Here is a 922,746-nt window from a genome sequence, read left to right on the forward strand (position 1 = left end):
GCTGCCCTTTCAGCGAGGCACCAATCTCTTCCAGCTTATCCCGCGAACGGGCAGCCAGAATCGGGATGGCTCCTTCTTCTATCAGCATCTGTGCACAAAGCGCACCGATACCACTCGATGCACCTGTGATAAACACTACCTGATCTTTCAGCATCCGTGATGTCCTCCCGTATGAACACATATTGCCTTTTGAGGCGTATGGTTCTATTCTACGAGATCATGACCTGAATATCCATCTCACCAATGCCGTCCATCAGCAAAGGAATGCTCAGTGCTTTCGTTGCACTAAATGTAGTCAGATGTTCGGATTTCATCACTTGTGGAGGTGTAATATCGACCACAACACCTTGGTTCGACAGAATCGTACTGGCATTACCACTGATCATATTACCGAGTTCCGAAATAGCACTTTTGCTCATTTCATCCATTTCTGTGATAACGAATCCGCCCATCATCGCAGATACAATTTTCAGTGCAACTTGTTCGTTGATTCCAAATACAATGTTTCCGCTAAGTTGTCCGGTCATTCCGATCACGATCCAGACATGGTCTGCAATGTACTCTACATTCTTCACGCCAAGACTCCCGGTGGAAGGCGAAACCTGGATGAGCTGTTCGAATACGTTCCGTGCCGATTCCAGGAAAGGATTAATCACTTCCGCTTTCACTGTCTATGTCCCCCTCGCACTGGGTTATTGGTCACACACCAAAAGTCCCATATTCAATAAATTTATTATACTTTATCACGTACAAGAATTCATTAAGAATTCGTTAAACCATGTGTACTATAATTTATCGTCATCCGTGGGGCAAATGTTTATAGCTGATTCTATCGAATAAACAGAGCTTTTCACTTCTTTTGAAGAAAGCTTTTCGATCATTGTGCGTGGCAAAAGGCATTTAGGACTTTATGACTGTTTTCTCACAACTGTTAAAAAAATCAAAATCTTGCATTCGCATTTTTTTCACAGTCTCTTGAACTACTTTTCATCCCGAGAATCGCCTTCATTGCTCTGCTGTCCTGAATCACCTATAATTTAAGATAACGGAACAATAACCAGTTACGGGATTCCATCGCACCAAACACTACATAATCAAGATACTTTGCCTGCAAGGAGGTCACCTATGAACATAAGCCAACTGGAGACACTAATTACCATTTCCAAAACGATGAGCTTCCGCAAAGCGGGAGAACTTCTGAACCTGACCCAGCCTGCCGTCTCGGCCCAGATCAAAAGCCTGGAGGATGAATTCAGCACCGTTCTTGTGGATCGCAACCAACCCGTTACCCTGACAGACCGGGGACAGGTATTTCTGGAGCATGCTGAACGGATGCTCGACATCGTCGATGAGTTGAAACAAAAATTGTCCGATCTCGATGAAACGCCTCAGGGTCGTATCGTGCTGGGTACAACGACTTCCATTGCTATTCAGATCTTGCCAAGGGTGTTATCCTATTTCCAAGATCAATTCCCGCTGATCAAAACCAGTATCCAATCCCTGCCTTCATCACAGATCTATACTCAAGTCGAAAATGGTATGGTTGATATTGGTATCGGTTATCTCACGGAGCGCAATCCCAACCTGAATACATCTGTGCTGTACTATGACACATTCGAACTCGTGGTATCTCCTTCCCATCCGCTGGCGAAGAAAAAACATGCTGCAGTGGATGTGCTCCGAAGTACACCACTGATTCTGCTGTCCCCTGATACCGTAGGACGCCGGTTTACGGAAACCATCTTCAAGAAACATAATATTGAACCTAATATTGTGATGGAGTTGTCTAGCAGTGAGGAAGTGAAACGGATGGTCGAGATTGATCTCGGAGCGGCTGTCATATCCAAACAATCGGTTGCGCATGAGTTGCGCCAAGGTACTCTGAGAATGATACCCTTAAGTGAGCTAGAGGTCAGTCACCCTGTTGGTGTTATCTATAAGTCCAGTCGTTACCTCAACTCAGCAATGCAGCAATTCATAAGTGACCTCAAAGGCATGCCGGAAACCCAATTCATCAGTTCAGAATGACAATGAGCCATGAGAAAGGAAGGATTCCATATGAAATTCGATCTTCATACACATCATTTTCGTTGTGGTCATGCAGACGGCAACATCCGCGATTATATAGAGGCAGGTATTGAGGCAGGACTTCAGGCCATCGGTATCTCGGATCATACGCCATACTTTGGCAGTGAGCTTGAGCAGGCATTTCCCCGGATTGCAATGGGCAAATCGGAATTACAGCATTATGTGGAAGAAGTCCTTGCTCTGAAAGAAGAGTACGCTGGTAAAATCGATGTGCTGCTCGGCATTGAATCCGACTACTTCCCTACTCATGCGGAATTGTACCGTACCACGCTGGGACAGTATCCTTTTGACTATATTATTGGTTCAGTTCACCATACCGAGGATGTGAGTATCTTCAATAAAACCCGGTGGAATGGACTGAGCAATGCTCGCAAAATTGAAGTGAAAGAAAGCTATTATTCATTGATCCGGCAATCGGCTCGCAGCGGTATGTTCCAGATCCTTGGACATATTGATGCGATGAAAGGAAATTATCCACCCTTCTCCGAAATTATCGCTGATCAGGCCATTGATGAAACGTTGCAGGTCATTGCAGAATCCAACGTAGCCATCGAAATTAACACTTCAGGCAAAACCAAACTCAGCGGTGGCTGGTACCCGTCAGATGCCATTCTGGAACGAGCCCATCACTACGGGGTGAAAGTGACATTCGGATCAGATGCTCATAAACCGCAGCGGGTTGCAGACGAGCTGGATGATGTTCGTACACGTCTCAAGGAGATCGGATTCACCGACTGGGTGTACTTCAAGCAGAAACAGATGCAGGTTGTAACACTGTAAAATAGAGCAAACCCAAAGCCCCCACGGATGCTGAAGTGCACCGTGGGGGTTTTTGGGCAAAAAAAATGAACCCGCTCGCGCGGGTCCCAACAGCATTATCTATTATCAAAAAGGGGGTCATGAGATAAGTTTACCCCCTGTCTGTTAGAGTTCAATTGCAGCTATATTTCAATTGTGTAACAAATGATTGAAGTTCGATTCATTCACGTTTGACTACTCTTACTCTATGTTATTGCGGCTTGTCAGATACCAAGGTCTGCAAGTCTTTCTCCTGAAGCGGGCGGGCGTATTGTTCCCGGTACATGCTGTACACTTTGACATCCATCAGGGATTCTGATGCCTCATCATCCTCATCAGGTAGTACGAACGAGGGAAGACTCCGCTCGTAGGACATCCCTATTTTGCTTAGCACCCGTTCTGAAGATACATTCGCCTCATAACAACGTGCCTCCACCCTCCACAGATGAAGATCAGCAAATCCAAACTGCAGTAGCCGCTCTACCGCCTCGGTAGCCACACCCATGCCCCAACAAGATCTGTTCAGGATATAACCAATCTGTGCGGTGCCATTCTGATCATTCCAGTGCTGGAATGACGTGATCCCGATAACCTGTTCTTTACCTCTCCAGCAGATCCCATAATGTAACGAATCCAGCTTGGCACTGCTGCTCCGTATCTGGTTCAATAACCGTCTCGCCCGGATTGGTGTGGGCTGGCTTCCCCTATTCACATATCGGATGACTTGAGGATCGGAAAAGAGTTCCGATAATGTGCTGTAATCACTTTGACGCAATGATCGCAAGACAAGACGCTCTGTCCACAAAGCAGGCAGACCTTGAACCAGCATTTTTCGGGTAAGCATGACAATCGCTCCTTTTGCCTAAACGGGCTCTAGTCCGGTAAGACAAGCATGCTCTGAAGGTGATCCGGCATAATACCATTTGATCTGATCCACGAACTTTAGTATTCGCATTTTAGTATCAACATATTGCATCATTCAATTAATAGCGCTAAAGGGTTCAGGTGATGACTACTCCTGTAACCCGCGATAGACCCCCGTACGAATCTCACGGATATAGAAATCCAATGCAGGGACATTCGCCGACTGTGCAGCTTTTACTTCCCGCTCAATATCATAAGGTACCCGCACAAATTGAACATTGAACGGGGTATTGTTATCACTGCTATCTTCACCCTCCAGAATACAGTAGGAAGCTTGGGGAAGATCGAGCGGATTACCGACACTGCCTGCATTAAACAGCAACTTGCCATTCATATACTGCAAGTATGCGTTATGCACATCACCATAACCCACAACGTCTGCAATACCTCGGTCAGGCTCATCAGCCGGAGGATCAAACATCGCTAACCTCTTTTCCAGCTCATCCCATGGCTGTACACGATGGTATACACTTTGAGGTGAAGCATGAACCAGGCGGATGGTGCGACCACTCAGCTGAAACTGATGACTGAAAGGTAAACTCGCCAAATATGCCAATCGTTCCTCTCCCAGCCGTTCTGCTTGCCATGTAAAATTCTCGTTGTCCTGGTTAACCGCAACCAGTTCATCCCAATTACCGCGGATGACAAGTTCGCACGTCGCTCTCACCTGATCGACAACCTGTACCGGTTCTGGTCCCTTGCCCACGAGGTCACCAAGACAAAAGATTCGCTCTACGCCACGACTTCGGATATCTTTTAACACTGCTTCCCAGGCAGTCATGTTGCCATGAATGTCGGATACAATCGCAATTCGTTCCATCTGGATAACCTCCATTCATGTTGAATCCTTTATGTTTTGCGTTCATCTTATATTCCTTTTATGTGGTTAATCCTTTAAGCTCAAACACCGTTAATTCTGGTCTGCACAGAAAACGAATGGGCAGTTGGGTCATGCCAAAACCACGATTCACATACACGGGCATCTGTGTCTGGGTGGAGTAATATACCCCCTGGACATCCGTGTAATACAACCCCTGAACATACTTGTGTGAACCTCGCGGAGTCGTCAGTGCCCCGACCCAGGGAAAACGTACCTGTCCACCATGGCTATGACCGGAAAGTTGCAATCCGAAACCATAGGGAGTGGCAATGTCGGCATAATCCGGTTCATGCATGAGCAGCAGCTTCCACACATCATGATCCAATTCCTTGATGGCTTGGGCAGGATCCGGCCTGCCAGTAAGTGCGTCATCCAGACCAGCTATGGCCAGACGTTCGCCCCCTTGTTCAATCACCACATGTTCGTTCCTCAACAAAGTGAATCCGGCTTCACGGAACATGGTTGCCACTTCATTCTGCTGCCCGCCCCGATAATCATGATTCCCCAAAACCGCAAATTTTCCATACTTCGCTTGCATGGAGGCCAATACCGGAATACATTCACGCATCGGCTCTGCTTCCCTCTCGACTATGTCCCCGGTAAAACAGATCATGTCCGGTTGCTGCTCTTCAATCGTCGCTGCCAGCTTCTTCATTTCTTTCACCCCGGTATGAAAACCAAGGTGAGCATCGCTGAACTGAACGACACGCAATCCGTCAAATGCCTTAGGAAACTTCGGCAGTTTCAGCTCCACTTGCTTGATTTCCAGCCGACGCGGCTCCCAAAGCCAGGCATAACCTCCTGTGAGCAAACTGGCACCCGCCGTCATCAAAACCATGCGCAATAAGAAACTTCGGCGAGAGGGATCATGATCCTTTTCTTCTCCAGGAAACACAGATTCTTCTGCACCAGGTTCCTTATTCGAGCGTTGGGACGGCGAGTTGTTGCTGCCCTGACGCGGTGTCTCTGCCATATCTCCCCCTCCTTCTACGCTCCAGATCCATCCCCTTAGTATACCATATTCTGCATGGGTGGCCCGGTTCCTCTGCTTCTTTGTAAAAAGAAGCCGGGATCTCCGGCATGTTGCTGCACGGGATCACGACTTCTTCTAAGTTGCAGATTACACTTCTGCACATGTTATGACGAGATTATACACCCAACCAGCGTTTGAACATATGCTTGGTCGTTTGTTTGTTCATTTCCGCAATAGAGGTTGTCAGTGGAATGCCTTTTGGACAGGATTGCACACAGTTCTGTGAGTTACCACAGCCCTCAATTCCTCCGTCTTCCATTAACGCTTCCAGACGATCGTCGGCGTTCATCTCCCCTGTTGGGTGTGCGTTGAACAGACGCACTTGGGACAGTGCTGCTGGACCGATAAAGTCTGTTTTCTCATTGACATTCGGACATGCCTCCAGACATACACCACATGTCATGCACTTGGACAGCTCATATGCCCACTGACGCTTCTTCTCAGGCATCCTTGGACCTGGACCGAGGTCATAGGTACCATCGATCGGAATCCATGCTTTTACGCGTTTCAGGGCGCTAAACATCCGGGTACGGTCGATGACCAGGTCACGCACTACCGGGAATGTCTTCATTGGTTCGATGCGTACAGGCTGTTCAAGCTTGTCGATCAGGGCTGCACATGCTTGACGAGGCTTGCCGTTGATGACCATGGAGCAGGCACCGCAGACTTCTTCGAGACAGTTGGAATCCCAGCACACGGGAGCAATGGATTTGCCATCTGTATTGACCGGGTTCCGCTGAATCTCCATCAGGGCGCTGATCACGTTCATGTTGGGACGGTACGGAAGCTCAAATTCTTCGTTGTACGAAGATGACTCCGGGCTGTCCTGACGGGTGATGATAAACTTGACGGTTTTGTTGGCTGTAGCTTGTTCCGCCATATCGTTGTCCCCTCCTCTGGTGACGATGATTGTATTGCTGATGCGCAAAATGGTTTGGTGCACGGGAGACGCTTCGTCAGCGGAATGCCCCTCTGATCGCTGTTATCCCCGGATTTTTTTGATCAACCCTTTCCAGGGTTAAAATCCGGTGATAAAGGCGAGCGTTTCACTTCTTCTGGGCATTTCCGCTTCCTCCGCTACGTCGTGCACTGGGTCACTTTGCTGGAAACTGCACTCCAGTCATGCTGGATGGGCAGTATTGAAGTTCTGAAGCATCGCTAGGGCTTTGCTTCTCCAAAGTTCTCCTGCCTCTTCGTTTAGATGTTTAACTATTCACTACATGAATAGTATGGTACTTCTTAATCCTTGGAGTAATCCCGGATACGTGGTGGGATCAAGGATACGTCTACTGGCTCGTACGAGATTTTCGGGCCTTCCTTCGACCAGCTTGCGATCGTCGTTTTCAGGAACTCTTCGTCATTACGTTCCGTGAAATCCGGCTTGTAATGCGCGCCGCGGCTTTCGTTACGTAACAGTGCGCCCAGCGTCATCGCTTCTGCCAACTCAATCATGTTCCACAGTTGGCGGGTGAACGCTGCGCTCGGGTTGTTCCAACCGGAGCTGTCGTACATGTTAATTTTTCCATAACGCTCTTTCAATTCCTTGATCTTACCGATCGTTGCTTCAAGCTTGTCGTTGTAGCGTACAACCGTCATGTTGGCTGTCATCCACTCGCCAAGTTCTTTATGAATGACATAGGCATTTTCCGTGCCCTGCATTTTCAAGATGCCTTCGTATTTGTCGCTTTGTTGTTTGGTGTGTTTCTCGAATACGGAAGATGGGATATCAGCAGACGATTTTTTAAGTCCTTTGATATATTCAGCCGCTTTCGGTCCAGCCACCATACCACCATAGATCGCGGATACCAGTGAGTTTGCACCCAGACGGTTCGCACCATGGTATTGATATTCACATTCACCGGCTGCGAACAGCCCCGGAATGTTGGTCATTTGGTTGTAATCTACCCACATGCCGCCCATGGAATAATGGACTGCCGGGAAGATTTTCATCGGGATTTTACGCGGGTCATCGCCCATGAACTTCTCATAGATCTCAATGATTCCGCCGAGTTTAACATCCAGTTCCTTCGGATCTTTGTGCGACAGGTCGAGATAAACCATGTTCTCGCCGTTCACACCCAGCCCCATGTCTACGCAGACGCTGAAGATTTCACGAGTCGCGATATCACGTGGAACCAGGTTACCGTAGGATGGATATTTTTCTTCAAGGAAGTACCAAGGCTTGCCGTCTTTGTAAGTCCATATTCGTCCACCTTCACCACGCGCGGATTCAGACATGAGACGTAGCTTGTCATCCCCTGGAATGGCTGTCGGGTGAATCTGAATGAACTCCCCGTTGGCGTAATTTACACCTTGTTGATACACCGCACTTGCCGCTGTACCTGTGTTAATTACAGAGTTGGTCGTTTTACCGAAGATGATCCCCGGACCACCACTCGCCAGAATAACCGCTTCTGCCGGGAAGGTCTGTACCTTCATCGTTTTCAGATCCTGAGCCACGATCCCGCGACATACACCTTCATCATCCAAAACCGCCTGCAGGAACTCCCAGTTCTCATATTTCGTAACCAGGCCAGCTGCTTCCCAGCGACGCACCTGCTCGTCTAATGCATAGAGCAATTGTTGCCCTGTTGTCGCTCCGGCAAACGCTGTACGGTGATGCTTCGTTCCCCCGAAACGACGGAAATCAAGCAATCCTTCCGGTGTCCGGTTGAACATGACGCCCATTCGGTCCATCAAGTGAATGATGCCAGGTGCTGCTTCGCACATCGCTTTAACAGGAGGTTGGTTCGCAAGGAAGTCACCGCCGTATACCGTATCGTCAAAATGTACCCATGGGGAGTCGCCCTCACCCTTGGTATTTACCGCTCCGTTAATGCCGCCTTGGGCGCATACAGAGTGTGATCTTTTAACAGGAACCAGTGAAAATAAATGAACATGGACTCCGGCTTCAGCCGATTTGATCGCCGCCATCAAGCCTGCGAGACCGCCGCCCACAATAATTACATTCGTTGATGCCATTGTTGTTCACTCCCTTATAAGTCAGCATTTATACGCTAAATGCTTAAATTAGAACTGTTTTAACTGCGTCAATCATCGAAGTAGCTGTCTGGAAATCAATGCTCCGGAAAGCAAATAGTGAAGCAATAAACATGATGGAAACGATAGCGAACAAGCTCATACATACATAAGAGGATACACGTTGCGCACGCGGACCAACTGTAATCCCCCAGCTAACGAGGAACGACCACAGACCATTGGCAAAGTGATATGACGCCGCAACCACACTGATCATATATATCGCAAAGGTTATCGGATTCGTCACCGCATCATGTATGACGCCGCCAATCTCTTCATGGGATACATTACCCAGCGCAATCTGTACACGCGTCTCCCATACGTGCCAGATGACGAATACAAACGTAATGATACCGCTTACCCGCTGTAACGTGTAGCGCCAGTTGCGCTCATTACCATAACGCCCAACGTTAGGCTTGGCCTGATACGCAATGTAAAGACCATAAACACCATGATAGAACAACGGCAGCCAAATGAGTGTCGCCTCAATTACAATAACAAGAGGCAAACCGTTCAGGAATGCAACGGCACCGTAAAAAGCTTCTTTGCCGCCTTCAACTGCCGTGAAGTTCGTCACCAAGTGCTCAATAAAGAACAGACTGAGCGGAATGACGCCAAGCAAGGAGTGCAGCTTTCTGGAGTAAAACCCTTTCATAAAATGTCGATCCCCTTTCGCTAAATACAACGTTTTCATAAATGATTTCACTTATCATGACACGAATCCTTTTCCATGAAAAGGTTCGACAAATTGTTCCGTTTTCGCCAGGTGTGAACAACTTGTGTCACGATTCATGTTACTCCTTTTTTTCTTATAAGGGAATTGCAATATAATTATTAAATGTTATAACCTATAGGTATAAGCAGTGAAACATTGGGTTTACAGGCCATACAACATGGAAAACGATTAAGCAAGGGCAAGAATCACACTCATCACTCATGGAAAAGAGGTTGTTGTTCATGTTCGAAGAGTTAAACGCATTTGCAGCTGTCGTGGAACAGTCCAGCCTGAACCGCGCATCCAAGTTACTGAACTTGTCCCAACCCGCACTCTCACGCAAAATTGCCAAATTAGAAGATGAACTCGGAGTTGCCCTGTTCCACCGCCGAGGTAAACGGCTAGAGTTAACCAGTGTGGGCCAGTTCGCCTATACGTTCGCTGTGGAACAGAAGCAGCAACAACAGAAATTTCTGACCATGCTGGCCCAGTATAAAGACGAAGAACAGAGCACCATTACACTTGGCGCCAGCCTGACGACGCTTCAAACCACATTACCACCTCTGGTTAATGCCTTTATGGAGAAACATCCGAATGCCGAACTGAAATTGTTGACGGGAAAAACGCATGAGATTGTCTCTTTTGTACGTGATAAAAAAGCCGATGTGGGCATTGTCGCCTCCTCCATTAGTGAAACAGGGCTGAACTGTGTGCCGCTCTTTGACGATCATCTGGAGCTGGTTGTGCCGCTTACGCACCCTTTGTCCGGCAAGGAAGCCGGGATGGAACACTTACAGGATCTGCCGATGATCACGTTCTCCAAAGGCACCTGGTACCGCAAATTAACGGACGACCTCTTCCAGCGCTGTGCCGTGATGCCGGATATTCGTATGGAGATTGATTCCTTCGAAGCGATCATCCGACTTCTGCCTTCCGCCAAAGCCGCTGCTCTATTGCCCAAGTCATACCTCCGTCCACAATTGCTCGCGGATAATGATCTGGTTTCTGTTCATTTGCCACAACTACAGCAGACCCGAAGAACTACCTGCATGATCTATGGGGAAAAAGAAGACCTCAGCGAGACCTCCAGACAATGGGTCAAGGAGACGGCTGCACTCTTTACAGCAAAGGCGCCGTTGCCCTCACGGAGGACCACGACGCCTTAGCCTTAATCTGATCAGCCAGGTTTCAACGCCTGGCTCCCATTTTAATTCATCTTAAGTTATCAGCTTTCCTGGCTGATAACCTCTTCTTCAAACCGGTCGATATCTGCATTATTACCAATAATGACCATGATATCCCCCATCTGAAGCGAATCCAGTGCCGTCGGAGCGATAATGACTCCGGCTTCTTTCTGTAACGCCACAATGCTACAACCAAAGCGTACGCGTGCATTCAGGGTCGAAAGGGTTTTATTGTGCAGACAGGCGGGAACCTTCATCTCGACAATACTGTAGTCATTGGATAGTTCAATGTAATCCAGCAAATTCGGGGTAACCAGCTGATGGGCAACCCGAATGCCCATATCCCGTTCAGGGTAGACGACACGATCGATCCCCAGCTTATCCAGCGCTCGTCCGTGAAGGACGGATATGGCCTTGGCCACGACGGTCTTGACGCCCAGCTCTTTTAACAGAATCGCAGTGAGAATGCTCGTTTGGATATCATCCCCGATGGCAACGATGCAGCAGTCAAAATTACGAATACCCAGGGAGCGCAGCACTTCCTCATCTGTGGCATCGGCTACAACGGCATGGGTGACCAGCTCACTCATGTCTTCGACGACTTCTTCATTTTTATCGATCCCGAGTACCTCGTAGCCGAGTTCCATTAATTCCTGTGCCAGACTGGAGCCAAAACGCCCAAGCCCAATCACCGCAAACTGCTGTGTTTTCATTGTTCTTCACGAACCCCTCATCCAAATCAATTTCATAACTCACTAAAAATGGATTCATCCAATAATCATTTTGCCTTCTGGATACCTGTATAACTCTTTACCCTTTTTCTGCCCAAGTGCATACGCTAATGTGATGGGTCCAAGCCTTCCTGCAAACATCGTAAAACAGATCAGGAGCTTTCCGATTGTAGTCAGCTTCAGCGTCAGTCCGAGCGATAATCCCACGGTGCCAAAGGCCGATGTCGTTTCAAATAAGATCATCATAAAACTGGCATCTTCTGTGGTACTCAGCGCCATCGTTACGGCTATGATGAACAAGAGTGCCAGCAATGTAATGGTAAGCGCCTTGAAAATCCGTTCCTGTACAAGCCGATAGCGGAAAAATACGATATCTTCACGTCCACGCATCATGGCGATGACTGCGCCAGCCATAATCATAAATGTCGTCGTTTTGATCCCGCCTCCGGTAGAACCCGGCGAAGCACCAATGAACATCAGAATGATCATAAAGAACTGCGTTGCCTGCCTGAGCCCGGCAATGTCTACCGTATTGGCCCCTGCTGTTCGCGGTGTAACCGACTGGAAGAAGGAACCGAGTATTTTTCCACCCCAGTTCAGACCACCCAGTGTCCGTGGATTGCTGAATTCAAATACGAAAATGACAAGTGCACCAAACACAATCAACAATCCAGTCATTAACAGCACAACTTTGGAGTGCAGAGACAGCTTCCGCGTTTTCCGGTAATCCACCAGATCAGACAGCACCACAAAACCGATGCCACCAGCGACAATCAGGAACATGGCTGTAAAATTTACCAACGGGTCATACACATATCCGGTCAAACTGCGGAAATCCCCAAACATATCAAAGCCCGCATTGTTGAACATGGAGATCGCATGCCAATAGCCATAATAAATCGCCTGTCCGATTGGCATTTCGAATGACCAGCGAATGGCAAAGAGCGTGCCACATATGCCTTCGAGAATGAGGGAGTAGATCACAACTTTACGAATCAGCCGAACGATGCCCTCCATCGTGCTCTGGTTCATCGCTTCCTGTAGAATCAGCCGCTCCCTAAGCGAGATTCGCCTTTTGAACGCAATGGCAACCAAAGTGGACATCGTCATGAAGCCCAGCCCGCCAATTTGAATCAGAATCGCGATCACAACCTGACCCAGCATCGAAAAATGAGTACCTGTATCGACCACAACCAAACCGGTGACACAGACGGCCGAAGTTGCCGTAAAGAGCGCATCAATAAATGCAAGGCTGTCACCGTTGCGGCTGGATGCAGGAAGCATTAATAGCAGCGTACCAACCAATATGATGCCAGCAAACCCTAACACAAGAATACGTGGTGGCGATAAACGCATCCATTGAACATTCAGTTTCATTTGAGTATCATCCACCTCTGCTAAAATGAAAATAACTCCACACCTCGTGGAGCCTTCTTCATCTGAAATGCTGTTTCCAAACGTTAAACATGTATGATTCAGATAAAAACGACATATATAATGAAGTTGGAATATAATCTATTCGTTCCCTTGTTGGGCGAAAGACATGCGAATCGTTGCACATTTGTTTCAAAATTATAAGCGCTGCAGGCGTTTGCAGACAAAACGTTTTTTGTGTAAATCGGATCGAATTCAGCCAAAAAGGGAAAAACTCAGATATGGCGACGGATGGATCAGATTCTTTCGATCCTTTTCATTCATTTTCAAGGATTTACACCTGTTTTCGTTACATGATTGGCATTCGATGCTTGCCCTGTGCTATGTTTACTTTAATATCCATATTAGATTAAGGAGGAACACCATTACATGAATCCCTTAGGGCAGCCTTTGCTACTCAAGGCTAACTTCAAGCGTCTGGGGTTGCTTGCGGCGATCGGCCTGATTCTATTTTTTGTATTTCAGATCTTTCCTGCAACCTCATCGCAAACAACAGAAATTACGTCTACGTCCTTCATAACCAAGGAGCAGGCGACGCAATCTGCACGATCATTCGCAGCTTCTGTGGGTGACTATACACTGCCAAATGATGCTGGAAACACCCTGGTAACCTACCAGACACATTCCGATATTTACGGGTATATGGCCAAAACGAAACAACTCGACGCCTATAACCAGAAATGGGAAACAGCCTATCCTTACGATGTGTACCGCGTTCGTTTGTCTGATCAGGACAAAGGCGGTTATCTTCATGTTGACGTACATATGAAAACAGGAAAAGTGGTCGGCTTCAAACGAGAACTTCCTTCTTCCCTCTATACCGCCATTGAGGCAGAACAAAGCACTGGGAAAGTGACCACATCGCAAGTGCTTGCCGAAGGCAATATGTCTCTGGACGAGAAAGAACAGCTTGCGGCTGGCGTGCTGGCCGAATTCGGTTATGAAGTGCCGACACTTCAACTGGATACTCGCGATGGTGAAGCGGGACTGAAGTATACAGATTCTGCAAAAGCCATTGGAGACTCCAAGCTTGAACTGAACTTTACGTTTGAAGAGGGTGCGGTACGATCGTTCGATCCTGGCTTCTCGGTCCCTGAATCCCATACCGATTATGTGAAAGCTCAGACGCGTCAAGCCAACTGGATGACCTATGGCGGCTATGCGTTCCTGACCCTTGTTCTGGGCGTGCTGGCCATTATCTATAGCATTCTGACCCGAACACATACGTCTTTCAAACGCGGGATCATTCTCTCAGTGGTGTATTTCGCAGCTTCGGTGATTGGCACGCTGAACATGATTCCTCTGCTCCAGGCACAGGGATTCTCCAACTTCATGTTAGCGTTCCTGATGTTATTTCAGATAGGCATTACACTGGTTATGAGTGCAACCATCTATCTATCCCTCGTTGCCGGTGACGGCATGTGGCGTAAAATCGGTCTGAACCCTTGGCCTCGTGCCAAAGAACCGGGATACGGAAAATATGTACTTCACAGTATGTATGCTGGTTACCTGTGGGCATTCATTCTACTGGGTGTGCAATCCATCCTTTTCTTCATTCTGGAGAAGAGCATTGGCACATGGTCAACGACGTCAGCAGATCAATCTACATTCAATATGACCTATGCCTGGCTCTTCCCGATTATGGCCTGGATGGCCGGTATTGGTGAAGAAGCCGTCTATCGACTGTTCGGCATTCGTATGATGCAGAAGATTGTGCGTAATACGTTTATCGCATGTCTGATCCCAACCATCATTTGGGCACTTGGACACACATTGTATCCAATCTATCCAGTAATCACACGTCCCATTGAACTGATGGTGATTGGATTACTATTCAGTCTAATCATGCTGCGTCACGGCTTCATTGCCGTTGTATTCGCCCATGTGATCTTCGACAGCTTACTGATGGGACTCAGCCTAATCTTTATGGGCGATGCCCTGAATATGGCTGCTGGACTCTTCTGGATCGTACTCCCGGCCATCGTTGGTTATGTGGTCTACAAATTCAATCCAAAACAAAAAGAGAAGCCGTATGTTACGACTCCTCATCCCGAAGTGCTGCAATAATCTGATTTGCCAACTTGTCACCAATAGATAGAGGCCGGAAGTCTTCGACGCTGGCCTCTTTTATTTTGCGTAAAGAGCCAAAATGCTTCAATAGCAGCTTACGCCGCTTCTCTCCGATCCCTGGAATCGCATCCAGACGTGACGTCACCATCGATTTACCCCGCTGCTCGCGGTGGAACGAGATCGCAAAACGGTGAACCTCTTCCTGTATCCGCTGCAACAGGTAGAATTCCTGACTATCCCGAGGCAGGGAGATGACTTCTGGTGGATTACCGATCATCAACTGTGAAGTCTTATGCTTCGCATCCTTCACCAGACCGCATACTGGAATATACAGTCCCAGCTCATTTTCCAAAATATCGACCGCAGCCGAGATCTGCCCTTTACCACCATCGACCACAATCAGGTCAGGCTGGGTCAGGTTTTCCTTCAATACCCGCTCGTAACGGCGACGGATGACTTCTCTCATCGTTTCATAATCATCCGGTCCTTCAACCGAACGGACCTTGTACTTCCGATATTCCTTCTTATCTGGTTTACCATCCGTAAATACGATCATGGCCGATACCGGGTTCGTTCCCTGGATGTTCGAGTTATCAAATGCTTCAATACGGCGAAGCTGGTCCAGTCCAATAAAGCGTCCCAGTCCTTCGGCAGCTTTGGATGTCCGTTCTTCATTACGCTCAATCAGACGGAACTTCTCTTCCAATGCCACACGTGCGTTATCCACGGCCATGGTGATCATCTGCCGCTTCAATCCACGTTGCGGAATGAGCACTTTAATCTCCAACCACTCCTGTAACGCAGCAGCAACCTGAGTTGGGTCTTCCAGTCCTGCTGGGAGCTTCTCAGCTGATTCAGTTGTATCCGTTATTGGAGCATTCTCTTGCATACTCTCAGGTTGATCACCTTCTGCTTCAGCTGAACTTCCGTATGCTTCACGAGTCTCGGCAACCAATGGCTGGGAAGCGATACTTTGTTCCACTTGTCCCGTCTGTTCGAATTCTACCGTAACAGCGGCAGGCACCGCTCCATCAGCATCAGATACCGTATTCGTACTGTCGTCACCCGTTGACATATCTTTGGGCATTTCCGGCAACAAAATCTCTTGAGGCAATGCCGGATTATCGCTGTAATACTGCGTCACATAGGACATAAAGTCACTGTACGCCTCACCGTAAAACGGGAAGGTGGAGACATGGCGTTCGATCATTTTACCCTGACGCATATATAGAATCTGGACACACATCCAGCCTTTATCAATGGCAAAACCAAATACATCACGGTCTCTGGCATCGGCCATCGTAATTTTCTGTTTTTCCATCATTGCATCAATGGCGATTACCTGGTCGCGCAATTCCTTGGCACGTTCAAAATAAAGGTCTTCTGCAGCTTCCTGCATCTTACGCTGCAAATCCTTCTTAATCTCTTCATGCCCACCGCTCAGAAATGAACCAATCTCTTGCGAAATCTGATCATACTGCTCTTTCTCCACTTCCTTCACGCAAGGGGCAAGACACTGTCCCATGTGATAATACAGGCACACTTCCTTGGGCATTACACCACATTTGCGCAGTGGATACATGCGGTCGAGCAGTTTTTTCGTTTGGTGTGCCGCATACGAGTTCGGATAAGGTCCGAAGTATTTGGCTTTATCTTTCAGCACGCGTCGGGTTACTTCCAGACGAGGGTGCTTTTCATTCGTAATTTTAAGATACGGGAATGTCTTGTCATCCTTGAGCAATACGTTATAACGCGGCATATGTTTCTTGATCAGGTTACACTCCAGAATGAGTGCTTCCATGTTACTGCCTGTCACGATATATTCAAAATCACGGATTTCGGACACCAGACGCTGGGTCTTTCCGTTATGACTGCCGATAAAATAAGAGCGTACGCGGTTTTTCAGCACTTTGGCTTTACCTACATATATAATGGTGCCTTCACTATTCTTCATCAGGTAACAACCAGACATGTCTGGCAATAAAGCGAGCTTGTGGCGAATCTGCTCCAATGCCTTCTCCTGATCCTGCAAATCATTGATGAATTGATCCATAATTCGGTGAATCCTCCTTCCCGAAAAAGCTGAAATCCTCACCTTACATGAGATACTCCGATGACATGTAAATTTCCAGTTTCATTTTATATAAATAGTATACTTTATATTGTCCTATATAAAGGTATTCGACGCAAAACGCCCCCGGCATGTAAACCGGAGGCGTATGTGTAAGCCTGTTAAATTATTGGTGTTTTGCAATGATTCCTTTGAGCGCATCTTTCGAATTCAGACCAACCACTTTATCTACCGGTTGACCGTCTTTGAAGAAGATCAAAGTTGGAATGCTCATTACGCCGAAGCGGGAAGCAGATTCCGGATTTTCATCCACGTTAACTTTAGCAATTTTCACTGCATCGCCAACTTCTGTGGACAGCTCTTCCAAGATTGGAGCGAGCATTTTACAAGGACCACACCAAGGCGCCCAGAAATCAACAAGAACCGTTCCTTCGCCTTCTACTTCAGCGTTGAAGGATTGATCGGATACGTTAACAATAGCCATGAAATTGTCCTCCTTATATATACTTACGGTTTATTTTAACCTGTAACGTCGTGAACGACACTTCCAGTATAACACAGGTACGTCAAACTTGTGAATTGAACGCTACAATGTTCATCTTCCCAACATCAAATCTTCACAATTACAGGATGTGGCATGCCAACTGCAAAATCTTTACAAACGCTTTCTTTTCCAAGTATACTAAAATTACTCCGGGTTTCAGCCCCCATACGGGCAAGCTGTCATTCCCTATAAGGAGGCAATAACATGGACGCAAATGTGCGGATCAGCGACCCGCGTGAACATGTGAACGAGGAACCCCGCAACGATCTGTTTGATCTGATCGTGGGTGTTGCCGGCATGGGCGGCCTGATGACAGTGATCTTTTTCGGTATGGTGATCTTCAAATTCATCACCGAATAGGATGCTCAGGCTCACGCAGGACCAGAAAAGCCCGGTTTTCGCGACAATGCGAAAGCCAGGCTTTTTTTGGGACTACTTTAAAGCTTATTTAACGTTAATTTGAAGATGAACCTTGTCCAGAACCATTTCGTTCATTTAGATCGGTTGGGTCAACGCTTGCCACGCTGATTCTCACCCCGAACGGAGATTACATCCACGAAAGGACGAATACGGTCCATTAGACGCTGACCTTTATTCATTTCCTCGCCATCCCGATTGGTAAAGCTAAGATGTTTTTCAAGCCCATCCAGATTGTAATTGGACGTATAGAACGTTGGTTTGCGATTCATCCGATAGTTCAGAATGGACCCCATCACATGATCTCGAACCCAAGGGTTCAGATTCTCTGCCCCAATATCATCAAAGATGAGCAGATCACAGCTTTTCAGAATATCCGTCATTTCCTTCAGCTTCTGCCCTTCACTGATCATGGATTTCAGGTCCTCCACAAAGTCAGGCATATAAATAATGACACCCGTGTGGCCTGCAACCGCCAGTTCATGCAGCAGATAACACATCAGAAACGTTTTACCTGTCCCGAATGTTCCTTCCAGAAACAGTCCTTGTGGAGACAGTCCGTTCTCCTTGGTCTCGCTAATATACCGAAGCACCTGATTCACAGCCGGAGCGCGCATCCGATCCTTGCCCATAATCTCCACATCGTTGTATCCGGCACTGAGCGCACGCTCATCCACATAGAAACTGCGAATTCGTTGCTTAATGATATGTTCATTTTGCCGGGCGATATGTTTGGAACAAGGTGCTTTTATATCTATGATTTCGGGTTTACCGTTAAAATGTTCTACTTCCAGTTTGCAAAAGTGGCCCTGAAAATCGTTAGGGCAGTTGTCGAGTCCTGGGCAATTCGCACAGTTCTTTGAGTCTTTGGCGTACTGAAACAGCTTGCTCAGATCGGTCATGAGCTGTGCATCTTGTAGTTCAGGATGACCTGCGCGGAATTCGCGTACGTACGGATTTTCCATCAATTCCGCCGCAATCCGCCGCGATTGCTCACGAAAGGCAGGGTTCAGCTGCTGAAGCAGTCCTCCCAAGGATTCCATGGCTTCAAGCCCCCTTAATGTTTCAATATAGAATGAACAATGAAGTGTACCTGTGACCATCTTGATGGCATAGGAACTTTCGATTATTTGCAATTCTACTGTTCATTCTATAGAAAAACAACCAATAACTCAACTCATAGATCTGGTAAATAGCGTAACCCTTCCACCACCGTACGTAATGCCTAGTTTATAGTACACTTGCTGTCCTGTACCTTTTAGTGCGTGTTCAAAAGTCTGTTTTTCGACTTTTTGAACAACCTCTATCAGCGGCGCAAGCCGACAGTAACGATCTCGCATGAACCTGTCTGTATGTTCCATTCGTTGTTGGCAAATGATAATGTTGATGCCTCTTCTATGCTGTGAGAATGAAGCCTTTCGCCCTCTTCCTCCAATATGTTGCTCTTGTACGCCGTTTCGAATGGCTGTGGATTCGCTTGCGATGCGGCAAGTTTCAACGTGGCAGAGTCAGTGGTCATATTGAACCAGCGAAGCATCACATCACCAGAATCTTCATTTACTTTGAGTGAAGAAAATGCTAAGCCGTCCCCTTGCCATGCAAACGGTGTGTTGCTAGGTGTCAGATAACCCGTGTGTACTTCGGTTTGTGCCAGCGTCCAAGGAACCTGGAACTGATAGGCCTCGATATATGCACCTGATGCTGCACCATTGCCATCGTGGGGAATGATCTCGATTTTAAATGTATGTTCACCAAGGCATTGTGCTTCCGGTGTCGGGAACAAGCCCCAGTCTCCGAGTTCGCCCACCGCACGAAGCAGCGTTACGGCGATGGTGTTTCGTCCATCTTGAAGCACTTCATATTCATTCAGACCCAGATTGGCTATGACCAATCCTGCGTTTTGTTCACTTACATCTACAAAACTCTGTTGATGCTGTGTATTGCTTGGATTTTGCCACTCCGGTGCAGGCTTGTTATCACGCGTTGCGATTTCGAACATGGAATCCACATGATGAACCCCAGATACCAGATCGGTTGGGAAAAGAGCACGTACCCGGTGATCCTTCGCCTGATTGTTGAAGGTTGTTTCTATTTGCACGCCTTTTCCACTACGACTAAGCGATACAACCGTGCGGATCTGGAGCGGAATCATTTTCGTTGAACGCTGGGCTTTGCGATGTGGATAATAAATCAGTTCCCGTTGTTCCTGATCCAGCATCTCATCCGCTGACTCCGGTATTTCCCAATGGTGAATCACTTCGAACGAGGCAGAGTACGATGTATCCTCAAGAACCCGAATGTCAGCTTGAAGTGCCCCAGTTGTCCGTGCCACTTCGTTCTCTGGTTGCTTGAACATGTATTCATTACCGATATCACCCACATTTTCGTACACCCCAAGGTCCTTATAAGTCCGACCTGTTCGTTTATCCGTGATTGTGAATGAACCGTTGTCTGCAATCGTGAGGATCAAATATTGATTCTCCATGCCACGTTCACCACGCAACAAGGTATTTATTTTCGGTTGAGAGCCACTCTTGGCATGATCCACTGAGTTCACCAAAGCATAAGTCTTCAAGCCCAACGCAGCTACATTCTCTGTTTCAAAACGAATACGAACGCGCCGACAGCTATACGGCTGACGGAAGCGATCATCTGGCAGATCATAGCCAAATTGCAGACCCAGATCCTCCACCGTACATGGAATGTGGTTACCATTTTCATCTACCAGTATGCGATCTGACAGGTCAACGGCTTTCATCTGTGCCGCCATTTCCTCCAATGTATATCCATCCCGGAAATACAACCGAGCCGCGTCCAGTTCCATCTGAACTACACCGCTACGTTCCCACCCCGTTGTATTAAACACCACAACAGGTCGAGCCTGCTCGCCGTAACGCTCAAATATGGAGGTATCGACAGCTGTAGTAATCTGGCTGGTGCTCTCTTCAATTAAAGCCTCTGCTACATGACGGCTCTTATCAAACCGTGTCACCATCTCGCGGTGCACCTCATCCACACTGCATCCACAGATGCTGTCATGCGGGTGATTTTGCATCAGCGTTTTCCAGGCATACGTCAGTTGATCATGTGGATAGGCATGTCCAAGCAGATAGGCGTAGGATGCCAGGGGTTCAGCCACTTTTTCCAGCATAGTCTGGCCCAGCTGGTTCATCTGTTTCAGATACACACGAGCCGAGGCGGTGTTCACCAGAGTTCCCCAGCCATCGGTACGCTGACTGCGCAGTTCGCCTTTGACCGTGGACAGTTCATGTTCAGACGATGCTCTCAAAGCTTCCAGATAATCCGGAAAGTTGGAGTGAATGAACTCGATATCGGGATGTAATTGTTCAGCCATGCGAATCGCTTCTGGCAGATCTCGCTGAATCGGCTGGTGATCACATCCGTTCATGTACAACAACTCATTGGTCGATGCATATTTCTCGGCATCTGCAAGCTTGGTTTCCCAGAACTTGCGGGCCGATTCCTCGTCTACAGGAACTTCATTTCCGTTGGAGTACCAGTTGGCAAACAATACGCCGAGCACTTTTGATCCGTCTGGTCCTTCCCACATCAGCTCCGAGAAGCTTGATTCATATCCGGCATCCGATACCGTATTATTGAAGCCCGTAGGCTTCACACCACGTCCAAAGAATACATTATCAATGCCCGATTGCTGCATCAGTTGCGGGGTCTGTCCGACCAATCCAAATGTATCGGGAAAGTAACCAATTTTCGAAGGGATGCCGTAACGCTTGGCGTCTTTATGTCCAACCTGCATGTTACGCACATTGGCTTCGCCACTCGTCAGAAACGCATCCTGCAAAATGTACCATGGCCCAATCACAATCCGGCCATTACGGATATGTTTCTCCAGTCGTTCCTTCTGCTCCGGGCGAACCTGAAGATAGTCATCGATAATAATCGTCTGTCCATCCAAATAAAAGCTTTTGTAATCTGATCCTTCATCCAGCTGATCTAACAGTGAATCGACGAGCTGAATAAGACGCATATGATGCTTCTCATACGGCAAATACCATTCCCGATCCCAGTGGGTATGTGAAATGATGTGTGCTCTCTTCTTCTTGGTCATCGTGTTATCTCACCTCTTTCCTCTTGTTGTATAATCTCAACCTCATCAGGGCGATACACGCCATTCAGCTCTCCAGAAGCATCCGTGGCAAACAGCACCGAACGATTTTTCTCCAGTTGGAACGCATACGATACACCTGTACGTTGATCTCTCACGTGAACCTCATGGTTCAAGGCAAACTCCGATACGAATACATAGAGATTCCCTTTTGGAAAACTCAGCTTCCGCCCGTAGATTCCTGCAACATCCCCGCCAGATATCCATTCCAACTCCTGTTCGATGCCAGCAATCTCAGTAGCGTAACGATATAATTCAGCAAGTGGTTCATCGCGTCCGTTTAACTCGAGCGGCAGTGGGGTCCAGATTAATTTTCCTTTACCCAAAGGCAATACGGTTACTTCATCTGGTGTACCATTATCCCTGTGAAGTAAAGTTTCCTTCGCCACCTCGGCGATACGACGCCGTCCATAGGTCACTCGATGATTCACTCCGTTAATATTCAGCAATTCCTCCCGCTGCACGTTACCCAGACTGCGTTTGCCTACGATATGATCGGCCCGGTCACTTGTTTTCCAGTATGCGTCTAGTCCCAGTGGTCCAGTGATGAGCAGACTTGTACCTTCCTTCTCCGCAAACGTGAGCAATTGTTGTAGTGCATCGCTGTCCATATTGTGCGGACTCGGTACGATAATCAGCTTCGGCGGCTGCTGCTCCAACGCTTCCAGATGATATTCGGATAACGCACGGAACGGCAGTTTCAGATCATAGGACATCACCCGAGTAAGCTTCGTTGTGGCATCATAGGCCAGGGCACGGTTGGAGAAGTCATTGGAATACGGGAACACCACTGCAATATCCTCGAGCTCACGGTCTTCAAAGAGATCTCGAATGCCATGCATGAATCGGCCAAAATCATAAGATACATCTGCCTCTGGCTTCTCCGTACCATCTGCACGCAGGGCTCCGATATGAGACTCATTGGCATTATCCATATAGAAGTTGGTATTCCATATCCATTGCACCGCCCCTGCGCCGCCTGTCGAGAAAGCATAGGCGTACTTGCGTTCGAGAATGCCACGAAGCTCTTCCTCCGTTCGCTTAGCTCGTCCATCCGGGGTTTCCACATACATGATGCCCGTCTCCTGAATGAGATTTGGCTTATGTGGGGTTTTGGTGAAAATGCCGTCCCAGATCAGATCATCGTTTAACCACCAGGAATGCACGGTTGTATAATCCACTTCACGTTCATAGAAGAACGGAGAAGGACGCTGTGCACCAAGGGCTTCGTCCTGTCCCACGGTGACCAGATGATCCGGTACCAGATCCTTGATCGTACCTACAAGCTCTCTTGCCCAAACATTGTGCATCTCCATGGAGAAAAGACAGTAATCAAGCCAGTGTGTTCCTTTTTTGGCCTTGTGCATGTCCTGTACATCAAAGTTAATCTCTTCCGCCTCCGGGATCACCGCGGCTGCAAAATTGGGGAGCTGCTTCGGTGACATGTTCCATGCCTCCTGCAACGCCTCAATAGTCTCATGACGCTGCTGAAGCCAATTAACAAAAGCCTGCTGTTCATACAAATCCCTTGCGGAACGTGGGCCAGCTGAGAAGATTCGCACCGGATCAAACATAGATGGCTCGTTAATCAGATCCCAGTCCACATGTGTTGTATGCGTGTGACGACTGACGATGCTGCGGATGAAACGTTTCTGTGCTTCGACACTCTGCGGGTCCAAATACGGATTCGTGCCTTCCCATGTCTCTGGTGTAAAGGAGAAGAAAGTGAACGTGACCTGTAAGCCGTGGCGTTTCGCCGTTAAAATAAATGCATCAATGGCACGAAGCACATCCTCTGCCATATGTCCGTCCACCTGCATCATGTTGCGATAGGCGGTCCAGATTCCTGTCCGAATCCAGTTGATGCCGGCTTTTGCCATCTGGGCCATGTCTCGATCCCAAACATCCGCATTCGGCAGAAACAGAAATTTCCGTGCCACATCGGAGGTCATGTAGGTCATGCCCACAACAGGGAGAGGGCGTCCGTCTTTTACAAAATAATCCCTGCTGCGGGTAATCACTTCCCCTTCTGCCAGCAGTGCAGCATCCTGCCCCCAGAAGCCTTGACGCAAGATTCGAACTTGCCCGTCTGGTGCCTGTGCGCGGCATACGATCCGATACAGCCCACTTTCAATGGAAACCGGGAGAAGTATACGTTCGAAACGCTGCTCACCGGAAAGTTCCATCTCCAGTCGATGGCTCCATACCTTCTCCGTCGTGCCACTTGTGCGATCTTCATGCTCGACTGTTATGTCGAATGCCCACAGCTCGGACTCGGTAAGTCTGTTCCCTGCTCGCTGTAAAATCTGGCCTTGAAGTGTGAGTATAGCCCGCTCATCTGGCTCATACGAAGCATAATTCGTTTTGAGGGATAACTCAGTTACACCTTGCGCACAGAATTGCGCCCATTTCACAATCTCGGCAGCGCCATCCTGCGTCCAGAATGAGGTGGTCAGCGGCAGATGTACAAACATCCAGCGTGAACCTACGAAAGTCCCGCGCGAGTTTTCCCACAGAACGACCGGAGCGGCGACACTGCGCCCGTCTTTACTCATGCCACGAAGCAATGGATAAATCTGCGTACTCATCGGTCCTGATGACCCCATCTGGTGGGGCAGATCACTTGTTTTGGTTGTATGTGGAACCAAATTCCATGTATCTGCCTTCTCGAACAGCCCCTCTTTCCCAGTGAGAAGCGGGATCTGTTCGGATGAAGTGTACGATTGCACATTGGCAGAAGATACGTTCAGTGCCTCATGAATATAGAGTTCCTGATGATACGCGGTCTGCTCGGACTCTACAACCCATGCCCCATTTTCATATCGAACCGGACGTTTGAAGGGTGCGCCCCCCACACTGATCAGGCTTCCGCCCTTATGCAAGTAAGCGGCAATCTCCGTCCAGGCGAACTTGGGAAAATAGGGTGCATGCAGATTGACCAGACATCCTTCACCTGCTGTGGTCTTCAAAGCCTCTGCGAGTTCTTCGGCGTTTACAACGGTGATCTCTTCAACTGCTTTCCATGTATTCAGAGCCTCATGAGTTGGAGAAGCACCTTCCATCGGAAACGCAGGATCAGCGAAGATAATCAGCTTTTTATCATTAGGTTGGATACTCATAACAGGCCATCCTTCATCGATCTGTAGACCAACTGGGAGAACAGGCTGTTGGACCATGCAAACCATTTTCGTGTAAAAATCGTTGGATCATCGGCGTGGAAGCCTTCATGCATATAACCCGTATCTGCATCTGTCGCTTCGAGCATGCGAATAATCTCCAGTTTCTCCTCGGCAGACTGCGCAGTCAGTCCTTGCATGGACAATCCCATATGCCAGATGTAATCTGGTGGGGTGTGCGGACTTCCAATCCCTTTGGCAACCTTGCCTTCATAATAGAACGGGTTCTCTTTGCTCAGGGCAAAACGGCGCGTATTCTGGTAGATCGGATCATCCGCTGTGACGTAACCCAGATATGGGATGGACATGAGTCCCGGTGTACCCGCATCGTCCATGAGACAGTGGTTGCCATAACCGTCCGTCTCGTACGCATAGATCGGTCCAAATTCCGGATGACGATAAATACCATACAACTGAATGCCGTGATCCACGTCCTGCTCCAGATCCTTCAATTCCTGCAAAAGTTCCATATCCCGGAACACCCACTCGGCAAACTCCTGCATCTGGCGCAGAGCGACAACCGCGAACATGTTACCAGGGATATTGTAGTGGAAATCACACGCATCATCACTGGAACGGAAACCGGACCAGATCATCCCCGTGTAGTTGACTGGCATACCTTTTCCGTGATTGCGCAGGGAATCTGTTGGGATACCGTTATTACGAGTGAAGCGATATGGAGATTGTTCCATGTGATGCTGTTCGACTTTGAACAGGTCCACAATTTTACGCATCGCTGCTTTGAAGCTTGAATCAAAAATGTCGGTCAGCTCGGTTTCCTTCCAATATAAATAGACCAGGCGTACAACAAAACATAATGAATCGATCTCGAATTTGCGTTCCCACACCCAAGGTGACATCTCGGTTTCGTCCGTGGTGTTCCAATGCCAGTCGTTAGCAGTCTCATTGAAGGCATTGGCATATGGATCGATGTGAACATACTGGATATGACGTTTGATCAGCCCGCCAATAATGCGCTGCAGGTCCTTGTCTTCTTTTGCAAACGGAATGTAGTGTACCACCTGCTCCACAGAATCACGCAGCCAAGAAGCCGGAATATCTCCTGTGATGACAAAAGTGGTGCCGTCCTCCATCAACTTGGTTGTTGTTTCAATGGTGTTGGGGAAGCAGTTTTTGAATAATTGCAGCAGTTTTGGTCGGTGAGCCAGTTTCTGTTCTGCTTCTTCGAGCACGGCCTGAATGGATTGTGGCAAAGCAACAGGTGGCATGGGTATTTTGGGTAATCTAAACTGTTCCATGGATGAGTGCAACTCCTTAAACAAATTGAATGGTGTAGCTATACAGGATGAAACAAAAAATTTACACGGGACCACTGCGCGGTCAGAAATATCCTCCGATCGCTGTTATCCCCAGATTTTTTTAATTCCCTTTTCTAAAGGGGAAAATCCGGGGATAAAGGCGAACGCTTCGCTTCTTCGAATTCTTTCTGTCCTCTCCGTTATCGTGTAAATGTTTAGTTGAACATGTATAGCTCAAAAATATTTCAAAAAGGTTTACCGCAGTAGCACGGTTTGTATTTCGTAAGGTTTAAAAGATAATGTGATCTGGCCATTGGTATGGGCCAGTGGTTTGATCGGTTCTTCCAGTGCGTTGGAGTGATACGCCTGTTCAAAGGCATGTGGCCATTGCAATGTGATTTTTTCGCGTTTTCCTGACGATTCATAGAAACGCAGCACGGTGCCTTGTCCATCCTCTGCCAATTTGACGGTATCTAGAATGACATGGTTACTATTAAAGTTAATCCAGGAGCCTGTTGCTGGGCGTACAGGGGCGGCATTAGCAGTTGCATCTGCGGTTGGAGTTACCTCAGTCCCTGTGCTTTGCTGTACTTCTTCCCTCTGCTGTACCTGCTCCATCTGCTGCTCTTGTTGTACCTGCTGCGTCTGTTGCACTTGTTTCACCTGCTGTACCGTCACCTCATGATTCAGCTCGGTAGCCTGACGTACGGTGTGTGCAGTTCTCCAGTCGCCGTCGTGTGGGTATAGTGAATACGTGAATTCATGTTCTCCCAGATCGGCTGTACGATCAGGCCATTTGGGTGCACGCAACAGGGACAAACGAATGGTACTTCCCTGCACGTCGTACCCGTATTTGCAATCATTGAGCAGGCTTACACCGTATCCATATTCGGATACATCTGCAAAGCGATGTCCACAGACTTCATACTGCGCTTGTTCCCAGCTTGTGTTGCGATGTGTTGGGCGTTCCAGTGCGCCAAATGGAATTTCAAATGTTGCCTTGGAGGTCACCACATCAATCGGGAAACCAACTTTCAGAAGTTTGTGATTTTCGTTCCAGTTCACCTGTGTCTGGAAGTCGATACGTCGTGAATCATGATAAAAGACGATATCTTGTGTGATTTCCGATTGATGTAGCTTCCAATGGAAACGCAGGATATCCTTCGTTGTACCCGCCAGCACCAGCTTTTTCTCCAACAGTTCCACTTCGCCAGCAATCTGTTCTTCATAACGACTGTCGATATCCCATGCATCCCAGAGCGTTGGGCGATCATGGAAGAAGTGAAGTTGATTGCCACGTTCACCCGGCTTCAGCATCTCACGCTCAGCAGTCTTATCCCACAGGCGGGTGATCTCCCCGCGCTCGTTGAACTGTACATGATAAAGAGCGGTATCCCATGTATTATTAAAGGTTGGTTGTGCGGCAAGGTTCGTCATTTCCCGTATATTCGTTTCCCTGGTGTTTTCTGGTACTAGCCAAATGGTCTTATATCCAAACGCCGGAATGTCTGTCACGAGAATAGACATGCTGCCATCCTCCCGATCCATCCGCAAGCGCTGACCTTTTTCATCGATGCCGTAGCGATCCAAGCCATCCTGCACAGGAAGTTGAACGACTGCACTCCGTTTCCAGCCCAGGCTGTTGAATACAACATAGGCCACTGAACCTTCTGGCCCTTGCGTGTTGATGCCCGTTGTCAGTGTTGCTACACCTTGCTCCAGTCCGGTTCTACCCAATTCAAATACCTGTATATATTCCTCATTCGAAGTCACGTAGGATTCCGTAATAGCCGATCCCGGTATAATATCGTGGAATTGATTCAGCAAAATCAGCTTCCAGCCTTCATGCAGATTCGAACGCACTTCAGCTTCTGCATCTGCCTCCATATCTGGCAGAGCGAGTGTGTTCCACAGCTCAGCTTCTCGATACAGAACCTCTGCTTTCCGGTTGTTGCGCTTATTGCGCGCATGTGTCGTGTAGGTTCCCCGATGTAACTCCAGATACAGATCTCCATGCCACTTCGGAAGTACAGGCTGTTCCTTCTCAATTCCGGCAAAGAAAGCTCCAGCTGTGCTATAACGACTTGCAGGCTGTCCAACCATCAGGTCTGCGCGATCCACATACTCCAGCATCTCGCGTGTTACCCCGCCGCCGCCATCTCCATGTCCGTACAGAAGCATATGCTCTGGATGCGCTGCTTTCTCACGATAGGACTGCCAATGATCATGAATGTCCTTCGGCAGCGTGTGCTCGTTAACACCATGATTGAGGTAAGACAGAATGGGTGTTCCATCAATGCCCACCCAGTGGAAGAGATCGTATGGAAACACATTTGTGTCATTCCATCCGAGCTTTGTCGTCATGAAATACTCCACATTGCCATGCTTCAAAATCTGCGGCAGGGAGGCACAGTACCCGAACGTATCCGGCAGCCATTCAATTTGTGATGTCTTGCCAAACTCCTCCATATAGAAACGCTGACCGTATAACATCTGGCGAATGAGGGACTCCCCGCTCGGGATGTTCAGATCCGGCTCAACCCACATGCCGCCAACCAGCTCCCAGCGACCTTCTGAAATCCGCTGCTTCACCCGTGCATATAGCTCGGGATCATGCTCCTTCAGAAACGCATATAACAAGGGTTGGCTCTGGGAATAGACATAGTCGGGATATTCATTCATAAGTGCATCCACGGTGGAGAAGGTACGGCTCGTTTTGCGTACCGTCTCACGTACAGGCCACAGCCAGGCAATATCGATATGGGATTGTCCCACCATATGCTCCAGACCTTCTGCGTTTCCGCCAATCTCACGCACATGATGCTTCAGATTATTCTCAATCTGGCGAATACCCTCTCCCTGCTCAATCTCTTCTGCTGACATGCCTACAAATTGATCCATCGCACGATACACCAGTTCTAACAGGCGAACCCGCCGAAAGTCACTTTCCGGTAGCAACACAGCCGAATCACGCACAATAATGACGGTATACATCAGACTACGAACCGCTTCATTGGGTCTCACCAGCAAGCTCGTAATTGATGTGATTGGCGGCTGAATAACCGCCTGTTGATTCAACGGGTCTACAGGTTCAGGTACCGGGTCAAACATCTCAATCTCAAGTTCCGGAGCGTTTCCCACTTTGGATGGATCAAGCGTGACGTAGGTATGATTGCGGTCTAGACCCTGATAAGAGTGTCCATTTACCCGCAGCAAACCTTCTCCGCCTGTCTCAAATACAAGCCCATAAGGTGTTTGCTGCCATGTAGCAGGAATCTCCAAACGTGTTCTAAAAAAATAAGTCGTTCCCTGTTTGCTCGGAAAACGCTCAAAATCTTGCCCTTCCGGGTACTCACCCTGATCCTCATACTGTCCTGGCACATTATAATAAGCGCGGGTAATGTCCCAGCTGCGCAGCTGTAATTGCTCCAGCCACTGATGTTCGGACAACTCGCGAATAAATCGTCTGATACGTTCCAACGTCTTACGCCTCCCTTACGGTCAGTTCGGCTATTTGCGTATCGTTTACGCTGCTGCCGATATGAATATGGAATTTTCCCGGTTCAACGACAGGCTTCAAATCACGACCAATATACTGCAGCTGCTCGGCCCCGATGTGGAATTCCACGGTCTGTGTCTCTCCTGGCTCCAGGTTCACTTTTGCAAACCCCTTCAGTTCCTTGGCGGGACGAGTCAGTGAGCTGACCACGTCAGAGATGTACATCTGTACAACTTCTGCACCTGCATAACGGCCGATGTTGGTCACATTCACCTTTACCGTAACTGAATCATCAGCTGTCATGGATGCAGCACTCAACTTCGGTTCACTATACTCATATGTGGTATAGCTAAGTCCGTATCCAAATGCATAACGTGGCTCCAAATCCTCTTCGAGGTAACGCTTGCCTCGGGAACGTTTGCCGTTGTAGTAGATTGGTAACTGACCGACATGCTTCGGAATGGAGATCGTCAATTTGCCTGACGGATTCACATCACCGAATATAATATCTGCGATGGCATGCCCGCCCTCTTGACCCGGATACCACGCCTCCAGAATCGCATCGGCATGTTCATCTACCCAAGGTTCAGTGATGGGACGACCATTGATGTAGACAACGACAAGCTTCTTGCCGAGCTTGTGAACCTCCTGAATGAGTTCCAGCTGTACTCCGGCAAGCCCCAACGTCATCCGGTCGATCCCTTCGCCGCACTCCATATCATTCCATGAGTTATCGGACACATTGGAAGCACCCGTCTTCAGATCGATCGTTCCTTCTCCAAAGTCACGCGCACTGGAACCACCAACCACCATAATGACTGTATCTGCCTGGCTGGCAACTTCAAGGGCACGCTCGAATCCTTCTTTTGAATCACCTTTAATCCGGCAGCCTGGTGCATAAAGAACCTGATCTGTACTGCTGTCACCAGTCAAAGCACCAACAGAACTCTTCTCCGTTTGCCCATCCACATGATTAGCCAGCTTACTGCGAATCCCATCCAGTACCGTCGCCACTTTCGACTTCGGTTGCGGAGATGTGTAATCGCCCAGTTGATTGTAGGCCTGATCCGCATTTGGGCCGATCACGGCAATCCGGCCCACATTTGCTAACGAGAGAGGTAACGTGTCAGCCTCATTTTTGAGAAGTACAACCCCTTCCGCAGCCAACTGGCGTGCCAGTTGAATATGCGCTTCACTTCCAATTACTTCTGCTGCCCGATCGGCATCCACATAAGGCTGTTCGAATAAGCCCAGTCTGAACTTCAACGCCAGCACGCGAGAGGCAGCCTGATCCAGAACCTGCATATCAAGCTTGCCTTCTGCCACCGCCTGCACCAGATATTGCCCAAACATCTCACCGGACATTTCCATATCGATGCCTGCCTCAATCGCCTGTACGGAAGCTTCCATTCCATCTGCCGCGACATCATGCCCACTTGCCAGCATGTTGATCGCACCACAATCCGTAATGACCAGACCGTCAAAGCCCCAATCCTTACGCAAAACATCTTCCAGCAATTCCGTATTCACGGTGCAAGGCGTGCCATCAATTTCGTTATATGCTGGCATGATCGACGCAGCGCCCGCTTCCACCGCTTTGCGGAATGGATAGAGATCCACTTCCAGCAACTCGCGCCAGCCCATATGTACAGGCCCTGCATTACGTCCACCTTCCGAGCTGCCATAACCAACAAAATGTTTCAGTGTTGCCGCTACTGTATCTCCACGGTCAAGACTTTCACCCTGAAGCCCTTCTACGGAAGCAACTGCCAGCTCTCCAATGAGAAACGGATCTTCACCGAAACATTCCTCCGTACGTCCCCAGCGCGGATCACGCACAACATCCAGTACCGGAGAATAGGTGACCACACCACCTTGAGCACGTGTCTCCCGTGCTACTGCCCGGCACATCTCCCGATACAGATCCACATTCCAGGTGCTCCCCAGTAAAAGAGGGACAGGATAGACCGTTCCGTCAATAGCCATATGACCATGCGAGCACTCTTCCCCGATCAGAATGGGAATCCCCAGTCTGGAATGTTCTATTGCATAACGTTGAATCAGATTGACCGCCTCAGCGCCTTCTCTGGCGGATAGTCCATTTTCCAGCGTAACGCCAGTCCAGGGGTCTGCCCGAAGTGCACCATAGAGGGAGCCGATGCCCCCATTTTCCACTTGCTGTTTAAAGGATTCATTTAACGTGATGTTCCCTTGATCATTCGTATATGTTTGCCAGCCAAATGGCTGCGTAAGTTGGCCTACCTTTTCTTCCGTAGTCATCAGGCTAAGCAGGTGTTGTGCCCGTTCCTCTACGGATTTGCTCTTGTCCTTGTAAGTCATCAATCTGCATCTCTCCAATCCTATAACGTGATCCGGTTATTCTTTGACCGCGCCCACCGTCAGACCCTGTACGAAATAACGCTGGAAGAACGGATAGGCGAATATAATCGGCAACGTAGCAAGCACAACCATCGCCATTCGGGACGTATCCTGCGGAATGGACTGCATGGCTGCCAGACTCATCGAACTGTTAGCAGAGTTCTGCTGGATAAACTGGATGCTCGACTCAATCCGCATCAGCATGGATTGCAGCGGTACCAGATTTGGATTATCGATGTATAATAACGCATTGAACCAATCATTCCAGTAACCGAGTGTACTGAACAACCCGATAGTTGCCAGCCCCGGCAAGGAGAGTGGAACCACGATTTTCATAAAGGTATAGAACTCACCGGCGCCATCAATTTTCGCCGATTCAATGACTGCATCCGGTACACTGGTGGAGTAAAATGTACGCAGGATCATAATATAGAAGGCATTCATCGCCAGCGGCAGAATCAGTGCCCATAACGTATCTTTCAACCCAAGCAGCTGGGATACGACCATATAGGTTGGAATCATCCCGCCGTTGAACAACATGGTCAAAATCGCAAAGATGGAGAAAAATCTCCGATATCTGAAGCTCTTGCGGGAAACCGCATACGCATACAGCGACATGAGAATCAGACTGATGATGGTACCAAGTACCGTCACCAGAATGGTAACTCCATACGCCCGCAGCAGCGTGTCCCCACTCTGCCAGACAAACTGATATGCCGCGAGACTCCATTCTGCCGGAATCAGACGATACCCATCACGGGCCAGTGCTTTCTCGTCCGTAAACGAGATGATGACTACAAATATAAAAGGAAATACACAGATCAGAGCAAATAGACCGGCGATGATGTTCATGATCACGTTCCATCCGTTGGATACGTGGTGGAAGTCGCGTTTTTTAACAAGCCCTGCTTGAGCCATAGTGGTTCACTCCTTTCCCTGTCCTAGAATAGGCTGCTGTCTTTATCTACTTTGCGAACAACATAGTTGGAGATAATAACAAGCACAAAGCCCACCACGGATTGATACAATCCCGCTGCTGTACTCATGCCGATCTCACCACTAGTTTTCAAACCTCGATATACATACGTATCAATAACATTTGTCACGGAATAAAGCGTACCCGAATCCCTTGGCACCTGATAGAACAGTCCAAAGTCGGCATAGAAAATGCGGCCTACGGCCAGTAAGGTCATAATCGTGATGATAGGCGACAGCAACGGAATCGTAATGTTACGAATCTGCTGCCATTTGCTTGCTCCATCAATCATGGCTGCTTCATACAGTGATTTATCAATCCCCAGAATGGAAGCCAGATAGACAACGCTGCTATAACCTATGGTTTTCCATAACGCTACGAATACCAGAATATACGGCCAATATTTTGCCTCAGAGTACCACTGAATTGGTTCCATCCCGAACCAGCCAATAATCTGATTCAACATCCCGCGGTCCATGCTCAAGAAGCTGAATGCGAAGTAACCAACAATAACCCAGGATAGAAAATACGGCAGAAACATGCCTGTTTGATACAGTTTGGCGAGTCGTTTATTCACTAGTTCCGAGAGCAGGATCGCCAGTGCGACAGCGAATACGAGTCCCAGGAAGATAATGGCGATGTTATAAAAGAGGGTGTTGCGTGTAATGAGCCATGCATCACTTGTGCTGAACAGGAATTTGAAATTGTCCCAGCCTACCCATTCGCTCTTCATCAGACTTGCCCAGAACCCTTCACGGCTGAAGCGATATTCCTTAAAGGCAGCCACGGTGCCCACGAGTGGCAAGTAGGAGAAGAAGAAGAACCAGATGGCGCCTGGCAGCACCATGAGCAGCATGACTCGGTTTCTAATCAGGTTTTTCAAAAATGTAGTCATTGTGGAGATCCTCCTTCAGGCTTGAATGAAAAAGGACCGGACGCGATAAGCAGCCGCCCGATCCTTACGATGTATCGTTACTTGTTTTCCGCTCTCCAGGCATCCAGTTGGCTTTGGGCTTCAGCCATTACTTTCTCCAGTCCGGCTTGATTGAACTTCTCAATCACTTGATCCAGATTGGTCGCCGGGTCCAGTGTACCTGTCATCAGTGCTGCCCAATATTGCTCTTTCACGTTCTGTACCGCCGTCAGTTCGGAAGATACATTGCTTGCATCGAAGTTGAAGCTGAGGATCGGGGAATTGACACCTTCAGCATTGAACTTCTTGAACTCATCCCATTTGTTGTCCGGGTCATTGCTGTTCAGGAAGAGCAGCATGTTGTTACCAAGGGAATATGAAGGCATATCGTAGTTTTTCGACTCAGGCAGATTTTCCATATGTGTGTCATCCACTTTTTTGTAGTGTGTGCCCTCGATACCGGAATCCACCATATTGCGCAGCACAGGATCTGTGTTCAGCAGGTTCAGGAATTCCATCGCTTTCTCCGGAAATTCCGAGTTGGCCGAGATCGCCATGATGGAACCTTGTACAGATGTATTCGTGATGATCGCATCACTGGCTGGAGTCGAAACGACTTCATAACCGTAACTTGCAGACCATTGATTGTCCGCGAGCGGCTGAGTCTGTGCACGATCCAGGAACCAGTTGCCTGATGTTGTCAGGTCGTTCGTGGAACCTGTTGTTGCCGCTTCTGCCGACACATAACCAGCTTTGTAGTATTTGTTCATGGTGGTGAGTGCTTCTTTCATTTCAGGCGTTTCCAATATGTTCACGAGCTTATAGTCTGTTGTATCCAGCTTGATTGCCATCGGCAGGTTCTGGATGACATAGTCATACGGCACGTAAGGAACATAGTTCTTATCCATGGCGAATGGTGTTACACTCGCCTCGTTTTCCTTGATCGTTTTGAGCAAAGGCTCCAGACTGTCTAACGTACGAACGCCAGAGATGTCCAGCTTGTATTTATCAACCAGCATTTGGTTAAAGCGCCATACCTCTTGTTGAGGCAGCTCTTTGTTGGCTGGAATTCCGTAATTGTGTCCATCTACCTTGGAACCACTGAGGAATGCAGGATCAATGGTCTTGGTAAGATCCCGGCCGTATTCAGCAAGCAGGTCATCCAGTTCAAGGAATGCACCTTTTCTGGCATTTTGTACATAATCGAATCCACCAGAAGAAGTGAACAGAATGTCCATTGGCTCACCGGATGCTACGTTAACCTGCATCTTCTGCGGGTAGTCCCCCCAGTCAACCATCTTCATTGTTACCGTGGCATTAATTTTCTCTTTGGTATACTTGCTGACTTCTTCCATCACTTTGTTGACGTCTTTCTGAGGGGTACCGATGGTATACCAGATCAACTCGACCGCGTCATCTCCCGCTCCCCCGGATTCTGAAGCACTTTTGCTTCCTCCACAGGCACTAAGAACAAGCGTAACGGCCATTAACAATGCAAAAACGAGCGAGAAACGTTTTCTTTGTTTACTCATTTCTTTGATCCTCCCTTTTCGTGTTCCCTTAGGCTCTACAAACTAACTGCTTTAACCTTATCGAATGAAAGCATTTACAAAAAGAAGATAAACTTAAGTTTTCGGGGTACAAATTAAAGACAAATCATCCTTGGGCATTAAATTTATCCTTGTTTTAATAAATCGCTTACATGAAAGAGACATGCCGGGTAACGTATGGCACGGATATCATTGCATGCCATTCCTGTTCCCGATATGTCTCTTGGACTCCATCCGCAAACTTGGTTCTACCCGTCACCGAATTAACCAAACACCTTGAAATCAGTCGGTGAAATTCCTACATATTTGCGGAACTGTTTATAGAAATACCCTGTCTCCCAATACCCCACATTTCGGGCGATCTCATGTACCTTCAAATTGGAATTGCGTAGTTGCTCCTTCGCACGTTCAATCCGGTATTTGTTGATATATTCGGCAAACGTCTCCCCGGTCTCCTTATGGAACAATTGTCCCAAATACACCGGATGCAGATGATAATGGGCACCCAATAGCTTCAAGGAGAGCTCTTCTGCGTAGTGTTTGTCGATATGCTGAAGCACCTGGTTCACAATCGGATTCTTCAAATCCTGCAATAGGGATTTGATGGTCTGTGACCCAACCTGCTGAAGTGCATGCACGAGCTCATCAAAAGTGCCACTCTCCAGCACAAGTTGAAGCCCTTGTTGGTATATGGCAGACTCATCCGAATGTTTGATGCCCTCTAGTTCCATTTTGAAGCGGATCACAACTTCCAATGCGGTATTCTGTAACTCCCCAGGTGTAAGCCCATCGCGATGCTGTTCAAAATCCATGCGAATCCGGTCGGCAAGTTGTTCTGTATTGCGGGATAGAATGAGTTTGGCATACTCCCTCCATTCAATGAAAAAGGCCGCCGTTGAATTTCCGCACCTTTCCAGCATGGCATGGTCGATGACTTTAAGGTCGGGATAAATCATCACATACTGGAGTGCTTTTTTGGCCTCCGCATAACTGGTCGGCGCATGGTATAACCCTTTCATCAATCTGCCTGCTCCAATGCGTGCCGCCGGATGGGTTACGGTTATCTCATCAGATAATGCCTGCAAGCCATCCATCAACTTTTGCTCCTCGGCGCTCGTCCCCTGAATATTGGCAATAATGACGATGTCTCCATCGATATCATGAAATATGTTCAGATGGCGTCTGTCTCTCAGCATCTCTTCCACGCGTTCAAACATGCCCGATGTCTGCTCTTTGTCCCGCAAGACGGCCACAGCAACGTCGGGTGCATCCAGCGAAAGGTTCATGAACTGGGCACGTTCTTCAAATTCGGTAGCTGCAATCTGTCCTGTAAGCCATCGGTGAAGAATGTTATCTTTCAGAATCTGGATGCCATACGCATCATCGGTTTGAGGTGATACCGTATGATCCAGCTTGGACGCTGTATTACTCAGCGTGGATTCCAATTCCTCTACATTAATCGGTTTGAGCAGATAGTTTTCGATCCCCAGCTGCATGCCTTCCTTCAGATATTCGAACTCATTGAAACCACTGAGGATAATGACCTTCAGCTCAGGTTGCACTCGCCTTGCTTCCCGAATCAGATCGAGACCATTCATGAGTGGCATGGATATATCCGTAATCAGAATGTCCACAGGCTGAGAAGAGAGCGCCTGTAACGCTGCTTGCCCATTACCTGCATGGCTCACAATTTCCATTCCAAATGAAGACCAATCCACAATATCGTATAACCCTTCAATGATGAATGGCTCATCGTCCACAATAAACACCTTGTACATGTTAAACACCTGTCCCTTCTGTATGTGGATAACGTACCCTGATTCGTGTTCCTTCTCCGAGGGTGCTCTCTATGGTGATACCAAACTCTGGTCCATACAGGAAGCGCAATCGACTATGGACACTGCGCAGCCCGAACATCTGACCAGACTCTTCAGGACGTTCCAGTTCTTCAAGGATTTCCGTCAGGCGTGCCGGATCAATGCCTTTGCCATTATCTTTGACTTCCACTTGCACCACATCATCTGTCTCTTCCACAACAATCGATAATCGGTTATCCGAACGTTCTGTCTGAATGCCGTGTACGACATAATTCTCAATGATGGGTTGCAGCGAAAGTTTCACCACAGGGTGTTGATAATAAGCAGCATCGATCTGGATCGTATATATGAAAATATCCTTGTATCGGATTCGGAATAACTCCAGATACAAGCGGCAAGCTTCCATCTCATCCTTCAGCGTATAGTTCTTCTTCTGCTGTACCAGACTCTTGAACAATACGGATAGGCTGTAGATCATCTCGCCGACATCTCTCGCCCCTTGGGATATCGCCCTCATCCGAATCACTTCAAGCGTATTATAGAGAAAATGAGGGTTGATGCGTGCCTGTAATGCGACCAGCTCGGTCTCCTTCTGTTTGATCTCGGCTTTGTAGACCCGTTCAATGTACAGATTCAGCTCGTCCAACATATCGTTGAAGCTATGTGAGATCTGCCCCAGTTCATCCTCACGCGGATCGTCGATGCGAGCCGTGAAGTTGCCGTATTTCACTTTTTGGGTGAAGCGAATAATTCGACGAGTTCGTTTGGCAAAGTTAATAATGAAAAACGCCGGAACCAGCACGGCAAACAAAATACATACGATACTGATGGAGATGATGGTATTGCGAATGCCCGCATAGGTTTCAGCCATCTCTTCCACCGGAACGGTACCAATGACCACATAACCCTGATCGGCGGAGACAAACTTGTTCACATACATGTTCTGCTCCTTTTTCATCGAATCCATATCCGTCTGATCAAACAGCGAATCGGCCACATTCACGTAGGGATACTTCTTCCCGTAATACTGATTGTTGGAGTCGAACAAGACTGTACCTTTCGCCGATAATACCACGATTTCTCCCTTGAGATTACTCTCGTAGTTATCCAGCGCATCCCCGATTCCTGCCGAGTCAAAGAATACAAGAAATTGGCCCAGATTACGAAGGGTCTGTGTATTGTTAATCGGTACGCGGATGGAATAGAGCGCAGGGTCCCATTGATTGATCTCTTTGCGAATCCAGGAATTGGGCGCACTGATATTAGGCGTTTCCATCGCCATCACGTCCGGAATATAGGAATGGGCCACATTGGTGTCCAGCTTGCGGAACTGCTTGTGTTGATTGAAGGTAGACAGATCCTGCTGCTCAGCGCTATATAACATGAGTTGATTAATCTGCGAATTACGATCCATAATGTTCTGAAAATGTTTTAACACATCAGCCGAATAATCATCCTGATTGGCGTAATATCCATTCGTCATGTGCTGAACATATTCAGCGTACGAATGATTCATTAGGTAAGTAATGTTGGCGGAAAGCGCCTCATTCTGATGCATGTCCCTCACCATGTTTTGCACCGATTCATACTGCTGATGAATGTATCGATCCACATGTTCCATTGCCGCCTTCTGGATCGCCAGTTCCCGGCGAATCGTGGAGTCGGATACCGACAGGAAGATGATATAAGACAATGTAATGATCGTGACAATCGATATCATCGAGAAGATCAGCAGCATTTTCATAAACATATTATTTTTGAAGAAATTATTGTAAACGCTAACAATTTTCAATTCGCATGTTCCCTCCGATGCTGGTTTCCTGACTATATAAGTTGAACTAAAGATTGCTTACACTGACACTACGATGACAGAATAACCTTCCAATCGCTGTTATCCCCAGATTTTTTCGATTACCTTTTCTTAAGGGAAAATCCGGTAATAAAGGCGAACGCTTCGCTTTTTCAGGTTTTTTCTGCCCTCTCCGTTATCGCGTAAATGATTAGTTCAACTTACATTGAATTATATCACCAGGCTTCTGACATTAACTTGTCACCTGCAACTTTTCTTTAGTTTGTACTAGCGATTCTTTAATTTCACCCTATTTAAAAACGCTTTCATCCACTATCGTTAACCATAAGTTTAGCTTTGTGTAAAAGAATACCTTACATTCATTCCACTTGAAGGAGGAACAGCATGACACGCAAACTCAAACCGAAAGGCATCATTCCCAAGGTCACTGCCATGGTCCTGACCACAGCTCTGCTTGGACAAGTTGTTGCATCATCCGTTTATGCCGGAGACACACTCCCTTACACCGGTGAAAGTGCCAAAGGGGTGAATCAGCCCTATCAACACGGGTACACCTCAGCCCAGATTATGAACTGGACACCTGAGAGTGATATCCATGGTGATCTGCTTCGCGCCCATGTTCCTTTGCAGCCCCGTAATGAAGCGTTCGCTGCTACACAGGCTTATCCTGAGCTTAGCCCGGACACCCAGTTGTTCACGATGAGTGGTGATTACGGCAATGCATTCTTCGATAGCACACCTTATACCAATGAATTCAGCCAGTATCTCTTTAATTATTGGCAATATACAGACTACTACAGCTATTGGCACGGCATGGCCTCTGCGGGAGTACCTGAGGAGCTGTATGACCCGAGTAAGGAGTGGACGGAGAAATACTTCGAGTTTGGTATTTTGAACATTCCGAATCCGGCCTACACCAATGCAGCCCACAAAAATGGCGTTAAGTCCATTGCTAACATCTTTTTCTCAGACAATGACCGTGGACCACAGACGTACAAACAAATGCTGATCCAGGATGAAAACGGTAATTTCCCTGTGGCCGAGAAGCTGGCCGAGATGGCAGAATACTACAACTACGATGGATACTTTTTCAATCAGGAAGAGGTTGCCCGGGGTGTAGCCCCTGAGGATATTGCTTCCTACAAGAAATTCATGAAATATCTAAGAGATAAAGGACTGTACGTCCAGTGGTATGATTCTACCATCAATACAACAGGTAAGATTCAATACCAGAACCAATTTAATGGACTCAATAGCCCCTTTGTACAGGATTCCGTTCTCGGCAGAGTCTCGGATTCCATCTTCCTGAACTATGTATGGAACCACAAGATGCTCCGCGATTCCCGTGATCATGCCCTTAGTCTGGGACTGGATCCACTGGAAACCGTATTTGCTGGTGTCGAAGGTGGACATGACAAATTCGGCCGCTGGAAGCAATCCTATGACCTGCGCCATAACCTGGATGAGAACGGTCAACCCATGAACAGCATCGCGACGCTGGGTGCCGACTTCACCCACAACGCTCTGGATGAAGAGATGGGCGATGGCAGCACCAATCATCGTGCGGAGGATGATTACCAGTGGATGACCTTTGTACGTGATCGCGCCTGGTGGTCTGGTCCAAATCAAGACCCGACAGATGCACGTCGTAATGCGTCTGCCGATCTGTCGGATGTGTATGCTTCCGGTGCGAATTGGGATGGAATCGCTGCGTATCTGACCGAACGCTCCGTCATCAACGGCTCCAATTTTGCAACGAACTTCAATACGGGCCACGGTCTGAAATATTATGAAGACGGCGCTGTCTCGAACGGTAAAGAATGGTCAAATATCAACATTCAGGATATCCCTGTCACTTGGCAATGGTGGATGGATAGTAAAGGTGACAAGCTCAGTGTTGATTTTGACTACGGTCCATCTTACGAGAAAGGTGCAAGGTACAGCTATGACTCCATTGGCGCGTTTAATGGCGGCAGCTCTCTCGTGGTGAACGGTACACTGAACGCGGACAACTTCCTGCGCCTATACAAAACCGACCTGTCCGTCAACGGACAATCAAAACTGGAGCTGACGTATAACAAACCATCCACTAGCGATGCTTCTTCCCTGCATGTTGGGTTGATCTTCGAAGACGATCCATCCAACGTGGTCAACGTAAATGTGCCTAATGCAGGCCAGCATACGGAAGGTTGGAAGACGGCTACACTTGATTTGAGTGCCTATCAAGGAAAGACCATTGCCGCTATGGGATTATCCTTTGACCCGAATGGCGAGACAATCCAGAATTATCAGATGAACATTGGTGAAATCCGTATATTCGATGGCTCAGCGGCTGTTCCGGATGCACCTACCGGATTCCATATTGCCAAAGCACTGACCAATACCGATGAACTGGTTGTCGCATGGGACATGAAGGACTATTCAGAGGTTAAACAATACAATTTATATGAAAATGGTGCTTATGTTGGCGGCGTGTATGATTCCACTTTTTATATCAAATCGCTAAAACAGCCGTCTGGTGAACTGTCCATTCGTGCGGTTGGTGCAGATGGTACCGAAAGTGAAGCAACCATTCTGCCTTATGATCTGAATGCATCCGTGCAGAATATCGATGTGAAATTCAAAAAGAATGGTGATGCAATTGTAAGCTGGAAAAACCCGAAGAAAGCGAAAGATTCGGGTAAAGATAAAGACAAGGATAAAAATAAAGACAAAGGTAAAGGCAACGAATCGATTCAGCTCACACTAGATACCGAATACACGAAAGAACCCTTCACCAAGTCACTTCAGGTCAAAAAAGGAAAACAGTCTGCCGTCTTGACCGGACTTCCGACCAATGGTGAACATTACGTGCTGAACATCGCCATTGGCGGGCAGAATCCGGTAACCTATACCGGACAGCTCGCAGATCTTCAGATTACACCATATGCCAAGGAAAAAGTGACGGTAAAAGATGGAAAGTACACATTAGCCCTCCCGGATCTGGAGGACTGGTACAAGATTTATGTTTATGAAAATGGGGTGGCACGCGAGTTCGGAGTCACTTACGTTTCGCAGAAATTCCCGTATATCATTCGGGGAAGAACGAAGCTTAGTGAACTGACCTTTACGCCGTCATCCAACAACAGCTCATTGAAGCTGGTTATTGAGGATTATGCGGGCAATCAGGCCACTACGATTTTGAGGTAAAAGAGATCCGCAAGGTTAACCGAATTAGAGGTTTAGAGGTCTTTTAAATTTCCAGGTTCCTACGTTGCGAGAAATGAATCTTTCTAGGGCTGCCGTGAGAGGGATTCCCCTCTCCCTTCAAGCGCTAACGAACCTACCGCACCCTAAACTAAACGGCGGATTCTCAAGGAATGCAAATTTTAACGAACTCCAGTGGCGTTATTTCGCAATAAAACAGTGCCAGAACTTAAAATCGACCAAATTGACGAAATAACGCCTCTTCGATTCGTTACACCTGAACACTGTGCAAATTGGAGCGAATAGCGTGTGCTCGGTTCCTTAGACCAACATTTACACTTGCCCCTCGTTCGCGACAGCAACGGCAATTTTTTCTTTAGATACGTCTAAACCCACATATTTTGTGACAGACTTCATTGTATAGCTCTCCTTTGCAATGTGGCTCTGTTTTTAGGCAGTCCAGTTTGGATTTGGTTTCTTTACTGGGACAGTATTGCCAAGATAACCCACGGTTTTGCATAAAGGGGAGCTCATTTTCGTTCATAATAACTTATATAGCCAAAAGGCGAGTCTCCATTCATCAGGAGACTCGCCTTTTGGCTATTATATAAATTAAGAAGTTCCTTTTTGTTTGCTTGCCTGCATCTGCTGGGCAAATCGCATCATCTCTTCGAACTCTTCCTCGGATACGGCATCTCCATCGGTGCTTATGTCTTGTACAATCGGAATTTCGGGCTTGGCTTTGGTTCCTTTGCCGTATGTACGGGTACGGGTTCCAGCTGCACCAGCAGCCTGTTTGCCTTTGACCTTAGCCTGATCGCGAATATATTGGACGGCTTTCTCGTAGGAGTTCACCTGCTTGAGCAACATGTTGGAGGCGATCGCCTCAACGAAGTTACGATTAATCCGCTGCTCTCCGCCGGATACAAGCAATGCCATCAAATAATGAATCAATACATTGATGACTTCGCCAGGCAACTTGTAGCTCAGATCAATTTTCTCAAATATATCGATCAGATTGTCCGGTACTGCGCCCGGGAAAAATGTCTGCAGCAAGCGGGTATATGGCTCATTACGCAACATCATATTGTATTGGTGAATATCACACTTGGTCATAAATTGCGGAGGCACTTCGACGTAGTATTCCATCTGTACCCCATGCTCAACAGGTGGTTCACCAGAGTCCTCTTTCCGTTCAGGCTCCTCCATATGCTGTCTCAGTGCCACGACCTTGGCTGCCTGTACAGTCTGTTGCTCATGACGCTTCTTCGTCTGTCTGAACTGCATACTCGCCTTATGTTGGAGATCATCCAGAATCAGTTGGCCCTGTGGACTGAAGATATCATCTTCATCCAGCAGACGGCATACATCCTGCACACTGAGGTTAAACTTGTTCACTACATAATTTACAATGCCCAGTTGTTCATGATCGAATCGCAGCTGTTCTACGTGACGACGATTGACGGACTCCCGCGGGAAACGCAAAATAATGTCGGCATAGTTCAAACTGTTTTCTTCCGCTGCATCATTCGTGCCTGTCCGCTGGGCCGTAGTCGATACTTCCGACAATGCCTGCTCCAACTCGTAATCAATTACATGGGTATTCAATTCAAATATATCGTAAAAGGGAACGGAAATATTCTCTTTATTGGCTGCCGGATAAGGCGCGTCCCCATTTTCCACTGCCGAGAAACCGGAACGCAGGGAAAGCACGGCGAATTTACCTATCTTATCACGAAGCAGCAGTGTCAAATGCTGTGTCCGGAAAAATTCTGCCGGAGAGAGCGGCGGTTGCAGCTCATATTCGTAGATGTAATCATCATTTTCCGGAATATATAGCCGTGAAGTCTGAAGTAGCCCCACTGCCTCAAGCTTGGATGTCTGCTCTAACAAATATTTGCGCCCTTTCTCACTTGGCTCTAGCCCAAGTGTCATGAACAGCCTCCGTTGCTGTTCAAGCGGCGAATAACCGACCTGTTCACCGGGAAGATGCTGAAACAACAGCCGATACAAGCCAACCGCAAAAGCACCTACCATGGGCTGATATGCTCCTGTAAGCATACGGTCATCCAGGGCGCTAAGTCCAAACTCCCTGTATACGCAGTAGCGATGATGTTCAGTATAATGGTGCAGATTCTTCATGCGCATAGCCTGATCTCCTTCTCCCCAAAAGTATGTTTATCTATTCTATCATAAATGTCTGATCCTCAAATGCTCAAAAACAGGTAAAAAGATGGCCTGTTCTCGCTCCGTTTCGTCCTAGGTCGACATCATTCACGTTTTCGCCGAATTAAGCAACTTTCGAAAAAAACATGTCGAGAGTCGCTAGAATACTATAAAAGCTCTACAAGCAGAATACAAGTAAAGATCTGAAGAAAATGTTCTCCAGATATATATGAAGTACAACTCTACAATAATCCATTTTATATAAATGAACAGCAAAAAAGCCTTCCCTTTGTACTCGTAAGCGTTTACGACAAAGACAAGACTTTCACGCGATTACAGTCATGCATGTGTTACCTCTTTCCAGCACACTAAAACATTCTGTACCCACCCAGACGCAACTTCTGAATCGTCCAGCCACTGATTACCGCACCAGCCAGTCCAGCGATACCCGTCATATAATCTACAAGCTGGAAAGAACCCAGATGTGACACCAGAGATGACGAATGATCCCATAGAGAGTACACAACAATAGGCAGAATTACAATAATGAACAGATAGGAAGGAAACCAGGTTGTCTTCATCAGCATATTCAGAATGAAACCGATACCAAACATCATAACGAAAAATAATACCATTAATACCAGCACAGGTATAAATTGCATCGGCCGACGTTCACCTCTTCTTTCACGCATTCGGGTTTCACTTCTGGATAGTAGTTAGTGTACCGCAAAAAATGTGGCGAAGCAACGAACTTTCTGGACAAATTTCCCTATATTCACGCTCTGTCCATTTGCCCTTCTGCTTCATGTTGGGATACAATGTAAACGATAAAGCACTCACCCGTCCCTTATAGTACGTGTTCAAAAAGACTGTTTTTCAGTACCGAGAAGATGGAATGAAGCTAGAAATGGAGTAGCGGAGCGTAGATAGAGCTACGTGAGCAGCGGACATTTCGGCTGAATGCCATATTCGATGCTGATGATGCCACCAGGCATCATTCGTAATCAAAAGCGGACTTTTTGAACAACCTCTTATAGGGATTTGGAAATATACCTTGCAGGAGGAACACAACCAATGAACGAAGCCGCATCAACACTGGAGGGCTGGTATGCCCTGCATGATTTTCGCTCGATTAACTGGGCCGCCTGGAAAGCAGCAGATGATGAAGAACGTGCTGTAGCACTGGACGAGCTTCAAGCCTTCTGGAAAGAATGGAAAGAAGTCGAGGATTCATCCAAAGGAAGTACAGTCGTGTATACGGTTGTAGGTCAAAAAGCAGACCTCGTCATGATGCACCTGCGTGAAACGCTGGAAGATCTGAAGGCTGTTGAGAACGCGTTTAACAAAACGATGTTTGCCCAATACACAACCAAATCGTATTCCTACGTCAGTGTAGTGGAACTGAGCAACTACCTTGGCAAAGAAGGCGAAGACCCGATGCAGAATCCGGATATTATCGCCCGTTTGAAACCTGTTCTGCCGCAACGACAATACATCTGCTTCTATCCGATGAACAAAAAGCGTGAGCTGAATGACAACTGGTACATGCTGTCCATGGACGAGCGTCGCACCATGATGCGCAGTCACGGCATGATTGGTCGCAGCTATGCAGGTAAAGTGAAACAGATCATTACTGGTTCTGTCGGTTTCGACGATTGGGAATGGGGCGTTACGCTGTTTGCGGATGATGCACTTCAGTTCAAGAAACTCGTCTATGAGATGCGTTTCGATGAAGTTAGCGCCCGTTATGGCGAATTCGGTTCGTTCTACGTGGGAAGTCTGTTGAACGAAGGAACTTTGGAAGAGATGCTTAAGCTGTAAAAATAGTGCAACACACAATAAAGCACCGCGACATCTCCTCTAAAGGATATGTCAGCGGTGCTTTTCTCATTCATGTACAAATGGACAACCAAGTCGGACGATGATCCATTTGCAGTTGTTCACTCTATTTTGTAAGTCTCAGTTAATTCTTAATCCTCGTCCTCTTCATCTATCGCTTTCAGTGATTCGAGGAATTCGGCTGTGGCCCGGTCACGGTCTCGACCCTTCTCTTTAAGCCGCTCAATCGCGGGCAAAATGAGAATATCCACTTCTTTCTGCACAATGTAGGCCAGATCATACTGATCCTGTTCCTCCAGATAACCACCGACCTGCATCAGGGCGTTGTATCGATCCAGTTCTTCACGCGTTAATAGTCCCCGGACCTGAACACTGCAATGTCTCATCCAAAAAACCGCCCTTTCTTCAGGACTAACGGAATACCACCAATAATGAACAGATAGCGCAGATCAACCAGCTTCTTCAACTGAGCCGCTTTCCAGCCCTTGTATTTCTTACCGTCTACAACGGCAATCGCTTCACCTTTACCCAATGAAGCAACCGTACCTTTGCTCGTAAATACAAAAGGTTGTGGCTGTTTCTTGCGAATGGATGCCACGACGTTTTTGGCACAGTTCACACCCTGTTGCATCGCAATCTGGGCTGTTGGCGGATAAGGCCGTCCTTCCGCGTTGAACACAAGTGAATTATCACCAATGACATAGACATGCTCATGCCCTGGAGCACGCAAGTAGTCATCTACTTTCACACGTCCTCGCATCACTTCAAGACCGGCCTGTTCAAGCAGTGAGTTACCGCGAATACCGCCGGTCCATACGACTGTAGCCGCATCGAGCTTTTCACCCTCACCCACAATAACCCCGTCCGGGAGACATTGCTTGATTGGAACACCAATTTTGAAAGTAACGCCCTTCTTCTTGAGCACATTCATCGCATGCTCTACCAGTTCCGGATCAAATCCAGGCAAAGCCGAAGGCGCTGCCTCTACATTGTAGATATGCACATGTTTCGGATTCACGTCGAACTCTTTGCACAGCTGTGGAATGCGGTCTGCAAGTTCAGCTACGAATTCAACGCCACTGAAACCTGCTCCGCCTACGACAAACCGAATACGATTTCGTTTGTTGTCGTTTTTGTACATCGCAAATTGATATTCGATGTGTTCTCGAATCAGTCTGACCGAATTAATGCTACGGATCGTCATGGCGTGGTCGTGCATACCCGGAATACCGAAGGTCTCAGGTTCCCCACCTAGTCCAATAATCAGATAATCGTAGGATAATGTGCCGTCCTCCAAAATAATCTTCCGATCCTGCAGACGAATCTCCTTCACGGAAGACTTGACCAGATCAATCTTGAACTCATCAATCAGCTTCGAAATAGGGACTCTTGCATGCTCAATGGTATCCGTGCCGGCTGCCGGCATATGTAGATGTGTAGTAATATAATGGTAATCATGCCGGTTCACCAATGTGACATCGGCCTCGTTATAGTTCAATTCCTTCTGCAGCCGCTGGGCTGTCAGAATCCCGCCATAGCCCGCGCCGAGGATGACGATTTTGGGAATACTGCTCATGTCTATACCCCTTCCGGTTTCACTTGCACCAGCCCAATCCTGGGTGAGATGCAAAATACACTTACTTACAAATATTGATGAAGTCTTGCCCATTATGACAACAAATGTTAACTTCGCGAATTTATTTAAACGTTTGCATCAATTTCATAACTCACAAAAAATGGATTTATGAAATTGATTCGCATGCACGCAAGTTATCGTTTCAAGTTGTGAAATTAACCACAAGTTTTCACAAAACACGGGAGTTGTATTCACATTACTTATTGACTCTAAATTAGACAAAAAAACACATAGTACAGGTCAAGGATATCTGTATTTCTGGTAAAGATCAAGGTTTTTTTTGTTATTTTTCATAACCTTTCATTTCCAATTTCATCCTATTCTCATCTGATCTTCATCAATTATTCTCAGATTAGTGATGCAGCTAACTTTGCAACCCTGAATACACCGTTTATAATAGGAAAGACAGTTCAGCACCAACGCCGGTTACGATACGTAGCCCGCACATTCTTCCTGTTAACTACCTATTAAAATATGAAAGGTGTTGTTGATTCTTGACTGCACAGAATTCCAGTCATGATATGACTGATTTGCTTATTATCGGTGGAGGCCCTGCGGGTCTGTTCGCCGCATTTTACGGTGGGATGCGTCAGGCATCCGTTACACTGGTTGAAAGTATGCCACAGCTTGGTGGACAACTTGCTGCTCTTTATCCGGAGAAATACATCTATGATGTAGCCGGATTCCCGAAAGTAACGGCTCAGGAACTGGTGAATAACCTGATTGAGCAAATGAGTCATTTTAACCCGAACATCCGCCTTGAAGAAAAGGTTGTATCGGTTGAGAAAAAGGATGAACAACATTTCGTCGTGAAGACGGATGAGAATGAATATCATGCCAAAGCCGTCATTATTACAGCTGGTGTAGGTGCATTCGAACCACGTCGCCTGGAGCTTGAAGGTGCTGCCAAGTTCGAGAAGAGCAACCTGCACTACTTCATCAATGATCTGAATGCCTTCGCTGGCAAAAAAGTACTGATCAGTGGTGGCGGTGACTCCGCGGTAGACTGGGCACTCATGCTGGAGCCAATTGCTGAGCAAGTAACACTGATTCATCGCCGGGACAAGTTCCGTGCACATGAGCACAGTGTCGAAAACCTGATGAATTCCAAGGTTAATGTCGTTACACCGACTGAAATCACGGAACTTCATGGGGATGACACCATTACCAAGGTAACCCTTTCCCATGTGAAAACCAAAGAAACACAGGAAATCGAAGTAGATGACGTGATTGTTAACTTCGGATTTGTCTCTTCACTCGGACCAATTGCCGAGTGGGGAATCGAAATTGACAGTAACTCCATCGTTGTTGATTCCCGCATGGAAACATCCATTCCAGGAATCTTTGCTGCCGGAGATATCACAACGTATCCAGGTAAACTGAAGCTGATCGCTGTCGGATTCGGTGAAGCCCCAACAGCAGTCAACAATGCGAAGGTATACTTCGATCCGGATGCCAAGTTGTCCCCAGGCCACAGTAGCAACATGAAACGCTAGTTTCGCTGAAATAACATAATTGACACAAAAAAGGGTATCTTACTCCTGAGTCAATCCATATCAGGAGGGATACCCTTGTCTTATATATGCCCGCTGTGTAACGGTCTGGTTGTACCGGAGCAGGCTTGCCCCCACTGCCTTCAGGGACTGTTAGAATGCGGCAAATTGGACGACTACACCGGACCATACAGCCCCTACGTATTCCAACTTTCCTCTGACACGGCAGACGAAGCCGAAAACGTTTGCAATCATGTGATGTACTGTCACCATTGTCAGACGAGCACGCCATGGCCTGTCTTACTATGGGACTTGTCCGGAAACCTGTAACATTGCCTGCAATGAGGATCTCTAGTGAAGAATGGCAGATACGTCGGTACCCAGTTTGCGCTTATGGATTTCTGCCAACAGCAGTGCGATGAAATCTCGTTCGAGATTCAACTCAATCGCTTTATGGTAGGAATCCAACAACATCTCATCGGATAACATAGCCATTTCCCGCCACAACCTTTCCTTTTTTTTCCTCAAAACTATCATATCAGAGATTCATATAGAGAACAAGCGTTCTTGTTATCCACAACGATATGTGGAAATCCTGTGCATAGTTTGTTGATAATTGGTAAAAATGTTGAGTAATCAACGTGTATAGTGTGGACAATATTTATGCACAGGGAAGATGTACGACCATCAGAACGTTTATCAGCGTATTTTTTTTGGAATAAATTCATAGTTTCAAGACTTGTTGCGAGTAAATTACCCTGTAATGTAAAATTTCAAACGTTTTTCATACCGTTTTCTTCTATATATTATCGGTTTTTCTTGGATTTTCTTGAGCTTTTCCATCCATTTTTTATTGTGGTCTGGTATTCACTTCCAGAATCCAGATCTTGCCTGAATAATCCAGTCCATAATCAAATCCAAGCTGACCTACACCGGGGAACTGACTTTCCATAATGTACGTGCATGTCAGTGTTAGGGAGCGCATCTCCCGGCGTTTGTGCCGACCTGATATATGGGGCAGGGATAAACCAAGGGCTCGCCTTCCCGATAACATGGTGCCACCTTTGCTCAGATTCGTCACACAGAGTCCTGGGCGAGCGAGTCGTCCTACCAAGGAACGGAATACCCAGCCTCGTTCGGTCTTGACGACTTTGACTCTGTAATCAACAGGTCTTCCTTGAATTGTTGCCAGATGAATGCCCTGCTGAATCAAATACCTGCGTCTTGCCTTTACACGCACCAGCGAGCGATACATCTGACTGAAACTGGCGAAAGAACGTGTCGTTTTCATATGGGTGTATCGATAAGTCCCTCCGCCCGCCGATACCCGGATGACACCGTAACCTCCACCACCGACAATAGGTTTGACATACACCATTCCATAACGACTGAGCATGTGCAGCAGATTCCCCGAGTTGAATGCCTTGGTCTGTGGAATATGGACAGCAGCTACCGGGTACTTCAGCAGTGCCGCTGTCTTCCGCCATTTGCTTGCAAGCTGTCTCGACATGGGTTGATCTCCTTCCCTAGAACAATAGTCCTTCCTTATACATACTCAACAGGAGCCGTGCTTTCTTGGATGTCTGTCCAAGGCAAAGGCCCCTTTTCCCTGGAACATGTCCCAGGGTGATGGCGGAAAAAGGAACAAGCGCCCGGTTTGCTTTTCAAACAAGTCAATCTGTCGTATGCTACTAAGGAATGGCTGGAAGGGCTTAAATATGAGGATCTAAGGAGCGTTCTGAAGAAATGGAAGCATTTTTCAAATCACTGTATGGCGTAGCCTATTTTGCAATGTCGATCGTTCTGGTAGCCGTCACGGTACTTCTCTTTGTCACAGGTATCCGACTGTTTATTCAAAAGCGCAATCGCGGCTTTGCTGTGAGTTGTCTTATATTTGCCTGTTTCATCGTCTTTATCATTGTTGTTATGTTAACTACGCCCTTCTCTGCCACACCTCCGGGTTCACCGGAAGCCATGGCTGCCCTGCTTCACTTCGGGTAGTTGAACCTCTGTAGAAGGAGATGCTTATGACACATAATGAAACTTTAGGAATTATTGATATCGGCTCGAACTCCATTCGGCTTGTAATATACGAACTGGATCAGAACGAAGCCTATCGCATCATTCATGAAGACAAATACGCCGCTCGTCTGAGCAGCGTTGTTGAGCAGGATGGTACCATCCTGCGCCATTCACTGGATAAAGCGATCACTATCTTGCGTCAATTCAAAGCGACCTGTGATGCGTATCAGACCAAGCTGATTCGCGCAGCAGCTACGGCAGCTATTCGTAATGCAAGCAATGTCCTGCAGATTATCGAATGGCTGGAGACAGAGACGGGGCTTACCATTGAATGCGTATCGGGTGATCGGGAGGCCTATTATGGTTTCCTTGGTGTCACTCAATCCATTGATCTGGCCGACGGTTACGTCGTGGATATTGGAGGCGGCAGCACGGAAATCACGGTCTTTCGGGATCGGAAAAGGTTACATAGCATCTCCCTCCCCATTGGTGCAGTAAATTCACATGCCCGTTACGGGGGTGAAGATCAGTGGAGCGAAGCGAATGCGAATGCACTGTGCAACGAAGTCATTCAAGCTCTACGTGGACAGGATTGGATTGCTGAGCACCCCGGTCTGCCACTTATCGGACTTGGAGGCACAATGCGTACACTCGCCAAAGTGGAACAGAAGCGCACCCAGTATTCGCTGCCTGTCACTCATCATTATGAGATCGGTGAGGAAGCGATGGAGAACATCGCACGTTCATTGCCACACCTCACCTCGGCACAGCGCAAAAAGGTGCCTGGGCTCGCCAAAGATCGTGCAGATATCATCGTGCCTGGCGTATTGATCCTGCGAACTGTTTTCAGATTAATACAGGGCGATCGGTATGTGGTTAGTGGTGCGGGGTTACGAGACGGGTTGTTGCGAGATTACATGGCTGGAGGTCAGCCGGTCATTCCAGACGCGCTGAAGGACAGTATCCGTAACTTTATCCATTTTGGTCCGCCTATTCCAGAGAAACGTCTGCAACGGATTCATCAGGATGCGGTTACCCTGTATACAGCACTACAAGGGTCTGCTCCTGATCAAGCAGATGCCCGAATCCTGTATGCGTCCTCCATGCTGCATATGGCTGGTAAGCAGATTAACTATTTCCGTTATACGCAGCACTCGGCCTATTGGATCATGAATGCGAGCATCTATGGACTTTCTCATCGGGAGACCATTCTCAGTGCCAGTGCGGCCGATTATCATCCTAAAAAAAGAACGCCCCAGCTGCTGAATAAGCACCGGGACATTCTGAAAAGCTCGGATGAGCGGCATGCTCATCGTATAGGCTCTCTGCTGCGTGTAGCCGAAGCCATCAATCGATCCGAGAGCATCGCTACGATCGAAGCAACAAAAGAAAACGACTCGCTGCAGGTGCAATTCACCTGTACAGCCGAGCCGTTACTGGAACTTGATGGCCTGGAAGAGGCCGTCAAGGACTTACAGGAAGCCTGGGGAGTTACGTTAACGCACTCCATTCAGCAGGCTTCCAAGGGATAATTCCCATGGCCTCCGTCTGACTTCTCAGCGGGGGCTTTTCATTTTCTACAAATACATAATTGCCACCAGGCATAAGTTGTCTCGCTTTGACATTATCCATAAGGGATAGATTAAGGATATCCACCAGCATCTTTTTCAGCTCTGGATCGAATACAGGACACATCAGCTCAATTCTTCGATTCAGGTTACGTGTCATCCAGTCTGCACTGGAGATGAATACATCAGGGTTACCGCTATTTTCAAAATAAAACAACCGTGAATGCTCCAGGAAGCGGTCCACAATGCTAATGACCCGAATATTTTCACTGAGCCCCTCTACCCCCGGACGCAGGCAGCATACGCCGCGCACGATCAGATCGATCTGTACTCCGGCTTGAGAAGCCTCATACAATTCATCAATCATGTCCTGATGGGATAAGGAGTTGATCTTGGCGATGATTCTGGCAGGTTTGCCTTTCAGCGCATGCTCCGTTTCTCTACGAATCAGTGAAAACAGTTCGTCCTTCATACCATCCGGAGCAACGTGGAACGCCTGTAATGCCTTCGGACCGGAATAACCGGTAATCTCATTGAACAATTCGGATGCATCTTCTCCAATAATCGGATTGGAGGTGAACAGTCCCACGTCCGTATACACTTTGGCTGTACTCTCATTATAGTTACCGGTTCCTACGTGAACATAACGTCTCAAACCCTGCTGTTCCCTGCGTACGACAAGAATGATTTTAGCATGGGTTTTCAGTCCAACCAGTCCATAAACGACGTGACAACCGGCCTTCTCCAGCTTACGGGCCCAAGCAATGTTGCGCTCTTCATCGAACCGGGCCTTCAATTCCACGACAACCGTGACCTGCTTACCACTCTCAGCAGCAAGCGCAAGTGCCGGAATAAGGCGTGAATCGCCATTGACCCGATATAGGGTCATCTTGATGGCCAGAACTCTTGGATCTTCCGAAGCCTCCAATATAAAGTCCGTAACCGGCTCAAACGATTCATACGGATGATGCACCAATACATCCCGTCTGCGCAGCAGCTCGAAATGACTTTCTCTGGGCAGGAACTCCAGTGGATAGACGGGTTTCACCGGACTGTATTTCAGATGTGAGAAGCCCTCCAGACTATCTACGAATCCAGCCAGAAAACTCAGATCGAGTGGTCCATCAATTTCGTATACCGGGTCCTGAATATCGAATTCATCCTGCAATTCCAATAAAGCATCCGCACGAAAATTCTTGCATACCTCCAGTCGTACAGGTGCTCCTCGGCGTCTGCGCCGCAATTCCTTTTCAATGGCCTCCAGCAAATCTCCGGTTTCTTCTTCATTAATGAACAGATCCGCATTGCGGGTCACCCGGAATTCCTGTACAGCCAGCGAAACATATCCGCTGAACAGAGTGTGAATATGATGTTTGATGAGGTCTTCAATCAGTATGAATGTTTTCTTTTTGCTATTCGCCCGGATTGGGGCCTGAACCACCCGCGGCAAATTGGAAGGTACCTGAACAATAGCCATAAATGGCTCGCCCCCTAGCTCCTCTTCCTTCTGCAGCATCACGGACAGATAGACAGACTTGTTGTGCACCAGTGGGAATGGACGACTCTGATCAATCGCCATCGGTGTGAGTACCGGAAAAATAATCTCATGGAAGTACTGGTCCATTGCACGTTGCTGTGTCACATTAAGATCTGTATAATCCTGAATGTTCACGCCTTTCTTGGCGAGTAAACGAATGAGTTCATGATACGTTTTATACTGTTCGGCGACCATGGTCCCGGTTCGTTTGATCAATCTGCGGTATAATCCCGAAGGCGTATACCCTGTAAAATCCTTTTGCGTGAATCCGGCTTTGATCTTTTCTTTTGTCTCCGCGACCCTTACACTGACGAACTCGTCCAGGTTACTGGCGACAATGCCGAGAAACCTCATGCGTTCCAGCAACGGTGTCGTTGGATCCTGAGCCTCCTGCAATACGCGCCGATTAAATTCAACCCAACTCAAATCACGATTAACGTAGTTGCCTGTTTTGACATCTCTATGCATATATGGCCTCCGAATGTGTTGTATCTATCCTTAGTTAGATGTTCTCATATAATTGTACTATTCGTAATCAACATCAAGCGTCAGCGCAGTGTAAACGCTGCGTAAAATTTATGTAAATGATACCTCATGGACGCAACTTTTTCCATCCCTTTACAAAGGTCAATAGACAGAGTAAAGTGAAGTACAGTGTGATTTGGTCCGGTTGCTTGTTATCATTTCCAAATATCAATATTTAAAGGAGTATATAATGAAATCCAACAAACCTAGAACGTTACAAAAAAATATAGAGTTTTTCACGGCTGCACTCTCTCAATGTGTAGTGAGTGCATGGCAGGAAGACCCTGCTGGCGTCTACTGTGAAGTAGGTAGCGGCATCGTCGAGCGGATCAGTGAAGACAGCGTGCGCATTCGCAACAATGACGGAACGAAGAGTCACTATGCACGAGATATTACGATGTTCCAGACCGAAAAATAATTTTGCGTAAATACGTAAAAAAGACTAGCTTTCCCAAACAAGGTGTTGTATACTCTTGCCACAAGGAAAGGAGGTGCGTCAACATTTCTAATGTCATGTTGAACGTGTCCCTTACCCGATCCACTAGCTCAAAATAAAATGAGTCTGGTGGAGGCGCGGGATACGGATCAATGTTTTAAAAAGCGCCACGGGTAGAAAAGCCGTCTTCGGACGGCTTTTTGTTTTGTCTTTTTTCATAGAGAGGTTGAGAAAACACCCAAAATATTGGAAATGGACCCTTTAGTCGAGTAAACCAGGATGGCTATAATTAGGATGCAACTCAACCCAAATCCGAGGAGGCATCTTGTAATGTTCAAAAATGTAAGGGGTTTCAAGACATCCATCATGTTGGCTTTTGTTTTGTTATTCACCTCCATCATGTTGCCCGCAGGTCAGCATGCCAGCGCAGCACCAAGTTTCGCCAAAGGAGCCGACATCAGCTGGGTTCCCGGAATGGAAGCCCAAGGTTACAAATGGAAAGATAAAAACGGGGTACAGCGTGACATCATTGATATTTTGAAAAAGGACTATCAAATTAACTCCGTTCGCATTCGGGTCTTTGTTAATCCTTCGAATGATTATGGGAACGGTTACATGAATAAGGAACGTGCGGCTACACTCGCACAACGTGCTAAAAATGCCGGCATGAGCGTAATGCTTACCCTGCATTACAGCGATTCTTGGGCAGACCCTGGTCAACAGACCAAACCAGCTGCCTGGAAAAACTATACCTTCCAACAGCTCATGGATGCGGTGTGGAATCACACACGTGATGTCATGACTGCGATGCAAAGCAAAGGCGTTACCCCGGACTGGGTACAGATCGGGAATGAAACAAGCAACGGCATGTTATGGGAAGATGGTAAAGCGTCCACCAACATGAAAAACTATGCGTGGCTGGTGAACACAGGCCATAATGCAGTGAAATCCCTGAGCAGCGGCACCAAAACCATTGTGCATCTGGCAGGTGGGGATGATAACGCCCTCTATGTATGGAATATTGGTGGTTTGATCAATAACGGAGCTAACTTTGACATGATTGCCATGTCCCTCTACCCTTCGGCTTCCGGCTGGAATACGGCTGTAACGAATACGGTAAACAACGCCAAGGATCTAATCAACCGGTACGGAAAAGAGATCATTATCTCCGAAATCGGCATGGACAATAATCAGGCTGCGGCTGGTAAAAGTTTTGTCGCGGCGATGAAAAACCAAATCCGTAATCTGCCAAATGGCAAAGGAAAAGGCGTATTCTACTGGGAGCCTCAGGCTACACCAGGTTATAACAGTGGCTACGGCAAAGGCGCTTGGCAATCGAATATGATGCCAACGGTTGTCATGGAAGGATTTATTGACTAGAACACGGAGAGGTTAGAAGTGTGGGCTTTGGGGGGCAGCGTGGTGGGCGTTCCGGTGGCGGATCGTTCTTATGATCGCTGTTATCCCCAGATTTTATGAATTCCCCTCCTAAGGGGAAAATCCGGGGATAAAGGCGCAGTGTATGCTTACGATGTAGCTTTCTTTCAGAAAGCTTTTAGCTCCGCTTCTTCAGAATCGATTCCGCCCCCTCCACTACGTTGCTGCTCAATGAGACACTTCTAAAACCGTAGGTAGTCAAATGATTAAGTAGTAAGGTAAAACAAGGGCTAAAGGCGCTATTCCTGGGGGAGTAGCGCCTTTTGGCGATGAAGTGTGTTGAACAGTTGAAGGTGCCATTTTGTAGTGTGGGAGGCGCTGCGATTGGCTGTTCCGAGCGGATCTTTCTTATGAGCTAGGCTGAATGCAGAATGGTTTTTTCACTTACATATGAATATAATAAAATAAACATGCAGAACATCGGTTAGCTTATTTCAAGAGCGGGGGAATATGGATGAGTTTTTTAAAAGGGATGGGTCAATTAGCTGGAGAAGTTACCGGGAAAGTATTGGGTGGCAGTGTGCGGGTTGTCGGTGAACTTGCGGGAAGTCCCTTTATCAAAGAAATCGGAAACGGCGTAGAGAAAGCTACGATTAACACAGGGAAAACCGTTGGACAACTGGCTAGCGGGACATATGATCTGGCGAATGGTGCGATTCGAAAAGATGATACCGCCATAGACGCGGGGCTTGCTGATATTGGAGGTGCCGTAACCAATACTGCAAAAGGTGTAGCGATATCAGCCAAGTATGTCTATAAAGGTGGTAAGGATGTCGTCGTGGGCTTGAAAGAGGAAGATAAGGACAGAGTCAAGCTTGGCGCCAAGAATCTTTTAGCTGCCGCTGCGGTGACAACACTCGCTGTAGGTGTGATTGATGCAGTTGATGGGGTTGAAGGTGTGGATACGGCAGAATCTGGATTAGATCATCAATAACACGACGATAACCGCTGAAACACAGCCTAACAGGGCAACAAAAATATGTAGGCAACTAAATGAGATTTTTTCAATAAAAATCCGTTGTTTCTTCTGAATAAAGCACGAGTAGATGAGCACTGTAACCACAATCGGTAGATATAAATGAAGATCAGGGCCATCAGTACTCGGTAATAGTTTATGAATAAATCCACCTATCGTCTCGTTGATGAGCATAAATCCATATATAATACCGATTACCGCTGAAACAGCAAACTGAAATATTGTCTGAACTACATCATTCTTCAAAAAGAACAAACCTCGTTTACGGTATAGGTCACTAACCATAATATATGTTGCCTCCTCGTTTTTTTTGATTACTCTCTTATGATTACTGCTCCTGTATTTTACCATAACGTCGATCAGTTGCCTTTTTAATTTTTACCGACTTATCGCTCCCCCACAAACGAAAAATGGCCCTGTCCACCTCATTGGCGGACAGGGCATTTATGGCGATACTAGCAGAATATCGCTCTATTCAGCTTACCTTGGCAAGTCTCGTAGCACGTATCGATGCGGTAGCGTATACGATAAGCGCTGTCCAGATCAGCGCGAAACCAACGAGAAGAACTGGCGAGACTGTTTCCTTGAACACGAACACACTCAGGATCAGCATTATCGTCGGCCCGATATATTGCACGAAGCCGAGCGTGGACAACGACATCCGAGCAGCTGCCCGTGCAAAGAAAAGCAACGGCAACGCCGTCACCACGCCGGCTAGAAGTAATTCGAAGAACATGGGCGCAGGCAACGTCCATGCTGTTGCTTTTCCCACGATGGCCAAGTAGATCCAGTATCCGAGTGCGATGGGAAGAACTACAGCTGTCTCCGAAAACAAGCCCACAGAAGCGTCTTGCTTGATCTTCTTCTTTGCCAGACCGTACAAGCCAAATGACACGGCCAGCGATATCGCAACCCATGGGAAACGCCCATAGTCGATAGCGATGATAAGCACCGCAACACCAGCAATGGCAATCGCGAGCCATTGGCCACGGTTTGGCTTTTCATGAAGGAAGACAACCGCCAGTAGCACGTTCAGCAACGGATTCAAATAATAGCCCAGACTTGTCTCAACGACATGACCATTGTTAACTGCCCAGATGAAGATCAGCCAATTAATGGCGATCAACAGTCCGCTAGCTGTGAGAGATAACAAGAGCGAACGGTCAGCCACAATCCGTTTCATGTCCCCCCAGCGGCGCTGGACGGCAACGAGAATACCCATGAAGACAAACGACCAGACAACCCGATGCGACAGAATCTCGCCTGCCGGTACATTTTCAAACAACTTCCAATACAGCGGGAGAACCCCCCACATGATATACGCAATGATTGCGTTGATTAACCCATTGTTCATAACTTTTCCCCTCTTAACGCTCTGATGTCTCAACGGATTATACGCCTCGATCCTCGTTTAAGTAAAGGGACGCTATTTGTTTAAAGCATTTTTTTCATCTCATAGTACTCGGCTTTTGTCTCATCGCCGCGCTCCCTATAAAACTGAATCAGAATATTCAGTGCATTGTCAAACTTTATCTCATAAGGTTGCTGTATACTTAACGTCCATGAATAAGGCCTATTTTCAAATAACATGCCTTTGTACACTTCCACAAGCTGCTCGAGGCTTTCCATTTTACTCTTATCTTCATTATAACGTTCATTGAAGTAATCGAACTCCAACAAATCGACTTTCATGTCTTCGAGGTTGAGACTAATATTTCCGAGTCTGCTCTTGAGCAAATGATGGATTCCAAACGCGTCGAATCGCTTCTTTAAGTTATATTGTGTCGTATATAAGTTCGCATAACCTTTATCCATTACCAAATCCGGCCATAAGTCATTAATGATTCGTTCTCTAGGCACGGACTTGCCGTTCATGCATAACAAATAGGCGAAGAGCTCTTCTGTTTTTTTGGTTCTCCAATTGTCGTCTATCACTTTCCCGTTTATAGATACGGCAAAATCACCAAAACACTTTATCTCGACTTGGTGCCCCATAGTGCTTTTACTTCTAATCTTCTTTATTTTTTCCACTGTGACATAAAGCTGTTCGAATTTCACCGGCTTAACGAGGAAATCCAATGCCTTTGTTTCAAGCGTGTCTGTCACATAGGCATGGTGAGCCGATGTAAAAACAAAATCCATATCCGGTCTTTTTTTGAACATCATCCCGAGCAAGGCTATGCCATCGATCTCTGGCATTTCGATATCCAGAAAAGCGAGGTCAGGCTGTATTCTGCTCATTTCATCCAAAGCTATTGCAGGATCTTCATACATGGCAACAACTTCGACACCCGTAATTTTCTCCAACTTGCTTTTCAAGTTCCGCAGCGCATAATATTCGTCGTCTACAATAATAACTCTCATGGCTGCTCCTTAATGGGTATATGAAAATGAACCGCAGTTCCTTTACCCTTCTCGCTGACGATTTGAAGCTGTGTTCCATACTCGGCCTTAAGCCTCGCGTTTATACTGGCAAGCCCAATACCCTTGCCTTTCGAGTATTCAAGCAGGTTATGTTGGTCCGCGTCTTCAATGCCGACACCGTCGTCTTCTACCGATATGAAGTAGCTCTGTTCAAGCTTTTTAATCCTGATCTTGACTGTTCCTGCAATGTTCCTTTTACGTATCCCATGTCTTATCGCATTCTCTACCAAGGGTTGAATAACGAAGCGCGGTACCTTCAACTGAATGTCTGAATCAATGTTATAGTGGATACCTATTTTTCCTGGGAACCTGGCTTGCTCAATGCGAACATAAAACTTGATTGCATCCAGCTCCTCATCGATAGAAATATATCTCTCCGAATTGCTGTAATCGAATATATTCCTGAGATAATGGGATAAATCGTTGACCAAGCTTCCCGCTTTTTCTTGGTTTTCAACAATAACTCCTTCGATCACGTTCAACGTATTGTGAATAAAATGTGGGTCCATCTGCGCTCGTATAAAAGCAAGCTCAAACTGCCTGGATTGTATTTCGGAATTTTCAAACAATGTTTGATTGTATTTCTTCTCTTCATCTAGACTATTGATGATTTCTGCGAGAGATAAGGAAAAAGCAATAGCCGACACACTAGAAAGAAAAAATATGTAATATACCATAATGTAACTTTGAGGTATTGCTCCGAAAGACATCATATAAAACAGAACTACCGACACAAAGCACAGGAGCCATGCAGCTATGAGTTGTGGTGAACGCAAGTTTTTGCGTCTGATTCCTCTAATCATAATTATAAAGTACAATACAAACATCATAGCAGATGCGATTGCACCCAGTCCCCCCAACTCTTTACTGATGAAAAAAAAGATCAATAGAGTAATGGGGAAGCAAATGATGAGCACCTTCAAACAAGAATCGATCATGGGAAACTTGGTTTCAGTCTGAAAAATCGCTCTAATGAAAATTGCTATGGAAAGCGACATGAGAATACCGAACCCTGTGGAATATTCCGCAAGCAGGTAAACGTATTTGAAGCCCGTGATATTTATAAGTCCGGCTGTCGCTATGTTCCACAACAAAGTAGTGAATACATAGAAACAGGATTTTAAAAACGTTTTGTTTTTTATGGATAATCCCATGATTAGATTATAAAAAAACAATGCCAGCAAAACGCCGAATAAGATGCCACTCGCCCAGACGTTTATCATACTTGTCTTTCTAAAAAGTTCATCATTTACAATTTGTACAATAAAGTTCTGTCCGTATAACGACTGGCTTGTCATGTATATGTACTGATTAGGATCAAAATGAAGCGGAATTTTGATTGCTGGGTAGACATAATCGATCTCATCCGAATGGCTCTTATATGCGTACCCGAAATGCTTTGTTATGTAATCGTTACTTGTCGGGAGGTACAACGTTACATCTTCAAACAGAGGGTTGTTTATTGTGAGGTAATTCAATTCATCCGCGTCATATTGGTTTATTTTTATTTTGAACCATAAGCGAACCGGAGAATAGCCAACTTTGGAATAGTTTCCAGGTAAAGCTGCGAATTGATCGCTGACTTTAACATCGGACAAGGTCATGTTTCCTGATTTGTCCCGTAGAACTTCCATACGGATATCATCTTTAGATTTGTTCACATCCTGAAAGTAAACGACGAAAACGAATCCGGTACAAAGTGATATCGCTAAAAAAATAGTTATTACTTTCATTCTAAATATAATGGATTCTGATCTCATTAACATACTCCCCAGTAAACTCGAACGTTGTCGACTCTTGGAGTAATTTTACCATGGTTCCGTCCATCCTTCAAAAAGATTATATAACTTTGGTTGTCGTATTTAATTGGGACACATGAATTCGACTCTTACTAGACGCTATTCGATAACACACAAAAAAACGAACACCGATCTGTGGAGATCAGCGTCCGTTTTTTTGTTCAATATTATGATTTGAAAGATATTACTTCGCTTCGCCAACAACGGTAAAGCGCTCATTTTTGTGTTGGGGGTTCTCGATCTCGTCAACCAAAGCAATCGCATAGTCAGCATAACTGATGTAGCTGTTGCCTTCACTGTTGACCAGAAGAACATCATTGCCTGCTTGATATTTACCTGTGCGTACGCCTTCCGGATTGAAGAATCCAGCTGGGCTCAGGAATGTCCATTGAATACCAGAGGATGCTTGCAGATCCTGCAAGTTTTGGCCTTGGTTCGTTGCTGTCGCTTTGTAAGCATCAGGGAATCCTGGGGATTCAAAGACACGTAATGTCTTGGACTCGTCTGTGAACAGGCTTCCTGCTCCACCCACGACGATCAAACGAGTGTTTGGTGCATCCTTCAGGATGTTGATTAACGCTTGTCCCACTTCCACATGCAGGTTTTCTTTACCCGCTGGAGCACCAAAAGCATTTACAACTACATCGAACGCCTTAAGATCTTCAGCTGTAAGATCGAATACATCTTTCTCCAGCGTATTCAGACTTTTATCTTCCAATTTGGATGCATTACGAACGATCGCTGTTACTTTATGCCCTCTGTCTGCCGCTTCTTTCAAAATTACACTTCCTGCTTTGCCTGTTGCACCAATGATTGCAATGTTCATCATGATCTCTCCTTTAAATTATCGATATTGTTTATGTTCAAACCTTATATTGTAACTATAGTTGTTACAACTATTTTTGTCAACCATGTAACATTCCATAAACATAAAAAAGCCCCTGATATCATGCCCGTGCTAAACGGATACAATTCAGAGGCTATCTATTAAAGGGACTGCAACTGCTTTATTTTAGATCATCATCAGAAACCGCTATACAACTCAGTCTCTTAACAATCTTTATCTGGTACGCCCGCTTCTTCCTTCGTACGGAAAGAAGATCCACAGCCACAAGTCGCTACCGCGTTCGGATTATGGATGGTGAACCCACCCGTCATACCGGACTCTTCAAAATCAATTTCGAGACCATCCAGGTATTTCAGGTTTTCTTTCTCGACTACAACCTTCATACTCTGAATATCCATATACAGGTCCTCATCGGACTCTTTATCGTCAAAGCCCATGGCGTACGAAAATCCGGTACAACCGCCCGGTGCTACGCCAAGACGCAGGAACATACCAGGTGTCTCTTGCTGTGCAAGCATCTCTTTCAATCTGTCAGCAGCCGTTTCGCTGATGTTAATCATGCCAGGTCACTCTCCTTTTCATTAACTCTTCTTTAAATTATACTCCACCCCGTCAAGGGTCTCAAGTCATGTTTGCCTCTTTCCGCGTTCCCCCTGAACTCCTTTTTCTTCCCAGTGTATTGAACCCCCGCGACACGAGGTTTATAATGAATAGGTGGTCGCACTGAAATGTCGATATTTTGTCATGACTTATTCAGACGATGGTCATAATTGGAGTTGTAATTTTTTTCACATTTCGAGACTGTTACGCAGTCCCCAATGCATATATGAGTCAACAGACTCCATTTTTTGAAAAAATTTAGCTTTCATATGCAGCACACGCTGCACCGGGTAAATAAGAGTTAGTCCAATAAGAAAGCGGCAGATGACCGCATCTTTGCTATGTAGTTCTGTATGCAGATCCTACACACAACTCAATTCCGGTTAAGAACAGGAGGAAACAGTATGTCTACATTGGTAACACCGTTCACAGACAAAAGAATGGCTGAAATCGTTGAGAAAGTGCAGAACGGCGTAAGGCTGAGCGTAGAAGACGGCGTATATCTGTATGAAACAGATGATCTGCTGACTTTGGGCCAGTTGGCCAATGAGGCCAACCTGCGGAAGAATGGTAAGAAAGTGTATTTCATCGAAAACATGAGTCTTTACTTTACGAACGTATGTGAAGCCCGCTGCGCTTTTTGTAATTTCCGCAAAGACCAGGGTGAAGATGGTTCTTATACGTTGTCCGGTCAGGAAATGATTGATTATGTGGAACAGCATATTCATCCAGGCGTACGAGAGTTCCATATTGTAGGCGGACATAATAACCATGTTCCTTTTCAGTATTATGTCGATTCCCTGCGTGCTTTAAACGAGAAATATCCGGATGTTACGCTGAAAGCCTACACGGCAGCCGAGATCGATTTCTTCACTCGCATCAGCGGACTCAGTATTAAGGAAGTTCTACAGGAGCTGCAAAAAGCGGGTTTGAAAACATTGACTGGCGGCGGCGCTGAGATTTTGTCGGATGAATATCGCAAAAAAATGCGTGTGGACAAAGCGAACGTGGATCGTTATCTTGAGGTGCACCGCACAGCTCATAACCTGGGCATGCGTACACATACTACGATGTTGTATGGATCGATTGAATCCTATGAGGACCGCGTTAACCATATGGCGCAGATTCGTGAATTGCAAGACGAGACGAACGGATTCATGGTCTTTATCCCGCTTTCCATGCAGCCAAAAAGTAAAAACGCGAGCATTATGCGTCGTAACTCGGCCTATGAAGATCTCAAAACAATTGCGATCAGCCGTTTGATGCTGGATAACATTGATCATATCAAAGCCTACTTCATTAACATCGGTCCTCAGTTGGCTCAAGTCGCCCTTGGATTCGGTGCTTCGGATGCACACGGCACGATTGTTCGCGAACGGATTAGTCATGCAGCAGGTGCACTAACGCCTGAAGGCCTCACCCGTAAAGAGCTCATATGGCTAATTAAGGGTGCAGGACGCATTCCGGTAGAACGTGATACGTTCTACAATGAAATTCAAGTGTACGAATAGTATATTAGCAGCATCTAAAACTAATATTGCACAGCATCACTCCAGGACGCTACTTTCATTATAGGGAGACGTTTGAATTCGAGTGGTGCCAACTGCTGAAGTATACCTTCAATTTTCAATTCCTATTTTTCATTTATTCAAATCCAAACAAAAGGAGCAGCTATGTTATTACATAGCTGCTCCACAGGTTACAGCCCCATTTCAGTGGGACTGATGCAGAAAGGAAGCCGAGTCATGAAAAATTTCGTCATTCTTGGAGGCGGCTATGGCGGCCTCACCATCATCAAGGAACTTCTGGAAGGCAAAATTCCATCCGATACACAAATTATTTTGGTGGACCGCAGCCCCTTTCAGGGATTAAAGACAGAATATTACGCACTCGCAGCAGGAACCGTATCTGATTACGACCTGCGTATCCAATTTCCAGTGAGCGATAAAGTCACTTACCGTTATGGAGAAGTTACTTCGATTGACCTGGAACAGCGTCAGATTGAATTTGAAGGCCAAGACCCGCTCGTGTACGACAAACTTGTCATTGGACTTGGTTGTACAGACCGTTTCCACAATACACCAGGCGCCGAAGACTACAGCTGTACCATTCAGAGCTTCAGCAAAACACGCGAGACCTACCTTCGCCTTAATGAAGTCAAAGCCTATGGCAATGTGCATATCGTTGGCGGCGGATTAAGTGGTGTCGAGATGGCAGCCGAACTTCGTGAGAGCAGACCGGATCTGAACATCAGCATTTTGGATCGTGGTGAACGTGTATTATCCGCTTTCCCGCAACGTCTGTCCGTGTATGTGCATGAATGGTTCAACGAACATCAGGTAGAGACACGCGGGCATATCGCCATCTCACGTGTTGAACCAAATGCGATATTTAATCGGGATGAACAGATCCTAACGGATGCTGTCGTGTGGACTGCAGGCATTCAGCCCGTAAAAGTGGTACAGGATCTGGACGTAACCAAAGACCCTCAAGGTCGTGTCGTCCTGAATGAATACTACCAAATCCCGGAATATACCGATGTATATGTCGTTGGTGACTGTGCGAGTGTCCCTTATGCACCTAGCGGTCAAGCTGCCGAAGTGCAGGGTGAGCAGATCGCCCATATTCAGCATGCCCTCTGGAAAGGCGAAAAGCCCAATCCACATCCACTCAAGCTTCGTGGCACACTCGGTGCACTCGGCAAGAAGTCTGGGTTCGGGCTGATGGGCAAAACGTCTATGATGGGACGCGTACCTCGGATTTTGAAAAGTGGTGTGCTCTGGATGTCCAAGCGCCATCTCGGTTAATCGAGATCGAGCTCATCCCAGGCATCGGCTTCGGAAACTTTGGCCAGAATGGCGTTATATAGATCTTCCACTTTGTCTGTGATGACAACTTCGCCATTCACCAGTGCAAATGGAGTCATAGAACATTGGCCGCAGTTGGTGAGGCAGCCGTATTCAATCACATCATAGTCTGGATTTTCTTCCAGTTGATCCATGACTTCATCTGTGCCAAAATGCATATTATTGGCACAAAATTCAATAATCGGTCTCATGTAGGTTCACCTGCTTTGTTTGACCATTTTAATTTGTGGCCATTTGTAATATAATATAGGAAGGAAAGGAGTTGAACAATATGAGCGAAAACGCACAAAGCACCATGTATGATGAGGTATCTGATGTGCTTGATAAACTTCGTCCGTTCCTGCAGCGCGATGGCGGTGACGTGGAACTGGTCGACGTGGAGGACGGCATCATTAAGCTGAAACTGGTCGGTGCCTGCGGCAGTTGCCCAAGCTCCACCATTACCTTAAAAGCCGGGATTGAACGCGCCCTTCTCGAAGAAGTTGAGGGTGTACAAGAAGTCGTACAAGTATTCTAATCAATCCTTCACGAAATAAACCTCAAGAGCCTTTCGCTTCGCATGAAGCGGAGGGCTCTTTTTTTGTGTGCATATGCAGAGAGTCCATTTCTCACTGTCACCTTGACCAGTTTTCTACGTACAATCCTCAACTCACCTTAAGTATCCTCGCGCTGTATGGTCGGACGAATCGGATCAAGTCCTCCAGATACATCCATAATGTTACCTGTTATAAAATCGGAATGATCAAGGCACAGATACGTAATCACTCGTGCAATATCTTCACCGCTGCCAGGACGCCCTCTTGGCGTTTCCTCGTCGGTGATGCCTGCCATCTCATCAATCGTTTTCTCTTTGTTCGCACCACGAATGTCTCCTGGGCATACCATGTTAACCGTAATTCCATAAGGAGCTTCCTCAACGGCGAGTGTCTTCGTAAAAGATACCAGACCTACCTTCGCAGCCGCATATACGGCGCGATGAGGCCAAGATCTCGCTTCTCCAGCATGACTGAAGCCAAAATGGATAATGCGTCCCCATTGCTTGCGTCTCATCTCCGGCAACACACGTTGATCGAGCAACATCGGTCCCAGCAGGTTTCCCTGCACAAGCATCTGAACCTCATCTTCAGCATAATCCGCAAATAATCGACGCTCACGGACAAATGGCCCTGCGTTATTCACCAAAATATCAATGCTGCCCAGCTTGTCTTCCACTTGTTCAACCAATGAAGCAATATCTTCAACCTTGGATATATCCGCCTGGATGGCAATGCACCGCACACCCTTGGCTGTAATCTGAGCCCTTAAAGCCTCAGCTTCTGTTCTGCTGTGTACATAGTTGAGGGCAATATGACACCCTTGATCTGCCAGACTGAGGGCTGTCATTTTACCAAGACCTTTGGCACTTCCCGTTATGAGGGCAATCTTTCCCTTCACGTTCATCCCCCTCTTCAAAGAGCAGTCACTATCCAGTATAAAAGATTTATCCTCCTCCTACAACTCGCTTATCTATAAGGAATCATCAACCTGTGATTCCTTATAGATCTTGATCGAAATCGGAAGTCTAACCAGCAATAGTGAATTCGGCTCGTGGTATGTCGTGTTCGAGTATGTGAAGACCGGTCATATCCATGATGACGATCAAAATTTAAGTGCCGAAGAACTGTTAAGCAGTTATATCCGTGGCACAGAAGAAGACAACAGAGAGCTCGATCCTGAATATAGAACACACATAACAGGTTGGGAAATCGAACCAACATACGATAAGACCAAGCATCAGTTGGTCTACTCCCACCCTGACCCTTGTTGATTCCCACGTCAGCACAGATTAGGAAACATAAAATAAGCCGTATATCTCTTCTGGAGAGATATACGGCTTATTTCTTAATAGCTTCACATCATATCATACATATCGTGAATTATTCAGTTGCAGGTTCAACTGCACCTTTATAACGTTCTTCGATAAATGTTTTCACTTCTTCGGAGTGCAGAGCAGCAGCCAGTTTCTGGATCGCATCTGCATCCTTGTTGTCCTCACGGGAAACGAGGATGTTAGCGTATGGATTACCTTGCAGATCTTCGATCAGCAAAGCATCATTCGCCGGATTCAGGTTCGCTTCGAGCGCATAGTTAGCGTTGATGAATACCAGATCCGCTTCATCCAATTGACGAGGCATCATAGCTGCATCCAGCTCGATGATATCCAGGTTCTTCGGATTTGCTGTGATATCTTGAATCGTAGAAGTGATATTTGTGTTGTCTTTCAGCGTAATGATGCCTTCCTTCGCGAGCAACAACAGTGCACGTCCACCATTGGATGGGTCATTCGGGATCGCTACTTTTGCGCCGTCTGCCAGTTCATCCAAAGACTTAATCTTTTTGGAGTATCCGCCAAAAGGCTCAACATGAACAGGTGTTACAGCAACGAGGTTGAATCCACGTTCTTTATTCTCTGTGTCCAGGTAAGGTTGGTGTTGGAAGAAGTTTGCATCCAATTTTTCATCAGCAAGTTGCTGATTGGGTTGAACATAGTCATTGAACGTTACGACTTGCAAACGAATACCTTGTGCTTCCAGTTCAGGCTTGATACTTTCCAGAATCTCTGCGTGTGGTGTAGGTGAAGCTCCAACTTTCAATTCAACTGTACGAGGTGCACCTGCTGAATTGTCTGCGCCGCTATCGGCGTCCTTGTTGTTTCCGCAAGCTGCGAGAACCGCAATCAACATAAGACTAAGTAGAGCAAAAGACCATTTTTTCATGTGTAAAACCCCTTCTCTAATCATTTTTGTCATGTGGCGTCCGCATTATTGCATAACCATCATGTAATCTATGTGTTATTTCCTGGTGAAAAATGTAACCAAGCGATCTCCAGCCATCTGGAGAATTTGCACTAGAATGATCATCGACACGACGGATATGATCATGATTTCATTCTGATAACGGAAGTATCCATAGTTAATTGCCAGTGTTCCCAGACCTCCACCACCGACCATGCCCGCCATCGCCGTATAGGAGACGAGCGTAACGATGGTAATTGTTATACCAGCAAGCAGACCAGGCAACGCCTCAGGCAGTAACACCCGTCTTACAATCTGTCCGGTCGATGCACCCATCGCCTGTGCAGCTTCAATGACACCCCGATCGACTTCACGCAAAGTAGTTTCCACCAAACGGGCAAAATAAGGAGCTGCTGAAATAACCAAAGGAGGTATAACGCCGAGCACCCCGGTAGCAGTACCGACGAGTATACGAGTAAATGGGATAAGTGCAACAATCAATATGATAAATGGGACTGAGCGCAAAATATTAACAATCAGGGATAGTATCGTGTACACTGCCCGTGACTTAATCGAAGCAGATCGGGCTGTCATGAACAGCAGAACTCCGAGTGGTAAACCAAAGATAACGGTAAACAAGCCTGATACACCCAAAATTTGCAGTGTCTCTATGGAAGCTTTACCAACCTCTTCCCAACGTACGGTTGAAAAATCCATCTAACGAAGCACCTCCACATCAAGTCCCTCTGCGGTCAATTCGGATATGGTCCGTTCAATCGCATCTGACTCACCCTCGAATCGAACGGTCAACTGCCCATAAGGAACCTGTTTGATCGTAGAGATCGTACCTTGCAGGATGGCAAAATCCACACCTGTCTTACGTACCGTTCTGGACAAAATCGCTTCATATGTTTTATGACCCAGAAAGGAAATCTTCACTAGTTTAGAAGCAACACCTGCCTGCAATTCAACGCTTGCATTCGCCAGAGCGGTCTCTTCCAGAGCAAGTCCAGCTTCATGGTCACGCATCGTGAAGTCCCGCGTAATGGCGTGCTGCGGCTTCAGGAATACTTCTGTTACAGGTCCCTGTTCCACAATGCCACCTTGATGAATGACAGCAACCTTGTCACAGATGTTCTGGATGACGTGCATCTCATGTGTAATCAGCACAATCGTGAGGTTGTACTTTTCATTAATGTCGAGCAATAATTTCAGGATTGAATTCGTCGTCTGCGGATCAAGTGCCGAAGTAGCCTCATCACAGAGAAGTACATTCGGATCACTCGCAAGCGCTCTTGCAATCCCAACACGTTGTTTCTGTCCACCAGATAATTGAGCCGGATATTTACTGCTGTGTTGCTCCAGGCCAACCAGAGCGAGCATTTCCTTCACTTTGCGATCAATGGCTTCCTTAGGTGTATTTACAAGCTTTAGTGGAAAAGCCACATTGTCATATACCGATGCCGAGGATAGCAGATTAAAGTGTTGAAAAATCATGCCGATCTTGCGTCTCTGTTGCTGCAATTCAGTTTTACTCAGGTCAGTCAGGTTGACTCCGTCGACCCATACTTCACCCTCCGTTGGACGTTCCAACAAATTAATACAGCGAATCAGTGTACTTTTACCTGCTCCGGAATGGCCAATGACGCCATAAATTTCACCCTTGCAGATGCTCAAATCCAGATTGGATAACGCTGTTGTGGATTTTGCCCCTTTACCATACGTCTTGGTCAATCCTTTTAATTCAATCAATAGCACTTGCCCCTTCCTACCACCTACATGTATCTTTACCCGAAAGAAAGGAAAACTCCCCTTTACGTACAAAAAAAGAAGAGCCCCTTTGCAGATACAAAGACGGCTCTTCACGTGAATTTACCTTCTCATCTGCCAAAATCGTGTCTTGCACCATTTTGTAGGAATTAGCACCTAACATCTATAACGAATGACACATGTGTCATTCAGTATAAATCGGTTGCCGGGCTTCATCGGGCCTGTCCCTCCGCCGCTCTCGATAAGAAATATGAGGTTGTAAGATTCTATAAGTTCATGTAGTTCATGTTATATACTGTTCGAAAGTTCAGAAACTTCTGTAAAAATAATGATATTCATGTACCATTCGATCTGAAACTCAGTATAATCCAAGTATTCCGATTTGTCAAAGGGAATTATTTCATTTATTTTACTGCGTTAACGTTTCTTACCTCGCTTAAGCCATATCTGATTAATGTAGCCGTATGAAGTACTTAACGTTTCACACACCATATCCACGCCCTGACGCATTTCATGCACATGCTGATCCAGATCCTCCAATTTCACTTTCCCTTGCAACGTCTGGTGTAACTGCCACAAATCATCATGCATTTCAGAGTTCATGTAGTGAATTTCCATATTACGTCGTTTGCGAAGCTTACTCATCGGTTCACGATATGAATCCTTGATCTGAATCAACCGCAAAGCAAGGTCATGATGCTGCGTCGCATAATCGAACTGCCTTAACACGGTAAAATAAGAAAAATGCGCTTTTGTATTTGAGGTATTCAGCTCGAATATTTCATTCAATACCGTGCCGACTTTATCCAGAATGGCAAAACAACGGATGAACCCATCTTTATAGAAATAAACATATCGGGCATACTCGGCTTTCTCTGCCTGCGTCATATCGTCCGTAGATCCTGCAACGACCTTTTTGCGAAAATGAGCAGCAGCGAAACAGCTTTGCTCCAGTTCATCCAGTGAGGAGATGAGTCCCTGCGTCCACACATACAGTTTCCGATAGTCATGCGTGGGATCATGGTCCACATGCATTTGTCGCTGAAACAGCTCGAGCGTATGCGCCATGGATTCCATCGCTTCCTTCAATAACCCTTCGTTTATACGCGGCTTTTCCCCGAGCAACGTTCGCAGCATAACTAACCTCCTCTTTTCCACATCAACAAAGATTCATCACCATCATACATAACCATTCCGAGTATACGTGTAATTGCTACTTGCCATAGGTTGCCCTGATCCCCCTGACATCAAACAAAGTCCACCTGTCCAATGATGTACATCACTGGATGGTGGACTTTCAAGTTTAACCCAAGAGTCGTTCCAATTTCAACGGAATTTAGAAACGATTAGCCGGGCGATGTAGCTTGTACACTAGGAAACTCATATAGGTTAAAATCCCAAACAATATGGCGATATCCAGCATATGAGCGAGGGCCACGAACATGTATACTTCCGGACGGCTCATCGTCACCATCATGAAAATACCAATGACCACTTGCATCAGAATCAGAACAACGGATACCACACCAAGGGTACGCATTTCTTTGTTATCCGGATGATTACGGTAAGCGAAATGACCCAGAATGGCGATAACAATTACGAGCGACGCAGCCGCAGCACGGTGAGCAAACGCAACCGCTACCCCACCCGAAAGCTCAGGAATAATCTGCCCATTACAGAGTGGAAATCCGGAACATCCGCCTGCAGAATCCGTGTGGCTCACAAATGCACCTGTGTATACAACGAGATACGTGTAAACCGTGGAGAACCAGACCAGATTCCTGAATTTTTTAGTAACCCGAGGGTATCTATTCAGGCGCTCCAATCCACCATCTTTTGCCTCCTGCCTTATGCCCAAGGCCATCATGAGAGAACTAGCAAAAGCGATCAACGCAAAGCCGAAATGCAGTGCCATGACTGCTGAAGATTGGGAGAAAACGACGGCAAAAGCCCCCATGATTCCCTGGACGATAACAAATACCAAGGTTAAGAAAGAAAACAATTGCAGGTCACGGCGTGACTTACCGAACCGCAGAAAAGCAACAAACGAGGCAATGGACAACAGTCCAGCCAGTGCGCTTACAGCGCGATGGGAATATTCAATAAGTGAAGCCACAGTATGTGCCGGAACGAGTTTTCCGTTACATAAAGGCCATTCCGTTCCGCAGCCAAGGCCCGATTCCGTTTTGGTTACGATGCCTCCACCAAAAGTGGCCAGAAACATGACAAGACAGGTTAATACGGTTAACCATTTAAATAAAGTTAAGTGCTTCAATTTTTTCTCACCCGCTGTTGGTTTAAGATGGCGAAGAATATTCTCCGCTTGTTTCGATACTTTGACACTTATTTCACAACTAAACTCATTATACCGGATAAAATGTTCATTGACGTCGCGCTTTGTGACAAAATGTTAACGTCTGGTGAAATAATGACCCACAGGTCATTTGGGATATGTAATTGAGGGATATGCCAGTTGAATTGTGTCTTAAACAGAATCCTGAGCACACAAACGCCATTTCCCTATTTCAAGAGAAATGGCGTTTCATCTAGTATACCCTTTTACAACATGAACCTGTCATGCTTTTATTATCATTTATGGATCGTGTTGTACACTTCAACTGCGCGATCTAAGAACTGCTCAATCTCTTCTCTCGACTTGCGCAGCTTGTTCACGTACCGTACGAGTTCGCGGCCATCTGTATACGCCACAAAGCTCGGAATGCCAAGAATGTTCTGCTCTTCACTAACGGTTCCAACCTGGTCTACATCGACCTCAATTAAAGTCAGTTCACGTGCATATTTCGCTTCAACCTCAGGCATAAACGGATCGATGTATTTGCAGTCTCCACACCAGTCAGCCTTGAATACGGCAATCGTTAAACGTGGGGATTGAATGGCTACATCAAATGCCGGTTTGGATGTAATTGATTCCATTAGGTTCATCTTCCTTTCTGTACCTTGTCTTAACCTAAGTGAAGCAAATTGGCGAGTGGAAGTCAAATAATCAGCGCATACTTAGAATAAACCACATGGTCTGTGAAATTAAACCCAGAACATCATGAAAGGATGTCACATCATGACTTCCACCAGAACCGATTCTTCCAGCGCACAACATCACGGGTCCCTCCTGCAGATGGTCCGTTCCATTCCGGGTGCTGCCCGGGAAGTCTGGCGTGGTAAACAGGCAGCCTGGCAAGCTTCAGCACAGCTACGTCACCCATTGCGTGACATGGAGTGGGACACAGATACGGCAGCTGCCCTACAGTCTGAGGTCGAGCGTTTGTTGCCTGCCAGCGGCAAGTCTTTTGCACGAACTGATCAGGTCCAAAGTGCACTTGTCTGTGAAGAAGATTGTATCATCCTTGAAGAAATTAAGACGCTGACCCAAGAGCATAATCGGAGTAACATCACTCGCACGGCAGCCTATCTGGATTGCTACGAGCAATATCCCGAACTGCATTGGGCGCTACTGGCTCATATGGTCTCTCGCAACGGCGGATATCACATGACAGATCTTCAGAGTGATCTGATGCATAATTTACAGAATCAAAGCGATCGTGAGCATATGTATCGACTGCTGGAGCGGTGTAACGCACTCATTTTCCAGGATGCATATCCCCAGCTTCTACTGTATATGAACAGTCGCCGGATCGGACGAAGCTGTTTTCATCTCTTGTCACACTTTCACGTATCGGCGTTCATGACGCCATTTTGGGAACGCTTTTGGCTGGAACGGTGCAGTTCACTGCTAAGTGTGGCATTAATTATTAATGAGCAGAACTATATCGAGAGCCGGGTGGTGCAGCATCCTTATTTTCAAAAAGAAGTACTTTCCAAACCCGCATTCCATCTGCACAATCTGGCGGGTCTGAATCATATCGTCTTTCCTCTTGGACGAGAAGCGGGGCTTGCAGGACGGGTTATTGAACATTTCGGCAAGCTGGATGAGCGCATTCTGTTTGGCAAAGGCCTGTATGCTCTGTTGTTTGGCGTAGAGCAAGTACACACACAAGTGTTGGAGTTCGCACGTTCGGTTCCCCATCGTGGCTCACGTGCCGAATATTGGCCTGGCCTGTTTACCCATCATGAAGATGAGGCAGGTGATCATACACTTTATGCTCAAGAGCTACTAGATGAAGAATGGCTACCCGAAGGGCAACGATTGTATAGTCCGGAACTTCTCGCCGTATGGGGAGACACGCCTTATGAGCCGATTACCAGACAGGACTGGCTTCAGACTCGGGATTGTCTCGGTTATCTGACCGCACCACGTCGCCCATGGCTATTCGAGATGAGTCACGAACACCGATATGGCATGCTGAAAATAGCACTGGCTCATGATGCTAAAGTCATCACACACTAATGCTGAAGATCATATGGAGCAGGCAAAGCCGCATGATGTAGATAATCCGATGCACCGCTAGCAGAGGCTTACTCACCTAATAATTAGCCTAATGTTTAACTCAGGCGCTCAGCTGGTCTTAACGATACAAAAAGCCCTGTCCGCTTTAACAGCAGACAGAGCTTGTATCATATTTTGCACAATATTGATCTTAAATGATTATTCTGGCAGGGTTATCCTCTCTGCACGCCTCCACGTTGGAGACGCATGAGTGGACGGAGAATTTTTTGCAGAATACGGGGGTAACTGCCCAGCTCGTCCTTGCGCAGTACACGCAGCACGACCATGAGAACCAGATACACCACCACCACAAGCACTCCAACCACAAGACAGGTAAGCAAGAAGGATACGCGCGCTGGCAGGAACAGTCCAAAGATCATATTGCCAATCCAGTTCGCTGCAAACCCTACACCTGCTGCAAGCACCACTGTAATGATGAACCCTTTCCAGCGATCTCCCATGATGGAGAAATCAACGATTTTGCGAAGGACTCGCAGATTCAGGTACGTGATCACCAAGAAGCAGAGGGCCGTTGCAATAATGATGCCGTAAATACCGAAGATTGGCGCCAGAATCAGACTTGCGACCAATTTGATCACAACACCTGCTGCGACACTAACCATCGTAATTCGCGGTTTACCTACCCCAAGCAAAATGGAGTTGGTCGTCATCATCGTAATCTGGAAAATGGTACCGAATGTCAGCAAAGCAATGATCGGCGTTCCATCCAGATTGGTAAACAGCAATCCATTAACCGAATACGCTGCCGCACACAGTGCAATGACAATCGGCATACCTGTCAGAATCGAAATGCGCAATGCAAGTGTAACCTGATTCTTCAGATGAGCTTCATCCTTGCGGGCAAATGCTGCCGAAATGACAGGCACCAACGACTGACTTAAAGCGATAGCCAGAATCGGAGGAATACCCGCAATACTTTGGGCCTTGGCACCCAGGATCGCAAGTACGCCTGTCGCTTCTTCGAGTCCGATCTGGCCACTAAGCAGTGGTACCACAAGGGATGAATCGATGAAGTTAATGGCTGGAACCGCAAGTGAAGACAGCACAATTGGAATAGACAGCTTGAAGATATCACTGTAGATACCTCGCATCGGCAACTGCTCTGCACGCTCGTAATTCAATTGGGCCGCACGGTCGCTACGACGCAGCTTCAAGGTGAAGTACAGCATGACACCGAAGGCACCCACACTTCCTAATACCCCACCAAATGAAGCACCCGCAGCAATCGTCTGGTCATCATAATTCCATTGCAGCATGACATAAGCCACGATAATGGCTGTACCTACGCGAGCAAACTGTTCCACAATCTGTGAAATACCGCCTGCTGTCATGTTGCCGCGTCCTTGGAAATATCCACGCATCATCGCAATAGCCGGGAAGAGCAGCAAGGCTGGGGCCAAGGCGCGAATGGCGCTGACTGACTCCGGTACTTTGGACACATACGTAGCATAATAAGGTGCCGCGAACCATAACAAAGCAGACATGACTACCCCGGCCACAGCCGCAAAGATCAGGGCTGCACGGTAGATCTGTTGAGCTTCACCCGCGCGTCCGAGCGCATAGCGTTCCGATACCATTTTACTCAGAGTACTCGGTATGCCCGCTGTTGCTACAGTTAACAGCATTAAATATACCGTATTGGAGATCGTAAACGATGCGTTACCGATATCGCCGAGGATATGCTCCAGCGGCACCCGTTGAACCAATCCGAGTACTCTCGCGATCAGCGCAGCTGCCGCCAGAATGAGCGTACCCCTAATGAATGTTTCTTTCTTAGACAAACCAATTCCCCTTCTTTCCTCCACACCGGACGTACATCCCGTTGAAGCTAATCCCGAACGTTTAGGCGAATCTTACCACCCAGATAATAAAGAGAACAATCATGACGATTTGCAAAATAATTTTCATTACAGTGCTCGTAAATAGCCCCACCACGGAACCAAAACCAACTTTGGACGCTTTGGAAGGTGAAGACCCTCCGATCAGTTCCCCGATAAAAGCACCGATAAATGGTCCCAGCACCAGTCCGAATGCCGGAATGACAAATGGCCCAATGATAACACCAATGGTACTCAGCGTGGTCGATAGCTTGGAGCCACCGAACTTCTTCACACCCCAAGCGCTGACGACATAATCAGCCACGAACAACACAACAACAATCAGAATCTGGATGATCCAGAACCACACGCCGAACGGATCAAAGCTGAAGAACCAGCCGTAGACCAGAAACGCGAAGAAAATCGCTACAGCACCAGGCAGTATGGGATATACCGTTCCAGCCATCCCCACTGCAAACAGCAGCACAATTAAAATCCAGGCAACGGTTGCGAGCAAAGGTTACTCCCCCTTCAAAATATGTTCACGGATCACTTCGACGATACCGTCATCATTGTTACTCGCTACGATCAGATCGGCCGCTTCCTTCACCTGCTCTTGCGCATTGCCCATCGCTACACCAAGACCTACCGCCTCAATGACAGCCAGATCGTTCAAACTGTCTCCGACAGCAACGACTTCGGACATCTCGATGCCCAGCAGCTTGCAGACTTCCGCTACACCACTAGCTTTGGATACGCCAGCAGGGTTGATCTCAATATTGACGGGTGAAGAATTCGTCATTTGCAGACCACCCATTTGTTGCAGTTCCATCATGATCTGGTGACGCACTTCATCCACTTCGGTATTGAAGCCAAATTTCAACCATTCCAGACCTTCAATATTGTCCGTCCAGCGATCACGGTTGAACAGCTCTTCCACGGAGTATGCCCAGTACCAGCTATTATATTTCTCACCAATTTCCTGCATTTTACGAATCAATGCCGGGTCCATCAGATGACGCATATGCAGATCATGCGGTGCTTTCCAGACCTCACTACCGTTAACGGTAACCATCGGTGTCTCTAGTCCAAGTTGGACCGCATAAGGCATCGCATGGAATACGGCTCTTCCCGTAGAAAGGCACACATGTACACCCCGTCGAATGGCAATCTGTATCCACTTGGCAGTCTCCTGTGTAATTTCATGATTATCGTTAAGCAATGTTCCATCCATATCTAGTGCCAGCAATTTGTATTTCAGTTCACTCATACAGTAGTTCCTCCTAGGTTGTCTCTCTCCAAGTTGAACTCATGGATATCCATTCAGGCACTACGCGGGCCCTCTCCGTTCCACAATGGTTCTCCAGCTCAACTTAAAGGTTCTCTTTATCTAATTTTAAACATTCTTTCACAACAAGATCGCCCGGCATCCGTAAAACGGACGCTCCGGACGTCACAGCTAACGACATTTTACCACAGATCATCTGTATGCAACAAAATAACCCGTAATCAGAAGGATGACACATCAAGATAGATATATGTTCTATATCGAACTAACCATTCATGCCTTCAAAGCAAGCAGTATCCAAAAAAGGCAAGGGAAACTCCCCTGCCTCTGCAAATCAAATCTAATTCATTCACTGCATATCAGTGCATTTCAATATTCAGTATTACTTACTCTTGGTCTTGCTTCTGATCTTTCTTGCCTTTCGGCGTTCCATCGAGACCATATACTTCATCGTATGCATCGAAAATTTTCCGTGCAATTGGCGAAGCACTGACTGACCCGAACCCACCTTCCGGTACCACAACCGCTACAGCCAGCTTCGGATTATCCCGTGGTGCAAAGGCAATAAATACACCATTTTCTTTTTTGTTCGGTCCGGTCCCCTGCTCTGATGTTCCTGTTTTCCGGGCATAATCGTAAGGGAAACCGTCAAATGAGCTTACTTTGGTAACCATACCTTTATGAACTTCATTCCAGTGCGCATCGGCAAAATCAACTTCATTGAGCACTTTAGGTTTAATCTCTTTCACCACATTGCCGTCCGCGTCACGGATTTCCTTCACCAGATGCGGTTCCATCCGTTTGCCCTTATTGGCAAGCATCGTCGTGTATTGGGCGAGTTGCATTGTAGTGTACTTGGCTTGCTGTCCAAAGGAGGCAAATGCCAAACGTGTTAGAGCTGATTCGTCTTCATTATTATATTCTAGCCTACCCAGAAATTCATTAGGCAGATCTACACCAGTGGACACACCCAATCCGAATTCTTTCATATGCTCGTCCCAGATTTGAATACCCTTAGTGGAGCCATATTTGCTTAACAAACGTTTACCTACCATATCGATCATGAAGGCATTGGAGGATTTTTCAATCGCTCTTCTGGCGGTGATAGAACCATTATAAGCAGAATGCGAGTTCTTCACTTGTCGTCCGTCTTTCCCCAAGATAGCATATCCCGGATCATGATAGGTCTGTCCTGCTGTAAATAATCCCTCTTTCAATCCAATCAGCACACTTAGCGGCTTAATTACTGATCCAAGAAGTATAACGGATTCCGCCCGACTAGGCTTGGCATCATTCGGCGGGAACGACTCGGTGGTTCCATTCCGGAATACATATTTAATTTTGTCATAATCCCAATCGTTCGGATCATAATCCGGCATACTTGCCATAGCTACCACATTTCCTGTATCCACTTCCATGGCTACTGCGTATCCGGTAATCGCCTTCGGAAGTCTGCGCAGTTCGTCCGTTATCGCCTCTTGTGCGGCCATTTGAATTTCCTTGTTAATGGTGGAAACCAGACTGTAGCCTTTCTCTGGCGGAGTTTGTAACATCGTTCCATCCGGCAGATTACGTGCGTCAATATCAATGGACTGGTAGCCGCTTCGTCCACGGAGTTCTTCCTGATATTGCAGCTCCAATCCATCAAACCCAACCTTCTCTTCCTCATGATACACAAGCCCAGGATCACGCTGGGTACTTGCCCCCTCACGGATGGCTTTGTATTTGGCAATGGAATCTGGTGCCCGTTTGAACTCTCTTGTATAACCTACAACCTGAACGGCTACACCATCCGGGTCATATTTTCTAATGTTTTCTTCCAGCACCATAACGCCCGGATAATCTGCTTTTTTCTCCATAAAAAAGGCAATCTCTTTTGTCGATAGATCCGACTTCACCAATCTTGGCACATACCCGAACGTTTTCTGATAATCCAGATCCAGTCGTTTGATGATCTCTTCCGCATCCAGCTGCTCCTTGTCCCCTGGATTAAACTGCTTAAACACAGCCGCCAGATCATGAGCCAGTTCCTCTGCTTCCTGTCTACGTTCATCATTCCGATAATCCTCATATAACAACACATAGAGGGACTGTACAGGTTCGGAATAAGCGAGCGCCACTTCTCCTGTTGCATCATAGATGGGACCACGAACAGGGGCGAGTGGAATGTCTTTGGTATTACGACTCGTTTCCATATACGTCAGTTCGGGACCCTCCACAAATTGCACAAAGGCCAATCTGAATATGAGGATACTGAATATGACAAATGCCGCGAAAAAAAACAGATTCAGCCTTGCGCCGGAAGGCTTGTTGACGGGTGCATCTTCCTCAGCCATGGGTTTCTTCTTCAATCGGTTAAACATGTTTTAAGCCTCTCCCGTTCCTCTATAAAAAATATAATATCTAATCCATATTGTGCATGTGTTCAATCCCTTATTTAATCCTTTCTCAACCAAGTCTACCAAAGGTTAGCTGTCACGTCTTTCAATTTTTGGTTACATTTTCGTAAACATAACCGTTACACTCACCCATCTACCGATTTAAATGTAAACACTGACATATCAACGTTATTCCGTTTTGTCGAAAGCGTTTACCCTTCCCTTATATAAACGTGATACAGTTCATTTGGTTACACATTAATGCAATTAATTAGTTCACTCCCTCGATCCAAGCTCTGCGTGAAAACAAAAAAGAGGACCCTGCGAAGGGTCCCCTCTGTAACCAATGCCTCACATCACTGTGTGCCTGATTCTGATTCTTTGTTTTTGTCTTTTTTCGGTACACCGTCGAGACCAAATTCCTCGTCATAGGCATCAAAGATCGCACGTGCAACCGGAGCCGCACTGCTCGAACCAAAGCCCCCTTCGGGAATAACTACAGCAACAGCAAGCTTCGGATTATTACGTGGTGCATAGGCGATAAACACCCCATTATCCACGAGTTTGCCACCTACTACCTGTGTCGATGTTCCTGTTTTTCTGGCAAAATCGTAAGGGAATCCGCTAAATGCGGATACCTCGGTTGCCATGCCTCGTTGTACTTCGTTCCAGTAGGAATCGTTAAACTCCACCGTGCTGAGTACCTTCGGTTTTACTTTCTCAACCACGTTGCCTTCCGAATCCCGGAACTCGCTAACCAGTTGCGGCTCCATACGTTTACCTTTATTCGCAAGCATCGTCGTGTATTGTGCTAACTGCATGGTTGTATATTTCCCCTGTTGTCCAAAGGACCCATACACGAGACGCGTCAGCGAGCTTTCCGTGGTATTCATGTAATCCCGTATTCCCAGGAATTCATTCGGCAGATCCACCCCTGTGGATACTCCAAGGCCGAACTGCTTCATGTATTCATCCCATTTGTCAATTCCGGTCGCACCGTATTTTGAGTACAACTTCTTCCCAATCTCATCAATCATGAATACGTTCGAGGAATGACGAATCGCATCATGCGGACGCATCGCACCGTACACATGCCCCGATGAGTTCTGAACTCTGCGGTTGTCCCCACCAAAGGTTGTTGAACCTCTATCCGAATAAACGGTATTTGTTGTGAAGAACCCTTCTTTCAAACCGATCAAGACACTAAGCGGTTTGATGGTGGAGCCGAGTAGTACGATCGATTCGGCTCGCTTTTTAGAATCATCCGGAGGGAATGAACGAATCGTACCATTTTGATACACATATTTGATATCATCATACTGATCATTTGTGATACTGCCTGTTCTCCAGATGTTGGTATCATAATCCGGCATACTGGCAGCAGATACGATTTTCCCCGTATCCACTTCCATCGCAACTGCAAATCCGGTCTTTGCATTCGGATGTAATTTACCGGAAACCGGATTCCGATGAAGCCAACTCAACTGATCCAGGATGGCCTGTTCTGTTTTCACCTGAACGTTCTTGTTAATACTGGAAATCAGGTCGTAACCTTTCTCCGGCGGGGTAGAACCAGCCACACCTTCAGGCAAGTTACGTAAATCAACATCAACGGACGTATATCCGCTTTTGCCACGGAGAGCATCCTGATATTGCAACTCCAGTCCATCAAAGCCTACAAATTCATTTTCCGTATACACCAGGCCCGGATCCGTTTGCGTTTTATTAGCCTCGTCTACCTCTTTGTATTTGTCCAGGGCCTTCGAACTTCTGAACTTCTTCAGATAACCGATTGTCTGAACCGCTACCGTATCCGGATCGTAGAATCGTACACTCTCCTCGACGATCTGAATCCCTTTGAACTCGTCCTTATGCTGTAGGAAATAAGCTACCTCTTCCTCGGACAGATCACTCTTGATCAGACGCGGCATAAAACCGTTCGCCTTGCGTGAATTTAGGTCCATCTCTTCGAGAATTTGTTCCACCGTAAGTGGCTCTGAATCCTTCAGCTTGTACTGTTCAAATACATCATGCAACCGGGTTGCAATGTCTTGCACTTCCCCAATATTCGGACTCGGCTGACCACCCACATCCCCATAGTTTTTATAAAGTGTCAGGTAGAGAGACTGAATGGGCTTGGAATAAGCCAACTTTACTTCACCTGTGGAGTCATAGATCGTTCCCCTCACGGGAGGGAGCGGTACATCCTTGGTAATGTTACTCGCTTCTTCCTGACTGAGTTCAGGTCCTTCCACGAATTGCAAAAACGCCAATCGTACAATAATAACGCTAAAAATAACAAAGGAAGCGAAGAAAAATACGTTCATTCGGTAGCTAAAGCGCCGTTTGTCCGTAAGTTCGTCCTTCTCATTGGAATGCTTTTTCATTCATCCTACCTCTTTCATGACTTGATGCATACCGCTCAAACTGGTTCTTTCCGGCATGATAACCTGGCAACGTCGTCATATACGGACCCATGTCCGTTGTAATGTTAAGCTGATTGATCCTTTAGGTGAGTGTCGGCAAAATTCGGAGGATTAAACCAATCTCCACTGATTGCCCACGTCGGATCAAGGGGAACCCAGCTCTCGGAATCACTTAGATACACTTCATTCCACGCATGCGGACCATATCCGCCCTGGCCGTTATACCCAAGTCCTGTAACGACTTTGACTTCGAGCCCTTGTGAACGGGCCATAACAGCATAGAGACGGGCATAATCAATACATACGCCTTTGCGTGTATCAAAAGTATTCTGCGGATTCTGTTCATGCCATATGCCCTTTTGCTCATAATCATCCACTTTACCATAGTCATACTGAATCCGTGAACCTACCCAGTCGTATAGTGCTCTTGCTTTGGCTTCATCTGTCGATTGGCCTTTCACAATCTCACTCGCTGCAGATTCAATGTCCGTCGGAATATTATGGTCAATGACTTCATATTTGCGTTGCAAGATACCGCCCAGTTCCTTTTGCACAGCCTGTGTAAATACGGGTAGCTTGTCCTTGATGAACGTACCGGACAACGGTTCGATGACCGATTTAGCCCCTTGCATATAGATGGGAGATGCCTCCACATATCGACTGAACATGCTCCCAGGGTAGAGACTGACAATCATGAACAGCACCGCAATGACAATCATTCCGCGGACGGAGCCTATGATCGTGCCAATCAAGGCACCTGTCAACCGGCTAAACATACCTTTAGGTGCACTTTCCTCTGTTAGTCCCTGCCTGCTTCTAAACATAAATGAAGACAGCAATCCGAGAATCAGTCGGATGAGTCCGTAGCTGAGTACAAATAATACAGCGAACCGCATCAGCGGAAAATCTGCAATCGCCGTAACCAACGTATAATACATCTGTTCCCCCCGGTTTAACTCGCGGTTAGGCATGGCTGAAGCATACGCAGACAGCCACTGCTGCACATATGGCGCAAGCCACATCGTTAAACCGATCGACAACAGAATACCAATCACCGCCATAATGCCATCCATCAGGAACCCGAAGAGTCTGCCTGCTGAACGCGATGCCCCTCTGGACCACCCCTGCAACAATGAAGCAGCTACAATCAGCAGCAGCATAATCGTAATGCCATTAAACTCCTTCAGGCTGTCCAGCCAATTCTGCAGCACGAACTGATTCCCCCTTTACTACGATGCTGGTGCTGTTTTGTTCTCCTGTGCCTGTTCGACAAACGTACGTATCGTTTCATTGTCGAGTTTCCATTCACCAAGAGAAATTCCGCGGAAGGTCACATCGACTTTATCCGATTGAGTTCGGCCTTTAATTTCTACGTTGGGACTTGTGATGGTGAATGCTCCATCCTGTCCTTTAACGTATGTCGCTTTGGAAGCTTCCTTCAGCATCATGCTGGTCGCTTCTTTCTTCAATGTGTCCATCGTACTGGATTGTACGTCTGTCACTGTCTGTTTGATCTGATCAATGGAGATGCCGCTGTATATCAGTAGAGCCGCAATAATGATGATGGCAATCGCCCATTTCAATACGGTTTTGACCACATTCAGAACAAAGAACAAAATGATCAACGCAACCACGATCACCAGCCAGTTCTGCATCAAAAACTCTTTGATTACTTCTATGTTCATGACTACACCTTCCGTATTAGAATTCATTCGTTACACTTCCCGAATATTATACATGATTTCCGAAGCTGCTGTCAGCTAAGCCCTCTCCCGTAAAAATAAACGGTCTAAGTTCGTCCCGCCGGGCGTACAAGTAGTACCATGAGGTTCTGCTAGCGAACGGGGAACACGTTCTAGATCTGTAGCTTGAACATGCATCGCTTAACAAGGAGGGGCTTATGTGAAAACGGCCATCTGGCTATACCTGTTTTTGTTCCTTGCGGTATTTGATTTGCACGCCCAGTATCCCATTCTGACCCCTTTTGCCATCTCGCTTGGAGCTGCCCCTACATTCATCGGCTGGATGATGGGCATCTATTCCTTAACGCATCTTCCTGGCAACCTGATTGCCGGAACACAAATTGATAAACACGGGAGTCGCCGCTACATTGTATTCAGCCTGCTTGGTGCAGGGTTCATCCTGCTCTTGCAAGCCCATGTCCATACGCCATGGCAACTGCTCGCCCTGCGTTCCATCAGTGGTTTTGTACTGGCCTTCCTGTCTCCCGCATGTCTCGCCTTGCTTGCACAGTTATCCAGCGATCCGGTGAAACAGGGGAAGTATATGTCGGGTCACGGGGTAGTGCATACCCTCGCCTCTGTTGTATCGCCAGCAGCCGGTGCGATCATTGTGGGTTCCATGGGATTCTCTGCTACATTCTCAGGCTTGGGTTATCTTCTTATTCTCACAGGTGTCATTGCTTTCATGACCATGCCGCGTGGTATCGTCAAGCAGCATGAGAGAGTAACTGAACCTGCTAAACCTGATGTTTCACCAGCAAATGCCACAAGTTCATTCCTGCCAGTGTCCTGGCGATACTTTGCCTTGCCTCTGGTAATTGCCTGTGCTCAAGGGATTCTCTTCTTCGAATTACCCCTGCGAGGAGGAGGACATTCCTCCATGATGTCTACCGGACTACTGTTCTCTATTATCAGTATTGGGGCACTCTTCACACTCAGTATGTTATTTCTCAACCGGTATTCCCCCAAACTGCGTCTGGTCGCGGGCGTGCTACTGATGTCCTTATGTTTTTTTGTGATGGCAGCCATTCCACAAATTCCGTTGTCCACCGTATTATTTGTACTCGGGATGTCTAAAGGCATTATCTTTCCAGCTATGGCTACCCTATTTATCCGTCTGAGCGGCGGAAGCAAGTTGGGGCGCATTTTCTCACTGCAATCCATCGCCACCTCCATTGGTTCTTTTATCGGCCCCATCACAGCTGGACAACTGCGTGTCGGGTTATCACCCTATTTCATTGCCTTTGTTCTGTTAATGATTGGTATGCTGTTGCTTCCATACTATACATCCAGACGCGAAGCTTCTCTGTCCGATCCGAAAAGTATATTAAATTAAATTTCAATCAGTCTCTGTATCCTTACCGTTATGACAGCAATTAGGCCAGTATTTTCATTAGCTTTGCATCATTCCCCCATTTACAGCTAAACTATATAAAATGGACTAACGTTTTACACGTTAGTAAAGCTAACTGGGAAATCTATCTTTCACAATCACCGAAGGTTTTATCTTATTGAAGATCATCATTAAGGTTGAACGATTAGCCAAAAGTAGTGAAGGGGACGGAATCGATTTTGAAGAAGCGGTAGCGTTCGCCTTTGTCTCCATATTTCAACCTATAAAAATTCAAACAGAAATTTGGAGACAACAGCGATCGAAGGAACGATCCGTAACCGTAACGGCCACTGCCAGCTATTACTGACCTAATGATGCACATCAAATAAGATTTCAGAGAATTGTCTTGATGGGTTGTTCTATCCAGTTAGCAAACGTGTAAAGAAAAGGAGTCCATTTTATATAATCAGTCGATTTTCGCTGCAACATTTCCCGGGGAATGTCGACATAAGCTCTCGAACAAGAGGTGAATATCATGCCTATTCATGTCATTGTGGAAGGTAAGAATGATCGAAGCAAACTGAAACGTTTGGTTGGACCCGAAATCAACATCTTATGCACGTTTGGAACACTTAATTCACTCAAGCTCGAGACTCTGCGCAAACAAGTCGGATATGATGAAGTCTTTTTATTTATGGATAATGACAGTTCCGGCAAAAAAATTAGAGGTGTGCTTCGGGATGCTTTCCCAGATGCAGTACAGATGTATACACGACGAGGATATGCGGGGGTGGAAGGAACACCTGATGAGTATATCATTGCCCAGCTGGAGAAAGCCGGGTTAGAGACATACATCCAATACCCTGAACATCCTTCCTTTTAAAATGAAATACCAAAAAGGCTGCCTTTCGGTTGATATCCAACCTGAAGGCAGCCTTTACAATATGAAGATCAGATGACTATTCCTTGATCAGATTTCGAATATCCTCGACGATTACAGCAGGAACAACGTCCTCTGTATTAAACGCATTATATACCTTGCGCAGCTGGTTATTCTCATCCACCAGACCAATCATGTTCATATGGGCAAAATCATCCTTAGTCTCTCCTTCGATCAGGATTTGGAATGAATCCCTGGCGAACTGTTTGGTTTTGTCCATATCGCCTCGCAAGAAGTACCACCCGGAATAATCCGCATGGAAGCGGTCCGCGAATGTCTTAATCTTCTCTCTTGTATCGACTTTCGGGTCGAATGAAATGGATACAAACGAGACATCTTTACCGAAGGTGTCGTCCTCTTTCAACAGATCCTGCACCTGGGATAACGTAAACGTCGTAATAGGGCAGACATCCGGACAACTGGTGAAATAAAAGTAGAACAAACGGACTTTCCCTTGAGTATCCTCCAGGGATACTGTACTGCCATCTACATTTTCCATGGAAAAAGATTGAATTTCACGAATCTCGGGTAATTTTTCTTTGCTGGCAAATACGGTACCCCACATCAGATACACAGCCATAATCAGTGCGAGCCCGAGCAGCATCCATGTCCATTTGTACTTTTTCAGCATCTTCCTCGTCCCTTCTGTATCTTCTCTTATGAATACGCATACATATGTGATTCAAAATCACGTTCGTTTCGCTTTATCCATCTACTGTGACATATGTATTCAAAAAAACCTACTATTTATGAGATTCTATATTATTGTAACGGTTTAAAGAAACAATGCCCATACATTATTTTAGTGTTGTACCGAAATAGTTTGACAAACTGCGTACATTTATTGGTTATAATACATTTATTGTCACCAATTTGAAATTTGGGGATTTTTGCATCCTGACAGGCGGATATTATACACTATATATGGGTATCACCTAGATAGAGAAGCAATATGCCTTACAACGATACACCACACAAAGGAGACGTTTATGGATACCTCTACACATTTTGTCATGGGGATTGGTTTAGCCGGTCTCGCTTATGTCGATCCTGTCGTCGCAGCAAGCCCTATGCTTGCAGCTGCGGTAATGGTTGGCACGATCGCTGGTTCCCAGGCCCCTGACATCGATACTGCGTTACGTCTCAAAAGCAATTCGCTTTACATTCGGAATCATCGGGGCTTGTCACACTCTCTGCCATTTCTCCTGTTATGGGTTCTGCTCATCACCGGCGTCATTGCACTGATATTCCCTGGTGTCCCTATTGGACACGTTGCCACTTGGACCGCTGTAGCCGTAGGCGTTCACGTATTCACTGATCTGTTCAACACCTATGGAACCCAAGCCGCCCGGCCTTTTACGGAACGCTGGATCGCCTGGAACATCATTCATATTTTTGATCCGTTTCTATTCTCCACGCATGTCGTGGCTATCCTGTTATGGGCCTTTGACCTGATCGCCCCTGCACCACTCTTCGTTACGTTGTATAGCTTGACCGGTTTATATTATATATGGCGGACGATTGCTCGTGCACAAGCGGTCAGAAAGGTTCGTCGTCTCGACAACAGCCCAGAGCGAGCAAGGTACATCGTCATTCCGACGATATCCTGGAACCGCTGGCATGTGGTTAAAAGAGTGGAGGACGGCAGTTATGAGATTGGTAAAATGGATGGTTCTAATCTGATATGGAGTCTGCACGCGTCGTCTTCTACTCATGCGGCGGTTGCTGCTTCACGCAAATCGCCGGAAGTTAGTGCCTTCCTCTATTTCACTTCCTATGCGGTGGCCGAGGTTGAAGAATTGCCTGCAGGTTACAAGGTACGCTGGGCTGATGTGCGTTATCGACACCGTAAACAATATCCATTTGTCGCTGTAGTCGTAATGGATCGAAATTTTGAAACGATTGATACGTATGTAGGCTGGTTAAGCGATGAGAAGATGGATAAAAAACTTTTATCCGCACGCCCTTGACGAAGCGAGCATGGCAAGGCACAATCAGACATAGGAACTGATACGCGAGAAAGCCCGGAGCGTTTCCGCCCCGGGCTTTCTGTTTATCCTGTTTGGTTGCTGTTTGGTTAAGATAAATTATTTGCCAGACCCAGCCAGAGACTGCTCAGCGATTTGTACCAGACGTTTGGTGATATATCCACCCAAAGATCCTGTTTCACGGGAAGTGTAGTTACCATAGTAACCGTCTTGCGGGATAGTTACACCCAGTTCCTGTGCAGCCTCGATTTTCAATTGTTGCAGTGCTGAATTTGCCTGAGGTACCACCAAGTTGTTAGAACGAGATCCTTGAGCCATATTTATAATCTCCCTTCAATCTGTGTCTGTAATGTAATTGCAAGCTTGCAAGATTATTATGGCTCGTACGCTTCAGGTTATACGGAATTTTACTAAATTTGTAGATGGAGGTTTTTCCCAATGAGCAAAGGCTTATCCTTGTGGTTCGCATTCTCTTCGATTATCTTGTTAGCGGTTACAGCAATTACGATCTCCTACTCCGGTTGGTTAGCCGCACTACTATTTGTCCTGTCCATGGCCAACATTGGCTGGGGATTTGTGATTCGTGCCAAAAAAGAACGTCAGGAAGTTCGCTCGGCTGCTTCGGAGCCTACTTCTTGAGCAGGTCATTTTATAACTTAATATTTGAACGCACAAATAAAGAGGAGCCTTCAATAGGGCTCCTCTTTATTCATGTTAACTATTCATGCCATTACATATGAAAATCTTGTTTAGCACTACAGTTTGCGTTTAGGTACAAACCCCATACGTTCTTTCACTGCATCCAGCGTTTGAGCAGCAACTTCTTCTGCGCGGCGCGCTGACGTATCGAGAACATCGGCTAATTCGCCAGACTCACGAATCTCATTATAGCGTTGTTGTAATGGTTCAATAACAGACACAACCACTTCAGCCAGTTCCTTTTTGAACGGACCGTACATCTTGCCTTCATAACGCTCAGCTACTTCCTTAAGCGTCATACCCGCACATTCAGCGTAGATGCTCATCAGGTTGCTAACTTCAGGTTTGTTCGCTGGATCGTATACGACTTCACGTCCCGAATCTGTTGTAGCACGGCTGATTTTTTTGCGAATAACATCTGGCGGATCGAGTAGAGCAATATAGCTGCCAGCGTTAGGGTTACTTTTGCTCATTTTCGAAGAAGCATCGTCAAGTGACATTACCCGTGCACCCACCTGTGGAATATACGGATCTGGAATGGTGAAGTACTCCCCGTAACGGTGGTTAAAGCGTCCTGCCAGATCACGTGTCAGTTCCAGATGCTGCTTCTGATCCTCGCCCACGGGTACAAGATCAGCATTGTATAACAAAATATCAGCTGCCATTAATGACGGATACACGAACAGTCCGGCACCAACAGAATCTTTACCGGATGATTTATCCTTAAACTGAGTCATGCGTTCAAGCTCACCCATGGAGGTCAGCGTCGTCATCAACCAGCCCAATTCCGCGTGTTGCGGTACATGGGACTGCAGAAATACATTAGATTTCGATGGGTCAATACCTGCTGCAATAAACAGCGCAGCTACAGCTTCTGACTGTTCACGTAATGCTGCTGGCTCCTGAGCCACGGTGATGGCGTGAAGATCAACCACCATGAAATGACACTGATAGTCATGCTGGAGTTTTACAAAGTTTTTGATTGCACCAATATAGTTGCCCAATGTGAGCTTGCCGCTCGGTTGAATACCTGAAAGTACTGTTTTCATTGCACATAACGCCTCCCTGATTGTAAATAAAAATCTCCCACCATTCTCTGCGAACGCAAAAAGGCCCCACATCCGCAAGGGACGTGAGACCGTGGTGCCACCCTTATTCGCTTTTCTTCCATTGCCCCTGACCCTGATCAGTCAAGCTGAAGAAATGCCTTCATTGTTCCGTAACGTGGATTATACGGCAGACTCTAGTGGGGCAAGCCCGTCTTTCGGCTTCGCCTGTTCAAATCCACACTCAAGGGTCCATTCGGTAAAGAGCTCACACCGGTTTGCATCAACCACCGGCTTTCTGAAGAGGATTCTCTTGGCCTACTTGTCCCTGTCATCGATTTCTTGTCATTTAGTTCTAATAAATGCTTTCAGAGTTCCATCTTAATGCGCACAGGCACGAATGTCAAAATGAGATGAACTTTTTTACCCGACACACTAAAATCTGTTATGATGGAATTGCTTATCCTATTGTTAACTTCACACGAAGTCGGGCAGGAAATAGCTGGCATGTACACAATGACACGCCTGCAGCAGTAGCGTCATCACGACTGCTTGCAGACAGATTTCAAGTGGGAAAAGGAGCATCGATATGAAACAAGTGACCAAAGGCCAATGGAATGGTTACGACACGTATATCCTACATAGCCGTGAATTGGAAATTACCCTGCTGCCGCGTCTTGGAAATAATATTATTTCTATTCGCGATTTAGTGCAGGACAGAGATGTCGTCCGCCGTCCGGATGAAGACGATCTTGCCTTTTATCTGCAGAAGCCGTACCATTTTGGCGTTCCTCTCCTGATTCCACCAGGGCGCATTCATCGTGGACAATTTGAATATGAAGGGGTTCGTTACCAGTTCGATCAGAACACGGCGAATGACAACCATATTCACGGTCTCCACCGTACCCAATCCTGGTGTGTCAGTGACATTGAGGAAGATGAAGACGGCTGTGCAATTACAACCGAATTACTGACTGAAAATGAAGAGCACTGGATGGCTCAATTCCCGATTCCCTTGAAGCTTGAGATGACGTTCAGTCTGCAAAATGCTGTATTTAGCCAGCGTCTGCGAGTCACCAATCTGAGCTCAACACCTGCTCCTTTTGGGATGGGATATCATACATGGTTTTTGCTAGACGGCAAACCTGCCGACTGGACATTACAAGTACCTGTTTCCGGCCTATACGGACAGAATGAAGAACAACTTCCTACTGGTGAAATAGAATCTCTAGGTGAATGGTCTGCTCTGAACGAAGGCATCAACATGCAGGGACGCAACTGGGATACTTTGTTGAAAGCTACCGAAGGTGAACCAGCCACGGCTTACTTACGCAGACAAGATGGATATACATTGAAATATTCAGCAGATGAAGCAGTTTTCAAACATTGGGTTCTCTTTACCAAAGGTGAATCTGATCAGTTCTTGTGCATCGAACCGTACACTTGGCTCCCGGATGCACCTAATTTGGCTTTATCGGATGAGCAGACGGGGTTAATTCGCCTGGAACCGGAACAGCCTGTTGAGCTATTTACACGTATCGAGGTTATACCTCCTACAGACTAAGTGAGCTTATCATCCTCTATGTTGCTTTTCGCATATCACCCTATATTTTTTATAACCTTATACAACTTGCCGACCCGCATTGGGTCGGCTTTTTGATGTGACATGTCTACTATTGATTATCCATATTTTCCCTTACGCCATATCATGTATATTTCCGTATTCTCTAACCATACTAACATCACCAACCCATAAGGAGGTGACACATATGTACGGAAGTCAAAACCAAGGTAGCGGTAGCCGCTCCAACAACCTGGTCGTTCCCCAAGCAACTGCAGCATTGCAACAATTGAAAATTGAAGCTGCACAAGAGCTGGGTGTAACTATTCCACAAGATGGTTACTACGGTAACTATACTTCCCGTGAGACAGGTTCTCTGGGTGGATACATCACTAAACGTCTGGTGCAAATCGCTGAGCAGCAATTATCGGGTCGTTCGTAAGCTCGTAATTTTTGCTTGAGCCTGAGCAGAATCCAAAGTAAAAGCGGCCTTCTTCGGAAGTGCCGCTTTCTCTTGTGCAACTAGTTAGGAGGTCGACTCCATACCTGAATCCTTGTATGTATTGGTTCTAGGGTAACGAATCATCAGGCTCGCCATATTGTAATTAGACTCCATTGTTGCATCCACCAAAATCATACCTTGTCTTACTGTGAAGTCGTACGATATCTCGCCATGCGTCCAATTGCGTTTGAATTTCAACGTCTCCAGTGCCATTGCCCGGAAAGAAGTTCTCTGGGTTTCGTTCAGCCCCCCTTCCTCCACATCCATCTGCCCATCTCGTCCAGCTATCGGATTATGTCGAATACCGAATTTCCCAATTACGTTGTTTCGTATTTGCACAAAAACCACTCCTGAATCTAACCCTGACAACTCATTATCAAGTTCTTTGAATACCAGATCCAACTGTCTCGCTAATGAAAGCTCATCAATTTTCATATTAACACTCTCCTTATATGCTTATAGTCCTATATGGTAAGGACTTACGACTCATTATATGACATCATATGTGCTCATTCAACAAACAACGGCAAAGTTGGGTATTTCTAACTATGATTTGCACAATTAATTGCCATTCCACTCCCTTAAACTGAGCTTTTTCACTTAATTACGACAAAATATTCGAGAATCGAAAATGAGGATTCTGAACAAAAAAAGCTGCAATCCAGTGTCTGTTAAACACCGGATTGCAGCCATTTCATATATATATCCAACCTATTTTTCGATTGCTGTCATCTGTAGAAACTGCTCAATATCGGCAATGACCAAGTCTGCAGCATTTTTCCAGAAATCCGGTTGTGTCAGGTCCGTACCCAGATGTTTCTGAGCAAGTTCTTCGACTGTCATTCGCCCTGTATCCCGCAACAAATCATCATATTTATCGGCAAATGCTGTTCCTTCTTGCTGTGCTCTCGCATAGATTCCCGCACTGAACATGTACCCAAACGTGTATGGGAAGTTATAGAATGGCACACCTGTCAGGTAGAAATGCAGTTTAGATGCCCAGAAGTGAGGATGATCTGATGCAAGCACGCCACAGAACGCTTCCTCCTGTGCCTCCACCATTAATTTGGATAGCTCATCCGCGTTAACCAAGCCTTTTTTACGTTGTTCATAGAAACGATTCTCAAACAGGAACCGGGCATGGATATTCATAAAGAACGCCACACTGCGCTGTATCTTGTCTTCCAGCAACGCCAGCTTCTCTTGTTCATCTGTTGCCGCCTGTACCAGGGCATCTGCTACAATCAGTTCAGCAAACGTGGAAGCCGTCTCGGCCACATTCATCGCATAACGCTGATTCAATGCGGGCAGCTCTTCCATAATGTGTTGATGATACCCATGACCAAGTTCATGCGCAAGAGTCGACACATTGGACGGCGTCCCGGAGAAGGTCATGAAAATTCGAGTTGCTTTGCTAAGTGGCAAAGACGTACAGAATCCTCCTGGACGCTTGCCAGGACGGTCTTCTGCTTCGATCCAGCGTTTCTCAAAAGCCATCTCTGCAAACGAGGAAAGTTTAGGACTGAACTTGGCAAACTGTTCAACAATATTGATTGCTGCCTCATCGTAAGTGATTTTGCCACTCGATTGGCCTACAGGTGCTTCTACGTCGCTCCAGCTCAGCTTGTCTACCCCCAGCAGTTCTGCCTTGCGCTCCAGATATTGAACAAGCGCAGGCTTCGCCCCGTTAATCACATCCCACATCGTATCCAGTGTTTGACGAGACATCCGGTTGATGGCCAGAGGTTCTTTGAGGATATCATCCCAGCCACGTTTCTCATATAACTTCAGACGGAATCCTGCGAGGTGGTTCAGTGTATCTGCACAGAAATCTTCGACATCCGTCCAAGCCTGCTCCCAGTTTGCGAATACCGTCTCGCGTACATTCCGATCACTATCGCTCAGCTTGTTGGCAGCCTGTCCTGCGGACAGCATCACCGTTTCCCCATCTTGCTCAAATGGAATGTTTACCTTGCTGACAATCGTATTATAGAATTTGCCCCAACCATGGTAACCATCCACACCCAGATCCAGAGCAAGGCCTTCCAGTTCCGGCGACAGCTTCTCACGAGCCAGCGTACGACTCTCGTTCAATACAAATGCCAGCGGCTGGATATCTTCCCGAGCAATCCACGCGTCCCACACCGAATCCGATGTCTGACTAAGTGTATTATCGAACTTCGACTTACTGCCATTCAGCATCGCAGCAAGGGAACTGATGGCTCCCTGAAGCTGCGTTGCCTTCTTGTCCTTCTGGTTTTGTGATGAGAGGCAGGATACAAAAGCAGAACCTTCCGATATGCGGACATAGCAGCTTTGCAGCAGTTCCAAAATGGGATCAAATGCAGCCGTCTCTTCTAATGAAGCCGGAGCGGATGTTTCGTTCAACAGATGTTGCAGTTTGCGTACATCCTCTTCCAGTTCAATCAGATACGCAGCGAATGTTTCGGAGGAAGAACCTCCACTAAAAATGGACTCCAGATCCCATACGGGGTGTAATGGCGTTTTCATTTAATAAGGCACCTCTCTCTATAGATTGGATGGTTATACTTGAATTAAAAACTGGTTTTCTGTGTGCTGTATCTCTATACTAGAGAAATACTTATAGCAACTCTCAGGAGGTAATCGTATGAAACCTTTACAAGTATCGGCTGATACAGCCGTCAAATTAGCAGAATCCTTGGGCGTACCTTTGGAACATCTGATGCACATGCCCCAACATATCCTGATGCAGAAGATTGCGGAACTTGCCAAACAAGAAGCCTCCAAACCTTCCGTAACAGAAGGCGAAAAAGAATGATTCCGTTTGAAAACAGTTGGCCTTACGATATCGTCATGGGGGACATCTATGTACAGCAATGTCCGTACTGTCATGCAAGCAATGTGCTGCTCCCCCTTAAACCGAAAGAGCTTGTGCTCATTCGCGAAGGAAAAAAGAAATTACTGGTCTTCCCCTGCTGTAATGCAAGCATGACCGTGATCGACAACGACAGTGACTATTTGTTATCCAGCCGTCCTGTTCGTAACTAAGATGTGTCTTAAATCCAAGGATGATCTAGAGGTGGCTACGTTTCGTAGCCTCTTTTTCTACTTCTATATAAGTTGAACGAAAGAAACTAGCAATTAAAAGCGAATGCAAAGGCGGTCAATGATGACACGAGGATTCTTCATGATTTCATCCATAAACTGCCCTACACGTAGACGAATTTCAGAGACAGTAGAGTAGAACACATTATTGACTATACTGGACTTGAGCCATTTCCAAAGTCCTTCTACAATATTGAACTGCGGGCTATAAGGTGGCAGAAATACAAACTCAAGCCTGTTCTTCTGTTCTTGCAGGAAAGGCTGCAGCAGCTTGGCATGATGAATACGAGCATTATCTAATACGATCATAAGCTTTCCTGTCGGATACGCCGCAAGGATCTTCCGGAGAAAAGCAAGAAAGGTTTCAGCGGTATATTGCTCGTCTTCTTGCCAAACGATTTGTCCGGTCTCATAGTCAATCGTTGCGAGCAGCTTGACCCCGCGATGCTTTCCTGTGGTTGGAATGATGCGCTGTTTTCCTCGAAGAAACCACGTTTTCTGAATGGCTTGGTAATCCCGAATCATGGACTCATCCTCAAACAGCAAGTGATCGATCTCTTCGTTTAGTAGCTTTTTTTCAATTGAGGAAAGGTTGTTTCGGTGAACTGACGCTGTTTCTCCGGATCTGCTGCTGCAAGCGTGTAGGTCGGTTTTGTATAGCTGAGTCCTAAGCGTTCCATGAGCTTGGAGATACCGCGGAGCGAGTAACGATGGCCCCATTCTCGTTCTACATACAAGGCAATAAGCTCAAGTGTCCAGTTGTGCCTAGCTGCAAAACCAACCTCATGAGGAACCGAGTAGGCGATAATTTGCTTGAGTTGAGTCTGTTGTTTCTTCGACAACCGACTAGGAGCACCCGATGAATGCTTGAGCTGCAAGGCTGCTATTCCACCGTTTTGGTATGCATGAATGTAACCACTCACTGTCATTCGATTTCGATTCAGAATATCAGCAATCGCCACGATGGATGTGCCTCTCAAATGCAAATAGATGGCCTGATAGCGTTCGTACATCCGTCGCTCTTTGGCTTGTTTCATAGCTTCTCTTACTTTCTCCAGTTCGGTATGCTTATTCATGGCGATCCCCACTTGTCCGTTTTTTTAGATTATAATTTCAATTCGACAAATGGAGCGTTTTCCCTTTAAGGCTTTGCTAAAATCTTTAATTCAATTTATATAGCATCTCTTCGGGAAGTTCCAGCTTGCCTGAAATCATCTGCTCGCGCAGCACGGCCCACTGTTCTCTTGAAGCACGAATCATAGCCGCATCAGTGATCCGCTTGTCATGAATGACCTTACCGAACCATTGCACTGCTTCATTGAACCGCCCTACTCTGCGATTCAACTCCCCGAGCAAATACAACAGTTTGGCTTCATTGCCACCCGTTCCTTCCCGTTCGAACACCTTCACATAAGCTTCAAGGCTAAATTCAAGAAAACGATGTTCCTGTGCATGGTCCTCCATATAACGATACAACCAAGCTATATGATGCAGCAGGCCAGCGACAACACGGTCTTTCTCCTGGATAACCTGGGCGCACAGCAAGGCAAGCTTGTACGTAGCCAGCGCCTGTTCCAGTGTCCGTGCTCCGCTGTAGTCACGTTTTACCCAGCGGTTACCGATCTGTTCCTTGAAAGCCTTGCGCTGAGCATCATTCAAATGCTCCGTTGCGTTCTCCGTGGAAGCAAATCCACACTGCGGACAGATGCGAACCACATAAAAGTCCGGATTCTCCAGCTTGTAGTAAGTACAAAAATCGGAATCCGTCCGGTAGGGCCTTTTCAAGCTCGGTCTTACCCGTGAGGTGTCATACTCAGTTTCACAATAGTGACACGTTACCTTCACCTTATACAGCGGCTCTAATTCCACTCGGTTCCCCATCCCTCTCCCGTACGCTTATAATCATATTCGGAACTACGGTGTATTTACAAAATGATGTGCAGGCCCGGATAAACGCTGCAGAATAAACGAATGCAAGGGCTCCTCCACACCAATCTGTGTTAACGCTTGATTCATACATGCAAGCCAAGCCTCAGCCCGTTCAACCGTCACTTCAAAATGCATATGACGGGCACGCATCATCGGGTGTCCAAACGCCTCGGAAAACAGCCCCGGACCTCCAAAAAATTGAGACAAAAACATATACTGCTTGTCGATGACCGGCTGAATATCTTCCGGGAAAAGCGGAGCCAGTTGCTCATTCTGCTGAACGATCGGATAGAAAGCCTCGACCAGTGCTCGAACACCTTTCTCACCACCAAGATTGTCATAAATACTCAAACTAGGATTCATTCGTCTGATTCCCCTTTCTGTTGTCGAATTTTGCAATATATTACACGTTCCGTGAACATTGTGAAAACAGTAACAATATCCAGGCCACAAAAGCCTTTATCTCCATTCTATCAAAAAAAACCAAAAAGTCCTATATAACATGAAATCATCAGGACACATAACCTGCCATCTGTATATAGGACCTTATTCAAAACATCGCACAAAAAAAGCGCCAACCGCATAGGTTGGCGCACTAGATATTCCATTAATAACTCCGCCAGTCCTCTTCCTCAGAGCGTACCAGCGAGGCACGTATCACATATACAAAAGCACAGACCAGGATTCCGGTGACAAGACTCATGATCATCACTCCATCCGAATTGAATTCCACCTTGGAGACAATTAGGTGACGTTCAGGCGTTTTTCTCATTTTAGCACACATCACTCAAAAACACAGCCACTTTTGCAAGCGCTTTCTACGTATAATTTTGTACTGTTTGTCCGCTTTTTTTCATATATTGATGGCAAAAGCGCCACTGATTACTGCACACCGACCATTCCAAAAAATAAAGGAGAAGAATTCATGGCTGCTCCACAACGACTCACCCATGTCCTGGTCACACTCGCTCTCCTGATCCTTTGTGTGTTAATGGTCTTGTTTCCCGCGGAAACCTGGCATGCCGGTGTACGCGGACTGTCCATCTGGTGGGACGTATTGTTTCCCTCCCTTTTTCCTTTTTTGGTGCTGTCCGAGCTACTACTCGGCTTCGGTATTGTTCATTTTTTGGGTACCTTGCTGAATCCATTAATGCGTCCATTGTTTCGTGTTCCCGGAAGCGGTGGTTTCGTATTTGCCGTAAGCTGTGCATCCGGTTATCCTACAGGGGCTAAACTGACCGCCCAGTTATGGGAACAAAAGCTGGTTACCCGGGAAGAAGGAGAACGTCTCGTTGCCTTCACCACATCATCCGATCCGATCTTCATGATTGGCGCGGTATCGGTTGGCTTCTTCCACAATGTCGCCATTGCGCCAGTATTGGTTGCGAGCCATTACGCTGCTGCTTTTCTGGTGGGTGTGCTCATGCGTTTCCACGGGGGGACAGCGAAAGGATCACAGCCAGACATCCCTTCTCCATCTCTAGCAGAGAAGGTACATCGGAACAGACTGGTCCGTGCCATCTATGCGATGCATGAAGCAAGAAAGGCTGACGGACGGGCATTTGGTGAACTGTTGCGCCAGGCAGTCTCCTCATCCCTTCGCCTTATTATTATCGTAGGGGGGCTGGTTGTATTCTTCTCGGTCATGATGGAGTTACTTGTGCAGACCGGTTGGCTTGGCGGATTGTACGGGATTACAGAGCAGTTGCTGCGGCATACCGGATTGCCTCCATCCTTATCCCCAAGCCTGGTCGGGGGTCTATTTGAAGTAACCTTGGGGGCTAAGGAGGCTGGAGGTATCAGCACCTCCATTCCACTCGTCTATAAAGTAGCGGCAGCTGCCTTTGTACTCTCCTGGGGCGGATTATCCGTCCATGCCCAGATAATGAGTGTCCTTAGCAACACACCCATGAGATACGGTCCCTTTCTATTTGCCAGAGCAATTCATGCGTTAATCGCACCGGTGTTAGTCCTACTGTTGTGGACACCCATGATGGGCCGTTCCTCTTCCCCCGTTCTCATGGAGCCCGGTTTCATCCCATCGTTATCGACGTATACACCGGACTGGGGCCTGATCTTCGTGTCGGGAATGATTGTTTTTGCAAGCCTCATCGTGTTGTTGCTATTCTTAGCGATATTAAGTTCTCTACTTCTGCCAAGACATGCGAAAAAATAAGTCCACTATTCACCTATATTTCACTGAATATGCATCCAAACGTTGTGTTCTTCCGCGGAATTGATTATCATCGGTAGTATAATGACCACAAAGGAGCTTTCATCTTGAGATACTATGTTCAAGACCGCGGAGACCAGTTATCGATTGATCTCAGTCAGCAGTTTCATGCGCTGGCGAAGGAAGAAGGGTTCAAGCTGGATGCAGAATCGCCGGAGATTGTCATCTCCATCGGGGGCGATGGTACGATGTTACAAGCATTTCACAATTTCATCGACCGCATTCCGGATATTGCTTTTGTTGGGGTTCATACAGGCCATCTCGGCTTTTACGCCGATTGGAAGAAGGAAGAATTACGCGAATTAGTTCGGCTGATGAGTGGCAAGGGAGATCCGGAGCGTCTCAAACCACGCATTGTACAATATCCTCTGTTGGAGCTTGAGATTCGTAAAAAGTCAGGGAACTCCTCTTACATCGCCCTTAATGAGTTTACGTTAAAAGGTGTGGACGGTACCGTCGTGGCCCAGGTCGATATTAACGATGTGACATTTGAAATGTTCCGTGGGGATGGAATCTGTGTATCCACGCCATCAGGCAGCACGGCATACAACAAGGCCCTTGGCGGCGCCATGGTTCATCCAACCATTGAAGCCATTCAGATTGCGGAGATTGCTTCGATTAATAACCGTGTCTATCGTACACTTGGTTCACCGGTTATTTTGCCCAAGCATCATCATTGTGATATTTTCTCTCGCAAGGATCAGCGGTTATTGATGACGATTGATCATGTGAACGTGATGGTGGAGGATCTGATCTCTGTCCGTTGTCAGGTATCCAGTCACAAGGTCAGTTTCGCGCGTTTCCGTCCTTATCCATTCTGGAACCGGGTTCGCACGGCATTTCTCGACTAACATACGCACACCAAAAAAGCGGTCCTTCTCAGGAACCGCTTTTTGCTTTGGCTTGAGGTTGATCTTTGCTCTTATGAAGCACAAAGTACGCACAGCCAAAGTTACAATATTCATTGATATAATCCACCATACTGGCAATCGTGGAATCCTTCGTCGCTTTCGGATGGTTATCGCGGTAAAAACCTTTTAACCTTAACTGGCTATAACCCCAGTCCCCGATAATATAATCATAACGCTCCAGCACTTCACTGTAACGATCACGGAAGACCTCTGGATTCCAGCCTTCTTTGTGGTTCTGTACGATTTCATAATTTTTGCCGCCGATCTGTACAATGACCGGTTCTTTGGGCTTTTCCTCAACTGACTCAACAACTGATTCCTGAACCGGCTCCTGGATCTGTTCCTGAACTTGGTCCTGAATCTGTTCTGTGATTTTTTCTTCTTCCAATCCGGTATCCTCCATCACGCGTGTGTTGCCGCCTGTTCAGCATGTTTGGTAGCCGATTTCACCTGTTCATGCGCATGGTAGGAGCTGCGTACCATTGGGCCGGATTCGACGTGGCTGAACCCACGTTTTAATCCTTCCTGTTTCAATGCAGCGAACTCCTCTGGCGGATAATACTTTTCAACATACAGATGTTTCTCCGATGGCTGCAAATATTGACCAATCGTCATAATATCGCAGTTCACCGCACGAAGATCATCCATTGTTGATAAAATTTCATTATATTCCTCACCTACACCAAGCATAATGCTTGATTTCGTTGGGATGTTAGGTTGCATTTCTTTGGCACGAGCAAGCAATTCCAGTGAACGTTTATATTTCGCCTTGGCACGCACTTTGTCTGACAACCGCTCAACCGTCTCAATATTGTGATTCAGTATGTCGGGTTTGGCATCCATTACTATCTGCAAAGATTCCCGATCGCCCAGAAAGTCTGGAATGAGTACTTCAACGCTGCACAATGGCAAACGCCGCCGTACGGCCTTTACCGTCTCTGCAAAGATCGTAGCTCCCCCGTCCTTCAGGTCGTCACGGGCTACACTTGTAATTACGCAGTGTTGCAGATTCATCTGCTCTGCTGCTTCCGCCACACGTTCTGGTTCCTGCAAATCAAGCTCCGTTGGCAAGCCTGTGTTCACCGCGCAAAAACGGCATGCCCTTGTGCAAATGTCGCCCAAAATCATAAAAGTGGCCGTTCGATTGGCCCAGCATTCATAAATATTCGGGCACCGTGCTTCCTCACATACCGTATGCAGCGTTTTGGAACGCATCATCGTTTTCATTTCCTGATAGTTATCGCCGGTTGTCAATTTGATCCGAATCCAATCCGGTTTCGGTTCTTTAACACGTTTAGCCAATGCATAAACCTTCTTTCTACTGAAGTTAGGCTGTTGCTCGGAACATATTATACCATGAAAGCGTTGGAAAAACTCCCATTTGTCACATCTTGTGCATTCATGCCCGATATGGACAATTTGCATCATTCGATTCATCCCAAGTGCTGACATGGATAAAATGAGAACTTTTGAAGAACGCTAACCTTTAGCTTGGTTCATCGGGTACCTTGTATCATTTTAATGGAAAGGGGCTGCTTCCCAGTGCAACAACGCTTGACCTTCAGGCACACGTACCGCTTTTGGATCAAAACATTACTTGCAGGTACTCTGCTTATCCCATTCTTGCCTGTTGATGTTTACGGTGAACCCGCCCAGGCCACTCCCAAACCACAGGCAGCTGAGCTAAAGCCCGCAGAAATCTTCGCTGCACGTCGCCATTTATATGAGAGCATCGGTCAGATGACTCAGATCCCCTGGTACAGGCTGGCCGCCATTGATCAGTATGAACGTACGATTACCCGTGCACACCCGAAGGATCGCAAGCATCCGGAGCGGCTCACAGGTGTCTTCATGACCTCTCCGGCCTGGAGGGGATGGCTAAATCCGGATGAGACGGATCAACATCCGGCATCCATTCTTTTTTTCAAAGGATATGGACGTGATGGTTCAGGAGACGGTATAGCTGATGCCAATAATGATCAGGATGTGCTATACAGCATGGCTTCTGTTATTCAGGGTTATGGGAACAAGCAAGAGGACTTCAACATTGCCTTGTGGGAATATTATCACAACTCCCGTGCTGTACAACGCATACAGCAATTCGCGAAGTTATATGAGCATTTTGACAATCTGGATCTATTTGGACATGCCTTTCCGGTCCCGCTTGGAACTAACTACTCCTATCGCAGCACCTGGGGGACGAAACGAAGCTGGGGTGGCTATCGCATTCATGAGGGAACCGACATCTTTGCTCCACATGGCCTGCCTGTACGCAGCACCTGTTACGGAGTCGTGGAGATCAAAGGCTGGAATCCGTTTGGCGGCTGGCGCATCGGAATCCGTGATTTGAACAACCACTATCATTACTACGCCCATCTCTCGGGTTTTGACAAGAGCGCACGCATCGGTGAAGTGGTTATCCCCGGTCAGGTCGTGGGTTGGGTAGGTAGTTCAGGTTACGGGAAACCTGGAACACAGGGCAAATTCCCTCCGCATCTGCACTACGGGATCTACCGGGACAGTGGACTGCACGAATGGTCGTTCGATCCTTATCCACAGCTGAAACATTGGGAACAGGATGAACGCAGAAAAAAGAATAATAAGAACAAGTGAGTCGAGGATATGTACAAAAGGCATTCAAAAAAGGGACCTCTTGGATAGAGGTCCCTTTTCGCTTTACTTATTAAAATGTGATTTACGGCTGCGCGTCCTTATTAGGCTGCACTCCCCCATGGATATCAGGCAGATCTGGCTCAAATTCAAGTTCGCCCCCTTGCAAATGGTCTGACGGCGCCTGTTGCTGGTTCTGGCTTGGGGGATTCGTAGTCACCCCATTACCGCTTGATACACCCGTATGACCTGATGGCAGCGCAATAGCTGGCGCCTGACTGCCGTTACTGCCTACCGGCTTGCCCTGATTATCGTAATAATACATAGGCACATCCCCGACAACCAAAAGATAGGAAATCGGGATTTCTGTATCAACCGTTTCAGGCTCCATATCGAAGGGCACCACGACCGCGACCTCAGCAATGATGTGAATGTACACTTCCACCAAGATCATGTTAATACCTGCATTCTGTTGACGGGTGTTTAGGTCCACTTTGACAGCGCCTTGAGGTTCAATACGAACCGGTATACTCGGACCAAATGAAGCCATCATGGGACTGCCCAGCGCCTGACCTAGCGGTATCTTTTCTTTTAACATGTGTACATTCTGAAGCGTGGATTGCACAATATTCATCGTACTTGCGGTGATTCGCATATGCTCATTGTAGTTCAGCATGAAACCGGACACTTTCCCGGCAGTATCCGTCTTCCAATCAATCAGCCCTTCGTTGGTTTTGCCGTCTGCCACCTGAGCTGTAATCGCCTTGTTGATCGCTTCGGTCGCAATCTGCTTCACTCTGATCTTGGCCAAGTGCATGATTGGAGGCTTCATTTTCTTATCTACATAGGCAAAACCCTGCATTAAACAAAACGCTGTCACCAGTAAAATGATCAACCACATTTTGCGCTTGCCGCTTGGCGGCTTACGGCGTCTCCGGCTTCGCCATCTTCTTCTCATCATCGAAGTGTCCCTCCCCTACGGGATGAGCTATAGGCTATATGTTAACCTTATGCACCGTTGTCCCGAAAAAGAAGGACAGCACATGGACACTGGACAGAAAGTAATAACAAGTTAAAAGAGACAAGTCTTCACCATTGCTAATAGGAAAATACGAAAACAGAGATAAAAAAAACTCCCGCCCGCAGATTAATCTGCAAAGCGAGAGGCTTTATGTTCCGATATGATATAAAAAATTAATTTTTCTCTACAGCGTGACCGCCAAATTCGTTACGCAGTGCTGCTACCACTTTACCTGTGAAGGTATCTGTCTCCAAGGAACGGTAACGCATCAGCAAGGACAAAGCGATAACCGGTGTAGCGGTTTGAAGATCAAATGCCGTTTCTACCGTCCAACGTCCTTCGCCAGAAGAGTGCATTACGCCTTTAATCTCATCGAGGTTCGCATCTTTGGAGAAGGCACGTTCTGTCAGCTCCATCAACCAAGAGCGGATAACGGAACCGTTGTTCCATACGCGAGCCACTTGTTCAAAGTCGAAATCAAATCCACTTTTCTCCAATACGTCAAAACCTTCACCGATGGATGCCATCATACCGTACTCGATACCATTGTGAACCATTTTGAGGAAGTGACCGCTGCCCGCTTTACCTGCATACAGGTAGCCGTTCTCTACGGAAGTATCTTTGAATGCCGGTTCAACGATTGCCCAAGCTTCCGGGTCTCCACCGATCATATAACATGCGCCATTACGTGCGCCTTCCATACCGCCAGATGTACCTGCATCCATGTAGTGAATGCCTTTAGGTTTCATCTCTTCGTAGCGACGGATGGATTCTTTGTAGTGGGAGTTACCTGCTTCAATAATGATGTCGCCTTTGGAGAGCAACGGGCTAACTTCAGCCAATACAGCATCTACTACGTTGTGGGGAACCATGATCCACAATACACGTGGGGATTCGAGTGAAGCCACCATCTCTGCATAAGAAGATACGCCTTCAGCGCCGTATTCTTTCATTTCTTTTACTGCTTCAGCGTTCAGGTCAAAAGCAACCACTTCGTGTTTGTGATCAATCAGGTTTCTACCCAGGTTCAATCCCATTTTTCCTAATCCGACGAGTCCAAGTTTCATTTCAAAATCCTCCTGTTATGAACAATGTTTAAATTTCACTTTTGTTGCAGAGCGCCAGACTACATTCCCGTTTCGCAGCAACCGTTCCGGTTACGGCTCGTTCTTTCGATCGCTGTTGTATCCAAATTTCTTTTCATCAACCTATAAATTGATGAAATTTGGATACAAAGGCGAACGCTTTGCTTCTACAGAATCGATTCCGTCCCCTACACTACATCGCTACTTAGGCAAAAAATTCAGTGCGTCCGCTAATCTAAATTCAAAAATTTTCACGGCCTTCCGGCAAAATAACCGGAAGGGCTTATGCAAAATTGGAACGGTATAATTCGTAATAGATACTTTATATATCAGCATTTTGCATCATTCAATCCAAATCGCTTCCGAGTACAAGCTTAGACGAATAGAAGCATTTCGTTCTAGATCCTGCTAAACAGAAGGTGCTGTTTTGGTTTGTGCAAAATGTTCATGGGTGAGCAGAACGGATTGTACTGTTGTCTTTACTATTCTGTTCTCTTATGCTCACTTTTTCGTTTCACTTACCACCAACGGTAACCGTCTGCTGCGGTCAGACGATCTGCTGACTCTGGTCCATGCGAACCTGCGCTGTACGTATCCAGTGGCACGCTGCCCGCTTCGAATGCTTCCTGAATCGGTTGCACCCATTGCCATGCCAGCTCCACTTCGTTCCAGTGAGCGAAGAAGGTGGAATCTCCACGCATCGCATCAAAGATCAGATTCTCGTAGGCTTCCGGAATGTTACGTTTACCTGAGTTGAAGGTCATATGCATTGGTTCCACTTCACCATGGTTCAATGGATTCTTCGCATTTAATTGAAGCGAGATGCTTTCTCCCGGACCAATTTCAATGGTCAGCAGGTTAGGTGCCGTTGTATTTTCGGATTCATGACCGGTCTTCAGTGGAGCCTTGAATTCAACAACGATTCGGGTGGATTTCTCAGCCAGGCGTTTACCTGTACGGATGTAAAATGGAACCTCGCTCCAGAATGGATCATCGATCCACAGTCTCGCGGCAACATACGTCTCGTTCTGAGATCCGGCAGGGATGCCAGGCTCGTCCAGATATCCAACAACCGAAGCACCTTGCAGCTCACCTGCTGCATATTGCGCACGAACAACTTCAGAAGCGACGTTTTCTTTCGTCAAAGGACGAAGTGCTTCAGCAATCTTTTGTTTTTTGAATTGAATCTCTTCCGGTGTGCAGCGTTTTGGCAAATGCAAACCGATCATCATCAGCAACTGAAGCATATGGTTTTGGAACATGTCACGTAGGGCGCCACTCTGGTCGTAATACGCGGCGCGTTCTTCAACACCAACCGTCTCACTTGCCGTGATCTGTACATTGGCAATATAACGGTTAGACCACAACGCCTGAATCACTGGATTCGCGTAAGTGAGTGTCTCAATATTTTGAACCATCGGTTTACCGAGGAAATGGTCAATGCGATAGATCTCTTCTTCCGCAAAGGTATTGCTCAGTTTTTCGTTCAAATCACGAGCTGATTGCAGGTCGTGTCCGAATGGTTTTTCGATAATCAGTTTCTTCCAGCCCTTAGTGTTACCCAGGCCACTTTCTTGAATGTTCAATGCGATTGGCTCAAAAAATTCCGGCGCCACCGACATGTAGAACATACGATTTTCTGGAATGTTAAGCTCTTGTTCACGCTGTTGAACCAGTTCCAACAGTTTGGTGTAATCTTCAAGCTTTGTATTATTTAAAGAACAATAACGGAAAGCTCCAATGAAATCACGAACCTGAGATGCTTCTTCTGGCGTCTGACGTGAAAATTCATTCAGTGACTTTTCAACATTTGCCTGGAATTCCGTATCCGACAATTCACGTCGTCCCAAACCGATAACGGAGAAGGATTTCGGCATTTTCTGATCCATGTACAAGTTATATAATGCAGGGTAAATCTTGCGTTTGGCTAAATCGCCAGTTGCCCCGAACAGGACAAATGTCATTGCATCCATTGGATTGCCTCCTGTGATCTGTGCAGTATAGTATATGATGTTGCAAAATGTTCAAATCCAAGCATGACAAAAGACGGAATAAGTGGGTGTGTTCCCCGCCTTGCCTCCGTTTATATAACGCACCTGAATTCAACCATGGAACATTCCTTCTCTCCACAACCTGTGTTTAGGTTATAAATTGTAACCATTTGAATTAACGTTACCCATATTACACCTGTCGTCACAATTCGTCAATAATCATGTCGAACCTGTGAACTCCAGTGTTTATAGGGTTTTTATTTGATGATAACGCTTTATGTGGTAACATTAAGAACAATTGGTATGTGACATTTTACACATATGGCTTATAGACAAGTAGGTTACAATAAGTATACTAATGATATTACAAGCAATACTAATTCAAAGGAGTACAATCATGAGCGATGATGAGAATGCCAAGCAAATATGCACAAAAGTGGAACAATCTTATCAGATCATTGGCCGAAAATGGGTAGCCCTCATTATTCACGCATTGATGGAGGAGCCCAAACGCTTCAGTGAGATTCACGCTTATATCCCTGACTTGAGCAAACGTGTGTTAAATGAGCGAATGAAGGAATTGGAGGAAGAAGGACTTGTGGTTCGCCATGTGGTCACGGAACGTCCAGTTCGGACTGAATATATGTTGTCACGAAAAGGCACGGAACTGGGGAGAGCGCTAAGCGCCGTGGAACGTTGGGCTGATAAGTGGCTGTAACATTTTGAGGAATCATTATGGTTTATTTAGCTTGAAGGTAACGCTGCAATCCCGGAGGTGGAGTATCGCATTTAGCAAATGGCTAGTGCAATCCGCATCCGGGATTTTTTGAATTGGAACGGTGAATACTAATTAAATATAGAGACGTAATAACGCTATTTTTTACAATCCAAATTAATGCCTACTGGTCCGTTCAAATTGTTGTCGATACTGCAGCGGGGTCGTCCCGGCAGATTTGCGAAATAACTGGATGAAATACGAGCCATTCAGAAATCCGGCACGTCTGCCAATCTCCTCCACCGAAAGTGTTGTTGTCTCAAGGAGCAAGTAGGCTTGCTTCAACCTTCGAGCTGTGACGTAATCCGTAATGCTGCTACCTGTCTCTTGATGAAAAATGCGGGAAGCATACGATTTGGATAGGTGAACATCTGCCGCCATCTGATCCAATCTCATCTCATATTCGAAATGCTCTTCAATCCAGCGCATCATCTTCTCCGAGTGTCTCAAATGACGTGAATCCGTTAACTGTGATAGCGCTTCATCTGCTCCCTCTTTTTGTTTATCCAAGACACTCAATAGCTGAAGCAAAAACAGCACCGATTCTTCCCACTCTCCCCCAACACGATTGCGAGACTGATTGTAGCTCTCATACATCCAATCCAGTTGTTCCATATGGGAACTCAGGTCAAAAACTTGCTGCTGATTGCGTCCATTCCACAACCTCGAAAAAAAAGAACGCCGATGCGGGAACACTTCCAGATAACGATCCATGACTATCGGCTCTACATAGAAGATATTTCGCTCATACGGGGTATTGGGATGAACTTCCGCATAGACATGATGCAATTGATAGGGTTGGAAAAAGAACAGCATGCCTTGGCGAATCGGATAGGTATGATTGTTAACGACTACTATGCCCTCACCTTGATGAACATATAGAAATTCTCCACATTGATGCCAATGATAATATCCTTTGAAATGGTCCATAGTCTTGATTTGATAATCCCACGCTAACGTAGATCCTCCAAATTCCACACGCTCCAACATCCCTGTTCACCCTCTCCTATGATGACAACAGAACAACATTTCTTCATATCCTAACACAACTTTGTGTAAATGAAAAAAGATATACTGAGCACATGAGAGAGCGTTATCTTACTTTCTAATTCTACACTCAGGAGGCTGGATATGACTAAAGTAGGCTCGGCTGATACAACGACATATTGGCAAGAGGTAATGCAGAGGTTGGAACGAAAAGTAGGTGACATGAAAGAACATATTGGAGATAAATGCCCTCATTTTGCAGGGAAGGACGGCAAGTATGATAACATCAATACCGACTGGTGGGCTTCCGGTTTCTGGCCTGGCATGTTATGGATTATGTATGATATAACGGGAGAACAATCCTATCGGGATGCGGCATGGTCGTGGGATGAGACGCTGGAGCAATGGTTTGTTAAACCTACCGTGGAGCTTCATCATGATGTGGGCTTCCAGTTCCTCTCCACCGCTGTTATCAAACACAAGATCACAGGCGACGAAGATGCGCTCAGACGTGGTCTGGAAGCAGCCAATTTCCTCGCAGGTCGTTACAATCCGGCAGGGAAATTCATTAGAGCCTGGAATGAGGATAAATACGGTTGGGCCATCATTGACTGTATGCTGAATATCTCTCTGTTGTTCTGGGCCTCTGAAGTGACGGGTGACCCTCGGTACAAACATATTGCCATCAATCATGCCGAAACGACCATGCAATATGGTGTCCGAGAAGATGGATCAACCAAACATATCATCTCCTTTGATCCCGAAGATGGACGATACATTGAATGTTTTGGTGGTCAAGGATATGCCCCGGATTCATCATGGAGTCGAGGTACATCATGGGGTCTCTATGGGTTCGCCAATACGTATCGGTATACCCAAGATGAGCGCTTCCTGAACACGGCGAAACGAATAGCTCATTACTTTATTGCTGCGCTGCCAGAGGATCATGTCCCCTATTGGGATCTCAGACTTCCGACGCTGGAAGGCCAGTCCCGCGACAGTTCCGCCGCAGCCATTGCTGCATCCGGTCTTCTAGAACTGGCCGCCGTCGTTCCCGAAGGCGAGAAACGCCTATACACAGATGCCGCTGAACGTATCCTTCGTTCTTTAACCGAGAACTATGCCTTCTGGGATCAACCCGAGCATGAATCGATTCTGCTGCACGCCACAGGTAGCGGCAATTCCTTCATCGATGTCTCTCTAATCTATGGAGATTATTATTATCTGGAAGCGATCGCGAAATTAAATGGATGGAAGCACCGGGTGTATTGATTTTGGTGGTGATGTAGGTGTAGTAGAGCTAAAACAAAAAAAGATGCCAATTCTCACTATATTGTGAGGCGGCATCTTTAGATTTCGATAATACTCGCTTATTACTCTGGATTAGAACTCACAGCAATAATTTTAGTCGAATTAACCGGAGTAGAAAAAACCAACATCACCTGATAGTTACTACATACAATAAATACAGATAATATTACTAAACAATTTCGTAGACCTCTAAATTTCATATGTACATCATCTAATCAATTTGGTATATAAAATGACGTAAGGGAGTTACCAACCTTTATCGATGAAACGTTTAAAGTAACATCCTCAGAACGATATCGATTGATAGATTGGGCCATCCAATATCGCCTAGAAACCCCTTTTTTGAAAAAACCAGATTTCACATAATCTACTCTTGGCAAGTTTATTATGCCATATTTTTTTACAGCTCCACTTGTAAAATTACTAGCTGCACCACTAGTTAAGCGATATCCAGTCGAGTTAGCTAAGGCAAGATTGCTAAGATTATTTCCATTAGGGGTAACTGTTACTTCCATAAAAACCATGTAGCGATCTTCATCAATGAATCTGTCAAAATCTTTATCGATAAACATTTTCCCATACATATTATTCACAGTGGACGAGGTAGGGGCGTCGGCTATGATCATTCGATGGACTATCATTTCTCCAAGATTGTTGCGAAGTGAAAAAGGTTTCTCCGTTATCAAGTCAAAACTATTCAAATAGTCTGCGTTCTCATATTTACTGTAAACAAATGGCGTAGCAGAAGTCAGATTCGTTCCTGTTAGACCTACTTCCCGCATTTCATTCAGATCTCTATACGAAGTTGCCTTACTCACCTGCACCTGTTCGTAACGTGATAAAATAACTGCCGCCTCTGCACGTGTGGTTGTTTTACTTGGACCAAAGGTCCCATCTGGATATCCAGCCATCAATCCGGTTCCCAATACCACCGACACATAGGGATATGCTGCTTTCTTCAACCCACCCTTGTAATATTCTGCAACAGGCACTAGCGTATTCTCTGTATCCTTTAACGCTTGCTTGTAATCTTCATCCTGAGCTGCAAGTCCAGAGCTGAGCCACTTCGCCATTTCCTCTCGTGTCAATAATGTGCCTGGTTTAAACCCATTGGGGTAATCTGAAGCATTCAAAAAACCGAGGGATATCGCAAGGTTCACCTCTGTCTCACTCCAATGACCCGTCAAATCCTTAAATGCATTAGCTCGTTCTACCTCAGGCGTTCCTTTGGACACACGCGCCAGCAACGCTGCAAATTCCGCACGTGTCACCGTCGCCCCAGGCTTAAATGTACCGTCACTATATCCATTGAGATAACCTTTTGTCACGGCAGCATCTATGGAAGCTTTTGCCCAATGGTTTGCAGGCACGTCTTTAAATGAAGCAACCGCTGCCTCGCTCGTATTGTCAGTGAAAGGGAACATTGCGAATACCAACGCACCGCTTAATATGAGTTGTGTTACTTTTTTCAAATCTTTCACACTCCAATTTTATTTTCTTTTCTTTGAAATCCTTCGTACTATGTATTTTTTCTTTAGTCTGCCTTTTGCTGAAAATCTTTAATATTTTCTAATCTTATATTTTATACGATCCATCCTTGCGTACCATAATCACATCCCTTAACAAAATTACAATTGAATGAATTAAGGTGAAATCTAGACTTTCATCATAAAGATACACTGCTGGATTATCTCCCTCATCCAAATTAATGTACCAAAACATATATCCCTGATGCATCATAAATACAAACTGATTGTCTGTTAATTTTTCAGAAAAATTATTTTCATCCAAAAGTTCAACTGCCAATTCTAAATCCCCTCCACGGATCACATCTCGATTTAGGAGCCTAAAAGCTAACTATACTGAATTTATTAAAGATTATATCTAACAAAGGAAGATCGCTAAAACCAGTAATTCTTAAATGAACTAAATTATTCAATTCCTCTTCATCAAAATCCATTTTTTTTAATTCTCTAAGTTCAATCTCAAGCAAACTTGATTGATTAAATACCTCAAAGTTGCTTATCTCCCTACCTATAGAGTTATATTCATATAATCTAGTATAGTCTTTAATAATAAATCCCTAATTTCTCCGTATTCCATTTAGTAATATATATCTCAAGTTTTTCTTCGGTGATATTTATTGAAGATACACGCCCTTCGTCTAAATTAAAATCTATCATGACACACTCCTTATTTTTGTTCCGTACCGGGAACTGTTCCCCAGGTATAAAGTTAGCACCCGCTCCTTCGCTATATTCATCTAATTTTTTATAGTATTACCGTCAATATCTCACGAGTCTATACTGACTAGATTTTTCTGCCTAAATCTCTATCAGCTTCTATTTGAAGTTCTATCGTTTTAGGTCCCATGTAATTCCGTGCAGTTCGTAGAATGGATCTATCATTACCGAGTATTTCCAATACCGTAATTGAAAAAATATTAATTAAATGAGCATCTTCATCATTAGATATTTCTTCAAAATATTTAAAAATACTTCCTAACAGCTCGATGTTTCTTTCCTCTCTTAATAGTTTAATTATTTCATGCATAAAGATGTCTTCAATAATGATAGTTTCTAGCAACTCACCGTAAGTGGCAATTGATTTTCTATAGGCAGCTTCAGTTGATGGTAAGAACTCTAACATTCTTCTAAAGAATTCTTCCGATTTTTTATTCATGACCACTAACTCCTCTATCTAAACAATTTTATTGCTTTCTTCAAATCACCTATTAAAACATCAAGAGAAACAGACACGTACGATAAAATCAACTAATTTATTATTTTCGATACTTTTATACCGTCAAACTTATCACCCCATCCTCTATTTTCTTTAATAGAGTAAATCAAAAATGACTGAATATCTGGTAAAGGAAAATTATTTTGATTCATAAAAAAGATAATCTTCTGCAAGGAATTCAAACTACTTTCACCATATCCTTCAATTACAGAGTAAGCATGGCTAATACCTAATTCATAGATTTTTCGCAGTATAATAACAATCGTATTATCAATGTTCAAATATAATTTAGATAAATAAACAAATTCATCTTCACTCAGTCGTTCAAACTCATTCTCATCATATAAACTAAACTCCATCAAATTTTCAGGAATTAACTCGACAATAACATCAATCCAATCATCTAGATATTGTGTACTAGTAAATTCCCATAAGTACTCCAATACCCCCCTCCAATCATTAGGGTTATATTTTAAGACCATAAGTATGTTCTCGAAACAACTAATTCCATAGGCTACTCTACCTCTAAACGAAACAAGCTTAATTTGCTCGATATCCACGATTAATGCCCCCTAGACTATCTAGTCATTGTATCATCAATTAACTTAATTATATTGGATAAATACCTTTAAAGATGATAGATAGCACAGCACAAACCTTTTCTAACTAAAGAAAGGTATTATTTCATAATGATCATGAAATAACACCTTATTCTTTAAAAATCCAACTTGCTACCTAGCGTAATACTCGAATCCTCGAAGTTTTCTACCGTCGTTTTCTTTTCATAAAAGTGTACGGCATGTTGCATAATTCCTTCTCTTGTGTAAAATGCGTCTTCCACGCCTAGTGGAAAAATAACCTTTTCTCCCGTACTTGCCGACTTGTAAATGCCTACAATCAGTTCAAGCGTATTTCGACCACTTTCTCCATCTACTAGAAGGGGTGATCCTGTCTCAATAGCGTTTAACACATTCTCAACTTGCCCAGCGTGACCGACATGAACAACGTCCGGTAATTCGTCAGCCAGCTTCTGAATCTGCTGTTCCAGCTCTTGATTGGATTCCGGAAATCCGTTACTCCGTGCAGTAGAAGCAACCACTTTCCAAGGTGCAGATACCCGGGCTTCTTTGCCCTGAAAAATTAACTGTTGCTCCTCTCCGTGATGCACAACCGAACTCGTAATCATGCCAAGCGCCCCTTCCTGGAAGCGAAGCATCGCCATGGATACATCCTCGACTTCGGCATTATCATGTGCCGTATTCGCCATCATGGCCTGCAATTCCACTGGAGGTCCCATCATCCAAAGCATGGCATCAATATGATGCACCGCATGATTAAGGGTACAGCCTCCACCTTCTTTTTCCCATGTTCCACGCCACCACAGATCATAATAATTGTGACCCCGCCACCAGAACGAATCCACCTGTACATGTACGATGGGGCCCATCAGTTTACTCTCCAGCACACCTTTCAGCTTCATCATCGGTGTCGTAAACCTATTCTGAGCTACAACGGATAGTAGCTTGCCACTTTCTTGTGCTACTTTTAGCATCTGATCCGCTTCCTCCAGAGAAGATGCCATTGGTTTTTCGACCAACACATGCGCACCTGCTTGCATGAAATCACACGCAATTGGAGCATGTGTATACGGTGGCGTACAGACTGAAACCAGATCAATGTTTTGGGCAAGTAACTCTGTGTAATCCGTGACCGCTTGTGCACCTTCCAGTCCATATTCGTTAATTCGCTTCTGTGCTTTATCCACGTACATGTCGACCACAGCAACAATCTGACATCGCTCAGGAAATGCCAAATATGCTGAGATATGCGCTCCACTAATTGCACCTGCTCCGATAATCGCCACTTTTAACATCGTTGCATACCTCCCTTAGTCCCTTCACAATACACAATAATAAAGCGCTTTTATGCGTTCATCTTGTGCTAAAATAAAACTATCTTGCGCATGTTAAGGGAGGCATTCATGATGTCCATCATCCTGGGAGAACAATTTAATCTGGCCTGTCGCCGTGCATCCAACACTACGTTTCGCGAAGTGTTTCATGCTCATTCGCAGATGGAGATAACCTATATCCATGAAGGATATGGGCAGTTGATCACCGAAGGACAGGTTTTCTCTCTTGAACCTGGTATGCTCATGATTTTTCGACCTTTTCAATTGCACCACGTCCAGATTCAAGTATCCAGACATCAGCCTTTCATTCGAAATGTACTCATGGTTGAGCTTGATATATTGAAGGCACTTTGGTCGCATTTTGTGGCGACTCACCACTTCATACAGGATCTGCTGGGAGAGCAATCGCCCATTGAGCCGATCCGACTTGCTGACACTTCCCCACTCGTTCAACGAATGGAACAATATGCAGATACGTATCCAGGTCTGCTTCCCCACGAAGTAGAGGAGGATACTCGCCTCTTTTTATTGGATCTGCTCGCACAACTTCGCTATCTGTGGCAAGACGGGAAGCAACGTAGTTCCCAAGATGTGCTCTCGTCCAGTGCAAGCGTTCTTCACCCTCATGCCGAAGCCATCATGCAATGGATTGAACAACATTACCAGGAGTCTTTTCGTTTGGAGGATATCGCAGATACACTTCATTTATCTCCCTATCATCTGTCTCATGTATTCAAAAAAGCGACCGGCACCACCATTGTTGCTTATGCTCAAGCTACCCGCATTCGTCATGCCTGTATACTGCTCACCCACTCCTCCCTTTCGGTTCCAGAAATCGGTCACCGTGTCGGTATGACCAGCCCCTCCTACTTTTGCAAAGTATTCCGTACTGCCACAGGATCTACACCACATCAATATCGGCTGAAGGTGCAGGGGAGAGGATGACATACCAAAAAACCTATCCCTTATCTCCGGTTAAGCAGGAATAGGCTTAAATTTCAACCTTCAATCCATTTGATCAAAATGTAAACTGAACAATATAGATCTTCATGACTCTTAATATCTCATTTAAGGAAACTAATTTATCTCATTAGTGTACTCCTTGAGCTTTCTATAAAATCACTATTATTTCTAAACATCTTTATTCTCACGTCCGTTCTAAGTTTTTTTCCTATATAATCTTTTTTTAGTACAACTGCAATTGTTCTATCTGTCTCTCTGCAATGTACCTATAGGGCTCACATAAGTCGTTTATCTTTTGAATCAACAAGGGATCTTCTAAACGCTTTTCGTCTGCATCGATTTCCCTCCATATGTCATAAAAATTCAAATCATAATGTATGGAGGATCCCGTCGCTGGGTCATCTTCATTACTTAATTTATCAATGATATTGCGTAGACTTAATCTATTTTCGATAAATTGTAGGTAATAATAACCAACCGTAGCATCACTAGATGAGAAGTTATTTTCCACGTAAAAGCGTCCTTCCATCCTAATCTCACTCAAAGCTATACCCAGTTCCACGATATCTTTGGCTAAAGAAACGTCATAGATCCAATATTCAACTTTGCTCTTAGTTAGGATCTGTCCATCTGCCCAGCACTGCCAATCTTGTTTAGAATAATATCCACTCTCACATGCTATGTACAAATAATCTGCGATCATGATAAATTGCCTCCTAAAAAAAAACTCTGAAAATACACCCCGAAACCCATACAATTTGAGTTACAAAATTGATTAATCTATTATTTGCTTATCCGGATTGATTGGGTCTTCTAGATGAATTCCGTTAGCCATAATACTTGTTATTACCTCAACCGATTCGTTATCTTTATTCGCTGAATACGCAGAAAAGGTAAACAGATACGTGCCCTCTGCCAACTCATCCACTTTCAAATAATTAATGCTATCGTTTGGTATATAGCCGCTTGGCTCCATCCGAATAGATTCAACATTAGAGAACACAATACATCCATTATTAATATCTTCGTCAGAATAATAATCCCACTGGTTCGTTCTAACTCTAGATATCGTGGTCACTTGTATTCTCACTTCCGAATTCCAGCCATCCATGATGATTTTTTTACAACCGCGATCGCCAAGATAGATGGTTTGGATAAACGCATTAGGATGCATGAAGTTCAACTCCCTCATTTTCTTTGCTTAGATGCTCAAATTGTTTTGATCATTTTTTTCCACGTCCTTTGAAAGGCTCGGAAACTATCTGCCACTTTATAAAGCCCCTCATCAAGGGTGGGCTCCTCATAGTCCATGTCCTTCCAATAATAAATCCTCTCCAGATCGTCCATCAAAACCTTGCCTCCCTCAGCAGCTTCTCCGATGAGAACGTACCCGGTTGGAAATTCATCCTTAAAGGCATTCCAATACGCCAGATCATAACGTTTCTCTACCTGAACACCAAATATAACGTGTAGTGGAATAACCTCATTCAATTCTTCTACTGCAAACGTACAGTAGTGAACCAGTACCTTACCTCCATTATTCTCTCTTAGGAATGTTCTGTAGCCTATAGGGAGTTCTTTATTTAACTTTTGCTCCAGGTCATCTATCATCTCATCGGTAGCGTAACCGAAGCTTCTAAGAAAAATCGGTTGTCCTCCCTCAATCGCTTGCATATATTTCTCAAGTTCATCTATGAACCGTGTTACATCTTCTTCGCTCGGATCATAGGGACTGAACAACCATTTGACATACTTACATTTCGTCACCTGTTCCATTGTCCGCCAATGAAAAGGTGGCGTTTTTAACATATAGGATAAACAACGCTCCCATATCCAGTCCTTCTTTTGCTCTAACCAGTTGGACCAACGCTCTTTCTTATTTACATCTGTAGCCGCCTGAAGCTCCACGATCGTTTTCAATACACGCTGAGCCAGCTCCGCAGCAAAAGGGCTAGCTTGTATATGATAATCTGAAGGACTCAGATTGAATTTCGCTTCAAGCAATACTCTATGGAGGGCAAGGAGTTCGGTCTCTTCCTCAACCAGCAGTTTAGATTTATTCACCCAGATTACCTCCTCATTTTCACCAGTGGTTATCCACAACATTGCAACCAGCTTCCAATCTAAATATTCTAAATTGACTCTCTGTGATTCTGGGTACAGCCCATCCATATCCTCAAGTGAAATATTCGCACAATCCTCCCCAACATTTCATAGATTTTGGATACACCATTCGCTCCGAACTCATGCTGATCATCACCGTTTTCTCATCGTTATGTACTGTGTCTATACGCTTTGTATTATTTAAACCTTCGCTATGTTCGAGTCTGCTCTAAGCTTCTACCGATCCTAATCAGTAACTGAATATGCTCATCACGTAAATGTTCATGCAATCCATCAACCTCATCATCTAGAAAATTATGGCCGATCTGTTCCAGACATGTAGATAAGATAGCCATCATACCGTATGGATTATATTGCTCCCAACCTTCATCTAAATTCCCCCAGTTCTCAATCACTTTAAGAAAACTTGCAAAGTCATGAACACCTTCAAACGGTTTATTCCAATCTGCATCACCAGCATTCATTACGCTCGCTCCCACTCATTCTTGATATTATGTATCCCAAATCTTAACCACATCACGTCGGCTATCTGTTCATATCTTGATTCTTCTAAAATGATACATACACAACTTCACACGCCCAAGTTGGATGTTTTTCATTCAATCTATTAAGTAATTCTTTCATTCGAGCGGCATCTTGAGGGATATGATCTTCAACAGATTTCCACCCCACTAGAATTAATTTTTGGGGCATCTCTACCAAACCCGTTATCGCATCCCAAAATGCATCCCAATTCATACCGTAGAATTCTGGAAAGCCGAGATTATTCCTCAGAAGCTGATGTAATTGAGGTGAACTGTTTACATTGGTAACATCAATAATCACTTCTTCTTCTTGATCTTCTTTTCGATTATCCATTATCTTACTCTCCCACTCATCTATTAAATTCGTTAGGTACATCTATATCCCCGACAGAATTGATCCACATTATTGGAAACGGCTCGACTCTAATACGAACTACAGCTATTCTCAGTTGCATTCGCTTATGTCTTGTTCACTCTACGATGTAATAAGTCTTTAATTTAAGTTTTGCAAAGTAAATTAGGATATATCTTACAACTCCCAAAAAAAAAGCATATTTTACTAAATTCACGTCCAAAGCCAGGATTTTTTTGCAGGTGAATCGGGGTACGTCAAGAGAAAGTGACGCAGCAGAGGGAGAAAAAGTGGTGAAAGATGCCCTTATTAAGTGCGATTCAAGGCACGTCCTAGAACCTCAACCCAAAAAACTGGAGCGGAGGGCATAACCCCACCAGGCTCCAGTCTATGTGTATTTTAAACTCCGCTACATTTTCGTTTACATCACTTACGTCAACGGGTATGCCTGGTTATGCAGTCTATTTCCCTATATGCCTTCTCTCTATCTCATACTAAAATCCTAACTGTCTCAAATATGAATAAAATTTCTCTCTAACATGATCCAAATCCTTCTTCTGTTCCACCGATAATTGCTCCTCATGAATGCTGCCATCCTTATCCACAACGATAGCTTCATACTTCTCCATGTTCTCGAATAAGGCTTGAAATTCAATAAATTCCTCCTTCGAAAGCCTCTCCTCTGCTGCCTTGTATGTTTCAGTACGGAATTGTTCATGATCCATCATTTCCTTCTGTTCACTCGCGTCCTCTAACCGTTCGAAGAAAGGCTCCAAACTTGCCACCAGTTGGTTGTACTTCTCCTGATCCACCGTGCTCCATTGCTCGGGATGCAAATCTCCTTGTGAATCAGCATGCGCTAGAGCCATCTGTCCCAACTGTTTCAGTAGACTCATATACTGCGTGAACTCATCGTCACTAAAATACGCCTTGGCTTCCTGTAGCTTCGCTTCCAAACGATTATAATCGTCCGCTGTACCTCCCAACACTCTTATGTTTTGTTCAGAACCATAGATATCATCTGCAAGATATGTGTAGCCTGCATATGCGCCTGTAGGGATAATTAGAACTGCTGCAATTATTGCTGCGACTAACCACTTACGAGGACGCCTATTTCCTCTGGATCTACTTCGGATCGCTTTCAGCATATTTTCTTTCCCTCCTGGTGAGTTAGACCACTTCCTCGTCTCCTCGCGATAGGCCGAACGTAATTCATCTTCCAGTTTCATGCCAGTCCTCCACCTTTCCTTTTCTCAAATGAATGGATTACACTCGTCTTCTGGCGTAGCTTGCCCAATGCAGCATGAATCCGTGATTTTACGGTACCGAGCGGGATATCTAGAATCAACGCAATTTCTTCTTGGGTGTATTCGTTCAAATAATGAAGCGTAACCACCTGTTGCAATTTGTATGGCAACCGACGTATTTGATCAAGCAAAGGTTGATGTGCCAATTTGCTGATTAGATCCACAGAGAAATCAACTTCCAATCCACTGTCCGACTTCTGGATTCGCTTGTTGAATCGTATTTGGGTCAGCTTCCGTCGCCGATAATTTTTCACCTGACGCATCGTTATGCCCATAAGCCAAGGACGAAAAGCACGCTTGGCATCATATCGATCCAACGACCGATACGCCTGAATATAGATATCCTGCACCAAATCTTCCGTATCAGAGACATGATTAATCAGAAATCGGACAGTCCGATACACATCCGTTACCGTTCTTTCATACAGCTCTCCATAGGCTTTATCATCCCCAGCTCGCGTTAACGCTACAAGTTCTATGTATTCATGTTCCTCTCTCATCAGCCAGCCCCTCTCCTCTATTCACTATATATTGGCATAACGAGTCCATATCGTTCGATTTATTTTCGAATAAAAAGTTTCTTGCTTCTTCGCAAGCCAATAAGATTATGCAAAAAAAGCCCACCACGTAACAACAAGATGGATTCACCCATCATTGTGTTGGATAAGCTTGCACTTTGTCTTGGATAAGTTCTTTTTCAGTTAAAAATAGCCACAATAGCAACTAAAGGTATATGAGTGCGAGTCCAATCGCGATCTCTGTTTGATTATTCTAAAACTTCAAACTATTAATCAATAATCCGTAAGCGCTGAAATTTCCATGGGCAAGACATTGTACTCCTGTTGAAGCAAACTTTCAATTCCATGAGGTGGTCTTGGATTGGCGTAATCAAACCGAACTAATTCAGTATACAAAAAAATCTATCAGCTCCATTAACCTATACCAACGCTCATAATAGGCCGCTCTCAATTGGTTATCCATATCCAGCTCATATGAGAACGTTCCTATGCTCATCTCAAAGTCTCCTTAATATACAACTAATTTCCCATTCGGATAATCGCCTTCCCACCCACAAGGAAAATGACCATTTTCGTAAATCTGGAGCAGGTCGAGGAAGAAATGCGGAAGTCTCTTACAGTCCGTGTACGCGAACTCCATAATCGCATGAAGCACGTCCCACTTCACACAATCAACAAAGATGTGATCGAGTTGATATTGATCCTTGTAACTATGTAATTTTGCTGATAAAGATGAATCAATATACCCCTTTGCATCCTCCACCTTTTTATTCCATTCGGCATCTTGGTTAGGATATTTTCTGTGCAAAAATTCGGTTAGCGTATTTCTTGCCTCCAATGTGGTATGTTCCCAGCTGGTAGCTGAGTACCACTTTTCCGCCTGTACCCAACCATCAATTAGTACAATACTCTGCTTTATACTGCCTTGGGCTATAGGAGTTCCACAATTCGTGAACCAATGAATGCTATCTATTCTGTCAAAAATCTCTTTGTTTATTTTCAATGCCATTCACCTCGTTCTAAAGTCTTTTACATAATTTTCGACTTTCCCTCCAGATAGTCGTTATATTCAGAGAATGCTTCTTCACTATTTTCTAGCAACATTGTAACCGTATAAGACATGATTTTAGTCCATTTTTTTATTAAATCCTTCTGATCCTCTGTCAATACATTCTCTAACATCCCACCATTTCCAACCACATATTGGAATAATACTGGATGATTCACATATCCGCAATTAAATCATGATCCAGCTCTTTATTCTTAAATTCAGAGGCCAACACGTTCAGACATTCTCTTCAGATTTTCTTTAGAAATATACCCATGAAATCCTTAGTTTTTTTCAATATGATTCCTGTAAGGCAGGAGGCTCGTAAAATACCCGTGACCCCTGCCCAATAACGTTAAATTCTATTTTTTCATAAAGGTGGAGTCCAAGACAAAATGAAAGATTTGCTTCAAAACCTTAAATTATTTCAGTTTCTAAAAACTTGTTATCAATCTAAAATCATTAGAGTTCTAATCCCTGTAACGATCTTGGTCATCATCTATGTATATGGAAGACATGAGATTCAGCGTATTAATATAGCTAGCATTATTCATGAAGTACATATGAAGCCAGTCCATGTCATCATTCAATTAATCATTGCTTCTTTTCTGGCCGTATCTGTAATGAGTACGTATGATTTTCTAATTCGAAAACAGTTTAAGCTCGATATTCATTGGATAACCACGTATCGTTACGCCTGGATCGCTAACACTTTTAATAATATGTTAGGGTTCGCAGGTCTTACCGGTGTAGGATTGCGTGCGCTTCTTTATAAGAAAAGCGGGATTCCCATGAAAACAATGGGTGCCGCCATACTTTTTTTATCGCCTATTTTATTGGTTGGCCTATCCTTGCTTGGCGGTCTTGCACTAATTGGTATCTTGCCTGTAGAACCCCTATTTGAACAACATCCTTGGCTACGACTCGGCGTATGGGGAGTTGCCTTATACTTACCATTTTTCTTACTTATGCAACGTTCATCCCTATTCGCCAAATGGTTTAACAAGGGAAATGGCAGATTACCATGGAGCGTCATTCTCGCTTCTCTGGGTTCATCTGTGCTGGAATGGGCTTGTGCAGGAACACTATTTTGGTTGTTTGCTTTTTCTGATCTGCATCCCTTACCGTTCGCTCCGGTATTCGGGGTTTACGTTGTGGCAGCCATTGCCGGGATCATTAGTATGGCTCCAGGCGGCATTGGCGCTTTTGATCTGATCGCCTTACTCGGATTGCAGACATTAGGTGTTGAGCCTTCTCGAGCACTAATGATTTTGTTGTTATTCCGCATGTTTTACTTTGTCATTCCTTGGCTCATCGGTCTGGTATTGGCCGGGCTTGAGATGCGTCCAAGTCCACAGCAATGGCAGGATATTACGAAGAACTGTTTCAATGCTTCACGTAACATGTGGGTCAGATGCTGGAATTGGCCTTCACGTTTCAGTTTGCTTAGTGATCTTGGGGCGTGGATACTTGGCAAGCTCGTATTCGCTAGCGGGGTCCTTCTACTCATCTCTGCTGTTTCTCCAGGCCTTATAGATCGGTTGCGCTTCATGGAACATCTGTTATCTTTATCCATGATGCGCTTATCTGAACAATTGTCAGTAACGATCGGTATCATGCTTATCGTCATATCCTGGGGGATATCCATGCGTATTCGCCGAGCTTACTTGTGGACTGGAGCATTGTTGTTAGCAGGAGCTATTTTCACATTTGCCAAAGGATTTGATTACGAAGAAGCACTTATATTATTAACCGTGGCGTTCATTCTGTGGATATCCCCTACACGATTTAATCGTGAGAGTATTCGTATATCTGCACGAAGCGTCTGGATCTGGACGTTTCTTGCTCTAATCTCATCGTTGTCGTATTACATTATAGGTTCACAGCTGCATCCGGCTATTCTGCAACACCTGCCCATGCGTGCGCAACAATGGGTGTCACATCCTCACGACTATATGTTAACAGCGCTTAGTGGATTAATGGGCGCTTTGATTGTGATGGCTTTTGTCTTTACATTGCGTCCGTCGCGCTATACAGAGATGCGCCCTGATGAAGAAGATATGAATAAATTCACTCAATTCATTGCCACAGAAGACGGTAATCTGTTAACTCATCTCCTCTATCTGGGTGACAAACATTTTTACTGGGCCCAAAATGATCAGGTTCTGATTCCGTACGCTCAAGTACGTCAGAAACTCATCGTACTTGGTGATCCAATCGGCAATAAAAACCTTGTTGGTGCTGCAATTCAAGAATTTCAGAGCTATGCGCATCATTATGCATTGACCGTGGTTTTTTATCAGGCTACACCTGAATACCTATCGATCTATCATGAGAATGGCTACAAATTTTTCAAATTAGGTGAAGAAGCTTTGGTGCCTCTAGACACCTTTACTCTAAGTGGGAAAAGTAATCAAAACTTACGAACAGCCTTAAATAAGTCAGATCGCGAAGGGCAGATCTTTGAAGTATTATCCCCGCCATATTCTTCAGAATTACTCTCTGAATTGCGTCAGATTTCGGACGAGTGGCTCGGTGACCGTAAAGAAAAAACGTACTCATTAGGGTGGTTCAACGAAACCTATATTCAGCGTTCACCCTTAACACTGCTTCGTAATGCACAAGGCAATATTTTGGCTTTTGCAACGCTGGCCCCATCCTATAGTCATCATCACGTCATCTCCATTGATCTGATGCGTCATCTGAATGATACACCGAATGGTACGATGGATGTGCTATTTGTACGATTGATTGAATGGGCCAAAGAACAGGGGTATTCTTACTTTAATCTCGGAATGTCTCCGCTCTCCAGCGTCGGTGAGAATCAGAACTCTCATCGTGAAGAAAAACTAGCCCGTCTGGTCTTCCGATATGGTGGGTACTGGTATGGATTTGAAGGACTACGCCGTTACAAGGAAAAATTCTCTCCGGAATGGCATGCAAGATATTTAGCTTATCCTTCAGGCATGGCGCTTCCTATGCTTACGCTTGATCTTATTCGGTTAGTATCCCGTTGTCCAAATGAGTAATGGTAGGGTTGAATCTGATTTCAAAAAGTCCGTCCTCATGAGGCATAAAAAAGAGCTGAGACGTCATTATGACGTCTCGGCTCTTCTTTTATGCTATCTATTCATACCACTCTTTTCCAAGACAAACTTTATCTGATATTCAGAATTTCTTTAGAAAATCCCTCTCAAGTTCTTCAGAGTTTATCTCTACTATGGATACATTGATAAATCCGTATAGGAGTTGAGCATTTGAAGATTTCCAGTCCGTCATCTACCAAATCAGCTTGGCTTCCCCTGCTTTGGCTTGCAGCCGTTCCAATCTTAAATATCTTCTACGGTGTACTAAATCGCCCTGGGGATCATGTCTATAGTCTTGCAACATCACTGGACTCCATGATCCCTTTTGTCCCGGCCTTTATCATTCCTTATGTATTATGGTACCCGTTCATTACAGGTGCATTAATAGTACTTGCTTTTAAGGACAAGCGAACCTATTTTCAAACGCTCATTGCACTTTGCAGCGGTCTGGTGATCTCATACATCTTCTTCGCTCTGTTTCAGACAGCGATTGAGCGCCCGAACATCCAGGGTGAGAAAGGCATTCTCTTCACCATGGTTGATTACATCTACCGTAACGATCAACCCTATAACTGTTTTCCGAGCATTCATGTGCTAACCAGTTATCTGATCCTTAGAGGAACACGTGTATTTGGAGGAGCGATATGGGCGATAACTTCTACCCTCTCCATTCTTATTATGATGTCTACCGTATTGGTGAAACAACATGTCGTTGTAGATATTGCCGGTGGTATCTTTGTTGGAGAGCTTTGTTTCCGCTTAACTGGAACAACCCTCCACGCTCTCTCATCCCGTGTTAAATCGATTCGATTGGAGTGAGATGAACATTGACAGATTCCCCCTCGTTTTATCGCAAACATAGTATTCGTTTCCATATCCTTACCAGTTCTGGTTTGAGTTTTCTGATAGCCTTGCTCATGACCTTCATATGCATGCTGCCACTTGCCGCAGTTCATCATCTAGCCAAGTTGCATCTATTGCAATTGCATCTGGCGTACCTTGTTCTTATCCTATTTACTATGTTTTTTGTGATATCTTTTTGCATTCTGACTCATCGCATCGTTAGGGAAATTGCCACTTTGGACCACGCCATACGCATCATCTCGGGAGGAGACTTGAGCTATCGAGTGCCACCTCTGCAACATGTTGAATTAAGAACATTTTCGTCTCAACTTCATTCCATGGTGGATCAATTACAAGAACAGATAATCGAGGAACATGAGTGCGATACCGCCAAAAGGGAATGGATCGAAGGCATATCGAATGAACTTTATCCCCCCCCTCGAAGGGATCATTCAAAATGTGGAGTTGTTAAAAACCAACTCAGTTACGAACCCGGAAGAATATAGACGGATTGTACAAGAAACATATACAGATGCCTTTCAATTACGAAAGTTAATAAATAATCTAATCCAGCATGCCCGACTCTCCTCCCATGATACCCAGTTGAATTTAGAAGAAACGGACGTCTGAATAGTTCTACCTTTTCAAGTCTTGCCAGTACGTTGGCAAGGCTTTTTTCTCTTTAACGTAGTTGTGTGGCTTTGCTTATGTATTCTTTAGATTTTCTTCAGAAATATGCTCATTAATTCCTTAGTTTTTTTCATTATGATTTCATTATCGACAAGAGAGGAGGCAAAACAATGATCAGTAATACGATCTTAGAGCTACTTCATCAGTATGGATATCTGATTTTTTATTTTGCCTTCTCATTAGGGCCTTTCGGGATTCCGATTCCAAATGAGATCACGATTATCAGCAGCGGTGCCATATTGAGTCACACAGGAGTTATCAATTCATGGATCACATACTTTTGTATTTTATCAGGACTATTAACAGCCATTACCTTTGCTTATTTTGCAGGGAAGTTATTTGGACCCAAGATAAAACACAGATTTCAACATCATAAACACTTCGTTAAGGCTGAACTGATTCTGAATAAGAGTGGCAATTGGGCGATGTGCATCGGTTTGTTCATTCCAATCGTGCGATATGTTCTCCCTTTGGTCATTGGGCTGAGCGGCGTGCAGTATAGAAAATTTGCTCTCATCTCCTATTCCAGTGCTTTGCTATGGACCATAACGTATTTTACAGCGGGAATCTACTTCGGCGGTCCCCTTCTTTCTACGCTTCAATTATTACATTTCTAACTGGTTTTGATAACATACCATCACATATACGGAGGAACCCTCATGAATTCCAATGAACCTGTTTTATTTTTGAAAAGCTTTTTGCAAAGTCCTAAACATGTTGGCAGTATCTTACCCAGTTCCCGGTTTCTCGCCAGCAAAATGGTGAAGCAAGTCTCTTGGCTAGAGGCAAAAGCAGTCGCCGAGCTTGGATCAGGTACAGGTCCGATCACTCGTTATATTCATCAACAGGTACAGGATTCCACCAAAGTCCTATTGTTTGAGATGAACGAAACGATGAGAAATAATCTGCAGACCGCATACCCGGAATTCTCCTGTTATCCAGATGCTGCTCGATTAGTGGAATCCATGAATCAAGAGGGCGTTCAGCAACTGGATTACATTTTTAGCGGATTACCCTTCTTCAACTTTGAGCCTGAATTAAGAAATACGTTGGTGGATCAGATCTATAAGGCACTCAAACCTGGAGGATTATTCATCGCCTTTCAATATTCTCTTCAAATGAAAAAAACATTATCCGAGCACTTTATCATCGAAAAAATAGAATTAGTGCCTTTGAATATCCCACCTGCGTTCGTTTATGTCTGTCGCAAAAAGGAAACAATTTAAACATTCCGGACTATCGTTTACACTGATGTTATCCTAATTTTTAAGGAGTGTTGAATTATGAATACCGTTCTCGTTGTTGATGATGAACCCGATATCCGTGATGTTATTCATGTCTATTTACGTAATGAAGGATATCATGTCATAGAAGCAGCCAATGGTGAAGAAGCGCTAAATATGATCAAAACAACATCGGTCCAACTCGTGATATTGGATGTTATGATGCCCGTTATGGACGGAATCAAAGCCTGCTTCAAAATAAGAGAAGTATCAACGACTCCCATTATTATGCTGTCCGCCAAAGAAGAGGATATTGATAAAATTACAGGCCTGACTACCGGGGCTGACGATTACATGGTCAAACCGTTTAATCCGTTAGAATTACTGGCTCGCGTTAAGGCTCAGCTGCGGCGTCAAACACTGATCGGGAAACCAGAATTCAATTCACTTATTTTGATCAAGGACCTTGTCATTGATACAAGTAAACATTCCGTGAAGCTCAAAGAAAATGACATTTCGCTTACGCCATTAGAGTTTTCCATTATGGTGCTGCTTGCCAGCCATCCAGGACAAGTATTTAGCTCCGAGAAGATTTACGAAACCGTGTGGAAAGAACCTTATGGATATTCGGATAATACAGTGATGGTCCATATTCGTAATCTGCGAGAAAAGCTGGAATTGAATCCAAGAGAACCTCAGTATATTAAAACGGTATGGGGAGTGGGTTATAAAATTGATTAATCGATTACCACAGTTTAAAAAAAAGATACAGATTAACATCCTATATCGAATGTTGATCAGTTTATTGATTTCGTTTGTTGGCTCTGTGGGTGTAAATAATATGTTGATCATAGGTGCCGCAAAAATTAGTGAAAAATATCATTGGCCTTCGCTCCTCCACATCTTTCCTTATGTTCTAACACCCGTCTTCATCGTAATTTTCACGTTAATTTTTTTATTTTCCACACGAAAAATTGTGAGAGATCTCATTACATTAGAACAAGGGCTCCAAATCATATCCGAAGGAAATCTGAATTACAGGGTGTCCATTAATCGACAAGATGAACTTGGACGAGTCGCTTCCAACATTAATCACATGACAGAACAGTTAAAGCAACAGATTGCTAAAGAACGTGAATTGGAGAAATCCAAGATGGACATGATCACTGGCATCTCACATGACCTACGTACACCGCTTACCAGCATAATTGGCTATATTGAGCTTCTCAAATCAGAATCATTTCAAGACAAAGCAGAGTATGACCGCTTCATTCAAAATACCTATAACAAAGCAACGCATTTGAAGAAGTTACTCGATGATTTATTTGAATATACGCGTCTTAACGCAGTGAACACCCAGTTGGATTTGAAAAATGTTGACATCTGTCAGCTATTGGACCAATTGTTGTTTGAATTCGAACCTTTAGCTCAGGAGCATAGGATTCGTATTGAAAAAAAACTCGGCAATACTCCAATCATGGTTTCCCTGGATAGCGATAAGATTGCACGAGCCATTGACAATCTTCTCATGAATGCACTGAAGTATTCCTTTAAACCGGGCACGATTTATGTTCGAATGAGTGTGCAGCATGATCACGTTACCATTGAAGTAGAGAACAAAGGCATACCACTAACCAGAGAGCAAAAAAACAGACTATTTGATCGCTTCTATAAGGTGGATTATTCGAGGAATAGCGAAGGTATTCAATCAGGATCTGGTCTGGGTCTTTCTATTGCAAGGAACATTGCGGAGTTACATCAGGGGACTTTAACACTAGAACATACGCGCAACGTATTTATATTCCAACTAAGCTTACCTTCTAACATCCAGTGAAACATTAATAGCATTGATAAGGGAGGATACCGCGATGAAAACATTCGAACCGCTTCTTTTCCTACAAGGATTTCTCAAGAACCCCAAACGCGTAGGCAGTGTCCTCCCCAGCTCCAAATTTCTAGCCCATAAAATCGTCCAGTCTGTACGATGGGATGAGATCAGAACCATTGCAGAACTGGGACCAGGAACAGGAGCCATCACTCGGCTCATGAGAGCACAATTACCGAAATCTGCAACCGTGTTTTTATTTGAAAGAGACCCCAAAATGAGAAGTAATCTGAAGAAAACATATCCTGAATTCATGTTCCATTCGAATGCATCCTATCTATTGAAAAGGATCCATCAAGAACATGTGCATCAGTTGGATAGTATCATTTGTGGACTGCCCTTTTTTAATTTTTCCAGAGAAATGAGACACAACATCCTGTCACAGATCCATACAGCGCTCCGACCTGGAGGCACGTTAGTTTTATACCAGTACTCACTTCATATGAAGAAACGATTAGCTGAATTGTTTGAGATTGAGAAGATTCAATTCGTGCCCTTCAGCTTCCCGCCTGTTTTTGTGTATGTTTGTCGTAAAAGACAAGATGAAGGACACAGTGAAACAAGCGAATTGGAGACGATCTAATTTATCCTCACCATATTAACCGCATTAATTTATGTATATCATGTTTTGTTACATTCTCATTTTATGGTTGCCAGCCAATGAAATGCCTCATCTATGTCATGGAATTCTTGAGTTGGATTGGATATGTCCATTCCTGAGAGCATTCGGTTTGCACTTGATTTAGCTATCGCTTTATGGGGAACAATCAGTGCTGAATACGTAATTCCGGCCTCCATTGATCTCAGATACCATTCTTGTGCAACCCATTCTTGGTCATCTGGCGAAATAACGGCCAAGTGACGGCTATCGTATAACGCCTTATTTGTGCGTTTTTGCACCGCTAACTCCAACACTTTATTAAGCGGTATACGATATTGTTCACCTTTCGCAAAGCTCTTCCATTGCAAAACAACTACCTTATTTTCCTCATTCCATGTAACGGTTGCTTGAGAGGAATCATAAAAAATCATTTCGACCAGCTCCTTCTTAATGTTTAATGTCCTGTCTTATCCTGTGAAGATCTAATCATGCGAGTCATCATCTTACGCGGTAACAAGCGCGGCATAAATGCAATGAATCGATTTCGAGCTCCAGGCATAATTAACGTCTTGCCACGTAAGAAGCCTTGATACCCTTCTTCGGCCACCTGTCCAGCTTCCATAATCGGGCCCTGTAACATCTTCGAGACACCCATACCCGAACGATCAACAAATCCAGTGGAGGTTAGACCTGGGCACAGTGCCGTCACCGTAACACCCGTTCCGCTTACTTCATTCTCCAAAGCCTCGGTGAACGAAAGCACGTATGCCTTGGTCGCATAATACACTGACATCATCGGTCCAGGGAAAAAGCCTACCAATGAAGCCACATTCATCACGCCGCCGTGCCCACGTTGGATCATCCCCGGCAAGAACAGTTTTGTCATGACGGTTAAAGCCGTTATATTCACGTCAATCATATTGACCTCTTGTTCCATATCCGTTTCCATAAACGTCCCGAACAGACCGAAGCCTGCATTATTGACAAGATAGTCAACAACAATGCCCTTTTCCTTCAGCTCATTATAAATCTCCTGTGGTACCCCAGGCGCCGCTACATCTTTGGCAATAACCGTCGCCTGAATACCATACTTTTTCTGATACTCCTGAGCTAGATCCTGTATCTTACCCTCGCTTCGTGCTACCAGCACAATATGATGTCCACCTTTGGCAAACCGATCTGCTAACTCTTTACCGATCCCACCCGATACCCCTGTGATTAGAGCTGTCTTTCTCATGTTGTTACCTGCCTCCCTTTTCTATAAAATATGTTTCATCTGGAATATCAATATTTGAACGAACGTTCTATAATAGTGAAAAAAATAGACTACCTCCGTATGAGCTCCATGGATAGCATCGCTATACGAAGAAGTTTTTCCTTGGTCATCGAAGTCTTGGCCATCACCCTTAACCCAACGCCTACATTATGCAGATATTCCGCCAATACCTCGACGTTATACTTCATGGTGAATTCACCTTCTTGCTGTCCCCACACCATAATGTCCTTGATTAGATTCTCGGTATTTGCAAACATCTCCGTCGATCGGTTGTTCATGTCTTCATCCCGTGCCGCCAATTCAACCGTCGAATTGACAATGAAGCAGCCTGATACTGGAGATTCCTCTCCATGAATTAAAGAAGAAAATATAAACTGAAGTGCTTCAGTTGCCGTTTTAGAACGCTTTACGCCTGCTGCAAGGGCGGAGCTGATTTTGTGATCATACAGATCTACTGACTTTAGAAACAAGGTATGTTTGTCGCCAAATGTGTCATACAAGCTTTTACGATGAATTCCCATATGATTGACTAGATCTGTCATCGACGTCTTCTCATAGCCTTGTTCCCAAAAAAGTCTCATCGCTTTATCCAGTACAACAGACTCATCGAACTCTTTGTTTCTCGCCATTAGCTTCCCTCCTGTTCAGAAAACAAACATTGAATAACATGCTCTCGTTGGGCCTTTAAAAGGTAAGAATGACTTTACCCTGGGAGTGACCCGTGGACACTTTAATCAATGCCTTTTCAATTTCATCAAACGTATAGGTTGAATCGATCGAGGGTTTGATATCTTCTTTTTCTATGAGAGCTGTGATTTTTTGCAATTGACTCCCGCTGGAGTGCACGAATATAAAGCGATATTCATTTTGATTCTTACGCGCTAAAGAATCCAGGCGTGCACCTACAAGGCCAAACAATGCTTTTTTCCACATTGGAAAATGGCTGTCCGCTGCAAACCGATAATTGGGTCCCGCTTTCAAAGAAACTAATTTCCCCTGTGGTTTCAAAATGCTTAGTTCAGCTTTGATTTCATCCGCACCCAAGGTGTCAATCACATAATCGATATCGGACAGGATATCAGCATAATGTTCGGTTTTATAATCAATAAATTGATCTGCTCCGATCGACAGTGTACGTGATCTGCCTCTTTCGCTCCCACTTGTAATCACCGTTAGCCCCATGGACTTGGCAATCGGGATAGCCATCGCACCGAAACCACCGGTTCCCCCAGGAATAAACAGCTTTTTATTCGGTTTGGCTTGGAGTACATCATGCAATGCTTGATACGCGGTCAAGGCAGTAAGGGGTACTGCAGCAGCTTCGATAAAAGAAAGATTTTCAGGCATAATGGATAAAGCATCCTCATGTACAGCTGCATATTCAGCAAAAGCACCAATTTTATTTAGAGGCAACCTGGCATAGACTGAATCCCCCACTTTAAATTTCAAAACATCATCACCGACGGCTTCAATGACACCAGATAGTTCATTCCCTAAAGTTAAAGGTAACGTATAGTCCGCAATCATCCGAACACTGCCATTCATATTTAAGATATCCAGCGGATTTACACCCGCAGCTTTTACTCTGACAAGAACCTCATGGCTCTGAATCTGAGGTGTCTCAATATCATTGATTTCCACATGGATTTCTTTGGAGTATTTCCGTATTTGGACTGCTCTCATCATTTATCCTCTCCTTTGCTTATAGACTATATAAGTTGAACTAAAGATTATTTACACTGACACTACGATGACAGAACAACCTTCCAATCGCTGTTATCCCCAGATTTTTTGATTCCCTTTCTAAAGGGAAAATCAGGTGATAAAGGCGAACACTTCGCTTTTTCAGGTTTTTTCTGTCCTCTTCGTTATCGTGTAAATGTTTAGTTAAACTTATGTAGGAACATGGCGCGCAATGTTGGTTGTACGCCATGTTCCCCTCTTGGTGCTAGTGTTGCCCCTCTTGTGACTTTAATTCTTCCAACGTAGGATAGTCCGTGTAGCCTTTACTTCCCAATCCAAAGAATGTTGTCGGGTCTGCTTCATTCAGTGGCGCACCTTGTTGAAGTCGTTCCACCAAATCCGGATTGGCTAAAGACCATACACCCACTGGTACCAGATCAGCGAGACCACGATCTAGATCTACACTGAGATCCTCCAAAGTTCTTCCAGCCCGATTGACCAACAATGGATTTTGCCAGATCGAACGAATGTCTTGCAGCAGATTCTCATCTCCAAGATGCATAACATGAAGGTAAACCAAATCCAATTGAGCCAATTCTTTTACAAGGTAGCGATAGAGTTCAGAACCTTGTTCACCATCTTGAATCCCACCCAGCGGTGTCCCTGGCGAAATACGGAAGCCTGTCCGTTCTGCCCCTATTTCCTCGACGATAGCTTTCGTTACTTCAATCGCAAAGCGAGCACGATTTTCTATAGAACCGCCATACTCATCTGTCCGTGTATTTGAATTCTCTCCGAGGAATTGATTAATCAAATAGCCATTGGCTCCATGAATTTCGACGCCATCTGCCCCTGCTTCGATCGCTGCAGCTGCTGCTTTTCGGAAATCGGCGATGGTGGTTTGAATATCCTCCTGACTCAATTCCCGTGGAACGGGGATATCCTGCATCCCTGTGGCCGTGAACATTTCTACACCCGGTGCGATTGCAGATGGAGCAACCGGTTGACGATGATGCGGGGTATTGTCCGGATGTGACATGCGCCCAGCATGCATTAGTTGGATGTATACATATCCACCAGCTTCATGCACCGCATCCGTTACCTTTTTCCATCCTTCAATATGCTTGTCCGTGTAGATGCCAGGTGACCACAGGTAACCTTGTCCATCATCAGAAGGTTGTGCACCTTCCGTAATCAGGAGTCCCATGGTTGCACGCTGAGCATAATACAGTGCAGCCAACTCTCCAGGTGTACCATCTTCTTGCGCTCGACTACGTGTCATGGGTGCCATCGCTAGTCGATGGGGCAGTTCCATGTTGCCAATCTTCGTTTTACTCCATATCTTTTCCAATTGAACGCGCTCCTCTTCTTATTTGAAATGTTGTAGATGTATTCTCTGAAAATCTGCTGTATTAATTCAATTCTGAAATCACCGGGTAGATTGCGCCTGTCAGTTGGAACTCATAGTTCTGGTCTACAATTCCTACGACCACTTCATTGTGATCATACAGATTGATCATGAAGCCTGCCATTTCTTTAGCTGTGTGATATTTAGGCATATTCGCTTTGTAATCAAAAGCTTCAGCATCTAGTGATTTTTGCACGAATTCTGTTTCCGTGATCGCTGGTGCCAGAACCTTCGCTTTCAGTTTTGCACCTTTCAGTTCCAGTTCTTTCGCAAGACCTTCTGTGAAGGCACTAACATAGTATTTCGATGCAGAATAAGCAACACTGCCTACAGCAATGGCATATCCGAGTGCGGAGGAGACGTTAATCAACTGAGTACCTTCGACATCCGCATAATCTCGCACATACAGTGTAGATAGAATGGTCAAAGATTCGATGTTAACACGCAGCATGGTCTCCACTTTATCCAAATTCTGATCAGCAATGAACGAACCCTCTCCCAGACCTGCATTATTGATCCAAGTCTCGATTTCATACTCCTTCAAATCGTTATACAGTGCGTATGCCTCTGCGGTAACAGACAGGTCACTTGTGTGAACGATAACATGTACTTTAGAGTCAATACCCTGAATGGTTGATTTAAGCTCTTCCAGCTTATCCAATCTTCTAGCTACCAAAATCAAGTTTTTGCCCCGTGCTGCAAATGCCAATGCCGTTTCATATCCAATTCCTGAACTTGCTCCTGTAATTACGGTGTATTTCATCTTATTCTCTCCCTCATATTCTTTAGATTAGTGTAGTTTTTTAGAACGATCATTCTTTAATGTGTAAAAAAAGAGTTAGATCTAACTTGCTGTTAGCATACCATTTCTAGAACGAACAGTAAAGAATTATTTTTAACCTTGTATTCTTCGTTTGTTTGCTTGTAACCAATCCGGCGTCCAGCCCTTTTCCAATGCATCCAGAGTCACACCAGGCGGAACGATCGCATCGATTGCATCCAAGATATCGGTGCTTAAACGGATATCACTGCCTTTTAACGTTTCACGCAGTTGTTCAATGGTTCTTGCCCCGACGATTGCAGACGTAATCGATGAATGAGCTTGTGTAAATGCCATCGCAAGATGCGGCAACGTTAATCCTGCTTCATTTGCAAGGGACTGGAGCTTGGCAACAGCTTCAAACTTGGTACGGTTTTCTTCTCGATTCGGGTCCACAACCATAGAAAGTTTCCCTAGAGATCCCGCTCCTCTTGAATCTGCGGCAGCCGCTTCCCCCGAGCGATATTTTCCTGTTAGTAAGCCACCTGAAAGTGGACTCCAAACCATGACGCCCATTCCATATTTTTGAGTTGCAGCAAGTAAGTCGAACTCGATACTCCGATTCAAAATGGAATATGGAGCTTGTTCCGATACAAAACGTGCCGTATGTTTACGTTCGCTAGTCCATTGTGCTTCGGTTACCTGCCATGCTTGAAAATTGGACGTACCAATATAACGAATCTTCCCTTCTCGAACCAGATCCGTAAGTGCATCAAGACTCTCTTCGATATCGGTATGAAGATCTGGTTGATGTAACTGATACAGGTCAATATAGTCCGTCTGCAGTCTTCTCAAGCTATCCTCCACTGCACGCTTAATCCAATACTTTGAGTTACCGGATTGATTAAGCCCACTTCCCATGGGCATTCCGCCTTTTGTGGCGAGAACAACATCCTCTCTACGTCCCTTTAAGAGGTTACCCAGAATTTCTTCGGATTGACCACTGGAGTATACGTCCGCTGTATCGATCAGGTTAATGCCTCCAACCAAAGCCTCATCCAACATAACTGCAGCTTCTTTCTCCGTGTTGTTCCCCCAAAAACCAAACGTGCCTGTACCTAATACAAAACTGCTTACTTTAAGGCCAGTATTTCCTAATACACGATATTCCATGTTCCATTCATCCCTTCTTCATTTGATATCTTAAGAATGTTCATTCTAATTTACTTGCAAAAATCCGCTATATTCTTTTGAACAGAGCGCCGCAATCAATTCAATAGTTGCATAATCCCTTTCGGAAAGGTCTCTTCTGCCTGTGTTCTGCGCTTATATAGAGCGTACCACGCCTCTGCAACCTGATCCGGATCAAATTCTGTCCCCTTCTTAATGAGCGGACTGATGGATAGATGCCCAACAAACACGCCACGCGGAAGCAACCGTTCGTGTAAATTCAGGATATAGTTCCTCAAACCCGACATCGCGATACCTGAGTTTCCGAACATAGCGCTTGGACTCATGGCTGACAGATCACTTGTGAACAGGATGGCCCCTTCGCCACGCTCCATCATATCCGGAATCACTTGTCTGGCTGTATTAATCGCTCCAATCACGACATTGTTGAATATTTGAAGAACACTCTCATCCGTCGTTTCCAGAACTGATGTCACCGGCACGCTTCCACTATGAGGGCTAAACTCCACGACATCGATTGTACCGAATGTATTCTTAATTTCTTGAAACGCCCTGGTCAATTGCATTTTGTTCGTAATATCTGCGGCGAATCCCTGAGCTTCAATTCCCATTTCGTTCAGCTGTTCCGCATATTGATCCAGCTTCTCCTGTGTTCTGGACACTAAAGCAATACGAAAACCTTGCCTCCCGAACGTTTTGGCTAATGAGTAACCCAGACCGGGTCCGGCACCAATGATGGCAATAGTTTTCAACACCAAACCTCCTCTTTTATGGAAATCAAAGTCATGATTAAAACATTTGGTTACCATGGAACTTGAGTGTCCACGTAATAGAACACACCTGTTATAAGCGCGATTTTACTAGATATTGATGTATCCCTTCCGTAGGAAGGATGATTTTAGAATGAACGTTCTAAAACAACCATACAAATACACTAGCTATATCTTCCGCCAAGTCCCATAATTCTCGACTTCTTATCCGTGTATTTCTCTTACGCCAACAATATAACATATCTAGAACGATTGGTAAAGAAAGTTTTATACCCATCTCTATTTGATCAGTCTTCCACATATTCTGACTGACCAAACAGATTCCCTCGTTCATTAGTCCGATCTGGACTTGATTCGTATCCCAAAAAAAAGCCACCTCAGAAAGATGATCTTTGAAAAAAGTCATTAGAAGAATATGATGTTTAGCAAAGAAATGGGGTGAATAAGGCATACTCCATAAATACCGTGACTTTGCTTTCTCTACAGACCGAAATGCCCACATGTTTAAGATCCATGCCCTACTCCACCCAGTGTGTCCTCCTCCATGTTGCAACCTTCTATCCAATGTGACTCGGGCTGCTTTAGCCAAATCTGGGATTGTTTCCAACGTAATTTGTGTTCCAGGATGGAGTGCAAATAAATAGTATAAATACCCAGGATTCAGCTCATTATAGTCGATACTCCACTTCTGAATCTGACCATGTTTCCCAAACTCCTGATCCTCTTGCAATATACGCGTACTTTCAATGCATAGCATAAAAAGCTCCCTGATAATCTTGCTGTCCATTGAAGAACCGTAATCGAACCGTTTTTTTTCAAATATAACCATTAAATACAGACGAAAAACGTCAAATACTGTTAATTGAATCAAAACACACGTAACCTTGAACAGACTAAAAAAAGATTCATTTTATTGGTATCAGAGAGTTATTCAAAGTAACGGAAAAGAATTTTCTGTTACTTTGAAGTTGGGAGGAGTATAACTACACCTAGATTTCAGAGAGTCCAAAATTCGATTTAGTCTTTTACACTTCTTTAACGTTGACACTTTGAATGTGGTCTTCATTCTGCTCGAAAAAGCGCTGTTTATGAAGCTCTGGCATCTCCTTCTCCCTTAACCCAAGCTGCATAATCATAAGATTCAGTGTTACTTTACTCAAATTAAGTTGTCTTGCAATTTCTCTGCGAGGAAATATCCCATATTGCTTTCTAATGTGGTCTTCATATCCTTCAGGTATTAATACTTCAATTGTCTTTTTTTGTTTAGATATTTTCTCAGTGATATCCTCAATTTCATACGTGTCCAAGAGAACTTCACACTCTTCCTTTACATTGTCCGATCGCTGAATAGCTAAACGCTGAACCAGATCATTGACTATATCCTCTACCTCGAACGTGCTAATCCCTAGTTTGCGAGCAATTTCCTTTCGAGTGCTACGATTACGGATTTTTTCGATTACTGTGGCCTCTTTCCTTGTAAGAATCATATATACCCTGCTTTCAGATGATTTGAATTGCAAACCGTAAAATATAATCAAAATGGCAAGTGGCACAAAATTAATGTTTTTTTATCTCTTTATAGGATCTCAATGATGTCTCTGAAAAGGATACTGGCAGGACCGTCTTTACTACTTACTTCAATTGATTTTATATCTAACCTGCAATTTTTAATTCTGCCATGTAACTGTTGAAATTCATCATCACTAAAATAAGTTATTGTGATATAACTTTGTTCGTAAAATGCTTCTTGAATTAGAAATGCAAGCTCGTTACTGCGTTCTGGCGTAAGAACAGGTCTTTCCTGCTTTCCATGACTCTCTTTCCATTGCAACAGACGTTCACGATGTTCTGAAAGTAAAAGAGAAGTCCATTTTTTATTTCCCCGGTCATACGGCAAAGGATACTCTCTACTCATAATGGCCACCTATTTTCTTAGCACGATCTTGAAGGGTACCAGCCTTGGTAAGTGATGTTGCTCGGAAGATTCCTGTGGTTCCGAATTTGGCTACTATTTTGTCTAAAGCTGATTCAAGAGCCCGTTGTTTCTCATCCTCTTCCCAACTAAATAAATCCAACTGGATTTCTGATTCATGAATGACATTCGTTACTGACATGGAAATTTGTCGAATTGGTGCCGGTATCTCATTCTTAGAATTCATAGTCATACAGGCTTCGAATAAATGAATGGATAAATTGGTCGCGGATGCTAAAGTGATCGATTGAGAAAAGCGCCGACCATTATAATCATTCGTATAACGCATTGACAAATTCACTGTAAAAGCTGCCATATGATAAGAGCGAAGCCGAGCAGCAAGTAAATCAGATAATTCGTGAATAACTACTTTTGTGTCTTCCCACGAGTAATCAGTCATGAAGGTAATCCCATTGGAAAACCCTTTACGAGCCTCCATTATTGGATCAACAAAAACAGGACTAAAATCTAATCCGTTTGCATGATAATAGAATTGTTCTCCCATGGCTGGACCAAACTCTTGTCGCAGCACATGTAGCGGTTTTCGGGCTAATTGACCCAGTGTATAGATTCCCATTGCATTGAGTCTTCTCGCATATCGACCTCCAATGCCCCAAACGTCCCTCACTGAATGTGGCCACAGAAGTGCTTCAATTTGATCATAACTACATTCAGCATAACCACTTTTTTTACCAATTAAGTCCATCGTTATCTTAGCAACAACTTTATTTTGCCCCCAACCTATACTTACAGGAATTCCAAATACTTTGTATATATCATGCTTAATCTTCATGGCGACCTGTTTATGCGAGCCATGCATATGTTCAGTACCATCTATTGTAATCAGCCACTCATCAATAGAATAAGCATGTATAGCTTCTGATGGTGCATATTTATATAAAATATCCATGATACCCATAGACACATCTACATATCTTCCCATACGGGATTGAGCCAATATGATATCTTCACGGTTAGGAATCTGGAAAAGCCTGCTACCCGTTTTGATATTGTGTTGGAGTTTTAATTCGGGTGATGCTGCGAGCACTACACTACCGCGTTTCGACAAATCGCTGACTACAGCAAGTTTGGTCTTCAATGGATCCAAAGACCGGTCAGATAGCTCAACTGAAGCGTAGAAACTTTTTGCGTCAATGGCCAGAACACTATGATTGGGCCACTTTTGTCTTGGTGGTAACATTTTCTCCACTCCTTCCAACAAGAACATTTGTTCCTGTATAATACCACGAAAAATACTATCTGACACGCGGAAAAGGAGATTATTAACCTAAAGACACATTTTCAATACAATGTTTATTGCTCTTCGTACTGAATAGTAAAACACAAGTAAACTTACAATCACTCTCGACACTGCACTAACTAGTCAAGGTAACTGCCGCAATCATAGTTATTGTGCTGTCTTTTTAATTTCACAATAATAGACCCATCGATTTGATGGATTTCCTCAGTAATTTTGTATTTTTTTTTCTTCCTTTGTAAAGTTGATTTGAAATCTTCTAATTCTGCTCGAACAGCCCGTAGTGCAACCTCACCCTCAGCATCCTCTTTTAAACGAAAATGTATGGTTTGTTCAATACACGCATAAAGTACACGTTTCATGTGCTTCTTTACCACCTTGTCTTTAAATTCTCTTAGTGTACTGCAACTTAGTGATACCTAAATTCAGCATAAATACGTTAAGCAAATCAATTTTGATCATTACAATAATAGTTATTTGTTCTTTGATCTTGACTTAATAGTACGCTTCAGAATTTCAGAAACTTCTTCACTCGATAAATTGAGAACATGCATCAATTCGTCTTTCAGTAAGTTACTTGCTACTTCAAGTAACTGTTTGTCCTGGAAACCTAATCTAAGATCATATTGAGATGCACAGACTAAATCTCGAATCACCTCAATTATGTTAAGGACTTCTCCTGATTTTAGCTTTCGGTCCAACGATTTCTTTCTTTCAGAGGCTAGAAGAGGTAATTTATTGTATTTTTTAAAGAAATGTTTCTTTGATTGCTCTAAAGTTTCTCGACTTGTCAGTGCCCTTATTCCCTTCTGTTCAGCCGAGTCCACAGGTATGAAAATCTCCATTTTTAGTTCATGAAAATAGACTTTGAGGTAATCCTTTTGTTTATCTTCACATGGACGCGTTACTTTTTCTTTTAAGAGCCCTACCCCATGAAATGGATAAAAAACCATTTCTCCTGTCTTGACTCCATTCATGTTTTACCCCCATAAGATCCCTAGAATTTGCTATAATAAATTAAATTCTTTAAATACCAAACTCTCAGACCTCAAGAAAGTCCTGAAGTCGTTCTTCACGAAAATATTCGCTTATTTTTTTTAATGCTTTAATTTCAATTTGGTAAATACGTTGACGCGAAACACCATACACCTCACCTATTTCTTGAAAACTATGCACTTCTCCGTCATCAAATCCGTAGCGAAAACGAATTATACCTTCTTCCCGCTCGCTCAAAGTATGAAGAACATTGTTTATCCTTTCCTCTAGAAATTTTTGTTCTACAAGTTTAACGGTACTTTTTTCGTTAGTACATTCAAGCAAATCTCCGAGTTTTGTATCTTTGTCTACCCCAACCTCTAAGTCTAGAGACAAAACTAGTTTTTCAGCCAGTTTTTTTATTTCAATTATCTTGTTCATTGGCATATTCATTTTGTGTACCATCTCTTCAAGAGTAGGATCACGACCAAATTCTGAAAAAAAGACTTGGTAAATTTTTTGCCATCTTCTCAATAATTCAAAAATGTGAGTTGGAAATCTAATAATTCGTCCTTTTTCTACGATAGCCTGTTCTATTGCTCGGCGGATCCACCAAGTCGCATAGGTACTGAATTTGAAACCCTTCTGAAAATCGAATTTTTCTACTGCTCTTATTAGACCTAGGTTTCCCTCTTGAATGAGATCAAGAAGAGGCAAGTCATTCCATTTATACTTGCTTGCAATATTGACAACTAAACGCAAATTCGCCTCTATGAATTTCAGCTTAGCTTTTTCATTGCCTTGTTTGACTTGGCTTGCCAAAATTGTTTCATCCTCTTTAGAAAGAAGCGGTACTTTTCCTATGTTGTCTAAATAAAATTGTAGAGAATCCTTCATCGAACTTTCTTTCCGTAATTGTCGGACATGGGTGTCTTTATTATCTTCATACATTGCAATTGATTCATTAAAATATTCTTTATTCATATGGTCCCTTTACTCTCATAATGTTACTCATTGCAGATGTTCATTTAGATACATCAAAACCAAAAAAAATCAATTATTATAGCGCATGTTTTAAGAACTAATCGATGTTTTAGTTATCTTTAATCACGAAATCAAGAAGTTACAAGAAGTTTCAACGAATACCATCTTTTGTCCCACTCAGACTTAATCATTATTCAATTTGGCCCTATCATCCCTAGCATCCAATAATGGATCGTGTTTGTCCTGTACTGAATTTTTCTCATTATCACCTACAGAAGCGTGCTCCCATTTTCGAATTTCATCTTCTAATGTTTTTGCTTCATCGGGATGATCCATAAAATATTTCTTTGCTGAATCTCTCCCTTGTCCAAGTCTCAATTCTCCCTGAAAAAACCAAGAACCAGATTTCTGAATCAATCCACGTTCAATTCCTATATCGATAAGTTCTCCCATCCTTGAGATACCCTCACCATACATGATGTCAAACTCAGTCATCCGAAATGGTGGAGCTAATTTGTTTTTCACAACTTTGACACGTACATGATTTCCTACAATTTCAGATCCATTTTTTATGGATTCTATTCGACGAATATCAAGGCGTATAGAGGAAAAAAATTTTAATGCTCGCCCTCCTGAAGTTACTTCCGGACTACCAAACATTACACCAATTTTTTCTCTAAGTTGATTTATAAAAATGATAATACTTTGTGTTTTTGAGATTGTTCCTGTCAGCTTTCTTAATGCTTGACTCATTAAACGCGCTTGGAGTCCCATATGGACATCTCCCATTTCCCCTTCAATTTCTGCACGAGGAACGAGCGCTGCCACAGAATCTACAACAATCACATCAACAGAGCCAGATCTTACTAATGCTTCTGTGATCTCTAGAGCCTGCTCTCCGGTGTCAGGCTGGGAAATAAGCATTGAATCAACATCAACACCTAATGCTCTTGCATAGGTTGGATCCAATGCATGTTCTGCGTCTATATATGCTCCCGTTCCACCTACTTTTTGAATCTCTGCAACGACATGGAGAGCAAGAGTAGTTTTACCTGACGACTCTGGGCCATATATTTCAATCACTCTACCTTTTGGTACACCACCTATTCCCAATGCCAGATCAAGACCAATAGAACCTGTTGAAATTGTTTCTGTTACTCTATTAGTTGAATGTTCACCTAAGCGCATGATAGATCCTTTTCCGAAAGTTCGCTCAATCTCCGCCAATGCCTTTTCTAACATTTTTTGTTTTTCAATCTTTGATGTCGATGGTAATTCAGTGTTCATAGTTGAACCCTCCTTAAGTTATCTTCAAAAGTTGAATAAGTTAGTTAAAGCATTTTTTCCTTTTTTAGTATAAAGATATAAAGTCAAATATCTCACAAAACTTATCTGTATACTTGGTTTTTTTGTTGATGATTTTTTTTTACATCGCGACATTCTTACCTGAAGAAATACCGGCAAGCATTAGTAATCAATTCATAAATTAATTATATCACATGCATGTCAAGAGATTAGGGCCCGTGATTTATGTCTATTATGTGAATTATGGTCCGCTAATCTCTTCTTATTAGATTAGCGACTAGCTATCAACTTCTTCGATTTCTCATTAATTTTTCGTGTTAATTAATAAAATTCGCATCTTTATACAGAACTAAAAGGTCATTTTGGTTTTTGGAAACGTAAACGCCTTACCTAATCTCCATGCGGCAGTGATTAAACTCACGTCTTTCTTTTTAGTGCCTTTCTCTTTAATGCCGCAGCTTTACGAGTTGTTGCTTTACTAGCCATTTCGTCCGCCATTTGTCGTTCCTCTTCCTCTTCTTGAAGCTGATGTTGCCGTTGTTTTTCAGCTTCAATTTTCTTTTGATTTTGATAATATTGGTTAATCACATATTCTTGAACGTTATGATCTTCCATCCATAAATACTGTACAAAAGCATCTGGAAAAACGAATACTTTTAGACCTATCGGATCTGAAAAATGAATGCCGATTCGATTGTCTGTTTTGTTTACGATAAATCCTTCACCGAAACGAATATGCGTTACTTTTTGGCTAATCAGTTCCATAGCTTTCAAGACTCCTCCAACACTTTTTTTAAAAATCTCCCAGTGTGGCTTGTTTCGCATCTGGAAACTTCCTCTGGTGAACCGACGCAAACAAGCTCCCCTCCGTTTATCCCACCTTCTGGTCCCAAATCAATGATGTAATCAGCGTTTTTGATCACTTCCATACTGTGCTCGATGACGATCACGGTGTTCCCACTATCGACCAGTTCATGCATGATATTTATCAATTGATTGACATCATCTACATGCAAGCCTGTGGTGGGTTCGTCCATCACATATAGGGTTTTCCCAGTAGCTGGCTTTAAAAGTTCTGCAGCAAGCTTTACGCGCTGAGCTTCTCCTCCAGACAATGTTGTGGATGCTTGTCCCAGTTGGACATAACCCAGCCCCACTTTGCAAATTGCTTCAATTCTTTTACGAATTTTCGGCATGTTTTCGAAGAACGTTACAGCTTCTTCAGCGGTCATCGCCAACACATCCGCAATATTTTTTCCCTTGTAATTGATCTCCAAAGTTTCACGGTTAAATCGTTTCCCTTTGCACACCTCACAAGGAACAAATACATCAGGAAGAAAATGCATTCGAATTTTCATTACACCATCTCCAGCACAAGCTTCACATCGCCCCCCCTTTACATTAAAAGAGAATCTTCTCGCTTCGTACCCACGTACTTTTGCTTCACTTGTAAGTGCATAATGGGAACGGATAAGGTCAAACAAACCTGTGTATGTCGCAGGATTAGATCGGGGCGAACGCCCAATTGGGCTTTGATCAATGTGGATTACTTTGTTGAGAAATTCAGCACCTACAATTTCTTTATGTTTTCCAGGCCTTGTCTGAGCTCGGTTAAGTTGAGCAGCTAATTTCTTATACAAGATCTCATTGATCAAACTAGATTTTCCTGAGCCCGAGACACCTGTAACACAGGTTAGTGTCCCTAAAGGAATGTGGACATCAATACCTTTCAAACTATTTTCGGTCGCACCAATTATCCCTAATGTATTCCCATTTCCGGAACGTCTATTTTCAGGCACACGGATTCTTTTTTTACCCGATAGATATTGACCAGTTAAAGAATTTGGCTCATTCATGATCATTTTCAGTGTGCCCTGCGCCACAAGTTCTCCGCCGTGTTTTCCTGCTCCAGGACCAATGTCTACAATCCAGTCTGCCTGACGAATTGTTTCTTCATCATGTTCCACAATAAGGAGCGAATTCCCCTGATCTCGCAAATCACGTAGTGCCGCTAACAAGAGGGAATGGTCACGTTGATGTAATCCAATGGAAGGTTCATCTAGGACGTAAAGCACACCGGCCAAACCTGAGCCAATTTGTGAAGCCAATCGAATCCGCTGACTCTCCCCACCAGAAAGTGTGCTTGAAACACGAGAGAGTGTTAAATAAGTCAAGCCTACTTTTTTCATAAAAAGAAGCCGAGTAATTATTTCGTCAGTTATAGGCTTTGCAATGGTGCTTTTGGCTCCTCTTAACTCTAGATTATTTATTGCATCAATAGCATCATTAATGGATAACTTGCAAAATTCAGCAATGTTCATTCCTCCAACCGTGACAGCAAGAGGCTGCGCGGACAAGCGATCTCCTTGGCAATCCGGGCAAGATAGAGTAGTAAGCTCGCCATAGGTTTCAAACTGCGAATTCTTTAAGTGTTCATAATCCTCAGGTTTGAGTTGAATTCCTAGCCCATGACATGTTTGGCAAGCCCCTAGTTGATGATTAAAGGAAAATAACCGCGGGGATAATTCATTAAGTGACGTTCCACATTTTGAACAGCTGTAGCTTTGAGAGAAGCTTGTTTCTTGCATATTCTCATACTCATAAATTGTGACAATATCTCCTGAAAGAGAGAGAGCCAATTCAATGGAGTCTGCCAAGCGTTGAGCATCCTCATCTCTGACAGTTAGCCTATCAACAACGATGTCGATGGTATGCTTCTGACCCTTGTCGATTTCTATCTCATCCGACAAGGTATAATGTCTTCCGTTGACACGAACACGTGCGAATCCCTCCTTTCGTGCTTGATCAAATACTTCACGGTGCTCTCCTTTTTGTCCACGGATGATTGGCGCCAGTACAGCAAATTTTGCTCCTTGTGGTAACTGAAAAATGTGCTCGACAATCTCGTCAACAGATTGTCGGCCTATTTCTATTTTACAATTCGGACAATGCGGTGTACCTGCTCTTGCCCAGAGAAGACGCAGATAATCATAGATTTCTGTCATAGTCCCTACAGTTGATCGTGGATTTCGTGAGGTTGTTTTCTGTTCAATAGCCACAGCTGGGGAAAGTCCCTCTATGGAATCTACGTCTGGAGTAGTATTTTGCCCTAAAAATTGCCGTGCATAGGCCGACAATGACTCCACGTATCTCTTTTGACCCTCAGCATACAGTGTATCAAATGCCAAGCTAGATTTTCCCGAGCCACTCACTCCTGTGAAAACAACCATCTGATCACGAGGCACATCAACGTTGATATTTTTTAAATTATTCTCTCTTGCACCTCTGACATAAATATAATTTTGCACTGTTGAACCTCCCTTTTAAAGACACAATAGATTGCTCTAAACTAACTGTTATTTCTTGAGCTTAGTACACGAATTATTAGTAATAGGATATGAGAATGTAATTAAACAGATATGCAAGCCTTCTGATTCAGTGTTTTTGTGAACAAATATGGCTTTTGGCTATAATGCCTACGGTGATTTTGCTAGTCTCTTTTGTAAATTTCAACTTTCATTTCTAAGTTAGCCACTTCTCTTTGAAATCTAGAAATAAAATTTTCAGTATAATTAAGCCCGCTTTGTTCAGTAGCACATAAGTGTGCCTTAACTCTAAAGTGCCACTGCCTTGTAAGATATATGTCGATTTCACGTTGTTATACGTAACAAACAAGTTGGACGATAACAATGTAATATCGACATTTCACCTTTTACCAACTTATGTTCTGATGGAATTTGTGAATAAATACTAATCTTCCGTTTCAGATTGATTAGATCGGCATACAGTGGCCACGGAGTCATCATCGCGCGTGTTAATAAGCTTAACACCTTGAGTGGAGCGTCCCATCGTTGATATACTTTTCATACTCATTCGAATAAGCGTACCGCTAGAAGTTATAATCATCAAATCTTCTTCACTGCTGACCACTTTTAAACTAACTAACAGACCATTCTTTTCAGTGGTATTTATTGTTTTGATTCCTTTACCACCACGACTTTGAATGCGATATTCCTTTGTCGGGGTCCGTTTACCATATCCATTAGTAGATACAACGAGAACATCTTGATTAGGTTCCATAATATCCATGCCCACAACAATATCTTCTTTGTTTAGATCAATACCCTTGACCCCTACCGCTGTTCGTCCCATTGCGCGTACATTTTTTTCAGAGAAACGAATGGACATCCCCTTCGTAGTCCCCAATATTATTTCTTTTGTACCATCAGTGAGTTTTACATCTACAAGTGAGTCCTCGTCACGCAGATAGATAGCAATTAAACCAGACTTTCTAACATTCTTGTAATCAGCTAAAGAAGTTTTCTTTACTACGCCTTGTTTTGTCGCAAAAACAATAAAATCATTACTTTCAAAGTTCTCAACCTCAATAACTGCATTGATGACTTCACCTGGTTCAATTTGAAGGAGGTTAATGATTGCTGTTCCACGAGCTGTACGTCCGAGTTCAGGAATCTCATATGCTTTTAGTCGATAGACCTTTCCTTTATTTGTGAAAAATAACAAGTAGCTATGTGAATGTGTTATAAACAGATGCTCTACAAAATCATTACTTTTGGTATCCGTACCCACAACTCCTCTACCACCGCGTTTCTGCGAACGGTATGTTGAAACTGGTAAACGTTTAATGTATCCAGTGTGAGTAATCGTGACGATCACATCCTCACGAGGGATCAGATCTTCATCAAGAATATCTTCAGTATTTGATAAAATTTCAGTGCGTCTAGCATCAGAAAAACGATCTTTGATGCTTATCACTTCTTCTCGAATGATCTCTAGAATCAGCGAATCACTAGCCAAAATTTTACGATAATCTGATATTTTTGCTGAAATCTCATTGTACTCACTTTCAATTCTCTCCCGTTCTAAACCAGTTAGTCTCTGCAATCGTAAATCAAGAATGGCCTGTGACTGATCAAGACTTAGATTATAACGTTCAATCAAACTTTCTCTAGCAATATCACTTGAAGCAGATGATCTAATTAAATCTATTATTTCATCAATATGATCTAAACCAATTCGCATACCTATCAATATATGGGCTCTTGCCTCTGCCTTACGTAGTTCGTACTCAGTGCGACGTCGGATGACAACAATTTGATGTTGTAAATAATGATGTAAAATCTCTCGTAAGCTCAAAATTTTAGGTTCATTGTTTACAATTGCGAGCATATTGATGCCGAAATTAGTTTGTAACGATGTATTTTTCAACAAGTTGTTTAGTAGAACATTTGGATTAACACCACGTCGTATTTCAATGACTATCCTCATACCCATACGATCGGACTCATCACGTAGATCGGTGATACCATCAATTTTTTTATCTCGAACAAGTTCTGCAATCTTTTCTACAAGACGAGCTTTGTTTACTTGATAAGGTATTTCATGCACGACAATTCTTGACTTGTTTTCAATTTCTTCTATGGTTGTTTTGGCCCGCATCGTTATCGAGCCTCGACCAGTTTCATAAGCTTGCCGGATCCCGGAATACCCCATAATATAACCTGCTGTGGGGAAATCTGGTCCTGAAATGTAATTCATTAATTCTAGCGTAGTAATGCTCGGGTTATCTATCATGGCATTCAAAGCATCAATAACCTCTCCTAAATTATGGGGAGGTATATTTGTTGCCATTCCCACTGCAATACCACCCACACCATTAACAAGAAGATTAGGGTATCTTGCAGGCAACACAAGTGGTTCTTGCTCTTCACCATCGTAGTTAGGCTGAAAGTCTATTGTGTCTTTGTTGATATCACGTAGCATCTCTGTGGCAATTTTAGATAACCGAGCTTCCGTATAGCGCATCGCAGCAGCCCTATCTCCGTCTATAGAGCCAAAGTTACCATGCCCATCAACAAGCATGTAACGGAGGGAAAAGTCTTGAGCCATTCGCACCATTGTTTCATACACCGCGACATCCCCATGTGGATGGTACTTACCAATGACCTCTCCAACTATCCTTGCAGATTTCTTATATGGTTTATCAGAGGTTATACCAAGCTCAGACATTGCATACAGGATGCGGCGATGTACTGGTTTTAGTCCATCTCTCACATCAGGCAGAGCTCGACTTACAATGACGCTCATCGCATAGCCAATAAAAGATTCTCGCATTTCTGTGCTGATGTCACGCTCTACTATTTGTCCATCAGGTTTGTCCATATTCATGACCTCTTTTTCTTTTGAAACATTGTCAATTCTAAAGTGACTAAGATAGAGAAATAATTCATAGTAAACATACCAATTTACTTGGTATAAGAGAATAACAAGCTACATAGTGCTTTGTCTCTTCACTTTATACCTGTGATCAATACTTACAAGTTATTTTGTAAGCATACACTTTTTCTTGTCGTACTAGTCAAGCTTTTTTTAATTCAAGTTTCTTTTCCTTTTGATAATGTATGTTGTTGTTCAAAAAATATATTGACAAAATTCTATCCTGATGGGGGTTGACAGGGGGATGTTATAATAAGTTAATGACTGACTGAACGTGAGGGAAAACACATGATTGATATCAAGGTTGGAGAATTACTTTTCTATCCATTGCATGGTGTTGGGATTTTAGAAGAAGAAGTTACACTCTGGGTCGAGAATCAACAAAGGCACTATTATAAACTCTATTTTAGCGAGCTCAAGATGAACATTTTAGTTCCTCAGGAATCAGCGGAACAACTTGGAGTCCGCCCTCTCTCTAGCTTATCCATTTTAGAAACATCTCATATTCATTTTTTCAATAAATTTAGCAAATTACCTGTTCTTGTTTCAGATAGAAGGAAACTTTTAGATTCTAAGTTGAAGTCAGGAGAAATTTTCAACTTAACGGAGGTAATTCGCGATTTAGTGTGCGCATCAAAGTATGAACTCAAACTTACTTCACATGACAAATATTCACTAAAAAGAGCTTGTGATCTGTGCATAAATGAACTTATGTATGTTGCAAAATTACCCCTCGAGAAAGCAAAAAGTAATGTGAAAAAAAGTATAGACCTACGACTGAATGGTAAAAAGAGCGATTTCACCTCTCTCGTTCGTGAAATAAGTCTTCAAAATTTAAAGAATTCTAGAAAACAGACTAGATTAGAATATGTGGAGAGTATAACAGGAAGGAGCATGAACTGATGGATCAGCAAAGAATAACTCAAATATATGAACGATTGCGCAGTACACAACCAACTTTTGTTGAAACCGATAATGAATGGATTGCCAAAGGCTTGTCCAGTACTCCTTTTAAAGCATTAGTATCCGTAGCAATTTCTACTATGACTACTGAAAAAAGAACTATTGAAGCTTGTACAGCTCTTTATGACAAGATCTCTACCCCCCAACAATTACTTCAACTTGAGGATGAAGAATTATCTTCCTTAATCAAACCCGCAGCCCATTACAATAGAAAAACAAAAAACTTGAAAAAGATGTGTCACCAGTTAATTGAAAGACACAATGGGGAAGTTCCTACTACCAGGGACAAACTCATAGCACTGACAGGGGTCGGGCGTAAATGCACAGACATTATGATGCATTTTACCTTTGGTGAGCCAACTATAGCTGTGGACACGCATGTTCATAGAGTTGCTAATCGTCTAGGAATAGTAAAAACAACTTTGAGAGAAGATACAGCAGATACTATTAATAAAGTGACTCCATTAAAGTTTAAATACCATGCTCATGAGTGGTTTATTGGGCAAGGCATGAATATTTGTAAAGCACGCAAGCCAAATTGTCCAAAATGTGCTCTAACTGATTTTTGCGATTACTATCAAAGAGAAGTTCAACTCCAATAGACGTTACACTGTACTCTCTGATGAGATAGGAATACAACCTTTGTTAGAACATTAAAAATCATGGAGGCGCTTATGTATATAGGGATTGATCTATCAAGTGGTAATAATATTGCCAACACCTCAGTAACTGTACTCGAGTTGACTAATAATAATATGTTGAAACTTGTGTCAATCACAAGTGGTCTTAATGATGCTGACATTTTAGATGTAATTGATAAATATAAAGAAAACTGTGTTATTGGAATTGATTCTCCTTTATCTACTAATGGAGATAACAAGTGCAGAGAATCCGATAAAAAATTAAAAGATTCACTAGCAGAAATTAACAAATTTATTCAGAATAAACAGGAAAAATTTAAATTAAGTTCTGTAATTCCACCAATGAGCAGACACATGGTGTACTTAACTGTTAGAGGGATAACACTCTCAAGAAGTATCAGCATAGGGTATCCAGAGGCTAAAATAGTAGAAGTTCATCCAAGAGCAGCTTTGTTCTTGCATTTTTATCACTCGATTGCTGTAGATATTCAGAATTATAAAGAAGTAAATAACAAGCATGCGAAATTAAATGTGATCAATTGCTTATCCCAAACAATTTCTGGAATAGAAGCTACAGGTAATTACACTGACCATGACATAGACTCCATAGTTGCTGCTTATTCTGCTTTCTGCTGGGACGTTGGGACTTATGCCTTTTTATTTAGTAAAACGGATAAGTTTCACCCATATGAATTTAGCTGTTAGAGTTATAGAATTCTTGTTCATTCATTACCCATATAGCTAGACGCTCCCATTCCTTGATCAGGGAATATGGAAATGCAAGCAACAATGAAGTATTCCTGGTCAATTTGCATTTCAAGTTTCGCTCCATCTAGCACCACGCTGATAATGTATCCAACTGCATATCAACCTGCTTCAATTTAACTGAATGTTTCATTTTATATTCTACCCCTTCAACATTATCCTGTAGCACACAATTTCAGATCAATGAACCTTAATTAATAACGCTTCTCAACTACTTTGCTGACATGCTTTACGTGGCTGGAGACCTAACTTGAAAACTAATTCATAACAGAATATGCCCTAATTGATTCTCCACCAACCCATCGTATAGTGATGTAATAAAATCACTCTAGCATCTATAAGTTGTGAACAATTAAAGGGTGGATCGTCCACCTTTATTTTGCGATAGATCAATTTAACTTAAGGAATACTATGTGCACTTCATGTTGATTCTTAAAACAATTCCTCCGTTTCACTTAATCCCATGAACTCTGCATTTGAATCCAAATTTTAAAAAAATGCTCACTATTCAACGGTTTTTTTCTATTCAATTTATGTGATCAAATCCACTCAACTTAAAGCAACTTTAATTTATCTTCGTCTGATACTGCCTCGATGTAAAAGAATTCACGCTCATCATCAGTCATCTCCACAATTAACAAATCCCTAAGTATTTTTTTGTCCTCGAGATCATAATCTTCTATCAATATTAGAATGAAATAAAATAGTTCTAGATATAATTTCACAGACCTCCTGTCTCATGTAATGAATTGCATCAGTCCCTTTTGTGTGTCATAGGATGTATCTTGTTCTTCTTCGTTTTTTAATAACTCATTTACTACACTCATAGCCATCTGAAGATCCAACAAGTTTTTTGACCCTCAAGTTGATTAGCAGAGCGAGCTGCTTCTTCCTCTGCATACTGATCTCTTCTGTTTGCATATCAATTGACTTACTTGTGCCTACAGCGGAATTAATAGATTGGCGTCTGTACCGTCCGCAGCAAAAACGTTGGGTTCTTTGTTTTAAATGCATACGTACTATGTAACTATGCAGGAAAAACAAGACCACTTTACTGAAGCTACCAAATGCGGCTCAAAACAAAAAACGGGTGAGTCCCGATGACATGGAACAAACCCGTCTTTTCATGCTTAATCATTGCTATTTCGCATTTCAACTGAATGATACGCATTTATCCCAAATGATTAAGACTAAGGGCATTTATTAAAGATTCCTTCATGTTCTGAATAAACTCGGCGCGAGTTTCAGGAGAAAGTTCCAACAGAGACAGATAAGGATTCAAGTCCTCCAGTTCAACTAATAGTAGTTCTCCTGATGGTGTGCGACATGCATCCACACGTTGAATACCACAGTCAATGTTATTCCAATCAATAAACTTTTGAGCAAAAGATAAATCTTGTTCACTAGGTGTATATTCTTTCAATTCCCAACGCTTATCTTTATCCGGTGCATACAATGCGTATTGATAGTTCTTGTCAATGAAGTAGAAGGATACCTCGTACTCAAAAGGGATAAACGGTTGCACCAGAATACTATGCTGTTCATTATCAATTTCATTAGTTAGTTCTTCTTTAGAAATTTTCTTCATGCCAATGGAATCAGCACCATCTTTTGGTTTGACAATGAATTGTTCTACCTCAGGTAGAAATTTAACATTCTCAACGGAATCTATCGTGGGTATAACCGGGAAATTTACATTTGTTAATTCCAGCAAATACTCTTTTCCATTCATATCTGCTTTGCCATTGAATGAATTGTAAGTATTTAGTTGCTTATCTACTATTCTCTTACGAAAAGCTTGATACTTTTCTTTAAAATTGGCAACAGGACCTGCATTTCGAAAGACAATTAAATCGACAACATCCTCGAAGCTCTCCATATCCTCCGGATGACAAATAATCAAGTCAAACTCTTCTCTAAGTTGGGAAGTGAGATACAGGTCTTCTTCATAATAGTTTCTGCCTTTAGCTGGATAGTAAAGGTCTGTTACCAATAACAACTTCTTCAAATAGGAACACCTAACTTTCGTATTCTTCTTATTAACCCATTCTTAACATATTATACGATGTTAATCTCCTATTCAAAGAAAATAAGAAAATGCGATAAGCGAACCACCCATTCATGTGGACGACTTTGTGATCAAATGATTAATCATATTTAATGGCCTCCACAATATGCTTTGTTTTCACAATTGTATTGGATAAGTGTAAAAAACACACATTTCCTACAAAATCAGTGCATAATAATAAATAAAAATACATTTCCCACTAATTGCGACAAATTTTTTTCATTTATTTTGAAAATATTTTCACTGATTATGACAACGCACACCCTGCGACTGATAAAGTTGAGATCATTCACTTAGTGTTCCCTGTGAAACACCAAAGATTTGTGAAAATTAAATTTGATTAAGCTTGTTCAGCTTTCTAATGTATTTAAGCTTTTCCCCTTTGCTCTTCATTTTATATTCACCCTCTGTCCATAAAGAAAAAAAATCCCCAAGAAATATTACTGTTCATGGGGACTGTTAAAGTTAGTTATAAAGTTTGTATGCAAAAGGATTTTTATTACTAACATCATATAAAAATACCCCTGTTTATTTTTAGTCTGAAAACAGAACTCAAGAAGAAGAACAATGAACATTTGAGCTTAATTTACTCTTCATCCCCGTCGTCTCAATTGATGATATAAACCACATCCTGATTGGGTTTACGCGTATATATTGTAAAAAAATAAAAATAACTGTCCCCAAAACACCCTCTCTCCAATCTGCCCCAATCCCTTACCCCACAAGGCTTCACCGCCATTTCCGAGATAAAAATAACTGTCCCAAAAACTCTGAGAAAAAGCCCTGAAAACTGGAAAGAAACTGGTTCAATTGTGAACGAAAACAACTAATAATTCGTGTCCTTGAAGGGATAGAGAAGTGCCTGAGAAAAGCAAAGATCGGCATTTAAAACGCCTGGGTAAGAGCCTGGGAAATGCCTGAATCAACTACTTTCAATCCCCCAAAAGCCTTGAGTAGCCTGGGTTTCTGCTTGTTTATCTATTCGGGATTTGGATGAGAATTCCCTGCTGGGATGCTTTCAGGAACGAGAAAAAGACTGGAACAATGGTTGAGAAATAGCGGCAACCAGGTTCCAGCCTTTGGTGGTTTGGGGACAGTTAATTTTAGTAGGGACGGTAAAAATAAATGGACCTATGTCAAAAAAGTAGACACTACGCTGCGGATTTGTCCGTAAATTTCATCGCAAAACGAGCAGGGGAAAGATACCCTAGCGCGCCATGCATTCGCTTGCGGTTGTAATAGAACTCAATGTACTGGTAGATGGCAGTATAAGCCTCTTCCGGCGTCTTAAAACGAGGATTGCAGTAAATGAGTTCCTTCTTTAAAATACTGTGCCATGACTCAATACAGGCGTTATCATAACAGTTTCCTCGGCGGCTCATGCTTGATTCCATTCCGTATGATTTTAGTTGCTCCACGTATTCTTTTGACGTGTATTGAGAGCCGCGATCCGAGTGATGGAGTAATCCCGGAGCGGGGCGTTTGGCCTTGTAAGCTTCCTCCAGTGCACCCATCACCAAACTGGTTTCCATATGGTTATATAGACGCCAGCCTACAATTTCACGTGTGCACAAATCCAGAACGCTGGCGAGATATAGACGACCTCCTCGGCAAGGAATGTAGGTGATGTCGGTAACCCATACCGTATTCGGTTTGGACGTTTTAAATTGCTGATTCAGCGTATTTGGCGCAAGAGGATTGTCGTGTTTGGAATCCGTCGTCTGAACGCGATATTTGGGCATGACCACAGAACGTAGATTCATTTGACGCATGTATATACTGACGGTACGGGAAGAGATTCGCAACCCTTCTAAATGGAGCAGATACGTAATTTTAGGGCTTCCGCACCGCATCTGGTGGTCGTAAAAATGATAGCGAATACGCTTCATGACCTCGGCTTTTCGGTTCTGCCGCTTGCTGGTTTGGTCCATTCGCCATTTGTAATATCCGCTCCGTGATACTTGAAAGGTTCTGCACATCTTCTCCAAAGAAAACTCGGAGCGATGATCTTCTACAAACTGAAATCTTAGCTCTTTGGTTTGCTGAAGATGTGCACTGCTTTTTTTACAATCGCCAGTTCTTCTTGTGTATCCGCGAGCGTGTGCTCTTTCTCTTGAAGCAACCGGCGCATCTCTTGGAGTTCTGCTTCCAGTTGTTTCACTCGATCTACGCTGGCAACAGGCTCATGTTTTAGTTCGCGGTACTTACTCATCCATTGGTGCAACGTACTTTTTGGAATGTTGAGTTCTTCTGCCAAATCTCCAAGTGTCTTCGTCTGCTCTTGAATGAATTTGACCGTTTGTTTCTTGAATTCTTCGTTATATCGTTGCCGCTGTTCTCCCATGTGGACACCTCCGTTAGTCTCATTATCCTTCCGTCCGTTAACGGGTGTCCACTTTTTATTCTAGCTCCAAAAATTGGACAGGAATTATTTATTGGTTAAACAGAAGAACGAGAAATTGTTTTATTTACTATCTGCCTACTTTTTCATATATCCAATCTTAGGTTTAACAGTTATCTTCAATTAACTCTTAATATCTTCAGCATTATTATTTCTATAGAAATCCACAGCTTTCTGATCCTGGTCATTGTCTCGTTCTCTACACAATCTATAATACTCTGGAATAAAATAATACCTCATTAAAAATCGAAATTCCTTTTGGACAGGTAGCTCTGCCCTGTTTATTATTCCATCTACAACAGAAATATTCATTAAGAAATTATTTAACATGCTGGCAATTGCTGAATTTCTAAAATCTAAATACGGAGAGGCTTTCCACCTTTCAGACACATCATTCATATTTTCAATATCATCTAATGTATATCTATCTCTCCCATCTGTAAACTTTGAGATTATATCTCTAAAATCTTTTTCGAATTGCTCTCGTACATCCTTGAATCTATCTTCAACTTGAAAGTATTCATCATGTAATTCATATTTCTTAAGCAAATTGAGTAGTTTATCTTCATCCCATATTTTAAATTGAATCCCCTTATCATTGTGTTTTTCACAAAATTCGTTCCACCATCGCAATTCACTTTTTATTAATGTCTTAGGAATAACTAACACCCAGCGGGTAAGCCCATTATCTTTATTTTTTTCATATGCTGTTAGAAAAGACTCTAATATCTTATTCTTTTGCGGTAAATTTAAATTATCTACGTGGAACTTACATTGGTAGATGTGTACCTTAGCCTTCGATGTCTCGACCCAAACATCAATACCGTCATCTCCGCCCGATCCATCAATTCTTATCACTGTATGTTTTTCTTTATACTTGCAGTGAAGAATAGCTGAACACATCTTTTCTAATGATTTTCGCCATTTATCTGATCCCTCTAAATATTTTAGTAGCTTAAATGGTTCTTCTGCCTTCTTTAGCATTTCAATCGCTCCGATCGTATTTATATTTTTATTGTGAAACAACAGCATTTATTCAGAATTTTCACTGCTACATAAACTCCTCTTCTTCATCATCCATATCGGCAAACATAAACTGTGAGCTATACGGAAAACTTTGAATAATCCCTTCGTTACTCAAATTCTTTAATAATCAGCATTAACTTCTCTTGCATAAATTGAATAGCTTTGACAACATTCCTTGCTTGAGTAACAATCTCCTGATCAGCCTTACTCCAATCTTCCTTCTATCACTCCACTCGCATGATGCCTCACGAAACTCACCAATTATTCTCCTATCCTCCCCTTGCCTAAATCTTGAAGTAAATATGTTCACAACTGAATCCTTTAACCAAGAAAATAACCAAAAACGAGGAAAATCAGAACAAAAAAAGCAAGCTAATTCTGAATTGGAAAAAATAATATTCGTTGGAAAAAGAATCGGGTGTGACAAAAGTTCGAGGAAAAGAAAGGACAAAAAATGCCTGAAAAGTGATGGAGCAAAAAGCCCGAGGAGGAATCAGGGGTTAGTACCCGAAATTCGTCGGCTTAGCGTTAAAACTATGAGTAATGAGTGGTAAACTTCGGGGCGCCTGGGAAATGCCTGAGTAAACGTCTTGAACAAGCAGTTCACATCCCCATAAAGGCTTAAGTAGACTGGGTTTATGCCTGCTTACCTATTCGGCATTTGAATGGGAAATCCCTGCTCTGATGGTTATATGGATGACAATAAGGTTGGAACAATGGTTGGTGAAAAGCGGCAACCATTGTTCCAGTCTTTAGTGGTTTAGGGACAGTCAAAAATACAATCAGACAGGAATTTTTTATTTGTTAAAAGGAAGTTGCTTTTTATTATCTCTTCATTCTTTCATCATAAATTTACTTAGAGTTATTTAATTGCAAAAATCTTAACCAATACTTTACTAATACGACTATTTCACCTACACGGAATCCTTTTTACTCTATGATTCCAACTATATAGAATTAGACGCGACGTTCCGTCTGTCATACCCAAAATATTCTAAATTAGGATTTTTATCCTTCAATCTCTCACAGTCTTCTTCACTCACACTGTTTCCGCTTATAGTTAAATACTTCAGGTTTCGCAGATTAAAGAGGGGTGATATATCACTAATTTCATTATTATGAAGATACAAAGTATTTAACTTTTTCAGTTTAGACAAAGTGCTAATATCTTTAATTTTGTTAGAAGCAATATCTAATGTTTCTAAATTTATCAATTCTTCTAAACCGCTTAAATTAGAAATATTATTTTGGAAAACAGAAAGATATTCGAGCTTCTGTAAGTTTTTAATTTTTTTTAATGATTCTATATTGTTCGCATGAATTCCAAGATATTTAAGCTCTGTTAATCTTGATAAAAAGGATATATCATACAGATCGGTTCTGCCAATATTTAAAGATTCTAATTGAGTCATGGTGGATAGTAATTCTAAATTTTTTCTTTTTGGAATAGTATCGTCCTCATTTTCCATCCCTGAACCTTGAATAGATAATTTTTTTAAATGCTTCAATTTAACAACGTCCAGTAAATTTATATCCAAATATATTGGAACCTCTAATTCTTCTAAAGGCAAATATATTTTTTTCAAATAATCAGCATCTCTATTCAAGTTTTCAAGAAGCATAATGAGGTTTTGAATCGATTCCAAATCTTTATTTTTTCTCTTTAAAATAAAATCACTTCCGTAAAAAGTCTCAATATAACCTTTGATTTTAATATACTCATTTAAATACATATCATCATTAAATTCTATTGATTTATTAATTACCAATAAAAGATATTTTTCTAATAAATTTTCATTTAAATCTTTCTTTCTGTAATACTCTATATTTATTTGGTCATCTATAAACTTTATGAATACAGACACCTCTTTGATGAGTAGACTAATTTCTTTAGTGGAAATAATAATCTGATTACCTTCTTTATTTTTCCCATTCCTATGCACTATATCATGTCTTACCTTTACAACCTTGATCAATTCTGATATGTCTGAGAATTCAATATTAAGCACTGATTTAAACATCTTTTTGACATTAACTAAGTTGTGAAAAGTAATACCTAATAATTTGTCACTAACTTTTTCTTTTGATTTTTCAACCCATTCAAAAATATCAGAAATCACAACTTTTTCATTTTTGTAATCTAAATCATTTTCAATGTATTTTCTCAATAAGCTATTATCATTTAAAACAAGGAAAATAAAAACATCAGAAAGATATGTTTCCATAGCTGTGATCGCATTAACGTATAGCATCTTATTCAAGGTTGATTTGTTTTTTTCATCAATAATGAATTCGTTTGAAAGATTAGTTATGATGTTAATATTTTCAACAAAAACATTATAGTATTCAGTATTAGTAAAAATAATATCCTTTAAATACTCGTCCAAATCTTTATCTGCTTTTTTTTCATTACAAACAGTACATATAGTAACCCAACTATCAATATCATAATCTGCTCTCTTATCAACACAATCAATCAGCAACAATCCCTCTTCCAACTTCTTGCTGCAATATTTACAAACATAAAAATCTCTTTCGAATATATCTTTATTTGTAAAATTCAATTCTTCCATAAATATCATCTCTTCCTTTTACCTATCTATAAATAAAAACATAATAACCTTATAATCTGTGATAATCCAACAAGAAAGTGTCACTACTCAACTTATCAAGAATACTACTTCATGATTCCCCATCCATCTGGATACTATAATCACTCATAAGAGTTTCCTGAATTATTATGGTTAAAAACTATCAAGTTTCTATTCATAATAAATCTATATCCAGTAGATGCAAAGCCGATTTCGAGGTTTTCGCAATATATTAAACCGAGTCGTTACTATTATTTAACCCTTACGTAAATGGTTTTCGATGCAATCACTTGATCGCTTTGATTAATCACAACAAATATCATCTCAGTGTTCGGCTATTTACTTTGTATCCGCCTAATTAAAAGTTCTTTGATATGATTAATTTCATCAATTGGTACGAACATTCTAAATATCCAATCTCGGCTTTTGTTTCCGCGAATAACTGTGAACAGGCTATTTGAGTTCTATCATCATTATCCACCTTCTTGAATATATGAGTAATCCTCTGGTATTAATTTCAACCATTCATCCCAATCAATTTCAGGGTATATAGCATTTAGATTAAAAGAGTTCTGTTCGAACAGCTCAAGCGTTTTTGGATATTGATTCACGTACAGGTTCCAAGTTGCACTATATTTTGTACTCACTTTAGGGTTACTATGATTTCGCATATTCTCAAAAATAAATTTAATATGGAGGGTTTCTGCCATAACATCTCTTGTTAATCCTAATTCATTAATTAGCCAGCCATTTGAATGTCCTTCATACTCTAATCGGTGAAGATTCTGAGTTACGAATACAAAATTTAGATCATCGCTGTAACGCTGTGTCCGAAAAATATTATTTGATGCATTGCAACGATCAGTTATAAACAACCCCGTACATGGTATTTCCTTTTCCATGAGATATGCATCGATAAGTGCAGCTCCATAAAAACAAGGAATTTGATTAATTTCATAATTAATAAATTGCCCATATGTTATTACAGCTCTGAAGGTAATGTTCCTACCAATAAGTCTATGTTGAAGATCCTGAACAAACTCACATAGGAACATCACTGTATATGCTTTTGTTTTTTCGTCTGGAGTAGGAAAATTGTTGTATATTAATATCGTATCTGAAAAGACAATTGCCTTAAAACTATCATGTTGATGTACATTGAGACTGGCAATTACCTGATACAAATCTTTAACTTTATTGATATCATTATCGACCAGGTCTTTGAAACCTAAAATGTCTATATATAATAAGTATTTATCATCCATCTGTTTTCTCCTTTGATTCAATAATCAGGTTACAAGGCTTCTGAAATTTTTTACACCAAGAGAGTAGACACTACGCTCTAACCAGACCAGTAGAGTCAGGAACAAATTGTTTGATGTTCATAGTTGTCAATTTTTTTTTAGCTTCTTTATTTAATGGTGGACAAGCTATATACAAGAAATCCTTCGCTCTACTTAATGCAACATATAGAATACGAGTATCATCTTCGTTAGAATCAATATCAGGATTAGTAAGTTGATTAACTTCATCAATATCTGAAAGATATAGTAGTACAGATTGAAATTCCATCCCTTTTGCCTTATGAATAGTTCGTATATCTGATGATTTTTCTTCTGGCAAGATAAGATTATCTAAAAGTTTTTTTATGGATGTTGTATCGGAAAACTCTTTAATTTTCCCCCTTGTAATCTTCTTAATTCCATAGTTCTTAGTCTTTAACGTTTGGAATAAACTTTCATAAAAATCATATAAAGAGCCATTATAAAACTCATCCATCCTGCCAGCCATAAATTCAAGCAGATCCACTGCCAAACTTCGTTTCATTATAGAGCTAATATGTTGACTATCCTGAAAAGGTTCCTTTAAAACCCCATCTTTATCAGTTCTAAATACTTTTATGAGTTCCTTTACTCCTGCCTCTTGTCGGTTATCTTTAACCGATTTATACGCAGTAAATATCTTTTTAATAAACCTTTCCCTATTAGCATCGACTTCATTAAAAATCGACCAAATGTCCTCAAGCTCAGCATTTCGAAGTCGCTTTACCGTGTCATTATTACGAGTCAATATACAATAATCTCCGTCAAGCCCAAACCTACTCCTCAATTCATGAAAGCTTGTTACGCTTATGTCTGTCGTTTCACTACATTCATAAAAATAAACATCGATCTCACTATCATCCCTTGTAGGCTTTTGCTCCAGCTCGTCGCCACTTCTAATGCAATTCAGAAAGTCTACAATTTTACTACCGCATCTCCTATTATTCTCTATTGAATACGTAGTTTGATTTGGAAGAGTAAATGAAATAAATTCCTGACGCGAAGCTCCCTGAAATTCATAAATAGATTGAGCTGAATCTCCGATTACACCAATTACAGAACCAGCATTGCTTAGCTTCTTTATAATTTCTGTCTGGATCGGATTTGTGTCCTGAAATTCATCTATAAATATATACGGATATTTAGAACTTAAATGTTCAAGTAGAACGGGATATTCCTCAAGAATTTTATAAGCGAAATAAAGCACATCCTCGTGATGAATTACGCCCTCTTTCCAAAACTGCTTCTTATATAAGAGCATTTCTTCTAACCGTATGCTATACCTTCCGATCTTGCTTAGATAGAATTTTCTTGGTTTCAATTTAATTTCACCATCTTCAAGCTTCCAATCCAAGTTTTCTAAGCATTTCTTGATCTTTATTTTATCAGTCAAATAGCTTCCATTCTTCGCTTCTTGTTGCCAAACGTATATCTTACCTTTTGTAGCTATGTTATCGTCATGACCATCCAACTCTTCAATATTAACCAACGTATTTCCGTTGTCATCTTTCATTAGATAAATATACGGCTTAACAATATTCGCATAAAGAAAACTATGGATTGTTGATACTTCAACTTTATTCTGATTGGTTCCCAAACGCTTTTGGATCTCTTCTCCTGCTACAGTTGTATATGTAATGCATGCAATTTTTGATGTGGACGTAAGATTCCTCACATTTTGAAGAACGTTCAGAATGTGCATAACAAGCCAATGTGTTTTTCCCGCACCAGGACCAGCGATAACTTTGAAATGATTCGTTAACTCTGAAATCCTTTCATCGGAAGAGATAACCCTGACCTTATCCATTACGTTCCTCCAATTCGTTTCTATAGCACACCCACTCAAACGCTCCTTTAATATGCGCGGGCACATTAATAACAGTAGACCTATTGTCTTGTATCCTGCTTGCTAATTCGAATGCCAGCTCACCCTTTACGCCTTGAGCATGAATCAAAAAGCTTGAGGCAAACTTTGCACGCTCCTTTTCCTTCTCAACCCAGGTACACACGCTCAATTCTTTTACCTCTACGATCTCAACATCATCTGTAAATAAAAGCTCATTTTCAGAATTATCCCATGCTAAATCATATTCAAATGTTTTCCCTTTTTCTGATTTATAGAATACCTTAACGTTTGGACTTGCTGTTGTCTGTTCGTTAAGATTTCTTACTGCACCTGATATCGGCTTATAGTCAAAAATATCAGGACTACTGTCTAAATCAAAAGGCCAACATTTCTTCCAACTTCTTCGTTCTCCATCTTGCCTTTCCTTAACGATTTTTGATGGGTCAGAGTCTATAACACAGCTTACTCTCTTTTCCAAAGCATACTCTATGTTTTCTGATTTAACCCCTGCACCATATAGTTTAATAAAATGTTTAAATGTTAGTGCATCAACCCGAACAAGAGCTACATGATGCTTGTCCAGATCACAATTCACCTTTTGAGCTAAAATCGGTAGTAAAATTAATTCAGCCATCCCTTCAACCAATACGACTGACTTCGCAAACAACATGGCTGATTTAGTTGCATCCAAAAATCTTTCTACATATTTCCTTGATTCCTGATCTTCATTACTTTCCGAGAAAACTTTACTGGGATACTTTGCAAATACAGGCTTCCCACCTTCTTTTTCCAGGCAAATGATCGGTTTCAACCCAACAGCAGAAGTAATCTGCGTGGAATGTGTTGTTATAAAAATTTGCCTACTGAAACTTTGATGATCCATCTCATCCTTCAAAAATTTCAAAAAATTGTACTGAAGAGCTGGATGAAGATGTGCTTCTGGTTCCTCAATTAGTAGAATAGGAAATGTCTTTGCATTTTCGCCGTATTCGGGGGAAGTTATCATTTTGAATTTCGATAATATCAATGAAATATAAATGAGATTGTTATAACCCATTCCATTATTAATGATCGGGATCTCGATTCCAGTCTGATCTCTAATGATAAGCCGTAAGGCTGACAATACATCTCCTTCCTGTAGATTCCCATCTAAAGCAGGTACGCCGCCAACAGATGCACCCGTTTTTTCTGCGAATTCTAAAAATTCTTTCTGATTTACCCGTCCAACAATATCATCAACTAATGAACGAGAGAGCTGACCAAATTTATCATTACCAACAGTCACATTTTGACCATCAGTCTTTTCACTATGATCCACAGCATGCATTGCTTTATCTTTAAAATGAGTGAGCAGTTGTTTCAGCAGGGTGTTTTTGCCTGTAAACATGTTGCTCTCAACATCACGAAGCGCATCTAATGTCTCACAATGAATTTTATCCAAATATTCAGGCTCAGCACGATTTTTATTAACAATATTGCCAGCATAGATTCTTGCAACGTATCGTTTTAGATTTCTTTCTAACAAGAACCAACGTTCTTTTGGTGTAGATAAATTAGCACTTTCCCCAATATATTTTTTTTGATCCTGCTCTGGAAGGAAATATTTAAAGGTTAGCTCTGCCTCCCACGGTGTTTCCAATTTCGTAAGCCAGCTTGCAACTATAGCCTTATCATCCATAGTATCTGTATTGGAGGATCTAAGCGTTGCGGTAATTGTTATTTCTGGTGGGGTTGATACATCAAGGCCTTTATTAAAATCGTCTATGGTAGGTGCTTTGGCGCTTCCTCTTTTAAAAAGAAACTCCAATGCTCTGATTACTGTAGTTTTCCCTGCATTATTACCGCCGATTAATACATTTAATCCTTCGTTAAATTCAACAGTAAAGTCTTGAAAACACCTAAAGTTTTGGATAGTTAGCTTAGAAATATACAAATAACCCTTCCTCCTTGGCCTCTCATTTCACCTGCTATAGGAAATAAGAATACTATACTTCACTAAAACTCTATTATTAAGCCATACGCAGTCTGTTCGCATTAGAATGATTTATTGCATTCATCTTAAAATTCAATCAATACCCAAAAATTTCAAAAAAACCAACCATTCTTATTGATTCGACAAATGGTACAAATGTCCTCCAAAAAAATAGGTATAATGTACTTATAATTTCCGAAAACGTTCCTTTTCGGAATAATTAACAATTTGATCTCTGATACTGAGAGAAGAACACCGAATCAACGATCAGAAAGACTGAATTTGTTGAAAAAACAAAAAAAGCCGAACGAATAATCAGGAATAAACACCTGAAATTCATCGACTCGACAATCAACTTATTATTCTTATGGACTTTCTGTAGAAGAAAACTCCATTATAATTGAAATTAACTTTAACAGCCAATAATTGGTTCAAGAACATCCTCACATAAATGCTGTAGCCCTTCTAATTGTAAGCAATTAGAACGATGATTAAAGAATAATGTAAGGATAATGGTAAGTTTCTTGTTTGGAAGAATTAACTCAGCTATCTCATACGATTTCCCATTTCTCAAAGTCTTTTTCGTGAATGTTAAATTTTCATTTCTGAAAATGAATTCCAACAGTTTCTTCTTGGCGTTCATATCTCCAACACCGATTAGTGTTGAGAAGGGGAATGTAACAAATACTTTCCTAATCAGCTCAGCACGATTCCATAGCATCTTGGAATACTCGTCGAGTTCTTCTTTTGCCAATTTACCGTTGCTTAATTCAGTTATTTTTTTCAAATTTGCATTAGCTAATTTGAAAGCTGAAATGTACTTCTTTTCGTCAATTCCATCGTATGGCCAAACATCCTCTGTAGGGCGAGGCAAGGGTCTCCAGTCTACTAATCCTGCCTTAATTTTAGTCTTGTTTGAATATAAGTGTTCTTTCAACTCTTGTATTTGATTCCATTGATTATTTAGAAGGTTTTTCTTAACATTGAACCAATTTTGATCCTTTTGTTCAAAATGTAATAGCATCCTTGCTTGGAATTCTAAGAACGGAGAAGCTGGAGGTGGAGGTGGGGCAACAGGTGACAGTCCACTTGCAGTTCTTATTTCATTCGTTATCCTTCCCAGGGTTAAGTACCCATCATGACTTGTTTCATCCCAATACCCCAGTCTCCAATCATTATCAATCCACGTATTCGGATCATATCCGTAAAGCTGACACCTTCCTAAAACCGCTTCAATTGGGTAGCCGCCCAGTCCTTCTTCATTTCCAAAAAAGACTACTTCTGCTTCATTAAAATTCCCATACCCAAACCAAGGTACTAATCTTTCAATGTGATGAGAGTCCAATTTCACTATATGCCGCTCCCGTTCTGAATAAAATATACAGCTATTGAACTACATTTCGACGAGAAACCAAAATATCCCTCCTATGTTGGGAATGATCGTCACACTTACAAAACTGCAATTCTTTCAACGATTTTATATTGCGGAGATCTTATTAAGATCATGTAAATATTCCTCTGGAACTCTACTTACTCCAGCCTTCACTTTAACCCTATTTAAAGTTAGCGATTCATCGTTCGACTTCAATTCCCCGATTGCCCACAATACTCTACGTTTTTGAAACGCTTCAGCATCTTCTACCACCTGCTCAAGAAAGGTTCGAGTACGTGGCATCTTCTTTAAATGCTTAGGCATTAAACATTTGCTACCTATGATCTCCTGTATTCTTTCCAAAGTGATGCGGCGTGGCTTCCCTCCTTCACTCATCAACTGTTCTGCAATCTCAGCAACTTTTTCAAGAATTTCTAAATCTCTCTTTTCCCAATCATGACGTGTTGTACCAGCCTTCGGTGGCAACTTTTCGGGCATGTGATCCATAAGAAATTCTCGGTCATACAGGTAGAGCCACGCATACACCTTGGGATTAAGCTTCCTCAACTCCAATCTACCATGATGAGGATAATCATTTCGCATTTGCAACCATACTTCTCGTCTCTCCCTTTTAGCTTGCCTTCTGTATTCTTCAGTCATTGTTTTCTTCATAATTTTTCTCTTTGGCAGAGATGTTTTACTCTCATGACCATCTATTTCAGATGGATCGCTATTAAAAACTTCCTCCAGTGTCAGTCCCAAAAATTGCATAACCAGTAGATGACGAATAGGATGGAATCCTTTTCGATGTTTTTGGAAAATTAGCTTTAACCAACTACTCTCACCATTTGCTGATGATTGGAGAATTTCCAGCAGTTCAACTCCATAAAAATCAACAAATTCTGCTCTTAACCGCTTATAATCAGTTCTTCCCTTATTAGAGGCATAGCCTTTCCGCATTAACTGATTTATATAGTGTTTATGAAACCACTCCATTGGACGATGAGGATATTTGAAATTGAGCAACTTCTCAATGTTGTTCACGATGCAACTGTATTGACTCAATAGTTCTTTGTCAGCAATTTCTTGAACAGAATGATCAGAGCAATTATCCTGTGTTGGAGCTATGAATGCATACTTCGTTCTTTCTCTCATCAAAACCGAGCTTTCAGAAAGCCATATGCCATGTTTGATGCAAATTCGAACGCCTGGAATTTGATGAATTCGCCTCCAATAGTATTCACCATGTCTCTCCATATCTAATTGATTGCACAATACACAGTATTGGAAATGAGTATGTGGCTTTATAGCTGACGACATCAAACCAATGGCATTATGCAGATCCCTCCCATGTTCATCAAGCATACTCACATATATGGCGTGCGCCTGCTCTTCATCTCGAAAAGCCGTATAAAAGAGGTACATTGAGTTGTGGAGAATAAGTTGATTGGTTGATATTGTTGATCTAACAGGTAAATTTGATACTATATTGCTGATGCCTGGTTGCAATTCCAAACATGCTGTAAACCTGTCTGTTCCGAATATGTCCATCAAGATAGCCCTTTGACTTATGTTGCCACTTCGAATTCCAACTCTGGCAAGCAAACTATGCAATAATTCGTCCTCATAAGGAATCGGAAATTGGAGTATCATCCGAGTTCACTTCCAGTATCAATCGAAAAATCAGATGCAATATATCCAGCATCTTTTAGCACCTGGTAGGCAGTAGAACCCTTGTCTTTTCCTGCCTTAACCAGCTTCCTCAAATCACGTTCATCTTCGATTTGCGGTCGTGTCTTGCATGTAGTTTGCTTATCTTCGATTAGTCCAAGATGGAGTTTGTATGCTACTTGGACAACCTCTTGAACGGTTTGGACATGTGGCATTTCCGAGAGAATTTTGCTGACATTATGTTTGGCTTCTTTTTCTGGAACCCCTAATAGTGTTAATCGTACTACGGCATCCTGTTTTAATCGCTCAGCATGCACCTGTTGTTCTTTTTGTGTTTTCTGAAACGTTTGAAGTAAATCTCCTAAATCCAACTTGGATTGTTCTGCAACGATAAATCCATCTATAGGGGTAATATTGATATCGCCAAACTTGGCAATCTGAACCACGTTGCCTGAGCGAAGTGCGCTCAACATCGGTTCCACCAGTTTTAGACTATCCTTAACGACACCTTTAATGATCTGTGGAGTTATCGTTTCTGTCCCTGATGTTATCGCTCGTATCTGAGAGAACATAAAAATTTTAAGGGCAATGTCCGTTATTCCACAACTCGCTTCATACATGGCATCATTCAACTCTGTTGTTAATTCCGTTGGATTCCGAACCCACTGATGGTCCCAAATCCCTTCAATGAAAAGCCTCCAACTCGGCTCAGATTTCTTCATTGGTAGCCAGGCAACGTCACCCTGACCACTACCTCGTCGTGCAATACGACGGCTTTCCCTTCGTCTGAAATACCGTTACAAAATATGCTCTCCAATAAAAAAGAAGTCTCAGGAATACTCCTCGACTTCATTCCTCTGGGGTTCGAGAAGATCGCTTCATCCTGCTGGCTTCCCCAAGCCCCTTATCAACTGACAAAAAAACGAGCTGATGTGAAGACATGATCAGCGAAATGCTCGACTTCGATACTTTTATTACTCTGCTCGTAAACAACTTCTTTAATAGCTTTCTGCTATAATAATCATTGGAGGGAGGCAGTTACATGAAAAAGATAACTTTTGAAAACTATTATTCTGCTGATGAAGCCATTCAATTTTTCGGAAGAGTTAACACTGAAACAGGAAATTTAGAACCACTCACAGAGAAAGACTATATTGCATCCATTCAAGACATTTGCCTTAATGAACGGGTTCCAGAAAAAATCAAATCATTATTTGATCCAGCATTAGCATTGTACGCCTATGGATATTTATACTGGACTTTTTTTACTTTAGCAAATGAACAAGCTATTAAAGCCTTTGAAGCGGCTATATCGTATAAACATAAAGAAGTTATAGGTACTAATGTGGATTCGAATGGAAGAGAAGTTGGGTTGTCTAAAAAAATTAACAATTTAGTTAGACGGCGAGTAATAGATCGAAACAAAAAAGACTACTACCATTCATTGCGGATGTATAGAAATATGGCTTTCCACCCTAACGAACAACATGTGTTTGGACACAATAATAAAGCTTTGAGAAATATTGCAATTGCAATAAATGAGTTATTTGTGTAATAATGTGCCCTGGATATTGAATCAATTTTTAGTATGTATCCTTACGATTTGACTATCGTTTTGTCACAAAGTTTGCCCCTCTCCACGAAAACTCCTTTGTCCCACGTCCCACAAGACTTCCGCTCCACCCATAAGCACAAAAGTTTATCATGTATAGCGCTCTAAAAACACCTGAATACATCGAGTAATTAAGGAGAATCAGTCGAGAAAAAGTTTGGGAATAACTACTGGAGAATAGAATAGAAAGAAAGAGGAAAACGCTCAAAATTAATGAGAAAGAATCCCTCTGTGTCATGGATTGATGATAAAAACGCAGGAAGGAATATGTAAGTTCTTCTCTGCTCCCTGAAATGGCCTACTCGTATGTATTTAAAAACAAATAAACTTTATAAATTCCTTTTTTACCTTAAAACCAAAAACTTTATATTCTTTAATCATGATTATTATCAGGAGGATCCATTTGTTCAATTAAAATGTGTTCAATGTACTCCCGTAGTGAGCACGGTTCTATGAGGATGTACTTCACAGCGTACATATACTCAGATTGTTTGTTTATCTGATATGCTTTATGCTTAGTTTTCGAATCAGGTGTATAAAACAAATGTTCGCTTAGTCTTTGCCTGACCGATTTATGAACGCCAATATATTGCAAAGTCCAACTGTCATCAGCAAATGTTAGGGCTGTCTGCCTGTATATAAAATAAACTCCGCATTTACAAGGTACCTTTCCATCTCTCCCCACACCCAGATCATTTCGTGTACAAACTTTAAGAAACGGTTCTTCTTGAAGAGTTTGCTCTATTCGCTTTACTATATTTAATTTACTTAATTCAATTTTTAAATCAATCATTTGTACACCTTCCTAAAGCCACTCATTTAATTGTTCTTAATCTTCTTTTGGGATGCACTAACTATTTAGATGGTTAATCAATATCTTCAATTTAATCTACTTTTATTTGATGTAACAATATAATCTTCTCTACCTAATGCAATGTTTAAGCGGTTAAATCCAACCTCGTTTAATCGCTCACTTAATTTGTCATAATCATTTATTAAAAATAAATGCACCCCTTGCATTGTGGAGTTTTTTACAATTTTTTCTGATTCTATTTTATATATTGAGTAACTTTTAATATCTAACTTTATATGCTTTTCTATTTCATTAGAGACTTCTATATCTTTTTTATTGTATATTGGCAGCCAAATCAAGAAAGACCAATTCGGTTTATTATTAAGCTTTTCCGATAATTCAGTAATTATTTTCATACAGCCCTTCATATCATTATCTTTGTTTTTACCCCAGTAAGGATCAAAAAAAATAACTCCTCGCTCAAATGAATCTATAGCTTCAAGGTAGTCCTTAGTAAGATCATATGCATTTGCAATTTGAAATGTAATATTATCTCTAAATTTATAGTTCTCGGGTGAACTTAGACAAGACAACGAATAGATAACATCACAAAGCTCATAACTATTATATCTTACTCTATAGTTTGTACCTGAATTGATAATTGAAATTAGTTCCAGTATCCACTTACTGGATCCATAGTAATGTTCACCATAAGAATACTTCCACATCTTTTTCATTAATCGATAGTACATAGATTCTTTAAGAGATTCTTGTACCTCTTGTTTATCATTTTTGGTAACTTGATTGTTTTCTAAAAAACCATAAAACTTTTTCGCTTCAGCTGCACATGTATTTGATATGAAATTTCCTCCAAATGCATCAAAAAAACAAATTGGTGTATGTGAATCTTTTAACTTCAAATAAAATAACTCCAAAAGTAAAAGGTGTTTTGGAACATCACCAAGATTCCCCGCTTTACCATTCATCGACATTTTATCCCACCTAACACAAATAATTGTATCGAAAAGATACACTATAAGCAGTGTATCAGCCTGCAATATAATCATATAATTTTGGCTCGCTCTAAAAATTAGTGGTTGACACTGAAAATAGATCGGTGTTCTATATTACTACGCTGTACTGATAGGCTTTCCAAGAACGATTAAAGATCAAATGTAGTCAACCACTAATTATGGTTTTGAGCCATAATTTAATCAGTAAATTCATTCAGAATCAGTTCCCGTTCAAACCAAATGCCCGTGACCCCAACTTTTGCTTGTATTTCTGTTCGAAACTAACAACCTCAGTTTGAGTTAATGATTTAGGAAGTGTTCGTAAAATCGAGTATTGAAAATTCTTGTAACGCTCTGGCTCTACCTGTAATAATGCCATCAATTTGATATTTCCTCCATGCTTCGTTTCTGCATAGCTTCTCCAGCGCCCCATAATACCCAGTTTCCCTGATGCCGACCCAACATACTGATTTCCATCGGTCATATCAGTTATTAGATACACACCTGCAACGGAAGAAAGCATGGTATGCCATATTCTATTTGGATCAGGACTTTTAACAATCGTTTGAAGCTCGTCAAAGGTTAAGATTACATCTTCAAAACCAGAGAATTCCTTAACATACCCAGCAGGAAGTATTTCAACCACTCGCTTCGGATTGTTTCTTAACCACTGGCACCAGCTCCTCGTTGAAGCTCCCCAATCAATAACCAGGCGATCAGCCAAATCATTTAGTAGATCAATCTTCTCGATTTCATAATGAAATAATGGTTGCTCGAATACCTCCATATATGGGTAATCAGGAGGAACATTCTCCAATGATTTATTGAAAGTTGGCTTTCCAATTACTTTGTATGCCCCAATATAGATTGCTTTCGATTGCTCATAACCTAAAAACGAAATGAGATACTCACAATTACCAAACCTATCCTTAGTTTGAATGCTTTGATAAAAATCAAGCATGCCACGCTTATAAAGATATTTGGTATCATAATTCGGATCTTGATGCCGAACCAACTTTATCGATTTAGAAATATCCAGATCTCTCATTGAAAGCAATTCACTTAGAAGCACCAATCTCACCTTACCTTGTCTTTGGCATCGTTTGATTATCAATCTAACTACCTCTTGCGATATCTACTTTTTCAGATAAACGAGGTTCACAAAAGCTTTTTTCCAATAATATATAGTGCAAGTCAGCATCCCTTAACTCCTGCCACCAAAAAACTTGTTACTTTGTAAAAAAATAAAAATAACTGTCCCCAAAACACCCTCTCTCCAATCTGCCCCAATCCCTTACCCCACAAGGCTTCACCGCCATTTCCGAGATAAAAATAACTGTCCCAAAAACGCTGAGAAAAAGCCCTGAAAACTGGAAAGAAACTGGTTCAATTGTGAACGAAAACAACTAATAATTCGTGTCCTTGAAGGGATAGAGAAGTGCCTGAGAAAAGCAAAGATCGGCATTTAAAACGCCTGGGTAAGAGCCTGGGAAATGCCTGAATCAACTACTTTCAATCCCCCAAAAGCCTTGAGTAGCCTGGGTTTCTGCTTGTTTATCTATTCGGGATTTGGATGAGAATTCCCTGCTGGGATGCTTTCAGGAATGAGAAAAAGACTGGAACAATGGTTGAGAAATAGCGGCAACCAGGTTCCAGCCTTTGGTGGTTTGGGGACAGTTAATTTTAGTAGGGACGGTAAAAATAAAATTGGACAGGAATTATTTATTGGTTAAATATATGTTGTCTCATCGCCTCAAACAACAGAATCGTTGCCGCCATTGCCGCGTTAAGCGACTCTGCCTTTCCCTGCATCGGAATCGTAATCGCATCATCCACCAAGCGTGCCGTGGAATCCGAGATACCCTTGCCTTCATTACCAATGACAAGCCATACCGACTGCGTAAAATCATAACTATAGCATGAATGCTCTGCCTGCAAAGAAGTACTGACCAGCTTCACGCCTGCAGCTTTCGCTTCGGGAAGCAAAGATTCCAACTGGCCCTCCACAATGGGCAAATGAAACAATGACCCCATCGTCGAACGAATCGTCTTCGGGTTATAGACATCAGCACAGCCAGCGCCGAGTACGACCCCAGCAGCTCCGGCTGCATCCGCGCTACGGATGATCGTCCCCACATTACCCGGGTCCTGCACTCCGTCCAGCACAACAACAAGCCCACGCGCTCCTGCGATCAGGCTTTCCAGTGGTTCACTGCCTTTACGCACTATCGCGAATACAGGCTGTGGTGTCATCGTATCCGTACATTTCGCGATAACCGCAGGTGATACACTGACCCACTCCACACGCTGAAGCGGGTTCTCAAACCCTGCAAGTTCAATCGGCACGCCTTGCTCTCCGTCGTATACGATGCACTCCAGATCTGCCCCAGCGCGTAATGCTTCCTGTACCAGATGAATGCCTTCAATGATATATTTATGTTGACGGGTACGGTGCTTTTTCTCCAGCAGCTGTGCCCATTCTTTTACACGTGTATTTTGCGGTGATACAATATCCATCTTTCCATCCTTCCCATCTGCATCCATCACTTCGGATACGCAAGCTCCATTTTCGTCAAATGATCCTTGTGACCCACAATGATCAGCACATCTCCAGCTTCGATCCGGTCATCCGCATACGGAGAAATGTTCATCGAATTCCCACTGCGGATCGCCATCACGTTGCATCCAAAACGTGCCCGGATGTTTAATTCCATCAGGTTCTTACCGATCATTTGCTCCGAAGCTCTCATCTCCAGAATGCTGTAATCCTCAGACAACTCGATGTAATCCAGTATATTAGGCGAGGTCAGATGATGGGCTACGCGTAGTCCCATATCCCGTTCAGGATAGATCACCTTATCTGCGCCAATTTTTTGCAGCACCTTACCATGAAGCTCATTTTGAGCTTTTACGATCAGAACGGGTACACCCATATCTTTCAATATCAGGGTTGTCAGAATACTCGCCTGAATATCTTCACCAATCGCCACAACGACAACGTCGAAATTTCGTATGCCCAGCGCACGTAGCGCTTCTTCATCTGTTGAATCTGCCGATACCGCATGGGTCACCACATTAGACATCTCCTGAGTCCGCTGCTCGTCCGCATCAATTGCCAGCACGTCGAATCCCATACCGCTCAGTGCATTGGCAACACTTGATCCGAACCGTCCCATACCAATTACGGCATACTGTTTCTTGGCCATTAGGGTCTTAACCTCCCGCTGCACTTCAGCATGACGCATCTTTACGGATACCCATGCTAACGTAAATAATCCTTCGTAGTATACCACAAAGCCTGATAAACTTGAATGCGCTCGCGCTTCCCAGGGAACAGTATTAGAGCAGCCGAATATACGAGGAGGGAATTGCGATGCCCATTATATTAAGCCTGCGTGAAGCGATTGTTCATAAAGTTCATGACAAGAGTGATGATCAGCTCCGGGAGATGATTGAAGGTTCAGTAGATGGACCGGAAGCTGCATTACCTGGACTTGGCGCCATTTTCGAGATGATCTGGAAGAACACAGAACCTGCCAAGCAGGAAGAACTGATTCAAATCGCGCAGGAGCATCTGCACACCATTCCCATCCAACCGCTTAGCTAGTCGAAGCAGTGGAGGGTAAGGTAACCATCATTACGTTTGTTCTGTCTGCAAAAGAAAGCTTTCCCTTATTCGGCTGGATCATACCCGCCTCCAGGTAAGGTGTATAGCAATAGATCCCCCCGCCAATCGGCGGAGGGATCTTATTTTTTAACAAGCTCGATCTCATCGCATGAGCTTGTCACGTTCAACTAACCCTTTTAATGATTACCGCGCAATACATCTACCTTTACTTAAGGCGCAGTCTCCAGGAATTTAGCTGTAGGATTTTTATCTATAGCCGTTCTCATTGCGTACTCATTTTCGAAGAGCACTACATAATTCCCTTTTTTATCTTTTACAAGTGCAGAGTTAATCCGGAATTTACTTGCATCCAGATTCTCGTCCACGATCCAGCGAGCGAACTGATAAGGCATGCGCTGCAATTGCACGTCTACCCCATACTCGCCTTTCATCCGGTATTCAAATACCTCGAACTGAAGTTGACCAATTACGCCGAGAATCGTCTCGTCGAAACTTGCTGTCTGGAACACCTGAATCGTTCCTTCCTCCGTCAACTGGTCAATTCCTTTTTGGTACTGTTTATGTTTCAACGCATTTTTTACGGTAACTTTGGCGAAAATCTCTGGCGAGAACGTTGGCAATTCTTCAAAGATAACCTCGCTGCCTTGGCTCAGTGAATCGCCAATCCGGAAGATACCTGGATCGAACAGACCGATAATATCGCCGGCATACGCTTCTTCTACAATATCCCGGTCTTGTGCCAGGAATTGCTGTGGCTGTGACAGCTTGATCTCTTTGCCGACACGGTTATGCTTCACACTCATGCCACGTTGGAACTTGCCTGACACAATACGCAGGAACGCAATACGATCCCGGTGTGCCGGGTTCATGTTGGCTTGAATTTTGAATACATAACCACTGAATTTCTCATTCGTTGGTTGAATCTCGCCTACAGTACTGCGGCGTGGTTCAGGCTTCGGTGCCAGTTCCAGGAAATTCTCCAGGAAAGTCTGTACGCCGAAATTGTTGATCGCACTACCGAAGAAAATAGGTGTCAATTCGCCGCGTTGAACTTTCTCCATGTCGAATTGGTCGCCGGCGATGTCCAGCAACTCCAGATCCTGACACAATTGATCATGCAGATATTCCCCTGCCATCTCACGAATAATCGGATCTTTGTAGCCATCTACCTTTTGTACTTTAATCGTCGAGTGATCGTCCCCTTGGAACAATTCCACCTGATTTTTCATCCGGTCATAGACACCACACAGCTCGCGACCTGTACCAATAGGCCAGTTCATCGGAACCGAACGAATACCCAGTACGTTTTCAAGCTCTTCCATCAGGTCGAATGGACTTTTACCCTCACGGTCGAGTTTGTTGATGAACGTAAAGATTGGAATGCCACGCTTCGCACACACCTGGAACAACTTGATTGTTTGTGCCTCGACACCTTTTGCCACGTCAATCAACATTACCGCGCTATCGGCAGCCGTCAGTGTGCGATACGTATCTTCACTGAAATCCTGGTGACCCGGTGTATCCAGAATGTTGACGCGGTGATCCAGATAATCAAATTGCATTACGGAAGACGTAACGGAGATTCCCCGTTGTTTCTCAATTTCCATCCAGTCACTTGTTGCGTGTTTGCTGGCTTTCCGAGCTTTTACCGTTCCCGCAAGGCGAATCGCGCCCCCGAACAGCAACAGTTTCTCGGTTAATGTGGTTTTACCCGCATCCGGGTGAGAGATAATGGCAAACGTCCGGCGTTTGTCCACTTCCTGTTGAAGAATATCATTTGCAGCTTTGCTCATAGGTTTAATCCCTTTCGTCCGTTCATTCACGTTAATCCGGCATGGCCGGTCCATCATTCAATCTTTATGCAATCCGGCGAGGCCGGTTGATTGTACACTGGTCATTTTGCATACGAGGTATTTACACATAGATTAATTTTACACATTTACAATGGAGTTCATCCTCCTCAAATCTGTGCTTTCATACATACCGTGAACTGCTTCTTAACCCAACTCTCCTATTGTACCATAATCTGTACCGAAAATAACCGATTACTACAGCAGATTCTTCTCTTTTCCCTTGCAAAAAAAAGCACCCTTCAGCCATAATCATGGCATCCAGGCACTCCTTATTCATTTCTCGTTATCGAGTTTAGAAAATCAATGCATCCAGCGCGTATTGTCCGCCACCCGTCAGGGCCAGCGCTACACCAACCACCAGAATCGCGAGATTATATTCGAATCCGTTCTGTGTGGACCAGTATCCGTTCGCACCATGGACTTTCACAATCGCAATCACCATCGTCAATGCAATCAGAATGCCACCTACCGGTGTAAGCAGACCCAGAGCCAGCAACAGTCCACCACCGAATTCAGCGAGTCCAGCCAGTAACGCTACCAATGCACCTGGTTTCATGCCCATCGATTCAAACCAGCCGCCTGTACCCTTGATCCCGTAACCTCCGAACCATCCAAACAGCTTTTGTGCCCCGTGCGCCATGAACGACAATCCAATCACCAAACGAATCAACAACAATCCTACGTCCAACATCATTTTCTTTTCCTCCATTCAATATATACAAAATAGTATTCTTAGATTAAAGATATTATGCTAAATTTTTTTCTTCATGATTTGGTGTCGAAACCCCTTCACCTGTTTCACATTTCATCTCATGAATCGTGCACTTATCCGAGAAGTTCATCGGGTTAAGTTTTGTCATTTGCGTAACTCTTTATCTCTTGAGTTGAGTATAAGTTATATACTAACTTTTTGTCAATAACTTAATTTAAATATATTTATCCAGTCGCATTCCCTCCATCTTTTCGTAGCAAAAGAAGCCCGGAAAGTTCGCTTCATCCGCGTTCTTTCCAAGCCTCTTTAATCATCATCATTTCACCTTATGAATGAATAGCTTTAATTGTTGACTTGCCAGATCACACGATCCTCGTCCTGACCATTCACCGGCCACCAGTGGAATCCATCCTGCTCCAGCAACCTATCTGTCGCTTCTGGCCCCCAGGTTCCAGCCGGATACGGATGAAGCTCTCCCTGATTTTGTCCCCACGCTGCTGCAATCCGATCTACAAAAGACCACGCTGTAGCCACTTCATCCCAACGGGTAAAGTACGTAGAATCCCCTTCTGCTGCATCATGCAGCAGACGTTCATATGCTTCAGGCGAGTTAATTCCAATCATGCAGCTCTGACAGAAATCCATTGCGAGTGGCTGAATCTCGGAATCCGAGCCTGGCTTCTTGGCATTGATTTTGATATATATGCCTTCCATCGGATTCACCCGAATCACCAGCAGATTCGGCTCCAATTTATACTTTTTCCCAAGGTATACGTTGTTTGGCATCGACTTGAACTCAACTACGATCTCGGTCGTTTTCACCGGAAGTCGCTTGCCTGTCCGAATGTAGAATGGAACACCTGCCCAGCGGAAATTATCCACGAATACACGTGCTGCAAAATAAGTTTCCGTATTCGACTGCGGATCAACCTTGTCTTCCTGGCGATACCCCGGAAGCTGCTTGCCACGGTACTCCCCTTCGGCATACTGCCCCCGCACAACGTTGTTGCTCACTTCCTCATCCGAGGTGAACGCACGTAGAGAGCGTAATACCTTCACCTTCTCATCGCGAATGTCTTCCGGGAATAGGCGACTTGGCGGTTCCATCGCAATCATCGTCAGCATCTGAAGCATATGGTTTTGCCCCATGTCACGCAGCGCTCCAGAGTGATCATAATAACCGCCACGTTCTTCCACGCCTACCGTCTCGCCCAGCGTAATCTGAACGTTGGCAATATGTTTGTTGTTCCAGAGCGGTTCGAAAAAAGCATTCCCAAAGCGGATGACTTCGATATTTTGCACCATTTCCTTGCCCAGATAATGGTCAATCCGATAGATTTCCTCTTCACGGAACACCTCACGAATCTGCTCATTCAGATGTTCGGCGGATTGCAGATCATAACCAAATGGTTTTTCGATCACCAATCGGTTCCAGCCCTGACTTTCCAGCATACCACCGTCCCGCAAACTGTACGAGACACTGCCAAACAGCTCAGGTGCCAGTGCCAGATAGAACAGTCGATTACCCGGCGTGTTAAACTTAGCTTCCAGATTCTCCGTCTGCGCACGCAGCTCTTTGAATCCTTCCACATTATTGATATCCAGTGCTTTGTATTCAAAATGCTCGACAAAAGCGTTCCACTCATCAGGTTCTCCCGCTGGATAGCGGCAGAATTCTTTAATGGATTCATAGATGTCTTCCCGGAATTCTTCTGGGGACCTCGGACGACGTGCTACGCCAATAACCGCAAAGTCTTTGGCAAGCTTGCCTTCGCGGTAAAGACTGTAGATGGCCGGAAACAGCTTCCGGCGGGCCAAATCTCCCGTTGCTCCAAAAATGAAAAATACTGCGCCTGGTGTCTGTACTTCATCTTGCGATTGTTTTTCAACCATGGGCTCCTCTTTCTTCCGGGAAGATAACCTTCACGCTCTCCCCGAGCTATGTAATGGTGTTATATATGCACGACATACAACCGTCAATTACCAGCAAGTTCCTTCTTGGATGTGATGCCATTTTAGCATATCAACTGAACGGATGCACTATTCCACACTCATTTTTCTGATAAAGATTCTCACTTTCCCGTCCAAATTCATAGAAATTTCAACCCTTAATACTCAATCGTGATCACCGGGAAACCTACCGTGATTCGATTGTTCCCTTGTTCACCGACCTGGTGAACTGCGAGCTGCATATTCAACATGTGCGAGCCACTCTTGATCGACAGGGGCAGCTCAGCAGCCTCATAAGAGACACTTGCACTGGCTACATCCGTATAACGTTCAACGGAGGCAATATCTATCCTTCTGGACAACGTTTCTTCAACCAGTGCCAACTGCCCACTCGCATCAGATTCAGTGGCTGTCGTACCTTGGACAGACATATTCCAACTTGCCTTCATCCCTGAGTCTACAAGCAGTTGATCGACCTCTTCATGTAATGTCATTAAAGTATTCCGATCCGTGTGTGTATCCCCTGAAAGTTGTACGATGGCATAGTAGCCATTGTCTCCTGTATCGACGACATTGACCAACAGGCCTGCACCTCCAGTAGCCGTATCGACAACCTCTTCACTGCGGTAAACATCATGACCCGTTTGGCGTACCCGTATCGGTTGTTCCAGCCCCAAGTGACCAGCCAGTAATGCTGCTTGTGCTTCTGCGTTTCCTTGGCCTTCTCCTTGCCATTTAATAACCAAACGATCTACATTATCAATCACGCTATCAGCAGTATAGATTAACTGTTCCAGTTGGGCTGCTTTCGGTTCGTTCTTCTCTGCGTATACCTGTGTCACACCAATAAGAATAATGATAGCCATTGCCAATATACCTGCTGTCATCCAACGATTTAACATTCGAATCCCTCACTTCTTTCTTGCATTCTATGAATCTATCAACAGCATACCCCTTTCCCACATTTGCTATACTTCTTTTGCACACAGCAAAAAAGCCCCACCCGCCACATGCATGGCAGATCGGAGCTTTCATTTATAATTTTCTATATAAATTGAACTACACAATATTTAAACTCGCCACTCCGATGACAGAACAACCTTCCGATCGCTGTTATCCCCAGATTTTTTTGATTCTTTTTATAAAGGGTAAATCCGGGGATAAAGGCGAGCGCTTCGCTTCTTCAGGTTCTTTCTGTCCTCTCCGTTTTGTGTAAATCTTTAGTTCAATTTATATAAACCATCTCTTATCTATTACTTCCGCACATTAAAGCACGGTTCTTTGGCTTAATGATGATATTACATATGATTCTTCTTACTCTGCAAGTCCGTTTTTATATGCATAGATCGCGGCCTGTGTACGGTCGTCTACGCCCAATTTTGCCAGTAAGTTTGTAACATGGAACTTGACTGTCTTGATACCGATGATCAGATCGTCAGCGATGTCCTGATTCGATTTGCCTTTAGCCAGCAACCGGAGTACATCCATTTCCCGATCCGTCAATTCATCATGCAAAGGAGCTGCTGCCTGTGGCTGCCGGAAGCGATTCATCATTTTCGAAGCCACCTGTGACTCCAGAACGGATTGTCCGCGAGCTGCTGCGCGAATCGCATCTGCCACTTCATTGGCTCTTGATGTTTTTAACAGATAACTGAATGCGCCTGCTTCAATAACGGGGTACATTTTTTCATCATCCAGGTAACTGGTCAATACGATGACTTTGCACTCCGGATACATTTTGAGCACCTGACGGGTAGCCTCAATGCCATCCATGCCTTCCATAACCAGGTCCATCAGAACAACATCAGGCTTATATTCCTGCGCAAGCCGAATGCCTTCCTCTCCACTACCTGCCTCACCAACAACTTCAATTCCATCTTCGGTATCTAATACCGCAGCAAGACCAATACGTACCATCTCATGATCATCCACGAGCAATACTTTGATCGACGTTTCCGTCTCCGTTTCGACTTCCGGTTCCATTGACATGTTCTTCCTCGCTTTCATCGCTCATCAAAGGTATCGTAATCTCAATCCGCGTTCCCTTACCTGGCGCTGTTACAAATTGTATGGCTCCGCCAATCTCCGTAACACGTTCACGCATGTTAGCCAGACCGTAGGAAGCCTGTTTATTCTCATCCAGATCGAAGCCTTGACCATCATCACGAATCAATACCCGAATCGCATCTGTGCGGCGCTGGAGGCGTATCTCCATTTTCTCCGCTTTTGCATGCCGTAACGTATTGGACATAGCCTCCTGAACAATCCGGAACAGATGATTCTCAATGCCTTTGATTAGATCGATGTCTTCGTCCATTTCGAGCACAATGTCCATGGGTACTTTCGTTTTCAGTTCCATCACCAGATCACGCAGACCTTGTTCGAGATGTTTACCCTCCAGATAGACTGGTCGCAGATGTAACAGTAACGCACGCATCTCGGACTGGGCTACCGAAGCCATCTCCTCAATCAAAGCCACCTGCCGCTGAGCACGTTCAAAATCCTTCTCCATCTTCCGTCCAACGGCCGTTGCTGTCATCGATATTGCGAACAATTGCTGAGATACCGCATCATGCAGTTCCCGTGCCAGCCGCTGCCGCTCTTCCACAATAGCCGTAATTCTGGCTTGTTCGGCCAGCTGTGCATTATGGGTAGACAATCGCTGGAGCGAAGATACCTGATCTTCCCACTTTTTGCCGATGCGTCCGAGTTGCTCACTCAAACGGCCCACATCATCTACGCCCAGATCAGGTACAGTACGTGACAGGGAGCCTTTCTCCCACTGTAGGAGCGTTTCCCGCAGCAGTTCAAGCCTACGTTTGACCCGGTAACTCTGATAGAACCCAAAGACCGCACCGATCCCAATCAGGAGCAGCAATAGAGCCAGACCCGATTGAATCAGATGCCGCCAGCCAGCAAACGGAGCAAGATAACCATATGTATACAATACATACAAAATAACAGCGAGCACAATGAAAACCAGGAGGATCCCTTCACCCATACTTCGGGTTACCATGTCGGTATGTCGTTTTGTCTTCATCGGGGTCTCCTCCTTCTCTTCATCTATTTTACTACGGATTACTGATGCTTAGGTCGCCAACAATATAAGAAATGACAAATTTTGCTTTATGTTCACTGGACTCATATCCAGGAGTTCTCCATACTAATTTGTTCATCATGCCGCTATCTTGTTCTCCAAGAAGATTAATCCGGCCGAAAAGAACCGATGCTTCAATCTCCACACCATAATCTTCCGGTAGTGTCAGGCGAACATTCCCCATAACTCCTTGCAGCAACACAATCGTTTGTTTCTCCTCCGGAATCGAGAGAGACAGATCTGCATTAACCTCACCCATGGCATGCCACAGGCTCATACTGCGTAACGTCCAGGATGATTGATCCCAGTAGTACCGAGCCATGAAATTCTGTTTCTTCATAACGCCTTCGTCCAGATGAATCTTTTTGTTATTTGAATAAAAGTAAGCTAAAGAAGCCAGTACAATCAAGAATACAATCATCAAATTATCCAGTAATAACAGTGCCGCACCAATACCAAGATATCGATAACCTTTGCGGGTATCCCCTTTGCGGACTTGAAGCATTCCAACCGTTAACAGAATCAGTGCGGCAGCGGTCAGCAAGTTAATATTCTGATTCAATAACATCATTGCACCAATGATCATAATGACAACTGCAAGCCATTTACTCTTTTTATTCATCCCCGCCGCACCTCCTCTGTAAGTTAATCTTCTCTTTATTCAACGGAAAAGCCATACCAGGCAATAAAGTCCTGTATGGCTTAACTTTTGTTCTACCAACCGTACGTTATACACGATTTATAGAATATCATATTGTCCACCGAGCGAACAGTTATTCTTTTGAAGTTCCGTTCGCTTCATTCTTGGAACCATTGCCCATTTTGTTTTTGAGGGCTTGCAATTGCTGATCCACTTTGAATTGCTTTTCCACATCTACAGGATTCGTGTACGTGGATGATGTGTTGCGATAAGGTGCACGAGCTACGTCAGCTTCAGCTTCCAGTTGCATGATTTTCTCTTCCATGCGGTGGAATCCTAATGATGCGCCGCCACTTTCGATCGAATGCAAGCTGTTGATGGAAGACATTTGTTTTTTAGCTTTTGCCATTTGTGCACGGGATACAAGTTCATTACGTTTGTTACGCATTTTGTAGAACTCATCTTTCATATCATGCAACTGTTGCAACAGATCTTTTGCTTGTGCTTCGGACTGTGCATGCAATTCGCTGTACTCCGTAATTTTTTGATCAAAGTAAATTTTCTCTTCCAGCAATTTGCGTGCCACTTCTTCCTGACCGTTAGCCAGAGCAGCTTCTGCTTGGGATTCACGTTGTACCGAAGTACGCTCCGCTTCATCCAGACGTTGTTTCATGCGGCGCTCATTCGCCATTTGTTTGGCAACAGTTACCTCTGCCTCATGAATCTCTGCCTCCATATCACGCAAGTACTGGTTCAACATTACAATCGGGTCTTCTACCTTATCCAACATATCATTTACCGATGCTTTCGTCATATCCTTAATCCGTTTAAATACTCCCATTTTACTTTTCTCCCTTCTCGTAACGAGATAATTTTTGGCGAAGCTCTTCAACTTCTTTTTTCAGTGCTTTTTTCTCAATATCTTTCATCATGGAATCAAGTTCACTTTCTTGCGGTGTTCCTGCTCCGTAGGCATTGTTGTCATAAGAACGCGAACCAGATTGAGGTCTGCCGTTGAATCCAGGGCCGGGACCGAAGTTACCAGGACCTTGTTGGTTGTGATTATTTTGAAAAGGACCTCTTGGTGGCTGGTGATCATAGTTGTTGTATCCTCTGCCAGGACCAGGACCTGGGCCCGGACCGTAGCCATATGGATCATATGGCGGATACGGTTCTTTTGGTACCACCAGTGCTGCAATAAAGTATATTAACAACGACGTGCCGCCAGTTACGAAAATACTGATGACGAAGATGATACGCAGCAGGGTGGAATCCATTCCGATGGTTTCGGAAATTCCGCCGCACAAGCCGGTTAACATCCGGTCACGCGTTGAGCGGTATAATTTGCTCATGTGCTTTCTCCTTTCGTTTACTTGTATCCTCTTACGTTGGAATCATAAGCATATGGATCAACGTGATTGGATTCCTTGGGTACCACCAACGCAGCGATGAAGTAGATCAACAATGATGTACCTCCCGTAGCGAAAATACTGATGAAGAAAATGATACGTAGCAGCGTAGTACTCAATCCGAGATTTTCAGAAATGCCGCCGATCAAACCTGTTAGCCTTCGATTACGCGCCGAGCGGTATAATTTACTCATTGTGACTACTCCTTCCTGTCATTGTTTAATTTCTGTTTTAAGCGCTCCAGTTCCTTATCCAGCGCAGAGGATGACATGCTGCCAGTCGCTCCTGAACCATCTTGGCCCATCCGCCGGATATCGCGGAGACTTTGTGCTTCATATTCGAGATCAGAGACTTGATCATCCAGTCGGTTAAACATACGGGGTACATTCTGACCGTTGTGATTGCCTCTCTGGTTCATACGTTGTTGTAACTGAATCGTCTGCATACGAGCGTAGTAATATTGACGTTTGCTGTATACATTCTGATATTCAACCTTCAGCTGGTCGATCTGTTCATCCAGCTCCTGTAATGCCGCATAACTTTGTGCATACAATTCATTGTACTGTTCCATTTTTTCCTCGTGGAGGATTTTCTCCTGCAAGGCCAGCTTAGCAAGATGTTCTTCCCCTGCTTTCAGAGCCATGGATGCCTGTTCTTCCCGTTTGTTCACCATACCTGCTGCCTGATCGGCTTGTTGTTTCATTTGTCTGGTATGGCTTGCATATTGATGACGAAGTTTCTCGGCTTCACCGATGTCTTGGCGGGTCGAGACCAGGAACTGATCAATCAGTTTGACTGGATCCTGACTTTGCTCCAAATGTTCGTTCAGATTGGCTACGGTAATATCCCGCATTCGACGAAATACACTCATTATGTTCTGTCCCTCCTTTTCATAATCGTGAAAGCTTAGTACCGACCACGACGACTGCGGTTATTGCTTAGCATTGAGATACCAAAGATGATTAACCCGATCGCGATGATCGGTCCGATCAACCATGCCAGTTTACCCATCAGTGAGATGATACCGATGATGAGAACAATCCAGCCAAGCATCACATTCCCTCGTTTAACTCCGTAGTATCCCAGTGCAATCATCAGGACCGGAATCAGATAACCCATTAAGTGTCCAAGAAGTGGAGTTAACTTTCCGAAGAGGAGTAGTGCACCCAGCGCAATCAATACAATCGCCCAGCCATTTCCCTTATTCAATCTCATAATTGTTGTTCACCGCCCTTTCCATTCGTTCCTTTTAATGTGTTGAGTCATTTGTTCGTTTGTTTCTTGTTTTTTTGTTTCCGTGTTTCTTGTTTAACCTTATGTCCTTATTCTAGGGGATTCCGCGACTTTTCAAAACAGACCGTGGACGGTTTTTCATCCTAGACTCAGGTCGGGGATCTAGTTGGACCTTTGACTGTCCCTATATAAGACCAACGTTCCACCTAAGCTGAATAGCACTCCAAGATACCTTCTATTACCCGTATACAGGCTCTACTTCACCCGATATCACCAGGTAGAGAGAATGATGTCCATGTCTCTATTTACGTTCACACTGCAATTTCGTTTCTCATGATTCCGTATTGGATAGTCAGTCCAAGCCGTTTCTCTAACCTTTTCTGCAAAATCATCTATCAGCAATCCCTTATCTCCACTTCTATACCCTCTCATAAAATTACTTATTTATCCAAATAAACAAAATTTAGATTGTTCTATATGTAAGCGTTTACTAAAATAGAAAGTGTTACTATTTCTAATGTCAGGGGTGGAACTGAGACTGTGCGACCAATCAGCTATCTCCATAAAATGATCATCTTCGGAATCCTGTTAAGCACCCTGCCCATTTTGTTAACGGGAATTGCCGCATTTATCTATTCATCAAACCAAACTGAGCTGCATCGTACGCAGGCCAACAGACAGTTGCTGGAACAAATGCAATCCAACGTAGAGCACAAACTTGCTACAGTCAGTTATATGCTTGATCAGGCCGTTCGCTCTCCAGTAACCCTCCGTTCCCTGTCTGCTTCTTCTTCAATAGAAGGGAAAGGACCTTTACTTGCCGACAAGCTGCAGAACGAATTTCAGAATATGAGGTCATGGGAACCTTTGTTAGATATTACCCTGGTGAATCAATCTCAGAATTGGCTTATTGATCATGCCGGATTATATCGTAATACGGATTTTCCACTGGCTCTTCCCATGAAGGAATTGATATCGGATACGCTAACCTCTGGATGGCAGCTCTCCCCTTCATCGGTGTTCAGTAATGATGAGCGTTCTCCCGGTACAGGCTGTATTTATCATATTGCTCTTGCGAGGTCTATTCCGAATCTGAATACGTCATCCGATGCTGCCTTGATTGCCGGAATTCCTGCATGCTCTTTGCAAAATACACTAGGAGAAGCCTCCATAGGCAATGTTGCCTCTGGACTGATCATTTTAAATCGGGAACAACGTATCTTGGTGCATCCCGATCCCGTATATATTGGACAACCATTGTCTGCAATTGGATTACAAGATCGTGATACGAATGGCAACATCACCAAACTATCATCCATCACATTTTCAACAGGCTTTGAAGAACGAGAAGTCAAGATCGCCGGTACACATTATTCCCTGACGTATAGCCCTTCTACCTTAAAAGGATGGACATATGTTCTAATCTCACCCACCAACATTTTGACACAGGAATATATCGATATCGGATTACACACCTTGTATATCAGTATCTTCTTACTTTTACTTTCATTATTACTCGCCTGGCTCGGCTCCAAGCGAATGCATGTCCCGATTCGTAAACTTTTAACCCAACTTGGTGACAACCACCTGTCCAAAGAAGGAAACACGGTAGCTCAGCAATCACCACCATTTTCTGATGAGTTCGAACAGATCAGAGCAGGGGTCTCACAATTATCTGCCTCTCGCTCCCAATTAGAGAACACACTAAATATACATCTGTTGCAGATTCGTACTCATTTTATGATGAATCTGTTCCAGGGTAAGATCCCTGTTCATACTCTTCATGACGCCCTGAATGAATATGGCTACACGCATCAGGTTCGGGAATGGCAACAAATTGCTGTTATTACACTACAGGCCGATCTTGTTAATCATACAAAATATAGAGCTAGTGATCGTGACCTCTTATTATTTGCAATTCAAAATATATTGGAGGAAACGGTTGTGCATAACCAACAATTGCTTCCCATTGTGCTGGAACATACGGTAGTCACGGTGATTGGCACCGTGGAACAGGATCAGTTTATTTTTTCACAGCAGCTATATGTATTAACAGACCAGTTACAACAACAGATGGATAAGATTCTAACTCTTCAAGTCAGTATAGGATTCAGCCAGCCGCACAGCTCTCTATATCACATCTCTCAAGCTTACACAGAAGCCATGGAAGCACTGAGGCATCGGATGAAGCTGGGAACAGGCATTATTTTTCAATATGAGAACATAGATCATTACGCTCCTACTTGGTCCATGACCTACCCGGAATCATTGGAATACTCGTTGATCCAAGCTATTCAAAATGCGGACGAAGTCCAGGCCTCTGCTCTTCTGCAGCAGCTGCTTGAAGTAATCTTTGGTATGGAGTGTACACCAGAGGAATATCAGGTGGCCCTTACGAGGCTGCTGACGCATATTTTGCAAATGACTCAGGAATCCGGTATACGACTCGGACTGATCTCCCAAGGCCATGGATCAATGTTTCATGAACTTCATGGTTTGCAGTACGCGGCTGAAGTAGAGGATTGGTTTAACCATCAAATCATCTTGCCTATCATACAAGTTTTCAAAGCAAGACAGTATGCCCAGTATCAACATATATCTGAGAAAATGATTGCCATGATTCATCAAGATTATGATAAGGATCTGACGCTTGAAGAATGTGCTATGAAGCTTCACTACAATGCCAACTACTTAAGCAGTGTTTTTCGCAAAGAGACAGGCTGTGCATTTAGTGAATACCTGACCAAGTACCGTTTCAACATCGCTAAAAAATGGCTAGATGAAAGTGATTTAACCGTTAAAGATATCGCAGCACGACTTCGGTACAACAATCCGCAAAACTTCATCCGATCATTTCGTAAATGGGAAGGAATCACCCCCGGCCAGTACCGGGAACGTAAGCAGAAAGCAGAAGTGTCCGATCGGAAGTAGAATACGTGTTTCGTGGTTTCATGTCTCGTTTTTCCGTTGTCTCGATATTTGAACTCAGCATTGGTTTAGCCGGCGTACAGATCCTTGATCTGACTTTACAGCCCAAGTAACCGACGATTTGATTTAGTACGGTCGATTAATTATTGGCTACAAAAAAAGAGGGAGCAAATATTCTGCTCCCTTCACTTACAACCTCACTCCTATAATCTTAACTTCATATGTTTCATACGTACATCTTTTTGCGCAACGTTGTGATGCTTCCTGGCGCCATCTTAGACGTTAGACTACGTTGTCCGTCTCGATTCCTGATCCTTAGAACACGTACCAAGCTTATACGATTTATCGCTTATCCTTGGTACGAAATGTTTTCATATTTGGCTGTTATGCAAAATCATTTTTATAAAATAAAAATAAACCTACAAATTGCTTATGCAATCTGTAGGTTTATTCAATATACCGGCGAGAGGACTCGAACCTCCACGGTTTCCCACTCGATTTTGAGTCGAGCGCGTCTGCCATTCCGCCACGCCGGCATATACTGGAGGCGCCACCCAGATTCGAACTGGGGATAAAGCTTTTGCAGAGCTGTGCCTTACCACTTGGCTATGGCGCCATATTTTGGAGCGGACGACGGGAATCGAACCCGCGACCCTCGCCTTGGCAAGGCGATGCTCTACCGCTGAGCCACGTCCGCATAATGGCTGGGGATATAGGATTTGAACCTATGCATGACGGAGTCAAAGTCCGTTGCCTTACCGCTTGGCTAATCCCCAATAAAAAATGAAAAAACAAAGGGGCGATCGAGGGGAATTGAACCCCCGAATGCCGGATCCACAAACCGGTGCGTTAACCACTTCGCCACGACCGCCACAAAAGGTTATGTTTCTAAAAAGTTAATTGGCAGGGGCAGCAGGAATTGAACCCACACCAACGGTTTTGGAGACCGTTGTTCTACCTTTAAACTATGCCCCTAAAAACTGGTGGAGGATGATGGATTCGAACCACCGAACCCGTACGGGAGCAGATTTACAGTCTGATGCGTTTGGCCACTTCGCTAATCCTCCAGGATTACATGGTGCCGGCGAGAGGACTTGAACCCCCAACCTACTGATTACAAGTCAGTTGCTCTACCAGTTGAGCTACACCGGCATATTAAATTGTAAATTGTTTTAAAAATGGTGGCTCGGGACGGAATCGAACCGCCGACACGAGGATTTTCAGTCCTCTGCTCTACCGACTGAGCTACCGAGCCATAATAAAGTCTAATCTCATTTCCTTACACTTTATATAGGGCATCAGTGCCATACAGCAGATGTAGTGAACAGTTTGCCTCATGTAAAGATTAAATGGCGGAACCGACGGGATTCGAACCCGCGATCTCCTGCGTGACAGGCAGGCATGTTAGGCCAACTACACCACGGTTCCAGATCACTTTCTCAAAGGAAAGTATAATTGCGGGGGCAGGATTTGAACCTGCGGCCTTCGGGTTATGAGCCCGACGAGCTACCGGGCTGCTCCACCCCGCGTCGTTATAAAGTTTATATGGTGGAGGCTGAGGGGATCGAACCCCCGACCCTCTGCTTGTAAGGCAGATGCTCTCCCAGCTGAGCTAAGCCTCCGTTTTCAACACATTTATGATCATACCATAATCTTGTTGTAAAAATCAACTTCTTTTTTTGAAGTTATTATGACCCGTAGGGGATTCGAACCCCTGTTACCTCCGTGAAAGGGAGGTGTCTTAACCCCTTGACCAACGGGCCTTAATATTATGGCGGAGAGAGAGGGATTCGAACCCTCGAGACGCTTGTGACGCCTACACGATTTCCAATCGTGCTCCTTCGGCCAGCTCGGACACCTCTCCATATGGCTCCCCGAACAGGGCTCGAACCTGTGACAACTCGATTAACAGTCGAGTGCTCTACCAACTGAGCTATCAGGGAATATGCTTCAGAGATCGTTCTCTGAAAACTAGATTCGAAACGAAACATGCGAATTACAACTTGCTAATTGGATAAGCCCTCGACCGATTAGTACTGGTCAGCTCCATGCATTGCTGCACTTCCACCCCCAGCCTATCTACCTCGTCGTCTTCAAGGGGTCTTACATACTGGGAAATCTCATCTTGAGGGGGGCTTCACGCTTAGATGCTTTCAGCGTTTATCCCGTCCGTACATAGCTACCCAGCGGTGCTCCTGGCGGAACAACTGGTACACCAGCGGTACGTCCATCCCGGTCCTCTCGTACTAAGGACAGCTCCTCTCAAATTTCCTACGCCCACGACAGATAGGGACCGAACTGTCTCACGACGTTCTGAACCCAGCTCGCGTACCGCTTTAATGGGCGAACAGCCCAACCCTTGGGACCTACTTCAGCCCCAGGATGCGATGAGCCGACATCGAGGTGCCAAACCTCCCCGTCGATGTGGACTCTTGGGGGAGATAAGCCTGTTATCCCCAGGGTAGCTTTTATCCGTTGAGCGATGGCCCTTCCATGCGGTACCACCGGATCACTAAGCCCGACTTTCGTCCCTGCTCGACTTGTAGGTCTCGCAGTCAAGCTCCCTTATGCCTTTGCACTCTTCGAATGATTTCCAACCATTCTGAGGGAACCTTTGGGCGCCTCCGTTACTCTTTAGGAGGCGACCGCCCCAGTCAAACTGCCCACCTGACACTGTCCCCGTACCGGATTACGGTACCAGGTTAGAACCTAGATACGATCAGGGTGGTATCCCAACGTTGCCTCCACACAAGCTGGCGCTCATGCTTCAAAGGCTCCCACCTATCCTGTACAGATCGTACCCAAATTCAATATCAAGCTGCAGTAAAGCTCCATGGGGTCTTTCCGTCTTGTCGCGGGTAACCTGCATCTTCACAGGTATTAAAATTTCACCGGATCTCTCGTTGAGACAGCGCCCAAGTCGTTACGCCATTCGTGCGGGTCAGAATTTACCTGACAAGGAATTTCGCTACCTTAGGACCGTTATAGTTACGGCCGCCGTTTACTGGGGCTTCGGTTCACAGCTTCGGATTGCTCCTAACCACTCCCCTTAACCTTCCAGCACCGGGCAGGCGTCAGCCCGTATACTTCGCCTTACGGCTTCGCACAGACCTGTGTTTTTGCTAAACAGTCGCTTGGGCCTTTTCACTGCGGCCCCCTCGTGCTATTCACACTACCGGGGCACCCCTTCTCCCGAAGTTACGGGGTCATTTTGCCGAGTTCCTTAACGAGAGTTCTTCCGCGCGCCTTAGAATACTCTTCTCGCCTACCTGTGTCGGTTTGCGGTACGGGCACCATCACCTGGCTAGAGGCTTTTCTTGGCAGTGTGAGATCATGACCTTCGCTACTACAATTTTCGCTCCCCATCACAGCTCAGCCTTAATGATGTGCGGATTTGCCTACACATCAGCCTTACTGCTTAGACGGACATCCATCAGTCCGCGTCACTACCCTACTGCGTCCCCCCATTGCTCATAACGGCTTACGGTGGTACAGGAATTTCGACCTGTTGTCCTTCGACTACGCCTTTCGGCCTCGCCTTAGGTCCCGACTTACCCTGAGCGGACGAGCCTTCCTCAGGAACCCTTAGGCTTTCGGCGGATCAGATTCTCACTGATCTTTTCGTTACTCATACCGGCATTCTCACTTGTATAATGTCCAGCGCTCCTTACGGTACACCTTCAACCCTTATACAACGCTCCCCTACCCCTGATGCAAAGCATCAAGCCATAGCTTCGGTGGTGTGTTTAGCCCCGTTACATTTTCGGCGCAGAGTCACTCGACCAGTGAGCTATTACGCACTCTTTCAATGGTGGCTGCTTCTAAGCCAACATCCTGGTTGTCTGTGCAACTCCACATCCTTTTCCACTTAACACACACTTGGGGACCTTAGCTGATGGTCTGGGCTGTTTCCCTTTTGACAATGGATCTTAGCACTCACTGTCTGACTCCCGGAAGTAAGTCTATGGCATTCGGAGTTTGACTGAGCTTGGTAACCCTTGCGGGCCCCGCACCCAATCAGTGCTCTACCTCCACGACTCTGTTTTCCGAGGCTAGCCCTAAAGCTATTTCGGGGAGAACCAGCTATCTCCGAGTTCGATTGGAATTTCTCCGCTACCCCCACCTCATCCCCGCATTTTTCAACATGCGTGGGTTCGGGCCTCCAGTGCGTGTTACCGCACCTTCACCCTGGACAGGGGTAGATCACCCGGTTTCGGGTCTACGTCCACGTACTATATCGCCCTATTCAGACTCGCTTTCGCTGCGGCTCCGGCTCTTCACCTTAACCTTGCACGGGAACGTAACTCGCCGGTTCATTCTACAAAAGGCACGCCATCACCCCTAAAACGGGCTCTGACTTTTTGTAAGCACACGGTTTCAGGTTCTATTTCACTCCCCTTCCGGGGTGCTTTTCACCTTTCCCTCACGGTACTGCTTCACTATCGGTCGCTAGGAAGTATTTAGCCTTGGCAGATGGTCCTGCCGGATTCATACGGGGTTTCACGTGCCCCGCACTACTCGGGATCCGTCTCGGAGGGAACAGACTTTCAACTACAGGGCTTTTACCTTCTTTGGCGGGCCTTTCCAGACCTCTTCGCTTAACCGGTTCCTTTGTAACTCCATGTGAGACGTCCCACAACCCCAAAGAGCAAGCTCTCTGGTTTGGGCTTCTCCGCGTTCGCTCGCCGCTACTGACGGAATCACTATTGTTTTCTCTTCCTCAGGGTACTTAGATGTTTCAGTTCCCCTGGTATGCCTCTGCATAACCTATGTATTCAGTTATGAGTAACTGGAAATTACCCCAGCTGGGTTTCCCCATTCGGACACCCCCGGATCAAAGCTTGCTTACAGCTCCCCGAGGCAGTTTCGTTGTTCGCCACGTCCTTCATCGGCTCCTAGCGCCTAGGCATCCTCCGTGTGCTCTTAGTAGCTTAACCTCGTGCTCCGGTTTCGACTGCTCGCTTCCCTTGTTTTGCTTGCGCAAAGCCAAAAGTCGCTCCCATTCGATACCATCGTACGTGCAATCTACCTTATAAAAACACTTCACTTGTTTACACAAGATCAGCTTAAAGGAATGTTCTAATTCGCGTTTGTTTCGTTTCGATATCTAGTTTTCAAAGAACAAGCTCCATGCAAAAGCAAGCTGTTTGAGAGTTTGAGCTCTCAAAACCGAACAACGAGTGAGTGTTTTGCAGCTAAGCTGCGTATTTGAATGTTTCCGTTGCAGGAAACGATTCTCCATAGAAAGGAGGTGATCCAGCCGCACCTTCCGATACGGCTACCTTGTTACGACTTCACCCCAATCATCTATCCCACCTTCGGCGGCTGGCTCCTTGCGGTTACCCCACCGACTTCGGGTGTTATAAACTCTCGTGGTGTGACGGGCGGTGTGTACAAGACCCGGGAACGTATTCACCGCGGCATGCTGATCCGCGATTACTAGCAATTCCGACTTCATGCAGGCGAGTTGCAGCCTGCAATCCGAACTGAGACCGGCTTTGTTGGGATTGGCTCCATCTCGCGATTTCGCAGCCCGTTGTACCGGCCATTGTAGTACGTGTGTAGCCCAGGTCATAAGGGGCATGATGATTTGACGTCATCCCCACCTTCCTCCGGTTTGTCACCGGCAGTCTATCTAGAGTGCCCATCCGAAATGCTGGCAACTAAATATAAGGGTTGCGCTCGTTGCGGGACTTAACCCAACATCTCACGACACGAGCTGACGACAACCATGCACCACCTGTCTCCTCTGTCCCGAAGGAAAGATACATCTCTGCATCGATCAGAGGGATGTCAAGACCTGGTAAGGTTCTTCGCGTTGCTTCGAATTAAACCACATACTCCACTGCTTGTGCGGGTCCCCGTCAATTCCTTTGAGTTTCAGTCTTGCGACCGTACTCCCCAGGCGGAGTGCTTAATGTGTTAACTTCGGCACCAAGGGTATCGAAACCCCTAACACCTAGCACTCATCGTTTACGGCGTGGACTACCAGGGTATCTAATCCTGTTTGCTCCCCACGCTTTCGCGCCTCAGCGTCAGTTACAGCCCAGAGAGTCGCCTTCGCCACTGGTGTTCCTCCACATATCTACGCATTTCACCGCTACACGTGGAATTCCACTCTCCTCTTCTGCACTCAAGTCACCCAGTTTCCAGTGCGATCCGGGGTTGAGCCCCGGGATTAAACACCAGACTTAAATGACCGCCTGCGCGCGCTTTACGCCCAATAATTCCGGACAACGCTTGCCCCCTACGTATTACCGCGGCTGCTGGCACGTAGTTAGCCGGGGCTTTCTTCTCAGGTACCGTCACCTTGAGAGCAGTTACTCTCCCAAGCGTTCTTCCCTGGCAACAGAGCTTTACGATCCGAAAACCTTCATCACTCACGCGGCATTGCTCCGTCAGGCTTTCGCCCATTGCGGAAGATTCCCTACTGCTGCCTCCCGTAGGAGTCTGGGCCGTGTCTCAGTCCCAGTGTGGCCGATCACCCTCTCAGGTCGGCTACGCATCGTCGCCTTGGTGAGCCGTTACCTCACCAACTAGCTAATGCGCCGCAGGCCCATCCCCAAGTGACAGATTGCTCCGTCTTTCCAGTTCTCTTCAGGCGAAGAAAACAACTATTCGGTATTAGCTACCGTTTCCGGTAGTTGTCCCAAACTTGAGGGCAGGTTGCCTACGTGTTACTCACCCGTCCGCCGCTAACTGTCAGAGAAGCAAGCTTCTCTTCAAGTCCGCTCGACTTGCATGTATTAGGCATGCCGCCAGCGTTCGTCCTGAGCCAGGATCAAACTCTCCAATAAAGTATTGAAAAGAGCGATAAGCTCATTTTGAATCTGACGAGATTAAAAATCTCATTTGTGCTCCAGTCGATTCAAGCCAAGGCTTGTCTCAAACTTTCGCGTTCATTCTGCAAGCAGAATGTTTACTCACTCGTTGTTCAGTTTTCAAAGATCAAACACGATTTGTTTTACTCTTCTTTCGTCTCAACCAAGTTTCGGCGTCGACTTAAATAATGTATCACATTTCGTTTGTTTTCGTCAAGAACTTTTTTTAATTTCTTTTTTTGAAGCTTTAATTCTCTACTTTTCCTCTAAAGAATTTATCGTTTGTTGGCGATAAGCTCGTTTGAGGAACGAAATATAATGTATCATATATCACGAATAAGAGTCAACAATTTTTTATAAATTATTAAACAAACAAAAAAGGAAGGTTTCCCCTCCCTTATGTGATTCATATAATGCCAAGCTATTGGAGATTATTATGCCTCAATCCAATACCGAATTTCCCGGCCCTCTCCTCCGATCGATGGCCATCCTGCAGATTCTTTTACAATAGAACGAAAGACCAGCTTGCGTATAACCAAAGGCAGATCTTCTCGAACAAACCTTAACTGCGGATGATGAACAAGTTCATTCATGCTCCACGGCTCCTTGCGACTTCTCAACACACGCAGCAGCAGTTCTGAACATTCACTCATTTTGGACATTACGGAAAACTCACAAGCAAGCAGGACAAGCTCTACTCGCTGCTCCAGCGTCTCGGAGCTTACGGTAAGCTCCTGATACAGTTTCCATAAAGCACGATCCAGATTCTGTACATGAGTCCACACGGCATGATCCGGATATATCCCCTGTTCAATTAATACAATTCTTGCCCAGTTTCCCAGAGCCTCTAATACATTGTAGTAGGCGTCTACAACATGCCCTTCCTGGATATGACGCTTGGCCTCCACATACATTCTCAAGAAACTGGTGAATTCATGAAGCAGCTTCTGTTCACGCAATTCTGTCCCAAAGGCAGACAGTTCTTCTCGTAAATCACTTAAGGTACTGTCCGCTTCCCAGATAATCTCACCTTCAATCAGACACTGAGTGAGATTATTATGATTCCCGGTAACGACACTACTCTGTAACTCATGACGGCTGGCATAGATCATTTGATAACGAAGATCACCATATCTGTAATGTCCCACCGTCGACTTCAATTGGTCATCATTATGAACAACAAGTACTAATAATTCAAAATCTTGAACTAGGGAGCCGTGGAATCGCTCTCCCGGGTGGGAATAAGCGATAGCCCCAACTGCCCCCGTCTCTTCCGACTGTTCGGACAAAAAAGCAAGGTTCTTTAATTCCACGATTCCCTCCATACATTTCATGGCAGATAAGCGCCAAGTCAGTTATAATGTAATTCTACATCCAGACTGAAGTTTCCTTCTTTTCCAGGTCCGATACTACTCATACGATAGGAGCATTTTTCATGATTTTTAAATCAGCAAAAATTAATGCTTTTCGCACTTGGGGATTACTGCTGACCATGCTAGGTATGGGCCTAATGATACTGGGAACAGCCGGGATTGTATTCTGGGGACATGCAGGCAAGGTATTCGCAGCTGTAGGACTTGTCATCGGACTGATTGCCATGATGGCCAGCCTCGCCATCTATTTCTGGGCTGGCATGCTCTCTACCAGCGCTGTACAAGTCGACTGCCCGGAATGCGGGAAGTTAACCAAAATGCTGGGCAAGACGGATCGTTGTATGTTCTGTCATACCATCCTCACTCTTGACCCTAATAAGGCCAATACGACCAGTCAACAAGTGAAAGCGCCTTCTACAACAGTTCCCCCCACCGAAGGATAGTACGAATTGATCTCCAACCGCTAGATGTCTTTCACCTTAACTTCATTGAAGAACAAAAAAAAAGGCCCGGTATGTCTACCGGACCTTTTTTGACTTTGGTTTATAAATGTCACCCTTGTTACTGTTATAACTAGCTAAGATACGAAGTTAAGTTATAAGTCCTACGGCCAATAAACGTTAAATTGCACGTATGATAGTATCAAACGGGAACAACTTTTGAATCTACGAAGTAAAACAAGGAAAGCGTTGATTCAATACCGGAGCCAAAGGATTTTATTTCTGGTAACCAGCCTGCTTCAATATCTCCCACGCAGAAGCATTGGCAAAACTGCGATTCCACGCCGCTACTCCGCCCAGCTTCAACGAAGCAATCAAATCCACACGCGCCTGAAGGGACACGGCATCTTCGATCCATATTTTCTTGGTAGCTCCGTCTTCTTCATATTCCACGTAGTTCTGTCCACTTGCCTGATCCAGTTCGGGTTTGAGTTTCTTTTCTTGAATCAGATCTACAATGGTATTCATGCCTACCGCTTTGGAAGACACCTTAACCTCCCCTTGATCGTTCGTCTCTTCCGTCCAGATCCGGGTATAGAGTGGAACAGCCATGATCAACTTGTTAGAAGGTACTTCATCCTCCTCAAGTATGCGTCTCATGGAAGCCTCAGTCCATGGAAGGGACGCTACCGAACCCGCCTTGGGACTAGCCGCCCAATGTTCATCATAGGCCATCACAATAACATAGTCTGCAAAAGAACCTAATGCACGGCGATCCAGAAAGGCAGACCACATCTCACTGTTGGATTTTGGTGTTACATCGATTGATAACATCAATCCATGTATGCGTGCCATCGCCTTGATCTCACGCACAAATTGCGTAATATTCGGCCCGTCATCTGTATACACGTTCTCAAAGTCGATGTTGATACCGTCCAACTGATACGTCTGTGCATACTCTAACATCTGCTCGATAATATGAGTTCGTGTCTCATAAGAAGCTACGGCTTCTTTGGTAATGTCCGGGTCAAAGCTGTTATCCATAAGTCCCCATACTTCCATACCGGAACGGTGGGCCCAGTTCACATAAGCTTGGTTTCCCTTGCTTTTCACAGTGCCCTGTCCATCCGTAATATGAAACCATGTGGGGCTAACCACATTCACACCAGGCATTTTACCGATAGAGCCCACATCAGGCTGACGATTATACACGGCTTCCCAAACCAGGTTTACCGGTTTATTCTGCCACTTCTTCTCTGCTGCAGTCAGCGTATACTTGGGTATGTCCACCTTCTTTTTCTCGGTGAGCGCAATATAATCATTACCTACGTATCCGGCATATCCATTATCGAGTTGAACAAAACTCTGTTCTTCCCCCGTCTGCCATACACGTACTCGGGCATTCTTTTCCATATCGGCAATGATTGGTGAGGATTCTCCCCCACGTTTATATAACGGCACCGTTTTGTCCGCTTTGGATGATAACGTATCAATCTCTGCATACTGTATCATGTCTCCTCCGCGCATCAGCAGCACAGCACCTGTTACCGAATCTTCCTGTATAGCTATGCCGTATACTTCCTTCAAAGGTTTGAGCGGAATGTATGCTTCTCCATCCTTAACCTCTGGCTTAACCGTCATAGGATAATCTTTATGATTCAGTTCTGCTTGTGTGCTACCCTCTTTCATATGAAGAACTCGCTGAGGGGAGGCAATAATGATATCTCCCGACTCTGGTTCATAACGTATGCCCGCATCAATCGCCTCTTGCAGCACCTTCACAGGTAACTTGAGTTGATCTCCTGTACCCGAAGCATCTCCGTCCATCAGTTGCCCATCCACAAAAATAGGCTGGTTTCTCCCTACCCAATCGGGGTCTTCATGAGTCTGATTCAACCATACATTCGTTATAAGCCAGTAAGCACCCCCAGCGATCAGACAAACCCCGAGAAAACCGGGCCAAAATGAACGTCGCTTCTGACCTGTATATCTGCTTTTTCTACCCAAAAACGTCTACCTCCGTTAATTATGCTGAATCTTAAGGATGTGCGCATAAGTTGTTATAGAAATGAGCATTTTGCATAAATGCTAAAAAAAAAGCGCGAAGAATCCATACTGAATTCTACACGCTAATATTGTAATTCAACTCTCTTAATCCCTGCAACTTTTACAAACGCCATATACTTCCAATCGGTGACCGTGTACTTCAAAACCCGTACTAGATTCCGCTTGAAGCTCTACACTTTTGAGTGAAGGATAGCTGAAGTCTTCAATCTTGCCGCATTGATCACAGATAACATGATAATGATCCGTCACATTGGCATCGAAGCGGCTTGAATTATCTCCGTATGTCAATTCCCGGACCATGCCAGCTTCCAGAAACATCTTCAAATTGTTATATACCGTCGCCACGCTCATACTGGGAAATTGGGGTTCAAGGGCTCGGTAAATTTCATCGGCTGTCGGATGCCCCATGGATTCCATCAGATAGTTCAATATGGCATGACGCTGGGGTGTAATACGGACACCAGTCGTTTTCAGATGCTCCAACGCATGTTGGACACGTGTTGCCATAAAACCCACCGCCTTACCTTTCATTCTCTGTTGAAGAGTATATTGCTGGCTCCCTGTACAGAGTTGATTCCCGGCCATTAACAACGACAACACATCTTTCGTGTCGTGTAATCTTGCCAGTGTACATTTATTGTACGGCGATTACAAGTTTATTGTCAACGCGGCGGTCAAGGAACCTCTGTAGAATCCTCCTGGGAATTTGCTTCGTCTTCGGTTGTCTGTTCCAGATTCTCAGCTTCATCTTCAGACTCCGGTGTAACTATTTCAGGCGTAGACACGGCCGGGTTGCTCTGAATGGTGAGATCACTGTTGCCTTCAATTTTCACCCTGTACTCGCCCTCACCGAGCTGGCCTTCTATCGTTTTATTCTGTACTTTGAAAGGCAAATCCGTGATTAAATCTCCATAACTGCTGGAACCAGCAAGACTGTAGTCGCCCCGATCAGGCAGTAGCACGTTAATGGCACCTACAGCACTGTAAACATCCCAGTCACCTCCGACTTTGGCAGATACGATGTTAATACTGCCATTGAGCGATTGAGCCTTGATTCCCAGGTTGGCACCATCCAGCGTAATATTGCCGTTACGTGTCTCTGCCGTGAATTCGCCAACAGAGTCTGCAATACTGATACTTCCCACTTGTGTGGTCAGTTCGACATCACCGGAAACGCCGCGGGCTTTCATGTCTCCACGGTTACTATCAAGGTCTACATTACCAATGGCATTAGCTACGATGACATCTCCGTTTAACGTTTTGCCCGAAATATCTCCAACGGCATTGGTAATCCGGATCCGTCCGTTACCCGTTTCGGCAAATATGGTACTAATGGCTTCCGGACGGTTTAACAATATGGCCCCATTGGAAGTTCGAATATCCAGATTAAAGCGACGATCATCCGGAATCGTTATGGTGATATTCATCCGTGGCTGCGTTTTTTCATTTTCTCCATACGTCTTGCCTGTAGCTTTGATATGAATTACTTTCGTACCATCGGTCTCCACAAAAGAGGCATCTGCTACGGCCTTCGCCTGTACTTCCGTCGTCTGATCTACCCAGATAACTGTTCGTACTTCAATCTCCTCCGTGTCTCCCCGTTGCACCGAGATATCCCCGTTCACACCTTCGACCACAAGATCTGACGTATCCATACCAACAGGAACACGAATCGTGCCCTTATCCTCCATATATCCTGCAGCTTGACTGTAGTCCATGGAAGCCGCTCCGAGATTTAGACTCACTCTATTCCATAAGTGCATGTAGTGATCCTGCTCAGTAACAATAAATACAGAAGCCGCCAAAATCAATGAGGTCAGAATACCTTTCGCATCGGGTCTGAAACGTACTTTTATTGGTTCATCAGGATTACCTGGATTATTCGATTGCACCTTTTTTCTTCTGCGTGTCCACAGGAACAGCACAATATATTCCACGCCTAAAACAACGAGCAAAAATGGCCACCAGTCCACCATCTCATATACATAGTCAGTTCCCCACCGTTTATCCAAAATCAACAGCACACCGACCGCTATGATTAAGGCGGCAGCCGTATAGCGGCCAACCCGGACTTTACGGTTCATCACGTTCCCCCCTTGTATCGTTTCAACTACATTTTTTTCTTATTTAACATAACCCAGAACTCACGCCCGAACAGAAGCAATCCTCCTACGATCATAAGAATCGCAAAGGAATACCCGCCATACATGGCGAGGATCTCTTGGAACCAGCGTGGTTTACGGAAGAACAACACCATCAAAGACCCTCCCACAATCAGAAGTAATCCGAACGATATGCCTCTCTCCCAGACCATCATTGCATCTCGTGTAGAACGTTCATTGGATATCGGCTTGTCCGAAGTTGTCTGGGTTACTGCTCTACGTCTGCGCATCATGACCCAATCCGCAGATTGCAGCACATCATATACATTGTAAAAGTAAATAACCGGAATACATAAAGCCAGCAAGATGAGCATTGGCACATTGATCTGTATACCAATGGATGAGAAGTACAACACTGCTGACAGATCAAGCAAAACAAGCAGCATAAAGGTCAAACCTCTCATGTATAATCTCAGATAAATATGGCCCAAGCCTGGAATAATGGCACTCAATAACCCTGCAATAAATTTATGAGTCCGATTCCTGACCGGTTTGTTCTGAACTGTACTGGTTTTTTTGTTCGATTGACGTCTCCGTTTCATAACATACTCCTCTCTTCTGAACTGACCTTCCGCTCTTCATGCATTTGGTTAGATAGTACCCTAAAGAGCAAGGAGAGTAACTGGAAGAAATATGGATATGACCAAAAACCCTCCGGCACTGCTGGCCTGGGGAGGGTTCTAATTCATTTATTCGATCGACACTTTGGTAACGTGTTCCCACTGTCTTAACTTGGATACCAGGCCTACTGTTTTGAAATCATGCGGTACCTGCACATGCAGCACAATCTCAATTTTGCGTTCAACCGATATCATCTCTGCATAAGCCAGGTCCTGTTCATTCACCGTAATTTTACGAATTTTTATCTTCTCCTGCTCCATACATGAAGACAGCTGTTCCAGGAAACCGGGTTCTGACAAGGTATGAAGTGTAACGACATGCAGTTTGTTCCCTCGTAGATACCTTAACTCTAATTTGTTAAATACCCAGAGGTTAAGCAATACCAGAACGGTGGATACGATAGAGGCAAAGAAGAATCCCGCACCTGCCGCGAGCCCAATGGCTGCAACAACCCAGATTGAAGCTGCCGTAGTCAATCCGGTAATGGATTTTCCCGTGAAGAGAATAGTCCCTGCTCCCAGGAATCCGACACCAGTAATTACAGCAGTAGCCAGACGCGCTGGATCGATCCTTACATTTAATTCATTAGCAAAATCTTTAAAGCCATAAACAGACAACATCATAATCAGTGCAGAACCAAGACATACCAGAATATGGGTACGCAAACCGGCGGCATGATTGGACCGTTCCCGCTCTAATCCTACGAGCCCTCCAAGCAGCATGGCCAGTAATAATCGTAATAAAATGTGCCACTCATCAATGAACCAGGGATCGCCCAAAGTCGGTATTCCTCCTCGAAGTTGTTAATATGATTAAAGTTTATTCTTGTGAAAAGTCGTTAATTCCACTCCAGGTGCAATCTGTGTGACTTCCACGGGCTTAAAACCGAATTGGGTATACAGATTCACAGCGGGTTGATTCAGCGTTCCTGTGGAGACGATATAGCGTGGAAGATCCGCATGCTGTTCCAACACATACGTCATCAAAGATGCAGCAATTCCCTTGCGAAAGTGATCCGGGTGCACCATCATTCGTGTAATGGTCAGTGCGTTCTCCTCTTCCTCTGCTACAGCGACAGCCCCGATAAGCTCCCCGTCATCATGGATACAACCATAAAAGCTCTCTCCACAATCCCGAAGTGTCTCCATCGTATCCATCAAAGGAGGAATTTCCTGAAATCCGATGATCTCGGCTTCCAATCGATAGGCAACATGTTGAAGTCTCCATAACTGTCCCAACGTCTCCAGATCACTTAGTGACAATGGTTGAATGTTCATATCCGTTCCCCCGTCCGAAATACATTTGTGTCCATAATAACAAAAAGAGGCTGTCACAGGGACGAGCCTCTTTCTGTCCGGCCTAACCGGAAGGATTAGCGGTTCAGTACATCTGCAAGCAGTTGGTTGGCCAGGGCGGGATTCGCCTTGCCTTTGCTTTCTTTCATAACCTGACCTACGAGGAAGCCAATAGCTTTCTGTTTACCGGCTTTATAGTCTTCCACCGATTGAGGATTATTCGCCACAACCTGCTCAACAATGGCAAGAATGGCACCTTCATCACTAATCTGCACAAGACCCTTCTCTTCAACGATCTGCTGTGGAAGCTTGCCGCTCTCCAGCATTTCCTTGAATACCGTTTTGGCGATTTTGCTGTTGATTGTGCCCTTCTCAAGCAAGCCAATCATCTCACCCAAGCCTTGACCTGTCAGTGGAACTTGAGTCACTTCAAGGTTGCTCGTATTCAGGTACCCCAGCAAGTCGCCCATGATCCAGTTGGATACGGACTTCGCATCCTGAGTGTATTTCAGACTATCTTCAAAAAGATCTGCCACAGCTTTGGAGGAGGTAATAACCTCTGCATCATAGCTAGGCAATCCATAATCAGCCGTATAACGTGCCTTGCGCTCGTCTGGAAGCTCAGGTATGGTAGCTCTGATCCGCTCTTTCCAGGCTTCGTCAATATGCAAATTCACCAGATCCGGGTCCGGGAAATAACGATAGTCATGCGCTTGTTCCTTGCCACGCATCGACAGTGTTTTCCCTTGAGCTTCGTCCCAACGACGCGTCTCCTGAACCACTTCACCGCCATCATCCAGAATTTCAGCCTGACGATATTGTTCATATTCCAGACCACGCTGAACACCACGGAAGGAGTTCATGTTCTTCAGCTCGGCTCTTGTTCCCAGCTTCTCCTGTCCATGTGGACGCAAACTGATGTTGGCGTCACAACGCAGTGATCCTTCTTCCATCTTCACGTCCGACACATCACAGTACTGCATGATCGCACGCATTTTTTCAAGATACGCACGCGCCTCTTCCGGAGAAGAAATCTCAGGTTCGGATACAATCTCAACGAGTGGCGTACCGACACGGTTAAAGTCCACCAAAGAAGCGTATCCGCCATCGATATGCGTGAGCTTCCCTGCATCTTCCTCCAAGTGAAGACGCGTGATGCCGATTCGTTTCGTTTCACCATTCACTTCAATATCAATCCAGCCGTTCTCACCAATCGGTTGATCGAATTGCGAGATCTGGTAGGCCTTTGGTGAATCGGGGTAAAAGTAGTTTTTACGGTCAAACTTGCTGACATCAGCGATCGTACAATTCAGGGCCATCGCTGCCTTCATTGCGTAGTCTACCGCCTGACGATTCAGTACAGGCAGTACGCCTGGATGTCCGAGACAGACTGGGCAGGTATGCGTGTTCGGCGGAGCTCCAAAAGCTGTGGAGCAGCCACAGAAAATTTTGGAGTTCGTATGCAACTCCACGTGGACTTCAAGTCCAACGACCGTTTCATATTTAGATGCGGACATTTCTATATTCCTCCGTTCCGGGCAGTCTACAGCTGCGGACGCTGCTTATGGAATTCTGTATTTTGTTCAAACGCATGCGCTACACGCAATACGGTTGTTTCATCAAAGGCTTTACCGATAATCTGCAGGCCAACAGGTAATCCATCCGAGAATCCGCATGGTATGCTAACAGCAGGTACACCAGCCAGGTTAACGGGAATCGTCAAAATATCGTTCAGATACATCGTAAGTGGATCATCCACCTGTGAACCCAGTTTGAACGCTGTAGTTGGCGCAGTTGGTCCGATAATCACATCATATTTGGCAAATACATTGTCGAAATCCTGTTTGATCAATGTACGTACTTTCTGTGCTTTCAGATAATAGGCATCATAGTAACCCGAGCTGAGTGCATACGTTCCGAGCATGATACGTCGTTTCACTTCGGGACCAAAGCCTTGGCTGCGAGACTGATGGTACAGATCCAGCAAGTTATCCGGATTGTCAGCACGCACGCCATAACGTACACCATCAAATCTAGCCAAGTTGGAAGAAGCCTCTGAAGAGGCAAGCAGGTAATACGTAGCCACTGCATATTCGGTATGCGGAAGGGATACTTCTTCCCATGTTGCCCCGAGCCCTTCAAGAACTTTCAATGCAGACAGTACTGTCTCTTTCACTTGTGGATCTACGCCTTCACCGATGTATTCTTTCGGAACGGCAATGCGAAGCCCTTTGACATCACCTGTCAGTCCGCTCAAATAATCCGGAATCTCTACTTTTGCAGATGTCGAATCTTTGGCGTCATATCCAGCAATGGCTTGCAAAACATAAGCAGAATCTTCAACATTTTTCGTCAAAGGTCCAATCTGATCCAGGGATGAGGCAAATGCCACCAAACCAAAGCGGGAAACCAGTCCATATGTCGGCTTCAATCCTACAACACCACAATACGAAGCAGGCTGTCTGATGGAGCCACCTGTATCTGATCCGAGCGTGAAGTATGCTTCTCCCGCAGCCACAGCCGCTGCAGAACCACCACTGGAGCCTCCTGGAACACGATCCAGTGCCCATGGATTTCGTACAGGGGAGAAGCTTGAATTCTCATTGGAACCGCCCATGGCGAATTCGTCCATGTTGAGTTTACCAATAGTTACGGTGTCCGCGGCTTTCAATTTCTCGACAACTGTCGCATCATACACCGGGTCGAAATTACGAAGAAACTGGCTACCACACGTCGTGCGCAGTCCGTTTGTAACGATGTTATCCTTGATACCTACAGGCAAGCCGAAAAGCAAACCTTTCTCCTCGCCGCTAACCAGACGGTCATCCAGTTGACGTGCACGAGCGCGTGCTTGTTCTTCATCCAGTGCCAAATACGCCTTAACTTTATCGTCATGCGCGCCAATGTTCTGATACGCCTGATCCACCAGATCGCTGACCGACAGCTCTTTGGCATGCAGCTTGTTATGTAACTCAGGCAACGATTGTTCAAATAAACTCACAGTTTTTGTCCTCCTTCCGATTATCCGTTATTCCATTACAGCAGGCACTTTAAACTGCCCGTCTTCTTCTTCCGGTGCATTGCGCATCACCTGTTCAATCGACAGGCTTTCTTTGGTCTCATCATCACGCATGACATTGCTTACGTGCAGAACGTGAGTGGTGGGCTCGATGTCTTCTGTATCCAGCTCATTCAGCTTTTCTGCATATTTTAAAATCGCGTTCAGCTGACCTGTCAGGGTCTGTTCTTCTTCAGCAGTCAAGTTGAGCCGGGCCAGCTTGGCCACATGCTGAACGTCATTATTCGAAATACTCATTAGCGGATGCCTCCTTCATTCGTTCTGATTCCCGTAACGACCTGAAACGAATCGCTCGTTTAACGGGCTAAAGTCTCAAGATAACTTTTTTCATTATAGGTGAGATAGTTCGACAATTCAATGCATATGACCTGACTGACTTGTGTGAAGCTAAAAACGAACTTATAAAATAAAAAAGAGCCGGCATCAGCCGACTCTTAAAATTCTAAATCCATGCACGCAGATTAACCTGCTTTATAAAATCCGCCTGTGACATAACATCGTTCGCGGGTTCTTCTTCCTCTTCCACAACTTGAAAATCTCCATTCATCAGATGATGAAACAGTTTCTCATTGTGTGTCGCAAGGGCGTAATCTATCAACGCTTCTCGCTCGACCCGCTCAGCTTCCTGCTTCAGCAGAACCTCTTCCAGATCGATGTCGCCGGATGGAACAAAAAAGTTCCGGTTCACCTGCGGCACTCGAAGCACGTAATCGAACGCATTGTCCGGATTCCGGTCATAAGCGATGACGAAACCATATTCCCCTACAGGAAGATTCTGCTCAAACGAATCCGCGACGATGACAACCTTCTCTCCTAATCGCAGCATCGTCTAACCTCCTAGTAGTCTATCTTTTTATTATTTGTATAGTCTACTAGAAAAGAATAACGATGTCTAGGAATACTAGAATTAAACAACATATTTGTGCAAAATCTTTTTTTCCATTTTTAAAATGATGCTATTTCTGCTTTCGTGCACCTGGTTTGCGCTAGTTAATACGACAGGCTCTGCAAGAAACGTTCAATGTGATCAAAAAAAAAATTAAACCCGACAATTTCCCGGGCAATCAGACTTCATTCCGGTAATCTTGCAGCTTGTCGAACCACGGTTGGTTGCGGGCTCCGTTTCGTAATACACGACTCGTCCATATATTCTGCTGAGAATTCATCCCTTCACTGGTCACACTAGGGTTATGTATTGAAGCTCGCTCAGTACCTTTTTCTCTTTTTCCACTTTCTATTATGCGACGGTTTTCTTCAATAATCGGATACTCGACACGCTGTCCCAACGGAATAACTCTTGTTTTCTCCACTTTGATATTCCCCGCTCTCATGATCTACTATTTTCTTAAACTCATCATTTCTAAACAATCTGTGTTTGCTGCTAACTTGCTATTGGTCTCAAACTGGCTTGTGATGAAGCACATCATGTATCTCTATGTAGGGTAAAACAGGCTGATTCTGTGATAAAAAAGGGGCTGAAAACAAAAAAAGAACGCAAACCGGGTATAGACCACAGTCTGCGTGCTTCGCAAGGTTGGGTGTTTCTTGGTAATGCTTCAGTTAGATGATGCCTTAACGCTTGTAACAACTAATTGCTATTCTAATGAAAAAGTTGTCACTTGTCCAGACTTTCTTCACATATCATGTCGGATTATCTTGCGGACACGTAAGGATTGTTCTGTTTCTCATAACCAATAGTCGTTTTGGGGCCATGACCTGGATACACTTTCACGTCATCAGCAAAGGTGTAAAGCTTGTTCTGGATCGAATCAATCAGATCCCGTTCACGCCCTCCTGTCAGGTCCGTTCTGCCCACACCCATGCGGAACAGCACATCACCGGCAAACAGATCGTTATCACAAAGCAAACTTACACTGCCTGGTGAATGTCCAGGTGTATGGAACACTTTAAACGTATGTCCAATCAGATTCAGCTTCTGCCCTTCGTCCATGGCATATTCAGCAGGATCTGTCGAAAGCGGTGGTGTCGCCTGCGGCCAATTCAAAGATCCATTTAATTTCGGGGTTGTCAGCCAGTCACTCTCCAAATCATGAAGATAAACGGGACATCCCTTCAATTTACGGATCTCATCTACCCCACCCATATGATCAAAGTGAGCATGAGTCAGGAGAATGGCTTCGATCTCCAAGTCTTGAATCGCCTTAAGTAGCGGCCCTGGATTCATGCCCGGATCAATAATGACAGCTTTACCCGGGTCATCTCCTTGTAGGAGATACGCATTGGTTTGAAGCGGGCCAAGTGTAAACGTGCGAATGTTAAGCATATCGGCTTAGTAACCCGAAATCAGTTCACGCAACTCACGGATAATGGTTGCATGTGACTCCGTTCCTTCCCCATAACGTTTACCTATCTCTTGACGCGCTACAGCCAAATTTTCTTGATAATCGGCTGCTTCACGATCCGGATTAAGGCGTTTGAATTCAATCATAACTTCCTGTACATGCTGCGGACGAGGTCCCCACTGACCCAATACATGACCACCTGTATCTGCGAAAATAACGACTGGCACGGAACGGCCACCCATCGTCAGGAACTCATCCATCACTTCTGGATGGTTTTCCATAATCAGAACCTCTGTTGGGATTCCTGAGATTTCAAGCGCCTGGAACACAACCGGAATATTACGGACAACATCTCCGCACCAGTCCGCAGCCAGAATTAACACACGCAGATCATCCCGATGGTTCAGGCTCTCAAAGAACTCACGATCCTCTTCGTTCGACCAAGTAAAGCTATCATAGTTGGCCTGGAATTCACTTTGGTTCTTGGTCATACTCTCGATAAAATCTTTCGGTGGCAGACCTTTACCGAATTTGTGAGACAAGTTGGGTTTACCCATGACTAGACACTTCCTTTCTTTTTACGAGCATTCATCCATTTAATAAGTACATAAACGATCATAAGGGCGAGAGCGACCAGCAAAATAGGCATAACATATGGTGCCGCTTTCTCATCAATATGCTTCCATTGATCTCCAAGAATCATCCCTAAATATATAAACAATGCAGTCCAAGGTATAACAGCGAGTGTAGTAAGCAAGATGAATTTGCCTGCGTGCATTTTCGTGATGCCAGCCGGGATGGAGATTGCATGTCTTACCACTGGAACAAAACGCGCCGTGAAAATGACACCTGTACCATACTTGCGGAACCACTCTTCGGAATGGTCGATGTGTTTTTTCTGGATGAGTATGTATTTACCGTAGCGTTCAAGCACAGGTCTGCCGCCATAACGGCCAATCCAGTAAATAAATAATTGGGCAATCACACCGCCGATTGTTCCGAAAATCATAGCACCGAAGAAGTTGATATTACCTTGTGAAACGAGAAAACCTCCATACGCCAGCACAATTTCGCTCGGGATGACTTCCATCATTAATCCAAGCATGATTCCAAAGTAACCAAGACTTTGAATCCAATCAAACAATTGGCCGACAAGGTTATGAATAAAGTCCATCTCAACCCTCTTTCTCCATCCTGATTGGCGGTGCCCCTCCGCACCATGGATGTTCGTCCCTATTTTATCACAGGGCTGTGGACGTTGCTACTTCACAAGGCTGGGATAGTGTCCCGTTCGCAGCGGTTCGCATATGGTATGGGGAGAGGAGCGTGAAAAGATGTCACACAAGTCAATACCCGGTTCTCCACCGGTCAAACATACGCAATCTGGTCAAAACCTTCCTTCCGCCAGGGGGATTCGCAGAGCATGCAGCAAGGAACTGTATCGAACAGCCAAACGGCTGAAAGTGTATGTCTCCCCCGAACGGATGAAGCAGGCGGAAGAATGTTATTACGGTAAGGTGATTACGAATCTGCTCTGGATCGGAGAGAATCGCGACAACCGCAAAAAATTATGTGAGTGGTGGAACACGGATGTCAGTGCAGAGATCGCTGCGCTATGGGAAGTGGATGTTGAGCCATTAAAAGATGCGTTTCAGCATGCATTTGGCGGGTATCGTCTGTAAATATGCCACAATGAAAAGCTTTGCTCTGGGTGGAATTCGGGGTTGTCCTCTGGCTTACGGTTGGAGCAGAGCATGGAGCCAACCACTCCAGGGAGCAATGAGCACCACGGTGGGTATTAGCGCCACAGGGAGTATGAACATAAACACCGAGTAATTGGTGATGATTAAACACCACGAGCGGTAACGAATCTGAGGCGTCTTATTCAGGGATTTTAAGCCTCCTTAGAAATCTAAGGAATCTCAGACACGTTATATCGGGATTTTTGGCTTTTTATAACGTTTTTGTCAGGAGAATTGGGAAAATAACTTGTCTGAAGTTCCTTACAATTTAAAAGGAGGAGCTAGAGGCGATATAAGACGTCCTATGTTCCTTAGAAAATCGGACACCCATCCGCCAGGAGTAGCCCCCTTGGACTCCCAGACTTTTTAGACGCTGACATCCATTATTATATCGCCTGGGTAAGCGTCAAGATCCAGCAGTGATTCAAGGGCTCCGCTTGGTCAATTCTGGAGTAAACGGAATAGAAGAAGCATAAGCGGAAGCAAGCCTGCGCAGGTTCTCTCCATAATCTAGAGCATGTTCTTCCAGTACAAAACGACGATCATTGCGAACGTTGCCTGCTTCCACCTCCTCAGCCAGCAGCCGATAACGTTCATACATCTGTACACCAGCGGCGGCAGTCTGTTGAGCTCGATCTGTGAATCCTGCCTCCCATTCCCGCCGCGCTGCCTGCTCCATCCAATACAAAGCCGCAGATTGGCCGATGCTATCATACCGATTCAATGCGATCGCTTGTGCAAAATATTCTCCAGCCTGCTGTCCCTCGCCGAATTGGGCTGCCAATCGTCCCAGTTCGATGTAAATCTGAGGGTGCACTGGGGAATGGGACAGGCTGTTCAGAAGGGTTGATTCTGCTTCTCGTCCCGGGAGCGTTCGCGCAAGAGATATCACGATATCCGGTCGATTCGGGTTAAATTGAAAGGCAGACATAAGATGTACCTTATATGCTGGAGTGCCAGCCGGTTCAGACATCGCCTGGCGGTACTGTACTTCTGCTACAACGTATCGGGACGTCAACCATACTGTTCCGCCAAGCCAGAAAATAATGATCATCACTGTCGATACCTTTATTACACGAACAGTTACTCGATGAAGAATATGAAAGAAGGGACGTATCGGGAAAGTAGATGGACGGGATTGGGTTGGTAAATATCGCAAGAAAAGATATCTGGATATAGAGCTCAATTTGGATCTGGAGGGAGTGTATTCCACAGTTCCGTCGGATCGTTGGACTCCCTCTGCTTCCGTCTTCAATGCGGCTGCCCAAGCACCCAGCCAGATGAAGAGCATCCAAAATAGTGTGAAGCTCCAGTCAAAGTCCATCGCCCCATGCAGACCAAAAATAAGTACGGATGGTATGAGCTGCGGTGCAAAATGAAAGATGCTTCGCAGGGGGAAGATAAACCACCCTGCGACAAGCAGGATGCCGATCATGCCCGTGTCCAGGGCATGATCGAGCAAGCCGTTGTGAACCTCGCCTCCAACATAAGGCGAGGATTGAATGGCGCGAAACATGTTGCGCCATGTGTCTCCACCGTGGCCAAGCCATGCGGCCTCGGTCCACAGCTGGAGGGCGTCCCGCCACATCTGTAGGCGGGACACCCCCGTGCCGACACCAGCCGCGAGGCGATCGGCGGTGGAGGCCACGGCCATGAGTGCGGCGGCGGCTCCCGCCAGCACGATGGCCGTCAAGGCAGCGGCGCGTGCCTTGGCGGCGTCGCTGTGCCACAGGCGGCACAGCAGCAGCGTGCCGAGCAGCGCAGCTGCCCATGCCCCGGCCAGTGCCAGCAGGCCGGGCACGGGTGCAGGCGCCAGCTGTGCAGCAGCCAGCTGGCGGTACAGCCAGGCCGCGCACGCTAGTGGGGCGGCCGTGGCCAGCAGCAGCGGCAGGCAGGCACCGCGCCGCTGCAAAGCGAAGGCGGCGACCGCGGCGCAGCTGGTCGCCAGCCAAGCGCCGCGCGACTCGCTCAGCAGGAGCGCGGCTTGCGCAGGCATGAGCGGCAGCACTGCCGCGATGAGTCGCCCGGCCGACACCGGCCGGGCTATAACTCGCGCGGCGGCTATCAACCGCTCCACGGCGTACATGCCGACAACGGCACCGTACGCATTAGGGTACTGCAATAATCCGCCGAGCCTGGCCCCGGCGGAGCTGATCTCGGGGTCAGCAGTCCGCATCACCCCGAAGGGCAGCGGCAGTACTCCGCACACGGCGAGGATGCCGCTTAGCACGAGCAAGCCGCCTGCCATCTGCCAACCGCAAGCTAACCAGCGTGCGCCACCCGTGCGCGCAGCCAGTACTGCGGTGAGCAGGGTAAACATCGCAAGCAGGCTCCACCGCAACATCTCATCCATACTACTCTGTTTACTCACCGAGCCTGCCCATGCGTGTAGCCCAAAACAAGTCATCATCCCCAGCGGCCACAACACCCGCAATATTCCCGGGATTCGAATCATTCGCCCAACCATTCGTTCATTGTTCCCTACCCAATGTACCGGTAACAGAGGTACTTGTTTTCTTGCTTGCTCTTGCTCTTTCTCTGGACGAATACCGACAAGAAATAGCACAATCATGATCAAAGTACTTCCTGCTGCGATCAGAATTACAGGATACAGATCGGCCGAATAGTACAGCCCACGACTCAGACACCCGGCAAGTAGCAAAACAATCATGACTATGGCCAACCCAACAGTACATCCCGAACCTAAAATACGTTCACTCCTCAAGGTCCAAGAAAAAATCCCTGACGCATCGGTCTTGATAGCTCCATTTGGATTATTTTTATCCTCTTTATTATACGTATCATCTTTGTTGTATGTATCTTCCCTACTATATGTACTGTCTCTTCTGCCCTTACTGTCTCTACTATCCCTATTGTCCCTATTACATAAGTCCCTGTTATCTACAGATTCTGTACCATTTGCGTGGTGAGACCGTTCAAGCGCCTGTTCCATCATTTCCTCATTCGCCGCATACCCTCGTCTATACCTTACAACTCCGTGATCCATTGTCCTCTTCTTCAACCGCCTCCACCCTCCTTCCACCGCTCCCCACGCATAACAAAAAGACAGAAGATCCCGATAACGGGTCCTTCTGCCTGATATATATCTGACAGCTATGATGTTGCTTGCTACAAAGTATGTGCATTGTATTGAAGTTTACATTCAGGTACCCTAGTTGCAGTATGCCCCTGAATTGTCATTGGCACACTCAGCAAAGGTCGCAATTTGCGGAATCTTGAACGGTTTCTTTGCTCGAATTTGATTTCCCGTCGGCCTGCTTGCCATCGCCAGGAAGCAAATCGGCACAAGCCCGCTCCAAATATGGATCGGCATGAATGAAATCACGGAAAGCCGTATATTCATTCCACATCTCCGTCACTTCGCCGGCCTGACCGCGAACAGCACGAATCAATATGTTTTTAGGCGTATTCTCCATATCGATGAATTCAAGCAATTGTGTCTTGTATCCCATCAGATCAAGCAACTTGGCACGAATCCCATCCGTAGCCAGTGCGGAAAAACGTTCCTTGAGGATGCCATGGGACAACAATGGATTCATCACGGAAGCTTCTACTTGGTCAAACAGTTCATGCTGACAGCAAGGAACAGACAAAATAACAGAAGCCCCCCAACGAACCGCCTTCTCCAAAGCAGCATCGGTAGCTGTATCACAGGCATGAAGCGTGACAACCATATCCACTTCGTTCAATTCATCGTAGTCCGCGATGTCTCCAACCAGAAACTTCAGATCGCCATAATGCAATCGATTAGCCAGATCATTACAGTGTTCAATTACATCTGCCTTTAAGTCCAACCCAATAATCTTGAGTGAACGCCGTTGTTGTACAGACAGATAATGATATAACGCAAATGTCAGATAAGACTTGCCACAACCAAAATCAACGATGGTCAGTGGACGTCCCTCCGGCAGATGCGGAATAACATCCTGCACCATTTCGAGGAAACGGTTGATCTGTCTGAACTTGTCATACTTGCGGGCGAGCACACGACCTTCTTCGTTCATAATACCAAGTTCAACGAGGAACGATACAGGTACGCCTTCTTCCAATACATATTGCTTTTTGCGATTATGCGACAGATCCACTGCAGTCTTGGAAGCAGATTTGGTCAAAATGGATACTTTATATTTTTTGCTGATCAAAATTTGATAGTCTGCCTCGGTCGTACAGAGCAGCCCTTGACGAAACGTCTCTTCGCATAGCAAAGTCATGCGCTCAGCCGCTTCAGCCGGAGTCAAATTCTCGTGCAGCACTTTGTTGTTATAATGAAATGCAAATTGATAATGCAGCTGATTCTTCAGTGTCACCGGCTTGACTTGCACTTTGGTATACGAGACATTGTCCCGTCTGCGCAGCTGGCTCCAGGTCGCTGTAATCAGCGAATTCTGTTCAAAGATGTCTTGTATAAGCTTTCGCAATGAATCCACGGGGTACATCTCACTTTCGGTTTGATTTGGTCAACCGTTACCATACCACAATTCCGTTCCCTCTCCAAGTGAAGGCATGTAACAAGCCCTGATCCAATCCATATTTTATGAGTTCATCTCTTGACGACTTAGTTCAGCTAGTCCCTCTTCAACTTCGTTCCGTGGCAGACCGCCCTGCTCCAGCTGTTCATCCGTGAGTTGGCTCAACCTTTCGTAGAACGCCTGTACATCATCTCGGTAGCTCACCGGGAATTCAACACCAAGCTGGAGCAGTCTGTACCAACTGTTCTCTGCCTGGTCGTAACGTCCTTGTTGTTCACGATACAGTGCAAGCTGTCTTTCGGTTCGAGCAGGAAGTTCATATTCTTTCGTAAGCCCCAGCACACCCTCCACTCGTTCCGGTGCGTCCAATAACTTGGGATTAGCTCCATGATTCAATGCATACAGGTAAAAATGAAGTGATCTCATCAATCGAATGAGGGCGTCATCCTCTGCGTCCATTCTCTCCTGATCATCGATGCCTTCCACTCTGGCCTTTTCTTGATAAATATATGCCTCTTCTTCAATTAGCCTGGCGGCTTGCTGTAGATTGTCTACTTCAATCATTCCGCGAAAACGGAACATTTCAATAACATCCTCTGCTGGCAATGAGTTCAGTAATGATAAGTTCAATCCGAACTGCCTGCGCATCAACTCATCCAGCTCAGACAAAGCCTCCGTGTGCTTACGCTGCTGTTTGAGCGTGAACACTTTGCCAATTGCCTCTGTCATTTCCTCCATCATGCGGAGCAGATAATCTTTTCTGAACATGCTGTATGCCCCCTCATCATTCGACCCTATACATTCAATCGTTCTCATAACGTTCCTTTATAGTTATTTTAATTCATGCCATGACAAAAAGCCAAAACAAGACGCGCGCGTCTAAGCTCTGTCTATAAACACACTGAACCCCTGCTATCCCAAAGGGACTTTGCAGGGGTTCAGCTGGAATGGAACTGAATCCCCCTCCTCTACAAGAGGGTAGAATCATCCAGAAACCAAACTATATTCTAATTTCTAATGATATCAACATAAATCACTTCATCAATTACTTCGATAATCCAGCCATAAATTGTTTAATGACCTGAATTAACTCTTCAGGCGCTTCATACATGCTCATATGACCTGCACCCGCAATAACGGCTTGCACGATATGTGGCTTGTCACTTGTAAATGTGCGTTCTGGCGGGATAACCGCATCCTTCTCTCCCGCAACCAGTAATACAGGTAATGGGGTAGCGGACAATACATCGCGGCGATCCGGGCGTTCTCGCATTGCAAGTGCAGCGCCAACAGCACCTTGAGGGGCTGTCTGGTAACCAATCTCTTTCACACGTGTTACATGCTTAGATAACGATTCCACATGTTCCGGTGCAAACAGTCCGGGAACCAGTCCATCTACAAAATTTACGATACCTTCGGTCTGAATGGTGGATACAGCACGAAGGCGTTTTTCCTTGGCTTCTTCACTGTCCGGATACGCTGTGGAATGAATCAAGCCAAATGCATTCAGGCGTTCCGGGTGGCGTTGTGCGATCGAGAGCGCAATATATCCTCCCATGGAGTGTCCCAGAAGAACCGCCTTTTCCACGTTCAGCTCATCCATCAACTGCAATACATCATTGCCCATCTGTTCGATGGTATAACTTCCTACAGGTGCATCTGTTTTTCCATGTCCACGCAGATCAGGTACGATACAGCGATAGCTGCGTGCCAGCTCAGGTACGACCTCATCCCAATACGATGAACTGCCACAGTATCCGTGGAGCAAAATGAGTGCTTCTCCCTTACCTTGTTCGGCATAACAAATCGTCGTTCCATCACACATCACTTTTTCCATATGAATCCCTCTCTCTGCGCGAATTAAATAATTCAGGTTGTATATTATTAAGCCTACGTATCATGAATGAAACGTTTGTCTCCATTTCCATGCTTCAATCGCGGCGTCTGCAATCGTTCGTGACATGCCCATAACCAAATGAAGCGAGGTCATCTGTAATATGGAATAAGGCCTTGGTCCATTGGCATTAACTACAGCTGCTACACTGTATTGTCCGACAGGAGGCAGTTTGCCCCCAACCGATTGAGCCGGAATGAGTGGGTTATTCGAGAGATAGTATGTACTTACAGCATGCTTTGGACCCAGACACGCGTCAATCGCTATGATGGCATGATGTGCCGGAATATGTGCCAATTTCTTCTCCAGCGTATCTGCATCACAAGGGGAAGACAGCGTGCCAATCACGTTCTCCACTCCACTCTCTTGCAGTAAACTTCCTGTCAGTGGACCCAGAGCATCCCCGGTGGAACGATCGGTACCAATGCATACAAACGTGATTTCATCTGGAGAATGAAGTTGAACGATGTTTTTGAAAAATAAGACCAGATCCTCTGCAGGCACGCCTTTACGGACTTCCCTTCCTTGATGGCGAACCATTTCTCGCTTATACGCTGCCAAGCTGTATTCCCTCCAGTACCTCAGGTCTCCATTAACCCCTGTTGTTGTATCCATCATTGTAACCGATGCTTCATTTCCCCGCAAAAGCATTGGCCTGAGCGCTTCCAAACGTGATACAATAACAAGAGTTTCCGATACGGAAGGGATGAAGTTAACGATGGATTTAACACAAGCAACAGCAGCCAATATGGAATATATGATTGAAGCGATCAAAACCAAACTTCGGATGGCAAGCGGTGCCGCAATGCAGGCTTCATCATTCCCACTTGAGAAATATGAAGATCTGTTTGACTTGTATGAAATGATTTTGAGCAAGGAACATCTCAGTATCTCTGAAGTGGAAGCTGTCGCTTCGGAACTGGGTAACCTTCGTAAATCCTAAGCCCAAAAAAGGACCTGTCTTCCACATCAACGTGGGAACAGGTCCTTTTTTGTATATTTATATTTTAGGACTATTCTTACTGGATATACATGATCCTTAAGGCAGGTCAACCAGAACAAATTCGGCAGGTTCACTGCCTGTACTCGTCATTTGCAGATCACAGCTTTTACGAATTCGCGCAGCATCCCCCGGCTTGAGGTTGAAGTTGCCGTCCGAACAATGAATCTCCACATGTCCACTGATTAGGAAAAGATGTGTACGCCGATCTTCGTGTTGCGGGTACATCAACTTCTTCCCGGATTCCAAATGGGACAGGTAACAGGTTACATCCTGGGAAATAGGCAACGCGCCCTCGGTTCCCTCGCCTCCTTGTCCTGATACAATCGGACATAGACGATTCAAATGCTCCTGCGGCTCTACCCTCCGATTCGCATAGGAAGGTTTCAGCATACGCTCCGATGGCAAAAACCACATCTGGAGAAAACGTACCGATTCATCCGCTGACGGATTGGTCTCGGAATGTTCCACTCCCGTTCCCGCACTCATAACCTGGACCGTTCCCGGTTCAAGCAATTGTTCTGTTCCCATACTATCCGTATGCTTGAGTGTGCCTGAGATGACATAACTAACAAGTTCAAGATCATGATGTGGATGTTTCTTAAAGCCTTCTTGCGGCATCAGCGTGTTGTCATTATGAGCCAGCAAACAGCCAAAATGGGCGTTGCTCGGATCATCATAATCCGCAAAGGAAAAGCTGAATTCACTGTGTATCCAACCTCGATCCGACGTGTGCCTTTCTTCCGACGTCACCACTTTAATCATGTTCATCCACCTCCAAGGGTTTAGAGCTGCCACATTACCGCGGCAGTCCATGCGTGTATATGAATTGTATAGATGAATACCAGTTGGTATGTCATCTTTACCCGGGGTCCGGCAACTCTAATCACGCCCCTTCTTAAGGTTATACGCTATCTTCAAGTGAGTGCAGTAGGAACTCACTATCTGCATGACCCACAAAGGTACCTGCGTCATTTCGGATGTCCGAAGGGAACACTTCAGCCAATCGTGCAATGGTTCTTTCATTGGAGTAACCAATTTGTTTCAGAATGGATTGGGCAATGAAAGCCCACTCTTCCTCAGAACCATCAAGCACCTTGAAAGTAATTCCCAATCGTTCTTTTTTCAGACCAAATCCGAAGACCCCCTTGAATCCACCCTTCGCTACAATGTTATCGTCTTCCAGCAGCACTGAATCTACACGCTCCGTGCCACCTACCATTAACGGATGTTCATTCATGGCCGATGTAATCGTCTCTACAGCTGTTCTTGTGGAAGGATCAGCGATAAGATCCGGACAAGCGAGCTTCAGATAGGCGTTCGACAATGCTGACAACGGCAAAGAAAATACCGGAAAGCCGCAGCCATCCGTCCCAAGTTCAATCTCTTTTTCCTGAATGCCTGCCAGGTCGGCAAATGTTTCGAGAATTTCACGTTGCACCGGATGATCCGGTTCAGCGTAACTGCCCAGATCCACCTGCTTCATCTGACTATATCCCAGGATTCCCAGATGTTTGCCGGAGCAGTTGTGCAAAATGCGACGTTTTTCCCCTTGTGCACGTAACCATTCATTACGGCTTTCTTCATTAAGCGGATAACTCGGCGCGCAGATCAGGCATTCTTCTCCTAATCCGATTTTACCAGATAGCTGCTCCAGCACCCGGATATGTTCCGGTTCCGAACGATGCGAAGAAGACATGATCGCAATCTCCTGTGCTGAAAGGCCGTAGTGAATCGCAATTCCTGCCCGAATTCCTGGAATAGCTTGAAAAGGTTTGGCAGATGAGCGAGTGAACGCTCGAAAATGAGGATCACCAGCCGAGTATACGATTCGACCACGCTCATCCGTAATACTTATGTGTCCGTAGTGGGCGCATTCCATAACGCCTGCACGGTATTCTTTAATTAACAAGGCACTCTCCATGCGAGTTCTCTCCTTTGTGCTCCCGAATTCATCTCTGCTTTGCGTCACGACGCCGCATGGGATATCTTAAATAGTATAGTACAAAAGCGACGTTTTTACAGTTTTTTCGACAGGTATTTCGGGTATAGCTTTATCAATCTATGTTCATCTACTACAACTACTGAAGGAGAAACTCACTATGCCGCGCAAAACGTATTCACCAGCCTCATTCAGTTCAACTCCCGACACGTCGTTACGTCCACTCCTCAACTGGGGGTTGGCTGGAATGGCTATCAGCGCTTCGGTCGTATTTATCCTGGCTGGTCTGGGAGCCTGGTTGGGTGCTGATGTTATTATTCGTTTGGATGATCAAGTTCAGCAATTATTTTATCTGAATTCTGATTCACGTCTTCATCTATTCTCTTACACTGCATTCATAACTGCACTGGGCTCATTCAAGATCTCTGCTGTTGCTGCAGGAGGTTTTGCTCTTCTTTTGTTCATGCAACGCAGCCCAAGGTTTGTTATATATGGATATGCGATCTTGGGGAGTTTTGCCATGATGTGGATTCTGAACACGTTATTGAAGGAATTTTTCAGACGAAGCAGGCCTGAACTGGATCATCTGCTGGTCGTTCACGGGTACAGCTTCCCTAGCGGACACGCCATGATCTCTATGGGCTTCTACGGCATGCTATTTGTAATCTGGGCTATTGAACGACAACGGCATACCACTTCCGGTGTATGGATACCTGTTCTATGTGGCATCAGTTTTATTTTCTTGATCGGCATCAGCCGCATCATGCTGGGTGTTCATTACCCTACGGATGTATTTACGGGATTTGCCGCTGGTTTGGCATGGATCTTCTGCATGATTAAAGGCATTAAACGAGCCCATTAAAGAATGAATTCCTCTAATTTCCAGTTCATTCATCCTCATCTTTATTGTTTCACAGGGTTGCACGGCGTTTATATACGAAGTAAGCAAACGCGAACAGACAACATCCTACATCAAGTTTAAAGGAGGCGGTTGTTATGTGGGGCATCATTATCAGCATAGTGATGGCAGTCATCATCGGTTTGATCGGAGATGCACTTGCCGGTCACAACATGCCTGGAGGCATCATCGGTGCAATGATTGCCGGATTTGCCGGAGCCTGGCTGGGAGCACTTTTGCTTGGTAACTGGGGACCGGTTATCGGTAACTTTGCCATTATTCCTGCCATCATTGGTACAGCGCTCTTTGTTTTCTTGCTGGGGCTTGTGTCCAGACTGCTAAGACAGGCTGCCTGATTCGGGCAACAAGGTGTTCGTTGTTTCGTATTTGTTTCTTAATTTGAAGAAGGAGTGATTAGACATGAATAAAGCAGAAGAGCAATATCCTGTACAGACTGGTTCGACTTTCGCCAAAGGAATTTTCATCGGGGGTTTGCTGGGAGCAGCTGCAGCACTACTCTTTGCTCCTAAACCAGGACGTGAATTGCGTGGTGACCTTTCCGAGAAAGTGGGCATCGTTACTGACCGCACCAAAGAAGTGGCAACCGTTGTAGGTGATAAAGCCTCTGAACTGGCTAAAACGGTCTCTTCCAAAACTTCTGATATTGCGAAAACGGTAAATCAAGGCCGCAATGATGTCATGGACTCTGTGAGAAAAGCGTCCGCCGATGTGGCTAACGAAGCTTCCCGTGCATCTGAGGAAGTAGCTTCCGCTTCCGTGGAAGCGAAGGAAGATGCACGTAAAGAACTTAACTCGACTAGCCTGTAAGGCTATACAGATCGAGTGACCAATAGCCAGCTGCACTCCAGCTGGCTATTTTTTATCCAATGCGAGTTGAGGGGGAAGAAATATGAGTAAAGTTACAATCAACGGCAATACTCCAATTACGGGAGGAACACCGGCGCAGCAGTATGATACAAGCGAGCATCCTTTTGAATTGCGGCATGAGGTAAAGCGATTGAACACACGTCTGGACCAGATTGCGGATAGTCTGGAGAGAGCACAGATCAAGGATATTATTGAGAATTATAGCAGTCCCAAAAAGCGGATTATTACGAATTTTACAGCGGGAATGGCACGTGGACTTGGTCTGACCGTAGGTACCTTTGTGGTTCTTGGTTTGCTGGCGTTCATTCTCAGTCAATTCGTCAATATGCCGATTGTGGGACAATATATCGCTGACTTGCTTGGTTATATTGAAGATTACAAAAATTAACTAAAATGAACTAGCAGAGTAGGTCAAGTCTTACGCTTTTCAGTCGCTCCTCTGCTCTGTCCTTCTTCGGCAGAAGACTGAGATGATTTCACTTTCAATAGATCCCCTGTCCATCCTTTCATCATCAGCCATACATACATGCTGATCATGCTTAAGATAATGACGACAAGGACCAGTACAACTCCCCATGATTTGTCGATAAAGGGCAGGTTCTCGAAGTTCATCCCCCATATTGCACCTGCTGCCGTGGCGGGTATGAACACAGCGGTAACGATGGTCAGTGTCTTCATGATTTCATTACCACGTACACCGGAGATCGCATTATCAATCGAGATTAACGTATCGATCTCTTTCTCGTAGTGACTAAACAAACGTTCCATTCGCTCTACTCGATGTTGAAGCTGCTTAAAGTATCGATTTTCGTTTATTTCATCGAGGTAAGCCTCATGGGCAGCAGCCATCAGTTCCGAGTAGGGTATAAACAGATTGCTCCAGTACAACAATTCAAATCGGGCAGCGAGAATCTGGTCCATCAAGGTGCGAGCATTGCGGGATTCCATCTTACGTTCCAGATCACGCAGGTTCATCTCAAAATGATCCATCCCCACATGGTAGTAATGCAGTATAGCTCGAAAAAGTACAAACATCCCGTCCCTGGCCTCACTACATTGCTGTAACATATGAGCACGTTCATCCGTCTTCATAATACATCGTGTATTGTCATCCATATTCAAGGTAACCAGGTTATTGCGATCGACATAGAAAAACATCTGATTATCTTGGCGTTTGTCGTCTCTCTCATTCTTGATCGCATACAACAAGGAGCCAAATATGACGGGCTCTGTACCATTCACGAAACGGACGGACAAATAATTCGATTCGACTTCAGGAATTTTATGAAGCCAATACTGCATATCCGGAAATGCCGCTATCAGCTCCTCCAAAGCATCGTTCATGCTATCCGGGTCAGGTGCGACCCAATCCCACCATTGCCAATGGTCCGTGCAAGATAACTTGTCGCGGCGAGCTTCCAGCTTTATTTGATCCAGAATCACCATATCCACTCCTGCACTTATGTTCGTTCATTGCATACCCATCTTTTCGATCCCAAAAAGGACACGTATGCATTTCAGTGCAATTACGTGTCCTTTTTTATGCCGTACTCAACAACATCAGGGATTCTTTTATCATAACATTGAAGCATTCGACATAATCTGTTTCAGCTTCTCTGTAGCTCGCTTCTGAATCCGCGATACACTCATCTGTGAAACACCAAGCTTCTGGGCAATTGCCCGCTGAGATTGGCCATCTTGGAATGCTAGAATAAGTACCTTCTGTTCTTGTTCCTTCAATTGTCCCAATGCCTGTTGCAAGTCCATCCGTTTTTCGACTGAATCGAAGTCATTCACATCTGCACTGATCAGCTCACCCAATGTCGCTGCACTGTCATCCTGAGATAACGGAGAATCCAGTGACACATAGTGATAACATTCCCGACCAGCCAGAACTTCAATCGTCTCTTCCGCGGTCAAATCAAGGTATTCAGCAATCTCGTTCACACCAGGTGAGCGCTCCAGCTTCACGGTTAACTCATCAATGGCATGTTGCACAAGTGCACCCTTTTCCTTAATCCTCCGGGGCACCTGAATATACCAGGATTTGTCTCGCAAATAGTTCTTCATATGACCGATCATGCTCTTCATGGCATATGGTTCAAACGGAATACCCAGGTTGATATCGTATTGCTTGAGCAAACGAATCAATGCCATCTGCCCGGTCTGATACAAGTCTTCGTATAGATCGGGGCGATTCCGAGCAATTTTACCTGCTGCCATCTTTACCATCGGTTCATATTTACGGATGAGAACTGTTGCAATTTCATTATCTTGGGTCTGCTGGTATTCCCAGATCAAACCTATAGCTTCAGACATGGACTCTGGGGGAGTCACTTTTTCATTCATACTTTCTCCTCACTTCTTGCAAGACGTTTTACGAGTACTACCTTCGTACCTTTGCCCGTCTCACTTTCCACACTGACATCGTCCATCAAGGCTTGCATCAGGTAGAACCCAAGTCCACCAATCTGTGCTTCTGTCAGTTCTTTGTCGTGAAGACCGGCACGTGACACAGCAGGGTTCATATTCTCGAAGCTGGCACCTTCGTCTTTGACAGTAATGGACAGTGTTTCGCCATCCACTTCAAATACGACTTCAACCATGCCGCCTTCGTGTGAGTAGGCATACAGTACAGAGTTGTTACAGGCCTCGGATACAGCAACTTTCATATCCTCAATGTCTTCATAAGAGAATCCCATTTTGGATGCTACTCCATAAAGATTGAGTCTTACAATATCAACGTAATCAGCTGTCGCCGGTAGATTAAGGGTGACTCTTTGAACTTCTGCATTCATTCCTTTTTCGATCCTTTCCTATTGGGAATTCTTCTGTGTGACAAAGAATTTGGCGATGCCCGTCATGTCAAAAAGTTTCTGAATTTGCGCAGGAACTTCCTGTACTTCAAAACGAGCTTCCATTCCATGTCTTGCCTTCAGAACAGATAACAGGATACCAATCCCTGTACTATCGATATACTTCAATTCTTTCATGTTAATCAAAAGATCTTGTTCCTTGTTATCCACGAGCGGCTCCATTACCAAACGGAAGTCAGGAGCAACCGACAAATCCAGTTCGCCAGTCAAATACACCGTGCACACGCCATCCTGTGTTTCAGTTCTTGCATTGAATTTTTCATTCTTATTTGTATTCATTAGACATCTCTCTCCTGATCAATGGTTTCCTTACCTAATAACCCAACTTCAGCACGAGTGAAACAAAAAGAAGTTTGGCAAATGTTTCAATTGGCATGATTCATGGCAGATGGGCCTGAGTTTAACATTTGTCGTTGTTTTTGAAACTGGGCTATTTTTTGTTTTACATTGCCCATTTTCACTGGTTTACTAATATAATCATCCATGCCTGCGGCAGTACAACGTTGCTGAATACCTTCCATAACATTAGCCGTCATCGCTATAATAATAGGCTGAGTAGACGGGGACAGGCTCTCTCGTATCCGCCGTGTGCACTCCAGACCGTCCATAACAGGCATCTGCAGATCCATGAACACATAGTCATAGGGATAACGGCTGCTCAGGACCATGTCCAGTGCGCTCTGTCCATCTTCAGCGATGTCCGAGAGCAACCCAAGCTTACTGAGCATAATCGCCATCAGCTTCTGGTTAATGGGATGATCATCCACAATTAATACGGTGGGATATTTATTCTCGTTCTTCACATCCGTCAGCTTCTCTTCCCCGTTCCTCTGGACCAGTTCTGTTTCTACATAACGTTTCGCCTGAATCGTAAATACAAATGTTGCTCCCCGTTGCTCTGTGGTGTCGAGATAGATCTGTCCACCCATCATTTCGACCAGCGTCTTGCAGATCGCCAGGCCCAGGCCTGTTCCGCCATACTTGCGTGTCATGGATGTATCAAGCTGAGAAAACGGCTGGAACAGGCGGTCAACTTTGTCTGACGCAATACCTATTCCAGTATCCTTAACAGCAAACTCCAACGCCATTTGTCCGTCCTTTTCCTCATTCACTGATACGATCAGATATACCCCGCCCTGGTCGGTGAATTTGATTGCATTAGCAATGAGATTCAAGAGAACCTGGCGTAGCCTTGCCATATCTCCGTAAATCAATTCAGGGACCGAATCTTCCAGGAAATAATCCAGTTCCAGATTCTTTTTGCCTGCTTCTGCAGCAAACAATCCCAATACTTCCCGAATACAGGAGACCAATTCAAATGGATGCTCTTCAAGTTCCATTTTGCCGGATTCCATCTTGGTGAAGTCAAGAATGTCATTGATGACCGTGACCAGTGCATCCGCACTGCGACGAACAATGTCTGCATACTCCTTCTGATCGTCCTTCAATTCCGTCTCCATCAGCAGATCCACCATGCCGATCACTCCGTTCATCGGTGTGCGAATCTCATGGCTCATCATCGCCAGGAATTCAGTCTTCGCATTGGCTGCAATTTCCGCTTCTTCCTTGGCTTGAATGAGTTGTTGGTTCATCTTCTCCAGTTCCTGTGTCTTCTGGTGAAGCAGCATGGTCTGTGTCTTCAATCGTTTATTGGTGATAAACATCTCCACAAAGCCCTCGATCTTCGATTTCAAAATCTGAGGAATAAATGGCTTAACCATGTAATCAATGGCCCCGGCTGAATATCCCGCAAACAAATGTTCAGCCTCTCTGCTATTCGCAGAGATGAATATGATCGGCACATCCTTGGACTTGTCCCGTGCCTTAATTAACTTTGCTGTCTCAATTCCGTCCATTCCAGGCATCTGTACATCAAGTACGATAACCGCAAATTCGTCTTTTAGCAGACAGCGGAGTGCCTCTTCTCCGGAAGTTGCCTTAACGAGTTTATATTGTTCCGATTCCAGAACCGCTTCAAGAGCAAGCAAGTTCTCAGGGCGGTCATCTACCAATAATATATGGATTGGTTCATTGAGCCCCATGGCTAACCCTAACCCCCTATTTGATCTTCCGGTATATTTTTTCGGTCCGGTCTAATGGCTCATAGGTATCACTGAACTCTGTAAAATGTATCGATTCTTTCGACCCCAGAACCAGAATACCAAAGTGGCTCAAGCTCTCGTGAAACAGCCCATGCACATGGTTCCGCAGTTCATCATTGAAATAAATCATGACATTGCGGCAAAAGATAACATTAAACTCATTAAATGACCGGTCTGTTGCCAGATTGTGCTCGGCGAATATGATGTTCTTCCTTAGAAAAGGATGAAATATCACCGAATTATATTTCGCTGTATAGTACTCGGAGAAGGCTTTGGTACCCCCTGCCTCCAAATAATTTGTAGTAAACAGTTTCATCTTCTCAATACCGTAGACGCCTTCTTTGGCCTGCTGCAATGAGCGATCATTCATATCCGTTGCGTAGATTCTTGCCTTGTCATACAGCCCTTCCTCATGCAACATGATGGCCATGGAATAGACTTCTTCTCCCGTAGAGCAACCCGCATGCCATATTCGGATATACGGGTATGTTCTCAGAATAGGAATAATCTGTTCCCGAAACATTCGGAAAAGCGAGGGATCTCGAAACATTTCCGTCACAGGGATGGACAAATTCTGTACAAAACGTTCAAACGCGGAACGGTCATGAAGCACACGCTCCTGCAAGCCGGATATGCTCTTAACACCTTCGGCATGTGCATGATGCCAGATTCTTCGTTTCAGGGATGGCAGTGCATAGTTTCTAAAATCATATCCATATAAACGGTGCATGCCTTCCAACAGCAACTCAATCTCGATCAGCTCGCGCTCTTCATCTTGCGGCATACGGACCAAATCTGCCCCCGTCTCGGTAGGTTCCCACGGTGTCATAAATTCTCTCCACTTCTTCATTTGTTACTTGCGTATTCGTCGTATTGTCTTTCATTACCCAAACAATGTACTTACGAATAATGAACTTACGAATACAACCATACCCGCATTAAGGATAATAATTGATCCGTCTGGATCGGTTTTTTCACATAATCAGATGCTCCAGCCTCAATACATTTGCCTCGATCCTCTTTCATGGCTTTGGCCGTAAGCGCAATAATCGGCAATTTTTCAAACTGCGGGATCTGTCTGATTCGTGTCATCGCTTCGTAACCGTCCATTTCTGGCATCATCATGTCCATCAGTACCAGATCAATTTCCGGATTTTTCTCCAGGATATCCAGAGCCTCACGGCCATTCTCTGCAAAGGTTACATCCATGCGATAGCCTTCAAGGACACTTGAAAGGGCAAATACATTACGAATATCGTCATCTACAAGTAATATTTTCTTGCCTTCAAACAATGTTTCTTTGTTGTGCAGCTTCTGTAAAATTCGACGCTTGTCTTCCGGCAAATTGGCTTCTACCCGATGCAGGAACAATGTGGTTTCATCCAGCAAACGTTCCGGTGACTTCACATCCTTGATAATGATGGATTCCGCATATTTACGAAGCTTCATTTCTTCCTTGGAATCCAGTTCCTTGCCTGTATAAATTATAATCGGCAGATCGTTGAGATATTCATCATCCCGAATCTGGTCGAGCAACTCGAACCCGGTCATATCCGTTAACATTAGATCCAGTACCATGCAATCATAACGCTGGGTGTGTAATTCATTCAAAGCTTCACTGCCTGTGGATACTGCCGTGATTGCCACATCGTCATGACCAATCAATTCTATAATGGCTTTACGCTGAATCTCATCATCTTCCACAATCAACAATCGTTTCAACTGATTCTCGGTATAGGATTTGATATGCGAGAAAGCTTTATCCAGTGAATCCTTGCTGGAAGGTTTTTTCAGATACGCAATAGCGCCCATCATCAGACCTTGCTTCATATCATCAATGACCGAAATCACATGTACCGGGATATGGCGTGTTGCCGAACTGCTCTTCAGCTCGCCCAGAATGGTCCAACCATCCATAACCGGCAATTGAATATCCAGGATAATGGCATCAGGAAGATATTGACGAGCCATTTCAAGTCCTTTATCGCCTTGCAGGGCAACAAGTGCCTTGAATCCTCTTCCTCTGGCCATATCCATCAAAATATGTGCAAAGTTCACGTCATCCTCAATAATGAGAAGGATTTTGTCACCTTCCATCAGATTCTCCCGATCATCTTCGATCTGCGTCACTTCAGGCGTATGGGTAGGAGATAGATCCGTACCCACGCTTCGCTCCGGATCAGGAGAGAGAATGGACTGATGGCTTGAAAGCATGGTCCGTGTTTCCATGGACTGTTCATAAAGCGCCTCTGAGGATACTGCCGCTTCTCTTGAAGCACCTTCACCGGCCAGAGCTTCCTCTTCATGATTATCGGGCAGGTACAAGGTGAAGCTGCTACCTTCCCCCTCGGATGATTCTACCTGTATTGCACCACCAAGCAAACGTGCCAGTTCTCTGCTAATGGACAATCCCAGACCCGTTCCGCCGTATTTGCGACTTGTAGTCCCATCCACTTGCTGGAACGCTTCAAAGATCAGATCCGTCTTGTCCGATGGAATACCAATGCCGGTGTCTTTCACAGTAAATCCGAGATATTCCTGATTGGTGTTCATGTAACCCGGCAGTTCTTCCGGTTTCATCCGTTGTCCAATCAGACTGACCGAACCACGATTGGTAAACTTGAACGCGTTCGATAACAAATTCCGCAAAATCTGTTTGACGCGATGACTGTCGGTATATACCCATTCCGGTAAATTGCTGTCGAACTCGATGTTCAAGTTCAATTCTTTTTTATTCGCCATCGGTCCAAAGTTTTGCTGAACAAAGCTGGTCAGCTCTTCCATTCGAACCGTCTCATAATTGATATCCATCTTGCCTGCGTCCACTTTGGACAGATCCAGAATCTCATCAATCATCTTCAGCAGATCCGCACCCGACATGTAAATGGTTTGCGCGTATTCCTGCTGCTTGTCAGTCAGATTTCCACCCTTGTTCTCCGACAATAACTGGGACAGAATGAGCAAACTGTTCAGTGGTGTACGAAGTTCATGCGACATATTCGCCAAAAATTCGGACTTGTACTTGCTTGTCATCGACAGCTGTGTAGCTTGCTGTTCCAACTGTGTCTTCGTTTTCTCAATTTCGTCATTCTTCTCTTCGACTTCACGCACTTGCTCTTCAAGCGCCCGCGTCTTCGCAATAAGCTCGGTATTGAAATGTTCCAGCTCTTCCTGCTGACGTTGCAGTAATTCTTCGGAACGTTTAAGCGCCTCTGTCTGCTCCTCTAGATTCTCATTGGAACGGCGCAGTTCTTCTTGCTGTGTCTGCAATTCTTCGGATTGAACTTGCAGTTCCTCAGTCAGTGCTTGAGATTCACGAAGCAGTTCCTCCACACGCAAACGACGTCGAACGTTGTTCAAAATTACGCCCAAGTTCATGATCAGTTGAGCGAACAATTGTTTATGAAGTTCATTGAACCCTTCAAAGGAAGCCAGTTCAACTACACCAATCAGTTCATCTTCAAATACAACAGGATAGATCATAATGCCCGCAGCACGTGTTGAACCTGAGGCTGAACCAATATGCACGTAATCTTCCGGCGTATTTTCCAAAACGATTGGTGTCATATCCAGCGCAGCTTGACCAATCAGGCCTTCACCAATCCGGTACATTTCTTTACCAACGTCTTCGTTCTCTTCAAATGCATATGCACCGTAGCGTCTCAGTTCGTCGGGATGTTTCTCCTCATCAATGAGGTATACAACACCCAACTGAGCACCAAGAACGGGTGTAAACTCACTAATAAACATCTGGGAGATTTGTCGAATGGAACCAATGCCCCGAAGCAGCTCAGGAACTCTTGCGATGTTCGAACTCATCCAGTTCTGATCCTGTTGAGCCTGCACATAGGCTTTCTCAACTTCCAGTTTTTCTTCCAGATCGCTCGATACATCTTTGAACACAGTGGCAATCTGACCAATCTCGTCCGTCGACTTAACCTGAATGCGTCTGATTGTACGATAGCGCCCTTTGCCAAAACTGGTGATCATCATGGATACGGTATTTAGCCCCCGCGTAATACTCGGCAGTACCCACATAATGACACCCAGAGCCAGCAACAATCCGGCAATCATGATACTTATGGTGATCTGTACCGCTCTCGTATACGCTGCGTTAGCGTCCTTAATCTCCGTATCAATCTCTTGGTCCTGGTAGCGGGAAAGAGCATTCAAACTATCCACAGCTTCTTTTTGCACCGCAAGCCCTGTTGAATTGCGGTAGTTATTCGCATCTTCTACCCGATTCTGGGACATCAGGCTAATCTGTCTCGTAGCATAGGCTGTATAAGCATTCCATGCGGCATTTACACGATCCACTAGTTGATGTTCAGGTGCACTGTCCGCCCGGTTTCTTACTTCTACGAGATAACCGTCCCCCCGATCCTTCATCTCCTTCAAGTCACCGTCAGCTGCACTAATTGAGTTATTCGGATTCAATAACAAGTTAGCCAGCACTTTGGCAATATCATTAACCTCTCCACGTGCAGCAGACGTGTATCTTACTTTGAGATAACGCTCCTGATACATCTGATCAATCTGCTGATTACTGCTGTTCAGCCGTTCATAGCTCACAAATGTGAGTACGATCAAAATGGCCATCAGAGCGGTAAAGCCAATCAGCAGTTTATTCCTGATCTTCATTCAGCCCCCGCCCCTTTATCCAAAGTAATCCAGACCAAACATTTATCATCATCCCGTTCCTGGGGAATTTCGTCGTCGAAAAATAGTGCCTGCATGGCAGCTTCATTCCACTGATGTGAGCCGGTCAGTTTTTCGACCAAGAATTCATGTTGTTCCTCTTGCCCGCCCTGAACAGCTTCTAATAATCCATCCGTATAGAGTGCAATATGCCCGTCACCCTCGTAATGAATCGTTTGTGGTTCAATATCCATTTTGTCAAATAAACCAACTGGACAGCAGACGCTGTCAAATGTAGTCACACTGCCGTCGTTTCGGAAAAATAAAGCAGGTGGATGTCCTGCGTTAACATAATCAATACGCTTCATCCGTGTATCAACGACCAGATAGATTGCCGTGAAATAGTACTGCACCAATTGTTTCTCTAGGTGGAGCTGGTTAAAGCGACGGTTCAGCTCCTGAATGACCTTCTCTGGATCGACATAGGTGGTAACCGTATCTTTCAACACAGAAGCAATAAACATGGTAAACAGGGATGAAGATATTCCATGTCCCATCATGTCGAGCAAGAGCACTCCGTAGCGGCCTTCCCCAAGGGGATACCATGAATAGAGGTCACCTGCAAGTTCGAATGAAGGTTTATAGATGGCATGCACTTGAAACAACGGGTCCCGGATTGCCGGACTTAATACGGCATTTTGGACCATTGCTGCAAGCTTCAGTTCATCCTGAATACGTTGATCACGCTCTTTGTGCCAATCCTTCTCCTGTTTCAAACGAAGCGCGAGTCGAATTCTGGCCATCAGCTCGACTTTGTTAATCGGTTTGGTCACATAATCCGATGCACCTGCATCCAATGCTTCGGCAAGTTTTTTGGAGTCACCGATGGCAGTCACCATAATAATCGGTATATCCTTCAGATTTTCAAATTTCTGCACAATACTGCAGGCTTCGATGCCATCCATCTCAGGCATCATCATGTCTAGCAAAATTAGGTCAATATCCGACGGTCTTGGACGAGGTTCGTTGCTTTCCTCCCCAATTCCCAAAACTTCAAACATTTCCATGGCGGAACTTGCCGTTACAATGTCACGATAGTTTTCTTTTTTCAGAATTTCTCGAATGATAATGACATTCGTCGGATTGTCGTCAACAATAAGTATTCTCATTGATATCTCCTTATCTGTGGCGTCCGGGTTTGTCGATTCTTATTAGGTTAAAACGAACGTTGATTATACAAATTTTGCATACAAAACGGCAGTAGACATAATAATTCCTAGTATAACTATAATCTTAAACGCAAACTTTTTGAACATCCTTTATCAGTAAATGGCACCATCGCAGAGTAATCTCCCCGCTTGTTACCCTGTTTTTGCAGCGTCCTGATCCCGCTTCCAAACTTGCAAAAACATAGATAAGGAATGGGGCTTTCCCCATTCCTTATCTATGTTTTTGATTAAGCATTTTACAGAAGTGATTCAGAAGCTCGTCCATGTTCAGCAAGCTTCAACTTGCGATGTATATCGGTTAATCTTTCTTTTTAGCAATAACAAGCACTTTACCCTTGTCGAGCTCACTCTCGTAGAAGTCGGCCTCGGCTTCGGTAAAGCCCATCGATACAATTTTGGCCCGGAGTTCATCACCACGTGAGCGGAACAGATTCGCCAAGGAATCAAATACGCCTTCTTCCTTAATGCCGATTTCTTTGGCATCTGCTGTATCGGCAATTCGATCTGTACGATCCTTCTCATGGGCGAGAACAAAGATATGATCAGCAAGGTATCCGGTAATCTGCAATTCTTTCACCGCTTCTACCGCCTGGACTCCGTTTTCTACCACTTTTGCATAAGCTTGCGCATTGGTTGAATTCATCGTTTCCACTCTCCTCTGATTTAATCTTCTATATCGAGCTACTTAGTATATAACCATACTATATGGGGTTGAAACGATTTGGTAATAACCAATCCTAGGAAACCGTTTCATCAAAAAGATCAATACCATCGATCTGGCTGGAGCCTGACTTCATATATACCTTTAACGCCTGGTCTCCACGGAGAAATACTTCTCCATCCTCAGCCACATAATAGGGTTTGCCTAAAGCTTGATGGATCGCTTCAAAATTCATCTCGATTCTCTTTCCGTTTAACTTGATGTGATCCTCAGATGCATCGATATGCACATAATGAATAACATCTGTATCTTCACACAAGCCAATCTTCACATCTTGAAAGTGATATTCAGGGCACCCCAGATAAGGATCTTCCTTCTTATGCACCGGCTGGCCCTTCTTGGCAAACAATTCGTTCATGCTGTCATCCAGAGAAACGCCATTCAGAGTCCGAAAATGCTGGAAAGTCTCGGATCGATCAACAGCCAGAGTCACCTCTGACGCCTTCTCTTCCATTGCCGTCCATTGCATATCGTGAGCAGCGGGTACCGCTGCCGGTTGAACGGAAAAGGGAGAAATTACGCTAAACATCACAAGCAGTAGTTTCATCATGATTCTCACCCTTTCATCAGGTTCATCACCGCTCTGAAGGTTTCTTTTTGGATTACAAAGCGATCATGTTATTTACGCATCCGTTGCCATACATTCGCTGCAACATCAATATACTTCATCCAGTTTTTCCCGCCCTTAGCTTCACCATTATATGTAGCTTCATAGGATTGCAGGGTACGATCCGTTGATGTAGCAGGCGGTGCAGTTACATGAACCGATTCAGCATGCTTGGTCTGTTCAGTGTTGTTACGTTTGGTCTGAAATTTTGCCATCAGCGTCGTGGAGACTTGTTTGGCTGCTGCCGTCACTTCATTCAACACTTCTCCCAGATTCTCAACAGATTCCATAACAGGATCGATTTTTTTCATTTTGTGCTGTACATCCACCGTAATATCATTGGCATGTCTTACCGTCTGCTTCACTTCATAACTAAGTTCATCAATGGTCTTCTGTACCTCCTGTAATGTCTGTGAGACATTGTCCAAAGAACCTTGGGCGGATTTCAAGGTACGAATTAAAAAGAAAACCAGTACTGCAAATGCCACTGCAATCAGGGCCACGCTAATTTGATAGATCATAGAAGAACCTCTCTTTCCATATGTGCATCAGTTTGTTATTGCTATAGTTACCCGGCGATTTCCCGGACGAAACAAAATAACAGTTTACTTCAACTATGCCCGCGGTTGGAAAAAAAACCAATGTTTCAACCGGATAGCCCCCGGTTAAAGTTAGACTACACAAGGCGGTGAGGTGAACACAACTCACTCCACAATTAAGTAAACGAAAGGATGAAACCTCATGTTGAAATGGTCTGTATTATTTCTAATTATTGCACTGGTAGCAGGTATTTTCGGATTCTTCGGTATTGTTGAAGCAGCTGCTTCAATCGCTAAAGTACTCTTCTTCATCTTTGTAGTACTGTTCGTAATCTCCCTCATTACAGGACGCAGCCGAATGCGATAACCTCAGTCTCTGTTATGACTGAATGCTGAATAACGAATACATACAAAAGCCGATCGTGCTACCAAGCCGATTGGCTTTTGTGCGTTCAGGCATAGGTCAACTTTTCTATATTATGTATTGCACTCCCTCCCGCTTTATTCCAATCCGCTCGCCCACTGAATCCTTAAAAACAGGACTTTTTTGAGATAGCCAACCCGGTTTTATCCCACCGAAGTATGATATTTACAGGCTTGCTATATACCCACATATGCGCCAGTTGACACTGGAGAATGCAAGAAAATATTGTTATAATTTATGATTCATAGGGTAGCTTGCTTGGTTACTTTTAACACAGGACAACAAATTACATAACAAACCGAGGAGGAAATACAAATGAAAAAAATCGTAAGTTTTGCCGCTGCATTAACGTTGATGGGTTCGATGGCTGCCGCTGCTGGTGCTGAGGAAGCGGTTACTGGAACAGTGACTCCGGAAACAGGAACAGAAGCTACGACAACAACAACTCCGGCTGTTGAAGTGAACAAACCTGCTGTAGAAACGGTAGAAGGTACTGCTGAGACGGTAACAGGTACAACAACAGAAACGACAGCCACAGAAGGCACTTCAACTACAACGGAAACTGAAACTCCAGCTACGACTACAGATGACAAAATGTTTGAAGAGCCACTTGTAAAACCAGGCGATGAAGTACTGGTACCTACGATGTTGCTGAATCTTCTGGAGCGCACTTGGTTCTATGATGCACCTAACGGTAAACCAATCGGCGCACTGGGCTCCCAAATCATCGATACAACAGGTGAAGTGGTAGACGGATTCGACGGCGGTGAATGGGTGCAAGTGTACACGTGGAAAGGTAAAGCTTGGATCCACGTTGCCATTCAATAATATCGTATAATCGTTCTAACGATAAGTAAAGAGGACAGCGCGTATAATCGCAGCTGTCCTCTTTTAATTTTCCAACATGTTCACGCCCTGTTCAAGGGTTTCCCGTGACCTCATCCATCTTCGGTTCCACATGTACATGCACATGCATGATGTTATGTGATCGCTTCAACCGCTCTTCCACTCGGTCACAGATCTGATGGCCTTCAATCAGGCTTAGGCCTCCGTCCACTTCAATAACCACATCCACAAGTACATGACTGCCATGCACACGTGCCTTCACATCCTTGATCATCTCAACGCCGGGAACCCGAGCCACAGAGGATCTAAGATCCGTCAGTTCTTTCTGATCAAATCCATCCGTAAGGCGATGTGTGGAATCGCGGAAAATCTCCCAAGCCGTCTTGCAGATCAACAGTCCTACAGCAATCGCAGCTACTTTATCCAGCCAAGGAAGTCCAAACTGCGCACCTATAATCCCAACTGCAGCGCCTATGCTGACCCAGGCATCCGAGCGATTATCTTTGGCCGCAGCCATAAGAGCCTGACTGTTAATTTGTTTAGCCAGACGATGATTGTAACGGTATACGCCCAACATAACTAACGCACAGACCACAGCCACTGCTGCTGCCCACAAGTTAGGAGCAACAAAGGCTCCTTCATACCAGGAACGAACGGCTTCAACCAACACTTGCAGACCAACCATAGCCATAATAAATGAAGCCACCAAAGCAGCAACAGTTTCCGCTCTAAAATGACCATAGGCATGATCCGAATCAGGTGGTTTCTGTGAGATCCGAAGCCCGATCAAAACTGCAATGGACGCCACAATATCCGTAAGGTTATTAAAACCATCCGCCAGCAAAGCGCTAGAAGCAAATAAATATCCACAGATCAGCTTAAAGGCGGACAAGACGAGATAGGCTACGATGCTAACCCAAGCCCCTCGCTCCCCTTTTCGTATTTCTTCATAAGCGTTCAAACCGGGCGACACTCCTTTTACGTTTCGTATTACGGTTTTTCCATGTTACCAAATGCATAGCGTGTGGGTCTACAGAAACAGTGTTGCCAGGCTGCATTGCTGTAGGAAAGCCGAAACAAAGTTGCCAGATGGCAGAGCTGTAGGTGATGAGAAAGAATGTTGGCCCCGGTAAAACCCAAGGGATTTGAGCATTTTATCAGGTTGCCCTTGTGGGGCTTTTGTAAAACGTATAAAATAGGTACATCCCGTCCAATCTGGACGGCTTACTGTAAGACCGGGAGGGAAATAACGATGAGCGAAAATAACGAACCAAAAAAGGTCAGTTTGCAGGATGCTATACGCCAGAAGCTGGCGCAAAAGAAAGAACAAGCAAATTCCGGTAACCAATCCAGCGCCTACTTTGAAGGCGGACCGAAAGCGATGAAGAGTCAAAACAACAAGAAGCCTAACAACCAACGTCGCCGTACTGGTGGATCTTAGGTCTTAGGACCGTAGAGAAACCCATTGACTGCAAAAAGAACCGCAAGCCCTCTTCACAGAGGCTTGCGGTTCTTTTATGTTCCTATGCATAATGTGCCTGTAGATCAGACTTAGTTTAAGCTTCTACCGGATACATTTTTTTGCGCAGTTCTTTGATTTCATCACTTTCCAGATATTCGTCATAGCTCATTTGGCGATCAATGATGCCCGTCGGCGTAATTTCGATAATCCGGTTAGAGATAGTTTGAATAAACTGATGGTCATGGGATGTAAACAGCATGGTGCCGTCAAAATCAATCATACCATTGTTCAATGCTGTAATGGATTCGAGATCCAAGTGGTTGGTAGGCTCATCCAGAATCAATGCGTTCGCACCAGTCTGCATCATTTTCGCGAGCATACAGCGAACTTTCTCGCCCCCGGAGAGTACACTTGCCTTTTTCAGGGATTCCTCACCTGAGAACAGCATACGTCCCAAGAATCCACGTAGATACGTTTCATCCTGATCTTTAGAATATTGACGGAGCCAATCGACGAGAGTCATGTCTACACCGTCAAAATATTGGGAGTTGTCTTTCGGGAAATAAGCTTGAGTTGTAGTTACGCCCCAAGTGAATTCGCCGCTATCCAATTCCGTTTCACCCATAAGAATATCAAACAATAGTGACTTGGCATTCCCGTTCGGTCCAACAAATGCAATTTTATCGCCTTTGTTCACCACAAAGCTGATATCATTCAGCATGTTCACACCATCAACCGATTTGCTGATGCGATCTACGGTCAATAATTGTTTACCCGCTTCACGCTCAGGCTTGAAGTTGATAAACGGATATTTACGGTTCGAAGGACGAAGGTCATCCAGCGTGATTTTGTCGAGCTGTTTCTTACGGGAAGTCGCCTGCTTCGATTTCGAGGCATTCGCCGAGAAGCGTTGAATAAAGGCTTGCAAGTCTTTAATCTTTTCTTCTTTTTTCTTGTTGGCATCACGCTGCAAAGCAAGTGCCAATTGACTGGATTCGTACCAGAAATCGTAGTTACCTACGTACAACTGGATTTTACCAAAGTCGATATCCGCAATGTGTGTACATACTTTGTTCAGGAAGTGACGGTCATGGGATACGACAATAACAGTACCTTCATAGTCCATCAAGAAGTTCTCCAGCCATTGAATGGATTCGAGATCCAAGTGGTTGGTAGGCTCATCGAGCAACAGGTTGTTTGGACGACCAAACAAGGCTTGTGCAAGCAGAACACGAACTTTTTCGTTTCCGCTCAGTTCAACGATTTTCTTCTCATGCATATCACGATCGATACCAAGACCGATCAGGAGTGCCGCTGCATCCGGCTCAGCATCCCAGCCATTCAACTCGGCAAATTCACCTTCAAGCTCACCTGCACGCAGGCCATCTTCTTCCGTGAAATCCGCTTTGGCATACAGCGTATCTTTTTCTTTCATAATGGCATAGAGACGACTATGACCCATAATTACAGTTTCGAGAACCGGATACTCATCATATTCGAAGTGGTTTTGCTTCAAAACGGCCATACGTTCGCCCGGGGTGATGTGCACCTCTCCCGAGTTCGATTCAATTTCACCGGACAAAATTTTCAAGAATGTTGATTTGCCGGCTCCGTTGGCGCCGATCAGGCCGTAACAGTTTCCTGGCGTGAATTTGATATTTACATCTTCAAAAAGTGCACGTTTTCCGTAGCGGAGCGTGATGCCGCTTGTACTGATCATTAAGCATACCATCCTTTATTGGTTAATCTGCATACTGCATGAATAGCAAGTTGCGTAAATCATGGATTCAATATCCCGATGCCTATTCTGGCACCATATTATAACACAAAAAAGCGGCAAATTCGAAAATTGGCCGCTTTTTACTTATTAAAGATTTGGTAAATATACTGTTCATGCAGGCATACCCCTACATTAACATATTTGGCTCGCTTTTGTTAGGGCGTGTCTGAAAACTCCGAAGGAAGCTCCAAGCAAGGAAGTTTTCCGCAGGCGTGCCGGGGCACGTCAAGGGAAAGTGACGCAGCAGGGGGCGAAAAGGCGGTAAAAGATGCACTTCAGCGAGTTTTGAGATATGCCCTAGTCCTGTTTGCCTTGCTCGTGGTGAATGCGGAGCGTTTCGCCATGACCAAGCACCCGAATCCGCTCTTTGCCGATACCAAGCCGCTCACGTTCGACTTCCAGTCGATCCAGTGCTTCCTTGGGTGTATCATCCGCCAGCTTGAATGTGCCGTAATGCATCGGCACCATGAGCTGGGAACCGGATTCAACGAATCCTTGCAGCGCTTCTTCTGGTGTCACATGTTGAGAAGTCATGAACCATTCTGGATCGTAGGCACCGATTGGCATCAGGGTAACACCTATGTCAAAGCGCTCTCCAATCGTTTTGAAGCCCTGGAAGTAACCTGTATCACCCACAAAATACAACACAGGCGGGCCGCCAGATTCTTTAGCTGTTTCGTTCTTCTCTGATTCCGCGGATGATTGGTCCGGATCACTCGTTGTTGCAGCACTTTCCGTTGCTGATGGCGTAGCCAGATGGCTCTGTTCCAATACATAACCTCCCCAATGGGACGTATTGGTATCGAATAGCGTTCGGCGCGTCCAGTGCTGTGCCGGCACAAAAGTTATTTTGACTCCGCCAAGTGTCATATGATCCCACCACTTCATCTCCTGGCAGCGATGGAACCCTTTGCGAATCATTTTGCGCTTCAGACCATCGGGTACGATCAGCAACGTCTTGGCTGTAATCAGCTTACGCAAGGAAGCCAGATGCAGATGATCATAGTGGGAATGGGATATGAGAATGACATCCAAAGGTGGAATGTCCTGAATCGGAATGCCAGGGGCACCGAGCCTTCGTTGAAATCCCATTTTTTCGGCCCACACCGGGTCAGTCACGATGTTCAATCCATAATATTGAATGAAAAACGTGGAGTGACCAATCCAGGTAATACTCGTGTCATCCCGATTGGCATGCAGATAATCCAGTTCAGGCGGGTGTTTGGGCACGGTGTAGGAATAGTCCTTCACTTTGCTCCGCCGTTGCTCCCTCCATTGCTTGAATTCCTTCAGCGTTTTGTCCGTACTTACATTATCAATGTTGTTATAACGGATTTTAGGCATGAAAGGGCCCTCCTCCCTTCCTCATTTCTTAACAACTGATTACCCTAAATGGGAATGCACGTACCAACCAATCAATCCTGCGGATTTTTGCATACGGCCAGATACACGAACAGAAAGGCAATCGCAGCGATAATAATGAGTGGTGGGGCATACATAATGGTGAATGTCTCAAAAAAGCTCAATCCGGTTATACCAGGTATCCCCGTGACTCCCTCAGTAAGGACCATGAACAGACTCATCCTTTCTTTTTACCAGAATTACCGCGTACATAATTGGCATCAAACAGGAACAGCTTCATAATCAGCACAAGCGAAGGAATGAGCACAAGCAGCCCCAGGCTGAACGCCGTAATCAGCGCAATCCCCATCGTGCGATTCGTAAAGCTGTCGTAAATATTAATGTAGGGATAAAGGATATACGGAAGGTGGGATCGCCCGTAACCATACCATGCAAAGGCAAACTGAAGCATGACAGCGATAAAGCACCAGCCCAGATATCTGCGTTTCCACACCAGCGACACCGCAATGACAAAACATATAAACGAAGCGATGAACATCCATGAAATATTCACCATCTGCTCAAAGTGTGCGGGATTCTGTTTGTTAATCTGCAGAAAAGCCAGAAAGCTCGCGAAAATAGTCGGCAAGCTCCAGAGCAGCGCGTACTCTCGAAGTACCTCGAATGCCGGCTCATCCCCAGCTCGCTTTGCATAGTAGGAAAGAAACATCGCCGAGATGTACAGCACACTAACCAGTGCAAGCAATACAACTGACCAGGTATAAGGATTCGTCAAGAATTCACGCCAACGAAAAAACACCTGATCGCCCACCTCTTCAATGATCCCGCCTTCGGATATCGCCAAAATGGTGGAGAACACGGCTGGAATCAGCAATCCCGTCGCTCCATACAATGCCATGTAGATCCGGCTGTTCTGCCCATGGTTGCCATAGGTATTGTAGGCGTAATACACACCCCGGATGGCAAGCAGTACAATGGCTAGGGAACCCGGAACCAACAAAGCCGTCCCGTAATAAAAGGCGCTGTCCGGATAAAACCCGACCAGTCCGACCACAAAAAAGATCAGAAACACATTCGTCACTTCCCACACGGGAGACAAATAGCGCTGAATGATGTTATGAATCTTGTTCTCGTGCCCGGTCAATATGCTGTAGAAGCTGAAAAAACCTGCACCGAAATCAATCGAAGCCACGATCAGATATCCGAACAAAAACGTCCACAATATCGCAATGCCTGCAATTTCGAAACTCAATGCACGATCCCTCCTTCAAGCCCCAGAGACTCCAGTTCCTTCTCTGCTTCCTTGTTACGGAACAACTTGCTGAGTACCCGAATGCACGAGAAACACAGGATTAGATACAACAAGATGAACAATACCAGCATCCACCCTACCGATGTTGACGTCGTTGCAGCTTCCGATACCTTCATATACCCGCGTAAGATCCAGGGCTGCCTGCCGACCTCAGCGAACATCCACCCAAGTTCGATCGCAATCATGGCCAGTGGCCCCAGCAAGACAATACCGAGCAGTAGCCATTTGGGATATGGCTTACGTCCTGGCAACCAGCGCCGCAGTACATATAACACAGGAATCATCAGGATGATCACTCCGGTTGTGACCTTCAGGTCGAACATATAATGTATGGACAGCGGTGGTCTTAGATCCGCAGGATACTCTTCGAGACCTTTCACTTCCGTATCTGGACGATTACCCGCCAAAATGCTAAGGGCATAGGGAATCTCAATGGCGTATTTCACTTCATTATTCTCATCCAGAATACCGCCATAGACGAGCGGTGCCTTCTTCATTGTCTTGAAATGCCATTCTGCGGCAGCCAGCTTCTCCGGCTGATATTTCGCCAGAAATTTACCGGAGGAGTCTCCGATCATGACGGTACTGATCGCAAATACGAGTGCAGACACCGTCGTGAGTTTCAGTGCTTTTTTGTAATACACATGGTCCCTTCCCCGGAGCAAACTGAAGGCGGCTATCCCCGCCAGGATACCTGCACTCAGGGTGTAGGATGAGGCGAGTACATGAGATACCTTGGTTGGCGTCGCCGGATTTAACATCGCAGCAATCGGGTGGATGTCCTTCATGATGCCATTAATCAAGGTGAATCCCTGAGGCTGGTTCATGAAGGAATTCACCGTCGTAATGAAAATCGCAGAGGCCGATGATCCCAGTGCGACTGGTATCAACAGCAGCATATGCGTATATTTCTTTTTGAAACGATCCCACGTATAGAGGTAAATCCCAAGAAAGATCGCCTCGATAAAAAAGGCAAACGTCTCCATAAACAGCGGCAGGGCTATCGCCTGACCCGCTACCCGCATAAACATCGGCCACAGCAGACTGAGCTGTAATCCGATGGAGGTGCCTGTAACGACGCCCACGGCAACAGTAATGACAAAGCCTCGCGCCCAACGGCGTGCCAGCAAGGTGTAATGGATATCATTGGTTCGTAGCCCTCGCCACTCGGCCAAGGCAATCATGAGGGGAACGCCTACACCGATGGAGGCAAAAATAATATGCACAAACAGGGTAAGACCGGTCAGTATCCGGCTGAGCAAAACAGGATCCAGGGATGACATGGTTACACTCCTCTTTCACATAATCGTTTATGTACGACAGCAGATCACTCTGCTTGAACGTGTATCTCAATAACTCATGATTCGAATGATGCTTTTCACCACGGCATACAGTACAACCACAGCTGCGACCAGACAGACGATGATGAGTGTTTTCTCTTGTTTACGGAACATATAGCTGCCGTCCTCCTTTGGCATGGGATGCAAATTATGGCTCTATATACAGTGTGCAAAAGAATAGGTTTTTTTATCCGGGACATTGAAAAAACAAAAAAAGCCTTTACCTCTCATCACGCTTGCGCGCCAAAAGGTAAAGGCTTCTTCATTCCTAATCATTATGTTTAAAGCAGCACATCCTGTTTCGGCAGTCGAACCTTGAACGTGCTTCCTTTGTCCGGGGCAGATATGAAGGTCAGTGTACCGTTGTGATCCTCTACAATTTTGCGGGAAATGTACAACCCGATTCCTGTTCCACCAATCTGTCGATGATCCGAATTATCCACACGATAGAATTTGTTGAACAACATGTCCTTCTCTTTCTCGTCAATACCTATACCGTAATCACGCACGTCGATACATAACCATTCCTCTTCTTCCCATAATGTAACATCAATCCGATCGGCTCCCGGTGAGTATTTGACCGCATTACCCACCAGATTATGAAGAACTTGAACCATCCTGTTCTGGTCAGCATAAGCAAAAAAGTCCCCATTAAACGTATGCACATGGATTCGCTGAACGGACTTCATATTCCATTGATCAACTACGCCTTCTACCAGTTCAACTAGCGGTACATAGGTCATATGGTAGGCCATACCTTCATTGTCGAGGCGCTGAATATCAAGCACATCATCCAGCAAACTGCTCAGCCGCATGCCCTCTGAGGAGATGGTCTGCATGAATTCCTGCCTTTGAGCTGCCGGAAGGTCATACATCATCATGAGTTCCACATATCCCATAATGGTAGCTACAGGTGTTCGAAGTTCATGAGATACCACGCTAATCAGCTCATTTTTCATCCGATCCAGCCGCTCTTCTCCTGTCCGGTCACGGAAGACCAGCAGGAATCCATGATTTTTACCGGGAACATCCATCTGCTTCATGTACAAGGAAAATACACTTTTCTCCACATTGTTAAAAATAAATTCAGTCTCGATAAATGCCGTTTCTCCATCCAGGAACGCTTTCGTCTGTTCCAACAGATTGAAGTTATCGGTCAATACCATCGTATCAATTGCCTGAGCCAAATCTTCAATGGATCTACCCAGGAAATTACCCAGACCAAACATCTCTTCTATCCTTCGGTTGACGATGGTTATCGTGCCTGATCGATCTGACATGACGAGCCCTTCCCGAACGGATTCTATAAATTGCTCGCTGATATCCCGCTGTTCCTGGATGGCACTTTTTTCATGTAACAGCTCCGAATTCAGCTTTTCCAGTGCAAGGGCATGACGTACACGGTCTTCTTCTGCTCTTGTTCGCTCCGTAATATCCTTAATAAACAGGTTATACAACGTCTCATTCTTACCGAGCTGAATTTCAACAATTTTGTACTCAATCGGAAAGACGGAACCATCCCGGCGAATACCTGAAATTTCATCTACGATCGTGTATCTCTTGCCTTCAACATATTCGAATCGCTCCAGCAATGTCTTAATCTCCATGCAGCTTGCCCCTTGAAAAAGAGACGGTGCTTCCTTCATCAGGATCACTTCTTCCCGAAGCAATCCAAACATTCTTTCGGCCTCCGGATTAAACTCAACGATGATTCCATTGGAGTCCACAGCGATAATCGCATCAATCGACGATTCAATAATCGCACGTTTGACTTCTTCACTATTCTTGAGTTCCTTGGTCCGCTCTATGACCCTGTCCTCCAGCGTTAACTTATCGTGACGAATCTGTTCGAATTGTTCCAGCAATACATCAGCCATTTTACGCAAATTACCAATAAGAATCTGCACTTCGGTTACATGGCTCGTTGGCCATTCCATCTTCCCATTTCGAAACAACAGCCTCGGAAGAGAACCTGTCATCCTGGTTAGTCTTAAGAGTGGACTAACGACCTTACTGCTCAGAGGAGCCGCCACAATCATGGAAGCAACGATGATGATGAACAGGGATTGCAACGTTGACAGGTAGATCGATTCTATTCGGGGATAATACTTGGCTGAGCCGGTCTCAATGAATACCCTATAAGGTGTTACAACTGTCATCTCCGCTTCATAGATGAAAGATGCCTGTTTCCAGTGATTCAATACATCGCTGTAATGGATATTCTCGGAGCTTAACAGAATAAGGTTATCTTTCGACTTAAGGAGACTGTATTTATCCATGTCCAGATACTCGCCAGCCTGCAGTGTATTCAAACCAGAAGCGACGACTGTATCATTCCGATTCAGCAAAATCACATTCACACCCAAAAGATGATGATACCGCGCCATGTTCTGATCCATATTCTCCGAGGTAACATACTGTTCGTCCAGATCCTGGACAACGGCATTTGCTGCATGTTTCATATCACGTATAATGGCATCATTTATTTGACTCAATTGTCTGCGGCTATCTGCGGATAACAATAGGAGAGAAACAAACACCACGAAGGCGACTACGTATTTAAATGCAATTCTTGTGAGTGGAATGGTTCCTGTGCGCTTTGATTTGTGCTCACCCGTAGTAATCCAGAAATCCACCACAATACCCGCGATCAGCGCATTCACCATGCCAATCACGGCAATATACATATACTCATACTTCAAATCTTCAATATTCAGTCTCAATAGATAATGTCCGCAATAGATGACTGGAAGTAGCATCACTACCCAGAAGACAGCATTAGCCTTGATTAGGCTGCCATTCTTCCAACGCAACTGCCAACCGAGCATCCAGATCAGTTCAATGAAATGCGCAATCATTACCGTTAAGTTCCGCGGCTCGAAGCCAACAACGGTGGTATTCAGCAGATGGATGACTGTAAGGGTGACAAATCCATAGATAGCCCCATGTAAACGAAGAGCAATGAGTGCTGCTGCGCTGCCAACCATAAACTGTACACCATAGAATAAAGTAAGTGGAAAAATAGTACTTAGTGAGCCAAGAATGATCAGAATACTGGTTCCAATCCAGGGTATCCTCAGCTTCAGCACGACCCACTCCAGCAGTTGGCTTGCCTTTATACGATCCATAAGCAACTGCCCTCAAGGTTATTTTTTTGTTCTATATTTAACAACAACGTTGGTTCCCCCCATAAACTTCAGCGGATACAATCTACTTTTTTTCCCCTCAAATCGTTCTGATCTATTATACTGTAATTAGCACTTGATGTAGATTTGGGAAATTCTGATCGCTCGGCAAAAAAACTGCATTCATGCTAAAATATTGAAGTTCATCTAAAAAGCCTGCTTTCCATCTACATATACATTCTATATTCTGGAATAGAAACATTAAAATTTTTGCAGTATTTCTTAGCAAATCACAGCTTTTTTTTAGTATTTTCTTAACACATTATTTTCACCAGGAGTGTGACTCTATGACGATCAAAGTACTTCTTATAGAAGATGAGAAAAATCTGGCTGACATGATTGCTTTCTTTCTTGAGGAGGAAGGATACATCACGGAACGGGTTCATCATGCCCGCGAGGCACTTCAACTGTTCCCACAATTCCAGCCTGACATTGTTGTAACAGACCTGATGCTTCCTGAAACGGATGGCAATGCTCTTGTAGAAGCCTTTCGCCAGCACTCCACTGTGCCGATTCTAATGATCTCAGCAAGCACGATGCTGAATGATCGACTTCGTGCTTTACATAATGGTGCGGATGACTTTCTGTGCAAGCCATTCAGCCTCAAAGAGCTGGACGCCAGAATTAAAGCGCTGCTACGCAGATCCATCATTTCCTATCAGGATAAACCAGCTAAAGAAGACAAGCAGGCCGAGGTTACTGGACATGTGAATGTAAATGAGTACAGAAGAACCCTGTTTGTGGATGGCGTTGAGATCGAGGTCACTCATATTGAGTTTGAAATAATGAAGGAATTGTACCGGAATCCAGGTAAAGTGTTCACCCGCAATGAGCTGATGGATCGGATCAAAGGCTCCGAACGTGCCTATCTGGATCGTACCATTGATGTTCATATCTCAAGCCTGCGTAAAAAAATTGAGCCTGATCCCAAGAACCCCCGTTATATCAAAACGGTGTGGGGAACAGGCTACAAATATGTGATCTAATTCGATCGTAACATTAAAGTTAAAAACCTTTGGCCATATCCCTCTCTTATCTCATGGATAAGATGGGAGGTATGGCTATTTGTGATTCATATACAGAGGGATGCAGCCACTGCTCCATGTCTTTGATCAGCTGATCTGGTTCTTGCTCGTTCCAGAGGATCATCTTCATCTCACCTGTACCTGTAATCAGTTGCAGGTGTCGCTTCCGAATCAGCGATTTGAAATCCGTAATGACCAACAACGGAATCTGCGGCATAAAAGCCCGAATAGCATTTGCCGCTGACACTGCTTCTTCCGCAATCTGATAATCAACAATACAATAACGGGAGTTTTCCCAACTTCCCCGGTGTGTTTCTATTATTGAACCGGATGGTGCATCAGCCATCCATTCCCTAAACAATTGAATAATATTTTCATATGCAATACGACGTTTTCCATCCGAAAGCACGGTAATGGGTTCCATAGGTATAACCTCCAGTTGTTTCTTCTTATTATTGTGCCAATTTTCGTTTAAAAATGTTTGTGCGTGAACATGAAAGAAGTGTTAACAAATTTCGTACTTCTTCACATAAAGTGTCATTCTCGTGCACTTTGTGTCTCGATGATTTCGCAGATTCCACACATTGATGTAAAATAGAGAAATACCCGTGTGATTTAACTTACGGGAAGTTAAGGATGAATCTGGTATTATAGGAGGTTACACTGATGAATATTGTTTCCATTGAACCAACACCGAGTCCAAATACGATGATGCTGCATCTCGATGAACGTCTGGAGGACGGAATTCGCAAAACATATACACTGGACAACGAACGATCCGCTCCGGCGTTCATTCGCCAGATGCTTCATATTCCCGGCGTAAAGAGTGTATTCCACACAACAGACTTTGTAGCACTTGACCGTAAAGGCAATGCAGACTGGTCCGTCATTTTGGGGGAAGTCCAAAATCGCCTTGGACAGCAAGGCATTGATCTGGACTGGATTGAATCCGAAGATGGTTCAGGCGAGCACTTCGGAGAAGCACAGGTATTCGTGCAATTCTTCCGAGGCGTACCGATGCAGATCCGGGTCAAGGCCGGGGTCAAGGAAGAACGAATCTCGTTGTCGGACCGCTTTGTCAAAGCCGTGACGGAAGTCGCCAGTGCGACGATGATCAAAGAACGCAAACTGAGCGATTACGGTGTTCGATATGGTGAATTGCCTGATATTGCTCGTGAAGTCGAGCAGGAATTAGAAGCTGCTTATCCGCCAGAACGACTGGAGCAGGTCATCCAACAGGCCATTGAACATGGTACCAAATCAGAAGAGTTCGTCGAGCGCCGTCGTGAATTGGATGGAGCCGAACTTGAAGAGGCTCTGCGAAACGAGGACTGGAATGTTCGCTATGCGGCTTTTGACGGCATGGAGCCTACCACCGAAAGACTGCCCCTCGTAGCACATGCTCTGCATGACAACAAAATGCAGATCCGCCGCTTGGCCGTGGTATACCTGGGTGACATTCGTACACCGGAAGCGATGGAATTGCTGTATGAAGCACTCCAAGACAGTTCTCCTGCGGTACGCCGTACTGCGGGGGATACCTTGTCGGATATCGGTGATCCTGCCGCCACTCCAGCCATGACAGCAACGTTATCCGATAAAAGTAAACTTGTACGCTGGCGTGCAGCTCGTTTTCTATATGAGGTCGGAACAGAAGAAGCAGAACAAGCCTTGCGAGTTGCAGCCGATGATCCCGAATTTGAAGTCAGCCTACAGGCTAAGATGGCTCTGGAGCGGATCGAATCGGGCGAACAAGCTGCTGGAACGGTATGGCAGCAGATGGCTGGCCGTAACAAAAAAGAGGAGTAGTCGTCCCTCAGACCTCACATCCAACTATTGTTATTGCACTGGAAAACCATGCGCGTTATACTGATTGTCTGTTTACTAAACAGGACACATCGTGTTAAGTTGTGTTGATTATAATTTCATAGACAATAGATACACCTCATCCATTGATGGTGAGGTAGAGGTCGCGGGTGCGATCAGTACGCTGATGGAGGCGCTAAGGAGCCGCTTATGAGATCAGCCGAAAGGTGTACCCGCCGAAGCTAACTGGACGTTCCTTATACGGTCCGGTGGGCTGGGGCTGCTGTCGAAAGGCGCAGAACTGTCACGGAAGTACATTTCCTCTTATGGAGGTATGAATTCTTCTGTGTTGAGCTATCTTAATCATCTGGGACATGGTGCGGACATTGAATATAGAGACCGCAGGCTGATGCCTGTGGTCTTTTTTGTTTATGAAGTCAAGTATTGCAAACATCAGTATATCGAATGAAGGAGTGTTTCCATGCAAGACCGTAGTAACCCAACAACAACTGGACCTTCCCTGAAAAAAGGATTACGCGCACGCCATATGACGATGATCGCCCTCGGTGGCTCCATTGGTACCGGGCTGTTCCTCGCAAGTGGTACCGCCATCTCAACCGCAGGCCCTGGTGGAGCTTTAATTGCCTATGCGGCTGTGGGCATCATGGTCTATTTCCTAATGACCAGCCTTGGTGAGCTTGCTACCTTTATGCCGGACTCCGGTTCATTTAATACGTATGCCGCACGTTTTGTCGATCCCGCCCTCGGATTCGCCATGGGCTGGAACTTCTGGTACAACTGGGCGGTAACCATTGCAGCAGAGCTTGCTGCCGCTACAGTACTCATTAAATACTGGTTCCCCGACAGTTCATCCATGTTATGGAGCTTGTTATTCCTCGTGCTGATTTTTGCCTTGAACATCCTGTCGGTCAAAGGCTACGGGGAGTCCGAATACTGGTTCGCCATTATCAAAGTAGCTACCGTTATCATCTTCCTGGCCGTTGGCGTGCTCATGATCTTCGGTATTATAGGCGGAGAAGCGGTTGGTTTCAGTAACTTCACCATCGGTGATGCGCCTATTCATGGCGGATTCTTCGCCGTGCTTGGTGTATTCATGGCCGCTGGATTCTCATTCCAAGGTACAGAGCTTATCGGTGTAGCCGCGGGTGAAAGTGAAAACCCGCGCGAGAATGTTCCCCGTGCGATTCGTCAGGTATTCTGGCGCATTCTGATTTTTTACATTTTGGCGATTACCGTGATCAGTCTGATCATCCCGTACACTCATCCGAACCTGCTCAAAGGTGATTTGGAAAATATCGGGGTTAGCCCGTTCACGTTAGTGTTTGAGAAAGCTGGACTCGCCATTGCGGCTTCCGTCATGAATGCCGTCATTCTAACTTCCGTACTCTCTGCTGGTAATTCAGGTATGTATGCTTCTAGCCGGGTTCTCTACGCCCTTGCCCGAGATGGTAAAGCCCCTCGCTTCCTCGGCAAGTTGAACAAAAAGGGTATTCCCATGAATGCCCTGTTGCTCACGACAGCCGTTGGTATGTTGGCATTCTTGGCTTCCCTGTTCGGCGATGGCATTGTGTATACCTGGTTGCTGAATGCATCCGGGATGTGCGGATTTATCACTTGGCTGGGAATCGCCATAAGTCATTATCGCTTCCGCCGTGCATACGTTGCACAAGGCAGAGACCTGAGCGATCTGCCTTACCGGGCACGTTGGTTCCCGTTTGGGCCGATCTTCGCTTTTGTCCTGTGTATCGTCGTGATCATCGGACAGAACTACCAGGCATTCACGGGTGACCAGATCGACTGGAGTGGAGCCATCGTCGCTTACTTGAGCGTACCGCTGTTCCTGGTGCTGTGGCTGGGTTACAAATGGATCAAAAAGACCAAAGTGGTGCCTCTACAGGAATGTGATTTTACACCTACCGATTCACCAGCTGATAAGCACTAACGAAGCAATTTTACACTTGCCACTTCGATGACAGAATAACCTTCCGATCGCTGTTATCCCCAGATTTTTTGATTCACTTTTACAAAGGTAAAAATCTGGGGATAAAGGCGAAGCGTATGCTTACGAAGGAGCTTTCTTGCAGAAAGCTTTTAGCTTCGCTTCTTCACGCTATTTCTGTCCTCTACGTTCTCATGTAAATGGTTAGTTTAACTTATACAGCTGATTCGATCCGACTCCATATAATAAAACATCCCCGTGGTGATACGGGGATATTTTATTTTGGGACGGCTCTCCCTATGAACATTCCTCTATGCCCTTTCGTCCCTGTCCATATTTTGTATAGGTCGGTAAGTACAATAGAGAAAGGTACATTATTTTTCTTGGACAACGGGAGTTGATGCATAATGAAAAAATTCTCTATCCTGCTCATCCTGCTGGGCGTTCTGATCATCAGCTTGCCTTTCCTGCGGGAAACGTATTATGACTGGCAGCAAACCCAGGTCATGAACGATCTGGAGCAGTTGCAAAACGGCTTGTCTAAGCTGAATCACTCCTTCGAACAAGGTATACAGGATGCAGCTTCTACCGAGCCGACTGCTGACAATACAGGTACAGTGCAGGAAGCCTCTTCGGATACGTTGGGGGTACTATCGATTGACAAGATTGATGTCCGCTTACCGATTCTGGAGGGTGCAACGGAAGACCATATGAAGGTAGCTGCAACCCATCTTGTGGAAACTACCAGCATTGGAAACAAAGGTAATGCAGCCATAGCCGCTCATCGCGCCCACAAAAAAGGACGACTGTTCAATCGCCTGGGGGAACTCCAGATTGGTGATTCAATGGAGGTCACTCTGGCAGATCGAACGATTATCCGGTACAAGGTAGATCAGATCTCCGTTGTGGAGCCGAATGACTTGTCTGTATTGGAAGACCCGGGGCTCGGACAAGTCCTCACCTTGATCACCTGTGATCCACTCATCAATCCAACACATCGGCTAATTGTAAGAGCCATTGAAGTGAATCCGGATGTTGCCGGATTTTGATCCTCCCTAAGGTTTTAGCCAATAAAACACCCTCTAGTATATTCACACGGTGACTCTGAGTCACCGTTGTGAAAGCTAGAGGGTATTTTTATCTGAATATGATCTGTTTCTGCATTACGTGCTGCGATCTAGCGTTGAAACGATTGTCTACGTCTGAAGTAGGCGTATCCCGCACTACCTAATGCCATCAGCATCATGCCTGTAACAGTGAAAGCCAATGTGCTCTTTTCACCTGTCTGCGGCAGCATTCCCTCTGATCCAGAGTTTCCGGCCTGCTGTGATGCAGAATTCCCAGTCCCCTGTGCCCCATCTGTGTCCGTTCCAGCAGGAGGTGCCAATGCACTATTTCCACCCTGTGTCTCTGTATCCCCAGCTGGAGGTGCAGTGTTATCACCGTTCGAAACGCCAGGTGAAGGAGGAGCTACTCCGTTATCTTCATCTGTTGGAATTTCGGTTCCGTCGTCAGGTTCTGTAGGTTCTGTAGGTTCAGTAATAACCGTGCCTGGAACCGACGGTCCTGGCGTTCCTGGTTCCAGTGTTACTGGTTTTTCCGGGTCTGGTGTTACACCCGTAGTAGGTGTTCCCGGATTATAAGGTCCACTCGATCCACCTGATACTGGGATAACCTGATTTGTTTTTTCTACAACTACAGCTTCGGTTTGTATGTTCGTAATTTCAAATGGTACTGGTGTTGTGTCCAAGATATATCCATTAGGCGCTTTTATTTCAACCAACTGATAATTATTGATATCCAAGTCTTCAAGTACAATTTCACCTTGTTGATTGGTTGTCAGTGTAGCTTCATCTAGACCTGTTACCTTGTGGAACTCCCAATTCCCATTTGCGTCCATCAATGCAGTTTGGGCACGTAATTCAAATACAGCTCCTTGAAGATGCTGAGTTCGACCCGCATTGTATTTAATCAATTTTACAGAACGATCATTTTCTTTATTTGCAATGGTCAATTGGGTTTCCGGTTTGGTAATAGATACAACCATCTCGGGCTGTTCAATCACAAAGCCTTCGGCCTTGGTTTCTACCAATGTATATGAACCATAGGCCAAGTTATCAAATTCAATAACCCCGTTTATATCCGTAACCCGTGTGTCAACCACCGCATTTGTACTGTCATGCAGTTCGAATTCAATTCCAGCTAACACGGATTGATCCTTAGCGTTCACTTTAGTTACCAACAGCTTAGCATTCGTACCCTGCGTATTGGTTTGTGTGAGCGTAACAATCTGTGTTTGATTGGCTACAATCGTAAGAGGTATAGGCGTTGAATCCAGTTGATAGAATTCAGGTGCCTCGACCTCAATCAATTCATAATCCCCTGGCTCCAGATCTGTTGCTCCGATCTTTCCATCCTCACCCGAAGTTATCGTATTGATCAACTGTCTGGTTTGACCATTTAGCAGGTACAATTCGAATGTTGCACCTTTTAGCGTTTTTATACTGTCAGTAGCATCCACCTTGGTTAATTGGAAACCTTGACGAATTTTCTCGTTAACCACTTCAAATGATGCGTCAGCATCCATAAAGAGGATCGTTTTACCGGCAATAGCACCATAGTCTGCATCAATCAAGTATCCCGCTGGTGCTGAAACTTCCTTCAACTTATAGGCTACACCATCGGTTGCATGTAATCTGTAGTTTCGAGAGGTGCTCGTCTCACCCTTCACATCCGTTGGTTTCAATGTTTCCAGAAGCGTAGTTCCCGAAGCATTATAGATCGCGAACACCGCTCCCTCCAGTGGAAGACTTGCATCATCGACTTTGTGAATTTTCAATTTACCTACACCCGTAGATGCACCACCGCCAGCACCCGCCATGGAAACACGAATTCCACTCTGCTGATCTGAACCCGTCACTGAGGACGATTGACCTGCAAACTGAACATTATTCTCTATTCTTGCACCACTATCGGCATTAATAAAGGATTGATATTCCAAAATAAAAGCGGTTCTCATTTCATTCTTAAAGGTGAATGTAAAGGTGTTATCCTCCACAACCAGTTCATACTCATTGGAATCAACCATACCTGCCTTGGTCGATATAGTGCCAGAGTTGTTTGCTGGCAGATTGGTCGCATATAACTTCAACGTATCGGCAAGCAAAATTTGGTTATCCGATAACGTGTCTGTTAATACGGAACCTGCTGTAATATAGGATTGGCTTGGGTTGATATTAACAGTCCAGGAAGCTTTATCACTTGAGCCGATCTGCTGTCCTGTTTTGTGAACGTATATCCCACCATGAGCGGGTGTCACAGACACTGATTTTTCGAATCGCAATGGGCCGCCAAGGCCATCGTTCAGCGTTGCATGATTGGAGTATGTGCCATCAACATCATATGCCCCATCCAAACTGGTCTTATATACGATTCGATAGGCTTCTTTTCCTATGTTGCCGAGGTCTAAAGCAAAGCCCTTTCCGTCAGTGTTCAATTTGAAATCCCCTGCTGCAGGAGTAACCTCATCACCAATCGCAGTGACATTATTCTCTCCCTCCAGCTTGAGCTTGTTCACTTTTAAAGATCCGTCTACAAAAGATTGATTACCTGTATACGCATCCTTGAGAATAGCATTCTGGATCTCATATAAATTATAATTCACATCGATCGTCCAGGTGATCGTTTTATCTTTAGCGCTATATTCGCCTTTTTTATTACCGTTCTCAATCGTATAACTTTGTGGTTTGACCACAGCCGATTTGGTAATCGAAGCTTGAGGTACATTCGCTTCGTTCCAATTCAAAGTAGCTTCGTTACGATATTCATTATTCGTTGGCATACCTGCCGTTGGATCAAAGCTGGTTTTGTACGTGATTACATGTTCTTTATCAATCATACCACCAGCCTTCAATTGAAGAGAGAAGCCTTTTTCAAAGTTAAGATCACCTGAACCAGCTTCTGGCTCAGCCTCAAACTGATCCGCTTGCTCTCCACTAATTTGCAGACTGCCCGGAATCAGTTTCATATTTCTACCTTCGTAATTGTCTGTAATAACGATGTCCGTCATTTCCTTCAAATCACGGTTCAACACAATCTGCCATTCGATTTCTTTTGTGTTGAAGTTTTCACTTTTTACGCTCTTTGCAAAAATAACTTCCTGAATATCTCTTTTTCCTTCTTTCGAAGTGTCATCATACATCTTCACCGTATTGGATACGGTAGTGTCTGCATACACACGGTCAATCGCTTGGGTTTGATATTCAATTTCATAAGCCTCGGCGATGCCATTCTTAAATTGTAGCTTTAATCCTTCATCGAAGCCTGTACCAACTCCTTGCAGTGTATAAGATTCTGGAGCTAACAGAGTAGTCCCCGCAGGCTTTCCACTAGAATCAATATTCACTTGATTTACTTTTACCGAACCTGGAACCAATTCCTGTTTTGCAGTATCAAAACGGTCTTCAATCCATGCATTCGTCTGAGTGATAGCTTGTTGATTGTAATTATATTGTACTTTCCATGTGATCGTCTGGGTCACCGGATCATACGTACTATCTTGCCCGGATTTATTCAACGGCTCATTAAAGCTTACAGTTACCCTATCGGTGTCTGTTTCTTTATCCATCTGATCCCCTGTAAGTTCTACCTTATTTTCATATGGAACGTTAGTAAAAGATCCGCTCGTCGGGGCTTTAATACTCGTTGTGTATGTCACCCGGTAAGCTTTCTCGATATTGCCGAAGTTAATTGGAAATTGAGTTGCTGTTCGGTCTATAGCTCCTTCTTTGACAGTTCCGTTCAATTGAACCTGTAATTCACGAATCTCAATATTCCCTTTGAGTTCCAGACCTTGCGGAAGTGTGTCCATCAGAGAGGCATTTTTGATTTCCTTTTCCCCTTGATTAAAGTCAACCGTCCAGTTAATTTCATCTGAGTTGAAATTGTTATTATTTGCAAAGCCTGATTTCGTGAGTTCATCCTTGGCCGTGTTAGCAAAGTGTACATTAATTATGCCTTGCCCACTAGAGCTAAAATCTATCGGTTGCTTCAAGCCACCGTCCATCTTGCTCTCGTCAAACTTGATCCAAACGTAAAAGTTACCTTTTAATTCCGAACCAACGATTTGATCATTAAACGTAAACGTGACCGTACCATCGGGATTCACCACATATTCCCCAACATCACCATCCAGTGTTCCTGTTAATTGCGATTCAATCTTGAACTTGTCTGGGAGGTCGAACGTGTACGTAGATCCGTCTCCATAACCATGGGAATCGTTTGGTAGTGCCCATTTAAAGAACACAGCTACCTCATCCTTGATACTTGGTCTGACTGTCTCAATTTCATCCCCTTGAGGCTGAACCGTTCCGTTTACCACTTCAGGTACTTGATTGTACATTTGTACACTTGTAATTAAATCTTCCTTGATCTCAGAGCCTGCGGATGCATTAAGCAAACGCATCGCATTTCCTGCCTGATCTCCTGGAGTACTCGCATCTTCTTCCAGAGTAGCAGCGTCACCGTTGTTTCCCTCTCCCGAAACTGCCGAACCTTCTTCTGATGCTGTATCGCTCATTGCACTGGCTGGCAAATTAGTCATTTCATCCTGAGCATGCATCGTTGGTGTAAATATCCAACCCTGCATCATTTGCGTGACCAGCAATAGAGCAATGATCACTATGCTCACTTTTTTCCTCATTTTTTGCATTTCCTCCTCTAACGTAGTGTTGGCTTACGCCGAAGATTAGAATAGCAAAGCGACATATACAAAAAATAGACAACCTATAAACCCTTGTCATTGAACACAAAAAAGAACGCTCCTCAAACGGAGCGTCCTGTTCAAAAACGTTTGTTAAAGTTTCCAGTTAATTTTAACGCGTAAATCTGTGGTACCTTCCATTTTGGACACATAATAGGAAATCGATTTCATGCCAAGCTGGTACAAACCCTGCAAATCTTCAATCAGCCCAGCCTCAGTACCCTTGTACCTGAATGTGAGCGAGGTTCCGCCTTCCTTCAGCGTGCTTTGAACCTTGGTCTTCAGCGCAGCATGGCCTTTAACCGCATCCTTTTCATCATACAGGGAATAGTCGAGAGCGTGGTACAGCTTCTGATAGGCAGCCTTTTTGCTATCTCCGGCCTTCACCAGCTTCAATAAAGCTTCCCGATAAGGAGCTGACGCAGCAGGGTACTTGCTTTTGCCTGTCCAGATATGGTCACGTGCCATCTCATCATCGCTGAGCAGATAATAGCTGTGGCTTACCTTACCTTTGCGGTCAGGGGTTGGATCATCCCAGGTGGTATCCATGTGATACCACTTGCCGTCCAGGTTGACGATATTCCAGGCATGAAGCTGTCCACCTGCTGTGCCTTCCACAATCCGATTATCAATGCCCACTCGCTCCAGCATCCGATAAGCCAGCAGTGAATATCCCTGACAGACGGTACTGCCTGTAACAAGCCCGTCGTAGGCCGTATATTTCTTCAGAGAGGTATCATAGGAAAGGTTAAGCACAATCCAATCATGGATAACCTTGACCTTCTCATGATCCGTCATGCCTGGTTTGATGATTTCTTTCAACACGTTCGTGACTTTACGATTCACATAATCGGTCTGTTCCTTGGTCTCCCGGTAGGAGAGCGTCACATGTACTTCGGCCGACACATTGGAACCTTTATAATTAAATGCATAACTTTTAACGGTATATTGAATATAGGGGTCACTCTTCATTGCCTCATCGATGGAGGTTTGCAATTGTTTTTTCAGGCCTTTCACATTGCCTTTGTATGTAAAAACAAGTTCCTCCGTTCGCTGTGACATTGCCGTAAGCAAGGTCTGGCGCAGATCCGTAGCCGTAGATATATCTGATGTACCCGATGCAGCATACAGCTGATCCAGATCAACCGTACGTGGTAACGCTACAGCAATCAGACAGCCTGCCAGCAATATGGTGAACATTCGTTTCCCGTTCTTACCCATGAAAGGAACCCACCCCTCTTTGCAAAGTTCTCACGCCCTATTGTATCACAAAAGGCTCTGTCGTCATTCTTCTAGTTTTGTCAAAGCAAATCAAAAGAGACCTTCAATGGAAGGTCCCTCTGATCTTCAGTTCAATGAATCACGATTACCCGTTATCTTCATCCTATGATTCACACGGGCACGATATGCGTCATTCCTCGTCTAATACAGACGATTACCACTCATAAACGTATCTGTCTTGCCTTGAAGCTTGGCAAGCCGTTCCAATACCTGTGATGCTTCAGCTACCGTCACTTTGCGTGCAGGCATGAATCGTCCTTCAATCGAAGGAAGCAAGCCGAGCTTCAAACTCAGGGAAACCGCTCCCTTGCTCGTAATGGCACTGGCATCCGCAATGTTGGGAAGATCCGATGGCAACGTGTAGAATCCGGCCAGTTTCTCATAGCGTAAAATACGTACAAGTAGCACTGCCAATTCTTCACGTGTCATCTCTTCTTGCGGATTCAAATTCTGTTCAGGGTCCGCTCCGGCAAGCCAGCGCTGATCAATTAATGCCCGAACTGCCTTATAATACGGGCTGTCAGGCGTCACATCAGCGTACAGCTTGTCATCTCCGTCCCCACTATAGTAGAGATCCATATTCGGGTTAATCGCTCTTGCCAAATAGTTAAACCAGTCACCTCGGGTGATCACACGATCCGGGAATACACGTCCCTGCTCATCCGCAAGCAACACGCCATGCTGCATCATATTACGAAGAGCTGCTTCGGCCACATGGCCGGAAATATCCGTGGGATCGGCCTTGGCTACAGAGCTTGTGTCCCCGTATAACAACGTCCATTCTCCTGTGTTAGCATCCAGCACTTCATAGTTGCCGTAGATCGAATGATCATCTCGTGTAGGCATATAAGCCAGGTTAACTCCCACCGGTATGATTTCACCGCTGTTCGTACCCCATCCACCGTAACGCGAATACGCCAGAACCAGCTTGAACTCTTCCAGATAGATTGCCTTTGCCTCATCGTAACTGATAGCTGGCTCTTTCTCTGCTGGCAGTTGTTCAGGCGTAGCGGCAATACGCGTATAGAATTCGTTAACTGTTCCGTTGTTCAACACCTGTACTTGTGCCGTATCATCCTTAACCGGAATTCCGTTCAGATACCGTTGGAACATAAAGGTGCGGGCATCGTCTATCTCAATAACGTTAGCCAACCGGAACTGCTCCGTTGCATCTGGAACTAGCGCAATAACCGTGTTCATCGCCAGTTTCTCAGCCTGTTTCCGGGTTACCAACTTCTCTGCCTTCTCTTCAGTTGGCTTCTCCTGCTCCATCTCCGGTCCCATTCGTTGCATCATTGTATAGCTGTAGATCTGTCCTGTAACTGCATCTACCTGTGCTGAGATATCCCGCATGAACATATAGGACATATTGGCACTTCGATCACTCCAGCTCAGACTCCACACCTGATTGTTCGGACTTGTGTACAATCCCTTACTTAACTGGCTGTGCTCCAGCTTGTAACCTTTCGGAATATCAAAGTTCGTTGCCACCCGATTGGCGGCCTGCTGTACATTTAACCTCGTACCCTTAGCCGGGACAAAAGGAGTTACATCACCTTTCAACTTCGTATCCTGCTGTAAAGAATCTTCATCTACGGCTTTACCTGTTAAAGTATTAATCCGTTCCAACGTATTAGCCTCAATCGGAACGATACTGATATTTTTCGGTGTGTAGCCAAGGTAATACTGCTGACCCTGTTTGGAAGACAGTCGGTCTTTGGAGATATAAGCTAGCTCCACATCGAACTGTTCTTCAAACTGCTGTCTGGCTTTCTCTTCTGAAGCTGCCGGTTTCGATGAAGGATACTTAGCTGCGGTAGTACCTCGTGAGTAACCTGTCACCAAACCACTTTCATCCACATTTATGTAGACTGTCTCTGCGTCAGATAACAATCCGTCATGTTTTAACTGGTAAGCATATCGGTACTCTGTTCTGCCGAACAATGACTGTTGTTCAATGGAAGAATACAGATCTCCAAGCGGAGCATACTCCGTGTCCTTCAGACCTGGAATCGCTTGGTACAACAGTGCCACTGCCTTCTCTTCGGCTTCAGCTTTGGTTAGCTTCACATCCGATTCCGAGATATGCTTATCCATGACATCCGACGGCAAATGTACACTTAACACTTCCCCTGTGCCTGCATGTACCGTTGCATTGAATCCTGACGTATGATTGCCTTGTGTGATCTGGAACCCGATCTCCCATGCCTTGTAGTCTGGCGGTGGGTAAGAATTAGGTGAATCGAATCGTGCAGATGAGATTTTTGCTTTCTTTAACAAAGGAAATAGCTTCAGTATATTTTCACTGGCTTGCCTGGATGAGATTTTTGCTCCCTCAGGCACGTCATTGCTCGTTGCGTCTAGTTGTTCATTATCCCCCGTTGTTGCTTCGGTCACCTGTTCAGCTCTCGCGGCTGATGCGCTGCCTGCAAAACCTGGTGTTTGCGAAGCAAGTAGCAGTGTTGCCATCGCTGCCGTTGTTGCTTTGGTTGCGAACATTTTGAAACGTACATTAAACTTCCAATTCAAACTCAAATCTGGACCTCTCCCTTCAATTTCATACAAAGAAGCATAGCAAATAACCTCGCATGAATATTGCCAGTCTATTCTATGATACCATAAGCTTCCTTTTTAATGGTCGTTTTCCCGGCAATTTTACAAATGTGAATTTCTGCATATTGTTCATAACAGCAAAAAAACGCCAACCACGTTGGCGTTTTCTCTGTTAGCCTGCACTCTTATGTAGGCCTGATTCTATCTGGTTTAACTGCTCACAATCGTGGAATCGTTCGACTTAGACCGACCTTGGACATGGGTTTGCAAGAATGGAATAACCGTATCCCAAAAGACAGGGTCTTCCTCGGAACAACTGTGTCCTCCGCTGTTGACCCATAGATGTTCCACAGGCGGATCGGCTTTGGACATAAAATATTCTAGCTCACTCGGGGGAATGAAATTATCTCCCTTGGAGTGCACCATAAGCATCGGCAGTTGCATTCCCCTGCGCCGTTCATTAAGCATCATCACCGGATCACGCTGACGATAGGATTTGAGAGATTCACCCAATCGCCAGAACCAGATTCTCGGAATTAACTGGGCCAGTGGAAAGAGGGGCAGACGCCGACGTCTCAGCTCCGAACTGACGATTACCTCAAATTGCGATGGCATCGAGTCCGTAATCACTGCTGATACAGGTATTCCCTCCGTCACTGCAAGAATCGTACCCAGTCCACCCAAAGAATGTCCAAGCACTCCGATGGCATCCGCATCAATCTCTGGTCGTGCAGTCGTATACTGCAATGCTGCCAGCAGATCATCCCGGAACAAATAGGCAGATGCAGCACGAACCTGATCACTGGCCCCGTGACTGCGAACATCATACATAAACAGGGCATATCCTGCTTCCCAGATCGGACGTGCGTAACGAAGAACACGGGAGCGATTGGAGCCCCAGCCATGGGCAATAATAACGAGCGGCCATGGTTTCGGAATGTCAGCTCTGGCCGGGATGAACCAGCCATGCACTCGACCGCCCCCACTGTCAAAGGTCACATCCTCAAATGGCATTGGAGGCGTCAGGGTGATTGGAATCTTCTTGGGTGTCTGGCTCTTCACAGCCGCCTTCCATAATCCACCTGCCGTTACTGCGGCCACGGCAAGCATGCCGCCAATCATTGTTTTAGCTTTCACAGGGCATCTCTCCTCTCCGAATTCTGGCATACATCCATCATAAGACAATAGAATGAACGGCACGTTAAACGACATCGGTATTTATGATAACGATTGATCTAAAATAGTTCTAAAAGCCACCTTCATATATATACCCAAATCTACGTAACTCTCGTCCGTCGCCTGTGCCTACACCTTCGTTGCTTCCACAAATTTCTGTGCGCAGGCTGCAATCTGCTCATGATCTCCTGCAGCAAGAGCCTCTCGTGGCAAAAGTGCACTTCCCAGACCGACTGCCGCAGCGCCTGCTGCATAATAATCAGCAATATTCTCCAGTGTGGCACCACCTGTTGCCAGCAGTGGAATATGATTCAGTGGGGCTTTGATCTCCCGCAGATATGGAATGCCCAGACTCGCCATTGGAAACAGCTTCACTACTCGTGCTCCCGCTTCATGAGCAGCGACAATCTCTGTGGGTGTCATGGCTCCAGGCCAGATCTCGATACCATGTTCTACAGCATATTCAATTACAGACAGATCGACATTGGGGGACACCAAAAATTGTGCCCCTGCAGCGACCGCTTCCTTGGCCATCTGTACATTCAGTACCGTACCCGCTCCAACATAAGCCTTCCCTTCATGCCGCTCACGCCAATCTGCAATAATATCATGTGCTCCAGGCGTGTTCAGTGTGACCTCCATCAGTCTGATTCCACCACTCGTCATACCTTGTCCAGCTGTTACTGCCGCTTCACGGCTAATGCCACGCACAATCGCGACCAGCCTCGACTCCAATAATACTTCCGTCAGATTCATATCCAGTTCCCCTTGCTTCATCAATTCGGCAGCCGAAGACAGGCAATCATGTTCACCGCTTTTCCGTTACTATTATTGTAAAGCATATCCTCCCCTTGATGAAATACATTAATCCATTTCCGAAGTGAATGCGTCTGTCACCAACTCTATGATGTACTTTTATCACAACGTAAAAAAACCTCTTCATGGAACATGGGCTGATTCACCCACTCAATTCCACAAAAGAGGTATCCATTTTGATCGGAAATGCTAAGCATTTTCCAAGACGTTATCCTTCTCCAAATCTTTAAAGTAACGATCGTTATATAACATACTCGGATGTGTTGGATGGTAGGCGAGTGCGATATCATTATGTTCCCGCGCCTTGGCACGGTTACCCATCCGGTCATAACACACACATAGTTGCAGATGCGGCATCCAGGTCCACGCTGCTTCATTCAGCACTACCATAGGATCATCCGGACGTACAGCCCGAGTCGCCTGTTCGTACCAGAACAGGGCTTTGCGATAATCTTCACGGTCGGCAAAATAACCACCCAATCGACAGCAGATCTCGGCTCTTGGCAAATCATAGGCAAACGATCGGAACAACGCCGTTACTTCCTGTTCCGGACGTTCACGTGCGGCTTCACAATCCGCAATTTTCTGGCAAGCAGCGATCTGATCTTCTACCCAACCCAGCCCGGAATCCAGAAACTTCTCATAGTACTTCACTGCATCCTCATGTTGTCCATGGTCCTTTAATTCATTGCCGAAATAATACAAGTCGCGCGGTGGGAAGTCCTCTCCGGCCTGCTCCCTTTTGCGATAGATCCGTAGATTCCGATCGGTATATTCTTTGTCTTTCTTATGGGTAACTGCCACATCACTATGCAGCAGATTGCCCGCTACAGCCAGATATTCATGCACCGCACCAATCCAGCGAAATTGCCGATCTCGACGCACCAGACGATTCCGGCGCAGGCTGTAGGCGACCTTGCCGTCTGCTGTGAATGACAGATTGTAATCCATCGTGACACTATCAATATCCGGGTCCAGCGAACGTTTCAAAGCAATTAGCTTGGCGCGGTCTTCCGCTTCAAACACATCGTCGGCATCCAGCCATAGAATATATTCACTCTTTGCTTGATCGAAGGCAAAGTTACGTGCTGCTGCAAAGTCATCCACCCATTCAAAATCAACGATACGATCCGTATATCTGGAAGCGATCTGACGGGTACGATCCGTTGATCCGGTATCAACGATTACAATCTCATCGGCAATACCGTTGACCGAGTCCAGACATCTGGCGAGGGAAGCTTCTTCATTTTTCACAATCATACACAGCGTAATACTGATCGTCTCTTCGCCTCGTCTGGCCCTGCGGTTAAAGGCAGATACCCCCGGTAGCTCAGACAGACGATAGATGTGATAGGCCGGAAGATGTGTATCAACGAACAAACGAAAACCCAGTGCCTGAGCACGGATGCAGAAATGACGATCCTCGCCCCAGAAGGATACATTCGGAATCTGGTCATAGGAAACCCCTGCTGCCAGAACATTTTTGCGAATGAGCGTACATGCCCCCAGCCCTCCAACTTCGTAGCAACCCGGGACACGTAGCTGATTCAGAAAAGCAGTCGTTTGCGCCCCCTCGTCTTCCGCCTCGTTCCCGGCTGATGATTTGCCGCCGCGACGATACAAAGCATACTCATCCTGCAACCATACCTGCGGCATCTCCCTTGCACCCGGCTGCCAGCGGGTCCAAAAGATATTGGATACAATGTCTTTGCCGCTCGATACGAGTTGCTCCAGCGTCCGCGGATGCATCACCAAGTCAGAATCAATCAGGAAAACCGCATCGTAGTGGTTATCACGTGCATATTGCAGAATATGATTTTTCAAACCAGCTACGCGCCAAATCTGCTCATCCTGCCAATAGTGGCCTCCCTCATCCTTGTTGTATACCCCTTTGTTGCGAGGACTGTTGCCGTCAAGTTCATCTGTATGAATAACCGTCCCTTCATGCTGAAGCACAAATTCACGCAATATATTCGATGCGGCTTCTTCCTCGTTATCGTCTACAAACAGATAGTCCGTCTTCACCGTTGTTCGTTCCAGTGCATGCAGAGAATCCAGAAATTCACGGAGCACCGCAGCGGTCTGGCGAACCGGGCTCGCGATCAGTATTCTTTCCTGTCCAGACTCAGAAAGCTTTTCCGATTGAAGGGTTTCCCGCGATTTAGCAGAACGTCTGGACGGTCGATTTTCACTCTGGCTCACATGCTGGTTCTCTTTTGTTTTCTCATTCTGCTTCTCTTTCTGATTCTCTTTTTCTTGGGAATACGGCTCTATTTGAGGTGTGGATTCTTCTTGCGATTTGCGTACCTGATCTTTCTTCAACTCCCTCACTCCCCCTCTCCATTCTCGGACCATAACAACAGTCGTGGCGCTTGATCCAATATCGATTCATACTGTTCCTTCCAGCCGTATCTTGCTTCAGGGTCCAGTGCTTGATAGCGATCATATTTGCGAATACGGTCTTCTTCCCGAGCCCAACCATAGTGCTTCACCCGGGGAGCATGACATCCATAGGACCAATGCTGGATTGTTAACGGAAAACGACCACAATGCTGGGGAGTTTCTTTCCATTCATAGCTCATACCCGGGTGATACCGAATTAAAAATGGCCGATAATAAGCGTGCGCCTGCCAAAACTCATCTTCCCGGTAATGCGTCTCACTCCACATATCAAACAATCTGAAATAGATGGCGTCTTCATGTCCACTGAGCAACAAATCGCGCACAGCCCCAAAGTCACGGGTTAGAATCTCATCTGCATCCAGATTTAAAATCCATTCCGGTTCAGTCGCCACTGTCTCTTCCCATTGTTGTTTTCTCAGGCTTACCTCATCTGCAAAACGTGAAGCAGAATTCTCCACTAATACGAGTGGAATACCGTCCAGAAGTTCCCGGCACAGTGCGACCGTTCCGTCTGTGCTTCCGTCATCAATGATGACCGCACGATCAATCCAGGTACGGTGTGTCTCCAAAGCCTGCCTGAGATATCGATTCTCCTCATTACGAACGATCATCGACAAGGTGATATGTGGTCTTCCATGCTCCTTTTGTTCATCCAAAGCTTCACCCCCATGCTCAAGCTTCTACCTATTAAAATCATCGAACATCGATGCCTGGACAAATCACAATCCTCTATTTCCAATCTATGCAGAGCTAGAATGCGGATATGCAGGCCAAGAAAACCTTTCATGAGATTAATCCAGATGAACGACAAAAAAAGCACCCGCCTGCGCGGATGCTTTAATGTAATCATGAGATTAATGTAGTGAAGTAAATGAATTAACGGTATTCAGCCAAACGATCATTGAGACTACGTGTCTGTCCATAGACTTCCTGGTAGAGTGCGAACAGTCCATCATAGACCGCAACCGTTTCCGGATTCGGCTCATAGGACTTCGCTGGACGAATAAACGCCGCTGCACATTCCTGCAAGGACGGGAACCATCCACATCCATAAGCGGCCAGCATTGCTGCACCCATCGCAGGACCCTGTTCGCTCTCCAGCTTCACAATTGTGGCGTTGAAGACGTCCGCCTGCATTTGCAACCAGGCTTCATTTTTGGCACCGCCACCAATGGAGATGACTTCATTCACGGTTTTACCTGCACCACGCAAAATATCAATCGACTCACGCAGCGAGAATGTAATGCCTTCCATTACCGCGCGTCCAAAGTGCTCCAGCTTGTGCCCCGCATCCATACCGATAAAGCTACCGCGAATATTCGCATCCGGGTGAGGTGTACGCTCCCCAACGATATAAGGTGTGAACAACAATCCGTTGCTGCCCGCCGGCACCTGATCAATGCCCTGCAAGAACACATCAAATGATTTGTCCGCTGCAAATGTATCCTTGAACCAGGACAGGCTGTATCCTGCCGCAAGCGTTACCCCCATAATATAGAAGGCATCTTTCTCTCCGTGGTTAAAAAAGTGCACTTTGCCTTCAAAATCGAGATCTTTGCGCTCTTCGTAGGAAAGCACAACCCCGGACGTTCCGATGCTGCACATCGTCTGTCCTTCACTCAGAATGCCTGCGCCAATGGCACCGCACGCATTATCCGCACCGCCTGCGTATACTTTCGTCGCAGTCGCCAGACCCGTTTGATCCGCAATCTCAGGCAGCAATGTGCCCACTTCCTCAAACGATTCCACGAGACGTGGACAAAGGGAGATCGGCAGCTCGAATGCTTCTGCAATCTCGTTGCTCCACTGCTTGCCTGCAACGTCCAGTAGCAAGGTACCCGCTGCATCGGAATAATCCATGGCGTAATCCCCTGTCAGACGATAACGCACATAGTCTTTTGGCAACAGGAACAAGGATGCTTGCTGTAACAATTCAGGCTCGTTCTCCTGAACCCACAGAATTTTCGGTAATGTAAAGCCTTCAAGGGCACGGTTCCGGGCAATACTTAACAGCTTGCCATCCAGCACTTTATCGATGCGGCGGCACTGAGCCGTTGTGCGTGTATCGTTCCACAGGATTGCATTCCGCAGCGGTTTACCTTCAGCATCCACCAAGACCAGTCCGTGCATCTGGCCTGAGAAGCTCAACCCTTCGATTTCCGAAGGCTGCACGCCAGAGACTTCCAGCAATTTGCGCAGGGAGACAATTGTCTGCTCTACCCAATCTTCGGGATTTTGTTCACTGTATCCAGCCTTGGGCTGGTACAACGGGTATGCCTCGGATGCTTCAAATGCCACTTTTCCTTCACGATTAACCAGTACGGTTTTGACCGCACTGGTTCCTAGATCGACGCCAATGACGTAACTCATATATATCCCTCGTTTCTTAACATGGTTATATAAAAGAAGCTTGTTTAGCATGAAGTCACTCCGTGATCAGAAAACCCTCGGATCGCCGTTACCCCCAAATTTCCTTTATACCCTTTAGCAAGGGTGAAATCCGGGGATAAATGCGACCGCTTCGCTTCCTCGGGTCCTTTCTGCTCACTTCGTTTAGCATGCAAATTATTCATTTATATCAAAAATTTAAAAACCGCGTTATTTGTTTAATCAAAAACCGCCCACGTCTTCCCAAGGGAAAGTCGGGGACGGTCCGAATGTCATGCTTGTTCAGGCGTTCCGTGGTACAAGCTTGTGCAAGGCAGGCTTAGTTAATCACCAACCACATATGAGTAACCATCAGTGGTCGGCGTGCACCAACCCTGCCTAATCCGTTATTAGTCAGCCAGGATGTACTGGTTGAGTTGTGCTCTCAGCAATTCCTGACGTCCGGATTGATTTTTGCGTGGGTTTTCGTTATTCAACGCGTACTCAGCAAGGGAAGCCAGTGTTGCTTTACCTGCAACTACATCTGCGCCAATGCCTTCGCTGAAGCTGCTGTAACGTTTTTCGATGAAGTCATCGAATACGCGATCTTCGATCAGTTTTGCTGCTACTTTCAGACCTTTCGCATACGTATCCATACCTGCGATGTGTGCCAGGAACAGATCGTCTGCTTCGAAGGAACCACGACGTACTTTAGCGTCAAAGTTCACACCACCACGGCCGATACCGCCGTTTTTCAATACTTCATACATCGTCAATGTAGCATCGTACATATCAACCGGGAACTCATCCGTATCCCAACCGATCAGCATATCACCTTGGTTCGCATCGAGGGAACCGAGCATACCGTTTGTACGAGCAACGCGAATTTCGTGATCAAATGTGTGACCAGCCAATGTAGCGTGGTTCGCTTCCAGGTTGAGTTTGAAGTGTTTGTCCAAACCGTATTTTTGCAAGAAAGCAATGGAAGTTGCTGCATCATAATCATATTGGTGTTTTGTTGGCTCTTTTGGTTTAGGCTCGATCAGGAATTGTGCGTCAAAGCCAATTTCCTTCGCGTAGTCAACAGCCATGTGGAACATGCGAGCAATGTTGTCTTGCTCCAGTTGCATGTCTGTGTTCAGCAATGTGTCGTAACCTTCACGACCGCCCCAGAATACATAGTTTTCAGCGCCCAGACGTTTACCGACTTCCAGACCTTTCTTGATCTGTGCTGCAGCGTGAGCATACACGTCTGCGTTACAAGTGGAAGCTGCACCAAACATGAAGCGTGGGTTTGAAAACATGTTTGCTGTGTTCCAGAGCAGTTTTTTGCCGCTGGATTTCATGTGGTCTTCAATCAGACCAACGATGGTATCGATGTTGCTGTAGAATTCACGCAGGTTGTTGCCTTCTGGTGCGATGTCTACATCGTGGAAACAGAAGTATGGAAGATTCATTTTTTCCAAAAATTCAAATGCCGCTTCCACGCGAACTTTCGCGAGGTCCAGACCTGAGTATTTATCCCATGAACGAACAGCTGTTTCCGCACCAAACGGGTCACTGCCGCCTGCAGTTAATGTATGCCAGTAAGCCATACCGAAACGGAAATGTTCTTCCATCGATTTGCCGGCTACCACTTCTTCCGGATTATAATGTTTAAAAGCAAATGGATTCTTGGAATCTTTACCTTCGAATGTAATTTTATTAACGGATTCAAAATAGGCCATGTGTAAAATGCCTCCTCAATAGTTTTAAAGAAATCGTTTACACCGTTATCCTATCACATCGATAATACTTTGTCTATTGGTTAAACAAAGTAAAAATAAAAATGTTTTTTGCCTGTTTGTTTACGCTATAATAGTCGAATAACTTGTTTCGGATGTGGGTCAGAACCCTTTTATCAGAAGAATAGGAGTGCCTTAACCATATGAAAATTACCGGAGACCAGATGCTGGTCAAAAAAATAAATAAGTCGATCGTGCTGGATACGATCCGGCGGCATGCCCCTCTTTCCCGCGCGCGCGTGTCTGAACTAACAGGCCTCAACAAAGCAACGGTTTCCAACCTTGTAGCCGATCTGATTAACGATGAACTCTTGGAGGAGATTGGCCCTGGAGAATCCAGTGGCGGACGTAAACCACTCATGTTACTGTTTCGAGGGACATCGGGATATGCTGTTGGACTGGAACTCAGTGTAACCCACTTGAAAGGTGTACTGACGGATCTGGAAGGTCACGTCATCACAGAGTATGCCGTTATCTTGGAACATCATGATGTATCCTCTGTCCTGGAGCAATTGAAATTGGCGGCAAAGCAACTCATTGAAGCAGCTCCTCCTTCCCCTCATGGTGTCATCGGCATTGGCATCGGAGTGCCTGGCATGGTTGATGAGGCAGGAACGGTCCTGTTTGCACCCAACTTGGGGTGGGAGAAGGTAGCACTGCGCTCCATGCTTGAAGAAGAATTCCAACTACCTGTAACTATCGATAATGAAGCCAATGCTGGCGCTCATGGAGAGTTGAATTTTGGAGCAGGCATCGGTGTTCGTCATATGATCTATATCAGTGCAGGCATGGGAATTGGTTCAGGCATCATGGTAGATGGTGAATTATACAAAGGAGCGTGGGGCTATGCTGGGGAAACTGGCCATATGTCCATTGAAGCGGAAGGTCTGCCCTGCTCCTGCGGTAATCGTGGATGCTGGGAGTTATATGCATCGGAAAAAGCCTACGAGCATCCGGATCATCAGCTAAACTTACCTGCTCATACCACACGAGAGCTTATTCATTATGCGGAGCAAGGCGACGAGGCTGTTCAGGCATTATACGACACAATCGGGCGCAAACTGGGGATTGGCATTACCAACATCGTGAACAGTTTCAACCCGGAACGCATTATCATTGGTGGCCCGCTCTCTGAAGCAGGTCCCTGGATTGAAACGGCGTTAAAACAAGTTGTTGAGGAGCGTACGTTACCTTATCACCGCCGCAGTTTGCAGATTGAGTGGGCAGCTCTAGGTAGCCGTTCCACCCGTGTTGGTGCCGCTTACTCTGCGATTTCCCAATTTCTAGGAAGAATAAGGGTTTCCGTCTAATAACAGATGAAAATTGACATCATTTTGCCCCATTTCCTCCCTTTTTGTTAAAGAAATCCAGATGTATAATGGGGTTATGTGATTTTTGTCATGGCTATGTGAATGCAGCTGTGTTAATTCCGATAACGAAACGGAGTGAAAAAAGCGTGACCTACGTGGATACTTCAGATATCTCGGCGCAAATGTTTGTCACCGTACTCCTGTTCCTGATTGTGCTTGCGCCCCTGTTCAGCCTTGGCATACTCCGATTGTTTCAGAGCAAAAAGAAGGCTGGTTTCATGTACATGCTGTCAGGATTGCTGGTGTATGTTGTATTTCAGACTTTCATGAGTATTTTTTTCTAGATAAAATAGTTTAATTAAATGCAAAATCCCCTTTCGCAGTAATTCCTGGAGTTCATGTTACCATGTGCTCCTAATTACAGCAGTAAGGGGATTTTTCACGTTACCTGTGTTAGATCACTACTTTTTAGACTTCTCCAGAGCGCGTTCTTCCATCATGTCGACAATATCCTGAATCTGACCCATGACGGAAATTGGATCTGAAAAGTAAAATTTATAGCCATCAATTTCGTACAACTCATTGTTTTTGACTGCGTCTAACGTTCCCCACAGCGGATCGCTCGCATAGTCAAATGATTCCGCTTTGGCATCTACGGCCATAAACACACGATCACCGGCGTATTTCTCCACAATCTCGCTTGAGATTGTAGCCCAACCCACGTTCGGATCAATTTCGTTTTTTACATTTTCGTTCATGGGAATATCCAATTCACCATGGATACCTCTGCCTGTATACGCATTACCGTAGAGTGTAATGTTCTTGACAATTCCCCCGTCAAAGACCGTAGCAGTTTCTCCCTCTTTGATAATGCCGCTCAAACGGTCCTTGGCTGAAGCCAGATTCTTTTCAAACTGGACAAGCCATGCTGATGCTTCCGCCTCTTTGCCAAGTATGACGCCAAGTTCCTTAACCTGATCACGAACCGGTGCCGAGTTTTCCAGATAGACGGTTGGTGCAATTTTGGAATAAGCCTCGTAACTTTTAGCATCCCCTGTAACAATTAGATCCGGATTCAGACCCGTGATTGCTTCCAGATTGTCCGAAACATCCTCAATACCGGAGACTTGTTCCTCCAAATACGGATTTTGCATGAACAGGCCATTACTACCGACCGGCTTAACGTTCAATGCCAGAATATGCCCCAAAAAGAAGTCCGTTACGACACGCTCCGGATTAGCTGGCACTTCGACCTCACCCATGGATGTGCTCACTTTACGTGTTGTCGCTTGGACATTTTCATTTGTATTATTTTCGCTTGAACTGTTTACTTGGGAAGTTGGTGCTTCCGATTGAGCTGTACTTCCATCTCCTGTTGCAGCCCCTGTATTCCCTGAAGAACCGCCACTGCATGCACTTAACAGCAACCCAAAAGCCATCAGCAAAGCCATCGGGACTCTCTTTATATTTCTTAACATTTCATCAGACCCTCCATCTAAATATTGATAATAATTATCATTATCATATGAAGGAATATAACATGGACCTGAAGAGCCAACAATATAATTTCTTCCTGCTGAAGATGTAACATCTTCCTCTACGCATTGCTTACGATACTTCTGCGGGGAAATTCCCATATACTTTTTGAAGGCGTTGCTGAAATAGTACGCATCCTGATACCCAATAGCCGACGCAATCATTCGTAAGGGAAGCTTTGTTTCGGCCAATAGCTTGCATGCTTTTTGCATACGTAAACGGATTAGACAGTCAATCGGTCCACGATTAAGCACTTGTTTGAAACAATTCGAGAGATGGCCCGGACTCCGCCCCATTGCTGCCGCCAAAGAGTCCAACGTATGCGGTTTTGCATAGTTCTGCAACAGGTACTCCAGAGTCTGTATGACCAACTCGACGGGGCTGCTTACTTTTACGACCAGAGGCTGTAGATAGTACTGCTCCACCAGGTAATAAACCCATTGATAGAACGATGCTTTGAGTTGAAGTGGTACCGAAAGTGCCTCCTGCTGCTGGACCTCTAACATACGATCTGCAATCTCATATAACATCATTGGCTGCGTTAGTATCACGCGGTATGTAACGTGAGTTGGATATCTGCGTTCGTCTACAAACATCGGCTCATCGCCGTACGATGGTCCCCGTTCTGCTTTATACGAAATCAATATATACTCCGCTCCGTCTGAACCTGCGTTAACTTCAAACAGACTTTTGGGAGGTGCGTGAATAATCTCAAAAGGATTAATGGAATAGGTCTTCTGATTGAGCAGTACCAGCACGTTCCCTCTTTTCATACAGAAAAAACTGCTCAACTGTACCGTGAATAATGTTCTTTCCCCCTTTGCAAGGGTAACTCTTTCAACATGGATATCTCGTATACTCGCCTGTTCCCAGAAGCGAAAATGCTCCTGCTGATCTATAATCATGCTGCTTGTTCACCTCAATTGTGCTCTGCGACTTAAGAAAAGGATATCGCACTTCTGTATATTGGACAATTCCGAATTATGCTTGCGAGCAGATAGCAATCCGTCCGATTCACTCAGCGAAAACGCACAAAAAACCGTACCCAATCGGGTACGGTTCTTTCTATATCCTAACGGCTCGCGAAAACCGGAATTGCATATGAATCGAATCTCTCTTTCATCACATGATGATTCAGATGATCAGCCTGATTTAAGCGTCCAATGCTTTAGCGAATTGGGTTTTGTTCATACCCAGGATGCGATGTTCACCAATAACAGTCAAAGGCACGGCACGTACACCCATGTCCCATACTTGTTGTGCGAATTCGTCGCTAGTTTCGATGTTGCGCTCTTCATAAGCGATGCCTTTGTCAGCCAAGAACGTTTTTACGGATTTGCAGTTCGGGCAGTTCGTTGATGTATATAAAATTACGTTTTCCATGTTTAATTCACCTCATATGTTTTTTTATTAATCTATCGTTTGGTTGGAATCAGCTCATTCTATTACAGAACAACTGCGCTGTGCTCCAAGCTTTCAATGTATTTCTCTGTGTCCATGGCAGCCATACATCCGCTACCTGCAGCTGTAATCGCTTGTTTGTAGCGAGTATCCTGAACGTCACCACATGCGAATACGCCTGGGATATTTGTCTCGGATGTACCCGGTGTAGTCAGGATATAACCGTGTTCGTCCGTTGTAACTTGACCACCGAGGAATCCAGTGTTCGGTGTGTGACCAATGGCTACGAATACGCCGCTTGCCGGGATCACTTCTTCTTCACCTGTCTCGTTGTTCAACACTTTCAGACCTGTTACGCCGTTGTCGCCAGCAAGTACTTCGAGTGGTGTACGGTTCAAAGCCATCTCTACTTTTTCGTTGCTGCGTGCACGATCCTGCATAATTTTGGAGCCACGCAGTTCTTCACGACGGTGTACCAGGGTTACTTTGGAACCGAAACGGGACAGGAAGCTTGCTTCCTCAAGGGCAGAGTCGCCACCGCCGATGACGATGATCTCTTTGTTACGGAAGAAGAATCCATCACATGTTGCACATGTGCTGACACCGCGGCCCACATTCGTTTCTTCCCCGGGAATACCCAGGTATTTAGCAGATGCGCCTGTAGACAGAATCAATGTTTCGGATACGAGTTCACCCATACCTTCAACTTGAATCTTGAATGGACGCTCGCTCATGTCGATGTTGTTCACCCAACCTGTGCGGAATTCAGCACCGAAGCGCTCAGCTTGTTTACGCATGTTATCCATCAGTTCAGGACCCATAATGCCATCAGGGAAACCTGGGAAGTTCTCCACTTCAGTCGTTGTTGTCAATTGACCACCAGGTTGTGGACCTTCAATAACGAGCGGGTTCAAGTTGGCACGTGCCAGATAGATTGCTGCTGTCAGCCCTGCAGGGCCTGTTCCAATAATAATTGATTTATACATGTATAGTTCCTCCCCCGGGTTCTACAAAAAGGTTAGGCCCTCCGGCATCAAAAGCTTATGCTTTTGCATACACTAGAACGAAAAGCCTACATCATGTCCACAAGACCTGCCTATGTAATGACAATTGCCCTATGCAGAAACGGAATTCTAATTTATAATCATTCTAATCTGTTGTTCATTATGATCTCTTTTATGTACGGTGTCAATGCTCGGCAGCGATTATGAAGAAGTCTTCATCAGGAGGGAAAATGGAAGCATGAACGATGCACTCATTGGCAGTTTTATATCAGCCATGTCTACCGGCCTAGGGGCCGTACCGATTCTATTTATGCGCAAGATATCGCACCGTCTGCGTGATATCCTGCTGGCATACGCCGCAGGTATTATGACCTCGGCCTCGGTGTATAATCTCATTCCCGAAGCGCTTGGCCAATCAAACCTCTTTGTACTCGCATTTGGTATTATGCTTGGTAGCCTGGTGCTATTGGTGCTGGAGATGAAGATTCCACACGTCGATCTGGAGAACCCCGAGAAAATGCCTTTTAAAATTGAAGCCAAAGCTTTCATGATTATTGCAGCCATCACCATGCATAACCTGCCGGAAGGGTTATCGGTTGGAGTCAGCTATGCAAGCTCGGATGAGAATCTGGGCAATCTCATTGCCTTCTCCATCGGATTGCAGAATGCGCCGGAAGGATTCCTGGTGGCCCTCTTTCTCGTGAACCAGAACATTGGCCGCTTCAAAGCGCTGGGTATTGCCACCCTGACCGGAGCGGTAGAGATTATTACAGCTATGATTGGTTACACCTTAAGTAGTCTCGTATCCGGTCTTGTCCCTTATGGTCTGGCTTTTGCAGCAGGTGCGATGATGTTCATCGTCTATAAGGAACTCATTCCCGAGAGTCACGGTGATGGCAATGCACGTGTGGCGACCATTTCGTTTTTACTCGGACTCATCACGATGATCGGTCTGACCGAACTGTTCTGATTGCAGAATGTATACTTACAGTACAACTAATAAGACACCCTTATAAGCACAACATAAAGAACCCGAGCGAACAGTCCAAGACTGTCGACCGGGTTCTTTGTTTAGCCACAAATGAAGATTCCATGAAATTACTGGGATTGTCTGTATGGGGCATTATGCCCCTACATGATCAAGATTGAATAAATCGGATCAGTTCCGAATTGAATTTCTCCAATTCATCATAGAATGCGCCATGACCACTCTCTTCAAAAGCAATCAATTGCGATGAAGCGATGCCTTGGTGCATCTGCTCAGCGAATTCGAACGGACAGATCTCATCCTTTTTCCCGTGCAAAATAGCTGTCGGCACCTGAATCGAACTCAGTTCATCACGCAAGTCCTCATCCCGCAACGCAATTGCACTGCGAATGGTACCATAGGATGAAGCTTCCATGCCTAGTGCATGGAACCAATCCATGAATGGCTGGCTGTGTTCCTTCGCGAAGAACATGCCGCCAAACGTCTCCAGCAACTTCGGACGATCTGCGAAGATCGGCTCAATAATCTGCTCGTTCAGCTGCTCCGGAGTCAATCCATACGGATATCCTTCGCGCTGTGTGAACACAGGTGCTGCCGCAGATAACAAGGCCAGCTTGGATACACCATGTCCCTTATGACGAGCCATATAATGTACTGCAATCGCTCCACCCATGGAGAACCCTGCGAGTACAGCGTCTGTCAGCTCCAGATCATCAATAACGGCACGGACATCGTCTGCCATACGATCATAATCATACCCGGTGGAAGGCTTATCCGATAAGCCATATCCTCTAAAATCTATCGCAATGGCACGAATGCCATGGTTCGGAAGTACGTTCAACTGATATTCAAACATTTTATAATTAACAGGCCAGCCGTGCAAAAAGACAACCGGGGTTCCTTCACCAATATCTTCAACATATACTTTCACATTCGGTTCCACTTGTACATAACGTCCCATATTTCACAGCTCCCTTAGTATCGAATCATCTCTTCGAATCATTACCCGCTGACTCAAGGTTCAAACGTGAGCCGTTCAACCAGCCGCATGCTACCAGCAAAACCAATTAACCATTTTCCTCTCCATGTCTGATTACCGTAGCAGTCTAAGCCCATTCAGAATAACCAGAATTGTACTTCCTTCATGACCTATCACACCCAGAGGCAATGCGACGTCTTGGAGGAAGTTACCAGCAATTAAGGCCAAAATAACGGTGATGGCAAAAAACATATTTTGTTTCACCGTGCGCTGTGCTCGACGAGCCTGCCCAATCACCCAAGCGATCTCTTCAATGTTATCGTTCATTAATACCGCATCGGCGACCTCCAGTGCAGTTCCGCTGCCGGACAATCCCATCCCCATACCCACAGTAGCTGCCGCAAGGGCGGGTGCATCATTGACACCATCCCCTACCATCAGCACAGGACCATACTGTTTGCGGAGTGCTTGTACCTGCTTCACCTTATCTCCAGGCAGCAAGTCTGCATAGATCATGCTTACTCCTGTTTCACGCGCAATCACAGAAGCAGATCTGGCCCGATCACCTGTTAACATGGCAACTTGTACACCCATCGCTTCAAGCTTCTTCACTGCAGCTACTGCCTGTGGCCTTACGGTATCCCGCATGGCGATCAGCCCGACTAATTCACCATCAGCCATAACAACGGATACGGTTTTGCCCTCCCCCTCAAGACGGGAGCGTACAACGCCCCACTCAGAAGATGCCTTCACATGGTTAGCACCATGCTCATCTGGATCAACGTTGCTGTCTTTCATCTCCTCTGACTGCATCGATTCCATTACATCTGTTTTGCCAATGCTCCAGACCACATCGTTTACAGTTCCTTCGATGCCCCAGCCTGTTAAAGCCTGTACGTGCTCCGCTTCCTGAAGTGTGATGTTCTCCTTGTTCGCCTGATCTACGATGGCACGAGCCAAAGGATGCATGGAGAGGTTCTCAATCGCCGCTATTGCACCTAACAGCTGGACGCGATCTACATGTTCAGACGTAATAATATCGGTGACTTGCGGGGTGCCCATGGTCAATGTACCTGTCTTGTCAAAAGCCACGACCCGCGTCCGAGCCATATTCTCCATATGGGCACCTCCCTTAAAGAGAATGCCCCGGCGGGCGCTGCTGGACATCGCGGACAGCATGACAGGCATAATCGAAGACACTAATGCACAAGGCGAAGCCACAACTAGAAATACCATCGCTTTGTAAAATGCCTCATTCCATGTCCAGCCAAGCAGCAGTGGAGTTCCTGCAATGACAAGTAAGGTCACCCCTACAACAATACGTGCGTAAATCCCTTCAAACCGCTCCATAAAACGCTGGGAATCCGGCACTTCCGCCTGCGCTTCCTCCACCATTTTAATGATTTTGCCAAACAGTGACCCTTCAGCCGATTTTGTGACCTCTACGTATATTGCACCCTCCCCGTTTACCGTACCTGCATAGACTTCATCCCCCGCAACTTTGTCCACAGGCAGGGATTCTCCAGTGATGGACGACTGATTGATAAAAGAATTCCCCCGGTACACCACGCCATCTGCTGGGATCAATTCTCCCGGTTTGACCAACAGCAGATCACCAGATTGCAGATCATCAATAGCCACGAGATTCATCTGTCCTTCCTCAATACGCAGTGCAGTCTCTGGCTTCAGCGCCAGCAACGATGAGATATCCTTATGACTGCGCTCTGTCGCGTAACTTTCCAATGCACCACTGAGTGCAAAAATAAAGATCAGCATCGCACCTTCGTTCCAGTAACCAATGGCTGCTGCCCCGAGCGATGCGGCAATCATCAGCAGGTTTACATCCAGATCACGGTCCTTGACCAGTGTCTCGATGCCTTCCTTCGCTTTGGTCCAACCGCCAACGGCATACGCCACAATGTAGAGCATGATGGATAAGGTACCAAAATACGGTGCAGTTCCCCAAGCAATCAGCATCAATAGCCCGCTGCCCAATGCAGATTGCATCTCTTTATTCTGCAACATGGCTCGAAAATCAGGCTTGCGCCCCCGGTTTGGGCCTGGTGTTTGGGATGAGCGCTGTTCTGCTTGTTTCTGTCTGTGTAGTGGTTGATGTATCGCTTGCATATGAATCACGTTCCTTTCGAATGATAGGTTTGCGGATAGTGATTGTGCTCCAGTTCCGCTTCCAGAAATGAAGTTGTATTGAGAATGAGAGCCATTGTTAATGCCCTAAAAATGACATATGCTGCTGCGGGAATCCCGCAGCAGCATGGTTTTGTGAATGATTTTGAAATAATCTCTAATGAGAATGATAATCATTTTTGCACTTATGCAATTGTTTTTACTCAATACAACTTTTAACCAGTATATGCCTGTGATTTACATTTGTAAATGGGCTTTTTTCGATGGTTACTCATAAATGCATATTCAAAAAGGAAAAAAGCCGCTGTCCCGGAGGACAACGGCTTTAACCATCTATTGATATTTATATGACCTGTTTATGGGATATCACTTAAGTGATTGTTTACACATCCACCCAAATGCCATTTACGCGCCTACGCTTGCTCCCTGACTTGCTTTGATGGCTTGCTCCAGATCATAGATAATGTCCTGAATGTTCTCCGTACCCACAGACAGACGAATCAACTCCGGATTAACCCCTGCTGCAGTTTGTTCATCTTCGGTCAACTGCGCGTGAGTTGTGCTTGCCGGGTGAATGATCAGTGACTTGGAGTCACCGACGTTTGCAAGGTGAGAGAACAGTTTGACACTTTCAATCAATTTGCGACCCGCGTCCGCACCACCTTTGATTCCAAAGGTCAGAATGGCACCTTGACCTCTTGGCAGATACTTCTGTGCAAGCTCGTAAGAACCATGGCTCGGCAGACCTGCATAACTTACCCACGACACATCCTCATGTTTCTCAAGGAATTCCGCAACAGCCAGGGCATTGCTACTATGACGCTCTACGCGCAGATGCAATGTCTCCAGTCCTTGCAGCAGCAACCATGAGTTGAATGGAGAGATCGTTGCACCCAAGTCACGCAGAAGTTGTACACGAGCTTTGATAATATAAGCAATCGGTCCAACCGCTTCCGTATATACTACACCGTTATAACTGGAGTCCGGCTCCGTCAATCCAGGGAACTTGCCACTTGCTTTCCAGTCAAATTTTCCGCTGTCCACGATAACGCCACCAATGGATGTACCATGACCGCCAATAAATTTCGTTGCAGAGTGAACGACAATATCTGCGCCATGTTCGATTGGACGAAGCAGGTACGGACTTGGGAATGTGTTATCCACGATCAAAGGAATTCCATGTTCATGAGCGATGGCTGCCACCGCTTCAATATCCAGTACATTCCCCTTTGGATTACCGATCGTTTCGGCATACAATGCTTTCGTTTTCTTCGTAATCGCAGCCCGGAAATTCTCAGGATCACTTGAATCCACAAATTTTACGTCCAGACCCAGTTTCGGCAAAGTCGTCGAGAACAGATTGTATGTACCTCCATACAAACTCGCCGAAGATACGATCTCATCGCCTGCACCAGCAATATTCAGAAGTGAAAACGTAATGGCTGCCTGACCGGAAGCTGTAGCCAGCGCCCCGGCTCCGCCTTCCAACGCCGCAATGCGTTGCTCGAACACGTCGGTTGTTGGATTCATCAGACGGGTGTAGATGTTGCCAAACTCTTTCAAACCAAACAGATTAGCGGCATGCTCGGTGTCCTTGAATCCATAAGAAGTTGTCTGATACAAGGGCACAGCTCGTGCGTTGGTGGTTGGATCAATCTCCTGGCCTGCATGAATTGCCAATGTTTCAAATGAAAGCTCACGTTCGTTTGACATAAATCTGAATCCTCCCTTGGTATATACGTTCTCTGAGTCCCTGATGTATTCGCATGGTGGCGTTTGTTTTCCATATTCTCTCACAAGATGTCGGATTTGAAAAGAATTATTTCCGATTTTTCCGATAAGAAATATTTAATATGTAAATTATCGATTTCTGTACCAAAAAAACCTTTGCCCTCGCAAAGGTTTTTCAGCTACTTTGGCTTCGGTATGCAATACCATATCTAGGTTTTTACTTAAACTCGAACTGCACTCCATACTTCACGCAAATGTTTGGCCGCAGGCACAGCTTCCTCCGCAGTTACGCCTTCAAGTGAAATATCAATATGTGGCTTATACGTTTTTAGCAATTCAAAAAATAACGGGTAATCCAGTATGCCTGCCCCAGGTACCGGATTGAACTTCTCTCCCTGTGCATCAAAGGCTACATCTTTGGCATGGATCACAATCATGCGCTGATACAGCGATTCCATCACCTCGCGCAAGAAAGCCCCTTGATCTGCTGCATGTGGTTGTTTGATCAGATTGCACGGGTCGAATAGCATTCCCAGATTGGATGAAGGAACCTCTTTAAACAACCGTGTCATATGTTCATGGGTATGAAGGGTATGGGTAGATACAGGCTCAATCGCCGCATGCACACCCCACTTCTCCGCTTCCTCAGCCAACTCCTCAACCGTTTCTTTCAGCACACTCCATGCCTTCTCTTCATATCCATCCGGATGTGTATCCTGATAGGTGTCCAAGCCCCCGGTCTCCGTTGCCACCATGCTGCAACCAAAATCCCGGGCATAACGCAGATGCTCCTTGAATCGATCAATGTCCGCACGCCTTGTTACCGGATCAGGGTCAATCGGATTAATATAACAGCCCAGTACCGCAATCTTCACCCCGCGCTGTGCAAATTGATCTCCAATCTCATTCGCCAGCCCCGGGCTCAGTTTGCCATTCGATGAGTCCACATCGGATAATGCTTTGGCAAGCGCCAGTTGTACGGAATTAAATCCGTTATCGGCAATCGTCTGCGCAAGCTGTGCTGTAGGCTGCTTGCCAAATGTATGTGCCAGAATACCAAGTTTCATCCCATTGCCTCCTTATGCTAATCCGATTATCAAGCGATTAACGTGCCATCCAGCCGCCATCGACATTCAGCACATGACCATTCAGATAATCCGAAGCGGCAGATGCCAGGAAGACAACCGGTCCTTTCAGATCTTCAGGAGTACCCCAACGTCCAGCAGGAATGCGGGCTGTGATATCCCGGTAACGATTCTCATCTGCACGAATCTGGGTTGTATTATCCGTTTCCATGTAACCAGGTGCGATACCGTTAATCTGAATACCCTTGCCTGCCCACTCATTAGCGAGCGCTTTGGTTAAACCAGCAACGCCGTGTTTACTTGCCGTATAACCCGGCACATTGATCCCGCCTTGATAGGACAACATGGATGCAATATTAATGATTTTGCCGCTTCCGCGTTCAATCATATGTCTGCCAGCCAATTGGCTTAGGAAAAATACAGTGTTCAGGTTCAGGCCAATCACATCGTGCCAGTCCTGTCCTGCATGATCAGCCGCAGGTGTGCGGCGAATGATTCCCGCATTGTTAACGAGAATGTCAATTCTGCCCTGGAACGCAAGCGCCTGCTCGAACACAGCCGACAACTTATCTTCACGACTTAAATCCGCTTCAATCACATAGGCTTTGCGCCCAAGGGCTTCAATCGCAATTGCCGTTTCCGCAGGCTTGGAATAGGAGACCAGCACCACATCAGCACCTGCTTCTGCCAGACCAATGGCCATCCCTTGTCCCAGTCCACCTGAGGTACCTGTAACTAGTGCAACTTGTCCGCTTAAATCAAATGGGTTCATGAATGATTCCTCCGCATGGTTTGATATGCAAACAATAGATCCGTCCGTTCTTTAATCCCATGAATCATGAATGAGGTTAACTTTGATAATCCACTGTGACACCGCTCTGCTCGTACAAGGCAGCCGTCTCTTCATCCAGACGACTGTCACTGATGATGTAGTCCAGTTCCGAACACTGAGCAAAAGTTCGCAGTGCAAATTGTCCGAATTTATAATGATCCACAACGCCGTATACCTGCTGCGAGGCGGATATCATTGCTTTTTTCAAAGGAACCAGATCTCCCGTGTAGATCGATAGCCCAAATTCCGGATGAAGGGCTGTCGTGGATATAAAGGCTTTATGAATGTTAAGACTGGATATAAACGCAGCCGTGTCATCCCCAACCAACATATTCCGTACACGAGCCCCGCCAGGCACAACCAGCCGCACCTGCTCCTTCTTGGTTAGCTCCGCAATGATGAATAGATCATTAGTGACTACCGTAATAGGCTGATTGTCGAGACGTTTGGCCATCTCCAGCGTGGTGCTGCCACCATCGAGAGCAACGATATCTCCAGGTCGAATGTAAGCAAGGGCACGTTCAGCAATCTCCGTCTTCTCTGGATGGTGCTTCTCTGTAACTCCACGGCTATTCAAGATGCCATACTGGTCATTCTGAGCCAGCATAGCTCCTCCATGGACACGTACGAGCAGCCCCATGCTCTCCAACTTGTCGAGATCCTCTCGTACAGTCTTCCCCGTCACCTGCAACAGCTCACTTAGATCACTGACGGTTACTTCCTGGCGCTCCAGCAGAGCCTCCATAATCTTTTCATGTCTTTTCAATGGATTCATCATAATCAACTTCCTATACTACCTGAGTTAAATGAGTAACAGTTTCACACGTACACTTCGGGTACAGAAAACCTTCCGATCACTCTTATCCCCAAATTTTCTTTAATCCCTTATTTAAAGCGAGAAATTTGGTGATAAAGGTAAGCTTATGCTTCCGAAGCAGCTTTCTTACCAGAAAGCTTTTAGCTTCGCTTCTTCAGGTCCTTTCTGTCCCCTCGTTCCAGTGTCTACTCTGTCAAATTAACTCAGACATCTGTAATTTATTATTTCAGGTCTTTCATCGCTACGCCGTCCATATCTTCGAACGTCTGGTTCTCACCAGCCATCGCCCAACAGAAGGTGTAATTGCTTGTACCCACACCACTGTGAATGGACCAGCTTGGCGAGATGATTGCCTGACGATCGCGTACAACCAGATGGCGTGTTTCGTTCGGTTCGCCCATCATGTGGAACACAACGCCGTCTTCAGGCAGATTCCAGTACAAGTATACTTCGGAACGGCGATTATGGGTATGTGCAGGCATGGTATTCCACATGTTGCCCTTGTCGAGTTCGGTAATGCCCATTACCAACTGACAGCTCTGGATTCCACCCTCGCCTTGGTGAATATATCGATAGATCGTACGCTCATTGGACGTTTCGATGCTGCCCAGATGATTCGGCTGAGCTTGTTCTTGTGTTGCTTTTACCGTTGGATAGGTGTGGTGAGCTGGTGTGGATACAAAATAGAATTGGGCAGGTTGAGCCTTGTCACTGCTCGTGAACACAACTTCCTTCACACCTCTACCGATGTAGAGACATTCCTTTGCCCCAATCTCATAGCCTTGTCCATCCGCTGTTACTGTTCCATGACCACCTACATTAATGATACCGATTTCACGACGCTCCAGGAAAAAGTTCGTTCCGATATCCTTCAGGTTCACCTCAAGGGTAATATCCTTGCTCTCAGGTACAGCCGTTCCCACAATATAACGATCCACATGAGAATATACCGTTACCAATTCATCAGTTGCGAACAGTTGCTCCATCAAAAATTCCTCACGTAGGCGAGATGTATCATACGTTTTCACTTCATTGGGGTGTGCAGCATAACGATTTTCCATTATTAATCCATTCCTTTCGTCATTTGAGTTGGTTGAGATTGATGTTGAATAATGTTCATATAAGTTCATTTTAGTTCATTATGTATCTTTTGTGTACCTTTATTTTCAAAAACATTTATATAATTAATCATTAATGATGTTTATTTCTTAAAAGAGAACAAAAAAAGATCTCCGCAGTCTGTAAGACAGACCGGGAGATCTCTTTAATCTACATATTAATGTGCAACAGCGTTGTTAAGCATGATCCAGATCGAACCAATCACGATAGTCATCATGATCAGCAAACCGAAGATAAGAGCCATAACATTCCAGCGTGGTTTCTCTGTTTCACGAATATGCATGAAGAAGAAGAGTTGAACCACGAATTGAAGTGCTGCTGTACCAAGAACAACAATGAGTGTTCCTGTTCTTTCCATCATACCGTTGAGAACCACCACAAGTGGAATGATTGTCAGAACGACGGACAGAATGAAGCCGATGACATAAGACTTCAGTGAACCATGTTGCTCATGACCGTGGGAATCATGTGAGTTGTGCCCTGACATCTACATCACCCCCATGAGATAGACGATCGACAGGAGGAAAATCCATACGACGTCCAAGAAGTGCCAGTACAAGCTGATAACGTTGATTTTACCGCGAGTAACATCAGTAATACCACGTTTTTTCAGTTGGAACATGAGTCCAATCATCCAGATCAGACCAAGCGATACGTGAAGTCCGTGAGTACCCACAAGGGTGAAGAATGCGCCAGAAGCAGCACTCGTTGTGAAGCTAAACCCTTCATGAATCAACTCAATAAACTCATATACTTCCAGTGCGATAAAGCTTGCACCCAGAACGGCTGTAACAGCCAACCAACTGATTAATTGTTTTACTTTACCCTGGTTCATTGCCAGAACGGCAAGGCCGCTCGTAAATGAACTTGTGAGCAAGATAAATGTCTCGGCGATAACGCCAGGCATTTTGATCAATTCAGACAAAATCGGTCCGCCCGCCGTATTATCACGCAACACAATGAAGGTTGCGAACAATACGGAGAACAGGATAACGTCGGAAATCAGGAAGAACCAGAATCCGAGAATTTTCATTTCCTGTGGATCATGATGTCCATGGTCGTGACCATGTGCATGATTCTCACCGTGCTTAGCGGCTGCTTGAGCCATCTATACCGACCCCCTTAACGACGCTTCGGTACGCTTAATTTCGTCGACCGGAATGTAATAATCCGTATCGTAAGAGAATGAACGGGCGATCATGCATATGCCTACGCCAGCAAGTCCGAGAATCGCCATCCACAGCCAGCCGAATACGAAGCCGAAACCGGCAACGAACCAGAAGGAAGACATGATGAACGGAATTGCAGAGTTCTTCGGCATATGAATCGGCTCAAGCGGTTGCTCAGGCGGATAGATGCCTTTGGCACGACGTTCTTTCTCTTCCCACCACTCATCAATATCATCTCCGCGCGGTGTAATAGCAAAGTTATATTCAGGAGCTGGTGAAGGAATCGACCACTCGAGCGTACGACCATCCCATGGATCGGCGGAAGCTTTGAGTGTTTTATATTTGCGAATACCGTCTGCGATTTGTGCAACTTGGAACAGGAACCCGACACCCATCAGGAATGCCCCGATTGTGGATACGAAGTTCAGTTCCCACCAGCCAGTATCCCAGCCGTATGTGCTCAGACGACGTGTCATACCCATCAAACCGACAGCGTACTGCGGCATGAAGCAGACATAGAAACCAATATTCCAAGTCCAGAATGCCCATTTGCCCAGTTTCTCTGGAAGTTGGAAACCGAACATTTTAGGCCACCAGTAGTACAGACCTGCGAAGTATCCGAATACTACACCACCGATCAATACTTGGTGGAAGTGGGCAATCAGGAAGTAACTGTTATGGAACTGGAAGTCAGCAGGAGCAACGGATAACAGAACGCCTGTCATACCCCCAACAATAAAGCACGGGATAAAGGCAAGTGTCCACATCATCGGAGTCGCCATGCGTATCCTTCCTCGATACATGGTAAACAGCCAGTTAAATATCTTAACTCCTGTTGGAATAGCAATCAACATCGTGGTAACGGCGAAGAATGCATTCACGTCCGCTCCGGAACCCATCGTAAAGAAGTGATGCGCCCATGTGAAGAAGGACAGGAAGCTGATGATTAACATTGCAAATACCATCGACTTGTAACCAAACAGTTTTTTCCGAGAGAAGGTACTTACAATCTCGGAGAACACACCGAATGCCGGCAAGACGACAATGTATACCTCAGGGTGACCCCACATCCAGATCAAGTTGATATACATCATTGGGTTACCGCCCAAATCAAGTGTGAAGAAATGCGCCCCGGCAAACCTGTCGAGGAATAGCAATGCAAGTGTCACGGTCAAGATTGGGAAAGCAAACAAGATGATAATACAAGTGGAGAATACCGACCATGTGAACATCGGCAATTTCATCCATCTCATGCCTGGCGCACGCATTTTAATGATGGTAACCAGGAAGTTGATACCCGTAGCTAGGGAACCGATACCTGATATCTGTATACCCCATATATAGAAGTTCTGTCCTACCCCCGGACTGTGTGACAGCTCCGATAGAGGCGGATAACTCAGCCATCCTGCATCCGGTGAACCACCGATAACGAAAGACAGGTTAAACAGCATTGCGCCCAAGAAGAACAGCCAGAAGCTGAGTGAATTCAGGAACGGGAACGCAACGTCTCTTGCTCCGATCTGTAGTGGTACGATAACGTTAAATAGACCAAACATAAATGGCATCGCCATGAACAAGATCATGATCGTACCGTGAGTTGTGAAGACCTGATTATAGTGTTCAGGATTTAGAAATTCATTGTTAGGCATAGCCAGCTGAAGGCGCATCATTAGCGCATCCACACCACCACGGAACAACATGATAATGGAAGCGATGATATACATGATACCGATCTTCTTGTGATCGACAGTCGTTAACCAGTTACGCCAGAGCCAGCCCCATTTTTTGAAATAAGTTAGCACCGCCACGATCGCAATCATTGTAATCCCGATGGAAACCATCGCACCATAAATGAGCGGATCGCCGGTTACGAAAAACTCCGATGCAAACTCTTTAAGTCCCTCTAACATTGGGGGCCTCCTTTCGAATCTTTAGTTAGCACTCTTGTCCTCGTCTTGATTGGACGTATCAGTTGCATTTTGAATGGCTCCAGAAGCTTCGCTTGAAGTTCCATGCTTACTGTGAGCACTTTGACCATCTACTACATACTTGGTCACAATATTTTGGAACAATCCTTCTGGGAAGGCAGAATAATAAGCAACATTGCTTGTTCCTGGCTCAGCCAGTGCATTGTAACCTTCTGTAGTCAATTCCTGGGAACTTTGTTTCACTTCAGCTACCCATTTGTCAAAATCTTCGTCCGATGTAGCATTCACATCAAAACGCATTTCTCCAAAATGCTCACCTGTGAAGTTAGCGCCTGAACCCCAGTACTTACCTTCATGATCTGCCTGCAGATACAAGGTCATCGCCATACCCGACATCGTATAAATCTGTCCTCCAAGTTGCGGAATCCAGAATGAGTTCATCGGTGAATCCGCAGTGAGTTCAAATTTCACGGGCCGGTCTGCCGGAATATTCAGCGTGTTGACCGTTGCAATCCCTTGCTCAGGATACATAAACAGCCATTTCCAATCCAGTGAAGACACTTGGATCGTAATTGGTGCTTTCTCGTGAGCTAACGGCTTCGAAGGCTCCAGATCATACGTGTAACGAACAGTAACAATGGCAAGCAGTCCAATAATGATAATTGGAACCGTCCACCAGATTGCCTCCGCCTTCGTACTATGAGACCAGTTAGGCTCATAAGCAGCTTTGTTATCCGGCTTGTCGCGGTAACGCCATACGATTACGGCAGACAAAATGAGTACTGGCACAATGATGACAGCACACAAAATTGTCGAGATGACAATCAAATCTCTCTGCGAAGCGCCAATTGGCCCCTTCGGATCCAGAACAACGTACTGCCCGCCTGCCAGCATTGGCCAGACAATCAATGCAATTGTAACCAACGTCAGGACAACCGGAATGATAATCCGGATTAGCGACCTAGGTTTCTTGTTCATTTTGATCCCCTCTCCTTAAATTCGCTCATACTGAAAAATCAGTATACTACTCTCTTCCTACTAAAGATATCAGAAATGAACAACTTTTTTGTTCTTGTTAACAAATTTGTCGATTTTACACCTTAAATGTGTGAATTTTTTCTCACAAATCGCTTGCGTGGTTGATATTTGCTTATTGTAATCTTTACACATCAAGTCACAGAATAAAACCCTTTGCAGTCCCGTTGAACAGTGTCAACGAATCCGCAAAGGGCTTTATTGACTGGATTCCGGGTACTTATCCAGTCTTATTATGAACGAATTAACGCAGGATTATAATCAATCGGCGCCTTCGTCTTCCCGGCGTGTATGAACAAGGCCTATCGCTTTGGCAATAACGTAGATAAACACACTACCTACAAGGAATCCAATACCGACCATCAAGCCAAGATTACGATCATTAAAATCATTCAGATTGATCAGACACATGACCACTCCCGTAATGAGTGCGACCCATGCCAGAACTGTCATCGTCAAGACGGCGCGCCGCATATTTTTGTCTTTGCGCTCCAATTGGCTAACCATTGCTGTCTTCGATGCCATAGTAAACACTTCCTTTTCCCTTTTTGTAAGTGCTTTCCTTATACCAATATACCACATCAGTATGATTTTTAGTCAACAAATGTTCAAATTTTCTTCGCAATTTGGACACTTTATTTTAAATTCACCCGTTGACAAAACATTATTCGTTTCTTCCTCACTTCTTATAACCCAAAAATAGCCTCTTCATAACAGGAACTACACTTGACCTGATCAAACCTTTATGATCTCATCATTTTCACCTGTAATAAAACACAAAAAAGACGGCACATCGGAATACTCCAATGCTACCGTCTTTCTCATCTTTAATAAGGTATCTATATAATTAGGAACTGCTTTCCCCTTAAAACCTGCCACCCAATCTACTGGGGATTATGTTCGTTCCGTGTTTCCAGCCAATTATTCTTAATGACATTCTGATACCAGTAATAGCTCTCCTTCGGCGTTCTCACAAGTGAACGATAATCCATATGAACGAGACCGAAACGCATCCGGTAGCCTTCTGCCCATTCGAAATTATCCATCAATGACCACGCCATGTATCCTTTCAGGTTAATGCCATCATTAATGATGCGGTGAATCTGAGCCAAGTGCTGTTCATAATATGCAATCCGGCGATCATCATTAATTTTGCCATTCTCCAGATCATCATTGATGCAGGCACCATTCTCCGTGATATATACATCCACATTGCCGTATTTCTGCAAGTAGTGCATGAATTCATACAAACCGCGTGATTCCACCGGCCAGCCAATATCGGTTTTGGTCAATCCCATATCGACTTCTTCCGATTGCAGAGCGCCTGCTTCCGGGTTGAAGCGATTGATTCCCATCGTATAGTAGTTAATGCCGAGCAAATCGATCGGTTGCGAGATGATCTCCATATCGCCTTCCTGAATTGGCACCGTAGCTCCCGCTTCTGCGAACCAGTCCACCATAAATTGCGGATAGGAGCCTTTGTAGATCGGGTCTAGGAACCAATCGGTATTGAGCGCGATTGATCGATCACACGCAGCCTGGTCCTCAGGAGATTTGCTGTACGGCTCTGCCCAGCATACGTTCGGAGCAATACCGATCTGTCCGGTTGTACCCAAACGACGGAAGGATTGAACGGCTTTACCGTGAGCGACCAGCAATCCATGAGCCACATTGATTGACGTCTGCAGGTCTTTGTTTCCTGGCGCATGAATCCCGAGAAGGTTTGACAGGAACGCGATGCACCATGGTTCGTTGAATGTCAGCCAGAAGTTGATTTTGCCAGAGAATTCTTTGAAGATCACTTCGGCATATTTCACAAAAGCATCCACAGTTCTGCGGTTGCCCCAGCCTCCGTCATCCTCCAGCGTTTGCGGAAGATCCCAATGATACAGTGTGAGGAACGGTTCAATTCCAGCCTCGATCAATGCATCCACGAAGCGATGGTAGAAGTCCAGACCTTCCCGATTGATCTCACCATCTCCGTCAGGAATAATACGCGGCCAGGCAATGGAGAACCGGTATGTATTAATCCCGAGTTTCTTCATCAGTTCGATGTCTTCCTCATACCGATGGTAACTATCACACGCGACATCTCCATTATCTCCGTTATATACTTTGCCAGGAGTGCGTGCAAACGTATCCCAGATGGATACTCCACGTCCACCTTCCTGTGCCGCTCCTTCTATTTGATAGGAAGCTGTTGCTGTACCCCAGCGAAAATCTTGCGGAAATTTAAAAATGGTCATGGTTTACTCCTCCGTCTCATGATGACACGCGGATCGTCTGTCCTGCGGTCATGGTTAAAATAATTACATAATCGCCCTGAGGCGTAAGCTCTGCCTTGGCTTGTTCATTTCCTTCTACACGCAGCGGATGAGCACTGCGAATGGTCAGCGAGTCACTTCGGTCTGCTTTGATGACCGCTGACGCAAGCTTGTTGTCCGCCCATGTTATGCCCACTGTATAGCCACCTCTTGCACGAAGCCCTTCCACACGTCCTTGAGTCCAGAGGTCAGGCAATGCCGGAAGTAAATGTAACTCGTTCAAGTGACTCTGCAACAACATCTCGGCCATACCAGCCGTGCCTCCAAAGTTACCATCGATCTGGAACGGCGGATGATCGTCAAACAGATTCGGATGTGTGGATCGGGCCAGCAACGTACGCACAAACTGATGTGCCTGGCTGCTATCCAACAGTCGTGCATACAGGTTGATCAACCATGCACAGCTCCATCCTGTATGCCCTCCCCCTTGTGAAATACGACGTTCAAGCGATACCCTTGCAGCTTCCACAAGTTCCGGTGTGTGCACTCGATTGATCTGCTCTCCCGGATACAGTCCATACAGATGGGAGACGTGACGATGCCCTGGCTCGGATTCGGCAAAATCCTTAAACCACTCCAGCAATTGTCCTTCGCTCCCAATTCGGAATGGATAGAGTTTGCCCAGAGCCTCACTCCAATCGCTTGCCAACGACTCATCTATATTTAGTTGCTTCGAGGCCTCAATACAGCGGCTGAACAGTTCACGAATCAAGCTCATATCCATCGTTGAAGCCATGGATATACTGCGTGCCTCTCCAGTTTCCGTAAGGAACTTGTTCTCGGGTGATGTGGATGGGATCGTCACCAGATAACCTTCCGGTCCTTCCACCAGCCAGTCGAGACAGAAGAGTGCAGCCTCTTTCATGATCGGATAGGCACGTTCCTCAAGAAAACGCTGATCCCCGGTAAATTGGTAATGCTCCCATAGATGCGAGGTCAGCCACACGCCACCCATCGGCCAGAAAGCCCAGCTTGCATCACCGCCTGTCGGTGTCGAGGTTCTCCAGATATCCACGTTATGATGGGCAGTCCATCCACGAGCTCCATACAGAATCCGCGCTGTTCGGCGTCCTGTATCACTGAGATCCGTCAGCATATCAAACAATGGCTCATGACATTCACTGAGATTGCACACTTCTGCCGGCCAGTAGTTCATTTCGGTGTTGATGTTGATCGTGTAATCACTGTGCCATGGCGGCTCCACCTGATGGTTCCAGATTCCCTGCAGATTGGCAGGCTGGCTTCCAGGGCGCGAACTCGCCATTAACAGATATCTTCCATATTGAAAATAAAGTGCCTCCAGCCCAGGGTCTTGATCCCCTGCCTGATAGGCCTGAAGCCGCTCATCCGTAGGCAATTCGGCGTTAGCCGATACACCGAGATCAATAGAGACTCTGTTAAACAAAGCGTTATGATCTTCTACATGTCGTTCACGAAGGGCTTCCGTACCATGTGCGATTGCTTTAGAGATCGTATCCCTGCATTCCTTTTCCAGCACCAGGTTGTCCTTCACAGGCAACACATCGTAACTTTCAAAAGACGTAGCCGCCGCCAGATGGAAAACAACCTGATCAGCACCCTGAATATGCAGCTTGCCTTCCAGATTGGTGACCTTGGCCTGCTCGCCTGTTGCCGTAACTGCCACACGCACAGCATAAGCGGTTCCCCGATCCTCCTCATAGATGACGGATTCCGGGTGATCCCTGAAGTAATTGGACTCCACATGACTTGGGCACCGACTGAACATGGTGAGTGCATCTCCCGAAGTCTGAAGCTGATAAGGATGGGGACTGTCTAGCGTAATACTTACATTCACAGCACCCTTCCGATCAGCAGTCAATGTGCAGACCATCAGATCATCCGAAGCGCTGGCATATACTTCACGTACATAACGAGTTTCTTCCCATGAGTACGTCGTGGTGGCAATACCTGATTCCAGATCAAGCTCACGCTCAAATGAATCATACGAAAGATCATCCAGACCCTCATGGTTTAATAGGAAGTGACCCATCGGCTGATAGGCCTCCACATCACGACCTAGCATTTCACGGTTCAATAAATCCTCGGCTTCGCCATACTGCCCAGCCATAATCAACTCACGTGTCTGTTTTAAATACCGCTGACTACTGTATTGAATCGTATCCCGAGGAAATCCTGACCATAATGTATCTTCATTGAGCTGAATTCGTTCATCTGCTGCGCCACCGTACACCATGCCTCCAAGACGGCCGTTTCCGATGGGCAATGCTTCTTCCCAGCGTTTTGCCGGTTGTCGATACCATAGACGATTGATTTTAGTTTGGTTATTGTGTTGGGACATGATTAGCTCCTGTTCCTAAATAAGCTGTATTATTCTCGATGACATAAAACGTTTTCGGTAAGTGCTTACAATAAGAAAATTATATGTGATTTCAAAATTTGCGTCAATGCAAATCATCACAACATCCACAAAAAAAAGGCCCCATATAGGGCCTTTCCTTGTGTAACCATGGATTGCAGACAATCTATATTATTTTACGTCTTTTCCTGTCCACAGAGAGACACGTTCCTTAACCCAAACCGTAAATTGTTTCTCCATTTCAACTGCACCCGCTTTGTCCAAATCAGCCAGTAAAGCATCATAGGTTGCATCAAAGTTTGCTGGTGTAGTCAGAACAGCTTCCGGAATCCGTTTGCGGATGATATCCTGCGTTTTCTGGAAAGTTACTTCATAGTCTGTACCGGAAGGTACGGACATGTTATACGCTGCGCCCCAATCCTTAACTGGCAGATCTTCTTCAGCCGGATAGAACTCTTTCCATGTCGTAATCCCGTAAGCTTTCAGTGTTTCTTTCTCAGCAGCTGTGTAACCAGCTACAATCTGCTCAGGGAAGTTCGTTGTGTAGTAGTTATCGGTAGAATCTTTCACACCGTCACCGTATCTTGCACTAAATACATTATACATTCCAATTCCTGTTTCCTTGCTGAAATTGGAGTTGTCATTTGTTTTTCGATCTTGAACTTCATCTGGGATAACGCGTTGACCATCTTCTACGTTGTAGTGTTCGCCTTCAAGACCCCAGTTTCTCAATACCTGGCCTTCATCGGAAGCAAGCCAATCCATGAATTTAATGATACGCACTGGATCTTTGGCAGAAGTTGTGATCCCGATGCCATAACCGTCAAATCCGGCTGGTTGGAACGTGTGATCCACAATTTCATCGTTAAGTGATACAGAGAAGTGAGCATATGTGGCGTCATCTTTGCCCGATGATTTAAGTGCGTTCTCCGCTTCTTGATAATTCCACTCTTGGTCAATCAGACCGAGGACACGGCCACTTGCAATTTTAGACTTATATTGGTCATCCTTTTGAACAAATGCATCTTTGTCCAACAGGCCTTCATTGTACATTTTGTTCAACCAACGGAAATATTCTCTTTCCTCTGGACGTTTGTAGTGTAGTTTTGCTTCATACGTTTCAGGGTCAATGTAATATTCACCATCATCCGGTGCACCTGTTGCCTGGAAAGCTGGATTCGTTACCGTAATCATGATCTTCCAGTCATCTGCATTCAATGTCAATGGAATGGTTGGCTGACCATCAATCGTTGGATGTTTTTCATAATAAGCTCTGAGTACGTTCTCGTAATCCTCAAGTGTCTTCACTTCAGGGTACCCAAGCTCTTTCAATACTCTTTGCTGAATTTCAAATCCACCTGTAGCGTCAAACGTAACATTATCGACACCCATATTGGTTGGAATGGTATATATCGCTTGATCTTCAAGACTGTATTTCAAACGGTTCATCTGTTCTCCATAGATTTTTTTCAGATTGGGAGCATGCTCCTCAATCAGATCCGTGAGATCCAGCATCGCGCCTGCATCCACAAGCTTAGATAAGTTACCTTTAGGGTAGATCATATCAGGAAAGTCACCACTGGCAGCCATAAGCGCAATCTTCTGGTTACCACCATCGTTTACATCATACTCTGCTTCAATGGTAACGCCTGTTTGCTCCGTAATCTTTTTACCAACAGCATCTTGCATCTTGTTCCAGGTTGGACTAGCATCCGCCCCGAAGAATGTAACTGTGACCGGTTCGGTTCCGCTGGACTCCGAAGTCTCTTTGGTTCCCGAATTCCCACAGCCAGCTGTGACCAACATTGCACTTGCGAGCATCAACATTGCAAACGTCTTGGGTGTATTACCTTTCATTTTGCCTCTCATTGTCTAGTTCCCCCTATTATTTATGAAGGTTTTATCTGTATAACAGGCTTATGCCTGAGGATACCACTTTTTTGAATGCGCTTTCGATACAGTCCATTATGGCTTTTTGTAAAGCTAGCGTCTCCATCGGTTTAAGCGATAAAACATTCTGCTAACAAGCATAAAACGTTTTCGCAATAACTATAAAACGCTTACTGAAAGTGCTTACATGATAGATTATATGCTATCCACCACCCTACGTCAACAACAAAAAAAGCCCTTTCTCAAGGGCTTTTTTTGAAATGAAAACCATTGGCTTTTATGCCTTGTTTTCAATCTTATTTCACATCTTTTCCAGTCCACAGCGCAACACGTTCTTTGATCCAAACCGTATATTGTTTCTCCATTTCAACTGCACCCGCTTTATCGAGTTCAGCCAGGAGACTGTCATATACGCTGTCGAAGTTCTCAGGTTTGGCAAGGATGGCTTCCGGAATCCGTTTACGGATGATATCCTGCGTTTTCTGGAACGTTACGTTGTAATCCGTGTCGGAAGGTACAGGCATGTTATATGCTGCGCCCCAGTCTTTCAGTTTCAGTTCATCTTCAGAAGGATAGAAATCTTTCCAAGTTGTAATACCATATGCTTTCAACGTTTCCTTCTCTGCTGGTGTGTAACTTGCTTGGATCTGTTCAGGGAAGTTCGTTGTGTAGAAGTTGTCTGTAGCATCTTTTACCCCATCACCGTATCTTGCGCTGAATATGTTGTACAATCCAACTCCCGTTTCTTTGGTGAAGTTCGAGTTGTCATTCGTTTTGCGCTCCTGAACCTCGTCAGGAATGATACGTTTGCCATCTTCTACGTTGTAGTGTTCGCCTTCAACACCCCAGTTTCTCAATACTTGACCTTCATCGGAAGCGAGCCAATCCATAAATTTGATGATACGAACCGGATCTTTGGCTGACGTTGTGATCCCGATACCATAACCATCAAATCCGGTTGGTTGGAACGTATGATCCACAATGTCCTTGTTCAGGGACACGGAGAAGTGAGCATATGTGGCGTCATCTTTGCCCGCTGCTTTGAGAGCATTTTCAGCTTCACCATAGTTCCAGTCCTGGTCAATCAGACCGAGTACACGACCACTTGCAATTTTGGATTTGTATTGATCATCTTTTTGAACAAAAGTATCTTTGTCGAGCAGTCCTTCATTATACATTTTGTTCAACCAACGGAAATACTCTTTTTCCTCAGGACGTTTGTAGTGAAGCATTGCTTCATACGTTTCAGGGTTAATGTAATATTCACCATCATCCGGTCCACCTGTTGCCTGGAAGGCAGGGTTCGTTACCGTGATCATGATCTTCCAGTCATCTGCATTCAATGTCAGCGGAATGGTTGGTTGACCATCGATTGTTGGATGTTTTTCATAATACGTTCTAAGAACGTTCTCGTAATCCTCAAGTGTTTTCACTTCAGGATATCCCAGCTCTTTCAAGACTCTTTGCTGGATTTCGAAACCGCCACCTGCATCAAATGCAACGTTATCTACACCCATATTCGTTGGAATAGCATAGATCGCCTGATCATCCAGACTGTATTTCAAACGATTCATCTGCTCACCATAGATTTTTTTCAGGTTTGGTGCATGTTCTTCAATCAGGTCAGTCAGGTCCAGCATTGCGCCTGCATCCACTAGCTTCGACAAGTTACCTTTAGGAAAGATAATATCAGGGTAATCACCGCTGGCAGCCATTAAAGGAATCTTTTGGTCGCCACCATTATTCACATCATACTCTGCTTCAATTGTAACACCTGTTTGTTTGGTGATCTCTTGGCCCACTGCATCTTTCATGTTATTCCAGCTTGGACTTGCATCTGCACCAAAGAATGTAAAGGTTACCGGGGTGGTCGTATCTCCAGAATCAACCGGCTTTTCTGAAGCGGTAGTTCCTCCTCCACTGCCGCTGCATCCTGCTGTAATTGCAAGAGCACTGGCTAACAGAAGCATTGCGAATGTTTTTGGTGTTTTGCCCTTCATGTGTAATCCCCCTTATGGATATAATGAAGCTGTATATTTGTATAACAGGCTGACCTGCACATACCGTGACCAGATGAAACGAATGTAACATTTTTGTTTATCTAACATTAAAAGCGCTTTCTTAATGACAGTGAATGGATCTTCCAACACTTTAGTTCACTCGTCAACCTCTCAGTTGCCTTTGAACAAATCGGACAGGTTGTATGTCGTTTCCCCTGATGTACAAGTAAATGTAAGTGCTTTCATAATTGAATAATAATCGCTCCCATAGTCCTTGTCAATAGCGAATATACAAAATTGAAAACGTTTTTTGGAAAACGTTTTAGATATATAAAAGAACCCGGTTTCCCGGGTTCTTTCTCCGTTTGAATCTGACCAAACACCTGCTTATTTAGCTTCTTCGCCGCTCCACAATTGAACACGGTTTTGGACAAGCTCAGTGTATTGTTTTTCCATATCCTCTGCTCCTGCTTGGTTCACTTCTGCAATCATGCCGTCATAGATGGCATCGAACTGTTCAGGAGTACTCAGAATGGCTTCCGGTATACGTTTCCGGATGATATCCTGTGTTTTCTTGAAGATGACGTTGTAGTTAGAGTCACCTGGTGTTGGCAGATTGTATGCTGCTCCCCATGGTTTGATTGGGAACTCATCTTCACTTGGGAACAGGTCTTTCCACGTAGTAGCACCGTATGCTTTGAGTGTTTCTTTCTCTGCATCGGAATATGCTGCTACGATCTGTTCAGGGAAATTCGTAGTGTAGTAGTTATCCGTTGAATCCTTCACACCGTCTCCATAGTGACCGGACATATTGGTGTACAGTCCGATACCCGTTTCTTTCTGGAATACGGCTGCATTATTGGTTTTCTGGTCCTGAATGTCGGCAGGAATCACACGTTTGCCGTCCTTCACTTCATACTGTTTTCCTTCAATTCCCCAGTTCATCAGCACTTGCCCTTCTTCAGAAGCCAGGTAATCGAAGAATTTAATCGTACGAACCGGATCAGGATTCGTTGTCGTAATCCCTACACCCCAACCGGATACAAAACCAGGATCTTGGAAGGAATGATCCTTGATATCCTCTGACAGGGTTACCGGGAAGTGTGAATACGTTGCTTCCGTCTTGCCTGCGGATTTCAATGCATTTTCTGCATCGGAATATCCCCAATCCTGGTCAATGACACCCAGAACACGTCCACTTGCAATTTTGGATTTGTATTGGTCTGTTTTTTGGATGAAGCTGTCCTGATCAAGCAATCCAGTGTTATACATATGGTTCAACCAGCGGAAGTACTCTTTTTCCTCTGGACGTTTGTAATGCAGACTTGCTTCATACGTCTCTGGATCGATGTAGTATTCACCGTCATCCGGTGCACCTGTTGCTTGGAAGGCAGGGTTCGTTACGGTAATCATGATTCTCCAATCATCCGCGTCCAGTGTTAACGGGATGGTTGGCTGACCATCAATCGTTGGGTGTTTCTCTTTGTACGCCTTCAATACATTCTCGTAATCCTGAAGTGTACGTACTTCCGGGTATCCGAGTTCTTTCAGTACACGGTGCTGAATACCAAATCCGCCACCTGCATCAAAGTACTTTTGGTCTACCGCATAATACGTTGGTAAGACATAAATAGCCTGATCTTCATTACTGTATTTCAACCGGTCCATGTAATTACCATACAGCTTCTTCAGATTGGGAGCATATTGGTCGATCAGATCTGTCAGATCGAGCATTGCCCCGGCATCCACCAGTTTGCTAAGTTCTCCTTTGGGTGACACGATATCCGGATAGTCTCCGCTCGCTGCCATTAAGGATATTTTATCTTGACCACCACTAACGGCAAATTCACCGTTAAGGGTTATCCCTGTTTTTTCTGTAAGGACTTTGCCGATTTCATCCTTCATGCCATTCCAGTTCGGACTGGGATCGACACTAAAGAAATCGAACGTAAGTGGAGTTGTCTCTGCGCTTGTATCCTTAAAGGACGTATCACCGCCACTTCCTCCACCGCAACCTGCGAGCAAAGACATCGCAAGCACTGGAGCCAGTGCAATCTTCATTTTGGAACTTGCCATAATGGTAATCCTCCCTGTTTCATATGTCTGTTTTGTCCGGGACTTTTTTGTCCCTGTCTATAGCCTCATGAATACCACGCCGCAGCCCTATACGGTGAAGCGCAGACCACATGGCTGCGCTTCGGGTATCCTGATGCTTCATTTGTAGATGTACGGCCGCTCTATGTGGCAGCCTGTACCCACTTGTTTAACCTTTTACTGCGCCCAATGTCATACCGCCAACAAAGTACTTTTGAAGGAATGGATATACAATGAGGATTGGAACCGTTACAACGATCGTAATCGCCATTTTGATCGATTCCGGTGAAATCTGTGTCATTTGCTGCGCCATATCATTCGCATTTCGTCCAGCACCTGAGCCTTGCTGCGTACTTTGCAATACTTTCATCAGCTCATATTGGAGCGTGGTCAAATGTGCCTTTGAACCATTATACAGGTACGTATCGAACCATGCATTCCATTGACCTACAGCCAGGAACAATGCGATGGTAGCAAGCACTGGTTTACACAGTGGCAAGATGATTCTGTAATAGATTGTAAAGTCATTCGCTCCGTCCAGCTTCGCGGATTCCTGCAATGAGTATGGCAGGCCATCAATGAATGAACGGATGATGAATACGTTAAATGCACTGATCATACCAGGCAATACATATACCCAGAATGTACCGATCAGGTTCAAGTCACGCATCAGAATGTACACCGGAATCAGACCACCGGAGAAATACATCGTGAGCGCGAGCGTTGTGGAAACAAATTTTCTAAGTCCAAAATCAGGTCTGCTCAGTGTAAAGGCGATCATAGAGGAGCTGATCAATCCAAGCACGGTACCTACAAGTGTACGCAGAATGGAGATCTGCAAACCTTGTAGCAATCCATCATATTGGAAAATCGTTTTGTAGTTCTGTAATGTGAATTCGCGAGGCCACAAGTAAATTCCGCCACGTACTGTATCTGTCGAGTTATTGAGTGAGATAGCTAGTACGTTAAGGAATGGATAAAGTGTTACAACCAGCACCATGGTCATCGCGAGGATGTTGAATATATCGAACAGTTTATCGCCCCGAGTAGCATTGAATGCTTTGTTCGCCATAATGTCGTCCCCTCCCTACATGATGCTTTCTTTTGTGAATTTTTTGAACAAGCCGTTCGCAGTAAACAAGAGGATGATACTGACAACGGAGTTGAATATACCTATGGCTGTACCATATGAGAATCGTCCCATATTCAAACCATAATTGAGCGCGTATAGATCAAGTACTTCCGAGTAGTCTGTGACCAGACTGTTGCCAAGCAAGAACTGCTTCTCGAAACCGATACTGATCAGATGCCCAATCGACATGATGAAAAGTACAGAAATCGTGGTCCGTATGCCAGGCAGCGTAATATGCCACATCTGTCTCCAGCGGTTAGCTCCATCTACACGGGAAGCTTCATACAGCTCATTGTCGATACCTGTAATCGCCGCCAGATAGATGATGGCATTCCAACCGGTTTCTTTCCACATATCTGAAGCGGTTACAATGTACCAGAACAAGTTACCCTTGGCCATGAATTGGATCGGTTGATCAATAATGTTCAGTCCTACCAAGAGATCGTTGATAATCCCTCCATCGGTGGAGAGCATCTTCGTAATGATCCCGGCTACAACGACCCAGGATACAAAGTGAGGCAGATATGATACCGTTTGCACGGCACGCTTGAAGAACATGCCTTTCATTTCATTTAAGAGAATAGCGAAGAAAATCGGCACGATAAAACCAACAACTAGTCCCATCAAGCTCATTGCAAGCGTATTCCGAAGTACCAGATAGAAACGATCATCACTGAACAGCTCTACAAAGTGTTTAAAGCCAACCCACTCTTGATCACCAAATGATCTGGCAGGTTTATAGTTTTGGAAAGCCATCGTCCATCCCCATAGTGGCAGATAGTTAAATACGAAAACCCAAGCTACGAATGGCAATGACATGAGATAGAGATATTTCTGCTGCTTCATTCTGTCCCAAATTCCGTTCCGCCGATTCTTTAAAGGCGGTTTGGGGTCACTGCTTCTGTTCGCGGAAGCGGATTTTTTTGTTAGCGTTTCCATCTCCGTTCCCCCTCCTCTGTTTTATAAAATAATCATACTCGATAGAGCGTTTTCAAAATACCATCTGGATTTTAGAGAAAATCATATAAAAATTAGATATAGACATATATAATCAGACATTAATTAGTTAAAATCAGTGATAATTCATACTTCACACTGCAATAAAAGTAATATAAAGGTAAATATCTATCTTAAATGGTAAATATCGAAAACGTTTTATAGTAATCGTTTACTTCAACGAAACAGCATGCAAAAAGGACCCTTTCAGGTCCTTGTGAATTACAATGTAAATTGAATCGTTTGCAGTTTAGCGATCCCGAGCAGTTGCGCAACAGATATGGAGGTTGCCGGTTGAAAGTGGTCTCCATGCAGATATGAAAGGATCTCCTGAAATAAGTAGGCGACTTCTGGACGCTTCATTAAAGACAGGTTAGTAAAAGGAAGTGTGGATACCAATATCCTGCCCTTTCCTACTTTTGCTTCAAAGGCATAAGCAAGTCGTTTGGCCCGATGGAAATGGTCCACTACTTCAATCAGCGGCTCTACCCCGTGCAATGTATCCAAACATATCGCTGGTGTACCGTTCACCAGGTGATACCAATGCCAGTCTGATGCCCCATCATGCGGGAAGGAGCCCAATAGTGGTACCTGATCCCTCAAAACCATACCCATCGTTGCACCAGGCTGTGTAGCGAACATGAGGTAATTCCAGAATACAGGCAGGTACTTGGTATCCACTGAATCATATAGCGCTTCTGAAGTTGGCTGTAACCACACACTCCCCCCGTTGACCACATAATCAACGACATTGGGTGTTAACGATTGAACGATAACCAAGTCAATCTCCCGATTTTTCAACAAACGAAATCCATCGATGTGATCTACGCAATCATCATGCGCTTCACCCAGGAATGGCTGCAACTCTGCTACGGTATTCCAAATACGCTTCGAACCCGGATGGGATTGATAAAAAGGAAAAGACCAGCCATGCCATACATTGGCTACATGTCTCTCCGAATCGCCTGACCGTAACTCTGCCTCGATCCGAAAAGCTGCTGCTGCTTCACGAGGTGCAGTAGTGACGATGCTTCCCAATGACATGACGGACCCACATTGGATATCTCCGGTTTTCCATTCTCCTTCGGTAAGTATCACATCATCGCTAATCAACTTCCACAGTATGGATGTGCCCTCAAGCGGATCTTTCCCATAGTGAGAGATGCGTACATCGACATGAATAGGTTCTCCGGCGTAGAATGTACGCTCCTTACAGCTTAACAACAGGACCATATCCGCATTGAAACGCATGAATTCTTCAGGTGTTGTAATGCCTTTGTCGTCCCAGAATACGTCCAGAATGCCTGTCGTAGCATGTCCCTGACCCGGAAAATCGCGGATGTCCAGCAGCTGTACGCCCGCAGCGTCCGGTGTTCGTCGAATCCGCTCCATGGCTTCTTTTAAGGAACGCACCAGATGTATACCGCTGGCCTGTTGAAAATGCTCCAGGTCCGCCATCATTCCTTTGTTAGACAACGATTCTTCGATCGGTCCTAACCAACTGGGGCGCAGAACGCCAGTATACTTGGCTCGCTCTTGGGGCCGCACATACATGGTGAACTGTGCATGTTCGTGTCCAATAACAGGTTGCTCTGCAAGCCGGGTGACTGCATGATAATCCAGCGTGGTATCCGGTACAGCTGATATAGTGGACTCCAGTGGGGGATGCCAGTTCAACGACTGAATATAATAATCTGCTTCCCGCCCTTGCGCCGGAAGCTGTCCAAAACCTGTATTGTCCGTATATAACCGAGTCGGGTCCATATCCCTTGCCCTCGATACCAAGGCATTGAGTTCAGGATGGCCATTCGGACCAATCAGTTCATTCCCCATGGAGAACATGACGAATGAAGGATGTCTGTGCAGTGACTGGAGCAACCCGTCCAGTTCTTGTGTCAGATAGGACAACACTTCCGCTGGCGCAGGATGATCAGGTTGCTCAAAGAAACGAGACCAATGTGGAAGTTCTGCTTGCACCAGCATGCCCTCTTCATCAGCTGCGTCCCAGAATGGTTCTGGTGCACTCCACCCATGCAGACGGACATGGTTGAATCCGTATGATCTGGCGACTCGAAACTGTTGAAGATAATGCTCCTTATCCCAGACGGGATAACCCGTCAGTGGAAAGATACAGCAATCAACGTACCCGCGAAGATACACCGGCGTTCCATTCAATTCAAGCTGCTTCCCATTTGTTGCAAAGGAACGAACACCAAATGATTGCTTCTGCTGGTCTAGTTCCTGTTCACCGTCATGCAGACGGACAACTGCTCTGTATAATTCAGGGGATTCATCCGACCATCTTGCGATAGACATCTCTGGCCCTAGTTCCAATCGCCACTGGTCTATTACTGCGTTGTTCCTAGCTGGAACTACTGAATTTATATCAACATGCGCAGGACCACTCAGCTCCACATGACAACTGTAACGATCAAGCCATGTGCCATCCGGATGCTGGATATCCACATGCAATTGCATGGCTTTAGCCAATCCATTCGCGGGAGCGCTTACAGTACAATCAACCAGAATGGCTCCATTTTCAGCATCTGGTTGAATGCGTAACGTCTGTACTCGGCATGGGGGCAGAATGTCCAGATAAACACCACCCGTGATTCCACCCCAGGCTGTGGCTGTATGCAATGAATGAATATGGCTGCCAGCCAGCGGAAGTTTCATCGTATTATCCACGCGGATCTCTATCCGATTAACTTCTCCCTGCTTCACCAGAGAGGTAACTTCCCACTGCTGTTGATTCACCAGACTATCTTGCTGTCCGGCATACTGCCCATTGATCCAAAGATTTGTGGTCCAGCGGACCCCTTCCAATCTGAATACATACTGGCAGTCAGAATCGTCTGATGGAACATGAATATCCTGAGCATACCAGGCTGAGCCTTCATACTCACGTACCTTGGTCCAGGTATCTAGTCTTTCGTATTCAGGCTCATCTCCATATCCTTGCTCTTCCCATGAACCGGAAATCTGAATGGCTTCCCAGACTGTGTCCTCACGTAGTGAAGGCAGAACTATCTTTTGTTCAACGAGTTTGTCAGACTCCAGTTCCAAACGAAACTGCCATGTTCCATTTAAGTTCAATGTATGACGTACAGCACCTATATCAGACAAATTCATATCGTATAGCCATCCCTTCATCTGGAATCTTGTAAATCCAGTCTAAGATGTGAAGCATTCCGTGACCATTGCTTATCATGGGAAGTGCATGGACAATATGATGAATCTGGAGTATGTCCAGAAAATCCGAAAACGTTTTATACAATGAGCATGGGCAAAGCCCATTACTTCGTACTTATTCTTCGTTTATATCAGTAGCCGAGTCTTTGGCAAGGGATTGTGTTCTTGCTTGTTTGTAAGCGGACGGGGATTCCCCTACATACTTCTTGAACTTACCGTGGAAATAGTCCACGTTCGCATATCCCACTCTCGCCGCGACCTGATGGACCTTCAGTCCTTCATCCAACAATTCCTTGGCTTTCTCCATACGCACCTTGTCCAGAAATACATTGAAGTACTCTCCTGTATGATTCTTGAACAACTTGCCGAGGTAACTGCTGTTATAGTTAAACACTTCTGCCAGTACTTCGAGCTTGAGATTTTCACCAGGATTACGCTGGATAAATTCAATCATCTGTTTCAGTACAGTATCCTTGCTGCCTCCACCCATACGTTGAATAAGTCGATTCAAGTGTTCAGCCGTCATGACTTTGAGATCAGGCATCGTGAATTGGTGATAGACTTCGTTAATCAGAACCGAATGTTCTTGCATAATGGAGTGCATATGTTGATTCGTCGCTGCGAGCTTGTTGATTGCCAGGGAAAATACCTGTGAGAACGCCGTCTTAATGGCTTGCTCTGTACGATGATATGGAACCAGACGCTCTTCCATCTCACCTAGTACTCGCATGACTGATTCACTACTACGGATGTCCAAGGCATAATACAGCTTGTCCGCGAGTTCTTCCTCATCTGGTTCATGCGTTCCATCTACAGCTTCGACTCTTGGCTCACTAACGTCTTCGCTTTCGCTACCTTCATTCCATAGAATAATGCGCTGCTCCGTGAACAAAAATCGTTCCCCAAGTGTGCGATTGGCCTGCGTGTATGACCGCGCAATCTCAGCCGTGGAATGTACTGGTTCTCCTGCAGCACCATACATGTGAATATCCCATTCTCCCAGTAGCCCTTCCAGCTCAACATATAGATTCCTTGCAGATGACTCGGATGTGATCGTTTCCTTACTTAACAGACCCAGACCAGAATGGAATGAGAATACGATGCCTCGATCTTTCTGGTCAAAAGCTTCAATCAGTTTGCGTTTCATAACACTGCCCCGTTGCAGATCTGGCGCCGAATGTATCTCAAGCAGCACAATCTGATAGTGAGGCCAGTGCAGACCCAAGCTATCATCTTCCATGCTGCCTGCACCCTCCAGACTATCAAAGAGCAAAGCCTCAATCTGATGCTCCCTATAGGCGGTATCCTCACCTGCATGACGTGCCAGCGTCTCCCGTTCACGGGTCAGGATCGTAGCAATACGCTCCAGCTCACCAATAATCTCTTCCTCATCCACAGGTTTGAGCAGATAACCATCCACACCGAAACTGATGGCTTTTTTGGCATAATCAAAATCCGCATATCCGCTCAATATCAAAAAGTGCGAATCCGGATGATTCCGGCGCACTTCTTCAATAACATCCAGCCCGGTCATCCCGGGCATACGAATATCAATAATCGTCAGATCAGGCTCCAATTCCTCAAACCGGGAGATGGCCTCACGCCCGCTGGCAGCTGTAGCGATAACCTGAAATCCGTATTTTTCCCACTCGATAATGGTGGTCAGTCCCTCACGTATGCTCGGTTCGTCATCCACCAAAAATACTTTATACATGTTGGTCCCCTCCTGCTGGCAAAGTGAAAGAAACCTCTGTTCCTTCCCCATATACACTCGTAATCTGCAATCCATATGGCTCCCCGTACGTCAGTGTTAAGCGTTGATGTACATTACGCATGCCGATCCGACTCTTCTCCTGTTCCTCTGGTCCACAGATGAACTGCACTACCTCAGCCAGTCGTTCTGGCGTTATGCCTGCACCATCGTCATCCACACGGATCTGCACAATGTTCTCTACTAAACGAATACTTATATTCACACGAACTGTACCCTCTTTGTTCTCCAGACCATGAACAATCGCATTCTCAACCAGAGGTTGAATAATCAAAGGCGGAATGTACATCTTCTCCACCTCAGGATCGATATGGATCTGGAACGCAAGTCGGTCGCCGTAACGAAATTTCTGAATTTCTAAATAGGAACGTACCATCTCAAGTTCAGCCCGGAAGGTTGTTTTTCCACTGCCAATCTCCAGACTCTTGCGCATCAGCTTGCCCAGCAGCCTGACGATGTTGGCAATCTCTGCTTCTCCCTTAATATGCGCTTTCATGCGAATGGACTCCAAAGCATTAAACAAGAAATGAGGATTGATTTGGCTCGCCATCATTTTCAGTTTAATCTCTTTCTGGGCGATTTCCAATTGATTGTTCTGTTCGGTCGCTTCTACCACCTGCGTCATGAGTTCATTGATACTTTTCACCATATAGTTAAACTGTCGTGACAGTTGTCCGATCTCATCGTTGCCATCAATTCTCGAAGTCACGTTCAGGTCGCCTAATGCAAGCTTGTTAAGGTGTTTACTCAGACGCAGCAATCGGTTCGAAGTGAGGAACGAGATGATATATACGAATAATAGGGCGATAACCAGCACAAGGATAATAAAAATCATGCCGATCATGCTAACGGTGTTGGCGTCTTTGACTATATTTTTGGTGGCAAAAACCGAAATAACCTTCAGGCTGTTCATGCTCGATCCAGGGCCCAGTTCATCAATAACAATGTTGGAGGGTTCCCCCTGAAAGTCAGCTTCTATGGTGCCTTTAGCCTGATTCTGCAGATCGACGCCAAAATCAAGTTCGTTCAGCGTTTTACCGACCAGCTCGGTATTCTTGGCTGCAACCACATAGCCCTGCTCATCCGTAATCAACGTCTCGAACTGCTCTTGACGCAACAATCCATTCAGCTCATCCTGATTGATCACAATCATCAGCACACCCTCAGTCCGATATTCGGCAAAAGGTACTTTGCGTACCAGGCTAAGCTTGTGTACAGGATTATCTCCCTTGTCTGGAATGTAAAACCACCCGATGCTGGTCGTTTTCAATGCCTGCTGATACCAGTAACTCTCTTCGGTCTGCTTGTCTACCGGGATGAATTCGAGGTTGTTGATCAGTGTCGGATTGGTCGAGTAAAACCGAATGCCGGCAACTTCACGGTACAGACGCCTGTATTCTTGAAAATCTTTGTATGCGAGATAAGCCGACGTCAGCTGCACAACACTCTCGTAACGTTTATTCACGATCTCCTTGAGATCCGCATTAAACATTAAAAGGTTGGATATGTCGGTTGGCACACGCAGCATGGTTGCCGTCTGGCTCTTGATCTTGTCCACATTGATGATCGTCTGCCCAATCGCGTTATCCAGGGCTTGCTGGCGAAAATAACTGGTCACCGCCAGACCGACAATCAGGACCGGAATCATGACAACCAATACATAGGAAATGAGCAATTTATGCTTTAATTTGAGATTATTCGTGGTTCGTATTAACCTTTTAAACATGTCTGCACCTTCCGTCGTCTGTATAAGCGCTTACATATAAAGAGCAGGATCAGGATGCCCTGTCCTTTTAATTCATCATACCACATAACCGCGAAAATTCGGATTGTCATCTAACCTCTAACAGAAGAGGCCGCCATTAACATGGCGACCGGGCTTACCGAATTATTTCTGCTGACAGAAGTTTAGTGACTCCTAGATGGGCGAAATCCATATCCTTTGGCACGCCATGCAACAATCAAAGCCACCAGTGATAAAACCAAGATGGCCCAGTTAAATGACGAAGCTCCCCATTGATTCAGAAGAACACCTCCCACCATTCCCCCAAGGGCAATAGCCAGATTCCAAACGGTTGTATTAATCGGCATGACGAGATCCACACCCTGTTCGCCCGTAGCTTGAGCAAGTGCAGTCTGCAACAGGGTAGCCGCACCGCCAAATGTCAGACCCCATCCAGCCTGACTTTACTTACGAACTGTTGATGGGTTAGAAACACCAAAAAGACACTCCCACGATTGGAAGTGCCTGCTCAGTGTAGAATTTGTACGTGTGCTGTTAAGGACGAGGTGTGCTTACTCCATTCAGAATCAGTTTCGGATGAATATCGGCGCTCAGCGAAGCGGAGACTGCACAATATTTCTCTTCGGCCATTTGGATGGCTTTCCAGATGCGATAATCCGGGATATCTCCATCGACCTTGAAGATCAGATCAATGGATGTGAAACCTTTAGGCATCTCTTCGCTTCGTGTGCCTTGCGCTTCAATCTCAATCGATTCAATTTTGTCCAGGAAAGCGTCCAAAATCATCGTGATATCGATTCCCATACAGCCGCCGAGACCAGCGAGTAACAATTCCATCGGGGTCGCACCCTTGCTGTCACCACCATAAGCAGCAGTGGCATCCATACCAACGGCGTAGCCAGAGGGTCCTTCGGAAGTAAACGCGCGTTTGCCTTTCCATACGGTTGTTACATTCATGATGTTATCCTTCTTTCTTACAATAGTTTAAGTTCAAGCGAAAAAGGTTTGCACTTGCCACTCCGATGACAGAATAACCTTCCGATCGCTGTTATCCCCAGATTTTTTTGATTCCCTTCTTCAAGGGGAAAATCAGGGGATAAAGGCGCACGCTCCGCTTCTTCAGGTTTCTTCTGTCCTCTCCGTTCTTGTGCAAAAAGTTTAGTTGAACTGATATCGTTCATGACCTTAAATACCCGCTCCGAGTACGTTCGTTCATCCGATCGCTGTTATCTTTATCAAAATTCAGTAATTTGTTGCAAGAAACGACGGGTGCGTTCCTGCTTCGGCTGTTCAAAGAACGCCTGTGGACTTGCCTCTTCCACGATCGATCCATCCGCCATAAAGACGATTTTGTTCGCCACATTCCGGGCAAACTTCAATTCATGTGTCACGACGAGCATCGTCATGCCTTCCTCTGCCAGCTCCTTCATTACGGAAAGCACCTCTCCGACAAGTTCAGGGTCAAGGGCTGAAGTAGGCTCATCAAACAGCATCACTTCCGGTTCCATCGCGAGTGCACGTGCAATGGCGACTCGCTGCTGTTGTCCACCGGACAATCGGGATGGATACGCATCCTGCTTGTCAGAGAGCCCAACCCGATCCAGCAGAATCCGGCCGCGTTCGGCCGCTTCGTCACGTTTGATTTTTTTCACCGTAACTAGGCCTTCCATCACATTGCCCAGCACTGTCTTGTGCGGATACAGATTGAACTGCTGAAATACCATGCCGGTCTGGCGACGAATCTCTAGTACCCGTGCACGTTGGACTCGCAGCGGATCTGCGCTGTTGACCACAACACCGTTCACTTCAATCTGTCCTCCGGACAACTCTTCCAGTCCATTCAGGCAGCGCAGCAAGGTACTCTTGCCGGAGCCACTCGGTCCGAGCAATACAACAATATCTTTGGCATCGACATGCAGATCGATGTTCGTAAGTACTTCGTTCTTTTGAAAACGTTTGGTAAGTCCGGTTGTTGTAATCATCGCTTCTCTCCTCCTATCAGTAAGCGCGGGCCAACCGGCGCTCCACTTGTTCCAGAATGGCCGAGAAGCCGATACTCATAATCCAGTAGATCACACCGATGGCCAGATAAAAAGGCATATTCAATGCATATTGTGATACCAGCAGCTGTGCTGAACGCAACAACTCGGTAACACCGATGGCTGCCACGAGTGATGTTTCCTTCAACATGCCAATAAAGGTGTTCCCCATCGGCGGAATCGCAATGCGCACAGCCTGAGGGAAGATAATGCGTCTCATCGCTTGAGCCGGGGTCATTCCCGTTGCGTATGCAGCTTCCGTCTGTCCTTTAGGCACAGCCTGAATGGCTCCACGGAACGTCTCCGACAGAAATGCACCTGCATTCAGACTCAGTCCCAGACATGCTGCGGTGAGCGATCCCAGGGTCACTCCATAATCGACCAATCCGTAATAAATGACGAATAATTGCACCAGCAGCGGGGTTCCCCGCATGATAGATACATAAAACCTTGCGATCAACCTAAGCCACATCGGTCCCTTCAGACGAGCAATCGCAACAAGCACCCCGATGATAAAGGCAAAAAACATGGAGATCACAGTTACATACAGCGTATAATAAGCCCCCTTCAGAAAGAAGGGGATATTCTCAAATACCAGTTCCATGGGTCAAATCTTCCCTTCGCCTTGCAGGTTCATTATTGCGCAGGCTCTTCACCAAACCATTTTTTGAAAATGGTATCGTACGTGCCATCATCTTTCATGCCTTTGAGGGCATCATTCAGTGCAGCCACGAGTTCCGGGTTGTCTTTGCGTACTGCAATTCCTGCTTGGTCACTCTTAATCGCTTCACCTACAGCTTTGATATTTAATCCGTTGGCATCCACAATCGGCTTCAGCGCGTACATGTTGTTGATTGTCGCGTCAATCCGCCCGGCATTCAGGTCTTTAAGTGAAGAGATGACATCGTCATAGGTTTTAATCGTGAAGTCGCCCACTTTCGGCAACACTTCATTACGCAGATATGATTCATCATTCGTACCCAGACCTACGCCAATCGTTTTACCTTTGAAATCCTCCAGCTTGGTAATATCGTTATTGTCTTCCTTTACGATGATTTTAACTTGGTTCGTAATATACGGATCACTGAAATCCAGTACTTTCTTACGATCATCGGTAATGGTCATCTGGCTGATGATGGCATCCAGCTTTTTGGCTTGCAGACTTGGTGTCAGACCGGAGAACTCCTGGGATACAAATTCAACCTCTACACCCAGACGCTTCGCAACCTCACGTGCGATATCAGCATCGTAGCCATCCATTTCTTTCTTATCGTTCAGGAAGTTGTATGGTGCGTATGTGCCCATCATGCCCACTTTGATAACGCCAGCAGACTTGATCTGCTCCAGTTCATTGCTTGCCTGTGCACCGTTCGTGCCTCCATTGTCTGTTGCTTTACTTCCACAAGCGCTAAGTACCAGCACGGTCATCAGCAGAATCGCTGTCAAAGACCAGCCTTTACGAGTTTTCGATCCATATGTGTTGTTCATTACATTAACTTCCTCTCATTCGTATATTCATCTCTTGATGTACATTGGGTTACTTCGTTGTCATTAAACCGCAGTTGTACCCATTATTCCCTGTTACTTGCTTAATCATGTGAATCTTATGTGCCCAGGAGTCCGTAAAACTCAAAACTTGCTGCTTCAGCTGCCAGCGATGAAGCTGTCATGGCTGAGAACTTGCTGTGCAACTCATCAGAGCCGAACAACCAGCGCGATATCATACCCTCAATCATGCTAACCAACAATGCAGCCCGAAGCGGCACATCCATGTCCTGAGGCAACATGCCGAGTTCGATGGCACGTTCCATATTGTGACGGAACGCTGTCTCGACGCCATTACGTGTCTCCTCGACCAGACGTTGTACGGATTCTTCGGTCACGATGCCTTTGAGCAGCAACTCCATAAAATAACGATTCTTTGCAGCAAAGGAAAACATGTCGGTGAACAGCCTTTCCGATGCTTTCACCATATCCTCTATTGATCCGGCATCCTTGCGGTAACCTTGCCCAATTGCCTCAAGCAACTTCTCCTTGCCCGTTAATACAATCTCCGAAGCAATGGCTTCTTTACTCTTGAAGTGCCAGTAGAACGTTCCTTGCGCAACACCAGCTTCACGGACGATATCGGAAATTTTCGTCTGATGGTAGCCTTGAGTCGCAAACCGCTCCATCGCTATGCGAATTATCTGGTCCCGGCGTTCTTCACCGGGTTCCAAACTGTTAATTTTGGTCATTCATGTAACCCTCCCGATTGATCAGTCAGTCAGTTAATTAATATCCTATGGGATAACTAGGTTTTTGTCAATATAGTTTTAAACAAATGGTTACAAGCATAAGTTGAAGTTGAGTGCATTTGTGATCATAATAGGTGATAGTCTTGTTCAGATGAACAGGCATGGTCAAGCAGGACAGCCTGTGCTGTCACCTGCATTTCAAGGAGGAAGAGAATTGGACATTATATCATCCATTATTATGGGCATCATCGAAGGTTTGACTGAGTTTTTGCCCGTGTCCTCTACTGGACACATGATTCTGACTGCCCACTTGCTGGGTTTATCGGAGGACAACGAGTCAGTCAAAACGTTTGAGGTGGTTGTTCAACTCGGAGCTGTACTTGCTGTTGTAGTACTGTACTGGAACAAATTCATTGATATGTTCCGCTTCACCGGTGGGACAAGGTCGTATTCCCGCCGCCTCAATCTGGGACATATCTTCCTGGCGATGGTTCCTGCCGTAGTCATCGGACTTGTATTCCGCGACTGGATCAAAGCACATTTATTTGGTCCGGAGACAGTGCTGTACAGCCTCGTTATTGGTGGTATATTGATGATTGTAGCCGAACGCTGGAGTCGCAAGAGTGCACGGATTACTACCCATGATGTCGATGATATTTCCTACAAACAGGCATTCGTGGTAGGACTATTTCAGATATTGGCGTTATGGCCAGGCTTCTCCCGTTCCGGGTCAACGATCTCAGGTGGTCTCTTTGCAGGGGTAAGCCGTGTAGCCGCTGCCGAGTTCACATTCCTCGTGTCTGTGCCGATTATGATTGGTGCTACTGGATATGACCTGTACAAGAGTATCGATCACCTGAACGGCAGTGATTTCCCGATCTTCGCAATTGGATTCATCGCTGCGTTCATCGTCGCCATGCTGGCGATCAAGACGTTCTTGTCCATTTTGAAAAAATTGAGCCTGACCGTCTTCGCTGTATATCGCTTCGTCTTGGCAGCTGTCTTCTTTATTATTTTGATGTAATCACTACAAAATCAATTCATTAAGACAGGCAAAATCAATGGCGGCCTCACATTCCATTCGGAACGAGGCCGCCATATTTTATATCCTGAGCTATGCTTCTGTTGCTTCATGATTCTGTTACTGCTTCAGAGACAGAAATATCTGTAATTAGAAGAAGTCTTATTCTTCATTACTTCCTTCTTTGCTCGGGTGGGTCATTGATGATACCTACGAGGTATACTATGTATCATGGACAACCAGATTCATATTCACTTCTAAAAAGCAGTCTGGCTTAGTACCACTCTTTCACTTGAATGTTCCGGTGTTTCTTCCGATACTTTAATCTCTCAAGCAGTTTATATCTATTCTCCTTTTGTTCCTGCAGCAACTGCTTCACTCCGATCATCAATAATCGGTATCTTCGGTCATCATTGTGACTTAATTGGTGCATTTCTTCAAAAATTTCATTCTTCATACGAATCTTGTTCACTCCAAATATTCAGTTTGTTCTACCAGTATACATGGGTGAACTGAACAAATTCTAAACAAACGCTGTTCCTCAGTTTCACTTATTCGTATGCACATCATCCGGGCTGGATTGAAACAGAAAAACCCCTTCTTGTCGCGGGACAAGAAGGGGTCTTCGTATGCTTAAACTTTAGATTCAAGCGTCTCCAGGTACTCGGAGATTTGAGCAGGTGTTTTCGCCCATTTGCTGTGCAGATGTGCGATTTTCTTGCCGTTCTGGAAAACGAGCAGGCTTGGAATGCCGCGTACGCCATTCTCTTCGGCAAACGGCTGGAACTTTTCTGCATCCAGGGCATAGAAGGTTTTATCCGTATGCTGGTCGATAACATCCCCGATAAAGCGATCCAGGTTTTTGCAATCCGGACACCAGGTTGTATCAAATTTAATGACGGTAAAACCATCAGAGTTAATTGTATCAAGATATTGTTGTTCACTTTGAATTCTTTCCATATGTCTTCTCTCCTTTGGTTGTTCTTTTTTGGACTGATCTTCATTGTACCTCGTATAGTTACAATTGAAAATAGGCTTATTGGCGTTATCGATGCTGCTTGTACAGATTAGCGGGACTTAGCTCCCGTATTTCCTGAATTTCCGCAGCTGTGAGCGCGGGTGAATTCGAAGCGGCGATATTGTGCAGCAACTGGTCTCTTGAACTGGCACCAGGGACAACTGCTGCTACGGCAGGATGGGATAACGCGTAGCGAATAGCTGTCTGAGCCATGCTGCGTTGATCCGTGACCAGACGACTTAGCCCTTGCCGAATGGTGTATAGTTGCTCTGCCGTATAGTCCAGATAACCTTTATCTGCCTTGGCAGATCCGGAATCGGCGAGCACACCGCTAGCCACAGGTCCACGGGCAATTACGCTGATCCCCTTTTGTTCCAATAAAGGTAGCACCTCTTCTTCCGCTCTGCGGTCAGCAACACTGTACTGGTTCATCACACTGACGATGGAAGCCCTCTCCACATATTCCCGAATTACATTGGGACGAATGGAAGAGATACCGTAATACCGGATGAGTCCTTCTTTCTTCAACTCCTCAAACGCTTCGATCGTCTCCTCGATGGGGTCGTCCAAGGTTCCGCCATGCAGCTGATACAGGTCGATATAATCGGTCTGCAGCCGATTCAGACTTTCATGTACAGCCTGCTTGATATAGGCTTTGGACGGGTCCCACGACCAGCCCTCTTTGCCGGGAATACGACGATTACCTACTTTGGTCGCCACAATGACTTGGTCCCGACGTCCCTTAATAGCTTGTCCTACAATTTCTTCATTACGCCCTTCGTCATACAGATCGGCTGTATCCAGCAGATTAACCCCGTGATCCAGAGCCTCATGAATCAGACCTATAGCGGGCTCCATATTGGTTCCGAGCGACATACAGCCCAGCCCAATCTCAGACACCATCAGTTCGGATGTGCCCAGACGATTTTTTTTCATATGTGCATCTCCTTCCATACGTTCTGCAAGTATCCATTGTATCATTCTTATTGGTAAAAATCGCATGCCTCACCAAAAGCAAAAGGTAGCTTTCGATTGCACAAAAAAAACCTGGAACGACTTCATCTCCAGGTCTCTCATGATCATTTTTAAATTCAATCGATAGGCGAACTATCGAAATCTATTTCACTTCCACGCGTGGTCTGGTTTTACTTCTTCCATTCGACGAATTGGAGCTTTTCATCATACCCGAGACGGTGCTAAACAGCTTATCTCTTGCTTGTTTGTTCCTCATCAGATAAGTCACGCCTGCCCCAAGGGCCGTCATAATTATTCCTCTTCTTTTAGACATGTGCTTCTCCTCCTTCAGGATAAATGTACATCGTGTCTTGTTTGACCATTACCCTGTGGGAGCAAAACGAAACGAAGTACAAGTTTGATCGCTAAAAAAAAAGATGACCTCCGAATTAAAATTCAGCGGTCATCTTCCAATCGTCCTGTTGAAACATTAACCGAACGAGATATATCATACAAGTTTTCGTACAATCAAGACAGAAGTCCATGTCCAATTAATCGGACGGCGTTGCCACATGGGTCATTTCTTCATGTTTGTAGGTCGAACCATCCGCGGTCAGATAGAAATGGCCGATCGGATGCAGATCTTCATCCAACTCATAGACAAGCGGAATGCCTGTCGGGATGTTGAGCGCCATCACGTCTGCTTCGGACAATTGGTCCAGATGCATGACGAGTGAACGGAGCGTATTACCATGCGCAGAGATCAGCACTCTTTTGCCAGCTGACACCATCGGTTTAATCTCCGCATTCCAGTAATCCAGTAAACGCTTCGATGTATCCATCAGATTCTCCGTAAACGGGATCGTGCAATCGAGCCGCTTGTACTTGTCCAGATCCTGCACATATCGATCATCGGTTTTGTCCAAAGCGGGAGGAGATACGCTAACAGAGCGTCTCCATTCCTTTACTTGGTCTTCGCCATACTTCAAGGCAGTCTGCTGTTTGTTCAATCCTTGCAGTGCACCATAATGGCGTTCATTCAGCTGCCAGGTCTTCGTAATGGGAATCCACATGAGGTCCATCTCATCCAGCGCAATATCGAGTGTTCGAATAGAACGTTTCAGCACAGATGCATAGGCGTAATCAAAATCAAACCCCTGTTCCTTCATGATCTTCCCTGCTTTACGAGCTTCTGCGTAACCATCCGTCGTCAGATCCACATCTGTCCAACCGGTAAATCGATTCTCCACATTCCACATGCTCTGTCCATGGCGAATCAAAACAACTCTGTACATAAACGTGAACCTCCTTCCATGGAAACATTACCCGTAAATCCAACTAGATATGCTTCATCACATTAATAATAGGGTGCCATCATCAGGTATACCACGACACCTGTAGAGCTGACATACAGCCAGATTGGCATAGTCCAACGTGCAATTTTGCGGTGTTTCTTCAATTGATTCGTCCAACCCCACACAAGTGTGAACAACGCCAATGGAACAATGAGGGCTGCCAGTATACTATGGGTGATCAGAATGAAGAAATAGATGGAACGAATGATGCCCTCGCCGCCGTATTTGGACGTCTCTGGTGAGAGGTAATGAAACGTCAGATATGTCACGAGGAATAACAGTGTCGTTGAGAATGCAGCAAGAATAAATCGTTTGTGCAGCTTCACATTCCGCTTGATAATAGCAATAAGCGCTGCGAGTAGGAAGATGAAGGTAAAGCTGTTAAACACAGCATTAAACCGTGGCAACACCGTAATATCAAAGGTTACATCACCTTTGTAGCCAATCGATGGTGCGAAGAACAATAATAAAATAATGACATTAGCAAGAATGGAAATCGTGATAATGATGCCTGCGAAATTTTTATTGCTCGTCGGGGATGGAATGTTCGGCTCCCCTTTGTTATTTTTGCCCAATGCAAAATCCTCCTCATATCCTACTTCTATGTTCTATATCATTATATCTCGGCAATTCCGGGCTGTTAAGTGACAACACTCTGAACAAAAACCGCTGCACTCCCCTATAAAATGCCCCTTTGCGGCCATTTTCAATCAAATCCGATCCAGCTCCCATTTACCGAATCCTTCATTTGTGGTATAATTAACGCAATTAATCACATACGCGTTCAAAACGGAGGAGCCTGTCACCAAGGGCCCTCTTTGTCTTTTTTTAGGCATAAAAGCGGCACTCTTACAAGCGCCGTTTTTATGCCTTTTTTTGTACTTAAGGCTTGGAATGATCCCCCCTTGGACAGGTAAACCTATAAACGCTACTGCTGGAGAGGAGCACATCTATGGAATTTATTTTGGTTCTTGCACTTATTTTGATCTTTACGAAGCTCGCCGGAGACTTGTCTGTAAGACTGGGTCAACCTTCGGTATTGGGGAAACTGATTGTTGGTGTCATTCTTGGACCTGCCCTGCTCGGATGGGTTCAACAAAGTGATTTCGTGCATTATATGGCCGAGATCGGGGTATTACTTTTGATGTTCATTGCCGGACTGGAAACAGATCTGGAGCAATTGAAGAAAAACTGGAAAGCAGCCTTTGCGGTTGCTGTGGGCGGTATTATTTTACCATTTATCGGAGGATACGGTTCGGCCATAGCCTTCGGGATGTCACAGACACACGCACTGTTCTTTGGACTTTTATTCTGTGCCACATCCGTCAGTATATCGGTTCAGACACTGAAAGACATGGATCAACTCAGCTCTCGTGAGGGTACAACAATCCTTGGTGCAGCTGTCGTCGATGATGTCCTGGTCGTCGTTATTCTCGCCGTTATGATGAGCTTGTTAGGTACAGGTGGAGGAGACACTTCAATCACTCTGCTAATTGGTAAAAAGCTGTTATTCTTTGTGATCATCATCGCTGCCAGCTGGTTCCTTGTTCCACGCATCATGAAGTGGATGGCACCACTGAAGGTAACCGAAACCGTCATTACTGCGGGACTAATCATTTGTTTCGGATTCTCCTACTTTGCAGAGTGGATGGGTGTTGCTGGAATCATTGGTGCATTTGCCGCTGGTATCGCCATCTCTCAAACTAACTTCAAACATGAAGTCGAAACAAAACTGGAACCGATTGCCTACGGAATTTTTGTTCCGGTGTTTTTTGTCAGTATCGGCTTAAATGTCACCTTTGATGGTGTAGGTTCACAGATTTGGTTTATTATCGTTATAAGCCTCATCGCCATTGTAACCAAACTTATCGGTGGAGGAGCCGGTGCACGACTGACCGGATTTAATATGGCATCTTCATTAGCCATTGGCTCAGGAATGATTTCAAGAGGTGAGGTTGCGCTCATTATCGCTTCAACCGGACTTGCTTCCGGATTACTTGATCCGGAATACTTCACGAGCGTCGTGATCATGGTCATTGTAACTACACTGGTCACTCCACCACTCCTCAAAATCACCTTTGCTCGCAAAAAAGGGGAAAAGCGAGTTGAACGAGGAATTGAAGAATCTCATTTAAGTGGGTAACTGTAGTTAATTGAAAGGTATTGAAATCATTCTGCTTTTAAAGCTATACTTGATTTAGATATGCAATATGTTGGTCGTGAAGCACACGCCGCTTTGATCCATTCTTTCCTTCAACGCGAAGGTTGGAAATGGTCAGAGCGGCTTTTTGTATTTTCACAAAATTATCCGTCCGTACCCGTTACTCACTCAAGTTAGCTAAACTCGTAAAAAACAAAAAAAGACCACCTTACACTCAAGAGGTCTTCGATCTTTGCCCGTTGTTGCAACAGGCTGTCCCATTTTAAGTTAACACACCAACATAAAAACCAATCGAGATAAAGACAACACACCATACAAATGCACCAATGCCCGATACGAGAACGTACCTGCCCATTGCCATCTTGCTAATCCCGGAGAAACAGCACATTAGATGACGAATGCCTGGAATGAAGTAACCCAGGATGATGGACCAATAACCATATTTGAGGAACCACGACTCCACCCTGCTGAATCGTTTGGCGTTGACGCCGACCCACTTGCCGTATTTTTCAACCAGCGGCCTGCCCGCCTTCTTGCCGATCATATAGCTGAGCAGCCCCCCGGTAAATGCGCCACCGAAACTGACGGCTATGGATACGGAATAGTTTAATACCGAGATGGAGGCGAGATATCCGACAAACGTCATCATCACCTCATCCGGAATCGGCATGCCAATGACACCAAGAGCCAGTAGTCCGTATATTGCGAAATATCCATATTGACCAATAAATTCTTTAGCAAATTCCATACTGACTCGCTCCTTATTTCGGTTCCACAATATCCTTCTCATGAGAGGCTAGCACTTGTTTTAGTGATGGGAATCGGATTTGGCTCACCATGAGACCGGATAGTACAATAATGACAAGATAAGCTACACCATGCGTGAAATAAGGACTCCAAAGTGCGAAAAAGGACATCAGCCCCCCTGCAAATGTAATCGGCATCCCGACAAAACCACTGCTTGCTGTCTTCTGACAGTTATAACGAGCCAGGCGCAACGCACCGCAAACCGGAAACAATGCGGTCAGTGCCATCCCCAGCACGCTCACTTCATTCATGGAGTTCAAGTACAGAATCAGCACGGGGGCTGTTCCGAATGAAACTACATCTGCGAGCGAATCCAGGGCTTTGCCGAACTCACCCTCACAATGCAATTTGCGGGCCGCAAACCCGTCAAACAGATCAAAGAACATCGCTACCCATATCATCATCACAGCCAGGGCGAATTCACCATGAATAGCCATAATGACTGCCAGCATGCCTGAACTCAGATTCCCCAAGGTTAAAATCGATGGTAAAGACTTCATAAGATTTGACTCCCTTTCGTACTAGGCTTTAGGAAAAATAATATAAAAACGGACTCCATCCGGTGTATTCTCCACTCCATAATTGCATCCATGCAGATCAAGAATCTGCTTCGCAATGGCCAGGCCGAGCCCGGTCCCCCCCATTTTGCGATTACGTGAACGCTCGACCCGATAGAACCTCTCCCATATGAACTGCCGCTCAGCTTCAGCAATCTGCTCGCCCTTGTTCTCAATGGAAATGTGAACCAAACCGTCACGTCTACTGATCTCAATAGTTATATCGGTATGTGGTATCGCATGACGTATAGCATTCATCATGATATTGAAAATAACTTGCTCCAGCTTGCTTCGGTCACCCTCCACCGTCTGCTCTGTTGTGGATACAAGCACCACATCCAAACCTTTGTCCTTCAGCTGCGGACCCAGACGGCCAGCGATATCTTCAATCATGTCAGCCAGTGCAACAGCATCCGTATTCAACTGAACCGCAGAAGATTCCAGTCGCACCAGATCTAGCATCTCTTCAACCATCATTTCCATTTTGATCGTCTCATCGGCGATGATCTCAATGTAACGCTCCCTCTTGCTCTCACTCACACCATCTTTCAGCCCTTCGGAATAACCCTTAATAATGCTGATTGGTGTCTTGAGTTCATGTGATGCATCGGCAAAAAACTTGCGTTGACGCTGTTCAATCTGCTGCTTCATTTCCATATCTGTACGCATCTGCGTGTTGGCCTGCCTCAGCTCTTCCAATGTCTGACCCAAGGTCCCTGATAATGCATTCAGACTATTGGACAGACTGCCAATTTCGTCATTACGCCGGATGGGTGATTTCACCGTGAAATCCAGCGTAGACATTTTCTTGGCGACATGGTTCAGAGCCAGCAGCGGCTTTGTTACGATTCGGGACAGAAGCAATGCCAGTAACAGAATCAATATAAATGCGCCAATACCAAAATACCCATAGAACAAACGTGTTGCCTCGTTCGCTTCCCTCATCTCCTGTAGAGAGGTAAGCGAGAAAATCAATTGTTGCTCGGGCCCGGAACGATGCACTGGAGCAATGGTGATGACGTTCCGAACACCGCTCCAACTATCCGTCCATTCTTCATTGAGCATTTTGCCATTCGCCAAAGCAAGTTGGTCTTCCGTGGACAAAGGGAACCGGCTATCCAGTGCCTGCACCAGCAGTCCCTGTCTCTGACTCCACGTTGCCAGATTAGGGAGAACTACCTCGGTCAATACGCCTGACCATTCCTTTACCGGTTCAATTGATTCCTGAAAGCTTTCTGTTCCCCATGCGGCAGAATTGGCATCCTGGATTTTGAATGGGTAGACCATGGACCCGCTTGCCGGGCCTCGTACCGTCAATTCCTGCCCATATTTCAGATGGGATGTAATCCAGCCTGCATTCTCACTATTGATAAATAAGGACAAGGACACCTTCACGTGACTCCCGTCCTCCTGAAGCAGCGTAATGTGGAACGGGTCATTAACCAGTCTTCCGGCATTCGTCAGAATGACCAGATGGGACTGATTCTGACGCATGAATTTCCCGGTTTCCTTAGCAAGCTGCAAATCATTCCAATGTCCATTGGAATATTGCTGTTCGAACTTGGACAGCTTTTTCTTCATACTGCTGACCTTCTGATGCTGATAAAAGTCGGGAAACCAGACCAACTGGGCAAATACCGTCGTTCCGTATAGGAGAACCAGACATCCTGCCATAACCAAGAAAAGCTTCATCGTTACGCCATTTCTTCTCATGCTTCTGCCTCGAAACGATATCCTGTGCCAATCACAGTCCGAATGCACTTGGCTTCATCACCCAATTTGCTGCGCAGCTTCTTGATGTGAGTATCCACAACACGTGAGTCCCCTTCAAAATCAAAGCCCCAGATCCGATTCAGGATGGCATCCCGGGACAATACAATACCTGCATTTCGTACCAAATAGAGCAACAGATCATACTCTTTCGGCGCAAGCTCCACTTCAGTGCCGTCCTTCTCCAGTCGCCGAGCCCATGGATCAAGGGTTACCTGTCCGAAGCGAATCACACCCTGCTCTCGTCCAAATGAACCTTCAACCCGCTTCATTAATGTCTCTGCACGTGCAACCAGCACACGTGGACTGAATGGCTTCGTGACATAATCATCTACTCCGAGCTGGAATCCATGAATTTTATCGTCATCCTCGGATCTCGCAGTCAGCATGATAATAGGTACGGTGGATTGGGAGCGAATATGCCCGCATAATGTCCATCCATCCATTTCAGGCATCAAAACATCCAGAATAACCAGATCTACCTCATGCAGAGCCAACAGTTCCAATGCCTGTACTCCATGTTCTGCTTCGATGACGTTCCATTGTTCTTTTATGAAATAATCGGCCACAATCTCACGAATGCGGCTTTCATCTTCCACCAGAAGCACTGTTCTGATCATGGCCGAATCTCCTTTTCGATTTCTGATGATAACATACCTATTCCATGTGTCGTTCATGTGTCCAGACATCTTTTGGAATGAACCCCATGATATATACGATTAATATAAGCCAAAAGTTACTAATTTTTATCAAAATTCGCACAAAAAAGAAGCCGTCAACGAGCAATCTTCTGCTCATTGACAGCTACTTAAATGAAATCGAAGTGTGTTATCCAAAAGTGATGAGCTACTGCGCGCTCACTGGTAACACTTAGCGTTGGTGCTCCAGACGGTGTGCCACATGCAGTGTCGGGCCAACAAAACGGTTCAGCGGGAATCCGCCGGCAATCGCTTTGGTCACGAAGGCTTTACCTTCACGAACAGCCTCTTTCACTGAAAGACCACGAGCCAATCCTGCGGTAATCGCCGCAGACGTCGTGCAGCCCGCACCATGCGTATATCCGGAGCCGACAACATCGGCTTCAAACCATTCGTAGTTGGTTCCATCATAGAGTAGATCCATTGCTTTACCCGGGCTAATTACACCTCTGTCCTTGATCAGAACATGCTTTGAGCCATGGGCATGAATTGCTGCTGCCGCTGCTTCCATCTGTTCTTTAGAGCGAATCGGTCCACTCTTCGCCAGTTGGGATGCTTCGAACAGATTAGGTGTAACCAGATCGGCACCTGGCAGCAGGAATTCGATCATTGCTTCCGTATTTTCCGGTTGCAGTACTTCGTCCGTACCTTTGCAGACCATTACCGGATCGATCACGATCTGTGGCAGACCACTGCGGCGAATATGCTTCGCTACCAGTTCAATAATATCTACAGAACCGAGCATACCTGTCTTCATTGCATCAAAACCGATGCCATCAAGAACAGTGCGAAGCTGCGCTTCTACTACATTTAATTCCACAGGAAAGACCTGGTGATCCCATGTATCGGGCTCCATTGCCACAACCGTAGTCAGTACGGTCATACCATACACACCCAGCTCCTGAAAAGTTTTCAAATCAGCTTGAATCCCTGCACCGCCGCTCGTGTCCGAGCCAGCTATTGTTAATGTTTTTGGAATCGTCATGGTAGTTGCATTCTCCTTTGTGTCTCAGTTGACATTATCCTATCCCTTGTACGAGCGGATGTCAATGGCATCTGAAGCCACACAGAGCATGGTTTTCCGAATGAATCAATTCACATCTTTGGTCTCCAAACGAACCATGGACATCGAAGCAATCCATATACCTACAGCTCCAAGGGTCAGCGGGATAACAATAAGCGAATGAATGGAAACTTCCGACCCGTTGAATCCGGAGCAGACAATCGAAACTAGCAAAATGGACGAGACCATTGTCGCTGTAACAGAATGCTTACGCATACCGAAGAATAGGGGAATGAGTGCCATACACGCAGCCGATAAAGAACTGATACTGTACTTCACCAGAAGTCCCAACATATCCCGATTGCTCAGTGATTCAGGAATGAAGGAGTAGAATTGATTAACAATCAACAGCAGTGAACCCATCAACAGATCGGTAACCATAATCATCACAAATGTAAAACCAAACACGATAATCAATTTGGCCGCGATGATTTTATGACGCTGGATGGGATAGGTGAACATGACGTTCATGGTTTTATTTCGATACTCACTGATCACCAGCTTGGATAATAAAGCTCCTGCAAATATGATGAAGGTCGCTCTCACAAATGTATCGATAATTATAAAGGCGGTCTGGTAATCGGCATAGGCATAATCTTCTGCTCCCACATCCATGAATCCAATCATAATCAGGAAAAGAAGAATGGCTATGTTGGCAATACCTGCACCTGCAAAATTACGTGCAAAGCGGTGCTTCCGCATCTCAAGTCTGATTAGTTTAAGCAACGTCTTCATCCCCTTTTACCAACTTCATGAAGTGTTCTTCCAGGGAATGAGCCCGTTTGGATATCGATTCGATCTCAATGCCGTGTTGAATCAGCTTGGTGTTCAGTTCCGATGGAATGATTCCCGGATCATAGATTCGTAACGTTTGGTCATCGACCAGTTTATAATTACTCAAACCAAGCTGGTGTTCAATGACATAAGTCGCTTTGCGGATATCTACCGCCTGTAACTCGATGTACTCATTTTGACTTCCACGAATGCTCTCCATCGATACTTCCTCCACCAAGCGACCGCCGCGAATGACACCAACCGTGTCCGCAATTTGCTCTATCTCGCCAAGAATGTGACTAGAGACCAACAGGGTAATGCGATACTCATTGCTAAGGCGCTTGAACAAATCTCGCATCTCCCGGATCCCTACAGGGTCCAATCCGTTGATCGGTTCATCCAAAATGAGCAGTTCGGGTGTGGTTATGAGTGCACGAGCCAATCCCAGCCTCTGTTTCATACCCAGCGAGAAGTCCTTGACCGGTTTCTTGCCCGTATCCTTCAGCCCTACCGTTTCCATCGTGTTGTCGATGATCTTTTTGTTGTGAAATCCCATGTATTCACAGTGAAGCTCCAGATTCTCGCGAGCAGACAGTCTATCATAGAAAAAAGGATATTCAATAATGCTGCCCATTCGTTTCAACACTTCATAGGATGTAGGTGTAAGCTTCTCCCCAAACAGTTCAACTTCCCCTGTTGTTGGTTTGACGAGATTGGTCAGCATCTTCATGATGGTTGTTTTGCCTGCACCATTCGGACCGAGAAACCCATAGATCTCACCTTGCTTAATATTCATATTGACGTTGGATACAACCTCTACCCCTTCATATACTTTGGTCACATCTATCGTTCGTGCGATATAAGTCATCGTCTTGTTCTCCTTTACGTCCCCTGTCCGGGTTCCTATATCTGTATTGTAAAGAGAAAAGTCTGCTTTTTTATTAATCAAATCTTACAAAAACCTTAAGCTTGACCGAAAATGCCAAAACAGGCTCTACCTGGCCTTTAACGTAACCGAAAATACAGTCCGTTGATGTGGCACACTATGTAAATGAATACTTCCACCCATCCGCTCCACTAGCCGCTTCGTGATGGTCAGACCAAGGCCGCTGCCCTGATAGAGTCGATTGCGGGAATCCTCCAGTGTATACATGCGTTCGAACACACGACTATGCTCACTTTCGGGAATTCCCTTCCCTTGGTCCCAGATTTGTAGCATCACAGGTCCACCTGTCGAATGTTCGAGCGTTAGCCCCAGCACCTTACCCTCTGCCCCATATTTCATCCCATTGGTCATGAGATTATCCAGCACACGCTCCAGTGCTTCTTCATTTCCTTGCACGAAGATATCATCATCAGGTATATCCAGCTCCACATGCAACCCGAGATTGGTCAACATTTCATAAAAGGAGATCATCTTCAACCGGCATAATTCGCTTATATTAACTCGACTAAGCACCAGTTCCGTGTCTCCAGATTCCAGCTTTGCCAGATCGAAAAAGGAATGGATCAAACGCAAAACTTCCTGCGCCTTATCTTGTATTTTCTCTGTCATAACTTTCCGTTCCTGATTGGTCAATGATGGACTGTGCAGCAAGGTCTCACTATAACCCAGTACAACCGTAAGCGGCGTTTTCAGATCATGCGAGATGTTGGAGAGCATATTGCGCATCTCCTTCTCCTGGTTCGCATAACCGGCCGTCGCACGGTGCGCATGGTCCAGCAGCTGGTTCATGTCTTTCAGAAGTTGGCTAACTTGATCATCACTGTTGAATACAAGCAAACGCTCAAAGGTGCCTTGATCCAAAATAGCGGATATTTTCTCGTGAATATAAGACAGGTGTTGGCTGCGTTTCCTCAATCTCATCCACATTCCAATGACCACAATGACTAGAATAACTATTGTACTGGCAAAAATCAGTGTCATGTCTGCTCCGCCTCCAGCTTATATCCGATGCCCCAGAGTGTCTTGATATACTGGGGAGCCGAAGGGTCCACCTCCAATTTTTCACGCAGACGACGCATATGTACGTTAATGATATTTTCGTCTCCATAATAATGATCATTCCAGACCGAAGCGTAGATTTGGGCCTTCGTGAACACTTTGCCGGGATGAGTAACCAATAGCTTCAGAATGCCAAATTCCTTGGAGGTCAGCTTGACGGGTGTACCTTCACGCTCCACCTCGTATGTCTCCATGTCGACCACAAGTCCTCCGAGGTGAATACGCTGATCTTTAGTCACTTCAGCCACAGGCTGTGCGGTATAATTGGCGCGGCGAATCGCAGCTTTAATACGGGCAGTCAGCTCGATTAATGAGAAGGGTTTGCTCAAATAATCGTCAGCGCCAAAACCCAGACCCAGTGCTTTGTCCACCTCCCCATCCTTCGCAGACAGAATAAGCACAGGCACCAAACTGACCGCCCGAATGGTCTGCAGCACATCCATCCCACTCTTGCGGGGCAGCATCAAATCCAAAATAACCAGGTCATACCCAGGTTGTGATTGGCTGAACTGACGCTCTGCTTCTAATCCGTCATATGCATACGTGACGTCGTATCCCTCTTTTTCCAGATAAGGTCCGACCATCTCACTAATTGAACGATCATCTTCAACAAGCAATAAGCGTTGACTTGACACAAGTTCCCCTCCAACATGAACATTTTTCTTTATTACCTCACAGTTTGTTTGAATTGGCAATGATATACGAAAAAACCTGACAGGAGCAACACTTTGGTATAAAGTGTGTTTCCTGCCAGGTCTATGAGCGACTATAGATGAAGGCTTGTGCGTCTAATCTCTATATCCGTTCTCGCTGTGTATCCAGCACAGTCCAATGGTTCCTGCACCTGCATGGATACTCACCACAGGGATAAACGGCATGATTTCGGTCTTTAATCTGGGCAGCAGAGCAGCAATCTGTTTTTTGATTGTGACAGCTTCTTCCTGATTGTTCGCATGCATAATGCACACATGCTTTACTTTCTCCACATCCAGCTTGAGCATATCCAGCATGCGCTCTTTCGTCCGCTTGAACGTGCGAATCTTCTCATTCACAACCACTTTGCCCTCTTCGAATCGAAGCAACAGATGGATCTTGAGCAGTTGACTGATGATCAGCTGTGTGCCCGACACCCGCCCACTGCGGTGAAGATGCTGAAGACTGGCCGGTATGAGGTAAAAGGACATGTTATCAATCATCTGTTCAATATTTACTTTGATCTCGGCAGCCGAACATCCCTGTTTCTGCCATTCCAGTCCTTGCATAATCATCTCACGGTGAGGATAGGCACCTGCCTTCGAATCAATTGCGGTCACCGTCACTCCTGCAATCTCTGCAGCCTGCATGGACGTATGCAGCGTTCCGCTAAGCTCTGTAGAGCAATGAATCGTAATAATCTCATCGTACTTGTCTTTGAGCGACTCATACAGTTCAATGAATTCGCCAATGGGTGGCTGCGAACTGCTCGCACGTGAAGCCTCCGCAAGTTTCTCATAGAACATTTCAGATGTAATGTCATCGGTTTCCCGGTAACATTCTTCTCCAAATACGATGCGCAGCGGTACGATATAGATATGATTTTGCTCCGCAAAAACGGGATCCAGTGTACTAGTACTATCGGTGACCCATGCAATTTTCTTCATGACATCCTTCTCTCTTGCCGGATTGTTCGTTCTGTATCCTCAATCGTCAAGCACAAGCCCGGCGGTTTATTTAAAATTTGAATATTTCACATTGTAAACGTTTGCGATACTACCTCTCAATTATAAATGAACGGACAGACCGTTGTCTTGTGGCGCAATCATGAACACCCCTGTTAATACCATTATTAGCTAAAAAAATGTCTTGCCTGTGAAGGAATAAATTGGTATGCTGTTGTCCTTCTCTCTTTTTCGCCTTGACTGAAGTGAACGGAAACGCCGTTCAATCCACTTATCGGAGGTGTCACATGCTTTATTTCACTCTGGCTTCCAAAGCCTACTCCCGGAATCTGCAATACCGCGGGGCACACATGGTACATAACTTGGCAAGCGCCATGTTTGGTTACATGTATGCCTGCCTCTGGATCGGCATCGGGGCCGACCATACTCTCGGAGAATATGGGACACAGGGGATGATCAGTTACATTGCGTTCACGCAATCCTCTCTCTGGATCTCGGGTTTTCTCACGAACGGATTGGGTATTCCCTTATCCGTCAGGACAGGGCAGATCGCACTGGATCTGATGAGGCCTGTTCATCTGTTCACCCACCTGATGGCACGCGAATGGGGGCAGATTGCCTACCAGTTTGTGTACAAAAGCATCCCGATCTACCTGCTCTTCTCCATTGTCTTTTCCCTGCATTGGCCCTCAGACGTTTCAACACTATTCTATGCCGCACTTGGTCTTGCCGGCGCCGCATACTTATCCATCTGTATGAACTACATCATTGGTGCTACGTCGATGTGGACCACGGAGTCCTCTTGGCTTCACTGGGGCAATCACGCGATGATGAATCTGCTGGCTGGTTTTTTCATTCCGCTGGAATGGCTACCGAACTGGCTTGAACAACTTGCCTGGATATCACCCTACCCTTTCCTGCTCTATGTACCTACCCGAATCTATCTTGGTTTCGAAGATGGCTCCTTGTTATGGGGAACCTTGCTTTGGTGTGTCTTTATGACGTTGATCTGTCTTGCCATCACCCAAGTGTTACGTCGTAAAGTGGAGGTACAAGGCGGATGAAACGGACTTCCTGGTTCAATTTATATAAAATGCTCATTCGAACAAGCATCCGCAGTCGGATGCAATACAAGTTCAATTTCATCATGGCGTCCGTACTGGCCGCTTTAATTCAGATCTCCGAGTTTCTGATGGTTGCTCTCGTGTTGCACAAATTCGGAGCCATTAAAGGCTGGTCCCTCCATGAGATCGGTTATCTCTTCGCCATCATGACGTTATCCAAAACACTGTACCGCACATTCGGCAACGAAGTTCACCATCTGGAAAAATATTTGGTGGGCGGTGAGCTTGATCAACTGTTAACCCGTCCCATGCCCGTATTGCTGGCACTGCTTCCGCAAAACTTCCGCATTATGGCTGGGGAAGTCTTGCAAGGTGGGTTCATTCTCTGCTGGTCTCTGGCAAGCATGATGCACAGCGGACAGATCGGCTGGACTGCCATTCCGTTCTCCCTGTTCATTATCCTAACGGGGGCAGTCATTCTCTTTTCCATCGGACTCGCTACCGCTACACTCGGATTCTGGACCACCCGCATCGAGGAATTACAGACGATCACGGAAGATGCAGCACGAACGGCTGCCCAATATCCGCTAACGTTATATCCCAAGTGGATGTCTGGCATTCTGCTAACGGTGATTCCGGTAGGATTCGTCAACTATATTCCGTCACTCTATCTGCTGCGTGGTGAAGGAGGAGCGTGGGTCCTTGTAGTTGTTGCGGCGGTTGCCGTACTGAGCTTGGCTGCAAGTCTGCGTTTCTGGCAATTCGGTATGACCAAATATCAAAGTACAGGTAGCTAAGGAGGCGAAACGAATCATGAACATGATCACAGCACGGCATCTGCAAAAGGAATTCAAGACCCCTGTTATTCGCGAAGGACGTTTCTCTGGATTACGTACGTTATTTTCACGTGAATATGTGTCCAAGGAAGCGGTACGCGATATCAGTTTTGATATCGGCCCAGGTGAGTTTGTGGGTTACATCGGTCCGAACGGGGCTGGCAAGTCTACTACGATCAAAATGTTGACAGGTATCCTGCACCCAACCTCGGGTGAAGTAAGGCTTGACGGTATGAATCCACATCAGGACAGGCGCAGAACCGTTGGTCGACTGGGCGTTGTGTTTGGACAGCGCAGCCAGCTCTGGTGGGATCTGCCCGTGAAAGATTCATATGATATTCTGGCCGAGATGTACGGCGTGCGTGCCGAGGATAAAAAGAAACGGCTGTCCCAGTTCGCCGAGCTGCTGGACCTTGAATCGTTCTGGACCACGCCTGTCCGTAAGCTTTCGCTTGGACAACGCATGCGTGCGGATCTCGCAGCTTCCATGCTGCATGATCCGGAATTGCTTTTTCTCGATGAACCGACGATCGGACTGGATGTGAACGCAAAGCGGAACATTCGCCAATTTCTACGCACATTAAATGAAACGTTTGGCAAAACGATTTTGCTGACTACACATGACATGGACGACATTGAGCAGTTATGTAGCCGGGTCATGGTGATTAACCATGGTCAACTCACATATGACGGTACGATCTCATCGCTTCGCGAAACCATCGGACTTCCTACGTTGATTCGGGTAACGTTCCGGGGAGCGTTTCACATCCCGGATGTTATATCGTCCGCGATACAGATTACAACAGTGGAAGGACAGATCGTCACCATTGAGGTGAACCGGAAGGAATGGAGCACAATGGACATTCTGAAACAGTTGGAACACTGGGGTGAGATTGAAGATGTAGAGATGAAAGAACCTGATTTTGAAGATATCATTCATCGGGTATACTAGCTTGCCTATTTTGTGATGAAATTGGATGAAGACCTGTTCTCCTGCCGTTACTTGAAAGAGGGACATGACGTACTGTAATAGCGGAGGTGAAGCGTCATGCTTGTGACCAAACATGTACTGGCAGCATCCAGCGCACACGCTACTCCCTATTACATCGTACGTGGCATGATGCCGGGACCGGTGATGTTCATTACATCCGGGGTTCACGGGAATGAAACGGCGAGTATGGCCGCTGCACAAAAGCTCGCAGATGATTGTGCGACGGGTCGTCGTGTCATTCAGCGAGGGCTGCTGATTATCGTGCCACGCGTGAACCAAAAAGCCTACGCAAAGAAAATCAGAGGCAAGCCAGATCTGAATCGTACGTTTCCACGCCGTATGTCGGGCAAGTCCAAGCATCCATTGGCTGCGGCGGTTTTTCAGCTGGCGCGTGAACATCGGACCGATTGGTGGCTCGATCTGCATGAAGCCAACGGCCTATCGCAGCTTAGTTCGCGAGTGCTCGGACAGACGCTGATTACCAATCCCGGCAGTCGGACAATTCCGGCTTGCCGAAGAGTTATCGAACGTATGAATCGGTCGATTGCGATTCGTGATCGTCATTTTAACCTCAAGCAGCATGAATTACCGGGATCTGCCCGTACAGCGGCTTCAAGGCTATTGCAAGCTCGTTCTGTTACGGTGGAGACCTGTTGGAGTCTGAAACGCGCGACCCGTATCAAGTATCAGACGGAGATTGTGCATCATTTTCTGCGTGAAGCGGGTATGTCATGATTGAGATCATGAAGATAGAACTAAAAGAAACCTCGAACAGAGAGCACCCGAAGTACATCCTCAGGGCTCTCTGTTCGAGGTGTTAAATTTTGTTCCTCATTTCCATTACTCTAATAACACTTCTGCGTTTATCTCTGCATCATGGCTTCCAGTATTTTATTACCCACAGGGTCTAGCGGCATGAGGAGATAAAGGTCTTTTTTAGTTATAAACTTGAATATCGCATCCAGATACTCATCCACAATAGAGGCTGATCCAAAACAATAATTGGACAATAACACGACGCCTATCCCCTGTTGCTTATTTATAGCCAAATAACTGGAGAAACCAAATGTGCTACCGTTATGCCAGAGTATATTCTGATCTGAGATATGATCACTAAACCAAGCGTAATGATGGGTCGAATCTCCAATCATTACAGGAATGTGACTTTGTTGTATTGCAAAGGCTGGCGGATGATCTTCATTCAGATTGGCCTGTACAAATAAACACATATCGTGAAGAGATGACTTGATCGCCCCCGCGCCTTCATGTACACCAGTATCCCAGTGAGGCATGTTTTTCCCCGTTGACGTATGTCCATCTACAAATCTGCCAGCCTGTTCTGCATTCAGCATGGCAGCTGTCTCCGTCATGTTTAATGGACCTGTGATATATTTGTTCAGAAGATCGTCATATGTACTGCCTGATACTTTACATAGGATATAACCCAGTAAGCCCACGCCGGTATTGGAATACTCAAATGAACCCATCTGATCCGTAAAGTCAGCATCCGATAAAAAAGCAAGTAAATCATCCTCCGTATAATTTGAATACGGATTGTATCGGTTTTTCTTCGAGGACAGGTTTGTGGCAACTCCGGGTAATCCAGAGGTATGCGTCGCAAGACTTTTTAAAGTAACCTTATTCAAATAATCGTTTTTACCGTTGTGTATGTACTTACCAACCGTGTCATCCGTGGAAAGTTGCTGTTGACGTTCCAATTCTAATAGAAGGATCGATGTAAAAAGTTTGGTTACAGAGCCGATTTCGAACAACCTGTGTTCAGCAGCAGCTGCGCTCTTCTTTTTGGGATTGCCCAATGAATGATATTCGATATCGCCCTTTGTAATCATGCCAATCTCAAGATGCAGATGTTTCTTGCCTTTGATGTAATCGGATACAAAACCTTGTAAATCCCTCATAGAAAATGTTACTCCTTTTTTGGTGTAAATTTCATTATTGGAATATTGACTTTCGTTAACCACTATATTTTGGAAAACTTCACTATGTATTCGTTTAAAACTTCTAATTCCCTGCTCGTTAGTTAATGCTTGTTTTCTCCTAAACAGGAAAAGAGCCGCGATTACGGCTCTTTCTTTGTCACCCTGAACGACTCAATATAGTTGTGGATATCATCTTCTGGCGTCTTGAGCAATCTGGCCAGATGAATCTGCATCTGTTCAAGGTGATTAATATGCTTCTGAATATCAGCGATTCGGTCAGAGACGAGGGTTTTCAGCGTATCACTCTCCATATCTTCCTGGCTGAGAAGTTGCAGGGTCTCTTGTATTTCCTTTAAGGAGTAACCCAACAGCTGGGCATCCTTAATGAACTTAATTTTGACCAAATAATCCTCGGTATACACCCGATATCCGTTGGAGGAACGACGGGGAGTAGGCAGAATCCCGCTATCCTCATAATAACGGAGGGTTGCCATACTCACACCGGTACGTTTGGCCAACGTTCCTCTTGTCATGGTTTCCATGCCTACCCCTCCACCTTTCTGTGGAATCATTGTGCTTGTTCGTTGCGTATCTTGGTATATTGGGCATCATAGGTGGCCTCGGGAAATTTCACCGAAGACCCTTGCAGCAATGGTTGCTCTTCCCCTTTGAGATAACGGTCAAAGAATGCCAACGCATAGGTTCTTGTTATATCCACATTATGTTCTGGCTTCATGCCTCTGGCAAACATTTTCGGTGAGATTAATGAAATATCCGTAAAGCTTTGATGGAAGAAATTCTCCACCGTCAGATAATAGGTATCATTCAGACTGCTCGTCATCACTCGATCCAGATCCGGCTCAAACTCGGGGTAAAACACTTTTTCTTTGGACGAAGCATTCGGATCGAAACTTTTGGCCGTTCCACCCGACATGATATACATAAACGGCTGTTTCAGGGCTGTCGTGGATACGGTCCCCCAGAATCCGCCTTCCAGGCTAAGTCCTGCTTGGAATCGCTCATCCTGCACCAGTGCTTCCGCTGTCGTTGCCCCACCATAGGAATGACCCATGATGCCTACATGATCCAAATCAAGCTTGCCTTCGATCAATTGATTCGGGTCATGTGAGTTCCACTGGGTAAGCGTATCAAGCACAAATCTTGCATCAGCTGCACGAATACCTATGCCTTCTACATTATATTGATACAATTCCTCTGACGTTGCAAAATCAGGGTCTGCCTCATAGGAGACTGCACGTCCGTCAGGGAAAGTCACTCGTGCTGACGTATACGGGTGATCTATACCCACCACAATGTAGCCGTGGCTTACGAGCTCCTCAATCATTGTCATACTCTGAAAACGGGCTGAGCGGATACCCGGGGAGAATAGCAGTACCGGATAATTGCTGTGGACGGCGGACATCTCAGCTCCTTTTACCACATGTGTTGGAATGGTATCCAGATAACTGAACACCTGAGACGGAATGCCGAACACCAGACTAATCGCTTCTCCCAGTTCACTCGGGTAATGCTCCAGTGGCAGCCCTTGAGCGGCCTTCTGATCTACCGGGTACCACACATTAATCATAAGTTCACGCTTGTCTCCAGCCTCGGGTGTTTTGGTCTCTTCGCGAGATTCATCCACCAGGTGTTGAGAGAACGTTCCAATCGCAAATGTGCCGGTAGGTTCAGGCATCGTAAAGGCAGGTAACAGCCAGGTCAGTATGAAGGAACCTGCACTGAAAGCCAAAACCATAATCGATGCCAGCGTCATCTTAATCCATGAACGACGGTTGAATTTCTGTGCGCTCTGAACATAACGGCCACTGCGGTATGATTTCATGAGTTGAATGATTAACATTATGAATAATACAAATCCAACAAGATACGTTGGTATCATCTGTACGCGAAATGAATTGATTAAGCCATGCAGAAGTACTGCCAGGACCAGGGCTGAAAGTATACCCACTGTCATTGCCCTGCGCTTCGGAAACACCAGCATGAGTAACGTAGCAGCTACGGTTACCAATACTAAAACCCATTCTAAAATTCTCATTATTCAGCCTCCAATATTCTTGATAAAAAAAGAATAAACCTTGAAGTATACTTCAAAGTCAAGGCTGAATATATGAACGAAAACTCGATAAATGAGGCCAATATAAGTACATTAAAACACCCGGTGAATATACCCTATATGCAACCCGAATGGAGTTGTACGGTATATTCATCGGGTGACCACAAATGACTATTCTACGGTTACCTTTGTTCGAGGCATGGTATGCATCGCTCCTGAGGTTACATGCGCCTGAACGACATACACTCCGGGTTCCTGAAACGCATGTTTTACTTCATATATACCCTCGCCTATAGATAAAGCCTTCGTCGCTCCCCGAGATTCAAGCTCTTCGGCACTCATCATTCCTTGATCAAATGAAGGTGCTTCGGGTTCATCCTGTTCATTCCATACCTGAAACTGTACATGATCCGCATCATTTACAGGTTGCTCTCCCTGTGTCAGCTTGATCTGCAAGGCGACCTCTTCATTCACTTTCGCCTTATCCGGCATCATGAGTTTCACCCGGATCATCTCCGGCATCTCCCCGGAAGCAGACTGTTCCTCATAGGAGCAGCCAGCGACCAAAAGGATTAGCACCAGAAAGGGCATGAACCAACGAGCTTGTCCGCTCATCACCATCTATCCTTTCTTATCAAGAAGATTTTGGTGTTTTGCCGATGCCCCACAGCATCACGATGATGATAATAAATGCAATTAGTGCCAGTAATGGGATGGTGATAAAACCAAACCAGTTCAAATAGTCGGTATAACATGGAACCTTACCGCACGCCACGGCATTGCCTGTAGCCGAAAAAATACGCTGAATCGTTACATGGTATAACGAAATGCCGCCACCGATAAAACTAAGTGGGAGTACGTATTTCGTGATGCCCACGTCATCCTTAAAGTAGGCAATGCCCAGCAAGATCGTTAGTGGATACATGAATATGCGCTGGTACCAGCACAGATCACATGGAAGAAAGCCCTTGATCTCACTGAAATAGAGACTGCCCCCTGTTGCAATAACGGAAACGGCCCAGGCAACAAATAACCGGGTATCCACACTTTTCGCTGGACGCTCCGATTTTGATGATGTACTCATTCCTCTGTCCCCCTCTTCATTTTGCTTATGCCAAATTATCATACCTCATTCTAGACTCCATCGGCTATTCAAGCTGTTATGTAGGTCATTACTCGATAATTATACCAAATATTTGGAACTTTTGGGTGAATACAAAAAAGCTGCCGTATGGGGCAGCTCTTTTTGTTTTAATCTTGTTTCACTCTACTATTACATCGATTTAGTCAGCGTAATGGAACCATCTTTTTGTGCCCATTTCACGTCCCAGTTCAGAAGTTCAGCAATGAAGCGCAGAGGAACTTGCGTACGTCCATCTTTGTTTACAAATACAGTTGCACCCACATTTTTCTTCACGCCGTTCACTTCCATAACGTTGTTGTTCACCCAGAATTCAAGGGTATCATCGCCAGCCATCACCGTTACTTGTTGTGCTTTTTTGTCCCATTTCACCGTTGCGCCAATACCTTCACTCAGGAAACGCAATGGAATGTATGTTGTGTTTTTCCAAAGCACTGGTGTGGTATCCATGTTGGTTGTTTTATCGTTAATTTTCAGCATTTTGCTGTTCAGTTGCATCCACACCGTTGTCATATCTGGCGCTGGTGCTGGTGTTGCTGGCTCTTGGAATTTGTCGTTGAATTGAGTCACGATGGCGTTACCCAGAGCTTGACCTACACCGAACATCACTTTGAAGCCTTCACGATTCGTTGTGTACGAAGCATCATAGTTACCTGCTGCATATTGATTCAATACGTTTTGTACTTGATTTTCATGCGTTGTCAGAGCTTGTTGTCCTGCTGCTTTTGGCAGATTGCCAGCTGTTGCAGAATCCAGGAATGTAGCGAACTCTGTTGTAAACCCATCAATACGTTTCTCTACTGCTGCACGAGCGGTAGCATCGTTGTTTTTAACAGCTTTTACATAGTCGCTTTGTGCGTTAACGTGGTTCGTTACCCAAATTTTCTCGAAAGCATTGGCACCGTCGTTACCGTAAACGGAAGCAATTGCGGCTTTGAAGTCAGCTGTGTTTCCAGCTTCAGCTGTAACCAATGCGTTGGAAGCTGCTGTGCGTCCATCGAATTCCTCTTGCATTTGCAGAGCCGAGAGCGCAAAGTGCTCGGAAGCCAGGTGGTTGAGTGCAGATCTCAGATCAGCTGCTTTTGTATCCGCTTTGGTATTTTCGAATTTCTCAGGCATTTGTGTCGTAATCGCTGTGGAGAGTGCTTTACTTACGTCGAACATTTCTTTGAAACCTTCACGGTAAGCCTTGTATGCATCAGCATAATCTCCAGCTACATACTCATCGAATACTTTTTGCACGAGATCTTCATGTACTTTCAGCGCCTGTTTGGCTGCTGCTTTTGGCAATTTGCCTTCGGTTGCTGTGCTCAGGAATGTGGAGAACTCTTCCACGAATCCGTTGATGTTATCCTGTGCTTGTTTGATGCCAGCCTGGTTACCCATTTTGGTTGCTTTCACAAGATCATCTGTGTATTTGTTATGAGCGCGGAAGATGCGTTCGAATTCTTTGGCACCTGCATCACCATATAGGGAAGCGATTGCCGGTTGCATATCCAGTGCATTTTGGTCGAGTGCTTTGTAAGCTGCGTCTGCGTCTTTTGCTCCATCATATGCTTTAGCCATTGCGGTTACTGCGAGTGCAAAGTGCTCGGACAACAGGTGGTCCAGGTTCGCTCTCAGGTCAGCCGCAGGTGTGTTCACGGATGCTTTCATCATTGTCATCGGTGTCTGTGGTGCGGAAGCTGCTCCAGCGATCCCCGGCATCAACAGTGTCAAGCTAAGTACAGGTGCGATAAACTTCTTCATTTTCATTTTCATTACGTATTCACTCCTCGATTATGTTTTGTGTATAATTTCTTTCCTCGTCGTCGTCTTCATAGGGTGTAACGCAGGCTTCTCCATTCTGGATCACTCTGTGGGCAAAAAAATTCGCAGCCTTCAGTGAAGAAAGCCGCGAATGCCTGTTGTATCAAGGTTTTTTTAGAATTAAAAAATATAAAATTGTAGTGATCTTTCCGATCCAAGACCACATACATACTGTAATATAGATACTTCATTTTCCTTTATTTCTCAATTAAAGCTTACATCAAAGGTTATCCTGAAGTACAATGAAGAGAATCATATCATTCGTGAAGGGGGTCCATTCATGACCTGGTTGCCTTATGTTTTAATTGTGGGTATCGCCTTATTTGGAGGCATTGCTACCATGATCATCGGAAATTCGAAAGCCAATCAGACCAGTAATCCCGAATATGATCGCCGCACAAAGCAAAACCTCAGTAAACTTTCCTATGTATACGTTGGTGCGATTGTACTTGGTTTTGGTGGACTAATCCTTTATCTTTTTAACTAAAATGTTTCGATTTAGCAAAGAATACTCTCAACCATGCCAAGCAACTTCAGGTTTCGTTCTACATTCTCCATATACATGCACATGTTTACAAGTTGGAGATAATTCAGAATTATTCTGGATATGTTCGGGGTTTAATATAAAGCCATAAGGGACAGCGAGCCCATAAAAACATAATAAACCCCAACTTGAAGGAGAGATATATGATGAAAAAAAACATGAAGAAATCCGTAGCAACGATGATGGTACTGGGCATGACTTTAACAGGAGCAACGGGCGTATTCGCCGGAACGCAGTTGGAAAAAATCTCTGCATACCTTAACCATGGAATCAGCTTTAATGTCGATGGCGCGGCTTACTCACCAACGGATGGCAATGGCAACAAACTTGCGCCAATTACTTATAACAACTCTACTTACCTGCCCGTACGAGCGCTTGCCGATGCACTGCATGTGCCTGTATCCTATGACGGCAAAAAAGAACAGGTCATTATTGGCCAAGCAACAAGCAATCCATCAGCCATGACGAATGTAACGTATAGCGCAGCACAAAAAGAGGCCATTCAAAAGGCTTTTGCACAATTCGATGGTTTCGAGACAGCTTATGCACCTCAGCAGATGATTGCAGGTGACACGTTCAAAAGTGTAGGTGCTGGTGGCGACGGAGTCAGCTTTGTCTTCAATCATATGAAAGTGGATGTGTCTCCAAGAGATTATTCGGACGGTTATACGAGCAAAGACGTGAAACTGTCCAATGGTGTTATTGCCAAATGGTACACACCAGACCAAACGGGCATGCTCACATTCCAACTGGATGATCGCTACGTTACCCTTAGCTCCCCGGATCATAAGCTGAGCCAAGCTCAGTTGCAACAAGTCGCTGTCTCTGTTCAAAAAGCCAACAGCAACAATGATCAAGGAATCACTGCATTTGCTGATGTGAACTATAGCAAACAACAATTGGATAATATTCGCAAAGCATTTGCGAAGTTTGACGGGTTCACAACAGCCTATGCCCCACAACATATGGTTGCTGGAGATACGTTCAAAAGCGTAGGTGCGGGTGGGGATGGTGTAAACTTTGTTTTCAATCGTATGAATGTAACGGTATCCCCTAAAGATTATTCGTTCAGCTATGATGGCAAAACGGTAAAACTGCCTAATGGCGTATCAGCCAAATGGTATACACCAGACCAAACGGATATGCTCACATTCAAGCTGGATGATCGTTATGTAACCATCAGCTCGCCGAATAACCAATTGACTCACACTCAACTGGAGCAAATGGCGGTATCTGTACAAAAAGTGAAATAAAAAAAATAAACACACATCATTTCGGTCCCACTCTATGAGTTGGGGCTGATTTGATGTGTGTTACGTATGCTCAAACTCTGCACAAAGACCTCTTCCTGTTCGTCTGTCCCTATCCTGCAATTAACCCTCTGCCTTATTCATGACCTGGCGAAGCCAGTAATACCGATTTCTGTATAATCACCATAAATCCCACAGAACAAACAATGCCAAATACGCCTCGGAACAATACATAATTCAGTTGGAGTCTGCGTGGGGCAGCAATCAGGGCAATCGCCCATATATTCATAAAGGCTAGCGGTGGCAAGAGAATATACGTATACAGCGATTGGAACGGGACACTGAACACGGGAATAAGCAGAAATACGTTAAGAAAAAACAGGACAAGTATGCCTGCACTCAGCCGAATGCCATCTACCGCATAGATAACATAAGGTGAATCATCATACGGTTCTGAACGTTTATTGTTCGCCATTATAGCTCTTCCTTGATAGATTCGTTTCGTCATGACTACAATGCCAGTTCAGCCAAACGAATAACCCTGCGATACATCATCGCATCCATCAAATCCTCCCAGTCGAGTTCACTGGCATTAACGTCTCGATAATAGACCGCAGCAGCAGGCAAGAACCCGACCAACGGCCCTGTTCCACCACATATCAGGCTCCCACCGTCTCCGCCTTTGGGCATCACGTCTCCAGCCGAATCGAGCGTAAGCTCATACTTGTAGGGATCACCCGCAAATTGCACTCCGAAAAAATTCGGCAATTCCAGATCATAAGGACGATCATCCTTTTCTTCACCCCGTGAAGAGGCCATCTCTACCGATCCATCCACAATTTCATCCACGCCTTCCAGACTTCCAAAGTGCTTCAATCTCATCGTATAGTCGAAGCTGTCACCCCAGGGAAATAACGTACGACAACCTCCACCATAGATATACTCCCATTCGTCTTCAGTCAGCAAACCAAAACCCGCCGCAGCTTCCTCCCTCACAACGTCTTCCAACTCTATTCCTTCGTTGAACCACAGGATTCGGACTTCATTCTCACTTTGGCGAATCAGACGAAATTGTTGATGCAATTCATATTCACGGATCTCCGACTGCTTAAACTGCTCCAGTACTGAGGGAAAATCAGGATCTTTTTGCGCGTGTGCTTCCTCCTCAGACACTTCAATCCAGCCAAGCGAAATCAGTTCGCATTCCACAAGCATCGGCGCAATATTCACTTCTCTCACAGGTGACATTTGACTCACCAGAAACGAATCCACGTTCTCCACACCATACTCACTGACCGTTTCATGCAGGTCTGCTGAGGTTTCTTCGTTCATTCCATGCTGCCAACGATCCCAGCCGAGTGTTACTTGATCCCCAGGCACAAACACAAATCTCAGCCCATCCTCCGTAAATACAGCCGTCTCCATCCGCTGACCGAATCGTTCAAATGTCTCGAGCCCCTCATATACCATACCGTCTGGTAACTGACGAACAAGCTTACGCATCCAAGCCTCTTTGTCCTGAGCATTCAACGCCTGCCACATGTCTCGTCTCAATGCCTCCACAACTTCCCCCACCTTTCCTTATGCACTTTCACTTCTCTAAAATGTTTTACTAGCTGGCACAGCACAATCTTACTTGTGTTGTTTACATTTTCACTTCCCTGCATCCTGCAACAGTTCCAGCAATAATTCCTTCCGTCTTCCCTCCGCTTTACGAGCAAGCGTTGTGAGCTTCTCCACCTTGCCAAAGATCGGATAGAGTACACGTTCCGCTTCATAATACTCAAGTTCTTGAATCTGTCTAACCAACAGTTCGAGTATTTCCTCATTCTCCAGTTCGGGCTGAATCTTCAGCTTCAGACTATCGGTCGAACGACGTAAGCTGGCGACTAACGCAGGTATAGATTGGGCCGTTACACCCTGTTTTTCCACAAATGACGCAATGAACTTATCCTGAATCAACTGATGCTCATCATCCACTTCACCCATGTAATATTCAACCAGCGGGAAATACCGCTCATCCACGAGCCCCAGTCCAAAGGTTGCATAACTGCCTGGCATACAGCTCTTCTCTCCCTCGGTATCCTCATAAAACTCGAACTCTTGGATAGCCTCACGCGCATACTCTTCCAGGAGTGGATGCAACTCCGAGTACTCCAGTGCATTAGCAAAGAATCGGTGGGTATCCGACTTCGCGAGCCCTTTAATCGGCAAATACTGCTTTACGGCAGATTTGAGCTTGATCTTATAACCTTTCGGAAAGCCCTGCTTCAATAAATGAATAATAAAGGTAAGTGCCTGCTGATAGGCACCAGCCTCTTCCTTACGAATGTGAATGGTCATCAGAGCAAATACATCATTCGCTTTGCATTCCACTTCTTCCGTTTTCACATGAATATATTCCTTCGCATACGTCCCGCTACCTTCTGTCATCATACGTGCCGCACGTTTGCTACCGAGTTGCTTCGCGAGCTCCAAGAAAGTCAGACCTTTGGGTTTGCTATAACTCGGCTCAAAACGTAGAATCATGACCGCCGCGTATAACAGCAGATCGATTGGTTGAGTCCCGGCTGTTTGCGCCTTCTCATGCTCGTCCGAATGTTTGCCTGCCTGTGTCTCAACGTTCGACTCCAGCGTTGCTCCTGGTTTTAGTGAATACTCATTGGTACGATAAGGCGAAGACTGTACATCATAATACTGTGGCAAAAACTGATTCTCTGCCCATGCCGTCACCGCACGAGTTATCTCACCACGATGTTCCGCAAGTGCCTCCGGACGCCCCTGATTCAACGCTTGTATCCGGTCATACTGCCTGATCGTCCATGCTACATCCAACTCTGGGAACAGCTTTGGATCGAGCAGATGACTCGTCAAAAAGAAGGATTCTAATGGCTTCGTTGGATATGTACTGTTCTCCACATTCTTGTCTACATAGGTATAAATACGCTCAAGGAGCAGCTTTCTTTTCTCTTCGTTTATCCATTCCAATAAAGTCAGTTGCAGCTTGCCTTCAGTTGTTGGGAATTTCCCTCGCAAGGTGAAGCGGTAGTCAATCAACGGAGTATCTGCCAGCTTGTCCAATCTTCCCTGAACAACCTCTACAAGCTTAGGCCCGATCTCGTTCCGTACCTGTTCCTCGGTAAAGACTCCTGCCTGCTTTGATTTCACATCATCATCATCCAAACCCAGATCCAGGCTGTCTACCGTGGTCCGTCCAGGTTTGTAATCCAGTACAATATCATTAACAATACCCATTTGCAGCGTGGTTCGCTTCACAACACTTTCCAAGTCATCCCGCTTTTCCTGTTCATCAAACCATTCATGGAGCGTCGTCATCATCTCTTCCATCGCCTGATCATAAAGTGTACTCATCTAATCTCCTGCCTTCCCATGCATCTTATGATGTTCATCAACCACACTTGAACCTCTATGAATCCCGGATCAATCCAAGGCATCTATGTTATAAATACGTATTGATGTTCGTATATTACCTATTATTTTACTCTCTCAAGCTCACCCGGAACAATAAGGCTTACGTACGGTTGCTTGCTAGTCAAAGAGATCTAAGGATTCCTTTCATATCTATGTACGCTCTCTGCATGCCCTCGCTATCATCATCTCCACGTTGTATAATCATTGTATTCCTTTTCAGGAGGTCAGACTAAGTGAGCTACAGCAAATACTTCCCCTTAGAAAACTATTTGAATCAAGTTTCAATCACCCTTACATACGCAGAGCTTGAGGAGATTCTTGGATTTAAGTTACCCCCTACAGCGTATAATCGCGAACAATGGTGGGTGAATAATTCTAATAATCATACACAGGCACTATCCTGGTTAAATGCTGGATGGAAGGTGGACAATGTGATTTTAGGAAAAAACGTCACTTTTGTGCGCTTCGAGTCATAATCGATCAGGTACTATATAAATTGAACTAAAGATTATTCACACTTACCACTCCAATGACAGAACAACCTTCCGATCGCTGTTATCCCCAGATTTTTTTCATTCACTCTTACAAAAGTGAAAATCTAGGGATAAAGGCGATCGCTTCGCTTCTTCAGGTTATTTCTGCCCTCTTCGTTCTCGTGTGAATGTTTAGTTCAATTTATATAGATTGTTAGTTATAACTCCAAAGGATCTATTTTTCCATAAACGTTATTCGAGACAAAAAAGCAGAGTAGACTGATGAATTCATCAGTTCTCCCCTGCTTTGTTGATCAATTAACTGTCTTATACCACTCGTTCACTTCGGCGGTAATATCATCCCCGCCCATGGACTTCCACTTTGTTACAAATGTATCAAATTCCTCAATGCCCACCTGACCATAGATGATCTTGCTGAACGTATCCTTCTCCAGCTTGTCGATCGCATCCTTTTTCATTTTCATCGTCTCGGTCGGTGCTCCTGTGAACTTGCTCTTGATCGCATTATCTTTATTCGCAACGACCACTTCAGCGGCCGCAAATACTTCGGGTTTGTTGGCAATCTTCGTATTTTTCTCAAAAGGGGTCTCCGGCTCTTTGCCCTTCGCAAGTTCCGCCAGCGTATCCATCATCAGATTCGGAATTCGTGCACCATCATACGTAATCGTATATTTGAGTGGTGATACGCCGTCCCTCACTTCAGCTTCACCAACGACTTTGCCATCCACGATGTCATAGTCATATCCTTGTGCGAAGCCATGTTCGAACTCGCTGCCCACTTCGGGATTGGCAAAGTTGTCGAACAGATAATTCTGATACGTGAAGAAAATCTCCGGGTTCGCCATGTCTTTGTTAATCAGCACCACCCCATTGCTTGCACCCGAACCATGTTGGTGGCTCTCGCCTGTTGGCCCTGTAGGTAAAGCAATAGCCTTGTATGTGGCACCGTCCACATTTTTCTTCACATCATCAATCGGCCAGTTTGGCATCCAGTGTGGTCCCACGATAATGCCAGCTTTGCCTGCGGTGAACAATTCTGCTGCTTTGATCTCGTCATAGACGCCTGCTTCTTTGGGCAGGTAACCTTTGGACAACCAATCTTTCATCGTCGCAAGCCCTTCCTTTACCCCTGGCTGGATGGAGCCATATTGCAGTGTGCCGTCTCCAGCATCATTCCACTGTCCAGGCATCGTGTTGTACATGCCGAAGATCCAGCCGGATTCCGTCATCCAGGTATTGAGCGCATTTTTCATGCCCACGGTCAGACCATACGTATCTTTCTTGCCGTTTCCATCCGGGTCTTGATTCGTAAAAGCATCCATAACCGTAACCAGTTCATCCATGGTTTTTGGTTCTTCCAGTCCCAGCTTCTTCAGCCAGTCTTCCCGAATGAACATGACCGAATCGCCGTTGTACGCATAATCGAAGATCGGAATACCGTAACGCTCGCCCTCATACATGTATGGATACCATTCCTCGGGTGCCGATTCAGATGCCTGTTTCCATGTGTCTGAAGCATATTGGTCAAATAACTCGCCAGCATTGGCAAATTTGCCGGACTCAATTAATTCCCTTACCAGATTGTAGTCTCCCCGAATGGAGACGATATCCGGCAGTTCCTCGTTAGCCGACAGGGACAAGCGCAATTTCGTGTAAAATGCATCATTGGTCACCGATACGGCCCACGGTGTGGTCAGATCGATGCCAAGTCGTTCCTTAGCCCATTTGGTATGCACATTGTTCTGAGCCGTTTCCCCGTTCTTGAATTTCGTATCATCATTCCAGGCCCGCAAATAACTCATCTGTACCGCCGGTTCATACTTCCCGTCTTGCAGAGCAAGTGGTGCAGCGGCTTCCTTCGCCGGTTCTTCCTTGGCCCCCGAACTACATGCCGTTACTGCAACCATCGTGATTGCGAGCAATGCCGTCATCATTTTTCTAAACATGAACTAACCCCTCCTCAGGTAACTTGGATACCCTTATGTGCCAAATGCACCTTACATGAAAAGGATAGTGCAGCCGGGGAGGCAAACATATATCACAATTTCAATGTTCATATCGATTTGTTAACCGTTCCGAAAATCTTGCGGGGTCAGTCCATAATGTTTGCGGAACACCTGAATGAAATAAGGCGTGTTGTTGTACCCCACTTCCTGACCAACTTCATAGATCTTCATCGCCGTATGCTTGAGCAAATGAACCGCACGTTCCATTCTGGAACGGATAATATAATCACTAATACCCTCACCGGTGGATTGTTTGTACATTTTCGACAGATATACCGGGTGCAGATGCACCTCTCCGGCAATGACCTGCAACGATAGATCCTCGCCTAGATGATGGTCGATCCATTGCTGCACCTGCCGAATCAGCGTTGATCCGGCATCTTGTCCCGCATCGCTCGCACTCTCTGCCCACTGCTGCATCACAGACCGAGTCCACATTTCCAAACTACGCAGCGAGATACCATAACCATCCTTGAGCAACTGCTCGTACTGCTCGCCGAGCACTTCAGCTAACTGTCTTCCTTCCCGATGAGCCATATAGGAAAATGCCGCCGCCAAATAATGAAAAGCCACATACACATGCTCCGGGAACACACTGTTCGACAGTTCGGCAAAGATCTGATCAATCTTACGGTGTGCATCCTCCATGCGCCCGGCTTCCAGTAACGTCGTTAGACCCGGCGGTTCATACAGCGCCGCGAGTGACTTCAACGTTGCTCCATTGGTTCCCACCGCTGCATTCAGATGTAATCCTTTGCCCGCCTCGGCCTGCTTACGAAGTGCCCTCACGGCCTGATGATATAGCTGGGGCACCTGATCTGGAAAACGCCCTATGCGGCTAACGGACAGGGAAATGGTCGCGTTCAGATACTGCCTCACACTGTAGATCAACCGCTCTCCCAGTCGGCCCATTAACATTTCCGGTTCGGCCTGAGTTTGTTTGGGACTAGCCATGAAGACCAGATCATCGTAGGCGTCATCCGTATGACAGAGGTGATAGGTACTGCCGTAGATCTCTTCCACCACATTTGAGATAGCGTACTTCATCAATCGAAACGCTTTATGTGTAGGTTGATGGTCATCATACCGGATGAGCAACAGTTGCATTTTATCCTGTGGACGGAAACCGATCTCCAATTGCTCCAGCTTGCCTTCGAGTTCAGCATCCGCAAATTTATGCCCTAACAGTACATCCTTCATCAGCTCCGCCCGCTTCTCTGGCAGATGTTCCCTCACCGAATACATGGCCCGCTGATGCAGCATTTGTTTCTCACCCTCTAGGCGAATCTGCACTGCGGCCTGCTGCACGGATTCGATCAGTTCCTCATCTCGAACCGGTTTGAGCAGATAACTAACCGTCCCGTGTTTGAGCGCCTGCTTCGCATAATCGAAGGAAGCATGCCCCGATAAAATAATACATTTGGTCTGTTCCCACTTTTGGCGGATGTGACTGACCAGATCCAGACCGGACAGACCCGGCATACGGATATCCGTGATAATAATATGGACCTGGTGTGTTGCCATATGTTCCAAGGCTTCTTTGACAGAATAGGCTTTGTATACCTGACCAATTCCGTGTTCTCTCCACGGTATGGAGACAGCGATCGACTCTACTGCCGAATGTTCATCATCCACGACCATCAGATTCATCATGCGGTTGTTCCTCCTCAAACCATCGAATTTCTACACTAAGTCCACCATAGGGAATCGCTCCAAAATGAAGCCCCGACGACAGCCCATATCGCGTAACGAGACGCTGGTGCACATTCCACGTGCCTGTTCCAATCTCCTCACCCATCGGTTCATTGATCTCCCGTTCCAATTCCGCAATCTCTTCCGCTGTCAGCGTGACACCGTCATTGTCTACGAACAGGCTATATCTTGTATATTTCCGACCCTCAATATGTTCGGGTACCGCCATCCCCGTTACGACGACATGCCCACTGCCTTCCATCGGCTCAATGCCATGGATCACCGCATTCTCTACGATTGGCTGGATGAGCAGCCGCGGAATGTGGAGCAACATCAGTTGCTGCGGTACGGCAATCTCGTAGGTCAGCCGGTTGGTCCGCATCTGTTGAATGGACAAATAATGGTCCAGCAGCCGGATTTCTTCCTCTACTGTCGTCATATCATTCTCGCCCCGCGTAATGTAGCGATAGTAGTCTCCCAGACTTAGCGACATGGCAATAACGGCTTCACGGTTGCCGAGCTGGGTCATATTTTTGATATAAAACAGGCAATTGTACAGGAAATGCGGATTGATCTGTGATTGCAGATGTTTCAATGTTGCTTCCCGCGAGCGAATACGTTCCTCGTATACCTTCTCGATCAGTTCCTGAATCTGCTCTGCCATATGGTTGAAGCTCTGGGTGAGATACGCGAATTCATCACGAGAGTGATCGACCGGAATCCGTGTGGACAGCTGCCCTTTGCGAATCTGTTGCAGCCCTCTCATCAAGCGATGGATTGGCACCTGAACTTTTCGATACAAAAGCAGTGCAGCACCGATACTCAGCACGAGCAGTAACAGAATGGAGGTAATAAACATATTTCGGCTCTTGTCCATTGGGGTCAGCAAATCATCCAATACCACAGGGTTCACGTATACCGCTTGCAATTGTTTGGAGTGCACGTAACTGACCAGATATTGCTTGTCACCCACCTCCAATTGATGATTGCCTTCCCTCTCCGGTCCGTTAAAGGGCATATCACGTATAATCGCTTCGACCAGCTCGGGGTCCGCCGTACGGTTCAGCAACGGATCGTTACCTGGTACGAGCAAGAAGGGATCTCCTCCCTGCGTTTCTTTAAAATCATCCAACATGGCAACCACGTTCATCGGGTCAAAATTAATCTCCATCACCGTTCGCACGCCTGTGTTCACTGGTTTTTCATTCCACTCGTAGTTATCCGTGAAAAAGTAGGTGAAACTACCCTGCTCCAGCTGCCATTGACCTGGTTGCGGGAACGTCAACATCTTCTCATCGTAGACCGTCCGGCTGGACATGGTGGATAACACAAGTTCCGCTTGTGGCAGCACAATGGTAATATCGTTCTTCCAACGGCTGGTGGACTGGTACAACGATAATTTGTCGAGAATATCCAGATAGATGCTGTTTTTCTCATATTGGCTGGTTGAGTCCGTCATGTAACGGTAGTGCAGGATACTCGGATCTCGCAGCAACGTCAGGCCATATAGTGAGAGCTGCTCAATATTTTTATCCACCTGGGAACTGAAATAATTGAACTGGTTCAGACTCGACTGCTGTTTCTCTTCAACGACCATATCCACATTTGCCTGATTCGCGTATGTATAAAGCAGCAGAATGGGGACGAGCAGGCAGATTAAGAGAATGACCGTCTTCGCAAATACTGTGAATTTCATCGTTTCACCCTGTCTCTGAATTTGAAGTCGTTCTACACCGAAGTCCTATTTTATATTGAAAACCCTTACATTTCTATATGATTTTATGTTCTCTCGTTTTCCTGTGACTTGAAATCCTCTGTTTCCATCAACAAGTTAATATTTCAACATCCGCATTGAAATGTTGTTCTATAGTCCGCCCTTTTCCGTTGCTATAATTCAGTTGCTCCACTCTGTGCAGAGGCTTGCTCGCCTCATCATGCCGGAGCTGGACGAGATAAAGGAGGGACCCTGATGGCTATGGAACAACCGTTAACAACCAATACGCCGGTGCGAAAAATGACACCCCATGCACGCAAACGTACCCGCTGGAATTTCAAACGCACGTGGCCTCTGCATCTGATGCTGCTGCCTGCTGTACTGCTTACATTACTGTTCGCCTATGTGCCCATGGGCGGCATTATCATTGCTTTTCAAGATTTCAAACCGTGGCTAGGATTCACTGGCTCCAAATGGGTAGGCTGGGACAACTTCAGGTTCATGTTCGAATATCCCGACAGCGTTCAGGTCATCTGGAACACGGTACTGATTGCTTCCATGAAAATTGTGGCCGGACTTGTGGCCCCCGTGGTGTTCGCCATTTTGCTGAATGAGGTTCGGAACTCCACGTTCAAACGTTTCTCACAAACCTTGGTGTATCTGCCCCATTTCCTGTCCTGGGTTGTTCTTGGTGGTATATTACTCGACATGTTATCACCGGAAGGTGGGCTGGTAAACCAGGTGTTAGCGGCGGCTGGCGTTGAACCGATCTTCTTTTTGGGGGATGGAGACTGGTTCCGTGTAACGGTAGTTGTCAGTGATGTGTGGAAGGAGTTTGGATTCGGTACGATTGTATTTCTAGCAGCACTTGCGGGTATTAACCCGGCATTGTATGAGGCTTCGGAGGTGGATGGGGCAACACGACTTAGACAGACATTACACATTACCCTGCCTGCACTCGTGCCGATGATTATCGTGGTAGGTACGTTATCGCTGGGCAATATCCTGAATGCAGGCTTTGACCAGATCTTCAACCTTTACAATCCGCTGGTATATGAAAAAGGCGATATTATCGATACCTTTGTCTACCGGATGGGAATTCTGAACGGCAAAATGAGCTTTGCGACCGCCGTTGGACTATTCAAATCATTTGTCGCGATGTTCCTGGTCATCTCTGCGTACCGGATGGCGTACAAAATCGCCAATTACCGTATTTTTTAAGGGGCATTTTGCATACATCCAGACAGCGACTTTCAATCAGCAAGATATAGATCGAAATGGTTTAGTTCGTCTATATCTTGTACACGCGAGCGATTCAAATCGAATTATGCAAAATGCTAAGGAGGAATCAAGGTGTATCACAAAACAACCGGGTACCGTATATTCAATGGCTTCAACCTGATATTCATTGCGGCCGTTTCGATCCTGTGCATCCTGCCGCTGGTCCATATTCTGGCGGTTTCCTTCAGTGGTAAAGCGGCAGCATCCGCCAATCTGGTGACACTTTGGCCGATTGATTTTACGGTGGACGCCTACACCAAAACATTTGGTAACAGTAACTTTCTCAGTGCGCTTTGGATTTCAGTTCAACGTACCGTTCTTGGCACACTGCTCAGTATGACACTTGTTTTCCTGACGGCTTATCCGTTATCCAAGGAGAGTCTGCACTTTAAAGGACGTTCGTTATATGCGTGGTTTTTCATCTTCACGATGCTGTTCAGCGGGGGATTGATTCCGTCCTATATTTTGATCCAGAAGCTTGGACTGATTAATACGATGTGGGCTTTGATTTTGCCAGGAGCGGTGGCTGTTTGGAACCTGATTCTGATGATGAACTTTTTCCGAAACGTGCCGAAAGAGCTGGAAGAAGCCGCATTTATCGATGGAGCCAACCATATTACGACGTTATTCAAAATCTATCTGCCTGTATCCATGCCCGCCATTGCGACGATCTCTTTATTCACGATGGTAGGTCAGTGGAATTCCTGGTTCGACGGGTTGATCTATATGAATGATGCTTCCAAATATCCACTAGCCACGTTAATGCAGACCATTATCGTTCAGCAGGATTTCTCTAATATGAACGTGGATGCAACGCAGCTTCAGAACATGTCTCAGCGTACGGTGAACGCGGCTCAGATCTTTATTGGCGCTCTGCCAATTCTGCTCGTATATCCGTTCTTGCAGCGTTTCTTCGTGAAGGGGATTGTGCTGGGGGCGGTAAAAGAGTAAGGCAAACACAAGGAATCCCTACATGAAATTCTTTGTTCAGAAGGTTATGATTTCAGTTGATTCGCAATTGTTCTCCCGCGAGTTGCGTTGTTATATTCATTAATTAACTCATCCAGCACCATGGATTGGCGAATAACCTCCGGATGCCACAGTTCCGGGTATTGATTTGCAATCTGGTAGAGTCTTTGCCGTGCATGTTCGATACATTCCTGAATGGTTTCCGGATTATGTACCATACTCCCGCCCCCTGTTGTCCTTAAATATCCATCATCCAAAAAAGACCATCTAATATAATATTCGGAACAAGAGGGGATTTGGATTACCCCAAAATTAAAATTTTGGTTATTTTTTCTTGTAAAAGTTATGATTAGCGTGAATCACATGACCTGATCTGCATTTACATTCAATGCAAATAAACCGGATAGGCCACGGCCTGTCCGGTTTTATAGCGTTTATCTCTTTTCCAAAACGACGTCACATGCCGAGATGAATATGAGCGTACTCAGCAGCTTACGTACGCTAATCCTCATAATCCGTAAAGAAAACATGCTCAAGAACGGCCTTAGCCTTCTTCAGGTCACGGGAGTTCAGCGTATCAAGCATCCCCATAATTTCATTCATTTCCTCGTTAATGGTCACTGCTTCCGTATTCTCATTATCGTTATCGTATGAAGCTTCATCGGCATAGGGCATCCCCTCACTAGAAACGATGGATGGCCCATCTTTTTCCGAATGGAACCATGAGGCCTGCGCGGTGTCACGGAGAGCATGCACTAAGAACTGCAATTCTTCTTCGGTATATCGCTGCAAAAAACGATTTGCGCCAAGATCAATTTGTTGATGCATGGCTTGATGTAAACGATAGATGTCTTGACCCCGTTCTGTCATGCGAAACAATACTTCTTTTTTATTATCAGGCAGGTATTCAGGCAGAATGATATTTTTCTGTACCAGCCTTTTGGTGATTTTGGAAACCGTGCCTTTGGAAAAGCCGAATTGCTTCGAAATGGTTATGCCATTTACAGGCTCAAGTGTTCCAATGGCATCCAGCACATGCAGCATGGTAACTGTCATTTCTTCGACTAACTCCTGAACTTCCGGATTAGGGCTATTCTGGAGTAGCCACTCCTTCTCTTCGTCATCTTCCGCTTGGAATTTAATCTGTATGTCTTTCACAGCTTCCAGCACTTCATCAATCAGGTGCTCTTTATTGTGATAGTTTGATGGCTTGATCATCCTTTTTCCTCCAACACTAATGAACTTCATTCCAGTATAGCAAGGACGGGTCTACAATTAAAGTTTCCTAGGAAACAATATTGACAAAAGAACAGAATTTAAACTACTATTGTTGCAAGGAAACTTATTGTTTCTCAGAAACAATAAGTTAAACTAATCATTTACACGATAACGAAGAGGACAGAAAAAACCTGAAAAAGCGAAGCTAAAAGCTTTCTGAAAGAAAGCCTCATCGGAAGCATAATCTCGCCTTTATCACCGGATTTCCCCTTGAGAAAGGGAATCGAAAAAATCTGGGGATAACAGCGATTGGAAGGTTGTTCTGTCATCGAAGTGCCTGTGTAAATAATCTTTAGTTCAATTTATATAATTCAGAGAGGAACATTACAAATGACAGACATACAATCCAATCGATTTCAAGAGAAGGAACAACCGAGTGTGAGTCCATCGAGGGAAGATTACGATATCGACGTATTGGTTGCAGGCGCTGGCCCGACCGGCTCTACATTAGCAGCAGATCTCTTGCGCCGCGGCCTTCGTGTCCGACTGGTCGACAAGGCTCCCCACGCCTTCAAGGGTTCTCGTGCCAAGGGAGTACAGCCCCGAACCCAGGAGGTTTTGGAGGACCTCGGCGTGCTGAATGATGCTCATGCGGAGGGAGATGAATACCCGCTCGCAGGTATTCATCTCGGGCCGATCACTGTGCCATGGCGCATGCAACAGCGAAATAAACCTACACCGGATGTACCTTATCCGAATATTCTTCTGCTGGCTCAACACCGCACAGATGCCATTCTGCATAGCCTGCTCAAACGTCAGGGGCTGAAGATTGAATTTAACAACGCGGTGGATTCTTTTGAACAGGATTCCGATGGTGTGACGGTGTCGCTCTCTTCAGGGGAGAAGATTCGCAGCAGATTTCTGGTGGGGGCAGACGGTGGTTCAAGCACCGTTCGTAAAGGTGTTGGAATTCGATTTGTCGGAGAGACCAACGAATCGGATCGTATGCTTATCATCGACGGAACCATCGATGGCTTGTCTCGCAATCGTTGGCATATGTGGCCACGCACAAAAGGTAAATTTGTCGGAGCATGCCCGTTGCCACACTCCGACCAGTTCCAGGTCATGATCAGGTTGGGAGCAAACGAGAACCCAGACCTTGACGAGGCTGTACTTGCCGTTCAGTTCCACAAGCTCACTGGTTTACGACTCTACGATATTACCTGGAGTTCCGTATTCCGACCCAACGTACGACTTGCTGAGCATTATCGGTCAGGTCGTGTCTTCCTTGCAGGCGATGCGGCCCACGTCCATACCCCAGCCGGTGCGCAAGGACTCAATACCGGTGTACAGGATGCTTACAACCTCGGCTGGAAGATAAGTCAGGTCATTGCTGGTGCGCCTGATCGCTTGCTTGACAGCTATGAAGCTGAACGTCAACCTATTGCCGCACGCGTACTTGGAAAATCCAGCGAGTTGTACGCCAAGCTCGATAATAAACGTCTCGCCAGTCTCAAACGCGGTGACGAAGAACGTCAGCTCACACTATCGTATCATGGTGGTCCACTTAGCTCTGAGAATGCATCAGCGACCAAGTCACTTCAGGTCGGAGATCGAGCACCCGATGCTCCATGCATCGGCCCAGGCGGGGTAAAACGACTATTTGACGTCCTCCGTGGACCGCAATTCACCTTGCTTGCCTTTGGAGCAAATGCCGCTCATATCCTCCCCGACCTGAACTGGCCGGACAGTGGTGCCGAATTGCATCGCTACATCGTCAGTATCGGTAATGAAGCCGATCAGAATATTATCAACGATACCACCAAAAAACTGACCGACATCTATGGTATTAACAGCGACACGCTGGTATTGATTCGACCCGATGGTTACATCGGCAGCATCATCAAGAATGACTGGCAGGCGGAGTTTGAGAATGTGATCAGCATCGTTACCCCGCCACGTTCAGTGTAACTTCTCGATTTGAAGTTAATTGATCTTAAACCGTAATCCCCTAAACGATTAACTTGTTTAGGTTTTTTTTCAATTCAGAAAATAAAAATGTCCCCTCTTCGACCTGAAGAAAGGACAACATTTAGGAAGGATCTGTGCTCGACTGAGCTGCGGCCTGCAATAACGGTTGCAGTAGTCCTGGAAAGCGCGTTTCCAGATCATCGGATCGCAGGGTGAGAAAATGCTGAGTGCCCTGCACTCTGACCCGAATAACTCCGGCTTCCCGCAAGGTACGAATGTGATGCGACATCGTTGACTTCACAACAGGTGCATGAAAATGACTGCACGGCTGCTCTCCGCTTCTCGCTGCTTCCGCAACAATCCCAAGACGGGTCGGGTCGCTTAACGCATACAATACGGAGGAAAGTTCAATATCTGACACCTGTGGATGATGTAAAATCTTCATATTGTAGTCTCCTTTTTTCAGACTATCCATTGTATTTTAACACAGATCCATGATATATTTCTAATGTTCGACACCAATCGAACTTTAATGATTTCGTTATGTAACCCCTGCTGTCAGGCACGGGATTGACATCATACTACATTTTGCAAATGTTACACACCGTTTCTGAAATGTTGCGAAATACACATCACTCTAGGAGGTTTTTATGAACAACACCGCAACCGCATCATCAGGGGAACGGACCGGAATACAGGAAGGTTTAATTGTAAGCTTGCTTGGCTTCACCGTTGTACTCGTTGTGATGAATACAATGATGTTTAATCTGGCCCTGCCCAAAATTGCAGCCGAATTTATGCTTACATCCGTCGCTTCTTCATGGATTGTTACAGGGTATTCCATTGTATTTGCCATTTCCTCGATTACGTTCTCACGTCTATCCGATTTCATACCTATTCGTACATTATTCACGACCGGGCTTACGTTACTTGGTGCGGCATCCGTTCTCGGGTTCTTCAGTAATCACTTCATCATTTTGCTCATTGCACGTCTGATTCAGGCTGCGGGTGCTGCATCGGTTCCGGGGCTTGCCATTGTGCTGATTACCCGGTACATTCCGAATGATCGCCGGGGTAAATCGATGGCTGTCATCATGTCCGCCAGTTCACTGGGTCTTGGGCTCGGTCCCGTCATCGGCGGAAGTATTACACAATTTCTGGGATGGCACGATCTGTTTATCGTTACAGGACTAACGTTATTCTTGATTCCTGTATTCTTCAAACTGCTCCCGCGGGAAACACCGCAAAAAGGTTCATTTGACCTGCTGGGTGCCATTCTTCTCGCCATCGGTACTACCGGTGTGCTGTTATTCCTGACTTCCCGTCAGTGGTTCACGCTTGTCATCGGTGCTGCTGCACTGCTTCTGTTCTGGCTCCGAATTCGGCGCGCGGCAGATCCATTTGTCCAACCTGCTTTGTTCAAAGACAAAAAATATATGATGCTCAGCTCGCTGGGGATTGTATCCTACATCAATAACTTCTCAACATTGTTCCTGTTACCGCAGATTCTGGCGCATCTGTATGGGCTGACACCTGCTCAATCCGGGCTTGTCATCTTCCCGGGTGCAGTCGTGTCTATGCTGCTCTCCAACCGCATCGGCCGCATGATTGACCGACACGGCAATACGTTGCTATTGAAATTTGCACCATGGCTGCTACTGGCAGCTGCCGGGCTATTCGCCTTATTTGCAGACAATAACATCTACGCCATTATGGCTGTCTATGTCCTTCTCAGCGTTGGCTTCTCTTCCCTGACCACCAGCGTGTCCAATGAATTGTCAGGCAATCTGACCATGGATCAGGTGGGTGCAGGTATGGGGCTGTTCCAACTCAGTCAATTCTTCAGCGGTGCTTTCAGTGTTGCTGTTACTGGTGTAGCATTGACGGCGATGCAAAATATGCCGCTGTCCTCAGCGTACACCAATATTTTCTGGGGAATGACTGTGGTCGCACTCGCATCGGTTATTTTCTCTCAGGTGTATCTGAGAATGCAGTCACGGAAAGTCACGGAAACAAGTAGCCGGATCTAACATCTCATTTAACCAAAAGAAGTCAGGAAGGGACCCTCGGGTTCCGAACCTGGCTTTTTTCTTTCCCATTTTCTATGCATCTGTCAGCTGCCCCTCTCCCACAAACACAAAAAAGCCCCAAGGATGCGTTCATCACGCTCTTCGGGGCTATTATTTTAATGTTGACCAGCTTCTCTATTCTTCTATACGGATTATACTATTCAAACAGGTCCAGACGAAGACGTTTCAGACTCGTATGTTTGATGTACCACTGGCCATCGATTTTGACAAAAGTCTCGTGGTAGTGCCCAAATCCGTGGAACGATTTGTTCTCATTGCCCTCCGGGAACGTTACCCAATCTTCCATTGGGGAGATGACCTTCGCTTCGTTCTCGGATACAAATTCAACTTCGGCGCTATGTACATGGTGCACGGTTACGGCAACATCCACCAGATCACGGAATACTTGTACGATCGTATCACGGCCTGTTAATACCGGAATCGGATTGCCTTCTGTACTGAAATCGGCGATTGCATCCGGAGCGAACACGTCACCCAAGGTATCCCATTGTTTGGTATCAATATAGCGGCAATAGCGCGCCTTGGTGTTCCGAATGTTTTCCAGTGCGAGCAATTGTTCCAGTCCTGTAATCGTTGATTGGCTCATGTGTTGTCCCTCCAGAGATGTAAAATGTGATATAAGATTGGATCAAATATGTATGCACCTATACCTTCCTTATTGTACCCTTCGACATCTATTAGGTACAACGATACAAAAAAATCTTTCCTTACCTCTCGCGAGGATGGGAAAGATCTAGATATACCTATGTTCCAGACGAGTTAACCACGTGGATTGAAGCTACAGTTCTAGCTGCAAGTTTTAAATTACAGGGAATGTGCACCCTTCATTTGAGAAGCAAGTTCTGACATCTTTTTATTGTTCAAAAAACTCTCCATCTCTTCCTCCGCCTGCACCATCACCTGCTGGATCAAACAACCTGCGTTATGATTCTGGGAACATTCGAACAGAGACGCCTGACCTTCAATCGCATGAATGATCTCCAAGAAGGAAGGATCCGGATTTTTACGACTAAGCCGATAGCCACCATTGGCACCGGATGTAGATTCGATCATGCCCGCCTTAACCAATTTGGTCAGTATTTTGGACAGATAGGTTGGTGACACCTTCTGCAGTTCTGCAAGTTGGTGTACACTAACCAGCTGTTCAGGGGCAGTACTTACAAGATGAAGCATCGTATGCAAAGCATAATTTGTTGCTTTTGAATATTTCATGAGGGCACCTCATTATACACGGATTTAATTTATCCATAATAGACTTGATTGAGCTCTGTGTCAAACCACTATGCCTCAAGCGCTGGCAACATCGAAAGGATCTGGTTAATTGTGATACAATCCGCGGTAATCCGTAGGTGTCATCCCCTCATGGGCCATGAACTGGCGGTTAAAATAACTGGCATTGGGATACCCCGCTTCCTCCGCAATCTGTCCGATGTTGGCCGCAGGCCTTTCCAGCAGCCATTGCTTTGCCATCTGTAGCCGTGAACGAGTAATAAATTCCATGGGCGTCATCTCCACAGCGCTCTTGAACATTTTGCAAAAGTAATACGAACTCACACCTGCGAGATCCGCCCAGTCCTGTAACAGGAAAGGTTGGCAGGCCTCCTGCTGCATCTGTGGAAGCAGCGCAAGAACCCGACTCTCCGCCTTACTTGTGGTGCGTGTGCTCTTTAAAGGTACCGCATGCTGTACGAACTCGGCGAGTACGGCATAAGTCAGTGTGGATAGCTGAGCAGGACGCAGCATGGTGTTTTGTTCCGCTTCAGTCAGCAAAGCCAGATGAGCTTCTTCCCATGAGTTACGCTGCCGTAGTGTCCACAGCAGATTACGATGCAACCCCCGTTCGATCATATAATCATGCAGACGTTCACCGTAAAAATGAACCCATCGTACATCCCATGGATCATCTTCACTGCTGTAATAATGCTGTTGTTGCTGCGGGAAATAAAGCACAGCCTGACCTGCACGAAGCTCATGCACCACCCCGTCCACTTCCACGTATCCTTTGCCCGCAGCGACATAGTGAATATTAAAATTGTTCAGTACACCTGCCTCCCGTAATACGGAATGCTGGGGATGTTCCATATAATGTCCGACCGATTCCGGGTAACAAAAATATGGAATATCCTGCAGGGTTAGCAATACGGTTTGCCTCATCATAACGACTTCTCCTTACTGAACAATATTGTGTTAACTGACTTCAATATATTATCATTTTAATTCATTCATCTATTCCTTATAATCACAATATACATTTATACACAGGAGGATACAACACATGAATTCAGTTCAAAAATTGCGTTGGGGCATTCTTGGTAGCGCTAGCATTGCTGTGGAATCCGTCATTCCAGGCTTGCAGCAATCCGAGTTAAATGAAGTAACCGCGATCGCCAGTCGGGACGAAGATAAAGCCAAGCAGACGGCCGATCAACTTGGGATCGACAAGGCTTATGGCAGTTATGAAGCTTTGCTCGCAGATGATTCCATCGATGCCATATATATCCCGCTACCGAATCATTTGCATCGGGAATGGACGATCCGGGCCGCTGAGGCAGGCAAACATATTTTGTGCGAAAAACCACTGGCTCTGACTGAGCAGGAAGCTCAGGAGATGGTTCAAGCTTGTGCAGATGCAGGTGTGCAGCTGGCTGAAGCATTCATGTACCGCCATCATCCACGTTACGAGCAGATCAGGGATATCATCGCCAGCGGTGAGATCGGTGAGATCCGCGGTATTCACAGTACATTTTCGTTCAATAATTCCAATGCATCCGGCAATGTTCGCTTTCGGCGGGATTGGGGTGGAGGTGCACTGTATGATATCGGATGTTATTCCATCAGCGTAGCACGTCTGCTGCTTGGTCAAGAACCAAGTGCAGCTACCGTGATTGGCATGTTCTCCCCGCAGCATGATCAAGTCGATATGATGGCCTCCGGACTGCTGGAATTCGATAATCACGTTGGTGTGACCTTTGACAGCAGCATGTGGGCAGCCTTCCGCAACACGCTGGAGGTACTGGGGTCCGAGGGCATTATTGAAGTCCCTTCCGCATTTGTCAGCCAGCAAGACAACAGTTCGAACTTCTATGTAACGGCTGGCGGTGAACGCAGAGAGATTAAAGTCCAACAAGTGAACCACTACTCTTTGCAGGGAGATGATATGGCACGTGCCGTCCTTCAGGGCAAAGATCTGCGCTTCGCTCCTTCCGATGCGGTAGCTAATATGAAAGTATTGGAAGCTTGCCTTCGTTCAGCGGAACAACGTACACGAATTACACTATAATCGAGAGGATGAAATGACTTATGGAATATATCGAAATTGCTGGTGCAGGTAAACCCGTCTCCAGATTGATTAAAGGAACCGATTATTTCGTGCATGATGCCTACGATAAAGCAGCTACGAATATGGATGCATTTCTATCCATTGGCGGTAACACCATCGATACAGCGCATATTTATTGTGGTGGAGAGAGTGAAGAAGTCCTTGGTCGTTATATGAAGGAACGCGGTAACCGCGACCAGATTGTCATTCTCACCAAAGGCGCACATCATGACCAGAACGGACCACGCGTTAACGCTGATGCCATCCGTAGTGACTTGCTTGAAAGTCTGGAGCGTCTTCAGACAGATCACGTAGAGATGTATGCCCTGCACCGGGATGATCCCAATACCCCAGTCAGTGTTATTCTCGAAGCACTGAACGAACACATTGATTCCGGCAAAATCGGCGCGATCGGTGCCTCCAACTGGACCTGGCAGCGCCTGGAGGAAGCCAATGCGTACGCTGCGGCGAATGGCCTGAAGGGCTTCACCTTCAGCAGTCCGAATCTCAGTCTCGCCAAAGCAAACGAACCTTTCTGGGAAGGCTGTGTATCAGCAGATGCAGAGACGCTGGCATGGCATGATCAAACCAAGCTTCCATTGCTATCCTGGTCCTCCCAAGCGCGTGGTTTCTTCACTGGACGATTCACACCTGAAGTTCGGGATAACGAAGATCTGGTGCGTGTATTCTACAGTGATGGCAACTGGGAACGGTTGCGCCGGGCTGAACAATTGGCGAATTCCAAGAAAACAACACCAATCCAGATTGCGCTTGCTTATGTATTGAATCAGACGTTCCCAACCTGTGCGCTGATCGGAGCCCAGAATCAGGCAGAACTGCTCTCCTGTGACGAAGGGTCACGTATCACGCTGACTCCAGCTGAAATCGCATGGCTGGATCTGGGCAGTAATGTGCCAGCTGGCATCTAAAGAAAGTTAAACATTCTATCATTTAATTTAATGACTCCAAGAGGCTGATATTCCGCGATAGCGTGAAATGTCAGCCTCTTTCTGTTCTGCACAAGCGATCAGATGTTTTAACCTTGTTGCACGAATTACCATATACACTGTTCACTTTCCCACACTTGCCTGGGAAGAAATAGAGAAGGACTTACCCCAGAACACTTCTCTGAGATAAGTCCCTTATATCATAGATTAGTACATATAAAATGTTAGAAATTGCACTGTCATTCGGTTGAATTACAGCTTAATGATCTGACCTGTCTTCTCGGATTCGAAAGCTGCCAAGATAACTTGCAGGGAACGCAAGCCCTCTTCTCCAGAAATCGCTGGAGGTGTTTGGGTCACAATCGACTCTACAAAAGCATCAATTACGCCACTCGGCACTTGTTTCTCGTTGGTAGCCATGGCTCCGACTTTGTACGTCTCAACTGTACCATTGGTCAGCTCAACAATAACTTCATCGCCTTCGACTGTTCCGATCTTCATAACACCATTCTCGCACCATAGAACTGTACTGTTGTCTCCGGCTCTGTATTGCGTCCAGCTCGCTACCAGCGTTCCGATCGCTCCACTCTTCATGCGCAGCAAGCAAGTCGCGTTGTCGTCAACTTTAGTGCCTTCCTTGTGCAGTGTGCTGATGAAACCAGCCACTTCAGATACTTCATCATCCAGCAAGTAACGGATGAAGTCTGATTTGTGCACGCCCAGGTCGCCCATGGCGCCCATAATCGCTTCTTCTTTACGGAAGAACCAGCTTTCAGCTCCGTCCACACTCCATGCTTCCGGGCCCGGGTGACCGAAGGAAGTACGGAAATTCAGGACTTTTCCCAGTCTGCCGGAGTCGAGAATTTCTTTTGCTTTCACGTGAGGAGGCATTAGGCGCTGGTTGTGTCCAACCATCAGATACACGCCATTTTTCTTAGCAGCTTCGATCATTTGCTCGCCTTCTTCAGTGGATACTGCCATTGGTTTCTCAACCAATACATGCTTGCCTGCATTTGCAGCAGCAATCGCCATTGGTGCATGCAGATAGTTCGGTGTACACACACTAACGGCATCAACCGTTTCGTTTGCAAGCAATTCTTCGTAACTGGAGTACGCTTTACCTCCATAAGTCTCGGCCATCTTCTCCGCACGCTCCACAATTGGATCGGCAAAAGCGACAAGCTCTACGTTCTCATTGGCAGCGTACTCTGGGATATGTCTGCGCTCGGCAATGGCTCCACAGCCGAATACAGCAACTTTAATTTTACTCATGTACATAAGTCTCCTTTGACAAATAGATTAGCATTTTTCATGGTTCGATGGTCCATTAGAATTGGTTCAAATAATTCTGCTTCAGCCAGTTGTAGCTATTGGATACGCTCTCAAGCGGAGGATTCTGACATACGTCTTGCTCCACGATCAACCACTCCACGCCTGCATTCGTAGCGCCTTCAATAACAGCTGGCAGGTCAACTGAACCTTGTCCCAGTTCCAGTGTTTTCATCTGGCCCTGTTCGTCTTTGCTGAAGTCCTTCAGATGAAGCAGCGGCAAACGACCCGCATATTGTTTAATATACTCGATCGGATTTTGTCCCGCAAATTGTACCCAACATACGTCCATTTCCACTTTCACCGCTTCCGGTGATGTTTGAGCGAACATGGCATCAAAGGCATTGGCATCGCCAACCTGGCCGTGGAATTCAAAGTCATGGTTATGGTATCCGAAGATCAATCCTTGCTTCGCCGCTTCAGCTCCATATTGTTGTAACTCAGCGAACAGCTTGGTCCAGCCTTCTTCATTCTCAGGACGATCTTCTGGCATCAGGTAAGGGCAAATGATATATTGTGCACCAATTGTTTTCAGGTAATCGATCTGTTTTTGCAAGTCTTCACGCATCGCATGTAGTGAAACGTGGCTGCTGAATCCTTTCAGTCCAAGTTCATCTAGTAGCGCTTTCATTTCTTCGGCTGGAATGTCACCATATCCGGCAAACTCCACGCCTTCATATCCAAGGGCAGCTACTTTACGCAACGTACCACGAAAATCTGCTGCAGTTTCATCACGGAGTGTAAACAATTGCAAACCAATATTAAGTTTTTTCATGTAGGATACACCTCTGTTCTCAAATTTGCTTTCATTGCTCTATCTGGTATCATCCTAACGCAAAACAGGCTAGAATGAACATATACAATATAGTCAGAACATGAACTATCTGATCAAATTTTATTTCCATCATTTTGCATCTATTGAATGTAGCCCATTTGAATGCATGCAGGATGTACATATTGGGGGATTTCATCTTTGGATACATTAGAGACATCTGTGCTGATCTGTGACTACTCATACCACTATAAGGCGTTCACTCATAATATGAAGGGCGAGCTGCAAACTTATCTGTTCCGCCTGCAGACCGAAGGCTCGTGCAAAGTATATGTACAGGATGAAGAATTCAGGATGACCAGCGGGGATTTGTTACTCTTGAAGCCTGGCGACGACTATCATCTCGTGGTCGATGAACCACATAAGGAAGGACGTTTGTCCAGTGGAGATTATTATCTATTCTGCGAAGGCAGCTGGATCGATCACTGGTGGAAACGGCAGCAACGAGCTACCGTAAGCCGAATTGGAGTGGATGATAAGCTGATCAGCCTATGGCGAAATATGCTACTGGAGAAGCGTCGTGGACCTCTTGAGGAAAATGCGGAGCTAAAGGATGCGTTACTACGCGGATTATGTCTATATATCGACCGGGCAATCACCGAGAATATTCAGACGGATCGGGCAGTTTCCTCTGCGCTAAAGTTAAAACGCTTTATTGAGGAGCATGCCACGGTTACCTTTAAACTTGAAGAAGCCGCACGTTATGCCGGACTCAGCCTGTCGCGTGCAGTCCGTTTATTCAAGGAGCACTACAACCAGACCATGATTCAATACGCGATTGAGATCCGTCTGAATGCAGCACTGGAACGTATGAAATACAGTGAAATGACACTGGAGCATATTGCCGAATCCTGCGGTTTTGCAAGCTATTCCTATTTTCATCGGGTATTCCGATCCCGCATGGGCACTTCCCCTGCCGAGTATCGAGGATCCGAGGAAAGTCTGCTACCTGAGTTGAATCAAGTTTAATTCAACTCAGGTAGCCAGAAATCGCATTACGCCTTGAGCACATCCACATTAGAGCTGACGGCACCTCATCTCGTCATTTCTAATGTGAGTCTTTATTAGACATCAGTAATGCAGTTAGAGACCCCTTAGTACGATTCAACGCTCATAAAGTAAATCTATAATTTCCCAATTACTTCTTCAAAACCGTCACTATCCAGAACCTTGATCGCCTCTTCTCGCATGTCCTCACTTCTCCTGCTCTCACCTACCAGTTCCATTGCTGCAACGGAGTTGGAAATGCATCTTTTTGCATCTTCATACCCTAATGCCATTAATTCTTCAATACGTTCTTCTCTAAAATCAAGAAGGCTAGAAGCGATCCCCTTCGGGTGGAGAGATTTCTTAGGCCTGATTTCAATGACATTCGCATCCGGTAATTCATGACGATTAAACATAGATCCATCCGATAGATTTACAACGATACACTGCTTGAATCCATTTTGCACTAACGGAGCCAACGGGGTATTTCCTCTGGCTGTGCGCTGCCCTCCAACTCCTCCGTCTACATAGTGCTTTCCTTTCACAATGTGACTGCCGTATACAACCGGAATGGCCGCACTAGCCAGAATAACTTGCAATCTCTCCTCGCTAGGAATCTTTGCAAACTCAAAATAATCCGATTCCGGATTATCCTTAATTCCTGATGATGATAACAAATAAGCAAGTATATCATTAGTAGTCCCTCTACTGCGGTATGCAGATATCCAAATGGGAACTCGATAAGTCATTTTATCGAGCTCCAACTCATCGTTTAATAGTTTTCTCAAAAATCCGTCATCCAACAATCCCTTTTGCAAAGAAGCATACATTGAATTGTTCTGCATCTTGTTGCTGACATCAGAAATATTGCCTAGGAATGTAATGTTATCCTTTGCCAACTGGTACAACGAACCCAAAATAGCCAACTGCGGGTGGGAATGCAGTACCCTTGCTCCAAGTGCGTGAAGCATAACCAATGCAAAAGCTCCAGGGTCCAACTTGACAATCTCATCTTGCTGTATCGATCTCCATATCTGTTCCAATCGGGTGATTCCCTCCCGAAACGTCGGCGCCGTCCCAAGCAGCACAGCATTGAGAGCGCCGATGCTGGCACCTGAATATGCACTAGGCTCATAATTATGCTCTGCAAGATATTTTGCTACCCCAACCTCGTACGCTCCTCTGGCTCCACCACCTGAGAAAACTAACCCAAACCGATCAAAAACCCGAGACATAAAACCCCTCACTCTCCAGCCTTACACAAGATTCCTTGTATAACCTCTTGCTTAGTGTTCTTCCATTAAAAACATAAGGCAGATCCCGACTTTGTATAATCGTCTCAATATTTTTTCCTGTATGCTCCCCCGGTTGAAGGTTAAGCGTGTCATTTATTGCTGTATTCAGAGCCACTTTCCTATGATTATGCTTGCTCGAACTAAGCATATAAACCAGCGATTCTTTAGCTATTGCCCGATCTTGGCTCATGGCGGACAACCATTCGTTCGTCGGAATCAATCTCGGGGGAACTCCCTCAAGCCGCTTTAGCGTAATAACGCATTTATCGAATAATTGTTCCCTGAATTCCGAGTTATGCTCATCATATTTTCCAAAGGCACCCCAGCTTAGGCTTTCCAGCACGATCGTGAGCTGAGAGAGAGGAGAAAATCCAGCATAGCTGCCACTCTCCCATCGATCAAACTCCTTATGCATTTGCGCCATAGCACTTTGTCTCATATCGATAGAATCCAAACGCAGATTGACCTCTTTCATTTGTCCCAGAAATTTCTCTTCCAATTCGCCCATTCTTTCGCAGATGAGGCTAACCTCTTCCCGCAGTTCCAGGTGCCGTAGAGCCAATTTTTGCACTCCCGCCCTGGTTTCAGTAAGTTTATAAGTCACATGAGCAAGCGCACGATCGCTGCGGATCTGCTGGGCTTGAAGATGCTCAAGCCACACCACGGCAGATTCCAGACCTGTCGACAGGTTCTGGTCGATCCGTTGTTGCCGTAATGCCGATTTTCCAGAGAACGAATCAACCATCCTTTGAAAGAAACTGTTGTTGGAACTCTCTCGTACCCGTATATGATCTTTGGCCACTTCCAGGCCGTTCACTAAATCGACGATATGTTTATCATGAAGCACGGGTATTTTCTCCAGGAGGTCTTCCAATTCCCGTTGATCGTTATCCGTGACAGTCGTCATGCTTGTACAACCTCCTTGGCAAGATTATTTATCTGCTTCAACTCCAAATGCACGGGAGTAACATCTTCAATGTGATTCTCGGCTACTGAAAGATACTGTTTCATAGCCGCTAATAACTTTCCCAACACTTTCTCATCCGCTTGCTTGTCAGTAAGGCCATCTAAAATATTCCCACGGTATTTGTCCAGATATTGCTTAAGTCCATCAAAGTACGATTTTACGTTACCGCCTAATTCTTTAGTTACGTATGCATTCAAATCGTTGTGAAGTTGCTGATGGGCTTTTTTTAATTCTTTCACAGCTTGCTTGCCTATTTCTCTAGTATCCACGTGATATTCTTGCTCGCTGACTTTGTAAGAGACTGCATGCTCTTTTAACCAAAGTGTATACCATTTTCTCTCATATCTTGTTCTGGTTTTTTCCACAGTCTTCTCTTCCGTAAATTTACTGCTAAGCTGATTAAAATCTACTTTGATCGGTTTTATTTTATGATTTTCAAAAGATAGATTTAAATCAAAGAATTCATTTAAAATATCTGCGGCGTGCTCCAAAATGTTGGAAACATTAATTTGTACTTCCTTATTTATGTCACGCTCTAGGGAGTGGATAATTTGGGTCACACGAGACTGGATCTCCGTTGAAATGACTCCCATATCCTTTTCGAGTACTTTATTGATTTTCGTAATAAAGTCTTCTGCCTCTTCTTTGCTGGAAAACACATTGGGACCGTTTGTTTCTAAAGTAATGAAATCTTGACTAGGCGCATTGAGAATAGACTTAAGCGTATCGAACACAGAAATACCCGTTCCCCTCTTTTTGCGTCTCCCTTCTGTCTCAGCCTGGTTGCGTGCGTCTTCTAAACGCTTCCCATGATCGAATAATTGTTCAATAACGTGTTTTATCGTACGTTCACCATCACTAAAAAGATCATTGGTCATGGAAGTTAGTTTCCCCAACGTTTTTGAGGACAGATCGTCAGCTCTCTGACTCGCCTGAGCAATTCGTTCAATATCTTGCTCAAGCTCTACGATCAGCTTCTTCAGTTCGTTTATGCCAATCGCAACGCTGCCGCTGCGCATCTTCAAGTAGTCGATCACCTCATTGTCATAATGAAGCATTTTGTCCACCGCGGATGAAAGGGAAACGAATGCCGCCTTGCTGTATGACTCTGAAATCACCTGTTCCAGAGGCTCGGAAAAATTACTTTTTTTCCATAACTTTTGCGCCCCTCTTCTTGCCAAGTCAGCATCCTCTATATCTTCCTCCCAATCAATTCCAAGAGCACGCTGTCCAAAATCCTCTACCCACTTGGCTTCTTCCGGAGTCGGCAAAATTCCAGTTGAATCAAGTTCATGTAGCGCATAGTTTGCCAAATAACCAAATTGACTTGAAACAGGGAAAATCCGATTAGATGGGATTTCTTCTTCAAACAGTTCTTTGCCTACATACCGTTGCACTTCAGAAGCATCCATGGAGTTGCGATCCTTTTGGTCGAATTTATTGACCAGCACATACAATCGATCTTTGGAAAAACTGGATATGTAATCAATCTCTTGTCTGACTGCCGCATCAGCTTCAGAATTCAATTGAGTATAATCAAGAACAGACAATACCGCCGAAGCCTTCTGCAGTTGTTCTTGGAGAATTTTTTTCAGATGCCCCTGCCCTGCCTCATTAGGTCCCGGAGTATCAATTAAGGCGAGACTTCCTTGCAATTGTTGTTCCTTGCCCTTCAGGTGGTGAAATTCCACTTCGATGACCGGGAATTCCGTAATCGATGAATACTCTATGATCGGAGAGGTTACATTTAATTTCTCTTCATTACACAGACGGGAAATATCATTAAGAACTTTCAAGAATAAATAAATTCCTTCTGCGCCCGAATAACTAGGTCCAAGCTCCTTTAAATCCCCTGTCAAAATTTCTTGTATCAAGCTTTTGCCATCTTCCGTAGATGCAAATGAAAGCTGATTCACTTCATCTTCGGGTAAACGCTCCATTGCTCCACGCAAAGTACTAAGGGCATGATTAAACGGCCCTAATTTAGGCAGCGTGATGGTCGGAGTAGTCTGGCCAACTTTATGGCGAATGATGGTGGGGAGTGTTGTCATAGGACGATTTCTATTTGGCAACACTTCCCGTCCCACAATTGCATTGATTGTGGTTGATTTGCCGGCTTTCATCGTGCCTACTACAGCCAGCGTCATCTCCAGCCCGCCTACCTTGGTTATTTCATCTTCAAGCGTTTCTATCCATTGTTCTGCCAGCACCACATCCACAGAACGCTCTTGGCTCTGTCCATCCTTCAACAATTCTTCCTCGTTTAACATATCTTTCAACAGATTTCTCTGATGGTTAAGAAGTCTGATGACTTCTTGAACTATGGCATTCATCGTATTGGTATACATCATCTTTCCTCCCAAACATTTGTAGGTCTATTATATCAGGTGAATGGGTAAATATAACTATCACTATCTTTTATATTTATATGATACCTTATCTTCTTGACAACGACTTGTCTCGAACATACGTTCTATTATTTTATCAGTGAATATTACAATAAGCCTCGCATATTGCGAGGCTAGCTCAATACTAATCCAAATTAACAAGCTCTTTGGTAACCAGAACTACGTCATCAGCCTCAACTTCAACCTCTTCATCTAATGATGCGGCGAATTTCCATTCATCATGATGCATGTATTTCTTGAGAATTTCTATAATTCTAAGCGTATAAGGCAACTTCGTATGCTTATCATAAGTAAGACCAACTCTTCTTAACTGATCGACCAAAATAGCTAATTGATCTCTCTCATCATCACTGAATGGACCAAGTGGTATATACTCAACTGCGGTCTGCTGCAAAAGCATTTTAGAAGGTGCATTAAACTTGATATCTTTATTTTTCACCCCAGACCAAGCCGTAGGCCTTCCGCCGATCCCATAGTAAATGCCTACTGCGTCTTTGAAAATGCCAGATTCCTTATTAAATGCTTCTTTTCTCATTGTATTAATGATCCGATACTGCGGCACATCCTCATTGGTATTGATCCGAACAAATCTTAGGCGAGTTTCGTTTTGTAATCGCTCATCCAAAAGGGGAATTTCATCGTAATTAATTCTGCTGTTGGTGATTGAAGGTAGCCAGCCATTTCTCAGAGAAGCGTTTAACAACACAACAATTTCACCAGGCCAGTGCCTTAACTCTTCCTCAACTATAGCTATCATGAATTGATAGAATATCGCACTAGTGCTATTACTGTTTTTCGGCTTATCTAATAATTTAATATGGTCGACATAGAATGGAGCATCGCCTAGCCGAGTCCACGATTCTACCCCCAGCATCTTCATACAAACTTCGGTACCTGACATTCTAGAGACCACAGGAAAGTACTTATTATTCAATTTTATTAAATCAAAAGATAAGACACATTTATCCATAGGAAGCCGGGTTGTATTATTACTTAATATTCCCGCATCATTGAGTAAATCCAAGATTGAACTTATCATACGTGAATCATCCATCTTTTTCTCGTCCGTCAACGGATGAATAAACTGCGTCAATCTGCCACCTTTTCGTAGTGCTTCTCGAACAGCAAATTTCGGATCGGCTCCCTCTCGGAATTCCTCTTTATCATTGATTTCCACTAAAGCCAATGTTCGCACTTTCGAACCATAATGCTTACTACCTATTCTTTTCAAAATTTGATTTACTCGCTTATTATATGCCATTTCTTTGGTATATCTGTCGATCTCAAGTTCAGTAACAATCTCATCGGCAGCATAATGCTCGAACTCAATAACCAGATTGCTATTGCTATTGAATAGATACGCATTACTTGAAATATGTTGATTAAATATGGCCTCAGGTGATTTGGCATGCTTGCCTAATGATTGTTGTTGGGTATTAAATTATTATTGCCCAATGCCCTTTTCGAAGAATATTTACTATTGACTGACAATGCATAGTAACGCTGATAATGCAGGAGATCACTCGCATCTATCTGCTGTTCAATCTGCCCACTTAATCTTTTTAAAGATTCAATGTCAGCTTCATCCAACATCAACTCATAGTATCGATTCGAATCCCGTCCTTGCAGAAATAGAAAAGAAGCCTTCATCGAAGGCCTCAATTTTCTTAATTTCAACACTCTCTGGAAACTGAGCTCCTTGTACGACTTCACCTACTTTAATCATTCATTCACCGCCTTATCTCAAACCAATCATCACCATGTCTAAACCTTGCCGCGTGATTTGTAGCTGACCATTTCTCAAATCGCTTTCAGTTATATCTAGACTAAATGGGAACAAACAAGGTTCCACAGCTATTTGCTTTAATTCTATGGCTGATTTTTCGACTGATTTTAACATGACCTCAATAAGCCATAGTTTGTACTCCAACTTGTAAATCGATATCTTTGCAGCACTCACATATATTTTTTTCTGCTCACTAATTATCCCTAAGTGTTTGTAAGTTCCAAGTACGGCGTTTAATGCTACACTTACGCGTCTACGTTCACCATACAACGCGAATATTTTACGGCTCAACTGCATAGTTGAAAATTCCCCATGAAGCTGAAAAAGACGTCCCACTTGATCAGCAACATCCCTGAAGAATGGATAAGCAAGAAGTATCATTCCCCAGTGTAGAAGCAATCGTTCCTCTCTTGAGGCGTTAACAAACAATTTCAATCCTCGATCCCGGATTTCCTCATTTTCATTGTCGACTAAGACCCAAATTTTAAATAAAATAGTTCTAGCATTCATTCTGGCCTTTGAACCACCAATATCCGCCATCAAACTCTGATCAACAACATCATATAGCTGCTGTCTACTTTCCGATCTTGAGAGTTCCTGTACGATACGGTCTAACTGGTGCAATTGCAATTTTTGATCGAATCCAACTGCTTTTTTCAATCTGACACCTTCATTCTTTTCTTTTCTTAACTCGTACGAAAGGCACGATAACCTCCTCAATGCTGGTTCCACCATGGCTTACAACAACTTCGCCTTCTTTAACAAAAGCTTCTCCACTTTTAGCCGTCAATACATAAAAATCATCTGGAAGTCCAATGGGTTCCCATTTATCCGACGAGTACTTCTGAGCAGCCCGATCTCGTAACTCCTCTGAATTGTAGATCCGAACACGCTCTCCTCGAGTATCCGCCAACATGCCTTCACGAATGCTTCCGATACCTATGCTTTCTTTGTTGCCATGATCAGAGGTTATATATACATCATATCCTGCATCCAATAAATCTTGAAGTAATGATTGTAAGTACTCGGTTTTTAACCATATAGATATTTGCCCATGCATCCCTCTATGGCCTTGAATTGTGTTATGTGTTAACTTATCAACAATATCAACTACGAGTCCAGCAACTTTAATACTCGATTTAGATAATGCCCTAATTTTAGCCTTTTCATATTCCCCTTGCCCTAATGATTTTTCATATGTGATGTGAATCGGCGGAATACCATATCTAGCCCAACAAGCCTTCCATTCTTTTTCCTCATTAGCTGTTGTACCAATAGTTGAGTAGTATGTCTTTGGAATTTCTCCTGAGAATATGGCCTGCCTAGACACTGAAGTCAGTGTAGGAATCCAAGCAAATGTACCATTTTCCTTAAAATCTAAAGAAGACTGTAGCTCAGAACGTATCTGAACCCACTGCACAAAGCTCAAACCATCCATTACAATTATAGCCTTTCTGGGGCTTCCTTGGAGGTGCACATACTCAGCTACTTTATGAAGCATAACTGGTGTATGCTGATCTGATAACGAAGCCAAAGCCCCGTAGTGGTCCTTTAACCAGTTAGCAAATCGTTCTTCTATGACTTGCTCAAGAAACCTTAATTTCTCACTAATTTCCAATGGAGACTCCAACGCAAACATGATTGTTTTCGCTGTGCTGAATAATCCAATAAGATTGATCCAGCCACGTCGATCAACTTCAATTTCTAGCATTTTTTCGATCTGATTAAAGTGCTCCTTAATAGACATGACTCTGGACTGTTCTTCATCATGCGGTTTTACTCCAAATAATAAAGTATTAGGCAGTATATCTTTCTCATTCGATATAGGCAATAATTTTCCTATACGAAATAGACCAGCAAGTGCATCTAGTAATTTAGTATCCCAAAATGGATGGGTTTTTGAAGCTCCCTGTTCTAAGAAAAACCTCCATTCTTTCTGCAAAAAAGAATACATTACATCTGGATCCTGAATGAAATCTGACAGACTCAATCGTGGATCTGTGTTTTTCTGATTCAACACTTCACTAAGATATTTATCAAGAATTTCAGGTATGGAGAAGGAAAGTTGATGACGATTTATACAAAGTAAGATAACTTCTGCAACAGAATCAACGGAGTCATATGGCAATTTGTAAATGCGTTTAAATAAGAAGTCAATGGTATCATTGTCTGACCTTCTGACTGGAATATCATCAACCAAAGATAGTGCATCAAAAGTTCTAAAATCCAGCTCCTTTACTACTGGAGCCGATAACATTGGGAACAGTTCACTTTTGCTTATTGAAATTTGTTTGCTATTAACCCATATATCGTAGGGAATATCACTAGTATCATCAGATTTAGGATGTATTAGCAAATTCATATGGAACGTTTTTTGTCTATATTCACTTTCGTACCAATACCTAAATACGGCCCTATCTTGAAATCCTATAACTTTTACCCCTAACTTCTGCAATTGGCTAATAATGATCTCATCTTGCAGCAAGGAATCAGGGTCAGTCACTAACGTAATAGAGTAGAAAGGTGCTTGAAAATGTTCAAGCACCTTTTGACGCCAATTATTATTCAAATTGTCTACACTTCCTTAACTAAAGGCCAAGTCTGATTTGTGCGTTATCGTAATACATTAACAATTTATCATCCTCTTGAAGTACTTTTTCCGGAAGGCGCTCACCAATTGATACAATTGTTTGATAATCTTTTTCTCCCCAAGCTTTTTTAAAACCTACACGAATAGCTTCGGTTCGGAATTGTTTAAGCTTTTTACGGTTACCGACTAACTCATCTTTATATGTCACAAATTCCCGAAGTAACGATTTTTCACGTAGTTTTTCTAAGTCTGCTTGCTTGTTTGGATCTGGAACATACCAGCGATTCTTGGCTTTAAGTTTTAAAAAAGAATCATTTTTAGGTAGATTTCTCAAGTCTCTAAATCCTGAACTGAGATATGTGTGAACCTGACTGGGCACATCCTCGATTCCTTCGTAAACTAGAAAATTTTGTTCAAGTAGCGTGTTCAATTCAGGTAAAATTTCATGTTTTGCTATATGTTGAATTTCTTTCATATACTGTGGGTGCAGCTCTTGCCTAGTCTGAGGTTTTTTCATAAGTTGCTGTCTAACCCACTCAATAGCACTGTTTTCATCTGAAACGAACAATGAAATTTGAGAAAATTCCTTTGCATGTATACGCTTTTTATCATATTCAGCAACCTGTGTTTCCAAAAAAGCCATTCCCTCCCTCATAGGGAATCTTTGCTCTACACCAATTTGGAAATCTGCTGAAGAAACCGGGACAATATAACCATTTTGGATATGGTAGGCGATCATACGATCAAATAGAATACGCGGTGTTCTTTCAACGATTAAATCTGCTGCTCCCTTCTCACCAATAAATATAGGTAATTTCTCTAGATGTTGCTGCACAAATAACCATGCTGAAGCCTCCGTGTTTTGTTCAAGCATGATTTTCTCAACAAAATCACTTTTTGGCTTATACGCTGAAATAACTAAATCTTGTTTAACTGCTGTAGATGTTGTTATGGCTTTAAAACTTCCTTGCTTCTTGTCTAGTGCAGCAACATTGGCAATAATAAATCCTGCCTTTTCAAGAGCATCTCGAATAGAATTCCAAACACTGGACTGTGAATTACTGAATTCAATCGTTATCCATCTACCTGGCTTTAACACTCTAAAGTATTCTTTGAAACTTTTAACCATTAGAGCATGGTATTCTGTTAAGTGTTTATTTTGAGTCTTGTTCATAATTGCTTCAGTATCATTGTTAGTAAACACACCGAGCCAAGATTCCCAAATAAAATTAAGTTCGGAGTACATTATATTGCTACCAAATGGAGGGTCTGTAAAGATATAATCAATACTATTACTAGCAAAATTTAATTCCGTTGCAGAAGAAGTACTTATGGAAAAATCACCATTTTCGCCAACAATATTTCTTAAACCATTTACAATTGCCTTTTTTCGATCTTTTATCTGTTTAATAATTGCTGTTTCAATTGGAAGAGATGAAACGTATAATGTTCCTTTTAAATAGCCAGCATTGAATCCTCCTCCACCAAAAAAATATTTTTTCAAATGGATTCTGTTCATTTGTGTAGCTCGATACAGTAAGCTTGAAAATAAAAAACCTAAATATGGATTATTTCCTTTCTTAACTAATTCATTTAAATGTCCTAAAACTATTAAGTTTCTCTTTGTGAAGAAGTGATGTACATGCGTGATTCCATTTATATCATTTCTTCTTGCTTCATCCCCTTCAGGCAGTCTCTTAATTGGAAACGAATAGTTCATTTCACTGTTCTCAATCTTGTCAATAAGTGATAAATCATCTATATCTGGCTTCTTGTTAAATGTCTTATTTTTAATAGTATAATTAATCAATACAGGGACTTGTTTAATTATTTTTATAATAGAATCTGTTGCCTTGTCATACTTAGAAACAAAGGTTTTATTTGAAGTTTTCTTTGATATTTCTCCATTGCAATTAGGACAGAAATACTGATCATCAACTTTACCTTCTTTTTCATTAACTGCTACATCAAAAAAAACATATTCATTTAAACAGAATGGACAGTTCAAAACATCAGACCATACTGTAAAGTTTACCTCTCCTTTAGTAATCCTTCCATTGCCATCAACTTGTATCTGTCCGTCTATTGAATGATTAGTCTCATACATCCAAGAGTGTTCAAGCGCAAGTTTACTTGCTATTTCATCAATCTCACGTTCAAACTTTGCAGCATCAAACGTGCCATTTTGATTTCGAGAGATATGTGTTGCCACCGGAGACAAATCATTTAATATTACTTTCCTTTTCCCTAACTTAGAAGTAGAACTAAGTCCATTTTGTGAAATAACTCCGTCATTTCCCACCCTATAACCCATTTCTTTTAGTACTGAAGGACTACCGCACATTTGTGCGGCAACTCCCGTCATCCCTGTGCCGGAAAAGCTGTCTAAAATAATGTCCCCAGGATTAGTATAGTGTAATATATACCTCATAATCGCTTTATAGGGTACTTTTGTGTGGTAGCTGTGAACATTATATAAAGGGTCATTTTTCCCTTCGCTAACATCAGCAGCAAATGGCTCCCTATCGAAGAAGTCGCAATTTATCCCATAGACATCTTTTTTTTGCGTCTCCCAAAGCGAAATAAAATCATTAATCCATGGATTCGGGCATGCTGTATAGTATGGTGGATCGGACAATGCCAATATATGCTCATCTTTACCTTCTGGATAACCCTCAATTTTCTTGAGTTCCGGTAGCTTTTCACGTAATTCCTTTGTAAAATATGCGCGACGCGCTTCATCGTTCTCAAATGTTAAACCCAAACAAGTTACTAAGCCTGTTTGGGTTTCATTTTCCATATCAAAAAGGATTCCTTGTTGTAATTCATCACTCATATCTTAAGTTACTCCTTCTTTAACATAATTCGAACTCGATTAGACGATTGGGAACCGACCTGTTCTCTTACTAATTGTTCAAAGCGTACTCGTAGTTCCTCAATAGTCAACGGACTTCCGTTACCGACCATCTCTAGCAACCGGGTTAATGGCAATTCAACTTTCTGTATTCCTTCGAACACTTCCTTAATTGTTTGGACTAAACGCACATCAACGGGAACCCCCAATGATTTATCTTCCATAAACTGTTTGATTAACTGTTTCTGCTCTCCCGTGAGCAATTCAATATTCTCTCGAAGTTCGCGATCATTTAAGTTAGTCAACAAGGTACTTGTCCAAGAATTAAGTAATTCCTCTAAGTCGATTTCCAACTGTCCCACTGTTACCTGTTGAGAGAACTTTTCATCCTTTGGACGGAATCGGCAATGTGGACAAATCGGAGAATGCTCTAACTCACTTTTTTGTAACTTCCAGCAAATCTTCAATTCATCGGATTTTGCCTTCCATATTTGTAGTTGTTGAGTAGGCAGAATCGGGATTCCAGAAATCTTTTGCAAAGTATCGATTCGTCCATCACGTTTAAGTTGATTAAGTTGATTCTCATCCGTAGCTCCTAAGCTTGATGCTGCGTGTTGCGCGAAATAGGAATCAATATATTGAGCTTTTAATTGGTCTATCACCTTAAGTTCAGCACCGCAGTCGCTATTAAACTTTATAGCGTCGTATAAGTCTCCCAATACACCCTCAACCTGTACGTACCATTCATCAGTAATTGAAACATGGTTACTAGCGCTTACGATATAGTTCGCTTTCTTAGTGATTTCAGAAGCAAGCTCACGCCAATTAATAAGCTTATCCACTAGCAAGAGTTTTTCATGCTGGTCTTGAATTTCGTCCATGCTTTTTTTGAAATTTTTCAGTTTAGCCGGTGTATCGAACACTTGAAGGCTCTGCAGAAACTGATTCAAACTTTGGAGTTTGCTTTGATACTCCTGCAATTCCTCATCCGACAGGAGCGGTAATTCCCATGTAGGAATTTTGTCTTTAAGCTCGTGCTGTAGTTTAACCAGTTGAGTTAACCGTTGCTGTACTTTAGTTTGCAGAGTCTGAACCCCATTCGTTTGTGAATCTGGCTGTAGTAGCCCATGACTAATATTAAATAAGTCAAACAATGCTCGCAACTCTGCTAATGGTAGATCACTTGGTTTCTTAATGTGGCTAAATTCAGCAATTCCTTCTGCCTTCAAAGCAATTAATCGGTTAAACTTCATAGAATCATAAGTTTCCCCATTAATCGTGATCACTATATCGCCAGTGTAGACTAATGCAGCTAATATTACACTCAGAAGCTCAGGTTCTAATTGAAATTCTATCGTCTTCTTGACTTCCCAATCCCCTTGAGATTGGAGAAGTTCAATTAATTCAGAAGAATTAAGTACCTGTCCATGGCCTTTGTTATTTAACAAGTTCAAGACCCATTTGGCATATCCGGATTTCTGCACATTTATTTTCTCTCCATCCAGTAATACTAAACCTTCTAGTATAATTCTTGCCGTCTTGGTTTTTGGATTAGAGATATTCGATAATGTCTCTGGAATATAATTCTTTAGCATGGCTTCGCGAGTAATACTAATGTTACTAAGTCGGAATGTGGGATAATCCGTATATTTCTCCTCAAACCATGTAGTTAAACAATCATTTGCCGCTGCATCAATGATTTCCCGAACTGTTGCTTGAGCTGGAGCCGATAGGCTCCATTCAGCGAGTTTCTTCGTTACTCCTTTATACGTCATTTTATAAGCGGATGGCATGTTCTCAACAAGCCAGTTCATTAAGTTTCTTGAAAACTCCGCGGCTTTATCATCATACAGCTTTTTCGTTGCACTTGAAGCAGTAATGGACATTTCCCTCGCGCCTGCGTAAAGACGAAGTGCAGTATGGAATGATTCATCCTTTGTATCTAGCTTAAAAAATACTTCATCCGGTTTCGCTTCATCTTTGAATTTTGGGAGATCATATGGCTGGAGCATGTAAATGTAGAAATCCCTCTCTGGTTGTGCAGTGGAACGTTCATTCGGCGCACCGAAAAAAATGTATCCCGGACGTGTTACCTTTCTTAACCACCAATTCAGCTCGTGCTGCCAAATTCGGTAACCAGACGCTATACTAGGAGATCCGTCGTCAGTTAATTTTTCTAGAATTTCAAAGTAATACCGATCGAGTTGGTTGCCAACTAGCATCCCTGATTTTTCTTCAATTAGGGAGTCAACGTCGGTCACCTTGTCCAAATCAAGATAATACTGTCCATTATCTCGATTAAGGGATATAAACTGATAGCTTACCGACTTCATAATTTCGTTCAATATCGTATCTATTGTTGCGTTGAGGAAATCAGAGTCCAAATCTGGAAAATCAAAATACAGAAATAATTGGTCCCTTAATTCTGCTGAAGTGACCCCTATCTTAACTTTAATATCGTCCGTTGAAAGTCTGAATACAGAAAGCGCCCGCACGATACGTTTAGCAATTGGTTTATATGCCGTCTTTGCTCTAGGAAAGGCATTTTCTATCCGATCCATCAGGACATCCGACTTTTCCAATACTTCACGTACATCTCGATCCGTACGCAAAGTACGATCATATTGGATATACATCCAATAGTTATCGTAAGAGACCATCCCAGGGCTGTTTAAAGGAACTTCCGTATCAAGAAGCTTCTCAATCTCATCACTAATGGTAGTTAAGGCTACACGTTTCTCCACAACACGTACATTCTCAAATGCTGTTAAGTACGCGGGGTGAATAGGGAATAATGCTGTATACTTTTCGATTTGTTCTCCAAGATTCTCATAAAGTGGAGCAAATCTTAACAAGTGTTCTCTTATTAGTGCCTTTTGACGGTCATCCTTTCGTAACAAGCGTTGAGAGACAACGAATTCGATATCCTCACGAACTATGATCGCTTGCTCAGTACGCTCCTTAACTCTACGAAGCTCGTTGGCTACGAACTGAAACTTGGGATTCTCAAATAGCATCTCCTGCACGCCTGTAATAAATCTAAATCGAGTAGACTGTACAACTTCCCCCATAGCTCGTAAAAAGCCCAGATCAAGAATGAGTTCTTGCTCTTTGCGCGTTCGCAAATAATCAAGCAATTCATCTATTACCAACAAAAATCCTTGATCCGGATATACCTCATGAAATGCCGCCATCATTCGTTTCATTTCGTCCTTGTTACTTACCAATGTAGCTACATTTGGCATTTCATAATCCACACTATTTTCTTGAAGAAAATTGCTCATTTCACGGAACAGCACTTCACCAAGTGGCAATTGGATTCCATCAAATTCAACCCGTAACACTTTGAACTTTCCTTCAATTTCTTTAGCCTTTTTTGCAATTTTCTCATGATGGATGTATTGTGATGTCCCAACAGTTTCAGCAATAGAAGCTATTACACTCATTAAGTGGGATTTACCAGTACCATAATTACCAACAATCATTATCCCCTTATGGTCAATAGGACGTTGAAATTGAAGTTGCTCGAAAATAATGTCATCAATAACTTCTTCCATACGGTCCGATATTACATAGGTTTGAACTAGTTGCTGAGCTAGCTGCTCTTCTGCAGCATCCTTCAAAACGACGACAGATTTTATAGGTTCAAATTGAATTAAATCTCTATACTTCATAATATATCCCTCCGCGATTAATAAAACAGAATGCTATTTCCGTATTCAGTATTCTTATAATACTCTGGATGTTCTGGGGTTGCATAATAAAGTACACCTTGTTTCGCCTTACCAGGCCACAAAACTAATAGAACTGTATTCCCGCTGTTTGCTTCTAGCAACTTTACTGGGTTTACTTGTAACTCTGGATCGAATAGGTACTCTATATTATACAAGCATACAATTTCTCTATTTTTATCGTTAATCAGTTTTCTCAACAGTGCACTAACTTTAAATGGACGATGATCAGGAGCAACTAATTTTAATTGTTCTGATAAGTACAAGCTCGTATTTACAATAGGTATATTCATTTTTTCTATTTCATTAGATATATAATGAATACCTTGGATTTCTGGAATTAAAAATGCAATTTTACGTCTTCTCGTTGCAATGTCAGACAATTCAGAACGGATGAATTCTAATTTAGTATCTGTCATAACACTTTTCTCCATTCGAAAGGAATAACGATTTCTCGTTCTTACCCTTAACCCTAGTATTTTATCAGAATTATGGATTAAGATTAATGAAAATATATAACAGTTCTGCTTAAGATAACTCTACCATCGTACTCCGACAGTACCCTATCTCGAACATACATTCTATTTCATCGTTTCTAACATACTTTCAATTATTTTGTATACAGATTCCTTCCCCAGGCTCAAATCAATAAAACCGATCTTTACGTTCACTCCATCTCCGCTGTCATACACAACCGGTTCATTAATTCTTGAAAGACCAGGATGCCAAGGATAGAGCAAGTATACTGTCCTTGCTCCATATTTCTTAGCATAAACATACGCCTGATACATATCTGCCTGGGAGATCCCGTAATCCGGCCTCGATGTAAGCAGTTTCCATTTGGTATCGAGAACCACAACCTTTCCATTTCCCTCCACAACAATGTCCGGGCGCAGATTAAACCTTGAGGGGCTTTGAAACAAATGTTGCGATTGATCCTGCGTTCGAACTTTCAGTCCCTCAGGTGCAAGGGATTTACGCAGCAATACTGCCACGTAGCGCTCGAAAATCTTTTCCATCGGGAACAGAAGCGCATAAGCTGCGCCATCACCTCGAAATGGAGTGAAACTATGACCAAGCAGGAATACACGGCACCATTCCATAATGGTTCGATACTCCTTATTCGATCGATCCATCGTCACGCTGGACCAATCCAGCTTCCAATTCAATGAACTTTCCACTTGATCAAAGGAATTCAACAAAATATGTAAATCCTTCTTGTTACGCGAGCCTGCACTGATTTTTAACAGCAGTTCAATGGTTGATTTGATCAAGCTATTTTCCGGGCGATTGACGCTAAACAGATCATACTGAATGTAAAAACGTTCTGTATGTGCTGCATTATGTTTGATATGCTCGGTAAATTGTAGTTTCCCCTTAAGAAACTGTTCATTGCCCTGGTGTACTACATAATTGGATTTTAATCCGTGCTTCACTAAACGATTTGCCTCATTGATGAACATACGAATAAAAATATCAAATATGGTGTGCCGTTCCGTATGGAGGCCCGATTGCCGGAATATCTTATAAGGGATTTCGCCTGTCACACTTAGCATGTGAAGGAAGATGCGCTTCGTCTCTTCATCTGAGCTTTCGTTATTCTGGTCAAACACTTTGGGCAAAATCTCAACCTGTGTGCCCTGCGCCATCGTGATGATCCCCACATAGTTTTTTGCGCTAATGAGTTTTCCGATCCCTCGCCTGCTCGTGACACTCAGAAATTCAAGCGCATCCGTCCCCTGATCGCCACCTTTGTTTTCCAGTATGAACTGCTCCAATTGATCAAAGGCATGCTCATTGAGATATTGATAAACGAGCCCCTTTCCATCTGTATGTTTGCATAGTCCCTCATACTCTTTCAAAGTAACTATCTTTTTCTGTTGCGAAATGTCACTGATTCTAGTTTTACGACTTTCTATTAGCCGACTCTTCATGTGCTCCCCACTTAATCCAAGTATGCTGAATCGTATATTTTCAGGTAGGATTCTACTTTTTCAAAGGCTCCTGTATTCACCCTATAGACCATCTCATCTTCCAGATTCCCATTTTCCAGATTCCCAAACAGCCTCTGAACGTTCACTTTGGTCTGAACGATAAATTGCTCTTCTTTAGGTTTGTTGTTATCTCCGAGAACAAGCCGAATCTTCTCAACATCGTCGTAGAAATATTCCTGCAGCAAAGGAATAATCGTGTGCTGGAACAAGTGTCCCAGCAGCTCCAAAGACGGAGCCCTGTTCACTTCGATAAAATAAGCATGTCCAATCGTATGCTCACGGTCATATAATACTTCGATTCGACGGTTCATCGTCTCCAGCATCTGCGATAAATTGATGAATTGTCCGCTAACCGTATGTGAGGCAAGACATCCTGGATCAGGCATCATCTCTGCAAAAGTAAACCTTCGCCGCAGAGCCGTATCCAGCCGGGCTATTGAGCGATCTGCCGTATTCATCGTGGCTAGCAGATAGACATTGTTAGGTACGCCAAAGAGCTTTTGTGAGTAAGGCAGCGTTAAACGAGTTTCCTCTGCCATACCCAGACGCTTGCTTCCCTCAATAAGGGTAATCAGCTCACCAAAAACTTTGGAAATATTACCGCGGTTGATTTCATCGATAATGAATACATAGTTTTTCTCATTATTCTGAATGGCCGACTTCATGGGAGCACTCTCTTTTTTCTCCAAGATGGATAATACGTCTGCCAATGTAATTCGACTAAGACGGTAGACGGAGCTAAGGGTCAGGTTGGTATTGCCGTTTAACTCCAGTACGTTCTCCCGGATATTCTTGGCTAGCCAGCTCACCTTGCGTGACCGCTTGAATTGCGGCGTGTCCTGAAGCCATTCGTAGTCTCCTGTGACAACGCCGATTGCGTCAATGGTCGCCTTATCATGCAGAACGAGGACCAAATCTCCGATCGCCATCTCCACAATGAAATTATTCAGAACAGCTTGACCACCGTGCTCATAGTTCGTTTCTTCATTCAAGATTTCCCCATAAGAATCCCACCCGATTCGAATCCGGTCATGGTTGAAGCAATCCGCCTTGAGGGCATTTTCCCCGGATCCACCCAACGAAACTTTCCATATCGTCGGGTCCTGGCGAATACCATAATCATTGTGATCCTGAACAATAGGTTTTTGCGCCGCTTCGCAAAAACGTCTGAAAATTCCAGGAGCAATTTCATAGGAAATGTCTCCACCCGAATTTTCTTGCCCCCCATCAGCTAACATCTGCGGTTTAATGCCCTCGATAAATTCTTCATAACCATAAGATTGATGAAATGTTGTGAAAGCTATCTGTCCTTGAGCCTTATAAGCATCGTATCGTGTTTTGATATGATCGTAACCAGCCGTCTCCGCTTCTTCGCGGATATCGTCCAAAAGTTTATTCTCTATGATGGACACGGCGTACAAGACGGTATGATACGTTTTCCCAGTCCCTGGAGGACCGTATAAGATGATATTTTTATCTAACAGCTTCGGTCTGGCGTCTGAAATAGAGTGTTGTTCTCCCAATGGCTTTGTTTCCAATGCCAGACTTCCTCTGGACTCGAATTCTCTAAGAAACTCCTCGTAATACGCCAAACTGTACTGAAAGGCGCGATTTCCCGCTTTTTCATTGATCTCATTAAAATTTTGAGCCTGCTCCATTCTCAATCGTAACTGAGAATACTCGCTAACTGAATCCACCTCGAATACATTCGTTGTTTCCAACGAGACTCCACTTAATCTTGCCGGAGCCGTAGTTAGTGCAGAAACATATGAGCTGATCGTATTTTCGGAGTAGGACTGTCCATTCGATTTCCTTTTGCGCCTCAACCAATCTGTATAGTTTTTCTTTCGATTCCTCATCTGCTCATCCATCCTGCCTTCTTTCTCCTCTCAACCAAGTATTATTGATACATTCTCATCCAGGCTACCATGCGTGCTTTCATCTCTTCTCGTGCCGATTGTGGTTCCAGAATCTCTGCGTCGGGGCCGTACTGCAGTAACCACATGATGAATTCATGCTCATTGTTCACCGTTACTTCAAATAGAAGCGATCCATCTGCTAACTCTTTCATCCATGGTTGAACAAAGAGCTCCTCCTCCCGAATGTAACGAGCCACTTTCGAATCAAAACGAACCCTAAACCGGGTATTTCGCTCTCCCGGATGAATCGACCATGTATTTTTTAAATATTGTTGAATATTGAAATCGCCTAGGTAGAATACTTCGTTCGTGATATGTACTTGCTGGAAACGGCTCAAACGAAAAACTCTCATACCTTGTGCTCTATGACAGAAACCGATTAAGTAAAAACGTTGTTCTCTTGGAATCAGATAATACGGATCGATCATTCGGTTGCTTGTTTCATCCCTGGATTGAGTATGATATACGGTGTCAATCGTTCGCTTGTCCAATATCGCTTGAATGATTTCATGAAGAAAATTAGGATACTCTGTTCGGTACGCAGGGGTTCCCATCTGAATCATATCCGTAATATCACGGACGAGATTACTGCGCTGGGTCTGATTCTTTCGATGGGAGGTCATTACTTTATCATATGCACTGGCAAATCCGGGAGGACGTTTATCCCTTTCGAGTAGTGAAGGAAGCAAAGTGAAAGCTAGTTCTTCTTCTTCATTAAAACGAATGGGATCCAAAAAGTTTTCGTTCAGAAAACGATACCCTCCGTTTCGTTTGTCTTCATCTTCTAGCATCAACGTCGTGAATAAAGAGATCTGACTAATATCACGGTAAATCGTTCTTTGGGATACTTCGAGTTTCGTCGCAAGTTCACTCGCAGTTATCCCTGGCTTTGCATAGATGGCATTTATAAGTTGAAATAAACGACTAGTCTTTTCACTCATATTTTTATTTCTCCCTAGAAATAACATTTAGATTCTCTGATTCTATAGTACTATCTTTTATTTTAAAAAAATACCTTATTGTGTATTTATAGGCCTATCTTCATTCTAACTGGCTGGTAATTTCCCGCACAGCTTTTAGCATTTGTTCATGACGCATCATGAACAAATGCTGTATAGTGAAAAACATAGGTTCCTTACAGACTCAACCAAAGCTCTATTTTCTATTTTGATATTCTTATACTGGAGCGATACATATGCTAACCCACCAGCGCAAAGTCCTCATCATCGAGGATGAACCGGATATTTCACGCATTCTCCGAGATTATCTGACCAAAAATCAATATGAAGCCGCCGTGGCAGCGACTGGTCAAGATGGGCTTCAGATCATGGAGCTTATTCAACCGGATTACATCATTCTGGACATTATGCTTCCAGACATGGACGGAATCGAGGTGTGCCGAGAGATTAGACGGCGTAATAATATCCCCATTCTCATTCTAAGTGCCAGAGGTAGTGATACCGATAAGGTACTTGGCCTTGGTTTTGGAGCAGACGATTATATGACCAAACCTTTCTCTCTGAGCGAACTGTTAGCACGGATCAATGCCCACTTTAGACGTTATTACAGCATGACATTGGATCAGGACAGAACAGATCTACTGCGTCTTGGAAACCTTGTGATTGATAAAAAAGCCTATAAAGTTACAGTGAACGGATCGGAAGTTTCCCTGTCTGCCAAGGAATTCGAATTACTTCATTATCTGGCAAGCCATAAGAATCAAGTTTTCTCCAAAGCCCAGTTACTCGACGCCATCTGGGGATATGCAACCTATGGGGATGAAAACACCGTAACCGTATACATTCGCAGACTACGAGAAAAGATCGAGGCAGATGCCTCACATCCGACCGTTCTGAAGACGGTATGGGGTGTCGGTTACAAATTCAATTATGAATAAGCGAGATTGGAGGCACCCACATGTCATTGAACATCTGGTCCAGACGCTGGTTGTTAACAACACTTGGCCTTCTGATTATTATGGTTTTAAGTATCCTCGCGCTGTCGATAATGCTATTCCAAAATCGAAATTCTGAACAATCCAACCTGTCCATGAATCAGGTTCGCCTCAAGATCAATCCAATTTTGCTCGCTTTGGAGCAAAATCATCAGCTTCTGGGTGAACAAAATATTCATGAAGATATACGGGCCATCGCCAGCGAAAGTGGGGTTCTGCTTACCTATGTGAACTTGGATGGAACAGTAACTCTGTCCTCCGTCCCTACCTCTGAAGGAACTCAAGTTAACCTGCGTTCAGCTCTTCATTATGATCTGCATCATGCCGCGCAGGCTGCGGACGGTAACGAATCCCTTGATATTGCGTTTCCCGTGATGGACGGACCCGTGGGAAGTCAGATCGGCAATGCCATCTTTTCCATCCCCCAAGCCATGGTTACGGTTCAGCAATCGATGACTTTTCCGGTGATATGGATTAGCGCACTCATGCTCCTGTCACTGATTCTGAGCTTATTTCTATTCTGGATGAAACGAAAACTGAACAAGCAGCTCCTCTCTCCCATCCATCAATTAAAGCTGCATGCGGAATCCATCCTCAAAGGAAATTATGAAGAAAAGATTCAGTACAACCGGACCGATGAGCTGGGCGAAGTGTATGCCATGTTTGACCTGATGCGTACAGAAATCAAACATATGCACGAGCTACGCATCCAGCAGGAACAAGCACAAAAGGAACTCATCACCAATATATCTCATGATATTAAGACACCGATTACCACGATAAAAGCATACATAGAAGCTATTGAGGAAGGACTATGCAACGATCAGGAGACGCTAATGGAATACATGGGAGTCATGCGAACCCATACGGATAAAACAGCCCGACTTGTGGAGGACCTGCTGGTTCATGCACTTCAGGAACTGGGGCAGATCTCAGTGGAACCCCGTGAAATGTACAGTGGTCCTGTACTCGACACCATGTTGAAACCTATTGAGCATGTGATACTCACAAGAGGCCTCATCTATGACGGGCTCAAGCCCAACCACATTCCCAATGTATTAATCGCTATCGACACTACTCGAATTGAACAAGTCATCTCCAATCTTGTCGCCAATGCCCTCAAACATACAGCTCCGGGAGACACGATACGTATAGCCATTGAACTGGAATCCGGGCACCTGAAAGTGACCATCGCCGATTCGGGTCAGGGCATACGTGTACAGGATATGCCGTTTGTTTTCCAACGTTATTTCAGAGGCCAAGTGAGTCATACAGACCAACGTGTTCAGGAAGGTACGGGACTGGGTCTTTCCATCTGCCAAAGCATTATTGAAGCACACGGAGGCCATATTTCCTTCACCAGTAAAGAAGGACAAGGTACAACCTTCCGGTTCTACCTGCCCATCTGCTAAGCCACACTGGCGTGGCTATTTTATCAAATGCCTTTAACTTCCGCTTCAATCCGTTTGCCTGTAATACTTTATTCATAATTTGATAAGGCTTCCTCAACATCTCTCCTCTAGAATGAATCCTATACTGCACTCGGGAGTGATTCGACTTGTCCAAAAAAGTGATTATCCGTGCACAGAATCTGTGCAAGACGTACAACAGCGGAAGTGAGCAACATCATGCCATCCGTAATGTCGATCTCGATATCTATGAAGGGGAATTCACGGTGATCATGGGTAACTCTGGCTCTGGCAAATCAACTCTTTTATATCTGCTAAGCGGACTGGATCAGATCACAACAGGTGAGGTCTATTTTCGTGACCAGCGGATTGACGCTTACAGTGAAGGAGAAATGTCCGACTTCCGCACCCGCCGAATCGGTTATATCTATCAGAGCATCAATCTGGTCCCGGACCTTTCCATCAAAGAGAACATTGCTTTACCGGGATATATCGCTGGAAACAAAAAGAAGGACATCCAATCCAGGGCTGCTGAGCTGATGAATGCCATGGATATTGATGGACAACGTAACCGTCTCCCCTCCCAAACTTCCGGAGGACAACAGCAACGAGCAGCTATTGCACGGGCTTTGATCAACTCGCCAGATATCATCTTTGCGGACGAACCGACCGGAAGCCTGAACCTGGAACATGGCACAGCCGTTCTCGATATCCTCACGGATATCCACCGGAAAGGACAGTCCGTAGTTATGGTTACGCATGATATTAAAGCCGCCTGCCGGGCAGATCGCCTGATCTACATTCAGGACGGCAAGATAGGCGGAATCCTTGAGTTCAATACCTATGACGATCATCAAATTCAAGATCGTGAAGCGATCATCTTCGCTTTGGTTACGGGGAAGGAATAACGATGGCAGTCATGTTCAAACTTAGCTTGTCGTATCTGATCAGGAACAAAATACAAAATACGTTGATTGCGCTACTCCTGCTACTCTCGACACTTCTTGTATCCACAGCTATTGTCATACTGGCGAACACGGGCAATCAGTTTCAGGAAATGCATACCCGTACCCATGGATCTCATCAGATCCTGACGTTTGAGAAAGGACTGAATGACCCGAAAGTTGTACACGACTGGTGGGCTTCCCAAGATGGCGTTGAGGTATCTCCATTGCTAACGTATCGTACATTGTCAGGCATCGTTTTTGATGAAACGGATGTTCCTAACCTCTACCTGTACATGTTTAATACGCCTCCGCCGCCATGGGGTGTGGATGAACTTATTTTCTCAAGTGGAACACCCCGCACGATTCCCTGGCCAGGTTCCGTCTGGATTCCAACGTCCATGGCGAATGGCTATCATATCTCGGTAGGCGATACCATTGGCTTCAAAACCGGCTCACAAACACTGAATCTGAATGTGTCCGGCATTGTCATCGATGTACCGTACGGAGCCCCTTTCTCAAATACAGCACGGGTCTGGATGAATCCAGCCGATTATCAACGTGATCTCGCGGCGCTCACAGGTAACGAGAATCACATGATAGGAATCCATTTTAACGATTACAGCATGAATTCGGTGTATTGGGAACGATACAATCGTGAGACAGGCACTCCGTTTCTAGAATCCAAAATGGAATTCGAAGCGATCTCCTCTTTTTATCTGATTATTAACCAGGTTATTGGCTTCATGATGATCTTCATGGGCGTTGTCATGCTCTCCATCGCTTTAATGACCATCGGATTCACGATTTCGGATGCCATACTGGCCAATTACAGAACGATAGGTATTCTCAAATCACTCGGTCTGACTTCCCGTAGAACGATAGGCACCTATGTTATTCAATATGCGTTGTTGTCCATCGTAGCCATTATCCCAGGGCTTGCAATGAGTGTATGGATATCCAAATGGATCATTAATATATCCGTATCCTCTCTTCGAGTCGATAATCAGAACATTCCAGTCCAAGGGTTGGACGCGACCATACTGGCTGGTGTACTTCTATTTGCGCTAGTGATACTGTTCACTGTGTTGTACGCCAAAAAAGCACGTAGCATACAGCCCGTGCAGGCTATTCGTTATGGTATGTCGGAGACAGATAACAGCCGGATGGCTGGAAAAATGAATTCGCCATGGGCACACTGGGTCGGCTTCACACGAATGCCTGTGACCGCGGTCCTTGGACTTCGACATGTTTTCAAAAACACCAAAAGTTCTGTTCTCACACTTTTACTGACCACCATAGCTTCCTCCGTACTAGTCTTGGGATATGTGCTGCTGACCAGTATAATCGGAATTGAACAGACAGCAGCCAAATGGGGATATGACAATGCCAACATCGCAGCAGTCGTAGTGAACAAAAGTAACTTCCCCAAGGCTGAACTTAAGCACGTGTTAGCGCAGGATTTGAGGATCCGCAATGTAGGCTGGCAAGGGAACATCACAGGTGTAATTAGCCCGGAATCTTCAACAACAGTAAAGGGCCAATCCATCAGTCTCAACTTGAGTGTACTGGACGGGAGTTATCAGGAGCTTGGATTCGAAACGTTAAAAGGGGATAACCCACAGCACGCAAATGAAATTGCCATTGGTGTAGGTGTAGCCAAAACATCAAACAAAGATCTCGGTGATCTCATCGACATCTATATTGAAGGAGAAAAGCGTACATTCCTCATCACAGGCATCTATCAGGCGATCGCCAACATGTCTGTTTCAGGCCGAATCACCATCGATGCCATGAGAAGTGTGAACCCTGGTTATGGTGAATTTGATGCCATCTTCATCAATGTAAACGATATGGCACAAGCGGATAAGGTTGCCGGGGAATTGAATGAACAATTTAAAGATTTCGCTTCGATAGTCACCCAGAAGACGTTGCTCGATTCAGTCTATGCGGAAGCTGCTAATATCCTAATCTATCCCATAAGCCTGATTGGATTATTGTTCATCGTTGTGACCTTCATCATTATTTTCAGTACCTGTCGAATCAATATTCGCAAAGAGAGCAGAACGTACGGGATATACAAATCGCTGGGGATGACATCCCGTCAAATCCGATTATCGCTCACCCTGGGAATGGTTGTGTTGTCCGCCATAGGAGCAATACTGGGTATTTTCGTAGGCGTATATGTGCTACCTCTTCTGCTCGAAATGGTCCTTTCCAATTATGGTATCGTGCAACTTCCATTGATTCTGAATTGGGGTGAAATGATACTGTTCGCCTTCCTAAGCATCATTGCAGCAGGTCTTGGCTCATGGTTTTCTTCCCGAATCATTCGGGAAACATCACCACGTATGCTGGTTATCGAATAATGTAATAAGGATCTAGTAACACAATAAAAAAAGCCTTTCCACTCCTTTATAGGATTAAAGTGTACCCTTTGTAAAGGACATTTTGAAAAAAAACTAGGCAACTTGTTGAAGCTGCTGTCTGTATTTTACAGGCGGCAGCTTTTTCAAATTCCATTGCCCTCGATAATGATTATAGTACGTCATATAACTCTTAATTTCTCGTTTTACTTCTTCTAATGTTTCGCATTCTTTGATATTCGTTTCATCCTTAAAATGCCCAAAGAATGATTCTTGGGGAGCGTTATCCCAACAGTTTCCTCGTCGTGACATGGATTGAGTTAACCCCATTTTTTTCACTACGGATTGGAATTGTGGGTTCGTATAATGAAAGCCTTGATCGGAATGGATTAACGCATCTTTTGTGATATGTCGGTGTTTCTTCAATTGATGAAGCGTGTTCAGCGCAATGTCTATGCGTAACGAAGAAGACACTTCATACGCTAAAATCTCATTCGTCTGTGCGTCTTTCATGGTTGATAAATAAGCTCGCTGGTTGCCTTTGTACGTTAAATAGGTGATGTCGGTTAATAACACCTTTCCCGCCTCGCCTGGCTTAAAATTGCGCTGTAATTCGTTTGGACATGTGCGATGTTCTTTCGTTGCTTTTGCCATTCTACGGGCTGGATTAGCCTTTCGAATGGGACAGATGATTTCAAATTTCTTCATGATCCGACGAATCCGCTTCAAGTTGTACGTCATCTTGTACTGATTTTCTAATGTCATTTTAATTTGGCGTGCTCCTTTTTTACGTCCACGGAATCGATAGGCCTTTAAAATCATTTCCTTTACCATCTCATCTGCTTCGGCTTCAGCTATACGCTTTTGCGCTGATTTTTCAGTGAAGTAATTGTAATAACCCGAACGTGATACTTCCATAATATCGCATAGATAGCTGACCAACCGCTTCAATTTATACGTTCTGATCGTCCGATAAATGAGTTCAAACTTCAGCTCTACAGCCACTTTTATTTCTTTTTCAACATCTGCCTTTCGAGTAGATCGAGCTTTTTTAGCAGTTCATTTTCCGCTCGTAACAATTGATTTTTTGCTTCTAATCGTTCAATCTTTTGTTCTAATGTTAATTCACGTTCCGAAGGGCGACCTGAATTCGTTTTACGTGTATCCTGTAAGCCTTCTACACCCGCTTCACGATACGAAGCACGCCAACGTTTTCCAGAAGAACGGACACGCTCTAAACCAATACATTCAACATCTAAGCCCGCTTCTTCAAAAATGTCTCGTGGCAGTTTACCCTGTTCATTTTGTGCAATGAAATGGCGCTTAAATTCATCGGTATACGTAATCGCCTTTTCACTAACAGCGATCACATTTGGATTCCGTTTTAGTTGTTCTTGTTCTTTCTTCGTCAGTAATCTTTTCGTCATAACATTTCCGCTCCAACATCGTTTTTTTTCATTATAAACAAAGTACCCTATAAGATGGGCTTTTTTCAAAGTGTCCATCTTATAGGGTACATTTTAGATGTGGAAAGGCTTTTCATAATGATATGATCTACTTCCGCCATTTCTTCGCAAGTGCACCAATCTGATGTGGCGTTGTTCGGCAGCAGCCGCCAATAATTTTCGCGCCCGCAGCAACCCACTGCTCCGAAGCATCACTCATGCTGCCACAAGTACCCTGTCCGCTCCACGTCTTCGTTGCTGCATCGTACACTTCTCCCGAGTTCGGATACACAATAACAGGTTTGTCACTGGCACGGCTGAGAATACCTACGGCTTCCGTCACCACTTCCATCGGAGCACAGTTCAGGCCAATCGCCACAATCTGCGGCTCGGAGCCAAACGTCTGTGCACATACCTCAAGTGGTGTACCCTCGCTGATGCTTGTCCCGTTTTTTAAAGAAAAAGATAGCCAAGCATACGCATGAGGAAACTCCTTCAGTAGATCAACCAGCACCTGTGCTTCCTGCAACGAAGGAATGGTCTCAAAAGCCAAAATGTCAGCCCCCGCTTCAATCAACGCCGCCATACGCGGACGGTGAAATGCAACAAGTGTCTCATCCGACACGCCGTAATGTCCCACATACTCTGAACCATCCGCCAGATAGGCGCCATATGGCCCAACGGACCCGGCAATAATTGGACGTGGACGAAAACAATCTCCTTCGCGATCTACTGTACGATCTGTTATATGCTCCTCGTGCTCCACGTTCTGGGAACGTACCGAAGGAGCTTCTACAAGCTGACCTGTCGAACTTTCTCTTCCTACTAAATCACTCTGCACTTCTGCCCACACGTCATCTCTCGCCTGTGCAGCCAGCTCCACCGTCTTGCGGATCAGCTCCAGTGCTGCCTGTTCACCAATCCCTCTCTTGCGGAAACCATCCACCGTCGCCTGATAACTGGATGTAATCGCACAGTCGGCTCCTGCTCGAAAATAATCCGCATGGACCTGAACGATGACATCTGGATTCTCAATTAACACACGGGCAGACCAGAGCGGATCATCCAGATCACATCCATGCTGTTCAAGTTCGGTCGCCAGCGCTCCATCCAGAATCATGACTGAGTGTTCACGTAGGATCTGTTCTATGGGATTAGTCTGTTGTGCTTGCGTCATGTAATTGTCCTCTTTTCTTGTTCGCACGTTCTGTCAGATAATAAGCGGCGTAACACACTGCGATAAATGGAACCCCACAATACAGTGCAATTCGCTGTGTCGGGTCAAAAGCAATACCTATGCATGAAGCCAGACATAATATAAATGAAATAATTGGTACAGCCGGGTACAGCGGTGTGCGGTAGACCAAATCTTTGACCGCATGTCCTTCCCGGATATACTGTCTGCGGAACATGTACTGGGAAGCGCTGATGCTCATCCATACCGCAACGACAGCCAGACCTGAAATGGAAACCAGTGTAATATACACGGTACCTGGCGCAATGACACTGGACAGCAAAGCCAGCGCACCACCAACCATACTGATTAGAAGTGCATTCAATGGCACACCCTGTTTGGTCAATTTGGCAAACCACGGGGAGATCGTTTTTTTGTCAGCCAGAGACCAGAGCATCCGCGACGAAGCATACAGGCCTGAATTGGCAGCAGAGAGAATCGCCGTCAGAATAACAAAGTTCATAATGTCTGCTGCATAGGGGACTCCCACTCGCTCCATTACGGCTACAAACGGACTTTCCAGTACACTGGCATCCGACATAGGTAGCAAGGCAGACAAGATAACAATCGTTCCGATGAAGAAAATAACCAAACGCCACAGCGTTGTATGAATCGCTTTCGGTATCGTCTTCTCCGGATTCTCCGTCTCCCCGGCGGCAATGCCGATTAATTCGGTACCGGAGAATGCAAAGTTTACAGCAAGCATAGTCATCAGTATCGCTGTAGCTCCATGAGGGAACCACCCGGATGCGGTAATATTTGATAGAAACGGAGCCGGTTCAGCATCCGCCATCGGAATGAATCCGAACATGGCTGCGCCACCGATCATAATAAAGACTACGATAGTCACTACTTTGACAGATGAGAACCAGAACTCGGATTCCGCAAATAATTTCACCGTTAAGGCATTGAACAGGAAAATCATTAGTGCAAAGAGCGCACTCCATATCCAAACATTTACCGATGGAAACCATCGCTGCATCAACAGTCCCGCGGCTGTAAATTCGGAGCCAAGCGCAACAGTCCAGGTTAACCAATACAACCAAGCCACCGTGTAGCCTGTTGCTGGACCGATATATTTGGCTGCATAACTATGAAACGCTCCTGTTTCTGGCATGTGAACAGATAGTTCACCAAGACAGAGCATCACCAGATATACAACGATCGCTCCGATCAGATAAGACAAAATGGTTCCCATTGGTCCCGCCTGTTGAATCGTGTAACCCGAGCTGAGGAATAAACCCGTTCCAATCACTCCACCGAGAGAGAGCATGACTACGTGCCGTGCCTGCATTTTCCGCTGAAAATGCCCTTTGTCGTTGTTGTTCTCCATACCTGCTGCTCCCCTACTTCTTCATCCAGAAAAAACAAAAAAGACCCACTCTTCCTAAAGAGTGCGCCGTTACTGACAAATAAAAACAAACGCTCCTATCTATCAGGCTTTCACCCGCTGGAATTAGCACAGTATCCTTCAGATCTGTTGCTGAGGTTTCTAAGGGCCAGTCCCTCCACCTCTCTGGATAAGAAAATGATTTTTTACTAATATAGCGATCTATCATGAATGTGTCAACATTTAAATAATAAATGTCCCATTCTACGCTATTCGGTGGAAGAGCCCGGATTGGTAATCGTGATCTTTACATCATACGTAATCGGTACAGTGCTAAAGATTTGGTCCCAATCATCTTTGATTTTCTTCCATGTTTTTGGTTCTTTGATACGCAAGCTATCTCGAAAATCCGCCACATCAGCTTTATAGGTATGCTGAATTTTGTATAACACCTGTCGAATCTGTTGTTCGGCCAGATCAGAAAATTCCTTTTCCAACTCTCTGAGGTAAGCACCTTTTTCCTCTTCCTCGGGAGCACGCCAGTCCTCCATCAGCCAGCCTTGGGATTCAATCTTCACATCGAATGAAATATCATTGCCAACCACTTTGGGAATGATTTTCACTTTTTTCTTCTTTATTTCATATACAACGGTGAATCCCTGTTTGTTGTGTGTCTTCAAGACCCCTCCTTGTTCTTTGGGCTTGAGCCACGATAAACCTTCCAGATCCGTTTGACTAAGTTCTCCGAGGAATTTGGTCGTTTTCCCATCGAATATGCTGCCTCCGGAGAACTTGTCCTCTCCATCCGAATTCAATACATTCTGGAGCAGGAAGCTGGAACCGGACTGCATTTGGGCGTCTAGCTTGGATAACAACACTGGTTCCAGGACTTTGTTGGATAGATACGAATTGTTCGTGATCCCTGTTAGATAGAAAGCTGGAATTCGAGAAGGGTCCTGCGAAGATAGCACATCTACCGCACGATGATGACTTATCAGTACGAGACAGTTGGGACGTATATCATTATCTCGAAGGACAAAATCAAGCAGTTGGTCCAAACCATATTTTTTGGCAATATCCTTGGAGATGACGATCACCTTCAGATGATGTCCGATGAGAGGCCGATCCCGCCTTAACGCAAACTGACGGAAGATTTGCAGCAAAGAATCTCCAGAAAGTTGTTCATTGGAATAGGATGTTTTGCCGGAAGAAGGCGAACCGGATTGCTGGCTCGATTGACTGTTGGAGAAACCTGGAGCGATCTGCACCGTAGCGGTCACATAGTTCTTCTTTGGATATGTACCTCCCTGAGCAGCGATGTCTTTCTCAAATTGTGTCTCTTTGCCGACATCGATTCCAAGACCAACATAGAGACTTAAATCCTCTACCTCCCGGCTGCTCCAGCATCCAGATAGCGTCAACAGAATGCACAAGGCAGATACTACACGTAAGAGCATACGGAATGGAATCATGCATGCTTGCCTCCTTTTTTACGAACCAGACTTAACAACAACAGTATCAGAGGTAAGATGGCAAATAACAACACGGATGCATTGCCCAGCATATCCCCCAGTGCAAAGGTATCATCCACCGTTTTAGGCATCATTGCTGTCACATAAATGACCGGAAGCAGACCATACATAATACCTTTGATTTTTTTGGTGCGAAACAAGTCACGAATGCCCACCGAAGCGCAGTAATGTGTAATCGCTGTTGTCGAAAAAATTTGCATAATCCAGATAACAAGCAACAAAGACTCAAATCGCTCAAATATCAGACCTTGAATCTCGAAGCTTCTTACCAAATCCAGCGTTGGCCAGGTACGAGTTTTGATCCCATCGAGCGATAAACTGCCTATAACCATCACAACCGTGATCAAATAAATAATGGTGGATACGAGTATCCCCCAGCTCATCGCCTTATTGCTCTTCTTCGGATTTTTCATATAGGCAGTCATGATTAACATCACCTCATATCCCGTATATGACAGTAGTGAAGGCTTCAGTCCTTTGAAAACAGGCATAATCCCATCTCCGAGCACAGGTCTCAGATTACCAATCTCGAATAGCTGGTTACTAAGTAGAATTTCAATGACAAATATGATGATCGTAATCGGCAGAATGATCTCAAACACACGAACAATGACACCAAGTCCACCTGAGATCATATATATACCGATCCACATGAAGACCATCACAATCGGCCAAGTGGGGGTGCGTTCGAGTAGATACATTCCTGTCACATCAGCCATGACTCTTATTTCGAAAGCGGCAATGACCATGAAATACATAATCATGGCACCGCCCAGTATGTAAGCGATCCAGCTCCCCGTAATTTCACGGGTGAACTGGAACACGGTTTTCCCCGGAAATCTGCGACACAGGGTAACCATAATGATTCCGATACCAGTAATAATCAGTCCAGACAGGATGATGGAAATCCAGACATCTGGTGTTCCGACAGCCTTGCTGGTCGTTCGAGGTAACGTCAATATCCCGGCACCGAGCATGTAATTGACAATAATTACAACGGCCTGCGTCGTGGTTAGCTTTCCTTGGGAGTCACTCACTTTAGTTCACCTCCAGTCCTTCTGTAGATAGCAATTCAATTATTTTTTTCGATCCTTATCTATCGGATTTGTCATCTTGGGACGCAACCTCATCATATTTAACGGAGCACGGATAACGAAATCCTTCCATTCATTCATGTGATAAGGAACTGCTGGGGCAACATATGGCACGCCAAAGCTCGAAAGTCGTGCCAGATGTGTACACACAAGCAGGAAGAACATAACTACGCCATACAGTCCGAGTATAGCTGCACTAAACATGGCGGCAAATCGCAGAATCCGCAACGTTAACCCTGCACTATAGACAGGAATCGTAAAGGAGGAGATGGCTGTAACCGCAACGACAATAACCAAAAATTGGCTTATGATACCCGCCTGTACCGCTGCTTGGCCGATAATCAAACCTCCGACGATCCCCATCGCGGGCGCAATCGGTTTAGGCAACCGGATTCCGGCCTCCCTCAGAATCTCAATCGAAAGTTCCATGATCAGTACTTCAATGATCGAAGGAAACGGTACTCCCGTGCGCGTTTCAATAATCGTCAATACCAGCTTGGTCGGGATAAGTCCCGGATGAAACGAGATAAACGAGATATACAGTGCAGGAGCAAGCAATGCCAACATGGCGGCCATAAAACGCAACATTCGCAAAAAGGTTCCAGGAATCCAGCGTTCATAGTAATCTTCGGGAGATTGTAGCAACATGCTGAAGGTCACGGGTACAACCAGCACAAATGGCGTTCCATCCAATAAAATAGCCACCCGACCTTCCAGCAAAGCGCCAATGACCCGGTCAGGTCTTTCCGTATTCAGTACCTGCTGAAAAGGACTCAGGGTACTGTCTTCAATGAGTTGTTCCACATATCCAGATTCCAGCATCGAATCCATGTCCATCTCTTCAATTCGTTTGCAGACTTCAGCCACGAGATTGGGATCGGCAATATCCTGAATATAGGCTATCGCCAAATCTTTTTTGATCCGCGAACCTACTTCATACTTTCGAATAAAAAGACTCTGATCCGTACCATAACGACGCAGAATGCCTGTGTTATCGCTTAATTGCTCTGTAAAACCAATACGTGGTCCACGAAGCAATCCCTCTGACAAGGGTTCATTCATACCTCGTGTTTTGATCTTATGTGCTCCAATTAATAAAGCACCTGGCAAACCATCAACTAACAGTGCATTTTTACCAAAAAGCACGCCAACTGCGAGCTCTTGGAGAGACTTGGTTTCCTCAACCAAACTGACTGGAAGCAATTGATTTTGCAGGTATGCCGACAGTAAATGTGCGTTGTCCGGATGAAGGAAACCCTCCTGCTTAAGCAGAGGAATGCCTTCTAACATCAATGGTGTAATTAAATGATCATCAACTAAGTCCTGATCTACCAGGCCTTCGGTATATATGACCGCAGCCCGTGTATTCGTACCCCTAATGGTAAATTCCCGAATATGCACATCTGAATTGAGTCCAAAGCTTTCTTTTACACTAGTCAGATTTGTATTGTACTTTTCAGTTAATTTAATATTGGCATAGTTACCTGTTTCGGTTCCCTGACCCTGCCCTGCGGCTGCTGGCGAGATATCCTTCGAGGATATGGACGGTTGCTTCGAACGAGAGAAGCTTCCACGCTTAATGGCAGCATTGATCCAGCGCATGGTCAAGGTAATGCCAATCGGAATGATAAAGACCAAGAATGCCTGAATCCATATGGGACTTTCCGGCACGTAGGACACAATTGTTGACCACATGTTCCCACCCCAACATTTCTCTGCATGACGAAGCTGCAGGTATTCCAAAGTATTGTGTCCCCGTTTGATCACAATAATTCCCGTTTTTTTATGTACAGAACGACAAAAAAACGGTTCCTGTATAAGGAACCGCTATCTGCAATATATTATTATACGATTCTGGTCACATGCTCTGCTTTGGCATCCAGCAAGTGAGCTGAGGCAGCAATGGCCGTAAAATCATTCAAAGCGATCTCAATCCGCTTCTGGCTCTGCTCGACATATTGCTCTACCTTTTTTGTACCGCCTGTGATATTCCCAATCTCCTTCGTTATTCCAGTCACACTATCTCTAATCTCATTAATCGAACTTTCCACCATTGCGGACAGTTTCTTTACTTCCTTGGCCACGATATCGAATCCTCGTCCGAATTCTCCTGCATGTGCAGCCTCAATGGCAGCATTTAACGCAAGCAGCTGCGTCTGTGATGAAATCTCGCGTATCGTTCGAACCACTCCCTGAATCGACCCAGCCTGTTCCTGCAAATGAGTCAACGTTGCACGGTTAGAAGCTGACACCTCTGAGATATAGGAGATGCTGGACATTAATTCCTGGCTGCGTTCAATCCCTACATCTGCCTGCCCATTTAGCTCATGGGACATGCTTTTCAATTCATTCACCACGGCTGAGATATTGTTCTGACGATTGGTAATGTTAGTGGCGATTTTGGAGACACCCAGTATTTTTTGATTCTTCTCATCAAAGACCGGCATATAGGTCGCCTCAAGCCATACTGAATTTCCCTTTGCATCCTTGCGTTCGACCTTGTCCTGGAAGCTAACACCATTAAATATGCTATTCCAAAAAGCGTCATAGTTCGGGGTGTTCACAAAATGGTCGAAGCATAACTGCTGATGCTTCATGCCATACATCTCATCTACGGAATATCCCATCGTCTGGGCAAAGACTTCATTCACATACGTTACCCGTCGATCCAGATCGAATCGAATGATAGCCAGACTTTTCTCCATCGCCTTGATAACCAGTGCATCGGTGACAACATCTTTCTTTTCCATATCTAATATAGGCACTTGATAACCCCCACAGTTCATTCCATAATAAACAGCCTTTTACCAGCAAAACAACGAGCATAACAACATATGTATCCATCAGGTTCTAAATGACTCTACTATTGATACCCGATTTGCAGAACTTTGGATCACCTGTTGCCGTTTATTTTATATGTGTCATTTTTCAGAACGTCAATACGTTACCTGACCGCTGGGGCAAAAAGAAAATCTGCTCCACCTCATCCGCTGGCAATGGCTTGCTGTAGTAGTACCCCTGTACCTCATTGCAATCCTGCTCGGTCAGAATATCCAGTTGTCCCTTCGTTTCAATGCCTTCTGCAATGACATCCATATTCAATTGTTTCGCCATTGTAATCATAGTCGAAACAATGGCTCTATCGCTATGATTAACCGCAATGTCCTGGATAAAAGAGCGGTCAATTTTCACTTTGTGAATCGGAAACATTTTTAGATAACTAAATGAACTGTACCCTGTTCCAAAATCGTCCAAGCTGATCCGGATTCCAAGCTCGGTTAATTGATTCAGAATTTCAATGGAAGCGATCGCATCCATCATCATGCTTTCCGTGATTTCCAATTCCAGATACTGCGGGCTCAAACCCGTTTCAAATAGAATCTGACGAACCTGTTCCACCAGATTGGATTGATGGAATTGCTGAGAGGACAGATTCACGGATACCGGAATCAAAGGTCCCCCTGCATCATGCCAATTCCGCATCTGAACACAAGCTTCCCGGAGCACCCGATTACCCAGCTCAATAATCATACCCGTCTCTTCTGCAACCGAGATGAACGTGCCGGGATACAATAATCCACGGGTCGGATGATTCCACCGTACCAAGGCTTCGACACCAATCATGCTGACTTCACTTGTCTGAATCTGAGGTTGGTAATGTAACACGAATTCCCCTCGATCCAATGCTTTTCTAAGGTCATTCTCCAAAATCATTCGTTCCCGCAACTCATGATGCAATGCGGCAGAGAAGAACTGATATCCGTTCTTGCCATTCTTTTTCACTTCATACATGGCCGTATCTGCATGCTGCAGCAGTTCTACAGCATCTTGCCCATGGTCCGGAAATACGGCGATACCAATGCTGCCCGTAACATAAAACTCGCTCTCTTTTAGATAACAAGGCTTCGCAATCGCCTGAATGATGCGTTCCGCCAAGCGGGTGATATCTCCAAGATTAGTGTACTGATGAACAAGAATTGCAAACTCATCTCCACCCATTCGGGCAACCGTTACATCCTCACCATTCAGTTCATCCTTAATCCGTCGGCTCATCTCCTGCAGAAACAGATCTCCATAGATGTGTCCAAGTGAGTCATTAATAACTTTGAATCGGTCAAGATCAAGAACCATGACGGCAAACTGCTTTTGCTCATAACGATGCGACTCCATCGTTTCCGATAACCTCTGATTAAACATTCTGCGATTGGGCAGTCCAGTCAATTCATCGTGAAAAGCCAGGTGATAGTTTCTCACCTTTACGCGTTTTTCGTCCGTGATGTCCTTCATGATGATATAGTTTCCCACCACCTGTTTATCTACAATGACGGGTGCGAGCACCACACCAAGTTCAACCCGTTCCTGATTGGTGCTATAGATGACAGTCTCGTACTTCATCTCTTCACCATCCGTAGCACGTCCGAACATATGCCTGATGCGTTCCCGATCCTCCTCCACAATCATGGTTAACAGGGCACTTACGGATTGATCTTTTAATTGTTTCTCCTTAATGCCACCAATTCGGGCTGCTGCCGGATTAATTCCAACAATTCGCATGTGAAGATCAATGGAAATAATACCATCCTGATTATGCTCATAGAGCGATCTATACCATTTTTCGTTCTCTTTCTTCTCCGACTCCTGTTTGGAAAACAGTCTTGATATGTACAGACTAACAAGCGACAATCCCAGCGTAAATAACGTACCCATGGAAATAAAATAGGCCAGACGCTTCTGGTCCAAAAGCATGTTTAATGAAGATATGACCGTGTTCGGGGGCATGTCCGATTCAATATGCACTGCCATCATACCTGTATAATGCATGCCCGCAATGGCCCCTCCCATAATGAGGGCACTTCCAACCTTTTTCCAGACATCATGACGTGTACCCGATTTAAGAAAATATAACGATAACCACAGGGCTGTAATTGAAGCAGCACACGCAATCACGACCGATAACACGACATACATGGCATCGTATCGGATCTCCACCTGCATCGCATACATCCCGATATAATGCATCAACACGATACCGAGCGCAAACAGGCAGGCACCGCCCAATAACTGTAACAGTGATAGTCTCTGCCGGGAGACCACCAGTAACGCCACCAAAGATGCCACAATGGCTACAGCCACGGAGATCAGCACAATGATAAGATCATAAGAAACGGGGAATGGCAGTGACATCGCCATCATGCCGACAAAATGCATGGACCAGATGCCCATCCCCATGACAATTGCGCCAAAACATAGCCATAACCAACGACTTCTACCGCTGGCTTTGTTAATTCTGCTCGTGAGGTCCAGAACGTTATACGAAGCCGCAACAGCAATCAAATATGAAATCAGGACAAGTACGTTATCATGTGAACCCATGCCATGTTGAATACTGTGTTCCAGTGTATGTTCCATTATCGATGCCTCTCTCTACATGTTACTTATTTCATTATAGAACATCGATTTGAAACATTTCTGAAACCTGAACCATAAGTCCCAGTCAAAATAACTTTCGAAAGCAGTGGACCATAAAAAAACCCACTTGCCAGGGCAAGTAGGCTTAGGTTGAACGATTGGATTTCCAGCTTTCGAACCATTCCTGAACAGCTGGATGAGGCAGCATGTCCATTTCCTGACTCAACATACGGCATAACAGGCTATACTGTACCTCGACCGAACGTCGATCACCGAGTCGATGATACAGGTTCATCAGAACCACATATATATTTTCCTCATCAGGCAACATGCGCTGTATTTTGAGATAATGTGCAACAGCATCTTCATCCTGACGGGCAGCGATATAATAATCAGCGATTTGCTTCTCATGGCGAAGCCAGAGATTGCGCAGTCGGCGTCGCTCCATTTCGGCCCACAAATACGTTGTTTCCCCCAGATATGGACCTTTGTAGAGAGACGAAATCTGTAAATGAAGATCCATCGTTAACGCTGTAACGGCAGGCGCTTCTGCTACCCTTTTCTCCCACGTGTCCATATCCAGGGATGCCCCGTTCAATTGCAGCATATATCCTTCATCGAGGTTGAAAATCTGGATATTAACCTGCTCCGACTGTAGTTGTTTGCGAATCTGATAGATGGCTGTGTAGAGCTGGGTTACTCCGCGTTTCCATTCAATCTCAGGCCACAACTGTTCAAGCAGCACCTGCTTGCGAACAGGTTTATCTCGATATTGCAGCAGGAACGAGAAGAGTTCCTGGGCTTTGAATGTCTTCCATCTTATGGTGATGGGCGGGCTCCCCGCCTTTTCAAACTGCAGTGGACCAAGGCAATGAAGCATAACCTGCGAATCCGGGAATCGTTCGGTAGGATCAGACGTTAGCAACAATCGATGAATCGTCTTCTCCAGCCGCTCTGTCTGCAATGGTTTCAGCAGATAATCCAGTGAATTGAGTTCAAACGCCTTGACTGCATATTCATCATATACCGTGACAAACACAATTTTGGTCGCTGGAAGTTGTTGCAGAATACGCTCAGCCAGTTCAATCCCGCTCATTTCAGGCATCTCAATATCCAGAAAAACGACATTCGGTCGAACCTGTACGATATGCTCGAGAGCCTGTCTGGGACTGCGGTATTTCCCGATAATGTCCAGATCGCTAATGCGCTCCAGTTCCTCCGCAAGATGATTCAACGCGAGCGGTTCATCATCCACCAGTATCGCTTTCATGAAATCCCACCTTTTCTATTGGAAGCCGGACTTGAATCTCGGTTCCCTGTTCGAGGGAACTATGTATGAGCAGTCCCCATCCGAATAGCTGTTTGAGTCGACGCTCAATATTTCGGATGCCGATTCCACCTTCGACCGTTGGCCCCTCCATAATCCGTTCCAGTGTTTCCGTCGGCATGCCTACCCCGTCATCCTTCACCGTAATCAGGATGAATTGTTCATCCCGCGTAACCCGAATCAGAATGCGTCCCCCCTCAGCACGTCGCATAATACCATGACGTACGGCATTCTCCACCAAGGGTTGAATGGTCAGCGGAGGGACTCGGAAGTTTGTTGAGGTCAACACTTCAATCTTAAAGTCCAGCCAATCGTCAAATCTTACCTTTTCAATATGTAGATAGGACTGCACCAATTTTAACTCCCGATTGAAAGGCGTCAGTGGATTCGTGTTGTCAAAACGGAAGCTTTCCCGCAGGTAATTCCCCAATTCATTGAGCAGTTCATTCATCTGTGCAGGTTTGCTTTTGCTTAGTGCTGCAATGGAATTCAGAGTATTGAACAGAAAATGCGGCTTGATCTGCGCCTGTAGAAAGGCCAGCTCCATGCGAATGCGTTCAGCAACGGAACGTTTCATCTGTAGCAAGGTACGTACACGGACACGAAGTTCGGAACCTTCCACCGGTTTGCGCAGAAAATCATTAGCCCCGGCTAATCCGGCTTCCAGCGCGCGATCCCCTTGCCATGCAGAGATCAGTAACAGAATGGGTAGTTCAAACATGGTGAACTGTTCACGGATTTTGCCACATATAACGGTACCTGATATGCCAGACAGCGTGCGGTTTACGATAATCAGATCCATTTCATCCAATGGATGCATGCCCTGCATGATTTCTTCCGGATTTCTCACCACAGTCACACGATAATCATCCAGATTCAGAATAGGCAGTAGCAGATTCAAATTCAGCGCATCATCATCAATAATCATAATATGGTACACACTGGATATAAATCGATTACTTCGGTTCAATGACATATTCAGAATACGGTTATCAACCAACTGAACTGCCGCCTTCTGCTCAACCATAGACGACAATAGAGCTTGTGTTTCATCTCTGGACGAATCTGCACTTAACGGTAGCGTAAGTATAATATCCATTACTCCAGATTCACTGTCGGGTACATATACCTTCCCATGATGCAATTCTGTTAGAGCTTTGACCAGATATAACCCTGGAGCATCCGGATTGTGATGCATATGTGCATGATCCTGATCCAGCCTGGATTCGAACAACGCACGGGTAAGCACGATCTGCTCCAATGAAATGGCGCCCCCCTGCATATGGACACGAACTTCAACCATCCCGTTCACTACTGAAGCTTCAACCTGGATGGTACCTGTAACGGTAACCTTCAAGCTATGCTGGAGCACACCTGCCAGAATCTGATGCAAGCGTTGCTCATCGGCAGCTACTCGTGGCAATGTCTTGTCCACATGGCTTGTAATTACTATGGAATGGTCATATACCATATATCGGACACGTTCCACCACTTCATCCACTAATGCATAGAAATCAACGGACCGGATCGTCAAATATATTTGCTGCTCACGAATTTGCGAGAAGTCGAGTATATCATCCACCATGCTGCGCATCATCCACCCCATCGATGTAAGCAATTGCAGATCCTGTCTCTGGTCAGCTGTAAGGTGATGGTCTGATTGAAGCCGTGCATCAGCGATACTAATCAGAGCCTGAAGTGGAGTCTTCATTTGATCCGAGATATTCGCCATGAATTCATTCTTGAACCGCTCGACACGCTTCATCTCAAGGGATAGTCGCTTCAAGCGTCTATAAGTCAGTACAAATTGCTGCACAAACATCAGGATAAACAAACCCGAGAAGAGAAAGACCTGAATAAAGTACCAGTCACCCATGTGGGTGAGACCGAGCTGCAATAAGACGTTGGACCAGCTATGTGCGGCAAACATAAAAAAGGCTAAAAACCGATGTCCAGCAACTGGATCGCCACCTCGGAAACTCCGAAGCAGGATCACTAAAGAGTAACTATACACGGCCACATTTTGGATCACTAGTACCACGACCAGATGTGACACCATGTCAATCGGCAATATCAATAGCAAAATAATGAATGCCGCATTGAAAATGTACACCGCGTATCTCACCCAACGTCTAATCACCGTTTCCAATTGACAGGCGACAAACATAAACATCCAGAACGTAAGGCCTACGATGGACAGAAAATATACAATGAAGCCCGTAGCATATGTAAGGTCAGGCCAAAGCCAGAATAATAATCTGGTTCCCTGATACGAGCTGGTGACCATCATGCTAATGAAAAAAAGAGACATATAGATCCAGCCGCTTCGCGGTGACTGATAATGCATGAATCCAAAAATCATACTCAGAAAACCAAATACAACCAGAATGCCAAATTCAAAAGCCACATTCCTCTGCTGCGATTGGTATATAGCATCCATACTGCCTATCTGAATGGGTTCAATCATTCCCCCGCTATTCGCAAAATCATAGTTGGCTACCTGCACATCAATATTCACTTCGGAACCGCTTATCTCCGTATGTGAGATATAGGGCTCTACTTGGGGACTGTATTGTCCGGCGCTTGTCGAGACAACTCCGTTCGAACCAATCTGTACCCCGTTAACAAACAACGTGTGGGCTGTACGAATTAAGGGAACACGCAAGGCGATTTGCTGTGCAGATTCTCCTTCGGCATCCAGCAATATTTTCAAACGATACGTCCCATACCCGAACGCCCCCTTGTGAAGATAAGGTTCAATGGCCGACCGCCAATTGCCAGGAACGGTAGCGATATATTCATGAACGCTCGTCTTCTCTGTTCCATCCAGTAACTGCCCCGGATAAAACAGCCACTCTCCATTTAGGGCGATATCGCCCTCTTTCAAACCTCCGACCTGACGCAGATCCAGTACCCCTTCATGCGCCTTCGGAGCATGCTCATCCTCCAGAAAAGAGAGCACATTCAGTGCGATAAACAAGGCAACGACACCTATAATAAATGTAATAAAACGTGTGCGACTCAATAGCTTATCCCCATCCGTTAAACGTAACTGTGATTAATCATGTAGTGACAGAACATCCTTCCGATCGCGTCTACTTGTACGTATCGTAACACAAAGCATAGAAGCATACACTTTTGTATTACATCGCCAAGAGCAACTCCCTCTGTTATTCTAGATGATTCGTAACCTATACTCTGCTCCATAAATTTAGATAACATGAATTGATTGTGATTTTTTTCACTTATAATTCATCGCTGAACGTTTACGATGGGTTTATCACTTATATTACTCGCGAGTAACCTATTTTATTATCCAATATTTCTGTCTATTTCATTCATCCAACATTAACAACAGGGGGTCACACACATGAATCATCCCTATGAAAAGCTATTCACCCCATTCCGCATCGGAACGATGGAAGTGAAGAATCGAATTGTCATGTCTCCTATGGGAACCAATTCAGCGAGTCCTGATGGGCGCCTCTCTCTGGAAGAGATCGACTATTATGAGGAACGCGCCAAAGGCGGCGCGGGTATGATCATCCTTGGGGCCCAATTTTTGACGGAAGATCTAGCCCAGGGCGTATTGGAAGGCATTGTGGAGAAGGATTATGTCATTCCATTGCTCACGGATCTGGTCGATGCAGTACAACATTACGGCACCAAAATTATCGCTCAGCTCAGCTGCGGCACTGGACGTAATGCGCTACCCGATCGTTCGGGGAAAGCTCCGGTATCGGCTTCAGCCATCCCTGCCATCTATAATCCGGAAATTCTGTGCCATCCACTTACGGTGGAAGAAATACAGACAATTATGGAGCAATTCGCCGATTCGGCAGCCAGATTGAAAAGGGCGGGCTTTGATGGGATCGAAATTCATGCCCACGCCGGTTATTTGATCGATCAGTTTATGTCACCGATCTGGAACAAACGTGAAGATGAATATGGCGGCACGACAGAGAAACGCATGCGATTCGCCGTTGAGATCGTACAGGCGATCCGCCAAGCTGTGGGTCCAGACATGCCCATTTTGTTCCGGATGGCACTGGATCATCGCTTTGAAGGCGGACGTACGGTAGAGGACAGTCTGGAGATGTTGCAGATTCTCGAACGTGCTGGCGTAGATGCCGTTGATATAGATGCAGGTTCCTACGAAAGAATTGATTACATTTTCCCGCCAGCTTACTTGGGTGATGCTTGTATGGATTATATGTGTGAACCTGCTCGTCAGGTTGTGAACATTCCCATCTTGAACTCGGGGAGCCATACACCGGAGAGTGCTGTCCGCTTAATCGAATCCGGGAATGCTGACTTCGTCATGTTTGGTCGCGCATTGATTGCCGATGCCGAGCTTCCAAACAAACTGCGGGATAATGTGCGGGAGGATATTCGTCCTTGTATTCGTTGTAACGAGGAATGCATCGGTCGGATTATCGAACGGAATACCAAAATCAGCTGTGCAGTTAACATTCAGGCAGCGAACGAGAAACGTTTTGCGATTCACAAGGCGGAGACTGCCAAGAAGGTCGTTGTTGTAGGCGGTGGACCATCCGGTCTGGAAGCAGCACGTGTAGCAGCACTCAAAGGCCATGAGGTTACACTGTATGAAAAAGAAGCCACTGTCGGTGGACAGGTCACCAGTGCAGCAACCCCGGAATTCAAAGGTCAGTTGCGCGCCCTGATTGGCTGGTATGAGCGGCAATTAACCCAGCTACACGTGAAGGTGAAGTTAAATCATGAGATCAAGCCGGATGATCCGGCACTTGAAGCAGCTGATCATATTTTCATCGGTGCAGGAGCAGTACCTCTTGTGCCTCCAATCCCTGGAATCGATAACGATAATGTCGTGGGAGCCATTGATGCCCATTTACAAAAAGAACTTGTGCGCGGCGAACATATTGTCATTACTGGTGGGGGTTTAACAGGTTGCGATCTGGGACTTGAGCTGGCTATGGAAGGCAAAAAAGTCACCATCATCGAGATGCGCCCGGAAGCGGGGCAAGATGTGATGTACATTAACCGTGCAGCACTGATGCCTATGCTCGATCGCTACGGAGTGACCATTCTCGGTGGACACAAGGTCCTCTCCTTTGAGGCTAATGGGTTACATGCAGAGAAAGCTGATGGTTCCAAAGTGTTCATTGAAGCAGATACGATCATTAACGCCTTTGGGATGAGAAAGAATACAACGATCGCTGAGCTGATCCGAGCCAAGTTCGGAACCAAGACCAGCCTCATGGGCGATTGTGTGAAGATTGGCAAAGTAGGTACTGCTGTTCGTTCTGGTTTTTACGCTGCGAGTGCCATATAGCTTCATATATAATAAGAGCCAGACTCCGATAATCCGGGTCTGGCTCTTCCTATTGAACTCATTTAGCTTCGCTGCTGCATGTCCAATATGCCGTAGAAAAAGAGATCCTGCGTCTGCCGTGCCAACTGCGAAGGCGTTTCGCGACCAGGCAACAGCTTAATCAGGGTTAAGCGTTCAATGATAGCAAGTAAACATTCCGCGAAGAAAATCGCATCGAGATCCTGCCGATAATATCCGGCTTGCTGTTCTTCAATCAGATTTTGTTCCATGAGCCCGGCAATCTCAGCCTTGATGCCCACGGACTCCGGGGACAGATACAATCCAATTCGGGTCAATGCGGGATTCCGTCCTAGGAATCGGTAGATCTGCTCCAACGAGGCCACGACCGCTTCCTTGAGGTCATTTCTATTCTTTCCCGGCCCGATATGACTATCTCGCACTGCCTGACTGAGGCCATTACGAAAATCTGCCACCAGCTCTGCAAAAGCAGCTTCTTTGCTCTCAAAGTACAGATAGAATGCAGGTTGTGTTAACCCAGCCCGAGCAACAATTGAACTTATTTTTGTCTGATAGAACCCACTCAATGCAAACTCCTCTGCTGCTGCTTCCAAGAGACGAAGCCTGCTCTCTTTGCCAATAGCGCCTTGTTTCCTCACTTCAACCCCCAGCCCCTCTCTGCTCAGACACCCTGCTCTGTTGTCCAAACCTCTACTGTAGATTATACCTAATCTATGGGGCTACTGAAGTGAAGCTTTGGTGATGAATCTTTATCTGAGGCATGAATGAATGAGTGTGGTTCCTCACTTCAATCAAAAATCATGCACCGTCACACACAGTTGAATCGCAATACCAAACGGGTCCCGCACAATGCCGTATCCTGGGCTGAATTCATTTTGCTCGTAAGGTACCAGTACCTTCACACCCTCATGTTGCATCAGAGAATGATACAGTTGATCGATTGTACTTTTATCCTTGGATTGGATACATAATGATGTGCTGTTTCCCAGCTGCCATGCTCTCTCCGTGTCCATTGCTTCTTCCGCAATCATGACCTTGTTGACCCCAATCTCCAGCACCGAATGTGTAATATATTCATCTTGACCGGCAGGGTACTCGAAGCCCGGGTTCATCTCCTTCATCTCTTTATAACTTTTCTTGAATATCACCTTGGCGCCCAGAAACTCCTGATAAAAAGCAATGGCTGCCGCCGCATCCCCGTTCATCGATAAAAATGGTATCACTTCAAAATTCATTATATTGCCTCCTTGTTCCTATTGGATTACACTTATCACTACTAGAGTAAAGGGCTGGATTCAAACCAGCCCCTCCTCATCAAACCGTACGTGAGGTTTTCCCTCATACGGCTTTCCGATGTTCGTCATTCATGGGCATGCAGAGATTACAATAGCGTTTTTAATCCATACATATTGGCAATATACTTGACTTCCGATCGTGAACTCATCCAACTCCTACGTTGTCTCTTCTTCGCGTACCACCGTGTTAATCGTTGCAGAATATACCAGTCCAACTTAGCTAATCTCTTTTGGCTGTAGCTCGTGTAGTAATAATTTCTCCATCCTTGAATCTTCGGATTGAGCCATTTCACATGCTCCGCGAACGATTTCGACCGCATACTCGGTGGAGCCAGTCTTTCTTTGACTACCCCTTGAATACGTTCCTCCGCCTTTTTCGTTAGCCACTGTTGCGTGGTGTGATATACCTTCCCTTGCGACGTTTCTGCTTTCGTTTTTCGGTGGTGCATTCCTAGGAAGTCGAATCCCTCGTCTCCTGTCCATAGACCTACAATGCGAGTTTTGATCGGGTGCAGGGTTAGCTCCAGACGTTCCATAATTTTGCCTATGAGTTCATACGCATGCTCGGCATCCTTTTTGGTTTTACAGATTACTACAAAGTCGTCTGCATACCTTGTCAGTTCTCCCAGACCTCTTCCATGTTTCTCCCATAGTCGGTCAAAATAGTTCAGATAGATATTCGCCAGAAGCGGTGATATCACACCACCTTGCGGTGTTCCTAAATCGGAGCGCCTTTCGTTTCCTTCTTCCATCACTCCCGCCTGAAGCCACTTCCGTATTAATTTCAGTATCCGCCTGTCGTTGATGCGCATCTGCACCAATTTCATAAGCTTCTCTTGATTAATGTTATCGAAGTAACCTTGGATATCGACGTCGATTACCCAATTCCCTTTGCGGTTGCAGGCTTTCCGAATTCGTTCCAGCGCTCCTTTTGCACTTCGTTTCGGGCGAAATCCGAAGGATACGTCCTCAAAATCCGCTTCAAAGATAGGTTCAATCACCAGTTTCGTTGCCATCTGTATGACACGGTCGCGCACGGTGGGTATGCCCAGCGGTCTTTGCTTCCCATCTTTCTTGGGAATATAGTGCCGCCGTACAGGCTGCGGATGGTAGGTGCCTTCTTTCAATGCTCGTTCACAGTCCTCGAGGAAGTTCATTTCTCCTTGTTCCTCCACATCCGCAAGCGTCATGGCATCTACACCTGCCGCTCCCTTGTTCGCTTTCACTCGTCTCCAGGCTTCGCACAAGACATCCCACCGGTAGACTTTGTCGTACAAGGCATGGAATTTACGCTTGCTGTTCTCCTTGGCCACATGGCCTAGCTTTTCTTGGAGTTTTTGAACTTTTTCCTTTGGTGTTGTTAGCCGGTTGGCATTCACTCACTCGTACCTCCTCCAAAAGCATAAACAAAGCAGGGCTCCTTCCCTCCCCAAGGTTATGTTGTCCTTGGGTTCTTCGGTACTATGAGCCCCTCGGACTCCCTTCCCACAGACGTTTCACTTCGTCTTTTGGACTTATAGAGCATCTCTTTACGGAATTCCTAAAAAAAAAAATCCGTGTGGGGGAGGGTCTCCCCAGTTCACTGCATCATCTTTCAAGCCATGCCGTTCCCTTTACGCCGGAGGGTTCTTCACTGTTGTCCCAAGTTCTGCACAGCTTCCTTGGCCTTCGTCCATTGTCACAAGACTCGGCTCCCTCTTTTCCCCTTCGCAGGGCCCTTTTGACGACGCGGCAGGATTCACTTGATGTTGCGGCCTGGATTGTCGCTCGCCCGGTCTCTGACCGGTACTTTTGTCGATGCGCTTTTACACACAGATCTCGCCATGTGCAAGCATCCTAGCTACAAAGGTGGCTTGGCCCCTCCTTTGATTGGACTTTCACCAACTAGATAATGCGTGCCTCTGGGCACGCTAACAACGAAAGGTGCCAACTTGTGGCACCATTAAGAGGTTTCGATATGAAAAAATCAGAACGCATGAACCAGATGCTACGCTATATTAATCAAAAACAACAGTTCACCCTGCAAGATCTTATGCAGGAGTTCCAGATCTCCAAGCGAACCGCGTTAAGAGATATCGCTTCATTGGAAGAGTTGGGTGCGCCCATCTATGTCGAATATGGACGCTACGGCGGATACCGACTGCTGCAACAGATGCAGCTGCCTCCCATTTCGTTTAATACGGGGGAGCTTCATGCCCTTTATTTTGCGATGCAGGCCCTCCGCAGCTTCTCCAGCTTACCCTTCCAGGTTTCTTTCCGTACCATTCATGAGAAATTTATGAGCGCCTTATCCGACAAGCAACGACAGGATATTGAGAACATTCAACACCGGGTATCCTTCAGACATACGGAGCAGATTCGCGATAGCGAGCATTTGGAGTTTCTGTTAATGGCTGCAGTGCAAAATATAGTGATCCAGATTACGTATCCTGATCAACGAAGATCTACTGATACAGGGCCGGCTTCTGCAAACCATTCCGATCCTGAGCCATCGAGTTCACCATCTCGCACATCCAGCTTCACCATCCGTACCATTCAACCTATCACGCTCTATGCCAAGAGGGGCTACTGGTATTGCCAGGCCTATGATCTGAATAAACAAGCATACCGAGTGTTCCGCTGCGACCGGATCACTTCAGCTGAAGTGTCCGACATTGAACCTTTAGCTCATGTTAGTGAACTTCAAGCACAGGATACCCATTCGTTATGGGAACCATCGGAACAAGCAACTTCATTCAAGTGCCTGATTGATGAAGCCGGGGTTGACCTTTTCCAGCAAGAACATTTTCCATCTATGCAGATCATGCACGTCAATGAACCGGGAAGTGAATCGGCACAAATGCTTCTTGTCGGTTCGTATGAGCCTCATGAAATTGATTTCATCACTCGGTACCTCGCAGGATTCGGCAAATCCATTAAGATCATGGAACCGGACACGTTAAAAGAATCATTACGGCAGTACTATATGGACTTGTTAGATCATGTATAAAGATCATATCTCTATGTCCATTTTACTTTACATGCCTTTTAGATCCTGCTCATGGCCAACAACTTTTGAGCTTTTCTTATTGCCAATAGCCAATTGAACGATAATCTGCAGCACGATGATGATAGCCAAACCATAGAATGCTTGCACGAAACTGCCTGTCAGATCGTGGAGCCAACCAATCGCAAGCGGCCCCAGTGCTCCCAAGATATAGCCACCAGATTGAGTCATAGCGGACCAGCTACTTGCTTCCTGAGCATTGTTTGTCTCATCAATCGGCAACATGAGTGCAATCGGGAACAGTCCACCTGCGCCAATACCGAGTGGGATCGCCGCGAGCCACGGACTGACAGAGAGGTTCAGCATCAGGACACCTATTAACTCCAACATCGCACATCCAACAAGCCAGAAGACACGTCTTTGGTACCGGTGTACAAGCATGGGAATGAATAACGTTGAGGGCAGTGATATCAATGTAAATAACGTTTGGATGTTGCCAGCAGTCTCTTGGCTATATCCATGGCTATGAATGGCTGGCGCAAGCCAGGCGGTTAATGAATAGAAGATCGCGGCCATCAATCCGAAGAACAGTGTCAGCACCCAGGCACGCCTGTTCTTCACCGGAAGTGGTGAATGAACTACAGCCGTAGTTTTACCGGATTGTCGCTCTGTGCGCGCAGAATAGGCCAATTTCAACCAGATCGGTAATGCAATGACTGCGAGTAATGCCCACGTGGCTAAAGACCCTTTCCAAGATCCACCCAGCGCATGCTGGAGCGGAACCGATAGTCCCACGCTAATGCTGGCCCCCATCACCATCGCTGTAGAGTAGATGCCTACCATAGCTGCCACTCGGTTAGGAAAATACTGCTTAATGAAGCTGGACAACAGCGGCCCTGCCAATGCAATCCCTACACCCGACAGAAAAGAAGTGAACATCATTAACGGGGTTGCACCCACGAACAATCGTAATCCCGTACCTAACCCAATAAGGATTAAAGCCAGCACAATGGCACCTTCATTCCTCCACCTTCTACTTATTCTTACGGAGAACGGAGCGAATATGCCCATACATAATACCGGTAGTGTAGTTAACAGACTGGCGGTCATACCGCTCAAACCCAGATCATGCTGTATGGTGCTCATTAGCGGAGAAATCGATGTAATGGGTGGTCTCAAGTTTAGTGAAGCCAGGATAAGCGCCAATACAATATAGAAAAGTTTCATTATGGATCACCTCATGGTAGTAGTATCGATACATTTACCAAGATCTTATTGGGCCGCGAAAGGATCTTGGGTTGGTACACTGACTAAGTATAGATTCAATATAATGATTGAACAATACTATTGTTTCTATTAAAATGATTACTAAAACCAATGATTGGAGGTGAATTCATGGAGATTCGTCAAATGGAAAACTTTATTATGGTGTGTGAGGAGCTTCATTTTACCCGGGCAGCTGAGAAACTTGGCATATCTCAACCTACGTTGAGTCAACAAATACGTGGGTTGGAGGATGAACTTGGTGTTCCTTTATTTGATCGTGTTGGCAAAAAGATTGTGATGACCCAGGCAGGGTCTCTGTTTCTGGAGCACTGTGTACAGATGATCCGGCATTTACAGAATACCCAAGATGCGCTAGCTGAATTCCGTAATGATCAGCGAGGTCGATTAGTCATTGGTGTTCTTCCATCCGATTTGGATTACCGTCTCACTCCACTGCTCGTTGATTTTCATGCTCGATTCCCCAAAGTGCAATTGAAAGTGATTTCTTCGATCTATGTCGTGAATCAAGTGTTGGAAAATGAAGTCGACATCGGCATCGAGATCACGTCTGCCCCTGATGATCGGCTTGTACGCATTCCTTTGTGCAGTGAAGAGTATGTACTGGTCGTTTCCGAGAATCATGATTGGGCTGACCGAAGCACGATTGGAATCCAGGAACTGCGTGATATTCAAACGGTGATGTTTCCAGAAGGATTTACGGGCAGAGAATTAGTCGACGGTTATTGCCGTAAATATGGATTCACCCTAAACACCATCATGGAGACCAGTTCGGCAACCTCTATCATTAGCCTGGTCAAAGCCAACGTCGGAGGAACACTGCTGCCTTATCCTCTGATCCAAGCCATGAATGAACCCACGCTACGTTGCATTCGAATTACAGACGATCCGCCATACCGACACTTTGAGATCATCCATCGGTCCGACCGTTACCTGACACAATCAGCTAAAGCATTTATTGAGAAGACAATCGAGTATTTCAATCAAAGGTGAGTTTAAAAGGAGAGATATTGAAATGAGAATAAGAGAAGTTGGTTTGTTGGCACATCAGATCGAGGCCATAAAGGAGTTTTACGGTACAGTACTGGAGTTGGAGCTTGTGGAGGATAGTACAACATTCGTTTCATTCCGTGCCGGAGACTCGGTCCTTTCTTTCAAGAAGGCGCCAGAGCAAGAGAAGCCATACTATCATGTAGCGTTTACGATTCCAACGAATAAACTTGCTGATGCGAAAAGGTGGGCCCAAGACCGTAACATTCCGTTGCTTTCCAAGGATGGAAAGGATGAATTTTATTTCCCTTACTGGAATGCAACAGCCTTCTATTTCTATGATCCAAACGGAAACTTGATGGAATTCATCGCTCACCACTCACTCGATAATGCAGTCGAGGAAGCTTTCGAAGCGAAGCATCTGCTGTGCATTAGTGAAATCGGCCTGCCTGTCGATGATGTTCCTGAGACGATGAGCACGTTGAATGGGCATTATCAACTTGAACCCTTTGCTGGAGACGGAAAGAAATTCTCCCCCACGGGTGACGCAGAAGGCATGTTTATTGTCATTGATAAACAGATGCCCTGGTTCCCAGACGGCCGTATGCCTGGTGTATTTGCCACGGAGGTTAAGGTGGAAATCGGGCAGCCCGGTAGTCTACGTTTACAGGACGGTCTGTACTCGATTGAATCGATTTGATGTAAGAACGTACTGAATGAAAAGCTCAAAAGGAACGTCCGGCTCAATACTTACCAAAACCATCCTCACATGTGATATCCGCTTTAAGAATTTCGTACAGATTTTGTTTGGAATGCTCTAATTGTTTTTGCGCTTCTTCAATTTCTGATATTTTGGCTTGGATAATGCTTGCTTGATCTTTACTCGAAAACCCATGTTTAGAGACCATAGATTGAATCTCATGAATCGTAAAACCAACAGCTAAACATTGTTTGACCACTTCCAGATGCTGAATAATGCTATCCGCATATATTCGATAATTATTATGATCTCTCAGCACATGTTCATCCGTGATAATATCTATTTTCTCATAATACCGAATAGTGGATATCGGAAGGTTTACCCTGCTCGCCACTTCACTAATTTTCATATGGAATACCCTCAACAAAACAAATGATTTTGATAACATCGTCTTGGAGCGCCATTCCGTTAAAACCTACGACCCTGAAGTGAAAATCAGCCGCGAGGAGATGACCGAGATACTGGCGAAAGCTTCACGTGCCCCTTCGGCCATTAACATGCAACCGTGGCGTTTTCTTGTCATCGACAGTGCTGAAGGCAAAGAGAAGCTTGCACCACTGGCCTCTTTTAACCAGACACAGGCACTAACGTCTTCGGCTGTCATTGCCGTATTCTACGATGCTAACAACGTTGAATACATGGAAGAGATCTTCAGCAAATCAGTCGAACTTGGATATATGCCACAAGACATCATGGATATGCAGATGCAGCAGGTAAAACCTTACTATGCGAACATAAACGCATCCGAATTGCGTGATATGAACCTCATTGACTCAGGCCTCATTTCCATGCAACTCATGCTCGTTGCCCGTGCTCATGGCTATGATACGAACCCTATGGCCGGTTATGACAAAGACCAGATTGCTGAAGTTTTCGGCTTGGATAAAGAACGCTTCCAGCCCGTGATGTTGATCTCCATAGGTAAAGCAGCCAAAGATGGATATCCTTCCTATCGTCTCCCGGTTGAAACGATTACGACTTGGGCGTAACCATAGTAAATTTCAAAACAAACATGACCATGGATAAGGCTATTATGAGCATCATTTTCACACTCATTGCATATCCTGTTGCTCATGGGCATACCAGTTAAAAACTGATCATGTGGAGAGTCATTAAGATGCATTATCTCTGAACTAAGGATATAAGTTCATATAACAACTATCATTGTATATTATTTTGAGAAATGGATAAACTCTTTGTGCGTCCCTATAACATCAGAGTACTTATCCTATAGCCTCGGCTATCAGTCAAAGGATTTCATAAATGTGCCCTCTCCTCTACTGATTTTGACATAGGAATTTTAGCCATAGATTCATAATGGGTATGTTCATAACAAAAAGGGTCCTAATGACAAATGTCATCAGGACCCTCTTTTATATACTTAAATATTATAAGAAGTTAACAATCCGTTACTCAACCGTTACACTTTTCGCCAGGTTACGTGGTTTATCCACATCGTGACCCAGTGCCAGGGAAGCGTAGTATGCCAGCAATTGCAGCGCAACTACAGACAGAGCCGGGCTAAGCAAAGGCAACGTCTTAGGAATCGCAAACGCTTGGTCTACGGATTTCAACAGAGTTGTTACGTGCTCTTCGTACGTAATTGCCAGCACATCTGCGCCACGTGCTTTCACTTCTTTAATGTTGCTCACTGTTTTCTCAAGTACGTTCTCCTGCGTTGCCAGGGCAATAACAGGGATACCATCTTCGATCAATGCAAGCGTACCATGTTTCAACTCACCCGCAGCATACGCCTCAGAGTGAATATAAGAGATCTCTTTCAGCTTCAACGATCCTTCTTGAGCTACTGCATAGTCAAGACCACGACCGATGAAGAAGAGATGTTCATGTTTGGAGATTTGCTCTGCATATCCTTTGATTGCTTCCGCTTGCTCCAACATGGATTCCACTTGCTCAGGCAATGCTTGCATTGCTGCCAGCGTGTGTTCGATCTCTTCTGCAGATTGAGTACCACGAACTTGTGCAAGGTACAGACCAAGCAAGTTGAAGGCGATCAACTGCGAAGTATACGCTTTGGTAGAAGCTACTGCAATTTCAGGACCTGCCAATGTTGCGATAACATCATCTGCATCACGTGCAATGGAGCTGCCCACTACGTTCGTGATTGCCAGTACATGTGCGCCATTGGATTGTGCTTCGCGCAATGCAGCAAGCGTATCGGCAGTTTCACCGGATTGGCTTACTACGATTACGAGTGTATCTTTGTGCACGATTGGGGAGCGGTACCGGTACTCGGAAGCCACATCTGTTTCAACCGGAATACGCACCAATTGCTCAATCACTGTACGTCCAACCAGACCTGCATGGTACGCTGTACCACATGCAATGATTTGAACGTTACGGATATTTTTAATTTGTTCTTCTGTCATTTTCAACTCAGGAAGTTGAACTTTCTTACCTTCATTATCAATGCGACCCAGCATTGTATCACGATATGCTTTTGGTTGCTCATGAATTTCTTTCAGCATGAAGTGCTCGAATCCGCCTTTTTCTGCGGTTACAGCATCCCAATCGACACGAATCATTTCCCGAGAAATAAAGTTGCCTTCAATCGTCATCAATTCGACAGCATCATGTGTCAATACAGCCATTTCACCATCATTCAGAATGTACACATTACGTGTATGTTCCAGAATTGCCGGGATGTCGGAACCAATGAAGTTCTCGCCTTCACCAATACCAATAATCAATGGGCTTGCTTGACGCACAGCTACGAGTTTCTCAGGCTCATGCTCTGTCAATACACCCAGTGCGAATGCACCACGCAGCAACGTGATTACTTTTTGCACTGTTTTAACGATATCACCATTGTATTCACGTGCGATCAGGTGAGAGATAACCTCAGTATCTGTCTCGGAAGTGAACGTATGACCTTGAGCCATCAATTCATCCTTCAGATCCAGGTAGTTCTCAATAATACCGTTATGCACAACAGAGAACTTCTGGCTTCCATCCGTGTGTGGGTGGGAGTTCTCATCCGATGGTTTACCATGAGTTGCCCAACGTGTGTGTCCGATTCCGGCATTACCTACCAGTGGTGCACCATCCAGCTTGGCTTCAAGATTCGCAAGACGACCGAGAGCTTTCGTGATTTGCAGACCTTCCGGTGTGAATACCGCGATACCTGCAGAATCATAACCACGATACTCGAGTTTCTTCAACCCTTCGACCAATACCGATTGAGTGTTCTTATTACCAATATATCCAACAATACCGCACATAATTTATTTCCTCCGTTTGTATATGAATACTGTGTCACGAAGAGAAACAGGCAGAGGCGGCATATCGGAAAAATGAGTGATTGCCTAACGTTTCATGAATACTTGCTACCTATTCAATTATCAATGATCAGAGCGACCTCATGTCGCCCCGCAGTCATCATAAGCTGTTATGAATGCAATCATGAATGTACATCATTTTCCCGTCCGCGTACTGTTTACGCTCTTCACGCACATTCATTTGAATTTTAGTTTAACTCTTGCACCTACACCGGCGCGTTGTGTGGACAGTCACCTATCCATTTTCCGCAATCCGGTTTACGGCTCTGGTGCTTCACCGGGAGGTCCCCGCCGAACAATCCGAACACCTCCACCTCGTCAGCTTGATTGCCGTTGATGTTAATCAGCCGTTCTTCAACCTAGAAAAAATCCTGATCAACATCTTCCCGCGCAACTCCAAGCTCTGGCGCTTGTGTAACTGTAACCTTACGTCCCTCACTTTCTGTGTCTGAATGACGACTCCACTCATTATATGCACGTCAGGTCCATTTTGCAATGGAGCAAAGTACCTGTGACAATTTCAGCATATTTACCCACAATCCCGACCGGATAAACGGACCCATGGTCTCATCAGGCCGGGACGCAGGAATATTCATGAATAATATACCCTTTCTACACAACAATTCCCTTATAGAACCGTATGCAGAAGGGATTTCTTCCAGTCCTATACCAGTTCTTTTTGCACTACATCTACGATCTGAGACACAAATTGTTCAAGTTCGTCTTTATCTGGTCCTTCCGCCATAACACGGATCAGGGATTCAGTACCTGAAGCACGAACGAGTACACGTCCATTATCGCCGAGTTGTTGCTCTACTGTAGCAATAGCTTGCTCGATCGCAGAATTGCCTTCGTATTTGCTCTTATCTTCAACACGCACATTGACCAATACTTGTGGGTACTGGGTCATCAGCGCTTTGAGTTCACTCAGTTTTTTACCGGAAGCCTTGAGCGTATCCACGAGTTGAATCGCAGTCAACATACCGTCTCCGGTTGTATTGTAATCCAGGAAAATAACATGGCCAGACTGCTCTCCGCCCAGGTTGTAACCGCCGCGACGCATTTCTTCCATCACATAACGGTCACCTACTGCCGTTTTAGCTGTTTTCAGTGCAAGTTTCTCCGTTGCTTTGTAGAATCCGATGTTACTCATAACGGTCGATACAACAGTACTATCCTTCAACTTGCCTGCACGATTCATCGCATCACCACAGATACACAGAATGAAGTCTCCATCCACCTCAGCGCCTGTCTCATCAATAGCAATCAGACGATCCGCATCTCCGTCAAAAGCAAGACCCAGATCCGCTCCATGTTTGAGCACTTCTTGTTTCAGGTTCTCTGGATGAGTTGATCCACATTGCTCGTTGATATTCAGGCCGTTAGGCTCAGCGCCAATGGCAATGACTTCTGCACCAAGTTCACTGAACAATTTCGGTGCCAGCTCATAAGCTGCTCCGTTTGCACAGTCCAAAACAATTTTAAGTCCAGAGAACGACTCATTTACTGTTGTTTTCAAGAAGTCGAGGTAACGATAACGAGATTCTTCGTCCGTCGTTACGGTACCCAGACCGCCACCAACTGGCCGTGGCAATTGATCTGTCTCCGCATCCATCAGCTCTTCAATACGGTTCTCTGTTTCATCAGACAGCTTGAAGCCATCTCCGCCAAAGAACTTAATTCCGTTATCCTCAACCGGATTGTGGGAAGCCGAGATCATCACGCCCGCGTCAGCTTTCAACAAACGTGAAATATACGCCACTCCCGGAGTGGATACAACGCCCAGACGAATCACATCAGCGCCAATGGACAACAGTCCTGCAACCAGTGCGGATTCCAACATCAATCCCGAGATACGAGTATCCATGCCGATAACCACTTTCGGTCTTTCCACACCACCTGCAAGCACGTAACCACCACAACGTCCAATGCTGTAAGCCAGCTCTGCCGTTAACTCTTTATTGGCAACCCCTCTTACACCGTCTGTACCAAAATATTTCCCCATGATTTAACTCCTTCTATTCGCATCATATACGAGCACTATTATTATTTTTTAAGAATTTTAGAATTAGAACGTTTATGGATTCGAGCCACTTTTACTGCCAGTACCGCTGTTATTGTTATTTAAATTCCCACGATTGGTGGTACTCCCCTGTTGGCCCTGATCCTGATTATCCGTATTCGATTCCGTTTCTTCTTCATCAGGAACAGGCTCTGTTTCCCCATTTTCAACCTCGGCTGGTGTAGGGTCAGGTGCTACCGTTCCCTCGTCCGTCGGTTCTTCGCCAGGAGTGGTCGTGGTATCTTCAGCCTTTTCGCTAATTTTGACCGTCGCACTCAGAGCATTGGATGATTCATCCAGCTTGGCAAAACGGGGCAAGTCGGCTTCAAGCTTGATCTCATGCGTTCCGACCGCAAGTCCAGCAAGATCCCCGGTCAACGTGAGATCATCACTACTCAGACCCTCAAGCATACTTGCTGAGCCTGTAAGTGTGAGGTTCAGACCGCCACTTCGAGGCGTAACCAGCGTACCTTCCAGTCCGTTCCCCGCACCTGTAAGAGTAATGGGGACGTTCGGAAAGACTTTGGTCGTCTCCTCTGCCTCGTCAAATGGGGATATGGTTACCTTAATCTGAATCGAACTAGGCTCGATTTTCTCAAAACCGGAAGGCGGCGTCAAGTCCACGTTAACTGTCGACGTACCCGACTGATCAAACTGCGTAAGATCAAGGGTTACTTGGTCGTAGGACTGTATACCCGCAAGCGCATCCTCTGATCCATAAAGCGAGACTTCTTTCACGCTTGGCTCTACCGTGGAGAGTACCAAGCCTTCCGGCAGCTGTCCCGAATATTTGATTCTTAAGGGTACAGATGTATAGGGCTGATTGACCGGAACACGGACTTCAACCGTCTGAGGCGTTATAATCGCATTTTCAAGGACCTTGCCTTCAGCATCGTATGCCTGAAGCTTCACTTTTTTCTGTATGACATCTTCCTTGGCATCTTTCACGCTCACACTGCCCTGGACCTTCGCTACAGCCTCAAGTTGCCCTTCGGGCAGAGTTACCTTAACCGGTGCTGAAGGTTCAATTACAGGCGTTCCAGCGCTGTATCCGGCGGATGGTTCCCCTTCGGGTACAATATTCACATTGAAAGATTTGGTGCCCAATTTTTCTACATTCACGGTAACCATGGAAGGTTCCATGCTGACCACTTCTACCCCGGAAGGCAGATCAGGTACCAGCGGCAGTGTATTGGACCCATCTTTCACCTGACTCAGATCGACCATTACCTTATAATCGTCATTGGTAAAAATCGATGTTAGCATTGAGCGCTGTCCTTTGATCTCCAGCCGGACCTCATCCGTACTTAATGAAGTAAGCACATAGTTGTTGCTGTCTAATCCATAAGGTTGAACAGGCACCGTACGTTCCACAACCTTGTTGGTTGTGCCTGTCGTAATCGTAGGAGTGGTCGGTACTTCATCCAGATGAATCATGAACCAGAGCAGCAGACTCACCGCAAGTGCAAGTATTTTGGCAAAGTTATTATTGTTAAACCACTTATCCATTGTTACGTCCTCCCTTCCGTTTCCAGAAGGTTGTCCAGCCATTCTTTTTCAGATTGGATGTAGGGCGCAACTCCTCATACAGTTTGGCAATCAGCGATTCTTCCTTAATATCACGAACGACCTGTCCATTCATCGCCAGCGACACCTGTCCTGTCTCCTCGGAGACAACCAAACAGATCGCATCTGCAACTTCGGTAATCCCGATTGCTGCACGGTGGCGTGTTCCTAATTCTTTACTGATAAACGGATTTTCTGATAATGGCAAATAACAGGCTGCCGCCGAAATCTGTTTTCCCTGTATAATGACGGCTCCATCATGGAGCGGTGTATTTGGAATAAAGATGTTAATCATCAGCTCCGAGCTGACCAGAGAGTGCATCTTAATGCCCGATTCCGTGTAATCGTTCAGACCCGTTTCGCGTTCAAATACGACCAATGCACCAATTTTACGCCGTGACAAATAATTAACAGACTTAATAATCTCACCAATTAACACGGTTAATTCTTCATCACTCGCTGCCGCTGAACGTCCAAACAGCTTACCGCGTCCCAATTGCTCCAGACCACGGCGCAGTTCCGGCTGAAAGATAATGAACACCGCAACGACACCAAACGTAAACATCTGGTTCATCAACCATTTGAGCGTATACAGGTTTAGCCACGTACTTAATGCCCAGATCAGCACAAGGAACAGAATGCCCTTTAGGAGCTGAACCGCACGCGTACCCCGCACAAGCAGAATCAGTTTGTACATAATATAGGTAACGATCAATATATCGATAACGTCCTTAATGGACTCTGTCCACGTTAAGTCAGCAAAATAATTCATAAGCCAGCCCCCGCTATCCCCATTGATGAGTAAACCCTGATCTCATATTAACCCATTAGGATTTTATATAATCCTTTGTCTCCGCATTTTTGCATCATTTGATTTGTGCAAAATGCGTATCTATATGTAGTAGTATGTTCTCTTTAGTATCTAGGTTATAACGTTAACGTTCAGGTTGCAAGTTACGGCAGTCTCAAACTGCACATAAACATCACATTTACCATGAATTACAAAGTTTTCGTATAAAAAAAGAGTACCCCATGCACTCTGGAGGTACCCTGCTTGGTATATACCATTGAAGATTTTACCCTGTTCTAGCGATAAGCCACTTCATTTACCATATTGGTTATTTTGTACCAGAACCAGTCCAGCGCCTGATCAATACTTTTCACCTGACCTGAAATATGCGCTGTTGAAGCCTGAAACAGTTGTCCGTCGATAACCGTCAGATTGCCGTTCACATCACCATATACTTGTGCGGTTCCATTTTCTATCGTAAGATCGCCAGCAATTGACTTACCTTCAGGAACAATAACCGTGTTACCCTGAATCACGATCTGGTCCAGATTATTTCCCTTAACGACCATTTCGTTGTTCTGATTCCAGAAATTCAAGGCGCTAAAGAGCATCACGACCAAAAAGAAGGCTGCCGCCGTCAGCGCGGGATGTCCTGTGACCCATTTGAGCCATGCTTGCTGTCTCTTGGGCTGGGGCAGAGCATTCATAATTCGATTGGTCAGCTCATCAGAGGCAGACGGTGAATAGTGTTTCATGGCAAAGAGTAGCATTTCCGTCTGTTCCAACTCTTTAAAGCGCATGCGACAATCCGGACAGATCACAAGGTGACTTTTCAGTTCAACCTTCTGGGCCGGGGACAACGACTCATCCAAACATTCATGCATTAAAGAGACGGCCGAGTTGCAATCCATATGAGAGCCAATCCTTTCTTAAATCACTTAGTCCATGAGCCATTAAAAAGCACACATAAGACTTGCATACATTACATACGCATCCGTTTCGGATATGTTTCAATTAATTTCGCCCAGATTTAAAGGCGTTTAACATTTATAACTTATACTCCAATTTTTTACGTAGAAAATCACGGCCCCGATGAACGCGTGTCTTGATCGTTGTTACGGGCATACCTGTCACATCGCTGATTTCCTGTAGCGACAAGTCCTGTAAATATCTCAAAATCATAACGGACTTATACTTGGCTGGCAAACTGTCAATGGCCTCACGAATGAGTGTCTGCGTTTCTGACAGGAGCGCTTCACTTTCCGGTGTACGATCATCACTCGGGAGCATCGCGTAACCATCAGATCCTTCCTGATCATTTAGTTCAGCATCCAAAGAGTATGAAGGTTTCTTTCTGCGCAGTCGGTCAATACACAGATTGGTCGCGATCCGGTAGATCCAGGTTGAGAACTTCTGGTTCGGATCGTACTTCTCCATATTACGAAACACACGCAAAAACGTCTCCTGCACAACGTCTTCAGCTTCATGACGATTGTTCAGCATCCGGTATGCCAAATGAAATAGCTTGTCCTTATATAGTTCAACGATTTCTGCAAAGGCTCTCTGGTCGCCCTTGAGCACCAGTTTCACAAGCCTATTCTCCAAATTGTCCACCCTTATTCCCCCAGACATGCTGATGGGTCTTCCGTCTTCTGATACCCGTCCACACTTGTAATTCACCAATCAAATCGTAAATCAACTTTGGTCAAAAATCAAGACTGTATGACAAATATCCGCCAAAAACAGTAAAAACGGGAACTCCCGCAGGAGTCCCGTTTCATCTCTCACTCCGTAGAGCAGAGAATGGAGCTTTTTAGTTAACAAAGTAATGAGTACTTTGTTACATATGAATCATTCATATGCATCAATTCAATAATCAACCTGTATTACGCAACCCTGCAGCAATGCCGTTGATAGTCAACAACACTTCTCTAAGCAGCTCCGTATCGTCTTCACCACGTTCACGCATATCTCTGAGCTCGCTCAAAAGTTGAACCTGCATGTAGGACAACGGATCTACATAAGGGTTACGAAGACGAATGGATTCTTGAATAACCGGTACATCATCCAAAATTTCAGCTTCTCCGGTAATTTTTAGAATCAGCTCTTTTGTGAGCTTGAATTCTGCTTCGATCTGACCGTATATACGATCACGGGCTTCTTTGTTCGAAGTCATTGCTGAATACTCTTTGGCAATCACAAGGTCTGCCTTGGCTACGGCCATCTGAACTGTATCAATCAGCGTACGGAAGAATGGGAAGCTTGCATACATTTCTTTCAGGACAACCAGATTTTCCTCTTTATCCTGATAGTAACTTTGCAGTCCTGTTCCTGCCGCATACCATGCCGGTAGCAGATAACGACTTTGAGTCCATGCAAATACCCAAGGGATCGCTCTCAGATCTTCAAACTTATCGCTATTTTTACGCTTGGATGGACGGGAACCAATATTCAGCTCTCCAACCTCCGGAAGCGGCGTTGATTCTTTAAAGAAGGTGAAGAAGTCTGGATCACGGAAAATCAGATCCTGATATTTCGTCAGGGATACTTCCGAAATCTCTTTGATGATGCTGTCCCAATGACGCTCGGACTCAGACTCTTGTGGCTCAAGACCATTAAGTGCTGCTGTAATCAAAGCCGAAGTTGCTTGCTCCAGACTGCGGTATGCAATCCCCTGAAGGGAATAACGGGAAGAAATAACCTCTCCCTGCTCCGTGATCTTGATGCCTCCACCAATGGTATGCGGTGGTTGAGCAAGAATACTGCGGTTGAGTGGCATGCCGCCACGTCCTAGAGCCCCGCCACGTCCATGGAAGAACTTCAGCTTAACGCCGTGTTCATTACCTACAGCCGTGATCGCATTCATTGCTACGCGCAGTTCCCAGTTGGCTGTAACTACTCCGCCATCCTTGTTACTGTCTGAATAACCAAGCATGATTTCATGCAGTTCATTCCGTCCTCTTACGCTTGCGCGGTATACAGGAAGGTTGAACAGCTTCTCCATAATTTCCGAAGCCGCATGTAGATCATCAATCGTTTCAAACAGTGGTACCGCTTGAAGTGTAGATACAACGTCACCGTTGTGACCTTTGGTGAATAAGCCCACTTCCTTGGCAAATACCATAACCTCCAGCAAATCACTTGCGCCCTGCGTCATACTGATCAGGTAACTTGTGATACAGCCGGTCCCAAATTCGTTCTGGGCACGCTTAATGGTACGGAAGACATCCAGGCACTCTTTGGTTCCTTCCGTGTATTGGTGGTAAGGAGAAGTAAGCGGACGCGGATCATCCAGCAAACGAGCAAGCAGATCGATTTTACCGTCTTCTGTCAGACGTGCATAATCTTCTACAATGTTCATTTTCGCCAAAATCTCTGACATCGCATTTTCATGTTCCTTACTGTGCTGACGCACATCCAATGCTGCGGTATGGAAACCAAACAACTCGACTTGACGAATCATTTTGCGAATAGTCGTATCCGCTACGTAATCGGCAAAATGATGGCGCAGACTTCGATCAATGATCATCAGATCATCAATCAAATCCTGAGCGCTATGATAACGGTCAGGCTGACCTAATTTGTTCTCATCCAGTACATTGTTCAACTTGGCAATCATATAGGCCAATTTGATGCGGTATGGCTCTTTTTCATTACGCCAGATATCCACTTTTTTCAATGTAACATAATTACGGTCCTGCTCAATCGACTGCACCAGCTCATCCGATACATGGATGATGTTCGTGCTGAAGCTGAGATGGCCCATAAGTTCAATCATAATCCGTTGGTACTCACGCAAAGCCAGCTTGCGTTGCATCAACAGTGTCTGCCATGTTACATCTGAAGTTACCGAAGGATTTCCATCCCGGTCTCCACCGATCCAGGAACCGAACCGCAAATACGTCGGCACATGCCAGTCATGGTCAGGATAAAATTTGTTCAGGCAGCGTTCCAACTCCTGATATACATCCGGAAGTACGTGGAACAACGTTTCATGAAAGTAATACATCCCGTTCCGCACTTCATCGAGTACAGTCGGTTTGCGGTCGCGAAGTTCATCGGTTTGCCAGAGGGTAATAACCTCGTTCAGCAGCTTCTCTCGCAACTGTTCACGTTCACGCAACGTCAGCGTAGGATTATCAAGTAGCATGACATCTTCGGATATCCGTTTGTGGATGTCCAGAATAACCCGGCGCATGGCTTCGGTTGGGTGAGCTGTCATAACGAGTTCAAGCGACAAATCGTCAAGAATCTCTTCCACCTCTGTATGAGACAATCCACGTTCCTTAAGATCTTGTACTGCTTTTTCAATCGATCCTGGCTGCACAGCGTCCCCTGCAGAACGTTCATAATCCCGTTTACGCCGGATCCGATGGTTTTGTTCAGCAATATTAACTAATTGAAAATAAATAGCGAAAGCCCGAATAACCTGATGACGATTGTCCGAGTCTAATTCCTGGATCATCGTTTTGAACTCTGCATAGAGTTCTGGCAAAAATTCTGCACGCAACGATTTGCTCGTTTCCCGAATCTTCTCAACGATATCTAGAAGCTCCGTGCCGCCTTGATGGACAAGAACTTCCCCGAGTATATTGCCCAGGAACCGCACGTCTCGCCGAAGCAGGTTGTTGGATTGGCTTTTGCTGGCGGTTACCATAGTTTCAGTCATGCTTATCCTCCCATCTGATCGTTCCATTCGTACACGTAAATTTGACACCTTCATAACATCATACAATAAAATGGCACGAAAATCTTTATTTTTCTACTAGAAAAAATGGGGTTTATCCCCGATTTACAGCACAAAAACACGCTTTTTTATTCATTTTCTTGTTCTGCTTCAATTAATGATCATATGCTGTCGTATGATACCTTTTTCACGTACTTTAAATAACACAAATGTCTCATACCTATTCTAAAAAATTCATAATTATACAGTTCTTTTAGATATGATCCCACGTACCTGATTGTAAGGTTAAACCGCATAATTTCATTGTTTGAGAACAGATGATATACAAAGAAACATGACCGGCAAAGCAAGCTTTTGTATACTTTACCACAGTGACGCAATAAATTAAAGATGTAATTATAATTTTCTTCCCACTACAGTCTGCTTATTAGAGGAGTTTCTTATGTATGTTGTGAACCAACTGGACTCAAAGGGATATCTTAACAGACCATTTCTACATATTGTCCTTGCCTTCTTGGGCAGATTAATTTATAGCTCTTACCAAAAAGGAGGAACCCAAATGATGAAGAAAGGTACTACAATTATTGCTTCCGTGCTTCTGGTAGCCGCGATGGCTGGCCCTGCTGCTGCTGATGGTCATATGACCAAAGGAGAGGATACAACCGGCTCACGTGTCCAGTCTTATCAGAACACCAACTACCTGGATCGTACAAACACCAACATGAACATGGATGGAAACTACCGCAACAATGGCGACTACCGTACCAACAGTGTACGTGCTAATGCCACGACAACTAATCGTGACAATGGTATGAGCTGGGGATGGCTCGGTTTGCTGGGACTGCTTGGTTTAGCTGGCATGCGTAAAAGAGTAACGGACCACAACGAACGTTAAATTGGGATCACGTTACGTAACAGTAGTTGCTGTCTCATAGCGCATCTCATTCACAGAGGTAAACAGAAGAGCCAAGACCTCCCTATTTAGATTGCAAAGGGGTCTTGGCTCTTTTTAAGTAAACCTGCATGTACTCTACATAAAAATATCTGTTACTCTGTGTAAAAATAAAAAAGCCTCTGCATCTGCAAAGGCCTCTTCATTATGTAAGCGGGTGATGGGAATCGAACCCACGCTATTAGCTTGGAAGGCTAAAGTTCTACCATTGAACTACACCCGCATAAACATAAAATCGGGATGACACGATTTGAACATGCGACCCCCTGGTCCCAAACCAGGTGCTCTACCAAGCTGAGCTACATCCCGATACTAAAAAAATAATGGCGCGCCCTGAGAGATTCGAACTCCCGGCCTTTTGATTCGTAGTCAAACGCTCTATCCAGCTGAGCTAAGGGCGCAAAATATTGGAGCGGAAGACGGGAATCGAACCCGCGACCCTCGCCTTGGCAAGGCGATGCTCTACCGCTGAGCCACTTCCGCAAATAAGGGATGCGCGTGGAGGGACTTGAACCCCCACGTCAAAGACGCTAGATCCTAAGTCTAGTGCGTCTGCCAATTCCGCCACACGCGCATATAATGGTGAGTCATGAAGGGCTCGAACCTTCGACACCCTGATTAAAAGTCAGGTGCTCTACCAACTGAGCTAATGACTCATAATAAAATGGCTGGGGATATAGGATTTGAACCTATGCATGACGGAGTCAAAGTCCGTTGCCTTACCGCTTGGCTAATCCCCATTAAAAATTAGATGGTGGAGGCTGAGGGGATCGAACCCCCGACCCTCTGCTTGTAAGGCAGATGCTCTCCCAGCTGAGCTAAGCCTCCATCTATATGACCCGTAGGGGATTCGAACCCCTGTTACCTCCGTGAAAGGGAGGTGTCTTAACCCCTTGACCAACGGGCCCCATTTTCAAAGCTCTCAACCGGGATCGAACCGGTGACCTCATCCTTACCATGGATGCACTCTACCTACTGAGCTATGAGAGCAAATGGCTCCCCGAACAGGGCTCGAACCTGTGACAACTCGATTAACAGTCGAGTGCTCTACCAACTGAGCTATCAGGGAATATTATGCATTTGCAATGCAAATGCAATTCATCGTACAACGTCCACATGCAGAGCCTGTTTTCTATGTATGATGAAAGAGTTCGCTTGGCGGCGTCCTACTCTCCCAGGACCCTGCGGTCCAAGTACCATCGGCGCTAGAGGGCTTAACGGTCGTGTTCGGGATGGGTACGTGTGGAACCCCTCCGCCATCGCCACCAAACGCGTAGCTTACATTTCAGAGTTGTTGTTCTCTGAAAACTAGATTCGAAACGAAACACGCGAATTATCACTTGCTAATTGGATAAGCCCTCGACCGATTAGTACTGGTCAGCTCCATGCATTGCTGCACTTCCACCCCCAGCCTATCTACCTCGTCGTCTTCAAGGGGTCTTACATACTGGGAAATCTCATCTTGAGGGGGGCTTCACGCTTAGATGCTTTCAGCGTTTATCCCGTCCGTACATAGCTACCCAGCGGTGCTCCTGGCGGAACAACTGGTACACCAGCGGTACGTCCATCCCGGTCCTCTCGTACTAAGGACAGCTCCTCTCAAATTTCCTACGCCCACGACAGATAGGGACCGAACTGTCTCACGACGTTCTGAACCCAGCTCGCGTACCGCTTTAATGGGCGAACAGCCCAACCCTTGGGACCTACTTCAGCCCCAGGATGCGATGAGCCGACATCGAGGTGCCAAACCTCCCCGTCGATGTGGACTCTTGGGGGAGATAAGCCTGTTATCCCCAGGGTAGCTTTTATCCGTTGAGCGATGGCCCTTCCATGCGGTACCACCGGATCACTAAGCCCGACTTTCGTCCCTGCTCGACTTGTAGGTCTCGCAGTCAAGCTCCCTTATGCCTTTGCACTCTTCGAATGATTTCCAACCATTCTGAGGGAACCTTTGGGCGCCTCCGTTACTCTTTAGGAGGCGACCGCCCCAGTCAAACTGCCCACCTGACACTGTCCCCGCACCGGATTACGGTACCAGGTTAGAACCTAGATACGATCAGGGTGGTATCCCAACGTTGCCTCCACACAAGCTGGCGCTCATGCTTCAAAGGCTCCCACCTATCCTGTACAGATCGTACCCAAATTCAATATCAAGCTGCAGTAAAGCTCCATGGGGTCTTTCCGTCTTGTCGCGGGTAACCTGCATCTTCACAGGTATTAAAATTTCACCGGATCTCTCGTTGAGACAGCGCCCAAGTCGTTACGCCATTCGTGCGGGTCAGAATTTACCTGACAAGGAATTTCGCTACCTTAGGACCGTTATAGTTACGGCCGCCGTTTACTGGGGCTTCGGTTCACAGCTTCGGATTGCTCCTAACCACTCCCCTTAACCTTCCAGCACCGGGCAGGCGTCAGCCCGTATACTTCGCCTTACGGCTTCGCACAGACCTGTGTTTTTGCTAAACAGTCGCTTGGGCCTTTTCACTGCGGCCCCCTCGTGCTATTCACACTACCGGGGCACCCCTTCTCCCGAAGTTACGGGGTCATTTTGCCGAGTTCCTTAACGAGAGTTCTTCCGCGCGCCTTAGAATACTCTTCTCGCCTACCTGTGTCGGTTTGCGGTACGGGCACCATCACCTGGCTAGAGGCTTTTCTTGGCAGTGTGAGATCATGACCTTCGCTACTACAATTTTCGCTCCCCATCACAGCTTAGCCTTAATGATGTGCGGATTTGCCTACACATCAGCCTTACTGCTTAGACGGACATCCATCAGTCCGCGTCACTACCCTACTGCGTCCCCCCATTGCTCATAACGGCTTACGGTGGTACAGGAATTTCGACCTGTTGTCCTTCGACTACGCCTTTCGGCCTCGCCTTAGGTCCCGACTTACCCTGAGCGGACGAGCCTTCCTCAGGAACCCTTAGGCTTTCGGCGGATCAGATTCTCACTGATCTTTTCGTTACTCATACCGGCATTCTCACTTGTATAATGTCCAGCGCTCCTTACGGTACACCTTCAACCCTTATACAACGCTCCCCTACCCCTGATGCAAAGCATCAAGCCATAGCTTCGGTGGTGTGTTTAGCCCCGTTACATTTTCGGCGCAGAGTCACTCGACCAGTGAGCTATTACGCACTCTTTCAATGGTGGCTGCTTCTAAGCCAACATCCTGGTTGTCTGTGCAACTCCACATCCTTTTCCACTTAACACACACTTGGGGACCTTAGCTGATGGTCTGGGCTGTTTCCCTTTTGACAATGGATCTTAGCACTCACTGTCTGACTCCCGGAAGTAAGTCTATGGCATTCGGAGTTTGACTGAGCTTGGTAACCCTTGCGGGCCCCGCACCCAATCAGTGCTCTACCTCCACGACTCTGTTTTCCGAGGCTAGCCCTAAAGCTATTTCGGGGAGAACCAGCTATCTCCGAGTTCGATTGGAATTTCTCCGCTACCCCCACCTCATCCCCGCATTTTTCAACATGCGTGGGTTCGGGCCTCCAGTGCGTGTTACCGCACCTTCACCCTGGACAGGGGTAGATCACCCGGTTTCGGGTCTACGTCCACGTACTCAATCGCCCTATTCAGACTCGCTTTCGCTGCGGCTCCGGCTCTTCACCTTAACCTTGCACGGGAACGTAACTCGCCGGTTCATTCTACAAAAGGCACGCCATCACCCCTAAAACGGGCTCTGACTTTTTGTAAGCACACGGTTTCAGGTTCTATTTCACTCCCCTTCCGGGGTGCTTTTCACCTTTCCCTCACGGTACTGCTTCACTATCGGTCGCTAGGAAGTATTTAGCCTTGGCAGATGGTCCTGCCGGATTCATACGGGGTTTCACGTGCCCCGCACTACTCGGGATCCGTCTCGGAGGGAACCAACTTTCAACTACAGGGCTTTTACCTTCTTTGGCGGGCCTTTCCAGACCTCTTCGCTTAACCGGTTCCTTTGTAACTCCATGTGAGACGTCCCACAACCCCAAAGAGCAAGCTCTCTGGTTTGGGCTTCTCCGCGTTCGCTCGCCGCTACTGACGGAATCACTATTGTTTTCTCTTCCTCAGGGTACTTAGATGTTTCAGTTCCCCTGGTATGCCTCTGCATAACCTATGTATTCAGTTATGAGTAACTGGAAATTACCCCAGCTGGGTTTCCCCATTCGGACACCCCCGGATCAAAGCTTGCTTACAGCTCCCCGAGGCAGTTTCGTTGTTCGCCACGTCCTTCATCGGCTCCTAGCGCCTAGGCATCCTCCGTGTGCTCTTAGTAGCTTAACCATATTGCTCCGGTTTTGACTGCTCGCTTCCCTTGTTTTGCTTGCGCAAAGCCAAAAGTCGCTCCCATTCAATACCATCGCAAAAGCAATTTAACTACCGTTTTTATTGAAACTTGTTTGCAAAAGTTCAGCTAAAAAGGAATGTTCTAATTCGCGTTTGTTTCGTTTCGATATCTAGTTTTCAAAGAACAAACTTGTAAATCATTTTTGGTGGAGCCAAGCGGGATCGAACCGCTGACCTCCTGCTTGCAAGGCAGGCGCTCTCCCAGCTGAGCTATGGCCCCATATAAAGTTTAAAGGTATAGATGGTGGGCCCTGGTGGACTCGAACCACCGGCCTCACCCTTATCAGAGGTGCGCTCTAACCAACTGAGCTAAGGGCCCACATTATTTATACTATTTGAACCCAAAATGGGTTACGCTTGGCGACGTTCTACTCTCCCAGGACCCTGCGGTCCAAGTACCATTGACGCTGAAGGGCTTAACGGTCGTGTTCGGGATGGGAACGTGTGGAACCCCTTCGCTATCGCCACCAAACGTTTGAGAGTTTGAGCTCTCAAAACTGAGCAACGAGTGAGTTGCTTGTGCTCTTCATTTCATCCACACCGAAGTAATGAACCGAAATGAATTGCTGTCGCAGGTTCTTAGAACCTGCTTATTTGAATGTTTCCGTTGCAGGAAACGATTCTCCATAGAAAGGAGGTGATCCAGCCGCACCTTCCGATACGGCTACCTTGTTACGACTTCACCCCAATCATCTATCCCACCTTCGGCGGCTGGCTCCTTGCGGTTACCCCACCGACTTCGGGTGTTATAAACTCTCGTGGTGTGACGGGCGGTGTGTACAAGACCCGGGAACGTATTCACCGCGGCATGCTGATCCGCGATTACTAGCAATTCCGACTTCATGCAGGCGAGTTGCAGCCTGCAATCCGAACTGAGACCGGCTTTGTTGGGATTGGCTCCATCTCGCGATTTCGCAGCCCGTTGTACCGGCCATTGTAGTACGTGTGTAGCCCAGGTCATAAGGGGCATGATGATTTGACGTCATCCCCACCTTCCTCCGGTTTGTCACCGGCAGTCTATCTAGAGTGCCCATCCGAAATGCTGGCAACTAAATATAAGGGTTGCGCTCGTTGCGGGACTTAACCCAACATCTCACGACACGAGCTGACGACAACCATGCACCACCTGTCTTGAATGTTCCGAAGAAAAGGTACATCTCTGCACCGGTCATTCAGATGTCAAGACCTGGTAAGGTTCTTCGCGTTGCTTCGAATTAAACCACATACTCCACTGCTTGTGCGGGTCCCCGTCAATTCCTTTGAGTTTCAGTCTTGCGACCGTACTCCCCAGGCGGAGTGCTTAATGTGTTAACTTCGGCACCAAGGGTATCGAAACCCCTAACACCTAGCACTCATCGTTTACGGCGTGGACTACCAGGGTATCTAATCCTGTTTGCTCCCCACGCTTTCGCGCCTCAGCGTCAGTTACAGCCCAGAGAGTCGCCTTCGCCACTGGTGTTCCTCCACATATCTACGCATTTCACCGCTACACGTGGAATTCCACTCTCCTCTTCTGCACTCAAGTCACCCAGTTTCCAGTGCGATCCGGGGTTGAGCCCCGGGATTAAACACCAGACTTAAATGACCGCCTGCGCGCGCTTTACGCCCAATAATTCCGGACAACGCTTGCCCCCTACGTATTACCGCGGCTGCTGGCACGTAGTTAGCCGGGGCTTTCTTCTCAGGTACCGTCACCTTGAGAGCAGTTACTCTCCCAAGCGTTCTTCCCTGGCAACAGAGCTTTACGATCCGAAAACCTTCATCACTCACGCGGCATTGCTCCGTCAGGCTTTCGCCCATTGCGGAAGATTCCCTACTGCTGCCTCCCGTAGGAGTCTGGGCCGTGTCTCAGTCCCAGTGTGGCCGATCACCCTCTCAGGTCGGCTACGCATCGTCGCCTTGGTGAGCCGTTACCTCACCAACTAGCTAATGCGCCGCAGGCCCATCCCCAAGTGACAGATTGCTCCGTCTTTCCAGTTCTCTTCAGGCGAAGAAAACAACTATTCGGTATTAGCTACCGTTTCCGGTAGTTGTCCCAAACTTGAGGGCAGGTTGCCTACGTGTTACTCACCCGTCCGCCGCTAACCATCAGAGAAGCAAGCTTCTCTTCAAGTCCGCTCGACTTGCATGTATTAGGCATGCCGCCAGCGTTCGTCCTGAGCCAGGATCAAACTCTCCAATAAAGTATTGAAAAGAGCGATAAGCTCATTTTGAATCTGACGAGATTAAAAATCTCATTTGTGCTCCAGTCGATCCAAGCCAAGGCTTGTCTCAAACTTTCGCGTTCATTCTGCAAGCAGAATGTTTACTCACTCGTTGTTCAGTTTTCAAAGATCAAACATTCAATTTGTTGCTGTCTTTCATGTCGTCGTCGTTTCAGCGGCGACTTTTATAATATATCATGTTGAAGTTCTCTTTGCAAGCATTATTTTTCCGATTATTTTCAATCGCTTTATTTTCATGCTTGTTTCGGTGAACCGCTCCTAAAAAAGGAACGAAAATTAATTTACCATATGAAATTAGAAAGGTCAACCCTTTTTCGACAAAAAGTATGAACCCCTCAGCAAATTCAATACTTTCATGGTTCAGAGGTACAGCACCCGCTATTAAGAGCCGCACCTCACTTCCACTACAGTACACCGAATATATGATCAGCTTAAGCAGGTTACGGCTTCGACTTTTTCAGCTTCCCACCTCTTGCATACTTGGACAACTCTTTTGGCGGGGCAAAGCGTGCATACATGCGGAACACAGTCTTATATCGGCTCGCGATAGCATATTTGATCTCTTGGTCAAGACGATTATCACTTAGATCGAACAGCATTTCATCTAATTCTTTACGTAGCACATAGTCTAGTTCCTTGCATTCCTTCTCGTTAAACAACATACCCAGCATTAGAGTTCTCCTTTTTGTGCATAGCCTCTTTATCACACTTACACAAGTTTCATGCAGCACCCCCTGCATTCGCTTTTGTGGATGCTGCTGGAACCCGTTTTATTGTTATGGTCAACTTTCTGAAAATTTATGAATGCCAACCACCACAAAATTTTATCCTCTCACCAGAGCATACGTAAGTGTGCTTTCAATGATTGCTGCAACAAGAAGCAAGATAACAACCCAGAAGGATGCGGTTAACGTTCTGTTCATGAATACTCTCCACTGTGTACCAATCGTATTTCGTTTGTCGCTTCCAAGTTGTACAAGGCTTTTGATAACCAGTCCACCAAACTTCAGTCCGAATGCGCAAGCAATAATAATGACCGGAATCTCAATTATGCCATGCGGAAGTAAGCCTTTAACCACAATATCATAGAAGCTTGCTCCATAATTCATCGTGGTGTGCACTACAAATCCAAGGACCATCCCATTGATCAGCAGGAAGATGACAGGCAGAATTCCGAAGAATATACCGGCATAGATGACAAGTACACTCTTGATGGCATTATTGAAAAAGATAAACAAGAAGAAGTTCCACTGCACATTGCCTCCCTGCTCTAGCCGTTCACTGACCTCGCGTAATCCTCCGATTTGATTCAACAACAGTTCCTCCAATGGACCTGTACTCACCCATCCCGCCCCTATTCCTGCGGCAAACAAAACTATGGACCAGATTAAAGCACTGCGGATGGAACCAAGATCTTTAAGAAATGTACTGAATTTTAACATAATAACCTCCTGTAGAATCTAAAATGATGGACAAACAAGGATCAGTGACGAATAAATGGGCAGTACGAGCATACATTGGAGAGTAAACAAGCATTTCTTATGGGAGAGGGGCGCTTATTGAAATGAACTCGTTCTATGTATTTAGCGGCAAAAAGATTAAACGTTACCTGATTGTCCTGGTTGCTGCCGTCTTTGCGATCGGTATTATCTATCTGGAGAGAGGTAATGTCTCCGTATTCTCGGAGGAAGCACCATCAGCCGTGTACAGCGTTCCAACCGAGAAGAAAGTGATTGCTCTAACCTTTGACATTAGCTGGGGTGATAAACGGACAGAGCCGATTCTGAAAGTTCTTCAGGAGAATAAAGTGCAGAAGGCAACCTTTTTCCTTTCCTCCCCCTGGAGCAAGACACACCCTGAGATTGTCACAGCTATCAAAGATGCAGGATATGAAATTGGTAGCCATGGACATAGACATGAGAATTACAGCAGCCTGACTGAGGAAGAAATCCGCAAAGAAATTTCGACAGCTCATAGCATTTTAACCGATTTAACGGGAAAAGAACCGAAATTACTGCGTCTGCCCAACGGGGACTTTGACAAACGTGTACTTCAGGTAGCCAATAGTCTGAACTATCAGGTTGTACAGTGGGATACTGACTCCCTGGATTGGAAAAACCCTGGTGTACAGACCATTGTTGATCGCGTGGTTAGTAAAGCACATCCGGGTGACATTGTACTGCTGCATGCAAGCGATTCCTCCAAACAAACGCATGAAGCACTGCCTGTCATTATCGACAAGTTGAAAAATCAGGGCTATGAATTCGTTACCGTCTCGGAATTGCTGAACCATTCCAGTGTCGAAGGCAAAGAAGTTCGTGACCAAGCCAGCGGTCAATGATTACTAGATTATTGGAGCTATAGCTCAAATAGGTGCGCAAAAGTTGAAAAGAGCTAACCAGGTTAGCTCTTTTTGGTATGTTTTTTTATGCAAAACGAATTCTATGCGCGGCTTTCTTTCAAGTGTTCTGCTTTTCCACTTACACTCCGGTTCGTAGATACATCCACCAGCCTGTGCAGTATCAGCATTTGGTATGCATTACATAAGAGCAAAGGAACCACAATAAATATGGTTGCAGCATTCACATCAATACGTAATACGCCGATTGTCTCCACTATGGTGACGGCAATCATGAAAAAGAGTGTAGGTACGAGCGCGGAGATATGAGTCAGTTTCACTTTAACGTAAGCGGTAACAATTGCAGCTGCCAAAATAATGATACCTAGCACAATATCCGATATGCGTTCCCGGTCTCCCCCAACAAACAGGCGTAAAAACATCACGTCAAGCAGGGCTAACACCGTTAGTACAATCTGCACGATCTGCCAACCGCGCTTTGGAAATACACCTTTACCCATATAATTCAATATCAGATATGCAAAGAAACCCATTTGTGAATATACGCTGATCATAACCCCTGATCCAAAGAGGATCAGAAGATACAGAAGAAAATCATTCAATCCATTTGTTTTCTCTCCGTTCACCAGCATCATAATCAATCCTGTACCTAGTGCTCCCGCGGCCCCAATAAGCAAGGCTGTCCAAAACAGGAAAAACCATTTACGTAAATTCAAATGTTTTCCACCCCCGAGTGTTTATTTTACCAACCTTCACAGCAAAAAACCATCATTGCTCAACATATTTCCCCCTTTCCCATCACATACTACATCCAGTATCTAATCAAGGAGGGATTGTACACATGAAACGGCCTTTGTGGCAGCTATGCTGTGTCGTACTGGGGCTATCCGTCATGCTTGCCGGCTGCGGTTCAGATCAGAGTTCTTCGCCTCCTCAGGGCAGTTATAAAGAGATGAAAACGATGGTTGTCGATATTTTGAAAAGTGATGAAGGCAAGAAAGCCGTGGAGGAAGCTCTTACTGGTCAAAGCTCATCCAGCGGTGAAGGCGGCGGTTCAGAAGAAGGTGGCGGCGGATCGGGTGGTGGTTCGGGAACCATTGGTATGAAAATGTTAATGCCTGTGCAATCTTCGGAACAAATACGTATTGCAGTAAAAGATACCATTACAGCTCCCGAATACCAGAAGGAATTCGAGAAGATCATGACAGATCCACAGTTTGCCGGGGAATTTGCCAAAGTGATCAACGCGCAAAGCAAACAACTCCATATGCAGTTGATCAAAGATCCCACATATCAAAAGTCTGTTGGAGACATCATGAAGTCACCTGAGGTATCCAAGATGTTCATGGATATGACCAAAACTCCGGATTATCGTAAACAGACGATGACTGTTATGCAGGAAGTGATGCAGAACCCGTTATTCCGCATGGAAGTACTCACTTTGCTCAAGAAGGTTGTGCAGGAGGAATTACAACCCAAAGTAGAAAGTGGCGGAGAAGAGGGAAAAGAACAAGGCGGACAACAAGAAGGTCAGGGAGGTAGCGATGGCGGAGATGGTGGAAGCAGTGGAGATTCTGGTGAAGGCGGAGGTTCATAAACAGTAGATGTCGGTACACCATAGAAACTGAAAAGCCTGCATCCGAATGGACGCAGGCTTTATTTGTATTTATAACGAACTTCCCATTAGAATTTGGATTCAATGGACCGAGCCACTTCATCATAGATGGCCCCAATACGGGAGTCTGCTTTGTAAACCGACGGTGAGAAATCAGGCTCAGAAGGATGATTATCTGGAGTACCTAATGGAATCTGGGCAAGTAAGCTTGTATGCAGACTTTCCGCAAGCCTTCCCCCGCCCCCACGACCAAAGACATAATCCTTCTCTCCGCAACTGCCACACTCGTAGTAAGCCATGTTCTCAACCACACCTAGTAATTCATGATCTGTCTGGATGGCCATTGCACCTGCACGTGCTGCGACAAAAGCTGCTGTTGCATGCGGCGTGGTAACGATGATTTCCTTGCTCTGTGGCAACATCTGATGCACATCCAAAGCAACATCTCCCGTACCTGGTGGCAAGTCCAGTAACATATAATCCAACTCACCCCACTGGACATCCGTAAAGAATTGACGCAGCATCCGACCGAGCATGGGTCCACGCCAAATTACTGGGTTGTTCTCCCGAATAAAGAAACCCATCGACATGACTTTGACACCAAAACGCTCCACCGGTTGAATAACGCCGTCTTCCACAACTGGATATTCCTCAATCCCCATCATGTCGGGTACACTGAAGCCATAGATGTCGGCATCAATCAATCCCACTTTCTTACCTTGTCGTGCCAAGGCTGCAGCCAGATTAACGGTCACTGTTGATTTACCAACGCCGCCTTTACCACTGGCCACGGCAATAAAACGAACGCCTGATTCAGGGCTTAACAACTCATGTCCATCCAGACCGGCTGCGTGACCTTTCACAAGCACTTCGTCCGGATCCTGCTCATCATCAGGTTGTCCCATATTCAGGCTCTCACGATCATGCTCAGAAGCTGCACGCACGCGAATATGTACATCCTTCATTCCGTGCTGGGACAACAGATTACGCGCAGCGTCACTCAAGGCTGTTGTATCCTCAGGTCGGTTCTCCAGTGTCACCATGGTCAGAGCCACATGATTTTCTTTCACCATAACATCACGAACCCATTCCAGTTCGGTCAGACTTACTCCCAATTGCGGTTCTTGTAATGGCTGTAATAGTTCAAGTATCTGTTCTTTTGATAACATCAGACAGCACCTCAGCTTTATCTATTGGCATGTAATTAGGTATGCTGCTCCAATTATATCATTACCCTTCTTGTTATGACTAACTTTTAGGTCGTTCTCCTGAGGAATATCTAAGAACCCCATTATAGATCGAAGCTGCTACTTTACGTTGATAAGCCTCGTCCGCAAGCATACGTGCCTCTTCGGGATGAGAAAGAAAACCCACTTCTACCAGCGCTGACGGGATCTTCAAAGCCTGTAACAGGTAAACTGTATTAACCGTTTTGGCGATTCGATCTGTATTCTCCAGATTACGAACCATCTCTTGTTGAAGCAGATTGGCCAGTCCTTCGTTATCCGGATGGTTAGGAGTATAGAAAACCTGCGCTCCACTCCATCGGTTTGAAGGAACACTGTTCATGTGAATGCTGATAAAGAGATCCGCTTGTTTATCCTCAATCCGCCGTACTCTTTGCTTCAGATCCTCCGTTTTGCGTTTGGAGTACCCTCTGGTGTCCGATTCCGCCAGATCGGTGTCTATTTCTCGGGTCATCACAACTAAAGCCCCTGCCTGTTGCAAATAATCTCTCACATACAGGGCGATAGCCAGATTGATATCCTTTTCAATAACCCCCTGTTTACTCACCGCTCCTCCATCCGGACCTCCATGACCTGCATCAATAGCAATGACTTTACCCGCCATCGGCAAACTCCAGTAGCCTGACGTCTTTGCGGAAGGTAGCTCATAGGACATCACTGCCACTAACATGGCCAGCAAACCGAGGCTTAACATGACCCTTTTAATTGTCTTTAACCTGATCCAGACTACAAAGTGCTTCCCCATATTTTTACGCATAAAAAAACCACCTCGTCCCTATAAATGACTCTAATCATCTATATGGGACAAGATGGACAAATATACCGTTAGGACCGGACTTGCTCCGCCATTCCTTCAATCAGTACCTCAGCTACCTCAGGACGTGTAAATTCAGGAGGAGGGCACTGCCCGTCACGTAGCAACCCGCGCACTTTGGTGCCGGAAAGCGTCATGTGGTGTTCCTTATCATGAGGGCAAGTTTTACTGGAAGCCATATTTCCACATTTCGTACAGAAGAAACTATGTTCGAAGAACAACGGAGTGATCCCCAGCTCCTCTGCCGTAAAGTTAGTAAAGATCTCCTGTGCTTCATATGTTCCGTAATAATCGCCAACACCCGCATGGTCACGACCGACTATAAAGTGGGTACAACCGTAATTTTTGCGGACCATCGCATGAAAAATAGCTTCTCGTGGACCGGCATACCGCATAGCTGCAGGGAACACACCAAGAAACGCACGATCAGCTGGATAATAGTTCTCTAGCAACACCAGATAACTCTTCATCCGAACATCTGCGGGAACATCATCCGACTTCGTCTCTCCAACGAGCGGATTCAGGAAGAGTGCATCTACAATCTCCATAGCGCTCTTCTGGATGTACTCATGGGCCCGATGGACCGGATTACGTGTCTGAAAACCAACTACCCTCTTCCAACCCTTCTCCTGGAAAATCTTCCGGGTATCCGCAGGGTTATAATAAAACTCTTCAAATTTCGAAGGTTTTGGACGGTTCAGAACTTGAATTGGACCTCCTACATATGTTGCAGGACGCTCCAACAGTTTTTTGACACCCGGGTGCTCTGGATCATCTGTTTTGAAAACACGTCGTGCTTCTTCACCCTGATCCACCTGGTATATACTTTGGACTTCGAGCAAACCATAGGTTACCCCATCTTGATCACCAACAAGTTTCACACGCTCACCAATCTGAAGGGATGCCGCCTGTGCATCGTCAACAGCAAGTGTAATCGGTATACTCCATACCGTTCCATCCGCGAGACGCATGCGAGACACAACCGATAGGTAATCTTCCTCATTCATGAAACCTTGGAGTGGTGAGAACGCACCTACGCCAATTAGATCCAAATCTGATATCGTCCAGGTATTAATACGCAAAGAGGAAAAATCCTTACTGTCTTGCAATAACTGCTCCCGTTCTTCTCCTTGTACGATACGCTGAACCAGCGTACCTCCATGAGGCAGAATCGATGTCATCTTGTCAGCTCCTTGTTTATCAATTATTTATGCAGGCCACATTCCGTTTTATCATTACCAGACCAGCGTCCAGCACGTGGGTCCTCGCCAGGCATAACTTGACGTGTGCAATGCTCACAACCAATACTCGGGTAGTTCTGATCATGAAGTGGGTTATATACAACGTTATTGTCACGAATATATTGCCATACATCCTCCGTCGTCCAGTGCGCAATCGGATTAAACTTCATCAGGCCGAACTTGGAATCATATTCAACCTTCTTCGAGTTTGCACGAGTTGGCGCTTGATCTCTACGGATACCTGTAATCCATGCATCGTACTGTGAAAGAATACGTGTCAGCGGCTCGACTTTGCGGATATTGCAACATCCGTTGGGGTCAGACTTCCACATCTCTTCACCATGCTGAGCTGCCTGCTCTTCAGGAGTAATCTTAGGTGATACACGTACAAAATCAAGATTATAGTTCTCCTGCATCTTATCACGTGTTTCGTATGTTTCCTTAAAGTGAAAATCCGTATCGAGATAAAAAATATCTGTAGAGGGGCTGATTTTCTGCACCATATCTACAAGTACAACATCTTCTGCACCAAAACTACATGCAAAAGTGATATTTGGAAATGTTTCAATCGCATACCGAATAATATCCTCTGGGCTGGCATGCTCCAGTTCCTCTGCCTTAGTCCGTGCAAGTTCTTCTTTCTCCAACAAGTTCATCTGTGAATTTCCCCCATTCTGCATTTCAATACATCTTAAAGCCGACTAATCTAATATGAATTATGTTTAGTATAAATCTTTCATTGGGGATGTCAATGCCTGCCATATGGTAAAATAAATCAGTTTTTGCCCACTTTTAAACGTCGCTCAGACACATTATTTTAGTTCAGTTTATGCATTTCTCTGTTATTCAGATAAAAACAATCAGAATGGTCCAAGTCATCGGGCAGATGAAAATACATCATCTTACCTTGGAAACCTTTGCTGCTGTTGGGTTTGCACAGTTCATGTCTTCAAGAGCAGAATCGAAATGGCACCAATTTATTGAAAATGAAGAAAGAGATGAAGAAGTTTTAAGGTGAGCAGAGTTGCGACATATAGCAATTGATATGTAAGGGACTTTTATCGTTTCCATAAGAAATACTGATGAGGTTCACACTAAAGAGTGAAGTAGAAAACAACAAGCCGAATGAATTCAGGTAAATTCAGCGTGAGCACTAATAGATGATCATATAAGGAGCTGTTATAGAAAACGGAGGTAGAAAGATGGATAAGAGTAAATGGAATGACGTAAAACCGATTAGAGAGGTTATGTAAAATGTATTAACACACACTAAAGGATTGTATTGAGGAACATTAAGAGGATTCTGAATAGGCATTGTAGGGTTAATGTATAAGCATGTGGAGAGACATGAGAGCTAATACACAAACTCATGCAGTATAAGGTGGATTAGTCATGATTATATGACGGATTGTCAAACCAAGTGCGACAGTTCTTCTGCGAAAGATTCGTGAGCGGTCTTCCAACCCAAGCATTTTCGTGGTCTGTGATTTATTAGGTCGAGTGAATGAGCGAGATCATCATCATATACCCTCGCGAGATCGGTACCTTTAGGGAAAAACTCTCGAAGTAATCCATTCGCATTCTCGTTGGAACCGCGTTGCCAGGATGAATACGGATCGGCAAAATAAACGTGTAGGTTATGGGTGGCTTCCAGATGGGCGTAGCATGCAAATTCCTTGCCTCGGTCAGCCGTGGCTGTGAGGAAGGTTCCCGTGGGATACTGTGAGATCGCTACACCGAGCGCAATCTCCATCGACAAAGCGGTGCGATCAGGCATGAGAACAGCGGTATATAGACGTGTCTTGCGTTCAATCAACGTCGCTACGCAGCCTTTACTTCTCCCACGACCCGATACAACGGTATCCAACTCCCAGTGCCCAAATGTTTCACGGGAACGGACTTCTTTTGGGCGATCTGAAATCGTCCTTCCAATGGCGAATTTGCCGCGCGTTTCTGCGGGTTTCTGACGCTTCCCCTTATGCCGAAGAACCTGTAATATGCCTCGAACCAGGCGCCCTGAATAGATCCAGCGATAGATGGTTTTGAAAGAGACTGCATGCCGCCCTTCGATACGGAAACGTTCGGTAATTTGTTCCGGAGACCACGTTGCCTCCAATTTTTCCTCCAGTGAAGCAGCCAAGGCATCGGACCAACTCCCTGGAGAGACCGAAGCCTTACGACGCTCCTCATAAGCATGCTGAGCTTGTTCTGCCTGATACGGATGTGATGAAGTCACCCGATCTAACTCACGACAAATCGTCGATGGATGCCTACCCAGTTCTTTCGCAATGGCTCTTGAGCTTCTACCTTGTCTGTGGAGGACTTCTAGCTTGCTACGTTCAATTATGCTAAGATGTCTGTAGCTCATGGTTGGATTCTCCTTGTGTGAATGGTGTTGTGGTGACTTCATTCTACACGAATCCGGCCATGGGCCATTTTTTATTTATTTCCAGTAGGTGTCGCACTTCATATTACAATTCGTCATATAAAAAAGCCTTTGGCCGGGGCCAAAGGCTTTTAATATTAACGTTTGGAGAACTGAGGTGCGCGACGAGCCGCTTTAAGACCGTATTTTTTACGCTCTTTCATACGTGGGTCACGAGTCAGGAATCCTGCTTTTTTCAGGGATGCACGGTATTCCGGATCTGCTTTGAGCAGAGCGCGGGAGATACCATGACGGATTGCGCCGGCTTGACCGGAGATTCCGCCACCGTGAGCAATAACAAGAACGTCATAGTTGTTAAGCGTTTCTGTCAAGTTCAGTGGTTGTTTTACGATCAGTTTGAGTGTTTCCAAACCGAAGTATTCATTAATATCACGTTTATTGATGACAATGCGTCCTTCACCCGGTACAAGGCGAACACGTGCTACCGAATGTTTACGACGACCTGTCCCATAGTATTGTACTTGTGCCATGAAACTGTCCTCCTTTTAATTAACCGCGAAGTTCGTAAACTTCTGGTTTTTGTGCTGCATGTGGATGCTCAGTGCCTTTGTACGCTTTAAGTCTCAGCTTCATTTTCTCGCCCATGCGAGTTTTAGGAAGCATACCGCGAACAGCCAATTCCAACACACGCTCAGGTTTGTTCTTAATCATTTCTTCAGCCGTAGTTACTTTCAAACCACCTGGGTGCATCGAGTGACGGTAGTATTTTTTACCTTGCATTTTCTTACCAGTCAATACGATTTTCTCAGCATTGATGATAACAACGAAATCGCCAGTGTCCACGTGTGTAGTGAATTGTGGCTTATGTTTGCCGCGAATCAAAGCAGCTGCTTCGCTCGCCAAACGTCCGAGGGTTTTGCCTTCAGCATCAATGATGTGCCATTGGCGCTCAACTTCGTTAGGCTTCGCCATGTACGTAGTACGCATGAAAAGTTCCTCCTTAAAATGTTCAAAATCATTATTTTCATTTATCTTCGTTCGTTAGGTTATAACTTTAGGTGTTGATGGATTGTTAAATTTCGATGTGAACATCTTAATTGGGGCTGTGGGAAAGCCATTAAGAAAACACAACTTTTATATTACAGGATAATCAATTAAATCGCAAGTGTTATTTAAGTGTAATTACTCACTAAATTTAATCCATTTGGTATTCAAGATCCCAGAGCATTAAACCACAGCTAACTGCAGTAGGTCCTGCAGCAGATCGATTACATGCAGCAATCATATTCGGTACATCAGAGGCTTTCCGTTTGCCCTCTCCGATTACCAGCAGTGTCCCTACAATGATACGAACCATATGCTGCAAAAAGCCGTTACCACTCACATAAATGTGAATGACACCCTGATCACGCGGATGGTCTCTGCACATTGATCGGTCCACTTCCATCCATGCTTCGTATACCGAACGAACATGATTCTCTTTCTGAGACTTGCGTGAAGCAAAGGAGGTGAAATCATACGTGCCTATGAAGTGACGTAAGCCCTCCTGCATTGCCATAATGTCCAGCTTCGCATGATGATGATACTGCAATCTTCTATTGAATACATCCGGAAATTGATTCGCATTGATAGTATAACGATATGTTTTCTTTTTCGCTGCGTAGCGAGAATGAAAATTAGTCGGCACCTCAGTTGCATCAATAACGACAATATCGGATGGTAATCTAGAGTTGAGTGCACCACACCAACGTTCAATCGGGATCTGGGACTCCGTAGGAAAATTGAAGATCTGTCTGCGGGCGTGAACACCTGCATCCGTTCTACCTGATCCTGTAATTTTAATAGTCTCACCGGTCAGTGCACGAATTGCATCTTCAAGATAGTCCTGAATGGTATTCCCTCCCGGCTGTACTTGAAAGCCGTAATAGGCAGTGCCATCATAAGTTAACGTCATACATAAGTTCCGCATTATTACCACACCTTTGTTCCATACTATACATATCCCTATCCCGAACAGCAAAAGAAGCTCCTTACGGAGCTTCTATTACAGCACGAAATCCGAAATGAAGAGAAAAAAAGGGTTAATCCAGAATCGTTGATTCTGCCCCTTTCCTCATCTCATCTGTTTTACGCGCGGTCTACCAGTTCCAAGTAAACCATTGGCGCAGCGTCACCACGACGAGGTCCCAGTTTCAGGATACGAGTGTATCCACCTGGACGCTCAGCGTAACGAGTAGACAATTCGCTAAACAGTTTTTGGATTGCATCTTGCTCACCATCGATAGTTTCGCGACGAACATAAGCTGCCACTTGGCGACGGGCATGAAGATCTCCCTTTTTCGCTTTAGTGATAATTTTTTCAGCAATAGAACGAACCTCTTTTGCTTTCGCTTCAGTTGTCTGAATACGTTCGTATAAGAACAGGTCGGTTACCAAGTCACGGAACAAAGCTTTACGTGCGCTGGAATTACGGCCCAACTTTTGATATGCCATTGTTTTCCCTCCTTCACTTCAAGTACTCGGCTGTCTATTCTTCTGTACGGAGTCCCAAACCAAGTTCCTCAAGCTTCTCTTGAACTTCTTCCAAAGACTTACGTCCGAGGTTACGGACTTTCATCATGTCTTCTTCCGTTTTCGTAGTCAGCTCTTGCACAGTATTAATACCGGCACGTTTGAGGCAGTTGTAGGAACGAACAGAGAGATCCAGCTCTTCGATCGTCATTTCGAGTACTTTTTCTTTTTTGTCTTCTTCTTTTTCGACCATGATCTCTGCATCTTTCGCTTCGTCTGTAAGACCCACGAAGAGCATCAAATGCTCAGTCAAAATTTTAGCGCCAAGGCTTACAGCCTCTTCAGGACGAATACTTCCATCAGTCCAAACTTCCAACGTGAGCTTGTCATAGTTGGTCACTTGACCGACACGCGTATTTTCCACAGCGTAGTTAACGCGACTGATCGGGGTGAAGATGGAATCGACTGGGATGACGCCGATCGGCTGGTCATCGCGTTTATTCCGATCTGCCTGGACGTAGCCGCGACCGCGATTGGCAAAAATACGCATGTGAAGTCTCGAACCTGGTCCGAGCGTAGCAATGTGTAAATCCGGATTAAGGATTTCCACATCGGAGTCAGCACGGATATCTCCAGCCGTAATTGCTCCTTCGCCTTCAGCATCAATCTCGAGCACTTTCTCCTCATCCGAATGAATCTTAAGCGACAAAGCTTTCAGGTTAAGAATAACCTCCGTAACATCTTCCATTACGCCAGGAACTGTAGCAAATTCATGCAGAACGCCATCGATTTGAACCGAAGACACTGCCGCACCCGGCAGTGACGAGAGCAAGATTCGGCGAAGCGAGTTTCCAAGCGTCGTACCGTATCCGCGCTCAAGCGGTTCTACTACGAATTTCCCATAGGTGCCATCATCGTTGACGTCTACCGTCTCAATTTTCGGCTTTTCGATTTCAATCACTGCAATACCCCTCCTTCAAAACGTCGGTCCTCTATGAAACATTTACCTTCTCTTGCGAAAACATGTAGTAGTATGCCTAAACAACCATTATTAGCAGATTGTGCCGGAAATATACCACACGCAGGGGCAAATCTCATTAGACACGACGACGTTTTGGAGGACGGCATCCGTTATGCGGGACTGGAGTTACGTCTTTGATCAGGTTAACTTCAAGACCAGCAGCTTGCAAAGAGCGGATCGCTGCTTCACGGCCTGCGCCTGGTCCTTTAACCATAACCTCAACGGCTTTCATCCCATGTTCCATTGCAGCTTTGGCAGCAGTCTCAGCAGCCATTTGTGCAGCAAACGGAGTCGATTTACGGGAACCTCTGAATCCGAGGCCGCCTGAGCTTGCCCACGAAATTGCATTTCCGTGAGGATCCGTAATAGTAACGATAGTGTTATTGAAAGTGGAACGGATATGCGCCACGCCAGATTCAATATTCTTACGGTCACGACGTTTAGTACGTACGACTTTTTTCGGTTTAGCCATTTTCTCTTATCCCCCCTTATTATTTTTTCTTGTTCGCTACTGTACGACGAGGACCTTTACGAGTACGAGCATTCGTTTTCGTACGTTGTCCACGAACAGGCAGACCACGACGATGACGAACTCCACGGTAACAACCGATCTCCGTCAAACGTTTAATATTCAAAGAGATTTCTCGACGCAGGTCACCTTCTACTTTGACCTCTTTATCGATACTTTCACGCAATTTGCTGACTTCATCTTCCGTCAAATCACGAACACGAGTGTCCGGATTGATGCCTGTTGTGCTCAGAATTTTCTGGGAAGTCGTTTTACCGATTCCGAAAATATAAGTCAAGGCGATCTCAACGCGCTTATCACGTGGCAAATCCACACCAGCTATACGTGCCATTTTACGCTACACCCCCTTCTTTAACCTTGTTTTTGTTTGTGTTTCGGATTTTCACAGATAACCATAACATTCCCTTTGCGGCGAATGACTTTGCACTTTTCGCAAATCGGCTTGACCGAAGGTCTTACCTTCATGTGAATTACCTCCTCAAAGTTTTGCTAAGCAAAACCCTCTTCGTAAGCATTGACCTTGTTCTACTATTGTAAAACCGGCTTCGAAGCTTTCGCAAGTTTTGCCGGGCAAAACCCGCTTCATAAGCTTCACAGTTCATTGCAACTGTCTACTACTATTTACGGTAAGTTATACGACCTTTTGTTAAATCATAAGGCGACAACTGAACAACTACTTTGTCTCCAGTCAGGATACGGATAAAGTGCATCCGTAGTTTTCCGGAAACGTGAGCGAGAATTTGATGACCGTTCTCAAGCTCAACCTTGAATGTTGCATTCGGTAGCGGTTCGAGAACCGTACCTTCCACTTCAATGACATCTTCCTTGGCCATTAGTCAGTCTCCTTTCTCTTCAGCTTGAATGTTGGTGGATTCCAGAAATGAATGAACCGCATAGCGGAGCTTTCCATTTGTCACCCGACCACACTCGTTTAAACTGTTCACAACCTCGCTGCTAATCATGGGCTGGAGTTCAAGATGAAGAAGACTCTTCTTCTTGGGTTGATCAAACTTCCGTTTGTCTCCATCCGCAATATATACGAACCTACTGTCCGCTATAGCAACAATTACTGCGGCTTGGTCCGCATTGCGGCCTTTACGGATCTTCACAAGTTGACCGAGCTGCGGATTAGACTGATTGTTCATGCCTTATCACCTACGCATTCAGTTTCGTGAAAATTTCCATACCATCTGGTGTAACTGCTACGGTGTGTTCAAAGTGGGCACATAACGTTCCATCAACTGTAACGACAGTCCAGTTATCCTCCAACGTTTTCACATACCGTCTACCTACGTTAACCATCGGCTCTATGGCCAGCACCATGCCCGCTTTAAGCCGTGGTCCCCGATCGGGAAGACCATAGTTCGGAATCTGTGGTTCTTCATGCAGATCCGCGCCTATGCCGTGACCGACATATTCACGAACTACGGAGAACCCTTCATCTTCAATATATTTCTGAATCGCATGAGATATTGTAAACAAGCGAACGTCCGGTTTTACCAGCGCCAGACCTGCGTATAACGAAGCCTCGGTAACGTCCAGAAGACGACGGGCTTCTTCGGAAATACGGCCGACCGGATAAGTCCAGGCGGAATCTCCATGATACCCCTGGTACTGCGCGCCAATGTCAAACGTAACGATATCGCCCTCGTTCAACTTGCGTTTGCCGGGAAATCCATGTACCAACTCTTCATTTACTGAAGCGCACACACTGGCAGGGAAACCGTTATAACCTTTGAAAGACGGCACAGCTCCTTGACTGCGGATGTATTGATCGGCCATATGGTCAAGTTCTCCAGTCGTAATACCGGGAGCGATATGCTCTGCCAAGAGACGATGCGTTTCCGCAACAATTCTCCCTGCTTCCCTCATCAAGCCCAGTTCCGTTTCGGACTTACCAATGATCATCAATTAACCTCTCAGTAAGGACACGATTTCTTGAGAAACTTGATCGATATCCTGTTCTCCGTTCATTTGACGAAGAAGACCTTTAGTCTCATAGAACGTGAGGAGTGGTGCTGTTTTGTTGATATACTCGTCCAGTCGAGTACCTACACTCTCTTCATTATCATCAGAGCGTTGATACAACTCACCGGCGCATTTATCACAAATACCTTCCTGCTTAGGCGGATTGAATACCACATGATAAGTGGAACCACAGTTCTTACAAATTCGACGACCCGTCAAACGAGCCAGCAATTTGTTGCGATCCACTTTCAGGTTGATTACATGATCGAGACCTGAGTTCAATCGATCCAGAATGCCATCAAGCGCTTCTGCTTGCGAAAGAGTTCTTGGAAATCCGTCCAAGAGGAAACCTTCTCTGCAGTCAGGCTGCTGCAAACGTTCTTCAACGATGCCAATGGTTACATCATCTGGTACAAGCAATCCTTGATCCATATATTCCTTGGCTTTCATGCCAATGGGAGTTCCCTGTTTGATCGCGAGACGAAATGCATCGCCTGTTGAAATATGGGGAATACCGAACTCTTTCACGATGACGTCTGCTTGCGTTCCTTTTCCTGCCCCCGGAGGGCCCATGAATAGGATGTTCACGTTATGTCACTCCCTCCAAGACTACCCTACATCAACAAACAGCACAATAGGTGCCGGCAAGTAAATCTTAGCTTGACCGGTACCTATTGCCTATTTATTGATAAAACCTTTGTAGTGGCGTTTGATCAATTGGCTTTCGATTTGCTTCATCGTATCCAGCGCAACACCGATAACGATCAGGAGGGATGTTCCTCCAATTTGCGCAGATTGAGGCAAACCAGAAAGTGCCCCTAAGAATACAGGCAGAACGGAAATGACTGCCAAGAAGATGGCTCCGGCCATTGTCAAACGAGTCATGACACGGGTCAGATATTTCTCGGTTGCTTTACCCGGACGAATGCCTGGGATGTAACCGCCGTTCTTTTTCATATTATCAGCCATCTGCTGTGGATTCATCTGTACGAAAGTATAGAAGAATGTGAAACCGAAGATCATCACGACATACAGCAACATACCCAGAGGTTTGTGTGTAGTCAGGTTCTGTCCGATCCACTGTGCCCAAAGGCGATCTGCCCAGAAGTTGGCGATAATCGTTGGGAACATCAACAGCGATGATGCGAAGATGACAGGGATAACACCTGCTGCATTAATTTTCAGCGGGATATGTGTATTCTGTCCACCGTACATTTTGTTACCTACGACACGTTTAGCGTACTGTACCGGAATTTTCCGAATCGCCTGCTGAATGTAAATGACCCCTATGATGATCAGCACAATAACAATTGCGATGATTACACCTTTAAGAATATTCATAAACAGTTGGTCAGGTTGAATGAAGTCGGATTCGATTGTTTGTTTGATAATGTTAGGCACCGTAGATAGGATACCCGCAAAGATCAAGATCGAAATCCCGTTTCCTATGCCCTTCTCGGTGATCTGCTCACCAAGCCACATCAGGAATGAAGTACCGGCCGTAAGTACAATCGCGATCAAGATATAATCTGCAAAAGTAGCGTTAGGAATCATGTCTGTATTGTACAAGCGGTTGAATCCGATCGACGTACCAAACGCTTGAATCAATGCCAGGCCAATGGTTAAATAACGGGTCAATTGTGCAGATTTCTTCTTACCTTGTTCACCTTGCTTTGCCCACTCCGCTAATTTAGGAATAACGTCCATGGAAAGCAACTGTACTATGATAGACGCAGTGATGTAAGGCACGATCCCGAGCGCAAATATCGAGAACTGGAAGAGCGCTCCACCCGAGAACGTATTTAGAAGTCCAAAAACTTCTTTACCCGCAGAATTTGTCGCTTCGAACACGTCTTTGTTAACTCCCGGTACGGGAACAAAGGATCCGATGCGGTAAATGATCAGTACAAAAAGGGTAAATAATACCCTTTTGCGCAGATCTTCAACCCGCCAGATATTCTTTAGGGTCTTGAACATTAAATCACCTCAGTTGTACCGCCGGCAGCTTCAATTTTCTCAATAGCAGATTGAGAAAACTTGTTAGCTTTAACAGTCAGCTTCACAGTGACATCACCGTTACCCAGGATTTTGATTCCGGATTTAGCGTTTTTAACTACGCCGTTCGTCATCAAGAATTCTGGAGTTACTTCAGTACCCGCAGCAAAACTGTTCAGGTCTTCAGTATTCACAACTGCATATTCTTTGCGAGTTGGGTTTACAAAACCACGTTTTGGCAAGCGACGATACAATGGATTTTGTCCACCTTCGAAGCCTGGACGTACTCCACCGCCAGAACGAGCGTTTTGTCCTTTGTGACCGCGACCTGATGTTTTACCTGTACCACTACTTGGACCGCGACCAAGACGTTTACGTTCTTTGCGGGATCCAGGAGATGGTGAAAGCTCATGTAACTTCATCGTTCGTTGCACCTCCTTAAAGATTTGTGGGATTAACCCGTTTTTAAGCTTCTACTTCTTTAACAGCAACCAAGTGGCTTACTTTGTTAATCATACCACGGATGGCAGGATTATCGTTTTGTACCACTTTGCTATTGATTTTGCGCAAGCCCAATGTTTTCACAGTTGTTCTTTGCGTCTCCGGACGTCCGATCAAGCTGCGGACGAGGGTAATTTCTAATTTCGCCATGAGAATTCCCTCCTTAACCCAGAAGCTCTTCGACGGATTTTCCGCGTAGTTTAGCCACGTCTTCAGCACGCTTCAAACGGGACAAACCTTCCAAAGTCGCATTGACCATGTTCATGGAATTCGAAGAACCCAGAGATTTTGTCAAAATGTCACCTACACCAGCAAGTTCGAGAACCGCACGTACAGGACCACCAGCGATAACACCAGTACCTTCAGATGCTGGTTTCAACAGAACGCGTCCTGCGCCGAACTTACCTGTTACCAAGTGAGGAATCGATGTTCCTACGAGTGGAACGTGTACAAGGTTTTTCTTAGCGTCTTCAATACCTTTGCGAATTGCATCAGGTACTTCGCCCGCTTTACCGATACCAGCTCCAACCCAGCCGTTGCCGTCGCCGACTACAACCAGTGCGCTAAAGCTGAAACGGCGTCCGCCTTTTACTACTTTAGCTACGCGATTAATATTTACAACTCTTTCAGTCAGTTCCAAAGTATTCGGATCTACACGCAAGTCGTTAACCTCCTTTTGAAAAATATCTTAAAACTCAAGTCCTGCTTCACGAGCCGCTTCAGCCAAAGCTGCGATACGACCATGGTACAGATAACCGCTACGGTCAAATACGATGTTGGAAACACCTTTGTCTTTCGCTCGTTTAGCAACGAGTTCGCCGACTTTACGAGCTGATTCAACAGATGCACCATTTTTGATGTCAGTGCTCAATTCTTTGTCTACGGTAGACGCGGAAGCGATTGTTACACCAGCAACATCATCGATAATTTGAGCATACATATGTTTACCAGAACGGAATACGTTCAAACGAGGACGTGCTGCCGTTCCTTGGATTTTCTTACGAACACGAAGGTGTCTTTTCAGACGAGCCTTATTTTTATCTGGTTTCGTAATCATCTCAAAGATTCACTCCTTTCAGGTTACCTCGCTGGCTTCAAAGCAGAAGCCACGGGGTATATTAGAAACACACGAAGCAAGCAAGCCGAAAGCCGCGCAAAGGCGGTAAGAGAAATCTTATTTCTTCTTACCGGCTTTACCTTCCTTACGGATGATACGCTCGCCTTCATATTTGATACCTTTACCTTTGTACGGCTCAGGTTCACGAACGGAACGGATTTTAGCAGCGTAAGCACCTACACGCTCTTTATCGATTCCGCGAACGATGATTTTCGTATTCGAAGGTACTTCGAATTCGATTCCCGCTTCCGGTGTAATTTCAACCGGGTGAGAGTAGCCAACGTTCAGAACGATTTTATCTCCGGATTTGCTTGCACGATATCCGACCCCAACCAATTCCAGAGATTTTGCGAATCCTTCAGTAACGCCGCTCACCATATTGTTTACAACGCTACGCGTTGTGCCGTGCAAAGAACGGTGAGTTTTGTTATCGGAAGGACGCACAACTGTGATTTCGTTATTTTCAACTGTAACCTTCATGTCTTTATGAAGCTCACGAGTCAAAGTTCCTTTTGGTCCTTTTACCGTAATAACGGTGTTGTCCAGGGTGATGTCTACACCACTTGGTACTGTGATTGGTTTGCGACCAATACGAGACATATGTTGCACCTCCTATCTTGTGACGTTATATTACCAAACGTAGCAAACGACTTCTCCGCCGGATTTCGATTGACGAGCTTCTTTGTCCGTCATGATACCTTTAGATGTCGAGATAATCGCGATTCCCAGGCCACCAAGTACACGAGGTACTTCGTTGCTTTTCGTGTAAACACGAAGACCAGGTTTACTGATTCTTTTCAGACCAGTGATAACGCGCTCGTTATTTTGACCGTATTTCAGGAAAACACGGATAATCCCTTGTTTGTTATCATCGATAACTTCAGCGTCACGGATGAAACCTTCACGCTTCAGGATATCGGCGATTTGTTTTTTCATTGTCGAAGCAGGCATTTCTACTGTTTCGTGACGAACAGTGTTCGCGTTACGAATACGAGTAAGCATATCTGCAATTGGATCAGACATAGTCATTGTGAGTTAACCTCCTTCCCGTTCAGGACTTTTTACCAGCTTGCTTTTTTCACGCCAGGGATCTGGCCTTTATAAGCTAATTCACGGAAACAAATTCTGCAAATTTTGAACTTTTGCAGGACCGAATGTGGACGTCCGCAACGCTCACAGCGTGTATATGCACGTACTTTAAACTTTGGTGTACGTTGTTGTTTAACTTTCATCGAAGTTTTTGCCACTTAGCCTGACACCTCCTAAATAATTTCGGAGAAAAGGGAGTCTTTCCAGACACCCGGAAACGTTATGCCAACATTACTTAACGAAAGGCATTCCCATTTGCGTAAGCAATTCACGGGACTCTTCGTCTGTTTTCGCCGTTGTTACAATGACAATATCCATACCGCGGACTTTATCAACTTTATCGTATTCGATCTCCGGGAAGATCAATTGCTCTTTCAGACCCAGTGTATAGTTACCACGTCCATCGAAAGCATTGCTCGATACACCACGGAAGTCGCGGACACGAGGAAGCGTTACGTTGAGCAGCTTATCTAGGAAGAAGTACATACGCTCACCGCGTAATGTAACTTTCGCACCAATAGGCATATTCTCACGCAGTTTGAAACCTGCGATAGATTTTTTAGCACGAGTGATTACAGGTTTTTGACCTGCGATCAGTTGCAAATCGTTTACTGCGGAATCCAACACTTTAGAGTTTTGGACAGCGTCGCCCACACCCATGTTGATAACGATTTTCTCGATTTTCGGCACTTGCATTACCGTTGTATAGTTGAACTTCTGCATCAAAGCAGGAGCGATTTCTTGCAGGTAACGTTCTTTCATTCTTGATGCCATGAATCATAGCCCTCCTTTCTCATTCGGTTCAATTAGTCGATAATTTCTCCGGAACGTTTAGCAACGCGCACTTTCTTACCGTTATCCAAAACTTTGTAACCTACACGGGTTACTTTTCCGCTCTTCGGATCGATGTGCATTACGTTGGAAACGTGAATCGGAGCTTCCTTCTCGATAATGCCTCCTTGCGGATTTTGCTGGTTAGGCTTCTGGTGTTTTTTCACCATGTTAACACCTTCCACAAGGACGCGGTTCTCACGAGGATAAGCAGCGATGACACGGCCTTTTTTACCTTTGTCTTTACCGCTGATCACCATAACCGTATCTTCCTTTTTAACGTGAAGTTTGTTGTTATGGGATTCCAGAACTTTTTTCACTCTTGGCATTTCGTACACCTCCTGTTTCTAACATCACGAGATTAAGCTTTAGATAACTTCTGGAGCCAAGGAAACGATTTTCATGAAGTCTTTGTCGCGAAGTTCACGAGCAACAGGTCCGAAAATACGTGTTCCACGTGGGCTTTTGTCGTCTTTTACAACAACTGCTGCATTTTCATCAAAACCGATGTAGGAACCGTCTTTACGACGTATAGAACGTTTCGTACGAACGACAACCGCTCTGACTACATCACCTTTTTTGACAACGCCGCCTGGTGTTGCTTGTTTTACAGAACAAACGATCAAATCACCAATTTGAGCTGTACGACGTCCCGTACCGCCGAGTACGCGGATACACATCAGTTCCTTCGCACCGGAGTTGTCAGCCACAGTCAAACGTGTAAATGGTTGGATCATTTAGTATTCCTCCTTTCAGCTATGCTGCTGATGCATTAGATGATAACCGCTTTTTCTACGATTTCAGTAAGTCTCCAGCGTTTATCTTTCGAAAGCGGACGAGTCTCCATGATTTTCACCGTGTCACCGATTTTCGCAGTGTTTTCTTCGTCATGTGCTTTGAATTTTTTAGTAACCTTAATGCGTTTATGGTACAAGTTGTGTTTTTTGTAAGTTTCTACAGCAACAACAATCGTTTTGTCCATTTTATCGCTGACCACTTTACCGGTTTGCACTTTACGTGCGTTACGTTCTTCGCTCATTGTTGGCCTCCTTCCTGATTACGGACGGATTGTCCATCCTATCCCTAATTAACCGATTCCCAATTCTCTTTCACGGATAATGGTTTTAGCACGAGCTATTTCTTTCCGCACATCACGGATGCGAGTCGGGTTATCCAGCTGACCGGTAGCTAATTGAAAGCGGAGGTTAAAGAGTTCTTCTTTAAATCCGGCAATCTTTTGCTCGATTTCAGCAGAGGTTAGGTTGCGAAATTCACTAGCTTTCATTTGCTTCACCACCCACTTCTTCACGTTTCACGAACTTCGTTTTGATTGGCAGTTTGTGAGCGGCAAGACGCATTGCTTCGCGTGCAACATCCTCCGGTACACCAGCAAGTTCAAACATGATCTTACCAGGTTTCACTACTGCAACCCATTTTTCCACGTTACCTTTACCGCTACCCATCCGAACTTCGAGAGGCTTTTGAGTAACTGGTTTGTCAGGGAAAATTTTGATCCAAACTTTACCACCACGTTTGATATAACGTGTCATTGCAATACGAGCCGCTTCAATCTGACGGTTCGTAATCCAAGCCGGTTCCGTAGCTTGAAGACCATATTCGCCGAAGTTCAAAGTTGTTCCGCCTTTAGCTTGGCCTTTCATATGTCCACGTTGTTGCTTACGGTGTTTTACGCGTTTTGGTACCAACATGATTAGTTGCCTCCTTCCTTAGCTGCTTGTTTCTTAGCCGTAGGAAGAACCTCTCCACGATAGATCCATACTTTTACGCCGATAAGTCCGTAAGTAGTATGAGCCTCTGCTGTACCATAATCGATGTCAGCACGCAGTGTGTGCAGTGGAACAGTTCCTTCGCTGTAGCCTTCAGAACGTGCAATCTCAGCGCCGCCAAGACGTCCGCCTACTTGAGTTTTAATACCTTTTGCTCCAGAGCGCATAGTTCTTTGAATTGCTTGTTTCAAAGCACGACGGAAAGAAACACGACGTTCCAATTGTTGTGCAATGCTTTCAGCTACAAGGACAGCGTCCAGATCTTGGTTCTTAATCTCAGAGATATTGATGTGTACTTTTTTACCGCCAGCAATTTTCGTAATTTGGTTACGAAGATTTTCAACTTCCGAACCACCTTTACCAATAACCATACCTGGTTTAGCAGTGTGAATCGTTACGTTTACGCGGTTAGCCGCTCTCTCAATTTCCACACGAGATAAAGCGGAGTCTTTCAATTTATTTTTCAGGAATTCACGAATTCTCACGTCTTCCATCAAAAGATCACCGAAGTCTTTGCCTGCATACCACTTAGATTCCCAGTCACGGATAATTCCGACACGGAGTCCGACTGGATTTACCTTTTGGCCCACACATTTCCCCTCCTTCTACTTCTCAGATACCACCAAAGTGATGTGGCTAGTACGTTTGTTAATACGACTTGCACGTCCCATTGCACGAGGGCGGAAACGTTTCATTGTCGGTCCTTGGTTCACGTAAGCTTGCGAGATAACCAAGTTATTAACATCCAAAGAATAGTTATGTTCCGCATTCGCAATAGCGGAGTTAAGCAACTTCTCAACGATAGGAGAAGCGGATTTCGGAGTGTGACGGAGAATGGCAACCGCCTCACCTACTTGCTTGCCGCGAATCAAGTCAACAACGAGTTGAACTTTACGAGGAGCAATCCGAATAAACTTAGCATGTGCTTTTGCTTCCATTGTGTAACCTCCTCTCAAACATTAAAGATGTTCATTTATCTTCTTGTTTTCTTATCATCATCAGTATGGCCTTTGTACGTACGGGTTGGAGCGAACTCACCCAGTTTGTGTCCGACCATGTCCTCAGTTACATACACTGGCACGTGCTTACGACCATCGTAAACGCCAAATGTGTGTCCGATGAATTGTGGGAAAATTGTAGAACGACGGGACCAGGTTTTGATTACGTTCTTCTTACCTGAAGCTTCCATCTCTTCTACCTTTTTGAGCATGTAGCCATCAATGAATGGCCCTTTTTTCAAACTGCGACCCATGTGGAGATCCTCCCTTCAAACGTAGCTATTATGCATCCGCAGATGCCTCACGAAGTTATGCACAGTGTGTATTACTTCGTGCGGCGGCGAATGATGTATTTATCAGAAGCTTTATTTTTCTTACGCGTTTTGTAACCAAGAGTAGGTTTACCCCATGGTGACATTGGCGATTTACGTCCGATTGGAGCACGACCTTCACCACCACCGTGTGGGTGATCGTTAGGGTTCATTACTACACCACGAACCTCAGGACGTTTACCCAACCAACGGCTACGACCGGCTTTACCGATTTTGATGAGCTCGTGGTCTTGGTTACCAACAGATCCGATTGTTGCGCGGCAAACTTTCAAAATACGACGAACTTCTCCGGAAGAGAGACGAACGGAAACGTATTTTTCTTCTTTACCAAGCAATTGTGCTTCTGTACCAGCAGCACGAACCAATTGTCCGCCTTTACCTGGTTTCAATTCGATATTGTGGATAACGGTACCTACTGGAATGTTTTCGAGTGGCAGAGCGTTACCGATTTTGATGTCTGATTCAGGTCCGGAGAACACTTGATCTCCAACTTTCAAACCTTTAGGAGCGATGATGTAACGTTTCTCACCATCAGCATAGTGAATCAGAGCGATATTAGATGTACGGTTCGGGTCATACTCAATCGTAGCAACGCGGCCCGGTATTCCATCTTTAGTACGTTTGAAGTCGATGATACGGTATTTACGTTTGTGTCCACCACCATGGTGACGAACTGTAATTTTACCTTGGTTGTTGCGGCCTGCTTGTTTGCTCAACGGGGCCAACAACGATTTCTCCGGCTGATTTGTGGTGATTTCCTCAAATGTAGAAACGGACATGTTCCGTCTTGCCGGGGATGTTGGTTTATACTTTTTGATTGGCACTGGGTTTCCCTCCTTACTTCAAAAATTCAATTATACAGTTTCAAAGAACTCAAGCGTTTTGCTGTCTTTTGTCAGCGTTACAAACGCTTTTTTCCATTCGCTAGTATATCCGGAATAACGTCCGTACCGTTTTGGCTTAGCTGGAACACGAAGCGTGTTCACGTTTTTCACTTTTACATTGAAAATAGCTTCTACGGCTTTCTTGATCTCGGTTTTGTTTGCACGGATGTCGACTTCAAATACATATTTCAAGTCATTCATCATGTCAGCTGTACGTTCCGTAATAATCGGACGTTTTACAATATCACGAGGATCTTTCATTACGCGAGCACCTCCTCTACCTTCTGAACTGCTTCTTTCGTAATGATCAGTTTGTCGTGCGAAAGCACGTCAAGAACATTAATGCCGTCAGCAGCTACGAATTTCACGCCTGGAATATTCCGTGCGGAAAGAGCTACATTATCATCATAGCTAGGAGCTACGATCAAAGCTTTACGTCCCACTTTGAGGTTACTCAAGATGGCTGCAAATTCTTTAGTTTTAGGTGAGCTCAACGTGAGAGCGTCCAAAACGATAATGTCATTGTCAAGCACTTTAGATGAAAGGGCTGATTTGATCGCCAAGCGGCGAACTTTCTTAGGCAGTTTATACGCATAGCTCCGTGGTGTCGGACCAAATACGATACCGCCGCCTTTCCATTGTGGTGAACGAATCGAACCTTGACGAGCGCGACCTGTACCTTTTTGTTTCCAAGGTTTACGTCCACCGCCACGTACTTCAGAACGTCCTTTTACTTTGTGGGTACCTTGACGAAGGGAAGCGCGTTGCATAAGAACTGCATCGTACAGAACGTGTTGGTTCGGCTCAATTCCGAAAACCGCATCGTTCAATTCAACTTCGCCTACTTGGCTACCATCTACATTGTAAACTGATACTTTTGGCATTTTGTGTTCCTCCTTTCTTCAGTGGTTATTTTTTCACCGTTTGTTTAACTCTAATGAGACTGTTTTTCGGTCCAGGAATGGAACCTTTCACGAGCAACACGTTACGCTCAGCGTCTACTTTAACTACTTCAAGACGTTGAATTGTAACTGTATCATGTCCCATGTGTCCTGGCAGGCGTTTGCCTTTAGGAACTCGGTTAGCTTGGATCGAACCCATTGAACCAGGGCCACGGTGGTAACGCGAACCGTGTGACATAGGTCCAGTGCTTTGTCCCCAACGTTTGATAACGCCGGCAAAACCTTTACCTTTAGAAATACCCGTTACGTCAACGAATTCGCCTTCAGCGAAAATGTCAGCTTTCAGTTCTTGGCCAACTTCATATTCTGCGATGTTGATACCGCGAACTTCACGAACGTAGCGCTTAGGGGCAGTGTTCGCTTTTTTAGCGTGACCTGCTTCTGGCTTGTTAGCATTTTTCTCTTTCTTATCGGAGTAACCGATTTGAATTGCTTCGTAGCCATCGTTCTCAATGTCTTTCTTTTGCAAAACAACACAAGGGCCCGCTTCGATAACCGTTACTGGAACAACGTTACCTTCAGGAGTAAATACTTGAGTCATTCCGAGTTTTTTTCCTAAGATTGCTTTCATGTTGACACCTCTTTTCCTTTATACATGGTCTTTGTTGTAGCTTGTATTACAATTTAATTTCGATATCTACACCGGACGGCAGATCCAAGCGCATCAAGGCATCCACAGTTTGTGGAGTCGGGTTAACGATGTCGATCAAACGCTTATGTGTGCGTTGTTCGAATTGTTCCCGAGAATCCTTGTACTTGTGCACCGCACGAAGAATAGTAATGATTTGTTTTTCAGTAGGAAGCGGAATCGGACCGGATACACCTGCACCCGAACGTTTTGCTGTTTCAACAATTTTCTCCGCGGATTGATCAAGAATTCTGTGGTCGTAAGCTTTCAAACGAATACGAATTTTTTGCTTTGCCATTTTAGTCCCTCCTTCTATCGCCCAATTTTTTATCGGACATACTCCGTGAAAATTTTCTAGCCACTGTCCCATGGCAAAGGGGCCGGGTGTGCCAGTAACCTCTCACATCATCGCAACGTCACAGAACAACATTCATTATTATATAGAAAAGATGGGCTTATTGCAAGCATATTTAAGAAAAACATTTAAACTAATCTTTTCTGATGAAATGACTTCGTTTATTGCAGTGTTATCTTCAATATCCAGGCTGCCTTACCGATCCTTCTATTCTTGTAAATGATGTTCATTTCGTATGACGCAGGTTCCGAAACTTTACACATAATAAAAGAGTTCTTTATCCGATGTCGGATAAAGAACTCTTCCGAAGCTTCGTTACAGTACAATGTTACTCGTTTCCAGTACACTGTTGCATATGCTTTATTCAGCGTTAAGCCGAATTATTTTTGGATCGATGCTACGGAACCGGCACCTACTGTACGTCCGCCTTCACGAATGGAGAACTTAGTTCCTTCTTCAATCGCGATTGGGGAGATCAGAGAAACAGTAACAGTGATGTTATCACCAGGCATTACCATTTCAGTACCTTCAGGCAAGTTGATGATGCCTGTTACGTCAGTTGTACGGAAGTAGAACTGTGGACGGTATCCTGTGAAGAAAGGCTTATGACGGCCACCCTCTTCTTTAGTCAAAACGTAGATTTGTGCAGTGAATTCTGTGTGTGGCTTAACAGAACCTGGTTTCGCAAGTACTTGACCACGCTCGATTTGAGTACGGTCAACACCACGCAACAATGCACCGATGTTGTCGCCCGCTTGAGCGGAATCCAACAATTTACGGAACATTTCTACGCCCGTAACTACGGATTTTTTAGTTTCTTCAGTAATACCAACGATTTCGATCTCTTCGCCGACTTTAACAGTACCACGCTCTACACGGCCAGTAGCAACAGTACCACGACCAGTGATGGAGAATACGTCCTCGACAGGCATCAAGAAAGGCTTGTCAGTTTGACGCTCAGGCAATGGGATGTAAGTGTCGATCTCTTTGAACATCTCAACGATTTTTTGAGCCCACTCACCATCAGGGTTTTGCAGAGCTTCACGAGCGGATCCACGAGTGATTGGAGTATCATCACCTGGGAACTCATATTCGTTAAGAAGGTCGCGAACTTCCATCTCAACCAATTCCAACAACTCTTCGTCTTCAACCATGTCGCATTTGTTCAAGAATACAACGATGTAAGGTACGCCTACTTGACGGGAGAGCAAGATATGCTCACGAGTTTGTGGCATTGGACCATCAGCTGCGGATACTACCAAGATAGCTCCGTCCATTTGTGCCGCGCCAGTGATCATGTTTTTAACATAGTCGGCGTGACCCGGGCAGTCTACGTGAGCGTAGTGACGAGTGTCAGTTTCGTACTCAACGTGTGATGTGGAGATTGTGATACCGCGCTCGCGCTCTTCTGGAGCTTTATCGATTTGATCGAATGCAATTGCTGCACCACCGTAAGTTTTGGACAATACAGTTGTGATTGCAGCAGTCAGTGTTGTTTTACCGTGATCGACGTGACCGATCGTACCGATGTTAACGTGGGGTTTATTACGTTCGTATTTAGCCTTTGCCATTTGAACGTGGCCTCCTTAAAATTATAATTTTATGTTTTCACTGAATGAAGTGCTCCGAAATGAATTCTTATGCACTTACATCCAGTGTGAGAAAACTACTCGGTGCCTTTTGTTTTAGCAACGATTTCTTCAGCAATGCTCTTAGGAACTTCTTCATAGTGAGAGAGTTCCATGGAGAATACGCCGCGTCCTTGAGTACCGGAACGAAGAGTCGTAGAGTAACCAAACATTTCAGACAAAGGTACCTTAGCACGGATGATTTGAGCTCCACTACGGGAATCCATACCTTCGATGCGGCCACGACGGGAGTTCAACATACCCATTACGTCACCCATGTACTCTTCTGGAACTGTTACTTCTACTTTCATGATAGGCTCAAGCAGAACTGGTTTACACTTGTCTTTAGCCGCTTTAAGCGCCATAGATCCGGCAATTTTAAATGCCATCTCATTGGAATCGACATCATGGTAAGATCCGTCTACAATTGTAGCCTTAACGTCTACAAGCGGGAAGCCTGCAATAACGCCATTTTTCATTTGCTCTTCAATCCCTGACAGTGCAGGTTGAATGTATTCTCTTGGAACCGAACCACCGACAACCTTACTTTCGAACTGGCTGCCTGTACCCGGCTCGAGAGGTTCGAATTCAACCCATACGTGACCGTATTGACCACGACCACCGGATTGACGTACGAATTTACCTTCAACGCGCGCTGGAGCACGGAATGTTTCACGGTAAGCTACTTGTGGTTTACCCACAGTAGTTTCAACCTTGAACTCACGACGCATACGGTCGATGATGATATCAAGGTGAAGCTCACCCATACCTGCCAAGATCGTTTGGCCTGTTTCTTCGTCAGTATGAGCACGAAGAGTAGGATCCTCTTCAGTCAACTTACCGAGAGCAACACCCAGTTTATCCTGGTCAGCTTTGGTTTTAGGTTCAACAGCGATTTCGATAACCGGATCAGGGAAGTTCATTGACTCCAAGATAACCGGATATTTCTCATCACATAGTGTATCACCTGTACCCGTATCTTTCAAACCTACGGCAGCTGCAATATCACCGGAGTAAACTACAGTGATTTCTTGACGACTGTTCGCATGCATTTGAAGGATACGACCGATACGCTCACGCTTGTTTTTAGTGGCATTCAATACATATGATCCGGATTGAAGAACACCGGAGTATACGCGGAAGAATGTCAATTTACCAACGTAAGGGTCTGTCATAATTTTGAATGCCAATGCAGAGAATGGCTCTTCATCGGATGACTTACGAATTGCTTCAGTTCCATCTTCAAGATGTCCCGTGATCGAAGCAACATCTGTTGGAGCTGGCAAGTAGTCGATAACAGCATCCAACATCAGTTGAACACCTTTGTTACGGTATGAGGATCCACAGATAACTGGGAAAATCTTAACATCTACAACACCTTTACGGAGTACGGTTTTGATCTCATCAATTGTGATCTCTTCGCCTTCCAGGTATTTCATTGTCAAATCTTCGTCCAGTTCAGCAACACGCTCAATCAGCTCGTTGCGAAGTTCTTCAACTTGATCTGCAAATTCCGCAGGAATTTCGACTTCTTCGATATCTTGTCCCAGGTCATCTTTGTACATATGAGCCTTTTGAGCAACGATATCGATGATGCCTTTGAAATCATTTTCAGCGCCGATTGGAAGTTGAATCGCAACAGCGTTCGCTTGAAGGCGATCACGCATGTCAGATACAACGTTCAGGAAGTCAGCACCGATGATATCCATTTTGTTTACATATGCGATACGAGGTACGCCGTACTTGTCAGCCTGTCTCCATACGGTTTCGGACTGAGGCTCAACGCCTTCTTTCGCACTGAATACACCAACTGCTCCGTCCAATACACGAAGGGAACGTTCAACTTCAACAGTGAAGTCAACGTGTCCCGGGGTATCAATAATATTAACGCGGTGGCCCTTCCAAGCAGCGGTAGTAGCAGCGGAAGTAATCGTAATTCCGCGCTCCTGCTCTTGTTCCATCCAGTCCATTGTCGCAGCGCCTTCGTGAACTTCACCGATTTTGTGCGTACGTCCTGTGTAGAACAAGATCCGCTCAGTTGTAGTGGTTTTACCCGCATCAATATGAGCCATGATCCCGATATTACGTGTATTTTTCAAGGAGAACTCTCTAGCCATGAAATGGGTCTCCCTTCAAAATTGAAGTTTTTTTATTGTGAACTGAATCCTACCAACGGTAGTGAGCAAACGCTTTGTTCGCTTCAGCCATTTTGTGCGTATCTTCACGTTTTTTAACGGAAGCGCCTGTGTTGTTGGAAGCGTCGATGATCTCAGCCGCCAAACGCTCTTCCATTGTTTTCTCACCGCGGTTGCGGGAGTAGTTCACGAGCCAACGTAATCCCAGAGCAGTACGTCTCTCTGGTTTCACCTCGATTGGTACTTGGTAGTTGGCACCGCCGACACGGCGAGCTTTAACTTCCAGGACTGGCATGATGTTCTTGATTGCTGCTTCAAATACTTCCATAGGGTCATTACCCGTACGTTCTTGAATCAACTTGAACGCATTATACAGAATGCTTTGAGCAACACCGCGTTTTCCGCCGATCATGATGCGGTTGATTAAACGAGTAACCAACTTGCTGTTATACAACGGATCAGGCAGAACGTCTCTTTTCGTAACTGGACCTTTGCGTGGCATGGATATCCCCCTTTCTTTCTTGTTCAGCAGATCCTGTACCTTCCAGACTTAGACCAGAAGGCTTTCAGGCTAACTGCTTATAATAGTTTAGGCTTTTTTAGCTTTTGGACGTTTAGCACCGTATTTCGAACGAGCTTGCATACGGTTGTTCACGCCTGCAGTATCGAGAGCTCCACGAACGATGTGATAACGAACTCCTGCAAGGTCTTTAACTTTACCTCCGCGGATCAATACCACACTGTGTTCTTGAAGGTTATGTCCGATTCCCGGGATATAAGCAGTAACCTCGAGACGGTTCGTCAAACGAACACGGGCATACTTACGAAGTGCAGAGTTTGGTTTACGTGGAGTCATTGTACCTACACGAGTGCAGACACCACGTTTTTGTGGGGCACTGATGTTAGTAGATTCACGTTTCAAAGCGTTGAATCCTTTTTGCAAAGCTGGAGATTTTGACTTCTCAACTTTTGCTTGACGTCCTTTACGAACCAGTTGATTAATAGTTGGCATGTGATTGCCACCCCCTTCCTCAAATATTCATGTTTCTTTATAAACCTCTTTCGCTAAGTCCACAGACCCAGGCGGTTCATAAAAAGACAAATGAAAAGTTTTTGCCTTGGAGAATCCTTAAAAGTTCTCGGACAAAAACGTTCCTTACTCTATGATTTTACGACAGCAGCCATAGCTGCTCCTACTCCAATCCCGCAAGCCTTGCCGAGATTTTTCATTGTATCCACTTTCGTGCATTTCACATTGTGTTGTTCACACAAAGCAATGATTTTGGAAGTAAGCTGCGGATCACTATCTTCTGCGACATAGACTTCAGAAGCCATACCTGTCTGCACCATCCGCATGGTCTGTTTGGAACCAATTTTGACATGAGCATCTTGCAAGGCTTTTTCATTAGACATTGTGCATTCCTCCGAATAGAACCAAGTACAATCAGCTGCCCACGCACCTTTGATATATTAGCATCTAGCGCAAGCATTGTCAATGCTAATCCTAAAACATTTTTTAAAAAGTTTACGTACATCAGGATCCGTCCGTCTGTATCATACAAACGTCCGTCTCCTGAGGCACAAAACTTTCAATCCCCTCTAAATAAGGAGCAATCTATTTAATCAACCGAAACTGGCTCAAGTTCTTCTACTGAAGATTGGCCATCTTCTGGCTCAGCAAATTTGATGCTGCGGTAACGGTGCATACCTGTACCAGCAGGAATCAATTTACCGATGATTACATTTTCCTTCAGACCGAGCAACTGATCGACTTTACCTTTGATCGCTGCATCTGTCAATACACGTGTAGTTTCTTGGAACGAAGCCGCCGAGAGGAAGGAGTCTGTTTCCAGGGATGCTTTCGTAATACCGAGCAGGATTGGTTTTGCAACCGCCGGCTCTTTATCACTAAGAATCGCAATTTTGTTAGCTCTTTCGTACTCATGCATATCCACGAACGATCCTGGCAACAACGTTGTATCTCCTGCATCTACGATACGGATTTTACGCAGCATTTGACGGATCATAACTTCAACGTGCTTATCGTTAATTTCTACGCCTTGGTTACGATATACGCGTTGTACTTCCTGCAGAATGTAGTTTTGTACACCACGTATGCCTTTAATCCGCAGCATTTCTTTTGGATCAATGGAACCGTCTGTCAACTCGTCACCCGCTTCAACTTCCGCGCCTTCGCTTACGCGCACACGGGAACCGTAGGTAACGGCGTATACTTTGGATTCCGCTTCACCTTGAATTTCGATTTCACGACGATCTTTCGCTTCGCGAATCTCTTTAACCACACCATCGATTTCACTGATCGTTGCTTGACCCTTAGGATTACGAGCTTCAAACAACTCCTGGATACGTGGCAAACCTTGCGTAATATCGTCTCCGGCTACACCACCGGTGTGGAATGTACGCATTGTAAGCTGTGTTCCTGGCTCACCAATGGACTGTGCTGCGATAATACCAACCGCTTCACCAATCTCCACGTGTTTACCAGTCGCCAGGTTGCGACCGTAGCACTTCTTGCAGACACCATGACTAGCACGGCAGCTGAGTACGGAGCGGATTTGCAATTTGGTGATGCCTGCTTCGATGATCGCTTCTGCTTTGTCGGAGTCAATCAATTCATTGCGACCTACAATGATTTCTTTCGTTTCCGGATGACGAAGAGTCTCGAAACAGTATCTGCCTTCAATACGGTCATAGAGATCTTCAATAACCTCTTTACCATCTTGGATACGACTTACCGTAAATCCTTTATCTGTACCACAATCATCATCACGCACGATAACGTCTTGGGCTACGTCTACGAGACGACGAGTCAGGTAACCTGAATCGGCTGTACGCAGGGCTGTATCCGCCAAACCTTTACGCGCTCCGTGAGTGGAGATAAAGTACTCGAGTACTGTCAGACCTTCACGGAAGTTCGATTTGATTGGGAGTTCGATAATTCGACCGGATGGGTTGGCCATCAGACCACGCATACCGCCCAATTGGGTGATTTGCGATTTGTTACCCCGTGCTTTGGAGTCTACCATCATCATGATCGAGTTGTATCGATCCATGGACTTCATCAGAATCTCAGTGATGTCATCTTTGGATTTCGACCAGATATCAATGATACGGTCATAGCGCTCTTCATTCGTAATCAGACCACGACGGTACTGATTCGTAACGATTTGTGCTTTTTCCTCAGACTGTCTAAGAATTTCAAACTTCTCAGGCGGAACGATAACATCAGATACCGCAACCGTAATACCGGCACGAGTAGAGTATGTGAATCCAAGTTGTTTGATTTTATCCAAAATAACGGCTGTTTCCGTTGTGTGATAGATTTCAAAACAACGTGCAATGATGGAGCCGAGGTATTCTTTACCAACACCGCCAGCCAGAGGAGCATTCATAATAGCTTCTCTAAGATCAGCACCTTTTTCATATACAAATGAGTGATCTGCAGTACCTTGGTATAGGTTCGAACGAGTCGCATCATTGATATACGGGAAGCTTGCCGGGAAAATTTCATTAAAGATAATTTTACCAACAGTTGTCAGCAACATTCCTTCTTGCTGTTCTTCCGTGAAGCTTGTTTTACCAAGCGCCTTAACCGGAATAGCAACACGCGCATGCAGACCAGCAGTACCACGTTGGTATGCTGATACAGCTTCGTTAACTGTACGCAGGATCATACCTGTGCCCTTTTCTTCCTTGTTGTCCATAGTGAGGTAGTAAGAACCAAGCACCATATCTTGGGAAGGAGTAACAACCGGTTTACCGTCTTTCGGGTTCAAAATGTTACCTGATGCGAGCATCAGGATACGTGCTTCCGCTTGAGCTTCAGCGGACAACGGAACGTGCACAGCCATTTGGTCACCGTCAAAATCGGCATTGTATGCCGTACATACGAGCGGGTGAAGACGAATTGCTTTACCTTCAACGAGAATCGGTTCAAATGCTTGAATACCGAGTCTATGAAGCGTAGGGGCACGGTTCAACAGAACCGGATGCTCCTTGATTACTTCTTCAAGAACATCCCATACTTCAGGACTTACACGCTCAACTTTACGTTTCGCGCTCTTGATGTTGTGGGCAAGCCCTTTATTTACAAGCTCTTTCATAACGAAAGGCTTGAACAATTCAAGTGCCATATCTTTTGGCAGACCACACTGATACATTTTCAGGTAAGGTCCGACAACGATAACGGAACGACCAGAATAGTCAACCCGTTTACCGAGCAAGTTCTGACGGAAACGTCCTTGTTTACCTTTCAGCATGTGGCTGAGGGATTTCAAAGGACGGTTACCAGGACCCGTTACCGGGCGTCCGCGACGGCCATTATCGATCAATGCGTCAACAGCTTCCTGTAACATCCGTTTTTCATTTTGCACGATAATATCTGGCGCGCCCAGATCAAGCAGACGTTTCAGACGGTTGTTCCGGTTAATCACACGGCGATACAGGTCATTCAGGTCAGACGTTGCAAAACGTCCACCATCCAGTTGTACCATTGGGCGAAGTTCCGGCGGGATAACTGGAAGTACATCCATGATCATCCACTCTGGCTTGTTGCCTGAGTTGCGGAAAGCTTCGATAACTTCCAGACGTTTGATCGCACGATTACGACGTTGTCCTTGTGCAGTGCGGAGCTCTTCCTTCAGGAATTCAAGCTCTTTATCTACATCAAGGTCTTGAAGCAGTTTTTTAACCGCTTCTGCGCCCATGCCAGCTTGGAAACCATATCCGTATTTTTCACGGTAGCTGCGATATTCTTTCTCGGACAACAGTTGTTTTTTCTCCAGTGGAGTTTCTCCTGGATCAGTTACAACATATGATGCAAAATAAATAATCTCTTCGAGTGATCTTGGAGACATATCCAGCGCAAGACCCATACGGCTCGGAATACCTTTGAAGTACCAGATATGCGATACCGGAGCAGCGAGCTCAATATGGCCCATCCGTTCGCGGCGTACTTTCGCACGTGTTACTTCAACGCCACAACGATCACAGACAACGCCTTTATAACGGACGCGTTTGTATTTACCGCAATGACATTCCCAGTCTTTTGTAGGGCCAAAAATCTTTTCGCAGAACAGCCCTTCTTTTTCCGGTTTCAACGTACGATAGTTGATCGTTTCCGGTTTTTTCACTTCTCCGCGGGACCAAGAACGAATTTTCTCTGGGGAAGCAAGCCCGATCTTCATGTATTCGAAATTGTTGACGTCCAACAAGGAGCAACCCTCCTTAACCAATTCCTGTATTCTAGGTTACGCCCTCTCCGGCCGAAGCCGGAGCAAGACGCGAGCCTGATGAAAAACGCCGGTCATCATGCGCTCGAAGCGGTTTATTCCGCTCCGACCTCTGTACCCTCAAGGTTGAGGCTGAGCTTATCGCTCGCAGCGTCATCTTCATCGTCCATTTCTCTCATTTCAATCTCTTGCTCATCTTCACTCAAAATCTTAACGTCCATACCCAAGCTTTGAAGCTCTTTGATCAATACTTTGAATGACTCAGGAACGCCTGGTTCCGGGACATTCTCGCCTTTGACGATGGATTCATACGTTTTAACCCGACCAACAACATCATCGGATTTAACAGTCAAGATTTCTTGCAGTGTATAAGCAGCACCGTATGCCTCAAGCGCCCATACTTCCATCTCCCCGAAACGCTGTCCACCGAATTGGGCTTTACCACCCAATGGTTGTTGCGTAACAAGTGAGTAAGGACCTGTGGAACGGGCATGGATTTTATCATCAACCATGTGTGCCAGTTTGATCATGTGCATGACACCTACGGTAACTTCACGTTCAAACTCTTCACCTGTACGACCATCATACAGGACGGTCTTACCATTACGTTGCATTCCTGCTTCTTCCATCGTATCGAAGACGTCATACTCCTTCGCTCCGTCGAATACAGGTGTTGCTACGTGAATACCCAGTTGCATCGCCGCCATACCCAAGTGAACCTCGAGTACTTGACCGATATTCATCCGGGAAGGTACGCCCAGTGGGTTAAGAACGATCTGAACCGGTGTACCGTCTGGCAGGAAAGGCATATCTTCTTCCGGCAAGATGCGGGCCACGACCCCTTTGTTACCGTGACGTCCGGCCATTTTATCACCCTCGGAAATTTTCCGTTTTTGAGCGATATATACACGAACGAGTTGGTTAACACCTGGAGGCAGCTCATCACCGTTTTCACGGGTAAATACTTTCACGTCTACTACGATACCATCAGTACCATGTGGTACACGCAAGGAAGTATCTCGTACTTCACGTGCTTTCTCACCGAAGATCGCATGCAGGAGACGTTCTTCTGCAGTCAGCTCTGTTACACCCTTAGGTGTGACTTTACCAACCAGAATGTCGCCAGCGCTAATCTCAGCACCGATGCGGATAATACCGCGCTCATCCAAGTTACGCAACGCTTCTTCCCCAACGTTAGGGATGTCACGTGTGATCTCTTCAGGTCCTAGCTTGGTATCACGTGCTTCCGACTCATACTCCTCGATATGGATGGATGTGTATACATCTTCCTTAACGAGTTTTTCACTGAGCAAGATCGCATCCTCGTAGTTGTAACCTTCCCAAGTCATGAAGGCAACAACGACGTTACGTCCCAGAGCCAATTCACCCATTTCCGTTGAAGGACCATCAGCGAGGATATCGCCAGCTTTGACAGCGGCACCTCTTTTGACAATCGGACGCTGGTTAATGCATGTTCCTTGGTTCGAACGCATAAATTTGTGTAATTTATATTTAACGATATCGCCTTTAACTTCCTGACCGTCCACTTCTTCAACACGACGGACCCAAATCTCATTCGCAGAAGAACGTTCGATAATTCCGTCATAATCGGAGACAATACATACACCAGAATCTTTTGCAGCTTTGTGCTCCATACCTGTTCCCACAAGTGGTGCTTTAGGAATCAAGAGTGGAACCGCCTGCCGCTGCATGTTTGATCCCATGAGTGCACGGTTGGAGTCATCGTTCTCAAGGAACGGGATCAGCGCTGTAGCAACGGAAACAACCTGTTTAGGAGATACGTCCATGTAGTCAACTCGCTCACTCGGCATCGTAAGGATGTTATCCGACTGTTTGTTGTAACGTACAATGATCGCTTCTTCTTCAAATGTACCGTCTTCGTTCAACTTCGCATTCGCTTGTGCGATGACATAGTTGTCCTCTTCGTCCGCTGTCAGGTAATCAATTTGCTCAGTTACAATACCTGTCTTCGGATCAACCCAACGATATGGAGCTTCAATGAAGCCATATTCATTTACACGTGCGAATGTAGACAAGGAGTTGATCAAACCGATGTTTGGTCCCTCTGGAGTCTCGATTGGACACATCCGGCCATAGTGGGATGGATGGACGTCACGCACTTCCATGCCTGCACGCTCACGCGTCAAACCACCGGGTCCGAGTGCGGACAAACGACGTTTATGAGTCAACTCACCCAGTGGGTTCGTTTGATCCATAAACTGTGACAATTGGGAGCTACCAAAGAACTCTTTAATCGATGCAATAACAGGACGGATGTTGATCAATGCCTGTGGTGTAATTACGTTAGCATCCTGAATGGACATTCTCTCACGAACCACACGCTCCATACGGGACAAACCGATACGGAACTGGTTCTGCAAGAGTTCACCCACCGAACGCAAACGACGGTTACCCAGATGGTCAATATCATCCGTGCTACCAATTCCTTGCAGAAGGTTAAGGAAATAACTGATGGACGAAATGATATCCGCCGGCGTCACGTTTTTAACGGACTTGTCAATGATTCCATTGGCAATCAGTTTGACTACTTTACCATCTTCTGTTGGTGAAAATACATCGATCGTTTGCATAGGAACATCATTAGCATCCAGAACACCGTTACCCACGTGATACGTGCGGAAACCAACGCTCTTCTCAAGATACGGCATGATTTCATCCAACAAGCGACGATCCACCATTTGACCTGCTTCAGCAATAATCTCGCCTGTTTCAGCGTCAACAAGTGACTCAGCCAAACGCTGGTTGAACAAACGGTTTTTGATGTGAAGCTTTTTGTTCATTTTGTAACGACCTACATTAGCCAGGTCATAACGTTTTGGATCAAAGAAACGCGCTACGAGCAAGCTTTTCGCATTATCAAGCGTTGGCGGCTCGCCCGGACGAAGACGCTCATAGATTTCAATGAGTGCTTTCTCCGTGGAATCCGTGTTGTCTTTGTCCAGTGTGTTGCGGATATATTCGTCATTACCGAGCAGATCCAGAATCTCAGCATCTGTGCCAAAACCAAGTGAACGCAGGAGAACCGTAACCGGTATTTTACGTGTACGGTCGATCCGGACATAAACAACATCCTTCGCGTCCATCTCCAGTTCCAACCAAGCGCCGCGGTTAGGAATAACTGTAGCGGTATACGTTTTTTTGGCGTTTTTATCTACTTTGGTACTGAAGTAAACGCTAGGAGAGCGAACCAACTGGCTGACAATTACCCGTTCCGCACCATTAATAATAAATGTGCCCGTGTTGGTCATCAGCGGGAAATCTCCCATGAATACTTCCTGCTCTTTGACTTCGCCGGTTTCCTTATTAATGAGCCGGACTTTGACCCGAAGCGGTGCTGCATAAGTAACGTCACGCTCTTTCGCGTCGTCTACTGTGTACTTCGGTTCACCGAGACTGTAATCGATAAATTCCAAAATCAAGTTACCTGTAAAATCCTGGATCGGCGAGATATCCTGGAACATTTCGCGCAACCCTTCCTCCAAAAACCAATCGTAGGATTTTTGTTGGATTTCAATCAGGTTCGGAACTTCGAGTATCTCGTTAATTCGTGCATAACTGCGCCGAGTGCGTCGACCATATTGAACAAGATGTCCTGCCAACTTAAACTCACCCCTCAATGTCTACTCACTTTAAAAATTTCGTTGCGAACCTCTGTTTGTAACCTTATAATGGTACACATACAGAGCAAAGCAATGCATCCACAAATAAAGAAAAGCCCTTACTCGAAATGTCGTTCGAAAAAAGAGCAACTTTGATCGGCGGATGTCTTTCCAAATCATTCTTATCCCCAGTTTGCCCAAAATGTACATATTATACGCCAAACGTAGGCATAATAAGCCCGTTCGGCGTAAAAAAAGGTTGACATTTTTAGTTAGCTAAAGCCAAGTAGGGCATCTTAATACTGACATTTTACAATAATACCACGACCTGAATTTCAAGTCAATAGTCCTATTGCAAAAAAAATGATCCCCTGCTTACTTTACAAACTCGGATTTAGCTTTTAGTAGATGCTTCTTCCGCTTTCACCGCTTTAAAAATCCGATAGCCTTTATCCTTCGTCACTTCTTCCACTCGTCCAAACAAAGATTCCAATTTCGCTTTCGCCGATGGGGCACCTTGCTTCTTCTGAATGACAATCCATAACGAACCGCCTACCTTCAAATGACGATGTGCCTGTTCGAAAATAGCATGAACCGTTTCTTTTCCAGCCCGTATAGGCGGATTAGTCAGTACAGCGTCAAAATCTTGCTTTTTCACTTCAGCCAGTAGATTACTTTGTAATACCGTGACATTGCTAATTCTGTTCGCTTTTGCATTTTCCCTGGAAAGTTCAACGGCTCTCTCGTTGATATCGATCATGGTGACATGCCCATCCGGTACAAGTTTGGCTGCTGTAAGACCCATCGGTCCGTACCCGCAACCCACATCGAGAACATGAGCCCCTGTTGGCAGCTCTATCGCATCAATCAATACTCTGCTACCATAATCGATTCCATTTTTGGAAAATACACCGGCGTCAGTCACGAGTCGCAGACTGAATCCGCGAAGAACCGCTTCAGTTGCTTTGCGATCATGTGCTACTTGCGGTTTGTCCGAATAATAATGATTGGACATGTCCTCACTCACTTTCCATTTACAATTACAGCAACAAACCCCTTGATATAAGTCAAGGGGTTTGTTGTTTTGTTCATTTAGCTTGTAAAAGCTAAATTATTTAACTTCAACTGAAGCGCCTGCTTCTTCAAGCTTAGCTTTAACCGCTTCTGCTTCTTCTTTAGCAACTTTTTCTTTCAGTGCTTTTGGAGCATTGTCAACCAGTTCTTTTGCTTCTTTCAGGCCAAGACCTGTGATTTCGCGAACTGCTTTGATAACGTTGATTTTGGAAGCACCAGCGCTAGTCAAGATTACGTCGAACTCGGATTGCTCAGCTTCTGCAGCAGCAGCGCCTGCACCTGCAGCAGCTACTGGAGCTGCAGCAGTTACGCCGAATTCTTCTTCGATTGCTTTAACAAGATCGTTCAATTCCAGTACAGTCATGCCTTTGATTGCTTCCAAGATTTGCTCTTTACTCATGAGTGAACCTCCATATATAATATTATTTTTTTTAATTCATTTGCTACCTAAGCAGCGTTCAGATCAAGTTGCTTACGCGCCTTGTTCTTCTTTCTCTGCAACTGCTTTAACCGCAAGCGCGAAGTTGCGCACTGGCGCTTGAAGCACGCTGAGGAGCATGGAGAGAAGTCCATCGCGGGATGGCAATTCTGCCAACGCCTTAACTTCTTCTACTCCGATTACGCGACCTTCTACGACTGCACCTTTCAATTCCAGTGCATCGTTCTTTTTCGCGAAGTCGTTCAGAATTTTAGCTGGAGCGACAACGTCATCTACGCTGAATGCAATTGCAGTAGGACCTGTAAGAACACTATCGAGTTCTGTCAGTTCTGCTGCTGCAGCTGCACGGCGAAGCAACGAGTTTTTCAGCACTTGGAATTCGATCCCTGCTTCACGAAGTTGCTTACGCAACTCAGTTACTTGGGCAACGTTCAATCCGCGATAGTCAACTACAACAGTTGTAACGCTCTCGCGCAATTTTGCTGTTACTGCATCAACGGACTCTTGTTTTGCTTGAATCACTTTTGCGTTTGCCAATCTGTACACCTCCTGATCAAATTTATCCCATTAAGAAAAGCCTCCGTAGAATCACGAAGGCTTGATATATACTCATCATCGATTTGCATCGTTCTAAGTTCTATAATCACACCTCGGCAGGAAATTAAGCCAATTGGCACCTACTGTCTACGGCAAGCATATTCAAATGTCAACGGTCAGTCACTCGGACTCACAACTTTTATATCTTATCAAAACAGGACAAGCCTGTCAAGATTTATTATCTAAAAGCTGCTGCGTTCACGCGTGCGCCAGGGCCCATCGTGGAAGAAAGACTAACATTCTTCAGATAAACACCTTTTGCTGCCGCTGGTTTAGCACGATTCAGAGCTTCCATGAGAGCTTTAAAGTTCTCATTCAGTTGCTCAGAAGAGAAAGATGCTTTACCGATCGGTGCATGAATTTGACCTGCACGATCCAGACGATATTCGATTTTACCGGCTTTAATTTCTTGAACAGCCTTAGTTACATCGAAAGTTACCGTTCCGGCTTTAGGGTTAGGCATCAGACCTTTACCGCCGAGCAGTCGGCCCAATTTACCTACTTCACTCATCATATCTGGTGTCGCTACGCAGACGTCGAATTCGAACCAGCCCTGTTGGATTTTGTTGATCATGTCTGCATCACCAACATAGTCCGCGCCAGCCGCTTCCGCTTCTTTCGCTTTGTCACCTTTTGCAAATACCAATACGCGTTGTGTTTTACCTGTGCCGTGTGGCAAGACAACAACACCACGTACAGCCTGGTCTTGCTTACGAGGGTCTACACCCAAACGAACTGCTGCTTCGATTGTTTCATCGAATTTTGCAGTAGCTGCCTTTTTCACAAGCTCTACAGCTTCTGAAGGCTCGTAAGTTGCTTCGCTGTCAATCAGCTTAGCAGCTTCAAGGTATTTTTTACCGTGTTTAGCCATGTTTTATTCCTCCTTTGTGGTGTTAGCGGATATACCTCCCACATCAACCGGTCGCGAATCGACCGGTTTTACGAAGCCATGTTTCTTATGAAAATTAGTCTTCGATGGTGATACCCATGCTGCGGGCAGTACCTTCGACCATACGCATTGCGGACTCAACGTCTGCTGCATTCAGGTCAGGCATTTTTTGTTCTGCGATTTGACGAACCGCATCACGTTTAACAGTAGCAACTTTTTTCTTGTTCGGTTCGCCGGATCCTTTTTCAACTTTAGCTGCCACTTTCAACAGTACTGCTGCTGGTGGAGTTTTAGTGATGAAAGTAAAGGAACGGTCCTCGAATACAGAAATTTCAACTGGAATAATCAATCCCGCTTGATCAGCTGTACGAGCGTTGAATTCTTTACAGAATGCCATGATGTTGACACCTGCTTGACCCAAAGCCGGACCTACTGGTGGTGCTGGGTTTGCTTTACCTGCTGGAATCTGCAGTTTTACCATTTTAATAACTTTTTTCGCCATGATTGACACCTCCTTGCAAAATAGTGGTTAACGGGTTTTTCAACCCTCCCACAAGAAACTTGAAGAAACTAGATCTTCTCCACTTGTGTGTATTCCAACTCAAGCGGCGTTTCCCGTCCAAACATGTTCACGTGCACTTTCAACTTGCTTTTGTCTACCAAAATTTCTTCCACGGAGCCTACAAAATTCGCAAAAGGACCGACTTTAATACGTACGGATTCCTTAATTTCGAACTCAATTTTCGGCTTAGGTTCAACCATACCCATGTGCTTCAGAATTTGTTCCACTTCTTCAGGCAACAAAGCAGTAGGTTTGGACCCAGAACCTGTCGAACCGACAAATCCTGTAACCCCTGGTGTGTTGCGAACAACATACCAAGAATCATCCGTCTGTACCATTTCCACCAAGACATAACCGGGGTAAACTTTACGCATAACGGTTTTTTTCTTACCGTCCTTGTTTACCACTTCTTCTTCCATTGGAACAAGAACGCGGAATATCTTGTCTTCCATGCCCATAGACTCTACGCGTTTTTCCAAATTGGCCTTGACCTTGTTCTCATACCCTGAATAGGTATGAACGACGTACCATCTTTTTTCCATATCAAGCCACCGGAACCCTTCTTAAATAATCGCTTCGATCACAAAGGAGATGCCAATGTCAATGACCCAAAAAAACAGCGTCATAACCACAACAGTACCAAGTACGATCAATGTGTAGTTGGTCAGCTCTTTACGATTAGGCCAGCGAACTTTTTTAAGTTCAGCCCAGCTTTCTGTGAAAAAGGAAATCAGAGATTTGAAACTTCGTTTCACGCCGACACCTCCAAAAACTATCTGGTTTCGCGATGAGAAGTCTGCTCGTTACAAAACTTGCAAAATTTCTTCATCTCCATGCGGTCGGGGTGATTACGCTTGTTTTTTGTCGTAGTGTAATTTCTTTGTTTGCAGTTAGTACAAGCCAAAGTAATAATTACCCGCATGATGTACACCTCCCGAAGACTTCCACATTCAAGCAGAGTCTCTAAATTGATCCTGAAAAAAAGCCATAAATTTAGGCCTACCTAAAACACTTTATCACAAGGGTATAACCATGTCAATGAAAGAATAGCCTTTCATTCATTGGGTATTACTTCCGTACAACGTACTCTCGTTTCACATCTCTGTTTTTCTCTTCTCCTGCATGGACCGAGCGATTACTAGTATAAACATTCTTTGATTTTATAAACTTGAGACACTAAAAAAAGACTCAAACACCGAGCCTTTTCCGTCAACGACAACATGTGTTTAATTATCTCGAACTTCCAGGTACTTTTCAAGCTTGCGCTTCACACGCTGTAGTGCATTATCAATGGACTTCACATGTCTGTCCAAATCTACTGCAATCTCTTGATAAGATCTCCCGTCCAGATACAACATCAATACTTTACGTTCCAGATCACTCAGAATCTCGGACATTTTATCTTCCAGGCCCACAAACTCTTCCTGATTAATGATAAGTTCTTCCGGATCACTGACCTGGGTTCCACAAATCACATCGAGTAACGTACGATCAGACTCTTCGTCATAAATAGGCTTGTCCAGAGATACATAAGAATTAAGCGGAATATGTTTCTGACGTGTTGCTGTCTTAATCGCCGTGATGATCTGCCTTGTAATACACAGTTCAGCAAAAGCCTTGAACGAAGCCAGCTTGTCCCCTTTGAAATCTCGAATGGATTTGTAGAGGCCAATCATTCCTTCTTGAATAATATCTTCCCGGTCTGCCCCAATCAGAAAATAAGATCTTGCCTTGGCGCGTACAAAGTTACGATATTTGTTAATCAAAAACTCTAACGCTTCGCTTTCGCCTTCACGGAAAGCTTCGACAATGTCTTCGTCACTTTGGTAATCATACTTGGATAACATGATATCTTTGAGGTCGACACTCACAGACAATCCCTCCGGCTGCAACGCAAGGTACCCCGTTACTCTACTCTATGAAATATACGCTCAGTATATATGATGGCACCTCACACCGTCAACCACGCTCTGCCTAAAAAAGAACATCAATAACATAAATGTCAAGACTTTCAATATTCTAAATATTGTAAAAACGAGTTGTTATTCCCGCCGCCATCGCTCAAACTCTTTCAATACATCGGGACTTAACTTCCCCCCGAGAGTATTACGCGTTGTCTTCGCCTGATCTTCTTCCAGTCGTTTCTTTAATTCTTTTTCGTTCTGCTCGACTTCAATTAGCAATTCCCTTGCAGATATGCGTAGCGCTCCCTGTCCGAAAATGACATGTTGCTCTACCATATCGCTCGTAGCCACATAGATTTGGCGTCTTCGCATGCTTAGTTCCCGAACGAGTCTCTCAATGCATTCGTCTGCCGTCTCTTTTTCCTTTGTAAAATAAATCTGTACTTTGCTCTGTGTAAAGGATTTACCGAGTCCAGGCACGAGGTAGGCGTCAAACACAACAATGACCCGCCGGCCGGAGAACGCCTGATAGTCAGCGAGCCGAAAGAGAAGCCTGTTACGCGCCTCTTCGAGCCCACTTTCCGCCAGTCTGGTTAGCTCCGGCCAGTCACCAATCATGTTGTACCCGTCTACAAGAAGCACATCACGGGAATCAGCCATACCTTCTATTCCTGCACTTGACGCGAGCGGAGCACTTCATACATGACAACACCCGCTGCCACGGAAGCATTCAGGGAATTAATCTGACCTTGCATCGGTAATTTGATCAGTACATCGCATTTCTCACGAATGAGTCGTCCCATTCCCTTGTTTTCATTGCCGATTACCAATGCCACAGGGCCAGTAAAGACGCCGTTACCAAAGACACCTTCATGAGCAGTGACATCTGTCCCTACAACCCACACACCTTCTTCTTTAAGGCGATCGATAGTCTGCCCGAGATTACTTACACGAGCCACTGGTACGTACTCCACGGCGCCTGCTGACGTTTTAGATACAGTCACTGTTACCGCCGCCGAGCGACGTTTGGGTACAATGACGCCATGTGCACCCGTGCAGTCTGCTGTCCGCAAAATGGACCCCAGGTTATGAGGATCTTCAATCTCATCCAGCAGGATCAGGAAAGGATGCTCATTCTTCGCTTTTGCTGCGGCAAGAATGTCTTCTACCTCCACATAAGCGTAAGGTGCCGCTTGTGCGACTACCCCTTGATGCTGAATGCCTGGTACCGTTTGGTCCAACTTACGCTTGTCCACGTGTTGAATGACAATACCAAGTTTTTTAGCTTCCGAGATAATGGGTTGAGTCAGATGTTTCTGTGCTGTATCGGCAATCCATATTTTATTAATGGTCCGGCCTGAACGCAGCGCCTCCGTCACGGAGTGTTTACCGGCGATCCATTCTTCTTCCATCGTTGTTCGATCCTCTCTGTAATGCGTTGTTTTGTTGAAATTTCTATTTTTTTGTCGGTGATGGCGATTGTTGTTCCGCTTGCTCAATGCCAAGCCCGATCAGTTCAATCATGCGATCATGACGACCACTGCTGTAGAGGTAACCAATGAGACATTCAAAAGCCGTGGCATGTCTGTACTCCAGAACATCTGCATTTTTGGGGATACTGCCCGACTTGGCGTTCCGCCCTTGCCGGACGATGTCCCGTTCTTCTTCTGTCAGTGCAGCCTCAATCGTTGTAAGTATGCGGCTCTGTGCCTTCGCTGATACCAATCCGGTTGCACTACGGTGCAGATGATTGGGACGCATGTTCGCCTTCGACAACAGATATTGACGAACAGCCACCTCATATACCGCATCACCAATATAGGCCAGCGCAATAGGAGGAATCAACCTCGCAGGTCTGGAAGGGGGATATGGGAACCATCCTCCTTCTGTGCCCTGCTCCTGTTGTTTTGGTGTATTCAAATATTCCTCGCTCATTTGCGCCGCCATCTCATCCCCTGCGCTGTATCCTCAAGCAGGATGCCACGTGCAGACAATTCATCGCGAATTTCATCCGCTCTTGCCCAGTTTTTGGACTTACGCGCTTCGACACGCTCTTCAATCAGACGCTCTACTTCTTCATCCAAAAGTTCTGGCTCTGCGTCAGTATAGATGCGCAGAACAGCATTCAGTTCATTGAACAATTCGAGGAGTGCACGAATGTCAGCAGCATTGACTACTTCTTGCTGCAACAATTGGTTGGCTTCCCCTGCCCACTCAAACATAGCTGTAATTGCATCAGGTGTATTGAAATCGTCCTGCATCTTCTCGTGATACTGTTGACGAATCTGGTCGAGTCTTGCCGCAAAATCTGCTGAGATGTCCTGATCTACGGATACCGCATTCAGACGATGGTTCAGGTTACCTACAGCATTTGCAATCCGGTCCACACTGTTCTGTGCCTGCTCCATCGTATCATCCGTAAAGTTCAATGGATTGCGATAGTGGGTAGACAACATGAAATAACGAATTGCTTCGCGTTTATATTGATTCCGCAAGTCTTTAACGAGAACACCATTGCCGAGTGATTTCGACATTTTCTCGTTATCGATTCGGATAAAACCATTATGCATCCAGTAGTTGGCAAGCGGTTTACCTGTTAATACCTCGGATTGGGCGCATTCGCACTCATGGTGCGGGAACTGCAGATCCTGTCCGCCTCCGTGAATGTCCAGTGTATCCCCTAGGTATTCCCTAGCCATGGCGGAGCACTCAATATGCCAGCCTGGTCGACCATCGCCCCAAGGACTGGACCAGTAGATCTCACCTGGTTTGGCTGCCTTCCAGAGCACGAAATCTTCGGGATGCTCTTTACGCTCGTCCACACCTACACGGATTCCGAATTGCAACTCCTGCAGGTTTTGTTTCGAGAGTTTGCCATATTCGCTGAATTTGCCTGTGCGATAATAGACGTCACCACCATTTTCATATGCAAATCCCTTTTCAACCAACTCACGGATAAAATCAATAATGAGCGGCATGTTCTCTGTAACTCTCGGATTGCTGCTTGCCTTCGGAATACCCAGTCCTTCAAGGTCTTCATAATAGGCCGCAATAAACTTCTCCGCGACATGAGGGACGTCTGTTCCAAGTTGTTCTGCTTTGCGGATCAGCTTGTCGTCGACATCCGTGAAGTTCACCACATAGTTCACTTCATGTCCTATTTGTTCCAGGTACCCGCGAACCGTGTCGAAAAAGATAACCGGGCGTGCATTCCCGATATGAATGTAGTCATACACCGTTGGTCCGCACACATACATTTTTACTTTCCCCGGCTCTTGGGGAACAAAATCCTCTTTTGTACGACTCATCGTATTATAAATTTGAAGCGTCATGGTCACTTATCCTTTCATCCTATACTGCCTATATTTATTGTATCACGTATCACGCACAGTCTCATTTTCACGGGCATTCTGCAGTGTACGTATTTCTTGCTGCAATCGTTCGAGTTCTTGTTGCATGCTGCGCAAGGAGTCAACGACCGGATCGGGCAACTGCTGACTGAGGCGATCTACCCGTCGACCGTCCTGTTTAACAATTCTGCCCGGTATACCCACCACGGTACTGTTGGAAGGGACTTCCTTAAGCACAACGGAGTTAGCGCCAATGTTACATTGATCCCCCACGCTAAATGAACCCAGCACTTTGGCTCCGGATGAGATAACCACATTATTACCAATGGTCGGATGTCTCTTTCCTTTTTCTTTCCCTGTTCCGCCAAGGGTAACCCCCTGATAGATAACGACATCATCGCCAATCTCACATGTTTCTCCAATAACGACGCCCATTCCATGGTCAATAAACAACCGATTTCCGATCGTAGCTCCAGGGTGTATCTCAATTCCTGTCATAAAACGACTAACCTGCGAAATGAACCGGGCAACCGAGAACCATCTTCGCTTGTATAAAAAATGAGCGATCCGGTGTGCCCATATTGCATGCAGCCCTGAGTAGGTGAATACCACCTCAAACCATCCTCGGGCCGCCGGGTCGTTTTCAAACACCGCCTGGATATCTGATCTGATCTTCTTGAACATGCTCGTTCCCCTCTTGTTCAGGTTCCCGTCCTCCGGCTTACCGGACGGCGCGTTCCTTGGTAGTGTACTGCACACTCGCCTAAACAAAAAACGCCCCTGCAGCATTTAGCTGCAGAGGCGTTTATCGCGGTCCCACTCTGCTCGGTTCATTCTTAAATAGAATGAGCCCTCAAGCGGTTTGGTAACGGAAACCAATCGTCACAACCTATCCTAACGTTTTCCCTTGTCATGATCGACAAAGGCGGGGCTGGATTCGGCTGTGCAGCTCACGGGCGCATTTCGACTGATGGACAGTGGATGGTTCACAGCCACCGCAACCAAAGAAATCTCTCTTTGCTGCGGGACCATCCTCTCTGAATCTGTCCGGGTCAGTCTACTCCTCCCGATCTTTGCTGTTCTATTAGATAAATCATATCAATTATTCGTTGTGTTGTTATTATAGCGAAAAGGCCTCAGACTGACAACAGCCTCCTACGTAATCTATCCATCGTAGGACTGTGTTCAGATTCCAAATAAACGGAATGTCTTCGACTAAGATTATTTTACTTGTGCAAGCAAACGTTCGATCACCGTATCACGACCCAGAAGCACGATCGTTTGGTTCAGATCCCGTCCATGCGTCTGTCCAGTCAAGGCTACACGAATTGGCATAAAGAGCTGTTTGCCCTTAAAGCCGGTTTCTTTCTGTACTTCCTTGATCAATGCAGCCATTTTGCTTGGAGTAAACTCTTCGCTCGCCTGTACTTTATCCGCAAATGCCTTCAGTACAGTTGGCACCTGCTCCTCCGCAAGCACTGCTTCTCCTTCACTTTCAAGCTCCAGATTGGAACGGAAGAATACTTCCGACAATTTGACAATATCGGAGGCAGAATTCATCTGCTCTTGGTACAGGTGTACCAGAGTATAAGCCCATTCTTTTTGTTCAGCAGACAGCTCGGAAGAAATACGTCCAGCCTTTTGCAGATGCGGAATGGCCATTTCGGCAATACGTTCCGGGTCAGCATGTTTGATATAGTGGTTGTTCAAGTGCGCCAGCTTGTGGGTATCAAATACCGCAGGGCTCTTGGACAGACGTTTCGTATCAAAAATGGAGATCAGTTGCTCTTGCGAGAAGATCTCTTCTTCCCCTTCCGGCGACCAGCCGAGTAAGGAAATAAAGTTAAACATCGCTTCAGGCAAATAGCCGAGCTGATCATACTGCTCAATAAACTGGATAACAGACTCATCCCGTTTACTCAGCTTCTTGTGATTTTCATTCACGATCAACGTCATATGACCGAATTGCGGTGGCTCCCAGCCAAGCGCTTCATAGATCATCAGTTGACGCGGCGTGTTCGAGATGTGATCTTCCCCACGCAGGACGTGGGAGATCTTCATCAAGTGATCATCCACAGCAACGGCATAGTTGTATGTGGGAATGCCATCCTTTTTCACAATGACGAAGTCACCGGATTCCTTGCTGTTGAACGAGATTGTGCCTTTAACCATATCATCAAACGTATATGTGCGCTCTTCCGGCACACGGAAACGAATACTCGCTACGCGGCCTTCCGCTTCAAACGCACTAATTTGCTCTGGAGTCAGGTCACGGTGTTTGCCAGAATAACGCGGTGTTTCTCCACGTGCGGACTGTTCCTCGCGCTCTTGCTCCAATTCTTCTTCCGTGCAGAAGCAACGGTAAGCCAGACCTTTATCCAGCAATTCCTGCGTATATTTACGATAGAGGTCCAGACGTTCCGTTTGACGGTATGGTCCGTATTCTCCGCCCACGTCAATACTTTCGTCCCACTCAATTCCGAGCCATTTCAGGTATTTCAGTTGGCTTTCTTCACCACCGGCAATATTCCGTTTCACGTCCGTATCTTCAATACGAATAATGAATTTACCGTTATTATGTTTGGCATATAAATAGTTAAACAACGCCGTACGGGCATTCCCGATATGCAGGTGTCCCGTTGGGCTCGGCGCGTAACGCACACGAATATCCGTGCTCATATGATCCCCTCCGTCACTAATTGATTGATGATATCACACACGTACAAGGCAAACAACGGATTGAGCGGCAATGCCCTCTCCCCGTCCCGGGAATCCCAGTTGCTCTGTCGTTGTTGCTTTCACGTTCACCTGCGTTACATCCGCTTCCAGTGCCTTGGCAATAACCTCAGCCATCTGTGGGATATAAGGAGCCATCTTTGGCTTCTGGGCAATAATCGTTGAATCGATATTCCCTAGCTTATAGCCGCGATCCTTCACAAGCTGCCATACATGCTCCAGCAATTTCAGGCTGTCGGCATCTTTGAATTCCGGATCGGTATCCGGGAAGTGCTTTCCAATATCCCCAAGTGCCAGTGCACCCAAAATGGCATCACTGATCGCGTGCAACAGCACGTCTGCGTCCGAGTGACCCAGCAGACCTTTTTCATAAGGAATCGTTACTCCGCCAATAATACACGGGCGTCCCTCTACCAGCTGATGTACATCAAATCCCTGTCCTACACGTATCATCGCTTCTTCTCTCCCCCCAGCAAAAACGCAGCATATTTCAAATCTTCCGGCGTTGTTAATTTGATATTGGTATAATTGCCTTCCACAACCTTGACCGACATTCCCTGACGTTCAGCCAGCATGGCATCATCTGTTCCCAGAAATCCGTCCTGCTCAGCTGATTCGTAGGCGGAGAGCAGGGAAGAAAGACGAAAAGCCTGCGGGGTTTGAATGCTCCACAGACTGCTACGGTCTGGCGTCGCCGTAACGACTCCTTCCGCATTCACTTGTTTGATCGTATCCTTCACGGGAACCGCCAGTACAGCTGCTCCACCACCGGCTATGGCGGCCGCCATGCATCCCTTGATCTGCTCATGGTTCACAAAAGGACGTACCCCGTCGTGAACGAGAACCCAATCCGTCCCAAGTGCCTCAAGGCCTTTATGGACAGAATGTTGTCTCTCTTTCCCTCCGGGGATAACACGGACACGTGAATCCAGTTGGTATTCTTTTACCCAATCCTGGCAGCGTTCAACATCTGCGGTTCCTGTGACCAGCACCATCTCGCGGATCTCGTCCAGCACAGCAAATACCTCAAGCGTATGTATGAAAACGGGCTTGTCCTGCAGCAACAGAAACTGTTTGCTCTCGGTCGTCCCCATCCGGGTTCCGCGACCTGCTGCCACAATGACAACGCCCCACCCTTTATCCATGCCGCAATCCCTGCCTTGTCTGTCAGTTTATCGTCCAAAGATATACAATATCATTCAACGATACACTACCCATCATACCGCTTTATTGGGCTTTTTCCAACAGTTTCGGCTTGGCAAAAATCATTCGTCCCGCTGAAGTCTGCAACACACTGGTCACCAGCACTTCCATCATCATGCCGATATACTCGCGTCCGCCCTCCACAACGATCATGGTGCCATCATCCAGATAGGCTACACCTTGACCATGCTCCTTGCCATCCTTGATGATCTGCACCATGATCTCCTCACCTGGCAGAACAACCGGCTTAACCGCATTGGCGAGATCATTAATGTTCAACACAGATACACCTTGGAGTTCGCACACTTTGTTCAGGTTAAAGTCATTGGTGACCACTTTGCCCTGAAGCACTTTAGCCAGTTTAACCAGTTTGCTGTCCACCTCGGAGATTTCCTCGAAATCCCCCTCGTAAATCAGGACTTTTACATCAAGTTCCTTCTGGATTTTGTTCAAAATGTCCAGTCCACGCCGTCCTCTATTCCGCTTGAGCAGATCCGATGAATCAGCAATATGCTGTAACTCCTCCAGAACAAATTCCGGAATTACGATCGTACCTTCAATAAATCCGGTTTTGCATATATCAGCGATACGCCCATCGATAATAACACTGGTATCCAGAATTTTATGTTCTTCCATCCGTCTGTCCTCGTCCACCTCGGGATGACCCCATCGTCCAGACATCCAGAAGGCCCCCAGATCGTCTTTCTTCGCCATGGCAAGGGTATAACCGGAATAAGCACTAATCACCGTCAGCGCCACTTGTAGCACTTCTCCTGCCGTCCCCATCCATCCCACAACAGGGTAAAGTAACAAGGCCACGAGCAATCCTGCAACGGTACCTGCAGCACCTGCAGCCAATTCGTTCATAGGTACTTTTGCCAATGAATCAATTCCACTATGCAGCCTGTCTGCCATCAATGTTCCACCAATATTACATACAGCCATAAACATTACAGCTCCCAGCAGCGTCGATATACCAGCTCCCAGTAATCCTGCTGACTGAATCCACTCCGCCATCCATGGGACCGATTTTCCTGCCAGATGATATGCCGTGTAGCCGAACCATGCACCGCACAATCCTGTAAAAGTTAAAATGCCTTTTTTCCACATTAGTCCCTGCACCTCCTTCAATGTATCTTGATCTTTATATCCAGTATGATCCAATTCCTGAATTGCTAATCCCATCTGGAAGAACTTTTTGGAAATGTTGCAATCGTCAGTTGAAAGTAGGTAAATTATTGGCATATAATGAATTCAATTCATATCCCGAGGTGAGTGGCAAAATGAGTACGCTAAGTTTACAGGCTTTCCAGGATCAAGTTTCTGAACTGTTGTTGCGTCATCGCAGCCTGATTGATGTACTGTCCAAAACGGGACAAGCCGGAGCGTCTGTTAACCGTGCCGTGTCCAAAGCCATTACCGAATGCGGCTGCATCGAGCTGCACGCCACCAAGCAGAAATATGCCCCGGAGAGCGATATCGCTCAAACCAAGGGCCTGCTGGAAACGCATGTGGAAGGTGAGTTGTGTGAGAACTGCAGAGAGGTCATCAGCTCTGAGCTAGGGCGGAACCTGTTCTACATGTCGGCTCTCTGCAATCTGCTGGACATTAACATGGAAGAGGTCGTAAATCACGAATCACAGAAGTGTTCAACGTTAGGGATGTTTAATCTGTCGTAAGAAGATATGTATGTCGTCCGTAAGGGTTTCTTTTACCGTAAATAGATCTCAATAAACAAAAAGCACGCATTCTCCAGTTCAGGAGAGTACGTGCTTTCTTTGTATAGTGTCTGTCCCCAATGCTCAATGTTTAACGATCGGAAGGACGGGAAGATTTCTCATCCTTGCGCTTTTTGGCCCGACTACGCGAGGCCGCTGTTCGCACATTATGCTTCATTCCATACAAGGCGTATAACACCAGCGGAATAAAGATCAACTTGGATAACTGCTCTGGGAAAATAACGGCTACAGCTATGGCAAATAACACAACCCATGGCGCAATCCAGATTGCCTTGCGTGGCAAACCGACCTTTTTGAAATTGGGATATTTAAGCGAACTCACCATCAGATACGATAACAGCAATGTAGCAATCATCATGCTAACCGGGCCAATATCCTTATTGAACAAGGACAGTGTAGCCAGCACCCCGCCGGCTGCCGGAATCGGCAGACCTGTGAAGTACCCGGGGATTCCCGGACGAACATTAAACCGAGCCAGACGAATGGCTCCGCAGATCGGAAAAGCCGCTGTTGCGATCCAGGCGAGGATCGGCATTGAATCTTGAAACGACACCATAAATATGATCAGGGCTGGTGCTGCACCAAAGGAAACCATGTCAGACAAGGAATCCAGTTCCTTGCCGAATTCACTTTGGGCATTGAGTGCACGTGCCACTCGGCCATCCAGACCATCCAGCAGCATCGCTACAATGACCATAATGGCAGCCAAACTGTAATTTCCATCAATCGCAAGCAAAATTGCCATCATTCCAAGAAACAGATTACCCAGGGTAAAGAGATTCGGAATGAATCTGGTTAGCATCGTTGTTTCACCTCATCCATTTCAAGCCTTTATATAGGCAAACCCTTACATCTGTCTGTCGATAAACATTTGCTCCTGCAAACGTTTGAGGCCTTCCTTAATGGTCCGGGCACGAACTTCACCAATACCGTCCACTTCGTCCAGTTCTTCAATTGTAGCCATAATAACATGAGGCAATTGTTCGAATTGATCCACCAGATTATGGATAATGACATTGGGCAGGCGGGGGATCTTATTTAATACCCGGAATCCACGAGGGGCAACCGAATCCTCTGAAGTAGCCGCTGATGAAGGATAGCCGAGCAGACGGACAATATGATGTGCATCCAGCAACTCATCGTCCGACAATCTTTTCAGTCCCACGATAATTTCACGGATTTTGTCATCACTGTCGTCACGGGCATAGTCTTTATACAATAACCAGGCTTCTTCTTCCGTTGTACCCACGAGTTCTTCCATTTGCATGGAAATGAGTCGTCCCTCATTCCCGAGTTCATGAATGTATCGTTTGATTTCCGTTTTGATCCGCATCACCATTTCGGTACGCTGAATCACATTAACCACTTCAGGAATCGTCACCAGCTCCTCAAATTCAGAGGCACTCAGATTCGTAAGGGACTGTGTTAATACCGCTTTGTATTTCTCCAGGGTTTGAATCGCTTGATTCGCTTTGGTCAAAATAACCCCGATTTCCTTGAGGGAATAACGAAGTGTTCCCTGATACAAAGTAATGATATTCCGGCGCTGTGATATGGATACGACCAATTTACCCGTTTGCTTTGCTACACGCTCTGCCGTCCGGTGACGAATCCCCGTCTCTGATGAAGAGATCGAAGAGTCCGGGATTAACTGGGTATTGGCGTAAAGAATACGCTTCAAATCCTCGCTAAGAATAATGGCACCATCCATCTTGGCGAGTTCATACAGATAGTTCGGGGAGAAATCACAGTTAATCGAGAATCCCCCATCCACCACTTCCATTACTTCAGGGCTGTATCCTACAACAAGCAGTGCGCCCGTCTTGGCGCGCAGCACATTTTCCAGACCTTCGCGGAAAGGTGTACCTGGTGCGATCAGCCTTAACAATTCATTCATATTATCCAGTTGGCTCATATCTTTCATCTTGTTATGCCCCCTAATCTAAAGCAACCGCTAGTGCATCTGCCACGGTATTCACACCGATCAGTTGTATCCCGCGAGGATGTTTCCAGCCCTTTAAGCTTTTTTCTGGTAAAATGACTCGTTTGAAGCCCAGCTTTGCGGCTTCCTTCACTCGTTGTTCGGCCCGTGATACGGCTCGAACTTCACCTGTCAGACCGATCTCGCCAAAGATGACGTCGTCCGGCTTGGTCGGTACATCTCTCAAACTGGATGCAATGCTGACAGCAACCGCCAAATCTACAGCGGGCTCATCCAACCGTACTCCACCAGCCACGTTCAGATACGCATCCTGGGTCTGTAAAAACATCCCCATCCGTTTCTCCAGCACTGCAATGATCAGATTTAATCGATGGAGATCTACCCCTGTTGCCATACGGCGGGGAGAAGGAAAATGGGTCGTCGAGATCAACGCCTGCAATTCCACGAGCAGAGGACGTGTCCCCTCCATACTGGCAACTACCGTTGAACCTGCTACACCCAGTGGACGTTCCGACAAAAAGAGTTCGGACGGATTGCCCACTTCACGAAGTCCATCTTCGCCCATTTCAAAAATACCAATTTCATTGGTGGAACCAAAACGGTTCTTCACCGCACGCAACAGGCGATACGTATGATGCCGTTCTCCTTCAAAATAAAGCACGCAATCCACCATATGTTCTAACATACGTGGACCGGCAATGGCACCTTCTTTGGTAACATGCCCCACAAGAACCGTTGCAATGCCTCTGCCTTTGGCAATCCGCATGAACCTTGACGTACATTCCCTTACCTGTGCTACACTACCCGGCGCACTGGTAACTTCGGGAAGATATACCGTCTGAATGGAGTCGATGACAAGAAAATGCGGCTGGATCTGATCCACCGCTTCCTCTACACGTTCCATATTGGTTTCACACAGTACATACAACTCGGCAGAGAGTGCCCCGAGACGGTCCGCCCGCAATTTGGTTTGCTTGACTGATTCCTCTCCCGATACATATAAAACACGCAAACCCGAGTGCGTCAACGCATGGGACGTCTGCAACATCAACGTTGATTTACCGATACCTGGATCTCCGCCCACCAGAACGAGGGAACCTGGAACAATTCCGCCACCCAACACCCGGTTCAACTCTCCGATTCCAGTCTGTACACGCGGTTCCTGACCGCTATCTATATCTATGATAGGAAGCGGTTTATCTTTACTGTCAAACAGAGGAGAATTTCTCCCTTGTGTTTTGACCACCGTCTCTGTTTCTTCCACCATTGAATTCCATGACTGACAACCCGGACACTTACCGTACCACTTGGGGGCTTCATAGCCGCATTCCGTACATTGAAACTTGGTTTTAACTTTGGCCACTTCAGCACTCCTATAATTTAATTTTATAACAGCATTTTGCATTATTCGACGAATTTCACCCAAACTCCCTGACGTGCAGGGTTACTAAAAGTTTACCATTGTTTGAGATTTTTCGTAAAGGATTATCGCAAACTTTACACATGTTCCTGACATAATCATGTCCGTCTTCTGTCCAAAGTGCAAAAAATCCTCCCCGGCCGAAGCCGGGAAGGATTTGATTAAGGATTATGGATCAATACAAGCTGAAGTTTAACTCCAAAGCTTGCTAAATATTATTTAGTTTCGATTTCCTCATTGGACGGAACGACCACGTCTTTTTTCGTAACAGACAGTGCACCGTTCTCTTCGTCGATGAGCAATGAATCCCCTTTGGTTACGTTACCTGTGAGCAACTCTTCGGACAATTTGTCCTCGATATGCTTCTGGATTGCCCGACGAAGCGGACGCGCACCGTAAGCTGGATCAAAGCCTGACTTCGCAAGGAAAGACTTGGCATTGTCAGTGAGTTCGAAATCGACCTCATGTTCGAGCAGTCGTTTACGAAGTTCTTCACTCATAAGCGTAACAATTTCAGCGATGTGTTTTTCTTCAAGTGAGTGGAACACGATAATTTCATCAATCCGGTTAAGGAACTCTGGACGGAAGCTTTTCTTCAGCTCATCCATCACTTTCCCCTTCATGTTGTCATAATCTGCTCCTGCATCTACAACTGCAGTGAAGCCCAGTGTAGAGTTACGTTTGATCGCTTCGGCACCCACGTTGGATGTTAGAATGATCAGCGTATTGCGGAAGTCAACGACGCGACCTTTGGAATCCGTCAGACGACCATCCTCAAGCACTTGTAACAAGATATTGAATACTTCTGGATGTGCTTTCTCGATTTCATCGAGCAGGACTACGGAATATGGTTTACGACGAACTTTCTCTGTCAGCTGGCCACCTTCTTCGTACCCAACATATCCTGGAGGCGCTCCGACAAGTCGGGAAGTCGAGTGCTTCTCACCATACTCGGACATATCAATCCGGATTACTGCATTTTCATCGCCGAACATCGCTTCAGCCAGAGCACGAGCAAGTTCTGTTTTACCTACCCCTGTAGGGCCGAGGAAAATGAATGAACCCATCGGACGTTTTGGATCTTTAAGTCCCGCACGAGCACGACGAACCGCACGGCTGACAGACTTCACTGCCTCATCCTGACCGATGACACGTTCATGTAGAATAGACTCCAGATTCATCAGACGTTGTGTCTCTTCTTCTTTCAGTTGGTTCACAGGGATTCCAGTCCAGCTGGCTACCACTTGTGCGATATCCTCAGGAGTAACCTCGGAATCGGTGCGACCTTGTTTCTCTTTCCACTGGTTCTTCGTTACATCCAGCTCTTCACGGATTTTTTGTTCCGTATCACGCAGAGCTGCTGCTTTTTCGAACTCCTGACTTTGAACTGCAGCGTCTTTTTCCTTACGGATATCTTCCAGACGGCTTTCCAGTTGTTTCAGGTTTGGTGGGATCGTGTAAGAGTTCAATCTTACTTTGGAACCCGCTTCATCAATCAGGTCAATCGCTTTATCTGGCAGGAAACGGTCTGTAATGTAACGGTCAGACAGTTTAACCGCCTGCACAATTGCTTCGTCCGTAATTTTCACGCGGTGATGCGCCTCATAACGGTCACGCAGGCCGTGCAAGATTTGAATCGCTTCTTCCGGAGAAGGCTGATCTACAGTAATCGGTTGGAAACGACGCTCAAGCGCTGCATCCTTCTCGATGTATTTACGATACTCATCCAGCGTTGTTGCACCAATGCACTGCAATTCTCCACGGGCCAGAGCCGGTTTCAAAATGTTAGAAGCATCGATGGCACCTTCAGCTCCGCCTGCGCCAATCAAGGTATGCAATTCGTCGATAAACAGGACAATGTTACCTGCTTGGCGAATCTCATCCATGATTTTTTTCAGACGATCTTCAAACTCACCACGATATTTGGTTCCAGCGACTACTGAACCCATATCCAGGGTCATTACCCGTTTGTCGCGCAATGTTTCCGGAATCTCATTTGCAATGATTTTTTGTGCAAGGCCTTCAGCAATCGCTGTTTTACCTACACCTGGCTCACCGATCAATACCGGGTTGTTCTTCGTACGACGGCTGAGCACCTGGATGACACGTTCAATTTCTTTGCTACGTCCAATAACCGGGTCAAGGTTATTCTCTCTGGCGTATGCCGTGAGGTCACGTGCCAGACTGTCCAGCGTTGGTGTGCTGACATTGGCAGGTGTGCCATTATGGCTGGATACAGCTTCACTGCTACCAAGCAATTGCAGCACTTGTTGACGTGCTTTGTTCAGGCTAATTCCCAGGTTATTGAGCACACGTGCTGCAACACCTTCGCCTTCACGAATCAATCCGAGCAGGATATGCTCTGTGCCTACATAAGTGTGGCCCAATTTACGAGCTTCATCCATAGACAGTTCAATTACTTTTTTCGCACGTGGCGTATATGCAATGTTGGTAGGTTGCTCTTGGCCACGGCCAATTAGCGTTTCTACTTCATCCTGAATTTTTTCCAATCCGAGTCCCAGGCCGATCAGTGCTTTGGCTGCGATGCCTTCGCCTTCACGAATGAGGCCGAGCAAAATATGCTCAGTACCGATGTTATTATGACCGAGACGGACAGCTTCTTCCTGCGCGAGTGCGAGCACCTTTTGGGCCCGTTCCGTAAATCTTCCAAACATCATATCTCCTGCACCTCCATGGTTTTGGATAAAACGAGGGTCATATAATGAAATAACCGTCGTATTCTTCATATCATTTTTGTTTGCAGCCATGCTGCGAATAAAGTCATTCGGCATTTGTACATGCCTTATTATATAAAAGCCGCAATGCGGCATGAAACCATAATTCAATACTATATCAGGCTAAACTAGGACTGCTTCGCTGCATTGATCGTATCACGAATCAACTGAGCACGGTATATGTCACGCTCATCTGTGCGCATATCTTCCCCGAATGTTTTCTGCAAAAATCCCGGCTGTGTCATCACATTCAATTCATTCATTACCGTGATGGACAGTCCATCCAACAATCCGAGATCCACGCCAAGGCGTACATCCGATAAGCGCTGTGCAGCTTCCTTGGAATCAACAATAGCTGCATGAGACAATATGCCATAAGAACGCATGACCCGATCCGTAATCCGAAGTCTGGAGTCGGTAATTAACCGTTCTCTCGCTGTACGTTCATGACCAATCATCTGTAACACAACACCATGCAGGTTCTCGATGACTTCCTGTTCGGTCTGTCCCAAAGTAATCTGGTTCGAGATCTGGAACAGGTTACCCATCGCCTCGCTACCTTCACCGTATATCCCTCTTACCGTCAATCCCACTTGGGAAACTGCGGTTAGAATACGGCCAATCTGTTGTGTCATCACCAGGGCAGGCAAGTGCATCATGACCGATGCTCTGACGCCTGTACCTACATTGGTAGGGCAGCTGGTTAAGTATCCTCTGCGATCATCAAAAGCATAATCCACGTGCGCTTCAAAAGCATCATCTATTGCGGAAGCTTTCTCCCAGGCTTCTTTCACCTGAAACCCCGGATAGAGGCACTGGATACGAAGATGATCCTCTTCATTAATCATAATACTGACAGACTCATCCTCACTGAGAATAACCGCACCATTCCTGGATTCATTCGCAAGACTTGGACTGATGAGATGTTTCTCCACCAGCACCCGTTTGTCGAGTTCGTCAATATCGATCAGATCCAACGTATGAAAATCCCCAAAGGCATGAACGTCATCGTATTGAAGTACTTCGCTCAGCTTATTCAGCACCTCTTCCGATTGCTCATTGGAAGCCAGCATCGGAAACGGAACATGCTGAAGGTTGCGTGCAATCCGGACACGGCTGCTAATGACAATTTCGGAATCAGCCGCATCACTGCGCATCCAGTCGCTGAGCGCCTTCTCTGTAAAGCGCAGATTAGGCATTACGCATCCCTCCTACTAATGACAAACTTTACTCCTGAGCTATTCCTTTTTCAAGTCCTCTGATCTGGTCACGGATCTGAGCCGCCTCTTCAAATTCCTCTTGTGCGATGCTCTCTTGTAGCTCACGCTTCAGATCAGCAATTTGCCGTTTCACCTTGATGCGACCACCAGCTCGTGCAGGCACTTTGCCTACATGGGACGTATTACCATGAACCCGCTTGAACAAAGGATCCAGACGACTGTCAAAATATTTATAACATGAACTGCAGCCGAACCGGCCTATCTTACTAAATTGTGCGTACGTCATACCACACTCTTCACATTGAAGAGCTTTTGCAGGTGGTGTTCCTGCCGATCCACTTTTGCCGGCTGGATCAAAATCAAGCAATCCGGACAACAAGTTGTGAATGGAAAACCCACCTGCTGTTCCAGGGATCATTTCCCCTTTTTCACGGGCACATGACTCACAAATATGGAATTCCGTCTTCTCTCCATTTACGATCTTCGTAAAATGAAGTGTCGCCGGACGTTTATTGCATTCTTGGCACAGCATATTGATGTACCTCCTTTGACCCCGATAGTTTTCATTTACCGAGCAAAGATATTAACATCGCCTTCAACATTCTGGCACGAATTTGATCCCGGTAAGGAAGTTTGACCAATATAACCTCTCTAGATACTGCAGCTCGCATCAACCCGGCTTCCCGTTTGTTCAAGAAGCGCGCTTCTTCCAGTTGATAGATCAGACCTTCGGCAGCTGTCTGCCCGATCTCTTCACCAATACTATGGTGCAAATGATTATGCAGAGCTGATTGGGCCGGTAATTCAATGCGCTGTATGCGAACATAACCACCACCGCCGCGTTTACTCTCTACCAGGTATCCCTTCTCGAGTGTAAAACGTGTGCTGATGACATAATTGATCTGGGAAGGTACACATGAGAATTGATCTGCCAGATCATTACGCTGAATTTCAACCATTCCTTCGGGACTTTCATGCAAAATACTCTTCAGATATCGTTCGATAATATCAGAGATATTACGCATCCAATCATCCTCCACTGTCTGAAACGTTAAGTCAATAAGGACCCACACGCCCCCACAGAGTACACCTTCTCTACCCATTTAACCAATCAGGGAAACAGCGAATCTTGCTTCCACAAGTGTTAACAGGAGAGCGAAGGAAGCACGAAGGTCCTTTAATATTCCCTTGATCCTCCGATGAAATGAATCCCGTATATTGGCGATCATGCATCAGATTGTAGAAAGAAAGCTACTTAAGTATTAAACCTTTAGTTGACTTTGACTTTCTTTGACTTTATAACCATTATAGCATATTTTGTGGTTTTGCCAAGTGGGGTCACTATTCATTTTTTACGATTTTACACGAAATATTCCCCAGACACAAAAAAACCTCCCCAAAATTGCTGAAGAAGTCCATTTGTCTTTCAATAACGCCGTATTTCTATATAAGCTAATCAAGTTGAATGGAACAGCGGAATAGTCATCAGAAGAAATCAAGCAAATAGGTTTCCCGTTCCGGAATCGCTTGTTCCAAAGCCTTGATTGCTGTGTTAGGTCCTTGAATTCTTCCGATCCGTGCCATTTCCGTTGGTCTGCGATATCCCATCAATATTGCCGTAAGGGATTGAATATCTACCTTAATGGTCTGATCATCAGTGACTGGCTCGGATGTTTTCCATATGGACGCGGTTCCGTTCAGTGCCACATTCAATTGCCATACCCCTTCATTCCACGGAGCGTGGGTATCTTCTACCTGAAGAACAATCTGTACCGGTGAATCCTGGCTTGCAAATGGATACTGAGATATAAACTGCTCCACACTAACGATGCGTGCCATAAAGTAAGGTACAATCTCCTGCTGAATCCGTGGGTTATCCAATTGGAAAGCAAGCGTATCACTGGCTGGTGCCTGCAACGTCACTTCCTGGATCATGGAATCATGATTGGCAATGAAAGTCCAGAGCCCTTGTCTAGCCTCTTCATTCAGATAGATAATCTCTTTAATGGTAAACTTATTTTCCTTTACCTCATATAAAAGATAACCTTGTGCTACATCAGTTTCATCATAATATACAGCCTTCTGGCTGGTCCCATTCACAAGAACTGAATTCTCCCACCTTGCATCATCCCGGACCAGGGTTCCGTTATAGCGCTCAGCGTAAGCACTGTATACTTGCTTTAATATGCTAAGACCCGGATCGCCACGCCGAATCGTTCCAGGTGTCGCTTTTTTCGAAGGCAAATGTGCTGTAGGCACTTTATATCGTTTAAATTCAACATAGGTCTCCCATCCATACTTCCGATAGAAACCAAAAGAGAATGGATGCAAGAATGATATGCTCTGTTTGTTACGATTCATTTCTTCCAACGCATGCTTCAGCAGACCCGCTACCCAGCCTTTGCGTCTATACTCTGGCCAGGTGGCTACACCCGCAATACCGCCCATCTCGAACGCTCTGCCATGAATATAAGTTTGAAAAGGAATGATGTGAAGTTTGGCTCCTAGCTGCCCGTCCTCATATACACCCCATATATCCTGTGACGAAAATTGACTCCGCCGTTTTTCTTTTTGTTCTTCACTCATTACTACTTGAAAAGCATATTCGGAGAGTGCCATCGCCGGTTCAAAATCATCTACCGTCAATTTCTGAATTTCCATGTTGTCCTACACCCCATTCGCTAGAGTTATATCAATCCAAATCATGGCCTGATATCTGATATATGTACCCCTTAGAGTGTGTCAGAGGATTCTTACAAAGTCAAATAAGAGATGCTTCCGCATCCCCTTAAATAAACAAATAAAAACCACCACCGAATAACATCGGCAGTGGTTCTTCGCTTGGCGGCGTCCTACTCTCCCAGGACCCTGCGGTCCAAGTACCATCGGCGCTAGAGGGCTTAACGGTCGTGTTCGGGATGGGTACGTGTGGAACCCCTCCGCCATCGCCACCAAACGCGGTGCTTACATTTCAGAGTGTTGTTCTCTGAAAACTAGATTCGAAACGAAACATGCGATTTAGAACTTGCTATTGGATAAGCCCTCGACCGATTAGTACTGGTCAGCTCCATGCATTGCTGCACTTCCACCCCCAGCCTATCTACCTCGTCGTCTTCAAGGGGTCTTACATACTGGGAAATCTCATCTTGAGGGGGGCTTCACGCTTAGATGCTTTCAGCGTTTATCCCGTCCGTACATAGCTACCCAGCGGTGCTCCTGGCGGAACAACTGGTACACCAGCGGTACGTCCATCCCGGTCCTCTCGTACTAAGGACAGCTCCTCTCAAATTTCCTACGCCCACGACAGATAGGGACCGAACTGTCTCACGACGTTCTGAACCCAGCTCGCGTACCGCTTTAATGGGCGAACAGCCCAACCCTTGGGACCTACTTCAGCCCCAGGATGCGATGAGCCGACATCGAGGTGCCAAACCTCCCCGTCGATGTGGACTCTTGGGGGAGATAAGCCTGTTATCCCCAGGGTAGCTTTTATCCGTTGAGCGATGGCCCTTCCATGCGGTACCACCGGATCACTAAGCCCGACTTTCGTCCCTGCTCGACTTGTAGGTCTCGCAGTCAAGCTCCCTTATGCCTTTGCACTCTTCGAATGATTTCCAACCATTCTGAGGGAACCTTTGGGCGCCTCCGTTACTCTTTAGGAGGCGACCGCCCCAGTCAAACTGCCCACCTGACACTGTCCCCGTACCGGATTACGGTACCAGGTTAGAACCTAGATACGATCAGGGTGGTATCCCAACGTTGCCTCCACACAAGCTGGCGCTCATGCTTCAAAGGCTCCCACCTATCCTGTACAGATCGTACCCAAATTCAATATCAAGCTGCAGTAAAGCTCCATGGGGTCTTTCCGTCTTGTCGCGGGTAACCTGCATCTTCACAGGTATTAAAATTTCACCGGATCTCTCGTTGAGACAGCGCCCAAGTCGTTACGCCATTCGTGCGGGTCAGAATTTACCTGACAAGGAATTTCGCTACCTTAGGACCGTTATAGTTACGGCCGCCGTTTACTGGGGCTTCGGTTCACAGCTTCGGATTGCTCCTAACCACTCCCCTTAACCTTCCAGCACCGGGCAGGCGTCAGCCCGTATACTTCGCCTTACGGCTTCGCACAGACCTGTGTTTTTGCTAAACAGTCGCTTGGGCCTTTTCACTGCGGCCCCCTCGTGCTATTCACACTACCGGGGCACCCCTTCTCCCGAAGTTACGGGGTCATTTTGCCGAGTTCCTTAACGAGAGTTCTTCCGCGCGCCTTAGAATACTCTTCTCGCCTACCTGTGTCGGTTTGCGGTACGGGCACCATCACCTGGCTAGAGGCTTTTCTTGGCAGTGTGAGATCATGACCTTCGCTACTACAATTTTCGCTCCCCATCACAGCTCAGCCTTACAATGTGCGGATTTGCCTACACATCAGCCTTACTGCTTAGACGGACATCCATCAGTCCGCGTCACTACCCTACTGCGTCCCCCCATTGCTCATAACGGCTTACGGTGGTACAGGAATTTCGACCTGTTGTCCTTCGACTACGCCTTTCGGCCTCGCCTTAGGTCCCGACTTACCCTGAGCGGACGAGCCTTCCTCAGGAACCCTTAGGCTTTCGGCGGATCAGATTCTCACTGATCTTTTCGTTACTCATACCGGCATTCTCACTTGTATAATGTCCAGCGCTCCTTACGGTACACCTTCAACCCTTATACAACGCTCCCCTACCCCTGATGCAAAGCATCAAGCCATAGCTTCGGTGGTGTGTTTAGCCCCGTTACATTTTCGGCGCAGAGTCACTCGACCAGTGAGCTATTACGCACTCTTTCAATGGTGGCTGCTTCTAAGCCAACATCCTGGTTGTCTGTGCAACTCCACATCCTTTTCCACTTAACACACACTTGGGGACCTTAGCTGATGGTCTGGGCTGTTTCCCTTTTGACAATGGATCTTAGCACTCACTGTCTGACTCCCGGAAGTAAGTCTATGGCATTCGGAGTTTGACTGAGCTTGGTAACCCTTGCGGGCCCCGCACCCAATCAGTGCTCTACCTCCACGACTCTGTTTTCCGAGGCTAGCCCTAAAGCTATTTCGGGGAGAACCAGCTATCTCCGAGTTCGATTGGAATTTCTCCGCTACCCCCACCTCATCCCCGCATTTTTCAACATGCGTGGGTTCGGGCCTCCAGTGCGTGTTACCGCACCTTCACCCTGGACAGGGGTAGATCACCCGGTTTCGGGTCTACGTCCACGTACTCAGTCGCCCTATTCAGACTCGCTTTCGCTGCGGCTCCGGCTCTTCACCTTAACCTTGCACGGGAACGTAACTCGCCGGTTCATTCTACAAAAGGCACGCCATCACCCCTAAAACGGGCTCTGACTTTTTGTAAGCACACGGTTTCAGGTTCTATTTCACTCCCCTTCCGGGGTGCTTTTCACCTTTCCCTCACGGTACTGCTTCACTATCGGTCGCTAGGAAGTATTTAGCCTTGGCAGATGGTCCTGCCGGATTCATACGGGGTTTCACGTGCCCCGCACTACTCGGGATCCGTCTCGGAGGGAACCAACTTTCAACTACAGGGCTTTTACCTTCTTTGGCGGGCCTTTCCAGACCTCTTCGCTTAACCGGTTCCTTTGTAACTCCATGTGAGACGTCCCACAACCCCAAAGAGCAAGCTCTTTGGTTTGGGCTTCTCCGCGTTCGCTCGCCGCTACTGACGGAATCACTATTGTTTTCTCTTCCTCAGGGTACTTAGATGTTTCAGTTCCCCTGGTATGCCTCACACTAACCTATGTATTCAGTTAGGTGTAACTGGAAATTACCCCAGCTGGGTTTCCCCATTCGGACACCCCCGGATCAAAGCTTGCTTACAGCTCCCCGAGGCAGTTTCGTTGTTCGCCACGTCCTTCATCGGCTCCTAGCGCCTAGGCATCCTCCGTGTGCTCTTAGTAGCTTAACCATTGCGCTCGTGTTCGAGCTGTCGCTCCGCTTGGTTTGGACTACGTCCAAATCCAAAAGTCGCTCCATTTCGATCACTCGCTCCAGCAATCTACCGTTTTTATTGATACTTGTTTGCACAAGTTCAGCTAAAAAGGAATGTTCTAATTCGCGTTTGTTTCGTTTCGATATCTAGTTTTCAAAGAACAAGCCAAATAGATGAAATTGTTTGGTGGAGCCAAGCGGGATCGAACCGCTGACCTCCTGCTTGCAAGGCAGGCGCTCTCCCAGCTGAGCTATGGCCCCTCATCAAATTCCATCAAAACTGAACAAATGGATAAGTAACTGTGTTGCTGCAATTCATTTCATCCACACCGAAGTAATGAACCGAAATGAATTGCTGTCGCAGGTTCTTAGAACCTGCTTATTTGAATGTTTCCGTTGCAGGAAACGATTCTCCATAGAAAGGAGGTGATCCAGCCGCACCTTCCGATACGGCTACCTTGTTACGACTTCACCCCAATCATCTATCCCACCTTCGGCGGCTGGCTCCTTGCGGTTACCCCACCGACTTCGGGTGTTATAAACTCTCGTGGTGTGACGGGCGGTGTGTACAAGACCCGGGAACGTATTCACCGCGGCATGCTGATCCGCGATTACTAGCAATTCCGACTTCATGCAGGCGAGTTGCAGCCTGCAATCCGAACTGAGACCGGCTTTGTTGGGATTGGCTCCATCTCGCGATTTCGCAGCCCGTTGTACCGGCCATTGTAGTACGTGTGTAGCCCAGGTCATAAGGGGCATGATGATTTGACGTCATCCCCACCTTCCTCCGGTTTGTCACCGGCAGTCTATCTAGAGTGCCCACCCGAAGTGCTGGCAACTAAATATAAGGGTTGCGCTCGTTGCGGGACTTAACCCAACATCTCACGACACGAGCTGACGACAACCATGCACCACCTGTCTTGAATGTTCCGAAGAAAAGGTACATCTCTGCACCGGTCATTCAGATGTCAAGACCTGGTAAGGTTCTTCGCGTTGCTTCGAATTAAACCACATACTCCACTGCTTGTGCGGGTCCCCGTCAATTCCTTTGAGTTTCAGTCTTGCGACCGTACTCCCCAGGCGGAGTGCTTAATGTGTTAACTTCGGCACCAAGGGTATCGAAACCCCTAACACCTAGCACTCATCGTTTACGGCGTGGACTACCAGGGTATCTAATCCTGTTTGCTCCCCACGCTTTCGCGCCTCAGCGTCAGTTACAGCCCAGAGAGTCGCCTTCGCCACTGGTGTTCCTCCACATATCTACGCATTTCACCGCTACACGTGGAATTCCACTCTCCTCTTCTGCACTCAAGTCACCCAGTTTCCAGTGCGATCCGGGGTTGAGCCCCGGGATTAAACACCAGACTTAAATGACCGCCTGCGCGCGCTTTACGCCCAATAATTCCGGACAACGCTTGCCCCCTACGTATTACCGCGGCTGCTGGCACGTAGTTAGCCGGGGCTTTCTTCTCAGGTACCGTCACCTTGAGAGCAGTTACTCTCCCAAGCGTTCTTCCCTGGCAACAGAGCTTTACGATCCGAAAACCTTCATCACTCACGCGGCATTGCTCCGTCAGGCTTTCGCCCATTGCGGAAGATTCCCTACTGCTGCCTCCCGTAGGAGTCTGGGCCGTGTCTCAGTCCCAGTGTGGCCGATCACCCTCTCAGGTCGGCTACGCATCGTCGCCTTGGTGAGCCGTTACCTCACCAACTAGCTAATGCGCCGCAGGCCCATCCCCAAGTGACAGATTGCTCCGTCTTTCCAGTTCTCTTCAGGCGAAGAAAACAACTATTCGGTATTAGCTACCGTTTCCGGTAGTTGTCCCAAACTTGAGGGCAGGTTGCCTACGTGTTACTCACCCGTCCGCCGCTAACCATCAGAGAAGCAAGCTTCTCATCAAGTCCGCTCGACTTGCATGTATTAGGCATGCCGCCAGCGTTCGTCCTGAGCCAGGATCAAACTCTCCAATAAAGTATTGAAAAGAGCGATAAGCTCATTTTGAATCTGACGATTCATTGTGAATCAAAAGTTACTATCCATTTGTTCAGTTTTCAAGGAACTTGTATGTCCGTTTATGTTGATGTTTGTCAACCGGACAGGAATCTTATCATACCATGTTAACTAACTCACTGTCAACACTTTGTTTTCGTCACCGTTCAAATGATTTCGACAATCATTTGTTTGAGGCGACAAGAAATAATATATCATGTTGTCATTTATTTAGCAAGCATTTTTAATTAACCTTATGACTATCTTAAAATTTCCATCAACGGCATCATTCCTCCAGCCTTTATTCGACACACTAACACATTATCCTAAATAAAGATGATGTAGCCTTAAAGTGCACTCCGTATCAAAGAAGAAACAGATCATTTCTATAGTACTGACTTATTACCATAAGTAATTAAGGATCTTGATGGAGTTTAGCTAGACCTCCCGATTGGGATAACGATCCATTCCCTACTATTGGTTTGAAGAAAGTGATCCAAAAACTCTATAATAAGGTATATAGATATAGGATAAAGATAAGCAGTCAAGTGTATTACTTCATAAGAAGCTTATGAACAATCGTTTCACCATCTCGCAATCCCTTTACACAGATGACGCACTCCATTCACAGCTGGCTATTACATATCAAAGTTCTGAATAAACTCATTATTAACCTATATGGGGTGATCGCACTTGAAACAATGGTTGAAGAACATGCGTAAAGTTTACGGCAAAAAGTTGGTTTCCATCCATGCCTGGAATGCCTGGATTGTTGTAATCCTTGCTATATCGGGTCTTATGCTGGTAGGTGGCTTTTGGCGAGAGATACTCGGAATCGGACGTGTGTGGTTGAAATGGCTGCATATCATCGTTGGGTTAGCTATGCTAGCACCCGTGGTATATTACTTGATTTTGGCCGGAAAGCACTGGAAGCAGCTTCGAAATAGACCTTGGCAAAGGATGAACACCATCATTGTTCTTACGCTGCTGGTCGGGTGGCTACTTTCAGGTATTGTATTATGGCAGTTCAAGCTAGCTGGACCTCGATGGTCTAATGCGGCACTTTTGATCCACGACCTCCTGACTTGGGTGGGCTTACCTTATATCATCTACCACTCCATCACTCGGACCAAATGGTTAAAGGACCCTGCACGACGTGCGGTTAAAACTACTACAACTTCAACACGAACTCAAAATACAGCTGATCCATCTGATTCAATATCGGATGAAAAAGAAACTCCGGCTGCTATATCTTCTTCCCAGTTTGATCGCAGTTCCGAGAGAGATCCCCTCAAATCAGAGGAGCGACCACAACCTGTGTATACACGTCGAGCTTTCATCCGTTCTGCTGTAGGCGTTGGCCTCGCCGTGACTCTTGGACCTACATTTATATCCTGGGTAGGACGAAATCTCAAGATTGATAACAGTATTGATAGTATGCTGGAGAACGATCCTAACCGTATGGTTCCTTTGCCACAACCGCTGTCTGCCTCTTCACCTCCCGTTGGCGGCGGAGCTGAAGGTCATTTCCGCGTATATACGGTTACGCCTATACCGTCCTTCTCCAATGCCAACTGGTCTTTCCGAATTGACGGACTGGTTGAACGGGCACAGGTTTGGAACTGGGAACAGTTCGTGAAGCTTGCGCGTACCGTACAGGTTAGTGATTTCCACTGTGTAACGGGCTGGTCTGTATATAAAAATACCTGGGAAGGCATTTCTCTTGCACAGCTTTTGAAACAAGCCGGGGTCAAACCAGAAGCTCATAGTGTGAAGTTTTATTCCGGTGACGGCGTGTATACGGATGCCATTACGATGGATCAAGCGCAAATGGAGGATATTATGGTAGCTGTCATGCATGATGGCAAACCTATCCCTGCGGATTTAGGCGGTCCAGTGCGACTCGTCATCCCTCAGATGTATGCCTATAAATCGGTAAAATGGTTGAATCGTATTGAACTCATCGATAGCGAACATATCGGTTACTGGGAAGAGCGAGGATATGATAAGGATGCCTGGCTTACAGGCGCATCTCAGCGCATCCCTAACAATATTAGTGGATCATGATCAGTTAAGACTGGTGAGCATTCATTCGTTGTGTAAAAGTAAATCAATATACAGCAAAAGCCCCCGATCACGTATTTGTGTCTTCGGGGGCTTTCTTATATGAACTCTTTTGTTCTTTTATCCTCTAACCCTGTGGATTCAAAAGACGTACAAGTTCGTCCTCATCCTCAATCGTTGGAATACCGAGATCATGAGCTTTGGTTAGTTTACTACCTGCCTTCTCTCCGGCAATCACCAGATCTGTCTTTTTCGACACACTGCCTGTCACCTTCGCTCCGAGCAATTCCAGTCTTTGCGTGGCCTCTTCCCTGGTCAGTTGGTGCAACGTTCCAGTCAGTACGACGGTTTTGCCACTGAAGAAGGAATCTTCCACAACAGCTACCGCTGGTGCCTCAGGTGCCTGAGCTTTCACGCCCAAGTTGAGCATTTTCTCAATCGCAGCCTGTGTAAACGGATCTGCAAAGAAGGTCACGATACTTTCCGCCACAATACCACCAACATCTGGCAGTTCAATCAGTTCTTCCACGGTTGCATTCATAATGGCGTGCAGATCTCGATAATGATCAGCGAGCATGCGCGTTGTCGATTTACCTGTGTTCGGAATACCCAGTGAGTATAAGAAGGAAGCCAAGTCTCTATCTTTACTAAGCTCAAGCGCAGCGATAAGGTTGTTCGCTTTCTTTTCCCCAAACCGCTCCAGCTTCACCAGATCATCAAACTGTAACGTATACAGATCGGCAGGCTCACGTACGTTCAATTCATCATACAACTGAATCGCTGTTTTCTCACTGAACGTCTCGATGTCCATAGCATCACGGGAAGCAAAATGGGAAATACGTGCCACCGTTTGTGGTTTACACGCAAGTCTATTGTTACAGAACAGATGCGCTCCGCGTTGCTCCAGTGGGAATCCACATGCAGGACACTGCTCAGGGAAGACGATCTCCTCACCATCACTCTCCTCCGTCACTTTACCCAGAATCTCAGGAATGACGTCGTTGGAGCGACGGATAAAGACCCGTGTGCCCAGAGCAAACTTCAGATTTTTGCGCTCAATATCGCCGACATTGTTCAGAGTACAGTTCTGTACCGTTACCCCGGCAAGTTCAACCGGTTCTACGCGTGCCAGCGGAGTTACTTTGCCAGTACGACCCACATTCCATACCACAGCGTTAAGAACCGTTGTAGTCTCTTCAGCCTCGAATTTATATGCCACCGCCCAGCGAGGGAACTTATCGGTATAACCCAACACTTCGCGGGTGCGCATGTCCGTAATTTTGATAACAGCTCCATCGATCAGATAGTCTAGCTGCCCTCGGTTCTCCTGAATCGCGGCCAGTTGTTCCATCACATCATCAAACTCATGGAAATAAGTAATCGATGGATTAACTTTGAAGCGGTTCTCACGCAGGAAATCCATCATCTGCTGATGATTGGCAAACTGAATGTCATCCGAATAACCTACATTATAAAAATAAGCATTCAACCGACGCTCAGCCGTCGCCTTCGGATTCAGGTTGCGGAGCGCTCCTGCTGCTGCATTACGCGCATTCTTGAGTGGCTCTGCCGCTGTCTCATTGTATCGGTCCAAGACAGACAGATTCATGATGCCTTCACCCTGTACTTCAATCGTACCGCTTGTGTAAGGAATTTTGAGCGGAACGGATCGGATCGTTCTTACCTGTGCCAAAATACCTTCACCTACGGTACCGTTCCCTCGTGTAGAGGCTTGCACCAACTCACCGTTGGTGTATGTCAGGTTCAACGTCAATCCGTCAAACTTCAACTCAATGACATAACCTGGTTCCGGTAAAGGCGTATCGGGATTTTTACTGTTATAGTCATTAATCAGTTTCAGTACACGGGTGTTCCAGCTACGCAGCTGCTCAATATTCTGTGCTTTGTCGAGACTCCATAATGAGGATAAATGGCGATGAGGGGTAAACCCCTTGAGCAGTTCGCCACCCACACGCTGCGTTGGAGAATCAGGCAGAACCATGCCGCTTTCCTGTTCCAGCGTAACCAGTTCGTCGTACAGAAGATCATACTCCTTGTCGCTGATCTGTGGCTGATCCATCGTGTAGTACTGATAGTTATGCTGATTCAGCTCGGTAACGAGTTGCTCCATCCGGTGCATTGGGTCCATACAGGGCCATCCCTCCGTTAATTTGATCTATATATGTAGAACGAGCACTCCTATTGCACGTGAACTGCGATAACAGAATAACTTTCCGATCGCTGTTATCCCCGGATTTCTTTTAATCCATTTTAAAAGGTGGAAATCCAGGAATAAAGGCGAGCAGATGCTTACGAAGTAGCTTTCCTTAGGAAAGCTTTTAGCTTCACTTCTTCAAGTTATTTCTGTACTCTCCGTTATCGTTCAAAAGGAAGTTTCGTCCAAAAATTATTCTACTTTCGTAATAGGGGCAAAGCCGGCAAGCAGACGTTTCACACCAACCGGAGCCGGGAAGGCAATCTGCAGTTCGGTATCATTACCTGTCCCTTTGACCGCAACAATCGTGCCTGTCCCCCATTTGCCATGCTGCACTTTGTCTCCTGCCTTGAACCCTGCTTCACTACTAGAAGCTGCCGGCTTGGAAGCAGATGATGGCGTAGAATATGTTGGGCGGGTGACACTTGCGGTCACACGCGAAGTTGGCGTGGATGAGGTAGCGGATGAACCGCTCTTACTTTGGTGATCGAATAGCTTGGTGCCACCACCAAAGTTACTTCCTCCACTAGAACCTAGTCCACGTCCACCATATGAGCCGCCACCGCTACTGCCACGTCGGTAACGATCACGAGCCATCGAGGTGTCTTCCTTGAGCTCATCCGGAATTTCATCCAGGAAGCGGGAAGGAGGGTTCGCTGTTGTACGTCCAAACAAGGTACGCATCTGCGCACAGGACAGGAAGAGTTGCTCTTCTGCACGAGTAATACCTACATAAGCAAGTCGGCGTTCTTCCTCCAGCTCTTCATTGTCCATAAAGGCACGGCTATGCGGGAAGACCCCTTCTTCCATACCCACGATAAAGACAACCGGGAACTCCAGACCTTTGGCGCTGTGCATGGTCATCAGGGTAACCGCATCGCTCTGATCCTCTTCATCATCGTTCATGCTGTCGATGTCAGCAATCAATGCAAGATCGGTGAGGAACGACACGAGCGTTTTGTCTTCATTATTTTTCTCAAATTCCATCGTTACCGACAGGAACTCTTCAATGTTCTCCAGCCGTGCACGGGATTCGAGTGTGTTTTCATTTTGCATCTCAAGACGGTATTGGCTCATCTCAAGAATCTTCTCGGTCAATTCAGTTACAGACAGATACTCTACCATCTGATGCAACGCAGCGATCATGTCATAGAACTCCACCAGCGCATTCCGCGTACGACCAGCAAAACCAAGATCATCTACGACCTGAAGTACACGGAAAATAGAAATTCCACGCTCTCCTGCCGCAGCCGCCAGCTTCGCTACTGTTGTATCCCCGATGCTACGTTTCGGTACATTAATGATCCGTGTAAGACTGATATCATCGTCGGGGTTGGACAATAGTCGAAGGTACGCCAGAATGTCCTTGATCTCTTTACGATCATAGAACTTGATACCGCCGACAATCTGATACGGAATATCAGACTTGATCAGAATTTCCTCTATAACCCGGGACTGAGCGTTGGTACGGTACAAAATGGCATGGTTCTGATAGGATTTGCCGTTCTTCACATTTTTACTAATCTCAGAGGTAACAAAATACCCCTCATCATGCTCGGAATCCGCACGGTACACCTTGATCTTCGAACCACCCTCTTTGTCCGTCCACAGTTTCTTCGGTTTACGCCCTGTATTCAGGCCGATCACTTCATTCGCTGCATTCAGGATATTGGAAGTTGAACGATAGTTCTGCTCCAGCAAAATCGTACTTGCTTCAGGGTAATCTTTCTCAAAGTTCAGGATATTGCTGATATCCGCCCCACGCCAGCGATAGATCGACTGGTCACTATCCCCTACAACGCAGATGTGATGGTGACTGTCAGCGAGCATGCGGCACAGCATGTACTGTGCACGGTTCGTATCCTGATACTCGTCCACGTGAATGTATTGGAATTTCTTTTGGTAAAAGTCGAGGACTTCCGGCACTTCTTTGAACAGTTGAATGGTCTGCATAATGAGATCGTCGAAATCAAGTGAGTTGTTGGCTCTTAACCGTTTCTGGTACATCTTATATACCTTCGCCACAATACCCTCGAAATAGTCTCCAGACTGCTTCTCATATTGCTCAGGACTGATCAGTTCATTCTTGGCCGTGCTCATCATGGATTGAACTGCTTTGGGCTCAAATTTCTTAGTATCGATATTCTGATCTTTCATACAGCTGCGAATTACAGATAATTGGTCCGATGAGTCCAAAATACTGAAGTTGGAGGTAAAACCAATACGTTCAATATCACGGCGCAGAATTCGCACGCACATGGAGTGGAACGTGGATACCCAAATGTCGCGGCCTTGTGAGCCACCTACGAGTTGGGATACCCGGTCTTGCATCTCACGAGCGGCTTTGTTCGTAAATGTAATCGCTAAAATGCCCCACGGGGGTGCTTTCCGTGTTGCAATGAGGTAGGCAATCCGGTGTGTTAGCACCCGGGTCTTGCCGGAGCCCGCTCCGGCCATAATCAGCAGCGGGCCATCCGTCGCCTCGACGGCTTGCCGTTGAGGGGTGTTAAGTCGTGCAACGGCATCATGTATATTTACAGGTTGCATGCATGCATGCTCCTTTCGTTAGTTGGTCTATAAAGCAAAATTAATAGGTTACACTCGCCACTCCGATGACAGAATAATCTTCCGATCGCCGTTATTCCCAGATTTTTTTAATTTACTTTTTCAAAGGTGAAAATCCGGTAATAAATGCGAGCACTTCGTTTCTCCAGCTTATTTCTGTCCTCTACGTTATCGTGTAAAAATTAGTTTAGCTTAAATTTAAGGGAAGTAAAAATACAAGAGAGAACACTTTTTTCAGATTGCTTCTGCACTCTCCGTTTCTGTGTAAACATAGTCTCTGTATACGAATTTCTTAGTAAAAAAAGAACAAAATCAGGTAATAGAAATATGCTTAGGATTTAGCTTTCTTACAGAAAGCTTTTAACGAGCATTTCGTTTCTCCAGCTCACTTCTCTCCTCTTCGTTCTCGTGTAAACGACATTACGCTCATATAACTTCTTTATTTAGCAAGGGCAAAGTTCTATTTTAACAGATCATAAGGGGAAAATGGGGGAATGGTAAACTAAACCGATTAAATGGTTCCTTTTACAGCCAACACCGTCTCAAGTGCCTTAGTTAAATCGCTGTACACAATGTTACCTACCACGACAGTATCTGCCACCTGGGCAGCTTGCGCGGCTTTCTCTGAATCATCAATTCCGCCGCCGTAGATGAGGTGTGCCCGATCCAATTGTCTATGCGTCTCACCAACAAGCTCCATATCTCCGAACGTTCCGCTGTACTCCATGTATACAATTGGAAGATTGAGCAGACGCTCCGCAGCCTGGGCGTATGCCACCGCAGCTCCTGTCGTCAGATCCGTATCTGCACCAGTCAACCGCGCTACCGTAGAGTTTGCATTCAGGACGATATAACCTTCGGCAATCAGCAGATCCCAAGGGATAAGATAACCGTAACGCTCTATGGCTTGCTGGTGGTGCCCAATCATCCATTTGCTGTCCGTTGCATTCAAGACCATAGGGATCAAATATCCGTCAAACCCGGGAACAACAGCCTCCAGATCGGATACTTCAAGCACACATGGCAATTCATAACGACGCACTCGGGACATCAGGTCTACCGTGTTATCATAGGTAATTCCGGAAGATCCGCCAACGATAATTGCATCTGTCCCCGACATGCAGACCAAATCGAGTTCTTCGTCCGTAATTTCCCGGTCCGGGTCAAGCTTAAATACATGTCTCCACTGCTTAATCATGTCTATCAACGAACATTCCTCCAGAGGTTCTTCTGCATCATAGAAAGCTTGTAAACTAAGTCTAAGTCAGCAGACAGTGAGTGTCAATGTTCGTATAAAAAGGGGAACAGAAAAATGCGAATTTTTACGGTTTCCAGGCAAAACGTGTATTCATCTCATCCAGTTCCTGCTCCGTCAGCACGTCTGAGTATACTCCGTACACGCCCCATTTCTCATAGTTAGCCACCTGTTCAGTGTCATTGATAGTATGCACGTAGGTGACTGAGCCTGCACTATTCAGCTTGGCCACGAAATTCTGGTTTACTTTATATTCCGGCATAGTCACGGCATCAATATCATTCTTTTGCACAAAATCAACAACCTGAGCTTCTGTATCCTGTGTGGCATATAACGTATAGATAATGGAAGGGAATGCATAGACTTCTTTCACCGTTTCGAGCATCGGTTCGTTATAGATCTGTACAACCACCCGGTCCAGCACGGATGGGTCATGTTCTTTGGCTGCATCCACGAGGGATCTTAACACCTGCTGAATATCCTCATCCTTCTGTTCCTTGGTGTCAGTTACGATATACATATCCGGATACTCGGCCAGTACATCTATAATGCCATCGGCATCCATGGGTTGATACATGCCTAAAATAGGCGTATTCATAAATTCATCATGTGTCAGTGCCCCGGCTTGTTTATCCTCCGGAAGCTCTTCGTCTTGTCCTAGCATTTTGCTCATATTAGCGGTCCATTCATGTCTGGCTACGGCTTTGCGATCCGATGTTAACATAAAGTCGATCTCAAATACACGTGTGCCTTTCTCGTAATTGGCAATCATCGCTTCATAGGCGTTGGTATATGGTTGATCACGAATGCTGCCCATCGCATGGGCGATTAATCTATAAGCGGTAAATCCGTCCCGTTGTTCCTCACTCTCGCTTTCATAGGCGAAAAAGAGTGTGCCCACGGTAACGATCAGTAGTATTAACACGGCGGCAATGCGTTTCATATCACATTCACATCCTCAGTACCTTTTTGTTAGCTAACTACCCGAATTGATGAGGTGCAAAACAAAATAGCCACCCGGAGGCGGCTGTTAAATGGTGGGATAGGCTATGGATATTAATAACGCACGTTAATGCTCTCAGTCTGTTTTTTGCACACTCAACTCATTCAAAAATGCAATCAATGCCTCACGCCAGGGTCTCAAAGGTTCCAGACCGTTCGTTCTAATCGCCAAATGATCCATGACAGAGTATGCAGGACGCGGAGCTGGACGTGGAAACTGATCGGTTGTGCATGGAGTAAGTTCAGCCGTTGGCTTGAATCCACCATGCTTATTCGCTTCTTCGCTTATTGCCTGTGCAAACTCGTACCATGTGCAAGTTCCGGAATTGGAAGCATGATAGATGCCATACTTTTCACTAGCAGAAAGGGTATGAATGAATCGGGCAAGATCCACGGTATAGGTGGGCGAACCTTGTTGATCATGAACGACTTGTAATTGTGGACGCTTCGCCATAAGTTCCAGCATGGTTTTGACAAAATTACTGCCATAGACGCCAAACACCCAGGATGTTCGAACGATAAACCATCGCGTACACAAACTTTGAACCAGCCGTTCCCCAGCAAGCTTCGACTTACCATAGACACTCTGCGGATTCGTTACATCGTACTCTCGGTAAGGTGTACTCCCGCTCCCATCAAATACATAATCGGTACTGATGTACACGAGTTTTGCATTCACACTCTCAGCAGCAACTGCAATATTCCTAGTGCCTGACACATTCACAGCGTATGCTGCGTCCTCATCCACCTCAGCCTGATCGACTGCCGTGTAGGCAGCACAGTGAATAATGATGCGAGGCTGGAACGTCGTAATCATGTCTGTGCACTGCTGTTGATCGGTAATATCCATCTGATTCCTATCACAGGCCAGTACTTGATGACCCTCAGCTTGAAAGATCTTCACCACATCATAACCCAGCTGTCCCGCCGATCCAGTCACCATAACTCTATAGTTCATTGGGACGAATCACCCATCCGCTTACCGTACTGAAGCTGGACATAATCCTGATACGTGCCTGATTGAATTCTCGTCCACCAGTCTTGATGCTTCAGATACCACTGGATTGTCTCTCTGATCCCTGTCTCAAAGTTATGTGCAGGTTGCCAACCGAGCTCTGTACGAATTTTGGTTGGATCTATACCATAACGTCGGTCATGCCCCAAGCGGTCCTGTACATGTTTAATCAAACTCGCTGGTTTGCCCAGTTGCTCCAAAACAGTCTGCACAATATACATATTAGTACGTTCGTTATTACCGCCAACGTTATACACCTCACCCGATGGTCCATTGTGAATCACAAGATCAATCGCGCTACAGTGATCCTCGACATAAAGCCAGTCACGAATATTGAGCCCATCACCATATACTGGGATGGCTTCATCATTTAATGCACGGGATATAATCAGCGGAATCAGTTTCTCCGGGAATTGAAAAGGTCCATAGTTGTTGGAGCAACGTGTAATGTTTACAGGAAGTCCAAAGGTTTCATGGTAGGCTCTTACGAGCAGATCGCCACCAGCTTTACTGGCAGAGTAAGGACTGTTTGGCATCAAAGGTGTATCTTCAGTAAATAAACCTGTTGCACCTAGTGATCCATACACCTCATCCGTCGATACCTGAACAAACTTGGTGACTTGATACTTCTTTGCCGCATCCAGCAGAACCTGAGTACCCATCACATTGGTACGGACAAAGATATCGGGGGACAGAATACTGCGATCTACATGAGACTCAGCAGCGAAATTCACAACCACATCGATGCCTTGGGAAAAAACAGCTTCCATCTCCTGTACATCTGCAATATCTGCTTTGATAAATGTATAGTGAGGATTCGACTCTACCGTATGCAAATTCTCCAGATTCCCCGCATACGTTAATGCATCCACATTGATAATTTCATAACTCGGATGTTCACGAAGCATATATAGCACAAAGTTGCTGCCGATAAATCCGGCCCCACCCGTAACCAGTAGTTTCATGCTGTCTCTCTCCCTCTGCCCTCAGACACAGAAGTATCTGAAAAGTCTGTTTAATTAGTCGAAGTTCAGTTCGGCATCTTTCAGTAAAGGGTGCTTCTGGTCCTTCTCCGATAATATAGGTTTCGTCACAGGCCAATCAATGGCGAGCGCCGGATCATTCCACAGAATTCCACGGTCATGTTCAGGCGAATAATAAGCATCTACCTTATAAGTTACTTGAGTATGAGGCACCAAGGTGCAGAATCCATGAGCAAATCCTTGAGGAACAAGCAATTGTCGCTGATTGTATTCACTGAGAATGACACTTTCCCATTGTCCAAAGGTAGGAGAAGAAGTCCGCACATCCACAATCACATCATATATAGCCCCTGATATAACCCTCACCAGTTTAGTCTGTGCTTTGGGATGAAGCTGGTAATGAAGCCCGCGCAGAACACCTGCTTCAGCCGACAAGGATTGATTGTCCTGAATAAAGACGTGTTGTATCCCATTCTCATGGAGGACCTGCTCATTATAACTCTCCATAAAATATCCACGGTGATCGCCATAAACCTTAGGTTCCAATATGGCTGCGCCATCTATAAACAGCGGAATTACCTTCATGTCATCCCTCCGTTTTGCTGTTGACATCATTTCTTCATATTGACTATGTATATGTAAGGTGTCGGGTAAGTGTTTGTTCATTGGCCTGTATAAACCTTTCATTTAATCTTATCTTCCATAAAATAAATCAAAGCCCAGCCGCGATATCATTCTTCGGCTGGGCTTCAAGGGCAAGCGGCAAACTATTTATTGATCCTTTACGACCTGTTTCAAATAGTTTAGGAGATCTTTCCGCAGATCCGGGCGCTGTAACGCATAATGTATGGACGTTTCAATAAAACCTAACTTCTCACCAACATCATGACGGAGCCCATCAAAGTGATAAGCAAGAATCTGCCGCTGTTCATTCAATCGGGACAAGGCATCCGTAAGTTGAATTTCTCCCCCTACACCAGCAGATTGTTGACCCAGGATCTCGAAAATATCCGGTGTAAGAATATAACGTCCCATAATAGCAAGGTTCGAAGGAGAGTCTTCGGTCTTTGGTTTCTCAATTAAGCGGCGGGCACGAAAAACACGTTCATCGGTAGGTGTCAGCAACTCTCCGTCCACAATCCCATAGCGGGATACCTCGCTCCAATCAACAGGCTGTACACCAACAATCGGAGATTGCAGTTCATCGTAGACATCGATCATCTGCTTCAGACAGGGATGTTCCGCTTCCACAATGTCGTCCCCTAACAGGACGGCAAAAGGCTCGTTGCCGATAAACTTGCGGGCGCACCAGATGGCGTGACCAAGTCCCTTCGGTTCCTTTTGACGGATATAATGAATGTCTGCCATCTCAGAGGGTTTGCGTACTTCGTTTAGCAAGTCCCACTTCTGTTTATCCGCTAGATTCTGCTCCAGCTCAAAAGAGTAGTCGAAGTGATCTTCAATGGCCCGTTTCCCTTTACCCGTCACAATAATGATATCTTCAATGCCAGAAGCTACGGCTTCTTCAATAATGTACTGGATCGTCGGCTTGTCCACGATGGGTAACATTTCTTTCGGCATCGCCTTAGTGGCGGGCAGAAACCGGGTACCCAGCCCCGCAGCTGGAATAATCGCTTTGCGAATACGCATACGAACCCCCTCCTTTTACTAGATACATAGTTTAATATATTTAATGATTTTGAGTGCTAGGATGCTTGGACTTCATTATACCATCAACAATTCGCGGATATCCTGTTCGGATAAGGTCGTCGATCCTCCGTCTCCCGGTTCGATTACTTCGGCAATTAAGTCCTTCTTCCGCTGCTGAAGTTCCAAAATTTTCTCTTCGATCGTACCTTCGGTAACCAAGCGGATGACTTGCACCACTTGTTTCTGTCCCATACGATGGGCACGGCCAATCGCTTGTTCTTCCACCGCAGGATTCCACCACAGATCATATAATATAACGGTATCTGCACCCGTTAAGTTTAGCCCTGTCCCTCCAGCCTTCAGAGAAATCAAGAACAGTTCAGCTTCGCCCTCATTAAATCTGCTGCACATCTCGACACGGCTCTGTGCGGGGGTCTGACCATCGAGGTAAAACAGGTTTCTTCCCTGTGCTGCGAGCGTCTGACGAATCAGGTTCAACATGCTCGCGAATTGGGAGAAAATAAGAATACGTTTGCCTGAAGCCAAACAATCCTCGACCGTTTCAAGCAACTGTTCCATTTTCCCGGAATCGCCTTGATACCCATCGACAAAGAGGGCCGGATGACAACACAACTGACGCAACCGCGTGATGCCTGCCAGAATTTTGATACGATTCTTCTGGAATCCGTTATCCTCCATGTCCTTTGATGCTTCATCCTGAAGCTGGGAAAGGTATACGGCGTACAATTTCTTCTGTTCAACCGTAAGCTCTGAGCGCTGTACCGTTTCAATTCGATCAGGCAATTCTTCCAGCACATCCTTCTTCAGGCGGCGCAGAATAAACGGACGCACCATCCGCGAGATCCGTTCCGGAGGAAGGTCGCGGAATCTTCTGTAACTGGGAAACAACCCAGGGAATACGGCTTCAAAAATGGACCACAATTCATCCAGCGAGTTCTCCACAGGTGTACCTGTGAGCGCAAAGCGGCGCGGGGCCTGAATCTGTTTGACCGCCTGTGCGGTTTGGGAAGAAGAATTTTTGATCGCCTGAGCCTCATCCAGAATGAGCGTATGGAATGTTCGGCCAAGGTACGTGTCTAGATCCCGGCGTAACAAAGGATACGACGTCACAATCACATCTGCCTCATCCATGCCTGAAAGCATGCTGGCTCGCTCTTCTTTCTGACCGGCTGCGATTAGGACTTTCAGGTGCGGGGCGAACCGCGTAAACTCATTAGCCCAGTTATAGGTTAGCGAGGCAGGCGCCACGACAAGTACCGGGGGATGAATGACCTTCGTTCGGATCGTCAGCCCATCCTGCTGCATCGTGGACCATAAGCCATCCGTATTCTCTGAAGCCATCTTATCCAATGGGAGCCCCGTTTCGGGATCGATGTCGGAGGTAGCCAACGTCTCACCGTCCCATAATGAGCCACTCTCCGGGTATTTATCAACGCCCGTATTGTCCGTATTGTACTCGGGCTTCTCCTGAAGTACCGCTGTGATATACGCGATGCTTTGCAATGTTTTGCCAAGTCCCATATCATCCGCCAGAATGCCGCCAAAACGATAATAAGCGAGGGTACGCAGCCACTGATATCCGCTGTTCTGATAATCCCGCAGGATGGGAGTGAGAGCTTCCGGCAATGCAAAATCCATCCGTTCAGGATCACGCAGATCATCAAGGAAACGTTTCAGGGAGCCTCCCCACTTCACATTTCCGGAAACTTCGTCCCTGCCTGGCAATTGTAACGCCCGAACAGCTGGCAGCCGGATATGGCTGCTCTTGATGTCATCTGCTCCAAGTCCGAGTGAATCGGCCATGTGAGCGAAACTGTCTGCACCTTCATTTTCAAGCGAGAGAAAGACACCGCTCTTGAGACGGAAATACGGTTTCTTTTCCACAATGCGGCGCATGAGTTCCTGAAGCTCCTGCTCATCCACACCTTCCATCTCGAATGAAATCTCAAGCCAGTCCAGCCCTCTCCCCAAATCTGCCCGGACTTTCGGCTGTGTTGAGTAGGATTGCACCATGGCTTTTACGGCGCTAGGCATATAGATCTCCACCTGCTTCTCTAGCTCAGGCAGCATATGATACATGACATCATAGATGGCATCTTCCCGTTCACTAGCCCAGACACTACCATCCCTTTCGAGAAAGGATCGATCAAGCCGTTCAATCAGATTCCGCTCTTTGTATCGGTCACGCACCAAAATAACCTTTTTCTCTTCTTCATCTATTAAATACTCTGCAAGCGGATTAATAACCATGACCTCATAGTCAAATTCCAGACGCGCTGTAATACGTTCACGATAGAAGTCGATGTACAGCTTCGGTGAAAGTTCCGGTTCCGCGATCTGTTCACGCACCTGTGAATCAATCGACAGATGTCCAAGCGTACGCAGTTCTGGCACGACATGCTGAACAAACTCATCCACCTGCTGGGTCGAAATATCGATGCTTTCCTTGATCCCATATGAGGTGAGCGCCCCACTCAAGTCCTCCAGACTTCGCATCTGCATCGGCTCCAACATATGCAACTGTCCTTCCACCACGGCGGCATCATAGGCAGGAAGAAGAATCAACTCACGTAGTCCGGAAATTTCAAGCTGATATCCTTCATTCGTTCCCTGGGCGATCCGGTAAAATAAAGGCAATACCCCCTCACCCAGCGTGAGTGGTCCATTGGCGAATCCTGTACCCTCCATCCGGCTGTCAGCCTGTAGTAGTAATTCCAGTAGCGGCTTCCATACGAGTGGAGCAATCAAAATATCCCGTCCATCTGAAGCTCCCAAATAACCGGAGATGGATTCGCGATAGGCCTCCTCACTCTGCCTCATTCGAATAAGCATCGAGAGAATGGCCTGATCCTGCGGAGTGAAAACATGCATCAGTGGATCATAGTGGAACAGTTTGGTAAATGACATGGGCTCGCCCTTCTCGATACAGTTCAGGAATTGCTTCACTTTCTGCACCACATACAGACGTTTGTTACCCACTTTCAATTCAAGAGCAAGTTTCCCACCACCCTTGTGAACCTGTGTCAGCTTACATATAAACTGAACTTGCAACTCTTCCCGCAAGGAGGATCGGCTGACAGGAGCAGTGTATTTACGGTCATTTCCATGCAGCGGTCTCCGATCCTTGGCAAACATGGACAGAATCTGATCCGCCGTACGGTAAGAAGGTTTATCTGCCGAGCGGCCCCAACCCGAAGCTGAGCTTGGGCGACCTGCTTGAGAGAATGGAGACACCATGGGTTTCGAAGCAGCGTCAAGATGCTGCCCTGAATCGAAAGATGAATCGGGACGCTCCCAATGACTTTCCTCGATCAGTGTACCCACCTTGGAAATAGAGCCTGAACCAGAGGTAGCACCCCGCCGGGAATCAAATTGAGATGATTCTTTCGCCTCATGGTCTCCCAGTTCTTCCACCCGTTCGTGGATTGCCAGCAGTACAGCCGCGACATGCTTGCAATAGTCATAATAGTTACCGTAAGCTGGACAGTTGCAAGTTGCTTCAATCTCTCCCACATCATCCAAGTCTACCGTTACTTTGTATCTTTTGGTTCCTCGAACCACAGCATCGTAATGACACTTATCCTCACTAACGACCATATTGGTAACTCTTCCAGATAATTTATAATCTTCGCCACGCTTGAATGCCGTGACCCCGCACAGCAATTTGATATCCATCATGGTGAATGACGCCACTTGTCTAACCCTCCTTATCCCTACTGCCTTGACGAAGACTTGTTAGAGTCTGAATTGAAGTCATCTTATCCCTGGTATCCCTTTTATAGAAAAAACCCCAAGAGCTCCGTAAAGCAGAGATTGGGGTTGCTGTTTATTTCACCAATTGACCACGTGTAACGCCCAGTTGGTTCGTTGCTTTTAGGGTTTTCCAAACTTGTGTACCACTGATCTCGCCGCGTAATGCACGGTTGTACAGATCAATTACTTCACGTACCTGCTCCGGTGTCTCTTCCAGGAATTCCACACGGTATCGTGATACACCCAGATCCATAAAGTTGGTCAGATACTCGGCACCTGACTGCTCCACTGCGTTGTATACCGTATTACGGCAACCTTCATCCACACGTACCGGGTGGGACATACCGATCCGGTCTTGCAGTGATGCACGCTGTTCCTCACAAGGACGTCCACAGTTCGTAAAGTCCGTTCCTTCACTCATGAACGTACAGTACACACAGTGCTCGGTGTGGAACATCGGCAGATGCTGATGGATAACCACTTCGGTCTGACTTGTACGGGAGTGACCAAGCAAATCAACCATTTGTTGAATGTTCAGGTCATAGGATGGCGTAATCCAGTCACATCCGGCTTCCAGGAACAACTCAACTGCTTTGTGATTGGCGATGTTCAATGAGAAGTCGCCGATCAGTTCCGGGTGCTTCACATCCGGGTTTTCCATCCGGTGACGAAGGTAGAAGTACAGCGCACCTGTATTACGCACCAATACCGCATCCGGCTTCAGACGCAGGATGTTGTTGTGATATCCATTCTCCCCAGGCATGTGAATACGCGGTGTAGCCAGCGCGATCTTGCGACCAGCGGCATGCACAGCTTCCACGGCTGCCGGGAACTGTTTGATAAACTCGAAGTCGGCATAGATCATGCCGATTCCCGCTTCAATCGCTGCCTCCACTTGTGGCAGGCTGCGACAGAGCGCGGTCAGTTCTGCTTGACCGCGAGCGACTGGCGATGCCGGTTTAACCGAATCGCCGTACACATCTACCGCCCGTTTCACGTAGACCGGCGGTTTAGGACGCTCGCCCGCGAGTTGTTCTACCGCCTGACGGCGAATGTTATTCAACTCGCGCATTGGGATGATAACGTCACCGTGCAGGTTGACGTCCATTCCTTCCAACTGGAACACTGTGCCTCCCAGACGTCCAAACTGCTCTTCGAGCAATTCATGCGTCATTGGACGTTTCTGGGCGATGTCCAATTCCATCTCGGAATCAATACGGACAGTTGTGCCCTTCTGTACGTCTGTCCACCACGTGCTAAGCGGCTGCCCCGGGCTACCGATGACCTTCACCTTCACCGGGAATACACGGTACGGCTTCTCGGTTTCGAAGCTTTGACGCAGACGTTTGTCCAGCGCCGGGTCATTCGTTTTCCACACTTTGTCGCCAACTTTCACGCGGCGCAGATCCACGTCACTGCGGCCTGGCACGACGTCAACGATCCAGCCCTCTTCAGCTTCGCCTTCGAGTTTTACGCCTTTGCGACGTACATCGTATACGCGTCCGCCCTCTTCCTTCTGAGTCGGGTCTCCGGCGTCAAATACGATTCCGTCTCCACGTTTCACAGGTGCATCCAGCTTCAGGACCACACCATCGCGCAACACTTGATCTACACGACCGAGGTAGACACCACGACTTTTCGGGAATGTTCCATCCACCAGTTCTTTGTTGTTTGTACCGCTCAGGAAACCATGCGTGAATCCACGGGAGAAGCTTTGCTGCAATTCGCGAACTTCTTCCTTGCTTGGCGGTGTGTTATCTCCATCAAAATAACGGTCAATCGCTTTACGATATTTGCTTACTACGTTTGCTACGTATTCCGGCGTTTTGAGACGTCCTTCAATTTTGAAAGAAGTTACTCCTGCTTCGATCAGTTCCGGCATCAGATCAATCGCTGCCAGGTCCTTCGGAGACAACAGATAGGCTACATCACCCATCGGTTTGTGCTCTCCATCCACCATCAGATCGTATGGAAGACGACAAGCTTGTGCGCACTCTCCGCGGTTCGCCGAACGTCCTCCCCACATTTCGGAAGTGAGACATTGACCCGAGTAGGATACACACAGCGCACCGTGCACAAATACTTCCATTGGAAGCTTCGCCTGCTCACCGATCTTCTGGATCTGCTTCAGGTTGTTCTCCCGTCCCAGAACGACACGTTCCATATCAAACGGCTTCGTAAACTCGACCGCTTCCGGTGACGTAATCGTCATCTGTGTTGAACCATGAATCGGGAAATCGGGCGAGATCTCGCGGATCATCTTCACCAAACCCAAATCCTGAACAATTACAGCGTCCACACCTGCATCGACACATGCATCAATCAGTTCTTTGGCATCCGTCAATTCATTTTCAAAAATCAATATATTAAAGGTCAAAAAACCTTTTACGCCATAACTGTGCAAAAACGCCATAATCTCCGGCAGCTCGTCCATACGGAAGTTGTTCGCCCGTGCTCGTGCATTAAACTTTTCGACTCCGAAGAAAATTGCATCTGCGCCATTGGCTACCGCCGAACGCATACAATCCCAGTCACCGGCGGGTGCCAGAAGTTCAACGTCTTCTCTTCGTATTGTTGCTGTTTTCATGTAGATCCTCCCCATAACCGGCTATCCGCCGGATTTCATCCCTATATCCTTAAATGCCTGAACTCACCAAGCCTAAACCTGCACCTAATCCGGTACACCTGCATTGTCACTGTATTGCTATATCTATACATTATGTCTGTATTGCCTGAACTCCAAGCTTACAGTCATTCATATTCATTAGATCAGCAGTCATAACTCCTGAACTAGTATAGTGTACCACTTCTGCACCGACTCTTCTACGCTTTCCTGAAAAAACCGTTTACCAATTTCATTTCCATTAAGATTCACACTAGACACTCCGATTGCAGTACCATCTTCCGATCGCTTGATAAAAGCGCAGCCTATGCTTTCGATGCAGCTTTCCTTCAGAAAGCTTGTAGCTTCGCTTCTTCAGATCGCTTCTGCACTCTTCGTCCCAGTGTAAATATTTAATTTATCTTATACAGAAAACAAATAAGCCGAAAGGTCCTTTGACCCTCCGGCTCCAATACATTATTTATTAAAAGTAAATGAGTTCACTGCTTTTTCCAAGGCGGCCGCCTGGACTGCTGTCTTATTGGCATCATTCAGACCACTTGTGATCGTATAGGTTGTTCCGTCTTTTTCAAATACGATTTGGCGACCCGCATATGGCACTCCCTTGTCCAGTTCATGATACGTAAAGGAAAATGCAGGCACACCCGCAAACGTTAACTCCTCACTGCGAAGCAACTTGAAGTTCTTACGAGTTTTGGTGGCTTCGGCATAAGCTTCTCTCAGTTGACTTACCGTCATCTCGATCGACTTGTCTTCGCTCGCCGCAATGGAGAATTCTCCGCCCGTGAAGGTGTACACCACAGGTGAATATTCGAATCGATCACTGTATGGCGTCCAGTACCGTGGAATATCCACACTGTAATGATAACGTTTGGACGTACGCGTGAGTGTCTTGGTTTTGTCTGTCAAATAAGGATCTTCATCCAGCTGACCGAAATGTTCGGCAACCGTATCAAAATCAATCTCCACACTCTTCATGATCCGTTCAAACCATGCCCGATTTGCAACCTGCTCCTCAGGGAACGTATACTCTGCATAATATCGATACCCATTCTTCTGCAAAAGAACATCGAACTCGGTCTGCCAGCCCCCGCCAAAGTTATAACGGAATTCATTAACCTCGGCAGTCTCTCCCGAAATATTCATCGTATATGAGCCAATTGGCTCGTAACTCTCTGGCGTAAATGTCTCGCGCATCCACTTATCCAGTTGACCGCTCCAATCTTTTACCGTTGTACCTACCTTCGCCGAAGTAACACGCCATTGCAGATAAGCTCCATCTTTGGCCTCATAGATCATCTGATTGTTGTCCATAGACCATCCTGCAGGAATCTTCAATTCGATACCATAGTCATCATTCCAAGCGGAGCGCATGCCATTATCTACGGTGGACAGATCTTTGATCGTTCGATCCGACTCCGCATAGGTAGGCTGGAATGAATTGAGCAGCGCCGCACGTTTGCCCAGGTCTTTATAATTCAGGGCTTCGTAATCCGCGAGGTACACATCATATTGACGACCTTCGCTCAGATACTGGCGCATCTCCCACAACATGCCGTCTACATCTTTCACGATAATCCGTGCATAAGGCGTTTTGCCTTTCGACACCGCTTCACGATCCAGCACCGTATCTCCCGATTGTTTGGCCTCCTGGACGAGTTGCTGCAACAAATCATCCGAATCCAGAGCCACATCCTGGTCACTGACATACACTTCAAGATAATAACTGTTGTCCGCAGCGCCGAAAGTCATCATGCGCTCCTGCTCACCAGTCTGGAAAACCATAAGGTCTGCCGGATAGTTGATGGACCAACCGTAAAAACTGTTGCCGATTCTGGTTTTACCTTCGTCCAAATGAATGCCATCCTCATCGTCCACCGAATCATCGGTTTGCAACAGACGAATCACCATTTCTCCCGAACTGTTTGGAGCAAGCGTCGCTCCGATACCGGCAGCAACCGGACGAAGCGGGACCATGAGTACGCCATTTACCATCTTGGGAGCGGCACCCATCTCATGTTTCACACCATCCATCCAAGCAATTGAACTCCCAATTGTTAGAGTCACCGTGTGCGGACCTTCCTTGATTTTGACGACATCATTTTTCTCCAGCCGGATTTCACTGCCAAATGCTTTCTTGAATACACCGACAGGTACCATCGTAACACCCTTGATCTTGTACGGTTTGGCTATGGCCTGCTTATCGCCGTTAATGTAGGCGCTCGTGCTACCCGCTTTGACTCGTAGTTCACTTGTCGTCAGATCAGACGCCCATACAGGCAGTGCCGCCCCAATAGTCAGCATCCCGGTTAATACACCTGTGCTCAGCACACGTATCCATGACTTTTTCATTCCGTTCTTTCGTCCTCTCTCCATCCGGGTTGATCGCCGGGCTATATTATTCATCATCTGCAAGGAACGCTTCATCTTCCTCGTCCTGAATGTCTGCGCGATCAGCAAGTACTAGCGTACGGGTTACGATATCGCCATCCGTTTGCATCAACAGCTTTACCTTTTGCCCAGGCAGATACGTTTTGAGCAACTCATTGATATCCACGACAGAGGACACACGTGTGCCAGCCACACTATAGATGACATCGCCCTCTTTGATTTTGGCTTTCTTCGCTTCAGGAGACAGTATGCCCGTAATCGTTAATGGATCATCTGTAGGCAATCCCACAATAGCAGACCAGCTTTCTTCCAGCTGTAGCCCCAGACTCGCACGTTTTATTTTGCCATATTTAAAAAACTGATCGATGATATATTGAACGGTATCCACCGGAATCGAAAATCCCAAGCTTTCTACGCCGACCGCAGAGAATTTCATCGAGTTAATACCGACCACTTCACCCTTCAGGTTGACCAGCGGTCCTCCGCTATTCCCTGGGTTAATGGCCGTATCAGTCTGAATCAACCGGTAGGTCGCCTCAACACCACGATTCAAGCCGCTAATTACCCCTACCGTTGCCGAGTTGCGCAATGAAAAGGAAATCGGTGTACCTATGGCGATTACCGTCTCGCCAACAGAGGTTTGTGAAGCTTTGGCGAAGCTCGCCGGTTTAAGTGCTTTGGCATTGATTTTGATTAACGCCAGATCACTTAGTGCATCACTGTATGTTTTCGTAATTTTGTATGTATTGCCATCCGTCGTTACGACCACCGGATTCACTAATCCGTCGACCACGTGGGCATTCGTCACGATCCATCCGTTGGAACGAATGATGACCCCTGTACCATGTGCAAGATTATAGCGGTCATCTGATGATGCACCTTCCTGCACTTCGGTAGATTTCCCAATAATGCCTACGACCGAAGGAGACACCTTTTCGATCACTTTGGGAATGGCTTCATTTCCCTTGTACGTGTACGTTCCGGATTTGGCATCATATTGTCCACTTCCACCAAATGCCTTGACCAGATCCTTGGTGTTCACATAGACTTGACCATCTACCACCTTCGCTTGCATTGCCGTTTTGGATTCAGCCGCACCAACCGTTGCCGCTACACTGATTGAGAGTACAGCAGCCATCAGTATGGCTATCCCCTTTTTACCCAACACGCTCATATTCTCACCTGACCCTCTCTATACATCCTTCTTGCGCGACTCGACATCGGATTCATCGCTGAATCTATTCTCTCTTTCTCTCATCTGCAATTCCGGTATCCCTCAATGTATCATACAGAATCTGGATATACAATTGTTTTAAGTCCCTATTTTGGTAGAGAAGATAGAATCCTCTTCAATCGTTCAAACGAAATGAAAAAAACACCCCCCATGTCTCTCTGGAAAGTGTTCATTTGTACCACTATTGGCTTAAATTCCATTCACTTTAGCAGCATTCCTACTGAGCAAACCAACCGGTTATCATCGCATAGTCTGTCATCAGAAATACCAGTAGGCTGACTACTGCAAATCCGATCGCAAACAGATTCTTCTTCGGTGCCCGAAGGAGGCGAACGACTCCGATGAAAATCAGGATCGTAAATAAGATGACAAAAATATCAAATGCATTAAAATTCGATGTACTCGCCGTGGCAGCTTCTGCAAACAGCATGGATAGACAGACCTCCTCACCATAGTTGAACAGCTAACGCATACCCTAATATCTTCCTCTATGTTATCTGTACCCTGCTTGTAATGCAAGCCCTATCATCCATAAAAATGAAAAAAATCCAATTTGGTCGAATATTCCTGCAATGCTTGTCCCAACATATATGTAAACACTTTCACGAAAACAAAATAGTACAGGGAAACCTCCTACATATCCCATAAAAATAAAACCCTTTCTGTCGGAAGCAGAGCACATCAGATCGTAATCCAATGTCTCACACTTCTCGAAAAGAAGGGCCTAGTCAATATCGTTAATTGTTCAATAATCTCTGACTACAAGGACTTAGTCCACCAATTGCAGTGCCTTACTCCGCTCGGTATCCCGCTCCAGAACTGGCTTCAAGTACTTGCCTGTATAGGAAGCTTCCACTTTAATGATATCCTCAGGTGTTCCAGTTGCAACAATGGTTCCTCCACCGCTACCGCCTTCTGGGCCCAGATCGACAACATAGTCTGCCGTTTTGATCACATCCAGGTTATGTTCGATCACTAGCACCGATTCCCCAGAATCAACCAGACGGTGCAATACAGTTAGCAAACGGTCGATATCATCGACATGCAAACCGGTTGTCGGCTCATCGAGGATGTAGATGGTTTTCCCCGTACTGCGGCGATACAACTCGGAAGCGAGCTTCACCCGCTGGGCCTCGCCACCGGACAATGTGGTTGCAGGTTGTCCCAGATTGATGTATCCCAGACCCACATCCATCAGCGTCTGCATTTTGCGATGGATCTTCGGAATGTTCTCGAAGAACTGGGTTGCATCTTCAACCGTCATTTCCAACACATCGGAAATGTTTCTGTTTTTATATTTCACTTCAAGCGTTTCCCGGTTATATCGTTTACCTTTGCAGACTTCACAAGGGACATAGACGTCAGGCAAGAAGTGCATCTCGATCTTGATAATGCCGTCTCCACGGCAGGCTTCACAACGTCCACCTTTGATGTTAAAGCTGAACCGGCCTTTCTTGTATCCACGTACTTTGGCTTCATTCGTCTGAGCAAACAAATCCCGGATATCATCAAAGACACCTGTGTACGTAGCCGGGTTGGAACGTGGTGTCCGCCCGATTGGCGACTGATCAATATCGATGACTTTATCGATATGCTCCAGACCACGAATCTCTTTATGCTGACCCGGACGTACCCGAGCACGGTTCAGATCACGTGCCAGCGTTTTGTACAGGATCTCATTGATCAATGTGGATTTACCTGAACCGGACACACCCGTTACCGCAGTAAACACACCCACAGGAATCTTCACATTCAGATTTTTCAGGTTATTTTCTTTGGCTCCGCGTACTTCCAGCCAGCGGTCTCCTACACTTCTACGTTCTGCACGAATTGGAATAAATTTGCGACCACTCAGATATTGACCGGTTAACGAGTTCTCATCGTTCATGATCTCTTCCGGTGTACCCTGTGACATGATGGTACCTCCGTGGATACCTGCACCTGGGCCAATATCAATAATATAGTCGGCAGCCATCATCGTATCCTCATCATGTTCAACCACGATCAGAGTATTACCAATATCCCGCATATGCGCAAGTGTGGAGATCAGGCGGTCATTATCCCGTTGATGCAGACCGATACTCGGCTCATCCAGAATATATAGTACACCCATCAGGCTGGAACCAATCTGTGTGGCCAGTCTGATCCGCTGCGCTTCTCCACCAGATAATGTTCCGGCAGCACGACTCAGCGTAAGGTAATCCAGACCAACATTCACCAGGAAGCCGAGACGGCTGTTGATTTCTTTCAGAATAAGCTTGGCAATCGTCTGCTCTTTCTCCGACAATTCCAATGTATCGAAGAATCGACCAGCTTCACCAATGGACAAACTAGTCACATACGCCATGTTATGATCATTGATCGTAACCGCAAGACTCTCGCGTTTCAGACGCTGACCTTTACATGTACCACAAGGCTTTGCACTCATGTAACCTTCAATAAATTCACGGATACCTTCAGATGCTGTATCCCGGTAACGACGCTCCAGGTTATTCACGATACCTTCAAAGGTAACCAGCGCTTCCTTCCGTTGTCCAAAATCATTCTCATAGCGGAAACGGATTTTCTCTGTACCTGTACCCTGCAACAACTTGTTCATCTGCTCAGCTGGCAGATCTTCGACAGGTACATTTTGCGGAATGTTGAAGTGCTCACATACTGACTTCAGGAACTGCGGATAATAGGTGGATGTTCCACCTGTCCAGGCATCAAAAGCACCATCTTCAATCGTCTTGCTGCGATCTGGTACGAGCAGATCAGGGTCAACGATCATTTTGACACCCAGTCCATCACAATCCGGGCAAGCTCCGAAGGGACTATTGAATGAGAACATCCGCGGCGCCAACTCTTCAATACTGAATCCGCACACCGGGCAGGCAAAGTTAGAACTGAAGCGTAGCTCTTCTTGACCCATAATGTCCACGAGTAGTTGTCCGCCGGACAAATTAAGTGCCGTTTCAATGGAGTCAGCCAAACGCGCCTGTACATCATCTTTAACGACGATCCGGTCAACGACCACTTCAATCGTATGCTTCTTGTTTTTCTCCAATTGGATATCTTCTGACAGGTCACGCAGTTCCCCGTTCACCCGTACACGGACAAAGCCCTGCTTGGACACATCGGCAAATACACTTTTATGCTCGCCCTTACGGCCAGAGATAATAGGTGCCAAGATCTGCAACCGGGTACGCTCTGGGTATTGCATAATGCGGTCAACCATTTGTTCTACGGTCTGGGAGCTGATCTCCACGCCATGGTCTGGACAATGCGGATGACCCACACGTGCAAATAACAGACGCAGATAATCATAAATTTCCGTCACGGTTCCTACCGTGGAACGTGGGTTACGGCTTGTTGTTTTCTGATCTATTGAAATGGCAGGAGATAATCCTTCGATGGAATCAACGTCCGGTTTCTCCATCTGTCCCAGAAACTGCCGTGCATAAGCTGACAATGATTCGACATAACGTCGCTGTCCTTCGGCATAGATGGTGTCAAAAGCCAGCGAGGACTTGCCTGAGCCACTCAGGCCGGTCAATACAACAAAGCGGTCACGCGGGATCGTAATGTCGATGTTCTTCAGGTTATGCGCTCGTGCGCCTTTAATGACAATGTTATCGCTCGCCAATAGTATTCATCCTCTCAGTGTGTTAATCCAAACCTTTTTAAAGGCTTTTCGATCCCTCCCAAACCCTCCCTTCCAAGGGAGGGCCCCATAGGGCGCAGCCCTCTGGACACCCGAAAAAAGCGGTGCAATGGTGAGGAGTCGGGTCTTGCTATGTGAAGGGTGGTCGTGTGCCCGCGGCTCCACATAAGGTTCCGGCTCATTGCCGGAACCTTATGTGGCCGCTCTACTGCGAGGGGACGCTCTCGGCTTCGCATTGATCGCGACAAGTCGCCATTGCCTTCGGCTCGGCTCCAAGGTCAACACCGGAACGCTCTCGGCTTCGCCACGTTCGCGACAAGGTCGCCATTGCCTTTGGCTCGGCTCCAAGTTCGAGACCGGGATGCTCTCAGCTCTCAGGGGGACACGACTCCCAAATGCTTTCCTATAAACCTTTTAACCAATTTCAACTTTTCTATCAGTATAGACCTGATTCCAAGATTTCAACATCTCTTATTATCGGTAGATATAGATGATTTCCTTACTCAACAAGAGAACGGCCAATTGGCCGTTCTCTTGTTACAGATATCTCTTTACTGGATCATATGAATGAGCTGTACCTTATTCAGCGCGAAGTTCCAGCAACGCATCGCGAAGCTCGGCAGCACGCTCAAACTGCAGGTTTTTGGCTGCATCTTTCATCTCTACCTCGAGGCGCTGAATAAGCGCCTGCCGATCTTTCTTCGACATCTTCTCGGCAGCGCCTGTGAGGTAGTCTTTCTTGGATTCAGCAACCTTGGTTGCCTCAATCACATCACGCACTTTTTTGCGAATCGTCTGTGGTGTAATTCCATGCTTCTCGTTGTACTCGATCTGAATCTCACGACGACGTTCGGTTTCCTTAATCGCCTTATCCATCGAATCGGTTACTTTATCACCGTATAGAATAACGCGACCCTCGCTGTTCCGTGCTGCACGGCCAATCGTTTGGATTAGTGAACGCTCGGAACGCAGGAATCCTTCTTTATCGGCATCCAATATGGCTACCAAGGATACTTCGGGCAGATCCAGACCTTCCCGGAGCAAGTTGATTCCGATTAGCACATGGAAAACGCCCAACCTTAAATCACGTAAAATCGCCATCCGTTCCAACGTTTTGATCTCGGAATGCAGGTAACGTACCTTGATTCCAATCTCTTTCAGATAATCCGTCAGGTCCTCAGACATCTTCTTCGTTAATGTTGTAATCAACACACGCTCGTCTTTGGCAATCCGGTCGTTAATCTCACCGATCAAGTCATCGATCTGTCCCTTCGTTGGACGAAGTTCAATGATTGGATCAAGCAGACCGGTTGGACGGATAATCTGTTGAACCATCGTATCGGTATGCTCTATCTCATAAGGGCCTGGTGTGGCCGATACATAGATGATCTGATCCATCTTGCCTTCGAACTCATCGAATTTGAGTGGACGATTATCCAGCGCTGACGGCAGACGGAAACCATGCTCAACCAATACCGTCTTCCGCGCTTGGTCACCATTGTACATCGCACGGATCTGTGGCAGGGTCACATGAGACTCATCGACCACGATCAACATGTCATCCGGAAAGTAATCCATCAGTGTATATGGCGTATCGCCGCGTTCGCGGAAAGTCAGCGGACCGGAATAGTTCTCAATCCCCGAACAGAATCCGACTTCCTTCATCATCTCGATATCGTATCGTGTGCGCTGCTCCAGTCGCTGAGCCTCCAGCAATTTCCCCTGTTCACGCAACGCTTCAAGACGCTCTTCCAGTTCACGCTCAATGTTCACCAGCGCAACCTTCATCGTCTCTTCTTGCGTTACAAAGTGAGACGCCGGGAAGATGGCAATATGTTCACGTTCGCCAATCAGTTCACCGGTTAATACGTCGATCTCCGTAATTTTCTCGATCTCATCACCGAACAATTCAACCCGAATCGCATGTTCGCCCTTGGAGGCAGGGAAGATCTCCACAACATCCCCACGGACACGGAATGTACCCCGCACAAAGTTAATATCGTTACGTTGATACTGGATCTCTACCAGTCGGGATAAAATCTGATTACGTGGTTTCTCCATGCCTACCCGGAGTGACAGCAACATGCTGGAATACGAATGCGGTGAACCCAAACCATAAATACAGGATACACTCGCTACAATGATGACATCCCTGCGCTCAAACAACGAACTTGTCGCTGCATGCCGCAGTTTGTCGATCTCTTCATTAATACTTGAATCCTTCTCGATATACGTATCGGAGGAAGGAATATATGCTTCTGGCTGAAAATAATCGTAATAACTGACGAAATACTCAACCATGTTGTTAGGAAAAAAATCTTTGAACTCACTTGCCAGCTGCGCTGCCAGCGTTTTATTGTGCGCAATAATCAGCGTTGGCCGTTGCAGCTGAGCTATGGTCTGTGCAATGGTGAATGTCTTACCCGTACCCGTTGCACCCAGCAGAGTCTGATACCTTTTCCCCTCCTGAACACCCTTCACCAATTCTTTAATGGCTGCAGGCTGATCACCTTGGGGAGAAAACTCTGACTCGATTTCGAACGTTTTGTCGCTCATTATAATATCGCTCATTGCCGTATCTCACCCTATCGTCTAAAATAATAGTCACTATATATTGTCGAAGTTCCCCGAATTTTCATATGGGAAAACTTATAGTAATAGGAATATTTGTTCCCGTTTAATTATACCTCGTTCGTTTTAGTGATGCAAACGTGAAATGAAGATAGGAGTGGGTTAATTTATGGATATTGCGACACTTATCGGTATTATTGCCGGAATTGCCGCAGTCATTAGCGGTTTTTTGTGGGAAGGCGGTCAATTGTCCGGTCTCATGCAAAAAACGGCTGCTTTAATTGTATTCGGTGGAACGATTGCTGCTGTGGTTGCCAGTTTCCCAGCGCATCGTCTGCGTACGATTCCAGCTGCCCTGCGTATGGCTTTTGGACGTAACAATAATGAATCAGACTTGTGGGTTGAAGAACTGGTCGAGATGTCTTCCATTGCGCGCCGTTCAGGTGTGCTTGCATTGGAACGCAAGGTTATGGATCATCCGCATCCATTTTTGCAAGACGGTATTCAGATGGTTGTCGATGGTACCGATCAGGATGTGGTTCGCCAGATCCTGGAGATGGAGATTGACTCAATTGAACAAAAACATGATGGATATGCCAAAATATTCGAATCCGCTGGTGGGTACGCACCAACCATGGGGATCATCGGAACCGTGATGGGACTTATTCAGGTACTTGGCAGTTTGACCGATCCAACCGGACTCGGACCTGCCATTGCTGTTGCCTTTACCGCAACCCTGTATGGGGTCGCCAGTGCCAATCTTATCTTTTTGCCCATTGCCTCCAAGATCAAATCCAGAGGTGCCGACGAAGTGCAGACCATGGAAATGCTTCTCGAAGGTGTCCTTGCCATTCAGAACGGTGAGAATCCCCAGCTTGTACGCAAAAGACTGGAGTCCTTCACCCTCACGCATCGTCAGCACATACGCCCTCTAGCAAAGGAGGGATTGGATGAGTCGGCGCAGTAAAAGGCGCGGAAAACGTGAAACTGTCGATCATCGGGATCGCTGGATGATTACTTATGCCGATCTCATTACCCTGCTTTTGATCTTTTTTGTCATCATGTACGCCATGAGCAATCTGGATTCCGGTAAATATGACGTCGTTACTCAATCCTTACAAAATACATTCAACGCGTCAGACTCTGTACTAGAGCTTGGTGAGGGGCTCGGTGAGAAACCGGGACAGACGATTATAGAGACCCCACCATCCGAGGTTCAGGGTGAAGGAACGCCTCCCGATTCCGGGACTGTTACGCCAGAAGATGACAACAAGCCTCTCACAGAGCGGGAAGAGCAATTTAGATCACAAGAGCAGGAACTGCAAAATCTGTTCAATGTGATTACCCAATATATCGAGGATAATAAACTGGAAAATCAGATTTTTGTTGCGGACAAGCCACAGGGCCTCTCCATTACCCTAAGTGATCGTTTCCTTTTTGACCAGGGACAGGCCGCTCTAAAGGATGGTGCAGCACCAACGCTTAGTAAGCTTGCCAGCCTGTTCCGTGATTTGAACACCGTTGTCAGCATTGAGGGTCACACCGATAATGTTCCTGTGGGGGCAAACTCCGCCTATACCGATAACTGGCAGCTTTCCGGGGAACGCGCACTGTCTGTATTGCGATTCTTTCTGGATACAGAGAAGCTCAACCCTGATGGCTTCCAATATGCCGGGTATGCAGATACCCGCCCAACGGGTGACAACACCACACCGACTGGCAGACAAAAGAACCGTCGAGTTGAAATTACTGTATTGCGCCAGCTCCAACCTTAATTTTCAACATTTCGCATAATGCATCAATACTTATAAGCAAAAAGAGCACGCTCTAACTGAATTCAATTCAGCAGAGCGTGCTTTCTTTTATGTCGTATTGCCTTATGCATCCACACCTGGCTGACTGGGACGTAGAATCGCTGAGCCTACGGTCAACAAAATGGCAGCCATTCCGAACAAAATCAATAGTGGCAGTGTAATATCCGATAACGTACCGCCAGCGGAGATCGTTTCCACCGCCTGAATCGCCCATTTCTGTGGAACAAAGTTGGCGAGCTTTTGCATGTAGTCAGGCATGAACGAGATCGGCCAGAAACAACCACCTATCATGCAAGTTGGCATAATAATAAGGGAATTCAACATATTCGCATTTTTTGAATTACGGATCAATCCTGCCACGGTACTTGCGATGCCCATGGAGACCAGCATGAACGCTGCCAAGATCATGAAATGAATTCCAAAAGGAATGCCGGCATCATAATGCAGTAGCCACCTGCTGACTCCCAAAACCAGAACAATCTGAATCATGCCAATGACAAAGCTACCCAGGAAATTGCCAAGCGCAATCTCATATGCACGAACGGGCGCCGTATATACCCTGGCCATCGTGCGTTTCCTGCGATCTTCCATGATCACAGCCACTGCACTGGTCAGCAGACCCATCATAAACATGATTGTAAATCCAGTCACATTGTTCAGGCCTGGCTTGGGATAGATCTGCAGATCAGTGACTTCACCAGCAACCTGTTGCTTGCCTATCTCCTGTAATAACAGTTCAAACGGCTTCTGTGTGCTCTCCACTATGTCAGGCTCACTTGAGACTCGACCTGCCGCCACCGTAACAGCTGAAGCAGATTGTTGCAATCCGCTCGTCAAACCTTCAACCGCCGCTCGTAGTGTATAGGAATCCTCGCTTATACGCAGTTCCACCAGTTGGATTTCGGTTGCCTTACCTTGTAAGAGATCCTCCGTATAATGTGCGGGAATGATGATGCCTGAACTTCCTTTTTGCTGAGCGATAACTTCCTTAACTTCTGCTTCGTTGTTCATTGGCTTGAGCAGATACTCCTCTTTGCCAGCAAGTTCGTGAATCATCCATGTCCCTGCTCCCCCTGTATCCTCATTGACATAGGGAATGACCGTCCGTGTACTCTGCTCACTTCCAAAAAGAGCAACTGCTCCCGTAACCACCAGGCAAGGCAGAAGCAGAAACGTAATGAAGCCCATTTTACGGCCAAGTGTACGTCTGATCATCAACCAGGCGATGTGTAGACTATTCATATCGGTATCCTGCCTTTCTATAGATCAATCCTGAGATAAACAGTAATACAGCACATACTACGCCTAGCATCAGAATGCTGTATACAATCTCTCCTACAGGTGCATCCAGCATCATTCTCAGAAAACTCTGGAGCGCCCAGTGGTTAACCGTAAATTCACTAATCCGTTGTACAAAATCAATCGGAATGGGCATGAATCCACCGCTAATGAATGTCATGGCAACGATGATACCTTGTAAGGTTGCACTGGCTGATGCTGTGCTTTTGCATACCAATGCGACAATCACGCCAAGGGTCATAGATGCCAATGTGATGAATACACAAGTCAGCACAATATACCAAGGATGGGTTCCCCAATCCACACCGTAGAGCCAATATGTCATAAGGATAATCGTCGTTGCTTGCAAGAAAGCGAGCAGACTATTGCCTAGAATTTTGCCAGCGAAAATAACCCCATTGCCTATAGGCGCAGCCTGAAGGCGAATTAATGTACTGTTATCACGCTCTCCAAAAAGGCTGGTACTGGTTGTCATACCTGAGTACAACATGAACATCGCCAGCATGGAAGCTGCATAGTATTGGGAGGCACTATAAGCCGTACCTGTCTTTCCAGGATTAGTGACAGCAATGGTGGTAGAATTCGCCGCACCAGACTCCGAGGAAGAGGTCATGGTAGCAATCACTTCCGGACCGAGGACTTTGGTGATCGCCATCTGTCGGTTCAATTCATCCGTAAAACGTGTGAACAACGTTTCACCCAACGTATTAAGTGTGTTGTCCTTTCCTCGAATCCACTGTAACCGGGCCTCTTTCCCCATCATCATGTTCTGCTCAAAATCCAAAGGAATCATTACAGCAAAGTCCAGCTTGCCGGTACGCAGCAAATGGACCGCCTCTTCTTCTGTCGTAAAGTTCTCCACCTTAACCATCTCAGTTACCGCCGGGGAATTCACGAATGTATCCAGTGCTTGATTAACCGTACTTGATGCTCCGCCTGATTCCGTACTCAAATGGATGATTCCCACACGTACAATATCTGGAATAACATCATCCGCCGTACCCATCGTACTGGAAAGCGCCGTGCCCAATATGAAAATCAATAATAACGGCAGAATGAACAGGTTCAACACTACAGATCGAATCTTAAGAATACGTCTCAATTCAAAGATGCAAATATGCCATATATTCATCTCGTGCTCCCCCTAGTCCCGAAGCGTACGCCCGGTCAGATTGAGGAACAACGTTTCCAGATCCGGCTCTTCCACCTTGAGCGAATGAATGGATACTTCATGTTTGCTGCAAATGAAGAGCAGATCCTGGAGATCCTGCTGTGCCGAAGGCAACGTAATGGTCAGTGTATTCTCTGATACGTCTACCATCCGTACGCGGGGGTGAAGTTTCAGTTCTTCCACGACGTCGGGACCGATACCGCAAGTGGAGAGCACTACTTTTTCCTCCGATGCTACCCGTTCTCTCAGCTCTGCTTCAGTCCCACAGGCAATGATTCGTCCCTGATCCATAATCGCAACCCGGTGACTAATCGCGGCTACTTCCTCCATGTAATGACTTGTATATATGATCGTTGAACCCATCTTATTGAGTGTGCGTACTGATTCAAGGATATGATTCCGGGATTGCGGATCAATGCCGACTGTCGGTTCATCCATAATAATTAGATCCGGACGATGTGTAATCGCACATGCGATGTTTAGCCTGCGTTTCATACCGCCGGAGAAGGTCGAGGGGGCATCCTTTGCTTTATCCTGCAACCCTACAAATTCAAGGGACTCCTGTACCCTCTCCTTAAGCAATTTTCCACGCAATCCATATAACCGGGCGAAAAAAGTCACATTCTCCGCAGCCGTCATCGTTTCGTATAAAGCCAGATCCTGCGGAACCAGTCCGATCTTACGCTTCACTTCAAGCGGTCGCTCCTTGACCGATATCCCATCTAATCTGATTTCACCCTGATCCATATTCAGGAGCCCTGCAATCATACTGATGGTGGTACTTTTCCCTGCTCCATTGGGACCGAGTAATCCAAAAATTTCGCCTTTGCCAACACTAAGGTTCAAGTGATCCACTGACAGCCTGCTACCGTATCGTTTTACGACATGATCCACTTCAAGTATGCCCATCCCTTTTACGCCCCTTTTCCGTTTCGGCCTTCGCCGCTGGATTTCATAATTTTATTGTAACGGATCGTAATCTGTAGCGAAGGTACGAAAAGTCATGAATCGAAGGTGACTTAAGTCATCTCCTGATTCGAATGCTGCTTATGGTATAATCAAGGGCGCATTACCGAGAGATTTTCTACTCCACTTTTATATAAAGGATGTCACAACCATATGCCGATGCGGTTTCTGCAATACGGGTTAATTATCGTTCCAGCAGTGCTGTACCTGTTGATGCTACCCTTGGAAAACGACGACGTCTACACCCTCTATATCATCATTGCACTTGGACTCTCCGTGTGGAAAGATTTCATCCGTTCAAGTGCACAGCAGTGGCTGTTGCTTCTGGCCCAAATATTCTGGAGCTGCTGGCTGATCGCTTTGTTTGGACCATTTATGTTTTTCCTCTCTTTATCGGTGCTCTACGTGTATATGTACAGACTGGAGGGGACCCAGCGGTGGTTGATGTTTGGAAGTCAGCTTGTGGCAAGCAATATCGCATTGCATTGGCATTATTCTACTCCACAGGCATTGCAACCATGGTTAACTACACAGTATACAAACGAGGCTACTCTATTCTCCGCAGAGACAACTGCGATGGTTCTTGGCAACCTGCTTCTGATCATCACAGCGGCTCTGTCCTGGCAGGGATCAAGATCGGCTAGCAGCCGAGGACAACTGGAACAAGTCTATGACGAGCTTCGCAGCAAACATTACGAGCTACAAGAAGCGCGTGCGCAGCTGCTGTTATTTACAAAGCAACTTGAAGGAGCGGCTCAGGCAGAGGAGCGCACCCGTATCTCAAGACAGCTTCATGACGATATCGGGCATCGACTGATTCGCACCAAAATGATGTCGGAAGCCGCCCTGCTGACTCTCCCCCTAGATCAGGAAAAGGGAACGGAAATGGTGAGACTGATTCGTGATCAATTGGCCACCAGTATGGATGATATGCGCAGCACACTGCATAAATTGCAGCCGGATTCCTATGTATCCAATGCCTACGCACTGGATCGTCTCCTTGAAGAAGTGGGCAGAGATACCGGTATGAAGACACATTATGAAGTTCATGGCCCATCTCATATGCTGTATCCCAGCATACAGATTGTTTTCTACAAAAATGCCAAAGAAGCCCTGACCAATGCGCTACGACACGGAAATGCTTCTTCGATCACAGTGGAGTTGGTATTCAGGGATCAGGAAGTCTCTATGAGCGTAAGTAATGATGGCAAAATCAATCCTCATTCCTCTAAGGGAAGTGGCATAGGACAGGAAGGCATGCGTCTACGCACACAAATGGTAGGAGGAGTCTTGGAGATTCAATCGGCTTTTCCGTATACGGTAATTACACGCATTCCAATAACGAACCAAATAGATATACTCTGAAAAAGGAAGTGAATGTTCTCATGTCCGAACAGAATGATGTAAATCAAAAAAGTGATACAGCTCACCCTCAACTTATTCGGCTGATTCTCGCAGACGATGATTACTTCATTCGTGAGAGCCTTAAAGTGCTGCTCGGACTGGGCTCCGGCATTCGTGTTACAGGCACAGCCTCAAATGGACAGGAAGCGCTGGCATTGCTTGAAGCAGGAACGCCTGCGGACGTGGTGTTGATGGATATTCGGATGCCGGAATGTGATGGAGTCGAAGGTACACAACTTATCAAGGCACGTTTTCCTGAAATCCAGGTGCTCATGCTGACTACGTTTGACGACGATGAGTATATTATTCAGGCATTGCAGAATGGCGCAAGTGGTTATTTGCTCAAAAACGTCCCCCCTGAGCGGATCATTCAAGGCATCAAGACCGTACATAATGGCGATATGTTAATCCATCCGGATATTGCTCGCAAGCTAACAGGACTCCTTCGTCCTGCTACAATTCCCCAGACACAGAATTCAATCGAAGCCTCTGGACTGACGCGTATGGAGCTGGCGGTTGCCGAAGCCATATCGGAGGGGCTATCCAATAAGGAAATTGCCGCCAAACTGTTCCTCAGCGAAGGCACGGTCAAAAACTACGTCACGGATATTCTCGGCAAGCTGAGCTTGCGTGATCGGACCCAAATCGCCATCTTTATGTTGAAAAAATAACAAAAAAGGTATTTCCTTTGCCTGTGACGGCGCTGAGAAATACCTTTTTTTCATTGCTTGATTATGCAAACATACTTCATCACGTATGCTAGTTACATCTCCACGGACCCTTTATCACTGGCCACAGGGGCTGGCGGTAACGCTAATGGGGCTTCGTCCCTTTGTGGTTTTTTCAAGCGGGCAAACAGTTTGAGATTAATGATATGGAACAGCGTCAGTGGACGTAAACGAATCGCCCATACCTCGTGATTGTCCGGTGCCATAATGACACCCAGCTGATGATGCTCCCCTTCATAAATCGCTCGTTGCATGAACTTGCTTTCTCCTTGGTGATTACGCACCTCAAGCTTGCAAAAAGCTGGATTCATCCGCAGAGCGCGATGCAATTCTTCCGGTGAATGAACCAACTTACCATTCACCTTGTACAACGTCTCTCCTGCTTCAATCCCCAAATCTGCAGCAGGACTCTCCGGAATAACAGCCAATACTTTCAACCCATGCTGCGGATGAACAAATACCGGACTGCGATTTTGCTCTTCAAACGCGCTGTACCATACCAGAAATTCATGTCCAATAAATGCAATCAGCGCAGCAACCAACATGAGCGGAGACCACCATGCAGCAAGTAAACTGAAGACAAGCAAGGTTGTCCCATAAAGCATCAACCGCTTGGATGTGATCTGCACCTTCTGTCCAGGAAGCATACTCTGCGTTATCTCACCAAATCCGAGCATGATGGGCAACGCAACCAGCATATAACTATGTCCTGCATTCATAAGTGGATTCCATGCCAGCTCCGCGCCACCTCCTGTGACGGGAACAAGAATCAGTAGGGGAATGGCCCAGAACTGTTGCAGTTGATATCCGCCAACCAGCTTCCCACGTTTTCCCTCGAAGAGAAGCGGTGATGCCATCGATACCCCCTGCATACGTACTAACAGGGCTTCACCCATATGTAGAAGGGCTGCCAAGACAAGCAATGCAGGCATATCCAGAGCACGTAGCGTCTCTGTGATACTGCCCATCCAACTGGATGGCTGCCAGCCTGAAGCCAGATTCAAACCAAATTGCAATACACCCAGTAATCCAGCTGCGTAAGCAAAGCACAGATACCGGATACGGAACAAGGATAGAACTAAGGTTGCAGCCCATATGCATATGAGACTTCCCAGCGTAAGATGTGCACCGAGAAATAGGGACACGATTGAGACAATGGTACCGATGAGTATGCCTCCGAGCACCGCACGAATCGTCTGTGTTATCGAGCTTTGCAAACGGACATGAAACAATTTACGCTCCTGTAGTAACTGACGATGATAGATCAGCGCAATCAGGATCACCGCAATATAATAAAACGGCTGAATAAACAACTGCAACAAAGCTTCTCCTAATGTAGTTAACCACGGCCATACCCATTCCATTGTGGTCGGTCACCCCTCTCCTTCAGCCGGTTCAGAAAAAAAGAAGGCTGAAAATCAGCCTTCTTTATGGCTTCGACACTGCGGACGAAATATCCTTTGAGACATTTTCGATCGCGCGTTTCAGCTGTGCATCATATTGAGGATTGGCAATGCGTTCAATCAGAGCCGCTTCCAGTGATTCAGCGGTTTTCTCATCAATCTGGCCTGTAGCCTGAATGCCTTTTTGCTTCTGGAATGCCTTGACCGCTTCTTCTGTCTGCTGGTCGTAGTATCCGTCCACACGATCCGGTTTGAAATCGAGTCCTCTCAGCATCGTCTGCGCACTTTTCACATCCGTGCTATTGCTGTCATATTTCAGTGGTAACTTCTCTTTATTAATCGGTGCCACCGAGAAATAATCCGGTTGGTCTACCGCAATATCCGGTTTGATTCCTTTTTCATGAATCCAGTCCCCGTTCGGAGTGAGCCACTTGGCAATGGTAATCTTCAGCAAGCTGCCGTCACCCATTTGTTTGTCATAACTCGTCTGTACGGTTCCTTTACCAAAGGAGTTTTCACCGATCAGCTTAGCGCCTGCTGACTGTTGCAATGCACCGGCCAAAATCTCCGAGGCACTTGCGCTACCTTTGTTCATCAGGACCGTGACTGGATAAGCTTTCGCTGATCCATTGGATTTACTTTGTTCCTTTTTGCCGTTCTTGTCTTCGACTTGCACAATAACCTTGCCTTTAGGAACAAATTGCTCAGCAATATCAATGACAACTTGCAGTACACCGCCTGGGTCATTCCGTACGTCGATGACCAGACCTTTCATGTTCTGCTTCTCAAGCTTCGCCAATTCTTCCTTAAAGCGATCGCCTGTATTGAGAGAGAATTGGGTAATGGCAATAACGCCAATTCCGCCATCCTCCATGTGAGCATATACGGTCTCCAGATCAATGTCGTCCCGTACAATAACAAATTCAATCAGTTCTGAAGATCCAGCACGTTTGACTTGTACCTTCGCTTCACTGCCCTTTGGACCTCTGATTTTGTTAACAGCCTTGTTCAGTTCCAAACCTTGCAGGGATTCACCGTTTACAGACATAATCATGTCTTTCGCACGAATACCCGCTTTCTCGGCAGGTGATCCTTTGATCGGGGAAACAACAACGACGTTTCCATCCTGCGAGGACACCTCTGCACCAATACCGGTAAATGAACCTTCGATCGACTCTTCAAACTGAGCAGCTGTTTCCTGCCCCATATAGTTGGAGTACGGATCACCAAGGGATTCCATCATGCCGTTGATCGCACCGTCAATCAATTTGGTCTGATCTACGTCTTTATAATAGTTGCTTGAGATCAAATCCATCGCGGTTTCAATCTTCTTCAAATCGTTCTTCTGCTGCGTATTGCCGGTTACACTGGCCAGCAAACCTTCACCCGGTGTGGCCTGGCTCGCTATTCCCGGATAAGTCATTAATACCAGGGTTAGTAAACTACCGCCAAGGAGACCCACAATGACAAGCAGTAGCGCCGATCTTTTCTTCATCATCCGTTTGTCACCGCCTTTAGTTTTGAAGCGTGTCAGATTCCATTGTTGCCAGAATCCATTCCCTAAACATGCCAGCTTAGTATATGTCTAGCTTGTACGGAATATGTTTTTTCCATTCGGTCTGTAGATGAGGAAATTACAAATAGTTCATTGGATTGACTGCTGTACCATTATCTCGTACTTCAAAGTGCAAGTGAGGTCCAGTAGAGTTTCCTGTATTTCCTGACTCAGCAATGGTATCACCTTTGCTCACGGTGTCGCCCTTGCTGACTTTAAATCCACCTTCGCGCAAGTGACCATATAACGTCCATAGTCCGCCACCATGGTCCACAATAACCGTATAGCCATAACCGCTATACCATTCAGCCATGATTACAATTCCGCCGGAGGCAGCATGTACAGAGGATCCCACAGGCACAGCGAAATCAACACCGTTATGCATCTTACCCACTACACCCGTAATTGGGTGGGTACGGGGACCGAATGGAGAAGAAATACGTCCGCCAGATACCGGTCTTGAGAAGATACCATTACCTGATGAATACGTGACCTCACTGCTGCTATCCGAGCTGACTCTGGTTGGCGTCTTGGCTGCTGCTTTCGCCCGAGCTGCTGCTGCGGCTTTTGCTTTGGCTGCGGCTGCTGCCTGTTGTTCACGCAATTTATTTTTCTCTTGTAGAAGTGCTGAACGTTTGCTGGCAATCTGCATCAATACATCTTCTTGCTCTTGTGTCAGCTCTTCTGATTCTTCAATCTTAGCATCATATGAAGCGAGAAGCACTTGCTTTTCCGCTTCTTTTTCATTCAATTGGGACTTGCGCTGTTTCTTCTGTGAATACAGGCTCTTGGCTTCTGCATATTGCACATCCAGTTCTGCCTTTTTGTCCACAACGAGTTGCTTGTCCGCTTTGTGCTCATCCAGCAGATGCTGATCCTGATCCACGATCGTTTTGAGTGAATCCGCACGAGTCAGAAAGTCAGTGAAGCTGGTGGAGGACAACAATACATCCAGATAGGATACAGCACCGTCCGTATACATCAGACGCACGCGTGACTCCAAAAGTTTCTCCCTTGCAACAATACGTTCTTCTGCCGCTTGCAGGTCTTTCTTGGTTGTACGGAGATCTTCTTCCGTGTTCTCGATCTGCAAGGATACGCTGGCCAGTTCATCACTAACGACATTGATCTGTTCCATAACAACCTTCAGATAAGCATTGGTTTTGTTCTTATAATGCTGGGCTTCCTTTTTGTTAGAAGCAGCTTTTTTCTGCTCCTGCTTGGCAGTAGCTGCCTTGTTCTCCAGTTGCTGAATCTGCTGGTCAATATCGCTGATGCTACTCTTGGCATATCCGTCAGAAGGTTGAAGCGTCATACCGGCCAATAACGTTAGGGCCAGCAGTGAAGCGGTTTTTTTCAAAATGATGATCCCCCATCCTATGATTTCACAAGAAAGCAACCTGCACAGGTGGTGAACAGCATGTTCTTTGCTTTCTTCCAACTTAAAAGACTCCGTCTTTCCTACATATCGTCAAACAGCGTCCATTAATGAACCTGCTTTACCATTCTTTTCGACATATTCTGCAATTCGATCGATCAAAACAAAATTAAACGTTGAGTGATTTGCGAATGGACAGTGTACTTCCCAAAATACCTACCAGCACACCGAGTCCGATCAACAGTGTTCCAAACAGCAACCAGATTTCGCCGAGCGGAATCAAGTTAAGCATCTGCATGAATACATCCTGACCAATCGTGTTCATCAACTGGCTGTATCCAAAGAACAGCACCCCAACCGTAATAACCGAGCCAATAAATCCAATGAGTGCACCTTCAATAAAGAAAGGCCAACGAATAAAGGTGTTGGTTGCGCCGACCAGCTTCATAATGCCGATCTCCCGGCGACGGGCCAGAATTGTTACGCGAATCGTATTCGAGATCAGGAACATGGACATCAGACCCAGTCCCCCGACAAAAATAAATCCGATATTACGGACCAGTTTCGTAAATTTGAACAACACTTCCACCGTTTCCTTGCCGTAGTTCACTTTCATGATCGGCTTCTCTGGGTGTTTTTCGTTCAGGGCTTCGATTTTTTGCGCCACAAAAGTGACGGTTTCCGGTTCAATGACCTCAACTTCAATGGTCTCCGGCAGTGGATTGTTGTCCACATCGAAACCGCTAAGCACATTATCTGCACTCTCCCCAAGACGTTCACGGAACTCCTGCAGTCCTTCTTCCTTAGAAACAAAACGAATCTCACTTACTTCAGGCATCGCGCTGATTTCTTGCTCCAGTGTGTTACGCAGGTTCTCGTCCACATTCAGTTCAAGGAACGCGCTAATCTCCACCTGGCTATCAACCTGATTCGCCATGGAGTTCACATTGAGCACCAGCAACATGAACACGCCAAGAATCAACAGCGACACAATGATGGACATGATGGAGGCTACAGACATCCAGCCGTTGCGGAATACGTTTTTGAATCCCTCCCGCAGATGGCGCAAGAGAGTACTAAAATTCATAACCGTATTCCCCTCTCATCTGATCCCGTACAATCTGTCCACGTTCAATGGCAATTACCCGTTTACGCATCGTGTTTACGATATCTTTGTTGTGAGTCGCCATAACAATGGTTGTTCCTCGGAAATTAATCTCATCCAGCAGTTGCATAATGCCCCAGGACGTCTCTGGATCGAGGTTCCCTGTAGGCTCATCCGCGATAATAACCGATGGGTTATTGACGATGGCCCGTGCAATGGCAATACGTTGCTGTTCCCCGCCTGAGAGCTGTGAAGGTTCACGATTTGCTTTGCTGCGCAGTCCCACCAAGTCGAGTACTTCCATGACTCGTTTCTTGATATGCCGCTTCGGCGCTTCGATAACTTCCATCGCAAATGCCACATTCTCAAATGCGGTCATCCGTGGCAGCAGACGAAAATCCTGGAACACCACGCCGATGTTACGACGTACATAAGGAATCTTTCTTGGCTTTAACTTACCAATATTAAATCCGTTAATGGATATTTGTCCTTTGGTCGGAACTTCTTCTCTGTACATCAATTTCATAAATGTCGATTTGCCTGCGCCGGACGGACCGACGATATAGACAAATTCATTGCGGTCGATCTTCACCGACACCCCTTGTAATGCGTGGGTCCCATTGGCGTAGGTCTTCCACACGTCCTGCATTTCTATCACATCATCACTTCCTGCTCGCATAGTTAGCCATTATCATTTCGACACAATCCCGGCATTTCCTTTAAAAAGACCTGAATTTCATCAGGAAAAAATCCACGTCATTCCTGTTTTGATGGTGAAGCATGGATTCATATGAAGTTTATTGTAACAAATTTGTTACCTATTGAGTACCCGAAAGTTTTCCTGCATTGGATCATATATATAGAAAGTGTTACAAAGTCGGGAACAACTGAAGTATAAAGGAGCGTACGGTTATGAAAAAAATACATCTGACGGTCATTGTTCTATTCTCCATCCTCTTGATCGGCTCCGCGTCCTATGGATTGTTGTATATGTACGTGAATCAGCCTGCCCTGCCCAAAGACGTTCATGTTGGCGGCATACCGGTGGAAGAGAAGAACCATAAGGATGTACTGCATGAACTGGAGGAGAAGATCAAAAAGCTCGAGGACTGGCCTGTCACTCTTGAGTTGACCGAACCTGACCCCAAGACGATGACGTACAGCACAGCTCAGGTGGGTGTAAACTACAACGTTAACGGCTTCAAGTCCGCTATAAAAGAGCTTGAGGAAGGAGATATATGGGAACGCGCTTATGCACGTTATCATTTTCCGAAAGAGTTCTCTCTGGATATGAGTTACGATTTACGACCACTCCAAGAACACCTCAGCCCTGCCTGGGAAAAAGAAACCTTCGGTACACCTGCGAACGCTGTTCGCCGCATTACCGTAAGTGACAAAGTCCAGTATATCCCGGAAAAAGGCGTCCGCCGGATTGATTGGGATACACTCACAAATCTCATTCAAACCAAGCTGAAACGGGATTTCAATGTACTGAACCCGGATGAGAAACCCGCCCCATTGCTGATCCAGATACCACTGTATACGCTGAAACCAAAAGTAACCCTTGATTCGCTGCGTGAGGAAGGTATTGACCGGAAGATCATCCAGTTCTCTACGGGTCTTGGCAATAGTAGTGAAGGCCGGATACATAATGTCAGCGCAGCGGCGGAAGCGATTAATGGTATGATTTTGCCACCGAATGCCGTGTTCGATTATGAGAAGGTCGTCCGTAAAGCGGAGAAAGATTACGGGTTTCGTGAGGCCCCAGTCATTGTAAACGGAAGACTGACGCCAGGAATTGGCGGGGGAATCTGTCAAGTGTCCAGTACGGTGTATAACGCAGCGCTGTTGACCGGCCTAGACATTATTGAGCGTCGCAACCATTCCCTGCCGGTCAAATATTTGCCGAAAGGACTGGATGCTACCTTTGCCTCAGGCGCCATCAACTTTCGTTTTAAAAACAATACAGGAAAATCCTTACTCATTCATGCAGAGGTGAAGAACCATCAATTGATGGTGAAATTTTTCGGCACATTCCCGGAGAATGTCAGCTATGCACTTGAATCTCGCACCATTGAAACATTAAGTGTTCCGGTAAAGTATGTGTCCAGTACTGTACTGCCTGATGGTGCACAGCAGGTGCTGCAAGACGGACAGCCTGGATATATTGTGGAGACGGTAAGAACCAAGAGGCTGGACGGTAAAGTGGTCGAATCCAAAACGATTACAAGGGACACGTACAAAGCTCAGAATCGCCTGATTGCCCGCTCCGGTCATAGCAGCCTGCCTGACCCACAAGGGCCTTCTGTGGTCGAGGACGGGATTAGCGATACGAAACAGCCTTAGGCTCCTTTTCTGAAGCAGCCAAAAGAGTTCAATCCGTAATTCATGCATTCTAGGATAAACTGATCCTACGAAAACAAAAAGACACACTTCATGTCCCTTTTGGGGATAAGCGAGAAGTGTGTCTCTACATTTTCAAGATAAGTTATTCGAGTTTTATCAAGCTACAATCAGCTTTACTACCGTAACTTACAGTTTACTGCACAACGGATTAGTGACCGCCAGTGTATTCGCCTTGCTCTTCGCCTACGACCATCTTCTCTTTTCCCATGAAGAAGGAAGCGACCAACGCGAGTGCAGCCGGAATTACAGCCCAGGCAAATAACTGCACGATGGAAGAGGACAGGGCATGTGTGATGGTATCCAGCACCTGAGGCGGAATCGCCTGTCTGAGTTCTGGTGAGAGCAGCGCATGTGGATCGGTCAGATCCACTCCCTGCGGCACGCCACCCGCAGAAGCACCGCCTGCTTCCGCAGCTGAACCAGCGAGAGCATCATTCATTTTACGCGTAAATACCTGGCTCTGTACGATACCAAAGATCGTAATGCCCATCGTCATACCGAGGGACCGCAAAAAGTTAAGTGTGGAGCTTGCTGCTCCGCGTCTTTGCGGTTCAAATGCGTTCATGGCTGCATTGCTAAGTACGGAGAACGAAGCACCGACACCCAGACCAACCATCACCATGTAGATACGTATCGTCCAAAGGGATGAATTCTCATCCAGTGTAGTCAACAATCCAAGTCCAATGACAAGCAAGGCTAACGTAGGAATCATGATATTACGATACTTGATTTTGGTCATCAACACCCCGCCCAAGGACGCCGTCACAACGGACCCAAGCATCATGGGCAGCAGCACAAGACCGGAGTTGGTCGCTTTACCACCGAGTACCCCCTGTATGAAGATCGGAATGTACACGGATGCTGTAATGAACGCCGCACCACTGAACATACCAATAACGTTACTGGACCAGTAGACCCGGTTGCGGAACATGCCGAAGGAGATGATTGGTTCCTTGGCTTTCGTTTCCGCGTACAGGAACAGCAGCGCTAGTGCTACAAATCCGGCAAACAAGCCGACAATCTGCCAGGAACCCCATGCAAACGTTTTGCCGCCCAGTTCCAGACCGAAGATCAGACACACAACTGCACCGATTAGCGTTACAGCACCCAGCCAGTCGATCTGTTGGGATTGATGCTGATGGGATTCTTTATAAAAGAACGCAATAAACACAAATGCAATCAAGCCGAGCGGCAGGTTGATATAAAATACCCATTCCCATGTCGCATACTGTGTAATGTAAGCACCGAGCAGTGGTCCAAATACACTGGACAAGCCGAAGACGGCTCCAAACAATCCGCCCAGTTTACCGCGTGATTCTGGTGCAACCACATCAAACATGATCGTAAACGCAATCGGCACCAGGGCCCCCGCACCAATACCTTGAATCGCTCTGTACATCGTCAATTCCACAATAGACGTTGCCGTTCCGCACAGTGCTGAGCCAAGCATAAACACAATAATACCAAACACAAAAAACTTCTTCCGTCCATACATATCCGATAGCTTACCGAAGATCGGCATCCCCGCCATCTCAGCCACCATGTACGCGGAGGTCACCCAGACGAACTTGTCGAGCCCACCCAGCTTCCCGACAATATCCCCCATAGCTGTTGCCACGATGGTATTATCCATCGAAGCCATTAATATGCTCAGCAGTAACCCTGCCAGCACCAATCCAATACTGTTTTTACGTGCAACCATAGTACTCAATCTCTCCATTCACGCTCTATTCATATGACTGCATTAGTATATCCGAAAAGAAGTCTGCGTTAATCAGTCCAAGGACCGATTGCTTTGCAGCAAAACTTCCGATTGCGGATGAATTTGCAGAGATGAACGGTATTCCACTGTACCAATCCGGCAGCCAGGACCAATTTTTATTTTATCGCCACGGACAATCTCGGCCTCCGTATTCTCTAATTCAATATCATCACCTTCGATAATCCGTGTCTTGAGAATCGACTTACTCCCCGTAAACAAGTCATTCAACCGGCCACTCTTCACAGAGATGATGGAACCGCCCATTTCCTTGACCTCGGATGGACCCATGATTTTGAGTATCATCTGTTCAGCGCTAAGCATGCCCGCTATCGTCAAACGCCCGTTCAGCCTGATATTTTCCGCCTGACAATCCCCTGACAGATGAAGTTCACCTACCACTTTTATATGCTCAGCTTTGACATGCAAGCCAGAAGTCTGGATTCCATCCTCACCATCGCTGCTGGCGGCTCGTTCTGTCAGGGTAAGGGTTCCGGTAATTTTAATATCTGTGGATTCAAGCGATCCGTATATGACCGATGTACCCGTACATTTGAATCGATCACAAGATAGATTGTCGTTAAAGGACGCGTCCCCTACGACCTTGATCTTGCCGTACACGCCACCAGAAGAACTGCCATCACCAACGATGCTGATATCCATTTTTTTGTCCAATGAACGCCCAGTATTGTTATTCATGCATTCCCATCCCTTTCTATGCATATCGAAACTTTAAATTCGCTGACTGCTGCCCACCTTGGCATCCTGATCTACCTCAAGTTCACCTGAATACTCGACCAGCCTGATGTTACAGCCACGACCAATATGAATGTTGCTGCCCCGCACAATATCAGCTTCGGTATCTTCCAGTACAATCTCATCCCCCTCAATCAAGGATGTCTTAAATGAAGGAGTTCCGCCGAGACCAATACTTTTCCAAAAGCCATTCTGCTGTTCCTTGCGACGAATATCGATACGCTCTCCGCCAATCTCTTTAGCTGAAGATGATGTGTGAAGCCGGATCTCCACTGTTCCCGCATTCAGAAAGCCGCTGATTTTAATATTGCCCTGTACATTAAGAGTCTCACATTGCACATCGCCTTCAATATCGATCACGCCGCCAATATCAATTCGTTCCCCATCCACTCTTCCACGTACGGTACACTTCCCGTTCACTTCAAGTTCAGGGCTATGGAGATTTCCGTTAATCGTCGTCATGCCATCCACCCGAACACGAGAACTGGTCAGAGGTCCATTCAACGTGCACATGCCGTTAATCGCTGCACTCTCGGAGGTCAAAGCGCCGTGCATCTTCAATGTTCCATTCACTTCCATAGAGGTGCAGTCCAGGTTGCCGTTCACCTTAGCCATGCCATCAATAGATACACGGTGAAAATTCCCGCCTGCCGTCTGACTTATGCCCGCCACATTCAGATCATTCCGCTTATTCCGCTCTTCCATAGATGATCCTCTCCTTAACCCAATTTGAGTTTTAATTCTTCCATAAATGTTCCCATCGGCTGCCTAAGAACCACCTTCACACCATTGTCAAAATAAAACTCCGTTCCTGCTGTCACCAGCATGAATGATGGGACACCCATCTTACGAATAAGCACGAGTTCGCTCGGTCTTCCTGTAAAACGATAATAATGTTCGGACATCACATCGATTAGCAATGCACCCTCTTGCCGCGTAATATCTCCGCTCATCAATAGCTCATCTAGAACATACAGCATCATAATCTGCTCCAAAGCATACAGTGGTTGTTCTCGACCTGCTTCTTTCAACAAGTCCAGTGATATTTGTGAAACAATGTTTCGCTCCAAAAGCTGTTGCTCAGACATCTCCACTTCACCCAACGTAGGTGAGAATACGTCTGCCAGCTCATCCAACGACAATCCGTCTTTCATATTGAGAATCTTGTCAATGCGCAGTAGTATCTGTTGTTTTGGAAAAAAGGTCTCTTGTCCGGTGTAGGACGACTTCCGTATGAACCATTCCTCCGGAATGAGATTTTTCCGCTTCCAGCGGTATAACTGGCCATACGAGATACCTGTCAGGTCCAGCAATTCTTTTTTGGAGATCAAATCATCCGTCATATATGGTCCCCCTTTATATTGAAATCAGTGTAACATAACATTGTTACGTTGTAAAACGTTTGTTATTGCATTGATTTGGCATTGGGTATAACCTGTTAAATATGAACTTATGAAAGGGGTTTCTTATACTCATGGCACTAATTAAATGTGATTTTTACTCCGATACACTCGGACTAAGCACCAGCATGCATGTCATTCTGCCGCAACAAACCCACAATCAGATCGGTATGGATAATGTAACCGGCAAGGGACTGCACCCAACCCTATATCTGTTACACGGTCTGTCTGACGATGACTCCATCTGGCTGCGCCGCACATCGATCGAACGTTATGTAGCTAACCTTGGGATCGCCGTTGTTATGCCACAGGTTCACCGTAGCTTCTATACGGATATGGCAGAAGGCGGACAATACTGGACGTTCATCAGTGAGGAACTGCCAGCACTCGCTCGCTCTTTCTTCCCGCTGTCAGATAAACGGGAGGACAACTTCGTTGCCGGATTATCTATGGGTGGCTATGGGGCGTTCAAGCTGGCCCTTCGTAAACCAGATCAATATGCGGCTGCTGCCAGTTTGTCTGGAGCACTCGATATGTCTGCACATATGGATAGAAACGCATCCTCAGCATTACAACAGACGGAGTTACAACGTATTTTCGGACCAGAGGTGGCAGGCACTGAGAATGATCTGATCCATCTGTTAAAAGAAAATCAATCTAGCGAAAGTCCTCGACCTTTGCTCTACCAATGCTGCGGAACGGAAGATTTCCTGTATGAGGATAATCAAACCTTCCGGCATGCCTGTGAACAAACGAACTTCGAATTGACGTACGAGGAAGGGCCTGGTGAACATGAGTGGGGTTATTGGGATGCGAAGATTCAGGATGTATTGAAATGGTTGCCTTTGCCCAAGCGGGACTAGGTGAAGTATTGGGAGCTACTAAGGATTATGAAGGCTGATACTCCGAGGACAGAACAACCTTCCTTCCGTTCGCGGTTGAGTAGAATCTACCTAAATCGCTGTAATACACAAAGAAGCAGGCCGTTGAGAACAAAGTTCTCTGGCCTGCTTCTTTGTTGTACTGTTGTATCTGTAAGGGTACCTTATAGTAGCGGTGGTATTAACCGCGGTTCGTAATCCATTGCTCGGTGATCTCTAGTACCTTCTCACTGCGTCCGATGGCTTCAGCGACTTGACCCGAAGCAGTTCCGCCGTAAACATTACGAGCGTTCACTACCGCTTCCGGTTGAAGCACGTCATAGATCCGGTCATCGAACAGTGGTGAGAACTGACGGAATTCTTCAATCGTTAGATCCAGCAAATACTTGCTGTTCTGGATGCAGTACAGCACCGTTTTACCAATCACTTCATGCGCCTGACGGAAAGGCAAGCCTTCGCCTACGAGGAAGTCGGCAATATCCGTAGCGTTGGAGAAATCCTGGTTGACCGCTTGACGCATCCGATCCTTGTTCACTGTCATTGTCGCGATCATTGGAGCAAACAGTTGCAGTGCACCCTCCAGCGTTGCTACCGTGTCGAACATGCCTTCTTTGTCTTCCTGCATGTCTTTGTTATATGCCAGTGGAAGAGATTTTAGTACCGTCAGCAAACCGATCAGGTTGCCGTACACACGTCCTGTTTTACCACGAACGAGTTCAGGAACGTCCGGATTTTTCTTCTGAGGCATGATGCTGCTGCCTGTGCAGAACGCATCGTCCAGTTCAACGAAACCAAACTCCGTGCTGCTCCACAATACCAGTTCTTCACTTAGACGGGACAAGTGAGTCATGATCAGCGAAGCGGTTGCCAGGAACTCAACGATGAAGTCACGGTCGCTTACTGCGTCCAGACTGTTCTCGTACACACCATCGAAGCCCAGTTGTTCCGCCACAAAATGACGATCAATCGGGAATGTTGTGCCTGCAAGTGCACCTGCGCCCAGTGGAAGGATGTTAATGCGTTTGTAGCTGTCCATCAGACGCTCTGCATCCCGTTGGAACATAGATACATACGCCATCAGGTGATGAGCGAACAGAATCGGCTGTGCCCGTTGAAGATGCGTATAACCTGGTACAATCGTATCGAGGTTATCTTTCGCTTGTCCAATCAGTGCTTCCTGCAAGGAATGCAGCATGCCTACAAATCCAACCACGCGCTCACGCAGGTACAAGTGCATATCTGTTGCAACTTGATCGTTCCGGCTACGGCCTGTATGTAATTTACCGCCTACAGGACCAATCGTCTCAATCAGGTTTTTCTCAATATTCATGTGGATGTCTTCGTCCGATACGGAGAATTCCACTTCGCCTGCACGGATTTTGTGCAGAACGGTGATCAGACCCTCTTTGATGGTCTCTACATCTTCCGCCGGAAGAATGCCGCATTTGCCCAGCATCGTCACATGGGCCAGACTGCCCTGAATGTCTTCCTCTGCCAAAGCTTTGTCAAAATTGATCGATGCCGTATATTCCTCAACCAAATGATTGGTTTGTTTTGTAAAACGTCCTCCCCACAGCTTGCTCACGGTGAGTACTCCCCTTTCGCTCATGGACAAAGCCGCTCCTGCCAGATGTGCAAGAACGGCCTGCCTTGTCATGTATATTGATGTAGCTCTATTGTGCAGGTTGAAATTAGTTTTTGTTTTGCTCCACACCGGAGTTTACTTTCAAACGTAGTGCATTCAGGCGGATAAAGCCTGTTGCATCACCTTGATCGTAGGCTTGCGTTGGATCAGCTTCCATCGTAGCGATGTCCGGATTGTAGAGGCTGACAGGGCTTTTCACGCCTGCGCCGATGATGTTGCCTTTATACAATTTCACACGAACGGTACCTGTTACATTTTTTTGGCTTTCAGTCACCAGCGCTTGCAATGCAAGACGCTCTGGTGCGAACCAGAAACCGTTGTATACCAGTGTGCTGTAACGTGTGATCAGGCTATCACGCAGGTTCATCACTTCACGGTCCATCGTGATGGACTCCATTTTGCGATGTGCTGTGAACAGGATTGTTCCACCTGGTGTTTCGTACACACCACGGCTCTTCATCCCAACAAAACGGTTTTCGACCATATCTACACGGCCAATACCATGTTTGCCACCCAGTTCATTCAGTTGCTCCATCACTTGCAGTGGGCTCAAGCGCTCACCGTTCAATGCAACACAGTCACCTTGTTCGAATTCCAGTTCAACATATTCCGCTTGATCTGGTGCATCTTCAGGTGCACTGCTCAGCAGGAACATGTCTTTGTTCTCGTCCGCACTTGGATCGAACCAAGGATCTTCGAGCACACCGCTCTCATAGCTGATATGCAACAGGTTACGGTCTGTCGAGTACGGTTTAGCCGCAGATGCGGTTACCGGAATACCATGTTTCTCAGCGTATGCAATCATCTCAGCACGTCCTGGGAACTGGTTACGGAATTCTTCCAGACGCCAAGGTGCAATTACGTTAATGTCTGGTGTCAGCGCAGCCGCGTTCAGTTCAAAGCGAACTTGGTCATTACCTTTACCTGTAGCGCCGTGAGCGATGGCTGTTGCGCCTTCTGCACGAGCGATATCCACCATACGTTTAGCGATCAGTGGACGAGCGATACTTGTGCCGAGCAGGTATTGTCCTTCATAGAGGGCACCTGCCTGGAACATCGGATAGATGAAATCTTTGGCGAATTCATCGCGCAGATCGTCGATGTATACTTTGGAAGCGCCTGTTGCCAGTGCTTTTTCCTCCAAGCCGTCCAATTCATCCTTTTGTCCGATATCGGCTGTGAAGGCGATAATCTCAGCATCGTACGTTTCTTTCAACCATTTCAAAATTACAGATGTGTCCAACCCGCCTGAATACGCGAGTACAATTTTTTCCTTAGCCATGTTCAATGGTCCTCCCCAAGATCAGTTGCTATAAACTTTTATCTATCATCGCGAAATCTGCGCCTAAAATCAACCCATAAAGACAAACAGCATCTATTCGCTCATTAACGCAGCCATTAATGCCTTCTGTGCATGCAAGCGATTCTCCGCCTGATCAAAGATCAGGGAGTTCGGGCCGTCAATTACACCGGCACTCACTTCTTCGCCGCGGTGTGCTGGCAGACAGTGCAAGAACATGTAGTCTGGCTTCGCGCCTTTCATCAGTTCCTCGTCCACTTGATATGCGGCAAATGCCTGCTCACGAATCTTCTGTTCTTCTTCAAAGCCCATACTCGCCCATACATCCGTGTACACGATATCTGCATCTTTGGCTGCTTCTTGTGCACTGTAAGTTACAGTCACTTCAGAACCGCTCTCCTGTGCAATGATGCGTGCCTGCTCCACAACTGCACTATCCGGCTCATAGCCTTCTGGCGTTGCTACAGCAACATGCATACCCATCTTCGCTGCACCGAGCATCAAGGAGTGCGCCATATTGTTGCCATCTCCGATGTAGGCCATTTTCAGACCTGCCAGCTTGCCTTTGTGCTCCAGCACCGTTTGGAAGTCTGCCAGTACCTGGCAAGGATGCGCCGCATCGCTCAGGCCGTTAATGACCGGAACATCCGCATGCTCTGCCAGTTCAGTTACATTATGGTGTCCAAAGGTACGGATCATGATGCCATCCAGGTAGCGGGACAATACTTTGGCTGTATCATGTGTTGTTTCCCCGCGACCTAACTGGATATCATTTTTGCTCAGGAAAAGTGCATGCCCGCCCAATTGGAACATGCCGACTTCAAAGGATACACGTGTACGTGTGGATGATTTTTCAAAAATAAGTCCGATCGTTTTGCCTTTCAACGGTTGAAAGGACACCCCGCTTTTTTGCTTGCCTTTAATCTCAATCGCAAGATCAAGCAGATAACGAATCTCCTCTGCTGTGTAGTCCGTGAATTCGATAAAATCCCGGCCTCTCAGATCAATCTTCTGAATCTTTTCCGTCTGTTGTGCTGTCATCTATAATGTCCTCCTTATTTCCGGTTCCCTGCACCCGCATGGGCAGAAGAGAGAGCAACGTTAACACTTTTTTTCTGGATGCTTCTCGAGTTTATCCATTCCCACCTTCTGCAAGTTCACCGCGCGGCTACAGGGATTCATCATCTCGTTCTGCTTCGAGGCCGGTAGGCCCCGATACAGAAAGGTTCTCTATTTTTATATTAGGCTTTCGCCGCTACGTGCTCTTCGATCAATGTCGCTACTAGGGATACTGCCTCGTCGATCTCTTCTTTGCTCACATACAGGTTCGGAAGCAAACGAATCACATTCGGTCCTGCAGAGACGAACAAGATACCGCGTTTTTGCCCAGCAAGCACAATATCGCCTACCGGCTCAGCACATTCGATACCGACTAACAATCCCAAACCACGTACTTCCTTCACAAAGGAATTGCCGGCCAAACGATCCCGCAGGGAGCTCATTAGGTAGTCGCCCATCTCCGCTGCACGCTCTGGCAAACGATCTTCCAGCATCGTTTCGATTGTTGCTATCACAACGGATGAAGCCAGTGGTGTTCCACCAAATGTTGTCGCATGGCTACCTGGCGTGAACGCATCCCGCAGGAAACCTTTACCCAACATCGCGCCTACAGGGAAACCACTGCCGATTCCTTTGGCAACGGTGAACACGTCTGGCTCAATGCCATAATGTTCGTGCGCAAACAATTTACCCGTACGTCCCATTCCCGTTTGAACTTCATCAACAATGAGCAACAATCCATGCTCGTCACACAATTTCCGTACATGTTTGACGAATTCCAGCTCAACTGGATATACACCACCCTCGGCCTGAACCATTTCCAGCATAATAGCTGCTGTGTTGGGTCCAATTGCCGCTTCAAGGGCAGGGATATCATGCAAAGGTACAGTTACAAATCCGGCTGGCAATGGTAAAAATCCTTCTTTCACCTTATCCTGTCCGGTTGCTGTCAGCGTTGCGAGCGTCCGTCCATGGAAGGACTGGGCAAATGTGATTACTTCATAGCGATCTGTGCCTTTCACCTTTTGGTGATAACGACGTGCAACTTTGATAGCTGCTTCATTCGCTTCGGCACCACTGTTACAGAAGAACACCGCGTCAGCGCATGTATTGGCTGTCAACAATGCTGCTGCTTTCTCCTGGCCCGGAATCTGGAACAGGTTGGACACATGCCACAACTCATCAATCTGAGCTTTCAGCTTGGCTCCAACTTTCTCCGGTGCATGGCCCAGACTAGTTACAGCGAGTCCGCACATGAAATCGAGATAACGGTTACCCTGATCATCCCATAACCAGCTGCCTTTACCTTTGACCAGACTGATTGGATAACGCGCATACGTTTGGAAAAGCGAGCTTTCCGTCTGTGCCGCTGCACCTGTTGCTGTAGCGCCCGCTACTGCTGTGCCAGAACCTGGCTGTTCGTTGCCTTTTGCCATGACCATATCACTCCTTATTGGTTGGTGCACGCCTAAGGTGAATAAAACATAACACTAAACCTCTTCGAATGCAGTCCATCTTCCGAACGTATGCATACTTCCACTTCGATGACAGAACAACCTTCCGATCGCTGTTATCCCCGGATTTCTTTGATTAATTGTTTAAAGGTGGAAATCCGGGGATAAAGGCGCACGCTTCGCTTCTTCAGGTTATTTCTGTCCTCTCCGTTCTTGCGTCTTTTCTTCAGATTGGTCTGCACTCTTCCGTTATCGCGTTATGCCCAGATTCACAAAAAAATCGTGCACATATTTTTATATATAATATAAGGCTATTAAGACCCTAGCGCATCGAGAGCAAATTATTGCATACGGATGATTCTTGTTCCGATGATTTCTCCGCCTAGCACTCGGCTCAGGATTTGGGGTTCGCTGCCGTCTACGATGACGACCTCACGTACTTGACCATGGATACAAGCGATTGCTGCACGTACCTTGGGAATCATGCCGCCGTAGATTTCTCCGGTTTGGATCATATCCTCGATCTCCTGTACAGATACGGATGGCAATACTTTTTTCTCGCCGCCTACGTTTTTCATGATGCCTGGAACGTCGGTCACGACAATCATCCGACTTACGCCAAGATGAGACGCCACTGCACCCGCAGCTGTATCTGCGTTGATGTTGTAACGTTGTCCGGTTGCATCTACACCAACTGGTGCGATAACCGGCATGTAACCCATGTTCACGAAGCCTTGGATAATCTCTGCATTCACGCTAGTAACATCGCCTACCCAACCGATCTCTGCGTGGTTTGTAACAGGTTTAGCCTGAATCAGACCCCCGTCCACACCAGACAAGCCCAGTGCACGACCACCCACACGTTGAATCAAGCGCACGATCTGTTTGTTGATACTGCCCGCAAGCACCATCTCCACTACGTCCAGCACAGGTTCAGTCGTTTTGCGTAGGCCGTTAACGAATTCGGTTTCGATACCGAGCTTCGCCAGGTTATCCGAGATGGCAGGACCCCCACCATGCACGATTACAGGCTGTGTACCCTGAGACTGCAAATCACGCAGATCCGCAAAGAAAGACTCGGGCAACGCTGCCAGCGTGCTGCCTCCACATTTCATAACAAACGTTTGTTTCTCAGTACCTGCTTCCGTTGCGGTACTCTCATTTGGCAATGTTGAATTCATGAGGGCAAGCTCCTTTCATAGTAAAAATTACATTCAAAAAAATATAACACTTTTATAAGGCGACAAAGGCTGGTAGGAGGCCATTCCGAATTCGGATTGTTCTTTCGATCGCTGTTGTCTCCAGGTTTCTTGAATTATCCCTATATAGGGGAACACCCGGAGACAAAGGCGACCGCTCCGCTTCTGCAGAATCAATTCCGTCTTCTCCATTACTATCGCTATATGTCCAACACCAAACAACAAGTTTAAATTTCATTGATAATTTTTGAAACATCTCACGAAACAGCTTCACAATAGAAGACAGCTGTTTCGCAAAACCTTTATCCCAAAGGCTTATTACGTGCGGTATGCTGCGTTAATTCGGACGTAGTCGTACGTCAGGTCACAACCCCAGGCTGTAGCCGTTCCTTCGCCGTGGTGCAGATCCACCACAATGCGAACTGTATCGGTCTGCAAATAGGCCAATGCCGCTTCTTCGTCAAACACGACTGGATGGGACTGCGCGAGTACTGAGATCTCTCCCAAACGAATATCCACCGCATCCGGGTTCACCGGTTGTCCTGCACGCCCTACAGCTGCAATAATCCGTCCCCAGTTAGCGTCAGCGCCAAACATAGCGGATTTCACCAGACTGGACCCAATGACGGTTTTGGCAATTGCCTGCGCGGATTCATCACTTACTGCACCTGTAACTTCTACCTCAACCAGTTTGGTTGCTCCTTCACCATCGCGAGCAATGGCTTTGGCTAGCACTTGGCATACATAGGTGAAGCCAGCTGCAAAAGCGTCCCAATCCGGGTGCTCCATCGTCAGCTCTTCATTACCTGCATATCCACTAGACATGGCTACCAGCATATCGTTCGTACTTGTATCCCCATCGACGGTAATCATATTGAATGTATGATTGGTTGCCTGGCGCAGCAGGCGCTGCAACGCTTCTGCACCAATGACCGCGTCAGAGGTCATGAAAGCGAGCATTGTCGCCATATTCGGATGAATCATACCTGAGCCTTTGGCGGCACCCGCAATTGTAACCGTCTTGCCGTTAACTATAACGGAGACGCAAGCCTCCTTTTTTACCAAATCCGTTGTCAGAATCGCTTGTGAAAATTGTTCCGCCTCATTCGACTCCTTGCCCAGATGCGCCGGAAGTCCAGTGATTCCTGAATGTACAGCATCCATCTTGAGCAATTCCCCAATGACACCTGTGGAAGCCACAGCCACATCCTCTTCTGCCACACCCAACTCACGCGCAGCAGCCGAACGCATCGCATAAGCATCTTCTTCACCTTGTTGCCCTGTACATGCATTAGCATTACCACTGTTGACGATAACAGCCTGAAGGCGTCCATTGCTCAAGCTTTCGCGCGTTACTTTGAGTGGCGCCGCCTGAAACACGTTCGTCGTGTATACAGCAGCAGCTGTAGCCGGTACATCACATCGGATCGCACCGATGTCATTACGAGATGTCTTTTTCAATCCACAGTGAAGTCCACCAGCAGTGAACCCCCCAGGGGTTACAATCGTTCCGTTCTCAACCACGGTAAAAGTCTGTTGCTCCACATTCGTTCCCATATCATATCCCCCGTATGCGTTCAGCTATATGCTGATGATCGCCTGCTTAACCTGATCCGTTCTCCCTAAGTGACTCCGAGAATGCACTCTTACACTCCATATGCCAATGCACCTCTTAAATTCCATCTCTTATGGATATACCGGTGTCATGTTCAGCCCGAGGTTCTCCTCCCATCCCATCATCAGGTTCATATTTTGAATCGCTTGCCCGGAAGCACCCTTCACCAGGTTGTCGATGACCGAAATAATCGTCAAACGCCCTGTGCGAGGATCCACCGCAAATCCGATGTCACAATAGTTGGATCCGTACACTTCTTTGGTCGAAGGCCAGATGCCCGGTTCACGTACACGTACGAAAGGTTTGTTTTCATAATATTTGCGATACAGATCCACGATCTCCCGGTCACTGTGTTCCCCAACGAGGCTTGCATACATCGTACTCATGATTCCACGTGTCATTGGCACCAGTTGTGTTGTAAAGGTAACCGTAACAGGCGTTCCCGTTATGTTGCCAAGCACTTGTTCGATCTCGGGAATATGTTGGTGTTTGTTAAGTTTATAGGCTTTGAAATTCTCATTCATCTCTGCATAATGGTTTGTCAGACTTGTTCCGCGTCCCGCTCCGGATACGCCTGATTTGGCATCAATAATGATGGTAGAAGGATCAATCCAGCCTGCCTCTACTGCAGGAATCAGTCCGAGAAGAGTAGCCGTTGGATAACAGCCCGGGTTGGATATAAAATTCTGTCCCTTCACTTCTTCGCCATACACCTCAGCCATGCCATATACCGCTTGTTCCAGCAAATCAGCTGGAGGAGCCGGATGTTTGTACCACTCTTCGTATACCGTTCCGTCCTTGAGTCTGAAATCGCCAGACAGATCAATGACCTTAAGCCCTGCTGCCAGCAGGCTTGGTACGAGCTTCGCACTTACGCCGGACGGGGTCGCTGTGAATACCAAATCCGCACGACTCGCAATTTCAGCCGGATCTACACCGTCGAGTGGCCTGTGAATCACGTCCGTCAAATGCGGGAATCCATCTGCGATGGACTCACCACTGCTCGATGATGAGATCACTGATGTGATTTCAACCAACGGATGGTTCTGGAAAAATCGAATCAGCTCCACCCCGCCGTAGCCGGTGGAACCGACGATTGCTACTTTTAATTTGTTATTCACTCTCGCTCCCCCAATCTCGATGTATGCGCTACTTGTGCTATGCCCTAGCCCTAATGAGGCCTGAACACAGCAATTCCGTCGCTTATATGCATATTTGTGTATTATTATACGACTCTGGTTATATAAATACAACACTCTATCATCAATTTCACATGGATTTCCATCCAATCCGAACATATCTTTTTTTCTCATCCGGGACGAATAGATATACTTCTGTTAAAATACGTATTAGTAGGAAACATTACAATCAGGGTCTCATTCATAACTAACCTGCTAATCAAGGACATATGAATAGATTCATGATGGTCATTATGAGACGTGGGGGACTATAGTGCATATCGAATCCATTTTACTTATTGTGCTCCTAGGCCTGAATATTATTTTTGCGGCAGCAGTCGTTTTTTTCGAACGGAAGGATGCTAGCGCTTCCTGGGCTTGGCTGCTCGTCTTGAACTTTATTCCAGTGTTTGGGTTTGTACTTTATCTTTTAACCGGTCAGAACCTGACCCGATACCGGCTTTTCCAGTGGAAAGAACGTAAGAAGCTCGGGCTAGAGGAACGTATTGAATCCCAGCTCACGCAGTTGCACGATAACCGCACCCCTTTCCGCAACCAAGCAACCGAGAGTAGCCAGGACATGATCTATATGAACCTGAAGCAGAACGGTGCTCTGTTAACAGAGGATAATGCGGTTGAGATCATTACGGACGGAACAGACAAGTTCCAACGGCTCTTGGACGACATCGAAGCGGCTCAGGATCACGTGCACGTACAATACTACATTTATAGAGGCGACCGTCTGGGCAAAAGAATTCGGGATGCACTCATCCGCAAAGCGCGGGAAGGCATCAAAGTTCGTTTACTGTATGACGCGCTCGGATCGCGGCGGGTATCGAAACGCTTTTTCAAAGAATTGCGCGAAGCAGGCGGTTTGGTTGAAGTCTTTTTCCCCTCCAAATTCAGTCTGATCAACTTACGTATGAACTACCGGAATCACCGGAAGATTGTCATCATCGATGGTAATCTTGGATACACGGGCGGGTTTAATGTTGGAGATGAGTATCTTGGCTTGAACTCGAAATTCGGTTACTGGCGCGACACCCATCTGCGTATTCAGGGGAATGCCGTTCATGCGCTGCAGACCCGTTTCCTCCTGGATTGGAATGAAGCTTCCAAGCAACACGACACACCTTACGTTCCGGCGCATTTCCCTCATATCGAGGGTACAGGAAAGATTGCCATGCAGATTGTCTCTAGTGGACCGGATGCAGAGACCGAGCATATCAAGAACAGTTACCTTAAGATGATTAACGGGGCCAAACAATCAATCCTGATTCAAACGCCTTATTTTATCCCGGATGCCAGTGTATTCGAAGCTATTCGTCTCGCGTGTCTGTCCGGCATTGATGTTCGCATTATGATTCCAAATAAGCCCGACCACGCCTTCGTATATTGGGCTACGCTATCTTATATTGGTGAGTTGTTGAAGGTTGGCGCCAAAGTATTTATATATGATAATGGCTTCATTCATGCCAAAACACTTATCATTGACAGTTTAGTTGCATCCGTAGGAACCGCCAATATCGACTACCGCAGTTTCCGGTTGAACTTTGAGGTTAATGCTTTTATGTATGATGAAACAATTGCGACAGCACTCGTACAAACCTTTGAGCACGACTTGCACGTATCTCGGGAGATGACGCTCGATGAATACAAAAATCGCAGTCTGATCATTCGCTTCAAAGAAGCGATTTCCCGTCTGCTGTCTCCGATTTTGTAGCGGTCAGTATAAGATAGGCTAAGGTTTAGTTGAACTTTTAATAAAAGAAAAGCAGGCACATCCTCTCCCGCCATTTCGGAGAACGATATGCCTGCTTTTTTTAATGAAGTCATTTCTTTTGAACCTAAACGGCTAACTCGCTATTTTTCACACCCATTCACACATGTTCTCCCCGCTTAAAGCCTTCGCCGAGCACTTCATGCGCGTTACTGATAATGACAAAAGCTCCCGGGTCCACAGACCGGATCAACGCTTTGAGTCTTGGCACCTCATTTTGCCCAACCACGACCATCAGTACTGTTCGTTGATCATCGGTGTAACCACCTTTGGCCTCCAGCTTCGTTAATCCACGATCCAGGTCATCCAGAATCACTTTGCTAATCGCTTCCGTCTGGTTAGAGATAATATATGCCACCTTGGAGAAGCCCAGCCCCATCTCAACGGCATCGATCACTTTACCGGTAACATACAACCCAATCAGCGCATAGAGGGACTGCTCCAATGACAATACAAAAGCAGCCATAATAATAACGGTAGCATCCATAATGACGACACATAGAGAGTAACTCAGTCCACTGTACTTCTGAACGATTCTGGCGAGAATGCTCATGCCACCTGTTGATCCTCTACCCCGGTATACAATTCCGATCCCGAGACCAACGCCTATTCCACCATAAAGTGAACCAAGGAGTGGATTCGTTGTTGGGATGGCCCAATCCTTTGTGAGATAGACTAAGAGCGGCAGGACAATACTGCCCAAGACTGAACGAATACCATACTGCTTACCAATAAGCAGAAAACCCGCGATCAGAAGTGGGATGTTAATCGCCCATTGGGTATATGCCGGCTCCCAATTAAGCCATTCCTTACCCAGAATTGATAACCCGGATACTCCACCCGAAGCGATCTGATTCGGTAATAAAAATAAATTGAAGGCGACTGCAATTAAAAACGAACCTAAAATGATAGATATCGTATCCACGACGTTTCTCCATGGACCATTGAGTGGAATGAGGCTAGTTATCCTCTTTTTGCGATTATTGTGAAGTTGTGATCGTTGTTGCATGTTCTCGTGCTCTCCTTTGTTGTGACTGATCAGTTGTTCGCTCATTTTTTCTATCCTATAAAATTATTCAAAAAAAGCTCCTGTACACACCAGCATACGCCTACACGTATGGGTCCATACAGGAACTTATATTAATCGGTTTCTACTTTAATCTGGCTACGCAAATAACCATCGATGAATGCATCGAGGTCGCCGTCCATTACTGCTCCTGTATTTCCAGTCTCTACGCTTGTACGGTGATCCTTTACCATACTATAGGGATGGAACACATAGGAGCGAATCTGGCTACCCCATGAAATATCCGATTGATCTCCTCGGATTTCGTCCAGCTGTTGTTTTTGCTCTTCAATTTTACGCTCATACAATTTCGAACGGAGCATCGTCATCGCTCGCTCACGGTTCTTAATCTGTGAACGTTCATTCTGACACGTTACAACTACACCTGTTGGTAAGTGAGTGATCCGTACAGCAGAGTCGGTGGTATTGATATGTTGTCCACCTGCGCCACTCGCCCGGTACGTATCGATCTTGAGATCCTCTGTGCGGATGTCCAATTCAATCGTATCATCAATCTCCGGTACCACATCACAGGACACGAAGGACGTATGTCTACGGCCCGATGAGTCAAAAGGAGAGATCCGCACCAGTCGGTGTACACCCTTCTCGGCTTTCAGATAACCATAAGCGTTATGTCCTTTGATCGACAACGTAACACTCTTGATCCCCGCCTCATCACCTGGTAGATAATCCAGTACCTCAACCTTGAAGCCACGCTTCTCGGACCAGCGTGTGTACATCCGGAGCAGCATCTGTCCCCAGTCCTGAGACTCCGTACCACCCGCACCCGGGTGAAGCTCCAGAATCGCATTCATCTTGTCGTACGGCTGATTCAGGAGAAGCTGAAGTTCGAACTCTGCGACCTTGTTCACGATCGCTGTAATACTGTTACCAATCTCAGCTGCGAGGTCTTCATCGCCTTCTTCGTCCGCCAGCTCTATCATCATCACCGCATCATCATAGTCCTGCTGAAGTCTGGTGTATTGATCCACAGATCCCTTCACCGCATTTAGCTCAGCGATTACGGATTGCGCCTTGTCACTATCGTCCCAGAAATCCGGGGCAGACATCTTCACTTCAAAGTTGCCGATCATCTCTTGCTTCAGATCTAAGTCAAAGAGACCCCCTAAGGTTTGTTAGTTTCTTGCCTATTTCACGCAGGTCATGCTTCACGTTTGGATCGATCATGTGCAATTCCTCTTTTCATTAAGATAAGCTCCCCGCATCCAGGGCATTCCTCCAGACCAAGCATCAGATGCGCCAACCTGGTGTTGAGATCACTGATATATCAGTATATCTCTTTCCCGTGATCATGGTCATATGATTATAACTATGCACCATTAATCAGTTTTGCATCCTTCACTTCATCCTATGGAATACCCGGCTGCGAGGAGCCGTTCATGTCATGCTGTATAAGTTGACCTCGTAAATGTTACACCCGCCACTCCGATTACAGTAGCATCTTCCGATCGCTCTACTCTTGACCGTGGCAGTGTTTGAACTTCTTGCCACTACCGCATGGGCATGGATCGTTACGTCCGATTTGGTCAGAAACCTTCACTGGACGTTTCTCAGCAGGTTCACCGCTTGTCGAGATCTGACTTTCCTCAACAACCGCTTGACGCTCCTGATTGCTCTCGATCTGCGCTCTCATCACGTAAGTCGCTACTTCTTCTTGAATCGAAGCGATCATCTGATGGAACATCTCGAAGCCTTCGAACTGGTACTCACGCAGTGGATCTGTACCGCCGTAGGCGCGAAGGTGGATACCTTGACGCAATTGATCCATTGCATCGATATGATCCATCCACTTGCTGTCTACTGCACGGAGCACAACCACTTTCTCGAACTCACGAACCATCTCTTCGCCAATTCGCTCTTCACGTGCATTGTACTTGTTCTGAACTTTCGTGAATAGGAACTCGATGATCTCTTCTGCTTCCTTACCCCACAGATCATCTTTAGTTATGGAACCATCGTCCAGCAATTTACTGTTCATGTAATCAGCAACTTCCTGCAGCTCCCAGTTTTCCGGGATATCGTCACTACAATGTGCTTCAACGATACGTTCAATGGATGGCTTGATCATATCCATAACGATTTGTTTGATATTTTCGGACTCCAGTACCTCGCGGCGCTGTTTATATATAATTTCACGTTGTTGGTTCATTACATCATCATATTGGAGAACGACTTTACGCACGTCAAAGTTGTTACCTTCAACACGCTTCTGCGCCGATTCTACTGCACGGGTAATCATCCGGCTCTCGATCGGTTGGTCTTCTTCAAAACCAAGACGCTCCATCATGTTCAGTACATTGTCTGCACCGAAACGTCTCATCAATTCATCACCCAGTGACAGGTAGAATTGTGTTGAACCCGGGTCACCTTGACGTCCTGCACGACCACGCAGCTGATTATCAATCCGGCGTGATTCGTGACGCTCAGTACCGATGATATGAAGGCCGCCTACTTCAGCAACACCTTCACCCAAGATAATATCCGTACCCCGTCCAGCCATGTTGGTTGCAATCGTTACTGCACCCGCTTGTCCAGCTCCTGTGATGATCTCTGCTTCTTCCGCATGGTACTTGGCGTTCAGTACCTGGTGTTTGACACCACGGCGCTTAAGCATGTCAGACAGGCGTTCAGAGTTCTCAATGGACACTGTACCTACCAGAATCGGTTGATTCTTACTGTGGCGTGCCACGATCTCTTCTACAACCGCTTTGAACTTGCCATCGATGCTCTTATACACGACATCTGCCATGTCATCGCGTTTGTTCGGACGGTTGGTTGGAATTTGCAGTACTTCGAGACCGTAGATTTTTTTAAACTCTTCTTCCTCGGTTTTCGCTGTACCCGTCATACCCGCAAGTTTACGGTACATCCGGAAATAGTTCTGGAATGTAATCGTTGCAAGCGTCATACTCTCGTTTTGAACTTCGATGCCTTCTTTGGCTTCAATTGCTTGGTGCAATCCATCACTGTAACGACGTCCAGACATCAGACGACCTGTGAATTCATCGACGATCATGACTTCCTCATCACTGACAACATAATCTACGTCACGACGCATAATTACGTTGGCTTTCAAACCCTGTACGATGTGATGGTTAAGTGTAACGTTGGCATGATCATACAAGTTCTCGATACCAAATGCTTTCTCTGCTTTTGCCACGCCCGCCTCAGTCAACGCTACGGATTTCACCTTAATGTCTACTGTAAAGTCTTCTTCTGGAACCAGACGTTTCACAAAACGATCTGCTGCGTAGTACATGTCCGTCGACTTCTGAGCTTGTCCAGAGATAATGAGTGGCGTACGCGCCTCATCAACCAGGATGGAGTCCACTTCATCAATGATACAGAAGAACAATGGACGTTGTACCATTTGCTCTTTGTAAAGAACCATATTGTCACGCAGATAGTCAAAACCAAACTCGTTGTTCGTTCCGTACGTAATATCACATGCATATGCATGTTGTTTCAAAGCATGGTCCATACCGCTCAGGTTAACCCCTACCGTCATGCCCATGAATTCATAGATTTGTCCCATTTCCTGGCTATCCCGCTGTGCCAAATAGTCATTGACCGTGACCACGTGTACACCTTTGGACATCAACGCGTTCAGATATACCGGAAGTGTTCCTACCAGCGTTTTACCTTCACCCGTTTTCATCTCGGAAATACGGCCTTCATGCAGAGCGATACCGCCCAGCATCTGTACATCGTAGTGACGTTTGCCCAGTACACGGCGTGAAGCCTCACGTACGGTTGCAAATGCCTCTGGAAGAAGTTCATCTGTCGTTTCTCCCTTTTCAATACGAGCACGATATTCGTCCGTTTTGCCTTTCAGTTGTTCATCAGACAACGCCTGAAGTTGTGGTTCCAGTTTATTGATCACATCGACCGTCTTCATCAGACGTTTAACATCACGTTCGTTCATGTCGCCGAAGATCTTTTTGACAAGTCCTAGCATGGTATACCCCTTTCGTGCAAAACAGAATAGACCCCCTGTTGCCGCCATGCGACACCATCGGATGGATGTTGCTCCACTTGCCCGGGGGTGACAAACAATATAAAAAGTAATATGGATGAATCAACTCCAGGCTTGCCAAGGGTTCCTCATGAAGCTGATTCGGTGTTCAAACGGATCCGGTTATTAGAAAACTAGCCGAAGCCCGAGCCTTGCGAATCATGTTCATGGTGCTGTGCCTGTCATTGATTATGATTAGCGATCATTCGTTGACAATTCCTCATCAGGACAATGATTCTCTTTGCATAAATTGTAACAGTTTGTAAGGGCCGCCGCAACACGCCACGGCACACTTCTTTGAACTTCTGAGACATATCAAATCGAGTTTTAGTGCAAAAAATCACAGTCGTTAGCGGAAGCCTTCGATTGTCATGTTTCGTTTTGCAGGATAGACGGCGCTATCAACGAATTTTGATGGTAAATTTGGATGGAAATCTCAATATCCAGTTCTCGAATGCATGTGTACGAATATTTTCGTAATCATGAGAATCTGGTGGTAAACTTGTACAGATTGTGATTCTTCTTATTATCTATTAGACGCAGCAGCATAGGGAATAGTTTCACCATTTTATTTCCAAAGGTCATTTCCCAGCCCCTTTACGCACAAAAGAGCCCCCATCCCCTGAGGGATGGAAGCTCTTGTTAAGTCTAATCCAGGAAACTACAGTTCCTAGATTCATTATTATTAGATATTCATACGTTAAGATTAACCTTGTTCGATCAATCCGTATTTACCATCGTTCCGTTTGTAAACAACACTTACTTCTTCACTGTCAATGTTGGAGAATACGAAGAAATTGTGACCAACCATGTTCATTTGGAGGATTGCCTCTTCCACGTCCATTGGTTTCAACATAAAGCGTTTCGTCCGTACGACTTCCAGATCATCGTCATCCGTGTCCGCATCCAGTTCAGCTGTAGCTACAGTACCTGTTGGATCTTCAACGAAGAGTGTTTTCAGGCTACCTTCCTGGCGGAACTTACGGTTAATTTTTGTTTTGTGTTTGCGGATCTGACGTTCCAGCTTGTCCACCACAGAGTCAATGGATGCGTACATATCGTCGCTCTCATCCTCAGCGCGGAGCACAATGCCTTTCAAAGGGATAGTCACCTCTACCGTATGCAAACCTCTCGTCGTGCTCAATGTGACAGCACCGTCAGAGTTAAGGGGTGCATCGAAATACTTCTCGAGTCTACTCAACTTTTTGTCGACATAATCCTTCAAAGCATCAGTAACCTCGATTTGTTGACCTCGAATACTTAAATTCATAGGGCACTCCTCCTTTTTCCTTTGCCACTTCATTATAACACGAATGTAAGCGCCATGTAAAAACTCCCGGTGACCGAATAATGACATCTGTTCAAGCCACATCTGCCAACGTATCCATAACGCTATATTTCGCGATATTTCATCATATTCAGCCATAATCGTATATTTACATGGAATGTCTTATTAGGCGCTTGATGATGTATTTAACCGTTTTTGAGCTTGCTCAATCTATTATGTAAAATGAACTTCAATCTATCTCTTGAAACTACCAGATTTATAAGAATATCGATTCTCAACTGATCCTCAAATCTCGAATCTATTAGAACAAAAAAAGACCCCGGAAAGTACCGGAGTCTGATGCTAGCGATAATTCAATTTGGTAACCATCTAACCATATATGTAGGTCGGATTGTCCGGATGATTATAATTTGATTACGTTAGCTGCTTGCGGTCCACGTGCGCCTTCGACGATGTCGAATTCTACAGATTGACCTTCTTCCAAAGTTTTGAATCCTTCGGTTTGAATTGCGGAGAAATGTACGAATACGTCGCCGCCGTCTTCAGTTTCAATGAAACCGTAACCTTTTTCTGCGTTGAACCATTTTACTTTACCTTGCATGCACTAACATTCCCTTCGTCATCAAATGAAGTGAAGCTTTCGGCCTTAACCTCAGCCCACAATTCAGATAATACCATCCATAGTTATCCATTGTCAATTGGAAACGTAAATGTTTTCTTGGAATTTTTTGTAGATTAATTGGGGATTGTGTTGAAAGGTGGGATATCTTGAATATATCAGTTTGTTATAGAACGGATGTGACCTGATATACAAGTAAGATTAACAAATGCAACGCTACTAGGGTAACATAAAATATATATTACATCGCGCAAATAACAATCTAGCAGTAGCATGAGCAACTTATAAGAGTAACCTCTGAGCAGAGCATCTTTTAGGATATTTTTTTCTGTTACATACCAAGCAACTCAACAACGTAAGTTGGAAGACTCATCGATGCAAAGAGTAGCTAAAGCGGATTATAAGCTATGATTGAAATACAATGTAATTGCCTCTGAACATGGTGAAAAGCTGGGATACAACGAACGGCATGAATACAGAAAAGGATGCATCAACAGACAAGCTTACTTATCAAGTAAAACTCAAAGTTGGTGAAATCTATCAACTGCCATACGGTCTCAATTACAAATACCATCCAAGTCAATATAGCGAAGGTGGGCCTTATTTAAGCGTTACAAATTCAGGTCTAGTAAGAGCTTTAAAATACCACCGACAATTCCTGGTGAGGCTGTTGGTTCAGTTGGAGTCGTACAAGAAGGCGTAAGGGATATTGCTGAAGTTTCATTGACATAACTTATAAATTTGATTTAAAGAATGAATAGTGCTGTAACATATCCGGAATTCAGTTCTAAAACACTAAAGATAAGTAGTAATACTCATTTAAGAAGCGGACAATAATTGATTCCTAAATTAAACAAGAATAATGAAAAACTAGCGTTTTGTGAAAATATCTAAATTATATGGATGGAATACGATTTCAAGTGCGAGAAACGAGTTTTTCAAGCAATTTTAGAGACTCGTTTTTTGGCTTTTTTTTAATGAGAAAATCTTCAGTAACCAAGAATGATAGATAGCACTAAACTCTTTTCAAAATTCATTTGATGGATTAGTGATCCCTTTTGTAGCCCTTCGCTTGAATCCCCCTCTTCAAGGTAGTCTTGCCTTGGCTCCGAAACGGGTCCACACTATGCATAAATTTTCGGCGTGCACGTAGCTGTATGTTCCAAACGAGATACGTTAATTAACACCCCCTTTCTATTTTAAAAGGTCGTTTGTCGAACCAATCCAGTAAATTTAGTAGTTCTTCATTTCAAAAACCAATTTCCTTCATAAAGACAAACAATACAAAAAAAACCTTCATTCACATCTTCGACTAATAAAACCATTCTTATTTGTCAAAGTTTGTAAAATAGGTTTTTTATGAATTTTCATTTTTTTCTGTCCATCAAAAAACTATCTGGTGTATATCCTGCCTCATACGCGTTTCTTTGTACTTTCGCCTGTCCTCGCTTATGCAACCAGTCCTGTGCTTCCAGTCGAAGCGTGTTCATTCGAGCAAGAATCTCCTGATCTTTTTCCAGTAGGCTATTAATGATGTCTTTCTCATGTTCATTAGCCTGTTCTTGAGAAAAGTGTTCAATCAATTGATCCACAATCTCTTGTCGTACTTCTGTGAAGGATTCCAGCTGCTCGTAACTCAAATCATATAGATTAATCAAAATGTAATTAGTCGTACTCTCCAGTTGACTAATACATTCTGATCTATCCATTGGCATTCACAGGTTGACCTTCTTGGCTGATCGCAATCTTGGAAGCTTGAATCCAGGTCTCACGGAGTTCAGACAGATAACCTACAGCTTCTTCAGCCTTCGTTTCATCCCGATGAATGTTGGCTTCAACAAGCAAGTAATTCGTGTACTCATACAGAGAATATAAATTTTTCGAAATATCATAATCCTGATTCAATGTACTCATTAATTCACTAATGATAGTCTGGGCTTTACCCAAGTTAAAATTAACCTTTTCAATATCCTGTTGTTGCATAGCAGCAATGGCTGTCTTCGTAAAACGAATAGCTCCATCATATAACATGATGACTAACTGCGCCGGATTAGAGGTTTGGACAGAGGATTGACGATATTTATCATATGGAGAAGTGATCAAAAGTCTCACCCTTTATATTAAAATTAATTACCAAATTGAGATAGAAGACTGGACGACTGTGACTGCAACTGTGTCATTGCTTTTTCCATGGCAGCGAACTGTTTATAATACCGATTCTCCGTAGTAGTAAGGTTACGTTGCATCGTAGCAATTCTCTTATTATATTCATCCAGTTTTCTGCCCATCGGATTTTCCGCGCTAAACGTGCTAGTAATATCTGTTGTAAAACGGTTAGTACCTGAACGATCAGATATCCGTTGAATTGCAGTAGAAGCCTTGTCTGCCAATTTATCGAATAACCCATCATTTGGCGAAGAAACTGGTCCTTGGAATACATCAATCACTGCCTGTGGATTGGTACTAATCATACTTTTGAGCTTTGCCTCATCTTTTATAATTAGTTTTCCGTTCTCTGAGTATGATCCGGTAGTAATCCCCATCGCACTGAGAGGCCCCAATGCTCCAGTGATCACACTACGCATATCTGACAGTACTGACTTGATAATATCATTGTTTTTCAGCATTCCACTCTTAGATTTTTCAGTCCATGCCAGAATCTCAGATTCTTTCATTTCTTTTTTATTTTCGTCTGTGAGTGGTCTAAAATCATTATATCTGGTTTCTCTAATGGTTGAGTTTAAAGATTGGATAAGCTTGTTGTAATCATCAATGAAACCTTTGATCGTCTCAAGTGCCTTGTCGGGATCTGTTTGGTTTTTAATGATAACTGGGTTATTAACCCCAGTCTCCTCTTGCAGTGTCAATTGCACACCATTAATGGTAAAGGTATTGGTTCTAATGTTATCCATCTTTTGGCCATTTACATGCACTTCAGCATTTATGCCTTCCTTTACTAACGTCAAAGGCGTATCACTTTCTATGGCAGGTTCTGCTCCCTTAAATAAAGCCAGGAATTCATAAGACTTACCACCAAGCTTAATTTCTTCAATTCCAGCTTTAGTTTTAAAACTAAGTTTTCCTTTTTCATCAAAGCCAGCGGTTACTCCCGCTTTTTCATTACCGTTAATTTCATTTAATATGCTCTGAATGGATGTTGTTTCTTTGAATTCGAACTTCTCACCATTGATACTAAAACTATACGTCTTCGCAGCTGCTCCTGGTTCTGGTGCCTTGCCATCAAGTAACGTTTTCAAGTCAGCAAGCGTCTTGTCTGCTGTAACCGTTGCTCCTGCTCCTTTTGTTTCTACACTTGTTTTTTTGGAGAACAAAGCAAGGATTGAGTTACTATCTGACGGAGTTTTAACATCTACTTTCCCATCGGTTCCACCTGATTTTGAAGCAAATGAGAGTTTACCCGTAGCTTCATCATAACTTGCAATGACATCAGCTTTTGCATCAGCGTTGATGACCGAAATCAAGGATGCAATTGAAGTAGTACCTTTGAATTTATCTTTGAAACTCACACCATTAATCGTTATATCGAATTTCTTCGCATCGTACTCCGCCCTCTCCGTAGCACTCAAGCTAGAAAGATCTACGCCATCCAGAGTAGCTAAGGTAGTATTACGACTAACCCCAGGGCCTAGACCTGAGGTTTCACGCGTCTCAGCTACTGCCAATTTTTCGATACTGACTTTCATCTCAGCCATCGTTGCAGTTGCAGACGCTTCAGCTCTCAACGCAGTTGTATTACCCGAAACCATTGATTTATTAGCATTAAGCGCCGACGAAGCACCATATTTATCGGTTAATTTATTGGAACGAAAATCATATAATTTACTGCTTGCTTCACGATAGCTCTCACGTTGCCATTGCAAAATCTGTTTATCCTGATTCAATCTGTCCAGTCGCAGAGTTTTGGTAGCCATCATGCTCTTGACCATACTTTCAATATTCATACCTGAAAAGCCGTTAACCCGTGTAACCATTGTGCACCTCCAGATCCATATTATATCTTCTCGTCAACTAAAATTCCGGCAAGTTCCATCATTTTAGCAACCAAATCCAATGTTTTCTCAGGAGGAATCTCGCGGATCAATTCCCCTGTATCTCTATTAAGTACTTTGACCATAATTTCATGTGTTTTCTCATGAATACTAATATCCAGTGTCGTTTGTGGACCTTGCAGGGATTTCACAGCATTTTCAATCGTTCTAATCAAGTGTTCTTCACCGATGGATAAGGAAGTTCCTTGCCTCTCCAACTGGCTCAAACTCAAGCCCTTATTCATACTTGAGTTCAGGTCCCCTCGCTGCATTTCAGATACTGAAGATGGTTCCCCTTGTTGACTGACTGATGATGACGTATTAGCGGATAATGAGAACTGTACATTCATCTTTACCACTACCTCCGGCTTCATATTTACTTTTATATCGGTTTAAATCACGTTTCTCATTAGAGCTTTATGAAAAATATGTATAAAAAGACCTCGGCAATGCCGAGGCCTCCTGCAGACAGTTAAATTAATTCTTGATCATGATGGACATATAAGCCATGGAAGTGTAATTATTGTCTTCCAGTAGCTCAAGCACGTTATTTAAATATCTTCCATTATGTTCAACGGTTTTGGCAAATGATTGAACAAGCTTTACTACCAGGTCCGTGGTTAAACCTTTATGGAAGCCAGACATGCCAATCAAATGCAGTTTAATCATAGAGAAATGAACAACCATCATAACATAATCGTCATATACTCCGCTACGTCCAAATGGAAACAAATTTTTGAAAACATAATTCACAAGGTAGTTTTCGAGAATATACTCGTGTTCTTCCATAAATGGACTGTAGTAATCTTCACTCGCTGTCTTGTATCTTTCTGCAATCTCTTCCTCGGTAGAATCCTCCGTGTACATAATACCGTTCAGTGTTTCTACAACACATTGCATATATCTTGAACTATTAAATCCATGTCCAAAACGAAAATCCATAAGCTCCTTACAGAGCTTCATCTGCACCATGTGATTTCCTGGGATATCCATTAAAGACTTTTTGGTATTAGGGTCTTCCAACATTCTTGAATATGATGTAATCGTATCTAAAACTGCCTCATATTTTTCTTCGTTAACTTGAGACTGTACTTTCTGATAAAACAAGCCTAGAATAATTAGTCTCTCTGATAATGTGTAGGCACGATTTTGCAACACCTGAATCGTAAAAATTCGCAAATCCCAAAAATATGGTGTTAACTTATTTTTAGTATTCGGATTATCAGTAATAATTTGCTTCATAATCCAAACTTTATTATCTTCGCTTTCTTCAATTTCATTAAATTGAATCCCCTCAGGGTTCAATAACGTAAGCCTCGCTGCCTCAGGACAAGATAATGTGGTGGATTTTTCTAATACTCCATCTATACTGTTAATACTTCTGGGATAGGTGCTGCACACATTCGACAGGTAGTCCTCTCCTAAGCCTAGTTGAACCTTACACAAGTTTTCCTCGGACAGAAAGCTACATCTTCCTTGTTCATTCATCTTAATCTTTGCATATCTCTGTGGACTGGGCTCCGAACGATGTCTAGAGATGTTCTTATTAAATAAAGGTTTGAATTCAATATCACGGGATTTAGCATACTTTTTATACGTGGCTTGATCAATATCCACTCTCCATCCAACACAACAGGAATCTTCACAGGCTGAGCCAATACAAGCAAATTCCTGCATATATTCGGGAACAAGAATGGTTCGGCTTTTCGTTGTCATCTAGTTTACCCCTTATCACCTTTTGTAAATAAAAATAGATACCCTCACGTAGAAGATATCTATTTCAACTTGCAAATGTACAAAATTCCGAAGGAATTGGATAACCAATTCCTCCAGAAACATTTTAAAATTAACGAAGCAATTGCAGCACGCCTTGTGGCTGTTGGTTTGCTTGTGCCAACATTGCTTGAGCTGCTTGAGCCAAGATGTTGTTTTTCGTTTGGGACATCATTTCTTTCGCCATGTCTACGTCACGGATACGGGATTCCGCTGCAGTCAAGTTCTCGGAAGAAGTTCCCAAGTTATTGATTGTGTGCTCCAAACGGTTTTGAACAGCACCCAGTTTAGAACGTTCGCTAGATACAGAAGCAATCGCTTTGTCAACGGTTGTGATTGCACTAGCAGCGTTCGTGTTGCTTGTCAAATCAAGAGCCTTCTCAGCATTTTTGTTGTCTGTTCCGTCTGTTACGTTATCCGCTCCAGAGAAACCTTTACCTGTACCTGTGATACCCAATGCCGCAGCACGCATGTCGTTAACGCCCAAAGACAGGGATTGATTTTGGTTCGCACCAATTTGGAATGCTGCAGAACGATCCTCATACTCAGCAGGTGTAGTCTCTTGAGGCTCAGTCGTCACTTCAGTCGTTGCTGTCTCTAATTTAAATGTACCTACCAGCGCTGTTGCAGTCCCTTTTGCCAAATCAAACTTAATGCCATTCGCATCATAATTGAATGTAGCACCGACCCCAGAGAACTTCGTAGAAGATACTGAAGCTCCGCCTGCATCCAATAAATCAACAGTCAGATCAGTACCAGCAAGGGTTACTTTCACTTGGGATACATTGGCAATAAGTTGACTATCAGCTGCATCAATCTTAAAGTTAGTCATTGCCGCTGGGGTAGCGCCTGCATTAGTATTTGTTGTCCAATCCTGCGAGGTTGGAATTGTGTTAACAACAGCAGTAGTTAAATTACCCGTACTGCCGTTAGCTTTTTTCAAGTCGATTGTTACAGTTTCACCTACAGCCCAATCTTTGGCATCAGCTCCCTTAAAGGAGAAAGTGATACCCTCATTGTCAAAGGAATACGTATCCTTAGCAGCATCGTAAGCCAATGCTTGAGCATCAATTTTCAAATTCAAAGGAGTACCACCCGTTTTATCAATACCATCAAATGAAAGCTTAAAGCCATCGGCATCTCTTTCAAGCTTAATCTCATTCTTGCCTGCTGCTGATGCTTCATTTACTTTGGTCCAATCAAAACCGTTCGCAGCTTTACCCGTAAACTTAACGTCAAATGCCACTTGGGAATCATTGTCAGACCATGCGATTGGCTCTGGGCCAACTTTAACCGTTTGGGTAATTGCTTTATTAACATCAACTGTTGTAGCTGGAGTAGTTACCGCTGCTTTTGTCATGAATTTATCAGACAAGTCACCGTTCAACAATTTCTTCGTATTGAACTCCGTTGTGTTACCAATCCGGTTGATCTCGGAAGTCAACTGGTTCATTTCTTTTTGCAATTCGCCACGATCTTGCTCTGTGTTTGTATCATTGGAAGATTGAACTGCAAGCTCACGCATACGTTGCAGGATGGAGTGAGTTTCGTTCAATGCACCCTCAGCTGTTTGGATCAAAGAGATTCCATCTTGAGCGTTACGAGTAGCTTGATCCAAACCACGGATTTGTCCACGCATTTTTTCGGAAATTGCCAAACCAGCAGCATCGTCACCAGCACGGTTGATACGAAGACCAGAAGACAATTTTTCGATGTTTTTGTTCGTGTTAGCAGTGTTAGTGCTCAGTTGGCGGTGTGTGTTCAACGCCGCGATATTATGGTTGATAATCATTAGAAATTTCCTCCCTGAAAATAAGTTAGTTCCACATCCTTGTGGTAAACGCCGCGACATTAAGGTCGGCCGCCCTGCCGAAGCAGCGTCTAAATTATATATCGACGAGAGGTGTACAAGTGTTTATAGCAAAATGGAATATTTTTAATCTTTTTTCAATTCGGAGTTACGCAGCCGTTCCATAAATGCTTCAACATTGGCGGCAAGAGGCGTAGCTGACTCCCGGTTAGCTTCCTGAATGGACGCATATATCTCCTGACGATAGATATCAATATGTTTGGGTGCAGAGATTCCGATTCTCACCGTATCTCCTTCTACAGCTAGCACTGTAACTTCGATCTGATCCTGGATGATGATAGACTCGCCTTTTTTTCGCGACAATACGAGCATCTCACACACCTCCTTTAGCGGAATTCAACTGTTCTTCTGGCCAGATCAGACAACGCGTCTCATACCCCGATTGATGTAGTACAACTTGCTTACCTGTTCGGTTCTCTGGGTTCAACACAACGGGAGCAAGCAGATTCATCGTAGATAGGTTAACCCTTGAATGGATCGTGACCATTGAATACACCTCAACCTGGTCACGAATCTCAAGCTCATCTCGATCTGCCTCTGGTAATTCAAAGCTATACCCAGGAGAGAAGAGGAATGGATTAACAATCAGAAAAGAAAGCTCTTGCTCACGGAGAGATTGCAAGTATACAAAGGGAGTATCCTCCCACGGAATTAATGCAAATTGGTGCTCATCATCGAATCCGGGCAGACCCTTGGAAAAGGAATAAACAACCTCATCTTGTACTTCGATCTCGCCCCACATGCTTGTCTGAATTTTCATAATAACGAAGCCTCCCAAACAAAGATTTTACGCAAAAAGAGCTGTAGATGTCTGCTTCAAGACTGTCTACAGCTCTACTTTATAGTTGTTACATTCCGACATCAATAGCTGGTGGCGTATACTGTATTGATGCATACTGCTTCACATAGATGTCGAGTTTACCTCGCTGATACTCGATTTCAGGTCGATTGACCCTAACATTCAGCTCTGAAACAGCTGGTGTGTAATTAAGTTCCGGAGCACGAACATTGACACGAACATCTACGTTGTCGATAGATGCCGGTCCTCGCATCTCTGGAAAAGAAGTCCCCTGCCAATCCTCACCAATAATATTAGCAATCGTATTACCTGGTTTATGAATCTCTGCTAATTGATCTCCTTGTTGAACACGATTAGCAATGTTTTGTAAGAAAATCTGCTGAATGCCTGAATAGATTCGAGCATTCATATCAATCATATTCCCACCATTATAAGCTGCGAATGCTTTTGATTGATCAACATTCAGCTCAGGAGCATGACTTTTAACTGTTAACTTGGCCGGTCTTGTATGAAGCTGCACATCCGCTTTAGGCTGGCGCAATGAAAACTGTCCTAGATCAGCGTTTATGCTCAATACAGACGGCGTCGTTCTTATCTGAACAACAGGAAGAGTACTCATACAGCTCCTCCTTTTATCTCAAGAAGTCCACAAGAGACGGTGAAATAATCTTGGATCCCGCTGATAAAGAAGCGTTGTATATATTTTCCTGTATTTTAGACTTCATCACAAGTTCAGCATAATCTGCATCTTCAACCTTCGCCTGAAGATCCGTCAAGTTCACACCCAGATCATCCAAACGTCCCATCATTAGATCGATCCGATTCGTTTTGGCACCGATCTCAGAGCGGATGGCCAACATTTTATCCATTCTACTATCAATGTTGCCAAGTTGATTGGATAATTCCTTCTGTTCCCCGTCTGATAATGCTTGAATAATGTTATTCAAAACTACAAATAGATTGTCATCTTCATCTTCATTCCCAAATGCTTCATTACCCGTTACATTAATGGGTAGTTGCACACTTTCCCCAACAATGAAATTGATTTTACCTGTATCGGTAATGACAGAAGCTGCATCTGTTGTATCGGAAGATCCATTCGCATCCTTGGTAAAATCGTAAGGCTTAATGTCATATGTTTCACCATTAAATACATATTTACCATTCAGCTTACTATTGGCTACATCAATGAGCTGTTCTTTCAACTGACTAACTTCTTCTTTGATACTATCAAGGGCAGACTGAGGATTGGTTCCTGTCGAACCCTGAACGACCAACTCACGCAAACGTTGAACGATACTCCCTGCTTGATCCATGACTGTATCGTTAAAATCCAGCCAAGATGTCGCACTATCTACATTCTTCTGATATTGTTCATTCGACGCCAATTCAGCACGGTAACGCAAAGAGTAGGTAATACCTACCGGATCGTCTGAAGGTTTGTTAATTTTCATGCCGGTCGCCATCTGAGTCTGCGTATTATTCATCTGCTGTGCATTACGATTCAAGTTCAATAGCAATTGGGAACTAAGCATGTTATTCGTTATTCTCATAGTCTAGTTATGCCACTCCCTTCTATTATCTACCTACTGTACCCGTAGAGTTAATTAATTTATCAAGCAATTCATCATATGTGGTCATGAATCGCGCGGATGCGCTATATGCATGCTGGAATTTGATCATATTCGCCATCTCTTCATCAAGGGATACGCCACTAACCGATTGGCGACGAGTTTCCACTTGCTGCACCAAAAACTCTGTGTTTGATGTTTGACGTGCAGCTTCCTGAGATTGAACCCCCAGTTGTCCAACAATTGCGCTAAACTGCGCTCCAACAGTTGCATTGCGCAGACCATCGATGGATTTCATCGGCTTGTCCTTCAGGTTAGCAATTAGAATCGCAAGCGTGTTATTCCCTTTGACAACCGATTCTGTTCCTGAAGTAGGATCCGTTGTTGTGCGTAAGGATGATGCAATTTTGTTTGGATCAGCTACAATTGCTGCATTCAGCGAAATGTTACCAGCGGTAATTCCGGTAATTGCTGGATTAGACGGATCAGAGCCTGCCACTGTAAAAAATGGAAGACCTGGAGTCAGTCCATCCAAACTATATCCAAGCTGATGCAGACCGTTAAAGCCTTTGACAATAACGTCTTTTAGATCTGTTTTGAGAATACGATCGTCCCCAGAATAAGGAACACCATCAATAACCGTATTTTCAGGCAAAACAGAACCAGCAGGGATTGTAATTTTAATATCACCATTTGCGAGTGTGTTGGCAAGTTCATCCATTTGCTTCCGGTAATCACTCACTAATGTGTCTCGGGACTTAATCATCCCGTGTACCTCACCATTAATGAGTGTTCCTGCAGTATAAGCTGTGTTCAGAAAATCGGGAGTTACTTCCGTCGTTACAGCTCCACCAGTAACAAGGGCTTCACCATTCATTTGGATCTGGTAGCCTTGTGGAGAATCAGTAACTGTAATATTCATAATCTTGGATAACTTATCTGTCATTAAATCACGTTGGTCACGCAAATCGTTAGCATTGTCTCCAAGAGACTCAACTTTTACAATAGCACTATTAAGGTTCGCAATATTACCAAGGTAGCCCTGAATTTCATTACCTTTCACAGCAATGTTACTGTCTAAATCCTGGCTGAGCGCATCCAGTTGGCGGCTAATCTGATTCATCGCATCGGTCAGAGCCAATGTTGTTTCTTTGACGATCCTACGAGCTGTAACATCCTCAGGATTCTTACTTAGATCTGACCATGATTTATAGAAGTTATCCATAACAGTCCGAAATCCGGTGTTCGATGGTTCATTCACAATAGCTTCAAGTTTCTCAAGTGTGTCTCGTTGAATGGACCAACTCCCGAAGTTGGTGTTTTCATTACGATATTGGTCGTCCAGAAATTTCTCACGCACACGTGTAATAGAGTCAAATTCTACCCCTGTACCAAGCTGTCCTGGTGTTGTGCTATGCAGAAATGCGAACGGCTCCATTGGAATGGACGCCTGCATGTTTACCTTTTGGCGTGAGTATCCTTCCGTGTTGGCATTGGCTACGTTATGGCCTGTTGTGCTAAGAGCTGTCGTCTGTGTGAACAAACTGCGTTTAGCCGTTTCGATTGAATGAAATGTAGATGTCACCTGGTTTCCCCCTAATTAATCAGGCACGCGTGTCAAACAGACCGATTCGCCCTGGATTACCGTTCTTATCAGCAGGATGCTGATAAGTGGCATCCTGTTCTGGCCGAGAAGCAAAGATGTCCATTGAAAGATCAATAAACATCAACGATTGCTCGATCAGCTTTTGGTTCAGTTGATTGATTTCTTTTAATTCATGCAGTGTTCCCGCCAGCTTCTTCTGGACTTCAAGCAATCGCAGTTTGTCAGCAGGATCAAAAATCAGCTTCGAGATTTCGGTGATATTCAGGTTCAGCATGGACTTGATGCCCCGCTCCTGTAGCAGTTCGTGAACTGCGCTCTGCCGCTCGATCTCCAATGGCTCCTGTTGTTTCATGAAACGAGATTCTTTGTTGAGGAGGGCAATGAGTTCATCCACATCGTTTTTGACAATGACCTGTCTCTTGACCTCGCTGAGTGCCAGCATATCGCGGTGACTTTGTTCCATTTGCTGCAAAACTGCAATCAATCTGTCCAGTGCTGCCATTACGTGATCACCTATTCCTTATCAAAAGACTTAAAATACGGCAGCAGCTTGTCAGCAAGCTTGCTACTATCTACCTGATACGTTCCGGAACTCACCTGTTCTTTCAGTTCCTGTATCCGTTGTACGCGTCCTGCATCCTGTGTACGACTTTGTTCCTCAAGCATCTTCATCGCCTCCGGAGAAATGGATACTTCGTCCTTACGGCGGCTCTTCTTGGCATCAGCCTGCTGATTGGATTCAACGTTCCTTTGATATGAATTGATGGCGCCAATTCTACTCGGTTCATTGATTTTCATTTAACTTGCACTTCCTTCCACATAAGGTTTTTACGACGATATACGTTTTTCTTACTTTATCTTTATGTTATCAAAATGATTAGGATAATAAAAAAAACCGATAATCTTTAATAAGTTTATCGGTACGTTTCAAAACATTTGTTATAGCAAAACATGTATTTGAGCCCTCGTTCCTATTAATCGCGCAGTTTGTCGAGAGCATTGTAGGTTCGTCCGCCTATATTACCGTTATCCTTCTGACCTACATCGCGAGCTGCTCCTGCCAAGTCTTTCGTTAAACGATTACGGCAAGAGTCACACATATGACCTTCGCGAATCAACGTTCCGCATACTTCACAAGGATACATCATATTCGGGGCGTTCTCGATGGAAATTCGTCCCTCACGAATGAACTTGGTAATATTTTTAATTGAGACTTCTGTTGCATCAGATAGTTCCTGTATGTTGGTACCCTTGTTTTCGCGCAAATAATCTACACAGATCTGATATTCCTGCTCTATTTCCTTGATACAGTTCGAGCATACATCTCGAAAATTCAACGCATATAATTTACCACAGCGAGGACAGTTACCTAGATTCATCGCTAAAACGCCCCTCTCAAACTTCCATTTCCGAATAGATAATAACTATACATTACCTTATTTTCTGTGATGAAGCCATAGTCTATTTACAAAACAAAAGAAGGGAACAGGATGCATATATACGCAAGCCCGTTCCCCCACTTTAATTCATTAATTCAATGTTCTAATGTTTAGTACAGTAGACCATACGCTTGTGTTCTGGTCATTGAATGCCCTGATACGATATTTATGCAGACTGGACGGTAACAGATCAGAATGAATAAACGTTGAATCATTAACAATTGCCACAATTTGTCCATCAGCTTCAATTTCGTATGACGAAGCTCCCACAACCGCGTCCCATATCAGAATAACGTTTGTTCTGTCCGAAGTTCCCTTCAGCACAGGTGTAGTTAATTGAGTCATTCCCGTTATGATCTCACTCCAAGCTCCCGCACCAGAAGCATTTTTGCCACGAATGCGGAAGGTATGCTCTGTATTTGGTGCAAGCCCGCTCTTCGTATAAGCAACTCCACTCACAGCAACCACCGTACCATCAATCTCCAGATCATACCCGGTAGCTCCAGTTACAGCACTCCATCTCAGCGCGATAGCCGCTGTGGTTGCAGAGTTAATACTCAAGCCTGCGACACTCGCAGGTAACGTAGTTTGGGACAATACTGCTGTCCATGCACTCATATTAGTGTCGGTCAGGGCACGAATACGATATTTATGAATGGTGCCACCAAGCACTCCATTGTGGACATACATGAGATCACTCACCGTAGCAACAACCATGCCGTCTGCCTCAATCTCGTATTTTGTTGCACCAGCAACTTCATTCCACGTCAGCGTAACTGCCGTTTCTTCAGGTACGGCTTTCAGCGTAGTTGGTACATTTAATTGGGTCGAGGCGGTTACGATCTCACTCCAGCTACCAATGCCAGCAGCATTTTTGGCACGAATGCGGAAGGTATGATCTGTATTGGCTAGAAGTGCTGTTTTGGTATAAGCAAGAGCCGTTACAGCGACTGGTTTACCATCGATTTCCAGATCGTATCCTGTTGCTCCCGTAACCGCATTCCACTTCATAGCAATAGCTACTGTTGTTGCAGAATTCAAACTCAATCCGGTCACACTTCCTGGTATAGTGCTTTGAGTCAAGACCGTAGACCGAGCGCTGCTGTTCTTATCCGTTAATGCACGAACACGATAGGTGTGCGATGTTCCTGCAAGCAAATTACTATGAACATATGAGGGATCGGTTACTGTAGAAACAATTGCTCCATCTGCCTCAATTTCATAATTGGTTGCATCTTTGATATCAAGCCAATTCAAAGTAATAGCTGTTTCCTCTGATGTTGCTTTCAGAGCAGGTGTGTTTAACTGGGTTGTAACATCTGTTACATCTCCCCAAGCCCCAGCCCCAGCAGTATTCTTGGAACGAATACGGAATGTATGATCCGTATTGGCGATAAGGCCCGTTTTGGTATAAACCAACCCACTAACAGGTACAACAGTACCATCAATTTCAAGGTCATATCCCGTCGCTCCTGAGACTGCGTTCCACTTCAGAGCAACAGCTGTGTTCGTTACGCTTGTTACCGTTAGCCCGGTCACAGAACCAGGCAACGTATTTTGTGTCAAGACCGCAGTCCAAGCTCCAACATTGGTTTCGGTCAGAGCGCGTACGCGGTATTTATGTGCTGTTCCAGCTATAAGATTATTGTGAGTATAAGTAGGCACCTTAACATTACCCACTAAGACTCCGTCCGCTTCAATCTCATATTTGGTTGCATCTTTAACTTCAGGCCATGTCAAGGTGACCGCTTGTTCCTCAGAAGAAGCCTTCAACACAGGTGTGTTCAGTAAAGTTGTTCCATTTACAATCTCACTCCATATACCTGCACCTGCTGTATTTTTAGAACGAATACGGAACGTGTGATCCGTATTTGTCACAAGCCCGCTCTTCGTATAAGCTACTCCCGTTACCGGTACAACTGTACCGTCGATCTCCACATCATAACCCGTTGCTCCCGTTACTGCCGTCCATTTTAAGGCAATGGCTACATTGGTAACAGAGCTAATACTTAAACCAGTAACTGAAGCAGGTATCGTACTTTGCGTCAGCACCGCAGTCCAAGCACCTGTATTAGAGTCCGTCAGTGCACGCACACGGTATTTATGCGCCGTTCCTGGGACCAAACTAGTGTGCACATATTTCGGTTCGCTAATTGTACCAGTAACGACTCCATCTGCTTCAATCTCATACTTGGTTGCATCTGTTACATCTGCCCATGTCAATGTAATCGCAGTCTCTTCCGAGGAAGCTTTTAGAACAGGGGTATTCAATAACGTTGTACCCCTTACCTCATCACTCCATGCTCCGGTCCCTGCCGCATTTTTGGAGCGAACGCGGAACGTATGATCCGTATTAGCTGCAAGTCCGGTCTTGTTGTATGTTAATCCAGTAGCAACTACTACCGTGCCATCAATTTCAAGCTCATAACCTGTTGCTCCGGTTACAGCATTCCATTTCAAAGCCATTGTTGTGTTCGTTACAGAGGTAATGCCCAATCCAGTAACTGAACCTGGTAGTGTATTTTGATTTAAGACAGCAGTCCAAGCCCCATTGTTTGTATCTGTCAGTGCTCGTACACGATACTTATGCGCTGTTCCTGGCTGAAGACTTGAATGCACATATTTCGGCTCATTAACTGTTGCCACAATTGAGCCATCTGCTTCAATCTCATACTTGATCGCATCTGATACATCTGCCCATGTTACTGTAATAGCAGTCTCTTCCGAGGAAGCTTTTAAAACAGGGGTATTCAACAAGGTCGTGCCATCAATGATATCACTCCATGCTCCGGCCCCTGCCGTATTTTTGGAGCGAACCCGGAACGTATGATCCGTATTGGCTGCAAGACCTGTCTTGTTGTATGTTAATCCACTTACAGGTACTACCGTGCCATCAATCTCCAAGTCGTAACCCGTTGCTCCAATTACGGCATTCCACTTAAGCGCGATAGCGACATTGGTTGCAGAGGTTACACTCAACCCTGTGACTGAACCCGGTAAAGTATTCTGAGTGAGAAGTGCAGTCCAAGGGCTAACGTTCATCTCCGTCAGGGCTCTTACACGATACTTATGCGTTGTTCCTGGAGTCAAACTCTCGTGCGTATAGACTGGCGTCGTAACCGTAGCTACAACAATACCATCTGCCTCCACTTCATATTTAGTTGCATCAGTAACATCTGCCCAAGTTACTATAATTGCACCTTCTTGGGAAGATACTTTCAGCACAGGCGTATTGAGTTGAGTCGTGCCACTTACCACGTCACTCCACACACCCACACCTGCCGTATTCTTGGAACGGATACGGAACGTATGGTCCGTATTCGCTGCAAGACCACTCTTCGTATATGTTAAACCAGTAACTGGAACTACCACTCCATCAATCTCCAAGTCATATCCAGAGCTACCGGTCACTGCACTCCATTTCAAGGAAATTGCGGTGTTCGTTGTGGATGTTAAACTGAGACCTGAGACTGCTGCAGGCAATGTACTCTGTGTCAGGACAGCTGTCCAAGCACTTGTGTTATATTCAGTAGCTACACGAATACGATATTTATGAGAAGTACCGGGTAATATATTTTCATGTGTGTAGCCTGATTCACTTACCTTCGCAACAATCACGCCATCCGCTTCAATCTCATATGCAGTAGCATCTGGTATGGATGTCCACGTTAATATGATCGCTGTTTCTTCAGAGGATGCCTTCAATACAGGCAGATTAAATTGCGTACGACCTGTTACTATCTCGCTCCAGGCTCCTGCACCTGCAATATTCTTTGAACGAATACGGAAAGTGTGGTCCGTGTTTCCAGCGAGTCCACTCTTCGCATAACTTGTGGTTGTCAAAGAAATAGGGGTGCCGTCGATTTCCAAATCGTAGCCTGTGGCACCGTTAACCGCATTCCATTTCACGGTAATGGCTGCATTGGTGACTGCACTCACATTCAATCCACTGACAGAGCCAGGCAAGGTATTTTGCGTCACCACTGATGTCCAAGCACTTGTATTCGTCTCATTGATTGCACGCACACGATATTTATGCGCTGTGCCTGGTGTCAGATCGGTGTGGTTAAAGATTGGATCTTCTAACCCCAAAGAAACAACTCCATCCGCTTCAACATCATATGAAGTTGCCCCTTCAATTGGAGTCCATACAAGCACAACCTCCTCTGCCGTGGCATTGGATTGAACTACGGGTGTGCTCAGTTGAGTAGTACCCGTTACTGGATCACTCCAACTTCCTGCCCCACCTGAATTTTTGGATCTGATTCTGAAGGTGTACTCTGTATTGGCTGCAAGTCCAGTCTTGTTATATGTTGTTCCTGTTACCGCAACAACTGACCCGTCGATCTCCAGATCATATCCTGTTGCTCCCTTAACAGCAGCCCAGGATACAGACAATTTATTCACTGTAGCATCAGTGATTTTCAAACCATCTGCACGGTTAGGTACCGTTAATTGACTTAGTGGTTTACTCCGCGAGCTCTCATTATCAGTTGAGAAGGCTTTTAGCACATAGGTATGTGTTGAATTGGACTCCAAATCTTCATGCTCATATGAGTTCACATTGCCCAATTCAATAGGCTCTCCACCGTCAATTTGCAATTGATATCGATCTGCAAATTCAACGGATTTCCAATTCAATGTATTCTTTCCCTCTTCGCCTTTTGCGGTTAAGATCGGTTTTTCAAGTAAAGTTCTCAGCGAGTATGGAACACTCCATTCACCTGCACCTCTTTGATTAACACCACGTACTCTGTAAGTATAGTTCGTATTATTTCTATAAGGGCTACTTGTATAGTCCAGACCATAGAACGGACCTTTAGTTACACCATTTTCTTCAATTTCATACTGAACCGCTTGTTGTGCAGCTAACCAGTTAAGGTTGATCGTCGCATCATTCGCAGTGGCTACTAGGCCAGTTGGAATAGCAGGAACCGTAGTAATTGGCTCCTTTGTTCCCGACTCCTTAATAAAGCTGAATGATTCTGCCTTGCGTGTGTAATATGGATTAAGGTTGGATACAAAATCTACCACAGCACCTGTATCCGCGCTAATCACCAAACTAAGTTGAGAGGCTTCATAACTTTGTACATATCTGGGGGTTTCCATTCCAAATTCATCTACTCGGGAATTGTTCCAAACACCTACATTCGTACCTGATTGTCTATATTCCATGGTACTGTAATATTCCCAAACCTCGGAAAAGTCAACGATAAATGCATTAGTCACTTGCCCAGTATAGGTAGAAGTATACTTACCAAAGGTAACATTGGTCATATCTGCAACATTTCCTCTAATGGACTGACTTCTTGAGAAGGAATATCCTTTTGCTGAAATACTGTATGATCTCGTCCAGCCCAGATCAATCGGTTTCTGATTCACCATCAGATTCCCATTCTGTTCGGATAATACAAAACGATAATCATTACTGGATGCGATAATTCTATTACTCGTTGCGGCATCTGCACGGTTCCCCCCGTACATGCCAAACTGTCCGAATACCAGCATAAATACTAGTAAACGGACAGTCCATAAGTAAAATCTGTTTTTTCTTTTTCCTGCGACCACTTCTGTTCTCCCCTTCAAAAGATATGATGTGCCACTCCCCGTGGTGAACGGCAAAACTATCTATTCTGCGCGAGAAAACCAATTCCTCTTTTTTACATGTAAAAATTTTCTTATAACGCTTTCATTCATCATTTCTTCAAACAACTATACTTCAAACGGTATAAATGGAATGGAGACAATCACAATTATAACAATGATTAATAAAGGAACATATTTTCCTGTCTACTATTAATCATAATGTATAGATTCCCCGCCTAGAGTGTCTGAAGATTACTGGACAGTCATTTATTATTTGGATTTAACTACTACGATCTTGCCAGTGTCAGTGTGTAAATCTCGACGATAATCTCCATAGAGAAGCAGGTATTTAGGATAACCCGCCCACAAGCGTCCAAGGTGCTACCTGTTGTATATATATCATCGATTAGCAGTATCTGTATGGGTTTGGCATGTGACATGCCCTTTCGTGTTGGCAAATGAACTTTCCTGTATAGCTCTTCAATTAATTGCATACCATCCGGGTTGATGGTAAAAGCATTCTTCATCGTTTCGATACGCTCACCGCGTGATTTGAAGCTTTGTTTGGTCGTGTTGATCTGGCGCTGCAACAGATCAACGATGGGTAGGCGGCAGGCGGTGGCGAGCCCATCAGCCAGCCGCTCCGCCTGATTGAAGCCGCGCTCGGCCAGGCGCTCGCTGCTCACCGGAACATAGGTGACCGCGTCAGGCTGCCATTGCGGCTTCATTTGTTGAGCAAGTGTGGCGGGATAAGCCACGGGGACGGGGGGTTCTTTTGCCAAAGCAGAATTCTGCTCCTCACTCATCGCTTGAAAAGCTCGAATCAACAGCGCGGTTAGGAGCGGCGCGTATCTTTCGTGGCCTCTGAACTTGTACATTCCTATCCATTCTTTCATAAGAGCGTTGTATTGTACTGCGCTGCGGTTGAGGATAAAAGAACGGTTTTGCATATGTGGACGAGCACAGTCCGGGCATCCGACTCCCCGACCACAACGCAGGCAGCGGATGGAGCGGATCCATGGAATCGGCTTCACACAACGTGGGCATATGCCCGGATAGATTGGAGAAAGGATCGCTCGAGTGCCGCATGTCAGACAAGTCGCTCCCGGTGGGGCGAGTAGGTGATGAAGACGCCCGGTCAGGTGCTGCGCATAATCGGTTAAGTTACTGAGCCAGTTGAACATGGATGAGCAAACCTCCAGTCTTGGGAATGTAATGTGAAGTGTGGAACCGAACTTGGCAGATAACAATTAGGTTCGGGATGGTGGATGCAGATAACCTTTGCGACGAGCGATGGTGTTCATTTTCCGGATCTGTGCAACGGCCTTAACCTGGGAACGTGTCCGACGGGACGATGCAAAAACCACCCTACCCGCCGGGTCATCCATGGAACGTCCTGCTCTGCCCGCCATCTGAACCAGTGAAGCTTCATCAAAGAGACCATTGTCTGCATCCAATATAAAGACATCGCTACGTGGAATGGTCACGCCACGCTCCAAAATCGTTGTCGTTACGAGCAAACGAATTGTGCGCTCACGAAAGGCTATAACTTTGCTAGCGCGATCAGGGTCCTGAGATGAAGTTCCTTCGATATGGATTCCGGGAAAGGTACGACGCATCAGGTTAACAAACGCCTCAATCTGGGCAATACGTGTCACAAAGACAAATACCTGTGCGTCACGCTTCAGTGAAATTTGAATGTTATTTTTAATTACAGCTGGCAATTGCTGTCTTTGAATACACTGGGCCACTGTAACCATCTTGATCAATCTTGGCACGGGCAAAGGATGACGGTGGAAACGTACTGGAACTTTGGCATGAGTGAGTTTTCCCTGCGCTGCTTCCCTCTGTAGCCGGGCTGGCGGTGTAGCAGACAGATAGACGAAATTCCCCTCTGGTTTGCAGGAAGATGCCGCGGCGTGAGCGAGCATTGGATCGTTGTGATATGGGAAAGCATCCAGTTCATCGATAATGACGAGATCGAATCCCTGGTGAAAACGCATCAGTTGATGTGTGGTCGCGAGCGTGAGCTGAGCGTCTTTCCAGCGTTCGTCACTGCCTCCGTAAAGGGTAGCGAGTGAGGTGTCCAGAAAAGCTTTAGCTAGACGCGGAGCTAGTTCCAGCACCACATCCCTGCGCGGCGTAGCGACCAGTGCTCGTCCACCACGATCCAATGTATGTTGGAGTAGAGGGAATATCATCTCGGTCTTGCCGGCCCCGGTCACAGCCCACAGCAAAAATCGCCCCGGCCCATCCCCTGCGGGCGGCCGGGCCAAAAACGCTAGCGCCGCGGTTGCTGCCGCGCTCTGCGCTGCGCTAAGCCCCCACCGGGCGAGCCCGCCGCCGGTGGGGGCCAAGGCCGTGCCACGACGCGGTGCTTCGCCGCGTCGTGGCACGGCCCCTTGCGCTGCACTGCGTAGCAGCAGCGCACAAGCACGGCTGCGCCCCAGCGCGAGGCAGGCCTCGCAGTAGGCGCACGCCGCCAGGCCGCAGGCAGCGCAGGGCACGCGCTGCCTTGCTTCGCTGCCACAACGGTGGCAGCGGGGCGCGCTCCGCGCGCGTCCAAGCCACGCGTGCCGACGCCGCGTGGCAGGCCCTTCGAGGGCGGCTGTGATACTCAGCCGCCCGTGCAAGCGCGCGAGCTGCGCAGCCGCGCGCCACTCCCTTGGCGGCTGGGCGGTGTCCGCCAGCAACGCCTCCGCCTCGGCCGCCAGTAATTGGCGGCCGCTGATCCGCTCAGCCAGCAGGGCCGCGTCCCGCTCCAGCTGAGCCCACTGCCCGGCGGGATACGGCTCGGGCATCCCGCCTACCTGAATACCACGCACAGCAGCACTCCCCGCTTTGCCCGCTATAACTTTTCTCGCCTCAACTTCCCCCGAGGCCAGTTCATATACATCCAGCTTCCGCGCAAGATAGCTCTTCCATTCGCGCTCACCCCACTGATCCATGCCTCGCTCCATATCAAAATGTTCAACCAACCAAGATGCCTGACTTAGTGGCAACGCCGTATCTAACAACAACCAGCGCAGCACGTGCCGACCACTTCCTCCCTCGAGCCACCAAGTCACATCCACTCGAATGTCAAGGGACAAGACCATGCTCCACCCTTCACCTACACGGCACACATATATAGCAACCTTCATATACGCTCCCCCATCCTAATTTCTCTGAACGCAAAAAAAGCACATGCCAACCCGGCTGTTGGCCGGAGCATGTGCTTCATGTCCATATTCAATCTTCTTATGATGAATCTACTTATTTACTATACCAATTGAATCTCTACTCTACAAATTCAGCCATTACAAAAAGTTTATTTCCCAACTCGAATTACAGGTTACTGATTAAGTGCTGAACAACTTCTAACCGGACTATTATAAATATCATCTAGATGAACCTTATTCTACGAAGTACATTTACTTCAATTATGTTGGTCTAAAATTTACAGGAACCGGTTATGTATTACTTAGTTTGGAGATGCCTGAGAAACATTCGATTATACCGATTAATCAACTCATCCAAAATCTCGGATTGCTTAATTACCATTGGATGTTGTAAACCATAAATCGCAACCAACGCATGCAAGCTTTCCCGTTCACGTTCCAAGTCGTTTTCTTGATTGTTCACAACATATTTCATAGCATCCTCACCTCTATGAAACAGTGTAACCTCTTATGTAAAAACCAAGATTCATGTCAGATATACAAAAAACCTATAAGAAAATGAAATGTGGTCATCCTCTCACAGGTAACTATTTATAATCTATGAAACAATATCTACCAACCACCTTGACCATGAGAATTAGTCGTTAAAATTTTTGGAACTTCAGGTGGTACATTCTCCGTAGCAGAAGACGTATTAAATGGCACCACCATTGTTGTGATGGTAATTATGGTAGCAATGATTATGAATTTTATCTTCATCTCTCTTTTCGGACCTCCTTCAGCAGTGTAGTGTACTTATGAAGCTCTTCGTTTGTTGCTAAATGCCGAATGGAATCAAATGTACAGAACCCTCTGACCATACAAGCATCATTATTAATTCTAGCTGAGATTGCCAAACTATCCAGTATAAATTGAATCCCAACTCGAATCCGGTCTGAGTTTAGATAATAATCCGCTACATCTGCCAAGAAATTCACGAACTGATCATCTATAATCTGATTGGTATAAGAACCTACCTTCTCATGTGTGATCATAAATGATGATATCGCGGTCTTAAAGCGTTCCAACACATGATCCATATTTATATTATAACTTAGTGCTGCCTTAATAAGCTTAAACAATCCACGTAGAATCTCATTTTCTTTTGTAGATAAATAATCCACATACTCATCTAAAATCTCAATTCTTCCTGTCATTATTTCAAAGAGGTACCTATTTGCTGTTGCCCACTCCCGAAACTGACTCTTTGTAAGCTCCGCTTCAAGATCATTCTCAATAACCCACTCGTGATTTTCATAGCATGAGACGTAGTATAACGCCTGCTGATACTCATTCTTTTCTCCATATATTGATGCTATGATCAAATCCGAGTATAAAATATAACCAAACAACGCTTTGGAAGGCTCTTGATAACTCTTCCCCCTTCTAATGCGTTGATGTTTGATTTCATATTGTACCCTCGCCAGTTTGCCCATTCGTGTTGCCAGTTGCTCCGCTTTGTCCCAACGACGCAATGAGAGATATAGATTCATCAGATCCTTCAGCGCATCCAGTTGCTCCAACTCATTAAGACGCACGACATAAGGATCAAATTGCACTGCATGTTCCAGATTATTTTGCTGATCATCATTAATCGAAAGTTTAAATATTCGATACTGGCAAATAGCCAGCCGTTCGGCATGCTGGTACCGTTCTCCCTCACACACTTTACGATAAATAATTAATGCAGCTTCCGCTCTCCCTTCGTTGTTGAATGATTCGGCACAATCAAACAAAGGTTTGATGTACGCAGGATTCTCCATCATTAGATCTACAGTACGTTCAATACAATCGTTTTTTCCAAGCTCAGCGCAGCGCATGATAAACGGACGCAGTCGTCGCCAGTTCATCGTAGAATCATTAGACAACTCACTCACATACTGTTCATAAAAATATCCTTCTTCCAATCCCATGTATTCTGTCAAAATATCCAGAATTTTAACCGATACAGGCTGTGAACCGTTAATCACCCTGCTTAGCGTTCCAGAATTAATGCCTGATCTCTCTGCAAAATGATAGAGAAGGATTTTGTTTTCCTCTATGTAATGTAAAAATTCTGTTCGGATCGTCTTATCCAATATACTCAAGAAGATACCCCCTTCCAGAAACACACATTTCCCACGTTCAACATCCATTTTAAGTAATTATATGGTTCAATATACCATAGGTCAATATAATGGAAGATTCTGCTTTCATTATATCATTTGATCTATCATCTCTGGTTCACACACACCAATTCTGCTAATAACCAGAATCTTTCTTTAAAAGAGCGAAACTTTTTCCAATCTGTATCGTCTATACTTTTAAATTAAGATTTCTGACTTCGAAAATCTTATTTCTGTGATCAAGAACTCACCGCACCCAGACAATAACCATAGATTGCATAAAAACCCATTTTTAATTTAAAAGCAGACTTGGCTACAATTACAAAAAAAGACTACAGCTTCTGCTGTAATCTTTTCACTGTAGATCTGCGAAATGATAATCTCATTTCCCGTTCACATGATGATTTATTGCTCTGACTCGCGCAAATCAATCAGTCGAAAAGTGTGATCGGTCTGTGCTACCTGTTCAATATCAGTAGGGACAGCAGGCAGATAGGATGTCTCCAATCCTTGCCTTCGCATAAGCTTTTCAATAATCGTAATCGTTTCCGCTTCTGTACGATCAGCGACAACTGTTAATCTGAAGCTCTTTCCACGGTATAACAATTCCCGGCAAAGTTCTCTTACAATGCCTTCGATCCGCCCTGCCTGATTGGAAGGGATGAGCAAAATCTGCTCGAAACCGTCAGGTTCCGGACGGGAAAGATGGCGCTGGTGCATGGCATGAACGGCCATTGCCGCCAGGAAGTATATGAGCAGAATCATAGTCAGATGAGCAACCATGGCAACTGCACCTCCTCGGAAGGTCATGCTCACCCATGGCGAACATCCCTGTATACAACAAGTATATGCTGTACTTCCTGAAGGGTTACACTTGCATTTCCCATCACTCATATTCCATTCTGATCGACACCGGACGAAGAAAGACAGGCCAGGTCATTCATTCACGCCTAAGCTTGAACATATGTTCCGCACAACTTTACACTTTGCTCATTTGCAGTGATAAAGTCCATTAACCCGCAGACCAATCCAACATTCTGGAAAGGGCGCGAGTGAACACCAATCTATATTTCATCAAGGTTGAACCAACCAATGGACTGACTTACGATATAAATACTGCTTTATAAAGAAATAGGCTATTAGAGCGTAACCCAACCATATTTGATCGAATTGATAACAGCTTGTGTACGGTCGTCCACTTCCATCTTTTGCAGAATACTGCTGACATGGTTTTTTACTGTTTTTTCACTGATGAACAGGAATTCACCAATCATCTTATTGCTCTTACCTTCTGCCATCAAACGCAGTACTTCAGCCTCACGACGTGTGAGCGGGTTATTGTCGCCAGCGACAAATTTAACACCTGCTTCCTTCGAAGCTCCTTCACTCATTGCCCCTGTTTCATTAAGATACGTCATACGACGCAGCTGCATGATCAGTTTGCCTGTTACTTTCGGATGAATGAACGCATGTCCTTCATGCACGGAACGAATCGCATTGATCAGAGACTCGGCCTCCATATCCTTCAGCAAGTACCCGTTAGCCCCTTTACGAAGCGTCTCAAATACATAACTTTCATCATCATGAATGGACAGGATAATCACTTTGACATCAGGGAAAAGCTCACGCAATTTCTCCGTTGCCTCAACCCCGTTTTCGATCGGCATGTTAATGTCCATCAACACGATATCAGGTTTATCCTGATTGCAGAATTCGAGCACTTGAATACCATCGCCGCATTCGCCGATGACCTCAATGTCGTCCTCCATATTTAAAATGCGTTTCAGTCCCTCACGGAACAGCTGATGATCATCAGCCAATAGAACTTTAATTGACGCTTTACCAGTATCACGGTTTTCCATCATCCTGCTACTCCTTTCCCTTATCCACGTTTGTCGGGATATGAATCACTATTTTGGTTCCTTGATTTTCTCCGGATTCAATCTCTATTCTTCCTTCTAACAGTTCAACCCGTTCTCTCATCCCAATCAGACCGAAGTGGGTATGATCCTTGCTTTTCTTCGCAAGAAGCTCCGGTTTGAACCCAAGCCCATTGTCCTGAACGACAATTTTGACGAGCTGAGCCTGGTATGTAATTTCCACTACAACATATGTGGGATAAGCATGCTTTGCAGCATTCGACAGACCTTCCTGCACAAGGCGGTAGATTGCAGCCTCCATGGCTGAAGATAAACGATGTTCCTTACCTCTTGTTTCAAAAAGCGACCGGATTTTCGTTTTTACCTCAAAATCCTGCACGTACTTCCGAAGCGTTGGAATCAGTCCCAGATCATCCAGTGCCATAGGACGCAGATTGAAAATAACTTTTCTCATTTCTTCAAGACTGGAACGAACCTGGCCTTTCAAATCTACTATTTCGGCCTGGACCATCTTAAAATCCTGCTTAATGAGCATTCTTTCTACAATTTCCGTCCTAAGCACTAGATTGGCGAGCATCTGGGCAGGCCCGTCATGAATTTCACGAGCAATACGTTTCCGCTCTTCTTCCTGGGCCAAAATTATTTTCAAACCAATCATTTGTCGATTTTTGGCATTTTCAATGATCCGGGTCACTTGACCTAGTTCACCTGACAGGTATTCGAGTACAACACCCATCTGCGAACCGATGGTCTCGGCACGCTCCACAGAAGCTTCCACATTTTTGGCACGCTTCTGTAGGTCATCCCGACGGGCCTTCAGATACATTTCCTTCTCACGATAAATCATCAGATCCAGCTGCAGCTGTGTTGCTTTCTCATATGCCTGCTTGATATCATGCTCGGAATAACGGACAAAGTCGCGGCTAACCTCAGTCAGCCGGATCCGGGAACGGCGGTAGTTCAGCTCCAACTGATCTACTTTCTCGATCGTTTCCGCCGTCTCCTTCAGCACCGACTTTAACTCCTCGTTGAGTGTTTTCAGCTCATCGCGAGTCGCGTCCATGATCTCGAACATTTGATATTTGCTGTTTTCCATGACTTGTATGGCGTTTTTAATGACGCGGTCTATGGCATCGGCTTGTAAATCCACGTTTGTTCGACTCCATTTCTATCGTTTCCGGTATATATCATACCATATCACGATGAGATGGTAACGGTCTTCGTTTTCTGTTCCCATTTTACAGTCAGTCCAAGTTGCTCGGAAACGAGTCTAAGCGGGACTAAAGTCCTACCACCCGTTACGTATGGTGCAACAGTTGCGCTCTGTCTTTTACCATTCAGAATGAATTCTTTCTGCCCTACAACCAGATCAATCAGCTTTCCACCACGTAATACCGTAATCCGCTGATTTTTGCTATCCCAGCTTGCCTGACCACCAAAAGCGTCCAAAACATGCTTGATTGGCACATACGTTGTACCATTTTTCAGGACTGGTGCTGCGTCAATCGCTTTTTTCGTTCCGTTCACCGTCATCGACTTCTGCCCAAGTACAAGCGAAGCTGTTCCCGTAGGCAATCCAACTTCACTGGACTTGGAAGGCATCGTGAATGCGATGTTGTCAAAAGCAACCGTACCTGATTTCGCTCGCTCATCCTGACCCTCTTCCACATTCACCACATAGACCCGCTTCAGCTTCGCTGGATAGGCGATATTCAGTCCGTTCAGGTCTACGCTCAGCTTCTTCCAACCGTTCCAATCAATTGCCTTGGCGAGATCGGCATATACCGTTTTGCCATTAGCATCCGTGAATTCGGCACGCAGCCAGTTCAGGCTCTTATCTCCCATAACATCCATCGACATCGATGTAGCCGCAGCAGATACCTCTCTGCCGGTAGAACCATTCAGTTGTGCATAAGCGTACATTTTGCCTGTTCCAGCTGTCATATCGTAACCGAGTTGCAGTACATTGGAGCCAGCCTTCTCACCAGTTCCTGCTGTAACGGTTGCCGAACCAGTTACGCCCGCTGCGTTCGTCGTGAAGTTGATCGGATAATTCACATTTTCGAAATTCTCCCAGATCGTTTCGCTTGCAGAAGCCGAGAGGACCACGACTGTGCTGTAACCATCATAACGACCAATCGCATATCCCACTTGTGCACCGGAATTGACAGAAGATACCGTTAATTGGTCAGCAGTGACTTTACCTTTGAACCCGATAAATTCCCATGTCAGCGAGTCCGCCGGAACCGTAACACTTTGTCCGCTCTTCGTTGTTGCCGTTACCGGAATGGATATCGTTGTGCCCGCCTTGAGCGAACCCAGACCCGATCCTGCTGTCAGGGAAGCCAACTCACTTCCACCCAGTACCGATACTTTAATGGAGGATGAAGCTCCATTGCTTGTTGCCGTCAGGGTTGCTGTACCCGGCTTCACGCCTTTGATCTTGCCGTTGCTGACACTCACGATGCCGTTGTTGCTGGACTTCCAGGACATGCTGATATCGCCTGTAGCGATCGGGTTGTAATAGGTGTCATATCCTTTGGCTGTGTACTTGCCCTCTTGTCCCACCAGCAACGTTTGGCTGCCACTCACGGCAAAGCCCTTCAGTTTACCTACAGGAGCCGTAGAGAACACACCCAGCGTGTTTACAACCTGACGTTGCTCGGTGCCATACTCTGTGTTGAACGTCAGCCCAGCAGTTTGTTCACCCAACGGACGTGTTACCATTGTTGTGGAGCCGCCTCCGTCCAGGTTCATACCTTTCCAGACACCCACACTGGTCATGAAGGATTGCAGTTCCGTCAGCGACATCCCGCTGCTGTTACTGTTTTTCTCCGCTGCAATGATGTAGACATACCGACCATCCTGGGAGTATCCTACTGCTGTTCTTGCACGAATACCACCAATGCCGGAAGCGGCGATATCACGGGAAAAGGAAGCTGCCTTACCACCATTCACAAGAATGGTATGACCGCCAATCATCATCTCCAGGTTACTTGGATCAACCGATTGCCCCGTTGTTTTGGCTTTTAACTTGTAATCCGCATCCAGGGTTTGCCCAACAGATAGATGGCTCATGATCCATGTCGCTGCTGTACCATGCGCACGCAAAATGTACCCATCCTGCGGCACCGTCATGTTTAACGCTTTTTTATCCGAGATTTGGGTAATTACTCCGTTCTGCACGAGAACCTCTGTCGGTGTTGTGGAGGGGTCATTTGGACGTTTGGTGGACGTCCAGGCAGGTGTATAAATATACATCGAGTTGGCATGACTATATTTCACCGCACCAGACTCTACCGTATAATCCTCTTTATTTATCCCACGCAAAACAAAGGTTGAACCATCCTGTGCCTTCACAGTCCCGTCAAAAGAATACTCGTCGATCATCGGTTTGCCATCCTTGGTCACCGTGAGGGCATACATGCCCGATAGTTCAGAAGGTGTGGAGACCAGTACGCCATCGGAGACCTGTCCACCAATAGGGGCGAGCTCTCCGGATACATTGAAGTAATCACCGTTCACAGCAGCTACCGCACTATTTTCCTTAGCCATAGCACCCGTACTCTGTTTGCTGTTCAGATTACCGCCCTTGCCTGTCATCACATCCAGCTTCACATATGGGTTCTGCAGATCCACCTGGATTACATCCGCCAGTACGTTGACCTTGGAACCGGAACGTGTTGTCGTATATCTGTATTTCATGAGCTTCGCACCCGAAGTCAGAATTTCTTCACTCAACTTGCTTGTATTGGTAGATGCCGCTGCGGCCACCGATTGCCACGAAGTGCCTGACCACATCTGTCCGCCTGCGCTCATCACCGGTGCAATCCATATCACGCCCGCCAGCGTCACAATTGCCCATTTCTTCACCTTACTACCCTTAACGTCTTCCGGCTGTTTCCCATGTTTCCCCAGCATGTCTGAAACGTCTCTCCCATCTTGTATATCAATCTTAGACATCACGAACACTGCCAAGTAGACAGCCGATAGCGAGATCTCTAGTATACTCTTCTATTAATAGACTGCTTTTTGTGGAAAAAGTTACGCCCATAGCTAAGATTGAGGTATATATTGGCTAATCGATTCAAGACGTTTCTGGTATGTAGTTAAACTAATCAAAAAATAGACTTCGTCTGTACAGAGATTCTTTATTTTTACTGTCATCATATCAGCTCCCCTAAATATTGATTTTTATCACATCATAATTTTGTATTCTATTTCAAATAAAAAGGAACACCTCAAGAATTGTGCTTTCTTGAAGTGTCCCTATACATTACACACCCTTTATCCTCTAACTCGGGATGAGTGACTTTACTAATATAGTTATGGTGTGCCTTTTATAGATATCCTAACTTGTCCAAAACCCGCTTCAACATGACTGCTGCCTGTGCACGAGTTGCATTTCCCTGAGGTTCGAATGTTCTGGCTGTCATGCCTTGAATGATTCCCTCTTGCACCGCTTTGGCAACTGAATCCTTGGACTGAATTTTATTGCTGTCCTTGAACTTGGATAAAGTGGTAGCAGCCGAAGATTGAAGAGAGACTGTTTTCCCACCGTAGTTCATCGCACGTACCATCATAAGTGCCATCTGCTCACGCGTAATGGGGCGATCCGGCTTAAAAGTCCCATCGGTATTTCCCGTAATGATTCCGGCTTCAGCGGCAGCACCGATATAGGCACTTGTAGTGCCACCTCCAAGAACATCACGGAAACGACCTGTCGCTGTTTGATTACCTGCGAGTCCCATCCCTTTAGCCACTAATTCAGCAAACTCGGCACGGGTTATATTTTGGTTAGGTCCATAGAAAGAACCGTTCGGCGTACCAATGATCCATTTGGCAGATAGTTCTTTAATGACTGCACTAGCCCAATGGGATGATGTATCTTGGTAATTTACGATATGTGTGACAGGAACAACCGTTTGATTACCATTTAATTGTCCTTGAATGACAACACTATTGATCGTGGTTTTAAACGAACTAGGCACGTTAGATAGAATAAATGTACCTGGATCGATATAGGTTAGCCCTGAAGTTGTCGTCGGTGTTTTCAATGGCAATTGTATAGCAAGCTGGCTCTTAAAGCTCTGCTCCACACGTTGATTATTATTTCCGTTAAATGCAGACAAGTATATATTCGTATTATTCCCCAACTTCTGTGCACCCGCAGCTAGCAATAAGCCATCTAATGTGCCCGATCCAGATACTGGTACTGTCTCGATCTGTACGTAAAGATAGGAAGAACCTGTATTTGTTGATGCACCCACGCCTTGAATTATTGAAGACACATCTAAATTGGACAAAGGAAGTGTCCATAGGCGATCACCATACTTGATTCCAATTGAACTGCTACGGTTGCTTGATGCCAACTGAGCCAATGCACCTAACGGGAAGCCAACATATGCCGAAGATTCATCGGCATTAATCTCAAATACAACAGGCTGTGCCGTTTTACCGGCCGTAGTCGCGTACTCATAGGCCTGTAGCAATTTGGAAGCATCTACGTTAAATTGACGAGTTGAAAGGTTATTGCGAGTCATTGCCGACACATTGGTAGCTGTATCGTTACTCATCACAAGTAAAGACTGACCATAGCTCGATGCATCTAATTCTGTCAACCAAGAAGGCCGACTATTCGTCTGGCTACCTGTAGAACTGCCATTCAACTGTAAGGTAAGCGGCCCAAAAGCTGCAATAGTGTTATTTAATGCATCTCTCAAAGGAACAGCTCCCGGTACATAACTAACCGTTCCCGTCTGACCCGATGTCGCTGCACTCGAAATCTTCAAGGTTAACAAGGAACCTGAAGTAGCAGCAGAGGTTACACTTACCGCGGAACCACCAAGCTGTACAACGAACTGAGGTGCTGTAAGAGCCATCTGGGCCTGAAGTGGATCCTTAAAAGTGATGGACACGATGTCCCCTTGAAGGACGGCCGAGAGAATTTTCCCATTTCCATAGGTATAGGTCACTGGCGCTAAATTAATGTAACCAGCGGGGTTGCCATTCAAATCGGTCAATCTCAAGGTTCCTGGTACGTAAGACAAACTGACGTTTTGCGTGCTGGCAACTGCACTTGCCAAAGTCAAGGTAACCAAGTCATCCTCGATCTCTGTATCATTTACGAACACTGCCTTACCATCTACCAATACGGAGTATTGACTCTTGAGAGGTTTGTTCGTTCTGCTCAGCGGTTCATTGTAACGAATCCATAATGTGGATCCACTTACTTCTGCACTTTGAAATTCGGGTGCTTTCGTATCAATACTATTGCGAACGTAGAACCCACTGAAGCCCGCAAGTGCCTGTCCACGGGTGTCCTTTACAGGCCATGAGCCCGGTTCATATGATACCCTCACTACTTCTCCGTTCTGGATGGAACGATTAAGACTGAGCGTAACCAGAGAGCTATTATTCGTAGAGATGCTACTAATTCCTACCGATGCTCCATCAGCCGTCACGCTAAACTGTCTTGCTGCATCACTTGAATTAATATATACCGTTTCTGGGTAGTATAAGCTAATTGTATTACCATACGCTGTACCTTCACGCGGTTTGGACATGATGGAATCCAGGCCGTTCTCCACATCTCTGGCTGAGAATGCTGCTGCAGCGTTAAAAGACATATCCTGAATCTTACGGGTCCCCGTTCCTGGGGCGTACGCAATTCGTACAACCTGTCCTACCGCTACACCCGTATCCAGTACCACATATACACTATCTCCTGAAACATAAGATGTGCTTACATTACGGTTCTCTCCGTTAATCGTGACTGTGAAGCTGGAAGCAAACGGATCAAGACTTGAGAGCAATTCGTCATATGTCAAACGAATGATGTTATTGCTGTACATTTTGGCTGTTTTCAGAACTGGAGCTGTTGTATCCGAACTCAATGTCCTGAAAGTCCATGAATTTGCCCCGTTCAATCCCGTAAACAGGTTTCCCGCGTTATCCCGTAGAAAGCCTCCCAGTATATCCACAGTGTATGTGGTATTACTTGTTAAGCTGCTTAACGGAATAATCCGTAGTTGTCGATTATTAGTGCTGTTGAGCAATACTGTTGCAGGCACTGCAACTCCATTAGCACTTTTTAATATAACTGCTCCAGTGATATAAGCTGAACTCAACTCTTTGTTGAACGTCACTGTTAGTTCATTCGTTAACGAAACATTGCTTGCCCCATTGGTTGGCGATAATGAGGACACTGTTAATGCTGTGGGATCAGAAGAAAATGCAGTGAAATTCCACTCTCCTCGATTAATGCCTTTTACATCATTACCAACGCTGTCTCTCAATGCCCCTTCGGGCATCACCACCGAGTATGTAATTCCATTAGAGAAGTTGTTCGAAGGATCAATTGTGAGCGTTCTACCATTTATTACAATACGCGGTGAACCTGCCGTTATATCCAATTCTTCAACAACTGTACTTCCCTGGAAAATCTGAATTTTACCTGCCCCAGCTGTAATACTGTCATTGTAGTTCAGTTGTATGTTGGACGTAGTTGGAACAGACACTGCTCCTAATGTCGGGTAATAGGTGCTTACCTTGGCTGTTCCTATTCCCTTTGTGCTAAACTTCCATTGCTGCAATGTTGGACCTTTCACCGCTGTTCCATCAACGGTTACCAAGGAACCTGTATCGAATTGGACATAGTATGTTCCTCCACGTAACAGTGGATGAGTAATACTTACCTCTTTCCCTACCCCATCAACACTCTCCGGTGCGTCAGGATCTGCTAGAGTTCCCTTAATTTTCACGTCTGAGCTATCCATTCTAATAGTAGCTACCGGAATATTGTCCTGCAAGCGTGTAATTACTATATTTCCCACAGCGCTCTCAGACTTCTTGACGGCTTCCTTGAACTGAATAACAAGTGGTGCTGCGCCGTCAACCTCAGTAGCTCCCACAGCAGGAATAGTAGTGTCAATTAATGTGTCGTTAAATTCATCGGCAGCATACGCCGTATTTGAATCCACAATCGGGATACCATGCCAACCTTGAACAGACATTAGAACGATTAACAATCCGATGATCCCCTTACGAATCAGTCCTTTTAAACTCACCTTTCGTTCCTCCTCATCCAGATTCAACTGTTTATTCCATGTATAGACCTCTTTATGTATTTCGGCAAAAAGGAAATATTTGATTAGCAAATAGTTATAATATGTAAATCTGATTTTCTTTTTTCGTAATGCAGAGATATCCATAATACTTACTAGAGTAAAAGGCTGGGCAAAACCCAGCCCCTCCTCATCAAACCGTACGTGAGGTTTTCCCTCATACGGCTTTCCGATGTTCATCTTTCATGGGCATGCAGCATATTTGCTTTGGCCTCATGACCTAGTTTCCCCTATAAGAGTTGTTGAGTGTTTTCTAGCGTGTCGTTAGCCATTTTGGCATTCACGAACTCGTACCTCTTGGTGAAACGTGAACAAAGTAGGGCTCCTTCCCTCCCGCAGGTTGTGTTGTCCTGCGTTCCCAGGTAGTATGAGCCCCTCGGACTCCCTTCCTGCTGTTCACTCACTTCACCTTCTGGCTTATAGAGTACCACTTTACGGATTCATAAAAAAAAAAAATCCGTGCAGGGGAGGGTCTCCCCAGTTCACTACATCCTCTTTCAGACCATGCCGCTCCCCTTACGCCGGAGGATTCTTCGCTGTCGCTCCAAGTTCAAAACAGCTTCCCTGGCCTTCGTCCATCTACACGAGACTCGGCTTCCTCTTTTCCCTCTTGCAAGGCCTTTTTGACGACGCGGCAGGATTCACTTGATGTTACGGCCTGGACTGTCGCTCGCCCTGTCTCTGACAGGTACTTTCGTCGATACGCTTTTACGCACAGATTTCTCCATACGCAAGTATCCTAGCTACACGGGGCTTGGCCTCTCCCGCGACCGGATTTTCATCGGCTAGAAGATGCGTGCTTAGCTGGGCACGCTGCAAAAAAAAGAAGCTCATGATTCCTTTAAGGAATCATGGACTTCTACATGTGTTGGACCGAAGCTTACAGACCTGCTTGAGTTTTCAAAAGGTCTACTTTGTCCACTTGCTCCCAAGGTACATCCAGGTCTGTACGGCCAAAGTGACCGTAAGCAGCTGTTTGTTTGTAGATTGGACGACGCAGATCCAGCATACGGATGATGCCAGCCGGACGAAGATCGAAGTTGTTACGCACAAGCTCAACCAGTTTCTCTTCGCTGACTTTGCCAGTTCCATATGTATCCACGTTGATCGATACCGGGTTGGCTACACCAATCGCGTAAGCGAGCTGAATTTCTAACTTGTCTGCAAGACCTGCAGCAACAAGGTTTTTCGCTACGTAACGAGCCGCATATGCTGCGGAGCGGTCTACTTTTGTCGGATCTTTACCAGAGAACGCACCACCGCCGTGACGTGCATAACCGCCGTAGGTATCTACGATGATTTTACGTCCCGTGAGGCCTGCATCTCCCTGAGGTCCGCCAATAACGAAACGTCCTGTTGGGTTAATGAAATATTTAGTCTGCTCATCCAGCAATTCAGCTGGAACGACGGGCAGAATTACATGTTCTTTGATGTCTTTTTGGATCTGCTCCAGCGTAGTCTCTTCAGCATGCTGAGTAGACACAACGATTGTATCCACACGTACCGGCTTGTCACCGTCGTATTCAATCGTTACTTGAGTTTTACCATCTGGACGAAGATATTCCAAAGTACCGTTCTTACGCACTTCCGCCAGACGACGTGCGATACGGTGGGACAGTGCGATTGGCAAAGGCATAAGTTCCGGTGTTTCGTTCGTTGCAAAACCGAACATCAGACCTTGGTCACCTGCACCAATGTTTTCTGTTTCACGAGCGACTTGTTCCGGGTCACGGTTCTCAAGCGCTGCGTTCACGCCTTGGGCAATATCAGCGGACTGCTCATTCAGAGAAGTCAGAACTGCACAAGTGTTATAATCAAAACCAAATTGGGCATTTGTGTACCCAATTTCCTTGATGGTATTACGAACGATGGACGGAATGTCCACATATTCAGACGCTGAGCTAATCTCACCGATAACAAGCACAAGGCCTGTGGCTACAGAAACTTCGCATGCTACACGAGCATTAGGATCATTCACCAGAAACGCGTCCAAAACGGCGTCTGAGATCTGATCGCAGATTTTATCCGGATGTCCTTCGGTTACAGACTCCGATGTAAATAGATGCCGGCCTTTAACAGACATGAAGTTTCAACCTCCCATAACTAATAGTATGGCGATTGCCCGAACAAAACATGACAGCGATTCGTTCACTGTACCCTCGAAGCTTTCCAACATGGAATAAGGACGCAGGGTCCGCAGTTACGAAGATAAGGATTTTTCAGGTAATTGCCTCAAACGAAAATCAACCTTTCCCTAGTGGAAAAGGTTGCATACCTCAAATGCCATCTTAACGTATTTGTCAAGACGTGTCAAACAAAATGGGGTAAGGAAAATGCCCTATAAGTGCTGCTCTGCCTGACGAATTAGCCTCTTGGTGATCTCTCCACCAACCGATCCATTCTCGCGGGAAGTCAGATGTCCCCACCCTTTGTATTGCCCATAAGAGTGATCACTCAGTTCACCCAGTTCAGATCCAAACTCTGTATCCGCACCGGCCAAACCTCTGCGACCATAACCCACATCGAGGCCAAATTCTGCAGCGATCTCATACTTCATCTGATCCAACATTTGACGACTTTCGGGTACCACTTTGCGATTGCTTCTAGCCATGGTTCCTGCACCTCCGTTAATTGGTTGTGTACAGTTATAGAGTGAACAGGAACAAGGTTAGCTAGCCGTATTAATGTTTGTTAGAACTGGGTAATCTGAGCAAATGAAATGTATGACTATTGAATAATTCCTTTAACAGATACAGAACCTATTTCATAGTATATCCACCACGAACCATTACGGTTAGGCTATATTTGTTCCCTTCCAATACCGTAATCCCCCGTCCATCCCTTGGGAAAGAGAGCAGGTGATTGGTCGGCGCTGCCTGTCCATTCGTCAGGTCAATCCCGTCCGTCAGATCAGCTACACCATTCGTACCTTCACTGACGATCACAGCTTTGCCGCTACGTACGATGAACTCCGCGCCAGATAACCCGATCAGCTGTTGACCCGGCTTCACAGTTACAATCTCAATGGCATCAGAAGCGCCTGAGACTAGTGGAGGAAGGGATGTATCTCCACCTGTGCTACCTGAGTTCCCGGTTCCCGTAGAGCCTGTATTGTTACCATTTCCTGCATTGCTGTCTGTTCCCGTACTGGTACTACCGCTTCCCGTCGGAATCTTACCGCCCAAAGCCTGTTGGATCTGCTGATCTACATAACTCTTCGTTACAACTGGATCATCCGCTGTACCTGGTTGGCTGGTGCCTGCTCCAATGGCTGTATTGCTATATACCGACCCAACCCACACGCCAACACCAATCGCGAGCGCAGCAAGGGATACTTTCATATAAGGTTTCATGTGAATCATTTTCCTCCTCTGGTAATCTATTAACTTTAACTATAGAGAAAAAAACGCCATGGGACAAGCAAAACCTCGTTTCCGTTGGGGGAAACGAGGTTCGGTATTATTGATTTACGTTATCTTCCAATTACAGATGAATCTGTTTCCAGATCTTCCAATGGAAGTTTAGAAGAATCATAGCTATACGTTTGGGCTGCTAATAGAAGTTTTTGTCCTTGGAACTGATCGAACAATTCAACTTTATATGTGCCACCTCTACGTTTGTTAAATATCGTATCATCAATATTCCAGCTTACACTTTGATTTAGTCCTACTTTTAGGTCAGTATCCAGTGAGAGTTCTTTCTCAAAGACTTTACCCGTATAGTCTGTAATCGCGAGAATTAACTTATGGCCTGTTTCTCCGCTATCAGTCTCTCCATCACGCGTCAGAGAATATATCATTTCTACTTGGAGCGCAGTAGAGCCATTCAGATAAGCCTTAATATTACTGCCTGAGAACGTGAATGGATAGAGATCGATATTGTTTAAAGATCCTTGCACTACTAATTGTTTCGGCTGAACCTCGAATGCTGTTGCATTAACAAAAGCTGTAGGTTCACCTTCACCAGATACAAATTTATTATCCGCAACACCTTCACCAATAATTAAGCGCATTTCAGAAGAAGCTGTCACACTCTTAGGAACTTTCGCCCAGAATGTAACTACACTCTTCTGTCCTGGTCCAGGTACTCGATCAGCTTGCTTGGCTGTAGCCTTATAGTACTGACCATCAGAAGTTTTATAATAGCCTACCAGCTTCGCAAGACCATTCTGACGTAAGGATTTATTAGTCATTTCAAACTCTGTGTATACGATATCCGTTGAAGCACCAGGGTAGATATAGGTTCTACGTACCCCTAACTCTGTTTCTTTATCTTTACCACCGACAATGAATTTCTTGCCTGCGGCTACATTAGCCAAAGGTTGGATCAATCCAGACGTAGTTAGGGTAATCCAATCATTAGTCTCTTCCTCACTAACTTTTTCTAGTAGAGTGACTTCCAATCTACTCATATTTAACTCCGTTGGAATTTTGGTTAGAAGGTAGGCTTCTGTGGTCATTCCAGGTCCTAATAATTTTCCACCTTGCGCACGAATGAGCTTCGTATCTCCATCAATACGAGCAGAATCAATCGTAAACATAGCTTCTAATTCAGGTAATTGTACCGTTTTTTTTGATGCATTTCGAATCGTTACTTTTGCCGCTACGATATCACTATCTGTCCAAGGAAGACGCTGTAGAGATCCTACAGATACACCGAACATCCCTTTGCTATTTTTAATAACCGTTTCAGTCGTTAGCCCATCTCCACTAACAACTGACTCAGGAATAGCATAGATACCAACCGGGTAGGAGAATACTAAGCTCTTAGCATCGCTGTTAGTCTCCTTGCTATCATCCTCTGCACGAGGTGTCATCACATATAACTTAATCTTGTTTATATCACCATCACCCTGAAGAGTTGATAATAATTTAACAGACTTACTTGCTCCAGGTTTAAGTTTGAGGGCATCAAAAGCCTTAGTTTCAATAGGATAGGAAGTGCCATCTTCTGTTCGAATCTCCAAAGAATACTTTGGAATAGTTACTTCTTTCTTGCCTTCGTTCTTGATCAGAAACTGCATTGTAAGATCATACTCGTTATCCTCTGTTCGCACGCGAGCAGATTCTATCAATGTAGATACACGCTGGCCATTAATGGATATAATATTAGGTTGATTCGCTGCAGTCTGTACATTTGACTGACTAGCTTCAGGCAACTGCAACGCAGCTACTGGTAAAGCGGTCTTCTCTTCTCCTTGTTCTTCTACCAGCAACAACTCTGAATTCTGTAGCTTCAAAGAAATAGGAAGGGAAGCCAGCAATCCCAACGTTTTATTCGCTTGTGCCTGAACACTGACAGATGAACTGTCTTTGTCTGGAGTGAGTGGATAATTCGTACCACTTGGCGTTCGCAAAATCCACTTAATGTTCGGATTATCCAACATTTTATAACTGATATTGTTCAAATTCACTCCGACTTTAACATATTGATTCTTATCTTCTCCTGGGTATACTTTAATGCCAGATACCTTTACTTTCACAGCTGAATCACTCAAACGAACCGTCTTCGTTTTACCAACAGGAGTGGTGATGCTATAGGAAGAAGGGATATTGAATTTCCCCAAAGTGCTTTCATAATTAGGCTTACTAAAATCCCATTTAACAATCAGGAAGTTTAAATCACTTAATTTTACTTCCCGTCCTACTTTCATCACATAAGTTAGATCTACAGTAGAACCTGGTGCTACTGTCTTCTTCTCTTGATCCTTAGCAATTAATTTAGGAGAAAAACTTGTTCCACCCTTAGTTTTCACTTTACTCCAGTAATCTAACATCATTAATGGGGCGCTATCATTGTTTTTATAGGTTAATGTATACGTTACTGTGTTTCCATCATCTTGAGACAAAATATTTACATCCGTTAACTTCACTGAACTGCGAGCAGTCACTTTAACAGCTGGCACATTAGACAGAGTATGTACTATCTTGGTTGGTGTAGGTGTCTGTTGTTTTTTTGTAGTATCGCTACTCCCACTCTTCGTAGCAGTTGAATCGGCTGCAAAAACAGCTTCTCCGCTTGCGGTAATCAACATTGCACCAGATAACAGAGTTGTAATGACCTTTCTATATTTCAATTTCAAACCTCCCATAAATTGCTTGTCGCATTTATAGTATAGACGATTTAACCTCCAATAAAGTTACGATGTTGTTGGTTTTGATTCAATCAATTGAAGTTAAATTTCAGCTACAGATCTTAACTCAGAATTACAAACAAACAATGTAATATATCATTAATGATACTTCCTATTCATAAAAAAAAGCTCAAGAGCTAATGCTCTTGAGCTTCCTTTTAAATATTAGTTAGCTACTGTATAAGTTTTAGTAACACTCGTATCTTGAGCAGTTACAACAATTTTATCTGTAGCAACTACTGTATCTGTGTTTATTTTAGCAACATTAGAAGCATCAGTTACAACGAAGTTTGCTCCTGTTGAAGCTTCAAGAGCAGCTCTTACATCAGCTACAGTATCGCCAACTGGTACTGTAACAGTGTTACCAGTTACAGCATAGCCTGTAGCACCTGCTTTAACTGAAACAGTTGCAGTAGTGCTAGCAGCATCTACAGTTACTGTATAAGTTTTAGTAGCGCCATTTGAGGATTCAACTTTTACTTTAAAACCAGATACTACTGTATCAGCTCCAATAGTAGATGAATCATCAGCTTTAACTACTTCAACAGAAGCTCCTGTTTTTTCAGTCAGGTTAGTTGTAAGTTGAGCTACAGTAGTAGCAAAAGCAACATCTGTAATAGTGTTAGCAGTAGAGTTAACTGTATATACAGTAGATGTTACAGTTGCATCAGCTTCTGGAGCCAATACATTCAATGCACTAACATTAGCTACGTCAGTTGCAGAGAATTTAATTTTGTTCGCACCAGCGTAACCGGAAGTAGCGACACCTTGTTTGTCAAAGATATAAACAGCATTGTCGTTAGTAGCAACAGTTACTTTTTGAGCATCAGCCAGTGGCTTAGTGATAGTAAGCTCAACAATGCTCTCATTTGAAGGCAGGATTACTGCAGTGTAATCAACACCTGGGTTCAAAGTTGTATCTTGGTTCAAACCAGTTTTAACTACGAAGTTTGCAGCAATTTGAGCTTGTGTCAAAGTTGTAGTAAGTTCTTCATTAAATTTGATTTGGATTTTGTTATTTGCAGTTGCAACAACTGGTTGAGTTGCGATCAGTTCTGGTGCAACGCCATCTTTTACAGTGATACCAGCAACAGCTGCTGGAGCAATTTTGTTACCCAACAGATCCAAAGATCTAATATCGTCAGCAGCTACAGTTGTAAGTTTCACGTTAACAGCAGCAGGCAGATCAGAAGCCAAAGTCAAAGTAACTTCGCCTTTACCGTCTACTGTTTCGTAAGAAGCAGAAGTCGGTTGAACTCCGTCTACACGGAAGTCAGAAGCATACACTACTTGCAATGGACGATCCAAAACAACTTTAACTTTGTTCTTAGCTGTTGCTTTCACTTCAGAAGTTTCGATTTTAGCAGCAGTGCTACCCCATGCAGCATCACCTACGAATACTTCTTTAGTAAGGCCAGACAATTTATTTCCGTTTACGTCAGAAACCAAAGTCACTTTGAAGCCAGTGATGTTAGCACCGCTCAAAAGATTTTGACCATCATATTTTGCATCAGCTGGAACATTGATAATTACGCCTTTGTTGTCATAAGTCGGTTGGAAAGTAGTTCCAGTCGGGAGCAAATACCAGCTACCTCCTGTAGAACCTGTTCCTCCAACTTTTACCATGTAACGATCGGATTTCAAGATAGAATATTCACCATCAAGAGCCATCGATTTGTTAAATACAACTTGAACTTTAGTTCCTTCAGTAGTGTTTTGGGAAACAGCTACATTAGATACAGATGGAGCAGATACTTGTGGTGCAGTGATTGTGAAAGTTTGTGGAATGATTTTGTTGTTCAACGCAGTGTTGTCAACTACATTCTTCACTTCTACAGTGTATGCTGTACCTTCAGTAAGTGCGTTGGACAGAGTAACTGTCAACGTGTTTGTAGCATTCGCTTTAGTAACAGCACCAGCAGCTACTGATACGATTTCACCTTTGGAGTTTTTAACTACCAAATTGTTTGAATTGCTAACACTGAATTGGCTAGTAGCAATAGATTTATTGAACTTAACATCTAGTTTTCTGACAGAATCAGTTGTGAAGTTACCATATTGATCTGTTGCTGGTTGCAGAGAAGAAATCTCTGGACGAGTAACATCAACTGTTGCATTCACAGTAGTGCTCAATTTAGAAGCAGCGTTTCCGAACAAGTCACTTACGGACTCAACATACAAAGTTGTATCTCTAGCAGGAAGCTTGTTGCTATCGAAAATAATTTTGTAAGTTGTAAATGTGGAATCAGTTGCTTCTACGCTAGTTGCAACATGTTTAGTTGTTCCAGCGTTATCAGACCAGTAGATGTTAGCTGCTTTCACAGTGTCTTGGTCTACAGCTTCGTTGAATTTAACTGTTGCTGCATCCAAAGTTGCACTTTCAACAGTGAACGATGCTGGTGCAGTAGTATCTTCAGCTACAGTGATGTCTTTATCAAGGTAGTTGATGATTGTCATGTTAGCATAATCTTGTACACCAGAGATGGAGATTTTGTGAGCTCCAGCTTTCAAACGGCTGTACAAAGTGATTGTAGCTGTTTTACCATCTTTAGCAAGTTTGATCTCGCCGTTAGTTACAAAACCATCGATTTTGTAGTTCAAACGAGTTTCAGCACTTGCAACTTTAACTGGCTCGCTGAATTTAACGTTGATTACTTTGTTACCAAGAACTTCTACGGAAGAAACTTCAGGTACAGTTACATCCAGAGCAGAGAAATCAAATGTTGCAGCAGTGATGTTGCTGAAGCCACTAACAGTCAATTTATAAGTTCTTTGGTTAGTCAATGTAGGACCATCGTTGTTCAAACTGATCAAAACGGATTTTTTGTCTGCTTGCAATGTTGCTGTAGAAGCAGCATTCAAAGTAGCGTCATCCAATTTGTAGTTTGTGATTTTTTCAGCTTCTTCTTCTTTCAGATCTCCGTCAAATGTAACGAGGATTTCTTTAAGATTGTTAGCAGTTACTTTTTCAACTTTAGTCGCTGCAGTTACTACATAAGTAACTTTCTCAGTGAACTCTTTATCTTTGTAAGTGAATTTCACTTCAGTTTCTTTGTTAGCTTCAAGAGCTGTATCCAAAGTTACTTTAACAGTTTCGCCGTCGCTGATTTTGAACTCAACTACTTTACCAGCTTCAGTTACTGTGTAAGATTCTACTTTCAAGCTTTGAGCTTGATCGATAGAGTAAGCTGCACCTACCAACAATTCACGGGAAGCATTACCAGCGAAGTTAGCGTTAGCGTCGATCAGACCTGCGTTGATCGCTGCTTGAACATAACCTTTAGCCCATGCTGCTGCATTGTTGTTAGTTTCAGTTGGGATTTCAAGGTCAAGTGCACGAGTCAAGATTGTTGCCATCTCTTGAATTGTTACTTTACCATTGAAGCTGAAGAGTTTTTTCTCAACGTTAGTGCCTTCCATGATACCGGCAGCAGTTACTGCTTCGATATAAGGTACAGCCCAGTTATTAGCGTTGTAGTTTTTGTCAGTGTAAGAAAGAGTTCCTGTGATCTCTTTCAGACCGAGCAATTTAGTGATAACTTTCGCGAACTCAGCGCGAGTCATCTCTTTGTCCAGACCAGCTGTGCCATCTGGGTAACCATTGAAGATGTCTTTTGCTTTCAATGCATCAAACTGTTGTTGTGGTGTTACTGCTGTGTCACCGAATGCTACAGATGCAAACATTGAGAATGCCATTGCTGTAGACAATGCTACGGATAAAATTTTCTTCATAACCTTTTTGTCTCCTCCTTGGGCGTTCATAACATTGGAATTTTCTTTAATAGGGTCGCTCGTATTCCTCATTCTATTGTCGCACCCCCTTTCCAGAGTTATGAGCAAGTTAATATAAATGATGTCTGTGAGCATATCACAGAAACTTGTAAACAAGAATAATAGCAGAATCACACGTAAATAGAGTAGTTTCCTAATCCTACCTTACGTATTATACAATGGGTCTCTCGTGCCGTAAAGCAATTTTTTCTAATAAATAGACAAGATTCTTCACGAGGTCATTCTTGGTAAGTTCCCCAATGTTTTTGACTCTACATCTTAAACGCAGTAGATTTCAAAAAGTTGCGGATTGCACAAAAAAAGTTTTGATTTATTTTATGTGTAGGTACAGTACGGGGATTTAGGCCATTCTAAACCTTTTCAAACTATTGATACAACAGTGATTCTATAACTGAAATATCTGGTTTATCTGCTCTGCCAACGTTTATTTATACCCACAGCTTCAGCCCATGAAGCGACAAAATTCACAAAATGAAAAATAAAAAAGCACCCCCTAATGGGATGCTCCTTGTGCAGTTCTGGATATATACGTTATTTGATCTTCATCGCAAGTTCAATAATTTGAGCCCGCATATTTGGATCACTGTTCAATCTCAGATACATATCGTCAATGGGTTGTCTGTTCTCACGGTACGTTTTCTCATGCTTCATCGTCGTGTGAGACCATTCAATCAACTCATTCTCCGCCAGAACCAGATTGTTATACGCATCATGGAAGCCAGTGGACTGTACAAGCCCTTCCATGACTTCCTGAGAGATCTCCTGAGTCTTACGTGTATCTTCCAACTTTTTCTCCAGAATGACTGCCTGCTTCTCGAACTGTGTCTTTGCCTTCATGTAGCCCAGCTGGGCTTTCGAATAAATCGGTTTCATTAGCTAACTTCACCCTCTAAATCATTGTGTATTTACCGTTATTGTATCTTAATCTCTAGCAAATTACAAAAATAGTTATTGGTAAATAACTGTTTTCTTCTATTATAAAAGAGTTCTATATCAGTTAATATGCCGTCATAAAAAGACCTGTCCCTTTAGTCCAAGGGACAGGTCTTTCAGTATTGAACAGTTTTCTATATGCTTTAACTCAAGTTTTTAGGGAACAGCTTCGTGCTCTTCTTAAGTAATTCAACTGCAATTTTAGCAGCTTCTGCACGAGTCATATTACCTTTAGGGTTAAATTGATACTGAGCTTTGGTTGAGCCAGGCACTGTAACCGGGCTTCCCTCCATGATTTTCGCCTTAGTTATTGCGAGCACAGCAGGACGAGCATAGTACTCAATAGAACCTGAATCCAAGAATGATTTCCCAAGTGTATCAGCAAGCTTACTATCGTTCGTAGCTAATTTCGAGTTCATTGCACGAGCGATCATAACAGCTGCCTGTTCACGTGTAATTGGCATTTCCGGTTGGAAATATCCATCACTTAAACCTTGAACGATACCTGCGCGAGCCGCCGTCTCAATCGCTTCGTAGGTCCAGCGATCTGACTTCGTACTGACCGAGACGTCCTGGAAGGTTTGTTGATTGGCATAATTCAACGGTATATCCAGACCTCTCACAAGTAGCGTTGCAAATTCCCCACGAGTGGTCTGATCATCTGCTCCAAATGAGCTTGCTCTCAATGGATTCATGATCCCTTTCGAATACAAGGCATTTAATAAATTACGTGCCCACGGGTGGTTCGTAATGTCAGGGTAGCTTCTGCTAAGTTTCATTACTTTGTAATACCCGAATTCATCAAATGGAACAGTAATGGTATGACCTTTAGTATCAACTACGCCTCCAATAGGTACCCATTTCCCTACATTGGTCTTGTCTGAGTATCTGAATACAGTGATAGTTGAACCTACATCATCTACGATTGAAGGGTCATAGGCAATCGTTAGACTTCCTCTCTGTGAGGGAGTTAACACTCTCTCAGCAGCATACTGAGTGAAGTTGCCTTCAAGGCTATACGGAGATAAACCATTGGTACCTGCGCTGTAACCACTTTCTCCTTTATCACCGAGTTCACCCACGCCCCCATGAATCCAGTAAATATCTGAGATTGGAGTAAAGTTATTAGTGTTTAGTGTTGAACTGAACAATCCTGAAAGTTCTGGTGAGACTGTAATAAAGCTCTGTGCATTTTCGCTACCCTCATCTGGGGAACCAATCCAGTTACCGTAATCATTCTTTCTCTCTACGATCCCTTTATCCGAGTCAGCTATTCCAAACAAAATTTTATTATCCGGATAAAACTTGGTCATGTTTCTTACAGTTGTTGATTGTAAAACAGTCCCTTTCGGCAGGGATAGCTGCAATTCCTTGTTAAACACAGTGTACTTATTAGCTACTTTTGGAGCCATATATTGCGTGTCTGTTGTGATTGTAGATGTATAGAATACATTAACTGTGTCATTAATCGTGCCACCTGGACGCGTGATCTGAATTTTAATTGCGTTATTTTTATCAGGTTTTAAACCCACATAATCCAGTACAAAGCGATTATTAGAATCAGTACGCTTAACGGCAGGCTGTTTATCGATCACTACTTGAGTAGCACCTTCAGCTTCAATATCAAACCTTACAAAGTTTTTGTTAACAACAATTTTGTCTCCCACTGTTGGCTGAGGAGCAAGAATGCGATAAGAAGAAGGTTCACGTACGATCTCAAGTCGTTGTGTTGTTCTGGCACCAGTTCTGTTAATAAGTTCAAGAGTGTATACATGCGTTCCTGGTGCATCAAATTTCAGGTTCTGAATTCTGGCGAAGAATTGATTTTCATTACCTACAAAGTCAAATGTCGGCATGCCATTATCGCCCAACTTATTTGTTTGCAGCACACGATCTGTCGCTTGTGTATGTGTGAAAATTAATTTGGAACCAAAGTATACATTCGCAATCTGAGCTCCACCACCATTAATTACAAGGTCGTAGGATTCTTCACTTGTTACATATTTATCCTCTTTAAATGCAAATTCAGGCGTAACAGCGAAGATTTTTTTCAGTTCATCCTGTGTATAACTGGTCAAAGATTTATCCACAAATGGTTGTCTGGAATCTTTAGGAACCAAAGTAGGCATAAAAGTTGTAACTGTAGATTGATTCGTATCAATAACATTGATTCTAAGCGTTGTTGTTATGGTTGTAGGCTGCTTGTTGGCATCCTCATCAATTGCACGGATCACAATCGTGTTCTCACCAAATACAATCGGTCCCTCTTTCAACACTTTTAGTTTAATAGAAAAATCACCTGTCGTACTATTAGGGAACCCTGGTGTAACCTGCGTATATTCCGTGTCTTTAAGCACCTTACCATTAACTACAAGTTCAGGTTTAAAATCATTCCCCAACGTCTTGAAGCCTATAAATTTACCTTTAATTGACATAGTCTGTTCAGTACTTTTTGAATCAAAACTGTAAGTCTGTCCATCTTGCAAATTCTCTACATAGATTGAGCTGACAGATGAATAAGAGATTTTAACTACTTTCGGCAAGTCTGTTGGTTTGCCAAAATAGAATCGGACTTGCTGTTCTCCAGAAATAAAGTTTGAGATTTCATAGATCTGTTGCGTATCTTCCAGTCCCATATCATCTGTTGTTGTTACTGCTTTGATTATCAATTTTGTCGTTCCTGTAGGAAGGTATTCACCCAACAACTCTGCTTCATCAATTTCTTTACTCGACTCGACGAGAATAAAGAATTTATCACTTTTCACTCTTGATCCATCCAATTTAATCTTGGATTCAATCGGGCCACTTTTATAATCAGGAAGATAGTACATATTTAGAATATCTTGAGAACCTGGAGAATATACATATCCTCCTGTAAATCCTGTGCTGAAGTTACCATAAGTTAGATTGAGCTTCACTTCCTGATTTTTCTTAACATCAGTAACGCCTTCCTCTAATTCCATTTTGAATGGAGTATCTACTGTAAAATCAACAAGTCGATACTCCATGCTAATCCCGTCTGATCCAGCTATTGGAGTTGACTTGGTCACTCGGAATACAAATGGTGTCGTTTGATCTAAATTACTGTTAGATATAGTAATCGTTCCGTTTGTTGGGCTAAAATCCAAATTACTTGCTGTATAAGGCAATAATGCTTGTCCTGACAATTTACCTACAGTTTCCCCCGTTATTGTAAAATTAGGATTAGCTTCATCCAAAATAGATTGTGTCTCTGTCCCTACAGTTAAATCTAGCTTGGTGAACGGCTGGTTTCTATCAAAGTAATAGACTGAGCGCTCCGTTTCAATGGAGTTGGATGCGCTTGATATTTTAAATTTCAACTTATTCAATCCTGCTTTAAGTTTAAGTTGAGGTAAGAAAAAATCTCCATTTTGAAGCATAGCAGAATCGTAAGAGTCGCCACCATTTACTGTGACGGTAACCTGTGTAGCATTTTGCACTTTACCTTGGATCGATACTCGTTCTGTGTTAACGACTGTCTCAGAGCCTGCATTTAAATCATATGTTGCATTTCCTGTACCTCCAGAAACAACAGTAGAGATTTTGAAATTCTCTATAAAAGGAGCTTGATCATATAAAACATAGAATGTATCCGAACGCTCAACAGATCCCTGTACACCTAAAAAGGTGATTTTGTTGAACCCAGGAAACAGGGTAAGGTTGTTTGCATTAAATTTACTGTTACCACTGCTATCAGCAGTTACTGCCGTAGTGATAGATTTTGTTTCATCAGGAACCCACTTGTCCACGCCACCTTGAGTAGTTGAATTCAACTGTTCAACTTTCACCTTCATCGTATCTTTGGAAACGAATGAATAAGAACCTGAAATACTTATGGTTGATGTTGAAGTGGCATAGGCATTACTTCTTGATAGAAATTCTTTGCCTGTTTGTCCTGAAGTTAAAGACAAAATGGATGTTTCTCTTAACACCTTAATATCTGGCGTAAAATATGTGGTATAAGCATTAGATCCAGGAGTTACCGGATCACCGTCTGCAGCCGAAGCAACAGCCCCACCGAATAGACCTTGTGGGAACAATGAGAACACCATGGTGACCAACATGATCCAGACCAACGGCCGTTTCTTTTGTTGCATTACGTATCATCTCTCCTCTTTTTAAGTCAGTTACCTTTATATATCGGCAAAAGGTTCCAATTATTTAGTAAAAATCTCAAAATAAACAAAAAACCTTATCCACTAGGGATAAGGTTGGGTCTGGAATAATATTCAAGAATAGCTGTAACCAATACATTTATCTATTTATGATTCGAACGGGTCTCCGGATTCAGCTTGACGCGCATACGCATCAGGAAGTTAATAACCGGTCTTCTCGTCTTACTAACAAGTCCGATGACTTCTGCTCCCACCTGGAGGAAGAACATCATGATACAGATGACCACGAATGTTACCCAGTTCGCTTCAAACATGGCAGCGGAAGATTGGATAATCGCCAGAACTCCGAAGAATGCAGCAATTCCATAAATGATCAGTACCGTCTGACGGTGACTGAATCCAAGTTCACGCAAGCAGTGATGCAGGTGACCTTTATCCGGTGCGAAAATCGGTTTCCGCTGTACCGCACGACGGATAATCGCGAAGAAGGTATCCGAGAGCGGCACACCGATAATGATCAGCGGAGTAATGAAGGACACGATAGCAATTTGTTTGAATCCGAGCATAGACAGCATCGCCAGAGAGAAACCAAGGAATAGTGATCCGGTATCCCCCATGAAGATCTTCGCCGGGTGGAAGTTGAAGAACAGGAATCCAATGATGCTACCCAACAACACAAGGCACATCAAAGCGATCATCATGTTCCCCATCAGGAAGGACATCACGGCAATGGTACCAATCGCGATACCAGATACACCAGCAGCCAGACCATCCAAACCGTCAATCAGGTTAATCGCATTCGTTACACCAACGATCCATAAGATCGTCAGCGGAATGGATACCCAAGCTTCGAGTGAAGAATAGGAATCCTGAAAAGGAATGTTAACGAAATCTACGCGGATATTAAATCCGAATACAACGACAGAAGCAGCAACGATCTGACCGAGCAACTTCACTTTGGCTGACAGTTCAAACCGATCATCGAGTGCTCCGATCAGTACGATAATTGTTCCACCAATCAGAAACGCGCTGACAAAACTCATATCCCGAGTCGTGAACCATGCCGATACAAACGGAAGCAACGCAGCAACTGTAATAATAAAGGCCAGGAATATTCCCAGACCACCAAGACGTGGCATGATCCGTGTGTGTACTTTACGTGCATTCGGCGTATCCATCGCGCCAATGCGGACTGCGAACTTTTTGACAAGTGGTGTCAGGGCAAGAGCCAGTCCCATTGACACGATAAATCCAATGATAAAGATCGCTACCATTTGAACATTCGACCCCCAATTATAATACCTGTACGAAATTATAAATCCCCTGATCTCTTTTTATATATAAAATTATTTGTTAGTCACTTTTGATGAAAAATGCCATTTGCACCAGAACGGCGATCGAAAGGTTGCCTTGCAATCGTAGTGCCAAGTGTAACGCTTCTGTTTTCATGGAGTGGCACACATGTAATCCGGAATGAATTATACGCTCATCACACCCGAAAAGCCATCCTCAATTTCTAGCAAAAACAAGCATTTATCTCGCAATTACCTGTTTTTAACGGACTTTCGTCACGTTTTCTTTGTCCCGCATCACCTTGACAGCGAATTTCGGAAGCGCAAGCATCCGTCCAGCCCGGCTTGGTTCACGCAACAAGCGATAGAACCATTCCAGTCTTAACTTTTGGAACAGCTTAGGCGCACGTTTCGTTTTGCCCGAAATTACATCAAAGCTGCCGCCAACGCCCATGGTTACGGGAACCTGCAGTGCATCTTTGTGCTGGTGAATCCACGGTTCTTGGGTGTCCGCCCCACGTGCTACAAACAACAGATCAGGTGACGCTTCCCGAATGGAAGCGATGACCTGCTCATCCTCAGCCGGACCAAAATAACCGTCGCGATAACCCACAATTCGAATCGCCGGATATTGCTGTTGTAACCGAACTGCCGTTTCTTGAATCACCTCAGGGGTAGAACCAAGCAGATATACGCCCCATCGATAGTTTTCTCCAACACGCAGCAATTCATGTAAAAGCTCAAATCCCGGCACTCGCTCAGCTACAGGATCTCCACAATAGTTCGCAGCCCATACAACACCTGTTCCATCAGGAACAATCAATTCCGCAGCTTGCATGACTTCCATGATTGCGGGATTTTCCAATGCGGCCATAACCATAATCGGATTGGCTGTAATGACCTGATGTGGTGTCTGCTTGGAGAGCACAGCTTCCTGGAGAACCTTCACCGTTTCTTTCATCGTCAGTTTGGAAAAAGGAATGCCGTAGATCGAAACGGTAGGTATTGATCCGGTCTGACTCATCTTTATCTCATCCTTTGCGGCCTAAATAGTTAATAATCTGCTGTGCAGGAACTCTGGCTTCCTGCTTCAGTTGGGTGATGCCTTCCTCATGTTCCTTCAACCACTGTGAACGTTGGTCCAGCAGTCCAACGACCGTCTTGGCGAGCTTGTCACCATCGAGTGTATCCGTATTGCCTGCTGGTTCACTATCCAGACGAAGCAGGAATTGATCGATTTTCGGATCATACGAGATGCCCACCGGAGGCACATATTGCGATGCCGCATAGATCAGACTGTGCAGACGCATACCGATGACAAGATCACACTTGCTGACTTCCTCCAGCATAAGCTGAGGATCGGTCAGATCCGGTGTGATGCTAATCTCACTGCCTTTGCTAGTCACGTCACCGAGCATTTCCATAAGGAATCGTGATGCCTGTTCATCATTCGGCAAATGAAATGGCAGAAAGCGCAAGTGCACGGCTCTTTTGGAGCACAGCTTTTTCAATCCGGCTGCAATAGCCGTAAGCTCCTTCCGGTCTGACTCCCAGAATCGCACCGATATGCCGATCACAGGAAGCTTGGTATGTCCTCCAGATGAAGCTTCCACTCGGCTAGCTTGATTAGCAGCATTTGCTGAAATAGCACCTGTGCCACTCTCAACTTTTGCTTCAGGTAATGGCAAGCCCATGACTGGGTCGGGTACTACATGGATCTGATTCCACTGTAGCCCGAGCCCACGCAGGTAGTCTGCAGATTGTTCATCCCGAACGGATACATAGGTACAGGCCTTGAAGACTGATTTGATCATCGGATTGAAAATTTTACGCTTCACAGGGCCAATACCCTGTGCATAGATAAACGTTGGTTTTTTCAGCCACTGGGCCAGCTTGATTACACCCAGATAATAAGGAATGGATTTCAGTCCAGTTGCATCCTGTAATAGACTTCCTCCGCCACTGATTAATCCGTCACTCTCCTTGAGAGCTTCACGGACTTCCTTGAGTTTCATGCGATGAACAGAGCGTACACCGTACATGGAGGTTGTCCACTCGGGGTCACCCGAGAGTACAATCGGTTCAATGGTGACGTTCGACCTCTGACTTTCCTCTTCCAGCGCTGTCAGAATCGACTTTAGCACCGCTTCGTCTCCGCTGTTGCGGAATCCGTAATACCCCGAGATGACTAACTTTTGAGAAGTGGTGACCATTTTTTCCAACATCCTTCCGCTACTTGCCACACACCCACAGCAATGATACCGAAGATTAAGCCAAGTCCCAATCCCATCACTCCACGAATGAGTGACAATACAGCTGGCGTATGAATATGCGCGAACGTATCCACCATGGACAATTGTCCAATCGCTGCAATAATGAGCACAAAAATGACTTTACGATATTTTAAAGCGGCGAACACGCCAACGATAAATAGCGGGTGTCCCAGCATAAATTCTTTGAATCTCGGCCTTACACCGAACGTATCTTCCAGCGTGGTACGCAGGAACATCTCGAATGGTGTTACTGAACCTGAGTTACCTGTACGGCTCAAATAATAGTATCCAACAACGGCAGCAACGAGTGCCAAAACAACCATTAACACATTAATTGGCATACGAAGCATTTCTTTAATTTTCTTGATCGAGAATGAACCTGAACCACGATAAAACACAATGTAAATCGCTACCAGCGCCATAGGTGCAAAGTGCAACAGACTCACGCCGCGGAACTGGTTAATGACCAGACTGTACGTAATACTGTTAAGCAACGCGATGACAAAAGGTACCGCCAGGAACGATAGAATCGATGTTCTTACATACAACACCAACGTTTGTTTCAAACGACGACCCGCAGATGCGTCGGGTTGACGCTGTTGCTGATAGTTCACTGTACGAACGGCCAGCACCATCGCTATGGTCGGTGCCGCTATGGCCACAAGCAGGGCAATTCCTTGCTCCAGCAGCGTTGGTTTCAAGAGGAACAATCCGGCACTGCCCACCAAAGCAACTGCAAATGAGATCAATGTCAGTAGTGGGATAAAGTAAGAAACCATAAGTGCAATCATCGCAATTGCACCAACGAGAGCAACCAGCTTGGCATAACGCTGAATCGACGAATCCTTAACTGTAAATGCTTCAGCTTGTCCAAGTTCAAATCCATGCTTCGCCATGCGTTCTACTGCATGACCCGGTTCACCCAGGCTGTTGATCAGATTCTCAATTGGATCTGTAATCATGGCCTTGGCTGTATTCCGACTAGGGGAAGCATTCATATAGAGCATACGAATGTTGCGGTCTTTGGTTGCCAGAACAAAACGGTCAGCAATCGTATCTACGTCCAGATTGGCATCTCCATCACTAAGTGAGTACAGACGCGCGACATTGTAGTCCGTTTTATAAGCGAGGGTCTGGAATCCAGACTGCGGTTTCTTCAAGTTCTCAATGGCTGCAAGACCAATATTGTGCTTGTTCAGCAACTGTGCGAACTGGTCGAGACTTTTCATCTCTGCATTATCATTGTACCCTTTCACAGCATCACCATCAAACAAGATGCGCTTCACGCCATTTTCCTCGAAGAAGGTAAGCAAGCGCTCCATCGATTTCTGGCTGTATGGTACACCGTCCGAGATACGCGGCAAAATGTAGAAACCTTTATCACGTAGCATCTTCACCGCAACCGGATCGGGCTGCAAAGGCTGCATGTTGGCATTCTCCGGAGGAGTCTGCAATATTAAGCCGCTACGACCTTCATATTCCCATGGTAGCACTGGAATCTGCCGATCAGCGAACGTTTGTTCAATAATAGGGGTATACGTCTGTGCATTTTCCTCTGATGTAAATAACACATACGTGTAATTTGCGTTAGAAGGAATCACATCTTTGGTCAGGTTCGCGAGATCCTGGCCGTTGTATACCATTAGTCGGCGTGTCTTTCTCAGCTCGTCCAATGTACTTTCGAACACAGCCATCGTTGTTACGCCTGCGTCTTTCAGACGAGTCAATTGTTCATTCATGAAATCTTGCGGATGTGCCTGATAGGCGGAAATATCCAGCAGACCTCGATAGTTGAAGACAAGCTCTACCTTTTTGGCAGAAGATTCTGTCTGCACCCGATCACTGATTACAGGGATGGACGCAACGAGACCGATAATAACGACGAGCCACAACCACTTCCGAGAAGCGTTATTCCAATAAAGCCATTTTTGACGCACTACATGTACCTCCTCAAGTGTTGGAACCAAATGCACGTTCAGCTCAAGTAATTCGTTCATTTAACATTTATACAATAGGTTACAAACAGCTTGTGTCAACAAGCCCTGTTATATGCTAGAACCATCTACACTTTTATTTCAAAGAAAAACCCCTCCGCCAACCAACCTTACGGTGCGGAGAGGCCTTCTCATGTTCTTGCTCATTGCTGCATTCGTATTATTGTGCGTCTACACGCGACATCACTGTAGTTACCAGACGCTCGATCCGGCTTTCCGCATCATCCAAGTTCTCTCCACGCACGGCGAAGTATACTTTGATCTTTGGTTCTGTTCCTGAAGGGCGCAAGCAGAACCATGAACCGTCTGCCAAAATGAACTTCAGTACATTCTCCTTCGGAAGACCGTCTAAACCAAGGGAGTGGTCGAGTACATCTTGTACAGCAATTCCCGCTACTTCTTGTGGCGGATTGGAACGCCAGTCGGTCATTTTGGCCTGAATCTGAGCTACGCCATCTTTACCTTTCAGTGTACGGGACTCCAGCTTCTCCAGGAAATATCCGAATTGGCTGTACAGCTCTTGCAAGACATCATAGAGTGTCTTGCCTTGACTCTTGTAATACGCAGCAGCTTCAGCAATCAGCATCGAGGCAAGGACAGCATCCTTGTCACGGGCATAATTACCTGAGAGGTAGCCATAACTTTCTTCATAGCCGAACAAGAATGTATGACTGCCTGTTGCTTCGAACTGGTTCATTTTTTCACCAATATATTTGAAGCCTGTCAGTGTGTTCATCACTTCTGCACCGTAATGTTCAGCAATGACAGCACCCATCTCACTTGTTACGATCGTTTTGACAACCGCACCATTGCTTGGCAGTGTACCCGTCTCTTGCAGGCGACTTAACAGGTAATGTACCATAATGGCACCAGACTGGTTACCGGACAAGACGAAATATTTGCCATCGTTGTCTTTCACAACAGCACCCATACGGTCTGCATCCGGATCTGTTCCGATCAGAATGTCAGCGCCTACGGATTCTCCCAGCTTCATTGCGAGCGTAAACGCTTCGCGTTCTTCCGGGTTAGGGGATTTCACTGTAGAGAACTCAGCATCCGGCTGTTCTTGTTCGGCTACAATGTGCACTTGCTCGAATCCGATCTGCTCCAGCACGCGACGTACAGGGATGTTGCCTGTTCCGTGCAGCGGTGTGTATACGATTTTGAAATCACGGCCTATACCGGATTGGATCAGTTCGCGGCTCAGACTGCGGCTTGCTACGGTATCCACGAACGCTTGGTCTTGCTCTTCACCCAACCAAATCAGAAGGCCTTGAGCTTCTGCTTCTTCTTGCGTTAGCTTCTTCACGTCAGCAAGAGAAGGCACTTCCTGGATGTATTGAATGACTTTTTCCGCTTCATCCGGTACCAATTGACCGCCCTCATGATTGTAGACTTTATATCCGTTATATTCCGGTGGGTTATGGCTCGCTGTTACGACGATTCCGCCAGTTGCCTTCTGATGACGCACCGCGAATGACAACTCAGGAGTTGAACGCAAGGATGGGAACAGCTTGGCTACAATGCCGTTTCCAGCCAGTACAAGCGCAGCATCCAGTGTGAATTCAGGTGAGAAATGACGGGAATCATGAGCAATGACGACAGAAGGTTTACCTTCTTGGTCACCATGCTGCTCAAGGAGATAGCGCGCAAACCCTTGCGTCGCCCGACCCACAGTGTAACGATTCATCCGATTGCTTCCGGCACCAATGACTCCACGCAATCCTCCTGTACCAAACTCCAGGTTTCTGTAAAAACGTTCCTCCAGCTCTTTCGGCTGATCCTGCAAGTCACGAAGCTCCTGTTTCGTTGCTTCATCAATCGAAGCATCCTCCAACCATTGCTGCAACGTTTCTGCTGCTGCTGTACTTAACTGTTCCATTCCGATAAACCCCTTCCGTCTATATAAATTCAGGTGTGCTGCGTTACTTCAGCATCTTGCATCATTCGGTCCGACTAAGTCCCTGCATGATGTAATTGCTCACGTATGTAATCAGCTTGGGTCAGACAGTGCAAACATGATCTCGCCTTCAGCGACCACTTTGTCGCCCACTCGGGCTGTTGCTTTACCTTTACCAATGGAACCCTTCAGACGCGTAATCTCCACTTCCAACATCAACGTATCTCCGGGCACAACTTGTCCACGGAATCGGAAATTGTCCAGTCCCGCTAAAAATCCAATTTTGCCTTTATTACCTTCCATATTAAGGATGGCACATGCACCAACCTGAGCCAGCGCTTCTGTAATCAATACGCCCGGCATTACCGGATACTCTGGGAAATGACCAATGAAGAAAGGTTCGTTAATGGTTACGTTTTTCAAACCAACGGCACGTTTTCCATCCTCCATCTCTACAATCTTGTCCACCAGCAAAAACGGGGGGCGGTGCGGGATGATCTCTTGGATCTGTTTGATATCGAGCACAGTGTAATCTCCTCTCGGGATGTTTATATGAGCATTCTTCATCATGGATTGACTCTTAGCGCTACGGTGGTCGTTACGGTTACGGATCGTCCTTCTGATCGCTGTTGTCTCCGATTTTTTTTGATCAACCTCAGAGAGGTCAAAATTCGGTGACAAAGGCGAGCGCTTCGCTTCTTCTGAACGATTCCGTTCCCTCCACTTACTTCGGTGCTGCAAGGTCAACCCCCACATGACAAAATCAAAAGCTCATATAAATGGGTTTTTAATTTTTAAATTTTGTATGAAAAGCATATTTTCGGTTAACACTAGTTATATCCTTCATGACTGCAGTAGTGAAGGTTAAGATAAGGGGTCTCTCTTCGCGATGACGAATGTCTTTCGCAGGGGAGGCCTCTTTTGTGACGTCAAACGTCATCCATCATTATACTGTTTTCAACGTCAAAAAGAAAACTCCTGCCTGCGCAGGAGTTTTCGCTTAACTCGTTACATTATGGAGCGAATACCAGATTATATACATGTTCCCATGTACTCCATTGCAATACGGAACCGATATCCTGTTTGCCCAGTACCACATATCCAGCTACCATTCCGCCAGCAAGGGCAAGAACAAGCAGGACCGGAACCAGAAACCATCTTGCGATGCGCCATCCACTCTTCTTCTTCTTGACTTCCTTCTTCTCTGGCTTACTGTTCTGCTGCTGTGTTTCTGTCATCACATTCACCTTTTACGCTCTTATAGTGTTGGCAAGACCCATCATGGAGTCACTCGAAGTTAGCGCCCGTGCCGCCAGCTGATATGTCCGCTGTCCTTGCATAAGCAAAGCCATCTCCTGTGTCAGATCCACATTGGATTGCTCCAGATAACCTGGACGGATCATGGCAGTCGCTTGACGTGTAGCTGCATCAGCGCCAAATACATCATCCTCGGTTAATCCCGCATCCAGCCCAAACAGATTATCCGCATACTGTACCAGCCCCTCAGGGCGTTCAATGTCTACCACTTGCAGCTGTGCTCCAATGGTTGCGTTCGCCTCATTACCGCGTCGGATTAGCAGGTTGCCATTTTCATCAAAAGCAACCTTGCTATTATTCGGTGCCGTAATACGGTTTCCTAGACGATCCAGAGCAAAGTGACCTTCGCCATTGACCATAACCATCATGTCTGGTGAATTCGGAGTAGGCTTCGGTCTTGTATCCGGTACAAAATGAAATGCACCCTGACGTGTCCACATTTTTTCCCCATTCGCTTCAACTGCAAACATGGCATTTCCCTCAATGGCCAGATCGGTTGGAAGACCTGTCTCATTTAAGGTACCCTGAGACATATCCTTCGTCACATCTGCCAAACGAGCACCAAAACCGAGGTTATATCCCATCGGTGTGGAACGTCCATCCAGTTTGTATTTGTCCGGTTGTTGTTGAACCCGGGTCAGCACATCCTCGAAAGCCGCTTGCTTGCTCTTATAGCCTGCCGTATTCACGTTGGCAATATTATCGGAAATGACATCCAGACGCTGCTGTATAGCAGTCATGGAAACTTTTGCACTAATCATGGAATTATTCATCGGTGGTTTACCCTCCCTTGGTTCCTGTCCACCCTCCCAAACCCTCCCTAGTAGGGAGGGCCCCAGATGGCGCTGCCCTCTGGACTCCCGAAACAGGCGGATTAGGTAAGTGGGGTACGATCTTGCTAAGTGGCGGTGGTGTGTGCGCCGCGACTGTCCGACTATGATTCCCGCCATCGTTTCACATGGCTAAATCATAGTATGACACGCTCTTTATGCGGCGTGTAGCTCCGCGTGGTCTCTTCCCTGCTTTGCTTCGCAAAGGACTGTCGAGACCGTCGCTGCGCTCAGGCACTGCTGCGCAATCCTCGCATAGGCTCGGCTGCGTTTGGTTTGCGCTTCGCGTGAGCCTCTCTGCTTTGCTACGCAAAGGGCGTTTGGCTCTCCGCTACGCGGTTATATTTAAACGTCGGCGTTATACACGACCGACGTCATTGACGGCTTTTTCCAAACTGCGGTCGTAGAATTGTACGACCTTCTGGTTCGCTTCATACGCACGGTATGCAGCGTTCATATCAACCGTTGCCTGTGAAGCATCGACATTCGACCCTTCCAGGTATCCCTGACGGATCTGCACATTATCACCGGCAGCCAGCATCCGGGCAGTTGCCCCATTTTCATCACTCAGACTGAAATTGCCATCACCTTGACGAACCAGTTGATTCGGCTGGTCAATGACACTAATACCGAGAGTAACGCCTGTCGGTGCACCCGTTGCTGCATCCACAAGACGGCCTTGCTCATCCACTTTAAATTGCTCTACTGAACCTGTCAACACTACAGGTTGTCCATTATTATCCAACACTTGTGAACCTGTTGAACTCAGCAGCTGTCCGGTTCCTGTAATCTCGAAGTGACCATCACGTGTATATCCAGTATTACCTTGTGCATCCTGAACTGTAAAATACGCCTGAGGCTGGTAAGTCACCGTGCCATCGGCCCGTACAAATTTGCCTGAAGCGTCAAACGGGACAGGTTGTCCAGTCTGCGGATCATTGACAGACATATTGGATGAAATGGAAAAATCATTTTTCTGTCCAGTCTCCATAATGGTCCCCTGCAAATTCATGGACAAACTCTCTTCCGCGAACACCCCTGTGTTCAGCTTGCCCAGCCGCTTTGTCGGGAGATTCGCATCTCCGCCTACCAAGGTAATGAGCATTTCCGGAAAGGAACGGCTTACGCTGTTCACCTGTTTATATCCCGTCGTGTTCGTATTTACAATATTCTGCGTTGCTGTATCATGGCGGCGTTGTTGCGTAATCATTCCCGCAGTAGCGGTGTACAGACCTCTTAACATGAATTAACCCCTCTCCTCAAGCGCTTGTCCTGCATCACAGGCTGGCTGCTTGTCCGTTCTGCTTTCCGAGCATGGCGAACCTTTGCTATTTATATCGGCAGATTAGAACTTTTTCTTAACCACCTGATCCAAATTGTTAAGCATAATGCCTGTCCCCTTCACGACACAATGCATTGGATCTTCCGCAACCCATACCGGTACATGCAATTCATTGGACAAAAGCTCGTCCAGTCCTTTGAGCAATGCGCCTCCACCAGTCAACACTACACCACGGTCGATAATGTCCGCTGACAATTCCGGCGGTGTGCGTTCCAATACCGACTTCGCTGCAACGATGATGGATTGCACGGAATCCCAGAGTGCTTCCTGTACTTCTTTTCCTGATACCGTTACGGTAACTGGCAGACCGGATACCATATCGCGCCCACGAATATCCATCTCGGATTGATGTCCACCTGGTGTCACGGAACCAATCGCAATCTTAATATCTTCCGCGGTCCGTTCACCGATCATGAGCTTGTACTTGGCTTTGATAAACTTGATAATGGCTTCGTCGAACTTGTCCCCTGCGACTTTAATAGAAGAGGCGGTGACTACGTCGCCCATAGAAAGGACTGCAACGTCAGTCGTACCGCCGCCGATATCCACGACCATATTGCCGCTCGGCTGAAAAATATCCATTCCCGCACCGATCGCTGCCGCTTTCGGCTCTTCTTCCAGAAACACTTCTTTGGCACCGCTGCGCTCCGCCGCCTCGCGGATGGCCTTCTGCTCCACGGAAGTAATGTTCGTTGGTGCACAGATCAGAATTCGAGGGTGGCTGTACCAGCTTCTTGCACCTACACGATTAATGAAATGTCTGAGCATCGCTTCTGTAATCTCGAAGTCCGCAATAACGCCGTCGCGCAACGGTCTAATGGCAACAATGTTACCTGGAGTACGCCCCACCATACGACGCGCTTCTTCCCCAACAGCAAGGACACGCTTCGTATCTCTTTCAATGGTCACGACGGAAGGTTCATCGAGGACAACCCCACTTCCTTTCACGTGAATAAGCACGTTCGCCGTGCCAAGATCAATACCGATATCCTTGCTAAACATAAAAGAGCCCCCAAAGTGATATTATTTGGTCAGCGTATCCTGTGAAAAAGAGTCCCTTATCACGTCACCGCTCGTTCGACAAAGTGCAACATATATATGTAAAAATCGGGCTGATAAGATGTCATAATTCGATCCTGTACCAGCTTTTAACATATCATACTTCAGGGGAGGGATTCAATGCATGTGTGAGCTTTTTGGCCTACGTCTTTGTGAAGATGCTTACGATTTGGCGGAAGCCAACACCTCACGTTTCTTGCCACTCGTTTTTTTGTATTTGATTTTGGTCGCTTCCCCGCCCCGCAAATGGCGGATCGACTTGTGATACTCCAAAATGTGTTTCACCTGGTCAGCAAGATCAGGGTTAATTTCCGGCAGACGCTCCGTCAGATCCTTATGCACAGTACTCTTTGACACGCCAAATTCCTTGGCTATGGTACGGACCGTATTCCTCGTCTCAACAATGCAGCGACCAATTTTGATGGTCCGTTCCTTGATGTAATCGTGCACGCTCCCGCCTCCCTACTGTGTGGATAGTTTGGTACATTATATGAGGAGCATGCCTATATATTCGCGGTTTAGAGGTGTGACAAGCTTCGAAGGTCCCATTATTTTCTGAAAAGCACAAAAGAGCAGAGGTTTAACCCTCTGCCCGTCATGTTGCTGCGGTATAAATCATTTATTTTTCCGGAAGATATCCTTGCGGGTTAACCGGCTGTCCGTCTTCGTACACTTCAAAGTGAAGGTGGTTGCCGAGCGTTTTACCCAATTCATTAACGCCAGCAGATGCAATCGCATCTCCCTGTTTCACTTCGTCGTCCTGTTTCACTTTGACGTCTGCCAAGCTTTGGTATACCGTCTTCAGGTTATCGCTGTGAGTGATTTCCACAACTTGACCTGTGAGCGGATTTTGTTCCACCCGTGTAACTTTACCGGCTAGCGCTGCTTTGACTTCAAACGTTTTGTTATCCCCACGTGCCAGATCCACACCTGTGTTCGGGATAAATGTATCATTGTACTGCACCATCGCCGCTTCATGTTCCTCGGTTGAAGCTTCGTTATCATAGAAAGGTTTCACTACCGAAATTTCGGACGGTACCGCTACCGGCCATACAAAATTCTCCGACTTTGCAACAACTTCCACACTTTCTTCTTCTCCGCCTACCGCTGTTCCTTCTGTACCCGCCGATGCGCCTGTTTCTACTACCCCGCTAGCAGGGTCCGAGTTCAGCGTTTTGTCGCCTGTGCCCTGATAGACCCACACTAAGGTTAGTATAATGCCTGCTGCTGCGATGTAGGCTGCCGGGAAGACCCAGCGTTTGGACATTGCTCTTTTCCATGAAGAGGGCTGGCTAGCCGGTACTCCTTGAGTTGTTTTAGGAGTTTCTTCTTGGATTGTTTTTTTGTTTTGTTCATTCATGTTAATCACCTCAGTAACAAGTGTTACCGGGTGCAACTCTTTTATACACGCGCGACTCTAATTATTTTCACGGAGGTTTCAGAGAGTGCTATATATATTGGAGATGAGTGTTAGTGCGTGCGCCGCTTCGGGGCCAGAAAACCTTTCGACCGCTGGTTACTACCGGATTTCTTTCTATCACCTTCTTTAAAGGTGAAATCCGGTAGTAAAGGCAAGTTTATGCTTCCGATGCAGCTTTCTTTCAGAAAGCTTTTAGCTTTGTTTCTACAGGTCTTTTCTGTCCCCTACGCTCCCCATACGCTAGCACTCTCCCTATATATAGCCGAATCTAGAAACCTCCGGAATGGGTGGTTGGTAGAGAAGTCTCGGTTGGCTGTAGAAGCCGACCCTCCTATGGAGTAAGTTTATCGGGTGAGAGCGAAATGATATAGGATGTGACTGGATACCGGTCAACTAAGGCTTTCCTGACGTCCTCATGCGTCAAAGCATTTATCTATACATCCATATCCATCTCTCCTACTTCGATGCCAGCATCTTGGATGCCTGTCCGAATGAGATACCGGTATAGTAATGTTTGAGAATCTGGGTGGCGGTGTGTCCCTCCTGCGCCATGCCGTTTGCTCCCCATTGGCTCATACCCACACCATGGCCATACCCGTACGTTGTAATCTGGACCTCATCTCCCACAGCCTTCCAACTGAACTGGCTGGATCTTAATCCGAGCAGCTTGCGAACCTCAGGACCGTTGAATGTTTCACCTGCGATCTGCATTTCCTTTATTCGATGCCCTTTGGTGGTAGATAATACTTCCATCCACGATCCATCCTTCTGAGCAGTAACCGGAATGGCATCCAAGTTCAGCTTCTGCAGAATCTCGTTACGCTTCATGGTGACCGTCTTCTCGAAGCCGGGTGCCAGGTTTTTATCCCAGGGACTGTCTACACTTTGCAGATATGGCACAGCATTCCCCCACACATCCTCCGCATTCTCCGTATATCCATTACTTGTAGAGAAAAAGGAAGCTGTGATCGCTTTGCCCTGATATGTCATGACCGCATCTCGACTTTCGCGTACAGCCTGTTGCAGCTTCTCCCATTCCTTGGCCTTCCCCAGACGAGTCCATTCCGATTTCACCTGATCTGGCGGAATAAACACCTGATGGCTGACCGTATCCGTCACATCGGCCGTACCCGATGGAACACCACTTGTATCACTCGCAGCGAGTCTTCGTACGATAAATGTGCGCGCTGCGATCGCCTGCGCCTTTAACGCCTCCAGTCTGAATTCCGCTGGCATCTCTGCTGCCACTACCCCGGTAACATAGTCTTCCAATGGCAGATTCATCGTTGTCCCCGTTGCAGACAGGTATACGCGCACTTGGGGTTCGGGGTAGGTAACAGGGACTGCTGGCGCAGGAGCTGGGGGTGGTGTACTGTTGGCATCTGCTCGAACAGGGGTTGGCTTAACCGATTCGCTCTCCCGCGGCCATACCAGAATCACCGGGATCAGTAATGCCATTGCCAATAAGGCAGATACAGCGGCAGCCGGTTGCCATCTTGTGGGGTTACGTCCCCATCGACGTTTTCGTCCGAATGTCCGCATTCGACGACGCTTCACCCGGCGGAACTGGTCCAACTCAATAACAGGTATATGGACGTGCTCGGCTGTCTGTCTGTCTAGTTTATCTGTCGACATCTGCTCTGGGCTTGAACATTTTGCAGGCTGTGATGGGACAGCCCTCAGGTTCACTGGGGCAAGCTTGTCTTTTTCCACTCCAGTTACGATATTCCCCTCCGGCTCTTGCATACCCGGACGAGGGACAAGGGGTACCTTCACCTGTACACGAGCTTCTTTCATTCGAATATAACCCTCCGTTGTCTATGGCCGGTTAAGTGCCGGTCGTGTTGTTCAAATCCATAGTTTAGGGTATGAGTTAGCTCGATCTGATAGAACCTGATTTAAGAGAAACGGGGCCCCATTCGTTCCGTTACATTTCCAGCTTTCTTATACTATGTACATCTTAAAAAGGTTGATCTATCGCTGAATACCGGTGTTTAACTGGATACGAGGCCCTATATAGAGTACGCTCTTTCATTTGGTTCAGAATCGATACAGAATACGATGTTATGCTATACAAGTTAGGACCAGCTATTAATAGAATCAGGTATTAAACATCACGTTCGTCTTTTTGAAAATAACACAAAAAAAGCCAAGCCGGTTGGCTTAGCTTTTCATCTTTTACAACATATGTCTATCGCATTTGTAATCCACACAACCGTGTGACTCAATACTATAGAACAGGATCTGTTTAGTTCAATCCAGTGTTAAGCTAAAGTCGGTTGCACCTTAAACATCGGTACTTCTTTCTCCACTTTTTCACTAGGTGCTTTGGTTGCTTCCAGCTTAGGCTCATCAACCGAAATCCGATAGATGTCAGCGCCAAGTCCGTTAAGCTTCTCAGCGAGATGTACATAGCCACGGTCGATGTGATGAACACCGCCCACTTCCGTTGTACCTTCAGCAACAAGACCCGCAATAATGAGTGCGGCACCCGCACGCAAATCGGTAGCCGTTACTTTGGCACCCTTCAGTTTGGCATTACCTGTGATGATGGACGAACGTCCTTCAACTTTGATCTCCGCATTCATCAATTGGAATTCATCCACATGCATGAATCGGTTTTCAAAAACAGTCTCTGTCACGACACTTGTTCCTTCAGATGCCAGCAAGAGTGCCATCATCTGGGATTGCATATCGGTCGGGAATCCTGGGTATGGTAATGTTTTCACGTCCACAGCCTTAAGAGGACGATCTGCGATTACACGCACGCCATTCTCATCCGGTTGAATCGTTACACCCATCTCTTCAAGCTTCGCAATAACGGAGCCCAGGTGATCAGAGATTGCACCTTCAATGTACACGTCACCACCAGAGATTGCAGCAGCAGCCATATACGTACCAGCTTCTACTCGATCCGGAATGACCGTGTGAGTAACGCCTGTCAGCTTCTCCACACCTTCGATGCGGATCACTCCAGTACCAGCACCACGTACAATGGCACCCATTCCATTCAGGAAGTTGGCAAGATCCACAATTTCAGGTTCTTTTGCCGCATTCTCCAGAACAGTTACGCCTTCGGCCAATGTAGCAGCCATCATAATATTTTGAGTGGCACCTACGGAAGCCACATCCAGATAAATTTTCGCGCCACGTAACCGACCTTGGCTACGAGCTTCGATATAACCTTGGCCCAAGCTGATCTCTGCGCCCATGGCTTCAAAACCTTTCAAATGCTGATCAATAGGTCGTGTACCGATGGCACATCCACCAGGAAGTGAGATTCTTGTATGACCCATTCGCGTCAACAAAGGCCCCATGACCAGGAAAGACGCCCGCATTTTACTTACCCATTCATACGGGGCTTCACAGGAAGTAAGTTTCTCCGCATTTACGGTAATCACTTCGTCCCGGTATGTAACTCCCGCTCCCAGCGATTCCAACACCTTGTTAATCGTCATCACATCGTCTAGAGGAGGCGCGTCAACAATAACGCTTTGTCCTTCTTCCCCTAAGAGAGAGGCAGCGATGATCGGAAGAACAGAATTTTTAGCGCCGCTAACTTTGACACTTCCGGTCAACCTTTTGCCACCGCGGACGATAAATTTGCTCATCATGGTTCCCTCCGCGCTTTTATTCCCTTTTCTTCATTCCGGAATACGTAAGCCCCACTGTGCTAGAAAGGACTGTTGCTGTGTATGGAATTTCGACATATTTTGGCATATTGCCACAGATGTCTGTTCAGAAAAGAATTAGTTTTTATAATCCATATCAATGATACCATGTGCCGTGCGTCTTGCTATTCAGCATGTAAAATCAGTGTCTTACAAGCCAACAGAGCATCAGAACAGACAGAGTGGGATGGTTATTAGCCGGCATCAACCGGATATCCCGTTTATAACTACAAAATAAGTGAACAATTGTGAATTCCCTAACTTCCATCATAACATTGTTGAATTGTACGATACAAGCATTTTTACATAAAACATCTCAAATTCATCCAATTTTACGTCACATTTTTTTCTTAATTTCTTTACCGACAACTCATACTCTAATTGTTAACACAATTAATCGATGTTATTCGACAATGAGCTCCTTGAAGATCCTAACAGATGATTAACCAACCATCTCAACATTAAAACAAATTCTTCAACATTTGGGTCCAAGACAAGTAGTCAATGACAAAGCCAGCAACGGCGTGCCCCAAAATGATGGCGAGCAACAAATGTAACAGTCTTCCCTGTGCACCTCGTGGCTGTCTGATGATTAAATCCAGTTTGAGGTTCTGTAAAGCCCACCAAGACAATGCTATACATAACAGGGAGACGATAATTGAGACCAAGCCATTGGTGCTTAGCGCTTGGTTCACCTGATTCGTCAGATCAGTATCCATATATTCATTACCTCCACATTTGTTGCAGCGATCAGCATATCATATGCCCAACACCCATAACTTGTTAGCATAGGTATGTATTGAGGATAACATGCTGAGCGTACTGTCAGATTTACTCCTGCCATGCAGGATTCTCCTGATGCCCAATAGGCGAGCAGCAACAATCCGGCTGTGCATGACTATGGAATCTACTACGCAGCTGCCTGCTTCTGCTGACTCTATGGAATATAGGCTCTTTCATCATACATTGTCAATTACATTGATTTCCACTTCTAAAATATTTTAATTTTAAAATGCCGGGATTTTGTGACTAAAACGACATAAAAGAGCGCTATTTCGATATCGATTCTGTCATTTCCTCGGAAATAATTTGAATTCCTTCTTGATAAAAATGGTTCTCTCAGTGGTAAATGCGCCCACTACTTTAGTCCTACATTCTATTCAAGTCCTCATAATCGGTGATTAATCTGCTTAATAAACTTCTGTTTAATGAAGGGATCACATGGAATTTGAGGCCTACTCTTTTACTATATTTGATAAAACAATTCTATTAAACAAACTCAAAAAAGCCCGGCAGACTAAGCCGCCAGGCTTTCAAGAATCGTTTATTTGCCAAATACATTAATCCGGTTAACCGCTTTTTGCAGTGCAATCTCTGCACGACGGTGATCAAAGTGGTCCTGATTGCTTTGGCTCTTCAGCCGGCGTTCTGCCCGCTCTTTCGCCGCACGCGCACGATCCACATCAATACTTTCCGGGAATTCAGCACTCTCTGCGAGTACAACAACCTTATCTCTACGTACTTCGATAAACCCGCCACCGATGGCAACTCGTTTATTTTCTTTTCCGTTATGAATATAGATTGGTGCAATCTGCAAAGGTGTAACCATAGGAATATGACCTGGCAGAATGCCCAGTTCCCCTTCAATACCACGAGCCGTGATCCGATCTACCTGTTCTGAATATACCAGACGCTCGGGTGTTACAATTTCCAACAAAAAGGTGCTCAATTCCATCCCTCCTGAAACTATCCGAAGGATAGCCCACATAAGGACAATCCTGGATTCAGACTAAACCAGTGTTTTGGCTTTCTCCACTGCCTCTTCAATTGTACCCACAAAGAGGAAAGCTGCTTCCGGAAGATCATCATACTTACCTTCGAGAATCTCTTTAAAGCTGCGCACCGTTTCTTTAACCGGAACGTATTTACCCGGAATACCGTTAAATGCTTCAGCAACGTGGAATGGCTGGGACAAGAAACGTTGGATTTTACGAGCACGGTATACAAGCGCTCTGTCTTCTTCACTCAACTCGTCCATACCCAGGATTGCAATGATATCTTGCAATTCATTGTAACGTGCCAAGATACGTTTAACGCCTTGAGCTACGCTGTAGTGTTCCTCACCTACAACTTCAGGGGACAAGATCCGTGAGCTGGAAGCCAGTGGATCTACCGCAGGGTAGATACCCATCTCGGAAATTTTACGCTCCAAGTTCGTCGTTGCATCCAAATGGGCAAACGTCGTTGCAGGAGCCGGGTCAGTGTAGTCATCCGCAGGCACGTAGATGGCCTGAATGGATGTTACAGAACCTTTTTTCGTTGATGTGATACGCTCTTGCAATTGACCCATTTCTGTTGCCAGCGTAGGTTGGTAACCTACCGCGGAAGGCATACGTCCAAGCAAGGCAGATACTTCTGAACCCGCTTGGGTGAAACGGAAGATGTTATCGATAAAGAGCAACACGTCACGGCCTTCTTCATCACGGAAGTATTCCGCCATCGTCAGACCTGTGAGGGCTACACGAAGACGTGCGCCTGGAGGCTCGTTCATTTGTCCGAAGACCATTGCTGTTTTGTTGATAACGCCGGAATCACTCATCTCGTGATACAAGTCATTACCTTCACGTGTACGCTCACCAACACCCGCGAATACGGAGATACCGCCGTGCTCTTGTGCGATGTTGTTGATCAATTCCTGAATCGTTACCGTCTTACCTACACCGGCACCACCGAAGAGGCCGATTTTACCACCTTTTGCGTAAGGAGCAAGCAAGTCGATAACTTTGATTCCTGTCTCCAGCATCTCTGCTTGGGTAGTCAGTTCATCAAATGCAGGTGCTGAACGGTGAATCGGGTTCTTCCGTTCAGTAGCTACGGCACCGCCAGTATCAATGGTTTCGCCGAGTACGTTAAATACACGACCCAGTGTCGCTTCTCCGACTGGTACAGAGATTGGCGCTCCTGTGTCTAATGCTTCCATACCACGAACAAGTCCATCCGTGGTGGACATCGCAATACAACGTACCCGGTTGTCACCCAGATGTCTAGAAGCTTCGAGTGTAAGGTTCACACTTACGCCGCTCTCACTTACTGTGGTGATCGTAATGGCATTGAGGATTTCCGGCAGACCGCCGCGATCAAACTCGACGTCAACAACCGGACCCATGATGCTCACAACGCGTCCTTTGTTCATCTTAACGTTCCCCTCCTACAAGCCTGCTACTTTTGCAAAAATAATGTCCGTTCGTTTATCTTTGCTCTGCAAGCCTTCATTAATAAATAACAATTATCCTTGTGCTGCGTTAGCACCTGCCACAATTTCCGTAATCTCCTGCGTAATCGCCGCTTGACGGGCACGGTTATAGGTCAATGACAAGTCGTTAATGAGTTTAGATGCATTTTTGGTTGCATTACCCATTGCTGTCATTTTCGCGCCCAGCTCACTTGCCTTACCGTTCAGAAGCGCACCATAGATCAGCGTTTCCGCATAACGCGGAAGCAAAACCTCCAGTACAGCTTCAGCAGACGGCTCGTACTCGTATGCAGCTTGTCCTTCCGCAGCAGTTACCTCAGGTGTTTCCATCGGAAGAAGTTTTTCTACCGTAGGAATCTGGGTCAACGCATTCACAAAGCGGTTATAACAAATGTACAATTCATCAAATTCAGCCAGTTCAAACCCACGAACTGCTTCGTGTGCAATGGATTTAATATCTGCAAATGAAGGCGAATCCGACAGATCTGTTGTTGTGGATGCCATCGCCATTTCACGACGTCTGAAGTAATCGCGTCCTTTACGTCCAATGACGAACAATTCGTAGTCATTCGAGGAGTTATGGCGCTCTTTGAGCGTCTGATTAACTTGACGCAAAACGTTCGCATTGTATCCACCCGCAAGACCACGGTCCGATGTAATGATCAGGTAAGCTGTCTTTTTAACAGGACGGCTCTCCAGCATCGGGTGTTTAATATCTTGTGCGCTAGAAGCAATACTCGCTACAACTTCTTTCAGTTTCTCCGAATATGGACGGGCTGCTTCCGCTTTTTCCTGCGCTTTACGCAGTTTTGCAGCAGCTACCATCTCCATTGCTTTGGTGATCTGCTTGGTGCTTTGTACGCTTTTAATTTGCCGCTTAATTTCGCGCATGCCTTTTGCCATGATTTCACCACCTCAAAACTTTGACGGAGTCAAAGTTACTTCGTAAGCATCATCTTTTTTGACTAAGTCAAAGTATTACATGCAGACATGCGGAATCGAATAGACAACTCCGCAGCTGCAATCATTTATTTAGACAGAGACAGCAAAACTCTTTCTGAACTTCTCAATTGCGCCTTTTAGCGCATTTTCGTTGTCTGCAGTCAATTCTTTAGTATCACGGATCGATGCAAGAATCTCCGGATGACTGCTCTCCATGAACGCAAGGAACTCACGCTCAAAACGAGTAACATCACCTGTTGGAATTTCATCCAGGAATCCTTTAACTGCAGTGTACAAGCTGACTACCTGTTGTTCTACAGGCAGAGGCTGGTTAACACCTTGCTTCAGGATTTCCATCATGCGTGCACCACGATTCAGGCGGGCCTGAGTCGCTTTATCCAGATCGGAACCGAACTGGGAGAACGCTTGAAGCTCACGATATTGAGCGAGGTCGAGACGCAGGGAACCTGCAACCTTTTTCATCGCTTTGATCTGAGCAGAACCACCGACACGGGATACGGAAATACCTACGTTGATCGCTGGGCGTTGTCCAGCATTGAACAAGTCAGCTTCCAGGAAGATCTGTCCGTCCGTGATGGAGATTACGTTCGTTGGAATGTATGCAGATACGTCGGAAGCTTGTGTTTCAATAAACGGAAGCGCGGTTAAAGAACCACCACCCAGTTCATCATTCAGCTTCGCGGCACGCTCCAGCAAACGGGAGTGCAAGTAGAAGACGTCACCCGGATAAGCCTCACGGCCCGGTGGACGACGAAGCAACAAGGAAAGCTCACGGTAAGCAGAAGCTTGTTTGGTCAAGTCATCATAGATAACCAAAACGTGCTCGCCTTTGTACATGAAGTACTCACCCATCGAACAACCGGAATACGGTGCGATGTACAAGAGTGGTGATGGATCGGAAGCTGCTGCAGTTACAACGATCGTGTATTCCATTGCGCCTTTACGACGAAGAGTTTCCACAACTTGAGCAACCGTAGACTGTTTCTGACCAATAGCCACATAGATACACTTCATGCCACTACCTTTTTGGTTCAGGATCGCATCAATTGCGATGGATGTTTTACCTGTTTGACGGTCACCGATGATCAACTCACGTTGTCCACGACCGATTGGAACCATTGCATCAATGGCTTTGATCCCTGTTTGCATTGGCTCATGAACCGATTTACGATCCATTACGCCCGGTGCTTTACCTTCGACAGGACGGAATTCCGTTGTAGCGATTGGCCCTTTGCCATCTACCGGAATACCTAGTGGGTTCACAACGCGTCCAATCAATGCTTCGCCTACAGGCACTTGCATGATTTGACCAGTACGTTTCACTTGGTCGCCTTCACGAATATCGTAGTAAGGTCCCAGGATAACGACACCAACATTGCTTTCTTCCACGTTCATGGCGAGTCCCATAACACCGCTTGGGAATTCAACCAACTCGTTGGACATGACGTTCTCAAGTCCGTACACACGAGCAATACCATCACCAACCTCGATAACCGTTCCGACTTCGACTACATCGATATCGGTCTTGTATTGTTCGATTTGGCTCTTAATTAATGTACTGATTTCTTCTGGTTTGATACTCAAGTGTCCTCACCCCAATCTACTGTACTCGTCTGTTAAAAGACTGCTCAAGACGTTCGAGCTTGCCAGCCAAGCTGCCGTCATAGATCGTATCGCCAATGGCGACTTTCAATCCGCCCAGCAGAGTCGGATCAACAATGTTCTCGATACGAATCTTTTTATTCACACGGCCACCGAATTCACGGGCTACCGCTTCTTTTTCTTCATCATTCAATGCATATGTCGAGTAGACGCGCGCATCAGCGAAGCCGAGCGACTCGCCTTGAATCTTCCGATAATCGTTCAGCAAATCTTCCAGTAATTCAACGCGTCCGCGTTCAATCAACAGCAAGACTGTACGGATGACAGGCTCGGACACCTTGCCATCAAGGCTTGAATGAAGCACATTCTGCTTGGCTTCATCAGAGATATTAGGAGATATGATAAACTTCTGAATATCAGAATCTCCAGTCAATGCACTGACAACTACGCGCAGTTCCTCTTCAACCTCAAGCACCTGTTGTTGTTGAAGAGCAACTTCGAACAATGCTTTCGCATAACGCTTGGCAACTATCGTATCGCGGCTCATTGTCGGCCTCCTACCTCATTGAGGTATTGGTTCACAAGTTCCTCTTGTGCAGGACCGTTCTCAACTTCTTTTTTAATCAATTTAGATGCAATCTGAACGGAAGCTGTACCCAGTTCGCTGCGAAGCGCTGCAACTGCTTTGTTCTTCTCGCTCTCAATTTCGCGTATTGCATCGGTTTTAAGACGATTTGCTTCCGCGTTAGCATCTGCGAGAAGAGCTTCAGCCTGTTTACCACCTGTTTGACGAGACTGCTCAATAATATCCTGAGCCTCTTGGCGCGCTTGCTCCAGAGCTTTCTTCTGTTCTTCAACATAAGTAACAGCCTGTTTACGAGTCTCAGCAGCCTCGTTCATCTCTGACATCACGAGTTCACGACGTTTTTCCATAATAGAGAACAAGGGTCCAAATGCGTAACGACTAAGCAACCAATATAGAATTGCAAATGCAACAATCGCGAGAAACGTGTTTTCCCATAAGAAACTCAATCTGTTCACTCCTTCCTGGAGGTATCCTTAAAACTTTATCCTTTTCAGGATGTTAGCTGTTAGCTAATAAAGAAGGCGCGGAGGGCTCAAGCCTTCCCCGCCATTCCATGGTTTATAATTTATGCTGCTCCGTAGAACATGAATGCAAGTACCACACCAATGATCGGCAATACCTCGATCAAACCTACACCGATAAACATTGTTGTTTGAAGCGTTGATTTTGCTTCCGGTTGACGTGCAATACCATCCACCGTTCTGCTGATTACCATACCGTTAGCGATACTCGCGCCCAAAGCGCCCAATCCTGCAACAATTGCTGCTGCGATTAATGCCATTGCTCCCATTTGTATATCCTCCTTAAAAGTATAAATCAAATTTTATTGTTCAGCCTGACGAGAAATCCCGCAGGACTCAAACTTAATGTTCTTCGTGTGTCTCGATCGTCTGTGAAATGTAAACCATCATCAAAATAACAAAAACAAATGATTGAATGGCCCCGATAAAGATACTAAAGCCTTGCCACACCATTAACAACGGAATAGCTGCCAAGAAACCAGCCACTTTGAACGTTGTCAATTTTAGAATCGTTGTAAGTAAGACTTCGCCTGCAAAGATATTTGCAAACAAACGCATTCCGTGTGTCACTAGTTTTGAGATGGTCTCAATAATATTGATCGGCACGAAAAACGGATACGGTTTGAAATAGTGCTTCAGATAACCGCGTGTGTTACGGAACAACCCTAGTCCATGAGCTACGAGGAACGCTACAAGAGCTAGTCCCATTGTAACGGACAAATCAGCTGTTGGCGATTTGAACCATGCAATCTCAATATGAGGATGAGCTTCTGGGTTTCTAGCGTGAGCCTCTTCATACGCTTCTACTGCTGTAACGATTGGCTTACCAAATGCCGTTGCCGCGTTGATATCCTTGACATCCGTCACCGCTTGGAATGGAAGGCCCAGCATGTTACCTAAGAAGATGAACATAATCATCGTAAGCGCAAGAGATACGAAATGTTTTCCCTTTTTCAGATCCATCGTGCTTGAAATGATGTTTAGTACAAATTCAACAGCCCACTCCATAAAATTTTGCAGTTTGCCCGGATTCTCAACTGACAGATTCCGCGTAGCTACGATGGCGAAAATAAAAACAAGAGCACTGGTTACGATCAACATCAGCAAAACGGACAAATCAAGATGAAAACCTCCGAGCATAATCACTGGAGCTTCATGCATACTTTTTTTCACCCCTTTCTCGACTTGAAAGCTGCAGCACCTGAAAAATCATACTTCTTTGCGGGACTGTATAATCCCTATAATCAGTAAGGAAAATTGTGCAATGGCCAGACCACCTGCAACCGCATATGTATTGAAGTACTGCGGAAAGCGCATCGATACATAAATACCTAGCACTGCGAGTGCCGCTCTTGTCAAAAATCCCAGGTTCACACGTTTCAGGTTACCTTCTGCCGCACCATCAGCTAACTTCTTCACTTTGTGGCCTAAATATAACGCATTGATCAAACTGATCCCCGCGCCCAGCGCCAATCCCAAAGCAATTGTCTCCAAACGTGGCATAAACGCCGCTGTAAGAAAACAAAACATAAGAAGATACATGATGAAAACAGTCATCGATCTGCGGTATCTGGTTAGTTCACTCATCACTTTCCCCCATGACTTTTTTCGCGATAAAGTAGATGCTTACACCGCCTGCCGCAAGAAAAAAGAGAACGCTTACGGCGATCCATATTCCGTTACCTCCGATGGCCTTGTCCAACCAGGAGCCAGCGTAATATCCGGCAACAGCCAGAATGGCAATCTCGATCCCAAAAGCTGTCACGAGCCCCATCGCTTTCCATACATTATCATCATGGTTACGGGATGAATTTGGTTTGTTCGAATCGGCCATTTTCCACGCCACCCTTGCAATCCCAGTTAATTTTACTGAATGATGAGAGCCTTTGTCAATTGAATGATTTTAGCGTTTTAAAGGGGGAAACGACGGGAGTATAGACTCTTAGAGCCCATAAACCCGCGGAAACCGTACAGTTTAACTGTATACTTACCCTTTATAAATCCGTCAGAAAATTTGTATTATTTTTTGAATTTTCTGTGAAATGATTCCGGACGCTCACTATTCACACCGAAATGGTGCAAAATCGCATTGACAATTCTTTCCGAAGCATGTCCATCACCGTATGGATTGGCAGCCTGGCTCATGCTTGCATACAGTGTTTTGTCTGTAAGCAGAGCTTTTGTCCGTTCATATACAAGTTCCTCTTCTGTACCTACCAGTTCCAGCGTTCCAGCTTCAATGCCTTCCGGGCGTTCTGTTGTATCTCGCAATACGAGCACAGGCACACCAAACGAAGGCGCTTCTTCCTGCAAACCGCCTGAATCGGTCAAAATCAAGTGAGTGTGCGGGTAAAAGTTATGCAAATCCACCACGTCTAGTGGATCAATTAATTGAATACGGGGATGATTCCCCAAAATCGCGTGAGCCGGCTCCTTCACAGCAGGACTTGGATGCACCGGGTACACGATGGCAATATCTTCGAATTCGTCGGCAATCCGTTTGACGGCCTGGAAAATGTTGCGGTGAGGCTCGCCTTGAGATTCACGGCGATGAGCTGTCATCAGCACAAGACGTTTGCCTTGGGCCCAATCAAGTACTGGGTGTGTGTAGTCCTCCCGTACTGTATATTGAAACACATCTGTTACCGTGTTGCCTGTGACATACGTACTAGACTCTGATTTATTTTCTTTGGCAAGATTAGAAGAAGACCAATCCGTAGGCGCAAAATGTAGATCAGCCAGTACTCCCGTCAACTGACGGTTCATCTCTTCCGGATATGGAGACAGCTTGTTCCACGTCCGCAGCCCCGCTTCCACATGTCCTACCTGAATCTGTTGCAGGAATGCTGCGTAGCTCGCTACAAAGGTAGTCAATGTATCCCCGTGAACCAGTACAATATCCGGCTTAGCTTCAGCTAACACCGGCTCCAGACCACCAAGTACACGTATCGTAATTTCGTTCAATGTCTGGCGGTCTTTCATCACATCCAGATCATAATCGGGATGAATGTCGAAAACTTCAAGTACCTGATCCAACATTTGGCGATGCTGCGCAGTTACGCAAACAATAGATTCAATAGACTCGGGATGTTTTTGCAATTCCAAAATAAGCGGAGCCATCTTGATGGCTTCTGGACGCACCCCGAAGATCGTCATGACTTTAATTTTGTTGGACATTCGAGCAAAGCCCCTTTTCTATAAGTTCCGAACCTCTTACAAGCATGAAAAAATGCTTATTTAGTGCCGTATAGACGGTCTCCTGCATCTCCAAGTCCTGGAACGATATAACCATGATCATCCAGACGGTCGTCCAGTGCTGCTACATAGATATCCACATCGGGATGTGCATCTTGTACAGCTTTTACGCCTTCTGGCGCTGCAACCAAGTTCATCATCTTAATTTGAGTACAGCCACGTTTTTTGAGCACGTCAATAGCTGCAATGGCCGAACCACCAGTCGCAAGCATCGGATCAATTACGATCAATTGACGCTCTGTCACGTCTGTAGGCAGTTTGGTGTAGTATTCTACCGGTTGCAGTGTTTCCGGGTCACGGAACAGACCAACATGTCCAACTTTTGCCGCTGGCAACAATTTCACAACGCCATCCAGCATTCCGAGTCCTGCACGCAGAATCGGCACCAGTCCGAGCATACGTCCAGAGATGACTTTACCTTGTGTTGCGGCTACAGGTGTCTGTACATCAATCGTTTCCAGTTCAACATCTCTTGTAATCTCATAAGCCATCAACGTTGCTACTTCATCCACCAATTCACGAAAATCTTTCGTATTCGTACGCATGTCGCGTATAAACGTCAGTTTGTGTTGAATCAAAGGGTGATCACATATTACTAATTTTCCCATCTAATTTGTCCCTCCGGTAAGTTCTTCATGTTCAGCATTTCCAAATATACCTAGCCATCATTCATAGGCTCGATAAATCCTGTATATTATATCATCACCAACAACGAATTACACCATCAAAGGGCACCCAATCATTACAGAATACCGAATCCTATAAAAAAAAGGACCGGAAAATGATCCATCCGGTCCTTTTTTGCTCATGCTGTTGTGTTATTGAGAATGTTCAAAAACGTGTAAACACTAATGGTGCTCCGCAAACCGAATGACCTTCCGATCGCTGTTATCCCCAGATTTCTTTGATCCAATTATAATTGTTGAAATCTGGGGATAGCATATGCTTCCGAAGCAGCTTTCTTTCAGAAAGCTTTTAGGCGAGCGCTACGCTTCTTCAGGTTCTTTCGGTTTGCTCCGTCTGCGTGTGTACATTAAGAACATCTCAAATACAAACAGCATGAGCAAAGTTTTTTTAGTATTTAAGATCGGTATATAGCGGGAATTGGTCTGTAAGTGCAGTCACTTCTGCACGCGCTTCATCCAGCTTCGCTGTATCTTTTGGATTTTTCAGCGTTTTGGCAATGATCTTACCGATCGCTACCATCGCTTCTTCGTTCATGCCACGGGAAGTTGCAGCAGGTGTACCAATTCGAATACCGCTCGTTACAAACGGGCTTGTAGGGTCGAATGGAATTGCATTTTTGTTCACGGTAATGCCGATGGAATCGAGCACATGCTCAGCTTCCTTACCAGTGATGTTCACACTGCGTGTGTCGATCAGCATCAAGTGGTTATCTGTACCACCGGATACGATGTTCAATCCTTCAGCGATCAGTGTTTCAGCCAGAACTTGTGCGTTTTTCACAACATTCTCAGCATATGTTTTGAACGATGGTTGCAAAGCTTCACCGAATGCTACCGCTTTGGAAGCGATCACGTGCATCAGAGGTCCACCTTGGGAACCAGGGAATACGGCTTTATCAATTGCTGCTGCCCATGCTTTGGTACACATAATCATACCCCCGCGTGGTCCACGCAGCGTTTTATGTGTTGTTGTTGTTACGAAATGCGCATGCGGAACTGGGCTTGGATGCAATCCAGCAGCAACCAGTCCTGCGATGTGAGCCATATCCACCATGAACAACGCACCAACATCATTGGCAATGGAAGCCAGCTTTTCAAAATCAATGGTACGCGGATATGCACTGGCACCTGCAACGATCATACGAGGACGGTGTTTGAAAGCCGCTTTGCGCACTTCATCATAATCAATCAGGAATGTATCTTCCTGTACGCCGTATGCTACGAAGTTGTACAGCAAGCCGGATGCGTTAACCGGGCTACCGTGTGTGAGGTGTCCACCATGAGCAAGGTTCATACCCAGTACAGTATCACCAGGTTTCAACGCTGCAAGATACACTGCCATGTTCGCTTGTGCACCGGAGTGAGGTTGAACATTCACGTGTTCTGCTCCGAACAATTCTTTTGCACGATCACGCGCGATGTCTTCAACGATGTCCACATGCTCACAACCGCCATAGTAGCGTTTGCCTGGATATCCTTCAGCGTACTTGTTGGTCAGAACAGATCCCAATGCTTCGATTACTGCTTCACTTACGATGTTCTCGGATGCAATCAGTTCGATGTTGTTCTGTTGACGTTTCAGTTCAAGATTCATCGCTTCCAGTACTGCCGGGTCATTCTTGCGCAATTGTTCCATGATTAAATTCCTCCCAGTTATAAGTGAAGTTATAAAGTGAAACTAATGTTTACACGAAAACGGCGAGTGCAACACCAATCTGAAGAAACGAAGTGGTCGCCTTTATCACCGGATTTCCCCTTTAATAGGGAATTAAAAAATCTGGGGATAACAGCGATCGGAAGACGGTGATGCAATCAAAGTCAGGAGTGTAACCCAATTAGTCTCGCTTTATATGTTAGTCACAAAATGTCGAATCTGGTTGTTCTTCCATACGATACACCGCGCGTTCGCCGCCAATCAACTTCGGACGAGTCAACGCTGTGGTCACACGTGCATCTCCAACATAGCGGAGCGCTGTACGAAAAGGTACGGCCACATGTCTTAAATGCATTCCAATCATCGTTTCCCCAATGTCCAGTCCCGCATGGGCCTGCACATGTTCAGCCAGGCATGGATCGGTCAGCGAACGATATGCTGCGGATGCCATTGAACCTCCGGCCTTGGGCACGGGTACTGCACCAACCTCGGTCAATCCAAGTCGAGTAAGCACAGAACGTTCCATTACCAGCGCACGGTTCAGATGCTCACAACATTGGAATACCGTGTCAAAACCGAATTCCTCCTGCACCTCGCGTATACCCGCAAGAAGCTGCTGTGCCACTTCAATGGCACCACTCGTACCAATCCGAGCGCCTGCGACTTCACTTGTGCTTGTACCGATCACAACGATCTGTCCAGGCCCAAGCTGTCCGGCAAGCGCCAGTTCATGCAGAATGGATGCGGTCTGTTCCTGCAATCCGGGTTGTTCCGAATCTAACTCAATAGTCATCCTATCATCGCCTCCCGATAAAATCATGCCCGCTTTAACTTGGTTGTCCTTCGTATTCTTGCACGGCATCTCAGGTACTATTATAGCGAATAATCAGATGAAAGACGAAAAAAAGAGCAGTCTGCGGGTAACGCAGAATTGCTCTTTTGCCCAGGCGACCGGCCGTTTGTTCCGGTGCTCCATCGTGGTTATGCCCACTTCGTCGCCAGTTACACCGGATCCCTGTTTTCCCCTTCATCATAAAACAACCTGCGGCTAAAATCAACGGTTAATTTACATCATGTGTCCTGTTTTTATAACCTGCCCTGCAGGAACAGAATTATCCCAGCTTATCCAAAAGCCGGTCCAATGCGGTCCGAATCTCGGCCGCAGCTATATTGTAATCATCACGACTGCCACCAAACGGATCAGAGATGTCGAAACTTGGAATACGTTGTCTGATCTCGATGGCTCGCTCACGCTCCGATGCCAGGATCTCTTGGCCAAGGGCACGTTTCATCTCCAGCGTCGCAAACAGGCTGTCCAATTCCTGAACATCATTTAATACCTGTTCATCATCCTCCACATATTCTTTCAATGTATAGGTTTTGTGGACCGAGTCGGGAAATACCTGCATGACATGCTGCTTATGACTGCGTGTTAGCGTAAGAACCAGATCAGCCCAACCTACCAAGTTGGAGCTAAGTTGTGTGGAATGAGGTGGACCTTCAACGTTATGATCTCTCAAAACCGCTTCAGCATGACGGGAAATCGGCATACCCGACGTTGCTGCCACACCTGCGGAGCGAACCTCTACCTGAATGCCGCGCTCCGATGCCAATTTTCGCAAGAGCCCCTCTGCCATGGGGCTGCGGCACGTATTTCCTGTACATACGAATAAAATATGTTTCATTGTGTTAGCCTCCCCATTTTACATATGATGCGAATGATATGATTTCTCAAGTTTTAATCTAAAATATAAACAAAAGTCCAAACGCAAGCAAGATTGCGCCACCAATAGCTTCACCGTAATCACCCAGATTCCGGCTCACCCGGCGACCTAATAGCAGACCCATAACCGACATCGCCCCGCCACACACGCCGAAAGCAAGTACGGTCAATACCAGATCACTACTAAACATTCCTAGTGAAACACCCACGGAAAACGAATCCACACTTACACTGAGGGAAAACAAAACGACGCCGAGCAGGGAACGATGGTCCACCAGCTTCGTATCGCCTTCACGGAATGCATTCAGAATCATATGACCACCCAGCAGGATAAGCAATCCACCTGCGGCATAAGTCGTAATGTCACCCAGCAGCGAGCTGACGTATTTGCCCATGTACATGCCGATGAGCGGCATGATGATATGAAACAGCGCTGTTACTGTACTGATCCGCAATACATCCCGCAGTCGAATGCCCTTCATGCCAATTCCGATTCCGAGCGAGAACGCATCAAGACCTAGCGCAACAGCCATGATCAAAATGGTTACCAACTGCCCTACATGGGCAGACACATCCCACATCCCCATACCCCCAAGTCACGTAAAGGTTCTTGTACACGTTATGCGGACAAGGACCTAAACATGACCGGAAGGTATTCTTTCAGGGCAGACTAACCAGCATTCGAATACAGACCCTGCTAGTTCGAATCATATCATTGTATCGTATGAAGAGAGAGGATCATAGAGGAAAATAGAGACCTTTCAAAGACTGCATCATTTCGCACGACAATAACCCTCTAGTCAGGCAACTGCCATGACCAAAGGGTTATGTTGTTTCTTAGATTAGGTAATGTCTTAGATTAACTCGGCTTGTTGAAGCAAGCGTTGGATTGTAACTGCTACTTCAGCACGAGTCATTGTATGCTGAGGTGCAAGATTCGCATCATTTCTACCTTGTACGATTCCTGCTCCAACACTAGCTGCCACACCTTGTTGCGCCCACGCAGATACTGTTCCAGCATCTTTATATCCGTTCCGTAACGCCTCAGACGTATTTGGATCCACTGTTAGACCTACAACTTGCATAGCTCTCGACAACATCACCATTGCCTGTTCTCTCGTAATCTTGTCATCTGGACGGAAGCTGCCATCCTCGTAGCCATCGATCAGTTTATAGTTATATGCTGTATTCACGACTTGGTTGTACCAGTCCGATGACTTTACATCCGTAAAGCTGGACGCTCCTTGCATTGGTGCCAGCCCTAAACCTCTTACCATAACAGCCGCGAACTCCGCGCGAGTAATGTTTCGGTCTGGACTAAATTGTCCATTACCTGTGCCTTCAATAACCATCCGTGAACCCATATCATTCACCGCTGACTTCGACCAGTGATCTGCCACATCAGCAAACTCTAGCGGATGCCAGACAACCGAATATGTGCTGTTAGTCAGGCTGTTAATATGAGCATAATACGTCTCATCTTCCTTCACGACCTTCGTTGGGACATGTCGCACAGACCCGTCCGGTGCTACGACAACACCTGTCGTAATTTTGTTCGGATCAATATCACTTGGCAGTACAACACTACGCTGGACGTACACATTGAATCTGGATACTTCCACCGTCAGGTTGCCATAGCTAGCTTTAACGCTGAAATCTAATGGAGGCAACACAACTTCAAATGCTCCTGTTGTCGCTGCATCTTTCACCGTCTGTAGCATCGCTTCTGTTGGTGTAGCAATCTCGATCTGCACCTTGATGTCCGAAAGTGCTATAGCTTGACCCAATTGATCTGAAATGGATTGAATTTGCAGTTGACCTGCTGGAATGGTATATGTTGCCCGGTCGGTTTTCAGTTCCAGTACCGCCTGCTTGTTCTCCATATTTCGAACCATTTGTCCATCCAATTCACCTACAATGATACCTGACTCCACCTGTACGGGAATGGTCACAATCGCACCCAAGCCTTCAGCTGCTAACTTTTCCTCTAACTTCTGAGGGTCTATATGGATGGTTGTCAATTGTTGACCGTCACGTACTCCTCTTGTCATCGTCCCGGCGCGCTCTTCTTTACCATTAACAAGAACAATAACCGCGTCGTTCTCCGCCGTGTTTCCAGTGCCGGCACTGCCTGTAGATGATCCAGTTCCAACAGAACCACCACCTGCCGAGGTACCACCATTATTATTGCCCGTACCCCCGTTGTTACTTCCACCATCATTATTGTTGCTTGTCGTTGGCGTAGCACTGATTTCCTGCGATGCATCACCAAGACCCTTATCGTTGCCTGCCTTAATCACAAAATAATATGTCGTACCATTCGTCAAACCTGTTGCCGTATATGTCGTAGCTGTCAGATTCGAAGCCAATGGCGTAGCAGATACTTGTCCTGATGCTGTCCCCGCATACACATTGTAATAGGTCGCTCCCTCTACGCTATCCCACATCAGCGCAACTTGACCTGCTCCACCTGTTGCCTTCACATTCTGCACGGTGTCTGGCACTTCCTGGTCGTTACCCGATGAACCCCCTGTTGTGACGATTACTTTACCTGCTGTTACAGACTTCTCCAAGCTCTCACGAGAAACACTTGTGAAGATCAGGGAGGATACGTCTTGTTGATCCACAACCTGTATCAGATAATCGTTCACGTCCGCTCCTGTCTTGATCTTGAAGCTGATCTCAAACAACTTATCGCCTGCCTTAATCGGCGTATCACCTGCATTACTGTCTGCCCAACCTGTCTTCACCCAGCCTGCTTCGTTGTCAAAGCTTGAAGAAAACGTATCACCCGCTTCTCCCTTCACCTCGGTGATTTGCAATGCAGAAGCATCAAAATCAACCTTCATTCCATAAGCACCGATATTCTCTGGTGTAACGGATAAAATTACCGGAACTTTCACCGTATCACCTGGCGCTCCGCTAACTGTACCTATCGTAATCGTTGCCTTGTCTGCAACCGGCTTCGTTGGCGTTGCGCTCACTTCCAGTGATGCGGTGCCCAGTCCGTTCACGTTTCCTGCTGCGATGGTGAAATAATATGTTGTGCCATTCGTCAGTTCAGGTACGGTATACTGCGTTGTGGTCAGATTGGTAGCTATTGGGGTCGTTGATGCTTGACCTGCTGTCGTTCCCAGATAGACATTGTAAAAGGTAGCTCCCGGTACTTCGTCCCATTCCAATGTTACCTCACCATCTCCACTCGTTGCCTTTACATCTAGTGGAACGCCTGGTACTTGCGGACCATTGCCTGTTGAGTTGTCTCCTGCTATGGTCACCTTGCCTGACGCCGGGGTTCCTGAGATCGGCTGACCAGCCCCGTTTGATAGTAAAAATTTACCCTCTCCGCTATGGAAATTGAGGAGGGTCTGTGTACCTGCTACAACTCCATTTTTGATTCTAAACGTAATCGTGTACAGCGTGTCACCCGTCTGAGCTAGCGGCCCCGATGATAAAAATGAGTTCGCCATGATCAGATTCTCTTCATCCGTATTGATCATAAAGTCATTCATACTTCCTATATTGGGAACAATTTGTACAATTTCCAGAACATTTGCATCATATTCGATCCATGTTGTAAAACTTCTAATGGGTGTATTCGTCTCCTTGACGATAACTGGAACCTCAACACTCTCCCCTGGTGCTCCGCTAACTGTATCGATCTCAATCGTCGCCTTGGGGGAAACCGGACTCGTTGGTGTCGCATTCACTTCTTGCGATGCAGTACCCACTCCATTCGCATTCCCTGCTGCAATGGCAAAGTAGTACGTTGTACCATTCGTCAGTTCAGGTACGGTATATTGCGTGGTGGTCAGGTTGGAAACTAGGGATGTCGTTGATAATTGACCTGACGCCGTCCCCATATACACATTGTAATAGGCGGCTCCCTGAACTGCATCCCATTCCAATGTTACCTCTTCGTCTCCACTGGTTGCTTCTACATTTTCTACGACACCTGGTATTTGTGGATTATTGCCTGAAGAACCATCTCTGGTAACTGTCACCTTGCCTGGAATTGCAGTCCTATTCTCCAAAAAATTACGAGAAACACCCGTGAAGTTCAATAATAAGTCCTCTATAGGATAGTCCTTCTCTACTGCTTCATCCTTGATCTTAAAGCTAATGGTAAATATCTTATCCCCTGCCCGGATCGGTGTATCTCCTCCATTTTCATCCAACCAAAACGTATACAACCACCCTTCTGCATTGTCAAAGTCGGGGAAAAAGCTCCCCTCCCTTTCTTTCCTAATATCGCTTATTTGCAAGGCAGATGCATCAAAACTTAATTCGATTTCATAAGCGGCGATATTCTCTGGCGTGGATGTTACTGTTATTGGAACTTCCACCGTATCCCCTGGCGCTCCGCTAACCGTACCGATTCTGATTACAACCCGCTTCGCCGGGGTTGCATTCACTTCTTGCGATGCAGTGCCCACTCCGTTCGCATTCCCTGCCGCAATGGCAAAATAATACGTTGTGCCATTTGTCAGTTCAGGTACGGTGTACTGTGTAGTCGTCAGGTTCGAGGCTACTGGTGTCGTTGATAATTGACCTGACACCGTCCCCATATACACATTGTAATAGGTGGCTTCCGTTACTGCGCCCCAGTCCAATATTACTTCGCCATCTCCACCCGTTGCCTTCACTTGCTGAACAACTCCTGGTGTTTGCGGGCCATTGCCAGAAGAGTTACCTCCTGTTACGGTTACCTTGCCTGAAATTGGAGCTGTCGGGATATCATAACCAGACAAGTTGGATACTACAAATTCACCTTCACCATTTTGGAAACTCAAGATTGCCTCTGTGCCTGCTGGAACGCCGCTCTTGATTCTAAAGGTAATTGTGTACAACTTGTCACCCGTTTGCGCCAGTGTTGATAGTGACGTCCTCGCCATCAAAGAACCTGCTACTCGCGCGTCGGGTGTGAAATCACCATCATTATGCATATTGGATACAATTTTATCCACTTCAAGAATATCTGCATCATACTCAATCCATGTCGTATAATCTCTAATATCTACACTAGTCTCCTTGACAGTGACTGGAACTTCCACGGTCTCTCCTGGCGCTCCACTAGCTGTACCAATCTCTATAATGGCTTGATCATCTGCTGCCTGTACAAACATACCGCCCGTAGAACTAATCATACTCACGACCAGAAGCATCGCCCATACTCTATTCCAGATTACAGATCTTCCCTTTGAAAAATAAGACTTCATCCTTATCGTTCCCTTCCTGTGTATATTGCCAAGATCAACTGCACATCCGTCATATCCCACTCGCCATCCTCGTTCAGATCAAGACCTGCAAGCTGCTCGGAAGTGAGTGTAATCTTTTCTTTGATATGCTGGGTCAACAGTAATGCATCTGCTGGTGTTATGATGCCATCCCCATCGGCATCCCCAAATATTATTTTGCTATAAAAGGCGGTATACGTTACTGCCTCTGTCACGATCGTATTTAATACCTGCCCCGTACTCAGTTTCGTCACACCGCCATCCGCACTCCACCCTATGAAGCGATAACCGCGATCTGGTGTTACTGTTGGCACGGAAACCGGGTTCTCACCGACGACTACCTGCTCACTTATAGCACTGATCGTTCCGTGATCACCTTGCTCATAGTTGAGATTTACTAATCGTGGCGGACCAAACTTCTGGATGCGATTATTATTGTTATCTGCCACATACAGATTTCCAGTATTGTCTATTGTCAACCCAAATGGAAAATCAAACTCACCCAAGCCATTCCCACTACTACCTGGTTTCCCCCACTCACTCCATTGATTCGTATTAACATTCAGCTTTTGGATTCTGTGATTGCCTACATCTGATACATAGATATCTCCTCTGTGATCTACTGCTATCCCACTGGGGAAAAAGAATTCGCCCAAGCCAGAGCCCGTTCTTCTCTCGCCTCTGCCCCATTCGCTCCATGTATTCGTAGCGGCATCCAGTTTCTGAATGCGATTATTTCCTGCATCTACCACATACACATTGCCCTTATTATCTATAGCCACATCATAAGCGTAGTTAAATTCGCCCAATGCTTGTCCTGCCTTACCGATCACACTCCATTCATTGGTTGCAAGATCCAACTTCTGAATCCGACTATTAAAGTTATCTGATACATACAAATTATCTTCGTGATCTAGCGCTATGCCATATGGAGATGAGAATTCACCTTCGTTGGTACCAGAAGCCCCTCCACTCTTCCCCCATTGAGTCCATTGTTTCGTTTGGGCATCCTGCTTCTGAATCCGGTTATTTCCTGTATCGGCTATATACAAATTACCAGCAGCATCCATTGCTATGCTAACAGGTTCACTAAATTCACCAAGCGCATTCCCAAACTGTCCCAAAGAAGTCCATTGATTCGTGAGAATGTTCAGTATCTGAATACGGTTGTTCCCACTATCTACCACATATACATTCCCTTCAGGATCTACCGCCACATCATACGGACTAATAAACTCACCCAAACCAGTCCCTGATCCTCCCCCTTCCTTACCCCATGAACTCCATTCCCCTGTCACGGCACCATCCGCAGTTGCTGGCACAGCTCCAAGACCTGCACATAGTACAATAATCATGAACACAGGTAATTTGCTTAACCACCGACTATTCCATTTCAATTTCATTTGATCCATTCCTCCCACTCCTATAGAACTACATCCGTGGTGTGAGTATATAAAATCAGACATTAAAGAAACCTTAAAATCCGACATGTTTCATCCTGTTTATCGACGTAACGCCAAACTTATCAAAAAAAAAAAAAAAAAACAGGCCCACATCGAAAATTAGATGTAAAGCCTGTCCTTTGGTATAGATCTACTTGTTCGTACTTCAGCAGTGAGATTTTAAGTACCAGGAAGGTGGGGTAACGCTAGAAATGGAGTAGTTGATCATGGATCAAGCTCTGTGATCAACCATTACGTTTCCGAAGGAAATAACCTGCGTAAGTCCAACTGAAACACAGCTCAGATATCCGGGAACCGGGGGTCATCCGACTAGTATTAGTCGGTGACCCGCTGCTTTGAGCAGCCGATTCATGACGGCTGCTCCCAGCCCTTCGCGTGAGCAGGCTTCAGCCACAATATATGTGGCGCCCTGCTCATCGCAGCTGCGCAGCGCGGCGTATAGCCGGCGCGCTGCTTCTTCCAGCTCGCTGGCGTCACCCAGCGAGAACACGGCATCGGCGCGGTACTGCTCCGCGTGCTCGGCGAACGCCAGCACCGCGGTGCGCTCTCCGCGCTGCGCCGCCTCTGCGAGGGCGGCGCTGATCCAGGCCGCCACAGCTGCGGGCGGCCCCTCCACCACGCACAGCGCCCCTGCGGGTGCGTAGTGCGTGTACTTCATGCCCGGCGAGCGCGGCGCCGGGCTGCCCACGCCATCGGACCCCTCCGCGAGTAGCGCGGGGTCCGTGGCGACACGGGCGGCAACGGCGGACAGCTGTTCCGCCGTAATGCCGCCAGGGCGCAGGATGGTGACGGTACCGTCGTCACCGACCTGCACAACCGTCGACTCGACGCCCACCCCGGTGGGGCCGCCGTCCACAATGCAGCCGATGCGGCCATCCAGATCCTCGCGCACATGAGACGCGAGTGTCGGGCTTGGCCGCCCGGAGCGGTTGGCGCTTGGCGCAGCCACAGGGCATGCCGCCGCCGCGATCAACTGCAAGGCCACCGGGTGGTCCGGCATGCGCACGGCCACCGTGTCCAGTCCGGCGGTGACACGTGGGGACACCGCCCCCGGCCTAACCGGCAGCACAAGCGTCAGTGGTCCCGGCCAGAAGGCCGCCATCAGCGCTTCCGCTGTTTCATTCACTTCCGTGACCAGCGCATCCAACTGGTCACGGTGCGCGATATGCACAATCAGTGGATTGTCGGAAGGTCGGCCTTTGGCGACAAATACAGCCTCTACGGCTGCTGTGCTACGTGCATCGGCACCCAAGCCATAGACCGTCTCGGTCGGAAAGGCCACCGTCTGACCTTGACGAATGCAGGCTGCGGCAGCCTGCAAGTCGGCGAGTGCCTGTTGATCGGCGCTCCCCTTTTTCACATCCAACATTTCAATATTACCCAATCCGTGATCGTTCTCAGCGCTCACCAAGACACGTACATCCCACATCTCGGTGACCAGCTCTCCCGGAGCTTTCATATCACGTTCTTCTCTACCATCCCTCATCTCAGAGGTGTGTTGCACTGGTTCGTTTTCTCTGCTCATATATCATCATTCCTAAACTTCAAGTAGGTTGGTTCACACACATATTCAATATAAGTAATTATAACATACCTGTCCCAACTCGGATGCCCTTCACACTTCGCTCCACGTATGGGTCTCTCTGTAAATTCGCCACCAATTCATATCAAAAGGGCAGCTTCCTGAATCGAAGTCGCCCTAATTAATAGTATAAATTCGTTGTTATGCGAATAATCCAGTGACCCAACTCCACAGTTTCACAGCCATATCCCACAGAAAGAATCTCGCCTCCGGTGTATCTCCCTGCACGGATGCCTCTGCATCTCCAGGTTCAGCAGCTGCGGCCGATACGGTTGAAGGTTTCGCCAGTGCATCCCCAGTTCCTGCATCAATGAAGCACAGCGGCGGGAACAACACACACCACCAGTTCTGACCTTTGCCTTCGCCCAGCGTGATCCGAACCGCTTCATAATCTCCAGCAGGATACACGGTGCCACCATATAGTTTGGTTGGGAACGGAACAGAACCCAGCTCCACCTGATACTCATAATTTAAACCGCGACTGGCCAACTCTTCTCCTACTCTATTCTCAATCTCGGACAAATGCTCACGAATAACCTTGCGCGCTTCATCCAGACTTTGCGGATTTTCCAGCTCGGCTACCCAATCGCCCATCTGCGCAACGACAGCATCCCGAATCTCTCGTTTCACCAATTGATCCCCCGGTGCATCCGAGTTTGCTAGAATACGCAAGCGAATCGATTGTTCCGGAATCGCTGTGGCTGCCACAGCTGCATCCGTTTTCTGACCTTCCCACATCATGATAATCATCATAAGACATACAATAATAAGTCCAATTTGCTTTACAATTCGTCTGTTCATTCCGTTCTCCCCCTCGGCTCTCTGATCACGTTGCCTGCAACTCTCTCATGTCTATCAGTATGCCCCCGGGGAATCGGAAGTAAACCTATCATTTGCAATAAATCTACTAGATCGATTCTATGATTTACATTCACTCACCAGTCATGTTAAAAAGGCTGATTCGTACCTGATTACAGGGCAAATCAACCTCTTCATTTCTAAGTACGATCACGTTATACGCTCCACCGCTTAACTTCTTACCTATACCGACTCAACAGTTACACAGCACTTTTCTCTTTCTTGAGCATATTCCATAAACGTTCCGACAACCGAGGCTGCTGCTCCCCCATCAGAAGTTCATCCTCCTCTTCCTGTCCGTACAACTTAATGCTCATAACTACCCCAATACAAGCCATATTAATAAGCAAAGAAGTACCGCCGTAACTGATAAACGGTAACGTTATACCTGTGAGCGGCATCAGCCCAAGAAACGCCCCCACATTCTCAAACACCTGATACAATAGCATTCCGATAATACCTACAATGATGACGGGTCCAGCACGATCTCTGCATGCCAGAGCAATCAGTACCATGCGGTGGATCAGGATAAAGTACAACAGAATCAAAATGGATGCACCGACAAACCCAAACTCCTCTGCGATCACGACAAATATGGAATCAGAATACGTATAGGGGACTCGTCCACTCTGAACGGATGTGCCTTGCAAATAACCTTTGCCGATGATGCCCCCAGAACCGATGGCTAAACCTGCATTTTTCGTATGCCAAGAAGCTTTGGAGGTAGCCTTTTCCGGTACAAGCCAGGGATCAATCCGCTCCGCCCAATGCTCTCGTTTTACCTTTTCAAGAAAGGTAAATACTTCATCATGGTAGAAGGTATAGGCTTTGACAAATCCAAAAAACGCCACTCCCACAATCGCCAGCCCGATCAATACGTGCTTCAGTCTCATATTTCCGATCCAGAACACTGCAACCAGAATCACCACATATCCCAGCGCATTTCCCAAATCATTCTGAGCCATAACCAGTGCAAACGGAATAAACGCCCAGCAACCAATCGGCACAATATCTCTCCAGAACTCCAGCGTGCTTCGTTGCCTCTTCACAATTAAATGGGTGAGGAACAGGATCAGAATCATCTTGAACAGCTCTGCCGGTTGAAAAGAAAAATTGTCGCCCAGCTTCAGCCAGCCGTTGGCATTATTGATCGAACTGCCTAGTACATTGGCCAGGATCAACAATATGATCCCCAAGCCATACAAATAAAACGCATATTTCACGTATAACTTGTAATTCACAAGCCCGATGACGAGCACTGCAATGAACCCGGCCACATAGAAATACAGCGTTTTGACATGATGATTCGCCAGGTTGGCATCTGTCTGCGTCCCGCTATAAATAGCAAATATACTTATAATCATGAGCAACAGCATTACAAAAAGAATCACACCATCCATCTTTTTCAGCATTCTCAACATGACCCCGTTCATCCCCCTGGATTCATCATTCCATCATTTCCAATTAAACTCAATATTACCATTGTATATAATTGGATAATAAAATGGAAATCTGGGTTGCTTCAGGTTAAAAAGTGAACTATTCAATGGCTTGAATTACACCGTAAAAACAATAAAAACCCCAAAACATCCATCCCAATGTAAATTAGGCTGATCTGTTCCAGGGTTTTTATAGTTAACGGACTCATACGCAAATATTTTACGTGCTATTCCACGGGTTGATTCGAGAGAGTTATTGCTCCTGCTGGGATGGCTTCCGTCTGAACAACTTCATGACCATCTCCGTGATACTGAGTTGTTCTGATGAACCCAGGATATCTTCATTTTCTTCCGTATGCACTTTGATACTCATGACAACACCCATACTGAGCATGTTGAGCACAAGAGAGGTACCGCCGAAACTGATAAATGGAAGTGTGATCCCAGTTAATGGCATCAGACCGATAAACGGACCAATATTAACAAAAATCTGATAGAGCAGCATCGAAATTATACCTACAATCAGGTACGGCCCAGCCCGATCCTTGCACTCTAGTGCGATCAACACCAGCCTGTGAATCAGAATAAAGTAGAGCAGTAACAATACCGAGGCTCCAACAAAACCGAATTCTTCACCAATCTGCACAAAGATGGAATCCGCGTATGCGAGTGGTACTCGATTGGACTGGATTGTCGTACCTTCGAGATACCCTTTACCACTTATTCCTCCGGAACCTATGGCTAACTTGGCATTGTAGGTCTGCCACAAAACATCTCTGGATGTCTGTTCTGGCACGAGCCAAGGGTCAAACCGCTCAGCCCAGTGAGCACGTCCAATATCCTTGAGGAACTTGGCAACTTCATCATGATAATGAATATAGGCCTGTGTTCCACCAATAAAGGCAGCAACAGCAATCACAAAACCAATCAGTGCATGGCTGAATTTCACATTGCCAATCCACAACAGGCCGACAAGAATGACTACATAACTCAAAGCATTCCCCAAGTCATTTTGAAGTAGAACCAATAACAAGGGAGGCAAAACGCACAGTGCGATCGGAATGACATCCCGCCCGAAGAATAAGGGTCTGTTTTTCTTTTTCGCAAGCAGAGCAGACAGGAAAACGATTAAACATAGCTTAAATAATTCTGCAGGCTGCAAACTCAGGCCAAATATGGATAACCAGCCTTGGGCTCCATAATACGTAACACCAAAAAAGTTAACGATGACGAGTAGCAGTAAACCCACACCGTAGATATATAAATAGTTTTTAATGATCACTTTATAGTTAATCATGGACATTCCGAAGAATACGATGAAACCTATAATATAGAAAATCCCTGCCCTTTGGGGATAGGATTCCCATCTTGGACGACCAAACGTTGTACTGTAAATCGACAAAATACTGATAACCATCAGAATAACGAGTATAAAAACAATAGAATAGTCTATCTTTTTAAATTTGTGCAGCATGTAATTATGTTCCCCCAAGCATTCAGAAATCTTCGGTATATCTCATTGTAGAGGATTTCACGGCAAAAAGAAAACCCGCGGAACCTTACATTTTCGTCACCTGTTCCGAAGTACGAACACCCAGGACATGCCGCTCGATTCCGGCAAGGTCCGGTACAATGATAATTTCCGGCCAATGTCCCGCCGATTCAAGCAAAGCTGCGATGTCGCGAGCCTGCCCCTGGCCCAGCTCAAAACCAATAATCTGTGGCGGCGCAGGCAACAGTGCCAGTTGCTCCAGCATGATACGGTACGGTGCGAGCCCGTCCGGACCGCCATCCAGTGCCATGCGCGGCTCATGATCGCGCACCTCTTGTTGCAACCCGGCGATATCCGCCGCCGGGATGTATGGCGGGTTGGACACCAGGATGTCCACCCGTGCCCCGGCGAACGGGGCCAGAAGATCGCCTTCACGGAAGTCGATCTGTACCCCGTTCGCGGCCGCGTTCCGCGCGGCCACTTGCAGGGCAGCCGCCGAGAGATCCCCGGCGCCTACCTGCCAGCGCGGGCGTAGTGAAGCCATCGTCACCGCGATGGCGCCACTGCCCGTGCCAATATCGACGGCGAGCGGAGCGCCGTCAGGAAACACGCGGTCGGCTTCGCGCAGCACAGCCTCGACCAACAGCTCAGTCTCCGGCCGCGGAATCAGCACGGCCGGCGTGACCTCGAACGGCAGCCCATAGAATTCCTGGCTACCGATAATGTATTGCGCCGGCTCACCCGCAGCCTTGCGCGTGACGGCGTCCTCCCAGCGGCTGCGATGCTCGCTGGGAAAGGGCTCCGGCTGCATCATGTAGTACGCGGCGCCATAGACGCCGAGTACATGTTCCAGCAGCAGCCGAGCATTGTTTTGCGGCTCGTACACGCCGCACTTCTCCAAAAAAGAGGAAGCCTCCACGAAGGCTTCCCGACAGCTCTGTTCCGGCGTCATGACAAACTGCGCGCGGGTCACAGATTATTCTCCTCTATCCATCAACTCGGTCTGCTGAGCAATCGTCAGTGCAGATAAGATATCTTCAATCTCCCCGTTCATGATCTGATCCAGCTTGTGCATTGTCAGGCCGATACGGTGATCCGTCACACGGCTTTGCGGGAAGTTGTACGTACGAATACGCTCACTGCGGTCGCCCGTTCCCACTTTGCTCTTCCGCTCAACAGAGATCTTCGCTTCCTCTTCCATACGTTTCATATCGAAGATACGTGTACGCAGAACCTGCAACGCTTTTTCCTTGTTGGAGTTCTGTGATTTTCCATCCTGACATGTCGCCACAATTCCCGTTGGAACGTGCGTTACCCGTACTGCGGATTTCGTCGTATTAACCGATTGTCCACCGGCACCACTGGAACAGAACGTATCGACACGGATGTCTTTGTCGTGAATTTCGATATCGAAATCTTCGGCTTCAGGCATAACCGCAACCGTTGAAGTTGACGTATGAATACGTCCGCCGGATTCAGTTGTTGGAATACGCTGCACACGGTGTGCGCCGCTTTCGTATTTCATTTTGCTGTATGCGCCGCGTCCGTTGATCAGGAAAACAACCTCTTTGAATCCACCGAGATCATTTGTGTTCACGTCCATCAGTTCTACACGCCAGCCTTGTTGATCTGCATAACGAGTGTACATACGGTACAGATCTGCTGCAAACAATGCTGCTTCATCTCCACCAGCTGCGCCGCGAATCTCAACAATAACGTTCTTGTCGTCATTCGGATCTTTTGGCAACATGAGTACACGAATCAATTCGTCCAGTTCCTTCTGGCGAGTGCTCAGTTCGTCAATTTCCATTTTGACCATTTCGCGCATCTCATCATCCAGTTTTTCGCCCTGCATTTCCTTGGCAGCTTCGAGATCCTGACTTACCTGTTTGTATTCATTGTACGCTTCATAAGTCGGTTGCAGATCGGATTGTTCTTTGGAATATTCCCGCAGCTTTTTGTTGTCACTTGCTACATCCGGGTCACACAGCAACTCACTCAACTTGTCATAACGGTCGGCTAACGCCTGTAATTTATCCAACATGTATAGTCACCTCACGCATTATTTTGTCCATGCACATATCGTTTTTAATAATTATTTCGGTTTCATTATTCATAACATCTATAATCTATATTCCACAACGCACAGGATTCTCACCGAATCCCCTGACCGCAGCATGTATTCACATTCATGTATGATCGACGTATAACATCGCTACAACGTCATCAAATCCTTTACTTTTAAAGTGATATCAAGAAATCGTGTACCCTGTGTGAAGCTCGCTTCAGCTCATCTGTTACAGCGCGAAATCCAACGTGGTATACGACTCTTAATTATAGCATATTCTTATGGTTCTGAATAGTAACTGTTCCGCAGGCGGATGAACTTTTTTTTATAATGCAATTTTCTCACCTTTCACTCGTGGCCATCCTGCTCATGGATTAACCCACCGGAAATGTTTGTAACAAATAGATCATTCAAGTTTCTTTCTGATGTTGTAAAATATATACAATAGACGCTATAATTCATGTTTTTGATATTTTATTTTAGGAGGGAATGGATGATATGAACTTAACACCAGATGCTTTTCCAACAGAAAAATTAAAGATTGCTTTAGCACAGTGTTCTTCGATCGACGGAAATATTGAAGAGAACGTTAATAGGGCTTATGAGATGATTGAAGAAGCTGGAAAAGAGCAGGCCGATATTATCATGTTTCCAGAAAAATATCTGACGGGATATGTGCCAGAAATTGTAGAATCCAATGTAACTGAATACACGCTTTCCATTAATGATGCGCGGATTGAAAAGTTGCGTCATGCATGCGAAAAGTACGGCATTTGGTCAATCATCGGAACCCCTGTAAGAAGAGGCGAGGATGTGTTCATCTCTTCAATTATAATAGATTCCAATGGACATGAGGTAGGCGTTTATGACAAGTCTCATTTATTCCAAACGGAGAAGGAAATGTTTTCTAGCAATAATGAGCAGGTCATCATTAAATTAAAGGGTTGGAATATTGGGATGGCCATCTGTTATGACGCAGGTTTCCCTGAACATTCTCGTCTTTTAGCACAAAATGGCTGTCATTTATACATGAGTAGCTCTCTTTTTAGTAAAGGAATGGGGTATAAAGAGTCACGAGTATGGTTCCCTGCACGTGCTCTGGATAATACGATATTTACGGCGATGTGTAATCACGTTGGAACAACCGGAGTCTGGGATACGTGTGGACATAGCGGTATATGGAACCCTCTAGGAGATAATCTAATTGATGCCTCTCAAGACAACGTTGAATTGATGTTAGGCGAATTAGACCCCGATCTTCTTAATCAAGCTAGAAATGGTGAAAGAATGCTTGCAGATTCGTTTGATATAAATAAAGAACACTATTCTTTCAAGACTATTGTTGGTAACTAAGCAAACCTCATATGAATTGATCCGTACATACGTACATTACGATTGAAGTGGCCCCATACATGGATATTAAAAACCCTACAATCTTCACGAGAAGATCGTAGGGTTTTGGTTATTGAATCTACATATAAAGGTGTAACAACCTATACGTTGAAACGGAAGTGCATAACGTCGCCGTCATTTACAACGTACTCTTTACCTTCAAGACGAAGTTGTCCGCGCTCTTTGGCACCGTTCATGGAACCCGCTGCAACCAGATCGTCGTAAGAAACAACCTCTGCCCGGATGAATCCGCGCTCAAAGTCGGTGTGAATGACACCCGCTGCGCCAGGAGCTTTCGTTCCTTTACGGATTGTCCATGCACGAACTTCCTGTACGCCTGCTGTGAAGTATGTGTACAGACCGAGCAATTTGTAAGCCGCTTTGATCAACAGGTTCAGACCGGAATCCTCGATACCGAGTTCTTCCAGGAACATTTGTTTATCTTCGCCTTCCAGCTCAGAAATCTCTTCTTCAACCTTCGCACTGATTGGCACCACTTCTGCATTTTCAGCAGCTGCGAATTCTCTTACTTTTTGCACGTAAGCATTGTTCGCCACGTCGCCGATTTCGTCCTCAGCTACATTGGCTGCGTACAGAACAGGCTTCAGGGTAAGCAAGTGCAGATCGCGCACGATCAGAAGCTCGTCATCCGTAAGTTCCATGCTGCGTGCCGGCTTGTCATCGTACAGAACAGCCTTCACTTTCTCCAGCACTTCTACTTCTTGAGAGGCAGACTTGTTGCCGCCCTTCATGTTTTTCTTGGAGCGATCGATTTTCTTCTCAACACTCTCGATATCGGCCAGGATCAGTTCCAGATTGATCGTCTGGATGTCGCTTACCGGGTCAATTTTGCCATCGACGTGTGTAATGTTCTCATCTACAAAGCAACGTACCACGTGTACAATTGCATCTACTTCACGAATGTGGGCAAGGAACTTGTTACCCAGACCTTCGCCTTTGCTCGCACCGCGAACAAGACCCGCGATATCTACAAACTCAAACGCCGTTGGTACTGTTTTCTTAGGTACAACGAGTTCTGTCAGTTTGTCCAAACGCTCATCGGGTACTTCAACGATCCCCACGTTAGGGTCAATCGTACAGAACGGATAGTTTGCCGATTCGGCACCTGCTTGTGTAATTGCGTTAAACAATGTAGATTTACCTACGTTAGGCAAACCCACGATTCCAGCTTTCAAAGCCATGTATATGACAACTCCTCATTGATTACTTGTTCGGTATGGATAATCCTATACATTATATATGACAAACCTCAAGGCATCAAGGAACTTCGCCAATTCGACCAGAGTCCCTTCCGCTTCCCGAAATCCCCAGTTACTGCAGATGTTTCGTTTTGTGTAGCTGATAACTTTGGCTTAGATTATCCGCTTTTAAGTTTACCCTTTGATTTCCTTATACATCGTCAGATCCGTTACCTCATATCCCATCTTGCGATACAGGCTGCTCGCCCGCACATTATGTCCAAACACATGCAAACCAATGCGATCCACGCCAAGACTCAAGGCCGTCTGTTCAAGCGCCTGCATTGTCTCTGTTCCGTATCCCTTACCACGGTGCGCTTCTTCAACCACAATATCCAGCAAAAAAGCATCCTTCCCACGACGATTATCCGTGATATTAAACCAGATATACCCCACATTGCCGTCCACAGGATGCACCAGATTGTAGAGATACGCTCCCGGTGTATTCAAGCCTTCTGGCAGATAACGTTCATAAGATTCCTCCGCCAGTTGCTGCGCCTCTTCCTCCGCCCAGGTACCTGCTTCTACTTTTTCTTCTGCAAAATCTTTAATGGAGCGAATGTGAAAACTCGCATAATCTTCCTGATTCATTGGAGAAAGTTCCAACTTGTTTCCCTCCTCAATTGAGTGTTCTATGTAAGATCTCTGTACACTCTTCTATTGCACTACTATATCGTATTGTATCTTGTTATCCCGCTTAGCGCATGAAGTTATTCTGACGATTTGAATTCAAATTTCATATTATCCATTTTTGTGTATAACTATTGATCTCTTTGAACCGTTTATACCTCATGAAGGAAAGGAGTAGATCATAGTGAACACACGTCGCCGATTCTCCAAAAAGAAAATTATTATCTTGTCCGCTATCATACTCGGAATCGCCATCGTCGCTTTTATGAGCTTTCTGAATGCAATGGATCCCTTTCGCCACTTAAGGATCACGATCCACAATCAGTCCGACTATGACCTCACCAATATTCAGGCTAGCCTAGTCCAAGGCGACAACTCATTTAACAACAACGAGAGTGGCTCCACCTACATATTCGATAAGGATATTCCCAGGGGAGCAAACATGAAATTCGCCCCGCAGCTGAAACTTTCCGGGGAGGGTGTCGTCTCCTTGGCGTTCACGGACAGCCGCGGAAAAACCTATAACAAAACAGTTTGCGGTTATACCGAATACTTGTCAGGCAATTCCTACGTTACCGTAACCAATGAGAATGTCACCGTGAAAGAGGAATGTATGTAATAATTCGGCAACACGATTATGTAATTGAATAAGGAGGAAATTACATTGTTATTCAACATAATTTTAGGTGCAGGCGTAGCTTTGTCCATATTACTTTCTGCATATCCAGCTAGTGCTGTTGATTTAGAGGATAAAGTGCAAGATGCTCTTACTACTTCTCCAATCACTATGGAGAACACTGAGGATTCGAATATTACTCCAATGGATGTACAGCTTATCAGACCATTCAATTACAGCAGTTACAATGCGTACGAAAAATCATTCACATTGGTTCCTGACAACGGAGAAGATGCGAATGTTTGGATTCAGAACAATAGTACGGATACTATTTATGCCAAAATTACCGTGGGCAATCTTTCCCCCACTGACATTCCAATCGAGAAAGAGACTCAAAAAACAACAAGAATAGGTGTCATAGGCACAACAAACGTCAAAGTTTATATCTATAGTTCAACAGGACATAAAATGGATATGAATATCAGTGCCCGACAATTTTAATGTAATAAATAGTGTAGAGGATATTTCTTAATGAAGTATCCTCTACACTATTTTTGTTCCAGATTATATAGGAAGCAATGTTAGTAGAATCAAAATATATAATTAAATAACTCCAATGAAGCTTATATCATCTTCATTTTCACCCTCGGCCTAACGCCGTTCCACCAGACGTGTCGTCTGCTTCAGATCCTCAATCTGACCTGCGCCAATACCAAACATCACGGTACGAAGTTCAAACTCAACCTGTTCCAACCGATCATTCAGAGTATCATCCGATGCAACTGCGGATTCGAGCAGAGATCGACCGAAGCCGGCTAGATCAGCACCGAGCGCGAGGGCTTTGGCCGCGTCCACACCAGTGTGCAGTCCACCGCTACCAATCAGGGCACCAGTAGGATTCAGCGCTCGTACTTCCTGAATACACTCCGCTGTCGGAATGCCCCAGTCGGCAAAAGCTTCAGCTGCTGCCCGGCGTACCGGGTTATTGTTGCGGTACTTCTCTACCTGTACCCAGCTTGTACCACCTGCACCAGCCACATCGATAAACGCCACACCTGCTTCATACAGCCCTTTTGCCGTCACGCCATCGATGCCAAAACCTACTTCTTTTACGCCAACAGGTACGTCTAGCTCACGACACAAGTTTTCAATCCGCTGAAATAATCCGCTGAAGTTGGTGTTACCTTCCGGCTGGAAAACTTCCTGCAACGTGTTCAGATGAAGCACGAGCATGTCCGCACCCGCAATATCTACGGCACGTTGGAAATCAGCTGTTGTGAAACCATAGTTCAGCTGCACCGCGCCCAGGTTGGCAATGACCGGGATGTCCGGTGCCCAGCGCCGCACATCGAAGGTACTTGCCAGTTCCGGCTGTTCTATGGCAGCCCGGATCGAACCTACGCCGAGCGCCCAGCCTCTGGCGTTTGCTACTCGAGCGAGGCGCTCATTGATGGCGCCCGTTGTTTTGCTTCCACCCGTCATCGAACTGATGAGCAAGGGTGTGCGTACTTTTTTGCCAATAAACGAAGTCTCCAGATGCACCTCTTCAAAATCCAGTTCCGGCAGTGGATGATGACGAAACGCATACCGCTCCATGCCGCTGGTTACCCCTTCTCCTGCCACATTCTCCTCAAGACAGAGGCGCACGTGTTCCAGCTTCCGTTCTCCCGTAGCCACTTCGGGAAGCAGCCGTTCGCCGGCTCGCTCTTGTTCATTCATGATGAGACCTCCTATGTGAGAATCGTGCGGATCGACAGGATAACCTGCCCGTTCCTTACTTCTATGTATATACGTCTTTTGCAAAAGACAAAAACATTAATCCTATAAGCATTGCAGCTCAGCAGTTTAACTCTATCCAGTATAACGTTCCAAACCAGCTATTGAAAGGATGCCCCGACACCAAATGTCTCACTTAAATCCCGGAGCACCACTATCTCATACCTACTCAACAGCACGGATCATCCGTAGCAGCTTCAAAGTTAATTAGCAGAGACGATGCACACGCACATGGATCAACAGAACACATTTCACTCCATCATCCTACACAACGATCTTATCTTAAGATTTCCGATGCCAATTGCTCACCAACAAGCTGTCCGGACAACGTCACTATCGGGGTTCCGCCGCCTGGATGTGTCGTTCCGCCGACGTACCAGAGTCCTTGGACATCTTTGCTTCGGTTGCCCGGTCGCATAAAGGTCTGTTTCACCGAATTGGAGGAGATGCCATAGATCGACCCTTGATGCGCCAAAGTATCCCGTTCGATATCTCGCGGTGTGTACCGGATCAGCACATCGGATTCATTCAACCCGGTAATTCCCCGCGCTGCCAATTGTTCCAGCACAAACGCTCCGTAACGTTCCGTCTGCTGCTCCCAATTCCACGAATCCGACAAGTAGGGGGCATTGACTAGAATGAATAGGTTACTGGCTCCCGCCGGGGCCATGCCTGCTTCCGAATAACCGGAGTAACAGATGTAGATCGTGGGATCGTCGGGCATTTTACGGTCGCGGAAAATATGGTCAAACTCCGGTTCATACCGTTCCGGGAAGAAAACCGTATGGTGCAGCAGTGCATCATATTGTCTTCGCACACCCGCCAGCGTTACAAATCCCGAGATGGATGGTTCATACTTCCGTATGCGCGCATCGCTCATCTCTTTCCGGTGTTCCGGTGCGAGCAGCAGTCGATTTACGCTAAGCACATCTCCATTCGCAACCACTTGATCTGCTTCGCGGAAGCCTTGATCCGTATCCACGCCAGCCACTTTTCCATTCCGAACAACAATCTGCCGGACCTCTGTGCCGGTAATGATCTGTACACCTATTTCCCGAGCCAGCCGGGTCATACCTTCGATCAGTTGATAGGTTCCACCTTTGACCCCGTAGATGCCCACTTCTGCTTCCACATGACCCATCATGGCAAAGATGGAAGGCGATTGATACGGCGATGATCCCACATAGGTCGCGTACCGTCCGAACATAGCGAGCGTATGCGGATGTTGGAAATACGAGCGTAGCAGCTTATCCAGCTTCACCGTTGGCCGCACGCGGAGCAAGCTGCGCAGCATTTGGAGATTGTATTTGTCAGAAGGAGATAGCAGCAACTTACCCAGAAAATGACGATTGGCTTCCGCATACAGTGCAGCAGACTCATCCATAAACGCATCATAACGAGCTGCATCCTCCGGACTGTACGCAGCGATCTGCTCCTTCATCCACCCGCGATTGCCTGACAAATCTACCACTGTGCCATCTGCAAATATATTACGCGTGCGCGGCTCTAACTCATATAACTGTACGTAATCTTCCATTGCTACTCCAGCATGGTCGAAGACTGAACGAAAGGTCGATGGCATCGTGATTGTGCTCGGTCCCCGGTCAAAATGATACCCGTCCCCCTCAATCTGCTGTAGCTTGCCACCTACGTGTTGCTGCCGTTCCAGAATGGTCACCTGCACACCTTGTGAAGCCAGTCGTATTGCACACGACAGACCTCCAAATCCTGCACCGATTATAATGACGTTACCTCTCAACTGTACCGCCTACCTTTCCATACATACCCCTTGCCGGAGCGGCCTGCCTGCCAGGAAGCGAATCCGATGGCAATGACACAGGCCATGCTGACCGGTTGCAGGAGGGCAAGCCACCAGGGTTGTCCACCAGCATGATCCGCTACTCTTTTCACAGCCATACCTAATAAAGTTCCTATCAATCCATACAGAATGAACATCGAACTGCCCATCAGGAGTCCAATAATCAAGCCCAGCGGAGGCACAATATACATTAACGTATACATCAGCATCGTACCCAGCAGCAGTAAGTCTTTACGTCCCATACCTTCGTACATGTTTTTCTTGTATCCATTCCATACTTCAGCACCGTTCTGATACATGCGGGTGTTTGTTACGTCATGCACGTCTGTCAGCATCACCGGATGACCTGCACGCTTGACTGCTTTGGCAAGACTCATATCATCCACCAGATGCGCCTGAATGGCAGCATGACCGCCGGATGCTTCGTAACTGGAGCGATGAATCAGCAAAAAAGCCCCCGTAGCGGCCACAAACATCGGACTGGATGACCTGCGTATCATAAAAATGGGCAGATGACTGATGATGGTGAAGACCATCATCGGTACGACAAGCTTCTCCATCCACGTCTTCGTTACCTGATAAGGAAAACCGGTTACCAGACCCCCGCTCTGCTCACACCCTGCCGCCAGAGTCTGCCGAATAGCACTTGGCTCGAGACGTACATCCGCATCCACGAACATATACCATTCTCCCTTGGCCTCCTGAACCAGCCTGTGACACGCATGGGATTTCCCCATCCAGCCCTCGGGAAGATCGACACCATGCAGCAGACGCACGCGTGCATCGCGATCCGCAATCCCTTGTACCATGGCCGCTGTCTCATCTTCGGAGCGATCATCCAGCACCAATACTTCCATCCTGAATCCCGACGTATCGCTCGCGAGCACACTTTCCAGACATCCTTCAATATGTAGTCTTTCATTTCTGGCTGGAATCAGCACCGAGACCAGCAGGTCTGGTGGTTGTATTCGGTCTACTCGGAATGAACGCACTTTGGGCAGACAGGAGACGTTCCATAGAGCGAACAGCAACTGTATGCCCAATATGCAGGTAAGCACAATCCAGAAGATTTCAGATGCATTCATGCTAACGGTTCACCCGCTTTCGTGCCGCATCGTATTTTTCACTTGTCGAACGTACATGACGAATCAACGGAAGCGCATCTGGCAAACTCCCCTGTCCCATCCGTACAAGCTCTGATCTATGATCGTCTAACTGCTGTTCCAGCACATGGCCGAGTCTGGAGGCAATCTCTTCACTCTTCAACGCCTTCCAGTCTTCCATTACAGGAGGGCCAGCCTGCATCGATATTTCCGGCAGATCATGCTGGACCATCCCATGGCACAAGGTTACCGGTACGGCGATGGCATTCGGAGAGCGACGAAGCAACAATCCGATGCCTGGACGGAACTGAATTGGTCTAGCCTCCTGATGCAATATTTCTCCTTGCGGAAAAATCCAGACCCTTTTGCCCGAATTCAACAGCTCACTGGTGTACTGTAGAGAGGTCCGAATACCGGAAGCACTCTCCTTATTGATCGAATACGCACCCAATTTACGAAAAAAAGCATATTGCTGAAGTTGCTGCTCCTCCATCATCACATAATGATCTCCTCGCGATGTCTGCCTGGCCGCATGATAGAGCAGCAGACCATCCCACCAGGAGCTGTGGTTCATGAAGTAAATCACCGGGCGGTTTGGCTCAATCGGAGAGTTGTCCCTAAGATCCACCTGGGGGTCCAATGACCCCGAAAGAGTGAAGGAGCGGAAGCGCCGACGCAGTAGATAATAGTGATTGTATAAGGAAAAAATCTGATTAAACGGTTTTGATTTTACGGCGCGAATCATAGAGCCAGCTCCCTTCGGCAAGAAGCACACCAGCAATAGCGATGATAAAGCTACCTGTAATTCCTTCCTTTAGGGCAAGTAGGCCGAACAGAAGAATAAACAGCTGGTACAACCATTTGGCACGTAGCAATGAGCTACGGTCATTAGGCATGGCCGGAAGGAAGAGGGATAAGAATGCGCCCATGATAAACCAGCTTATGTAATTGGTCCACGGAACACCGTAGAAACCACCTGGAGCTTGCCACTCCCAGAATCCTCTCGCATGCGCAACAGGGTCGAGTACCAAATCGAGTACAATTGCCCAGAACCCGGTCTTCACTGCCCGAAGCAGTTTGCCAGTCCAAGTTGAACCGCCACCACTTAACAGCGCGGAGTTACCAACCACTGCGATCCAGGCGAAACCCAGCGTAACTGGCACACTGAACAGATGAATCCCAAAGAAGTCCGAGTAAGCATACTCGCCAAAAGGCCAGTGGGTATGAACCCCTACCCACTCCACGCCCATACCTCCCAGCCAGATGATCACAGAGGCTATCCAGAGTCCGGGTTTCAACCAGATGACTGACTGGTCGGACAGACCTGTCCGATTACGCCTTTGGTAGATCAGATCCAGAACATACAACGCGTAGAAGATTAGGAATAAACCATTCGAAAAAGATAATACGTCAGGCACGCCGATCGTCAGCATCAAGATGGCTCCAATGACATACCACGCCCAGTAAAGCCACTGGACCATCAGGATACCGCCGTTCGGGAAGCTTGATAGGCCAGCATCGGGTAACGTTTCACAATCGCACCCAGCATCTCCAGTTTCAATTCATCGCTAACATAGGCCCGCTTGGTATATACGTCATAGTCGTTGCGTTCAACCGCGTGTAGAATGGTGGAGTAAAAGGCTGCTGCCAGCTCGATGGAAAACGCACTTTCCGTTGGGTACGTATCCAGACGATCCATGCCAATACGGAACCAGTTCAATGCTGCCGCTTTTAATTCGTGAACAATGGCAATAAAGCGTTCGTCCACGATCCCGTCTTCGAAGTCCTGCTCGGTGTAACCATGCTTCTCCATGATCTCCAGCGGAACATACCGGCGCACTCTGGCCCGATCTTCACCAACATCCCGAATAATATTGACGATCTGCATTCCTTTACCCAAAGCAATCCCGTTCACAGCTACTTCCGCGCCGTTATCATCCCGCAATACAGGCAACAACATCTCGCCTACGGTTCCAGCTACCAGATAACAATAATGCTCCAGTTCCTGCATCGTTGTATAATGCGTTACTTTAAGATCCGTGAGCTGCCCTTCCATCTGACGGAAAAATGGCCCCTTATCCAGATGAGGGAAACTGCTGAACAACCATCTCAGTGCTGGCCAGATAAAATGTCCTTCCGCGTCATCCAACTGATCAAACAAATCATGGATCTCGTGAATTGTATAGGGCGAATGTTCCGGCTCGTCTACACTGTCATCAATCATGCGGCAGAAGGCATAAATGACATATACCGCTTCCCGACGTGGACTTGGCAGCCCTCTAAAGGCCTGATAAAAAGAGGAAGAACCCTTTTGCATCAACTCTTCACACCTGCTCAAAATCGCTTCATTCATGTTCCCATCTCCTTCATGAGTTGATTGACGGCCATCCGTGCACTCTGCATCACAATCGGTACTCCGCCTCCAGGATGTACAGATGCTCCTGCGGCATATAATCCCTGTATATTGGGAAATGGTTTGGGTTGTGGTCGATATACACCGGACTGGAACAACACTGGCGCAATGCCGAAGCTTCCGCCCCCATAGAGCCCGTCTCGCTCTGCGTCAGCGGGTGTACGCACCTTTTTCCACTTGATCGCTGCACGAAGTCCCGGGAATCCCCGTTGCTCCGCTTCGTCCAGTACCCGTTCTGCCAATGCTTCGCTCTCCTGATCCCAGTCGACACCTTCCGCATCTGGTACGGGAATGAGGAAATACAATACACTCTGTCCTTGAGGCGCTGCAGTTTCATCCAATGCGACCGGATTAAATACGTAAAATGAGGACTTTGCCGGAATGCGTCGCTGATTGAAGACTTCCTGTAAACTACCTTCAAGACTCGGTGGCAGGAAGAACTGGTGTGTCGTAGCATCTTCCCAGGTTTTGTCCACGCCGACATAGAGCAATACACATCCGGAAGAGGGACGAAACGGCTTTCTTTTCCGCGCCACCTCTGGGGATTGACCAAGCAAACCTGAAAGATGGGGGAAATCGCCATTGTAGATAACTGCATCCACATTTTCTGCGCCTGCTGCCGTTTCTATACCTTCACACACACCATTTTTAATCGTGAGCCCGGTAACTTCCGAATTCAGCACGACACGTCCACCACGTGATATCAGTTCCTGTTCCAGAATAGCCGGCAATGCTGCATATCCGCCTTTGACCATCCAGATGCCATATTCATGCTCTGCGTAAGGCAAAAGAGAATAGATGCCTGGCGTCCCAAACGGTGATCCACCGATGTATAAACTTTGCAGAGAGTACGCGTCGAGCAATTCCTCGTGCTGAAAATAGTCGCCTACCGCTTTCCGAACACTTTTGTGTGCACGCAATCTGCCCATGAGGGACATGAGCGAAGGGGTGAAGAAATCCCTTTTGCGCGGAAAAGCCCTCTCCAGAAACGCTGCCCGTCCTGCCGGAAACAACGTGTCCATGTCTTTCATGAACCGTGTGAATCCCCGGCTCTCTCCCGGGAACAAACGTTCAATCTCCGCCGTCTGCTCTTCACGTGACGTCATCTTGGTCATGACACGACCACTGTGATAGTGCACTCTGTATAACGGATCACAGCGAAGCAGCTCAATCTTCGAACGATCTACGCCTGCCTCCTCCATGATGCCAAGTAACATCTCAGGCAGAAGCACAATCGTCGGCCCCTGATCGATCCGGTACTCCCCTTCCTGCTCATATGCAATGCGTCCGCCAACCCGGGAACCCCGTTCATACACGGTGACATCCCATCCCTGACGATTCAACAACAGTGCCGAAGTGAGTCCACCAATCCCTGCGCCTACAATAGCGGCCCGCTTCATGAATGCCCTCCGGCTTCTGCCGTCTTCACATAAGAGGATGGTTTCGAGCGTGTGCGCGCGTCCTCTTCCTGTATCAGCCTCACGCTGATCCGTGCCGATTCGAAGATCGTTGGCAACCCACTTCCCGGATGTGTTCCACCGCCCACCAGCCATACACTTTTCAACTCTTCAAACTGGTTATGTGGACGCAGATACATCATCTGACCCAAATTATGCGCCATGTTGAACGTTGCTCCGCGGTACACATCCAGTTCATTCTCCCAATCGAGTGGAGTGAACAGCATACATTCTTCAATACGGCTGCGAATTTCTGCCAGCTCAGGAATGCCTTCCATGCGTTTCATCATGGCCTCCTGCACATTCTCCCGTTCTGCATCCCAATCGATGTCTGCGGTAAGGTTAGGCGTAGGCATAAGAACATACAAAGCAGATTTTCCTTCCGGTGCCAGCGTCGAATCGAGTCTGGAAGGGTTATGAATATATAGAGATGGATCGGCAGACAGCATTTTGTGCTTTGTAATCTCATCGACGTTCAACCGGTAGTCCTCTGGAAAATAGATCGAGTGATGTGGTAGATCTACTTCACCATCCACACCCAGATACAACATTGCTGTAGAGCAGGAATACTTTTTGCGTTTCATTTTCTCAGGAGTATATTTTTTAAGCACGCCCGGTTCAAACAGATGGTTCACCGCATGCGCGAAGTCGGCGTTCACAACCACATGGTCCGCTTCGATGCGTTCACCGCTCTCCAGCAATACGCCTTCTGCACGACCATTGCGAACGATGACCTGTTTCACTGGAGTGGAAGTATGTATGCGTCCTCCATGTTCTTCCACGACATCGGCCATGGCTTGGAAGATCCGATTCACGCCGCCAATGGGGTGGAACAACCCGTAGTGATGCTCAATAAACGATAGTATGGTAAAGGTGCCTGGACAATCCCAGGCAGACATGCCGAGATATTTGGATTGGAATGTAAATGCCCAGCGTAGACGCTCGTCTGTAAAATAGCGGGACAAGATCCCGTAGACCGTATTGTGGACATCAAGCTTGGGTAGAGCTGTTATCGCATCTTTGCGCAAATAGTCAGTCAGCTTGCCAAAAGGACGACGGAGCAAAGGCATGACTTTGCCAAACTTCACTTCTTCTTCTTGCATGAAGCGAAGGTAATTGTCCTCATTACCCGGAAACAATTTCTTAATCTGTGCAGCTGTATCTTCCCGATTACGAGAAGGCTTGAACACCTTATCACCAAAGTTCAGTGCATACAGCGGGGTTAGCTCTTTCATATCTACATATTCGGATAATTTGCGTCCGACCACATCGAACATCTCTTCAATCAGCTGCGGCATCATCAAAAATGTTGCACCCCGGTCGAATCGATATTCGCCGAGTTCCAGTCTGGCAGAACGCCCCCCGATGACTGGCTGTTTCTCGTACACATCTACTTCGTATCCCTGACCGGACAATAGCATCGCTGCTGCAAGCCCGCCAGGACCTGCGCCAATGACAGCTGCACGTTTGCGTTGTTGATTCGGTATCATGCCACTCACCTTTCTATGTAGGGAATTCCTATAGTTCTCTAGCCCCTAACCTATTATTAAACCGCCCAAGAACACTTTAAGCGGGTAACTAGCAAAAACATTATACAAATATAATACAAATATTATACGGCCTTGTAAACTAAAAAATGACCCGTCGGTCAAAATACTCTATTAACCCATTTATAAACACAAAAAACACCCTTTGATCACTTTCGTCAAAGGATGTCCTTTATACACTAACCTATTCATATCATTTGAGATTATGTTTAATTATTGGCCTGTCCGAACCGTACACCGGGTGGTTGCTCTGCGAGATATTCCCGTTCCATCCACGACTGCCAATCCGCAGAACTCTCCGGCATGATCCAATGTGGATAACGCGCATGCTCTGTACGCTCATAACCTTTACCTCCAAGTACAAAGCGAATATGCGGGAACTCGTTCATAATACGCTCGACGAGTTGATCACATTTTTCAAGAAGCCCTGGACTTGTAATCGACAGGCAGACCAACTTGATCTTTTGCTCCCGGATAATGGGGAAGATGCCTTCCTCTGGCGTGTTGGCACCGAGATACAGTACTTCCGCTCCATTTTTGCGCATAAAGAGAGAGAACAGCAGCAACCCCACCTGATGATGTTCCCCTTCCGGACACAACGCCAGAACTTTGGGCAGATGCGGATAGATCGGGAACAGATGGAAAAACTGATAAAAGCGCTGTGATATCAGCTGTGTCATGAAGTGTTCCTGCGCCACCGAAGCTCTGCCTTGCTCCCATGCATCTCCAACCCGAACCAGAATCGGCACAAGCACATGATAGAACATCGAGTCGTACCCGTACATGGTAAAACCAAAATCGATCAGACCATTGGCACGTTCACCCTGAAAGTTGTAGAGCGAGTCATAGATCTGATCTGCCATGCGTGCATAGGCTTCTTCCATCGTAGGCACCGGAGCCATGATCGGCGTGGGCACGGCCGCCTCAGGCGGATTTAATTTGTTTACTTTCAACATCCGTACCGCTTCCGAAATATTGGTCTGATGCAGCTCTACCTGCTCTTTTAACCAGCGCAAATCCGCAACATTCTCTTCGGTGTACATTCGATAACCCGATTCCGTCCGCTCAGGGGTGACCGCACTATACCGATTCTCCCAAGCCCGGATTGTTACCGCCCTGATACCGAGCATGGCAGCGACTTGTTTGATGGAATACACTTTATTACCCACTTTCTTTCCTATATGTGTCCATAATACACAGGTTATATCATTGGTTCCCGTCCTTGTCAGGCATATGAAAACCCCAACATTCTACAAAAATAATACACTCATTATACACAACGGTCACAGACCTGTCGATTGCATCCTTCCAATTTAGTGTTCTGCATTTTACGGATATATTTGCTCTCCTTCCGGTCTATACTGCGTCAACGTTAACATCCGTGTGGTAATAGAAGTCAGCAAGCACAGAAGGGGGAGTCCACCGTTGGTCTCATTACGCCGCCATACATCAGACCGCAAGTCTTCACGCGGCAAATTTCCATACATACGAACAGGTCTCGTCCTATTGGCACTATGGCTCATCGCCGTCATGCTCTATCAGACCTACAAACCATTACCACCTGGCATTTCCTATGAAAGTCCAGAGTATCGAGTGGATCAAGTCGAGTTCCTGCACGACCTCACTTATCCTTCCTCTGACGGACAGATGCAGCATGAACAGCAGATCTTTCAGCGCATGATGCAGATTGTGGAGGAAGCAGAGCAGTTTGTCCTGGTCGATATGTTCTTGTTCAATAATTATCAACATAAGGGACAGAACTTTCCACCTGTCAGTTCCGAATTTACCGAAGCGCTGGTTGCCAAAAAAAATCAGCACCCGGACATGGACATTTGGTTCATTACAGATGAAGTAAACACCAACTATAACTCAGCACCCAATCCGTTGCTGGAACAAATGACACAAGCCGGCATTAACGTGGTCATCACCGATGTTGACCCTCTGCGTGATTCAACTCCAGTATACTCTGCGGTCTGGCGGACCTTCTTTCAATGGTTTGGTCAATCCGGAGATGGATGGATCAAAAACCTGATGGCTACGGATGGTCCGGATGTCACTGTGCGTTCCTATCTCAAGCTGCTCAATGTGAAGGCGAATCATCGCAAGGTTGTTGTTAGTGAGAAGACGGCGATTGTCTCTTCTGGCAATATCCATGATGCGAGTGCCTACCACTCGAACATTGCTTTTGAAGTAACTGGTCCGATCATTGGGGACATTCTTAAGTCAGAGCAAGCTGTACTTGATATTTCAGGCGGCGGTCAGGTTCCGACCTACACGGCCCCTTCCACGGATTCAAACACAGGAGATCTACGCATTCGCTATTTAACTGAAGGCAAAGTGAATGACGCCGTACTCCATGAGATCAATCAAGCTGGCAAAGGTGACACCTTATGGATGGGCATGTTCTATGTGGCCTCTCCGAAAGTGTTGGAAGCCCTGCTGGAAGCCTCGAAACGAGGAACCGAGATCCGGCTAGTGCTCGATCCAAATGAAAATGCCTTTGGTCAGGAAAAGATCGGCATACCGAACCGTCCTGTCGCGGCCGAATTGCATGATAAATCAGACGGTAAAATACAGATCCGCTGGTATAACACCACCAAGGAGCAATACCACACCAAGATGATCTATATTGCCAAAGCAACCGGGGATCATATTGTCCTTGGCGGCTCAACTAATTTCACGCCCCGAAACATGAATGACTACAATCTGGAGAATGATCTATGGGTTGCTGCACCTCCAGACAATAAGTTCACGGTTGATATCGCGAATTATTTTGAGCGGATTTGGAATAATAATGATGCTGAGTTCACGTTAGACCTGGATGAGTTTCAGGAGAAGACTACGTTTTTGAAAGGTATCCTATATAAGCTGCAGCTGATTCTGGGTCTTACAACCTTCTGATCAGAAACCACATTCATACCTTTTATATCCGCCTGTACTCTACTGTGCAGGCGGATATTTTCATCTTGACAGGCGATGTGAAGTGTGAAAATATAATTACCTAACGACCGTTAGGAAGGTGATTGAATGACTGCACAATCCATTCGGGATGCAGCCTTGTTCCATTTTGCGAGAGATGGCTATGAGGGGGCTTCTCTGAGAGCTATTGCTGATGAAGTCGGAATTAAAAAACCGTCCATATATGCACATTTTAGCTGCAAGGATGACTTGTTTTTACACACACTGGCCTTTGCATTTCAAGAAGTGCAGCGGCACACGCTGGAGTATTTCCGTGATCATGCGGACATGCCCTTGGAGCACAGGCTGAAGGGTTTACTGGTCTGGTTTGAACAAGAGTACAATGCACACGCCTCTGCTCGCTTGATGCTGCGCAATTGTTTTTACCCACCACTTTCCCTGTATAGCGAAGTGATGGATCTGGTATATCCGTTTATCGACGGAATGGAACGCGCGCTAACTCGTCTGCTGCAACGGGCCATGCGTAATGGAGATATTCCGGCCATCCCCGCGGAACAGGCTGCCATTGCATTCATGACGTTTCTCGACGGTATTACCGTGGAAATTATCTATGGAAGTTCCCGTCGGTACAAGAGACGATTGGAAGCAGCCTGGCCTGTCTTCTGGCATGGCATTCATCATTTGAACGAAGAGGCACAAAGCATTGTGCCGGAAGGAGATTCAACACCATGAACCGCAACTGGTTATATGTATTTATCGGTGGAATTATTGAGATTGTCTGGGTAAGCGGGCTGAAACATGCCTCGAATGCCTGGGAGTGGACTTTGACGGGGATTGCCATCGTGATCAGCTTTGGACTGATCATTGCCGCTTCCAAAAGACTGCCTGTGGGTACGGTGTATGCCGTCTTTACGGGAATTGGTACGGCGGGTACCGTCCTTACGGAAATGGTACTGTTTGGTGAGCCGTTCCGCTTGGCAAAAGTATTGCTCATTGGGCTGCTGCTCTGCGGCGTAATCGGACTGAAGCTGGTTACGGATCAGCAAGAAGCCAAAGGAGGTGCAGTATAATGGCTTGGATGGCAATTGTAGGTGCAGGGATATGTGAAATTTTCGGCGTAATCGGTATTAATGGTGCTTCCACCAAGAAAGGATGGCCATACATCGTACTTATGCTGGTGTCTTTTGTGTTCAGCTTCTCGCTGTTGTCCTACGCCATGACGTCCATTCCCATGGGCACAGCGTATGCCGTATGGACTGGGATCGGGACGGTGGGCAGTACGTTAACAGGCATGTTCCTGTTCGGTGAACGGAAAGAAGCGAAGCGGATCCTGTTCATCGCCATGATTTTGGTGGCAGCGGTTGGTCTGAAACTGATCACATAACGGAACGAACTGAATTACACTCTATATCTCCGATTGCAGTACCACTTTCCGATCGCTGTTATCCCCAGATTTCTTTTATCCCCTTTGAAGAGGAATAAATCCGGTGATAAAGGCGAACACTTCGTTTCTTCAAGTTGGTTTGCAATCTCCGTTATCGTGTAATTCTTAGCTTCCATTATGATATCTATTAAATTTAGTAATATAAAAAAGACGACTTCGATCAGGAAGTCGTCTTTTTTGGGATATGATATAAATAGGGAACCTCTCTAAACTCTATTACGTAAGAAAGGATGGTGTAATCATGAGAAAGTTATTGGTACGCATGTGTGCTTATACAGGGTATACCCTTCTGATCGGTATGGCTATCTTCTACCTAATCGCACTTATCACCATTATCATACTCGCCTTTTACGCCTTCACTGGAGAAAACTAGCCTAATCCGTTCTTGTGACTTTTATTGTACATACAGACTGCAACTTCTTACTTGTTATGCCTACTTCCTTGATTCAGCCTCATGTCACTATACAGATATCACTTCTTAACCCACTCTCATTTTCCAATTTACTCCCATTTGAATTCCTTCAACCAGATCGTTTATACTTGGTTTGACCTTAAAGTCAATTCAAGAACTCACAAGTTCCCTGATGAGGTGAATGTATCGTTAATGAACCCTATACATGAGATGAATGAGAAGAAAAAACTCATCATTACTACAGCACTCAAGTTATTCTCATCCAAAGGCAGTGCTGCAACATCCATGCAAGAGATTGCAGAATTATGCGGGATGTCCAAAGGCAGCCTTTACCTCATGTTCAAATCCAAAGAGGAATTAGAAGCCAGTACTCTGGAGTATTGCATGTACACACTAATGGACGAGATGACACAGATTGAGCATGAAACCAGCCTCACCTCGCGAGAACGTCTGCACAAGCAGATCGAGGCACTGTTGATCCATGTTGCCGAACTCAAGGAGTTTTTGCGAGTACAGATGCGCAGCATGATGATGGATGATGAACAGCAACGCAAGGAACAATGCCATCCGCTGCAAAGAGATCTGGAGGTTCGTACCTTACATTGGTTTAAGGATAAGCTGGAGGAGCAGTACGGATCGGAGATTGAACCTTATACGATTGACCTTATTTTACTGACACAGGGGCTGTTCCTCTCCTACGTCAAAATCTGGTTTACGGAGATGCCGTCCCTTACTGTTACCAAAATGGCAACAAATTTATTGCAAATGATGGACTATGCAGCGCACGGATTCCTTAAGCAGCGACCTTTGCCTTTGATTCCTTTGGAGGACTGGCCTGCCTGGATTACCGAACCCCATCCGGATTCCACGGTGATGCGGCATCCTATTCATATTATCAAGCAAATGCAGGATATCGCTGCCTCCGAATTGCCTACTGGACAACCAAAGAATGATGCACTTGAGACCATTGCCATTCTGAGGCAGGAGATGATGGAATTCACACCGCGGCGTGCCATTATTCTGGGCATGATGCACAATCTGGAGAACGTAACTGCCATTAAACCTTTGCACTCCGAGCTTCAGCATATTCTGGATGCCATGTATAGCCGGTTCATCCAAGCTGACTCGTCACACACATAAACAGGAGAAACAGAGAGGAGAAGAAACCATCGTATGAAAGGTATTATTAATTTTTCACTGAACAACAAGTTTGCGATTTGGATTCTGACGATTATCATCTCTTTCGCAGGTTTGTACAGCGGATTGACGATGAAACAAGAGACAATTCCGAACATCAACGTACCGTTTCTGAATGTCACTGCCATTGATCCGGGGGCTGCACCGGAGGGAATTGTTGAGGATGTCACGAAGCCGCTGGAAGTAAAACTACGCAATGTAGATGGCGTGAAGACGGTGACCTCCACTTCCATGGAGAACGCAGCATCGATCACACTCGAATTTGATTATGGAACAGATCTGACCAACGCGACGGCAACCGTTCGTGAGGCACTGAATGAAGTCCAACTGCCTGACAGCGTGCAGAAGCCGACCATTTCCAAGTTCAGCATTAACTCTTTCCCGGTTGTATCTCTGAGCTTGTCCGACAAAGACGGCGGCGACCTGGAACAATTGACAAGACTGGTTGAATCGGATATTCAGCCTGCACTTGAAGATATTGACGGTGTAGCTCAAGTTCAGGTTTCCGGTCAATATGTGAAAGAAGTTCAATTGAAGTTTGACCAAGCTAAAATGTCCGAGCTGGGCCTCACTGAAGATACGGTAAACGGTATCGTTCAAGGTTCATCCATTCGTGTGCCCCTTGGACTGTTCGAACTGGATAAATCCCAGAAGGCCGTTGTCGTAGATGGAAACATCATCGACATCGATGATCTGAAAAACCTTGCCATTCCAGTCGTACCCGGCGGTGCTGGGGCTTCTACAGGTAATGGTTCAAACTCAGCCCCACAAGGCTCTGGAGCACCAACTGATGAAGCTGGTCAAGGTACGGCTCCTGGCTCTGCACAAGGAACAGACCAGGCTGCGGGCCAAGCCGCTGGCGGTAATGCCAGTGTAGGTAGCCCATCGGGCGCTGCCAACGCGCCTGGCATTCCAACTGTAAAACTAAGTGAAATTGCCAAGATCGAAGTCATCGGTCAAGCGGAATCCATTTCCCGGACAGACGGCAAGGAATCGATCGGTATTTCCGTTGTAAAATCCAACGATGCCAACACGGTTGATGTCGTTAACGCAGTCAAAGACAAAGCGGAAGAATTGCAGACGCAGTTCAAAAATGCTGATTTGACTGTACTGCTTGACCAAGGTAAGCCGATTCAGGACTCGGTGAACACGATGTTGGGCAAAGCCGTTTTTGGCGCCTTGTTTGCCATCCTGATCATCCTGCTGTTCTTGCGTAATATCCGTTCAACTATTATTTCCATTATCTCGATCCCGCTCTCCTTGCTCATGGCATTGACTGCGCTCAATATGATGGATATTACCTTGAACATGATGACGCTGGGTGCCATGACCGTTGCCATCGGACGGGTTGTCGATGACTCCATCGTTGTTATCGAGAACATCTACCGCAGATTAACACTCAAAGGCGAGAAACTGAAAGGCCGTGAACTGGTTCGCGAAGCAACGCGCGAGATGTTTGTGCCAATCCTTTCTTCCACCATCGTAACGATTGCGGTATTCCTGCCACTGGCATTGGTAAGCGGTATGGTGGGTGAGCTGTTCCTGCCATTTGCACTGACCATGGTATTCGCCTTGCTGGCATCCCTGATCGTTGCCATTACCATCGTGCCAATGCTTGCGCACACCCTGTTCCGTAAAGGGTTGAAGAACAAGCAAAATCACGAAGAAAAACCAGGCAAGATGGCGGAAGGTTACAAACGCCTCCTGAACTGGACCCTGTCACATAAACTCATCACGGTTGGTGGCGCTGTATTGCTGCTGGTCGGCAGTTTGTTCCTGTACCCGTTCATCGGTGCAAGCTTTTTGCCAGAACAACAGGATAAATACGTGACCATTACGTACAGTCCACAAACCGGAGCTTTGCGTGAAGATGTCGAAAAAGAAGCACTCGTTGCCGAGAAGTGGTTGCTGGAACAACCAGGTCTGGAGAAAATGCAATATTCCATCGGCGGCACGAACCCACTGAGCAGTATGGGTGGCGGTGGTGGAAACTCGGCTCTCTTCTATATTGAATATAACGAAGATACGAAAGACTTTACTCAAGTGAAAGAACAACTTGTCGAAGGTCTGAAGAAGGAAGTTACCGTAGGAACCTGGAATGAGCTTGACATGTCCGGCGGTCTGGGTGGCAGTGGTCTGAGCCTCTCCATCTATGGCGATAATGTAGAGCAACTCAAACCTGTATCAGATGAAATTCTGAAACTGGTTGAGGCAGATACGGATAATTTTGAAAAAGCAGATACATCACTCGCTGACACCTACGGGCAGTATACGCTCGTGGCAGATCAGGAGAAACTAAGCTCTCTGGGCCTCACTGCAGGCCAACTGGCTATGACGCTGAGCCCGGCACGGGAACGTCCTGTGCTCACGGAAGTCGATATCGATAACAAAACGTATAAAGTTTATGTAGAGACAGACAACAAAACATTCAGCAGTATTGATGAGATTGAAGATGAAACCGTCACTTCACCGCTTGGCATCGAAGTACCGATCAAAGATGTTGCCAAAGTGGAAGAAGGTACGTCCCCGAACTCCATCATGCAAATTGATGGTAAGGTTGTCGTGCAAGTCACAGCCAACATCTTGGCTTCGGATGTACAAAAAGCTTCGAGTAACTTACAGGCTGAGATCGACAAGCTGGATCTGCCTGATGGCGTTGAAGTGAAGTTCGGTGGTACAACCGAACAGATTAATGATACCTTTACTCAACTGGGTCTTGCCATGCTGGCGGCCATCGCCATTGTATACTTCGTGCTCGTTGTTACATTCGGCGGCGGATTGGCACCATTCGCAATCTTGTTCTCCCTGCCATTTACAGTCATTGGTATTATGGTAGGTCTGTTCATCGCTGGTGGTACGCTTGACGTCTCAGCCATGATGGGTGGACTGATGCTCATCGGGATCGTGGTCACCAACGCCATCGTGTTGATCGACCGTGTTATTCACAAGGAAAAAGAGGGTATGCCTACCCGTGAAGCCTTGCTGGAAGCCGGTGCAACTCGTCTGCGTCCAATTCTGATGACCGCTCTCGCTACCATCGGTGCCCTGTTGCCACTGGTAACGGGTCTTGAAGAGAGTGCCGGTATCATCTCCAAAGGATTGGGAATCACTGTAATCGGTGGTCTGATCAGCTCCACGCTGCTCACGCTGGTTATCGTACCGATTGTGTATGAGTTCCTGATGAAATTTAAAAAGAAAAGAATCGAAGATTAAGAAGTAGAGAGTCGTTCTCATGTAACGGTTCGAGTCCAACTTAAATGTAGACTATACTAATTAACTTCTCGCCCCTTAGCGCATATTGGAATGATTGAATTCCGATGTGATGTTAAGGGGCTTTTTTTTATGAAAATTTACACGATACATAGAATGACATAGAAATGCTTCATTTTAATCAAAATGACAAAAAGAACAGATCCGTTTGTCATTTGAAACAAATGAACGTGAGATTTTAGCCCATCTGCTGTAAATCAACTTATAATATGGATTAATTATGTAAGTTGACGGATTCCAGACTTCAGATAGGTCACATGTGATTGGGGAAGGATGGTGGTTGTGTGGGGGAGACAATGCTTCATATTCAGATCAGAGACATGCTAAAACGTCCCGTATTTCGCAAGGCGGAAGTTCTGGCCAGTGATCGTGCACTGGAGCGGTATGTTCGCTGGGTTCATATCATGGAGGTTCCTGAGGTAGGGGACTTGCTCAATGGCGGGGAATTGGTTCTTACGACAGGCATTGGCTGGCAGGAAGGTGAGCAGCACGGCCTGTCTTTTTTGCGTCAGTTAATTGCACGTGGGGCTGCCGGACTCTGTATGGAACTGGGGGATCACACCAAATCGCAGCTCGGTGCGATGAAAGAAATTGCAGTCGCCGCGGATTTTCCGCTGATCTGGTTCCGCGAACAAGTCCGTTATATTGATATTACGCAAGACCTGCATTTTACCCTGATTCGCAGTCATCAGCGGATGATTGCCGAACTCGATCGTCTCACCACCTCCTTCAACCAACTTCTTCTGAATGGAGATGGCGTACAACCTCTGCTTCGATTATTGTCACGAACAACCGGATATGCCGTGGCGTTATACCCACTTGAAGGGGAAGCAAGTGCCGTTCCCTACTGCCCTCCAGAGGAGCTAGAGACTCGTCGGCAGGATTGGTTTTTACAGCGAGGACAGTCAGCGGAGGAGCATATTACAGCGTTAAAAGTATACACGGAGAGCGCATTGGATTTGATCAGCATGCCTGTTCAGGCGTTGGACTATACCTTTGCCGACCTCGTGCTGATGCATCAAAAGCTGGCGGATCACGATTCAAGCATACCGATCAAACCCTCAGATGAATTCGTCTTTCAGGCACTGGAACGTTGCGCGGCCGCGATTGCCCAAGACTGGATGCGAACCAAGTACATGGAAGAGAAACGTCGGTACAAAGAAGATATGTGGGTCATTGACTGGCTTAACGGACACCACTCCACGAAGGAAATCCATGAATATATATCTGCCGTTAATCCCCTTCTCGCAACGAGCAAAGCCACTATTATTTTATTCGACAGCAATCCCGCATACACAGATAGCCTCAGACTTCAGAAGTTATTGATCCAACGCAACATCGTCGCCCGGTCGGTATTTGCGCGGGAGAACTTCACCCTCTACAGCACAGTTCTAAACCATCAGATCATTCTTATCATTCTCGACCCACTGCCTGGATCTCAGCGCAAAAGTAGTCTATGGCGCTGCATCGAACAATTGCAGCAGCACGAGCAGGAACAGACCCACCGCCTCTTCTCAGGCCTGTTCGGTATCGGTCATAGCTGCGCGGACCTCTCCCGTCTCAAGGATAGCCTGGATTCCGCGAAGGAGACACTGCGAATTCAGAAGGACATCGGCGAGATGCAGCAGCCCTTTTACAGCAACCTTCATTGTTATCGCATCATTGCCAGCATGAAGCAGAGCGGTAATCTGGATGATTTCATCGAAGAATACCTGGGGCCGCTCATTCGTTACGATGTGGAGAAAGGAGGTCAGCTGCTGCGGACCCTCAAGCAATATTTGGTCCTGTGCTGCTCCAAGCAAGAGACGGCCACCGCTCTATATATTGTCAGACAGACGCTGTATCACCGTTTGGATAAAATCGAAGCCCTTTTGGGAGAAGACTATATCCTCCCCGAGAAAAGGGTCGCGATCGAACTTGCCATCTACGCCTATGAGTATGTTCATGGTCCAATCGCGTGAAGAGCTAGGCATTGTCTAAGCTCCCCGCTGCTCCTGAAGCTGACGAATCAGAATATGACTGAACCACTTCCGTCCAGACGCCGTGCCCACGTATTGCTCTTGTTTCTCTTCGGGAAGATCCGGGTGCCCCCATATGACGTGAGCACCCTCCAAATGTTCCCGTACCGCATAGATCCGATAACCTTGTGCAACCATTCGCTCTATGGCGATCCTCTCGGCCTCAAACACATCATGATCCGACATCAGCTTATCCCTCCATTCACTGCTGTCACGGGCTGTTTCATCGGCATGGGTGCACCTGCATCGTATTTAGCACGCTTCACATACTGCCCCGCTCCTGCCAATCCGGCGAATTGCCGATCTCGAATGACATATTCTCCGCGACACAGCACCGTCACCGGACATCCCTGTACCTGCATACCTTCAAATGCGCTGTAATCCACGTTCATATGATGCGTATCTGCCGAAATCACCCTGTTTACAGATGGGTCAAAAATAACGATATCCGCATCTGTCCCTACGGCCAGAGTCCCTTTCTGCGGAAATAATCCAAATAACTTGCTCGCTCTTGTCGAACATAGATCAACCCACTGATTGAGCGTAATCCGCCCCTTGACTACACCTTCGGAATACAGAATGCTGAGACGATCTTCGATGACCGGCCCTCCGTTAGGAATTTTGCTAAAATCATCCTTGCCCAAGTCCTTCTGCCCTTTGAAATTAAATGAGCAATGATCAGAGCCGATCGTCTGCAACTGACCACTTTTCAGTGCGTTCCACAGTACTTCCTGATGCGCTGCTTCCCGCAGCGGTGGTGACCAGACATACTTTGCACCCTCGAAGTTTGGCTGATCCATAATCGACTGATTCAAAGTCAAATACTGAGGGCAGGTCTCCCCCCAGATCCGATAGCCCATTTCACGCATGCGCGCGATCTGCTCCACCGCTTCCGCACAGGTCACGTGCACGACATACAGCTGTGAATCCGCAAGTGCAGCCAGACGGGCCGCCCGGCCTGTCGCTTCTCCCTCCAGCATGGATGGGCGAGTCAGCGCATGATGAATCGGCTCCGTGCGCCCTTCGGCGAGCGCCTGTCGAACCAGCAGGTCAATGACATCCCCGTTCTCGGCATGAACCATGACGAGTGCGCCGTACTCTTTTGCCTTTTGCAACGTCTGAAAGAGAATCCCATCATCGGCCTGAAACTGATTTTTATACGCCATGAACACCTTGAAGGATGACACACCCTCTTCTTCAATGATCTGCGGCAGCTCTTCCAGCACGTGATCATTCATCTCGCCGATCATGAGATGGAAACCGTAGTCGATGGCGGCTTTACCCTCGGCTTTGGCATGCCATTCCTGGAGAGATTCGATTAATGGACGACCTTTTTGTGTCAGACAGAAATCAATGATCGTCGTTGTACCGCCAAAGGCTGCTGCTGTCGTTCCCGTCGCAAAATCATCCGCCGTTACGGTTCCACCGAATGGCATATCCAGATGGGTATGTGGATCGATCCCGCCCGGAATGACATAACAGCCGGAAGCGTCCACAATCTCCGTTCGTTCATCAGGCACCAGTCCGATGCCAATCTGTGTGATTTTACCCTTTTCGATCAAAATATCTGCTTCAAAGGTATCTGACGCTGTGACCAAAACACCGTTACGAATCAATTTGCGGGTACTCATGATATCGCCTCCTTGGTTGATTGATCTCTAACCGATTGCAGCATCGCAATTGCAGACTGACGTTCATTCCAGGTTACAGGTTCCTGCTCTGGCACAAGTTCAACCATCTCAATCGCCCCATCCACCGGGCAAACGATCGAACACAGATTGCAGCCAACACAGTCTTCTTCCACCACTTCCAGATAGGAGCCGGACGGGTCGGTCAACATATCAATACATTGATGCGAGGTGTCCTCACAAGCAATATGGCATTTGTTGCAATTGATGCAGACATCGCGGTTGATGCGGGCGACCACTTTGTAGTTCAGATCGAGATTGCCCCAATCCGAATACCGCGGAACGGTCTGACCTACGAGTTCTGCTACGCTGCTCAGACCCTTTTCATCCAAGTAATCGTTCAGGCCATCAATCATGTCCTCCACAATGCGAAATCCATGATGCATCGCTGCAGTACATACTTGGACCCCTGTGGCGCCCATGAGTAAGAACTCTGCTGTGTCACGCCAATCAGATATGCCGCCTATGCCCGAGATCGGTACACCTACCTCCGGATTACGCGCACACTCCGCAACCATGTTCAGTGCGATGGGCTTTACCGCTGGTCCACAGTATCCACCATGTGCTCCTTTGCCGCCCACATGCGGCACCGTATTCCACGAATCCAGATCCACACCTGCAAGAGAGTTAATCGTATTGATCAGGGAGATCGCATCTGCGCCACCGCGAACAGCTGCCCGGGCAGTCGCCGTAATGTCCGTGATATTCGGCGTGAGCTTCACAATCACCGGTGTGGTCGCCACTTCCTTCACCCACATCGTCTGGAGTTCGACCAGGTCAGGTTGCTGACCAGAGGCAGCTCCCATACCACGTTCGGCCATGCCATGCGGGCAGCCAAAGTTCAGCTCCAGGCCATCGACGCCGACGGCCTCCACCTTTTTCACAATCTCATGCCACTTCTCTCGCGTAGGTTCCACCATCAGTGAAGCGATAACCGCACGATCTGGGAATCGTTTCTTGGTCTCGGCAATCTCCCGCAGATTCACTTCCAGTGGACGATCGGATATCAATTCAATATTGTTAAACCCCGCCACCCGTTGTCCGCCAAAATGGACCGCCGCGAAACGCGAGGATGTATTGATAATTGGCTCACCCAGTGTCTTCCACACCGCACCACCCCAGCCCGCCTCGAACGCACGCTGGACCTGATATCCCGTATTGGTTGGTGGTGCAGAAGCCAGCCAGAATGGATTGGGTGATCGAATACCTGCCAGATTAATGGATAAGTCAGCCATAACGATCCCTCCTTGGTGTTGTTTGAACTTACTAGTTACACTGGAAACTCCGATAACAGAACAACCTTCCGATCGCTGTTATTCCCAGATTTTTTTTAATTCCTTTTCTAAAGGGAAAATCCGGGAATAAAGGCGAGCTTATGCTTCCGATGCAGCTTTCTTTCAGAAAGCTTTTAGCTTCGTTTCTTCAGGTTCTTTCTGTCCTCTCCGTTTCGTGTAAATGTTTAGTTCAATGTATATCGTTGTATTGGATATTTGGTCGTGCTCAGGATTTCTGCGTAGTAATGGTGTTTCTGGATAGTACGCACCTAAATTCTAACGAACCGTACAGCTCTTATTCGGGCCCTATGGGGCAATTTCAAAATCTAACGAATCGTAGAAAGCTTATATTACTGTAGTAGCTCATTTCGGCTTCATTTCAACGGTTTATTATCAAAATAAGACGTGTGAGATTCGTTAGATTTTTCAATCCTCCATTATTGCCACTATAAGATGTGTAGGGTTCTTTAGCGCATCAGACACATGTGGATTCAACGAACTGCTCACGCTGTCTCTTCCACCTGTCCAGGCAATGCCTTCATGACTGCCGCAGCGGCCAGCTTACCCTGCTGTGCAGCCGAGACAACCATCGCCTCACCCTGGCCCTGACCAAAAATAACATCTCCTGCCGCATAGATCTGAGGGTGTGAGGTACGGTACGTATGCGGCTCGATCTCAACGACGCCCCAGTGGTGACGCAGCCCAAACGTTTCGATTAATGGTAATAACCGATGCTGCCCAATCGCCCGGATGACCGTATCACATTCAATCATGAACTCCGATCCCTCCACAGGCATGGGCAACGCACGCCCACCACCAGGCGGGGTAATCAACTCCATTTTCACACATTCCACAGCCTGAACCCGACCGTTCTCGTCTCCAATGATACGCTGCGGCATGGTAAACCAGCGGAACTCCACACCCTCCTGCTTGGCAAACGTATATTCAAACGCATACGCCGTCATCTGGCTTTCCCCGCGCCGATATAACATCTGCACCCGCTCGGCACCAAGACGTACCGAACAGGTTGCTGCATCTACCGCCGTATTGCCCGCGCCAATAACGGCGACCTTCAGACCATTCAGCGCGGGCGGAACACCTTGCTTGGTAGACTCCACCAGTTCAATCGCATCATAGACACCTTCCAGTGTCTCCCCTTCAATGCCCAGCATAGGTACTGAACCCATGCCACAGGCCAGAATGACCGCTTCATGCTGCTCCAGCAACTGCGAAGCAGGAATATCCACACCGATGCGCACCCCATAACGGATCTGCACACCAAGTGCCTCCACCTGCTCCACTTCCCATAGCGCAACCGATTCGGGCAGACGGAAGGATACGATGCCATACGTATTCAGCCCGCCCCCCTTGGGTTTGGCTTCATAGATCGTCACCTCATAACCTGCACGCCCCAGTTCACGTGCTGCCGACAATCCCGCAGGCCCTGCTCCCACAACAGCGACGGTTCTCCCATTGGCAGGCGCTGCCTGGAATAACGGCTCATTCTTCGCCCGCACCCAGTCGGTGGCGTAACGCTGCAAGTCACCAATCCGAATCGGCTTCGACGATTCGTTCAGCACACATGCGCCTTCACACAGTTCCTCTGTGGGACAGACACGTGCGCAGCTGGCTCCAACCGGATTCGCATCCATGATGGTGCGGGCCGAACCTTTCAGCTGCCCTGTGGATATTTTGCTAATAAAAGAAGGGATGTTGATATCAGTTGGACAGGCTTTTATACAAGGTGCATCGTAACAGTACAGACAGCGGTTTGACTCCTCCATCGCTTCCTTGCCTGTCATGGCGGGTTTCATCTCGGCAAACCGACTCTCCCACCCATAATCGGATAACGTTGTTCCTGAGCTGTTCATCAATGTCATGCACCTCCTGAAGTTTGATCCGGACTAGCTTCCAGCTACGTTCACAGGCTAACCAGATGTTCGTACGTTTCCGGCCTGCGATCGCGGTAGAACTGCCACACATTACGCACCTCACGAATCATCTCCGTATCCATCTCGCCAATAACGACCTCATCCTGATCCCGGCTGCCGATCGCTACCATTCTGCCTCGCGGGTCGACCAGGTACGACTGTCCATAAAATTCACCCATATTCCATGGCGCTTCCACGCCGACCCGGTTGATAGCTGCAACATAATAGCCGTTAGCTACCGCATGAGCAGGCTGTTCCAGTTTCCACAGATATTCCGATGTACCCGCAACCGTAGCGGACGGATTAAACACAATCTCTGCCCCCGCGAGCCCAAGCAATCGAGCCCCTTCCGGAAAATGACGATCATAACAGATGTACACGCCGACTCTGGCGTAGGCCGTATCAAATACCGGAAACCCGAGGTTACCTGGTTTGAAATAATACTTTTCCCAGAATCCATTTGTACCCTCACCTGCTTCCACATGTGGGATATGATGTTTGCGATATTTGCCCAGATACGTACCATCTGCATCAATGACAGCTGCCGTATTGTAATACGAAGCAATGCCCTCCACCTCGTACACGGGTAAAATAATCACTACCGCAAGCTCCTTCGCCAGTTCCTGAAAACGTCTGGTCGTTGGCCCTTCCGGCACAGGTTCAGCGGATGTATACCATTTGGGATTCTGCTCTGTACAAAAGTAAGGCCCATAGAATACTTCCTGCAATCCGATGATCTTGGCGCCTCTTGCAGCCGCTTCACGGACCAGCGCAATGTGCTTCTGAACTGCAGCCTCTTTGTGCACCTCAACGGGAGCCGAACCTTCGATTTCATGAGAAGCCTGGATTAATCCGATGCTGATTTTGCCCATACGTCATAACGCCTCCTCAGTTAAAATGATTGGTTGGTTCATTCCACTGCACATCCTCCGAATGGTGCGATATAACACTTCCGTGCCCAGTCCAATATCCTCCGGGGAGGAATATTCGCTGGGATGATGACTGATACCGTCCTTGCTGCGGACAAAGATCATGCCATAATCACACACAAGCGAAAGGGCCAATGCATCATGGAACGGACCACTCATCAGTTCTGGCAAAGTAATCCCGATCTCTTTCGCGGATGAACGAATCACCGACATGATCGGCTCTGCACAATACCTCGGCTCACTATTCGTATCCTCTGTCAGCGAGTAAGTTAGACCATATCGGGAACTCATGTCATCCAACATATTCATCAATCGGGCTTCAAGCCGGTTCCTGCGCTCCATCTCCATGTCTCGTAAATCCACCGTGAAACTGACTTCCTCCGGGATGATGTTACGCGAGTCTGGAAACACCCTCAGACTTCCCACCGTACCTACGGTTGGGGCTTCCGGGTCTTCTCTCACCATGTCGTCAAAAGCCGCAATGACTTTGGCGCTGCCTACCAAAGCATCATGCCGCATCCCCATGGGAACGGAACCAGCATGACCGGCCATGCCTTTCATCGTCACCGTAAGCCACAGCGGGCCCGATATGCCCGTCACCAGACCTACTGGTGCATTCATCGCTTCCAGCACCGGCCCCTGCTCAATGTGCAACTCCAGATAACTGCCTATGGAACCTGGCGGATAGATCGCCTCTTCAAAATCCGAAGGAGAACAGCCAAAGGCTTCCAGCGCCTCCCGACGGGTCACTCCGTTTTTATCCTGCCGCTCCAGTTCGCCTTCTTCCAACTGACCAGTTATGCCACGTGAGCCGAACAGGCCTTTGTTAAAACGTGAACCCTCTTCATCGCAAAAGGCAATTATCTCTATCGGCATACGGGGCTGTATGCCATTTTCGATCAGGCATTGCACCGCTTCGAGCGCGCCGAGCACGCCAATTGCTCCATCATATCGACCGCCGTACGGCTGAGAGTCGATGTGGGAACCAATCATGAGGATCGGCAGCGCCTGATCCTCCCCTTCCAGACGACCAATCAGATTGCCGAAGGGATCGAGTCGAGTCGTCAGACCGGCCTTTTCCATCCAAAGACGAACTTGTATGATGCCGTCCATATCTTCCGGGGTCAGGGCAAGTCGGCAGACACCCGTCTCCGCGATTCGGCCAATGCGTGACAACTGCTCAATTCGCTCATTCAGCCGAAGCTGATTAATGAGTTTGCCTGTTGTGGTCTGCATCCTGCCTCGCCTCCTTTTGTGTTATCCATCTATGGCAACTAACCTGCGTCCAGACTACGGAGTGCAACGAGCAAACTTCCAGCGATCAGATCCAGCTCTTCCTCGGTGGTGACAAATGGTGGGGAAATCGTCAAAATATTTGCAAACCCCGGTACGGTATCACCGTTCTTGCCAATCAGGATGCCGTCCCTTTTACAACTGGCGAGTACCTTCATTACTTTATCCGCCTCCGCAGGAGATCCGTCTGCTTCAATCAACTCCACCCCACAGGCGAATCCGAACGAACGGATATCCCCCACAATGGACAGCTCCAGCAAAGGTTCCAGCTTCTCACGAAGCAGATATCCCAGTTCTTCCGCCCGGCTGACCAGATTCTCTCGTTCCAGAATCTCCAGATTCGCCAGTGCCACCCGACAGGACACCGGATTTCCGCCAAATGTATTCACATGCCGAAAGTGTGCATCCGGGCCGGGTTCCCGGAACGTGTCATACAGATCGGCTCGCACGGCCGTTGCTGATAGTGGCGAATACGCACTGGTCATGCCTTTTGCCATCGTCACAATATCAGGCTGTACGCCATAGTTCTGATGACCAAACTTCTGCCCAGAGCGGCCAAAACCACAGATGACCTCATCGACAATGAGCAACACGCCATAGCGCTGACAGATCTCTTGCACGGTACGCATATAATCCAGCGGGGGCACAATCATACCGCCCCCCGTGATCACCGGCTCCATAATTACTGCGGCAACTGTCTCGGGACCTTCCCAACGAATCACCTCTTCATAGATGGTTGCACATTCGAGTCCGCATCCATCCTTGTTTCGTCCAAACGGACAGCGGTAACAATACGGTGGTGGAACATGAGAGAAACCTACGCCGAGCGGCTCGTATTTGATCTTGCGGGCGGCTTGCCCGGTGGCGCCCAGCGCTCCCATGGAGTTGCCGTGATACGCACGGTGACGGGAGATGAATTTGTGCCGAGTAGGCTCACCATTCTGATGGTGGTACTGACGGGCTATTTTGAAAGCCACCTCATTCGCATCTGAACCCGAGTTGGAGAAGAATATTCGATACTCCCCATCCAGCCAATCATTCAGCTTCTCCGCCAGCAAAATCGCCGGTTCGTGACTCTGCGTCATCGGTACATAAGCGAGTGCTTTCATCTGTTCGTAGGCACTTCTCGCAATCTCCTCACGGCCATGCCCCACATTCACACACCACAGTCCCGACATCGCATCCAGATAACGCGTACCATCCTGATCGGTAATCCAACTGCCCTCTCCACTTACTGCAATCATCGGATGATCGTTATGAGGCGAGATGTGATGCCACACGTATTTGCGATCCTTCTCCAGCCATTCTTCCTTCGTACCGCCAAGCGGCTGCGGCTGCTGATCCACAGAACTCATTCGTCATCCTCCTCCACACGCTTATTTCACCGCTTCTTCATAGATGCTTTTCTCCAGCGCTTCATCCAGGTTGGCGGCTTTTTTGATTAGGCCATAGTTCAGTGCAATATCCGCAGTTCGGGAAAAAGACTCATCCACAAAGCTACCGACTTGCTGCTCCGTAAATCCTTCCGGGCGAATTAGCTTCGCAATCTCTTCCAGCATCGTTACCTGATGCTCACGAGTGGTACTGCCATCCGTCACATTACTCATCACGATATCCACCGTCTCATCCTGTTCATCTATGGCGTAGTTCCAGCCTTTCAAAATGGCACGGGTTACTTTGACCGCAAGCTCACGGTTGCTGTCTACCCAATCCTTCTTGGCAATCAGCGTATCCTCCAGCATGCCAACACCGGCATCTTCAATGTTGAACACATCCAGATCGGACTCTTTCGTTCCACTTTCCAGCACAACGTGGTATTCGTTATAGATCGTCGCCGTAGCTACATCCACCTGATCGTTGAAAAACTGATCCATCGTGAACCCCTGCTTCACCAGTTCAATATCTTTCTTCGGATCGAGTCCATTCTTCTCCATGAACGCGAGCACCTGAAACTGCTGACTGCCGAACCAGGTACTGACCTTCTTGCCTTTCATCTGAGCCGGATCAGTAATGCCTAGGGACTTCTTGGCGATCAAGCGATAACTACTCTTCTGCGAGATCTGGGCGAGCGACACGAGCGGCAGACCATTATCCCGGCTGACTAACAGACTGTCTACTCCCGTGATTCCCACATCTGCCGCACCATTGACCACCTGCTGCTCAATCACGATATCCGGACCACCCGGAATAATCTCGGCATCAATGCCTTCATCTGCAAAAAAACCTTTTTCCTTCGCTGCATAGATCCCGGCAAACTGCGCCTGCGGCACCCATTTCAGTTGAATCTTCACTTTGGTTAAGGGTTTATCCGCCTCTCCCGATTCTCCTGAACCTACAACAACTGGCTGTGCCGCCGGCTCGGACTTCGTAGAACATGCGCTCAGAACCGTAACCACCAACATAACCATGACCAGCAGACCCAACTTCAACGTTTTGTACATGGACAGAACAACCCCCTGTGTATATACGATTTTTCAATCAGGTAGTGTGAGGCTCTACTTCACCAGCTCTATCAATCTATGGTTGCTATCCTGATGTACGTTATGGTTCTGTGCGTGCACGGTTCCACGGAATGAGTCGCTTTTCTGCCAGGACAACCGCTTCATACAACACAATGCCGAGCGCGGCGGCGATGACAATGCAGGACCAGGCCAAGGGCATGTTCGCCAGTCGAATCTGATCCGAGAGCAGGTACCCTAGACCCTGGGAGGCGATGAAAAATTCACCCACAATGGCCCCGATAATACTGGTCGACATATTGATCTTCAGACCGGCAAAGAGGGAAGGCAGGGCATGAGGCAGTCTCAGCTTCCAAAAAAACTGCATCCTGCTCGCAGCAAGGCCACTCAGCAAATCACTGTACTGCGGCTGAATGGAAGTCAGTCCTTTGAACAGGCTGACTGCCATTGCTGCCATCGTAATCACCGTGACGACAGCAATACGCGACCAGATCCCGTCACCGAACCAATTGTTCATAATCGGGGCTAGGGCCACGATGGGAACGGCGTTCAGTGCCGACAAAACCGTAACCGCCGCCCTGCCGCTTGTTGGGAAAAACGATGCACCTGCCGCCGCCAGAGCACCCAACAGGGAACCGAGCAAGAAACCACCCAGCATTTCGGTTCCGCTGTACATCGCATATCGAAAGAGCATATTGGCATTTTCCTGAATGGATGCTGCAATCGCGGAAGGCACAGGCAGTTGGTAGCTTTCCAGCGAGAATATCCAATGAAACAACCTGAGCTGCCAGAGGGCGAGAAACACCACACCCGCACCCCAAGGAAGCATGCTCAGTGCAATCGAGCGCCCGCGAACGCCAGTGCCCGGTCTGGCCTTTCCGGCTTGTCCCCGTTGTCCATGGATTTCCGATCCGGGAGCAGCTGCCATCTGTGAACCCGTGAGGGTCGTAGCCGCACCAGTTACAGCAGCAATCGTCACACCTTCATCACTTTTCCGGCTCAACACTCTACCTTCACTCATGTGGCTTGACCTCCTTTGGCCCTGAATTCAGGCTGCCAGGGAGTTAACCAACGTTCAGCCAGGCTGATGGCCAGATATGAGATCAGGCCAATGCCAATGCTAAGCATGATGGTGGCCCAGAACATGCCAACTTGGGCATGGCCGTAATATAACGAACTGACCATCAGGACGCCGAGTCCGTCGGGAGCCCCCATCAATTCCACAACGATGGAGGAAGTCACCGCCAGCGGAGCAGCTATTTTCATGCCGGAAAATAGTCCCGGCAGTGCTGAGGGCAGCAGACATTTGATATAACGCGCAGTCAGTGAAGCTCCACAGGAACGCATAAGCTCCAGATGCTCTGGTGCTGCACTTTTCAATCCTTTCAACGTATGGATGATGATCGGGAAGAAGGTGACATACGCCGCCATAACAATCCGCGCCCACTCCGCATTGTGGATGATGCCGTACACAATTGGTGCGAGACCGATGACCGGAACCATCTGTGAGGAGACTACATAGGGCGATAACGTGCGCTCCAGCCATACAGCCCCACTCATGAGTAGAGCCAGACCTAGACCAAGCAGCATTCCCCCCGCAAAACCAATGGCTGCATTGCCAAAGGTGACAGCCCCCTGCTCTGCCAGCGTACCCGAGTAGCGAAACAAGGCTGCAAGAACATCATGCAGATATGGAAGGCGAGATGCCGCCTGTTGAGGTGACAGGAACAATTGGAGCATCCAGGCGGCTGCTTCCCACAGTACCAATACCGCTATAATCCAGATGACAACCCAGGAACGATAACCCGGTTTAAAGAATCGCAGGGACATGAGATTCATCACGCTCCTCATAGAAGCAATTGCGGATGGTCGTAATCATGTGGTAGAAAGCTTCCGTTTCTCTCAGTTCACTATGACGTTCGGAAGGCAGGTTGACGGAATGAATGGAATGCACCTGTCCTGGATGCGCCGAGAGCACGATGATTCGATCGGACAGAAATACGGCTTCGGGGATGCTGTGTGTGACAAAGAGGAAGGTCTTGCCTGTCGAGCGCTTGATCTCAAGTAGCTCTAATTGAAGCTTTTCTTTGGTGAATTCATCTAGGGCTGAAAAGGGTTCATCCATGAGCAGCAATGGCGGATCAAGCGCAAGGGCACGTGCAATGGATACACGTTGCTGCATCCCTCCACTGAGCTGCCATGGATAATGGTCGGCGAAGCGGGTTAGCCCTACCATTTCAAGCAGCTCACCGCTAATGCGGCGGCACTCCTTCCGGCGGGTACCGAGCAGCTCCAAGGGCAATTCCACATTGTGACGAACGGTGCGCCAATCGAACAAGGCGGGTGTCTGGAAGACGATGCCGAACTGCCGCTGTAGCCGGGCCCGCTCAGGCTCCTGGCCTGCGATGCGAACGGCTCCTGAGGTAGGCTGAAGTAGATCACCCACCAGCCGGAGCAAGGTCGACTTGCCACAGCCGGAAGGGCCCAGCAGGGAGACAAACTCATTAGACTGAATCTGGAAAGTAACATCCGACAAGGCAGTGACTTGTTGTGACCCTGTGCCGAAGACAACGGACACATGATCTACATCAATATGACAGGCTTCGGGGACTGTAGCTGAGGATATGGAGGACATGGGCATTCTCCTTTGTGGAAAGTTGTTTTCATTGCACACCAAGGCTGAATGGGAGGTTTATATACACGAACGTAACAGGTTTTGCTTGTTAGATAATACTATATCGCTTTGAGCGGGGATTACATTATACAGTGTGTTTTGAGTATGGGCCTGTTCATGTTACACAATGTAAAATGAGAGGAATTCTCATAGACATCCATGTAAGTTTCCTTGATAGATAGCTAACATGAATTTCACCTAACAACAAACGCACGATCATTTGTATTTATTGAATAAATATTCGGAAAATATGACATATGCCCTCGTATTCTTGTTCGTTTTCTTGTATAAAGATTGAATAGACGTACAAGGACTTCCACCACCACGTGAGTCACGGCTCCTGAATGATGAAGGCGGTACCATTATTCCGGATCAACCACTACGCAGGAGTGTCCATAGATCAGTAGAACGAAGCTTTCAAATCCAGAAATCGGGGTGGTCATGATGTTTGATTGGCTGGGATGGAGAAAAGGATTGCCGCTGTGGCGATCGTATCGGTTGAACGCACATATGAAGGAAGATGTGGAACAGATTTTTGAGGGGATTGCCGAAACGAGACGGCAGCTCATGATGGACTGGACTGATGAACAATGGAATCACCTGGATCGTTTACTTCATCAAATACAGTCCGTTCGACCACAAGATGTACTGCCAGGTTCATCTCATATAAGTAAACTAGATGCATGGTTTCAATCCAGTTATATTCGAGCCGTTGATAGTACGGAGCTATTTATGCTGAACGAACAGAATCAGGTGGTATTCTCTACATACAAGAATCATATTGGACAGATCTATACAGATTACGAAGCTTTGATTGGACCAGGATTGAAGTACTCCCGAGCAGATATTCATGGGGAAAAGTGTTTGTATGGCCCTTATTCCGATCCACTGACGTTGGATATTGGACCACGCTCGTCCGCTTTTCACGATGATGTCACCTTGCTATTTATCAACCCCATATTACAGGAAGGTCGATATGTCGGTTCATTATGCAGCCGTGTTCCCGGTGATGTCCTGGGTGATCTGATTCAACGAGAATCAGGCCATATCTATCCTGATTCCGGTGACAACTATCTCTTTATGGCTGAGTCGAAATTACGGCCCCATCTGCAGCCCGGCACCGCCTTGTCCCGAAGCCGCTTCGAGGATCGTACTTTTACACATGGGGAAAATCTCAAAGATGGTGTCACCACCGAATGGGGTATCGTTTCCGTTAAGGAGCATACCGAGCTGGAGCTCATGTTCACCGATCCATCGACCGGCCAGCTGCACCCCGGAGTAGCGAATACCATTCAGAATGGCTCCAATCTGTTCGTTGCCTTTCCCGGCTACTCGGATTACCGCCATATCTCTGTCATTGGCAAAGGCATCACCTTCCAGCTACCGCACTGTCCTGATCGTTGGGGCATGATGTGTGAGGGGGATCTGGAGGAAGTATACCGGATACGGAGCATCGGCTGGCGCCAGTTCAAGCAGCACAGTCTCTTCACGCTCTTGTCAGGCGTTGCAGGAGCGGCACTTGTCTATGCCCTTACTGGCAGTGGGTGGAGTGCGGCAGCAATGGCGGCTTTTAATGTGCTGTTTGGATTCTTCACTGCATTACAGCTGCATCGCAGCCAATATCGACGGGTTCATGAAGACTTGCGTCGCACCAGCCGATTTATTCGAATCAACGCTGAAGGCAAAGGTGATCTGACTCAGCGCCTGAACACGTCTGATTTTGCCCAAGACGAATCAGGTGAACTGGCGAAGTGGATCAATAACATGATTGATTCTCTGGAAGGCATTATGCTGAAGGTACAACTTGCCACGGTAGACGTTATGGACAACCAGTATCAGATGCGAACCTCAACAGAGACAACCCAGGGTACGACTGAGCGTGTGAACTACAAGCTTGGTTCGATGATTCAGGCCATTCGCACCCAACTGGAAGATCTTGATCAGGCCAAGATCGCTGCCGATCACATGCGCTTAACTCTGCAGCAATTGGAGACATCTGCAACGAAACAGATCGGTGTGGCCCAGCAGGAAGTGGAACGAATCGGCGACAAAATGACCCAAATCTCCGGAGCGGTGTCCGATACCAACCGTACCATCCTGTCCTTCATGGACACGATGAAAGAGATTTACCGTGCACTGGCTGTCATTGATGAAATTTCAGCTCAGACCAACCTGCTCGCTCTGAATGCTACCATTGAAGCTGCACGCGTGGGCGAACATGGCCAAGGATTCTCGGTCGTGGCGGGAGAAATCCGTAAGCTGGCCGATGTATCCCGCTCTTCCACTGAAAATATCCATCAGATTCTGGACCGAATCTCAACTGCAGCAGGAGCTGCGTCCCAATTAATCACAGAGGGAGATCAGGTGCTGGCTGAAGGAACAACACTGGTTCAGGCCGCTTCGCAACTTCTGCAAAATGCTACCGCTGAAGAACCTGAGCGCACGCAAGTTGTAGATCAAGTGGTTATGCTAATGGAGAATATTGCGGCAATCAGCCATCAAAATCGGGCGACTTCCGCTGAGGTAGAAGCAGAGATGATGGAGCTGATCCATGATATGTTGCAGGTTCAGCATTCTTCGCATAACGTGGAAGCCATTACGGTCTTCCTGCAACAACTCGTGGGACAATTCCATCTAAATCACCCCGCCAAAAATGCTGTCATCTGACGTCATCGTTGACGCGGATTGGAGAAATAGCTAAAATTTGATGCAACTGTTCCTTTTGAAATTGTCGTATCATTTATAATAGAAGATTTCCAATCTGAATCGATGAAAGGGTGGTCTGCATGGAACTGCTTCAGGATTCATTTGGCCGGATACATGACTACATCCGTATTTCTGTTACGGACCGCTGTAATTTACGCTGTGTATATTGCATGCCTGCAGAGGGTATGGAGTTTGCTCCACATGATGAGATTATGAGCTACGAAGAAATAGCACAGGTGCTAAAGGTACTTGCCCCGATGGGCATGCGCAAAGTCCGACTCACCGGGGGTGAACCATTGGTACGCAAGGATCTTCACAAGCTCGTCAGCATGATCTCGGCAATTGACGGGATCGATGATATTGCACTGACTACCAATGCTCTTCTCCTGGACAAACAAGCTCAGGCATTGAAAGATGCTGGGTTGAACCGGATTAACATCAGTCTGGATTCCCTGCGCGCTGATCGCTTCTCCATGATTACACGTGGTGGGGATGTGAATAAGGTACTGAAAGGCATTGAAGCTGCAACAGCCGTTGGTCTCGCTCCAATTAAGCTGAATGTCGTACTGATGAAGGGTATCAACGATGATGAGATCAAGGATTTTATTGCCATGACGATCGATCAGCCACTTCATGTGCGCTTCATTGAATATATGCCGATTGGACAGGCTTCGGATTCATGGCGCAAATCCTATTTGCCGCTGGAAGCCGTCACAGATGTATGCGCTGAAGCAGGCTGGACGGTTGAAAATACAGTAGGCCCAGCGGGGAATGGCCCATCACGCAATATGAAAATTGCGGGCTCCGAAGGCACATTCGGATTGATTCATCCCGTGAGCGATCACTTCTGTGATAATTGCAATCGACTTCGGCTGACCGCTGACGGACATATCAAAGCCTGCCTCTACTGGTCGGATGAGTATAATGTTCGCCGCTTCGTGGATGACCCAAATGCCATGGCTGCGCTCTTCCTCAAAGCGCTGGGTACGAAACCGAAGAATCACGAGATGGCCCTGGCTCTGGAACAAAAAATGCAATCGCACACGCCGACGGTACGGCGCATGTCCCAGATTGGCGGATAACAACAGTACGTAATATAACTCAACAGCGTATTCCTGGGTACAGATAAGCAGACAAGAACATCATGTTCTCGTCTGCTTTTTCGTTATTTTTTCATAATTTTCTGAAAATTATCAATTCTGCTGTTTCATTTGTTAAAAATGAAAGTAATATACGTTATGCCCTTGTTGGGTCTTCAAGATTCCCATAATTCTGACGATGTATATACAATACATCTAGATGATATGCACACATAGGAGATGACCATATTGAACATTGTTGAAGCACTCGTTGCAGCAAGCCCGTATTTTAAAATTATGCTGAAAGAACACGATATCATGATTGCAGTAACCGATACCGAGAAGTTCTGGTATTATGTTCCGAGCAACGAGCTCGATCTGGGCATCAAAGCAGGAGACATCATCTCGCCGGATGACCCTACACTACGCCGAGCCCTTAAACATGGCGAGACTTCAGCCAATCGTATTGATGCAAAATTCTATGGTACCTCCATTGTCTCGGCAGCAACTCCACTTCGAGATGAGCAAGGAAATATCGCCGGCGCACTTGCCATCGGCTTCTCCCTTCAGAATGAAGAAAAACTGGAGCACTTCACCGAACTGATCGGCGGAATCAGCGGCAGACTGACCGATATGGTGCAGACGGTAGCTGCCCAATCCGAGCAATTGACGGCCTCTTCCACGCAAATCTTGGACAATACGCGCATGGCTGTGCAGAACTCAGGCGAAGTGAACAAGGTTGCCGCATTCATCCGCGAAATCTCAGAACAAACCAATCTGCTCGGCCTGAATGCGGCGATCGAAGCAGCACGAGCGGGTGAAGCAGGCGCAGGGTTCAGCGTCGTTGCATCCGAAGTGCGTAAACTTTCTACAGGTACCAAAGAAGCTACGGTGAATATCGAACGTTCCTTGAAGGATGTCCAGCATTCCATCCAACAGATGGAGCAGGAGATCACATCGATCTCACAGTCGAGCAACCAACAGGCTGTGATGGTAACCGAGTTCAGCGAGGTCATTGATCAGTTGAACAGCGTAAGCCGTGATCTGAAAGTGTTCATTGAATCCATGCTGCTGAAGGCAGAATAGAATAAACAACGCATACAAATCGATACTGAATGAACATCAAAAACCGTCTTGAACTGTAAGGAAAGTATCCTTCAGATCAAGACGGTTTTTTTTGATACTTCAACGGTCACATACAGATGACCTCGTTTCAGATTACCCCTTTACAGCACCCTCCGCAATACCTTCCATAATGAACTTCTGGAAGAACGCATAGATCAGGATAACCGGAATCGCAGTCAGTACCAGGGATGACAGAATCAACGGCCATTCCTTGTTATATTCACCAAACAGCATGTTCGTGGACAGAATCAGCGTATAGCGATTCACATCGGTCAGCATGAGCAGTGGCAACAAGAAGTCATTCCATATCCACAGGAAGTCCAGAATCGCGATGGTAACCGTGATCGGAAGCAAGAGCGGGAAAATAATCTGGAAGAACGTCTGGAACTCATTACATCCGTCAATCTGAGCCGATTCCTCCAATTCACGTGGAATGGACTTCACAAACCCGTGATAGAGGAAGATTGCCATGTTCACACCAAGCCCGATATAGATCAGGGCCAATCCGTACGTGCTTCCTTGTACACCCATGCCTTTGGCTACCCGTGTCAGCGGAATCATGATCGAGTGGAACGGTACCAGCATGGAAGCAACAAACAGGAAGAAGATCAAGTTGCTCAAGCGGCCCGAGGTACGTGACAGCTTGTATCCCGCAAGTGAGGCACAGAAGACGATACCACCAATCCCCAGAAAGGATACAATTGCCGAGTTCATCGAACTGCCCAACAGATTGATTTTGTTAAACGCGTCCGAATAATTCTCCCAGTGCAACGTTGTCGGCAGCGCAATAAAGGATTGGAACATTTCACCCTGTGTTTTGAAAGAGTTCACAACCGCCATGTAGATCGGTAGCATGGCGACGAGAGAGCCCAGAATCAGCAGCAGTCGAATCAGATAACTGTTCAGTCGTTGCATCCTCATGCTTCCACCTCTTTCTTCTTCATGACGGTGATCTGGATGAGTGTAAAGATGAGTACGATGATGAACAGCACAACCGATTTGGCACTCGCATAGCCGTATCTGAAGTTGTTGGAGAACGCTTCTTCATAGATATTCATCGTGATCACCTGCGTGGCTCGGCCCGGTCCGCCACCAGTCAGTCCATACACCACTTCGAACACTTTGAATGCTCCGTTCAGCGTCAGGAAGAAGCAGATGGTCACAGCATGAGTAATCATCGGCAACACCACATTGCGTAGCACCTGGAATGCGTTAGCCCCATCAATAACAGCCGCTTCCTTGAGACTTTTCGGCACACCCTGGAGAGCAGCCAGATAAATGATCATCATATACCCTACACCATTCCAGAGCGATACGATCAGAATGGAGTAAAATGAAAACTTCGGATCACCCAGCCATTGCTGGTCGAGGAACGAAAAAGCCAGTTTCTCTGCGAGCTGTGGCAGCACCTGAGAGAAGATGAAGGTCCACATGAAAGCACTGATGATCGTACTGATCATGTTAGGCATGAAGAACAGGGTCCGGAAGAGCCCTTTGCTGCGCGTCCGTGACTCAATTAACACGGCGAGCAGCAAGGCAATTCCATTTTGCAGAATCAGCATAAATATTACATATTTCATCGTGAACCATAGGGAGTTCAGAAAGTCAGGATCTTCTTTGAACAATTCCACGAAGTTACCCAGACCGATAAAGCTGTAATCCCGATTAAGTCCGTTCCAGTCCGTCAGGCTATAGAACATGCCACTAAACGTAGGGTACAGCAGGAAAATCGCATAAATGACAAAGGCAGGCGCAGTGAACGCGAGCAGTGACAGATACTTCTTGAACACATTCGTAGCCATTGGTTCTCCCCCTTTTCACTCGAAGCGGATGATCGTAAACGAGGGAACGAAGAACGTTCTGCCTGCTGTATCATCTGCTTGGAGACTGTGACGGAATAAAGTACCGCTTAATTTGTTAACAAAACTCTCAAACCGTTGAGATTTGCCAACAAAAGCGGATACTCTATTCCTCACAGCTCCTTACTTGTTGACTTTGTTGTAGGATTTCCACGCCTTGTCGAGCGCATCGATAACCTGCTGTTGATTTAATTGCCCTGAGTAGTAGCCCTGCAACGCTTTGCCTGACTCGTCTTTCACCGCTTGAGGGATAGATGGGTCCTGATAGGCTTTACCTTCATTCACATATTTCTGGGCATCGTCTACCCATGGGAAGCTCTTGAAGTCATGGATCTTGGCAACTGGATTGAACTTGAGTGCTTCATAGAATGCACTTGAATCCTTGTCATCGAGAATGTAGTTCACGAAATCGAGTGCCACTTCTTTATTCTTGCTTGTTGACGATACCGCCAGTGAAGTAGAGGTACTCAGATTGATTTTGGTATCATCCGGATTGTCATTGATCGGCATTGGTGCTACACCAAAGTTCAAGTCCGGGTTGGACTTCAGAATGGTTTCGGCAAACCATGGTCCCTGAATCCACATTGCGGCGCTTCCTGAAGCAAAAGCTGCTGAACCATCATCTCCGCCCACTTCCAGCGCTTTGTCTGTTCCATTGGCATTGACCAGATCGAAGATATTGAACAATTCTTTCATATCCGAGAAGGAGCCCTGATCCTGATTCATCTTCTCGACGAAGTCTTTGTGCTCCGATTGAGTCAAGGCACCCACAGTGAGTGGCAGGAATAATTGCGGAATCCAGGATTCTTTGTAGGACAGTTCAAACGGTGTGATATTGGCTGCTTTGAGTTTCTCCACGACCGCTTTCATTTCAGTTAAAGTCGTCGGTACCTCCAGCCCTTGCTCTTCGAAAATATCTTTATTGTACAAGTAGCCCCATGATAACGTTTCCAATGGAACAGCCACGACTTTGCCCTCCGCATCCGTTACGGAAGGTTTAACCGAATCCACCAACTTATCGACAAAAGGTTGGCCCGACAGATCTTCCAGATAACCCGCTTTGCTGAACGGTGGAATCTCATTGACCGCATGCAGCGCGAACACATCCGGTGCATCATTGGAGGCGAGGCGAGTCTTCAGAATCTGAGGTGCATTGTCCGCTGGCGGCATCTCCAGTTGCACGTTCACCTCAATGTTTTTCTCTGCTTTCTCCTTGGCTTTGAACTGTTCTATATATTTATCGTAATGTTCTTTCAGCCGAGGTTGTGCAACGAATACTTTGAGTGATACCGTGCTGCCTGATGCCGATTCTTCCTGCCCATTGTCCGTCCCTGCATTAGAGCCGCAACCTGCGAGCAGAACACTGACCAGTACCGCACTTGCTACGCTTTTCCATACTTTCATCTCTTATGACCTCCCGGTGTGTAACTGGTTTGTCTTTCATAGGCTCATTATATATCAGAAAATGAAAGCGCTTCATTGGACAAAATTAGACTCGTGTATTGGATTATTTTAAACCTTAATCCTGCCGCAAATGCTCTCTCGAACGACTCATTCCGTGCTACTGCTTGAATTGCCTGATATGCGAGGTTGTCTCTTCCGCATCTCCCCCGGTGAAACTCCGAAATGCTTCTTGAATACCCGATAGAAGTAGGACACATCTTCATAACCCGCCATCTCGGCAATATGCTTGAACGGAATCTGTTCATCCATCACCCATTCCTTCGCTCGCGTCATACGCAACTGGACAACATAGTCGGTCACATTCACCTCATACTCTTTCTTGAATACCTTACTGAGATATTCCTTACTGACAAAAAAGATATGGGCGAGCTGCTCCAGCGTAATCATCTCCATACAGTGCTGCTCAATGTATTGCTTCACCTCGTCCAGGTTCAGCTTGTTCTTGAATTTACGCTGTGCAATCAGCTGCTCCAAAGCCTGGTAGTACGGTGCGGATATCCAATCCATTGTGGATTCGATGGAAGCCAGCGCTGTCGAAGGAGGTAGCGCCGTTGCCACTGGACGCTCATACAATGCATTAGAGACGCACAACTCATCCAGCAAAGCCTGTAATTCATGAGCCACCCGCCCGAGCTGCCGGGGTCTGTTAATCTCGCATCGTTCCAGCTTCTGCTGTAATTGCTGGAACCATTCCCGCAGACTCTGAACGTTCAGGTCATTAAACCGCAAGCGAGCCTGCTGCTGGAACAAAGAAAAATCACCAGCAAACGCAGAGGGATACGATTCCCATGATTCAGGCGCTGATTCAACCTTTTCTAATTCTTTTGCACATTTGGCCAGCACACCATTCAGTTCATCCGGATTCACCGGTTTGAGCAGATAATCAGCAGCCCGATGACGGATCGCGTGTTTCGCATAATTGAAGTCGTCATATCCGCTCACCACGATCACCTTGATCTGTGGGTATTGTCCGCTCAGCGTCTGTAACAGCTCCACACCGTCTGTGCCGGGCATGCGCATGTCCGTAATGATAATGTGAGGCTGATGCTGTTTGACCAGTTGTATGGCCTGCTCACCATCCTCTGCCTCACCTGCAACGGTCATGCCGAGTTCATTCCAATCTCCGAGGTTGCGCAAAATATCCCGGTTCCACGGTTCATCATCCACCAGCAGCACTCTGTACAGTTCCTTGTTCACAAGGCTTCGCCTCCTGTATTGCAGGGGATTCGTACCGTAACGCTCGTCCCCTGTCCGTATTCACTTTCTATACTCATCCCGTATTCAGGTCCAAAATGCATCACCATTCGTGAGGCCGCATTAACCAGCCCAATACTTTTGCCTGAACTCCACACCCGATCTGCCTCCCAGGTAAGCCGCTCCAGTCTGGACTGCATCTCCGCTAATTTCTCAGCATCCATACCCACGCCGTTATCACGAATTCGAATGGTTACATCTTCAGGTTCACAGACGACCTCAATGCCCAGCTTCCACTCGCCCTGCTTCTTCTCCAATCCATGTAAAAATGCATTCTCTACAATGGGTTGCAAAGACAACTTGGGAATATAACACGCCCGAAGTTCCCCGGTGATCTCCAGGGTATATTCAAGCCTGCCGGCAAAACGCTGTTTCTGAATCAGCATATAATGCTCCAGCTGGTCCAGTTCAGACTGTAGGGGCACAAGCCCATCCGGCGCTCGTACAATATAACGAAACATCTCGCTCAAGGCTCGAATGACCTTGTAACTGTCTGCCGGTTTTTGCGAGTAGACCATGCCGCCAATCATCTGCAACGTATTTTGCAGGAAATGCGGATGGATCTGGGATTGCAGTGCTTTGAGCTCGGCCGTCTGCTTCTCCAGATTCATCAGATAGTTGTCGCGAATATGTTCCCGAATACGATTAGCCATGCCGTGCAGATTTTTCTCCAGCAGACCAATCTCATCCACCCGGCCGCTTCGTACCACTTCCCTGTCTTTGATTAGCTGGATACCCTTCATGGAATTCGCCAGTCTGACAATCGGCTTCGATGTACGCCAGGCCACGAGCGCAGCTAGTCCCACAGAAATGACGGTTGCCAGGCCCCCCACAACCAATCCGTATTTCATCGTCTCCAAAGCACTTTCGTTAATGACATGGGCAGGTACAACCTTGATCACACGTAGGCCTGACGGCTCGATGGAGTGAAAGAATACATACTCCTTGGCTGTACGAATGAAGCCCGAACTTTCTTTCGTGCCTGCCAATTTCTCCAGTGCTTCCGCAGACGGCTGAATCTCTTGGTTTGGCTGATAGACCGGACTGCCCGTGCTGTCAGCAATGTATACCGCATAGTCTCCCCGGCTATCCAGCAGCTCCAGGGTCTGGTTGAACTCAGCCCACTTGACCTCCAGACTGATGGCCCCGATCTGAGCTTGATCCTCGAAGCGGTTCATGCTGCGGGTCATGTGAAACTTTTGCGGATCGTCCGGATCATTGATAATCGTAAAATCTTTATGCTGTGCAAAAAGCTCATGATATCCTTCCGGTATTTCCGATACTGCCTTGATGCGAGAATCCATGGAGTTGAAGGTGAACAGGGTGTCCAATTCCTTCAGGTACAGCTCAACGCCAAATACATAATTGCCAGCCGAATAGTATACACTGTTGAGCATATTGAAAACGGCCTTCTGTTCATCGAATCGACTGGCTGCCGGCGCTTCCTGGTTCAACGCCAGATATTGATGCAATTCGTCACTGATCTGAATGGAATAAATAATATTGTTCATGCGGGCGAACTGTTCACCCAGATAGATGGAGGCCCAGTTCATATTGGCTCGGTTGGTCTCCATAATCTCCTCTTCCATGGAAGAGCGGGTATTCTCGGCTGCCATAGCGGTCATGGCAATGACGGGCAGCACGGCCAGCAGCGTCATGGTAAGAATCAATTTATTGCGAATGCTGCGTTTGAAAGGATCTGTCAGCTTCCGATAACATTCGGTAAACACAGCGCATCCACTCCTGAGCTAAAATAGACAAACGCCCCAGCATAGAAGCCGAGGGCGCTTTGGTCTTTATATTCGTTTGGAAATGCTAAAATATCACGTTATACAATAGAATGAATGGTTACACGAGATCACTACGTGGTCAGAACAACCCTCTGATCGCTGTTATCACCGGATTTTTTTGATTCCCTTTTCTAAGGGGAAAATCCGTTGATAAAGGCGAGGTGTATGCTTCCGATGCAGCTTTCTTTCAGAAAGCTTTTAGCTCCGCTTCCTCAGGTTTCTTCTGCCCTCTCCGTTAACGTGCACATGTTAAATTCAACTTATATACCTATATTTATTATTTCCTATTATTGTTCGATAATTCGCATGCCCCATGGCTCAAGTTCGATCTTCTCTCCCGCAGCAATCGGGGTTCCTGCCAGAAGTTCCGTTCCTTCCCCATAAGCATTCACGAAGGATGTTGCCTCATCTGCATAATTGAAATAGTAGCGAATCGTGTTCCCCTGATCGTTCACACCTGTCTTCACAATGATGGGAAAAGCCAGCTCCTGATCAGCTCCCCATACGCCCGCTTCCTTCATAACACGTTCCAATACCTTACGGATCACCGCAGAACTGGTATAACATCCAACATAGGTTGCTTTGCCTTTTCCATAGGCATTCTGGGTAATTGCCGCATATTCACCCCAATGTGCATGATCATACCAAGCGAGTACTTCAGCCGTTGTCGGTGTAATTAGTTCCATCCAGGTGTGAACCTGGTTCTGCTCCTCACCAACCTCGAATGGATCATCGCGTAGCGAGACATGTTTTGGCTCTACAAAAAGGTTATAGCTGATCCCGCATGCCTCACTGATCAAGCCGGGCTGGCGAGTAGAGCGTACCTTGATATGCTCATTTGCAAATCCGCTTTTGAACGAGTAGACGATATGTCCGCCATCCTGTACGAATTGATTTAATTTCTCCAGCAATGCATCCGAAGCAGCATACAGAGCAGGTACAACGAGTACGTCATACTCCGCATAACTCTCAACCGATGGATCGATGAGGTCACAGCCAATGTTCATCTTGTACAATTCATCGTACATCCAGCGCACCACGTCATTGTAGTTCTTGTCACTGGTGAAGTTAAACCCGAACCACTTGATCGATGTCAGCGCCTCATTGCTGAACAGCACGGCCACCCGATTCTTTTTCTTCAGATTCACGAGCTTCGGACTGAGACGGGCAAAATCCCTGCCAATCGTCTTCGCTTCGTTGTACACCGGATTCGGTTCAAAGTCATGACTGAGCAATCCTTTCCAATACGTCTCAAACGAATTGTGCAATGAATGCCAGTGCCAATAGGCAACCATGTTCGCTCCCGATGCCAGATGGCTGAATGCCTGCAAACGCAGTTGCCCCGGATAGGGAACCCAATGCCAGAACGCCTGCGCTTCGGTCTCCAGTACCAGATAGTTCGATTGTTTGGTCGAACGCGCCACATCCCCGCCGAATGAAATCTCAATGCCGGTCAGATCATCCTGGGAAGGATGGTAGATGTCCACACTGGTGATGTCAAAAGGTTTCGATGCGGCAAAATGATCCACATCCCCTTGAATGCCGTAGGAATACCCACGCCAGTCGAAGTCAAAGTTCTGGGTAACAAACTGTCCTTCCTGTTTGTATTCATTCACAATCCCCACTTGCCAAGCCAAAAAGTTGGTTACCAGCTGCCGCTGGAACTTGGCAAATTCAGCACCCAGACTGCCGTTAATCGTTCCTACAACAGACGGGAAGTCTTCCCAGCTATTGATCCGATTACTCCAGTAGTCGAGGCCAAATTCCTTGTTAAGCTCATCCAGAGAGCTGAACTTGTTACGCATGTATTTGACGAATTGCAGTTGTACATTATCTCCTGCGGTGTTGTAATGCTTCGTCTCGTTATCTGTCTGATAACCGATTACTGCTGGATGTGTGCTCACTCGAGAGATCAGCTTGCGGATGATCCGCTCGGCATAGAATAGATAGGTTGGATGTGTAATATCCATGATCTGTCTTGCCCCGTATTTGCCAGGTCCCTGTGAGGTGGTAGCCAGCACGTCCGGATGTTCCTTCACCATCCATGTAGGAACAGCATACGTTGGTGTCCCAACGATGACCTGAATCCCTGCCTCATGCATGGCATCCAGCACACGATCCACGGAAGAGAAGTCAAATACGCCATTCTGCGGTTCATGGGTACTCCAGGTTGATTCTGCAATGCGGACCACGTTGATCCCTGCATCCTTCATCATCTGAATGTCCTTGTCCAATCTTTCGTAAGGCATATATTCATCATAGTAGGCTACGCCATATAATAATTTGTCCATGATTTAATCTCCTTTTTGTCGGGAAAATGTAATGATCTTGACATGTGCACGAGTTGACACATTCCAACCCATAATGGTAGCGTTTACATTAATATCGGTTGAAGAACTTGGATTGTTCAGTAACTCCTTCAAACGCTTATTCGTTCCATGGATTATCCATGCTTGCGTTAAACTGATTATAATGAAGTATACTAAGGGTGCCGATTGTACAAGGCGAGTTGTTTTTACCCTTTTCCGAGGTGAATGTTATGGATATCCGATCACAGCTCCGAGAAATGCCTCACCATACACTGGCTCACTGGCTGCCTATTATCGACAGTAACATCAAATTCTATGGTGCGCACAGCCAACAAGTCCCCTATGGATGGGCGATGCCGGAGGAATCACATCCGGGCTTTGAGATTATGTTGATCATCGAAGGTACGCAGGAGAGTGTGATTCATGGTTATACCTATACCGTGGAGGAAGGTTCCATTCTTCTCATTCCTCCCGGGTTCAAACATACAAATCAATGTGTATCCACGGAAGGCATGACTTATTTTAGCGCTCACTTTAATGTGGATGATCCGGTCTTCACCCTGAAGCTGATGTCACAGCACAGCCGAATCTACGCAGCAGGTACGGCTGATAATAAGAAGATGCGCGTTGTGTTGGAAGGTTGGATGGGCATGATTAACGTATCTGAGGCCTACACCTCCACCGACAAAATGATCATGCAGGCACGCATGTTTGAACTGTTCGCCCTGTTGTCCCAAGCCGCTGATAACAAACCGGAGTCCACCACCTCCGTTGCTGCTTCACACACGCCAGCCCCAACAGCCATGCATTATGCGGGAGCTATAGCGGAGGCGATCAAGCAGGCCTTCTATGCCCAGCTTCGAACCAAGGAAGATAGTGTATCCACGGTCAAAGTAGAGCAGATCATATCCTCGTTTGGCATCAGTCCGGGATATGGTTTGCAGGTCTTTCGCAAGGTGTATGGGCGATCGCCCAGAGCTTACCTGTCCAGCCTGAAGTTGCAGGAGGCCAAAGTCCTGATCGAACAGCCAGAGCTGTCACTCGGTGAAATTGCGTGGAAACTCGGCTACACCCATCTGTCTCATTTCAGCAGACAATTCAAACGTTGGACAGGCCAAAGTCCGCTACAATATCGCAATCATCATGCAGATGCATCTGGCGATCCTGTATCCTACAGATCCGAATCGAGTCCAGAATCTTGATTCCGGATACGTTCGTAGTCTTCTGGCGTGTTCATATTACTCAATTGCATCGCTACATGATGAACGCCTGCTCTTTCAAGCTCTTCGGCTTCGACATAGCAGCAACCGATCTCTTCAAGCCATCGCATGACTCGAAGATGATCCTGCATCAGGCGTTGCTCCAGATCAGGGAGAACACGCTTGTGATACGCACCTGCCAGCGGATGGACACGTCCATCCACGCGTGGAACGATAGCGGAATAAGAATCATGTGACTCAGCCACCTTTTTTATCCCATCAAAAAAGGACGTTTGCAGGAGCGGCATATCGCAGGCGCAGACCAGATTCCATTCCGTACCGGAAGCCTCCAGTGCCACGTGAAGCCCCGCGAGTGGTCCCTTCCCCGGATAGTGATCCTGTACGCAGTCGTAGCCCATTTGGCCGTAGGTTGTCACGTTGGGTCCGGCTGCCACGATGATACGGGATACTGCGGGTCTCATGGCCTTCGTCACATGTTGCAGTACAACGGAACCGTTCAGTTCCAGCATGGCCTTGTTAGTCCCCATGCGACTGGATAACCCTCCTGCCAATATGATGCCTGTCCATTCCCTCGTGTTCATGATGCCTTGCTCCCTCCTGATAACGATGTGGGCTTGTTATATCAAACGATCAACATTTTCTATAGATTGAATCCCCTTTCAACAAATGATACATTGAACAATATGCATTTGAAAGGAATGGCTTAATTGGACAGACCTGTACCTTCAAGAGGTAATCCCTCATTGGTTTCTCTGAAACTATATAACTTTTTCATATATGGCGCCATTTCTATCTTCGCCGGATTCCTGCAGCTCTACCTGCAAGAGATTGGTATGACCAAACTGGAGATTGGCAGTCTGATGGCGATTGGACCCTTTGTATCCTTGTTCGCTAACCCGTTCTGGGGCTTCTGGAGCGATAAATCCCGCAATATTCGTATCATCCTTATGATTATGATGGGAGGCACATTTGTGCTCGCCCAGGGTGTGTTCTATGCGCCCAGTTATACGTGGATCTATGTAGCCATGATTTTCTTTTATTTTTTCCAAAGTCCATTATTCGCTCAGACGAACAGTCTGATTCTCGGATATATCGATGGTACGACCCAGAAATTTGGGGCATTTCGGCTCTGGGGTTCCCTCGGTTGGGCGCTGACTGCTGTCGCTGCCGGACCGCTCATTGACCGTTTTGGCATCGGCAGTGTATCCATTATATTTGCGTGTATGATTGCCGCAGCCTTTGTATTCTCCGTATTTCTGCCCAGACAGCCGATCGCTTCGGATACACCCGTGGTTACTTTTCGGCGGTTTGGCAAAGTCATGTTCAATCCGTATTTTATGACATTTATCGGCCTGGGTGTACTCGTATCGGTGCCCAATGCGATGAACAGTACATTTATGTCGCTATACATAGTAGAGATGGGTGGCGATAAACAGATGGTCGGCTGGGCCATCTTCACCTCATCCATTCTCGAAGTCGGCGTATTCCTGCTGCTCGACCGCTTGCTCAAACGCAAAATGAGCATGCTCCTGGGATCGCTCATCCTGATCAGTCTGCTGTTTGCACTGCGCTGGCAGCTCATGGCACTGGCCACCAACCCGATGGAGATTGTATTCATTCAGCTGATGCACTCCATTACGTTCGGTGGGTACTTCTATGTAGGTACACAGCTGACCATGCTGTTCATTCCAAGACCCTATCGTTCCTCCGGTCAAGCGGTCTACACGATGGCTTGGGGCGGTCTCTCCGGCGTGATCGCCGGTCTGTTCGGCGGCTGGTTGTTCCAGAGCTTCGGTGCGGAAATCATGTATAGCATTGGCGTATTCTTCTCGCTCATCGGCGCGGTCGGATTCGGCATCATGTGGTTATCGAATCGACGTAACGGCTATCAACCGGTTGTGTTGACGGAGATGGGCAGTATGGATGAGGACAGATAATCTTTTGTTTGAAAAAGTTGAGAGATCGTTTTACACAAGAGCACTACGATGACAGAATACCCTTCCGATCGCTGTTATCCCCAGATTTTTTGATTCCCTTTTCAAAGGGTAAAATCCGGGGATAAGCGTATGCTTCCGATGTAGCTTTCTTTCAGAAAGCTTTTAGGCGAACGCTTCGCTTCTTCAGGTTATTTCTGTCCTCTCCGTTAGGGTGTAACATCAGCGTACAAAAAACCGAAACAAAAGATTAAGCATAGGTGCAGTAAAGAGAAAGGCGTCTAAGGTTTGGTGCCCTAACGAACCTTAGACGCCTTATTTGCAGAAATTTCACGAAATTCTAAAGCCAAAGAATCTCAGCCACCTTATTTTGCATAAAAGATGTTAGAAACCACAAAAAGACCAGCCAAATGAGGTAATAGGGTGTCTACGATTCGGTTCGTTAGATTTTTACCACATACGCTCATCTGTGGCTTCAGCTCATGTTCATGGTCATGCGGTATTGTATGTCTAAAACTGAACCTGACTATAACCCAGAAAAACAATAAAGGGCATCCTTCGCCATGATCATGACGAAGGATGCCCTTCTTTTAACTTATAACTTGGCTTCTTACCAGCACTCTGGTGAACAGACCTTAAGTTCTTCCAGCGGCCTATGCCTTTGGCAGTTGGAATGAGCTTTTCAGGGATACGACCCGGTTAAATACGGGACGACCTGGCTCGGAATGTTTCGGATCTACACTGAAGTAACCGTGACGGAAGAATTGGAATTTATCCTGAGCATTCGCTTCCTTCATCTCTTGTTCCACAAACCCGTTAACAATCTCAAGGGAGTTCGGGTTCAATTGATCCAGGAACGTTTTCTCTGGTTGTTCTTCCACAACCTCAGTTTCAGCCCCAGCTACTGCTACTTCGACCTCTGCTTCCGGCGCTTCATCCAAGATCAAAGGCTCGTACAGACGGAATTCAGCAGGTACCGCTTGAGTCGCTTCTACCCAGTGGATCGTTCCTTTGACTTTACGGCCAGTGAAGCCACTGCCGCTCTTTGTCTCCACATCATAGGTACAATGAATCTCGGTTACATTGCCTTCTGCGTCCTTAATCACATCGTTACATTTGATAAAGTATGCATGTTTCAGACGAACTTCGTTGCCAGGGAACAAACGGAAGTATTTGTTCGGCGGATTTTCCATGAAATCGTCTTGTTCAATATAAATCTCACGAGAGAACGGAATTTGGCGATTGCCCATCTCCGGATTCTCCACATTGTTCTCTGCTTCAAGCCATTCCACTTGCCCTTCAGGGTAGTTGGTAATAACCACTTTGAGCGGGTGCAGGACAGCCATCGTGCGCGGAGCTTTTAGTTTCAAGTCTTCACGTACAAAGTGCTCCAGCGTTTGCAGGTCGATAACCCCTTGGCTCTTCGAAATGCCTGTCTCAAATACAAAATCACGAATGGCTTCCGGTGTATATCCCCGGCGGCGCAGACCTGAAATCGTTGGCATACGTGGATCATCCCATCCATCCACATGACCTTCGTCCACGAGCAGTTTCAGCTTCCGCTTGCTTGTCACCATCTGGGACAGGTTCAGGCGGCCGAATTCGTATTGACGTGGTTGACTCTCCATCTCACATTCCGCAATAACCCAATCATAGAACGGACGTTGATCCTCGAACTCCAGTGAACAGAGGGAATGCGTTACACCTTCAATTGCATCTTCGAGCGGGTGAGCAAAGGCGTACATCGGATAGATGCACCATTTGTCGCCGGTGTTATGATGGTGTGCATGTGAAATCCGGTAAATAACCGGATCGCGCAGGTTGATATTCGGTGCAGACATATCGATCTTGGCACGCAGCACTTTCTCCCCGTTCTTGAATTCGCCTGCACGCATGCGTGTGAACAGGTCGAGATTCTCTTCCACCGAACGATCACGGTACGGGCTGTTCTTGCCCGGCTCCGTCAGCGTTCCACGCATTGCACGGATTTCGTCGGCGCTTTGGTCGTCGATGTAGGCTTTTCCTTTTTTAATCAACAAGACAGCACGGCTGTACATCTCATCAAAATAATCCGAGGCAAAACGCTTCTCGTTCCACTCGTATCCGAGCCATTTCACGTCTTCCTGAATCGATTGAACGTACTCTACATCTTCCTTGACCGGGTTCGTGTCATCAAAGCGCAGATTCGTTTTTCCGCCAAATTCGCCGCCCAGCGTAAAGTTAATCCAGATCGCCTTGGCATGGCCGATATGCAGATAACCGTTCGGTTCCGGAGGAAAACGGGTAATAACTTCCTGGACTTTCCCTGACCGGAGATCTTCGGTAATAATATTTTTGATAAAGTTAGGTGGGGTTGTACGATTGTCCACAGGTATCAAACCTTTCATGAATTGATTGGAGCTTTCGGGAATTGCAGCAATTCCGGCTATAATTCCTTTATAACGAAGTCATTTCCTGAAAAAAAACTGTTTTCTTGGAAAGTTTCGTACGCGTTTCATTTAAATATACCTTTAACGGGGGAGGAGTTCAATAAAGAACGGCACCAAAGTCAGGATCAGCCGTGCATAAATAGGCCCATAACCATTTTGACGGGTTGGCTCGAATCATGTAGCATGATAGTAAAATCAAATTAAAGGGAGGGTTTCCCATTCCATTGAACTCGCTTAAACTGACCAAAGATCAGCAAGATGAAGCCATTCGCACCATCCAGTCGTATTTCGAAGAGGAACGTGGCGAAGAACTGGGTGATCTGGCCGCTTGGGGTGTCCTCGACCTGTTCATGACACAGCTCGCTCCCTACATATATAATCAGGCACTCCGTGACGCACGCACAACGGTCAATCAACGCATGGCCTCAATGGAAGAAGATCTGTTTGCACTGGAGCAAAAGTTACCCAAGACTTCCCGTTAATTCACTACAAACAAACCAATACTTATACAGAAAGAAGGTTGCATTCATGTTTACCTATTCATTGGATGAATATACCGAACTCCGGCCACTGGCCATGGAACATACCAAACCGCTGTTCGAACTGACGGATCGTTCGCGGGATCAACTGAGACATTGGTTGCCGTGGGTGGATCATGTGACAGAAGTGGAACACACCTCGAACTTCATTACCAACGCGTTAAAACAAGGTGCCGAGAATGGCGGATTCACCGCGGGAGTATGGTCAAAAGGGGATCTCGCCGGCGTTATTGGATTCCACGAAATTAACTGGACCAATCGCTCGGTAAGCATCGGATATTGGCTTGGCAAAGGTTTTGAGGGTCAAGGCTTGATGACAAGCGCTTGTCGCGTTCTGGTCGATTATGCACTGGTGACCCTGGATCTGAATCGCGTTGAAATTCGCTCGGCAACAAATAACAAACGGAGTCGCGCTATCCCTGAAAGACTCGGATTTGTTCTCGAGGGTGTCATTCGTCAGGCAGAGAAACTGCCTAAAGGTTACGTGAACCATGCGGTGTACGGCATGCTTCAGCATGAATGGGAACTCTTGCGCTAATTCGCCTACATAATGAATCGGGAGTGATCTCTCCCAACATAATGGATCAACACGAATACCCTCGATCTCCACGTAATGTGGTGACAGAGGGTATTTTATTGTATTCATGACTTTTATAGTGCTCGGACCATGCCACCATCCACGATCAATGAGGTTCCGGTAATGTACGTATTAGCTCCGGATAACAGGAATACCACCGCTTTGGCAAACTCCTCCGGTTGACCATAACGGCCCAGTGGAATCTCTTTACGGAATTGGTCAGAGACCTCTTCCTCACTTATTCCGTTCTGCTCAGCCCGTGCTGCATCCAGCTCACGAATTCGGTCTGTTGCAATACGACCCGGAGCCACCGTGTTGATCAAAATACCGTATGGAGCCAGCTCCTGGGATAACGTCTTCGCCAATCCAAACACGCCAGTACGGAACGTGTTGGACAGCACCAGACCCGGAATGGGCTGCTTCACCGAAGTTGAAGCGATATTCACAATGTGTCCTCCGCTTTCTTTCATATAAGGAAGAGCACCTCGAATCAGCCTTACATAACTGAGTACATTTAATTCAAATGCACGTTCCCAATCCTCATCGGTTAGTGACTCAAATGAACCCGATGACGGGCCGCCCGAATTGTTCACCAGAATATCAATCTGTCCGAACAGCTCTGCTGTCTTGTGAATCAGAGCCTCAATATCTTCCTTGCGTGTCACATCGGTTGCACAATATTCCACACGTCCGCCACCACCAAGCGCCAGAAGCTCCTGCTTCACTGCTGCGAGCTTTTCTTCGCTCCGGCTGGCGAGCATGACGTCAGCGCCTTCTGCTGCCAATTGAGCGGCTACCGCTTTGCCCAGCCCGCGACTGGAAGCAAGCACCAGTGCTTTTTTACCTTGAAGTCCCATATCCATTGTTGTTCCTCCTCAGCTGTGTTTCTATTTGGTCTGGATAAAATAACCCATAAGAATATCGTCTACATACTTGCCGCCGATATAAAATTCGGATACCAACCTGCCTTCTGTCACGAATCCACACTGGGTATAAAACGTGATGGCTCCCGGATTGCTGGAAAGTACGCGCAGCCTGAGCTTGCGAACGCCATGTTCAACCGCATGCTGCTTGATGGCATCCATCAAAGCTGTAGCAATGCCACAACGCCGATCATGAGGGTGAACTGCAATATGAATCTCGTAGACATGACGGTTGACGGGCATACCTGTGGCTGGCTGAAAGCCCACATAACCACATACCCGCTCTCCCTGCACCGCAATCAATTGGCTGCCTGGCGGACAATGCTGCAGATATTGCTGTCTGGAGCGCCAATGCATCGGTGCAGGAGAGGTATATTTGTCCCATACCAAGGTGTCCAACTCCATTAGCTGAGCTGCATCTTTTATCTCGGATGGACGAATCGTAAATGTATGGCTGGTAAGCATAATGATTCAACCTTTCGTGCTATAGTCGACAACGCTGTACGTTACAACGTCGGGAAAGTTTAGAAAATTAAGAGTGTTAAGAATATATCGTTCGTTCGCTTCGCTGTTTAAATTACTTTGTTTTATATATTGTAGCATAGCCTCAGCTTTGACTAAAATTCCACTCGGTATTGAACCTTTTAGCAAAATAATATAAACACTTAACCTTGCCGTAACGTCATGGTTTATACTGATTCGATAAGGAGGGAGATGCATGATGAATATCAAAGAGGCAGCAAGCAGGCTTGGTATATCGGCGAGAGCCATTCGTTTTTATGAGGAAAAAGGATTAATTCTGCCCGCCAAACAGTCCAGTAACGGTTATCGCACATACACCGAGAATGATATCTGGCGGCTTCAGACCATTGCTGCGCTGCGTGAGATTGGCATGTCCCTGCAGGATATTACACACGCGCTCGGAGAGATTGATCAAGGGAACCAGCAGCGGCTGGAAGAATATCTGGAGCTGCAACAGGCCGTCATGTATGCCCAGTGGATTGAGTTGAAACGTATGATGGATACAACCCAGCGCATGATTGACCTGAATCGTCAGGACGGCCCGCTGGATGTCAGCCATCTGCACGACCTTGCGGACAGTGCGCGTCGCCTGCGTGAAGCACGGCAGAACTGGCATGATCGGTGGAATTATGATACGCAGGCAGCTATCCACGACGAAAGAGTGCAGGAGGCGGATAGCGCCAGTACGAGGCAATCCATTTCAGAGAACAGGCATCATTCGGATAAAGCCTCGCCCATAAGCGATGAGATTGAAGTTTCACATCCATACCAGGATACAGATCATTCCACGCCGAGCGATTCCAAGGATACGGTACAGTCTTCCTTTTATCTGTATCACAACTATGACGAAGCGCTCGAACAGACAGCTCATTGGATCTCTCCCGCCCTTGGTGAGAAAGGACTTGATATTGGTACAGGCACAGGTAATCTGGCTGGGAAACTGCTACAGCACGGCGCAGACATGACCGCAATCGACCAATCCCGGGAGATGCTGCGCAGATGCCGTACCAAATATCCTGAGATGCATGTGAAGCTTGGTAATTTTCTGGCTCTGCCTTTTGCCGATCATTCCTTCGACTTTGTTGTGTCCAGCTTTGCCTTCCATCATCTGAGTCCAGACCAGCAAGGACTGGCCTTACAGGAGATGCAGCGGGTGTTAACCTCGCGTGGACGTATCGGTCTAACGGATCTGATGTTTGTTGATGCGACTCACCGTGATTCCTATATTCGGCAGGCAGAAACCACAGGACACGAGGAACAGCTGCGCGCCTTGCGCGAGCGTCACTTCCCTCTGCTGGATGAGCTATGCGGCTGGCTGGAGCAACAGGGCTACGTGACCAAGCATGTGCGGCATAACGAGCTGTTACATACGTTGTTGGCGGTTCCACTGCGCTAGTGGATTATGAGCATATGCCAAAAAGGCCATCCCGCCTTGAATAAAGGAGGATGACCTTGGTGTACATCATGTTATGAAATTACATATAAATATCAACCACTGTGCGCTCAGTCGCACTGCGTGCTTGTCTGAACTCATCCAGTGAGATACAGACCCCGCCCTGACGGTAACGGTTCGCTGTACGCTCAGTACGAATATCCTTACCATTCACCGCTACACGGCTCACAGCACCCTCGTTCAAGTGATAAATAAACGTCACTGGCTCACCCGCATACTCAAATTCGAATTGCATGCCGTTCAGCTCAGCTGGCAATACCGGGTCAATGACCAGATCGCCGCCCTCTTGACGAATGCCAAGTGCATTGGAGATCAGCTGGTTCATGTAGATTCCAGGGCCGCTGGAGTAGATTCTCCATCCGCCTTTCACTTGTACAGTACCTTTACGAAGCTGGTCAAAATGCTCCTGTGCCTCGTAACGTGTATTGAACTTACCGTCCGAACTACTGAAGTACGAGTTCGCTTGGCGAATCTCCGCGTTAGGTACAACCTCGCCAATACCAACCGGGTTGATCATCGCAAGACCATTCCACACCTGATCTGTCTTGCCGAGCTTCGCCATCGCTTCCACATAACGGATATGAGCATGAACATATTGCAAACCAATCTCACGTCCGAAGTTAGATGCTTGCTCTGCACGCTTGAAGTGTGTGCTTACACCACCAGCATATTGAGCTGGACGATTCATCAGACGCACGCCATCCGGGCACAGGAACTGCTCACGGATCAGGGCATAATGCGATTCTGCTTGCTCCGCATTCAGCAATTCACCGATCATGCTGCGCGTCATTGGCAACAGACGATATTGAATGCCTGTCTCTGTGTCCGTTGGATGAAGCATCAGCTTCGCTTGGTCGGCTTCTTCCATGTATACAAAGCCTGGAATCACATCTGTGCCCAGCATGTAACGGTTAAAGTCCTCACGGATGCCTTGAGCCAGCACGTCCAGCTCTTGTGCAAAGTCCGCATCCTTGAATTTCAGCGCTTGCGAGAGCACGTTTACGGACTGATACGTCAATGCCACAGTCCAACTGCTCACCATGTATTGCTTCAGCTGTGCATTGGCTGGTTGGAGCGTATCATCCCAGTCACCATCCCCGTAGGAAGACAGGAACGTATCGTGCAGGAAGTGCGAACGGATATATTCGATCTCTTTTTTCGCGTGATCCAGTACCGTTGCCGTCTCTTCCGTGAACCCGAAGCTATGTTTAACGGTATAAGGTACTTTCTCATCCAGAATCGCATAGTCGCGAGTCGCTGTCAGGTAATCCGCCAATACTTTCAACGGCCATACGATGATATCGCCATGACTCTCTTCCTGTTGGATCGCAAAGTATTTATCAAACATGAACCATTGCGGCCAGTTGCCATCATCTTCGTATTGGTGAGTGTAGACCATTTTGATGATATCGCGAACTTGCTCATATTTTTGCGTAGCCATAAAGTACTCCACCGGACCTTGGCACACATCCCGTGTACCCCAAGCCGCGCCGCCGTACTGCTCCAAACCGTGAGGCACGGAGTAGTGAACCAGCATATTGTGGGTGTACCACCAAGCCAGCGCATTTACTTTGAACAGATCCTCTGCACTCTGACCTTCGCCACGGGACAAACGGAACCCGTTCATCACGCCTGCGAAGAACTCGCGGTATGCCTGTACTTCCTCTTCAAACGTGAGGCTTGAGCCTGCTACCACTCCGCTATCCGCTTGACCTTCTAATACTCCTTGTACCTTCAGCGTCCATTCAGCACTCGCTTCCAGACTAAGCGTAACCAGCGATGCGGAACCACTACGGATACCACTTGCCAGCAACGTTTCGTCCCCTACATTCACAGCTGCGCCATCCACCGACATGCGGTATTGCAGATCTGGGTACGTTCCTGCACTAATCGCTTGTGGATCAGCCTTGAAGATAAAAGTATCGCCATCCTGCGTCATATGCAGCGGATACTCGTATTCATTCACATTCATCGTAATCTGGTTTGTTACCAGGTAACGGTACGCCTTGCCACTTGTGGAGCGTACGTTCATGCTTACTTCCGTAGTGTGTGCCCCTGTGTAATTGGTCACGATGATCGTATCGGATTCCGTTTTGTAGATCCAACGAACATAGTTGAAGCCAATCTCGAACAGGGAAGGCATCGTCAGCAGACGATATTGTCCGTCCATTTCCACATATATGCGTTGTCCCGCCGTCTTCGGCACGTTCAATGCATTACGGGCATTACTGATCATTTTATTAAAATTGGTGTTACCAATAACGAGCTGTGAGTTGAAAATACCGTACATATACGACGTTGTCGTAATAACCTGTGCCCCAAGTTGCACGTTGCCACCACTCATCAGAATGTGACCATGTGGACGCTCCACAAGCAATTCTTTTGCTTTCAGAACGATATGTTCATAGCTGCCTGTGAAGAAGGATAACAGTTCCTCACCACTGCGCTCTTCCTGATGACGATCAGGGAACAGATCATGAATCTCATCTTGCGTAAGATCGAGTGTAACCAGCGGTTCACCCAGGAAGGAGGACAGTTTTACCTGTTCCAACGTGTCACCATTTTCCACAGTCAGAGCCTGTACTTCGTTCCATGCTGCTGTAACTTCATCTCCGAATTCCAGTGCAGAGATTCCTTCGGCATGATTAGGCTTCGCCAGTCCATAGAAGACTACCTGAGCTTCTCCGTTCAGATTCAGCAGTTCGGATTGCAATGCCGTATAGGCAAATTCATACTGATATGTCTCATTTGCCAGCGTTGGGCGATTCAAGCTCTCTGGTTGATTCGTTTCCTTGTACGACAGACCGAAGAATTGGAATCCATCTGTGGAGTAACCGACTGCTTTCGTCAGGGAACCTTGTTGCATATAAGGAAATGCACCGCCCTGAGGCTGGTTTTGACGGGAACAAACGACATAACCTTTCGCTTCATCTTCAAACACCGTGTGGTCAATGTATTGTGACAGATAAGCTTCATTGCTGCGTACCGCACCTGGATCAGCAAGACCTATATCCTGTCCATATACCACGTCTACGTTATGTTGTTGTCCTGTGAGCTTCACATCCCAGAACCATACACCTTGCGGTGTAGCCGTAAATACAACCTGGTAGCCAATGCCTTGTTCTTTGCCTTCCAGCTGGACTGTGCCCTCCCAGATCAACTGGTTGCTGGGTTGTGCTTTGCTTGTAACTACCTTGCTATTCGAACGTACACCGAGCAGGGGGAACGAGCTGATGTTCTCTCCCTCGTGCACACGCAGGTACAGGTTATTCAGAGATCCATCAATCTGGTTGCTGAGCAACTGGTTCAACATCGTTGTACCGGATGTAGCCTGGTACAGGTCTCCACTGTTCAAAAAGGTAAAGGATAACTCCCCGGCACTCAACCGGATCGGTTCATTAATCATCGTTGTCATAAGGTTCACTCCTTGATTTAGTATAGAATCGAAACGTTTCGATAAACTTGAAAAAGAATAGGGGCCTCTTCAAACCAGCTTTTTACAGCCCGTCCGGACGATAACCCCATCATTAAACTTTTACTTCAGCATTCAGGCAACTCTTCGCTTCCAGACCCGGTCTACACCGAACGTACAGAGCTGCGCTCGATCATATTAATCGTTAACGTATACGATGGATCTACCACTTCGCCATTAAGCATCTGGAATAACAAATGTCCCGCGAGCGACCCGGCTTCATGCTTCGGCTGGCGTATCGTTGTCAGCGGTGGACGCACATATTCGGACAACTGAATATCGTCAAAACCGATCACGGAAATGTCATTCGGCACCGATACACCGCGTTCTTCCAACGCCTTCAGGCCGCCAATCGCCATCTCATCGTTACCGTAAAATACCGCTGAGGGAAGATCGCCCTGCATGATCATCATTTTGGTTGCACTGTATCCGCCCTCACGTACAAAATTACCGTTCAGACGCCATTTGGACTTTTCTTCAAGTCCCGCTTCCCGCATCGCTCGCAGATACCCTTGGTAACGGAGCGCGTTGTCATACGAGTTGGAGGGACCGCTGATATATGCAATCTTCTGATGTCCTGCCTGAATCAGGTGGCGGGTTGCAAGGTAACCACCCTGCTCTCCATCCACCAGCACGTTGACCAGATGGTCACTCGACAGCTGACGATCCATCACAATGATCGGAAAACGAGGACCGGCAGATTCCACCAGAATATCATCATGAATGTTATGCGCCAGGATGATGGCTCCATCTACTCTTTTTTCACGCAAAAATCTTACTGCCGTTGAGTCCCGTCCACCCATGGAACTGCACGCAATCAGATCATATCCGTTCGCAAGTGCTACATCCTGTACACTACGGATCAACTCCGAGTAGTACGGACCTGACAGATCTGTCAGAATTAAAGCGATCGTGTTCGTCCGGCTCCGTTTCAGGTCCATGGCAAAGCCGTTCTTACGGTAATTCAGTTCTCGTGCTGCCTCAAGCACTTTAGCCTTGGTCTTGGCACTAACCTTGCTATCCCCGCTCAGCGCATAGGAAGCAGTCGAGAGTGCTACACCTGCCAGCTTTGCCACATCCTTGATCGTTGCCATTCCACGTTCGCTCCTTCTAAACTATATATAAGTTCAACTAAAGAATATTTACACTTACCACTCCGATGACAGAATAACCTTCCGATCGCTGTTATCCCCAGATTTTTTTAATTCCCTTCTTCAAAGGGAAAATCCGGGGATAAAGGCGAACGCTTCGCTTCTTCACGTTATTTCTGTCCTCTCCGTTCTCGCGTAAAAAGTTTAGTTGAACCTATAAAGAACAAATTCAAGGTTACCCACATTTTATACGGTACATGGTTAGAACAACCACTAAATCCTAAACAATCGTTCATTAGTCATTTTACACATCAATGGAATAACCATCAATCGAAACGTTTCGAGGCATTCTCAAAAAAAATCCTTGTTTCCATCCTTATGGTACCAGGGTTGAATGCATCCCGTCCCAGTCCATACATAATTGATGGTTATGACGCGTCTTTCAATCTGGCGCTCTATAAACAGTTCGTGCCTAACACAATGAAACTGGCAGTAAACGCCAGATTGAAACGTTTCGACATTTTCATTATAGTCGGTGTTGATAGCGATTTCAACCACTTTATCTATTTTTCACAGAAAAAGTTGATTTGTTCAATCTGTCCATCCACGTCACTTCGTTTATAGTATATACTGCATAATAGTCGAGATTCGAGAATTACGCCAGTACACCAGGGGCAGGAGACGAATAATGCCCCTGCTGACTTATGTAAGGAGACAGTTATCTAATGAATATATCCAAGCCCATCTATTATAAAAAATCGCTGTCCCGCCCCGTTTCCTTGCAGAAGATTCAGTCCATCCCTGATGCCCTGTTCAAGCTGCGCCATCTAGTGCAACTTCACGACCGTGAGGCGTTCTCTCGTACAGATGAGATGTGGAGCACACTTCATGTACTATACGTCATCACTGCTGGCCAGGCCAGGCTGATTAGTGCAGAGGGTAAACTGACATTAAATGCAGGCTCCGCAGTGGTTCGGCAAGCTGGAAGCCTGCTTCAGCACGAGAACAAGCGCGGCTCCCTGTCGCCAATACAGGGCATTGCTATTGCGTTTGATTCCACTGAAAATGAACAGCTGTTCTGGCCGTTCGGGATACCAGCTCCCATTGCGAGTCGTACTCTCACCGATGGGGCAGTAGAGCTGGTTCAAGCAAGTTCGAAGGGCCATGATTCTAGCCCCTTCAGGCCACATATGCTTTTCTATGAGTTACTGGATATTTTGCGGGATCATGTGGCTCACTCTGCGCATGAAGATCACTCCTGGCTTGATGCCGTGCTCAGACATATCCATCAGATGTATACCCATCCGTTGACCCGCGAACAATTGGCACGGGATGCGAATGTGAGTCCCGAGCATTTCTCACGAGAGTTTAAGAAACATACAGGTCTTACGTTTGTTGAATATGTGACTCGTCTCAGAATCAGGATGGCTCAGGAACATCTCTTGTTCGCGAACCCTACGCTACAGGAAATTGCACAACTGACAGGCTACAGAGACACCTTTTATCTGAGCCGCAAATTCAAACAGATGGTTGGATCAGCACCAACACACTACCGGAAAATGCCCAAGAAGATTGTATCTTTGACTTACAATCATACGGCCTCACTTCTGGCACTGGGCCACACTCCCCACATGGGTGCCGTCGCCAGCTGGATGGAAGAAAAACTGGGGGAACATGGTCATGAAGCATTTGAGCAACATTCCGAATATGAGCTGGTTAAACATACGGATCTGATTGTTAACGCTCATCCCGATGTCATTGTCGGATATGCACCGCATCCCGCTTCCGATGAACTACGTCTGATCGCGCCGACCATTCTGATGCCTTTTGAGGAACTCGATTGGCAGGAGCAACTTCTTCATTTGGGCCAAATCACAGGGCTTGAGTCCAATGCACAGACGTTGTTAGATCAATATCATCAACTTGAGCAAGAGGCCAATCATACATTGGATCAATGGATGGAAGGGTCTCGAGGGTCTGCCGTTTGCATGTTTATGATTGGAGAGGACGGCGCTTATATCTATGGTCATGGCTGGGGCAGAGCTTCTCATGTGCTGTATCAATCGCTCGGCTTCACTCCACCGTCACGGATGGAGCAGGATGGACAGTTACTTACGGGGTACGTTCATGTTCCGTTGTCCGAGATTCACTTGTATGCCGCAGATCACATGTTTGTCGCCTTCCCTGAGGAACCTACCGAACGAGAAATGCTGGATAACCTGCTGAATCAGGAATCCTGGGGTACCCTCTCCGCCATTCGTGAAGGACGCGTATACGAGATTGATGCCGACATGTTCTATGGATTTGACCCCTTGTCCGTTATGGAGCAGTTGCAGCATATCATGCGTCACCTCACATCATAATTGTCCATGCAGTAGTGATCATAGTTGTCCATGTACAAATATCACATCTTCCTCTATGTTATTAATGAGAATAATAATCATTATTGATTATACACAGGGGAAACAATAATATGTTTGCTGCAAAAAAACGCTTTTCCGGCTTGCTGCTCATGCTCGCCATCATTATGATTCTGGCTGCTTGTAGCAGCGGAACAGGCTCAACTGCCACTGAACCGACATCGGCAGCGGGAACCGAAACGACGACAGCCTCTTCCGAGATGAATACAGACACATCGTCCGGTTCAGACAATTCCGATGCTAAACGGATCTACAAGTCATTAAGCGGGGATGTTGAAATTCCGGCTGAACCGAAACGGATCGTTACGGATATGTACGTAAGTGATCTGCTTGCGCTGGGTGTGAAACCCGTTGGGGCTGTGCAATATTATTTGGAAAACCCGTTCTATGAAGATCAGGTGGAGGGCATCGAAAGTATCGGTGATCGGGCGGCGGTATCCATGGAGAAGGTCATTGCCATGAACCCGGATCTGATCATTACCTACTCCGATCAGGCCAGCGAAATTGAGAGTTATCAAAAAATTGCACCTACCGTAGTGATTCCTTATGGTACATTCACCAATGTATATGACGAAATCCGGGGATTCGGGGAGCTGATGAACAAATCCGAAGAGGCCGAAGCTTGGCTGAAAACATACGATGAACGGATTGAAGCCGCTCGTGCTAAGGTGGACACAGTCATCAAACCGGAGGAAACCTTCTCCATCCTTGAAGTATCCGACAAGAGTTATTATGGATATGGAGACAACTTTGGTCGAGGAGGACAGGCGGTCTACCGCGCTTTGGGACTTGCTCCACTCGAAATCACCAAAAAAGAACTGATGGGTGATACCCAATGGAAAGAGATTTCGCGTGAAGTCGTTGGTGATTATGCAGGGGATCATATCTTCTTGACTGTAGGGGAGAACACTAAAAATTACCAAGGTGATTCCATCTGGCAATCCCTGCCGGCTGTAAAAAACAATCAGGTGTACGAATTGCTGGAAGACCGTTACTGGTACTTCGACCCGATTGCGATTCAAGGTCAGGCTGAAGAATTCGCCGATATGATCGTAGAACGTGCCGAGCAAAACCGTAAATAACATAAGCATGAAACAGGTGTCCGGACAGGCTAATAAGCCTGCTCGGGCATTTGTGTCATATTGAGAATGAGGAGGACTTACATATGCTTCGCCGTTTCATGTCTTATTATCGTCCTTACAAAAGGCTCTTTATATTGGACTTTTCCTGTGCCATCGCCGCCGCGCTACTGGAGCTGGCCTTTCCACTCGCTGTTAACCGGGTGGTCGATCAGCTGCTTCCAGCTGGCAATTGGTCCATGATCTTAGCGGCGTGTGTCGGGTTGCTCGGCATCTACCTGCTCAGTTCCTTTTTCCATTATGCCGTCACCTATTGGGGCCACAAGCTCGGCATTAACATCGAATCCGATATGCGGCGTGAACTGTTCCAGCGTGTACAGAAGCAGTCCTTCCGCTTCTTTGATAACAATAAGACCGGGCATCTGGTCTCCCGCATGACCAACGATCTGATGGATATTGGTGAGATCGCGCATCACGGACCGGAGGACCTGTTCATTGCCCTCATGACACTCGCCGGAGCTTTCGGGATTATGCTGGGGATCAACTGGCAGCTCGCTGTGATGACGTTCATCATTGTACCGTTGATGATCTACCTGTCACTGTATTTCAGTCGCAAAATGTCCAAGGCGTTCAAGCGCATGTTTGCGGATATCGCCGATTATAACGCACGGGTAGAGAACAATGTGAGCGGCATCCGTGTGGTACAAGCTTTTGCCAATGAAAAACATGAAGTAGGACGTTTCGTTGAGAACAACGAACGTTTCAGACTCACCAAACTAATCACCTACCGGATTATGGCCTGGAACTCTTCACTCAGTTTTATTCTAATGAAATTTGTATCACTGTTTGTGCTGGTGTGTGGAACCTGGTTTGTTATTCAAGGAAGTATGACTTACGGAGAATTCATCGCTTTTGTGATGCTGTCCAATGTATTCCTTGGACCGATCGAGAAGATTAACTCTGTCATCGAGACGTATCCCAAAGGCATCGCCGGATTCAAACGTTACCTGGAGTTGCTTGAGGCTGTACCGGATGTAGAAGATACACCACAGGCAGAACCGATTCCGGATGTGAAAGGCGATATTGCCTTCCATAACGTTACCTTTTCTTATGGAGAACACAAACCTACGCTCTCTCAGGTCAATCTGGATATCCAGGCAGGCCAGACGGTTGCTCTGGTTGGACCTTCGGGCGGGGGTAAAACGACGTTATGCAGTATGATCCCACGTTTCTACGATGTGGATGCAGGACATATCTCCATCGATGGCATTCCGGTGAAGGATATGACGCTGGAATCACTGCGCTCCCATATCGGGATTGTGCAGCAGGATATTTTCCTGTTTGACGGAACGATTCGTGAAAATATTGCATACGGCAAACTGAATGCTTCCGATGAAGAAATCTGGCAAGCCATTCGCCGGGCCCAACTGGAAGAGCTGGTGCAATCCCAGCCAGATGGGCTGGATACCATGATCGGTGAACGCGGCGTGAAATTGTCCGGCGGACAGAAGCAACGTCTGTCTATCGCCAGAATGATCCTGAAAAATCCACCAATTCTCATTCTGGATGAAGCTACCTCAGCACTCGATACCGAGACAGAAGCTGCCATTCAACTGGCCTTGTCCGAGCTGGCTCAGGGCCGTACGACATTGGTGATTGCCCATCGACTGGCGACCATCAGACACGCCGATCGTATCGTGGTCGTAGAGAACGGCACCGTCGCTGAACAAGGAAGCCATGAAGAACTGCTCGCGCGTAAAGGCTCGTACAGCCGACTGCATCAAGCCCAGTTTGGTTAAAGGCGGGGCTTAAACGCTATAAGTTCAATATATGAGTTGTACAAATAAGTCACAACAACAACAACAACAACAGAACAACCTTCCCTCTGTACTAGAGGTGAAGGTTGTTTTATATTTACTATTCGTTATATAAATTGAACTACATATTTACACGAGAACGCAGAGGACAGAAATAACCTGAAGAAGCGGGAGCGTTCGCCTTTATCCCCGGATTTTACCCTTTGAAAAAGGAAATCCAAAAAATCTGGGGATAACAGCGATCAGAAGGTTGTTCTGTCATCGAAGTGGCAAGTGTAAATGGCGTTTAGTTCAATTTATATAACTACCCATCCAAAATGGCATTCGCTCGCTCACGAAATTCCACCGCCGCCTGCTCAGGCGTAATTTTGCCAAACAACAGGAGATCATACAACTCACGTAGCACCGCAGTGACCTCAGGTGCACCTACAGGATCAGGCGGGTCCATCTGGCTGCTGTTATCGGCAACCCAATCGATATAATCAAACACCTGCGCCAGCTCCGGTTCAACCACCAGCTTCATCCGCTCTTTAACACTGGATGAGACAGGCACACCCCGCTCCCCTTTGAGCAGCAGATTGGCATCCAAATCATTCACAAAAAAGCTGATGAACTTGGCAGCTTCCTCCTTATGTCTGGAATTACCCGCCATGGAGAAAAACATGCCTGGCTTCAAGAACAATCCATCCTGGCTGTTTGGCCCAGGCATTGGGGAGATGGTTAATGTTTTGCCATAACGCTGAGCGGTGCTGATAAATTGGTTGGAATACCCCCAGCTAAACAAAGCCTCTCCTAGATAAAACGGGTCGTTATCAGGCTGGCCAATATCTGATGTCCAGATATCCGGTGCAAAAATAAGCTTCTTCTCTGCGAGCTGCTGCATCCTGCCAAAGTAATCAATAAACAGCCCATCGTCTTCATAACCCAATCCCCTGCCATCCTCGGCATATAGCTTGGAACCATACTGTCTCAAGTAGTACGCAAAAAACTGTTCGGGCGTAAAATAGGTTCCCAAGTAGATGCCTTTCCCCAGCAATTGCTCGCCCATCCGATCAAAGTCCGCCCATGTCCACGTCTCCGTTGGCAATTCAATATCATTGGCCTTCAACACTTCCGGATCATAGATGCTAAGCATGGCGTTAACCCCTAAACTGAGTCCGTAGGTTTTTCCATCCAGGCTTCCACTCTCCAGCTGTTCTTTCTCAATATCTGTCGTGTCAATCAGCCCACTCTGCATGTACGGCGTCATATCCTCCAACAGTTGCAGCGAGCTGTACTGGGACAGATAGGAGATGTCCATCTGGATAATGTCGGGCAACGCATTGCCTGCTGCATGTGGGGCAAGTTTTCTCCAGTATTCGTTGAAACTGCTATATTCGTATTCAATGTTCACATGTGGATTCAACTTCTCATACATGTCGATAACGGCAATCGTTGCATTGTTGCGGAACTCCCCACCCCACCAAGCGATTCGTAGCGTTATCGGCTCTTCATCCACAATCATGCCCGGCCTTTGATTCAGCTGGTTCACGCAGCCAGGAAGAGTCAGCATAAGACAGATCATGCCTATCGTTCGCAATAATCTTCTCACAGCCTCTCCTCCTTACCTGGTGATGGGGGTGGCAGCAATACCGTTACTCTCGTTCCAAGCCCTGGCTTGCTCTCCAGCAGTACATCATATTCTTCGCCAAAAGCCAGACGCACCCGCTCCCTGATATTCAGCAGGCCAATGCCTGTTCCTCTGGTTTTCACTTCTCCGCGAAGCACTTGCTCCACATATTCGGGCTCCATACCGGGACCGTGATCCTCCACGATAAGGGCCAGCTTGCCACCGGATATCTCGGCAGACACTCGAATGAGACATGATCCAACCTGTGGTTCCAATCCGTATTGAATGGCATTTTCCAGCAGGGGCTGTAGGGTCAACTTGGGAATGGCACACCCCAGATAGTCAGCGGTCACATCCAAGCGGAAATCCAGTCGCTGCCGGAAACGGTAGGTTTGAATGGTGATGTAATGATTGACGATCTCCAGCTCTTCGGCAATGGTAATGATATTTTGCTTGAAGCTGATGGAGGAACGTAGCAAATATCCGAGTGATAGCACCATACTGGAGATTTGCTCCTGCCTGTTCTTTTTAGCGAGCCAATGGATTGAATCCAGCGCATTATACAAAAAGTGGGGATTGATCTGCGCCTGAAGCGCCTTGAACTCGGTTTCCTTAATGACCAGCTGGCTTGCATAATTTTCTTTGATCAATGTATTAATATGTGTAATCATCAGTCGATACGTACGTTGTAGTAACCCCAGTTCATCCATGTGCTGGTGTGTTGGAATGGACAGATTGGCATCTATGTTCTCCAGATCCCCATACTGCACTTCTTTCATCTGACTGATGAGCTGCCTGATCGGCCTTGTCAGACTGCGTGCGAAGACCATGCCGAGCGCAAGCACGACCAGAATTGCGATAAGATAGATGACAATCAGTATATTTTTCAACCATATAATACGTTCAAAAATTTCATCGTAAGAGGCCATATTGTAATAAACCCAGCCGGTATAAGAGGATTTCTTCTGGGAAAGGAATATCTCCCTCCCATCCAGATTTTTGATCTCATATCCCCCACTGCCTGGAAGTGGATTCAGTCCGGCGGACACCGCTTCCGGAAGCTGCCGATAAGGATAGACAACATCACTGCCTGCTTTTAAAATAATGTCACTGTCCTGGCTGTCAATGCCCGCATACTCCTCAACGAGTCGCTCGATATTAATACGCAAAAACAGTATGCCTACCGGTTCCAGGGTCATCGGTTCGTAGGCTCTCACCTGACGGACCATAACCAGCATCGGGTCATCGTCATCCGGGTATAACCAGCGCACTGCACCATTGGCCTGCTCCGCAGCCGCAATCATCCGATCATATTTATCCTGGGATACGGTGAGTGTCTCGCCATATTTATTCACTCTTCCCCTGGAATCAATCAGATGAACGGACTGCACATAACGTGCAGCCCCACTGATATGCTCCCATAAACGATCCGTGATCTTCTTTCGTTCAATAAAGCTTGAATATGCGCTATCGTCATCCAGCAACGACTTCAAGGCTCTTTGAATCTGCGTATCGGAGATCATGTTCAATGATAACGCTTCCAACTTCTGAAGTTCAACATCTACTGTAGACGAAGAAAGGTTCAGAAGTCGGGACGACTTATCAAACAGCTGTTTGTCATACACCGAGTACGTATAATACAAGGACCCAAACGCCAGGATGATGATAAACGCCATCATGAACATAATCATCAGAAACATTTTCATTTTGATGCTCAGTTTGCGGTAGGCTGTCATGACCAAAGCGCTCCTTTGAACCACGTGATACTACTAGGTATATCACATACAGGAAGGTTTTCCCAAAGTTTTAGCGCTCGATTTCTCACGTATTATTTGGACTGATATCGATCATACGCAGCCTGATGAACCTCAATCGCCCGGTCAATGTCCATGCTCTTGATTGTTTCGGCCATCTTGTCAAATTCGGTGATCGGTTTCTGTCCGCTAATAATGGCAGTCATCGTTTCATTCAAATACGTATTCACCTGGCTCATGATGGACGTACTTGTGGTCACCTCATCTGTTGACAAACGAATTGGAGGAAGCGTTAATGCTGAGCTTGCTTTCATCCATTCCGCATTCGCCGCACGTTGTCCGTCGTCAAATAATAAGGCATCCAGATAACGGCTATCCTGATTGATCGGACCGTCCATAATAGATAGGGCATAGGAAGCCAGTGCCTGGTCATACGTCAGACCGTTCGGATTATCAATGATGGTATCTGTGAATTTGACACCTTCCCCGTCACGAACATAGCTGTCATTTTCGATACCAAAGTTGAACAGATCACTACCCTCTTCGCTATAGTTGTAGTCCATCCACTGAACAATATATTTCAATTTGTCTTCGTCTGCGGAAGCCGTAATGGCCTCACCATAAGTCAACACTTTAGCATCCAGATTAAATGTCGCATAGGACGTTCCATCCTGAGATACAGGCCACGGTACGCCGGTTACATTAAAGTTCGGGTCCGTATCTCTCATCAGATTGAAGTATTTCCCCATACCACTGAAAACACCGCCCTGATATGCGCCTGCCAGATTGCTGGTAACCTTATAATCAAATGCTTTACCGTCATTGGTCATGATCTCGGGATCAATCAGCCCTTCCTTGTACCACTTGGCCATGGTCTCCAAGAAATCACGGTAGCCCGGCTGAATCGGTCCGAATTCCACCTTGTCTCCATTCATCTGGAAGCCACCAATTACACCAAAGGCCGCGGCAAAATCATGGAGCTTGGTCAGGTTACCCGGTCCCCAGTTTCCCGTGAATGGTAGCTCATCAGGCTTGCCGTTGCCGTTGGGGTCCTGTTCCTTGAATGCCTTAAGCACCGTATACCACTCATCGATGTTGGTAGGTACCTTAAGGTTCAATGCATCAAGCCAATCCTGGCGCATAATTAAACCGGAAGTGGCATTCAGCTTCAATGCATCCAGCTTGAGCAGCGGGAACATATAGATCGTGCCATCGTCGAGTGCAATCTGTTTCTTCACATCCGGATCGGATTCAATAATCCGCTTTAAGTTAGGTGCATAACTGTCGATCAGTTCATTCAACCGGATGATGCGGCCGTCTTTGATCATTTTTTCCGGTCCGCCAACGGCATCCGCCCAGTTATAATAAATGACGTCTGGAAGCTCCTTCGTGGAGATCAGCAGATTGAACTGGTCCCGCTGTTGTCCAAGCGGAGGATGTGTGAACTTCACTTGGATACCTGTCAGCTTCTCCTTTTCCTTATAAGCCGCCATATCGCCAAAATTGTTCAAGGAAGCTGTCAGTTTGGCATCATTGGCGCGCCAGTAATCAATGGTAAATGGCTCACTTGTAATCGGTAGCGGAATCTCGGTCAATGCCTGAACCGCAGGTTCTGTTCCCTCCGCTGGTTCTGCATTTTCTGGTTCATTATCTCCCGTACAGCCCGCCAGTAAAGACATGGTAAGTAGCGATGACAACAGGATGGACCCCATTCTTTTTTTCACGTAATTCGCCTCCATAGATTACATTTTTATTGTTTCACAGCGCCGATTAGAGCGCCCTGAACAAAATAACGTTGGATGAACGGATATACCAGCATAATCGGCAGGGTAGAGATAATGATGGTTGCATATTTGATGTTCTCCCCAATGGCAAAGCCGGTATCGGCGCCCGCACCCATAGCCTCTGTACTGCTGCTGATCAGAATATCACGCATAATAATCTGGATTGGATACAGCTCCTGACTGCGCAGGTAGAGCATCGGTCCGACATAATCATTCCAATGGTCAACCGCATAATACAGCATCATGACCGCCAGGATTGGTTTTGACAAAGGCAGTACAATTCGGAACAAAATCAGAAAGTCATTGGCACCATCAAGCTTCGCCGATTCAATCAGACTGATCGGAATGCCTTCGAAGTTTGTTTTCATAATAAGGAAATAGAAGGTGCTGATGGCACCGGGAATAATAAGCGCAAAACGGGTATCCACCATGCCCAGATTCTGAATGAGCAGAAAAGTTGGGATCATGCCCCCGCCGAAAAACATCGTGAACGTAATTAATTTCATCAACGTTTTTCTGCCCATCAGATCACCACGTGATAACCCATAGGCAGCCAGCGAAGTCATGAGCAGATTGATGGCGGTACCCACCACAACATAGAACAAAGTGTTCATATATCCCGTATAGATACGAGTATCCTGAAATACCGACTTGTACGCTCCCAGCTGGAAGCCTTCAGGAATGAGCATCAGTGACCGGGAACGCAACATCTGATCCGGGTCGCTGATTGAAGAATTGAACACGTACAGCATCGGGTAAAAGCATAAAACCATGATCACCAAGAGCAGCAGTGTATTGAATACATCAAAAATTCGTTCCCCTATAGACTGTCTCATCGCTTCACCTTCCGATTACCATAGACTGGTTGAGTTAAGCTTTCTGCTGATCGCGTTCGCGATAATGAGCAGCGCGAAATTAATGACGCCGTTAAATAGTCCGATGGCGGTTGAATACGTATAGTTTCCCTCCAAAATACCCGATCGATAGACAAAGGTGGATATGACATCCGATGTCTCATAGGTCGGTGCCGTTTGCATCAGCAATATTTTCTGAAAATCCGCGTTCATGACCGCCCCCATACGTAGAATTAACATGATCACAATCGTTGGCATAATGCCCGGCAGTGTAATATGTAACAGCTGTCTCCAGCGACCTGCGCCGTCAATTTTGGAAGCCTCATACAACTGAGGGTCAATACCACTTAGTGCTGCCAAAAAGATAATCGAGGCCCAGCCTGCTCCCTGCCATATGTTGGACAGGATGTACATTGGACGGAACATATCTTTTTCCGCCAAAAACATAATTGGCTGCAGATCGAAAAAGTCACGAATGACGTTAAATAACCCACCGTCCAGAGATGAGAACGTTTTCAACATTCCAACCACGACGACAACCGAGATAAAATGCGGCATATAACTGATGGTCTGTACTGCACCTCTGAACCACTTCTTCCGGACTTCATTCAGCAGCAGTGCTAGTAGAATCGGAGCCGGGAAACCAAACACAATACTGTAAAAACTTAAAATCAGTGTGTTCTTAATCAGTCGCCAGAAATAATAACTTTCAAAAAACATGGTGAAATTGTCAAATCCGACCCATTCGCCTGCCAAGATTCCTTTGATCGGGTTGTAGGATTCCTGAAATGCCATCAGTAGCCCGTACATTGGCCCATAGCTGAAAATCAGATAGTAGGCTACCACAGGAACGAGCATCAGATAGACGTATCTGTTGCGGACAAGTTCCTTTTTCACCGAACTCCATTTGCCAGCTGGCTTCAAACGCCCAGGTTCAATCCCCCGGCTTCGATTCAGCTCCATCCACTCGCCCTCCACTCTCGGTATTGATTCACTAACATGACACTTCTAATGATAGAAGCGAGCACCATTTATTCCCATGTTCATTTCCGTTAAATGGATGTTCAAAACCGAGTTCCGTCCGACAAAAAAAGACCCTGCTGCCGATGAATGGCATACAGGGCACGATCACAGATTAGATGTAGATCGGATATACAGGTTGCTATGCAGAAGCTGGTACCAACGCTGTCCTAGGGTACTTTTTTATACTCGGAAGGGGAGAAGCCCGTATATTTCTTGAACATTTTACTGAAATACGGCCAGTTGGCACCAAAGCCTGTTTGTTCGGCAAGCGAGGATACAGTGTAGTTCCCGTCCTGCTCCAGAAGCTCCAATGCTCTACGGATGCGGTAACTCAACACATAGTTCGTAAATTTCTCACCGGTTTCTTTTTTGAACATTTTGCCGATGTAGTCTGGATTCATGTATATTTCCCCAGCGATGGACTGGAGTGTTAGTGTCTCGTCCCTGTAGCGTTTCTCTACCAGTTGTTTCACACTACCTACCATATGCGATTGTCTTGAGCGGTGTTGTTCGTAGCGACGTAGGGTAATTTCCTTGGCGACGGCAAGCAGAAACTGTTGAAAAGAATGTAGCGTGCTGGATTCAATCATGCCTGGCAACTGGTTCATATACCTTTTCATCTCGGTAGAGCCGCTGAGCCGAATGATTTCCATGAACATCTGAATAAGGTAGGACTTCGTTTGGGATATATCGTATCGCAAGCTGGCAAGCAGCTGAAACATCCGGTTAAGCTCTGATCCAACTTCCTGCCAGTGCCCAGCCTTGATTGCAGTAACCATCCGCTCCGGATCGTATTCGAATTCAGGAAGAATGCGCTCTCCGGGAGAGTAAATATCCCGCTCCATAATAAGACTGCCCTCACCGAGGTAAAAGCGGTAATTGAGATACACCAGCGTCTGCATGTACAATTGCCGTGCCTGCGAAAGGTCTCCTGGCTCGCTCAGCGCAATCGTGAGATCATCATGATAGTATCGGGTAAATGTCGCACGAATCTCATCGATATTATGGAACAACTGCGTTTCAGACAACTTGTCCTCCATGATTAGTAACACATGCCCTCCAACCGTGGTACTTAAGATGGGATTGTGAAAAATATCCTCGGCAATGTTCTTGACCGCAAACAAGTGCAAATACTCATGATCTCCCTCAATCTCTACCAGCAACAACCGCACACGCTGATCCTGAAACTGTACATCAAACAACTCCTCAAAGTACTTCCATTCCTTGACCCCGTATGTTCTGTTCGTAACTAGCTCTTTCAGAAAATATTCCTTGGCATGCGGCAGTACACGCTCCAGATTATATTGGATCGACTGCACAAAATGTTCCTGATCGGTCAACTCCCGCTTCTCACTGACCAATTCACTAATAGCTTGTACGAGATGTTCTTCACTGCAGGGCTTGAGCAGATAGTGCTTCACCCCATAATGCATGGCCGTCTTGGCATATTCGAATTCCGTAAAACCCGTGAGCATGATAAACGAGATATCCTGGTACTTCTCCGCCACAGCTTCAACCAGTTGTAAGCCATCCATTCCCGGCATGCGAATGTCCGAGATGATGATATCCGGGCGTTGCCGCTCAATTAAAGCAAGCGCTTCCAATCCATCTTGGGCAATGCCGATCAGTTCTGTTCCCAGTCTGGACCAGTTCACCACACTGGAGATCCCGTCCGAAATCATAAATTCATCATCGACCAACAAAACCTTGTACATCGTATGCATCCTCCTGCCTTTAACCAGTTCCATTCTATTATATGGGCATTATGCACAAATAGAGGAGAGAACGTTGATTGACATGGGATTAAAGCATAACAAGTCTGATTTCTGAACAATCCTGTCTCATCTCATCGGGAAAATCATTCGCTGGCACGGCTATTGGAGTTAGTCTCTGTAAGACAAAACAACCCTCACCCCGCTACTGGGGTGAAGGTTAGCCTCGCTTCATTTTACAATATCATCAGGGTACGGTTACGGTACAGGAAAAGAAATTACGATACTGCGTTACGTATCCATTCCATACTCTTTCACTTCACGATTGCGGTTCAACACTGCGTGCAATACAAAACCAAGTACCGCAATCGCCGCTGTGCCTGTTGCCAGCCACGCTACAGGAATAAGTCCCTGTTTGTCATACATGACCCCCATCGCATAGGGGCCGATAACCCGTCCAACCGCACCGATCCCACCCGATATCCCGATGTAAAAAGGTGCCGCCCTGCCCGCATGCTCCGAGATAAACGCAGGCGTTGCAGGGGAAATCAACATCTCTCCAAACGTGGCGAGTACCATTGCGAGCACCATGCCTGGATAGCTGTACATGGTAATCATGACAATGTAGGCCATGCCATAGAACACGGCACTCGCCGTCATCTGGGCAGTGGAGGTACGGGCCATGGTCCGTTTTATCCAACTGGTAAAGGGTTGACCCACAAAGATCAGCACCCCATTCAGGGTCCAGAGCAGACCGTACATTCTTTTTTCCATACCCTCAGAGATGATATACGGGGACACACCTGTGTTCCAGATGGAGTTGCCGAATAACAGGAAGAGTACGCCCAAGCTCATAAACAGATATAGTCGGGTATTGCCCAGCAATGCCCAGACGCCCGGCCCATCGGGAACGGTTTTGCGTTTCGTCAGATGTACTTCCCCCTGATCCGGTTTGACTCGCGATAGATAATACCAGAAGAAAATCGCAAACCCGGCTGAGGTCACTCCGTTCAACACAAAGCTGAGGTGATAGGAAAAGTCAGCCAGGAAACCACTCAGCGCCGTACCAATCGCCACCCCGATATTGTTCGCTACATAGATAATATTGAATAATTCGCCACGTCGCTCCGCAAACCGAAAGCCAATAAAGGCCTGAATCGCTGGCAGCGACAATGAACTGAACAGTCCAATCCAGCCCATCGCACATATAAATACGACCCAATACGCACTAATCCAGGGCAACGCAAACAAACCTAACGCATTAAGCGCCAGTGAACCAATGATCAGCTTCTTCACGCCCACCCGATGATACAACGAACCTCCAAGCAGTTGTCCGAAGATACCACCCAGGGACTGAATGAGGATTACAAAACCCGCGTTAGCCATCGTCCGCCCAAGCTCATCAAACACATACATCGTGGTCAGCGGCCACATCAAGGCACTGCCGGTTGCGTTAACCAGACTTGCTAATAAAAATATTCTCACTTCTTTTGGATAGTTATCCAGCCATCTCATCATCTCTAGTTCATTCTCCTTAATACTCTACAGAACGTTTTACCATATCAAAAAAGCCTTAGCCCTGACGGCATAATCAGCCAGAGCGAAGGCCTTTGGAAGTGTTACTTTTTATTGCTCTTTAGATCCTGATACATTTTGTTCTTTGTTTATCTTACCTCAAAAAAATCACCCTGCAAGCACACTCATTGACGCTTCACTTCAACAGTGGCCGAGAAGAAGGTCGCCCCGTTACCCATGTCCGACAACCGATTGGACGTCAGTGAATTCGCCCGCTGCTTCTTCCCGTCACCATCCCACCATAAGCCTTGGCTGATGACGGTTCCCGGCAACATGGCTTCACTCACCTTGGCGGTAAGTTCGATACGTCCACGATCATTCCATACGACCACTGCATCTCCATCCTCCAGGTTTCTACGGATGGCGTCCTCGGGGTGTATCTGCAATAGAGGCATCTTTTCCAAACGCTGATGTTTGGCTGAATTACCAAAGGTGGAGTTCAGGAAATTATGGTTTGGCGGCGATAGGAACATCAATGGATAGGTATCGGCAGGTCCAGCCGGATTCTCCCCATCATATCCTTCAACCAGAGCACTATAGGTAGGGAGCGGCGGAAGCCCTCTCTGTTCCATCGTCTCGGAATACAATTCAATTTTGCCTGAAGGTGTGGGCAGCTGATCCAGATATGCAGCATGTGGCGTCATATCCAGCTTCACGAATCGATGTTCCTTCAGTCCCTCCAACGTGACTCCATTCATGTAGGGATTGCCTGTGCCCTGAAGTGCGTCCTCAATCATCTGTTCCGGCGTTTCTCCGAAGATTACAGGATCGTACCCCATAGCCTGCCCAAGCAGTGAGAACAGTTCCACATTGCTCTTACTCTCCCCAATCGGTGCAATTACCGGCTCTTGCAGATGAACGTACTGATGCCAATAAGAGGTGTACAGGTCCGTTGCTTCAAAGGAAGATGTGGCTGGCAATACGATATCTGCATATTTCGCGGTATCCGTCATGAACAGATCATGCACAACCGTGAACAGATCCTCCCGTGCAAAACCTCGCTCCACCCGCTCGGTATCCGGTGCCACCACCAGTGGATTGCTGCAGTAGACCATCATGGCCCGGATCGGCTGCTCTGCTTCCAGCAACGCTTCACCAATCCGGTTCATGTTCACCACTCGCGGCTCCGGATTCTGCCGCAGTTCTGGACGTTCCAGCGCGTCGCTATTTGTGCTCGCGTAGCTGTTGGTTCGAACGGCACCGCCGCCTTGCTTCAGCCATTGCCCTGTGATGGCAGGCAGACATGCAACGCTACGCACGTTCATCCCCCCATTATCATGGTGCTGGAGGCCGTTGCCGATGTGAATATGAGCCGCCTGTGCGTTGCCGTATAGTTCGGCCAGCTCCACAATGGTCTCCTCCGGCACGCCCGTAATGCGTGCAACGCGGTCAGGGGTGTAACTTCGGACATGATCACGAAGTGCCTCATGACCCACCGTATACTTTTGCATAAACGCTTCATCCGTTAGGCCCCGTTCGAACAACACATGCATCAAGCCCAACGCCAGTGCGCTGTCCGTGCCCGGATATAGAGGAATAAACCAGTCGCCCCATTGGGCCGTACGATTGCGATGAACGTCGATTACGACGATCTTGGCACCTTTTTTGCGGGCTTTCTCCGCCAAAACAACCTGGTGCATATTGGTACTGACGATATTGCCACCCCACACCAGGATGAGATCCGCATGCTCCGTATCTTCTGGCACCGTTCCCCGGTTGGCGCCCATCGTATATTTCCAGCCGGTATTTCCAGCAGAGTTACAGATCGTCTGCTCCAGTACACTCGCACCAAGCGCATTGAAGAAACGCCGATCCATACCGTCTACGCCGAGAATGCCCATGTTACCGTAAAAGCTGTAGGGCAGGATGCTCTCCGGGCCGTAGGTTTCGGACAATGCAGTGAATTTGGTCGTAATCTCGCGAATCGCTTCATCCCAACTCATTCGTTCGAACTTGCCTTCGCCTTTGGCTCCTACACGTTTCATCGGATATTGTAGACGCTCGGGGTGATATACCCGCTCGGTCATATTTCTGACTTTATTACAAATGGCACCCTTGGTGATCGGATGGTCCGGATTACCTGCCACCTTCACAATTTTACCGTTCTCTTTATGTAACAACAGACCACAAGTGTCCGGACAATCGAGCGGGCATACCGCTGCAAATACCCCATTCTCCTGATCGATCATCGTATGGCTCCCCCTCTTTAAAAAACTATCCCTATATCATATCTTCTTCGAGGTTATCACGTAAAGAGAACAGTATATTTTCGCCTAATATTAACCGCTATAGCAGCTTTAAATTATTTTCAAAAAAATGTTTTATCGTTTGATTCAACTTCAGAATTCAGGGGTAAATTAAAAATAAGGCATTAGGCTAGTGTTTCCCCACTTCCTCCTCATGCCATATCATGGACCACTCCCGAAATTCGCCATGAACAGGTTTCGTTCCCCCGAACCTTGTCATGGCGAATTTATTTTGCGTTAAACTTCAATAAAGGACAAAAAAAAGATTCCGGCCTGCTCCATCACAGCATATTTGCCATGAACCGAGCAAATTCAGAATCGTCTTCACTTCTATGTGTATATGATATACGTGTATCGAGTAATGCATTGTAGTGCTATATTCCGCTACGCCTGCTTGCTCAACATCACTCTACCCTCCGTCTCCACAGGTTCGATCGACGTTACTACCTCTGGTTTCACTTTCGGCTCAGCTTGGCGCAGGTACACCACCCAATAGGCTGCAGCTACAAACAGAGCACCACCAGTTAGATTGCCGAGCCACACCGGAATGAAATTCATCACATATTGTCCCCACGAATAATACCCTTCAAAGATTGCCGCCGGAATGAGGAACATATTGGCCACAACGTGCTGGAATCCAATGGCCACAAACGCCATCGTTGGAAACCAAATACCCAGTACCTTGCCACTCATCGTATCGGATGCATAAGATAGCCATACTGCCAGCGCCACCAGCCAGTTACAGCCGATGCCAGAGATAAAAGCCTGTAGGAAGCCATCATGCAGCTTATGCCCAGCCATATCCACCACTTTTGCCAGATATACACCCTCTCCAGTCAGACCAAGCACATGTCCAAACGCGTACGCGACAAAGATTGCTCCAAGAAAATTACCTATTGTTACGAATGTAAGATTCTTCACCATGCTGCCTACTGACAGCTTGCGTGCGATCGCAGCGAGCGGAACAGCCATCATATTCCCTGTCAGCAATTCACCGCCACCGATGAGAACCATAATTAGCCCCACCGGGAACACCGCTGCTCCAATCAGATTAACCAGGCTTCCCCACTCTGCCGGAGCAGATGCAATCACCCGAATATCCAGTAGAAAACCCAGCGCGATAAAAGCCCCTGCCAGAAAACTGAGCACCAGTACAGAAGATACCGGGTATTGAGCCTTTTTCATGCCTGTTTGCGCCGTATATTGTGCAACCTCAAGAGGTGTTTTTGCTGCCATATCACTCATCCTCTCCTTCATTGTTCATCATTGGATAAAACCACCTGAAATTCATTAGTTTTGCGTTGAATGCCACATCCTAATTGTATCTCGGTCCTATACAAAACTTTGTGCAAATTATCACAATGTTGTTTATAAAGAAAATTTTAAAATTATGGTTTTCAGGCAAATACGATTGCTATAGAAACTTATACATATGAAGGAAATTGCTCAGAATTTGTTCAGAATCAATTTATATAATAGGCACACATATCGAATTTACATCTGTTGGGCAGGGTCGGATTTGGGTCAAAAACAGTTCCATGTTGTGTATGTCATCAAAATGATGTTCTGTAGGTCATTTCATAGCATATCTACGGACAAATAGGAGGTTCAAACATGTTCAAACACTCTTTACGCTGGAGAACAATTATGATGTATGTTTTGATATTCACTCTGGTTCTCCCCAATGTCCTTCTTCCCAAAGCTCATGCTTCCACTAACGGAAATGTGAATATACTGTCCGCAGTCAATAACAACGTCGATCGTAATCTGGTAAACGTTGTTTATGCTAACGGGAAATACACCGCAGTGGGTGAAAAAGGACGTATTGTTCAGTCCACAGATGGATTAAACTGGGCTGTAGTGAATACAGGAGTTTCTAACGAAAAAACATCATGGAGAAGCCTCGTGTATGCAAACCATGTATATGTCGCAGTCGGGGTGGAATCTACTCCTAATAAAGCAAGATTGATCGTTTCGTCTGATGGCGAAACATGGGTCGACAAATCATCAGGAATTAATGGAGACATTTTGCAAAAAGTCGTTTATACAAACGGCAATTTTTACGCTGTTGGTGGAAAATGGCATGCCAGTGACCGCGCGCAAGATGTAGGCATTATTTATTCATCTTCGGATGGGGTGACATGGACGTTATCGAGTACTGTACCAAAAATTTGGCCATCCAATGGTACTTCAAGCTCACCCTTTCATTTGACAGATATGGCCTATATATCAGGTAGATACGTTGTCGGAGGTAATGTATTTTCTGGATACGCTTATTCAAGTAACGGAAGTAGCTGGACGAATGTTTTTTTGAATGGCACTTCCTCCTTGGAACGATTCTCGATCTATAATGGGAAGCTTTATCTTATTAAAAATTCAACGATTGGCTACTCCAGCAGTGACGGAATAACGTTTGCACCTGATGCCTCTTATAACAATGCAATGAGTACTGTCAAAGCCGGATCAACACTCTACCGTTTTGGTCAGGCAGGCAAACTGGACTCATCCACGGATAACGGCGTCAATTGGACTTCAGAGCCTACGGTAACCAATATGACCATCCAATCTGCAGCTTCGAATGGAACGGGTATGGTCCTTGTCACCTCGGCTCCTAATAGTCTTGTCGTTACTGCGGACAAATCCGAGTGGAAAAAAACCGCGGCGAATCTGCAGGGTATCGCTTATAACGGCAGCACATGGGTGGTTGTCGGTGATTCATTATATGGCAGTGATACAACAGATAGCCTTATATTGAATTCCAACAGCGACTGGGAGCATCTAAGTACAAATAGCCAGTTGCTTCCTAAAGAGGCTTTTTCCAAAGTTGCATACGGCCATAACACTTTTGTCGCCATGGGTAAAAAAATTGGGGTATCCTCCGATGGCGAACATTGGACACTCAGCAATCTTCCCGCTGGTGTAACCGGCAGAGTAGTAGCGCTGACCTATGGTGCAAGTGGAGGTTTTGTTGCAGTAACGGGTACAGGCGATACGCTCAACTCCGTTGACGGATTATCTTGGACGAAGGGCACAAACATTTTAATCCCAAATAGAGATATATTTAATGTGAAGTATGTAAATGGTGCATATATCGCAACAGGTTACGGAGTAATTTGGAAATCTGATGCAAATGGAATGAATTGGACTCAGATCATTGATCCAAATGATGAAATTCATGAAAATTATTACTCGTTAAATGACATCATCTATGTAGATGGAAAATATGTAATTGCCGGATCAGATGAATCTTCGTTTCCTATCCTGTTAGAAACGACAGGTGTCTTGAACACTAGCTCAACTTGGACCAGACATAACATTGATACTATCAATTATACTGGCTTAAAATCTATCACATACGGAGATGGTATCTACGTAGCTGTCGGTACTTTGTATGAATATGATATTTATGGCAGAATGATTGAACATTATATGATGTATTCATCCTCAGATTTGGTGAACTGGACCACTTACGATGAGACTACACTAGGCATAGTCGGAAAAGGTTTAAACACCGTTTATTATCATGACGGAAAGTTCTATATTGCAGGTAACGACAATGCACGGATTGTATTAGGGAGTGCTACAATGGGCAGCAATAATGCTGGTCTGACAACTGTACTTGGACAGACTGACAGTGCTCCAGGAGGCGGAGATGGAACGACATCTGGGACAGCGGTTAACTGGGCAGTTAACGTGCCTAACACAACCTCAACACTGGGATTAGCCAATCTTGTACTGGCAGACAATCAGGCCAAGATGGAGTTGTTCAGCAACAGCGACTATTCCACTGGTGCAGTTACAGGAAACTCAACGATCCCGCTCACAGCAGGTGGAGCTATCACTGCATACATTAAAGTGACGGCAGCCGACAATACGACCGTACAGTACTATGCAGTAACAGTAAACCGCACAGCTACACTAGAAACGACACCAGCCGCTGTCATCAGCTATGTAGATGAAAAGCTGACAGGACTCGTCCCTAATGCTGCATACTCCATTAATGGAGCGAATGCTGTAGCAGATGGTTTAGGACATATTACTATCGACAACAGTTGGATCGGAACCACGTTGTCCATCGTGAAGAAAGGCAATGGCACCTCAACTACAGATAGCTCAGCTCAAACCTTGGTCATCCCATCTCGTCCTGCAACTCCAACTGGCATTAGTAAGACGGATGAAACATCGAACGGTGCCCATGATGGAACGATCACGAATGTCACTGATCAGATGGAGTACAAACAAGACATCAACGGTTCATGGACAGCTATCGATGACACTTCAGTTACAGGACTCGCACCAAGTACGTACTATATTCGTACCAAAGCAACATCTTCTACATTTGCTTCTACCGAAACACCCGTGACGTTAGGTTCGACGTCCGTTACACCGGAAGCAACACCAGCCGCTGTAATTAACTATGTGGACGAGCAATTGACTGGGCTCGTGCCTAATGCAGCATACTCGATCAACGGAGCGAATGTTGTTACAGATGGTTCAGGATATATCACCATAGATAACAGTTGGATCGGAACTACTTTGTCCATTGTGAGAACAGGTAACGGCATCACAACAACGGACAGTTCAGCTCAAACATTGATCATTCCATCTCGTCCTACGACTCCATTCGGAATCGGCAAGACCGATGAAACCTTTGATGGAGCAAATGATGGAACGATCACAAATGTCACAGATCAGATGGAGTACAAACAAGACGTCAACGGTTCATGGACAGCTATTGATAACACTACGATTACAGCTCTCACACCAGATCGATACTATGTGCGTATCAAAGCAACCTTTTCTGCATTTGCATCGGCCGAAGCACCCGTGACCATTGGTTCGGCGTCTGCTACACCGGAAACGACACCGGAGGCTGTCATCAGCTATGCAGATGAGCAACTGACAGGACTTGTGCCTAACGCTCCATACTCCATCAACGGAGCAAGTGCTGTTACAGATGGTTCAGGTCAGATTACGATCGACAACAGCTGGATCGGAACCACATTGTCTATCGTGAAACCAGGCAATGGCACCACGACTACAGATAGCTCAGTTCAAACACTCGTCATTCCATCGCGCCCTGCGACTCCAACAGAAGTCGGCAAGACCAATGTAACATCAAACGGCGCTCATGATGGAACCCTTACGAATGTAACTGATCAAATGGAATACAAAAAAGACATCAACGGCGCATGGACAACTATCTATGACACAACAGTTACAGGATTGGAGCCAAGTACGTATTATGTTCGTACAAAAGCAACCTCCTCTACGTTTGCATCATCAGAAACACCAGTGACTGTAGGTTCCAGTGCATCGGTCCCTGCTGCACCGAATGTCACTGCGGATGACCAGAACAACACCATTATCGGTTTGGACACTACCATGGAATATCAAATCGACAATGGAGCCTTTGTCCACTTTAACGGCTCTAATACACCGGATCTCAGTGGTGAACACACAGTTAAGGTGCGTGTGGCTGCGAGTGGTTCAGTTCCAGCCGGGACGGAGAAAACACTTCACTTCACAGCGAATCTTGCAACCGACCTGATCGTGGTCGCTGTTGATCCTAGCGGGTCAACAAATGACGGAAAAACACTCATTACAGTAACCCCTGCAATTCAGGCTATTGGACATCGTTTCGTTTATAAAAACTTCGGTACCGGAAATATCAACGTGCCAGCTATTGGTGATGTAGCTACAGACTACGAAAACTGGACGAACAATGGTCTAATCAACGCAGCAAACGGAGATAAAATCGCTGTTGCCGAAGTAGATGCCGAAGGCAAGATTGTAAAATTCGGATGGACTTCATCTGTAGTAACGAATGAGCCTGCACCAGGGACCAATAATCCCGATGTTCCCGTCGTCTCTCCGCCTTCAGGGGGAAACAACACGACGAATCCGACTACCAATAACGGTAACAATAGTAATACCAATGCAAGTGACGAAGATGTCATCATTATCGTCAACGGCAAAACTGAAAATGCAGGGAAGATGAAAACAACAGAAGCCAATGGTGTTAAAACCACGGTACTTATCGTTGATCCGGTGAAGTTACAAGCGAAATTGGATGCCGAAGGCCCTCGGGCAATCGTCACCATTCCGGTTAAATCATCCTCCAATGTCATCGTTGGTGAGTTGAACGGCCAGTCGGTGAAAAACATGGAACGTCTGTCTGCAACGCTGGTTCTCCAGACAGATCAGGCGAGTTATACGCTCCCTGCTTCAGAAATTAACATTGATGCTTTTGCCGAAAGTCTCGGCAACGGTCTGAAACTGGAAGATATCGTGGTTCGTATTACGATAGCCAAATCTTCCGATACAATGAATCAGGTTGCAGTGAATGCAGCAGCTCAAGGTGATTTTACACTCGTTGCCTCACCTGTTGACTTCACGGTAACTGGACAGTACAACGGCCAAACAACTGAAATTACGAAGTTCAACGCATACGTTGAACGCAGAATTGCATTGTCTCCCGAGATCGATCCGAATAAGATTACAACCGGTATTGTCGTAGAGCCTGACGGTACAGTGCGACATGTACCAACCAAGGTTGTTGTGGATCAGGGAACATTTTATGCGGAGATTAACAGTTTGACGAATAGCACGTATGGAATTATATGGAACCCGCTAACATTTGCGGATGTAGAGAAACACTGGGCGAAAGATGCGGTAAACGAGATGGGTTCCCGGATGGTCATCCAGGGCGTTAACGATACGACCTTCAACCCGAACAAAGCGATTACACGAGCTGAATTCGCAGCTATCATCGTCCGTGGATTGGGTCTCAAGCTGGGGGAAGGTACACAACCATTCCGGGATGTCACTACGAATGATTGGTATTCCAGCGCGGTTCAGACTGCGGCTTCCTACGAACTGATTAATGGGTTTGAGGATGGTACGTTCCGTCCGAATGACACGATTACACGGGAACAGGCAATGACGTTAATCGCGAGAGCGATGAAGTTGACAGGTCTTGCAGACCAATACGCTACTCTGGATGCTAACGAGATTCTCTCTACATTTAAGGATAGCGCTAATGCCGGCAACTGGGCGAAGGATAACATCGCACTAACAGCCAAGGCAGGCCTCATCAGTGGACGTAGTGATGGTAATCTTGCGGCAAAAGCCAATGTTACACGTGCAGAAGTAGCGACTCTGATTCATCGTCTACTGAGCAAATCCGATTTAATCTAAAGATTATGAGCTAGCTCGAAGGGGCTGTCCCATAAGTCATAAAATGGCTAGAGACAGCTCTGTTTTCAAAATTGTAAAACAAAAAGAAACCGTTCCTTGGTAAAATGGAAGTGCGACCCACCATTTGAAAGGAGACGGTTTCTTTGTACATTCAATATACCATGGATCAACTTTTCTTGCCAATGGATTTGGAGACAGATATCCCCAAAAATCACCTCGTTCGTGTTGTGAATAACGCAATCAATCGCCTCAGCGATTCCATTTTTAACTCGGCGTATCCTGGCGGGGGTCGCCATAGCTATCATCCCAAAATGCTCACCAAAATCATCATCTACGCCTACACCCAGCGCATCTATTCTTCCCGGCAAATTGCCAAGGCGGTTCGCGAAAATATCATGTTCATGTGGATAGCCGGGCGGCAACAACCGGATTTCCGGACCATTAATCGCTTTCGTTCCGAGCGGATGAAAGAGGTCTTGGAAACTGTGTTTACCCATGTGCTGGAGCTGTTGGTTCAGGAGCAATACGTGTCCTTGGATCACTATTTTTTGGACGGAACCAAGCTTGAAGCGAATGCGAATCGCTACACCTTTGTGTGGAAAAAAGCCGTCGTCAAGCACCAGGCCAAGCTGCAAGAAAAAGTACATACCTTGTTTCAAGCCATCGAAGAAGCGGAAAACGAAGAAGATACCCTCCACACCGGAACCGACCTGCCTGAACTTGGCGAAGTCTCGGCTCTCACTGCGGAAAAACTGGAACAAGCCGTCAAGCAATTGGAGGAAAAGCTAAGCGAAAAACCGAAGAGCAAAACATTAAAAAAAGCGGTGCGACAGTTGTGCAAAGACTTCCTGCCCCGGTTGCAAAAGTATGAGCATCAGATCCAAACTGCTGGTGAGCGGGGCAGTTACAGCAAAACCGATCCAGATGCGACGTTCATGCGAATGAAAGAAGACCACATGCGAAATGGTCAACTAAAGCCTGGATACAATGTACAAATCGGAACGGAAAACCAGTTTGTATTGGGCTACAGTGTACACCAGCGGCCCACGGACACCAAATGTCTGAAACCGCACCTGGATCATCTGGAAGAGCAGCTTGGTAAAAGAGTGAAAACCGTCATTGCCGATGCCGGGTATGGAAGCGAAGAAAATTACAGCTATTTGGAAGAAAAAAACATCCACGGCATCGTCAAATACGGAACATACCATAAAGAGAAAACGAGGGCATGGAAGCAAGCGCTGGGCAAAGTGGACCACTGGAGCTACAACGAAACCGAAGATACATGGACCTGTGCGGCAGGGCAAACGTTACCATTCCGGTATGAAAGTCAGGCGGTCACGGAGAGTGGCTACGCGATTCGAACCCGCCATTATCGAAGTGCAGACTGTAGCGAATGTCCCCTGAAAACCAAATGCACAACAGCGAAAGGCAATCGGGAGATTACCGTCAGTCTTACCTATATGCGTCAAAAAAACGAGATGCGGGAACGGTTACGTAGTGAGGAAGGATATACCCTTTCAGTTCGGCGCATGACGGAGCCTGAGAGTGTGTTTGGACAAATTAAAAATAACCGGGGATTCCGAAGATTCCTGCTTCGCGGCTTGCAAAAAGTGAGCCTGGAGGTTGGGTGGCTTTGCCTTGCCCACAATCTACTCAAAAAAGCCACATTGACAGAAAAACGCAAAAAGGACAAAGCAGAATAAACCTCTGCTTTGTCCTTTTTTGAACGTATGCGTGGTATTTCTTTTTGCCTATACTTTTTTCAAGGGCTTTTGAGACAGCCCCTTATTTATTTTGACAACTTATGTGATATGTAAATTCATATAAATTCAGGTACTCTAGCTGTGATACAACCAGCAGCAATACACACACAAAAGAAGAAGACTGACGATATACTCGCCAGTCTTCTTCGCGTCTTTATACTCATCTATTATGATTTATTCTGCTTCCTTACACCATTGCTGGTGCTTTTACTTCAATTGGAGGCAGTGCTTGCAGACCCGCCGTGTTCAGGAAGTTCCACGGTTTGTTGTAATGTGGCTGGAAGAAGAAGTCGATGAAGGCCAGCTCATCTACGGTCATGTTGTTTTGGATGCAGACCGAGATCGTATTAATCGATTGAGTCAGATCAACCTGTGACATTACTTGTGCTCCGACGATGCGACGAGTAGCCTGTTCATATACCACTTTAAGCAACAGTTTCTCCGCCGTTGGCATGAACTCCGGACGGTAGCTGTCTTCCAGTACCACGGCTTCCACAATCAGACCTTCGTCAGCAGCAGACGTTTCCGTCATGCCTGTACCCGCGATATTTTGCTCATAAATTTTGATACCCGATGTGCCTTGTGTACCCATATACGGTGTCGTAGGACGAACCAGGTTACGGGCTACGAGTGTACCCATCCGCACGGCGTTAGTCGCCAGTGGAATGTACGCTGCTTTGCCTGTCGGATTGTAATGAATAGCACAGCTGTCACCCGCAGCGAAGACGTCTTTTTGACTGGTTTGCATATATTTATCCACGACGATCGCACCGTTCGGCAGCATATCCACTTGGCCTTTGAGTAGCTCTGTATTCGGACGGAAGCCGATGCACAGAATAACCAAATCGGTTTCAAACTCCCCTTTGGACGTGATTACCTTAGTCACTTTGCCATTCTCTCCAGTAAATTTCTGTACCGTTTGACCGAGAGCCAGCTTGATACCGCGTCCAGTCAACGTATCTTCGATCGCATCCGTGAATTCAGGGTCCAGGTATTTGTTCAAAATCCGGTCGACACTATCGATCAGTGTAACTTCCTTGCCGTTCATCTGGAAAGCCTCAACCAGTTCTACGCCGATATATCCTGCACCCACAACGGTAACGCGTTTGGCATCTTTGGCTTTTTCAATAATTGTGTTGGAATGATTGTAGTTTTTGCAAAGTAAAATGTTGTCCATCTCAATGCCTTCAAGCTTCGGAACGACAGGCCATGAACCCGTTGTTACGATCAGTTTGTCAAACGTATCTTCAAATTCTTCCCCAGTTTGCAGGTTTTTAGCCTGAAGGGTATGACCCTTGGCATCAACTGCTGTTACTTCATGAAGCATCTTGGTCACTACACCGAGATCTGCCAGTTGATTAGGCGAAGAATAGAACAAACCGTCAGGGTCTTTCACAACTCCACCTACGTAGAGCGCAATGCCACAAGATAGGAAGGAGATATTGTCATTGCGCTCATACACCGTGATGGTAGCATCCGGGTACAATTTGGCGGTGTTTACGATGGCTGCGGTCCCTGCGTGTGTACATCCGATAACTGCGATTTTCATTAAAAGTTCCTCCTCGAAATATATAAATGAGTTTGAATATAAGGTTATTGTAGTTGTGAAATATTTCACTTCTTAATCGATACTGTGTATGTGATTTATTTCACTTTATACACTCATTATAATGTGATCTTTTTCACATTGCAATAGGTTGAGCAAAAAAAGTTTGTCGAAAGAGGTGTTTTCCCTGTATTCAAGCCTTTCTTCCCTTCGTTTTATTGATTTCATTTTCCCCGGATTCGAGTCGATTTATGCTATGCAAAGGCTTACGCGTTCCCTGTATGGACGCTTGTAGGTAGAACCTTCTTCTCCATTCACGTTTTACTTGTACAAAAATTAAATGGCTTCAATTTTCAATACAGGGTTGATTTTTAAATCGGTAAGCGCTTACAATAATAAAAAATCCTTACAGAGCTGATGTTATTGTGTCTGGAACAGTTATTTCTCAAGAAGTAAAAAAAGACTTTGAAGGATTCCCTGTCACAAATACTACCATTCGGGTTCAAACTGTTTATAAAGGAGAACCTGATGAAACAGTAACAATACGGGTTAAGGGTGGGGAAACAGATAATATGATTTACACCTTCAATGAAGAAGCCTCTCCTACATTTAAAATTGGAGAAGAAGCCATTGTATTTCTTACTGGCAATAAAGGATCGAGACCGGATAAGAACGATTTCGGCTATTATTTAGTAGGACAAGCTCAAGGAAAGTTTGATTCAACTTTACAAAACTAAAAAAAAACGTCTAATATATATCGGTGGGGCCATTTTAATGATTTTTGCTCTACCTAAATACAAATCATTGCGATTTAAAGAAAACTGGCGTATTTATGTAATTTCATCTTTGTTTAATATTATTTTATATTATGGTCTTCAGACGGTTGGTTTAAATTATATGCCTGCTGGATTATTTTCAGCTGTTGTATTTCTCCAACCTGTCCTTTTAGGACTATTTTCATGGATTTGGTTGGGTGAGACGATGTATGGCCTAAAGATTATAGGTTTAATCTTAGGTTCTATTGGTGTGTTTACATTGAGTGCAACTAGTTTTAACGGAAACGAATCATCGGTCTCGGGTGTGATTTTAGCGCTATGCACCGCTCTTTTCTGGAGTTTTGGAGTTGTGTATACGAAAAAAACAATGAAAGAGTAGATGCAACTTGGGCAACAGCACTCCAACTGCTCATTGGTGGGGTGATTTTAACGGGAACAGGATCAGTATCTGAGAATTGGAATGATGTTGTTTGGAATGCACCCTTCATTTCCTATTTACTTATTATAGGGATATTTGTGATTGCAATTGGTTGGTTAATTTATTTCACACTTATTGGTTCTGGAGAAGTAAGTAAGGTAGGTTCTTATACATTCTTAATACCAGTTGTCTCTATAGTGATAAGTGCGCTATTTTCACATGAAAATATAACTATAAATTTATTAGTGGGACTACTGTTAATTGTAATAAGTATATTGCTAGTTAATATAAACCAAAAATCAATTCAGAAAAGTCGAACGTAAGATTAAGCTGACTATAATGGGCTAAACAATAATCTTATCTTCGTTCAACTAACTAATACAACTAAGAAAGCAGCTGACACAATGTGATCGGCTGCTTTTGTGCAACTAACGGGCAGGTTAGTGAAAAAAGAGAAAACGCATGTATTCTAATATGATGATTTATAAATATCTCAGGTTTGATGTAAACATTGGACATATTTGAAATTTGATAAAATCTATTTTATCCTTGAATTATAAGAAGCTTATAAACAAATGACTTCTTCCTATTTGGTCAATATTATAGAAATGGAGATATTTAATAAATGGATGAATTAAAAGTATTAAAAGCTATATCAAATGAAACACGTCTCCAGATATTAAAATGGCTAAAAGACCCTACAGAAAATTTCGAACCACAATCACATTCATTAAGCACAAATAATTTTCTTGGAGGTGTTTGTGTAGCAAGTATAAAAAAAAAGGTCGGTTTGTCCCAATCTACTGTATCTATTTACCTTTCATTATTACATGAAAGTGGATTATTAGAGGCAAAAAATATTGGACAATGGACTTATTACAGAAGAAACCAAGAAGCTGTAGAAAAACTAGCTGACTGGTTAAAATTTGATTTGTAAAATTTCGAAAGTAACCTAAAATTCTCTACACTCACCCTATATGTTAACGGTGAGTTTTTTTTTATTATGCTTGACACAATTATGAATGAGGTTTAGTATTCACTCTTATATCGATATAATACGATTTAATAAATCTATTTTTTTAGATAAACAAACCACTTAACATGAAGGAGCTTTTATAAATGAGCAATTATAAAGATAGACAAAAAGCAAGTAATTTCTTTAAAGATAATATACCTGACTTCTTTATACCTGTTAACGAATTACGAGCACAAGCTGAAAAAGCATATGGAACATTACCAGTTGCCGATGATGTTGTAAGAGAAAAAGTAGATATTAATGGGATGGAGGGTGAGTGGCAAATAGTTCCTGAATCCCAGGATGATCGTGTACTTCTTTACCTACATGGTGGAGGTTTTCTATTTGGAAGCATTGCAACTCATCGCGGAGAAACGAGTGAATTAGGAAGAGCAGCCAAAGCACGCACCCTGGCTATTAACTATCGCCTGGCACCTGAACATCATTTCCCTGCTCCACTGGACGATGCAATGAACGCCTACAAGTGGTTATTAGATCAAGGTTATAAAGGGAAAGATATTATCGTTGCTGGTGAATCAGCAGGAGGCAGTATGACTGCTGGGTTGTTAATGAGCATCCGTGACAATCATCTCCCTCTTCCATCAGCAGGAGTAATGATTTCCCCTTGGATTGATTTGGGGCAAACTAGTGAAACTTATATAACAAAAGAAGGAATTGATCCAATGAATTCAACTGCAGGTGTTAAATATTTAGCAGAAACATATTTGAATGGTGTTTCACCAGAGGTTCCTTTAGCATCGCCAATATACGGTGATTTAAGAGGATTACCACCCCTTTATGTAATGGTGGGAGAAGTTGAAGTGATGTTAAGTGAAGCTTTAACATTTGTTAGCAATGCTGCATTAGCAGGAATTGATGTAAGATTTAGATCCTTCCCTGGTATGGTTCATAATTGGCCAGCATTTCATTCTTTCCTAGAAGAAGGCAAGGAAGCTATTGAAAGTGCTGGAGCGTTTATGGATGAAATTTTTTCAAAGTAATTATTTTGAGTAAACAAAGAAAATCTAATTTTTTGTTAAGGAGTCGAAACGATGCTTTTCTCCCCCTATAAAATAAAGGACTTAACACTAAAAAATAGAATCGTTATGTCCCCTATGAGTATGTACGCTTGTGAAGATGAATCAGGAATTGTGCAGCCTTGGCATAAAATTCACTACCCTGCTCGTGCGGTCGGAGGTGTAGGACTTATATTGGTAGAGGCTACCGCTATCACAATGCAAGGACGGATGACACCTCAAGACCTTGGTATTTGGAACAATTCCCATATCGAAGGACTTAGCGAGCTTACAGGTCTTGTTCACGATTTGGGTACTTCTATTGGAATACAGCTTTCACACGCTGGACGTAAGGCAAAAATAGATGGTTCAATTATTGCACCTTCACCTATTCCATATGAAGAAGGTCAAAAAGTGCCCGAGGAGATGACTATAAATCAAATAAAAGAAGTAATCCATGGCTTTGTAGAAGGAGCGAATCGAGCTAGGAAAGCTGGTTTTGATGTTATAGAAATCCATGCGGCACATGGGTATTTAATTCATGAGTTCTTATCTCCTTTAAGCAACAACCGTCAGGATGAGTATGGTGGGTCTCGTGAGAATCGTTTTCGTTTCTTGAAAGAAGTAATTGAAGGTATTAAAACAGTTTGGGAAGGACCTTTATTTGCACGTATTTCTGCTGATGAATACCATCCTGAAGGGAGTCTACCAGAAGACTACGTGTATTATAGTTCCTTAATGAAGGAACTAGGCGTTGATTTAGTAGACGTCAGCACTGGTGGATTGGTTGGTATTCGACCGCAAACTTACCCAGGCTATCAAGTACCATTTGCAGACATGATTCGAAGTAAAGCCAACATCCCAACAGGAGCTGTTGGTTTAATAAAAGAACCAGAACATGCTGAAGAAATTTTACGGAATAATCGTGCCGACTTAATATTCCTCGGCCGTGAGTTAATGTGGAACCCTCATTGGGCATACATGGCTGCAAGTCGTTTAGGTGTCAAACTAGAACTTCCTAAATCCTATTCATGGTCGTGGATAACCAAGCTATAAAAACTGATATAAAATCGATGATTCCAACTTTACGAAACAACTTTCTTTATTCAAAGAAGAGAAGTCAGCCGATCAATGTGATCGGCTGCTTTTCATTTGGGGATTCGATCATTACGCTAACGGAAAACGTTAGCTTAATGAAAAAAGAATCAACGTGATCAACTGCGTTTTACAACTAACGGATGACAATAGGGATCGTTGCAGAAATGCTAACGATCCTTTTTTGTATACCTTTACAGAAAGTAGAGAACAGGAAAATTATATTAGGATGATGAGCTCCTCATTACGCTAACGGGCAGGTTAGTTTAGTCTTGTATTATGAGTGCATTTTATTGTTCGAAATAGCAAGTCGTGCTCGGTTTCTAGCAGAGGAGACGTCATTAGAAACTCAAAAAGCTCTGACCGCACGAATGCAGACAGAACTTTCCTTCTCAGCTGATATCAACAGCCGTTTTTATTATCTATTGAACAAAATACCGCTGTGGTATCTTGTTCTAAATTTGTGCGAGCTAAACGCTCTTCAAGCTCCTCAATGTCCATAGTCCCAGCAAGTGAGATTATCTCTTTGCCGTTACGGAGAAGGAGGGTAGGAAAGCTATTTATCCCTAAGTTTCTTACTTTGGTGAAGTCTTCGCGTGCTGCAGCGGCTCCCGATGGGTCTTTCAAAAGTTCCATTACAGAGTTTGGATCAATATTATTATCAACGGCAATTTTACGATAAGTTTCTGGATCACTGAGACTCAAACCATCGTAATAAAATGCATGCTGCATTGCGCAGGCGAGATAGATGGAACGATCCGGGGCTAGGGATCGCAAAGCATTAAATCCAATTGCTGATGAATTAGAATCCATAACGAAGCTTCCCTCTTTTAGGAGTTCCTGATAAGCTGTTCCAAACTCGGCTCCAGTAAGTTGACTAATCCGTTTATTAGCTTCTGGAATATGAGGGAATGAACCCATTGAATGACTTTGATCACCAATAAACAGACCACCGCTCAATACGGTAAGTGGCAGTTCTGGGTGATTTTCATGCAACGTACGGATGGTTTTTGAAAACCCATAACACCATCCACAATAGGCGTCCCATGCATAGATAAGCTCTTTGTCAGTATTCACAACTACTTCTCCTTTCTAAATCAATCTTTCCGCCTCGCTAACCTACTACCGTAAAGCGTTTATTTTGGTGCTGTGGTTTCTCAATTTCATCAAGCATTGCAATGGCAAAGTCAGGATAACTAATATAACTTTCACCAGCTGCGTTTAAAATGACGTAATCAGAGCCTACTTGATATGAACCAGTTCTTTTACCATCTGGGTCAAAAACTCCCCCAGGGCTAAGATATGTCCATTGAATATCATTGGTTTCTTGTAAATCCTGAAGATTTTTCCACATGTTCGTTGCGGTTGGAAAGTATGCCTCTGGGAATCCAGGTGCTTCGAATTTCCGGAGAGTTTTCGTTTCGTCAAGATACAAACTTCCTGCTCCTCCGACCACAACCAATCTTGTATTAAGAGCTCCTTTTAGCGCTTTGATTAGTACTTTTCCAGCTTCTACATGTTGATGTTCCTGACCATTTGGAGCTTTGAAGGCATTTACGATAACATCGTATTGCTTCAAATCGGACTCGTTTAAGTCAAAAATGTTCTTCTCCAACACTGATACGTTATCATCTTGAATTTTAGCAGCATTTCTTACAATCGCTGAAACTTCATGTCCCCTTTTTAAGGCTTCCTTCAAGATATAATCGCCTGCTTTACCACTTGCACCAATAATTCCAATTCTCATCTTCGGTTCCTCCTTATATTCACCTGTTTTGTCTAATTAGAACGTTTGAGCAAGATCTTTTGCACGGCGGAGTGCATCTTCCTTGATTTCCTGAGCTTTATCGCGGGCTTTATTGTGGCCCTCAACGAACAATCCTTCAAAAGAAGGAACACCAAAGAAATTCATAATGACTTGGAGATGACGATGGCCCATTTCAAGTTCTGATGCTGGTGCCTCAGAATAAAATCCACCACGTGCTTGGATGTGTAATGCTTTTTTGTCAGTCAAAAGCCCTACAGGTTGCCCTTGTTCGGTGTATCTGAACGATTTTCCGGCTACAGAAACTGCATCAATGTAAGCTTTCATAATAGGCGGATATGAGAAGTTCCAAAAAGGAGTAACAAATACATATTTATCAGCTTGGATAAATTGATCAGACAATTCAGCAAGACGTGTTACTTTATCTTGTTCCTCTTTTGATAATTGATTAAATTCTGTACCTGAACGAAGTTTCCCCCAACCGCTAAATACATCTGCGTCGATATAAGGGATATATTCTTTATACAAATCAACAGCGATTACTTCATCCTGTGGATTTACTGCTTTATAAGATTCAATGAACGTGCTGCCAACTGCCATGCTGTAGGACTGAGTTTCATCATGTGGATGCGCTGTGATATACAATACTTTTGCCATAATTGGTACCATCCTTTATAATGTATTTTGTATCCTGTAACCATTTAGATTACATGTAATTATAATAGTTACAGGATGAGCACTTGTCAATACTAAATTGTATATTGGCATTTACGTTATGCATTCATGCAGTTGTAATCAATCTATTACTGCTAAAATAGTTAAAGTATTAAGGAGGGATAAGCAATGTCGATCAGCAGTCGTTTCTCAGTAGGAATTCACATTTTATCGTTGCTTGAGGTAAATAAGACAGGGGTTAACTCATCGGAGGCAATAGCCAACAGCGTTAACACTAACCCTGTTGTAATAAGAAGAATTATGGGTATGCTTAAAAGTGCTGGATTGGTTAAAATAAAGCCTGGAGTCGCAGGTGCCAAATTAGCTCGGAAATTGTCTGACATCACTCTGTTTGATGTATACAAAGCAGTAAACGTAGTAAACGAAAATGAATTATTTAGTATCCATGAAAATCCAAATCCAGATTGCCCTGTTGGAAAACAATTGCAAGAAACGATTGAACCTATTTTTATTTTAGCCCAGTCAGCTTTAGAAAAGGTCCTCCAGGGAGTTACTATAGAAGATGTTGTTAATAATTTTAATAATGTTCCGAGTTAGGCACGTTGGCTAACACAAAACGTAAGCAGTCAACCTGGTGGTTGACTGCTTTTGTTCATTAAGCGGGGTGCGATTCACATAAAAGCTCAGTCAGTAAACGCTATGTTTTTATTAGACAAGGCATCCCTCAGCTCCATAATCGTCTGTCGGCTGGATGGCATTGAAACTCAAAAGAATGATGTAGAAACTCGTGACTTTGCTCATCTTGATTGGAATCTTTCAATTTATAACCCCCCAACCAATTGAACTAACGGGAAACGTTAGCTTAATGCTCAAAGAATCAACGTAATCAACTGCGGTTTACAACTAACGGATACCAATAGGGATCGTTGCAAAAATGCTAACGATCCTTATTGATATACCTTTACGGACATACACAGCCCCTTGGGATGGTGTAACAGCTCGATCAGGCTGGAAAGACCCGAATGGCATTGAACTTGGCACCTTCGATAATGATGCGACAACTTCCGAGATCCGATTCCTGGCTGATATGTATGAGAAAACAGGCAATCTGGCCTTTAAGAACAGTGTCCGTAAAGCGGTGGACTTTATCCTGATTTCCCAATATCCATCTGGAGGTTGGCCTCAGGTTTATCCCAAACGAAGTAATTACTCTGATGCAGTGACTTACAACGACAATGCCATGGTACAGACGATGGTTTTGTTAGACGATATGGTTGAGCGAAGAAGTGGGTTTAACAACGATATATTGACCACCAACGACCGTAGCAAGCTGAAGAAAGCTCTGGACAAAGGGATGGATTATACGCTGAAAGCGCAAATTATCAATGCTGGTCAGCCCACCGTTTGGGGTGCGCAGCATGATCCTGTGACCTATGCCCCTGTGCCGGGCAGAGCCTATGAGTTAGCCTCCAAGTCGGGATCAGAGTCGGTGGCGATTACTGCTTTTCTGATGTCCAGGCCTCAGACTCCCGAGATTGAACAAGCCGCCAAAGGGGCTCTCCGATGGTTCGATACGGTACGAGAGAATGGAACCAAGTATAACCGACAAGGACCCGTGTATTTTGAACCGGATGCAGGGAGTGTGATCTGGTACCGTTTCTATAACGTGGATGAAGATGTGCCTTTCTACGCGGATCGGGATGGACTGAAGTATATGAACATTCTGGATATCAGTGAGGAACGACGACACGGCTACTCTTGGGCCGGAAGCTATGCTCGTAACCTACTTAAGCTGGCTTCGGATCAAGGCTATTACACGCTAAACCAGCCATTGCCTTAATCAGGGAACCAACCTCTACCTACTGAGAGACTGAAGCTACGTCGTATACGAAGTCAACTTAAAAAGCCTATCCTCGCTAATGCAAGGATAGGCTTCTCAACGTTCATGTATTAACCGAGCAATTTCTCGATCTCTGCGCTCATGTTCTCCGGGGATTCTTTCGGTTCAACACGACCTACCACTTCACCTTCACGGTTAACAAGGAACTTGGTAAAGTTCCATTGGATGTCGGTTGTTTCGCCTACGCCGGGTTGTTGCTCCTTCAGGTATTGGAACAGAGGATGTGTTTCCTCACCATTCACATCTACCTTGGCAAACACCGGGAAATTCACACCATAGTTAATCTGGCAAAATGATTCGGCTTCCTCACTTGTACCTGGCTCCTGCCCTCCAAACTGGTTACAAGGGAAACCCAGTACAACCAAGCCTTGATCGCGATAACGATCGTAGAGCTTTTGCAATTCACCATATTGTGGGGTAAGTCCACACTTGCTGGCTGTATTGGCAATGACCAATACCTTACCTTGATACAGATCCAGTGAGACTTCCTGGTTCGCGGTGGTTACCGCCTGATATGAATATACGGACATGACTGATTCCTCCCATGACATATGTTGGTTTGGACTGTTGCGAGCACGTTGGTATAACCAATGAACCTACAGCCTGTCTTATTATTATAAACCTGATTCGATGCGATTACCAAATCTCGGATTTACCCATATCCCTTTGCTCCCGACACACTTTAACCCGACTTGGCAGCCACAATCGCATCATACCGCTCTTGCCGCTCGGTCTTGGTCAGTTTGGGACAGCTGTAACAGTAGTTCTGCCCACCGTACACCTGATAGTGCAGGCAGCATGTCGGCTTCATCAGCATAGTCTCTCCCGGTTGATGCGGATTATCGATCTCGACCGGTTTGAATGACAGCAAATTCTTGCGTAACCCCAGAATCTCCGGTGGCAAGGCGATGACATGCTCATATCCCTGAATTACAGCTTCTCGTTCCGATTCTGTAATGTCCATCTTTACCACCGTCGTCTTGAACCATCTCAAGATGGATGCGAGCTGTGCCCACATCTGACCCGTGTTTGCTTCTCCAGCAAGGGCCACCCCTTCAATCAGTGGTCGTAGTTGTTCGCCGTAATATGCTGTAAGTAACTCATTCCGCCAGAGGGATCCACCTTCAACACCGTTGTTGACTGAACCAGGATGGGCATGCTCAGTTACATCCAAAAGTTGAAAATGGAGTACGGGGCGCCCCTCTTGAACCTCCAACTGCAGTTGGATATTCTCCAGCGAAATATTCAGCGACGTGTCACACATGCAAGTCATGTAATGAATACCAAGCAATAGACCTCGAACAGAGTGCATGAAATATACAGCAGCAGAGCGAAGAGAATCTGCACGCAGGTGCTCATTATAGGCTTCGAGCATAAGCTTTGCGTTCTCCGGATGTCTCAACAATGTCAAAGGCATGCCAAAAACCGGTTCGTTAACCGGGCCGGTCGTTATACGTCCATATTGCTCTAACCACGTGTAGTTGATTGCTCCCATTGGTTGCAAACCTCCCATGAATGCGAATGAGCCGCGTGCATTATGCACAGCGGCTTCATTCTATAATGTAAGGACCACGTATGGCCCATTTCGTTAACTTCCTGTCGCTTGACGAGCAAGTTGCTCTGTCCGTCCGCCTGCATGAACCATCGCGCTGTTCATGACCATCTGGTCTGGCGTTTTGGATTGCTGACGTTCACCTGCAAGAGCGTATGGCAAGCAAAGCGGTACACCGGAGCGCGGATCCGTTACGATATCTGCTTCGATGTTAAATACTTCACGAAGTACATCCGTGTTCATAACTTCCACGGGTGAACCATGTGCAATGGCTTTACCTTTTTTGATACCAATCATGTGATGAGCATAACGGGAAGCGTGGTTCAAGTCATGCACAACCATAACAATGGTACGATTGGCTGTGGCATTCAGCTGCTCCAGCAATTGCAATACTTCAAGCTGGTGAGCCATATCCAGGAACGTTGTCGGCTCGTCCAGGAAAAGGATATCTGTTTCTTGGGCAAGTGCCATGGCAATCCAGGCACGTTGACGCTGTCCACCGGACAGTTGATCAATCGGACGATCATGGAATTCAGTCATGGCTGTCACTTCAATAGCCCATTCAATCATGCGTTTGTCTTCAGAACGCATGGAACCAAATCCTTTTTGATAAGGAAAACGTCCGTAGGATACTAGTTCAGTAACCGTAAGTCCTTCAGGGGCTGTCGGGTTCTGTGGCAAAATCGCAAGTTGCTTGGCAACTTCACGCGTAGACTGCTTATGGATGGACTTCCCGTCGAGCAATACATTACCTGCTTTTGGAGCCATAATACGTGCCATCGTTTTCAGGATAGTTGACTTCCCTGAACCATTGGCTCCAACAAGTGCTGTAATTTTTCCTTGGGGAATCTGAATATTCAGATCCTCTACAATTAGTCTTTCCTCATAAGCGATATCCAGCTTGGTCGTCTCCAGACGAAACATGCGATCATCCCTCTCTCATTTATCCCGGTTATGTAATCCGGCTATGACAACGAAAACGAAATTGTAATTCTGAGTATTTCCGGCGCAAAAATCTTATACATTAAAGATACTGATAATCATTATCATTTGTCAACATAAAAAACCAAATTTTCTGCTTTTTTCGAGCTTTATTCGGTCTTTTTGAAGCAGATATCTTACTCTCTTTCCGATTACACATGAGAGCTTTTCTCATTCATTCCGCGCACTTCACCACTTCTGACAATCTTTCGAGCTCTTGAATCGCAAATTTTGTGTCCGAATTGTGAATGTGGCCACTCCGATGACAGAACAACCTTCTGATCGCTGTTATCCCCAGATTTTTTGATCCTTTTTTAAAGGGTAAATCCGGGGATAGCATATGCTTCCGATGTAGCTTTCCTTTAGAAAGCTTTTAGGCGAACACTTCACTTCTTCAGGTTATTTCTGTCCTCTCCGTTTTTGTGTAAATGTTAGTTCAATCTATTCAGCCGCCATATCAAATAAAAAAGATGACCTTGAATCTAGAGTTCAAGGTCATCTCAAATACGCTCGTTTAATAAGGTATGAAGTCAGCATTTTTCAATATTTGGTCAAAAGGCACTCCATGAATCTATGCAACACGCTCAAATAATATGATCTACAGCTTAATTAGGCTGCGGCATCAATTGGATTACCGTCATCCCGCCCTGCGTACTCTGCACACTGGCAATGCTCTCGGCATCGATATCCGCTGGAAGATCCATCTGCAATCCATACGGATAAAGGCGATCCACCTCTCCAATAGACATCTGTGAAGAAGTCGTCGCATCCGCATCCTGTTCATTGGATACAGATGTATCAGGCGATGTGGAACCAGTAACTTGATCTGCATCCGTACCTTGGTCCGTGTCTCCACTCGCAGCATTAGACGATGCATTCGTCCCTGTATCCGTTGTTGCATCGGTAGCAGGATCTGAAGTGGCATCACCCGATATTGCTGGATCTGCCTGCTGAACGCCATCCTCCGTCTGCTCTGTGTTCCCCTCGTTTCCGGCTGAGGAACCATCTGTGCTTCCTTCGGAAGTACTCCCTGAACCACCATCGGATGTATCTTGGGTATCTGGCTCTTCATTCCTATTAAAGCTCTCCCACTTACCTGTAGCATCCAACTCCTGAGTACTGCCATCTTTCATCGTCAATTGCAGTGAGCCTTGCTCAAACTCATCACTTCCCGTATCATTCCTGAAACGGATCACCAGTTGAGCAGCAGATTCCGTACCCTCCTGTTCAGTCGCAGGAATCATATAAGCAATCTGCTCCGCGATCTGTACCTCAGGTTCAGCCGGAATGCCAGGCTCCTCGGTAGATGGTGTGGACGCCGCTGGCGGCTCCACAGAATTATTCATCCAGGCATATGTACCGCCAGCATTACCCAGAACCAGGATCAAGAGGATTAATCCGAACAGATTTTTCCTTTTACCCGTTAGCATCCGCACCAGTGGAGAGGACAATTCCGTCTTCGCACGGTCATAGACCGGCTTCATTGTCTTGCTGGCTCTCACGTAATACGGTTTGAAAGCTGACTTCGACTTGAATGCTTCACGGTCATGGGCTTTGAAATACGCCACGATCGCATCCGCATATCCTTTATGCGCATTGGAACCCCGGACAAACATTCGATGATCTCCTGACCATTCGAAGAATGGATACAGCCCCTCAGCACGACTTGCATTGGTGCGGATGAATTCAATCAGGCCAGGATAATCCAACCGGTTGCTGCCGCTTCCTCCCCGATAAAAAGCCATCGGTAAAGCTTCATATACCGCGATCCCCGGATTAACCTGCAACTCTCCGGCAAGCCAGCGACGCGACCAGCGTTGAAGTTCATTACGTTCTGCCAGGGAAAGTGCCTCCAATGCCTCTTCTTCATTCCCCTCGCCACTAAGCCACACTCTCGCAGCCAGCATCATGTTCGTTCGAGCAGATACATCAGAACCCTGACGTGCCGCCCAATCCCGAACCTCATTGCCATGCTGCAAAATATCAATGCTTAATAGCTGTTCACGGTTAACCCGTTCCAGATCCAGATCCTGAATCATAAACAGGTTAATGACATAAGCAAGCTTGTCTGCAAGGCGGGTTAACTCCTCCTGATATGCCGGATCTTGACTGGCAGACGAAGATCCCCCTTTGCGATTAGGACGGGCTGTAGCTTCAGATTGACCAATTCGTGCCGTAATGCCTGTATCATAGGTGACATCAGCGGATACCCGATCCAGTATGTTAACACGCCGGAGGGCTTCATTCGCAGACTGTACCGGATTAGGCGCAGAACATAACCGTTCACGCAGCTCACTCGCTGTCCGCTCCTGCAAGAAGCTGTAGTGGATCGCAGATGGATGGGACGTAACCCATCTTCGGATCACTTCCACAACGTTCGCTGCCGATTCCGTGCGTTTCAGCTGATTGTCCAGATAAGGCTCGAACAACAGCTTGGTGAGCGATTCATTGGCCAGCACTTTATCAAAGAATGCTCGATTCAGCTGCGGATCCCGATCCAGCACAGCATACAATTCCTGCACAGCACGCATACGCTTCTGGGCACGAGCATTATTTACACCGTAGATAAAATAGTCCACAATCCGGGATTGCACCACAGGCGCGGCAACACTAGAATATTCTCCAATGCGAGCGGCGACGGCCTCTTCGGGTACGTTCTCGCGCTTCACACTGTCCAGTTCCCGGCTGAGCAAGGTCAGGAACAGCTCGTTCAGACGTGAACGTTGCTGTGATCCACCTTCCGGCTTCAGATAGGTCAACAAGCCACTCAGAACATGGCTTTTGTTATCCAGATACTGTTCTTCCATGCCTTGTTCAAGACCATAGAACACCGCGAGTTCCCCATATGCTTCAATGGAAAGTTCCCGTCCAGGCTCCATGCCGGACAGCATCTCATCGGCAAACGTATAGAACGCATCCGCAGCACCAGGTTCCTGCAATAAAGACCAGGCGAATTCTGCATAAGGTAACTTCGCCACAGATGCATCCGCATGGGTAACTCTGCCGGACACCAGATCAAAGGTGAAATCCTTCTCCGTATTCCGGTCTTTCGGACGTAACGTCCCTCGCTCAACAAACTGGACGTGGATGCCCTTCTTGGCCTGTGGCTCCTTGGCAAACGTCATGAATCCCAGCTGCCGCCGGAATGCGTATGGTAAAGCCGTGTACAGCAAACGTAACAATCCTTTGGCCCCTGCGGTCACTTCCTCTGCGGGAAGGTCCAGCGCAATGTATACTTTTCTGCGTGTCGCTACAGACTGCATTACGGCGTAGAGCAAGCGCTTGAACAGCACTTCGTTCATTTTTAAGGTGCTCAGCACTTGGGGTGGTGATGAATCAGGACCACTTCCCGGAGATATGGGCAATTCAGCAAGCGCCGGCAGTACTGTACCTTGTTCGATGTCATAGGACGTGGCGAACACGGCATCCAGCCAGCCGCCTTGTTTCATCTGCTCTTCCGAACGTTCGGGAGACAAGACGTAATTATGTGCAAAAAAGGCACTGCGCAGCCCGGTGAAATCCGCAGACTGGTACACATTTTGCCCAAGAATCGTCTCTCCACTCTCCAGATGAAGCAGGTGAATGGAAGCCGGAAACTTCGTCTCGTCCTTCTCGCTACGGCCTGTTAGCTCCGCTGGAGCGTCATAGACACAGTAGGGGTGAAGCACTTTTTTGATAAAAGAAGGGTCCAGTCCCGGCGATGCCGCAACCGTATCAAACCCCTCTGTTGTGCGAAACACCCCGCGCCGCTCTCGGGTATACAACTGTTGTTCAATGGGCGGGGTTACAGAAGAACGCATCATCCCACTCTCCCCTCAATGTACTTCAGCTTGTACAGGAGCCACAGGAAAGGTTCATCCACGCGAATCGGACTAACCACACCCTGCAATTTCATATCCACCGGATTGCTACCCAGCGCAGAGACTGCGAAATAGGCTGTATCCTTGAAGTACACATCCATCGTGCCCTTGAACGGACGATCCACCTTCTCGATAAAACGCCGGATCTCCCCGTCGATATTCTCGAACTCGGTTAAGTCAAACCAATCGCGGTGCACCATGTTGCGGAAGACATTACTGTTGGATTTGATATAATCCCCCTCTTCATCCTTGAGGGAATGCAGCATATCGCTTTTCGTGAGCACAACAGCTGTTGGAATATTCGTTTTGGCTTTGTCCTGATACGCAATAAAATCTCCAAACATCGTCAGCACCACGTCACGTGGCTCATCGTATCGTGGTGTCCACTCTCCCGGCTCGTTGCCGAGGTTAATGCGAATTTTGTCCCGAATCGAACGAATCTGAAGCGGGTCCACCATGAACAGAATACCTGCCGAGTTCTTGATGTGCTGCCCGTGAAGTCCGAGATAATCCTGCTCCACCATACCTTCACCCGCAACGTCGAAGAACACCAGTGTCAGCGGCGCTTTATCTTCGTCCTTGAACACAAACTGGAAGATAAACGGCTCCTGCAACTTCTCCTTCTGCGTGGAATCCAGCAGATCGCCCCGTTCGAACAACGGTTCTTCATAATCCGCACGGAACCGGCGGCTTATCTCCGCATTCAATGGCATGCAAGCCGCGTCAAAATGATCGGCCGTATAATGCTGCAATGTATGAATTAATGAAGTCATGTAGACGGATTTACCTACCTGGGATGCACCAATGATGGAAATGATATTGCTCGGTGCTTTACCCGCCGTAACAGGTAGCTCGTTATGACATTGCGGACACAACCGGCGACGCGTAACGACACCATACCGATCGTTCAGCCCCATCACGATGTTATCGGAATAAATCCGGTGTTCCTCCGGTACATCATGAGGTGCCAATACCGCCTCCATATCAAATACCGTGTCGAGTCCGAACCTTTCGCGATACCGATTCAACTTCGCATCTTCCCCGAGTGCGTAGTCCTCATCATCATCACGGTGATGGGCGGCGCGGAACACCACCTCTTCCGGTGAAAACTTGCTGAAACAATAAGGGCATACAATATCATAAAACAGCGGACGTTCCTCCGGCTGTTGTCTCTTCAAAAACCGACTAAAAAAGCTCATAGCCACTCCCCTCCCCTGATCAGTCAGACTAAGGTGATTTACACTTGCACTACGATGACAGAGTAACCTTCCAATCGCTAGTCCAACTATCTAGTCTGATATAAGCCGATAGGCGGCTCCATATTTCGGTCCGTCCGTGAAGAATAATCGCACATAATCATCCTTGGCAACTTCAACGGGCGGCATCTCATTTCTTCCGGGAGCAAAATCACTCACAAAAGGATACACCGTACCATCTTCCTTATTCAGCGGAACCCCGCCCTGTTTGCGAACATAACAGAGGGCTTCCTTTGGAACAGGTACTTCCGCTGTGACGGTGATCAATACACTTTTTCGTTTCTGAAAAAAACCGCTCTTGTAGCGAATGGAAAAGCGGATATCCGCCTTCCCTGCGCTTGCAATCACCATGTTGTCCTCGTCTCGTTGACGGATCAGTAAAGGTCCCTCTTCCTGCATCTGACACACATAAACCGTGTACTTGATGGCACCAAAACCCGTGATCCGATCCGTGTATCCATTGCTCGCCTTATATTCCTCTCTCGTGTACAGCTTCAGCTTGCCCTGTGCAGGCTGTTCTCCGGTACGATCATCGCTCATCATATCCAGCTCCAGCCGTTCTACATAGACAGCTTCTACCCGTTCTGGCCAGAGCCAGCGAAGTGTACAACGTCCTTCGTCCACCGCAAGTGTCAGTTTTCGAATCAAGGGTGTCGAAGGGTCTGCATCCGTAAATCGCATTTCCATTGACCTCCCGACGTTAGAATCCTTTGCTGCGTGTATCTCTTGGTCTCTGACCGAACCCTTCAGCTGAAGCAGTTCCGCCGCCAGCTTCACGACGACCCCTGCTCTTACGCGGCGTGTTCTCCTTAATCGGAACAATCCAGGAGAAGAGGGTCAGTACGCCAGACAAAATGAGCATCGCACCAAGTCGTACGAATGTATCACCCACGTTCGAACCGTCGAGGCCCCATTCCAGCAGAAGTCCTGCCAGTAGACCTGACACCGCACCACCAATACCGAAGCTGAGCGCGAGATGACGGTTATCAAACACGAGTCCGAGTGATACACCCAGCGCCACGCCAATCAGTAACACGGCTGCCACACGGAAAATCGCCAGATAAACGCTATGCTCCATCATACCTGTACGCTCCGTTACCAGCGTCCGTTCATCAATCGTATCGTAGATCTGCTGGAATGCCAGATTGAGACCACCGGAATCCGGTACATCATAGTACATACCACCCGTTTGTTGGGCAATATTGCGCAGCAGATCTGTTCCTGATGGGTCCACTAGACTTAGGCCGACCGTATTGATCGATATCTGTTCACTGGTATATTGGGACAAAATATCTGCCGTATCCGCTTCACTGAAGCCATCGGATAACAAGATGACCACTGTACCGCGTTTCGGGTCCTGTTTGCCCTGAATCTGTTCCATGCCTTCCCTCAGCACGGCATCAAAATTGGTGCCGCCCGAAGTTGTGACAATGCCATCGATTTTGCTATAAACCTCATTCTTGGCCGCTTCACTATCCAGCGCAATAAACGGCTGTAACAACTGCGGTTGGTCATCAAACGTAATGACAGCTACCTGTTTGTCACTCTCCATTTGGCTGATCAGTGTCTTGGCTGCTTCAAAGCGTCCGTTATCCGGATCTGTCTCGCTCATGCTGCCCGAGTTATCGATCATTAGTACGATGTCTTTCACTTGCTTCACACCGCCTGGATTGATCTGATACAACAATTGCAGAGCGAGTCCAACAACAAACAACAGAGCCAGCGTTGCTGGAACAAGCAGTTTCCACGACAGTCCCAGATACCGGAGTTTCCATGAAGCACCATTCAGCTTGGGTGAGATCATCTCTGCGATCAAACAGAACAATCCAACGCTCAGCGCCAGTACGCCAAAGTATAATCCCATCAGCAACAGACGCGGCATTTCCCCAAGCCATTGTCGCAGCATGATTTCTCCTGCCGCAAAGCCCACTGCCCCGCCAATCAGGCTGAACAGGACCAGGAGAAGATTGATTTTTCGCTGCATGTCTACATGCATCCTTTCCATACCAGCCGTAAACAGGCTGAGTTAATACAAGATTGGTGCTGGGTGTCAGGACACCGCCAGACGTCTTAACGAATGGGTGACAACTTCTCCACCAGACCCCCGGGGTGAAGTTCATAGCCATTATCCGTGTACGAGTCATAATATACCTTGCCGTTCCGATACACCATGAGATCCTCCAGATGGAAACCGCCCATCAGATTGAGCTTCTCCACACCACTGCTGCGTTCTTCGTACACCACACCCAGCTTATAGATGCGTGACGTCTCTTCGGCATGTGCCGCGTAGTCCATGAAAGCACTATGATGGTCACCAAAGAAATACTTCTCTTCATACCGATGTTCCTGCGTATAATCGAATACCCGGACCCGAACAACCGCCTGATCCTCCAGCGTGTGGTACAACCTGCGGAACAGATCATCCCGGGTTAATACGTCTTTATCTCCGTAGGCAATCGTAACGTTGGCCCGCTGCAACAACTCTTCTTCAAATGGTAACCGCAACGGCTCGGCTGTAAGCAGCAACGAGTGACATACCTCCATCAGACGTTTCAGCAGACGATCATCACCTTCTGTGGCGAGCCGGTTCATGTCTCCCATGTAACGGTCCTCAAACCATACATCCCGTCCGCGCTTGGCTTCCAGGTCGGTGATGAGCTCTTCCGTCACTTTGCCGTAGTACTCCATCACGTTCTGCCCGATGTATTCATCCGCAGCAGCGATACTTTGGACAGCTGTTTCTCGCAGTGTGCGTTCCAGTGCCTCAAGTGCTGCTGTGACTTGGCGACTGAAACGATGAAGTTCTTCCATCTCCGTATCGTAGATACGCAGCAGATGTAATTCATTTTCCAGTCGCAGTAATTCTACCTTCGGTACATACACTCGCTCAAGCATGCAGTCAATCAGATTACGTACATTCTGCTTATCACGGAACAACGCACGTTTGAACGACTGATCTTCTACGCGCTCTTGCTGACGTTGCTCCAGCAGAGCACGTGCCGATTCAAGCTGCATCGATTTATCCCGAATCAATCCGAGCAGCGCTTCACGTACACTACCAGGCTCACTGTCACTCCAGGCAGCCCACTGGAAGTAACCAACCTCTGGATGCTCCGCGCGGGATTGTTCGGCCTGACGGCGCAGAGAGCCGCCAGAGCTGCGTTCGCGCACACGCTCTTCGACAAGACGAACAACGTTATCGCGGAAGTACGCTTCAGCTCCTTGTCCAAACAACGCTCTCTCCGCTTCACGAAGTGAGAGCGGCTTCAGATCAGAGAAACTGACGTTATGCGTCATAATGCCACTCATGCCACTAACCAGATCTTCATTGGGCAGCAGACCTTCGACTTTGCGTTCCACCGAGGCCGCGTCCAGTCCAAAGAAAGCGAGCTTGTCCTTGATGCTCAAATCCGGCTCCTGCCGCATGCGTGCAAGCAGATACCGATACATGTGATATAACACCGCCAATGCAATCGGCTTGTTTGGCCGCCTGATCTCGGCAAAACCCGCGCTGGCATAACCATGCTGATCAGAGGTAGTACGAATATTGTTTTTAAAAGATGTATTGTTGTACGTGTTCGCTCCCGTGCTTGAAACGCTACCCGAGTGATCTGCATCCTGCTTCCTGTTCTTCAGCAGGCAGATGCGGCAGATGATCTCGGCATTTTCGATCCAGCCACCGGGAACGCCGGTTCCACGCTCATTTTTGTCGGACAACAGATATACCAGATCAAACAACGGGGAAGCGGGATGTGTAACCGGAATGGAGATCCCATCCTCCGTCACCAGCAGTTTACCGCTGAACGTGTAGTCCAGCGACTGCATATAATCCAGTTCCCGCAGAAAAGCGAGGCCTGCTGCGCTGGCATATCCAAAGGAGTCCACCTGCTCCATCTCGCTGACCAATACATGCAGATCCGTCTGCACCGACTTGAAGGCTTGGGACAAAATGGTCTCCGTCAGCTTGGTGAGCTCTGGCAACAATACATTCAGCGGATCATCCGCCCTGGTTACCACCGTAACGTAAATCCGATCAAATGACGAGTATAACCGTCCATATTCGGCAATTCGGTTACTGACCCGCCGAAGCGTACGATTCAGATCGTAGAGCGCCTGATCCGATTCGTGGAAACTGCGATGTACATCCTTACGCCGTGTTTTGGACGGTCGCTCCGTCTGCCCAGCGGACAAAGGCAAGCGGTGAAGAGTCACCTGCCCATCATCGGACGAGCCACCATGCCTCGTTTCAACCGGATGCTCTTTCTGATCTTCTGTACCAATCTGAACGTAGACCACACCGTCTCCGTTATCCCATTTCAGCCGATTGATCTCCTGCACGGCAGACACTGCAGGTGCAACCAGATCACCCACAAACAGGAACAGCGCCGGGTAATGGATACTGCTGCGTCCATCACCCAGGCTGCCTTGACGCTCCTGCTCTATAGCATACTGTGCTGCATACTTCTCCAGATCACGCTTCAGGGTATTGTTCGAATTGAACTCCATCCCGGCCGCCATCTTACTTCAGCCTTCTGCGAATGTCGTTCAGCTTGGACGACATCGTTCTGTAGAACTGATAGATGTCTTCTCCGTTAGCCAGTTCTACCCGCTCGTATTCGAGACGATCGCGCGATTCCATGAACAGCGCAGCCAGATCATCCAGCTTTGTCAGCAGTGGGGTGATATCCTCAGAAGCTGTAAGATCGTTATCGCGGCGGGAGGCTTTGCGCAGCAATGTACTGCGATCCTTCTCTGCCAGACCGCGGAAGTTGCCAAACACTTCATACTCGGCAAAGTTACGGCTCTTCATCAAGTTTGCGAACGGCTCCCATGCGTCTTCTTCCGGGTCACGGTCATAGACGTAGAGCGCACCTTTTTTGACGATGGTGTCGGTATATAACGCTTCGATGAAGCGGTCATACCACTGCTCTTCGTCTTGGTACTGGGCAAGAATGCCTTCGAGTTCTGCGACTTTGGCCGAGATGGCATTCATCTTTGCCAGTTCCTCTCGTACACGTGCGATCAACTGCGGGGAGCGTACCAGGTTTTCTTTGGCCATATCTTCATTAATACTGCCGAAAATATCCTTAACTCCTACACGTGGCAACCCTTCGGATTGCAGACGTTTCAGCTCAATCACCGCCCGCTTCACTTCGCCGAGGTTCGGCGTGGTGGACGTCAGACGCATGTCGTAGGCTCCCAGTTTGGCAGACAGATCAAACGCTTCTGTTGTCACAATCGCATACCGGTTGCTTGTATTCTCATCAATCGATTTGGCTGTCACAATGTTGTATCCAAGCGCCTGCTCGAATTCATTACGAACACGGGCGTTATATTGCTTCACGCGGGCGTTCTCGTACACATCTCCCCATGATTTCTCTGGAATCGGAGACGGCAGATAGGTCCAGTTATTTTTCTCCGTTTGTACCAAGTGACGACCAATGCCTTCTTTGTCCAAAATGGTACGTTCATAACTTTCCTCATATACCTTGAGCGGAGTATACACAAAGAGCGGTACGCCGTTGCGGGTGTTCAGCCAGAAAATCCGGTTACGCACTTCACTTTCCTTGACGGTAAAATGAGACTTGCCTACCGCATTGTTCTGATAATTGCGAATCCCTTTCAGAATGCCTGGCGCCTGTGCCGGTACCGATACAAATCCCCATGAAGGGAAATGCAGACTGCCTGTACTGTTGCTCAGATTGAACACCGGAACAGCCTCATCATCCAACTTGCCAGCAATGAAACGTTCCACGAATTTCTCGACTGACTCATCCTGACCGTATTTGATCACCAGGAAATCTTCCATGGAACGGGTAATCAGATCACCGAATTTCTCACTCAGGAAGTCGGAGATGGAGCTGACGATATCAATCTCGTTTTCTTTCACCCACTGGCTGGAGTTTTCCAGCAATTCACGAGAGAAGTCACGGATTAGATCATCTGTATCACGCTTATCCAACAGCCCGTCCACCACACTGACGATATCCGGTACACTTACGACGTTCCAGTAATATGTTTTGTTGCCTTTGTGATCGGCTTGTTCTTCGCCGCGTGTCAGCAGATCACCGTTCTTCGTGAATATCGAGCTAAGGGCATTCAGCGTTTCGGTAAATACGTTATAAATGCGGCTGTTTTCCTGGTTCAGCAACTCATACAGATCTTCATAGAACTCGATCATCTGATCGTTGCGTTCCACGTCGGCGTGCAGCCAGTACTCATGAATTTTTGCTTCAATATAAGCATTCTTTTTCTTCTCTTTGGAGACAAAAGCACTCTTCGCATCGCCCAGCTTCTCTTCGGACTGCTCCTGAGCTGCTTCAATATCACGTGGAATGCGGAAGGCATTCTCACGCAGCGTTTCGATGTACGACTGAATCATCTTCAGTACACAGAAACCTTTTTCCGTATAAATCAGACGAGAGACATAAAACGGACCTTGTTCGGGATGCAAAAACATACGCCGGATCTGTTCGGTGAACTGACCGGCAATCTCGCCCGGCAGTTGTTTCTTCGCCTTGATATATTCTTCACGAGCACGAGCCAGGAAGTTCTGCTCCAGTTCGGTATCCATATTCACAACCTGTGATTTCACCACGTTGCCATAGGATAAACGCTCGCTGTTCTGATAACCAGGCAGCGGCTCAGGCACGCGGGCTTCAAAGGACTTGACCACACTTTCGAGATCAATGCCCAGCTTGCGGGCAAACTTCTCGGTATCCTCCTGGTTTGGCGCTTTGGAGAACATGGTGTTCATTTTGTCGAACATGCGATACGCCAGATACGTTGTCATCTCTTCAATTGGCAGTACAGCTGAAGAGGCACCGATGATGTTGTAATCATAGTTAGCCGGGTACACCTTGTTCATCTGTGCAATGTTGGTGCGAATGTTGCTGATATAGTCATGGATCGCAAACTCCTCACCCGACTGCTTCTCCTCACTTGCCATGAAGTTGGTAATGTTCTCGGCCGTGACGTTCATGCAATAGTCGTACGCGTTCTCTAGCAGCTTGCCTTCGGTATTGGTCGCAGAGATCAGGTGACACAGGTTAAATGGCGGCAGTGGTGAGTTGACTGTTAAAATATTGCCGTACTTCTGTGTAAATCGCTCACCGCGGCTATCCACGTTCATCCAGTAATCCAGCTCTTTGAGCGCTGCATATCCGTTCTTGCGAATGTATTCACGCGTGTGTTCGCTCAAGCTTTTATTGGACAGATTCACGTCTGGCGTGAACAGATATCCCAGCGTATTGACGCGGTCAATCCCGGCAGAGCCGTGATCCCGTTCGATAATGCCGCGCACGATATAGGAAATATCGAGGAAACAGCCGCTGCCTGTACCGCCGGACAGACCTGTCAGCAGGAACACCATCAGTTTTTTGTTGGTGCCTACAGATAAGGTTTTGATCTTTTTGTCGATGGCCTGCACGACTTGATTAATCTTCGTGAACAGGAGCAGACGTCCAGCCTGACGTACACCTGCGGCGCCGTTCATACCGTCCGTGATACTCAGTTCCGGAGACAGCCAGTCCGTAATATACGGTTCGAGCACGCTGCGGTTTTGAAGAAGTCCGCCGATCTCGGCATTGGACAGCAGCACGAATTCATTAATCGGATCAAGTCCGATCCCTTTATACTTTTTGGCACGATCCTGTTCGTTCGTCTCAAAAGCCAGAAACTCCACATTGTCCGGCTTGTCCATTTTTTTCTTGGATACCGGGTCCTGTGGCAGCTTGAAACGACGGTTGATCTGATATTTAAGGCGCAGCAACGCATCAATTCCCGTTCCTCCCAGACCAATGATCAGAATGGGGTTATCAATCGTATCAACTCTGATTTTCTCACTGACAATACCTCCGCCAAGTGATACATCCAGTTGCTGAATATGTTCTCTAACAATCGGTTTCATTCCATGTCCTCCTTTGATTAACAAAGTTGGAACTGCAACTTCATTACACTTGCCACTCCGATGACAGAATAACATTCCGATCGCTGTTATCCCCAGATTTTTTCAATTCACTTTTACAAAGTGAAAATCCGGGGATAAAGGCGAACGCTTCCGCTTCTTCACGTTATTTCTGTCCTCTGCGTTCTCGTGTAAACAGTTGGTCCCAAATTTTATTGGCATCCTTTTAAACTAAACAATCAACTTAAATCAAATAATCCTTCACACCAGATATTCAATCAAAATCGTTTTGTCCGCCTGTTGCAGCGGGATGCTCAGTCGGTCACCGTTCTTCAGTTCAACGCCTGAGCTTGCATCGACTGCACGACCGGATTTCTCGAGCGTACCGCCTGCGGTGTTACGGATTATAATTCGATCCCCATTGCTGGGCGTAAATACGTATTTTTCGGTTTCCTTCAGCTCAGGGTCCAGTTGCAACAATTGATGCAGATGGAATCTGCCGCGGAAGGATACCAGCTTTTTATATTGCGGATATGACTTGTCTCCTGTGTTCTCATCACGAATCTCCACAACCATCTGGCCTACAAATCCTCTGTTTTTTTGTTTCAGCCAACCCATCAGGAACCAGGCACCAACACCGACCACAATCAGGGCTATAACACCCAGGATCACAGGTAACCAAGGAAACGGCTTGTCCTGTTCACCGCCTGACGTTGTCGGCTGAGATCCACTTCCAGCTGCTCCGCTCGCGTTGATCGTGATTGGCGCACTTTCACGGTAGAAGCTGTCTTCTTCCGCACGGATGACCAATTCATAATTATGATTGTCTGGTACTTCAAACGTTCCGGCAAAACCAGAACCTGTGTTTTCCAGCGGTTGTTCCTCGCTTTTACCTGTATCTACATCTTTCACAACCAGCGTGGCCTTCATATCTGTATACAGATCATTATCCTGGAGTGGCTGACCGCCATTCTCCAGTTTGGCTGCAAGATCAACCTTGTCCCCTTTGGCATAGGACTTGGTCTTAATTGGGTCCACAACGAGCTGAAGATCATAGTTGAACAACAGGTTGATATCGATGCTGTCTTTCGGAGCCCCTTTTACCCGAAGTTTCCAGTCTCCTTCTTGGGGTTTCAACAGCTTCACGAGTGAATAACTCTTCGACGTCGAGAGCTTGGCTGCATCCGAGTTCAGGTCCACGGCTTGTCCGGAAGGGTCCGTCAATTGCACTTCCACCGGCTTCGAAGACATGATCGAAATGTTTGCTTCCAATACACTGTCATTCGGTACATTCACGGTAACTTCCTGATAACTGCCGTTTCCCGTTACAGAGGGCAGCTTCACCACATTCAGTTTGGCATGATCGGCGAAGATCTCACTCAGAATCTGTGGCAGATCATCCGGCGTATCGGTAATGAATGACTTGCCTCCGGTCTGCTGGGCCAGGTCTGCGAGTGCATTCTTGTTCAGCTTGCCATCGGCGTTCAATCCAATCGTATACACCGGAATACCCTGATCCTGTGCTTCCTTCACGGCTTTTGCCAGATCAGCATCGGATTGTGCCTGTGTACGGCCTTTGGTTTTGTTAAAGTCATTGTTCCCATCCGCCAGCAGCACGATCATTGGCGAGTGGGATGGGTCTGCACCATGATTCAGTATGTTGACGGCTTCGGCTACACCAACTGAGACATCGGTATATGGCCCCCGGCCGAGCTGATCAATAAAATCTTTCAGACTGCTCTTGTCCGCATCGGACTGAATCTCCAGCATAGCCTTTTCCCGCTCCACCTGATCGGTATAAGCGACAATCCCTACCTTGTCCCCCTGGACCGGCAGCATATCAATAAACATTTTCATGGCTTCATTACTGATCTTGTCACGGTCACTTGTATTCATCGAGTTACTTACATCGGCTACAAGTACCGCATCGATTCCGCTTGTCTGTGCCTGAGCCGCTGCAGCTTGTGGCAGCAACGCTTGAGGTAGCAGTAGCGTTAGAATTGCCAGTAGAACCATCGTTCCGCTGAGCCAGCGTATTTTGCGTGTCCGCAGCATTAGGTGTACTCCTTCACGTTTGAGATTAAAATGGGAATAGTTTATTATAGGCGTCAAGCCTTAAGGAAATCTTAACAGTCTACTAATAAATTCTGAAAAGCACCCCTATCTTGAGTTACAGTTTTGTAATGACTGACAAAAATCGACGATTTCACACCTTGAACTGGAACAAAAGTACCAACTATGGAAATATGATATAGTTATTGCCAGCAAACTGCAATATAACAGCGCTTGTTTACCAAGCTATAGAAGGGAACGGATTATGGTTACATACGGATGCCTCGCCATATTGTTTCTTTTTGTCATGATAAAGGGTTTTGCACTCCAGCTTCATCGGCGGAAACCGGTCTCCCGCGAAGACACGGATCGTACCCTCTACACTATTCTGAATGGTGAGCGTGATTGAGCATGAGTACTAAACTAGTTGTATCCATACGACCATTTCATCGAACGACCTATGCCTATGAAAAGTTGCAAGTCTGCTCACGTTGTGGACAGTATACCTGCCTATGGGAAGAGGAGTGCACGGCCTGTGGCCGGGGTACCCTAAATTCCGTTCAAGCGAAGGCGACTTCCCGTGTCAAACGCCGGATTGCACGCGACCTGTTCATTACGATATTGTTCGGTGCAGCTGCTACCTATTTTGGTGAGACCATAGATCAGACCATGGCGGCAGCCAGCGTTTCCCTGCTGCTTCTGGCCTTAATGATCTTCATGCAGAAACGTTCGTTCGAGGTAGAGCAGCAGCGCGAGTTGAAGCGAACATTGCAACAGGATGAGGAACTCATCCGCCAGGGTATTAACCGCAACTGGGCTCTGGTCGCCGAAGCTCGAAAGCAGGATGAAGCACTTGCCTATGAGATGCTCCGCGAGATCGGCTCACTCGTCTACAATGACCGGATTCGACTGCAACAGGTTGCGCTGTTACAATCCTTTGTCCTGCGCAGTGATATGGATCTGCAGCTCAAGCCCTTGCTGCTGAGCAGTTTTGAGCGGCTGCTCGCTGAATATATCGGTGAGATCGCACGGCTTAAGCCGGATTTGATCCGTGAAGATGCGATTCGTTATATCGCTACCTATGAAGTGAACATTTTACAGCTACACAACGGGATTCAGATTCTTACAGCCGTAGCTGCAGCTGCCGTGCGCAAGAGCAAATATATTGAGTTATTCCCTAGTCTTATTACCCGCTACGCCCGCTTTATGCCCAAGGATCGATTCATGCGGCTCTATCACACGATTGAACGCTATCCGAGCAAGGCACGTGGGGGACTGGCAGAGTCGGTAGGCCGGGTGTACAACGAGAAATATCGAGATCAATACGCAGATGTTCATGTGTAGGGATGATATATTGAGAAAGAAAAACGTAGTTTAGTGCAAACTCACTCCGTGTATATAGACGACTGCAATTTCATCCACCCCTGCATGCACGTCCGCACCACGGATCGAAGGTTATGCTTCTAATGATATAAGAATTGATCCAAAAACACCCCATCCTTAGGTCTAGGATGAGGTGTTTTGAATTTTATGGCAGTCTGCCACGTGCTATACGCAGTACACGAAAAAAAGGAAAAACTAGATGGGGAATACCTAAATGGCATCTTCCATGAATCAAGCAGGCGCGCAAACAGGCACTCGCAGATGACAAAAAGAATAAGCGAAAATAATGATCTGTCCTGTTGAAAAAGGGCCGCGACATGGTTCCGTCGCGACCCTTGATCTGAGGGTTCGGTACATCTGTACCCGAACCCTCTCATATGTGCCATGCCAATCACTGTGGCATGGCATGGTGCCTGCGCAATTGCGGCTGCATCGCCGCTTGCGCCAAGGCTTTACCGTCCGCGACGAGAATCGCGACGGTCGCCCTTCGCCGGTCCGCGTCCTGCGGATTCCGGACGGCGAGAGCCTTCGCTGCTGCGCCCGGAGGTGCGCTTGTCGGCACTACGGCCAGCCCAGCCGCTGCTAGCTGCGCGGCCGCCTTGGCCCGCTGCACCGCGACTGCTGTCGCTGCTGCGCGCGGAACCACGACCTGCGCTGCGCTCGTCGCCACTGCGACCCGCACCGCGTCCACCTTGGCTTGCTGCTCCGCGACTGCTGTCGCTACTGCGGCCACCGCTACGACCACCACTGCGGCCGCCTTCACTGCGTCCACCTTCACCGCCGCGGGAACCACGACCCCCACGTCCGCCGTCTCTGCGATCGTTACGGCCTGCACCGCGACGGGCACTGCCTGTTCCGGAAGAACGTCCGCCTGAACGTTCGTCATCACCCTGACTGTTGATGGAACGTCTAGCTGCTCCAGTTGAAGCAATTGGACCTTCGCTCGTCCACTGGATGCGGGACAGCTTCTGGTCGATACCTTGTTCAATACGTGCAAGTTCTGGTCTGTCGTGCTCTGTTGCAAACGTTACAGCAAGACCTGTACCGCCTGCACGGCCCGTACGACCGATCCGGTGGATATAACTTTCCGCATCATGCGGCATATCGTAGTTAAATACATGCGTTACGCCTTCAACATCAAGTCCACGTGCAGCTACATCTGTAGCAACGAGTACTTGCAGTTTGGCATCGCGGAACGCTTTCATTACGTTCTCACGCTTGGATTGGGACAGATCTCCATGAAGTTCATCACTTGCATAACCTGCTTCACGCAGATCTTGGTTCAGCTTGGATGCACGACGCTTGGTCCGGCAGAAAATAATCGCCAAGTATGGGCGATACGTATCAATCATGCCGCGAAGCGCTTCGAGCTTACCGCGATCCGTACATTCCAGCACCTGCTGGCGAATCTGTTTGATCGGGATAACAGATTGGGAAGACACTTTTACATCTTCCGGATCTTTCATGTAGGTCTTCGCCAGGTTGCGAATGCCCTTTGGCATCGTTGCTGAGAACAGCATTGTCTGACGTTTATGTGGAAGCTCGCTAAGAATCGTCTCCACATCGTCCAGGAAGCCCATGTGCAGCATTTGGTCGGCTTCATCCAGCACCAGTTTTTTCACATTATCAAGCTTCAACGTGCCCCGACGCAGGTGATCCAGCAGACGACCCGGTGTACCAATAACGATCTGGGTACCGTTCTGCAATTTACGCAGTTGCTTGTCCACATCCTGCCCACCGTATACGGCAAGCACGTGCAGTTTATCGTCGTTAGCAGTAAGCTTCTTCGCTTCTTCCGTAATTTGCAGCGCAAGCTCACGCGTAGGCGCGATAATCAGCGCTTGCGGGGAACGGTCGGATACGTTAATTTTCTGAATAATCGGCAGCAAAAAAGCCAGCGTTTTCCCTGTGCCTGTCTGTGCCTCGGCAATAATATCGCGTCCACCCAGTAGTACCGGAATCGAACGCTCCTGTACCGGAGTCGGCACGGTGATGCCCTGATGTTTCAGGATCTCACACCATTCCGGGCGAATGCCCAGTTGTTCAAAGTTTGCCAATCGTTACACCTCTGTATATTCATTTAGATAAGTCCATTTCATAATGACCTTAGTATCAGTATCTGCCATCAAGACTAGTTTTCCTTATATCAACCATGATTATGAAATGAATTTTTTAAAAAGCAATCCACTCGTTGCTCTTCTTCTCCATACCCTGTAGTTTACACGTTAGTCAAGCAAAACAAAAGGGGATACAGCGTTACACCCCTAACTTGTAGCACAAAATTCCAAGATCCGCGTGACATGTATCGAGCAAGTGAGTTTGAGGATGGTTTTGAGAGTAACTATCGGAGCTACCTTTTAACTCTCAAGATGAAACAAACTCCCTCGACTACTAATTTCTAACGAACCGAGGACACCTTATTCCGTCGATTAGAGCGGTTTGTAATTTCTAACGAACTCCATCCACCTTATTATCCGTAAATACACGGTAAACAGCTTCAGTATTGGCGATAATAGCAAAATATGATGTTTGAGATTCGTTAGAATAACGAAAACATCAAATAACCTCATATAAGACGTGCCAGGTTCGTTAGAGTTTATACACACTGAAGGACACAAGCTTCAACAAAATAACATCAGCTACAGCAATAACACATCTATCAGAACCAGAACATCTACTACAAACACTAGAACTAGGAACAACAACCAAAAATAATCAACACTACCTATACTTCTACTAGAAGTACCACTACTTCCATTAGAACTGCCACTAGAACTACTACTATTCCTTCTTCTTCGCTGTACACACCACATTCTCTAATAAAAACAACGACGCCCTCTCCCCGATTTACATTAGGGAAAAAGTGCGCCGCTGATTAAAAAGTATCTTTTTATGTTGTCTACTACATAGGGATGTCTAATGTCCGCTCACTTTAATTTTTCACCTTGTCTGCATAACCACATTTCGACTTGCACCTTCGTCCGAACAAGTTATGAACCGTGCCCGCCCGCTGTAGCAAATCCACTCCGTTCAAGAATGCGAGTGCTCTCTTCGTTCAACCCTCGTAGGTGCACGGTTTTACCAAGCTTCGCGTATTTGAACTTCACTTTGCCAATAGCCACAACCGCAGTATTGTCCCAGATATGTGACCCTCCGAAATCAATCGTGATCTCCTTCGGATCGGCCTCTGCATCGAACTCATCCACGAATCGTGACGAAGAGCCAAAGAAGAATGGTCCGTGAACCCGATATACCTTCTGCCCTTGCTCCTGGCTCGCCTGTACACGGATCTTGGTCTGTTTCCAGCCAAAATGCAGCACACTGAGCACAACGCCGACCATGACCCCGATCGACAGATCGTGAGTATAGACCACAATCGCCACCGTCACGATCATGACAAAGGCTTCCGCGCGCGGCACGCGAGCAATATTTTTGATGGAACTCCAGTCGAATGTTCCGATACACACCATAAACATCACACCGACGAGCGCACCCATCGGTACCTGTTTCACCACACCGCTAAACAGCAGCAACAGGATCGCGAGAAACGCACCCGCAGTAAACGTAGATAATCTTCCACGTCCGCCAGACTTCACATTAATGACCGACTGCCCAATCATCGCACAGCCGCCCATGCCGCCAAACAAGCCGTTCACAAAATTCGCGATACCCTGACCACGCACTTCACGGTTCTTGCTGCTCTTGGTCTCCGTCATTTCATCCACGATGGTTGCGGTCAGCAGGGATTCCAGCAAACCAACCAGTGCCATGGTGAATGAATATGGCAGCAGAATCATCAGCGTGTCCCAAGTCCATGCAATATTCGGCAAGTGGAACATCGGCAGAGTACTCGTTATATTCCCCATGTCGCCGACTGTTCTTACGTCGAGATGGAACACCAAGGTAATAATCGTCATTACAACGATTGCAATCAGTGGAGCTGGTATGCCTTTGAAAAACCGAGGCAAAATATAGACGATCGCCAGCGTGCCCGCCACCATCGCATACATAATCCAGTTCGCTCCCGTGAAGTGGGTTAACTGCGCCATAAAGATCAGGATAGCCAGTGCATTCACGAATCCGGTCAGTACCGAATGAGGCACAAACGTAATAAACCGTCCAACCTTAAATATGCCCAGTAGAAACTGGATAATGCCCGTCAAAATCGTCGCCGCAAAAAGATATTCCACGCCATAATCCTTGACGAGTCCAACCATCAGTACCGCCATGGCACCGGTTGCCGCCGAGATCATGCCTGGTCTTCCACCAGCAATCGAGATCACAATCGCAATCGTAATCGAAGCGTATAATCCGACCATCGGATCAACACCCGCAATGATGGAGAACGCAATGGCTTCCGGAATTAACGCCAGCGCTACCGTAATGCCTGCCAGCACGTCTCCGCGAATGTTGCCAAACCATTGTTGTTTTAAAGTATTCATATGTTCTTGCCGTTCCTCCTATGTGTATTCCTTATAATGGACAATCCCGCTGAACAGTAACTGAAGCCGTTCACACTAACCATCTACCCAGGACAGCACAAAACAACGGATTCCTCTCCGCGTCATTCACCTATGCTCATCCCTGAGTTGCATCATTATTTACCATCCATATTGCTTTGAAGGGTTAATATGCACTCATGTCTTTTCCGTTCCAGTGTGTACCGCTGGTGTTCCATTACTGCCTCAGTTGTCTTACTCGTGCGACATCAGGAGCTGATCCTGATGCCAATAGGTTTTCCCCTCTCAGAAAAACCGGGTCCGTTAATGTACTGACCTATTATTATAGTCACAGGACCGGATATGTACTAATACAGTTAAGGCGAAAAAACAGAACCTTTTCTTCTATTATCTTAATCTTTCTATAATTTACTCACCAATTCTCTATTCACAAAAAATAACCCGCAAAGATCCTTTGAAGAAAGTCTCTTTACGGGTATTCTTGTGATGTAATGCCGTTGCTAGAACCTTCCCGATTTGAATATCGAATAGAGCAGGAAAGCCACCATCAGAATCGCCACCAGGAAACCAATCTCAATGACCGGAATATCCCACAGCATCGTGGACTGATGACTGATCGACGAACCGATAATCAAGCCCACCATAATGATACAAAAGGCAAGTAACACGATACTGAAGGACAGCCGATTACTGATCTGGTCCATTCTACGCATGAGTGCGTCCAGTTCAGGGACACTAATCTCCAGCCTCAGCTTGCCTTTGCTAATAATGGATGATAATTGCCTTAACTGCCCTGGCAGACCAATGACACTCTCGGCCATATCGGCGGCACTGCGGAACAACCGATTCTTGATTCTTCCGGCACTAAAACGTTCCTTGATCAGCTTCCGGCCAAAGGGTTCAGCCATATCTACAATGCTCAGGGAAGGATCAAGATGTTCGATTACACCTTCCATCGTTAGTAAAGACTTACCTAGCAGCAGAATATCAGCAGGCATGACAACCCGGTGCCTCTGAGCTACGCCGAACAAGTCATTCAACGCCTGACCCACACTAATCTTGGAAAAGGGAATATCGTAATATTTGGTACGTAACTTGTCCAAATCCACATGAAGACCACGCAGGTCCATGTCATCTGGCATCATGCCCAATTTCTCAATCGCCCGGATCATACTGTCCGTATCTTTGCGCATTAACCCAATAATAAGTGAAGCGAGCTGTTGTTTCATCTCGTCGCTCAGACTGCCCACCATACCGAAGTCTATAAAAGCAAGACGTCCATCCTTCAATACCATCAGATTGCCCGGATGTGGGTCAGCGTGAAAGAAACCCTGAATAAAAATCTGATTTAATAATGAATCCACCAGCCGCTCGGCAATATTGTTCAGATCATGACCGCGTCTGACCAGTTCTTCACGATCATTGAGCTTGATACCTTCGATATACTCCATAGTGAGTACACGTGATGAAGTCTGGTCCCAGTAAATTGTCGGGATTTTGACCTTGTTGTCCTGTTGATATTGCTGTGCAATCTTTTCCGTATTCCGGCCTTCGACCGTATAATCCAGCTCGGCCATCAACGCCTGAGCGTATTCTTCTACCATTTGCGGAATCTGATATTGTTTCACCCAATCCCAGCGCTTCTCCGCCATGGCTGTCAGCTCACGCAAGATGTCCAGGTCACGCTGCACAATACGCGATATGCCTGGCCGCTGAATCTTGATGGCTACCGATTCACCGCTTTGAAGTTTGCCCAGATGCACCTGTCCAATGCTGGCCGCAGCTACAGGGGTATCCTCGAACCGGGAAAAGATCTCCTCCAGCGGTGTATCCAATTCCTGTTCCAAAATACCCCGTGCCGTCTCGGAAGAGAAAGGCGGGACCTGATCTTGCAACTTCACCAGCTCGCGAATGACAGACTCAGGCAATAGATCTGCCCTTGTGCTTGCGAGTTGCCCCAGCTTGACGAAAGCTGGCCCCAGCTCCTGCAGCACAAGCCTGATGCGTTCACTCAACGTTTTGGTGGTGTGTGCTTCACGCGACATCCACCGTCTGGGCAGAGCCAGCAGCTGGAACAAGCCCAACTCCTCGACCATATAACCGAAGCCATGACGCACTAGCGCCATGGCAATTTCACGGTATCTGCCGACATGTTTGATTCGCACTGCCATCTACTCGATCTCGTTTCCTTTGAGAGGAGGAGGAACTTCAAGTGGAGCCGGGGATTCATCAGGTTGAAGCTGTGGTGAGTGGCCCAGTTCGGCAAGTTTTTTCTCCAGGACGGCAACGCGCTGTTCCAGACTGGTTACATCACTTTCTGATGCTACACCAGCTTCCTGAAGCACTCGTTTAACCTGTTCCTGAATCACCCGCTTGAGCTGTCCTTGCTCTTCATCGCCCCGTTCCAACAGGCGTTCAACCAACGCTTTGGATTCACCAGGCGCAAGTTCCCCGCGCTTGACCAAATCATCCACGGTTTTCTCAATTTTTTCTTTGCTTACGACAGTAAGACCAAGCCCTAACGAGATCGCCTTTTTGAACAAATCGCTCATTTTTGTCATCCTCCTCTTCGTTGATCTCTATATTATACCCCTTATACTCCGCATGCAAAAATATCCGTCCAATCAGACGTAACGAGCAGCCCATTTGCCTGCTTGCAAGAGTAATTTACGGTACATTTCGTGCGCAAAAGACGGCACATGGTGACCCGGCATAAGATAAACAATGCGTCCAACACCATATCGATGTGCCCATACTGCAGGCTTCGGTCCTTCTTCAGATTGATATTCCAGCAATACCTTCGTTTCGGAAAAAGAACCGAACTCGAACTGATATGCTTCTTCCTCCATCGTAAACCCGGTAATGCCCTCCGTCACTGGATGGCTTTCCGCGGTTACGTTGAATTCAAGTTGTGCATAAGCCGGATGATGCAGGAACTTGGCACCGATCATCTGTTTGAGTTCATAACGATTTTGGAGCGAGATCCCGTTATGTATAATGACCAGTCCACCTCCATTACTCACATAGGACAACAAGCCTGCTGTCTGCTGTGGAGAGACTTTACCTTTCCAATCGTCCATGTATGAGATACACACATCAAATCCGGTTATATTTTCTTGCAGCAGCATATTCCGGTTCTCACTGCACTGCACGGTCATAGTATCATGGAAAATTCGGCTAATCTCCGCATCCACCCCCTGAAGCGGGTGCCAATCCGGATGTGTATAATCGCCAAGTAGCAACGCTTTTTTACGATGATCCATTCAATCAATCTCCTTTCTTGTTCACCTCACTGTATTAAACCAACTACCAGGGGAGCGAGTCTCCCTTGTAGTCCACATATGCGGGCTGATCTCCTTTAAACTGTTCATGGCGGTCGATAAGTACTGCGATATGCTGTGCAGATTGCTCGGGCGTGAGATCCGCAGAAGCATCCAATTCTCCCCGCATATAACTCTGTACCCAACCAGGATGCACAAGCATCACTTGTCCGCCTTCATCTTTCAGACCATTGTGCACAAGACGGGCCTGCATGTTCAAAGCAGCTTTGGACATACAATAGGCATACCAGCCATCCCGACTGCATTGCTCTATACTTCCAGCCTCGGAAGAGATATCAACAATCAGCTTGACCTGTCCTTGAAGAAGGAGGGGTAACAGGGAATGAGTCACACGCAGTGTACCTAGCGTATTTACATTAAATACTTCAGCCATCTCCGCCATATTCAACGGCCCGCGGATATGATCCGTAATACTTCCTAGTATAGCCGCATTATTGATCAGCATATCCAGATGATTCGTATCCAGCTTCAATGTCTCTGTGAACAGAGCTACCGACAGGTCGTCCGAGATATCCAATTCGATCGCGCGCAGATGGTCTGGATACCCTTCTGCAAGCACACGAATTCCCTCGGAATCTTCCACGTCCAGACCCGCCGCATACACGAGATAACCTCTCTTGAGCATCTGTGCCGTCAAAGCCAATCCCAAACCCCGGGCAGCTCCAGTTACACATACGGTTCTCATCACGAAGTCCCTCCCTCGCATAATGATTCTGTCTTTAACTCATTCCACATTTCCATCTGAAAACCTTTAATTGATAATGGGGATCGCCAACTTCACGACCAAAGTCGCAGGAGGTAAAAGCGAGATTAGAGCCATTTTGCTTATTGAATTCAGCTATCTATTTGAGCTATAAATAGCTGCTATAATCCCTGCATATATCGCTCCTGCCGATAGGCTAGACAACGCTCCACCCATCTTCGAGCCGCTGCCGGGTAAGAGCCCAGATGAACGTATGTATACCCCGCCACAATGTTGCCTGCGGCATACCCTTCTTGCTTCAAGCCACGCAACCCCTTGGTCTCATACGCATAAGGGATCGTTTCTTCATGATAGGTCATCGTGGAATAATGAAATTCATGACCCCGAAGCACCTCACCCTTTTTCAGCAAAAAAGAATCCTGAACGCTACTCGCTTCACGATAGCCCAGCGCAGCGCGCTTCTTCTGCATCTGCACCTGTGCAGGGATAATGCCCGCCATCTCGAAAGTAATGCCCTCTCGGTCGGTCAACGTTTCTCCAAGCACCATGTAACCGCCACACTCGGCAAATAAAGGCATGTTGGATTGTGCTGCCAGTCGAAGTCCTTCCAAGAACTCTTGGTTACCGGCGATTTCTGCTGCAAACTCCTCTGGAAACCCGCCGCCCAAGTCGGGGCCTGGCGTTACGATCTACAATGGTCATCGTCATTTCCACCTTGTCTTCGAGATAAGAAAAGCTTCTGATCGAAACACTATCAAGGATGTACATTCGTATTTTAGTTGTAACGTATACATTCTATAATCTAAACAAAACCGCATCATATTGCGATGCGGTTAAGCTTAATGCACACTCTTTATTCATGAAGCGACGCCAAAAGCTTTTTGTCGAACTGATCTAAAAGCAGGCCACTAATCTCTAATCTTGGCCGCACGCCCTGCTGCAAAGTAACGTCCGAGTTCAACGATGAGTGCGCCCATCTTCTCTTCCTCCGGAATGACCAGTGCCTCGATGCCTTCTTCACGCATGGAGTTTGCAGTGACTTTCCCTACAGAGGCAGGGATTACGCCTTGTCTGAAGGCTGCAAGCATCGGTTCAAGCTTGTCCTGCGATGCCGCATATTCGGTCAGGAACCGGACCTGAGGCCCGCTCGTGAAGGCAACAGCATCAACCTCGTGCTGTACAATCTCATTCAAAAGCTGTTCCAGCTCTGCCGCTTCCGGAGGTACATGCCGATAAGGGAGCACTTGTCGAACGATCGCTCCTTGTTCTTCCAACCAGGCTACAAGTTTGGGAGCGGTCTCCCCATGAAGCTGCAACATAACCTTTTTCCCTGCGAGATCATGTGGGGTGAATTCTCGAATGAGCCCGTCCGTGCTGCCATCATCATCTCGTACCAGCGGTGTTAGCTTGCGCTTTTTGAGCGCATTCACTGTCTTGTATCCCCTTGCCGCAATTGAGGATTCCGATAATACATCCAGTAATTTTCCCGCCACTTCCATATCCTCAGCCATTTCAAACAATGCATCCAATCCCATACCCGTCGTTAATACCGCCCAATCTGGCGGGTCTGAGATCCAGGATACCAGCCCATCCCTGATACTCCGATCATCCAGGAATACGGTCCCCTGTGCCGGTCGCACAAGCGGGATTCCACCCATTTTTTCAACCAGTATGGACATTTCTTTCGATTTTCGTGGTCCTGTCAATGCTACACGCACACCTGCCAAATGTTGAGCCATTCATGTTCCCCCCGTTAGTTCAGCCGAATGTTCATCAGTCTGACTACAGTATACAGGGTACTTCTGCGAAGGGAAACTGCACTTCCCCTCTTTTTGCCCGTTCATATATAAGGATTTTTGATGGTATGCATCAGGAAGGCTGGAGTTCTCCACCGTGAGAATCCTTCCGTCCTTTCTCCACGTCCTTCACGGAATCTTTCGATTCTTGTGTCTTCTTTTTGCGAGGGCGAAGGAAAAGAAAGAGCACGAGAGGAAACAGCACTTCAAATACAATGGCGATCCATGTCCATTCCCGGGTAAATCGATAGAGCTGAATTGCGTTTCTGAAAAACCAGAAGGCACAGACAAAACCCACCAGCGCGACCGGACCTGTCATGACCTTTCCCGATACGTTCGGGATCATTCGCTTCAATCCCCAACAGACAAAATACAGATCAAATGCAATCTTCGTAATCATGGTAGGCAAAGTTGCCGCTGCAAGTGCTAGGTCAAACCGGTCCAGAAAGTCACTGATTTGCAGCTGCCTTGCCAGTTCATAAGAAGGGTATACCAGTCTGGAGGCGATAGGTACACCAATCGACGTGATGGTTTCCACCATAATCAGCATCATCAGCAATCCCGAGATAATTATCCCCCATAGCACAGGCTTGAAGCGAAAATCACTGCCCTTGACGACGAAAGGCAATGCGATCATCTCTCCATAAAAAGAAAATATGTACCAACTCCCTTTGCCTACACCCACCGGATCGACATGAAAGTAGGGCATCAGATTATCCATATTCACCTGCTGAATCAGCATGAAAGGCACAATTACAGAGTTCAGCAGGAACAAGGTAACATACAATTCTGACATGCCGATCAATGAACCAAGTCCACCTCTGACGATAAATACCGCCATAATCATGAGTGACAATACTACAATGGAAATCGGTGTCGTCTCTAGCAAGGTTATGCTGACGTAATCACCAATTAATCGGATATCTCTTGCAAATACAAAGAAAAAAAACAGAATGTACATTACGCCTGCGAGCCTTCCCAACAAGGGGAACCTGTCAGCTAGCGCTTCAAACAGATCCTGGTTCGGAAATCTCCGTTGAACCCGGCTGATCATCCACATCGATACAATCATCACCAGAACGACTGGCACATACGAGAGGTAAGCGTGCTGTTCCGCATAAAAAATGGCCTGTGCATGGGGTTGAATCAATGTACCCGTAATACTGAGCAGCAGCACGAGCAACACGATCTGTCGATGAGTCACACTCTGATTCATACCATACCTCCTTTCCATCATTTATCATTCAATCTGTACTCCGCAACATCCTTAGTCTGCATCTATGGTAACGGTAAGAATCGCTGAATAACATGGCTGATCCATACCGCTACAAAAAAGGTTTTGCTCAAATGGGTTATATATAACCAAATGCCTAATCCCAATGCAATCAGACCATAGGATAACCAGCGATTAATAACTGCCGCCTGCTTCAGATGTCTGAAATCCATCACAATAACAATGATGACCATCCCCAAATAGGTGAACAAAAGTGGTTTAATCATGTATGATATCCTCCTCAACGACACCGATCGGTTTATTGACTACCCCTACATTTTCAATAATGACATGCGGGATAACGTTCACCTCAACATCAGGGTAGATATCATCCCATCGATCCTTCATTTTGTCCCACTCTTTAGGCAAGTGCTGATGAATAGACCGACCGATTCCGAGAATATCCGCACGATATTTTCCTTGAATTAATCGAACACCTTCAACGATATCCTCTTTTATTTTTTTGTGGATCGCGTCATTTAGTTTCAGAATCTCTGTCTCACGCAGATCACCGTAGTTGGATTCGTTATCTACAACCACGCCTTTGGCATACAATTGAATGGTCACGGTCACCTTGTCATTCTTGATACTGGGGTGCAGTGAAGAGTTGTTCTCGTTCAGCTTGATGAATATATCTCCTTCTCCGCGTGGAGACTTGACCATAACTTCCGGCGCATTAGCTTCCCCCATAGCGAGGATCAGTGCATCGGCGGGGGCCTTGTCTATCATGCCAACCAGTTTGTCTTTCTTGAACACGGCCAATCCATCCAGCTTAATATTTGTTTTGACGTCCTTCCAATCTTTCGGAACATTGTCCACTTTCGAAGCGACCGGCAGGAAGGGATCTACGCCATCACTAAGAATGGCATCTATAAACGTTTTGAGTGAACGTGGATTCCGCATATTCAGAAAGCATAGTTCTCTCACCATCTCGGATGGGAATTTTTCTATTGGTGCATCCGTATCCATCACGGCGTATGCCTCACCTTTGGTAACGACTGGCAATGCTGAGAATCGGTTAAGCGGGTACCGTGTAAACAAATCGAGCATGGAGGCAACGCCATCCCGGGCAAGATCCTCTCCAATGAGCATGGTTCGGCGGTGCGCATAATAAATCCTACGAGATAGCGCTTTTTGACCCTCAAGTGAAGTCCCCCGCAGTGTCTTTGCGGTGTTGGACAACATGAACCATGACTTATCCCCACTGGTACCCCCTCCGCCTCCTTCACTACCGGAAGAACCGGATTGACCTGGAAGCGCAATCTGCAGACTGGATCTGTAATTTTCACCCTCCTTATCGACGGCTATGCCAATCACAAAGGCAACATCGTTAATCTCCTTACGATCCCAGCAACCTGAAATAAACGTGGTACATAACAACAGCACTATCACTGCCCGGTACTTATACATGAATTGCATCTGTTCACCATCCTTCCTCAGCTTCAGGCGAACCATTGATCTTTTCATTCATCCGTTTCTGGTTATCCTGAACTGTAGAAGGACGATTGATCATTTTCCACCACGGCACACGAATAAGAATATCCTTGGTATCTGTTTTACTGTACGGGCTAAGACCTGACAGATAAGGCACACCAAACGAAGTCATCTGTGTCAGATGCACCGAGATCAGGACCAAACCAATCACAATGCCGTACAGTCCGAGCATGCCTGCCAGCAACATGATGGGAAATCGCAGCAAACGCACCGTAATCGCAAAGTTAAACCGTGGGATCGTGAAGGAAGCTATACCTGTCATCGATACAATAATAACCATGGGTGCCGACACAATCCCCGCTTGAACTGCGGCCTGTCCGATCACGAGTGCACCGAGAATACTGACGGCCTGACCCACTGTTTTCGGTAACCTGACCCCGGCTTCCCGGAGGGCTTCAAACGATAGCTCCATAATGAGAGCTTCCACCAAAGCCGGGAAAGGGATCGCTTCCCGTGCACCGGCAATACTGAGAATCAGCGTGGTGGGTAACATGTCCTGATGAAATGTCGTGATCGAGATATACAAAGCGGGTAGAAATAGAGCAATAGCTACGAATAAAAAGCGAATCCAGCGCACCAGATTACTGATGAAGAATCGTTCATAGTAATCCTCACTGGCCTGAAGCATCTGCCACATCGTGACTGGAGCAATCAGCGCAAAGGGAGTGCCGTCTATCATAATGGCAAACCGCCCCTCCAACAGGTTACCTGCTACCGTATCCGGACGCTCGGAATAGTGCATCTGCGGGAATGGAGAATACGGGTGATCTTCAATCAGCTCCTCGATATAACCCGATTCCAGAATGCCGTCAATCTTGATTTTTTCCAGGCGTTTCTTCACGTCCCGTATCAACTTCGGATCAGCAATATCCTCCATATAAGTCAGAACGATATCTGTCTTGGTTTCTGTACCGAGTGTCATACTCACCATCTTGAGAGAGGGAGTTTTCAGCTTGAACCGCAACAAAGCCGTATTGACACGGAGTGTTTCGGTGAATCCTTCCCGTGGTCCCCGAATCACAGACTCCGTTTGCGGTTCCTCCACCCCACGTCTGACGCCGCCTTTAACATTGAACATCCAGGCTTCGCTACTGCCATCGACCACCAGAAGGGCCGAGGATGCCAGTACCCCTTCTGTCGCAGCTGCCCAGGTTTCAACGCGCTTCACTTGGGTCAGCTCAACGGTTGTATCATCCAGCGGAACATCAGGTTTATCTGTTCGCTGCTGCACCAGCCCTCGGATAATCGGACGCAGCATATGCTCCTGGATATCGGCCGAGTTCACAATGCCTTCAATATAGACCAGAAGTCCTTTGACTTCTGGCGTAATCATAACGTTGCGGAAAACCACATCCGAACAATCGGAGAAGATTTCCTTTACCGCCTGAATCTGAGTTTCATGTATTGTACTGATCGGCTGCCGAATAAAAGGCGGGGACGGCAGTCCCAGAGGGATATGATTTTTTTCTTCTCGTTCGGGTTGTCGGGACTTGTCTTTCCCAGATGTTTTATCTGCCATATGCCGCCCCTCCGTTCTTATTTTTATACAAGGTAGCTTGTGCCAGACAGCTGGGAATTATGTGGTCTTTTTTGCAAAATTACGAATGATTCCTCTGAATGCAGACAGCAAAAAGGCCTCTGTATTTAACAGAGACCTCCTTAACTATTCCAAAACCTGTTAAACCTATATTTCAGACACGTCCTAGTTAATCGGCAAAATAATCTTCAGGGACATAACGAATCTCCGACTTCGCATAAATGCTCAGCGTGTTACGCTCCCTGTCGTACTCTACCCGCTCACCCTCTACGTAGTACCAGTGCTTCAAAAGGGGCTGATCCTTGCGTTGAACGAAACGAAATACGTTCAGTTCCTGTCTAAGCTCCATAATCTGTTCCACAGTCTGCTCGTCCAGGCCAGTAACAGTAAATATAAAACCTGTGTCCTCCTGCTGGAACCGATAGGACAGCGCATCTGTTTTGCTATTCGCGAGTCCTCGTCCAGTTACTGCATGTTTAACCATAAACCATTCCTGTTGCGCCATAAGTGTATATCCTCCTTCATCTTGGAGTTCACTCCATCAGCCATTTACGGCAGATCAATGATCATATAGAACGTGTCTTCGTTTGCTTGCAGCTCGATTGAATCCCGCTGTTCCACACGAGCCGTGTCTCCTTCATTCAACAGGTACTCTCCATTCAATCCCAGCTTGCCTTCAATGGAGAAAATGTACATCCGGCGACCCGTATCCTGATTAAAAGTTAACGTCTCGTCTTTGGCCAATCGGCCAAGGAAGATCGTCATATCCTGATGAATGGTTGCAACTCTTGGACCCCCATCTGGCGATACAATAGGCACAAGTGCTCCTGCCAGTGCTGCCGGATCAAATGATGTGGTCTCATAGGAGGGTTGCAACCCTTTCGTATGCGGCATGAACCAGAGCTGAAGCAAACGTACTTCTTCAGTGTCGGATGCATTATGCTCGGTATGAATCATGCCACTGCCTGCTGACATTCGCTGAATACCACCAAAGCCTGTAACGGCTACATTCCCCAGGTTATCTTCATGTCGCAACTTGCCGTTCAGTACGATGGATACAATCTCCATGTCACTATGCGGGTGAGCCCCAAAACCGCGACCAGGCGCAATCACATCGTCGTTCGCTACTCGCATCGGTCCAAACGCCGTATTCTCCGGGTCCTGGTATTCTCCAAAGGAAAAGCTGTGACTGCCGCGAAGCCAGCCTCGATCGAAGCTGGAGCGGGCATCGGATGGAATGACGTTAATCATGAAATGCATCCTCCTCATCTTAATTTGATGTACTCAACTTCATTTTCTATTTTTTTATTAGTAACATACTTATTCTCATTGTATCAAAACAGAGGCATGACGTCCAAACAAGGTGAAACGGCTGTCGCCGTCCTCTAGCGACTCAGCGTGTTTCATTCCGAAGAAAAATAGAGAAGGATGGTGAATAAACATACTTTCCTATATTTTGAAAAAAGCTCTCTACCGATCAGTCCGGTTCGCAAATCCATTTCACGAACCGGCCTGGCCAATAGAGAGCCTCGTTGCAGAATTCATCCTGCAATTCAATATTTTTTTAAGCGATGATTAGTCGATTCAAGCACTCACATTCTGGCGAGCGTTCCCCTGTCTGGAGAAAATATGATCGACGGCTAGGAAGCGGCTTCCTGTGAAGAGCAGTGTCAAGGAACCCGCCAGCAGCAGGTAATCGAACTCGGTACCACTCATGAACGGCTCACCCACTTTGGCTGTAAGCAGAACGCCACCCATAACGATGACAAACAGGGCAGCAAATACGCGTGTTCCCAAGCCCAGAATCATCGCCGCTCCACCCACCAACTCAATGATGGCTACAACCGATGCAAGGAATCCGGGAATACCGATACTTTCGAAGAAACCTACCGTACCGCTGATTCCACCCTCAAATTTACTCCAGCCGTGCAATACAAAGATCAAACCGATCATAATCCTTGAGAAAAGTAATCCTATCTCTACACTTTTGTTATTCATGTTCATCTTCCTCCCTAGTATTATATTCAACCTCACATTTAGCCAAGTTGATTTATCCAATGGACCAAACAAACAAGATAGACAGCAACAGGAAAACGGTAGCCGACATCAGAACAGCATAGCGTGGCAATCTCAGCGTTACGTCCTTTTCCGGGTCAAGCAGACGTGAAATCCGCACATTTACGGATGTGTCTGCAAATGAAGATTGAACGGTCAGTTCTTTGGCTCCCCAAGGCTCAGGACAAGCCCGGAGCAGCTTGAGCAAAGCACTGCCAATGCCTGCCACATTGCCTGTACGCTCGATGGCCTCATTGTCCGCCAGAATCTCTCTCACGATATTGTAATGTTTCGAAGTATGCTTCAATACGGGAATATAAGGCATCATGATTGCAAATACCGATAACAGCGTCGTCTTCAGTGGGTCACGGTGCCACAGATGATGGACTTCGTGGTACACAACTGCGGTCTCCTCTTCAGCATCCAGCATCGTCAGAAGTCCTGTGGAGAGTACGATACAAGGTCTCCATAGACCAATTGTGAATGCAACCGGCGATGGCTTGTCCACCACAATGAATCCAGGCTGTCCGAGATGGTGATACCTGGACTCCATCTCGCGGGATAATGCACGAACCTCCATGGAGCGGAGTTTACGCACAGCTGCTCTCGTTTTCATCATACGAACCGTTAGCAACCAGCCTGTTCCGGCAAATGTCAGCAAGACCAGTGCCAGCAGGAAATGCCCAACGGATAACCAGCCCAGACGACTCATCCAATGATTGCAGAGCCAGAGCAGATTAAACGGGATATCCCAGCCAAAAATTTTGTACATCGCGTACATGAACATCTGCATGAACACGAGTAACGGAATGCCAAACCCGACGGTAAACAACAACTTCGAGCGGGCCTTCCACATCTTAATCGCTATCCTTTTTCCACTGTTTGATCTTCTGTTCCAGGCGTTCAATCAGACCCGCATCTGCTTCATCCAGCGCATCCAGCATATGATTCAATGCCAGAGCTCCGAATTCATCCACCAACTCATGTGACAGTTCCTTGGATTGGTCGTTCATAAACTCCTCCTTGCTCTGTACCGGTTGGTACAAAGATGTTCTGCCCTTCTGAGACTTGCCAAGCAGTCCTTTGTCTACGAGCCGATTCATCACGGTCATGACTGTATTAAAATTGACGTCTTTGTCTTGTTCAAGTGCGGTCTGCACTTCACGAATGCTACTGCCAGGACGAGCCCATAAAATGTCCATGATCTTGGCCTCCAGCGGACCGAAAAATCGGTTGAGCCCACGCTCACCCACTTTGAAATTGTGTATTCTCATTTTCTGACACCCCTCACACTACCCATTGTAGTGCCATCAAATGAGAAGTCAACCTCTATGTCAGCTATTTTATGTAAATGATTTGTAAATTTGTTTTCCATTTCAGAAAAAAAGCGAAAGAACCGGGGAGTTCCGCAATTTCACGGTTCTGCCCGGTCTTCACCGAATATCAGTCAATATTATGTTGTGCGAACAGGGTCATACTGCGTTTTATTTTCCATCCTGTGAAGGCATATGTGCAGAAATATCCACACCAAGTCCATGAGCCAAACGTCCGCCAAGCTGTCCATCCGCCCGGAAGAAGTGACAGAGGGCACGCATTTGAATATCTACAGATACACCCTTGAGGTCATTGATCAGGTTATCCAACAGATGCTGCTGCTCTACAGGGGTAAATGAACGGAAAAGCTCCCCTGCCTGCGTGTAATCATCGGTTTTCTCAATTTTCTCGCGTGTAACGTGCCCTTGCAACGGAACCTGACTGTCCCGGTATGCCGGATCTTCCTGTGGGCTGTTTCCGGAACTGTTGGGTTCATAGTTCACCGGAGATGGGTCCTGATTCACATTCATGAGTCCATCACGCTGATGATTACGAACAGGTGCGTACGGGCAATTCACCGGAATTTGCAAATAGTTCGTACCAAGCCGGTGACGCTGTGTATCCGGATAAGAGAATAAGCGTCCTTGCAGCAATTTGTCCTCGGAAGGCTCAATTCCAGGTACAAGCGCACTAGGAGAGAAGGCCGCCTGCTCCACTTCAGCAAAGAAATTCTGCGGATTCCGATTCAGGGTCATAGTGCCCACCGTATGGAATGGCAATACATCTTCAGGCCACGTTTTGGTTGGGTCGAGCGGATCAAAAGCAAAATCATCCATCTGTTCAGGCTTCAATAGCTGTACCTGAAGCTTCCACTGCGGGTATTGCCCGTTCTTGATATGTTCATGCAGGTCCCGGGTAGCATGATTAAAGTCCTGTCCCTGAACTTCGGCAACTTCCTGACGAGAGAAACCTCGAACCCCTTGTGCAGACTCCCACTTATATTTTACATAGTGAACCTGCCCCTGTGCATTAATCCATTTGAAAGCATGTACGCCGAATCCATCCATCTCCCGATAACTCGCCGGTGTGCCCAGATCAGAGAACAACCAGGTCATCATATGCGTTGATTCCGGTGAGAGGGTCATAAAGTCCCAATATCGCGCCGGTTCCTGAATATTCGTATCCGGAGCTGGCTTCAGGGAGTGAACCATGTCGGGGAACTTCATGGCATCACGAATGAAGAACACTGGCAGATGGTTGCCGACGAGATCATAGTTGCCTTCCCGTGTGTAGAATTTAACGGCAAATCCACGTGGATCTCGTGCAGTCTCTGGTGATCCCGTACCGTGAATAACGGTTGAGAAACGAACCAGCACATCTGTCTCCGTACCCGGATCTTGCAGGAAATCTGCTGTTGTATACGCCTTCATGCTCTGCTCCAGTGTGAATACACCATGAGCACCTGCTCCTCTTGCATGTACCACCCGTTCTGGAATACGCTCACGGTCAAAGTGGGCAATTTTCTCAATGAGATGGTAGTCTTCAAGCAGTGTCGGCCCTCTTCTGCCTGCTGTACGGGAGTTCTGATTGTCACCTACGGGTGCGCCCTGATTGGTTGTCATACGTTCTGTCATCATGTCGTCCTCCTCTAATGGGTTTCACGGATGCTATATATCTACTATTAAAATCATATTCGGCGTTGAATTAAATATACATTTAGACTTGATCTAACTGTTAAATTGATTCTAACATGTCCCACTCTGCTCTTGCATGAGGTTCACATGAGTTTAAGATGAGGTTCTTACACACTTCATGAATGAAGCATGAATATGTTTTTAAGGGAATAATTCTGATCTGCCTATCTAATAGATAGTACCCGAAAAAGGATGAAGTGAACGATAAAACTAAGCAAAAAAAAAGCGGACTAATCCGCCAGGCGGTAGCCCACTCCTCTTACTGTTACGATATATTGCGGCGAAGACGCGTTATCGCCCAATTTTTTGCGCAAGCTTTTGATATGAACATCGACCACATTACTTCCGCCTGTAAAGTCTGTCTCCCAAATATCGCTGAGCATCTCCTCACGGGAAATGACTGCACCTTTGGCATCGATCAGCTTGAGCAACAGATCATATTCGGTCTTGGTCAAGTGAATGCGGTTATTATCGCGCTGTACACTCATGCGTTCACGATCGAGCCACAGATCCTTGAATCCGATACGTTGCCCTTCCTCAGGTAAAAATCCACGTTTGGGCAGAGCAGGACTATTGCCAATCATACGCTGCACCCGGTACAGAGCTTCCTGCGGACGTGCAGGCCACACCAGCAATTCCTCCTGAAGCATCGGTCCACTCGCGCTGCCGATCATCTTCTCACCGACCAGATACAGACAAGGCGTTGTATGTTCTGCCTCACGGTTCAATCGGCTGCTGATCCCAGCGAATGCATCGATGGTTCCGGCAACAGACAGATCATAGATCAACAGATCGAAGACAAGACGCTCATGCAGATCCGGTTCCCAGCGATGAAAGACCAGCACATCGAAGCAGCTATCCGTCAAGGCCTTTACCAGTTCATGTACCTGCCCTGGCATCGGGCTAATTAGAATAACACGCCGTGTAACAGGACAATTGTCCACAAGAGGTGCTGAATCAGACAAGGCGGGTTTAACCCGCAGGGGTAAACGACGGCCAGGCAGCTTTATTTTTACTTGATCCGTTTGTTTCTGCATTCCCCGCAGACACCTCCAAAGACCACATGAGCATGGTCGAGTGCATATCCGGTTTCTTCAGCTACCTGTTTCATCCATTGTGGAGGAACTTCAGTCATCACCTCGTCCACTTTGCCGCACACTTCACACATAATGTGCTGATGATCATCCATGCGGGCATCGTACCGGCTTGCTGTCTCCCCGAGCTTAAGCTCCCGGATCAATTCTTTGTCCGTCAGATAACGAAGAGAGTTATATACCGTACCATAGGCCAGATTATATCCTTGTTCTACGAGTCGATTCATGACATCAGCAGCTGTCGGGTGATCCTCTGAATGGCGCACCACATCATATACCGCTTGCCGTTGTATCGTCAGATTTAAAGTTCTCACAACCATTTCTCCTTTATTATTGATGCATTTTATATGAAATCAGACGCTGATCTTCTGCTTACTATAGTTTTCCCTTAAAAGAAGGAATGAATTTTGATTTAGATTAAGTATAAATCTCATTGTATATTGAAGTCAATATCCACGCCAACAACCCGGATATGGAATTAAAAACGTATTTCCCAGCAATCCCCTCAATAATTTGGGATAATATGGTTCGCTACAGCATCATTTTTCAGATAAAATGTAGAGATGTGCGTAAAAAGGGGGAATGTCGGTTGTTTAGCACTTTTTTCATTAATATCTGTATCATGATTACGTTTATGTATGTGTCCGGAATTATCGCCAAGTTCTATAGTATCCGATTGCCTTTTCCCTCGTTACGTGTTCAGTTGATCGGCGGCTTATTATTCGGCATATACGGCACAGTACTCATGAACTATTCCTTCCCTCTGAACGAGAGTACGATTGTAGATCTACGGCATCTGGCCATCGTCACCGCAGCGGTATATCTGGGAGGACTGGCTTCGGTCATTACGGGACTCGTTATCTCCATCCTTCGTATTCTGATGTTTGGCATATCTTCCTCTGCCATTGATGCAGGATTTGTCATGACGCTGATCGGACTATCCGGTGTATATTTCGCCTATGCTTCCTGGTCCAGACTGACCAAAATCATTACGATGAATCTGCTGGGCATAACGTTGATATTTATCGTCCTTATGCTGAACACGGACAGCATGAATTCATTAATGAAGGTATATCCGTTACAGATGACCATTTCCTTTGTCGGTGGGATCTTTATCTATTTCATCGCAGAATTTATTAATAAATCGAATGAAATGTTATTTCTTTTGGAGAGAAGAGCATCTACCGACCATCTTACCAACCTGAGCAATAGACGACAGTTCGAAAAATCACTTCAATCGGAGCTTCAGCATGCGCGGGAGTACCAACAAAAGCTGTCCTTGCTGGCCATCGACATTGACCGATTCAAAAAAGTAAACGACACCTTCGGTCATTCCGCCGGTGATGCGGTTCTGAAGCAACTCGGACAACTGCTCGTTGAACATGCGCGTTCCACCGATATCGTGTCACGAAACGGTGGTGAAGAATTCGCCATTCTCTTGCTCGATTGTGGACAACGTCAGGCCATGGCTATCGCTGAATCGATCCGCCAAGGGGTAGAGAGATATCAATTTGCCCTGCCTGACGGGCACACGATACGTCTAACCATTTCCATTGGTGTAGCTGTGTATCCGGATCATTGCGATGATCATGACGATAACGACTTCTTCGAACAAGCCGACCGTGCTTTATATGAAGCCAAGAACACAGGGCGCAACCGCGTGTGTGCCTTACCACTTCGTTCTCTGTCTCTTACGCTTTAAAGCCTGTTATCACCTAATCATGTTCCACTTCACAAAAAGGGATGTCTCGTTCGCCATTCTGGCGTACGGGACATCCCTTTGCTTATGGATTATTTTATATCATCCGAGCTTGTGTGCTGACAGGAGATTAAGCAAGGATGCCCTCAATTTCCTCGATAATGGCAGCATCCAGCTTCACGCCAGATGCAGCCGCATTCTCTTTTACCTGCTCGGGACGACTCGCCCCTACAAGTGCACTGGATACATTGTTCTGGCGCAGGATCCAGGCCAGGGCCAATTGGCCAACCTTCAGATCCAGCTTGTCCGCCACTTCAATCAGTTGACGAACTTTCCCGATGCGATCCGCATTGATTTTCCCTTCGTCCCAGCCCAGTTTGGCAGCACGGCTGTTCTCCGGAATATCGGAAACGGACGTATATTTCCCGGTCAATAGACCTTGAGCAAGAGGGGAGTATACGACTTGTCCGATACCTTTACGCTCACCCAGCGGAATAATCTCATTTTCAATATATCGGTCGAACATGTTGTACACTGGCTGATTGACCACGATATGATCCAGGAGCAGACGGTCTGCTGTACCCAACGCAGCTTCCATCTGAGCCGCAGTCCACTGGCTGACGCCAACATACAACACTTTGCCCTGGCGCACCAGATCATCGAGCGCGCGAAGTGTTTCTTCAATCGGTGTTTCTGTATGATAACGATGGCAATAATAGATATCCACATATTCAACGCCTAAGCGCTTCAAGCTGGCTTCACATTGCTCCTTGATATGTTTGCGAGACAGGCCCTGGTCATTCGGACCATCACCCATTTTGCCAAATACTTTGGTTGCAAGTACATAGGAGTCACGGGAGTACGCTTTGAGCGTCTGCCCTAGCAGTTCTTCTGCTGCACCCCGTTCGTATACATTGGCTGTATCAAAAAAGTTAATGCCTTCATCGAATGCAGTTTCAATTGATTTCACCGCATTTTCACGTTCCACATACCCTCCGTACGTCAGCCAGCTTCCCAGGCTGATCTCGCTCACTTTCAGTCCGCTTCCACCTAATCTACGATAATCCAATGTGCATCCTCCTCTGTTGGTTATAAAGATGAAGTTCACACTCTATTGTAACGTAACCAGCTCGGAATAAAAGGGCTTGGGCTCAGAAAATGGAAAACCCAAAGAAGCGCACCTACAATAGGTACGCCAAATTAAGAAATTCATATTCGACTGTCTGCTCGTTTAAGGCATAGTAATACTCAATGCGTTCAACAGATCCGCCTGTCTGACCGGCTTCGTCAGAACAGCATCAAAGGTTTCCGCATCATGCAGGTCGATGTGCATGCCATAGGGAACCAGTACAATGACGGGCAGATTGTCCGTACGTTGCTTCAGTTCATGTACAAAATCGACTGCGCCGCCTTCCAGTAATCCCATATCCACAACGGCCACATCCGGCTTGAAGCCTTCCTTGATCCAGTCATGCGCTACCGTCGAACCGGAGGTCATATGCACATCCATCTCCCATCTGCGCATCAGGGAAGAAACGCCTTGCAGAATGTCAGGATCTTTGGCAAGCAATACCTTTCGGCCTCTTAACCGCTGCTGGACACTTGCAAGCTGCGGCAACTCCCAATATCTGCGTAATGGAAGGCTAATCTGGAATTCCGTCTCATTCTCCATCACACGATCCACCTGAATACGGCCATGCATGAGAATGGCAAGGTTCTGACTTACAGCCAGACCCAGATTGCTTCCGATCAGTTTTTGGATATCCGATAACATCTGGCCCGTGTACTTCACCTTGAGCAGAAGTGTACCGGTCTCCTCGGTTTCATCTCCGTTCACCACTGCCGTGATCAGAACCGAGCCTTCACGCGTTGAATCCATAGCATATTGAATGACATGCGCAAGCAGTTGTCCAATCTTGACCTCATCACCAACGAACACTTGCGACACATTCAGTTCGAGATTTAATCCCAACTCAATGTTTTTGCCCGCCGCAATCCCCGCATAGAGATAGACGGTGTTCTCGATGGTACCGACCAGATCGAACGGATCGTCATGTATAACGGTTTTTCCTGCCTCATTAATATTGAAATTCATCATATTATTCAGCAAGGAGAGCAGGATATTGCCGCTCGTCTCAATCATATTCACATACTCCGACTGCTCCTCGGACATATCCGGAGTGCGCATCAGATCTGTCAGTCCCAGAATGCCGTTCAGGGGATTACGAATCTCATGACTCATCAGTTTTAGCATCTGCGTTTTGGTCATGGCCTCGGACTCGGCCCGTTCCTTCTCTGCCTGGAGCTGCTCTTGCATCTGTTCCGAATCACTCAGTTTCCGCTCCTGTACATGTAACGTGCTCTCCAGATCGACAACATAACCCAGGAAGACAGCCATCGCATTCAGTGTCTTCATGTCGGGTTCACTAATCACGTAATCCGGATTATCCATCAAACAGATGGTACCGAATGTTTCGCCGGATCTTCGCATAATGGGTACGCCCACGAAGAAACGATTTCCGAGCCCGCTTGTGACGTCCATAGATCGTGTCATCGGATGTTCACATGTATCCTGGATGGTAAGAACGCTACCTTTATCTCTCAATACCAGGCTGCAATATGAATCCGTAAATGGAAGGACACTGCCTTTAACGATTAACTCTTCCGCACGATTAAAAGCCTCCAAAATGACATTCGTTACCCCGTCATTCGTGGCAACGAAGATGGTATTGACCTTCAATATACCGCTTAATACGTCTACGATATGGGCCGCAGCTTCCTTTATATCTTCATAGAAGCCTCTCGTAATGCCTTCTGCCGTTCCCATGATTCACCCCTCTTATCTTAGCTGCACTTTCAAATCTGTATATCAGAATGTTTAATTACGTACAGGGGTCATCAAAAATCCGAATAGCTGTCACAATCTATACTTATATGATTAACACCGTAGAAGTATAAGAGAATCATACTCCCTGCCCATAGCCCATTTTTGGACAAAGGCAGGTCTTAAACGGATGGTTTAATAACCGAAAAGTCATGTCAAATCTCCTTTTCAGATTGATCAAAACCCATCTTGTCCGACTTCGGATATTTACTTGCAGGATAACTAGAAATTATACGCTTTCGCTCAGACTTTGGGAACCTTTAACCCGTAACAATAAACGGAAAGTCCACTGTGCCCAGTAAGCAGTGTGATCATTATCACACCCAAAAACCCACATATAGTTTATAAATGGATAATACGAATCTACATATAGTGTTACACGGAAATTGAATGATATCCAAAATCATTTTAGGAGGAACCTTACATGAACATGCTTGAGTATGCCACTCCACCGGCATCCGATCTATTATCCGACCTGGGAAGACGAATTATTGGCGCTGAAGACGCCGATACGCTGAGGGAAAATGCCAATCTGAATGGAGACTCCTTCAGCGGCAAGATGAGCAGGCTCGGTTCGGAGACCGCCAAGTGGCATGCTCTGCGTCATGTGTTGCCGGAAGAGCTTGCTCAAGCTGTGGAGAACGGGGATCTGTATGTACACGATCTGGACCAGTATGCACTCGGAACGACCAACTGTATCTTTATCCCGTTTGACCGTCTCCTCGCTGCGGGTTTCAACACAGGCAACGGATCGGTGCGCACACCTCAGACGATCATGTCTGCCATGGCTCTAGTTGCGATCATCTTCCAATCCCAGCAGAACAGTCAATATGGTGGCGTATCAGCCAATAAGATTGACTGGGATCTGGCTCCGTATGTACTGCGGTCTTTCCGCAAACATTACCGTAAAGGACAACGCCTCTTTGGTGAGAATATCCTGCTTGAGGATGAACAGCTTCATCTGGACAGCATTGAAGCGAAGAATCAGTGTCCACAGGCGTATGCCTTCGCCTATGAAGAGACTGAACTTGAGACAGGACAAGCTGCTGAATCGCTGATTCATAACCTGAATACGATGAGCAGTCGGGCAGGTGGTCAGATTCCGTTTACTTCACTGAACTATGGATTATGCACATCAGCGGAAGGACGCCTGGTATCACGCTCATTGCTGGAAGCGACCATCCGTGGTCTGGGCAACGGCGAGACTCCTGTCTTCCCTCAACATATTTTCCAATGCAAACAGGGGATTAATCAGGCTCAAGGCGAGCCGAACTATGACTTGTTCCGTCTGGCAGTCACCTGTTCATCACGGCGGATGTATCCCAACTTTGTCAATGTGGATGCCTCCTTCAACTTGCCCTATTATCATCCGGAGGATCCGGATACAATCATCGCCACCATGGGATGCCGCACACGTACACTGGCTGACCGCTTTGGGCGCAATCGTCAAAGTGGTAAGGGCAATCTGTCCTTCAATACGATTAACCTGGTCAAGCTCGGCATCCGGTTTGGTATCTGCCAAGGCAGCAGAGCCGTTGCCGATCGGGCAGGCTTCTACACCGCTCTGGAATCCGTGATGCATAATGCCGCTGACGGCCTGTTGCATCGCTACCGCATCCAAACTGTGCAACCTGCCAAGGCATCCGACTTCATGATGCGGGAGGGTGTATGGGAAGGTGGAGAGCAGCTCGCTCCGAATGAACCTGTTGCCGATCTGCTGAAACACGGCACGTTATCCCTTGGGTTTATCGGTCTCGCTGAATGTATGACAGCTCTCTATGGACGCCATCATGGCCAGGACCCTCATGTGCATCGGGAAGCGCTGAATATTATTCGGACCATGAGAGAGTTCTGTGACCGGATGAGCGAGCAGCATAACCTGAATATCACCCTGTTTGCCACACCTGCTGAAGGGTTGTCCGGCAAATTCACGAAGATTGACAGAGAGCGTTATGGCCTCATTCCTGGAGTTAATGATCGTGAGTATTATACGAATTCATTCCATATCCCGGTCTATCACACTCTTCCAGCTTATCGGAAGATTGAAGTGGAGGCCCCGTTCCACACGTTATGTAATGCGGGTGCAATCTCCTATGTGGAGCTTGACGGAAACGTTCGAGCCAACACCGCAGCTTTCCTGCGGATCGTACAGTATGCACTGGCACAAGATATCGGTTATTTCTCTATTAATCATCCGATTGATCGCTGCCCTGCATGTGGTTATGAAGGGGTCATCGGGGATGTATGCCCAGGTTGTGAAGTCCATGAGGACCATGTGCACTTCCAGCGGTTACGCCGCGTAACTGGCTATCTGACCGGAGATTACAAAGTACGCTTCAATGCTGCGAAACAGGCCGAAGTACGGGATCGGGTGAAGCACCGGTGAATCTGTATGGATACATCCCGGAGTCGGTGAATGAAGGGACAGGCCTGCGTGCCGTGTTGTTCATCAGCGGATGCCGTCACGCCTGTCCGGGCTGCTTCAGTCCGGATTCATGGAGCTTTCGAGCGGGTGAGCCCTTTACAGAAGAGCGGCAGCAGCAGATTCTGTATGAAGTGACGAACCATCCGTTGCTGGATGGTGTTACGTTGTGTGGTGGTGATCCCTTTTTCTCGGCAGCAGAATGTACGTCCTGGGTTCAGCAGCTTCGGGCTGCACGTCCTGATATGACGGTATGGGCCTATACGGGATTCGAATATGAAGAGCTGATTACCGATTCTGCGAGGGCGGAGCTTGCCCAGTTGTGCGATGTTATTATCGACGGGAGATATGTTGAAACGGAACGTGATGTCTCCCTTCCCTTCCGCGGCAGTCGAAATCAGCGTTTAATTGATGTCAGTGCAACACTAGCCACTCAGAAGGTCGTTACGATGCAGCTCAGTATGCTGTAAACATTGATTTTATTACCCCTCACTAATTAGCAAGGCACGGGTCCCCGCGGACTCGTGTCTTTTTGGCGTATAGCTGCCTTCTTGAAAGAAATAAGTTTTATCCATTCTCTCTACTTTCTTCTCTATTGCATGACGATATATTATATAGGTAGTTAGTAATTCAGCATTTAAAATTTAACCGTTTACATAAGGTAGCCAGGGAGGATTAACCTTTTATATGGATATTGTTCAAGCATTAATTACATGTATGCCTTTCTTTCGAGACACCATCCGTCAGGATGTGACCCTGTCCGTTATTGATCACGAGAAATTCCTGTATTTCTCGGCAGGTGAATCGTTAAAACAACTGAAGTATCAACCCGGAGACCCTTTGTTAGATGGAAATCGAAATTTTGCAGATCTGAACGGCGGTACAGTCAAACGATTCGATCACTACTCCAAGGATATATTCGGTGTTCCTTTTGACGTAGCATTTATTCCCATTAAAAATGAACAAGGTGAAGTCATCGCCCTGTTTAATCTGCTCTACAGTATGGATGACCAGGATCAGCTGCAACAGCTCATGGATGCTACCGAAAATCTGACCAACCAGTTAATTGACAGTGTACAGCATGTAGCTGCACACTCCGAGGAGCTCAGTGCCACAACCGAAGAGATCCGGAACAACTCCAAACAAGCCGTACAGAAATCAGGTAATGTAACTCAGGTCGCCAGCTTCATTCGTGAAATCTCCGAACAAACCAATCTGCTCGGCTTGAATGCAGCTATTGAAGCTGCTCGTGTAGGTGAAGCCGGTGCAGGTTTCGGCGTTGTCGCCAAAGAAATTCGCAAACTGTCTGTGGATACCAAAGAAGCAACGGCCCGTATTGAAGATTCCCTTCTCTCGGTTCGACAATCCATTCAGGGCATGGAGAATGAACTTGGTGAGATCACCGCAAGCTCCCAAGAGCAGGCTGAACTCGTAAACAATTTTATGAGCACAATTGAGCAGTTGAATGAAACCAACAAGCAATTGAAGCAATTTGTACAAAAAATGATTTCGTTTGACGGAAAATAAGGATAAGTTTAATGAAACAAACGCGGTTCATATCATAGAAATTTGCATAATTCAATTCCTACCGCTCAGGGGATTTATGCAAAATGGTCATTAAACAACAAACTAAGCCTCCGAATGTATTCGGAGGCTTTTTCATTAGCTATTTGACTTAACGAATCTCGAAGTGACTGATACGTACACCTGCGGACAGCACAATGTATACATCCTGTGCACCTGATGCACCCGTGAGTTCTGCCTTAACGGTAGACCACTGCTGGGCTTCACCTTGCGCAAGTTCCACACGTCCTGCGAGCGTACCCTCCGGTGAACCAAGTCGCACTTCCAACACAGCACCTGCTTGTTCTGCGGAGACACGAGCTTCAATTGCTGCTGCCCCACTACCCAGATCAGCATCCTTAAAGGTAATCCATCCTTGCTCTCCAATTACGCGGACAGCACTTCCGCCCTCTTTGCTCTCATCCAGGTCAACACCCAGATAAGCATCATAATTCTCGGCACGGGTAGCTACGCCCAGATTACGAGCAGGGATCGTCTCTCCATCTACCGTCAGGTCTGCAACCAGTTGAACATCGGAGGATGACTTGGCAACCATGATGGAGTAAGTTCCACTTTCCACGACATAACGATCACGAGTTACATCCCAGATCGCCAGTTCCTGCACAGGCAAGGTGAAGGTAACTTTCACTGTAGCTCCGGCTTCGATATGAAGACGACGGAATCCTTTTAACGTTTTGAGTGGACGTTTCACCCGGGATTTAAATGCACGAATATACAACTGTACAACCTCGTCACTGGCGATTGAACCGGTATTAGTCACATCCACAGTTACCGTAACGTTGCCCTCTGTACCCAGTTGAGCTGGGCTAAGTTCCAAATTACTGTATTTAAACGTTGCATACGTCAGACCATGTCCAAACGGATACAGTACATTGCCTTCAAAATATTGATACGTACGACCGGATTGAATAATATCGTAATCTTTGATGTCGGTCAGTTGATCTGCCGATTGTACCCATGTCATGTTCAAACGGCCTGCTGGCGCATAGTCGCCATACAATACGTCAGCTACTGCATTACCCAGTTCCTGTCCTGCGTGTGAAGTATACAATACCGCCGGGATGTTCTCCTGAACCCAGTTGGATGTGAACGGATAACTACCCACGATGACAACTACCGTGTTCGGGTTCGCGGCATAGACCGCCTCAACCAAACGTTGCTGGGATTCAGCGAGATCCAGACTTGGACGGTCAATCTCTTCTTTACCATTGACAAGCGGATTATTACCGACAAAGACAATCGCCGTTTCCGCAGCCTTGGCCGCTGCTACCGCTTCCTCAAGTCCATTTACAACGACATCCTGCTTGAATGTCTCTGTAGCACCGAAAGACTTCAGTTCTTCGGACACTGCGAATGCATCGTTTCCACCATTAGGTGCAGTCACCGTTTTGCCATTCCATGTGGTCAGACCTACACTTCCGTCCTGTTGTGGCAACAGGTGGAATACTTCCTTCACAAACCAGCCGTACACTTCATCTGCAGAAGCCGTTACGGTCTCTTCATCTGTGGTCAGATATTTTCCGTTGCTTTCCGCCTGCAAGGTATAACTTCCGAAGCCCCAGTCGGACACCATAAACGTCTCTGCTTCTCCGGAAGCAATAACAGGTGATTTCTCACCATCTGCCAGTCCAATCTTCTTCCCATTGGCTACAGAAGTTAACGTAATGCGATCATTTCCATCCTTGAACGCCACTTTGTCGTTGCCTACTTTGCCACGGATCGCCTCAAGCGGGGATACGTTATACGGCATGGTGCCTGCATACCAGTCACGATAGACGGTTCCGCCTAATTGACCAATTACAGCCACTTTACCAGCTTTTGTTTTGTCCAACGGGAGCGTGCCTTTGTCGTTTTTGAGCAACACTACTTGTTCTCTGGCAGCTCTGAGCGACAGTTCTTTTGCTTTCTCCGTCATCATGGACTCTTCACCGATAGCAGCGTACGGGTTGCCTTCTTCCGGATCGAACTCGCCCAGACGGAAACGCACACGGAACGTATTGAACAACGCCTTGTCGATGTCATCCATCGTGAGTGTACCTTGTTCCAATCCTTCACGCAGTGCCTGTTTGGAGAGATCAGCATCATCGGTGATGCTGTCAATTCCGGCTTTAACAGACTCTACCGTACCTGGTGTATGGGAATCATAGTATTTATGATCGTTCTTAATACCCATTACATCGCCTGCATCACTGACAACGAAACCATCCATGCCCCATTCGTCTTTGACAATCTCGTTCACAAAAGGATGCAGCAACGCTGGCGTACCATTAATGGAGTTGTACGCAGTCATCATGGACTGTGCGCCGCCTTCTTTGAACGGCTTCTCGAACGCTTTCAGATAATATTCACGCATGTTGCGCGGATCAATGCTGGACGAACCACTTCCGCGATCCACTTCGTTATTATTGGCGAGGAAATGCTTCAAGGTAGCGACCGCTTTGTAATACTTCGGATGGTCGCCCTGAATTCCTTTGACCAATGCTGTTGTCAGCTCGGCTGTCAGTTCCGGGTCTTCACCATACGCCTCTTCATTCCGTCCCCAGCGCGGGTCACGTTCCATATCCACTGTAGGTGCCCACAGCGTAAGACCGTTCACTGCCGGATTTCGTTTATAAAATACACGTGCCTCGTCTCCGAGTACGGAACCGATCTCCTTCATCAGATCCGCATCCCATGTGCAAGCCAACCCCACCGGTTGTGGGAAGGATGTTGCTTCGCCAAGCCAGGCCAGACCGTGTGCCGCTTCTGTTCCGTGTTTGTATGCAGGCACACCCAAGCGTTCTACTGCTGGCTGATATTGCAGCATGGATTCAATTTTTTCATCCTCAGTCAGGCGGGATACAAGGTCCTTCACACGGGTGTCTAACTCTACTGCTGTATCTTGAAACGGATATTTCGTTTGGTTGGTCGTCATATGGAATCTCCTTTGGTTATCGGTAGTTAATTAAATGATAGCGAATACATATCTGAATAAAAAACGGGGGTTAATTCGGATGAATTCGTTCTTCCGATGGATAAATTAATCCTTTTATAATAAGCATTTATTGCTGTGTAACTTCGTTTTTATCCTTAAACCTAAAACGGTTTCGATAATCCTATCATATAGCATGTTTAGCAAAAAAAATAGAGGTTCTGCGCAGGAAATTGTGAACATCTCCCCTGCAAAATCTGAACAGCACCGTTTTTTCCTGCCATAGTCTGGCAATCATGAATAAGAGTACATCGACGTGCGCTGAACGACAAGCCAATCAACCGATTGAAGATGATCAAGGAGGAAGACAAATGAGCGACAATCAGCAGCCCAAGACGGGTTTGCCCCCGGTCCCGGAATCACTGTGGCGTGCGACGCATGAATTCGATGCCTATCCAAAACTGACCGAAGATATCACTGCCGATGTAGCGATTATCGGTGCTGGTATTGCCGGGATTACTACAGCATATCTGCTCGCACAGACGGGTATGCGTGTGGTCGTGCTGGAGGCTGGAAAAGTACTGGATGGCACGACCGGACATACCACAGCCAAAGTATCTGCACAGCACGGCGTCATATTTGATGAAATTATGCATCACTTTGGACAAGAGCAGGCCCGGATGTACTATGAAGGCAATGCTGAAGCAGCCAAGTGGATGCGTAATTTGGTGAAGGAAAAGCAGATTGATTGCCAGTGGGCAGAAGAAGATGCCTACGTCTACATTCAGTCAGAGGAAAACATTAAAAAACTGGAAATCGAGCTGACCGCCTATGGCAAACTCAATATTCCTGGTGAATGGGTAGATCCACTCCCTATTCCAGTTCCCGCAAGGGCAGGTATTCGCATGCCGGGTCAGGCACGTTTTGATCCGCTGGCCTACCTGCACTACTTGCTCGATTCTGCTGTGAAACACGGGGTGCAAATCTACGAGCATACAACAGTTACGGATGTAGAGGAAGATGCTTCACTGCATGTCAGAACTTATGGAGATGGCCCATCCGTAACAGCGGAACACGTTGTCGTGGCTTCTCATTTTCCCGTCTATGATCCCGGATTCTATTTCACGCGGTTACACGCGGAACGATCCTACGCCGTATTAGTCGAGCCGGAGAAATCGTATGCGGGTGGCATGTACATCTCTGACGATACACCGTACCGCTCCCTGCGTACCGTCTTACATGACGGAAAAGAACTTATTCTCTTCGGCGGCGAAAATCACAAAACCGGACAAGGCATCTGCACCTTCGGTCACTATGAACGCCTGGAGCAGTTCGCAGCGGAGACATTTGGCATTCGCAACATTCCATATCGCTGGTCAGCTCAGGATCTGATCTCCATTGACAAGGTGCCTTACATTGGACCAATTACCGGAAGACATGAACGTGTCTATGTGGCGACCGGGTTTGCCAAATGGGGGATGACGACTGGCACGATGGCAGGTCATCTTCTCGCGGATCGCATTACTGGACGTGATAATCCACATGCTGCTATATTCGATCCAGCTAGATTCAAAACCGATCCTGGCATGAAACATTTTATCGTGGAAAATGTGAATGTAGCCAAGGAATTAATCTCCGGTAAAGTAGGCATTGTGCACAAAAAGGTGAGTGATATTGGCGAAGATGAAGGAGCTGTCGTTCGTCATAATGGTAAACGGGCTGGCGCCTACAAGGACACCAGTGGCAAACTGTTTCTGGTGGATACAACGTGCACCCATCTGGGGTGCGAAGTGGAATGGAACGAAGGCGAGCGGTCATGGGATTGTCCATGTCATGGTTCCCGCTTCGATTATGCAGGCCATGTCATTGAGGGCCCTGCTGTGGAAGACCTTAAAGTTCTCGACGCACAAGAGTAACCGACGTGTAGCGATTAATCTGTAAACCGCAGAACCAAAAGTTCATCTCTCAGACCGGATCGGAATCCGCCTCCAGACGGAAGTAACCGATCCGGTTTTTGCGTATGCTGAATTATAGTTATACAGACGGCTTCAGCTCCTCATCAGCATCAAACGAATAGATTATCTATCAATCGTGATAAGGAACTATTTTAAAATCACTACCTTGCATTAAATAGTACTGAATGCTATGATGATTCCACTACTACTGAACAATATACACTAGCGATAAATGAAGCTACTGAGGAGGAACCTGTGTGAATGTGAACATCCAGTTCAAAAAAGGAGTATTGGAGCTGTGCGTCCTGGTATTGATTAACCGTCAGGATCGTTATGGCTACGAACTGGCTCAGGCGGTCTCCAAACATATCGAAGTTGCTGAAGGTGCACTGTATCCCTTGCTTCGCCGACTTGTGAATGACGGTTACTGCACTACCTACCTGCAAGAATCAACTGAAGGACCGCCACGTAAGTATTACCGACTGTCCGATACAGGTCGCGCCTACATGACGGCACTAACTACAGAGTGGAATGATTTTGTGCGCAATGTCGCAAATCTGATTGAGGAAGGAACTCCTAATGAATAGACAACAATTTATGCAGGCCATGGAAGTTCATCTACGGCCGATGGACCCGCAGGAACGGGCGGAATTACTCTCGGACTATGATCAACATTTCGAGCTTGGACTACGAGAAGGCAGACTGGAAGAAGAGATCGCTCGGGAACTCGGACAGCCGGAAGAGATCGCCAAGGAAGCACTCGGTGATCGATATGACGTGCATACCCCGGGTTCGGATGCGTTCTATGCACCGACGTATCGCGACATGCGATCTCCCAGAAACAGCACCAGAGCCACTCGCAACTTCTTCACAGCCATAGGCCTGTTGTTCCTGAATTTGATCCTTGGTATCCCTCTTGGTCTCATGATGTGGTCGGTATGGCTTGTTATTGCCAGCCTTTCCTTGCTGGTGTTGGCTCCTGTGGCAGCGGTTGTGGATTTCGTATTCCTGAGCCAACTCGATAAAGCAGAGATCTTCGTTGCAATTGGCGCATTCGGTGTCGGCATTTGTTTTGCCATTGCATCCAAGTACGTTTTTAAAGCCTTTAAAATCGTCACTCTTCAATATATTAGATGGAATAAAAACACGATGAAAGGGGATGTTTCTGCATGAGTACCAAGAAATGGCTTGCTTTGGCCGTGATATGTATCGGAATAGGTTTGCTTGGGACATCCATCTATGGGGTTCAGTTCGGAGATGAACGGGAGCATTACTCCAAACGATGGGATTTCAAAGCGGATGAATTGCAGAACATGATCATGAATGCTAATTTCAGTGCGGATATTGAATTTGTCGTAAGCCCGGATTCGAATGGTTATATCGAAGTGGATGGCAAATGGGACCCTGCCGTAGTCAAAAGCTTCGAACAAGCCACCTTATCCAACGGCACATTCCAACTGTCTCAGACAGAACGTCAACGATTGCAATTCTTTACCCTGTATTGGAATGATCAAGACTCCACAATAACGGTTGCCCTGCCTGAAGGACACCAGTTAAATGAGGTTAAGCTGGATTCATCTTCAAGTGACTGGGATCTGACAGGTCTGAATGCCAATCAGCTTGAGCTGAACAACACCTCAGGTTCCATTCGTCTGGAAAACATCAAGGCGCCCAATATTGAATTGGCTCTAACTTCGGGTGACATTAACGCTTCCATGATTAATGGAGACATGACCGTGAAACAGACATCCGGAAGCTTCACTGCTGATCAGATAGTCGGTCAAGTAAACAGTGAAATTAAATCAGGAGATATTGAGATCACTGAATTGAATGGTGCGGCCGATGTTCAATTCACCTCGGGTAGCATTCATATTGAACAGTCCCATTCCGCCCCAATTAATGCGTCTGGAACATCAGGAGATATTTTCATTCAAGCTGCACCTGATTTTGACGGAATCTATGATGCTAAGGCTACTTCCGGAAGTGTAGATGTACCTGAATCGCCAATGGTAAGCCGGGAAGTGATCAAGGCCCGTACTTCTTCTGGCAGCATCGAGATTACCAAATAGTGATGAAGCCAATTTCCGAACTGTGGGTAATAATAGTATAATTGAATGCTAGGACGTGTCTCAAAACTCGCTGAAGTGCAGATTTTAGACACGCCCTAGTCCATTTCTAAGGAGGAATTACCCACATGGAACTTAAAAATAAAACAGCTATCATCACAGGTGCCGGTAAAGGTATCGGCCGTGCGATCGCTGAAGCACTTGCCAAAGAAGGTGTACACCTCGGGCTTATTGCACGTACCGCTTCCGATCTTCAGGCTCTGCAACAGTCTCTGAGTCAAGAATACGGTGTGAAAGTAACCAGTGCTGTAGCAGATATCTCGGATCGCACGCAGGCGGAAGCCGCTGTAGCAGCCATCGAGATGGAACTCGGTGCGGTGGATATCCTTATCAATAATGCGGGGATCGGAAAGTTCGGGACGTTCATGGAGATGGAGCCGGAAGAGTGGGAGCGCATCCTGCATGTTAACGTTATGGGTACATATTACGTTACACGCGCTGTCCTTCCGAGCATGATCAAGGAAAGTAGCGGCAGTATTATCAATATTGCTTCCACTGCAGGTGAGCGCGGATTCGCTACAGGTTCAGCTTACTGCGCATCCAAGTTTGCGCTACTCGGCATGACCGAATCCCTGATGCAGGAAGTGCGCAAGTCCAACATTCGTGTAACAGCACTGACACCAAGCACAGTCAATACGGAGCTTGCGACCAATGCCGGACTGAAAATTGGCGACGAAGATCGCATGATGCAAGCGGAAGATGTAGCAGAACTTGCACTCGCAACGCTCAAGCTGTCCGACCGTGTCTTTGTTAAAACAGCAGGCATCTGGACGACCAATCCGCAATAGGCAGAGTCTCCCTCTGTCTTTTCTAACGAACTTCTCGCACCCTATTGTTCGTTAGAAATATAAAAGGACGTTTCCCATTGTACATGTATGCAGGTTTGCATGTTCATGACTTGGGAGCCGTCCTTTTTTTATTCTATAAATGATCCAAACCCAATTCTTTGGACACAGCGATGAGCACCACCGCAGGTTCCTCACCGATGTTGGTCACTTCATGGGGCACAACTGCATTCCAGGTAAACGAATCCCCCGCTTCAAGAATTTCCACATCTTCGCATTGCTCCGCACGAATCTTGCCCTGCAACACCAGATGACTTTCCTCCCCGGCATGTTTGCTAACCCCGGTCGATGCGCCTGGCGGTAACTCCACAATGGACATGCGCATTGCACCTTTAGCGGTAAGCTGCTGCACTTTAATCTGTCCACTTCCAGCCGTCGTTTCCTTGCGCTCGTTCTTACGCACCACGTTCATCCGTTGCTCCGGTGTCAGCAGCAAATAGGGAAGTGGAACTTCCAGATAATCCGCAATACTTTCAAGCGTAGCAATGGAAGGTGACGTTTTGTTATTTTCCACGTTGCTGATAAAACCTTTGGACAACCCCGTTCCCTCGCACATCTGCATGATCGTAATCTGTTTCTGTTTGCGGATCGTACGAATAGCCAAACCAATATCCATATCGCGTCCCTCCCTTCTATTGATCTATATAAGACACCAGTCGTACGCGTAACTTCTTCAGGTTATTTATTCGGCGCTTGCCTCAACAAATATAATCCGGTTGCCAAACGGATCCGTCACGGTCATTTCTCTTGAATTCCACGGTGTCTCTTCGATACCGGGTCTCGCATGTTTGTACTCTTTCTGACGAAGTGCACCATGGAATGCATCCAAGTTATCTGTTTCCACGCGCAAGGCAGCTCCAGGTGTACAATCTCCATGATGTTCGGACAGATGAATCACGATGGAATCGAGCGAAACCTGCATGTATAAGGGCATATCTTGCTCAAATCGATGTTCCCAATCCAATTGGAAACCCAGGTATTCAAGGTAAAACTCTCTAGCTTTATTTTCATCAAATATTCTCAGAATAGGCACGATACGCTTTAACATCCTGATCACGTCCTCGGGAATAAGATATGAACCACGCGCAACGACACTTCTTTTAAATCCATTCAAGGTTTCTTATAAAGAACATATATTCATCATACAAAAAAAGTATTGACCCTACAATGAAACCATGATAAATTTTGTTCATAAATAAGAATATTTATTTCATATTAGTGAACTTTATCATCAAAGCGATATATTAACTCAATCCTCATCAGGTGGTGTTTTCAATGAATTCTCCTTATATACATGAAGTCCGATTACCGTCCCATTACAATTCAGATCAGCGTTATCCCGTAATCTTCGCCTTACATGGTATGGGATCAGATGAGCAAGATATGCTTCGTTTGATGGAGCCCCTTCAGTCGGATTTTATTATCGTCGCCATCCGTGGACCTATCGTTCAGGGTAGTGGTTATGCTTATTTTCAGATCAAAAGCATTGGCAACCCTATCCGTGAATTGTATGATGCCTCCGTGTTGGGACTGCAACAGCTAATTGTTGATCTGTCCGCCAAATATGCGATTGATCCCACGCGGCGTTATATCGCCGGATTCAGCCAAGGCGCCATTATGGCGATGACCCTATCGCTGATCATGGGAGATGCAATTAAAGGCATCGTAGCCATGAGTGGATACATCCCGCAATTTGTGAAAGACGAGTACAAGCTGCAACCCGATTCGGAGCTGTCTGTGTTCATCTCACATGGAGATCAGGACCATCTATTCCCGCTCCAACTGGGCGAAGATAACGCCGATTTCTTCCGTCAACATACCACTCACGTCACATATGTACCATACAACGGTGGGCACCAGGTGACCCCTGATCTATATCAACAATTCCAACATTGGCTTCGGACGGATGCGAACCTGATTAACGAAGACTCGAAAGGACTGAATTCATAATGATGCCATCCCTGTTTATTGCTCACGGTGCCCCATCACTGGCACTGGAGGAGAATGTGTACACCGAATTTCTACAGAAACTCGGACAAGAACTGCCGAAACCCAAAGCAATTGTATTGTTCTCTGCTCACTGGGAATCCACAACTCAGCTTGTATCCTCGGTAGCCAATTACGAAACCATCTATGATTTTGGCGGTTTCCAGCCTGAATTGTACCAGATTAAATACCCCGCTCAAGGACATGCAGAGACTACAGCCGAGGTGGAGCGTCTATTCGCGGGAGCTGGGATTCCGGTACAAACGGATGATGTTCGTGGCCTGGATCACGGCGCTTGGGTTGTTCTACGCCTGCTCTATCCAGATGCGGATATTCCCGTAATTGCCTTGTCCGTGAATCGATATCTGACAGGTGAGCAGCAATATCAGGTTGGACAAGCACTCGCTTCCTTGCGTGAGCAAGACATTCTCGTCATTGGCAGCGGTGGAACCGTCCACAATCTACGTCGATTGAACTGGGAAAGTAACGGTGTTGACCCGTGGGCATCAGAGTTTGATAACTGGCTGCATGACAAGCTGGTGAGCTGGGATACGGAGTCTCTCTTCGCCTTCGACAAGTTGGCACCTTCAGCTCAAGCTGCCGTGCCTACGCCGGAGCATTTTGTACCGCTGTTGCTCGCCATGGGTGCGGGAGATCAGAACAAGCGAGCATCGCTCCTGTTCAAAGCCTATCAGTATGGCAACCTTAGTCTGTCCTGCTGGAAGTTTGATTAAAGAGAACTATATAAAACGAACTAAAGTATTTACACTCGCTACTCCGATGACAGAACAACCTTCCGATCGCTGTTATCCCCAAATTTTTTTATTTACTTTATATAAAGGTGAAAATCTGGGGATAAGCTTATGCTTCCGATGTAGCTTTCTTGCAGAAAGCTTTTAGGCGAACACTTCGCTTCTTCAGGTTATTTCTGCCCTCTACGTTTTCGTGTAAAAGATTAGTACTACTTATATAGTAGATAAAAAATGTAGCGTGGGTTACAGGGATCACCCCTGTAACCCACGCTTATTTGTTGTTAGGAGTGACTTTCATGATGGTTGTACATAATCGATTGGAATGGAGACAGGTGTGCTGATATGCAACAACCACCTTTGAATAATGAGACCATTGTAGTATGAAAGCAAGGACTCCGGTTTCTTGTGTGCTTTTCCGGATTATAACTATAATATGAGGTGAAATCAGGCACAGACCGCTCGCATATCACTCACCCTATTATTTGAATAGCTCATACGGAGGGGATTTAGATGCCGGAACAACGTATATCTGAATTGATGGATGAACTGGATGTTTTGCTAGAGGAAAAGGTACAAGATGAGGAAAACCGAGAGCTCTTAGAGGCATATCGCGAGTTTGATGGCGTGACGGATGAGCAGCTTGACGCATTCGAGCGTGAACATGGTATTCGATTACCTGCTGATTTTCGTGCATTCTATAAATGTAAAAATGGGAGTGGTTATGGCTTTCACGTCTTGTATCCAAGCCTTGAGGAAGGACGAGAATCCGAGCCATTTTACCTGTTATCCCTGGAAAAGATTCAAAAGGAACAGTCCACGCTGGTGGAGAACCGCCTGGATGATTATTATACCGAGGAAGAGATCCGTGAGCTTGATCCCCGAATCAAACCCTACCTTTTTCAAAAGAAATGGATCACGTTTGGCATGCTTGGAGGTGGCTCACTGTATCTGATGTTCGACTTTGATCCGACAGAGCAAGGAACGGTTGGACAGATTATTATGTACGTACATGATCCGGATTTTGTATATTATGTCGCTGGGACGTTTACCGAACTATTGGAACAGTCCAATCGGAATTTACGTGCCTTGGAGGCTATCGAGTACTGAGTTGCACATGGTGATATGACCTTTTTTGCATAATGCTGGGATATGTCAAAGCGGTTATAATAACATTTAGTGGAAATGCACATGCTGTATAGATAAGACTGCCTTTTCTACACCTAATACATTGATCTGGGAGGAACATACGAAGTGGCTGAACAACCGAAGTCTGAGAGCTTTATGTCTCTCGTCAAAAAAGGAAACACATCCTCCGCCGTAGCGATGGCAGGTAATGCTGTACTTGCTGTGTGCAAAGGGGGAGCCTTCCTATTCAGTGGCAGTGGTGCCATGTTCGCTTCGGCGATGCATTCACTCGCTGATGCTATTAACCAAGGGTTTGTATTTGTCGGAAGTGTGTTGTCCGAGAAAAAACCTACACGCCGCTTCCCGACCGGATTCGGACGGGTCATTAACATTTTCTGCATGATCGCCGTTATTGTCGTGACAATTATGGCCTATGAGACGATTCATGAGGGGATTCACCTGCTCCAACATCCTGCCGGTCATTCCGGTGGGCTCTGGATTAACATTGGTGTGCTCATCTTGAACATTCTGATCGACGGGGCCATTCTGATCAAAGCCATGAAGGAAATTCTCAAAGAAGCACGCGCACCCAAAGCCACCGGATTTGCCCTGGTACCTGCTGCCATCAAGAATGTAGGCCGTGCTGCACCACCAACACGTCTCGTATTCTACGAAGATGTTGTCGCTGTACTTGGTGCCCTGCTTGCACTGATCTCTGTCGTGGTCATTGCCTTGACCAATTTTGCATTGCTTGATGGCATTGTGACGACGATTATTGGATGTCTGATGATCGCTGTAGCTTTCCGTGTCGGTTACGATAATATGATCGGATTGATCGGTGTTGCGGCTCCGCAGGATATTGAGGACAAAGTGTCCCAAACCATTCTCGCAGACACGCACGTTGCCGATATTCAGATGATGCGTATCATCCAGGAAGGCCGCTATTATCATGTGGAAGGTCTGATTGAACTGACCAAAGGACTCAGCCTTGCCGATGCAGATGACATCAAGTTCCGTATTCAGGAGAAGTTGATGACCGATCCCGACATCGCCGACGCAGCCATCTCCATTATTGAGGATGACGGCGTGAACAGCTGGGGCAAGAAACATTCGGACGTGGTGAAATAACGAGCTTCTCTTTTGATGACTCAGCTTTACCATTCAGTAGTTGCTCAATTTAAGTTTAACTGTTGACTAAACAGTCAACGAATCGTATATTATTAATAACAGATCTCGCCCGCACCTCTGCTTATGCATGTGGAACAGGGCGAGACATTTTTGCGTTATGGGGGTATTTTCCTTGCCAGATGAGATTCAGCTACGCGAAATGAAAGCGCCTACTACATATGAAGAACAGCTCGAAAAGTTTAGAAACCGAAAAATGACAATTGAAAATGAAGTAGAAGCGATTACAATCCTGAAACGCATTCATTATTACAGGTTTACTGCATATGCCTTAACTTTTAAACAGGATACTTCGGACAACTACATTGAAGGAACGACTTTCAACAAAGTGTATAAGCATTATTTGTTTGATGCAGCCCTTAGAAATCACTTTATGAAGATTGTCGAGTACATCGAGATTGCCTTAAGATCACAAATTTCATACAAGCTCGCCCACAAGTATGGTGCTCTTGGATATACGAATGCCGCTAATTTTTCTAAAATTCAATTTCACCAACGCTTTATGGAGGATTTGCGAAAATGCATTCAAAAACAGCACAAAGAAGTGCTTATTGCTCATCATAGAGAGAATTACCAAGATAGATATCCTATCTGGGCAGCCTTTGAAGTCAGTACAATTTCTATGATGTCCTCACTCTATAAAAATTTAAAAACGTCTGACAAGAAATCTATTGATCGAGAATACTACCCTTCTCGAAACATAAGTTATAGGGAACTCGAGAACTGGTTCCACGTCTTAACTGTTTTTAGGAATAGATGTGCTCACTACAGCAGACTTTTTAATTATAGAATCCCTGTTACCATAAGATACACACGAAATGATGAATTATTAGGCTTAGACAAAGCCTTTCTTTTTGGAGCTATCTACAATGCGAAGTACCTGATAAAGGATAGAACAATCTGGGATAGTTGGGTGACTGAGCTATCCTCATTAATCGAAGCTTACACTATAGTTGATATATCCCTTTTGGGATTCCCTACAAACTGGGAGCATCTGCTACGAAAGCAATGATAATTCTGTCTTGCAACATGCAAGTCTAAATCACATTGTTCTGTGTAACTTGTTCACCACCGTTTGGCACGGATTGTCTGCACGAAAAAACAGCTGAGCATCTTTCGAACCTAGACTTTGGTCTAGGTTCACTTTAACTCCAAAGACGGAGGATAGACTTTTCCAGTTCATGGTATGCTGTGAATAACGAAAGTAATGGTTCTACATACAACCGTTCGGAAATTGATGTTTTATTAAGAAGGAGAGATATTATGGCTAAACGTACGATCCTTGCGCCTGTTCTCATTTTGCTGGGCGTGTACCTGATTCTAAACCAGGGAGGTTCACTCGGTCCGGGTACGATCTTTGCGACCTTCTGGCCCACGTTATTCGTGATTCCACTCGGACTGTTCTTCCACTGGCTGTACTTCTCCATGATTGGCAGAGGGGTTGGACTGCTGGTTCCCGGTGGGTTGCTGCTCACCGTTGGTATTGTGTGTCAGATCGCGATGCTGTTTAACAACTGGGGTACGATGTGGCCGGGCTTCATTCTGGCTGTTGCTGTTGGTTTGTTTGAATTGTATTGGTTCGGTGGTCGGAACAAATGGTTGCTGATCCCCATCAACATTCTGACGGTGATATCATTGCTGTTCTTCGCCGTGATGTCGATTGGTACGATGCTGAGCAGCTTGAGCTTTATCCAACCGTTTGTGGCGATTGTGCTGATTATGGGTGGGGCTTGGATCATGGTGGGTCGCAAAAAGCGCATGTAGTGTCATTCATATAAGATGAATAGGATGCGGGGTCACACTGAGCCACTCCGCGTGCAGAATAATCTTTCGATCGCTGTTATCCCCGGATTTTTTTTATTCCCCTTTTACAATGGGAAAATCCGGTGATAAAGGCGAACGCTCCGCTTCTATAGCTTATTTCTGCCCGCTCCGTTAACGTGTGATCTTAAATGTTCATCTTATATGGCACTTCAAGCGCTATTGCTTTGAAGTAAGTAATAGAAAAGGGTTGCTGCTCGTCATTCAAGTGAAATGACGAGCAGCAACCCTTTTTGTCTTTTTTGCAAATCTAACGAACTGTGCACACGTTATTGGTGGTTATTTACTGTGCATTTTAAACTCCAGGAACAGGTCGTTATAATGCGAGAGCATTTTTTTACCCAGATTATCGTAGACCTCCAGCTTACCTGTCAGTGTCTCGTCTGGATAGAAGCGTTCATCCTCGGAGATGTCCTCTGGCAGTAACTTAAGTGCCTCCGAATTCGGAGTGGAATAACCTACATATTCCGCATTGCGAGCGGCATGATCCGGGTCCAGCATGAAGTTGATAAACTGGTGTGCCCCTTCAATATTACTTGCCGTCTTCGGAATAACCATGTTATCGAACCAGAGGTTTGAGCCTTCTTCAGGCACCATGTAATCCAACTTTTCGTTCTCATCCATAATCTCGGATGCATCCCCGGACCACACGAGTCCAACCGCTGCTTCCTCATTCGCGAGCAGCATCTTGATCTCGTCTCCGACAATTGCTCTGACGTTCGGTGTCAATGTCGACAGCTTCTTCAGTGCTTCTTGCAGATGGTCTTCGTTGGTATCGTTCAGGGAATAGCCGAGACTGTTGAGCCCCATACCAATGACTTCACGTGCACCGTCAAGGAGCAAGATTTGATTTTTCAGACGTGTGTCCCACAGGTCATTCCAGCTATCAAACGTCAACCCATCCACCAGTTCGGGATTGTACACAACCCCCACCGTTCCCCAGAAATAAGGGATAGAGTACTTGTTGCCTTCATCAAAGGACAAGTCCATGAATCGCGGATCAATGTTGTCCAGATGAGTTAATTTGCTATGATCGAGTGGAACGAGCAGGTCTTCTTCTTTCATTTTGCTAATCGCATATTCGGAAGGAATCGCCACATCAAACGTGGTGCCCCCCTGCTCGATCTTGGTCAACATTGCTTCATTGGAGTCAAACGTCTGATAGATGACCTTAATGCCGGTCTCGTCTTCAAACTCCTTAAGCAGATCCGGGTCGATATAATCGCCCCAGTTATAGATGGTCAGCGTGTTGCCGCCAGAATACCCCTGACTCTTGTTCAGATACGAAGCCAGAATCATTAAGGCAAAGGCGGCCACAAAAACAATTGCAAATGTCCGTACCAGTTGCTTCATGGACGCAGCCCCTTTCCTCCGGGTGGTATCCGTGTTGCACGGCGGTTAATGAAGTAATATCCGACTACCAGCAGCACCGTGAGCAGGAACAAGAGGGTTGATAGCGCGTTGATTGACAACGATACACCCTGCCTTGCTCTGGAGTATATTTCTACAGAGAGTGTAGAGTACCCATTACCCGTGACGAAGAATGTTACTGCAAAATCATCGAGCGAGTACGTCAATGCCATGAAGAATCCAGCAAAAATACCCGGTTTCACGTATGGCAACACCACGCGCGTCAGAATCTGCCATGAACCAGCGCCCAGATCGCGCGCTGCATCCATCAGTGTTGGGCTCATTTCCTGCAGCTTTGGCAGTACCATGATTACAACGATCGGTACACTGAATGCGATATGAGACAGCAGGACCGAAATGAAGCCCAGTTTGATGCCAATCATGGTGAACAGAATCAGGAATGATGCACCAATGATGACATCGGGACTCACGATGAGCACGTTATTGAGTGACAACAACGTATTTTTGGTCCGTTTGCGACGCACATGGTAGATTGCCAGTGCTCCTGCAACACCAAGGATTGTCGAGATCGCTGATGACAGCAGCGCAATGATAAATGTATTCAGCACGATGATGAGCAGCCGTGTATCGGCGAACACCTCTCTGTACCATTCGAGCGTGAATCCTTCGAAGCTGCGCATATGGCCGCCACTATTGAAGGAATAGAAGATCAGGTACGCAATCGGTGCGTACAGTATGGCGAATACAACGGCTAGGTAGACGTTAGACAGCTTTCCGTTTCTTCCCATTACGCACCTCCTTCTTGCCTGATCCAGTCAGGAACATAATAATCGCCATCGCAATAATCAAAAAGACGGCAATCGTTGAACCCATCCCCCAGTCCTGGGTGACGAGAAAATGCTGTTCAATCGCTGTTCCCAGCGTAATTACACGGTTCCCCGCAATGAGGCGGGTAATCATGAACAGAGACAGCGCAGGAATAAATACAGCCTGACAGCCTGATTTTACTCCACTAATGGTCAGTGGAAAGATAACCCGGCGGAAAGTCAGCCACGACGAGGCCCCCAGATCCCGCGCCGCGTAGATTAACGATGGATTCATCTCTTCCAACGCATTGAAGATCGGCAGAATCATGAATGGAATGAAGATGTACACCGAGACAAAGATAAAGCTGAAGTCGGTGAACAAAATCTGCTGTGTACCAATACCCACGACTTCAAGTAGAGAGTTGGTCAGGCCGTACGTTCCGAACAGGCCGATGAAGGCGTACGCTTTTAACAAGAGATTGATCCAGCTTGGCAGAATGATCAGCAGCAACCATAGCTGCTTGTGCTTCGTCCGGGTCAGCATATACGCTGTCGGGTAGGAGATTAGCAGCGAGAACGCCGTAATCAGAAATGCATACCAGAACGAACTGAGCGTCATCTGTAAGTACACCGGTGTGAAGAACCGGGCGTAGTTGCCAAACGTAAAGTTGCCCTCTACATCGAAGAATGAATAATAGATGACCAGCAGAACCGGCGCCACAACAAACAACACCATCCATAATACATATGGAATCAGATACGCATTGCGTGTGCTGGCCTTAGTCTGCATGAGCGGCCTCTTGGTAGGCTTCGAGTCGTTTGTCGAACTCTTCCTCGGTCTCGTTAAAGCGCATGACGTGTACAGCTTCCGGGTCAAAATACAGTCCAATCCGCGCGCCGACAACGGCTTTCTTGGTTGAATGAACAAGCCACTCATTGCCCGCATCGTCGTACGTGGATATCTCGTAATGCACCCCGCGGAATAACTGGGAGTCCACATTAACCTTGAGCTTGCCTTGGTCTTCGGTTGTAATCTCCAGATCCTCTGGGCGAATGACAATCTCTACCGGCTCGTCCCGCTGGAGACCCTGATCGACACACTCGTGCTGTGCGCCAGCGAATTCCACCACAAAGTCCTGCTTCATTTTGCCCGATACAATGTTCGATTCCCCAATAAAGTCTGCCACAAAACGGTTAATCGGTTCATCATAGATATCATTCGGTGTACCACTCTGTTGAATCACACCGCCATTCAGGACAAATATCTCGTCCGACATCGCCAAGGCCTCTTCCTGATCATGCGTAACAAAGATAAACGTGATGCCCAGTCGCTGTTGCAGCTCCCGCAGCTCATACTGCATTTCGGTCCGCAGCTTCAGATCGAGTGCCGAGAGCGGCTCGTCCAGCAGCAGAATTTCAGGCTCGTTCACAATGGCTCGTGCAATCGCAACACGTTGTCGTTGTCCGCCGGACATTTCGCCGATTTCACGGTTTTCATAACCGGATAGATTGACGAATTTGAGGGCTTCCAACACTTTGCTGCGAATTTCAGCCGTTTTCATCTTTTTGATCCGCAAACCAAAAGCCACGTTCTCAAATACATTCAAATGTGGAAATAACGCGTAATCCTGAAATACGGTATTCACCTGCCGCTGGTGGGCAGGCACCCGGTTGATAAGCGCACCGTTAAAATAAATACTGCCCTGTGTCGGCTCCGCAAAGCCGGCAATCAGCCGCAATATCGTTGTTTTCCCGCAGCCCGATGGGCCAAGAAGCGTATAAAATTTACCCCGCTCAATCTCAAAGCTGACCGCCTTCAATACGGCTTCATCCTGATCGTATTGCTGAGTCACCGCTTCGAAGCGGATAATCGGTTGTTGTTCTGACATGCTTCACATCGCCCCCTTATACTTGAGGTTTACCTTAAGAAACCTTATCCATTATACACGACTTTAATTCAGCCATGATTCGAATAAGGTTAATGTAACTCATTTTTTTGCGTTTTGAAAGACATTCAGGTAAAATGCGCAATCAAGAAAAACCACCGGCAATAGGTAGGAACCTTCCGGTGGCTTCATTAACTCAAGCTACGTATACACTTATTATAGTACAAACAGACGAATGAAAACGTCAACTCAAACCTTTACTTCAGAAACAGAATATTACTCGATCAGACCTGATTTTTGCAAAAGCCTTTGGATAATCGTTGCTGCTTCAGCGCGAGTCATGTTCGCCTTGGGTGACAGTGCTGCTTCGCTTCTGCCAGAAATTACACCAGCTTTCACGCTTTCTGCAGTACCCGCTTGCGCCCATGGAGATACTTGAGATGCATCCCTGAATGAAGATAGCACTTCTGCCGAAGATACTACCGATGGATTAGTGTGCAGACCGGTAAGAATCATCGCTTTAGTAAGGATCACCATGGCCTGTTCACGCGTAATCTTGTCAGTCGGCTGGAACGTACCATCCTGATAACCATCAATTAGCTGGTACACATAGGCCGTGTTGATCGCTGAATGATGCCAGTCCGAACCATTAACATCAGTAAACGGCACTGTTCCTTCCTCTTTCGCCTGTACAAGCCCCAGGCCACGTACGAGGATTGCCGCGAACTCGGCTCGGGTAACTTCCTGATCCGGGCTAAAGTTTGCGCCGCCTAACCCTTCGATAATTAACCGTGATCCCATGTCATTCACCGCCGCTTTGGACCAGTGTGTCGTGACATCGCCAAATTCAACCGGGTTCCATACGACAGCATACATGCTATTGGTTAAGCTATTGATTTGCGCATAATATTGCCCATCAATATTCATCACTTTAGTAGGTACATGTCGAACCCTTCCGTCCGGATCAATCACAACGCCTGTTGTAAGCTTGGTTCGATCTACCCCTTCCGGGATGGAGAGATTACGTTGTACATAGGCATTAAATTTTGATAAGACCTCCGCGTTGTCCCCATAAACTACTCGGATTGTAAAATTCAGTGGCGGAACCACCATCGATAGTTTGGCTGTTGCCAATGCGTTCTCCACCATCTTCAATTGATCTTTTTTCGGAACGGCAATCTCGATCTGAACCTTGACATCTTCCAGATGAACTGAAGATCCTGCCTGATTTAAAGTGGAATTAATTCGGATTTCTTTTGCAGGAATTCTGTAGATTGCCTGTCCCGTCCTAATCTCCACAATAGCATCCTTGCTAACCATACTCTTCACCATTTGACCATTCAATTCACCGATCACTACCTCCGATGTGCCACTGATCGGAATCGTGATGACAGCGCCTTGACCTTCTGTTGCCAGCCTAGCCTCCAATTTCTGCTGATCTACAATTAGAGTGGTAATCTTCTGGTTATCACGCTCAATCGTTGTGATTATACCCGCTCGCTCAGCCTTACCATTGATCAGAATATCGGCTCCGCTCCCTGCCGCCGTTGTTGTAACTATAGCTGATGGTGGCGTTGGTGAAGAAGAGCCACTGCCGCTACCACTGTTACCGCCACCATTTCCGGTACCCCCTCCGCTACTGCCGGATGATATCGGTGTGACCATCACCTTATTCGAGTCTTCACTCAAGCCTACCCTGTTACCCGCTTTGACCTTAAAGTAGTAGGTAGTTCCGTTAGTAAGGCCGTTCACGCTGTATGTCCCGTCAAATACCTTCGCCACTGCATCTTCGTTGATGAAATTCGAGTCCATCGATTGGTAGACGTTATAGTATGTAGCTCCTGTTACTGTATTCCAATTCAGATCCACCTTGCTGTCTCCACCCGATGCAATCAGGTTTTGTGGAATGCCAGGAAGACTCGGCCCCTGCAACGTTATTTTCCCAGGCACCAACGTTTTAATCATTTCAATACCATCTACTGTAGTCACAGAGAAATACAGCACGTCTTCGGTCTGAACGGTCAATGCCTTGTCTTCTATGGTTGCCTCTTCCCTAATCTTGAAGGTGATCGTGAACAGCTTGTCTCCACTCTGAATTGGTGTGTCACCACCATCACTATCTGCCCAGGCCACCTTCAGCCAACCTGCCGTGTTATTATAATTTGAATCAACATAGTCACCCGCTTCTTCCGTAATATGCTGCACTTCCAGTGCAGCAGCATCGTAATCGATCCGCAGACTGTAACTGCCGATTCCGGTTGTTGTACCGGACACGGTTACCGGAACTTCTACCGTTTCACCTTCAGAGCCACTTGTCGAGCCAATATTGATCTGTGCTGTAGGCTGCGGGGCAATAACCGTAATTTTCCCGGCGATACCGGAAGAACCATCGGCTTGGATTCCCCCTTCATACAGATCATGCTTCACCACAGTGATCTCCAAGTCTCCAGAACTGACATCATCCTTGATTTTGAAATGAAGCGTTGCTACGAGTTCTTTTGTAAATAAAGCGTTCGTTGAAAGTTCCGCAGACAATTCTATTATTCCGGGAGTCGATGTGATGATCTCATACGTTTCATTCGAGGCTACTCCAATCTCATCCGTGACTTCACTGCCTGAAACCAATTCCAACATATTTTCATCATATCCAAGCGCAATATCGAACTTCTCAATCATATCTTCCGGCGTTACATATATCCCTATACTGACTTCTTCCCCCGGTAAGCCCGAAGCAGTACCCACCTCAACCACATTAGTTACTGCCGGTGCAGCCTCTACTGTCATACTCATGGACAGCAGCATGCTCGCCACCAGCAATATTGACACCAACCTTCTAGTGAGATTCGCTTGTTTGGTGAAAAAATATGTATACATCTGCTCACCCCTTCCCTGTATATGCTTGCAGAATCATCTGTACATCCAATTCATCCAATACTCCATCACCATTCATGTCCAGTGCATCCTGCTGTTCCGGGGTCAATGTGATCTTGCCCTTGAGGTATCTGGTCAGTAGCAACGCATCCGCAGCAGTAACCCGACCATCACCATCAGCATCTCCCTTTATAATCTCTGGTGCATAGAACGCTGTATACATAATCGATGTATTTATGATTGTAAGTGAGAGTTCCTCACTACTAAGCTTGGTTGTCCCGCCATCGCTGCTCCAGCCCGTGAACCTGTATCCAGTGTGGGGTGTTACTGCCGGCACTGCTGACGGGGAACCGCCGTTAGAGACTGTCTCTTGAGCCATCCCGCTGAGCATTCCGTGCTCTCCCGGCAGATAGCTCACCGTTACGCTGGGCGTTGTCCACTTGGCATACAATTTGACACTTGCATTCCTGATCGTAAACGTGTCTCCCGGCAGATAATTCGTTCCGTTGCCATCTGCGGAAGTATTCCAGCCAGCAAAGACATAACCTAACTTCTCCAGGTTGCCTGTATTGCCGGATACCGTCACGCTCGCCTGGTTATCATACACATTGCTGTCAATTGGCACACTGCCCACGGATGCACCACTGCTGTCGTAGGTCACCGTACTGGCCTCTGCAAACCTCATCATGGTGAGTCCTTGACCATGTAAGCTATCTTTATAAGCAACGAAAGGCACACCATCATCTATGGCCAGCATCGTATTATTGACCAATCCAGCGGAGAAACCTGCATTACCCACCCGTTCCCATTCGCCATCATCCGGACTGTATTTCATCACCGTAGCTTTTGCGGAATTGACATTATCTCGAAAAGAAATAAAAGGCGTACCGTCTTCACTAAAAGCTAAACTTGTAAAAGAGACTGCTCCAGCAGAGAAACCTTCATTCCCTACAGGCATCCAGCCACCCGGCTCGTTATAAGTAATAACCGTCGCCCGATTGCCCTTGGTATTATCAGTTATAGCGAGGTATGGCTTACCATTATAAATCGCATACGAAAGGGGGTTGTTTACATTGGAATTGAACTCGCCACTGCCTAACTTAATCCATCCATTCGATTCCGAATATTTCATAATAACGGTTTGAGTTCCGTTATAGTTATATTGATAGATAAACATAGGAATTCCGTCATTCACTTCCATATACATATCTGAAGGCACGTCTTCCAGATAGATTTTGTCTCCAAACGGCTCCCAGTTGCCGGTAGTTTGATTAAGCTTCATAACAAACAACTGTTTATTATTGGTATAAGCCATATAAGGCACGTCATTTTGGTCTAATGCCACCGCAGGAGAGGCACCCGATGAGAAGAAGGCGTCGTTCGGATTGCCAACAGGCGTCCACCCACTCCCCTCGCTATACTTCAACACCGTTGCTCTGGAATTATGTGATCTATCCGAGTAGGTGATGTAAGGAACCCCATTATGAATGGTAATCGGGGTAGTATAGAATGTTTGTTCGTTAATACCTGTATTATCGAGCTTCTTCCAGCCATCCGTGCTTGTATACCTCATGACATTTAAACTGCCGTTTACGCCTTGAAAAGTCACATAGGGAATGCCATCTTCCATCGCCATCTTGGGATAACTTATATATTCGTTATAGAACCCTTCGTCGCCCACCGGCTTCCAGATCCCTGAAGCGGCATAAGCGCGATCCGCCTCCCGTGTCTGGAATGCAGATACAGAGCCGATGATTAATACCAAAGCCAATATAATGCCTACTGTTTTTCTTGCGCTCAGGATACTCATGTTCATTTGTCTCTTCCTTCCCTTTTGCAGATTTGTAGTATCAATAAGTCATACCGTGTTTTCCAGGTATGCTTCATTAGTCACCTCATATCCGCTGATTCTTTTGTCCCATTGCTTAATGCCCAGTATAAAAAATGTCACCTTAAAAAAACCTTAAAAACCACAACATTTCGACAAAAAAGGCCTCATCTATTGATGAGACCCTGTTGGGTTCAATATTCTGCATGAAATTCAAGAGCTCTCGGTGATGAACCAGCTAGAGCAAGGCAGTAGGGATGCGCACAGTAACCTTCGTTCCTTCTCCCAGCTCGCTCTCCAGTTCTAGAGAAATGCCGTATTCATGCATCAATCTTTTGTTAATATTCAGCAAGCCTACTCCTTGAGGCTCATGGATCTCAGCTCGATGCAGCAGCGACTTCAACCGTTCCGGTTCGATTCCAACGCCATTATCGACTACAATAAATCTCCAATCCCCCGCCGACACCTCTGCAATCAAAGTAACCGTTCCTCCCTCGGGCCGTCCTCCGATGCCATGCCGTATTGCATTTTCGACCAACGGCTGCAACAGCAGCGGCAAGATACGCAAATCATGAGCACCATCTGCAATATCCGCTTCAAAGCGGATGCGATCCTTAAAACGCGCCTGCTCAATGGCAACATAGGTACGGATTAATTCAAACTCCTCTGTAAAAACAACCCGCTCATCCGCATTACTGAATCGGAAGCTACCGCGCAAGTAATCCGCCAGATCCACAATCATGCTCCGTGCGCGTTCGATATCCGTATAACTTGATGCCACGATACTATTTAACACGTTGAACAAAAAGTGGGGCTTGATTTGTGATTGCAGAAAGGCTACTTCCAGATGGATCGCACGTCCGAGCGATTCTTTCATCGCCAGCAGGCTCCCGATTCTCGCCTTAAGTTCCTCCACATCAAACGGCTTCGGTAAATAATCATTCGCTCCTGCCTGAAAAGCGGCCACCTTATCCTGCGGTTGAATGGCCGCCGTCACCATAAGAACGGGTAGTTCCAGTGGCGAGTATCGTTCTCGAATGCGCTGGCATACCTCATAACCCGACATGCCCGGCATCATCAAGTCGAGAATAACCAGATCGATTTTACCGGATTGTTGCATCTGCTCCAATGCCTCATGTCCATTTTTGACTGCGATCACACGATAATTGAGCACTTGTAGAGCATCAATCAGCACCTTCAGATTCTCATACTGGTCATCAGCAATCAAAACCGTATGCTTCCCGGAATAATTTGAATAATATGGTGTATCGAAGGAATATCCTTTGGACTTGGGTACCACCTCAGTGCTGGCAAGCATTGATTTCGCAGCACTATTATGATCTGCGATGGGCATCGTGATTGTGAAGATAGAACCAACCCCAGGCGTAGAAGAAACCTTAAGTGTGCCGTGCTGTAGCTCAATCAGTTGCTTGGCAATGGGTAGCCCTAATCCAAAACCGCTTTGCTGACTCTCGCCGGGGGACTTGAACGGTTGGAAGATCAGCTCAATATCTTGCGGTTCGATGCCTCTGCCTGAATCCTGCACTGCAATTTCAAGCTTGCCTCCACTCTCTTTACCTGTTATTACAACACTTCCGTTCTCGGCATTCTTAATCGCATTATCCAGCAAATTGCCCATTACCTGACTTAGACGATTCTCATCGGCCAATGCAGAAGGCAGATTAGCAGGAATCAGGTTGACCAGTTGAATCTTGCGCTCAGCGGCAAGGTAGGAGTAAAAACGCACCTGCATCTCCACAACCGAACGAATATCAATGGGTGCTGGAACCATTCTGAGTTCGCCCTGTCTCAGCTTGGACAAGTCCAAAATGTCGTACACCAGCTGTGATAATCTTTTCGTCATGTCGGTCATCAACTGCAATTTTTCCCGCTGCTCAACCGTAGGAGGGTATGTAGCATCATTAAGCATAGAGCGTGAAATATTCATAACCACATGAAGTGGTGTCTTGAATTCATGTGAAGTTCGGGCAAGAAAGTCATCCTTAACGCGATCCACTTCCAGCAATTGCTCTGATAACACCTCTATTTTATGAAAAGCATTGGAGAAGCGAAGCGACATTAGCAGAGCTAGCATTAGGAGTACTAAAAAGGGTTCAATCGGCGCAAGCTCATAAACCGGTACGCCAAAGTAGAAATTCATATTCTGTTTCAATATCAGAACATTCAGAGCCATAGCTGCTAAGGCCAAATATCCACTGCCAGCAACTCGCTCAAGAGCAGCCAGCACGAATACGTATGTTGCATACAGCAAGGAAAAGGTGACATAGAACGTCGTAAACTGTCGGAATGCACCAAAAGTTAACAAAGGTCCAAACAAACTGTGAAGCACGATGAGCAGTCCGCCTACCATCAATCCTCCTTGAAGGATCCGTTTGAAAACATAGGGACGGAAAGCTGTATACAGGTAGAGGTAAAATCCAAAGGCGCCCCCCACGGCAGATACGATCTGAATACGAAAATATAACCAGAATGGCAATGGGCCAACGATCTGGAACAATACTCTTTCACCGCCGACGCTTGTAAACAAGGCAATCAGCGCACACACGATTCCAAATACGAGAAGAGAACGATCATGTCGTCTCTGAGAGTATAAACCGATAAAATACAAACCCATAATCAAAAAGGCGGTTACCGTAATCCAATCATGAGCCAAAGCTTTGTCACGAAGCCCGGATATTTGATCAGCTTCACCTAATACAATGGGTTCAATAATCCCGCTACTGGCGAAGAATTCATGATTAGCTACCTGAAGTAATATTTCATTAACACCCGGTTTCAGCATGAAATAGCTTACATTGGGTTTATTGAGGGCTGAGTACTCCCCTTTTTCACCCGGATTCCCACTAGAACTGACCAATTGTCCATTCATGTACAATTTATTGGATACGACAATGGATGCCGTTTTGATCCCATATATCCTACTCGCGTACCTGTCGTTAATTTCCAGCTGCAAGCGATAAGTTGCCATGCCATTCATTGGCATCAGTCCAGACCACGAACCTGGTACCATAATCCGGGAAGGCTTCAGTGCATCTTCCATGAGAAAGGAGGAAAAATCACGATGGGTTAACAGCCTGTCCGGATATATCTCCCATTCCCCATTCAAGGGAATCATGCCATCTTCTGCGAATGTCCAAGACGTTAAATCCATGACACCATTTACGGCGGTGAGAGCTTCTTTCTTATTCATTGAGAAGTATGTAAGTAAAATGCTGTACGTGGCGACCAATAATAAAATAGTGATCAGAGCCGCGGCAATTTTTTTTCTCATGAACCCTGCCTCAACGCATTGACTTTAGTTTGTCTAATCAATTGCAGTGTCTCTTCTTCCAGTTCAGTTCCTAACTGCGAACATACCGCGTCTTCCAGCTGTAAGCACACACGGTTGGCTTCATTTCGATTCCCCATTTCCAGATGCATTCTGATTAACTCACGCCCGTCCTGTTCCGAATCAGGAGTAATGGTCAGAATGCGTTCCAGACTATTTACGGCTAGAGCTATCTGACCCTGGAAGCGAAAATGTACATGCCATTTACGAAGTGCACGAACATAAGCAGACTGAATCTCCATTCGTCTCGCCTCAGCCCATCTGAAATCACAAGCTTCCATGTATTCCCCTTTGTAAATCAGGTTTATGCTGTCATATAAGGTAGTATCCCATTCCTTTTCCAACCTTGTGTCATAAGGATACTGGCTTAACATTTGTTCGAATCCCTTCGCATCAATCTGCACCGCCTCGCAATCTGCCACAAAACCTTGATTGGCTTTATGAATGCGTATTGGAATATTGTGCTCAGCAAGACTTCTTCTTAAATAGGAAAGACAGGTGTATACATACGTCTTTGCCTTTTTTAGATCATAGCCTGGCCAAATGGCTTCCAGAATGGCAGAAGTACTAGAGGATTTTCCTGCATTATGGATCAAATATGCGCAAAGTTCCTTTTCCTTTTTGGTTTTCCAAGGCAGAACCTTTTTCTCGTGACCCGGAAGTTGGATATGGAATCCTCCAAGGCACTGGATCAGTGGAGAATCTTCGTGGCTTTCAGGCGCGGCAGGGCTGGATAGAGAATGTCTTATACGCCCCACCGCATTATGTAATCGTTCAAGGGTGAACGGCTTAAGAAGATAATCCATCGATTGGACTTCAAACGCTTCAACAGCATACTCCGCATAAGCGGTCGTGAATACGATGGGCATATGCGGGGTCATGCGCCTGATCTCCCGCGCGACTTCCATTCCATTCATGCCTGGCATCTGTTGATCCAGGAACACCGCATCAACAGGAGTCTGGCTCAGTGTCTTAACTGCTTCAATCGGATTGATAAACCTTCCAACCACCAATACATTGCCAACTTGTTTGAGTAGAATCTCCAACAAATCGAGTGCGTCTTCTTCATCATCAATAAGCATTACACGAATCATCGTGGTATCTCCTTAGTGCAGGATAGTTAATTTGAGAGTAAGTAACCAAAGTTTGGGTCATTCGAGGCATCAAACATGGTTTTTATCTGTACACTATTATAACTCATCGGTGTGCCATAACGCTCTTCTGTTCTTCCTGTTCAGCGTATACGATGACGGAAAAAAGTCAATAAGTACGCATAGGAGGCGCCTCATGGATATTCGTCGTAACCTGCCTTTGCTGATGACGATTTGTTTCCTTAGTCAGATGGGCGGATTCATGATCCTGCCCCTGTTTCCGTTGTTTATTGAAGAATTCGGCCTGTCCGGCTGGATGATGGGGGTTATTTTTGCACTCTTTTATGTAGGTAAAGTCCTTGGGGGCATTCCTGCAGCGGCAATTTATAAGAAACTAGGTGGTAAAAAGGCGCTCATCCTCATGCTGTTACTGCTCGCGGTCTGTATGGGTGGCTTCGCGCTGTCTTCTGCTGCCGTATTATTCGGTCTGCTCCGGTTGCTGCAAGGGCTCGCTTCCACCGGCCTTACCGTAGTCGTGCGTTCAATCATTGGGGATGGGGGCAGTGTAGACAACCGCGGCCTGTACAATGGTTATATCAGCAGCAGTGAGGGTGGCGGCATGGTGCTCGGTCCGGTCATAAGTGGCTGGCTCGCATTGCATTGGCCACTGTCGGTGCCTTTTCTGCTCGTTACCGTATGCTGTCTTATGGCCGTGGTTGCTGCGATGGGGATGAAGACGACGGCACAAGCTAGAGCTAATCTTAAATCCGGGGATACGTTAAGTGATCATCTATTAGAAGATCCTTCAGCTGTCGTTAAGCAAGTAACTCTTGATAGCTCAGGATACTCGGTGCTCCACACGGATGACACCCCTCCTTTACCTTCACCAACATCTGATGCACTGCATACGCAAACTGCGGATACCTCCTTAACCTCCCAATCCAACCAAGCTCCCGAATCAACAATGTCTGGCCCAACTACAGGGCTTACCCGGCGGCAACAGCTTGTTGGCTACGGTACGGTACATTTTCTGGAGATGAGCGCCTACGCCGTATTTCTCACCTATTTTGCACTGTATGCAGCTCACATCATGCACTGGGACCCGTTTGCCACCAGTCTCGCCTTCACCGTCTCCGGGATTTCTACGCTTGCCGCTGCTCCCTTTGTTGGTTATCTCTCTGATCGGCTGGGTGATCGTCTATTACTTTGCATGCTTGGCATGTTCCTGATTGGAATCGAAGTTGTTGTATTTCTAAGCACGTCCTCTCATCTATGGGTCTACGTTGGCATGCTGATTGGCGGGGTTGGCGGTGCATGTTATATGGATTCGTTCTTTGCTCATATTGGTGATCACATCCCAGACGAGAGTCGAAGCTCTGTCATAGGCAAAATTGTCTCTGCGGCCGAGATCGGCTCCATCGTATCTCCACTGGTTGCAGCGCTACTTATGGAGGTTAGCTCGCTGTACTCCGTGTTTGTGTTCAATTTGGTGCTGATTGCTGCTGCCATTGTAGTTCAGGCTGCGATGCGCAGTCGGTACAAGACAAAGCGGGTGTAACCGCAATAGGAGATGTCCCACAAGTCATGAATCGGAATCGGAGGACATCCCTTTATTGCATAATTATTTTCTAACGAACTGCACAAGTGTTATTCGCTTCAAGTTCCACTTCGTTAAATTACAATTCCACAATTAATCGGTGGCAACCTCTCAATTATATTTTTCCCCACAATGTTGTTATATGCTCTGCATTTTCTTGGATTTTTCTTTTTAAGTAAGGGTCTGTCCTATCAGGTAGTTCTGTTGGTTTGTAAAACTTTGCTTCAAAAACTTCCACCCCATCTGGCTTCAATTCTCCCTCAAACTCCGTACAAATATATCCAATAACCACATTATAGTATTCATGCCCATTTCTTAATTTCGTATATAACTCTTTTCCTGAGAAGACGCCGTAAAGATGAAGTTTCTTGATCTCTATCCCAATCTCTTCTCTGACCTCTCGCATTGCAGACTCTTCCACCGATTCGCCGAGCTCCATGTTTCCACCCGGTACTCCCCACGTATCATCCAGATGTCGAACCAATAGAATCTCACCTGTCTTGTTCAAGATCAATATACTCGGTCTCACCAAAATAATAGGAGCATTGCCAACCATTCCTCGCAACGTTTCAATGTAACCCATGGATTGTTCCCTCCCCTATGTGAAGTCAAAGTCATGGCTTCATTATAAAGTTGTTATATATTTCCATACAGAGAAAGAATCTTTTCATTTTTTTCCTATTTTAAAGCCCTTCTTTTGGATAAAAATAATCACAAAAAATAACCCGTCTGCACAATTTAATGTGCAAACGGGCATTTCATTGGTGTATCTCCGGCCTGTGGCTGGGAATTCTCTACCTGTGCATTCTGCTGCTCACTGCTTCGCAGTTCTGCGGCAGATGCCACGCCATCTTTCAGGGTATACGCCTGATCTTGACGGAAAAAGTTCGGCTTCACGATCTCATTACGATAGGAGCTGTGGAAAATATGTGTCGTCGCCGGGGACACTGGCGGAATCAGCCACACCCAATCTCCGGTCAGTTCTCGCCCAGCCTTCTCTTCCCGCTGTTCAAACATAGCAAATTGCGCTGCTGCCGTGTGGTGATCCACAATGCTCACACCTGCTTTTTTGAACGAATGCAGCACAGCCACATTCAGCTCAACTAACGCACGATCCTTCCACAGCGTCGTTTCACTCGACGTATTCAATCCAAACGCTTCCGCCACCGCAGGCAGCTTGTTATACCGGAACGTATCCGCCAGATTACGGGCGCCGATCTCGGTACCCATATACCAACCATTGAATGGTGCTGCTGGATAAGATATACCGCCAATCTCCAGTCGCATATCAGCAATCATCGGCACACCGTACCAGCGCATGCCCAGCTCGGCCATTTCCGCTTGCTCCGGATGTTCAATAAGAACTTCCACAATCTCTTCTTCTGGCACAACATACCACTCTGGGGCTTGTCCTTGTGCCTGAATAATGAGCGGTAACACATCATAGGGGCTACCTGCCCCTTGCCAGCCAAGTGACATCGCCGCCTTGGTCAGCTCCACCGAAGCAGGATCTCCGATAATACCTTGCTCTGTCTCATATCCCGCATAACGAATGAGCTGATGATTCCAGAGTCGTACCGGAGTTCCATTCGGCCCATCCGGTGGAAGGATGGTAATCATCGGGATTACTTTGCCACCGTTGGATGCCATATGAATATGATTCAGCACAGCTTCCGCTGCCGTTCCTGCCGTATCGGCGTGACGGGCATCCACGATCCGCAATTTATCCCAGAACAGCCGCCCGATGCAGCGGTTGCTGTTCCGCCATGCCATTTTACAACCCTGCTCCAATTCCTCAGTGGTATGCACATAAGTACCGGTTACTTCGATCTCTCCCATAACGGCAACAAGCCGGGCCTCTGCGTCTTCACGCGAATGGCCCAGCTCTTCATAACAAGTATATATAAACCGTTCAGCTTCTTCCTGCAATTGTTCCAGGTCTGACCGCATCGTTCATTCCACCATTCTGTACATCTTGAATGCCATCATTATACGGCAAGCGCACCGGATTTGTAAGCGAACGGACACTTTGTTCACGGACTCTACATATCGTTGTCAGGATGTAGGGTGACTTTGCTTATTTGCCCAGAAATGCGGTTAACATCCAGACCTCTTTATCCAGGGCAGCGGTGAATCCAATCAGCATATCTTCCGTTGCGTTATCTTCCGCATCTCCTGCTTCGTGAATGCCTTGACGAATCACTTCCACCATTGTGCGCAGATCAGCAACTACCGATTCTACCATACGCTCAGCAGACAACTGTCCTTGTGCCTCTTCAATTGGAGACAGACGCAGCTGTTCAGCCATCGTAGCCACTGGACGTCCACCAATAGCCAGCAAACGTTCTGCAACTTCGTCCATATTTGCCGTAGCCAAGTTGTACAGTTCTTCGAATTTGGCATGCAATGTGAAGAAATGAGGTCCTTGGACATACCAGTGGAAGTTATGCAGTTTCGTGTACAGTACGGACCAGCCTGCGATCTGACGGTTCAGAACTTCTTGAAGTGCTGTGGCGTTGTTAGCAAAAGTGTTGTTTCTAGTTTGGATTGTGCTCATGGAATTTATCCCCTCTCGAATATAAAAATAGAATTTGAATTTTATAATGGATTGCTTTGATTCGCTTATTTTAATTTAGACTTAATCTAAATCTTGTTTTAATTATAACACCGCATATCCTGTTTGGGAAGGATTTTGCCCTGTCTTGTACATGAAGATTCCATGAAGCTGAGCTTCATCCTATATCATTACAAAAAGTGGAGTTACACTGTCCACACGGCTGATTAATGAGGGTGTGTAGTACTTCCTGCACCAGATCCCACTTTTTATTTATACCTTTAATTACGCTCACATACTGCGAATATTCTCACAGTGCACATAACGCAAAAACAGCCCTTCATCTCCGCGAGATGATCGGACTGCATGAACCCACCTGTACAATTTTATTGCTTAACAAACTCAAAAGTCAGGATACGACTGATCTCTTCATAGCTCCGTGCTACAAAATGAGGTTGATGATCGGACTCAGGCAGCGCCTCCCGATGGTTAAACCAGATGACTGTCCAACCTGCATCCACTGCACCTACCACATCATTACGCCACGAGTCGCCGATGTAATAGCTGGAACGGGCATCTGTCCCGGACTGTTTACTCACATATTCGAACAACCTGCGATCCGGCTTCGCATAACCAGTCGTTCCGGAGATGAAAATCAGATGCTCGTCCACGAGACTGAGCACATCCAGTGCTTCAAGCTTACGCCGCTGATGCTCTCGTTCTCCATTGGTGATTAGACCAACGGTATGTCCCTCTGCCTGAAGTCTTCTGATCAGCTCATATGCTCCTTCAAAAGGTACAATCTCGAACTGTCTGCTCAAATACTGTGCTTGCAGTTCTTCAGTCTGTCCCGATTGTAGGGGGAGTCCGAACTCTTCCATCGTCAACTCAAACCTCCGACGGCGCATTCGCTCCACTGCATCCGGCTCTGGTACAGCGGACAAATCTTCTTGTGCAGACAGCCAGTCACTATAATAACGAAAACGATGATAGGCCTCAGCATAAGGGAAATCATCCGGCAGGCCGAGAACGTCCTGCAACGCGCCACGAAGCGGCTGCAAGTGATCATATAACGTATCATCCACATCGAAAAATATCGTTTTAGCTTCATTTTTTATATTCATAATTGTTACTGATCCTCCTGCTCCTGTCTCAAGCATTCTCTTCTTATTACTATATATGTAATCCTATGCCTCGTCCAAAAGGGATTTGTTGCATGATCACTTCTACTCCAGAACAGTGCCCATAATAAAGCTTAGACCAGCATTGATCGGACGGCTTTATATGTTAAAATAAGGATGATTAAATCTGAGTAGCCTTGGACAATCAGTGATTGCCTCATCCCAGTTACTGGAATATAATTTATTAAAGAACACATCCAAAATGATAAAAAGGTGGAATGAACATATGAGTACTTCTGTAAAGAAATGCACCGATTGTGGAAGCACGTCTTTCGTACAGGCATCCGACTTCATCAATCTTCGTCCATTGGATAAGAAATTGTCAATTGGTTCGGAAAGAGTATATACCGTTTGTTTGGATTGCGGGGAAGTGGTCTCCATTAAGGTGAAAAATCCAGAGAAATTAAAATAAGCGGGTTTCGGATTATATAATTACACGAACATGATAATACGAATATGAATCCGTGAAAAAGAAGCCCCGGCTCACCTAAAATGTACCCTATAAGATGGACACTTTGAAAAAAGCCCATCTTATAGGGTACTTTGTTTATAATGAAAAAAAACGATGTTGGAGCGGAAATGTTATGACGAAAAGATTACTGACGAAGAAAGAACAAGAACAACTAAAACGGAATCCAAATGTGATCGCTGTTAGTGAAAAGGCGATTACGTATACCGATGAATTTAAGCGCCATTTCATTGCACAAAATGAACAGGGTAAACTGCCACGAGACATTTTTGAAGAAGCGGGCTTAGATGTTGAATGTATTGGTTTAGAGCGTGTCCGTTCTTCTGGAAAACGTTGGCGTGCTTCGTATCGTGAAGCGGGTGTAGAAGGCTTACAGGATACACGTAAAACGAATTCAGGTCGCCCTTCGGAACGTGAATTAACATTAGAACAAAAGATTGAACGATTAGAAGCAAAAAATCAATTGTTACGAGCGGAAAATGAACTGCTAAAAAAGCTCGATCTACTCGAAAGGCAGATGTTGAAAAAGAAATAAAAGTGGCTGTAGAGCTGAAGTTTGAACTCATTTATCGGACGATCAGAACGTATAAATTGAAGCGGTTGGTCAGCTATCTATGCGATATTATGGAAGTATCACGTTCGGGTTATTACAATTACTTCACTGAAAAATCAGCGCAAAAGCGTATAGCTGAAGCCGAAGCAGATGAGATGGTAAAGGAAATGATTTTAAAGGCCTATCGATTCCGTGGACGTAAAAAAGGAGCACGCCAAATTAAAATGACATTAGAAAATCAGTACAAGATGACGTACAACTTGAAGCGGATTCGTCGGATCATGAAGAAATTTGAAATCATCTGTCCCATTCGAAAGGCTAATCCAGCCCGTAGAATGGCAAAAGCAACGAAAGAACATCGCACATGTCCAAACGAATTACAGCGCAATTTTAAGCCAGGCGAGGCGGGAAAGGTGTTATTAACCGACATCACCTATTTAACGTACAAAGGCAACCAGCGAGCTTATTTATCAACCATGAAAGACGCACAGACGAATGAGATTTTAGCGTATGAAGTGTCTTCTTCGTTACGCATAGACATTGCGCTGAACACGCTTCATCAATTGAAGAAACACCGACATATCACAAAAGATGCGTTAATCCATTCCGATCAAGGCTTTCATTATACGAACCCACAATTCCAATCCGTAGTGAAAAAAATGGGGTTAACTCAATCCATGTCACGACGAGGAAACTGTTGGGATAACGCTCCCCAAGAATCATTCTTTGGGCATTTTAAGGATGAAACGAATATCAAAGAATGCGAAACATTAGAAGAAGTAAAACGAGAAATTAAGAGTTATATGACGTACTATAATCATTATCGAGGGCAATGGAATTTGAAAAAGCTGCCGCCTGTAAAATACAGACAGCAGCTTCAACAAGTTGCCTAGTTTTTTTTCAAAATGTCCTTTACAAAGGGTACACTTTAACCTGAGTGAACTGGGGCTTCTTTTTTTTATAAAACACACAAGCGATATAACAACGAATAATCTAATGGATCATCGCAAGCAGACCGCCAGAGATGTCTATCCCACTTAAACAATTAACGATACAACCTTACCTGCATTCACATCAATCAGGCCATGGTCCGTAATCTTCAGCGCCGGACTTACTGCAAGAGAGTGCGTGCTAATCGACATGATCGGATTGTAATGCACGTACCCAAGAGACAACATCGCTGCTCTCAGTTCCTTCACTTGATGAGACACTACTGTCAGTGGTTCTTCCGTCAAAATACCACCTACGGGAAGTTCCAGATGGGACAACACCTTGCCGTCTTCCACCACACAGAAGCCACCCTGACTCGAAATCACTGTGTTAGCTGCCAATATCATATCTTCACGATTGCGTCCTACAACCAGCAGGTTGTGATTATCATGTGAATATGTCGTTGCAATGGCGCCGCGTTTGATAGTGTCTCCACCAATCAGACCATGTGCACGATTGCCGTTCACGCCATAACGTTCAAAGGTCGCGATCTGTGCATATCCGCTTTCTTCCCATAGCAATTCACCATCCGCAGACTGAATCGGTGCAATATGTTCTTCCACAAAAGTAGAACCATCCTTCACCATCATGACACGACATTGATACTCACCTTCATCAGCGAGATCAACACCTGATCCACTCACTTTCGGATCTGACAACTGAATTGCGAAATCTGCAACATCCAGCTTCTCCAACTGCACACTCTTATAGAAGTGAGGTGGAAATTGCCCAGTTACTCGTTCTTGCTTATACGGTTCGGAATTGTCATAAGCTTTGCGGCCGTTTTTGTACACCTGATCAACAGAGAGCTCCTCCAGATTGGATAACAACACATAATCGGCCACTTTGCCTGGGGCTACGCTGCCACGATCGGTCATTTTCATCCGGGAAGCAGGGGTAGATGTTGCTGCATAGATTGCATCTTCCGGACGCATCCCCATCTGAATCGCTTTACGTACGATATGATTCAGATGACCATGCTCCACCAGTGAATCCGGCATCACATCATCCGTTACAAAGCAGAAATGCTGCGCCACATCATGTTGAATCAGGTACTCCATGACTTCCGGGGTCATTGATTTCTCTTGAATTTCAATAAACATACCTGCCGCAATCCGCGCCTGTAATCCCTCAATGCTCTGATGCGTATGATCGGAATCAATACCTGCATAGATCAGTCGATGCAGATCGAGTCCAAGCAGTTTCGGTGTATGACCTTCGATCACAAGATCCGGATAGTTTTTGCGAATATGCTGTAAAATCTGGTTTGTCTTGCACTCCGGATCACGGATGACATCGACATAGTTCATGATCTCGCCCAGACAGATGATCTCGCCAGTGGCGAGCAGCACGTCCATATCTTCGATTTCAATCGAACCACCTGTTGTCTCCATCGGGGTTGCCGGAACGGAACTCGGGATCGCATAGAACATGTCCACCGTCGTCTCCCGACTCACAGCCATCATCTCCTGTACACCTTCCAGTCCGAACACATTCGCCATCTCATGCGGTTCTGCGACAATGGATGTTACCCCGCAGCCAATCAGACCATGGGAAAAGGTTTCCGGTGTCACCATTGTACTTTCGATATGCAGATGGATATCGATCAAGCCAGGAATCATGTATCTTCCCCGCACATCAATGACTTCGTCTGCCTGAATCATCTCCGGTCCGCCGGGCCCAACGTATAGGAATCTGCCGTCGAGTACAGCGACGTTATTCATTTCAAACCGTTTATAGTAACTGTTATACACATGTACATTCACAATTAGTTGATCTGCACGCATGGGGCATAATCTCCTTTTTCACAAGCATTTCACCGCGATCCGGACTGAACAATGAACCTGTACTTTAATCAGATGCACTGTACTTGATTGTGTACCACTGCCTCGTCCGGAATCATCGCATGAATTGCCTTCTTTGCTGCTCTTATTACTTGATGCTAATCCCTACATTCACGACTACTCTACCAATACAAGCTTGTCCTGTGGGAAAATCAGGCTAACACGCTGCCCACTAAGGTACGGTGTTTCCATCTCTTGATTTGCTGTAAAGTCACCGAGTTCCGTCTCGATCACATACTGATAACTGCGTCCCAGATACGTGCTGACCTTGATAATGCCCGGCAAGGCGTTCACCACATCCGCAGAGGTATCTCCACTAACAATCAGATCATCCGGGCGAATTGCGCCTTTCCGGGCACCGGGACGTGCTGTTCCGGGATGAGCGGTTGCTGTAAACGTGCGTCCACCTGCGCTCAGTGTGATTACTTCACCTGCATCAGTACGCTCCGCGAATTCAATGAAATTATGGAACCCGATGAATCGTGCTACAAACTCCGTTGCCGGATATTTGAAAATCGTTTCCGGGCGGTCGAGCTGCTCAACCACGCCTTTGTTCATAATCGCTACCTGATCCGAGATCGAGAAGCACTCTTCCTGGTCATGAGAGACATATAACGTTGTAATGCCCAGCTCTTGCTGAATGCGGCGAATCTCCACCCGCATGTTGAGACGCAGGTTGGCATCCAGGTTACTGAGCGGTTCGTCGAACAAGAGCAAGTCTGGCTCAATCACCAGTGCGCGGGCAATCGCCACACGCTGACGCTGTCCACCGGACAGTTCTTGTGGAAAACGTTTCTCAAATCCATTCAGGTTAACGACTTCCAGGATTCGCATCACACGGGAAGAGATATCCTTGTCTTTCACCTTACGCATCCGCAGGCCAAAGGCCACGTTGTCATAAACAGACAGATGCGGGAATAACGCATAACTCTGAAATACAAATCCGAAGTTCCGCTTGTTCGCCGGAACCTTCGTATAATCCTTGCCGCCGAACATAAACTTGCCCTGTGATGCTTCCAGAAATCCGGCGATGAGGCGCAGCGTAGTTGTTTTGCCGCAACCGCTCGGTCCGAGCAGGGAGAGCAGTTTACCTTTTTCCAGCTCCAACTGAAAATCCTTCAGGATTGTCTGCTTATCGTATGCCACGGATACGTGGTCTAATGTCAGCAATGCCATAGCGTTCTGCGCCTCCAATTAACGTTTAGTAAAGTATGAAAATCCGCCCATGATCCGTTCGATCACGAACATTAAGAGTCCGGTCAGTACCATCAATAGCACGGAAATCGCTGCAATCGTTGGGTCAAAATAATTCTCCACATACGTCAGCATCTGGATTGGTAATGTGCTTACCCCTGGTCCGGTCATGAACACCGAGATGTCCACGTTGTTGAAGGACTCCAGGAAGGCAATCAGCACGGCAGCGATAATTCCTGAGCGGATATTAGGCAGCACGATCGTGAAGAACGTTCTTACCCGTCCCGCACCAAGACTCAGCGCAGCTTCTTCCACTGCAAAGTCAAAGCTCGACAGACTCGACGCGATAACCCGAATGATAAATGGAAGCATGATAATCGTATGACCAATCAACAATCCGAGATACATCGGCAGATGGTAGATTACGATCAGGTATTTCATCAATGTAAAACCAAGCACGATTCCCGGGATCAACACCGGGGACAGGAACAGTGCATTCAGCACGGACTTGCCTTTGAAATCGTAACGACTAAGTGCATACGCAGCCGGTACTCCGAGCAACAGTGCCAACAAGTTCCCCAGTAAGGAAATGATGATGGACGTCTGGAATGTGCGGAGGAATCCGCCTGTGTTGAAAATATTCTCATACCAGCGGAAGGAGAACCCTTCCGGCGGAAATTTGAGTACCGTTCCCGGTTCAAACGAAGTGACCGATATGATCAGAAGCGGGCCCAGCAGAAAGATAAAGACCAGCAGACTGAACAGGCCCAGCCCGATATGTTTCTCCCGCATATGTCTACCCCTTCGGATTTAAAGTTTTGGCCATTTTGTTCATGACACCGACCACGACAAATGTAATTACAATCATAATCGCGGCAACAACCGAGGCCAGATACCAGTCGTTGAGGGTCATGGCGTTTTGATACAGGAACGTAGCAATTACACGCTGCTTGCCTCCAAGGAGGGCAGGTGTGGTATACGCCGTCAGGCTTCCGACAAAGACAAGTACGGCTCCGATCACAAGCCCTGGCACAGCCAGTGGAAACACGACCCGGCGGAATGCCGTAATGCGCGATGCACCCAGACTTTGTGCTGCTTTGAGCAGGTCACCGTCAATGTTCTCAAGCACACCGACCAGAGAGATAATCATCAGTGGCAGGAACAGGTGCGTCAGACCGATCATCATCGCTGCCGGCGTGTACAGAATGTCCAGCGGCTTGTCCACGATACCCAGGCCAACCAGGGTATTATTGATCAGCCCTTTGCGTCCAAGAATGATCATCCAGCTAAACGAGCGCACGACCGGGCTCGTCAGCAGTGGGAAGATCGCCAGTGCCAGCAAAATGCCTTTGCGGCGTGGCGCTTTCTGCGAGATATAATAAGCTGTCGGGAATCCGAGCACCACACAGACGATGGTGGTGACCACGCTGACTTGCAGCGTCGTAAGCAATATTTTCAAAAAGTATGGATCTCTGAAAAAATGCATGTATCCTTCAAACGTGAAGGAGTTTTCTTGGAAAAACGTCGACCCGATCGTCAGGACAATCGGAATGATCATAAATGCCGCCAAAAATACGAATCCCGGCAGCAATAGCCAGTAGATTACTGATTTCTTCATCGCGATACTCCTGACTTGTAAATTTAATTCGAGATTGATACTTGAGTACTCCGACTGCAGTACCGTCCTTCGATCCCTGTTATCCCCCGATTTTTTGATTCATTTTCATAGGTGAAAATCGGGGGATAAAGGGGAACGCTTCGCTTCTCCAGATCGGTTCTGCACTCTCCGCAATCGTATAAATATCTTATTGGGCAGAGCAACTACGCGTTTAATGCGTTGATAAACAGTTCAAGGAATGCTTCCGCATCTACGGTTTCGCAGACGAGGGTGTTGGGCTGCTCGCCCAAACGGTTTTGGAAGTCGCATACCATCTGGCCATCGCACAGGCGGCTGGCGGTTTCGACATCGACGTAATACGATTTGCGTCCTACCAGTTCCGGGGCAAGGGCTACGCCCACGGCTAGTGGATCATGTAAAGCGCAAGCGCGGACGCCGTTCATTTGTTCGTAACGGTTGATGTAAATCTCCGTGCTTTGAGCAACGTATGCGCGCAGTGCAGGATCAGTGAGACGCTCAATCGTTGCTTCATTCAGCAATGTTTGACGCGTCACATCCAATCCGACTTGGGTAAGCTTCTCGATGCCTGCATGCAGTACGATGCGTGCGGCCTCTGGATCAGCGTATGTGTTATACTCGGCTGTCGGTGTAATGTTGCCATGTCCGCGAACTACGCCACCCATGAAGATGACTTCCTTCAATAAAGAAGGCAATTCAGGACACTTCATCAGCGCGAGGGCCAAGTTCGTTAAGGGTGCGGTCATAATTAATGTCAGTTCGCCTGGATACAACTTGGCTTGTTCCACGATAAAGTCTGGCGCAAAACCTTCCTCGGCTTTCTTAGACACGGCCGGATCAGGCAGCGCACCGCCCAATCCATCTTGTCCATGTACCCGATGTTCATAATGCGACTTGCGAGTGAGTGGTCCAGCTGCTCCGGCAATGACCGGAATCGTTGGTGCACCCGCGAGTTCAAGAATTTTGCACGTATTCTCTGTTGCCTGCTGAAGTGATACGTTCCCACAGACCGTGGTGATGCCGAGGATGTCCAACTTCCGGCTTTTGACCGCCAGCAAAATCGCCAGTGCATCGTCAATCCCCGTGTCCACGTCCAGAATGATGTGATTTTGCGCTTCACTCATCCGTTCTCAACTCCTATGCGGTGATATGGTTGCTTGCTGCAAATGATATAAGTTCAACATGTTGACCAAAGATAACTTTTAAGTCAGTCGGTTACTTGTTTTTATTGTGCAATCTCACGGTTCCAGCGATCTGTCCAGCCTTTAACCTGTTGATTCACGAATTCCATATCCAGCTTGTTCAGCTTCTCAACCACGTCAGCACCATATGTTACGCCTTCTGCTTCTTCAGCAGTCAGTTCAACCTTGGTATTAACCGGAGAATCGACTTTAGCTTTGGCAGATTTCGCTTGTACATCCTGGCTCAGCTGCCAGTTGATGAACTCTTCAGCGAGCTCTTTGTTTTTGCTGCCCTTCACGACATTGATTGTGTTCATCACGGCATATGCACCTTCGCTAGGTGTAACAAACTTCGCATTAGGCACGGCTGCTTTCAGATCTTTGAAATACATTTCCATGATCGGTCCGCCAGCAATCTCTTCTTGGGAGAACATGTTCACGAACTCGGACGTTTGGCTATAGAATTTCACCACATTGCCGCTCAGTTTTTTCAATTCAGCAAATGCCGCATCTTCATTAAACGTATCGTTTCCAGCTACACGGGAAGCTGCATCCACAACCATCGGGCCAGCCGTTGCCGTAATATTCGGGATAGTCAGGTTACCTTCGAACGCCGGGTCCCACAGGTCACTCCATGAAGTCACTTCTTTGGAAACGAGGTCCGGGTTATAAGCGATACCGAGCTGTCCAACTGTGTAGGCCGGGCCATAATCTTCACCAAGTGGTGCTTTGGCAATATCATAAATGTCATTTACATTTGGAATTTTGGAGCGATCGATTTTCTCAAACAGACCTTCATCAATACCTTGTTGTGCATAGTAGTCAGACAGGTAGATGACATCGACATTCGATGTACCCTGACGGATTTTATTCAGACGTTCAGCGTTATTGCCGACTTCGAGTACGATGTCTACATTATGTTCTTTTTCAAAAGGACCAAATACCGATTCATTGAAGAAATCTTCCGAGAAGCCCCAAGTGGAGATAACCAATTTGGTAGCTGCTGTTCCCCCACTGCCTGATCCACCTGTTGCATCCTCTGTGCTGCTGCCACAACCTGCAAGTAATACTGATGTCATTGCCACTGCTGCCAAACCGCTAATCCACTTTTTCATCATGATCCTAATTCCCCCTGATATATGTGATGTGTATGAAAAAACAAAAAGAAAAGTGCTCTTGTATAAACAAGAACACTTTTCTTCGTAAACAAAGGAAAGCGACACCCGCTGCCGGTACATCATCGGTTTCTGCTTCAGAATCAATCCGAAGACAGACGCCATCATATGAAATTGTACGGAACCTGATCATGAATCCGGGCCATAACCTCCGTATACATCAACAAGAATCAATCCTGCCGATCCATCCTTAGGCCTGTTCCAGAATCACATTCGTGATCGCCCACTGAGTGGACGCATCATAATCCCGCAATATAGCTTCAATTGGCAAACCCATGTGTTGCTCGAGCTTCTCCCGGAATTTCTTCTTATATAAGACAGACATGCGGAAGTCCACTTCCAGCTTTAAGCCGGGGGCCTCCCCTTCCAGGGCGTCAGAGCGCGGTGAACGTCGGTGCTTCGCGTAGAAGGTCACAATATTCTGGTCAATGGTCACTCTCAGGAGAGTGGTGCCAAATCCGAACAGTTCCTTCGAAATTTCGTTATAATACTGGCACATCTTCTTCTTGCTCTCATTGCTGTCCAGTAGTTCCATGAACTCACCCACATCTCTTACTACCGTACATTCGACGTGTTAACACGATTGATTATACATAAATATACGATCGTAGGCAACCCAAAAGATATAGTTAACATGAGAATAACACATAAAAGCGAACGATGAGACATTAACGGTTAAAAACAATTCGTCTTATGCCACAGTGAATTTACATTAATATGCCTGCATGTCATTCCTATACTATTGTTGCTTCTACACTCCGTTTTCATACACAGGATTCGAGGCCTTTGTTTCAACTTTCCCTAAATGGGTACTAATTCCTGCGAAACATAGACAAACTTCGTCATTAACCGTTAAAATGAGACACAATGTTGACATGTTTTTATTTTCTAGAAATTGGAGGCTTATACCATGAAATGTCCAGTATGTAATCACGAAAATGGAGATGCCCATTTTTGCGAGAGGTGCGGCTCTAATCTAACGCAAACAACCTCATCACCAACTCCTGTACCGAACTCGGAATCTGCTGCTTCCGAACCCGAATATACCCGTTGGTCCAGCACGCAGGCTACCTCTTCCCAGGCATCCGTTCCATCCAACACACCATCCGTCTCCATTCACAAGGAACAGGCGAGAGAATCAACAGGTACCAATGACCATGCTTCTGCAGGAGACAATAGCTCCAATCAGTGGAATAATATTGTGCAGAATGAGAAAGTTCAGCAAGCCAAAGAAGTAAGCAAACAGTATCTATCCTATTTCCTCAGTGTATTGGCCCGTCCTTATCAGACGATGAAAACCGTTGGCGACCAGCATTCCCTAAACGGATGGCTAACGATGGCGCTAATTGCAGTTCTATCTTCTACATACTTCTTAATTACCTTTAGTCGCATAGGCATGGACGGCTTGTTCATTGGTGGATTTTTAAGACCGCTGTTGTTCACCGTCATTATCCTGATTGCCTCTATTGCACTGATGTACGCTATTCTGAAGATTGAAAAAATAACCTTCCGTCCCAAAACACTGGTTGCCCAGTTTGGTACATTGCTTGTTCCTGCTGTCGTATCCCTTGTTCTGGCGAATCTGTTTATTATCATCTCGTATTCCATCGCGATCTCATTGCTTGCTGTCTCGTATATCATTATCTTTGTTGCTCTGAATTCGGTGCTGTTCCAGTATCCACTGAATCGTACCAAAGCAGCCATCGACAGCATGTACAGCGTATTAATCGCCAATGCGGTCGTGTTCTTTATTCTGTATCGATTGTTGGGTGAAATTATTATTGGACTGATCGGCCTGATGCTTTCGCCTTTTGGACGTCTGTAAAATAGTTCAGTTGGAATAAAGCTGTTTACACTCGTTACTTCGATGACAGAACAACCTTCAGGTTCTTTCTGTCCTCTACGTTTTCGTGAAATGGTTATTCCAATGAAAATTTTCCTGGCTCTTTAGTTTCATACCAGGCTTTCCCTGCTCGCGCGGGGAAGGTCTTTTTTTTGGTTTTCCAAGGCAGCATTGCGCTGAGCATGATTCATACACTATAATGTGTAGTGCAATAGGTATGTTCTTATTTACGTAACAAACACGGACTTAGCAACTCCCGTTACGTAATAAGAGGATTAACTGTTGTTATTAACACTACATTATGTAGTGTATTGATCACTCATTTTACACAGAAAGCAGAGGAACTCTCTATGGACATGTCTCATATGAATCATATGCAAATGGAGCACGAAGCAGGTACATCCTACCTGTGGCTCATCGTAGGTGCAATCGTGTTGCTGTTTTCCATCGCCTCTTATATCTGGGCATCACGCACACAAGGCAAAATCCTGGGTCACATGAAAAAGAAAGAACGGGCGGACATCCAGAAAAAAAGTCGATCCCTTCGGCTGGTTGCACATGCATTGATGGCTGTGTCAATTGTTACATTTGGTCTATTCTTCCTACAAGGTGCAGGGGCAAAATATGATGTAGCCGATCTGACGTCCAACGCGACAATCGATGTGACTGACGATAAATACTATGGGGCAGACCATACAGAGGACCCGATCCAGTATGAGATGACAATCCCAACATCAGGGCCGCATAACCCGCATGATATCAAATTTGGATTTTACACCGACTTCCCGGGTTATAATTACCTTGTTCACAATCTGGAGCATGGGGATATCATCATCTATTATCGTGAGAATGCAAGCGAGGATTTGAAAGAACATCTGAAATACCTTGCTAAATTCCGCGAAGCCGGGGCAGGTATACTGGCTGTACCAAACAAGGATATTCCCGAAGGCAGTGAAGTTGTCGTGACTGCATGGACCAAAACGATGAAGCTCGACCAATTCGACGATGCTAAAGTGGGTACTTTTATCAATAAATATATTAATCAGGGACCTGAAAAGATTCCTGCCTCCATTCGCCAGGGTGGCGGAACGATGTAACGACGTCTTATAGAATTGAAACGTAATTAGCTCCCGGATCAAATTGACTCGGGAGCTAATTCTTTATCGCCCAGATGCCGATATTTCAAATAGAAAAGTGAACATTGGAAATACAATACATACGAACAAAAAGGAACGACCAGCACCAAAGTAAAGAGACACAGAGATGATTCATCCAACAGATCAAGGGGGAACACTTTTACCAATGAACAGTTTGTTTATGCGGATCTTTTTATTTTTTTCCTGTCTGATGCTGGCCGCAGGTGCGGTTCTTGGCATTACGATGTACCGTTCATCGGCGCAACTGGTCGAGCAATCCATGGGTATGCAGGCACAGGCTGTGGCTGAACGGGCAGCAGCATTAATTGATACCTCCCTGTATGTACCACTCAGTACTGGACAGGACCAAACAGCGTATTATGGCACTTTACGTGAGCAGCTCAGTCAGCTGCGTGAAGCCAATGGGCTCAAGTATCTGTACACACTCGGTACACGCGAAGAAAATGGAACAGCTACGTATTTCTATGTTGTGGATGGGGCTGCTGCCGATGTGGCAGAGGATGACTTCTCCCCTTACGCTTCCGCAGAAGAGACCCCATACGAGGGTATGCTACAGGCTTTTGAGCAGAATGAACCTATTCGAGGCGAACTCACCCAGGATGAATATGGCGCTACCATTACAGCGTATGTGCCGATCCATGGAGATGATGGGAAAGTCCTGGGGTTGGTCGGTGCGGATCTGGACTCCACTGCGGTCTATGAACTGATGTCCCGCAACCGTATGACCATGATCTGGACAGCGCTGGCGATTGTGCTGCTCAGTGTCTTGTTGGTTTATGGTTTCGCCCACTATTTGACCCGTCCATTGGTGAAACTCAAGAAATTGATTGCCGAAGTCGGAAAAGGTGACCTGACGGTAAACGTTGAACTTAGCCGCAAGGACGAGGTGGGACAGCTCGCTTCCGAGTTCAAACATCTGGTCACAGGTACCCGGGATGTCATGATGGGCATCCGTCAAAGCTCTGATTCTCTGCTACAAGCTGCAGAAGGAGTATCCAAACATTCGCAGGCGACTGCAGAAGCCAGTCAGCGCATTGCCGAGCATACGAATCATACAGCCAGTGGAGCTGCTGAACAGGTGGCTCGTGCGGGCGAAGTTACGGTAGCCATGGAAGAGATTACGCGCAGCATGCAGCACATTGCGAATTCTTCCACCATCGTTGCGGATGTCTCGCAGGAAACGACCAATAACGCGGTGCAAGGTCAAGCCAAAATCAACACGGCGATGGACAGTATGGACAAAATTCATCAGGCGAATGTGCAGATGGTGGCCTCCACCTCCCAACTGGAGCAGTATTCCGATAAAATTGAGTCGGTGGCACATCTAATGAAAGGTATCGCTTCACAGACCAATCTGCTTGCACTTAATGCAAGTATTGAAGCCGCTCGTGCAGGAGAGTATGGCAGCGGGTTTGCGGTGGTTGCCTCAGAGGTTCGCAAGCTTGCGGGGGAATCGGAGCAGTCTTCCCAGCATGTAACCGAACTGATCGCAGAGATGACACGCCAGACTGCCCTGTTGTCGGACCATATGTCAGCCAGCACTTCAGCTGTACAGTCTGGTCTCGCTGTTGTTCAGGAGGCAGGCCGTTCGTTCACATCCATTCATACCGGGATTGAGACGATGAATGAACGTCTACATGAAGTATCCGCAGCATCCGAGCAACTGTCTGCCAGTGCAGAAGAAGTGTCCGCTTCCGTGGAGGACATGGAGCATATCTCGCGTGAATCCTCTTCGAGTATCCAGAAGGTGTCGCACGCTACCGGAAGCCAGCTGCAATCCATGGATGAGATGAGTGCATCCGCAGAATCTCTCCGGGTATTGTCCAGTGAGCTGAACGGATTGATTAGTCGATTTAAAATATAGCGGGCAGCTTAGATTGTTATATAGATCAGCCCACAACAAACAAAGCCGCACGGCAGGGACGGGATCATGGGGGTCAACCCCATTTCCGTACACTGCTTGCGGCTTTATTTTTGTACCTTTAATGTTGGCACGCCCTAAGGCTGCCTGAATTAGTAGCGCTGCGGAGCAGCTTTTTTACCCAAATCCGTCATGTACGTAAAGAACGCTTCCGGATCGGTATCATACACCAGTTGTACTGGACGTCCGTCTGCTTGCTCAACCGTGCGGCCCTGGCTAGGACCATCCGGGATAACAATACAGTTTACGGTTTTCTTCTTCACGATGTCCTCGCGTCCAACGGAAGCCGTTGTCAGCACATCCCACAGATAGTATGTGGAATTTGTCTCACTGTACACCAGTGGCGGACAACCTGCGTAACAGTTACCCAAGAAATCAACGCCTTCGAAGCGGCGCTCTGCTGCCCAGCGGTTACGAACAGCTGGAGTCAGAGGCACTTTGTTCGTGCTTTCCAGTGCAACCAGATCGATCTGGATGCCGCTCTGCCATACACGGTAAGCCGCTTCCGGGTCCCAGAATACGTTCCATTCAGCTGTGCCGTCATGCTCAGGCTCTTCTACGTTACCACGCTCGAATGTGCCGCCCATCCATACCAGCTTGTCGATTTTCTCTTCAATGTCTGGTGCTTCGTCCAGTGCACGCGCAAGGTCCGTCAGTGGGCCTGTGAACAGGAGCAACGTTTTGCCTTCGGTATTGCGCACTTTCTCGATCAGATGCTGATGTGCCGGAACAGCAGAGAGTGGTGCTTCCATTTTGCCGGATTCGTTCAGTACAGGAAGTGCATCTACATAGAAGGAGTGCAGTCTCCACGCCGCAGGAAATGGATTTTTCCCTCTGGAGTTGGATTTGGATACCTCTACGGAATATGTACCGAAACGATCGATAATTTTACGGCTGGCATCTGTTGCTGGCTCCAGATATCCATCTGCCGGAATAACCGATACGCCGGTTACATGTACATTGTCCATTTGCAGAAGCATGAACAGCGATACGAGGTCATCCACGCCGCCGTCATGGTTAAAATACACATTAAGTTGGTTCGTCATGCTTGCTTTCATCCTTCCCCTGGTTGTCCCATTGATGTTGATTCATCCGTCTGCCCTAGGCCGACGCTTCCTCTATTATGTCCCAAAACCCTTGGCTACGTAAACCTTCCCCGTGCAAAGAAAACAAGGATCACACCTCATCCTGCGGATATTTTACAGTTCCACCATTCCATCTCAGGAGGACACACTGCTCTACTGTCATTGTTATAAAAATAAAGAAATGGACAGCGAACTTGAAGCCTCGCCATCCATCTCGCCCAATCCATGCATTACATGGACTGGTTCTGTTTCTCCTCATTCTTTTCGGCAATTGGAACATACTTGCCTGGCCAGAAAGCCCATTTGCCCAGCAATGCGGTGATAGCCGGTACCATGAATGGACGAACCAGGAAGGTATCCAACATCACACCAACGGCTGTGATTATACCAAACTGCACCAACACCTGAATTGGCAATGTAGCAAGTACCGCAAACGTTCCTGCCAAGATCAGACCTGCAGATGTAATAACAGAGCTTGTCTCGCCAACACCTTCTCTAATCGCTTGACGAAGCGGCATCGTTTTGCGTTTCTGCCAGATGCTAGAGATCATGAAGATGTTGTAGTCTTCACCCAGTGCCACGAGGAATACAAAGGAATACAGCGGAATCGCTCCCTGAATGGCATCTGCGCCAAGTCCGTAGTGAATGATGATCCAACCCAGACCCAGTGCAGAGAAATACGATAGAACAACTGTCGCGATCAGGTATGCTGTGGCTACGATTGAACGCAAGTACAACAGTAGTAACAATGTAATCATGCCGATGACCACTGGAATAATGATCTTGGCATCCCGTTCTCCGGTTACTTCAATGTCATACTGTTCAGCCGTCTGACCATCGATCCAGACCTGACTGTCCACATTAGCTACACCAGCATCTTGAAGCGCCTGTTCCGCAGTAGCCCGCAAATCCGGAATATGCTGCATCGCCTCCATCGAATATGGATTCAGATTGAACTCCACATCAAAAGCGGTAATGTTGGCATTCTCGGCACCCTGCTGAGCATCGCCTACTTTGCTAATGTAATCCAGCGATTCGAGACGCTGCTTCAGATCAGTTTCTTTGCCTTCGGCATCAACGATCACTTTGACTGGAGCCAGCTCACCTTGAGAGAACTGTTCGCCAATGACCGTGAACCCTTCGCGGGAAGGTACATCCTCTGGGAAGGAAGACAACAGATCGTAGGTGAATTTCACCTGAGTAGAGAACGCCGCCAGTCCTCCCAGCAATACCAACGTAATTGCAAGAACGGTCCATGGCTTCGTTACTACAACACGGCCAATCCAGCTTTCCTTCACTTTGCGCGGGGCAGGAGCCGGTTTGCCTTTTTTCTTCGCACGTTCGACTTCCATCTCATGAGTACGCGGTACGAACGGGTAGAATGAACCCCGACCGAAGATCGCAAGAAGGGCTGGAACCAGCGTCAGACTTGCAATAAACATAATAAAGATGGACAGACTGAATGGTACGGCAAAGCGATGATATGCACCATATTCAGCCAGCAACAGCACCAGTAATGCTGCAACGACCGTGAATCCACTCATGGCAATGGCGCCGGAAGATCCGGTAATTGCCTGGAAGATGGCTTTCTTTTTGTCCGGCTCATGATAGAGAATTTGACGGTATCTGGAGATCATGAACAGGCAGTAATCCGTTCCTGCTCCAAATAACAATACCGTCATGATCGAGATGGACTGTGCATCCACCGTAATCCAGCCCTGATCCGCCATGAATCCGAGAATAGGGCTTGTCACCATATACGCGAATCCAACGGCAATGATCGGGATAATCGCCAGTACCGGCGAGCGATAGATCAATAACAACAGTACCAATACCAGTACAACGGTAGCGATTAGCAAGGATACATCGGCGGAGGAGAATAGTCCGCTCGCATCAATGGATATCCCTACTGGCCCTGTCACACGGGCAACCAATGTATTGGTATCATCTATAGCTACATCAAACGGGTTTGCCCCGAAGATGTCTTGTGTTTTTTGCTCAAGCGCTTCAATACCTTCCTTCAGTTGTTCCGAATCGGCACCTTCATTAAAGAAAAGTGGCATAACCAAGGTGCTTCCGTCTTCCGAAAGCTGGCCTTTCAATGCCTGTGGTGGCAATTGATAGAGTGGCACAACGGACTGCTGTTGTTCTACCGGATCTTGATCCAGTCGCTCCGTTAATGCTTGAATGTTCTGAATCTGCTCATCTGTCAGACCACCGGCTTGACGCCATACGATCAGCGCGGGCAATCCTTCACCACCAGGGAATTCCTTCTCGGCAAGTGCAGCTGCCTGAACCGATGGTTTGGACTCACTCAGATCCTGTGCGTTATTGGTTTCACGATCACCTACAGCAGGCCATACCATACCAAGCACAACGGCGATAATGATCCATACCAACAGCGTAATCCATTTGCTTCGTTTGCCAGCAACCCAGCGGCCATAACCCGAACCTTCCTGCATTGTCTCTTCATCTCCCTATATTGTTTCTATGAGGCCCTATTTGATGTGATAGTATAGCAATGAACCACGGGTCATAGTATAATCGAGTTAATTATATATACCGGAAGGTTAATTATGCAATCCTTATTTTTGTGAACACGTCTAACAAGCGATTAAATACGTAAAGAGGTATGTACTCATGAGCAAAAAAACAAACATCCCCCGTTCACCTGGCAGACCCAAAGCAGGTGTGGATCAAGCATCTGTCCAAACCAACATATTGATGACTGCGTCACGTCTGTTTATGGAATACGGGTATGAACCCGTCTCACTCCAGCAGATCGCTTCGTTATGTAATGTGACCAAAGCATCGATCTATTATCACTTCTCCAGCAAAGCCGATCTGTTCACCGTTGCCATCACCCGCATGATGGCGATGGGCATGCAGCAGACCTCGCTCCGTCTGGATGAACCTGGTACGTTGCAAGAGCGGCTGATCAAGGTTGCGGAAGCAAAGATGCAACACTCCCATATTGAAACGGAGAGCATGATGCGAGAAGCCGAGAAACATCTGGACACGGAGCAGCTCGCTCAGATTCGGGAAGCAGAGGTTCGCATATTCGAAGTACTAGCTACCCATTTTCAGAAGGAGATGGACAATGGTTATTTGCGGGTCGGGAACCCCATGCTGCTTGCCCATGCGTTTACGTCACTGCTGATGCTCGCGAACCGCGAAGATGTACGTAATATGAATGGTGGCAGCATTGAGGAACTCGCGGAGGAACTGGTGGCGCTGTTTCTGGATGGAGCGGTTAAGCGGAACTAAAGACCCTTCTATACGCTGTCAGTGAGCAGCACAAGATGAATTCCGGAATGTTGACCCCTTATTCCAATCACATTTTAGGAGGAACAACTTATGTCACCACCAAAACCATCCCCGCGTATCCCCCGTTTGCTAGAAACGTCGCGCATATACCTGCGCCCTTTCGAGATTACAGATGTGGATGCTTATTTCCCCAGCCTGTTTGATGCCGAGATGCGCAGGATGACGGGTACACAGAACAGTTTCACACGCACTCAGGTTGAACGTTACGTTGAAAACGCCGCACAGGATGACTCCAGACTGATGTTGCTGATTACTTTGCAGGAAAATGACCAGATCATCGGAGATGTCGTCCTGATGGACATGCATGCCAAGAATCGCAGTGCACACATCCGGGTTGCTATCGATCAGGCTGAGCATCAAGGAAAAGGTTACGGTAGCGAGGCGTTGCTGCTTATGCTGGACTACGGCTTCGGCATCTGTAACCTGCATCGAATCGAGCTTGAGGTGTACGCCTTCAACGAGCGAGCCATTCGCACGTATGAGAAGCTTGGATTCCAGCGCGAGGGTGTGAAGCGGGATGTCTTGTTCTACAATCATCAATATCATGATGCGATTCAGATGAGCATGCTCGACGATGAGTTCAGGCAACATCATATGAAAGATCAGGCAGAGAATGATTGAGTTACCGATCAGTCAAAATCAAACCAAAAAACCGGGGGATTTAATAATCCTCCCCGGTTAGAAACTTCAGATGACCCGTCAGCACCGACAGCTCGGCGGGTGTCTTCATATACAATTCGCCATCCGTATCAGCTGACATCGGCGCATCTGTCTTCACTTTTAGCGTAGAAGCCTTGAAGTATGAAATGCTCTCACTCTGAGGTTGCCAATCTCCCTCCGGCTTGTGCGATAGTATCTCTCGCAGTAACGGGATGCCTGTCTCATGAATAATGAGTACGTCTAACTCCCCATCCTGCAACGCATCCGGTGCAAAGGGTAATGCATTGGTTCCCAGAAAACGGCCATTGGCTGCATAGATCATCACAGCTTCGCCTTCCATCTCTTTCCCATCCGCCTCTATTTGATAACGAAACGGTTCCGTATGACTGATCGTCTGCAACGTGCTGATGAAGTAACTGAGCTTCCCCAGCGCGCCTTTCAGATTCTCGTTAATATTCTGCGATGCATCACTGATTAAGCCAATGCCAAAAAAGTTCGTGAACACCCGATCATTAGCTCGTCCAACATCAATGGATACCACCCGACCTGCCAGCATTTCTTGTGCCGCTGTTTCTGCATCCGGTGAAATGCCGAGCGAACGCGCAAAGTCATTACAGGTGCCTCCAGGCAATATGCCAATCAACGGAGGATTTTGCAGATCAGCCAGTCCATTCACACATTCATGCACCGTGCCATCCCCACCGAGGATAAACACCACATCGAATTGTTCCCCGCGCTCACGACACAGCTTTTCCCCTTCACCCGGTTCGTCCGTGCGCACAATGACAAGTTCGTGCACAGCGGGAGCCAACACGCCTGCCACTATACCCACCGTATTCTCCTTATTGACCTTGCCCGAATGATGATGATGAATTAACAACGCTTTGTTAAACCCCATCCTTCTCTTCCTCCATTCCGATGCTTGTTAACCTTTACCCACAAAGGTCGAAGCCGTAAACAAGCCTTTCGCTAAGTACTCATCATAATCCAGAGTAGGGTTCCCAATCAGGTATGCATCCTAATCGTTATTCATTCGTAATAATATGCATGAGAAAAAAGGTTTCTCCACACCTTATGTCATAAGGTTGCAAATTTTGCTGGTGAGAACCCATTCAAAATGAGTCAAAACGGTTATATCTATACCATATACGAATGGAGGGATTCCCTATGATTCCGGCAACGTTGGAACAATTAGAGCAAGTTCGCAAGGAATGCCGTACCATGGTTCGCAAAAGAGCTACTGCTTCCGCCGGTACAACACTCGTTCCGCTGCCCGGTACAGACGTACTGGCTGATGTGGGGATGCTGATGCAGCTGTTGCCTGCCATTAACAATAAATTCGGATTATCACAAAAACAGCTGGACGGTATGGACCCCGAGACCAAATCCATGATCTATGGATTCGTGATGTCCATCGGAAGTAAAGTCATTGGCCGTATGATCACCAAGGAATTGGTGGTACAGGTTCTAAAAAGAGTCGGCGTACGCGTAGCCACCAAATCGGTCGCCAAATTTGTCCCCTTTGCAGGACAGGGATTGGCTGCCGCACTCAGCTTTACAGCCATGCGCTATGTTGGTAACAAACATGTGGATGACTGTTATGAGGTCGTCAAACGCATGATTGAGCAGCGCGAATTGATCCCGGGTGAACCCGCTCCATCGGCACTGAAGGAAGCTAATAGCGACGACGCGAAGATAGAAGTGAAGTCGATCTCTAGCAACGGTACAGATGAACCTGCTAAGGAGTCTAAGAATCAGTAAATAACTCATTCATATCTCAGCGTCAATCTTCTGGATACACGACAAATAGCCGGGAGCACCCCTAAGGGTACTCTTGGCTATTCTTGTTAATTATATCTATAATCAGATCGCCTGCGGTTGTTGCTCCGTAAATTGACTATTGTACAGATCCGCATAGAAGCCCTGACTTGCCATCAATTCTTCATGATTGCCCTGTTCAATCACGTTACCATGATCCATAACCAGGATCAGATCGGCGCCGCGAATGGTGGACAAACGGTGTGCAATGACAAAGCTCGTGCGATCCTTCATCAGATCATTCATCGCTTTCTGGATAAACACTTCGGTCCGTGTATCCACGCTACTCGTCGCTTCATCCAGAATGAGGATGGCTGGGTTCGCCAGAATCGCTCTTGCAATCGTCAGCAACTGTTTCTGCCCTTGGGAGATGTTCGATGCCTCTTCATTCAGCACCGTGTCATAACCATCAGGCAACGTGCGAATAAAGTGATCCGCATGTGCCGCAACGGCTGCTTTGATGACTTCCTCTTCCGTAGAACCTTCTCGACCATAGGCGATGTTGTCCCGAATCGTTCCGTTGAACAACCAGGTATCCTGGAGCACCATTCCGAACAGACTGCGTAACTTGCCACGTTCCATGTCCTTAATGTCAGCACCGTCAATCGTAATTCGACCATCCTGGATTTCGTAGAAACGCATTAACAGGTTGATCAGGGTGGTTTTACCGGCTCCTGTTGGTCCAACAATGGCTACCGTCTGTCCTGGTTTTACATCAATATTCATGTTATGAATGAGCAGTTCATTTTCTTTATATCCAAAATTAACACCTTGGAACGTAACCGCACCTTTAGGCTGCTGTAATTGCACGGGTTGTTTGGACTCTGGAACTTCTTCCTCTTCATCCAGCAACTCGAATACACGTTCCGCCGAAGCAATCGTCGATTGAATAATATTCGAGATATTCGCAATCTGGTTAATCGGTTGTGTGAATTGACGGGAGTACTGTGTGAAGGCCAGAATATCCCCGATGGAGATAGAACCACGTGTAACGAAGATCCCACCGACCACACAGATCAGTACATAACCCAGGTTACCGACAAAACTCATAAGCGGCATAATAATACCGGAGATAAACTGAGCTTTCCAGCCGGATTCATACAGCTCTTCATTGACTTTCTCGAATTGCTGTACGGATTGTTCTTCGCGTCCAAATGCTTTGACGACTTTGTGCCCCGTGTACATCTCTTCGACATGACCATTCAGTTCCCCAAGGGATTTCTGTTGACCTGCAAAGTGTTTTTGCGAACGGGATGCGACCAGCATGACAACAACCACACTGAGTGGCAGCGTCAAAATCGTGATCAAGGTCATCCATGGACTAATCGTCAGCATCATGATAATTACGCCGACAATCGTTACGATAGACGTAATGAACTGTGCCAAGCTTTGCTGAAGTGTATTACTGATATTGTCCACGTCATTCGTGGCACGGCTAAGCGTCTCCCCAGTCGTGCGGGAGTCAAAGTATTTCAAAGGAAGGCGTCCAACCTTCGCACTAATCTGCTCACGCATGTCATAGACAACACGCTGGGCCACACCGGCCATCAGGTATTGCTGAACATACATAAATGCAGCACTGAATAGATAGAGTCCGCCAAGCAGGTATAATACTTTCATCAATGCAGGAAAATCAATCCCGGCCCCCTGCACACCCTGAAGGATGGCAATGGCGCCTTGACTGAGAATATCCGTTCCTTCGGCCATAATCTTTGGACTGATGATGCTGAATACGGTACTCAGAATGGCTGCGACCAGCACACCCAATAGGCGAGAACTGTGGGGCTGGAGATAACGAATCAAGCGCCGCAGTGTACCTTTGAAATCTTTCGCTTTCTCAGCGGGAGGTCGCATGCCCATTCCGGGACCAGGACCTGGCCCACCAGGTGGACGAGGCGACTTGCGTTCTGTACGTTCACTCATGCGATCTCCTCCTCTGTCAGCTGGGAGGATACAATCTCGCGATACACTTCATTGTGCTCCAGCAGCTCTTTATGTGTTCCTGAACCGACAATTCGTCCCTCATCCATGACCAGAATGCGATCGGCATCCATTACTGTACTTACGCGCTGGGCTACAATCAGCACAGCCGCTTCTGTCGTTTCGGACTTCAGCGCAGCACGAAGTTTAGCATCCGTTTTGAAATCGAGAGCAGAGAAACTGTCATCAAAGATATAGACTTCCGGACGGCGAACAAGTGCGCGAGCGATGGAAAGACGTTGCTTTTGTCCACCAGACACGTTGTTACCGCCTTGTGCGATAAGGCTGTCATATCCTTCTTTCATCTCGGTAATGAAGTTCTCTGCCTGAGCCGTACGGGCTGCATGCACAACTTCATCCATTGTGGCATCGTCTTTCCCGTGACGGATATTCTCCGTAATCGTACCCGTGAAGAGGACTGCCTTCTGCGGTACAAAGCCAATTTTGGCACGCAGATCTTCCTGCCGAAGTTCACGCACATCTGTACCATTTACCCGAACACTGCCTTCAGTCACATCGTAGAATCGTGGAATAAGACTGAGCAATGTCGATTTCCCTGAACCCGTACCGCCAATAATGGCTGTCGTCTCACCTGAGCGAGCTGTGAAGGAAATACCAGACAAAGCTGCATTCTCTGCACCCGGATAACGGAAGGTTACATTATCGAACTCAATCATACCTTGCATCGCTTTCATGCCACTCGGCTGCTCAGGATTGCTAAGGTCCGGCTGCATATCAAGCACTTCGTTGATCCGTTCTGCCGATGCCGAAGCTCTTGGAATCATGACAAAGATCATGGAAACCATAATCAGCGAGAACATAATCTGCATCGCATACTGAATGAAGGCAATCAGAGAACCAATATTCATATTGCCGCTGTCAATCCGCAAACCACCAAAATAAAGGATGGCAATCATCGAAAAGTTCATAACCAGCATCATTACAGGCATGATGGTCGCCATGAGCACATTGACCTTGATCGAAGCGTCCCGCAGTTCCGTGTTGGCCCCATTGAAGCGTACACGCTCATGCTTACCGCGGTTAAAGGAACGAACAACCCGAATCCCTGTTAATTGCTCCCGGAGCACCAAGTTGAGTCGGTCCAGCTTTTTCTGAATGGTTTTGAACAAAGGTAAACCCTTGGCACCAATCAGCGCAATGGCTCCACCCAGTACAGGAAGCACAACCAGGAAGATCGTAGATAATTTGGCGTCCTGAGATACCGCCATGAAGATACCCCCGATACACATGAGCGGAGCCATAATCATCATGCGCAGCATCATCGTAAGTACGTTCTGTACTTGTGTAATGTCATTCGTTGTACGCGTAATCAATGAAGCAGTACCCATCTTATCGAACTCCTGGAGCGAAAAGTTCTCCACATGACGGAATACTCTGCTACGCAGTTGTTTGGCAAACCCACCCGCTGTGCGGGATGAGAGGTAACTGGCAATCACCGAACATACTGTTCCGCCAATCGCAATGACCAGCATCCAACCGCCAATCTGCCAGATATATGGGATATCTCCTTTAATAATGCCGTCATTCACGATGTCTGCCATCAGCGTGGGCAGGTACAGTTCAGCCAAAGACTGTAACATGATCAGACCCAGAATGAAGAAGATGGGGATTTTGTAAGGCTTCAACATGCGAAACAGTTTCATCATGGCGTATCATCTCCTTGTGTCGAATCATCCTTTTGCAGGGAGGGAAGTGTATCAAAAAAGGTGTATACCTTCGTCAATAGCTCCGCCAGCTGAGTGCTGTCTTCTTCCCCCAGGTGTTTAACGAGTTTGTTGAATATCTCCATGCGCTCTTCATGAGCAGCCCGAATAATTTCACGGCCTGCTTCAGTAATCGTGATGCGGACAGCACGTCGATCCTCCGGGTCCATCGTCCGCTTGACCAACCCCTCATCTTCCAGGCCTCGAATAACCGGTGTAATGGTTGGTGATTTCACTCGTAGCAAGGCGCTGATTTCCGAGACTTTCATCCCGGGATGATTGGATTGGATCGTGTCATTGAAATCAGGTGGGTTATCCTGCCAATTCAACCGCTCTCCCGGATGCATCCCGTGGAGCAAACAACCCAGCACCATAATTTCATTGTGATTGCGCCCATGAGGTTTATGTTGCCTCCATTTGCCTTTATTAAACTGCATGATGGAGTACAAAAGCTTCTGAGCAAGCGGATCAATACCCGTCATAATGGGTTCCTCCTTCTTTCTTTATCATTCCATAGACATCCAACATCATAGGACATCTATTAAATAGCATTACAATTAAATAGATGTACAATTAATTAGGTATACTAAGTATATTCTCGAAAGAAGACAAAGTCAAACATCTAAAAATAACCAATATAATCCCATAACAAGAGCTGATGTGCGCTTGATTATGGGGTTTGTCATTTTGCCGTCATTGGAGCCCGCTATACTTATTATGTGCAATGCCATGAATCCAAATTATAAAAAAAGCTCCCATTCTATACTCCGGTGGATGGAGACCCGGATATATAAATGGGAGCTTTTTATTACGATGGAAAAGGAGAAACAAGATAGCTCTGTTATTTCATAACTTGAATGATTAGGTGCACTTGTTGAGCATCAAGACTGTGAAGCTGAGACCGTTTTAAGTACTGAGGCAAACGGAAAATATTCTTTCGCATTGTTGTAGGCAATGCCCTGTACGATCTGACCGAGCAGCTCCATATCCTGCGGTGCCTCGCCCTGTTCAGCCCATTCACCAATGAGATTGCAGACCAGCCGACGGAAATACTCATGCCGCGTGTAGGACAGGAAACTGCGTGAATCGGTCAGCATGCCGACAAATCGGCTGAGCAGACCGACATTCGCCAGTGCCTTCATCTGAGCGAGCATGCCGTCCTTTGTATCATTGAACCACCATGCTGCACCAAGCTGGATTTTTCCAGGAATGCCCCCACCTTGGAAGCTGCCGATAATTGCTGCCAGCACTTCGTTGTCCCTTGGATTCAGCGAGTACAGAATCGTTTTGGGCAGTGCTTGCTGCTGTTCCAACGCATCGAGTAAACCAATCATCGCTGACGACAACGGTGTATCATTCACGGCATCATAACCGGTATCCGGCCCAAGCTTAGCCAACATGCGTGTGTTGTTGTTACGGGCTGCATTGATGTGGAACTGCATGACCCAGCCCCGCTCTGCATACAGTTTGCCAAGGAATGTCAGCGTCACCGTCTTATACTTATCCTCTTCCTCACGCGTTACCTTGTGACCCGCAAGTGCCTTCGCAAATATGGCCGTCGCTTCTTCACGTGTAGCCGCACCGTAAGGAACATAATCGAGTGCATGGTCAGAAACTCTGCCGCCTACGGAATGGAAGAATTCCACTCGAGACTCCAGCGCAGCAAGGAAGGATTCATAATCGGAAATCGCTGTGCCGGATGCCTGTGACAGCTTGCCCACCCATTCGGTGAAGGTATCGCGGTTCAATTCCAGCCCTTTATCCGGACGGAAGGATGGCAATACGGCCGTATCAAAACCTTCGATCTCCTGAATCTTCAGATGATATTCCAGAGAATCGGTAGGATCATCGGTTGTGCATACAACAGTGACATTGGATTTGGTAATCAGATCACGTGCACCGAATCCGTCACTGTTCAGTTTGGCATTTACTTTTTGCCAGATGGCTGGTGCGCTTGTCTCATTAAGAACTTCGTAGACGCCAAAGTATCGCTGTAATTCCAGATGAGACCACGCGTACAGCGGATTACCAATCATCATGGGTACCGTTTTGGCGTAAGCCAGGAAACGATCGTAATCGGTCACTCCCTCGCCGCCGGTTACATATTGCTCTTCAATTCCGTTCGCGCGCATGAGCCGCCATTTGTAGTGATCACCGTATAACCAGGCCTCTGTAAGATTGCCAAAGGTTTTGTTCTCGTAGATCTCCTGAGGACTGAGGTGGCAATGATAGTCAATAATCGGCATGTCTTTGGCATAATCCTCATATAACTTGACCGCCGTTTCATTGTGCAGCAAAAATTGTTCATCCAGAAAAGATTTCATTCGCCTCGCACGCTCCCTTTAGGTGAGTTTACGTTCATATGGGTTCACTTCCCATCTTTACGCTACACTGTTTGCCATCAAAGTTCAATATAAAATGATAGCGTTATCAAAAAAGGTTGATTTAGGCATATATTCGGGAACAAGGTATACTGGATTTAACGCAAGGATGCTGATCTGAAGATCACACAAGGAGATGAAATGAATTGAAAATTACTTTTCTCGGCACAGGAGATATGTTCAGCGTGGAACAGCATCACAATAGTATGCTGGCTGAATTCGGAGAGACGCATCTGGTCATTGATTTTCCAGAATCGAATGCAAAAGCACTCAAGGAATATGGATTCGCCATGACCGATATTCAAAATGTGTTCATTACCCATCTGCATGAGGATCATATTAATGGTGTACAGATGCTGGGTTATTACGCACAGATCGTAGGCGACCGCAAACCCCGTCTGTTCATCCACGAACAATTGGTAGAGCCACTCTGGAACATTCTATCTCCGGGCATGCGCTACACAACGGATGGTGAGCGTACCATGAGCGATTACTACGATGTAGTTCCCCTGCCAGATGGAGGCACATTTGAACTGGGCGGCGTGACGTTTGAGACGTTTCGAACGCAGCATGTTCCCGGTATGGTCAGTAATGGATTGCTCGCCAAGCCTTACTTCTATTACAGTGCAGACAGTACACTCGACCAGGAACGGGTGGAGCAGATCGCCACTGATGTGCAGTTAATTTTCCATGAATGCCATATGCATGATCTGGTGATCAAATCCCATACTTCATTAAAGGATCTGGAGCAGTTACCCGCCGAAGTGAGACGGAAAACCATACTGATGCATTATCATGACGAGTACGCCGATGCGGACAAACGGGAACAATTCAACCGCGAGCATGATCTGCGGATGGTTGGCACGTTGGAATCATTTGAACTGGAGTAGGTAAAATCATACACCCGAAAAGCCTGGAGCATTTTCAATGGAACGAAGTGAGTTCAATCGAATGTGGGATACGATGAATCAGTATTTTGAAAGGTAATAACCTTATCATTTCAATAAAAGAACTGGCAGCGTCTACTCAGATTCCTAATATGGAGCTAGTATGCGCTGCCTTTCTATGAATCTAATCTTTCTCCCATGACTTCATATACTCAATCGTTCTCGGAGATGGCTCGGCCTGGATGTAAAAATAATCTTCCGTTCGCTGATCATTCGGCCCATAAGAAATTTTGATATACATATCCACATAACTCTGGACGAAATGACTGTCGATCTCTACCCTTGGCTTCAAGATATAATTCCTGCCCAAACTCAATCCAAACGGTTCCTTATCCGGCTCCAGACTTGCCTCGTATGTATTGCTCACATTAGAATTAATCAGTTCTGCGGCATCGATCTGATTCATCATGTCGGGATCGAGGGTGAAGGACTGAATAACATTGGACATGGGCACCCGAACCTCATTCAACATTATCTCGTACGAAATCCGATCAACTCCGGATTCATGACTCACATCCAACGTTGCAGTCAAAGTATACTCATCAGGCGTATTCTTCTGAAAGGACTCAGGTCTCTTATTAACCCGCTCATTCAAATCTCTTCGCTCCGAATTAAACGTATAGTCATCGGTTCGTTTCGGTTCACCCGCCGGCCCCTGATTTGCTCCCAAACTGCAAGCCCCCAGACACATGGCTAATACAAATAGATACATGACTAACGGGAAGAAACGGTTCATCTCTCTTTTGAAGCTCATACCATCCCTCCTCTTCTCAAGTCGTCTATCAAGAATAAAGCTCATTAGATTTTGTTGTTCGATTTTTTTCTCACTCCATATTTGGATTATTATACCGTATATTAAGATGTAAAACTGAACTGACTCTGTTTCATTTCATGTTTAACTTTCAGCAGCAATTTGTTTGCGTATGGTGAGCCTTAACCCACGCTAAGCTAACGAATCTGAAAGACCTTATTCGGATTAAATTCAAGGTTTCAATATTCTAACGAATCTCAGACGCTTTAATCTGGTAATATTGCTCTGTTTGGCGCTAATTCTATCACTTTTATGAGCAATAAAGTTACTGAGATTCGTTAGAATTCCCTAACGCTATTTCAGTGGTAATAAGGCGTGTTGAGTTCATTAGGATGGAGTTTTAGTTGTACATAGAAAATGCAAAAAAACACCTGAACATAGGTCGGCTTGCCCGCCTGTTCAGGTGGTTCAACGATATATATACTTTTTTCATAGCGATATCGATCTGTATATCTTTTCTTATCATGCCTAGCACTATGCCATTACTCAGCGTCAGCACAGTCCTCATCCTGCTCCGGAAGGGCCCATACCGAGAGGCCTCCACCGCATACGTGGAAGGTGGCCCAGCCGTCTTCCTCAATGGTAATCTGGTCCTCACAACTGTGCGTCAGATCCACCCACACTTCACCAGCACGATGCTCTCCGATGAACATTCTCTTCTCACCGTCATCCCCGTTGGAGATAACCACCGCACAACCGGAACCTTCGATTTCCTCTACGCCACGACGTACCCAGCCAATCGTATTCGCGTGATCGAAGTAATCTTCCTGCTCTCCATAGGCCTTGTTGCAACGAGCAGACAGCAGAATGTCCAGAATCTCTTTTTTGCCATCCACAGGTTCAGGTCCACCAATGCCATAATAATCTCCGTAAAATACAACCGGATAACCATCGCGACGTAATAGAGTCAACGCATAGGCGCTGGGTTTAAACCAGTCTCCAATCCATGATTCCAACGCTTCATGGGGTTGGGAGTCATGATTATCTACAAAAGTTACCGCATGGGTAGGATGTGTCTGAACCAAGGTGTCATCAAAAATTTTGGAGAGATCAAAGTCTCTGCCGGCAAGAGAAGCCTCATGCAACTTATAGTGAAGAGACACATCGAACAGGTCGATCTGATAGTCTACCGTATCAAGGAACTCACGACATGCATCCAGGTTCGAGTTCCAGAACTCACCTACGATGTAGAAATCCTGACCGCGTTTGCGGATCATCTCTGCTGCGAATTCCTTAATGAATTCATGGTTGATATGCTTGATCGCATCCAGCCGGAAGCCACCGCATTGGAGTGTGTCGATCAGCCATTTCCCCCAATCGATCATCTCGCGCCGCACATCCGGGTGGTTATAATCTATATTGGCAAACATCAGATAATCGTAGTTACCAAACTCATCATCGACATTCTGATTCCAGTTCTTGTTCTCACCTGCGATGCGGAATACACCACTCCGTTCTCCCTTGGCATCAAAATCCGTGCCATTGAAATGTTCGGAGTTCCACTTAAAGGAGGAGTATTGATCCCCACGCCCTGGGAATGTAAATTTGGTCCAACCCTCAATTTCGAACGGCTCGGAGATTTCCTTCGTTCGATCATTGGGATCAACCTCAATCACTTTGAACACTTCCGTCTCATCTGCTCCAGCCTTGTGATTCATGACCAGATCCACATAGACGGCGATTCCGTTCTTCTGACACTCGGCAATGGCCTCCACCAGTTCTTGCTTGGTGCCATATTTAGTGCGTACGGTACCCTTTTGATCAAATTCGCCCAGATCGTACAGATCATATACACCATAACCTGTATCTTCTGCGGACACTGCCTTGGTTACGGGAGGTACCCATACCGAGTCAATACCTTTGGCTTTCAGTTCCGGGGCCATTTCAGCCAGTCGCTTCCAATGATCTCCGTCTGCAGCCAAGTGCCACTCAAAAAACTGCATCATGGTATGATTTCTCTTCATTATAACCGACCTCCTTGATTGCTTTCGAAGCGGACCGCGGAACGGATAGGGTATTCGCCGTTGTTCGTTCGTTGCTAACCAAGTTATAACCCTTTCACCCTACCCTTCAATCATGTAAAAGAAAGAAAATCGAAAAATATATGCTACATGCATCATTTCATTCGTAGTCGTTCATCAAATCCGCTTATAATCATGCCACTCCTCGGGCAGTAGCGAACGATACGGTTCCTGCGTAAAACGATCATCGACCAGCACCAGTACACCCTTGTCTTCTTCCGTCCGAATCAGCCGTCCACCCGCCTGCAGCACCTTGTTCATACCAGGGAAAATATAGGCATAATTGAACCCATTGCGCCCTGTACGATCATAGTAATCACGAAGCACATTGTTTTCCAGACCAATTTGCGGCAGCCCCGCACCTACCACAACGACGCCATTCAAGCGGTCTCCCGGTAGATCGACACCCTCCGAGAACACACCACCCATGACGGCAAACACCAATCGTGTTCGTTCAGGATTTGGTTGGAATCCATCCAAAAACTGCTCTCGTTCCAGTTCGTTCATGCCCTGCTTCTGTATGACCGTATCCGCTTCATTCGGAAGCTGTGCATAGGTTTCATAGATTTCTCGCATATAAGGATAAGAAGGGAAGAACACCATCAGATTGCTGCGCGGCCATTCACTTACCAGCTGTTGCAGCATCTCTGCAATGGGGCGCCGGGATTGCTCCCGGTCCTTATAACGCACTGATAAGGGCAGGAGCCTTACATCCAGCTGTTCACGCTGAAATGGTGATGGAATCTGCAATGTATAATCCTCTTCCTCTGCACCCAGCATATCCCGATAATAGCGAAGGGGTGACAATGTGGCCGAAAAATGAATGAGCGAGCGGAATCCTTTGGCTGTCTGACGAAGCAGCACGGAGGGATCGAGACAGAACAACTTCACTCTCACTTCACTTCGAACACACTCTGCATACGTAATAAAACGTTCATCATACAGCTTCGCAATACGCAAGAAATTCTGTGCAGTGAAGTAGGCATCCAGCAGCAGCTGATCCGTCTCAGCATTCCCCGAGCCACCTTCAACAAGACATTGCTCCGCAACCATGACAAAAGGCTCCAGTCGTTCAATCAGTTCCTCTGGTGCCTCCTGTTGTATGATCTTTCCTTCTTCTCCACCATTTTTACGAAGGGTGATCAGATACTTATCAATGGCTCCAGTGTAGTCAACAATGGCTTTGGCAGCAGGCACACTGCTGCCCAGTGTCTGGAACTCTCTTTTCACATCCAGAAATACTGCCTTCTCCAACTCTGCGGAGAACATCATTCGGCCACGATCGACCAGATTATGTGCCTCGTCCACCAATAACACCGTCTTGCGTTTCTGCTCCTCCAACATTCTTTTCAAAGAGATCCGTGGATCAAAAATATAGTTATAATCGCAAATGACCGCATCGGCTGCATACGCCGCATCCAGTGAAAACTCAAACGGACACACCCGATGTTTGCGCGCATACTGTTCGATGACCGGACGTGTCATTAATGTCTCATGTTCCAGCATATCCAGCACGGCTCCGTTAATACGGTCATAATATCCTTCGCACATGCCGCATTGCCCCGTATCACAGGCTTCTTCTTCCTTAAAACAAATCTTATCCTTCGCGGTCAGACTGATCACATGCATCTTCAATCCTTCCGATTGCATCCGGGCAAAAGCTTCTTCTGCCGCCACCCGTGTCGTCGTCCTCGCGGTCAGATAGAACAATCGGTTAGCTTCGCCTTCGCCAATCGCTTTGACCGTGGGGAACAGTACGGACATCGTTTTACCAATGCCTGTTGGTGCTTTGGCCATCAATCCCTGACCCTCACGGATTGTTTTGTAAACGGCTCCTGCCAGCTTTCGCTGTCCCTCCCTGTATTTGCGAAAAGGAAACGGCAGCTCTTTCACACTGATATCTCGCTTTTCTTCATATGTAGCGATCATCTCTGCATATGGCGCATAACCGGCAATCACTTCTGCCGCAAACTGCTCCAGTTCCTCTCGTTCTGCCATTCGGCGGAATCGTCTTTCTTCATGAGTTACCGAATGCACGTACGTCAGCTGCACTTGCATGCGTGGTTCATCTTGCTGAACGGCGTACATGTAGGCATACATCATGGCCTGCGCCCAATGCACGGGAAGTCCCTCACCCAAATCATCCAGATTGCCCGCAGTCGATTTGATCTCATCCACCGTTAACTGACCCTCCAACCGGATCAGGCCATCACATCGCCCTTCCACCACGTAGGTCAGATCACCATGTTGAATCTCAGCTTCGAGTACGATCTCTTTCAGATCTTCTTCGGTGTATCCCTTCTGTACCCGCTGATGGATTCGAGTCCCCTCCTGCATCGAGGCATTGGTCCGGAACCCTGGACGTATGCTGCCGCTGCGGTACACATACTCCACCAAAGGTCTAACCGATATCCGAATTGTTGTTGTCATACGATCACCCGTTCTGTTTGTAGTGACTATACTTTATCATGAAAAGACGTACTCAAACCAGTTGATCCGCCGATTGGACTCACTGATTCCCATATGCTATCTTGAGATAGAATGTACTTAATGAGGAGGCAGCTTCTATGTATATCTATTTGGTTCCTTCACCGATTCCGGATGCACTTGCTGCATACCCGCATCTAACTTTGCGAAGCGAAGAACAGGTACGCCTGGCTATTGAATCCGCAGAACGTCTGATGAATATTGAGTCTGATGATAAAGTAGCCGCATATGAAGCTTTCGATGCCGCAGGCTCCTGGACTGGCGGAGGTTTTGCTGTTTTGAACAATATCCCTGTCACAGAGGATGGTCGTAACGATTTCGAAGAACGATTCAAGAACCGTGCCCGCAAGGTAGAAGACGAGCCCGGCTTTGTCGGTATTCGTGTCCTTCGTCCACTCAAGGATGACACATATGTCGTACTTACACTCTGGCAGTCCGAGGAACATTTCAAAGGCTGGCAGGAATCCCAAGCATATAGCCACGCACACCGTAACCGCAGTACAAGCGAAGGCCTGACCGCACAGAAGCCATCCATGTTCCCCAGACCTTCTTACGTCACAACGTACACTATAGAATAACGAATCGGGTACGAACTGGCTTTCCTTACAGCAACCCGCGCATGCCACACCTCTTCCAGCATGGGAGAGGTTTTTTGTTGTCGATTGATGGCGGCTTTCATTTTTTGACACGGACATGCTGAGATAGGATAATACTTGTTAAATGAAACTTCGGAAGGGAAGGCGGTACCTTGTCACGCAGTTCACTCACCCGGTTTCTAAGCGGACCGTTTATATTCTTTACCATTATCATGATGATCAAAAGCTCACTGGCCTGGATTGTTATCTTCGATGACATTCCTGTTTGGAAACCATTGCTGACCGAATTGCCGCTCATCTGGATCGGCTTCTGTCTAATTGAGTGGTTTGCTGCCAAGCGGCGCATGTGGATATACCTTGCCGTGAATCTGCTGCTCTCGGGTATTTTCTTTGCAGCCATCATGTACTACAAATACTACGGCGTAATCGTTAACTATCACGCGCTGGCACAGGTCAATCAAGTGACCTCGGTCAAGAGCAGCATGTTCTCTTTGCTTGACCCCTATTATTTGTTTATTTTTGCAGACGTTCTGATCATTGGAGGGATACTCGTTCGTCGTCGGATCAAGCTCGGGAGTACAGAACGTCCGAACCGCATTCCGCTTGAACGCCGTGCCAGAAGACGGGTTGCCTCGGTCATTCTGACCCTGTCCATGATCCTGTGCATGCTCAACATCTACCCCAATCGGGCCAGCATGAGTGAGATTACACAAGCAGAACAGATGGGTATCCTTGGTTACGAGGCATATACTATCCTGGATCGACCTGATAAACCTGTGCCCATCGCCCACATTGATCAGACTGACATCGACCAGTTGAAGCAAACGACTGAACTTCCTGCAATTGTCGAGCAGGGTGCAGCGAGTGGACGTAATGTTATTGTGCTCCAGTTGGAGTCGTTTCAGAACTTCCTCATTGGATTAGAGGTAGATGGACAGGAGATTACGCCTAATCTGAATCAATTGGCTAGAGAAAGCCTGTATTTTCCGAACTTTTATCAACAAGTGGGGCAGGGAAATACATCGGATGCAGAATTTGTTGTGAACACATCGTTCTACACCCCGCCGAACGGGGCAGCAACGACTGTATATGCAGATAAAGCTCTGCCGAGCCTGCCCAAGTTGATGTCAGCAAACGGGTATCAAACAGCCACATTCCATACGAATGATGTTCATTTCTGGAATCGGGATCAGTTATACAAGGCACTTGGGTTTGACCAGTATTATGATATCGATTATTTCGGCACACAGGACTCTATCGCCTTTTCGGCCTCGGATGAGGTTCTGTATTCCAAAACACTGGATAAGCTGGAATCCATGCAGTCTTCGGGCGATCCCTTCTATGCCCACATCATCTCCATGTCAGCCCACCACCCGTACACGCTGCCTGAAAACAAAGTGAAGCTGACGCTGCCTGAGCGTTACAAGGATACGTTGCCCGGTGATTATCTAATATCACAGCATTATGCCGATCAGGCGGTTGGACAGTTAATTACGGGATTAAAAGAACGGGGATTATGGGAAAATAGCCTGCTCGTCTTTTACGGGGATCACCTGGGACTTCCCATCTATTCACTGGATCGGGATGACGAGGTCCTCATGAAAGAGTTATATGGTCGGGAATATACATCAGCAGATATGATTAATATTCCACTCATTATCTCGGCCCCGGGCGTTACTAAGGGTGTACAGCTGGAGCAGATCGGAGGCCAGGTGGACATTCTGCCAACGATTGCCGGATTAACTGGAATATCACTGGAGGATCAATTGCACTTTGGTCAGGATTTGCTGCATGAAGGCGGAAATCTGCTACCCGAACGCTATTACCTCCCTTCCGGGTCGGTGCTAAACGATGCTTCTCTCTTCATTCCTGCGCAAGGATACGGGGATGGGACACATTATTCCCTAGCTGATGCAGGCAGGAAGAATGCCGGACAACAACAGACAGGTGTTCCTTCAGAAGAGACGCGGAAAATTTCGGGAGAAAAGGGATCTCCAGCATTGACCACACCCAATAACAGTGGGGTACCCTCTTCACGGTTTATAACGAAGGAACAATATGATCGAGCATTGGATCTTGCACACTTGTCCAACAGTTATTTGAGCCAGCTACCAGATCGAAAGGACGCGAACTGATTTAATTTTTTTATATATTCTAAAAGAGCTTCATAGCGAATCACCAAGTACTGATGTTTCTTCAAAATTACACACCTATAACGCACATGATCCATCTTCTTAGGATGAACATGTGCGTTATTTGTATTACACGCAATCGGCATTCAACCCTTTTCCGTTTCAGAAAGCTACACGAGCTGATCGATCAATATTCTTTAAAATATGTCAGCAGTTCTGATTGAAAATTTTGGGCAGTAGAGCTATGCTCTCGATTTTTATGAACAATCAGACCATGCGTAAAGCTTATTTTAGAAGTAAAAGGAAGAATTTTTAATCTACCCATCTTTAGTTCGTTTTTGATCGCTATTTTAGGGACCAAGGCAAAACCTTTTCCACAGCATACAAATTCCTTGATCATCTCAAGACTTGAAAGCTCTAATGCATCCTTAACCACAATCCCTTCATTTTTTAAAACATCTACAGCAGTCGTATGATACAAACAAGATGTACCGTTACTGATAAACACCTCGTCATTTAGAATCTGTGCCCCTGCACTTTCCACTTTCCGAACCAAATCCTCAGATGCAGCAAAAACAATAGTCTCTTCCATAATCGGATAAAAGAGAATGTCATGTCGCTCAGGGTTCTGAGGAACAATGCCAAAATCCAGGGCATAATCCAGCACACCTTTCAGAATATCTTGATGCGCCCCTTGTTCAACACGTAAATTTACGCTTGGAAAGTTTCTCGTATATTCCTGTACAAATGGAAGCATGCGTGTAAGAAAAAAGGATTCCTGTAGTCTAATATTTATTGTTCCACACGGCTGATCCATATCATTCATACTTTCTTTAAGAGATTCACTTAAGTGGACATACTGATAAGCATATTTGGAAAATACTTTTCCTGCTTCCGTAGGTTCCACCCCTCGTGGAAATCGATGAAACAACTTCTGTCCGCAGATCTTCTCCAGCTGTTGAATATGAGTTGTTACTGTGGACTGGACATAACCTAAGCGCTCCCCAGCTCGGCTGAAACTCTTCTCTTCTAGCAAAGCAATAAATGCCTGAAAAAAACGACCCTCTAAGGAATTGATCATATCTTTCACCCTTTTGTATTTTGATTTGAAATAGCTAGCATTCAATCTATTCATTATTCAAATAAATATATTAATTATACAATAAAAACACGTCATCACCAGTTGTACAAGTAAGTAAGAGAAATAATAGTGGACTTCTTAATGAATCCAGAAGGAGATGTAAAAATGAAGATTAGTTATCAGCAACAGAAGGTTGGAGATGTCGACGTTTTTTACCGTGAAGCCGGGCCTAAGGATGGCCAAGTTATTTTACTATTACACGGGTTTCCATCCTCTAGTCATATGTTTCGCGACCTTATTCCCAAACTGGCAGAACAATACCGTGTCATTGCCCCTGATCTTGCTGGGTTTGGTCGCACAACAACTCCACCCCGTAGTCAGTTTGACTTCACATTTGACAGCCTGTTTCGAGTTATTGAAGGTTTCACTGAAGCATTAGCTCTTAAGAAATATGTAATGTATGTGTTTGATTATGGGGCACCTGTCGGTTATCGCTTGGCAGTGGCTCACCCGGAACAAGTTCAAGCCATTATTAGTCAGAATGGCAACGCATATATCGAAGGGTTTAGTGACGCATGGGGACCTTGGGAGATGTATTGGCACTCTCCAACACCTGAAAATCGTGAAGCATGTCGTGATTCCTTAACCCCCGAAACTATCCGTAACTTTCAGTATCTTCATGGGACTGATGCTAGCCTTGTTTCACCAGACGGATATTCACTGGATATTGCCTACATGTCACGCCCGGAAGCTGAAGAAATCCAACTGGATTTAATCCTCGATTATAGAACAAACGTGGATCTTTATCCTGAATTTCAGGCTTATTTCCGCAATTATCAACCTCATCTTCTAGCTGTATGGGGTAAAAATGATCCTGCCTTTCTTCCTGCTGGAGCTTTAGCTTATAAGCGTGATATCCCATCTGCAGAAGTGCATTTACTTGATACTGGGCACTTTGCTCTCGAAACACATGTGACAGAGATCCATGAGCTTATTCACCACTTCTTAATAAAAATATTTTAAACCCAACTTACATTGGCTCAATCTCAACCTTGAACTAAATAGAAAAAGCCCGTAGAAAGCAGGTCCAATAATGGCCTGTTCTACGGGCTTTCTGCATGACTGTCATCATTCTTCAAGGTACTTGCAACGTCACTATGATCTAATGTTCTATCCCGTCCCGTTTACAACGGCAGTAGCGCAACCAACTTGCGAGCAGTCAATTGCTCTACCATGGCAAGCCATTCCTGTGGTTTATTTGGCAGCACTGCATAATATCGATTCAGGAAATCAGCCACCAGGCTGGCTGGCAGTTCACCGAGTGACTCATCACCTGGCATGAAGCACAGGTCCAAACCACCAACCGCTTCGCCGTCACCTTGCCAGGATGGATGAACATACGGGAAGTCCAGACGCTGATATCCCAGATGGGACAGCACTTCGCGACGCACATACGGGTCCATTGGCTTGATGCCGCCAAACTCGTGGTCCTGACTCAGATAAGGGTTATAGATTTCGGCAAACATGCCGAACAATTCTTTCCCGTTTGCTGCAGCCAGATTTTGCAGATCACGCTTGCGGTGATTCGCCAGGAAACTGCCGATCCCCAGTCCCTCGCGACCAATAATCGTGAAGTCCGTCATGGCCACGTTCCAGTCCTCGTAATAACGGTACTCCGTTGCTCCAACGACTTTCCCTTCATGCACAGCCACGAACACCCGAATACCCGGATCTTCCAACGGCTCTGCCCACAGTGGGAAATCCAGCACTTCTTCCCGCGGGAAAATCTCCTGCATCAGCTTGTGCATTTGGGCAAACAATGGATCATTAATGGATGTAATACGCGTAAATTCCATGGATTAATGGCCTCCTCGATCAATAATGTATTTCATTAATATTTATTTATCTGAACGGATTCCGCCACTCCATCAGGGCAGCATAATTACAGGATTCCTCATCGTCCAGATAGTTTGCGGTCACACCAACAGGCATGCGGCCACAGCGAAGCAGGAATGATATTACCGGATCACGCTTCTCTCCCGCAGCCACCTGGTCCAAATATTCCTGTGCAGAAAGTTGGTCTGCAACCAGATGATAACCTGGCATTCTGCCAGCACCTAATAACCGATCTATGCCCTGTGCAATCACAAGGTGGTACATTGCCTGCATCATAAGCTGAGCCAGTCCCCACTTGCGGTACTTTGGACGAACACAGAGATCAACAATATACAGCGTGTTGCCATCGGACTGGTGGTTACGAATATAGCCGTCATCCGTCACTTCGGCCCAGGTATGACTTGCCGGATGTGCAGGGTCCCACTGCATCCGCAGCGAAGTCATCGAGCCGGCCAATTCTCCATCTACTTCAATACAGATGGCACCCTCCGGGTAATGATGCACATGACTGGTGAGCTGCTCGTGACTCCAGAGCAGCTCTTCCGGATAAGGAGGAGGGAAACTCTCCGCCTGAATGCAAATGAGTTCCTCAAAGTCGGCTGCAACATAATTGCGAACGACTGCCTTTACCCTTTTGCCACTTCGCTCCGGGTCGGTGATCCGCATTTCTTTGCTATACATGTTGCCGGTTCACCCCTTTCCACTGACAAAATGAATTCCCTACTCTTTTTCGCTTCGGTTTTAATTATGTGTTCAAAAAGGTCGGTTTTCAGTACCGAGAAGATGGGATGAAGCTAGAAATGGAGTAGCGGAGCGTAGGGAAGACTACGTGAGCAACGGACATTTCGGCTGAATTCCATATTCGATGCTGATGATGCCACTAGGCATCCTTCGTAATCAAAAGCGGGCTTTTTGAACAACCTCTATAAGGTTGCCTACTCCCAATCGGTATACAAATCGGTACGGCGGTCACGCCAAGTCGTTACCGATCCACGTTCACGCACCTCATACAATAAGTCCAGATCCAGATCGGCGGTCACAATCATATCGTTGTTAATCTCACCTTCGGCCAGGATGCCACGAGGCGGGAACGGGATATCATTTGGCGTAATAATCGCAGCCTGTCCATAGTTGGCACGCATAAAATCAACGGTTGGCAGATTGCCCACTGTTCCGGTTAACACAACATACACCTGATTCTCTACTGCGCGAGCATGACTCGTATAACGCACACGGTAGAATCCATGGCGATCGTCCGTGCAGGAAGGACAGAAGATCACGTCAGCACCTTTGGCTTTGGCCATCCGCACAATTTCCGGAAATTCAATATCGTAACAGGTCAGCATCGCAATACGGCCTTTATCCGTATCGAATACTTCAAGCCCATCCCCAGGAGCCATATTCCATTCCTGTACTTCGGTTGGTGTAATGTGAATCTTGTCCTGGCGCGCGATACGACCATCCGGGTAGAACATGTGGGCTGTATTATACAGCTTCCCTTCACGGCGAATAACGTGTGTTCCCCCGATGACATGCATGCCGTACTTGGCAGCAAGTGATGTGAATAGTTGCTCATATTGCTCCGTAAAGTTTGGTAGATCCTCAATTGTCAGCGCATTGCCTTGTTCGTCCCCAATGGACATTAATTGCGTTGTGAAAAATTCCGGGAACAGCACAAATTCAGTTCCGTATTCGCTCGCTGTCCGTATGTAATGCTCAGCCTGAGCGGCGAACTGCTCAAACGAGCTGATTGTGTGCAATTGGTATTGTACAGCGGATACCCGCAGTTTCATGTTCGTACACCTCCATCATGATTATGCTTCCATTGTAACAACGATCCGGGGTCAACAAAAGAGTATTTACACGGGGCACCACACTGACAGAATAACCTTCCGATCGCTTCCTTTAATCGCCCAGCATGGACTGTGTGAATCCGATCCACTCTCTCGTGGCAAATGACAGATAGCGGTCCTTCCGCCAGATCATGCCGAGCTGCCATGGAATCACAGGTTCCACCACCGGTATAATACGCACGCGCATATGGTCCACCTCACGACAGATCGTCTCCGGCAATAAGGCTACACCCAGATTGGCGGCAACCATCGCGCTGAGCAGATCCCACTGGGAGCTCTCATATACCACCCGAGGCTGGAACCCCGCATGCTGACAAGCCACAATAATTCGGTCATGCAATGCAAAATCTTCCCGAAACAGCACAAAGGCGTCGTTTTCCAGTTCATGCAGCGCAACCGACTCTTTCTCCGCAAGTGGATGTGAAGGGTGTACGAGAAGGTTCAGCTTCTCTTTCACAAACACAAAATGATCCAACAACTCATCCACGGTTGGCAATACGGCAACGCCGATATCCAGTGCACCGCTAATCACATCGGCCTCCACCTTTTTGGCACCATCCTCAAACAGCTGAATGGTCACCTGCGGGTAGGCTTTGTGAAATTCGCCAATGATCATGGGGAAAAAGCTTGATCCTACCATCGGTGGCAAGCCGATCCGCAGATGGCCTTTCTTCAAATTCATCAGGTCGTCCAATTCGGACGACAGACTGCGGAACGACTTTTCAATCTCCAGTGCCTGCCGAAAAAACACATGGCCCGCGTCCGTTAGTTCAACTTTCTTCCCATAACGGTCCAATAACGTGATACCCAATTCCTCTTCAAGACTCTTGACCGTCTTGCTGATGGTAGGCTGGGTGATATACAGAACTTCAGCGGCTTTCGTGAAGCTTTGTTGCCGGGCGACTTCCAGAAAATATTGCAAATGGCGGATATCCATCGCTTGCTTCCCACCTCTCATAGATAAATGGAATGGTAAACATTCTTAATATGCATTTTACTCATGAAAGAAAGCCATGTAAAATTTGTGATATCAGGTGAATCATTTTCATTTTCATTTTCATTTTCATTTTCACTTAAACGATTACGTTGATTATACAAGGAGGGATTGAAGTGAAAAAATGGGGCCTTGGTATTGCACAGGTTGCGCTCTTAATGGTTTTTTCACTGCTCATGGACCTGCTGGCCCGTACTCTCCATCTTCCTGTACCCGGTTCAATACTCGGTATGGTCGTGTTATTCATTCTGCTTCAGACTCGTGTCGTGAAGCTGCGCTGGATTGAAGTTGGAGCTGCCTGGCTACTCGGTGAACTACTGTTATTTTTTATCCCGTCAGCCGTTGGCATCATGAACTATATGCCCATGTTGGAGCATGACGGATTGCAAATTTTATTCATCGTACTACTTAGTACATTCCTGGTCATGTCCTGCACAGGACTGGTTGCTACACGAATCGCCAAACGAAAGGAGCGTCACACCGGATGATTGGATTCCTCTGCCTGTTGTTAACCGTCGGTATCTATTGGGTTACCAAACGAATGTATCGCAATCTGCCAAAAGTATATCTGTCTCCACTGCTCATTACGCCACTGCTTGTCGTTGGCATACTGCTCGCAACGGGAACGGATTATACCACTTATAGCAGTGGTGGCAAATGGCTGAGTCTGTTGCTTCAACCGGCCACGGTGGCTTTTGCCGTACCACTCTATACCTTTTTCCATGTACTCAAAAAACATATTTCCGAGATTGTCTTCAGTGTCATGACCGGATCGGTCGTTGCCGTACTCTCTTCTGCCCTGCTCGCCAAATGGTTACGTCTGGATTCAGGGCTAATCCACAGCTTGATCCCGCGATCCATTACAACACCCATTGCCATGAACGTATCGGCTACAATCGGTGGCATTCCCGCAGTGACAGCTGTTTTTGTTATTATGACAGGCCTGCTCGGGGTGATTATGGGACCTTCGATCGTCAAAATGCTGCGCATCGATGGGGAGATTGCACGAGGCACACTGTTTGGAACCGGTGCCCATGGCACAGGGACATCCAAGGCGTTTGAACTGAGTTCCCTGACAGGTACCATCTCCAGTATCTCCATGGTGCTCGCCGCATTGTTCACTTTAGCCATTGCACCCATCCTTTCCAAACTTATTTTCCCATAATAGATGGAATTATCCCACTTTTTTGAAATATTATTGTTGTATTAAAGCCCTTTCTTCCTTACAATAAGGACAGGTTTTAATTGTGAATATTGCGGGGGAGATGCGATGAAAAGAACCGGAATGAAGAGATCTCTGGACCGTCTTGGACGAATTGTCCTTCCCAAAGAAATGCGGGATACGATGGAAATCCATATCGGCGATCCGCTTGAGTTTTTCATTGAAGGGAAAGAGTTGATTTTAAGAAAGTACAAATCAACATTATGTATTTTTTGCGGTGATGTAGATACGGAAATGTATTTCAAAGAGCAATTCATCTGCCGGACTTGTGCAACTCAATTAAAACACCCGGATGACTCTCCCAACTGGTCCATACCTCAGAACAAACAGGCTCCTGCACCCGTGGAGCGTCCTGCTACCAAATCCGCCTCAGTCTCATCTCCCGCTAGGGAAGAAGGGACCACCGCTGACAACCCAGAATACCCGGACCTGCGGCCGAAGACGGCACGCATGCTGCAACAGATGAAAGAAATTGTTGAACAGAATCCCGGTTTGGCTCAACAGCAAATTGCGGAAAAGCTTGGCATTAGCCAAGGACGCGTCTCTCAATTAAAAAAGTTACTATAATAAGAATGGCATTCGATCATTTATAGTCAGAAGACCTTCCAATTCAGGAAGTCCCGCTGCAAGAGAACCCGTTGTGTTTCGTGGGTTCTTCTTTTTTTTATATTCATATCGTAATGGGAAGGAGTCCTATGGATAAAATCTTGTATTTATCACAATTCGACCTGATGTCCTCCTTATCAGAGGCTGACCTGATTGAAATGGATGGAATGACTTCCATAACGACCATACCTAAAAACAGACAAATCCAGACCCCGCATACGTTTACAGAGGGTTTCTATTTTGTAAAACGGGGAAAGGTTCGTTTATATACATTGAACCCGGAGGGCAAGCAGTTCACTCTCGATATTTTGATGGAAGGTAATGTGTTTGGAGAAATGAACGGAATCTCCCTCGGAACACGTGCCGTTTATATCGAAACAATGGAGGAGTGTGATATTTGCCTGATGGACAAGCAACGTTTTGAGCAGTTTCTGATTGAACATCCACAATTTATGATGAGACTGATGAACGTACTAAGTGAGCGGATGAGGCGAATGAGCGAGTTGACACAGACGCTCGCACTTGGAAACCTGCATGAAAAGGTGATACATAATCTTTACCGGCTGGCCAAACAGATTGGATGGATTGAAGAGAATGAGTATTGCCGGATTCAGCTCGCGCTTACTCATCAGGAGATTGCCTGGATGGCGGGAGCCACGCGGGAATCGGTTACGATTGTCATGCGAGACTTAGCAAAAGCAGGCCGGATCCGTACCGGATTCAAATCAGTCTCCCTTCATCGTGACGAAATCGCTACCCTCCGGAGAATCACTGCCCAGTTGTAAGCTGCCTTACATCTCTGTTCTTCAGCTAGTTGTATTGTATAGCTCATGAGTCTATACAACCAAGGAGGAGTATATCGTTGAATGTTAAGTCAGATCTGTTTATCCCTGATGACGTTCTTTCTCGCAAAGGTGCCCGTAAAGCAACAGAAATTCCAGAGTATATTCGCAATTGGCTACAAGCCGGACATATCGAATCGGTCAATTTGACCGAATGGCTGGCAGTAGATCATGTTCTTCTTTTTCAGAAGATTACCCACGAATGGGGCATGGATGCTGAGACTAAAGAAATCAGTGAGCAGTTAAAACAGATGAATGAACAACGGATTATGAAAATCATTCCGGCCATAGGTATGCAATGGCTTGATGTGTTGAAACGCCTAGCAATCAACGAACAAACAATGCTCTTCCGTTCCATTGCAGAACATCGTTCAGATAGCGTTCGCTGCTGGGGGGCTTATATCATTGGACTGGATTCCCGTCTGAACCTGACTGAAAAACTGGAGCATATTCAGCCCTTTGCAGCAGATCATCACTTTGGTGTAAGAGAAATCGCCTGGATGGCTGTACGGGAGTCCATCTCTGCAGAATTATCCACAGCCTTGCAAAATTTAATATCATGGTGCAATGACCCTGATCCACTCATCCGTCGCTTTGCCATAGAATCTACTAGGCCGCGTGGTGTCTGGGCCAAACATATTCCGGAGCTAAAAGAGAACCCGACAGCGGCCCTCCCCTTACTTGACGCAGTGAAATCGGATGCCCATAAGTATGTACAGGATTCAGTAAGTAACTGGCTGAACGATGCCAGCAAGACGAACCCGGAGTGGGTGCGGCAGATCTGTACCACTTGGATTCAGCAGTCGGATACCAAACATACGCTGCGAATCGTCACACGCGCCAAACGGAGTCTAACATAAAAAGATGACCACCGCTCATTGGCAGTGGTCATCTTCTGTATAGGCATCCGCGTATTACATTTCTGTTAAAGGGAATATCCTTCTCCTCGGTGAACTAGCCCAATTAATGTAATCCTTATCTTTCGCTTACGCCTGAATCGCGTCCATATATTCTTCTTCCTCTTCCAATCTGCGCATGCCCACAACCAGGACAATAATGTTAGCTACCAACAGTACAGCCGGGAACGGAACAGCAGCATATTGTGCATAGATCAGATGACTTCCCACGGCCCCAATCAGAATGAATGTCAGTATGCCTGAAGCTAGGATGCGAGTCCGTGGAATCAGCAGTCCTACTGCACTAAGCAACTCCGCAGCGCCCAGCAGATACATGGTCCATGTCGGATAAGAGAAACTTTCGAATGTCTGAATCATCATGTCTGCCCCACTAATCTTGTTAAACCCTGTCATGACGAATACCCCTGCAAGCACAACTAGAAAAACATAACCCAAAATTTTGTTCATATGTATATCCTCCTATAACGAATTGTATGTTCCTACTATGGGATGATTAAGTTTGCGATAAATAGTAAAAAAGAATCTATGTAAAAGTTCCCCAAAGGTAACTCTGTTTTCATATGGTCAGTCTCATTCACTTCCAAAATAGTACGCGTTCATATTATAGGTATTATTTATCAGCAACTTACTTTTATGAAGTAAGTATATAATAATAATATAATTTCTTCAAGTAATTTTTCACTGTATGATGTATAATACATACAAAAGGTATGTTACAGTATATTTTGTAGTAACCCTCATTTACTTGGGTGTCCCCTATTCTTAAAGCGGCAGAAATCATGTCCTTTCATATACAACTTTGAAGAAAATGATCATGAATCGAGGTGAATACGTTGAAGCTGAAAAAAGTAAAAGCACCAAGTCCCTGTATGATCACTCAGGCCATAGACATTATAGGCAAGAAGTGGGTACTGTTAATCATGTACCAACTGTTGTCTGGACCCAAGCGGTTTACGGAGCTTGAAGCAGAGATGGCGATCAGTGGACGACTTTTATCGGAGCGATTGAAGGAAATGGAGGCGGAAGGTATCGTAACCCGGCACATGTTTCCCGAGATTCCTCCTCGTGTAGAGTATGAATTAACACCTAAAGGCAGAGCCATTGAACCTGTCATTGATCAGATCTACAGCTGGTCTTCCGACTGGTTGAAACAGCAGAAATCCGAGTAATATGGATTCCTGATCCATGACATTCCACTCAACACAAATACGCCTGAATCAGGCTGATCTACACGGATCAGTTCCTGATTCAGGCGTATTTATATTACATTCAACTTTTATTAATGAGAAAGATGCTTTGAAGGCTGAAGCTGTACCGGCAGGCCGGAATCTGCCGATGCCAGTGCCGCCGTCGTAATCTCCTGTGTACGACAGGCATCCGCATAATCGGACAGAATCCGTGAACGGTCTCCCGTACGCAGGGCGTGAATGAACGCTTCATTCTCACGCTCGTATGGATTATGTCCTGCCGGAATTTCCAGACCTGCCATCGCATGTGATGCGGCACTTGGCAGAAGCAAACGTTCCGGCGTCCAATCCCACACGCCTGCATCCGTGTAGAACTGTAGCCCTGCGCCGCCCTCTCCGTCTGGCAACAGGCATGTATTGGCGATACTGGCAATCGCTCCACTTTCCAGCTTAAGCGTCACATTCGCCACATCGGCAACGGTGACATGCTCATGCTTCTCATGCATACTGCGCTGAGCTGCTACGGCATATACCTCCGTAACTTCTCCTGCACAATACCGAAGCAAGTCTACAATATGTGTAGTCTGCTCCACGAATTGTCCTCCTGAACCATCCTGACGCCGCCACCAGGCAACCCCTGGCATTCCACCCATCCAGCGGCCAAGAGCCATGCCGACCGTCTGTTCTTTCATTGCTTGTTGTAGTACCTGAGCAGCCTCCTGATAACGGAAATGATATCCGACAGAGGTTAACAATCCGCTCTTCTGTACCTGATCCAACACCTGACGCGGTACGTCCATTCCAGTACTCAGCGGTTTCTCCACCAGGAATGGAATTCCGCGACGATTCAATTCGGATTCAATCGATCCGTGAGACATCGGAGGCACACAGATATACACCGCATCCAGTTTTTCACCATCCAGCATATGTTCAAGTTCACCGTAACCAACAGCATCATAGACGGAGGCCATAGCCTCTGCCTTTTCCAACGTTGTTCCACAGACACTCGCAACACGAACACCTTCCATTCGTGCGAGAATATCCGCATGTACCTTACTGAACCAGCCTGTTCCAATGATTCCGATCTGTAATGTCATGGATGTAATCCCCTCTCTGTGTTACACGCTTACATGTTCCATTCGACTCTTAGCCTTGAAATCCTGCCTCAGATTTTGCCGGATGCTTCCAACAATAGCTGATCCAGTTCCTGTTCATGCATGACCGCTTGCTCTTCAGACCAGTTCAAACGCCCGGCCATATAGGAGTTAACCGCTGCCTTATAACGACGGACTTCATCAATACGGAAAAATAAATCTCCTGTTCTTCGGACCAAAAAATCTGACGGGGTTACTGCCATCTCTTCTTCGATCGCGTAACATAGCATCAACAGCAGCTCTTGTGGCATGCCATGAAGCTCGGCCTTCGTCCGCGGATCAGGCATTCGCTCATACAGTGCCTTCACATTGGAACCATACGTGCGAGCAAGCCTCTCTGCAGCAGATCGAGCAAGTCCCAGAGCGACACCATCCTTAATCTTGCGCTCCGCATACGATACGAATCCAGCCGATCCCCCTACGTCACCGCCGGAGATGGGCATCTTCTTCGTTACACAAGGGCCTATGGAATGTCCGTGTTCCTGCTCCATATGACGCGCGACCAGATCAACAACCATCTCCGCCATTTTGCGGTATCCGGTTAATTTGCCCCCGGCAATCGTAATCAGATTGGAATCAGAGACCCAGACTTCATCTTTACGTGAAATTTCGGAAGGATTCTTGCCTTCCTCATGAATAAGTGGACGTACACCCGCCCATCCAGATTCCACATCCTCGATACTAATCTGAACATCCGGAAACATGCCATTGACTGCATTAATGACATAATCACGGTCGGAGTCGGAGATTCGGGGATGTGCAGGATCGTCCTGATATACGGTGTCTGTCGTTCCTACATAGGTTTTGCCATCACGTGGGACAGCAAACACCATTCGACCATCGAGTGTATCAAAATAGACCGCCTGTCTTAACGGGAATCGTTCACCGTCAAAGACCAAGTGAATGCCTTTGGTCATCTGTAGCGTTTTCCCCTGGCGCGAACCATCCAATCCCCGCAGCCCATCCACCCAGGGGCCGGAAGCGTTGATCACCTTACTTGCTTTCAGGGTATAGGTCTGGCCACCGATCTGATCCATGGCTTCAATACCTGTAATTTTACCATTCTCCTTCAGGAAACCTGTCGCCTTCACATAGTTCACTGCCTGTGCCCCACGTTTGACAGCTTCTTTCATGACTTCAATGGTAAGCCTGGCATCGTCTGTCCGGTACTCCACATAGAGCCCACCACCCAACAGTCCCTGCTTGCGTAGTAAAGGTTCACTATCTGACACCGCTCCGGCATTCAACATTTGGCGCCGTTCACTGCGCTTCACCCCGGCGAGCCGATCATATACCATCAGTCCAATGGATGTGCTGAAGCGGCCGAACGTACCTGCCGTATAGATCGGTAGCAACATCGGTTCTGGTGTGGTCACATGTGGCCCATTCTCGTAGACTACAGCCCGCTCCCGTCCTACCTCAGCAACCATCTTCACTTCATATTGCTTCAAATAACGCAATCCGCCATGGACAAGCTTGGTCGAACGACTGGATGTACCTGCTGCAAAATCCTGCATTTCTACAAGCGCTGTCTTCAATCCACGGGAAGCCGCATCCAATGCAATCCCTGCGCCTGTAATCCCACCGCCAATAATCAATACGTCAAAATGTGCATTCGCCATGCTTTGCAAATATTCGGTCCGGTGTGCTGACGAGAACGTTTCTGCCATCCTTGAACCTCCCATTGATTCCCTTTATGTTTCCGCAAAAAAAACAAAAAAAGGACCACGTCATTCGCTCAGCAATTGCTGAGCGGCACGTGGTCCCTCCCGATCTCCAGACATCATTTTTTAACTTGTGCCTTTATCCTATCACAGATTTTTGACGGCGTGAAGTCCTGAAATGACACATTATTCAAAAAATATTCAAAAAGTTGTTCTGCCAAAGGATGGAATTTCAAATGAATCCACTAACCTCAACTTTTTCCTTATAGTGGGAATATAGTTTTGCTTCTACAGGAAGAATAACCCTGTAAATTGTGCATCATTTTCCACTAGTAAATATCATTTATAACATAAGTTTAGCGAAAAAGTACAAATACCCACATCGTGAGGATTGAAGTTCAATTTCATTTCTTTTATTTTCTTTTATTTAAAAGCCATTGCTGCGTTCACCGCACGCTTCCAGCCTGCATACAGTTCTGTTCGTTGTTGCTCAGCCATAGCAGGCCGGAAGACACGTTCGGTATTTTCATGATCGGTCAATTCATCCGCGTTCGTCCAATATCCAACCGCCAGCCCTGCCAGATAAGCCGCACCCAATGCAGTCGTTTCATTCACGGTCGGTCGTTCGACAGGAATGCCCAGAATATCACTCTGGAATTGCATAAGGAAATCATTGGCCGCCGCGCCGCCATCAACACGCAGAGCATGCACGGGAATACCTGAGTCGGATTCCATTGCCTCCAATACATCTTTGGTCTGATATGCCAACGCCTCCAGCGTAGCACGGATAAAGTGTTCCTTCGTCGTACCTCGGGTCATGCCAAACACCGCACCCTTAACCTCACTATCCCAATAAGGGCTTCCCAGTCCGACAAATGCAGGTACCATATAAACGCCGTCTGTCGAAGGCACGCGTGAGGCGTATTCCTCACTATCTTTTGATGAACGAAGCATCCTTAATCCGTCACGTAACCACTGAACCGCAGACCCTGCAACAAAAATGCTGCCTTCGAGCGCATACTCAACCTTGCCATTCATCCCCCAAGCAATCGTCGTAATCAGTCCGTGATCGGATTGTACCGGGTTCTCTCCCGTATTCATAAGCATGAAACAACCGGTCCCATATGTATTTTTCATACTGCCCTTGGTGTAACAGCCCTGACCAAACATCGCTGCCTGCTGATCTCCTGCCGCTCCCGCAATCGGAATCCGATGACCGAAGAAATGATAATCTGTCGTATGTGCATACACCTCGGATGAACCTCGCACCTCTGGCAGCATGGCCTTAGGAATGTCGAGGATAGCCAACAATTCGTCATCCCATTGCAGATCATAGATGTTATAGATCAGGGTACGTGAGGCATTGGATATATCCGTGACATGTGTACCTCCGCTCAGTTTCCAGATCAGCCAGCTATCAATCGTGCCAAATAGCAATTCACCCTTCTCTGCCCGCTCCCGGGCACCAGGGACATGATCCAGAATCCACTTGACCTTCGTTCCCGAGAAGTAGGGATCGATCAATAATCCTGTCTTGCGGCGGAAGAGGTCCCCGAGTCCCTGCGTCTTCAATTCTTCACAGATGTCTGCGGTCTGTCTGGACTGCCATACGACCGCATTATAAATGGGTCTGCCGGTTTCTTTGTCCCACACCACAACGGTCTCCCGCTGATTAGTAATTCCAATTCCGGCAATCTGGACAGGCTTGATCCCACTCTCTGCGAGACACGATGCCATCACGGCTAGAATGGAACTCCAGATTTCGTTGGCATTCTGCTCTACCCAGCCCGGTTTGGGGAAATATTGAGGGAATTCCTGCTGTGCAATGTGCACAATCTCCCCGCCGCGATTAAACAGAATAGCTCGGGAGCTTGTCGTTCCCTGATCCAGAGCCAATATATATTTTTCCATACAGACAACCTCCTGTTGTGGGTTCTTTTTACGGTGTAAGCGATTGCTCAAAGTGTCGGATCAGATCTGCGTTGGATGTGGTCACTGCCGTTGCTCCAACACCAAGTGCAAGTTCAACCTCTTCCGGTGAACGAATCAGTCCCCCAGCAATAATGGGGATACCTGTACGTACAGATACTTCCGCAATAATATGCGGAATGACGCCAGGTAGTACTTCAATATAATCAGGTTGGGTTTTGGCCAACAGCAGATAACTCTTCTCCAAGGCATGGGTGTCCAGCAGAAAGATACGTTGAATCGCTGTAATACCCTTCTGCTTCGCCTTCTGAATAACACTTGCTCGCGTAGAGATCAATCCTGCCGGGCGAATGTGCTGACACAGATACTCTGCCGCATATTCATCGTTTTTCAATCCCTGGACCAGATCTGCATGCAAAAGTATCTTTTTGTCATACCGCCGCGCCTCGTCCATTACACTCTGAAGCTGTGCAATATGCGTTTCCAGCATCACCCCATAGGTATAAGGGCCTTCAATCATCGCTTCAAACTGCTTCATGCTCTTCGCAGCTGGCAACATACGTTGTCCCTCAAATGGCACCTTGGTTCCTCCCGCATTCATCAGATGCCTATATTGTATAATCCGTACTGTACGAACGGCAAGCCTTCCGTGAATCAGGAAAATCGAAGCGCTACGCTATTATCCATGCAAAAAAGCCGCTGCATACTTCTCCATAGCGGAGAGTACAACAACGGCTAATCAGCTAATCGTAACGTTTATAAATAATGATTAAGCCTGCGCATGCGGAAGCAGCGTCTCTGCCCCAGCCCAGCCATCACTTTCCGTCAAGTGACCAGAACGGTTCACTTTCGTTTGCAGATATTTCTCGTTGAAAGCAGAGCGATCTCCCCACAGTGGGACACGTCCGCCCACATTCAAACCCGCTTCCTGCAAAGCAGCCAGCTTCCGTGGGTTGTTCGTGATCAATGTAACCGGTGCGGAGCGAAGTGCACGTAACACTGCAATCGCATCGTCATAATTGCGGGCATCGTCCGTGAATCCGAGTTGCAAGTTTGCATCTACTGTATCCAGACCTTCTTCTTGCAAAATGTACGCCATGGCTTTGCTGAACAGACCAATGCCACGTCCTTCATGGTTGGCAAGGTAGAACAGTGCGCCCGCTCCGTGAGCGGCGATCATTTTCATGGATTGCTCCAATTGGAAGCCGCAATCACAGCGTTTGCTGCCAAAGATGTCGCCTGTATGACAGATACTGTGCATGCGAATAAGGGCATCCTGTGCTTCAGCAAAGTCACCATACACCAGGACACTGGATTGCTGGCGCTCTGCCAACTCAGCAGCAGCAAGAGATTCAATTAACTCGCCGCTCTCCATTGCTTTGTCTGACTTCATCCAGCTATACCACTGGAATGTCTTGGTCTCCCCATCAAGGTTTACCGGGAGCTTAATCGGTCCCACGAGGTATATGAACTCTTTTCCACTCGGAAAAGTCTGAATTTTGGGGGCAAGCAGTTGAATAATATGTGAATTGATCATTGTCGTTCCTCCTGTTTAGGCCAACTTGTATGTTGATTGATTCGCATCCAAAGCGAAAATGGATCACTTGGACGTTATATAGTACGTATCTATATTATTCTCATCATCATTAGTTACTTTATGTAAGTTAGTTTAGAATAAAAATTATAATGTGTCAAGTAACTTTTATTTTTAAAGTAACTACCCAATTTATGTTACGCAATGGTCACAAATATGTGTTTCATTTCAGGAATATTGGGTATGAGTTTATAAACTGCTCATACACTAATGTTGTAGTCCAAAGCACTTCATGCCTCGAACTTAATGATGAGGGGGTAATGCACATGATCCGCCGGAAAAGAACTTGCTGGACAGCCATACTGATGGTCTGCGTCCTGCTCATAAGCGGATGCTCCATCTGGCCCGGACAGGACGATTCAGCGAACAACAAAAAGGTAACGCTTACATTGTGGTACTGGAACCGTTCCATCGATGATAAGTTGATTGCCAGGGCTAAGGAAAAGTTCCCCAACATTGAACTGACAGCTCAGAAAATCGGCGGTGATTTCAAGGCAAAGCTCAAAACTACACTCGCTGCACGCTCAGGTGAACCAGACATTGTGGCATTGAACGACTGGATCATGGAGCTATTCCCCAGTGAGGACCGTTTCTATAATCTGTATGATCTCGGTGCTGGAGATATTGAAGACCAGTATCTGCCGTGGAAATGGAAGCAAGGCGTTACGCCAAGCGGACAGATGATCGGGTTCCCGATGGATACGGGACCGACAGCTCTCTTCTATCGTGAAGATCTCTTCAAGGAAGCCGGTTTGCCATCTGATCCCGAGGACGTTACACGTCAGATTAACAGCTGGGATGCATATGCCGCTGCCGGAGAACAGATCAAGGAGAAATTCGGAGGCAAGGTATTTCTGACCGATAACATTGGAAGCGTTTACAATCAAGTGCTATCCCAAGGAGCTGAACGTTATTTCCGTCCAGATGGTTCATTCATCGGCATGGATTCTGCTCTGGTGCGAACAAGCTGGGATACATCCATAGCTTTCAAAGAGAAGGGACTACTTGCCAATGCAGACGGCTGGACTCCAGGCTGGAACGCAGCTATGAATAATGGCGAGATTGCCTCTTTCGTGGGCGCTGTTTGGATGAAACAAGTGCTTCAGGAAGCCGCTCCGGATACATCAGGGAAATGGCGAGTTGCTCGTGCACCAGGGGGAGATGGCAATAACGGAGGATCATTCCTGTCCATCCTGAAGTCGAGTGAGCATCCTCAGGAAGCCTTTGAACTGGTTCGCTGGCTACAAAGTCCCGAGAATCAGTTGGAGCAATATCAGACACTGAACCTGTTCCCTTCTGCACCAGGTGTATTTGATGACCCTGCCATGAAAAAAGAAGAACCTTTCTTCGGCGGACAGGCGACAGGGCCTGTATTTGCCGAATCGGCACAGCAAGTGCCGGATGCTTTTTTTGGCGAAAGATACCCATCCGTACACAACATTATCACCCGGCGGCTGAATGATGTGGCGAAACAAAATGCCGATCCACAGCAGGTCTGGACAGATACGGTACACCGCGTCGAGCGGGAATTGCAGCGTTAACCTGAAGAACGTGTGGTTTCGTTATCCGCAAAGGAGGAATTCATATGGCTGTAACTGAACCTCGTCTTACTCCCGATCCCGGAAATGCAAGACCTGATCTGGATCGGCAGAAGTCACTGTGGGCCAGAATGTGGGAGAACCGTGCACTCTATGTTGCGATATCACCGTTTTATATTCTGTTTGCGGTATTTGGCCTGTTCCCGATCGGGTTCTCACTTTATCTGGCTTTTCATAAGTGGGATGGTATTGGTGTCATGACGTACAACGGGCTTAACAATTTCAAATACCTGCTGACCGATGCCGAGTTCTGGCAAGCTGTGGGTAACACATTCATGATCTGGATCTATTCGACGATTCCGATGCTCTTCTTCGCCCTGATTATTGCCTTTCTGCTGCATGCACCATTTGTGAAGTTCCGCACCCTATTCCGGGTCGGTTATTTCCTGCCGAACGTCACATCCATTGTGGCGGTAGCCATTATCTTCGGTGCTTTATTTGCCAACAATTATGGCTTTCTCAATTATCTGTTGCAGTCGGTCGGGCTACCGGTTGTGGAATGGCTTAATGCACCATGGGGCATTAAAGTCGCAATCTCCTCCATGGTAGTCTGGCGCTGGACCGGATATAACGCCGTCATCTACTTGGCCGGGCTTCAGAGTATCCCGCAGACGTTATACGAAGCGGCCAAGATTGACGGCGCATCAGCGATACAGTCCTTTTTCCGAATTACAATTCCGATGCTGCGTCCTGTGATCCTGTTTACGGTCATTACATCAACGATCGGCGGTATGCAGCTGTTCACCGAGCCTCAAGTATTGGTAGGTAATGATGGTGGCGCTGGTGCAGCAGGCATGACGATTGTATTGTACCTCTACCGTGAATCCTTCATTAACAATTACTTCGGATATGGCGCTGCCGTTGGTTGGGGCATGTTCCTCATTATCGCCCTGTTCTCGATTGTGAACTGGAAGCTTGTTCAAGGCAAATCATCCTGATGTGATAAGGGGGAGCGCACATGGCGACCAAACACCTCAAATCGCTGGTGTTGTATACCGGTCTTATCGGGGGCATGCTCATATCCATGTTCCCGTTCTATTGGCTGATTGTAATGTCCACCCGGACAACGTCCGATATCTACAAGTTCCCACCCCAGCTCTGGTTCGGCGGTGAACTGTGGAATAATATCACGCGGGTGTTGCAGCAGATTGATTTCTGGGGCGCCTTTCTGAATACGTTGTTTGTGTCGGGCTTAGTCACGATCCTGGTGCTGTTTTTTGACTCACTGGCGGGGTTTGCGTTTGCGAAGTTTGAATTTCCCGGCAAAAAGTGGCTCTTCATCCTGCTGCTCGCCACCATGATGGTACCTTCCCAGCTGTCGCTAGTGCCTTCCTTCGTACTCATGGCTACGTTCGGTTGGGTCGGTTCCTTCAAAGCTCTCATTATTCCGGGCATGGTGAACGCCTTCGGCATCTTCTGGATTCGCCAGTATGCAACAGAGTCCATTCCCAACGATCTGCTGGATGCGGGCCGCATCGACGGCTGTAATTTCTTCCGACTCTATTGGAACGTGGCGCTGCCAATTCTGCGACCTGCCTTTGCTTTCCTCGGCGCGTTCACCTTTATCGGCGTATGGAATGATTATCTGTGGCCTTTGATCGTCCTGACGGATGAACGCAAATACACGTTGCAGATTGCGTTATCTCAATTGAACGGATTGTATAACACAGACTATGCAATGGTCATCGCAGGTACGTTGCTTGCCGTCATTCCGCTCATCGTGATGTTCCTGTTCATCAGCCGTCAGTTCATCTCGGATATTGCCGCAGGGGCGGTGAAGGATTAAGATTCTGGCATTTTGATCCATCCCTCAAGTCTGATATTCTTATCTATAGATGAAATAACAGATGCCATATAAGTTGGATGAATAGCACCACCTTATATATTCAAGAAAGAGGGATGACAAAATGGCTTCTTCACCCTATATGATCGGCGTAGATATCGGCACGACCTCCACCAAGGCCGTCTTGTTCGAACAGAACGGAACCATTGTGGCACAAGGCAGTGCCGATTATCCGCTGCACACCCCCACACCTGCGATTGCGGAGCAGGATGCGGAAGATATTTTCAAAGCAGTCATCGAATCCGTTAAACAGGCCACTTCCAAAGCGGGAGTGAAGCCAGATGATATCCTGTTTGTATCCTTCAGTTCGGCCATGCACAGCATTCTACCAGTCGATCAACACGGCAAACCGCTGATGCGGGCCATGACATGGGCAGATAATCGCAGTGCCGAGTGGACCGAAGCACTCAAATCCGAGATGAATGGTCACGAAATCTATCTGAGAACAGGTACACCGATCCATCCGATGTCCCCACTCACCAAGATCATGTGGCTCACCCGGGATCAACCGGAACTGTTCCAACAGACGCACAAATTCATATCCATGAAAGAATATGTTTTCTATAAATTATTCTCTGAATACGTCATCGACCACTCGATGGCCTCAGCCACCGGACTTATGAATCTGGAAAAACTCGACTGGGATGCAGAAGCACTCCATGTAGCGGGCATTACCCCGGAACACCTATCCCGATTGGTACCGACGACACATGTGCTGAAACAGGGATTGCACCCGGAGTACGCCAAGGAGATGGGCATTGCGGTCACCACACCGTTTGTCATCGGGGCCAGTGATGGCGTGCTCTCCAATCTGGGCGTTAACGCCATTGATCCAGGCGTCGTCGCCGTGACCATTGGTACCAGTGGAGCGATTCGTACGGTGGTGGACAAACCAGTGACCGATCCAAAAGGACGCTTCTTCTGTTATGCGCTCACGGAGGATGCCTGGGTCATTGGCGGACCAGTGAACAATGGTGGTGTTATTTTCCGCTGGATTCGGGACGAGTTTGCGGCTTCCGAGGTGGAAACGGCTAAGCGACTTGGCATCGATCCATATGAAGTGCTGACTCGTGTCGCCGAAAATGTACCTCCGGGTTCGGAAGGCCTTTTGTTCCATCCGTACATGACGGGTGAGCGGGCCCCGCTCTGGAATCCCAATGCACGCGGTTCGTTCTTCGGCCTGACGCTACATCATAAGAAGGAACATATGATTCGCGCTGCGCTCGAAGGTGTATTGTTCAACCTGTACACGGTCATGCTCGCGATTGAAGAAAAGATCGGTCGGCCGAAAAAAATCCAAGCCACAGGCGGCTTCGCCCGATCGGAGTTGTGGCGACAGATGATGGCCGATATTTTCGATCAGGATGTCATCATCCCCGAAAGCATTGAAAGCTCCTGTCTCGGCGCAGCCGTACTGGGCTTGTACGCTCTGGGCCGCATCGATTCCCTGAGTGCCGTCTCCGGCATGATTGGATCAACACATCGGCACCAGCCTGATCCAGAAAGTGTCCGCGTCTACCGGGAGCTACTGCCGATCTTCATCCGCATCTCCCGCAAATTCGAAGAAGAGTATGCGGATATCGCCGCTTTTCAGAACAAGACGATGCAAGGATAGGGATGCGATGGGATAGCTAACGAATCGTAGACGTCTTATTTGAGGTTTATAGCATGTTTCCAAAATCTAACGAACCTGAGACACCGTATATCCGATTTTAGCGTTGAAAAACTGCCTGAAAGTGAGAATGAACGGAAAACAACGTCGCTACGGTTCGTTAGAATTTGACTTATGCCGACTTTCGTCCAATAGCGCGTCTCAGGTTCGTTAGAATTGACAGACCATCTTTACCATGCAGCAAGTCACCATCTCCTAAGCTGCGTCCCGTTTAGAATAACATTCAAGTCTAACGACTAGTTTTATGCACGTTCACGAGGACCTTCCCGCCATGTTTTGGACATGCGGGAGGGTCTTTTTCATTTACAGATCAGATTTTCACATACTGTTTTGTGTACCAATTATCTTGAGGAAACTGCGCTATTCGATAAATGAAGCCCTCGTCCTCATCAGCGCCTTTCAAATTAGCTAAATATTACAAAAAAAGCCCCACAGCTTGAAAGACTGTGGAGCTTCGTTTCCTAACCATTTCATTATTACTTATTTACACTGCGCTATTACTGATTATACTTGCTGAACGCATTTTGGTCGGCCTGCACGTTCTCCAGGTACACAATCTGCCCTGCATCATTCACACGAGCGATATCAATGCCTGCTTTGGCATATACCGTTCCGTCTGCCGCTTGTCCACATACCGCCCAGTTAGTTTGGTAGCTGCCGTCAGGCTGTTGCACCCACGCATCCCACATATGTTTTACATCTTTATTGTACTCGTAGAAAGCCTTCATGAAACCGTCGAATCCTGTTCGGCTTGTGCCGTTAAGTACAATTTCTGCGTCCGGTGTAAACAGGGACAATAAGTCCTGCATGGCGCGCTCATCTGTACGTGAAGCATCAAATAAACGGAAATAGTTGTTCAACAGTGTAGTGGTATTTGTAGTACTCATTCATATTCCTCCTAGAATAAAAAATCCGATTTCCAATCTTTCAGTTCGAATATTTTCGAACTAATTAAAAAGAAATGTAACATACTTCTTATACCGCCCGCAAGAAATATATAAGTTGAGACCGACTTTTACACTAAAACGGAGAGTCCAGAACCAATCTGAAGAAGCGAAGCATGCGCTTGAAAGCTTTCTGAAAGAAAGCTACATCGGAAGCATACGCTATCACCGGATTTTTCCCTTGGACCAAGGGAATAAAGAAAATCTGGGGATAAGAGCGATCGAAAGATGGTACTGCAATCGGAGTAACCATGTGTAATAGTTGTAGTTCAACTTATATAGTTCGAAATTTTTCAAACATTGAAAGAGAAAGCCGAATATGCTAACGTCATAGATATGAGAACTCCAACGATACCTATGGCTTCGGAATTGAAACTGACTACGGTCTGCAATGCATTGGGTGATCCGATCCGCATGAAAATTGCACACTGCCTGGCCAGCTCTGGCGAGAAAAATTGTTCCGCCTTCGAAGTAGACCATATTTCTAAATCCACGTTGTCCCATCACATCAAAATTTTACGTGAAGCTGGCGTGATCCAGCCGCGCATTGAAGGTAAACAGCACTTTTATTCCCTACGAAAGGAAGAATTAGACGTACGTTTTCCAGGTCTCGTCGAGATGATTCTGAATACAACCGAGGAATACGTAACACAGGCCCCAGATAAATTGAACTAACCCTTTAAACAAGAACGTAGAGGGCAGAAATAACCTGAAGAAGCGGAGCTAAAAGCTTTCTGGAAGAAAGCTACTTCGAAAGCATAAGCTTCGCCTAAAAGCTTTCTGCAAGAAAGCTGCATCGTAAGCATACGCTATCACCAGAATTTCACCTTTTAAAAGTGAATCGAAAATTCGGGGGATAACAGCGATCGGAAGGTTGTTCTGTCATCGAAGTGGTAAGGCTAATTGCTCTTTAGTTCAATCTTATAGATAGAAGCATCACAATGATCATAATCGCAATTCCCATAAAGGAGGCTAACCACATGGACAAAAAGGCGGCAAAGATACTGCTGAGCACCTTCTGGGGAGGTGGTGGCTGGAAAACAACCTCTGTACCCTTCTCTGGAGATGAATTTGAATATGCCAAAAGCAAAGGCGTTATGTTCGATCCACTCACGATCACGCATGACGAGATTGTCCAGCGTCTGTACGACATGCATCAGGATGACTCGTTCAAGGAACGGGTGATTTCGGCATTTCTACACAGTCTGTCCACCAAAAAAGTCTATCTGCGCAGCGCATTATCCAGCTGGGCTTTAACGTCGAAGATGCCTTTGCATACCTATGCGGAACGCCCTGCCCTTCACCCTAATACCAGTGCTTGTGGGGATTGTAACTTCCTGTGTTTGCAGTCAGACAAGGAATATTCCAACGTCGACTTAAACGTCCTGAACTTTGAACGGATCAAGTGGGGCGGCGTGCGTCATGGCTGGTTGCTCTACTGCCTGATGGATCTGGAATTACTGCTTCAGGACAACGATGCAAACTATGAAGTAACTCCTGAAGACCAAGCTATCCTGGTCAACCTGCTTGAAGCAGCTCAGACGGAAGACCCCAAAGACAGTGCACGTTCACTGGAGAAAAAGTGGAAGGATCTCTTCCCTTCCAGCAAACAGGAGCGGGATGCCCTGCTGGAAATCTGGGCGGCAGCCGGAATATTGATTCCTGGAGATAAACCGAGAAAAGGTAAAGGTGGTTCCAGCGATTTCATCTTTGCGGCGACTTGGCAAGGTGATGATGGATATCATGCGGAAGCCGCAAATCATTATTTCAGCTCCTATCTTCCTCAAAAGCAATAAAACCTGATATGCTGCTCACCTTGACGTGCTTCTGGTTACAATAATGACATCGACAGATTTCCTGTTTAACTCGTATAATAAGGGGAAATTGGTAGATGGGAGTGAAACAAGCGAGTTTATGGTATACATACTGGCTTTTATAGTGTCTTTTGCTGTCGTGGTTCTGCTTATTCCGCCGCTTGGTCGACTGGCTCACCGGCTCGATTTTGTGGACAAGCCTCGGGAAGATGTGGAGCGTAAGCTGCACAGGCAACCTATCCCGCTCACGGCGAGTTACGCGATATTTACTGGATTTTTCCTGACATACATTGCTCTTACGAAAGAAATCACATGGGAAACGGCGGCTCTGGTCGCTGGTGGTATGCTTCTGCTAACGATTGGTACCGTCGACGACTGGTACAAAACGAAAGGCAAAGATTTTCCTGCCCTGCCCAAAATGCTCGTACAGGTCTCTGCGGCAGTGCTCGTATTTGCTTCGGGTATTGCGTTCACCGGATTCGTGAATCCCTTCAACGCGGAATATGTCATGCTTCCGATCTGGCTGCAATTCATTCTCACGATCCTCTGGATCTTCGGGGTGACAACCGTCATCAACTTTTCGGACGGCATGGACGGACTGGCTGGCGGATTATCGGCCATCTCGGCGATCACCCTGTTCATCGTGGCTCTTGCCAAAGGTCAAACGGATTCCGCACTCATGTCGATCATTCTGGTCGGTGTGACCATCGGGTATCTGAAGTACAACAAAGCTCCTGCCAAAGTGTTCATGGGCGATGCAGGCGCTACGTTCCTTGGCTTCATTCTGGCGGTTATCGCTCTGGATGGTGCATTCAAACAAGCGACCATGTTGTCCATCTTCATTCCGATTTTGGCGCTGGGTGTACCAATCTTCGACAACATCTTTGTCGTTATCAAACGTTTCATTCAAGGTAAAGCGATCTACCAGGCTGATGCGAGTCAAGCTCATTATCGACTGCTGCGTGCCGGATTGAATCACAAACAGGTTGTTGCTGTGCTCTATCTCGTCAGCACTTGTCTGTGCCTTTCCTCCATTATTTTGATGTTGGTAGAGATGTAAATATCCGCAACGAAAGCGGTCATATCGGAATGTAAAAAGAGACGAGTCCAAGATTTCTTGGCTCGTCTCTTTGTTATGTTTTTATGGTTCGGTGCTCACAGGCTCACACTTATCTCGAAGCTACAGGAGGCAACGGTTGTTCTTGTTGCTGCTGATCTATCCACCCCGGCCGATCGAGTTCGATGAGACGGCGGTATCGCTCTTCCCCAGCCAGCAATTGTTCGTGAGAACCTTGCATGGCAATCTGTCCATTTTCCATAAAAATAAGTTCGTCCATCTGTTCCGCACCAATCAGGTGATGGGTCACCCAGATCATGGTCTTGCCTTGCAAGCTATCCAGAATGGTGCGCATCAGTTCTCGTTCCGTCACAGGATCAAGCCCCACGGTCGGTTCATCGAATATCACAACGGGTGTCTCCCGGAGCAGTACCCGGGCCAGGGCGATCCGTTGCCTTTCCCCACCTGAGAAACGCAGCCCCGTCTCCAACATCGGTGTATCATATCCCTGCGGCAAGGATTCGATCAGACCAGATAAACCTACTTGCGCGGCTACCTGACGAATCTCCTCATCCGTTGCATGCGGACGTCCAATCCGCAAATTATTCGCTACCGTGGTGTCGAACAGGTGAGGACTCTGATTCAGCACCGCGATGACATCAGTGACACTCTCACCCAGGGTCTGCACAGGCATATTATTAATTAGAACTTTCCCCGCAGACGGAAGCAAAGCCCCCTGAATCAGCTTCAACAATGTCGATTTGCCACCGCCGCTTCGTCCAAGAATAGCTAATCGTTTGCCTTGTGGCAGATGAAGGGATATGTCCTGTACGGCGTAGGAATCATCCGCTGCATAACGGTAACTAACGCGATTGATCTCGATGTCTGCTCTTAGTTTGGGCGGAATACGAAGACGAATTCGTCTGTCCGGGATATCATTCGCAGCTGGCACGGACTCCGATGGCTTTCCAGCCAATCCATTGCCGTTTTTTACTACAGAGATTGATTCGCCCGTTCCGTCAACATCATCCGCTCCATTCTGCCCCGGAAGTTGCTCTTTCCCTTCCAGCTGTTTCAAGCGGTCCAGCGATTCCCGGTATTGTGGAAGATGCTCCACCGCATCCCCTACAGGCAGAAGTGTTTCCGTGAGCGGAAATAACACCAGCACAAAAGCAGCAATCATCACAGCAGGCAATTGTCCGATAGATGCAGCATTTCCGGCCCATAACGTAACCGATACCACCAACAGGCCAATGACACACTGAACTATCAGATCACGCCAGCGTGTCCAGCGCCGCAATTTGCGACGAACTGCGTCGACCTGTTCTTCCGCTTCCTCATGCTGCTGAACAAATTCCGCGGCTCGTCCACTTGCAAGCCAATCTCCTAACCCAAGCACACCGTCGGTCAGACGGGTATACAACGTGCTGTTTTCCTTTTTCAGCCGTACACGCCATTTCCACGTCACTTTCAGCGAGATTGCAGGTAGCCCAGCAACGAGAAATAACATATACAAACCCATCCACAACGCAAATCCCAGATCAACACTGCCAAAGGCGACCACAGCTGCACCGTACATCACGAGCGCCGTAACCGCTGGGAAGACTGTCCGCAGATAAATATCCTGCAACCGCTCCACATCATCGGCGAGTGCTCCAAGCACATCTCCGGTCTGCATGCGAGAGCGCAAGAACAGGGCCTGCGGCTCCAGAATGCGATATAGCTTCACCCGCTGATCGGCCAACACCCGCAGTACGGCATCATGTCCTGCCAATCGCTCGATATATCGAAAGACAGCGCGGAATATCCCAAATGCACGTACACCTACAATAGGTACATACACCATCAGAATATTTTCAGGACGCAGCGCAGACTTGGAGATCAGAAATCCGGAGGTGAACAGCAGCAGTACCGCACACAAGGCAGCGCATGTACCCAGCGCAATGACTGCAATGAATCTCCACCGGTACTGTGTCACATACGGAGCAATCCAGCTATTTTTTTCTTTTCCGTTACGGACGGTCTCCATATGTTCATATCCGGACTTCATTTTATATCGCCTCCATCTGGGCCTGAATCATCTGATAATATACGCCTTGTCGTGCCAGCAATTCCTGATGTGTTCCCGTCTCTGCCACTGTGCCGCCGTCCATGACAATAATTCGATCCATATGCGGCATCCAGTGCAGACGATGGGTAGCCAAAAATACAAGTTTTCCTTCAAACAGCGGCAGCATCGTCTGTTTCAGTTCATACTCTGTTTCCACATCCAGATGTGCTGTCGGTTCATCAAGCAGCAGAATGTTCCGTTGACTAAGCAAGGCTCTCGCCAGTGCCACCCGTTGCTCCTGTCCACCACTGAGCTGTCTGCCGCCAGCCCCAATGAGCTCATGCAGCCCACCGGATAATGAGGTCAGAAGTTTGGTTAATCCAGCTGCGCTAATGGCCTTCGCCACTTCCGCATCCGATGCCTCCGGCATGTAGAAACGAACGTTATCCGCCAGACTTCCGCTGAAGATATACGGATGCTGCGGGATAGCTGCCGTCTGTCTTCGCCAGGATTCGAGCATATCCGGTGTAATCGGCTGTCCGTTAGCCAGTACTTGACCCGATGTAGGCAACTGGAAACCAGCCAATACATCTATCAACGTGGACTTGCCCGCTCCGCTGGCGCCAATAATACCGATTTTGCCGAGACCTGTAATCTGAAATGTAACATCCTTTAGCGAAGAAGGACCTTCATCATCATGCCGTACCTGTACATCCGTTAGAGCCAATCTGCTATTCTCATTCCAAGAGAACACTGAGGAAGAGGAAGAAACAAGCTCAGGAGTAGTAGAAACAGAAGAAGGATCAGGAGCAAGATGCCCCGCAGCCGTTTTATCATTCAATACGACGCGTATGGTCGAAATGCCGGCTTTCCTTTTACCCGAAGATAATAAAGATGAAGATTCAGCTTCGTCCTCTGCCGTGACTGCCTGCACAACAACACTTGCATAGGCTTCTTTTTGTTTCTGTTCAGCAACTTTCCCCCGTTCAATCATCTGATTAATGGCCGCTCCAGCTTCCTTACCGTCCAAAGTGGCATGATAATCAGCGCCGAGCATACGTACAGGCAGGAAATATTCGGGTGCCAGAATCAGTACCGTCAACGCAGGGCCAAGCAGCATATGTCCTTCCGTCAGACGTAATCCCAGACCAACCGCCACAGAAGCAACGGACAGCATCGTGAAGAAGTCGAGTGCAAACGAAGAAAGAAAGGCCATGCGCAGGGTGGACATCGTCGCCTTCCGATACCGCTGACTGACCCGCAGAATGGACCCTTCGTGTGTTTTGCTCTGTCCCAACGTTTTCAGCGTCTCCAGCCCACGCAAGGTATCAACAAAATGGTTAGCAAGTGCTTTGTAGGATCTAAATTGCCCGTCTATCTTCCGCTGCGCTGCGAGGCCAATCAGAATCATGAACACGATCAGGATTGGTAGTGTCAGCATTAGAATAACTCCGGACATCAGATCCAGCTTGAACACATACAGCAAAATGACGATGGGGGTGAACCCCATGCCCAGCATGCGAGGAATAAATAGTTCCAAATACGTCTTGTATTGAGCTGTCCCCTCACGTGCCAGTGTGACCAGATGGCCTGTGCCCTCTGTCTTAGCATAACGCGGCCCGAGCCTGAACCACTGCTCCACCATCTGTCTGCGCAGATCGGTCCCTGTTCTCTCCGCATATCGTGAAGTCACGAGTTGTAACCAGAAGGATAGGGCGTAGCGGGCGGCAAAAGCAGCCAGGAACAGCAGCAGTACAGGATACTGCTCCGTTACGGATGAACCTTCAAACAATGCCGTGATGGCCTGTGCCAGCCATTTGGCTTGCATAATGATCGTCATCGCCTGTAGCAGCACCAGCGCTGAGGCCAGCGCAAGTACCGGCCGGATGCCCGGCAGCTTCATCAGCCCCCGTCCCATATCAGTACTCCAGGTGGTGTTGCTCGTTCAGACGTTTGCGGAAGATATAATAACTCCAGATCTGATAACCAAGAACAAACGGCAGCAGTGTGCAAGCTACAATTGTCATGACTTTCAATGAATAAGCACCGGATGCCGCATTGTATACAGTCAGGTCATATGCCGCTCCAAAAGAACTCACCATCACTCTTGGGAATAGTCCGATAAATACCGAGGCAAAGGCAATTGCAATCACTGCCCCTGTCATACCGAAAGCCCAGCCTTCACGCTTCTGACGAACGAAGTAGGCCGCAAGTGCAAGCGAGACTGCACCAAGTACAACCATAATCCAGAGGGCCCAACCGCGTACGGTGAACACATCGGTCATGAAATACGTCATTAACGCGTAAACGGCGAGCAGTGCAGCCAGCGGCAGCATCAATTTTTGCGCTGTATTCAAGGCACGCTCTCTGAGTTCGCCTACTGTTCGTAGTGATGCAAACAGCAATCCATGAACCAGACATAGCAGCGTTACGCTCAAGCCACCAATGACGGTGTACGGATTAACGATATCGAAGAATCCTGCGCGCAACTGCATCTCCCCATCAATGGGCAGACCCTTCATCAACGTGGCAAAGACCACCCCGAACAGGAAAGGTAACAGCGCACTGGAAACAACAATGATGATGTCCCACGTTTTGCGCCAGCGCTGCTGTTTCATTTTACTGCGGAATTCGAAAGCAACCCCGCGACCAATCAAGGCGAGTAACACCACTACGAGTGGCAGGTAAAAACCACTGAACAACGTGGCATACCAGTGCGGGAAGGCAGCAAACATCGCGCCCCCTGCTGTAATCAGCCATACTTCGTTGCCATCCCAGAACGGACCGATCGAGTTGATCAGGGTCCGGCGTTCACGGTCTGTTTTGGCGATAATACCTGTAGACATCCCCACACCAAAATCAAAACCTTCCAAAAAGAAGAACCCGACAAACAATACGGCAATCAGCAAAAACCACAACTCACTTAGTGACAACGGAATAACCTCCATCCACGCCGAACGGATCGGCCGATTCATCGTGATCTTCCGGCTTCTCGACCGCAAATGGGCCTGCTTTGATCTCACGTACGAACAGGTATACCATCACGATTCCGAGAACCGTATACGCAGCGGTAAAAGCGATGGTCGAGAACAGGATCATTCCTGCGGATACATTCGGTGAGACCCCGGCTTCAGTGGTCATATAGCCAAATACTGTCCATGGCTGCCTTCCAACCTCGGTCATAATCCAACCTGATGTATTGGCGATAAACGGCAGGGAGATGGCGAACACCATCAGACGCATAAACCACTTTCCAGCGACCTCCAGCTTCTTACGCATGGCCAGAAACGTACCGTATAGCGCCAGTGCAATCATCAATCCACCCGCAGCAATCATGATGCGGAAACTCCAGAACGTTGTCCGTACTGGCGGGATATAGTCCCCCGGTCCATACGTCTGTTCATACTCAGCTTGAAGCTCCTTCATGCCTTTGACACTACCGGAGAACTTGCTGTAAGACAGGTAACTGAGCAATCCGGGGATTTTGATCTCACCCGTGTTCTCCTGTTTATCCGGATCGATAAAGGCGACCACCGTCCATGGTGCCGGATCTTCCGTCGTCGTCCATGTGCCCTCACTGGCTGCCATCTTCATCGGCTGTGTCTCCACCAGATATTGCGCCTGGAAGTGCCCCGAGAAAGCGACGCCGATTGAGGAAACAAGAGCGATAATGATCGCAATATTAAACGATTTGCGGAAGATCTCCACATCCTGCTTCTTCATTAATTTGTAGGCACTGATACCCGTTACGACGAAAGCCCCTGTCATCAATGCTCCAAAGATTGTATGTGGGAACTCGACGAGAAGCTGACCATTCGTGATGAGTGCAAAGAAATCATTCATCTCAGCTCGGCCGTTGTTAATCTCAAACCCGACGGGATGCTGCATAAATGAATTGGCTGCCAGAATCCACAGCGCGGACAGGAATGTGCCAACGAACACCAGCCAGATACAGGCCAGATGCACTTTTTTAGACAAACGATCCCACCCAAATATCCACAATCCAATAAATGTAGACTCCATAAAAAACGCCAATAGGGCTTCAATAGCCAGTGGCGCACCGAACACATCCCCGACAAATCGGGAGTACTCTGACCAGTTCATACCGAACTGGAATTCCTGCAGAATACCTGTGACAACCCCGACGGCGAAGTTAATCAGGAACAGTTTGCCCCAGAACTTGGCCATCGTTTTGTAGATCTCCTTACCCTTAACAACGTACAACGTCTCCATAATCGCAACCAACAGTACAAGACCAATGGATAGCGGCACAAAAAAGAAATGGAAAATCGTTGTAAGTGCATATTGGATACGCGATAACATAATCGGATCCATACCGTTACCCCTTCTTTCTGTTCACTTCGCAGTATGCGTATCTGGCATTGAAGCTGCACCTTCGCTGTCTGTCCACCAAATACGTTGATGAACGTATTGTGCCAGATTACCTATTTTATACATGTGAGAATTATCACAATCTACGTGTTTAGAGCAAAAAAAAGTGATCCTGGTCACACAAAAGATAAAAATCAGCCTATTACCACAGCTTGCCAACTTCATGTATTCATGGAAGATACTCATGTTTGGGACGGAATGCCCATATGTTAGTCTCAGGCATATCATGCGAAGTGCCGTGAGGGCTTTACATATGAAGTGGAAGCATGAAGCACATGCAGAGAGAATGACGCACCATAATACAGTCAAGGTGAGGTGAAGCATTCATGAAAAATCCTGCGCCGTTACCGGATTCTGCTCCCGAAGTCAGCCCGAATGAGGTCAGTACAACACAGGCTCCTGTCCGGTATATTCTCTTTTCTCGCAAAGGAGGATGGTCATCCTTTCCCTATCCCGATATTGCTGCGCTGTTGTCGATCGAGGGAGAGGTCTATTATGTCAGCAGCCTGAAGCAGACAGAGGATGTACCTGCGGCCATCACTGTCATCTCCCTCCCTGAAGCCGAACAACTACTGCTGGAACCTCGCACCGTAGCAGTGGTAACCCATCCTTACTGGCTCATGGCTACAGCTTCGCTGGAGCCAGAGCTATGTATCGTCCTGCTCCCTGAGCCAGCTGGAGATGAAGCAGCCTCTCCTTTATGGGAAAGCAGTATCTACAAACTGGTCGGCATCGCCGATCTGGTGGGTACCTCCTCCGAAACACGATATATGAAGCTGCTTTTCCAAGGTGTACGCGCTATCTGGCTAGGAGGCGAAGACCCTACACCTGCGGGTACGATGCAAAAGGATGATCTCGAAGTCCCTCTCCGGGACTACGAACTGTTCTTCCTGCATGCCCTGCGGCAGATCCTGTCAGGAACGCTGGATAGCGTCACCCTGCTTCAATGCAGTGTACGTGCCGACTTCTACCGGCAGCTCCGAGCCAAAGCAGGTGCACATGAGACCATATCCTTTTTGCTGGCAGCCTATGAGTACTTGCTTGAAGATCCTCGGGCTATCAATTCACTGCAAGAGGCCTTCACCCACGCGGTCTTGAATGGTCGCAGTGACTGTGTAGTCTCCCACTATAGATTCCTGTCCGCAATCCATGCCCGGGCCGGACAGTTGGAGGACGCCCTGCTGGTGTACGGTATCAGTGCAGCCGACGAACAGGAACGCCATCATTATGAACAGCTCTGTCGCTGGCTTGAAGCGGGAGAAGATCAACTTGTACGAGCGGAATTGCTGCGTATTAACGATGATTACGGAAACGCCTTGCGTATCCTGGACGAACTTGGCGGAGAAACCGCGAGACATTGGAAATTCCGCATCTATCAGGAGACAGGACGTGTGGAAGAGGCACTGGCTCTGGTGCATGCAGTCGATATTCAGGATGATGCCAGTCGCCGGGATTATCAGCAATTATCCGGAAGTGCGCTGGCTCTGCGAGGGGAACGACACGGGGCAGTCCGACATTTTCTCGAAACGGCACTGGAGGATGAAGATGCGCTCGCCAGGATTGTCGAGC

763 protein-coding genes, 29 tRNA genes, 9 rRNA genes, 2 pseudogenes, 4 riboswitches and 2 other annotated features (2 of these 809 cut by a window edge) are annotated in these 922,746 nt (G+C 46.2%); of the genes and pseudogenes, 177 read left to right on the plus strand and 626 right to left on the minus strand.

Features of this window, described 5'->3' with window-relative positions; genetic code table 11:
- Positions 1–154, minus strand: the beginning of a protein-coding gene (locus MHI06_RS23980; protein ID WP_264934118.1) for an SDR family oxidoreductase. It extends 620 nt beyond the left edge of the window; only the first 154 of its 774 coding nucleotides appear in the window; it begins with the start codon at positions 152–154; its stop codon lies off the left edge, out of view.
- Positions 155–209: 55 nt separating this feature from the next.
- Positions 210–668 carry a chemotaxis protein CheX gene (locus MHI06_RS23985; RefSeq protein ID WP_036605799.1) on the minus strand — a complete coding sequence of 153 codons (459 nt, stop codon included), beginning with the start codon at positions 666–668 and terminating at the stop codon, positions 210–212.
- 457 nt (positions 669–1,125) lie between these two features.
- Here MHI06_RS23985 and MHI06_RS23990 point away from each other — a divergent pair, with 457 nt between their 5' ends.
- Both MHI06_RS23990 and MHI06_RS23995 read left to right on the plus strand, forming a co-directional pair.
- The gene (locus MHI06_RS23990) at positions 1,126–2,028 is read left to right on the plus strand and encodes a LysR family transcriptional regulator (RefSeq protein WP_169480594.1); all 903 of its coding nucleotides are present in this window, start codon (positions 1,126–1,128) and stop codon (positions 2,026–2,028) included.
- A gap of 30 nt (positions 2,029–2,058) precedes the next feature.
- Positions 2,059–2,868: a histidinol-phosphatase gene (locus MHI06_RS23995; protein WP_340399339.1), complete on the plus strand. Its 810-nt coding sequence runs from the start codon at positions 2,059–2,061 to the stop codon at positions 2,866–2,868.
- Between the two features lie 229 nt (positions 2,869–3,097).
- On the opposite strand, the gene MHI06_RS24000 is transcribed toward MHI06_RS23995, so the two are convergent.
- The 6 genes from MHI06_RS24000 to MHI06_RS24025 form a co-directional block, all read right to left on the minus strand.
- Complete coding sequence (locus MHI06_RS24000) at positions 3,098–3,730, minus strand: GNAT family N-acetyltransferase (RefSeq protein WP_340399340.1); 633 nt, start codon at positions 3,728–3,730, stop codon at positions 3,098–3,100.
- 168 nt (positions 3,731–3,898) lie between these two features.
- Entirely contained in the window at positions 3,899–4,630 is a 732-nt protein-coding gene (locus MHI06_RS24005; protein ID WP_340399341.1) for a metallophosphoesterase family protein, read from the minus strand.
- A gap of 58 nt (positions 4,631–4,688) precedes the next feature.
- Positions 4,689–5,663, minus strand: coding sequence for a metallophosphoesterase (locus tag MHI06_RS24010; protein WP_340399342.1), 975 nt, complete (start codon positions 5,661–5,663; stop codon positions 4,689–4,691).
- A 175-nt stretch (positions 5,664–5,838) separates the two neighbouring features.
- Complete coding sequence (sdhB, locus tag MHI06_RS24015; protein ID WP_062837919.1) at positions 5,839–6,603, minus strand: succinate dehydrogenase iron-sulfur subunit; 765 nt, start codon at positions 6,601–6,603, stop codon at positions 5,839–5,841.
- Between the two features lie 359 nt (positions 6,604–6,962).
- Positions 6,963–8,705 (minus strand): succinate dehydrogenase flavoprotein subunit, encoded by a 1,743-nt coding sequence (gene sdhA / locus MHI06_RS24020; protein WP_036605793.1) that lies wholly within the window; start codon positions 8,703–8,705, stop codon positions 6,963–6,965.
- A gap of 43 nt (positions 8,706–8,748) precedes the next feature.
- Positions 8,749–9,417, minus strand: coding sequence for a succinate dehydrogenase cytochrome b558 subunit (locus tag MHI06_RS24025; protein ID WP_062837920.1), 669 nt, complete (start codon positions 9,415–9,417; stop codon positions 8,749–8,751).
- Positions 9,418–9,719: 302 nt separating this feature from the next.
- Between MHI06_RS24025 and MHI06_RS24030 the strand changes: the two genes are divergently transcribed.
- Positions 9,720–10,643, plus strand: coding sequence for a LysR family transcriptional regulator (locus MHI06_RS24030; protein WP_340399343.1), 924 nt, complete (start codon positions 9,720–9,722; stop codon positions 10,641–10,643).
- A 59-nt stretch (positions 10,644–10,702) separates the two neighbouring features.
- Here the strand turns inward: MHI06_RS24030 and MHI06_RS24035 are convergent, their stop codons facing one another.
- Positions 10,703–11,374: a TrkA family potassium uptake protein gene (locus MHI06_RS24035; RefSeq protein WP_074096339.1), complete on the minus strand. Its 672-nt coding sequence runs from the start codon at positions 11,372–11,374 to the stop codon at positions 10,703–10,705.
- Between the two features lie 54 nt (positions 11,375–11,428).
- Positions 11,429–12,769, minus strand: a complete 1,341-nt coding sequence (locus tag MHI06_RS24040; RefSeq protein ID WP_340399344.1) for a TrkH family potassium uptake protein — start codon at positions 12,767–12,769, stop codon at positions 11,429–11,431.
- Between the two features lie 426 nt (positions 12,770–13,195).
- Between MHI06_RS24040 and MHI06_RS24045 the strand changes: the two genes are divergently transcribed.
- Complete coding sequence (locus tag MHI06_RS24045; protein WP_340399345.1) at positions 13,196–14,893, plus strand: type II CAAX endopeptidase family protein; 1,698 nt, start codon at positions 13,196–13,198, stop codon at positions 14,891–14,893.
- Here MHI06_RS24045 and uvrC read toward each other — a convergent pair.
- The gene (gene uvrC / locus MHI06_RS24050; RefSeq protein WP_169480602.1) at positions 14,862–16,949 is read right to left on the minus strand and encodes an excinuclease ABC subunit UvrC; all 2,088 of its coding nucleotides are present in this window, start codon (positions 16,947–16,949) and stop codon (positions 14,862–14,864) included. The genes MHI06_RS24045 and uvrC overlap by 32 nt on opposite strands.
- A 184-nt stretch (positions 16,950–17,133) precedes the next feature.
- Positions 17,134–17,451 carry a thioredoxin gene (trxA, locus tag MHI06_RS24055; RefSeq protein WP_017692451.1) on the minus strand — a complete coding sequence of 106 codons (318 nt, stop codon included), beginning with the start codon at positions 17,449–17,451 and terminating at the stop codon, positions 17,134–17,136.
- Between the two features lie 264 nt (positions 17,452–17,715).
- On the opposite strand from trxA, the gene MHI06_RS24060 reads away from it, so the two are divergent.
- Complete coding sequence (locus MHI06_RS24060; protein WP_139331949.1) at positions 17,716–17,871, plus strand: YqzM family protein; 156 nt, start codon at positions 17,716–17,718, stop codon at positions 17,869–17,871.
- Positions 17,872–18,020: 149 nt separating this feature from the next.
- Here MHI06_RS24060 and dnaI read toward each other — a convergent pair whose 3' ends face one another.
- The 11 genes from dnaI to MHI06_RS24115 all read right to left on the minus strand — a co-directional run bounded on the left by dnaI (position 18,021) and on the right by MHI06_RS24115 (position 39,394).
- Complete coding sequence (gene dnaI / locus MHI06_RS24065) at positions 18,021–18,971, minus strand: primosomal protein DnaI (RefSeq protein ID WP_036605787.1); 951 nt, start codon at positions 18,969–18,971, stop codon at positions 18,021–18,023.
- 263 nt (positions 18,972–19,234) lie between these two features.
- Positions 19,235–22,018: an alpha-mannosidase gene (locus tag MHI06_RS24070; protein ID WP_340399346.1), complete on the minus strand. Its 2,784-nt coding sequence runs from the start codon at positions 22,016–22,018 to the stop codon at positions 19,235–19,237.
- Positions 22,015–25,194, minus strand: a complete 3,180-nt coding sequence (locus MHI06_RS24075; RefSeq protein ID WP_340399347.1) for a beta-galactosidase — start codon at positions 25,192–25,194, stop codon at positions 22,015–22,017. Before MHI06_RS24075 ends, MHI06_RS24070 begins: the two co-directional genes overlap by 4 nt.
- Positions 25,191–26,510, minus strand: a complete 1,320-nt coding sequence (locus MHI06_RS24080) for a glycoside hydrolase family 125 protein (protein ID WP_340399348.1) — start codon at positions 26,508–26,510, stop codon at positions 25,191–25,193. The genes MHI06_RS24075 and MHI06_RS24080 overlap by 4 nt, the downstream gene beginning before the upstream one ends.
- A gap of 255 nt (positions 26,511–26,765) precedes the next feature.
- The gene (locus tag MHI06_RS24085; protein ID WP_340399349.1) at positions 26,766–29,990 is read right to left on the minus strand and encodes an alpha-mannosidase; all 3,225 of its coding nucleotides are present in this window, start codon (positions 29,988–29,990) and stop codon (positions 26,766–26,768) included.
- Positions 29,991–29,994: 4 nt separating this feature from the next.
- Positions 29,995–32,349 carry a glycoside hydrolase family 3 N-terminal domain-containing protein gene (locus MHI06_RS24090; RefSeq protein ID WP_340402179.1) on the minus strand — a complete coding sequence of 785 codons (2,355 nt, stop codon included), beginning with the start codon at positions 32,347–32,349 and terminating at the stop codon, positions 29,995–29,997.
- 36 nt (positions 32,350–32,385) lie between these two features.
- A complete protein-coding gene (locus MHI06_RS24095; protein WP_036605781.1) occupies positions 32,386–33,306 on the minus strand; it encodes a carbohydrate ABC transporter permease in 921 nt (306 codons plus the stop codon).
- Positions 33,307–33,329: 23 nt separating this feature from the next.
- A complete protein-coding gene (locus MHI06_RS24100; RefSeq protein ID WP_036605780.1) occupies positions 33,330–34,259 on the minus strand; it encodes an ABC transporter permease subunit in 930 nt (309 codons plus the stop codon).
- Positions 34,260–34,336: 77 nt separating this feature from the next.
- Positions 34,337–35,809, minus strand: a complete 1,473-nt coding sequence (locus MHI06_RS24105) for an ABC transporter substrate-binding protein (RefSeq protein WP_340399350.1) — start codon at positions 35,807–35,809, stop codon at positions 34,337–34,339.
- 281 nt (positions 35,810–36,090) lie between these two features.
- The gene (locus MHI06_RS24110; protein ID WP_340399351.1) at positions 36,091–37,605 is read right to left on the minus strand and encodes a response regulator transcription factor; all 1,515 of its coding nucleotides are present in this window, start codon (positions 37,603–37,605) and stop codon (positions 36,091–36,093) included.
- Between the two features lies 1 nt (position 37,606).
- On the minus strand, positions 37,607–39,394 hold the full coding sequence (locus MHI06_RS24115; RefSeq protein WP_340402180.1) for a sensor histidine kinase: 1,788 nt from the start codon (positions 39,392–39,394) through the stop codon (positions 37,607–37,609).
- Between the two features lie 444 nt (positions 39,395–39,838).
- Here MHI06_RS24115 and MHI06_RS24120 point away from each other — a divergent pair, with 444 nt between their 5' ends.
- Positions 39,839–42,643 carry an endo-beta-N-acetylglucosaminidase gene (locus MHI06_RS24120; protein WP_340399352.1) on the plus strand — a complete coding sequence of 935 codons (2,805 nt, stop codon included), beginning with the start codon at positions 39,839–39,841 and terminating at the stop codon, positions 42,641–42,643.
- A 609-nt stretch (positions 42,644–43,252) separates the two neighbouring features.
- Here MHI06_RS24120 and MHI06_RS24125 read toward each other — a convergent pair.
- Entirely contained in the window at positions 43,253–44,788 is a 1,536-nt protein-coding gene (locus tag MHI06_RS24125; protein WP_036605770.1) for a helicase DnaB, read from the minus strand.
- Positions 44,789–45,174: 386 nt separating this feature from the next.
- Positions 45,175–45,468: a YuiB family protein gene (locus MHI06_RS24130; RefSeq protein ID WP_264935111.1), complete on the minus strand. Its 294-nt coding sequence runs from the start codon at positions 45,466–45,468 to the stop codon at positions 45,175–45,177.
- Between the two features lie 412 nt (positions 45,469–45,880).
- Here MHI06_RS24130 and hemQ point away from each other — a divergent pair, with 412 nt between their 5' ends.
- Positions 45,881–46,627 carry a hydrogen peroxide-dependent heme synthase gene (gene hemQ / locus MHI06_RS24135; RefSeq protein WP_169480614.1) on the plus strand — a complete coding sequence of 249 codons (747 nt, stop codon included), beginning with the start codon at positions 45,881–45,883 and terminating at the stop codon, positions 46,625–46,627.
- A gap of 149 nt (positions 46,628–46,776) precedes the next feature.
- On the opposite strand, the gene MHI06_RS24140 is transcribed toward hemQ, so the two are convergent.
- Both MHI06_RS24140 and MHI06_RS24145 read right to left on the minus strand, forming a co-directional pair.
- Positions 46,777–47,031: a hypothetical protein gene (locus tag MHI06_RS24140; protein WP_340399353.1), complete on the minus strand. Its 255-nt coding sequence runs from the start codon at positions 47,029–47,031 to the stop codon at positions 46,777–46,779.
- The gene (locus MHI06_RS24145; protein WP_340399354.1) at positions 47,028–48,221 is read right to left on the minus strand and encodes an NAD(P)/FAD-dependent oxidoreductase; all 1,194 of its coding nucleotides are present in this window, start codon (positions 48,219–48,221) and stop codon (positions 47,028–47,030) included. Before MHI06_RS24145 ends, MHI06_RS24140 begins: the two co-directional genes overlap by 4 nt.
- A 554-nt stretch (positions 48,222–48,775) precedes the next feature.
- Between MHI06_RS24145 and MHI06_RS24150 the strand changes: the two genes are divergently transcribed.
- Together MHI06_RS24150 and MHI06_RS24155 are read left to right on the plus strand one after the other, a co-directional pair.
- Positions 48,776–49,777: an NAD(P)/FAD-dependent oxidoreductase gene (locus MHI06_RS24150; RefSeq protein WP_340399355.1), complete on the plus strand. Its 1,002-nt coding sequence runs from the start codon at positions 48,776–48,778 to the stop codon at positions 49,775–49,777.
- A gap of 75 nt (positions 49,778–49,852) precedes the next feature.
- Positions 49,853–50,104 (plus strand): hypothetical protein, encoded by a 252-nt coding sequence (locus MHI06_RS24155; protein ID WP_340399356.1) that lies wholly within the window; start codon positions 49,853–49,855, stop codon positions 50,102–50,104.
- 21 nt (positions 50,105–50,125) lie between these two features.
- On the opposite strand, the gene MHI06_RS24160 is transcribed toward MHI06_RS24155, so the two are convergent.
- The gene (locus MHI06_RS24160) at positions 50,126–50,269 is read right to left on the minus strand and encodes a sporulation histidine kinase inhibitor Sda (RefSeq protein ID WP_017692430.1); all 144 of its coding nucleotides are present in this window, start codon (positions 50,267–50,269) and stop codon (positions 50,126–50,128) included.
- 355 nt (positions 50,270–50,624) lie between these two features.
- Positions 50,625–51,284 (minus strand): YheC/YheD family protein, encoded by a 660-nt coding sequence (locus MHI06_RS24165; protein WP_169480618.1) that lies wholly within the window; start codon positions 51,282–51,284, stop codon positions 50,625–50,627.
- A gap of 236 nt (positions 51,285–51,520) precedes the next feature.
- On the opposite strand from MHI06_RS24165, the gene MHI06_RS24170 reads away from it, so the two are divergent.
- Both MHI06_RS24170 and MHI06_RS24175 read left to right on the plus strand, forming a co-directional pair.
- Complete coding sequence (locus MHI06_RS24170; protein WP_062837940.1) at positions 51,521–51,775, plus strand: hypothetical protein; 255 nt, start codon at positions 51,521–51,523, stop codon at positions 51,773–51,775.
- 26 nt (positions 51,776–51,801) lie between these two features.
- Entirely contained in the window at positions 51,802–53,328 is a 1,527-nt protein-coding gene (locus tag MHI06_RS24175) for a Ppx/GppA phosphatase family protein (protein ID WP_340399357.1), read from the plus strand.
- Here MHI06_RS24175 and ppk1 read toward each other — a convergent pair.
- Positions 53,288–55,369, minus strand: coding sequence for a polyphosphate kinase 1 (gene ppk1 / locus MHI06_RS24180; RefSeq protein WP_169480620.1), 2,082 nt, complete (start codon positions 55,367–55,369; stop codon positions 53,288–53,290). The two genes, MHI06_RS24175 and ppk1, sit on opposite strands and share 41 nt — an antisense overlap.
- Before the next feature lie 247 nt (positions 55,370–55,616).
- Here ppk1 and MHI06_RS24185 point away from each other — a divergent pair, with 247 nt between their 5' ends.
- From MHI06_RS24185 to MHI06_RS24195, 3 genes are all read left to right on the plus strand, one after another.
- Positions 55,617–55,844: a hypothetical protein gene (locus MHI06_RS24185; protein WP_062837943.1), complete on the plus strand. Its 228-nt coding sequence runs from the start codon at positions 55,617–55,619 to the stop codon at positions 55,842–55,844.
- 384 nt (positions 55,845–56,228) lie between these two features.
- Positions 56,229–57,242, plus strand: coding sequence for a glycosyl hydrolase 53 family protein (locus MHI06_RS24190; RefSeq protein WP_340402181.1), 1,014 nt, complete (start codon positions 56,229–56,231; stop codon positions 57,240–57,242).
- Between the two features lie 511 nt (positions 57,243–57,753).
- Entirely contained in the window at positions 57,754–58,233 is a 480-nt protein-coding gene (locus MHI06_RS24195) for a hypothetical protein (RefSeq protein ID WP_340399358.1), read from the plus strand.
- 517 nt (positions 58,234–58,750) lie between these two features.
- Here the strand turns inward: MHI06_RS24195 and rarD are convergent.
- The 5 genes from rarD to MHI06_RS24220 form a co-directional block, all read right to left on the minus strand.
- Entirely contained in the window at positions 58,751–59,629 is an 879-nt protein-coding gene (rarD, locus tag MHI06_RS24200) for an EamA family transporter RarD (RefSeq protein WP_340399359.1), read from the minus strand.
- An 80-nt stretch (positions 59,630–59,709) separates the two neighbouring features.
- Positions 59,710–60,639: a response regulator gene (locus MHI06_RS24205; RefSeq protein WP_340399360.1), complete on the minus strand. Its 930-nt coding sequence runs from the start codon at positions 60,637–60,639 to the stop codon at positions 59,710–59,712.
- A complete protein-coding gene (locus MHI06_RS24210; RefSeq protein ID WP_340399361.1) occupies positions 60,636–62,459 on the minus strand; it encodes a histidine kinase in 1,824 nt (607 codons plus the stop codon). Before MHI06_RS24210 ends, MHI06_RS24205 begins: the two co-directional genes overlap by 4 nt.
- A gap of 223 nt (positions 62,460–62,682) precedes the next feature.
- Positions 62,683–63,324: an NAD(P)-dependent oxidoreductase gene (locus tag MHI06_RS24215; protein ID WP_169480702.1), complete on the minus strand. Its 642-nt coding sequence runs from the start codon at positions 63,322–63,324 to the stop codon at positions 62,683–62,685.
- 224 nt (positions 63,325–63,548) lie between these two features.
- Positions 63,549–63,905, minus strand: coding sequence for an iron-sulfur cluster assembly accessory protein (locus MHI06_RS24220; protein WP_169480627.1), 357 nt, complete (start codon positions 63,903–63,905; stop codon positions 63,549–63,551).
- 444 nt (positions 63,906–64,349) lie between these two features.
- On the opposite strand from MHI06_RS24220, the gene mqnE reads away from it, so the two are divergent.
- Both mqnE and MHI06_RS24230 read left to right on the plus strand, forming a co-directional pair.
- A complete protein-coding gene (gene mqnE, locus MHI06_RS24225) occupies positions 64,350–65,456 on the plus strand; it encodes an aminofutalosine synthase MqnE (protein ID WP_169480628.1) in 1,107 nt (368 codons plus the stop codon).
- A gap of 234 nt (positions 65,457–65,690) precedes the next feature.
- Positions 65,691–66,752: an NAD(P)/FAD-dependent oxidoreductase gene (locus MHI06_RS24230; protein ID WP_340399362.1), complete on the plus strand. Its 1,062-nt coding sequence runs from the start codon at positions 65,691–65,693 to the stop codon at positions 66,750–66,752.
- Here MHI06_RS24230 and MHI06_RS24235 read toward each other — a convergent pair.
- The gene (locus MHI06_RS24235) at positions 66,749–67,003 is read right to left on the minus strand and encodes a YuzB family protein (protein ID WP_169480630.1); all 255 of its coding nucleotides are present in this window, start codon (positions 67,001–67,003) and stop codon (positions 66,749–66,751) included. The two genes, MHI06_RS24230 and MHI06_RS24235, sit on opposite strands and share 4 nt — an antisense overlap.
- Before the next feature lie 80 nt (positions 67,004–67,083).
- Here MHI06_RS24235 and MHI06_RS24240 point away from each other — a divergent pair, with 80 nt between their 5' ends.
- The gene (locus tag MHI06_RS24240) at positions 67,084–67,329 is read left to right on the plus strand and encodes a NifU family protein (protein ID WP_053783253.1); all 246 of its coding nucleotides are present in this window, start codon (positions 67,084–67,086) and stop codon (positions 67,327–67,329) included.
- 137 nt (positions 67,330–67,466) lie between these two features.
- On the opposite strand, the gene MHI06_RS24245 is transcribed toward MHI06_RS24240, so the two are convergent.
- The 7 genes from MHI06_RS24245 to MHI06_RS24275 form a co-directional block, all read right to left on the minus strand.
- Entirely contained in the window at positions 67,467–68,246 is a 780-nt protein-coding gene (locus MHI06_RS24245; protein ID WP_169480631.1) for an SDR family oxidoreductase, read from the minus strand.
- Between the two features lie 482 nt (positions 68,247–68,728).
- Entirely contained in the window at positions 68,729–69,568 is an 840-nt protein-coding gene (locus MHI06_RS24250) for a MetQ/NlpA family ABC transporter substrate-binding protein (RefSeq protein ID WP_340399363.1), read from the minus strand.
- Between the two features lie 75 nt (positions 69,569–69,643).
- Positions 69,644–70,303: a methionine ABC transporter permease gene (locus MHI06_RS24255; protein ID WP_340399364.1), complete on the minus strand. Its 660-nt coding sequence runs from the start codon at positions 70,301–70,303 to the stop codon at positions 69,644–69,646.
- Complete coding sequence (locus tag MHI06_RS24260) at positions 70,304–71,338, minus strand: methionine ABC transporter ATP-binding protein (protein ID WP_340399365.1); 1,035 nt, start codon at positions 71,336–71,338, stop codon at positions 70,304–70,306.
- 125 nt (positions 71,339–71,463) lie between these two features.
- A riboswitch (SAM riboswitch) is annotated at positions 71,464–71,604 on the minus strand.
- A 169-nt stretch (positions 71,605–71,773) separates the two neighbouring features.
- Positions 71,774–72,493: a Cthe_2314 family HEPN domain-containing protein gene (locus tag MHI06_RS24265; protein ID WP_169480635.1), complete on the minus strand. Its 720-nt coding sequence runs from the start codon at positions 72,491–72,493 to the stop codon at positions 71,774–71,776.
- A gap of 199 nt (positions 72,494–72,692) precedes the next feature.
- Positions 72,693–73,631, minus strand: coding sequence for a heme A synthase (locus MHI06_RS24270; RefSeq protein WP_340399366.1), 939 nt, complete (start codon positions 73,629–73,631; stop codon positions 72,693–72,695).
- 314 nt (positions 73,632–73,945) lie between these two features.
- Positions 73,946–74,290: a thioredoxin family protein gene (locus MHI06_RS24275; RefSeq protein WP_169480637.1), complete on the minus strand. Its 345-nt coding sequence runs from the start codon at positions 74,288–74,290 to the stop codon at positions 73,946–73,948.
- A gap of 142 nt (positions 74,291–74,432) precedes the next feature.
- Here MHI06_RS24275 and MHI06_RS24280 point away from each other — a divergent pair, with 142 nt between their 5' ends.
- Positions 74,433–75,719, plus strand: a complete 1,287-nt coding sequence (locus MHI06_RS24280) for a DUF2515 family protein (RefSeq protein WP_340399367.1) — start codon at positions 74,433–74,435, stop codon at positions 75,717–75,719.
- Between the two features lie 212 nt (positions 75,720–75,931).
- Here the strand turns inward: MHI06_RS24280 and MHI06_RS24285 are convergent, their stop codons facing one another.
- The 7 genes from MHI06_RS24285 to MHI06_RS24315 all read right to left on the minus strand — a co-directional run bounded on the left by MHI06_RS24285 (position 75,932) and on the right by MHI06_RS24315 (position 85,400).
- Positions 75,932–77,560 (minus strand): polysaccharide biosynthesis protein, encoded by a 1,629-nt coding sequence (locus MHI06_RS24285; RefSeq protein ID WP_340399368.1) that lies wholly within the window; start codon positions 77,558–77,560, stop codon positions 75,932–75,934.
- A gap of 61 nt (positions 77,561–77,621) precedes the next feature.
- Positions 77,622–78,062, minus strand: coding sequence for a DUF456 domain-containing protein (locus tag MHI06_RS24290; RefSeq protein ID WP_047841365.1), 441 nt, complete (start codon positions 78,060–78,062; stop codon positions 77,622–77,624).
- A gap of 54 nt (positions 78,063–78,116) precedes the next feature.
- Positions 78,117–78,866 (minus strand): Cof-type HAD-IIB family hydrolase, encoded by a 750-nt coding sequence (locus tag MHI06_RS24295; RefSeq protein WP_076333185.1) that lies wholly within the window; start codon positions 78,864–78,866, stop codon positions 78,117–78,119.
- Positions 78,867–79,270: 404 nt separating this feature from the next.
- Positions 79,271–81,247: a penicillin-binding protein 2 gene (locus MHI06_RS24300; RefSeq protein WP_340399369.1), complete on the minus strand. Its 1,977-nt coding sequence runs from the start codon at positions 81,245–81,247 to the stop codon at positions 79,271–79,273.
- Positions 81,248–81,618: 371 nt separating this feature from the next.
- Positions 81,619–83,649 carry a penicillin-binding transpeptidase domain-containing protein gene (locus tag MHI06_RS24305; RefSeq protein WP_340399370.1) on the minus strand — a complete coding sequence of 677 codons (2,031 nt, stop codon included), beginning with the start codon at positions 83,647–83,649 and terminating at the stop codon, positions 81,619–81,621.
- A 104-nt stretch (positions 83,650–83,753) separates the two neighbouring features.
- Entirely contained in the window at positions 83,754–84,899 is a 1,146-nt protein-coding gene (locus MHI06_RS24310) for a transglutaminase domain-containing protein (protein ID WP_340399371.1), read from the minus strand.
- An 18-nt stretch (positions 84,900–84,917) separates the two neighbouring features.
- Positions 84,918–85,400, minus strand: a complete 483-nt coding sequence (locus MHI06_RS24315; protein WP_211175629.1) for an ATPase — start codon at positions 85,398–85,400, stop codon at positions 84,918–84,920.
- A gap of 190 nt (positions 85,401–85,590) precedes the next feature.
- Between MHI06_RS24315 and MHI06_RS24320 the strand changes: the two genes are divergently transcribed.
- From MHI06_RS24320 to MHI06_RS24330, 3 genes are all read left to right on the plus strand, one after another.
- The gene (locus MHI06_RS24320) at positions 85,591–86,766 is read left to right on the plus strand and encodes an MFS transporter (protein ID WP_340399372.1); all 1,176 of its coding nucleotides are present in this window, start codon (positions 85,591–85,593) and stop codon (positions 86,764–86,766) included.
- 175 nt (positions 86,767–86,941) lie between these two features.
- On the plus strand, positions 86,942–87,130 hold the full coding sequence (locus MHI06_RS24325; protein ID WP_340399373.1) for a hypothetical protein: 189 nt from the start codon (positions 86,942–86,944) through the stop codon (positions 87,128–87,130).
- Between the two features lie 168 nt (positions 87,131–87,298).
- Entirely contained in the window at positions 87,299–87,646 is a 348-nt protein-coding gene (locus MHI06_RS24330) for a toprim domain-containing protein (RefSeq protein ID WP_062837991.1), read from the plus strand.
- A 76-nt stretch (positions 87,647–87,722) separates the two neighbouring features.
- On the opposite strand, the gene MHI06_RS24335 is transcribed toward MHI06_RS24330, so the two are convergent.
- Positions 87,723–88,334, minus strand: a complete 612-nt coding sequence (locus tag MHI06_RS24335) for an SCO family protein (RefSeq protein WP_340399374.1) — start codon at positions 88,332–88,334, stop codon at positions 87,723–87,725.
- A 358-nt stretch (positions 88,335–88,692) separates the two neighbouring features.
- On the opposite strand from MHI06_RS24335, the gene MHI06_RS24340 reads away from it, so the two are divergent.
- Complete coding sequence (locus tag MHI06_RS24340) at positions 88,693–89,673, plus strand: metal-dependent hydrolase (RefSeq protein WP_340399375.1); 981 nt, start codon at positions 88,693–88,695, stop codon at positions 89,671–89,673.
- A 117-nt stretch (positions 89,674–89,790) separates the two neighbouring features.
- Here MHI06_RS24340 and MHI06_RS24345 read toward each other — a convergent pair whose 3' ends face one another.
- Positions 89,791–90,009 (minus strand): alpha/beta-type small acid-soluble spore protein, encoded by a 219-nt coding sequence (locus MHI06_RS24345; RefSeq protein WP_017692386.1) that lies wholly within the window; start codon positions 90,007–90,009, stop codon positions 89,791–89,793.
- Between the two features lie 120 nt (positions 90,010–90,129).
- Between MHI06_RS24345 and MHI06_RS24350 the strand changes: the two genes are divergently transcribed.
- The gene (locus MHI06_RS24350; protein ID WP_340399376.1) at positions 90,130–90,330 is read left to right on the plus strand and encodes a hypothetical protein; all 201 of its coding nucleotides are present in this window, start codon (positions 90,130–90,132) and stop codon (positions 90,328–90,330) included.
- Positions 90,331–90,446: 116 nt separating this feature from the next.
- Here the strand turns inward: MHI06_RS24350 and trpS are convergent, their stop codons facing one another.
- Positions 90,447–91,439: a tryptophan--tRNA ligase gene (gene trpS / locus MHI06_RS24355; protein WP_169480646.1), complete on the minus strand. Its 993-nt coding sequence runs from the start codon at positions 91,437–91,439 to the stop codon at positions 90,447–90,449.
- Between the two features lie 74 nt (positions 91,440–91,513).
- Positions 91,514–91,780 (minus strand) — a binding site (T-box leader).
- Positions 91,781–92,025: 245 nt separating this feature from the next.
- Between trpS and MHI06_RS24360 the strand changes: the two genes are divergently transcribed.
- Together MHI06_RS24360 and MHI06_RS24365 are read left to right on the plus strand one after the other, a co-directional pair.
- Positions 92,026–93,000 carry an aldose 1-epimerase gene (locus MHI06_RS24360; protein WP_340399377.1) on the plus strand — a complete coding sequence of 325 codons (975 nt, stop codon included), beginning with the start codon at positions 92,026–92,028 and terminating at the stop codon, positions 92,998–93,000.
- 205 nt (positions 93,001–93,205) lie between these two features.
- Entirely contained in the window at positions 93,206–93,439 is a 234-nt protein-coding gene (locus MHI06_RS24365) for an alpha/beta-type small acid-soluble spore protein (RefSeq protein ID WP_047841310.1), read from the plus strand.
- A gap of 84 nt (positions 93,440–93,523) precedes the next feature.
- On the opposite strand, the gene MHI06_RS24370 is transcribed toward MHI06_RS24365, so the two are convergent.
- A complete protein-coding gene (locus MHI06_RS24370) occupies positions 93,524–93,934 on the minus strand; it encodes an O-methyltransferase (protein WP_340399378.1) in 411 nt (136 codons plus the stop codon).
- A gap of 276 nt (positions 93,935–94,210) precedes the next feature.
- Positions 94,211–96,010, minus strand: coding sequence for a M3 family oligoendopeptidase (locus tag MHI06_RS24375; RefSeq protein WP_340399379.1), 1,800 nt, complete (start codon positions 96,008–96,010; stop codon positions 94,211–94,213).
- A 118-nt stretch (positions 96,011–96,128) separates the two neighbouring features.
- On the opposite strand from MHI06_RS24375, the gene MHI06_RS24380 reads away from it, so the two are divergent.
- Together MHI06_RS24380 and MHI06_RS24385 are read left to right on the plus strand one after the other, a co-directional pair.
- Complete coding sequence (locus MHI06_RS24380) at positions 96,129–96,299, plus strand: YycC family protein (protein WP_340399380.1); 171 nt, start codon at positions 96,129–96,131, stop codon at positions 96,297–96,299.
- Positions 96,296–96,529: a hypothetical protein gene (locus MHI06_RS24385; RefSeq protein ID WP_062837999.1), complete on the plus strand. Its 234-nt coding sequence runs from the start codon at positions 96,296–96,298 to the stop codon at positions 96,527–96,529. Before MHI06_RS24380 ends, MHI06_RS24385 begins: the two co-directional genes overlap by 4 nt.
- Before the next feature lie 93 nt (positions 96,530–96,622).
- On the opposite strand, the gene MHI06_RS24390 is transcribed toward MHI06_RS24385, so the two are convergent.
- From MHI06_RS24390 to MHI06_RS24405, 4 genes are all read right to left on the minus strand, one after another.
- Positions 96,623–97,662 (minus strand): IS630 family transposase gene (locus MHI06_RS24390; RefSeq protein ID WP_340398568.1). Its coding sequence is split into 2 segments (ribosomal slippage): positions 96,623–97,162 and positions 97,165–97,662, totalling 1,038 coding nucleotides; the frame shifts between segments, so codons are not numbered across the junction.
- Positions 97,663–97,747: 85 nt separating this feature from the next.
- Positions 97,748–98,455, minus strand: coding sequence for a DUF2225 domain-containing protein (locus MHI06_RS24395; protein WP_340399381.1), 708 nt, complete (start codon positions 98,453–98,455; stop codon positions 97,748–97,750).
- A 45-nt stretch (positions 98,456–98,500) separates the two neighbouring features.
- Positions 98,501–98,878: a globin gene (locus MHI06_RS24400; protein ID WP_145151723.1), complete on the minus strand. Its 378-nt coding sequence runs from the start codon at positions 98,876–98,878 to the stop codon at positions 98,501–98,503.
- A 244-nt stretch (positions 98,879–99,122) separates the two neighbouring features.
- A complete protein-coding gene (locus tag MHI06_RS24405; RefSeq protein ID WP_155984997.1) occupies positions 99,123–99,287 on the minus strand; it encodes a hypothetical protein in 165 nt (54 codons plus the stop codon).
- Between the two features lie 153 nt (positions 99,288–99,440).
- On the opposite strand from MHI06_RS24405, the gene ylbJ reads away from it, so the two are divergent.
- Positions 99,441–100,691, plus strand: a complete 1,251-nt coding sequence (gene ylbJ, locus MHI06_RS24410; RefSeq protein ID WP_340399382.1) for a sporulation integral membrane protein YlbJ — start codon at positions 99,441–99,443, stop codon at positions 100,689–100,691.
- Positions 100,692–100,795: 104 nt separating this feature from the next.
- A complete protein-coding gene (locus MHI06_RS24415) occupies positions 100,796–101,599 on the plus strand; it encodes an NAD kinase (RefSeq protein ID WP_036673293.1) in 804 nt (267 codons plus the stop codon).
- Between the two features lie 28 nt (positions 101,600–101,627).
- Here MHI06_RS24415 and MHI06_RS24420 read toward each other — a convergent pair whose 3' ends face one another.
- Positions 101,628–102,047: a YutD family protein gene (locus tag MHI06_RS24420; protein ID WP_248278130.1), complete on the minus strand. Its 420-nt coding sequence runs from the start codon at positions 102,045–102,047 to the stop codon at positions 101,628–101,630.
- Between the two features lie 14 nt (positions 102,048–102,061).
- The gene (gene lipA / locus MHI06_RS24425; RefSeq protein ID WP_017692371.1) at positions 102,062–102,961 is read right to left on the minus strand and encodes a lipoyl synthase; all 900 of its coding nucleotides are present in this window, start codon (positions 102,959–102,961) and stop codon (positions 102,062–102,064) included.
- A gap of 240 nt (positions 102,962–103,201) precedes the next feature.
- Between lipA and MHI06_RS24430 the strand changes: the two genes are divergently transcribed.
- Entirely contained in the window at positions 103,202–104,272 is a 1,071-nt protein-coding gene (locus MHI06_RS24430) for a M23 family metallopeptidase (protein ID WP_340399383.1), read from the plus strand.
- A gap of 82 nt (positions 104,273–104,354) precedes the next feature.
- Here MHI06_RS24430 and yunB read toward each other — a convergent pair whose 3' ends face one another.
- The 3 genes from yunB to zwf (MHI06_RS24445) all read right to left on the minus strand — a co-directional run bounded on the left by yunB (position 104,355) and on the right by zwf (MHI06_RS24445) (position 108,348).
- Positions 104,355–105,230, minus strand: coding sequence for a sporulation protein YunB (gene yunB / locus MHI06_RS24435; protein ID WP_169480653.1), 876 nt, complete (start codon positions 105,228–105,230; stop codon positions 104,355–104,357).
- 233 nt (positions 105,231–105,463) lie between these two features.
- Positions 105,464–106,357 (minus strand): phosphogluconate dehydrogenase (NAD(+)-dependent, decarboxylating), encoded by an 894-nt coding sequence (gene gnd / locus MHI06_RS24440; protein ID WP_169480654.1) that lies wholly within the window; start codon positions 106,355–106,357, stop codon positions 105,464–105,466.
- 536 nt (positions 106,358–106,893) lie between these two features.
- Positions 106,894–108,348 (minus strand): glucose-6-phosphate dehydrogenase, encoded by a 1,455-nt coding sequence (gene zwf / locus MHI06_RS24445; protein WP_340399384.1) that lies wholly within the window; start codon positions 108,346–108,348, stop codon positions 106,894–106,896.
- A gap of 415 nt (positions 108,349–108,763) precedes the next feature.
- Here zwf (MHI06_RS24445) and MHI06_RS24450 point away from each other — a divergent pair, with 415 nt between their 5' ends.
- Complete coding sequence (locus MHI06_RS24450) at positions 108,764–109,084, plus strand: helix-turn-helix domain-containing protein (RefSeq protein WP_036605715.1); 321 nt, start codon at positions 108,764–108,766, stop codon at positions 109,082–109,084.
- A gap of 174 nt (positions 109,085–109,258) precedes the next feature.
- On the opposite strand, the gene MHI06_RS24455 is transcribed toward MHI06_RS24450, so the two are convergent.
- A complete protein-coding gene (locus MHI06_RS24455; protein WP_340399385.1) occupies positions 109,259–110,131 on the minus strand; it encodes an AraC family transcriptional regulator in 873 nt (290 codons plus the stop codon).
- A gap of 141 nt (positions 110,132–110,272) precedes the next feature.
- Here MHI06_RS24455 and MHI06_RS24460 point away from each other — a divergent pair, with 141 nt between their 5' ends.
- Positions 110,273–111,400 carry a glycoside hydrolase family 88 protein gene (locus MHI06_RS24460; protein WP_340399386.1) on the plus strand — a complete coding sequence of 376 codons (1,128 nt, stop codon included), beginning with the start codon at positions 110,273–110,275 and terminating at the stop codon, positions 111,398–111,400.
- Between the two features lie 254 nt (positions 111,401–111,654).
- Here MHI06_RS24460 and MHI06_RS24465 read toward each other — a convergent pair whose 3' ends face one another.
- The 5 genes from MHI06_RS24465 to MHI06_RS24485 all read right to left on the minus strand — a co-directional run bounded on the left by MHI06_RS24465 (position 111,655) and on the right by MHI06_RS24485 (position 116,054).
- Positions 111,655–112,911, minus strand: coding sequence for an S-layer homology domain-containing protein (locus MHI06_RS24465; RefSeq protein WP_340399387.1), 1,257 nt, complete (start codon positions 112,909–112,911; stop codon positions 111,655–111,657).
- A gap of 103 nt (positions 112,912–113,014) precedes the next feature.
- The gene (locus MHI06_RS24470) at positions 113,015–113,245 is read right to left on the minus strand and encodes a hypothetical protein (RefSeq protein ID WP_340399388.1); all 231 of its coding nucleotides are present in this window, start codon (positions 113,243–113,245) and stop codon (positions 113,015–113,017) included.
- Between the two features lie 504 nt (positions 113,246–113,749).
- On the minus strand, positions 113,750–114,121 hold the full coding sequence (locus MHI06_RS24475; RefSeq protein ID WP_340399389.1) for a resolvase: 372 nt from the start codon (positions 114,119–114,121) through the stop codon (positions 113,750–113,752).
- 92 nt (positions 114,122–114,213) lie between these two features.
- The gene (locus MHI06_RS24480) at positions 114,214–114,741 is read right to left on the minus strand and encodes a hypothetical protein (protein WP_340399390.1); all 528 of its coding nucleotides are present in this window, start codon (positions 114,739–114,741) and stop codon (positions 114,214–114,216) included.
- A 155-nt stretch (positions 114,742–114,896) separates the two neighbouring features.
- Positions 114,897–116,054 carry a Gfo/Idh/MocA family oxidoreductase gene (locus tag MHI06_RS24485; RefSeq protein WP_340399391.1) on the minus strand — a complete coding sequence of 386 codons (1,158 nt, stop codon included), beginning with the start codon at positions 116,052–116,054 and terminating at the stop codon, positions 114,897–114,899.
- A gap of 108 nt (positions 116,055–116,162) precedes the next feature.
- Between MHI06_RS24485 and MHI06_RS24490 the strand changes: the two genes are divergently transcribed.
- Positions 116,163–117,038: an AraC family transcriptional regulator gene (locus MHI06_RS24490; protein WP_340399392.1), complete on the plus strand. Its 876-nt coding sequence runs from the start codon at positions 116,163–116,165 to the stop codon at positions 117,036–117,038.
- Positions 117,039–117,279: 241 nt separating this feature from the next.
- Here MHI06_RS24490 and MHI06_RS24495 read toward each other — a convergent pair whose 3' ends face one another.
- The 8 genes from MHI06_RS24495 to MHI06_RS24530 form a co-directional block, all read right to left on the minus strand.
- Positions 117,280–117,759, minus strand: coding sequence for a hypothetical protein (locus tag MHI06_RS24495; protein ID WP_340399393.1), 480 nt, complete (start codon positions 117,757–117,759; stop codon positions 117,280–117,282).
- Between the two features lie 72 nt (positions 117,760–117,831).
- Positions 117,832–118,230 (minus strand): DUF6258 family protein, encoded by a 399-nt coding sequence (locus tag MHI06_RS24500; RefSeq protein WP_340399394.1) that lies wholly within the window; start codon positions 118,228–118,230, stop codon positions 117,832–117,834.
- Positions 118,231–118,265: 35 nt separating this feature from the next.
- On the minus strand, positions 118,266–119,120 hold the full coding sequence (locus MHI06_RS24505) for an SMI1/KNR4 family protein (RefSeq protein ID WP_340399395.1): 855 nt from the start codon (positions 119,118–119,120) through the stop codon (positions 118,266–118,268).
- Positions 119,121–119,371: 251 nt separating this feature from the next.
- A complete protein-coding gene (locus MHI06_RS24510) occupies positions 119,372–119,644 on the minus strand; it encodes a hypothetical protein (RefSeq protein ID WP_340399396.1) in 273 nt (90 codons plus the stop codon).
- 85 nt (positions 119,645–119,729) lie between these two features.
- On the minus strand, positions 119,730–120,038 hold the full coding sequence (locus MHI06_RS24515; RefSeq protein WP_340399397.1) for a barstar family protein: 309 nt from the start codon (positions 120,036–120,038) through the stop codon (positions 119,730–119,732).
- 512 nt (positions 120,039–120,550) lie between these two features.
- On the minus strand, positions 120,551–121,285 hold the full coding sequence (locus MHI06_RS24520; protein ID WP_340399398.1) for a DUF3600 domain-containing protein: 735 nt from the start codon (positions 121,283–121,285) through the stop codon (positions 120,551–120,553).
- Positions 121,282–121,863 (minus strand): sigma-70 family RNA polymerase sigma factor, encoded by a 582-nt coding sequence (locus tag MHI06_RS24525; protein ID WP_340399399.1) that lies wholly within the window; start codon positions 121,861–121,863, stop codon positions 121,282–121,284. Before MHI06_RS24525 ends, MHI06_RS24520 begins: the two co-directional genes overlap by 4 nt.
- A 526-nt stretch (positions 121,864–122,389) precedes the next feature.
- The gene (locus MHI06_RS24530; RefSeq protein WP_340399400.1) at positions 122,390–122,884 is read right to left on the minus strand and encodes a hypothetical protein; all 495 of its coding nucleotides are present in this window, start codon (positions 122,882–122,884) and stop codon (positions 122,390–122,392) included.
- A 440-nt stretch (positions 122,885–123,324) separates the two neighbouring features.
- Here MHI06_RS24530 and mprF point away from each other — a divergent pair, with 440 nt between their 5' ends.
- From mprF to MHI06_RS24565, 7 genes are all read left to right on the plus strand, one after another.
- A complete protein-coding gene (mprF, locus tag MHI06_RS24535) occupies positions 123,325–125,958 on the plus strand; it encodes a bifunctional lysylphosphatidylglycerol flippase/synthetase MprF (RefSeq protein ID WP_340399401.1) in 2,634 nt (877 codons plus the stop codon).
- A gap of 228 nt (positions 125,959–126,186) precedes the next feature.
- Positions 126,187–126,834, plus strand: coding sequence for a phosphatase PAP2 family protein (locus tag MHI06_RS24540; protein ID WP_340399402.1), 648 nt, complete (start codon positions 126,187–126,189; stop codon positions 126,832–126,834).
- A gap of 824 nt (positions 126,835–127,658) precedes the next feature.
- Positions 127,659–128,165, plus strand: coding sequence for a DedA family protein (locus MHI06_RS24545; protein WP_340399403.1), 507 nt, complete (start codon positions 127,659–127,661; stop codon positions 128,163–128,165).
- A 42-nt stretch (positions 128,166–128,207) separates the two neighbouring features.
- Positions 128,208–128,774, plus strand: a complete 567-nt coding sequence (locus MHI06_RS24550) for a methyltransferase domain-containing protein (protein WP_340399404.1) — start codon at positions 128,208–128,210, stop codon at positions 128,772–128,774.
- 57 nt (positions 128,775–128,831) lie between these two features.
- Positions 128,832–129,512, plus strand: coding sequence for a response regulator transcription factor (locus tag MHI06_RS24555; protein ID WP_340399405.1), 681 nt, complete (start codon positions 128,832–128,834; stop codon positions 129,510–129,512).
- A gap of 49 nt (positions 129,513–129,561) precedes the next feature.
- A complete protein-coding gene (locus tag MHI06_RS24560) occupies positions 129,562–130,605 on the plus strand; it encodes a HAMP domain-containing sensor histidine kinase (protein WP_340402182.1) in 1,044 nt (347 codons plus the stop codon).
- A gap of 34 nt (positions 130,606–130,639) precedes the next feature.
- The gene (locus tag MHI06_RS24565; protein WP_340399406.1) at positions 130,640–131,239 is read left to right on the plus strand and encodes a methyltransferase domain-containing protein; all 600 of its coding nucleotides are present in this window, start codon (positions 130,640–130,642) and stop codon (positions 131,237–131,239) included.
- Positions 131,240–131,295: 56 nt separating this feature from the next.
- Here the strand turns inward: MHI06_RS24565 and MHI06_RS24570 are convergent, their stop codons facing one another.
- The 19 genes from MHI06_RS24570 to gyrA form a co-directional block, all read right to left on the minus strand.
- Positions 131,296–131,688 (minus strand): hypothetical protein, encoded by a 393-nt coding sequence (locus MHI06_RS24570; RefSeq protein WP_340399407.1) that lies wholly within the window; start codon positions 131,686–131,688, stop codon positions 131,296–131,298.
- A gap of 23 nt (positions 131,689–131,711) precedes the next feature.
- Positions 131,712–132,494: an SDR family oxidoreductase gene (locus MHI06_RS24575; RefSeq protein WP_340399408.1), complete on the minus strand. Its 783-nt coding sequence runs from the start codon at positions 132,492–132,494 to the stop codon at positions 131,712–131,714.
- A gap of 89 nt (positions 132,495–132,583) precedes the next feature.
- Positions 132,584–133,162, minus strand: a complete 579-nt coding sequence (locus tag MHI06_RS24580; RefSeq protein ID WP_340399409.1) for a TetR/AcrR family transcriptional regulator — start codon at positions 133,160–133,162, stop codon at positions 132,584–132,586.
- Between the two features lie 55 nt (positions 133,163–133,217).
- Positions 133,218–134,216 carry an NADP-dependent oxidoreductase gene (locus MHI06_RS24585; protein ID WP_340402183.1) on the minus strand — a complete coding sequence of 333 codons (999 nt, stop codon included), beginning with the start codon at positions 134,214–134,216 and terminating at the stop codon, positions 133,218–133,220.
- A gap of 265 nt (positions 134,217–134,481) precedes the next feature.
- A complete protein-coding gene (locus tag MHI06_RS24590) occupies positions 134,482–135,567 on the minus strand; it encodes an alkene reductase (RefSeq protein ID WP_340399410.1) in 1,086 nt (361 codons plus the stop codon).
- Positions 135,568–135,628: 61 nt separating this feature from the next.
- Positions 135,629–136,387: an SDR family NAD(P)-dependent oxidoreductase gene (locus MHI06_RS24595; RefSeq protein WP_340399411.1), complete on the minus strand. Its 759-nt coding sequence runs from the start codon at positions 136,385–136,387 to the stop codon at positions 135,629–135,631.
- 132 nt (positions 136,388–136,519) lie between these two features.
- Positions 136,520–137,557, minus strand: coding sequence for an aldo/keto reductase (locus MHI06_RS24600; RefSeq protein ID WP_340399412.1), 1,038 nt, complete (start codon positions 137,555–137,557; stop codon positions 136,520–136,522).
- A 95-nt stretch (positions 137,558–137,652) separates the two neighbouring features.
- Positions 137,653–138,330 (minus strand): SDR family NAD(P)-dependent oxidoreductase, encoded by a 678-nt coding sequence (locus tag MHI06_RS24605; protein ID WP_340399413.1) that lies wholly within the window; start codon positions 138,328–138,330, stop codon positions 137,653–137,655.
- A 157-nt stretch (positions 138,331–138,487) separates the two neighbouring features.
- The gene (locus tag MHI06_RS24610) at positions 138,488–139,216 is read right to left on the minus strand and encodes a hypothetical protein (RefSeq protein ID WP_340399414.1); all 729 of its coding nucleotides are present in this window, start codon (positions 139,214–139,216) and stop codon (positions 138,488–138,490) included.
- A gap of 154 nt (positions 139,217–139,370) precedes the next feature.
- The gene (locus MHI06_RS24615; RefSeq protein ID WP_340399415.1) at positions 139,371–139,832 is read right to left on the minus strand and encodes a hypothetical protein; all 462 of its coding nucleotides are present in this window, start codon (positions 139,830–139,832) and stop codon (positions 139,371–139,373) included.
- Positions 139,833–139,921: 89 nt separating this feature from the next.
- Positions 139,922–140,260 carry a YolD-like family protein gene (locus MHI06_RS24620; protein WP_340399416.1) on the minus strand — a complete coding sequence of 113 codons (339 nt, stop codon included), beginning with the start codon at positions 140,258–140,260 and terminating at the stop codon, positions 139,922–139,924.
- A complete protein-coding gene (locus tag MHI06_RS24625; protein WP_340399417.1) occupies positions 140,253–141,518 on the minus strand; it encodes a DNA polymerase V in 1,266 nt (421 codons plus the stop codon). Before MHI06_RS24625 ends, MHI06_RS24620 begins: the two co-directional genes overlap by 8 nt.
- Positions 141,519–141,697: 179 nt before the next feature.
- Complete coding sequence (locus tag MHI06_RS24630) at positions 141,698–141,937, minus strand: hypothetical protein (protein ID WP_340399418.1); 240 nt, start codon at positions 141,935–141,937, stop codon at positions 141,698–141,700.
- Between the two features lie 111 nt (positions 141,938–142,048).
- Positions 142,049–142,552, minus strand: coding sequence for a CarD family transcriptional regulator (locus MHI06_RS24635; protein WP_340399419.1), 504 nt, complete (start codon positions 142,550–142,552; stop codon positions 142,049–142,051).
- 64 nt (positions 142,553–142,616) lie between these two features.
- Positions 142,617–143,534, minus strand: coding sequence for a sigma-70 family RNA polymerase sigma factor (locus MHI06_RS24640; RefSeq protein WP_340399420.1), 918 nt, complete (start codon positions 143,532–143,534; stop codon positions 142,617–142,619).
- 183 nt (positions 143,535–143,717) lie between these two features.
- Positions 143,718–144,821: a recombinase RecA gene (gene recA, locus MHI06_RS24645; protein WP_340399421.1), complete on the minus strand. Its 1,104-nt coding sequence runs from the start codon at positions 144,819–144,821 to the stop codon at positions 143,718–143,720.
- Positions 144,822–145,256: 435 nt separating this feature from the next.
- Complete coding sequence (locus MHI06_RS24650; protein WP_340399422.1) at positions 145,257–145,604, minus strand: hypothetical protein; 348 nt, start codon at positions 145,602–145,604, stop codon at positions 145,257–145,259.
- 5 nt (positions 145,605–145,609) lie between these two features.
- Positions 145,610–148,147: an excinuclease ABC subunit UvrA gene (uvrA, locus tag MHI06_RS24655; protein ID WP_340399423.1), complete on the minus strand. Its 2,538-nt coding sequence runs from the start codon at positions 148,145–148,147 to the stop codon at positions 145,610–145,612.
- A gap of 442 nt (positions 148,148–148,589) precedes the next feature.
- Positions 148,590–151,022: a DNA gyrase subunit A gene (gyrA, locus tag MHI06_RS24660; protein WP_340399424.1), complete on the minus strand. Its 2,433-nt coding sequence runs from the start codon at positions 151,020–151,022 to the stop codon at positions 148,590–148,592.
- Positions 151,023–151,364: 342 nt separating this feature from the next.
- On the opposite strand from gyrA, the gene MHI06_RS24665 reads away from it, so the two are divergent.
- The 3 genes from MHI06_RS24665 to MHI06_RS24675 all read left to right on the plus strand — a co-directional run bounded on the left by MHI06_RS24665 (position 151,365) and on the right by MHI06_RS24675 (position 153,385).
- On the plus strand, positions 151,365–151,979 hold the full coding sequence (locus MHI06_RS24665) for a CarD family transcriptional regulator (RefSeq protein WP_340399425.1): 615 nt from the start codon (positions 151,365–151,367) through the stop codon (positions 151,977–151,979).
- Entirely contained in the window at positions 151,979–152,641 is a 663-nt protein-coding gene (gene nth, locus MHI06_RS24670) for an endonuclease III (protein WP_340399426.1), read from the plus strand. The genes MHI06_RS24665 and nth overlap by 1 nt, the downstream gene beginning before the upstream one ends.
- A gap of 72 nt (positions 152,642–152,713) precedes the next feature.
- Positions 152,714–153,385: a DUF429 domain-containing protein gene (locus MHI06_RS24675; protein ID WP_340399427.1), complete on the plus strand. Its 672-nt coding sequence runs from the start codon at positions 152,714–152,716 to the stop codon at positions 153,383–153,385.
- A 1,231-nt stretch (positions 153,386–154,616) separates the two neighbouring features.
- Here the strand turns inward: MHI06_RS24675 and MHI06_RS24680 are convergent.
- The 11 genes and pseudogenes from MHI06_RS24680 to MHI06_RS24730 all read right to left on the minus strand — a co-directional run bounded on the left by MHI06_RS24680 (position 154,617) and on the right by MHI06_RS24730 (position 170,436).
- Positions 154,617–155,453, minus strand: coding sequence for an ATP-grasp domain-containing protein (locus MHI06_RS24680; protein ID WP_340399428.1), 837 nt, complete (start codon positions 155,451–155,453; stop codon positions 154,617–154,619).
- Between the two features lie 1,211 nt (positions 155,454–156,664).
- Positions 156,665–157,519 (minus strand): annotated as a pseudogene (locus tag MHI06_RS24685) (IS3 family transposase); the annotation flags it as partial.
- A gap of 20 nt (positions 157,520–157,539) precedes the next feature.
- Positions 157,540–157,857, minus strand: coding sequence for a transposase (locus MHI06_RS24690; RefSeq protein ID WP_340399283.1), 318 nt, complete (start codon positions 157,855–157,857; stop codon positions 157,540–157,542).
- Positions 157,858–158,037: 180 nt separating this feature from the next.
- Positions 158,038–158,898: a hypothetical protein gene (locus MHI06_RS24695; RefSeq protein WP_340399429.1), complete on the minus strand. Its 861-nt coding sequence runs from the start codon at positions 158,896–158,898 to the stop codon at positions 158,038–158,040.
- Positions 158,899–159,887: 989 nt separating this feature from the next.
- On the minus strand, positions 159,888–161,513 hold the full coding sequence (locus MHI06_RS24700) for a leucine-rich repeat domain-containing protein (RefSeq protein WP_340399430.1): 1,626 nt from the start codon (positions 161,511–161,513) through the stop codon (positions 159,888–159,890).
- A gap of 491 nt (positions 161,514–162,004) precedes the next feature.
- Entirely contained in the window at positions 162,005–162,796 is a 792-nt protein-coding gene (locus tag MHI06_RS24705; RefSeq protein ID WP_340399431.1) for a hypothetical protein, read from the minus strand.
- Positions 162,797–162,866: 70 nt separating this feature from the next.
- Positions 162,867–164,660, minus strand: a complete 1,794-nt coding sequence (locus MHI06_RS24710; RefSeq protein ID WP_340399432.1) for an ATP-dependent helicase — start codon at positions 164,658–164,660, stop codon at positions 162,867–162,869.
- Entirely contained in the window at positions 164,653–166,632 is a 1,980-nt protein-coding gene (locus MHI06_RS24715) for an AAA family ATPase (protein ID WP_340399433.1), read from the minus strand. The genes MHI06_RS24710 and MHI06_RS24715 overlap by 8 nt, the downstream gene beginning before the upstream one ends.
- Before the next feature lie 451 nt (positions 166,633–167,083).
- On the minus strand, positions 167,084–168,022 hold the full coding sequence (locus MHI06_RS24720) for a hypothetical protein (protein ID WP_340399434.1): 939 nt from the start codon (positions 168,020–168,022) through the stop codon (positions 167,084–167,086).
- 126 nt (positions 168,023–168,148) lie between these two features.
- A complete protein-coding gene (locus MHI06_RS24725) occupies positions 168,149–169,696 on the minus strand; it encodes a TnsD family Tn7-like transposition protein (protein WP_340399435.1) in 1,548 nt (515 codons plus the stop codon).
- Entirely contained in the window at positions 169,693–170,436 is a 744-nt protein-coding gene (locus MHI06_RS24730) for a hypothetical protein (protein WP_340399436.1), read from the minus strand. Before MHI06_RS24730 ends, MHI06_RS24725 begins: the two co-directional genes overlap by 4 nt.
- 320 nt (positions 170,437–170,756) lie before the next feature.
- Between MHI06_RS24730 and MHI06_RS24735 the strand changes: the two genes are divergently transcribed.
- Positions 170,757–171,269, plus strand: coding sequence for a hypothetical protein (locus MHI06_RS24735; protein WP_340399437.1), 513 nt, complete (start codon positions 170,757–170,759; stop codon positions 171,267–171,269).
- Positions 171,270–171,699: 430 nt separating this feature from the next.
- Here the strand turns inward: MHI06_RS24735 and MHI06_RS24740 are convergent, their stop codons facing one another.
- From MHI06_RS24740 to MHI06_RS24750, 3 genes are all read right to left on the minus strand, one after another.
- Positions 171,700–172,119, minus strand: coding sequence for a hypothetical protein (locus tag MHI06_RS24740; RefSeq protein WP_340399438.1), 420 nt, complete (start codon positions 172,117–172,119; stop codon positions 171,700–171,702).
- 86 nt (positions 172,120–172,205) lie between these two features.
- On the minus strand, positions 172,206–173,105 hold the full coding sequence (locus MHI06_RS24745; RefSeq protein WP_340399439.1) for a hypothetical protein: 900 nt from the start codon (positions 173,103–173,105) through the stop codon (positions 172,206–172,208).
- 247 nt (positions 173,106–173,352) lie between these two features.
- Positions 173,353–174,246 (minus strand): GIY-YIG nuclease family protein, encoded by an 894-nt coding sequence (locus MHI06_RS24750; RefSeq protein WP_340399440.1) that lies wholly within the window; start codon positions 174,244–174,246, stop codon positions 173,353–173,355.
- Between the two features lie 490 nt (positions 174,247–174,736).
- Between MHI06_RS24750 and MHI06_RS24755 the strand changes: the two genes are divergently transcribed.
- The gene (locus tag MHI06_RS24755; protein WP_340399441.1) at positions 174,737–174,865 is read left to right on the plus strand and encodes a hypothetical protein; all 129 of its coding nucleotides are present in this window, start codon (positions 174,737–174,739) and stop codon (positions 174,863–174,865) included.
- Here MHI06_RS24755 and MHI06_RS24760 read toward each other — a convergent pair.
- Together MHI06_RS24760 and MHI06_RS24765 are read right to left on the minus strand one after the other, a co-directional pair.
- A complete protein-coding gene (locus tag MHI06_RS24760) occupies positions 174,855–175,649 on the minus strand; it encodes an RNA methyltransferase (RefSeq protein ID WP_340399442.1) in 795 nt (264 codons plus the stop codon). The genes MHI06_RS24755 and MHI06_RS24760 overlap by 11 nt on opposite strands.
- Before the next feature lie 26 nt (positions 175,650–175,675).
- Entirely contained in the window at positions 175,676–176,377 is a 702-nt protein-coding gene (locus tag MHI06_RS24765) for a TrkA family potassium uptake protein (protein ID WP_315937925.1), read from the minus strand.
- A gap of 128 nt (positions 176,378–176,505) precedes the next feature.
- On the opposite strand from MHI06_RS24765, the gene sspI reads away from it, so the two are divergent.
- Positions 176,506–176,739: a small acid-soluble spore protein SspI gene (gene sspI, locus MHI06_RS24770; RefSeq protein WP_340399443.1), complete on the plus strand. Its 234-nt coding sequence runs from the start codon at positions 176,506–176,508 to the stop codon at positions 176,737–176,739.
- A gap of 230 nt (positions 176,740–176,969) precedes the next feature.
- Here the strand turns inward: sspI and MHI06_RS24775 are convergent, their stop codons facing one another.
- The 12 genes from MHI06_RS24775 to MHI06_RS24830 form a co-directional block, all read right to left on the minus strand.
- Positions 176,970–178,553 (minus strand): peptide chain release factor 3, encoded by a 1,584-nt coding sequence (locus MHI06_RS24775; protein ID WP_169480676.1) that lies wholly within the window; start codon positions 178,551–178,553, stop codon positions 176,970–176,972.
- Between the two features lie 352 nt (positions 178,554–178,905).
- Positions 178,906–179,304, minus strand: a complete 399-nt coding sequence (locus tag MHI06_RS24780) for a DoxX family protein (RefSeq protein ID WP_053783291.1) — start codon at positions 179,302–179,304, stop codon at positions 178,906–178,908.
- Between the two features lie 363 nt (positions 179,305–179,667).
- Entirely contained in the window at positions 179,668–181,218 is a 1,551-nt protein-coding gene (gene zwf / locus MHI06_RS24785; RefSeq protein ID WP_340399444.1) for a glucose-6-phosphate dehydrogenase, read from the minus strand.
- 215 nt (positions 181,219–181,433) lie between these two features.
- Entirely contained in the window at positions 181,434–182,177 is a 744-nt protein-coding gene (locus tag MHI06_RS24790) for a YwmB family TATA-box binding protein (RefSeq protein WP_340399445.1), read from the minus strand.
- A 412-nt stretch (positions 182,178–182,589) separates the two neighbouring features.
- The gene (locus MHI06_RS24795) at positions 182,590–183,258 is read right to left on the minus strand and encodes a response regulator transcription factor (RefSeq protein ID WP_091020933.1); all 669 of its coding nucleotides are present in this window, start codon (positions 183,256–183,258) and stop codon (positions 182,590–182,592) included.
- Positions 183,200–184,315, minus strand: coding sequence for a sensor histidine kinase (locus tag MHI06_RS24800; RefSeq protein ID WP_169480679.1), 1,116 nt, complete (start codon positions 184,313–184,315; stop codon positions 183,200–183,202). Before MHI06_RS24800 ends, MHI06_RS24795 begins: the two co-directional genes overlap by 59 nt.
- 31 nt (positions 184,316–184,346) lie before the next feature.
- On the minus strand, positions 184,347–184,994 hold the full coding sequence (liaF, locus tag MHI06_RS24805) for a cell wall-active antibiotics response protein LiaF (RefSeq protein WP_169480680.1): 648 nt from the start codon (positions 184,992–184,994) through the stop codon (positions 184,347–184,349).
- A 151-nt stretch (positions 184,995–185,145) separates the two neighbouring features.
- On the minus strand, positions 185,146–185,853 hold the full coding sequence (locus MHI06_RS24810; RefSeq protein WP_124117409.1) for a PspA/IM30 family protein: 708 nt from the start codon (positions 185,851–185,853) through the stop codon (positions 185,146–185,148).
- A 1-nt stretch (position 185,854) separates the two neighbouring features.
- Complete coding sequence (locus MHI06_RS24815; protein WP_169480681.1) at positions 185,855–186,364, minus strand: PspC domain-containing protein; 510 nt, start codon at positions 186,362–186,364, stop codon at positions 185,855–185,857.
- A gap of 17 nt (positions 186,365–186,381) precedes the next feature.
- Positions 186,382–186,615: a PspC domain-containing protein gene (locus MHI06_RS24820; RefSeq protein WP_047841334.1), complete on the minus strand. Its 234-nt coding sequence runs from the start codon at positions 186,613–186,615 to the stop codon at positions 186,382–186,384.
- Positions 186,616–186,620: 5 nt separating this feature from the next.
- Positions 186,621–187,292, minus strand: coding sequence for a PspA/IM30 family protein (locus MHI06_RS24825; protein ID WP_169480683.1), 672 nt, complete (start codon positions 187,290–187,292; stop codon positions 186,621–186,623).
- 35 nt (positions 187,293–187,327) lie between these two features.
- Complete coding sequence (locus MHI06_RS24830) at positions 187,328–187,636, minus strand: hypothetical protein (protein WP_017692311.1); 309 nt, start codon at positions 187,634–187,636, stop codon at positions 187,328–187,330.
- A gap of 558 nt (positions 187,637–188,194) precedes the next feature.
- Here MHI06_RS24830 and MHI06_RS24835 point away from each other — a divergent pair.
- Positions 188,195–190,585 carry a helix-turn-helix domain-containing protein gene (locus tag MHI06_RS24835; RefSeq protein WP_340399446.1) on the plus strand — a complete coding sequence of 797 codons (2,391 nt, stop codon included), beginning with the start codon at positions 188,195–188,197 and terminating at the stop codon, positions 190,583–190,585.
- Positions 190,586–191,039: 454 nt separating this feature from the next.
- On the opposite strand, the gene MHI06_RS24840 is transcribed toward MHI06_RS24835, so the two are convergent.
- The 18 genes from MHI06_RS24840 to MHI06_RS24925 all read right to left on the minus strand — a co-directional run bounded on the left by MHI06_RS24840 (position 191,040) and on the right by MHI06_RS24925 (position 198,716).
- A tRNA-Leu gene (locus MHI06_RS24840) sits at positions 191,040–191,118 on the minus strand.
- A 6-nt stretch (positions 191,119–191,124) separates the two neighbouring features.
- Positions 191,125–191,198, minus strand: a tRNA-Cys gene (locus tag MHI06_RS24845).
- A 6-nt stretch (positions 191,199–191,204) separates the two neighbouring features.
- A tRNA-Gly gene (locus MHI06_RS24850) sits at positions 191,205–191,279 on the minus strand.
- A 4-nt stretch (positions 191,280–191,283) separates the two neighbouring features.
- Positions 191,284–191,358: transfer RNA gene (locus MHI06_RS24855), tRNA-Gln, on the minus strand.
- A 22-nt stretch (positions 191,359–191,380) separates the two neighbouring features.
- Positions 191,381–191,453, minus strand: a tRNA-His gene (locus tag MHI06_RS24860).
- Positions 191,454–191,483: 30 nt separating this feature from the next.
- Positions 191,484–191,557, minus strand: a tRNA-Trp gene (locus tag MHI06_RS24865).
- Positions 191,558–191,563: 6 nt separating this feature from the next.
- Positions 191,564–191,649 (minus strand) — tRNA-Tyr (locus tag MHI06_RS24870).
- A 9-nt stretch (positions 191,650–191,658) separates the two neighbouring features.
- Positions 191,659–191,734: transfer RNA gene (locus MHI06_RS24875), tRNA-Thr, on the minus strand.
- A gap of 27 nt (positions 191,735–191,761) precedes the next feature.
- Positions 191,762–191,837: transfer RNA gene (locus MHI06_RS24880), tRNA-Phe, on the minus strand.
- Between the two features lie 95 nt (positions 191,838–191,932).
- Positions 191,933–192,010: transfer RNA gene (locus tag MHI06_RS24885), tRNA-Asp, on the minus strand.
- 27 nt (positions 192,011–192,037) lie between these two features.
- Positions 192,038–192,111 (minus strand) — tRNA-Met (locus tag MHI06_RS24890).
- 17 nt (positions 192,112–192,128) lie between these two features.
- Positions 192,129–192,204, minus strand: a tRNA-Val gene (locus tag MHI06_RS24895).
- A gap of 69 nt (positions 192,205–192,273) precedes the next feature.
- Positions 192,274–192,345, minus strand: a tRNA-Glu gene (locus tag MHI06_RS24900).
- Between the two features lie 9 nt (positions 192,346–192,354).
- Positions 192,355–192,446, minus strand: a tRNA-Ser gene (locus MHI06_RS24905).
- A gap of 3 nt (positions 192,447–192,449) precedes the next feature.
- Positions 192,450–192,525 (minus strand) — tRNA-Asn (locus MHI06_RS24910).
- Between the two features lie 67 nt (positions 192,526–192,592).
- Positions 192,593–195,519, minus strand: a 23S ribosomal RNA gene (locus tag MHI06_RS24915).
- A 307-nt stretch (positions 195,520–195,826) separates the two neighbouring features.
- Positions 195,827–197,379 (minus strand): 16S ribosomal RNA (locus MHI06_RS24920).
- Together the 16S and 23S rRNA genes with 15 tRNA genes alongside form the textbook arrangement of a ribosomal RNA operon.
- Before the next feature lie 458 nt (positions 197,380–197,837).
- Complete coding sequence (locus tag MHI06_RS24925) at positions 197,838–198,716, minus strand: nucleotidyltransferase-like protein (protein WP_340399447.1); 879 nt, start codon at positions 198,714–198,716, stop codon at positions 197,838–197,840.
- A 122-nt stretch (positions 198,717–198,838) separates the two neighbouring features.
- Between MHI06_RS24925 and MHI06_RS24930 the strand changes: the two genes are divergently transcribed.
- Positions 198,839–199,219, plus strand: coding sequence for a DUF2614 family zinc ribbon-containing protein (locus MHI06_RS24930; RefSeq protein WP_169481499.1), 381 nt, complete (start codon positions 198,839–198,841; stop codon positions 199,217–199,219).
- Between the two features lie 273 nt (positions 199,220–199,492).
- On the opposite strand, the gene MHI06_RS24935 is transcribed toward MHI06_RS24930, so the two are convergent.
- The 14 genes from MHI06_RS24935 to MHI06_RS25000 all read right to left on the minus strand — a co-directional run bounded on the left by MHI06_RS24935 (position 199,493) and on the right by MHI06_RS25000 (position 211,917).
- Entirely contained in the window at positions 199,493–201,223 is a 1,731-nt protein-coding gene (locus MHI06_RS24935) for a glycosyl hydrolase family 18 protein (protein ID WP_340399448.1), read from the minus strand.
- Between the two features lie 144 nt (positions 201,224–201,367).
- A complete protein-coding gene (gene perR / locus MHI06_RS24940; RefSeq protein WP_026081471.1) occupies positions 201,368–201,790 on the minus strand; it encodes a peroxide-responsive transcriptional repressor PerR in 423 nt (140 codons plus the stop codon).
- Between the two features lie 167 nt (positions 201,791–201,957).
- Positions 201,958–203,367: a DUF4097 family beta strand repeat-containing protein gene (locus MHI06_RS24945; protein WP_340399449.1), complete on the minus strand. Its 1,410-nt coding sequence runs from the start codon at positions 203,365–203,367 to the stop codon at positions 201,958–201,960.
- Positions 203,368–203,393: 26 nt separating this feature from the next.
- A complete protein-coding gene (locus MHI06_RS24950; RefSeq protein ID WP_340399450.1) occupies positions 203,394–203,987 on the minus strand; it encodes a hypothetical protein in 594 nt (197 codons plus the stop codon).
- 147 nt (positions 203,988–204,134) lie between these two features.
- Positions 204,135–204,845 carry an MgtC/SapB family protein gene (locus MHI06_RS24955; protein WP_076333552.1) on the minus strand — a complete coding sequence of 237 codons (711 nt, stop codon included), beginning with the start codon at positions 204,843–204,845 and terminating at the stop codon, positions 204,135–204,137.
- A 33-nt stretch (positions 204,846–204,878) separates the two neighbouring features.
- Entirely contained in the window at positions 204,879–205,343 is a 465-nt protein-coding gene (locus MHI06_RS24960) for a GNAT family N-acetyltransferase (RefSeq protein ID WP_340399451.1), read from the minus strand.
- Positions 205,344–205,438: 95 nt separating this feature from the next.
- Positions 205,439–206,878 carry an Asp-tRNA(Asn)/Glu-tRNA(Gln) amidotransferase subunit GatB gene (gene gatB, locus MHI06_RS24965; protein WP_036667996.1) on the minus strand — a complete coding sequence of 480 codons (1,440 nt, stop codon included), beginning with the start codon at positions 206,876–206,878 and terminating at the stop codon, positions 205,439–205,441.
- Positions 206,879–206,904: 26 nt separating this feature from the next.
- Positions 206,905–208,362 (minus strand): Asp-tRNA(Asn)/Glu-tRNA(Gln) amidotransferase subunit GatA, encoded by a 1,458-nt coding sequence (gene gatA / locus MHI06_RS24970; RefSeq protein ID WP_036667997.1) that lies wholly within the window; start codon positions 208,360–208,362, stop codon positions 206,905–206,907.
- 27 nt (positions 208,363–208,389) lie between these two features.
- Positions 208,390–208,677: an Asp-tRNA(Asn)/Glu-tRNA(Gln) amidotransferase subunit GatC gene (gene gatC / locus MHI06_RS24975; protein WP_076333553.1), complete on the minus strand. Its 288-nt coding sequence runs from the start codon at positions 208,675–208,677 to the stop codon at positions 208,390–208,392.
- Positions 208,678–208,882: 205 nt separating this feature from the next.
- The gene (locus tag MHI06_RS24980) at positions 208,883–209,266 is read right to left on the minus strand and encodes a hypothetical protein (protein ID WP_017692297.1); all 384 of its coding nucleotides are present in this window, start codon (positions 209,264–209,266) and stop codon (positions 208,883–208,885) included.
- Between the two features lie 238 nt (positions 209,267–209,504).
- Positions 209,505–209,750, minus strand: coding sequence for a hypothetical protein (locus MHI06_RS24985; protein ID WP_340399452.1), 246 nt, complete (start codon positions 209,748–209,750; stop codon positions 209,505–209,507).
- A gap of 341 nt (positions 209,751–210,091) precedes the next feature.
- Positions 210,092–210,724 (minus strand): MBL fold metallo-hydrolase, encoded by a 633-nt coding sequence (locus MHI06_RS24990; protein WP_340399453.1) that lies wholly within the window; start codon positions 210,722–210,724, stop codon positions 210,092–210,094.
- Positions 210,725–210,730: 6 nt separating this feature from the next.
- Positions 210,731–211,300 carry a thioredoxin family protein gene (locus MHI06_RS24995; RefSeq protein ID WP_340399454.1) on the minus strand — a complete coding sequence of 190 codons (570 nt, stop codon included), beginning with the start codon at positions 211,298–211,300 and terminating at the stop codon, positions 210,731–210,733.
- Between the two features lie 2 nt (positions 211,301–211,302).
- A complete protein-coding gene (locus MHI06_RS25000; RefSeq protein ID WP_145152307.1) occupies positions 211,303–211,917 on the minus strand; it encodes a DedA family protein in 615 nt (204 codons plus the stop codon).
- 160 nt (positions 211,918–212,077) lie between these two features.
- On the opposite strand from MHI06_RS25000, the gene MHI06_RS25005 reads away from it, so the two are divergent.
- A complete protein-coding gene (locus MHI06_RS25005) occupies positions 212,078–212,425 on the plus strand; it encodes a dehydrogenase (protein WP_169481493.1) in 348 nt (115 codons plus the stop codon).
- A gap of 484 nt (positions 212,426–212,909) precedes the next feature.
- On the opposite strand, the gene MHI06_RS25010 is transcribed toward MHI06_RS25005, so the two are convergent.
- The 5 genes from MHI06_RS25010 to yyaC form a co-directional block, all read right to left on the minus strand.
- The gene (locus tag MHI06_RS25010) at positions 212,910–215,507 is read right to left on the minus strand and encodes an O-antigen ligase family protein (protein ID WP_340399455.1); all 2,598 of its coding nucleotides are present in this window, start codon (positions 215,505–215,507) and stop codon (positions 212,910–212,912) included.
- Between the two features lie 187 nt (positions 215,508–215,694).
- A complete protein-coding gene (locus MHI06_RS25015) occupies positions 215,695–216,942 on the minus strand; it encodes an SAM-dependent methyltransferase (RefSeq protein ID WP_047841566.1) in 1,248 nt (415 codons plus the stop codon).
- A gap of 96 nt (positions 216,943–217,038) precedes the next feature.
- On the minus strand, positions 217,039–217,743 hold the full coding sequence (locus tag MHI06_RS25020) for a DUF6483 family protein (protein WP_340399456.1): 705 nt from the start codon (positions 217,741–217,743) through the stop codon (positions 217,039–217,041).
- 277 nt (positions 217,744–218,020) lie between these two features.
- Entirely contained in the window at positions 218,021–218,812 is a 792-nt protein-coding gene (locus tag MHI06_RS25025; RefSeq protein WP_036607004.1) for an alpha/beta hydrolase, read from the minus strand.
- 60 nt (positions 218,813–218,872) lie between these two features.
- Positions 218,873–219,430, minus strand: a complete 558-nt coding sequence (gene yyaC, locus MHI06_RS25030; RefSeq protein WP_340399457.1) for a spore protease YyaC — start codon at positions 219,428–219,430, stop codon at positions 218,873–218,875.
- 157 nt (positions 219,431–219,587) lie between these two features.
- Here yyaC and MHI06_RS25035 point away from each other — a divergent pair, with 157 nt between their 5' ends.
- The gene (locus MHI06_RS25035) at positions 219,588–219,812 is read left to right on the plus strand and encodes a DUF1128 domain-containing protein (RefSeq protein ID WP_017692283.1); all 225 of its coding nucleotides are present in this window, start codon (positions 219,588–219,590) and stop codon (positions 219,810–219,812) included.
- A gap of 96 nt (positions 219,813–219,908) precedes the next feature.
- Here MHI06_RS25035 and MHI06_RS25040 read toward each other — a convergent pair whose 3' ends face one another.
- Positions 219,909–220,634, minus strand: coding sequence for a pirin family protein (locus tag MHI06_RS25040; RefSeq protein ID WP_340399458.1), 726 nt, complete (start codon positions 220,632–220,634; stop codon positions 219,909–219,911).
- Positions 220,635–220,773: 139 nt separating this feature from the next.
- Complete coding sequence (locus MHI06_RS25045) at positions 220,774–221,793, minus strand: asparaginase (RefSeq protein ID WP_340399459.1); 1,020 nt, start codon at positions 221,791–221,793, stop codon at positions 220,774–220,776.
- A 178-nt stretch (positions 221,794–221,971) separates the two neighbouring features.
- Here MHI06_RS25045 and MHI06_RS25050 point away from each other — a divergent pair, with 178 nt between their 5' ends.
- From MHI06_RS25050 to MHI06_RS25065, 4 genes are all read left to right on the plus strand, one after another.
- Positions 221,972–222,673, plus strand: coding sequence for a phosphatase PAP2 family protein (locus MHI06_RS25050; RefSeq protein ID WP_340399460.1), 702 nt, complete (start codon positions 221,972–221,974; stop codon positions 222,671–222,673).
- A 134-nt stretch (positions 222,674–222,807) separates the two neighbouring features.
- Positions 222,808–223,065, plus strand: a complete 258-nt coding sequence (locus MHI06_RS25055) for a GlsB/YeaQ/YmgE family stress response membrane protein (protein ID WP_017692278.1) — start codon at positions 222,808–222,810, stop codon at positions 223,063–223,065.
- A gap of 64 nt (positions 223,066–223,129) precedes the next feature.
- Complete coding sequence (locus MHI06_RS25060) at positions 223,130–223,537, plus strand: YtxH domain-containing protein (RefSeq protein WP_340399461.1); 408 nt, start codon at positions 223,130–223,132, stop codon at positions 223,535–223,537.
- Between the two features lie 82 nt (positions 223,538–223,619).
- A complete protein-coding gene (locus MHI06_RS25065; RefSeq protein ID WP_017692276.1) occupies positions 223,620–223,985 on the plus strand; it encodes a DUF5665 domain-containing protein in 366 nt (121 codons plus the stop codon).
- A 23-nt stretch (positions 223,986–224,008) separates the two neighbouring features.
- Here MHI06_RS25065 and MHI06_RS25070 read toward each other — a convergent pair whose 3' ends face one another.
- The 11 genes from MHI06_RS25070 to MHI06_RS25120 all read right to left on the minus strand — a co-directional run bounded on the left by MHI06_RS25070 (position 224,009) and on the right by MHI06_RS25120 (position 236,291).
- Positions 224,009–225,043, minus strand: coding sequence for a magnesium transporter CorA family protein (locus tag MHI06_RS25070; RefSeq protein WP_340399462.1), 1,035 nt, complete (start codon positions 225,041–225,043; stop codon positions 224,009–224,011).
- A gap of 129 nt (positions 225,044–225,172) precedes the next feature.
- On the minus strand, positions 225,173–225,946 hold the full coding sequence (locus MHI06_RS25075) for a sigma-70 family RNA polymerase sigma factor (protein ID WP_169481484.1): 774 nt from the start codon (positions 225,944–225,946) through the stop codon (positions 225,173–225,175).
- The gene (gene rsbW, locus MHI06_RS25080; protein ID WP_062836469.1) at positions 225,943–226,395 is read right to left on the minus strand and encodes an anti-sigma B factor RsbW; all 453 of its coding nucleotides are present in this window, start codon (positions 226,393–226,395) and stop codon (positions 225,943–225,945) included. The genes MHI06_RS25075 and rsbW overlap by 4 nt, the downstream gene beginning before the upstream one ends.
- 18 nt (positions 226,396–226,413) lie before the next feature.
- A complete protein-coding gene (locus MHI06_RS25085; RefSeq protein WP_017692272.1) occupies positions 226,414–226,752 on the minus strand; it encodes an STAS domain-containing protein in 339 nt (112 codons plus the stop codon).
- 86 nt (positions 226,753–226,838) lie between these two features.
- Positions 226,839–228,515, minus strand: coding sequence for a response regulator (locus MHI06_RS25090; RefSeq protein ID WP_340399463.1), 1,677 nt, complete (start codon positions 228,513–228,515; stop codon positions 226,839–226,841).
- A gap of 16 nt (positions 228,516–228,531) precedes the next feature.
- Positions 228,532–229,404, minus strand: a complete 873-nt coding sequence (locus MHI06_RS25095) for a protein-glutamate O-methyltransferase CheR (protein WP_340399464.1) — start codon at positions 229,402–229,404, stop codon at positions 228,532–228,534.
- Between the two features lie 86 nt (positions 229,405–229,490).
- Positions 229,491–233,216 carry a response regulator gene (locus MHI06_RS25100; RefSeq protein WP_340399465.1) on the minus strand — a complete coding sequence of 1,242 codons (3,726 nt, stop codon included), beginning with the start codon at positions 233,214–233,216 and terminating at the stop codon, positions 229,491–229,493.
- A complete protein-coding gene (locus MHI06_RS25105) occupies positions 233,213–234,382 on the minus strand; it encodes a fused response regulator/phosphatase (protein WP_062836466.1) in 1,170 nt (389 codons plus the stop codon). Before MHI06_RS25105 ends, MHI06_RS25100 begins: the two co-directional genes overlap by 4 nt.
- A gap of 358 nt (positions 234,383–234,740) precedes the next feature.
- Positions 234,741–235,085, minus strand: a complete 345-nt coding sequence (locus MHI06_RS25110; RefSeq protein ID WP_062836465.1) for a general stress protein — start codon at positions 235,083–235,085, stop codon at positions 234,741–234,743.
- Positions 235,086–235,179: 94 nt separating this feature from the next.
- Positions 235,180–235,713 carry a hypothetical protein gene (locus tag MHI06_RS25115; RefSeq protein WP_340399466.1) on the minus strand — a complete coding sequence of 178 codons (534 nt, stop codon included), beginning with the start codon at positions 235,711–235,713 and terminating at the stop codon, positions 235,180–235,182.
- A 68-nt stretch (positions 235,714–235,781) separates the two neighbouring features.
- Positions 235,782–236,291: a DUF948 domain-containing protein gene (locus MHI06_RS25120; protein WP_169481479.1), complete on the minus strand. Its 510-nt coding sequence runs from the start codon at positions 236,289–236,291 to the stop codon at positions 235,782–235,784.
- A gap of 220 nt (positions 236,292–236,511) precedes the next feature.
- On the opposite strand from MHI06_RS25120, the gene MHI06_RS25125 reads away from it, so the two are divergent.
- Positions 236,512–236,676, plus strand: a complete 165-nt coding sequence (locus tag MHI06_RS25125; RefSeq protein WP_017692264.1) for a DUF1328 domain-containing protein — start codon at positions 236,512–236,514, stop codon at positions 236,674–236,676.
- 372 nt (positions 236,677–237,048) lie between these two features.
- Positions 237,049–237,561, plus strand: coding sequence for a hypothetical protein (locus tag MHI06_RS25130; RefSeq protein WP_340399467.1), 513 nt, complete (start codon positions 237,049–237,051; stop codon positions 237,559–237,561).
- A gap of 91 nt (positions 237,562–237,652) precedes the next feature.
- Here MHI06_RS25130 and MHI06_RS25135 read toward each other — a convergent pair whose 3' ends face one another.
- A complete protein-coding gene (locus MHI06_RS25135; RefSeq protein WP_169481478.1) occupies positions 237,653–238,540 on the minus strand; it encodes a cation diffusion facilitator family transporter in 888 nt (295 codons plus the stop codon).
- A gap of 291 nt (positions 238,541–238,831) precedes the next feature.
- Here MHI06_RS25135 and MHI06_RS25140 point away from each other — a divergent pair, with 291 nt between their 5' ends.
- Positions 238,832–239,020: a hypothetical protein gene (locus MHI06_RS25140; protein ID WP_017692261.1), complete on the plus strand. Its 189-nt coding sequence runs from the start codon at positions 238,832–238,834 to the stop codon at positions 239,018–239,020.
- Positions 239,021–239,135: 115 nt separating this feature from the next.
- Here MHI06_RS25140 and MHI06_RS25145 read toward each other — a convergent pair whose 3' ends face one another.
- The 6 genes from MHI06_RS25145 to MHI06_RS25170 form a co-directional block, all read right to left on the minus strand.
- Complete coding sequence (locus MHI06_RS25145) at positions 239,136–240,761, minus strand: ATP-binding cassette domain-containing protein (RefSeq protein ID WP_017692260.1); 1,626 nt, start codon at positions 240,759–240,761, stop codon at positions 239,136–239,138.
- 357 nt (positions 240,762–241,118) lie between these two features.
- The gene (locus MHI06_RS25150) at positions 241,119–242,165 is read right to left on the minus strand and encodes an MBL fold metallo-hydrolase (protein WP_340399468.1); all 1,047 of its coding nucleotides are present in this window, start codon (positions 242,163–242,165) and stop codon (positions 241,119–241,121) included.
- A 71-nt stretch (positions 242,166–242,236) separates the two neighbouring features.
- Entirely contained in the window at positions 242,237–242,392 is a 156-nt protein-coding gene (locus tag MHI06_RS25155) for a hypothetical protein (RefSeq protein WP_340399469.1), read from the minus strand.
- 8 nt (positions 242,393–242,400) lie between these two features.
- Positions 242,401–243,435 (minus strand): cytochrome d ubiquinol oxidase subunit II, encoded by a 1,035-nt coding sequence (locus tag MHI06_RS25160; protein ID WP_169481476.1) that lies wholly within the window; start codon positions 243,433–243,435, stop codon positions 242,401–242,403.
- Positions 243,432–244,778 carry a cytochrome ubiquinol oxidase subunit I gene (locus MHI06_RS25165; RefSeq protein ID WP_340399470.1) on the minus strand — a complete coding sequence of 449 codons (1,347 nt, stop codon included), beginning with the start codon at positions 244,776–244,778 and terminating at the stop codon, positions 243,432–243,434. Before MHI06_RS25165 ends, MHI06_RS25160 begins: the two co-directional genes overlap by 4 nt.
- Positions 244,779–245,116: 338 nt before the next feature.
- The gene (locus tag MHI06_RS25170; protein WP_340399471.1) at positions 245,117–247,963 is read right to left on the minus strand and encodes an ATP-binding protein; all 2,847 of its coding nucleotides are present in this window, start codon (positions 247,961–247,963) and stop codon (positions 245,117–245,119) included.
- A gap of 344 nt (positions 247,964–248,307) precedes the next feature.
- Here MHI06_RS25170 and MHI06_RS25175 point away from each other — a divergent pair, with 344 nt between their 5' ends.
- On the plus strand, positions 248,308–249,006 hold the full coding sequence (locus MHI06_RS25175; protein ID WP_169481473.1) for a response regulator transcription factor: 699 nt from the start codon (positions 248,308–248,310) through the stop codon (positions 249,004–249,006).
- Between the two features lie 46 nt (positions 249,007–249,052).
- On the opposite strand, the gene MHI06_RS25180 is transcribed toward MHI06_RS25175, so the two are convergent.
- The gene (locus tag MHI06_RS25180) at positions 249,053–249,469 is read right to left on the minus strand and encodes a hypothetical protein (protein WP_169481472.1); all 417 of its coding nucleotides are present in this window, start codon (positions 249,467–249,469) and stop codon (positions 249,053–249,055) included.
- Positions 249,470–249,711: 242 nt separating this feature from the next.
- On the opposite strand from MHI06_RS25180, the gene MHI06_RS25185 reads away from it, so the two are divergent.
- The 3 genes from MHI06_RS25185 to MHI06_RS25195 all read left to right on the plus strand — a co-directional run bounded on the left by MHI06_RS25185 (position 249,712) and on the right by MHI06_RS25195 (position 253,860).
- A complete protein-coding gene (locus MHI06_RS25185) occupies positions 249,712–250,854 on the plus strand; it encodes a virulence factor (protein ID WP_340399472.1) in 1,143 nt (380 codons plus the stop codon).
- A gap of 147 nt (positions 250,855–251,001) precedes the next feature.
- Positions 251,002–251,216: riboswitch (Lysine riboswitch) on the plus strand.
- A 116-nt stretch (positions 251,217–251,332) separates the two neighbouring features.
- A complete protein-coding gene (locus MHI06_RS25190; RefSeq protein WP_340399473.1) occupies positions 251,333–252,814 on the plus strand; it encodes an amino acid permease in 1,482 nt (493 codons plus the stop codon).
- A gap of 404 nt (positions 252,815–253,218) precedes the next feature.
- Entirely contained in the window at positions 253,219–253,860 is a 642-nt protein-coding gene (locus tag MHI06_RS25195) for a class D sortase (RefSeq protein WP_340399474.1), read from the plus strand.
- Between the two features lie 128 nt (positions 253,861–253,988).
- On the opposite strand, the gene MHI06_RS25200 is transcribed toward MHI06_RS25195, so the two are convergent.
- The 9 genes from MHI06_RS25200 to xylA form a co-directional block, all read right to left on the minus strand.
- Entirely contained in the window at positions 253,989–258,512 is a 4,524-nt protein-coding gene (locus tag MHI06_RS25200) for a collagen binding domain-containing protein (protein ID WP_340399475.1), read from the minus strand.
- 153 nt (positions 258,513–258,665) lie between these two features.
- On the minus strand, positions 258,666–259,793 hold the full coding sequence (locus tag MHI06_RS25205; protein ID WP_340399476.1) for a transglutaminase domain-containing protein: 1,128 nt from the start codon (positions 259,791–259,793) through the stop codon (positions 258,666–258,668).
- 201 nt (positions 259,794–259,994) lie between these two features.
- Positions 259,995–262,388, minus strand: a complete 2,394-nt coding sequence (locus MHI06_RS25210; protein WP_340399477.1) for an S-layer homology domain-containing protein — start codon at positions 262,386–262,388, stop codon at positions 259,995–259,997.
- A 228-nt stretch (positions 262,389–262,616) separates the two neighbouring features.
- A complete protein-coding gene (locus MHI06_RS25215) occupies positions 262,617–263,543 on the minus strand; it encodes an alpha/beta fold hydrolase (RefSeq protein WP_340399478.1) in 927 nt (308 codons plus the stop codon).
- A 168-nt stretch (positions 263,544–263,711) separates the two neighbouring features.
- Positions 263,712–264,338, minus strand: coding sequence for a bifunctional 4-hydroxy-2-oxoglutarate aldolase/2-dehydro-3-deoxy-phosphogluconate aldolase (locus tag MHI06_RS25220; protein WP_340399479.1), 627 nt, complete (start codon positions 264,336–264,338; stop codon positions 263,712–263,714).
- Between the two features lie 249 nt (positions 264,339–264,587).
- A complete protein-coding gene (locus MHI06_RS25225; protein ID WP_340399480.1) occupies positions 264,588–266,729 on the minus strand; it encodes a glycosyltransferase in 2,142 nt (713 codons plus the stop codon).
- Positions 266,726–267,457, minus strand: a complete 732-nt coding sequence (locus tag MHI06_RS25230) for a glycosyltransferase family 2 protein (RefSeq protein WP_340399481.1) — start codon at positions 267,455–267,457, stop codon at positions 266,726–266,728. The genes MHI06_RS25225 and MHI06_RS25230 overlap by 4 nt, the downstream gene beginning before the upstream one ends.
- Before the next feature lie 220 nt (positions 267,458–267,677).
- Entirely contained in the window at positions 267,678–269,171 is a 1,494-nt protein-coding gene (xylB, locus tag MHI06_RS25235) for a xylulokinase (RefSeq protein WP_340399482.1), read from the minus strand.
- A gap of 407 nt (positions 269,172–269,578) precedes the next feature.
- The gene (gene xylA / locus MHI06_RS25240; protein WP_062836441.1) at positions 269,579–270,895 is read right to left on the minus strand and encodes a xylose isomerase; all 1,317 of its coding nucleotides are present in this window, start codon (positions 270,893–270,895) and stop codon (positions 269,579–269,581) included.
- A 200-nt stretch (positions 270,896–271,095) separates the two neighbouring features.
- Between xylA and MHI06_RS25245 the strand changes: the two genes are divergently transcribed.
- Both MHI06_RS25245 and MHI06_RS25250 read left to right on the plus strand, forming a co-directional pair.
- Positions 271,096–272,262 carry an ROK family transcriptional regulator gene (locus tag MHI06_RS25245; protein WP_340399483.1) on the plus strand — a complete coding sequence of 389 codons (1,167 nt, stop codon included), beginning with the start codon at positions 271,096–271,098 and terminating at the stop codon, positions 272,260–272,262.
- 146 nt (positions 272,263–272,408) lie between these two features.
- Entirely contained in the window at positions 272,409–272,606 is a 198-nt protein-coding gene (locus MHI06_RS25250; RefSeq protein WP_017692236.1) for a hypothetical protein, read from the plus strand.
- Positions 272,607–272,723: 117 nt separating this feature from the next.
- Here MHI06_RS25250 and MHI06_RS25255 read toward each other — a convergent pair whose 3' ends face one another.
- From MHI06_RS25255 to trxB, 3 genes are all read right to left on the minus strand, one after another.
- Positions 272,724–274,703, minus strand: coding sequence for an AraC family transcriptional regulator (locus MHI06_RS25255; protein WP_340399484.1), 1,980 nt, complete (start codon positions 274,701–274,703; stop codon positions 272,724–272,726).
- A 247-nt stretch (positions 274,704–274,950) separates the two neighbouring features.
- Entirely contained in the window at positions 274,951–275,181 is a 231-nt protein-coding gene (locus MHI06_RS25260) for a glutaredoxin family protein (protein ID WP_105407104.1), read from the minus strand.
- A 62-nt stretch (positions 275,182–275,243) separates the two neighbouring features.
- Positions 275,244–276,185, minus strand: a complete 942-nt coding sequence (gene trxB / locus MHI06_RS25265) for a thioredoxin-disulfide reductase (protein WP_145152380.1) — start codon at positions 276,183–276,185, stop codon at positions 275,244–275,246.
- 256 nt (positions 276,186–276,441) lie between these two features.
- Between trxB and MHI06_RS25270 the strand changes: the two genes are divergently transcribed.
- Entirely contained in the window at positions 276,442–277,173 is a 732-nt protein-coding gene (locus tag MHI06_RS25270) for a ZIP family metal transporter (protein ID WP_076319651.1), read from the plus strand.
- Between the two features lie 169 nt (positions 277,174–277,342).
- On the opposite strand, the gene MHI06_RS25275 is transcribed toward MHI06_RS25270, so the two are convergent.
- From MHI06_RS25275 to MHI06_RS25410, 28 genes are all read right to left on the minus strand, one after another.
- A complete protein-coding gene (locus tag MHI06_RS25275; protein WP_340399485.1) occupies positions 277,343–278,152 on the minus strand; it encodes an alpha/beta hydrolase in 810 nt (269 codons plus the stop codon).
- A 132-nt stretch (positions 278,153–278,284) separates the two neighbouring features.
- Positions 278,285–280,297: a heavy metal translocating P-type ATPase gene (locus tag MHI06_RS25280; RefSeq protein ID WP_340399486.1), complete on the minus strand. Its 2,013-nt coding sequence runs from the start codon at positions 280,295–280,297 to the stop codon at positions 278,285–278,287.
- A 423-nt stretch (positions 280,298–280,720) separates the two neighbouring features.
- Positions 280,721–282,028 carry a homocysteine synthase gene (locus MHI06_RS25285; RefSeq protein WP_340399487.1) on the minus strand — a complete coding sequence of 436 codons (1,308 nt, stop codon included), beginning with the start codon at positions 282,026–282,028 and terminating at the stop codon, positions 280,721–280,723.
- Positions 282,029–282,267: 239 nt separating this feature from the next.
- On the minus strand, positions 282,268–283,113 hold the full coding sequence (locus tag MHI06_RS25290) for a sugar phosphate isomerase/epimerase (RefSeq protein WP_340399488.1): 846 nt from the start codon (positions 283,111–283,113) through the stop codon (positions 282,268–282,270).
- 37 nt (positions 283,114–283,150) lie between these two features.
- Complete coding sequence (kduD, locus tag MHI06_RS25295; RefSeq protein ID WP_340399489.1) at positions 283,151–283,903, minus strand: 2-dehydro-3-deoxy-D-gluconate 5-dehydrogenase KduD; 753 nt, start codon at positions 283,901–283,903, stop codon at positions 283,151–283,153.
- A gap of 76 nt (positions 283,904–283,979) precedes the next feature.
- Positions 283,980–284,738, minus strand: a complete 759-nt coding sequence (locus MHI06_RS25300; protein ID WP_169481506.1) for a DeoR/GlpR family DNA-binding transcription regulator — start codon at positions 284,736–284,738, stop codon at positions 283,980–283,982.
- Between the two features lie 263 nt (positions 284,739–285,001).
- Positions 285,002–285,841: a 5-dehydro-4-deoxy-D-glucuronate isomerase gene (gene kduI, locus MHI06_RS25305; RefSeq protein WP_036606918.1), complete on the minus strand. Its 840-nt coding sequence runs from the start codon at positions 285,839–285,841 to the stop codon at positions 285,002–285,004.
- A gap of 215 nt (positions 285,842–286,056) precedes the next feature.
- On the minus strand, positions 286,057–286,386 hold the full coding sequence (gene cyoD, locus MHI06_RS25310; protein ID WP_169481457.1) for a cytochrome o ubiquinol oxidase subunit IV: 330 nt from the start codon (positions 286,384–286,386) through the stop codon (positions 286,057–286,059).
- On the minus strand, positions 286,387–287,007 hold the full coding sequence (gene cyoC, locus MHI06_RS25315; protein WP_062836430.1) for a cytochrome o ubiquinol oxidase subunit III: 621 nt from the start codon (positions 287,005–287,007) through the stop codon (positions 286,387–286,389). It lies immediately after the preceding gene.
- Complete coding sequence (locus MHI06_RS25320; RefSeq protein ID WP_169481456.1) at positions 287,008–288,978, minus strand: cbb3-type cytochrome c oxidase subunit I; 1,971 nt, start codon at positions 288,976–288,978, stop codon at positions 287,008–287,010. It lies immediately after the preceding gene.
- A gap of 21 nt (positions 288,979–288,999) precedes the next feature.
- On the minus strand, positions 289,000–289,974 hold the full coding sequence (cyoA, locus tag MHI06_RS25325) for a ubiquinol oxidase subunit II (protein WP_169481455.1): 975 nt from the start codon (positions 289,972–289,974) through the stop codon (positions 289,000–289,002).
- Between the two features lie 318 nt (positions 289,975–290,292).
- A complete protein-coding gene (locus MHI06_RS25330; protein WP_091038518.1) occupies positions 290,293–290,556 on the minus strand; it encodes a hypothetical protein in 264 nt (87 codons plus the stop codon).
- A gap of 359 nt (positions 290,557–290,915) precedes the next feature.
- Positions 290,916–292,277, minus strand: coding sequence for a GH1 family beta-glucosidase (locus tag MHI06_RS25335; protein ID WP_340399490.1), 1,362 nt, complete (start codon positions 292,275–292,277; stop codon positions 290,916–290,918).
- Positions 292,278–292,293: 16 nt separating this feature from the next.
- Positions 292,294–294,675 (minus strand): glycoside hydrolase family 95 protein, encoded by a 2,382-nt coding sequence (locus MHI06_RS25340; protein WP_340399491.1) that lies wholly within the window; start codon positions 294,673–294,675, stop codon positions 292,294–292,296.
- A gap of 189 nt (positions 294,676–294,864) precedes the next feature.
- Entirely contained in the window at positions 294,865–296,550 is a 1,686-nt protein-coding gene (locus MHI06_RS25345) for an ABC transporter substrate-binding protein (RefSeq protein WP_340402184.1), read from the minus strand.
- A 329-nt stretch (positions 296,551–296,879) separates the two neighbouring features.
- Entirely contained in the window at positions 296,880–298,583 is a 1,704-nt protein-coding gene (locus tag MHI06_RS25350) for an ABC transporter substrate-binding protein (RefSeq protein WP_169481452.1), read from the minus strand.
- 387 nt (positions 298,584–298,970) lie between these two features.
- Positions 298,971–300,659: an ABC transporter substrate-binding protein gene (locus tag MHI06_RS25355; protein WP_169481451.1), complete on the minus strand. Its 1,689-nt coding sequence runs from the start codon at positions 300,657–300,659 to the stop codon at positions 298,971–298,973.
- A gap of 187 nt (positions 300,660–300,846) precedes the next feature.
- Positions 300,847–301,749: a carbohydrate ABC transporter permease gene (locus MHI06_RS25360; protein WP_036606894.1), complete on the minus strand. Its 903-nt coding sequence runs from the start codon at positions 301,747–301,749 to the stop codon at positions 300,847–300,849.
- 15 nt (positions 301,750–301,764) lie between these two features.
- Positions 301,765–302,748, minus strand: coding sequence for a sugar ABC transporter permease (locus MHI06_RS25365; protein WP_169481450.1), 984 nt, complete (start codon positions 302,746–302,748; stop codon positions 301,765–301,767).
- A gap of 279 nt (positions 302,749–303,027) precedes the next feature.
- Positions 303,028–305,937: a sugar-binding domain-containing protein gene (locus MHI06_RS25370; protein ID WP_340399492.1), complete on the minus strand. Its 2,910-nt coding sequence runs from the start codon at positions 305,935–305,937 to the stop codon at positions 303,028–303,030.
- A gap of 175 nt (positions 305,938–306,112) precedes the next feature.
- Complete coding sequence (locus tag MHI06_RS25375; RefSeq protein ID WP_340399493.1) at positions 306,113–307,711, minus strand: response regulator transcription factor; 1,599 nt, start codon at positions 307,709–307,711, stop codon at positions 306,113–306,115.
- A complete protein-coding gene (locus MHI06_RS25380) occupies positions 307,704–309,494 on the minus strand; it encodes a sensor histidine kinase (protein WP_340399494.1) in 1,791 nt (596 codons plus the stop codon). Before MHI06_RS25380 ends, MHI06_RS25375 begins: the two co-directional genes overlap by 8 nt.
- A gap of 182 nt (positions 309,495–309,676) precedes the next feature.
- A complete protein-coding gene (locus tag MHI06_RS25385) occupies positions 309,677–309,910 on the minus strand; it encodes an MFS transporter (protein WP_169481446.1) in 234 nt (77 codons plus the stop codon).
- Positions 309,911–310,046: 136 nt separating this feature from the next.
- Positions 310,047–310,469, minus strand: a complete 423-nt coding sequence (locus tag MHI06_RS25390) for an OsmC family protein (protein ID WP_036606882.1) — start codon at positions 310,467–310,469, stop codon at positions 310,047–310,049.
- Positions 310,470–310,747: 278 nt separating this feature from the next.
- Positions 310,748–311,494 (minus strand): amino acid ABC transporter ATP-binding protein, encoded by a 747-nt coding sequence (locus tag MHI06_RS25395; RefSeq protein WP_340399495.1) that lies wholly within the window; start codon positions 311,492–311,494, stop codon positions 310,748–310,750.
- A gap of 16 nt (positions 311,495–311,510) precedes the next feature.
- Complete coding sequence (locus MHI06_RS25400; RefSeq protein WP_017692207.1) at positions 311,511–312,155, minus strand: amino acid ABC transporter permease; 645 nt, start codon at positions 312,153–312,155, stop codon at positions 311,511–311,513.
- A 32-nt stretch (positions 312,156–312,187) separates the two neighbouring features.
- Complete coding sequence (locus MHI06_RS25405) at positions 312,188–313,039, minus strand: transporter substrate-binding domain-containing protein (protein WP_062836415.1); 852 nt, start codon at positions 313,037–313,039, stop codon at positions 312,188–312,190.
- Between the two features lie 116 nt (positions 313,040–313,155).
- Complete coding sequence (locus MHI06_RS25410) at positions 313,156–313,788, minus strand: TetR/AcrR family transcriptional regulator (protein WP_169481444.1); 633 nt, start codon at positions 313,786–313,788, stop codon at positions 313,156–313,158.
- A 214-nt stretch (positions 313,789–314,002) separates the two neighbouring features.
- Between MHI06_RS25410 and bacA the strand changes: the two genes are divergently transcribed.
- The gene (gene bacA, locus MHI06_RS25415) at positions 314,003–314,812 is read left to right on the plus strand and encodes an undecaprenyl-diphosphate phosphatase (protein ID WP_169481443.1); all 810 of its coding nucleotides are present in this window, start codon (positions 314,003–314,005) and stop codon (positions 314,810–314,812) included.
- Between the two features lie 271 nt (positions 314,813–315,083).
- Here the strand turns inward: bacA and MHI06_RS25420 are convergent, their stop codons facing one another.
- The 6 genes from MHI06_RS25420 to MHI06_RS25445 form a co-directional block, all read right to left on the minus strand.
- Positions 315,084–315,266: a hypothetical protein gene (locus MHI06_RS25420; RefSeq protein ID WP_169481442.1), complete on the minus strand. Its 183-nt coding sequence runs from the start codon at positions 315,264–315,266 to the stop codon at positions 315,084–315,086.
- Between the two features lie 176 nt (positions 315,267–315,442).
- Positions 315,443–315,769, minus strand: coding sequence for a thioredoxin family protein (locus MHI06_RS25425; protein WP_017692202.1), 327 nt, complete (start codon positions 315,767–315,769; stop codon positions 315,443–315,445).
- Between the two features lie 85 nt (positions 315,770–315,854).
- The gene (locus tag MHI06_RS25430) at positions 315,855–316,763 is read right to left on the minus strand and encodes an aldo/keto reductase (RefSeq protein ID WP_340399496.1); all 909 of its coding nucleotides are present in this window, start codon (positions 316,761–316,763) and stop codon (positions 315,855–315,857) included.
- Between the two features lie 181 nt (positions 316,764–316,944).
- A complete protein-coding gene (locus tag MHI06_RS25435) occupies positions 316,945–317,115 on the minus strand; it encodes a hypothetical protein (protein ID WP_169481440.1) in 171 nt (56 codons plus the stop codon).
- A gap of 217 nt (positions 317,116–317,332) precedes the next feature.
- Complete coding sequence (gene gpmA / locus MHI06_RS25440; protein ID WP_340399497.1) at positions 317,333–318,076, minus strand: 2,3-diphosphoglycerate-dependent phosphoglycerate mutase; 744 nt, start codon at positions 318,074–318,076, stop codon at positions 317,333–317,335.
- Between the two features lie 62 nt (positions 318,077–318,138).
- The gene (locus MHI06_RS25445; protein ID WP_017692198.1) at positions 318,139–318,711 is read right to left on the minus strand and encodes a DUF420 domain-containing protein; all 573 of its coding nucleotides are present in this window, start codon (positions 318,709–318,711) and stop codon (positions 318,139–318,141) included.
- A gap of 377 nt (positions 318,712–319,088) precedes the next feature.
- Here MHI06_RS25445 and MHI06_RS25450 point away from each other — a divergent pair, with 377 nt between their 5' ends.
- Positions 319,089–320,279 (plus strand): cation:proton antiporter, encoded by a 1,191-nt coding sequence (locus MHI06_RS25450; protein WP_264933106.1) that lies wholly within the window; start codon positions 319,089–319,091, stop codon positions 320,277–320,279.
- Positions 320,280–320,559: 280 nt separating this feature from the next.
- Here the strand turns inward: MHI06_RS25450 and MHI06_RS25455 are convergent, their stop codons facing one another.
- The 10 genes from MHI06_RS25455 to MHI06_RS25500 form a co-directional block, all read right to left on the minus strand.
- On the minus strand, positions 320,560–321,045 hold the full coding sequence (locus MHI06_RS25455; RefSeq protein WP_062836407.1) for a DedA family protein: 486 nt from the start codon (positions 321,043–321,045) through the stop codon (positions 320,560–320,562).
- A 13-nt stretch (positions 321,046–321,058) separates the two neighbouring features.
- Positions 321,059–321,604 carry a CDP-diacylglycerol--serine O-phosphatidyltransferase gene (gene pssA, locus MHI06_RS25460; protein WP_076333600.1) on the minus strand — a complete coding sequence of 182 codons (546 nt, stop codon included), beginning with the start codon at positions 321,602–321,604 and terminating at the stop codon, positions 321,059–321,061.
- Positions 321,605–321,625: 21 nt separating this feature from the next.
- Positions 321,626–323,374, minus strand: a complete 1,749-nt coding sequence (locus MHI06_RS25465) for a HAMP domain-containing sensor histidine kinase (protein ID WP_340399498.1) — start codon at positions 323,372–323,374, stop codon at positions 321,626–321,628.
- Positions 323,371–324,051 (minus strand): response regulator transcription factor, encoded by a 681-nt coding sequence (locus MHI06_RS25470; RefSeq protein ID WP_340399499.1) that lies wholly within the window; start codon positions 324,049–324,051, stop codon positions 323,371–323,373. The genes MHI06_RS25465 and MHI06_RS25470 overlap by 4 nt, the downstream gene beginning before the upstream one ends.
- Before the next feature lie 250 nt (positions 324,052–324,301).
- A complete protein-coding gene (gene thiD, locus MHI06_RS25475; RefSeq protein ID WP_062836403.1) occupies positions 324,302–325,114 on the minus strand; it encodes a bifunctional hydroxymethylpyrimidine kinase/phosphomethylpyrimidine kinase in 813 nt (270 codons plus the stop codon).
- 105 nt (positions 325,115–325,219) lie between these two features.
- A complete protein-coding gene (locus MHI06_RS25480) occupies positions 325,220–325,918 on the minus strand; it encodes an ABC transporter permease (protein ID WP_076333602.1) in 699 nt (232 codons plus the stop codon).
- Positions 325,911–326,834 carry an ABC transporter ATP-binding protein gene (locus tag MHI06_RS25485; protein WP_340399500.1) on the minus strand — a complete coding sequence of 308 codons (924 nt, stop codon included), beginning with the start codon at positions 326,832–326,834 and terminating at the stop codon, positions 325,911–325,913. The genes MHI06_RS25480 and MHI06_RS25485 overlap by 8 nt, the downstream gene beginning before the upstream one ends.
- Before the next feature lie 126 nt (positions 326,835–326,960).
- Complete coding sequence (locus MHI06_RS25490) at positions 326,961–327,893, minus strand: sensor histidine kinase (RefSeq protein ID WP_340399501.1); 933 nt, start codon at positions 327,891–327,893, stop codon at positions 326,961–326,963.
- A complete protein-coding gene (locus MHI06_RS25495) occupies positions 327,890–328,606 on the minus strand; it encodes a response regulator transcription factor (protein ID WP_340399502.1) in 717 nt (238 codons plus the stop codon). Before MHI06_RS25495 ends, MHI06_RS25490 begins: the two co-directional genes overlap by 4 nt.
- Positions 328,607–328,759: 153 nt before the next feature.
- The gene (locus MHI06_RS25500) at positions 328,760–329,611 is read right to left on the minus strand and encodes a DegV family protein (protein WP_100529860.1); all 852 of its coding nucleotides are present in this window, start codon (positions 329,609–329,611) and stop codon (positions 328,760–328,762) included.
- Between the two features lie 305 nt (positions 329,612–329,916).
- Here MHI06_RS25500 and MHI06_RS25505 point away from each other — a divergent pair, with 305 nt between their 5' ends.
- The 4 genes from MHI06_RS25505 (at position 329,917) to MHI06_RS25520 (ending at position 333,255) form a co-directional block, all read left to right on the plus strand.
- Positions 329,917–330,693 (plus strand): ABC-2 family transporter protein, encoded by a 777-nt coding sequence (locus tag MHI06_RS25505; RefSeq protein ID WP_036606839.1) that lies wholly within the window; start codon positions 329,917–329,919, stop codon positions 330,691–330,693.
- Entirely contained in the window at positions 330,690–331,490 is an 801-nt protein-coding gene (locus MHI06_RS25510) for an ABC-2 family transporter protein (RefSeq protein WP_340399504.1), read from the plus strand. The genes MHI06_RS25505 and MHI06_RS25510 overlap by 4 nt, the downstream gene beginning before the upstream one ends.
- A gap of 22 nt (positions 331,491–331,512) precedes the next feature.
- Complete coding sequence (locus MHI06_RS25515) at positions 331,513–332,481, plus strand: ATP-binding cassette domain-containing protein (protein WP_340402185.1); 969 nt, start codon at positions 331,513–331,515, stop codon at positions 332,479–332,481.
- Positions 332,482–332,577: 96 nt separating this feature from the next.
- The gene (locus tag MHI06_RS25520) at positions 332,578–333,255 is read left to right on the plus strand and encodes a succinylglutamate desuccinylase/aspartoacylase family protein (RefSeq protein ID WP_340399505.1); all 678 of its coding nucleotides are present in this window, start codon (positions 332,578–332,580) and stop codon (positions 333,253–333,255) included.
- 128 nt (positions 333,256–333,383) lie between these two features.
- Here MHI06_RS25520 and MHI06_RS25525 read toward each other — a convergent pair whose 3' ends face one another.
- From MHI06_RS25525 to MHI06_RS25550, 6 genes are all read right to left on the minus strand, one after another.
- A complete protein-coding gene (locus MHI06_RS25525) occupies positions 333,384–334,439 on the minus strand; it encodes a serine hydrolase domain-containing protein (protein ID WP_340399506.1) in 1,056 nt (351 codons plus the stop codon).
- A 161-nt stretch (positions 334,440–334,600) separates the two neighbouring features.
- Positions 334,601–335,002 (minus strand): MerR family transcriptional regulator, encoded by a 402-nt coding sequence (locus MHI06_RS25530; protein ID WP_340399507.1) that lies wholly within the window; start codon positions 335,000–335,002, stop codon positions 334,601–334,603.
- A 26-nt stretch (positions 335,003–335,028) separates the two neighbouring features.
- Positions 335,029–336,516 carry a lipase gene (locus MHI06_RS25535; protein ID WP_340399508.1) on the minus strand — a complete coding sequence of 496 codons (1,488 nt, stop codon included), beginning with the start codon at positions 336,514–336,516 and terminating at the stop codon, positions 335,029–335,031.
- 189 nt (positions 336,517–336,705) lie between these two features.
- Positions 336,706–337,149: a FixH family protein gene (locus MHI06_RS25540; protein WP_340399509.1), complete on the minus strand. Its 444-nt coding sequence runs from the start codon at positions 337,147–337,149 to the stop codon at positions 336,706–336,708.
- 19 nt (positions 337,150–337,168) lie between these two features.
- Positions 337,169–337,618 (minus strand): disulfide oxidoreductase, encoded by a 450-nt coding sequence (locus MHI06_RS25545; RefSeq protein WP_169481421.1) that lies wholly within the window; start codon positions 337,616–337,618, stop codon positions 337,169–337,171.
- Between the two features lie 189 nt (positions 337,619–337,807).
- Positions 337,808–339,436 carry a copper amine oxidase N-terminal domain-containing protein gene (locus MHI06_RS25550; protein WP_340399510.1) on the minus strand — a complete coding sequence of 543 codons (1,629 nt, stop codon included), beginning with the start codon at positions 339,434–339,436 and terminating at the stop codon, positions 337,808–337,810.
- 328 nt (positions 339,437–339,764) lie between these two features.
- On the opposite strand from MHI06_RS25550, the gene MHI06_RS25555 reads away from it, so the two are divergent.
- Together MHI06_RS25555 and MHI06_RS25560 are read left to right on the plus strand one after the other, a co-directional pair.
- Positions 339,765–339,971 carry a hypothetical protein gene (locus tag MHI06_RS25555; RefSeq protein ID WP_017692174.1) on the plus strand — a complete coding sequence of 69 codons (207 nt, stop codon included), beginning with the start codon at positions 339,765–339,767 and terminating at the stop codon, positions 339,969–339,971.
- Positions 339,972–340,171: 200 nt separating this feature from the next.
- On the plus strand, positions 340,172–341,281 hold the full coding sequence (locus MHI06_RS25560; RefSeq protein WP_340399511.1) for a hypothetical protein: 1,110 nt from the start codon (positions 340,172–340,174) through the stop codon (positions 341,279–341,281).
- A 133-nt stretch (positions 341,282–341,414) separates the two neighbouring features.
- Here the strand turns inward: MHI06_RS25560 and MHI06_RS25565 are convergent, their stop codons facing one another.
- The 3 genes from MHI06_RS25565 to MHI06_RS25575 form a co-directional block, all read right to left on the minus strand.
- Positions 341,415–341,753, minus strand: a complete 339-nt coding sequence (locus tag MHI06_RS25565; RefSeq protein WP_340399512.1) for a hypothetical protein — start codon at positions 341,751–341,753, stop codon at positions 341,415–341,417.
- A 35-nt stretch (positions 341,754–341,788) separates the two neighbouring features.
- A complete protein-coding gene (locus tag MHI06_RS25570; RefSeq protein WP_340399513.1) occupies positions 341,789–342,841 on the minus strand; it encodes a hypothetical protein in 1,053 nt (350 codons plus the stop codon).
- 90 nt (positions 342,842–342,931) lie between these two features.
- Positions 342,932–344,650, minus strand: coding sequence for a DUF6138 family protein (locus tag MHI06_RS25575; protein ID WP_340399514.1), 1,719 nt, complete (start codon positions 344,648–344,650; stop codon positions 342,932–342,934).
- Positions 344,651–344,943: 293 nt separating this feature from the next.
- On the opposite strand from MHI06_RS25575, the gene MHI06_RS25580 reads away from it, so the two are divergent.
- On the plus strand, positions 344,944–345,186 hold the full coding sequence (locus tag MHI06_RS25580; RefSeq protein ID WP_340399515.1) for a hypothetical protein: 243 nt from the start codon (positions 344,944–344,946) through the stop codon (positions 345,184–345,186).
- Positions 345,187–345,497: 311 nt separating this feature from the next.
- On the opposite strand, the gene MHI06_RS25585 is transcribed toward MHI06_RS25580, so the two are convergent.
- The 3 genes from MHI06_RS25585 to MHI06_RS25595 all read right to left on the minus strand — a co-directional run bounded on the left by MHI06_RS25585 (position 345,498) and on the right by MHI06_RS25595 (position 350,598).
- On the minus strand, positions 345,498–347,150 hold the full coding sequence (locus MHI06_RS25585; protein WP_340399516.1) for an extracellular solute-binding protein: 1,653 nt from the start codon (positions 347,148–347,150) through the stop codon (positions 345,498–345,500).
- Between the two features lie 120 nt (positions 347,151–347,270).
- The gene (locus tag MHI06_RS25590; protein WP_340399517.1) at positions 347,271–348,863 is read right to left on the minus strand and encodes a response regulator; all 1,593 of its coding nucleotides are present in this window, start codon (positions 348,861–348,863) and stop codon (positions 347,271–347,273) included.
- On the minus strand, positions 348,838–350,598 hold the full coding sequence (locus MHI06_RS25595; RefSeq protein WP_340399518.1) for a histidine kinase: 1,761 nt from the start codon (positions 350,596–350,598) through the stop codon (positions 348,838–348,840). The genes MHI06_RS25590 and MHI06_RS25595 overlap by 26 nt, the downstream gene beginning before the upstream one ends.
- A 318-nt stretch (positions 350,599–350,916) precedes the next feature.
- Here MHI06_RS25595 and MHI06_RS25600 point away from each other — a divergent pair, with 318 nt between their 5' ends.
- A complete protein-coding gene (locus tag MHI06_RS25600) occupies positions 350,917–351,837 on the plus strand; it encodes an ABC transporter permease subunit (RefSeq protein WP_062836494.1) in 921 nt (306 codons plus the stop codon).
- A 132-nt stretch (positions 351,838–351,969) separates the two neighbouring features.
- Entirely contained in the window at positions 351,970–352,848 is an 879-nt protein-coding gene (locus tag MHI06_RS25605; RefSeq protein WP_017692164.1) for a carbohydrate ABC transporter permease, read from the plus strand.
- 44 nt (positions 352,849–352,892) lie between these two features.
- Here MHI06_RS25605 and MHI06_RS25610 read toward each other — a convergent pair whose 3' ends face one another.
- Both MHI06_RS25610 and MHI06_RS25615 read right to left on the minus strand, forming a co-directional pair.
- Positions 352,893–353,084 (minus strand): aspartyl-phosphate phosphatase Spo0E family protein, encoded by a 192-nt coding sequence (locus MHI06_RS25610; RefSeq protein ID WP_169481410.1) that lies wholly within the window; start codon positions 353,082–353,084, stop codon positions 352,893–352,895.
- A 283-nt stretch (positions 353,085–353,367) separates the two neighbouring features.
- Complete coding sequence (locus MHI06_RS25615) at positions 353,368–354,084, minus strand: MarR family transcriptional regulator (protein ID WP_340399519.1); 717 nt, start codon at positions 354,082–354,084, stop codon at positions 353,368–353,370.
- A 390-nt stretch (positions 354,085–354,474) separates the two neighbouring features.
- Here MHI06_RS25615 and MHI06_RS25620 point away from each other — a divergent pair, with 390 nt between their 5' ends.
- Entirely contained in the window at positions 354,475–356,055 is a 1,581-nt protein-coding gene (locus MHI06_RS25620) for an FAD-dependent monooxygenase (protein ID WP_340399520.1), read from the plus strand.
- 121 nt (positions 356,056–356,176) lie between these two features.
- On the opposite strand, the gene MHI06_RS25625 is transcribed toward MHI06_RS25620, so the two are convergent.
- Positions 356,177–356,500 carry a helix-turn-helix transcriptional regulator gene (locus tag MHI06_RS25625; protein WP_036606795.1) on the minus strand — a complete coding sequence of 108 codons (324 nt, stop codon included), beginning with the start codon at positions 356,498–356,500 and terminating at the stop codon, positions 356,177–356,179.
- Between the two features lie 205 nt (positions 356,501–356,705).
- On the opposite strand from MHI06_RS25625, the gene MHI06_RS25630 reads away from it, so the two are divergent.
- Entirely contained in the window at positions 356,706–358,085 is a 1,380-nt protein-coding gene (locus MHI06_RS25630; protein ID WP_169481407.1) for an MFS transporter, read from the plus strand.
- 196 nt (positions 358,086–358,281) lie between these two features.
- Here MHI06_RS25630 and MHI06_RS25635 read toward each other — a convergent pair whose 3' ends face one another.
- From MHI06_RS25635 to MHI06_RS25645, 3 genes are all read right to left on the minus strand, one after another.
- Positions 358,282–358,731: a nuclear transport factor 2 family protein gene (locus tag MHI06_RS25635; protein WP_062836373.1), complete on the minus strand. Its 450-nt coding sequence runs from the start codon at positions 358,729–358,731 to the stop codon at positions 358,282–358,284.
- 218 nt (positions 358,732–358,949) lie between these two features.
- Positions 358,950–359,357, minus strand: a complete 408-nt coding sequence (locus MHI06_RS25640; RefSeq protein WP_017692155.1) for an Rrf2 family transcriptional regulator — start codon at positions 359,355–359,357, stop codon at positions 358,950–358,952.
- Positions 359,358–359,462: 105 nt separating this feature from the next.
- On the minus strand, positions 359,463–360,302 hold the full coding sequence (locus MHI06_RS25645; RefSeq protein WP_340399521.1) for a helix-turn-helix domain-containing protein: 840 nt from the start codon (positions 360,300–360,302) through the stop codon (positions 359,463–359,465).
- A 118-nt stretch (positions 360,303–360,420) separates the two neighbouring features.
- Here MHI06_RS25645 and MHI06_RS25650 point away from each other — a divergent pair, with 118 nt between their 5' ends.
- A complete protein-coding gene (locus tag MHI06_RS25650; RefSeq protein WP_340399522.1) occupies positions 360,421–361,425 on the plus strand; it encodes a Gfo/Idh/MocA family oxidoreductase in 1,005 nt (334 codons plus the stop codon).
- A 20-nt stretch (positions 361,426–361,445) separates the two neighbouring features.
- Entirely contained in the window at positions 361,446–362,393 is a 948-nt protein-coding gene (locus MHI06_RS25655) for an aldo/keto reductase (protein WP_340399523.1), read from the plus strand.
- A 270-nt stretch (positions 362,394–362,663) separates the two neighbouring features.
- On the opposite strand, the gene MHI06_RS25660 is transcribed toward MHI06_RS25655, so the two are convergent.
- Positions 362,664–363,683 carry a Gfo/Idh/MocA family oxidoreductase gene (locus MHI06_RS25660; protein ID WP_169481403.1) on the minus strand — a complete coding sequence of 340 codons (1,020 nt, stop codon included), beginning with the start codon at positions 363,681–363,683 and terminating at the stop codon, positions 362,664–362,666.
- A 55-nt stretch (positions 363,684–363,738) separates the two neighbouring features.
- Entirely contained in the window at positions 363,739–364,515 is a 777-nt protein-coding gene (locus tag MHI06_RS25665) for a sugar phosphate isomerase/epimerase (RefSeq protein ID WP_169481402.1), read from the minus strand.
- Between the two features lie 198 nt (positions 364,516–364,713).
- Between MHI06_RS25665 and MHI06_RS25670 the strand changes: the two genes are divergently transcribed.
- Positions 364,714–365,541, plus strand: coding sequence for an AraC family transcriptional regulator (locus MHI06_RS25670; RefSeq protein WP_340399524.1), 828 nt, complete (start codon positions 364,714–364,716; stop codon positions 365,539–365,541).
- 155 nt (positions 365,542–365,696) lie between these two features.
- Here the strand turns inward: MHI06_RS25670 and MHI06_RS25675 are convergent, their stop codons facing one another.
- From MHI06_RS25675 to MHI06_RS25735, 13 genes are all read right to left on the minus strand, one after another.
- Positions 365,697–366,794, minus strand: a complete 1,098-nt coding sequence (locus MHI06_RS25675; protein WP_340399525.1) for a patatin-like phospholipase family protein — start codon at positions 366,792–366,794, stop codon at positions 365,697–365,699.
- Positions 366,778–367,761, minus strand: coding sequence for a diguanylate cyclase regulator RdcB family protein (locus MHI06_RS25680; protein WP_340399526.1), 984 nt, complete (start codon positions 367,759–367,761; stop codon positions 366,778–366,780). The genes MHI06_RS25675 and MHI06_RS25680 overlap by 17 nt, the downstream gene beginning before the upstream one ends.
- Entirely contained in the window at positions 367,758–370,172 is a 2,415-nt protein-coding gene (locus MHI06_RS25685) for a dynamin family protein (protein ID WP_340399527.1), read from the minus strand. Before MHI06_RS25685 ends, MHI06_RS25680 begins: the two co-directional genes overlap by 4 nt.
- Before the next feature lie 181 nt (positions 370,173–370,353).
- Complete coding sequence (locus tag MHI06_RS25690) at positions 370,354–371,490, minus strand: RNaseH domain-containing protein (protein ID WP_340399528.1); 1,137 nt, start codon at positions 371,488–371,490, stop codon at positions 370,354–370,356.
- Between the two features lie 336 nt (positions 371,491–371,826).
- On the minus strand, positions 371,827–371,955 hold the full coding sequence (locus tag MHI06_RS25695) for a hypothetical protein (protein ID WP_340399529.1): 129 nt from the start codon (positions 371,953–371,955) through the stop codon (positions 371,827–371,829).
- Between the two features lie 12 nt (positions 371,956–371,967).
- Positions 371,968–372,675: a hypothetical protein gene (locus MHI06_RS25700; RefSeq protein ID WP_340399530.1), complete on the minus strand. Its 708-nt coding sequence runs from the start codon at positions 372,673–372,675 to the stop codon at positions 371,968–371,970.
- A 10-nt stretch (positions 372,676–372,685) separates the two neighbouring features.
- Positions 372,686–374,584 (minus strand): BREX-3 system phosphatase PglZ, encoded by a 1,899-nt coding sequence (pglZ, locus tag MHI06_RS25705; RefSeq protein WP_340399531.1) that lies wholly within the window; start codon positions 374,582–374,584, stop codon positions 372,686–372,688.
- Positions 374,585–374,603: 19 nt separating this feature from the next.
- Positions 374,604–377,441, minus strand: coding sequence for a DNA methyltransferase (locus MHI06_RS25710; protein WP_340399532.1), 2,838 nt, complete (start codon positions 377,439–377,441; stop codon positions 374,604–374,606).
- An 8-nt stretch (positions 377,442–377,449) separates the two neighbouring features.
- A complete protein-coding gene (locus MHI06_RS25715; RefSeq protein WP_340399533.1) occupies positions 377,450–381,133 on the minus strand; it encodes a DUF6079 family protein in 3,684 nt (1,227 codons plus the stop codon).
- Positions 381,134–381,150: 17 nt separating this feature from the next.
- Positions 381,151–381,609 (minus strand): BREX-3 system P-loop-containing protein BrxF, encoded by a 459-nt coding sequence (brxF, locus tag MHI06_RS25720; protein ID WP_340399534.1) that lies wholly within the window; start codon positions 381,607–381,609, stop codon positions 381,151–381,153.
- A 162-nt stretch (positions 381,610–381,771) separates the two neighbouring features.
- Positions 381,772–383,124, minus strand: coding sequence for an McrC family protein (locus MHI06_RS25725; protein WP_340399535.1), 1,353 nt, complete (start codon positions 383,122–383,124; stop codon positions 381,772–381,774).
- Positions 383,125–383,135: 11 nt separating this feature from the next.
- Positions 383,136–385,055: an AAA family ATPase gene (locus MHI06_RS25730; protein ID WP_340399536.1), complete on the minus strand. Its 1,920-nt coding sequence runs from the start codon at positions 385,053–385,055 to the stop codon at positions 383,136–383,138.
- 29 nt (positions 385,056–385,084) lie between these two features.
- The gene (locus MHI06_RS25735) at positions 385,085–386,044 is read right to left on the minus strand and encodes a YafY family protein (RefSeq protein WP_340399537.1); all 960 of its coding nucleotides are present in this window, start codon (positions 386,042–386,044) and stop codon (positions 385,085–385,087) included.
- Positions 386,045–386,298: 254 nt separating this feature from the next.
- On the opposite strand from MHI06_RS25735, the gene MHI06_RS25740 reads away from it, so the two are divergent.
- The 4 genes from MHI06_RS25740 (at position 386,299) to MHI06_RS25755 (ending at position 391,779) form a co-directional block, all read left to right on the plus strand.
- Entirely contained in the window at positions 386,299–387,000 is a 702-nt protein-coding gene (locus tag MHI06_RS25740; protein ID WP_340399538.1) for a response regulator transcription factor, read from the plus strand.
- A gap of 20 nt (positions 387,001–387,020) precedes the next feature.
- Positions 387,021–388,469 carry a HAMP domain-containing sensor histidine kinase gene (locus MHI06_RS25745; protein WP_340399539.1) on the plus strand — a complete coding sequence of 483 codons (1,449 nt, stop codon included), beginning with the start codon at positions 387,021–387,023 and terminating at the stop codon, positions 388,467–388,469.
- Positions 388,470–388,615: 146 nt separating this feature from the next.
- Positions 388,616–389,374 (plus strand): ABC transporter ATP-binding protein, encoded by a 759-nt coding sequence (locus MHI06_RS25750; RefSeq protein WP_340399540.1) that lies wholly within the window; start codon positions 388,616–388,618, stop codon positions 389,372–389,374.
- Between the two features lie 2 nt (positions 389,375–389,376).
- Positions 389,377–391,779 carry an FtsX-like permease family protein gene (locus MHI06_RS25755; protein ID WP_340399541.1) on the plus strand — a complete coding sequence of 801 codons (2,403 nt, stop codon included), beginning with the start codon at positions 389,377–389,379 and terminating at the stop codon, positions 391,777–391,779.
- Between the two features lie 93 nt (positions 391,780–391,872).
- Here the strand turns inward: MHI06_RS25755 and MHI06_RS25760 are convergent.
- The 10 genes from MHI06_RS25760 to MHI06_RS25805 form a co-directional block, all read right to left on the minus strand.
- Positions 391,873–393,203, minus strand: a protein-coding gene (locus MHI06_RS25760; protein WP_340402059.1) for an IS3 family transposase whose coding sequence is annotated in 2 segments (ribosomal slippage) — positions 391,873–392,822 and positions 392,822–393,203 — 1,332 coding nt in all. Because the reading frame shifts where the segments join, the coding sequence is not laid out codon by codon here.
- Positions 393,204–393,330: 127 nt separating this feature from the next.
- Positions 393,331–394,398, minus strand: a complete 1,068-nt coding sequence (gene mmuM / locus MHI06_RS25765; RefSeq protein WP_340399542.1) for a homocysteine S-methyltransferase — start codon at positions 394,396–394,398, stop codon at positions 393,331–393,333.
- A complete protein-coding gene (gene mmuP, locus MHI06_RS25770; RefSeq protein WP_340399543.1) occupies positions 394,376–395,788 on the minus strand; it encodes an S-methylmethionine permease in 1,413 nt (470 codons plus the stop codon). Before mmuP ends, mmuM begins: the two co-directional genes overlap by 23 nt.
- Before the next feature lie 92 nt (positions 395,789–395,880).
- Positions 395,881–395,982, minus strand: a riboswitch (SAM riboswitch).
- 72 nt (positions 395,983–396,054) lie between these two features.
- Complete coding sequence (locus tag MHI06_RS25775; protein ID WP_340399544.1) at positions 396,055–397,257, minus strand: Ger(x)C family spore germination protein; 1,203 nt, start codon at positions 397,255–397,257, stop codon at positions 396,055–396,057.
- Positions 397,254–398,354 (minus strand): spore germination protein, encoded by a 1,101-nt coding sequence (locus tag MHI06_RS25780; RefSeq protein WP_340399545.1) that lies wholly within the window; start codon positions 398,352–398,354, stop codon positions 397,254–397,256. The genes MHI06_RS25775 and MHI06_RS25780 overlap by 4 nt, the downstream gene beginning before the upstream one ends.
- A gap of 39 nt (positions 398,355–398,393) precedes the next feature.
- On the minus strand, positions 398,394–400,106 hold the full coding sequence (locus tag MHI06_RS25785; protein ID WP_340399546.1) for a spore germination protein: 1,713 nt from the start codon (positions 400,104–400,106) through the stop codon (positions 398,394–398,396).
- 149 nt (positions 400,107–400,255) lie between these two features.
- Positions 400,256–401,176 carry a methyl-accepting chemotaxis protein gene (locus MHI06_RS25790; RefSeq protein ID WP_340399547.1) on the minus strand — a complete coding sequence of 307 codons (921 nt, stop codon included), beginning with the start codon at positions 401,174–401,176 and terminating at the stop codon, positions 400,256–400,258.
- Positions 401,177–401,339: 163 nt separating this feature from the next.
- The gene (locus tag MHI06_RS25795) at positions 401,340–403,820 is read right to left on the minus strand and encodes an EAL domain-containing protein (protein WP_340399548.1); all 2,481 of its coding nucleotides are present in this window, start codon (positions 403,818–403,820) and stop codon (positions 401,340–401,342) included.
- 145 nt (positions 403,821–403,965) lie between these two features.
- On the minus strand, positions 403,966–405,090 hold the full coding sequence (locus tag MHI06_RS25800) for a response regulator (RefSeq protein WP_340399549.1): 1,125 nt from the start codon (positions 405,088–405,090) through the stop codon (positions 403,966–403,968).
- The gene (locus MHI06_RS25805) at positions 405,068–408,172 is read right to left on the minus strand and encodes an ATP-binding protein (protein WP_340399550.1); all 3,105 of its coding nucleotides are present in this window, start codon (positions 408,170–408,172) and stop codon (positions 405,068–405,070) included. The genes MHI06_RS25800 and MHI06_RS25805 overlap by 23 nt, the downstream gene beginning before the upstream one ends.
- A 345-nt stretch (positions 408,173–408,517) precedes the next feature.
- Between MHI06_RS25805 and MHI06_RS25810 the strand changes: the two genes are divergently transcribed.
- Complete coding sequence (locus MHI06_RS25810; RefSeq protein WP_340399551.1) at positions 408,518–410,461, plus strand: NAD(P)/FAD-dependent oxidoreductase; 1,944 nt, start codon at positions 408,518–408,520, stop codon at positions 410,459–410,461.
- Between the two features lie 62 nt (positions 410,462–410,523).
- Here the strand turns inward: MHI06_RS25810 and MHI06_RS25815 are convergent, their stop codons facing one another.
- The 3 genes from MHI06_RS25815 to ltrA all read right to left on the minus strand — a co-directional run bounded on the left by MHI06_RS25815 (position 410,524) and on the right by ltrA (position 413,153).
- Positions 410,524–411,117 (minus strand): TetR/AcrR family transcriptional regulator, encoded by a 594-nt coding sequence (locus tag MHI06_RS25815; RefSeq protein WP_340399552.1) that lies wholly within the window; start codon positions 411,115–411,117, stop codon positions 410,524–410,526.
- 153 nt (positions 411,118–411,270) lie between these two features.
- Positions 411,271–411,714, minus strand: a complete 444-nt coding sequence (locus MHI06_RS25820) for a VOC family protein (RefSeq protein ID WP_340399553.1) — start codon at positions 411,712–411,714, stop codon at positions 411,271–411,273.
- A gap of 146 nt (positions 411,715–411,860) precedes the next feature.
- Positions 411,861–413,153, minus strand: coding sequence for a group II intron reverse transcriptase/maturase (gene ltrA, locus MHI06_RS25825; protein ID WP_340399554.1), 1,293 nt, complete (start codon positions 413,151–413,153; stop codon positions 411,861–411,863).
- Positions 413,154–413,731: 578 nt separating this feature from the next.
- Here ltrA and MHI06_RS25830 point away from each other — a divergent pair.
- Positions 413,732–414,763: a YafY family protein gene (locus tag MHI06_RS25830; RefSeq protein WP_340399555.1), complete on the plus strand. Its 1,032-nt coding sequence runs from the start codon at positions 413,732–413,734 to the stop codon at positions 414,761–414,763.
- 27 nt (positions 414,764–414,790) lie between these two features.
- On the opposite strand, the gene MHI06_RS25835 is transcribed toward MHI06_RS25830, so the two are convergent.
- Positions 414,791–415,987: an MFS transporter gene (locus tag MHI06_RS25835; protein ID WP_340399556.1), complete on the minus strand. Its 1,197-nt coding sequence runs from the start codon at positions 415,985–415,987 to the stop codon at positions 414,791–414,793.
- 168 nt (positions 415,988–416,155) lie between these two features.
- Between MHI06_RS25835 and MHI06_RS25840 the strand changes: the two genes are divergently transcribed.
- Positions 416,156–417,037 carry a LysR family transcriptional regulator gene (locus MHI06_RS25840; RefSeq protein WP_340399557.1) on the plus strand — a complete coding sequence of 294 codons (882 nt, stop codon included), beginning with the start codon at positions 416,156–416,158 and terminating at the stop codon, positions 417,035–417,037.
- A 22-nt stretch (positions 417,038–417,059) separates the two neighbouring features.
- Positions 417,060–417,734, plus strand: a complete 675-nt coding sequence (locus MHI06_RS25845; protein ID WP_340399558.1) for a VOC family protein — start codon at positions 417,060–417,062, stop codon at positions 417,732–417,734.
- 43 nt (positions 417,735–417,777) lie between these two features.
- Here the strand turns inward: MHI06_RS25845 and MHI06_RS25850 are convergent, their stop codons facing one another.
- The gene (locus MHI06_RS25850) at positions 417,778–418,143 is read right to left on the minus strand and encodes a MerR family transcriptional regulator (protein ID WP_340399559.1); all 366 of its coding nucleotides are present in this window, start codon (positions 418,141–418,143) and stop codon (positions 417,778–417,780) included.
- Here MHI06_RS25850 and MHI06_RS25855 point away from each other — a divergent pair.
- Positions 418,142–418,783: a nitroreductase family protein gene (locus MHI06_RS25855; RefSeq protein WP_340402187.1), complete on the plus strand. Its 642-nt coding sequence runs from the start codon at positions 418,142–418,144 to the stop codon at positions 418,781–418,783. The two genes, MHI06_RS25850 and MHI06_RS25855, sit on opposite strands and share 2 nt — an antisense overlap.
- A 420-nt stretch (positions 418,784–419,203) precedes the next feature.
- Here the strand turns inward: MHI06_RS25855 and glmS are convergent, their stop codons facing one another.
- The 7 genes from glmS to ppc form a co-directional block, all read right to left on the minus strand.
- Complete coding sequence (gene glmS, locus MHI06_RS25860) at positions 419,204–421,036, minus strand: glutamine--fructose-6-phosphate transaminase (isomerizing) (RefSeq protein ID WP_340399560.1); 1,833 nt, start codon at positions 421,034–421,036, stop codon at positions 419,204–419,206.
- A gap of 721 nt (positions 421,037–421,757) precedes the next feature.
- Positions 421,758–423,098: a phosphoglucosamine mutase gene (gene glmM, locus MHI06_RS25865; RefSeq protein ID WP_169481360.1), complete on the minus strand. Its 1,341-nt coding sequence runs from the start codon at positions 423,096–423,098 to the stop codon at positions 421,758–421,760.
- Between the two features lie 72 nt (positions 423,099–423,170).
- Positions 423,171–424,664 carry a CdaR family protein gene (locus tag MHI06_RS25870; RefSeq protein WP_340399561.1) on the minus strand — a complete coding sequence of 498 codons (1,494 nt, stop codon included), beginning with the start codon at positions 424,662–424,664 and terminating at the stop codon, positions 423,171–423,173.
- On the minus strand, positions 424,657–425,493 hold the full coding sequence (gene cdaA, locus MHI06_RS25875; RefSeq protein ID WP_017692119.1) for a diadenylate cyclase CdaA: 837 nt from the start codon (positions 425,491–425,493) through the stop codon (positions 424,657–424,659). Before cdaA ends, MHI06_RS25870 begins: the two co-directional genes overlap by 8 nt.
- A 314-nt stretch (positions 425,494–425,807) precedes the next feature.
- Positions 425,808–426,422, minus strand: a complete 615-nt coding sequence (locus tag MHI06_RS25880) for a zf-HC2 domain-containing protein (RefSeq protein ID WP_169481358.1) — start codon at positions 426,420–426,422, stop codon at positions 425,808–425,810.
- A 136-nt stretch (positions 426,423–426,558) separates the two neighbouring features.
- Positions 426,559–427,125, minus strand: coding sequence for an RNA polymerase sigma factor SigW (gene sigW / locus MHI06_RS25885; RefSeq protein WP_017692117.1), 567 nt, complete (start codon positions 427,123–427,125; stop codon positions 426,559–426,561).
- 262 nt (positions 427,126–427,387) lie between these two features.
- A complete protein-coding gene (gene ppc, locus MHI06_RS25890) occupies positions 427,388–430,180 on the minus strand; it encodes a phosphoenolpyruvate carboxylase (RefSeq protein ID WP_169481357.1) in 2,793 nt (930 codons plus the stop codon).
- Positions 430,181–430,757: 577 nt separating this feature from the next.
- On the opposite strand from ppc, the gene MHI06_RS25895 reads away from it, so the two are divergent.
- Positions 430,758–431,093 carry a WGxxGxxG family protein gene (locus MHI06_RS25895; RefSeq protein ID WP_340399562.1) on the plus strand — a complete coding sequence of 112 codons (336 nt, stop codon included), beginning with the start codon at positions 430,758–430,760 and terminating at the stop codon, positions 431,091–431,093.
- Between the two features lie 209 nt (positions 431,094–431,302).
- Here MHI06_RS25895 and MHI06_RS25900 read toward each other — a convergent pair.
- The 19 genes from MHI06_RS25900 to MHI06_RS25990 all read right to left on the minus strand — a co-directional run bounded on the left by MHI06_RS25900 (position 431,303) and on the right by MHI06_RS25990 (position 439,154).
- Positions 431,303–431,373 (minus strand) — tRNA-Gly (locus tag MHI06_RS25900).
- Between the two features lie 12 nt (positions 431,374–431,385).
- A tRNA-Pro gene (locus MHI06_RS25905) sits at positions 431,386–431,459 on the minus strand.
- Positions 431,460–431,474: 15 nt separating this feature from the next.
- Positions 431,475–431,551: transfer RNA gene (locus tag MHI06_RS25910), tRNA-Arg, on the minus strand.
- Positions 431,552–431,558: 7 nt separating this feature from the next.
- A tRNA-Gly gene (locus MHI06_RS25915) sits at positions 431,559–431,633 on the minus strand.
- Between the two features lie 10 nt (positions 431,634–431,643).
- Positions 431,644–431,724: transfer RNA gene (locus MHI06_RS25920), tRNA-Leu, on the minus strand.
- Between the two features lie 6 nt (positions 431,725–431,730).
- A tRNA-Lys gene (locus tag MHI06_RS25925) sits at positions 431,731–431,806 on the minus strand.
- Between the two features lie 9 nt (positions 431,807–431,815).
- Positions 431,816–431,890: transfer RNA gene (locus MHI06_RS25930), tRNA-Gln, on the minus strand.
- A 12-nt stretch (positions 431,891–431,902) separates the two neighbouring features.
- Positions 431,903–431,978 (minus strand) — tRNA-Val (locus MHI06_RS25935).
- Positions 431,979–431,985: 7 nt separating this feature from the next.
- Positions 431,986–432,057 (minus strand) — tRNA-Glu (locus MHI06_RS25940).
- A 10-nt stretch (positions 432,058–432,067) separates the two neighbouring features.
- Positions 432,068–432,140, minus strand: a tRNA-Thr gene (locus MHI06_RS25945).
- A 3-nt stretch (positions 432,141–432,143) separates the two neighbouring features.
- Positions 432,144–432,219: transfer RNA gene (locus tag MHI06_RS25950), tRNA-Asn, on the minus strand.
- 84 nt (positions 432,220–432,303) lie between these two features.
- Positions 432,304–432,420, minus strand: a 5S ribosomal RNA gene (gene rrf / locus MHI06_RS25955).
- Between the two features lie 77 nt (positions 432,421–432,497).
- Positions 432,498–435,424: ribosomal RNA gene (locus MHI06_RS25960) — 23S ribosomal RNA — on the minus strand.
- A 207-nt stretch (positions 435,425–435,631) separates the two neighbouring features.
- Positions 435,632–435,707: transfer RNA gene (locus tag MHI06_RS25965), tRNA-Ala, on the minus strand.
- A 22-nt stretch (positions 435,708–435,729) separates the two neighbouring features.
- Positions 435,730–435,806, minus strand: a tRNA-Ile gene (locus MHI06_RS25970).
- Between the two features lie 36 nt (positions 435,807–435,842).
- Positions 435,843–435,959 (minus strand): 5S ribosomal RNA (gene rrf / locus MHI06_RS25975).
- 158 nt (positions 435,960–436,117) lie between these two features.
- A 16S ribosomal RNA gene (locus tag MHI06_RS25980) occupies positions 436,118–437,670 on the minus strand.
- Between the two features lie 482 nt (positions 437,671–438,152).
- The gene (locus tag MHI06_RS25985; RefSeq protein ID WP_017692114.1) at positions 438,153–438,383 is read right to left on the minus strand and encodes a hypothetical protein; all 231 of its coding nucleotides are present in this window, start codon (positions 438,381–438,383) and stop codon (positions 438,153–438,155) included.
- Positions 438,384–438,536: 153 nt separating this feature from the next.
- Positions 438,537–439,154 carry a stage II sporulation protein M gene (locus tag MHI06_RS25990; RefSeq protein WP_340399563.1) on the minus strand — a complete coding sequence of 206 codons (618 nt, stop codon included), beginning with the start codon at positions 439,152–439,154 and terminating at the stop codon, positions 438,537–438,539.
- A gap of 122 nt (positions 439,155–439,276) precedes the next feature.
- On the opposite strand from MHI06_RS25990, the gene pdaB reads away from it, so the two are divergent.
- Entirely contained in the window at positions 439,277–440,053 is a 777-nt protein-coding gene (gene pdaB / locus MHI06_RS25995; protein WP_169483056.1) for a polysaccharide deacetylase family sporulation protein PdaB, read from the plus strand.
- A gap of 101 nt (positions 440,054–440,154) precedes the next feature.
- On the opposite strand, the gene MHI06_RS26000 is transcribed toward pdaB, so the two are convergent.
- Positions 440,155–440,787 carry a KinB-signaling pathway activation protein gene (locus MHI06_RS26000; protein WP_076334116.1) on the minus strand — a complete coding sequence of 211 codons (633 nt, stop codon included), beginning with the start codon at positions 440,785–440,787 and terminating at the stop codon, positions 440,155–440,157.
- A 125-nt stretch (positions 440,788–440,912) separates the two neighbouring features.
- Here MHI06_RS26000 and gerD point away from each other — a divergent pair, with 125 nt between their 5' ends.
- Positions 440,913–441,668, plus strand: coding sequence for a spore germination lipoprotein GerD (gene gerD / locus MHI06_RS26005; RefSeq protein ID WP_339167360.1), 756 nt, complete (start codon positions 440,913–440,915; stop codon positions 441,666–441,668).
- Positions 441,669–441,754: 86 nt separating this feature from the next.
- Here the strand turns inward: gerD and MHI06_RS26010 are convergent, their stop codons facing one another.
- The 64 genes from MHI06_RS26010 to MHI06_RS26325 form a co-directional block, all read right to left on the minus strand.
- Positions 441,755–442,855, minus strand: coding sequence for an Mrp/NBP35 family ATP-binding protein (locus tag MHI06_RS26010; RefSeq protein ID WP_340399565.1), 1,101 nt, complete (start codon positions 442,853–442,855; stop codon positions 441,755–441,757).
- Positions 442,856–442,934: 79 nt separating this feature from the next.
- Positions 442,935–443,690: an N-acetylmuramoyl-L-alanine amidase CwlD gene (cwlD, locus tag MHI06_RS26015; RefSeq protein WP_169483052.1), complete on the minus strand. Its 756-nt coding sequence runs from the start codon at positions 443,688–443,690 to the stop codon at positions 442,935–442,937.
- Between the two features lie 68 nt (positions 443,691–443,758).
- Entirely contained in the window at positions 443,759–444,928 is a 1,170-nt protein-coding gene (gene sat / locus MHI06_RS26020) for a sulfate adenylyltransferase (RefSeq protein ID WP_340399566.1), read from the minus strand.
- Between the two features lie 23 nt (positions 444,929–444,951).
- Entirely contained in the window at positions 444,952–445,644 is a 693-nt protein-coding gene (locus MHI06_RS26025) for a phosphoadenylyl-sulfate reductase (RefSeq protein ID WP_169483050.1), read from the minus strand.
- 755 nt (positions 445,645–446,399) lie between these two features.
- Positions 446,400–447,356, minus strand: coding sequence for an IS30 family transposase (locus MHI06_RS26030; RefSeq protein ID WP_340399568.1), 957 nt, complete (start codon positions 447,354–447,356; stop codon positions 446,400–446,402).
- 155 nt (positions 447,357–447,511) lie between these two features.
- Positions 447,512–447,904, minus strand: a complete 393-nt coding sequence (gene rpsI, locus MHI06_RS26035) for a 30S ribosomal protein S9 (RefSeq protein WP_017692105.1) — start codon at positions 447,902–447,904, stop codon at positions 447,512–447,514.
- A 19-nt stretch (positions 447,905–447,923) separates the two neighbouring features.
- On the minus strand, positions 447,924–448,361 hold the full coding sequence (rplM, locus tag MHI06_RS26040) for a 50S ribosomal protein L13 (RefSeq protein ID WP_017692104.1): 438 nt from the start codon (positions 448,359–448,361) through the stop codon (positions 447,924–447,926).
- Positions 448,362–448,569: 208 nt separating this feature from the next.
- Positions 448,570–449,343 carry a tRNA pseudouridine(38-40) synthase TruA gene (gene truA, locus MHI06_RS26045; protein WP_169483049.1) on the minus strand — a complete coding sequence of 258 codons (774 nt, stop codon included), beginning with the start codon at positions 449,341–449,343 and terminating at the stop codon, positions 448,570–448,572.
- Positions 449,344–449,501: 158 nt separating this feature from the next.
- Positions 449,502–449,867 carry a 50S ribosomal protein L17 gene (gene rplQ / locus MHI06_RS26050; protein ID WP_105406981.1) on the minus strand — a complete coding sequence of 122 codons (366 nt, stop codon included), beginning with the start codon at positions 449,865–449,867 and terminating at the stop codon, positions 449,502–449,504.
- Positions 449,868–449,901: 34 nt separating this feature from the next.
- The gene (locus MHI06_RS26055) at positions 449,902–450,846 is read right to left on the minus strand and encodes a DNA-directed RNA polymerase subunit alpha (protein ID WP_017692101.1); all 945 of its coding nucleotides are present in this window, start codon (positions 450,844–450,846) and stop codon (positions 449,902–449,904) included.
- A 136-nt stretch (positions 450,847–450,982) separates the two neighbouring features.
- Positions 450,983–451,378, minus strand: a complete 396-nt coding sequence (rpsK, locus tag MHI06_RS26060; RefSeq protein WP_017692100.1) for a 30S ribosomal protein S11 — start codon at positions 451,376–451,378, stop codon at positions 450,983–450,985.
- A 19-nt stretch (positions 451,379–451,397) separates the two neighbouring features.
- On the minus strand, positions 451,398–451,766 hold the full coding sequence (gene rpsM, locus MHI06_RS26065; protein WP_062329455.1) for a 30S ribosomal protein S13: 369 nt from the start codon (positions 451,764–451,766) through the stop codon (positions 451,398–451,400).
- 20 nt (positions 451,767–451,786) lie between these two features.
- Positions 451,787–451,900: a 50S ribosomal protein L36 gene (gene rpmJ, locus MHI06_RS26070; RefSeq protein ID WP_003333770.1), complete on the minus strand. Its 114-nt coding sequence runs from the start codon at positions 451,898–451,900 to the stop codon at positions 451,787–451,789.
- Positions 451,901–452,052: 152 nt separating this feature from the next.
- Positions 452,053–452,268: a translation initiation factor IF-1 gene (gene infA / locus MHI06_RS26075; RefSeq protein ID WP_017692098.1), complete on the minus strand. Its 216-nt coding sequence runs from the start codon at positions 452,266–452,268 to the stop codon at positions 452,053–452,055.
- A 3-nt stretch (positions 452,269–452,271) separates the two neighbouring features.
- Positions 452,272–452,580 carry a KOW domain-containing RNA-binding protein gene (locus MHI06_RS26080; RefSeq protein ID WP_105406980.1) on the minus strand — a complete coding sequence of 103 codons (309 nt, stop codon included), beginning with the start codon at positions 452,578–452,580 and terminating at the stop codon, positions 452,272–452,274.
- Positions 452,581–452,590: 10 nt separating this feature from the next.
- Positions 452,591–453,343 (minus strand): type I methionyl aminopeptidase, encoded by a 753-nt coding sequence (gene map / locus MHI06_RS26085; RefSeq protein WP_062836189.1) that lies wholly within the window; start codon positions 453,341–453,343, stop codon positions 452,591–452,593.
- A 3-nt stretch (positions 453,344–453,346) separates the two neighbouring features.
- A complete protein-coding gene (locus tag MHI06_RS26090) occupies positions 453,347–453,991 on the minus strand; it encodes an adenylate kinase (RefSeq protein ID WP_036607188.1) in 645 nt (214 codons plus the stop codon).
- Positions 453,992–454,081: 90 nt separating this feature from the next.
- Positions 454,082–455,380, minus strand: a complete 1,299-nt coding sequence (gene secY, locus MHI06_RS26095) for a preprotein translocase subunit SecY (protein WP_169483048.1) — start codon at positions 455,378–455,380, stop codon at positions 454,082–454,084.
- Complete coding sequence (rplO, locus tag MHI06_RS26100; protein WP_062836188.1) at positions 455,380–455,820, minus strand: 50S ribosomal protein L15; 441 nt, start codon at positions 455,818–455,820, stop codon at positions 455,380–455,382. Before rplO ends, secY begins: the two co-directional genes overlap by 1 nt.
- Positions 455,821–455,863: 43 nt before the next feature.
- A complete protein-coding gene (rpmD, locus tag MHI06_RS26105; RefSeq protein WP_017692092.1) occupies positions 455,864–456,049 on the minus strand; it encodes a 50S ribosomal protein L30 in 186 nt (61 codons plus the stop codon).
- A gap of 13 nt (positions 456,050–456,062) precedes the next feature.
- Entirely contained in the window at positions 456,063–456,560 is a 498-nt protein-coding gene (gene rpsE / locus MHI06_RS26110) for a 30S ribosomal protein S5 (protein WP_017692091.1), read from the minus strand.
- 27 nt (positions 456,561–456,587) lie between these two features.
- The gene (rplR, locus tag MHI06_RS26115) at positions 456,588–456,956 is read right to left on the minus strand and encodes a 50S ribosomal protein L18 (RefSeq protein WP_017692090.1); all 369 of its coding nucleotides are present in this window, start codon (positions 456,954–456,956) and stop codon (positions 456,588–456,590) included.
- Positions 456,957–457,073: 117 nt separating this feature from the next.
- Entirely contained in the window at positions 457,074–457,616 is a 543-nt protein-coding gene (gene rplF / locus MHI06_RS26120; RefSeq protein ID WP_017692089.1) for a 50S ribosomal protein L6, read from the minus strand.
- Between the two features lie 30 nt (positions 457,617–457,646).
- On the minus strand, positions 457,647–458,045 hold the full coding sequence (gene rpsH, locus MHI06_RS26125; protein WP_017692088.1) for a 30S ribosomal protein S8: 399 nt from the start codon (positions 458,043–458,045) through the stop codon (positions 457,647–457,649).
- 32 nt (positions 458,046–458,077) lie between these two features.
- Positions 458,078–458,263, minus strand: a complete 186-nt coding sequence (locus MHI06_RS26130; RefSeq protein ID WP_013312154.1) for a type Z 30S ribosomal protein S14 — start codon at positions 458,261–458,263, stop codon at positions 458,078–458,080.
- A gap of 73 nt (positions 458,264–458,336) precedes the next feature.
- Positions 458,337–458,879, minus strand: a complete 543-nt coding sequence (rplE, locus tag MHI06_RS26135) for a 50S ribosomal protein L5 (RefSeq protein WP_017692087.1) — start codon at positions 458,877–458,879, stop codon at positions 458,337–458,339.
- Between the two features lie 32 nt (positions 458,880–458,911).
- A complete protein-coding gene (gene rplX, locus MHI06_RS26140; protein WP_017692086.1) occupies positions 458,912–459,265 on the minus strand; it encodes a 50S ribosomal protein L24 in 354 nt (117 codons plus the stop codon).
- 39 nt (positions 459,266–459,304) lie between these two features.
- Positions 459,305–459,673 (minus strand): 50S ribosomal protein L14, encoded by a 369-nt coding sequence (gene rplN, locus MHI06_RS26145; RefSeq protein ID WP_169483047.1) that lies wholly within the window; start codon positions 459,671–459,673, stop codon positions 459,305–459,307.
- Between the two features lie 35 nt (positions 459,674–459,708).
- The gene (gene rpsQ / locus MHI06_RS26150) at positions 459,709–459,975 is read right to left on the minus strand and encodes a 30S ribosomal protein S17 (protein ID WP_017692084.1); all 267 of its coding nucleotides are present in this window, start codon (positions 459,973–459,975) and stop codon (positions 459,709–459,711) included.
- A gap of 48 nt (positions 459,976–460,023) precedes the next feature.
- Positions 460,024–460,221, minus strand: coding sequence for a 50S ribosomal protein L29 (rpmC, locus tag MHI06_RS26155; protein WP_017692083.1), 198 nt, complete (start codon positions 460,219–460,221; stop codon positions 460,024–460,026).
- Entirely contained in the window at positions 460,211–460,645 is a 435-nt protein-coding gene (rplP, locus tag MHI06_RS26160) for a 50S ribosomal protein L16 (protein ID WP_169483046.1), read from the minus strand. The genes rpmC and rplP overlap by 11 nt, the downstream gene beginning before the upstream one ends.
- Before the next feature lie 2 nt (positions 460,646–460,647).
- Positions 460,648–461,313, minus strand: a complete 666-nt coding sequence (gene rpsC, locus MHI06_RS26165; RefSeq protein ID WP_036607182.1) for a 30S ribosomal protein S3 — start codon at positions 461,311–461,313, stop codon at positions 460,648–460,650.
- Positions 461,314–461,328: 15 nt separating this feature from the next.
- The gene (gene rplV / locus MHI06_RS26170; RefSeq protein ID WP_024633583.1) at positions 461,329–461,661 is read right to left on the minus strand and encodes a 50S ribosomal protein L22; all 333 of its coding nucleotides are present in this window, start codon (positions 461,659–461,661) and stop codon (positions 461,329–461,331) included.
- A gap of 35 nt (positions 461,662–461,696) precedes the next feature.
- Positions 461,697–461,975, minus strand: a complete 279-nt coding sequence (gene rpsS / locus MHI06_RS26175; RefSeq protein WP_062836183.1) for a 30S ribosomal protein S19 — start codon at positions 461,973–461,975, stop codon at positions 461,697–461,699.
- A 71-nt stretch (positions 461,976–462,046) separates the two neighbouring features.
- A complete protein-coding gene (gene rplB, locus MHI06_RS26180; protein WP_017692078.1) occupies positions 462,047–462,877 on the minus strand; it encodes a 50S ribosomal protein L2 in 831 nt (276 codons plus the stop codon).
- 30 nt (positions 462,878–462,907) lie between these two features.
- The gene (gene rplW / locus MHI06_RS26185) at positions 462,908–463,198 is read right to left on the minus strand and encodes a 50S ribosomal protein L23 (protein ID WP_017692077.1); all 291 of its coding nucleotides are present in this window, start codon (positions 463,196–463,198) and stop codon (positions 462,908–462,910) included.
- A complete protein-coding gene (gene rplD / locus MHI06_RS26190; RefSeq protein WP_169483045.1) occupies positions 463,198–463,821 on the minus strand; it encodes a 50S ribosomal protein L4 in 624 nt (207 codons plus the stop codon). Before rplD ends, rplW begins: the two co-directional genes overlap by 1 nt.
- A 25-nt stretch (positions 463,822–463,846) precedes the next feature.
- Complete coding sequence (rplC, locus tag MHI06_RS26195) at positions 463,847–464,470, minus strand: 50S ribosomal protein L3 (protein WP_169483044.1); 624 nt, start codon at positions 464,468–464,470, stop codon at positions 463,847–463,849.
- Between the two features lie 46 nt (positions 464,471–464,516).
- The gene (rpsJ, locus tag MHI06_RS26200; RefSeq protein WP_017692074.1) at positions 464,517–464,825 is read right to left on the minus strand and encodes a 30S ribosomal protein S10; all 309 of its coding nucleotides are present in this window, start codon (positions 464,823–464,825) and stop codon (positions 464,517–464,519) included.
- A gap of 437 nt (positions 464,826–465,262) precedes the next feature.
- A complete protein-coding gene (tuf, locus tag MHI06_RS26205; RefSeq protein WP_024633588.1) occupies positions 465,263–466,453 on the minus strand; it encodes an elongation factor Tu in 1,191 nt (396 codons plus the stop codon).
- A gap of 95 nt (positions 466,454–466,548) precedes the next feature.
- Positions 466,549–468,627: an elongation factor G gene (fusA, locus tag MHI06_RS26210; RefSeq protein WP_169483043.1), complete on the minus strand. Its 2,079-nt coding sequence runs from the start codon at positions 468,625–468,627 to the stop codon at positions 466,549–466,551.
- A gap of 49 nt (positions 468,628–468,676) precedes the next feature.
- Positions 468,677–469,147, minus strand: a complete 471-nt coding sequence (gene rpsG, locus MHI06_RS26215) for a 30S ribosomal protein S7 (protein ID WP_017692071.1) — start codon at positions 469,145–469,147, stop codon at positions 468,677–468,679.
- An 87-nt stretch (positions 469,148–469,234) separates the two neighbouring features.
- Positions 469,235–469,657 carry a 30S ribosomal protein S12 gene (gene rpsL, locus MHI06_RS26220; protein WP_017692070.1) on the minus strand — a complete coding sequence of 141 codons (423 nt, stop codon included), beginning with the start codon at positions 469,655–469,657 and terminating at the stop codon, positions 469,235–469,237.
- A gap of 149 nt (positions 469,658–469,806) precedes the next feature.
- Positions 469,807–470,058, minus strand: coding sequence for a ribosomal L7Ae/L30e/S12e/Gadd45 family protein (locus MHI06_RS26225; RefSeq protein ID WP_169483042.1), 252 nt, complete (start codon positions 470,056–470,058; stop codon positions 469,807–469,809).
- Positions 470,059–470,264: 206 nt separating this feature from the next.
- Positions 470,265–473,879 carry a DNA-directed RNA polymerase subunit beta' gene (rpoC, locus tag MHI06_RS26230; RefSeq protein WP_169483041.1) on the minus strand — a complete coding sequence of 1,205 codons (3,615 nt, stop codon included), beginning with the start codon at positions 473,877–473,879 and terminating at the stop codon, positions 470,265–470,267.
- A gap of 113 nt (positions 473,880–473,992) precedes the next feature.
- Positions 473,993–477,538: a DNA-directed RNA polymerase subunit beta gene (gene rpoB / locus MHI06_RS26235; protein ID WP_074096567.1), complete on the minus strand. Its 3,546-nt coding sequence runs from the start codon at positions 477,536–477,538 to the stop codon at positions 473,993–473,995.
- 394 nt (positions 477,539–477,932) lie between these two features.
- Entirely contained in the window at positions 477,933–478,553 is a 621-nt protein-coding gene (locus MHI06_RS26240; protein WP_340399569.1) for a class I SAM-dependent methyltransferase, read from the minus strand.
- Positions 478,554–478,649: 96 nt separating this feature from the next.
- Positions 478,650–479,012: a 50S ribosomal protein L7/L12 gene (rplL, locus tag MHI06_RS26245; RefSeq protein ID WP_169483039.1), complete on the minus strand. Its 363-nt coding sequence runs from the start codon at positions 479,010–479,012 to the stop codon at positions 478,650–478,652.
- Between the two features lie 72 nt (positions 479,013–479,084).
- Entirely contained in the window at positions 479,085–479,588 is a 504-nt protein-coding gene (rplJ, locus tag MHI06_RS26250; protein ID WP_017692064.1) for a 50S ribosomal protein L10, read from the minus strand.
- A 23-nt stretch (positions 479,589–479,611) separates the two neighbouring features.
- Positions 479,612–479,759: a sequence feature (ribosomal protein L10 leader region), on the minus strand.
- A gap of 67 nt (positions 479,760–479,826) precedes the next feature.
- Positions 479,827–480,519 carry a 50S ribosomal protein L1 gene (gene rplA / locus MHI06_RS26255; protein ID WP_017692063.1) on the minus strand — a complete coding sequence of 231 codons (693 nt, stop codon included), beginning with the start codon at positions 480,517–480,519 and terminating at the stop codon, positions 479,827–479,829.
- Between the two features lie 94 nt (positions 480,520–480,613).
- The gene (rplK, locus tag MHI06_RS26260) at positions 480,614–481,039 is read right to left on the minus strand and encodes a 50S ribosomal protein L11 (protein ID WP_056697655.1); all 426 of its coding nucleotides are present in this window, start codon (positions 481,037–481,039) and stop codon (positions 480,614–480,616) included.
- A 68-nt stretch (positions 481,040–481,107) separates the two neighbouring features.
- Positions 481,108–481,641 (minus strand): transcription termination/antitermination protein NusG, encoded by a 534-nt coding sequence (gene nusG, locus MHI06_RS26265; RefSeq protein WP_145336484.1) that lies wholly within the window; start codon positions 481,639–481,641, stop codon positions 481,108–481,110.
- Between the two features lie 21 nt (positions 481,642–481,662).
- A complete protein-coding gene (gene secE / locus MHI06_RS26270) occupies positions 481,663–481,854 on the minus strand; it encodes a preprotein translocase subunit SecE (protein ID WP_105406954.1) in 192 nt (63 codons plus the stop codon).
- Between the two features lie 17 nt (positions 481,855–481,871).
- Positions 481,872–482,021, minus strand: a complete 150-nt coding sequence (rpmG, locus tag MHI06_RS26275; RefSeq protein ID WP_072735843.1) for a 50S ribosomal protein L33 — start codon at positions 482,019–482,021, stop codon at positions 481,872–481,874.
- Between the two features lie 304 nt (positions 482,022–482,325).
- Entirely contained in the window at positions 482,326–482,970 is a 645-nt protein-coding gene (gene sigH, locus MHI06_RS26280) for an RNA polymerase sporulation sigma factor SigH (protein WP_017692059.1), read from the minus strand.
- 171 nt (positions 482,971–483,141) lie between these two features.
- Positions 483,142–483,663, minus strand: coding sequence for an NYN domain-containing protein (locus MHI06_RS26285; RefSeq protein ID WP_169483038.1), 522 nt, complete (start codon positions 483,661–483,663; stop codon positions 483,142–483,144).
- 5 nt (positions 483,664–483,668) lie between these two features.
- Positions 483,669–484,415: a 23S rRNA (guanosine(2251)-2'-O)-methyltransferase RlmB gene (gene rlmB / locus MHI06_RS26290; protein ID WP_340399570.1), complete on the minus strand. Its 747-nt coding sequence runs from the start codon at positions 484,413–484,415 to the stop codon at positions 483,669–483,671.
- Between the two features lie 43 nt (positions 484,416–484,458).
- Positions 484,459–484,938, minus strand: coding sequence for a ribonuclease III domain-containing protein (locus tag MHI06_RS26295; RefSeq protein ID WP_169483037.1), 480 nt, complete (start codon positions 484,936–484,938; stop codon positions 484,459–484,461).
- Positions 484,935–486,335 (minus strand): cysteine--tRNA ligase, encoded by a 1,401-nt coding sequence (gene cysS, locus MHI06_RS26300; RefSeq protein WP_169483036.1) that lies wholly within the window; start codon positions 486,333–486,335, stop codon positions 484,935–484,937. The genes MHI06_RS26295 and cysS overlap by 4 nt, the downstream gene beginning before the upstream one ends.
- A gap of 42 nt (positions 486,336–486,377) precedes the next feature.
- Entirely contained in the window at positions 486,378–487,037 is a 660-nt protein-coding gene (cysE, locus tag MHI06_RS26305) for a serine O-acetyltransferase (RefSeq protein ID WP_169483035.1), read from the minus strand.
- A gap of 537 nt (positions 487,038–487,574) precedes the next feature.
- Positions 487,575–489,032: a glutamate--tRNA ligase gene (gene gltX / locus MHI06_RS26310; RefSeq protein ID WP_315371095.1), complete on the minus strand. Its 1,458-nt coding sequence runs from the start codon at positions 489,030–489,032 to the stop codon at positions 487,575–487,577.
- Positions 489,033–489,065: 33 nt separating this feature from the next.
- Positions 489,066–489,542: a 2-C-methyl-D-erythritol 2,4-cyclodiphosphate synthase gene (ispF, locus tag MHI06_RS26315; RefSeq protein ID WP_017692052.1), complete on the minus strand. Its 477-nt coding sequence runs from the start codon at positions 489,540–489,542 to the stop codon at positions 489,066–489,068.
- Positions 489,539–490,234: a 2-C-methyl-D-erythritol 4-phosphate cytidylyltransferase gene (gene ispD, locus MHI06_RS26320; RefSeq protein WP_076320294.1), complete on the minus strand. Its 696-nt coding sequence runs from the start codon at positions 490,232–490,234 to the stop codon at positions 489,539–489,541. Before ispD ends, ispF begins: the two co-directional genes overlap by 4 nt.
- Before the next feature lie 82 nt (positions 490,235–490,316).
- Complete coding sequence (locus MHI06_RS26325; protein ID WP_047841132.1) at positions 490,317–491,402, minus strand: PIN/TRAM domain-containing protein; 1,086 nt, start codon at positions 491,400–491,402, stop codon at positions 490,317–490,319.
- A 173-nt stretch (positions 491,403–491,575) separates the two neighbouring features.
- On the opposite strand from MHI06_RS26325, the gene MHI06_RS26330 reads away from it, so the two are divergent.
- A complete protein-coding gene (locus MHI06_RS26330; protein WP_017692049.1) occupies positions 491,576–491,971 on the plus strand; it encodes a hypothetical protein in 396 nt (131 codons plus the stop codon).
- Between the two features lie 130 nt (positions 491,972–492,101).
- Here MHI06_RS26330 and pssA (MHI06_RS26335) read toward each other — a convergent pair whose 3' ends face one another.
- The 12 genes from pssA (MHI06_RS26335) to MHI06_RS26390 form a co-directional block, all read right to left on the minus strand.
- Positions 492,102–492,833 carry a CDP-diacylglycerol--serine O-phosphatidyltransferase gene (gene pssA, locus MHI06_RS26335; RefSeq protein WP_017692048.1) on the minus strand — a complete coding sequence of 244 codons (732 nt, stop codon included), beginning with the start codon at positions 492,831–492,833 and terminating at the stop codon, positions 492,102–492,104.
- A 45-nt stretch (positions 492,834–492,878) separates the two neighbouring features.
- Complete coding sequence (gene disA, locus MHI06_RS26340) at positions 492,879–493,955, minus strand: DNA integrity scanning diadenylate cyclase DisA (RefSeq protein WP_047841130.1); 1,077 nt, start codon at positions 493,953–493,955, stop codon at positions 492,879–492,881.
- Between the two features lie 13 nt (positions 493,956–493,968).
- The gene (gene radA / locus MHI06_RS26345; RefSeq protein ID WP_036671578.1) at positions 493,969–495,336 is read right to left on the minus strand and encodes a DNA repair protein RadA; all 1,368 of its coding nucleotides are present in this window, start codon (positions 495,334–495,336) and stop codon (positions 493,969–493,971) included.
- A 272-nt stretch (positions 495,337–495,608) separates the two neighbouring features.
- Positions 495,609–498,071, minus strand: coding sequence for an ATP-dependent Clp protease ATP-binding subunit (locus tag MHI06_RS26350; protein WP_036607223.1), 2,463 nt, complete (start codon positions 498,069–498,071; stop codon positions 495,609–495,611).
- Positions 498,072–498,256: 185 nt separating this feature from the next.
- Complete coding sequence (locus MHI06_RS26355) at positions 498,257–499,327, minus strand: protein arginine kinase (RefSeq protein ID WP_036607140.1); 1,071 nt, start codon at positions 499,325–499,327, stop codon at positions 498,257–498,259.
- Positions 499,328–499,355: 28 nt separating this feature from the next.
- The gene (locus MHI06_RS26360) at positions 499,356–499,880 is read right to left on the minus strand and encodes a UvrB/UvrC motif-containing protein (protein ID WP_036607138.1); all 525 of its coding nucleotides are present in this window, start codon (positions 499,878–499,880) and stop codon (positions 499,356–499,358) included.
- A 31-nt stretch (positions 499,881–499,911) separates the two neighbouring features.
- Positions 499,912–500,373 (minus strand): CtsR family transcriptional regulator, encoded by a 462-nt coding sequence (locus tag MHI06_RS26365; protein WP_036671579.1) that lies wholly within the window; start codon positions 500,371–500,373, stop codon positions 499,912–499,914.
- Positions 500,374–500,833: 460 nt separating this feature from the next.
- Entirely contained in the window at positions 500,834–502,009 is a 1,176-nt protein-coding gene (locus MHI06_RS26370; RefSeq protein WP_340399571.1) for a GNAT family N-acetyltransferase, read from the minus strand.
- Positions 502,010–502,187: 178 nt separating this feature from the next.
- Positions 502,188–502,304, minus strand: a 5S ribosomal RNA gene (gene rrf / locus MHI06_RS26375).
- Between the two features lie 75 nt (positions 502,305–502,379).
- Positions 502,380–505,305, minus strand: a 23S ribosomal RNA gene (locus tag MHI06_RS26380).
- Between the two features lie 208 nt (positions 505,306–505,513).
- Positions 505,514–505,589 (minus strand) — tRNA-Ala (locus MHI06_RS26385).
- 158 nt (positions 505,590–505,747) lie between these two features.
- Positions 505,748–507,300: ribosomal RNA gene (locus MHI06_RS26390) — 16S ribosomal RNA — on the minus strand.
- 711 nt (positions 507,301–508,011) lie between these two features.
- On the opposite strand from MHI06_RS26390, the gene MHI06_RS26395 reads away from it, so the two are divergent.
- Positions 508,012–509,385: a molybdopterin-dependent oxidoreductase gene (locus MHI06_RS26395; RefSeq protein ID WP_340399572.1), complete on the plus strand. Its 1,374-nt coding sequence runs from the start codon at positions 508,012–508,014 to the stop codon at positions 509,383–509,385.
- Between the two features lie 124 nt (positions 509,386–509,509).
- Here the strand turns inward: MHI06_RS26395 and ligA are convergent, their stop codons facing one another.
- From ligA to uvrB, 15 genes are all read right to left on the minus strand, one after another.
- Entirely contained in the window at positions 509,510–511,531 is a 2,022-nt protein-coding gene (gene ligA / locus MHI06_RS26400; protein WP_340399573.1) for an NAD-dependent DNA ligase LigA, read from the minus strand.
- A 258-nt stretch (positions 511,532–511,789) separates the two neighbouring features.
- Positions 511,790–514,144 carry a DNA helicase PcrA gene (gene pcrA / locus MHI06_RS26405; RefSeq protein WP_340399574.1) on the minus strand — a complete coding sequence of 785 codons (2,355 nt, stop codon included), beginning with the start codon at positions 514,142–514,144 and terminating at the stop codon, positions 511,790–511,792.
- Positions 514,145–514,673: 529 nt separating this feature from the next.
- The gene (locus MHI06_RS26410) at positions 514,674–515,369 is read right to left on the minus strand and encodes a heptaprenylglyceryl phosphate synthase (protein WP_036612366.1); all 696 of its coding nucleotides are present in this window, start codon (positions 515,367–515,369) and stop codon (positions 514,674–514,676) included.
- A 115-nt stretch (positions 515,370–515,484) separates the two neighbouring features.
- Entirely contained in the window at positions 515,485–516,360 is an 876-nt protein-coding gene (locus MHI06_RS26415; RefSeq protein WP_339195764.1) for a phosphatidylinositol-specific phospholipase C/glycerophosphodiester phosphodiesterase family protein, read from the minus strand.
- Positions 516,361–516,495: 135 nt separating this feature from the next.
- On the minus strand, positions 516,496–517,377 hold the full coding sequence (gene rfbD, locus MHI06_RS26420) for a dTDP-4-dehydrorhamnose reductase (RefSeq protein ID WP_340399575.1): 882 nt from the start codon (positions 517,375–517,377) through the stop codon (positions 516,496–516,498).
- Complete coding sequence (rfbB, locus tag MHI06_RS26425; protein ID WP_340399576.1) at positions 517,374–518,399, minus strand: dTDP-glucose 4,6-dehydratase; 1,026 nt, start codon at positions 518,397–518,399, stop codon at positions 517,374–517,376. The genes rfbD and rfbB overlap by 4 nt, the downstream gene beginning before the upstream one ends.
- Positions 518,400–518,453: 54 nt before the next feature.
- Positions 518,454–519,002 carry a dTDP-4-dehydrorhamnose 3,5-epimerase gene (gene rfbC, locus MHI06_RS26430; RefSeq protein ID WP_340399577.1) on the minus strand — a complete coding sequence of 183 codons (549 nt, stop codon included), beginning with the start codon at positions 519,000–519,002 and terminating at the stop codon, positions 518,454–518,456.
- 186 nt (positions 519,003–519,188) lie between these two features.
- On the minus strand, positions 519,189–520,067 hold the full coding sequence (gene galU, locus MHI06_RS26435) for a UTP--glucose-1-phosphate uridylyltransferase GalU (protein WP_340399578.1): 879 nt from the start codon (positions 520,065–520,067) through the stop codon (positions 519,189–519,191).
- Between the two features lie 75 nt (positions 520,068–520,142).
- On the minus strand, positions 520,143–523,781 hold the full coding sequence (locus tag MHI06_RS26440) for a DEAD/DEAH box helicase (protein ID WP_340399579.1): 3,639 nt from the start codon (positions 523,779–523,781) through the stop codon (positions 520,143–520,145).
- A 133-nt stretch (positions 523,782–523,914) separates the two neighbouring features.
- Positions 523,915–526,428: a DUF3656 domain-containing protein gene (locus MHI06_RS26445; RefSeq protein WP_340399580.1), complete on the minus strand. Its 2,514-nt coding sequence runs from the start codon at positions 526,426–526,428 to the stop codon at positions 523,915–523,917.
- A 492-nt stretch (positions 526,429–526,920) separates the two neighbouring features.
- Positions 526,921–528,816 (minus strand): stalk domain-containing protein, encoded by a 1,896-nt coding sequence (locus MHI06_RS26450; protein ID WP_340399581.1) that lies wholly within the window; start codon positions 528,814–528,816, stop codon positions 526,921–526,923.
- 46 nt (positions 528,817–528,862) lie between these two features.
- Positions 528,863–530,029 carry a trypsin-like peptidase domain-containing protein gene (locus MHI06_RS26455; protein WP_340399582.1) on the minus strand — a complete coding sequence of 389 codons (1,167 nt, stop codon included), beginning with the start codon at positions 530,027–530,029 and terminating at the stop codon, positions 528,863–528,865.
- 277 nt (positions 530,030–530,306) lie between these two features.
- A complete protein-coding gene (locus tag MHI06_RS26460; RefSeq protein WP_017692026.1) occupies positions 530,307–530,519 on the minus strand; it encodes a hypothetical protein in 213 nt (70 codons plus the stop codon).
- A gap of 339 nt (positions 530,520–530,858) precedes the next feature.
- Complete coding sequence (uvrA, locus tag MHI06_RS26465; protein WP_169479715.1) at positions 530,859–533,717, minus strand: excinuclease ABC subunit UvrA; 2,859 nt, start codon at positions 533,715–533,717, stop codon at positions 530,859–530,861.
- Between the two features lie 597 nt (positions 533,718–534,314).
- Positions 534,315–536,306 carry an excinuclease ABC subunit UvrB gene (gene uvrB, locus MHI06_RS26470; protein ID WP_169479716.1) on the minus strand — a complete coding sequence of 664 codons (1,992 nt, stop codon included), beginning with the start codon at positions 536,304–536,306 and terminating at the stop codon, positions 534,315–534,317.
- Positions 536,307–536,475: 169 nt separating this feature from the next.
- Here uvrB and MHI06_RS26475 point away from each other — a divergent pair, with 169 nt between their 5' ends.
- The gene (locus tag MHI06_RS26475; protein ID WP_340399583.1) at positions 536,476–537,273 is read left to right on the plus strand and encodes a flagellar motor protein; all 798 of its coding nucleotides are present in this window, start codon (positions 536,476–536,478) and stop codon (positions 537,271–537,273) included.
- Positions 537,257–538,081 carry a flagellar motor protein MotB gene (locus MHI06_RS26480; protein WP_340399584.1) on the plus strand — a complete coding sequence of 275 codons (825 nt, stop codon included), beginning with the start codon at positions 537,257–537,259 and terminating at the stop codon, positions 538,079–538,081. The genes MHI06_RS26475 and MHI06_RS26480 overlap by 17 nt, the downstream gene beginning before the upstream one ends.
- 102 nt (positions 538,082–538,183) lie before the next feature.
- Here MHI06_RS26480 and MHI06_RS26485 read toward each other — a convergent pair whose 3' ends face one another.
- Genes MHI06_RS26485 through MHI06_RS26495 form a run of 3 tightly spaced genes read right to left on the minus strand, consistent with a single transcriptional unit; the run spans position 538,184 to position 541,499 of the window.
- The gene (locus MHI06_RS26485; RefSeq protein WP_340399586.1) at positions 538,184–539,362 is read right to left on the minus strand and encodes an ABC transporter permease; all 1,179 of its coding nucleotides are present in this window, start codon (positions 539,360–539,362) and stop codon (positions 538,184–538,186) included.
- On the minus strand, positions 539,355–540,551 hold the full coding sequence (locus MHI06_RS26490; protein WP_340399587.1) for an ABC transporter permease: 1,197 nt from the start codon (positions 540,549–540,551) through the stop codon (positions 539,355–539,357). Before MHI06_RS26490 ends, MHI06_RS26485 begins: the two co-directional genes overlap by 8 nt.
- Before the next feature lie 12 nt (positions 540,552–540,563).
- Positions 540,564–541,499, minus strand: a complete 936-nt coding sequence (locus tag MHI06_RS26495) for an ABC transporter ATP-binding protein (RefSeq protein ID WP_340399588.1) — start codon at positions 541,497–541,499, stop codon at positions 540,564–540,566.
- A gap of 210 nt (positions 541,500–541,709) precedes the next feature.
- Here MHI06_RS26495 and MHI06_RS26500 point away from each other — a divergent pair, with 210 nt between their 5' ends.
- Both MHI06_RS26500 and MHI06_RS26505 read left to right on the plus strand, forming a co-directional pair.
- Positions 541,710–542,921, plus strand: coding sequence for a sensor histidine kinase (locus MHI06_RS26500; protein ID WP_340399589.1), 1,212 nt, complete (start codon positions 541,710–541,712; stop codon positions 542,919–542,921).
- A 20-nt stretch (positions 542,922–542,941) separates the two neighbouring features.
- Positions 542,942–543,631 (plus strand): response regulator transcription factor, encoded by a 690-nt coding sequence (locus MHI06_RS26505; protein ID WP_340399590.1) that lies wholly within the window; start codon positions 542,942–542,944, stop codon positions 543,629–543,631.
- 92 nt (positions 543,632–543,723) lie between these two features.
- On the opposite strand, the gene MHI06_RS26510 is transcribed toward MHI06_RS26505, so the two are convergent.
- The 5 genes from MHI06_RS26510 to ftsE form a co-directional block, all read right to left on the minus strand.
- Positions 543,724–545,052, minus strand: coding sequence for a PDZ domain-containing protein (locus MHI06_RS26510; protein ID WP_340399591.1), 1,329 nt, complete (start codon positions 545,050–545,052; stop codon positions 543,724–543,726).
- Between the two features lie 64 nt (positions 545,053–545,116).
- Positions 545,117–546,589: a S41 family peptidase gene (locus MHI06_RS26515; RefSeq protein ID WP_169479724.1), complete on the minus strand. Its 1,473-nt coding sequence runs from the start codon at positions 546,587–546,589 to the stop codon at positions 545,117–545,119.
- A gap of 136 nt (positions 546,590–546,725) precedes the next feature.
- Positions 546,726–548,006 (minus strand): M23 family metallopeptidase, encoded by a 1,281-nt coding sequence (locus tag MHI06_RS26520; protein WP_169479725.1) that lies wholly within the window; start codon positions 548,004–548,006, stop codon positions 546,726–546,728.
- Between the two features lie 187 nt (positions 548,007–548,193).
- Positions 548,194–549,111, minus strand: a complete 918-nt coding sequence (gene ftsX, locus MHI06_RS26525; protein ID WP_169479726.1) for a permease-like cell division protein FtsX — start codon at positions 549,109–549,111, stop codon at positions 548,194–548,196.
- Entirely contained in the window at positions 549,101–549,787 is a 687-nt protein-coding gene (ftsE, locus tag MHI06_RS26530; protein ID WP_024631580.1) for a cell division ATP-binding protein FtsE, read from the minus strand. The genes ftsX and ftsE overlap by 11 nt, the downstream gene beginning before the upstream one ends.
- Before the next feature lie 254 nt (positions 549,788–550,041).
- Here ftsE and MHI06_RS26535 point away from each other — a divergent pair, with 254 nt between their 5' ends.
- Positions 550,042–551,475, plus strand: coding sequence for a VanW family protein (locus MHI06_RS26535; RefSeq protein ID WP_340399592.1), 1,434 nt, complete (start codon positions 550,042–550,044; stop codon positions 551,473–551,475).
- A 208-nt stretch (positions 551,476–551,683) separates the two neighbouring features.
- Here the strand turns inward: MHI06_RS26535 and MHI06_RS26540 are convergent, their stop codons facing one another.
- The 4 genes from MHI06_RS26540 to MHI06_RS26555 all read right to left on the minus strand — a co-directional run bounded on the left by MHI06_RS26540 (position 551,684) and on the right by MHI06_RS26555 (position 555,393).
- Entirely contained in the window at positions 551,684–553,237 is a 1,554-nt protein-coding gene (locus tag MHI06_RS26540; RefSeq protein ID WP_340399593.1) for an MDR family MFS transporter, read from the minus strand.
- A gap of 72 nt (positions 553,238–553,309) precedes the next feature.
- Positions 553,310–553,993 carry a hypothetical protein gene (locus tag MHI06_RS26545; RefSeq protein WP_340399594.1) on the minus strand — a complete coding sequence of 228 codons (684 nt, stop codon included), beginning with the start codon at positions 553,991–553,993 and terminating at the stop codon, positions 553,310–553,312.
- Between the two features lie 33 nt (positions 553,994–554,026).
- Positions 554,027–554,755, minus strand: a complete 729-nt coding sequence (locus MHI06_RS26550; protein ID WP_340399595.1) for a polymer-forming cytoskeletal protein — start codon at positions 554,753–554,755, stop codon at positions 554,027–554,029.
- A gap of 14 nt (positions 554,756–554,769) precedes the next feature.
- Positions 554,770–555,393, minus strand: a complete 624-nt coding sequence (locus MHI06_RS26555; protein ID WP_340399596.1) for a YhbD family protein — start codon at positions 555,391–555,393, stop codon at positions 554,770–554,772.
- Positions 555,394–555,524: 131 nt separating this feature from the next.
- On the opposite strand from MHI06_RS26555, the gene MHI06_RS26560 reads away from it, so the two are divergent.
- Positions 555,525–556,313 (plus strand): alpha/beta hydrolase family protein, encoded by a 789-nt coding sequence (locus MHI06_RS26560; protein WP_340399597.1) that lies wholly within the window; start codon positions 555,525–555,527, stop codon positions 556,311–556,313.
- A gap of 199 nt (positions 556,314–556,512) precedes the next feature.
- On the opposite strand, the gene argH is transcribed toward MHI06_RS26560, so the two are convergent.
- The 7 genes from argH to argC all read right to left on the minus strand — a co-directional run bounded on the left by argH (position 556,513) and on the right by argC (position 565,724).
- Positions 556,513–557,916 carry an argininosuccinate lyase gene (gene argH, locus MHI06_RS26565; RefSeq protein ID WP_340402188.1) on the minus strand — a complete coding sequence of 468 codons (1,404 nt, stop codon included), beginning with the start codon at positions 557,914–557,916 and terminating at the stop codon, positions 556,513–556,515.
- A 106-nt stretch (positions 557,917–558,022) separates the two neighbouring features.
- Positions 558,023–559,258: an argininosuccinate synthase gene (locus MHI06_RS26570; protein WP_017692004.1), complete on the minus strand. Its 1,236-nt coding sequence runs from the start codon at positions 559,256–559,258 to the stop codon at positions 558,023–558,025.
- 93 nt (positions 559,259–559,351) lie between these two features.
- Positions 559,352–560,317, minus strand: coding sequence for an ornithine carbamoyltransferase (argF, locus tag MHI06_RS26575; protein WP_340399598.1), 966 nt, complete (start codon positions 560,315–560,317; stop codon positions 559,352–559,354).
- A gap of 200 nt (positions 560,318–560,517) precedes the next feature.
- Positions 560,518–561,771: an aspartate aminotransferase family protein gene (locus MHI06_RS26580; RefSeq protein WP_340399599.1), complete on the minus strand. Its 1,254-nt coding sequence runs from the start codon at positions 561,769–561,771 to the stop codon at positions 560,518–560,520.
- 359 nt (positions 561,772–562,130) lie between these two features.
- A complete protein-coding gene (gene argB, locus MHI06_RS26585; protein ID WP_340399600.1) occupies positions 562,131–562,970 on the minus strand; it encodes an acetylglutamate kinase in 840 nt (279 codons plus the stop codon).
- A gap of 336 nt (positions 562,971–563,306) precedes the next feature.
- Entirely contained in the window at positions 563,307–564,545 is a 1,239-nt protein-coding gene (argJ, locus tag MHI06_RS26590; RefSeq protein ID WP_340399601.1) for a bifunctional glutamate N-acetyltransferase/amino-acid acetyltransferase ArgJ, read from the minus strand.
- 129 nt (positions 564,546–564,674) lie between these two features.
- Positions 564,675–565,724 (minus strand): N-acetyl-gamma-glutamyl-phosphate reductase, encoded by a 1,050-nt coding sequence (gene argC / locus MHI06_RS26595; protein ID WP_340399602.1) that lies wholly within the window; start codon positions 565,722–565,724, stop codon positions 564,675–564,677.
- A 331-nt stretch (positions 565,725–566,055) separates the two neighbouring features.
- Between argC and cls the strand changes: the two genes are divergently transcribed.
- On the plus strand, positions 566,056–567,504 hold the full coding sequence (gene cls / locus MHI06_RS26600; protein ID WP_340399603.1) for a cardiolipin synthase: 1,449 nt from the start codon (positions 566,056–566,058) through the stop codon (positions 567,502–567,504).
- Between the two features lie 157 nt (positions 567,505–567,661).
- Here cls and MHI06_RS26605 read toward each other — a convergent pair whose 3' ends face one another.
- The 21 genes from MHI06_RS26605 to MHI06_RS26705 all read right to left on the minus strand — a co-directional run bounded on the left by MHI06_RS26605 (position 567,662) and on the right by MHI06_RS26705 (position 594,141).
- Positions 567,662–568,570, minus strand: coding sequence for a YitT family protein (locus tag MHI06_RS26605; RefSeq protein WP_062837019.1), 909 nt, complete (start codon positions 568,568–568,570; stop codon positions 567,662–567,664).
- Positions 568,571–568,701: 131 nt separating this feature from the next.
- Positions 568,702–569,815 (minus strand): peptide chain release factor 2 gene (gene prfB, locus MHI06_RS26610; RefSeq protein ID WP_153028283.1). Its coding sequence is split into 2 segments (ribosomal slippage): positions 568,702–569,742 and positions 569,744–569,815, totalling 1,113 coding nucleotides; the frame shifts between segments, so codons are not numbered across the junction.
- Between the two features lie 286 nt (positions 569,816–570,101).
- The gene (gene secA, locus MHI06_RS26615; RefSeq protein ID WP_169479740.1) at positions 570,102–572,606 is read right to left on the minus strand and encodes a preprotein translocase subunit SecA; all 2,505 of its coding nucleotides are present in this window, start codon (positions 572,604–572,606) and stop codon (positions 570,102–570,104) included.
- Positions 572,607–573,369: 763 nt separating this feature from the next.
- A complete protein-coding gene (gene raiA / locus MHI06_RS26620) occupies positions 573,370–573,933 on the minus strand; it encodes a ribosome-associated translation inhibitor RaiA (RefSeq protein ID WP_047840659.1) in 564 nt (187 codons plus the stop codon).
- A 421-nt stretch (positions 573,934–574,354) separates the two neighbouring features.
- Positions 574,355–574,552 (minus strand): cold shock domain-containing protein, encoded by a 198-nt coding sequence (locus tag MHI06_RS26625; RefSeq protein ID WP_017691992.1) that lies wholly within the window; start codon positions 574,550–574,552, stop codon positions 574,355–574,357.
- Positions 574,553–575,937: 1,385 nt separating this feature from the next.
- Positions 575,938–576,285: a flagellar protein FliT gene (locus MHI06_RS26630; protein WP_340399604.1), complete on the minus strand. Its 348-nt coding sequence runs from the start codon at positions 576,283–576,285 to the stop codon at positions 575,938–575,940.
- On the minus strand, positions 576,272–576,673 hold the full coding sequence (gene fliS / locus MHI06_RS26635) for a flagellar export chaperone FliS (protein WP_340399605.1): 402 nt from the start codon (positions 576,671–576,673) through the stop codon (positions 576,272–576,274). Before fliS ends, MHI06_RS26630 begins: the two co-directional genes overlap by 14 nt.
- Positions 576,674–576,696: 23 nt before the next feature.
- Positions 576,697–578,562 (minus strand): flagellar filament capping protein FliD, encoded by a 1,866-nt coding sequence (gene fliD / locus MHI06_RS26640; RefSeq protein ID WP_340399606.1) that lies wholly within the window; start codon positions 578,560–578,562, stop codon positions 576,697–576,699.
- 20 nt (positions 578,563–578,582) lie between these two features.
- Positions 578,583–578,969, minus strand: coding sequence for a flagellar protein FlaG (locus tag MHI06_RS26645; RefSeq protein WP_340399607.1), 387 nt, complete (start codon positions 578,967–578,969; stop codon positions 578,583–578,585).
- Between the two features lie 127 nt (positions 578,970–579,096).
- Positions 579,097–580,335, minus strand: coding sequence for a flagellin lysine-N-methylase (gene fliB / locus MHI06_RS26650; RefSeq protein ID WP_340399608.1), 1,239 nt, complete (start codon positions 580,333–580,335; stop codon positions 579,097–579,099).
- Positions 580,336–580,465: 130 nt separating this feature from the next.
- Positions 580,466–582,184, minus strand: a complete 1,719-nt coding sequence (locus tag MHI06_RS26655) for a flagellin (RefSeq protein ID WP_340399609.1) — start codon at positions 582,182–582,184, stop codon at positions 580,466–580,468.
- Between the two features lie 144 nt (positions 582,185–582,328).
- Positions 582,329–582,574: a carbon storage regulator CsrA gene (csrA, locus tag MHI06_RS26660; protein WP_339284430.1), complete on the minus strand. Its 246-nt coding sequence runs from the start codon at positions 582,572–582,574 to the stop codon at positions 582,329–582,331.
- 1 nt (position 582,575) lies between these two features.
- Positions 582,576–583,022, minus strand: a complete 447-nt coding sequence (locus MHI06_RS26665; RefSeq protein WP_340399610.1) for a flagellar assembly protein FliW — start codon at positions 583,020–583,022, stop codon at positions 582,576–582,578.
- Between the two features lie 88 nt (positions 583,023–583,110).
- Positions 583,111–583,680, minus strand: a complete 570-nt coding sequence (locus MHI06_RS26670; RefSeq protein ID WP_340399611.1) for a DUF6470 family protein — start codon at positions 583,678–583,680, stop codon at positions 583,111–583,113.
- Positions 583,681–583,693: 13 nt separating this feature from the next.
- Entirely contained in the window at positions 583,694–584,614 is a 921-nt protein-coding gene (gene flgL / locus MHI06_RS26675) for a flagellar hook-associated protein FlgL (protein ID WP_340399612.1), read from the minus strand.
- Between the two features lie 25 nt (positions 584,615–584,639).
- The gene (flgK, locus tag MHI06_RS26680; protein ID WP_340399613.1) at positions 584,640–586,217 is read right to left on the minus strand and encodes a flagellar hook-associated protein FlgK; all 1,578 of its coding nucleotides are present in this window, start codon (positions 586,215–586,217) and stop codon (positions 584,640–584,642) included.
- 19 nt (positions 586,218–586,236) lie between these two features.
- Positions 586,237–586,740, minus strand: a complete 504-nt coding sequence (locus MHI06_RS26685) for a flagellar protein FlgN (RefSeq protein WP_145149342.1) — start codon at positions 586,738–586,740, stop codon at positions 586,237–586,239.
- A gap of 11 nt (positions 586,741–586,751) precedes the next feature.
- On the minus strand, positions 586,752–587,036 hold the full coding sequence (gene flgM, locus MHI06_RS26690; protein WP_062836994.1) for a flagellar biosynthesis anti-sigma factor FlgM: 285 nt from the start codon (positions 587,034–587,036) through the stop codon (positions 586,752–586,754).
- Between the two features lie 176 nt (positions 587,037–587,212).
- Positions 587,213–587,617, minus strand: a complete 405-nt coding sequence (locus tag MHI06_RS26695; RefSeq protein WP_340399614.1) for a TIGR03826 family flagellar region protein — start codon at positions 587,615–587,617, stop codon at positions 587,213–587,215.
- Positions 587,618–587,767: 150 nt separating this feature from the next.
- Entirely contained in the window at positions 587,768–593,245 is a 5,478-nt protein-coding gene (locus MHI06_RS26700; RefSeq protein ID WP_340399615.1) for a fibronectin type III domain-containing protein, read from the minus strand.
- Positions 593,246–593,550: 305 nt separating this feature from the next.
- Positions 593,551–594,141, minus strand: a complete 591-nt coding sequence (locus MHI06_RS26705) for a ComF family protein (RefSeq protein WP_340399616.1) — start codon at positions 594,139–594,141, stop codon at positions 593,551–593,553.
- A gap of 140 nt (positions 594,142–594,281) precedes the next feature.
- Between MHI06_RS26705 and MHI06_RS26710 the strand changes: the two genes are divergently transcribed.
- Positions 594,282–594,434 (plus strand): hypothetical protein, encoded by a 153-nt coding sequence (locus tag MHI06_RS26710; RefSeq protein WP_340399617.1) that lies wholly within the window; start codon positions 594,282–594,284, stop codon positions 594,432–594,434.
- 79 nt (positions 594,435–594,513) lie between these two features.
- Here MHI06_RS26710 and MHI06_RS26715 read toward each other — a convergent pair whose 3' ends face one another.
- The 8 genes from MHI06_RS26715 to MHI06_RS26750 form a co-directional block, all read right to left on the minus strand.
- Positions 594,514–595,770 (minus strand): helicase-related protein, encoded by a 1,257-nt coding sequence (locus MHI06_RS26715; RefSeq protein ID WP_340399618.1) that lies wholly within the window; start codon positions 595,768–595,770, stop codon positions 594,514–594,516.
- A gap of 952 nt (positions 595,771–596,722) precedes the next feature.
- Complete coding sequence (locus tag MHI06_RS26720; RefSeq protein WP_340399619.1) at positions 596,723–596,899, minus strand: aspartyl-phosphate phosphatase Spo0E family protein; 177 nt, start codon at positions 596,897–596,899, stop codon at positions 596,723–596,725.
- A gap of 280 nt (positions 596,900–597,179) precedes the next feature.
- The gene (locus MHI06_RS26725; protein ID WP_340399620.1) at positions 597,180–598,550 is read right to left on the minus strand and encodes a helix-turn-helix transcriptional regulator; all 1,371 of its coding nucleotides are present in this window, start codon (positions 598,548–598,550) and stop codon (positions 597,180–597,182) included.
- A gap of 423 nt (positions 598,551–598,973) precedes the next feature.
- The gene (locus tag MHI06_RS26730) at positions 598,974–599,351 is read right to left on the minus strand and encodes a hypothetical protein (RefSeq protein WP_169479749.1); all 378 of its coding nucleotides are present in this window, start codon (positions 599,349–599,351) and stop codon (positions 598,974–598,976) included.
- A 356-nt stretch (positions 599,352–599,707) separates the two neighbouring features.
- Complete coding sequence (locus tag MHI06_RS26735; protein WP_026081439.1) at positions 599,708–600,430, minus strand: response regulator transcription factor; 723 nt, start codon at positions 600,428–600,430, stop codon at positions 599,708–599,710.
- Positions 600,431–600,437: 7 nt separating this feature from the next.
- The gene (locus tag MHI06_RS26740) at positions 600,438–601,598 is read right to left on the minus strand and encodes a sensor histidine kinase (protein ID WP_017691966.1); all 1,161 of its coding nucleotides are present in this window, start codon (positions 601,596–601,598) and stop codon (positions 600,438–600,440) included.
- 47 nt (positions 601,599–601,645) lie between these two features.
- The gene (locus MHI06_RS26745; RefSeq protein ID WP_340399621.1) at positions 601,646–604,369 is read right to left on the minus strand and encodes a stalk domain-containing protein; all 2,724 of its coding nucleotides are present in this window, start codon (positions 604,367–604,369) and stop codon (positions 601,646–601,648) included.
- 419 nt (positions 604,370–604,788) lie between these two features.
- Complete coding sequence (locus MHI06_RS26750) at positions 604,789–608,517, minus strand: SwmB domain-containing protein (protein WP_340399622.1); 3,729 nt, start codon at positions 608,515–608,517, stop codon at positions 604,789–604,791.
- 705 nt (positions 608,518–609,222) lie between these two features.
- On the opposite strand from MHI06_RS26750, the gene MHI06_RS26755 reads away from it, so the two are divergent.
- On the plus strand, positions 609,223–609,363 hold the full coding sequence (locus tag MHI06_RS26755) for a hypothetical protein (RefSeq protein ID WP_340398421.1): 141 nt from the start codon (positions 609,223–609,225) through the stop codon (positions 609,361–609,363).
- A 91-nt stretch (positions 609,364–609,454) separates the two neighbouring features.
- Here the strand turns inward: MHI06_RS26755 and metK are convergent, their stop codons facing one another.
- The 46 genes from metK to prfA form a co-directional block, all read right to left on the minus strand.
- Complete coding sequence (gene metK, locus MHI06_RS26760) at positions 609,455–610,657, minus strand: methionine adenosyltransferase (RefSeq protein WP_340399623.1); 1,203 nt, start codon at positions 610,655–610,657, stop codon at positions 609,455–609,457.
- Between the two features lie 255 nt (positions 610,658–610,912).
- Positions 610,913–611,185: an alpha/beta-type small acid-soluble spore protein gene (locus MHI06_RS26765; protein WP_340399624.1), complete on the minus strand. Its 273-nt coding sequence runs from the start codon at positions 611,183–611,185 to the stop codon at positions 610,913–610,915.
- A 148-nt stretch (positions 611,186–611,333) separates the two neighbouring features.
- Positions 611,334–611,927 (minus strand): hypothetical protein, encoded by a 594-nt coding sequence (locus MHI06_RS26770; RefSeq protein WP_340399625.1) that lies wholly within the window; start codon positions 611,925–611,927, stop codon positions 611,334–611,336.
- Between the two features lie 119 nt (positions 611,928–612,046).
- Positions 612,047–614,650, minus strand: a complete 2,604-nt coding sequence (locus tag MHI06_RS26775) for a hypothetical protein (RefSeq protein WP_340399626.1) — start codon at positions 614,648–614,650, stop codon at positions 612,047–612,049.
- 222 nt (positions 614,651–614,872) lie between these two features.
- The gene (locus MHI06_RS26780; RefSeq protein WP_340399627.1) at positions 614,873–618,439 is read right to left on the minus strand and encodes an Ig-like domain-containing protein; all 3,567 of its coding nucleotides are present in this window, start codon (positions 618,437–618,439) and stop codon (positions 614,873–614,875) included.
- 591 nt (positions 618,440–619,030) lie between these two features.
- The gene (locus MHI06_RS26785) at positions 619,031–619,372 is read right to left on the minus strand and encodes a hypothetical protein (protein WP_036612519.1); all 342 of its coding nucleotides are present in this window, start codon (positions 619,370–619,372) and stop codon (positions 619,031–619,033) included.
- 203 nt (positions 619,373–619,575) lie between these two features.
- Positions 619,576–623,550, minus strand: coding sequence for an S-layer homology domain-containing protein (locus MHI06_RS26790; RefSeq protein WP_340399628.1), 3,975 nt, complete (start codon positions 623,548–623,550; stop codon positions 619,576–619,578).
- 161 nt (positions 623,551–623,711) lie between these two features.
- Positions 623,712–624,842, minus strand: coding sequence for an MraY family glycosyltransferase (locus tag MHI06_RS26795; protein WP_169479759.1), 1,131 nt, complete (start codon positions 624,840–624,842; stop codon positions 623,712–623,714).
- Positions 624,843–625,122: 280 nt separating this feature from the next.
- Positions 625,123–625,884, minus strand: a complete 762-nt coding sequence (locus tag MHI06_RS26800) for a WecB/TagA/CpsF family glycosyltransferase (RefSeq protein WP_340399629.1) — start codon at positions 625,882–625,884, stop codon at positions 625,123–625,125.
- A gap of 7 nt (positions 625,885–625,891) precedes the next feature.
- Positions 625,892–627,073, minus strand: a complete 1,182-nt coding sequence (csaB, locus tag MHI06_RS26805) for a polysaccharide pyruvyl transferase CsaB (RefSeq protein ID WP_340399630.1) — start codon at positions 627,071–627,073, stop codon at positions 625,892–625,894.
- The gene (locus tag MHI06_RS26810) at positions 627,049–629,070 is read right to left on the minus strand and encodes a DUF5693 family protein (protein WP_340399631.1); all 2,022 of its coding nucleotides are present in this window, start codon (positions 629,068–629,070) and stop codon (positions 627,049–627,051) included. The genes csaB and MHI06_RS26810 overlap by 25 nt, the downstream gene beginning before the upstream one ends.
- 217 nt (positions 629,071–629,287) lie before the next feature.
- Positions 629,288–631,009: a phospho-sugar mutase gene (locus MHI06_RS26815; protein WP_340399632.1), complete on the minus strand. Its 1,722-nt coding sequence runs from the start codon at positions 631,007–631,009 to the stop codon at positions 629,288–629,290.
- Between the two features lie 111 nt (positions 631,010–631,120).
- Complete coding sequence (fabZ, locus tag MHI06_RS26820; protein WP_340402189.1) at positions 631,121–631,552, minus strand: 3-hydroxyacyl-ACP dehydratase FabZ; 432 nt, start codon at positions 631,550–631,552, stop codon at positions 631,121–631,123.
- Between the two features lie 488 nt (positions 631,553–632,040).
- Entirely contained in the window at positions 632,041–632,265 is a 225-nt protein-coding gene (locus MHI06_RS26825) for a DNA-directed RNA polymerase subunit beta (protein WP_062836973.1), read from the minus strand.
- 12 nt (positions 632,266–632,277) lie between these two features.
- Positions 632,278–633,117 carry a flagellar hook-basal body protein gene (locus MHI06_RS26830; RefSeq protein WP_062836972.1) on the minus strand — a complete coding sequence of 280 codons (840 nt, stop codon included), beginning with the start codon at positions 633,115–633,117 and terminating at the stop codon, positions 632,278–632,280.
- Positions 633,118–633,532: 415 nt separating this feature from the next.
- The gene (locus MHI06_RS26835; protein WP_340399633.1) at positions 633,533–634,417 is read right to left on the minus strand and encodes a flagellar hook-basal body protein; all 885 of its coding nucleotides are present in this window, start codon (positions 634,415–634,417) and stop codon (positions 633,533–633,535) included.
- 102 nt (positions 634,418–634,519) lie between these two features.
- Positions 634,520–635,518 carry a rod shape-determining protein gene (locus tag MHI06_RS26840; protein ID WP_145324412.1) on the minus strand — a complete coding sequence of 333 codons (999 nt, stop codon included), beginning with the start codon at positions 635,516–635,518 and terminating at the stop codon, positions 634,520–634,522.
- Positions 635,519–635,737: 219 nt separating this feature from the next.
- Entirely contained in the window at positions 635,738–636,025 is a 288-nt protein-coding gene (gene spoIIID, locus MHI06_RS26845; protein ID WP_024632710.1) for a sporulation transcriptional regulator SpoIIID, read from the minus strand.
- A gap of 169 nt (positions 636,026–636,194) precedes the next feature.
- Positions 636,195–636,935, minus strand: coding sequence for a M23 family metallopeptidase (locus MHI06_RS26850; protein ID WP_169479765.1), 741 nt, complete (start codon positions 636,933–636,935; stop codon positions 636,195–636,197).
- Positions 636,936–637,451: 516 nt separating this feature from the next.
- On the minus strand, positions 637,452–638,792 hold the full coding sequence (gene spoIID, locus MHI06_RS26855; RefSeq protein WP_340399634.1) for a stage II sporulation protein D: 1,341 nt from the start codon (positions 638,790–638,792) through the stop codon (positions 637,452–637,454).
- Positions 638,793–639,259: 467 nt separating this feature from the next.
- Positions 639,260–640,606, minus strand: a complete 1,347-nt coding sequence (gene murA / locus MHI06_RS26860; RefSeq protein ID WP_169480032.1) for a UDP-N-acetylglucosamine 1-carboxyvinyltransferase — start codon at positions 640,604–640,606, stop codon at positions 639,260–639,262.
- Between the two features lie 521 nt (positions 640,607–641,127).
- Positions 641,128–641,385, minus strand: a complete 258-nt coding sequence (locus tag MHI06_RS26865) for a DUF1146 family protein (protein WP_076332551.1) — start codon at positions 641,383–641,385, stop codon at positions 641,128–641,130.
- A 605-nt stretch (positions 641,386–641,990) separates the two neighbouring features.
- Positions 641,991–642,395 carry a F0F1 ATP synthase subunit epsilon gene (locus MHI06_RS26870; protein WP_340399635.1) on the minus strand — a complete coding sequence of 135 codons (405 nt, stop codon included), beginning with the start codon at positions 642,393–642,395 and terminating at the stop codon, positions 641,991–641,993.
- Positions 642,396–642,455: 60 nt separating this feature from the next.
- Positions 642,456–643,859: a F0F1 ATP synthase subunit beta gene (atpD, locus tag MHI06_RS26875; protein WP_169479769.1), complete on the minus strand. Its 1,404-nt coding sequence runs from the start codon at positions 643,857–643,859 to the stop codon at positions 642,456–642,458.
- A 93-nt stretch (positions 643,860–643,952) separates the two neighbouring features.
- Positions 643,953–644,822 (minus strand): ATP synthase F1 subunit gamma, encoded by an 870-nt coding sequence (gene atpG, locus MHI06_RS26880; RefSeq protein WP_169479770.1) that lies wholly within the window; start codon positions 644,820–644,822, stop codon positions 643,953–643,955.
- Positions 644,823–644,951: 129 nt separating this feature from the next.
- Positions 644,952–646,466 (minus strand): F0F1 ATP synthase subunit alpha, encoded by a 1,515-nt coding sequence (gene atpA / locus MHI06_RS26885; protein ID WP_047840700.1) that lies wholly within the window; start codon positions 646,464–646,466, stop codon positions 644,952–644,954.
- 16 nt (positions 646,467–646,482) lie between these two features.
- Positions 646,483–647,031 (minus strand): F0F1 ATP synthase subunit delta, encoded by a 549-nt coding sequence (locus MHI06_RS26890; protein ID WP_169479771.1) that lies wholly within the window; start codon positions 647,029–647,031, stop codon positions 646,483–646,485.
- Positions 647,028–647,516 carry a F0F1 ATP synthase subunit B gene (gene atpF, locus MHI06_RS26895; protein WP_169479772.1) on the minus strand — a complete coding sequence of 163 codons (489 nt, stop codon included), beginning with the start codon at positions 647,514–647,516 and terminating at the stop codon, positions 647,028–647,030. Before atpF ends, MHI06_RS26890 begins: the two co-directional genes overlap by 4 nt.
- 119 nt (positions 647,517–647,635) lie before the next feature.
- Complete coding sequence (gene atpE, locus MHI06_RS26900) at positions 647,636–647,860, minus strand: F0F1 ATP synthase subunit C (protein WP_056693857.1); 225 nt, start codon at positions 647,858–647,860, stop codon at positions 647,636–647,638.
- A gap of 73 nt (positions 647,861–647,933) precedes the next feature.
- Positions 647,934–648,752: a F0F1 ATP synthase subunit A gene (atpB, locus tag MHI06_RS26905; RefSeq protein ID WP_169479773.1), complete on the minus strand. Its 819-nt coding sequence runs from the start codon at positions 648,750–648,752 to the stop codon at positions 647,934–647,936.
- A gap of 48 nt (positions 648,753–648,800) precedes the next feature.
- Positions 648,801–649,178, minus strand: coding sequence for an ATP synthase subunit I (locus MHI06_RS26910; RefSeq protein ID WP_169479774.1), 378 nt, complete (start codon positions 649,176–649,178; stop codon positions 648,801–648,803).
- Positions 649,171–649,425 (minus strand): AtpZ/AtpI family protein, encoded by a 255-nt coding sequence (locus MHI06_RS26915; protein ID WP_340399636.1) that lies wholly within the window; start codon positions 649,423–649,425, stop codon positions 649,171–649,173. The genes MHI06_RS26910 and MHI06_RS26915 overlap by 8 nt, the downstream gene beginning before the upstream one ends.
- Before the next feature lie 185 nt (positions 649,426–649,610).
- Positions 649,611–650,768, minus strand: a complete 1,158-nt coding sequence (gene wecB / locus MHI06_RS26920) for a UDP-N-acetylglucosamine 2-epimerase (non-hydrolyzing) (protein WP_169479775.1) — start codon at positions 650,766–650,768, stop codon at positions 649,611–649,613.
- 56 nt (positions 650,769–650,824) lie between these two features.
- Positions 650,825–651,454, minus strand: a complete 630-nt coding sequence (gene upp, locus MHI06_RS26925; protein WP_017691929.1) for a uracil phosphoribosyltransferase — start codon at positions 651,452–651,454, stop codon at positions 650,825–650,827.
- A 466-nt stretch (positions 651,455–651,920) separates the two neighbouring features.
- Positions 651,921–653,168, minus strand: a complete 1,248-nt coding sequence (gene glyA, locus MHI06_RS26930; protein ID WP_169479776.1) for a serine hydroxymethyltransferase — start codon at positions 653,166–653,168, stop codon at positions 651,921–651,923.
- Positions 653,169–653,385: 217 nt separating this feature from the next.
- Entirely contained in the window at positions 653,386–653,979 is a 594-nt protein-coding gene (locus tag MHI06_RS26935) for a TIGR01440 family protein (RefSeq protein WP_169479777.1), read from the minus strand.
- A 141-nt stretch (positions 653,980–654,120) separates the two neighbouring features.
- Positions 654,121–654,202, minus strand: a riboswitch (ZMP/ZTP riboswitch).
- Between the two features lie 96 nt (positions 654,203–654,298).
- Entirely contained in the window at positions 654,299–654,871 is a 573-nt protein-coding gene (locus tag MHI06_RS26940; protein ID WP_062836957.1) for a low molecular weight protein arginine phosphatase, read from the minus strand.
- Positions 654,872–654,929: 58 nt separating this feature from the next.
- A complete protein-coding gene (locus MHI06_RS26945) occupies positions 654,930–655,490 on the minus strand; it encodes a manganese efflux pump MntP family protein (RefSeq protein WP_340399637.1) in 561 nt (186 codons plus the stop codon).
- Positions 655,491–655,763: 273 nt separating this feature from the next.
- Positions 655,764–660,128, minus strand: a complete 4,365-nt coding sequence (locus MHI06_RS26950; RefSeq protein WP_340399638.1) for a cohesin domain-containing protein — start codon at positions 660,126–660,128, stop codon at positions 655,764–655,766.
- Positions 660,129–660,130: 2 nt separating this feature from the next.
- Positions 660,131–661,558 carry a dockerin type I domain-containing protein gene (locus MHI06_RS26955; protein ID WP_340399639.1) on the minus strand — a complete coding sequence of 476 codons (1,428 nt, stop codon included), beginning with the start codon at positions 661,556–661,558 and terminating at the stop codon, positions 660,131–660,133.
- A 352-nt stretch (positions 661,559–661,910) separates the two neighbouring features.
- A complete protein-coding gene (locus MHI06_RS26960; protein WP_340402190.1) occupies positions 661,911–662,978 on the minus strand; it encodes an L-threonylcarbamoyladenylate synthase in 1,068 nt (355 codons plus the stop codon).
- A 354-nt stretch (positions 662,979–663,332) separates the two neighbouring features.
- The gene (gene spoIIR / locus MHI06_RS26965) at positions 663,333–663,992 is read right to left on the minus strand and encodes a stage II sporulation protein R (protein WP_340399640.1); all 660 of its coding nucleotides are present in this window, start codon (positions 663,990–663,992) and stop codon (positions 663,333–663,335) included.
- Positions 663,993–664,249: 257 nt separating this feature from the next.
- Positions 664,250–665,470 carry an FtsW/RodA/SpoVE family cell cycle protein gene (locus MHI06_RS26970; protein ID WP_340399641.1) on the minus strand — a complete coding sequence of 407 codons (1,221 nt, stop codon included), beginning with the start codon at positions 665,468–665,470 and terminating at the stop codon, positions 664,250–664,252.
- A 271-nt stretch (positions 665,471–665,741) separates the two neighbouring features.
- Entirely contained in the window at positions 665,742–666,962 is a 1,221-nt protein-coding gene (locus MHI06_RS26975) for an FtsW/RodA/SpoVE family cell cycle protein (RefSeq protein WP_169479783.1), read from the minus strand.
- An 85-nt stretch (positions 666,963–667,047) separates the two neighbouring features.
- The gene (gene prmC, locus MHI06_RS26980; RefSeq protein ID WP_082218880.1) at positions 667,048–667,932 is read right to left on the minus strand and encodes a peptide chain release factor N(5)-glutamine methyltransferase; all 885 of its coding nucleotides are present in this window, start codon (positions 667,930–667,932) and stop codon (positions 667,048–667,050) included.
- A 24-nt stretch (positions 667,933–667,956) separates the two neighbouring features.
- The gene (prfA, locus tag MHI06_RS26985) at positions 667,957–669,024 is read right to left on the minus strand and encodes a peptide chain release factor 1 (protein WP_340399642.1); all 1,068 of its coding nucleotides are present in this window, start codon (positions 669,022–669,024) and stop codon (positions 667,957–667,959) included.
- Positions 669,025–669,546: 522 nt separating this feature from the next.
- On the opposite strand from prfA, the gene MHI06_RS26990 reads away from it, so the two are divergent.
- Positions 669,547–670,401, plus strand: coding sequence for a carbon-nitrogen hydrolase family protein (locus MHI06_RS26990; protein ID WP_340399643.1), 855 nt, complete (start codon positions 669,547–669,549; stop codon positions 670,399–670,401).
- A gap of 140 nt (positions 670,402–670,541) precedes the next feature.
- On the opposite strand, the gene ychF is transcribed toward MHI06_RS26990, so the two are convergent.
- Together ychF and MHI06_RS27000 are read right to left on the minus strand one after the other, a co-directional pair.
- A complete protein-coding gene (ychF, locus tag MHI06_RS26995) occupies positions 670,542–671,642 on the minus strand; it encodes a redox-regulated ATPase YchF (RefSeq protein ID WP_340399644.1) in 1,101 nt (366 codons plus the stop codon).
- A 192-nt stretch (positions 671,643–671,834) separates the two neighbouring features.
- Entirely contained in the window at positions 671,835–672,305 is a 471-nt protein-coding gene (locus tag MHI06_RS27000) for a GNAT family N-acetyltransferase (RefSeq protein ID WP_340399645.1), read from the minus strand.
- 208 nt (positions 672,306–672,513) lie between these two features.
- Between MHI06_RS27000 and MHI06_RS27005 the strand changes: the two genes are divergently transcribed.
- Together MHI06_RS27005 and MHI06_RS27010 are read left to right on the plus strand one after the other, a co-directional pair.
- Complete coding sequence (locus tag MHI06_RS27005) at positions 672,514–672,948, plus strand: hypothetical protein (RefSeq protein WP_340399646.1); 435 nt, start codon at positions 672,514–672,516, stop codon at positions 672,946–672,948.
- 45 nt (positions 672,949–672,993) lie between these two features.
- On the plus strand, positions 672,994–673,446 hold the full coding sequence (locus MHI06_RS27010) for a hypothetical protein (RefSeq protein WP_340399647.1): 453 nt from the start codon (positions 672,994–672,996) through the stop codon (positions 673,444–673,446).
- Positions 673,447–673,596: 150 nt separating this feature from the next.
- On the opposite strand, the gene fni is transcribed toward MHI06_RS27010, so the two are convergent.
- The 9 genes from fni to MHI06_RS27055 form a co-directional block, all read right to left on the minus strand.
- Positions 673,597–674,664, minus strand: a complete 1,068-nt coding sequence (fni, locus tag MHI06_RS27015) for a type 2 isopentenyl-diphosphate Delta-isomerase (RefSeq protein WP_340399648.1) — start codon at positions 674,662–674,664, stop codon at positions 673,597–673,599.
- A 334-nt stretch (positions 674,665–674,998) separates the two neighbouring features.
- Complete coding sequence (crtI, locus tag MHI06_RS27020; RefSeq protein ID WP_340399649.1) at positions 674,999–676,480, minus strand: phytoene desaturase family protein; 1,482 nt, start codon at positions 676,478–676,480, stop codon at positions 674,999–675,001.
- Positions 676,477–677,625: a glycosyltransferase family 2 protein gene (locus MHI06_RS27025; RefSeq protein ID WP_340399650.1), complete on the minus strand. Its 1,149-nt coding sequence runs from the start codon at positions 677,623–677,625 to the stop codon at positions 676,477–676,479. Before MHI06_RS27025 ends, crtI (MHI06_RS27020) begins: the two co-directional genes overlap by 4 nt.
- 1 nt (position 677,626) lies before the next feature.
- Positions 677,627–678,388, minus strand: coding sequence for a lysophospholipid acyltransferase family protein (locus MHI06_RS27030; RefSeq protein WP_340399651.1), 762 nt, complete (start codon positions 678,386–678,388; stop codon positions 677,627–677,629).
- Entirely contained in the window at positions 678,357–679,124 is a 768-nt protein-coding gene (locus MHI06_RS27035; protein WP_340399652.1) for a carotenoid biosynthesis protein, read from the minus strand. Before MHI06_RS27035 ends, MHI06_RS27030 begins: the two co-directional genes overlap by 32 nt.
- Positions 679,124–679,996 carry a phytoene/squalene synthase family protein gene (locus MHI06_RS27040; RefSeq protein WP_340399653.1) on the minus strand — a complete coding sequence of 291 codons (873 nt, stop codon included), beginning with the start codon at positions 679,994–679,996 and terminating at the stop codon, positions 679,124–679,126. The genes MHI06_RS27035 and MHI06_RS27040 overlap by 1 nt, the downstream gene beginning before the upstream one ends.
- Positions 679,993–681,456 carry a phytoene desaturase family protein gene (crtI, locus tag MHI06_RS27045; protein WP_340399654.1) on the minus strand — a complete coding sequence of 488 codons (1,464 nt, stop codon included), beginning with the start codon at positions 681,454–681,456 and terminating at the stop codon, positions 679,993–679,995. Before crtI (MHI06_RS27045) ends, MHI06_RS27040 begins: the two co-directional genes overlap by 4 nt.
- On the minus strand, positions 681,453–683,003 hold the full coding sequence (crtI, locus tag MHI06_RS27050) for a phytoene desaturase family protein (RefSeq protein WP_340399655.1): 1,551 nt from the start codon (positions 683,001–683,003) through the stop codon (positions 681,453–681,455). Before crtI (MHI06_RS27050) ends, crtI (MHI06_RS27045) begins: the two co-directional genes overlap by 4 nt.
- Positions 683,004–683,269: 266 nt before the next feature.
- Entirely contained in the window at positions 683,270–684,217 is a 948-nt protein-coding gene (locus tag MHI06_RS27055; protein ID WP_340399656.1) for a MerR family transcriptional regulator, read from the minus strand.
- Between the two features lie 373 nt (positions 684,218–684,590).
- Between MHI06_RS27055 and MHI06_RS27060 the strand changes: the two genes are divergently transcribed.
- The 8 genes from MHI06_RS27060 to MHI06_RS27095 all read left to right on the plus strand — a co-directional run bounded on the left by MHI06_RS27060 (position 684,591) and on the right by MHI06_RS27095 (position 694,263).
- Positions 684,591–685,961, plus strand: a complete 1,371-nt coding sequence (locus tag MHI06_RS27060; protein ID WP_340402191.1) for a phospholipase D family protein — start codon at positions 684,591–684,593, stop codon at positions 685,959–685,961.
- Between the two features lie 126 nt (positions 685,962–686,087).
- Complete coding sequence (locus MHI06_RS27065) at positions 686,088–686,711, plus strand: TetR/AcrR family transcriptional regulator (RefSeq protein ID WP_340399657.1); 624 nt, start codon at positions 686,088–686,090, stop codon at positions 686,709–686,711.
- Complete coding sequence (locus tag MHI06_RS27070; RefSeq protein ID WP_017691902.1) at positions 686,708–687,049, plus strand: multidrug efflux SMR transporter; 342 nt, start codon at positions 686,708–686,710, stop codon at positions 687,047–687,049. Before MHI06_RS27065 ends, MHI06_RS27070 begins: the two co-directional genes overlap by 4 nt.
- Complete coding sequence (locus MHI06_RS27075) at positions 687,049–687,363, plus strand: multidrug efflux SMR transporter (RefSeq protein WP_017691901.1); 315 nt, start codon at positions 687,049–687,051, stop codon at positions 687,361–687,363. Before MHI06_RS27070 ends, MHI06_RS27075 begins: the two co-directional genes overlap by 1 nt.
- Positions 687,364–687,664: 301 nt before the next feature.
- Complete coding sequence (locus MHI06_RS27080; protein WP_282435648.1) at positions 687,665–687,796, plus strand: hypothetical protein; 132 nt, start codon at positions 687,665–687,667, stop codon at positions 687,794–687,796.
- Between the two features lie 231 nt (positions 687,797–688,027).
- The gene (locus MHI06_RS27085) at positions 688,028–688,975 is read left to right on the plus strand and encodes a TetR/AcrR family transcriptional regulator (protein ID WP_340399658.1); all 948 of its coding nucleotides are present in this window, start codon (positions 688,028–688,030) and stop codon (positions 688,973–688,975) included.
- Between the two features lie 33 nt (positions 688,976–689,008).
- A complete protein-coding gene (locus tag MHI06_RS27090; RefSeq protein ID WP_169479801.1) occupies positions 689,009–692,245 on the plus strand; it encodes an efflux RND transporter permease subunit in 3,237 nt (1,078 codons plus the stop codon).
- Between the two features lie 341 nt (positions 692,246–692,586).
- Complete coding sequence (locus tag MHI06_RS27095; RefSeq protein ID WP_340399659.1) at positions 692,587–694,263, plus strand: PucR family transcriptional regulator; 1,677 nt, start codon at positions 692,587–692,589, stop codon at positions 694,261–694,263.
- Positions 694,264–694,278: 15 nt separating this feature from the next.
- Here the strand turns inward: MHI06_RS27095 and MHI06_RS27100 are convergent, their stop codons facing one another.
- The 11 genes from MHI06_RS27100 to MHI06_RS27150 all read right to left on the minus strand — a co-directional run bounded on the left by MHI06_RS27100 (position 694,279) and on the right by MHI06_RS27150 (position 706,529).
- A complete protein-coding gene (locus MHI06_RS27100) occupies positions 694,279–694,506 on the minus strand; it encodes a hypothetical protein (RefSeq protein ID WP_062836929.1) in 228 nt (75 codons plus the stop codon).
- Positions 694,506–695,951, minus strand: coding sequence for a dihydropyrimidinase (gene hydA, locus MHI06_RS27105; RefSeq protein ID WP_340399660.1), 1,446 nt, complete (start codon positions 695,949–695,951; stop codon positions 694,506–694,508). Before hydA ends, MHI06_RS27100 begins: the two co-directional genes overlap by 1 nt.
- Complete coding sequence (preA, locus tag MHI06_RS27110) at positions 695,948–697,243, minus strand: NAD-dependent dihydropyrimidine dehydrogenase subunit PreA (RefSeq protein ID WP_076319240.1); 1,296 nt, start codon at positions 697,241–697,243, stop codon at positions 695,948–695,950. Before preA ends, hydA begins: the two co-directional genes overlap by 4 nt.
- 542 nt (positions 697,244–697,785) lie before the next feature.
- Entirely contained in the window at positions 697,786–699,153 is a 1,368-nt protein-coding gene (locus MHI06_RS27115; protein WP_340402192.1) for an NAD(P)-dependent oxidoreductase, read from the minus strand.
- Positions 699,154–699,203: 50 nt separating this feature from the next.
- On the minus strand, positions 699,204–700,085 hold the full coding sequence (locus MHI06_RS27120; protein ID WP_340399661.1) for a nitrilase-related carbon-nitrogen hydrolase: 882 nt from the start codon (positions 700,083–700,085) through the stop codon (positions 699,204–699,206).
- 3 nt (positions 700,086–700,088) lie between these two features.
- Positions 700,089–701,378, minus strand: coding sequence for a M20 family metallo-hydrolase (locus MHI06_RS27125; protein ID WP_340399662.1), 1,290 nt, complete (start codon positions 701,376–701,378; stop codon positions 700,089–700,091).
- A 38-nt stretch (positions 701,379–701,416) separates the two neighbouring features.
- On the minus strand, positions 701,417–702,790 hold the full coding sequence (locus MHI06_RS27130) for an aspartate aminotransferase family protein (protein WP_340399663.1): 1,374 nt from the start codon (positions 702,788–702,790) through the stop codon (positions 701,417–701,419).
- Positions 702,791–702,811: 21 nt separating this feature from the next.
- Positions 702,812–703,876 carry an ABC transporter substrate-binding protein gene (locus MHI06_RS27135; RefSeq protein WP_340399664.1) on the minus strand — a complete coding sequence of 355 codons (1,065 nt, stop codon included), beginning with the start codon at positions 703,874–703,876 and terminating at the stop codon, positions 702,812–702,814.
- Positions 703,877–703,976: 100 nt separating this feature from the next.
- Positions 703,977–704,915, minus strand: coding sequence for an ABC transporter permease (locus MHI06_RS27140; protein WP_340399665.1), 939 nt, complete (start codon positions 704,913–704,915; stop codon positions 703,977–703,979).
- Positions 704,912–705,724 (minus strand): ABC transporter permease subunit, encoded by an 813-nt coding sequence (locus MHI06_RS27145; protein WP_340399666.1) that lies wholly within the window; start codon positions 705,722–705,724, stop codon positions 704,912–704,914. Before MHI06_RS27145 ends, MHI06_RS27140 begins: the two co-directional genes overlap by 4 nt.
- Positions 705,705–706,529, minus strand: a complete 825-nt coding sequence (locus MHI06_RS27150; protein WP_340399667.1) for an ABC transporter ATP-binding protein — start codon at positions 706,527–706,529, stop codon at positions 705,705–705,707. Before MHI06_RS27150 ends, MHI06_RS27145 begins: the two co-directional genes overlap by 20 nt.
- 480 nt (positions 706,530–707,009) lie before the next feature.
- On the opposite strand from MHI06_RS27150, the gene MHI06_RS27155 reads away from it, so the two are divergent.
- From MHI06_RS27155 to MHI06_RS27165, 3 genes are all read left to right on the plus strand, one after another.
- Positions 707,010–709,235: a HAMP domain-containing methyl-accepting chemotaxis protein gene (locus tag MHI06_RS27155; protein ID WP_340399668.1), complete on the plus strand. Its 2,226-nt coding sequence runs from the start codon at positions 707,010–707,012 to the stop codon at positions 709,233–709,235.
- Between the two features lie 119 nt (positions 709,236–709,354).
- Complete coding sequence (gene moaA / locus MHI06_RS27160) at positions 709,355–710,356, plus strand: GTP 3',8-cyclase MoaA (protein ID WP_340399669.1); 1,002 nt, start codon at positions 709,355–709,357, stop codon at positions 710,354–710,356.
- A gap of 237 nt (positions 710,357–710,593) precedes the next feature.
- Entirely contained in the window at positions 710,594–711,439 is an 846-nt protein-coding gene (locus MHI06_RS27165; RefSeq protein ID WP_282435649.1) for a methyl-accepting chemotaxis protein, read from the plus strand.
- A 132-nt stretch (positions 711,440–711,571) separates the two neighbouring features.
- On the opposite strand, the gene MHI06_RS27170 is transcribed toward MHI06_RS27165, so the two are convergent.
- From MHI06_RS27170 to MHI06_RS27195, 6 genes are all read right to left on the minus strand, one after another.
- A complete protein-coding gene (locus MHI06_RS27170; protein WP_062836914.1) occupies positions 711,572–712,399 on the minus strand; it encodes a carbohydrate ABC transporter permease in 828 nt (275 codons plus the stop codon).
- Complete coding sequence (locus MHI06_RS27175) at positions 712,396–713,280, minus strand: sugar ABC transporter permease (RefSeq protein WP_017691891.1); 885 nt, start codon at positions 713,278–713,280, stop codon at positions 712,396–712,398. The genes MHI06_RS27170 and MHI06_RS27175 overlap by 4 nt, the downstream gene beginning before the upstream one ends.
- Positions 713,281–713,460: 180 nt before the next feature.
- Positions 713,461–714,741 (minus strand): extracellular solute-binding protein, encoded by a 1,281-nt coding sequence (locus tag MHI06_RS27180; RefSeq protein ID WP_340399670.1) that lies wholly within the window; start codon positions 714,739–714,741, stop codon positions 713,461–713,463.
- Positions 714,742–714,888: 147 nt separating this feature from the next.
- A complete protein-coding gene (locus tag MHI06_RS27185; RefSeq protein WP_340399671.1) occupies positions 714,889–715,998 on the minus strand; it encodes a response regulator in 1,110 nt (369 codons plus the stop codon).
- Positions 715,995–717,785, minus strand: a complete 1,791-nt coding sequence (locus MHI06_RS27190; protein ID WP_340399672.1) for a sensor histidine kinase — start codon at positions 717,783–717,785, stop codon at positions 715,995–715,997. Before MHI06_RS27190 ends, MHI06_RS27185 begins: the two co-directional genes overlap by 4 nt.
- Before the next feature lie 347 nt (positions 717,786–718,132).
- On the minus strand, positions 718,133–720,136 hold the full coding sequence (locus MHI06_RS27195; protein ID WP_340399673.1) for a beta-galactosidase: 2,004 nt from the start codon (positions 720,134–720,136) through the stop codon (positions 718,133–718,135).
- A 248-nt stretch (positions 720,137–720,384) separates the two neighbouring features.
- Here MHI06_RS27195 and MHI06_RS27200 point away from each other — a divergent pair, with 248 nt between their 5' ends.
- Positions 720,385–721,356 carry an AraC family transcriptional regulator gene (locus tag MHI06_RS27200; RefSeq protein WP_340399674.1) on the plus strand — a complete coding sequence of 324 codons (972 nt, stop codon included), beginning with the start codon at positions 720,385–720,387 and terminating at the stop codon, positions 721,354–721,356.
- Here the strand turns inward: MHI06_RS27200 and MHI06_RS27205 are convergent.
- On the minus strand, positions 721,326–721,955 hold the full coding sequence (locus tag MHI06_RS27205; RefSeq protein WP_340399675.1) for a molybdenum cofactor guanylyltransferase: 630 nt from the start codon (positions 721,953–721,955) through the stop codon (positions 721,326–721,328). The genes MHI06_RS27200 and MHI06_RS27205 overlap by 31 nt on opposite strands.
- A gap of 162 nt (positions 721,956–722,117) precedes the next feature.
- On the opposite strand from MHI06_RS27205, the gene MHI06_RS27210 reads away from it, so the two are divergent.
- Positions 722,118–723,311 (plus strand): MFS transporter, encoded by a 1,194-nt coding sequence (locus tag MHI06_RS27210; RefSeq protein ID WP_340399676.1) that lies wholly within the window; start codon positions 722,118–722,120, stop codon positions 723,309–723,311.
- Positions 723,312–723,961: 650 nt separating this feature from the next.
- Here MHI06_RS27210 and MHI06_RS27215 read toward each other — a convergent pair.
- A complete protein-coding gene (locus MHI06_RS27215; RefSeq protein ID WP_340399677.1) occupies positions 723,962–725,695 on the minus strand; it encodes a glutamine--tRNA ligase/YqeY domain fusion protein in 1,734 nt (577 codons plus the stop codon).
- A gap of 266 nt (positions 725,696–725,961) precedes the next feature.
- Between MHI06_RS27215 and MHI06_RS27220 the strand changes: the two genes are divergently transcribed.
- Together MHI06_RS27220 and MHI06_RS27225 are read left to right on the plus strand one after the other, a co-directional pair.
- Positions 725,962–726,219 (plus strand): DUF2164 domain-containing protein, encoded by a 258-nt coding sequence (locus MHI06_RS27220; RefSeq protein WP_340399678.1) that lies wholly within the window; start codon positions 725,962–725,964, stop codon positions 726,217–726,219.
- A gap of 46 nt (positions 726,220–726,265) precedes the next feature.
- Positions 726,266–726,814: a GNAT family protein gene (locus MHI06_RS27225; RefSeq protein ID WP_036612698.1), complete on the plus strand. Its 549-nt coding sequence runs from the start codon at positions 726,266–726,268 to the stop codon at positions 726,812–726,814.
- Between the two features lie 113 nt (positions 726,815–726,927).
- Here the strand turns inward: MHI06_RS27225 and MHI06_RS27230 are convergent, their stop codons facing one another.
- Together MHI06_RS27230 and MHI06_RS27235 are read right to left on the minus strand one after the other, a co-directional pair.
- A complete protein-coding gene (locus MHI06_RS27230; protein ID WP_340399679.1) occupies positions 726,928–727,716 on the minus strand; it encodes an SDR family oxidoreductase in 789 nt (262 codons plus the stop codon).
- Between the two features lie 24 nt (positions 727,717–727,740).
- Positions 727,741–728,241 carry a GNAT family N-acetyltransferase gene (locus tag MHI06_RS27235; RefSeq protein ID WP_340399680.1) on the minus strand — a complete coding sequence of 167 codons (501 nt, stop codon included), beginning with the start codon at positions 728,239–728,241 and terminating at the stop codon, positions 727,741–727,743.
- 253 nt (positions 728,242–728,494) lie between these two features.
- On the opposite strand from MHI06_RS27235, the gene MHI06_RS27240 reads away from it, so the two are divergent.
- Entirely contained in the window at positions 728,495–729,694 is a 1,200-nt protein-coding gene (locus tag MHI06_RS27240) for a methyltransferase domain-containing protein (protein ID WP_340399681.1), read from the plus strand.
- Positions 729,695–729,773: 79 nt separating this feature from the next.
- Here the strand turns inward: MHI06_RS27240 and MHI06_RS27245 are convergent, their stop codons facing one another.
- Together MHI06_RS27245 and MHI06_RS27250 are read right to left on the minus strand one after the other, a co-directional pair.
- Positions 729,774–733,166, minus strand: a complete 3,393-nt coding sequence (locus MHI06_RS27245) for a cellobiose phosphorylase (protein WP_340399682.1) — start codon at positions 733,164–733,166, stop codon at positions 729,774–729,776.
- A gap of 161 nt (positions 733,167–733,327) precedes the next feature.
- On the minus strand, positions 733,328–734,317 hold the full coding sequence (locus MHI06_RS27250) for a LacI family DNA-binding transcriptional regulator (RefSeq protein ID WP_340399683.1): 990 nt from the start codon (positions 734,315–734,317) through the stop codon (positions 733,328–733,330).
- Positions 734,318–735,039: 722 nt separating this feature from the next.
- On the opposite strand from MHI06_RS27250, the gene MHI06_RS27255 reads away from it, so the two are divergent.
- From MHI06_RS27255 to MHI06_RS27265, 3 genes are all read left to right on the plus strand, one after another.
- On the plus strand, positions 735,040–736,677 hold the full coding sequence (locus MHI06_RS27255; protein ID WP_340399684.1) for an AraC family transcriptional regulator: 1,638 nt from the start codon (positions 735,040–735,042) through the stop codon (positions 736,675–736,677).
- A 110-nt stretch (positions 736,678–736,787) separates the two neighbouring features.
- Positions 736,788–737,816, plus strand: a complete 1,029-nt coding sequence (locus tag MHI06_RS27260) for an ABC transporter substrate-binding protein (RefSeq protein WP_340399685.1) — start codon at positions 736,788–736,790, stop codon at positions 737,814–737,816.
- 83 nt (positions 737,817–737,899) lie between these two features.
- A complete protein-coding gene (locus MHI06_RS27265; protein WP_340399686.1) occupies positions 737,900–739,612 on the plus strand; it encodes an ABC transporter ATP-binding protein in 1,713 nt (570 codons plus the stop codon).
- A gap of 322 nt (positions 739,613–739,934) precedes the next feature.
- On the opposite strand, the gene MHI06_RS27270 is transcribed toward MHI06_RS27265, so the two are convergent.
- The 9 genes from MHI06_RS27270 to MHI06_RS27310 all read right to left on the minus strand — a co-directional run bounded on the left by MHI06_RS27270 (position 739,935) and on the right by MHI06_RS27310 (position 753,423).
- Positions 739,935–741,221, minus strand: coding sequence for an ABC transporter substrate-binding protein (locus MHI06_RS27270; RefSeq protein ID WP_340399687.1), 1,287 nt, complete (start codon positions 741,219–741,221; stop codon positions 739,935–739,937).
- Positions 741,218–742,975: a sensor histidine kinase gene (locus MHI06_RS27275; RefSeq protein ID WP_340399688.1), complete on the minus strand. Its 1,758-nt coding sequence runs from the start codon at positions 742,973–742,975 to the stop codon at positions 741,218–741,220. The genes MHI06_RS27270 and MHI06_RS27275 overlap by 4 nt, the downstream gene beginning before the upstream one ends.
- A gap of 92 nt (positions 742,976–743,067) precedes the next feature.
- Entirely contained in the window at positions 743,068–744,717 is a 1,650-nt protein-coding gene (locus MHI06_RS27280; RefSeq protein ID WP_340399689.1) for an ABC transporter substrate-binding protein, read from the minus strand.
- A 26-nt stretch (positions 744,718–744,743) separates the two neighbouring features.
- On the minus strand, positions 744,744–745,613 hold the full coding sequence (locus MHI06_RS27285) for a carbohydrate ABC transporter permease (protein ID WP_340399690.1): 870 nt from the start codon (positions 745,611–745,613) through the stop codon (positions 744,744–744,746).
- Between the two features lie 15 nt (positions 745,614–745,628).
- On the minus strand, positions 745,629–746,594 hold the full coding sequence (locus MHI06_RS27290; protein ID WP_017691858.1) for an ABC transporter permease subunit: 966 nt from the start codon (positions 746,592–746,594) through the stop codon (positions 745,629–745,631).
- 227 nt (positions 746,595–746,821) lie between these two features.
- A complete protein-coding gene (locus tag MHI06_RS27295; protein WP_340399691.1) occupies positions 746,822–748,369 on the minus strand; it encodes a response regulator in 1,548 nt (515 codons plus the stop codon).
- Between the two features lie 288 nt (positions 748,370–748,657).
- Positions 748,658–749,881 (minus strand): MFS transporter, encoded by a 1,224-nt coding sequence (locus MHI06_RS27300; RefSeq protein WP_340402193.1) that lies wholly within the window; start codon positions 749,879–749,881, stop codon positions 748,658–748,660.
- 185 nt (positions 749,882–750,066) lie between these two features.
- On the minus strand, positions 750,067–752,130 hold the full coding sequence (locus tag MHI06_RS27305; RefSeq protein ID WP_340399692.1) for a molybdopterin oxidoreductase family protein: 2,064 nt from the start codon (positions 752,128–752,130) through the stop codon (positions 750,067–750,069).
- Positions 752,131–752,571: 441 nt separating this feature from the next.
- Entirely contained in the window at positions 752,572–753,423 is an 852-nt protein-coding gene (locus tag MHI06_RS27310) for a formate/nitrite transporter family protein (protein WP_340399693.1), read from the minus strand.
- Positions 753,424–753,801: 378 nt separating this feature from the next.
- Here MHI06_RS27310 and MHI06_RS27315 point away from each other — a divergent pair, with 378 nt between their 5' ends.
- Complete coding sequence (locus MHI06_RS27315) at positions 753,802–759,387, plus strand: S-layer homology domain-containing protein (RefSeq protein ID WP_340399694.1); 5,586 nt, start codon at positions 753,802–753,804, stop codon at positions 759,385–759,387.
- A gap of 143 nt (positions 759,388–759,530) precedes the next feature.
- Positions 759,531–761,090, plus strand: a complete 1,560-nt coding sequence (locus tag MHI06_RS27320; protein WP_340398831.1) for an IS1182 family transposase — start codon at positions 759,531–759,533, stop codon at positions 761,088–761,090.
- 247 nt (positions 761,091–761,337) lie between these two features.
- On the opposite strand, the gene MHI06_RS27325 is transcribed toward MHI06_RS27320, so the two are convergent.
- Positions 761,338–762,699: an FAD-dependent oxidoreductase gene (locus tag MHI06_RS27325; protein WP_340399695.1), complete on the minus strand. Its 1,362-nt coding sequence runs from the start codon at positions 762,697–762,699 to the stop codon at positions 761,338–761,340.
- 422 nt (positions 762,700–763,121) lie between these two features.
- On the opposite strand from MHI06_RS27325, the gene MHI06_RS27330 reads away from it, so the two are divergent.
- From MHI06_RS27330 to namA, 5 genes and pseudogenes are all read left to right on the plus strand, one after another.
- The gene (locus tag MHI06_RS27330; protein ID WP_100528342.1) at positions 763,122–763,433 is read left to right on the plus strand and encodes a hypothetical protein; all 312 of its coding nucleotides are present in this window, start codon (positions 763,122–763,124) and stop codon (positions 763,431–763,433) included.
- Between the two features lie 19 nt (positions 763,434–763,452).
- A pseudogene (locus tag MHI06_RS27335) lies at positions 763,453–764,213 on the plus strand (DMT family transporter); the annotation flags it as partial.
- A gap of 302 nt (positions 764,214–764,515) precedes the next feature.
- Complete coding sequence (locus MHI06_RS27340) at positions 764,516–764,827, plus strand: metalloregulator ArsR/SmtB family transcription factor (RefSeq protein WP_100528341.1); 312 nt, start codon at positions 764,516–764,518, stop codon at positions 764,825–764,827.
- 182 nt (positions 764,828–765,009) lie between these two features.
- Positions 765,010–765,906 carry an alpha/beta hydrolase gene (locus MHI06_RS27345; protein ID WP_340399696.1) on the plus strand — a complete coding sequence of 299 codons (897 nt, stop codon included), beginning with the start codon at positions 765,010–765,012 and terminating at the stop codon, positions 765,904–765,906.
- A gap of 51 nt (positions 765,907–765,957) precedes the next feature.
- A complete protein-coding gene (gene namA / locus MHI06_RS27350) occupies positions 765,958–766,977 on the plus strand; it encodes an NADPH dehydrogenase NamA (RefSeq protein ID WP_340399697.1) in 1,020 nt (339 codons plus the stop codon).
- Positions 766,978–767,418: 441 nt separating this feature from the next.
- Here namA and MHI06_RS27355 read toward each other — a convergent pair whose 3' ends face one another.
- From MHI06_RS27355 to MHI06_RS27365, 3 genes are read right to left on the minus strand one after another with little or no spacing between them, the layout of a single operon-like run.
- On the minus strand, positions 767,419–768,093 hold the full coding sequence (locus MHI06_RS27355) for a DsbA family protein (protein WP_100528338.1): 675 nt from the start codon (positions 768,091–768,093) through the stop codon (positions 767,419–767,421).
- Between the two features lie 37 nt (positions 768,094–768,130).
- Positions 768,131–768,763: an NAD(P)-dependent oxidoreductase gene (locus tag MHI06_RS27360; RefSeq protein ID WP_100528337.1), complete on the minus strand. Its 633-nt coding sequence runs from the start codon at positions 768,761–768,763 to the stop codon at positions 768,131–768,133.
- A gap of 36 nt (positions 768,764–768,799) precedes the next feature.
- Positions 768,800–769,438, minus strand: coding sequence for an FMN-dependent NADH-azoreductase (locus MHI06_RS27365; protein ID WP_100528336.1), 639 nt, complete (start codon positions 769,436–769,438; stop codon positions 768,800–768,802).
- Between the two features lie 186 nt (positions 769,439–769,624).
- Between MHI06_RS27365 and MHI06_RS27370 the strand changes: the two genes are divergently transcribed.
- Positions 769,625–770,053 carry an Rrf2 family transcriptional regulator gene (locus MHI06_RS27370; RefSeq protein WP_100528335.1) on the plus strand — a complete coding sequence of 143 codons (429 nt, stop codon included), beginning with the start codon at positions 769,625–769,627 and terminating at the stop codon, positions 770,051–770,053.
- 337 nt (positions 770,054–770,390) lie between these two features.
- Complete coding sequence (gene pelA / locus MHI06_RS27375) at positions 770,391–771,296, plus strand: pectate lyase (RefSeq protein ID WP_340399698.1); 906 nt, start codon at positions 770,391–770,393, stop codon at positions 771,294–771,296.
- Positions 771,297–771,406: 110 nt separating this feature from the next.
- On the opposite strand, the gene MHI06_RS27380 is transcribed toward pelA, so the two are convergent.
- The 10 genes from MHI06_RS27380 to MHI06_RS27425 all read right to left on the minus strand — a co-directional run bounded on the left by MHI06_RS27380 (position 771,407) and on the right by MHI06_RS27425 (position 788,966).
- On the minus strand, positions 771,407–771,886 hold the full coding sequence (locus MHI06_RS27380) for a glutathione peroxidase (protein WP_340399699.1): 480 nt from the start codon (positions 771,884–771,886) through the stop codon (positions 771,407–771,409).
- 152 nt (positions 771,887–772,038) lie between these two features.
- On the minus strand, positions 772,039–772,851 hold the full coding sequence (locus MHI06_RS27385; protein WP_340399700.1) for a (2Fe-2S)-binding protein: 813 nt from the start codon (positions 772,849–772,851) through the stop codon (positions 772,039–772,041).
- 93 nt (positions 772,852–772,944) lie between these two features.
- On the minus strand, positions 772,945–773,832 hold the full coding sequence (locus MHI06_RS27390) for an ABC transporter ATP-binding protein (RefSeq protein WP_169479840.1): 888 nt from the start codon (positions 773,830–773,832) through the stop codon (positions 772,945–772,947).
- 662 nt (positions 773,833–774,494) lie between these two features.
- Positions 774,495–777,692: a hypothetical protein gene (locus MHI06_RS27395; protein ID WP_340399701.1), complete on the minus strand. Its 3,198-nt coding sequence runs from the start codon at positions 777,690–777,692 to the stop codon at positions 774,495–774,497.
- Complete coding sequence (locus MHI06_RS27400) at positions 777,689–778,948, minus strand: hypothetical protein (RefSeq protein WP_024632789.1); 1,260 nt, start codon at positions 778,946–778,948, stop codon at positions 777,689–777,691. The genes MHI06_RS27395 and MHI06_RS27400 overlap by 4 nt, the downstream gene beginning before the upstream one ends.
- A gap of 90 nt (positions 778,949–779,038) precedes the next feature.
- On the minus strand, positions 779,039–779,686 hold the full coding sequence (locus MHI06_RS27405) for a beta-mannanase (RefSeq protein WP_340399702.1): 648 nt from the start codon (positions 779,684–779,686) through the stop codon (positions 779,039–779,041).
- A gap of 19 nt (positions 779,687–779,705) precedes the next feature.
- Entirely contained in the window at positions 779,706–780,989 is a 1,284-nt protein-coding gene (locus MHI06_RS27410) for a vWA domain-containing protein (protein WP_340399703.1), read from the minus strand.
- 86 nt (positions 780,990–781,075) lie between these two features.
- Positions 781,076–783,523, minus strand: a complete 2,448-nt coding sequence (locus MHI06_RS27415; RefSeq protein ID WP_340399704.1) for a transcription initiation factor TFIID — start codon at positions 783,521–783,523, stop codon at positions 781,076–781,078.
- Position 783,524: 1 nt separating this feature from the next.
- Complete coding sequence (locus tag MHI06_RS27420) at positions 783,525–786,914, minus strand: tubulin-like doman-containing protein (protein WP_100528326.1); 3,390 nt, start codon at positions 786,912–786,914, stop codon at positions 783,525–783,527.
- Between the two features lie 258 nt (positions 786,915–787,172).
- Positions 787,173–788,966, minus strand: coding sequence for a VWA domain-containing protein (locus tag MHI06_RS27425; protein ID WP_340399705.1), 1,794 nt, complete (start codon positions 788,964–788,966; stop codon positions 787,173–787,175).
- 408 nt (positions 788,967–789,374) lie between these two features.
- Between MHI06_RS27425 and MHI06_RS27430 the strand changes: the two genes are divergently transcribed.
- Positions 789,375–790,307 carry a hypothetical protein gene (locus MHI06_RS27430; RefSeq protein ID WP_340399706.1) on the plus strand — a complete coding sequence of 311 codons (933 nt, stop codon included), beginning with the start codon at positions 789,375–789,377 and terminating at the stop codon, positions 790,305–790,307.
- Positions 790,308–790,798: 491 nt separating this feature from the next.
- Here MHI06_RS27430 and MHI06_RS27435 read toward each other — a convergent pair whose 3' ends face one another.
- The 20 genes from MHI06_RS27435 to MHI06_RS27530 form a co-directional block, all read right to left on the minus strand.
- Positions 790,799–792,403 carry a DEAD/DEAH box helicase gene (locus MHI06_RS27435; protein ID WP_340399707.1) on the minus strand — a complete coding sequence of 535 codons (1,605 nt, stop codon included), beginning with the start codon at positions 792,401–792,403 and terminating at the stop codon, positions 790,799–790,801.
- Between the two features lie 933 nt (positions 792,404–793,336).
- Positions 793,337–794,788, minus strand: a complete 1,452-nt coding sequence (locus tag MHI06_RS27440) for a SulP family inorganic anion transporter (RefSeq protein ID WP_340399708.1) — start codon at positions 794,786–794,788, stop codon at positions 793,337–793,339.
- A gap of 518 nt (positions 794,789–795,306) precedes the next feature.
- Positions 795,307–796,977 (minus strand): AarF/ABC1/UbiB kinase family protein, encoded by a 1,671-nt coding sequence (locus tag MHI06_RS27445; protein WP_340387893.1) that lies wholly within the window; start codon positions 796,975–796,977, stop codon positions 795,307–795,309.
- Positions 796,978–797,358, minus strand: a complete 381-nt coding sequence (locus MHI06_RS27450; RefSeq protein ID WP_062836874.1) for a phasin family protein — start codon at positions 797,356–797,358, stop codon at positions 796,978–796,980. It abuts the gene before it with no gap.
- A 72-nt stretch (positions 797,359–797,430) separates the two neighbouring features.
- Positions 797,431–798,069: a ThuA domain-containing protein gene (locus MHI06_RS27455; RefSeq protein WP_340399709.1), complete on the minus strand. Its 639-nt coding sequence runs from the start codon at positions 798,067–798,069 to the stop codon at positions 797,431–797,433.
- 43 nt (positions 798,070–798,112) lie between these two features.
- Positions 798,113–798,832 (minus strand): SDR family oxidoreductase, encoded by a 720-nt coding sequence (locus tag MHI06_RS27460; RefSeq protein WP_340399710.1) that lies wholly within the window; start codon positions 798,830–798,832, stop codon positions 798,113–798,115.
- Positions 798,833–799,011: 179 nt separating this feature from the next.
- Positions 799,012–799,518, minus strand: a complete 507-nt coding sequence (locus MHI06_RS27465) for a hypothetical protein (RefSeq protein ID WP_340399711.1) — start codon at positions 799,516–799,518, stop codon at positions 799,012–799,014.
- 240 nt (positions 799,519–799,758) lie between these two features.
- Complete coding sequence (locus MHI06_RS27470; protein WP_340399712.1) at positions 799,759–800,589, minus strand: uroporphyrinogen-III synthase; 831 nt, start codon at positions 800,587–800,589, stop codon at positions 799,759–799,761.
- Positions 800,590–800,719: 130 nt separating this feature from the next.
- On the minus strand, positions 800,720–801,862 hold the full coding sequence (locus MHI06_RS27475; protein ID WP_340399713.1) for an endospore germination permease: 1,143 nt from the start codon (positions 801,860–801,862) through the stop codon (positions 800,720–800,722).
- A 62-nt stretch (positions 801,863–801,924) separates the two neighbouring features.
- On the minus strand, positions 801,925–802,146 hold the full coding sequence (locus MHI06_RS27480; RefSeq protein WP_169479854.1) for a hypothetical protein: 222 nt from the start codon (positions 802,144–802,146) through the stop codon (positions 801,925–801,927).
- Positions 802,139–803,338, minus strand: a complete 1,200-nt coding sequence (locus MHI06_RS27485; RefSeq protein ID WP_169479855.1) for a Ger(x)C family spore germination protein — start codon at positions 803,336–803,338, stop codon at positions 802,139–802,141. Before MHI06_RS27485 ends, MHI06_RS27480 begins: the two co-directional genes overlap by 8 nt.
- Positions 803,339–803,342: 4 nt before the next feature.
- Entirely contained in the window at positions 803,343–804,932 is a 1,590-nt protein-coding gene (locus MHI06_RS27490; RefSeq protein WP_340399715.1) for a spore germination protein, read from the minus strand.
- Positions 804,933–805,119: 187 nt separating this feature from the next.
- A complete protein-coding gene (locus MHI06_RS27495; RefSeq protein WP_340399716.1) occupies positions 805,120–805,455 on the minus strand; it encodes a hypothetical protein in 336 nt (111 codons plus the stop codon).
- Positions 805,456–805,499: 44 nt separating this feature from the next.
- The gene (locus tag MHI06_RS27500; protein ID WP_340399717.1) at positions 805,500–806,201 is read right to left on the minus strand and encodes a pirin family protein; all 702 of its coding nucleotides are present in this window, start codon (positions 806,199–806,201) and stop codon (positions 805,500–805,502) included.
- 333 nt (positions 806,202–806,534) lie between these two features.
- Positions 806,535–806,948, minus strand: a complete 414-nt coding sequence (locus MHI06_RS27505; protein WP_169479859.1) for a DoxX family protein — start codon at positions 806,946–806,948, stop codon at positions 806,535–806,537.
- A gap of 52 nt (positions 806,949–807,000) precedes the next feature.
- The gene (locus tag MHI06_RS27510; RefSeq protein WP_340399718.1) at positions 807,001–807,861 is read right to left on the minus strand and encodes a M56 family metallopeptidase; all 861 of its coding nucleotides are present in this window, start codon (positions 807,859–807,861) and stop codon (positions 807,001–807,003) included.
- Position 807,862: 1 nt separating this feature from the next.
- The gene (locus MHI06_RS27515) at positions 807,863–808,279 is read right to left on the minus strand and encodes a BlaI/MecI/CopY family transcriptional regulator (RefSeq protein ID WP_017691824.1); all 417 of its coding nucleotides are present in this window, start codon (positions 808,277–808,279) and stop codon (positions 807,863–807,865) included.
- Between the two features lie 210 nt (positions 808,280–808,489).
- Positions 808,490–809,953, minus strand: a complete 1,464-nt coding sequence (locus MHI06_RS27520) for a catalase (RefSeq protein WP_340402194.1) — start codon at positions 809,951–809,953, stop codon at positions 808,490–808,492.
- 290 nt (positions 809,954–810,243) lie between these two features.
- Complete coding sequence (locus MHI06_RS27525) at positions 810,244–811,050, minus strand: winged-helix domain-containing protein (RefSeq protein WP_076332450.1); 807 nt, start codon at positions 811,048–811,050, stop codon at positions 810,244–810,246.
- The gene (locus MHI06_RS27530) at positions 811,026–811,421 is read right to left on the minus strand and encodes a transcriptional repressor (protein ID WP_340399719.1); all 396 of its coding nucleotides are present in this window, start codon (positions 811,419–811,421) and stop codon (positions 811,026–811,028) included. The genes MHI06_RS27525 and MHI06_RS27530 overlap by 25 nt, the downstream gene beginning before the upstream one ends.
- Before the next feature lie 275 nt (positions 811,422–811,696).
- Between MHI06_RS27530 and MHI06_RS27535 the strand changes: the two genes are divergently transcribed.
- Positions 811,697–812,809, plus strand: coding sequence for a diguanylate cyclase (locus MHI06_RS27535; RefSeq protein ID WP_169479861.1), 1,113 nt, complete (start codon positions 811,697–811,699; stop codon positions 812,807–812,809).
- A gap of 127 nt (positions 812,810–812,936) precedes the next feature.
- Here MHI06_RS27535 and MHI06_RS27540 read toward each other — a convergent pair whose 3' ends face one another.
- Together MHI06_RS27540 and MHI06_RS27545 are read right to left on the minus strand one after the other, a co-directional pair.
- A complete protein-coding gene (locus MHI06_RS27540) occupies positions 812,937–813,875 on the minus strand; it encodes an aldo/keto reductase family protein (protein ID WP_340014802.1) in 939 nt (312 codons plus the stop codon).
- Positions 813,876–814,037: 162 nt separating this feature from the next.
- The gene (locus tag MHI06_RS27545) at positions 814,038–815,633 is read right to left on the minus strand and encodes a histidine kinase dimerization/phospho-acceptor domain-containing protein (RefSeq protein ID WP_340399720.1); all 1,596 of its coding nucleotides are present in this window, start codon (positions 815,631–815,633) and stop codon (positions 814,038–814,040) included.
- 481 nt (positions 815,634–816,114) lie between these two features.
- Here MHI06_RS27545 and MHI06_RS27550 point away from each other — a divergent pair, with 481 nt between their 5' ends.
- The 3 genes from MHI06_RS27550 (at position 816,115) to MHI06_RS27560 (ending at position 819,639) form a co-directional block, all read left to right on the plus strand.
- Positions 816,115–818,076 (plus strand): anaerobic ribonucleoside triphosphate reductase, encoded by a 1,962-nt coding sequence (locus tag MHI06_RS27550; protein WP_340399721.1) that lies wholly within the window; start codon positions 816,115–816,117, stop codon positions 818,074–818,076.
- Complete coding sequence (gene nrdG / locus MHI06_RS27555; RefSeq protein ID WP_340399722.1) at positions 818,073–818,582, plus strand: anaerobic ribonucleoside-triphosphate reductase activating protein; 510 nt, start codon at positions 818,073–818,075, stop codon at positions 818,580–818,582. Before MHI06_RS27550 ends, nrdG begins: the two co-directional genes overlap by 4 nt.
- Before the next feature lie 217 nt (positions 818,583–818,799).
- Positions 818,800–819,639, plus strand: coding sequence for a methyl-accepting chemotaxis protein (locus MHI06_RS27560; protein ID WP_169479866.1), 840 nt, complete (start codon positions 818,800–818,802; stop codon positions 819,637–819,639).
- A 148-nt stretch (positions 819,640–819,787) separates the two neighbouring features.
- On the opposite strand, the gene MHI06_RS27565 is transcribed toward MHI06_RS27560, so the two are convergent.
- Complete coding sequence (locus tag MHI06_RS27565; RefSeq protein WP_340399723.1) at positions 819,788–822,610, minus strand: glycoside hydrolase family 3 C-terminal domain-containing protein; 2,823 nt, start codon at positions 822,608–822,610, stop codon at positions 819,788–819,790.
- Between the two features lie 368 nt (positions 822,611–822,978).
- Between MHI06_RS27565 and MHI06_RS27570 the strand changes: the two genes are divergently transcribed.
- The 5 genes from MHI06_RS27570 (at position 822,979) to MHI06_RS27590 (ending at position 827,476) form a co-directional block, all read left to right on the plus strand.
- A complete protein-coding gene (locus tag MHI06_RS27570; RefSeq protein ID WP_340399724.1) occupies positions 822,979–824,523 on the plus strand; it encodes an FAD-dependent oxidoreductase in 1,545 nt (514 codons plus the stop codon).
- Positions 824,524–824,819: 296 nt separating this feature from the next.
- Complete coding sequence (locus MHI06_RS27575; RefSeq protein WP_169479869.1) at positions 824,820–825,149, plus strand: PadR family transcriptional regulator; 330 nt, start codon at positions 824,820–824,822, stop codon at positions 825,147–825,149.
- Positions 825,142–825,735: a DUF1700 domain-containing protein gene (locus MHI06_RS27580; RefSeq protein ID WP_340399725.1), complete on the plus strand. Its 594-nt coding sequence runs from the start codon at positions 825,142–825,144 to the stop codon at positions 825,733–825,735. Before MHI06_RS27575 ends, MHI06_RS27580 begins: the two co-directional genes overlap by 8 nt.
- Entirely contained in the window at positions 825,732–826,631 is a 900-nt protein-coding gene (locus tag MHI06_RS27585) for a DUF4097 family beta strand repeat-containing protein (protein ID WP_340399726.1), read from the plus strand. The genes MHI06_RS27580 and MHI06_RS27585 overlap by 4 nt, the downstream gene beginning before the upstream one ends.
- A 125-nt stretch (positions 826,632–826,756) precedes the next feature.
- Positions 826,757–827,476 carry a 3-ketoacyl-ACP reductase gene (locus MHI06_RS27590; protein ID WP_036612827.1) on the plus strand — a complete coding sequence of 240 codons (720 nt, stop codon included), beginning with the start codon at positions 826,757–826,759 and terminating at the stop codon, positions 827,474–827,476.
- A gap of 133 nt (positions 827,477–827,609) precedes the next feature.
- Here the strand turns inward: MHI06_RS27590 and MHI06_RS27595 are convergent, their stop codons facing one another.
- Together MHI06_RS27595 and MHI06_RS27600 are read right to left on the minus strand one after the other, a co-directional pair.
- The gene (locus MHI06_RS27595) at positions 827,610–828,149 is read right to left on the minus strand and encodes a cupin domain-containing protein (protein ID WP_340014814.1); all 540 of its coding nucleotides are present in this window, start codon (positions 828,147–828,149) and stop codon (positions 827,610–827,612) included.
- Between the two features lie 66 nt (positions 828,150–828,215).
- Entirely contained in the window at positions 828,216–828,581 is a 366-nt protein-coding gene (locus MHI06_RS27600; RefSeq protein ID WP_340399727.1) for a glyoxalase superfamily protein, read from the minus strand.
- Between the two features lie 227 nt (positions 828,582–828,808).
- Here MHI06_RS27600 and MHI06_RS27605 point away from each other — a divergent pair, with 227 nt between their 5' ends.
- The 6 genes from MHI06_RS27605 (at position 828,809) to MHI06_RS27630 (ending at position 834,345) form a co-directional block, all read left to right on the plus strand.
- Entirely contained in the window at positions 828,809–829,483 is a 675-nt protein-coding gene (locus MHI06_RS27605) for an alpha/beta hydrolase-fold protein (RefSeq protein WP_340399728.1), read from the plus strand.
- On the plus strand, positions 829,483–830,253 hold the full coding sequence (locus MHI06_RS27610; RefSeq protein WP_340399729.1) for a class III extradiol ring-cleavage dioxygenase: 771 nt from the start codon (positions 829,483–829,485) through the stop codon (positions 830,251–830,253). Before MHI06_RS27605 ends, MHI06_RS27610 begins: the two co-directional genes overlap by 1 nt.
- A 528-nt stretch (positions 830,254–830,781) precedes the next feature.
- Entirely contained in the window at positions 830,782–831,378 is a 597-nt protein-coding gene (locus tag MHI06_RS27615; protein WP_340399730.1) for an SMI1/KNR4 family protein, read from the plus strand.
- Positions 831,379–831,522: 144 nt separating this feature from the next.
- Positions 831,523–832,524 carry a cation diffusion facilitator family transporter gene (locus tag MHI06_RS27620; RefSeq protein ID WP_340399731.1) on the plus strand — a complete coding sequence of 334 codons (1,002 nt, stop codon included), beginning with the start codon at positions 831,523–831,525 and terminating at the stop codon, positions 832,522–832,524.
- A 172-nt stretch (positions 832,525–832,696) separates the two neighbouring features.
- On the plus strand, positions 832,697–833,593 hold the full coding sequence (locus MHI06_RS27625; protein WP_340399732.1) for an Abi family protein: 897 nt from the start codon (positions 832,697–832,699) through the stop codon (positions 833,591–833,593).
- Between the two features lie 251 nt (positions 833,594–833,844).
- A complete protein-coding gene (locus MHI06_RS27630; RefSeq protein WP_017691802.1) occupies positions 833,845–834,345 on the plus strand; it encodes a hypothetical protein in 501 nt (166 codons plus the stop codon).
- Positions 834,346–834,681: 336 nt separating this feature from the next.
- On the opposite strand, the gene MHI06_RS27635 is transcribed toward MHI06_RS27630, so the two are convergent.
- The 8 genes from MHI06_RS27635 to MHI06_RS27670 all read right to left on the minus strand — a co-directional run bounded on the left by MHI06_RS27635 (position 834,682) and on the right by MHI06_RS27670 (position 847,607).
- On the minus strand, positions 834,682–835,755 hold the full coding sequence (locus MHI06_RS27635) for an ABC transporter substrate-binding protein (protein ID WP_340399733.1): 1,074 nt from the start codon (positions 835,753–835,755) through the stop codon (positions 834,682–834,684).
- Positions 835,752–836,561, minus strand: coding sequence for an ABC transporter permease (locus MHI06_RS27640; RefSeq protein WP_169479878.1), 810 nt, complete (start codon positions 836,559–836,561; stop codon positions 835,752–835,754). The genes MHI06_RS27635 and MHI06_RS27640 overlap by 4 nt, the downstream gene beginning before the upstream one ends.
- Entirely contained in the window at positions 836,536–837,369 is an 834-nt protein-coding gene (locus MHI06_RS27645; protein WP_017691799.1) for an ABC transporter permease, read from the minus strand. Before MHI06_RS27645 ends, MHI06_RS27640 begins: the two co-directional genes overlap by 26 nt.
- Positions 837,359–838,468, minus strand: a complete 1,110-nt coding sequence (locus MHI06_RS27650) for an ABC transporter ATP-binding protein (RefSeq protein ID WP_036612848.1) — start codon at positions 838,466–838,468, stop codon at positions 837,359–837,361. The genes MHI06_RS27645 and MHI06_RS27650 overlap by 11 nt, the downstream gene beginning before the upstream one ends.
- 273 nt (positions 838,469–838,741) lie before the next feature.
- Positions 838,742–841,339 (minus strand): S-layer homology domain-containing protein, encoded by a 2,598-nt coding sequence (locus MHI06_RS27655; RefSeq protein ID WP_340399735.1) that lies wholly within the window; start codon positions 841,337–841,339, stop codon positions 838,742–838,744.
- Between the two features lie 4 nt (positions 841,340–841,343).
- Positions 841,344–843,152: an InlB B-repeat-containing protein gene (locus tag MHI06_RS27660; RefSeq protein ID WP_340399736.1), complete on the minus strand. Its 1,809-nt coding sequence runs from the start codon at positions 843,150–843,152 to the stop codon at positions 841,344–841,346.
- 250 nt (positions 843,153–843,402) lie between these two features.
- Positions 843,403–846,456, minus strand: coding sequence for an ATP-binding protein (locus tag MHI06_RS27665; protein WP_340399737.1), 3,054 nt, complete (start codon positions 846,454–846,456; stop codon positions 843,403–843,405).
- Positions 846,453–847,607, minus strand: coding sequence for a response regulator (locus MHI06_RS27670; protein WP_340399738.1), 1,155 nt, complete (start codon positions 847,605–847,607; stop codon positions 846,453–846,455). The genes MHI06_RS27665 and MHI06_RS27670 overlap by 4 nt, the downstream gene beginning before the upstream one ends.
- A gap of 193 nt (positions 847,608–847,800) precedes the next feature.
- Here MHI06_RS27670 and MHI06_RS27675 point away from each other — a divergent pair, with 193 nt between their 5' ends.
- Complete coding sequence (locus MHI06_RS27675; protein ID WP_340399739.1) at positions 847,801–849,162, plus strand: MFS transporter; 1,362 nt, start codon at positions 847,801–847,803, stop codon at positions 849,160–849,162.
- Between the two features lie 154 nt (positions 849,163–849,316).
- On the opposite strand, the gene MHI06_RS27680 is transcribed toward MHI06_RS27675, so the two are convergent.
- The 4 genes from MHI06_RS27680 to MHI06_RS27695 all read right to left on the minus strand — a co-directional run bounded on the left by MHI06_RS27680 (position 849,317) and on the right by MHI06_RS27695 (position 852,879).
- The gene (locus MHI06_RS27680; protein WP_340399741.1) at positions 849,317–849,784 is read right to left on the minus strand and encodes an NUDIX domain-containing protein; all 468 of its coding nucleotides are present in this window, start codon (positions 849,782–849,784) and stop codon (positions 849,317–849,319) included.
- A 155-nt stretch (positions 849,785–849,939) separates the two neighbouring features.
- Entirely contained in the window at positions 849,940–851,151 is a 1,212-nt protein-coding gene (locus tag MHI06_RS27685) for a nitric oxide synthase oxygenase (protein WP_340399742.1), read from the minus strand.
- Between the two features lie 127 nt (positions 851,152–851,278).
- Positions 851,279–851,758 (minus strand): DNA starvation/stationary phase protection protein, encoded by a 480-nt coding sequence (locus tag MHI06_RS27690; RefSeq protein ID WP_340399743.1) that lies wholly within the window; start codon positions 851,756–851,758, stop codon positions 851,279–851,281.
- A 383-nt stretch (positions 851,759–852,141) separates the two neighbouring features.
- Entirely contained in the window at positions 852,142–852,879 is a 738-nt protein-coding gene (locus MHI06_RS27695) for an HAD family hydrolase (protein WP_340399744.1), read from the minus strand.
- A 283-nt stretch (positions 852,880–853,162) separates the two neighbouring features.
- On the opposite strand from MHI06_RS27695, the gene MHI06_RS27700 reads away from it, so the two are divergent.
- Positions 853,163–853,348 carry a hypothetical protein gene (locus tag MHI06_RS27700; protein ID WP_076332428.1) on the plus strand — a complete coding sequence of 62 codons (186 nt, stop codon included), beginning with the start codon at positions 853,163–853,165 and terminating at the stop codon, positions 853,346–853,348.
- 172 nt (positions 853,349–853,520) lie between these two features.
- A protein-coding gene (locus MHI06_RS27705; RefSeq protein WP_340402059.1) for an IS3 family transposase occupies positions 853,521–854,851 on the plus strand; the annotation gives its coding sequence in 2 pieces (ribosomal slippage) (positions 853,521–853,902 and positions 853,902–854,851; 1,332 coding nt in all).
- 144 nt (positions 854,852–854,995) lie between these two features.
- Here MHI06_RS27705 and MHI06_RS27710 read toward each other — a convergent pair.
- The 7 genes from MHI06_RS27710 to MHI06_RS27740 form a co-directional block, all read right to left on the minus strand.
- A complete protein-coding gene (locus MHI06_RS27710; RefSeq protein WP_340399745.1) occupies positions 854,996–856,735 on the minus strand; it encodes an adenine deaminase C-terminal domain-containing protein in 1,740 nt (579 codons plus the stop codon).
- A gap of 174 nt (positions 856,736–856,909) precedes the next feature.
- A complete protein-coding gene (locus tag MHI06_RS27715) occupies positions 856,910–857,968 on the minus strand; it encodes an ABC transporter ATP-binding protein (protein WP_169479883.1) in 1,059 nt (352 codons plus the stop codon).
- Between the two features lie 18 nt (positions 857,969–857,986).
- Positions 857,987–858,778, minus strand: coding sequence for an ABC transporter permease (locus MHI06_RS27720; RefSeq protein WP_340399746.1), 792 nt, complete (start codon positions 858,776–858,778; stop codon positions 857,987–857,989).
- 4 nt (positions 858,779–858,782) lie between these two features.
- Entirely contained in the window at positions 858,783–859,604 is an 822-nt protein-coding gene (locus MHI06_RS27725; protein WP_036612869.1) for an ABC transporter permease, read from the minus strand.
- 203 nt (positions 859,605–859,807) lie between these two features.
- Entirely contained in the window at positions 859,808–860,746 is a 939-nt protein-coding gene (locus MHI06_RS27730; RefSeq protein WP_340399747.1) for a nucleoside hydrolase, read from the minus strand.
- A gap of 101 nt (positions 860,747–860,847) precedes the next feature.
- Positions 860,848–861,918: an ABC transporter substrate-binding protein gene (locus MHI06_RS27735; protein WP_340402195.1), complete on the minus strand. Its 1,071-nt coding sequence runs from the start codon at positions 861,916–861,918 to the stop codon at positions 860,848–860,850.
- Between the two features lie 250 nt (positions 861,919–862,168).
- Entirely contained in the window at positions 862,169–862,513 is a 345-nt protein-coding gene (locus tag MHI06_RS27740) for a Na-translocating system protein MpsC family protein (RefSeq protein ID WP_017691786.1), read from the minus strand.
- A 375-nt stretch (positions 862,514–862,888) separates the two neighbouring features.
- Between MHI06_RS27740 and MHI06_RS27745 the strand changes: the two genes are divergently transcribed.
- The 3 genes from MHI06_RS27745 to MHI06_RS27755 all read left to right on the plus strand — a co-directional run bounded on the left by MHI06_RS27745 (position 862,889) and on the right by MHI06_RS27755 (position 866,842).
- Positions 862,889–863,803 (plus strand): hypothetical protein, encoded by a 915-nt coding sequence (locus MHI06_RS27745; RefSeq protein ID WP_340399748.1) that lies wholly within the window; start codon positions 862,889–862,891, stop codon positions 863,801–863,803.
- 368 nt (positions 863,804–864,171) lie between these two features.
- Positions 864,172–864,918: a DUF3105 domain-containing protein gene (locus tag MHI06_RS27750; RefSeq protein ID WP_340399749.1), complete on the plus strand. Its 747-nt coding sequence runs from the start codon at positions 864,172–864,174 to the stop codon at positions 864,916–864,918.
- Positions 864,919–865,123: 205 nt separating this feature from the next.
- The gene (locus MHI06_RS27755; protein WP_340399750.1) at positions 865,124–866,842 is read left to right on the plus strand and encodes a methyl-accepting chemotaxis protein; all 1,719 of its coding nucleotides are present in this window, start codon (positions 865,124–865,126) and stop codon (positions 866,840–866,842) included.
- A gap of 149 nt (positions 866,843–866,991) precedes the next feature.
- Here MHI06_RS27755 and MHI06_RS27760 read toward each other — a convergent pair whose 3' ends face one another.
- Both MHI06_RS27760 and MHI06_RS27765 read right to left on the minus strand, forming a co-directional pair.
- Entirely contained in the window at positions 866,992–867,945 is a 954-nt protein-coding gene (locus tag MHI06_RS27760) for a nucleoside hydrolase (protein ID WP_017691781.1), read from the minus strand.
- Between the two features lie 269 nt (positions 867,946–868,214).
- Complete coding sequence (locus MHI06_RS27765; RefSeq protein ID WP_340399751.1) at positions 868,215–870,446, minus strand: MMPL family transporter; 2,232 nt, start codon at positions 870,444–870,446, stop codon at positions 868,215–868,217.
- Between the two features lie 178 nt (positions 870,447–870,624).
- On the opposite strand from MHI06_RS27765, the gene MHI06_RS27770 reads away from it, so the two are divergent.
- Entirely contained in the window at positions 870,625–871,251 is a 627-nt protein-coding gene (locus tag MHI06_RS27770) for a TetR/AcrR family transcriptional regulator (RefSeq protein ID WP_340399752.1), read from the plus strand.
- A 90-nt stretch (positions 871,252–871,341) separates the two neighbouring features.
- On the plus strand, positions 871,342–871,932 hold the full coding sequence (locus MHI06_RS27775) for a GNAT family protein (RefSeq protein ID WP_340399753.1): 591 nt from the start codon (positions 871,342–871,344) through the stop codon (positions 871,930–871,932).
- Between the two features lie 40 nt (positions 871,933–871,972).
- Here the strand turns inward: MHI06_RS27775 and MHI06_RS27780 are convergent, their stop codons facing one another.
- Positions 871,973–872,869, minus strand: coding sequence for a diacylglycerol kinase family protein (locus MHI06_RS27780; RefSeq protein WP_340399754.1), 897 nt, complete (start codon positions 872,867–872,869; stop codon positions 871,973–871,975).
- 269 nt (positions 872,870–873,138) lie between these two features.
- On the opposite strand from MHI06_RS27780, the gene MHI06_RS27785 reads away from it, so the two are divergent.
- Positions 873,139–873,732 (plus strand): hypothetical protein, encoded by a 594-nt coding sequence (locus tag MHI06_RS27785; protein ID WP_340399755.1) that lies wholly within the window; start codon positions 873,139–873,141, stop codon positions 873,730–873,732.
- A gap of 102 nt (positions 873,733–873,834) precedes the next feature.
- Here the strand turns inward: MHI06_RS27785 and MHI06_RS27790 are convergent, their stop codons facing one another.
- From MHI06_RS27790 to uxaC, 4 genes are all read right to left on the minus strand, one after another.
- Positions 873,835–875,712 carry an ABC transporter ATP-binding protein gene (locus tag MHI06_RS27790; protein WP_340399756.1) on the minus strand — a complete coding sequence of 626 codons (1,878 nt, stop codon included), beginning with the start codon at positions 875,710–875,712 and terminating at the stop codon, positions 873,835–873,837.
- Positions 875,709–877,436 (minus strand): ABC transporter ATP-binding protein, encoded by a 1,728-nt coding sequence (locus MHI06_RS27795; RefSeq protein WP_169479894.1) that lies wholly within the window; start codon positions 877,434–877,436, stop codon positions 875,709–875,711. Before MHI06_RS27795 ends, MHI06_RS27790 begins: the two co-directional genes overlap by 4 nt.
- Positions 877,433–877,975: a MarR family transcriptional regulator gene (locus tag MHI06_RS27800; protein WP_340399757.1), complete on the minus strand. Its 543-nt coding sequence runs from the start codon at positions 877,973–877,975 to the stop codon at positions 877,433–877,435. Before MHI06_RS27800 ends, MHI06_RS27795 begins: the two co-directional genes overlap by 4 nt.
- Before the next feature lie 399 nt (positions 877,976–878,374).
- On the minus strand, positions 878,375–879,817 hold the full coding sequence (gene uxaC, locus MHI06_RS27805) for a glucuronate isomerase (protein WP_340399758.1): 1,443 nt from the start codon (positions 879,815–879,817) through the stop codon (positions 878,375–878,377).
- Positions 879,818–880,020: 203 nt separating this feature from the next.
- Between uxaC and MHI06_RS27810 the strand changes: the two genes are divergently transcribed.
- A complete protein-coding gene (locus tag MHI06_RS27810) occupies positions 880,021–880,764 on the plus strand; it encodes an MBL fold metallo-hydrolase (protein WP_340399759.1) in 744 nt (247 codons plus the stop codon).
- Positions 880,765–880,945: 181 nt separating this feature from the next.
- Here the strand turns inward: MHI06_RS27810 and MHI06_RS27815 are convergent, their stop codons facing one another.
- The 3 genes from MHI06_RS27815 to MHI06_RS27825 form a co-directional block, all read right to left on the minus strand.
- Positions 880,946–881,575 (minus strand): hypothetical protein, encoded by a 630-nt coding sequence (locus tag MHI06_RS27815; protein WP_340399760.1) that lies wholly within the window; start codon positions 881,573–881,575, stop codon positions 880,946–880,948.
- A gap of 539 nt (positions 881,576–882,114) precedes the next feature.
- Positions 882,115–883,596, minus strand: a complete 1,482-nt coding sequence (locus MHI06_RS27820) for an alpha-amylase (protein ID WP_340399761.1) — start codon at positions 883,594–883,596, stop codon at positions 882,115–882,117.
- A gap of 174 nt (positions 883,597–883,770) precedes the next feature.
- Positions 883,771–886,083, minus strand: coding sequence for an ATP-dependent DNA helicase (locus tag MHI06_RS27825; RefSeq protein ID WP_340399762.1), 2,313 nt, complete (start codon positions 886,081–886,083; stop codon positions 883,771–883,773).
- A 137-nt stretch (positions 886,084–886,220) separates the two neighbouring features.
- Here MHI06_RS27825 and MHI06_RS27830 point away from each other — a divergent pair, with 137 nt between their 5' ends.
- Positions 886,221–886,718, plus strand: coding sequence for an antibiotic biosynthesis monooxygenase (locus MHI06_RS27830; protein ID WP_319951921.1), 498 nt, complete (start codon positions 886,221–886,223; stop codon positions 886,716–886,718).
- Between the two features lie 170 nt (positions 886,719–886,888).
- Positions 886,889–888,871 (plus strand): LTA synthase family protein, encoded by a 1,983-nt coding sequence (locus MHI06_RS27835; protein ID WP_340399763.1) that lies wholly within the window; start codon positions 886,889–886,891, stop codon positions 888,869–888,871.
- 184 nt (positions 888,872–889,055) lie between these two features.
- Here the strand turns inward: MHI06_RS27835 and MHI06_RS27840 are convergent, their stop codons facing one another.
- On the minus strand, positions 889,056–889,949 hold the full coding sequence (locus MHI06_RS27840) for a LysR family transcriptional regulator (RefSeq protein WP_340399764.1): 894 nt from the start codon (positions 889,947–889,949) through the stop codon (positions 889,056–889,058).
- 165 nt (positions 889,950–890,114) lie between these two features.
- On the opposite strand from MHI06_RS27840, the gene MHI06_RS27845 reads away from it, so the two are divergent.
- Positions 890,115–890,972 (plus strand): alpha/beta hydrolase, encoded by an 858-nt coding sequence (locus MHI06_RS27845; RefSeq protein WP_340399765.1) that lies wholly within the window; start codon positions 890,115–890,117, stop codon positions 890,970–890,972.
- Positions 890,973–891,133: 161 nt separating this feature from the next.
- Here MHI06_RS27845 and MHI06_RS27850 read toward each other — a convergent pair whose 3' ends face one another.
- From MHI06_RS27850 to MHI06_RS27865, 4 genes are all read right to left on the minus strand, one after another.
- Positions 891,134–891,805: a GNAT family N-acetyltransferase gene (locus MHI06_RS27850; RefSeq protein ID WP_340399766.1), complete on the minus strand. Its 672-nt coding sequence runs from the start codon at positions 891,803–891,805 to the stop codon at positions 891,134–891,136.
- 46 nt (positions 891,806–891,851) lie between these two features.
- The gene (locus MHI06_RS27855; RefSeq protein WP_340399767.1) at positions 891,852–892,526 is read right to left on the minus strand and encodes a GNAT family N-acetyltransferase; all 675 of its coding nucleotides are present in this window, start codon (positions 892,524–892,526) and stop codon (positions 891,852–891,854) included.
- A 254-nt stretch (positions 892,527–892,780) separates the two neighbouring features.
- Positions 892,781–893,638, minus strand: coding sequence for a carbon-nitrogen hydrolase family protein (locus MHI06_RS27860; RefSeq protein ID WP_340399768.1), 858 nt, complete (start codon positions 893,636–893,638; stop codon positions 892,781–892,783).
- Positions 893,639–893,750: 112 nt separating this feature from the next.
- A complete protein-coding gene (locus MHI06_RS27865) occupies positions 893,751–894,635 on the minus strand; it encodes a LysR family transcriptional regulator (RefSeq protein ID WP_340399769.1) in 885 nt (294 codons plus the stop codon).
- A 173-nt stretch (positions 894,636–894,808) separates the two neighbouring features.
- Here MHI06_RS27865 and MHI06_RS27870 point away from each other — a divergent pair, with 173 nt between their 5' ends.
- The 5 genes from MHI06_RS27870 (at position 894,809) to MHI06_RS27890 (ending at position 898,222) form a co-directional block, all read left to right on the plus strand.
- A complete protein-coding gene (locus tag MHI06_RS27870; protein WP_017691758.1) occupies positions 894,809–895,180 on the plus strand; it encodes a CidA/LrgA family holin-like protein in 372 nt (123 codons plus the stop codon).
- A complete protein-coding gene (locus tag MHI06_RS27875; RefSeq protein ID WP_169479911.1) occupies positions 895,177–895,857 on the plus strand; it encodes a CidB/LrgB family autolysis modulator in 681 nt (226 codons plus the stop codon). The genes MHI06_RS27870 and MHI06_RS27875 overlap by 4 nt, the downstream gene beginning before the upstream one ends.
- Before the next feature lie 105 nt (positions 895,858–895,962).
- On the plus strand, positions 895,963–896,481 hold the full coding sequence (locus tag MHI06_RS27880) for an AbrB/MazE/SpoVT family DNA-binding domain-containing protein (protein WP_169479912.1): 519 nt from the start codon (positions 895,963–895,965) through the stop codon (positions 896,479–896,481).
- 128 nt (positions 896,482–896,609) lie between these two features.
- Positions 896,610–897,305 carry a Crp/Fnr family transcriptional regulator gene (locus tag MHI06_RS27885; RefSeq protein ID WP_340399770.1) on the plus strand — a complete coding sequence of 232 codons (696 nt, stop codon included), beginning with the start codon at positions 896,610–896,612 and terminating at the stop codon, positions 897,303–897,305.
- 77 nt (positions 897,306–897,382) lie between these two features.
- Complete coding sequence (locus MHI06_RS27890) at positions 897,383–898,222, plus strand: DNA alkylation repair protein (RefSeq protein ID WP_340399771.1); 840 nt, start codon at positions 897,383–897,385, stop codon at positions 898,220–898,222.
- Positions 898,223–898,348: 126 nt separating this feature from the next.
- On the opposite strand, the gene MHI06_RS27895 is transcribed toward MHI06_RS27890, so the two are convergent.
- Positions 898,349–898,726 carry a DoxX family protein gene (locus MHI06_RS27895; protein WP_169479914.1) on the minus strand — a complete coding sequence of 126 codons (378 nt, stop codon included), beginning with the start codon at positions 898,724–898,726 and terminating at the stop codon, positions 898,349–898,351.
- Between the two features lie 422 nt (positions 898,727–899,148).
- Between MHI06_RS27895 and MHI06_RS27900 the strand changes: the two genes are divergently transcribed.
- Complete coding sequence (locus tag MHI06_RS27900; protein ID WP_169480049.1) at positions 899,149–899,448, plus strand: helix-turn-helix domain-containing protein; 300 nt, start codon at positions 899,149–899,151, stop codon at positions 899,446–899,448.
- Positions 899,449–899,558: 110 nt separating this feature from the next.
- Here the strand turns inward: MHI06_RS27900 and MHI06_RS27905 are convergent, their stop codons facing one another.
- The 5 genes from MHI06_RS27905 to MHI06_RS27925 form a co-directional block, all read right to left on the minus strand.
- The gene (locus MHI06_RS27905; protein ID WP_169479915.1) at positions 899,559–900,563 is read right to left on the minus strand and encodes a Gfo/Idh/MocA family oxidoreductase; all 1,005 of its coding nucleotides are present in this window, start codon (positions 900,561–900,563) and stop codon (positions 899,559–899,561) included.
- Positions 900,564–900,631: 68 nt separating this feature from the next.
- Positions 900,632–902,290, minus strand: a complete 1,659-nt coding sequence (locus MHI06_RS27910; RefSeq protein ID WP_340399772.1) for an FAD-dependent oxidoreductase — start codon at positions 902,288–902,290, stop codon at positions 900,632–900,634.
- 417 nt (positions 902,291–902,707) lie between these two features.
- Entirely contained in the window at positions 902,708–904,195 is a 1,488-nt protein-coding gene (gene glpK, locus MHI06_RS27915; RefSeq protein WP_340399773.1) for a glycerol kinase GlpK, read from the minus strand.
- Positions 904,196–904,223: 28 nt separating this feature from the next.
- The gene (locus MHI06_RS27920) at positions 904,224–904,793 is read right to left on the minus strand and encodes a glycerol-3-phosphate responsive antiterminator (RefSeq protein ID WP_169479917.1); all 570 of its coding nucleotides are present in this window, start codon (positions 904,791–904,793) and stop codon (positions 904,224–904,226) included.
- Between the two features lie 189 nt (positions 904,794–904,982).
- The gene (locus MHI06_RS27925) at positions 904,983–905,750 is read right to left on the minus strand and encodes a GTP cyclohydrolase II (protein WP_340399774.1); all 768 of its coding nucleotides are present in this window, start codon (positions 905,748–905,750) and stop codon (positions 904,983–904,985) included.
- Positions 905,751–906,112: 362 nt separating this feature from the next.
- On the opposite strand from MHI06_RS27925, the gene MHI06_RS27930 reads away from it, so the two are divergent.
- The 4 genes from MHI06_RS27930 to gntK all read left to right on the plus strand — a co-directional run bounded on the left by MHI06_RS27930 (position 906,113) and on the right by gntK (position 910,863).
- Positions 906,113–907,348 (plus strand): extracellular solute-binding protein, encoded by a 1,236-nt coding sequence (locus MHI06_RS27930; RefSeq protein WP_340402196.1) that lies wholly within the window; start codon positions 906,113–906,115, stop codon positions 907,346–907,348.
- A 116-nt stretch (positions 907,349–907,464) separates the two neighbouring features.
- Positions 907,465–908,343, plus strand: a complete 879-nt coding sequence (locus tag MHI06_RS27935; RefSeq protein WP_340402197.1) for a sugar ABC transporter permease — start codon at positions 907,465–907,467, stop codon at positions 908,341–908,343.
- Between the two features lie 20 nt (positions 908,344–908,363).
- Positions 908,364–909,191 carry a carbohydrate ABC transporter permease gene (locus MHI06_RS27940; protein ID WP_036612996.1) on the plus strand — a complete coding sequence of 276 codons (828 nt, stop codon included), beginning with the start codon at positions 908,364–908,366 and terminating at the stop codon, positions 909,189–909,191.
- Between the two features lie 121 nt (positions 909,192–909,312).
- Complete coding sequence (gene gntK, locus MHI06_RS27945; RefSeq protein ID WP_340399775.1) at positions 909,313–910,863, plus strand: gluconokinase; 1,551 nt, start codon at positions 909,313–909,315, stop codon at positions 910,861–910,863.
- 554 nt (positions 910,864–911,417) lie between these two features.
- Here gntK and MHI06_RS27950 read toward each other — a convergent pair.
- Positions 911,418–911,807 (minus strand): nuclear transport factor 2 family protein, encoded by a 390-nt coding sequence (locus tag MHI06_RS27950; RefSeq protein WP_091035905.1) that lies wholly within the window; start codon positions 911,805–911,807, stop codon positions 911,418–911,420.
- Between the two features lie 414 nt (positions 911,808–912,221).
- Here MHI06_RS27950 and MHI06_RS27955 point away from each other — a divergent pair, with 414 nt between their 5' ends.
- The 3 genes from MHI06_RS27955 to MHI06_RS27965 all read left to right on the plus strand — a co-directional run bounded on the left by MHI06_RS27955 (position 912,222) and on the right by MHI06_RS27965 (position 914,738).
- Positions 912,222–912,539, plus strand: coding sequence for a metalloregulator ArsR/SmtB family transcription factor (locus MHI06_RS27955; RefSeq protein ID WP_211175562.1), 318 nt, complete (start codon positions 912,222–912,224; stop codon positions 912,537–912,539).
- Positions 912,540–912,844: 305 nt separating this feature from the next.
- A complete protein-coding gene (locus MHI06_RS27960) occupies positions 912,845–913,660 on the plus strand; it encodes a hypothetical protein (protein ID WP_340399776.1) in 816 nt (271 codons plus the stop codon).
- 118 nt (positions 913,661–913,778) lie between these two features.
- On the plus strand, positions 913,779–914,738 hold the full coding sequence (locus tag MHI06_RS27965; RefSeq protein ID WP_062836785.1) for an MraY family glycosyltransferase: 960 nt from the start codon (positions 913,779–913,781) through the stop codon (positions 914,736–914,738).
- A gap of 109 nt (positions 914,739–914,847) precedes the next feature.
- Here the strand turns inward: MHI06_RS27965 and cydC are convergent, their stop codons facing one another.
- The 4 genes from cydC to MHI06_RS27985 are packed head-to-tail and all read right to left on the minus strand — an operon-like array spanning position 914,848 to position 921,120.
- Positions 914,848–916,785, minus strand: coding sequence for a thiol reductant ABC exporter subunit CydC (gene cydC / locus MHI06_RS27970; RefSeq protein WP_340399777.1), 1,938 nt, complete (start codon positions 916,783–916,785; stop codon positions 914,848–914,850).
- A 1-nt stretch (position 916,786) separates the two neighbouring features.
- Entirely contained in the window at positions 916,787–918,703 is a 1,917-nt protein-coding gene (gene cydD, locus MHI06_RS27975) for a thiol reductant ABC exporter subunit CydD (protein WP_340399778.1), read from the minus strand.
- A gap of 1 nt (position 918,704) precedes the next feature.
- Positions 918,705–919,760 carry a cytochrome d ubiquinol oxidase subunit II gene (cydB, locus tag MHI06_RS27980; RefSeq protein ID WP_340399779.1) on the minus strand — a complete coding sequence of 352 codons (1,056 nt, stop codon included), beginning with the start codon at positions 919,758–919,760 and terminating at the stop codon, positions 918,705–918,707.
- Complete coding sequence (locus tag MHI06_RS27985) at positions 919,705–921,120, minus strand: cytochrome ubiquinol oxidase subunit I (RefSeq protein ID WP_340399780.1); 1,416 nt, start codon at positions 921,118–921,120, stop codon at positions 919,705–919,707. The genes cydB and MHI06_RS27985 overlap by 56 nt, the downstream gene beginning before the upstream one ends.
- A gap of 383 nt (positions 921,121–921,503) precedes the next feature.
- On the opposite strand from MHI06_RS27985, the gene MHI06_RS27990 reads away from it, so the two are divergent.
- Positions 921,504–922,746, plus strand: the 5' portion of a protein-coding gene (locus tag MHI06_RS27990) for a hypothetical protein (protein WP_340399781.1). The gene runs 50 nt beyond the window's last position; the window shows 1,243 of its 1,293 coding nt (coding positions 1–1,243); its start codon is at positions 921,504–921,506; the stop codon falls past the right edge of the window.

The organism is Paenibacillus sp. FSL H8-0079 (assembly GCF_037991315.1).
Taxonomy (GTDB): Bacteria; Bacillota; Bacilli; order Paenibacillales; family Paenibacillaceae; genus Paenibacillus.

Coding starts and splice junctions, on each gene's coding strand:
- MHI06_RS26815 (WP_340399632.1), bottom strand. CDS start 631,009: ATGGAACAGTTAAGTACAGCAGCAGCAGAAACGTTGCAGCAATGGTTG.
- MHI06_RS24330 (WP_062837991.1), top strand. CDS start 87,299: ATGCCTATTCATGTCATTGTGGAAGGTAAGAATGATCGAAGCAAACTG.
- MHI06_RS25390 (WP_036606882.1), bottom strand. CDS start 310,469: ATGAATGTAACAACCGTATGGAAAGGCAAACGCGCGTTTACTTCCGAA.
- MHI06_RS26325 (WP_047841132.1), bottom strand. CDS start 491,402: ATGTGGAAAAAAGGCATTTTAACTTTTACAGGATTGTGCGGTGCATGG.
- MHI06_RS25380 (WP_340399494.1), bottom strand. CDS start 309,494: ATGTTTAAAAGGTTAATACGAACCACGAATAATCTCAAATTAAAGCAT.
- crtI (WP_340399654.1), bottom strand. CDS start 681,456: ATGAAGCGGGCCGCTATTGTAGGCGCAGGGATTGGTGGACTCACTTCG.
- MHI06_RS27550 (WP_340399721.1), top strand. CDS start 816,115: ATGAACATGCTTGAGTATGCCACTCCACCGGCATCCGATCTATTATCC.
- MHI06_RS25170 (WP_340399471.1), bottom strand. CDS start 247,963: ATGGATCGTATAAAGGCAAGCCAACTGCTGGAGTGGGTCGTGCTGAAG.
- MHI06_RS27065 (WP_340399657.1), top strand. CDS start 686,088: ATGACTGCACAATCCATTCGGGATGCAGCCTTGTTCCATTTTGCGAGA.
- MHI06_RS24525 (WP_340399399.1), bottom strand. CDS start 121,863: ATGAGAGAGGAACATGAATACATAGAACTTGTAGCGTTAACGCGAGCT.
- MHI06_RS25300 (WP_169481506.1), bottom strand. CDS start 284,738: ATGAATCCATTGAAAAGACATGAAAAGATTATGGAGGCTCTGCTGGAG.
- MHI06_RS24755 (WP_340399441.1), top strand. CDS start 174,737: ATGAGAAAAAGACTGGAACAATGGTTGAGAAATAGCGGCAACCAGGTT.
- kduI (WP_036606918.1), bottom strand. CDS start 285,841: ATGGAAAATCGTTATGCTGCACACCCCAATGAAGTGAAAACGTATGAT.
- flgM (WP_062836994.1), bottom strand. CDS start 587,036: ATGAAAATCAATGAACCGAGTAGAATTGGCGCCATCAATTCATATCAA.
- rplD (WP_169483045.1), bottom strand. CDS start 463,821: ATGCCAAAAGTATCAGTTTACAATGTAGATGGTAGCCAAGTAGGCGAA.
- MHI06_RS27840 (WP_340399764.1), bottom strand. CDS start 889,949: ATGATCAATTCCTTAGAGGGTCGTTTTTTTCAGGCATTTATTGCTTTG.
- MHI06_RS26705 (WP_340399616.1), bottom strand. CDS start 594,141: ATGTACAAGTTCAGAGGCCACGAAAGATACGCGCCGCTCCTAACCGCG.
- cysS (WP_169483036.1), bottom strand. CDS start 486,335: ATGACGCTTCAAATTTATAATACGATGAGTCGTACAAAAGAGGATTTT.
- MHI06_RS25650 (WP_340399522.1), top strand. CDS start 360,421: ATGAATTCAGTTCAAAAATTGCGTTGGGGCATTCTTGGTAGCGCTAGC.
- MHI06_RS25365 (WP_169481450.1), bottom strand. CDS start 302,748: ATGGAAACGCTAACAAAAAAATCCGCTTCCGCGAACAGAAGCAGTGAC.
- MHI06_RS24600 (WP_340399412.1), bottom strand. CDS start 137,557: ATGGAATATCGTGTATTAGGAAATACTGGCCTTAAAGTAAGCAGTTTT.
- MHI06_RS27085 (WP_340399658.1), top strand. CDS start 688,028: ATGAACCCTATACATGAGATGAATGAGAAGAAAAAACTCATCATTACT.
- MHI06_RS26295 (WP_169483037.1), bottom strand. CDS start 484,938: ATGAGCGAGGAATATTTGAATACACCAAAACAACAGGAGCAGGGCACA.
- MHI06_RS25485 (WP_340399500.1), bottom strand. CDS start 326,834: ATGACTTATATCGCACGAACGATAGATGTGACCAAAGTATATGAAGGG.
- MHI06_RS26865 (WP_076332551.1), bottom strand. CDS start 641,385: ATGGATACTGATCTGACGAATCAGGTGAACCAAGCGCTAAGCACCAAT.
- MHI06_RS25015 (WP_047841566.1), bottom strand. CDS start 216,942: ATGTACCCCGTGGATTCATTGCGAAAGCTTATACAAGACATCTTTGAA.
- cyoC (WP_062836430.1), bottom strand. CDS start 287,007: ATGGCTCAAGCAGCCGCTAAGCACGGTGAGAATCATGCACATGGTCAC.
- MHI06_RS24255 (WP_340399364.1), bottom strand. CDS start 70,303: ATGGATTTTTCAACCGTACGTTGGGAAGAGGTTGGTAAAGCTTCCATA.
- MHI06_RS27605 (WP_340399728.1), top strand. CDS start 828,809: ATGAATTCTCCTTATATACATGAAGTCCGATTACCGTCCCATTACAAT.
- MHI06_RS27060 (WP_340402191.1), top strand. CDS start 684,591: ATGCTCTATCAGACCTACAAACCATTACCACCTGGCATTTCCTATGAA.
- MHI06_RS27800 (WP_340399757.1), bottom strand. CDS start 877,975: ATGACGGGTATTGATCCGCTTGCTCAGAAGCTTTTGTACTCCATCATG.
- rpsS (WP_062836183.1), bottom strand. CDS start 461,975: ATGGGTCGCAGTTTGAAAAAAGGGCCATTCATTGATGGCTACATGCTC.
- MHI06_RS27035 (WP_340399652.1), bottom strand. CDS start 679,124: ATGGTCCAGTGGCTTTACTGGGCGTGGTATGTCATTGGAGCCATCTTG.
- glyA (WP_169479776.1), bottom strand. CDS start 653,168: ATGGAACAATTGCGCAAGAATGACCCGGCAGTACTGGAAGCGATGAAT.
- MHI06_RS25175 (WP_169481473.1), top strand. CDS start 248,308: ATGACGATCAAAGTACTTCTTATAGAAGATGAGAAAAATCTGGCTGAC.
- MHI06_RS24160 (WP_017692430.1), bottom strand. CDS start 50,269: ATGGCTATGTTATCCGATGAGATGTTGTTGGATTCCTACCATAAAGCG.
- upp (WP_017691929.1), bottom strand. CDS start 651,454: ATGGGAAAATTAGTAATATGTGATCACCCTTTGATTCAACACAAACTG.
- MHI06_RS27155 (WP_340399668.1), top strand. CDS start 707,010: ATGATGTTTGATTGGCTGGGATGGAGAAAAGGATTGCCGCTGTGGCGA.
- fliD (WP_340399606.1), bottom strand. CDS start 578,562: ATGGTTACACGGGTTAACGGCTTTTCAGGTATGAATATTGAAAGTATG.
- rpmG (WP_072735843.1), bottom strand. CDS start 482,021: ATGCGGGTAATTATTACTTTGGCTTGTACTAACTGCAAACAAAGAAAT.
- MHI06_RS24215 (WP_169480702.1), bottom strand. CDS start 63,324: ATGAACATTGCAATCATTGGTGCAACAGGCAAAGCAGGAAGTGTAATT.
- MHI06_RS24510 (WP_340399396.1), bottom strand. CDS start 119,644: ATGAATGCTGGTGATGCAGATTGGAATAAACCGTTTGAAGGTGTTCAT.
- spoIID (WP_340399634.1), bottom strand. CDS start 638,792: ATGAAAGAAGCTCGTGTACAGGTGAAGGTACCCCTTGTCCCTCGTCCG.
- MHI06_RS25755 (WP_340399541.1), top strand. CDS start 389,377: ATGGCAGTCATGTTCAAACTTAGCTTGTCGTATCTGATCAGGAACAAA.
- gltX (WP_315371095.1), bottom strand. CDS start 489,032: ATGAGCACGGATATTCGTGTGCGTTACGCGCCGAGCCCAACGGGACAC.
- MHI06_RS26625 (WP_017691992.1), bottom strand. CDS start 574,552: ATGCAAGGTAAAGTAAAATGGTTCAACGCAGAAAAAGGTTACGGTTTC.
- MHI06_RS24820 (WP_047841334.1), bottom strand. CDS start 186,615: ATGAGTAAATTATACCGCTCGGCGCGTAATCGAAGGCTAACAGGTTTG.
- MHI06_RS27570 (WP_340399724.1), top strand. CDS start 822,979: ATGAGCGACAATCAGCAGCCCAAGACGGGTTTGCCCCCGGTCCCGGAA.
- MHI06_RS24120 (WP_340399352.1), top strand. CDS start 39,839: ATGACACGCAAACTCAAACCGAAAGGCATCATTCCCAAGGTCACTGCC.
- MHI06_RS25680 (WP_340399526.1), bottom strand. CDS start 367,761: ATGACGACTGTCACGGATAACGATCAACGGGAATTGGAAGACCTCCTG.
- MHI06_RS27905 (WP_169479915.1), bottom strand. CDS start 900,563: ATGACATTACAGATCGGAATCATTGGAACAGGCTGGTTCAGTAAGGTA.
- MHI06_RS27795 (WP_169479894.1), bottom strand. CDS start 877,436: ATGATGAAACTGTTTCGCATGTTGAAGCCTTACAAAATCCCCATCTTC.
- MHI06_RS26515 (WP_169479724.1), bottom strand. CDS start 546,589: ATGATGAAGAAAAGATCGGCGCTACTGCTTGTCATTGTGGGTCTCCTT.
- MHI06_RS25020 (WP_340399456.1), bottom strand. CDS start 217,743: ATGTTCAGAAAAGATTATCTGCTCCGCATGATGGAGGAAATGACAGAG.
- MHI06_RS25435 (WP_169481440.1), bottom strand. CDS start 317,115: ATGTCTAAAAGAAGAGGAATAATTATGACGGCCCTTGGGGCAGGCGTG.
- MHI06_RS26630 (WP_340399604.1), bottom strand. CDS start 576,285: ATGCCAATGGATAGATCAGAATGTATTAGTCAACTGGAGAGTACGACT.
- atpB (WP_169479773.1), bottom strand. CDS start 648,752: ATGCATGAAGCTCCAGTGATTATGCTCGGAGGTTTTCATCTTGATTTG.
- MHI06_RS24700 (WP_340399430.1), bottom strand. CDS start 161,513: ATGGAAGAATTGAATTTTACAAATAAAGATATATTCGAAAGAGATTTT.
- MHI06_RS24025 (WP_062837920.1), bottom strand. CDS start 9,417: ATGAAAGGGTTTTACTCCAGAAAGCTGCACTCCTTGCTTGGCGTCATT.
- MHI06_RS25520 (WP_340399505.1), top strand. CDS start 332,578: ATGCTTGTGACCAAACATGTACTGGCAGCATCCAGCGCACACGCTACT.
- MHI06_RS27590 (WP_036612827.1), top strand. CDS start 826,757: ATGGAACTTAAAAATAAAACAGCTATCATCACAGGTGCCGGTAAAGGT.
- MHI06_RS24230 (WP_340399362.1), top strand. CDS start 65,691: ATGAAAAATTTCGTCATTCTTGGAGGCGGCTATGGCGGCCTCACCATC.
- MHI06_RS25405 (WP_062836415.1), bottom strand. CDS start 313,039: ATGAACAACACATATGGATCGAAAACTCGTAAAGGCTGGTCTTTGACA.
- MHI06_RS24735 (WP_340399437.1), top strand. CDS start 170,757: ATGAAAAAGATAACTTTTGAAAACTATTATTCTGCTGATGAAGCCATT.
- MHI06_RS24815 (WP_169480681.1), bottom strand. CDS start 186,364: ATGAGCAAATTATACCGCTCAACGCGTGACCGGATGTTAACCGGCTTG.
- brxF (WP_340399534.1), bottom strand. CDS start 381,609: ATGACAGATACTAAATTAGAATTCATCCGTTCTGAATTGTCTGACATT.
- trxB (WP_145152380.1), bottom strand. CDS start 276,185: ATGTATAAATCAATTATTATTGGAACAGGCCCTGCAGGGCTGACAGCA.
- infA (WP_017692098.1), bottom strand. CDS start 452,268: ATGGCCAAGGAAGATGTCATTGAAGTGGAAGGTACGGTTCTCGAACCG.
- recA (WP_340399421.1), bottom strand. CDS start 144,821: ATGAACACTGAATTACCATCGACATCAAAGATTGAAAAACAAAAAATG.
- MHI06_RS24490 (WP_340399392.1), top strand. CDS start 116,163: ATGATGTCCATCATCCTGGGAGAACAATTTAATCTGGCCTGTCGCCGT.
- MHI06_RS27785 (WP_340399755.1), top strand. CDS start 873,139: ATGATTCCGGCAACGTTGGAACAATTAGAGCAAGTTCGCAAGGAATGC.
- cwlD (WP_169483052.1), bottom strand. CDS start 443,690: ATGCGTAAAAATATGGGGAAGCACTTTGTAGTCTGGATCAGGTTAAAG.
- MHI06_RS26915 (WP_340399636.1), bottom strand. CDS start 649,425: ATGGCCGATTCGAACAAACCAAATTCATCCCGTAACCATGATGATAAT.
- MHI06_RS27690 (WP_340399743.1), bottom strand. CDS start 851,758: ATGAGCACAATCCAAACTAGAAACAACACTTTTGCTAACAACGCCACA.
- MHI06_RS26535 (WP_340399592.1), top strand. CDS start 550,042: ATGAAAAAAATACATCTGACGGTCATTGTTCTATTCTCCATCCTCTTG.
- MHI06_RS27255 (WP_340399684.1), top strand. CDS start 735,040: ATGAATATATCCAAGCCCATCTATTATAAAAAATCGCTGTCCCGCCCC.
- MHI06_RS25180 (WP_169481472.1), bottom strand. CDS start 249,469: ATGGAACCCATTACCGTGCTTTCGGATGGAAAACGTCGTATTGCATAT.
- mmuM (WP_340399542.1), bottom strand. CDS start 394,398: ATGACGCAAGCACAACAGACTAATCCCATAGAACAGATCCTACGTGAA.
- MHI06_RS27080 (WP_282435648.1), top strand. CDS start 687,665: ATGAGAAAGTTATTGGTACGCATGTGTGCTTATACAGGGTATACCCTT.
- MHI06_RS24990 (WP_340399453.1), bottom strand. CDS start 210,724: ATGCTTAACATTCGCACGTTTACACTTGGCCCGCTTCAAACCAATGCG.
- secA (WP_169479740.1), bottom strand. CDS start 572,606: ATGCTAGGACTTGTCAAAAAGATCTTCGGCGACATGAACGAACGTGAT.
- MHI06_RS25675 (WP_340399525.1), bottom strand. CDS start 366,794: ATGTCTCGGGTTTTTGATCGGTTTGGGTTAGTTTTCTCAGGTGGTGGA.
- MHI06_RS27815 (WP_340399760.1), bottom strand. CDS start 881,575: ATGAGCTTCAAAAGAGAGATGAACCGTTTCTTCCCGTTAGTCATGTAT.
- MHI06_RS27415 (WP_340399704.1), bottom strand. CDS start 783,523: ATGGCGGCCGGGATGGAGTTCAATTCGAACAATACCCTGAAGCGTGAT.
- MHI06_RS24190 (WP_340402181.1), top strand. CDS start 56,229: ATGTTGGCTTTTGTTTTGTTATTCACCTCCATCATGTTGCCCGCAGGT.
- prfA (WP_340399642.1), bottom strand. CDS start 669,024: ATGTTGGATAAATTACAGGCGTTAGCCGACCGTTATGACAAGTTGAGT.
- MHI06_RS26945 (WP_340399637.1), bottom strand. CDS start 655,490: ATGTGGGATGTGTCTGCCCATGTAGGGCAGTTGGTAACCATTTTGATC.
- MHI06_RS26665 (WP_340399610.1), bottom strand. CDS start 583,022: ATGAAAATTCAGACAAGCATGTGGGGCGAGATCGAAGTACAAGATGAG.
- MHI06_RS27145 (WP_340399666.1), bottom strand. CDS start 705,724: ATGTCCCTGCGATTCTTTAAACCGGGTTATCGTTCCTGGGTTGTCATC.
- MHI06_RS27645 (WP_017691799.1), bottom strand. CDS start 837,369: ATGCAGACTAAGGCCAGCACACGCAATGCGTATCTGATTCCATATGTA.
- MHI06_RS25990 (WP_340399563.1), bottom strand. CDS start 439,154: ATGTTAAAATTCAGTACATTTCTTAAAGATCTTGGTTCCATCCGCAGT.
- MHI06_RS27315 (WP_340399694.1), top strand. CDS start 753,802: ATGTTCAAACACTCTTTACGCTGGAGAACAATTATGATGTATGTTTTG.
- MHI06_RS24710 (WP_340399432.1), bottom strand. CDS start 164,660: ATGGATAAGGTCAGGGTTATCTCTTCCGATGAAAGGATTTCAGAGTTA.
- MHI06_RS24580 (WP_340399409.1), bottom strand. CDS start 133,162: ATGGCGAGAAACAAAGAGTTCGATGAGTCTGTTGTACTGGATAAAGCG.
- MHI06_RS25820 (WP_340399553.1), bottom strand. CDS start 411,714: ATGAATTTTGAAGTGATACCATTTTTATCGATGAACGGGGATGCGGCG.
- MHI06_RS25715 (WP_340399533.1), bottom strand. CDS start 381,133: ATGAAGTATAGAGATTTAATTCAATTTGAACCTATAAAATCTGTCGTC.
- MHI06_RS27030 (WP_340399651.1), bottom strand. CDS start 678,388: ATGATTCGCGCCGTAAAATCAAAACCGTTTAATCAGATTTTTTCCTTA.
- MHI06_RS26285 (WP_169483038.1), bottom strand. CDS start 483,663: ATGGCTGATTCCCGTGATGTGCTTCTTGTAGACGGGTACAACATGATT.
- MHI06_RS25710 (WP_340399532.1), bottom strand. CDS start 377,441: ATGAGTGATGAATTACAACAAGGAATCCTTTTTGATATGGAAAATGAA.
- MHI06_RS26240 (WP_340399569.1), bottom strand. CDS start 478,553: ATGTCCAATCATTATTATTCGGACAAACCGCAAGTAGCACATGATCGC.
- MHI06_RS27885 (WP_340399770.1), top strand. CDS start 896,610: ATGGATAAAATCTTGTATTTATCACAATTCGACCTGATGTCCTCCTTA.
- MHI06_RS25245 (WP_340399483.1), top strand. CDS start 271,096: ATGAAAATTACCGGAGACCAGATGCTGGTCAAAAAAATAAATAAGTCG.
- MHI06_RS26695 (WP_340399614.1), bottom strand. CDS start 587,617: ATGAATCTAGGTAACTGTCCTCGCTGTGGTAAATTATATGCGTTGAAT.
- MHI06_RS26790 (WP_340399628.1), bottom strand. CDS start 623,550: ATGCAACAAAAGAAACGGCCGTTGGTCTGGATCATGTTGGTCACCATG.
- MHI06_RS23995 (WP_340399339.1), top strand. CDS start 2,059: ATGAAATTCGATCTTCATACACATCATTTTCGTTGTGGTCATGCAGAC.
- MHI06_RS25785 (WP_340399546.1), bottom strand. CDS start 400,106: ATGTGGTCAACAATTGTGTCCTACGTGCCGGAAAGTCCCATATGGATT.
- MHI06_RS26850 (WP_169479765.1), bottom strand. CDS start 636,935: ATGAATGAACAAAACAAAAAAACAATCCAAGAAGAAACTCCTAAAACA.
- MHI06_RS27955 (WP_211175562.1), top strand. CDS start 912,222: ATGGCTTCGGAATTGAAACTGACTACGGTCTGCAATGCATTGGGTGAT.
- MHI06_RS27925 (WP_340399774.1), bottom strand. CDS start 905,750: ATGATCAATTCACATATTATTCAACTGCTTGCCCCCAAAATTCAGACT.
- rplL (WP_169483039.1), bottom strand. CDS start 479,012: ATGAGTAAAGAGCAAATCTTGGAAGCAATCAAAGGCATGACTGTACTG.
- MHI06_RS24345 (WP_017692386.1), bottom strand. CDS start 90,009: ATGGCTCAAGGATCTCGTTCTAACAACTTGGTGGTACCTCAGGCAAAT.
- MHI06_RS25335 (WP_340399490.1), bottom strand. CDS start 292,277: ATGACCATTTTTAAATTTCCGCAAGATTTTCGCTGGGGTACAGCAACA.
- MHI06_RS26655 (WP_340399609.1), bottom strand. CDS start 582,184: ATGATTATCAACCATAATATCGCGGCGTTGAACACACACCGCCAACTG.
- pdaB (WP_169483056.1), top strand. CDS start 439,277: ATGAACTCGTTCTATGTATTTAGCGGCAAAAAGATTAAACGTTACCTG.
- trpS (WP_169480646.1), bottom strand. CDS start 91,439: ATGAAAACAGTACTTTCAGGTATTCAACCGAGCGGCAAGCTCACATTG.
- tuf (WP_024633588.1), bottom strand. CDS start 466,453: ATGGCAAAGGCTAAATACGAACGTAATAAACCCCACGTTAACATCGGT.
- MHI06_RS24450 (WP_036605715.1), top strand. CDS start 108,764: ATGAGCGATGATGAGAATGCCAAGCAAATATGCACAAAAGTGGAACAA.
- zwf (WP_340399384.1), bottom strand. CDS start 108,348: ATGGATGCAATGACATTTGTCCTGTTCGGGGCAACTGGCGATTTAGCC.
- MHI06_RS27565 (WP_340399723.1), bottom strand. CDS start 822,610: ATGACGACCAACCAAACGAAATATCCGTTTCAAGATACAGCAGTAGAG.
- MHI06_RS26490 (WP_340399587.1), bottom strand. CDS start 540,551: ATGAATATATGGCATATTTGCATCTTTGAATTGAGACGTATTCTTAAG.
- MHI06_RS25610 (WP_169481410.1), bottom strand. CDS start 353,084: ATGGTACATAATCCGGAAACCATTCAGGAATGTATCGAACATGCACGG.
- MHI06_RS27390 (WP_169479840.1), bottom strand. CDS start 773,832: ATGTTTCGTCTGGAGACGACCAAGCTGGATATCGCTTATGAGGAAAGA.
- cyoA (WP_169481455.1), bottom strand. CDS start 289,974: ATGAACAAGAAACCTAGGTCGCTAATCCGGATTATCATTCCGGTTGTC.
- MHI06_RS27290 (WP_017691858.1), bottom strand. CDS start 746,594: ATGGAGCTGAATCGAAGCCGGGGGATTGAACCTGGGCGTTTGAAGCCA.
- MHI06_RS26710 (WP_340399617.1), top strand. CDS start 594,282: ATGGAATCGGCTTCACACAACGTGGGCATATGCCCGGATAGATTGGAG.
- MHI06_RS24565 (WP_340399406.1), top strand. CDS start 130,640: ATGAAAACATTCGAACCGCTTCTTTTCCTACAAGGATTTCTCAAGAAC.
- MHI06_RS26445 (WP_340399580.1), bottom strand. CDS start 526,428: ATGAAAACAGCAACAATACGAAGAGAAGACGTTGAACTTCTGGCACCC.
- MHI06_RS25090 (WP_340399463.1), bottom strand. CDS start 228,515: ATGGGGCTCAATGAACCAATCCATATATTATTGGTAGATGACCGCCCT.
- MHI06_RS25410 (WP_169481444.1), bottom strand. CDS start 313,788: ATGACCAAAATTAACAGTTTGGAACCCGGTGAAGAACGCCGGGACCAG.
- csrA (WP_339284430.1), bottom strand. CDS start 582,574: ATGCTCGTATTGTCGCGAAAAAAAGGCGAGTCTATCATCATCCAGGAT.
- MHI06_RS27665 (WP_340399737.1), bottom strand. CDS start 846,456: ATGAGAAAAAAAATTGCCGCGGCTCTGATCACTATTTTATTATTGGTC.
- MHI06_RS27235 (WP_340399680.1), bottom strand. CDS start 728,241: ATGCTTACCAGCCATACATTTACGATTCGTCCATCCGAGATAAAAGAT.
- MHI06_RS27765 (WP_340399751.1), bottom strand. CDS start 870,446: ATGCAGGAAGGTTCGGGTTATGGCCGCTGGGTTGCTGGCAAACGAAGC.
- MHI06_RS24995 (WP_340399454.1), bottom strand. CDS start 211,300: ATGGGTAAACCCAACTTGTCTCACAAATTCGGTAAAGGTCTGCCACCG.
- xylB (WP_340399482.1), bottom strand. CDS start 269,171: ATGAGTTACGTCATTGGCGTCGATCTAGGAACCAGTGCGGTCAAAACC.
- cyoD (WP_169481457.1), bottom strand. CDS start 286,386: ATGTCAGGGCACAACTCACATGATTCCCACGGTCATGAGCAACATGGT.
- MHI06_RS24745 (WP_340399439.1), bottom strand. CDS start 173,105: ATGAATGGTAAAGCGGGGAATCTTGGTGATGTTCCAAAACACCTTTTA.
- MHI06_RS27770 (WP_340399752.1), top strand. CDS start 870,625: ATGAGCAAAAAAACAAACATCCCCCGTTCACCTGGCAGACCCAAAGCA.
- MHI06_RS25420 (WP_169481442.1), bottom strand. CDS start 315,266: ATGAAGAATGAAATTTTTGAAGAAATGCACCAATTAAGTCACAATGAT.
- MHI06_RS26330 (WP_017692049.1), top strand. CDS start 491,576: ATGAGTACGCTAAGTTTACAGGCTTTCCAGGATCAAGTTTCTGAACTG.
- MHI06_RS25530 (WP_340399507.1), bottom strand. CDS start 335,002: ATGGAAACCATGACAAGAGGAACGTTGGCCAAACGTACCGGTGTGAGT.
- MHI06_RS27230 (WP_340399679.1), bottom strand. CDS start 727,716: ATGGATATGGGACTTCAAGGTAAAAAAGCACTGGTGCTTGCTTCCAGT.
- MHI06_RS26950 (WP_340399638.1), bottom strand. CDS start 660,128: ATGAAGTCTTATTTTTCAAAGGGAAGATCTGTAATCTGGAATAGAGTA.
- MHI06_RS27285 (WP_340399690.1), bottom strand. CDS start 745,613: ATGAGACAGTCTATAGGGGAACGAATTTTTGATGTATTCAATACACTG.
- rfbC (WP_340399577.1), bottom strand. CDS start 519,002: ATGAAGGTAATTCCGCTGTTTATAGATGGCGCAGCCATATTGGAACCT.
- MHI06_RS27380 (WP_340399699.1), bottom strand. CDS start 771,886: ATGTCCGTATATTCATATCAGGCGGTAACCACCGCGAACCAGGAAGTC.
- MHI06_RS24585 (WP_340402183.1), bottom strand. CDS start 134,216: ATGAGAGCAGTCCAAATACGGAAATACTCCAAAGAAATCCATGTGGAA.
- MHI06_RS24625 (WP_340399417.1), bottom strand. CDS start 141,518: ATGTTACCACCAAGACAAAAGTGGCCCAATCATAGTGTTCTGGCCATT.
- MHI06_RS27420 (WP_100528326.1), bottom strand. CDS start 786,914: ATGAAACCGATTGTTAGAGAACATATTCAGCAACTGGATGTATCACTT.
- MHI06_RS26495 (WP_340399588.1), bottom strand. CDS start 541,499: ATGGGCATACTTGAAGTGGATCATGTCGTAAAACGATACGGTAGCAGG.
- MHI06_RS27655 (WP_340399735.1), bottom strand. CDS start 841,339: ATGTATACATATTTTTTCACCAAACAAGCGAATCTCACTAGAAGGTTG.
- MHI06_RS27830 (WP_319951921.1), top strand. CDS start 886,221: ATGTATATCTATTTGGTTCCTTCACCGATTCCGGATGCACTTGCTGCA.
- MHI06_RS27775 (WP_340399753.1), top strand. CDS start 871,342: ATGTCACCACCAAAACCATCCCCGCGTATCCCCCGTTTGCTAGAAACG.
- gntK (WP_340399775.1), top strand. CDS start 909,313: ATGGCTTCTTCACCCTATATGATCGGCGTAGATATCGGCACGACCTCC.
- MHI06_RS24125 (WP_036605770.1), bottom strand. CDS start 44,788: ATGCGCATGAAGAATCTGCACCATTATACTGAACATCATCGCTACTGC.
- MHI06_RS27930 (WP_340402196.1), top strand. CDS start 906,113: ATGGTCTGCGTCCTGCTCATAAGCGGATGCTCCATCTGGCCCGGACAG.
- MHI06_RS25635 (WP_062836373.1), bottom strand. CDS start 358,731: ATGAGCCAATCAACGATTACAGGACTGGAACAATTGCTCGCACTGGAA.
- MHI06_RS24650 (WP_340399422.1), bottom strand. CDS start 145,604: ATGGAACTGATTAGCCAAAAAGTAACGCATATTCGTTTCGGTGAAGGA.
- MHI06_RS25195 (WP_340399474.1), top strand. CDS start 253,219: ATGAAAAAATTCTCTATCCTGCTCATCCTGCTGGGCGTTCTGATCATC.
- MHI06_RS27755 (WP_340399750.1), top strand. CDS start 865,124: ATGAACAGTTTGTTTATGCGGATCTTTTTATTTTTTTCCTGTCTGATG.
- MHI06_RS26780 (WP_340399627.1), bottom strand. CDS start 618,439: ATGAAGAAAATTTTATCCGTAGCATTGTCTACAGCAATGGCATTCTCA.
- MHI06_RS24695 (WP_340399429.1), bottom strand. CDS start 158,898: ATGCTAAAGAAGGCAGAAGAACCATTTAAGCTACTAAAATATTTAGAG.
- moaA (WP_340399669.1), top strand. CDS start 709,355: ATGGAACTGCTTCAGGATTCATTTGGCCGGATACATGACTACATCCGT.
- rpsJ (WP_017692074.1), bottom strand. CDS start 464,825: ATGGCAAAGCAAAAAATTCGTATTCGTTTGAAAGCTTACGACCACAGA.
- MHI06_RS24175 (WP_340399357.1), top strand. CDS start 51,802: ATGACACATAATGAAACTTTAGGAATTATTGATATCGGCTCGAACTCC.
- MHI06_RS25110 (WP_062836465.1), bottom strand. CDS start 235,085: ATGAATTCAACCAATGCGCAAGCTTATGCAAAAGTGGTAGAAAACGGA.
- disA (WP_047841130.1), bottom strand. CDS start 493,955: ATGAAAGATATGAGCCAACTGGATAATATGAATGAATTGTTAAGGCTG.
- rplR (WP_017692090.1), bottom strand. CDS start 456,956: ATGATTACGAAACCAGATAAAAATAAGGCTCGTCTGAAAAGACACCTT.
- MHI06_RS27410 (WP_340399703.1), bottom strand. CDS start 780,989: ATGCAGCGAAAAATCAATCTTCTCCTGGTCCTGTTCAGCCTGATTGGC.
- MHI06_RS27790 (WP_340399756.1), bottom strand. CDS start 875,712: ATGAGTGAACGTACAGAACGCAAGTCGCCTCGTCCACCTGGTGGGCCA.
- sdhA (WP_036605793.1), bottom strand. CDS start 8,705: ATGGCATCAACGAATGTAATTATTGTGGGCGGCGGTCTCGCAGGCTTG.
- rplN (WP_169483047.1), bottom strand. CDS start 459,673: ATGATCCAACCATTTACACGTTTGACTGTGGCTGACAACTCCGGTGCG.
- MHI06_RS27490 (WP_340399715.1), bottom strand. CDS start 804,932: ATGGCAGATAAAACATCTGGGAAAGACAAGTCCCGACAACCCGAACGA.
- MHI06_RS24360 (WP_340399377.1), top strand. CDS start 92,026: ATGAAACAAGTGACCAAAGGCCAATGGAATGGTTACGACACGTATATC.
- MHI06_RS25560 (WP_340399511.1), top strand. CDS start 340,172: ATGATGAAAAAAAACATGAAGAAATCCGTAGCAACGATGATGGTACTG.
- MHI06_RS27250 (WP_340399683.1), bottom strand. CDS start 734,317: ATGGCAACGATCAAGGATGTGGCAAAGCTGGCAGGTGTAGCACTCTCG.
- MHI06_RS27525 (WP_076332450.1), bottom strand. CDS start 811,050: ATGCAGAAACAAACGGATCAAGTAAAAATAAAGCTGCCTGGCCGTCGT.
- rfbD (WP_340399575.1), bottom strand. CDS start 517,377: ATGAACTATAGAGTTATGGTGACTGGATCGGCGGGACAGCTGGGTTAT.
- MHI06_RS24795 (WP_091020933.1), bottom strand. CDS start 183,258: ATGGAACCGGAAGTCGAAACGGAGACGGAAACGTCGATCAAAGTATTG.
- MHI06_RS24060 (WP_139331949.1), top strand. CDS start 17,716: ATGGACGCAAATGTGCGGATCAGCGACCCGCGTGAACATGTGAACGAG.
- rpsG (WP_017692071.1), bottom strand. CDS start 469,147: ATGCCACGCAAAGGTCCAGTTACGAAAAGAGACGTTCTGCCTGATCCG.
- MHI06_RS27960 (WP_340399776.1), top strand. CDS start 912,845: ATGGACAAAAAGGCGGCAAAGATACTGCTGAGCACCTTCTGGGGAGGT.
- MHI06_RS27090 (WP_169479801.1), top strand. CDS start 689,009: ATGAAAGGTATTATTAATTTTTCACTGAACAACAAGTTTGCGATTTGG.
- MHI06_RS27880 (WP_169479912.1), top strand. CDS start 895,963: ATGAAAAGAACCGGAATGAAGAGATCTCTGGACCGTCTTGGACGAATT.
- fni (WP_340399648.1), bottom strand. CDS start 674,664: ATGAATGAACAAGAGCGAGCCGGCGAACGGCTGCTTCCCGAAGTGGCT.
- MHI06_RS25630 (WP_169481407.1), top strand. CDS start 356,706: ATGAACAACACCGCAACCGCATCATCAGGGGAACGGACCGGAATACAG.
- MHI06_RS25280 (WP_340399486.1), bottom strand. CDS start 280,297: ATGCAAGCGATACATCAACCACTACACAGACAGAAACAAGCAGAACAG.
- MHI06_RS27295 (WP_340399691.1), bottom strand. CDS start 748,369: ATGTACAAGGTTTTGTTGGTCGATGATGAATTTATGATTTCGGACGGG.
- MHI06_RS25775 (WP_340399544.1), bottom strand. CDS start 397,257: ATGATTCCATTCCGTATGCTCTTACGTGTAGTATCTGCCTTGTGCATT.
- MHI06_RS27670 (WP_340399738.1), bottom strand. CDS start 847,607: ATGATTCGTGTAATGCTTATTGATGATGAAGAAGACGCACTCGATTTG.
- MHI06_RS27845 (WP_340399765.1), top strand. CDS start 890,115: ATGAAGATTAGTTATCAGCAACAGAAGGTTGGAGATGTCGACGTTTTT.
- MHI06_RS26560 (WP_340399597.1), top strand. CDS start 555,525: ATGGCACTAATTAAATGTGATTTTTACTCCGATACACTCGGACTAAGC.
- MHI06_RS26735 (WP_026081439.1), bottom strand. CDS start 600,430: ATGGAAAACCGTGATACTGGTAAAGCGTCAATTAAAGTTCTATTGGCT.
- spoIIR (WP_340399640.1), bottom strand. CDS start 663,992: ATGAACAGACGAATTGTAAAGCAAATTGGACTTATTATTGTATGTCTT.
- MHI06_RS27470 (WP_340399712.1), bottom strand. CDS start 800,589: ATGGCTCAACATTTGGCAGGTGTGCGTGTAGCATTGACAGGACCACGA.
- MHI06_RS25555 (WP_017692174.1), top strand. CDS start 339,765: ATGACCTGGTTGCCTTATGTTTTAATTGTGGGTATCGCCTTATTTGGA.
- MHI06_RS27715 (WP_169479883.1), bottom strand. CDS start 857,968: ATGGCATTGCTGACATTAGACCACGTATCCGTGGCATACGATAAGCAG.
- MHI06_RS27480 (WP_169479854.1), bottom strand. CDS start 802,146: ATGATTAAACCACTTTTGTTCACCTATTTGGGGATGGTCATCATTGTT.
- MHI06_RS24090 (WP_340402179.1), bottom strand. CDS start 32,349: ATGACTTACAAGGACAAGAGCAAATCCGTAGAGGAACGGGCACAACAC.
- MHI06_RS25165 (WP_340399470.1), bottom strand. CDS start 244,778: ATGTCATCCCTGGATCCTGTTTTGCTCAGCCGGATACTGACCGGTCTT.
- thiD (WP_062836403.1), bottom strand. CDS start 325,114: ATGACGATTCCAAAAACATTAACAATAGCTGGCTCGGACACGAGCGGC.
- MHI06_RS25190 (WP_340399473.1), top strand. CDS start 251,333: ATGCAAGACCGTAGTAACCCAACAACAACTGGACCTTCCCTGAAAAAA.
- MHI06_RS24675 (WP_340399427.1), top strand. CDS start 152,714: ATGTATATAGGGATTGATCTATCAAGTGGTAATAATATTGCCAACACC.
- MHI06_RS24375 (WP_340399379.1), bottom strand. CDS start 96,010: ATGAAAACGCCATTACACCCCGTATGGGATCTGGAGTCCATTTTTAGT.
- MHI06_RS25285 (WP_340399487.1), bottom strand. CDS start 282,028: ATGTCAAACGAACGTGAGCTTTCATTTGAAACATTGGCAATTCATGCA.
- MHI06_RS26225 (WP_169483042.1), bottom strand. CDS start 470,058: ATGTCTAATGAAAAAGCCTTGCAAGATGCTCATGTCAAAATTGGTTCC.
- MHI06_RS24560 (WP_340402182.1), top strand. CDS start 129,562: ATGTTGATCAGTTTATTGATTTCGTTTGTTGGCTCTGTGGGTGTAAAT.
- MHI06_RS27305 (WP_340399692.1), bottom strand. CDS start 752,130: ATGATCGATCAGGAGAATGGGGTATTTGCAGCGGTATGCCCGCTCGAT.
- ligA (WP_340399573.1), bottom strand. CDS start 511,531: ATGGACCCAATGCACCGGATGGAGCAACTCGTTACCGAGCTGAATCAG.
- trxA (WP_017692451.1), bottom strand. CDS start 17,451: ATGGCTATTGTTAACGTATCCGATCAATCCTTCAACGCTGAAGTAGAA.
- perR (WP_026081471.1), bottom strand. CDS start 201,790: ATGGCAACACGTGTCCAACATGCGTTGGAGCATCTGAAAACGACTGGT.
- MHI06_RS25125 (WP_017692264.1), top strand. CDS start 236,512: ATGTTGAAATGGTCTGTATTATTTCTAATTATTGCACTGGTAGCAGGT.
- MHI06_RS24485 (WP_340399391.1), bottom strand. CDS start 116,054: ATGTTAAAAGTGGCGATTATCGGAGCAGGTGCAATTAGTGGAGCGCAT.
- glpK (WP_340399773.1), bottom strand. CDS start 904,195: ATGGAAAAATATATATTGGCTCTGGATCAGGGAACGACAAGCTCCCGA.
- rplV (WP_024633583.1), bottom strand. CDS start 461,661: ATGGAAGCAAAAGCACATGCTAAGTTTATTCGGATTGCTCCTCGTAAA.
- argJ (WP_340399601.1), bottom strand. CDS start 564,545: ATGGGAACGAATGTGGAGCAACAGACTTTTACCGTGGTTGAGAACGGA.
- MHI06_RS25255 (WP_340399484.1), bottom strand. CDS start 274,703: ATGATTATAGATCAGCAGGAGCATTTTCGCTTCTGGGAACAGGCGAGT.
- MHI06_RS27910 (WP_340399772.1), bottom strand. CDS start 902,290: ATGGCAGAAACGTTCTCGTCAGCACACCGGACCGAATATTTGCAAAGC.
- MHI06_RS25550 (WP_340399510.1), bottom strand. CDS start 339,436: ATGAAAATGAAAATGAAGAAGTTTATCGCACCTGTACTTAGCTTGACA.
- MHI06_RS26450 (WP_340399581.1), bottom strand. CDS start 528,816: ATGAAAAAGTCATGGATACGTGTGCTGAGCACAGGTGTATTAACCGGG.
- MHI06_RS27495 (WP_340399716.1), bottom strand. CDS start 805,455: ATGGCGCAACAGGAATGGTTTATGGTTAAACATGCAGTAACTGGACGA.
- crtI (WP_340399655.1), bottom strand. CDS start 683,003: ATGATACCGAATCAACAACGCAAACGTGCAGCTGTCATTGGCGCAGGT.
- MHI06_RS24455 (WP_340399385.1), bottom strand. CDS start 110,131: ATGTTGGAGCGTGTGGAATTTGGAGGATCTACGTTAGCGTGGGATTAT.
- MHI06_RS27900 (WP_169480049.1), top strand. CDS start 899,149: ATGATCACTCAGGCCATAGACATTATAGGCAAGAAGTGGGTACTGTTA.
- MHI06_RS25665 (WP_169481402.1), bottom strand. CDS start 364,515: ATGAAAAAACTTAATATTGGTTTGCAATTGTTTACACTCCGTGATGAA.
- ppc (WP_169481357.1), bottom strand. CDS start 430,180: ATGACTGAAACTATGGTAACCGCCAGCAAAAGCCAATCCAACAACCTG.
- MHI06_RS27140 (WP_340399665.1), bottom strand. CDS start 704,915: ATGAGTGAAGGTAGAGTGTTGAGCCGGAAAAGTGATGAAGGTGTGACG.
- MHI06_RS25375 (WP_340399493.1), bottom strand. CDS start 307,711: ATGTATAAAGTATTTTTGGTGGATGACGAACCGAGCATACGTGAGGGA.
- MHI06_RS27205 (WP_340399675.1), bottom strand. CDS start 721,955: ATGAACACGAGGGAATGGACAGGCATCATATTGGCAGGAGGGTTATCC.
- MHI06_RS27455 (WP_340399709.1), bottom strand. CDS start 798,069: ATGGATCATCGTAAAAAAGCGTTGCTACTTGGCGATTATACACATCCG.
- MHI06_RS27725 (WP_036612869.1), bottom strand. CDS start 859,604: ATGAAGAAATCAGTAATCTACTGGCTATTGCTGCCGGGATTCGTATTT.
- MHI06_RS27850 (WP_340399766.1), bottom strand. CDS start 891,805: ATGGAATTTACGCGTATTACATCCATTAATGATCCATTGTTTGCCCAA.
- MHI06_RS24005 (WP_340399341.1), bottom strand. CDS start 4,630: ATGGAACGAATTGCGATTGTATCCGACATTCATGGCAACATGACTGCC.
- MHI06_RS24030 (WP_340399343.1), top strand. CDS start 9,720: ATGTTCGAAGAGTTAAACGCATTTGCAGCTGTCGTGGAACAGTCCAGC.
- MHI06_RS25355 (WP_169481451.1), bottom strand. CDS start 300,659: ATGGCAAGTTCCAAAATGAAGATTGCACTGGCTCCAGTGCTTGCGATG.
- MHI06_RS27135 (WP_340399664.1), bottom strand. CDS start 703,876: ATGTACAAAACGTTGAAGTTGGGTCTGCTGGTCATGGTTATGTTGGTG.
- MHI06_RS27700 (WP_076332428.1), top strand. CDS start 853,163: ATGAGTACTTCTGTAAAGAAATGCACCGATTGTGGAAGCACGTCTTTC.
- MHI06_RS24635 (WP_340399419.1), bottom strand. CDS start 142,552: ATGAATGGAGTCAAGACAGGAGAAATGGTTTTTTATCCATTTCATGGG.
- MHI06_RS27200 (WP_340399674.1), top strand. CDS start 720,385: ATGGATATCCGATCACAGCTCCGAGAAATGCCTCACCATACACTGGCT.
- MHI06_RS26555 (WP_340399596.1), bottom strand. CDS start 555,393: ATGACGGATGATTTGATCTCCAAAAAAGAATTGCTGGACCTGACAGGT.
- MHI06_RS26890 (WP_169479771.1), bottom strand. CDS start 647,031: ATGAGCCGCGATACGATAGTTGCCAAGCGTTATGCGAAAGCATTGTTC.
- MHI06_RS26505 (WP_340399590.1), top strand. CDS start 542,942: ATGTCCGAACAGAATGATGTAAATCAAAAAAGTGATACAGCTCACCCT.
- MHI06_RS26795 (WP_169479759.1), bottom strand. CDS start 624,842: ATGGTAGCGATCTTTATCATTGGATTTATCGTGTCAATGGGACTGGCT.
- MHI06_RS24070 (WP_340399346.1), bottom strand. CDS start 22,018: ATGACCAAGAAGAAGAGAGCACACATCATTTCACATACCCACTGGGAT.
- gnd (WP_169480654.1), bottom strand. CDS start 106,357: ATGAAACTTGGACTCGTCGGATTAGGAAAAATGGGATTGAACCTGGGT.
- cysE (WP_169483035.1), bottom strand. CDS start 487,037: ATGTTCAAGAAGATCAGATCAGATATCCAGGCGGTGTTTGAAAACGAC.
- MHI06_RS25500 (WP_100529860.1), bottom strand. CDS start 329,611: ATGAAGAAAATTGCATGGGTCACCGATAGTACTAGTACACTGGATCCC.
- MHI06_RS26550 (WP_340399595.1), bottom strand. CDS start 554,755: ATGGAAGAGCGGAATAAGCGGAATGATCTGAATGTGGCGGGCATAAGT.
- MHI06_RS27260 (WP_340399685.1), top strand. CDS start 736,788: ATGTTTGCTGCAAAAAAACGCTTTTCCGGCTTGCTGCTCATGCTCGCC.
- ychF (WP_340399644.1), bottom strand. CDS start 671,642: ATGGCTTTGAAAGCTGGAATCGTGGGTTTGCCTAACGTAGGTAAATCT.
- MHI06_RS25330 (WP_091038518.1), bottom strand. CDS start 290,556: ATGGCATCGAAGACAGCAATGGTTAGCCAATTGGAGCGCAAAGACAAA.
- MHI06_RS24210 (WP_340399361.1), bottom strand. CDS start 62,459: ATGAGATCAGAATCCATTATATTTAGAATGAAAGTAATAACTATTTTT.
- pcrA (WP_340399574.1), bottom strand. CDS start 514,144: ATGCAACCTGTAAATATACATGATGCCGTTGCACGACTTAACACCCCT.
- MHI06_RS24165 (WP_169480618.1), bottom strand. CDS start 51,284: ATGTCGAGACAGCTTGCAAGCAAATGGCGGAAGACAGCGGCACTGCTG.
- MHI06_RS27865 (WP_340399769.1), bottom strand. CDS start 894,635: ATGGATATCCGCCATTTGCAATATTTTCTGGAAGTCGCCCGGCAACAA.
- MHI06_RS24040 (WP_340399344.1), bottom strand. CDS start 12,769: ATGAAACTGAATGTTCAATGGATGCGTTTATCGCCACCACGTATTCTT.
- rplP (WP_169483046.1), bottom strand. CDS start 460,645: ATGTTGGTACCAAAACGCGTAAAACACCGTAAGCAACAACGTGGACAT.
- MHI06_RS27595 (WP_340014814.1), bottom strand. CDS start 828,149: ATGGATATTGGTTTGGCTATTCGTACGATCCGCAAACAGAAACAGATT.
- MHI06_RS24195 (WP_340399358.1), top strand. CDS start 57,754: ATGAGTTTTTTAAAAGGGATGGGTCAATTAGCTGGAGAAGTTACCGGG.
- MHI06_RS24140 (WP_340399353.1), bottom strand. CDS start 47,031: ATGAGACATTGCAGTGTTCAGGTCCGGGGACTATTAACGCGTGAAGAA.
- MHI06_RS24080 (WP_340399348.1), bottom strand. CDS start 26,510: ATGGAACAGTTTAGATTACCCAAAATACCCATGCCACCTGTTGCTTTG.
- hemQ (WP_169480614.1), top strand. CDS start 45,881: ATGAACGAAGCCGCATCAACACTGGAGGGCTGGTATGCCCTGCATGAT.
- MHI06_RS24725 (WP_340399435.1), bottom strand. CDS start 169,696: ATGATACTCCAATTTCCGATTCCTTATGAGGACGAATTATTGCATAGT.
- MHI06_RS24000 (WP_340399340.1), bottom strand. CDS start 3,730: ATGCTTACCCGAAAAATGCTGGTTCAAGGTCTGCCTGCTTTGTGGACA.
- MHI06_RS26355 (WP_036607140.1), bottom strand. CDS start 499,327: ATGCCTAATCTGCGCTTTACAGAGAAGGCGCTCAGCGACTGGATGCGC.
- MHI06_RS27170 (WP_062836914.1), bottom strand. CDS start 712,399: ATGAGGATGCAACGACTGAACAGTTATCTGATTCGACTGCTGCTGATT.
- MHI06_RS26365 (WP_036671579.1), bottom strand. CDS start 500,373: ATGCGTAATATCTCTGATATTATCGAACGATATCTGAAGAGTATTTTG.
- MHI06_RS26970 (WP_340399641.1), bottom strand. CDS start 665,470: ATGTTGAGAATGCTGAAAAAGATGGATGGTGTGATTCTTTTTGTAATG.
- MHI06_RS24185 (WP_062837943.1), top strand. CDS start 55,617: ATGAAATCCAACAAACCTAGAACGTTACAAAAAAATATAGAGTTTTTC.
- MHI06_RS24290 (WP_047841365.1), bottom strand. CDS start 78,062: ATGGCTGGAACGGTATATCCCATACTGCCTGGTGCTGTAGCGATTTTC.
- MHI06_RS25350 (WP_169481452.1), bottom strand. CDS start 298,583: ATGAAGGGCAAAACACCAAAAACATTCGCAATGCTTCTGTTAGCCAGT.
- MHI06_RS25130 (WP_340399467.1), top strand. CDS start 237,049: ATGAAAAAAATCGTAAGTTTTGCCGCTGCATTAACGTTGATGGGTTCG.
- MHI06_RS25740 (WP_340399538.1), top strand. CDS start 386,299: ATGCTAACCCACCAGCGCAAAGTCCTCATCATCGAGGATGAACCGGAT.
- pssA (WP_017692048.1), bottom strand. CDS start 492,833: ATGCTAACCAGATTCATTCCGAATCTCTTTACCCTGGGTAATCTGTTT.
- MHI06_RS27730 (WP_340399747.1), bottom strand. CDS start 860,746: ATGAGTGAAGCGCAAAATCACATCATTCTGGACGTGGACACGGGGATT.
- MHI06_RS25690 (WP_340399528.1), bottom strand. CDS start 371,490: ATGGCATATAATAAGCGAGTAAATCAAATTTTGAAAAGAATAGGTAGT.
- MHI06_RS25320 (WP_169481456.1), bottom strand. CDS start 288,978: ATGTTAGAGGGACTTAAAGAGTTTGCATCGGAGTTTTTCGTAACCGGC.
- MHI06_RS25745 (WP_340399539.1), top strand. CDS start 387,021: ATGTCATTGAACATCTGGTCCAGACGCTGGTTGTTAACAACACTTGGC.
- MHI06_RS24045 (WP_340399345.1), top strand. CDS start 13,196: ATGAATCCCTTAGGGCAGCCTTTGCTACTCAAGGCTAACTTCAAGCGT.
- rfbB (WP_340399576.1), bottom strand. CDS start 518,399: ATGAAACTACTGGTTACGGGTGGGGCCGGATTTATCGGCAGCAACTTT.
- MHI06_RS25120 (WP_169481479.1), bottom strand. CDS start 236,291: ATGATCTATCAAATTAGCGTGGCCCTGATTGCAGTGGCATTTGCAGTA.
- MHI06_RS26480 (WP_340399584.1), top strand. CDS start 537,257: ATGAGTCGGCGCAGTAAAAGGCGCGGAAAACGTGAAACTGTCGATCAT.
- wecB (WP_169479775.1), bottom strand. CDS start 650,768: ATGTCCAACAAAATTAAAGTCATGACGATCTTCGGGGTGCGTCCAGAA.
- MHI06_RS27240 (WP_340399681.1), top strand. CDS start 728,495: ATGATGAATATCAAAGAGGCAGCAAGCAGGCTTGGTATATCGGCGAGA.
- MHI06_RS24705 (WP_340399431.1), bottom strand. CDS start 162,796: ATGGATGATAAATACTTATTATATATAGACATTTTAGGTTTCAAAGAC.
- MHI06_RS27310 (WP_340399693.1), bottom strand. CDS start 753,423: ATGGCAGCAAAAACACCTCTTGAGGTTGCACAATATACGGCGCAAACA.
- MHI06_RS27340 (WP_100528341.1), top strand. CDS start 764,516: ATGGATGAATTAAAAGTATTAAAAGCTATATCAAATGAAACACGTCTC.
- nusG (WP_145336484.1), bottom strand. CDS start 481,641: ATGGAAAAAAGATGGTACGTCGTTCATACCTATTCAGGGTATGAGAAC.
- rplM (WP_017692104.1), bottom strand. CDS start 448,361: ATGCGTACTACGTACATGGCGAAGCCTAACGAAGTTGAGCGCCAATGG.
- MHI06_RS24775 (WP_169480676.1), bottom strand. CDS start 178,553: ATGAGCAAAGCTGCAAATGATATTCTTCAACAGGAAGTGGACAAACGC.
- MHI06_RS27710 (WP_340399745.1), bottom strand. CDS start 856,735: ATGCGTGCAGATCAACTAATTGTGAATGTACATGTGTATAACAGTTAC.
- pssA (WP_076333600.1), bottom strand. CDS start 321,604: ATGAAGTCTTTACCATCGATTTTAACCTTGGGGAATCTGAGTTCAGGC.
- MHI06_RS26670 (WP_340399611.1), bottom strand. CDS start 583,680: ATGAGTACTCTTCCTGTTGTTCAGATAAGAACGACGCCGTCTGTATTG.
- MHI06_RS26935 (WP_169479777.1), bottom strand. CDS start 653,979: ATGACTATTGAGTTAGATTCGGAACAACCCGGATTGCAGGAACAGACC.
- MHI06_RS27125 (WP_340399662.1), bottom strand. CDS start 701,378: ATGCAGACCACAACAGGCAAACTCATTAATCAGCTTCGGCTGAATGAG.
- MHI06_RS24295 (WP_076333185.1), bottom strand. CDS start 78,866: ATGAGTGAACTGAAATACAAATTGCTGGCACTAGATATGGATGGAACA.
- MHI06_RS25340 (WP_340399491.1), bottom strand. CDS start 294,675: ATGTCCCAACACAATAACCAAACTAAAATCAATCGTCTATGGTATCGA.
- MHI06_RS24790 (WP_340399445.1), bottom strand. CDS start 182,177: ATGTTAAATCGTTGGATGACAGCAGGTATATTGGCAATGGCTATCATT.
- MHI06_RS27515 (WP_017691824.1), bottom strand. CDS start 808,279: ATGAGAATACACAATTTCAAAGTGGGTGAGCGTGGGCTCAACCGATTT.
- MHI06_RS25105 (WP_062836466.1), bottom strand. CDS start 234,382: ATGAGAATACTTATTGTTGACGACAATCCGACGAATGTCATTATCATT.
- MHI06_RS24300 (WP_340399369.1), bottom strand. CDS start 81,247: ATGTTTAACCGATTGAAGAAGAAACCCATGGCTGAGGAAGATGCACCC.
- rpsK (WP_017692100.1), bottom strand. CDS start 451,378: ATGGCTAAACCGAAAAAAGTCGTACGTACTAAACGTCGTGACCGTAAG.
- MHI06_RS25510 (WP_340399504.1), top strand. CDS start 330,690: ATGAAACGGACTTCCTGGTTCAATTTATATAAAATGCTCATTCGAACA.
- MHI06_RS24250 (WP_340399363.1), bottom strand. CDS start 69,568: ATGAAAAAATGGTCTTTTGCTCTACTTAGTCTTATGTTGATTGCGGTT.
- MHI06_RS24945 (WP_340399449.1), bottom strand. CDS start 203,367: ATGAACCGTAAAGTCCGGGTTGGCCGCTATACGGCTGCCGCCTTAATC.
- MHI06_RS27675 (WP_340399739.1), top strand. CDS start 847,801: ATGGATATTCGTCGTAACCTGCCTTTGCTGATGACGATTTGTTTCCTT.
- metK (WP_340399623.1), bottom strand. CDS start 610,657: ATGTCTGTTAAAGGCCGGCATCTATTTACATCGGAGTCTGTAACCGAA.
- flgL (WP_340399612.1), bottom strand. CDS start 584,614: ATGAGAATAACGAATAACATGCTTAGTTCCCAATTGCTATTGAACTTG.
- uvrB (WP_169479716.1), bottom strand. CDS start 536,306: ATGAGCGATATTATAATGAGCGACAAAACGTTCGAAATCGAGTCAGAG.
- MHI06_RS24100 (WP_036605780.1), bottom strand. CDS start 34,259: ATGACTACATTTTTGAAAAACCTGATTAGAAACCGAGTCATGCTGCTC.
- gatC (WP_076333553.1), bottom strand. CDS start 208,677: ATGAGTATTTCGAATAATGACGTTCAGCATGTGGCCAAGCTGGCCCGG.
- rplE (WP_017692087.1), bottom strand. CDS start 458,879: ATGGCATCAAGAATGAAAGAACGTTACCTGCAAGAAATCGCTCCTGCT.
- MHI06_RS25545 (WP_169481421.1), bottom strand. CDS start 337,618: ATGAGTACATCATCAAAATCGGAGCGTCCAGCGAAAAGTGTGGATACC.
- MHI06_RS27720 (WP_340399746.1), bottom strand. CDS start 858,778: ATGCGGGAGAAACATATCGGGCTGGGCCTGTTCAGTCTGCTGGTCTTT.
- prmC (WP_082218880.1), bottom strand. CDS start 667,932: ATGACGCCGGAACAGAGCTGTCGGGAAGCCTTCGTGGAGGCTTCCTCT.
- MHI06_RS25840 (WP_340399557.1), top strand. CDS start 416,156: ATGGAGATTCGTCAAATGGAAAACTTTATTATGGTGTGTGAGGAGCTT.
- mqnE (WP_169480628.1), top strand. CDS start 64,350: ATGTCTACATTGGTAACACCGTTCACAGACAAAAGAATGGCTGAAATC.
- MHI06_RS27275 (WP_340399688.1), bottom strand. CDS start 742,975: ATGACAGCCTACCGCAAACTGAGCATCAAAATGAAAATGTTTCTGATG.
- MHI06_RS24620 (WP_340399416.1), bottom strand. CDS start 140,260: ATGAGTAGAGAGTATCCTTTGCCGTATGACCGGGGAAATAAAAAATGG.
- MHI06_RS25850 (WP_340399559.1), bottom strand. CDS start 418,143: ATGAAAATTAGTGAAGTGGCGAGCAGGGTAAACCTTCCGATATCCACT.
- MHI06_RS27445 (WP_340387893.1), bottom strand. CDS start 796,977: ATGGCAGTGCGAATCAAACATGTCGGCAGATACCGTGAAATTGCCATG.
- MHI06_RS25040 (WP_340399458.1), bottom strand. CDS start 220,634: ATGATTAAAGTGGTGACGTCGGAAGAAAGGCACACGTCGGATCGAGGT.
- MHI06_RS24520 (WP_340399398.1), bottom strand. CDS start 121,285: ATGAAACTGGAAGATGAATTACGTTCGGCCTATCGCGAGGAGACGAGG.
- MHI06_RS27475 (WP_340399713.1), bottom strand. CDS start 801,862: ATGAATCAGAGTGTGACTCATCGACAGATCGTGTTGCTCGTGCTGCTG.
- MHI06_RS27735 (WP_340402195.1), bottom strand. CDS start 861,918: ATGAAAAAGTGGATTAGCGGTTTGGCAGCAGTGGCAATGACATCAGTA.
- MHI06_RS27100 (WP_062836929.1), bottom strand. CDS start 694,506: ATGTCGGATCATGATGTGTTTGAGGCCGAGAGGATCGCCATAGAGCGA.
- MHI06_RS24110 (WP_340399351.1), bottom strand. CDS start 37,605: ATGTACAAGGTGTTTATTGTGGACGATGAGCCATTCATCATTGAAGGG.
- MHI06_RS25155 (WP_340399469.1), bottom strand. CDS start 242,392: ATGGTCCTTACTGAGGGAGTCACGGGGATACCTGGTATAACCGGATTG.
- rplO (WP_062836188.1), bottom strand. CDS start 455,820: ATGAAGTTACATGAGCTTTCACCATCTCCTGGATCCCGCAAAGAACGT.
- MHI06_RS27560 (WP_169479866.1), top strand. CDS start 818,800: ATGGATATTGTTCAAGCATTAATTACATGTATGCCTTTCTTTCGAGAC.
- MHI06_RS26975 (WP_169479783.1), bottom strand. CDS start 666,962: ATGCTGCACAAATTTAAAAAGATAGACTATTCTATTGTTTTTATACTC.
- MHI06_RS27750 (WP_340399749.1), top strand. CDS start 864,172: ATGGACATGTCTCATATGAATCATATGCAAATGGAGCACGAAGCAGGT.
- MHI06_RS27450 (WP_062836874.1), bottom strand. CDS start 797,358: ATGAGCGATTTGTTCAAAAAGGCGATCTCGTTAGGGCTTGGTCTTACT.
- sat (WP_340399566.1), bottom strand. CDS start 444,928: ATGACATCGATTCTGCCTCATGGAGGTACGCTGGTTCAGCGTATCGTA.
- csaB (WP_340399630.1), bottom strand. CDS start 627,073: ATGGTCACCACTTCTCAAAAGTTAGTCATCTCGGGGTATTACGGATTC.
- MHI06_RS25880 (WP_169481358.1), bottom strand. CDS start 426,422: ATGGATTGCAACTCGGCCGTCTCTTTAATGCATGAATGTTTGGATGAG.
- MHI06_RS25055 (WP_017692278.1), top strand. CDS start 222,808: ATGTGGGGCATCATTATCAGCATAGTGATGGCAGTCATCATCGGTTTG.
- MHI06_RS26350 (WP_036607223.1), bottom strand. CDS start 498,071: ATGATGTTTGGAAGATTTACGGAACGGGCCCAAAAGGTGCTCGCACTC.
- MHI06_RS27425 (WP_340399705.1), bottom strand. CDS start 788,966: ATGCTGCGGACACGCAAAATACGCTGGCTCAGCGGAACGATGGTTCTA.
- nth (WP_340399426.1), top strand. CDS start 151,979: ATGGATCAGCAAAGAATAACTCAAATATATGAACGATTGCGCAGTACA.
- MHI06_RS24220 (WP_169480627.1), bottom strand. CDS start 63,905: ATGATTAACATCAGCGAAACGGCTGCTGACAGATTGAAAGAGATGCTT.
- MHI06_RS25655 (WP_340399523.1), top strand. CDS start 361,446: ATGGAATATATCGAAATTGCTGGTGCAGGTAAACCCGTCTCCAGATTG.
- MHI06_RS26990 (WP_340399643.1), top strand. CDS start 669,547: ATGAACTTAACACCAGATGCTTTTCCAACAGAAAAATTAAAGATTGCT.
- MHI06_RS27075 (WP_017691901.1), top strand. CDS start 687,049: ATGGCTTGGATGGCAATTGTAGGTGCAGGGATATGTGAAATTTTCGGC.
- MHI06_RS25045 (WP_340399459.1), bottom strand. CDS start 221,793: ATGGAGAGTGCCTTGTTAATTAAAGAATACCGTGCAGGCGTTATGGAA.
- uvrC (WP_169480602.1), bottom strand. CDS start 16,949: ATGGATCAATTCATCAATGATTTGCAGGATCAGGAGAAGGCATTGGAG.
- MHI06_RS24665 (WP_340399425.1), top strand. CDS start 151,365: ATGATTGATATCAAGGTTGGAGAATTACTTTTCTATCCATTGCATGGT.
- MHI06_RS25075 (WP_169481484.1), bottom strand. CDS start 225,946: ATGAATGAAAAAGTGACTCCCCCAGAGTCCATGTCTGAAGCTATAGGT.
- MHI06_RS26770 (WP_340399625.1), bottom strand. CDS start 611,927: ATGAAACCTTATATGAAAGTATCCCTTGCTGCGCTCGCGATTGGTGTT.
- MHI06_RS24115 (WP_340402180.1), bottom strand. CDS start 39,394: ATGTTTATGAAAATGCTGCTGATCTTCTCGATGATATCGATTGTCACG.
- MHI06_RS27195 (WP_340399673.1), bottom strand. CDS start 720,136: ATGGACAAATTATTATATGGCGTAGCCTACTATGATGAATATATGCCT.
- MHI06_RS25200 (WP_340399475.1), bottom strand. CDS start 258,512: ATGAGGAAAAAAGTGAGCATAGTGATCATTGCTCTATTGCTGGTCACG.
- rlmB (WP_340399570.1), bottom strand. CDS start 484,415: ATGGAAGAAGAATGGATCGCCGGTAAACACTCCGTGACGGAGGCGCTG.
- xylA (WP_062836441.1), bottom strand. CDS start 270,895: ATGGCCTATTTTGAATCCGTTAATAAAATTACATTCGAAGGTAAAGAT.
- MHI06_RS24265 (WP_169480635.1), bottom strand. CDS start 72,493: ATGCTGCGAACGTTGCTCGGGGAAAAGCCGCGTATAAACGAAGGGTTA.
- MHI06_RS25035 (WP_017692283.1), top strand. CDS start 219,588: ATGGATTTAACACAAGCAACAGCAGCCAATATGGAATATATGATTGAA.
- raiA (WP_047840659.1), bottom strand. CDS start 573,933: ATGAATTTAAGTATTCGAGGTCAACAAATCGAGGTTACTGATGCTTTG.
- MHI06_RS27635 (WP_340399733.1), bottom strand. CDS start 835,755: ATGAAGCAACTGGTACGGACATTTGCAATTGTTTTTGTGGCCGCCTTT.
- MHI06_RS26025 (WP_169483050.1), bottom strand. CDS start 445,644: ATGAACTTGTTGGAGAAAGAAGAACTTGCACGGACTAAGGCAGAGGAA.
- MHI06_RS24570 (WP_340399407.1), bottom strand. CDS start 131,688: ATGATTTTTTATGATTCCTCTCAAGCAACCGTTACATGGAATGAGGAA.
- MHI06_RS24475 (WP_340399389.1), bottom strand. CDS start 114,121: ATGAATAAAAAATCGGAAGAATTCTTTAGAAGAATGTTAGAGTTCTTA.
- MHI06_RS26010 (WP_340399565.1), bottom strand. CDS start 442,855: ATGTTATCAAAAGAACAGATACTTGAACTATTACAGCCATTACAAGAA.
- rsbW (WP_062836469.1), bottom strand. CDS start 226,395: ATGAATGCAGAAGTTCAAAGAGTCACCCTTAATCTACCGGCGACAGCT.
- map (WP_062836189.1), bottom strand. CDS start 453,343: ATGATCATTGGTAAGTCCGAAACGGAACTGGGCTTGATGAGGGAAGCA.
- MHI06_RS25050 (WP_340399460.1), top strand. CDS start 221,972: ATGCCGCGCAAAACGTATTCACCAGCCTCATTCAGTTCAACTCCCGAC.
- MHI06_RS25565 (WP_340399512.1), bottom strand. CDS start 341,753: ATGGCGAACAATAAACGTTCAGAACCGTATGATGATTCACCTTATGTT.
- MHI06_RS25985 (WP_017692114.1), bottom strand. CDS start 438,383: ATGCTGGGTATGTTGTTTAACGAGAAGGAATGCAAGGAACTAGACTAT.
- MHI06_RS25835 (WP_340399556.1), bottom strand. CDS start 415,987: ATGAAACTTTTCTATATTGTATTGGCGCTTATCCTGGCTTCACTAAAC.
- MHI06_RS26835 (WP_340399633.1), bottom strand. CDS start 634,417: ATGTTAAGAGGTCTGTACACCGCTACTGCGGGAATGATTACGCAACAA.
- MHI06_RS26580 (WP_340399599.1), bottom strand. CDS start 561,771: ATGGCAAAAGGCAACGAACAGCCAGGTTCTGGCACAGCAGTAGCGGGC.
- MHI06_RS27265 (WP_340399686.1), top strand. CDS start 737,900: ATGCTTCGCCGTTTCATGTCTTATTATCGTCCTTACAAAAGGCTCTTT.
- MHI06_RS24305 (WP_340399370.1), bottom strand. CDS start 83,649: ATGAAAAAGCATTCCAATGAGAAGGACGAACTTACGGACAAACGGCGC.
- zwf (WP_340399444.1), bottom strand. CDS start 181,218: ATGGTTGAAAAACAATCGCAAGATGAAGTACAGACACCAGGCGCAGTA.
- MHI06_RS26475 (WP_340399583.1), top strand. CDS start 536,476: ATGGATATTGCGACACTTATCGGTATTATTGCCGGAATTGCCGCAGTC.
- MHI06_RS24950 (WP_340399450.1), bottom strand. CDS start 203,987: ATGAAACGGAGACGTCAATCGAACAAAAAAACCAGTACAGTTCAGAAC.
- MHI06_RS26415 (WP_339195764.1), bottom strand. CDS start 516,360: ATGAAACGCATTGCCGCCGTGTTAATACTACTGATCGTTACCGTGGGC.
- MHI06_RS25115 (WP_340399466.1), bottom strand. CDS start 235,713: ATGATGAAACTACTGCTTGTGATGTTTAGCGTAATTTCTCCCTTTTCC.
- MHI06_RS24830 (WP_017692311.1), bottom strand. CDS start 187,636: ATGAGATTGAATAAGGGAAATGGCTGGGCGATTGTATTGATTGCGCTG.
- rplF (WP_017692089.1), bottom strand. CDS start 457,616: ATGTCTCGTATTGGTCGCAAACCAATCACAGTACCAAGTGGTGTAGAC.
- MHI06_RS25585 (WP_340399516.1), bottom strand. CDS start 347,150: ATGTTTAGAAAAATGATGACGGCATTGCTCGCAATCACGATGGTTGCA.
- MHI06_RS27150 (WP_340399667.1), bottom strand. CDS start 706,529: ATGTCCTCCATATCCTCAGCTACAGTCCCCGAAGCCTGTCATATTGAT.
- truA (WP_169483049.1), bottom strand. CDS start 449,343: ATGCGGAACTTATGTATGACGTTAACTTATGATGGCACTGCCTATTAC.
- MHI06_RS25455 (WP_062836407.1), bottom strand. CDS start 321,045: ATGGAATTTGCTAAAGAATTTATTGGTCAATATGGATATTTCGCAATA.
- MHI06_RS27115 (WP_340402192.1), bottom strand. CDS start 699,153: ATGAACAGCTCAGGAACAACGTTATCCGATTATGGGTGGGAGAGTCGG.
- MHI06_RS27965 (WP_062836785.1), top strand. CDS start 913,779: ATGGTATACATACTGGCTTTTATAGTGTCTTTTGCTGTCGTGGTTCTG.
- MHI06_RS26685 (WP_145149342.1), bottom strand. CDS start 586,740: ATGGCAGCACTGGACAGATTGATTGCAGTTTTGCAGCAAATGGAACAA.
- MHI06_RS27580 (WP_340399725.1), top strand. CDS start 825,142: ATGAATAGACAACAATTTATGCAGGCCATGGAAGTTCATCTACGGCCG.
- rpsQ (WP_017692084.1), bottom strand. CDS start 459,975: ATGAGCGAAGAACGTAACGCACGTAAAGTGCAAACCGGTAAAGTGGTC.
- MHI06_RS26955 (WP_340399639.1), bottom strand. CDS start 661,558: ATGGATCAAATGAAATTGAAATGGAATAGTCGGTGGTTAAGCAAATTA.
- rpmC (WP_017692083.1), bottom strand. CDS start 460,221: ATGAAAGCTAGTGAATTTCGCAACCTAACCTCTGCTGAAATCGAGCAA.
- MHI06_RS25505 (WP_036606839.1), top strand. CDS start 329,917: ATGCTTTATTTCACTCTGGCTTCCAAAGCCTACTCCCGGAATCTGCAA.
- MHI06_RS25685 (WP_340399527.1), bottom strand. CDS start 370,172: ATGATGTATACCAATACGATGAATGCCATAGTTCAAGAAGTCATCAGA.
- MHI06_RS26910 (WP_169479774.1), bottom strand. CDS start 649,178: ATGAGTGAACTAACCAGATACCGCAGATCGATGACTGTTTTCATCATG.
- MHI06_RS27820 (WP_340399761.1), bottom strand. CDS start 883,596: ATGAAGAGAAATCATACCATGATGCAGTTTTTTGAGTGGCACTTGGCT.
- MHI06_RS27440 (WP_340399708.1), bottom strand. CDS start 794,788: ATGAATACTTTAAAACAACAATGGTTTGGCAACATTCGCGGAGACGTG.
- glmM (WP_169481360.1), bottom strand. CDS start 423,098: ATGGGGAAATATTTTGGTACAGACGGTGTAAGAGGGGTTGCCAATAAA.
- MHI06_RS27985 (WP_340399780.1), bottom strand. CDS start 921,120: ATGGATCCGATTATGTTATCGCGTATCCAATATGCACTTACAACGATT.
- MHI06_RS27180 (WP_340399670.1), bottom strand. CDS start 714,741: ATGAAAGTATGGAAAAGCGTAGCAAGTGCGGTACTGGTCAGTGTTCTG.
- MHI06_RS27025 (WP_340399650.1), bottom strand. CDS start 677,625: ATGAATGCATCTGAAATCTTCTGGATTGTGCTTACCTGCATATTGGGC.
- MHI06_RS24960 (WP_340399451.1), bottom strand. CDS start 205,343: ATGAACATTCAACCATTGTCACTAAGTGATCTGGAGACGTTGGGACAG.
- MHI06_RS25085 (WP_017692272.1), bottom strand. CDS start 226,752: ATGAATACAAATAAGAATGAAAAATTCAATGCAAGAACTGAAACACAG.
- MHI06_RS25735 (WP_340399537.1), bottom strand. CDS start 386,044: ATGAGTGAAAAGACTAGTCGTTTATTTCAACTTATAAATGCCATCTAT.
- secY (WP_169483048.1), bottom strand. CDS start 455,380: ATGTTCAAGACCCTAAAGAATATCTGGCGGGTTGAAGATCTGCGCAAA.
- MHI06_RS24340 (WP_340399375.1), top strand. CDS start 88,693: ATGGATACCTCTACACATTTTGTCATGGGGATTGGTTTAGCCGGTCTC.
- MHI06_RS27860 (WP_340399768.1), bottom strand. CDS start 893,638: ATGAAACTGCGGGTATCCGCTGTACAATACCAATTGCACACAATCAGC.
- MHI06_RS25150 (WP_340399468.1), bottom strand. CDS start 242,165: ATGCCTAAAATCCGTTATAACAACATTGATAATGTAAGTACGGACAAA.
- MHI06_RS25725 (WP_340399535.1), bottom strand. CDS start 383,124: ATGAAGAGTCGGCTAATAGAAAGTCGTAAAACTAGAATCAGTGACATT.
- MHI06_RS27345 (WP_340399696.1), top strand. CDS start 765,010: ATGAGCAATTATAAAGATAGACAAAAAGCAAGTAATTTCTTTAAAGAT.
- MHI06_RS25205 (WP_340399476.1), bottom strand. CDS start 259,793: ATGGGTAAGAACGGGAAACGAATGTTCACCATATTGCTGGCAGGCTGT.
- MHI06_RS25645 (WP_340399521.1), bottom strand. CDS start 360,302: ATGATGAGGCAAACCGTATTGCTAACCCTGCAGGATATTCCATATTTT.
- MHI06_RS25005 (WP_169481493.1), top strand. CDS start 212,078: ATGTCACACAAGTCAATACCCGGTTCTCCACCGGTCAAACATACGCAA.
- MHI06_RS25025 (WP_036607004.1), bottom strand. CDS start 218,812: ATGGAAAAAGTGATGTGTGATGGAACGACGATTTGTTATGCCGAACAA.
- MHI06_RS25625 (WP_036606795.1), bottom strand. CDS start 356,500: ATGAAGATTTTACATCATCCACAGGTGTCAGATATTGAACTTTCCTCC.
- MHI06_RS26500 (WP_340399589.1), top strand. CDS start 541,710: ATGCCGATGCGGTTTCTGCAATACGGGTTAATTATCGTTCCAGCAGTG.
- MHI06_RS26800 (WP_340399629.1), bottom strand. CDS start 625,884: ATGAGTCAGACCGGATCAATACCTACCGTTTCGATCTACGGCATTCCT.
- MHI06_RS27695 (WP_340399744.1), bottom strand. CDS start 852,879: ATGAATATAAAAAATGAAGCTAAAACGATATTTTTCGATGTGGATGAT.
- cydC (WP_340399777.1), bottom strand. CDS start 916,785: ATGAAGTCCGGATATGAACATATGGAGACCGTCCGTAACGGAAAAGAA.
- MHI06_RS24550 (WP_340399404.1), top strand. CDS start 128,208: ATGAATTCCAATGAACCTGTTTTATTTTTGAAAAGCTTTTTGCAAAGT.
- MHI06_RS26730 (WP_169479749.1), bottom strand. CDS start 599,351: ATGGTTGCTCATCTGACTATGATTCTGCTCATATACTTCCTGGCGGCA.
- gyrA (WP_340399424.1), bottom strand. CDS start 151,022: ATGGACAAACCTGATGGACAAATAGTAGAGCGTGACATCAGCACAGAA.
- MHI06_RS25640 (WP_017692155.1), bottom strand. CDS start 359,357: ATGAAATATTCAAAAGCAACAAATTATGCTTTGCATACGATGCTTCAT.
- MHI06_RS27940 (WP_036612996.1), top strand. CDS start 908,364: ATGGCGACCAAACACCTCAAATCGCTGGTGTTGTATACCGGTCTTATC.
- yunB (WP_169480653.1), bottom strand. CDS start 105,230: ATGATGAGAAGAAGATGGCGAAGCCGGAGACGCCGTAAGCCGCCAAGC.
- MHI06_RS25810 (WP_340399551.1), top strand. CDS start 408,518: ATGAATCATCCCTATGAAAAGCTATTCACCCCATTCCGCATCGGAACG.
- MHI06_RS26645 (WP_340399607.1), bottom strand. CDS start 578,969: ATGAATGTACAGTTCTCATTATCCGCTAATACGTCATCATCAGTCAGT.
- MHI06_RS25070 (WP_340399462.1), bottom strand. CDS start 225,043: ATGGTGATTCTGGATCAAATAAAGCTGGAAGCTCGCCGCGACAAGTTA.
- MHI06_RS26745 (WP_340399621.1), bottom strand. CDS start 604,369: ATGCTGGGGAAACATGGGAAACAGCCGGAAGACGTTAAGGGTAGTAAG.
- MHI06_RS24095 (WP_036605781.1), bottom strand. CDS start 33,306: ATGGCTCAAGCAGGGCTTGTTAAAAAACGCGACTTCCACCACGTATCC.
- MHI06_RS27225 (WP_036612698.1), top strand. CDS start 726,266: ATGTTTACCTATTCATTGGATGAATATACCGAACTCCGGCCACTGGCC.
- cydD (WP_340399778.1), bottom strand. CDS start 918,703: ATGGGACGGGGGCTGATGAAGCTGCCGGGCATCCGGCCGGTACTTGCG.
- MHI06_RS24545 (WP_340399403.1), top strand. CDS start 127,659: ATGATCAGTAATACGATCTTAGAGCTACTTCATCAGTATGGATATCTG.
- MHI06_RS24980 (WP_017692297.1), bottom strand. CDS start 209,266: ATGCTGCGATTAGGAGAGAAGGTTGTCATCGTCGCGGATTCGTTTGAG.
- MHI06_RS25515 (WP_340402185.1), top strand. CDS start 331,513: ATGATCACAGCACGGCATCTGCAAAAGGAATTCAAGACCCCTGTTATT.
- MHI06_RS25140 (WP_017692261.1), top strand. CDS start 238,832: ATGAGCGAAAATAACGAACCAAAAAAGGTCAGTTTGCAGGATGCTATA.
- rpmJ (WP_003333770.1), bottom strand. CDS start 451,900: ATGAAGGTAAGACCTTCGGTCAAGCCGATTTGCGAAAAGTGCAAAGTC.
- MHI06_RS27740 (WP_017691786.1), bottom strand. CDS start 862,513: ATGGAACTACTGGACAGCAATGAGAGCAAGAAGAAGATGTGCCAGTAT.
- MHI06_RS25615 (WP_340399519.1), bottom strand. CDS start 354,084: ATGATCAAGCCATCAAACTATCACAATAAAGAGCACCTGATTGATGAA.
- rarD (WP_340399359.1), bottom strand. CDS start 59,629: ATGAACAATGGGTTAATCAACGCAATCATTGCGTATATCATGTGGGGG.
- MHI06_RS25275 (WP_340399485.1), bottom strand. CDS start 278,152: ATGGGACGTTATGTACAAGTGGAACCGAATGTGAAAGTATATGTTGAA.
- MHI06_RS27040 (WP_340399653.1), bottom strand. CDS start 679,996: ATGAATGAAGCGATTTTGAGCAGGTGTGAAGAGTTGATGCAAAAGGGT.
- MHI06_RS27825 (WP_340399762.1), bottom strand. CDS start 886,083: ATGACAACAACAATTCGGATATCGGTTAGACCTTTGGTGGAGTATGTG.
- MHI06_RS27505 (WP_169479859.1), bottom strand. CDS start 806,948: ATGAATAACAAAAGTGTAGAGATAGGATTACTTTTCTCAAGGATTATG.
- MHI06_RS27895 (WP_169479914.1), bottom strand. CDS start 898,726: ATGAACAAAATTTTGGGTTATGTTTTTCTAGTTGTGCTTGCAGGGGTA.
- uxaC (WP_340399758.1), bottom strand. CDS start 879,817: ATGAAATCTTTTCTGGATGAACAATTTTTGCTGCACAATGAAACGGCG.
- rpsH (WP_017692088.1), bottom strand. CDS start 458,045: ATGACTATGTCTGATCCAATTGCAGATATGCTTACTCGTATTCGTAAC.
- MHI06_RS24800 (WP_169480679.1), bottom strand. CDS start 184,315: ATGAAGACAAAACGACATACCGACATGGTAACCCGAAGTATGGGTGAA.
- MHI06_RS27245 (WP_340399682.1), bottom strand. CDS start 733,166: ATGACAACGATGATTAATGAACCGATCCGGTTGAGTGCCGGGGAGTTA.
- MHI06_RS25145 (WP_017692260.1), bottom strand. CDS start 240,761: ATGATCAGTACAAGCGGCATCACGCTCCGCTACGGAAAACGTGCACTT.
- mprF (WP_340399401.1), top strand. CDS start 123,325: ATGAAAGATTTGCTTCAAAACCTTAAATTATTTCAGTTTCTAAAAACT.
- MHI06_RS24405 (WP_155984997.1), bottom strand. CDS start 99,287: ATGAGAAAAACGCCTGAACGTCACCTAATTGTCTCCAAGGTGGAATTC.
- MHI06_RS25360 (WP_036606894.1), bottom strand. CDS start 301,749: ATGGCGAACAAAGCATTCAATGCTACTCGGGGCGATAAACTGTTCGAT.
- MHI06_RS26455 (WP_340399582.1), bottom strand. CDS start 530,029: ATGAGCGTGTTGGGTAAAAAGGGGATAGCCATACTGATGGCTGCTGTA.
- MHI06_RS27300 (WP_340402193.1), bottom strand. CDS start 749,881: ATGAGATGGCTGGATAACTATCCAAAAGAAGTGAGAATATTTTTATTA.
- argF (WP_340399598.1), bottom strand. CDS start 560,317: ATGACAGCACAACAGACGGAAAAGATTCAGAAGATTGATCTGAGAGGC.
- MHI06_RS25000 (WP_145152307.1), bottom strand. CDS start 211,917: ATGGACTTTATTCATAACCTTGTCGGCCAATTGTTTGATTGGATTCAA.
- MHI06_RS27650 (WP_036612848.1), bottom strand. CDS start 838,468: ATGTCAGAACAACAACCGATTATCCGCTTCGAAGCGGTGACTCAGCAA.
- MHI06_RS24370 (WP_340399378.1), bottom strand. CDS start 93,934: ATGAAAATTGATGAGCTTTCATTAGCGAGACAGTTGGATCTGGTATTC.
- MHI06_RS27430 (WP_340399706.1), top strand. CDS start 789,375: ATGAGTACTAAACTAGTTGTATCCATACGACCATTTCATCGAACGACC.
- MHI06_RS27600 (WP_340399727.1), bottom strand. CDS start 828,581: ATGTTAAAGCGTATCGTGCCTATTCTGAGAATATTTGATGAAAATAAA.
- MHI06_RS27950 (WP_091035905.1), bottom strand. CDS start 911,807: ATGAGTACTACAAATACCACTACACTGTTGAACAACTATTTCCGTTTA.
- MHI06_RS24515 (WP_340399397.1), bottom strand. CDS start 120,038: ATGGATAATCGAAAAGAAGATCAAGAAGAAGAAGTGATTATTGATGTT.
- MHI06_RS24460 (WP_340399386.1), top strand. CDS start 110,273: ATGACTAAAGTAGGCTCGGCTGATACAACGACATATTGGCAAGAGGTA.
- MHI06_RS24145 (WP_340399354.1), bottom strand. CDS start 48,221: ATGAGCAGTATTCCCAAAATCGTCATCCTCGGCGCGGGCTATGGCGGG.
- MHI06_RS25695 (WP_340399529.1), bottom strand. CDS start 371,955: ATGATTAAAGTAGGTGAAGTCGTACAAGGAGCTCAGTTTCCAGAGAGT.
- MHI06_RS26765 (WP_340399624.1), bottom strand. CDS start 611,185: ATGGCTAGAAGCAATCGCAAAGTGGTACCCGAAAGTCGTCAAATGTTG.
- MHI06_RS27545 (WP_340399720.1), bottom strand. CDS start 815,633: ATGGGAACGGCAGAAGGCATTACGAGAGGCTTCTATGAAGATATAAAG.
- MHI06_RS25795 (WP_340399548.1), bottom strand. CDS start 403,820: ATGGAACATACACTGGAACACAGTATTCAACATGGCATGGGTTCACAT.
- MHI06_RS26830 (WP_062836972.1), bottom strand. CDS start 633,117: ATGAATAATTCCATGATTAGTGCAAAAGTTTCCATGACTGCTATACAG.
- MHI06_RS25270 (WP_076319651.1), top strand. CDS start 276,442: ATGAACGATGCACTCATTGGCAGTTTTATATCAGCCATGTCTACCGGC.
- MHI06_RS24235 (WP_169480630.1), bottom strand. CDS start 67,003: ATGAGACCGATTATTGAATTTTGTGCCAATAATATGCATTTTGGCACA.
- MHI06_RS24500 (WP_340399394.1), bottom strand. CDS start 118,230: ATGCATCCTAATGCGTTTATCCAAACCATCTATCTTGGCGATCGCGGT.
- rplW (WP_017692077.1), bottom strand. CDS start 463,198: ATGAAAGATCCTCGTGATATTGTAAAACGTCCGATTATTACGGAACGT.
- MHI06_RS27370 (WP_100528335.1), top strand. CDS start 769,625: ATGTCGATCAGCAGTCGTTTCTCAGTAGGAATTCACATTTTATCGTTG.
- MHI06_RS27360 (WP_100528337.1), bottom strand. CDS start 768,763: ATGAGAATTGGAATTATTGGTGCAAGTGGTAAAGCAGGCGATTATATC.
- MHI06_RS24170 (WP_062837940.1), top strand. CDS start 51,521: ATGGAAGCATTTTTCAAATCACTGTATGGCGTAGCCTATTTTGCAATG.
- MHI06_RS25525 (WP_340399506.1), bottom strand. CDS start 334,439: ATGAGGGATTTACAAGGTTTTGTATCCGATTACATCAAAGGCAAGAAA.
- MHI06_RS26360 (WP_036607138.1), bottom strand. CDS start 499,880: ATGCTGTGCCAAGAATGCAATAAACGTCCGGCGACACTTCATTTTACG.
- MHI06_RS25185 (WP_340399472.1), top strand. CDS start 249,712: ATGAATATTGTTTCCATTGAACCAACACCGAGTCCAAATACGATGATG.
- namA (WP_340399697.1), top strand. CDS start 765,958: ATGCTTTTCTCCCCCTATAAAATAAAGGACTTAACACTAAAAAATAGA.
- MHI06_RS25600 (WP_062836494.1), top strand. CDS start 350,917: ATGACACCCCATGCACGCAAACGTACCCGCTGGAATTTCAAACGCACG.
- rpsL (WP_017692070.1), bottom strand. CDS start 469,657: ATGCCAACTATTAATCAACTGGTTCGTAAAGGACGTCAAGCAAAAGTT.
- MHI06_RS24595 (WP_340399411.1), bottom strand. CDS start 136,387: ATGAAATACACCGTAATTACAGGAGCAAGTTCAGGAATTGGATATGAA.
- MHI06_RS24380 (WP_340399380.1), top strand. CDS start 96,129: ATGAAACCTTTACAAGTATCGGCTGATACAGCCGTCAAATTAGCAGAA.
- gatB (WP_036667996.1), bottom strand. CDS start 206,878: ATGTCCGCATCTAAATATGAAACGGTCGTTGGACTTGAAGTCCACGTG.
- MHI06_RS24555 (WP_340399405.1), top strand. CDS start 128,832: ATGAATACCGTTCTCGTTGTTGATGATGAACCCGATATCCGTGATGTT.
- rplC (WP_169483044.1), bottom strand. CDS start 464,470: ATGAAAGCAATCTTAGGAAAAAAACTCGGAATGACTCAAGTATTTACT.
- MHI06_RS25575 (WP_340399514.1), bottom strand. CDS start 344,650: ATGAGTACACTTTATGATCAGGCGATGGAAGAGATGATGACGACGCTC.
- rpsM (WP_062329455.1), bottom strand. CDS start 451,766: ATGGCACGTATAGCTGGTGTGGATTTGCCACGTGATAAGCGCGTTGAG.
- MHI06_RS25470 (WP_340399499.1), bottom strand. CDS start 324,051: ATGATCAGAACAGTGCTTCTGGTGGAAGATGAAAGCCGCATTCGTGAG.
- MHI06_RS26545 (WP_340399594.1), bottom strand. CDS start 553,993: ATGAATAACAATACTGGGCGTTCATTGGACAAAAAAATGGATATCAGC.
- MHI06_RS25845 (WP_340399558.1), top strand. CDS start 417,060: ATGAGAATAAGAGAAGTTGGTTTGTTGGCACATCAGATCGAGGCCATA.
- MHI06_RS26785 (WP_036612519.1), bottom strand. CDS start 619,372: ATGAAACCGATTTATTCGAAAGCCCAGCTGGGCTACATGAAGGCAAAG.
- MHI06_RS27685 (WP_340399742.1), bottom strand. CDS start 851,151: ATGCGGTCAGACCTGGAACAATTGCAGGAAGAAGCTGAACGGTTTATA.
- sspI (WP_340399443.1), top strand. CDS start 176,506: ATGCCCATTATATTAAGCCTGCGTGAAGCGATTGTTCATAAAGTTCAT.
- MHI06_RS24690 (WP_340399283.1), bottom strand. CDS start 157,857: ATGGGAGAACAGCGGCAACGATATAACGAAGAATTCAAGAAACAAACG.
- MHI06_RS27875 (WP_169479911.1), top strand. CDS start 895,177: ATGATTGGATTCCTCTGCCTGTTGTTAACCGTCGGTATCTATTGGGTT.
- MHI06_RS27500 (WP_340399717.1), bottom strand. CDS start 806,201: ATGATTAACGTCATTCCATCCGATGCCCGCTCCAGCTTCGATCGAGGC.
- MHI06_RS26485 (WP_340399586.1), bottom strand. CDS start 539,362: ATGAATAGTCTACACATCGCCTGGTTGATGATCAGACGTACACTTGGC.
- MHI06_RS26940 (WP_062836957.1), bottom strand. CDS start 654,871: ATGAAACATATTTTATTCGTATGTACAGGAAATACGTGCCGCAGCCCC.
- MHI06_RS26460 (WP_017692026.1), bottom strand. CDS start 530,519: ATGCTGTTTGCAGAAGCTGCCACGGCGAGTACATCGAATTTTAATGCA.
- MHI06_RS27640 (WP_169479878.1), bottom strand. CDS start 836,561: ATGGGAAGAAACGGAAAGCTGTCTAACGTCTACCTAGCCGTTGTATTC.
- MHI06_RS27460 (WP_340399710.1), bottom strand. CDS start 798,832: ATGAGAACCGTATGTGTAACTGGAGCTGCCCGGGGTTTGGGATTGGCT.
- ispD (WP_076320294.1), bottom strand. CDS start 490,234: ATGGATAAAGGGTGGGGCGTTGTCATTGTGGCAGCAGGTCGCGGAACC.
- preA (WP_076319240.1), bottom strand. CDS start 697,243: ATGGCTGACTTATCCATTAATCTGGCAGGTATTCGATCACCCAATCCA.
- MHI06_RS27760 (WP_017691781.1), bottom strand. CDS start 867,945: ATGACGAACCAACTTAATGTGTATTTTAACCATGACGGCGGCGTGGAT.
- MHI06_RS27385 (WP_340399700.1), bottom strand. CDS start 772,851: ATGGGAGCAATCAACTACACGTGGTTAGAGCAATATGGACGTATAACG.
- murA (WP_169480032.1), bottom strand. CDS start 640,606: ATGAGCAAATTTATCGTCCGCGGTGGCAAAAGGTTGACCGGAAGTGTC.
- MHI06_RS25430 (WP_340399496.1), bottom strand. CDS start 316,763: ATGAAAAAAAATCGTCTGGGCACATCCGAACTGATGGTGTCTGAGATT.
- gerD (WP_339167360.1), top strand. CDS start 440,913: ATGAAACGGCCTTTGTGGCAGCTATGCTGTGTCGTACTGGGGCTATCC.
- MHI06_RS24765 (WP_315937925.1), bottom strand. CDS start 176,377: ATGCGTCATGCTGAAGTGCAGCGGGAGGTTAAGACCCTAATGGCCAAG.
- MHI06_RS27395 (WP_340399701.1), bottom strand. CDS start 777,692: ATGATGCGTTCTTCTGTAACCCCGCCCATTGAACAACAGTTGTATACC.
- MHI06_RS24350 (WP_340399376.1), top strand. CDS start 90,130: ATGAGCAAAGGCTTATCCTTGTGGTTCGCATTCTCTTCGATTATCTTG.
- MHI06_RS27660 (WP_340399736.1), bottom strand. CDS start 843,152: ATGAACATGAGTATCCTGAGCGCAAGAAAAACAGTAGGCATTATATTG.
- MHI06_RS25425 (WP_017692202.1), bottom strand. CDS start 315,769: ATGGAAAGAATTCAAAGTGAACAACAATATCTTGATACAATTAACTCT.
- MHI06_RS24075 (WP_340399347.1), bottom strand. CDS start 25,194: ATGAGTATCCAACCTAATGATAAAAAGCTGATTATCTTCGCTGATCCT.
- MHI06_RS27610 (WP_340399729.1), top strand. CDS start 829,483: ATGATGCCATCCCTGTTTATTGCTCACGGTGCCCCATCACTGGCACTG.
- sdhB (WP_062837919.1), bottom strand. CDS start 6,603: ATGGCGGAACAAGCTACAGCCAACAAAACCGTCAAGTTTATCATCACC.
- MHI06_RS25465 (WP_340399498.1), bottom strand. CDS start 323,374: ATGAGAAGAAATGGCGTAACGATGAAGCTTTTCTTGGTTATGGCAGGA.
- atpG (WP_169479770.1), bottom strand. CDS start 644,822: ATGGCAAAAGGCATGCGCGAAATTAAGCGGCAAATTAAAAGCGTACAA.
- ftsX (WP_169479726.1), bottom strand. CDS start 549,111: ATGAATTTTAGTACTCTCTTGCGCCATCTGCGGGAGGGATTCAAAAAC.
- MHI06_RS27780 (WP_340399754.1), bottom strand. CDS start 872,869: ATGGGGTTTAACAAAGCGTTGTTAATTCATCATCATCATTCGGGCAAG.
- MHI06_RS27855 (WP_340399767.1), bottom strand. CDS start 892,526: ATGTATAGCAAAGAAATGCGGATCACCGACCCGGAGCGAAGTGGCAAA.
- gpmA (WP_340399497.1), bottom strand. CDS start 318,076: ATGTACAGAGTTGTTTTGATTCGCCATGGACAGAGCATGTGGAATGTG.
- cydB (WP_340399779.1), bottom strand. CDS start 919,760: ATGAATCGGCCGATCCGTTCGGCGTGGATGGAGGTTATTCCGTTGTCA.
- MHI06_RS25730 (WP_340399536.1), bottom strand. CDS start 385,055: ATGGATGAGCAGATGAGGAATCGAAAGAAAAACTATACAGATTGGTTG.
- MHI06_RS27585 (WP_340399726.1), top strand. CDS start 825,732: ATGAGTACCAAGAAATGGCTTGCTTTGGCCGTGATATGTATCGGAATA.
- MHI06_RS24810 (WP_124117409.1), bottom strand. CDS start 185,853: ATGGGAGTATTTAAACGGATTAAGGATATGACGAAAGCATCGGTAAAT.
- MHI06_RS26840 (WP_145324412.1), bottom strand. CDS start 635,518: ATGTTTAGCAAGGATATCGGTATTGATCTTGGCACGGCGAACGTGCTT.
- MHI06_RS27615 (WP_340399730.1), top strand. CDS start 830,782: ATGCCGGAACAACGTATATCTGAATTGATGGATGAACTGGATGTTTTG.
- MHI06_RS24730 (WP_340399436.1), bottom strand. CDS start 170,436: ATGAAGAAATCTGAGCCGAGTTGGAGGCTTTTCATTGAAGGGATTTGG.
- MHI06_RS25595 (WP_340399518.1), bottom strand. CDS start 350,598: ATGAAATTCACAGTATTTGCGAAGACGGTCATTCTCTTAATCTGCCTG.
- pelA (WP_340399698.1), top strand. CDS start 770,391: ATGCTAACGATCCTTATTGATATACCTTTACGGACATACACAGCCCCT.
- MHI06_RS25540 (WP_340399509.1), bottom strand. CDS start 337,149: ATGAGCGGACAAGCTCGTTGGTTCATGCCCTTTCTGGTGCTAATCCTT.
- MHI06_RS24335 (WP_340399374.1), bottom strand. CDS start 88,334: ATGCTGAAAAAGTACAAATGGACATGGATGCTGCTCGGGCTCGCACTG.
- MHI06_RS25450 (WP_264933106.1), top strand. CDS start 319,089: ATGGAATTTATTTTGGTTCTTGCACTTATTTTGATCTTTACGAAGCTC.
- MHI06_RS24640 (WP_340399420.1), bottom strand. CDS start 143,534: ATGAATAAAGAATATTTTAATGAATCAATTGCAATGTATGAAGATAAT.
- MHI06_RS27130 (WP_340399663.1), bottom strand. CDS start 702,790: ATGAGTTCTGTGGATCAGCAGCCGCAGCCGCTTGGCGGTACGAAGGAA.
- MHI06_RS26720 (WP_340399619.1), bottom strand. CDS start 596,899: ATGAAATATGTTGTGAACAATCAAGAAAACGACTTGGAACGTGAACGG.
- mmuP (WP_340399543.1), bottom strand. CDS start 395,788: ATGGAGAACAACAACGACAAAGGGCATTTTCAGCGGAAAATGCAGGCA.
- MHI06_RS25660 (WP_169481403.1), bottom strand. CDS start 363,683: ATGAGTAAAATTAAAGTTGCTGTATTCGGCTGTGGAGCCATTGCCGAG.
- MHI06_RS24825 (WP_169480683.1), bottom strand. CDS start 187,292: ATGAGTGTATTTCGTCGAATGCGGGATATTACCGTAGCCAATCTGAAC.
- MHI06_RS25065 (WP_017692276.1), top strand. CDS start 223,620: ATGAGTAAAGTTACAATCAACGGCAATACTCCAATTACGGGAGGAACA.
- MHI06_RS25830 (WP_340399555.1), top strand. CDS start 413,732: ATGAAAAAATCAGAACGCATGAACCAGATGCTACGCTATATTAATCAA.
- MHI06_RS27165 (WP_282435649.1), top strand. CDS start 710,594: ATGACCATATTGAACATTGTTGAAGCACTCGTTGCAGCAAGCCCGTAT.
- MHI06_RS24740 (WP_340399438.1), bottom strand. CDS start 172,119: ATGATTGATTTAAAAATTGAATTAAGTAAATTAAATATAGTAAAGCGA.
- MHI06_RS24280 (WP_340399367.1), top strand. CDS start 74,433: ATGACTTCCACCAGAACCGATTCTTCCAGCGCACAACATCACGGGTCC.
- MHI06_RS25620 (WP_340399520.1), top strand. CDS start 354,475: ATGACAGACATACAATCCAATCGATTTCAAGAGAAGGAACAACCGAGT.
- MHI06_RS24780 (WP_053783291.1), bottom strand. CDS start 179,304: ATGTTGGACGTAGGATTGTTGTTGATTCGTTTGGTGATTGGATTGTCG.
- MHI06_RS24240 (WP_053783253.1), top strand. CDS start 67,084: ATGAGCGAAAACGCACAAAGCACCATGTATGATGAGGTATCTGATGTG.
- MHI06_RS26825 (WP_062836973.1), bottom strand. CDS start 632,265: ATGACAGAAACACAGCAGCAGAACAGTAAGCCAGAGAAGAAGGAAGTC.
- MHI06_RS23990 (WP_169480594.1), top strand. CDS start 1,126: ATGAACATAAGCCAACTGGAGACACTAATTACCATTTCCAAAACGATG.
- ylbJ (WP_340399382.1), top strand. CDS start 99,441: ATGGCTGCTCCACAACGACTCACCCATGTCCTGGTCACACTCGCTCTC.
- MHI06_RS24400 (WP_145151723.1), bottom strand. CDS start 98,878: ATGAATCCTAGTTTGAGTATTTATGACAATCTTGGTGGTGAGAAAGGT.
- MHI06_RS25345 (WP_340402184.1), bottom strand. CDS start 296,550: ATGAAAGGTAATACACCCAAGACGTTTGCAATGTTGATGCTCGCAAGT.
- MHI06_RS24130 (WP_264935111.1), bottom strand. CDS start 45,468: ATGCAATTTATACCTGTGCTGGTATTAATGGTATTATTTTTCGTTATG.
- glmS (WP_340399560.1), bottom strand. CDS start 421,036: ATGTGCGGTATTGTTGGATATATTGGTAATAAGAACACTCAATCGGTA.
- MHI06_RS24495 (WP_340399393.1), bottom strand. CDS start 117,759: ATGATCGCAGATTATTTGTACATAGCATGTGAGAGTGGATATTATTCT.
- MHI06_RS26030 (WP_340399568.1), bottom strand. CDS start 447,356: ATGAGCTACAGACATCTTAGCATAATTGAACGTAGCAAGCTAGAAGTC.
- MHI06_RS24930 (WP_169481499.1), top strand. CDS start 198,839: ATGATTTTTAAATCAGCAAAAATTAATGCTTTTCGCACTTGGGGATTA.
- MHI06_RS26755 (WP_340398421.1), top strand. CDS start 609,223: ATGTTACGGCCTGGACTGTCGCTCGCCCTGTCTCTGACAGGTACTTTC.
- rpsI (WP_017692105.1), bottom strand. CDS start 447,904: ATGGCACAAGTACAATACTATGGGACAGGTCGTCGTAAACATTCGGTA.
- atpE (WP_056693857.1), bottom strand. CDS start 647,860: ATGGGAGCAATGGCATTAATCGCAGCAGCAATTGTTGCAGGATTGGGC.
- MHI06_RS25400 (WP_017692207.1), bottom strand. CDS start 312,155: ATGGAACTGGTATTTGAGAATATCCCCTTCTTTCTGAAGGGGGCTTAT.
- MHI06_RS24385 (WP_062837999.1), top strand. CDS start 96,296: ATGATTCCGTTTGAAAACAGTTGGCCTTACGATATCGTCATGGGGGAC.
- MHI06_RS24760 (WP_340399442.1), bottom strand. CDS start 175,649: ATGGATATTGTATCACCGCAAAATACACGTGTAAAAGAATGGGCACAG.
- galU (WP_340399578.1), bottom strand. CDS start 520,067: ATGCGTATTCGCAAAGCGATTATTCCAGCTGCGGGGCTGGGTACCCGG.
- hydA (WP_340399660.1), bottom strand. CDS start 695,951: ATGAGTACCCGCAAATTGATTCGTAACGGTGTTTTGGTCACAGCGTCA.
- MHI06_RS27745 (WP_340399748.1), top strand. CDS start 862,889: ATGAAATGTCCAGTATGTAATCACGAAAATGGAGATGCCCATTTTTGC.
- MHI06_RS27120 (WP_340399661.1), bottom strand. CDS start 700,085: ATGGGCAAAATCAGCATCGGATTAATCCAGGCTTCTCATGAAATCGAA.
- rplA (WP_017692063.1), bottom strand. CDS start 480,519: ATGGCTAAACACGGTAAAAAATACCTTGAAGCTGCTAAGCTGATTGAC.
- MHI06_RS25060 (WP_340399461.1), top strand. CDS start 223,130: ATGAATAAAGCAGAAGAGCAATATCCTGTACAGACTGGTTCGACTTTC.
- MHI06_RS25590 (WP_340399517.1), bottom strand. CDS start 348,863: ATGATGAATCTGATGGTCGTGGATGATGAACATTCGGCAGTAGAGTCG.
- MHI06_RS26510 (WP_340399591.1), bottom strand. CDS start 545,052: ATGGAATGGGTATGGCCGTGGTTAACTACATTAGGAGAAGCTTTGTTG.
- MHI06_RS25800 (WP_340399549.1), bottom strand. CDS start 405,090: ATGAAAGCGATACTGGTGGATGATGAACCGCTCGCGTTGAATCATCTT.
- MHI06_RS25535 (WP_340399508.1), bottom strand. CDS start 336,516: ATGAGAATTTTAGAATGGGTTTTAGTATTGGTAACCGTAGCTGCTACG.
- MHI06_RS27365 (WP_100528336.1), bottom strand. CDS start 769,438: ATGGCAAAAGTATTGTATATCACAGCGCATCCACATGATGAAACTCAG.
- MHI06_RS25095 (WP_340399464.1), bottom strand. CDS start 229,404: ATGACACCGTGGGAACCTACCGAGACGGGGGCAGATTTGGTCCGTATG.
- rpmD (WP_017692092.1), bottom strand. CDS start 456,049: ATGGCGAAATTAGAAATTACCCTCGTCCGCAGCTTGATCGGACGTCCG.
- MHI06_RS24035 (WP_074096339.1), bottom strand. CDS start 11,374: ATGAAAACACAGCAGTTTGCGGTGATTGGGCTTGGGCGTTTTGGCTCC.
- MHI06_RS25260 (WP_105407104.1), bottom strand. CDS start 275,181: ATGGAAAACGTAATTTTATATACATCAACGAACTGCCCGAACTGCAAA.
- MHI06_RS25870 (WP_340399561.1), bottom strand. CDS start 424,664: ATGGATAAGTGGTTTAACAATAATAACTTTGCCAAAATACTTGCACTT.
- MHI06_RS25290 (WP_340399488.1), bottom strand. CDS start 283,113: ATGAAACTTGGTATTCTGGCACATACATTTGGCAAGCAGCCTACAGCA.
- MHI06_RS24205 (WP_340399360.1), bottom strand. CDS start 60,639: ATGAGAGTTATTATTGTAGACGACGAATATTATGCGCTGCGGAACTTG.
- MHI06_RS26960 (WP_340402190.1), bottom strand. CDS start 662,978: ATGTTGGATGTGAAAAAGGGGAGCGCCGATCAACAGGCACTCGCCGAC.
- MHI06_RS24615 (WP_340399415.1), bottom strand. CDS start 139,832: ATGATTCTTACAAGGAAAGAGGCCACAGTAATCGAAAAAATCCGTAAT.
- MHI06_RS24575 (WP_340399408.1), bottom strand. CDS start 132,494: ATGAGAAAGACAGCTCTAATCACAGGGGTATCGGGTGGGATCGGTAAA.
- dnaI (WP_036605787.1), bottom strand. CDS start 18,971: ATGGAATCCTTGGGAGGACTGCTTCAGCAGCTGAACCCTGCCTTTCGT.
- kduD (WP_340399489.1), bottom strand. CDS start 283,903: ATGAACCCATTTGATTTAAGCGGACAAGTTGCACTAGTTACAGGTACC.
- MHI06_RS24365 (WP_047841310.1), top strand. CDS start 93,206: ATGTACGGAAGTCAAAACCAAGGTAGCGGTAGCCGCTCCAACAACCTG.
- MHI06_RS27405 (WP_340399702.1), bottom strand. CDS start 779,686: ATGCGATTTACGGATGCAGACCCTTCGACACCCTTGATTCGAAAACTG.
- cdaA (WP_017692119.1), bottom strand. CDS start 425,493: ATGAATTATTTTGCTGACTTAACGTGGACAGAGTCCATTAAGGACGTT.
- MHI06_RS27630 (WP_017691802.1), top strand. CDS start 833,845: ATGGCTAAACGTACGATCCTTGCGCCTGTTCTCATTTTGCTGGGCGTG.
- MHI06_RS24630 (WP_340399418.1), bottom strand. CDS start 141,937: ATGAAACGTGTACTTTATGCGTGTATTGAACAAACCATACATTTTCGT.
- MHI06_RS27520 (WP_340402194.1), bottom strand. CDS start 809,953: ATGACAGAACGTATGACAACCAATCAGGGCGCACCCGTAGGTGACAAT.
- ppk1 (WP_169480620.1), bottom strand. CDS start 55,369: ATGCATAGAGATGTCAAAACAGGCAACTACGTTAATCGTGATTTGAGT.
- MHI06_RS24105 (WP_340399350.1), bottom strand. CDS start 35,809: ATGAGTAAACAAAGAAAACGTTTCTCGCTCGTTTTTGCATTGTTAATG.
- rplQ (WP_105406981.1), bottom strand. CDS start 449,867: ATGGCATATCAAAAGTTGGGCCGTAATTCCAGCGCACGTAAAGCTTTG.
- MHI06_RS26570 (WP_017692004.1), bottom strand. CDS start 559,258: ATGGCTAAGGAAAAAATTGTACTCGCGTATTCAGGCGGGTTGGACACA.
- liaF (WP_169480680.1), bottom strand. CDS start 184,994: ATGAATAAAAAGAGTAAATGGCTTGCAGTTGTCATTATGATCATTGGT.
- MHI06_RS27175 (WP_017691891.1), bottom strand. CDS start 713,280: ATGGCTACGAATGTGTTCAAGAAGTATCTGTCACTGCTCGCGTTCACT.
- MHI06_RS27070 (WP_017691902.1), top strand. CDS start 686,708: ATGAACCGCAACTGGTTATATGTATTTATCGGTGGAATTATTGAGATT.
- MHI06_RS25490 (WP_340399501.1), bottom strand. CDS start 327,893: ATGACACTGATTTTTGCCAGTACAATAGTTATTCTAGTCATTGTGGTC.
- rplX (WP_017692086.1), bottom strand. CDS start 459,265: ATGCCAAGAGTGAAAAAAGTTCTGGAATCCCATAACAACAAACTTCAC.
- MHI06_RS26080 (WP_105406980.1), bottom strand. CDS start 452,580: ATGAACAATCAGTCTAATCCGCAGCTCGGTCAACTTGTGAAGATCCGT.
- fliB (WP_340399608.1), bottom strand. CDS start 580,335: ATGACAACGAAAAGCCGAACCATTCTTGTTCCCGAATATATGCAGGAA.
- MHI06_RS24010 (WP_340399342.1), bottom strand. CDS start 5,663: ATGGCAGAGACACCGCGTCAGGGCAGCAACAACTCGCCGTCCCAACGC.
- MHI06_RS25370 (WP_340399492.1), bottom strand. CDS start 305,937: ATGAATTTGTCTGATATAGGTGCTGTACGTCATACATTGAACTTAAAT.
- MHI06_RS25100 (WP_340399465.1), bottom strand. CDS start 233,216: ATGAAGATCAGGAATAAACTGCTGATTGGCTTTACCGCTCTGATGGCC.
- MHI06_RS24275 (WP_169480637.1), bottom strand. CDS start 74,290: ATGGAATCAATTACATCCAAACCGGCATTTGATGTAGCCATTCAATCC.
- MHI06_RS27510 (WP_340399718.1), bottom strand. CDS start 807,861: ATGTGGAAGGCCCGCTCGAAGTTGTTGTTTACCGTCGGGTTTGGCATT.
- fusA (WP_169483043.1), bottom strand. CDS start 468,627: ATGGCTAGAGAGTTCTCCTTGAAAAATACACGTAATATCGGGATCATG.
- MHI06_RS26370 (WP_340399571.1), bottom strand. CDS start 502,009: ATGGAAATTCAGAAATTGACGGTAGATGATTTTGAACCGGCGATGGCA.
- ispF (WP_017692052.1), bottom strand. CDS start 489,542: ATGATACGTGTAGGACAGGGATTTGATGTACATCAGCTGGTAGAGGGA.
- argB (WP_340399600.1), bottom strand. CDS start 562,970: ATGAATTCAACATTGCCAAATGAGAGTACCGCAACGGAAGCAGGTACT.
- MHI06_RS27680 (WP_340399741.1), bottom strand. CDS start 849,784: ATGGGTTACATTGAAACGTTGCGAGGAATGGTTGGCAATGCTCCTATT.
- MHI06_RS25895 (WP_340399562.1), top strand. CDS start 430,758: ATGATGAAGAAAGGTACTACAATTATTGCTTCCGTGCTTCTGGTAGCC.
- MHI06_RS27215 (WP_340399677.1), bottom strand. CDS start 725,695: ATGAAAGGTTTGATACCTGTGGACAATCGTACAACCCCACCTAACTTT.
- MHI06_RS27485 (WP_169479855.1), bottom strand. CDS start 803,338: ATGCAATTCATGTATAAGTACCGGGCAGTGATAGTGCTGTTGTTATGT.
- MHI06_RS26540 (WP_340399593.1), bottom strand. CDS start 553,237: ATGGTTGCACGTAAAAACAGTATTGGATTGGTGCTGGCAGGGTTACTG.
- MHI06_RS27400 (WP_024632789.1), bottom strand. CDS start 778,948: ATGAGCTTTTTTAGTCGGTTTTTGAAGAGACAACAGCCGGAGGAACGT.
- atpD (WP_169479769.1), bottom strand. CDS start 643,859: ATGAACAAAGGACGCGTTGTGAGCATCATGGGTCCGGTTGTTGACGTC.
- MHI06_RS27325 (WP_340399695.1), bottom strand. CDS start 762,699: ATGAAAATCGCAGTTATCGGATGTACACACGCAGGGACCGCAGCCATC.
- MHI06_RS24315 (WP_211175629.1), bottom strand. CDS start 85,400: ATGAATTCTAATACGGAAGGTGTAGTCATGAACATAGAAGTAATCAAA.
- MHI06_RS26605 (WP_062837019.1), bottom strand. CDS start 568,570: ATGCAACAACGATCACAACTTCACAATAATCGCAAAAAGAGGATAACT.
- rplK (WP_056697655.1), bottom strand. CDS start 481,039: ATGGCGAAAAAAGTTATTAAAATGGTAAAACTGCAGATTCCAGCAGGT.
- MHI06_RS25220 (WP_340399479.1), bottom strand. CDS start 264,338: ATGAATCTGACGGAAGTATTATTGGAGTCGAGGCTGGTCGCGATTGTG.
- MHI06_RS25395 (WP_340399495.1), bottom strand. CDS start 311,494: ATGATTACAACAACCGGACTTACCAAACGTTTTCAAAAGAACGAAGTA.